The organism is Nocardia sp. CS682, assembly GCF_004634405.1.
In the GTDB taxonomy this organism is placed as follows: domain Bacteria; phylum Actinomycetota; class Actinomycetes; order Mycobacteriales; family Mycobacteriaceae; genus Nocardia; species Nocardia ninae.
Genome location: NZ_CP029710.1, coordinates 974,625 through 1,897,370, shown reverse-complemented (window position 1 = coordinate 1,897,370; position 922,746 = coordinate 974,625). Strand labels below are relative to the sequence as shown.

General features: G+C 67.3%; 842 protein-coding genes, 5 tRNA genes and 9 pseudogenes (1 of these 856 cut by a window edge). 499 read left to right on the top strand and 357 right to left on the bottom strand.

The features are described 5' to 3' along the window. The first annotated feature begins 83 nt into the window (after positions 1 to 83). Positions 84 to 995 (top strand): inositol monophosphatase, encoded by a 912-nt coding sequence (locus DMB37_RS08295; RefSeq protein WP_370465354.1) that lies wholly within the window; start codon positions 84 to 86, stop codon positions 993 to 995. Here DMB37_RS08295 and cei read toward each other — a convergent pair. After that, positions 992 to 1,666, bottom strand: coding sequence for an envelope integrity protein Cei (cei, locus tag DMB37_RS08290; RefSeq protein WP_135232198.1), 675 nt, complete (start codon positions 1,664 to 1,666; stop codon positions 992 to 994). The genes DMB37_RS08295 and cei overlap by 4 nt on opposite strands. Before the next feature lie 375 nt (positions 1,667 to 2,041). Here cei and DMB37_RS08285 point away from each other — a divergent pair, with 375 nt between their 5' ends. Further along, entirely contained in the window at positions 2,042 to 2,344 is a 303-nt protein-coding gene (locus DMB37_RS08285; RefSeq protein ID WP_107658115.1) for a DUF4193 domain-containing protein, read from the top strand. A gap of 15 nt (positions 2,345 to 2,359) precedes the next feature. On the opposite strand, the gene DMB37_RS08280 is transcribed toward DMB37_RS08285, so the two are convergent. Continuing rightward, positions 2,360 to 2,845, bottom strand: a complete 486-nt coding sequence (locus tag DMB37_RS08280; RefSeq protein WP_135237426.1) for a DUF3093 domain-containing protein — start codon at positions 2,843 to 2,845, stop codon at positions 2,360 to 2,362. Between the two features lie 103 nt (positions 2,846 to 2,948). Between DMB37_RS08280 and dut the strand changes: the two genes are divergently transcribed. Both dut and DMB37_RS08270 read left to right on the top strand, forming a co-directional pair. After that, on the top strand, positions 2,949 to 3,413 hold the full coding sequence (dut, locus tag DMB37_RS08275) for a dUTP diphosphatase (RefSeq protein WP_135237425.1): 465 nt from the start codon (positions 2,949 to 2,951) through the stop codon (positions 3,411 to 3,413). Positions 3,414 to 3,418: 5 nt separating this feature from the next. Continuing rightward, positions 3,419 to 4,255 (top strand): DUF3710 domain-containing protein, encoded by an 837-nt coding sequence (locus tag DMB37_RS08270; protein WP_370465403.1) that lies wholly within the window; start codon positions 3,419 to 3,421, stop codon positions 4,253 to 4,255. A gap of 82 nt (positions 4,256 to 4,337) precedes the next feature. On the opposite strand, the gene DMB37_RS08265 is transcribed toward DMB37_RS08270, so the two are convergent. Next, the gene (locus tag DMB37_RS08265; protein ID WP_240772298.1) at positions 4,338 to 5,051 is read right to left on the bottom strand and encodes an alpha/beta fold hydrolase; all 714 of its coding nucleotides are present in this window, start codon (positions 5,049 to 5,051) and stop codon (positions 4,338 to 4,340) included. A 128-nt stretch (positions 5,052 to 5,179) separates the two neighbouring features. Between DMB37_RS08265 and DMB37_RS08260 the strand changes: the two genes are divergently transcribed. The 3 genes from DMB37_RS08260 (at position 5,180) to DMB37_RS08250 (ending at position 7,060) form a co-directional block, all read left to right on the top strand. After that, entirely contained in the window at positions 5,180 to 5,557 is a 378-nt protein-coding gene (locus DMB37_RS08260; protein WP_107658110.1) for an OB-fold nucleic acid binding domain-containing protein, read from the top strand. A gap of 3 nt (positions 5,558 to 5,560) precedes the next feature. Beyond that, positions 5,561 to 6,265: a DUF3159 domain-containing protein gene (locus tag DMB37_RS08255; RefSeq protein WP_135232195.1), complete on the top strand. Its 705-nt coding sequence runs from the start codon at positions 5,561 to 5,563 to the stop codon at positions 6,263 to 6,265. A gap of 171 nt (positions 6,266 to 6,436) precedes the next feature. Then, positions 6,437 to 7,060: a sigma-70 family RNA polymerase sigma factor gene (locus DMB37_RS08250; RefSeq protein ID WP_194835834.1), complete on the top strand. Its 624-nt coding sequence runs from the start codon at positions 6,437 to 6,439 to the stop codon at positions 7,058 to 7,060. Between the two features lie 36 nt (positions 7,061 to 7,096). Here the strand turns inward: DMB37_RS08250 and DMB37_RS08245 are convergent, their stop codons facing one another. Beyond that, positions 7,097 to 7,768, bottom strand: coding sequence for a TrkA family potassium uptake protein (locus tag DMB37_RS08245; RefSeq protein ID WP_107658108.1), 672 nt, complete (start codon positions 7,766 to 7,768; stop codon positions 7,097 to 7,099). 2 nt (positions 7,769 to 7,770) lie between these two features. Next, on the bottom strand, positions 7,771 to 8,436 hold the full coding sequence (locus DMB37_RS08240) for a TrkA family potassium uptake protein (protein WP_107658107.1): 666 nt from the start codon (positions 8,434 to 8,436) through the stop codon (positions 7,771 to 7,773). A gap of 237 nt (positions 8,437 to 8,673) precedes the next feature. Here DMB37_RS08240 and DMB37_RS08235 point away from each other — a divergent pair, with 237 nt between their 5' ends. Both DMB37_RS08235 and DMB37_RS08230 read left to right on the top strand, forming a co-directional pair. After that, positions 8,674 to 10,662 carry an APC family permease gene (locus DMB37_RS08235; protein WP_135232194.1) on the top strand — a complete coding sequence of 663 codons (1,989 nt, stop codon included), beginning with the start codon at positions 8,674 to 8,676 and terminating at the stop codon, positions 10,660 to 10,662. Between the two features lie 40 nt (positions 10,663 to 10,702). Continuing rightward, on the top strand, positions 10,703 to 12,544 hold the full coding sequence (locus DMB37_RS08230) for a TRAM domain-containing protein (RefSeq protein WP_370465353.1): 1,842 nt from the start codon (positions 10,703 to 10,705) through the stop codon (positions 12,542 to 12,544). Positions 12,545 to 12,813: 269 nt separating this feature from the next. Here the strand turns inward: DMB37_RS08230 and DMB37_RS08225 are convergent, their stop codons facing one another. From DMB37_RS08225 to glsA, 5 genes are all read right to left on the bottom strand, one after another. Beyond that, positions 12,814 to 13,617, bottom strand: coding sequence for an enoyl-CoA hydratase (locus DMB37_RS08225; RefSeq protein ID WP_135232193.1), 804 nt, complete (start codon positions 13,615 to 13,617; stop codon positions 12,814 to 12,816). A 129-nt stretch (positions 13,618 to 13,746) separates the two neighbouring features. Further along, the gene (locus DMB37_RS08220) at positions 13,747 to 14,361 is read right to left on the bottom strand and encodes a hypothetical protein (RefSeq protein ID WP_135232192.1); all 615 of its coding nucleotides are present in this window, start codon (positions 14,359 to 14,361) and stop codon (positions 13,747 to 13,749) included. A 186-nt stretch (positions 14,362 to 14,547) separates the two neighbouring features. Beyond that, positions 14,548 to 15,432: a CPBP family intramembrane glutamic endopeptidase gene (locus DMB37_RS08215; RefSeq protein WP_135232191.1), complete on the bottom strand. Its 885-nt coding sequence runs from the start codon at positions 15,430 to 15,432 to the stop codon at positions 14,548 to 14,550. Between the two features lie 140 nt (positions 15,433 to 15,572). Further along, the gene (locus DMB37_RS08210; RefSeq protein WP_135232190.1) at positions 15,573 to 16,253 is read right to left on the bottom strand and encodes an SIMPL domain-containing protein; all 681 of its coding nucleotides are present in this window, start codon (positions 16,251 to 16,253) and stop codon (positions 15,573 to 15,575) included. A 98-nt stretch (positions 16,254 to 16,351) separates the two neighbouring features. Beyond that, positions 16,352 to 18,217 (bottom strand): glutaminase A, encoded by a 1,866-nt coding sequence (gene glsA, locus DMB37_RS08205; RefSeq protein WP_370465352.1) that lies wholly within the window; start codon positions 18,215 to 18,217, stop codon positions 16,352 to 16,354. 167 nt (positions 18,218 to 18,384) lie between these two features. Between glsA and dxs the strand changes: the two genes are divergently transcribed. Further along, on the top strand, positions 18,385 to 20,313 hold the full coding sequence (gene dxs, locus DMB37_RS08200; protein ID WP_135232189.1) for a 1-deoxy-D-xylulose-5-phosphate synthase: 1,929 nt from the start codon (positions 18,385 to 18,387) through the stop codon (positions 20,311 to 20,313). Between the two features lie 47 nt (positions 20,314 to 20,360). On the opposite strand, the gene DMB37_RS08195 is transcribed toward dxs, so the two are convergent. After that, complete coding sequence (locus tag DMB37_RS08195; RefSeq protein ID WP_135232188.1) at positions 20,361 to 21,089, bottom strand: methyltransferase domain-containing protein; 729 nt, start codon at positions 21,087 to 21,089, stop codon at positions 20,361 to 20,363. Positions 21,090 to 21,189: 100 nt separating this feature from the next. On the opposite strand from DMB37_RS08195, the gene DMB37_RS08190 reads away from it, so the two are divergent. Next, complete coding sequence (locus tag DMB37_RS08190; RefSeq protein ID WP_240772297.1) at positions 21,190 to 21,549, top strand: MerR family transcriptional regulator; 360 nt, start codon at positions 21,190 to 21,192, stop codon at positions 21,547 to 21,549. A gap of 66 nt (positions 21,550 to 21,615) precedes the next feature. On the opposite strand, the gene DMB37_RS08185 is transcribed toward DMB37_RS08190, so the two are convergent. Both DMB37_RS08185 and DMB37_RS08180 read right to left on the bottom strand, forming a co-directional pair. Continuing rightward, the gene (locus tag DMB37_RS08185) at positions 21,616 to 22,908 is read right to left on the bottom strand and encodes a ribonuclease D (protein WP_135232186.1); all 1,293 of its coding nucleotides are present in this window, start codon (positions 22,906 to 22,908) and stop codon (positions 21,616 to 21,618) included. Positions 22,909 to 23,022: 114 nt separating this feature from the next. Then, positions 23,023 to 23,661, bottom strand: a complete 639-nt coding sequence (locus DMB37_RS08180; protein WP_135232185.1) for a DUF3000 domain-containing protein — start codon at positions 23,659 to 23,661, stop codon at positions 23,023 to 23,025. A 359-nt stretch (positions 23,662 to 24,020) separates the two neighbouring features. On the opposite strand from DMB37_RS08180, the gene hemE reads away from it, so the two are divergent. The 4 genes from hemE to hemQ all read left to right on the top strand — a co-directional run bounded on the left by hemE (position 24,021) and on the right by hemQ (position 28,088). After that, positions 24,021 to 25,076 carry a uroporphyrinogen decarboxylase gene (gene hemE, locus DMB37_RS08175; protein ID WP_135232184.1) on the top strand — a complete coding sequence of 352 codons (1,056 nt, stop codon included), beginning with the start codon at positions 24,021 to 24,023 and terminating at the stop codon, positions 25,074 to 25,076. Beyond that, complete coding sequence (locus DMB37_RS08170; protein WP_135232183.1) at positions 25,076 to 25,606, top strand: uridine kinase; 531 nt, start codon at positions 25,076 to 25,078, stop codon at positions 25,604 to 25,606. Before hemE ends, DMB37_RS08170 begins: the two co-directional genes overlap by 1 nt. 239 nt (positions 25,607 to 25,845) lie before the next feature. After that, positions 25,846 to 27,192 carry a protoporphyrinogen oxidase gene (locus tag DMB37_RS08165; protein WP_135232182.1) on the top strand — a complete coding sequence of 449 codons (1,347 nt, stop codon included), beginning with the start codon at positions 25,846 to 25,848 and terminating at the stop codon, positions 27,190 to 27,192. A 200-nt stretch (positions 27,193 to 27,392) separates the two neighbouring features. After that, positions 27,393 to 28,088 carry a hydrogen peroxide-dependent heme synthase gene (gene hemQ, locus DMB37_RS08160; RefSeq protein WP_135232181.1) on the top strand — a complete coding sequence of 232 codons (696 nt, stop codon included), beginning with the start codon at positions 27,393 to 27,395 and terminating at the stop codon, positions 28,086 to 28,088. 85 nt (positions 28,089 to 28,173) lie between these two features. Here the strand turns inward: hemQ and msrB are convergent, their stop codons facing one another. The 4 genes from msrB to DMB37_RS08140 all read right to left on the bottom strand — a co-directional run bounded on the left by msrB (position 28,174) and on the right by DMB37_RS08140 (position 32,365). Next, positions 28,174 to 28,617 (bottom strand): peptide-methionine (R)-S-oxide reductase MsrB, encoded by a 444-nt coding sequence (gene msrB / locus DMB37_RS08155; protein WP_107658092.1) that lies wholly within the window; start codon positions 28,615 to 28,617, stop codon positions 28,174 to 28,176. Then, on the bottom strand, positions 28,617 to 29,930 hold the full coding sequence (locus DMB37_RS08150) for a glycosyltransferase family 87 protein (RefSeq protein ID WP_240772296.1): 1,314 nt from the start codon (positions 29,928 to 29,930) through the stop codon (positions 28,617 to 28,619). Before DMB37_RS08150 ends, msrB begins: the two co-directional genes overlap by 1 nt. Positions 29,931 to 30,014: 84 nt before the next feature. Beyond that, the gene (locus DMB37_RS08145; RefSeq protein WP_135232179.1) at positions 30,015 to 31,571 is read right to left on the bottom strand and encodes an alpha/beta hydrolase; all 1,557 of its coding nucleotides are present in this window, start codon (positions 31,569 to 31,571) and stop codon (positions 30,015 to 30,017) included. 32 nt (positions 31,572 to 31,603) lie between these two features. Further along, entirely contained in the window at positions 31,604 to 32,365 is a 762-nt protein-coding gene (locus tag DMB37_RS08140; protein WP_135237421.1) for a pyrimidine reductase family protein, read from the bottom strand. A gap of 35 nt (positions 32,366 to 32,400) precedes the next feature. Between DMB37_RS08140 and zapE the strand changes: the two genes are divergently transcribed. Both zapE and DMB37_RS08130 read left to right on the top strand, forming a co-directional pair. Further along, positions 32,401 to 33,447: a cell division protein ZapE gene (gene zapE, locus DMB37_RS08135; protein ID WP_135232178.1), complete on the top strand. Its 1,047-nt coding sequence runs from the start codon at positions 32,401 to 32,403 to the stop codon at positions 33,445 to 33,447. Further along, positions 33,447 to 34,235, top strand: coding sequence for a tyrosine-protein phosphatase (locus tag DMB37_RS08130; protein WP_167768778.1), 789 nt, complete (start codon positions 33,447 to 33,449; stop codon positions 34,233 to 34,235). The genes zapE and DMB37_RS08130 overlap by 1 nt, the downstream gene beginning before the upstream one ends. 1 nt (position 34,236) lies before the next feature. Here the strand turns inward: DMB37_RS08130 and DMB37_RS08125 are convergent, their stop codons facing one another. From DMB37_RS08125 to DMB37_RS08115, 3 genes are all read right to left on the bottom strand, one after another. Beyond that, positions 34,237 to 34,710, bottom strand: coding sequence for a GbsR/MarR family transcriptional regulator (locus DMB37_RS08125; protein ID WP_135232176.1), 474 nt, complete (start codon positions 34,708 to 34,710; stop codon positions 34,237 to 34,239). Between the two features lie 74 nt (positions 34,711 to 34,784). Continuing rightward, positions 34,785 to 35,564 carry an ABC transporter permease subunit gene (locus tag DMB37_RS08120; RefSeq protein WP_135232175.1) on the bottom strand — a complete coding sequence of 260 codons (780 nt, stop codon included), beginning with the start codon at positions 35,562 to 35,564 and terminating at the stop codon, positions 34,785 to 34,787. 28 nt (positions 35,565 to 35,592) lie between these two features. After that, complete coding sequence (locus tag DMB37_RS08115) at positions 35,593 to 36,477, bottom strand: ABC transporter ATP-binding protein (protein ID WP_135232174.1); 885 nt, start codon at positions 36,475 to 36,477, stop codon at positions 35,593 to 35,595. Between the two features lie 98 nt (positions 36,478 to 36,575). Between DMB37_RS08115 and DMB37_RS08110 the strand changes: the two genes are divergently transcribed. Further along, complete coding sequence (locus DMB37_RS08110; protein WP_135232173.1) at positions 36,576 to 37,331, top strand: alpha/beta fold hydrolase; 756 nt, start codon at positions 36,576 to 36,578, stop codon at positions 37,329 to 37,331. A gap of 8 nt (positions 37,332 to 37,339) precedes the next feature. On the opposite strand, the gene DMB37_RS08105 is transcribed toward DMB37_RS08110, so the two are convergent. Next, positions 37,340 to 37,879: a GNAT family N-acetyltransferase gene (locus DMB37_RS08105; RefSeq protein WP_370465351.1), complete on the bottom strand. Its 540-nt coding sequence runs from the start codon at positions 37,877 to 37,879 to the stop codon at positions 37,340 to 37,342. Then, positions 37,876 to 39,090: an MFS transporter gene (locus DMB37_RS08100; protein WP_135232172.1), complete on the bottom strand. Its 1,215-nt coding sequence runs from the start codon at positions 39,088 to 39,090 to the stop codon at positions 37,876 to 37,878. Before DMB37_RS08100 ends, DMB37_RS08105 begins: the two co-directional genes overlap by 4 nt. A gap of 179 nt (positions 39,091 to 39,269) precedes the next feature. Between DMB37_RS08100 and DMB37_RS08095 the strand changes: the two genes are divergently transcribed. The 3 genes from DMB37_RS08095 (at position 39,270) to DMB37_RS08085 (ending at position 44,144) form a co-directional block, all read left to right on the top strand. Further along, positions 39,270 to 40,514, top strand: a complete 1,245-nt coding sequence (locus DMB37_RS08095) for a cytochrome P450 (protein ID WP_135232171.1) — start codon at positions 39,270 to 39,272, stop codon at positions 40,512 to 40,514. A gap of 59 nt (positions 40,515 to 40,573) precedes the next feature. Continuing rightward, positions 40,574 to 42,448 carry an NAD(P)/FAD-dependent oxidoreductase gene (locus tag DMB37_RS08090; RefSeq protein WP_240772295.1) on the top strand — a complete coding sequence of 625 codons (1,875 nt, stop codon included), beginning with the start codon at positions 40,574 to 40,576 and terminating at the stop codon, positions 42,446 to 42,448. Between the two features lie 757 nt (positions 42,449 to 43,205). Then, positions 43,206 to 44,144, top strand: coding sequence for a LysR family transcriptional regulator (locus tag DMB37_RS08085; protein ID WP_206055210.1), 939 nt, complete (start codon positions 43,206 to 43,208; stop codon positions 44,142 to 44,144). Here DMB37_RS08085 and DMB37_RS08080 read toward each other — a convergent pair. Further along, positions 44,111 to 45,244 carry a hypothetical protein gene (locus DMB37_RS08080; RefSeq protein ID WP_135232170.1) on the bottom strand — a complete coding sequence of 378 codons (1,134 nt, stop codon included), beginning with the start codon at positions 45,242 to 45,244 and terminating at the stop codon, positions 44,111 to 44,113. The genes DMB37_RS08085 and DMB37_RS08080 overlap by 34 nt on opposite strands. A 619-nt stretch (positions 45,245 to 45,863) precedes the next feature. Here DMB37_RS08080 and DMB37_RS08075 point away from each other — a divergent pair. Continuing rightward, on the top strand, positions 45,864 to 46,811 hold the full coding sequence (locus tag DMB37_RS08075) for a hypothetical protein (RefSeq protein WP_240772294.1): 948 nt from the start codon (positions 45,864 to 45,866) through the stop codon (positions 46,809 to 46,811). Here DMB37_RS08075 and DMB37_RS08070 read toward each other — a convergent pair. Continuing rightward, positions 46,777 to 48,006 (bottom strand): sigma factor-like helix-turn-helix DNA-binding protein, encoded by a 1,230-nt coding sequence (locus DMB37_RS08070; protein ID WP_135232169.1) that lies wholly within the window; start codon positions 48,004 to 48,006, stop codon positions 46,777 to 46,779. The two genes, DMB37_RS08075 and DMB37_RS08070, sit on opposite strands and share 35 nt — an antisense overlap. Before the next feature lie 229 nt (positions 48,007 to 48,235). Next, positions 48,236 to 48,568: a helix-turn-helix transcriptional regulator gene (locus tag DMB37_RS08065; RefSeq protein ID WP_206055319.1), complete on the bottom strand. Its 333-nt coding sequence runs from the start codon at positions 48,566 to 48,568 to the stop codon at positions 48,236 to 48,238. Positions 48,569 to 48,653: 85 nt separating this feature from the next. On the opposite strand from DMB37_RS08065, the gene DMB37_RS08060 reads away from it, so the two are divergent. Both DMB37_RS08060 and gyrB read left to right on the top strand, forming a co-directional pair. Further along, positions 48,654 to 49,424 (top strand): glucose 1-dehydrogenase, encoded by a 771-nt coding sequence (locus DMB37_RS08060; RefSeq protein ID WP_135232167.1) that lies wholly within the window; start codon positions 48,654 to 48,656, stop codon positions 49,422 to 49,424. A gap of 480 nt (positions 49,425 to 49,904) precedes the next feature. After that, on the top strand, positions 49,905 to 51,935 hold the full coding sequence (gene gyrB / locus DMB37_RS08055; RefSeq protein ID WP_135232166.1) for a DNA topoisomerase (ATP-hydrolyzing) subunit B: 2,031 nt from the start codon (positions 49,905 to 49,907) through the stop codon (positions 51,933 to 51,935). A 3-nt stretch (positions 51,936 to 51,938) separates the two neighbouring features. Here the strand turns inward: gyrB and DMB37_RS08050 are convergent, their stop codons facing one another. The 5 genes from DMB37_RS08050 to DMB37_RS08030 all read right to left on the bottom strand — a co-directional run bounded on the left by DMB37_RS08050 (position 51,939) and on the right by DMB37_RS08030 (position 53,867). Beyond that, complete coding sequence (locus DMB37_RS08050) at positions 51,939 to 52,559, bottom strand: hypothetical protein (RefSeq protein WP_135232165.1); 621 nt, start codon at positions 52,557 to 52,559, stop codon at positions 51,939 to 51,941. Between the two features lie 37 nt (positions 52,560 to 52,596). Beyond that, positions 52,597 to 52,920, bottom strand: a complete 324-nt coding sequence (locus DMB37_RS08045) for a hypothetical protein (protein ID WP_135232164.1) — start codon at positions 52,918 to 52,920, stop codon at positions 52,597 to 52,599. Between the two features lie 682 nt (positions 52,921 to 53,602). Next, a tRNA-Val gene (locus DMB37_RS08040) sits at positions 53,603 to 53,677 on the bottom strand. A gap of 1 nt (position 53,678) precedes the next feature. Next, positions 53,679 to 53,749, bottom strand: a tRNA-Cys gene (locus DMB37_RS08035). 46 nt (positions 53,750 to 53,795) lie between these two features. Further along, a tRNA-Gly gene (locus tag DMB37_RS08030) sits at positions 53,796 to 53,867 on the bottom strand. A gap of 358 nt (positions 53,868 to 54,225) precedes the next feature. On the opposite strand from DMB37_RS08030, the gene DMB37_RS08025 reads away from it, so the two are divergent. The 9 genes from DMB37_RS08025 to DMB37_RS07985 all read left to right on the top strand — a co-directional run bounded on the left by DMB37_RS08025 (position 54,226) and on the right by DMB37_RS07985 (position 62,001). Further along, a tRNA-Val gene (locus DMB37_RS08025) sits at positions 54,226 to 54,297 on the top strand. A 444-nt stretch (positions 54,298 to 54,741) separates the two neighbouring features. Beyond that, entirely contained in the window at positions 54,742 to 55,038 is a 297-nt protein-coding gene (locus tag DMB37_RS41890; RefSeq protein ID WP_135232163.1) for a co-chaperone YbbN, read from the top strand. Between the two features lie 197 nt (positions 55,039 to 55,235). Next, positions 55,236 to 56,075 carry a pantoate--beta-alanine ligase gene (panC, locus tag DMB37_RS08015; RefSeq protein WP_135232162.1) on the top strand — a complete coding sequence of 280 codons (840 nt, stop codon included), beginning with the start codon at positions 55,236 to 55,238 and terminating at the stop codon, positions 56,073 to 56,075. Between the two features lie 58 nt (positions 56,076 to 56,133). Continuing rightward, entirely contained in the window at positions 56,134 to 57,279 is a 1,146-nt protein-coding gene (locus DMB37_RS08010) for a serine hydrolase (protein ID WP_135232161.1), read from the top strand. Continuing rightward, on the top strand, positions 57,270 to 58,220 hold the full coding sequence (locus DMB37_RS08005; RefSeq protein WP_135232160.1) for an ABC transporter ATP-binding protein: 951 nt from the start codon (positions 57,270 to 57,272) through the stop codon (positions 58,218 to 58,220). Before DMB37_RS08010 ends, DMB37_RS08005 begins: the two co-directional genes overlap by 10 nt. Then, positions 58,217 to 58,969, top strand: a complete 753-nt coding sequence (locus DMB37_RS08000) for an ABC transporter permease (RefSeq protein ID WP_135232159.1) — start codon at positions 58,217 to 58,219, stop codon at positions 58,967 to 58,969. The genes DMB37_RS08005 and DMB37_RS08000 overlap by 4 nt, the downstream gene beginning before the upstream one ends. Before the next feature lie 46 nt (positions 58,970 to 59,015). Then, positions 59,016 to 60,344 carry an aminotransferase class III-fold pyridoxal phosphate-dependent enzyme gene (locus DMB37_RS07995; RefSeq protein ID WP_135232158.1) on the top strand — a complete coding sequence of 443 codons (1,329 nt, stop codon included), beginning with the start codon at positions 59,016 to 59,018 and terminating at the stop codon, positions 60,342 to 60,344. 9 nt (positions 60,345 to 60,353) lie between these two features. Beyond that, a complete protein-coding gene (locus DMB37_RS07990; RefSeq protein ID WP_135232157.1) occupies positions 60,354 to 61,772 on the top strand; it encodes a class I adenylate-forming enzyme family protein in 1,419 nt (472 codons plus the stop codon). Position 61,773: 1 nt separating this feature from the next. After that, positions 61,774 to 62,001: an acyl carrier protein gene (locus DMB37_RS07985; RefSeq protein WP_167768777.1), complete on the top strand. Its 228-nt coding sequence runs from the start codon at positions 61,774 to 61,776 to the stop codon at positions 61,999 to 62,001. Here DMB37_RS07985 and DMB37_RS07980 read toward each other — a convergent pair. The 7 genes from DMB37_RS07980 to DMB37_RS07950 form a co-directional block, all read right to left on the bottom strand. Beyond that, the gene (locus tag DMB37_RS07980) at positions 61,983 to 62,783 is read right to left on the bottom strand and encodes an SDR family NAD(P)-dependent oxidoreductase (RefSeq protein WP_135232155.1); all 801 of its coding nucleotides are present in this window, start codon (positions 62,781 to 62,783) and stop codon (positions 61,983 to 61,985) included. The two genes, DMB37_RS07985 and DMB37_RS07980, sit on opposite strands and share 19 nt — an antisense overlap. Positions 62,784 to 62,835: 52 nt before the next feature. After that, a complete protein-coding gene (locus tag DMB37_RS07975; RefSeq protein WP_135232154.1) occupies positions 62,836 to 64,227 on the bottom strand; it encodes an aldehyde dehydrogenase family protein in 1,392 nt (463 codons plus the stop codon). Next, positions 64,217 to 65,389, bottom strand: coding sequence for a phosphonopyruvate decarboxylase (aepY, locus tag DMB37_RS07970; RefSeq protein ID WP_135232153.1), 1,173 nt, complete (start codon positions 65,387 to 65,389; stop codon positions 64,217 to 64,219). Before aepY ends, DMB37_RS07975 begins: the two co-directional genes overlap by 11 nt. Further along, on the bottom strand, positions 65,386 to 66,258 hold the full coding sequence (locus DMB37_RS07965) for an isocitrate lyase/phosphoenolpyruvate mutase family protein (RefSeq protein WP_240772293.1): 873 nt from the start codon (positions 66,256 to 66,258) through the stop codon (positions 65,386 to 65,388). The genes aepY and DMB37_RS07965 overlap by 4 nt, the downstream gene beginning before the upstream one ends. A 68-nt stretch (positions 66,259 to 66,326) precedes the next feature. Further along, entirely contained in the window at positions 66,327 to 67,337 is a 1,011-nt protein-coding gene (locus tag DMB37_RS07960; protein ID WP_135232152.1) for a C-terminal binding protein, read from the bottom strand. An 18-nt stretch (positions 67,338 to 67,355) separates the two neighbouring features. Continuing rightward, entirely contained in the window at positions 67,356 to 68,666 is a 1,311-nt protein-coding gene (locus tag DMB37_RS07955) for a histidine kinase (RefSeq protein ID WP_135232151.1), read from the bottom strand. Next, a complete protein-coding gene (locus tag DMB37_RS07950; protein WP_135232150.1) occupies positions 68,656 to 69,855 on the bottom strand; it encodes a phosphonoacetaldehyde reductase in 1,200 nt (399 codons plus the stop codon). Before DMB37_RS07950 ends, DMB37_RS07955 begins: the two co-directional genes overlap by 11 nt. Positions 69,856 to 70,097: 242 nt before the next feature. On the opposite strand from DMB37_RS07950, the gene DMB37_RS07945 reads away from it, so the two are divergent. The 15 genes from DMB37_RS07945 to DMB37_RS07875 all read left to right on the top strand — a co-directional run bounded on the left by DMB37_RS07945 (position 70,098) and on the right by DMB37_RS07875 (position 87,718). Continuing rightward, positions 70,098 to 70,922 carry a class I SAM-dependent methyltransferase gene (locus DMB37_RS07945; protein WP_135232149.1) on the top strand — a complete coding sequence of 275 codons (825 nt, stop codon included), beginning with the start codon at positions 70,098 to 70,100 and terminating at the stop codon, positions 70,920 to 70,922. A 55-nt stretch (positions 70,923 to 70,977) separates the two neighbouring features. After that, the gene (locus DMB37_RS07940; protein WP_135232148.1) at positions 70,978 to 72,183 is read left to right on the top strand and encodes a M20 family metallopeptidase; all 1,206 of its coding nucleotides are present in this window, start codon (positions 70,978 to 70,980) and stop codon (positions 72,181 to 72,183) included. Then, on the top strand, positions 72,180 to 73,556 hold the full coding sequence (locus tag DMB37_RS07935) for a condensation domain-containing protein (protein WP_135232147.1): 1,377 nt from the start codon (positions 72,180 to 72,182) through the stop codon (positions 73,554 to 73,556). Before DMB37_RS07940 ends, DMB37_RS07935 begins: the two co-directional genes overlap by 4 nt. Next, positions 73,556 to 74,632, top strand: a complete 1,077-nt coding sequence (locus DMB37_RS07930) for an SDR family oxidoreductase (RefSeq protein ID WP_135232146.1) — start codon at positions 73,556 to 73,558, stop codon at positions 74,630 to 74,632. Before DMB37_RS07935 ends, DMB37_RS07930 begins: the two co-directional genes overlap by 1 nt. A 732-nt stretch (positions 74,633 to 75,364) precedes the next feature. After that, positions 75,365 to 77,620 (top strand): bifunctional SulP family inorganic anion transporter/carbonic anhydrase, encoded by a 2,256-nt coding sequence (locus DMB37_RS07925; protein WP_135232145.1) that lies wholly within the window; start codon positions 75,365 to 75,367, stop codon positions 77,618 to 77,620. 91 nt (positions 77,621 to 77,711) lie between these two features. Continuing rightward, positions 77,712 to 78,143 (top strand): TIGR02611 family protein, encoded by a 432-nt coding sequence (locus DMB37_RS07920; protein WP_240772292.1) that lies wholly within the window; start codon positions 77,712 to 77,714, stop codon positions 78,141 to 78,143. After that, the gene (locus DMB37_RS07915; protein ID WP_167768776.1) at positions 78,116 to 78,754 is read left to right on the top strand and encodes a (2Fe-2S)-binding protein; all 639 of its coding nucleotides are present in this window, start codon (positions 78,116 to 78,118) and stop codon (positions 78,752 to 78,754) included. The genes DMB37_RS07920 and DMB37_RS07915 overlap by 28 nt, the downstream gene beginning before the upstream one ends. A gap of 296 nt (positions 78,755 to 79,050) precedes the next feature. Continuing rightward, positions 79,051 to 81,102 carry a threonine--tRNA ligase gene (thrS, locus tag DMB37_RS07910; protein WP_135232143.1) on the top strand — a complete coding sequence of 684 codons (2,052 nt, stop codon included), beginning with the start codon at positions 79,051 to 79,053 and terminating at the stop codon, positions 81,100 to 81,102. After that, positions 81,099 to 81,692: an HIT domain-containing protein gene (locus DMB37_RS07905; protein ID WP_135232142.1), complete on the top strand. Its 594-nt coding sequence runs from the start codon at positions 81,099 to 81,101 to the stop codon at positions 81,690 to 81,692. Before thrS ends, DMB37_RS07905 begins: the two co-directional genes overlap by 4 nt. Positions 81,693 to 81,694: 2 nt before the next feature. Then, complete coding sequence (pgsA, locus tag DMB37_RS07900; RefSeq protein ID WP_135232141.1) at positions 81,695 to 82,444, top strand: phosphatidylinositol phosphate synthase; 750 nt, start codon at positions 81,695 to 81,697, stop codon at positions 82,442 to 82,444. A gap of 46 nt (positions 82,445 to 82,490) precedes the next feature. After that, positions 82,491 to 83,459, top strand: a complete 969-nt coding sequence (locus tag DMB37_RS07895) for a phosphatidylinositol mannoside acyltransferase (RefSeq protein WP_135232140.1) — start codon at positions 82,491 to 82,493, stop codon at positions 83,457 to 83,459. Then, positions 83,456 to 84,580, top strand: a complete 1,125-nt coding sequence (locus DMB37_RS07890) for a glycosyltransferase family 4 protein (protein ID WP_135232139.1) — start codon at positions 83,456 to 83,458, stop codon at positions 84,578 to 84,580. Before DMB37_RS07895 ends, DMB37_RS07890 begins: the two co-directional genes overlap by 4 nt. Then, on the top strand, positions 84,580 to 85,623 hold the full coding sequence (locus tag DMB37_RS07885; protein WP_135237415.1) for an NUDIX domain-containing protein: 1,044 nt from the start codon (positions 84,580 to 84,582) through the stop codon (positions 85,621 to 85,623). Before DMB37_RS07890 ends, DMB37_RS07885 begins: the two co-directional genes overlap by 1 nt. A gap of 471 nt (positions 85,624 to 86,094) precedes the next feature. Then, complete coding sequence (gene pdxS, locus DMB37_RS07880; RefSeq protein WP_199856798.1) at positions 86,095 to 86,997, top strand: pyridoxal 5'-phosphate synthase lyase subunit PdxS; 903 nt, start codon at positions 86,095 to 86,097, stop codon at positions 86,995 to 86,997. A 229-nt stretch (positions 86,998 to 87,226) separates the two neighbouring features. Then, positions 87,227 to 87,718, top strand: coding sequence for a hypothetical protein (locus tag DMB37_RS07875; RefSeq protein WP_167768775.1), 492 nt, complete (start codon positions 87,227 to 87,229; stop codon positions 87,716 to 87,718). Between the two features lie 194 nt (positions 87,719 to 87,912). Here DMB37_RS07875 and DMB37_RS07870 read toward each other — a convergent pair whose 3' ends face one another. Beyond that, complete coding sequence (locus DMB37_RS07870) at positions 87,913 to 88,509, bottom strand: hypothetical protein (RefSeq protein ID WP_167768774.1); 597 nt, start codon at positions 88,507 to 88,509, stop codon at positions 87,913 to 87,915. A 169-nt stretch (positions 88,510 to 88,678) separates the two neighbouring features. Between DMB37_RS07870 and DMB37_RS07865 the strand changes: the two genes are divergently transcribed. Next, positions 88,679 to 89,497, top strand: coding sequence for an acyl-CoA thioesterase II (locus tag DMB37_RS07865; protein ID WP_135232137.1), 819 nt, complete (start codon positions 88,679 to 88,681; stop codon positions 89,495 to 89,497). Positions 89,498 to 89,570: 73 nt separating this feature from the next. Here DMB37_RS07865 and DMB37_RS07860 read toward each other — a convergent pair whose 3' ends face one another. After that, a complete protein-coding gene (locus DMB37_RS07860) occupies positions 89,571 to 91,379 on the bottom strand; it encodes an APC family permease (protein WP_135232136.1) in 1,809 nt (602 codons plus the stop codon). A gap of 102 nt (positions 91,380 to 91,481) precedes the next feature. On the opposite strand from DMB37_RS07860, the gene pdxT reads away from it, so the two are divergent. Both pdxT and DMB37_RS07850 read left to right on the top strand, forming a co-directional pair. After that, the gene (gene pdxT / locus DMB37_RS07855; protein WP_135232135.1) at positions 91,482 to 92,129 is read left to right on the top strand and encodes a pyridoxal 5'-phosphate synthase glutaminase subunit PdxT; all 648 of its coding nucleotides are present in this window, start codon (positions 91,482 to 91,484) and stop codon (positions 92,127 to 92,129) included. 116 nt (positions 92,130 to 92,245) lie between these two features. Beyond that, entirely contained in the window at positions 92,246 to 92,998 is a 753-nt protein-coding gene (locus DMB37_RS07850; RefSeq protein ID WP_135232134.1) for a YebC/PmpR family DNA-binding transcriptional regulator, read from the top strand. 67 nt (positions 92,999 to 93,065) lie between these two features. Here the strand turns inward: DMB37_RS07850 and DMB37_RS07845 are convergent, their stop codons facing one another. From DMB37_RS07845 to DMB37_RS07830, 4 genes are all read right to left on the bottom strand, one after another. Beyond that, positions 93,066 to 93,560, bottom strand: coding sequence for an SRPBCC family protein (locus DMB37_RS07845; RefSeq protein ID WP_135232133.1), 495 nt, complete (start codon positions 93,558 to 93,560; stop codon positions 93,066 to 93,068). Next, positions 93,557 to 93,919, bottom strand: coding sequence for a metalloregulator ArsR/SmtB family transcription factor (locus DMB37_RS07840; RefSeq protein ID WP_135232132.1), 363 nt, complete (start codon positions 93,917 to 93,919; stop codon positions 93,557 to 93,559). The genes DMB37_RS07845 and DMB37_RS07840 overlap by 4 nt, the downstream gene beginning before the upstream one ends. Before the next feature lie 115 nt (positions 93,920 to 94,034). Beyond that, entirely contained in the window at positions 94,035 to 94,241 is a 207-nt protein-coding gene (locus tag DMB37_RS07835) for a DUF5988 family protein (RefSeq protein ID WP_040736649.1), read from the bottom strand. A gap of 73 nt (positions 94,242 to 94,314) precedes the next feature. Further along, positions 94,315 to 95,262, bottom strand: a complete 948-nt coding sequence (locus tag DMB37_RS07830; protein ID WP_135232131.1) for an NADP-dependent oxidoreductase — start codon at positions 95,260 to 95,262, stop codon at positions 94,315 to 94,317. A gap of 70 nt (positions 95,263 to 95,332) precedes the next feature. Here DMB37_RS07830 and DMB37_RS07825 point away from each other — a divergent pair, with 70 nt between their 5' ends. From DMB37_RS07825 to ruvB, 5 genes are all read left to right on the top strand, one after another. Next, entirely contained in the window at positions 95,333 to 96,295 is a 963-nt protein-coding gene (locus tag DMB37_RS07825; RefSeq protein WP_135232130.1) for a GlxA family transcriptional regulator, read from the top strand. Positions 96,296 to 96,449: 154 nt separating this feature from the next. After that, positions 96,450 to 96,878: a thioesterase family protein gene (locus tag DMB37_RS07820; RefSeq protein WP_135232129.1), complete on the top strand. Its 429-nt coding sequence runs from the start codon at positions 96,450 to 96,452 to the stop codon at positions 96,876 to 96,878. Positions 96,879 to 97,044: 166 nt separating this feature from the next. Further along, positions 97,045 to 97,614: a crossover junction endodeoxyribonuclease RuvC gene (gene ruvC / locus DMB37_RS07815; protein WP_135237413.1), complete on the top strand. Its 570-nt coding sequence runs from the start codon at positions 97,045 to 97,047 to the stop codon at positions 97,612 to 97,614. After that, entirely contained in the window at positions 97,611 to 98,213 is a 603-nt protein-coding gene (gene ruvA / locus DMB37_RS07810; protein WP_040736603.1) for a Holliday junction branch migration protein RuvA, read from the top strand. Before ruvC ends, ruvA begins: the two co-directional genes overlap by 4 nt. 6 nt (positions 98,214 to 98,219) lie before the next feature. Then, positions 98,220 to 99,299, top strand: a complete 1,080-nt coding sequence (gene ruvB / locus DMB37_RS07805; RefSeq protein WP_135232128.1) for a Holliday junction branch migration DNA helicase RuvB — start codon at positions 98,220 to 98,222, stop codon at positions 99,297 to 99,299. Positions 99,300 to 99,334: 35 nt separating this feature from the next. Here the strand turns inward: ruvB and DMB37_RS41805 are convergent, their stop codons facing one another. After that, complete coding sequence (locus tag DMB37_RS41805; RefSeq protein WP_135232127.1) at positions 99,335 to 99,934, bottom strand: DivIVA domain-containing protein; 600 nt, start codon at positions 99,932 to 99,934, stop codon at positions 99,335 to 99,337. Positions 99,935 to 100,083: 149 nt separating this feature from the next. Then, the gene (locus tag DMB37_RS07795; RefSeq protein ID WP_135232126.1) at positions 100,084 to 100,749 is read right to left on the bottom strand and encodes a TetR/AcrR family transcriptional regulator; all 666 of its coding nucleotides are present in this window, start codon (positions 100,747 to 100,749) and stop codon (positions 100,084 to 100,086) included. Positions 100,750 to 100,785: 36 nt separating this feature from the next. Between DMB37_RS07795 and DMB37_RS07790 the strand changes: the two genes are divergently transcribed. Then, the gene (locus DMB37_RS07790) at positions 100,786 to 102,276 is read left to right on the top strand and encodes an NAD(P)/FAD-dependent oxidoreductase (protein ID WP_135232125.1); all 1,491 of its coding nucleotides are present in this window, start codon (positions 100,786 to 100,788) and stop codon (positions 102,274 to 102,276) included. Between the two features lie 57 nt (positions 102,277 to 102,333). Here the strand turns inward: DMB37_RS07790 and DMB37_RS07785 are convergent, their stop codons facing one another. Next, positions 102,334 to 103,680 carry a hypothetical protein gene (locus DMB37_RS07785; RefSeq protein WP_135232124.1) on the bottom strand — a complete coding sequence of 449 codons (1,347 nt, stop codon included), beginning with the start codon at positions 103,678 to 103,680 and terminating at the stop codon, positions 102,334 to 102,336. 358 nt (positions 103,681 to 104,038) lie between these two features. On the opposite strand from DMB37_RS07785, the gene yajC reads away from it, so the two are divergent. From yajC to DMB37_RS07755, 6 genes are all read left to right on the top strand, one after another. Continuing rightward, the gene (gene yajC, locus DMB37_RS07780; protein WP_135232123.1) at positions 104,039 to 104,404 is read left to right on the top strand and encodes a preprotein translocase subunit YajC; all 366 of its coding nucleotides are present in this window, start codon (positions 104,039 to 104,041) and stop codon (positions 104,402 to 104,404) included. Between the two features lie 132 nt (positions 104,405 to 104,536). Next, a complete protein-coding gene (secD, locus tag DMB37_RS07775; protein WP_135232122.1) occupies positions 104,537 to 106,264 on the top strand; it encodes a protein translocase subunit SecD in 1,728 nt (575 codons plus the stop codon). 7 nt (positions 106,265 to 106,271) lie between these two features. Next, a complete protein-coding gene (gene secF, locus DMB37_RS07770; RefSeq protein ID WP_135232121.1) occupies positions 106,272 to 107,495 on the top strand; it encodes a protein translocase subunit SecF in 1,224 nt (407 codons plus the stop codon). Positions 107,496 to 107,512: 17 nt separating this feature from the next. Beyond that, positions 107,513 to 109,231, top strand: coding sequence for an ABC transporter substrate-binding protein (locus DMB37_RS07765; protein ID WP_135232120.1), 1,719 nt, complete (start codon positions 107,513 to 107,515; stop codon positions 109,229 to 109,231). 72 nt (positions 109,232 to 109,303) lie between these two features. Then, the gene (locus DMB37_RS07760) at positions 109,304 to 109,876 is read left to right on the top strand and encodes an adenine phosphoribosyltransferase (protein WP_135232119.1); all 573 of its coding nucleotides are present in this window, start codon (positions 109,304 to 109,306) and stop codon (positions 109,874 to 109,876) included. 104 nt (positions 109,877 to 109,980) lie between these two features. After that, a complete protein-coding gene (locus tag DMB37_RS07755; protein WP_135232118.1) occupies positions 109,981 to 111,270 on the top strand; it encodes a Fic family protein in 1,290 nt (429 codons plus the stop codon). A gap of 85 nt (positions 111,271 to 111,355) precedes the next feature. On the opposite strand, the gene DMB37_RS41265 is transcribed toward DMB37_RS07755, so the two are convergent. Together DMB37_RS41265 and DMB37_RS41260 are read right to left on the bottom strand one after the other, a co-directional pair. After that, positions 111,356 to 111,844, bottom strand: coding sequence for a TetR/AcrR family transcriptional regulator (locus DMB37_RS41265; RefSeq protein ID WP_240772291.1), 489 nt, complete (start codon positions 111,842 to 111,844; stop codon positions 111,356 to 111,358). Beyond that, complete coding sequence (locus tag DMB37_RS41260) at positions 111,844 to 111,969, bottom strand: helix-turn-helix domain-containing protein (protein ID WP_240772290.1); 126 nt, start codon at positions 111,967 to 111,969, stop codon at positions 111,844 to 111,846. The genes DMB37_RS41265 and DMB37_RS41260 overlap by 1 nt, the downstream gene beginning before the upstream one ends. Before the next feature lie 45 nt (positions 111,970 to 112,014). On the opposite strand from DMB37_RS41260, the gene DMB37_RS07745 reads away from it, so the two are divergent. The 3 genes from DMB37_RS07745 (at position 112,015) to DMB37_RS07735 (ending at position 115,531) form a co-directional block, all read left to right on the top strand. Continuing rightward, a complete protein-coding gene (locus DMB37_RS07745; protein ID WP_240772289.1) occupies positions 112,015 to 112,902 on the top strand; it encodes an MFS transporter in 888 nt (295 codons plus the stop codon). 248 nt (positions 112,903 to 113,150) lie between these two features. Next, a complete protein-coding gene (locus tag DMB37_RS07740) occupies positions 113,151 to 113,753 on the top strand; it encodes a DUF4291 domain-containing protein (protein ID WP_240772288.1) in 603 nt (200 codons plus the stop codon). Between the two features lie 188 nt (positions 113,754 to 113,941). Then, positions 113,942 to 115,531: an ABC-F family ATP-binding cassette domain-containing protein gene (locus DMB37_RS07735; protein ID WP_135232116.1), complete on the top strand. Its 1,590-nt coding sequence runs from the start codon at positions 113,942 to 113,944 to the stop codon at positions 115,529 to 115,531. Between the two features lie 70 nt (positions 115,532 to 115,601). Here the strand turns inward: DMB37_RS07735 and DMB37_RS07730 are convergent, their stop codons facing one another. Both DMB37_RS07730 and DMB37_RS07725 read right to left on the bottom strand, forming a co-directional pair. After that, the gene (locus tag DMB37_RS07730; RefSeq protein ID WP_135232115.1) at positions 115,602 to 115,955 is read right to left on the bottom strand and encodes an MmcQ/YjbR family DNA-binding protein; all 354 of its coding nucleotides are present in this window, start codon (positions 115,953 to 115,955) and stop codon (positions 115,602 to 115,604) included. Between the two features lie 9 nt (positions 115,956 to 115,964). Next, the gene (locus DMB37_RS07725) at positions 115,965 to 116,414 is read right to left on the bottom strand and encodes a nuclear transport factor 2 family protein (protein ID WP_135232114.1); all 450 of its coding nucleotides are present in this window, start codon (positions 116,412 to 116,414) and stop codon (positions 115,965 to 115,967) included. Positions 116,415 to 116,467: 53 nt separating this feature from the next. On the opposite strand from DMB37_RS07725, the gene DMB37_RS07720 reads away from it, so the two are divergent. After that, positions 116,468 to 116,968 (top strand): helix-turn-helix domain-containing protein, encoded by a 501-nt coding sequence (locus DMB37_RS07720; protein ID WP_206055209.1) that lies wholly within the window; start codon positions 116,468 to 116,470, stop codon positions 116,966 to 116,968. 169 nt (positions 116,969 to 117,137) lie between these two features. Here the strand turns inward: DMB37_RS07720 and DMB37_RS07715 are convergent, their stop codons facing one another. Beyond that, on the bottom strand, positions 117,138 to 117,617 hold the full coding sequence (locus DMB37_RS07715) for a YbaK/EbsC family protein (RefSeq protein ID WP_135232113.1): 480 nt from the start codon (positions 117,615 to 117,617) through the stop codon (positions 117,138 to 117,140). A gap of 139 nt (positions 117,618 to 117,756) precedes the next feature. Further along, on the bottom strand, positions 117,757 to 118,209 hold the full coding sequence (locus DMB37_RS07710) for a RidA family protein (RefSeq protein WP_240772287.1): 453 nt from the start codon (positions 118,207 to 118,209) through the stop codon (positions 117,757 to 117,759). A gap of 37 nt (positions 118,210 to 118,246) precedes the next feature. On the opposite strand from DMB37_RS07710, the gene DMB37_RS07705 reads away from it, so the two are divergent. From DMB37_RS07705 to DMB37_RS07695, 3 genes are all read left to right on the top strand, one after another. After that, positions 118,247 to 119,194 carry a hypothetical protein gene (locus DMB37_RS07705; RefSeq protein ID WP_135232112.1) on the top strand — a complete coding sequence of 316 codons (948 nt, stop codon included), beginning with the start codon at positions 118,247 to 118,249 and terminating at the stop codon, positions 119,192 to 119,194. 8 nt (positions 119,195 to 119,202) lie between these two features. After that, entirely contained in the window at positions 119,203 to 120,459 is a 1,257-nt protein-coding gene (locus tag DMB37_RS07700) for an adenylosuccinate synthetase (protein ID WP_135232111.1), read from the top strand. Between the two features lie 291 nt (positions 120,460 to 120,750). Beyond that, complete coding sequence (locus tag DMB37_RS07695; RefSeq protein WP_135232110.1) at positions 120,751 to 121,377, top strand: NUDIX hydrolase; 627 nt, start codon at positions 120,751 to 120,753, stop codon at positions 121,375 to 121,377. A 186-nt stretch (positions 121,378 to 121,563) separates the two neighbouring features. On the opposite strand, the gene DMB37_RS07690 is transcribed toward DMB37_RS07695, so the two are convergent. The 3 genes from DMB37_RS07690 to DMB37_RS07680 form a co-directional block, all read right to left on the bottom strand. Next, positions 121,564 to 122,418: an isocitrate lyase/phosphoenolpyruvate mutase family protein gene (locus tag DMB37_RS07690; protein WP_240772286.1), complete on the bottom strand. Its 855-nt coding sequence runs from the start codon at positions 122,416 to 122,418 to the stop codon at positions 121,564 to 121,566. A gap of 117 nt (positions 122,419 to 122,535) precedes the next feature. Further along, positions 122,536 to 122,868, bottom strand: coding sequence for a YnfA family protein (locus DMB37_RS07685; protein WP_107658015.1), 333 nt, complete (start codon positions 122,866 to 122,868; stop codon positions 122,536 to 122,538). Between the two features lie 36 nt (positions 122,869 to 122,904). Beyond that, on the bottom strand, positions 122,905 to 123,663 hold the full coding sequence (locus tag DMB37_RS07680; protein WP_240772285.1) for a metallophosphoesterase: 759 nt from the start codon (positions 123,661 to 123,663) through the stop codon (positions 122,905 to 122,907). A gap of 341 nt (positions 123,664 to 124,004) precedes the next feature. Here DMB37_RS07680 and DMB37_RS07675 point away from each other — a divergent pair, with 341 nt between their 5' ends. The 18 genes from DMB37_RS07675 (at position 124,005) to DMB37_RS07590 (ending at position 145,025) form a co-directional block, all read left to right on the top strand. Continuing rightward, on the top strand, positions 124,005 to 124,898 hold the full coding sequence (locus DMB37_RS07675) for an alkaline phosphatase family protein (protein WP_135232108.1): 894 nt from the start codon (positions 124,005 to 124,007) through the stop codon (positions 124,896 to 124,898). A 333-nt stretch (positions 124,899 to 125,231) separates the two neighbouring features. Then, positions 125,232 to 127,649, top strand: coding sequence for a bifunctional (p)ppGpp synthetase/guanosine-3',5'-bis(diphosphate) 3'-pyrophosphohydrolase (locus DMB37_RS07670; RefSeq protein ID WP_135232107.1), 2,418 nt, complete (start codon positions 125,232 to 125,234; stop codon positions 127,647 to 127,649). A gap of 377 nt (positions 127,650 to 128,026) precedes the next feature. Beyond that, positions 128,027 to 129,655: a cutinase family protein gene (locus DMB37_RS07665; RefSeq protein WP_135232106.1), complete on the top strand. Its 1,629-nt coding sequence runs from the start codon at positions 128,027 to 128,029 to the stop codon at positions 129,653 to 129,655. Between the two features lie 57 nt (positions 129,656 to 129,712). Next, positions 129,713 to 130,672 (top strand): hypothetical protein, encoded by a 960-nt coding sequence (locus DMB37_RS07660; protein WP_135232105.1) that lies wholly within the window; start codon positions 129,713 to 129,715, stop codon positions 130,670 to 130,672. 16 nt (positions 130,673 to 130,688) lie between these two features. Beyond that, positions 130,689 to 131,567 carry a hypothetical protein gene (locus DMB37_RS07655; RefSeq protein ID WP_135232104.1) on the top strand — a complete coding sequence of 293 codons (879 nt, stop codon included), beginning with the start codon at positions 130,689 to 130,691 and terminating at the stop codon, positions 131,565 to 131,567. Continuing rightward, positions 131,564 to 132,229 carry a hypothetical protein gene (locus DMB37_RS07650; RefSeq protein WP_135232103.1) on the top strand — a complete coding sequence of 222 codons (666 nt, stop codon included), beginning with the start codon at positions 131,564 to 131,566 and terminating at the stop codon, positions 132,227 to 132,229. Before DMB37_RS07655 ends, DMB37_RS07650 begins: the two co-directional genes overlap by 4 nt. 51 nt (positions 132,230 to 132,280) lie before the next feature. Continuing rightward, positions 132,281 to 132,577 carry a hypothetical protein gene (locus tag DMB37_RS07645; protein ID WP_107658008.1) on the top strand — a complete coding sequence of 99 codons (297 nt, stop codon included), beginning with the start codon at positions 132,281 to 132,283 and terminating at the stop codon, positions 132,575 to 132,577. Beyond that, entirely contained in the window at positions 132,577 to 132,861 is a 285-nt protein-coding gene (locus DMB37_RS07640) for a hypothetical protein (protein ID WP_135232102.1), read from the top strand. Before DMB37_RS07645 ends, DMB37_RS07640 begins: the two co-directional genes overlap by 1 nt. Next, positions 132,858 to 133,469: a hypothetical protein gene (locus DMB37_RS07635; RefSeq protein ID WP_135232101.1), complete on the top strand. Its 612-nt coding sequence runs from the start codon at positions 132,858 to 132,860 to the stop codon at positions 133,467 to 133,469. Before DMB37_RS07640 ends, DMB37_RS07635 begins: the two co-directional genes overlap by 4 nt. Further along, the gene (locus tag DMB37_RS07630; protein ID WP_135232100.1) at positions 133,466 to 134,284 is read left to right on the top strand and encodes a hypothetical protein; all 819 of its coding nucleotides are present in this window, start codon (positions 133,466 to 133,468) and stop codon (positions 134,282 to 134,284) included. Before DMB37_RS07635 ends, DMB37_RS07630 begins: the two co-directional genes overlap by 4 nt. Positions 134,285 to 134,349: 65 nt before the next feature. Beyond that, the gene (locus DMB37_RS07625) at positions 134,350 to 135,822 is read left to right on the top strand and encodes a hypothetical protein (protein ID WP_135232099.1); all 1,473 of its coding nucleotides are present in this window, start codon (positions 134,350 to 134,352) and stop codon (positions 135,820 to 135,822) included. Then, positions 135,819 to 137,315, top strand: a complete 1,497-nt coding sequence (locus DMB37_RS07620; RefSeq protein ID WP_370465349.1) for an SCO6880 family protein — start codon at positions 135,819 to 135,821, stop codon at positions 137,313 to 137,315. The genes DMB37_RS07625 and DMB37_RS07620 overlap by 4 nt, the downstream gene beginning before the upstream one ends. A gap of 7 nt (positions 137,316 to 137,322) precedes the next feature. After that, entirely contained in the window at positions 137,323 to 139,767 is a 2,445-nt protein-coding gene (locus DMB37_RS07615) for a hypothetical protein (RefSeq protein WP_135232098.1), read from the top strand. Positions 139,768 to 139,822: 55 nt separating this feature from the next. Further along, positions 139,823 to 140,131 (top strand): transposase, encoded by a 309-nt coding sequence (locus DMB37_RS07610; RefSeq protein WP_135232097.1) that lies wholly within the window; start codon positions 139,823 to 139,825, stop codon positions 140,129 to 140,131. A 190-nt stretch (positions 140,132 to 140,321) separates the two neighbouring features. Then, entirely contained in the window at positions 140,322 to 141,953 is a 1,632-nt protein-coding gene (locus DMB37_RS07605; protein ID WP_240772496.1) for a peptidoglycan DD-metalloendopeptidase family protein, read from the top strand. A gap of 53 nt (positions 141,954 to 142,006) precedes the next feature. Next, the gene (locus DMB37_RS07600) at positions 142,007 to 142,621 is read left to right on the top strand and encodes a hypothetical protein (protein ID WP_135232096.1); all 615 of its coding nucleotides are present in this window, start codon (positions 142,007 to 142,009) and stop codon (positions 142,619 to 142,621) included. A 37-nt stretch (positions 142,622 to 142,658) separates the two neighbouring features. Beyond that, a complete protein-coding gene (locus DMB37_RS07595; protein WP_107658001.1) occupies positions 142,659 to 144,494 on the top strand; it encodes a type IV secretory system conjugative DNA transfer family protein in 1,836 nt (611 codons plus the stop codon). A gap of 144 nt (positions 144,495 to 144,638) precedes the next feature. Further along, positions 144,639 to 145,025: a DUF4913 domain-containing protein gene (locus DMB37_RS07590; protein WP_223885542.1), complete on the top strand. Its 387-nt coding sequence runs from the start codon at positions 144,639 to 144,641 to the stop codon at positions 145,023 to 145,025. Between the two features lie 120 nt (positions 145,026 to 145,145). On the opposite strand, the gene DMB37_RS07585 is transcribed toward DMB37_RS07590, so the two are convergent. Further along, positions 145,146 to 145,694 carry a hypothetical protein gene (locus DMB37_RS07585; protein ID WP_135232095.1) on the bottom strand — a complete coding sequence of 183 codons (549 nt, stop codon included), beginning with the start codon at positions 145,692 to 145,694 and terminating at the stop codon, positions 145,146 to 145,148. Between the two features lie 401 nt (positions 145,695 to 146,095). Continuing rightward, complete coding sequence (locus DMB37_RS07580; protein ID WP_135232094.1) at positions 146,096 to 146,974, bottom strand: peptidylprolyl isomerase; 879 nt, start codon at positions 146,972 to 146,974, stop codon at positions 146,096 to 146,098. 196 nt (positions 146,975 to 147,170) lie between these two features. Here DMB37_RS07580 and hisS point away from each other — a divergent pair, with 196 nt between their 5' ends. The 3 genes from hisS (at position 147,171) to DMB37_RS07565 (ending at position 150,567) form a co-directional block, all read left to right on the top strand. Further along, positions 147,171 to 148,448 (top strand): histidine--tRNA ligase, encoded by a 1,278-nt coding sequence (gene hisS, locus DMB37_RS07575; RefSeq protein WP_135232093.1) that lies wholly within the window; start codon positions 147,171 to 147,173, stop codon positions 148,446 to 148,448. Positions 148,449 to 148,697: 249 nt separating this feature from the next. Next, the gene (locus tag DMB37_RS07570) at positions 148,698 to 149,345 is read left to right on the top strand and encodes a hypothetical protein (RefSeq protein ID WP_135232092.1); all 648 of its coding nucleotides are present in this window, start codon (positions 148,698 to 148,700) and stop codon (positions 149,343 to 149,345) included. Positions 149,346 to 149,556: 211 nt separating this feature from the next. Further along, positions 149,557 to 150,567: a malate dehydrogenase gene (locus tag DMB37_RS07565; RefSeq protein WP_135232091.1), complete on the top strand. Its 1,011-nt coding sequence runs from the start codon at positions 149,557 to 149,559 to the stop codon at positions 150,565 to 150,567. A gap of 130 nt (positions 150,568 to 150,697) precedes the next feature. On the opposite strand, the gene DMB37_RS07560 is transcribed toward DMB37_RS07565, so the two are convergent. The 4 genes from DMB37_RS07560 to DMB37_RS07545 all read right to left on the bottom strand — a co-directional run bounded on the left by DMB37_RS07560 (position 150,698) and on the right by DMB37_RS07545 (position 157,668). Further along, positions 150,698 to 151,777 carry a 2-oxoacid:ferredoxin oxidoreductase subunit beta gene (locus DMB37_RS07560; protein ID WP_135232090.1) on the bottom strand — a complete coding sequence of 360 codons (1,080 nt, stop codon included), beginning with the start codon at positions 151,775 to 151,777 and terminating at the stop codon, positions 150,698 to 150,700. Next, on the bottom strand, positions 151,774 to 153,726 hold the full coding sequence (locus DMB37_RS07555; protein ID WP_135232089.1) for a 2-oxoacid:acceptor oxidoreductase subunit alpha: 1,953 nt from the start codon (positions 153,724 to 153,726) through the stop codon (positions 151,774 to 151,776). The genes DMB37_RS07560 and DMB37_RS07555 overlap by 4 nt, the downstream gene beginning before the upstream one ends. A 134-nt stretch (positions 153,727 to 153,860) precedes the next feature. Continuing rightward, complete coding sequence (locus tag DMB37_RS07550) at positions 153,861 to 154,877, bottom strand: Rv2578c family radical SAM protein (protein WP_135232088.1); 1,017 nt, start codon at positions 154,875 to 154,877, stop codon at positions 153,861 to 153,863. 52 nt (positions 154,878 to 154,929) lie between these two features. Next, on the bottom strand, positions 154,930 to 157,668 hold the full coding sequence (locus tag DMB37_RS07545; protein WP_255508370.1) for an AAA family ATPase: 2,739 nt from the start codon (positions 157,666 to 157,668) through the stop codon (positions 154,930 to 154,932). Positions 157,669 to 157,831: 163 nt separating this feature from the next. Here DMB37_RS07545 and DMB37_RS07540 point away from each other — a divergent pair, with 163 nt between their 5' ends. Then, the gene (locus DMB37_RS07540) at positions 157,832 to 158,656 is read left to right on the top strand and encodes an alpha/beta fold hydrolase (RefSeq protein ID WP_135232086.1); all 825 of its coding nucleotides are present in this window, start codon (positions 157,832 to 157,834) and stop codon (positions 158,654 to 158,656) included. Between the two features lie 79 nt (positions 158,657 to 158,735). After that, a complete protein-coding gene (locus DMB37_RS07535; RefSeq protein ID WP_135232085.1) occupies positions 158,736 to 159,530 on the top strand; it encodes an alpha/beta fold hydrolase in 795 nt (264 codons plus the stop codon). Between the two features lie 82 nt (positions 159,531 to 159,612). On the opposite strand, the gene DMB37_RS07530 is transcribed toward DMB37_RS07535, so the two are convergent. Both DMB37_RS07530 and secY read right to left on the bottom strand, forming a co-directional pair. Next, entirely contained in the window at positions 159,613 to 160,428 is an 816-nt protein-coding gene (locus tag DMB37_RS07530) for a response regulator transcription factor (RefSeq protein WP_240772284.1), read from the bottom strand. Positions 160,429 to 160,480: 52 nt separating this feature from the next. Beyond that, entirely contained in the window at positions 160,481 to 161,791 is a 1,311-nt protein-coding gene (secY, locus tag DMB37_RS07525) for a preprotein translocase subunit SecY (RefSeq protein WP_135232084.1), read from the bottom strand. A 341-nt stretch (positions 161,792 to 162,132) separates the two neighbouring features. Here secY and DMB37_RS07520 point away from each other — a divergent pair, with 341 nt between their 5' ends. After that, positions 162,133 to 162,561, top strand: coding sequence for a VOC family protein (locus tag DMB37_RS07520; RefSeq protein WP_135232083.1), 429 nt, complete (start codon positions 162,133 to 162,135; stop codon positions 162,559 to 162,561). An 88-nt stretch (positions 162,562 to 162,649) separates the two neighbouring features. Here the strand turns inward: DMB37_RS07520 and DMB37_RS07515 are convergent. Further along, positions 162,650 to 162,955, bottom strand: a pseudogene (locus DMB37_RS07515) (erythromycin esterase family protein); the annotation flags it as partial. A 152-nt stretch (positions 162,956 to 163,107) separates the two neighbouring features. Then, complete coding sequence (locus DMB37_RS07510; RefSeq protein ID WP_135232081.1) at positions 163,108 to 163,695, bottom strand: hypothetical protein; 588 nt, start codon at positions 163,693 to 163,695, stop codon at positions 163,108 to 163,110. 363 nt (positions 163,696 to 164,058) lie between these two features. On the opposite strand from DMB37_RS07510, the gene DMB37_RS07505 reads away from it, so the two are divergent. Further along, positions 164,059 to 164,445 carry a VOC family protein gene (locus DMB37_RS07505; protein ID WP_135232080.1) on the top strand — a complete coding sequence of 129 codons (387 nt, stop codon included), beginning with the start codon at positions 164,059 to 164,061 and terminating at the stop codon, positions 164,443 to 164,445. 19 nt (positions 164,446 to 164,464) lie between these two features. On the opposite strand, the gene DMB37_RS07500 is transcribed toward DMB37_RS07505, so the two are convergent. From DMB37_RS07500 to DMB37_RS07490, 3 genes are all read right to left on the bottom strand, one after another. Beyond that, positions 164,465 to 165,037 (bottom strand): PadR family transcriptional regulator, encoded by a 573-nt coding sequence (locus DMB37_RS07500; protein ID WP_135232079.1) that lies wholly within the window; start codon positions 165,035 to 165,037, stop codon positions 164,465 to 164,467. Positions 165,038 to 165,046: 9 nt separating this feature from the next. Then, a complete protein-coding gene (locus DMB37_RS07495; RefSeq protein ID WP_135232078.1) occupies positions 165,047 to 165,781 on the bottom strand; it encodes a VOC family protein in 735 nt (244 codons plus the stop codon). 107 nt (positions 165,782 to 165,888) lie between these two features. After that, the gene (locus tag DMB37_RS07490) at positions 165,889 to 166,890 is read right to left on the bottom strand and encodes an NAD-dependent epimerase/dehydratase family protein (protein WP_135232077.1); all 1,002 of its coding nucleotides are present in this window, start codon (positions 166,888 to 166,890) and stop codon (positions 165,889 to 165,891) included. 210 nt (positions 166,891 to 167,100) lie between these two features. On the opposite strand from DMB37_RS07490, the gene DMB37_RS07485 reads away from it, so the two are divergent. Continuing rightward, complete coding sequence (locus DMB37_RS07485) at positions 167,101 to 167,430, top strand: type VII secretion target (RefSeq protein WP_167768771.1); 330 nt, start codon at positions 167,101 to 167,103, stop codon at positions 167,428 to 167,430. Continuing rightward, positions 167,427 to 169,076 (top strand): hypothetical protein, encoded by a 1,650-nt coding sequence (locus DMB37_RS07480; protein WP_135232076.1) that lies wholly within the window; start codon positions 167,427 to 167,429, stop codon positions 169,074 to 169,076. Before DMB37_RS07485 ends, DMB37_RS07480 begins: the two co-directional genes overlap by 4 nt. Positions 169,077 to 169,230: 154 nt before the next feature. Here DMB37_RS07480 and DMB37_RS07475 read toward each other — a convergent pair whose 3' ends face one another. Continuing rightward, on the bottom strand, positions 169,231 to 169,764 hold the full coding sequence (locus DMB37_RS07475) for a hypothetical protein (protein WP_135232075.1): 534 nt from the start codon (positions 169,762 to 169,764) through the stop codon (positions 169,231 to 169,233). Positions 169,765 to 169,878: 114 nt separating this feature from the next. After that, entirely contained in the window at positions 169,879 to 170,802 is a 924-nt protein-coding gene (locus tag DMB37_RS07470; RefSeq protein ID WP_135232074.1) for a neutral zinc metallopeptidase, read from the bottom strand. 315 nt (positions 170,803 to 171,117) lie between these two features. Here DMB37_RS07470 and aspS point away from each other — a divergent pair, with 315 nt between their 5' ends. Together aspS and DMB37_RS07460 are read left to right on the top strand one after the other, a co-directional pair. Then, positions 171,118 to 172,923, top strand: coding sequence for an aspartate--tRNA ligase (gene aspS, locus DMB37_RS07465; RefSeq protein ID WP_135232073.1), 1,806 nt, complete (start codon positions 171,118 to 171,120; stop codon positions 172,921 to 172,923). A gap of 73 nt (positions 172,924 to 172,996) precedes the next feature. Then, positions 172,997 to 173,964, top strand: a pseudogene (locus tag DMB37_RS07460) (DUF389 domain-containing protein). 88 nt (positions 173,965 to 174,052) lie between these two features. On the opposite strand, the gene DMB37_RS07455 reads toward DMB37_RS07460, so the two are convergent. Beyond that, positions 174,053 to 174,997, bottom strand: a complete 945-nt coding sequence (locus tag DMB37_RS07455; protein ID WP_240772283.1) for a hypothetical protein — start codon at positions 174,995 to 174,997, stop codon at positions 174,053 to 174,055. Positions 174,998 to 175,096: 99 nt separating this feature from the next. On the opposite strand from DMB37_RS07455, the gene DMB37_RS07450 reads away from it, so the two are divergent. The 3 genes from DMB37_RS07450 to DMB37_RS07440 all read left to right on the top strand — a co-directional run bounded on the left by DMB37_RS07450 (position 175,097) and on the right by DMB37_RS07440 (position 177,396). Next, the gene (locus DMB37_RS07450) at positions 175,097 to 175,315 is read left to right on the top strand and encodes a hypothetical protein (protein ID WP_135232072.1); all 219 of its coding nucleotides are present in this window, start codon (positions 175,097 to 175,099) and stop codon (positions 175,313 to 175,315) included. 224 nt (positions 175,316 to 175,539) lie between these two features. Further along, the gene (locus DMB37_RS07445) at positions 175,540 to 176,709 is read left to right on the top strand and encodes a phosphotransferase family protein (protein WP_135232071.1); all 1,170 of its coding nucleotides are present in this window, start codon (positions 175,540 to 175,542) and stop codon (positions 176,707 to 176,709) included. A 378-nt stretch (positions 176,710 to 177,087) separates the two neighbouring features. Then, on the top strand, positions 177,088 to 177,396 hold the full coding sequence (locus DMB37_RS07440; RefSeq protein WP_135232070.1) for a hypothetical protein: 309 nt from the start codon (positions 177,088 to 177,090) through the stop codon (positions 177,394 to 177,396). A gap of 176 nt (positions 177,397 to 177,572) precedes the next feature. Here DMB37_RS07440 and DMB37_RS07435 read toward each other — a convergent pair whose 3' ends face one another. Beyond that, the gene (locus tag DMB37_RS07435) at positions 177,573 to 179,222 is read right to left on the bottom strand and encodes an alkaline phosphatase (protein WP_370465346.1); all 1,650 of its coding nucleotides are present in this window, start codon (positions 179,220 to 179,222) and stop codon (positions 177,573 to 177,575) included. A 292-nt stretch (positions 179,223 to 179,514) separates the two neighbouring features. Here DMB37_RS07435 and DMB37_RS07430 point away from each other — a divergent pair, with 292 nt between their 5' ends. From DMB37_RS07430 to DMB37_RS07405, 6 genes are all read left to right on the top strand, one after another. Next, complete coding sequence (locus DMB37_RS07430) at positions 179,515 to 180,861, top strand: replication-associated recombination protein A (protein WP_135232069.1); 1,347 nt, start codon at positions 179,515 to 179,517, stop codon at positions 180,859 to 180,861. An 85-nt stretch (positions 180,862 to 180,946) separates the two neighbouring features. Further along, positions 180,947 to 183,613: an alanine--tRNA ligase gene (gene alaS, locus DMB37_RS07425; RefSeq protein WP_135232068.1), complete on the top strand. Its 2,667-nt coding sequence runs from the start codon at positions 180,947 to 180,949 to the stop codon at positions 183,611 to 183,613. Continuing rightward, on the top strand, positions 183,613 to 184,227 hold the full coding sequence (ruvX, locus tag DMB37_RS07420) for a Holliday junction resolvase RuvX (RefSeq protein WP_135232067.1): 615 nt from the start codon (positions 183,613 to 183,615) through the stop codon (positions 184,225 to 184,227). The genes alaS and ruvX overlap by 1 nt, the downstream gene beginning before the upstream one ends. After that, positions 184,224 to 185,750 (top strand): endolytic transglycosylase MltG, encoded by a 1,527-nt coding sequence (gene mltG / locus DMB37_RS07415; RefSeq protein ID WP_167768770.1) that lies wholly within the window; start codon positions 184,224 to 184,226, stop codon positions 185,748 to 185,750. Before ruvX ends, mltG begins: the two co-directional genes overlap by 4 nt. Further along, the gene (locus DMB37_RS07410) at positions 185,740 to 186,555 is read left to right on the top strand and encodes a shikimate dehydrogenase (RefSeq protein WP_135232066.1); all 816 of its coding nucleotides are present in this window, start codon (positions 185,740 to 185,742) and stop codon (positions 186,553 to 186,555) included. Before mltG ends, DMB37_RS07410 begins: the two co-directional genes overlap by 11 nt. Before the next feature lie 452 nt (positions 186,556 to 187,007). Continuing rightward, positions 187,008 to 187,466, top strand: a complete 459-nt coding sequence (locus DMB37_RS07405; protein ID WP_240772282.1) for a B-4DMT family transporter — start codon at positions 187,008 to 187,010, stop codon at positions 187,464 to 187,466. Positions 187,467 to 188,502: 1,036 nt separating this feature from the next. Here DMB37_RS07405 and aroB read toward each other — a convergent pair. From aroB to DMB37_RS07380, 4 genes and pseudogenes are all read right to left on the bottom strand, one after another. Then, positions 188,503 to 189,621, bottom strand: a complete 1,119-nt coding sequence (gene aroB / locus DMB37_RS07395; protein ID WP_107657968.1) for a 3-dehydroquinate synthase — start codon at positions 189,619 to 189,621, stop codon at positions 188,503 to 188,505. A gap of 578 nt (positions 189,622 to 190,199) precedes the next feature. Beyond that, positions 190,200 to 190,718 (bottom strand): annotated as a pseudogene (locus DMB37_RS41255) (shikimate kinase); the annotation flags it as partial. Further along, positions 190,715 to 191,926, bottom strand: a complete 1,212-nt coding sequence (gene aroC, locus DMB37_RS07385) for a chorismate synthase (protein ID WP_135237400.1) — start codon at positions 191,924 to 191,926, stop codon at positions 190,715 to 190,717. The gene aroC and the pseudogene DMB37_RS41255, both read right to left, overlap by 4 nt. 89 nt (positions 191,927 to 192,015) lie before the next feature. Then, positions 192,016 to 192,573 (bottom strand): A24 family peptidase, encoded by a 558-nt coding sequence (locus tag DMB37_RS07380; protein WP_135232063.1) that lies wholly within the window; start codon positions 192,571 to 192,573, stop codon positions 192,016 to 192,018. A gap of 234 nt (positions 192,574 to 192,807) precedes the next feature. Between DMB37_RS07380 and DMB37_RS07370 the strand changes: the two genes are divergently transcribed. The 7 genes from DMB37_RS07370 to DMB37_RS07340 all read left to right on the top strand — a co-directional run bounded on the left by DMB37_RS07370 (position 192,808) and on the right by DMB37_RS07340 (position 198,242). Then, on the top strand, positions 192,808 to 193,935 hold the full coding sequence (locus tag DMB37_RS07370; RefSeq protein ID WP_107657964.1) for a Xaa-Pro peptidase family protein: 1,128 nt from the start codon (positions 192,808 to 192,810) through the stop codon (positions 193,933 to 193,935). A gap of 47 nt (positions 193,936 to 193,982) precedes the next feature. Further along, positions 193,983 to 194,546, top strand: coding sequence for an elongation factor P (gene efp, locus DMB37_RS07365; protein WP_135232061.1), 564 nt, complete (start codon positions 193,983 to 193,985; stop codon positions 194,544 to 194,546). A gap of 105 nt (positions 194,547 to 194,651) precedes the next feature. After that, positions 194,652 to 195,158: a transcription antitermination factor NusB gene (gene nusB, locus DMB37_RS07360; protein ID WP_135232060.1), complete on the top strand. Its 507-nt coding sequence runs from the start codon at positions 194,652 to 194,654 to the stop codon at positions 195,156 to 195,158. Continuing rightward, positions 195,155 to 195,418 carry a YciI family protein gene (locus DMB37_RS07355; RefSeq protein WP_135232059.1) on the top strand — a complete coding sequence of 88 codons (264 nt, stop codon included), beginning with the start codon at positions 195,155 to 195,157 and terminating at the stop codon, positions 195,416 to 195,418. The genes nusB and DMB37_RS07355 overlap by 4 nt, the downstream gene beginning before the upstream one ends. 393 nt (positions 195,419 to 195,811) lie before the next feature. Further along, on the top strand, positions 195,812 to 196,702 hold the full coding sequence (locus DMB37_RS07350; RefSeq protein ID WP_135232058.1) for a hypothetical protein: 891 nt from the start codon (positions 195,812 to 195,814) through the stop codon (positions 196,700 to 196,702). Then, entirely contained in the window at positions 196,702 to 197,388 is a 687-nt protein-coding gene (locus tag DMB37_RS07345) for a hypothetical protein (RefSeq protein ID WP_135232057.1), read from the top strand. The genes DMB37_RS07350 and DMB37_RS07345 overlap by 1 nt, the downstream gene beginning before the upstream one ends. After that, entirely contained in the window at positions 197,388 to 198,242 is an 855-nt protein-coding gene (locus DMB37_RS07340) for an inositol monophosphatase family protein (protein WP_135232056.1), read from the top strand. Before DMB37_RS07345 ends, DMB37_RS07340 begins: the two co-directional genes overlap by 1 nt. Here the strand turns inward: DMB37_RS07340 and DMB37_RS07335 are convergent. Next, the gene (locus DMB37_RS07335) at positions 198,239 to 199,507 is read right to left on the bottom strand and encodes an SLC13 family permease (RefSeq protein WP_135232055.1); all 1,269 of its coding nucleotides are present in this window, start codon (positions 199,505 to 199,507) and stop codon (positions 198,239 to 198,241) included. The genes DMB37_RS07340 and DMB37_RS07335 overlap by 4 nt on opposite strands. Positions 199,508 to 199,534: 27 nt before the next feature. On the opposite strand from DMB37_RS07335, the gene DMB37_RS07330 reads away from it, so the two are divergent. Next, positions 199,535 to 205,288, top strand: coding sequence for a TIR domain-containing protein (locus DMB37_RS07330; protein WP_135232054.1), 5,754 nt, complete (start codon positions 199,535 to 199,537; stop codon positions 205,286 to 205,288). Position 205,289: 1 nt separating this feature from the next. Here the strand turns inward: DMB37_RS07330 and DMB37_RS07325 are convergent, their stop codons facing one another. Beyond that, entirely contained in the window at positions 205,290 to 206,357 is a 1,068-nt protein-coding gene (locus tag DMB37_RS07325; protein ID WP_135232053.1) for a hypothetical protein, read from the bottom strand. A 198-nt stretch (positions 206,358 to 206,555) separates the two neighbouring features. Here DMB37_RS07325 and DMB37_RS07320 point away from each other — a divergent pair, with 198 nt between their 5' ends. Beyond that, positions 206,556 to 207,116, top strand: coding sequence for a DUF4334 domain-containing protein (locus DMB37_RS07320; RefSeq protein ID WP_135232052.1), 561 nt, complete (start codon positions 206,556 to 206,558; stop codon positions 207,114 to 207,116). A gap of 117 nt (positions 207,117 to 207,233) precedes the next feature. Then, on the top strand, positions 207,234 to 208,469 hold the full coding sequence (locus DMB37_RS07315) for an FAD-dependent oxidoreductase (RefSeq protein ID WP_135232051.1): 1,236 nt from the start codon (positions 207,234 to 207,236) through the stop codon (positions 208,467 to 208,469). Positions 208,470 to 208,648: 179 nt separating this feature from the next. On the opposite strand, the gene DMB37_RS07310 is transcribed toward DMB37_RS07315, so the two are convergent. Continuing rightward, positions 208,649 to 209,629 carry a zinc-binding dehydrogenase gene (locus tag DMB37_RS07310; protein WP_240772281.1) on the bottom strand — a complete coding sequence of 327 codons (981 nt, stop codon included), beginning with the start codon at positions 209,627 to 209,629 and terminating at the stop codon, positions 208,649 to 208,651. 85 nt (positions 209,630 to 209,714) lie between these two features. Here DMB37_RS07310 and DMB37_RS07305 point away from each other — a divergent pair, with 85 nt between their 5' ends. After that, positions 209,715 to 210,290: a TetR/AcrR family transcriptional regulator gene (locus tag DMB37_RS07305; RefSeq protein WP_135232049.1), complete on the top strand. Its 576-nt coding sequence runs from the start codon at positions 209,715 to 209,717 to the stop codon at positions 210,288 to 210,290. Positions 210,291 to 210,320: 30 nt separating this feature from the next. Here DMB37_RS07305 and DMB37_RS07300 read toward each other — a convergent pair whose 3' ends face one another. After that, positions 210,321 to 211,142 (bottom strand): CPBP family intramembrane glutamic endopeptidase, encoded by an 822-nt coding sequence (locus DMB37_RS07300; RefSeq protein WP_135232048.1) that lies wholly within the window; start codon positions 211,140 to 211,142, stop codon positions 210,321 to 210,323. Positions 211,143 to 211,220: 78 nt separating this feature from the next. Next, entirely contained in the window at positions 211,221 to 211,934 is a 714-nt protein-coding gene (locus DMB37_RS07295) for an HD domain-containing protein (protein WP_135232047.1), read from the bottom strand. Positions 211,935 to 212,045: 111 nt separating this feature from the next. Here DMB37_RS07295 and DMB37_RS07290 point away from each other — a divergent pair, with 111 nt between their 5' ends. After that, on the top strand, positions 212,046 to 212,888 hold the full coding sequence (locus DMB37_RS07290) for a hypothetical protein (RefSeq protein ID WP_135232046.1): 843 nt from the start codon (positions 212,046 to 212,048) through the stop codon (positions 212,886 to 212,888). Between the two features lie 55 nt (positions 212,889 to 212,943). Here the strand turns inward: DMB37_RS07290 and DMB37_RS07285 are convergent, their stop codons facing one another. Together DMB37_RS07285 and DMB37_RS07280 are read right to left on the bottom strand one after the other, a co-directional pair. After that, positions 212,944 to 213,393 (bottom strand): SgcJ/EcaC family oxidoreductase, encoded by a 450-nt coding sequence (locus DMB37_RS07285; RefSeq protein ID WP_135232045.1) that lies wholly within the window; start codon positions 213,391 to 213,393, stop codon positions 212,944 to 212,946. A gap of 58 nt (positions 213,394 to 213,451) precedes the next feature. Next, positions 213,452 to 214,078, bottom strand: coding sequence for an alpha-ketoglutarate-dependent dioxygenase AlkB (locus DMB37_RS07280; RefSeq protein ID WP_135232044.1), 627 nt, complete (start codon positions 214,076 to 214,078; stop codon positions 213,452 to 213,454). A 129-nt stretch (positions 214,079 to 214,207) separates the two neighbouring features. On the opposite strand from DMB37_RS07280, the gene DMB37_RS07275 reads away from it, so the two are divergent. The 16 genes and pseudogenes from DMB37_RS07275 (at position 214,208) to DMB37_RS07200 (ending at position 231,811) form a co-directional block, all read left to right on the top strand. Beyond that, positions 214,208 to 214,573 carry a class I SAM-dependent methyltransferase gene (locus tag DMB37_RS07275; protein ID WP_240772280.1) on the top strand — a complete coding sequence of 122 codons (366 nt, stop codon included), beginning with the start codon at positions 214,208 to 214,210 and terminating at the stop codon, positions 214,571 to 214,573. 256 nt (positions 214,574 to 214,829) lie between these two features. Then, positions 214,830 to 215,462 (top strand): bifunctional pyr operon transcriptional regulator/uracil phosphoribosyltransferase PyrR, encoded by a 633-nt coding sequence (gene pyrR / locus DMB37_RS07270; RefSeq protein ID WP_107657945.1) that lies wholly within the window; start codon positions 214,830 to 214,832, stop codon positions 215,460 to 215,462. A 67-nt stretch (positions 215,463 to 215,529) separates the two neighbouring features. Then, positions 215,530 to 216,489: an aspartate carbamoyltransferase catalytic subunit gene (locus DMB37_RS07265; RefSeq protein ID WP_135232043.1), complete on the top strand. Its 960-nt coding sequence runs from the start codon at positions 215,530 to 215,532 to the stop codon at positions 216,487 to 216,489. After that, a complete protein-coding gene (locus DMB37_RS07260) occupies positions 216,486 to 217,874 on the top strand; it encodes a dihydroorotase (protein WP_240772279.1) in 1,389 nt (462 codons plus the stop codon). Before DMB37_RS07265 ends, DMB37_RS07260 begins: the two co-directional genes overlap by 4 nt. Continuing rightward, on the top strand, positions 217,875 to 218,393 hold the full coding sequence (locus DMB37_RS07255) for a transporter (protein WP_135232042.1): 519 nt from the start codon (positions 217,875 to 217,877) through the stop codon (positions 218,391 to 218,393). A gap of 23 nt (positions 218,394 to 218,416) precedes the next feature. Further along, positions 218,417 to 219,562: a glutamine-hydrolyzing carbamoyl-phosphate synthase small subunit gene (gene carA, locus DMB37_RS07250; RefSeq protein ID WP_135237399.1), complete on the top strand. Its 1,146-nt coding sequence runs from the start codon at positions 218,417 to 218,419 to the stop codon at positions 219,560 to 219,562. Continuing rightward, complete coding sequence (carB, locus tag DMB37_RS07245) at positions 219,562 to 222,888, top strand: carbamoyl-phosphate synthase large subunit (RefSeq protein WP_135232041.1); 3,327 nt, start codon at positions 219,562 to 219,564, stop codon at positions 222,886 to 222,888. Before carA ends, carB begins: the two co-directional genes overlap by 1 nt. A 40-nt stretch (positions 222,889 to 222,928) precedes the next feature. Continuing rightward, complete coding sequence (gene pyrF, locus DMB37_RS07240) at positions 222,929 to 223,753, top strand: orotidine-5'-phosphate decarboxylase (RefSeq protein WP_135237398.1); 825 nt, start codon at positions 222,929 to 222,931, stop codon at positions 223,751 to 223,753. 602 nt (positions 223,754 to 224,355) lie between these two features. Further along, positions 224,356 to 224,676 carry an integration host factor, actinobacterial type gene (mihF, locus tag DMB37_RS07235; RefSeq protein ID WP_014986450.1) on the top strand — a complete coding sequence of 107 codons (321 nt, stop codon included), beginning with the start codon at positions 224,356 to 224,358 and terminating at the stop codon, positions 224,674 to 224,676. A gap of 8 nt (positions 224,677 to 224,684) precedes the next feature. Then, on the top strand, positions 224,685 to 225,269 hold the full coding sequence (gene gmk, locus DMB37_RS07230; RefSeq protein ID WP_107657940.1) for a guanylate kinase: 585 nt from the start codon (positions 224,685 to 224,687) through the stop codon (positions 225,267 to 225,269). A 27-nt stretch (positions 225,270 to 225,296) separates the two neighbouring features. Beyond that, positions 225,297 to 225,578, top strand: a complete 282-nt coding sequence (gene rpoZ, locus DMB37_RS07225) for a DNA-directed RNA polymerase subunit omega (RefSeq protein ID WP_107657939.1) — start codon at positions 225,297 to 225,299, stop codon at positions 225,576 to 225,578. Positions 225,579 to 225,618: 40 nt separating this feature from the next. Further along, positions 225,619 to 226,842, top strand: a complete 1,224-nt coding sequence (gene coaBC / locus DMB37_RS07220; protein WP_135232040.1) for a bifunctional phosphopantothenoylcysteine decarboxylase/phosphopantothenate--cysteine ligase CoaBC — start codon at positions 225,619 to 225,621, stop codon at positions 226,840 to 226,842. A 211-nt stretch (positions 226,843 to 227,053) separates the two neighbouring features. Further along, entirely contained in the window at positions 227,054 to 228,265 is a 1,212-nt protein-coding gene (metK, locus tag DMB37_RS07215) for a methionine adenosyltransferase (protein WP_107657937.1), read from the top strand. A gap of 45 nt (positions 228,266 to 228,310) precedes the next feature. After that, a pseudogene (locus tag DMB37_RS07210) lies at positions 228,311 to 228,682 on the top strand (primosome assembly protein PriA); the annotation flags it as partial. Positions 228,683 to 229,285: 603 nt separating this feature from the next. Further along, on the top strand, positions 229,286 to 231,073 hold the full coding sequence (locus DMB37_RS07205) for a primosomal protein N' (protein WP_206055425.1): 1,788 nt from the start codon (positions 229,286 to 229,288) through the stop codon (positions 231,071 to 231,073). Positions 231,074 to 231,412: 339 nt separating this feature from the next. Continuing rightward, positions 231,413 to 231,811 (top strand): SSI family serine proteinase inhibitor, encoded by a 399-nt coding sequence (locus DMB37_RS07200; RefSeq protein ID WP_135232039.1) that lies wholly within the window; start codon positions 231,413 to 231,415, stop codon positions 231,809 to 231,811. Here the strand turns inward: DMB37_RS07200 and DMB37_RS07195 are convergent. Continuing rightward, a complete protein-coding gene (locus DMB37_RS07195; protein WP_167768769.1) occupies positions 231,808 to 232,251 on the bottom strand; it encodes a DUF6196 family protein in 444 nt (147 codons plus the stop codon). The two genes, DMB37_RS07200 and DMB37_RS07195, sit on opposite strands and share 4 nt — an antisense overlap. 71 nt (positions 232,252 to 232,322) lie before the next feature. On the opposite strand from DMB37_RS07195, the gene DMB37_RS07190 reads away from it, so the two are divergent. Together DMB37_RS07190 and DMB37_RS07185 are read left to right on the top strand one after the other, a co-directional pair. Next, complete coding sequence (locus tag DMB37_RS07190; RefSeq protein ID WP_135232038.1) at positions 232,323 to 232,928, top strand: TetR/AcrR family transcriptional regulator; 606 nt, start codon at positions 232,323 to 232,325, stop codon at positions 232,926 to 232,928. Beyond that, positions 232,925 to 233,617, top strand: coding sequence for a hypothetical protein (locus tag DMB37_RS07185; RefSeq protein ID WP_135232037.1), 693 nt, complete (start codon positions 232,925 to 232,927; stop codon positions 233,615 to 233,617). Before DMB37_RS07190 ends, DMB37_RS07185 begins: the two co-directional genes overlap by 4 nt. A 342-nt stretch (positions 233,618 to 233,959) precedes the next feature. On the opposite strand, the gene DMB37_RS07180 is transcribed toward DMB37_RS07185, so the two are convergent. Continuing rightward, positions 233,960 to 234,808 carry an NAD(P)H-binding protein gene (locus DMB37_RS07180; protein ID WP_240772278.1) on the bottom strand — a complete coding sequence of 283 codons (849 nt, stop codon included), beginning with the start codon at positions 234,806 to 234,808 and terminating at the stop codon, positions 233,960 to 233,962. A 75-nt stretch (positions 234,809 to 234,883) separates the two neighbouring features. On the opposite strand from DMB37_RS07180, the gene DMB37_RS07175 reads away from it, so the two are divergent. The 8 genes and pseudogenes from DMB37_RS07175 (at position 234,884) to DMB37_RS07140 (ending at position 241,567) form a co-directional block, all read left to right on the top strand. Beyond that, positions 234,884 to 235,468: a TetR/AcrR family transcriptional regulator gene (locus DMB37_RS07175; RefSeq protein ID WP_135232036.1), complete on the top strand. Its 585-nt coding sequence runs from the start codon at positions 234,884 to 234,886 to the stop codon at positions 235,466 to 235,468. Positions 235,469 to 235,571: 103 nt separating this feature from the next. After that, on the top strand, positions 235,572 to 236,225 hold the full coding sequence (locus tag DMB37_RS07170; protein ID WP_135232035.1) for a PadR family transcriptional regulator: 654 nt from the start codon (positions 235,572 to 235,574) through the stop codon (positions 236,223 to 236,225). A 61-nt stretch (positions 236,226 to 236,286) separates the two neighbouring features. Continuing rightward, positions 236,287 to 237,294: a triacylglycerol lipase gene (locus DMB37_RS07165; protein WP_135232034.1), complete on the top strand. Its 1,008-nt coding sequence runs from the start codon at positions 236,287 to 236,289 to the stop codon at positions 237,292 to 237,294. Between the two features lie 138 nt (positions 237,295 to 237,432). Then, the gene (gene def / locus DMB37_RS07160; protein ID WP_135232033.1) at positions 237,433 to 237,999 is read left to right on the top strand and encodes a peptide deformylase; all 567 of its coding nucleotides are present in this window, start codon (positions 237,433 to 237,435) and stop codon (positions 237,997 to 237,999) included. Then, a complete protein-coding gene (fmt, locus tag DMB37_RS07155; protein WP_135232032.1) occupies positions 237,999 to 238,922 on the top strand; it encodes a methionyl-tRNA formyltransferase in 924 nt (307 codons plus the stop codon). Before def ends, fmt begins: the two co-directional genes overlap by 1 nt. Next, on the top strand, positions 238,919 to 239,401 hold the full coding sequence (locus DMB37_RS07150) for a hypothetical protein (protein WP_135232031.1): 483 nt from the start codon (positions 238,919 to 238,921) through the stop codon (positions 239,399 to 239,401). Before fmt ends, DMB37_RS07150 begins: the two co-directional genes overlap by 4 nt. Before the next feature lie 275 nt (positions 239,402 to 239,676). Beyond that, positions 239,677 to 241,065 (top strand): annotated as a pseudogene (locus DMB37_RS07145) (RsmB/NOP family class I SAM-dependent RNA methyltransferase); the annotation flags it as partial. Between the two features lie 151 nt (positions 241,066 to 241,216). Then, positions 241,217 to 241,567 carry an MmcQ/YjbR family DNA-binding protein gene (locus tag DMB37_RS07140; RefSeq protein ID WP_135232029.1) on the top strand — a complete coding sequence of 117 codons (351 nt, stop codon included), beginning with the start codon at positions 241,217 to 241,219 and terminating at the stop codon, positions 241,565 to 241,567. A 5-nt stretch (positions 241,568 to 241,572) separates the two neighbouring features. On the opposite strand, the gene DMB37_RS07135 is transcribed toward DMB37_RS07140, so the two are convergent. Continuing rightward, positions 241,573 to 242,508 (bottom strand): RNA polymerase sigma factor SigF, encoded by a 936-nt coding sequence (locus DMB37_RS07135; RefSeq protein ID WP_135232028.1) that lies wholly within the window; start codon positions 242,506 to 242,508, stop codon positions 241,573 to 241,575. Further along, a complete protein-coding gene (locus DMB37_RS07130; RefSeq protein WP_135232027.1) occupies positions 242,508 to 242,930 on the bottom strand; it encodes an anti-sigma factor in 423 nt (140 codons plus the stop codon). The genes DMB37_RS07135 and DMB37_RS07130 overlap by 1 nt, the downstream gene beginning before the upstream one ends. Before the next feature lie 96 nt (positions 242,931 to 243,026). Between DMB37_RS07130 and rpe the strand changes: the two genes are divergently transcribed. Further along, complete coding sequence (rpe, locus tag DMB37_RS07125) at positions 243,027 to 243,698, top strand: ribulose-phosphate 3-epimerase (RefSeq protein ID WP_135237395.1); 672 nt, start codon at positions 243,027 to 243,029, stop codon at positions 243,696 to 243,698. 506 nt (positions 243,699 to 244,204) lie between these two features. Here the strand turns inward: rpe and DMB37_RS07120 are convergent. Then, positions 244,205 to 244,675, bottom strand: a complete 471-nt coding sequence (locus DMB37_RS07120) for a hypothetical protein (RefSeq protein WP_107657926.1) — start codon at positions 244,673 to 244,675, stop codon at positions 244,205 to 244,207. A 573-nt stretch (positions 244,676 to 245,248) separates the two neighbouring features. Here DMB37_RS07120 and DMB37_RS07115 point away from each other — a divergent pair. The 4 genes from DMB37_RS07115 to DMB37_RS07100 all read left to right on the top strand — a co-directional run bounded on the left by DMB37_RS07115 (position 245,249) and on the right by DMB37_RS07100 (position 248,334). Beyond that, positions 245,249 to 245,872 carry a riboflavin synthase gene (locus DMB37_RS07115; protein ID WP_107657925.1) on the top strand — a complete coding sequence of 208 codons (624 nt, stop codon included), beginning with the start codon at positions 245,249 to 245,251 and terminating at the stop codon, positions 245,870 to 245,872. A gap of 76 nt (positions 245,873 to 245,948) precedes the next feature. Then, positions 245,949 to 247,193, top strand: a complete 1,245-nt coding sequence (locus DMB37_RS07110) for a bifunctional 3,4-dihydroxy-2-butanone-4-phosphate synthase/GTP cyclohydrolase II (RefSeq protein WP_135232026.1) — start codon at positions 245,949 to 245,951, stop codon at positions 247,191 to 247,193. Positions 247,194 to 247,214: 21 nt separating this feature from the next. After that, the gene (gene ribH / locus DMB37_RS07105) at positions 247,215 to 247,694 is read left to right on the top strand and encodes a 6,7-dimethyl-8-ribityllumazine synthase (RefSeq protein ID WP_135232025.1); all 480 of its coding nucleotides are present in this window, start codon (positions 247,215 to 247,217) and stop codon (positions 247,692 to 247,694) included. A 136-nt stretch (positions 247,695 to 247,830) separates the two neighbouring features. Further along, entirely contained in the window at positions 247,831 to 248,334 is a 504-nt protein-coding gene (locus DMB37_RS07100; RefSeq protein ID WP_135232024.1) for a PH domain-containing protein, read from the top strand. 37 nt (positions 248,335 to 248,371) lie between these two features. On the opposite strand, the gene DMB37_RS07095 is transcribed toward DMB37_RS07100, so the two are convergent. Together DMB37_RS07095 and DMB37_RS07090 are read right to left on the bottom strand one after the other, a co-directional pair. Continuing rightward, a complete protein-coding gene (locus DMB37_RS07095) occupies positions 248,372 to 248,911 on the bottom strand; it encodes a GNAT family N-acetyltransferase (protein WP_135232023.1) in 540 nt (179 codons plus the stop codon). 103 nt (positions 248,912 to 249,014) lie between these two features. Then, positions 249,015 to 250,979: a gamma-glutamyltransferase family protein gene (locus DMB37_RS07090; RefSeq protein ID WP_135232022.1), complete on the bottom strand. Its 1,965-nt coding sequence runs from the start codon at positions 250,977 to 250,979 to the stop codon at positions 249,015 to 249,017. Positions 250,980 to 251,213: 234 nt separating this feature from the next. Between DMB37_RS07090 and DMB37_RS07085 the strand changes: the two genes are divergently transcribed. The 9 genes from DMB37_RS07085 to tpiA all read left to right on the top strand — a co-directional run bounded on the left by DMB37_RS07085 (position 251,214) and on the right by tpiA (position 261,563). Next, complete coding sequence (locus DMB37_RS07085; protein ID WP_135232021.1) at positions 251,214 to 251,900, top strand: HAD family hydrolase; 687 nt, start codon at positions 251,214 to 251,216, stop codon at positions 251,898 to 251,900. 147 nt (positions 251,901 to 252,047) lie between these two features. Then, a complete protein-coding gene (locus tag DMB37_RS07080; RefSeq protein ID WP_135232020.1) occupies positions 252,048 to 252,476 on the top strand; it encodes a hypothetical protein in 429 nt (142 codons plus the stop codon). 148 nt (positions 252,477 to 252,624) lie between these two features. Further along, entirely contained in the window at positions 252,625 to 254,709 is a 2,085-nt protein-coding gene (uvrC, locus tag DMB37_RS07075) for an excinuclease ABC subunit UvrC (protein ID WP_135232019.1), read from the top strand. 334 nt (positions 254,710 to 255,043) lie between these two features. After that, the gene (rapZ, locus tag DMB37_RS07070) at positions 255,044 to 256,024 is read left to right on the top strand and encodes an RNase adapter RapZ (RefSeq protein ID WP_240772276.1); all 981 of its coding nucleotides are present in this window, start codon (positions 255,044 to 255,046) and stop codon (positions 256,022 to 256,024) included. Positions 256,025 to 256,058: 34 nt separating this feature from the next. After that, positions 256,059 to 257,105, top strand: a complete 1,047-nt coding sequence (gene yvcK / locus DMB37_RS07065) for a uridine diphosphate-N-acetylglucosamine-binding protein YvcK (protein ID WP_107657915.1) — start codon at positions 256,059 to 256,061, stop codon at positions 257,103 to 257,105. Beyond that, positions 257,096 to 258,079: a DNA-binding protein WhiA gene (whiA, locus tag DMB37_RS07060; protein ID WP_040736336.1), complete on the top strand. Its 984-nt coding sequence runs from the start codon at positions 257,096 to 257,098 to the stop codon at positions 258,077 to 258,079. The genes yvcK and whiA overlap by 10 nt, the downstream gene beginning before the upstream one ends. A 439-nt stretch (positions 258,080 to 258,518) precedes the next feature. Further along, positions 258,519 to 259,538, top strand: a complete 1,020-nt coding sequence (gap, locus tag DMB37_RS07055; protein ID WP_107657914.1) for a type I glyceraldehyde-3-phosphate dehydrogenase — start codon at positions 258,519 to 258,521, stop codon at positions 259,536 to 259,538. 4 nt (positions 259,539 to 259,542) lie between these two features. Further along, on the top strand, positions 259,543 to 260,757 hold the full coding sequence (pgk, locus tag DMB37_RS07050; RefSeq protein WP_135232018.1) for a phosphoglycerate kinase: 1,215 nt from the start codon (positions 259,543 to 259,545) through the stop codon (positions 260,755 to 260,757). A gap of 8 nt (positions 260,758 to 260,765) precedes the next feature. Then, positions 260,766 to 261,563, top strand: a complete 798-nt coding sequence (gene tpiA, locus DMB37_RS07045; protein WP_107657912.1) for a triose-phosphate isomerase — start codon at positions 260,766 to 260,768, stop codon at positions 261,561 to 261,563. Between the two features lie 142 nt (positions 261,564 to 261,705). Here the strand turns inward: tpiA and DMB37_RS07040 are convergent, their stop codons facing one another. Both DMB37_RS07040 and DMB37_RS07035 read right to left on the bottom strand, forming a co-directional pair. Continuing rightward, positions 261,706 to 262,488, bottom strand: coding sequence for an META domain-containing protein (locus DMB37_RS07040; RefSeq protein ID WP_135232017.1), 783 nt, complete (start codon positions 262,486 to 262,488; stop codon positions 261,706 to 261,708). Between the two features lie 48 nt (positions 262,489 to 262,536). Then, complete coding sequence (locus DMB37_RS07035) at positions 262,537 to 263,958, bottom strand: lipase family protein (protein ID WP_135232016.1); 1,422 nt, start codon at positions 263,956 to 263,958, stop codon at positions 262,537 to 262,539. Positions 263,959 to 264,127: 169 nt separating this feature from the next. Between DMB37_RS07035 and DMB37_RS07030 the strand changes: the two genes are divergently transcribed. The 5 genes from DMB37_RS07030 (at position 264,128) to secG (ending at position 268,560) form a co-directional block, all read left to right on the top strand. Then, positions 264,128 to 264,757, top strand: coding sequence for a TetR/AcrR family transcriptional regulator (locus DMB37_RS07030; protein ID WP_135232015.1), 630 nt, complete (start codon positions 264,128 to 264,130; stop codon positions 264,755 to 264,757). A 9-nt stretch (positions 264,758 to 264,766) separates the two neighbouring features. Next, a complete protein-coding gene (locus DMB37_RS07025) occupies positions 264,767 to 265,294 on the top strand; it encodes a hypothetical protein (RefSeq protein ID WP_240772275.1) in 528 nt (175 codons plus the stop codon). Between the two features lie 199 nt (positions 265,295 to 265,493). Further along, positions 265,494 to 266,402, top strand: coding sequence for a DMT family transporter (locus DMB37_RS07020; protein ID WP_135232014.1), 909 nt, complete (start codon positions 265,494 to 265,496; stop codon positions 266,400 to 266,402). A 271-nt stretch (positions 266,403 to 266,673) separates the two neighbouring features. Then, positions 266,674 to 268,266 carry an MFS transporter gene (locus tag DMB37_RS07015; RefSeq protein WP_370465402.1) on the top strand — a complete coding sequence of 531 codons (1,593 nt, stop codon included), beginning with the start codon at positions 266,674 to 266,676 and terminating at the stop codon, positions 268,264 to 268,266. A gap of 60 nt (positions 268,267 to 268,326) precedes the next feature. After that, on the top strand, positions 268,327 to 268,560 hold the full coding sequence (secG, locus tag DMB37_RS07010; protein WP_135232013.1) for a preprotein translocase subunit SecG: 234 nt from the start codon (positions 268,327 to 268,329) through the stop codon (positions 268,558 to 268,560). On the opposite strand, the gene DMB37_RS07005 is transcribed toward secG, so the two are convergent. Beyond that, a complete protein-coding gene (locus DMB37_RS07005) occupies positions 268,547 to 269,680 on the bottom strand; it encodes a YbfB/YjiJ family MFS transporter (RefSeq protein ID WP_370465341.1) in 1,134 nt (377 codons plus the stop codon). The two genes, secG and DMB37_RS07005, sit on opposite strands and share 14 nt — an antisense overlap. A gap of 69 nt (positions 269,681 to 269,749) precedes the next feature. On the opposite strand from DMB37_RS07005, the gene DMB37_RS07000 reads away from it, so the two are divergent. Next, entirely contained in the window at positions 269,750 to 270,652 is a 903-nt protein-coding gene (locus tag DMB37_RS07000) for a LysR family transcriptional regulator (protein WP_135232011.1), read from the top strand. A 212-nt stretch (positions 270,653 to 270,864) separates the two neighbouring features. Here the strand turns inward: DMB37_RS07000 and DMB37_RS06995 are convergent, their stop codons facing one another. Beyond that, complete coding sequence (locus DMB37_RS06995) at positions 270,865 to 271,713, bottom strand: SDR family NAD(P)-dependent oxidoreductase (protein WP_135232010.1); 849 nt, start codon at positions 271,711 to 271,713, stop codon at positions 270,865 to 270,867. A gap of 54 nt (positions 271,714 to 271,767) precedes the next feature. On the opposite strand from DMB37_RS06995, the gene DMB37_RS06990 reads away from it, so the two are divergent. Beyond that, positions 271,768 to 272,757: an alpha/beta fold hydrolase gene (locus tag DMB37_RS06990; protein ID WP_135232009.1), complete on the top strand. Its 990-nt coding sequence runs from the start codon at positions 271,768 to 271,770 to the stop codon at positions 272,755 to 272,757. A gap of 486 nt (positions 272,758 to 273,243) precedes the next feature. On the opposite strand, the gene DMB37_RS06985 is transcribed toward DMB37_RS06990, so the two are convergent. Next, positions 273,244 to 273,861 carry a hypothetical protein gene (locus tag DMB37_RS06985; RefSeq protein WP_135232008.1) on the bottom strand — a complete coding sequence of 206 codons (618 nt, stop codon included), beginning with the start codon at positions 273,859 to 273,861 and terminating at the stop codon, positions 273,244 to 273,246. An 898-nt stretch (positions 273,862 to 274,759) separates the two neighbouring features. Between DMB37_RS06985 and DMB37_RS06980 the strand changes: the two genes are divergently transcribed. Further along, on the top strand, positions 274,760 to 275,401 hold the full coding sequence (locus DMB37_RS06980) for a hypothetical protein (protein WP_135232007.1): 642 nt from the start codon (positions 274,760 to 274,762) through the stop codon (positions 275,399 to 275,401). A gap of 243 nt (positions 275,402 to 275,644) precedes the next feature. Here DMB37_RS06980 and DMB37_RS06975 read toward each other — a convergent pair whose 3' ends face one another. After that, entirely contained in the window at positions 275,645 to 276,082 is a 438-nt protein-coding gene (locus DMB37_RS06975) for a hypothetical protein (RefSeq protein ID WP_135232006.1), read from the bottom strand. A 170-nt stretch (positions 276,083 to 276,252) separates the two neighbouring features. Between DMB37_RS06975 and DMB37_RS06970 the strand changes: the two genes are divergently transcribed. Both DMB37_RS06970 and DMB37_RS06965 read left to right on the top strand, forming a co-directional pair. Then, positions 276,253 to 276,639: a hypothetical protein gene (locus tag DMB37_RS06970; RefSeq protein WP_135232005.1), complete on the top strand. Its 387-nt coding sequence runs from the start codon at positions 276,253 to 276,255 to the stop codon at positions 276,637 to 276,639. A gap of 59 nt (positions 276,640 to 276,698) precedes the next feature. Continuing rightward, positions 276,699 to 277,301, top strand: a complete 603-nt coding sequence (locus tag DMB37_RS06965) for a hypothetical protein (protein WP_135232004.1) — start codon at positions 276,699 to 276,701, stop codon at positions 277,299 to 277,301. A 19-nt stretch (positions 277,302 to 277,320) separates the two neighbouring features. On the opposite strand, the gene DMB37_RS06960 is transcribed toward DMB37_RS06965, so the two are convergent. Further along, positions 277,321 to 277,785 (bottom strand): hypothetical protein, encoded by a 465-nt coding sequence (locus DMB37_RS06960; protein WP_240772274.1) that lies wholly within the window; start codon positions 277,783 to 277,785, stop codon positions 277,321 to 277,323. Between the two features lie 501 nt (positions 277,786 to 278,286). Here DMB37_RS06960 and DMB37_RS41250 point away from each other — a divergent pair. Genes DMB37_RS41250 through DMB37_RS06930 form a run of 6 tightly spaced genes read left to right on the top strand, consistent with a single transcriptional unit; the run spans position 278,287 to position 283,923 of the window. Continuing rightward, positions 278,287 to 280,068: an ATP-binding protein gene (locus DMB37_RS41250; protein ID WP_240772273.1), complete on the top strand. Its 1,782-nt coding sequence runs from the start codon at positions 278,287 to 278,289 to the stop codon at positions 280,066 to 280,068. After that, positions 280,065 to 280,481 carry a roadblock/LC7 domain-containing protein gene (locus DMB37_RS06950; RefSeq protein ID WP_135232002.1) on the top strand — a complete coding sequence of 139 codons (417 nt, stop codon included), beginning with the start codon at positions 280,065 to 280,067 and terminating at the stop codon, positions 280,479 to 280,481. Before DMB37_RS41250 ends, DMB37_RS06950 begins: the two co-directional genes overlap by 4 nt. After that, complete coding sequence (locus DMB37_RS06945) at positions 280,478 to 280,840, top strand: DUF742 domain-containing protein (RefSeq protein ID WP_135232001.1); 363 nt, start codon at positions 280,478 to 280,480, stop codon at positions 280,838 to 280,840. Before DMB37_RS06950 ends, DMB37_RS06945 begins: the two co-directional genes overlap by 4 nt. Beyond that, positions 280,821 to 281,432 (top strand): ATP/GTP-binding protein, encoded by a 612-nt coding sequence (locus tag DMB37_RS06940; RefSeq protein WP_135232000.1) that lies wholly within the window; start codon positions 280,821 to 280,823, stop codon positions 281,430 to 281,432. The genes DMB37_RS06945 and DMB37_RS06940 overlap by 20 nt, the downstream gene beginning before the upstream one ends. Further along, positions 281,429 to 282,712, top strand: coding sequence for a cytochrome P450 (locus DMB37_RS06935; RefSeq protein ID WP_135231999.1), 1,284 nt, complete (start codon positions 281,429 to 281,431; stop codon positions 282,710 to 282,712). The genes DMB37_RS06940 and DMB37_RS06935 overlap by 4 nt, the downstream gene beginning before the upstream one ends. After that, positions 282,709 to 283,923: a cytochrome P450 gene (locus DMB37_RS06930; RefSeq protein ID WP_135231998.1), complete on the top strand. Its 1,215-nt coding sequence runs from the start codon at positions 282,709 to 282,711 to the stop codon at positions 283,921 to 283,923. Before DMB37_RS06935 ends, DMB37_RS06930 begins: the two co-directional genes overlap by 4 nt. A gap of 36 nt (positions 283,924 to 283,959) precedes the next feature. On the opposite strand, the gene DMB37_RS06925 is transcribed toward DMB37_RS06930, so the two are convergent. From DMB37_RS06925 to tkt, 7 genes and pseudogenes are all read right to left on the bottom strand, one after another. Further along, positions 283,960 to 284,442 (bottom strand): hypothetical protein, encoded by a 483-nt coding sequence (locus DMB37_RS06925; protein ID WP_135231997.1) that lies wholly within the window; start codon positions 284,440 to 284,442, stop codon positions 283,960 to 283,962. A 5-nt stretch (positions 284,443 to 284,447) separates the two neighbouring features. Next, positions 284,448 to 286,778: a thiamine pyrophosphate-dependent enzyme gene (locus DMB37_RS06920; protein ID WP_370465340.1), complete on the bottom strand. Its 2,331-nt coding sequence runs from the start codon at positions 286,776 to 286,778 to the stop codon at positions 284,448 to 284,450. 243 nt (positions 286,779 to 287,021) lie between these two features. Continuing rightward, positions 287,022 to 287,771 carry a 6-phosphogluconolactonase gene (gene pgl, locus DMB37_RS06915; RefSeq protein ID WP_135231996.1) on the bottom strand — a complete coding sequence of 250 codons (750 nt, stop codon included), beginning with the start codon at positions 287,769 to 287,771 and terminating at the stop codon, positions 287,022 to 287,024. Next, on the bottom strand, positions 287,764 to 288,672 hold the full coding sequence (gene opcA, locus DMB37_RS06910; RefSeq protein WP_186818477.1) for a glucose-6-phosphate dehydrogenase assembly protein OpcA: 909 nt from the start codon (positions 288,670 to 288,672) through the stop codon (positions 287,764 to 287,766). Before opcA ends, pgl begins: the two co-directional genes overlap by 8 nt. Beyond that, positions 288,669 to 290,095, bottom strand: a pseudogene (gene zwf, locus DMB37_RS06905) (glucose-6-phosphate dehydrogenase). Before zwf ends, opcA begins: the two are co-directional and overlap by 4 nt. A 137-nt stretch (positions 290,096 to 290,232) precedes the next feature. Beyond that, positions 290,233 to 291,366 carry a transaldolase gene (gene tal / locus DMB37_RS06900; protein ID WP_135231994.1) on the bottom strand — a complete coding sequence of 378 codons (1,134 nt, stop codon included), beginning with the start codon at positions 291,364 to 291,366 and terminating at the stop codon, positions 290,233 to 290,235. Between the two features lie 6 nt (positions 291,367 to 291,372). Beyond that, positions 291,373 to 293,532, bottom strand: a complete 2,160-nt coding sequence (gene tkt / locus DMB37_RS06895) for a transketolase (RefSeq protein ID WP_135231993.1) — start codon at positions 293,530 to 293,532, stop codon at positions 291,373 to 291,375. 383 nt (positions 293,533 to 293,915) lie between these two features. Here tkt and DMB37_RS06890 point away from each other — a divergent pair, with 383 nt between their 5' ends. After that, the gene (locus DMB37_RS06890; protein ID WP_370465339.1) at positions 293,916 to 294,938 is read left to right on the top strand and encodes a heme o synthase; all 1,023 of its coding nucleotides are present in this window, start codon (positions 293,916 to 293,918) and stop codon (positions 294,936 to 294,938) included. A 7-nt stretch (positions 294,939 to 294,945) separates the two neighbouring features. Here the strand turns inward: DMB37_RS06890 and DMB37_RS06885 are convergent, their stop codons facing one another. Continuing rightward, positions 294,946 to 296,367 (bottom strand): FAD-dependent monooxygenase, encoded by a 1,422-nt coding sequence (locus DMB37_RS06885; RefSeq protein WP_135231992.1) that lies wholly within the window; start codon positions 296,365 to 296,367, stop codon positions 294,946 to 294,948. A gap of 87 nt (positions 296,368 to 296,454) precedes the next feature. Between DMB37_RS06885 and DMB37_RS06880 the strand changes: the two genes are divergently transcribed. After that, on the top strand, positions 296,455 to 297,051 hold the full coding sequence (locus tag DMB37_RS06880; protein ID WP_135231991.1) for a TetR/AcrR family transcriptional regulator: 597 nt from the start codon (positions 296,455 to 296,457) through the stop codon (positions 297,049 to 297,051). Positions 297,052 to 297,057: 6 nt separating this feature from the next. On the opposite strand, the gene DMB37_RS06875 is transcribed toward DMB37_RS06880, so the two are convergent. Then, the gene (locus DMB37_RS06875; protein ID WP_135231990.1) at positions 297,058 to 298,029 is read right to left on the bottom strand and encodes a quinone oxidoreductase; all 972 of its coding nucleotides are present in this window, start codon (positions 298,027 to 298,029) and stop codon (positions 297,058 to 297,060) included. Between the two features lie 105 nt (positions 298,030 to 298,134). On the opposite strand from DMB37_RS06875, the gene DMB37_RS06870 reads away from it, so the two are divergent. Then, entirely contained in the window at positions 298,135 to 298,485 is a 351-nt protein-coding gene (locus DMB37_RS06870; RefSeq protein ID WP_135231989.1) for a hypothetical protein, read from the top strand. 3 nt (positions 298,486 to 298,488) lie between these two features. Further along, positions 298,489 to 299,286 carry a transporter substrate-binding domain-containing protein gene (locus tag DMB37_RS06865; protein ID WP_240772493.1) on the top strand — a complete coding sequence of 266 codons (798 nt, stop codon included), beginning with the start codon at positions 298,489 to 298,491 and terminating at the stop codon, positions 299,284 to 299,286. Here the strand turns inward: DMB37_RS06865 and DMB37_RS06860 are convergent. The 4 genes from DMB37_RS06860 to DMB37_RS06845 all read right to left on the bottom strand — a co-directional run bounded on the left by DMB37_RS06860 (position 299,283) and on the right by DMB37_RS06845 (position 304,494). After that, positions 299,283 to 300,110 carry an alpha/beta hydrolase gene (locus DMB37_RS06860; RefSeq protein WP_135231987.1) on the bottom strand — a complete coding sequence of 276 codons (828 nt, stop codon included), beginning with the start codon at positions 300,108 to 300,110 and terminating at the stop codon, positions 299,283 to 299,285. The genes DMB37_RS06865 and DMB37_RS06860 overlap by 4 nt on opposite strands. Before the next feature lie 12 nt (positions 300,111 to 300,122). After that, on the bottom strand, positions 300,123 to 302,735 hold the full coding sequence (locus DMB37_RS06855) for a PEP/pyruvate-binding domain-containing protein (RefSeq protein WP_167768766.1): 2,613 nt from the start codon (positions 302,733 to 302,735) through the stop codon (positions 300,123 to 300,125). A gap of 13 nt (positions 302,736 to 302,748) precedes the next feature. After that, positions 302,749 to 303,438: a TetR/AcrR family transcriptional regulator gene (locus DMB37_RS06850; protein ID WP_135231985.1), complete on the bottom strand. Its 690-nt coding sequence runs from the start codon at positions 303,436 to 303,438 to the stop codon at positions 302,749 to 302,751. Positions 303,439 to 303,582: 144 nt separating this feature from the next. Next, a complete protein-coding gene (locus DMB37_RS06845; RefSeq protein WP_206055207.1) occupies positions 303,583 to 304,494 on the bottom strand; it encodes a 2-hydroxyacid dehydrogenase in 912 nt (303 codons plus the stop codon). A 126-nt stretch (positions 304,495 to 304,620) separates the two neighbouring features. Between DMB37_RS06845 and DMB37_RS06840 the strand changes: the two genes are divergently transcribed. From DMB37_RS06840 to DMB37_RS06790, 11 genes are read left to right on the top strand one after another with little or no spacing between them, the layout of a single operon-like run. Further along, on the top strand, positions 304,621 to 305,526 hold the full coding sequence (locus tag DMB37_RS06840; protein WP_370465401.1) for an MlaE family ABC transporter permease: 906 nt from the start codon (positions 304,621 to 304,623) through the stop codon (positions 305,524 to 305,526). Next, the gene (locus DMB37_RS06835) at positions 305,526 to 306,395 is read left to right on the top strand and encodes an ABC transporter permease (RefSeq protein ID WP_135231983.1); all 870 of its coding nucleotides are present in this window, start codon (positions 305,526 to 305,528) and stop codon (positions 306,393 to 306,395) included. Before DMB37_RS06840 ends, DMB37_RS06835 begins: the two co-directional genes overlap by 1 nt. Before the next feature lie 3 nt (positions 306,396 to 306,398). Then, entirely contained in the window at positions 306,399 to 307,427 is a 1,029-nt protein-coding gene (locus tag DMB37_RS06830) for an MlaD family protein (RefSeq protein WP_135231982.1), read from the top strand. Then, positions 307,424 to 308,431: an MlaD family protein gene (locus DMB37_RS06825; RefSeq protein ID WP_135231981.1), complete on the top strand. Its 1,008-nt coding sequence runs from the start codon at positions 307,424 to 307,426 to the stop codon at positions 308,429 to 308,431. The genes DMB37_RS06830 and DMB37_RS06825 overlap by 4 nt, the downstream gene beginning before the upstream one ends. Beyond that, positions 308,428 to 309,474: an MlaD family protein gene (locus tag DMB37_RS06820; protein WP_135231980.1), complete on the top strand. Its 1,047-nt coding sequence runs from the start codon at positions 308,428 to 308,430 to the stop codon at positions 309,472 to 309,474. The genes DMB37_RS06825 and DMB37_RS06820 overlap by 4 nt, the downstream gene beginning before the upstream one ends. Beyond that, on the top strand, positions 309,474 to 310,523 hold the full coding sequence (locus DMB37_RS06815) for an MCE family protein (protein WP_135231979.1): 1,050 nt from the start codon (positions 309,474 to 309,476) through the stop codon (positions 310,521 to 310,523). Before DMB37_RS06820 ends, DMB37_RS06815 begins: the two co-directional genes overlap by 1 nt. After that, complete coding sequence (locus tag DMB37_RS06810; RefSeq protein ID WP_135231978.1) at positions 310,520 to 311,539, top strand: MlaD family protein; 1,020 nt, start codon at positions 310,520 to 310,522, stop codon at positions 311,537 to 311,539. Before DMB37_RS06815 ends, DMB37_RS06810 begins: the two co-directional genes overlap by 4 nt. Further along, positions 311,536 to 312,480 (top strand): MlaD family protein, encoded by a 945-nt coding sequence (locus DMB37_RS06805; protein ID WP_135231977.1) that lies wholly within the window; start codon positions 311,536 to 311,538, stop codon positions 312,478 to 312,480. Before DMB37_RS06810 ends, DMB37_RS06805 begins: the two co-directional genes overlap by 4 nt. A 15-nt stretch (positions 312,481 to 312,495) precedes the next feature. Continuing rightward, entirely contained in the window at positions 312,496 to 313,080 is a 585-nt protein-coding gene (locus tag DMB37_RS06800; protein ID WP_135231976.1) for a hypothetical protein, read from the top strand. A gap of 45 nt (positions 313,081 to 313,125) precedes the next feature. Beyond that, on the top strand, positions 313,126 to 313,791 hold the full coding sequence (locus DMB37_RS06795) for a TetR/AcrR family transcriptional regulator (RefSeq protein ID WP_135231975.1): 666 nt from the start codon (positions 313,126 to 313,128) through the stop codon (positions 313,789 to 313,791). Next, positions 313,788 to 314,399, top strand: a complete 612-nt coding sequence (locus tag DMB37_RS06790; RefSeq protein ID WP_167768765.1) for a TetR/AcrR family transcriptional regulator — start codon at positions 313,788 to 313,790, stop codon at positions 314,397 to 314,399. The genes DMB37_RS06795 and DMB37_RS06790 overlap by 4 nt, the downstream gene beginning before the upstream one ends. Before the next feature lie 8 nt (positions 314,400 to 314,407). Here DMB37_RS06790 and pip read toward each other — a convergent pair whose 3' ends face one another. From pip to mptB, 5 genes are all read right to left on the bottom strand, one after another. Further along, the gene (gene pip, locus DMB37_RS06785; RefSeq protein WP_240772271.1) at positions 314,408 to 315,394 is read right to left on the bottom strand and encodes a prolyl aminopeptidase; all 987 of its coding nucleotides are present in this window, start codon (positions 315,392 to 315,394) and stop codon (positions 314,408 to 314,410) included. 197 nt (positions 315,395 to 315,591) lie between these two features. After that, entirely contained in the window at positions 315,592 to 316,560 is a 969-nt protein-coding gene (locus DMB37_RS06780) for a heme A synthase (RefSeq protein ID WP_135237387.1), read from the bottom strand. A 218-nt stretch (positions 316,561 to 316,778) separates the two neighbouring features. Beyond that, the gene (locus DMB37_RS06775) at positions 316,779 to 317,570 is read right to left on the bottom strand and encodes an ABC transporter permease (protein WP_135231973.1); all 792 of its coding nucleotides are present in this window, start codon (positions 317,568 to 317,570) and stop codon (positions 316,779 to 316,781) included. Further along, positions 317,567 to 318,496: an ABC transporter ATP-binding protein gene (locus DMB37_RS06770; RefSeq protein ID WP_135231972.1), complete on the bottom strand. Its 930-nt coding sequence runs from the start codon at positions 318,494 to 318,496 to the stop codon at positions 317,567 to 317,569. The genes DMB37_RS06775 and DMB37_RS06770 overlap by 4 nt, the downstream gene beginning before the upstream one ends. 73 nt (positions 318,497 to 318,569) lie before the next feature. Beyond that, a complete protein-coding gene (gene mptB / locus DMB37_RS06765; protein ID WP_135231971.1) occupies positions 318,570 to 320,252 on the bottom strand; it encodes a polyprenol phosphomannose-dependent alpha 1,6 mannosyltransferase MptB in 1,683 nt (560 codons plus the stop codon). A gap of 104 nt (positions 320,253 to 320,356) precedes the next feature. On the opposite strand from mptB, the gene DMB37_RS06760 reads away from it, so the two are divergent. The 9 genes from DMB37_RS06760 (at position 320,357) to DMB37_RS06720 (ending at position 328,862) form a co-directional block, all read left to right on the top strand. Then, on the top strand, positions 320,357 to 321,109 hold the full coding sequence (locus DMB37_RS06760) for a TetR/AcrR family transcriptional regulator (RefSeq protein ID WP_135231970.1): 753 nt from the start codon (positions 320,357 to 320,359) through the stop codon (positions 321,107 to 321,109). A 27-nt stretch (positions 321,110 to 321,136) separates the two neighbouring features. Next, a complete protein-coding gene (locus DMB37_RS06755) occupies positions 321,137 to 322,156 on the top strand; it encodes a zinc-binding dehydrogenase (protein ID WP_135231969.1) in 1,020 nt (339 codons plus the stop codon). A 344-nt stretch (positions 322,157 to 322,500) separates the two neighbouring features. Then, a complete protein-coding gene (locus DMB37_RS06750; protein ID WP_135231968.1) occupies positions 322,501 to 323,304 on the top strand; it encodes a metalloregulator ArsR/SmtB family transcription factor in 804 nt (267 codons plus the stop codon). Beyond that, positions 323,301 to 324,737, top strand: a complete 1,437-nt coding sequence (gene sufB / locus DMB37_RS06745; protein WP_107657862.1) for a Fe-S cluster assembly protein SufB — start codon at positions 323,301 to 323,303, stop codon at positions 324,735 to 324,737. Before DMB37_RS06750 ends, sufB begins: the two co-directional genes overlap by 4 nt. Further along, on the top strand, positions 324,737 to 325,945 hold the full coding sequence (gene sufD / locus DMB37_RS06740) for a Fe-S cluster assembly protein SufD (protein WP_135231967.1): 1,209 nt from the start codon (positions 324,737 to 324,739) through the stop codon (positions 325,943 to 325,945). The genes sufB and sufD overlap by 1 nt, the downstream gene beginning before the upstream one ends. A 36-nt stretch (positions 325,946 to 325,981) precedes the next feature. Beyond that, positions 325,982 to 326,758, top strand: coding sequence for a Fe-S cluster assembly ATPase SufC (gene sufC, locus DMB37_RS06735; RefSeq protein WP_135231966.1), 777 nt, complete (start codon positions 325,982 to 325,984; stop codon positions 326,756 to 326,758). 2 nt (positions 326,759 to 326,760) lie between these two features. Beyond that, a complete protein-coding gene (locus DMB37_RS06730) occupies positions 326,761 to 328,014 on the top strand; it encodes a cysteine desulfurase (protein ID WP_135231965.1) in 1,254 nt (417 codons plus the stop codon). A gap of 3 nt (positions 328,015 to 328,017) precedes the next feature. Continuing rightward, on the top strand, positions 328,018 to 328,497 hold the full coding sequence (sufU, locus tag DMB37_RS06725; protein WP_135231964.1) for a Fe-S cluster assembly sulfur transfer protein SufU: 480 nt from the start codon (positions 328,018 to 328,020) through the stop codon (positions 328,495 to 328,497). Beyond that, entirely contained in the window at positions 328,494 to 328,862 is a 369-nt protein-coding gene (locus DMB37_RS06720) for a metal-sulfur cluster assembly factor (protein WP_135231963.1), read from the top strand. The genes sufU and DMB37_RS06720 overlap by 4 nt, the downstream gene beginning before the upstream one ends. Before the next feature lie 183 nt (positions 328,863 to 329,045). Here DMB37_RS06720 and DMB37_RS06715 read toward each other — a convergent pair whose 3' ends face one another. From DMB37_RS06715 to DMB37_RS06700, 4 genes are all read right to left on the bottom strand, one after another. After that, complete coding sequence (locus DMB37_RS06715) at positions 329,046 to 329,276, bottom strand: hypothetical protein (protein ID WP_135231962.1); 231 nt, start codon at positions 329,274 to 329,276, stop codon at positions 329,046 to 329,048. 99 nt (positions 329,277 to 329,375) lie between these two features. Next, on the bottom strand, positions 329,376 to 329,903 hold the full coding sequence (locus tag DMB37_RS06710) for a DUF6301 family protein (protein WP_135231961.1): 528 nt from the start codon (positions 329,901 to 329,903) through the stop codon (positions 329,376 to 329,378). 2 nt (positions 329,904 to 329,905) lie between these two features. Then, the gene (locus DMB37_RS06705) at positions 329,906 to 330,289 is read right to left on the bottom strand and encodes a hypothetical protein (RefSeq protein WP_206055206.1); all 384 of its coding nucleotides are present in this window, start codon (positions 330,287 to 330,289) and stop codon (positions 329,906 to 329,908) included. 65 nt (positions 330,290 to 330,354) lie between these two features. Continuing rightward, positions 330,355 to 330,696, bottom strand: a complete 342-nt coding sequence (locus DMB37_RS06700) for a DUF6301 family protein (RefSeq protein WP_240772492.1) — start codon at positions 330,694 to 330,696, stop codon at positions 330,355 to 330,357. 8 nt (positions 330,697 to 330,704) lie between these two features. Between DMB37_RS06700 and DMB37_RS06695 the strand changes: the two genes are divergently transcribed. The 9 genes from DMB37_RS06695 to DMB37_RS06655 all read left to right on the top strand — a co-directional run bounded on the left by DMB37_RS06695 (position 330,705) and on the right by DMB37_RS06655 (position 339,959). Next, the gene (locus DMB37_RS06695; protein WP_135231958.1) at positions 330,705 to 331,271 is read left to right on the top strand and encodes a hypothetical protein; all 567 of its coding nucleotides are present in this window, start codon (positions 330,705 to 330,707) and stop codon (positions 331,269 to 331,271) included. After that, the gene (locus tag DMB37_RS40425) at positions 331,264 to 333,720 is read left to right on the top strand and encodes a hypothetical protein (RefSeq protein ID WP_167768764.1); all 2,457 of its coding nucleotides are present in this window, start codon (positions 331,264 to 331,266) and stop codon (positions 333,718 to 333,720) included. The genes DMB37_RS06695 and DMB37_RS40425 overlap by 8 nt, the downstream gene beginning before the upstream one ends. Continuing rightward, complete coding sequence (locus DMB37_RS06685) at positions 333,717 to 334,226, top strand: DUF3558 family protein (RefSeq protein ID WP_135231957.1); 510 nt, start codon at positions 333,717 to 333,719, stop codon at positions 334,224 to 334,226. Before DMB37_RS40425 ends, DMB37_RS06685 begins: the two co-directional genes overlap by 4 nt. A gap of 1,448 nt (positions 334,227 to 335,674) precedes the next feature. After that, complete coding sequence (locus DMB37_RS41885; protein ID WP_135231956.1) at positions 335,675 to 336,256, top strand: DUF3558 domain-containing protein; 582 nt, start codon at positions 335,675 to 335,677, stop codon at positions 336,254 to 336,256. 15 nt (positions 336,257 to 336,271) lie between these two features. Further along, entirely contained in the window at positions 336,272 to 336,646 is a 375-nt protein-coding gene (locus DMB37_RS06675) for a hypothetical protein (RefSeq protein WP_135231955.1), read from the top strand. Further along, complete coding sequence (locus DMB37_RS06670) at positions 336,643 to 337,986, top strand: WXG100 family type VII secretion target (RefSeq protein WP_135231954.1); 1,344 nt, start codon at positions 336,643 to 336,645, stop codon at positions 337,984 to 337,986. The genes DMB37_RS06675 and DMB37_RS06670 overlap by 4 nt, the downstream gene beginning before the upstream one ends. Further along, positions 337,979 to 338,758 carry an ESX secretion-associated protein EspG gene (locus DMB37_RS06665; RefSeq protein WP_135231953.1) on the top strand — a complete coding sequence of 260 codons (780 nt, stop codon included), beginning with the start codon at positions 337,979 to 337,981 and terminating at the stop codon, positions 338,756 to 338,758. Before DMB37_RS06670 ends, DMB37_RS06665 begins: the two co-directional genes overlap by 8 nt. A gap of 185 nt (positions 338,759 to 338,943) precedes the next feature. Next, the gene (locus DMB37_RS06660) at positions 338,944 to 339,363 is read left to right on the top strand and encodes a DUF4189 domain-containing protein (RefSeq protein ID WP_135231952.1); all 420 of its coding nucleotides are present in this window, start codon (positions 338,944 to 338,946) and stop codon (positions 339,361 to 339,363) included. Between the two features lie 155 nt (positions 339,364 to 339,518). Next, positions 339,519 to 339,959 (top strand): DUF4189 domain-containing protein, encoded by a 441-nt coding sequence (locus tag DMB37_RS06655; RefSeq protein ID WP_167768762.1) that lies wholly within the window; start codon positions 339,519 to 339,521, stop codon positions 339,957 to 339,959. 48 nt (positions 339,960 to 340,007) lie between these two features. On the opposite strand, the gene DMB37_RS06650 is transcribed toward DMB37_RS06655, so the two are convergent. The 3 genes from DMB37_RS06650 to DMB37_RS06640 are packed head-to-tail and all read right to left on the bottom strand — an operon-like array spanning position 340,008 to position 342,576. Then, positions 340,008 to 340,670: a methionine ABC transporter permease gene (locus tag DMB37_RS06650; RefSeq protein WP_135231950.1), complete on the bottom strand. Its 663-nt coding sequence runs from the start codon at positions 340,668 to 340,670 to the stop codon at positions 340,008 to 340,010. A gap of 11 nt (positions 340,671 to 340,681) precedes the next feature. Further along, the gene (locus DMB37_RS06645) at positions 340,682 to 341,704 is read right to left on the bottom strand and encodes a methionine ABC transporter ATP-binding protein (protein ID WP_135231949.1); all 1,023 of its coding nucleotides are present in this window, start codon (positions 341,702 to 341,704) and stop codon (positions 340,682 to 340,684) included. Beyond that, complete coding sequence (locus DMB37_RS06640; RefSeq protein ID WP_135231948.1) at positions 341,701 to 342,576, bottom strand: MetQ/NlpA family ABC transporter substrate-binding protein; 876 nt, start codon at positions 342,574 to 342,576, stop codon at positions 341,701 to 341,703. The genes DMB37_RS06645 and DMB37_RS06640 overlap by 4 nt, the downstream gene beginning before the upstream one ends. A 132-nt stretch (positions 342,577 to 342,708) precedes the next feature. Between DMB37_RS06640 and DMB37_RS06635 the strand changes: the two genes are divergently transcribed. The 3 genes from DMB37_RS06635 (at position 342,709) to DMB37_RS06625 (ending at position 344,889) form a co-directional block, all read left to right on the top strand. Continuing rightward, on the top strand, positions 342,709 to 343,575 hold the full coding sequence (locus DMB37_RS06635) for a MetQ/NlpA family ABC transporter substrate-binding protein (RefSeq protein ID WP_135231947.1): 867 nt from the start codon (positions 342,709 to 342,711) through the stop codon (positions 343,573 to 343,575). Between the two features lie 183 nt (positions 343,576 to 343,758). Continuing rightward, entirely contained in the window at positions 343,759 to 344,229 is a 471-nt protein-coding gene (locus DMB37_RS06630; RefSeq protein WP_135231946.1) for a hypothetical protein, read from the top strand. Between the two features lie 45 nt (positions 344,230 to 344,274). Continuing rightward, positions 344,275 to 344,889: a hypothetical protein gene (locus DMB37_RS06625; RefSeq protein WP_206055204.1), complete on the top strand. Its 615-nt coding sequence runs from the start codon at positions 344,275 to 344,277 to the stop codon at positions 344,887 to 344,889. A gap of 4 nt (positions 344,890 to 344,893) precedes the next feature. Here the strand turns inward: DMB37_RS06625 and DMB37_RS06620 are convergent, their stop codons facing one another. Then, complete coding sequence (locus tag DMB37_RS06620) at positions 344,894 to 345,706, bottom strand: helix-turn-helix domain-containing protein (RefSeq protein WP_240772270.1); 813 nt, start codon at positions 345,704 to 345,706, stop codon at positions 344,894 to 344,896. A gap of 86 nt (positions 345,707 to 345,792) precedes the next feature. Between DMB37_RS06620 and DMB37_RS06615 the strand changes: the two genes are divergently transcribed. Further along, the gene (locus tag DMB37_RS06615) at positions 345,793 to 346,170 is read left to right on the top strand and encodes a nuclear transport factor 2 family protein (RefSeq protein WP_135231944.1); all 378 of its coding nucleotides are present in this window, start codon (positions 345,793 to 345,795) and stop codon (positions 346,168 to 346,170) included. A gap of 7 nt (positions 346,171 to 346,177) precedes the next feature. Here the strand turns inward: DMB37_RS06615 and DMB37_RS06610 are convergent, their stop codons facing one another. From DMB37_RS06610 to DMB37_RS06595, 4 genes are all read right to left on the bottom strand, one after another. Further along, a complete protein-coding gene (locus DMB37_RS06610; protein WP_107657838.1) occupies positions 346,178 to 346,732 on the bottom strand; it encodes a GNAT family N-acetyltransferase in 555 nt (184 codons plus the stop codon). A 34-nt stretch (positions 346,733 to 346,766) separates the two neighbouring features. Beyond that, positions 346,767 to 347,702, bottom strand: a complete 936-nt coding sequence (locus DMB37_RS06605) for a Ku protein (protein WP_135231943.1) — start codon at positions 347,700 to 347,702, stop codon at positions 346,767 to 346,769. 88 nt (positions 347,703 to 347,790) lie between these two features. Then, a complete protein-coding gene (locus DMB37_RS06600) occupies positions 347,791 to 348,903 on the bottom strand; it encodes a lycopene cyclase family protein (RefSeq protein ID WP_135231942.1) in 1,113 nt (370 codons plus the stop codon). Positions 348,904 to 348,954: 51 nt separating this feature from the next. Beyond that, complete coding sequence (locus tag DMB37_RS06595; protein ID WP_135231941.1) at positions 348,955 to 349,719, bottom strand: SDR family oxidoreductase; 765 nt, start codon at positions 349,717 to 349,719, stop codon at positions 348,955 to 348,957. A 163-nt stretch (positions 349,720 to 349,882) separates the two neighbouring features. Here DMB37_RS06595 and DMB37_RS06590 point away from each other — a divergent pair, with 163 nt between their 5' ends. From DMB37_RS06590 to DMB37_RS41880, 4 genes and pseudogenes are all read left to right on the top strand, one after another. Then, positions 349,883 to 351,514, top strand: a complete 1,632-nt coding sequence (locus DMB37_RS06590; protein ID WP_135231940.1) for an ABC-F family ATP-binding cassette domain-containing protein — start codon at positions 349,883 to 349,885, stop codon at positions 351,512 to 351,514. A gap of 80 nt (positions 351,515 to 351,594) precedes the next feature. Beyond that, positions 351,595 to 351,828 carry a helix-turn-helix domain-containing protein gene (locus DMB37_RS06585; RefSeq protein WP_040736162.1) on the top strand — a complete coding sequence of 78 codons (234 nt, stop codon included), beginning with the start codon at positions 351,595 to 351,597 and terminating at the stop codon, positions 351,826 to 351,828. Positions 351,829 to 351,942: 114 nt separating this feature from the next. Further along, positions 351,943 to 352,278, top strand: coding sequence for a dihydrofolate reductase family protein (locus tag DMB37_RS06580; protein ID WP_167768761.1), 336 nt, complete (start codon positions 351,943 to 351,945; stop codon positions 352,276 to 352,278). Continuing rightward, a pseudogene (locus DMB37_RS41880) lies at positions 352,233 to 352,394 on the top strand (dihydrofolate reductase family protein); the annotation flags it as partial. The gene DMB37_RS06580 and the pseudogene DMB37_RS41880, both read left to right, overlap by 46 nt. A gap of 147 nt (positions 352,395 to 352,541) precedes the next feature. Here DMB37_RS41880 and DMB37_RS06570 read toward each other — a convergent pair. From DMB37_RS06570 to DMB37_RS06555, 4 genes are all read right to left on the bottom strand, one after another. After that, positions 352,542 to 353,504: a hypothetical protein gene (locus DMB37_RS06570; RefSeq protein WP_135231938.1), complete on the bottom strand. Its 963-nt coding sequence runs from the start codon at positions 353,502 to 353,504 to the stop codon at positions 352,542 to 352,544. A gap of 11 nt (positions 353,505 to 353,515) precedes the next feature. After that, entirely contained in the window at positions 353,516 to 354,061 is a 546-nt protein-coding gene (locus DMB37_RS06565; RefSeq protein ID WP_135231937.1) for a hypothetical protein, read from the bottom strand. A 271-nt stretch (positions 354,062 to 354,332) separates the two neighbouring features. Continuing rightward, a complete protein-coding gene (locus DMB37_RS06560) occupies positions 354,333 to 354,749 on the bottom strand; it encodes a thioesterase family protein (protein ID WP_135231936.1) in 417 nt (138 codons plus the stop codon). Positions 354,750 to 354,828: 79 nt separating this feature from the next. Next, positions 354,829 to 355,332 carry a cupin domain-containing protein gene (locus DMB37_RS06555; protein ID WP_135231935.1) on the bottom strand — a complete coding sequence of 168 codons (504 nt, stop codon included), beginning with the start codon at positions 355,330 to 355,332 and terminating at the stop codon, positions 354,829 to 354,831. Between the two features lie 173 nt (positions 355,333 to 355,505). On the opposite strand from DMB37_RS06555, the gene DMB37_RS06550 reads away from it, so the two are divergent. Together DMB37_RS06550 and DMB37_RS06545 are read left to right on the top strand one after the other, a co-directional pair. Further along, positions 355,506 to 356,000 (top strand): MarR family winged helix-turn-helix transcriptional regulator, encoded by a 495-nt coding sequence (locus DMB37_RS06550; protein WP_135231934.1) that lies wholly within the window; start codon positions 355,506 to 355,508, stop codon positions 355,998 to 356,000. 264 nt (positions 356,001 to 356,264) lie between these two features. Continuing rightward, positions 356,265 to 357,767, top strand: coding sequence for an amidohydrolase family protein (locus DMB37_RS06545; protein WP_135231933.1), 1,503 nt, complete (start codon positions 356,265 to 356,267; stop codon positions 357,765 to 357,767). Positions 357,768 to 357,863: 96 nt separating this feature from the next. On the opposite strand, the gene DMB37_RS06540 is transcribed toward DMB37_RS06545, so the two are convergent. Together DMB37_RS06540 and DMB37_RS06535 are read right to left on the bottom strand one after the other, a co-directional pair. Continuing rightward, entirely contained in the window at positions 357,864 to 358,430 is a 567-nt protein-coding gene (locus DMB37_RS06540) for a TetR/AcrR family transcriptional regulator (protein ID WP_107657829.1), read from the bottom strand. An 87-nt stretch (positions 358,431 to 358,517) separates the two neighbouring features. Further along, positions 358,518 to 361,337: an aconitate hydratase gene (locus DMB37_RS06535; RefSeq protein ID WP_135231932.1), complete on the bottom strand. Its 2,820-nt coding sequence runs from the start codon at positions 361,335 to 361,337 to the stop codon at positions 358,518 to 358,520. A 332-nt stretch (positions 361,338 to 361,669) separates the two neighbouring features. Here DMB37_RS06535 and DMB37_RS06530 point away from each other — a divergent pair, with 332 nt between their 5' ends. The 9 genes from DMB37_RS06530 (at position 361,670) to DMB37_RS40935 (ending at position 370,797) form a co-directional block, all read left to right on the top strand. Continuing rightward, positions 361,670 to 362,233 carry a DUF6676 family protein gene (locus DMB37_RS06530; RefSeq protein ID WP_135231931.1) on the top strand — a complete coding sequence of 188 codons (564 nt, stop codon included), beginning with the start codon at positions 361,670 to 361,672 and terminating at the stop codon, positions 362,231 to 362,233. A gap of 315 nt (positions 362,234 to 362,548) precedes the next feature. Further along, a complete protein-coding gene (locus DMB37_RS06525; RefSeq protein WP_135231930.1) occupies positions 362,549 to 363,964 on the top strand; it encodes an NlpC/P60 family protein in 1,416 nt (471 codons plus the stop codon). Positions 363,965 to 364,089: 125 nt separating this feature from the next. After that, positions 364,090 to 365,304, top strand: a complete 1,215-nt coding sequence (locus DMB37_RS06520) for a MoxR family ATPase (RefSeq protein WP_135231929.1) — start codon at positions 364,090 to 364,092, stop codon at positions 365,302 to 365,304. 26 nt (positions 365,305 to 365,330) lie between these two features. Continuing rightward, the gene (locus DMB37_RS06515; RefSeq protein ID WP_135231928.1) at positions 365,331 to 366,287 is read left to right on the top strand and encodes a DUF58 domain-containing protein; all 957 of its coding nucleotides are present in this window, start codon (positions 365,331 to 365,333) and stop codon (positions 366,285 to 366,287) included. Beyond that, positions 366,284 to 367,285 carry a VWA domain-containing protein gene (locus DMB37_RS06510; RefSeq protein ID WP_135231927.1) on the top strand — a complete coding sequence of 334 codons (1,002 nt, stop codon included), beginning with the start codon at positions 366,284 to 366,286 and terminating at the stop codon, positions 367,283 to 367,285. Before DMB37_RS06515 ends, DMB37_RS06510 begins: the two co-directional genes overlap by 4 nt. Before the next feature lie 232 nt (positions 367,286 to 367,517). Beyond that, the gene (fabG1, locus tag DMB37_RS06505) at positions 367,518 to 368,234 is read left to right on the top strand and encodes a 3-oxoacyl-ACP reductase FabG1 (RefSeq protein ID WP_135231926.1); all 717 of its coding nucleotides are present in this window, start codon (positions 367,518 to 367,520) and stop codon (positions 368,232 to 368,234) included. 76 nt (positions 368,235 to 368,310) lie between these two features. Continuing rightward, positions 368,311 to 369,147: an NADH-dependent enoyl-ACP reductase InhA gene (inhA, locus tag DMB37_RS06500; protein ID WP_107657821.1), complete on the top strand. Its 837-nt coding sequence runs from the start codon at positions 368,311 to 368,313 to the stop codon at positions 369,145 to 369,147. Positions 369,148 to 369,164: 17 nt separating this feature from the next. Continuing rightward, positions 369,165 to 370,226 carry a ferrochelatase gene (locus DMB37_RS06495; protein WP_135231925.1) on the top strand — a complete coding sequence of 354 codons (1,062 nt, stop codon included), beginning with the start codon at positions 369,165 to 369,167 and terminating at the stop codon, positions 370,224 to 370,226. 70 nt (positions 370,227 to 370,296) lie between these two features. Beyond that, positions 370,297 to 370,797 carry a hypothetical protein gene (locus tag DMB37_RS40935; protein WP_206055203.1) on the top strand — a complete coding sequence of 167 codons (501 nt, stop codon included), beginning with the start codon at positions 370,297 to 370,299 and terminating at the stop codon, positions 370,795 to 370,797. Between the two features lie 48 nt (positions 370,798 to 370,845). Here the strand turns inward: DMB37_RS40935 and DMB37_RS06485 are convergent, their stop codons facing one another. The 3 genes from DMB37_RS06485 to DMB37_RS06475 form a co-directional block, all read right to left on the bottom strand. Next, positions 370,846 to 371,595, bottom strand: coding sequence for a trypsin-like serine protease (locus DMB37_RS06485; protein ID WP_135231924.1), 750 nt, complete (start codon positions 371,593 to 371,595; stop codon positions 370,846 to 370,848). A 27-nt stretch (positions 371,596 to 371,622) separates the two neighbouring features. Beyond that, complete coding sequence (locus tag DMB37_RS06480) at positions 371,623 to 372,438, bottom strand: hypothetical protein (RefSeq protein ID WP_135231923.1); 816 nt, start codon at positions 372,436 to 372,438, stop codon at positions 371,623 to 371,625. 90 nt (positions 372,439 to 372,528) lie between these two features. Then, entirely contained in the window at positions 372,529 to 373,356 is an 828-nt protein-coding gene (locus DMB37_RS06475) for a DUF3097 domain-containing protein (RefSeq protein WP_135231922.1), read from the bottom strand. 151 nt (positions 373,357 to 373,507) lie between these two features. Here DMB37_RS06475 and DMB37_RS06470 point away from each other — a divergent pair, with 151 nt between their 5' ends. The 6 genes from DMB37_RS06470 to DMB37_RS06445 all read left to right on the top strand — a co-directional run bounded on the left by DMB37_RS06470 (position 373,508) and on the right by DMB37_RS06445 (position 381,157). Further along, positions 373,508 to 373,939, top strand: a complete 432-nt coding sequence (locus tag DMB37_RS06470) for an NfeD family protein (RefSeq protein ID WP_135231921.1) — start codon at positions 373,508 to 373,510, stop codon at positions 373,937 to 373,939. After that, positions 373,940 to 375,301 (top strand): SPFH domain-containing protein, encoded by a 1,362-nt coding sequence (locus DMB37_RS06465; protein WP_135231920.1) that lies wholly within the window; start codon positions 373,940 to 373,942, stop codon positions 375,299 to 375,301. A 31-nt stretch (positions 375,302 to 375,332) separates the two neighbouring features. Further along, entirely contained in the window at positions 375,333 to 376,625 is a 1,293-nt protein-coding gene (locus tag DMB37_RS06460) for an ABC transporter substrate-binding protein (protein WP_240772269.1), read from the top strand. 204 nt (positions 376,626 to 376,829) lie between these two features. After that, positions 376,830 to 378,683, top strand: a complete 1,854-nt coding sequence (locus DMB37_RS06455; protein ID WP_135231919.1) for a hypothetical protein — start codon at positions 376,830 to 376,832, stop codon at positions 378,681 to 378,683. Further along, entirely contained in the window at positions 378,680 to 380,395 is a 1,716-nt protein-coding gene (locus tag DMB37_RS06450; RefSeq protein WP_135231918.1) for a tetratricopeptide repeat protein, read from the top strand. Before DMB37_RS06455 ends, DMB37_RS06450 begins: the two co-directional genes overlap by 4 nt. 84 nt (positions 380,396 to 380,479) lie before the next feature. Then, the gene (locus tag DMB37_RS06445) at positions 380,480 to 381,157 is read left to right on the top strand and encodes an O-methyltransferase (protein ID WP_135231917.1); all 678 of its coding nucleotides are present in this window, start codon (positions 380,480 to 380,482) and stop codon (positions 381,155 to 381,157) included. Here the strand turns inward: DMB37_RS06445 and DMB37_RS41245 are convergent. From DMB37_RS41245 to DMB37_RS06430, 3 genes are read right to left on the bottom strand one after another with little or no spacing between them, the layout of a single operon-like run. After that, on the bottom strand, positions 381,124 to 381,438 hold the full coding sequence (locus tag DMB37_RS41245; protein ID WP_240772268.1) for a hypothetical protein: 315 nt from the start codon (positions 381,436 to 381,438) through the stop codon (positions 381,124 to 381,126). The genes DMB37_RS06445 and DMB37_RS41245 overlap by 34 nt on opposite strands. Before the next feature lie 43 nt (positions 381,439 to 381,481). Continuing rightward, positions 381,482 to 382,477: a zinc-binding dehydrogenase gene (locus tag DMB37_RS06435; protein WP_135231916.1), complete on the bottom strand. Its 996-nt coding sequence runs from the start codon at positions 382,475 to 382,477 to the stop codon at positions 381,482 to 381,484. Positions 382,478 to 382,529: 52 nt separating this feature from the next. Next, on the bottom strand, positions 382,530 to 383,210 hold the full coding sequence (locus DMB37_RS06430; protein WP_135231915.1) for a TetR/AcrR family transcriptional regulator: 681 nt from the start codon (positions 383,208 to 383,210) through the stop codon (positions 382,530 to 382,532). A 91-nt stretch (positions 383,211 to 383,301) separates the two neighbouring features. Between DMB37_RS06430 and DMB37_RS06425 the strand changes: the two genes are divergently transcribed. Together DMB37_RS06425 and DMB37_RS06420 are read left to right on the top strand one after the other, a co-directional pair. Continuing rightward, positions 383,302 to 384,804 carry an MFS transporter gene (locus DMB37_RS06425; protein WP_135231914.1) on the top strand — a complete coding sequence of 501 codons (1,503 nt, stop codon included), beginning with the start codon at positions 383,302 to 383,304 and terminating at the stop codon, positions 384,802 to 384,804. 207 nt (positions 384,805 to 385,011) lie between these two features. Continuing rightward, a complete protein-coding gene (locus DMB37_RS06420) occupies positions 385,012 to 385,905 on the top strand; it encodes an SDR family NAD(P)-dependent oxidoreductase (protein ID WP_240772267.1) in 894 nt (297 codons plus the stop codon). A 214-nt stretch (positions 385,906 to 386,119) separates the two neighbouring features. On the opposite strand, the gene DMB37_RS06415 is transcribed toward DMB37_RS06420, so the two are convergent. From DMB37_RS06415 to DMB37_RS06405, 3 genes are read right to left on the bottom strand one after another with little or no spacing between them, the layout of a single operon-like run. Further along, complete coding sequence (locus DMB37_RS06415; RefSeq protein ID WP_135231913.1) at positions 386,120 to 386,476, bottom strand: hypothetical protein; 357 nt, start codon at positions 386,474 to 386,476, stop codon at positions 386,120 to 386,122. Then, positions 386,476 to 387,582: a polymorphic toxin type 44 domain-containing protein gene (locus DMB37_RS06410; protein ID WP_167768760.1), complete on the bottom strand. Its 1,107-nt coding sequence runs from the start codon at positions 387,580 to 387,582 to the stop codon at positions 386,476 to 386,478. The genes DMB37_RS06415 and DMB37_RS06410 overlap by 1 nt, the downstream gene beginning before the upstream one ends. Next, positions 387,564 to 387,902: a hypothetical protein gene (locus DMB37_RS06405; RefSeq protein WP_135231911.1), complete on the bottom strand. Its 339-nt coding sequence runs from the start codon at positions 387,900 to 387,902 to the stop codon at positions 387,564 to 387,566. Before DMB37_RS06405 ends, DMB37_RS06410 begins: the two co-directional genes overlap by 19 nt. Positions 387,903 to 388,083: 181 nt before the next feature. Between DMB37_RS06405 and DMB37_RS06400 the strand changes: the two genes are divergently transcribed. Genes DMB37_RS06400 through DMB37_RS06390 form a run of 3 tightly spaced genes read left to right on the top strand, consistent with a single transcriptional unit; the run spans position 388,084 to position 390,113 of the window. Next, positions 388,084 to 388,734 (top strand): urease accessory protein UreF, encoded by a 651-nt coding sequence (locus DMB37_RS06400; protein WP_135231910.1) that lies wholly within the window; start codon positions 388,084 to 388,086, stop codon positions 388,732 to 388,734. A gap of 25 nt (positions 388,735 to 388,759) precedes the next feature. Further along, a complete protein-coding gene (gene ureG, locus DMB37_RS06395; protein ID WP_135231909.1) occupies positions 388,760 to 389,467 on the top strand; it encodes an urease accessory protein UreG in 708 nt (235 codons plus the stop codon). After that, positions 389,457 to 390,113 carry an urease accessory protein UreD gene (locus DMB37_RS06390; protein WP_135231908.1) on the top strand — a complete coding sequence of 219 codons (657 nt, stop codon included), beginning with the start codon at positions 389,457 to 389,459 and terminating at the stop codon, positions 390,111 to 390,113. Before ureG ends, DMB37_RS06390 begins: the two co-directional genes overlap by 11 nt. Here the strand turns inward: DMB37_RS06390 and DMB37_RS06385 are convergent. The 3 genes from DMB37_RS06385 to DMB37_RS06375 all read right to left on the bottom strand — a co-directional run bounded on the left by DMB37_RS06385 (position 390,090) and on the right by DMB37_RS06375 (position 393,076). Further along, positions 390,090 to 390,371 carry a hypothetical protein gene (locus DMB37_RS06385; RefSeq protein ID WP_135231907.1) on the bottom strand — a complete coding sequence of 94 codons (282 nt, stop codon included), beginning with the start codon at positions 390,369 to 390,371 and terminating at the stop codon, positions 390,090 to 390,092. The genes DMB37_RS06390 and DMB37_RS06385 overlap by 24 nt on opposite strands. A 208-nt stretch (positions 390,372 to 390,579) precedes the next feature. Continuing rightward, positions 390,580 to 391,353, bottom strand: coding sequence for a hypothetical protein (locus DMB37_RS06380; protein WP_240772266.1), 774 nt, complete (start codon positions 391,351 to 391,353; stop codon positions 390,580 to 390,582). A 283-nt stretch (positions 391,354 to 391,636) separates the two neighbouring features. Further along, positions 391,637 to 393,076, bottom strand: coding sequence for an NAD(P)/FAD-dependent oxidoreductase (locus DMB37_RS06375; protein WP_135231906.1), 1,440 nt, complete (start codon positions 393,074 to 393,076; stop codon positions 391,637 to 391,639). 266 nt (positions 393,077 to 393,342) lie between these two features. Between DMB37_RS06375 and DMB37_RS06370 the strand changes: the two genes are divergently transcribed. After that, positions 393,343 to 394,854, top strand: a complete 1,512-nt coding sequence (locus tag DMB37_RS06370; RefSeq protein ID WP_135231905.1) for a cytochrome P450 — start codon at positions 393,343 to 393,345, stop codon at positions 394,852 to 394,854. A gap of 26 nt (positions 394,855 to 394,880) precedes the next feature. Here the strand turns inward: DMB37_RS06370 and DMB37_RS06365 are convergent, their stop codons facing one another. Next, positions 394,881 to 395,726, bottom strand: coding sequence for a tat pathway signal sequence (locus DMB37_RS06365; RefSeq protein WP_135231904.1), 846 nt, complete (start codon positions 395,724 to 395,726; stop codon positions 394,881 to 394,883). 674 nt (positions 395,727 to 396,400) lie between these two features. Here DMB37_RS06365 and recC point away from each other — a divergent pair. The 8 genes from recC (at position 396,401) to DMB37_RS06320 (ending at position 408,015) form a co-directional block, all read left to right on the top strand. Continuing rightward, positions 396,401 to 399,787 carry an exodeoxyribonuclease V subunit gamma gene (gene recC, locus DMB37_RS06355; protein WP_135231903.1) on the top strand — a complete coding sequence of 1,129 codons (3,387 nt, stop codon included), beginning with the start codon at positions 396,401 to 396,403 and terminating at the stop codon, positions 399,785 to 399,787. A gap of 103 nt (positions 399,788 to 399,890) precedes the next feature. Continuing rightward, a complete protein-coding gene (locus DMB37_RS06350) occupies positions 399,891 to 403,412 on the top strand; it encodes a UvrD-helicase domain-containing protein (RefSeq protein WP_370465335.1) in 3,522 nt (1,173 codons plus the stop codon). Continuing rightward, the gene (gene recD / locus DMB37_RS06345) at positions 403,409 to 405,319 is read left to right on the top strand and encodes an exodeoxyribonuclease V subunit alpha (RefSeq protein WP_135231901.1); all 1,911 of its coding nucleotides are present in this window, start codon (positions 403,409 to 403,411) and stop codon (positions 405,317 to 405,319) included. The genes DMB37_RS06350 and recD overlap by 4 nt, the downstream gene beginning before the upstream one ends. A 49-nt stretch (positions 405,320 to 405,368) precedes the next feature. Then, positions 405,369 to 405,842, top strand: a complete 474-nt coding sequence (locus DMB37_RS06340; protein ID WP_135237382.1) for an RNA polymerase sigma factor — start codon at positions 405,369 to 405,371, stop codon at positions 405,840 to 405,842. Beyond that, on the top strand, positions 405,842 to 406,456 hold the full coding sequence (locus tag DMB37_RS06335) for a methylated-DNA--[protein]-cysteine S-methyltransferase (protein WP_135237381.1): 615 nt from the start codon (positions 405,842 to 405,844) through the stop codon (positions 406,454 to 406,456). Before DMB37_RS06340 ends, DMB37_RS06335 begins: the two co-directional genes overlap by 1 nt. Next, positions 406,453 to 407,175: a 2OG-Fe(II) oxygenase gene (locus DMB37_RS06330; RefSeq protein WP_135231900.1), complete on the top strand. Its 723-nt coding sequence runs from the start codon at positions 406,453 to 406,455 to the stop codon at positions 407,173 to 407,175. Before DMB37_RS06335 ends, DMB37_RS06330 begins: the two co-directional genes overlap by 4 nt. Further along, positions 407,162 to 407,440 (top strand): Ada metal-binding domain-containing protein, encoded by a 279-nt coding sequence (locus DMB37_RS06325; RefSeq protein ID WP_135231899.1) that lies wholly within the window; start codon positions 407,162 to 407,164, stop codon positions 407,438 to 407,440. The genes DMB37_RS06330 and DMB37_RS06325 overlap by 14 nt, the downstream gene beginning before the upstream one ends. A 62-nt stretch (positions 407,441 to 407,502) precedes the next feature. Then, the gene (locus tag DMB37_RS06320) at positions 407,503 to 408,015 is read left to right on the top strand and encodes a methylated-DNA--[protein]-cysteine S-methyltransferase (RefSeq protein WP_135231898.1); all 513 of its coding nucleotides are present in this window, start codon (positions 407,503 to 407,505) and stop codon (positions 408,013 to 408,015) included. Between the two features lie 57 nt (positions 408,016 to 408,072). Here DMB37_RS06320 and DMB37_RS06315 read toward each other — a convergent pair whose 3' ends face one another. Continuing rightward, a complete protein-coding gene (locus tag DMB37_RS06315; RefSeq protein ID WP_069166293.1) occupies positions 408,073 to 408,276 on the bottom strand; it encodes a cold-shock protein in 204 nt (67 codons plus the stop codon). Positions 408,277 to 409,226: 950 nt separating this feature from the next. Here DMB37_RS06315 and DMB37_RS06310 point away from each other — a divergent pair. From DMB37_RS06310 to rpmB, 7 genes are all read left to right on the top strand, one after another. After that, on the top strand, positions 409,227 to 410,165 hold the full coding sequence (locus tag DMB37_RS06310; RefSeq protein ID WP_240772265.1) for an alpha/beta hydrolase family protein: 939 nt from the start codon (positions 409,227 to 409,229) through the stop codon (positions 410,163 to 410,165). A gap of 143 nt (positions 410,166 to 410,308) precedes the next feature. Then, a complete protein-coding gene (locus tag DMB37_RS06305; protein WP_135231896.1) occupies positions 410,309 to 410,905 on the top strand; it encodes a TetR/AcrR family transcriptional regulator in 597 nt (198 codons plus the stop codon). Between the two features lie 108 nt (positions 410,906 to 411,013). Then, positions 411,014 to 412,216: a cytochrome P450 gene (locus DMB37_RS06300; protein ID WP_135231895.1), complete on the top strand. Its 1,203-nt coding sequence runs from the start codon at positions 411,014 to 411,016 to the stop codon at positions 412,214 to 412,216. A 12-nt stretch (positions 412,217 to 412,228) separates the two neighbouring features. Further along, the gene (locus DMB37_RS06295) at positions 412,229 to 412,459 is read left to right on the top strand and encodes a ferredoxin (protein WP_135231894.1); all 231 of its coding nucleotides are present in this window, start codon (positions 412,229 to 412,231) and stop codon (positions 412,457 to 412,459) included. A 115-nt stretch (positions 412,460 to 412,574) separates the two neighbouring features. Beyond that, the gene (locus DMB37_RS06290) at positions 412,575 to 412,931 is read left to right on the top strand and encodes a hypothetical protein (RefSeq protein WP_370465400.1); all 357 of its coding nucleotides are present in this window, start codon (positions 412,575 to 412,577) and stop codon (positions 412,929 to 412,931) included. A 451-nt stretch (positions 412,932 to 413,382) separates the two neighbouring features. Continuing rightward, positions 413,383 to 413,988, top strand: coding sequence for a response regulator transcription factor (locus tag DMB37_RS06285; RefSeq protein WP_135231892.1), 606 nt, complete (start codon positions 413,383 to 413,385; stop codon positions 413,986 to 413,988). A gap of 210 nt (positions 413,989 to 414,198) precedes the next feature. Further along, on the top strand, positions 414,199 to 414,420 hold the full coding sequence (rpmB, locus tag DMB37_RS06280) for a 50S ribosomal protein L28 (RefSeq protein ID WP_107657782.1): 222 nt from the start codon (positions 414,199 to 414,201) through the stop codon (positions 414,418 to 414,420). Positions 414,421 to 414,832: 412 nt separating this feature from the next. Here the strand turns inward: rpmB and DMB37_RS06275 are convergent, their stop codons facing one another. Next, complete coding sequence (locus DMB37_RS06275; protein WP_135231891.1) at positions 414,833 to 415,576, bottom strand: nucleotidyltransferase domain-containing protein; 744 nt, start codon at positions 415,574 to 415,576, stop codon at positions 414,833 to 414,835. Positions 415,577 to 415,743: 167 nt separating this feature from the next. Then, complete coding sequence (locus tag DMB37_RS06270; RefSeq protein ID WP_135231890.1) at positions 415,744 to 416,334, bottom strand: helix-turn-helix domain-containing protein; 591 nt, start codon at positions 416,332 to 416,334, stop codon at positions 415,744 to 415,746. Positions 416,335 to 416,413: 79 nt separating this feature from the next. Here DMB37_RS06270 and DMB37_RS06265 point away from each other — a divergent pair, with 79 nt between their 5' ends. Beyond that, positions 416,414 to 417,433 carry an NAD(P)/FAD-dependent oxidoreductase gene (locus DMB37_RS06265; protein ID WP_206055202.1) on the top strand — a complete coding sequence of 340 codons (1,020 nt, stop codon included), beginning with the start codon at positions 416,414 to 416,416 and terminating at the stop codon, positions 417,431 to 417,433. A 383-nt stretch (positions 417,434 to 417,816) separates the two neighbouring features. On the opposite strand, the gene DMB37_RS06255 is transcribed toward DMB37_RS06265, so the two are convergent. The 7 genes from DMB37_RS06255 to DMB37_RS06225 all read right to left on the bottom strand — a co-directional run bounded on the left by DMB37_RS06255 (position 417,817) and on the right by DMB37_RS06225 (position 426,237). After that, the gene (locus tag DMB37_RS06255; RefSeq protein ID WP_135231887.1) at positions 417,817 to 419,931 is read right to left on the bottom strand and encodes an MMPL family transporter; all 2,115 of its coding nucleotides are present in this window, start codon (positions 419,929 to 419,931) and stop codon (positions 417,817 to 417,819) included. Continuing rightward, positions 419,928 to 421,172: a peptide synthetase gene (locus DMB37_RS06250; RefSeq protein WP_135231886.1), complete on the bottom strand. Its 1,245-nt coding sequence runs from the start codon at positions 421,170 to 421,172 to the stop codon at positions 419,928 to 419,930. Before DMB37_RS06250 ends, DMB37_RS06255 begins: the two co-directional genes overlap by 4 nt. A gap of 33 nt (positions 421,173 to 421,205) precedes the next feature. Then, a complete protein-coding gene (locus DMB37_RS06245) occupies positions 421,206 to 422,252 on the bottom strand; it encodes an NAD(P)-dependent oxidoreductase (protein WP_135231885.1) in 1,047 nt (348 codons plus the stop codon). Positions 422,253 to 422,328: 76 nt separating this feature from the next. After that, on the bottom strand, positions 422,329 to 422,604 hold the full coding sequence (locus DMB37_RS06240) for a hypothetical protein (RefSeq protein ID WP_135231884.1): 276 nt from the start codon (positions 422,602 to 422,604) through the stop codon (positions 422,329 to 422,331). Next, positions 422,601 to 424,274: a fatty acid CoA ligase family protein gene (locus DMB37_RS06235; protein WP_135231883.1), complete on the bottom strand. Its 1,674-nt coding sequence runs from the start codon at positions 424,272 to 424,274 to the stop codon at positions 422,601 to 422,603. The genes DMB37_RS06240 and DMB37_RS06235 overlap by 4 nt, the downstream gene beginning before the upstream one ends. Then, a complete protein-coding gene (locus tag DMB37_RS06230) occupies positions 424,271 to 425,179 on the bottom strand; it encodes a hypothetical protein (protein WP_135231882.1) in 909 nt (302 codons plus the stop codon). The genes DMB37_RS06235 and DMB37_RS06230 overlap by 4 nt, the downstream gene beginning before the upstream one ends. A gap of 8 nt (positions 425,180 to 425,187) precedes the next feature. After that, positions 425,188 to 426,237, bottom strand: a complete 1,050-nt coding sequence (locus DMB37_RS06225; protein ID WP_135231881.1) for a 3-oxoacyl-ACP synthase III family protein — start codon at positions 426,235 to 426,237, stop codon at positions 425,188 to 425,190. 551 nt (positions 426,238 to 426,788) lie between these two features. Here DMB37_RS06225 and DMB37_RS06220 point away from each other — a divergent pair. Further along, positions 426,789 to 428,282: an NAD(P)/FAD-dependent oxidoreductase gene (locus DMB37_RS06220; protein ID WP_135231880.1), complete on the top strand. Its 1,494-nt coding sequence runs from the start codon at positions 426,789 to 426,791 to the stop codon at positions 428,280 to 428,282. 46 nt (positions 428,283 to 428,328) lie between these two features. Here the strand turns inward: DMB37_RS06220 and DMB37_RS06215 are convergent, their stop codons facing one another. Continuing rightward, positions 428,329 to 428,994 carry a TetR/AcrR family transcriptional regulator gene (locus tag DMB37_RS06215; RefSeq protein ID WP_135231879.1) on the bottom strand — a complete coding sequence of 222 codons (666 nt, stop codon included), beginning with the start codon at positions 428,992 to 428,994 and terminating at the stop codon, positions 428,329 to 428,331. A 134-nt stretch (positions 428,995 to 429,128) separates the two neighbouring features. On the opposite strand from DMB37_RS06215, the gene DMB37_RS06210 reads away from it, so the two are divergent. Further along, positions 429,129 to 429,887: a ferredoxin reductase gene (locus DMB37_RS06210; RefSeq protein ID WP_135231878.1), complete on the top strand. Its 759-nt coding sequence runs from the start codon at positions 429,129 to 429,131 to the stop codon at positions 429,885 to 429,887. Positions 429,888 to 429,993: 106 nt separating this feature from the next. Here DMB37_RS06210 and DMB37_RS06205 read toward each other — a convergent pair whose 3' ends face one another. Continuing rightward, the gene (locus tag DMB37_RS06205; protein ID WP_135231877.1) at positions 429,994 to 430,671 is read right to left on the bottom strand and encodes a TetR/AcrR family transcriptional regulator; all 678 of its coding nucleotides are present in this window, start codon (positions 430,669 to 430,671) and stop codon (positions 429,994 to 429,996) included. Between the two features lie 171 nt (positions 430,672 to 430,842). Between DMB37_RS06205 and DMB37_RS06200 the strand changes: the two genes are divergently transcribed. The 3 genes from DMB37_RS06200 (at position 430,843) to DMB37_RS06190 (ending at position 434,457) form a co-directional block, all read left to right on the top strand. Further along, entirely contained in the window at positions 430,843 to 432,414 is a 1,572-nt protein-coding gene (locus DMB37_RS06200) for a succinic semialdehyde dehydrogenase (RefSeq protein WP_135231876.1), read from the top strand. A gap of 31 nt (positions 432,415 to 432,445) precedes the next feature. Then, entirely contained in the window at positions 432,446 to 433,276 is an 831-nt protein-coding gene (locus DMB37_RS06195) for an SDR family NAD(P)-dependent oxidoreductase (protein ID WP_135231875.1), read from the top strand. A 104-nt stretch (positions 433,277 to 433,380) separates the two neighbouring features. Continuing rightward, the gene (locus tag DMB37_RS06190) at positions 433,381 to 434,457 is read left to right on the top strand and encodes a S8 family serine peptidase (protein ID WP_135231874.1); all 1,077 of its coding nucleotides are present in this window, start codon (positions 433,381 to 433,383) and stop codon (positions 434,455 to 434,457) included. A 33-nt stretch (positions 434,458 to 434,490) separates the two neighbouring features. Here the strand turns inward: DMB37_RS06190 and DMB37_RS06185 are convergent, their stop codons facing one another. After that, positions 434,491 to 435,300: a putative protein N(5)-glutamine methyltransferase gene (locus DMB37_RS06185; protein ID WP_135231873.1), complete on the bottom strand. Its 810-nt coding sequence runs from the start codon at positions 435,298 to 435,300 to the stop codon at positions 434,491 to 434,493. Positions 435,301 to 435,411: 111 nt separating this feature from the next. Then, entirely contained in the window at positions 435,412 to 436,281 is an 870-nt protein-coding gene (locus tag DMB37_RS06180) for a YdcF family protein (RefSeq protein WP_135231872.1), read from the bottom strand. A gap of 255 nt (positions 436,282 to 436,536) precedes the next feature. Here DMB37_RS06180 and DMB37_RS06175 point away from each other — a divergent pair, with 255 nt between their 5' ends. The 7 genes from DMB37_RS06175 to DMB37_RS06145 all read left to right on the top strand — a co-directional run bounded on the left by DMB37_RS06175 (position 436,537) and on the right by DMB37_RS06145 (position 443,480). Then, complete coding sequence (locus DMB37_RS06175; RefSeq protein ID WP_135231871.1) at positions 436,537 to 437,388, top strand: bifunctional 5,10-methylenetetrahydrofolate dehydrogenase/5,10-methenyltetrahydrofolate cyclohydrolase; 852 nt, start codon at positions 436,537 to 436,539, stop codon at positions 437,386 to 437,388. Positions 437,389 to 437,580: 192 nt separating this feature from the next. After that, the gene (locus DMB37_RS06170; protein ID WP_135231870.1) at positions 437,581 to 438,915 is read left to right on the top strand and encodes an MFS transporter; all 1,335 of its coding nucleotides are present in this window, start codon (positions 437,581 to 437,583) and stop codon (positions 438,913 to 438,915) included. Positions 438,916 to 438,992: 77 nt separating this feature from the next. Then, positions 438,993 to 439,712, top strand: a complete 720-nt coding sequence (locus DMB37_RS06165; RefSeq protein ID WP_135231869.1) for a GntR family transcriptional regulator — start codon at positions 438,993 to 438,995, stop codon at positions 439,710 to 439,712. 126 nt (positions 439,713 to 439,838) lie between these two features. Beyond that, positions 439,839 to 440,381, top strand: a complete 543-nt coding sequence (locus tag DMB37_RS06160; protein ID WP_135231868.1) for a thiamine pyrophosphate-binding protein — start codon at positions 439,839 to 439,841, stop codon at positions 440,379 to 440,381. A 2-nt stretch (positions 440,382 to 440,383) separates the two neighbouring features. Next, a complete protein-coding gene (locus DMB37_RS06155) occupies positions 440,384 to 440,974 on the top strand; it encodes a thiamine pyrophosphate-dependent enzyme (RefSeq protein ID WP_135231867.1) in 591 nt (196 codons plus the stop codon). Further along, positions 440,971 to 442,350 carry an aldehyde dehydrogenase family protein gene (locus DMB37_RS06150; RefSeq protein ID WP_135231866.1) on the top strand — a complete coding sequence of 460 codons (1,380 nt, stop codon included), beginning with the start codon at positions 440,971 to 440,973 and terminating at the stop codon, positions 442,348 to 442,350. Before DMB37_RS06155 ends, DMB37_RS06150 begins: the two co-directional genes overlap by 4 nt. Next, positions 442,347 to 443,480 (top strand): mandelate racemase/muconate lactonizing enzyme family protein, encoded by a 1,134-nt coding sequence (locus tag DMB37_RS06145; RefSeq protein WP_135231865.1) that lies wholly within the window; start codon positions 442,347 to 442,349, stop codon positions 443,478 to 443,480. The genes DMB37_RS06150 and DMB37_RS06145 overlap by 4 nt, the downstream gene beginning before the upstream one ends. 9 nt (positions 443,481 to 443,489) lie before the next feature. Here the strand turns inward: DMB37_RS06145 and DMB37_RS06140 are convergent, their stop codons facing one another. After that, a complete protein-coding gene (locus DMB37_RS06140; protein ID WP_135231864.1) occupies positions 443,490 to 444,248 on the bottom strand; it encodes a hypothetical protein in 759 nt (252 codons plus the stop codon). A 164-nt stretch (positions 444,249 to 444,412) separates the two neighbouring features. Next, complete coding sequence (locus DMB37_RS06135; protein WP_135231863.1) at positions 444,413 to 444,838, bottom strand: MarR family winged helix-turn-helix transcriptional regulator; 426 nt, start codon at positions 444,836 to 444,838, stop codon at positions 444,413 to 444,415. Positions 444,839 to 444,922: 84 nt separating this feature from the next. Between DMB37_RS06135 and DMB37_RS06130 the strand changes: the two genes are divergently transcribed. Continuing rightward, positions 444,923 to 446,680, top strand: coding sequence for an ABC transporter ATP-binding protein (locus DMB37_RS06130; RefSeq protein WP_135231862.1), 1,758 nt, complete (start codon positions 444,923 to 444,925; stop codon positions 446,678 to 446,680). A 12-nt stretch (positions 446,681 to 446,692) separates the two neighbouring features. Here the strand turns inward: DMB37_RS06130 and DMB37_RS06125 are convergent, their stop codons facing one another. From DMB37_RS06125 to DMB37_RS06105, 5 genes are all read right to left on the bottom strand, one after another. Then, positions 446,693 to 447,595 carry an alpha/beta hydrolase gene (locus DMB37_RS06125; RefSeq protein WP_135231861.1) on the bottom strand — a complete coding sequence of 301 codons (903 nt, stop codon included), beginning with the start codon at positions 447,593 to 447,595 and terminating at the stop codon, positions 446,693 to 446,695. A gap of 53 nt (positions 447,596 to 447,648) precedes the next feature. Beyond that, positions 447,649 to 448,296 (bottom strand): hypothetical protein, encoded by a 648-nt coding sequence (locus DMB37_RS06120; protein WP_135231860.1) that lies wholly within the window; start codon positions 448,294 to 448,296, stop codon positions 447,649 to 447,651. 84 nt (positions 448,297 to 448,380) lie between these two features. Beyond that, the gene (locus DMB37_RS06115; protein ID WP_135231859.1) at positions 448,381 to 449,130 is read right to left on the bottom strand and encodes a L,D-transpeptidase family protein; all 750 of its coding nucleotides are present in this window, start codon (positions 449,128 to 449,130) and stop codon (positions 448,381 to 448,383) included. A gap of 214 nt (positions 449,131 to 449,344) precedes the next feature. After that, positions 449,345 to 450,310, bottom strand: a complete 966-nt coding sequence (locus DMB37_RS06110; protein WP_135231858.1) for a TIGR03557 family F420-dependent LLM class oxidoreductase — start codon at positions 450,308 to 450,310, stop codon at positions 449,345 to 449,347. 68 nt (positions 450,311 to 450,378) lie between these two features. Then, positions 450,379 to 451,038, bottom strand: a complete 660-nt coding sequence (locus tag DMB37_RS06105; RefSeq protein WP_135231857.1) for a cyclodeaminase/cyclohydrolase family protein — start codon at positions 451,036 to 451,038, stop codon at positions 450,379 to 450,381. 143 nt (positions 451,039 to 451,181) lie between these two features. Between DMB37_RS06105 and DMB37_RS06100 the strand changes: the two genes are divergently transcribed. After that, positions 451,182 to 452,219 carry an LLM class F420-dependent oxidoreductase gene (locus DMB37_RS06100; protein ID WP_135231856.1) on the top strand — a complete coding sequence of 346 codons (1,038 nt, stop codon included), beginning with the start codon at positions 451,182 to 451,184 and terminating at the stop codon, positions 452,217 to 452,219. A gap of 106 nt (positions 452,220 to 452,325) precedes the next feature. Here the strand turns inward: DMB37_RS06100 and DMB37_RS06095 are convergent, their stop codons facing one another. The 8 genes from DMB37_RS06095 to mftR all read right to left on the bottom strand — a co-directional run bounded on the left by DMB37_RS06095 (position 452,326) and on the right by mftR (position 459,066). Continuing rightward, positions 452,326 to 452,664, bottom strand: coding sequence for an STAS domain-containing protein (locus DMB37_RS06095; RefSeq protein ID WP_135237380.1), 339 nt, complete (start codon positions 452,662 to 452,664; stop codon positions 452,326 to 452,328). Between the two features lie 172 nt (positions 452,665 to 452,836). Further along, on the bottom strand, positions 452,837 to 453,466 hold the full coding sequence (locus DMB37_RS06090; protein ID WP_135231855.1) for a flavin reductase family protein: 630 nt from the start codon (positions 453,464 to 453,466) through the stop codon (positions 452,837 to 452,839). 160 nt (positions 453,467 to 453,626) lie between these two features. Beyond that, the gene (locus DMB37_RS06085; RefSeq protein ID WP_135231854.1) at positions 453,627 to 455,999 is read right to left on the bottom strand and encodes a SpoIIE family protein phosphatase; all 2,373 of its coding nucleotides are present in this window, start codon (positions 455,997 to 455,999) and stop codon (positions 453,627 to 453,629) included. Between the two features lie 13 nt (positions 456,000 to 456,012). Then, the gene (locus DMB37_RS06080) at positions 456,013 to 456,648 is read right to left on the bottom strand and encodes a SpoIIE family protein phosphatase (protein ID WP_135231853.1); all 636 of its coding nucleotides are present in this window, start codon (positions 456,646 to 456,648) and stop codon (positions 456,013 to 456,015) included. Beyond that, positions 456,641 to 457,066, bottom strand: coding sequence for an ATP-binding protein (locus DMB37_RS06075; RefSeq protein ID WP_107657744.1), 426 nt, complete (start codon positions 457,064 to 457,066; stop codon positions 456,641 to 456,643). The genes DMB37_RS06080 and DMB37_RS06075 overlap by 8 nt, the downstream gene beginning before the upstream one ends. Then, entirely contained in the window at positions 457,044 to 457,433 is a 390-nt protein-coding gene (locus DMB37_RS06070; protein WP_107660644.1) for an STAS domain-containing protein, read from the bottom strand. The genes DMB37_RS06075 and DMB37_RS06070 overlap by 23 nt, the downstream gene beginning before the upstream one ends. A gap of 14 nt (positions 457,434 to 457,447) precedes the next feature. Next, positions 457,448 to 458,350 (bottom strand): STAS domain-containing protein, encoded by a 903-nt coding sequence (locus tag DMB37_RS06065; RefSeq protein ID WP_107657743.1) that lies wholly within the window; start codon positions 458,348 to 458,350, stop codon positions 457,448 to 457,450. Positions 458,351 to 458,472: 122 nt separating this feature from the next. Next, the gene (gene mftR, locus DMB37_RS06060) at positions 458,473 to 459,066 is read right to left on the bottom strand and encodes a mycofactocin system transcriptional regulator (RefSeq protein WP_135231852.1); all 594 of its coding nucleotides are present in this window, start codon (positions 459,064 to 459,066) and stop codon (positions 458,473 to 458,475) included. 40 nt (positions 459,067 to 459,106) lie between these two features. On the opposite strand from mftR, the gene mftE reads away from it, so the two are divergent. Together mftE and mftD are read left to right on the top strand one after the other, a co-directional pair. Beyond that, entirely contained in the window at positions 459,107 to 459,841 is a 735-nt protein-coding gene (gene mftE, locus DMB37_RS06055) for a mycofactocin biosynthesis peptidyl-dipeptidase MftE (protein ID WP_135231851.1), read from the top strand. Then, positions 459,838 to 461,049, top strand: a complete 1,212-nt coding sequence (gene mftD, locus DMB37_RS06050; protein WP_135231850.1) for a pre-mycofactocin synthase MftD — start codon at positions 459,838 to 459,840, stop codon at positions 461,047 to 461,049. Before mftE ends, mftD begins: the two co-directional genes overlap by 4 nt. 4 nt (positions 461,050 to 461,053) lie before the next feature. Here the strand turns inward: mftD and DMB37_RS06045 are convergent, their stop codons facing one another. Continuing rightward, entirely contained in the window at positions 461,054 to 461,524 is a 471-nt protein-coding gene (locus DMB37_RS06045; RefSeq protein WP_135231849.1) for a MarR family winged helix-turn-helix transcriptional regulator, read from the bottom strand. Between the two features lie 273 nt (positions 461,525 to 461,797). On the opposite strand from DMB37_RS06045, the gene DMB37_RS06040 reads away from it, so the two are divergent. Then, positions 461,798 to 463,474 carry a fumarate hydratase gene (locus DMB37_RS06040; RefSeq protein ID WP_206055200.1) on the top strand — a complete coding sequence of 559 codons (1,677 nt, stop codon included), beginning with the start codon at positions 461,798 to 461,800 and terminating at the stop codon, positions 463,472 to 463,474. A 31-nt stretch (positions 463,475 to 463,505) separates the two neighbouring features. Here DMB37_RS06040 and DMB37_RS06035 read toward each other — a convergent pair whose 3' ends face one another. Next, on the bottom strand, positions 463,506 to 464,618 hold the full coding sequence (locus DMB37_RS06035; protein WP_135231847.1) for an alkane 1-monooxygenase: 1,113 nt from the start codon (positions 464,616 to 464,618) through the stop codon (positions 463,506 to 463,508). Between the two features lie 408 nt (positions 464,619 to 465,026). Here DMB37_RS06035 and DMB37_RS06030 point away from each other — a divergent pair, with 408 nt between their 5' ends. From DMB37_RS06030 to DMB37_RS05990, 9 genes are all read left to right on the top strand, one after another. Continuing rightward, positions 465,027 to 466,337: a sensor domain-containing diguanylate cyclase gene (locus DMB37_RS06030; protein WP_240772264.1), complete on the top strand. Its 1,311-nt coding sequence runs from the start codon at positions 465,027 to 465,029 to the stop codon at positions 466,335 to 466,337. 679 nt (positions 466,338 to 467,016) lie between these two features. Then, positions 467,017 to 467,313 (top strand): hypothetical protein, encoded by a 297-nt coding sequence (locus tag DMB37_RS40930; RefSeq protein WP_206055199.1) that lies wholly within the window; start codon positions 467,017 to 467,019, stop codon positions 467,311 to 467,313. 464 nt (positions 467,314 to 467,777) lie between these two features. Further along, positions 467,778 to 468,038: a hypothetical protein gene (locus tag DMB37_RS06020; RefSeq protein WP_135231846.1), complete on the top strand. Its 261-nt coding sequence runs from the start codon at positions 467,778 to 467,780 to the stop codon at positions 468,036 to 468,038. Beyond that, complete coding sequence (locus tag DMB37_RS06015; protein WP_135231845.1) at positions 468,035 to 468,358, top strand: hypothetical protein; 324 nt, start codon at positions 468,035 to 468,037, stop codon at positions 468,356 to 468,358. The genes DMB37_RS06020 and DMB37_RS06015 overlap by 4 nt, the downstream gene beginning before the upstream one ends. Before the next feature lie 136 nt (positions 468,359 to 468,494). Next, complete coding sequence (locus tag DMB37_RS06010; protein ID WP_370465399.1) at positions 468,495 to 468,941, top strand: M15 family metallopeptidase; 447 nt, start codon at positions 468,495 to 468,497, stop codon at positions 468,939 to 468,941. 51 nt (positions 468,942 to 468,992) lie between these two features. Next, positions 468,993 to 469,643 (top strand): TetR/AcrR family transcriptional regulator, encoded by a 651-nt coding sequence (locus DMB37_RS06005; RefSeq protein WP_135231843.1) that lies wholly within the window; start codon positions 468,993 to 468,995, stop codon positions 469,641 to 469,643. A gap of 52 nt (positions 469,644 to 469,695) precedes the next feature. Beyond that, positions 469,696 to 471,294, top strand: a complete 1,599-nt coding sequence (locus DMB37_RS06000) for an FAD-dependent oxidoreductase (protein ID WP_135231842.1) — start codon at positions 469,696 to 469,698, stop codon at positions 471,292 to 471,294. Between the two features lie 326 nt (positions 471,295 to 471,620). Next, entirely contained in the window at positions 471,621 to 472,097 is a 477-nt protein-coding gene (locus tag DMB37_RS05995) for a DUF1772 domain-containing protein (RefSeq protein WP_135231841.1), read from the top strand. A 79-nt stretch (positions 472,098 to 472,176) separates the two neighbouring features. Next, on the top strand, positions 472,177 to 472,575 hold the full coding sequence (locus DMB37_RS05990) for a PPOX class F420-dependent oxidoreductase (RefSeq protein ID WP_135231840.1): 399 nt from the start codon (positions 472,177 to 472,179) through the stop codon (positions 472,573 to 472,575). 55 nt (positions 472,576 to 472,630) lie between these two features. On the opposite strand, the gene DMB37_RS05985 is transcribed toward DMB37_RS05990, so the two are convergent. The 4 genes from DMB37_RS05985 to DMB37_RS05965 all read right to left on the bottom strand — a co-directional run bounded on the left by DMB37_RS05985 (position 472,631) and on the right by DMB37_RS05965 (position 481,381). Continuing rightward, the gene (locus DMB37_RS05985) at positions 472,631 to 476,815 is read right to left on the bottom strand and encodes a TIGR02680 family protein (protein ID WP_135231839.1); all 4,185 of its coding nucleotides are present in this window, start codon (positions 476,813 to 476,815) and stop codon (positions 472,631 to 472,633) included. 4 nt (positions 476,816 to 476,819) lie between these two features. Then, positions 476,820 to 478,244 carry a TIGR02678 family protein gene (locus DMB37_RS05980; RefSeq protein WP_135237378.1) on the bottom strand — a complete coding sequence of 475 codons (1,425 nt, stop codon included), beginning with the start codon at positions 478,242 to 478,244 and terminating at the stop codon, positions 476,820 to 476,822. A gap of 37 nt (positions 478,245 to 478,281) precedes the next feature. After that, positions 478,282 to 480,069 carry a TIGR02677 family protein gene (locus tag DMB37_RS05975; protein WP_370465398.1) on the bottom strand — a complete coding sequence of 596 codons (1,788 nt, stop codon included), beginning with the start codon at positions 480,067 to 480,069 and terminating at the stop codon, positions 478,282 to 478,284. A gap of 172 nt (positions 480,070 to 480,241) precedes the next feature. After that, the gene (locus tag DMB37_RS05965) at positions 480,242 to 481,381 is read right to left on the bottom strand and encodes an XRE family transcriptional regulator (RefSeq protein WP_135231838.1); all 1,140 of its coding nucleotides are present in this window, start codon (positions 481,379 to 481,381) and stop codon (positions 480,242 to 480,244) included. Between the two features lie 329 nt (positions 481,382 to 481,710). On the opposite strand from DMB37_RS05965, the gene DMB37_RS05960 reads away from it, so the two are divergent. Then, positions 481,711 to 482,016 (top strand): hypothetical protein, encoded by a 306-nt coding sequence (locus DMB37_RS05960; RefSeq protein WP_107657727.1) that lies wholly within the window; start codon positions 481,711 to 481,713, stop codon positions 482,014 to 482,016. Here DMB37_RS05960 and DMB37_RS05955 read toward each other — a convergent pair. Together DMB37_RS05955 and DMB37_RS05950 are read right to left on the bottom strand one after the other, a co-directional pair. Continuing rightward, positions 481,963 to 484,575, bottom strand: coding sequence for an AMP-binding protein (locus DMB37_RS05955; RefSeq protein ID WP_135231837.1), 2,613 nt, complete (start codon positions 484,573 to 484,575; stop codon positions 481,963 to 481,965). The two genes, DMB37_RS05960 and DMB37_RS05955, sit on opposite strands and share 54 nt — an antisense overlap. A gap of 93 nt (positions 484,576 to 484,668) precedes the next feature. Beyond that, positions 484,669 to 485,553, bottom strand: coding sequence for a PAC2 family protein (locus DMB37_RS05950; protein ID WP_107657725.1), 885 nt, complete (start codon positions 485,551 to 485,553; stop codon positions 484,669 to 484,671). Positions 485,554 to 485,700: 147 nt separating this feature from the next. Here DMB37_RS05950 and metH point away from each other — a divergent pair, with 147 nt between their 5' ends. The 10 genes from metH (at position 485,701) to DMB37_RS05905 (ending at position 498,712) form a co-directional block, all read left to right on the top strand. Next, positions 485,701 to 489,297 (top strand): methionine synthase, encoded by a 3,597-nt coding sequence (metH, locus tag DMB37_RS05945; RefSeq protein ID WP_135231836.1) that lies wholly within the window; start codon positions 485,701 to 485,703, stop codon positions 489,295 to 489,297. Between the two features lie 505 nt (positions 489,298 to 489,802). Beyond that, positions 489,803 to 491,509, top strand: a complete 1,707-nt coding sequence (locus DMB37_RS05940; RefSeq protein ID WP_135231835.1) for a serine/threonine-protein kinase — start codon at positions 489,803 to 489,805, stop codon at positions 491,507 to 491,509. Further along, complete coding sequence (locus DMB37_RS05935; protein WP_255508369.1) at positions 491,506 to 492,177, top strand: HAD family phosphatase; 672 nt, start codon at positions 491,506 to 491,508, stop codon at positions 492,175 to 492,177. The genes DMB37_RS05940 and DMB37_RS05935 overlap by 4 nt, the downstream gene beginning before the upstream one ends. A 150-nt stretch (positions 492,178 to 492,327) precedes the next feature. Further along, a complete protein-coding gene (locus DMB37_RS05930) occupies positions 492,328 to 493,191 on the top strand; it encodes an arpA protein (RefSeq protein ID WP_135231834.1) in 864 nt (287 codons plus the stop codon). Between the two features lie 62 nt (positions 493,192 to 493,253). Next, entirely contained in the window at positions 493,254 to 494,090 is an 837-nt protein-coding gene (locus DMB37_RS05925) for a class I SAM-dependent methyltransferase (RefSeq protein WP_206055197.1), read from the top strand. Beyond that, complete coding sequence (locus tag DMB37_RS05920; RefSeq protein ID WP_135231833.1) at positions 494,087 to 495,901, top strand: choline/carnitine O-acyltransferase; 1,815 nt, start codon at positions 494,087 to 494,089, stop codon at positions 495,899 to 495,901. The genes DMB37_RS05925 and DMB37_RS05920 overlap by 4 nt, the downstream gene beginning before the upstream one ends. A gap of 166 nt (positions 495,902 to 496,067) precedes the next feature. Further along, positions 496,068 to 496,349 carry a phosphoribosyl-ATP diphosphatase gene (locus tag DMB37_RS05915; protein ID WP_186818896.1) on the top strand — a complete coding sequence of 94 codons (282 nt, stop codon included), beginning with the start codon at positions 496,068 to 496,070 and terminating at the stop codon, positions 496,347 to 496,349. Between the two features lie 48 nt (positions 496,350 to 496,397). Beyond that, positions 496,398 to 497,249 carry an ATP phosphoribosyltransferase gene (gene hisG, locus DMB37_RS05910; protein ID WP_135231831.1) on the top strand — a complete coding sequence of 284 codons (852 nt, stop codon included), beginning with the start codon at positions 496,398 to 496,400 and terminating at the stop codon, positions 497,247 to 497,249. Between the two features lie 126 nt (positions 497,250 to 497,375). Beyond that, complete coding sequence (locus DMB37_RS41695) at positions 497,376 to 497,510, top strand: hypothetical protein (RefSeq protein WP_255508368.1); 135 nt, start codon at positions 497,376 to 497,378, stop codon at positions 497,508 to 497,510. Continuing rightward, complete coding sequence (locus DMB37_RS05905) at positions 497,510 to 498,712, top strand: YeiH family protein (protein WP_167768758.1); 1,203 nt, start codon at positions 497,510 to 497,512, stop codon at positions 498,710 to 498,712. The genes DMB37_RS41695 and DMB37_RS05905 overlap by 1 nt, the downstream gene beginning before the upstream one ends. 106 nt (positions 498,713 to 498,818) lie before the next feature. Here DMB37_RS05905 and DMB37_RS05900 read toward each other — a convergent pair whose 3' ends face one another. Continuing rightward, positions 498,819 to 499,730 carry a RecB family exonuclease gene (locus tag DMB37_RS05900; RefSeq protein WP_135231830.1) on the bottom strand — a complete coding sequence of 304 codons (912 nt, stop codon included), beginning with the start codon at positions 499,728 to 499,730 and terminating at the stop codon, positions 498,819 to 498,821. 68 nt (positions 499,731 to 499,798) lie between these two features. Here DMB37_RS05900 and DMB37_RS05895 point away from each other — a divergent pair, with 68 nt between their 5' ends. Beyond that, positions 499,799 to 500,632: a tRNA (adenine-N1)-methyltransferase gene (locus tag DMB37_RS05895; protein WP_135231829.1), complete on the top strand. Its 834-nt coding sequence runs from the start codon at positions 499,799 to 499,801 to the stop codon at positions 500,630 to 500,632. A 58-nt stretch (positions 500,633 to 500,690) separates the two neighbouring features. Here the strand turns inward: DMB37_RS05895 and DMB37_RS05890 are convergent, their stop codons facing one another. Continuing rightward, the gene (locus DMB37_RS05890; RefSeq protein ID WP_240772262.1) at positions 500,691 to 501,068 is read right to left on the bottom strand and encodes a hypothetical protein; all 378 of its coding nucleotides are present in this window, start codon (positions 501,066 to 501,068) and stop codon (positions 500,691 to 500,693) included. 311 nt (positions 501,069 to 501,379) lie between these two features. On the opposite strand from DMB37_RS05890, the gene arc reads away from it, so the two are divergent. The 6 genes from arc to DMB37_RS05860 all read left to right on the top strand — a co-directional run bounded on the left by arc (position 501,380) and on the right by DMB37_RS05860 (position 509,999). Then, positions 501,380 to 503,140 (top strand): proteasome ATPase, encoded by a 1,761-nt coding sequence (gene arc, locus DMB37_RS05885; protein ID WP_135231828.1) that lies wholly within the window; start codon positions 501,380 to 501,382, stop codon positions 503,138 to 503,140. A 296-nt stretch (positions 503,141 to 503,436) separates the two neighbouring features. Beyond that, positions 503,437 to 504,681, top strand: a complete 1,245-nt coding sequence (locus DMB37_RS05880; protein ID WP_135231827.1) for a carboxylesterase/lipase family protein — start codon at positions 503,437 to 503,439, stop codon at positions 504,679 to 504,681. Positions 504,682 to 504,719: 38 nt separating this feature from the next. Continuing rightward, complete coding sequence (locus tag DMB37_RS05875) at positions 504,720 to 505,355, top strand: TetR/AcrR family transcriptional regulator (RefSeq protein ID WP_135231826.1); 636 nt, start codon at positions 504,720 to 504,722, stop codon at positions 505,353 to 505,355. Further along, a complete protein-coding gene (locus tag DMB37_RS05870; RefSeq protein ID WP_167768757.1) occupies positions 505,348 to 506,868 on the top strand; it encodes a glycosyltransferase family 39 protein in 1,521 nt (506 codons plus the stop codon). Before DMB37_RS05875 ends, DMB37_RS05870 begins: the two co-directional genes overlap by 8 nt. 210 nt (positions 506,869 to 507,078) lie before the next feature. Then, positions 507,079 to 507,822, top strand: coding sequence for a class I SAM-dependent methyltransferase (locus DMB37_RS05865; RefSeq protein ID WP_135231825.1), 744 nt, complete (start codon positions 507,079 to 507,081; stop codon positions 507,820 to 507,822). A gap of 431 nt (positions 507,823 to 508,253) precedes the next feature. Next, positions 508,254 to 509,999, top strand: coding sequence for a CocE/NonD family hydrolase (locus DMB37_RS05860; RefSeq protein ID WP_135237371.1), 1,746 nt, complete (start codon positions 508,254 to 508,256; stop codon positions 509,997 to 509,999). Between the two features lie 203 nt (positions 510,000 to 510,202). On the opposite strand, the gene aac(6') is transcribed toward DMB37_RS05860, so the two are convergent. Next, positions 510,203 to 510,646 (bottom strand): aminoglycoside 6'-N-acetyltransferase, encoded by a 444-nt coding sequence (gene aac(6') / locus DMB37_RS05855; RefSeq protein WP_135231824.1) that lies wholly within the window; start codon positions 510,644 to 510,646, stop codon positions 510,203 to 510,205. 139 nt (positions 510,647 to 510,785) lie between these two features. Between aac(6') and DMB37_RS05850 the strand changes: the two genes are divergently transcribed. After that, on the top strand, positions 510,786 to 511,160 hold the full coding sequence (locus tag DMB37_RS05850; protein WP_135231823.1) for a hypothetical protein: 375 nt from the start codon (positions 510,786 to 510,788) through the stop codon (positions 511,158 to 511,160). Positions 511,161 to 511,346: 186 nt separating this feature from the next. On the opposite strand, the gene DMB37_RS05845 is transcribed toward DMB37_RS05850, so the two are convergent. Continuing rightward, positions 511,347 to 512,069 carry a peptidylprolyl isomerase gene (locus DMB37_RS05845; RefSeq protein WP_240772261.1) on the bottom strand — a complete coding sequence of 241 codons (723 nt, stop codon included), beginning with the start codon at positions 512,067 to 512,069 and terminating at the stop codon, positions 511,347 to 511,349. 185 nt (positions 512,070 to 512,254) lie between these two features. Continuing rightward, a complete protein-coding gene (locus DMB37_RS05840; protein WP_240772260.1) occupies positions 512,255 to 513,670 on the bottom strand; it encodes a PLP-dependent aminotransferase family protein in 1,416 nt (471 codons plus the stop codon). Between the two features lie 122 nt (positions 513,671 to 513,792). Here DMB37_RS05840 and DMB37_RS05835 point away from each other — a divergent pair, with 122 nt between their 5' ends. The 8 genes from DMB37_RS05835 to DMB37_RS05800 all read left to right on the top strand — a co-directional run bounded on the left by DMB37_RS05835 (position 513,793) and on the right by DMB37_RS05800 (position 522,553). Beyond that, positions 513,793 to 514,629, top strand: a complete 837-nt coding sequence (locus tag DMB37_RS05835) for a nitrilase-related carbon-nitrogen hydrolase (RefSeq protein WP_135231822.1) — start codon at positions 513,793 to 513,795, stop codon at positions 514,627 to 514,629. Positions 514,630 to 514,645: 16 nt separating this feature from the next. Next, positions 514,646 to 516,067, top strand: a complete 1,422-nt coding sequence (gene hydA, locus DMB37_RS05830) for a dihydropyrimidinase (protein ID WP_135231821.1) — start codon at positions 514,646 to 514,648, stop codon at positions 516,065 to 516,067. A gap of 51 nt (positions 516,068 to 516,118) precedes the next feature. Beyond that, positions 516,119 to 517,153: a TIGR03842 family LLM class F420-dependent oxidoreductase gene (locus DMB37_RS05825; protein WP_135231820.1), complete on the top strand. Its 1,035-nt coding sequence runs from the start codon at positions 516,119 to 516,121 to the stop codon at positions 517,151 to 517,153. A gap of 55 nt (positions 517,154 to 517,208) precedes the next feature. Then, positions 517,209 to 518,090 carry an ABC transporter permease gene (locus DMB37_RS05820; protein WP_135231819.1) on the top strand — a complete coding sequence of 294 codons (882 nt, stop codon included), beginning with the start codon at positions 517,209 to 517,211 and terminating at the stop codon, positions 518,088 to 518,090. A 141-nt stretch (positions 518,091 to 518,231) separates the two neighbouring features. After that, positions 518,232 to 519,317, top strand: a complete 1,086-nt coding sequence (locus DMB37_RS05815) for an ABC transporter ATP-binding protein (protein ID WP_240772259.1) — start codon at positions 518,232 to 518,234, stop codon at positions 519,315 to 519,317. Beyond that, positions 519,314 to 520,105, top strand: coding sequence for an ABC transporter permease (locus DMB37_RS05810; protein WP_240772258.1), 792 nt, complete (start codon positions 519,314 to 519,316; stop codon positions 520,103 to 520,105). The genes DMB37_RS05815 and DMB37_RS05810 overlap by 4 nt, the downstream gene beginning before the upstream one ends. Beyond that, the gene (locus DMB37_RS05805) at positions 520,102 to 521,244 is read left to right on the top strand and encodes an ABC transporter substrate-binding protein (protein ID WP_135231818.1); all 1,143 of its coding nucleotides are present in this window, start codon (positions 520,102 to 520,104) and stop codon (positions 521,242 to 521,244) included. Before DMB37_RS05810 ends, DMB37_RS05805 begins: the two co-directional genes overlap by 4 nt. Position 521,245: 1 nt before the next feature. Beyond that, a complete protein-coding gene (locus DMB37_RS05800) occupies positions 521,246 to 522,553 on the top strand; it encodes an aspartate aminotransferase family protein (protein WP_135231817.1) in 1,308 nt (435 codons plus the stop codon). Positions 522,554 to 522,607: 54 nt separating this feature from the next. Here the strand turns inward: DMB37_RS05800 and DMB37_RS05795 are convergent, their stop codons facing one another. Next, positions 522,608 to 524,092: a bifunctional phosphatase PAP2/diacylglycerol kinase family protein gene (locus DMB37_RS05795; protein WP_135231816.1), complete on the bottom strand. Its 1,485-nt coding sequence runs from the start codon at positions 524,090 to 524,092 to the stop codon at positions 522,608 to 522,610. 79 nt (positions 524,093 to 524,171) lie between these two features. Here DMB37_RS05795 and DMB37_RS05790 point away from each other — a divergent pair, with 79 nt between their 5' ends. The 3 genes from DMB37_RS05790 to DMB37_RS41690 all read left to right on the top strand — a co-directional run bounded on the left by DMB37_RS05790 (position 524,172) and on the right by DMB37_RS41690 (position 525,479). Continuing rightward, the gene (locus DMB37_RS05790) at positions 524,172 to 524,540 is read left to right on the top strand and encodes an arsenate reductase family protein (protein WP_135231815.1); all 369 of its coding nucleotides are present in this window, start codon (positions 524,172 to 524,174) and stop codon (positions 524,538 to 524,540) included. A gap of 82 nt (positions 524,541 to 524,622) precedes the next feature. Continuing rightward, positions 524,623 to 525,303: a TIGR00266 family protein gene (locus DMB37_RS05785; RefSeq protein ID WP_107657703.1), complete on the top strand. Its 681-nt coding sequence runs from the start codon at positions 524,623 to 524,625 to the stop codon at positions 525,301 to 525,303. 47 nt (positions 525,304 to 525,350) lie between these two features. Continuing rightward, positions 525,351 to 525,479 (top strand): hypothetical protein, encoded by a 129-nt coding sequence (locus tag DMB37_RS41690; RefSeq protein WP_255508367.1) that lies wholly within the window; start codon positions 525,351 to 525,353, stop codon positions 525,477 to 525,479. A 6-nt stretch (positions 525,480 to 525,485) separates the two neighbouring features. Here DMB37_RS41690 and DMB37_RS05780 read toward each other — a convergent pair whose 3' ends face one another. Continuing rightward, complete coding sequence (locus DMB37_RS05780) at positions 525,486 to 525,989, bottom strand: NUDIX domain-containing protein (protein ID WP_135237366.1); 504 nt, start codon at positions 525,987 to 525,989, stop codon at positions 525,486 to 525,488. Between the two features lie 90 nt (positions 525,990 to 526,079). Between DMB37_RS05780 and DMB37_RS05775 the strand changes: the two genes are divergently transcribed. Beyond that, positions 526,080 to 526,463 carry a nitroreductase family deazaflavin-dependent oxidoreductase gene (locus DMB37_RS05775; RefSeq protein ID WP_135231814.1) on the top strand — a complete coding sequence of 128 codons (384 nt, stop codon included), beginning with the start codon at positions 526,080 to 526,082 and terminating at the stop codon, positions 526,461 to 526,463. A gap of 141 nt (positions 526,464 to 526,604) precedes the next feature. On the opposite strand, the gene yidC is transcribed toward DMB37_RS05775, so the two are convergent. From yidC to DMB37_RS05725, 10 genes are all read right to left on the bottom strand, one after another. Next, positions 526,605 to 527,489, bottom strand: coding sequence for a membrane protein insertase YidC (yidC, locus tag DMB37_RS05770; protein ID WP_135231813.1), 885 nt, complete (start codon positions 527,487 to 527,489; stop codon positions 526,605 to 526,607). A gap of 95 nt (positions 527,490 to 527,584) precedes the next feature. Beyond that, positions 527,585 to 527,884, bottom strand: a complete 300-nt coding sequence (locus DMB37_RS05765) for a DUF6412 domain-containing protein (RefSeq protein ID WP_135231812.1) — start codon at positions 527,882 to 527,884, stop codon at positions 527,585 to 527,587. A gap of 55 nt (positions 527,885 to 527,939) precedes the next feature. After that, positions 527,940 to 528,716 carry an AraC family transcriptional regulator gene (locus tag DMB37_RS05760; protein ID WP_135231811.1) on the bottom strand — a complete coding sequence of 259 codons (777 nt, stop codon included), beginning with the start codon at positions 528,714 to 528,716 and terminating at the stop codon, positions 527,940 to 527,942. Positions 528,717 to 528,915: 199 nt separating this feature from the next. Next, complete coding sequence (locus DMB37_RS05755) at positions 528,916 to 530,298, bottom strand: condensation domain-containing protein (protein WP_135231810.1); 1,383 nt, start codon at positions 530,296 to 530,298, stop codon at positions 528,916 to 528,918. Beyond that, on the bottom strand, positions 530,295 to 531,749 hold the full coding sequence (locus DMB37_RS05750) for a condensation domain-containing protein (RefSeq protein WP_135231809.1): 1,455 nt from the start codon (positions 531,747 to 531,749) through the stop codon (positions 530,295 to 530,297). The genes DMB37_RS05755 and DMB37_RS05750 overlap by 4 nt, the downstream gene beginning before the upstream one ends. Continuing rightward, positions 531,743 to 533,047 carry a condensation domain-containing protein gene (locus DMB37_RS05745; RefSeq protein WP_167768755.1) on the bottom strand — a complete coding sequence of 435 codons (1,305 nt, stop codon included), beginning with the start codon at positions 533,045 to 533,047 and terminating at the stop codon, positions 531,743 to 531,745. The genes DMB37_RS05750 and DMB37_RS05745 overlap by 7 nt, the downstream gene beginning before the upstream one ends. 583 nt (positions 533,048 to 533,630) lie before the next feature. Then, complete coding sequence (locus DMB37_RS05740; protein WP_135231807.1) at positions 533,631 to 535,685, bottom strand: CocE/NonD family hydrolase; 2,055 nt, start codon at positions 535,683 to 535,685, stop codon at positions 533,631 to 533,633. 377 nt (positions 535,686 to 536,062) lie between these two features. Beyond that, positions 536,063 to 537,235: a CdaR family transcriptional regulator gene (locus DMB37_RS05735; protein ID WP_135231806.1), complete on the bottom strand. Its 1,173-nt coding sequence runs from the start codon at positions 537,233 to 537,235 to the stop codon at positions 536,063 to 536,065. A 20-nt stretch (positions 537,236 to 537,255) separates the two neighbouring features. Next, positions 537,256 to 539,061 carry a long-chain fatty acid--CoA ligase gene (locus DMB37_RS05730; protein WP_135231805.1) on the bottom strand — a complete coding sequence of 602 codons (1,806 nt, stop codon included), beginning with the start codon at positions 539,059 to 539,061 and terminating at the stop codon, positions 537,256 to 537,258. A 283-nt stretch (positions 539,062 to 539,344) separates the two neighbouring features. After that, positions 539,345 to 540,967 (bottom strand): hypothetical protein, encoded by a 1,623-nt coding sequence (locus DMB37_RS05725; protein WP_135231804.1) that lies wholly within the window; start codon positions 540,965 to 540,967, stop codon positions 539,345 to 539,347. A gap of 307 nt (positions 540,968 to 541,274) precedes the next feature. Between DMB37_RS05725 and glnA the strand changes: the two genes are divergently transcribed. Beyond that, positions 541,275 to 542,708 (top strand): type I glutamate--ammonia ligase, encoded by a 1,434-nt coding sequence (gene glnA, locus DMB37_RS05720; RefSeq protein WP_370465397.1) that lies wholly within the window; start codon positions 541,275 to 541,277, stop codon positions 542,706 to 542,708. Positions 542,709 to 542,789: 81 nt separating this feature from the next. On the opposite strand, the gene DMB37_RS05715 is transcribed toward glnA, so the two are convergent. Both DMB37_RS05715 and DMB37_RS05710 read right to left on the bottom strand, forming a co-directional pair. Beyond that, positions 542,790 to 543,071: a DUF427 domain-containing protein gene (locus DMB37_RS05715; RefSeq protein WP_135231802.1), complete on the bottom strand. Its 282-nt coding sequence runs from the start codon at positions 543,069 to 543,071 to the stop codon at positions 542,790 to 542,792. Positions 543,072 to 543,097: 26 nt separating this feature from the next. Next, complete coding sequence (locus DMB37_RS05710) at positions 543,098 to 543,436, bottom strand: helix-turn-helix domain-containing protein (protein WP_206055196.1); 339 nt, start codon at positions 543,434 to 543,436, stop codon at positions 543,098 to 543,100. A 65-nt stretch (positions 543,437 to 543,501) separates the two neighbouring features. Here DMB37_RS05710 and DMB37_RS05705 point away from each other — a divergent pair, with 65 nt between their 5' ends. Continuing rightward, positions 543,502 to 544,326 (top strand): hypothetical protein, encoded by an 825-nt coding sequence (locus tag DMB37_RS05705; protein WP_135231801.1) that lies wholly within the window; start codon positions 543,502 to 543,504, stop codon positions 544,324 to 544,326. Between the two features lie 11 nt (positions 544,327 to 544,337). Here DMB37_RS05705 and DMB37_RS05700 read toward each other — a convergent pair whose 3' ends face one another. Next, on the bottom strand, positions 544,338 to 546,104 hold the full coding sequence (locus tag DMB37_RS05700) for a DUF4873 domain-containing protein (protein ID WP_135231800.1): 1,767 nt from the start codon (positions 546,102 to 546,104) through the stop codon (positions 544,338 to 544,340). Beyond that, the gene (locus DMB37_RS05695) at positions 546,101 to 547,000 is read right to left on the bottom strand and encodes a diiron oxygenase (protein ID WP_135231799.1); all 900 of its coding nucleotides are present in this window, start codon (positions 546,998 to 547,000) and stop codon (positions 546,101 to 546,103) included. Before DMB37_RS05695 ends, DMB37_RS05700 begins: the two co-directional genes overlap by 4 nt. A 99-nt stretch (positions 547,001 to 547,099) precedes the next feature. Between DMB37_RS05695 and DMB37_RS05690 the strand changes: the two genes are divergently transcribed. Together DMB37_RS05690 and DMB37_RS05685 are read left to right on the top strand one after the other, a co-directional pair. After that, positions 547,100 to 547,810 carry a TetR/AcrR family transcriptional regulator gene (locus DMB37_RS05690; RefSeq protein WP_135231798.1) on the top strand — a complete coding sequence of 237 codons (711 nt, stop codon included), beginning with the start codon at positions 547,100 to 547,102 and terminating at the stop codon, positions 547,808 to 547,810. Between the two features lie 97 nt (positions 547,811 to 547,907). Further along, complete coding sequence (locus DMB37_RS05685) at positions 547,908 to 548,663, top strand: DUF6882 domain-containing protein (protein ID WP_135231797.1); 756 nt, start codon at positions 547,908 to 547,910, stop codon at positions 548,661 to 548,663. Positions 548,664 to 548,717: 54 nt separating this feature from the next. Here DMB37_RS05685 and DMB37_RS05680 read toward each other — a convergent pair whose 3' ends face one another. Beyond that, positions 548,718 to 549,932: a DUF418 domain-containing protein gene (locus DMB37_RS05680; RefSeq protein ID WP_135231796.1), complete on the bottom strand. Its 1,215-nt coding sequence runs from the start codon at positions 549,930 to 549,932 to the stop codon at positions 548,718 to 548,720. A gap of 145 nt (positions 549,933 to 550,077) precedes the next feature. On the opposite strand from DMB37_RS05680, the gene dop reads away from it, so the two are divergent. From dop to prcA, 4 genes are all read left to right on the top strand, one after another. Beyond that, a complete protein-coding gene (gene dop, locus DMB37_RS05675) occupies positions 550,078 to 551,577 on the top strand; it encodes a depupylase/deamidase Dop (RefSeq protein WP_107657680.1) in 1,500 nt (499 codons plus the stop codon). A gap of 160 nt (positions 551,578 to 551,737) precedes the next feature. Beyond that, positions 551,738 to 551,932 (top strand): ubiquitin-like protein Pup, encoded by a 195-nt coding sequence (locus DMB37_RS05670; protein ID WP_107657679.1) that lies wholly within the window; start codon positions 551,738 to 551,740, stop codon positions 551,930 to 551,932. After that, positions 551,929 to 552,789, top strand: coding sequence for a proteasome subunit beta (gene prcB, locus DMB37_RS05665; protein WP_135231795.1), 861 nt, complete (start codon positions 551,929 to 551,931; stop codon positions 552,787 to 552,789). Before DMB37_RS05670 ends, prcB begins: the two co-directional genes overlap by 4 nt. 73 nt (positions 552,790 to 552,862) lie before the next feature. Beyond that, positions 552,863 to 553,624 carry a proteasome subunit alpha gene (prcA, locus tag DMB37_RS05660; protein WP_135231794.1) on the top strand — a complete coding sequence of 254 codons (762 nt, stop codon included), beginning with the start codon at positions 552,863 to 552,865 and terminating at the stop codon, positions 553,622 to 553,624. Positions 553,625 to 553,726: 102 nt separating this feature from the next. Here the strand turns inward: prcA and hutH are convergent, their stop codons facing one another. Continuing rightward, on the bottom strand, positions 553,727 to 555,406 hold the full coding sequence (gene hutH, locus DMB37_RS05655; RefSeq protein ID WP_135231793.1) for a histidine ammonia-lyase: 1,680 nt from the start codon (positions 555,404 to 555,406) through the stop codon (positions 553,727 to 553,729). A 277-nt stretch (positions 555,407 to 555,683) separates the two neighbouring features. Here hutH and pafA point away from each other — a divergent pair. Together pafA and DMB37_RS05645 are read left to right on the top strand one after the other, a co-directional pair. Then, positions 555,684 to 557,041, top strand: a pseudogene (gene pafA / locus DMB37_RS05650) (Pup--protein ligase). Between the two features lie 111 nt (positions 557,042 to 557,152). After that, entirely contained in the window at positions 557,153 to 557,530 is a 378-nt protein-coding gene (locus DMB37_RS05645; protein ID WP_135231792.1) for a nuclear transport factor 2 family protein, read from the top strand. On the opposite strand, the gene DMB37_RS05640 is transcribed toward DMB37_RS05645, so the two are convergent. Further along, positions 557,527 to 557,823 carry an MTH1187 family thiamine-binding protein gene (locus DMB37_RS05640; RefSeq protein ID WP_135231791.1) on the bottom strand — a complete coding sequence of 99 codons (297 nt, stop codon included), beginning with the start codon at positions 557,821 to 557,823 and terminating at the stop codon, positions 557,527 to 557,529. The genes DMB37_RS05645 and DMB37_RS05640 overlap by 4 nt on opposite strands. A gap of 89 nt (positions 557,824 to 557,912) precedes the next feature. On the opposite strand from DMB37_RS05640, the gene DMB37_RS05635 reads away from it, so the two are divergent. From DMB37_RS05635 to DMB37_RS05605, 7 genes are all read left to right on the top strand, one after another. Then, complete coding sequence (locus DMB37_RS05635) at positions 557,913 to 558,908, top strand: YafY family protein (RefSeq protein WP_135231790.1); 996 nt, start codon at positions 557,913 to 557,915, stop codon at positions 558,906 to 558,908. 64 nt (positions 558,909 to 558,972) lie between these two features. Beyond that, positions 558,973 to 559,950: a YafY family protein gene (locus DMB37_RS05630; protein ID WP_255508365.1), complete on the top strand. Its 978-nt coding sequence runs from the start codon at positions 558,973 to 558,975 to the stop codon at positions 559,948 to 559,950. Continuing rightward, a complete protein-coding gene (locus DMB37_RS05625; RefSeq protein WP_135231789.1) occupies positions 559,947 to 560,984 on the top strand; it encodes a 2-dehydropantoate 2-reductase in 1,038 nt (345 codons plus the stop codon). Before DMB37_RS05630 ends, DMB37_RS05625 begins: the two co-directional genes overlap by 4 nt. A 147-nt stretch (positions 560,985 to 561,131) precedes the next feature. Next, the gene (gene tatA / locus DMB37_RS05620; RefSeq protein WP_135231788.1) at positions 561,132 to 561,401 is read left to right on the top strand and encodes a Sec-independent protein translocase subunit TatA; all 270 of its coding nucleotides are present in this window, start codon (positions 561,132 to 561,134) and stop codon (positions 561,399 to 561,401) included. Positions 561,402 to 561,490: 89 nt separating this feature from the next. Then, positions 561,491 to 562,444: a twin-arginine translocase subunit TatC gene (tatC, locus tag DMB37_RS05615; protein ID WP_135231787.1), complete on the top strand. Its 954-nt coding sequence runs from the start codon at positions 561,491 to 561,493 to the stop codon at positions 562,442 to 562,444. A 2-nt stretch (positions 562,445 to 562,446) separates the two neighbouring features. Further along, positions 562,447 to 565,149, top strand: a complete 2,703-nt coding sequence (locus DMB37_RS05610; RefSeq protein WP_135231786.1) for an RNA helicase — start codon at positions 562,447 to 562,449, stop codon at positions 565,147 to 565,149. A gap of 119 nt (positions 565,150 to 565,268) precedes the next feature. Continuing rightward, positions 565,269 to 565,961 carry a DUF4333 domain-containing protein gene (locus tag DMB37_RS05605; protein WP_135231785.1) on the top strand — a complete coding sequence of 231 codons (693 nt, stop codon included), beginning with the start codon at positions 565,269 to 565,271 and terminating at the stop codon, positions 565,959 to 565,961. Between the two features lie 305 nt (positions 565,962 to 566,266). Here DMB37_RS05605 and DMB37_RS05600 read toward each other — a convergent pair whose 3' ends face one another. Further along, positions 566,267 to 567,238: a 5'-3' exonuclease gene (locus DMB37_RS05600; protein ID WP_135231784.1), complete on the bottom strand. Its 972-nt coding sequence runs from the start codon at positions 567,236 to 567,238 to the stop codon at positions 566,267 to 566,269. A 365-nt stretch (positions 567,239 to 567,603) separates the two neighbouring features. Here DMB37_RS05600 and DMB37_RS05595 point away from each other — a divergent pair, with 365 nt between their 5' ends. After that, positions 567,604 to 568,731, top strand: coding sequence for a Xaa-Pro peptidase family protein (locus DMB37_RS05595; protein WP_135231783.1), 1,128 nt, complete (start codon positions 567,604 to 567,606; stop codon positions 568,729 to 568,731). A 47-nt stretch (positions 568,732 to 568,778) separates the two neighbouring features. Here DMB37_RS05595 and DMB37_RS05590 read toward each other — a convergent pair whose 3' ends face one another. Continuing rightward, complete coding sequence (locus DMB37_RS05590) at positions 568,779 to 569,207, bottom strand: PPOX class F420-dependent oxidoreductase (RefSeq protein ID WP_135231782.1); 429 nt, start codon at positions 569,205 to 569,207, stop codon at positions 568,779 to 568,781. A gap of 100 nt (positions 569,208 to 569,307) precedes the next feature. Between DMB37_RS05590 and DMB37_RS05585 the strand changes: the two genes are divergently transcribed. The 4 genes from DMB37_RS05585 to DMB37_RS05575 all read left to right on the top strand — a co-directional run bounded on the left by DMB37_RS05585 (position 569,308) and on the right by DMB37_RS05575 (position 572,775). After that, a complete protein-coding gene (locus DMB37_RS05585; protein ID WP_135231781.1) occupies positions 569,308 to 570,063 on the top strand; it encodes an SDR family NAD(P)-dependent oxidoreductase in 756 nt (251 codons plus the stop codon). A 10-nt stretch (positions 570,064 to 570,073) separates the two neighbouring features. After that, positions 570,074 to 571,324 carry a precorrin-6y C5,15-methyltransferase (decarboxylating) subunit CbiE gene (cbiE, locus tag DMB37_RS05580; RefSeq protein WP_135231780.1) on the top strand — a complete coding sequence of 417 codons (1,251 nt, stop codon included), beginning with the start codon at positions 570,074 to 570,076 and terminating at the stop codon, positions 571,322 to 571,324. A gap of 96 nt (positions 571,325 to 571,420) precedes the next feature. Further along, positions 571,421 to 572,038 carry a DUF6861 domain-containing protein gene (locus DMB37_RS41240; RefSeq protein ID WP_240772257.1) on the top strand — a complete coding sequence of 206 codons (618 nt, stop codon included), beginning with the start codon at positions 571,421 to 571,423 and terminating at the stop codon, positions 572,036 to 572,038. Further along, the gene (locus DMB37_RS05575; RefSeq protein WP_240772487.1) at positions 572,035 to 572,775 is read left to right on the top strand and encodes a cobalt-precorrin-6A reductase; all 741 of its coding nucleotides are present in this window, start codon (positions 572,035 to 572,037) and stop codon (positions 572,773 to 572,775) included. The genes DMB37_RS41240 and DMB37_RS05575 overlap by 4 nt, the downstream gene beginning before the upstream one ends. Here the strand turns inward: DMB37_RS05575 and DMB37_RS05570 are convergent. From DMB37_RS05570 to DMB37_RS05550, 5 genes are all read right to left on the bottom strand, one after another. Further along, on the bottom strand, positions 572,761 to 573,291 hold the full coding sequence (locus DMB37_RS05570; RefSeq protein ID WP_135231778.1) for a PadR family transcriptional regulator: 531 nt from the start codon (positions 573,289 to 573,291) through the stop codon (positions 572,761 to 572,763). The two genes, DMB37_RS05575 and DMB37_RS05570, sit on opposite strands and share 15 nt — an antisense overlap. Before the next feature lie 73 nt (positions 573,292 to 573,364). After that, complete coding sequence (locus DMB37_RS05565) at positions 573,365 to 573,631, bottom strand: hypothetical protein (RefSeq protein ID WP_107657662.1); 267 nt, start codon at positions 573,629 to 573,631, stop codon at positions 573,365 to 573,367. A gap of 32 nt (positions 573,632 to 573,663) precedes the next feature. Beyond that, entirely contained in the window at positions 573,664 to 575,298 is a 1,635-nt protein-coding gene (gene cobJ / locus DMB37_RS05560) for a precorrin-3B C(17)-methyltransferase (RefSeq protein ID WP_135231777.1), read from the bottom strand. An 8-nt stretch (positions 575,299 to 575,306) separates the two neighbouring features. After that, entirely contained in the window at positions 575,307 to 575,942 is a 636-nt protein-coding gene (locus DMB37_RS05555; protein ID WP_135231776.1) for a precorrin-8X methylmutase, read from the bottom strand. A gap of 54 nt (positions 575,943 to 575,996) precedes the next feature. Beyond that, positions 575,997 to 576,434 carry an Lrp/AsnC family transcriptional regulator gene (locus tag DMB37_RS05550; protein WP_135231775.1) on the bottom strand — a complete coding sequence of 146 codons (438 nt, stop codon included), beginning with the start codon at positions 576,432 to 576,434 and terminating at the stop codon, positions 575,997 to 575,999. 137 nt (positions 576,435 to 576,571) lie between these two features. Between DMB37_RS05550 and ddaH the strand changes: the two genes are divergently transcribed. Then, entirely contained in the window at positions 576,572 to 577,414 is an 843-nt protein-coding gene (gene ddaH, locus DMB37_RS05545) for a dimethylargininase (RefSeq protein WP_370465330.1), read from the top strand. 272 nt (positions 577,415 to 577,686) lie between these two features. On the opposite strand, the gene DMB37_RS05540 is transcribed toward ddaH, so the two are convergent. Further along, entirely contained in the window at positions 577,687 to 578,880 is a 1,194-nt protein-coding gene (locus DMB37_RS05540; RefSeq protein WP_135231774.1) for a nitrite/sulfite reductase, read from the bottom strand. Between the two features lie 439 nt (positions 578,881 to 579,319). On the opposite strand from DMB37_RS05540, the gene DMB37_RS05535 reads away from it, so the two are divergent. The 4 genes from DMB37_RS05535 (at position 579,320) to DMB37_RS05520 (ending at position 584,827) form a co-directional block, all read left to right on the top strand. Then, on the top strand, positions 579,320 to 579,760 hold the full coding sequence (locus tag DMB37_RS05535; RefSeq protein WP_135231773.1) for a nuclear transport factor 2 family protein: 441 nt from the start codon (positions 579,320 to 579,322) through the stop codon (positions 579,758 to 579,760). Between the two features lie 301 nt (positions 579,761 to 580,061). Continuing rightward, on the top strand, positions 580,062 to 580,289 hold the full coding sequence (locus DMB37_RS05530; RefSeq protein ID WP_135231772.1) for a hypothetical protein: 228 nt from the start codon (positions 580,062 to 580,064) through the stop codon (positions 580,287 to 580,289). 209 nt (positions 580,290 to 580,498) lie between these two features. Further along, positions 580,499 to 584,125 carry a cobaltochelatase subunit CobN gene (cobN, locus tag DMB37_RS05525; RefSeq protein WP_135231771.1) on the top strand — a complete coding sequence of 1,209 codons (3,627 nt, stop codon included), beginning with the start codon at positions 580,499 to 580,501 and terminating at the stop codon, positions 584,123 to 584,125. Positions 584,126 to 584,299: 174 nt separating this feature from the next. Further along, the gene (locus DMB37_RS05520) at positions 584,300 to 584,827 is read left to right on the top strand and encodes a hypothetical protein (protein ID WP_135231770.1); all 528 of its coding nucleotides are present in this window, start codon (positions 584,300 to 584,302) and stop codon (positions 584,825 to 584,827) included. A gap of 96 nt (positions 584,828 to 584,923) precedes the next feature. Here the strand turns inward: DMB37_RS05520 and DMB37_RS05515 are convergent, their stop codons facing one another. The 7 genes from DMB37_RS05515 to DMB37_RS05485 form a co-directional block, all read right to left on the bottom strand. Continuing rightward, a complete protein-coding gene (locus tag DMB37_RS05515; RefSeq protein ID WP_135231769.1) occupies positions 584,924 to 585,883 on the bottom strand; it encodes a YafY family protein in 960 nt (319 codons plus the stop codon). Between the two features lie 77 nt (positions 585,884 to 585,960). Beyond that, a complete protein-coding gene (locus DMB37_RS05510) occupies positions 585,961 to 586,239 on the bottom strand; it encodes a hypothetical protein (protein WP_135231768.1) in 279 nt (92 codons plus the stop codon). Positions 586,240 to 586,385: 146 nt separating this feature from the next. Beyond that, the gene (locus DMB37_RS05505) at positions 586,386 to 587,360 is read right to left on the bottom strand and encodes a RimK family alpha-L-glutamate ligase (protein WP_135231767.1); all 975 of its coding nucleotides are present in this window, start codon (positions 587,358 to 587,360) and stop codon (positions 586,386 to 586,388) included. A 211-nt stretch (positions 587,361 to 587,571) separates the two neighbouring features. Beyond that, positions 587,572 to 588,210 carry a formylglycine-generating enzyme family protein gene (locus tag DMB37_RS05500; protein ID WP_135237362.1) on the bottom strand — a complete coding sequence of 213 codons (639 nt, stop codon included), beginning with the start codon at positions 588,208 to 588,210 and terminating at the stop codon, positions 587,572 to 587,574. 5 nt (positions 588,211 to 588,215) lie between these two features. Beyond that, a complete protein-coding gene (locus DMB37_RS05495) occupies positions 588,216 to 588,746 on the bottom strand; it encodes a GtrA family protein (protein ID WP_135231766.1) in 531 nt (176 codons plus the stop codon). Between the two features lie 378 nt (positions 588,747 to 589,124). Beyond that, positions 589,125 to 590,048, bottom strand: coding sequence for a triacylglycerol lipase (locus DMB37_RS05490; RefSeq protein WP_167768754.1), 924 nt, complete (start codon positions 590,046 to 590,048; stop codon positions 589,125 to 589,127). A gap of 62 nt (positions 590,049 to 590,110) precedes the next feature. After that, on the bottom strand, positions 590,111 to 590,503 hold the full coding sequence (locus DMB37_RS05485; protein WP_135231764.1) for a VOC family protein: 393 nt from the start codon (positions 590,501 to 590,503) through the stop codon (positions 590,111 to 590,113). Positions 590,504 to 590,798: 295 nt separating this feature from the next. On the opposite strand from DMB37_RS05485, the gene DMB37_RS05480 reads away from it, so the two are divergent. Then, on the top strand, positions 590,799 to 591,962 hold the full coding sequence (locus DMB37_RS05480) for an epoxide hydrolase family protein (RefSeq protein ID WP_135231763.1): 1,164 nt from the start codon (positions 590,799 to 590,801) through the stop codon (positions 591,960 to 591,962). A gap of 272 nt (positions 591,963 to 592,234) precedes the next feature. After that, positions 592,235 to 592,621 carry a PPOX class F420-dependent oxidoreductase gene (locus DMB37_RS05475; RefSeq protein ID WP_135231762.1) on the top strand — a complete coding sequence of 129 codons (387 nt, stop codon included), beginning with the start codon at positions 592,235 to 592,237 and terminating at the stop codon, positions 592,619 to 592,621. A gap of 158 nt (positions 592,622 to 592,779) precedes the next feature. Here the strand turns inward: DMB37_RS05475 and DMB37_RS05470 are convergent, their stop codons facing one another. Then, complete coding sequence (locus tag DMB37_RS05470) at positions 592,780 to 593,043, bottom strand: helix-turn-helix transcriptional regulator (RefSeq protein WP_135231761.1); 264 nt, start codon at positions 593,041 to 593,043, stop codon at positions 592,780 to 592,782. Between the two features lie 202 nt (positions 593,044 to 593,245). Between DMB37_RS05470 and map the strand changes: the two genes are divergently transcribed. Then, positions 593,246 to 594,013, top strand: coding sequence for a type I methionyl aminopeptidase (gene map / locus DMB37_RS05465; RefSeq protein WP_135231760.1), 768 nt, complete (start codon positions 593,246 to 593,248; stop codon positions 594,011 to 594,013). A 226-nt stretch (positions 594,014 to 594,239) separates the two neighbouring features. Here the strand turns inward: map and DMB37_RS05460 are convergent, their stop codons facing one another. Then, positions 594,240 to 594,959, bottom strand: a complete 720-nt coding sequence (locus DMB37_RS05460) for a glyoxalase (protein WP_135231759.1) — start codon at positions 594,957 to 594,959, stop codon at positions 594,240 to 594,242. Between the two features lie 115 nt (positions 594,960 to 595,074). Here DMB37_RS05460 and DMB37_RS05455 point away from each other — a divergent pair, with 115 nt between their 5' ends. After that, positions 595,075 to 595,623: a PadR family transcriptional regulator gene (locus DMB37_RS05455; RefSeq protein WP_135231758.1), complete on the top strand. Its 549-nt coding sequence runs from the start codon at positions 595,075 to 595,077 to the stop codon at positions 595,621 to 595,623. Positions 595,624 to 595,641: 18 nt separating this feature from the next. After that, positions 595,642 to 596,025, top strand: coding sequence for a PPOX class F420-dependent oxidoreductase (locus DMB37_RS05450; RefSeq protein WP_135231757.1), 384 nt, complete (start codon positions 595,642 to 595,644; stop codon positions 596,023 to 596,025). A gap of 3 nt (positions 596,026 to 596,028) precedes the next feature. Here the strand turns inward: DMB37_RS05450 and DMB37_RS05445 are convergent, their stop codons facing one another. Beyond that, positions 596,029 to 597,423 (bottom strand): TldD/PmbA family protein, encoded by a 1,395-nt coding sequence (locus DMB37_RS05445; RefSeq protein WP_135231756.1) that lies wholly within the window; start codon positions 597,421 to 597,423, stop codon positions 596,029 to 596,031. Continuing rightward, positions 597,420 to 598,973 carry a TldD/PmbA family protein gene (locus DMB37_RS05440; protein WP_135231755.1) on the bottom strand — a complete coding sequence of 518 codons (1,554 nt, stop codon included), beginning with the start codon at positions 598,971 to 598,973 and terminating at the stop codon, positions 597,420 to 597,422. The genes DMB37_RS05445 and DMB37_RS05440 overlap by 4 nt, the downstream gene beginning before the upstream one ends. 279 nt (positions 598,974 to 599,252) lie before the next feature. On the opposite strand from DMB37_RS05440, the gene DMB37_RS05435 reads away from it, so the two are divergent. Next, on the top strand, positions 599,253 to 599,792 hold the full coding sequence (locus DMB37_RS05435; RefSeq protein WP_240772256.1) for a TetR/AcrR family transcriptional regulator: 540 nt from the start codon (positions 599,253 to 599,255) through the stop codon (positions 599,790 to 599,792). Here the strand turns inward: DMB37_RS05435 and DMB37_RS05430 are convergent, their stop codons facing one another. After that, entirely contained in the window at positions 599,793 to 600,560 is a 768-nt protein-coding gene (locus DMB37_RS05430) for a TSUP family transporter (protein WP_107660621.1), read from the bottom strand. Between the two features lie 171 nt (positions 600,561 to 600,731). On the opposite strand from DMB37_RS05430, the gene DMB37_RS05425 reads away from it, so the two are divergent. The 10 genes from DMB37_RS05425 to DMB37_RS05380 all read left to right on the top strand — a co-directional run bounded on the left by DMB37_RS05425 (position 600,732) and on the right by DMB37_RS05380 (position 624,685). Beyond that, a complete protein-coding gene (locus DMB37_RS05425) occupies positions 600,732 to 601,907 on the top strand; it encodes a sensor histidine kinase (RefSeq protein ID WP_206055195.1) in 1,176 nt (391 codons plus the stop codon). 47 nt (positions 601,908 to 601,954) lie between these two features. Continuing rightward, a complete protein-coding gene (locus DMB37_RS05420; protein ID WP_107657642.1) occupies positions 601,955 to 602,614 on the top strand; it encodes a response regulator transcription factor in 660 nt (219 codons plus the stop codon). A 114-nt stretch (positions 602,615 to 602,728) separates the two neighbouring features. Then, on the top strand, positions 602,729 to 604,144 hold the full coding sequence (locus tag DMB37_RS05415) for a vanadium-dependent haloperoxidase (RefSeq protein WP_135231754.1): 1,416 nt from the start codon (positions 602,729 to 602,731) through the stop codon (positions 604,142 to 604,144). 93 nt (positions 604,145 to 604,237) lie between these two features. Beyond that, positions 604,238 to 604,720: an FxsA family protein gene (locus DMB37_RS05410; RefSeq protein ID WP_135231753.1), complete on the top strand. Its 483-nt coding sequence runs from the start codon at positions 604,238 to 604,240 to the stop codon at positions 604,718 to 604,720. 76 nt (positions 604,721 to 604,796) lie between these two features. Then, complete coding sequence (locus DMB37_RS05405; RefSeq protein WP_135231752.1) at positions 604,797 to 605,039, top strand: ribbon-helix-helix protein, CopG family; 243 nt, start codon at positions 604,797 to 604,799, stop codon at positions 605,037 to 605,039. 40 nt (positions 605,040 to 605,079) lie between these two features. Further along, positions 605,080 to 606,675, top strand: a complete 1,596-nt coding sequence (locus DMB37_RS05400) for an amidohydrolase (protein ID WP_135231751.1) — start codon at positions 605,080 to 605,082, stop codon at positions 606,673 to 606,675. Between the two features lie 125 nt (positions 606,676 to 606,800). Next, the gene (lnt, locus tag DMB37_RS05395; RefSeq protein WP_167768753.1) at positions 606,801 to 608,537 is read left to right on the top strand and encodes an apolipoprotein N-acyltransferase; all 1,737 of its coding nucleotides are present in this window, start codon (positions 606,801 to 606,803) and stop codon (positions 608,535 to 608,537) included. A 360-nt stretch (positions 608,538 to 608,897) separates the two neighbouring features. Beyond that, positions 608,898 to 622,718 carry a non-ribosomal peptide synthetase gene (locus DMB37_RS05390; protein ID WP_135231750.1) on the top strand — a complete coding sequence of 4,607 codons (13,821 nt, stop codon included), beginning with the start codon at positions 608,898 to 608,900 and terminating at the stop codon, positions 622,716 to 622,718. Positions 622,719 to 622,844: 126 nt separating this feature from the next. Continuing rightward, positions 622,845 to 623,840 (top strand): ATP-binding cassette domain-containing protein, encoded by a 996-nt coding sequence (locus DMB37_RS05385; RefSeq protein WP_135231749.1) that lies wholly within the window; start codon positions 622,845 to 622,847, stop codon positions 623,838 to 623,840. A 62-nt stretch (positions 623,841 to 623,902) separates the two neighbouring features. Then, entirely contained in the window at positions 623,903 to 624,685 is a 783-nt protein-coding gene (locus DMB37_RS05380) for an ABC transporter permease (protein WP_107660618.1), read from the top strand. A 394-nt stretch (positions 624,686 to 625,079) separates the two neighbouring features. Here the strand turns inward: DMB37_RS05380 and DMB37_RS05375 are convergent, their stop codons facing one another. Continuing rightward, on the bottom strand, positions 625,080 to 625,415 hold the full coding sequence (locus DMB37_RS05375; RefSeq protein WP_040731279.1) for an RNA polymerase-binding protein RbpA: 336 nt from the start codon (positions 625,413 to 625,415) through the stop codon (positions 625,080 to 625,082). Positions 625,416 to 625,695: 280 nt separating this feature from the next. Here DMB37_RS05375 and DMB37_RS05370 point away from each other — a divergent pair, with 280 nt between their 5' ends. Then, a complete protein-coding gene (locus DMB37_RS05370; protein WP_107660617.1) occupies positions 625,696 to 626,031 on the top strand; it encodes a hypothetical protein in 336 nt (111 codons plus the stop codon). A gap of 129 nt (positions 626,032 to 626,160) precedes the next feature. Here DMB37_RS05370 and DMB37_RS41235 read toward each other — a convergent pair whose 3' ends face one another. From DMB37_RS41235 to DMB37_RS05335, 7 genes are all read right to left on the bottom strand, one after another. Continuing rightward, positions 626,161 to 627,315, bottom strand: coding sequence for a hypothetical protein (locus DMB37_RS41235; protein ID WP_370465328.1), 1,155 nt, complete (start codon positions 627,313 to 627,315; stop codon positions 626,161 to 626,163). Positions 627,316 to 627,662: 347 nt separating this feature from the next. After that, positions 627,663 to 628,073 (bottom strand): SgcJ/EcaC family oxidoreductase, encoded by a 411-nt coding sequence (locus DMB37_RS05360; RefSeq protein ID WP_135231748.1) that lies wholly within the window; start codon positions 628,071 to 628,073, stop codon positions 627,663 to 627,665. A 288-nt stretch (positions 628,074 to 628,361) separates the two neighbouring features. Continuing rightward, complete coding sequence (locus DMB37_RS05355) at positions 628,362 to 629,762, bottom strand: APC family permease (RefSeq protein WP_135231747.1); 1,401 nt, start codon at positions 629,760 to 629,762, stop codon at positions 628,362 to 628,364. Positions 629,763 to 630,005: 243 nt separating this feature from the next. Further along, a complete protein-coding gene (locus DMB37_RS05350) occupies positions 630,006 to 631,151 on the bottom strand; it encodes an LLM class flavin-dependent oxidoreductase (RefSeq protein ID WP_135231746.1) in 1,146 nt (381 codons plus the stop codon). Positions 631,152 to 631,163: 12 nt separating this feature from the next. Continuing rightward, a complete protein-coding gene (locus DMB37_RS05345; RefSeq protein ID WP_135231745.1) occupies positions 631,164 to 632,165 on the bottom strand; it encodes an ABC transporter substrate-binding protein in 1,002 nt (333 codons plus the stop codon). Continuing rightward, positions 632,162 to 632,920 carry an ABC transporter ATP-binding protein gene (locus DMB37_RS05340; RefSeq protein WP_206055194.1) on the bottom strand — a complete coding sequence of 253 codons (759 nt, stop codon included), beginning with the start codon at positions 632,918 to 632,920 and terminating at the stop codon, positions 632,162 to 632,164. Before DMB37_RS05340 ends, DMB37_RS05345 begins: the two co-directional genes overlap by 4 nt. Continuing rightward, complete coding sequence (locus tag DMB37_RS05335; RefSeq protein ID WP_370465396.1) at positions 632,893 to 633,702, bottom strand: ABC transporter permease; 810 nt, start codon at positions 633,700 to 633,702, stop codon at positions 632,893 to 632,895. The genes DMB37_RS05340 and DMB37_RS05335 overlap by 28 nt, the downstream gene beginning before the upstream one ends. 249 nt (positions 633,703 to 633,951) lie before the next feature. Between DMB37_RS05335 and DMB37_RS05330 the strand changes: the two genes are divergently transcribed. The 4 genes from DMB37_RS05330 to DMB37_RS05315 all read left to right on the top strand — a co-directional run bounded on the left by DMB37_RS05330 (position 633,952) and on the right by DMB37_RS05315 (position 640,152). Next, positions 633,952 to 635,469 carry an NAD(P)/FAD-dependent oxidoreductase gene (locus DMB37_RS05330; protein ID WP_135231744.1) on the top strand — a complete coding sequence of 506 codons (1,518 nt, stop codon included), beginning with the start codon at positions 633,952 to 633,954 and terminating at the stop codon, positions 635,467 to 635,469. Between the two features lie 300 nt (positions 635,470 to 635,769). Next, a complete protein-coding gene (locus tag DMB37_RS05325; protein ID WP_135231743.1) occupies positions 635,770 to 636,267 on the top strand; it encodes a hypothetical protein in 498 nt (165 codons plus the stop codon). A 4-nt stretch (positions 636,268 to 636,271) separates the two neighbouring features. Beyond that, positions 636,272 to 636,862: a hypothetical protein gene (locus DMB37_RS05320; protein ID WP_135231742.1), complete on the top strand. Its 591-nt coding sequence runs from the start codon at positions 636,272 to 636,274 to the stop codon at positions 636,860 to 636,862. A gap of 107 nt (positions 636,863 to 636,969) precedes the next feature. After that, positions 636,970 to 640,152: a carboxyl transferase domain-containing protein gene (locus DMB37_RS05315; RefSeq protein WP_135231741.1), complete on the top strand. Its 3,183-nt coding sequence runs from the start codon at positions 636,970 to 636,972 to the stop codon at positions 640,150 to 640,152. Positions 640,153 to 640,186: 34 nt separating this feature from the next. Here the strand turns inward: DMB37_RS05315 and DMB37_RS05310 are convergent, their stop codons facing one another. Continuing rightward, positions 640,187 to 641,353 (bottom strand): serine hydrolase domain-containing protein, encoded by a 1,167-nt coding sequence (locus DMB37_RS05310; protein ID WP_135231740.1) that lies wholly within the window; start codon positions 641,351 to 641,353, stop codon positions 640,187 to 640,189. Between the two features lie 274 nt (positions 641,354 to 641,627). On the opposite strand from DMB37_RS05310, the gene DMB37_RS05305 reads away from it, so the two are divergent. Next, positions 641,628 to 642,275: a pentapeptide repeat-containing protein gene (locus DMB37_RS05305; protein WP_135231739.1), complete on the top strand. Its 648-nt coding sequence runs from the start codon at positions 641,628 to 641,630 to the stop codon at positions 642,273 to 642,275. A 163-nt stretch (positions 642,276 to 642,438) separates the two neighbouring features. Here DMB37_RS05305 and DMB37_RS05300 read toward each other — a convergent pair whose 3' ends face one another. Further along, positions 642,439 to 643,206, bottom strand: coding sequence for a TetR/AcrR family transcriptional regulator (locus DMB37_RS05300; protein ID WP_135231738.1), 768 nt, complete (start codon positions 643,204 to 643,206; stop codon positions 642,439 to 642,441). Between the two features lie 97 nt (positions 643,207 to 643,303). Between DMB37_RS05300 and DMB37_RS05295 the strand changes: the two genes are divergently transcribed. The 15 genes from DMB37_RS05295 (at position 643,304) to DMB37_RS05225 (ending at position 661,363) form a co-directional block, all read left to right on the top strand. Beyond that, positions 643,304 to 643,945: a hypothetical protein gene (locus DMB37_RS05295; protein WP_135231737.1), complete on the top strand. Its 642-nt coding sequence runs from the start codon at positions 643,304 to 643,306 to the stop codon at positions 643,943 to 643,945. A 333-nt stretch (positions 643,946 to 644,278) separates the two neighbouring features. Continuing rightward, positions 644,279 to 644,506, top strand: coding sequence for a hypothetical protein (locus tag DMB37_RS05290; RefSeq protein WP_135231736.1), 228 nt, complete (start codon positions 644,279 to 644,281; stop codon positions 644,504 to 644,506). A gap of 209 nt (positions 644,507 to 644,715) precedes the next feature. After that, positions 644,716 to 645,744, top strand: coding sequence for a hypothetical protein (locus tag DMB37_RS05285; RefSeq protein WP_135231735.1), 1,029 nt, complete (start codon positions 644,716 to 644,718; stop codon positions 645,742 to 645,744). 133 nt (positions 645,745 to 645,877) lie between these two features. Beyond that, the gene (locus DMB37_RS05280; RefSeq protein ID WP_135231734.1) at positions 645,878 to 646,921 is read left to right on the top strand and encodes an AraC family transcriptional regulator; all 1,044 of its coding nucleotides are present in this window, start codon (positions 645,878 to 645,880) and stop codon (positions 646,919 to 646,921) included. Positions 646,922 to 647,046: 125 nt separating this feature from the next. Then, entirely contained in the window at positions 647,047 to 648,465 is a 1,419-nt protein-coding gene (locus DMB37_RS05275) for a DHA2 family efflux MFS transporter permease subunit (RefSeq protein WP_135231733.1), read from the top strand. 103 nt (positions 648,466 to 648,568) lie between these two features. Then, positions 648,569 to 649,819 (top strand): hypothetical protein, encoded by a 1,251-nt coding sequence (locus DMB37_RS05270; protein ID WP_240772255.1) that lies wholly within the window; start codon positions 648,569 to 648,571, stop codon positions 649,817 to 649,819. Beyond that, positions 649,816 to 650,787, top strand: coding sequence for a glutamate ABC transporter substrate-binding protein (locus DMB37_RS05265; protein WP_135231732.1), 972 nt, complete (start codon positions 649,816 to 649,818; stop codon positions 650,785 to 650,787). Before DMB37_RS05270 ends, DMB37_RS05265 begins: the two co-directional genes overlap by 4 nt. Then, on the top strand, positions 650,784 to 651,968 hold the full coding sequence (locus DMB37_RS05260) for a hypothetical protein (RefSeq protein WP_135231731.1): 1,185 nt from the start codon (positions 650,784 to 650,786) through the stop codon (positions 651,966 to 651,968). The genes DMB37_RS05265 and DMB37_RS05260 overlap by 4 nt, the downstream gene beginning before the upstream one ends. Further along, entirely contained in the window at positions 651,965 to 654,541 is a 2,577-nt protein-coding gene (locus tag DMB37_RS05255; RefSeq protein ID WP_135231730.1) for a serine/threonine-protein kinase, read from the top strand. Before DMB37_RS05260 ends, DMB37_RS05255 begins: the two co-directional genes overlap by 4 nt. Then, a complete protein-coding gene (locus DMB37_RS05250; protein WP_240772254.1) occupies positions 654,538 to 655,584 on the top strand; it encodes a phosphatase in 1,047 nt (348 codons plus the stop codon). Before DMB37_RS05255 ends, DMB37_RS05250 begins: the two co-directional genes overlap by 4 nt. After that, the gene (locus tag DMB37_RS05245; RefSeq protein ID WP_135231729.1) at positions 655,581 to 656,870 is read left to right on the top strand and encodes a VWA domain-containing protein; all 1,290 of its coding nucleotides are present in this window, start codon (positions 655,581 to 655,583) and stop codon (positions 656,868 to 656,870) included. The genes DMB37_RS05250 and DMB37_RS05245 overlap by 4 nt, the downstream gene beginning before the upstream one ends. After that, positions 656,867 to 657,607, top strand: coding sequence for an FHA domain-containing protein (locus DMB37_RS05240; protein WP_135231728.1), 741 nt, complete (start codon positions 656,867 to 656,869; stop codon positions 657,605 to 657,607). Before DMB37_RS05245 ends, DMB37_RS05240 begins: the two co-directional genes overlap by 4 nt. A gap of 89 nt (positions 657,608 to 657,696) precedes the next feature. Then, positions 657,697 to 658,560 (top strand): SDR family oxidoreductase, encoded by an 864-nt coding sequence (locus DMB37_RS05235; RefSeq protein WP_135231727.1) that lies wholly within the window; start codon positions 657,697 to 657,699, stop codon positions 658,558 to 658,560. Positions 658,561 to 658,578: 18 nt separating this feature from the next. Continuing rightward, complete coding sequence (locus DMB37_RS05230; protein WP_135231726.1) at positions 658,579 to 660,474, top strand: CocE/NonD family hydrolase; 1,896 nt, start codon at positions 658,579 to 658,581, stop codon at positions 660,472 to 660,474. Positions 660,475 to 660,598: 124 nt separating this feature from the next. Further along, positions 660,599 to 661,363 (top strand): SDR family oxidoreductase, encoded by a 765-nt coding sequence (locus DMB37_RS05225; RefSeq protein ID WP_107657613.1) that lies wholly within the window; start codon positions 660,599 to 660,601, stop codon positions 661,361 to 661,363. 5 nt (positions 661,364 to 661,368) lie between these two features. On the opposite strand, the gene DMB37_RS05220 is transcribed toward DMB37_RS05225, so the two are convergent. Continuing rightward, the gene (locus DMB37_RS05220) at positions 661,369 to 661,824 is read right to left on the bottom strand and encodes an NUDIX domain-containing protein (protein WP_135231725.1); all 456 of its coding nucleotides are present in this window, start codon (positions 661,822 to 661,824) and stop codon (positions 661,369 to 661,371) included. 75 nt (positions 661,825 to 661,899) lie between these two features. On the opposite strand from DMB37_RS05220, the gene DMB37_RS05215 reads away from it, so the two are divergent. Beyond that, on the top strand, positions 661,900 to 662,436 hold the full coding sequence (locus DMB37_RS05215) for an AAA family ATPase (protein WP_135231724.1): 537 nt from the start codon (positions 661,900 to 661,902) through the stop codon (positions 662,434 to 662,436). A 197-nt stretch (positions 662,437 to 662,633) separates the two neighbouring features. Here DMB37_RS05215 and DMB37_RS05210 read toward each other — a convergent pair whose 3' ends face one another. Further along, positions 662,634 to 664,136, bottom strand: a complete 1,503-nt coding sequence (locus DMB37_RS05210; protein ID WP_135231723.1) for an FAD-dependent oxidoreductase — start codon at positions 664,134 to 664,136, stop codon at positions 662,634 to 662,636. Positions 664,137 to 664,239: 103 nt separating this feature from the next. On the opposite strand from DMB37_RS05210, the gene DMB37_RS05205 reads away from it, so the two are divergent. After that, positions 664,240 to 665,316: a P1 family peptidase gene (locus DMB37_RS05205; RefSeq protein ID WP_135231722.1), complete on the top strand. Its 1,077-nt coding sequence runs from the start codon at positions 664,240 to 664,242 to the stop codon at positions 665,314 to 665,316. Here the strand turns inward: DMB37_RS05205 and DMB37_RS40420 are convergent. The 6 genes from DMB37_RS40420 to DMB37_RS05180 all read right to left on the bottom strand — a co-directional run bounded on the left by DMB37_RS40420 (position 665,303) and on the right by DMB37_RS05180 (position 668,797). After that, the gene (locus DMB37_RS40420; protein ID WP_167768752.1) at positions 665,303 to 665,470 is read right to left on the bottom strand and encodes a hypothetical protein; all 168 of its coding nucleotides are present in this window, start codon (positions 665,468 to 665,470) and stop codon (positions 665,303 to 665,305) included. The two genes, DMB37_RS05205 and DMB37_RS40420, sit on opposite strands and share 14 nt — an antisense overlap. A 54-nt stretch (positions 665,471 to 665,524) precedes the next feature. Then, a complete protein-coding gene (locus DMB37_RS05200; protein ID WP_135231721.1) occupies positions 665,525 to 665,848 on the bottom strand; it encodes a hypothetical protein in 324 nt (107 codons plus the stop codon). Beyond that, positions 665,848 to 666,306 carry a hypothetical protein gene (locus DMB37_RS05195; RefSeq protein WP_135231720.1) on the bottom strand — a complete coding sequence of 153 codons (459 nt, stop codon included), beginning with the start codon at positions 666,304 to 666,306 and terminating at the stop codon, positions 665,848 to 665,850. The genes DMB37_RS05200 and DMB37_RS05195 overlap by 1 nt, the downstream gene beginning before the upstream one ends. Before the next feature lie 73 nt (positions 666,307 to 666,379). After that, entirely contained in the window at positions 666,380 to 666,721 is a 342-nt protein-coding gene (locus DMB37_RS05190; RefSeq protein WP_135231719.1) for a hypothetical protein, read from the bottom strand. Positions 666,722 to 666,788: 67 nt separating this feature from the next. Then, positions 666,789 to 667,763, bottom strand: coding sequence for a glycosyltransferase family 9 protein (locus tag DMB37_RS05185; RefSeq protein WP_135231718.1), 975 nt, complete (start codon positions 667,761 to 667,763; stop codon positions 666,789 to 666,791). Continuing rightward, positions 667,760 to 668,797: a glycosyltransferase gene (locus DMB37_RS05180; RefSeq protein ID WP_135231717.1), complete on the bottom strand. Its 1,038-nt coding sequence runs from the start codon at positions 668,795 to 668,797 to the stop codon at positions 667,760 to 667,762. Before DMB37_RS05180 ends, DMB37_RS05185 begins: the two co-directional genes overlap by 4 nt. Before the next feature lie 227 nt (positions 668,798 to 669,024). On the opposite strand from DMB37_RS05180, the gene DMB37_RS05175 reads away from it, so the two are divergent. Further along, positions 669,025 to 669,570: a DUF6328 family protein gene (locus tag DMB37_RS05175; RefSeq protein WP_135231716.1), complete on the top strand. Its 546-nt coding sequence runs from the start codon at positions 669,025 to 669,027 to the stop codon at positions 669,568 to 669,570. A 6-nt stretch (positions 669,571 to 669,576) separates the two neighbouring features. On the opposite strand, the gene DMB37_RS05170 is transcribed toward DMB37_RS05175, so the two are convergent. Both DMB37_RS05170 and DMB37_RS05165 read right to left on the bottom strand, forming a co-directional pair. Then, complete coding sequence (locus DMB37_RS05170) at positions 669,577 to 670,788, bottom strand: glycosyltransferase (protein WP_135231715.1); 1,212 nt, start codon at positions 670,786 to 670,788, stop codon at positions 669,577 to 669,579. Between the two features lie 156 nt (positions 670,789 to 670,944). After that, the gene (locus DMB37_RS05165; RefSeq protein WP_135231714.1) at positions 670,945 to 671,175 is read right to left on the bottom strand and encodes a DUF6480 family protein; all 231 of its coding nucleotides are present in this window, start codon (positions 671,173 to 671,175) and stop codon (positions 670,945 to 670,947) included. 475 nt (positions 671,176 to 671,650) lie between these two features. Between DMB37_RS05165 and DMB37_RS05160 the strand changes: the two genes are divergently transcribed. Both DMB37_RS05160 and DMB37_RS05155 read left to right on the top strand, forming a co-directional pair. Further along, the gene (locus DMB37_RS05160; protein ID WP_135231713.1) at positions 671,651 to 672,061 is read left to right on the top strand and encodes an STAS domain-containing protein; all 411 of its coding nucleotides are present in this window, start codon (positions 671,651 to 671,653) and stop codon (positions 672,059 to 672,061) included. 98 nt (positions 672,062 to 672,159) lie between these two features. After that, on the top strand, positions 672,160 to 672,834 hold the full coding sequence (locus DMB37_RS05155; protein WP_135237355.1) for a PAS and ANTAR domain-containing protein: 675 nt from the start codon (positions 672,160 to 672,162) through the stop codon (positions 672,832 to 672,834). On the opposite strand, the gene DMB37_RS40925 is transcribed toward DMB37_RS05155, so the two are convergent. Continuing rightward, the gene (locus DMB37_RS40925) at positions 672,821 to 673,009 is read right to left on the bottom strand and encodes a hypothetical protein (protein ID WP_135231712.1); all 189 of its coding nucleotides are present in this window, start codon (positions 673,007 to 673,009) and stop codon (positions 672,821 to 672,823) included. The two genes, DMB37_RS05155 and DMB37_RS40925, sit on opposite strands and share 14 nt — an antisense overlap. Here DMB37_RS40925 and DMB37_RS05145 point away from each other — a divergent pair. Further along, on the top strand, positions 673,008 to 673,439 hold the full coding sequence (locus DMB37_RS05145) for an ATP-binding protein (protein WP_167768751.1): 432 nt from the start codon (positions 673,008 to 673,010) through the stop codon (positions 673,437 to 673,439). The genes DMB37_RS40925 and DMB37_RS05145 overlap by 2 nt on opposite strands. Next, positions 673,429 to 674,214, top strand: coding sequence for an RNA polymerase sigma factor SigF (locus tag DMB37_RS05140; protein ID WP_135231711.1), 786 nt, complete (start codon positions 673,429 to 673,431; stop codon positions 674,212 to 674,214). The genes DMB37_RS05145 and DMB37_RS05140 overlap by 11 nt, the downstream gene beginning before the upstream one ends. A gap of 18 nt (positions 674,215 to 674,232) precedes the next feature. Here DMB37_RS05140 and DMB37_RS05135 read toward each other — a convergent pair whose 3' ends face one another. Next, a complete protein-coding gene (locus DMB37_RS05135) occupies positions 674,233 to 674,559 on the bottom strand; it encodes a hypothetical protein (RefSeq protein WP_135231710.1) in 327 nt (108 codons plus the stop codon). 335 nt (positions 674,560 to 674,894) lie between these two features. Here DMB37_RS05135 and DMB37_RS05130 point away from each other — a divergent pair, with 335 nt between their 5' ends. From DMB37_RS05130 to DMB37_RS05095, 8 genes are all read left to right on the top strand, one after another. Then, entirely contained in the window at positions 674,895 to 675,197 is a 303-nt protein-coding gene (locus DMB37_RS05130; RefSeq protein WP_234391062.1) for a hypothetical protein, read from the top strand. Positions 675,198 to 675,561: 364 nt separating this feature from the next. Continuing rightward, positions 675,562 to 676,272, top strand: a complete 711-nt coding sequence (locus DMB37_RS05125) for a response regulator transcription factor (RefSeq protein ID WP_135231709.1) — start codon at positions 675,562 to 675,564, stop codon at positions 676,270 to 676,272. Next, a complete protein-coding gene (locus tag DMB37_RS05120) occupies positions 676,259 to 677,338 on the top strand; it encodes a HAMP domain-containing sensor histidine kinase (protein WP_135231708.1) in 1,080 nt (359 codons plus the stop codon). The genes DMB37_RS05125 and DMB37_RS05120 overlap by 14 nt, the downstream gene beginning before the upstream one ends. An 84-nt stretch (positions 677,339 to 677,422) precedes the next feature. Next, entirely contained in the window at positions 677,423 to 678,025 is a 603-nt protein-coding gene (ectA, locus tag DMB37_RS05115; RefSeq protein ID WP_135231707.1) for a diaminobutyrate acetyltransferase, read from the top strand. Beyond that, a complete protein-coding gene (ectB, locus tag DMB37_RS05110) occupies positions 678,022 to 679,299 on the top strand; it encodes a diaminobutyrate--2-oxoglutarate transaminase (RefSeq protein ID WP_135231706.1) in 1,278 nt (425 codons plus the stop codon). Before ectA ends, ectB begins: the two co-directional genes overlap by 4 nt. Beyond that, complete coding sequence (locus DMB37_RS05105; RefSeq protein WP_107657592.1) at positions 679,296 to 679,694, top strand: ectoine synthase; 399 nt, start codon at positions 679,296 to 679,298, stop codon at positions 679,692 to 679,694. Before ectB ends, DMB37_RS05105 begins: the two co-directional genes overlap by 4 nt. 6 nt (positions 679,695 to 679,700) lie before the next feature. Further along, positions 679,701 to 680,606 carry an ectoine hydroxylase gene (thpD, locus tag DMB37_RS05100; RefSeq protein WP_107657591.1) on the top strand — a complete coding sequence of 302 codons (906 nt, stop codon included), beginning with the start codon at positions 679,701 to 679,703 and terminating at the stop codon, positions 680,604 to 680,606. 570 nt (positions 680,607 to 681,176) lie between these two features. Next, positions 681,177 to 683,228, top strand: a complete 2,052-nt coding sequence (locus tag DMB37_RS05095) for an AMP-binding protein (RefSeq protein WP_370465325.1) — start codon at positions 681,177 to 681,179, stop codon at positions 683,226 to 683,228. 26 nt (positions 683,229 to 683,254) lie between these two features. Here the strand turns inward: DMB37_RS05095 and DMB37_RS05090 are convergent, their stop codons facing one another. The 3 genes from DMB37_RS05090 to DMB37_RS05080 form a co-directional block, all read right to left on the bottom strand. After that, positions 683,255 to 684,421 carry an alpha-hydroxy-acid oxidizing protein gene (locus DMB37_RS05090; protein WP_135231705.1) on the bottom strand — a complete coding sequence of 389 codons (1,167 nt, stop codon included), beginning with the start codon at positions 684,419 to 684,421 and terminating at the stop codon, positions 683,255 to 683,257. A 59-nt stretch (positions 684,422 to 684,480) separates the two neighbouring features. Beyond that, positions 684,481 to 685,284, bottom strand: coding sequence for a 23S ribosomal RNA methyltransferase Erm (gene erm / locus DMB37_RS05085; RefSeq protein ID WP_135231704.1), 804 nt, complete (start codon positions 685,282 to 685,284; stop codon positions 684,481 to 684,483). A 276-nt stretch (positions 685,285 to 685,560) separates the two neighbouring features. After that, the gene (locus DMB37_RS05080; RefSeq protein ID WP_135231703.1) at positions 685,561 to 686,289 is read right to left on the bottom strand and encodes a tyrosine-protein phosphatase; all 729 of its coding nucleotides are present in this window, start codon (positions 686,287 to 686,289) and stop codon (positions 685,561 to 685,563) included. An 86-nt stretch (positions 686,290 to 686,375) separates the two neighbouring features. Between DMB37_RS05080 and DMB37_RS05075 the strand changes: the two genes are divergently transcribed. Beyond that, positions 686,376 to 686,942 carry an NADAR family protein gene (locus DMB37_RS05075; RefSeq protein WP_135231702.1) on the top strand — a complete coding sequence of 189 codons (567 nt, stop codon included), beginning with the start codon at positions 686,376 to 686,378 and terminating at the stop codon, positions 686,940 to 686,942. Here DMB37_RS05075 and DMB37_RS05070 read toward each other — a convergent pair. From DMB37_RS05070 to DMB37_RS05060, 3 genes are all read right to left on the bottom strand, one after another. Beyond that, a complete protein-coding gene (locus DMB37_RS05070; RefSeq protein ID WP_135231701.1) occupies positions 686,927 to 688,783 on the bottom strand; it encodes a tetratricopeptide repeat protein in 1,857 nt (618 codons plus the stop codon). The genes DMB37_RS05075 and DMB37_RS05070 overlap by 16 nt on opposite strands. 126 nt (positions 688,784 to 688,909) lie before the next feature. Next, positions 688,910 to 691,162, bottom strand: a complete 2,253-nt coding sequence (locus DMB37_RS05065) for a serine/threonine-protein kinase (protein WP_135231700.1) — start codon at positions 691,160 to 691,162, stop codon at positions 688,910 to 688,912. Between the two features lie 55 nt (positions 691,163 to 691,217). After that, the gene (locus DMB37_RS05060) at positions 691,218 to 691,547 is read right to left on the bottom strand and encodes a hypothetical protein (RefSeq protein WP_135231699.1); all 330 of its coding nucleotides are present in this window, start codon (positions 691,545 to 691,547) and stop codon (positions 691,218 to 691,220) included. Positions 691,548 to 692,197: 650 nt separating this feature from the next. Here DMB37_RS05060 and DMB37_RS05055 point away from each other — a divergent pair. Both DMB37_RS05055 and DMB37_RS05050 read left to right on the top strand, forming a co-directional pair. After that, the gene (locus tag DMB37_RS05055) at positions 692,198 to 693,277 is read left to right on the top strand and encodes a dihydrodipicolinate reductase (protein ID WP_135231698.1); all 1,080 of its coding nucleotides are present in this window, start codon (positions 692,198 to 692,200) and stop codon (positions 693,275 to 693,277) included. Further along, positions 693,274 to 693,762, top strand: coding sequence for a carboxymuconolactone decarboxylase family protein (locus DMB37_RS05050; RefSeq protein ID WP_135231697.1), 489 nt, complete (start codon positions 693,274 to 693,276; stop codon positions 693,760 to 693,762). The genes DMB37_RS05055 and DMB37_RS05050 overlap by 4 nt, the downstream gene beginning before the upstream one ends. A 53-nt stretch (positions 693,763 to 693,815) precedes the next feature. Here DMB37_RS05050 and DMB37_RS05045 read toward each other — a convergent pair whose 3' ends face one another. Both DMB37_RS05045 and DMB37_RS05040 read right to left on the bottom strand, forming a co-directional pair. Beyond that, positions 693,816 to 694,511: a hypothetical protein gene (locus tag DMB37_RS05045; protein WP_135231696.1), complete on the bottom strand. Its 696-nt coding sequence runs from the start codon at positions 694,509 to 694,511 to the stop codon at positions 693,816 to 693,818. Between the two features lie 63 nt (positions 694,512 to 694,574). Continuing rightward, positions 694,575 to 696,131: an amino acid permease gene (locus tag DMB37_RS05040; protein WP_167768749.1), complete on the bottom strand. Its 1,557-nt coding sequence runs from the start codon at positions 696,129 to 696,131 to the stop codon at positions 694,575 to 694,577. Between the two features lie 158 nt (positions 696,132 to 696,289). On the opposite strand from DMB37_RS05040, the gene DMB37_RS05035 reads away from it, so the two are divergent. Beyond that, positions 696,290 to 697,660 carry an FAD-dependent oxidoreductase gene (locus DMB37_RS05035; protein WP_135231694.1) on the top strand — a complete coding sequence of 457 codons (1,371 nt, stop codon included), beginning with the start codon at positions 696,290 to 696,292 and terminating at the stop codon, positions 697,658 to 697,660. A gap of 3 nt (positions 697,661 to 697,663) precedes the next feature. On the opposite strand, the gene DMB37_RS05030 is transcribed toward DMB37_RS05035, so the two are convergent. The 4 genes from DMB37_RS05030 to DMB37_RS05015 form a co-directional block, all read right to left on the bottom strand. Continuing rightward, on the bottom strand, positions 697,664 to 698,104 hold the full coding sequence (locus DMB37_RS05030; RefSeq protein ID WP_255508364.1) for a nitroreductase family deazaflavin-dependent oxidoreductase: 441 nt from the start codon (positions 698,102 to 698,104) through the stop codon (positions 697,664 to 697,666). A gap of 70 nt (positions 698,105 to 698,174) precedes the next feature. Further along, the gene (locus DMB37_RS05025; RefSeq protein ID WP_135231692.1) at positions 698,175 to 698,567 is read right to left on the bottom strand and encodes an ankyrin repeat domain-containing protein; all 393 of its coding nucleotides are present in this window, start codon (positions 698,565 to 698,567) and stop codon (positions 698,175 to 698,177) included. A 27-nt stretch (positions 698,568 to 698,594) separates the two neighbouring features. After that, a complete protein-coding gene (locus DMB37_RS05020; protein ID WP_135231691.1) occupies positions 698,595 to 699,224 on the bottom strand; it encodes a UdgX family uracil-DNA binding protein in 630 nt (209 codons plus the stop codon). Next, complete coding sequence (locus DMB37_RS05015) at positions 699,224 to 699,853, bottom strand: flavodoxin family protein (RefSeq protein ID WP_135231690.1); 630 nt, start codon at positions 699,851 to 699,853, stop codon at positions 699,224 to 699,226. Before DMB37_RS05015 ends, DMB37_RS05020 begins: the two co-directional genes overlap by 1 nt. Positions 699,854 to 699,980: 127 nt before the next feature. Between DMB37_RS05015 and DMB37_RS05010 the strand changes: the two genes are divergently transcribed. The 4 genes from DMB37_RS05010 to DMB37_RS04995 all read left to right on the top strand — a co-directional run bounded on the left by DMB37_RS05010 (position 699,981) and on the right by DMB37_RS04995 (position 704,266). Beyond that, a complete protein-coding gene (locus tag DMB37_RS05010; protein WP_135231689.1) occupies positions 699,981 to 701,249 on the top strand; it encodes a glycosyltransferase 87 family protein in 1,269 nt (422 codons plus the stop codon). Positions 701,250 to 701,397: 148 nt separating this feature from the next. Then, a complete protein-coding gene (locus DMB37_RS05005; protein ID WP_107657574.1) occupies positions 701,398 to 701,592 on the top strand; it encodes a general stress protein in 195 nt (64 codons plus the stop codon). Positions 701,593 to 701,659: 67 nt separating this feature from the next. Beyond that, a complete protein-coding gene (locus tag DMB37_RS05000; protein WP_135231688.1) occupies positions 701,660 to 702,670 on the top strand; it encodes a DNA topoisomerase IB in 1,011 nt (336 codons plus the stop codon). 69 nt (positions 702,671 to 702,739) lie between these two features. Then, entirely contained in the window at positions 702,740 to 704,266 is a 1,527-nt protein-coding gene (locus tag DMB37_RS04995; protein WP_135231687.1) for an FAD-dependent monooxygenase, read from the top strand. 159 nt (positions 704,267 to 704,425) lie between these two features. Here DMB37_RS04995 and DMB37_RS04990 read toward each other — a convergent pair whose 3' ends face one another. Further along, positions 704,426 to 705,541 carry a hypothetical protein gene (locus tag DMB37_RS04990; protein WP_135231686.1) on the bottom strand — a complete coding sequence of 372 codons (1,116 nt, stop codon included), beginning with the start codon at positions 705,539 to 705,541 and terminating at the stop codon, positions 704,426 to 704,428. A 167-nt stretch (positions 705,542 to 705,708) separates the two neighbouring features. Beyond that, positions 705,709 to 706,368, bottom strand: a complete 660-nt coding sequence (locus DMB37_RS04985; protein WP_135231685.1) for a TetR/AcrR family transcriptional regulator — start codon at positions 706,366 to 706,368, stop codon at positions 705,709 to 705,711. Between the two features lie 101 nt (positions 706,369 to 706,469). Here DMB37_RS04985 and DMB37_RS04980 point away from each other — a divergent pair, with 101 nt between their 5' ends. From DMB37_RS04980 to DMB37_RS04960, 5 genes are all read left to right on the top strand, one after another. Next, positions 706,470 to 707,936: a cytochrome P450 gene (locus DMB37_RS04980; RefSeq protein ID WP_135231684.1), complete on the top strand. Its 1,467-nt coding sequence runs from the start codon at positions 706,470 to 706,472 to the stop codon at positions 707,934 to 707,936. After that, positions 707,936 to 708,124, top strand: coding sequence for a ferredoxin (locus tag DMB37_RS04975; RefSeq protein WP_206055193.1), 189 nt, complete (start codon positions 707,936 to 707,938; stop codon positions 708,122 to 708,124). Before DMB37_RS04980 ends, DMB37_RS04975 begins: the two co-directional genes overlap by 1 nt. 212 nt (positions 708,125 to 708,336) lie before the next feature. Continuing rightward, a complete protein-coding gene (locus tag DMB37_RS04970) occupies positions 708,337 to 708,936 on the top strand; it encodes a hypothetical protein (protein ID WP_167768748.1) in 600 nt (199 codons plus the stop codon). After that, the gene (locus DMB37_RS04965) at positions 708,933 to 709,811 is read left to right on the top strand and encodes a hypothetical protein (protein WP_135231682.1); all 879 of its coding nucleotides are present in this window, start codon (positions 708,933 to 708,935) and stop codon (positions 709,809 to 709,811) included. Before DMB37_RS04970 ends, DMB37_RS04965 begins: the two co-directional genes overlap by 4 nt. A gap of 20 nt (positions 709,812 to 709,831) precedes the next feature. Further along, complete coding sequence (locus DMB37_RS04960) at positions 709,832 to 710,707, top strand: lysophospholipid acyltransferase family protein (protein WP_135231681.1); 876 nt, start codon at positions 709,832 to 709,834, stop codon at positions 710,705 to 710,707. Between the two features lie 22 nt (positions 710,708 to 710,729). Here the strand turns inward: DMB37_RS04960 and DMB37_RS04955 are convergent, their stop codons facing one another. Both DMB37_RS04955 and DMB37_RS04950 read right to left on the bottom strand, forming a co-directional pair. Further along, positions 710,730 to 711,176 carry a nuclear transport factor 2 family protein gene (locus DMB37_RS04955; protein WP_135231680.1) on the bottom strand — a complete coding sequence of 149 codons (447 nt, stop codon included), beginning with the start codon at positions 711,174 to 711,176 and terminating at the stop codon, positions 710,730 to 710,732. 107 nt (positions 711,177 to 711,283) lie between these two features. Next, complete coding sequence (locus DMB37_RS04950; RefSeq protein ID WP_107657566.1) at positions 711,284 to 711,481, bottom strand: hypothetical protein; 198 nt, start codon at positions 711,479 to 711,481, stop codon at positions 711,284 to 711,286. Between the two features lie 180 nt (positions 711,482 to 711,661). Between DMB37_RS04950 and DMB37_RS04945 the strand changes: the two genes are divergently transcribed. The 6 genes from DMB37_RS04945 (at position 711,662) to DMB37_RS04920 (ending at position 717,487) form a co-directional block, all read left to right on the top strand. Next, positions 711,662 to 712,675, top strand: a complete 1,014-nt coding sequence (locus DMB37_RS04945; RefSeq protein WP_240772251.1) for an iron ABC transporter permease — start codon at positions 711,662 to 711,664, stop codon at positions 712,673 to 712,675. Continuing rightward, a complete protein-coding gene (locus tag DMB37_RS04940; protein ID WP_135231679.1) occupies positions 712,672 to 713,802 on the top strand; it encodes an iron chelate uptake ABC transporter family permease subunit in 1,131 nt (376 codons plus the stop codon). Before DMB37_RS04945 ends, DMB37_RS04940 begins: the two co-directional genes overlap by 4 nt. After that, positions 713,799 to 714,638, top strand: coding sequence for an ABC transporter ATP-binding protein (locus DMB37_RS04935; RefSeq protein ID WP_135231678.1), 840 nt, complete (start codon positions 713,799 to 713,801; stop codon positions 714,636 to 714,638). Before DMB37_RS04940 ends, DMB37_RS04935 begins: the two co-directional genes overlap by 4 nt. A 69-nt stretch (positions 714,639 to 714,707) precedes the next feature. Beyond that, positions 714,708 to 715,709 (top strand): ABC transporter substrate-binding protein, encoded by a 1,002-nt coding sequence (locus DMB37_RS04930; RefSeq protein WP_135231677.1) that lies wholly within the window; start codon positions 714,708 to 714,710, stop codon positions 715,707 to 715,709. Between the two features lie 202 nt (positions 715,710 to 715,911). Beyond that, positions 715,912 to 716,571 carry a hypothetical protein gene (locus DMB37_RS04925; protein WP_135231676.1) on the top strand — a complete coding sequence of 220 codons (660 nt, stop codon included), beginning with the start codon at positions 715,912 to 715,914 and terminating at the stop codon, positions 716,569 to 716,571. Between the two features lie 73 nt (positions 716,572 to 716,644). Next, entirely contained in the window at positions 716,645 to 717,487 is an 843-nt protein-coding gene (locus DMB37_RS04920; protein WP_135231675.1) for a hypothetical protein, read from the top strand. Between the two features lie 65 nt (positions 717,488 to 717,552). Here DMB37_RS04920 and DMB37_RS04915 read toward each other — a convergent pair whose 3' ends face one another. Then, the gene (locus DMB37_RS04915) at positions 717,553 to 718,875 is read right to left on the bottom strand and encodes a M14 family zinc carboxypeptidase (protein ID WP_135231674.1); all 1,323 of its coding nucleotides are present in this window, start codon (positions 718,873 to 718,875) and stop codon (positions 717,553 to 717,555) included. Positions 718,876 to 719,011: 136 nt separating this feature from the next. Further along, positions 719,012 to 721,312 carry a GH92 family glycosyl hydrolase gene (locus DMB37_RS04910; RefSeq protein WP_135231673.1) on the bottom strand — a complete coding sequence of 767 codons (2,301 nt, stop codon included), beginning with the start codon at positions 721,310 to 721,312 and terminating at the stop codon, positions 719,012 to 719,014. 224 nt (positions 721,313 to 721,536) lie between these two features. On the opposite strand from DMB37_RS04910, the gene DMB37_RS04905 reads away from it, so the two are divergent. Then, positions 721,537 to 722,376 carry an EamA family transporter gene (locus tag DMB37_RS04905; protein ID WP_206055192.1) on the top strand — a complete coding sequence of 280 codons (840 nt, stop codon included), beginning with the start codon at positions 721,537 to 721,539 and terminating at the stop codon, positions 722,374 to 722,376. Between the two features lies 1 nt (position 722,377). Here the strand turns inward: DMB37_RS04905 and DMB37_RS04900 are convergent, their stop codons facing one another. The 4 genes from DMB37_RS04900 to DMB37_RS04885 all read right to left on the bottom strand — a co-directional run bounded on the left by DMB37_RS04900 (position 722,378) and on the right by DMB37_RS04885 (position 725,537). Further along, positions 722,378 to 723,307: an NAD-dependent epimerase/dehydratase family protein gene (locus DMB37_RS04900; protein WP_135231672.1), complete on the bottom strand. Its 930-nt coding sequence runs from the start codon at positions 723,305 to 723,307 to the stop codon at positions 722,378 to 722,380. Positions 723,308 to 723,484: 177 nt separating this feature from the next. Next, positions 723,485 to 724,516, bottom strand: coding sequence for a triacylglycerol lipase (locus tag DMB37_RS04895; RefSeq protein WP_135231671.1), 1,032 nt, complete (start codon positions 724,514 to 724,516; stop codon positions 723,485 to 723,487). Positions 724,517 to 724,917: 401 nt separating this feature from the next. Further along, positions 724,918 to 725,250, bottom strand: coding sequence for a ribbon-helix-helix protein, CopG family (locus tag DMB37_RS04890; protein WP_167768747.1), 333 nt, complete (start codon positions 725,248 to 725,250; stop codon positions 724,918 to 724,920). Further along, positions 725,250 to 725,537 carry a hypothetical protein gene (locus tag DMB37_RS04885; protein WP_228541599.1) on the bottom strand — a complete coding sequence of 96 codons (288 nt, stop codon included), beginning with the start codon at positions 725,535 to 725,537 and terminating at the stop codon, positions 725,250 to 725,252. The genes DMB37_RS04890 and DMB37_RS04885 overlap by 1 nt, the downstream gene beginning before the upstream one ends. Before the next feature lie 101 nt (positions 725,538 to 725,638). Here DMB37_RS04885 and DMB37_RS04880 point away from each other — a divergent pair, with 101 nt between their 5' ends. From DMB37_RS04880 to DMB37_RS04870, 3 genes are all read left to right on the top strand, one after another. Then, positions 725,639 to 726,520: a phosphotransferase enzyme family protein gene (locus DMB37_RS04880; RefSeq protein ID WP_135231669.1), complete on the top strand. Its 882-nt coding sequence runs from the start codon at positions 725,639 to 725,641 to the stop codon at positions 726,518 to 726,520. A gap of 196 nt (positions 726,521 to 726,716) precedes the next feature. Next, on the top strand, positions 726,717 to 727,376 hold the full coding sequence (locus tag DMB37_RS04875; protein ID WP_135231668.1) for a DUF4360 domain-containing protein: 660 nt from the start codon (positions 726,717 to 726,719) through the stop codon (positions 727,374 to 727,376). A 180-nt stretch (positions 727,377 to 727,556) separates the two neighbouring features. After that, positions 727,557 to 728,129, top strand: a complete 573-nt coding sequence (locus tag DMB37_RS04870; protein WP_206055191.1) for a GrpB family protein — start codon at positions 727,557 to 727,559, stop codon at positions 728,127 to 728,129. Between the two features lie 117 nt (positions 728,130 to 728,246). Here DMB37_RS04870 and DMB37_RS04865 read toward each other — a convergent pair whose 3' ends face one another. Genes DMB37_RS04865 through DMB37_RS04850 form a run of 4 tightly spaced genes read right to left on the bottom strand, consistent with a single transcriptional unit; the run spans position 728,247 to position 732,782 of the window. Next, positions 728,247 to 729,677: a beta-N-acetylhexosaminidase gene (locus DMB37_RS04865; RefSeq protein WP_135231666.1), complete on the bottom strand. Its 1,431-nt coding sequence runs from the start codon at positions 729,675 to 729,677 to the stop codon at positions 728,247 to 728,249. 1 nt (position 729,678) lies between these two features. After that, positions 729,679 to 730,548, bottom strand: coding sequence for a carbohydrate ABC transporter permease (locus DMB37_RS04860; protein ID WP_167768746.1), 870 nt, complete (start codon positions 730,546 to 730,548; stop codon positions 729,679 to 729,681). Beyond that, positions 730,539 to 731,498: a carbohydrate ABC transporter permease gene (locus tag DMB37_RS04855; RefSeq protein ID WP_135231665.1), complete on the bottom strand. Its 960-nt coding sequence runs from the start codon at positions 731,496 to 731,498 to the stop codon at positions 730,539 to 730,541. The genes DMB37_RS04860 and DMB37_RS04855 overlap by 10 nt, the downstream gene beginning before the upstream one ends. Positions 731,499 to 731,504: 6 nt before the next feature. Further along, positions 731,505 to 732,782 carry an extracellular solute-binding protein gene (locus tag DMB37_RS04850; protein ID WP_240772250.1) on the bottom strand — a complete coding sequence of 426 codons (1,278 nt, stop codon included), beginning with the start codon at positions 732,780 to 732,782 and terminating at the stop codon, positions 731,505 to 731,507. 248 nt (positions 732,783 to 733,030) lie between these two features. Between DMB37_RS04850 and DMB37_RS04845 the strand changes: the two genes are divergently transcribed. Continuing rightward, positions 733,031 to 733,810 (top strand): arginase family protein, encoded by a 780-nt coding sequence (locus DMB37_RS04845; protein ID WP_167768745.1) that lies wholly within the window; start codon positions 733,031 to 733,033, stop codon positions 733,808 to 733,810. A 362-nt stretch (positions 733,811 to 734,172) separates the two neighbouring features. Here the strand turns inward: DMB37_RS04845 and DMB37_RS04840 are convergent, their stop codons facing one another. Next, positions 734,173 to 734,532, bottom strand: a complete 360-nt coding sequence (locus tag DMB37_RS04840) for a helix-turn-helix domain-containing protein (protein WP_135231663.1) — start codon at positions 734,530 to 734,532, stop codon at positions 734,173 to 734,175. 145 nt (positions 734,533 to 734,677) lie between these two features. Between DMB37_RS04840 and DMB37_RS04835 the strand changes: the two genes are divergently transcribed. Together DMB37_RS04835 and DMB37_RS04830 are read left to right on the top strand one after the other, a co-directional pair. After that, positions 734,678 to 735,547 (top strand): NAD(P)-dependent oxidoreductase, encoded by an 870-nt coding sequence (locus DMB37_RS04835; protein ID WP_135231662.1) that lies wholly within the window; start codon positions 734,678 to 734,680, stop codon positions 735,545 to 735,547. Between the two features lie 115 nt (positions 735,548 to 735,662). Then, positions 735,663 to 735,747, top strand: a tRNA-Leu gene (locus tag DMB37_RS04830). Here DMB37_RS04830 and DMB37_RS04825 read toward each other — a convergent pair. Together DMB37_RS04825 and DMB37_RS04820 are read right to left on the bottom strand one after the other, a co-directional pair. Beyond that, the gene (locus DMB37_RS04825; protein ID WP_135231661.1) at positions 735,729 to 736,217 is read right to left on the bottom strand and encodes a hypothetical protein; all 489 of its coding nucleotides are present in this window, start codon (positions 736,215 to 736,217) and stop codon (positions 735,729 to 735,731) included. The genes DMB37_RS04830 and DMB37_RS04825 overlap by 19 nt on opposite strands. A 449-nt stretch (positions 736,218 to 736,666) precedes the next feature. Further along, positions 736,667 to 736,909, bottom strand: coding sequence for a hypothetical protein (locus DMB37_RS04820; RefSeq protein ID WP_135231660.1), 243 nt, complete (start codon positions 736,907 to 736,909; stop codon positions 736,667 to 736,669). 1,138 nt (positions 736,910 to 738,047) lie between these two features. Here DMB37_RS04820 and DMB37_RS04815 point away from each other — a divergent pair. Beyond that, on the top strand, positions 738,048 to 740,138 hold the full coding sequence (locus tag DMB37_RS04815) for a hypothetical protein (protein WP_240772483.1): 2,091 nt from the start codon (positions 738,048 to 738,050) through the stop codon (positions 740,136 to 740,138). Positions 740,139 to 740,185: 47 nt separating this feature from the next. After that, the gene (locus tag DMB37_RS04810) at positions 740,186 to 740,623 is read left to right on the top strand and encodes a hypothetical protein (RefSeq protein WP_135231659.1); all 438 of its coding nucleotides are present in this window, start codon (positions 740,186 to 740,188) and stop codon (positions 740,621 to 740,623) included. 31 nt (positions 740,624 to 740,654) lie between these two features. Here DMB37_RS04810 and DMB37_RS04805 read toward each other — a convergent pair whose 3' ends face one another. Next, on the bottom strand, positions 740,655 to 741,344 hold the full coding sequence (locus DMB37_RS04805; protein ID WP_135231658.1) for a class I SAM-dependent methyltransferase: 690 nt from the start codon (positions 741,342 to 741,344) through the stop codon (positions 740,655 to 740,657). A 448-nt stretch (positions 741,345 to 741,792) separates the two neighbouring features. Here DMB37_RS04805 and DMB37_RS04800 point away from each other — a divergent pair, with 448 nt between their 5' ends. After that, positions 741,793 to 745,926, top strand: a complete 4,134-nt coding sequence (locus DMB37_RS04800; RefSeq protein ID WP_167768744.1) for a TIR domain-containing protein — start codon at positions 741,793 to 741,795, stop codon at positions 745,924 to 745,926. Positions 745,927 to 745,936: 10 nt separating this feature from the next. Here DMB37_RS04800 and DMB37_RS04795 read toward each other — a convergent pair whose 3' ends face one another. Beyond that, on the bottom strand, positions 745,937 to 746,872 hold the full coding sequence (locus tag DMB37_RS04795; protein WP_135231656.1) for a hypothetical protein: 936 nt from the start codon (positions 746,870 to 746,872) through the stop codon (positions 745,937 to 745,939). A 188-nt stretch (positions 746,873 to 747,060) separates the two neighbouring features. Between DMB37_RS04795 and DMB37_RS41875 the strand changes: the two genes are divergently transcribed. Further along, positions 747,061 to 747,399, top strand: coding sequence for a DUF4231 domain-containing protein (locus DMB37_RS41875; protein WP_370465395.1), 339 nt, complete (start codon positions 747,061 to 747,063; stop codon positions 747,397 to 747,399). 7 nt (positions 747,400 to 747,406) lie between these two features. On the opposite strand, the pseudogene DMB37_RS04785 reads toward DMB37_RS41875, so the two are convergent. Then, positions 747,407 to 748,207: pseudogene (locus tag DMB37_RS04785) on the bottom strand (aminoglycoside phosphotransferase family protein); the annotation flags it as partial. A 371-nt stretch (positions 748,208 to 748,578) separates the two neighbouring features. On the opposite strand from DMB37_RS04785, the gene DMB37_RS04780 reads away from it, so the two are divergent. Next, positions 748,579 to 748,995 carry a hypothetical protein gene (locus tag DMB37_RS04780; protein WP_135231655.1) on the top strand — a complete coding sequence of 139 codons (417 nt, stop codon included), beginning with the start codon at positions 748,579 to 748,581 and terminating at the stop codon, positions 748,993 to 748,995. A 346-nt stretch (positions 748,996 to 749,341) separates the two neighbouring features. Next, the gene (locus DMB37_RS04775) at positions 749,342 to 750,340 is read left to right on the top strand and encodes an endonuclease/exonuclease/phosphatase family protein (protein WP_167768743.1); all 999 of its coding nucleotides are present in this window, start codon (positions 749,342 to 749,344) and stop codon (positions 750,338 to 750,340) included. On the opposite strand, the gene DMB37_RS04770 is transcribed toward DMB37_RS04775, so the two are convergent. Continuing rightward, positions 750,337 to 750,726: a DUF2834 domain-containing protein gene (locus DMB37_RS04770; protein ID WP_135231654.1), complete on the bottom strand. Its 390-nt coding sequence runs from the start codon at positions 750,724 to 750,726 to the stop codon at positions 750,337 to 750,339. The genes DMB37_RS04775 and DMB37_RS04770 overlap by 4 nt on opposite strands. Before the next feature lie 213 nt (positions 750,727 to 750,939). On the opposite strand from DMB37_RS04770, the gene DMB37_RS04765 reads away from it, so the two are divergent. Continuing rightward, entirely contained in the window at positions 750,940 to 751,935 is a 996-nt protein-coding gene (locus DMB37_RS04765; RefSeq protein WP_135231653.1) for an oxygenase MpaB family protein, read from the top strand. Here the strand turns inward: DMB37_RS04765 and DMB37_RS04760 are convergent. From DMB37_RS04760 to DMB37_RS04750, 3 genes are read right to left on the bottom strand one after another with little or no spacing between them, the layout of a single operon-like run. Continuing rightward, complete coding sequence (locus tag DMB37_RS04760) at positions 751,886 to 752,587, bottom strand: cytochrome P450 (protein ID WP_167768742.1); 702 nt, start codon at positions 752,585 to 752,587, stop codon at positions 751,886 to 751,888. The genes DMB37_RS04765 and DMB37_RS04760 overlap by 50 nt on opposite strands. Continuing rightward, complete coding sequence (locus DMB37_RS04755) at positions 752,490 to 753,710, bottom strand: ABC transporter ATP-binding protein (RefSeq protein WP_135231651.1); 1,221 nt, start codon at positions 753,708 to 753,710, stop codon at positions 752,490 to 752,492. The genes DMB37_RS04760 and DMB37_RS04755 overlap by 98 nt, the downstream gene beginning before the upstream one ends. Continuing rightward, entirely contained in the window at positions 753,707 to 754,273 is a 567-nt protein-coding gene (locus DMB37_RS04750) for a TetR/AcrR family transcriptional regulator (protein WP_135231650.1), read from the bottom strand. Before DMB37_RS04750 ends, DMB37_RS04755 begins: the two co-directional genes overlap by 4 nt. A 91-nt stretch (positions 754,274 to 754,364) precedes the next feature. On the opposite strand from DMB37_RS04750, the gene DMB37_RS04745 reads away from it, so the two are divergent. The 5 genes from DMB37_RS04745 to DMB37_RS04725 all read left to right on the top strand — a co-directional run bounded on the left by DMB37_RS04745 (position 754,365) and on the right by DMB37_RS04725 (position 757,276). After that, positions 754,365 to 755,777: an MFS transporter gene (locus DMB37_RS04745; protein WP_135231649.1), complete on the top strand. Its 1,413-nt coding sequence runs from the start codon at positions 754,365 to 754,367 to the stop codon at positions 755,775 to 755,777. Positions 755,778 to 755,842: 65 nt separating this feature from the next. Beyond that, positions 755,843 to 756,226 (top strand): SDR family oxidoreductase, encoded by a 384-nt coding sequence (locus tag DMB37_RS04740; protein WP_135231648.1) that lies wholly within the window; start codon positions 755,843 to 755,845, stop codon positions 756,224 to 756,226. Between the two features lie 63 nt (positions 756,227 to 756,289). Continuing rightward, positions 756,290 to 756,574, top strand: a complete 285-nt coding sequence (locus tag DMB37_RS04735; protein WP_135231647.1) for an acyl carrier protein — start codon at positions 756,290 to 756,292, stop codon at positions 756,572 to 756,574. Beyond that, entirely contained in the window at positions 756,571 to 756,951 is a 381-nt protein-coding gene (locus DMB37_RS04730; RefSeq protein ID WP_135231646.1) for a beta-ketoacyl synthase N-terminal-like domain-containing protein, read from the top strand. The genes DMB37_RS04735 and DMB37_RS04730 overlap by 4 nt, the downstream gene beginning before the upstream one ends. An 88-nt stretch (positions 756,952 to 757,039) precedes the next feature. Beyond that, positions 757,040 to 757,276: a hypothetical protein gene (locus DMB37_RS04725; RefSeq protein ID WP_135231645.1), complete on the top strand. Its 237-nt coding sequence runs from the start codon at positions 757,040 to 757,042 to the stop codon at positions 757,274 to 757,276. 81 nt (positions 757,277 to 757,357) lie between these two features. Here the strand turns inward: DMB37_RS04725 and DMB37_RS04720 are convergent, their stop codons facing one another. Together DMB37_RS04720 and DMB37_RS04715 are read right to left on the bottom strand one after the other, a co-directional pair. Next, positions 757,358 to 757,999, bottom strand: coding sequence for a hypothetical protein (locus DMB37_RS04720; protein ID WP_135231644.1), 642 nt, complete (start codon positions 757,997 to 757,999; stop codon positions 757,358 to 757,360). Between the two features lie 149 nt (positions 758,000 to 758,148). Next, entirely contained in the window at positions 758,149 to 758,916 is a 768-nt protein-coding gene (locus DMB37_RS04715) for a hypothetical protein (protein WP_135231643.1), read from the bottom strand. Between the two features lie 320 nt (positions 758,917 to 759,236). Here DMB37_RS04715 and DMB37_RS04710 point away from each other — a divergent pair, with 320 nt between their 5' ends. Continuing rightward, entirely contained in the window at positions 759,237 to 760,013 is a 777-nt protein-coding gene (locus DMB37_RS04710; protein ID WP_135231642.1) for an arylamine N-acetyltransferase, read from the top strand. 108 nt (positions 760,014 to 760,121) lie between these two features. On the opposite strand, the gene DMB37_RS04705 is transcribed toward DMB37_RS04710, so the two are convergent. Next, the gene (locus DMB37_RS04705) at positions 760,122 to 760,724 is read right to left on the bottom strand and encodes a TetR-like C-terminal domain-containing protein (RefSeq protein WP_167768740.1); all 603 of its coding nucleotides are present in this window, start codon (positions 760,722 to 760,724) and stop codon (positions 760,122 to 760,124) included. A gap of 94 nt (positions 760,725 to 760,818) precedes the next feature. Between DMB37_RS04705 and DMB37_RS04700 the strand changes: the two genes are divergently transcribed. Then, on the top strand, positions 760,819 to 761,241 hold the full coding sequence (locus DMB37_RS04700) for a hypothetical protein (protein WP_135231640.1): 423 nt from the start codon (positions 760,819 to 760,821) through the stop codon (positions 761,239 to 761,241). A gap of 32 nt (positions 761,242 to 761,273) precedes the next feature. Continuing rightward, on the top strand, positions 761,274 to 761,843 hold the full coding sequence (locus DMB37_RS04695) for a hypothetical protein (protein ID WP_206055190.1): 570 nt from the start codon (positions 761,274 to 761,276) through the stop codon (positions 761,841 to 761,843). Positions 761,844 to 761,967: 124 nt separating this feature from the next. Here the strand turns inward: DMB37_RS04695 and DMB37_RS04690 are convergent, their stop codons facing one another. The 7 genes from DMB37_RS04690 to DMB37_RS04660 form a co-directional block, all read right to left on the bottom strand. Next, positions 761,968 to 762,624, bottom strand: coding sequence for a DUF4232 domain-containing protein (locus tag DMB37_RS04690; RefSeq protein ID WP_167768739.1), 657 nt, complete (start codon positions 762,622 to 762,624; stop codon positions 761,968 to 761,970). Between the two features lie 233 nt (positions 762,625 to 762,857). Further along, complete coding sequence (locus DMB37_RS04685; protein WP_135231638.1) at positions 762,858 to 763,502, bottom strand: response regulator transcription factor; 645 nt, start codon at positions 763,500 to 763,502, stop codon at positions 762,858 to 762,860. 1 nt (position 763,503) lies between these two features. Beyond that, a complete protein-coding gene (locus DMB37_RS04680) occupies positions 763,504 to 764,670 on the bottom strand; it encodes a sensor histidine kinase (RefSeq protein WP_135231637.1) in 1,167 nt (388 codons plus the stop codon). Continuing rightward, a complete protein-coding gene (locus DMB37_RS04675; protein ID WP_135231636.1) occupies positions 764,667 to 766,844 on the bottom strand; it encodes an MMPL family transporter in 2,178 nt (725 codons plus the stop codon). Before DMB37_RS04675 ends, DMB37_RS04680 begins: the two co-directional genes overlap by 4 nt. A gap of 121 nt (positions 766,845 to 766,965) precedes the next feature. Beyond that, positions 766,966 to 768,312: a family 1 glycosylhydrolase gene (locus tag DMB37_RS04670; protein ID WP_135231635.1), complete on the bottom strand. Its 1,347-nt coding sequence runs from the start codon at positions 768,310 to 768,312 to the stop codon at positions 766,966 to 766,968. A gap of 25 nt (positions 768,313 to 768,337) precedes the next feature. Next, positions 768,338 to 772,198: an AAA family ATPase gene (locus tag DMB37_RS04665; protein WP_135231634.1), complete on the bottom strand. Its 3,861-nt coding sequence runs from the start codon at positions 772,196 to 772,198 to the stop codon at positions 768,338 to 768,340. Positions 772,199 to 772,628: 430 nt separating this feature from the next. After that, positions 772,629 to 773,996, bottom strand: a complete 1,368-nt coding sequence (locus DMB37_RS04660; protein ID WP_240772248.1) for a carotenoid oxygenase family protein — start codon at positions 773,994 to 773,996, stop codon at positions 772,629 to 772,631. Between the two features lie 1,337 nt (positions 773,997 to 775,333). Here DMB37_RS04660 and DMB37_RS04655 point away from each other — a divergent pair. Both DMB37_RS04655 and DMB37_RS04650 read left to right on the top strand, forming a co-directional pair. Then, positions 775,334 to 777,103 (top strand): hypothetical protein, encoded by a 1,770-nt coding sequence (locus DMB37_RS04655; protein ID WP_135231632.1) that lies wholly within the window; start codon positions 775,334 to 775,336, stop codon positions 777,101 to 777,103. 191 nt (positions 777,104 to 777,294) lie between these two features. Next, positions 777,295 to 778,548, top strand: a complete 1,254-nt coding sequence (locus tag DMB37_RS04650; protein ID WP_240772247.1) for a cytochrome P450 — start codon at positions 777,295 to 777,297, stop codon at positions 778,546 to 778,548. A 107-nt stretch (positions 778,549 to 778,655) separates the two neighbouring features. On the opposite strand, the gene DMB37_RS04645 is transcribed toward DMB37_RS04650, so the two are convergent. Then, positions 778,656 to 779,840: a cytochrome P450 gene (locus tag DMB37_RS04645; RefSeq protein ID WP_135231631.1), complete on the bottom strand. Its 1,185-nt coding sequence runs from the start codon at positions 779,838 to 779,840 to the stop codon at positions 778,656 to 778,658. 767 nt (positions 779,841 to 780,607) lie between these two features. Here DMB37_RS04645 and DMB37_RS04640 point away from each other — a divergent pair. Next, positions 780,608 to 781,975 carry a cytochrome P450 gene (locus DMB37_RS04640; protein WP_240772246.1) on the top strand — a complete coding sequence of 456 codons (1,368 nt, stop codon included), beginning with the start codon at positions 780,608 to 780,610 and terminating at the stop codon, positions 781,973 to 781,975. A 128-nt stretch (positions 781,976 to 782,103) separates the two neighbouring features. Here the strand turns inward: DMB37_RS04640 and idi are convergent, their stop codons facing one another. The 7 genes from idi to DMB37_RS04605 are packed head-to-tail and all read right to left on the bottom strand — an operon-like array spanning position 782,104 to position 789,144. Then, positions 782,104 to 782,709, bottom strand: coding sequence for an isopentenyl-diphosphate Delta-isomerase (idi, locus tag DMB37_RS04635; protein ID WP_240772245.1), 606 nt, complete (start codon positions 782,707 to 782,709; stop codon positions 782,104 to 782,106). Positions 782,710 to 782,753: 44 nt separating this feature from the next. Continuing rightward, on the bottom strand, positions 782,754 to 783,977 hold the full coding sequence (locus tag DMB37_RS04630) for a hydroxymethylglutaryl-CoA synthase (protein WP_135231630.1): 1,224 nt from the start codon (positions 783,975 to 783,977) through the stop codon (positions 782,754 to 782,756). Between the two features lie 2 nt (positions 783,978 to 783,979). Then, on the bottom strand, positions 783,980 to 785,050 hold the full coding sequence (locus DMB37_RS04625; RefSeq protein ID WP_135231629.1) for a hydroxymethylglutaryl-CoA reductase: 1,071 nt from the start codon (positions 785,048 to 785,050) through the stop codon (positions 783,980 to 783,982). Next, positions 785,047 to 786,147 carry a phosphomevalonate kinase gene (locus DMB37_RS04620; RefSeq protein ID WP_135231628.1) on the bottom strand — a complete coding sequence of 367 codons (1,101 nt, stop codon included), beginning with the start codon at positions 786,145 to 786,147 and terminating at the stop codon, positions 785,047 to 785,049. The genes DMB37_RS04625 and DMB37_RS04620 overlap by 4 nt, the downstream gene beginning before the upstream one ends. Beyond that, positions 786,144 to 787,139, bottom strand: a complete 996-nt coding sequence (mvaD, locus tag DMB37_RS04615; RefSeq protein ID WP_135231627.1) for a diphosphomevalonate decarboxylase — start codon at positions 787,137 to 787,139, stop codon at positions 786,144 to 786,146. The genes DMB37_RS04620 and mvaD overlap by 4 nt, the downstream gene beginning before the upstream one ends. Continuing rightward, entirely contained in the window at positions 787,136 to 788,110 is a 975-nt protein-coding gene (mvk, locus tag DMB37_RS04610) for a mevalonate kinase (RefSeq protein WP_135231626.1), read from the bottom strand. Before mvk ends, mvaD begins: the two co-directional genes overlap by 4 nt. 5 nt (positions 788,111 to 788,115) lie before the next feature. After that, positions 788,116 to 789,144: a polyprenyl synthetase family protein gene (locus tag DMB37_RS04605; protein ID WP_240772244.1), complete on the bottom strand. Its 1,029-nt coding sequence runs from the start codon at positions 789,142 to 789,144 to the stop codon at positions 788,116 to 788,118. A 240-nt stretch (positions 789,145 to 789,384) separates the two neighbouring features. Between DMB37_RS04605 and DMB37_RS04600 the strand changes: the two genes are divergently transcribed. Further along, entirely contained in the window at positions 789,385 to 790,317 is a 933-nt protein-coding gene (locus DMB37_RS04600; RefSeq protein WP_240772243.1) for a geranyl diphosphate 2-C-methyltransferase, read from the top strand. A 26-nt stretch (positions 790,318 to 790,343) separates the two neighbouring features. Continuing rightward, the gene (locus DMB37_RS04595; RefSeq protein ID WP_206055188.1) at positions 790,344 to 791,405 is read left to right on the top strand and encodes a family 2 encapsulin nanocompartment cargo protein terpene cyclase; all 1,062 of its coding nucleotides are present in this window, start codon (positions 790,344 to 790,346) and stop codon (positions 791,403 to 791,405) included. Positions 791,406 to 791,475: 70 nt separating this feature from the next. Here DMB37_RS04595 and DMB37_RS04590 read toward each other — a convergent pair whose 3' ends face one another. Further along, entirely contained in the window at positions 791,476 to 792,060 is a 585-nt protein-coding gene (locus DMB37_RS04590) for a TetR/AcrR family transcriptional regulator (RefSeq protein WP_135231625.1), read from the bottom strand. Positions 792,061 to 792,146: 86 nt separating this feature from the next. Between DMB37_RS04590 and DMB37_RS04585 the strand changes: the two genes are divergently transcribed. The 4 genes from DMB37_RS04585 to DMB37_RS04570 all read left to right on the top strand — a co-directional run bounded on the left by DMB37_RS04585 (position 792,147) and on the right by DMB37_RS04570 (position 794,197). Beyond that, positions 792,147 to 793,040: an NADP-dependent oxidoreductase gene (locus DMB37_RS04585; RefSeq protein ID WP_135231624.1), complete on the top strand. Its 894-nt coding sequence runs from the start codon at positions 792,147 to 792,149 to the stop codon at positions 793,038 to 793,040. Positions 793,041 to 793,073: 33 nt separating this feature from the next. Next, positions 793,074 to 793,307: a hypothetical protein gene (locus DMB37_RS04580; protein ID WP_135231623.1), complete on the top strand. Its 234-nt coding sequence runs from the start codon at positions 793,074 to 793,076 to the stop codon at positions 793,305 to 793,307. A 237-nt stretch (positions 793,308 to 793,544) separates the two neighbouring features. Next, complete coding sequence (locus tag DMB37_RS04575) at positions 793,545 to 793,892, top strand: GntR family transcriptional regulator (protein WP_135231622.1); 348 nt, start codon at positions 793,545 to 793,547, stop codon at positions 793,890 to 793,892. Continuing rightward, entirely contained in the window at positions 793,889 to 794,197 is a 309-nt protein-coding gene (locus tag DMB37_RS04570) for a hypothetical protein (RefSeq protein ID WP_135231621.1), read from the top strand. The genes DMB37_RS04575 and DMB37_RS04570 overlap by 4 nt, the downstream gene beginning before the upstream one ends. An 86-nt stretch (positions 794,198 to 794,283) precedes the next feature. Here DMB37_RS04570 and DMB37_RS04565 read toward each other — a convergent pair whose 3' ends face one another. The 4 genes from DMB37_RS04565 to DMB37_RS04550 all read right to left on the bottom strand — a co-directional run bounded on the left by DMB37_RS04565 (position 794,284) and on the right by DMB37_RS04550 (position 799,128). After that, positions 794,284 to 795,864 carry a GMC oxidoreductase gene (locus tag DMB37_RS04565; RefSeq protein ID WP_135231620.1) on the bottom strand — a complete coding sequence of 527 codons (1,581 nt, stop codon included), beginning with the start codon at positions 795,862 to 795,864 and terminating at the stop codon, positions 794,284 to 794,286. Positions 795,865 to 796,077: 213 nt separating this feature from the next. Further along, positions 796,078 to 797,421, bottom strand: coding sequence for a lipase family protein (locus DMB37_RS04560; protein ID WP_135231619.1), 1,344 nt, complete (start codon positions 797,419 to 797,421; stop codon positions 796,078 to 796,080). Positions 797,422 to 797,569: 148 nt separating this feature from the next. Then, the gene (locus tag DMB37_RS04555) at positions 797,570 to 798,286 is read right to left on the bottom strand and encodes a TetR family transcriptional regulator (RefSeq protein ID WP_135231618.1); all 717 of its coding nucleotides are present in this window, start codon (positions 798,284 to 798,286) and stop codon (positions 797,570 to 797,572) included. Between the two features lie 128 nt (positions 798,287 to 798,414). Next, on the bottom strand, positions 798,415 to 799,128 hold the full coding sequence (locus DMB37_RS04550) for a DUF899 family protein (protein WP_135231617.1): 714 nt from the start codon (positions 799,126 to 799,128) through the stop codon (positions 798,415 to 798,417). Positions 799,129 to 799,291: 163 nt separating this feature from the next. On the opposite strand from DMB37_RS04550, the gene DMB37_RS04545 reads away from it, so the two are divergent. The 4 genes from DMB37_RS04545 (at position 799,292) to DMB37_RS04530 (ending at position 804,833) form a co-directional block, all read left to right on the top strand. Further along, the gene (locus tag DMB37_RS04545; protein WP_135231616.1) at positions 799,292 to 801,787 is read left to right on the top strand and encodes an ATP-dependent Clp protease ATP-binding subunit; all 2,496 of its coding nucleotides are present in this window, start codon (positions 799,292 to 799,294) and stop codon (positions 801,785 to 801,787) included. A gap of 202 nt (positions 801,788 to 801,989) precedes the next feature. After that, entirely contained in the window at positions 801,990 to 803,192 is a 1,203-nt protein-coding gene (locus tag DMB37_RS04540; RefSeq protein WP_135231615.1) for a DUF6004 family protein, read from the top strand. Positions 803,193 to 803,388: 196 nt separating this feature from the next. Further along, positions 803,389 to 804,195: a 50S ribosomal protein L11 methyltransferase gene (locus tag DMB37_RS04535; protein ID WP_240772242.1), complete on the top strand. Its 807-nt coding sequence runs from the start codon at positions 803,389 to 803,391 to the stop codon at positions 804,193 to 804,195. Then, positions 804,195 to 804,833 (top strand): hypothetical protein, encoded by a 639-nt coding sequence (locus DMB37_RS04530; RefSeq protein WP_135231613.1) that lies wholly within the window; start codon positions 804,195 to 804,197, stop codon positions 804,831 to 804,833. The genes DMB37_RS04535 and DMB37_RS04530 overlap by 1 nt, the downstream gene beginning before the upstream one ends. Here the strand turns inward: DMB37_RS04530 and DMB37_RS04525 are convergent. Continuing rightward, a complete protein-coding gene (locus DMB37_RS04525) occupies positions 804,820 to 806,079 on the bottom strand; it encodes a DUF885 domain-containing protein (protein WP_135231612.1) in 1,260 nt (419 codons plus the stop codon). The genes DMB37_RS04530 and DMB37_RS04525 overlap by 14 nt on opposite strands. Continuing rightward, a complete protein-coding gene (locus DMB37_RS04520; protein ID WP_135231611.1) occupies positions 806,076 to 807,788 on the bottom strand; it encodes an ABC transporter substrate-binding protein in 1,713 nt (570 codons plus the stop codon). Before DMB37_RS04520 ends, DMB37_RS04525 begins: the two co-directional genes overlap by 4 nt. Before the next feature lie 97 nt (positions 807,789 to 807,885). Between DMB37_RS04520 and DMB37_RS04515 the strand changes: the two genes are divergently transcribed. From DMB37_RS04515 to DMB37_RS04500, 4 genes are all read left to right on the top strand, one after another. After that, complete coding sequence (locus DMB37_RS04515; RefSeq protein WP_135231610.1) at positions 807,886 to 809,595, top strand: ABC transporter substrate-binding protein; 1,710 nt, start codon at positions 807,886 to 807,888, stop codon at positions 809,593 to 809,595. 107 nt (positions 809,596 to 809,702) lie between these two features. Next, positions 809,703 to 810,188: an SRPBCC family protein gene (locus DMB37_RS04510; RefSeq protein ID WP_135231609.1), complete on the top strand. Its 486-nt coding sequence runs from the start codon at positions 809,703 to 809,705 to the stop codon at positions 810,186 to 810,188. A gap of 138 nt (positions 810,189 to 810,326) precedes the next feature. Next, positions 810,327 to 810,857, top strand: a complete 531-nt coding sequence (locus DMB37_RS04505) for an SRPBCC family protein (RefSeq protein ID WP_206055187.1) — start codon at positions 810,327 to 810,329, stop codon at positions 810,855 to 810,857. A gap of 33 nt (positions 810,858 to 810,890) precedes the next feature. Continuing rightward, on the top strand, positions 810,891 to 812,243 hold the full coding sequence (locus DMB37_RS04500) for a cytochrome P450 (RefSeq protein WP_135231607.1): 1,353 nt from the start codon (positions 810,891 to 810,893) through the stop codon (positions 812,241 to 812,243). Positions 812,244 to 812,309: 66 nt separating this feature from the next. Here DMB37_RS04500 and DMB37_RS04495 read toward each other — a convergent pair whose 3' ends face one another. Next, the gene (locus DMB37_RS04495; protein WP_135231606.1) at positions 812,310 to 812,852 is read right to left on the bottom strand and encodes an EF-hand domain-containing protein; all 543 of its coding nucleotides are present in this window, start codon (positions 812,850 to 812,852) and stop codon (positions 812,310 to 812,312) included. Positions 812,853 to 813,035: 183 nt separating this feature from the next. Here DMB37_RS04495 and DMB37_RS04490 point away from each other — a divergent pair, with 183 nt between their 5' ends. Continuing rightward, positions 813,036 to 813,932: an NAD(P)/FAD-dependent oxidoreductase gene (locus DMB37_RS04490; RefSeq protein ID WP_370465394.1), complete on the top strand. Its 897-nt coding sequence runs from the start codon at positions 813,036 to 813,038 to the stop codon at positions 813,930 to 813,932. A gap of 60 nt (positions 813,933 to 813,992) precedes the next feature. Here the strand turns inward: DMB37_RS04490 and DMB37_RS04485 are convergent, their stop codons facing one another. The 9 genes from DMB37_RS04485 to DMB37_RS04445 form a co-directional block, all read right to left on the bottom strand. After that, complete coding sequence (locus DMB37_RS04485) at positions 813,993 to 815,249, bottom strand: MFS transporter (RefSeq protein WP_135231605.1); 1,257 nt, start codon at positions 815,247 to 815,249, stop codon at positions 813,993 to 813,995. Between the two features lie 40 nt (positions 815,250 to 815,289). Beyond that, a complete protein-coding gene (locus tag DMB37_RS04480; RefSeq protein ID WP_135231604.1) occupies positions 815,290 to 816,114 on the bottom strand; it encodes a cyclopropane-fatty-acyl-phospholipid synthase family protein in 825 nt (274 codons plus the stop codon). A 325-nt stretch (positions 816,115 to 816,439) separates the two neighbouring features. Further along, positions 816,440 to 816,877, bottom strand: coding sequence for an SRPBCC domain-containing protein (locus tag DMB37_RS04475; RefSeq protein WP_135231603.1), 438 nt, complete (start codon positions 816,875 to 816,877; stop codon positions 816,440 to 816,442). Between the two features lie 307 nt (positions 816,878 to 817,184). Continuing rightward, a complete protein-coding gene (locus tag DMB37_RS04470) occupies positions 817,185 to 817,718 on the bottom strand; it encodes an EF-hand domain-containing protein (protein WP_135231602.1) in 534 nt (177 codons plus the stop codon). Positions 817,719 to 818,053: 335 nt separating this feature from the next. Continuing rightward, the gene (locus tag DMB37_RS04465) at positions 818,054 to 818,428 is read right to left on the bottom strand and encodes a hypothetical protein (protein ID WP_135231601.1); all 375 of its coding nucleotides are present in this window, start codon (positions 818,426 to 818,428) and stop codon (positions 818,054 to 818,056) included. Continuing rightward, positions 818,418 to 819,107, bottom strand: a complete 690-nt coding sequence (locus tag DMB37_RS04460) for a response regulator (RefSeq protein WP_135231600.1) — start codon at positions 819,105 to 819,107, stop codon at positions 818,418 to 818,420. Before DMB37_RS04460 ends, DMB37_RS04465 begins: the two co-directional genes overlap by 11 nt. Further along, positions 819,108 to 820,733 (bottom strand): sensor histidine kinase, encoded by a 1,626-nt coding sequence (locus tag DMB37_RS04455; protein WP_135231599.1) that lies wholly within the window; start codon positions 820,731 to 820,733, stop codon positions 819,108 to 819,110. Positions 820,734 to 820,745: 12 nt separating this feature from the next. Beyond that, positions 820,746 to 822,476, bottom strand: coding sequence for an ABC transporter substrate-binding protein (locus tag DMB37_RS04450; protein ID WP_135231598.1), 1,731 nt, complete (start codon positions 822,474 to 822,476; stop codon positions 820,746 to 820,748). Then, positions 822,473 to 823,801, bottom strand: coding sequence for an aminotransferase class V-fold PLP-dependent enzyme (locus DMB37_RS04445; protein ID WP_135231597.1), 1,329 nt, complete (start codon positions 823,799 to 823,801; stop codon positions 822,473 to 822,475). Before DMB37_RS04445 ends, DMB37_RS04450 begins: the two co-directional genes overlap by 4 nt. Before the next feature lie 368 nt (positions 823,802 to 824,169). Between DMB37_RS04445 and add the strand changes: the two genes are divergently transcribed. Both add and DMB37_RS04435 read left to right on the top strand, forming a co-directional pair. Then, a complete protein-coding gene (gene add, locus DMB37_RS04440; protein WP_135231596.1) occupies positions 824,170 to 825,219 on the top strand; it encodes an adenosine deaminase in 1,050 nt (349 codons plus the stop codon). A 4-nt stretch (positions 825,220 to 825,223) separates the two neighbouring features. After that, positions 825,224 to 826,522: an AarF/ABC1/UbiB kinase family protein gene (locus tag DMB37_RS04435; RefSeq protein ID WP_135231595.1), complete on the top strand. Its 1,299-nt coding sequence runs from the start codon at positions 825,224 to 825,226 to the stop codon at positions 826,520 to 826,522. Here the strand turns inward: DMB37_RS04435 and DMB37_RS04430 are convergent. Next, the gene (locus DMB37_RS04430) at positions 826,509 to 827,162 is read right to left on the bottom strand and encodes a PQQ-binding-like beta-propeller repeat protein (RefSeq protein WP_135231594.1); all 654 of its coding nucleotides are present in this window, start codon (positions 827,160 to 827,162) and stop codon (positions 826,509 to 826,511) included. The two genes, DMB37_RS04435 and DMB37_RS04430, sit on opposite strands and share 14 nt — an antisense overlap. Positions 827,163 to 827,228: 66 nt before the next feature. Between DMB37_RS04430 and DMB37_RS04425 the strand changes: the two genes are divergently transcribed. The 6 genes from DMB37_RS04425 to DMB37_RS04400 all read left to right on the top strand — a co-directional run bounded on the left by DMB37_RS04425 (position 827,229) and on the right by DMB37_RS04400 (position 833,289). Continuing rightward, a complete protein-coding gene (locus DMB37_RS04425; RefSeq protein WP_240772240.1) occupies positions 827,229 to 827,927 on the top strand; it encodes a crotonobetainyl-CoA--carnitine CoA-transferase in 699 nt (232 codons plus the stop codon). Between the two features lie 32 nt (positions 827,928 to 827,959). Continuing rightward, on the top strand, positions 827,960 to 829,279 hold the full coding sequence (locus DMB37_RS04420) for an aminotransferase class V-fold PLP-dependent enzyme (protein ID WP_135231592.1): 1,320 nt from the start codon (positions 827,960 to 827,962) through the stop codon (positions 829,277 to 829,279). 15 nt (positions 829,280 to 829,294) lie between these two features. Beyond that, positions 829,295 to 830,167, top strand: coding sequence for a class I SAM-dependent methyltransferase (locus tag DMB37_RS04415; RefSeq protein WP_135231591.1), 873 nt, complete (start codon positions 829,295 to 829,297; stop codon positions 830,165 to 830,167). Positions 830,168 to 830,172: 5 nt separating this feature from the next. Then, the gene (locus DMB37_RS04410) at positions 830,173 to 831,303 is read left to right on the top strand and encodes a PLP-dependent aspartate aminotransferase family protein (protein WP_135231590.1); all 1,131 of its coding nucleotides are present in this window, start codon (positions 830,173 to 830,175) and stop codon (positions 831,301 to 831,303) included. Then, the gene (locus tag DMB37_RS04405) at positions 831,300 to 832,214 is read left to right on the top strand and encodes a homocysteine S-methyltransferase family protein (RefSeq protein ID WP_135231589.1); all 915 of its coding nucleotides are present in this window, start codon (positions 831,300 to 831,302) and stop codon (positions 832,212 to 832,214) included. The genes DMB37_RS04410 and DMB37_RS04405 overlap by 4 nt, the downstream gene beginning before the upstream one ends. Positions 832,215 to 832,590: 376 nt before the next feature. Beyond that, the gene (locus tag DMB37_RS04400; protein WP_135231588.1) at positions 832,591 to 833,289 is read left to right on the top strand and encodes a winged helix-turn-helix transcriptional regulator; all 699 of its coding nucleotides are present in this window, start codon (positions 832,591 to 832,593) and stop codon (positions 833,287 to 833,289) included. Positions 833,290 to 833,301: 12 nt separating this feature from the next. Here DMB37_RS04400 and DMB37_RS04395 read toward each other — a convergent pair whose 3' ends face one another. The 5 genes from DMB37_RS04395 to DMB37_RS04375 are packed head-to-tail and all read right to left on the bottom strand — an operon-like array spanning position 833,302 to position 843,766. Continuing rightward, positions 833,302 to 833,781, bottom strand: a complete 480-nt coding sequence (locus tag DMB37_RS04395; protein ID WP_135231587.1) for a thioesterase family protein — start codon at positions 833,779 to 833,781, stop codon at positions 833,302 to 833,304. A gap of 3 nt (positions 833,782 to 833,784) precedes the next feature. Continuing rightward, entirely contained in the window at positions 833,785 to 839,703 is a 5,919-nt protein-coding gene (locus DMB37_RS04390) for an SDR family NAD(P)-dependent oxidoreductase (protein ID WP_135231586.1), read from the bottom strand. A gap of 3 nt (positions 839,704 to 839,706) precedes the next feature. After that, a complete protein-coding gene (locus DMB37_RS04385; RefSeq protein ID WP_135231585.1) occupies positions 839,707 to 840,768 on the bottom strand; it encodes an enediyne biosynthesis protein in 1,062 nt (353 codons plus the stop codon). Beyond that, positions 840,765 to 842,744 carry a CRTAC1 family protein gene (locus tag DMB37_RS04380; RefSeq protein ID WP_135231584.1) on the bottom strand — a complete coding sequence of 660 codons (1,980 nt, stop codon included), beginning with the start codon at positions 842,742 to 842,744 and terminating at the stop codon, positions 840,765 to 840,767. Before DMB37_RS04380 ends, DMB37_RS04385 begins: the two co-directional genes overlap by 4 nt. Next, the gene (locus tag DMB37_RS04375) at positions 842,741 to 843,766 is read right to left on the bottom strand and encodes a DUF1702 family protein (protein ID WP_135231583.1); all 1,026 of its coding nucleotides are present in this window, start codon (positions 843,764 to 843,766) and stop codon (positions 842,741 to 842,743) included. Before DMB37_RS04375 ends, DMB37_RS04380 begins: the two co-directional genes overlap by 4 nt. A gap of 501 nt (positions 843,767 to 844,267) precedes the next feature. Between DMB37_RS04375 and DMB37_RS04370 the strand changes: the two genes are divergently transcribed. The 6 genes from DMB37_RS04370 to DMB37_RS04345 all read left to right on the top strand — a co-directional run bounded on the left by DMB37_RS04370 (position 844,268) and on the right by DMB37_RS04345 (position 851,122). Beyond that, entirely contained in the window at positions 844,268 to 845,008 is a 741-nt protein-coding gene (locus DMB37_RS04370) for a helix-turn-helix domain-containing protein (protein WP_135231582.1), read from the top strand. Between the two features lie 251 nt (positions 845,009 to 845,259). Continuing rightward, positions 845,260 to 846,906, top strand: a complete 1,647-nt coding sequence (locus DMB37_RS04365) for an MFS transporter (RefSeq protein ID WP_135231581.1) — start codon at positions 845,260 to 845,262, stop codon at positions 846,904 to 846,906. A gap of 507 nt (positions 846,907 to 847,413) precedes the next feature. After that, positions 847,414 to 848,595: an acyl-CoA dehydrogenase family protein gene (locus DMB37_RS04360; protein ID WP_206055186.1), complete on the top strand. Its 1,182-nt coding sequence runs from the start codon at positions 847,414 to 847,416 to the stop codon at positions 848,593 to 848,595. A gap of 29 nt (positions 848,596 to 848,624) precedes the next feature. Next, the gene (locus DMB37_RS04355) at positions 848,625 to 849,854 is read left to right on the top strand and encodes a Tm-1-like ATP-binding domain-containing protein (RefSeq protein WP_135237335.1); all 1,230 of its coding nucleotides are present in this window, start codon (positions 848,625 to 848,627) and stop codon (positions 849,852 to 849,854) included. Further along, positions 849,844 to 850,671, top strand: coding sequence for a phosphoenolpyruvate hydrolase family protein (locus DMB37_RS04350; RefSeq protein ID WP_135231580.1), 828 nt, complete (start codon positions 849,844 to 849,846; stop codon positions 850,669 to 850,671). The genes DMB37_RS04355 and DMB37_RS04350 overlap by 11 nt, the downstream gene beginning before the upstream one ends. Positions 850,672 to 850,711: 40 nt before the next feature. Further along, the gene (locus DMB37_RS04345) at positions 850,712 to 851,122 is read left to right on the top strand and encodes a cupin domain-containing protein (protein ID WP_135231579.1); all 411 of its coding nucleotides are present in this window, start codon (positions 850,712 to 850,714) and stop codon (positions 851,120 to 851,122) included. Positions 851,123 to 851,179: 57 nt separating this feature from the next. On the opposite strand, the gene DMB37_RS40415 is transcribed toward DMB37_RS04345, so the two are convergent. Next, a complete protein-coding gene (locus DMB37_RS40415; RefSeq protein ID WP_167768652.1) occupies positions 851,180 to 851,347 on the bottom strand; it encodes a hypothetical protein in 168 nt (55 codons plus the stop codon). A gap of 190 nt (positions 851,348 to 851,537) precedes the next feature. Here DMB37_RS40415 and DMB37_RS04340 point away from each other — a divergent pair, with 190 nt between their 5' ends. The 3 genes from DMB37_RS04340 to DMB37_RS04330 all read left to right on the top strand — a co-directional run bounded on the left by DMB37_RS04340 (position 851,538) and on the right by DMB37_RS04330 (position 855,245). Then, complete coding sequence (locus DMB37_RS04340; RefSeq protein ID WP_135231578.1) at positions 851,538 to 853,214, top strand: hypothetical protein; 1,677 nt, start codon at positions 851,538 to 851,540, stop codon at positions 853,212 to 853,214. A 513-nt stretch (positions 853,215 to 853,727) separates the two neighbouring features. Then, a complete protein-coding gene (locus DMB37_RS41800; RefSeq protein ID WP_167768737.1) occupies positions 853,728 to 854,387 on the top strand; it encodes a CAP domain-containing protein in 660 nt (219 codons plus the stop codon). Between the two features lie 120 nt (positions 854,388 to 854,507). Beyond that, positions 854,508 to 855,245, top strand: a complete 738-nt coding sequence (locus DMB37_RS04330; protein ID WP_135231576.1) for a cyclopropane-fatty-acyl-phospholipid synthase family protein — start codon at positions 854,508 to 854,510, stop codon at positions 855,243 to 855,245. A 233-nt stretch (positions 855,246 to 855,478) separates the two neighbouring features. Here DMB37_RS04330 and DMB37_RS04325 read toward each other — a convergent pair whose 3' ends face one another. Beyond that, the gene (locus DMB37_RS04325; RefSeq protein WP_135231575.1) at positions 855,479 to 856,315 is read right to left on the bottom strand and encodes a DUF1206 domain-containing protein; all 837 of its coding nucleotides are present in this window, start codon (positions 856,313 to 856,315) and stop codon (positions 855,479 to 855,481) included. A gap of 558 nt (positions 856,316 to 856,873) precedes the next feature. Here DMB37_RS04325 and DMB37_RS04320 point away from each other — a divergent pair. Together DMB37_RS04320 and DMB37_RS04315 are read left to right on the top strand one after the other, a co-directional pair. Then, positions 856,874 to 858,007 (top strand): sel1 repeat family protein, encoded by a 1,134-nt coding sequence (locus DMB37_RS04320; RefSeq protein ID WP_135231574.1) that lies wholly within the window; start codon positions 856,874 to 856,876, stop codon positions 858,005 to 858,007. Between the two features lie 165 nt (positions 858,008 to 858,172). Beyond that, positions 858,173 to 858,808, top strand: coding sequence for a hypothetical protein (locus tag DMB37_RS04315; RefSeq protein ID WP_135231573.1), 636 nt, complete (start codon positions 858,173 to 858,175; stop codon positions 858,806 to 858,808). A 25-nt stretch (positions 858,809 to 858,833) separates the two neighbouring features. Here the strand turns inward: DMB37_RS04315 and DMB37_RS04310 are convergent, their stop codons facing one another. Further along, on the bottom strand, positions 858,834 to 859,199 hold the full coding sequence (locus DMB37_RS04310; RefSeq protein ID WP_135231572.1) for a helix-turn-helix domain-containing protein: 366 nt from the start codon (positions 859,197 to 859,199) through the stop codon (positions 858,834 to 858,836). A gap of 67 nt (positions 859,200 to 859,266) precedes the next feature. On the opposite strand from DMB37_RS04310, the gene DMB37_RS04305 reads away from it, so the two are divergent. Next, positions 859,267 to 859,641: a VOC family protein gene (locus DMB37_RS04305; protein ID WP_135231571.1), complete on the top strand. Its 375-nt coding sequence runs from the start codon at positions 859,267 to 859,269 to the stop codon at positions 859,639 to 859,641. A 97-nt stretch (positions 859,642 to 859,738) separates the two neighbouring features. Here DMB37_RS04305 and DMB37_RS04300 read toward each other — a convergent pair whose 3' ends face one another. Continuing rightward, positions 859,739 to 860,197, bottom strand: coding sequence for a nuclear transport factor 2 family protein (locus DMB37_RS04300; RefSeq protein WP_135231570.1), 459 nt, complete (start codon positions 860,195 to 860,197; stop codon positions 859,739 to 859,741). Between the two features lie 9 nt (positions 860,198 to 860,206). After that, on the bottom strand, positions 860,207 to 860,791 hold the full coding sequence (locus tag DMB37_RS04295; protein ID WP_135231569.1) for an NADPH-dependent FMN reductase: 585 nt from the start codon (positions 860,789 to 860,791) through the stop codon (positions 860,207 to 860,209). Positions 860,792 to 860,924: 133 nt separating this feature from the next. Between DMB37_RS04295 and sigJ the strand changes: the two genes are divergently transcribed. Then, a complete protein-coding gene (sigJ, locus tag DMB37_RS04290; protein WP_135231568.1) occupies positions 860,925 to 861,815 on the top strand; it encodes an RNA polymerase sigma factor SigJ in 891 nt (296 codons plus the stop codon). 49 nt (positions 861,816 to 861,864) lie between these two features. Here sigJ and DMB37_RS04285 read toward each other — a convergent pair whose 3' ends face one another. Then, on the bottom strand, positions 861,865 to 862,278 hold the full coding sequence (locus DMB37_RS04285; protein ID WP_135231567.1) for a nuclear transport factor 2 family protein: 414 nt from the start codon (positions 862,276 to 862,278) through the stop codon (positions 861,865 to 861,867). 245 nt (positions 862,279 to 862,523) lie between these two features. Between DMB37_RS04285 and DMB37_RS04280 the strand changes: the two genes are divergently transcribed. Then, positions 862,524 to 862,952 (top strand): nitroreductase family deazaflavin-dependent oxidoreductase, encoded by a 429-nt coding sequence (locus DMB37_RS04280; RefSeq protein ID WP_240772239.1) that lies wholly within the window; start codon positions 862,524 to 862,526, stop codon positions 862,950 to 862,952. Between the two features lie 19 nt (positions 862,953 to 862,971). Here DMB37_RS04280 and DMB37_RS04275 read toward each other — a convergent pair whose 3' ends face one another. Next, complete coding sequence (locus tag DMB37_RS04275; RefSeq protein WP_240772238.1) at positions 862,972 to 863,571, bottom strand: histidine phosphatase family protein; 600 nt, start codon at positions 863,569 to 863,571, stop codon at positions 862,972 to 862,974. A gap of 116 nt (positions 863,572 to 863,687) precedes the next feature. Between DMB37_RS04275 and DMB37_RS04270 the strand changes: the two genes are divergently transcribed. The 6 genes from DMB37_RS04270 to DMB37_RS04250 all read left to right on the top strand — a co-directional run bounded on the left by DMB37_RS04270 (position 863,688) and on the right by DMB37_RS04250 (position 868,717). Next, entirely contained in the window at positions 863,688 to 864,542 is an 855-nt protein-coding gene (locus DMB37_RS04270; protein ID WP_135231564.1) for an LLM class flavin-dependent oxidoreductase, read from the top strand. Between the two features lie 291 nt (positions 864,543 to 864,833). Then, positions 864,834 to 865,394 (top strand): GNAT family N-acetyltransferase, encoded by a 561-nt coding sequence (locus DMB37_RS41870; RefSeq protein WP_135231563.1) that lies wholly within the window; start codon positions 864,834 to 864,836, stop codon positions 865,392 to 865,394. 142 nt (positions 865,395 to 865,536) lie between these two features. Next, complete coding sequence (locus DMB37_RS41215) at positions 865,537 to 866,022, top strand: hypothetical protein (RefSeq protein ID WP_240772236.1); 486 nt, start codon at positions 865,537 to 865,539, stop codon at positions 866,020 to 866,022. A gap of 94 nt (positions 866,023 to 866,116) precedes the next feature. Further along, entirely contained in the window at positions 866,117 to 866,521 is a 405-nt protein-coding gene (locus DMB37_RS41210; RefSeq protein ID WP_240772235.1) for a VOC family protein, read from the top strand. 224 nt (positions 866,522 to 866,745) lie between these two features. Continuing rightward, entirely contained in the window at positions 866,746 to 867,882 is a 1,137-nt protein-coding gene (locus DMB37_RS04255; protein WP_135231561.1) for an alkaline phosphatase PhoX, read from the top strand. A 283-nt stretch (positions 867,883 to 868,165) separates the two neighbouring features. Further along, positions 868,166 to 868,717, top strand: coding sequence for a PASTA domain-containing protein (locus tag DMB37_RS04250; protein ID WP_167768736.1), 552 nt, complete (start codon positions 868,166 to 868,168; stop codon positions 868,715 to 868,717). A 121-nt stretch (positions 868,718 to 868,838) separates the two neighbouring features. Here the strand turns inward: DMB37_RS04250 and DMB37_RS04245 are convergent, their stop codons facing one another. Next, positions 868,839 to 869,285, bottom strand: coding sequence for a hypothetical protein (locus DMB37_RS04245; RefSeq protein WP_135231559.1), 447 nt, complete (start codon positions 869,283 to 869,285; stop codon positions 868,839 to 868,841). A gap of 424 nt (positions 869,286 to 869,709) precedes the next feature. Here DMB37_RS04245 and DMB37_RS04240 point away from each other — a divergent pair, with 424 nt between their 5' ends. The 4 genes from DMB37_RS04240 to DMB37_RS04225 are packed head-to-tail and all read left to right on the top strand — an operon-like array spanning position 869,710 to position 873,627. Further along, a complete protein-coding gene (locus DMB37_RS04240) occupies positions 869,710 to 870,726 on the top strand; it encodes an iron ABC transporter permease (RefSeq protein WP_135231558.1) in 1,017 nt (338 codons plus the stop codon). Continuing rightward, positions 870,723 to 871,760, top strand: coding sequence for an iron chelate uptake ABC transporter family permease subunit (locus tag DMB37_RS04235; RefSeq protein ID WP_206055184.1), 1,038 nt, complete (start codon positions 870,723 to 870,725; stop codon positions 871,758 to 871,760). The genes DMB37_RS04240 and DMB37_RS04235 overlap by 4 nt, the downstream gene beginning before the upstream one ends. 7 nt (positions 871,761 to 871,767) lie before the next feature. After that, a complete protein-coding gene (locus DMB37_RS04230; RefSeq protein ID WP_135231557.1) occupies positions 871,768 to 872,592 on the top strand; it encodes an ABC transporter ATP-binding protein in 825 nt (274 codons plus the stop codon). Between the two features lie 15 nt (positions 872,593 to 872,607). Beyond that, positions 872,608 to 873,627, top strand: coding sequence for an ABC transporter substrate-binding protein (locus DMB37_RS04225; RefSeq protein WP_135231556.1), 1,020 nt, complete (start codon positions 872,608 to 872,610; stop codon positions 873,625 to 873,627). A 91-nt stretch (positions 873,628 to 873,718) separates the two neighbouring features. Here DMB37_RS04225 and DMB37_RS04220 read toward each other — a convergent pair whose 3' ends face one another. From DMB37_RS04220 to DMB37_RS04200, 5 genes are all read right to left on the bottom strand, one after another. Then, the gene (locus tag DMB37_RS04220; RefSeq protein ID WP_255508393.1) at positions 873,719 to 875,206 is read right to left on the bottom strand and encodes an NAD(P)/FAD-dependent oxidoreductase; all 1,488 of its coding nucleotides are present in this window, start codon (positions 875,204 to 875,206) and stop codon (positions 873,719 to 873,721) included. Between the two features lie 614 nt (positions 875,207 to 875,820). After that, a complete protein-coding gene (locus DMB37_RS04215) occupies positions 875,821 to 876,351 on the bottom strand; it encodes a hypothetical protein (RefSeq protein ID WP_135231554.1) in 531 nt (176 codons plus the stop codon). Then, on the bottom strand, positions 876,315 to 876,791 hold the full coding sequence (locus tag DMB37_RS04210) for a hypothetical protein (protein ID WP_135231553.1): 477 nt from the start codon (positions 876,789 to 876,791) through the stop codon (positions 876,315 to 876,317). The genes DMB37_RS04215 and DMB37_RS04210 overlap by 37 nt, the downstream gene beginning before the upstream one ends. 53 nt (positions 876,792 to 876,844) lie before the next feature. Further along, a complete protein-coding gene (locus tag DMB37_RS04205) occupies positions 876,845 to 877,402 on the bottom strand; it encodes a hypothetical protein (protein ID WP_135231552.1) in 558 nt (185 codons plus the stop codon). A gap of 563 nt (positions 877,403 to 877,965) precedes the next feature. Next, positions 877,966 to 878,613: an MspA family porin gene (locus tag DMB37_RS04200; protein ID WP_135231551.1), complete on the bottom strand. Its 648-nt coding sequence runs from the start codon at positions 878,611 to 878,613 to the stop codon at positions 877,966 to 877,968. 311 nt (positions 878,614 to 878,924) lie between these two features. Between DMB37_RS04200 and DMB37_RS04195 the strand changes: the two genes are divergently transcribed. Both DMB37_RS04195 and DMB37_RS04190 read left to right on the top strand, forming a co-directional pair. After that, on the top strand, positions 878,925 to 879,872 hold the full coding sequence (locus DMB37_RS04195; protein ID WP_240772234.1) for a D-alanyl-D-alanine carboxypeptidase family protein: 948 nt from the start codon (positions 878,925 to 878,927) through the stop codon (positions 879,870 to 879,872). A gap of 292 nt (positions 879,873 to 880,164) precedes the next feature. After that, positions 880,165 to 880,629 carry an ATP-binding protein gene (locus tag DMB37_RS04190; protein ID WP_135231550.1) on the top strand — a complete coding sequence of 155 codons (465 nt, stop codon included), beginning with the start codon at positions 880,165 to 880,167 and terminating at the stop codon, positions 880,627 to 880,629. Between the two features lie 22 nt (positions 880,630 to 880,651). Here DMB37_RS04190 and DMB37_RS04185 read toward each other — a convergent pair whose 3' ends face one another. The 4 genes from DMB37_RS04185 to DMB37_RS04175 all read right to left on the bottom strand — a co-directional run bounded on the left by DMB37_RS04185 (position 880,652) and on the right by DMB37_RS04175 (position 882,790). Next, positions 880,652 to 881,017 (bottom strand): STAS domain-containing protein, encoded by a 366-nt coding sequence (locus tag DMB37_RS04185; RefSeq protein ID WP_135231549.1) that lies wholly within the window; start codon positions 881,015 to 881,017, stop codon positions 880,652 to 880,654. Between the two features lie 74 nt (positions 881,018 to 881,091). After that, positions 881,092 to 881,418, bottom strand: coding sequence for a DUF3618 domain-containing protein (locus DMB37_RS40410; RefSeq protein WP_167768734.1), 327 nt, complete (start codon positions 881,416 to 881,418; stop codon positions 881,092 to 881,094). Between the two features lie 137 nt (positions 881,419 to 881,555). Continuing rightward, on the bottom strand, positions 881,556 to 881,981 hold the full coding sequence (locus DMB37_RS40405; RefSeq protein WP_167768733.1) for a hypothetical protein: 426 nt from the start codon (positions 881,979 to 881,981) through the stop codon (positions 881,556 to 881,558). Then, positions 881,978 to 882,790 carry an Imm49 family immunity protein gene (locus tag DMB37_RS04175; RefSeq protein WP_167768732.1) on the bottom strand — a complete coding sequence of 271 codons (813 nt, stop codon included), beginning with the start codon at positions 882,788 to 882,790 and terminating at the stop codon, positions 881,978 to 881,980. The genes DMB37_RS40405 and DMB37_RS04175 overlap by 4 nt, the downstream gene beginning before the upstream one ends. A gap of 177 nt (positions 882,791 to 882,967) precedes the next feature. Here DMB37_RS04175 and xylA point away from each other — a divergent pair, with 177 nt between their 5' ends. Together xylA and DMB37_RS04165 are read left to right on the top strand one after the other, a co-directional pair. After that, positions 882,968 to 884,149 carry a xylose isomerase gene (xylA, locus tag DMB37_RS04170; RefSeq protein ID WP_135231546.1) on the top strand — a complete coding sequence of 394 codons (1,182 nt, stop codon included), beginning with the start codon at positions 882,968 to 882,970 and terminating at the stop codon, positions 884,147 to 884,149. A 16-nt stretch (positions 884,150 to 884,165) separates the two neighbouring features. Beyond that, positions 884,166 to 885,380 carry an ROK family protein gene (locus tag DMB37_RS04165; RefSeq protein WP_135231545.1) on the top strand — a complete coding sequence of 405 codons (1,215 nt, stop codon included), beginning with the start codon at positions 884,166 to 884,168 and terminating at the stop codon, positions 885,378 to 885,380. A 31-nt stretch (positions 885,381 to 885,411) separates the two neighbouring features. Here the strand turns inward: DMB37_RS04165 and DMB37_RS04160 are convergent, their stop codons facing one another. Continuing rightward, a complete protein-coding gene (locus DMB37_RS04160; RefSeq protein WP_167768731.1) occupies positions 885,412 to 886,419 on the bottom strand; it encodes a cutinase family protein in 1,008 nt (335 codons plus the stop codon). 875 nt (positions 886,420 to 887,294) lie between these two features. Here DMB37_RS04160 and DMB37_RS04155 point away from each other — a divergent pair. Further along, positions 887,295 to 888,734, top strand: coding sequence for a YiiX/YebB-like N1pC/P60 family cysteine hydrolase (locus tag DMB37_RS04155; RefSeq protein ID WP_240772233.1), 1,440 nt, complete (start codon positions 887,295 to 887,297; stop codon positions 888,732 to 888,734). Between the two features lie 42 nt (positions 888,735 to 888,776). Continuing rightward, positions 888,777 to 889,940, top strand: coding sequence for a hypothetical protein (locus tag DMB37_RS04150; protein WP_135231542.1), 1,164 nt, complete (start codon positions 888,777 to 888,779; stop codon positions 889,938 to 889,940). Positions 889,941 to 890,028: 88 nt separating this feature from the next. On the opposite strand, the gene DMB37_RS04145 is transcribed toward DMB37_RS04150, so the two are convergent. Next, on the bottom strand, positions 890,029 to 890,385 hold the full coding sequence (locus DMB37_RS04145) for a hypothetical protein (RefSeq protein ID WP_135231541.1): 357 nt from the start codon (positions 890,383 to 890,385) through the stop codon (positions 890,029 to 890,031). Positions 890,386 to 890,860: 475 nt separating this feature from the next. On the opposite strand from DMB37_RS04145, the gene DMB37_RS04140 reads away from it, so the two are divergent. Then, entirely contained in the window at positions 890,861 to 892,078 is a 1,218-nt protein-coding gene (locus DMB37_RS04140) for a hypothetical protein (RefSeq protein WP_135231540.1), read from the top strand. A gap of 12 nt (positions 892,079 to 892,090) precedes the next feature. Beyond that, a complete protein-coding gene (locus tag DMB37_RS04135; RefSeq protein ID WP_206055183.1) occupies positions 892,091 to 892,582 on the top strand; it encodes a hypothetical protein in 492 nt (163 codons plus the stop codon). Here the strand turns inward: DMB37_RS04135 and DMB37_RS04130 are convergent. Further along, the gene (locus DMB37_RS04130; protein ID WP_167768730.1) at positions 892,553 to 894,004 is read right to left on the bottom strand and encodes an MFS transporter; all 1,452 of its coding nucleotides are present in this window, start codon (positions 894,002 to 894,004) and stop codon (positions 892,553 to 892,555) included. The two genes, DMB37_RS04135 and DMB37_RS04130, sit on opposite strands and share 30 nt — an antisense overlap. A 224-nt stretch (positions 894,005 to 894,228) precedes the next feature. Between DMB37_RS04130 and DMB37_RS40400 the strand changes: the two genes are divergently transcribed. Genes DMB37_RS40400 through DMB37_RS04120 form a run of 3 tightly spaced genes read left to right on the top strand, consistent with a single transcriptional unit; the run spans position 894,229 to position 896,668 of the window. Continuing rightward, complete coding sequence (locus DMB37_RS40400; RefSeq protein WP_167768729.1) at positions 894,229 to 894,405, top strand: hypothetical protein; 177 nt, start codon at positions 894,229 to 894,231, stop codon at positions 894,403 to 894,405. Beyond that, positions 894,406 to 895,167, top strand: coding sequence for a GAF and ANTAR domain-containing protein (locus DMB37_RS04125; RefSeq protein ID WP_206055182.1), 762 nt, complete (start codon positions 894,406 to 894,408; stop codon positions 895,165 to 895,167). It abuts the gene before it with no gap. Between the two features lie 4 nt (positions 895,168 to 895,171). Next, positions 895,172 to 896,668, top strand: a complete 1,497-nt coding sequence (locus DMB37_RS04120; RefSeq protein ID WP_135231537.1) for a PP2C family protein-serine/threonine phosphatase — start codon at positions 895,172 to 895,174, stop codon at positions 896,666 to 896,668. Between the two features lie 76 nt (positions 896,669 to 896,744). Here the strand turns inward: DMB37_RS04120 and DMB37_RS04115 are convergent, their stop codons facing one another. Then, on the bottom strand, positions 896,745 to 897,344 hold the full coding sequence (locus DMB37_RS04115) for a TetR/AcrR family transcriptional regulator (protein ID WP_206055181.1): 600 nt from the start codon (positions 897,342 to 897,344) through the stop codon (positions 896,745 to 896,747). Between the two features lie 115 nt (positions 897,345 to 897,459). Here DMB37_RS04115 and DMB37_RS04110 point away from each other — a divergent pair, with 115 nt between their 5' ends. Further along, a complete protein-coding gene (locus DMB37_RS04110; RefSeq protein ID WP_240772232.1) occupies positions 897,460 to 897,726 on the top strand; it encodes a F0F1 ATP synthase subunit C in 267 nt (88 codons plus the stop codon). Positions 897,727 to 897,815: 89 nt separating this feature from the next. On the opposite strand, the gene DMB37_RS04105 is transcribed toward DMB37_RS04110, so the two are convergent. From DMB37_RS04105 to DMB37_RS04075, 7 genes are all read right to left on the bottom strand, one after another. Beyond that, positions 897,816 to 898,550 carry a hypothetical protein gene (locus DMB37_RS04105; protein ID WP_135231536.1) on the bottom strand — a complete coding sequence of 245 codons (735 nt, stop codon included), beginning with the start codon at positions 898,548 to 898,550 and terminating at the stop codon, positions 897,816 to 897,818. A gap of 74 nt (positions 898,551 to 898,624) precedes the next feature. After that, positions 898,625 to 899,041, bottom strand: a complete 417-nt coding sequence (locus DMB37_RS04100) for a hypothetical protein (protein WP_135231535.1) — start codon at positions 899,039 to 899,041, stop codon at positions 898,625 to 898,627. Continuing rightward, positions 899,038 to 905,679, bottom strand: coding sequence for a putative T7SS-secreted protein (locus DMB37_RS41795; RefSeq protein WP_135231534.1), 6,642 nt, complete (start codon positions 905,677 to 905,679; stop codon positions 899,038 to 899,040). Before DMB37_RS41795 ends, DMB37_RS04100 begins: the two co-directional genes overlap by 4 nt. A 2-nt stretch (positions 905,680 to 905,681) precedes the next feature. Then, entirely contained in the window at positions 905,682 to 906,302 is a 621-nt protein-coding gene (locus tag DMB37_RS04090; protein ID WP_107657180.1) for a type VII secretion target, read from the bottom strand. 21 nt (positions 906,303 to 906,323) lie between these two features. Beyond that, complete coding sequence (locus DMB37_RS04085) at positions 906,324 to 906,710, bottom strand: SseB family protein (RefSeq protein ID WP_135231533.1); 387 nt, start codon at positions 906,708 to 906,710, stop codon at positions 906,324 to 906,326. Between the two features lie 221 nt (positions 906,711 to 906,931). Next, positions 906,932 to 908,884 carry a GMC family oxidoreductase gene (locus DMB37_RS04080; RefSeq protein ID WP_135231532.1) on the bottom strand — a complete coding sequence of 651 codons (1,953 nt, stop codon included), beginning with the start codon at positions 908,882 to 908,884 and terminating at the stop codon, positions 906,932 to 906,934. 216 nt (positions 908,885 to 909,100) lie between these two features. Next, positions 909,101 to 909,985 (bottom strand): M23 family metallopeptidase, encoded by an 885-nt coding sequence (locus DMB37_RS04075; RefSeq protein ID WP_206055180.1) that lies wholly within the window; start codon positions 909,983 to 909,985, stop codon positions 909,101 to 909,103. A gap of 1,175 nt (positions 909,986 to 911,160) precedes the next feature. Between DMB37_RS04075 and DMB37_RS04070 the strand changes: the two genes are divergently transcribed. Both DMB37_RS04070 and DMB37_RS04065 read left to right on the top strand, forming a co-directional pair. After that, on the top strand, positions 911,161 to 911,742 hold the full coding sequence (locus DMB37_RS04070; protein WP_135231530.1) for a hypothetical protein: 582 nt from the start codon (positions 911,161 to 911,163) through the stop codon (positions 911,740 to 911,742). A gap of 667 nt (positions 911,743 to 912,409) precedes the next feature. Continuing rightward, positions 912,410 to 915,694 carry an MMPL family transporter gene (locus DMB37_RS04065; RefSeq protein ID WP_135231529.1) on the top strand — a complete coding sequence of 1,095 codons (3,285 nt, stop codon included), beginning with the start codon at positions 912,410 to 912,412 and terminating at the stop codon, positions 915,692 to 915,694. Between the two features lie 79 nt (positions 915,695 to 915,773). On the opposite strand, the gene rph is transcribed toward DMB37_RS04065, so the two are convergent. Then, complete coding sequence (gene rph / locus DMB37_RS04060) at positions 915,774 to 918,377, bottom strand: rifamycin-inactivating phosphotransferase (protein ID WP_135231528.1); 2,604 nt, start codon at positions 918,375 to 918,377, stop codon at positions 915,774 to 915,776. Positions 918,378 to 918,770: 393 nt separating this feature from the next. Between rph and DMB37_RS04055 the strand changes: the two genes are divergently transcribed. Together DMB37_RS04055 and DMB37_RS04050 are read left to right on the top strand one after the other, a co-directional pair. Then, positions 918,771 to 919,670 carry an acetoacetate decarboxylase family protein gene (locus DMB37_RS04055; RefSeq protein ID WP_135231527.1) on the top strand — a complete coding sequence of 300 codons (900 nt, stop codon included), beginning with the start codon at positions 918,771 to 918,773 and terminating at the stop codon, positions 919,668 to 919,670. Between the two features lie 104 nt (positions 919,671 to 919,774). Beyond that, positions 919,775 to 921,304 carry a GMC oxidoreductase gene (locus DMB37_RS04050; RefSeq protein WP_167768728.1) on the top strand — a complete coding sequence of 510 codons (1,530 nt, stop codon included), beginning with the start codon at positions 919,775 to 919,777 and terminating at the stop codon, positions 921,302 to 921,304. A 42-nt stretch (positions 921,305 to 921,346) separates the two neighbouring features. Here DMB37_RS04050 and DMB37_RS04045 read toward each other — a convergent pair whose 3' ends face one another. Both DMB37_RS04045 and DMB37_RS04040 read right to left on the bottom strand, forming a co-directional pair. After that, a complete protein-coding gene (locus tag DMB37_RS04045) occupies positions 921,347 to 921,622 on the bottom strand; it encodes a hypothetical protein (protein WP_135231525.1) in 276 nt (91 codons plus the stop codon). Between the two features lie 79 nt (positions 921,623 to 921,701). After that, positions 921,702 to 922,746 carry the 3' portion of a protein-L-isoaspartate O-methyltransferase gene (locus tag DMB37_RS04040; RefSeq protein WP_167768727.1) on the bottom strand. Its footprint extends 89 nt past the window's final position, so 1,045 of the gene's 1,134 nt are visible here — the last part of the coding sequence; its start codon lies beyond the right edge, outside the window; it ends in the stop codon at positions 921,702 to 921,704.

Below are 922,746 nucleotides of genomic sequence, written 5' to 3'. Positions count from 1 at the left end.
ACGACGGCGTTGTGTCGTGCACGACAAGAGTAATGCGCGATCGATGCTGCGCGTTCCCGAGGATCTGTGATCCGATGGAGGGCGTGCCGGAAACCTCATCGCCAGTGTCCGACTACACCTCCGAGATCATCGTCGCCCGCGGCGACGAGGCCGAACTGCGCAGAGTCGCGGTCGACCTCGCCGAGACCGCCGCGGCGCACGTTCGCGCCCGCCGCCCTGAGGTCTTCGGGCAGGCCGGCCCCGCCGAGGGTGCGGTGCAGGCCAAGGGCCATCCGACCGATCCGGTGACCATCGTGGACACCGAGACCGAAGAATTGATCCGCGGCCTGCTCGCCGAGCAACGCCCCGGCGATCCCATCCTCGGCGAGGAGGGCGGCGGCAGTCTCGCCGACTCGGCCGCCGACCTCGTGCACTGGGTCGTCGACCCCATCGACGGCACGGTCAACTTCCTATACGGCATCCCCGGCTACGCGGTGTCGGTCGCCGCGATGCGCGGCGGCAGGCCGGTCGCGGGCGCCGTGGTGGACGTGGCCAGGCGCGCCACCTACAGTGCCGGGCTCGGCCTCGGTGCGATCCGGGTCGACGCCGAGGGCGCGGTGGAACACCTGCGCTGCACACCGGTCGAGACGGTGTCGATGTCGTTGGTGGCCACCGGCTTCGCCTACGGCAAGCACCGCCGGGCCAGGCAGGCCCAGCTGATTGCCGAGATCTTGCCGCAGGTGCGTGACATTCGTCGCTTCGGCGCGGCGGCGCTCGACCTGTGCCACGTCGCCGCGGGCCGGGTGGACGCGTACTTCGAGCACGGCCTCAATGCCTGGGACTGGGGCGCGGGCGCGCTGATCGCAGCCGAGGCAGGCGCCCAGCTCACCCTGCCGCCCGCCACCGCCCCGGGCGAGGCGGGCGACCTGGTGGTCGCCGCCGCCCCGGGCATCGCCGACGAACTGGCCGCGCTACTCGACCGAGTAGGCGCGACCGAGCCGATCCCCGACCACTAACAGCGGGCTTGTCTTGCGGCGTCGAGGAGTTCGATGTCGATCGAGGGTGCGCCGCCGGGGGCGGGGTTCTTCAGCGATCGCAGCACCTCCTCGGCGTCGTTGCTGGGCCGGATGTCGCGGAACAGCGAGCCGAGCACCATGTCGACCGTGTCGTCGGCGCGCTGATCCTCGATCAACTCGGCACACGGCACCACCAGTTGCACCGACGCGGCGGCCGGGCGGCCGCTCACGCCGAACCGGATCTGGCCGGTGCATTCGAGATCGCCGTTGACGTAGACCGTGTCGTTGCCGAACTGCGTGCCCGGCGCGCTGGCGAACCCGAGGTCACCGAACTGCGCCGCGACGTGCGCGGCCTGACCACGCTGGTTGTTCGCGTTGAGCACGCGCACCTTGCTCGCCGCCAGCGGCGCGGGTTCCACATCTTGTAGCCGGCCCGCGCCGACGCGCTGGCCGAGCGTCGCGGGTTGGGCGCCCGGCTCGGTGGCCGGGCTCGGCGAGTTGCAGGCCATCGCGCTGCTGTCCTGCTCGGTCGTCGTCAACGCCTTGACCCACACGATCGTGCAGATCAGCGTGACGATGCCGAGCATGATGAGCCAGGGCTGCGGGCGCCGTCGGAGGAAGGGCCTGCCCTGGGAATCCACGGGGCGGCCTTCGGTGATCAGTGAAACCACCAGCACACTCTACGAAAAGGTCACGCCCCCGCTCCACAAGGTCTCGGCGAGTTCGACGGATGGTGTCGATTACCCGTCGGTTTCGAATCGTCTGTGTTTTGATTGCGACTTTTGCGCTGGGGTCCGCTATTGTCTGGCGGCCCAGATCGAATCGCCGGTGGCGAAATTGGTGGTCGGTCGCGGGAACAAGTAGGGCGTGTCCTGCGTTTACCGAGCGCTATCCGGAGTGGATCAGCACGATCCGACCTGATGGGTGACCGGTGTACGTGTGACGTGCACCACCGGCGGGGCGATGCGAGTCACGGCGGTTCCAGCGGGAATCGGTGTGGACTGGCCGGTCCGGGATATACGAAGTAAGGACGAGGGGAAGACGACATGGCAACCGACTATGACGCACCGAGGCGTACCGAAACCGACGATGTGTCGGAAGATTCGCTGGAGGAGCTGAAGGCTCGTCGTAACGAGGCACAGTCCGCCGTCGTGGATATCGACGAATCCGATACCGCGGAGTCGTTCGAGCTTCCCGGCGCGGACCTGTCCGAGGAAGTGCTGAGCGTTCGGGTGATCCCGAAGCAGGCCGACGAGTTCACCTGTTCCAGCTGCTTCCTCGTGCACCACCGAAGCAGGCTGGCCAGCGAGAAGGGTGGTCAGCTGATCTGCATGGACTGCGCTGCTTGAGCTGGTTCGTGGTGATCAGCCCGCGCTGGGCAGGCCCAGCGCGGCAAGGACCTGTTCGGGTCGACGCGTACTGACCAACCAGTACGGCGTCGGATCGTCCGGGTCATCGAGCACCAGCAACACCATCGGCCCGATCCACGGCCGATGTTGCACATAGGCGGCGGGGTCGAGCTGGCGACCCAGCGCCGCGCTCTTCGCCGTGCGGGCGACGACCGCCGCACGGGCGACGAAATTCACCGGCAGGTGGGCGCGGTCGGCGCGCAGCTCCAGCGTGCCCGACGCGTCCGGCGCGACCTCAACGCGGTGGCGGCTCAGCCACAGCAGCACCCAGACCGGGATCGGGAACAGCAGCACATAGGGCAGCCAGGCCCGCAATCCTGGTGCGCCCATGTGGATTTCGGCGGCCAGCAGGCCCGTGATGGCGAAGGCCACCGGCCACCACCACAGCGGCACCCAGAGGCGCTCGCGGTACGGCTGCGGGCTCTGCTGATTTTCGTCCATCGTCACTGGATTGGGCTGGTCCGACACGAGTCAACACTAATTCACGGTGGTTACCGGTTGACGCGTAGGCTCGACCAACGTGACCGCCCTTTCACCTATCCCAATGCTGCGGCTGGATCCCGGCATCCCCATGCCCGTGCGCGCCCACGACGGCGACGCCGGTGTGGACCTGTGCACCACCGAAGACGTCATCCTGGAACCGGGGGAGCGGGTGCTGGTCGGCACCGGCATCGCGGTGGCGCTACCGGTCGGCACGGTCGGCCTGATCCACCCGCGCTCGGGCCTGGCGGCCAAAACCGGGCTGTCGGTGGTGAACACCCCCGGCACGGTCGACGCCGGCTACCGGGGCGAGATCAAGGTGTGCCTGATCAATCACGACCTGCGCACGCCCATCGAGTTGCGCCGGGGCGACCGGATCGCGCAGCTGCTGGTGCAGCGCGTGGAACTGGTCGATTTCCTGGAGGTCGACTCGCTGGACGAGACCGCGCGCGGGGCGGGCGGTCACGGCTCCAGTGGCGGTCACGCGAGTTTGACCAGCGCGAGCCAGGCCACCGTGAAGGAGGCGTAATGGGACTGTTCGGAAAGAAGAAGAGATCGTCCGACGACGACCGGTATCCGGCCGACGACTACGACGACAACGACGACTTCGCCTATGACGAAGACGATTACGACACCGACGAACACCCGGTGGTCGCCGGGGGTTACCAGGGCGCGGGCGCCGAGGGTTCGGGTCCGTACGACTACAGCGACGTGGCGGATCTGCTGGAAAAGGTCACCGACCAGCGGCTCGACCTCGGCTCGGTGATCCTGCCGGTGCCGCAGGGCGGGCAGTTGCAGGTCGAGATGACCCCCGACGGCACGCCGCAGGCGGTGCACCTGGCCACCGAGCACGGCAGGCTCACCGTCGCCGCGTACGCGGCGCCGAAGTCGGCGGGGCAGTGGCGCACCGTGGCCGCCGATCTCGCCGATTCGCTGCGCAACGACGGTGCGCGGGTCGCGGTGGAGACCGGGCCTTGGGGTCGTGAACTGCTGGCCGTCACCGAGGGTGCGGATCTGCGGTTCATCGGGGTCGACGGGCCACGCTGGATGGTTCGGCTGGTCGCGGCGGGCCCGTCGGGTGCGTCGAACGACGGCAGTCCGCTGGTCGCGGCGGCCCGGGCGATCCTGCGCGAGACCGTGATCCGGCGCGGCGACGACCCGCTGCCGGTGCGCGAGCCACTACCGGTGGTGCTGCCGCAGGAACTGGCCGAACAGCTGGCCGCGGCGCACCAGGCGCAGATCGACGCCCAGCAACAGCAGGCGGCGGCGCAGGCCGCGGCGGGCCCGCAGGCGGCCGTGCCACCGCGCATGCCGGAGGGACCGCGCCGCGGTGCGGACGGTTCGGCCATGCAGCAGCTCGGGTTGAACTAGCTCGACTGCGCGGTGACCGCGCGGCCGACGTGATGGTGCGGCACGCCCAACCACGGGTGAGTCGCGAGCTGCGCGGCAGTAACTAACTGCGCGCCAGCGCGGCAAATCCCGTGTGCCCGAGGATCGCCGGATCCGCGCCGAGGTCGGCGAGCGTGATCCGGTGGATCGCGGAGCGCGGGATGAGCGCTGCCCACTCCTCGGCGATGGCGAACGGATGCACCGGATCGTCGACCGCAGTGACCACCGCGACCGGCACGTCGAGGGTGCCCAGCCGCTCGGTGCCCGGCCACTTGTAGTCGGCCGCTTCCTCCAGTGCCGCAGGCAGATTCGGCCACTGCGCGCGCCACGACTGCGTCAGCGCGTCGGCCAGCCAGCGCGGACTGCTCGCGCGCATCCGCTCGACCACCGCGTCCAACCCGTCGGCCCGCAGCTGCGCGGCGGTGGCCCCCGCGCTCAATGTCGCGGGGCAGGCGGCGGTGTCCGGCCCGGTCCACGCGGGCAGCGCCGCGACGACCCCGACGACCAGGTCCGGGTGCTCGGCCGCCCACTCGATCGCGACCGCGGCACCCAACGAGATTCCCGCCACAGCAATCGGTCCCGCCGCGGCCGCAGCATCGAGCGCCGCGCGATAACTCGCGACCACACCCGTGGGATCGGGCTGCACCGCGACCACGGCTAGACGGCGCGCTTCGCAGGCGGGCTCGAAGGCACGGCGGGCGAAATCGGCGTCGGATCCGGTGCCGGGCAGTGCCACGACGACGTGGGCGGCCGACACGGAGTGTGGGGAGTCGAACACCGGTCCGAGCGTAGCGGGGGTGCCCTGGTGCATCTACAGTGGCGGGTGTACGTCCACAGCCGGTCGTGCTGAGAATCCACGATGGTGTGCGATCCACACTGTCTGCTCTATGCAGGAGAGCGTGCGAAATGTCATCCGCTGCCTCAGGGTATTTTCGACGTCTGGGCCGCAGACTGACCGAGGATCTCGACCAGTTGGACGCCGAGGAGCTTGCCGAGAAATCGGAGGCCTCAGGTGCGTGCCGCGCATCGGAGTGTCGCCGCGGCGACGAGGCCACGATGCTCGGTAGGCTGCGCAGTGTCGAAGCGTGTCCGAAGTCCGCGGGCGCTGCGGTGCAAGCGGAGTTCTTCGACGGAACCGACGCCATCACCCTGGTGTGGATCGGCCGTCGGCGCATCCCCGGTATCGAGCCGGGCCGACGTATCTTGGTTCGCGGCCGCGTCGGCGATCGAGACGGCCGCAAGGTGATCTACAACCCCTACTACGAACTGCGCGGGAACAGCTGACGTATGCCATCGAGCAACGACAACGCCCCCACGGGCGAACCGACCCCCACGACCGGACAGATCGAGCCGCCAGCGGCTCTCGACCCTGACGAGGTCGCCGCGGAGCAGACGTTGCTCGAGCAGTTGGGCGGTTTCAGCGGCCTGATCTCCTCGACCGTTCCCGTTGTCGTGTTCGTCCCCGTGAACAGTTTCGCCGGGCTGACCGCGGCGATCTGGGCCGCCCTCGGGGTGGCCGCGCTCATCCTGGTCTGGCGCCTGTTCCGGCGCAGCCCCATCCAGCCCGCCATCTCCGGCTTCCTCGGCGTCGGCATCTGCGCGTTCATCGCCTACCGGATGGGGGAGGCCAAGGGCTTCTTCCTGTTCGGCATCTACACCAGCCTGGTCTACGCGGGTGTGTTCCTGGTGTCGATGCTGGTGCGCTGGCCGCTGGTCGGCGTGATCTGGGGCGTGCTGAACGGCCACGGCACCGACTGGCGCGCCGATCAGCGGGTGCAGCGCCTCTACTACTTCGCGACCGCCGCCTGGATGGTGGTCTTCGGTGCTCGCTACCTGGTGCAGTCGCAGCTCTACGACACCGACCGCACCGGCTGGCTCGCGTTCGCGCGCATCGCGATGGGCTGGCCGCTGACCGCGGTCGCGCTCGCCGTCACGGTGTGGGCGGTACGCCGCGCGGGTCACCTGCCCACCAAGACCGCGCCCGCGGTCTGACGCGTAAAGCGTTAACCCTGCGGATCTTTCCCGCGAAAACCATCAGGGGTGGGGTAAATCCCCGCCGAGGTGGGGGGTTACCCACCCTGGGGTGTCTGGCTGGTGGTCCGAGTTCGTCAGACGATCGTTGTGTACGAAAAACAACGCACGATCGTAGGAAAGGACTCGGACGTGGCTACCGAGCACAACACCGCAGCATTGTCGAAGAATCGCACGCCGGCCCTGTCGGAGAGCCGCCGGGTGGCAGCCGAACTGGATGCGTTGATCGGCGCCGCGGCGGCCGGTGACCGCGCCGCCATCACCGAGATCGTCCGGGTCGTCCATCCATTGGTTCGCCGGTACTGCGGTGCCCGCCTCGGCAATACGGCCCACCTGCAGGTCACCGCCGACGATGTGGTGCAGGAGATCCTGATCGCCACGGTGAACGCCATCCCGCGCTACCGGGATCAGGGCAAGTCCTTCCTCGCCTTCGTCTACGGCATCGCCGCGAACAAGGTCGCCGACGCGTTCCGCCGCTCCCAGCAGCACCCCACCTACCCGATGGCGGAGATGCCGGATACACCGTCGAGCGAGGCCGGGCCCGAGGAGTGGGCGCTGGCGTCCGAACGGCGCGCGGCCACCAAGGAGCTCATGAAGATTCTGGCGCCGGCGCACCGCGAGGTCCTGGTCATGCGCATCGTGCTCGGCTGGTCGGCCGCGCAGACCGCCGAGGCGATCGGCACCAGCCCCGGCGTGGTCCGGGTGATGCAGCACCGCGCGCTGAACAAGCTGCGCGCGGAACTGAAAGTCGCCTGACCGTCGAAGCGGCCGTGCATCAGCCCTGTCGGGGAGTCAAGGCTTGATGCCGTGGTTGGCCAGTTCGACGCGCAGGTCCTCTTCGGCCTCCACCGAGGTCACGAACAGCAGTTCGTCGTCGCCCTCGAACGGATCGTCGGGCTGCGGCACGATCACCCGGCCGCCGCGCAGAATCGTCACCAGGGCGGCGTCGCGCGGCAGGGTGAGCGTGCGCACCGGCTTGCCTGCGAGCGCGGTATCGCCGGGCAGCGTGATCTCGACCAGGTTGGCCTGACCTTGCCGCAACGTCATCAGGCGCACCAGATCGCCGACGGTCACCGCCTCTTCGACGAGCGAGGCGAGCAGGCGCGGTGTGGACACCGCGACGTCGACGCCCCACGACTCGTCGAAGAGCCACTCATTGCGCGGATCGTTCACCCGCGCGACCACCCGGCGCACGCCGAACTCGGTCTTGGCGAGCAGGCTGTGCACCAGATTGGCTTTGTCGTCGCCGGTGGCCGCGATGACCACCTCATACGTTTCCAGTCCCGCGTCCTCGAGCAAGGCGAGCTCGCAGGCGTCGGCGTGCACCCAGACCGCGTCCGGAATCGCTTCCGGCTCGATGTGGTCGAGCTGGCGCTCCAGCAGCATGACGTTGTGTCCACCGCGCAGGAGTTCCCTGGCGATGGATCGGCCGACGGCGCCCGCTCCGGCGATAGCCACTTTCATGTTCAGTCCTCGCTCACGGGGGGCTTGCCTGCCAACGCGATGGCCTCACCCACGGACCCGGAGGTCGCGGCGACATAGACAACGTCGTCGGCCTGCACGATGGTCTTGCTGTCGGGCAGCAGGCCCTGGCCGAATCGCAGGATGAACGCGACCCGCACTCGGACGTCACGCTCCAGATTGCGCACGGTCCGGCCATACCAGTCCTCATGCAGCGTCAGCTGCGTCACAGCTACCGTTCCGGTGGGTTCGCGCCAGGTGGTGGTGCTGCTGTCCCCGATGAGGGTGCGCAGGAAGCGGTCGGTGGTCCACGGCACCGTGGCGATGGTCGGGATGCCGAGCCGCTCGTAGACCGCGGCCCGCTTCGCATCGTAGATCCGCGCGACCACGCGCTCGATGCCGAACATCTCGCGCGCCACCCGTGCGGAGATGATGTTGGAGTTGTCACCGGAGGAGACCGCGGCGAACGCGTCGGCCCGCTCGATTCCGGCCCGCACCAACACATCTCGATCGAAACCGACGCCGGTCACCCGCTCGCCGGTGAAGTCCTGGCCGAGGCGGAGGAAGGCGGCGGGGTCCCGGTCGATCACGGTGACTTCATGGCCGACCCGGACCAGGGCGCGGGCCAGCGCCGACCCGACGCGCCCACATCCCATGATCACTACGTACACCCGTGCAACCTCGTTCCTGGAACCAAGCGTTCGGTCTGCTTCTTGTTCGGTCGAACGGTACCCGCCGAATCATTCCAACGGCCACGTTCCCCCTTCGCCTCGCGCCCAAACCTGCGAGCCGCGCGCGCGAGCACCCATCGAGGGTCCCTGTCCGACCTGCGGCATTCGCGGGGCCCTGCGTGGTTACACGGAGCTGCCGCCTCCGGGCCTGACGCTCGTGCCGCTATGCTCGCTCCAGTGTCCAAGTTGACGACGGCAGCGAAACGAATGCTGCTGGGCAGGCCTTTCCGTAGTGATTCGCTTGGCCATACCCTGCTGCCGAAGCGCATCGCCCTCCCGGTGTTCGCCTCCGATGCCATGTCCTCGGTCGCCTACGCGCCGGAAGAAATCTTCCTCGTGCTCTCCGCCGCGGGCATCTCCGCCTACGTCTACGCGCCGTGGGTCGGTTTGGCCGTCGCGTTCGTCATGGCGGTGGTCGTAGCAAGCTATCGGCAAAACGTGCACGCCTACCCGTCCGGCGGCGGTGACTACGAGGTTGCGACGACGAATCTCGGCCCCAATGCCGGTCTGACGGTCGGTAGCGCGCTGCTGGTCGACTATGTGCTCACGGTGGCCGTCTCGATCTCCTCGGCCGCGTCCAATATCGGCTCGGCGATCCCGTTCGTCGCCACCCACAAGGTGCTGTTCGCCGTGGTCGCGATCGCCGTGCTCACCGCGATCAACCTGCGCGGGGTCCGGGAATCCGGCACGGCGTTCGCCATCCCGACCTACGCGTTCATCGTCGGGATGTTCGTCATGCTCGGCTGGGGGCTGATCCGGATCTTCGTGCTCGGCGAGGATCTACAAGCGGAATCGTCCGGTTTCGGGCTGAAGGCGGAGGACGAGCATCTGTATGGCATCGCCTTCGCCTTTTTGATCGCCCGGTCATTCTCCTCCGGCTGTGCCGCGCTGACCGGTGTCGAGGCGATCAGCAACGGTGTGCCCGCGTTCCGTAAGCCGAAGTCGCGCAACGCCGCCACCACGTTGCTGATGCTCGGCACCTTCGCGATCGTGTTGCTGATGGGCATCATCATCCTGGCTCAGAAGATCGGGATCGTGTACGCGCACAACACCGACGATCTGATCGGCGCGCCCCCGGGCTACCACCAGAAGACGCTGATCGCGCAGCTCGCCGAGACGGTGTTCCACGGGTTTCCGATCGGGTTCTTCTTCATCACGACGGTGACCGCGCTGATCCTCGTGCTCGCCGCCAATACCGCGTTCAACGGCTTCCCGGTGCTCGGTTCGATTCTGGCGCAGGACCGCTACCTCCCACGGCAGCTGCACACTCGCGGCGACCGGCTGGCGTTCAGTAACGGCATCTTGTTCCTCTCGGGTGCTGCGATCGCGTTCGTAGTGCTGTTCGGCGCCGAGGTCTCCAAGCTGATCCAGCTGTACATCGTCGGCGTGTTCGTCTCGTTCGTGCTGAGCCAGACCGGCATGCTGCGGCACTGGACCCGATTGCTGCGCATCGAAACCGATCCGGCGCAGCGGTCGCGGATGAAGCGGTCCAGGGTGATCAACGCGGTCGGCCTCAGCGCGACCGGCACCGTGCTGATCATCGTGCTCATCACCAAGTTCTTCGCCGGCGCCTACATCGCCATCTGCACCATGGTGGCGATCTTCATCGTGATGAAGATGATTCGCAAGCACTATGATTCGGTGTCGCGCGAGCTGGAGGAGCAGGAGTGGGATGGCGTACTGCCCAGCCGCTCGCACTCGATCGTGCTGGTGTCCAAGCTGCATCTGCCGACCCGGCGCGCGCTGGCCTATGCCCGCGCCACCCGGCCGGACACGCTGGAAGCGATCACCGTGAACGTCGACGAGGCCGACACCAGGGCGCTCGTGCGCGAGTGGGAGAAGAGCGACGTCACCGTGCCGCTCAAGGTGATCGAGTCGCCCTATCGTGAGATCACCAAGCCCGTGCTCGACTACGTGAAGCGGGTGCGCAAGGATTCGCCGCGCGACGTGGTGACCGTGTTCATCCCGGAATACGTGGTGGGGCACTGGTGGGAACAGATACTGCACAACCAGAGTGCGTTGCGACTCAAGGGCCGCCTGCTCTTCGAGCCGGGGGTGATGGTGACCAGCGTGCCGTGGCAGTTGACCTCGTCGACGCGGGCGAAGACGCCGGGCATGGTGAACGCGCCAGGTGCGGTGCGCCGCGGTTACGACGACCGCACATGAGAGTTGCCGTTCGGGAGACGAGTGCAGACGAGGCGTGGGCATGACTGATTGGCGCGACACGACTTTCGAGGTCCGGCTCGGGCCGCCCGGACACGGTGGGTTCTGTGTGGGCAGGCACGAGGGCCGGGTGGTGTTCGTCCGGCACGGGTTGCCGGGTGAACTGGTGCGGGTGCGGGTCACCGAGGACCGCGGCGGGTCGTTCTGCCGTGCCGACGCGGTGGAGATCCTCGAACCGTCACCGGACCGCATTCCCGCCACCTGCCCCGTCTCCGGGCCGGGCGGTGCGGGCTGCTGCGACTTCTCCTATGCCACGCCGAAAGCACAACGGGCGCTGAAGGCTTCGGTGGTTGCCGAGCAGATGCGCAGGCTTGCGGGGATCGAGCGGGAGATCGTGGTCGAACCGATCGCAGGCGCCGGTGACACCACCGGTGGGTGGCGTACCCGGATCAGGTTGGCTGTCGATGCCGAGGGGCGAGCCGGAGTACATCGCTACCGCCGCACCGAGGTGATCACGGATCTGCGCTGCCCCCAGCCGGTTTCGGGGGCGCTCGATGGGGTGGCGGATCGATTGTGGACGCCCGGTGCGGATTTGGTGATCGCCGTTGATGGTGACGGGGTGCGGCACATCATCGAGTTGGCGCCCGCGGTCGAGGGGGAGCGGCGTTCGCGCTCCGGTGAATGGCAGCGGGCCGAGCCCGGCGAGGAACGCCGTGGGCGCGGTCGCGACCGCCGTGGACGCACCGAGCGCGGTGATCGTGCCGAGCGCGGTGATCGCCGGCGCCCCGGCGCCGAACCCGGTAACTCGCGCGGGGATGACGAGCGTGGACGGAAGTCTCACAACCCGGGCGGACGCGACGACCGAGCCGACGCCGGGCGTGGTGCCGAGGCGCGCGGCGGAGTCGAGCGGGACAACCGTCGCCGCCCAGGCGGCAAGCCGGGTAGCGACGTACGCGGCGACGAGGTGTCAGGTGTCACCGGCCGCGGCCATCGTCGTCGCCCAGGTGAGATCGGTGGCGTCTGGAGCGCGGGTGCTGCGCGGGACGGGAGTCGGCCGGATGCCGGCGGCGGGAGCCACGACGATGCGTCGGGTGGTCGTAATACCGCTGACGCGAACGACTTCGGCGGGGAGCGCGGGAGTGGTCGACGCCGTCGCGCAGCGGCGCGAGCCGCGGACGAGCGTGCTGTGGAACGGTACGACGCGGACGGGCGGTTGGAGACACCGCAGGCCGGGGAGCGGCGCAGCGCGTCGGCTCGGCGGGCGGCTACTCATGCGGCGCGCGAGGAGTGGTTGATCTCCGGTACCGGGCGAGCGGTCGAGTACGTGGCGCAGCGCCGGTGGGAGGTCTCGGCGACGGGCTTCTGGCAGGCGCATCACGGTGCGGCACAGTGCTATTCGGATCTCGTTGCCGAGTGGTCCGGCTTGCGCCCCGGCGGCTTGGCCTGGGATTTGTACAGCGGCGCCGGTGTTTTCGCCGCGCGGCTGGCCGAGCAGGTAGGCCAGACCGGTGCGGTCCTCGCGGTCGAATCATCCCGCCCCGCAGTCGCCGACGCCACCGCCGCGCTGCGCGACCTGCCCTGGGTCGACCTGCACGCCCAGCGGGTGGAACGCTGGGTCACCGAACGCGTCGACGGCGCATCCCCCGACGTCATCGTCCTCGACCCCCCGCGAGCAGGCGCAGGCAAGGACGTCATCACCGCCATCACCACCACCGGCCCGCTCCGCATCGTCCACATCGGCTGCGACCCAGCCGCTTTCGCCAGAGATCTGGGCCTCTACCAAGCCGCCGGCTACCACCTCACCGACCTACGCGCCTTCGACGCCTTCCCCGGCACCCATCACGTCGAATGCATCGCCCTGCTGGAGCGCCCAACTCTCCAGTGACGCTGGGGCAGTCCTCGCGCGACATGGTGGCGGAAACGAGTAGTGCCGCCACCATGTCCTGTTCGGTACGGGTGTTCGCTGCCTCGGGACATGCCGGCGGTGAAGTGCGAGTGGAACTGGCGTCATGTCCTGTTCGGTGCGGGTGTTCGCCGCGTCGGGACATGCCGGCGGTGAAGTGCGAGTGGAGCAGCCGTCATGTCCCGTTCGGCACGGGCTGTTTGCCGCCTCGGGACATGGTGGCGGGGTGAGCGCGGTGGGGTCTCGGCGGCTCAGTCGTCGTAGACAGGGGGGCGGCGGTCTCGGCGGGCGCGGATGGCTTCGTCGAAGTTGGTGGTGGTGAGGCGGACGTAGAGTTGGGCCATTCCTTCATGCTGCATGTGGGATTCGAAGCTGCCCGCTTCCATGCCGCTCCAGAGCATGCGTTTGGTGAGTTCGGTGCCGACGCGGCTGAAGCTGATGATGCGGTCGGCCAGGTCGTAGCAGGTTTCCAGGAGTTCGGCGGCGGGGACGGTGCGCGAGACGAGGCCGATGCGCTCGGCTTCGGTGGCGTCGACGTCGCGGCCGGACAGCATGATCTCGAAGGCACGGGAGGCGCCGATGGCGCGGGGCAGCAGGTAGCTGATGCCCAGTTCGGCGGAGGTGAGGCCGTTGTTGATGCCTGCGGCGCGAAAGTAGGCTTCCTCGGCCGCGATTCGGATGTCGGTGGCGACGCTGAGGCAGAATCCGCCCCCGATGGCAGCACCATTGATCGCACCGATCACCGGTTGGTTCATCCGCCGCAGGGTGATCATCACATCGTTGAGCAGGTCCATCGACCGGCGCGCGACGCTGGTGACGGTGAGCCCCTCGACATTGGGCACCTTGCCCGCGCTCTGCAGATCGGCACCGGAACAGAACCCCTCGCCCGCGCCGGTGAGCACCACAACCCGAATGTCGTTGTCGGCGCTGACCTCTTCCAACGCCTCGCGCAACGGGATCATCACATCGAAGGCCATGGCGTTCATGCGATCCGGGCGATTGAGCGTGACCAGGGCGACGTGCGGTCGCGGTGTGTCGACGAGCACGAACGACATACGAACCCCTAACCGGCAACCAAACCGCCACCGACATCTCAATATAGGTGGTGCCCGCCCAACTGCCGCAGGGAAAGTGGCGCGCCAATGGCTTCCGCCGATTGCGGAAGCTTCATCGCCGCCGGTGTATCAGTAGGGTGGTCTTGGTAGACGTGTCGATTCCGCGTCACGGAGAACGTAGCTACCGCTGCCTACGATGTCGTGGTGCCGCTTGTCGGCCGGACAGACACCTGAGGCCGCCGGCGAGTAGCCGTCATAGAACAAGCCCGAACACTTCCGGCACCAGCGCCACTTGTCTTCTCCTCCTGGCCCGTCGCGATGGGTCACATCTTCCAGTCGATAAATACCGGAGCCGATGTTGTTATGACCGGGCCGGAGATGCGGTGAAGGACACACCCCGAAACCGCTGTTTCCCAGGAACCACAGCCCCTGGCAGTTCCGGCACCAGAACCATTGGCTTTGACCCTGTCCACCATCGGGGTCTTCCTTCAGGATGTAGTCGCCGGTTCCATCGTCATGGTGGCCACCGTCGAAGATGTCGCCGGCTGGGCAACCACCGCGGGTGCCGTTGCCCGAGAACCACAGCCCGCGGCAACGCGCGCATCTCTTCCATAGGCGCTGTGTGGCCGAAGCGGGTGCAGCGTTCTCGATCATCAAAGGTGCGGCTACAGCGGCCATTCCGACACCTACCGCGATGCGCAGCAGCCTGCGCCGCGGCGTGAATGCCGCATCGTCGATCGTCATCAGATCCACGTCCTCCCCGGGCAGCGGATGCTTCGGAGTTACTCCTCCGCGCCACAATGCTACCGACAATTTAGCTCGGGCACAGTATTTTTCAGGAAGGTTTCGCCTGGTCAGAGGCGTGCACGGCAGCCCGCCCGGTCGAACTCACCTACTACCGCAAATCGGGAGCCGACAGCCGGCGATGGCTCATCCGAGCGAAGGCTGCGAATGTGGTGCCAGCGCAAAGAATTTCGTTCTGACGGTGACCGGGCGAACCGGGAAACAGGTGAACAGCACGACGGCGATGACCGTGAGTACGCCCCAGCCGACGAATCCGTACCCTGCCCACAGTGGGTTCGCTGCATAGGTAGTCGAGCCGAATAGGCCGAATACCATGGCACTTCCGTTGAACGCGGCGTGCGCGACGGCGCACGGCCAGATGCTGCCGGTGCGCATCCGCAGCCAACCGAGGATGGCGCCGAAGGGCACACAGAAACCGATGAACGCGACGGCGGCCCAGGCGCCGAGGTTCGGATAGTTGTAGCCGAGCAGGGTCAGCGGTGCGTGCCACAGCGCCCAGATCATCCCGGTGGCAACGATTCCGCCGACTAGTCCGAGGCGGCCGGTGAGTTGCGGCATCAGCCAGCCGCGCCAGCCGAGTTCCTCGCCGAGCGCGAACGGCAGGGTGCCGAGGGTGGCGACGGTGATCGCCTCGATGATGACGGCGGCGATGATCTCCGGTTGGGAGAATTCGAAGACGTATACGTCGAACAGCGCGCTCAGTCCGAAGGCGAGCCACAGGATCAGCGGCGTCCCGAACCAGGCGATCGCCATCAACCACACGGTCCGCCGCGGTCGCGGACCGAGCCGTAACCCGTTCTGCGCCACCAGCGCCGACCAGGACAGCCGCCGATACCACCACACCGCGAGCACACCCAGCGCCGGGGACAGCATCATCATCGCGGCCCCGGTGTGCAGCCACAATCCGGACCGCAGCCCCGCACCATCGAGCCACGGCCCGGACGCCAGCACCCATGCCGCACCGATCGCGACGAGCAGGAAGAGAACGAAATCGTTGCGCCGAGCGATCATCCGACATCCTTAGGACGGCGTGCTGCCTTACCTATTCGGACGCGGTAGGTGCCCGCCCGGTTCCATCGATGCCGAAAGTTCTTCGGGCCTTACAGTCACAGCCATGACCGTGTACGTGACCGCTGAGCGACCACCCCTGGTCAATCCATCTGCCACGTAACGCGAATCCCCGCCGAGATCTCACTCTCACCCAACTCGACCGGCACCGGCGCGGCACCGTAGGCATCCATCGACACCGCCATCGCCTTGATCCGAGGAATGGAAGGCGGTGCGGCGGAAGTGTTCTCCGTGATCTCGAGCACCGCGCCGAGCGTGCGCCCCGCCCGCCGCGCGAACTGCTCCGCCTTCGCGACAGCGTTCTCCCACGCCGCGTCCCGCGCCTCGACGAGCAGCGATTCCTGATCGGCGAACGTGAGATTCAACCCCCCGAGACGCACGTCGTCGCCGCCCGCGTCGACGGCGTTGGCGATGATCGTCGCGGGACCCGGGTCGGCGTCCTCACCGAGGTTGCGCAGCGAGATGGTCAGCGACGTGCTCGCGAGGTACCCGGTGATCCGATTGCCCTGACCTTCGGTCCACACGGTTTCGGTGTGCACGGACAATCCGCTGGTTGCGATGTCCCGGCTCTCGACACCGTCGGAGCGCAGCGAATGGGTGACGGCGGCAACCCGATCGCCTGCCTTGCTGTACGCGAGCGCAACCTTGCTCGCCCGACACTCGACCGAGATCGTCACCCGCATCAAATCCGGGGTCGCGCGGGCCGTGCCGCTCCCGAAAATCGTGACGGTGCCCGGACCGGCGGACTCGGACTTCGTGTTCACGGCATGCTCCTCTGTCGACGGGTCGGTCTCATCTGGTCAACGGCGGAGAGCAGGTAATCGTCCCCGGCACGGATAGTTGTCGCATCCCGGACCACCGCTCAATAGTCACCCCCGCGCACCGCGATCGCCCGCACCGCCGCATCCATCTGCGCATACGCCCCCGCCGCCAACCGCTCCAGCAACGCGAGCTTCAACTGCGGCGCCTGCGAGGTGAGCTGATCGAACCGCGCGGGACCGAGCACGGCGACCCGTACTCCGGTCTCCGCCCGCGCCTCGTTCACGAACGGCGTCCCCACCAGCATCGGGATCTCCCCGAACGACATCCCCGCCGACAAGCTCACCAGCCGATGCGTCCGCGCATCACTGCCCTCGAAGGTGATCCGCACCCGCCCTTCCAGGATCAGATACAACCCCGACCGCTCGCTCCCACGCCGCGCGATCACCTCGCCGCGCGCGTAGGTGTGCACCTCGAACTCCTTGGCCAACCGCGCCCGATCGTCCGGTTCGAGCGCGGCGAGCGCCGAATGGTCCTCGATGGTGATCGACGTGCACACCGGCTCGTCCGCGGGCCGATGCCGCTCGAGCACGATGTCCTCGCACCATTCGGTCGCGGTGTCGCGGTCGATGAACACCCGTCCCCGCGGATCGTCCGGATCCAGACTCGACACCAGGTGCCCGAGCTTGGCATCGGGATCGACCAGCGCCACCCGCACGCCGACCGCCGCGAGTTCGGCCTCCAAACTGTCGAGCATCCGCACCGCGATCGCGCTCACCTCACCGACCCGGCGCAGATCGACCACCAGCGCCACCAGCTCACCGGCCTGCTCCTCGATGGTCCGCACCGCGCTCTCCGCACCCGCGAACAACAGGTCACCGTGCAGTTCGTAGACCCGCGCCCGGTGCCCGTGCTCGGCCAGCACGGCGATCTCGTCGGTCGTCCGACGCAGCCGCGACGGCACCTCGGCCACCGAGTAGCCGGCCCGGATAGCGGTCCGCGCCGCCCGCGTGACCCGCAGAAAGTGCAGTTCCAGCCGCTTCGACAGCTCACGGCAGGCCGCGACGCCGCGCACGCTGTTGCCGTGCACGTCCAGCCGAGGCGAGTACACGGCGATGCCGATCTGCCCGGGCAGCACCGCGACGATGCCGCCGCCGACCCCGCTCTTGGCGGGCATCCCGACCGTGGTCACCCAGTCGCCCGCCGCGTTGTACATGCCGCAGGTGGTCATCACGCTCAGCACCCGCTCGGTCAGCGCCGCTGACAACGCGCGTTCTCCGGTCACCGGATTGCGCCCGTTGTTGGCCAGCGTCGCCGCCATCAGCGCGAGGTCGCGGCAGGTCACGTCGATGGAGCACTGCCGGAAGTAGCGGTCGACGGCCTCGTCCGGGTCGGAGTCGATGATGCCGAACGAGCGCAACATGTAGCCGATGGCGCGGTTGCGGAAGCCGGTGCGCGCCTCGGACGCGTACACCGCCTCGTTCATGCTCAGCTCGCGTCCGGCGAAGCGCGAAAAACAGCGTCGGATGCGCTCGAAACGTTCGGCCGGGTCGTCGCCGGTGATCAAGGCCGCAGCGGTGATCGCGCCCGCATTGATCATCGGATTGCGCGGCCGCTCGGTCACCGGATCCAAGCTGATCTCGTTGAACGGCTCGCCGGACGGCTCCACATCGATGCGCGCGTCCACGAACGCGGTGCCGCGATCGGCGAGGGCCAGCGCATAGGTGAACGGCTTGGAGATGGACTGGATGGTGAACGAGGTATCCAGGTCGCCGGTGCCGTAGACCCGCCCGTCGGCGGTGGCCAGACACAGCGCGAACGAATCCGGCTGCGCGGCAGCCAGTTCAGGAATGTAGTCGGCCAGCGCGCCGGAATCGTCGGGTCGGCACAGCTGATAGACGTCGTCGACGATCCTGGACACGACGCCCGGCTCGATTGTCCGCTCGATCGCCTCTCCGGCCTCGGCCACACGATCACTCTAGGCCGAGTACCGTATGCCGAGGCTCACATTTCGGTTCGATGTCGGCTGGTGGTGGTCGTGGCGAGGTGGGGCAGTTCGGTTCTCGTACGAGGGCACTCCCCGCCGCTCCGTAGACTGATCGGATCAGATGCGCTATCCGGAGGGAGCGAGTTCAGGTGGGAGTGCTTTCCCGGGTCGACACGCCCGAAGATTTGCGTCCGCTCACCGCGCCGCAACTGCGTGAGCTGGCGGACGAGATCCGCGAGTTCCTCGTGCAGAAGGTTGCCGCGACCGGTGGGCACCTCGGCCCGAACCTCGGCGTGGTCGAACTGACCATCGCCCTGCACCGGATCTTCGACTCGCCTGCCGATCCGTTGATCTTCGACACCGGCCATCAGGCCTACGTGCACAAGATCCTGACCGGCCGTAAGGACGAGTTCGACTCGCTACGCAAGCGCGGCGGCCTGTCCGGCTACCCGAGCCGCGCCGAGAGCGCGCACGACTGGGTGGAGTCCTCGCACGCCTCCGCGTCGCTGTCCTACGCGGACGGCCTGGCCAAGGCGTTCGCGCTCAGCGGCCAGGACCGGCACGTGGTCGCCGTGGTCGGCGACGGCGCGCTTACCGGCGGTATGTGCTGGGAGGCGCTCAACAACATCGCGGGCGCGCCCGACCGCCCGGTGGTCATCGTGGTCAACGACAACGGCCGCTCCTACGCGCCGACCATCGGCGGCCTGGCCGACCGGTTGACCGCGCTGCGCACCCAGCCCGCCTACGAGCACGCGCTCGACACCGGGAAGCGGATCCTGAAGAGCATCCCGCGGGTCGGCGAGTCCGCGTACTCGATGATGCACGCGGTGAAGGCCGGGATAAAGGACGCGGTGAGCCCGCAGGAGCTGTTCAGCGACCTCGGGATGAAGTACGTCGGCCCGGTCGACGGGCACGACATCGTCGCGCTGGAAGCGGCGCTGCGCCGGGCCAAGGACTTCGGCGGTCCGGTGGTGGTGCACGCGGTGACGCAGAAGGGTCATGGCTACGCGCCCGCCGAGAACCACATCGCCGACCAGATGCACGCCTGCGATCCGATCGACCCGCTCACCGGTGTCCCCGTCGGCGGGCCGAAGGCGCTCGGCTGGACCGCGGTGTTCTCCGAGGAACTCCTCGCCCAGGCCGAACGGCGCGAGGACATCGTCGCGATCACCGCGGCCATGCCGGGCCCGACAGGGCTCGCGGCGTTCGGCGAACGGTTCCCGGAGCGGATGTTCGACGTCGGCATCGCCGAACAGCACGCGATGGCCTCGGCGGCCGGGCTCGCGCTCGGCGGCATGCATCCCGTGGTCGCGATCTACTCCACGTTCCTCAACCGGGCCTTCGACCAGTTGCTGATGGACGTCGCGCTGTTGAAGCAGCCGGTGACCGTCGTGCTGGATCGCTCCGGCATCACCGGGCCCGACGGTGCCAGCCACAACGGCATGTGGGACCTGTCGGTGCTCGGCATCATTCCGGGGATTCGGGTGGCGGCGCCGCGTGACGCGGCGACGTTGCGCGAGGAACTGGCCGAGGCGCTTGCTGTCAACGACGGACCCACCGCGATCAGGTTCCCGAAAGGCAGTGTCGCCGACGATATCTCGGCGGTAGAACGGCTCGACGGCGTCGATGTGCTGCGGCTGGCCGCCGGGGAGCGCAGCGGTGACGAACCCGCGCTCGACGGTGGTGGATCGGTGCAGGCGGTGCGCGGTGACGTGCTGCTGGTAGCCGTCGGCTCGTTCGCCGGTCCGGCGCTGGAAGCGGCGGACCTGCTGGAGGCCGAAGGGATCTCGGTCACCGTGCTCGACCCGCGGTGGGTGCTTCCGGTCTCCGACACGTTGGTCAAGCTTGCCGAGAACTACCGGCTCGTGGTCACCGTGGAGGACGGCGGACTGCACGGCGGCATCGGCTCGACCGTGTCCGCGCGCCTACGCAACTCCGGTCTGGACATCCCGACCCGGGATCTCGGTGTGCCGCAGCAGTTCTTGGATCACGCGTCGCGGGGTGAGGTGCATGCGGAGCTCGGGTTGACCGCGCCCGATATCGCCCGGCGGATCGGTGGGTGGCTCGCCGCTCGGTGAGTGGCGCGAAAGTGCGAGAGGGGGCCGCCCTCATGTCCCGTTGGCTGTCACGGCCGGCTTGCTGAGGCGATGAACAGTGGGATCGCCACCAATAGGCGGCCTGTTCTGGCTCGGGTGGTCTGCTCGGCGAGCCAAGCTTCGGCCCGTGCCCGGTCCAGCCTGTCGCCTGCGGCCGCAACCAGACCGGTGAGCATCGGCAGCATCAGCTCGTCGGTGACGATCGGTGTGCGTGCTTCCACAGTGACGTCATGGAACCCGCCGGCCAGCAGCAGATTTCGGTAGGCGCGGGCGGAGCGGGGGTTGGTGATCGTGTCCGCGCGAGCGTGCACGAGGGCGCGGGTGGTCGCCGGATCGGCGGAGTCGATGATGATGGCGTCCCAATCCTGCCCCAGTAGGACGATGCGGCCGCCCGGAGCCAGTACCCGGCGAGCTTCATCCAATGCCGCTGCAGGGTCGGCGATCTCATGGAAAACCTTGTCGGCACGGTAGCCCGATACCGATTCATCCGGCAGTGGAAGGGCTTCGGCGGCTGCTCGATGAAAGTCCAATGCGGGCCACCGGGTTCGCGCCACATCCAGCATCTGCTCGCTCGGATCGATCCCGATCGGCACCACACCCCGCTCAGCCATTTCGGCGACCGCGCGGCCGGACCCGCAGCCGACATCGACCACCGAAGCGCCGTCACGCAGGCGCAGCAGCTCGTAGGAGTGGGCGCGCAGTTCGGCGGCGCCCGGTGCGGCATCGATGGCGTCGAGACGTTCGATCAAAGTGGACATGACGGCCATCGTGCGACTTAATGTCGACATGAAGTCAAGCCCTGCGGTGACCGGTTCGGGCTCAACGAAGCCAACCCCGCCGAGAACCGGCGTCGGTTCCGTGGCAGCCCGATTCGGCATCGCCACCCATGTCCTGCGGCACTGGGAATCGGTGGGCCTGCTGACCCCGGCCCGGGATCCGGCCGGCCGTCGCCGCTACAGCGAGGACGACATCTTTCGCGTGGCCGTGATCCTGCGCGCCAAGGAAGCGGGCTGCACCCTCGACGACATCCACACCATGCTCACCACCCCGGACCGCTCGGCGGTCTTCGAGCGGCGGCGGACGCAACTGCGGGCGCGCATCGCCACCGCGCAGGCCGCGCTCGACTTGATCGAGCACGCGTCGGCCTGCGACCACCCCGACTTCACCACCTGCCCGCACTTCCGCGCTGCGGTGTCCGAGCGCCTGCTGCGGCAATAACGCGAGGGATGGACGAGCGACTCGCGGAGGCCTTCAGTGCGGGGATGGACGAAGGTCTGCGTGTCTTCAAGCAGACGCAGGAGGCGGCGGTGTGACCTGCTCGGCGGGTTTCGGCGTCAGCGCCTCGGTCAGGCCGGGGACGGCCAGTTCGCGCTGCCACGGCCTGGCACCGCCGGACTTGAGGAACCCGTCGATGGCGGCGGCCAGGTCGTCGGGGGAGTCCGGTATGTGGTCGTAATCGGGCAGTCCGTCCCAGCACAGGCGGCGGACGAGGTCGGGGGAGAGCAGGTTCTCCACCGGGATCGCGTGCTCGGTGGACAGCTCACCCATCGCGGTGCGCGCGCGGGTCAACCGGGCGGCGGCGGCCGGATCGCGGCGTTCCCAGCGGTTGACCGGGGGCGGGCCGTCGAACGGCTGGGTCAGCGGCGGTAGGTCACTGTCCGGCATGGTCCGGCCGCGGTCGATGGCGGCCAGCCACTCGCGGGAGTAGCGCCGCTGCCGCGGGCCGCCGAACACCGGCAATGCGCGCAGTTGCGCGATGGTTTTCGGGTCGGCGGTGACGGCCGCGATGATCGCGGCGTCGGGCAGGATCCGGGCGGGGGCTACGTCGCGGCCGCGGGCGAGCGCGTCCCGGGTGGTCCATAGCTCGCGCACCACGGCGAGCTGTCGGGTCCGGCGCAGGTTGTGGATGCCCGAGGTGCGCCGCCACCGGTCCGCTTTCGGCGGCGCCGGTTCGGTGGTCCGGACGTGCTCGAATTCCTGTGCTGCCCAATCGGTTTTGCCTTGCGCTTCCAGCTCCGCGGCGACCGCGTCGCGCAACTCCAGCAGCAGTTCGACATCCAGGGCCGCGTAGTTCAGCCATTCGGCCGGCAGTGGCCTGGTCGACCAGTCGGCCGCGCCGTGCCCCTTGCGCAGCGCGTGACCCAGCAGGTTCTCCACCATCGCGGCCAGGCCGACGCGTTCGAAACCGGCCAGCCGACCGCCCAATTCGGTATCGAACAGCCGCTTCGGGCGCAGGCCGAGTTCGGCGAGACCGGGCAGATCCTGGTCCGCCGAGTGCAATACCCACTCGAGGTCGTTGATCGCGTCGGCCAGCGGCCCGAGCGAGTCGGCGACCGGAATCGGATCGATGAGGAACGTTCCCGCACCCTCGCGGCGCAGCTGAATCAGGTAGGCGCGCGCCGAATACCGGAAACCCGAGGCACGTTCGGCATCGACGGCGAGCGGGCCGGTGCCCGCGGCGAGACGCGCGGCGGCCGCGGCGATTTCAGCGGCGGTGTCCAGTACCGGAGGCACGCCATCCACGGGCGCGAGCAGGGGTGGCGCGCCGGTGGGTTCGGATTCGTCGGGTACGGACATGTTGTTGAACTTTACGTGCAGTGCCGCGGCGGTCGTCGTCCTATCGGGCTTCCGTGTGTCGGGAGATGCTTTCGTCGGTCTCAACGCTGTATCGGTCGCTGGTCTTCCCGCCGACTACCGCTGATCCTTGGAGAGGTCCGAACGCATCTGCAACTCGGTGATGCCGGCCGGGGGGAGTCCGGCCGCGTAGGCGAGTACCTCGCAGAAACCTTCCACATGCGGGCGCATGTCGTCGGTGATCGCGGTCCAGGAGGCGCGCAGCTCCAGCTGATGGGCCCGCGGCGGGCCCGCGATATCGCCGTAGCGCACCGAACTCGTCGAGGTCACGGTGCCGCCCAGCGCGGTGAACGGCTCCGATCGCGACTCCAGCGCGTCCACCAGCCAGCTCCACGCCACCTCCGGCAGCAGCGGGTCGGCGGCCAGCGCGGCGTCGATGTCGGCCTGGATGTAGGCGACCAGCCGCAGGGTGCCATGCCAGGCGTCGTCACCGTCCGGATCGTGCAGCAGGATCAGCCTGCCGAACGCGTCGCCTTCCGAATCGACCGGCACCACAGTGGATTCCGGATGTTTTACCTCGGCACCGAGTGCGTACGAATAGGGCGCCAGACGTTGCGGCGGGCGGATCGGCGCCAGCTCGATCCGGGGATGCACGGTTGCGGTGCCCATCGCCTCGACCGCTGCGCGAAATTGAGCTGGCTCGCCATGTGGTCCCTCGGTCGCTGCGGCGCCGTCGCGGAAGTCGAGCGGTGTCACGAAGGGGACGGTAGACCTAGTGCACCCGGCACAGTCGGAGGCGCGCCGCTGTATCGGTGCCGCGTCCGTAGGCCATTTCGTGGTTCCGCGCGCCGCGATCGTCGGCGTGTCGCGCTAATCGGGGTGGTGCGAGGGGGTGCGGACGCGGTCTGTGCGCCGTCGAGTGGCGGGCCGCGGTCACCATCACCGCCGCCGAAATCGTCGGTTCGCGATCCGGCTCGGTGTGGTCCGTTTCAAGCCTCGCGAGCGAGCAGGAGCAGGTGCGGTCGGGGTCGGCGTGCGCCTGGTCGCGACCGGTCGTCGCACCCCTGCGGCGGGGCGGGCGGGGGCGGGATGGCGGCCCTTTACGATGGGCAACGATGAGTACTCATACCCGCCGCCGCCTGACCGATGCTCCGTTCCTGGCCGCCGCCACCGGGGCGACGCCCAGCCGGCGTCCGGTGTGGTTCATGCGGCAAGCAGGCCGGTCGTTGCCCGAGTATCGCGAGCTGCGCAAGGGTGTCGGCATGCTCGAGTCGTGCTTCGATCCGGAGCTGGTGTGCGAGATCACGATGCAGCCGATCCGCAGGCACGGCGTGGACGCGGCGATTCTGTTCTCCGACATCGTTGTTCCACTGAAAGCCGCGGGGATCGACCTGGATATCGTGCCCGGCGTCGGACCGGTCATCGCGTCGCCGGTGCGCACCGCCGACGATGTGCGTGCGCTCCCGCGGTTGCGTCCGGAAGAGGTCGGCGCGGTCACCGACGGGGTGCGGCTGCTGGTCGACGCGCTCGGCGAGACGCCGCTGATCGGGTTCGCCGGGGCTCCGTTCACGCTGGCGTCGTACCTGGTCGAGGGTGGGCCGAGCAAGAACCACGAACGCACCAAGTCGATGATGTACGCCGACCCGCAGACCTGGCATGCGCTGCTCGGTGCGCTCACCGACATCACCATCGCCTTCCTGCAGGCCCAGTTGGCGGCCGGGGTCGACGCCGTGCAGCTGTTCGACTCCTGGGCCGGCGCGCTCTCGCTCGCCGACTACCGGCGCTTCGTGCTGCCGCACTCCGAACGCGTCTTCGCCGAGGTCGCCGACGCGGGCGTGCCGCGCATCCACTTCGGTGTCGGCACCGGCGAACTGCTCGGCGCGATGGGAGAGGCCGGGGCCGACGTGGTCGGCGTCGACTGGCGGGTGCCGCTCACCGACGCGGTGCGCCGCATCGGACCCGGAAAAGCGTTGCAGGGCAACCTCGACCCCGCGGTGCTCTTCGCCGGCTCGGCCGCGGTGGAAACCGAAGCGCGCCGCATCGCCGCCGAAGCCGACGAGGCGATCACGCTGGGTGCCACGGGACACATCTTCAACCTCGGCCACGGCGTGCTGCCCGATACCGATCCCGGCGTGCTGACGGCGCTCGTCGAGTTGGTGCACGAACTGTAGTGCTCGCGCAGATCGTGGCGCGGGTGCAGGCGAGCGAGCCGCGTCTCGGTTCCACCAGGTTGGTCGCGATCGACGGGCCGGGTGGAGCTGGAAAGTCAACGCTGGCTGCTCAACTCGCGCGCGCATGCGACGCCACCGTGGTGCCGACCGACAGCTTTGCGTCGTGGGACAACGCACTGGACTGGTGGCCGCGGTTGGAAAGCCAGGTGCTCGAACCGCTCGGCCGCGACGAGCCCGGTCGCTACCAGCGCTACGACTGGGAGCAGCGCGCGTTGGCCGAATGGCATGAGGTCGCGCCGGGCGGTGTGGTGGTGCTGGAGGGAGTGTCGTCTGCCCGCGCCGCCGTTCGAGCGCGGCTGTCGCTGGCCATCTGGGTCGACACCCCGCCTGCTCTGCGATTGGCGCGCGGTCTCGAACGTGACGGGGATGCCGCGCTCCCGCTGTGGGAACAGTGGATGGCCGACGAAGACAACCACTTCGCCACCGACAACACCCGCGCGCACGTGGACATCATCGTGAGCGGCACGTAACCCACCCGCATGCTCCGCTGGTGTTGCCGACCTCCGGAGACGCCGCACCTGTTCTCGGGATCCGCACCGGCTATGGACACCCAGAGGCAGTGCCGATCCCGAGAATCGGTGCGGCGTTGCTCTGTACGCGGCCGGTGCCCACTGGAGCGCCCGAGAGTGGGTGAATGCCGGTGTGGCTGTCGTCGCAGCGATGGTGGACCGGTCGCGAGCGGCGGGTGGGGGAGGGATACCGTCGGGTTATGAGGATCGCTGTGGTCGGCGGTGGGATCAGCGGGCTGTCCGCTGCATATCGTTTGCGGATGCTGCTCGGGCCTGCGGCCGACATCCTGGTGCTGGATCGGGCCGAGCGGGTGGGCGGGATTCTCTACACCGGTGAACTAGCCGGGGAGCCATTGGATCTCGGGGCGGAGGCGTTCGTCGGGCGGCGGCCCGAGGTGCCGGAGTTGCTGCGCGAGGTCGGGCTGGAGACGCAGCTGGTGACGCCCGCGGGATTGCGGCCGCTGGTGTGGTCGGGTGGGGTGGCGCACGCGTTGCCCGAGCGGACGCTGATGGGGATACCGGCGTCGGCCGAATCGATGCGGGGACTGGTCGACGCGGCGACGATCGAGCAGATCGCCGGCGAACCGCAGCGGCCGCTGGCCTGGGAGCCCGGCGCGGATGTCGATGTGTATCGCTTGGTAGCCGACCGATTCGGTGCCCAGGTCGTGGAGCGCAGCGTGGATCCGCTGCTCGGCGGCGTGTACGCCGGAAGTTCTCGTTCGATCGGAGTGCGCGCCGCGCTGCCGACCTTGGCCGCCGCACTGGACGACGGTGCGCCGAGTCTCACCCACGCGGTGTCCGTCGCGCTGCCACCGCCGTCGAACGCGCCGGTGTTCGGTGGGCTCCGCGACGGTTACCAAGTACTGCTGGAGGCACTGGCGGCGCGATCCGGTGCGAAATTCGTCACCGCGACACCGGCCACTCGGCTCGCCCGCGGGTTGCGCGGCTGGGTGGTCGACCCGATCGGCGCGGTCGACGGCGTCGTGCTCGCCACCCCCGCACCGATCACCGCCCGCCTGCTCGGCACCGTCGCGCCGGACGCCGCCGCCGCGCTCGCGGGCATCGAGCTGTCCTCGTCTGTCGTTGTCGCACTTGCCCTCCCGCGCGAGACCCCCCTCCCGCAGAACTCGGGCATCCTGGTCGCCACCGGGGAACCGTTGCGTGCCAAAGCGTTCACGCTGTCCAGCCGCAAGTGGACCCACCTCGCCCAACGCGAAACAGCCTTGGTCCGCGCCTCATTCGGCAAGTTCGGCGACGATTCGACCCTGTCCTGGTCCGACGCCGACCTGATCACCGCCGCCGCCGAGGATTTGGCCACCGTCACCGGCGTCGCCATCAACCCGCAATCCGCCGCGGTCCAACGCTGGCGCGGCGGACTGGCCCAATACGCCCCGGGCCACACCGACCGCATCGCCGCCATCGAACAGTCCGTCGCCACCCTAGACGGCCTCGCCCTCGCCGGCGCCTACCTACACGGAGTCGGTGTCCCCGCCTGCGTCGCCTCGGGCAACGCCGCCGCCCGCCGCATCGCCGCTGCCGCAGGCTGATTCGTATTCGCGGTCGCCTCCCGTACGTCGTCGGTATCCCTGCCTGCGTACTCCCGGGCAACGCCGCGGCGCGTTGCCCACCGCCGCAAGCCGACTCGTCTGCGTGGGTTGACCAACGAGAACTCGTGGCGAGCCGAACATCGCGGCACGTGACCAGGACCGCAGGGCGGGGATAAACCCGCGGGTGGCACGATGGGAGCATGGCGCGACTCGATTATCAGGAACTCAACTCCACCATTCGCTACCTGATGTTCTCGGTGTTCCAGGTGCAGCCGGGCGTGCTCGGCGACGACCGGGCTGCCGCGATCAAGGAGGCGCGGGCGTTCTTCGAGGGTCTCGCCGATCGTGACGTGGTGGTGCGCGGCGTCTATGACGTGGCGGGGATGCGCGCCGACGCCGACTTCATGATCTGGACGCACGCCGAGAGCGTCGAGGATCTGCAGGCCGCCTACGCCGACTTTCGCCGCACCACCGAGTTGGGCCGGGCCAGCGCCCCGGTGTGGAGCAATGTGGCGCTGCACCGTCCCGCGGAGTTCAACAAGAGTCACGTGCCCGCGTTCCTGGCCGGCGAGGACCCGGGCAACTACATCTGCGTGTACCCGTTCGTCCGCTCCTACGAGTGGTACCTGCTGCCCGACGACGAGCGGCGCAAGATGCTCGCCGACCACGGCAAGGCCGCGCGCGGCTACCCCGACGTGCGCGCCAACACGGTCAGCTCGTTCGCCCTCGGCGACTACGAATGGATCCTCGCCTTCGAGGCCCCCGAACTGCACCGCATCGTCGATCTGATGCGCGACCTGCGCGCCACCGAGGCCCGCCTGCACGTCCGCGAAGAAGTCCCCTTCTTCACCGGCCCCCGCGTAGACATCGACAAACTGATCAACGCCCTGCCCTGAGCTAACGACCGGCAAGCCCCGGGTTTTCGGGGCGTGCGGGTCGGGGCTGGGAAACGTACCCTTCGGTCCAGTGCTTGGCTGCGGATTACTCCGCTGCGCTGTCCGAGGGGTGCAGTCGCAGCGAGATGGAGTTGATGCAGTAGCGCTTGTCGGTGGGCGTGTTGTATCCCTCGCCCTCGAACACGTGGCCGAGGTGGCTGTGGCAATTCGCGCACAGCACTTCGACCCGGTGCATGCCGAGGGTGTCGTCCGATTTCAGGATCACGGCTTCGGACTTCGCCGGGTCGAAGAACGACGGCCAGCCGCAATGTGAGTCGAACTTCTCTGTGCTACGGAACAATTCGGCACCGCAGGCGCGGCACTCGTAGACACCGTCGGTCTTGGTGTCGGTGTATTCACCGACGAAGGGGCGTTCGGTGGCGGCCTCGCGCAGCACCGCGTACTCCTCGGGGTTCAGCTTGGCGCGCCATTCCTGCGGCGTCAGCTGGATCCGCGGCGCGGGCAGGGACGTATCGGCTTCGGAACTCATCACTCCACGCTAATAGGTTTCGCCGCCGTCGTCGCGGAGCCATTGGCTGAGCTGGGCGAATCAGTCGTGGTGGCGTGCGCACCGCTCGGCAAAGGCTTGAACCAGGTGGGGTCGATGCCGAACGCCAGGCGCCCTTCCCGCTTCGCGGCCAGATACCGCTCACCGAGCACGCAGAAGATCACGATCACCAGCAAACCCCATCCGAAGGTGATGCGCAGATACTCGAGGTCGCGCCCCCAGTGCTGCCAGCCTGGTCGGTCGGACAGCCACTTGTCGTAACTCATGAACCCGAACACCGCCAACCACGCGGGCCAGTTGCGCAGCACCGAGTTACGCAGCACCACCGTCATCAGGAACGGGAACAGCATCATCGAGTAGTACATCTGCCCCAGCGACAGCAGCAGGAACGACCCGGCGAGCAGCACACCGGACGCGGTGCACACGAAGAACAGCTCGTCGTCGCGGTAGTAGCGGTACAGCAACCACAGCGAGATGGCGACCAGGATGCCCATGCCGACCCGGATGCCCCAGACCAGCCATGGCGGCAGCCCGTAGTACTCACCGTTGCCGGGGATGGAACTGTTGAAGTAGTCGCGGGTCTCGAACAGGTACGGCGCGGTGTGGCTGAGGAATTTCTCCGGGTCCTTCGACATCGGCCAGGCGATCGCGGTCAGCACGATCGGCACACCCAGCGCGGTGATGAACACCTTCCACTGCCCGCGAACCAGTGCGATCAGCAGCAGCGGTGCCAGCGTCGGTTTCACCGCGAGACTCAATCCGAGTGCGAGACCCGCCCACAGGTCTCGTCGTTTGAGCAGCAGATGCAGGAACAGCAGCTCGGCCAGCAGGATGCACCCGTTGACGTTGGTGAACACCAGCGTGTTGGTCACCGTCTCCGACATGAACATCGCCAGCAGCAACACCGGCGCGACAACGGAATTCACGGTGAACCGGAACAGCCGCAGCAGCAGATACCAGGCGAGAATGATCGCGGCGGCGTTCAGGAGGATGAACAGCCAGCGGGCCTTCTCGTAGTCGTGCACCCACGCCACCGGCGCGATGAGCAGCGTGCCGCTCGGATAGTAGAGGTAGTGCGGATCGACCGAATCGAAGTTCGCCGTGTACACCGGCCGCCCGTTGAGAAAGTCGAGCGAGGCCTGGTAGACCGGCCGGAAGTCGTCGGTGATGAAACCATTGACAGCCTTGATGAAAACCCGGTTCAGCACAGTCATGACCGCGATGGGCCAGAGTGCGAACTTGATCACCTCGGCGGTGGTGCGAGCAGTGCGGGGCTCGAGCTGTCGAAGTAACACTGGGGCACGGTACACCGGATCAGGTTGCGACGGTTGTCCGGACCTGTCCGACGCGCCGCTAGAAGGGCTGTTCGCGGCGCCGGATCAGGCGGGGCAGGCGGTGCCGTCGGCGGGCAGCTTCGCGTCCTTCAGATACTCGACCATGGTGCGCTGCGCACAACTCGAGTGGTTGGACACCGGATGGCCCCAGCCCTGCCAGGTGACTCCCGCGTGCCGCGCCCCGGCCGCGCCGAGCGCGCCGGCCACCGACGCCTGACCGGCATTGCCCACCACCGGGTCAGCGATACCGCCGAGCACCAGCACCGGAATGCTGAGTTTCTCCGGCATTCCGGGCGCGGTCGACACCGGCCAGGCCGCGCATTCCATCAACCCGACGGCCATGTTCTTGCCGAACACCGGGTACTTCGCACCCCAGGTGCCCATCAGTTCCTTGGCCTTGGTCGGCGTCGGCGGTTGCTGAGTGTCGGTGCAGCGGTTGACGAATTGACCGTCGCCGCCGATGGCCGCTGATTCGCGCTGGATCAGGGTGCCGAGCGCAGCGCGGTCGCCGCGTCCGGCCGCGGACAGCGCGTCGGCGAGTTCGCGGACCCGGTTGGCCTGGTCGGCGCGCGGGCTGCCGAGGAAACCGGAGACCGCGGTGAGCAGCGCGTTGGCCGAGATGTCGCCCAGCCCACCGGATCCGGCCCGGTTCACCAGATCGGTGATCGCGGCGCGCGGGTCCGGGCCGAGCGAACAGCTGACCCCGGTGCAGCGCTGCGCGAAGGCGGTCAACGCGGCCTCCGCGCCTTCGAGCTGCTGTTCGGCCCTCGTGACGGCGTCCGCGCCGACGGCCTCGGGGGAGTCGAGGACGAGCCGGGCCAGATGATCGCCGTACTTGCGGGCGTAGCTGAGCGCGACCTTCGCGCCGTTACCGGTGCCGAGCAGCGCGATGCGCTCGACCTGCCATTGCCTGCGCAGCTGTTCGAGGTCGTCGGCGGCGTGCGGTGCGTCGAAGGTGCCCTCGTAAGGCTGCAGGAAGTCGCGGCAAGCGATGGTGCCGTCCTGGCTCAGCGAGACCATCGCGTCGACGGGATCGGTTGCGCCCGGCCCGAATTGGGCGTTGTCGGCCAGTCCTTTACGCACTTCGGGGGGCAGGCAGTCCAGCGGCTGTGAGCTGCCGATGCCGCGCCGGTCCACCGCGACGATCGGGCGTGCGGCCAGCACGGCGCTCGCGGGGCCGACGGCGAGTCCGGCGAGGGTGGCCGTGGAGGAGCGGTCCGCGCCCGAGGTGAGGACCAGCGGGGCGGCGTCCGCGGGCGTCTGGGGCAGCCGGGCGCGCATCGCGGCGGCGCGGAAGTTGCCGAGCACGCTGCCGCCCGCGTCGATCGGGGTGGTGTACTCCGCGCAGTCCAGCACCAGGCCCGCCGGAGCAGGACCGAGACCGAGCAGGTCCAGCGTCGGCGTGGTGCAGTCTTTCCACGGCAGGTCGGTCTTGGGCACGTCGGCACTCGGCGGCGGGGCCGGGGCGGCCGAGGTGGTGGCAGTGCCGCCGACCCGATCGCGCTCGACGGCGACACCGGGACGGTCGGAGGGTCCCGCCCCGCATCCGGCGATCATGATCGAGAGTGTCGCGGCCAGCACGACGGCCCGAGTCCAGCGCATGCGCTACAGCCTGCCAGGTTCGGGCAGTTGTTTCATGCACGGGCCCATCGGGTCAGCATGGTGCCGTCGTCGTCGAGCAGAATGTGCGCGCGGGACATGGGGCGGTCGAACTCGTGCGCGGACAGCGAAATTCGCCGCGCGGTGCCACCGACCAGCAGCGGCGCGGTAGTCAGGCACAGCTCGTCGACGGCGTCGGCGGCCAGCAGCTCGCCGAACAAATGCGGGCCGCCCTCACACAGCACGCGATGTAATCCGCGCTCGGCGAGCACGCGCAGCAATGCCTTGGGGGTCACCGCGAGATCGCCCGCCTCGACCACGTCCGCGCCCGCGTCGGCCAGTTGCTGTTTGCGGTCCGCCGGGGCGGTGGTCGTGGTGATGATCAACGGCGGGACCGTCGTATCGGTGAGCAGTCGGGCGCCCACATCGATCGCCGCACTGGCGGTGACCACCGCGATCGGCGGCGCCGTACCGTCCGGATGACCGCCGATGCCGCGCTCGTGCAGCGCCCGCCGAAGCTGCGGATCGGTCCTGGCCCCACCGTAGTTCTCGGCGCGGACCGTGCCCGCGCCCACCAGAACCACGTCGGCCAGTTCGCGCAGCATCAGGAACACGGTTTTGTCGGCCGGCGTGCCCAGGCCCGCGGACTGCCCGTCGCTGGTCGCGGCGCCGTCGATGCTGGACACGAAGTTCGCGCGGACATGGGGCTCGCGGAGCTCGGCCGGGTACGCGTACAACTGGGCTAGGTCGTCCGGTCTCAGGTCTGTGAGCTGGATCGCATTGTGGATACGCTGCATGAACATAGATCTCACCACGTCATTAGGCTTCGGCTGTGCCAATCGCTGACTCGCTGCGCTCATCAGGGCAAGAACGCCTCGTCGACCGCCACCCTGAGGTTCCGGCCGACCAGCTCGTCGCCCAGATGGTGCCCCCGCCGATGTTCGACGAAGTCAGCTTCGGGTCCTACATTCCCGACCCCAAGGAGCCGAGCCAGGCGGCGGCGGTGCGCAAGGCCGAGGAGTTCGCCGGCGAGGTCGCCAAGATCCACAAGGCCGCGAACAAGAAGAGCCTGTTCGGCAAGAAAAAGCAGGTGTCCGGCGCCGGGCTGTACCTCGACGGCGGGTTCGGTGTCGGCAAGACGCACCTGCTCGCCTCGATCTTCCACAGCGCGCCTGCGCCCAAGTCGTTCGGCACCTTCGGTGAGCTCACCAATCTCGTCGGCGCCCTCGGCTTCGGCAATGCGGTAGAGCGGTTGTCGGCGAACAGTGTGCTGTGCATTGACGAATTCGAGCTCGACGATCCCGGTGACACCATGCTGGTCTCGCGGCTGCTGACCGAGCTGTCCGCGAAGGGCGTCTCGATCGCGGCGACCTCCAATACGCTGCCGGGTCAGCTGGGCGAAGGTCGTTTCGCCGCACAGGATTTCCTGCGCGAGATCAAGAAGCTCGGCTCGATCTTCGAACCGGTGCGCGTCGACGGACCGGACTACCGGCACCGCGATCTGCCGCCGGCGCCGGAGCCGACGTCGTCGGCGGTGCTGACCGAACGGGCCGCTGCCACACCGGGTTCCACGCTCGACGACTTCGACGCGCTGCTGAAGCATCTGAGCACGCTGCACCCGTCGAAGTTCGGCGCGCTGATCTCCGGGGTGTCGTCGGTGTTCATCGCGAACGTGCATCCGGTCGCCGATCAGGCCGTGGCGTTGCGTGTGGTGGTGCTGGCCGACCGGCTCTACGACGCGAGCATTCCGGTGACCGTTTCCGGGGCCAAGCTCGATCAGATCTTCTCGCAGGAGATGCTCGACGGGGGCTACCGCAAGAAGTATCTGCGGGCGATTTCGCGGTTGCTCGCGCTGTCGCGGTTCGAGGTCGCGGCGTGATGACCCGCTCGCTTCGTACCCCGATCGCGCTGGCCGCCGGTCTCGCCGTCGCCTTCGGTCCGGTGACCGGTGCCGCGCTCGCCGAGCCGCCCGCCGCGTCGGCGGTCGCGTTCGACCGGTCGCTGCACCTGCAAGGTGTGCAGAATGCCCGTGACCTCGGCGGATACCGGACTGTCACCGGCCAGACGGTCCGCACCGGCCTGGTCTACCGCACCGGTCAGCTGAACAACGCGACCCCGGCCGACCTCGCCGAGCTGACCGGCCGTCAGGTCCGCGTCGTGGACGATCTGCGCACCGTCTACGAGCGCGCGATCGGACCGGACAAGGTGCCCGCCGGCGCGAGCGCCAACTGGGACGACGTCATCGGCCAGGCCCCGCCCGAGGTATTGGTCAGCACCCTCACCGGCGGTGACAGCCTCTACCGCGCGTTCATCACCGCCCCCGGCGCCAACCAGGCCTTCGCCGCGGTGCTGCACGACATCATCGCCACCGACGGCGCGGTGCTGTTCCACTGCACCGCGGGCAAGGACCGCACCGGCTGGACCGCCGCCGTCCTGCTCACCCTCCTCGGCGTCGACCGCGACACCGTCGACCAGGACTACTTGCTGTCCAACCAGTACCGCAACGCCAACCCCGCCGACCCGATCAACGGCGTCCAACAGCCTTGGCTAGACGCCGCTTTCGACCAGGTGAACCGGACCTACGGCAGCTTCGACAACTACCTGCGCACAGGCTTGCAGCTCACCGCCGCCGACCTCGCCGCACTGAAGGCCAAGCTGCTCGCCTGATTCAGGAACGGCGCTCGGCGTACCAGCGGTCGATCAGGGCGGGCAGTTCCTTGCCCATCCAGACGAAGAATTCGTGCATGTCGCGGACGCGGGCGGCCTTGTCGCCGTCGGGGTCGTCGAAGAGGGCGAGGCCGCGGGAGGTCATGGTGGTCAGGTCGGTGTACATGCCGCTCTGCTGGCGGGTCAGTTCGGGCAGGATGCCGGGGCGGATGGCGTAGTAGTCCTTGCGGTCGCCCGGCTTGGACATCTTGTCGACCCAGCGCATGGTGACGAGGGTCTTGAGCGCGCTGGAGATGGAGCCTTTGGAGGCTTGCAGTGCGTCGGCGATCTGGCCGAACGTCTGCTCCGGCGGATCGCAGACCAGGAGCCAACCGGCTGCTCGGCCAACCATCCGGACCAGACCCATGCGCTCCAGGACGAGAGCGAAATCCTCCACGAAGGCCAGCTGTTCCGGGGTGGGGTTGTCCTCGCTCATCGGTCGAGTATCCCTTCGATAGTGCGGATAGGGGTAAACGGGGCGGCCGTGTCGGCTCGCCCCGTCCGGTGCGGTCAGACCGCGAGATCGCGGCGTTCGAAGGCGCGCAGCGCGAGCCCGAGGGCTACGGCGGCGAGCGCGATCAGGACTGTCAGATGGACGCCGTTCCAACCGTTCACCAGCGGCGAACCGCCGTTCGCGTAGTAGAAGGGCGACACCTTGCGCAGCCATTCGGTGCCGTCGAACATGCCGCCGAGGTTGTTGGTGAGGTAGCCGGCGACCGCGATCAGCGACGCGAGTCCCAGTGTCAACGAACGTTTTCCGGTGACCGCGCCGATCAGCAGGGTGATCGCGCCGATCGCGAGAGCGAGCAGTCCCACCCCGGTGCCGGCGGCCAGGATGTGTCCGGCGGGGATGTTCAACGTGCCCGCGCTCGCCCCGGCAAGAACGCTCAGCGTGAGCACGGCGGTGACCACCGTGGTCTGCACCACCAGTGCGGCGCACCGTTGCGCGAGCAGGTTTGTTCGGCCGATGGGCTGGGCCAGCAGCAGGTCCAGCATCCCGTTCTCCTCCTGGGTTGCCGACCTGCTCGCGAAGGTGACCGCGAAGATGAGCAATAACAGCAAGCCCATCAGCGAGAACACCGTCGCATTGAGATATCCGGTGGCACTGGCGAAGTCGCTCAGGCCCATGGCTTCATACATCCGGTTCTGCTTGATATCGAGGGAGCCCTGCTCCTTCAAGGACTGGTAGGACGGCAGATACAGCAGCGGAACGACGGCCATGCCGATCGACCAGCCGACGAGTCCGCGGCGCTGTTCCTTCAGTGTCTGGGTGAAGATCGAGCGAGTCATATCGAGTTCTCCTGTGCGATAGGTAGGTTCAGCGCCCGTACATGCTGAAGAAGATCTGCTCGAGGTCCGGCTCGGTGGACAGCACGCTCACCAACCGGTACTTGGCCGCGGTCTTGAACAGCTCGTCCACCTCGCCTTCGGTGGTGCAGCGCAACGTCTTTCCCGCGACGCTCAGCTCGCGCACACCGGGCAGCCCGGCGAAGTCGTCGGCGAACACCTCCGCGCCGAACACCAGCTCGACCGAGCGCGGTGCGCGCCTGCGCAGTTCGTCCACGTTCTCCGTGCCGAGCAGCTGTCCGGCGCGCATGATGACGGCCCGATCGGCGGTCTGCTGCACCTCGCTGAGGACGTGTGAGGACATGAACACCGTCTGCCCGTTGGCCTTGGCCTCGGTCACCAGATCCAGAAACCGTTGTTGCAGTAGCGGATCCAGGCCCGAGGTGGGCTCGTCCAGGATCAGCAGATCGGGCCGGTGCATGAAGGCGGCGACGAGGCCGACCTTCTGCTTGTTGCCCTTGGACATGGCGCCGACCTTCCTGGACAGGTCGAGGTCGAGCAGGTCGGCGAGCTCGATGATCCGGCCCGTAGGCACGGTGCCGTGCTGATCGGCGAGGAAACCGAGCAGCTCACGCGCGGTGTTGCGGCCCTCGATCGCCAATTCGCCCGGCAGATAACCGATTCGCCTGCGCAGCTCCGCGCCGCCTGACCTGGGATCGGTGCCGAGCACCTCGACGTGACCCGCGGTCGGCCGGATCAGGTCGAGCAGGATGCGGATGGTGGTGGACTTGCCCGCGCCGTTGGGCCCGAGGAAGCCGAATACCTCGCCCGGCTGCACCTCCAGGTCGAGGCCGGTGATGGCAACGTGTTTGCCGTAGTGCTTGGTCAATCCCTCGGTGCGGATCGCGGCGGTCATGACTGCTCCTGAGTGCTGAGTGTTCTGTAAGGAACGATGTGTTCAGTAAATACTGAACATAAAGAACTGTCAACTGTCGATTGGGCTACGATCCGGTCATGACGAAGTTCAAGACGTGGGACGGCCTGGAGCTCAACTATCGAGTGTGGGAGGGCGAGGGCGTTCCCGTCGTGCTGCAACACGGGGTGGTCGCCGATACCAACGCGAACTGGATGAGCACCGGCGTGGTCGGCGCGCTGCAGGCGGCGGGACGCACCGTGGTGTCACTCGACGCGCGCGGGCACGGGCGTTCGGCGAAACCGCACGACCCGGCGCAGTACTCCTGGGAGTTCATGGCGCGCGACGTGCGGGCGCTCTACGACGAACTCGGTGTCGATCGGGTTGTGCAGGTGGGCTATTCGATGGGCGCGATCATCTCGCTGCTGGTCGCGGCCGCCGACGAGCGGGTCGAACGGCTGGCCATCGGCGGCGTCGGCTCCGGGGTGCTCGACTGCGGCGGCGTCGACCGCCGGGTGGTCGAGCTGACCGACTTGCAGACCGCGATGAGCGAGCACAACGAGGGCGCGCCGCCGACCGCCATGATGTTCCGGATCCTCGCCGACGCGGTGCACGCCGACCGGCAGGCCATCCAGGCGGTCGCGACGGGGCTGGATGCGCGGCCGATCGACGGACTCGCCGATATCACCGTGCCGACGCTGGTGCTCGCCGGCGACAACGACCCGTTCGCCGCGGAACCCGAACGCCTCGCCGACGCGCTGCCCAACGGAAAGCTGCACGTGGTACCCGGCGACCATTTGATGGCCGTCATCGCGCCGGACTTCCACTCGGCGCTGGTGGACTTCGCGAAGAGCTAGGGCCTGTTTTAGAAAACCAGCCGCATCACGAAGTCGTCGTGCTGCTGGCTGCCGACGGTATTGGTCTTGGTGCCGACCGAGTCGAACCCGTGCTTGCCGTAGAACCGCTGCGCTTTCACATTCTCCTGGTTGACACCGAGCCATATCCCGGCGAATCCACCCGCGCGGGCGCGCTCGAGGCAGTCGAGCATCAGCGCCGTCGACACCCCGCTGCCATGATGTCCCGGCACCACATACATCTTGTTGATCTCCACCACCGGCCGCAGACCCACCGCGGCGGCGACCGCCGGATCCACCGGATCGCCCGCGATGAGCATCGCGTAGCCGACGATATCGTCGCCCGCGACGGCCTTGAGCACGGTCTTCGCCGGATCGCTCAGATACTCCCCGAACCGCTCGCCGGAGAGCACCTCGGTGATGAAGATGTCGATATCGTCGGAGGTGGCGTTGGGCGGGCAGGCGAGCGGAAAGGTCGCCGCCGCAACGTCACTGAGTTCTTCGGCGTCCCACAGACCGGCCCGGTCGACGATGACTGGGATGTTGCTCATTGATCCAGTAGAGCACGATCACCCGAAGAGGTGGGATGTTTACCCCCGCCCGGCCGGTTGTGGAATACCTGGGCCAGGCCGATCAACACCGTTGCGAACACCAGCGGGATCACGAAGCTGATCCGGTGCCCGAAGCCCGCCGCCAGTGCCCCGACCACCCCGCCGCCCACCAAAGTGCCCGCGTAGTTGAACAAATTGAGCCGCGCGATGAGGGCGTCCAGGCCGCGACCGCTGGTCAACTGCCCGGCCTCGCCGAAGCACAGCGGCGCGATCACCGGCATGCCGATGCCGGCGATCAGGAATCCCACGATCGCGACGACCGGGCTGGGCGCGGCGAGCACGGTCGCCAGGCCGACCACGCCGATGGCCGCCGCGGTCCGCACCACGCGCCGCGGCCCGAACCGCCGAACGAACAGGTCACCGGTCAACCGCGCGATCAGTGATGTGCCTTGGTACGCGGCCAGCCCCAGCGCCGCCGTCGACGAATTGGCGAGCAGGTCGTCGGACAGATACAGCGCCGACCAGTTGCCGACGGCCAGATCGATGGCGAACACCAGCGCCATCGCGATGCCGAACGGCAGATACACACGCAAGGCAATCGGCGGCGGGTCGACGACCTCTTCGGCCGGACCTGCTTCGGCCTCCTGTGGGCCGAGCAGACGGGGCCCGAGCACCAGCCCGACGACGAGCACGACGCCCGCCGCCCCGAGTAGCGATTCCCGCAGCGTCACCTCCAGGGCTTCACACGCCGACACGTACAGCGCGCCGATGATCGACCCCGCACTCCACGCGGCATAGAACGACGACAGGATGAACTTCCCGTACCCGTGCTGAATGAACACCGCCTGCATATTGGTGCTCGCGTCGACGATGCCGACCGCGATCCCATAGCAGCCCAGCGCGATCAGCAGCCCCGCCGTGTTCGGCGCGAACGCGATTCCAGTGCCGGTGAGCGCGACCAGTAGCAGGCCGATGCGCAGCGTGACCTGGCTCGACCAGCGCAACGCCAACCGCTCCGCCGCCACGCTGCCGCCCCCCGCGAGCAGCGAAACCAGCACCACCGACCCGACGATCAGCCCGTCGGTCAGGTCGAATCTGTCCTTCTGCTGCGGCAATTGGGTCAGCACCACGGCGAAGAAGAACCCCTGCATACCGAACGCGAACGAGTTCGCGATCCGGGCACCCCGCAGGACGGGCGTGATCGAACTCATCTGCGCAGGGTAGCCAGGGGATCCGGGTGACGTGCGGTGAATGAATCGACTGCGTGCCGCTTCGATCGACAATCGCGATCGGCCGGATGAGCGTGGCAAACCATCCCGCTTGCGATCCGTCGCGAGTGCGACCATCGAAGCGCCGCAACGACACTCGCGAAACGTGGAGGCCAGCGTAGATGAGACAGCTGCCAGCGGACTTCTTTCGTACGCCGTATGCCTTCTATCGGCAACTGCGTGCGGCGGGGCCCGTGCACCAGATCCGCCTGCGCACCGGCGTCCGTGCCTGGCTGGTCGTCGACTACGACGCCGCCAAAGATGTGCTGCGCCACCCCGACATCCGCAAGGACCCACACTCGGCAACCGGCGCGCAGGCCAGGCACGCCGCCGCGGGCAACAGCGGAGTCACCGCGGCCAATCAACGGTTGAGCCATCACCTGCTCAACGCCGATCCGCCACACCATTCGCGGCTGCGCAAGTTGGTCACCCCGGCGTTCGCGCCCGCCCGGATGGAGGCGCTCGCACCCCGGGTCACCGCCATCGCGGACGAACTCCTCGACCGCATCGACCATGCCGCCGGGCCCGTGGACCTGGTGGAGGAGTACGCCTTTCCGCTACCCATCACGGTGATCTGTGAGCTGCTCGGCGTGCCGGTCGAGGACCGCGCGCAGTTCCGCGACTGGTCCGCCGCCGTGGTCGATACACCGATGTCCACGCCGGAGGGGATGCGCAGCGCGACCGACGCCATCGTCGACTACTTCGACCGCTCGGTGGCCGCGCGCCGGAAACATGGTCTCGGTGACGACCTGATCTCCCACCTGCTCACTGCCACCGACGACGGCGACCGGCTCAGCCACGACGAACTCATCTCGATGGCGTTCCTGATCCTGATCGCCGGGCATGAGACCACGGTCAACCTGATCGGCAACACCGTGCTCACCCTGCTCGCCGACCCGCCGCGCTACCACGCGTTGCACCACGACCCCAGCGCCGTCGCGCCCCTGGTCGAGGAGATGCTGCGCTACGACGGCCCGGTGAACGTCGCGACCCTGCGCTACACCGCCGCCCCGATCACGCTCGGCGGCACCGAGATCCCCACGGGCGAACTCGTCTTGGTGGCGCTCGCCTCCGCCAACCGTGACGAACGTCATTTCGCCGATCCCGCGGCCTTCGACCCGGACCGGTCGAGTAACCACATCGCCTTCGGCCACGGCATCCACTACTGCCTCGGCGCGGGCCTGGCCAGGATGGAGGCCCGCATCGCGCTGACCCGGCTCGTACGGCGCTTCCCTGAGCTGCGCCTGGCCGTCGACGAGGGCGACTTACGCTGGCGCGAGAGCATTCTGCTCCGCGGATTGCTCGACCTGCCGGTGCATCCGGCCGGTGCCCCGGTGGATTCGACAGGTGCCCCCGCACGGCGTTGAATCACCCGATTGGGCCAACCGACTTTGCTGTGCGCCATAAGAGACGTAATCTCCTGCGCATGACGAGCGGAAACCGCATCGCGATCGTTGGTGCGGGTATCGCAGGTCTTGCCTGCGCGAAAGTGCTGATCCAGAAGGGTTTTCCGGTCGAGATCTTCGACCGTGCGCCCGATGTCGGTGGCGTGTGGAGTGCGACCCGCAGGTACCCGGGGCTGCGAACCCAGAATTCCAAGAACACCTATCACTTTTCCGACTTCCCGATGCCTTCGGACTACCCGAAGGTGCTCGACGGCGAGCAGATGCAGGCGTACCTGGAGGCTTACGCGGACCATTTCGGGCTGCGCGAGCACCTGCGGCTCAACACCGAGGTCGTCGCCGCCGATCCGGTGGACAGTGGTTGGCTGCTCGAGGTCAAGGATCAGAGCGGGATACATCGGAGCTCCTGCGATCATCTGGTCATCGCCAACGGGGTGTTCAGTGAGCCCTACGTCCCGGACTTCCGCGGCATCGAGCTGTTCCGCGCTGCAGGCGGCCAGCTCGGCCACGTGTCGGAGTTCCTGGATGTCGAAGCGGTGCGTGGCAAGTCCGTCGTGGTGGTCGGCTACGGCAAGTCGGCGTGTGACATCGCCGAGGCGGTGAGCGACGTCGCAGGCTCGACCACCGTGGTGGCGCGCAGGCTGCTGTGGAAGATGCCGCGCAAGATGGCCCGCGTGCTCGACTACGAGCGAATGATGCTGACCCGCTTGGGCGAGGCGCACTTCCACCACCTGGAACCCGGCCGGATGGACCGCTTCCTGGACGGGCCGGGCGTGTCGTTCCGGATCAGCAATCTCGACCTGATCCAGGAACTCGCGACCAAACACATGAACCTGCGCGAACTCGGGCTGCTGCCGGAGGGCCGGTTCGAGGAGATCGCGGAGAGCACCGTCAGCCTCGCCACCGAGAACTTCTACGAGCAGGTCGCGAACGGCCGGATCGTCGTGCAGCGCGACACCACCATCACCGAGATGCGCGGCGGTGGCGGCGAGGTGCCCGCGGTGCAACTGTCCAACGGGCACCTCGTCCCCGCCGACATCGTGGTCTGTGCCACCGGATTCCAGCAGCGGGTGCCGTTCCTGACCCCGTACGTCCAGCGCAGGCTCACCGACGAGGACGGCAACTTCCGGCTGTACCGCCAGATCCTGCCGCTCGACGTCCCCAATCTCACCTTCGCCGGCTACAACTCGTCGGTCATCAGCACCCTCAACGCCGAGGTCGGCGCACACTGGACCGCCGCGTTGCTCGCCGGCCAGCTGAACCTGCCCGACCGCGACGTGGTGAGCGAACAGATCGACGCCCGCCTGCGCTGGATGGAGGAACGCACCCGCGGCCATCACGCCCACGGCACCGCCATCACCCCCTTCTCCATCCGCAACGTCGACGAAATGCTCGCCGACCTGAAGTTCCGCCTCCCCCTGCGCACCCGCGCGGCCCAGTGGTTCCGCACCATCCGCCCGGAGTCCTACCGCGGTCTGAACACCAGGCACGAGTCTGCTTCGGAGAAGACGCCACCCGCATACTCGGTGGTCGAGCACGCCGACATCGCCGCGCAGGACCCGGGCCGGGCGCACGACCCGAACTTCAGCGGGCCGGGTGGACACGACCTGAGTGTCGGAGTGCCTGGGGCGCACCACGCGAACGCAGCGATGCCCGGGGTGCACAACGTGAACGCAGCGGTGCCCGGGGTGCACAACGCAAATGCAGGAGCGTCAAGGGCGCATGACTCGAATGCCGCAGCGCCCAGGGCGCACGGTTCGAACGCAGCAGGACCTGGGGCGCACAACCCGAACGCGGGAGTGCCGGGGCCGTACGACCCGAACGCCGGAATGCCTGGGGCACACAACCTGAGCACCGGCGTGCCCACAGACCTCTTGCACGGTTCGCAGGGTAAGTAGGCACAGCTCGGCCTGCCGGAATCCAGGCGCGGCCGTGCGCCCGGAGCCCGGCCCACACCAGTGCCCGAGCGCGCAAACCCGAAGGCTGGAGCGTCGGGCACGAGTCCGGATGCTGGAGTGCAGGCCAGGCCGTGCACGCCTGGGAGTCTGCAACGGCCCGCACCGAATGCCGACGCGAACCTGAGACCGGACCATCGGGCCCCGACCGTAGGGCTGCGGGGCGCACACCCTTTTGCTAGGCCGCACACCCGCTATACCGGGTGTGCGGCCTAGCAAAAGGGTGTGCAGCTCAGTTTTCCAGCCCGCTCTACTTCGACCCGCCTAACCAGTTCACATTTCCGGCGGGCCCGAACGAGCACAGGTCGTCATCTACCACGCCGCCGGTTCGGAATGGCCGACCGAGCCCGTTGGGAGTCCAAGGTCGCGCCGATGCCCACAGGCCAGCACCCACCGTATCCGTCGAGCCAACAATCGAGCAGAGTCGTCCGGTCGCTGAACGATCTTCACCAACCACCGTTCGACTCTGCTGGTTTCACGAGAACCACCATTCGACTCTGCTCTTTCCCGGAGCTCCCCGCCACCGGACCACCGCAAGCCCGCACGCTGGAACCTGAGCTTGCCCGCGCGCCGTGGAAGTTCCAGCGTGGTCATCGGGCGGTGGTGACGTTGTCGAAATTCCTTGGTGTAGCGCGACTCGCCGTGGCTTATCACCAGCGCAATGTTGGTGATCGATGATTCCACTGGTGATAATCCAGGAGTGCAGCCCCTGGACATGAACCTGCTGGTGGCGCTCGACGCGCTCCTGGAGACGAGCAGTGTCACGCGGGCGGCTGAACGGCTGCACACTTCGGCGCCCGCGATGAGCCGGACGCTGGCCAGGTTGCGGCGGGTGCTCGATGATCCGCTGCTGGTGCGCGCCGGTCGCCGCTTGGTGCCGACGCCGCGTGCGCTGGAATTGCGTTACGAGGTCAGCACTCTGGTCGAGCAGGGGCGGGCGTTGCTGGCGCCGCGGGGCGCGATCGATCCGGCCGCGCTGAAACGGAACTTCGCGGTGCAAGCGGGCGACACGGTGCTCACCGAGCTGGCCGCCCCGCTGCTGGCTGCTGTGCGCGCGCAGGCACCCGGCGTGACATTGCGTTTCCTACCGGACACCGTCGAGGGCACCGCCGCGTTGCGCGACGGCCGGGTCGACATCGAGGTCGGCGTGATCGACCATGCAGATCCGGAAACGACGGCGCGCCGCGTGCTCGGCGATCGGATCATCGGGATCGCCGCCGCCGATCACCCGCTGGTCACCGAGCGGGTGACGGTGGCCAGGTTCGCGGCCGCGGCGCATCTGAGCATTTCGCGAAATGGTCACCCGCGCGGGCCGATCGATGACCGGTTGGCCTTGCACGGCCGCACCCGCCGCGTGGTCGCCACCGTGCCGAATCTGACCACCGCGTTGTTCGCGGTGCACGGCAGCGATCTGATCTGCCCGGCACCCGCGTTGCTGAGCAGGTCGGCATTGCCCGCGCTGGGATTGTGCGCGTTCGAGATTCCGCTGCCGCTGCCCGAGGTCGCGATCGGTATGGCCTGGCATCCGCGCAATACCGCCGACAGCGGGCATCGATGGCTGCGCGACCTGATCGCCGCGATTTTGACCAGCTCCCAATCCAAAGATCAGGAAACCGGCGGCGGGCTCGACAGTCGGTAATCGCGCGGTGTGTCGGTGCTGCGGGTTTCGCTGCCGGCGGGTTGATAACTGGTCGAGTTCAGGTCGCCTGCAGGCGGACCGAAGACGTCGGAGCGTCCCAGCGGGGCGGCCGCGGTCTTCTTCAGCTCGTCCAGCATCGCCTGCAGTTTGTCGACGTGGGTGTTGTCGACCGGGATCAGGTCTTCGTCGGCGCGGTGCGCGCCGGTGAGCGCGGTGCCGTTCGCCTCCGGCGCGGACCCGTTCGTGGGGCGGCTGTAGTCGCCGCTGTCCGGCGCGGAGGGAACCATGCTCTCGTACGGATTCTCCTGCGGCGTGGTGAAGTTCTGATACGACGAGGAGGCGGCCGGTTCGCGCGGCGCGGTGAAGCTGGACTGGCGGACGGGCAGCGGCTCGCGCGGCGTCGGCGCGGTGAAGTTCTGGGCGGGCGCCGGGCTCGGCTCCCGCGGGGTGGGGGTGGTGAAGTTCTGCGCGGCGCTCGAACTCGGCTCGAACGCCGGTTCGCGAGGTGGGCTGAAACTGCGCTGCGGCACGGAATTCGCCTCGTGCGCCGCCGAATCCCGCGCGGGCGGGGTGTCGCGGGCGGTCGGGGAGCCCTCGTATCGCCGGGAGACGCTCTCCCTGGTCGCGGTGGCGTTCTCGCGGGCAGCGAGGGTGCTGTCGCGCACCGGCTGGGCGAGCTCGTGCGAGGTGCCGATGCTCTCCCTGATGGTGGGAGTGGCCACGGTGGCGGGGGATTCGCGCTGCGCCGGGGTGTTCGGCTCAGCGGTCGCGGCGTTCCGGCGCGACGCCGCGCGCGGTAGCGGACGCTCGCCGCGCTCGCTGTCCGATGCGGCATGCGACGGACCACCACCGGCTTCGACCTTCTCCAGTCGTCCGTCGATGCCCGAAATGTCCTGGCCGGCACGGAAAGCCCACGCCTCGAGCTTCGCCAGCCGCGCCTCGACGCTGCGGTCGGCAGGCACGACGGTGGCGGTGGCGAGGTCGACGCCGTCGACCCGAGCCGCCACGGCGTCCAGTTTGTCGCTGACCTCTCGGAGAACCGCCGCGATGCTCGACAGCATCGCGCCGATCGACTCGCCGGCCTCTTGACCGTGCTCCATCCAGTACCCACTTCCCCGTATCGGCCCAGCTCGCACTCGGCCGGACGATTCTATCCGTCCAGTTGGAAATACGTGGTTCGCGACTGCCTCGCTGACGCTCGGCTCCGTCGTTCGCCATGGGGCGCCGTGTTGTCGGTTCACTCGCTGGCGCTCGTTGTCGAAGACCGGCTCGGTACCGGTCCTCCTTGGCTCTGATCGAAGCAGCGTAGGCGGGCCGTCCTGCGCCGTTGCAGGCGGAGGTCGGCGCGATCCGGTTTGTCCGGAACAGATCTGCTTACCAATCGGCGACCAGCCGGGCGCACCCCGGTCGTAGCCTATGCGGTTTCCGGCTCCGGCGGCAGCCCGAAGACCGGCGACGGCGCACATCGGCGCGTGGCGCAACGAAATCGCAGGATGGCGCCAACTGTCAATCCACCGACATATCCGTGTTGTTGTGGTCGCCCGCTGCCCCGAAATTACTTGTGCCACAGCCTACACCAGGCCTTGGACCGGAAATCTGCCGATGAGGCGCACCCGGGCGCGGGGTAAAGGGGACTGGCGAGGTTCGCGAGTCTGACGCACTCTTGATCTATGGCGTAGGTCGCCAGACCTGCGGTGGTTTGGGCAGGGGAGTGGTCGCGTGAGAACGAAGCAGCGGGCGGAGATCGCCTGCGGGCGCCGGGCGATGCTCGCCGAGTTGGGTATTACGGACGGTCCGGGCCGAGCCCGCGGACAGTCCGGCGGGTATGGCTGTAAGTGTCCGGAATGTGACGCCGCGCAATGGGATATGCGGCGGTTGAAATATTGGGTGTGCGGCCGGTTGCTGGCGTACGGCGCCGACGTGGCCGAGGTGGACCGGCGGGTTGCTGGGCTGCCGGTGGACATCTATTGGCGCAAGGGCGACCGCGAGTACGTCATCGAGGTGCGCAGTGGATCGCTGGAACGAACTCTCGCGCAGGAACATACGGAGCGGTTGCGCGCGGCGGGCATCACGGAGGTGCTGTGGTTGTGCCCGCCCGGCTACTGGGTCGATCATCTGCATGCGCTCGGCATCGCCGATTTCGCCCCGCCCGCATGCGATTACCAGGCGGTGGCCGGTGTGCTGGACACCGCGCACAGTGCGGTGGCCGCGCCGAGCCGGCAGCCGCTGGAGTTGCGTGAGTTCATCCACGGCTGGGTCACCGGCGACATCGTCTGGGGATATCGTGATGTGTCGAAAGGAGGTTGGGCCACCGTGGCCGACTGGGAGCACCACACGAAAACGCAGGCGATGATCATCTCCCGGCAGCGTCAGGAGCTGGTGAATCAGCGCACCACCCTCGCGCTGTCCCGGAAAACCGTGCGCGACAAGCAGAAAAACCTCATGAAGCTGACCGCTCGGTTGGAGCGTGCGGAGCTGGAGGCGCAGGAGCGCGCCGAGGCCCTCGCGCAGGCGCGGCGCAAGCTCGACGACCACCACCGGCTCGACACCTCACTGCGGGCCACCATCAAGAACCTGCAGCAGACCATCAATCACTGGCAGTTGATGACCTGCTGCGCGATGATGCTGATCGTCACGTTCCTGGCGGGCGCGATGGTGGTGCGCTGAGCTGAAACGGGCCGCGGTCCCAACGCCATTCGTTGCGCAGGACCAACGCGACGAAATCGAGGAGCTCGAGGCCGGTCTCGGCGCGCACCTGCCGGATCGCCGACCACGGCACCGGCCCGTGCTCGAGTAGTTCGGTGAGCTCGGCTGCGGCGGCCGCGTCGACCTTCCGGGCGAGCAGATCGGGGATGCCGAGCAGGCTGCCGGTCCAGATGAGCCAGCCCCAACCCTTGCTGTGCGCGTACGCGCGCCCGACGGCGGCCTTTGCCCGATTGACGTGGAAGGCAACGTGTCCGAGCGGCTGGACATCGATCAGCACGATCCGGCCGTCGGTGAGCCGGGCCGCGATGCTCGGATAGTAGAGCTCGTCCGTGCCGTTCACGTCGTATGTGATCGCGCCGGGCTGTTCCTGGAACGAGTCGACGAGGTCGCTGGCGTTGAGGATCCACAGCAACCGTGCCTCCAACCCGGAGTCGAACGGCACGTCGCGGCCGACCTTATCCAGGTAGAAGTGCCCGCGCCCGTCGTCGTCGCTGTCGACGGTGCGGGCCGAGGTCACCGGTAGCGCGTCCGGCGTACCCGAGGGCGGCCAATCCACTTGCCCCAGCCAGGGATTCAGCTGGCTCGTCGCGCGCGGTTCGGCGTCGCGCAGTTTGGCCAGCCGCCGGTTCGTCTTCTTCTGCCAAGCCGCGATCCGTTGTGTTACGAAACCGGCGATCCGTTTGGCGTCCTCGGCAGCGTGCCCGGCCAGCCGCAACTTCAAGTACGACAACTCGTTTGCCGCGATATCGGTGTCGGTGGCGTAGGTCTCCACCAGCAGTGCGCGCACCAGTTGCTGGTCGCGGGCGCCGATCGGATAGCGCTCGGCGAACACGTTCGCTGCCCGGTGCCCGCTGAGTTGGGCGTTGCGAATCAGCTGGCCGACAGCCTTGGTGTGCAGCTGCCGAATCCGGTCGCGGGACAGGTCGTAGCGGGCACCGATCTTGGCGAGCGTCTCGGGCGGCTCCCCGGTGACGCCGAGCCGGTAGGACAGGATCTCGCCGTCCTTGGCTTTGCGGTCCGCCTGCAGCGCGATCAAATCGGCGAGCAGCTCGTTGACTTCTTCGAGCTCGAACGAGATATCGTCCTGCAGATCGAGCAGTTCGGGGTCCGTCCCGTCCGCCGCCGCGGGCGCCTCGACCTCCCGGCTTGCCGTCACGCTGGACCCCCTCGGCTCGGTTTCATGTGCGGCTCAGCCTAATGCCGGGCACCGACAATTCCGGCGCACCGGCTGCGGTGGGGTGGTTGTCGCCGTGGTGATGTCCCCGCCGCCTCTTTGCTTGCCGTCACTGACGACGGCCGAGCCTGTTCTTCGAGTCGGCCGATAGCGTCACTGACAGTCGTGAATCTCAACGAGTCTCGCCAGTGCGATTGCGGGCAGCGATCTTTCAGCGCGCGATCTCGGCGAACGGGTCCTCGGTTTCACTGCGGGCCGCGGCGAGGACGGCATCCAGCAAGCCGGGGAACCGGGCATCGAGGTCTTCGCGGCGCAACGATTGCAGGGTTTCCCGGCCGGAGACGCGCTGCCAGATGATGCCCGCATCGCGCAGCACTCGGTAGTGATGGGTCAGGTTCGACTTAGGCACGCCGTCCACGATCGAACCGCAGGTGTGCTCGCAGCCGTCGGCCAGCACGCGAACGATGCACAGCCGCAGCGGGTTTCCCACGGCGGAGAGCACGTTCGCCAACTGGATCTGGTCCCGTTCGGGATGCGCGGTCATCACGGCTTCAGGATAACTCGACTGTTGACATACAGTCGAACTGTACGTAAGTATTCGAACAGTTCAACTGTTGAAAGGTCGGCCCATGCCCGCTAGTAGTTCTCGCTTCGACGACAAGATCGCGCTCATCACCGGCGGCACCAGCGGTATGGGGTTGGCGACCGCGCGTCGCCTGCTCGACGAAGGTGCGCGAGTCGTCATCACCGGTCGTGACACGGCCCGCCTCGATGCCGCCGTCCAGGAATTGGGCAGCGCGGACCGCGTGCTCGCGGTACCCGGCGACGCCGCGAATCTCGCCGACCTCGACGCGTTGACGGCCGCCATCCGGGACCGGTTCGGGCGGCTGGATGTGGTCTTCGCCAATGCGGGAGTCGGCGCGTTCCAGCAGATCGCCGACGTCACCGAAGCGGAGTTCTACCGCGTGGTCGATATCAACTTCAAAGCGGCGTTCTTCACCATCCAGCAGACCCTTCCGCTGCTGGCCGACCACGGTGCGATCGTGATCAACGCGTCGTTCGCGGTGCATCGGGGTAGCCCCGGTGCGGCGCTGTACTCCGCGACCAAAGCGGCAGTGCACAACCTGGCGCGCACGTTGGCAGCCGAGCTGGCGCCCCGGGGAATTCGGGTCAACTCGGTGAGTCCGGGCTACACCGCCACTCCGGCGTTCGAGGCCGAGGCGTCGACGGACGTGCAGGCTGCCCTCGGCGCCACGGTCGCCGCGGGTCGCATCGGTACGTCCGAGGAGGTTGCCGGGGCGGTGGCGTTCCTGGCGTCGGACGAAGGGGCTTACATCAACGGGCACGACCTGCTCATCGATGGGGGATTGGTGTCTGCCACTCCTGCGGCCATGATTTAGATCTGCGCCGAGGGCTCGAAGCCCGGTCGCTGCTCGTCGCCCGGGGTCGGCCGGCTGATCACCGACCAGTCGGTTTGTATGCATCGGCGGCTCCGGGTTGCGAGCGCTCGTGTTGCCTGAATTGTCGTAGTTTCCGAGCGTTGAGCAAGGTTGTTGACGCGGCAAGTAGGGCTCATCTTGCCGGTTCGGCCGTTTTCCTTTGTTTGGTGTCTAGCGTGCACGCAGAGCGTCTGGTAGTGGACAGCAAATAGGGGGGATCGAGTGGAACGGTTTTGGAGGATCTACGGCGATCACAGACTTGTTAAATGCCCATGTCTCGTCCATCTATGGCTAGGATGGAGAAGTAACTAGCGGCGAACCCTTCGGCGCGTTGCGCGCAGCACGCGCGAGGACCCGTACCTCCCGGTGACACCCTCCTGGGCCTTCCGTGTGCGAACGCCGCTGCGCCGGAGCTCGGCAAGTAAGGAGGGCGACCGACCAATGGCTGCCAAAGACGCCCCGGCAAGCGGCTCGCACAGGGGGAAATCGCGCAAGAAGGACTACGGCGCCTCATCCATCACGGTCCTCGAGGGGCTCGAAGCGGTTCGCAAGCGGCCGGGCATGTACATCGCCGACACCGGTGAGCGCGGCCTGCATCAGTTGGTGCGCGAGATCGTCGACAACTCCGTCGACGAGGCGATGGCCGGCTATGCCACCCGGGTCGAGGTCACCCTGCTCGCCGACGGCGGTGTCGAGGTGGCCGACGACGGCCGCGGTATCCCGGTGGAGATGCACGCGCAGGGGATGCCGACCGTCGAGGTCGTCATGACCCAGCTGCACGCGGGCGGCAAATTCGACTCCGAGACCTACGCGGTATCCGGCGGCCTGCACGGCGTGGGCCTATCGGTGGTCAACGCCCTGTCGACCCGGATCGAGTTGGCGATCGACCGCGACGGTTACCACTGGACGCAGAACTACCTGCGCGCCAAACCCGAGGAACTGGTGCGCGGTGCGCCGACCAAGCGCACGGGCAACACCACCAGGTTCTGGCCGGATCCCGAGATCTTCGAGACCACCACTTTCCACTTCGAGACGGTCGCCCGGCGCATGCAGGAGATGGCGTTCCTCAACCAGGGCCTGACGATCGTCCTGACCGACGAGCGAGCCACCGCCGCCGACGAGGTGGACAGCGAGGTCGCCGAAGCGCCGAAGGGTGCCGAGGATATGCCCGCCGAGCAGGTGAAAACGCGGACCTATCACTACCCCGGTGGTTTGGCAGACTTCGTCCGGCACCTCAACCGGACCAAGCAGCCGATCCACAACTCGGTCGTCGGGTTCACCGGCAAAGGCTCCGGCCACGAGCTGGAGGTCGCGATGCAGTGGAACGCAGGGTATTCGGAGTCGGTGCACAGTTTCGCCAACACGATCAACACGCACGAGGGCGGCACGCACGAGGAGGGTTTCCGTGCGGCGTTGACCACGGTGGTCAACAAGTACGCCAGGGACAAGAGGTTGCTCAAGGAGAAAGACGGCAACCTGACCGGTGACGACATCCGCGAGGGCCTGGCGGCCATCGTGAGTCTGAAAGTCGCCGAGCCGCAGTTCGAGGGGCAAACGAAGACGAAACTCGGCAACACCGAGGTCAAGTCCTTCGTCCAGCGCACCTGCAACGAGCACCTCGCCTACTGGTTCGAAGCCAATCCCGCCGACGCCAAAACAATTGTCACCAAAGCTATCTCGTCAGCTCAAGCGCGCACGGCCGCCCGCAAGGCGCGCGAACTCGTCCGCCGCAAGAGCGCCAATGATCTCGGTGGTCTGCCGGGCAAGCTTGCTGATTGCCGGTCCAAGGATCCGAGTAGGTCTGAGATCTACATCGTCGAGGGTGACTCCGCCGGTGGTTCGGCCAAGTCCGGGCGTGACTCGATGTATCAGGCGATCCTGCCGCTGCGCGGAAAGATCATCAATGTCGAGAAGGCCCGGATCGATCGGGTGTTGAAGAACAACGAAGTCCAGTCGATCATCACCGCGTTCGGTACCGGTATCCATGACGAGTTCGATATCGCGAAGTTGCGTTATCACAAGATCGTGCTGATGGCCGACGCCGATGTCGACGGCCAGCACATCGCGACGTTGCTGCTGACGTTGTTGTTCCGGTTCATGCGTCCGCTGGTCGAGCAGGGGCACGTGTATCTGGCTCAGCCGCCGCTGTACAAGCTCAAGTGGCAGCGCAGCGATCCGGAGTTCGCCTACTCCGACCGCGAACGCGACACCCTGCTGGCCGAGGGGCTCGCCGCAGGCAAGAAGATCAACCGCGACGACGGCGTCCAACGCTACAAGGGTCTCGGCGAGATGAACGCCAAAGAACTCTGGGAGACCACCATGGACCCGTCGGTCCGGGTGCTACGCCGGGTGACCCTGGACGACGCCGCCGCGGCCGACGAACTCTTCAGTGTGCTGATGGGCGAAGACGTGGCAGCCCGCCGCAGCTTCATCACTCACAACGCCAAAGACGTCCGCTTCCTCGACGTTTGAGCGTCAGTCGTCCTCGAACACCGGGCCTTCGTGCAGCACAGCGCCGTTGCCGTCGTACACCCGGACCGTGAGGTGGCGCGTCGCGGCACGCTGCTGCTCGCCGGTGTCACTGCCGAACAGCACGTCCAAAATTTCGTTGGTCGACGCGCCCGCTTCCCGCAGCTCGCCCATCTGTCGCTCGAACGGCAGATCGAGATCGATTGTCACGCCGAATGTTCGAGCAACAATGTCGGCGTCGAAGACCGTCCCGTCCTGACTGATCATCTCCAGTTTGCCGGCACCCGCGGCAATCTCGCCCGACACCCCGTGCTGCCGCACATTCGCGATCGAGAACGGACGCCGGCTGAAATCGCCCCGAAACCCATCACCCCAGATATTGCCGAGGGGTAGTGGGCTCTCATCGAACAACAACTCGCCCGCATGACCGGAATCGTTGTAAGCCAACAGCGAGCCACCGGCGGTGCGGGCCCCGATGCGCGCACCCGGGTGCCACCCGGCATGCGAGACCGACAGCACCGGCCGACTGTTCACCTCCGCATCCCGGTACGCCGCGCCGAAAGCTTGCAAATCCGCCCCCAACTGCCGTGCTGGATCATCGAACCGTGCATCGTCCGGTGAACTCATCGCGCCCTGACCCTCTTTCCCTAGTTCGTTCGAGAACTCAACCGCAGCAGAACGGATCGTCGCACGGCTCGCCGACCTCGCTGCCGTATGCGACGAAGTCCCGCACCGGTGCCAAGACCGCCTGGGCGGTCTCCGGTTCCAGCAACGGTGCGGAACGATCGAGCGGCCGGCCCCACGACGGAGGTGTGTCATCGATATCGAACCGCACTACGCCATCGATGAACAGCGTCCACAATGCGTGATCCGGAAAACTGTTGAGCCGCAACACCCACCACTGATCCTCGACCAAGGCGGCCACCGGAAAGTGGACGTTCCGCGTGAACCGCCACTCGGGTCTCGCATGCAGCTCAGGCCGTGACATCCCCTCATTCTCTTCGATCTCACGGCCACAGCGCGAGCGCGCCGACCGCGGGAACAGCTACCGCACAATTCCCGCGGCCGCGCCCACCGACTATCCAGCCGAACCCGTCCGCGAAGTGTTGTCGACCACCGCACCGCGATAGTCGATCCACAACACCTCCTCGGTGACATCACCCGGCCGCCCGCACGTCACCGAGATCGTCACCGTCGTATGCGGTCGAATCCGCTCCCGCACGGCACCTGCCCCGTCATCCGCCTCTCATACCAATCCGAGCGCGAGGCCACCCCCTCCACCCGATACGTGTCATCGGTGTCATTACGACAAACAAACCCCTCGCACGACACCCCCGGTGCCAACTCCTGCGCAGCCGCCTGCGGTACCAAAACACCCACCGTGCTCACGACCAAAGCAGCAACCCCCACCCCCGAGCCCCAACTTGTGACGCATGTATAACTCTCCGTTCGAGAACCCGACCGCACGCCAACGTACTGACGAGGCATGCCCCACCGATCAGTTCCCGATCAGCGTCAGATCATCCGCGCGTGGGCGGCGGCGGCCGCGGCGGCTCTCGGATCAGGGCGAAAAGGAGACCAGCCTCGGCTTGAACCGGAACTGATCTGGTGCGAATCTGGCACGAAACAAGAAAGGCCCCCTCGAAAGGGGGCCTGACCTGGTACTACGGTGGTGCGCGATACTGGGATTGAACCAGTGACCTCTTCCGTGTCAGGGAAGCGCTCTCCCGCTGAGCTAATCGCGCGAGGTGGAGACGGGAATCGAACCCGTGTGCACGGCTTTGCAGGCCGTTGCCTCACCACTCGGCCACTCCACCGTGCGAAGGGGGACGGCGAAACTAAGTGCCTTGCCCTACCTCTTCGAGCGGATGACGGGATTCGAACCCGCGACCCTCACCTTGGCAAGGTGATGCGCTACCACTGCGCTACATCCGCATTCTTTGCATCTCGGCGGCTGTGGTGGCCTCCGTGGTGCGAGACAGAACATTAGCGGACGCCCGGTGAAAGCTACAAATCCGCTGGTAGAACGGGGGAAATCGGCGAGGTTGCCAGTGGGGCGGAGGTGGCCGATGTGGTTGAGGAGGTTCCACCCGAGCTCCAGCAGGGTTGCCGGGCCGCCGCACAGAGGAGCGCGGCCCGTCCGGCACCCCTGTCGAGCCGGCCTGCCGCACACCGCCTTCCGCCCCTGTTCGGGTGGCGATTTGGTGAACCGCCGGTGGCGCATGCTAATGTTCCATCTCGTTCGGAGGGTGCACCCGCGCCACCCGGCCCGCCACCATGTGGCATGAGTTCAGGTCCCATAGCTCAGCGGGAGAGCGTCCGCCTCACACGCGGAAGGTCGCTGGTTCGAAACCAGCTGGGACCACCGAATCCCCTCGACAGTATCTGGTCGGGGGGATTTTTGGTGTGATGGGGCAGGTCGGAGCGCTGGAGAAAAGCATGCTCCCGGGTGGGTGGACTATCCAGCAGGTGCGGCGACGCGCCCAGGACGACACCGTGGAGGTGTTGGATCCCGGCATTTCATGCTCCTCGTGAACCGAATCAATCCGCCCCGTTGGACGTCGACGTGATTATCGGGTTCACCGGCCTGTGCCTCGCGCACCGGGTCGCAGACGGTGAGTGGTACATGGGTCACCGAGCCGAGCGGGGAGAGCCGATTTACTGCTGGTCCAGCTACGGCGCGGACCTCGGTGTCGCGATCGACGGACTGTAGGGCGATATTCCGACCAGTTTCCGGCGATGGGCGTACAAGCGGCGGGAAAATCCGGGATCATCGGTGGGGCAACGTATTCCGAGGGCGGGGGATCCCATGTCGGGGACTTTGAAGGATGTTACGGACGCGTCGTTCGAGCGGGAGATCGAGAGATCTGATCGGCCGGTGTTGGTTTTGTTTTGGGCGGCGTGGGATGGGTGGGCTGAGTATCAGGCGGTGTTGGGGGAGGTGGTTGCCGGGTATGGGGGCAAGGTTGATGGGTGTCGGATCACTGCTGATGAGCATGCCGATACTGCAGGCAAGTGTGGGGTTCGGGCGCTTCCACGGTGGTTCTGTTCAACCAGGGAGTGGGGGTGGCGCAGAAGCCCGGTGTGCGGACGAAGGAGCAGTTGATGGCCTTCATCGATCAGCATCTCTGAGTCTGGCTGGTAGCGAGACTAAGCAACGGTTTAGGCGCGAAACCTGTTCGGAGTACGGCGGATTCGGGAACGTCCGGCGAACTCCTTGTTAAGATTCGCCGTGTGCAGCGCGCGTGGGGGATTTCACACGTCCGCGGTGGCTGCGCTTCGTATCGCTGAGGGAATCACGTGATGATCGTTGTTCGGAGTGTCGCGGAAGTGCGGCAGGCCTTGGCGGAGCCCCGTGGTCGGGGGGAGAGCATCGGGTACGTGCCCACTATGGGGGCGCTGCATGACGGGCATCTTGCGCTCGTTCGGGCGGCCAGGGCGCGTGATGATGTGGTGGTGGCTTCGATTTTCGTCAATCCGTTGCAGTTCGGGCCGGATGAGGATTTCGATTCGTATCCGCGTGATGAGGACAGGGATCTGGCGCTTTGTGCGAAGGCGGAGGCGGACATTGCCTGGTTGCCCTCGGCGGATGAGTTGTTCCCGCCGGGTTTCGGGTTGACGGTCGCGGTGCCTCGCTTGTCGTCCGTGTTGTGTGGGGTGGGTAGGCCGACGCACTTCGCCGGCGTCACGACCGAGATGTCGAAGATTCTGCTGCTGCTCGCGCCGACGGCGGTGTACCTGGGGGAGAAAGACTTTCAGCAGTTGGTGGTGATGCGGGCCGTTATTCGCGATCTGGGATTGCCGATCGAGGTGCGGTCGGTGCCCACGGTGCGCGAGCCGGACGGGCTGGCACTTTCGTCCAGGAACGCTTACCTCGGTACCACCGAACGGCGCACGGCCGCCTCGCTGTTCCGAATCTTGACGGAGCTCGCCGAGAAGTTGCGGGCGGAACCCGGCTCGGTTGCCGAGGTGCTCGCCGAGGGTCGGCGGGCACTGATCGAGGCGAGCATGGACCGCGTCGAATACTTGGAGCTGGTCGACCGGGAGACCCTGGACCCGGTCCGTGACGCCACCAAAAGCAACCGCCTCGTCGCGGCTGTCTGGCTCGGAAGTACCCGCCTGATCGACAACACGGAGATTTAACCGACGGCGTACTCGGCGCTGAAGTACGGATGCACATGGGGGGCGCGGAGGGCGACGAATGGACATGATGACGGAGCTGCTGGACGCCGTATCGGCCGAGGTGGCTGCGCGCCGGTTACCGGGGGCCGTGGTCGCGGTGACCGACCGCGGGTCGCTGGTGGACCTGCGCGCCGTCGGCGACCTCGACCCGAACAGCGGGCTACCGATGCGCGAGGACGCCATCTTCCGGATCTACTCCATGACGAAGGTCCTCACCGCGCTGGCGACGTTGACGATGGTGGCCGAAGGCCGCCTACGGCTGACGGACCCGGTCGCCGAGTGGCTGCCCTGCTTCGCCGGCATCCGCGTCGAGGAGGGCGGTGTGCTGCGCCCACCGCGTCGCCCGCTGGTGCTGCACGACCTGCTGCGGCAGACCGCGGGCATCGGCGGCGGACACCACACCTCGGCGAACATCAAGCCGTACTACGAGCGAGCGCAACTGCAGAAGTACGAACACCGAACCGACACACCGACCTTGGACGAGATCGTCCAGAAGATAGCGACCCTGCCGCTGGCCGCTGACCCGGGCACCAGGTGGGAATACGGCGTGGCCATGGATGTCCTGGGCCGCATTCTAGAAATCGCGGACAACCGTCCACTCGACGAGGTGATCGAGCATCGGGTCTGCCGCCCACTCGGACTGCGCGACACCGGCTTCCACGTCCGGCAAGCGGACTCGAACCGCGTCGCTCAACCATTCGAGGACGCCCCGGCCACACCCAAAAACCTTGTGACACACCAAGAAAGACCCGCCTGGCTATCGGCCGGTTCAGGCGGCTACTCCACCGCCCTCGACTTCACGAAACTGCTGTGCGCGATCACCCCGGACAGTGACGGCCACCTGTCCGTCCCCGCACTGGGCCCCATCACCAGGGAACTGTTCGTAGACCAGATCGGACAGCTGGCCGGAGGCGGCCCCGACTACATCCCGGGAAAGGGCTATGGCTTCTCTTACGGCCTGCACGTACCGAGCAGCGATCCGGCCTGGACAGCGCCGCAGGCGAACACCGCCGGCTGGCTGGGCCGCGCCGCGAGCTGCTTCGTCCGCAACACCTCCACCGGGGCAGGCGCGGTCCTGATGACCCAGTGCTACGGACGAGCGGTCGACTACCGGGATCAGGTCCGCTCGATCGTGGCGAGCCACCAGGCCACGTCATGGACGTAGCCGACGAGCCGGTTGTCCTGGTAGACGACCTGCGCAAGACCTACGGCTCGGTCGTCGCCCTGGACGGAGTAGGCCTGTCCGTCGGCCGCGGCGAAATCTTCGGACTGCTGGGCCGCAACGGCGCCGGAAAGTCCACGGCGCTCGACATCATCTGCGGCCTCGTCAAACCGACAGCCGGACGGGTGGAGGTCTTCGGCACCGACGTGCGCCGACACGGCCGCCGCCTACGCCGACGCATCGGCTATGTCCCGCAAGACAACACGGTGTACCTGGCCATGACGGTATGGCAGAACCTGCGCTTCGCCGCGATCGTCCGCGGCATGCCACGCCCCACCGCGCACCGCAGGGCCGCCGAGGTGATGGAGCGGCTCGGCCTCAGCCGCATAGCGGACCGGGGCGGCGCGCAACTCTCGGGCGGCGAGCGCCGCAGGCTGTCGATCGGCATGGGCATCGTGCATTCGCCCCCGCTGATGGTCTTGGACGAACCGAGCACCGGCGTCGATATCGACTCCCGCCAAGCCATCCACAACGTCCTCAGAGAACTGCGTGGCGAAGGCTCGACGATCCTCTACACGACCCACCACCTGGAGGAAGCCGAAATCCTCTGCGACCGAATCGGTGTGCTCTATGAGGGCACGCTCATCGTCACAACTGACGTGAAAAGCTTTGTGGCGGAGTACGCCAGCCCGTACTGCGAGATCATCAGCGAGCAGGCGGCGGCCGTGACGACCCTGCTGCACGACGTGCTACCCGACACCGCGATAACGGTGCATGGCAGGCGGATCCGGGTGGCAGCGCAACAGCCGGAGATCCTGCCGACTCTCGTCCGAGTGCTCGACGAGAGCGACTTACCGGTCAAAGATGTTCGCTCGGTACCTGTTTCGCTGGAGAACGCCTTCCTGCAGATCATCGAGCAGCGGCCGAGATCGGCGGCGCGATGACGATCACCTGGGCCTTCGTCCGAAAAGAACTGGCTACTTGGCGCCAGGACCCCACCCTGTTCGTATTCCTCTTCGCCGCACCACTGTTGATGCAAGCCCTGCTCAGCGACGCCTTCTCCGGCATCATCGGCGGCACCGGGGCCAATCAGACCGTCCCCGGCTTCACGGTGATGTTCGGCTTCTACGTGATGATGTTCATGGGCACGTCCCACTACCGCGAACACGCGTCCGGTGCTTGGAGTTTGGTCAAGGCCAGCGGCCTGTCCAGGGCAACGATGGCGATCCAACTCGCCATCCCGTATTTCGTGCTCTCCTCGGCGCAGATGGCGCTGTTGATTCTCACCGGCCGGTGGTTTTTCGGCGCGACGGTCAACGGCTCACTGCTCGCCTTGGCCGTCCTGATCCTGACCATCGCCTGGGCCGCCATCGCCCTCGGTCTGGTACTGATCTCGCTCACCCGGAACGTGTCCGCCATGCAAAATCTTTGCCAGCTGGTCGTTCTCGGTATGGGGGCGGTGGGCGGCGCCGTCGTACCGGTCCGGCTGATGCCCGCCTGGGACCGCCCGCTCGCGCCGCTGACCCCGCAGTACTGGGCGGTGGACGGCATGCAGCGGGTCCTCGCCCAGCAGGGGGGATTGGTGAGTATCGGGCCCAACCTGCTCGTGCTCGCCGGCTGGGCCGGTGTCCTATCGATCATCGCGACCTTCGCCTTCGATCCGGGCAGCCAGCGTCGCGTCGCTATTCGCTGACGGCGGGAAACCGCCGCGGTGTCGTAATCGAAAGGTGTGCAACACAATGGGAGATTCCGCGACAGCAAAAGGCCGGGTCATCCAGTCGTGGTCGAGGCAGGGCGGGGACCCGCCGCCGCGGATAGTCGGCGGCGACGGGTGCCGGTTCTTCGACGCCGCCGGACGGTCCTACCTCGACTTCGGCTCCCAGCTCGTCAACGCGAACCTGGGGCACAGCCGCACGGAGGTCCAGGAAGCGGTGCAGAAACAGGTGGCCACCATGGCCACGCTCGGCCGCCCGTGGGATGTCGAGATCGTCGGCGAGCTGGCGGACCGCCTCGCCGAGGTCACACCGGGTGACCTCAACTCGTTCTTCTTCGCGTGCAGCGGAACCGAGGCGAACGAGGCCGCGATCCGGCTGGCGCGGGCATACACCGGCCGGAGCAAGGTCATCGCCCGCTACCGCTCGTACCACGGCAGCACGGCAGGCGCCCTCACACTGACCGGTGAGCCGCGCCGTTGGGTCGGGGAGCCCGGCATGCCCGGCGTCGTCCGCATGCTGGACCCCTACACCTATCGTTGTCCCGCAGGCCATCCCACGCCGTGCCCGGTGTGCTCGGGCGCACCGCACCTGCGGGAACTGCTCCAGTACGAAGGCGCCGAGAACGTGGCAGCGGTGATCCTCGAGCCGGTCACCGGCATCAATGGCGTGATCGTCCCGCCCGACGGTTACTTGCAGGCGATCCGCGACGTGTGCACCGAGCACGGGATCCTGCTGATCTTCGATGAGGTGATGACCGGCTTCGGCCGCACCGGAAGCTGGTTCGCCTGCGACCGGTGGGGCGTCGTGCCCGACATCATCACCTGCGCAAAGGGATTGACCGCCGGTTACCTGCCGCTGGCGGCCGCCGCCGTGAGCGACCGGCTGTCGAGCTGGTTGCAGGACTCGGTCTTCCCGTACGGGTTGACCCACAGCGCCCATCCCGTCGGCTGCGCGGCCGCCGTCGCCGTGCTGGGCGTCTACCAGAAGGAACGACTCGTCGAACGCGCGGAGCGGCTCGGCCCGCTGATCGAGAAAGAGCTGCGCGCCTTGGCCGAACGGCATCCGTCGATCGGCGACATTCGCGGCAGCGGCTGCTTCTGGGGAATCGAACTGGTCACCGACCGCGCGAGCAAACAGCCGCTCGTCCCGTTCAACCCGGATGCCGCCGCCGCCGAACCGATGACGAGGCTGACCGCCGCGGCCTTCCGCAAGGGCTTGTATCTGCTCACCCACTGGAACATCATCCTGGTGTGCCCGCCGCTGATCATCGAGGAAGCAGAGCTCCGAGAAGGAATGGCTCTGTTGGACGAAACCTTGTGCATCGCCGATGAATACGTCGTCGGCAGCGGATAAGTGGCGACCATGACAGACAAGGTCTCGATCTGCGAGCTCATCGCGAAAACAGCGGCGGACCGGCCACTCGAGTGCGCCGTCAAGGTTCGCGGCTTCAACGCAGGCGAGGAGATCACCTGGCGTGAGCTCGTGTCGAAAACACACGAGCGAGCAGCGGAGTTCAGCCAGAACGGCTTACGCGCGGGCGACGTCGCGGCGGTCGCCCTGCCGGCCGGGATCGGTCACGTCATAGCGACGCTGGCGCTGTGGGAAGTCGGCGCCGCCGTGCTCCCGGTGGACCACCGATGGTCGGACACCATGAAGTCGAACATCGTCGACCGATACCCGCGAGGCTGGGCAGTCGAAGACAGCGGCTTGGTGTCCTATCACCAACGGGCAGGCGGAATCTCGGAACTGGCAGACGGCCTACCGAGATCGATATCGCTCTCCGGCGGAACGACCGGCGATCCGAAGCTCGTCATCAGAAACCGCCCGTGGGCGTACGACGAAAAGGGACCGCTCAGCCGCAAAGAACGCGAGCGGGGCATGGCATACGGTCAAACGCAGATCGTCGGACTCCCGCTCTACCACGCTGGTTTCGGCGCCCTGTACCACGGCCTCGCGCTGGGACACCGCATCATCATCCCGGGTAATGCCTCCCCGAAACTGTTCCTGGAGCTGCTCGAATCCGAAGGGGTGGAGGTCGTGCGGACCGTGCCCGCACAAATGGCCACGCTCATCCAAGCGAGCGGCATGGACAGTCACTGGTTCTCCTCGCTGCGCCTGGTCGTGCACACCGCGGCGAGGTGCCCGGAGACCGTGAAACGCCGCTGGCTGGAGCTGATCGATCCGACCACGGTGTACGAGGAATACGGCAGCGTCGAACGGATCGGCGTCCTCAGCATCCGCGGCGACGAGTGGCTCGAACATCCCGGATCCGTCGGCCGTCCGCTGCATTGCGCTGTCCGGATCTTGGACGAGTTCCACCGGGACGTCCCTGCCGGAACCACCGGCGAGCTGTTCATGACCGATGAGAACGCCGCACAACCCAGATACCTCGGCGCCGGCCCGAAATTGGCTGAAGTAGACGGACATTTCAGCGTCGGCGATCTGGCGTGGATGGACGACGAAGGCTACGTGACGCTGGTGGGCCGCAAGGACGACGCCATCAACGTCGGCGGCATAAAGGTTTTCCCCCGCGACATCGAACGGATCCTGGAACGCCACGACAAAGTACGCGACGTTCGCGTCCGCGCAATGCCCGATGCGGATCTCGGCGAGGTGGTCCATGCCGAGGTCAGCCTGCACGGCGGCGACCCAGCGCAGATCTCGGCCGAGCTGTTGCGCAGCTGCCACGACGAACTGACCAGAGCTCAGACACCACGAACGATCGAGATCGTGGACGATGTGCGCAGGACAGCATCGGGCAAGCTGCGGCGAAAGGACTGACGTGGAACGAATATGGTCCGTCGTCGGCAGGGTGTGCGGCAGCGACTACACCGAGCCCACCGCGAACTTCTACGAACTAGGCGGCGACTCACTCCTGGCCGGCGAGCTGATGTCCGCGCTCCGGGCGGAATTCGGCGTCACGGTCCCGATGAACCTCCTGTTCGAAGCCCCCGACATGGGTACCTTCGTCAAGGACGCGCTGGTGTCGACTCAACGCGGCGGCTCGTAGCGACCGTCCACGGCGGTCCAGCCGCCATCGACACACAGCATCGAGCCGGTGACGAAGCTGGCCGCGTCGGACGCCAAAAACGCGACCGCTCCGGCGATCTCACTCGGTTGCGCCCACCGGCCCAGCGCGCTCTTGGACGCGTATGCCTGCTGCCACTCCGGCACCTCGAAGATCGGATCGGTCAGCGGCGTCCGCACGACCCCGGGCGCGACGGCGTTCACCCGTACCCCGGCCGGGCCGAATTCCGCTGCGGCCCCGCGGATCAGCTGCACCAGCGCCGCCTTCGACGCCGCGTAAACGGCCTGCCCCGGTTCCACGGTGAGCGCGCGGATCGACGACATGCCCACGATCGAACCACCTCCCCGGGCGACCATGCCCTTCCCGAACGCCCGGATCATGTGGAAGGCGGCACGCAGGTTCAGGTCGAGGACGGCGTCGAATTCCGCTGTCTCATAGTCGAATAGGCGCTTACGGACATTCCGTCCCGTGGTGAAGACGAACACGTCCAGCTCGGCCAGTTCACCGGCGGCCGCCTCGACGGCAGCAGCATCCCGCGCATCCAACAGCACAGCGGTGGCAGGATGACCGGCCGCGGTCGCGGTTTCCTGCGCGCGCGCGAGATCGAGATCCGCACACACCACGTCCGCGCCGAGAGCCGCGAGAGCGAGCGCGGATTCGCGACCGATGCCGCTACCCGCGCCGACGACGAGGGCACGTTTCCCGTCGAGTCGAAACAGTGATCGATAGTCGACAGGAACATTGGCTGCGGGCTCCGCGGTCATCGGTTCGGTCCTAACTTGTTCATCACAAACGGTTGCCGTGCGTGGCGAGGGGTTACAGCGGGTAGGGCAGCGTGACTGTCTTCACGGTGCTCATCTCCCGAATCGAGTAGGCCAGCCCTTCACGCCCGAGCCCGCTGGCCTTCACGCCGCCGAACGGAATGTGCGGCGAGTCGAAATGTGGTCCTGCATTGAGGTTTACGGCACCGACCCGCAGCGCCGCGGCGATCTCGGAGAACTCGGCCACATCCGAGGTGACCACCCCCGCCTGCAACCCGTACCGGGTCCCGTTGGCGACCTCGATCGCTGCTGCCGTGTCGGCCACCCTGATCACCGGTGCCACCGGACCGAACGTCTCCTCGACCACCAACTCGGCATCGGCGGGCACATGATCGAGGACAGCGGGAGTGATCAGCGAAGCACGCCGATCGCCGCCGTACAGCAGCTTGGCGTTCGCCGCGACCGCGTCCGCGATTCGGCGTTCCACGAGGATCGCGGCTTCCGCACTGATGAGGGGCCCGACATCGGTCGCCGGATCGAGAGGATCTCCGGCCCGTTTACGGCGGGCCGCCTCGACCAGCCCGGCAACCAGATCGTCGGCGATGGCGCCCACGGCGATCACCCGCTTGATCCCTCGGCAGGATTGCCCGGCCGTGGCGAACGCACCTTGGCCAGTCAATTCCACGGCCAGCCCGAGATCGGCATCGGGCAGGACGATCAAGGGATCATTGCCGCCCAGTTCCAGCAGCAGCTTCTTGCCCGCAGCAACTCCGGCTACTTCCCGTCCGGTGCGCACCGAGCCGGTGAAGGTCACCATGTCGATATCCGGATGACCGGCCAGCGCCGGACCGATCATGCCCGGCTCGCCGGTGGTGACGACGAGATGTCCGGGCGGCAAGCCCGCTTCCACCAGGATCTCAGCGAAGGCCAGCGCGGTGAGTGGCGTCTGCTCCGAGGGTTTCAGCACTACCGCACACCCGGCGGCCACCGCGGGCGCCACCTTCACGACCACCTGGTTGAGCGGCCGATTGAACGGCGTGATCGCCGCGACCACTCCGACCGGTTCGAAGATGGTGAGCGCCAATCGATCATGGCCGGGCACCGGAATGCTCTCGCCGCGCAACCGCTCGGCCTCGGTCGCCGCGACGACGAGATTGGTTGCGGCGCGCTCGGTTTCCTTGCGAGTCTCGGCAATGCAGACGCCGGATTCCTGGGAGATGAGTTCGGCCAGGGCTCCAGATCTTTCGCGGATGAGGCGTGCCGCCGCATTCAGGACCGCCGCCCGCCGATCCGGTCGCATCGGTCGCCAGGCGGCCCGTAGTTCCCGCACCGCCTCGTCCATTTGGGCAACGCTGTCGCGCGCGACCGAGCCGACGTCCTCGCCGGTCCAGGGGTTACGTACGGTGCTCTGGTCGGTAGCGGGTTGCAGTGCGCCGTTACGAAACATGATCGTGCCTTTCGGAGATCTCACCGGATGCTGTCACGAAAGCCCTGAACCGCCTTGCTACTTCAGCCGGACCGACCGCGGGCCTGCCGAGCGCTGCGATCGACCCGGGGCGAATCATCAAGTAGACGAACGTCGGTCCCGGCTCGACCTGGGCAACCTTGATGGCGTCGGTGAATTCGGCCAGGTCCGCGCAGTCGTACACGCGCGCATAGCCGCAGGCCCGCGCCAAGGCGGGAAAGTCGACCTGTGCCGCCAGACTCTGCTGCCCACCCGTCGAATCGTGAACCCCGTTGTCCAGCAACACATGAATCAGGTTCGGCCCGGCGTGCGCACCAACCGTTGCCAGCGTGCCCAGCCGCATGAGCGCCGCCCCGTCACCGTCGATCACCACCACCGGTCGGCGGGTGTGCCGCGCGACGCCGAGACCGACCGCACTGGCCGATCCCATCGCGCCGACCAGATAGAAGTGCTGCGGCCGGTCGGCGAGCGTGTAGAGCTCACGGCTGGTTTTACCGGTGGTGGACACCACGGCCGCCGAATCGGCAACGGACCCGACCAGGGACTCCAATGCCGCCATGCGAGTAGGGGCGTCGCGAGCCTTGGGGGAGCCGGTGACCGCCGACACCACCGGCGCAGCCAGCGGCGGCTCCGCGAGCTGCTGGTCAGCCAGCACACCGTTTCGCAGTACGAACGCGAAAGGCTGTTGCGCGCGGGCCATTTCGGCCCAGCCGGTATCCAGGCACGCAGCGAGCTCGGCGGCGTCGGACGGCAGCACCGCATGCCCGACCCGCATCAGCTCCAACAGCCCCGGCGTTATCGCCCCCATCAGCTCGTGTTGCGGCTCGTCCGGACACCCCGGTTCCCCGCGCCAACTGATGAGCAACGGAACCGGAATGCGGCTGGGATGGGTCAGCGACGTGAGCGGGTTGACCATATTGCCGAGCCCCGAGTTCTGCGCCATCACACACGCTGTCGCACCCGCCAGCCAACAGCCCGCGGCGATCGCGACCGCCTCACCCTCCTGCGTCACGGGCAGATACCCCGCAGCCACCCCGGACGCCACCCTGTTGATGACCGGCGTCAAATAAGAGCACGGCACACCGGCGACATCGACCACGCCGCGGGCGATGAGCCCATCGAGCAGCTCGTCGGCGTCGATCACGAATCCACCCACTTCTTGGCAAGTTCGAGGTAGTGCTCCTCATCGGTTTCCAGGTCCTGATAACCCATGAGGGCGAACACTTCTCCCAGCGCGGCGATGGTCGGCTCCACGGCCGCCGCGCCGTCGAGCCGCAGCGACCGGCAGACCTGCCGCATCGCGACCACCGTGGCCCGCATCGCCTGATTCGCCCAAATCACCGCCGCGATACCGAGTTCGGCGTACTTCTCCTGTGGTGTCTCGTGATAGGTGGTCGGCGCGATTACCAGCGGCAGCCGATTACCCCATTCCACGGTGAACTCGGCGATCTCATCGATGGTTCGCTGCCGCGAGTGAATGAAGATGGCGTCGGCCCCGGCTTCGCGATACGCCTCGGCCCGCCGGAGCGCCTCGGCCAATCCGGCACCGGCGATCAACGCCTCGGTGCGGGCCACCAGCACGAACTGGGCGTCGACCTTGTCCCGGCAGGCCGCGATCTTGGTGCACATCTCGCCGATCGGCGCCAGCGGGTGGCTGTCGCCGAAGTAGGAGTTCATCTTCGGAAAGACCTTGTCCTCCATGCAGATTCCCGCCGCGCCGATCTGCTCGGCCCGCGCGGCCACCCGTCGCGCGGTGTTGAAATTGCCGTAGCCGGTGTCGGCGTCGACGAGCACCGGGATGGCACCGGACTCGACCACCCTGGCGGCCAGGGCCAGCAGTTCGCCCCAGGACACCTCGTCGCTGTCCCGAGCGCCGAGGACGGTGGACATGCACAGTCCGGACGCCCATATCCCGGCGAACCCGGCCTCGGCGGCGATGCGGGCGCTGAGGCCGTCGTGCGCTCCCATCAGGAAGGCCGGCGCAGGGTCGGCGAGCAGCCTGCGCAACCGCACTCCGGCGGCACCCCCGGCCGACGATGGGTGAAGGGGGAGGTTCTCTCTCACGGGTACTGCCTCTCGGATCAGGTCACTCTGCCTTCGGCGGGCGGCGGCCCGCCGGCCAGAACGGTGGCGACTCCCTCGGCGACCCGGCGCCGGCAACTGCGCTCGGACTCCATCGAGAGAAACGCGCGGTGCGCGGAAACGACCACGTCGTCGCGGGTCAGCAGCTTGCGCGCGGTCGGATCGTCGTTGGGATCCTCGGGGGTGAACACGTCCGAGGCGAAACCGCCGAGCCGACCGGCCTCGAGCGTGTCGAGCACGGCGGCCGGGTCGACCAGCCGTCCTCTGGCGGTGTTGACGAGCAGCGCGCCCGGCCGGACCGCGGCCAGTGCGGCGGCATCGATGAGCCGGTCGGTCTCGCCGGTCAGCGCCGCGTGGATCACCACTGCGTCTGCGCTGCTGAACAATTCGGCCAAGTCGGTGGCGGCGGTGACGCCGTAGCCGGCCATCAGGTCGGCCGAGACGTACGGGTCGTAGGCGATGACTTTCTGGTAGAACGCCTGGAGTTTTCGCGCGGTCGCCCGGCCGATGCGGCCGAACCCGATGATGCCCGCGGTACACATCGACACCCGGCGGGGCACCCCGCCCGCGTGGATGTTCCACTGGCTGTTCTTGACGAGGCGATCCTGGGTGCAGACCTTGCGTTCCAGCGCGAGCAGCAGGGCGAGGGTGTGGGTGCTGACCTCGTCGACGCAATAGTCGGGCACGTTGAACGACACGATGCCGGTGTCGGCGAGCAGCGGGGCGTTGAGGTTGTCGATGCCGACCCCGCTGCGAGCGATCACCCGGCAGGTCGGCCTGACCGCTTCCAGCAGCTCCGGGGTCACCTGGCAGCGATAGATCACCAGGGCGTCGGCACCGCGCACATGGTCGTGAAAAGCGTTTCCCTGCAACTGATATCGCCCGTCGAACAGTCCGAGTCGCAGATCGATCTCACTGCCGAAGGCCGCGCGTTCGATATCGGCCCTGGCGAGATCCGGCTGTCCCAGGTCGTTCAGCGCCCAGGCGGGATCGGTGTAGACGACGCGCAAACTTCTCTCCCGTGCTGCTCAAGAGTCGTAGCCCCAGCCGCGATTGTCGCGGCGGCCACGCCGCAAGGTGGACACCGCGGCGTAGGTATTGGTCAGTTCGTACAGATCGAGGTAGCCGAGATGCCGTCCGGAACCGAGCTTGAGCACCGCGCCGTCGCCGGACCAGTGATGCGTCACGAACGGCGCGACCCACGCCGACGCGTCGGCGCTCAGCTCCGCGTGTTCCTCGTGCCCGTCGGCGTTGGTCCAGTGCAGGGTCGGTGAACCGGCGGTCACCAGGTAATGGGACTCGGCCGGTTCGCACAGGTCGCCACCGTGACCGGACACGAGCATGAAGAGTCCGGTGAGATCGGGCAGGTGCGGGGCGGAGGCCGTCGAGGTGACCTGGTAGCCCTTGAAAGCCCTTGTCTCCCTGCGACATTCTTCGATGTCCTTGAAGGTTTTGCCCACAGCGTCGTGTCTGGTGGCGGGCCGGATCAGGAGCCGGTAATCGAAGCCGAGCGTCGTCCCCAGCGCACGCAGCAGCTCGATACCGCCCTCGTCGAGCGCCGCGACGAGATCTGCTTCACCTGCGCCGAGCAGGGCCGCGGCCGATTCGAGGGTGTGCCCGCGGCGATCCAGCAGCAGGGTGGCGACCTGTTGCGGGTCCGGGCCTTCTTCGAGCCGACCGAACATCGCTTGCGCGGCGGGGTCCGACCAGTCGTTGACGTCTTCCATCAACCCGGCGAGCGAGGACTGACCGGTGTAGGACACGATCCGGGCCGGGGCGGCCCCGGCCAGTGAGTAGGTGTGCGGGCAGTACGACGGCTCGACGTAGGAGTCGCCGACGATCCAATTATCCGCTCCGGCATTGGATCTGATCACCTGCCAGGTCGCCTCGCTGAGCTCTTCACCCCAGCGTCCGTGGATATCGCCGGGACCGAGGTTGATGGTGATAGCCGGCTCCAGATGCCCATTGTTCAAAGCGGGCAAACGATCTGCGGGGCACAGGATGTCGAGGATGACCGGCGCGACCGCGCCCTGCGGTGCCGCCATTGTGTAGTAGTTGTAGAAGTGAATGCCGTCGCGCTGAATAGGGCGCCGGGTGTCGTGCAGGTCCTGCGCGGTGCGGACCAGCACGGTCAGGCCGGACCGTCCGCTTGCGGCGAACTGCTCCGGGGTGATCTGTAGCGCGCGGGCCACCGCGGTGGCGAGCTCGTCCGGCCACTCCTGGCTCGACATCATTTTCGCGAGCTGTTCGTGGTCCAGGCCGACGGCGTCCGCGGTCTGGCCGGTCGTCATCTTCCTGGTGTTCAGCCAGTGCATGACCTTGTAATTGTCAACGCGCATAGTCTCTCTCCGCGGTCCCGGCCAACAGATGAGTCAGGGCGGCCACATCCACGCGGCGAGGGTTGTTGCCCGCGCGGTCGTAAGCGAGTGCTTCGGTGGCGATTCGAGGTGCGTCGTGGCGGATGTCCGGGGGCGCGGGCAGTGCGGGTGAGCGCGCGAGCTGCTCGATCTTCCCGGCCAACGACTCGACGGTGCTTTCGCCCGCCGCCCGCACTACCCGGATGATGGCGTCGCGCACCTGCTGGGCCCCGCGCGGGTCGGTGCAGTCGTCGCCGACGAGGGCGTTGTATCGCAGCACCGATGCGAGCGTGAGTCCGCACGCGTGGCCGTGACTGAGTCCGTGGCGCAGCGTCAGCGGATACGACATCGCGTGGCACACAGTGGTTCCCGCGATGGCGATGGCCCGCCCGGCGAGGTGACCGGCGAGCAGTGCCGCATGTCGTTCGGCCGAGCCCAGGCCGTGGTGTGGCCGGTCCAGTAACTCCGCCAGCAGGTTCCAGGCGGTGGCACCGAGCCATTCGGACTGCTCGTCGGCGCGGATCGACCACGCGCCCTCCAAGCCCTGCGCGAGGGTGTCCAACAGGCAACTGACGAAGTAGGACTCGGGCAGCCCGGCGATCAGATCCGGGTCGAGAATCGCCGTCACCGGTCGCAGGGCAGCACCGCGCAGGGAGAGCTTACGGCCCTGGTCCCGATGCCAAATCGTGGCGAAGGGTGTGGCTTCGGCACCGGTGCCCGGCGTGGTGGGCAGGGCGATGATCGGCGGAACGTCCTCGGCGTCTGCCTCTTCCGCGCAGGCGCGCACCACCACCTCGGGGGTGGGATCGGCGCTGATCGACAGCGCCGCAGCGGCTTTGCCCGCATCCATGACGCTACCGCCGCCGACCGCGAGTACCACGTCGGCGCGATGGGCGCGCACCGCACGAGCCAGCAGCGCGACGGACTCGGGCGTCGGCAGGCCCGAGTGTGTCACGACATGCAGTGGAAACGACCGCAGTGCTGCCAGCAGTGGCTCGGACCAGCTATGCCGGGCGAAACTGCCGCCAGTTATCACCAGCACCCGCGGGGCCCGCGCCGTACCTGCCGCAGCGGCAACGACTTCGGTGGCGACCTCGGCAGCGCGCATGCCGACGATCGTGCGAGGCGAGTTCAGCAGCAAGGTGCTGTCTCGAACATCGGCGGCATCCATCAACCACCTGCCTCCATCGGAAGAACACGAGCCGGCAACTACCGCAGGGCACCTCGGAACGGACGCCGGCAGCACGTCGGACACCGCCCGTGGACCGGCGGGTGCCCGCCACGGAACAAGCTGTCCCCTCGGTGTCCCCCCGGTGCTCGGACAGGGTTTTTTGCGTGAATACAAGGTACCGTAGGCCCGGTGAATATCGGCGAATATCACATTCGCCGCCCCACCGGTTCCCTGGGAGTCGCATGAACATCGACGGCGCCGAAGTGCGACAGACGCCCGACGGCTACCGCGCGCAGGTTTCCCGAAACCAATTGAGGTTCGCGACAATTGCGGAGTCCTATGCCGGCGGACAGGCGCGGCGCCTCGACGTCGAACTGCTCGCCGAGCTGATCCGCCCGCTGGAGTTCGAGCGCGCCCTCGACGTGGCCACCGGCACCGCGGCCGCCGCGGCGGTGGCCGCGAAAGTCGGTGTGCGCCCGAAGATCATCGGGGTCGACTCGTCGGCGGAGATGCTGGCGCAGGCGCGCGCCAACGGCGAGGTGGACTCGGTGCAGCTGGTGGTCGCGCTGGTCGAGGAACTGCCCTTCGCGGACGGCACTTTCGATCTCGTCATGTGCACGCGGGCGCTGCACCACGTGCGGCGCCCGGAGATCGTCGTCGCCGAAATGGCGCGCGTGGTCCGACCCGGCGGTCACGTCATCATCGCGGACAACGTCACCGGGCTCTCCGGCGCGGCACACGAACAGTTCGAGCAGATACAGCGCGTCCGCGACCCGGGGCACGCGACGACACAGACCGAGCAACAGCTCCTGGACCTGCTGCGGGACAACTCCCTGGACGTGGTCGAGGGGCACCGGACCACCAGTTTCCGGCCACTGGACGAGTGGCTGCACGACGGCGGCGCTGGCCCGGCGGAGTCGGCCGAGATACGGCGACAGTTGTTGCCGCTCGGGCACATCGACGACGACGGCACCTTCGGAACGAGCGTCGTCCTGCGGGAAGGCGAGGTCGCCGGACTACAGCAGGCGATGTCGTGGATCAAGGCGCAGCGAAGCGACGCGATCTAGCACGGGGACACCGACCTCGTCGTAGCATGAACAGACTTGACGCCTGGGGGTCCCCGTGGACATCACTTCGCTTGATGCCGGAATCAATGAGCCGGAACTCATCGAGTTCACGCAGCACCTCGTGCGCACGCACGCCTTGGCAGAGGTGGGCCGCGGTGAGCGCGCGGTAGCGGAATTCCTGCTCGCGAAGATCCGGGAATGGGACTGGGCGGTAGAGCTTTTCGACGCAGGCGGCCGACCCAACATCGTGGTGACGTTGACCGGCGGCGGCGGGCCGGGGCCGACACTGGCCTTCGAAGGTCATCTGGACGTGGTGACCGAAGGTGATCCCGACCAGTGGACCGTCGATCCGTTCGGCGGCGAGATCCGTGACGGGAAGCTCTACGGACGTGGCTCCGCCGACATGAAGTCGGGTGTCGCGGCAATGCTGTACGGGGCACGGGCATTACAGCTGTCCGGTCCGTTCCCCGGCCGGGTCCGGCTACTGCTGCTGGCCGACGAAGAGGGCATGATGACCGGGGCCAAGGCGGCGGTGGCTCAGGGCTTCGTCCAGGACGTCGACGGCGTGATCTGCTGTGAGCCCGAAGGCGACGAGGTGTGCCCGACGTCGAAGGGCGCGATCCGGCTCCGGGTGGACTTCACGGGCGTGATGAGCCACGGCGCGATGCCCTGGCAGGGCCGCAACACGTTACCCGCGATGGCCAGGGTGATGCTGGGCCTGGAAGAGCTGGAAGAGCGGCTGATCGAGGAAGTGGGCAGCCGGACCTCGCTCGGGTCGCCGTCCATCACGCCGACGGTGATTCGAGCAGGCACTGCGGATCAGATGAATACGATCCCCGGCACGAGCTCGCTGTTCCTGGACGTGCGCACCGTCGCCGGGGTGGACCACGAGACGCTGCTGAAGCGGATCGGCGAGTGCGTCGACACCGCGGCCCGCGAGCGCGGGATCGGATCCTCGGTCACCGTGATCGACGACCGGCCGTGGGTCGAAACCGGCTCGGACACACCACTTGTCACCGCGCTGGTCGACGCGCACGAGGTCGTCAACGGCGTCCGCCCCGTGCTCGGTGCGGTACCGGGGACCACCGACGGCACCATCCTGACCCACTACGGGAATGTCCCGAGCGTGGTGTACGGCCCCGGTGGAAAATGGATCGCGCACATGGTCGACGAGTACGTCGAGGTAAACGACCTGAAGCGGTACGCACTGACGTATGCGGTTGCGGCACATCGCTTCCTGCATGAAGGCTCGCGAACGTGAGCCTGCCTGGCGAGACCAGGTTGCCCTTGACGCCGGGGCAGCATCTGCTCGACTTCCTGGAATCGATCCGGCCCGGCGGCGCGGCGGAAGCGTTCAATATCTCCTTTCGGCTCACGATCGACGGGGCGCTCGACCGCAGCCGACTGTTCGACGCCATCGCCAGGAGCATCGAACGGCATGCGGCGTTGCGTACCGCCGTGGTCCGCGGTCGCGGCATGTCCGAACAGGTCATCGGTTCCGGCACCGAACCCGAAACCACCGTGCTGGCCGCGACATGGGACGAACCGGGCGTCGAAGAGGCGCTGGTCGAGCACAACAACGCACCGTTCGACCTCACCTGTCCACCGTTGGTCCGCGTGCTGCTGCTCGAGGACGAGCAGGCGCAGCGGCGGCTGCTCCAGGTGACGGTGCATCACAGCGCGGCCGACGCATGGTCGCTGGAGGTGCTGAAACGCGATGTCGGACAGTACTACCGCGCGTCGGGCGGACTGGCATCCGAGCCCGCGCCACTAGAGGTGGACTATGGGCAGATCGTCCTGGACGAGCTCGCCGCACTGGAGTCACCGGAGGCGGCGCAAGCCCGCGACTTCTGGCCGGAATACCTTGGCTCCCTCGATGTTCTGCAGATATCCGGCAAGGACGCGGGGGAGGGCGCACTGACCAGCCGGGGCGATCGTGGCTTGGCGCCCGCGGAAACCGCTGCGGTGCGCGGCTTGGCGGGCAAGTTGCGGGCGACTCCGTTCATGGTGATCGCCGCGGCTTACGGTTTCGTGCTCGGGCACCTCGGTGGCAGCGACGCCTACCTCATGCCGACCTTCAGCCACGGTCGCCGGGATCCGCGGTTCCATCAGTCGGTGGCCATGCTCTTCAATCCCTTCGTGATCAAGTTCCAGTGGTCGCCGGAGCTGTCGTTCGCGGAGCTGGTCACGTCGTTCAAGCAGAATTGCCTGCTGGCCTATCGGTTTCAGTGGTACCCCTTCATCGAGGTACTCGAGGTGTGTCCGGAGCTGTCCGTCTCACTGATCGACCCGAACAGTGGCCTGTTCCCGGTGCAGATGCTCAATGTGCCGAAGACTGCGGCGGGTGCGGAGCTGTTCGGGCCCGATTGTGCCGCAGCGGATTACGCCCTGCACCGGACGTCGGTGGGCAACGTGCTGCCGATCGACGGCCTGCTCACGATCAAGGGAACACAGGAGGCGCTGGCCATGACGTTCAATGCGGCCCGGCGATTGTGGGACGACGAACTCGCCTCGGCCATGTGCGCGACCGTCGCCGAGGTCTGCCTCGCGGCAGCGCGGCAGCCTGATGTCGCGCTGCGGCAACTGGTCGGCACCGTCGACCGTCGCTTCCACAGCGCCCTGTGGAGTGTCTGATGGCTCCGTCGAAAGTGGCCGTCGTGGACGGCGCGAACGGGTACGTGGCCAGCAACACGATCTGCGAACTGCTCAAACGCGGCGTCCGGGTGAAAGCCCTTGCCCGCGGGGCCCGGACCCGCGTCTTCGCGGCGCTCGAGTCGGCGTCCGTCATCGACGGGGACACCCCACCGGACGTCAGCGACCTCGAAACCTTCGACTGCGAGTTGACCCAGGAGAATCTGGGCATCGACGAGTTCGTCGCCGCCACGATCTTCTCCGAGCCCTGCGACTTCTGGCATTTCGCTGCGGCCGTTGACCTTTCGCCCAACCGGCCCGCGCTCCTGCAAGATGTGAACACCAAGGGCACGGAGCGGGCGCTGCGCCTGTTCACCGAGTACAGCCGCCCCGGCTCCCGCTTCTTCCTGATCAGCACCGCCTACGTCGGCGGCGTATCGGACACGCCCACCGAGGAGACCTGGCTGCCCATCACCGGCGACACCCGATTCCGGACGGTGTACGAGGCCACCAAATGCGCTGGGGAACTGGTCTTTCGGGATTTCATGCGGGAGCACGGCGTCGAGGGTGCCGTCTTCCGGCTCGGCCAGGTGGTCGGCTCCGCCAAGACCGCGCACACCACCTCGGATTTCGGCATCTACAACTTCATGTCGAACATGCGGCGGGTAGCCAGGCGCTTCCCGGGCGGCGACGCGGCCGTGCAGGTCGCCGAGGGTGCGACCCTCAACCTGGTCCCCATCGATACGTGCGTGGAGTGGCTGCTCGGCCTGGCCGAGGCCGACAACCTGCCGCAGATCGTCAACCTGACCGACCGGGTCGGTGTCTCGGCCGCGGAGACGGTCACCCTGGTCGGCGCGGGCCTCGGCATGACACTGCATGCGGTGCGGCCGGAGGAGTGGGAGCAGCGCAACCTCACCGCGCTCGACCGCGCGGTAGCTACCCGCATGGCATACACCGGTAAGTACTTGCTGGAACGCATCGAATTCGACCGTCGCAACCTGGAATCGGTGCTGAACGTCCCCGACGAGGTCTGCGATCTGGCACTCGTCGAACGACTGGTCACCTGGTACCTGAAGTAGTACCAGGCACTGTCCTTGCTGGTAGCGGCCGGTCCGGGGGCGTCGAGACCCGTCGTGCCGGGTTGCGTTTCGGAGTGATCTGGATCACAATTTGATGACAGTCGTGCCGATTCCACCTGAAAGCTTTCCATAAGCTTTGCGAAGTCTTTACTATTAGCTGGACCTTCGCGTCACCGGGTCACCGCTCTCGAGCGGTTGAGCTACGCCCACCTTCGATGCCAGTACATGTTCCACCGATGAACCGGGGCGGAAACCGCCCGGCGAAGGAGAAATATGTTCACCGACACCGATTTCGCACCACGGACACCCCGTGTGGGGAAGGGCAGTGCACCGATGGCGACCGCGATGTCGGACTCGCTAGGCCGTGCCGGGCATTGCCGCCATGGCCCCGGTGCGCGCGGCGACCGTGGACGGGATCACGGAAACCGAGGATGAGGTCCGCTGTGTTGCCGCAGCGCCGGTGCAACCCCAGGGACGGTCCCGTCGACGACTCTGTGCCCATGTGAGGCAGGCCATAACGCGGTGAGCGCGGAGTTTACGCGCAATTAGCCCCGTTCTCAGGCTTTGCTTAGTCTTTACTCATAGCCTTGCATCGGTTTACATCTCGACCCATTGGTGCGTCGAGACCTGCTTCACCGCGAGATGCCGGTTCGCGGTCGTGTGCCCCCTGCTGGACATGTTGATCGTCAACCGACCCCGGACTTCGCGCCGGGTTCGGCGAAGGAGAAAGTCATGGCTGTCGAGAACGATTTGGCCCCACCGATTACACCGCCGGTCCCAGCGGACTCGGGTCCTGGTCCCGGACCCCTGTCCGAACGCCTGCAATCAATCCTCCGGCACGATGTGCCCGCTTCCATCGTGGTTTTCCTCGTCGCGTTGCCGCTGTCCCTCGGCATCGCGGTCGCCTCCGGCGCGCCCGTCGCCGCCGGTCTCATCGCCGCTGTGGTCGGCGGTATCGTCGTCGGCCTGATGGGCGGCTCCGTTCTTCAGGTGAGTGGTCCGGCCGCCGGCCTCACCGTGGTGGTGGCCGAGTCCATCAACCAATTCGGTTGGAAAACAACCTGTTTCATCGCCGCTGCGGCCGGTGTGCTGCAAATCCTGTTCGGGCTGAGCAGGATCGCGCGTGGCGCGCTCGCCGTCGCACCGGTGGTGGTGCACGCGATGCTGGCCGGTATCGGCATCACCATCGCGCTGCAACAGATTCACGTGCTGCTCGGCGGTTCCTCGCACAGCTCGGCGTGGAAGAACATCACCCAGCTGCCCGATCAGCTGATGTCGCTGCACGGCGGCGACGCGTTCATCGGCGCCGTGGTGATCGCCATCATGCTCGGCTGGAAATACGCGCCCGCCCGGCTCCGCCTCGTCCCCGGCCCGCTGGTCGCGGTGTTCGCGGCGACCGTGCTGTCCATCGTGCTGCCGACCGGCGCCGAGCGAATCGTGTTGAACGGCTCGCTGTTCGACGCGATCGGGCTGCCCGAGCTGCCGCGCGGCGACTGGTCCGCCGTGGTGCTGATGGTCCTCACCATCGCCTTGATCGCCAGCGTGGAAAGCCTGCTGTCCGCGGTCGCCGTGGACAAGATGCACTCGGGTCAGCGCACCAACTTCGATCGTGAGCTCATCGGTCAGGGCTCGGCGAACGTGCTCTCCGGCCTGCTCGGCGGCCTGCCGGTCACCGGTGTGATCGTGCGCAGCGCGACCAACGTGCAGGCGGGTGCGCGCAGCCGCGCCTCGGCGGTACTGCACGGCTGCTGGATTCTGCTGTTCTCGGTGGCGCTGGCCGCGGTGGTGCAACAGATTCCGAAGGCGGCGCTGGCCGGTTTGTTGATCGTGATCGGCATGCAGCTGGTCAAGATCGCGCACATTCGGCTGGCCCGGCGCACCGGCGACCTGCTCGTCTACGTCGTCACCGTGGTGTCGGTGGTGTTCCTCAATCTGCTGGAGGGCGTGCTGATCGGCCTGGCGCTGGCCTTCGGTCTGCTGCTGTGGCGGGTGGTGCGAGTCGCCATCAACGCCAGGCAGATTCCGGGTTCGCAGCGCTGGATGGTCACGATCGACGGCTCCTGCACCTTCCTCGCGCTGCCGAAGCTGTCCGCGGAGTTCGCGAAGATACCCGCCGACGCCGACGTCACCGTCGAGATGACCGTCGACTTCCTCGACCACGCCGCCTTCGACGCCATCGAGGACTGGGTACGTCAGCAGGAAAGCAACGGTGGCAGTGTCGATTTCGTGGAGATCGGCAGCGCCAAAATGGCGCACGCGACGGCCGGACCGCCCTCGCGCGGCTTCGGGCGCGCGGTGTGGACCGACATCCTCGGCCCGTGGCGGCGCAACGAGCACGCCGACCCGATCGCGGCCGGTGTCGCCGCATACCACCGCAGCCACGCGCACGTCGTGCGCCCGCACCTGGACGAGCTGCGTGACAGCCAGGATCCGGACTCGTTCTTCCTCACCTGCGCGGACTCGCGGATCGTGCCGAACATGATCACCAACAGTGGGCCGGGTGACCTGTTCACCGTGCGCAATGTGGGCAACCTGGTGCCCGCCGTCGGCGATCCGTCGGTGGACGCCGCGCTGGTCTTCGCGTTGGAAGAGCTGAACGTCCGCTCCATCGTGGTCTGCGGCCACTCGTCGTGCGGTGCCATGAAGGCCCTGCACTCCGGGGCGCAGGCCGGTCCGGAGATCGATAAGTGGCTCGCGCACGCGCACCCGAGCCTGGACCGGTTCCGGCGTGGGCACCCGGTGGCGATCGCCGCGGCGCGGGCCGGCTTCGGCGAGGTGGACCAGCTGAGCATGGTGAACGTGGCGGTGCAGCTGGAGAACCTGCAACGGCATCCCGCGGTGCGCGCGGCCGTCGCCGAGCGCGGCGTGACGGTGTCGGGTCTGTTCTTCGATATCGCCAGCGCGCGCGTCATCGAGATCACCGAGAACGGGCTGGCCCACATCGACGACGAGGTGGGTCATCGGGTGACGACGCCCGAGCTCGTCTGAGTCAGGACCAGCGAGCCCGCTCGGACCGGACGGTTCGAGCGGGCTCGTTCGCGCCATGGACAGGACCGGGCGTTCTCGTACGCTGGGAGAGGTGACCGCCGAGTTGGAAACAAGTTCGACGCAGACGGAGACGGGCTGGCGCGCCTTCCGAGCCCGGGTAGCCGCGCGACCTACGCTGAACCTCGCCTATCGGATCGGGGTCGCGTTGGTCGGCACCGCGGTGCTCGCCGTCGGAATCGTCACGATTCCCTACCCCGGACCCGGCTGGGCGATCGTGTTCGCCGGACTCGGCATCCTCGCCACCGAATTCGCCTGGGCGCAACGGGCTCTCGGCTGGCTGCGGGACAAGTACCGGCAGGGTATGGCGTGGTACTCCGCACGGGGTGCCGCCATGCAAGTGTTCGCGGCGACCATGACCTTCGCCTTGGTTGTCGCGACACTGTGGGTGTTGGGCACGTTCGGAATGGTCGGCAGCTGGATCGGAGTCGAGTCGCAATGGTTACGCAGTCCCCTGAAGTGGTGAACACCGTCCCCGGCCGGACGCTGACACAGCCCGACTGGCTGGCCGCCCGGATCACGGAGATGGGGCACTCCTGGGGCACGACCTCACCGCGGATCGCGGGCACTTTGTGGTGGTGCATGGTCGCCTCCGCGCTGGTCGAACAGATCGCGCGCGCCTACGCACACGGCGAACAAGCCGCCGAGCCGCTGCTGGACCGTTTCGACTGCGAGGTCCGCCCGGACGGCGGCGTAGAACGCATCCACATCCTCGCCGGACCCGACGAACCCACCGAACCCGGTGCGGCCCTGCGGGAAACCCTCGCCGCCGTGATCACCCCGGTCGCCGAAGTCTCCGGCGCGGGCATCCCGGCCCTTTGGGCGATCGTCGCCGACGCCGTCGGCAACCGAGCCCTCGACGCGGGCTCCCCAGCCGCAGGCACCCGCCTGGCCACCGAGATCGGCGGCAAGCTCCCCATCCCGCGCTTCGTCGACGTCGGCGGCCGCACCTTCGTCAAACGCATCTCCTGCTGCCTGGTCTTCGAAGTCCCCAACTGCGAGATGTGCACCAGCTGCCCCAAACGGCCTGCGGCCGAACGCGAATCCCTCCTAAAACAACTGGCCGCAGACAACTGACCCTGGTTTGCTGAAACGCCATCTGATTTCGCAAGAACATGGGTAACTCACCGGGCACGGGCTGACCTACCCATCCCCACACCGCCGGTCGCCAACGTCACCCTCCACGCACCTGAATCTGGCCTGAATACCCGGAGAGGCGGGTGAGCGTCTGGCCTGAATACCCGGAGAGGCGGATGAGTGTGCACGGGGGTCGGGGGTTGCCGATAGCATGGTCGCGCTGGGGCACGTGGTGTCCCGGCATTGAACCGCGGGGATATTTCCCGCACCCGAGAAACTCCAAGGAGAGCACTGCCGTGACCACCTCAGCCCGCACCACCCCTGCCCCCCGCGTCCGGGTGCCGGCGGGGACGACGGCGGGTGCCGCGGTGCGCGAGGCTGGTCTGCCGACCAAGGGACCGGACACCATCGTCGTCGTGCGCGACGCCGAGGGCCTCAAGGACCTGTCCTGGACCCCGGACACCGACGTCGAGGTGGAGGCGGTCGCCGCCGACACCGAGGACGGCCGCAGTGTCATCCGGCATTCCGCCGCGCACGTGCTCGCGCAGGCGGTGCAGCAGGAGTTCCCCGAGGCCAAGCTCGGCATCGGCCCACCGATCAAGGACGGCTTCTACTACGACTTCCAGGTCGACCGGCCGTTCACTCCCGAGGATCTGGCGAAGCTGGAATCCCGGATGAAGAAGATCGTCAAAGGCGCGCAGCGGTTTTCCCGGCGCGTGGTCGAGGTCGAGGACGCCAGGGTCGAGCTGGCCAAGGAGCCGTTCAAGCTGGAGCTGATCAGCGACAAGTCCGGCATCGACGATCCCGAGGTGATGGAGGTCGGCGGCAAAGAGCTGACCATCTACGACAACCTGGATCCGCGCACCGGTGACCGCGTCTGGGGCGATCTGTGTCGCGGCCCGCACATCCCGACCACCAAGTTCATTCCGGCCTTCAAGCTCACCCGCAGCTCGGCCGCCTACTGGCGCGGCGACCAGGACCGCGAGGATCTGCAGCGCGTCTACGGCACCGCGTGGGAGTCGCAGGAGGCGCTCGACGAGTATCTGCACCTGCTGGCCGAGGCCGAACGCCGCGACCACCGCAAGCTCGGTCTGGAACTGGACCTGTTCAGTTTTCCGGACGAGCTCGGCTCCGGCCTGCCGGTGTTCCACCCCAAGGGCGGCATCATCCGCAAGGAGATGGAGGAGTTCTCCCGGCGTCAGCATGTGGCGGCGGGCTACGAGTTCGTCAACACCCCGCACATCACCAAGGGCCACCTGTTCGAGGTCTCCGGTCACCTGGACTGGTACCGCGACGGCATGTTCCCGGCGATGCACCTGGACGCGGAGCTGAACGAGGACGGCACCGTCCGCAAGCCGGGCCAGGACTACTACGTCAAGCCGATGAACTGCCCGATGCACAACCTGATCTTCCGGGCGCGTGGCCGGTCGTATCGGGAACTGCCGTTGCGGCTCTTCGAGTTCGGCTCGGTGTACCGCTACGAGAAGTCCGGCGTGGTGCACGGCCTGACCCGGGTGCGCGGCATGACCCAGGACGACGCGCACATCTACTGCACCAAAGAGCAGATGCACGCCGAGCTCACCAGCACCCTGCAGTTCGTGCTCGGCCTGCTCAAGGACTACGGCCTCGACGACTTCTACCTGGAGCTCTCGACCAAGGACCCGAAGAAGTTCGTCGGCTCCGACGAGATCTGGGAGGAGGCCACCGAGACCCTGTCCAAGGTGGCCTCGGCCTCCGGGCTCGAGCTGGTGCCCGATCCGGGCGGCGCCGCGTTCTACGGGCCGAAGATCTCCGTGCAGGCCAAGGACGCGCTGGGTCGCACCTGGCAGATGTCGACCATCCAGCTCGACTTCAACCTGCCGGAACGGTTCAACCTGGAGTACACCGCCTCCGACGGCACCAAGCAGCGTCCGGTGATGATCCACCGCGCGCTGTTCGGCTCGATCGAACGGTTCTTCGGCGTGCTCACCGAGCACTATGCCGGCGCGTTCCCCGCGTGGCTGTCGCCGGTGCAGGTCGTCGGCATCCCGGTCGCGGAAACCTTTGCACCGCACCTGGATCGGGTGATCGAGCGGCTGCAGGACGCGGGCATCCGGGCCCAGGTGGACCGCAGCGACGACCGGATGCAGAAGAAGATCTTCAACAACACCGCACAGAAGGTGCCGTTCATGCTGCTCGCCGGCGAGCGCGACGTCGCCGCCGACGCGGTGAGCTTCCGATTCCGCGACGGAACTCAGGTGAACGGGGTGCCGGTCGCCGACGCGGTCGCCACCATTGTGGAATGGATTGCGAACCGGGAGAACGCTTCTCCGACCGCGGCGGGTTTCGAGATCAAGGGTGCGGGATGACCGAGCGCACGACCCCGGACGGGTTCACCGAGCTGAACGACGCCACGGCGCAGGGCAGCATCGTGGACCGCGGCGCGGGTGAACCGGACCGGTTACAGCGGTTGTGGACGCCGTACCGGATGTCCTACATCGCCGAGGCCGCGGCCACCGACCCCGCCTCGACCGGGCACCCGTTCACCGACATTCCGAAGATGTCCGATGAGGACGGTCTGGTCATCGCGCGCGGTGAGCTGGTGTACGCGGTGCTCAACCTGTACCCGTACAACCCGGGCCACATGATGGTGGTGCCGTACCGCAAGGTGGCCAACCTCGAGGACCTCACCCTGGCCGAGGGCACCGAGCTCATGGCGTTCACCCAGCAGGCCATCCGGGTGATGAAGCGGGTGTCGCGGCCGCACGGGTTCAACGTCGGCCTGAATCTCGGTGGCGTGGCCGGTGGTTCGCTGGCCGACCACCTACACCAGCACATCGTCCCGCGCTGGGGCGGCGACGCGAACTTCATCACCGTGGTCGGCGGGGCCAAGGTGATGCCGCAGCTGCTCCGGGAGACGAGGGCGCTGCTGTCGGCAGCCTGGAAGGAAGTCGACTAGAAGTGCTGAGCTTCTTCGGCCGCGATACGTTTGCCAAAGCGACTGCGCCGCTGGGCAAAGCGCTGGTGAGCACCGGGCTCACCCCGGATGCGGTGACGGTCATCGGCACCACCGCGTCGATCGCCGCCGCGGTCACCCTGTTCCCGACCGGGCATCTGTTCTGGGGGACCATGGTGATCTGGTTGTTCGTCATGTTCGACATGCTCGACGGCGCGATGGCCCGAGCGCGCGGCGGCGGCACGAAATACGGTGCGGTGCTCGACGCCACCTGCGACCGGGTCGCCGACGGCGCCATCTTCGCCGGCCTGGCGTGGTGGGCGGTGTATCACGAGAACCACAAGCCGCTGTTCGCCGCGACGCTGGTGGTACTGGTGAGCTCGCAGGTGATTTCGTACGCCAAGGCGCGCGCCGAGGCCAGCGGGCTCTCCGCCGACGGCGGGCTCATCGAGCGGCCGGATCGGCTCATCATCGTGCTGGTCGGCGCCGGGTTGACCGGCATCGGCGGGTACTGGGGCATCGACTGGCTCACCTACGCGGTGCACGTCGCGATGTGGGTGCTCGCGGTGCTCAGCATCGTCACGGTGTTCCAGCGGGTGCTCGCGGTGCGCAGTTCGCCGGGCGCGCGCGATGTGATCACCCCGGCGCAGCCGCGCAATGCGGCACAGGAGCAAGACCCGGCGCAGTCCGACAAGCCGGCGCGGCCCGAAAACCCCTCGGCGGGAACGGCGAACGCGACGGAGCTGCCGACGTGAGACCGCCCTATCGTGGCGGTGTGGTGCAGGGAACGGGGCAATGGTCATGAGTATCGGGGAGCGGTTGAGCGACGCCGGTTACGCGGCTGGCTGGCGGCTGGTGCGGGCATTGCCCGAGACGACGGCGCGACGGTTGTTCGACTGGGGCGCCGATCGGGTCTCGGGCAAGGCGAATCGCCAGTTCCGGGCCGGTGGCGCGCCGAACCAGTTGCGGCGCAACCTCGCCAGGGTGATCGGCGGTACTCCGGCGGACGTGCCGGACGAGCTGATCCAGGCGAGCGTCCGCTCCTACGCGCGGTATTGGCGGGAAGCGTTCCGGCTGCCCTCGATGGACCACGTGGCGATCGGTCAGCTCGCGCTGGAGGGGAAATCGAACCTGGAGGCCGGGTTGGCCGCCGGACGCGGCGTGATCCTGGTGCTGCCGCATTCCGGGAACTGGGATATGGCCGGAGTGTGGCTGGTGCAGAACCACGGCACCTTCGCGACCGTCATGGAACGGTTGAAGCCGGAGTCGCTGTTCGAGCGTTTCGTCGCCTACCGGTCGAGCCTCGGTTTCGAGGTGTTCCCGCTGACCGGCGGTGAACAGCCACCGTTCGGCCAACTGGCCGATCGGCTGCGCGAGAACAAGGCGATCTGTCTGCTGGGGGAGCGCGACCTGACCGGCCGTGGCGTCCCGGTCACACTCTTCGGCGAGCGCACCTGGATGCCCGCCGGCGCCGCCAAACTGGCCATCGAGACCGGTGCCGCGCTGCTGCCGGTGCACACCTGGTTCACCGCCGACGGCGCGGAGGGGTGGGGCATGAAAGTCGAAGCGCCGATTGATGTTTCGAACGGCGTCGCGGCGGCCACCCAGGCCCTGGCGGACCGGTTCGCGGCGAATATCGCCGAGCATCCGGCGGATTGGCACATGCTGCAACCGATGTGGGAGAGCGATCTGTCCGAGGCGCGGCGCGGCCGCATCGCGGCGGCGCAGGGCGCTCCGAACACCGCGGCGAAGCCGGACGGCGCCGCATGAAGATCGGCATGGTCTGTCCCTACTCGTTCGATGTGCCCGGCGGCGTGCAGGCTCACGTGGTCGAGCTGGCCAGGGTATTCATCGAGCGCGGGCACCGGGTGAGTGTGCTCGCGCCCGCGTCGGAGGAGACGGCGCTGCCCGATTTCGTGGTGTCCGCCGGTCGCGCGGTGGCGATCCCGTACAACGGGTCGGTGGCGCGACTGTCCTTCGGTCCGATGGCCTACACCAGGATTAGGCGCTGGATCGACGGCAACGATTTCGACGTGCTGCACATCCACGAGCCCAACGCGCCGAGCCTGTCGATGCTCGCGTTGAAGATCGCCGAGGGGCCGATCGTGGCCACCTTCCACACTTCGACCACGAAGTCGTTGATACTCAGTACCTTTCAGGGCGTGCTGCGGCCGTACCACGAGAAGATCAGTGGCCGGATCGCCGTCTCGGAGCTGGCCCGGCGCTGGCAGGTGGAGGCGCTCGGCTCCGACGCGGTGGAGATCCCCAACGGGGTCGATGTCCCCGCCTTCGCGCGGGCGCCGATGCTGCCCGGGTATCCGCGGGCGGGCCGGACCGTGCTGTTCCTCGGTCGCTACGACGAACCACGCAAGGGGATGGACGTACTGCTCGGCGCGCTGCCCGAGTTGGTGCGCAGGCACAAGGACTTACAGGTCCTCATCGTCGGGCGTGGTGACGAGGAGCGGCTGCGTCGCGAGGCGGGACCGCTCGCCGGGCACCTGCGTTTCCTCGGTCAGGTGTCGGACGCGGAGAAAGCCTCGGCCATGCGCAGCGCGGACGTCTACGTCGCGCCCAACCTCGGCGGCGAGAGCTTCGGCATCATCCTGATCGAGGCGATGGCCGCCGGAACCGCCGTGGTGGCAAGCGAATTGGATGCCTTCCGCCGGGTGCTGCGCGACGGGACGGCGGGGGAGCTGGTGCCGGTGGGTGATTCGGCGGCGCTGGCGCGAGCCATCGACGGCCTGCTCACCGACGACAGCCGCCGGGCGGCCCTGGTGCACACGGCCACCCAGGTGGTCGGCGAGTACGACTGGCCGGTAGTGGCCGAACAGATCCTGCGGGTGTACGAGACGGTCACCATCGGCGACACCAGGGTACGGGCCGCCGGATGATCACCTTCTCCGCCACCACGGTTCTCGTCCTCGCGCTGATCGCGGCGGTCATCGTCGCGCTCGGCATCTGGGCCTACTCGACCGCCAACCGGCTCGACCGGCTGCACGTGCGCTCCGATCAGTCCTGGCAGGCGCTCGACGCGGCGCTGGGCCGGCGGGCGGTGGTGGCCAGATCGGTCGCGGCGGCGATCGCGGACCCGGTGGCCGATCCGGCGCTGGCCGATCAGGCCAAAGTTCTTGCCCACCTTGCCGATCGCGCCGAACGGGCCGGGCGCGCCGATCGGGAGACGGTGGAGAACCAGCTCTCCGCAGCCCTGTCGACGATCGATATCGAGAAGCTGCGCCCGCAGATGGTGGCCGAGTTGGCCGACGCGGAGGCGCGGGTACTGATCGCCCGCCGCTTCCACAACGACGCGGTCCGCGACACCTTGGCGCTGCGCACCCGCCGTTCGGTGCGCATCCTGCACCTCGGTGGCACCGCGCCGCTGCCCACCTACTTCGAGATCACCGAGCGCGCCACCCCGGCCGCGTCCACCGGGCTCACCGTCGACACCACCCGCACCACCGCCCGCATCGTGCTGTTCGATGAAGAGGGGCGCACGCTGCTGATGCGCGGCAACGACCCGACAACACCCGACGTGTCGTTCTGGTTCACCGTCGGCGGCGGGGTCGATCCGGAAGAGACGCTGCGCGAAGCGGCCGTTCGTGAGCTCTACGAGGAGACCGGCTACCAGGCCGACCCGGAGAGCCTGCGCGGCCCGATCTGGCGCCGCGTCGCGGTGTTCCCCTTCGACGGCGACCTGATCCGCTCCGAGGAGCTGTTCTTCGCGCTCCGTGTGCCCGCCTACGAGCCGCAGGCGACGAACCTGACCGCCATCGAACGCCGCTCCATCACCGGCAACAAGTGGTGCACCGCAGCGGATATCGTCGCCTTCGACCGCGCGGGCGAAACCGTCTACCCCTACAACCTGGACCAACTGCTCCCCGAAGCCGCGGCCGCCGCCGACAGTGCCACCGACCCGGAGGTCCGCTCGATCCGCTGACGCGATGTGATGTGTTTCACGATCGTGCTACGGTCGCGACTGGATGGACGCGGGCTGGGTAGTGCTTACTTCAAGGCACTCGGACTTCGGTGCCGCGGACCCCGCCGTCGGCGGGGGAAAATGCTCGGCGTGCGGAGGTACCGTTGTACATGTCCTACCTGCTCTACGATTTCCTGCTGCCGGTCATCGGGCCCGCCGCCGCCGAGTACTGGGCGCAGTTGCTGGTAGTCGGTCCGCTCTGAGCGACGCCGGAAGATAGCGGGGGCAACGCAATTGCCCCCGCAGCACCGGTAAACCGCTTTTCCTGGTCTCCCCGAGCGGTCCAGTGCACCGCACCGGCGGACAGAGCCCCTGGTAGGTGACAAGGCCAGTCATCTCCGACTGGCTATCAAGTGGCCTGGGTGGCCCGCCTAGAATTGGGTCGATTCCATCCCTTGCGACCGATTGGCGCAGATGACCCAGGAGTTTGCCGTGACTACGCCCGAGACCACCCAGACCATCGGCACCGCCCGCGTGAAGCGCGGCATGGCCGAGATGCTCAAGGGCGGGGTGATCATGGACGTCGTCACCCCCGACCAGGCCAAGATCGCCGAAGACGCCGGTGCGGTCGCGGTGATGGCGCTGGAGCGGGTGCCCGCCGACATCCGGGCGCAGGGTGGCGTGTCCCGGATGAGCGACCCCGACATGATCGACGGCATCATCGCCGCCGTCTCCATCCCGGTCATGGCGAAGGCGCGCATCGGCCACTTCGTGGAGGCGCAGATCCTGCAGAGCCTCGGCGTCGACTACATCGACGAGTCCGAGGTGCTGACCCCCGCCGACTACACCAACCACATCGAGAAGTGGAACTTCACCGTGCCGTTCGTGTGCGGCGCCACCAACCTGGGTGAGGCGCTGCGCCGAATCACCGAGGGCGCGGCGATGATTCGCTCGAAGGGCGAGGCGGGCACCGGTGACGTCTCCAACGCCACCACGCACATGCGCAAGATCCGCCAGGAGATCCGCAGGCTGTCCTCGCTGCCCGCCGACGAGCTGTTCGTCGCCGCCAAGGAGCTGCAGGCGCCCTACGAGCTGGTCCGCGAGGTCGCCGAGACCGGCAAGCTGCCCGTCGTGCTGTTCACCGCGGGCGGCATCGCCACCCCCGCCGACGCCGCGATGATGATGCAGCTCGGCGCCGAGGGCGTGTTCGTCGGCTCCGGCATCTTCAAGTCCGGCAACCCCGCCGAGCGGGCCGCCGCCATCGTCAAGGCGACCACCTTCCACGACGACCCCGATGTGCTCGCGAAGGTGTCGCGTGGACTCGGCGAGGCCATGGTCGGCATCAACGTCGAGGAGCTGCCGGTGGACCACCGGCTCGCCGAGCGCGGTTGGTGATTCCACGCCTTAGGGTTTGGTGAACTTTCCCGAGCAGGGACTCTTCGGAGTCCCTGCTCGGGTGCGTTAGAGGGTCGCGACGACGCCGACTCTTCTCCGTGCCACACCGTCGTCTTACTGTTCTCACAATTGTCTTGGGTAACTTCACGTTTCGATGCCCGTCGACCGCCGCGTCGGTAGTTCGTGCCGCATCACCGTCGATGTACCAGCCCAACATAAGGACGAGCAGATGAACCTTCGTAAGACCGGACGCATGGCGATTGCCGGTTTGGCCGTCGTGGCCGCACTGGGCCTGACGGCCTGCGGCAGCGATGACAAGAAGGATCCGCCGCAGCCGTCCCGCACCACGACCAGCGCCGCCGCCAACGCGAACCAGCCTGCGCCGCCCACTGTTGCGGAGCTGAACGAACTGCTGCAGAAGGCGCTCGATCCGGCGGTTCCCAGCGCGGAGAAGCTGGACCTCGTGCAGGGCATCGAAGCCGATCCCGACCTGCCCAACCGCCTCGCCGAGGCCTACAAGCAGGCGAACGCCAAGTCGGAGATCACCGGAGTGACCGCCTTCGGCGATTCCGTCAGCGCCCAGGGCAAACTGACCATCAACGGCGCCGAGAACCCCATCGACGTGCCCTTCGTCCTCGACAACGGCAAGTGGAAGGTGCAGAAGGGTTGGGCCTGCAATGCCCTGACCGCCCTGAACCTCCAGTCCCCGGCCTGCGCCTGATCGACCGCAGGGGCGACTGGCGCCCGTCGAGTGGCACATGGTTGCGGCAAACGCTGAGAAGCGCTGCGACTGTGTGCCATTCGCGTTTGGTGGGGTAGGTCTGCCATCTTGATACATGGATATGCGCATCTAACTATCAATACGCAGTTGGTGATAGGTGGGACCGCCGAACGGAAAGCAAGGAGCCGAAAGGGTCAGGGGAGGCGGAGCGCTGGGCGGGCGGGGTGGTCCCAGCGGATGAAGAAGGTTGCGGCGGTGCGGGTTTCGAGGAGGGCGGGGATGGTCCAGTGGTCCTCGGGTGGGGTGCTGCGTCGTAGGGCCGGTTCCGACATGGCCAGGTGGACGGTTATGTCGAAGGGGAGGGAGTGGTTGAGCAGCATGGGGCCTGCGACGACGAGGACGGTGTCGGGGAGCGCCGGGCGGATGGGGGCGCGGGCCGAGCGGTCGGTGGTCTCGTTCCAGAGGGCGGGCAGCCAGCGGCCGTCGGTGTGCAGAGCGTCGATGACTTCGCGGCGGAGTGCTTCGTAGTCGAACCAGGCTGTGCGATAGGAGATCTCGTCCACGCCGTATTCCATGCGGAGGGACGCGGGGCGGACGTAGTCGTGCAGCGACACCACTTCCGCGGGTCTGCCGGTGTCGCGCAGTGCGGCGGCGGTCCGGTCGGCGAGGTCGGTGGGGCGGGCGGCGTCGGCGCCGTCGATCGCGAGCACCCGGTAGCCGGACAGGGTGCGGACGCGGTCGACGAGACGCTCGATGAGGGCGTCCTGGGTGATCGGGACGAACTGTGGCACCGGTCTATCAGAGCAAACGGTGAGCACGACCCTCGTCGGCGGCATGCGCGAACACGGCCGTTCGCGGTGCTTCGTTCCGAGCGGGAAGCAGCGGGTTGTCCGGCCGGCGGGAGTGGAAACCCGGACGGCCGAGGACGAGCCGGTCAGCGCGGCGAGTTAATCTCAGCCCATGGCGACAATCGAAGAGGCGCTGGAGATAGAGCGCCTCGAGCGTGACATCTTCCGTGGGGCGTCCACGAAGACTCAGCTGCCGCGCACGTTCGGCGGACAGGTTGCCGGCCAGGCGCTGGTATCAGCGGTGCGCACGGTGGAACCGCGGTATCAGGTGCATTCGCTGCACGGCTACTTTCTGCGACCGGGCAACCCGGACCAGCCGACGGTGTATCTCGTCGAGCGGATCAGGGACGGCCGCTCGTTCTGCACCCGCCGGGTCACCGGCGTGCAGGACGGCCAGGCGATCTTCACCATGTCGGCCTCGTTCCACATCGGCGACGAGGGTCCGGAGCATCAGGATGTGATGCCCGAGGTGCAGGCCCCGGACGACCTCCCGGACGCGAGCACCACGATGAGCCCGGAACGCCTGTGGGCGATGCGCGAGTGGGAGCACTGGGACATCCGGACGGTGCCGCAGGACCAGATCGCCCGCCGCGACGGCGTCGTCTCGCAGCAGCAGGTGTGGTTCCGCTACCGGCATCCGCTGCCCGACGACCCGCTGTTCCACGTCTGCACCCTGGCCTACATGAGCGACATGACGCTGCTCGGCTCGTCGAAGGTGACCCACCCCGACGAGCAGACCCAGAACGCCTCGCTCGACCACGCCATGTGGTTCTTGCGCCCGTTCCGCGCCGACGACTGGCTGCTCTACGATCAAGCCTCGCCGTCCGCGGGCTTCGGCCGCGCGCTCACCGGCGGAAAGATCTTCAACCGCGAAGGTCAGATGGTGGCCGCGGTGGTCCAGGAAGGACTGATCCGCAACCTGCGCGACTGAGCGCGCGATGTCGACCGCGATGGTGTGCGTGTGGCCGACGCACACCACCGCGACCGCCTGAATTCGCTCAGGCTTAGCCCACCTGTACCCGCAGGTGGCAGACCACTGTGTCGGACATGCGGCGCAGCACGCGCTCGAGCTCGTCGCTGCGGTGGCTGGGCAGCACGCGGTTCCAGCCGACCGGCGGATCGACCTCGGCGATGACGACCACCTTGCGGCGACCCTCGAAGTTCTCCCGCACGTAACGCGCGACCGGCCCGCCGACCGTCGCGTCACTGTCTTCGAGCAGCACCAGCCGCACCTCCGGATGCCACGCCTCCCACGCCTTGGTGAACGCCTTCACCGACTCGCCGGGCAGGCAAACATGCACCGCGACAACGTCTTTGCCGATCGACAGCGCCGCGGATAGCGCCTCGCAGCTCAGCTCGGAGACCTCGGACACCGGCACCACGATGACGGCGTCGCGCGGGCGCGGTGGCGGCGGCACCTCGTCGGAGCGGCGGTAGGCGCCGATCTTGCTGTAGGCCCCGCGGATTCGTTCCATGCCGAGCACCAGTGCGGGCAGGACCAGCACGATCAACCAGGCGCCCGCGGTGAATTTCATTGCGGTGGTGACGATCGCGGCGATGAAGGTCAGCAGCGCGCCGAACCCGTTGAGCGCCAGCCGCCACCGCCAGCCCGCCGTCCTGGCCAGCAGCCAATGCCGCACCATGCCGACCTGCGCGATGGTGAACCCGACGAACACCCCGATGGCGAACAGCGGGACCAGCGCGTTCATATTGCCGTCGGCCCCGATCAGCAGCACACCCGCCGCGATGGCCAGCGTCAGCACGCCGTAGCGGTACACCTCGCGCGGCGAGCGCACGGCGAACCGGTGTGGCAGGCAGTTGTCGTCGGCGAGGATCTTGGTGAGCGTGGGCAGCCCGCCGTAGGAGGTGTTGGCGGCCAGCGCCAGCAACACCACGGTCGCGAATTGCACCACGTAGTAACCGATTCCGTGCCCGAGCGCCGCCTCGGTCAGCTGCGAGAGCACCGTGGTGCCGTCGATCGGATGCACCTCGAACTTCTCGATCAGCAGCGCCAGCCCGATCAGCATGACACCGAGCAGCGCCCCGAGCGCCACCTCCGCGCGTTGTGCGCGAAGCACTTTCGGCGCCTGGAAGCTCGGCACCGCGTTCGCGATCGCCTCCACGCCGGTCAGCGCGGCGCACCCGCTGGAGAAGGCCTTGAGCAGCAACAGCACTCCGACGGTATGCGCGTCCAGCACGGTGGCGGCGCCGGTGCTGACGCTGGCCGGCTCGGACCGCACCAGCCCCGCGACGATCACCGTGCCGATGCCGACCACGAAAACAATGGTCGGCACCATGAACGCCCGTGCGCTCTCGGTGATGCCCAGCAGATTCAATGCCGTGATGCCGACGAGAACGGCGACACACAACCACACCGTGTACGGGAGCAACGCGGGAAACGCGGAGGTCAACGCGGCGACACCGGCGGCGATCGACACCGCGACGTTCAGCACATAGTCGATGATCAGCGAGGCCGCGGCGGTCAAACTCGTGCGATGTCCGAGATGCGCCTTCGCCACCGCATACGCCCCACCACCGTCCGGGAACGCGGCGATCACCTGCCGATACGATGCGACCAGCACGGCGAGCAACGCGGCGATCGCCACTGTCACCGGCAGTGTCAGACCGAGCCCGGCGCCACCTGCGGCGGCCAGCACCAGCACGATGGCCTCGGGACCGTAGGACACCGAGGCCATCGCGTCGAGCGAAAGTCCGGCCAGCCCGGTCGGCACGGTGAGACCACGGCGGGCCGGGGCCGCCTCCCCTTCTCCACGCGGCGCGGGCACCTTGCGCGGCAACACAGCTATCACCATGCGAGTGTCGACCCGATCCCGGCTTGCGGGCCGTCGCGTTGACGGAACCCTGACGGCGACCGTGAGCAGGCCCACACCGCGACGGCTCGTAAACTTTCCGACGTGAACGCTTCCCCGGTTGCCGCACCGGCCGCCACCGACCTCGCGCAGGCTCGCCCCACCATCGGCGTGCTCGCGCTGCAGGGTGACGTGCGCGAGCACATCGCGGCCCTCGCGCACTGCGGCGCCGAACCGGTGCTGGTGCGGCGCGCCTCCGAACTGGCCGCGGTGGACGCGCTGGTGCTGCCCGGCGGCGAATCGACCGCGATCAGCAAGCTGCTGGAGGTCTTCGAGCTGCTCGAGCCGCTGCGCGCGCGACTGCGAGATGGCATGCCCGCCTTCGGTTCCTGCGCGGGGATGATCCTGCTCGCCGACGAGGTGCTCGACACCAGGCCCGACGCCAATCACCTGTCCGGCATCGATATGACGGTGCGCCGCAACGCCTTCGGCCGCCAGGTCGACTCGTTCGAGGTGGACCTGGACTTCGCCGGACTCGACGACGGCCCGATGCGCGCGGTGTTCATCCGGGCGCCGTGGGTGGAGCGGGCCGGCGCGGGCGTCGAGGTGCTCGCGACGGTGCCGGACGGACCGTTCGCCGGCCGCATTGTGGCAGTGCGGCAAGGGAACGTGGTGGCGACGTCGTTCCACCCGGAGGTCACCGGCGATCTGCGGGTGCACCGGATGTTCGTGGACCTGGTTCGGGACGCGTAGTTCACGCGCCGTTCAGGCCGCGATGACCGGCCGAGTAGGCTGGAGAAGTTGTCCCTCCGGCCGTGCCGGTACGGTACAACTCACCAAACGTGCCATCGACCTGAAGGAAGTAGGGAATGAGCGGCCACTCCAAATGGGCCACCACCAAGCACAAGAAGGCGGGGATCGACGCGAAGCGCGGCAAGCTCTTCGCCAAGTTGATCAAGAACATCGAGGTGGCGGCCCGCACGGGTGGCAGTGACCCCGCAGGCAACCCGACGCTCTACGACGCCATTCAGAAGGCGAAGAAGTCGTCGGTGCCCAACGACAACATCGAACGTGCCCGCAAGCGCGGCGGCGGTGAAGAAGCCGGCGGCGCCGACTGGCAGACCATCATGTACGAGGGCTACGGCCCCAATGGTGTCGCGGTGTTGATCGAGTGCCTCACCGACAACCGCAACCGCGCCGCGGGCGAGGTGCGGGTCGCGATGACCCGCAACGGCGGCAACATGGCCGACCCGGGCTCGGTGTCCTACCTGTTCCACCGCAAGGGCGTCGTGACGCTGGAGAAGAACGGGCTGTCCGAGGACGACGTCCTGATGGCCGTGCTCGACGCGGGTGCCGAGGAGGTCAACGACCTCGGTGATTCCTTCGAGATCATCAGCGACCCCAGCGACCTGATCCCGGTGCGCAAGGCCCTGCAGGCCGCCGGAATCGACTACGACTCCGCCGAATCCGGCTTCCAGCCGTCGGTCTCGGTCGAGGTCGACGCCGACGGCGCCCGCAAGGTGATCAAGTTGGTGGACGCGCTCGAGGACAGCGACGACGTGCAGAACGTCTTCACCAACGTCGACATCTCCGACGAGATCCTCGCGCAGCTGGACGACTAGTGCGTACCCGCGCATGCGCTCCGGCCATGCGCGGGTCTACGGACGGGCACCGTCCGGCGGCACCGGACTAGTCCTCCAGCGCTTCGTAGTACTGCTTCATCGAGGGGTAGTAGTCCTCGAAATCGGGGCGGTCCGCATCCGTGCGGGCCGCCCCGAGTGCGTCCAGGTAGTACTCCCAGCCGGGGCCGACCTCGCTGATTTTCGCCTCGGGATCCAGATGGTGGGTGAAGACCAGTTCCGTGACGCCGTCGGTCTCGGTCAGCTCCGCCTCCAGATGCCAAGTGCCGTAGTCGTCCTTGGTGATGATGCCCAGCCGCCGCGGCGGTTCGCACACCTCGATCGTGGCGTCACACCAGGGCTGGCCTTCTTCCAACGCCATCTGCACCTGAATTTTTCGACCGGGCCCGGCTTCGCCCTTCCACGGTCCGAACCAGCGTGCGGTGCGGTCGGATTCGGTGACGCTGGCCCACACGTCCTCGATCGGCGCTCGATAGGTTCTGGTGAGGATCAGGTCGCGCTTGCCGTCGGTGCGGTCGAGGCGGCCGGTGGGTCGGGTTGTCATCCCGTGTTCTCCTTCGGGTGCTGGTCGCCCGGTGCGCGGCGGTGTTCGCGGCGCGTCCGGTAGACCTCGGTTTCCAATGCGTCGAGCCGCTGTTCCCAGGCGGCCGCGGTGTCGAAGCGCGCGATCCAGTCGGCGATCTCGGTGAGTGGCGCCGGGTCGAGCACGTAGTAGCGCTGCCTGCCGATGAGTTCGTCGTGCACCAGGCCGCTTTCGCGCAGCACTCGCAGGTGTCTGCTCACCGCAGGCCTGCTGATGTCGAACTCTGCCGCGATCTCACCCGCGGTAAGCCGGGTCCCGCGCAACATCGTCAGGATCTCCCGGCGCACCGGATCGGCGATCGCACTCGCCACTTCGTCCACCCGGAAAGCGTAACCATGTGGTTACGCTTTTGTCCATAGTCGGCTGTTCCCGGCTACCGCATCGGAAGGCGGCCGGTCGATGATCGACCGGCCGCGCTGGACGATTATTCGCGCGTCACTCCGCGAGTTCGGTCCGGCTGGACCACTCGTAGACGGGCAACCGGCCCTCCGGGGTGTCCTGCTCCTTGCGGGTCACCTTGAAGTGTTCGTAGCCACCCTTGAACGGGACTTTCAATTCGATCCCCGGCGGGGTGATCGGAACGATTCGCGCGGGCATGTCTTTCGGCCCGCCCTCGAGGACAGCCTTCACAACAGTGCTCATCATCGGATGGTAGAAGCGTGACGGTCCCGATTTCGTAGATTCACCGAAGCGCCGCGCGGAAAAATCTTCGGTCTCAGGGCAGCGTGACAACTAGTTTGCCGACGGTACGACCGGTGTCGCCCAAGGCATGCGCCTTCGCGGCCTCCGCCAACGGGAAGGTGCCCGCGATCGTCGGCCGCAACGCACCGGATTCGACGAGGCCGGCCAGCGCGCGCATGCCCGCGTGATCGTGCTCCACCAGCATGCGGATCGCGCGCACGCCCACCTCGCGTGCCGCCGCCACGAGATCGACCGCACCGGCGGCGCGCAAGGTGACCAGCAGCCCGCCCGCGCGCAGCGTGCGCAGGGAGCGCAGGCTGTTGTCGTCGTCGATCGAATCCAGCACGACGTCAACGTCGCGGACCGCCTCGGCGATATCTGTCGTCCGGTAGTCGAGCACTTCGTCCGCGCCCAGGCTGCGCAGGAACTCGTGATTGGGGGCGCTGGCGGTGCCGATGACGTACGCGCCGCGGGCCTTGGCGATCTGCACGGCGAAATGTCCGACGCCACCTGCGGCCGCGTGGATCAGCACGCGCTGTCCGGCGTCGAGTGCGGCGTTGTCCACCAGCGCCTGCCAGGCGGTGAGCGCGGCCAACGGGACTGCGGCGGCCTGCACGTGATCGAGGTTCGCGGGCTTGCGGGCGAAGGCGCGGGCCGGGCCGACGACATACTCCGCCAGCGCGCCGTGGCCGTTCGGGTAGGGCAGCATGCCGAAGACCTCGTCACCCGGCTCGAACAGCGTCACGCCGATGCCGGTCTCGGCGACCTCGCCGGATACGTCCCAGCCGAGGACGAACGGCGGCTCGGGCAGGAAGAGGTTCGCGATGGCGCGGTGCTTCCAGTCGGTGGGGTTGAGCCCGGCCGCGCGCACCCGGACCAGGATTTCGCCGGGGCCGGGAACCGGTCGGGGGAGTTGTACTTCGGTGAGGACCTCGGGGCCGCCCAGGGTGTGCTGGCTGATCGCGCGCATGGTTTCGGTCATGCAGTCGAGTCTGGTGCGCTGGAACGAGTCAGGTAATGGCACGATTGCCATTCTTCGATATGATCGTGCCATGACATCTTCCGTCCATCGCGTGGCGGTGCTGGCGTTGGACGGGGTCTATCCGTTCGAACTCGGCATCCCGAACCGGGTATTCGGCAGTGCCGGCGGCCGATACGAGATCCGCACCTGCACCGTCGACGGTGCACCGGTGCGCACCAGCGCGGACTACTCGATCGCCGTCGCGCACGACAGCAGCATTCTCGACACCGCAGACACCGTGGTCCTGCCCGCCTGCGACATCCGGATGACCCTCGACGGCACGCTGCCGCAGCCGGTCCGGGACGCGCTCGCCCGAATCCGGCCAGGTGCCCGGCTCGTGGCGATCTGCACAGGGTCGTTCGTCGCGGCGGCGGCCGGTCTGCTCGACGGCCGACCGGCGACCACGCATTGGTGCCAGGCCGATCTCTTCCGGCGCGCCTTTCCTCGAGTCCGGCTCGATCCCGACGTGCTGTACGTCGACGACGACGACGTGCTCACGTCCGCAGGCGCGGCGGCGGGCATCGACGTGTGCCTGCATCTCGTGCGCCGCGATCACGGCAGTGCGGTCGCCAACTCGGTGGCTCGGCGCTGCGTCGTGCCGCCGTGGCGCGACGGTGGGCAAGCGCAGTACATCGAGCAGCCCGTCCCGCCGGCCACCTCCGCGGGCACTGCCGCCGCTCGGCAGTGGGCGTTGGAAAACCTCCACTTGCCGCTCACCGTGGACGAATTCGCCCTGCGCGCCCAGATGAGCAAGCGCACCTTCGCTCGCCGTTTCAGCGAAGAGGTCGGCATGAGTCCCGGCCGCTGGTTGATCCAGCAGCGCCTGTTCCGCGCCCGCCACCTGCTCGAATCGACCGACATGACGGTCGACCGGATCGCCGGTGCAGTCGGCTTCGCCACCGGCACCTCGCTGCGCCAGCATTTGCACGAGGCGATCGGTGTATCTCCCCAGGTCTACCGGCGCACCTTCGCCCGGACTCTCGCCCCGGCCTGACGCCGGACGACGATCAACGGGACGTGGTCGCGGCACAGTGCGAGTAGCGGCGCCACCATGTCCTGTCGCATGAAATGGCCGGACCGCCGCGGAATCCCGCACCTGGTATCCGTGTAGCGGAAAGCTGTCGGTGGGCACTGGCATAGTCGGCGTCGTGTCGTTCAGTACTCGCATCGAAGTCAGGGTTTCCGATCTCGATCCGCAGCTCCATGTCACCGGCGCGGCCTATCACCAGTTCGCCGACCACTCGCGTTTCGCCTGTGTCCAGGCGGCGGGGATCTCGGTCGACGAGTTGATCGCGGATGGATTCGGGCCGGTGAATCTCGAGACCACGATCAAGTTCCACCGCGAGCTGCGTGGCGGCGACACGGTCGATGTGTCCTGCGCGTGGCTGTGGGGGACCGGCAAGACCTATCGCGTCGAACAGATCCTGACCCGGGCAGACGGCGAGGTGGCCGCCACGGTCACCAATGTCAGTGGCCTGCTGGACCTTCGAGTGCGCCGACTCGTCAACGACCCGGCGCGCGAGTGGGCGGCGCGCGCTACCAAGCCAGAACTGCTCGGTTTCACGGGAGCGCCTTGAGAATCCGACTACATCGCCGAGCCTGACGCGGCAGGCGCACCTGTTCTGCGCGCGGTGTGCCCGCCCGGCACCGCGACCACCGCCGCACCCCGTGTCGCTGGACCGCGAAAGACCCTGCCTCCGCTAGACTCTCGAACAGTTGTTCGTGTCTGCGAGAGGGGTTTTCGTGCGGGTGATGGGCGTCGACCCCGGGCTCACCCGGTGCGGCCTCAGCATGGTCGAGGGCGGCATCGGTCGTAAGGTGACCGCGATCGCCGTCGACGTGGTTCGCACCCCGCCCGACATGGACCTCGCCCAGCGACTACTCCAGGTCTCCGACGCCGCCGAACTTTGGATGGACACCCACAAACCGGCGGCCGTCGCCATCGAACGCGTCTTCGCCCAGCACAATGTGCGTACCGCGATGGGCACCGCGCAGGCCGGTGGCGTCATCGCGCTCGCGGCCGCGCGCCGCGGCATCCCGGTCGCGTTCCACACGCCCAGCGAGGTGAAGGCCTCGGTCACCGGCAACGGCACCGCGGACAAGGCCCAGGTCACCGCCATGGTCACCCGGATCCTCGGGTTGCAGGTCGCGCCGAAACCCGCCGACGCGGCGGATGCGCTCGCGCTGGCCATCTGCCATTGTTGGCGGGCGCCGCTGATCGAGCGGATGGCCAAGGCCGAAGCCCAAGCGGCCGAGGCGCAGCGCAAGTACGCCGAACGGCTTGCCGAACAACGGAAGGCGGTACAGAGGTGATCGCGTCGGTACGCGGTGAGGTGCTGGAGATCGCCCTCGACCACACGGTGATCGAGGCGGCGGGCATCGGTTACCGGCTCAACGTGACCCCCGCGACGCTGTCCACGCTGACCCGCGGCGAGGAAACCCGGCTGTACACCGCGATGATCGTCCGCGAGGACTCGATGACGCTGTACGGTTTCGCCGACACCGAGGCGCGCGACCTGTTCGGTCTGCTGCAAACGGTGTCCGGCGTCGGCCCCCGCCTCGCGATGGCGGTCCTCGCGGTGCTCGAGCCCGAGGCGCTGCGCAAGGCGCTCGCGGAAAGCAATGTCGCCGCACTCACCCGGGTGCCCGGCATCGGCAAGCGCGGCGCCGAGCGCATGGTGGTCGAGCTGCGCGACAAGGTGAATCTCGTTCCGGTGCAGTCCGGTCCGCCCGGCACGCCGGCCCCGGTCATCACGCCGGTGCGCGAGCAGGTGGTGGAGGCGCTCACCGGCCTCGGTTTCCCGGCCAAGCAGGCCGAGCAGGCCATCGACGCGGTGCTCGCCGAACAGCCCGCCGCCGACACCTCGGTAGGATTGCGAGCCGCCCTCAACCTGCTCGGCAAGAATCGGTAATACCGCATGGATTTCGAAGAACCAGACGAATCACAGGTCACGCCGAGCTATTTGAAGTCCGACGGCGAGATCGAGGCCAGCCTGCGCCCGAAGTCGCTCGACGACTTCATCGGCCAGCCGCGCGTCCGCGAACAGCTCGCGCTGGTGCTGCGCGGCGCCAAACAGCGCGGCGGCACCCCGGATCACGTGCTGCTGTCCGGCCCGCCCGGCCTCGGCAAGACCAGCATGGCGATGATCATCGCCGGCGAGCTCGGCACCGCGCTGCGCATCACCTCCGGCCCCGCGCTGGAACGGGCCGGTGATCTCGCGGCCATGCTCAGCAACCTGGTCGACGGCGACGTGCTGTTCATCGATGAGATCCACCGGATCGCCCGTCCCGCCGAGGAGATGCTCTACCTGGCGATGGAGGACTTCCGTGTCGACGTGGTCGTCGGCAAAGGCCCTGGCGCGACCTCGATCCCGCTCGACATCGCCCCGTTCACCCTGGTCGGGGCCACCACCCGGTCCGGCGCGCTGACCGGTCCATTGCGTGACCGCTTCGGTTTCACCGGGCACATGGATTTCTACGACCCAGACGAGCTGCTGCTCATCCTGCTGCGTTCGGCGCAGATCCTCGGCGTGCAGATCGATCGCGAGGCCGCCGCGGAGATCGCGGGCCGGTCCCGTGGCACGCCACGCATCGCGAACCGCCTGTTGCGCCGCGTTCGCGACTACGCGGAGGTCCGCGCCGACGGGATGATCACCCTGCCCATCGCGCGGGCGGCGCTCGAGGTGTACGACGTCGACGTACTCGGTCTGGATCGACTCGACCGTGCCGTACTCGCCGCGCTGGTACGCAGTTTCGGCGGCGGCCCGGTGGGTGTGTCCACCCTCGCGGTAGCAGTGGGGGAGGAGGCCGCCACCGTCGAGGAGGTGTGCGAGCCGTTCCTGGTGCGCGCCGGAATGGTCGCCCGCACCCCGCGCGGCCGCGTCGCTACCGCCGCCGCCTGGGAACACCTCGGGCTGGTGCCGCCACCCGATCTGGTCTTCGGCTCTATCGAAGTCCGCGGCCGCGACCCGCAGCCCACCCTGGATCTGTTCGAATAGCGTTGCGCGACAAGCCGTCTCGTGCAGGTCGGCGGCTAGTCGCCGACGTCCCGGTGCAGCGTCCACCGGTGATGCTGATGCTCGGCATGCTGCAACGCCGTCACCACCAGATCGAGGAACGCGTCCACCTCTTCGCGTGAGTATCCGCGGGTGCCCAGCCGCGCCTCGGTGAACCGCACCGAGCGCACATCCGCGACCGTCAGACTGCCCGGCCCGCCGTGCGCGAGGGTCGCCGCGACCAGATCGAGGAACGCGTCGACCTCTTCGTCGTGGTATCCGCGACGGCCGACCGGCGATGGGGTGAACCGCATCCGTTGCACGTCGTCCGGGGTGAGCATCGACTGCCCGTTCCCGGCGGGTGCGGGCCGCACTCCGCGTTGCCGGTTCTCCAACTCGACGCGCACCCGATCCAGGTACTCGTCGACTTGGTCGGCGCGATATCCGCGCCCGCCGGGCCGCGGTGCGTCGAAGGTGACGTGCCGTAGATCGTCGGCGGCGAGCGCGCCCCGCCCGGCCATGGTCGCGGCGACGAGGTCGAGGAAGGCGTCCACTTCGTCCGCGTGATAACCACGCTGCCCGAATGGTGGTGTCGCGAAACTGATCCGGCTCACATCCTCGGGGGTCACGGGCGACATTCTGTCAGGCCCGGTACGCCGGTCCGTGGGAATGTGGATTTTTCGTACTCCCTGGTCTCTTGCGACCACGAGCGCCCCCTGGCGGACAGCGTCGGAACAGTTCCCACACCTTAACGCCGCGAACGCCGTCAGGGGGCTTATCGATTTGCTCAGTCCTTGCGGACACCGTCGATCAGCAGCCGCCGGATGGCCTCGTTGAGGCCTTGGATGGAGCTTTCGTCGGTGTCGCGCAGGCCGTGCATGATGCCTGCCAGCAGCATGCCGGTGACCGCCCGCGCGGTATTGACCGTGTCCAGATCCGCTCGCAGATAACCGTGTTCGACGCCGTGCTCCAGGTATCCGGCGGTGAGCGCGTCGGCCATGTCGAGCAGGCCGTAGAGGCGCGCGGTCAGCTCGTCGTCGATGCCGGGCGCGTGCACGAGCAGCAGCTGCGCGACCCGGCGGTCGTCCATCAGGATGTGGGTGAGCGCCTGGCCGATCCGGTCGGTTTGCGCGCGGTACTCGTCCAGCGTGGTCGCGGCGTCGGGGGCGTTCTCGGTGCCGAGGGTGTCGATGATCTTGGCGGACAGGTCATCGATGACGTGGTCGATGATGTCGCGCTTGTTGCTGAAGTACCGGTAGAAGGTGCCGTGCCCGATGCCGAGATGACCGGCGATGTCGGCGATCCCGGTGCCGTGATAGCCCTTCTCCGCGAAGCAGACGAACGCGGTGTCGATGATTTCCTGCCGGAGCTCGGCTTTACGTCGCTCGGCACGCGTCAATGGCTTCGTCACGACCCCGATGATACAGTCGTCACAAACGGAATGATGTGTCATTCTGTGATAAACGGTTCACATACTTGGAGGTTCGGAGTGGCGCCTCAGTACGACGCGGTCGTGGTCGGAGCGGGATTCGGTGGCATGGGGGCGGGCATCGAGCTCGATCGGCTCGGCCTGGGCAACTACGTCATCCTCGATCGCGAGGACGACCTGGGCGGCACCTGGCACGTCAACCATTACCCCGGCCTCGCGGTCGACATCGCCTCGGTGACCTACTCGTACTCCTTCGAGCCGAACCCGTACTGGACGCGGCTGTTCGCGCCCGGCGCGGAGCTGAAGAAGTACGCGAAACACGTCGCCGACAAGTACGGCCTGCGCCGCCGCATGCGCTTCGGCACGGTGGTCGACGGTGCTCGCTGGGACGAAGAGCACCAGCACTGGGTGGTCTCGATCGCGGGCGGCGAAACCCTCACGGGCCGTTACCTGCTCACCGCGACGGGCTTCCTGTCCCAGCCCTACACCCCGCCGTTCCCCGGCATCGACTCGTTCGCGGGCAAGATCATCCACACCACCGCGTGGGAGGACGATTTCGACCTCACCGGCCGCAAGGCGGCGATCATCGGGACCGGCGCCACCGCGGTGCAGTTGGTGCCCGAGGTGGCGAAGAAGGCGCAGGCGCTCACCGTCTTCCAGCGCACCCCGATCTGGGTGGTGCCGAAGATCGACGCGGCCATCCCCGCGCCGGTGCAGAAGCTGTTCGATCGGGTGCCCGCCACCCAGAAGGCCGCGCGGCTGTTCAACACCAGCCTGCTCGAGGCGCTCATGGTCGTCGGCGTCCTGCACTACACCCAGGCCAAGCCGTTGAACAAGGCCGCAGGCGTTCTCGCCAAGGCGCACCTGCGGGCCTCGGTGCGGGACAGGGAGACTCGCAAGCAGCTCACGCCGCATTACGACTTCGGCTGCAAGCGCCCGACCTTCTCCAACACCTACTTCCGCACGTTCAACCAGCCGCACGTGCGCCTGGAGACCAACTCGATCGAGCGCATCGAGCCCGACGGCATCGTCACCGCCGACGGCCACAAGACCGAGATCGACACGCTGATCCTGGCCACCGGTTTCAACCTGTGGGACGTGAACTTCCCGGCCATCGAGATCATCGGCCGCGACGGCGTCAACCTCGGAAAGTTCTGGCGGGACAACCGTTTCCAGGCCTACGAGGGCATCACCGTGCCGAAGTTCCCGAACTTCCTCAGCCTCAACAGCCCGTACTCCTACAGCGGCCTGTCCTACTTCACCACCATCGAGGCGCAGATGAAGCACATGGGACGGCTCTTCGGCGAGCTGTTCCGCCGCGGCGAGCAGACCTTCGAGGTGACCGAGGCGGCCAACGCGGACTTCCTGGACCGGGTCACCGACAAGCTCGGCACCTCCGTCTTCTACGGCGGCGACTGCTCGACCGCGCGCAGCTACTACTTCAACCCGCACGGCGAGGCCGCGCTGTTGCGCCCGACCAGCACCCTCGCCGCGCACCGTGAAGCGGTCAGCTTCCCGCTCGACGACTACGTGTACGGCAAGTCCGCCTGAGTCGAGCTACCAGGTAACGCAAGCCCCGCCGGACCCACACCGGCGGGGCTCACCGCGCTACTTCGCGATCTTGCGAAGCACCCACTCCGCCAGCGTCGGAGTTACCGCCGAGTGCTCGGTATTTATTGCGTTGCAACAGAACTCGGTCAGCATGGTGTGCTCGGCCGTCACCTTGCGCAGATCCTGGTCGAGCTCGACGTCCCAGGTCATCGGGTCGAAGTCCAGCGCGACCGCGCTGATCGACGGGACGAAGCAACTCCAGCGTTTCATCTCCTCCAGCTCGACCCCGAGGACCGTGGCGACCTGGCCGAACGAGTCGAGCATGCCGCCGGGCGCACCGTCGAACGGCGCGACCGCGGTGGTCGTCGAGGTGCGGGCGGTCAGGCCGAGATGCATGCCGCCGACCGGTTGCTGCTCACCGAAGGCGGGCTGATAGCGCGCGGTGGCGCTGCCGACGATGCCGCCGAGGAACTTCTTGTCGAACACCACCTCGCCGGGCGGCAACGCGGGACCCTGCCCGTCGCCGCGGCCGTTCGCCACGCCGAGCCGCACCGGCCGCTGCGGGAATCCGCCGAGCGCGGCGAGCTCCTGGACGAATTGGGCACGTAGCGGCGAGGCGGTGGCGACCGGACCCGAATACCGCGCGTCCTCGACCCACGCCCACAGCAACTGCTGCGCCGCCGGGCTGCGGATCAGGCTCGCCTTGCTCGCCTTCCCCGGCGTGAGCGCCTCGAAGAACTCGAAGAAGTACGCCATCTGCTGCAGGATCAGCGGGATCCACGCCCCGTTGTGCGGCGAATCCCAGGACAGATAGGTCTCGGTCTGATGATCCTCGTCGTCGCGTTCCATGGCGGCGAGCGCGTAGCGGGTGACCAGACCACCCATGCTCACCCCGCCGGTGATCAGCGGCGTATTGCCCTGCCGCTCGGCGATCACCTTGCCGATGCACGCCCGCGCGACACCCGCGTTGACCTGGAGGTAGTCGTGGCGGGTGTCGAAGCCGAGCAGCACGATATCGATACCCGAGGCGAGCAGCTGGTCGAACAGTCGCTCACCCGCGTCGGAGTAGGGCTCGTTGAACCACTGCCACAGCGCGTCGAGATCGCTGGGGCCGTAGTTGAAACCGTCGGCGAAGATCAGCGGGTTGACCAGCCGGTCGTGCCCGTTCGCCAGATGGACCGATGCGGTGCCCTTACCGTATTTCCCCAGGTACGGATGCTCGGACACGAGCGGCCACTCGTAGTCCGGCGGGCGCGGCGACTCGGCGGATCTGCGGGTCGGGGTGCCGAACCATGGTCCCGATTCGGCGATCCGTGCCAGGTCGTACAGTTCGGGCGCGGACAGATCCCCTGCGGCCTTCTGTAATAGCGTTTTGACGTCGATTCTGGCTTCCTGAGCCATCATCTACCCCTTTTGTGAACGCGCAGGACGTCCCGAGACACGGCTCGACGATCGATGAGTTCGTGCGTAGATCAGGCTCCCCGGCCACGCCGTCGGGACGTCCTGCGCTGATGAATTCCCTGCGATTTCTACTGTATGCCAACGTAATTCGCTGCGGATGCGTTTCCGAGCGGAGAATTTACGGGCAAACCGACCGGGCTCTTCGGACTCCGGTGGGCGCGTCGAATTCCGGGTGCGATATGGCCGATCCGCGCGTCGGCGCTCCCCAGCAGGTGTGCCGGTGTGGCGGCGGAGACATGAACTGGCAGACTGTCTGGATACATACCCATCCCACCCACAAGACTAGGGACTGACTTCGACGATGGAACTTCTGTTTCCGCTGCTGCTGGTAGCCCTGCTCGTGCCGATGTTCCTCGGTGTCCGCCGCCAGAAGCGGGAAGCCGCCAAGGTCACGGAGATGCAGGACAGCCTCAAGGTCGGCGACCAGGTCATCACCACGTCGGGGCTGTACGGCACCGTCGTCGATCTCGACGACACCACGGTCGATCTCGAGATCGCCGAGGAGGTCGTGACGACGTGGCTGCGCGCGGCCATCCGCGAGGTGCGCGTCGAGACCGAGACCGAGGCCGGCACCGACGCGATCGACACCGACTCGACCGGCGCGACCGCGGTCGACGCGATCGAGGAATCCACCGAGCAGACCCAGACCCGGCTGACCAAGGACTGATCGCCGGTTCGGTGCTTGCGACGGCCCGCCGACCGGCGGGCCGTCGCGCACGCCATTACTGCCCGCACCCGGCGACGCTGGGGTGTGCTTGCCTGTTCCACTCTCGACTTCCCGCCTAGGAGATGACGTACTGTGCCACCTTCCCAGGGATCGGCGCATCCGCTCCGGCTGCTCGGTGTCTACGCCGCGCTGCTGGCCGTGATCTATGCGCTGGTGTTCTTCACCGGTGACAAATCCTCGACACCACGGCTCGGCATCGACCTCCAGGGTGGTACCCGGGTCACGCTGACCGCTCGCACCCCGGACGGCGGCAAGCCGAACCAGGACAGCCTGAAGAAGGCGCAGGAGATCATCGAGAACCGGGTCAACGGTCTCGGTGTCGCCGGGTCCGAGGTCGTCATCGACGGCGACAACCTGGTGATCACGGTGCCGGGTGACGACGGGGCGCAGGCGCGCGCACTGGCGACCACCGCCAAGCTGTACATCCGTCCGGTGCTCAACGCGGTGCCCGCCGCGCAGCGTGGCCAGACGCCGCCGGCCGCACCGGGCACGGCACCGGCTCCCGGCGAGGTGCCACCGCCTGCCCAGGGTGAGGTACCGGCGCCCGCGCCTGCCGATTCGGCGCCGTCCGTCGGCGCACCGGCCTCCGGCGAGGTCCCCGCTCCGCAGCCGGAGCCGGCTCCGCAGCAGCGCGTGTTCCCGGCTCAGGCACCGACGCAACCGCCCGCCGATCCGAATCTGTCGCCGCAGGAACTGGCGGTCAAGGAGATTCAGGACGCCAAGGCGGTCCGGCAGAGCTCCGACCCGACCGTCGCGCAGGCCGCGATGGCCGCACTGGATTGCAGCAAGCCGGATCCGTTGCAGGGCAACGACGATCCGAACCTGCCACTGGTCGCCTGCTCCACCGACGGCCAGGAGATCCTGCTGCTCGACAAGAGCCGCATCGACGGCCAGGAGATCAAGAGCGCCACCTCGGGCATGAACACCCAGCAGGCGCGGCACGAGGTGTACCTGGAATTCAAGTCAGCGGGTAGCGACGCGTGGGCCCAGCTCACCGGCGAATACGTCAACAAGCGGGTCGCCTTCGTGCTCGACACCAAGGTGGTCAGCGCGCCGGTCGTGCAGCAGGGCCCGCAGCAGGGCGGCCGCACCCAGATCTCCGGTAACTTCACCGCCGCGTCCGCCAAGGAACTGGCGAACACCCTGAAGTACGGTTCGCTGCCGCTGTCGTTCCAGACCTCCGAGGCCGAGACGGTGTCGGCGACGCTGGGGCTTTCCTCGCTGAAGGCGGGCCTGCTCGCCGGTGCGATCGGTTTGGCCGTGGTGCTGCTCTACTGCCTCGCCTACTACCGCATGCTCGGGTTCGTCACCGGATTGTCGCTGGTGGCTTCGGGTCTCGCGGTCTACGGCATCATGGTGCTGCTCGGCAGATGGATCGGGTTCACCCTCGACCTGGCCGGTATCGCCGGTCTGATCATCGGTATCGGTATGACCGCCGACTCGTTCGTGGTGTTCTTCGAACGCATCAAGGACGAGATGCGCGAGGGCCGCAGCTTCCGCTCCGCCGCGCCACGCGGCTGGCAGCGGGCCCGCCGGACCATTCTGTCCGGCAACGCGGTCAGCTTCATCGCCGCCGCGGTGCTCTACATCCTCGCGGTCGGGCAGGTGAAGGGCTTCGCGTTCACCCTCGGCCTCACCACCATCCTCGACGTCGTCGTGGTGTTCCTGATGACCTCGCCGCTGGTGTTGCTCGCCTCGCGCACGAGCTTCTGGGCGAAACCGTCGGTGAACGGCCTCGGTGCGGTCCAGCAGATCGCGCGCGAGCGGAAGGCGGCCCAGGCCGCACTCGGGAAGGCGTGAAAACGAGATGACCAATCACACGAGCACCTCGCGCCCCGAGAACCCGGCCGAGACCACGGACGTGTTCACCGCGGTGTCCGAACAGCCCAAGCACGGTTTCTTCAACCGGCTCTACACCGGCACCGGCGCCATCGACGTCATCGGCAAGCGCCGGATGTGGTACCTGATCACCGCCGCGATCATCCTGATCTCGTTGGGCAGCATCATCTTCCGCGGCTTCAACTTCGGGATCGACTTCGAGGGCGGCTCGCGGATCCAGTTCCCCGCCGCGGGGGCGAGCACCAGTCAGGTCGAGGACGTCTACCGCTCCGCGATCGGCACCGATCCCGTCTCGGTGCAGACCGTCGGCAGCGGCGGCAACGCCACCATCCTGATCCGGTCCGAGGCGCTGGACAAGGACCAGGTGGACAAGCTGAACAACGCGTTGTTCACCGAGTTCCAGCCCAAGGGCAAGGACGGCAATCCCAGCCGGGCCGCGATCAGCGCCTCGGACGTCAGCGAGACCTGGGGTAGCCAGATCACCCGCAAGGCGCTCATCGCGCTGGCGGTGTTCCTGGTGCTGGTCGTCATCTACATCGCCATCCGGTTCGAGACGCACATGGCGATCGCCGCACTGGCCGCGCTGATCTTCGACGTCGCGGTCACGGCCGGTGTCTACTCGCTGGTCGGCTTCGAGGTGAGCCCGGCGACCGTGATCGGCATCCTGACCATCCTCGGCTTCTCGCTCTACGACTCGGTGGTCGTGTTCGACAAGGTCGAGGAGAACACCAGGGGCATCCTGCATTTGAGCAGGCGCACCTACGGTGAGCAGGCCAACCTCGCGGTGAACCAGACCCTGATGCGGTCCATCAACACCGCCCTCATCGGCATCCTGCCCATCGTCGCCCTGATGGTGATCGCGGTCTGGATGCTCGGTGTCGGCACGCTCAAGGACCTCGCGCTGGTGCAGCTGGTCGGTCTGCTGGTCGGTACGTACTCCTCGATCTTCTTCGCGACACCGCTGCTGGTGTCGATCAAGGAACGCTGGGGTCCGGTCGCCAAGCACACCGACAAGGTCATGTCCCGCCGGGCCGGGGCCGCGAGCGCGCGGGCGGGCTACGAGGCGGAGCGCCGGGCCACCGCCGCGACCGGCCGTGGCTACGCCGACGAACCGCGCAGGCCGCGGGAACCGGGGCAGGCGCCCCGACCGGGCGCGCGCCCGAGCGGGAAACGGCAGAAGCGGCGGCACTGACACAGGCAGGGGGTTTCATGCGCAAGCCACGCAGCCGAGCGGTACGTCTGATCGCAGTGGTGGCCGCGGGCACCCTGGCCGCCGGACTGGCGGCCGGGTGCTCGAGCAAGAACCAGGTGCCGTCCATCGCCTACGCCGTGGACGCCACCGTCGCCAGCTACAACGGCGGCAGCACCCTCGGTGCGAGCAGCGGCGCAAGCGCGGTGTTCGCCCGGGTGCTCACCGGGTTCTTCTACACCGGACCCGAGGGGCAGCAGGTCGCCGACACCGACTTCGGCACCGCAAAGGAGGTGCCCGGCGACGTCCAGACCATCCAGTACCGGCTCAACCCCGATGGTGTGTACTCCGACGGCGTACCCACCTCCTGTGACGACCTGGTGCTCGCCTGGGCGTCGCACAGCGGGCGATTCACCAAACCCGGTGACCGAGGCCCGATTCCGCTGTTCGACGCCGCGAGCACCGCGGGCTACGCCGACATCGAACGGGTGGACTGCCAGCCCGGCTCGCGCGACGCCACGGTGGTGTTCCGCCCGGATCGGCACTACTCGGCCTGGCGCAACCTGTTCACCGCGGGCGAGCTGGTGCCCGCGCACGTCGCGGCGCGGGTGGCGAACGTGCCGAATGTGGTGTCCGCCTTGCAATCCGCCGATCCGAGCGCGCTCGGGCGGATCGCCGAATTCTGGAACACCGGCTGGACCTTCGGCAGCAATCTCGACCTCACGCGGTTCCCGTCGTCCGGGCCGTACCGGATCGAATCCTTCGATGCCAAGGACGGTTTGGTGTTGGTCGCCAACGAGCGGTGGTGGGGTAACAAGCCCGCGACCGGTCGAATCCTGGTGTGGCCCAAGAACGTCGACCTGAAGTCCAAGGAAGGCGACAGCGCCCTCGGCGTCGTCGACATCGGTACCGGATCGATCAAAGACCTGAACCTGGAAGGGTTCCGGGTGCAGAACGTGCCCGGGCGGGGCGCCGAGCAGCTGGTGCTCTCGACCGGTGGGGTGTTCGGCTCGGTCGACATGCGCCGGGCATTCGCGCTGTGCGTGCCGCGCCAGGCGCTGTTCGACAAGCTCGGCAAGGTGCCGGACGCGCCCAAGAGCGGGCTCGGTTCCGGGCCGCTGAACGGGCATATCGTGCAGCAGGATTCGCTGTTCTATCCATCGGTCACCGGGGCGGCAGGCAAGTTCGGCGGCGGTGACGTGCCCGCGTCGACCCAAGCCGTCGCCGCGTCGCGGACCAACAATCCGACCATCCGCATCGGTTATCTGCGCCCCGATGAGCGTCGCGCGCAGACCGTGGCGATGATCACGGAAGCCTGTAAACCGGCGGGCATCAGCGTCGTCGACGCGGGGGCGGCCGATTTCTCGCCGTCCCAGCTCACCGAGGGGAAAGTCGACGCTGTCCTGGCCAGTACCGCCGCCGCGCCGGGTCCGGCCGGATCGCTGACCGGGGTCGCGGCCACCAGTGCGTTGCGCACCGGTAGCGGGCTCAATTTCGGGCGATTCGGTAACGGCCGCTACGATTCGATCACCGATCAGCTTGCGGCCGACGACAACTCGACCACACAGCTGAGGCTGCTGACCGATGCCGAGAACCTGCTGTGGGCGGAGCTGCCGAGCATTCCCTTGTTCGCCACCCCGCGCACGATCGCGTTCGGCGGTGGTCTGCAGAACGGGATCGCCGCGCCCAATCAGGCGGGGTCGGGTTGGAACATGGACCGCTGGGTGTTGAAGCGGTGACAGGTGCTGTGGGTGCGGCCTCGGGTATTCGCCCGTGCCCGCGCTCCTTGGTGTGATGATGGAGAGGTGTCGATGAGTAAGCACGCGGCGATCGAGTCCGACGAGTTAGCCGCCGATCGGACCGACCGGGCCGCGCACGCGGTCGAGCAGTTGACCCGCTGGCGCGACGACTTCCCCGCCCCCGGTATCCGTTTCGCCGATCTCACCCCCGTGTTCGCCGACGCCGAAGGCTTCCGCTCCGTCATCGACTGCCTCGCCGCCTGCGCCCCCGACGCCGACCTGGTCGCAGGCATCGACGCCCGCGGCTTCCTGATCGGCGCGGGCGTGGCCGCCAGCCTCGGCACCGGCGTGCTGGCCGTCCGCAAGACAGGAAAACTCCCGCCGCCGGTCCTGCGCCGCGAATACCAGCTCGAATACGGCACCGCCGCCCTGGAGATCCCCGCCGACGGCGTCGACCTGCGCGGCCGCCGCATCCTGCTCCTCGATGACGTCCTCGCCACCGGCGGCACCCTCGCCGCCGCCGCCGACCTTTTCGCCCAAGCCGGCGCCGAAGTCATCGCCGCCGCGGTAGTCCTGGAACTGACCTTCCTCAACGGACGCAACCACCAGGGGTCCTACCCCCTGACCTCCATCGTCCAGGTCTGACCTGGGGGTAAGGATCTGCGCGATCCTTTAATCACGGCCGCTGGCATTAAGGTTTGATACCTTATCCTTTAATAGACTTGGCTTCTATCAAAGGATAACCATCGATGGCCGAGTTCCTCACTGAATACTGGGCTCCTCACCTGGGCGAGGGGCTGGCAAAACGTGACCGGCAGGGCGGGCGGTTTCGCCCCTTCGCTCCTGATTTGATTGCTGAGCGTCCAGTTCATATTCCGACGGAACTCGCCCATCGGTCCGCAGCGGTCGAACGTGCTGTTCGACGGCTCAGCAGTTGCCCCGGGGCCCGTGATCTCGAGGGAATCTCGCGGTTCCTGCTGCGTTCGGAGGCGATCGCCAGTTCCATGATCGAAGGGATAGCACCTTCGCCGCAGCAGGTGGCACTGGCTGAGCTCGGGCAGGAAGAAGACATCCGCGGATTCGGTGAACAGGCACGGCTGGTGGCCAACAACATCACTGTGCTGCGCCACGCATCGACCGAGCTCGTCGAAGCCGATGCGGTCACCGTGGAGGATATCGTCGCGCTGCACCGGGGGCTGTTGCCGAAAGAACAACATCACGGCCTGCGTCAGGTGCAGAACTGGATCGGCGGGTCCCACTGGAATCCGCTCGGCGCGGAATTCGTCCCGCCACCACCGGATCTAGTACCTGCGCTCATGGAGGACCTCGTCGCATACCTCAACGGCTCGACCCACGGGCCGCTGCTGCAGGCCGCGCTGGTGCACGCGCAGTTCGAAACCATCCACCCCTTCACCGACGGTAACGGGCGTGTGGGCCGAGCTCTGATCCATACCGTCCTTGCGCGACGGGGTATAGCGCCACGGGCACTCCTGCCGGTCAGTCTGGTTCTCGCTACTCTCAGTGACCGCTACGTCAATGGACTGACCGCTTATCGATACGCTGGAGAACCACTGTCGGAGCCCGCCAGGCGTGGGACCGCGCTATGGCTGACGACGTTCATCGAAGCGGCCGCCACTGCTGCTGATCAAGCCGAACGCATTTCGGTCGAGATCGAGGCATTGCGCCATGATTGGGTCGAGCGGCTCGGAAACTGGCGTGCGGGCAACGGCTTACGCGCTGAACCGCGCGCTGGCTCGGCGAGTGCTCGAATCGTGGGCATGCTCCCGGAAGTTCCGGTGCTGACGGCCCGCACCGTTCAGCGCATCCTGAACGTCTCTTTTCCCTCAGCTCGAGATGCCTTGGAGGAGCTGGCCGATGCGGCGATTCTGACCCGCAAGACTGTCGACAAGGGAACCACCGGTTATCTCGCCCGTGAAGTGCTGGACCTCATCGGTCTGGCTGAACGTCAGCTCGCCAGTACGCGATTCGACACGCGAACCAGTCCACCGAACCGTGGGGTGCCTGCGAATCCGCGTTGAATTCGCTTCACGGGCTTCGCTGCTCTCTACTTGCTGGCACGATCAGGCGCCTGCAACCAACGGTGGACGTTGGGTGCTGACCGCCTCAGGCGGGGATTCCGGCTATCAATCCGTCGATGAAGTGGCCTACTGCTGTCTCGGTGCGGTAGGCGTCGCGGATGGTGTCCCATTTGGGGAGCATTCGGACTGTGGTGGGGAATTCGGCCAGGGCTTCGGGGGTGGCCTGGTCGGTCCAGCGGGGGCGGGGGTGGCCCGCGGTGATGGCATCGGCGCGTTCGTCTTCGGCGCGGCGCATCATGAGCTCGCCGAGGATGAAACGCCAGACGGCGTTGTACATGTAGCCGGCGTAGTCGTCGGTGGCGCCGAGTGCTGTTGCGGTGTCGACGAATTCGTCGAGGATCCACATGGCGGCTCGGCCGAAGGATTCGCCGCTGACGAGAATGTCGGCGACCCACGGCATCTGGTGTAGGACGTCGACCAGATAGGTGATGATCGCGACGAGCCGGTCGCGGGGGACTGCCGGTAGCTCCGGTCGGTCGAGCTGGTCGGCGCGGGCGCTCAGGACGGCGATCATCAGTGCCGCTTTGGTGGGAAGTGGTGGTAGACGGCGGCGGTGCTCACGCCTAGCTCGTCGGCGAGTTTGCGCATGCTGAAGGCCTCGGCGCCGCCGCCGTCGAGCATTCGGGTGGTAGCGGCCACGACGTCTTCGCGCGGCACCCGGACGGGGCGGCCGCGGCGGCGGTGGTGGCGGTGCTGCGCGGCACCGACAATCGGGTGCCGCAACGCGGCGGCCGCCTCGATGTGCCCGGCGCGGTACTGGTCACCTTCGGGGTGACGGCGTTGGTGCTCGCGGTGATCTCCACCGAAAGTCATGCGTGGGGTTCGGCGCGCGTACTCGGCTGGTTCGCCGTCGGCGCGGTGCTGCTGGCCGGATTCGCCTGGGTGGAGACCAAGGCGGCGGATCCCTTGGTGCCGCTGGAATTTCTGCGCCGTCGCTCGCTGCTCGGCGCCACCCTCTTCGGATTCATGCTCACCTCCGCGCAGATCGCCAGCTTCTACTTCGTCGCCCAGCTCTTGCAGCGGGTGCTCGGCTACAGCCCGACGCTCACCGGCGTGGCGATCCTGCCGTTCTGCGTCGGCATCGTGATCGGGCTGCGGCTGGCGATGGTGGCGACACCGCAGTGGGGTCCGCGCCCGGTGCTGCTGGTCGGCGGTCTCGTCGGCGCCGCCGGTCTGCTGTGGTTCGGTTTCGCCGATACTTCGACGACCTTTGTGACCGGGCTGCTGGGCCCGTCGCTGGTTGCGAGCATCGGCATCGGTGCGTCGGTGGTCGCGATGGGCACCGCTGCGGTTTCCGGGGTGCCGTCCGAGCGGACCGGGCTCGCCTCCGGCGTGCTCAACAGCGTGCGGCAGCTGGGCGGTTCGCTCGGCCTGGCGATCCTGGTGACGGTCGCCGCCGGTGTGATCGGAACCGACACCGGGCGAGCGGCATTGGCCGATGGCTACACGACGTCCCTGCGCCTGGCCGCCGGTCTGCTTGCCGCGGGCGCCATCGTCGGCGCGTTGATCGTGCCCAAGACCGGCAAGGCCGCGGCTCCGGCTGAGACCACCGTGGCGGTAGGGCTGGAGTAGACGGCACGCATCGGTGCGGTAGCCCCGCCGGAATTGAGGTCTCGTCTCGGACGCCCCGACTGCCGATACTTTGGATAGCTGGACGTGTGAGCTGGAGGTGCGGCAATGGTTGCTGGCGCGCCGAACCCGCTCGCGCTGTCCCGGTCCGGGACGGGGATGCGCCGAGCCCATCGGTCGGCCGAGCCTGCTCCACTGGGGACATCGTCGGCAGCGTTGGCGTGTCGCAGTCGGAATGTCAGGATCTGCCGGTGAGTGTTTCGCCGCCGATGCGGCAGGTCAGAGCTGACTATGATGCGGCGACCGTGGTTGTCTATCAGGCGTATTCCGCGGAGATCGCCGAAGCTGCCATTGCCGCAGGAACTTTCGTGGCCCCGTTCAGCCGGGACCGCATGACATGGATCAAGCCCTCGTTTCTGTGGATGATGTATCGGTGCGGCTGGGGGAGTAAGCCGGGCCAGGAGCGGGTGCTCGCCGTGACGATCACCCGCAGCGGGTTCGAGTGGGCGCTGTGGCAGTCCTGCCTGAGTCACTATGTGCCGGACATGTATTCGGATCAGCGGGCGTGGATGGCCCGGCTGCGCACGAGTCCCGTTCGGGTGCAATGGGATCCGGAGCGCGACCTGCATCATCGTCCGCTCGCGCATCGGTCGCTGCAGGTCGGCCTCGGCGGTCCGGCGGTGGGCTTGTATGTCGACCGGTGGATCACCGGGATTCGGGACGTCACCGCGGAAGCGCGGCGGATCAAGGGGCTGGTGGCCGACGGGAAACTCGACGCGGCCGCTCGTGCGCTGCCGGTCGAGCGGCCCTATCCGCTGCCTGCCGAGATCGCCCGCGTGATCGGCGCAGGCTAGGTCGCGAGCGCGAAAAGCGCCGGTGCGCAGGTGTGATCCAAATATCACTGGCACCCGTCGCGGAAGTGTGGTTAATCTAGATGAGTCTTATTGCCGTTGATCGGAGCCATGCCGTTGATTTCATGAGGTAGCCACTCGGGCGGTCCGCAGTCGCGCGCCGCGTATTCTGAGCGACCTCTGGAGTCACCATGGCAAATCTGTCATTTTCCGATCTCACTTTCGCCTGGCCGGACGGCACCCCGGTGTTCGACGGGCTCGACGGCGTGCTCGGCCCCGGGCATGTCGGCCTGGTCGGCAGCAACGGCGCGGGCAAGTCCACGCTGCTGCGGCTGATCGCCGGTGAGCTCACACCCGCCCGCGGTTCGATCTCGGTCACCGGTCACCTCGGCTACCTGCGCCAGGACCTCGGTCTCGCCGCGGGCCAGCGGGTCGACGCGGTACTCGGCATCGCCGAGCTCCGGAAAGCGTTGCACCGCATCGAATCCGGCGGCGGCGCGGAGTCCGACTTCGACATCGTCGGCAACCACTGGGATGTCGAGGAACGGGCTATCGCGCTGCTCGGCCGGCTCGGACTGCATTACGTCGCCGACTCGTCCGCGCAGCTGGATCGCCGCCTCGAGACCCTCTCCGGCGGCGAGACGACGCTGCTCGGGCTGGTGGCCGAACTGCTGGCCGAGCCGGAGATCCTGCTGCTGGACGAGCCGACGAACAACCTGGATCAGCTTGCCCGCGAACGGCTTTACGAGGTGGTCGGTCAGTTCTCCGGCACCGTGCTCACGGTCAGTCACGACCGCGAGCTGCTGGAGCGGATGAGCACCATCGCCGAGCTGCGGCACGGCGAGATCCGGATGTTCGGCGGCAACTTCAGCGAGTACGAGCGGATCATCGAGGCCGAGCAGCAAGCGGCTCGGGCCGCGGTCCGCGACGCGCGCAGCGATGTGCGCAAGCAGGCGCGCGAACTCGTCGAGACGCGGATCAAACTGGATCGCAGGCAGCGGTACGGGCAGAAGATGTGGGACACCAAGCGTGAACCGAAAATCATTATGGCCGAACGCAAACGGCAGGCCCAGGTGTCGGCGGGCAAGTTGCGCAACACCCACATCGACAAGCTGGAGACGGCCAAGGATCAGCTCCAGCACGCACAGGAGTTGTTGCGGGACGACCGGGAGATCCGGGTGGATCTGCCGGACACCCGGCTCTATCCCGGCCAGGACGTGATCGACCTGGACGAGGTGGAGTTGGCTTGCGGTCCAACGGTTTCGCTGCGGATCAGTGGCCCGGAGCGGATCGCCTTGACCGGACGCAACGGCGTGGGCAAAACCACGCTGCTGCGCCGGATCTCGGCGGCCCGCCCGCAGGTGCCGTGGCGGATGCTGCCGCAACGTCTCGACATCTTCGACGAGCAACGGTCGGTCTTCGAGAACGTGGCATCGACGGCGCCGCACGCGTCGCCGGAACAGATCCGAGCCCAGTTGGCCCGCTTCCTGTTTCGCGGCAGTGACGCCGACGTCGCCGCGTCGGCGTTGTCCGGTGGGGAACGACTGCGGGCCGCGCTGGCGATGCTGCTGCTGGCCGAGCCTGCGCCGAAGTTGTTGCTGCTCGACGAGCCGACCAACAACCTCGACCTGCCCAGCCTCGAGCACCTCACCCAGGCGCTGGCCAGTTTCGAGGGGGCGCTGATCGTGGTGAGCCACGACCCGCGCTTTCTCGACGACATCGGGCTCACCCGGCGGGTGGAGCTCACCGCCGACGGACTGGTCGAAACGCTGGTCCGGTAGCGGAAAGCCGCACACCCCTTGATCGTTCGCGCAACTCGAGGTGCGACCGGTCGGGGGTGTGCGGTTCCGCTCAGTCGAGTTCGGCGGCGAGCCTTTTCGGGGCAACCTTGCGATAGGCGTCGTGGATGATCTCGGCGAATTCACCCCAGTCCGGATCGACGTCGAGCCGGACACCGATCCACCCGCTGTGTCCGACATACGGTGGAACGAAGAAGCGCTCGGGTTCGGCGTCCACCAACTCGGCTTGCACCCCGTCCGGGGCGGGGCACCAGATGGTCGGGCCTGGCTCGTCGTAACCCCCGTCGATGTATTTGACGAACGAGGTCTTCTGGCGCACGAAGAAGGTGGGGCAGCCGTGGCTGAGCCGTTCGCTGCACTCCGGTAGGTCGAGGCAGATCGCGCGGATCCGGGTCAGCGGGTCCATGTGCGCAGTCTACGGCGCGGGCGCCCCGCGCATTGCGCGTCGCAGCACGCCCGGATGCTTGAGTAGCCCGGGTGCGAGCCACACGGCGAGCACGGTGAGGCTGAGCCACGGGCGCAGGTGCGGCCTCAATGTGCGGATCCGGCCGTCGTCGGCGAGTTCGAGCACCAGTGCCTCGGTGAATCGGAAGGGTCCGAGGGCAGCCTCCGCCAGGAGTACGCGGTGCGCTCCGTCCCCGATCTGCTCGGTCCATCGCAGGCCGGAGACGCCGCCGTAGGCAGCGGTCAGCAGGATGCGCAGATCATCCGCGCCGCGAAACACCAATCGTCCGGACAGCGGCGAGATCAGGGTGGCGTCGGGGGTCAGCGTCGCCTGCACCGCCTCGAAATCGCGGTCCTTCGTCGCCGCGCGGAATGTGTCCACCGCATCTGAGGTCGTTGTTTTATCGATCGCCGAGTCCATGCCCCGAACCTAGCCGCAGTCACTTGCAAAAAGCAATGGACTAGGCTGAGGGTGTGCCCAAGGCTGCGCTGTCCGACATCGTCTGCTCGATCGCCCGCACCATCGACGCGATCGGCGAACGCTGGACGCCACTCATCCTGCGCGACCTGTTCGTCGGCGTGACCCGGTTCGAGGACATCCGCCGCGATCTCGGCATCGCGTCCAACGTGCTCGCCGCCCGCCTCGCCGCGCTGCAAGCGCACGGCATCGTGGAAGCCCGTGCCTACCAGTCGAATCCGGTGCGACACGAGTATCTGCTCACCGACAAGGGCCGCGACCTGTACCCGGTGCTGACCATGCTCGTCGCCTGGGGCGACACCTGGCTGGCCGGACCCGAGGGGCCGCCCGCGCTGATCGTGCACGACGACTGCGGGAAGGCCACCGCGGGCGTGGTGGTGTGCCGGGAATGCGCAGCCCCGCTGACCGCGGACAATGTGCGATTCGCCCAGGGCCCCGGCGGATATCGCATGCCGGGCACCATTCTCGTCGGCGACCACATGGAGTCATCGACCTGATCGTTCAGTCGAGTTACCTTGCACCACTGGGCTTTACGCCTGCTCGGTGATGTGCGATCGGTTGACCCCGCGGTTCTTTCGGCGACCGGGCGGCATCTTGTCCGGTGACCGGCCCGCGTCTCGTCCGTCTACCGAGCGGCGGCCCGTGTGTTTCCGGGCCGGCGTCCCCTCAGTTGACCGAGACGGCCTCGGCGCCGGTGACCTCGCGCAGTTCATCGAAGGTGGTCGGGAAGACGGTATGCGGGTGCCCGGCCGCGGCCCAGATCTCCGTCTGAGCGGCCAGCGTCTCATCGATCAACGTCCTGATCGGCGCCGGATGCCCGAGCGGCGCCACCCCGCCGATGGCCTGGCCGGTATGCACCCGCACGAACTCCGCACTCGCGCGCGACAGCTTCCCGATACCCAGGTGCGCGGCGATCTTGCCGGTGTCCACCCGGTGGGCACCGCTGGTGAGCACCAGCAGCGGCGCACCTTCGGCGTCGAAGATAAGACTGTTGGCGATCGCGGCGACCGGGCAGCCGAGCTGTTCGGCCGCCGCGGCCGCGGTCGGCGCGGTCTCGGGGAGCACCCGCACCCGAGGGGTGACGCCGGCCGCGCGCAGGGCGGACTCGACGGCGAGCACGGTCGGCCTCCGGGCGATCTCATCCATGGCCGCGATCCTAAACCGCCGTCGCCGCCGTGAGCCTTCGATTTTCGGCGGCGCCTGAGCGCACCGGAGCGGCATCGCTCGGCGCAACGGCCGATTTCGGCGGCGGGCTGCGATCGTCGGCGAGATTGCGATGCGCGCGTCAGCGGGCGGCGACGATCTCGATCTCGACGAGCCAGTCGTTCTCCAGGGTCTGCACCACGATCGCCGTAGTCGGCACGGCCCGGCCGCCCAACGCCGCCACGCGGGCGGCGGCGTTCGCGTCGGCGTCGGAGGCGTCGCGCAGGTAGCTGGTGAGCCGGACGATGTTGTCCACGGTCATGTCGGCCGAGGCGAGGATGGTGCGCAGGTTCGACCAGATCAGCTCGAGCTGTTCGGTGAGGGTCGTGCCTGGTTTTCCTTCGGCATCGAGACCCATTGTGCCCGAGACGAACAACAGTCGTTCGGCACCTCGGACCTCCATCGCGTGCACGTAGTCGTCGGTGGCCGGATAGATGCCGTCGGTCGGGTTGTGCTGTCGGAGCTCCACGCGTCCGATCTTGCCAGGGAACAGGATTCGCCGAGGGGATTCCTTGACCGGCATAGTTTTAGTCACCTACACTAAAACTAGATTCACGAGAGGAAGTGATCACATGGGATACGGAAACTGGAACGACACCGCCTACCGCGCGGCCAAGACCTTCCGTGCCAGCCGGGGGCTCGACGACTTCGGATACACCGCCGAGATGCAGGGTGTGCCGTACGAGGACTGGCAGGCGCACCCGACCCTCGACCCGCTGGGTATCACCGCGCGCGAATGCCGGGACTCGGCCGACCACGGGAATTCGCTGCCCATCGCGGTGTTGTTCGACGTCACCGGCTCGATGGGCCGGGTGCCGCGGATCATGCAGCGCAAGCTCGGCAAGCTGCACGGATTGCTGCAACGCAAGGGCTACGCGGACGACCCGCAGATCCTGTTCGGCGCCGTCGGCGATGCCGACTGCGACCGAGTGCCGTTGCAGGTGGGGCAGTTCGAGTCCGACAACCGGATGGACGAGCAGTTGCGCGCCATCCTGCTGGAAGGCGGCGGTGGCGGCCAGAAGTCCGAAAGTTACGAACTGGCCGGATATTTCATGGCCACCCACATCGTCACCGACGCCTGGGAGAAGCGGCGCAAGAAGGGCTACCTGTTCCTGATCGGCGACGAGCTGAACAAGCCGCGGCTGGCGTCACGGCACATCCGCAGCGTCATCGGTGACGGTGTGCGCCGCGATGTGTCGGTGGAGTCCATCTACCGGGAGCTCGCCGAGCGCTGGCACGTCTACTACATCCTGCCGAATCAGTCGAGTTACTACGACGATCCGGAGATCGCCGACCACTGGCGCGGGCTGCTCGGCCAGCACTTCCTGAAGCTCGACGATCCGGCTGCCGTCTGCGAACTCATCGCCCTGACCATCGGTCTGCAAGAGGGACGCGTCGACGTGGACGCCGGGCTGGCGGACCTGCGGGATGTCGGGTCGGCGGCCGAGGCCGCGTCGGTCGGCAAAGCCTTGGGGGTCAGCGGGCCGCGGATGCGGGCGCTGCCGAGTGGGCGTAGCTGAGGCACACCATGTTTCGGTCACACATCGTGGTAGTCGACCTCGGCTTCGGTGACGCGGGGAAGGGCGCGACCGTCGACTGGTTGTGCTCCCCGGCGGCGGGGCTCGACGTGTCGGCCGTTGTGCGGTTCAACGGCGGCGCGCAGGCGGCGCACAACGTGATCGCCGACGGACGGCACCACACGTTCGCGCAGTTCGGCTCGGGAACCTTTTCCGGTGTGCCGACGCTGCTTTCGCAGCATGTGCTGGTCGAACCCATCGCGCTGGCCGGGGAGGCGCGCACGCTCGCGGCGCTCGGTGTGCCGGATCCGTTGGCGCTGCTGCACGTCGACGGCCGAGCCCTGCTCACCACGCCGATCCACATCGCCGCCAACCGTGCCCGCGAGGACGCGAGGGGTTCCTCGCGGCACGGTTCGTGCGGACGTGGCATCGGCGAGACCGCCTGGTATGCGCTGGCGCATGAGGCACCGACAGTCTCGGATTGCTTGCGCCCCAGGGTTCTTCGCGACAAGCTCCGGGCACTCGCTGCCCAGTACGCTGCCCTGATCGCGCCGAGCGAACACCGCTACGAGTCGATCGACACCCTGGTCGACATGTATCGGGAGTTCGCCGCAGCCGTCCGCATCGTCGGTGGCGAGCAGCTGGCCGGTTTCGCCCGCCGCGGTCGGCTGGTCTTCGAAGGGGCGCAAGGTGTCCTGCTCGACGAGTGGCGCGGTTTCCACCCGCACACCACCTGGTCCACCGTCGAGCCACGCAATGCCCGCGCCATGCTGGCCGAAATCGGTGCCACCGGGGCGGTTCTCGGCGTCACCCGCACCTACATGACCCGCCACGGCGCGGGCCCGCTCCCCACCGGGGACCACACCCTCCACTATCCGGAGCCGCACAACACCACAGGCCGCTACCAAGGTGACTTCCGCCTGGGCCACCTCGACCCCATCCTGCTGCGCTACGCCATCGCCGTCTCCGGCGGCATCGACGGCCTGGCCCTCACCCACCTGGACGCACCGGGAACCCGTTACGCGGCAACGGAATACCAGACCACCGAGGGTGTGCTCGACCATCTGCCACCCGGCACCTGGCAGGACCTCACCTACCAGCAACACCTCACCGATCTCCTCGCCACGGCGCGCCCGATCCTCACCGAAATGCCGCAAGACGTAGCCCCTTGGCTGGCACAGACACTCGACACGCCGGTAGTACTGACTTCGCACGGTCCCACCCGAACCCACCGGACACCGACCGCGGCAACCGTCGCCGCGGCGTGACCGCAGATGGCAGGTCCCACCATCCAGGATCCGATCGTGTGCTCCCGCAGCCGTACTTGGCCGACCGGGCGCCGCCATGCGGGACCTTACCTGCACCTGTCGAGAAGAGACCGGGCGCCCGTTCGAGGCCCCGTCGGCGATGTCCGGCGGCAGATTCCCGGTTGGCGGTGCCGGGTTGGTGAGCGTCCGGCCGCTGACACCGCGTCGGCGACGCCCGTCGGCGATCCCACTCGTGCCGAGTGCGGTGCCGGTGGGTGGGATGGGTGGCCGGGTGCGGCAGGATGGGGCGGCGTGGAGCAATCCGTGGTTTCGGTGGACGTGGTGACGTTGCGGTTCTGGGGCGACGACGCCGAGGTGCGGGTGGGGATCGCGCCGCGTGCGGTGGCGCCGTTCGCCGGACAGTTGGCGCTGCCGGGTGTGCTGCTCGGGCGGGGGGAGCGGCTGGTGGAGGCGGCGCGGCGGGCGGTGCACACGAAACTCGGTGTGCCGGAAGCCGCGATCGGCGCGGTGGGGCAGCTGGTGACCTTCGATGAACCGAATCGCGACCCGCGCGGACCGACCTTGTCGATCGCGATGTGGGCGGTGGTGGGGCCGCACGACGGCCCGGCACAGTGGGTCGGCTTCGACGAGATACCCGAGCTGGCCTTCGACCACAACCGCATCGCCGCCGCGTCCCGCGGTCTGCTCGCCGGACTCCTGTGGAAGGACCTGCCTTTCACCCGGGCACTGCTCGGCGACGACTTCCCGGCCACCCGAGCCGTGGCGGCCACCACCGACCTCGCGGGCGCCCGCCCCGACCCCGCCAACCTCAACCGCACCCTCGCCGCCATTCCGGGCCTGGCCCGCACCACCGAACGCCGCCGCGTGAAAGCCACCGGCAGGCCCGCCGCAGTCTGGGCCTTCAGCGCCGACGCTTAGCTGAATCACGCTACGCCGCACGGGCTCAGCCGGCGGCACCCAACCGAGCCGCAGCTGCCGTGAGTGGCACATGGCTGGGGCATATCGCGAGAATGCCCCTCGCTGGTGTGCCACTCACCGGCCGTCCGAAAGATCTGCGCACCAGGCCGAATCAAGTTCCGAGCTGGGTGCGCCGCCAGGGAATCGTTATCGCTGGGGGAGCAGTGCTTGGACCGTGCCGAAGTCGAGGGCGTTCTCCAGCGCCGCGTAGGTGCCGTGCTCGAGCAGCTCGGTGGCTGCCGTCTCGGCCAGCGTGTAGGCAGCCTGCGCCACCGCGGAACCCACACTGACCCGCCGCACACCCGCCGCCGCGAGCTCCGTGACGGAAGGCGCTCCGGCCCCGGCCATCACGTTGATCGGCAACGGCGACGCGGCGACCAGCTCGGTGAGCGTCGGCAGATCGAGCAAGCCGGGTACGAAGAGACTGTCCGCACCGGCTGCGGCGTAGGCGGCGGCTCTGGAGCGCACTTCGTCGAAGCGGCCTTCCGGGGCGCCGATGCCGAACAGGTACACATCGGTCCTGGCGTTGATCACCAGTTCCGGCAGGCCGGCCTGCTGCGCGGCTGTGCGAGCCGCCCGCAGCCGATCGGCCTGCGCGGCGGTGTCGAACAGCGGCCCACCGGGTGCCGTCGAGTCCTCCAGGTTCACCCCGGCCGCGCCGGCGGCCACTGCGGCGAGGATGGTGGCCGCGACGTCCTCGGGCGCGGGCCCGTACCCGCCCTCGACATCCGCGGTCACCGGCACGTCGACCACAGCGGCGATCCTGCGGAGGACGCCGATCGTGTCGTCCCTGGTGAGCTGCTGACCGTCGCCGGTGCCGAGTGACCAGGCAACGCCCGCACTGGTTGTCGCGATCGCCGGCGCGCCCGCACGCGCGATCACCGCCGCGCTGACCGCGTCCCACGCGTTGGGTAGCACGAAGATCCCTTGCTCGTGCAGCGCGCGTAAGGCGGCCGCGGCATTGCGCTGCCTGTCGGTGATGGGCTGAATGTCCTGTGCCACAGGGGCTCCTCGCGAGATTGTTTCGATGGACCGGTCGCGCTGGAGGTAACGCCGGAAACCGCGCCGACAGTCCCGGACATCAGTCCGGCTTTGAAACGCGATGCGGCAGAAGGCTGTTCAGCGGCGCGGCGCGTACATGATGATGGCGACGCCGACGAGGCAGATGGTCGCGCCGAGGTAGTCCCAGCGGTCGGGGTGGAACTTGTCCACGAGCATGCCCCAGGCGAGCGAGCCCGCGACGAACACGCCACCGTAGGCGGCGAGGATGCGGCCGAAGTTGGGGTCGGGCTGGAAGGTCGCGACGAAGCCGTAGGCGCCGAGCGCGACGACGCCCGCCGCGATCCAGAGGATGCCGCGCTGCTCGCGCCAGCCCTGCCAGACCAGCCACGCGCCGCCGATCTCGGCGAGGGCGGCCAGGGCGAACAGCAGCAGGGAGCGGGCGACGGTCATGGGGGTGAACCTACCGACAGCCGGAACGCCGATGGCTCAGGCCGGTTGGGCCGGCGCCGTCGCCAGCTCGTACACCACGTACGGACGCCCGATCACCGGGTAGGAGACATTGCGGACCGGAACTCCGCCCGCGGTGCGACCGAATTGGGTGCCGTGATGGGCGTGCCCGTGCAGGGCGAGGGTGGCCCGGCCCGCGTCCACGGCTTCGGCGAGCGCGTGGCAGCCGAGGCCCGGGTAGAACTTGGTCGGTTCACCGACCAAGGTGTCGACCACCGGCGCGAAATGCATCAGGGCGATGCGAATGTCGGCGTCGAGGGTGTCCAAGGCCTGTTGCAGTCGCAGCGCGTCGATGGGTCCACGCAGCATCCGGGCCCGATGTTCTTCGGTGCCGTTCTCGGGATCGCCCGGGTAGTCGGGGAATCCGCCGCTACCACCCATCACGCCGGCGATGCCGAGCCGAATCCCGTTCAGCTCCAGCGTGATCGCGGTCCCTTCGAGCAGGTGCACGCCGATGCCGGTGAGCTGGGCGGCGATTCGGAAGCCGAGCTTGCGATCGTGGTCGTGGTTGCCGAGCACCGCGACGATCGGCACCGGCAGGTCGGCGATCTCGGCGCAGAGCAGGTCGGCTTCGGCGAGGCTGCCGCTCTCGGTCAGATCGCCTGCCAGCAGCAGCACATCGGCGTGCTCGGCGATCCGCAGCAAGTCCGGTCGAAAGCGCCCGGCCACGGCGGGGCGCAGGTGCGTGTCCGCGACGGCGGCGATCCGGATACCTGGCTGCGCGACATCGGCTGGCATGGCGCCAGACAGCCACATTCGCGACAGGGTGTCAACCGCAATCTGCCGTTCATCGGCCCGCCACCCGCCGGCGAGCTGTCGGAATAGCTGCCCGCTATCGGCAGTTCAGTGCCCGTTCAGCGAGGCAACGGGCGATGCGGCGACCGATGAAACGTCAATGAACAGTGCACCGGGAGGCTATCCGCGGGCCCGGCCCACCCCGCATGGTTCGGACTATGAGCGAGCGCGACAAGCGAGCGAATCATCGGTCGGGTGGCACCGGACGGCGGCGCGATGAGGGCGTCGCCGATCGGTCCCGGTGGTCGAAAGTACTTGCTGCTCTGGCTGTTACCGCAGCCGCCATGACCGGCACCGCAGGTGGCGCGCATGCCGACGCCCGCGTGGACAAGGTTGTCGTGATCGGCCTCGACGGCCTGATGTACGACAAGGTGCTGCAGGTCCGGGCGCCGAACCTGGTGCGGCTCAGCGCCGGAGGACTGCTCAGCCGGTCCTCGATCGCCCCGCACATCACCATCTCCGGACCGTCCTGGGCCACCGTGCTCACCGGGGTGTGGGACCGCAAGCACGGCATCAAGGACAACAACTTCACCGCCGCGCCGTTCAAGAAGTACCCGACGGTGTTCACCCAGCTCGAACGCGCCGACCCGGCCCGCAAGACCCACTCCATCGCCACCTGGGACCAGATCGCCACCATGGCGGGCAGCGGCAACCCGCGCGCCGACGTGGTCGTCTCCACCCCGCCGGTGCCGAACGACCCGGACGAGTCCAAGACCGACGCGGCCACCACCACCGCCGTGGTCGGCGCGATCGAGAAATTCGCCCCCGACCTGCTCTTCACCCACCTCGACCAGGTCGATCACGCAGGTCACAGCGACGGCGCCGCCTCCGGCGAGTATCTCGACGCGGTCCGCCGGATCGACGAGCAGGTCGGCCGCATCGTCGCCGCGGTGGACGCCCGCGCCGCCGCCAACCCGGCCGAACGATGGACCATCCTGGTCACCGCCGACCACGGCCACCTGCCCAAGGGCGGTCATGGTGGCCAATCGCCGGACGAGACAACCAATTTCGTCATCGCCCGCGGCCCCGACTTCACCGCGGGAGACACCACCTCCCGCTTCACCCTGGTCGACATCACCCCCACCGTCGTCGACCTCCTGCACGTCGCGCCGAGCCCCGATTTCGACGGCCGGTCCATGATCAGCCGCGAGCCCGCCGACCCGTCCACCATTCGCTAGGCGGGGCACCTCGGCACTCGACCTCCCTTCGGCGGCGATTCGGTCGCAACTCCGCCGGATCGATGTCTGATATGTCACGCTTTCCGGTACTCCGCGGAGTCCACGGCTAACGCCGCGTCATCCCCGCCGGGCAACCGGCGCGGCGCCCGCCGCAACCTCGTGCCCGGCGCCACTGCGCGGCCGGGACTAAAGTTGGTGGTCTGGGCGGTTGCAGCGGTCGGATAGGGTGGTCCGATCGAGGCACGCGGCGCGAACGTGCGGCCCGGAGGCGGCAGCCTGCGTATCCACGGAGGGACCGGCAGCGCTGCGAGTTGGGCACTGAGAGGTGGTGGCATGACTCAGCACGTGGGCGAGGCGAATGTCGAGCAATCGGCAGGCGCCCCGCAGTCGAACGGTGCCGCCACCGGGGGAGAGCAGCCGAAGTCCGGCACCCCGCCCACTCCGCCGGCCGCACCGCCCACCCCACCGCGCCAGCCGGGCGCCTCGGCCGCCGTGCCCACCTCGGCCTCGCGCCGGGTGCGCGCCAGGCTCGCCCGCCGGATGACCGGTCAGCGTGGCATCGCCGCGGTCAAGCCGGTGCTGGAGCCGCTGGCCAGCGTGCACCGCGAGTTGTACCCGAAGGCGAACCTGACGCTGTTGCAGCGCGCGTTCGACGTGGCCGACGAGCGGCACAAGCACCAGTTCCGCAAGTCCGGCGACCCGTACATCACCCACCCGCTCGCGGTGGCCAACATCCTGGCCGAGCTCGGCATGGACACCACCACGCTGGTGGCCGCGCTGCTGCACGACACCGTCGAGGACACCGGCTACTCGCTCGAGCAGCTCACCCTCGACTTCGGCGCCGAGGTCGCGCACCTGGTCGACGGCGTCACCAAGCTGGACAAGGTCAATCTCGGCGCGGCCGCCGAGGCGGAGACGATCCGCAAGATGATCATCGCGATGGCGCGCGACCCGCGCGTGCTGGTGATCAAGGTCGCCGACCGGCTGCACAACATGCGCACCATGCGCTTCCTGCCGCCGGAGAAGCAGGCGAAGAAGGCCAAGGAGACGCTCGAAGTCATTGCGCCCCTTGCCCATCGGCTCGGCATGGCGACGGTCAAGTGGGAGCTCGAGGACCTCGCGTTCGCGATCCTGCACCCGAAGAAGTACGACGAGATCGTGCGGCTGGTCGCGGATCGTGCGCCGTCGCGCGACACCTACCTGGCGAAGGTGCGCGCGGAAATCGTGAATACCCTTGCGGCGTCGCGGATCAACGCGATCGTCGAGGGTCGGCCCAAGCACTACTGGTCGATCTATCAGAAGATGATCGTCAAGGGTAAGGACTTCGACGACATCCACGACCTGGTCGGCATCCGCATCCTCTGCGACGAGGTGCGCGACTGTTATGCGGCCGTCGGCGTGGTGCACTCGCTGTGGCAGCCGATGGCGGGCCGGTTCAAGGACTACATCGCCCAGCCGCGCTACGGCGTCTACCAGTCGCTGCACACCACGGTCGTCGGCCCCGACGGCAAGCCGCTGGAAGTGCAGATTCGTACCCAGGACATGCACCGCACCGCCGAGTTCGGCATCGCGGCGCACTGGCGCTACAAGGAGACCCGCGGCAAGCACTCCAACGACTCGACCGAGGTCGACGACATGGCGTGGATGCGGCAGCTGCTCGACTGGCAGCGGGAGGCGGCCGACCCGGCGGAGTTCCTGGAGTCGCTGCGCTTCGACCTGAAGTCGCCGGAGATCTTCGTGTTCACCCCGAAGGGTGACGTGATCACGCTGCCGCAGAAGTCGACACCGGTCGACTTCGCCTACGCGGTGCACACCGAGGTCGGGCACAAGTGCATCGGCGCGCGGGTGAACGGTCGCCTGGTCGCGCTGGAACGGCAGCTGGAGAACGGCGAGGTCGTCGAGGTGTTCACCTCGAAGGCGCAGAACGCCGGGCCGAGCCGCGACTGGCAGAACTTCGTGGTGTCCCCGCGCGCCAAAGCCAAGATCCGGCAGTGGTTCGCCAAGGAGCGCCGTGAAGAGGCGCTGGAGAACGGCAAGGAGCAGATCTCCAAGGAGGTCCGCCGCGTCGGCCTGCCGTTGCAGCGGCTGATGAGCGTCGACGCGATGACCGCGGTCGCGCACGAACTGCACTACACCGATATCTCCACCCTCTACACCGCGGTCGGCGAGCATCAGGTCTCGGCGCACCACGTGGTGCAGCGACTGATGGCGCAGCTCGGCGGCATCGGTGACGTGGAGAACGAGCTGGCCGAGCGGTCCACCCCGTCGACCACGCCGAGCAGGCAGCGGACCACCGGCGACGCGGGCGTGCTGATTCCCGGCGCGTCGGGCACCGTGGCCAAACTGGCCAAGTGCTGTACTCCGGTGCCCGGTGACGAGATCATGGGCTTCGTGACCCGCGGCGGTGCGGTCAGCGTGCACCGCACCGACTGCACCAATGCCGGGTCGTTGCAGGATCAGGCCGAGCGCATCATCGAGGTGTCCTGGGCGCCGTCCCCGTCCTCGGTGTTCCTGGTCGCCATCCAGATCGAGGCGCTCGATCGCACCCGCTTGCTGTCGGACGTGACGAAGGTGCTGGCCGACGAGAAGGTGAACATCCTGTCCGCGTCGGTCGCCACCCATGGCGATCGGGTTGCGATCAGCAAGTTCACCTTCGAGATGGGCGACCCGAAGCACCTGGGACACCTGCTGAATGTGGTCCGGAACGTGGAAGGCGTCTACGACGTCTACCGCGTGACCTCCGCTGCCTGAATTACCCCCTAGCGAATACCCCTACCAGGTCATCTCCCCTTGACGCGTCAATTGTCGTGCGCCTGGCAACCTTCCGGCGAACGGCCAGCGACGCAGGAGATATCTGCACGAATGCTGAAGCCATCGGGCGAACGGAAGATGGAGTCCCGGTAGGGAATTCGCGTGACCGGTGGGTCGCCGAGTGGTTGCTCTCATTTTCAGACCGTCGGAAAGTTGCCGGAGGAGGTTGCCCGGCACGCGGGAATGTGTGAAACCCGTTTCGGCAGTTCGCGGAAAGTTTTCGGCGATGCCGCAGCAATAGCCGGAATCTGTTACGGTCTATTGCGTTTCATGGCGTTGAGGGTAACTGCGGCAACACGGATTGATTGCGGATCGCTATGACAAATTATTCGGCAAGACTCACGGTGGTGCTGACAGCACTCGCCGTGACCGTGGCTACGGCGGGCACCGCCGTGGCCGGTCCACCGAATCCCGCGGGCCCTTCGACCGACATCGCGCTCAGCGCGTGTCCGGCATTGTACGCCTTGGGTATTCAGGGCACCGGCGAATCGTCACCGGATGCGGCACCTTCCACCGACACCGGCATGCTGTCCACCGTTTTCCGCCCGATGCTGGCCAAGGCCAACGGCCCCGGACTGGTCGACCGGGCCTATGTGCCATACGAATCCGGCTTCGGCGGGGTGACCGGCGGCAGCGCGATGCCCTACGCCGAATCGGTGACCGGCGGGCTGGCCCGGCTGCGCACCATGGCCAAGGCCGTCGCAGACCGGTGTGCGGACACCAGGTTCGCGGTGGTCGGCTATTCGCAAGGCGCACACGTGGCCTCGATGTTCGCCCAGGAGATCGGGCAGGGGCAGGGGATACTCCCGGCCGAGAAGGTCGCGGCGGTCGCGTTGTTCGCCGATCCGACCCGCAACCCCGGCGCCGCACTGTTCCCCGGCTCGCCGGGCAAGGCGTCACCGGATCCGGCCCCCGGTACCGCGGGCGATCAGCTCGCCGCCATCGCCGCACTGCCGCAGCCGCCCGCCGCGGGCGGTGGCATCGGACCCGATCGGGACCGCGCGGCCAACTTCGGCGCGCTCACCGGTCGTGTGGCCAGTTTCTGCGCGGCGGGCGACCTCGCCTGCGACGCACCGCAGGGCGCGCCGATCCTCAAGGCGGTCACCAACGTCGTCGGCCAGTCCAAGCTCAGCGGCGGCGACCCGATCGCCTCGCTGGTATCCATCGCCCAGGCGCTGGCGTACACCTCGATCAAGACCGCGACCAAGGTGGTCAACGAGGACGTGCGCGGCAACTCGCTCGCCACGTTGGCCATCTCGCCCAAGAAGTCGATCTCCGAGCGTTTGGCCGACGCCGCCGACCCGCGTACCCCACTCGACCTCCCCGGTGCGCTACAGGCGCTGCTGAAGGTCGGCATGATCGGGCTGAACGCGGTCGTCACGGTGGTCAAGACGGTGCTCAACCCGTCGACCATCGCCGAACTGGCCACCGCGGGCCTGTCGAACCCGCCCGCCGCGCTGCTCTCGCTCGGCGCCAAGTTGGTCGGTGCGGTGACCCAGCTCGTCCCGCCGACCACCGGCGTCCGCTTGGTCAATCAGGCGTTCGACGCGGTGGTGCAGAACATCACCGACAACAGCGAGTTGCTCAACACCGCCACCTGGGTGCGGTACTGGGACACGGTGCAGCGGCACGGCGCGTACAACACCGCGACGGTCGCCGCCAACGGCGACACGCCCACCACTTTCGTGGCCGACTGGCTCGCCGCCGTAGCCCGCGATATTGCCGGCGCATTCGGCATGAACAGCAGGCCACAGGGTGGGCCGGACAAGCCGCCCCCGGGATTCTTCGGCGAGCAATCCGGCGCGTCGACTACGCCGAATTCGTCCGGTACGGGACAATTTCCGTTCGGGACAGGAGCCGACGGCGCCTCATCCGGCGGCGCGACGTCGATTCCGCCCACCGTTCGACCCGGCACCGCCCACATCTACCCGTTCTCTACGAACTGATCGCCGAGAGGGTCCGACGATGCGGAACAATGCGCCTCGCTCAGCGGGAACGGGGGAATGTTGAAGTCGTACAAAGAGCTGTCCCGGTGGTACGCCGCGCTCGAACCGGAGACGGCGCCGGTGCCGCCCGGCGAACCGAGTTCGGAGCACCTGGATGAGGACGGGCCCGCCCGATATCCGCACTACATCCGCGAACCCGAGGTCCCCGACGACCTCCGTGCGCAGCGCAGCGAATTCACCGGCGGCTGGTCGGACTGGGTAGGCCGGGCACCCGGCCCGGACGACGACTACACCCCGCGCGACGCGGACCTGGTGCGTTTCCCCTGGCCCGACGACGACGATGACTACGACGACCACCTGGACGAGCCGCGACCGCGCTCGTCCAGTGCCTTGCGGCTGGAGGCGCGCGCCCGGCGGTCGCGCCGTAGCCGCGTGTTCGTGGTGCTCGTCATCGCGGTGCTGCTGCTCGGCGCGGCCGCCGCGGGCGTGCTGTTCCTGCTGAACTCGTCCACCCACCGCGCCGCGACGCCGCGACTGCCCACCTCGTCGGCCTCGGTGCAGTTCACCATGGGCAGCGTGCAGGCGGGCGTGAGCACCGACAGCCTGCGCGGCCGCTCGCAGGCCGGGGTGAACACCAGCCGTCCGTCCGGGGCCTGCCCGACCGAGCGCGCCGCGGCGATCGTGCGCGCGGCCGAAAAGGGCGGCACCACTTCGGGTCCCGACGCCATCCTGGCGTTCCAGTACGCGTACTACGTGGAGCGCTCCGGCGAGCGGGTCCGGGAGGTCGTCGCCCCGGACGCCGCCGTATCGCCCGCGGCGACCATCCAGCGCGGCATCGACACGATCCCGGCGGGCACCGCGCACTGCGTGCGGATCGTGACCATCTCGGACAACCGGTACTCGGTGGAGGTCACCGAGTACCGCCCCGGCGGCGTGCCCGCCACGTACAACAAGCAGACGGTCACCACCGCGGTGATCGACGGTCGGACCCTGATCACGGGTATCGCGGCCGGATAGAGGAGAGCAGGAAGCGATGGGAGAGGACTGGAGCCGCTGGCTCGACGAGGCACCCGACCAGGGTGAACCGTCGGGCCGGCCCGTGCGCTCCAAGGCTCCGGTGGTGCGGTTGCGGCGCGGCAAAGGCGGCGGTTCCGGTGCGGAACAACCTTTGCAACGCCCCATCCTGGTGGTCGGTGGCTGCGGTGGTGCTGGCACCACCACGACGGCGTTGGGTATCGCGGGTGAGCTCGGCATGGCGGGCACCCCGACGGTGGCCGTGGACGCGACCGCGGCGGGCAGCGACCTCGCGCTGCGCGGTGCGGACGAGCACTTACACCCGATCAGCCTGCAGTCCTGGCTGTACGGCCGCGGCGACGACGAGCCCGCCCCGCTGAAGGAGTGCCTGTCCCGGGCGACCTCGGGCATCGGCCTGCTGTGGCGCGACTCTGCGCCGCTGCGCAGACGGGCGACCTACCTCACGGTGGCGCGGGCGGTGTACGACGCGGGCTTCACCGCGGTATACGACGGCGGCAGCCCGATTGCCGGACGGCAGCTGCGCCCGCTGCTCGATGACGCCGATGTTGCTCTGGTGCTTGCCATTCCGGCTCGCGCCGATGCCGCGAACCGGCTGCGGGTCACCCTGGAATGGCTCGACGACCAGTTCGGCGACTCGGCCGAGGGGCAGGGCGGCGGCATCGTCGGGGACACCACAATCGTTGTCTCACACCAACATCCGGGCACCGAGTCGCGCGTTGCCGAGCATTTGCGCGAGCACCTGTCCGGCTGGGTCCGCGACATCAGGGAAATACCGTACGACCCCCACCTGGCCAGGGGCGAGCTGGTCCGCCACGCGTCGTTGGCCGCCGAGACGCGCCGGGCCTATGGGCGCCTGCTGACCGGGGTGGCATCATGACCGCCGCCATGAAATTTCGCCGTCACACCGAATCCGCACCGGCCGGGGTCGTCGCCCCGCCGGAGTCGCGGCGCGCACCGATCTGGGACCGTCCGGTCCCCGGCGTCGGCCGGGCCCCGCTGGTCTGGCTGCTGGGTGTGCACGGTGGTGCCGGAGCCAGTAGCCTCGCGCATGTGCTTGCGCCAGCGGCGGATTCGGGCCGCCGCTGGCCCGGCGTCTTCGACCGCGAGTCCCCCTTCGTCGTCCTGGTGGCCAGAGAGACCATCGCGGGCCTCACCCGCGCGCATGATCTACTGCGCCAACATCATTCGGGTTTCGCCGGGTCCTGCGAGGTGCTCGGGCTGATCACCGTCGCCGCGCGCCCCGGCCGGTTGCCCGCCGAGATCCGCCGCTACCGCGACGTGGTCGGCTCGCTGGCCGGTCAGCTGTGGCAGGTCCCGTGGTATGAGGAATGGACGCTGGTGGAACCGGAGAAACTGCCGGTGTGGGCACCCGGTGACCCACTGCCACCGAAGAAACGCAAGATCGACCCGCTGGAGGAGGTACCGCTCGATGTCCGGGAGCTGGGCGCCGACATCGTCGCGGCGGCTCGAACGGCACTGGAGGAGGCAGCACTCGACGATCCGGCGCGCGACCGGGCCAGAAAGCCACCCGATCAGTGAACGTACGCATCGAATCGGCGACTACCCCACTACTTTCGAGAAAGGCACCCGATGAGCATGATTCTCCTCGCCGTGCAGGACACGTACGGCACCGTACTCGCGCAGGTCGGTAACCCGACGCCCGAGGCGCCCCCCGGATCGGAGAAGATCCTGCAGCTGGTGCGTTATCTCACCTGGTTCGTGCTGTTGTCCGGCATCACCGGCATCATCTACGCGGGCGGCAAGTTCGCGTGGGAGAAGTGGACCGGTGGCGGGCTCGAATCGCCGAAGATGGTGGCCGGCGCCATGATCGGCGGCGTCGTCGCGACCAGCGCCGGCACCATCATGAACGCCGTTATTGGAACCTGATGTCCGGAATATTTACCGTGCGCGCGTCGGCAGCCGAGCTGCTGGCCTACAAACAGATGCCCGCCGAGGTACTGCAACCGCTGATGCAGCTGATCAATTGGCTGCTGTGGTTCGTCCTGCTGGTGTGTCTGGCGTGGATGATCGTGTCCGCGGGCAAGCTGTGGTTGGCCTTCCGCGACGATCTCGCGATGAACGACGCCTCGCACGGGGTGCTGATGAGCCTGCTCGGGGCGATAGTGGCGAGCACAGCGTCGGGGATCGCGCTGGCGTTCCTACCGACATGAACAGGCGCAGGGGGACCGCGGGGGCGGCAGGCGCGGTCTTGCTGATCGCGGCGGCCGGTTGCGGCGGCAGCGATGGGCCGGCCGGGCCGGATCTGTCGGCGGCGCCGACCGGCGTGCGGTGGCAGCCGTTCCAGGGCGTGCCGCTGCCGCACACCGAGCAGGGCCCGAAGTCGGTGGCCGACGGCGCCGCAACGGGTTTCGAGCATTCGCCGCGCGGCGCGGGCGTCGCCGCGATCCACCATGCGGTGCGGCTGGCCGTGGCGACCGACAGCCAGTGGGCGAAAGTGGCTGCGCGGGAAGTGGTTCCGGGACCGGCGAAGGACGAGTGGGCGATCAACCGGATCCAGCTGTCCATCACCGGGCCCGCCACCCCCGACTACGCGCCGCGGGTGCTCGGCTATCGGATCACCGGGTACACCGATCAGCGCAGCACCGTCGACGTGCACACCGAGTACTCCGATCGCTCGAAGGCGGTGAACCACACCACCGTCGAATGGGTCGGTCAGGACTGGTTGTTACGGCTGCCCGACCCGGGCGCTACCGCGAGACCGATCGACTCGATCGATGTAATACCTGATGGCACAGTGAAATTGGAGGCACCACAGTGACAGAGAAGGAGTCTTACGCGCGCGATCGCGTCTCCTTCGGTGCCGTCGCGTCCGCAGCCGTGCTGGCGCTCATCGTGATCGCGGGAATCGTCGTCTACATCAGCCGCGACGACGGCGGCAGCGCCACCGGCAGCAGCCCCGCACCCGCCGAGGCCGCGGGCGGTACCGGCTTCGCCGCCCCCGAGGTCGACATCCTCGGCAGGCGCGTCGACGTGCCGAACAACCCTGCCGGGCAACCACTTCCGCAGGATCCCACCCGGCAGCGCAAGCCGTCCGACAGTGACTGGCTGACCCAGGCGCCCGAAGGCACCACCGGACCGCGCGGCTGGCAGCGGGTGTACGGCGCCTCCGTGCCGTTCTCCACCTCGGATGGGCCAACCCGGATCGAAGACGGTCTGGCCGTTGGCTATTCGCACACGCCGCAGGGCGCGGTGCTGGCCGCGGCGCAGATCACCTACCGGCTCAACGCCCGTCCGGCCGATCGCGATCTGTACGTCACCCAGGTGCGCGTCTCCGCCCAGCAGATCGCCGCGTACGACAAGGCGCTCGCCGGCGACCGGCTGCCCGAACAGCAGCCCGAGCGCGTCACCAAATACTTCATCGCCTCGGACGCGTTCAAGGTCGATGACTACGCCGACGACCTGGCCATCGTCCGGCTCGCCTCGCGCGGGCCGGTGGTCGACGGCAAACAGTTATGGGCGGCGATCCGCCTGGTCATGGTCTGGGATGCCGGTGACTGGCGACTCAAGCCCTCGACGTCCAACTCCGCACAAACCGAGTACATCGAATCGCTGGGCGGGTGGACGAAATGGTGAGCACGATCGGAAAGGCTCGACGACAAATTGATGGCCGTCCTGCGGAGCAGCGAGGGGTGCACACAATGGTGAGGCGGATACTCACGATCTTCGCGGTCATCTTCACGGTGATGATGGCGACGCCGACCGTGGCCTACGGACAGCAGTACGGCTTCGACGAGACGTGCAACGAGATCCACGACACGCTCGACAATGTCGGCCTGCCCGGTATCTCGCTGGGCGACGCCGCCTCCGCCGCGTGCAAGGCGGGCAACGCCGCCTCGCATCCGGGCCAGGCGGCCACCGCGGTCAAGGACAAGGCGTGGGACTCGACCTTCGGCAAGGTGGTCGACTCGCTGATGAAGGGCCTCGGCGAGGCCATCATCCTGGCGCTGACCTTCTGGATGAAGGTGCCCAACGAGGCGGCCAGCGACTCGGGTTCGTTGTTCACCAAGATCAACGACTACACCTATCAAGCTCAGATATTGCTCTTGATAGCCTCGGTGATCCTGTCCGGCGCCCGCCTTGCCGAAGCCAGACGCGGGGCCACGATGAACGAGGCCGCCGAATCGTTCCGCATGTTCGCCAGAGTGGTGTTCAGCTCCTGGATGCTCGGCGCGGTGATCGTCGCGGGCACCCAGGCCTCGGATCGCTTCTCCGAGTGGATCATCAACGACTCGACCAACGGCAACGCCAAGGACCTGGCCGAGCTGATGGTGAAAACCAGTAAACTTCAGGCGTTCTCGCCGGGCTTGGTGCTGATCATCGCGGTCGTCGGCCTGCTCGGCGCGCTCGCGCAGATCGTGCTCGCCATCGTCCGGCAGGGGTTGCTGATCATCGCGGCCGGTGTACTGCCGCTGGCGGCGGCCGCGTCCGGGATGAATGTCGGAAAACAGTCCTACCAGAAGCTGATCGGCTGGATCATCGCGTTCATGCTCTGGAAACCGGTGGCCGCGATCGTGTACATGATCGCGTTCACCACTGCGGGACATGTGGATTCGCTGACCCCGGTGAACAATCTGCCGGATGGTGAACAGGCGCAACGCATGCTGGTCGCCATCGTGCTGCTGTGCAGCGTCGCGTTCGTGCTGCCCGCGCTGATGCGGTTGGTCACGCCCGCGGTCGCGATCGTCGGCAGCGGCGGCTCCGGTCTCACCGCGACCGGCGGCACCCTGCTCGCCGCCGGGGCACTCGGCGCCATGGGCACCAAAGCCGTTGGCGTCAAAGGCACTGCGGCCTCGGGCACACCGGGTTACGTCGGCGGCAGCGGCACGGGTCCACGCCCGCCGGGTGGCGCGGGCGGCCGCGGCAGCGGCGCACCACGCCCGACCCCGCCACGCGGTGGTGGTGGCCCCGCCGGCGGTGCGGCACCGCGCGCCTCCGGGCCCGGCGGCGCGGCGGGAGTACCGTCCGGTGCTACACGTGCGGCGGGCCGGATCGGCGCGGCCCGCGCCGCGACGAGCAGCCTGAACCGTGCGGATCAGGCAATGGGTGATGTGGCCGGTGACCGTTGGGCGAATCGATCGCCCGACCTCGGGAGGAGCACCATTCCGCGATGACGATGACGACGAACGATACCTACGAGCGTCGCTCGTACGGGCTGTGGCAGAAGCCCCGCAGCGCAGGCCTTTTCGGCCTGCGCTGGGAGGAGACCGTGATCGGCTTCGTGGTGGTGATCACGGCACTGATCACCGCGATGGTCGGCGGCTTCAAATGGGGTCTGATCGTCGGCGTCACCGGCGTCGTGGTGATGGTTCCACTGGTGTGGCGGACGGGGGGCCGCTCGGGCTACGAGACGGGATTGATGATGTTCAACTGGATGCGCTCGCGCAAGCGCGGCGAGCACGTGTACCGGGGTGGCCGGTTCTCCCGGATCCCCGGCGGCGTCACCCGACTGCCGGGTCTGCTCGCGCCGTCGAAGCTGTACGAGGGCATCGACGCGGGCGGCTACAGCTTCGGCATGATCCACCTGCCGCAGTTCGCCCAGTACACCGTGGTGCTGCGGGCCTGGCCGCAAGGCCACGAGGCGGTCGACCAGCCGGTGATCGACCGCTGGGTGTCGGCGTGGGGCACCTTCCTCGCCTCGGTCGGCCAGACCAGCGACATCGTCGCGGTGGTGCCGGTGATCGATACCGTGCCGGAGACCGGAAACCGTTTGCTCACCGAGGTTTCCACGATCACCCGGCCGGACGCGCCGGAGCTGGCCCAGCAGGTGATGTACGAGCTCGCCACCGAGCTGCCGCAGGAGCGGGTGCAGCTGCTGCCCCGGGTCGCGATCACCTTCAAGGCCACCACCGCCGAGCGCCGCAAGAACCCCGCCGAGGAGGCGGTCGAGATCGGCCGTCGCCTGCCCGGCATCTGCGCGGCCCTCGCCGAGGCGGGCGTGCGCGCCCAGCCGATGTCGGCCGACGAGGTGATCTCGTTCATCCGGCGCAGCTACGACCCGGCCTCGCAGGCCGACTTGGAAGTCGCCGCAAGCGAACCCGACGGCCACGGCCTGGATTGGGCTGACGCTGGCCCGGTTTCGCACGACGAGAAGTGGGACCACCTGGTGCACGACGGTGGCCGCTCGGTCACCTGGGAGATGGACGCGGCGCCGGAGGGCGCGGTGGACGAGCGGGTGCTGCAACGGCTGCTCGCGCCCAATCCCGAAGTGCCGCGCAAGCGCATCGCGATCGTCTACCGGCCGCACTCGGCCGCCGACGCCGCCGAGATCGTCGACGACGACTTCAAGAACGCGCTGGTGGCCCAGCAGAGCGAACGGGGCGTGGTCTCCGCGGCCGCGACCCTGCGGGTGGGCGCCACCCAGCAGGCCCGTGAGGAGCAAGCCCGGGGTCACGGTGTGACCCGCTTCGGGGCGTTGGTGACCATCACCGAGCCCCTGCGCGGCGATCTGCCGCGTATCGAAGCCATCACGCGCGACCTGTCGACGCAGGCGCGGTTGAAGATCCGGCGGTGCTACCGCTACCAGGCGGCGGCCTTCGCGGCCTCGCTCGGTTGCGGGGTGATCCTGCCGGAGCACGCGACTATTCCGAAGGCACTGGCGGGGTGATCGATTCATGGCACGTGACTACGAGCCACCCATGCGGCCTCGCGCATTCGCGGCTCGCGAGCGCTCTGAACGGGACGGCGACGAGCCCGCGTCCCGGCGCGACGAGGTCGTCGAGCAGGACGAGTGGGGCGAGCGCCCACCGGCCGAGCGCAGGCGCCGTCCCGGCGTGCGGGAACGCTCCGGCATCGAGGAGATGCCGGACCGGCCACGGCGATTCGGCAGGGGCGCGGCGCGGGTGAGCGACGACCGATCGGGACTCGACGAGATGTCCGAGCGCGAGCGCGCCAGGGCGGCGGCCGAGCGGCGGGCGCGGGCCGAGAGCGCCAACGCGGACGGGTCGCGTTCTGATCGGTCGCGCGCCGACGGTGATCGGGCGCGACCCGACGGTGACCGGATGCGGGCCGAAAACGGCAGGGGCGAGCGCAGTTCGGACCGGGCACGCGGCGACGCGGCCAGGTCGGCGCGCGCCCGCGACGGTGCGGTCGAGCGACCCGCACGGACTCGCGACGGTGCGGCCGCGCGCGGCGAGCGCCCGGCGCGCTCGGAGCAGCGCGGCCAGAAGGCGGACCCGCGCGCGCAGAAGGCGGCGCGCAGCGGCAAGCCGGAGCGGGGTGTGCGAGACCGCAACGGCTCGCGGGCCGCGCGTAACCCGCAGCGCCCCACCAAGACCGACTACACCGCCGACCGGGCCATGGGCACGCCGGTGATGGACAAGGCGGCGCTGCGCGCCAAAGCCAAGGCCGACCGGCGCAAGAACTCCGGCCCGCCGCTGCTCGACGAGCAGACCCGCGCCAAGCTGGAGATGATCGTCCGCGAGCAGACCGGCCTGCGGGCGGCCTTCGCGCAGTTCCGGATTCGCACCGACGACATCCGGCGCCGCAACTACGCCGCGCGCGCCGAGCAGGTCTTCGAGGACGGATTCGACCGCAGCACCGCCCAACTCACCGATCGCGGCTACGCCGGTGAGGGCGGCGGCCGGATGAACGTGGTCGGCCGCCCGGTCGAATACCGGGCCACTACAGCGCAGGTCGCCGGCCTGTGGCCGTGGTCGGTCGGCGCCGGTGCGCCGCTGATCGGCACCCCGCTCGGCTCACACCTGCATACCGGCGCCCCGGTCTGCTTCGACCCGATGAACTGGTTCATGCGCGGCAGCTTCATCACCGCACCGAGCCTTTTCGTGCTCGGTCTCAACGGCTTCGGTAAGTCGTCGCTGGTGCGCCGGATCGTGCTCGGCGGCATCGCCCAGGGCATCACGCCGCTGATCCTGGCCGACGTCAAGCCGGACTATCGCAAGATGGTGGAGCTGGTCGGCGGCCAGGTGATCGACCTCGGTTACGGCCACGGCAAGCTCAACCCGCTCGCCGCGGGCGTGCTGGGTGCGGTGGTGCCGCGCCTGGACGACCACCCCGCCTTGCAGATTCAGGTGTTGCAGGACCTGCGGGCCCGCCAGGTGACCCTCATCGCGGGTCTGGTCGAGCTGGTCCGCGGCGCCAGGGTGCGCGACTTCGAGGAGACGCTCATCGCCACCGCGCTGCGCATCCTCTACCAGCCGGGCAGCGGCTACACCCCGGACCAGCCGCCGATCATGGAGCATCTGCTCGAGGTGATCGTCGCGGGCGGTGAGGAACTGATGCTCGACGCGGGCGCCGACGACCCGAACGAGTATCAGAACGCGATCAAGAACCTGCGTCGCTCGCTGCGCGCGCTCACCCAGGGTCCGTTCGGCGCGATCTTCAACGGGCAGACCTCGGTGCCGATCGACACCAGCGCGGTCGCGGTCTGCATCGACGTGTCGCACATCCCGACCGGCGACAAGAAGCTCAAAGCCGCGGTGATGCTGGCCTGTTGGGCCGACGGGTTCGCCTCGGTCGAGGCCGCGCACGTGCTCTCCGACGCCGACCTCGGGCCGCAGCGTTACTTCCAGGTGGTGATGGACGAGCTGTGGCAGGTGCTCGGCCTCGGCGACTTCATGGTCGACCGCGTCGACGAGCTCACCCGCCTGCAGCGCGGCATCGCCACCTCGCTGATCATGATCAGCCACACGATCAAGGATTTGCAGGCCCTCGGTTCCGAAGCCGCGATCGCCAAGGCGCTCGGCTTCCTGGAACGCGCGCGCGCCAAGATCTTCGGCGCGTTGCCCGGCGAGGAGGTGAAGCGGCTGGACAGCATCGTGCCGTTCACCTCCGCCGAGGAACAGATGGTGACCGGCTGGTCGGCGCCGCAGGCGCTGACCGGTGAGGCCCTCAAGCCGGGCCAGCAGCGGCCGTCGCCGCCGGGCACCGGCAAGTTCCTGCTGAAGATCGGCGAGGATCGGCGCCCCGGCATTCCGTTCCACATGGAGTTCACGCTCTCGGAGAAGGAGAGCGGCATTCACGACACCAACCAGCGGTTCAGCGAATTCACCGAATCGACTGCCCGAGGGACGGATTCGCCGAGCGGGAGCGCCGCATGACAGATCAGCCGAGATCCGGTTTACCGATGCACCTGCCCACCAGGAGGTGCGTCGGATGATGCCACACCGCTCCTACCGCCGGGTGTCGCCCGAGGTGCGTCAGGCCGCTGTCCAGCAGGTCGTCGCGCTCACCGGGCAGATGCGCAGCGAGTCGGAAGCCTGTCGCGTGGTCGCCGAACAGATCGGCGTGCATACGAACTCGGTGCGCAACTGGGTGCGCGCGGCCGAGGGCCCGAGCCTGGAGCGCTTGGACGCGTCCGCGCTGCGCCGCAAAGTGGCGCTGCTGCAACAACAATTGGCGGCCGCCGCGGAGATGAACCGCACCCTGGCCGACACCCTCAACGAATCCCGGCGCGGGCAGTGAACCTCGCGCCGATCGAAGGCTTGCCGCACCGCTGCCGGACCGAAGGTCCCCTTCGGTCGCCATGGCCGATGCGGTGGGCTTTCAATGCATCCGGCGCGGTGACGCGTGGGCGTGGAGGGCCTGCCCCGGCGAGGCCGCGGTGACCGGGAAGGGGCTGCTGTGGGGAGCGTTGGTCACGGTTCTCGCGCTGATGACCCTCGTGGTGGTCATCGTGCTGCCTTCGGTCGACGACCCGTGCGAAGGCGCGTTGATACTCGGCACCGAATCGAATCTGCCGCCGCTGGGTGGCTACGCGCCGGGTGATCCGCGCGCGAATCCCTCAGGCACCCAGGCGAATCCCGCCGCCGCGGCGCCGCCGTCGGGGACGCAGAACCCGACCAGCTCGGGCGCGCCGTCGCTGGCCGCCGGTGCCGGGCCGATCCGGCGCACCCTGCCGCTGGCCACCGGGACCTTCACGGTGTCGGATGTCTTCGGCGCGCGCGGCGGCAAGCACCTGGGCATCGATATGGCCGCCACCGACGGCACGGTCATCTACTCGGTGTCCGACGGCCGGGTGGTAGCCGCCGGGCCCGCATCGGGTTTCGGCAACTGGATCGTCGTCGACTCGATCGACACCAACGGCCGCGCCTACTCCGCCGTCTACGGCCACATGTGGGACTCCGGCGTGCACGTGCGCGTCGGCGACACGGTGACCGCGGGCCAGCCGATCGCCCAGGTCGGCTCCGCTGGCGAATCCAGCGGCCCGCACCTGCATTTCGAGATCGTCCCCGGCGGGCGGTTCACCGGCGGCCGCCAGATCGACCCGCTGCCTTGGCTGGACGGCGCGCCGACCCCGGATGTCGGTGGCGCGCAGGCCTTTTCCAGCGATCCGCGCTGCACTCGTGGTTTCGGCAGCGCGGGCGGCGCTTTGGCCGCGGGCAAGGTGCCGCCGGAGCTCGAAATCTGGTATCGCCGGGCGGGTTCCATTTGCCCGCAGATCACCCCGTCGCTGCTCGCCGCACAAGGCAAGCAGGAGTCCGGCTTCCGCCGCGGCGCCACCTCGCCCGCGGGCGCGCAGGGTCTGGCGCAGTTCCTGCCGACCACCGCGGTCAGCGTGAACCCGGACGACGGTCAGCCCTATGTGATCGACGCCGACGGCAACGGCAGCGCGAGCGTGTGGGACGACGGTGACGCGATCATCGGGCAGGGCCGCTATATGTGCGCCATTGCCAACAAGATCACGCAGTGGCAGGCCGAGGGCAAGGTGCAGGGCGACATCACCGCCTTGTCGCTGGCCGCCTACAACGCCGGTGAGGGCGCGGTGCTCGCCTCCGGCGGCATGCCGAATCGGGTGGCGGCGCACCTGTCCGAGACCCAGCCCTACGTGGCGAACATTCTCGCGATGGAGGCGCAGTACCGCGCGCCGGGCGCGCTCGGCCGGTTCGCGCCCGAGGAGGGCGGCGGTGGCAGTCAGATCGTCGAGGCCGCGCACGACTGGCTCGGCACCCCGTACGTGTGGGGCGGCGGTGGCCCGCAGGGGCCCAGCGGTGGCGGACTGGACGGTCCGGGCTTGACCGCCGCCGCGGTATTCGCAGCCTCGTCCGGTTCGGTGACCTTGCCGCGCACCGCAGAACAGCAGTGGGAGGCGGGTGTCGAGGTGCCGATGAGCAAGATTCAAGAGGGGGATCTGGTGTTCAGCTCGTTCGGCCCGCGCGGGCCCGCACAGGTGGGCATCTACTCCGGCAACGGTCGGATGATCCAGGCGGTGCCGGGCACGCGTGGCGGCGGTGGCGTCGGCGAGGTGCAGGTGCCGGGGGACAGCCGGGCGAGGAGGGTGTTGTGATCGCGGGCAACGAATCCGAACACGCGACCTCGGGACTGCCGCACTGTCGGTCGATGCGGTTAGCCTGGAATAACAGCGGTGGGAGCGGCGGGCCCCGCCGCATATCGGACACGGCACAGGTACGCGCGAAACTGGTGGTGATGCTGGTGGTGAGCGTCGCGATGCTGGGCGCGGCCTGCGGTCGCGGAGACGGCGCGGACACCGGATCCGGTGGCGCGTCCCCGGCTACGTCAACGACCCGGTTGCTCGAGGGGGTGCCTGCCCCCGATCCGGTCACGCCCGACGGCGTCGCGGTGGCCGCGCTGAAGGAGATCTACACCTGGCAGCCGGCCACCGAAGCCCAGGGCACGTCGCTGACGCGCGCCCGGAAGTGGTTGGGCCCCAGCCTGGTTCGCATGCTGGACGGCTCGCCGACCGGACTGGAGACGCCGCGGACGACGTTGCAGTGGGCCGACTGGGCCGCCGCGAAGGCCCGCGTCGAGGCGTTCACCTTCGCCTCCGGCGAGAAGCCGCCCAGCGGCGGCGACCCGAACATGCAGCAGTTCAAGATCGGCATCGAGCAGACCGTCGTCTACCCGAACGGCCGCAAGGAAACGCTGCCGCCCGCGACGGTCATCGCCACCGTGGTGCGCACGCCCGAAGGCTGGCGGCTCGACGCGTTCCGCTGAACCCCACGACATTTCCGCACAGAAAGAGGAGGCAGCCATGGCGAAGAAGCCGGTAAAAGATCCGGCCGCGATCGGGCCGGACGCAACCCTCATTTTGCTATACGCCGGGTTCGCGATCCTCGGAACGCTCTGGCTGTCGCTGCATCTGGGCAACATGCTGTCGTTCCCGACGCAGTCGATCCCGATCAACCCGATTGCCATCGTCGCGGACCTGATCCGCGGTGATCTGCGGTGGCCGCGCGCGTCGACGGTGATCGTGCTGATCGTGGTCGCGGCGGTGGTGGCCTGGGTGCTCATCCGCAGGCAGCTCAAGAAGCGCAGGTCCGTCGGCGTACTGCCGGTCGACGAGAAGGCCAATGTGATGGGCCAGGGCGGCGCCATCGCCCATCTCACCGCGAAGGGTGTGCGGGAGAAGGCCCAGCAGCTCGGCGTGCGCCTGGGCACCGAGGATGTGCCCGGCGTGCCGATCGGCATCGGGATCGCCGACGGCCAGATGCTGTACGGCTCCTACGAGGATCTGCACCTCGACATCTGGGGCCCGCGGCAGGGCAAGTCGACCTCCCGGGTGATCCCGGCGATCCTCACCGCGATCGGGCCGGTGCTGGCCACCTCCAACAAGCGGGACGTGGTGGACGCGACCCGAGATGTGCGGGAGGCCAAGGGAAGTCCCACCTTCGTGTTCGACCCGCAGGGTGTGGCGGGGGAGGAGCCCAGCTGGTTCTGGGATCCGCTGGCCTGGGTGGACGCCCGCCGCGAGGGCTGTGAAATGCGGGCGGCGCGGCTGGCCGGGCACTTCGCCGACGGCGACGACGGCTCCGACGCCAAGACCGACGCGTTCTTCGACCCCGAGGCCGAGGATCTGCTCGCCGGGCTGTTCCTGGCCGCGGCGGTCGGTGACCGCAACGGCAGCAGGCCGATCGTGCAGGTGTGGGAATGGGTGACCAACCCGCAGGACACCGAGCCCATCGAGCTGTTGCGCGCGGCCCGTCATCACTACACCGCGTCGGGTCTGTCGTCGCAGTACAACACCGACGCCCGTACGCGCAGTGGCATTTTCGGCACCGCGAAGAAGATGATCCGCTGCCTCAAGTTGTCCAACGTGCACCCGTGGATCACCCGCGGCGGCGACCGCAGGGAGTTCGACGAGCTCGAGTTCATCGAACGCAACGGCACCCTCTACAGCCTCTCGCTGGAGGGTCGCGGCTCGGCGGCGCCGCTGGTGAGCGCCCTGACCGAGGCTGTCATCGATGTGGCCATGCGCAAGGCGTCGCAGTCCGCCGGTGGCCGGCTGGCCATTCCGCTGCTCGCGGTGCTCGACGAGGCCGCGAACGTGGTGCGCTGGAAGGATCTGCCCAAGCAGTACAGCCACTTCGGCTCGCGCGGCATCGTGGTGATGACCGTGCTGCAGTCGTGGGCGCAGGGCGTGCGCTGCTGGGGTGAGCCGGGTATGAACGCGCTGTGGGCCGCCGCGAACATCAAGGTGCTGGGCAGCGGGGTGGACGATACGAACTTCCTGCGCGAGCGGTCCGAGGCGATCGGCGACTACGAGGTCGTGTCCGCCTCGGTGTCGGAATCCAAAGGCGGCAAGAGCTATTCGCGTTCGCTCGGGTCGTCGAAGACGTTCAGCGTGCAGGCCTTGGCCCAGCTGCCGCGCGGCCGGGTGATCGTCTTCCCGTCCGGCGCGCCGCCGGTACTGGTTCGGACGGTTCCGTGGTGGGAGGGCGAGTACGCTGCCGAGGTGAAGCAGTCCATCTCACACCATGATCCGCAGCGTAAGACGGAGATCACCGACCTGATTCCGGGCACGCCGTCGCTCAGCAAGGGCACGCCGCCGCCGGAATTCGGGAAGATCGAGGAGGTCAGGCCCCTGTGAGCGAGCGCAGCGAGCGAGCCTCGGACGCAGCACCATCGGTCCCGGCGCGCGCCGGTGAGGCGCGGGCATGAGTGAGCGTAGCGAGCGAATCTCAGACGCAGCACCGTCGGTCGCGGCGGTGCCGAGCGCTAGCGAGGTGCGGCCGTGACCGAACAGCAGCAGCAGCCGATGATCTACGCGAGCGTGGTCGAGTTCGTGGAGAACTATCTGAGTCTGGTGTACCGGCGTCAGGTCACCGATCTCAGCGACACGGTGTGGTGCCCGGAGTGGTGGCAGCACGCCGAGGCGATCGCCCGCCTGGACGCGATGTGGCGGGCGTGGGAGCACTTCCGGCTCGACGGGGCAACGGGATTGAGCGTGTGGTTCCTCGATCACGCCGACCCGCACATGGCGAAGCTGTTCGACCCGAAGGGGCCGTTCAAGTACTGCAGTGTGCGTAACGGGCACAAGGACATGCTCAGTCCGTTGCCGTTGAAGTCGCCGCAGCACGGGATGTTCGGTGATCCGACGATCGGTGATTTCCGGATGTAGGTGTCCGGGCAGCGCATCGGAGCGAGCCCGCGCGAGCGGAGGCGCGGATCCAACCGGTGCGGAAGTGACAGAGCGCGAAAAAGAAACGCCCGCTTGATAAGCGGGCGTTTTCTCGGCTGTCTACCTGGTGCGTTCCAGGCCGCGGGATTCCTGTTCCCGAGCCCTGGTGACCGCGGGTGCCTCCTCGGGGCGGGTGCGTACCGCCTCGATGGGGGGCTGGGCCTGGCCTACCTCGATCAGCATCCGTACCGCGGCGAGCTCGGGTGCGACGCCCATCTTCGCCAGATGCGCGGCGATTGCCATGCGGCGTTCGGGCGAGTCGTACTGCAGGACGGGCTTGGCGTGCGCGGCGGCGATGCCCGCCATGCGGGTGGCCTCGGCCTGCGCCGTGAAGCGATCCTTCTCCAGCGACACACCGCGCTCGGGGATCGGCTTCTCGATCATCCTGGCCAGTTCGGTATTGCGCGGGTCTTTGGCCTTCGAGTCGCGGGCCTCGCGGATCTGCATCTCGCGGGCCTCTTTCATGCGAGCCTCGGTCACCTTGACGCGCGCTTCGGCTTCCTTTTGACCACGCTCGCGGGTCCGCAGTGCGACCAGTGTCGCAAGCTGCAACATAGTCCTCATCATGGCCGCTGTCTCGCGGCCGATGTCGTCCAGTTCCTCGGACATGGCTGCTCCCCGATGCTGCAGTGATCACATTATGGTTGTTGTGGTGCTTTGTCTGGGCACCGCCACGCGAACTGTAGTCCGTGGAGGATGCCCCGGCTGCAAACTTGGACACCGGGAGAACTCCGTGTCGTCGCGCACCCTTGCTCGGGGGTCGCCCAGGTGAAGGGGTTACTACGCTACGGGAACTCCTTCTTTCGAGGTTACCCGAGAAAGCCGCGGCTCAACCGTACGGCTGTGCCGCTTATCAGCATATATCGCACAATTCCGACAGGCTCGGGAACTCGCCGGAGTATCTCCGGTCTGAGCCAACCCTAACCGAAGTATTAGGGTCGCCTTCCTCCCCGCGACACGTGTCGGGCCCCGCACTCGGTCAAGTGCAGGGCCCGAACGGGTTTCACGATTCAGTCGACGCGGACCGACTCGATGGTGACCGGCTGGCTCGGCTTGCCGTCGCCCGGACCGTTGGAGTCGTCCTGGCCACCCTTGGCGATCTTGTCCAGGGTGCCCATGCTGTTCTCGTCCACCGTGCCGAAGATGGTGTAGTTCGGCGGCAGCTGCGAATCGCCGTAGACGACGAAGAACTGGCTGCCATTGGTGCCTGGGCCCGCGTTCGCCATGGCGAGCACGCCACGCTTGTACGCGATCGGCTTCTGCGCGGCCATCGGATCGTTGGCATCGAGCTGATCGGTCGGGTACTCGTTGTCGAATTCGTAGCCGGGACCGCCCATGCCGCTGCCGGTCGGGTCACCGCACTGCAACACCTTCAGACCCTCGCTGGCGGTCATCCGGTGGCAGCTGGTGCCGTCGAAGAAGTTCTGCGACGCCAGGCTGACGAAACTGTTCACCGTGCAGGGTGATTCGGCGTTGTTCAGGGTCAGGCCGATGGGACCCTGGTTGGTCTCCATGCTGACGCTGACCTTCGCGTCGTTGCCGGTGGTGGGGATGCCCTCCGCCTTCACCGGCTTGGTCGCCGGCTTGTCCGCCGGTTTCTGGCTGTCCTTGTAGACGCAGTTGACCGTCGCGGGCTTGGCCACCGCCGCGGGCGGTGCGGCCGCCGACGGCGCGCTGCTGGACTGGGTCGCGTCCTTGGCGTCGTTGCTGCTGTCGTCGCTCTTGGTCAGGAAGTACACCCCGGTTACCGCGGCGACCACGACGACAACACCGAGCACCGACCCGGCGATCGTGAGTTGCTTGCGCCTGCGTGCGCGCTCGGCCCGGTTGGCGAGCTGGCGCTCCAACTTACGTTTCGCCGCTGCTCGCCGCTGTTCGTTGCTCGGCACTACCACGTTCCTCCCGTGTCCGGTTGTTACGGCATGAGAGTCTGCCATTTATTCCTGAGACTGCCCGACACTTCCCGAGTGCGGTGCGCCTCACAGCCCGCCGGAATCGCGCATAACGGGCACGAACGGGTCCGGGACGGGAGGTAGGCGTAACCGGTTGGACTTGCGGGGGCGTGGTGGTGGAAACTGGACCATCGTGACCAAGACCAGCAGCTTTTCCGCCCCGAAGGGGGTACCGGATTACGTCCCGCCCGGCTCGGCCGAATTCGTCGCGGTGCGCGACGGGCTGATCCGCGCCGCCCGGCTGGCCGGGTACGGACATATCGAGCTGCCGGTCTTCGAGGACACCGGGCTGTTCGCCCGCGGCGTCGGCGAGTCGACCGACGTGGTCAGCAAGGAGATGTACACCTTCCCCGATCGCGGCGACCGGAGCGTCACGCTGCGCCCCGAGGGGACCGCCGGGGTGATGCGGGCCGTCATCGAGCACGGGCTCGATCGCGGACAGCTTCCGGTGAAGTTGGTCTACAACGGGCCGTTCTTCCGTTACGAGCGACCACAGGCCGGTCGCTACCGCCAGCTACAGCAGGTCGGCATCGAGGCGATCGGCGTCGACGACCCCGCGCTCGACGCCGAGGTGATCGCCATCGCCGACGCCGGCTTCCGCGGGCTCGGGTTGGACGGGTTCCGGCTGGAGCTCACCTCGCTCGGCGACGACACCTGCCGTCCGCAGTATCGGGAACTGTTGCAGGAGTTCCTGTTCGGGCTGCCGCTCGACGAGGAAACCAAGCGGCGGGCGGAGCTCAACCCGCTGCGCGTGCTCGACGACAAGCGGCCCGAGGTGCGCGCGATGACCGCCGACGCGCCGCTGATGATCGACCACCTCTCCGAATCCGCCAAAACGCACTTCGAACAGGTGCTCGGCTACCTCGACGCGCTCGGCGTGCCGTACGTGGTGAACCCGCGGATGGTGCGCGGGCTCGACTACTACACCAAGACCACCTTCGAGTTCGTGCACGACGGACTCGGCGCGCAATCCGGTATCGGCGGTGGCGGGCGCTACGACGGGCTGATGGCGCAGCTCGGCGGACAACCGTTGTCCGGCATCGGATTCGGGCTCGGTGTGGACCGCACGGTGCTGGCTCTGCAAGCCGAAGGCAAGTCCGCCGGTGATCCCGCGCGCTGCGAGGTCTTCGGCGTGCCGCTCGGCGATGCCGCCAAACAGCGGATGGTGGTGCTGGCCGCGCACTTGCGCGCGGCGGGCATCAGCGTGGACCTCGCCTACGGTGGACGTGGGGTCAAGGGCGCGATGAAAGCGGCCGATCGATCCGGTGCGAAGTTCACGCTCGTGCTCGGGGATCGCGACCTCACCGAGGAGACCATCGGGTTGAAGGATATGGCGACCGGGGAGCAGCGCCAGATTCCGATCGATGAGGTGGTTGTCGCGATTCGCGAGGCACTGGACGTGTCCCGGTAGGTCGGACTCGGCTGCTTCGACCGGGCGTGGCGGCGGTCCTCCTCGGGGAGTGCCGCCGCCGTGCCCCGTTGTTGGATGGGCTGTCACAACCCGCCGCCATGAGGGCGGCGGCTCTGCTCGAATGACTCCGGCATGTCACGTTGGTGTATGGAACCGCGGCAACGTCACGGAAGGGGGCACCGGAGCGGGGGTGCGGGGGTAACGTGACTGCGCGCACGACGTGGCGCGGAGTCGCAGAGAGGTGGGCCTGTGTCGTCGAATTCTGGTGAGCAGCACGCGGATCCACCCGTCGGTCTGGACCTCGTCGCACCCGAGATGTACGCGCCGATGCTGCGCAGGCTGGCGCTGGCCGCGGCCGGCATCGGCATCGGCTCCGCACTGCTGGCCGCGACCGTGGTCAGCTGGCCGATCGCGGCCACCATCGGCCTGGTCGTCGGCGCACCGACCGTCGGCTACGCCTTCGCCCTACGTCGCCGCCGAATGTGGATGTCGGGCACCATGATCCACGCCCGCCGACTATTCGGCGAACGCCGGATCGAGGTGTCCGCCGCCACCGGCGTCGAAGTACTGATCTTCCCCGCTCGCCTCAGCCGCATCGTCCTGCGCGTCACCGCAGGCGAAATCTCGCAAATCGTTCCCCTGGCCATGTACACCGACGCAGGCAGCGGCCGCGAACTGCACCTTCTAGGCCTGCGTCGGCTGGCCGACGCCCTGGCCACCAGCCAACTGGCCGCCGCCGTAGCCGTTTCCGCCCTGCTGGTCCACCAACTCCGCGCCGAAGCCCGGGACGCCCGGCTAGCCGAACGTCCGCTGTACCGCGCCGTCCAAATGGCCCGGGTCAAAGACGCCGTCTCCCCGGTAGTCCTCACCGACCGAGAAGTCGCCGCCCTGACCTGAGGCTTGTGCTACGACTAACCGCCCCGCGTGTGCACATCGGCAGCAGGCGGCGGTGCTCGAAGCTGCGGAGATTAAGTGGTGCGGGGGCAGCGGGGTACGTCGGGCGGCGGGAGCGGGAGGTGACTGTCGCGTTGCTCACCGTGCGGTTTTCGGGGGCGGGGGAGTCGTTAGGGTGAGGTTTGAGAGTCCGCACAACTACTAGGAGTTTGCTGTGAGCACCGGAGGTCGGACCGCGCCCGTGACTGTTGCTGTGACCGGTGGGGCCGGGCAGATTGCGTATGGGTTGTTGTTCCGGATTGCGTCGGGGGCGATGCTCGGTGCGGATACGCCGGTGCGGCTGCGGCTGTTGGAGATTCCGGCGGCGGTGGCTTCGTTGGAGGGCGTGGCGATGGAGTTGGAGGACGGGGCGTTTCCGCTGCTGGAGTCCATCGACATCAGTGATGATCCGTGGGAAGGGTTTTCGGGGGCGAACGTCGCGGTGCTGGTAGGGGCACGGCCGCGCACGGCCGGGATGGAACGGTCGGATCTGTTGGCCGCCAACGGCACGATCTTCACCGAGCAAGGGTCCGCGATCAACGCGAGTGCCGCCGATGACGTGAAGGTGCTCGTGGTCGGCAATCCCGCGAACACGAACGCGTTCATCGCGATGAGCAACGCACCCGACGTCCCCGCCGCCCGCTTCACCGCGATGACCCGTCTGGACCACAACCGCGCGATCGCGCAGCTGGCCAAGAAGACCGGAGCGCCCGCCGCCGACATCGCCCGAGTTGCCATCTGGGGCAACCACTCCGCGACCCAATTCCCGGACCTCGCGCACGCCACCATCGACGGCCGCCCCGCCCTCGACCGCATCGACGATCCGGCCTGGCTCACCGACGATTTCATCCCCACCGTGCAGCAGCGCGGCACCGCCATCATCCAGGCCCGCGGCGCCTCCTCGGCCGCCAGCGCGGCCAGCGCCGCCCTCGACCACATCCACGACTGGGTGCGCGGCACCGCCGACGGCGACTGGGTCTCGATGGCCGTCCCCTCCGATGGTTCCTACGGCGTCCCCGAGGGCCTGATCAGCTCTTTCCCCGTCACCTGCGCCGACGGCACCTACACGATCGTCCCCGACCTCCCCATCGACGACTTCGCCCGCACCCGAATCGATGCCAGCGTCGCCGAACTCACCCAGGAACGCGACGCCGTAATCGACCTCGGCTTCGCCAAGCGGCCCTGACCCACGGAGCGCTCGCACAGCGTCGGGACATGAGGGCGGGCCTACTCACACTCTGCCGCCGCCACGTCGCCGACCGTGCGCAGAGCCGACCGCCGAGCCGGAACCCGGGCGGCCAGCGGATCAGCTTGACCTAGCTGACAGTCCAGGTCTCAGGACCACTCAGCAGCGACTGCAGCGAGCCCTGGTCAACGGGTTTGCGTTCACGCGCCTGAGCCGTCTGTGCGCGCACACCGTCGTCATAAGTGGGCCGGCTGACGCTGCGGAACACGCCGGTGACCACGTGGTCGAGCGCTTGATCGGAGAGGCGGGAGAGGGCGTAGGCGTATTCGGGGTTGTCGGTATAGGCATCATGCACGACGATGTCGGATTCGGCGACGGCGTCGGTGCGGGTCACCTCGAGCCCGAAACCGCTTCGGACGACGGCGAATTCACCGTCGGCGCCGAAACGGATGGGCTCGCCGTGGTGCAGCGGGACCAGGTGCGCGGCGGCGTTGTCGCGGCGCAGCGCATCGAAGGAACCATCGTTGAAAATGGGGCAGTCCTGCAGGATTTCGACGAACGAGGCGCCGCGGTGTTCGGCGGCGGCGCGCAGCACCTCGGTGAGTCCTGCGCGATCGGAGTCCAATGCGCGTGCGGCGAAGGTCGCTTCGGCGCCGAGCGCGATCGACAGGGTGTTGAACGGATGGTCGACCGAACCCATGGGGGTCGACTTGGTGACCTTGCCCTGTTCCGAGGTCGGCGAGTACTGCCCCTTGGTGAGTCCGTAGATCCGGTTGTTGAACAACAGGATCGTCATGTTCACGTTGCGGCGCAGCGCGTGGATGAGGTGGTTACCGCCGATGGACAGCGCGTCACCGTCCCCGGTCACCACCCACACCGACAGGTCGGGTCGGGTCACCGCGAGCCCGGTGGCGATGGCGGGCGCGCGGCCGTGGATGGAGTGGATGCCGTAGGCCTCGAGGTAATACGGGAAGCGGCTCGAGCAGCCGATCCCGGAGACGAACATCAGGTTCTCCCTGCGCAATCCGAGCTCGGCGAGGAACCCGCGCACGGTCGCCAGGATCACGTAGTCACCGCAACCGGGGCACCAGCGCACCTCCTGATCGGTGGTGAAGTCCTTCACCTTCTGCGGCCCGGCCGCGGCGGGTACCCCGGACAGTCCGGTCAAGCCGAGATCTGTGCCGACGAGCGAGGTTTCCACGATGGTCATTCGTTACCCCCAGTGCTGACGTACGTGGCCCGCGCTCTGGCGGCGAAGGCCTTGTCCTGTTCCATCTCCGCGATCGAGCCGTCCAGTGCGGCATCGATGACCCCGACGAGTTCCTGCGCGGAGAACGCGGTCCCGGCGATCTTCGTCCACGGCTGCACATCGACCAGGTATTTCCCACGCAAGAGCAACGCGAGCTGGCCACCGTTCATCTCCGGCGCGACCACCGTGCGATAGCGCCGCAGTACGGCGCCGAGGTTGCCGGGCAACGGATTCAGATGACGCAGGTGCGCCTGCGCGACCGGCACGCCACGACGGCGCGCGCGGCGACAGGCCTCACCGATCGGCCCGTACGAGCTGCCCCAGCCGATGAGCAGCAGCTCGGCCCGCCCGTCCGGATCCTCGACCTCGAGATCGGGCACGCTGATGCCGTCGATCTTGGCTTGCCGCAACCGAACCATCAGTTCGTGATTGGCCGGATCGTAGGAGATGTTGCCGCTGCCGTCGGCCTTCTCCAGTCCGCCGATCCGGTGCGCGCGACCCTTGGTGCCCGGGACGGCGAGCGGCCGCGCCAGGGTCTCCGGGTCGCGGGCGTAGGGCTGGAACGAGTCGGTCTCCTCGCCTTCCGGCTCGAATCCGGTCTCGATCGGCGCGAGGTCGGTAACCTGCGGAATCGACCACGGCTCCGAACCATTCGCGATCGAGCCGTCGGACAGCAGCAGCACCGGCGTGCGATAGGTGAGCGCGATCCTGGCCGCCTCGACCGCGGTGGCGAAGCAGTCGGCGGGGGAGCGCGGCGCGAGCACGGCGACCGGTGATTCGCCGTTGCGCCCGTACAGCGCTTGCAGCAGATCGGCCTGCTCGGTCTTGGTCGGCAGGCCGGTGGACGGCCCGCCGCGCTGCACATCGATCACCAGCAGTGGTAGCTCGGTCATCACCGCGAGGCCGATGGTTTCGCTCTTGAGCGCGAGCCCCGGCCCGGAGGTGCTGGTGACACCGAGCGCGCCGCCGAGCGAAGCCCCCAGTGCCGCACCGATTCCCGCGATCTCGTCCTCGGCCTGGAAGGTGGTGACGCCGAAGTTCTTGTGCTTGCTCAGCTCGTGCAGGATGTCCGAGGCCGGGGTGATCGGGTAGGTGCCGAGGAACACGGGCAGCCCGGCGAGCTGACCCGCCGCGACCAGTCCGTACGCGAGCGCGGTATTGCCGGTGATCTGGCGATAGGTGCCCGGCGGCAGCTTCGCGGGCGCGATTTGATAGGTGGTTGCGAAACTTTCGGTGGTCTCGCCGTAGTTCCAGCCTGCCCGGAACGCCAGCACGTTGGCCTCGGCGATGTCGGGTTTGGCGGCGAATTTCTCCCGCATGAACTTCTCGGTGCCGCCGATCGGCCGCCCGTACATCCAGGACAGCAGGCCGAGCGCGAACATGTTTTTCGCGCGCTGACCGTCCTTCTTGCCGACCCCGGTGGACTCGGTGGCGCCGAGGGTGAGCGAGGTCATCGGTACGCGGTGCAGCACGAAGTCCGACAGCGTGCCGTCGTCGAGCGGGTCGGCGGGGTAGCCGACCTTGGTGAGATTGCGCTTGGTGAACTCGTCGGTGTTCACGATGACGGTGGCGCCGCGCGGTAGATCCTCCAGATTCGCCTTCAGCGCGGCCGGATTCATCGCGACGAGCACGTCGGGCTGGTCGCCCGCGGTGAGGATGTCGTAGTCGGCGATCTGAATCTGGAACGACGAAACGCCGGGTAGCGTGCCCTGGGGCGCTCTGATCTCGGCGGGGAAGTTGGGCTGGGTGGCGAGGTCGTTGCCGAACGCGGCCGCTTCGTGCGTGAAACGATCACCGGTCAGCTGCATGCCGTCGCCGGAGTCACCGGCGAACCGAATGACTACCTTTTCCAATTTCGCTGCGTCGGCGGCGTTTTGGGCTGTGCCGACATCGTTGTGGTGCGAAACCATCTGCCTGCCTTCACTTCCTCGTCGATGAGAGGGGTGCCATCGCCAAACTACTCCGCACCGCTCGGTACGTCCGCCCGATATGTGAGGTTCACGGGTATTGCGTGCGGTTTACCGGTGGTCGATCGCGCGAGGCTTCAGCCGAACAATGCCAGCTGCGGGTCTGCGGCGTGCGGACTTTCCGGCTGTGTCTCCGGTTCGGCCGGTTTTTCCGGCTTCAGCGCGTGTCGCCGCAGCAGCGGATCGACGCGCTCGCGCAGCCAGGTCGAGTACTCGGGCGTCACATAGGCGCCACGGCCGTAGAGCTGACGGTAGCGCCGCACCAGCGCCGGATGGTGCTCGGCGAGCCAGTCGAGGAACCAGTCGCGGGTGCTGCCGCGCAGGTGCATCGGGAAGGCGACGGCCGAGCGCGCGCCCGCGTCGGCGATCGCGCCGAACAGCTCGTCCAGGTGTGCCTTGCTGTCGGTGAGGCACGGAATCACCGGCGCCACCATGACATTCACGGCGAAGCCCGCGTCGGTGAGCGCGCGCACGAGTTCCAGCCGGGCTTTCGGCGCCGGGGTGCCGGTTTCGAGGCTGCGGTGCAGGTCCAGATCGTGGATCGCGATGGATACCGCCACGCTCACCCGCACCTCGCGCGCGGCCAGGGTGAGCAGCGGGAGGTCCCGGCGCAGCAGGGTGCCTTTGGTGAGGATGGAGAACGGCGTGCCCGCATCGGTGAGTGCGCGAATGATGCCGGGCATCAAGCGGTACCGCCCCTCGGCCCGCTGGTACGGGTCGGTGTTGGTGCCGAGCGCGACCGGTTCCCGATGCCAGGAGCGGCGGCCGAGTTCCTTGCGCAGCACCGCGGCGATGTTCGTCTTCACCACGATCTGGGAATCGAAATCCTTGCCCGCGTCCAGGTCCAGATACTCGTGCGTCGGGCGGGCGAAGCAGTAGCGGCAGGCGTGCGAGCAGCCGCGCATCGGATTGATCGTCCACTGGAACGGCAGGTTCGAACTCGCAGGCACCTTGTTCAGTGCGCTTTTACAGAGCACTTCATGGAAGGTGATGCCCTCGAACTCAGGGGTCTGCACGGTGCGCGTCAACCCGGCCCGGGTGAGCCCGGGCAAAGCGCCGTCGTCGGCGTCCAAGGTCTGGCTTTGCCACCGCACCACTCCAGTCGAACATATGTTCGTCTAGAGTGCAATCTTCTAGCGGCTTCGCTCAGCTGATCGTCGAGATGGCTCCGGCGAGTTCGACTCGGCTGCTGATGCCGAGGCGTGGATAGATGCGGTAGAGGTGGGAGCCGACGGTCCGGTGGGAAAGGTAGAGCTTCTCCGCGATCTGGCGGTTGGTGAAGCCCTCGGCGGCCAGGGTGGCGATCTGTAGTTCCTGTGCGGTGAGTTGGTCGCGGGCGGTGGGGGAGCGGCGGGCGCTGGTTTCGCCTGCGGCGCGCAGTTCGTTGCGCGCGGCCTGTGCCCAGGGTCCGGCGCCAAGGGCGTCGAAAATGTCGCGGGCCTCGCGCAGCGGTTCGCGGGCTTCCGACGTGCGGCGTAGTCGGCGCAACCGGCGACCGTGCTGGAGTTGCAGTCGTGCGCGGTACAACGGCCACCTACCCGTATGGCCGGTGAGCGCGGCGGTGTAGGCGGCATCGGCAGCGGTGTCGTCGGCGAGTACCGCGCGGCTGTATTCGTCGACGACGAGCAACATCGAGGCAGGTACCCGTCGCACCAGCTCCGGTAGGTCGGCCAGCAATCCCCTTGCGGCCTCGGCATTGTCGGAGGCAATCGCGGCGTCGGCGAGTTCGGGCGCGACCCACCAGCGTTGCATGGGGTGGCTCACCGGGTCGGCGGGATCATAGACCCGCGCCAGCGCCGTGAACGCGTCCTCGGCCTGCCCGGCCAGCAGCAGGAGCATGCCGCGGGTCTGCTGAGCGGCGATCTGGATACACCGCATCCCGGCGGCCAACGGGCTGGCGCCGACCGCGCGCAGATGCTCGGCGGCCAGTTCGGATTCGCCGCGCAATGCGGCGATCATGGCCAGATTGGCGTGTCCGGTAACGAGATAGAACTCCTGGCCGTTCTCCGCGGCGAAGGCGCGGGCTTCCTCGGATTCGGCGCGGGCCCTGGCCCAGTCGCCGAGCCAGATGCGGATCCAGTTCCCGGCGCCGAGGAGGCCGGACAGCAGGCCGAGTCGCCCTTGGCTGCGGCTGATTCCGGCGGCGTGGTCGACATAGGCAGTGCCACGGCGGAAGTCGCCGAGGTACAGCGCGGCGTAGCCGAGCGAGCGCATGGCGTCGGCGTCGGCGCGATTCGGATCGAGCTGGTCGAGTCGCTCGAGAATCCCGGCGCCGCGCTCCCACGGCAGGCTGAACGCGCCGATGGCGAGTACCCGCGGGTCGTGTGCCGGCAGGTCCAGGGAATCCAGTTGGGCGACAATGTATTTGCGGGATTCGTCGCAGGCATCCTGGGCGGAGCATCGTGCGGCGGCGAACCACAGTATCGCTGCGGCGAGATCGGTATTGCCCGCATCCTGTACACCGGCGGCGATATCCACGAGCTGCCGGATGCGACGGTCGGCATCCTCGTAGCGATGGAACGCGACCATTTCCTCGACGGCTGCCAGGCGTGCGCGCTCGATGGGCCCCAACACGCTCAGGTCGACCCGATCGAGCAGGTCGATGGCCTCGCGTCGCGCACCGGTCTCGCTCGCCAGTTCCGCGGCGTGCAGGAGCAAGGCGGTCGTGCGCTCGGGTCGCTCGGACAGCTTCGCCGCGCGATCGAGGGCGGCGACCGCGGCCATGATGGCACCACAGGCCCGCGATCGCTGCGCATAGTGTTCGAGTTGCGTGGCGATGGCGTCGTCGGTGCCGAGCGTGGCCGCGGCGCGATGCCAGAGTTGTTTGTCGGGGAAGTCGGCGAGCACCTCGGCCAATATCGAATGCGCACCGAGCCGTTGGGTCAGCGGCGCCCGGACGTAGGTCGCCGAGCGCATCAGCGGATGCCGGAACCGCAGGAGCGGACCCGCCATCTCGACCAGGCCGACGTCGATGGCTTCTTGCAGGTGCGCCGCACCGACCGGGACACCGGCGAGGGTGGCGGCCGCCCGCAACAGCCGGCCCGCGTCGCAGCTGACATCGGCCGCGAGGACGACGAGCAGGGCCCGAGTCGGCTCGCTGAGCTCGGCCGAACGCGCGGCGAAGGCGGTTTCGAGGCGGGCGGTCAACGGCAGATCGTCGATCATCCGATCCGTGGTCTGACGCATCGCCCGCGGTAACTCGGTGAGCGCCAACGGATTTCCCGCAGCCTGGCTGAGCAGTCGCTGTCGCACGGTGCTCGGCAAGGTGGATGCTTGCGCCTGAAGCAGGGCGGCGGCGGCCTGCTCGTCGAGCGGTTCGACCATGACCTCCGGCAGCCCCGCTCGCCGGGCGGCGTCCTCGGATTCGGTTCGGGTGGCGCCGAGCACGAGGACCGCGTCACTGCCGATCCGGCGCGCGACGAAACTGAGCACATCCGCGCTACAGCTGTCGATCCACTGCAGGTCGTCGATGAGCAGGACCGTCGGGCATATGGCGGCGGCCTCGCCGACCAGTTGCAGCGTGGCCAACGCCACTGCATACAGGTCGGGCGATCCGTCCTCCAGTCCGAACGCCGCGCGCAGCGTGCGCTGTTGCGCAACGGGAAGCTTGGACACCTCGGCTTCGAGGGGCCGCAGGAGCTGGTGCAGTGCGGCGAACGGCAAGCCTGCTTCGTTCTCGACACCGGCCGCGCAAACCACGGTCAGGTGCTGGTCGGTTGCCAGCACCCGAATCGCGCTGAGCAGAGCCGACTTTCCGATACCCGCCTGTCCGCGCAGGATCAGCACCGAGCCGTTTCCGGCGACCGCTCGATCCAGGAGCTCTCCCAGCATGGCCGAGTACCGGTCTCGACCAATCAGAGTCGACTGCGAAAACTCACCGATCACCGCCAGATCCTGACAGAGAACCTACGGTTTCACAAAGTGACGACGCAGGTAGATGCGGTAATCGGGGCAACGACTACGGCACCGAACACCCACCATGACTCAGTCATCGGTGCAGTCGTTCGACTGATGTGTAGGCAGTGGCTCCGCTCGTAACTTCGTCGGCATGACAAACACCTTCACCACCACCGACGGGGCGCAGATCTTCTTCAAGGACTGGGGCGCGGGCCGGCCGGTCGTCTTCAGCCATGGCTGGCCGCTGAGCGCCGACGCCTGGGACGAGCAGGCCCGCCTGGTCGCCGAGCACGGTTACCGCGCCGTCGCGCACGATCGCCGTGGTCACGGCCGATCGAGCCAGACCTGGGACGGCAACACCATGGACCGCTACGCCGACGATCTCGGCGAGCTGATCGAGCACCTGGACCTGCGCGACGCGGTTCTGGTCGGCCACTCCACCGGCGGCGGCGAAGTCGTGCGCTACCTGGCGCGCCACGGTAGCGGCCGGGTTGCCAAAGCGGTGCTGCTGGGCGCCGTGCCCCCGGTGATGGTCAAGTCCGAGACCAATCCCGGCGGCACGCCCATGGCGGTCTTCGACGGCATCCGCGCCGGTGTGGCCGCCGACCGCTCGCAGTTCTACTGGGAGCTGAGCGAGGCCTTCTACGGGTTCGATCGGCCCGACGCGATCGTCTCCGAGGGTGCCAGGCACGCGTTCTGGCGGCTCGGGATGCAGGTCGGGGCGCGCGCGGCCTACGAGTGCATCGCCCAGTTCTCCGAAACCGATTTCACCGAGGACCTGAAGGGGATCGACGTGCCGGTACTGGTCGCCCACGGCGACGACGACCAGATCGTCCCGCTGCACGCCTCGGCGATGCAGTCGGCGGCACTGCTCGCGAACGCGACGCTACGGGTGTATCCCGGTGCGCCGCACGGTCTTTACGGCGAATTCCGCACCGCGTTCGAGGCCGACCTGCTGGCCTTCCTCGCGCACTGAACACCTCGCCGCCGCCACCCACTGCACGACCTTCCAAGCCGCCACCGGCTGCGAACCCAACTCTTTCGAGGAACCCGTCATGCGTATCACCACCATCGTCAAGCTCACCGCCGTCGCGCTGGGCTTCACCCTCGCCGGCGCGGGCTGCGCAGGCGCCCAGCCAGGGCCCGCCCCCGCCAAGCCGACCATCGTGCTCGTCCACGGAGCCTTCGCCGAGTCCAGCAGCTGGAACGGCGTGCTCGACAACCTCAATCGACAGGGTCTGACCAGCATCGCCGTGGGCAATCCACTACGCAGTGTCGCCGGTGACGCGGACACCGTCCGCGGCGTGGTGGCCTCGATCGACGGTCCGGTCGTGCTGGTCGGGCACTCCTACGGCGGGCAGGTCATCTCGCAGGTCCACGATCCCAAGGTCAAGGGACTGGTCTACGTCGCGGCCTTCGCGCCCGAAGAAGGTGAGACCATCGGCGAGCTCTCCGGCAAGTTCCCCGGCAGCACGCTCGGCGACACCCTCGACAAGGTAGTGCTGCCCGACGGCAGCACCGACCTCTACATCCAGCCCGCCAAGTTCCACCAGCAGTTCGCCGCCGACGTCCCCGCGGACCGAACCGCCATCGACGCCCTCACCCAGCGCCCGCTGAACGACCGCGCGCTCAACGGCAAATCCGGCGCACCGAACTGGAAGACCGTCCCGTCCTGGTTCGTCTTCCCCGACGCCGACTACAACATCCCGGTCGCCGCGCACCGCTTCATGGCCGAACGGGCCGGGTCGCGCGCGACGGTGGAGATCAAGGGCGCCTCGCACGCGCTGACCGTCTCCCAGCCCGAGGCGGTAGCGAAAGTCATCGTCGAGGCCGCCGGCGCAGTCGGTTGATTTCCAGCTGTGCCGCTTGGACCAGTCCACGCGGCACAGCAGGGTCGACACGTCCGCCTCGCACGGACCCCGGCTGCCGCCGCTATGTCTCGATCGACCCGATCCGGTGGGTGTGCGCGTAGACCGCGGCGTGGATGCGGTCACGGACGCCGAGTTTGGTGAGCACATGGGAGACATGGGTTTTGACGGTCTGTCCGCCGATGCCGAGGGCGCGGGCTATCTCGGAATTGGTGTACCCCTTCGCGATGAATCCGAGGACCTGATGCTCACGGGCAGTGAGGGTTTCGACCTCCGGGGTGGCCGGGAACGGTTCGATGCCTGCGGACAAGCGAGTGATCAGCTGCCTGGTCAGCACCGGATCGATCAGGGCGGCGCCGTGCACCGCAGTGCGGATGGCGGCGAGCAGGTCGTCGACGGGGCCGGATCGCGCGAGAAACCCTGTCGCGCCGAGATGCAATGCGCGATAAAGGTTTTCGTCGGTGTGCTCGGTAGCGAGGGCGAGGATTCTGGTGGTGGCGGTGTCGATCGGCCCGGCGTCGGCCAAGCCGGGCAGGTCGAGATCGATGAAGGCCACGTCCGGGCGCAGGCGTTGGATCTCCCGAACGGCGGCGTGGCCGTCACCGACCTCCGCGACGCAGGTCATATCCGGTTGGCCTGCGATCGCCGCTTGCATACCCATCCGAAACAACAGCTGACCGTCGGCCAGCAGCACCGAGATCGTCTGTCCGCGAGTGGGGTCGGCGTCACCCGTCGATCGGTCCGGCCGCAGGTCCGCCGCGTAGTTCGTGGATCGCGGTTCCGCGTGCGCGGTAGCCACAGAAAGCGTCATCGCGGTGATCGCGAGAATGAGGGTGGACACCACGCGTAGCAGCGGATGGGTCGAGCGGTTCGCAACCATGGTTTCAGACCGTAGACTCATCGGCCGCCGGTGCCCAGCGAGCGCAGCATGTTCATCGCAGAAAGCCCTGATAGTTCCTGTTCAGCACTTGGCTTTCGAGCTGTTTGACCGTGTCCAGGGCGACGCTCACCATGATCAGCGTTGAGGTACCGCCGAAGGCCAGGCTCGACGCCGGACCGGACGCGCCGAAACCGAGCACCAGGTTCGGCAGCACCGCAACGGCACCGAGATACAGGGATCCGGGCAGGGTGATCCGATTGAGGACATGGCTCAGATGATCGGCCGTCGGCTTGCCGGGCCGATAGCCGGGGATGAAGCCGCCGAATTTCTTCATCTCCGCGGCACGCTCCTGCGGGTTGACGGTGATCGCGACGTAGAAGTAGGAGAAGAAAACGATCAGCACGAAATAACCGGTGACGTGGACCGGATGATCGGTGTCGGCCAGATACTTCTGGATGAAATCCGCAACAGGGCCGGAGTTACCCTGACTGAACTGCGCGAACAGGTTCGGCAGGAAAAGCAGCGACGAGGCGAAGATGACGGGGATGACACCGGCCTGATTGACCTTCAGCGGCAGGTACGTCGCGGAACCGCCGTACATTTTCCGTCCCACCACGCGCTTGGCATATTGCACCGGAATCCGGCGTTGCCCCTGCTCGATGAAGACCACGCCGACGATCAGCGCGGTGATCGCGAAGCAGACGCCGCCGAAGACGATTCCGCCCCGGCTTTCCAGGATCGACCCGCCCTGAGCGGGAATCTGCGAGGCGATGCCCGCGAGGATCAGCAGCGACATACCGTTGCCGAAACCGCGCTCGGTGATCAGCTCGCCGAACCACATGACCAGCGCCGCACCCGCGGTCATCACGAGTACCGCGGTGAGCATGGCGAACAGCGAGCTGTCGGGGAAAATATCCTCGGCACACCCGCGCAGGAGTTGCCCCCGCGCGGCCAACGCGACCAGCGTCGAGGCTTGCAGCAAGGCCAGCGCCATCGCCAGATAGCGGGTGTACTGCGTGACTTTGGCTTGGCCGGTCTGCCCTTCCTGACGCAATTCCTCGAAACGGGGGATCACGACGGTCAGTAGCTGCGTGATGATGCTCGCGGTGATGTAGGGCATGATGCCGACCGCGAAAACCGAGAGTTGCAGCATCGAGCCGCCGGAGAAAAGGTTGATCAGCTGGTAGATGCCGGCGGACTCACCACCCGAGTTCAGCTCGATACAGCCGCGCACCGCCGCGAAATCCACACCGGGAGAAGGCAGTATCGCGCCGAGCCGAAACAACGCCAGCAGTCCGAGCGTCCAGCACACCTTCCGCCGGAGTTCCGGGGTTCGGGCAGCCGACGTGAAGGCGGAAAGCACAGTAGCTCCTGATGGGCGCGACGCGGAGAAGCCGAGCGAATCCCGCACGTGTTGCGGAATCGGCTTGGCGGGGCTCTTCGACGGTATGGAAGTCGATGCCCCTCGACGTCGGCCGGGAGACCGATTTCGAGCTCCCCCGACTGGGGGAGTTATGCGATGGCGTGGAGCGTGTCGGTCAAAACCACTGTCCCCGTGTGAATCTCGTCAGCTCCGAGATGGACGGCGAGTCGGCGTATCTGGGAGGTGTGCAGGAAAGTTTGTGAGCCACGCAACCCTGGACCTCGAGTGGGCTCGAGGTTGCAGGATGGTTCCGACACCGTATTCGAGAAGGGAAGCCAACTGTGCCGAAACTTGACCGGATCATCGAGTCCGCGTTGTACGTCGACGACCTCGGTCGTGCCCGCAAGTTCTATACCGATGTGCTGCAACTGAATCCGATTCTCGACGCGGATCCGTTGTGCGCGTTCGACGTCGGGGGCGACAATGTGCTGCTGCTGTTCCGTCGCGGCGGATCGCTCGAACCGAAGGTGTTGCCCGAACCTGGTCTGCCGAACGGCGAGATCCCGCCCCACGACGGCAGCGGCAGGCTCCATGTGTGCTTCGCGGTCTCCGAGGAACAACTGACGGAGTGGGAAACTCATCTGAAGGCGCACGATATCCCGATCGAAGGCCGGACCAACTGGGCACGTGGCGGACGCAGCATCTACTTCCGAGATCCCGACGAGCACCTCCTCGAACTCATGACACCGGGTAACTGGCCGACCTACTGAAACCAAGCACCGTCAGGCGCTTCCTCTCGCTCCGTCAACGGATTTCTGCCGTCCGAAGTTCGTGAGGAACAGCGCGGTTGCGAGGTATTCAGGTCGGTACGGCGGGGCTGATCTCTTGGCGGTGGACGATCATGTCGAACCACTGCCCCAGGCTGCCGCCGTCCATGAACGAGTCGGGGCCGCAATGAGCCAGGCCCCGCGTTTCGACGGAAGCCGCGAGCCAGCGTCGCACCGAGAGGGGAGCGGGCCGCCGCAGATCAAGGACGAACTGGTCGAGGGGAACCTTGCCGAAGGGCTGTTCGAACCAGTCCGCGGCGGGCGGCGGCATGGCAGCGGTCTCGTCGGGACCGAGGCTGACGGCGCCGTGGTCGAAGGTGAAGCCGATCGACACATACTGGTGGCCGTACTACTGGCGCAGATACGATCCCGCGCTCGGGAATCGCAGATCCGGGCCGGGTGGGACAGCGATTCTGCCCGTGTCTGGTCGCTCTAATACTGCGACGCCCCTGTAACGGGACGTCGCAGTACTACATCGCGTTGAGACGCTCAGATCTCGGTGGGGCTGAGATAGCGTTGAAAGGCGGCTTTGAAGCCGGTCAGGCGCATTGACCAGATACTGGCAGTCTTGTCTTTCTTGTCCTCGGCTGTCAGGCCCTCTTCCCGCAGCTCGGATACTGGAGTGGTGCCAGACTCCTTGATGAGCCGGACCAGGGCCTTGTGGTAGTCAGCCTGGGTCTCGCTGATCCGTTCGGTTTTGCCGGGACACAGTTTCCAACGAGCTTCGTTGGTGAGTTCGGTGGTTTTCAGCACCTCCTTGCGGGCTTCGGCGATCGGATCCTTGGGCGCATCCGGCGTGCCGAAGGTGACCGGCAGGGCTTTCTTGTACACCTTGTCGATGTTCTTCAGCATCTCGTCCGAGAACTTATCCGGCGAACAAAACGCCTCATTGAGCTTCGAGTACTTCTCCGGTGTGATGATCTTCAGATCCGTCGCTGGGCCGGGCAGCGGCACCCGGAGTAGATAGGACGCAAGGTCCTGGTCGTCCGAGTCCGGGTCAGCGGTGGCCGGTCCGGCCAGCCCCGAGAGCATGACGAGCGTGATCGTGGAGAGGGAAAAGACATGCAGCTTCCGCACGGCGAACCTTCCGTCTGTCCGGGCCGTCGTCGGCCCATCCGTTGGTTGATCGAACCTGGCAGCGGCCCCTTGCAACTGGATACGCGACGCGCCGACGCAGGACGACTCGGGTAGCGAGCGAGGACGTCCATATAGACGGCCCGAAAAGCATTCGTCATACGTGACCACATGGATGGAAATGTGCGTGCGCTCGAGCGGGCGCGTCGCCTGGCAAGTTATTCGAAAACGTGGAGCAGGTGGCTCAGGCGCGGGGACGGGCCCGTGCGAGTGGACGTCGATGAGGCCGGGGACAAATCGAGTGGCCGAACTTTGCTGTAGCGGGTTGAGTGGGGAGCGCAGCTGTTTCACCTGAAAGGTCCTGACATGGCCAGTAAGTTCACCGAGCTCGCGATCGACTGTGCCGATCCCGCGAGTCTCGCTCAGTTCTGGTGTGCGGTCCTCGGTTACGAGGTGCAGGATGAGGAGGACGGGTTCGTCACCATCGGTTCACCCGCGGTGCCGGACGGCAGGGATCGTCCCGGCCCGGTGCCGCCGACGTTGGGGTTCGCGCGCGTGCCCGAGGGCAAGACGATCAAGAACCGGCTGCACATCGATGTCAACCCGACCGATCGTGATCAGGACGAAGAGGTCCGTCGCTTACTGGACCTGGGTGCTCGGTACGCGGACGTCGGTCAAGGTGATGTTAGTTGGGTGACCCTCGCCGATCCGGAAGGGAACGAGTTCTGCGTCCTCGCCACCCGCTGCCCCTGATCGCGCCGGCCTCGATCGCTCACTGCTGAGCTTTGTCGTCTGCCATATCGAACGCGCCCGCTTCGAGGCGGCGGATCAGTCGAAGGGTCCATTCGGCGCGGCTGTCCGCGGTGTGCAACCACAGTCCGAGCACTTCGCCGACCGGGCCCCAGGTGTCCAGATCGGTGCCGGGCGGCAGTTCGCCGGTGACGCTCGTCCGCCACTGCTCCATCGCCTCCGCACGTTTCCGTAGCAGGTCGATGGCTTCGGCGCGGGGGAGATCATCGATGAGACCCACGGCGGCGGCGAGCATGTCCATCCGCGGATCCCGCTGTGAGAGAGCGGTGCGCAGCAGAGCGAAGTAGGCCTGGTCGCCCGCGTCGGTGACCTCGTATTCGATGCGCGGCGGCCCACCCGTGGTGCTCGGCGTGATTTCGTGCGCGATCAGCAGTCCTTCGCCGGTCATGGCTTTGAGCGCGTGATAGACGGAGCCGGACTTCACGCCCGCCCATTCGTGGGCACCCCAGGATTCCAGGTCTGCGCGTACTTGATACCCGTGCGCACGGTCCCGGCGCCGGACAGCGCCGAGGACGAGCAGGCGAACCGCGGACATGGGTTCCTTTCAGTCGGTGGCGGGGGAGCCCAGAATGCGTTGCAGCTCCTCGGCATTGGACAGGGCGTCGGCGAGGATCACCCGGTCGGAGTCGGTCAACGGTATCGCCCGGCTGCGGTCGAGTAGTTGTCCTGCCAAGTCCGGGTCGCCCATCCGGACTGCCAATTCGGCTCGGTAGGTCAGTGCGTCGACGAGGTCGACCGGTGTCGCGGTGTTCTGCTCGCGCGCCAGGGTGCCGTCGAGAATCTTTGCGCCGTGGGCATTGTCGCCGTGCGAATCGGCCATGACGACCGCGTTGTCCAGAGTCTTGCGCAGCCTGCCCGGTGTCGCGCCGATGGGCTGTTCCGGCGCTGCGGCCTTGGGGTGGAAGCGAATCCAGTTCCCGCCGGGATCGACCACCAGGAATCCGGTGAGGTTGTCGGCGTTCTTGCGCTTGCGTGGGCGCGTCATCCGCGGTATCCCCGAGATCAGTAGCTTGCCGTGCACCGCGCGCATCCCCGCGGCGAAGTCGGCGAACAGCGCGCCGATATCGGGGACCAAGATCACGCATGATCCGTAGGAATCGGCTGGATCGAAGCCTGGGATCGCGCCGAAGTGCAGGTGGATATCTTCCAGTCGCATGACCAGGCTCGGGTTCGGGCGGGTCTGCCGGTAGGTCTGTTCGAAGCCGAGCATCCGGTAGAACTCGGCGACCTCATCGATCGAATTGCACGGCAGTATCGGCACAGTCATTTCGCCTGCCATCGAGAACACCTTCTTTCCGAAAGCTAGCCAAATTTGGCTAGCTATGGAAAAAGTAGCACCCGGAGGGTGGCTAGGCAAGCTTGACTAGCCGGGCCGGGTGCCGTTGGTCAGGCGATCTGCCGAGTATCGGGTGCCAGCGGGGTCGGGTCGGCGAAGAAGGCGACGAGGTCGCGCACGGTCTCGTCGGTGGAGCGCGGGCGGTAGTCGAGTTCGCGCTCGGCTTTGCCGTGGTCCACGACGGGAGCCGAGATCAGCGCGCCCAGTGCGGCTTTCGAGACGATGTCGGATTTGAATGCCTTGCCGATCGGCGCGAGCAGCGGAATCGCCGCGCCGACGAGCTTGGGGGAGATGGCGAATCGGGGGCCGCGCTTGCCGCCGTGGGCCGCGGCCAGGCGGCACAGGTCGAGCATCGAGATCATCTCGCCGCCGAGCAGGTAGTTCTCGCCGGTGCGGCCGCGCTCGGACGCCAGGACCAGGCCCTGCGCCACGTCGCGCACGTCGACCAGGTCGAAGCCGCCGCCGATCATCGCCGGAATGCGGCCCTGCGCCGCGTCGCGCAGCGTGCGGTTGATGCGGGACAGCGGTTTGCTGTAGTCGAGGGGGCCGAACACGCCGGTGGGGTTGCAGAGCACCGCGTCCAGGCCCTGGTCGATCACCTTGCGCAGCGCGACCTCGCCGGTCCACTTGGAGCGGTCGTAGACGGGGAGGGTGGGATCGGTGGAGCGGGGCGCGCTCTCGTCGATCCGTCCGCCGCAGGTGTACTGGTTGAACGCGTGGATCGAGCTGGTGTGCACCATGCGCCGCGCGCCCACCGCGAGCGCGGCCTCGGCGACGACCCGGACGCCCTCGGTGTTCACCTTCCACGCCAGATCGTTCTTTTCGGCGAGGGTGACCACCGCGACCAGGTGATAGACGATCTCGGCGCCCTGCAGCGTCTCCCGCATCGACGCCGGATCCAGCACGTTTCCGCTGACCCAGGTGACGTTCGGCTCGTCCGCCGTCGGTGGCACCACCCGATCGATGGCGGTCACCTCATGGCCGCGCGCGACCAGCAGGCGGAGCAGATTCGTGCCAAGGTAGCCGGCTGCGCCGGTCACTGCGACCTTCATGGCATCGAGAATATAGAACTTGTTCTAATTTGCAACACGTTCCAGTTTCCTTCCTATTCCCCTTGTGAACGTCGCGATGGGCTCGAAAGTTGCCGGTACCGTCCGCTATATTGAGCCCAACCGTAGCGGCCAAGCCGTTCGGCATGGGCAGACGGTGACGACGAAGAAGTTCACGACACTGATGTGCACGACGATTTGGGGGGCAACTCGATGAGTGATCTCTCGGTAGAGACCGACGCGGTCCGGGCGTTCGCCGCCACGAACGCGGGCATCGCCGGTGATCTTGCGGGGGCAGGTAATTTCGACGCGGTCAAGAACGTCTCGGCACTCGTGCCGGTGTTCGGTTTGATCGGGGTCGACTATCTGGCAATGTTCGCCGCGGCGCAGGTGCTGCAGGCGAAGGACATCAATGATCTGTCCGCCAAGTATTCCAAGCTTTCCGAGTCGGCGTTCAGCGCCGCCGCGGCCTACGACGCGACCGACTGGTCCAGCTCGGCCGCGCTCAATGCCATCGGCAACCAGATCGGCGGCGCGGTATGAAGCCACTCGACACGGGGGTGATCGCGCCGGAGGAGCATGCGATAGCGCACGCCGCCGACCAGAACGTGGCCATCAGTCAGCAGGCCGTGTTCGAGGCGACGCAGAACTCGGCCGCCCAGGCCGTGCTCGACGTGCCGCTGGGTCAGGTGCCCGACGATATGCCGCCGATCGAGTCGCCGGAGTTCGTGCTGTCCAAGCGGATCAGCGACGAGCAGAACAACGCGCTCGCCACGCCGGCCGGCCTGCCGGGAATGAACGGCAATCCCACGCCGGACGCGCAGAGCATCGTCGGCGTGCCGTCCGATGTCTCCGCCCTGCTCGGTGACACCCAATCCGCGCTGCAGCACGTGTCCGCGCCGGTGACGCAGGCGCTCGATCAGGCGACCGGCGTGCTGAACGGCGCCCTCGGTTCCGCGCCGAGCTCGGCCGCCGCCGCGGTGAGCCAGGCGGCCGCCGCCGTCCCGACCGCGCTGCCCGCACTGCCCGCCGACCCGGTCTCCGCGCTCATGCAGGGCGTCGCGGTGCCCGCGCTGCCCGGCGTCGACCTGTTGATGAAGCCGATCCTCGACCTGCTCAGCAGCTTCGGCACCGGCGTCATCGGTGCGCTCGATCCGACCGCCATCCTGAGCCAGTCCTCCAAGGTCATCGACATGGCCATGCAGGTCGGCAAGGGCAGCATGACCACCGTCGAGCAGCTGTGGCAGAGCCAGGCCGCCCGCAACGCCCAGGCCACCAGCCAGCAGGCCAACACCGAAGGCCAGGAAACCAGCAAGCGCGGCATCGACATCTCCGAACTCACCCAGCGGGCCGCCGCGGTGGTGCAGCAGGGGAACGCGCAATTGCTCACCGTCGCTTCGTCGTTCGCCACGCAGGCGACCGCCATGGCACCGGTCATCCTGACCCCGCCCGCCCAGGCCACACTGATGGCGTCGGCGACCGAGCACCTCGGTCAAGCCGTCGGCATCGTCAACGCCACCCGCGGTGACCTCGCAGGCAAGACCGGCGAGCTGAGCGGCATGGTGCAGCAGCTGGTCGCCCCCGGCGGCGGACCGGCACCCCAGGAGATCGCGCAGGCGCTGGCCCAGAACGTCGGCCAGCCGATCCTGGAGCAGGCCAAGTCGACCGCGTCGGACACCGCGACCCAGGCCGCAGGCTTGAACTCGTCCACCGGTGCCCCGACTTCGACGTCGCCCGCCTCGGTGAACGGCACCGGCAGCCCGAGCACTACCAGCCACGGCACCCCGGTCGGAGTGCCCGGCAGTCCGTCGAGCCGTACCGGCACGGGCAGCCCGAGCAGTCGGCCGAGCACTGGTACCCCGTCGATGCCCAAGGCCACCGCGCTGCCCGGCACCAGCATGTCGCCGATCCGCCCGATCAGCGGCGTCCCCGCCACCGGTTTCGGTCCCACCTCTACCGGCACGCCGAGCACCACCACCGCGGGTGCGGGCAGTGGTTTCATGGGTGCTCCCGGTGCCGCAGGTGGTCAGCGCAACGACGACGAGCACTCGCGGAATGTGCAGCCGTACCAAAGTGCCACCGGTAACGACGATCTCACCGGTCCGCTCGGTGAATCCACGCCGGATGTGATCGGTGCGACGCACTCGGATGAGATCATCGGCTCCGACTACGAGCAGGATCAGTTCTAGGAACGGATCGTTCGGGGTAGCCCGGCTCGAGCAGGGAAGGTTTGCTCGAGCCGGGCTCTTTGCCGTTCTGGGTGCTTGGCTGGAGTTGCTGTGCTGCGCGGGAATCGGTGGGTGGCGGTGCCGCTATGCCCCGCTCGGCGGGGCCGGGCGTGGGTCAGGGGCCGGGGACGAAGGCGTCGAGTAGTTTTCGGTAGAGGTCGGCGAAGCGCTTGCGGGCGGATTGTTGATCCGGGGACAGGCCTTCGGTGGAACCGGGGGCGTAGACGATCAAGTGCGCGTCTGCTTCGGGAGGCTGTGGCATGAGGTCGATGATCTGACTGCCCTGGTCGGTGATGGTGGGCATGCCGAAATCGAGATCGGCGAGAGCTCTGGTCTCGGCGAGGGCGGCGGCCAGGTCCTCGGGCGGGATATGGCCGTTGACCTTCTGCGGGGGCGTGTCCGGGTTTCGTTCCGCGGCAACGGCGTCGAGGGTTTTCACAGCGCGTCCGTCACCGGAGACCTCCAGTTGCGGGCGCAGATCGACACGGGTCTGCCAGCCGTTCGGAATGGTGGTGAGGGTGAGCAGCGCCAGCGGAGTGGAGACGGGACCGTGCGCCGCCGGCTGATCGGGCGGGTCGGCTGCCGCGGTCCCGGTGCTGATCGCGAGCGTCAGCAGGGCGACCAGCAGTGCGGCTTTCGTTCGTCGCATAGTTCGCAACCTCCGTATCGATGAAAACGCTCCGCTGACATCGCACAGGGATGTCAGCGGAGCGTCAAATCCGCGCGTGGCGAATGCCGTTGGCGTGTTGGGCAATCCGACCGGTCAGCGCAGTGCCGGCGGGTTGTCCACACTCGGCGCGGAGTAGGTGTCGCAAGCCTTGACCTGGCCGGTTTTGTACCCGGTGAGGAACCACTTCTGCCGCTGCTCCGACGACCCGTGCGTCCACGCCTCCGGATTCACCCGTCCCCGGGACGCCTGCTGGATCCGGTCGTCACCGACGGCCGACGCGGCCGAGAGCGCGTCGCGGATGTCGTTGTCCGACAGCGGCTTCAGGAATGGCTGATTGCTGCCCGGTGCCGGAGTCTTGTCCGCGAAGTGCGCCCAGAGACCGGCGTAGCAGTCGGCCTGCAGTTCGGTGCGCACGGCGGCGGAGTTCGCGCCCTGCGGATCCCTTTGGGCGCGGTCGATATCGCCGAGCTGGTTCTGGATGTGATGGCCGATCTCGTGCGCCACCACATATTCCTGGGCGAGCGGTCCGCCGCTGGCACCGAAGCGGTCGACGAGCTCCTGGAAGAAGCTGACGTCGAAGTAGGCGGACTGGTCTGCTGGGCAGTAGAACGGGCCGACCGCGCTGGTCGCATTGCCGCATCCGGTGCTGATGGCACCGGAGAACATCCGGACCTTCGGCTCCACGTAACGCTGGCCGGTCTGCTTCGGCAGTTCGGGTGCCCACACCGAGTCCAGACTCTGGATGGTGAGCGCGACCCGGCAGTCGACGTATTTGTTCGCGCTCGCTCCGTCTGTGCAGTGTTCCGGCAAGCCACCGGGCGCCGGTGCCACCTGGGAGTCCTGGGCGCCGGTGAGATCGCCGATCAGCGAACCCGGATCGCCGCCGAGCAGCAGTGCCAGCACCAGCACGATCAGCCCGCCTGCTCCACCCCCCAGCGCGATTTTGCCGCCCCTGCCCGGTCCGCCACCTACCGAAACCCGATCGGGGTCGATCTGCATGCCCTCGTTGAAGGTCATCGTCGTCGCTCTCTGTGTTGTCGCCTGCACGGGCGCCGCGTGGTCTAAAGCTTGACACAGGCGGGGCGAGGTCTGTTTCCACCCGGCGGACGTGTTTCGCTACGAGCACGGGATGCCACGTTCCGGGCGATTCAACCGGTGAGCGGCGCAGCGGAATCGACGCGGCGGCCGGATCGAGCGGGAACGGCGGACGCACGCCGTCGCGACTGAGGTGAACAGCATGGATATCGGTTTCCGGCTCAGCGGCCGGGCTGGCTACGATGACTACCGCACCTGGCCATTGCCTGCCGGTGCGAAGTCGTCGAAAGGAACCTTGTGCTGCGCACCCACTTGGCTGGTTCGCTGCGAAGCGAGCATGCCGGTCAGACCGTGACCCTCACCGGATGGGTGGCCAGGCGGCGTGACCACGGTGGCGTGATCTTCATCGATCTGCGCGACGCGTCGGGTGTGTCGCAGGCGGTGTTCCGCGAGGGCGAACCGGCCGAGCAGGCCCACCGGCTGCGTGCCGAATACTGCGTGCGCGTCACCGGCGTGGTGGAGCTGCGCCCGGACGGCAACGAGAACCCGGAGCTGCCGACCGGCACCATCGAGGTGAACGTCACCGAGCTCGAGGTGCTCAACGAGAGCGCGCCGCTGCCGTTCCAGCTGGACGAGCAGCCCGGCGAAGAAGCCCGGCTGAAGTATCGCTACCTGGACCTGCGCCGCGAAGGCCCAGCGCACGCGATCCGGCTGCGGTCCAAGGCGAACGCCGCCGCCCGCGCGGTGCTGGCGAACCACGAGTTCGTCGAGGTCGAGACGCCGACGCTGACCCGCTCCACCCCGGAGGGCGCCCGCGACTTCCTGGTGCCCGCGCGCCTGCAGCCCGGCAGCTTCTACGCGCTGCCGCAGAGCCCGCAGCTGTTCAAGCAGTTGCTCATGGTCGGCGGCATCGAGCGCTACTACCAGATCGCGCGCTGCTACCGCGACGAAGACTTCCGCGCCGACCGCCAGCCCGAGTTCACTCAGCTCGACATCGAGATGAGCTTCGTGCGCCAGGAGGATGTGATCCTGCTCGCCGAGCAGATCTTGGTCGGGCTGTGGAAGCTGATCGGCTACGACATCCCCACCCCGATTCCGCACATGACCTACGCGGAAGCCATGCGGCGCTTCGGTTCCGACAAGCCGGATCTGCGTTTCGGCATCGAGATCACCGAGTGCGCCGAGTACTTCAAGGACACGCCGTTCCGGGTGTTCCAGGCGCCGTACGTCGGCGCGGTCGTGATGCCGGGTGGTGCGAGCCAGCCGCGGCGTCAGCTCGATGCCTGGCAGGAGTGGGCCAAGCAGCGCGGCGCCAAGGGTCTGGCGTATGTGCTGATCAACGAGGACGGCACGCTCGGCGGCCCGGTCGCCAAGAACCTGAGCGACGCCGAGCGCGACGGGCTGGCCAAGCACGTCGGCGCGGTGCCCGGCGACTGCGTGTTCTTCGCGGCAGGCCCGGCCAAGGCGCAGCGCGCGCTGCTCGGTGCGGCGCGTGGCGAGATCGCCCGCAAGGTCGGGCTGATCGACGAGAACGCGTGGGCGTTCGTGTGGATCGTGGACGCGCCGATGTTCGAGCCCGCCGCCGAGGCCACCGCGAGTGGCGATGTGGCACTGGGACATTCGGCCTGGACGGCGGTGCACCACGCGTTCACCTCGCCGAAGCCGGAGTCTGTCGACACCTTCGACACCGACCCCGGTTCCGCGCTCGCCTACGCCTACGACATCGTCTGCAACGGCAACGAGATCGGCGGCGGCAGCATCCGTATCCACCGCCGCGATGTGCAGGAGCGCGTCTTCAAGGTGATGGGTATCAGCCAGGAGGAGGCGCAGGAGAAGTTCGGATTCCTGTTGGACGCGTTCGCGTTCGGCGCACCGCCGCACGGCGGCATCGCGTTCGGCTGGGACCGCATCGTCGCGCTGCTCGCCGGGCTCGACTCGATCCGTGAGGTGATCGCGTTCCCGAAGACCGGCGGCGGCGTCGACCCGCTCACCGACGCGCCCGCACCGATCACCGAGCAGCAGCGCAAGGAGGCGGGGCTGGACGCCAAGCCCGCGTCCAAGGGCGACAAGGCCGACGCGAAGGCGGACAAGCCCGCCGAATAACGGTGGGAACGGTACCTTCTGGACAGTTTCGATCCGTCGACCCGCCGGGCGACGCTGACCACGAGGGGATCCGTTGCTGCACCTGCGCATGATCTGCCCGTCGGACACCACCGACAAGGTGCTGGCCGTGCTCGCCGCGAACCCAGGGGCCACCCATGTGACCCTGGCTCGCGGCGTCGCGGTGGAACCCGCCGGCGACCTGATCCAGGCCGACGTCGCGCGCGAGGCCGCCAACGAGGTGCTGGCCGAGCTGACCGCGCTCGGCATCTGTGAATCCGGCGGCATCACCCTCGGGCCGGTCGAGACCGTGCTGTCGGAAGCAGGGGACCGGGCTGTCAAGGCGGCGCCGGGCGATCCGACCGACGCGGTGGTGTGGGAAGAACTGCTCGCGCAGACGAAAGAGGAGTCGACGCTCAACTCCACCTTCATCGCCTTCCTCACCATCGCCTGCCTGCTTGCCGCGGTAGGTGTGGCCACCGATTCTCCGGTGACCATCGTGGGGGCGATGGTGGTCGGGCCGGAGTTCGGTCCGCTGGCGGCGTTCGCGGTCGGCATGGTGCGCAGGGATTTTCGGCTTGCGCGCCGATCCGCGATCGCGTTGGCTATCGGGTTTCCGGTAGCGATGGTGATCACGCTGTTCGCGACGTTGCTGTGGGAACAGTTCGGGTGGATCGAGCTGGACAGTGTGGCGAGTCTGCCCAACGTCGACTTCATCTATGAGGTGGGACCGTTCTCCCTGGTCGTCGCGTTGCTGGCCGGTGCGGCGGGGATGCTGTCGCTGGTCACGTCGAAATCGGCGGCGCTGATCGGGGTGTTCATCTCGGTGACGACCGTGCCCGCAGCCGGATTCGCCGTTCTCGCAGCCACTTTGGGGAGTGGAATGTGGCGTTCATGTCCGCGGGACAGCTCGCGGTGAACCTGGCGGGCATCGTCACGGCTGGGGTGATCGTGCTCGAACTCCGGCCGCGTGCGGGTAACGAGTCCGGTCCGTTGGGGCGCTTCAAGCGGTGGATCGGTATGCGCTCGTTGGTTGAGAAGTAGCACTACAGTCCCTTTTCTGTAAGCCGCACCCAGTACAGGCTGTGCGACTTACAGAAAGGGTGTGCAGCTGGCATCGACGTGTGGCCGGTCAGAGAGGGGAGACGGTGCCTCCGGTCAGGGTGCGGTAGGCGTAGGTGACTGCCATGACTGCCACAGGTCCTGCGACGAGTAAACCGAGGCCGCACAGTAGAACACCGACGAAGGTGACGAACAGGACGGAAAGGGCGAGCAGAAGTACCGGCCAGATGTTGGTCACCACCAGCGTGGCGCTGGACTTGATCGCCTCGAATGGCCCCTCGTTCTGGTCGACGACGAAGTGCAGGGAGAACATGCACAGGATGCCGGCGATCAGTCCGGGCACGAGGCAGAGCGCTGCACCGATGACGGTCAGCAGGAACGCCAGCAGGGCGGTGATCAGCACATTGCCCGCGTTCACGAAACGGAAGTACGAACCGAAATGCGGTTTGTAGCCGTCGGTTTCATAGAGTGCGCCGCGCACCATGGCGGCCTGCAGCAGCCAGACTGCGGCGAGTACCGCGAGGAAGATCAGTAGTACCGGCAGCAACGTCGTGGGGTCGGTGAGCTGCACGACGAGCACGAAGCCGAGGTAGATGACCAGCCCGCATGCGATCACTCCCATCCACGGCCCTGGATTCGAGCGGAACCGTTCCCAGCCGTAGCTGAGTGCCTGTCCCACATCGAGGGTGCCGGGGTTGGAAGCGGCGGCCTGCTGGTAGCCGTAGGTGGGTGGTGTTCCCTGCGGGGGCAGCATGCCCGGTTGTTGCATGCCGCCTTGTGGTGGCGCACCGTAGGACGGCACGTTCCCTTGTGGCGGCATCGATCCCGGTGGCATGGTGCCTTGCTGCGGCATCGATCCGGGCGGCATGTTTCCCTGTTGCGGTGATCCCGACGGCACGTTGCCGGGTGGCGGCATCGATCCGGGCGGCATCGTTCCCTGTTGCGGCACGGAACCCGCCGGCATGTTCCCTTGGGGCGGCATCGATCCCGGCGGCACGTTCCCCTGCGAGGGCATTGCTCCTTGCGGCCCCGTACCCGGAGGCATCCCCGAGGGTGCCGCCCCGGTCCCCGGCGGACCGTAACTCGGCTGCGCCGTTTGCTCAGCGTGTGCTGATTGCTGTGGCGGTGCTACCGGCGGCGGTGGCTCGACGGGTTCGCTGCCGTACTGCGCGGCACCCGGACCGTCGAACTGCGGGTACCCGGCCGCCCCCGCCATCTCGTGCTTGCCGTGCTCGGTGCTCGTGCCCGGCGGCTGCGGTGGGTGACTCTCGTGCTGGCCCTGTTGCGCCGCGTGGCGTTCGTCGTCTCCGTGCTCGGGAGGGTCGCCAGCTGATGCGTGGGGCGGGGGAGGCGGTGTGCCGGTCATGCCATAGACCTTTCCACTCAACTGGTTTGCGGTGTGGCGCAGAGCAGTTGACGATGAGAAAACCTGACGGGTGCAATCGTGTCAAGCAACGGGCGCCCGTCCCGTAACCTCGAGAGAGACACGCCGAACGACGCGGAAAGGTTGTGTATCCGCTCGCTAGAAGTGACCTGATGCGAGTAACTTGAAGGGCGATGACCGCACTATTGGCCGAACGCGCCGCCGAAGTCGTGTCCGCAGCGCAACAGTTGCTCACAAAGCGAATGGGTGCTCCGGTAAAGCTGAGCGATCCGATCGAACTCAGCGGTAGTGGTAGAACGACGGTTCTCCGTGTGCGTGTAGCGGAAAACCCCTACTCGCTGCCGCGAACCCTCATCGTCAAACAAGTTCGCGGACACTCGCAGGACCGCACCACGGGTGGTCTCGCGCCCGGAGTCGCCAGCATCGACTCCGCGTTCCTCCGTGAAGCGGTCTCGTACCAGTTCACCACCGCCCTGAGCCGGGAACAGCGACCGGGCGCGTACCTGATCGCGCATAGTTTGCCTGAGCGTTTGCTGATCCTCAGTGACCTCGGCGAGAATTCGCTGCTTACTCAGATGTTGCGGTCCGGCGCCGAACCGGCGACCAGGAACGGGATGATGGCGTTCGCGCAGGCGCTCGGCCGCATGCACGCCGCCACCGTCGGCCGCGAAGCCGATTTCGTCGCCCTGCTGCGCCGCGTCGACGTGGTGCATCGCGTGGACGGCATTGCCCAGCAGGCCGAATCCGCGATCGCCGAGGTGCCCGGACTGCTGCAGCGCGAACTCGGCATCGAGGTGCCCGGCGAGATCGCCGAACGAATCGTGCGCGGCAACCGACTGTTCTCCGCCGGGCGATTCCGCGCGTTCAGTCCGTCGGATCTGTGCCCCGACAACGTGATTCTCAACGAGGAAGGCGCCCGCTTCCTCGACTACGAGTGGGGCGGGTTCCGCGACGCCACCCTCGATATCGCCTACGCGCTGGTGTCGTTCCCCGGCTGCCTCTGCGACTTCGAACTGTCCAGGGAACGCGCCAGGCAGATGGTCGAGGCCTGGCGTTCCGAAGTGGTCGGCGTGTGGCCTGCGCTGGCCGACGACGAGCTGATGTCCGAGCGCATCCTCGAAGCTCGCCTCATCTGGGTCTGGTTGTCCACCTACTGGTTCCTCCCCGCAGACCACGCCCGCATCGCGGCCGCGCGTGAACACGGCATGTCCGTGCCGCGCTCGGAAGCGCTGATCAACCGCTGGGCCGCGTTGGCCGAAGACGCGCGCTGCACCGGAGACGACATCGTCGGCGACTTCGCCGAGGACGTCTCAGCGATGCTGGAAGAGCGCTGGTCCGAGTAGCTGGAACGTACCCACCGTTCCGTACCGCCGACTTGACGTGGATTCCGCGCTCTTGACTGACGTTGCAGCTTGCGTCAAGAGTGCGGAACTTACGTCAAGTGAGATGACTTGGGCTTTGGGTCGAAACCTTCGATCGTTTGCGCCGCGGCTGTCGGGCTAGTGGCACGTGACGGCCGGCCTGTCACGGTTTGCCACCCCGTCCGCTCGGCGGGTGGTACCTGTAGGCGGTGCCAGGAGTTGCAGCGTCAGTGAATTGGCTTGGCGCCGCAGATAATCCCGCGGGCCGCCCCGAAAGTTGCGCTATCGACGGGCCGATAATAAATGGCACAATGGGCGTGAGTCCGACATCAAGCGTCGGGAGTTACCGAGGGGGCCATCATGGGTTACCTGCTATCAGCGATCGCCGTGCTGGCCATCCTTGCCGCCGCACTCGCCATCCTGGTCATCCGCCGCCGCAACGCGGACCGCCACGACCCTGGAAACCCCCTGACCCGGGCCCAACAGGCAGGCACCCAGCTGAGCGGACAGTTCCCCGGTGGTGGCCGAAACCGTCGGCGCGGCAAGCGGGGTTCCCGCGGCTGGGCCGCCGGCGGCGCGGGCATCGGCATCGGTGGTGGCTGCAGTGGCGGCGACAGCGGTGGTGGCGGCTGCGGCGGCGGCGGTGGTGGAGGGGGCGGCGGCGAGTAGCGTCGCACCTGCCACCAGCGGCCGGGGCGGATACTTTGCCGCGCAACCGTACGGCGCCGTCAACGCGGTGTCGTCCTACCAACGACCCACCCCGCATCGTCCTTTGATCTGTGCTCGGACAGAAACGAAACGTTCCGGCCTTTCCTGCGTAGCCGGTCGGCTCGCCGTGCGGACGTTCAGCTCGCCGGCGTAGACCGTGGTTCGAGGCGTCCGCCGGATCGGACGGCGAGCGAAGTTCCGTGGCGCACAGCGGAGTTCGGGTCGGTTACGTCGATGAGGTAGAACCAGTCCATCTGGGTCTGGTCTTGGGTTACCTCCAGTACGCCGTAGCCGTGGGAATCCAGTTCGGCGTAGTGCAGGTGGCGGTTGACGCTTCTGATCGAATCCGCGATGGGGGCCGAGTTGAGCTTCAGCAGGTCGCCGATGCTGGTGGAGGTGACCGAGGGGATGACGAATTCGGTGCCTGCGGTGGCGCCTGCCGGGTAGTTGGCGGCGTCGACGGGGAGGTCGGCGGCCCAGGAGGTGTGGATGTCGCCGGTCAGGAACACGACATCGGAGATCTGCTGGTCGGTGATCGCGCGGAACAGATGCCTGCGGTCGGCAGTGTAGCCGTCCCATTGGTCGCCGTTGACGGTGAGGCCGGACTGCGGGAGGCCGAGGGTGCTGGTGATGGCGGCGGTGGTGGCCGGTTCGAGCGGCGGGAAGACGAGTGGGGCGATCATCACCGAATTGCCGACCAGCTTCCAGCGCACCGGAGCCGACGCCAAACCGGCGGTGAGCCAGTCCATTTGGGCCTTGCCGGTGATGGTGCGCGCGGGGTTGTCCGCCTCGCGCCAGCCCGCGCCGGGCTTCGCCTCTTGGTCGCGATAGCTGCGCAGGTCCAGCATGGACAGCTCGGCGAGCGTGCCGAAACGGAGCCTGCGGTAGATCTGCACCTCCGCGCCGGACCCCTGCGCACGCACCGGCATCCATTCCAGATAGGCCTGTGCGGACGCGGCCCGGCGGTCCTGCCAGTTGCCCTGGGTTGCCGGGTTGTGGTTGTTGGCGCCGCCGGACCACGAGTTGTCGGCGGATTCGTGGTCGTCCCAAGTGCAGATGAACGGCTGGCGGGCGTGCAGCTCCAGCAGATCGGGATCGGTCTTGTACTGCGCGTGGCGGATTCGATAGTCGGCCAGGGTGACGATCTCGTTCGCCGGGTCGTGCGGCCGCACCGTGCCGTTGCGGCCGCCGTACTTGCCGCGGCCGTACTCGTAGATGTAGTCGCCGAGGTGCACGATGGCGTCGAGGTCGGTGCGGGCGGCGAGATGCCGGTAGGCGCCGAAGTATCCGGCCTCCCAGTTCGCGCAGGACACGATCCCGAAGCGGAGGCGCTCCGGCGAATCGCCGAGTGCAGGCGCGGTCCGGGTGCGGCCGATCGGGGAGGTTTCGCCGAGGGCAGTGAACCGGTAGAAGTACTCGCGGCCGGGCGCGAGACCCGCGGCATCGACCTTCACGGTGTGATCGGAAGCCGCTGCGGCCGTGACGTTCCCGGACGCCGTGACGGTACCGAACCCCTCGTCCTCGGCGATTTCCCAACGCACACTTGCCGATTCGCCCACACCCGAGCCGGGAATCGCATCCTCGGACACGGTGACACGGGTCCAGAGGATCACGCCGTTCGGCAACGGATCACCAGAGGCGACCCCGTGCCGGAACACCGCACTCGCCGCCCGTGCCGGAGCCGCGCTCAGCACCGCCGCCGCGGTAGCAGCCGCGCCACCTTTGAGCAGGGTGCGCCGCGCGAACGGCCCGAACGGAGAATCTGAAACGACCGTGTTTTCAGCCACGAGTATTGATCACATCCGATGCACGGGCGACACGCAAATCGGCTCGCCGCACACTGCCCAGATCGCCGAAAGGAACATGACGATGGGCCCCAGGCGTGTCGCCACCGCCATGTCCCTGTCGGGGCGGCCTCGTTCGGGACACAGTGGCGCGGGGGTCGCCAGTTGACGGTGCGGTTGACACCTGGTCGGTTGCCGGCACTCTCGTGGTGGCCAGAGGGGCATGGTGGTGGCCGACGCGGCGGGGGTGCAGCGCGTTCGGTCTTGTCGGTGTACCTCGGTAACGTTGCCGGATGTGACCGATGGCTTGTTCGACGTGCCCGGCGACGGTGTGCCTGCAGAGCACAGCATCGACAATGTGGTTCGTCGTGATTCCGGGGCGCCGCTTGCGGTGCGGATGCGGCCTGCGTCGTTGGACGAGGTGGTCGGGCAGCAGCATTTGCTCGGGCCTGGGTCGCCGTTGCGGCGGTTGGTGGAGGGGTCGGGAGCGGCGTCGGTGCTGCTGTACGGCCCGCCCGGCACGGGTAAGACGACGTTGGCGTCGCTGATTTCGCATTCGACCGGTCGCCGGTTCGAGGCGCTGTCCGCCTTGTCGGCGGGGGTGAAGGAAGTGCGGGCGGTGATCGATGTCGCGCGGCGCAGACTGTCGGCGGGCGAGCAGACCGTTCTGTTCATCGATGAAGTGCATCGCTTCTCGAAAACGCAGCAGGACGCGCTGCTCGCCGCGGTGGAGAACCGGATCGTGCTGCTCGTCGGGGCGACCACGGAGAATCCGTCGTTCTCGGTGGTGTCGCCGCTGCTGTCCCGCTCGCTGGTGCTGCAACTGCAATCGCTCACCGAGGACGACATTCGTCAGGTACTCCTGCGGGCGATCCACGACAAACGCGGACTGGACGACCAGTACACGGTGTCGGACGAGGCGCTCGACCACATCGTCCGCATCGCCGGCGGCGACGCACGCCGCGCGCTCACCGCGCTGGAAGCCTCGGCCGAATCCTCGCTCGACGGCACCGTCGGCGTCGAACTCGTCGAGGCCAGCGTGGACAAGGCCGCCGTCCGCTACGACCGGGCAGGCGACCAGCACTACGACGTGATCAGCGCCTTCATCAAGTCCATCCGTGGCTCCGACGTCGACGCCGCACTGCACTACCTGGCACGGATGCTCACGGCGGGTGAGGATCCGCGTTTCATCGCGCGCAGGCTGATGATCCATGCCAGCGAGGACATCGGCATGGCCGACCCGACCGCCCTGCAAACCGCCACCGCAGCCGCACAGGTCGTCCAGCTGGTCGGTCTGCCGGAAGCCCGCCTCGCCTTGGCGCAGGCCACGATTCACCTGGCCAGCGCGCCCAAATCCGGTGCGGTGATCGCCGCGCTCGGCGCCGCCATGGCCGACGTGGCCGCGGGCAAAGCGGGTGCAGTCCCGCCGCACCTGCGCGACGGCCACTACGCGGGTGCCGCGAAACTCGGCAACGCCCAGGGCTACAAATACCCGCACGACAACCGGGACGGCGTGCTCGCCCAGCAGTACCCGCCGGACGAGCTGGTCGGCGTCGACTACTACCAACCCACCGACCACGGCAACGAACGCGAGGTCGGCCCGAGGGTGGACAAGCTGCGCCGGATCATCCGCGGAAAGTAGGCGAATCGCCGCAAGGTTGCCGGGTGGCCCACAGCACCCGACTCGATGAAAAACCACGTGCACGGCACCGGTAGGCTGGATATCTGTGCAGACCCACGAGATTCGACGGCGCTTCCTGGACCATTTCGTCCGTGCCGGCCATACCGAGGTGCCGAGTGCCTCGCTGATCTTGGCCGACCCGAACCTGCTGTTCGTCAACGCAGGCATGGTCCAGTTCAAGCCGTACTTCCTGGGCCAGGAGGCTCCGCCGTACCCGCGCGCGACGAGCGTGCAGAAGTGTGTGCGCACCGGTGACATCGAAGAGGTCGGCGTCACCACGCGGCACAACACCTTCTTCCAGATGGCGGGCAACTTCTCCTTCGGTGACTACTTCAAGGAAGAGGCGATCCGCCTCGCCTGGGAGTTGATCAGCAAGTCGCAGGAGGACGGCGGTTTCGGCTTCGATCCCGAGCGGATCTGGGTGACCGCGTACGAATCCGACCCGGAGGCGGCCGAGATCTGGCGCCGCGTCGCGGGCATTCCCGAGGAGCGGATCCAGTTCCGCGACGGCAAGGACAACTACTGGGACATGGGCGTGCCCGGTCCCGGCGGGCCGTGCTCGGAGATCTACTTCGATCGCGGACCCGAGTACGGTCGCGACGGCGGCCCGGTCGCCGACGAGGACCGCTACCTCGAGATCTGGAATCTCGTGTTCATGCAGGACGTTCGCGGTGAGCTGAGCCCGAAGGAAGGCCATCCGCCGATCGGTTCGCTGCCGAAGAAGAACATCGACACCGGCATGGGCGTCGAGCGTGTCGCCATGCTGTTGCAGGGCGTCGAGAACGTCTACGAGACCGACCTGCTGCGCCCGATCATCGACAAGGCCGAGGAGCTCACCGGTCGCTCCTACGGCGTCGAGCACGAGAACGATCGCCGCTTCCGGGTGATCGCCGACCACACCCGTTCCAGCGCCATGCTCATCGCCGACGGCGTGAACCCGGGCAACGACGGACGCGGCTACGTCCTGCGCAGGCTGCTGCGCCGGATCGTGCGCTCGGCGCGACTGCTCGGCGCGGAAAAGCCGGTGATGGCGGAGTTCATGAAGGTCGTCAGCGACCTGATGGCGCCGTCGTACCCCGAGCTGGCCACCGATTTCCAGCGCATCGAGACCGTCGCCGTCGGCGAGGAGACCGCCTTCCTCAAGACGTTGAACACCGGCTCCGCGCTGTTCGACAACACCGCGAGCGCGGTGCAGTCCAAGGGCGGCAACACGATTCCCGGATCGGACGCCTTCAAGCTGCACGACACCTACGGCTTCCCGATCGAGCTGACGCTGGAGATGGCGGCCGAGGCCGGGCTGACGGTGGACGAGAACGGTTTCCGTGAGCTGATGGCCCAGCAGGTGGCCAACGCCAAGGAAGACGCGCGCAAACGCAAGCACGGCCACGCCGACCTGACCGTCTACAAGGAGCTGGTCGACCGCGGCGCCACCGAGTTCACCGGCTTCGACGAGCTGACCTCCGAGGCGAACGTGCTCGCCCTGATCGCCGACGGCGTGCGGGTACCCGTGGCCTCGGCGGGCCAGGACGTCGAGGTGATCCTCGATCGCAGCCCGCTCTATGCCGAGGCCGGCGGCCAGATCGCCGACCGCGGCTCCATCACGGCCTCGGGTGTGAAACTGCGCGTCAACGACGTGCAGAAGATCGCCAAGAAGCTGTGGGTGCACAAGACCACCGTCGAGCAGGGGCAGATCACCGAGGGCGATGTCGTTCTCGCGCAGGCGGATCCGGCGTGGCGTCGCGGCGCCACCCAGGGCCACTCCGGCACGCACATGGTGCATGCCGCGCTGCGGCAGATCCTCGGCCCGAACGCGGTGCAGGCGGGTTCGCTGAACAAGCCGGGCTACCTGCGGTTCGACTTCAACTGGCAGGGGCAGCTCTCCGAGAGCCAGAAGGCCGATATCGAGGCCGTGTCCAACGACGCGGTCGGCGCGGACTTCCCGGTCAACACCTTCGTGACCGACCTGACCAAGGCCAAGCAGATGGGCGCGATGGCGCTGTTCGGCGAGAACTACGGCGACGAGGTGCGCGTGGTGGAGATCGGCGGCCCGTTCTCGATGGAGCTGTGCGGTGGTACGCACGTGCAGCATTCCTCGCAGATCGGCCCGATCACCGTGCTCGGCGAGTCCTCGGTCGGGTCCGGTATCCGCCGCGTGGAGGCGTTCGTCGGCCTCGACTCCTACAAGTACCTGGCCAAGGAGCGCGCGCTGCTGGCCGGTGTGGCGTCCTCGCTGAAGGTGCCCTCGGAAGAGGTGCCCGCGCGGGTCGAGCAACTGGTGGAGCGGCTCAAGGTGGCCGAGAAGGAACTCGAACGCACCAAGATGGCCGCTGTGCTGTCGTCGGTGGGCAAGTTCGTCGAGGAGGCCGAGCGGATCGGTGCCGTGCTGCTGGTCGCCGTCGCGGCGCCCGAGGGTGTCGCCGCCGGTGATCTGCGCACGCTGGCCACCGACATCCGCGGTCGGTTCGGCACGGTGCCCGCCGTGGTGGTGCTGCTAGGCAACGCCGACGGCAAGGTGCCGTTCGTGGTGACCGTCAACAAGGGCGCTCAGGACCTCGGCTTCAAGGCAGGCGACCTGGTCGCCGCCTTCGGCCCGAGCATCGCCGGGCGCGGTGGTGGGAAGCCGGAGATGGCGCAGGGCGCCGGATCCGACCCGTCGGGGATTCCCGCCGGCCTTGCCGCGGTCCGCGCTCGGGTGGCCGAACTGGCCGGGTGATGGCTTCGCCGAGCGATTCCGAGGGGGGTGGCGGTCGGGCACGTGACGTGGCCGACCCCGACCATCCCGAGAGGTCGGCGCCGCACGGCGCCGACCGGCCCCATCCAGCCACCGACCCGGGTCGCGGTCGGCGGATCGCCGTCGATGTCGGCAGTGTCCGTATCGGCGTCGCGTCGAGCGACCCCGACGGTGTCCTTGCCACGCCCGTGGAGACCGTGCCGCGCGCGAAGCCGAACAAGCGCTCGGCCGCGCCCGCACCCGATATAGCCAGAATTGCTGAAATTGTGCGGGAGTACGAGGCCGTCGAAGTGATCGTGGGTCTGCCCCGAACATTACGCGGGGAGAAGGGCACTGCCGCTACCATTGCCACCGCATTCGCCGATCAGTTGCGGGCCGCCGTGTCGCCGGTGCCTATACGACTTTCCGACGAACGTTTGACTACGGTGTCAGCTGCACGTGCATTGCGGGACAGTGGAGTTCGCGCGCGTGGCCAGCGGCAAGTGATCGATCAGGCGGCGGCCGTCTCGATCCTGCAAGGATGGTTGGACGAACGGAGTGCGGTGTTGAGGTCGGTTGAAGCGGTGCGGCACGCGTCGTCCGAGGACGACGCATGACGGATCGATGGGCACGGGCCGAGGAACGGTACCGGCAGCGCGAAGCTGATCGGCGTTACCGGCGTGACGACCGAGCCTGGGGCGGGCAGAACAGCAGAGACACGCGCGGCAAAACGAACCGGGTGGTCGGCCGGGAGCAGGGCGACTGGGACGACTACGAGGACGACACCACCGTCATCCCGCGCTACACCGACGACATGGATCCGCCCGAGCCCGCGCCACGCCCGCGGGCCGAGGCGGAGCGCCCGCCGCGTAAGCGCGTCGGCCGCCGGGAAGCGGCTCGGCACGAGGACGACGAGCCGGAGGAGGGTGGCCGGCGGTCGCGCAGCGCGCAGCGCGGCAAACGCTCCCGTGCGGCCTCGCGTAAAGCGCAGGAGCGCAAGCGGCGCAGGCGCACCATGTGGCTGTTCGCCGGTGTGTTCGTGCTGCTGTTCGCCGGTGCCGCGGTGTTCGCGGGCATGAAGCTGATCGAGAAGCTCGGTCCGCCTGAGGATTTCGCCGGACCGGTCGGGCCGTTGGTCGTGGTGCAGGTACACGACGGCGACACCTCGCAGCAGATCGCGGCCAGCATGAAGGAGAAGGGCATCGTCGCCAGCACCGGCGCGTTCATCGAAGCGGCCGTGCGCAATACGAACATGAACTCGGTGCAGCCGGGCTTCTACGCGATCCCGAGCCGCAGTCCCGCCGTGCAGGCGGTGTCGGCGTTGACCGGTAAGCAGGCCCGGGTCGGCAACCTGGTCATCCCCGAGGGGCGGCTGCTGCACGACCAGTTCGAGGTGGGCTCCGGCAGGCGCACCGACGGCATCTACCGCATGATGGCCGAGGCCAGCTGCATCGGCACCGGCACGAACCAGAAGTGCGCGACCTACGAAGAACTCCAGGCCGCCGGTTCGAGCGTCGACCTGGCCGCGCTCGGCGTGCCCGCCTGGGCCGCGCAGGGCGTGCAGAACTGCCCCGACCGGACCAGGCAGCTGGAAGGCCTGATTGCCGCGGGCACTTTGGATTTCGACCCGAGCGGCACGCCGGTGGAGATGCTGCGGCAGGTCGTGACGGCCAGCGCCAAGGCCTATGAATCCACCGGCCTGTTGCAGTCCGGCGGTGAGACCAAGCTGACGCCGTACCAGACGCTGATCGCCGCTTCGCTCGTCGAACGTGAGGCCAAGCCGCAGGACATGGGCAAGGTCGCGCGGGTGATCGTCAACCGGCTGCGGGTTCCGCAGATGCTGCAGTTCGACTCGACGGTGAACTACGCGCTCGACCGCACCGAGGTGCAGACCACCGACGCGGACCGCGCCCAGGAAACACCGTGGAACACCTACGCGATGTCCGGCCTGCCCGCGACGCCGATCGCCGCGCCCTCGCTGAACGCGTTGCGCGCCATGGAGAACCCGGAACCCGGGCCGTGGTTGTACTTCGTGACGGTCGACAAGCAGGGCACCACCCTGTTCACCGACGACTACACCCAGCATCAGCGCTACATCCGCCAGGCCCAGGCGAGCGGAATCCTCGACAGTGGTCGCTGAACGCAAAGCGGCTGTGCTGGGCAAGCCCATCGCGCACTCCCGTTCGCCGCAGTTGCATCTGGCCGCGTACCGCGCGCTCGGGCTCGACTGGAGCTACGAACGCATCGAGTGCACGGCCGAGCAGTTGCCCGGACTGGTCGATGGGCTCGGGGCCGAATGGGTCGGGCTGTCGGTGACCATGCCCGGTAAAGAAGCCGCGCTGGCCTATGCCGCCGAGCGCACCGAGCGGGCGGTGCTGGTCGGGTCGGCCAACACGCTCGTCCGGCGTGACGGTGGGTGGCTGGCCGACTGCACCGATGTGGACGGTGTGCTCGGGGCGTTGCGCGGCGGTGGGGTTGCCGGTTTGGACGAGGCCGTGGTGCTCGGTGCCGGTGGTACCGCGCGGCCTGCGCTGCTCGCGTTGTCCGAACTCGGTGCGAAGACGGTGACCGTGATCGCGCGGGATGCCGGGCGGGCAAGCAGCGCGTTGGATCTCGCGGAGCGGCTCGGCATGAACGCGGCGGTGACGGCGTTCGATCCGGACGCGCTCGTCGGACTGTGCGAGCGGGCGAGCGTGGTGGTGAGCACGATTCCGGCCGAGGCTGCTGCGGTCGTTGCCGAGGCGGTGGCGAAGGCGCCGGTGGTGCTCGACGCGATTTACAACCCATGGCCTACGCCGCTGGCCGAGGCGGTTACGCGGGCTGGGCATACGGTGGTCAGTGGGTTGCAGATGCTGCTGAATCAGGCTTATGGGCAAGTCGAGTTGTTCACTGGCCGTCCGGCTCCGCGCGCGGAAATGGCTGCGGCGCTGGAGAGTTCGGCTTGACGCGGCTAGGCATCCGTCGACTGGAACATGCCGCGGTGTAGGCGGGTTCGGCCTGAGTTGCCTGCTCTAGGCGTGTGTCGGTCGGAATTCGCCGCGACGTTGGAGAATCGGCCTGATCTGGCTGGTGTAGGCGTGCGTCGGCTGGAAGTAGCCGCCGGCGCGCCGGTACGCTCGGCGGAAATCACCGCCCCTGCACCGCCGCCGACGTGGTGACACGCACCGTCGCGCTCCACGGTGTGGATCTGGGGGATCATCCTGCGCGGTCCCATGGCTACCCAGGCGGGAATGGTATGCGGCCGGGAGCGCGTGCTCGTGTGCGGTCGGCGAGTGGCGACGTAGTTCTGCTGCTGGAGTCGGGTCGGTCGACGCTGTCGTCGGTAGGAGGACACTCGGTCAGAAACTGATACCGGTTCTAGTTTGGTTCGGCGATGGGCAGGGTTATGGTGGTGCGCATGAATGCTTGGGTGTTGCGGGCCATCGTGCTCGGCGCGCTGGTCGTTTTCCTGCGCGCCGCGCTCGGGTTCGCGATGGTGAACTGGCCGACCCACGGAATGTGGATGCGGATGTTCGGCCTGTTCCTGCTCGTCGCGGTCGTCCTGTACTGGGGATTGCTGGACGGACGCAAGGACCGGTCGGCCGAGCCCGATCCCGAACGCGGCACCGACCTCACCCTGCTCTGGCTGAAAGCCGCAGTGGCGGGCGGTGTCGGCAGCGGTCTCGGCGCATGGCTCCTCGACTGGCTGCCCAAGTTCGACCTCGGCGACAACGGCCTCCTCTTCGAGCTCACCGCCGGCTCCGCCTTCATCGTCCTGCTCATCTTCATCCCCGCCCTCATCGGCGTCGGCCTCGGCCGCATCCTCGCGGACCGCGCCCGCAACAAACAGTCCACCCCCGCACCCACCCCAGTCTGACCCCCGGCGCGAATTTGCTCGCCCTTGCACGTTCTTGGCTGACCGGCGTGCCACCCCCACGCCAGCGCGACTTCCGCCCGCCCGTCCGGTGCTCGGCTCGCGCAGTGCCCGCTCGACCAATATCTGGGCCTGCCTGATCTGCGCGCGCCCGGCCTGCGTTTGGGCTCACCTGCGCGCCCGGCTCGGCTTGCGCCGGAGTGATCCGCGTCCGGCCCGGCAGTGCCGTGCTCGGCTCGCGCCGCGCCCGCCGGCCCGCGTTCGAAGCCGACCTGCGCGCCCGCCTCGGCTTGGCCGGTCTCAGTCGCGTCCGGCTTGCGCCGCGCCCGCCCGGCCTGATCGGGCACCCGAGCGTGCCCTGCTTCTGCCGTACCTGTGCCAGCCCGCCGGTCCCGCGCCCGTCCGGACCCGCAGCCCGCATGACCGGAAGCCTCAGCTAGCCGCCGGTGCTCTTGTGGTCAGCGACCGCCACTGCCGTCATTTGCACTGCCATGGTGACAAGGCTGTCAGCTTTGGACCGTGGCACTGCCAACCTGCTGCACGGCGGCCTCGATGCTGCCCGGATCGCCGGTATTCTCTTGCTGTCCAATGAATTTCAACGGGAGGGGACATTGGCATGTTGGTTCGAATTGGGGTTGCTGCGGCGATGGCGCTCGCTGCGTCCACGGTCGTGTTTGCCGGAGAGGCGGCCGCGAAGGGCGGCCGCTGCGCGTCGGATCAGCCGAGGTGGAACTATGTGTGCGTAGAGGCGGCGTCGGACGTTGCGTGGGCAACTTGCGAGAAGGACGCGCCGAACTGGGCTCGCTATTGGGTGTGCGCCGCGCGTACCGATGGTAGTAACCGGTACGACCTTTGGATCCCGAACCCCCGCTGACCCCGCCCTCAGCGAGTAGCCCGCTTACGCGAGGTACAGGAACGTTTACCGTCCGCCTCGTGCCGCTGATGTCTGTGACTGGCTCATCGCACTCAGCCAGAGGTTCGCGGCAAACAGAACGGCGCACCCCGTAGGAGTGCGCCGCTTCTGCTGTGCGAGTGCGGGTTACAGGAGGATGCCGGTGCTCGGGGTGCCTTCGCGGGCGATGGCGGAGTAGGCGGCGGCGAGGAGGGTGGGGTCGGGGCCTTCCAGGCGGCCGGGCTTGGCGAGGCCGTCGAGGACGACGAAGCGCAGGACGCCCGAGCGGGTTTTTTTGTCGGTTTGCATGGTGTCGAGGAGTTGGGGCAGGGCGTCGGCGTCGTAGGTGGTCGGCAGGCCGACGCTTTCCAGGACGGCGCGGTGGCGGTCGGCGGTGGCGTCGTCGAGACGGCCTGCGAGACGGCCGAGTTCGGCGGCGAAGACCAGGCCGACAGAGACAGCCGCGCCGTGCCGCCAGCGGTAGCGCTCGCGGCGCTCGATCGCGTGGCCGAGGGTGTGGCCGTAGTTGAGGATCTCGCGGAGGCTGGCCTCCTTGAGGTCGGCGGCGACCACGTCGGCCTTCACCTGGATCGCGCGCCGGATCAGTTCGGGGAGTACGTCACCGGTGGGGTCGAGGGCGGCCTCGGGGTCGCGCTCCACCAGGTCGAGGATGACCGGGTCGGCGATGAAACCGGCCTTGATGATCTCGGCCATGCCCGCCACGATCTCGTTGCGCGGCACGGTTTCCAGGGTGGCCAGGTCGACGAGCACGGCGGCTGGTTCGTGGAAGCAGCCGACCAAGTTCTTGCCCGCTTCGGTGTTGATGCCGGTCTTGCCGCCGACGGCCGCGTCGACCATGGCCAGCAGCGTGGTCGGCACGTGCACGATCTGCACGCCGCGCATCCAGGTGGCGGCCACGAAGCCGGCCAGGTCGGTTGCGGCACCGCCGCCGAGGCTCACCACGACATCGTTGCGGGTCAGGCCGATCCGTCCGAGCACCTCCCAGCAGAAGCCCGCGACGGCGAGTTCCTTGCCCGCCTCGGCGTCCGGGATCTCGATGCGGTGGGCGTCGATGCCGGTGTCGGCCAACGCCTTGCGCACCGCCTCGGCGGTCTCGGCGAGCGGCGGCTGATGGAAGATCGCCACCGACCGCACGCCTTTCGTCGCGCCGTTGACCGCCTCGACGAGCTCACCGAGCAGCCCACGGCCGATGATCACCGGGTACGGGTCCGCGGTACGAACTTCGAGACGATTCGGCTCACTCACGTCTGCTGCTCCGATTCTGTTGATGCTTCCTGGTGTTTGCGCGCGCGAACGCGAGCCCGCCGCGCTCGGGCTCGTCTGGCCCGCCCGCTCGACGACTTGCCTTGGCCGGAATCCTCCGTGCCGTTCGACGGTGCTGTCGCGTCGGCCTCCGCCGCGGCCGACCGGCGAGCGCGCCAGCCTCTTCCAGTCGAGCCGGAAGACTTCGCCACTGCGGTTTCGTCGGCGGTGGACGGGCCGTTCGCAACCGAGCTGTTCGCTGCGGACTCCGCGGCCGGGGCGTCCGCGCCCGACGTCGCCGACTCGCTACCACCTCGCCGCGTGCGCCAGCTCCGTCCCGCGTTCCCAACGGACGTCTCCGCCGAAGCGGACGTCTCCTGCTCGCCGGATCCGTCCGCGGCCTCCCGTGCGGCGGCCGCCCGGCGCGCGGCGGCACGTGCCCGTGCGCGGCGCCGGGCCCGAGATCGACTGCTGCCCTGCGGCGTTGCGGTGGCTTCGGCGGTGGTCGCCGGAGTCGTGGTGTCGGTGAGGTCCGAACAGTCGGCGTCCGCGCCGGTGTCCGAGACGACCGGCTCGAAACCGAGTTTGGCGAGCACCATCTTGACGACGCGCCCCGGGCTGCGGCCGTCGGTGCGCACCCGGACGGTGGCGACCTCGCGGTAGAGCGGGCGCCGCTTGCGCATCAGCTCGCGGTACTTGGCGGCGGGGTCGGCCCCGTTGAGCAGCGGCCGATTGGTGCTCGCCCCGGTGCGGCGGAGTCCTTCGCCGACACTGATTTCCAGGTAGACGACGGTGCGGTTGCGCAGCAGCGCCCTGGTGTCCTTGGACAGCACGGCTCCGCCACCGAGCGAGACGACGCCGCGCTCGGCAAGGATGGCGCGGCGCACCACCCGTTCTTCGATCCGGCGGAACTCGGGTTCGCCGTCGGTGGCGAAGATCTCCGGAATGGTGCGGCCGGTCTCGCGTTCGATGCCCGCGTCGGTGTCGTACAGCTCGACGCCGAGTTCCTTGGCGAGCTTGCGGCCGATCGTCGTTTTCCCCGCGCCCGGCGGTCCGACCAGCACCACGCGCGGCGCGCGCGGATCGGTCTGCACGATCATGGCGTGCTGGTGTCAGCGGGCGCGTTGTGCGGGCGGGCGCTGATCCGCTTGACGTAGCTGGTGATGTTCTCCAGGGTCTCGCCGAGCGAGTCGCCGCCGAACTTCTCCAGCGCGGCCTGCGCGACGACCAGCGCGACCATGGACTCCGCGACGACGCCGGCGGCGGGCACGGCGCACACGTCCGAGCGCTGGTGGATGGCGACGGCTTCCTCGCCGGTGGTCATGTCGACGGTGGCCAGGGCGCGCGGCACGGTGGAGATCGGCTTCATCGCGGCGCGCACGCGCAGCGCTTCGCCGTTGGTCATGCCGCCTTCCAGGCCGCCGGCCCGGTTGGTCGAGCGCAGCACGCCGTCGCTGCCGGGACGCATCTCGTCGTGCGCCTGGCTGCCGCGCCTGCGCGCGGTCTCGAAACCGTCGCCGACCTCGACACCCTTGATCGCCTGAATGCCCATCAGTGCGGCGGCGAGCCGCGAATCGAGCCGGTTCTCGCCGCTGGTGAACGAGCCGAGTCCGACCGGAAGTCCCTCGACGACCACCTCGACGACGCCACCGAGGGTGTCGCCGTCCTTCTTCGCCGCCTCGATCTCGGCGATCATCGCGGCCTCGGCGTCCTTGTCGAACGCGCGCACCGGGCTCTCGTCGATGGCGGCGAGGTCGGCGGCGGACGGGATGACGCCCGTGGTGTTCTGGGCGGTGCCGATCGAGACGACGTGCGAGATCACCTCGACGCCGAAGGCCTGCCGCAGGAAGTTCCGCGCCACGGTGCCCGCCGCGACGCGCGCCGCGGTTTCCCGGGCGCTGGCGCGTTCCAGCACGTTGCGTGCGTCGTCGAAGTCGTACTTGAGCATGCCGGAGTAGTCGGCGTGGCCGGGGCGCGGCCGGGTGAGCGGGGCGTTGCGGGCCAGTTCGGCGAGCTCGTCCGGGTCGACCGGGTCGGCGGACATGACCGTCGTCCACTTGGGCCACTCGGAGTTGGCGATCTCTATGGCGACCGGTCCGCCCATGGTGCGGCCGTGCCGGACACCGCCGACGACGGTCACCTTGTCGGCCTCGAACTTCATCCTGGCGCCGCGGCCGTACCCGAGCCTGCGGCGCGCCAACTGCGCGGAGATCTCGTCGGACGTGACCTCGACACCGGCCACCATCCCCTCGAGGATGGTGACGAGAGCGGGACCGTGGGATTCTCCGGCAGTTATCCAGCGCAACACGTGCTCCATCTTCCCATGTCGGCGCGCCCGCTCCGGCACGCGGCCCGCAGTGATGACGGGCACGTTCCGCGCACCCACCGCGATACGCATCATCCGGCGCTCGCGGTAGCCAGCGCACACACGGTGGCTATACACATGGCGGGCCCGTGCGGCACCGCGATTCGACTGGGCCTGTCGCGGCTCCACTCGGCGATCGGACCGGCGCTCGATGGGCTCGACCGAGCCCACCTCGATGACGATCGATCGGTGGGGTCGCGGGTTCGGCGGGAGGAATCGCTGGGTTGACGAATCCGGCACCGGAAGACCACGGCAATCCCCGCGCACGCGGTGAGCAACGGCGCGGCCACCGCCGCCTGAACCCACACTTCCCCACCACCGAGCGCCGCCGCCGCACCCAACCCGACGGCAAGCTTCACATCTCCGGCACCGAAAGCCGCGGGTAGCGCCAGGTGCACCAGCAGATACGGCACCGCGAGCAGCACGGCACCCAGTAACGCGGCTGTGTATTGATCTGTGGACAAGGCATAACCGAACACCGCGACCGCACCCCATCCGGTCAGCGAATTCGGCAATCTTCGCTGCCGAAAATCGATGACGCTCAACACAACACACCACGCGAGGAGGGCGGCGAAGGCAACATTCGGCATGCCGTCCACTCTCGTCCGATCGCGGCGCGTGACAACCCCACTCGACCCGAATGTGGATAGCTTTCCGGCATGTGGACAACGATCGATCCCCATGCCGCCCGGTTCGTAACTCGGCGAGTACCAACGGCATCCGCGATCGCAAGCATGATCTTCCGCACGAGGTCAGCGCACTCGCGGCGGCCCGAGCACGTGTTGTATGCGGGCGATACGGCGGGTCGGCGGTAGCTTTGAACCATGTGTGCTGATCACGTGGGCCAGGCGCCCGACTACGCCGCGCGGCGTGGCGCGCTGCGGAGCCTGCTGGTGGAGAACGGAGTCGACGCTCTGCTGGTCACCGATCTGGTGAACCTCAGATACCTGACGGGGTTCACCGGATCCAACGCGGCGTTGCTCGTGCACTCCTGGGATATGCGCAATGCCGAAGAGCGCACGGTGATCGGCACCGACGGCCGCTATCGCACCCAGGTCGCCGAGCAGGTCCCGGATCTGCGCGCCGAGATCGCCAGGGCGACCGCCCGCCGGATCCTCGAGCTGGCCGGGGAGTGGCAGCTCGGCCGCGTCGGCTACGAGAGCCACATCGTCACCGTCGAGCAACATCGCGGCTTCGTCGAGCAACGCACCGGCCTGGACTTCGTCCCCACACCCGGCCTGGTCGAGCAGTTGCGCATGGTGAAGGACGCCTACGAGGTGGCCCAGCTCCGGGCGGCCTGCGCGGTGGGCGACGCCGGACTCGCCACGCTGCTGGAACGCGGCCTGCTGCGCCCCGGCCGGACCGAACGACAGGTGGCCAGGGACCTTGAGTGGGCCATGTACGAGCACGGCGCCGACGCGGTGTCGTTCGAGACCATCGTCGCGACCGGCGTGAATTCGGCTGTCCCGCATCATCGGCCGACCGAGGCGGTGCTGGCCGCCGGTGATTTCGTCAAACTCGATTTCGGCGCCACGGTCGGCGGCTACCACTCGGACATGACCCGCACCTTCGTGCTCGGCACCCCCAGCGACTGGCAACGCGAGGTGTATGAGCTGGTCGAAGCCTCGCAGCGGGCCGGGCGAGAGGCGCTGCGACCCGGCGTGAAGGTCGCCGACGTGGACGCGGCGTCGCGCGCGGTGATCGAGGCGGCCGGACACGGCAAGCTGTTCGTGCACGGCCTCGGGCACGGGGTGGGATTGCAGATCCACGAAGCGCCGGGCATCGCGAAAAACGGAACCGGTACACTTCTTGCTGGCGTGGCGGTGACCGTCGAACCCGGTGTGTACTTTCCCGGCCGCGGCGGGGTCCGGATCGAGGACACGCTCGTGGTGCGCGAAGGGGGCCCGGAGTTGCTCACCAACACCAGCAAAGACCTGACCGTCGTCGATTGACGTCGGTCGACCACCATGTTGTTTACGAATTAGGAGATCCGAGGACAGTGGCGGACACCAGCGACTTCAAGAACGGCCTTGTGCTGAAGATCGACGGTCAGCTCCAGCAGATCGTCGAATTCCAGCACGTCAAGCCGGGCAAGGGTCCCGCGTTCGTGCGGACCAAGCTGAAGAACGTGCTGTCCGGCAAGGTCGTCGACAAGACCTTCAACGCGGGCGTCAAGGTGGAGACCGCGACGGTCGACCGCCGCGACATGACCTACCTGTACCACGACGGTTCGGACTACGTCTTCATGGACGGCGACACCTTCGACCAGATCTCCATCGCCGAGGCGACCATCGGCCCCGGTGCGCGCTTCCTGCTGGAGAACATGACCGTGCAGGTCGCCACGCACGAGGGCGCGCCGCTGTACGTCGAGCTCCCGGTCACCGTCGAGCTCGAGGTCCAGCACACCGACATCGGCCTGCAGGGCGACCGCTCCACCGGCGGCACCAAGCCCGCCACGCTGGAGACCGGCGCCGAGGTACAGGTCCCGCTGTTCATCAATACCGGCGACAAGCTGCGCATCGACTCGCGTGATGGCAGCTACCTCGGCCGAGTCAACGCCTGATCGCCCCCCGCGGTGGGAGCGTCAGGCCCGGAGGCGGTAGCGATGCGTAACCACGCAGGGCCCGCTCCGACCGCCATGGATACAGCGACTGGGATAATGGTGACTGTGGCTGAACAGCCGTTGGACAAAAAGTCGTTCAAGAAGCTCGGCACGCGGCACAAAGCCCGCCGCCGGGCCGTGGATCTGCTCTTCGAGGCAGAGGCGCGCGACGTCGACCCGGCCGACCTGCTCGACGAGCGGGTCGAGCTGGCCGCCCGCGACCAGGCGGTCGCGCCGGTGCACGCCTACACGCACACGCTGGTCGAGGGCGTCGCCGACGACCTCGATCGGGTGGACGGCACCATCGAGTCCTACCTGAAGGACTGGGAGCTGTCCCGGCTGCCCGCCGTCGACCGCGCCATCCTGCGGATCGCGGTGTGGGAGTTGTTCCACGCCAACGATGTTCCGCCGGTCGTCGCGGTGGACGAGGCGGTCGAGCTGGCCAAGGAGCTGTCCACCGACGACTCTCCGTCGTTCGTGAACGGCGTGCTCGGCCAGGTCGTGCTGGTCGCGCCGCAGGTGCGTGCCGCGGCGGCCGCCACCCGCGCGCCGCGTCCCGAGGCCGAGGCGTGAAGAAGTACCTGGTCCTGGCGATGCGCACGCCGCGCTTCGACCCGGCCGTGATCGAGCCGCACAAGCTCTTCCTGAAGCAGCTGAGCGAGCGCGGTCAACTGGTGGAGAGCGCGCGCTTCACCGACGGCACCGGTGGGGCGTACTTCATCACCGCCGAAAACCTCGACGCCGCAACGGAACTCGCGTTCGCCGATCCGGTGCACACCACCGGCTCCTCGACAGTGACCGTGCACGAATGGGAACCCACCACCCCCAACTAACGCCCAGCCGCACATTTTCTGACTGAGCGCATACCGAATCGCGTGCGATTCCCTATGCGGGACATCGGAAAGCGTGCGGCTGTCGCTTTTTGCGCGCCGACCGACGCGTGACCCTTGCGCTCCCGCCGGGGGTGTACGGGACCGGCGGGAGCGGGATGCCGAAGCATCCGGGCCTGCTGCCGCCGAGTGCTCGGCGACCGGTTCCCATCCTGTTTCCTCAACCGCACTCGAGGTCAAGGGGACCGGATGTGGGCTGGACCACGCTGCGCCGGCAGGAAAGCCTTGTGCCTGCGCACTCGTGAGCCTGCCAAGTGTTGGCTCGCACGACTTCCGCTTTCTTTCGCGGCGGGTCGACGGCTGCCTCTATCCTGGGGGAATAGAGGGGAGGGCCGCATGGGGCGGTTGCTGATCTGGTTGCGTAACAACGTCGACGGTGTGGTCGCGTTGGTGCTCGCCGTGGTGGTCGGCCTGCTCGCGGTCCTCGACGTGATCAGCGTGGACAACGTCAACGCGGCGGTGCTCCTGGTACTCGCGTTGCTGGCGACCACCCTGCTGCGCGATCGGCACCTGTCGGCTCAGGCTGTGCGCGACGCGAATTCGGTGCAGCTGCTCTACGGTCCGGAGATCGGACACGCGCACACGCTCGCCCGGCGCGGCACCGAGCAGTGGATCTTCAAGGGCGGCACCGGAACCTACATCCGCGCGGTGACGCTGCGCGAGTGCGTGGAGAACGCCCGGCGCGAACAACGCCCGCTGCGTGTGCAATTGGAGATTCTCGACCCGACCAACGAAGCGCTGTGCAAGACCTACGCCCAGTTCCGTTCGTCGCTTTCGCCCGAGGCCGACCGCACGGGCGAGTCGTGGACCACCGAACGCACCCGCAAGGAAGCCTTCGCCACCGTGCTGGCCGCCTGCTGGTACCGCCAGCGGTTCACCTTCTTGACCATCGACGTCGGCTTGTCGACGGTGATGACGACGTTCCGCTGGGATCTGTCGTCCAGCTGCGTGATCGTCACCCAGGACAATCCGAACACGCCCGCGCTGATGTTCGAGCGGGACAAACCGTATTACCGTGATTTCAACCGCGAACTGGTCGCCAGCTTCAAGCAGACCCGGCAGGTCGCGCTGAGCCGTAGCGAGGAACTGCCGCTGTCCGACGAGCCGACCGTCGACCAGGTCCGCAGCCTGTTCCAGCTGCTCTCGCTGGAACTCCCGGCCGCTTTCACCGATCGCGACGTCGCCGACATCGTGCGCCGCGCGCTCCAGCCGAGGAACCCGTATTAGTGAACGAATATGCCCGCGTCCGCACGTTGATCGGTTCCGATGCCACCGGCGCCGCGGTGCGTCGCTGGGCCCGCGACGTGCTCGCGGGTGTAATCGACGGTAGCTCGGAGCTGACCGCGGTCCGGCACCCGTTGGGGTTCTTGTGTTTTCCCGCGTGGCGCGGCGGCGGTCTCGGTATCTGCGTGCACGTCTGGACCGAGGGCGTGCGCGACGACTCGACCACCTCCAAGGTGCACGCGCACAGCTGGGACCTGCTCAGCACCGTGCTGTACGGCACCGTCGGCAACGAGATCATCGAGATAGACAGTGTGCCGGCCCGTCCCACGCATCGACTGTTCGAGATCCAGAGCACCGCCGACGGTGACCTGGTGCGGGCGACACCGCGGCTGGTCAGCTACCGGACCCGCTCCCGCGAATACTTCCACTCGGGCGAGGTATACACCCTGCCGAACGGCGCGTTCCACGTGTCCGATGTGCACGGCGAGGCGGCGACGGTTGTGCTCGGCGAGGACAATCGGGACCGGCCGGACCTGTCGCTCGGTACGATCGCCACCAGCGACCACTGGGTGCACCGCACGCTGTGCACGCCCACCGAGACCCGGCGCGCTGCGCAAACCGTGCTGGCCCACCTGCGGGATCAGCCGCTACCGAAGCAACTGGAGAACCGATGCGAGCGGGCGACGTAATGAACCAGGTACTCCCGGACACCTTGCTCGACGTCGCGGCCGAGGTGGCCGTCACGGCGGCGGTCGAGGCGGGCCACGCGATCCGGGCCGGGCTGCTCGGCGCGCTGACCGTGCACACCAAGGACGCGACCGGCGACGTGGTCACCGACCTGGATCTGCGCGCGGAGCAGATCATCCTGGGCCATCTGCGGCGCGTCTTCCCCGACCATCGCATCCTCGCCGAAGAGTCCGGCGTCCTCGACAGCACCGACGACACCTGGTGCTGGGTTGTCGACCCGCTGGACGGCACCAACAACATCACCATCGGCCTACCGGTCTGCACGGTGGGTATCGCGCTGTGCCACAACGGAACACCGGTCCTCGGTGTGGTGCACGAGCCGATCGCCGACCACACCTGGACCGCCGTCCGCGGCCGCGGCGCCTTCGGCCCGAACGGCCCGCTATGGCATCCAGCGCATCGTCCCGCAGCCGCCCCGGTGCTCGCGTGGCTCCAGGGCTACCCGGTCACCCGCGCCGACCCGACCGCCCGCGCTCTGCGCCTCACCCTGGAGTCGGCATCCCGCCGCCTGATCCAACTCTGGTCCCCGCTGCTGTGCTGGGTCATGTTGAGCAACGGTGACATCGACGGTTTCGTCGGCTACCGCGCGGGCCTGGTCGACCTCCCCGCCGGCGCCCTGCTCGCCCGCGAATCCGGCATGCACCTCACGGACTTCCACGGCATCACCCTCGACGAGCGCCTCGAATTACCCGTCGGCGAAGTGGATTTCATCGCAGGCAGCGCCGAGATGATCCCCGAACTGACGCTGCTGGTGAAGTCCGCGGCAGCGGTCACCGTCACCGGTTTACCCGACTAGCCGAAGACGAGCAGGGCCGCGACGGCGCCGGTGGTGCCGACGACGGCGAGCCCGAGTCCGGTCAGCACGAAACGCAGCATGGGTACTCGAACGTTGTGGGTGCGGCAGAATTCCAGGCAGAGCAGCGTTGCCAGCGAGGCCCAGGGGGTGACGATCGGGCCGATGTTGGTGCCGATGAGCAAGGCCAGCAGTTGGTTGTGGTTCTCCGGCGGTACGACCGCTTCGCCCGCGGTGTAGGCGGGCAGATTGTTGGCGATGTTCGACAGCGTCGCGCCCGCGCCCGCCGCGCGGAAGGCACCGGCCGCGCCCGAGTCCGACCCGATCAACGTGTGCATCAGATCGGAGAGGCCGAGGCGCCCGAGGGTGGGCACCACCAGGAACAGGCCGACGACGAAAACCAGTAGCCGCCAAGGGAACAGCGCCCAGCGCAGCGACGAGCGGTCGAAGACGGCGAAGGCGAGTACCGCGATGGCGGCGGCGATGGTCGCGGCGATGCCGATGCGATGGCCGACGAACGGGATAGCGACGATGAACAGCAGGCAGGCACCCGCCGTGGTGTACATCAGCACCCGTTCCTTCGCGTTCACCGGGCGGATCGGCGCGGGCGGCAGGTAGCGGTCGTTGTCGCGGCGTCCACGCCGCCAGTACCACACCCAGAGGCACAGCATCGTCGCCGTCAGCGAAACCAGCTGGGGCGCCCACATTTTCGCGGCGAACTCGGTCGCCGTCAGCGCGACCCGGTCGGCGGCGAGCAGATTGGTCAGATTGGAGACCGGCAGCAGCAGGCTGGCCGTATTGGCGAGCCAGATGGTGGTCATCGCCAGTGGGAGCGGTGGTATGCGGGCAGGCGCGGCCAGCGCGAGCATGACCGGGGTGATCAGTACGGCCGTCGTATCGAGGTTCAACAGCGTCGTGGTGGCGGCGGCGAACAGCACGCACAGCACGAACAGTGCCGGATAGTAGCCCCGCCCGAGAATGGCCAGCCGGTGCGCGATCACGTCGAACACCTTGGCCTGCCGGGTGAGTTCGGCCAGCACGATCACGCTGCCGAGAAACAGCAGCAGCGGCCCGATCCGGCGCATGTTGTCCGCGGCCTCTTCGCGCGGCAACAGCCCGGTGAGCACGCACAACAGCCCGGCGAGCAGCAGCCCGACCCGGACCCAGTCCAGCACGCTCAAACCCCAGTGCAGGCGTTCGGCCGCCGCCGCGGCGCTCACCGGAGGGTTCCGTTCGGAGGAGTCGACCTGTTCGGGCACAACTGCCATGCTATTGGCCTGGGCCATACTGGGTGCGTGACACAGCAGGGTGGGCGGGCACGGGACTTCTTCATCAGCTATTCCCCGGCGGACGAGCGATGGGCGACGTGGCTGGCCTGGCAGTTGGAGAGCGCCGGATATCGCACCCTGATCCAGGCCTGGGACTTCGTGCCGGGCACCAACTTCATCGACTTCATGGACCGCGGCGTGCGCGATTCGACCGTCGTGCTCGCGGTGCTCTCCGAGAACTACCTCCAATCGCGTTACGGGACAATGGAATGGCAGGCCGCGTTCCGCACCGACCCCGGCAAGCTGCTGCCGATCCGCGTCGCCGACTGCGTGCTGGAGGGGCTGCTCGCCACCATCACCTACATCGATCTGGTGGGTGTGCCGACCGACGAGGAAGCCCGCCGCATCCTGCTGGAGCGGGTGCGGCACCTGCTCGCCGGCCGGGGGAAGCCGCACATCGAACCTCGGTTCCCGAACGAACTGGGCGTCGGCGCGCTACCGGACCGCTACGGCGAGGAGGACCCGGCCGGTACCGTCGAGTCCCCGATGAGCAGGCGTACTCCCGTTGCGGCCCCGGCCTTTCCAGGTGGCAAGCACCGGGACGAGCACCGTTCCGGAGTCAGCGTGCTGCACGTGGCGGGTCCCCGCTTCGGTCGTGGCCTGTTCGCGTCCGACGAGCCGAGCACCGCCCGCGAACTCCAGTCGCGCATCTATGCGAACGTCACCCAGCTGGTTGGTCAGGGCGTGCCGAAACCCGACCTGATCGTGGTGACCGGCGATGTGACCGAATCCGGCCGCCCGCGCGAGGTCGACGAGGCCCTCACCTTCCTGACCGGGTTGCGCGTGCTGCTCGGACTCGAACCGGACCGGCTGATCGTGGTGCCGGGTAATCACGATGTCTCCAAGGTGGCCTGCCACGCCTATTTCCTGAATTGTGAAGCGCGCGACCGTAAACCGCAGCCGCCGTACTTTCCGAAACTCGAGCAGTACGCGCGGTTGTTCGCCGAGTTGTACCAGGGCCTGGACCATCTGGTGTTCGATGTCGGCCAGCCGTGGACGCTGTTCCCGATCCCCGAATTGCGGGTGGTGGTCGCGGGTTTGAACTCGACCATGGCGGCGACGCACCTGCCCGACGACGACTACGGGAGCATCGGCGAACCGCAGGCGGCCTGGTTCGCCGAGCGCCTGCGGCAGTTCGAGGAGAGCGGCTGGCTCCGCCTCGGCGTGGTCCGGCACGACCCGCTGCCCGGCCCGGCCGCCTCGCCCCGCGATCCCGCGCTGCTGCGCGACGCGGACACCCTGTCGCGGTTGCTCGGCGGCCGACTGAACCTCCTGCTGCACGGCCCGGGTCCCGGTGGGCCGCACCTGGATCGGCTGGACGGCAGGCTGCCCGTCATTCCCGGGGCCGCGGCAGGCCGCGATGAGATCATCCAGCTGACCCACGAGGGCCTCGCCCGTTTCTCCGCGACCGCAAAGGATCCCGCGGAACCCACCGCCCGCCTGGCCGAGCCGTGGACGAATGCCGTTGCGGCACTGGCCTCGGACGCACCGGCCGAGCTCACCGGTCCGGACGAGCTCACCGAGCCCGCCGCCCTGGAGGCCCCCGCCGTGCTCGACCCGCACGGGCGGCTGCTGGAACGGGTGGTCGAGGTATGCGAAACCCGGTATCCGGAAGCCAAGATCCGCCGCGTCGAGACCGACCCGCCGCACCTGCTGCTCACCCATCAGCGCGACGAGGTCACCGCGCAGTGGCGCGTCGGCGTGCACGTCGGCGACATGACCAGGCGGGTGGTCGAGGAATTTCTCGGCCACGACCCGGAATACGGCTCCGAGCTCGTCTATCGCGGTGCGCCGCCGCCGCGTTCGCTGCGCGACGAAGCGGCCAGCCATGGCCTGCGGGTGCGCAGCTTCACCGAATTCCAGGGCCTGCTCGATCTGGACGAATACCTGGCCAAGCAGGTGGAGCGGTTGCGCACCGACCGCCGCTATCCGCCGGATCTCTATGTGCCGCAACGTTTCCGGCTGCTGGAGCACGGCGAACAACCGGTGCACGACGATCTCGTCGCCGAACTGCTGCGCCTGGTCGCCGTCGATCACGGCCGATTCGTCCTGGTGCTCGGCGATTTCGGTCGCGGCAAGACCTTCGCGCTGCACGAGGTGGCCCGCCGCATCACCGAGACGATGCCCGCGCTGATCCCGATCCTGATCGACCTGCGCACCCTCGACAAAACGCATTCGGTGGACGCGTTGGTCGCCGCGCATCTGGCCAACCACGGCGAGGACCGGATCGACCTGAAAGCGTTGCGCTACATGCTCCGTGAGGGCCGGGTGGTGCTGCTGTTCGACGGCTTCGACGAACTCGTCACCCGGATCAGCTACGAGTTCGCCGCCGACCATCTGGAGACGCTGCTGCAAGCCGCCGTCGGCAAGGCGAAGATCATTGTGGCCAGCCGCACTCAGCATTTCGAGTCCCGCGCGCAGGTGCTGACGGCGCTTGGGGAGCGGGTCGGGCTGCTCCAGGACCGGCAGATCCTCAGCATCGAGGAGTTCGCGCCCGCGCAGGTACATGCCTTCCTCACCAACCGTTACGGCGGCGACGTGCCGCGCGCCGACGCCAGGATGCGGCTGATCACCGGCATCCAAGACCTGCTCGGCCTGGCCCAGAACCCGCGCATGCTCAGCTTCATCGCCGATCTGGACGAGCGGCGGTTGCGGGCCGCGGCGGGCGCCCAGCAGACCGTCGGCGCGGCCGGGCTGTATCGCGAGATCCTCGAATCCTGGTTGTCCTACGAGGCCGATCGCACCGCCGCGACGGCGGGTTCGCTGCCCGGTCTCGGCCTGCACGAATTGTGGCTCGCCGTCACCGAATTCGCGTTGCGCATCTGGGAGACCGGCGAGCCGTACCTGCGGCTGGCCGAATTGACCGAGGTGGCACAGCATTTGGTGGAGATGACCGGCGCCAACCGGATGTCGGTGCAGCAGTCCACGCACGCCATCGGGTCCGGCAGCCTGCTGGTGCGGACCGAGGACAACCTGTTCGGCTTCATCCACTCGTCGGTGCCGGAATGGCTGGTGGCCAACCACATCGCCGAACAGTTCGCCGCGGGTGTCGCCGCACCGCCGCAGCTCGGGCACGCGCCGCTGTCCCAGCTGTCCATCGACTTCCTGTGCGACCTGGCCGATATCCGGTTCGCGCGCACCTGGGCCGACGGCGTGCTCGACGACCCGGCCGCCGACGAGGTCTCGCGCACCAACGCGATCCGGCTGACCACCCGGCTGCGCACCGCGCCCACCGCCGACCTGCGCGGCGCGGTGCTGGCCGGCGAGGACCTGTCCTATCGCGACATGCAGCAGGTCGATCTGACCGGCGCGGATCTGTCCGGCGCCCGGCTGGTCGGGGTGAATCTGGACCGGGCGATCCTGCGTGGTGCCCGGCTGGTCGGTGCCCGCCTGGACGAGGCGAGCCTGGTCGGCGCAGACCTCACCGACGCCGATTTGACCAGGGCGCGGCTGGCCCGCGCGGACCTGACCGGGTCGCGCGCGCCGGGTAGTCGCTGGAACCGCGCGGCACTGCTCGATGTCGTCGGCACCCCGGCGGGCACCGATCTGCGCGGCGCCGCCCTGGTGCCCGGCTCGGAGGCCAGGACCGAATTCGCCCCAGCGTCGATCGGTGTCCGGCACGGATTCCATGCCAGGCACGGCCGGTTGCCGCAGCCGGTCGCCTACAGCCCGGACGGCGGCACCCTGGCCATCGGCAGCGATGACGGCGGCGTGCTGATCTGCGACTCCGAGACCGGGCTGCCGCTGCGCACGCTCCAGGGCCATCGCAATCGCTCGTTCGCGGTCGCCTACACCGAGACCGTGCTGATCAGCGGGTCCAGCGACGGCACCGTCGGGCTCTGGGAGGTGACGACCGGCGAGCTGCGCCGAATCCTGCACGGCCACAGCCAATGGCCGTGGCCGGTCATGCTGAGCCGTGCGGGTGATCTGCTGGCCACCGGCGATGCCGAGGGCATGCTGCGGCTGTGGTCGTTGCCCGGCGGTGACCTGCGGCACGAGTGCGTTCCCGCGGACGGCAGCCGGGAATTGATCTACAGCTTGGCTTTTCACGACGGTGTGGTCGCCGCCGCGTATCGCGACGGTGTGGTGCGGCTGTGGGACGCCGAAACCGGCCGGGAGCGCGGCACATTCGTCGGCGCGCCGGGTTCGGTGTTCCGGATCGCGTTCAACCCGGCGGGCGATCTGCTCGCGGTCGGCGATGTCCGTGGCCTGGTCGCCCTCTGGGATCCGGTGCGCTGCACCTTGGTTCGTGAGCTGCCCGGCCACACCGGACGGGTGTACACGCTGGCCTTCCATCCCCGGTTGCCGCTGCTGGCCAGCGGGGATACCGATGGTGGACTGCGCCTCTGGGATGTCGAGACCGGTCAGGTGCGGCACGCGCCGTCCGACCACAACGCGGCCATCTACTGGGTGGTCTTCGATCCGACCGGCGACCTGCTGGCCGCCGGCGACAGCGCGGGTCTGCTCACGCTGCGCGACAGCGCGACCGCCGAACTGCGGCACCGGATCACCGCGCACACCGGCTCGATCTGGCCGTTCGCCTTCCGGCCGGACGGCGGGCAGCTCGCGGTCACCGACGACCAATTCACCACGCGGCTCTGGGATCCCGTGACGGGCGGCTCCAGGCACGTGCTCACCGGGCACGGCAGGCAGGTCCGGTCGGTGACGTTCAACGCGGACGGCACGCTGCTCGCGGCGGGCGGCAACGACGGCGTGGTGCGGCTGTGGGATCCGGTGACGGCCAAGCAGATCCGGCGCCTGGTCGGCAGCGAGGACCGGCTGATCACCTTCGAAACGGCGCTGTTCAGTCCGGTGCAGCCGCAGCAGCTCGCGGTGGTCGGCAACGACGGGCGGTTGAGCCTGCTCAATCTCGACACCGGTCTGTTCCAGCGGCACATCAATGTCGAGGCCGCGCCGGTCTGGGCGATCGCCTTCGATCCCACCGATCAGTACGTGGCCACCGCGAACGACGACGACACGGTGATCATCTGGTCCCGGACCACCGGCGCGCTGCACATGGTGTGCTCACAGCACCACGGGCGGGTGCGGTCCATCGCCTTCGACGCCGAGGGCGCCACCATGGCCACCGGCTGCGACGATGCGGTGGTGCGGCTGTGGGATGTCGAATCCGGCAGGCTGCTGCGCGAGTTGCACGGGCACCGCGATCGGGTCTACGCGGTCGTCCTGCACGGTAACCGCGTGGCCAGCGTTTCCTGGGACAGGACGGTCCGCATCTGGGACGCCGACTCCGGGGCCTGCCTGCACGAGCTCACCCGGCACACCGGCCGCGTGTGGGCGGCGGCGGTCGACCCGCAGAGCGGCATCCTGGCCACCGGCGGCGAAGATCTGGTGGTTCGCCTGTGGGACATGGCAACCGGGCGTCACCTGCACACCATGGAGGGACACAAGCGGCAGGTGTGGTCGCTGGCCTTCCACCCGTCCGGGCGGCTGCTGGCCAGTGGTGGCGACGACGGCAACACGATTCTGTGGACCGTCCCCGGCGGCGACTATCCGGATCCGGAGACGGCGCCGACCATTCGCGCGGAACTGCTCGGACTGTCCGAGGGGTGGGCGGCGCTCGCCCCCGACGGGCGGTACAAGTTCGAGGGCAATACCGCGGGTCAGTTCTGGCATGTGATCGGCATGGCGCGGTTCGAATCCGGGGAGCTGGATCCGTATCTGCCCGAGGTCGGGCAGATACCGCTGGACGCGCCGTTCTGAGTCAGGCGACGCCGCGCGCCAGATTGTCCCCGGCGCCGCGCAGGAACGGATTGCTGTCGCGCAGTGCCTTTTCGATGATCACCTGGACGTCGGCGTCGTCGTAATCGTTGGGGATGTCCAGGCCGAGAACCGCGAACAGCGTCCGTACCTCCGCGACCGTCGGCTCCTGATCGAGCGGTACCCGCGGCGCCCGTTCGATGGGCACGCGGCGGCATTCGTGGAAGCTGGTCTGCAACTCGGTGCGCCATGAGTCGTAATAGGGCTGGCCGCGTTGCACGATCATCGCCGGAAAGCGCGGTCCGCGTTGGGTGACGATCAGATAGCGCGAGGACATGTCCCAGCGAAACATCGACACGCTCGAGGTGAGCGCGATCTCGATATCGAGGAATTGGCGCAGCCGCTGTTTGTACCAGCAGACCGCGAGAATCGTTGCGTACAACTCGATTTGGGTGCCCTTGCCGGTCCAGGTGAGCGCGTCGTCGTTCTCGCCTTCGGCCAGCGTCCGATACAGGGCCGCATAGCGTTGGCAGACATCGAGATCGGTGGGATCGAGAATCTCGATGCGCGCGTGGAAATCCCGGCCGTCGTGATGAGCCTGTTTGAGGCAGTCCGGCAGCGTCACCACGCGTGTGTGCGCGCCGGTGCCGCCTTTGAACGTCCAGCGTTCGGTGCCTTGCCGCGCCTTGGCGAGGGCCTCCGAGACCTCGGTGCCGACGGCGAAGCGCACGGCGGCCAGGTCGTCGAGCGTGCGCTGGGTTCGTTCGAGCACGCCTTCGACGGGTGTCAGGGTGGCGACCCGCTCATGCAGATCGCGCAAAGTGCCTGCGACCTCGGTGATCGTCTGCCGGATTTCCGCGTTCACCGATTCCTGGCGCCACCGGTCCCGCAGCATCGCATAGGCGACCACACCGAGCGTGAGCGGAATGACCTTGCTGACCAGATCGGTGGGAATCACGTCGACGAGGCCTAATACGCTCATGGTCACGGCTAGCGCCACCGCGACCACGCTTTCCGCATTGGATTTGATCCACTCGAGATCGGTTCGCAGCTGCGCTGAAAAACGCCCCATCTGCGCTCTCTTTCCACCCCGCGGGCCCCGACAGACGACCTCAGAGTAAACGTCTGCCAGTCGCTATGCCCGGCGATTCGCCCAGCGGCACAACGGATAAACCCGACAGACCAGTCCTGTTCCGCCCTGCATGACCGATCGGCTCCGACACGGAGATAGAGTTAATGTTGCATCATCGCAACAGTGAGGAGATCGGACATGGCCGACACGAACGCAACGGCAGCGGCCGAACTGGCGGCACTCCGCGCTCGTCGCTGTACCCCCGAGCAGGCCTCGGCGTTCTTCGACAGCCTGCCCGCGGTGCCGGTCGCCGAGATCACCACCGGACGCTGGCAGGGCGACGAGCTGGATACCGGGCATCCGTTCGCCGGTGTGCTGGTCGCGTCGGGGTGGTACGGCAAGCAGTTCGACGACGCGGATACCGTGCATCCGCTGCTGTTCGCCGCCGACGGCGTGGTGTTTCCGGTGGATCCGCGGCGGGTGCCGCTCGGTCTCGCGGGACGCGTGCCGATGGCGGGCGTGCGGGCCGGGAAGAAAATGCTCGGCTACCTACGGTTCGCCTTCCAAACGCACCGGCCGACAGCGCGTTTGCGTGATGTGGAGTATCGCGGCGTGCTCAGTGCGGCGATGATCTACGACCACCTGCCGATCATCGATCACTTCCGGCGGGTCGACGCGCACACGCTGCTCGGTGTGATGGATATGCGCGGGTTGGCCGAGCCGTACTTCTTCATCCTGCGGCAGGAGTCCACCTCCTGAACCGGGACGACTGAGTTTCGATCCGCGACAGCGCATCTCGGCCCGGCGCGCAGCCACAGGCAGTAGCATTTCCAGCACAGGCGATACCTTGCGGCACCGACCGAGGAGGGACAGTCGATGGAACACACGACCTGCCTGGTGGTCGGCGGGGGACCGGCCGGGATGATCCTCGGACTGCTGCTCGCGCGGGCCGGCGTCGAGGTGACCGTGCTGGAGAAGCACAAGGACTTCCTGCGTGACTTCCGCGGCGACACCGTGCATCCCACCACCCTCGACCTGCTCGACGAGCTCGGGCTCGGTGCGGAGTTCGCGAAACTGCCGTCGCGCAAACTGGAACAGATACAGCTGGCCACCGCCTCCGGATTGCAGACCTTCGCCTCGCTGCGGGATCTGCCCGGCAAGCACAAGTACATCGCCATGGTGCCGCAGTGGGACCTGCTCGACCTGCTGGCGCGCGCCGCCCAACAGGAGCCGAGTTTCCGGCTGCGAATGAATACCGAAGCGACCGAACTGATCTGGTCGGACGGCAAGGTCGCCGGCGTCGGTTATCGGACCACCGACGGCGCTACCGGGGAGATCCGCGCCGACCTCACTGTCGCCTGTGACGGGCGCGGTTCGGTGCTCCGCGTTGCTGCGGGCCTGGCGTCGCGGAATTGGCCGACCCCGATGGACGTGTGGTGGTTCCGCTTGCCGCGCACCGAGATCGACCCCGCGGGCGCGGTACCGATCGTCACCGCGCATCGTGCCGCGGTCCTGCTCGACCGCGGCGACTACTGGCAGTGCGCCACCCTTATCGCCAAGGGCACCGACGCGGTGGCGCGACGCGGGCCGGTCGAGGAGATCATGCGCACCATGGCCGACGCGGTGCCCTGGTTGAAGGACCGGGTCGACGCGCTCACCAGCTGGGACGAGGTGAAGCTGCTCGACGTCCAGCTCGACCGGCTGACCACCTGGTACACCGGGGGACTGCTGTTCATCGGCGATGCCGCGCACGCCATGTCCCCGGTCGGTGGCGTCGGCATCAACCTGGCCGTCCAGGACGCCGTCGCGGCCGCGAGAATCCTTGCCGCGCCGCTGCTCTCGAAATCCGTCAGCACCCGCGACCTGGCCAAGGTGCAGCGCCGCCGCACCCTGCCGACCGTGGTAACCCAAGGCATGCAGCGGGTTCTGCACGCACGGGTGCTCCGCCCGGCGCTCCAGGGCGGCATCAATATCGCCAACGCCCCGCAAGCCCCGCTGCCGGTTCGCGTGCTGCGCCGAATCCCCGTGGTGCGCAGCATCCCACCATTCCTGGTAGCCCGCGGCGTCCTGCCCGAGCACGCCCCCGACTTCGCCCGCCGCACCGCCGGCTGACCTGCTGCGCAGGTCTCCGCCGCGACAGTTGGACTCGTGCGCGCGAAATTGCGCAGGTCCGCCAGCCGGTGCGCGGCGTGGTCTGGACGGCGCTGCTCTTTGCACCTGGCTGGTTGCGGTATGGCGTTGGCAATGTCGTGTCCGCCGAGATGTGTTGCGCGGCAGGGCCGTCCTCCCGGTTACGAGTCGTGGCCCGGGCGGAGGATGATCCTGCCCAGGGGTGTGCGGTCCTCGATGAGCTGGTGAGCCCGTGCTGCTTGGTCCAGCGGCAGCACTGTTTCGACCAGCGGATCCAGATCTCCTGCGGCGGCGAGGTCCAGGGTCGCGGTGTGGGCGGCGGCGACGCGGGCCAGCCAGGCGGGACCCGCGCAACCGGTGAGGGTCAGGCCGCGGGTGATCAGGTCGGCGGCGGCCAGCTGGGCGGGGGCGCCGGAGAGCCAGCCGTAGCTGAGCATGCGGCCGTGCAGCGGCGTCATGAGGTCGAGGAGGTCGTGGGCGGTGCTGCCGCCGATCGAGTCGAAGACCACGTCGAGCGTTGCGCCGCCGAGGATTTCGCGCAGTTGAGCCGGCCATTCGGGATCGTTGTGATCGATCACCTCGTCCGCGCCGAGCTTGCGTGCCTGTTCGATCTTCGCCGGTCCGCCCGCCGTGGCGATGATGCGCGCGCCGCCGTACCCCTTGGCGAGCTGGGTGAGGTAGCTGCCGATACCTGTTGCGGCGGCTTCGATCAGCACCGTTTCGGTGCCGGTGAGCCGGGCCGTTTCCAACAGTGGCAGCGCCACCGACCCGCTCATCAGCACCGCCGCCGCGTCCACCGAGGACAGGCCGTCCGGGATAAATGTCACGGAACCGGCTGGGGCGCTGACGAATTCGGCATAGGCACCGAAGCCCATGGTGGCCACTGTCACGCGACGGCCGATCAGTGCGGGATCCACGTCCGTGCCCACCTCGATCACCACGCCGGCGGCTTGGAAACCGAAGACCAGCGGCGGCTCGACACCGAGCGGGAACTCCCCGGAGCGCAGCTTGGTCTCCGGGAACAGGACCGGGATGGCCTCGGCGCGGATCACGACCTCGTCCGCACCGGCCTGCGGCGGCGCAACCTCCTCGAGGACCAATACCTCGGGTCCGCCGGTCCCCGTCATTACGATTGCCTTCATCGCGAACTCCATAAGTTGACTATCGGTCCAGTTACTTCGCAACGATATGGACCGACGGTCAAGTTTGTCAATGAAAGCAGGTGTGATGACCGACGGGCGTCCGAAGGAACGGGCCGACGCCGCGCGCAATCGGCGTGCGATTCTCGACGCGACGACCGCGCTGCTGGCCGAACACGGCGCCGAGGCGATCACCATGGACCGGGTCGCCGCCGCGGCCGGGGTGGGGAAGGGCACCATCTTTCATCGCTTCGGCAATCGCGCGGGACTGCTGCACGAGATGGTCGCCGAGAGCGCGCTCACCTTGATGGACGCCATCACCAGCGGGCCGCCACCCCTGGGGCCCGGCGCACCGGCCGACGCGCGACTGCTCGCCTATTTCGACGCGATGACACGCCTGGTGATCGAGAACTCGGAGTTGATGGTCGCCTATCGCACGGTGCCGCCACACCCGCGCACCGGCGAGTTCCACGCGTTCTGGGACAACCACATCACCGCGCTACTGAGCCAAGCCCGCCCCGATGTCGATGCCCAAGTGGTCGGCAGGTTGCTGCTCGCCACCATCGGCGGTGAACTGGTGCCGACCATGGTCCGCTCCGGTGAGACCGACCGGCTGCTCGGCGCCGTGCGCGAACTGGTCGAATCGGTGCTGCGTCGACCCTGAAACATGTCGACTCTGAAACATGTTGTACGCCTAGAACATTGCGGCAATCATCGCGATCGGCAGATTGATGATCCCGTGCACCAGGAACAGCAACCAGGGATTCCGGTACCGCGACCACAGGTAGCCGAGGAAGAGGCCGTAGCTGCCGACGTGGACGAAGGTGGCGGCGAGGTCGATGCCGAAACCGTTGCCGCCGTGGATTTTTACGTGCCAGGCGGCGAATGTCAGCGAGGAGACGACGATCGCGGGCCAGCGTCCGAGCGTGGCTTCCAGCCTGGTCTGCAACCAGACCCGGTAGAAGATCTCCTCCAGCACCGCGTTCAGGAAGAACACTCCGACTACCGCGATGAGATCCGGTGGCGCACCGGTGTAGGGCCGTCCGAACAGCGTGAACAAGGCCAGGAAGGTCACCACCGCGGGCATCGGGCGCAGCCATCGGCCCTGTGTGTCGACCCGATACCATTCGTGCCCCGCGACCAACCGGAACAGCAGCGGAATGGTCACCAGCAGAAGCAGTTTCAAGCAGACGAACCACAGGTCGCCGCCGGGGGAGAGGTAAAAGGCGACCGCGAAACCGAGCCCGAGCGCGAGCAGCCACCACGCCTGCCGTTCGACCGCACGCGGATCGGCGGTCGGAAAGAGGACGTCGTCGCGTCGCTTCGGCGGCACCAGCCAGGCGACCGCCAGCCCGCCGGCCACCGTCAGGACGGCAATCCACAGCGCCACGGTGTCGTCGGAGGTGGCCGAGACACGCATCATCGTGTGTCCCGTCGCGATCAGCGTCACCACCGCGGCCAGGTACACCAAGACTCCCGCTGTCAGCAGGAGGCCACCGGTCCTTCGAAGTCGCATGCGCCTCACGATGCCATCGGCGCTCTACAAGGCCGACCCGGCGGACCGGATGTCATCCGAAAGTACTAGGCGTCGACGTCACTCGGGAGCGAGGATGGCGTCGAAACGTTCGTCCGCGCTGTCGAGTTGGCCGAGGATGTGCTGCTTCACCTCGTCGTCCAGGGGTGTGTCCGCTCGGGTGACGAGGTCGCGGTAGATGGCGGTCAGTGGACGGTATTTGGCTGCGAGCTTGTGCATGGCGGGCTCGGTCGCATACAGAATGCCCACCCCGTTGTCGGTGAAGTCGGAGAGCTTGATGATCCTGGCCCACGGGGCCTGCTCGAGATTGGCGGCGACGTGTTCGCGGTATTGGAGGTGCCGGTCGATCGACGGGTCCGGTTCGGGATTGGTGACGGCCGCGACCAGCTCGGCCACCCGCTCGCCGAAGCGGTCGGCGAGTTCGGCGAGGGCCGCCGCGGTGGCCGGACCCGGTCGGTCGCCGGCCAGTTCCACGGGGTGATCCTCGACGGCATCGTGCAGCAGGCCCGCGGCGACCAGATCGCCGTCGCGCACCCGGTAGTGGCTGATGATCCGGATGGCCACGCGCAGTAGATGATTGAGATACGGTTCGCGTCCGTAGCGGTCGTCGCGGTGGAGTTCGGTGGCCAGGTCGAGCGCGTCGGTGAGCCGGTCGGCGTCCGGCAGGTCCGCGATCTCCAGCAGTAATCGTTCGCGCAGCCCGGCCTCGCCGTAGACCTCGCTGATCGTGTGCAGCGGCATCACGGCCAAGACCCCCGCCCCAGGATTGCTCATGCTGTCAATCTAACGGCGCACCGCGCTGGGCGTCGCGGTAAAAATCCGTTGCCGCCGCCGGTAGAGCCGTGGTGTCCTGAATGGAACGCGAGGCAGGAACCGGAGGTACACGTGGCCGCGCAAGACAAGCGGCCGCGACATCGTTCGGCCACCGACGAGATGTTGAAGCTGCACCGGCGCACGATGGTGCTCGACGGACGGGTGTACACCGTCGTCAGCCTGCGCCCCGGCACCGATTTCCGCTTCGCCACCAATCGTTTTCACGACACCTGGCATGTGCTGACCGACTGGCGCGGTGCGCGGGTGCTTGCGCGGCTGGCGTGGGGGCTGGCGTATCAGCGGCGGCCGGGCACCCTGGTCGTGCTCGATCCGGCGCAGCTGGACTCGAATCCGTTCGACGGTGCGCCGTCGGATCCGATCGTGTTCGTGCCGTCCGAGCTGACCGTCTTCACCAGGGCGGCGGCGGTGGCGTTGCGGCGCCGGTTGCCGTTCCGCGAACGGTCCGAAGGCACCGTGCGCTGGCAGACCTTCGGATTGAACGGGGCGGTCGCGGAGGAGCTGGCGTGGCGTGCCAAGGACGTCAGCGAACGATTCGACCACTACCTGCCGCAGCCCACCGGTTGGCTGCGGGTGGATCGGATCGGCGGCTTGGTCACCCTTTTCGGCGCGGCCGACCAATTGCGTGCGCTGGCGCAATCTCTCGCCACTCTGGGCACCTATGCCTATTACGGCATGGACTATCACTATCTGGATTACCCGGAGTGCAACGGTGAAGTGCAGATCTTTCGGGACTACCGCAGCCGCGTGACCACCGCCCGTCGCGCCCGCAGCGACGTCCTCGGGCCCGACCACCATGGACCCATCACCGAGGATGACGAACGCGCCATCTGGTGCCACGCCGCCGCCCTGCGTCGTAACCGACTTCCGCGCCTCCCCGAACCCGCACCGAACTAGGCGCAGCGCCGCACCCCTCGGTGCTGTTGCGGCGCTGCGCCGTTGGGGGAGGTGGTTATTCGGCCTTGGGGATCAGGGTGTTCTGCCTGGCCGCTGTCCACCAGCGCCCGTCCTCTTTGACCAGGACGTAGAGCGCGATCATCGCGTGGTCGATATCGATCAGTTCGCCGTCGGCCGTGGTCGCCCGCGCCACCTTGTGGGCGATCGCCACGTCGGGGCGCAGGAAGGTGATGTCGGTGACCTCGTAGCGGACGTACTGGTCCTTCAGGAAACCGGCCAGCCCACGACGATTCGCTTCGAGCAGCGCGTCGCGTCCGGTCATCAGGGCGCCCACCGCATTGACGACGGCGGCGTTCGCGGTGAAGTCGGCGGTCATCAATTCGGCGTCGTTGGTGTTGTATGCGGTCTCGACATTGCCGATGATCTGCTCGATGGCCGCGATATCGGCGGTGTGGTCGACGGTCGTGTCGCTGACCAGGGGCGGTTGAAAGGTCTCCGTGCTCATGGGATCAGGCTCCAACCTCAACATTGGTTCATGTCAAGGCTTGCCGCGTGCACCGTCTTCAGCGCACGCCGCGGGTGCGGAACTGGATGCTGATCCGCGGACCGGTCGGCTTCCGTGTTTTCGGCACGGCGTGCTCCCAGGTGCGCTGGCAGGAGCCGCCCATCACCAGTAGATCGCCGTGCCCCACCTGGTATCGGATGCTCTCGCCGCCGCCGCGCGGGCGCAGCAGCAGTGCGCGCGGCGCACCGATCGACACGATCGCCACCATGGTGTCCTGGGTCGCGCCGCGGCCGAAGTTGTCGCCGTGCCAGGCGACGCTGTCCTGCCCGTCGCGGTAGTAACACAGCCCGGCCGTGCGGAACGGCTCGCCGAGTTCGCGCCGATAGTGCTCGCTCAACGCCTGCCGCGCGTCCGCCAGCGCCGGATCGGGCAGTGGCTCATGTTCCTCGTAGAACTTCAGCAACCGCGGCACATCCACCACGCGGTCGTACATCGGCCGCCGTTCGGCCTTCCATGGCACATCGTCGACCAGCCGGTCGAACAGCGCGTCGGCGCCCGACAGCCACCCGGGCAGCATGTCCACCCAGGCGCCGTGGTCCAGCACCGTGCGCCGCGCGGCGCGCAGCGACCCGAATTCGGTATCACCGAACCCGTCGAGCAGTGATCCCTGCAGCGGTGTCGACATGTCAGCGAATCTACCCGTAATCGAACATATGTGCTAGCGCTAATCGGACGTGGCGATCCCGATATTCGGGCGCAGTCGTACGCCATTGGCTTAACTGGCGGAGCCAGTAGACACGAAGGGGAGCGGACGATGAGCGGAGCTGGACCGGAAGCGCCGATGGCGGGGGTCGCGATGACCGCGGTAGGGGTCGCGGTCATCCGGGTGCGGGAATCGGATCGGCCGGACCGGCTGTACGACGATCCGCTGGCCCGGGATTTCGTCGCGGCCGCGCGCCGCGGCTTCACCGAGACCGAGGACGGCGCGCAGCGGTGGACGCAGCTGGAAGCGCTGGCCGGCACCTCGAACTCTCCGCTCCGGCAAGCCGTTTCGACGTCCTCCGATTCGCGGTCGACGAAAACCCCGCCCAGTACCGCGAACTCCGTCGGCTGGTCCGCGCCGGGCACGACAGCGAGGACCGGCTCGCGGGCTTGGGTCCCGACGCCGAGGAATGGCTAGCGGACCGCGGCTGGCACACCACCTTCCGCAGCTGGGGCGAGCTCGTCGCACCGCTCGACCGACCGGTGGACAACCCAGGGGTCGGCTTGATCATCGCGGTGCGCGCATGATCGTGCGTGGCCCCGCTCACAGCCTGGCCGTGGCACCGCTCACACCGCGCTATACCTGGTGAAAGCCTGGTTTCGGCCGCTGTTACGCTGCTTGCCGTAAGACATCCTTTAACGGACCGTCCGGTGAGGCGGGGAAGGAGGTCGGCATGGCCGTGCCCGAACGGGCCGCCAAGTCCGGCGCTGCCGAGTCATCGCAGCGACACACCCCCGAGGGGGTGGAGGCGGGGCGGGAGCTGTTGTCGGCTTCCGATGTGAGCCGGACCATCGCGCGCATCGCGCATCAGATCATCGAGAAGACCGCGCTGGACGCGGGCGAGCAAGGCGCGCCACGCGTCGTGCTGATCGGCATCCCCACCCGGGGCACCTCGCTGGCCGCGCGGCTCACCGACAAGATCGAGGAGTTCTCCGGCGTCCGCCCGGCCCTCGGCTCGCTCGACATCACCCTCTACCGCGACGATCTGCGCACCCGGCCGCACCGGCCGCTGGAGCGCACCTCGGTCCCGGAGGGCGGCATCGAAGACGCGCTGGTCGTGCTGATCGACGACGTCCTCTTCTCCGGCCGCACCGTGCGCTCCGCCCTGGACGGGCTGCGCGACCTCGGCCGCCCGCGCGCCGTGCAGCTCGCGGTGCTCATCGACCGCGGCCACCGCGAACTTCCCATCCGGGCCGACTACGTGGGCAAGAACGTGCCCACCTCGCGCTCCGAAGACATCTCGGTCCTGCTCACCGAACACGACGGCCGCGACGGCGTTTACCTGCGCCAGGAGGCCGAAGCGTGAGCGAGCGAACCATCAACACAGCGGCCCCGTGCCGAACGACGGAACCGAGCGTCAGCGAGGTGCAGTCGTGAGGCACCTTTTGACCGTCGGCGATTTGGATCGCGCCACCGCGACGGAGTTGCTGGACGAGGCCGAACGTTTCGAGCAGGCGCTGCTCGGCCGCGAGGTGCACAAACTGCCGACCCTGCGCGGACGCACCGTGATGACGGTGTTCTACGAGAACTCCACCCGCACCAGGGTGTCGTTCGAGGTCGCGGGCAAGTGGATGAGCGCCGACGTGATCAACGTCAGCGCAAGCAGCTCCTCGGTCTCCAAGGGCGAATCCTTGCGCGACACCGCGCTCACCCTGCACGCCGCGGGCGCCGACGCGCTGATCGTGCGGCATCCGGCTTCCGGTGCGGCACACCAGATCGCGCGCTGGATGGACGCCTGGGCGGTGCAGTCCGGCCGCACCTCCGGCCCGGCCATCATCAACGCGGGCGACGGCACGCACGAGCACCCCACCCAGGCGCTGCTCGACGCGCTGACCCTGCGGCAGCGGCTCGGCGATATCGAGGGCAAGCGGGTCGTCATCGTCGGTGACATCCTGCACAGCCGGGTGGCCCGCTCGAACGTTTTCCTGCTGGCGACCCTCGGTGCGGAGGTGGTGCTGGTCGCGCCGCGCACCCTGCTGCCGGTCGGCGTGGACGCCTGGCCCGCCAGGATCGCGCACTCGCTGGACGCCGAATTGCCCGGCGCCGACGCGGTTCTCATGCTGCGGGTGCAGGCCGAGCGGATGAACGGCGGCTTCTTCCCGTCGGCCCGCGAATACTCGATCAATTACGGACTGTCCGAACGCAGGCTGGCACTGCTGGACGAGCATGCGACGGTCCTGCATCCCGGCCCGATGCTGCGCGGCATGGAAATCGCCTCGCCGGTAGCCGATTCGGCGCAGGCCGCGATCTTGCAACAGGTGACGAACGGAGTACACATGCGCATGGCCGTCCTGTTCCGGCTGCTGGTCGGTACGCAGGAGGCGGTGGCATGAGCGAGCTTTTGATCAAGGGCGCCTTGGTTTACGGCGAGGGTGAGCCGGTCGACGTACTGGTCGCCGACGGTGTGATCCGGGAGATCGGCGCCGATCTCGCCGCAGGCGACGACGTGGACATCATCGACGCCCGCGGCCAGATCCTGCTGCCCGGCTTCGTCGATCTGCACACGCACCTGCGCGAGCCCGGCCGCGAGGACACCGAAACCATCGAATCCGGTTCCGCCGCAGCCGCGTTGGGTGGCTACACGGCGGTGTTCGCGATGGCCAACACCAATCCGGTGGCCGACTCGGTGGTCGTCACCGACCACGTGTGGCGGCGCGGGCAAGAGGTCGGCCTGGTCGACGTGTACCCGGTGGGCGCGGTCACCGTCGGCCTCGAAGGCAAGCAGCTCGCCGAGATGGGCACCATGGCAGCCGGTGTCGGCGCGGTGCGGATGTTCTCCGACGACGGCCACTGCGTCTACGACCCGCTGCTCATGCGCCGCGCGCTGGAGTACGCGAACACCCTCGGCGTGCTGATCGCTCAGCACGCGGAGGAGCCGCGGCTCACCGTCGGCGCGATCGCGCACGAGGGCCCCACCGCGGCCCGGCTCGGCCTGGCCGGTTGGCCGCGCGCCGCCGAGGAGTCGATCGTGGCGCGCGACGCGCTGCTGGCCCGCGATGCCGGTGCGCGCGTACACATCTGCCACGCCTCCACCGCGGGCACCGTCGAGCTGGTGAAATGGGCCAAGGCGCAAGGCATCTCGATCACCGCCGAGGTCACCCCGCACCACCTGCTGCTCGACGACTCGCGCCTGGAGACCTACGACGCGGTCAACAAGGTCAACCCGCCGCTGCGCGAGGCCTCCGACGCCGCCGCGCTGCGCCAGGCGCTGGCCGACGGCGTCATCGACTGTGTCGCCACCGACCACGCCCCGCACGCCGAGCAGGACAAGTGCTGCGAGTTCGCCGCCGCCCGCCCCGGCATGCTCGGCCTGGAGACCGCGCTGTCGATCATCGTGCAGACCATGGTGCAGCCCGGCCTGCTGGACTGGCGCGGGGTCGCCAGGGTGATGAGCGAGCAGCCCGCCGCGATCGTCGGGCTCGACGAGCACGGCAGGCCGATCGAGGTCGGTGAGCCGGCGAACCTGACGCTGGTCGATCCCGAGGCCAGCTGGACGGTGCGCGCGAAGGAGCTCGCCAGCATCTCGAACAACACACCGTTCGAGGACATGACGTTCCCGGCCCGAGTGACAACGACGTTGCTCAGGGGCCGGGTGACCGCCCGCGAGGGCAAGGCGGTGGGTAACCCCGCGGTGCGAGCGACGGGCCCGGAGGCGGTAGCGAAGCGTGACCACGCAGGGCACCGGGAGCGCCGCCGATCGGATACAGGAGGTCCGTAAGTGGAACGAACACTGTGGGTAATCGGGCTTGCCGCGCTGTTCGCCCTGTGCATCTGGCTGATGTATCGGGGCTGGCAGAACCGGGCCGCGCGCCAGGTGAGCAGCATCGGCGAACTGCCCGCCGTGCCCGCCGACCTGGGCGCCCAGCTGCTCGAGCCGACCACCGGCCTGTATCTCGGCAGCACCATGGCGCCCAGCTGGCAGGACCGGATCGCGGTGGGCGACTTGGGTTTCCGGGCCACGGCCGAACTCACCCGGTTCGAACGAGGAATTCTGCTCGAGCGTGACGGCGCGACGGTGATCTGGATCCCGCAGGAATCCATCACCGCGGTGCGCACCGAGCGCGGGCATGCGGGCAAAGTGATGACAGAAGATGGTGTGCTGGTAGTTCGCTGGAAGCTGCCCACCGGAACCGAGATAGATACCGGTTTCCGCGGTGACGACAAGTCGGTGTACCCGGCTTGGACGCGTGGCCTGCAGGCGGACCAGACCAGCACGACGACGGGAGACGACGAATGACCGCAGTATCGCGCAGCGATTCCATGGGGGGTGGAGGTCGGGCGACGGGATGGGCGACGCAACAAGACGCAGCTCTGGTGCTGGAGGACGGCCGGGTATTCCGCGGCTCGGCCTACGGCGCCGTGGGCGAGACGCTCGGTGAGGCGGTGTTCTGCACCGCGATGACCGGGTACCAAGAGACCCTCACCGACCCCAGCTACCACCGCCAGATCGTGGTCGCCGCGGCACCGCAGATCGGCAACACCGGCTGGAACGACGAGGACGACGAGTCCGGCAAGATCTGGGTGGCCGGCTACGTGGTCCGCGACCCCGCCCGCCGCGCCTCCAACTGGCGCGCCACCACCACGCTGCCCGAGGCGATGCAACGCCAGGACATCGTCGGCATCGCGGGCATCGACACCCGCGCCCTGGTGCGGCACCTGCGCACCCGCGGCTCGATGAAGGCGGGCATCTTCTCCGGCGCCGCCCTGGCTGACACCGATGAACTGCTCGGCCGGGTCAACGGCCAGCCGTCCATGCTCGGCGCCGACCTGGCCGAGGAGGTGAGCACCGACTCGGTGTACACCATCGAGCCGACCGGCGATCCCCGATTCACCGTGGTCGCAGTCGATCTCGGCATCAAGACCAATACCCCGCGAATGTTCGCCGAGCGCGGCATGCGGGTGCACGTGGTGCCGTCGAACGCCTCGATCGAGCAGATCCTCGACCTGAAGCCGAACGGGGTCTTCCTCTCCAACGGCCCCGGCGACCCGGCCACCCAGGACGGCGCGGTCGCGCTGACCAGGAGCGTGCTGGAGCGCGGCGTGCCGCTGTTCGGCATCTGCTTCGGCAACCAGATTCTCGGCCGCGCGCTCGGCCGCGACACCTACAAGATGAAGTTCGGCCACCGCGGCATCAATATCCCGGTGATCGAGCACGGGACCGGTCGCATCGCGATCACCGCGCAGAACCACGGCTTCGCGCTGGAAGGCGAGCAGGGCGAACAGTTCGACACCCCGTTCGGCCGCGCCGAGGTCAGCCATGTCTGCGCCAACGACGGCACCGTCGAGGGTGTGCGCCTGATCGACGGCCGCGCGTTCTCGGTGCAGTACCACCCGGAGGCCGCCGCCGGACCCCACGACGCTGCTTATCTCTTCGACCGCTTCGCCGGTCTCATGGAAGGGGCCTGATGCCACGCCGCACCGATCTGAAGCACATCCTGGTGATCGGCTCCGGGCCGATCGTCATCGGCCAGGCCTGCGAGTTCGACTACTCCGGCACCCAGGCGTGCCGGGTGCTGCGGGCCGAGGGCCTGCGGGTTTCACTGGTGAACTCCAACCCGGCGACCATCATGACCGACCCTGAGTTCGCCGACGCGACCTACGTGGAGCCGATCACGCCGGAGTTCGTCGAGAAGGTCATCGCCAAGGAGCGCCCCGACGCGATCCTGGCCACCCTCGGCGGCCAGACCGCGCTGAACACCGCGGTCGCGCTGCATGAGAACGGCGTGCTGGAGAAGTACAACGTCGAGATGATCGGCGCCGACTTCGACGCCATCCAGCGCGGTGAGGACCGGCAGAAGTTCAAGGACATCGTCGCCAAGGTCGGCGGCGAAAGTGCCCGCTCCCGTGTGTGTTACACGATGGACGAGGTGCGCGAGACGGTCGCCGAGCTGGGATTCCCGGTGGTGGTGCGGCCTTCGTTCACCATGGGCGGGCTCGGCTCCGGAATGGCCTACAACGACGAGGATCTCGATCGCATCGCCGGCGGCGGCCTGGCCGCCTCGCCGACGGCGAACGTGCTGATCGAGGAATCCATTCTGGGCTGGAAGGAATTCGAGCTCGAGCTGATGCGCGACAGCCGCGACAACGTCGTGGTGGTCTGCTCCATCGAGAACGTCGACCCGATGGGCGTGCACACCGGCGACTCGATGACCGTGGCCCCGGCCATGACGCTCACCGACCGCGAGTACCAGAAGATGCGCGACCTCGGCATCGCGATCCTGCGCGAGGTCGGCGTGGACACCGGCGGCTGCAACATCCAGTTCGCGGTGGACCCGGCCGACGGCCGCCTGATCGTCATCGAGATGAACCCGCGCGTCTCGCGCTCGTCCGCATTGGCTTCCAAGGCAACGGGTTTCCCGATCGCCAAGATCGCCGCCAAGCTGGCCATCGGCTACACCCTCGACGAGATCGTCAACGACATCACCAAGGAGACCCCGGCCTGCTTCGAGCCGACCCTGGACTACGTGGTCGTCAAGGCGCCGCGGTTCGCGTTCGAGAAGTTCCCGGGCGCCGACCCGACGCTGACCACCACCATGAAGTCGGTCGGCGAGGCAATGTCGTTGGGCCGCAACTTCGCCGAGGCGCTCGGCAAGGTGCTGCGCTCGCTGGAGACCAAGGCCGCAGGCTTCTGGACTCAGGACGACGGCAAATGGACTGACGTCGAAGCGATCCTGGAAGACCTGCGCACGCCGATCGAGGGCCGCATCTACCAGGTCGAGCGGGCGCTGCGACTCGGCGCGAGCATCGAAGACGTCGCTGCCGCTTCGGGTGTCGACCCGTGGTTCGTCGCCGAGGTCGCCGGTCTGGTGGAGCTGCGCCAGGAGATCATGGACGCGCCGGTGCTCGACGAGACCTTGCTGCGCCGGGCCAAGCACTACGGCCTGTCCGACGGTCAGATCGCCGCGCTGCGCCCGGAGTTGGCGGGGGAGACCGGCGTTCGTGCGCTGCGGCATCGGCTCGGGGTCCGTCCGGTCTTCAAGACCGTCGACACCTGCGCCGCCGAGTTCGAGGCCAAGACGCCGTACCACTACTCGACCTACGAGCTCGATCCCGCTGCGGAGTCCGAGGTGGCGCCGCAGCGCGAGCGCGACAAGGTGATCATCCTCGGCTCCGGCCCGAACCGGATCGGCCAGGGCATCGAGTTCGACTACTCGTGCGTGCACGCGGCGCAGACGCTGTCGCAGGCCGGGTACGAGACCGTCATGGTCAACTGCAACCCGGAGACCGTCTCCACCGACTACGACACCGCCGACCGGCTCTACTTCGAGCCGCTCACCTTCGAGGACGTGCTCGAGGTGTACCACGCGGAAACCGAGTCGGGGCATGTCACGGGCGTGATCGTGCAGCTGGGCGGGCAGACGCCGCTCGGGCTCGCGCAGCGGCTCACCGACGCAGGCGTCCCGGTGGTCGGCACCAGCGCCGCCGCCATCGACCTGGCCGAGGACCGTGGTGAATTCGGCGACGTGCTGGTCGCGGCCGGGCTGCCCGCGCCGAAGTACGGCACGGCGACCACCTTCGCGCAGGCCAAGAAGATCGCCGCGAGCATCGGCTACCCGGTGCTGGTTCGCCCGTCCTACGTGCTCGGCGGGCGCGGCATGGAGATCGTCTACGACGAGAACTCCTTGGAGGGCTACATCTCTCGGGCCACCGAGCTCAGCCCCGAGCATCCGGTGCTGGTCGACCGGTTCCTCGAAGACGCCATCGAGATCGACGTCGACGCACTGTGCGACGGCGAAGAGGTCTACCTCGGCGGTGTGATGGAACACATCGAAGAGGCGGGCATCCACTCCGGTGACTCCGCCTGCGCGCTGCCCCCGATCACCCTGGGCCGCAGCGACATCGAGGCGGTGCGCCGCTCGACGGTCGCGCTGGCCAAGGGCATCGGCGTCAAGGGCCTGCTGAACGTGCAGTACGCGCTCAAGGACGACGTGCTCTACGTGCTCGAGGCGAATCCCCGGGCCAGCCGCACGGTTCCGTTCGTGTCCAAGGCCACCGCGGTGCCGCTGGCCAAGGCGGCCGCGCGGATCGCGCTGGGCGCCACCATCGCCGAGCTGCGCAAGGAAGGCATGCTGCCCGGCGAGGGCGACGGCGGGCACGTTCCGCTCGACGCGCCGGTGGCGGTGAAGGAGGCCGTGCTGCCGTTCCACCGGTTCCGCAAGGCCGATGGCACCGGCGTGGATTCGCTGCTCTCCCCGGAGATGAAGTCCACCGGCGAGGTGATGGGCATCGACGCCGACTTCGGCACGGCGTTCGCCAAGAGCCAGACCGCCGCCTACGGCTCGCTGCCCACCGAGGGCACCGTGTTCGTCTCGATCGCGAACCGGGACAAGCGCGCCATGGTGTTCCCGGTCAAGCGCCTCAACGACCTCGGGTTCCGCATCCTGGCCACCGAGGGAACGGCCGAGATGTTGCGCCGCAACGGCATTCCGTGCGAGCGGGTGCGCAAGCACTCGGACCCGGAGACTGTGGGCGCCGACACCGACGTGCCGCAGCCGACCATCGTAGAGATGATCAGGGACGGCGAGATCGACATGGTGTTCAACACCCCTTACGGCAACTCCGGCCCGCGCGTGGACGGCTACGAAATCCGCAGCGCCGCGGTCGGTGTGAACATCCCGTGCATCACCACCGTGCAGGGCGCGGCCGCCGCGGTGCAGGGCATCGAGGCGAGCATCAACGGCGGGATCGGGGTGCGTTCGCTGCAGGAACTGCATTCGGTGCTGCGTGGCTGAGCCCGACTCGACACGAACAGCACAGGACGGAGTGGGTGTGGTGCAGACCTTCGGTGACCGATTGCAGCACGCCATGGGGCAATTCGGGCCCGTGTGCGTCGGCATCGATCCGCACCCCGGCCTGCTGGAGTCGTGGGGCCTCGCCGCCGATGCGGACGGACTGGAGCAGTTCGCGGAGATCTGCGTCGAAGCCTTCGACGGCTGCGTCGCGCTGGTGAAGCCGCAGGTCGCGTTCTTCGAGACCTACGGCTCCGCCGGAATCGCGGTGCTGGAGCGCACGATCGAGGTGCTGCGGGCCTCGGGCACGCTGGTGCTCGCCGACGCCAAGCGCGGCGACATCGGCTCCACCATGGACGCCTACGCGCAGGCCTGGCTCGCCGACGGCCCGCTCGGGTCGGATGCGGTGACGGTCTCGCCCTACCTCGGATTCGGCTCGCTGGCACCGGCTTTGGACCTGGCCGCGGCCAACGGCCGCGGCGTCTTCGTGCTCGCCGCCACCTCGAATCCCGAAGGGGCGCAGGTACAGCGGGTCGTCGCGGGGGACGGCCGCACCATCGCCCAGACGATGGTCGACGAGGCCGCCGCGCGTAACGAGGGCGCCGAATTCGGCTCCGTCGGCGTCGTGATCGGCGCGACGCTGACCGAGGCGCCGGACCTGTCCGAGCTCAACGGGCCGATCCTGATGCCGGGTGTCGGCGCGCAGGGCGGCGGCCCGGAAACCATCCGCGACCTGGTCTCGGAGGGGATGCTGGCGGCCGCGGTGCCTGCCGTCTCGCGGGAGGTGTTGCGCGACGGGCCGTCGGTTCCGGCCTTGCGCGCCAGATTGAACGAACTGCAGGACGCGTTCGCGTTCCTGCGGAAATAACCCACGAGACCGGCGCATCCGCGCCGGTCTCGCTGCTTTTCCGGGCTCATGTGCACGTGTGCATACGGCCCGTAGCGGGGCCTGTGTGCCCCGCTACGCCCGTTTCCCGGCCCGATGGTGCCCGGATGAGCTGACGGGCCTGGATCGGCCCAGCGGGGCGATCTCCCGACGTACCTCTCGACAACTCGGCGGGGCAGATCGACAATCGATCGTCGCCGCGGTTGTGCCGAATCGGTCATTCGACCTGTCTGTGGCCCACGACACGCTGACGGACAACGCGACACGCGGGCATTTTCGAGAAAGTTCCTGGTCGGCTGGGCGCAGGTTTGCTGGCGACGCATGTCACGTCATAGCAACCCTTCCGCTAACCTGTGTCAATCGTGAAAACCCCCTGCTGACGAGGCATTTCGTGATTTCGGCGGTACGATCTGCGCAGCGACAGAGGAACGGTGCGGAACGTGCTGCTCTCGCGTCTACGGCATCCGGAATCATGCGCTGACCTGGGGGGTGGGTTCGCAATCGGCGGAGGTCGTGGGTACGGTCGCTGAGACTGCCGGGTTACCGGCAGGAGTTGATGCAATGAACGATGAGACGGAGGAACCGTGGCCCTTCCCCAGCTGACTGACGAGCAGCGCGCCGCTGCTTTGGAGAAGGCGGCTGCCGCTCGCCGCGCTCGGGCGGAGCTCAAGGAGCGCCTGAAGCGAGGCGGCACCAACCTGAAGCAGGTCCTCACCGATGCCGAATCCGATGAGATTCTCGGCAAGATGAAGGTGTCGGCGCTGCTGGAGGCCTTGCCGAAGGTGGGCAAGGTCAAGGCAGCGGAAATCATGAGCGAACTGGAGATCGCCCCCACCCGGCGTCTGCGCGGACTCGGCGATCGGCAGCGCAAGGCGCTGCTCGCCCGGTTCGACTTCGACGCCTGATAACGAGGGTGGTCGAACAAACGCGGAAGGGTCGGCTGGTTGTACTGGTCGGCCCCTCGGCCGTCGGAAAGTCGACCGTGGTCCGTTGTGTCCGCGAGCGACTGCCGCACCTGATCTTCAGTGTGTCGGCAACGACTCGGGCCCCTAGGCCCGGGGAGGTCGACGGTCTCGACTATCGATTCGTGTCCAGGGAAGAGTTCGACGCCATGATCGCGGCGGGCGAACTACTCGAGTGGGCGGATATACACGGTGGTTTGCAACGTTCGGGCACCCCGGCCGCGCCGGTACGGGCCGCCCTCGCGGAGGGTCTGCCCGTACTGGTCGAGGTCGACCTCGAAGGCGCACGCGCGGTACGCAAGGCTATTCCCGAAGCCACGCTCGCCTTCCTCGCCCCGCCCAGCTGGGAGGAGTTGGTATCCCGGCTCACGTCGCGCGGCACCGAATCACCCGAGGTGATCGAGCGCAGGCTGGAAACCGCCAGGACCGAATTGGCGGCCTGTGACGAGTTCGACATCGTCATCGTGAACGACGAGGTGACCACCGCCTGTGAGCAGTTGGTATCGTTGTTCGTTAGCACAAATTCGAGTTCGTAACCCTTCCAACGCGCAGGAGCCCCCCTAGTGAGCAGTACGGACATCAAGACCGTTCCCGCATACGACACTCCGATCGGCCTGACCAACCCCCCGATCGATGAGCTGCTGGAGCGCACGTCGTCCAAGTACGCCCTGGTCATCTACGCAGCCAAGCGGGCGCGTCAGATCAACGACTACTACAACCAGCTCGGCGACGGCATCCTCGAATACGTCGGCCCGCTGGTCGAGCCCGGCCTGCAGGAGAAGCCCCTCTCGGTCGCGATGCGCGAGATCCACTCCGACCTGCTCGAGCACGTCGAAGGCGAGTAGCCGGGCTGCTCGCAGTGAATTCAACTAGGCCGGAGGCGTAGTGACCACACGGATCGTCGTCGGCGTCGGCGGAGGGATCGCCGCGTACAAGGCCTGCGCGCTTGTCCGGCGGTTCACCGAGACCGGGCACAAGGTCAGGGTGATCCCCACCGAGTCGGCGCTGCAGTTCGTCGGCAAGGCAACCTTCGAAGCGCTCTCCGGTAATCCGGTGCACACCGATGTGTTCACCGATGTGCCGGAGGTGCCGCACGTTCGGCTGGGCCAGGAGGCGGACCTCGTGGTCATCGCCCCGGCGACCGCCGACCTGATGGCGCGCGCGGCCGCCGGTCGCGCCGACGACCTGCTCACCGCCACGCTGCTGACGGCCCGATGTCCGATCGTGTTCGCGCCCGCGATGCACACCGAGATGTGGGAGCATCCGGCGACCGTCGCCAATGTCACGACGCTGCGCGCACACGGCGCGATCGTCATGGAACCCGCGGCGGGCAGGCTCACCGGCGCCGACACCGGCCCGGGCAGGCTGCCCGAGCCGGAGGAGATCTTCGGGCTCACCACGCTGCTGCTCGAACGCGCCGACGCCATCCCGCGCGACCTCGAAGGCCGCCGGGTGGTCATCACCGCGGGCGGCACCAGGGAACCGCTGGATCCGGTGCGCTTCCTCGGCAACCGCAGCTCGGGCAAGCAGGGCTATGCCCTGGCCAGGGTCGCGGCCCAGCGCGGCGCGCACGTCACGCTGATCGCGGGCAACACGATCGAGATGGCCGCGCCCGCGGCCGTCGATCTGGTGCACATCACCACCGCCGAACAGCTCAAGACCGCGGTCGACAAGCACGCCGTCGGCGCGGACGCGGTGATCATGGCGGCGGCGGTGGCCGACTTCCGGCCCACCGATGTGGCCGCGGCCAAGATCAAGAAGGGCGCCGGCGAGCCCGACGTCATCGCGCTGACCAAGACCGACGACATTCTCGCCGGTCTGGTGCAGGCGCGCCGCGAAGGGCATCTGCCCGGCACCGCGATCGTCGGATTCGCCGCCGAGACCGGTGACGAGCACGGCGATGTGCTCACCTACGCGCGCGCCAAACTGGCCCGCAAGGGCTGTGACCTGCTGGTGGTCAACGCGGTCGGCGAGGGCAAAGCGTTCGAGGTCGACACCAACAACGGCTGGCTGCTCGGTGCGGACGGTACCGAACAGTCGCTCGACCACGGGTCGAAGGCGCTGCTCGCCAGCCGGGTGCTCGACGCGCTCGGGCCATTGTTGCGCTGAAATCAATTGCAAGACTGGATAATGATCCGAGTGGCAGGCCATCGGCACCGTGGTGCCCGGGGGTCCGGGCGACGAACTGTCTGAGATAGAGGTATCTCGGCGCTCGGAACGTCAGTGGTTTGCCATAGTCTGAGATGAAGGGTTGCGGGGTGACGGCATCGCGTTACTGTCGCAAACCAGAGGAATACCCGTTGAGGGAGAGGGAAGAACTGTGCGCACGTCCGGCAGCCGGCTATTCACCAGTGAGTCCGTGACCGAAGGTCACCCGGACAAGATCTGTGACGCCATCAGCGATTCCATTCTCGACGCGTTGCTTGCGGAAGACCCGCGCAGCCGGGTCGCGGTGGAAACTCTTGTAACCACAGGCCAGGTGCACGTCGCCGGTGAGGTCACCACCTCCGCCTACGCCGATATTCCCCGTATCGTCCGGGAAAAGGTGCTGGAGATCGGATACGACTCCTCGGCAAAGGGTTTCGACGGCAACTCCTGTGGTGTGAACATCGCGATCGGCGCGCAGTCGCCCGACATCGCCCAGGGTGTGGACACCTCGCACGAGGCGCGTGTCGGCGGGTCCGACGACGAGATCGAGAAGCAGGGCGCGGGCGATCAGGGCCTGATGTTCGGCTACGCGACCACCGACACCCCCGAACTCATGCCGCTGCCCATCGCGCTCGCGCACCGGCTCTCCCGCAGGCTCACCGAGGTTCGCAAGTCGGGCGTGCTGCCCTACCTGCGGCCCGACGGCAAGACCCAGGTCACCATCGAATACGACGGCGACCGGCCGGTTCGGCTCGATACCGTCGTCATCTCCACCCAGCACGCCGCGGACATCGACCTGGACAACCTGCTCGCCCCCGACATCCGGGAAAAGGTCGTCGAGGCCGTGATCGCCGACCTCGAGCTGCCCTCGCTGGACACCTCGAACATCCGGCTGCTGGTCAACCCGACCGGCAAGTTCGTGCTCGGCGGCCCGATGGGTGACGCAGGCCTGACCGGCCGCAAGATCATCGTCGACACCTACGGTGGCATGGCCCGGCACGGCGGCGGCGCCTTCTCCGGCAAGGACCCGTCGAAGGTGGACCGCTCGGCCGCGTACGCCATGCGCTGGGTCGCCAAGAACGTCGTCGCGGCAGGCCTGTCCGATCGGGTCGAGGTGCAGGTGGCCTACGCCATCGGCAAGTCCGCCCCCGTCGGCCTGTTCGTGGAGACCTTCGGCACCGAGAAGGTCGACCCGGCCCGCATCTCGGCGGCCATCTCCGAGGTCTTCGACCTGCGCCCCGGCGCGATCATCCGCGACCTGGACCTGCTGCGCCCGATCTACGCGCCGACCGCCGCGTACGGCCACTTCGGCCGCACCGACGTCGACCTGCCCTGGGAGCACACGGACAGGGCGGATAAATTGCGCGCAGCCGTCGGCCTGTAGGCCAGCGCCAGCCGAGTGAACAAACCCGCGGCGGAAACCCCCGCCATCCCGGGGGTACCGCCAGCGGGCCCCGCAGCCGTGGAGCACCCGATCGCTCGGGTGCTCCCGTTGCTGTCTCCGGCGCATTTGGACCGGGACTTCGACTATCTGGTGCCGCCTGAGCTGGATGCCCTTGCGCAGCCGGGTGTTCGGGTGCGCGTGCGGTTTGCGGGGCGGCTGGTCGACGGGTACCTGTTGGAGCGTCGCACGCACAGTGATCACGGTGGGAAGCTGGTCGCGCTGGAGCGGGTCGTTTCCGGCGAACGTGTGCTGACGCCTGAGATTTTGCAGTTGGCTACCGCGGTGGCTGCCCGGTATGCGGGTACGCGCGCCGACGTGTTGCGGTTGGCGATTCCGCCGAGGCATGCGCGCACGGAAACCGGTGGGGCGAAGAAGAAGTCTGCCGAAGTTGATGCGGTGCAAGAGGATTCGTCGGCTGCGAAGAAGGTTGGGAAGCGGCGCGGTGGATCTGCTGCGAGTGCCCCGCTGAAGGTGAAGTCGGCGTCGGACGTGGGGGCCGCCGATACGGCTGGGGTCGAGGCTGATTCAGTAGCGGATGGACCGGCGGTGGATTCGAGTGCCTCAGCTGGAGCTTCGGGGGCGGTGAGCTCTGTTGCCGCGCAACATGTCTCGACTACGCCAGTAGGCGCTAATGAGCCAGAACAGTCATCGGAATCGGCGTCCTCGACCACCGCTTCCGATCGAACCGAAACCGATTCCGTCGCGCTCGATACGGAGTCCCTCGCTGGTTCCGCAACGGCCGCGGCCGATCCTGTAGCGACGCAAGATGTCTCGCTCGTGCCGCCCGACGCCGGTGATGTCGCACCGTCGGCGCAGTCGTCCTCCGAGCTGGCGCCGACTGCGAATTCTGCTGGTGGCGTGGCTGATTCGATGCCTGGTGATCGTGTGGTCGACGAGAGCAGCTCGGCCGACGCCGCATCGGAGAGGGCTGAGTCCGCAGGGACGCAAGAAGATCCGTCCGTGTCGTCGGGCAACGATGCTGCGGCAAGGCTGCCGGAATCGACCGCCGCGAATGCCGAGGAAACAGCGGCGGATTCGGCGGCCGACCCGAGCCGAACGTCACGCACGGCCGGCGACAGTGACGAGCCTGTGTCTGGGTCGGCGACAGGGCAGGCCGACCAGGAGGTCACCGTCGACCACGGCCCGTGGGGGCGGTATATCCACGGCCCGGCGTTCATGACCGCACTGGAGCAAGGCAAAGGACCGCGGGCGGCATGGCAGGCGTTGCCGGGGGAGGACTGGCCGCGCCGCTTGGCGGAATTGGCCGCCGCGGTGATCGGGCACGGGCGTAGCGCGATTCTGATGGTGCCGGATCAGCGGGATCTGGATCGGGTGCTGGCGGAATGCACTCGGCTGATGGGGGATTCGGCGGTCGGCTTGTCCGCCGGCCTCGGACCGGCCGCGCGGTATCGGCGCTGGCTCGCGGTGCTGCGGGGGACGGCGCAGGTGGTGGTCGGTACCCGCAGCGCGGTGTTCGCGCCCGCGAAAAACCTCGGACTGATCGCGATCTGGGACGACGGCGACGACACCTACGCCGAGCCACGGTCGCCGTATCCGCACGCGCGCGAGGTGGCGATGCTGCGCTCGCACGAGACGGGGGCGGCGTTCGTCGCGGCCGGTTTCGCGCGGACCGCGGAGATCCAGGCGGTCGTCGAGTCCGGCTGGGCGCACGATCTGGTCGCCGACCGGATGGTGGTGCGGGACGCGGCGCCGCGGATCAGCGTGCCCGGCGATACCGATATCGCGCTGGAGCGGGATCCGGTCGCGCGTGCTGTCCGCATCCCCGGCGTGGCCTACGCCGCCGCGCGGTCGGCGCTGAAGGAAGGCGCAGGCGTGCTGGTGCAGGTGCCGCGGCGCGGGTACGTCCCCTCGCTCGCCTGTGCGAAATGCCGGACCCCGGCCAGGTGCCGGCACTGCAACGGACCGCTCGCACTCCCGGATGGTCGTGCGCGGCACAGTGATTCGCAGGGCGATGCCGCACACAGCCCCAATTGTCGCTGGTGCGGCATCACCGAGGCCGCCTTCCGCTGCGCGTCCTGTGGCTCGCGCGCGTTGCGTGCCGTGGTGATCGGCGCGCAACGCACCGCGGAAGAACTCGGCCGGGCGTTCCCCGGTGTGCCGATTCGCGGATCGGGCGGCGGTGCGATGCTCGATACGGTGGAACCCGGTCCGCAGGTCGTGGTCGCGACCGTCGGCGCCGAGCCGGTACTGCCCGGTGGCTACGGCGTCGCGCTGCTGCTCGACAGCTGGGCACTGCTCGGACGCGCGGACCTCCGGGCGTCCGAAGATACGTTGCGCCGCTGGATGACCGCCGCGACCCTGGTCCGGTCGCGCGGTCAGGTCATCGTGATGGGCGACCCCGGCATCCCCACCGTGCAGGCCCTGGTCCGCTGGGACCCGGTCGGTCACGCGCGGGTCGAGCTGGCTTCCCGCGCCGAGGTCGGCTTCCCGCCCGCGGTACGGATGGCCGCCGTCGACGGCACCGCCGAATCCATCAACGAATTGCTCACCGCCACAGACCTTCCGGCCGACGTCGACGTCCTCGGCCCGGTCCCACTACCGGACGGCGCGCGCAAGCCCTTCTCCTCCGGCGACTCACCCACCGAAGTCGAACGCATTCTGCTGCGCGTCGACCGCAAGTCGGGCGCGGCGCTGGCGCGTGCGCTCACCGCCGCTCAAGCGATCCGCAGTACGCATCGGTCGGATGCGCCGCTGCGGGTGCAGATCGATCCGGTCGACATCGGCTGATCGCGGCATCGCTCTCAGCAGCAGACTCGACTCTCGATTTTCGGTCATGGTCCGGAAAGTGCGCCACAAATTCGTGCGGCAGCGGCGACGATGAGCTGTCGGCCGCGGGTGGCGCATGGCGGCGGCAAACGAGTAGACCCGCCCCCATGTGCCCCTCCCATGCTCGGGCCGAATGTCTGTGGGGCAGGGGCGGCAGACGTCGAGTAGACCCGCCGCCAGGTCCCACTCGACGTTCGGGATGGGTGTGCGGGGAACCACCACGCCCGAATCCGCCACGGTCTGCGGCGAGTTCGCAGGCAGTTGAGGGGAACACGTCGCGCATCGTGATTGAGTGGACCGATGACGACCCCTCCGCTCCGCCGCACCTCAGCGACCGTGTGCTTTGTGCTCGTCGCTCTCGGCTCCGCGGCCTGCACCGCCGACGACACGAACCCGGCGAAGTCGATCCTGACCCTGTCCGTCTCCCCGCAAGCGCCGGGCTCGGCCGGGACGCGCATCGCCCTCACCTGCGAGCCCACCGGCGGCGAGCATCCCGCCGCGGACGCGGCCTGTGCCGCGCTGACTGCGGCCGACGGCGACTTCGACAAGCTCGCGGGCGATCCCACCGCCGTCTGCGTTCAGGTCTACGAGCCGGTCACAGCCATCGCCACCGGCACCTGGCGGGGCAGGTCGGTCACCTGGGAGAAAACGTTCGGCAACAAGTGTGAACTGAGCGCCCGCACCACGCCCGTCTTCTAGCCCTCGGCGGTGCGCAGCGCCTCGATCTCCCGCTCGACCGCGGCGAGCAACTCGACCGGGCAGCCCCAATAGTCGTAGATGCCGCCGCGGTCCCGGTTGCTGCCGCAGACGATGAACACCCCGGTGCCGAGTGCGCGTTTGAGGTGGCCCGCCAGCCAGCCGACGAAGCCGCTGTTGTCCAGCCCCGCGGGGAAGTGGAACGAGAACAGGCCGAACTTCTCCACCTCGGCACCCTCGGCCTCGGCGAACGGGACGAGCGCGCTCCAGCTCTGCGCGTCACGGACCACGGCGAGCGTCCGGGGCGTCAACTGCGGCGGCTCGGCCAATGGGCTTTCCCGGAAACACCACACCCCGTCGTGCACGTCGAGGTCCGCTTCCGCGATGACCCGCCGAAGTCGTTGGGCCGTTTGGGCTTCGGTCTCGATGCTGATATCCACCACCAGCCAACCGTAGCAACGGTCTCGCGTGATTATTCTTTAACTGGCCGATCAGTTAATGATAAGATCGGGCTATGGCCAGGACTGTCGATCCGAATCGTGTCGCCGAACGCCGGCACGCCATCACGCTGGCCGCCGCCGAGCAGTTCGCCACGCACGGCTACGAACGCACCACCGCCACACAGATCGCCCGCGCCGCCGGACTGAGTTCGGGCAGCGTCTTCTACTACTTCAAGGACAAGGCCGCCGTCTTCCGCTCGATCTTCGAGCTGTCGATTCCGTTGCACACCGCGGTGATCGCCCGCCATATCGACCGAACAGATTGTCTCGCAGCCATTCTCGACATCGTCGACGCGCTGGCCGCCGAAGCTCTGGACCCGGCGGCACCCGGGCTGATGGTGGAGCTGCTGCGCCGCCTCGGTCAGGACGCGGAGCTGACCAAGGTTGTCGCGGAGGACGCGCGACTGAGTGCCGAGGCGCTCGGTGCGCTGATCGAGCGCGGCGTCCGCACCGGGCAGCTCGACCCGGGCTTCGAACCCATAGAGACCGCGCGCTGGATTCTCGCCGTCATCGACGGCGCCTTCCTCAACGCCGACCCCGACCACCCGCGTGACCCGCGCCCGCTGGTGCGCGCGACCGTATCCCGGCTGTTGCGGCCGACCGAAACGGAGCACCCATGACCACCACCTCCACACCGACTGTGCTGCGCTTCTCCTCGATGTGGCGCTGGCTGTTCGTGATCGGCGGACTCGCCGTCGGCTGCGGCCTCGGCTTCGCCGTGCCGCCGGTCGGGCGCTGGGCGATCGGTGTCGGCCTGGATCCCGGTCCGCTCCAGGTCGCGATGGCGGTGCCGCCGGCATGGCTGGTGCCTGCCGCAACGTGCCTCGGAATCGGCGCGGGCCTGGTGCTTTTCGAGATCGGCCGCAAGGAGAGCCTGACCCTCACCGTCGCCGACGACCACGTCGAATTGGTCAAAGAGGGTCGCGCGCAATACGTGCCGCGCAAACACGTCGCCGCCGTGTTCCGTGAGGACGCCGACCTGGTGCTCACCGATCACACCAAGCGCCCGCTCGCAGTGTTCCGCGCAAATACCCTGCGCCGCAACGATATCGAGAACGCATTCCGCAGTCATGGCTATCCATGGCTGGCGCAGAACGACCCCTTCGGCGCGGAATACATTCGCTGGGTCGACGGCCGACCCGAGACCGGGAAGGCCGCCGACGCCGTTCTTCGGGCTCGTCGGCGCGCCCTGGCCGACGAGAAGCCGCTCGCTGTCGAGGAACTCGACGAGGAACTGCTCGAGCTCGGCATCGCTGTCCGAGACCGTCAGGGGGAACAGCACATTCGAGTGTTCGGCCAGTCGGAATAGGAGACCTCGTCCAGTGACCAGGCGAACCGTGCCCGGTGGTCCGGCGAACCGTGCCCGGTGGTCCGGCGAACCGTGCCTGGTGGTCAGGCGAGCTTCGCCGGGTGGCCAGGCGGCAGTGCCCAGTGTCCGGGCGAGCCTCGCCCGGTGGTCAGGCGGCCGTGCCCGGTGGTCCGGCGAACCGTGCCTGGTGGTCAGGCGAGCTTCGCCGGGTGGCCAGGCGGCAGTACCCAGTGCCCAGGCGAACCTCGCCCGGTGGCCTGGCGAACCTCGCCCGGTGGCCTGGCGAGCCTCGCCCGGTAATCGGGCGGCCGTGTCGGGTGGCTAGGCGGCCGTGCACGGTAATCAGGCGAACACGTCTCGATTACGTTCGGCCCATTCGGCAAACGTCGTGGGCGCCCGGCCCAGCACTCGCCGCACGTCCTGGCTGATCTCCTGCTCGGCGGCGGTCGGTTCCCCCAGAATCGACAGCGTGTGCTCGACCACCGGCCCGGGCATGAACTGCGACATGCCCGTATACGCCTGCGCCCGAGTCAATTCCACGAATCGCACCGGCGCGTGCAGCGCGGCGCCGATGGCCGCCGCCTGCTCCTGCGGTGTGCTCAGCTCGGGCCCGGTCAGGGTGTAGGCCTGCCCGGCGTGCCCGTCCTCGGTCAACGCCGCGGCCGCGACCGCCGCGATATCGGCGGGGTCGATGGACGGCAAGCCGACCGCACCGAAGGGTGCCGCGACGGTCCGTTCGGCCCGCACGGATTCCGCCCACGCGTACGTATTGCTGTAGAAACCCGCTGGCCGCAAGAGGGTCCATTCCAGCCCGGATCGCCGGATGGCCTCCTCGAAGGCGATCAACCGCGCGTAGCCCTCGGCATCACTCCTGGTGGCAACACCCTGCGACGACACGAACACCACCCGCCGCACACCACCGGCTGCCGCGACCTTCAGCAGCAGTTCCGGATCCGGCCCGCTCACCAGTTGCTCACCGGTGATGAGCAGGAACAGCGCCTCGGCACCTGCGACGGCAGGGGTGAGGCTGTCCGGATCGCCCAGGTCGGCGCGCACCGAGCGCACACCGCGTGGCAGCGCGACGTCCCCACCGCCTCGCGAAACGGCAGTGACCTGTTGGCCCGCCGCGGCGAGGGTTCGCACGAGGTGTGCGCCGATGTTTCCGGTTGCTCCGGTAACCACGATCATCATGTACTCCGATTGAGTTAGTTGACTGACTAAAACGAACGTAATCGACGAACGCCCAGCTTGTCTATAGTGAGTTATGTGACTAACTCAGCAGCCGGTGAACGCCCGAAGGGTGGTAAACGCGAGCGGCTCGGCGCTGCCGCGGCCCGCGTGTTCCACGAGCAAGGGGTCGAGAAGACCACCATCGCCGACATCGCCCACGCCGCGGATGTACCGGTCGGCAACGTCTACTACTACTTCAAAACCAAGGATCAGCTGGTCCGCGCCGCGATCGGCGCCCACGACCAAACGCTGAACGATCTGATCGCGATGCTCGAGCAGCTGCCGACGCCGCAGGACCGGCTCAAGGCGCTGATCGGCGGCTGGGTCGACGAACGCGAGACGGCAGCCCGGTTCGGCTGCCCATCGGGCACCCTCGCCGCCGAACTGGACAAGCGCGCCGACGGTCTGGACCGCGAGCTTGCCGGTGTCATGCGGCAGCTGGTCGACTGGGTCGAGACGCAGTTCGCGGCCATGGGTCGCGCCGATGCCGCGGAGCTCGCCGTCGCGCTGATCGCCGCCTATCAGGGAATCTCGTTGCTTACCAACACCTTCCGTGATCCCGAACTCATGGTGACGGAGGGGGAGAGGTTGGTGCGCTGGATCGACTCGCTGGCTTCCTGAGCCCTTGATGTCACGGGAATGCGGCACCAGACTCTTGCGTTCGATGCATTGACGATATATCGTCGACAATATGAAACGAACACGAGAGCCTGAGGAGGCTTACATGGAACACCAAGGACATCGAGAATTCGGCCGACGTGGCCCCCGGCAGCGCCCGGGCGGCGAGGATTTCGACCCCCGCCAGCGGTTCCGCCGCGGCGGACGACACGGGCACGGACCCGACTTCGGACCGGGCTTCGGCCCAGGATTCGGGCCCGGTTTCGGACCGCACTTCGGTCGCGGACGTGGCCGCGGCGGACGTGGCCGGCGCGGTGACGTGCGGGCGGCGGTGCTGCTGCTGCTCACCGAGCGGCCGATGCACGGTTATGAACTCATCCAGCAGATCCGCGAACGCAGCGACGACATCTGGCGTCCGAGCCCGGGGTCCATCTACCCCGCGCTGGCCCAGCTGGAAGACGAGGGCCTGGTCCTCATCGAGAAGATCGCCGGGCGCAAGACGGCTCAGCTGACCGAGGCGGGCACCGCGTACGTCACCGAGCACCGCGACGACATCGGCGACCCGTGGGCCGACGTCAAGGAGGACGTCGGCGCGCAGGCCATCGACCTGCGCGAACTCGTCGGCCAGCTGATGGGCGCGGTCGCACAGGTCGCGGCGGCGGGCACCCCGGCGCAGGCGGCCCGTGCGGCGGAGCTGCTCACCGAGACCAGAAAGTCGCTTTACCGAATTCTGGCCGAAGACGAGACCCCCGAAAAGTAACGGGGTGTGAAACACCGCGTCAGACTGCACATTTGGGGCGGTTTCGGTAGATCATTGTGAGATGCGACAGTTTCGGGGTTTGTGGGTTTGGGGATTTTCACACTTGGGTAAGGCGGTGTTGGCCGCCGCGCTGGTTGCCGTAGCGATACTCGGCACCGGGGTGGCGCAGGCCGAGCCGTCCGGCTACCGGCCGCCCGAGGTCCCCACCCAGCCCGGTCCGCCGCAGACCGATCACCTGGGCGCGGCCCGCTACCTGAAGACCCACGACAACGTGGTCCCGTTGGGCACCAACAACTTCGGCTGTAAGCCGACCGCTGCCCACCCGCGCCCCGTCGTCCTCGCACACGGTACCGACTCCAGCGCGTACTCGGACTACTCGGCCATCGCGCCGCAACTCGCCGCTGCCGGATTCTGCGTCTTCGCGCTCAACTACGGCGGCACCCCGGGGGCCGAAAGCTACGGCACCGAGGACGTGGTGCTCAGCTCGCACCAGATCGGCGCGTTCGTCGACCAGGTGCTCGCGGCCACCGGTGCGAGCCAGGTCGACCTGGTCGGATTCTCCCAGGGCGCCACGGTCACCCGCTTCTACATCAACAAGCTCGGCGGTGCGCCGAAGGTCGGCCAGTGGGTCGGGCTGGCGTCGCCGAGCTACGGCGGCGTGATGTACGGACTGGTGCCCGTCGTGGATGCGGTGCCGGGCGGCATGATGGCGTTCGCCAGGGTGACCTCGCTCGCCGCGGTGCAGCAGGCGCAGGGCTCGCCGATCATGGTCGAGCTCAACGCGGGCGGTGACACCGTACCCGGCCCGAAGTACACGACCATCGGCAGCAAGGTCGACGAGATGATCCAGCCGAACAGCAATATCGCGCTGCGCGGTCCCGGCGCGGTGAACATCTCGCTGCAGGACCGCTGCGCGATCGACCTGACCGGACACTTCCACATGGTGTACGACCCGTTCGTGCAGCAACTGCTGCTGAACGTGCTCGACCCGAGCACCCCGGCGCCGGTCTGCAGTCCGGTGATGTTGGGCACCGGCATTCCCGAGGTGATCATCGCCGGAAACTCCTGACCAGGGCGGCCGGGCGGGGGACAGTTCACCCCGCCCGACCGCAATGGAGTTCTACCAGCTTCGGGCTGGTGGATCGGGGACATTCGGTCGTCTCACTAGAATGAGACGACCGTGTTCGTCCGCCTCCGGGAGTTTGCCGTGACCATTCAGTCAGTTCGCCTGTTCGGCGATCCCATCCTGCGTGCGCGCGCGGCGGAGGTCACCGTATTCGACCGGGAACTGCAGCAGCTGGTGACCGACCTGACCGACACCATGCACGACGATGGTGGCGTCGGCATGGCCGCACCGCAGATCGGAGTGGGGTTGCGTGTTTTCGTGTACGACACTCATGACGCCGCGGGCCATCTGGTGAACCCGCGGTGGGAAGTCGTCGGCGACGAAGAGCAGGTCGGGCCGGAGGGCTGCCTATCGATTCCGGGGGTGCGCTACGACACCCGGCGCGCGCTGCGGGTCCGGGCGACCGGCGTCGACATGCACGGCGCGCCGGTCGAATTCACCGCGGACGGGCTGCTGGCCCGCTGCGTGCAGCACGAGACCGACCACCTCGACGGGGTGCTGTTCATCGATCGGCTCGACCCGGCGGCGCGTAAGGATGCGATGCGGACCATTCGCGAATCCGACTGGTTCAGCGCGGGCGTCACCGTGCGCCCGTCGCGGTCGATGAGCGGAACGGGCCAGGCCGGTCCGTTCGGACGGGGTCGCTGATGCGCATCGTCTTCGCGGGCACGCCGGAACCGGCCGTGCCGTCGCTGCGGCGCTTGATCGAATCCGAGCGGCACGAGGTGATCGCCGTGGTGACCAGGCCGGACGCGGTAGCCGGGCGCGGGCGCAAGGTCACCAGGTCGCCGGTCGGGTCGCTGGCCGACGAGCACGGTATCCCGGTGCTGACACCGCGTCGTCCGTCCGAACCGGAGTTCATCGAACAGCTCACCGCGCTCGCGCCCGACTGCTGCCCGGTCGTGGCCTATGGTGCGCTGCTGCCGCAGCAGGTGCTCGACATCCCCCGATTCGGCTGGATCAACCTGCACTTCTCGCTGCTGCCCGCGTGGCGTGGCGCGGCGCCGGTGCAGGCTGCGATCGATGCCGGTGACGAGTTCACCGGCGCGTCCACCTTCCAGATCGAAGCCGGGCTCGACACCGGCCCGGTGTTCGGCACGGTGACCGAGAAGATCGCCGTCACCGACACCGCGGGCACCCTGCTCGACCGGCTCGCCGTGAGCGGCGCCACGTTGCTCGAAGCGACCCTCGACGGCGTGGAAGACGGGACCCTGCAAGCGGTTCCGCAGTCCAACGAGGGAATCTCGCACGCGCCCAAGATCACAGCCGAGGCCGCGCACATCCGCTGGGATCTGCCCGCGTTGGCCATCGCCCGCCGCATTCGCGCGGTCACCCCCGCGCCCGGCGCGTGGACGGAGGTCGACGGCAATCGCCTGAAGCTCGGTCCGGTCGAAATGGTGGAGGAAGAACTGCCGCTGCGGGCTATCGAGGTGCGCAAGTCCGGTGTCTATGTCGGCACCGCGACTACGGCGCTTCGGTTGAATCAGGTTCAGCCCCAAGGCAAACGCATGATGGCGGCCCTCGACTGGGCCCGCGGCGCGCGATTGCAGCCCGGTGCGGTGGTCGAGTGACGATCCTCGATCGTCCGGGAACCTCGGTGCGGTGGAAGGCGGTCGGTGGTGACGGCGCGCCCCTGCTGCGGCGCGCCTGTGCCGCCGGGGACTTCGATGGAGCGCAATTCATCGATCGCCCGAACAACCAGAGCCTGCGCTACCCCAATTACGGTGCCGCCGTAGTCGGCGTCGCCGGCACAACCCCGGCATGGCCGAAGACGGCCCGCGACCTTCATTTCCGTGGCGATGCGCCGCGACCTCAACGAGAGCGGTGGAGCATGACAGCACGGTGCAAGATCTCGCTAACCGGCCGAGGTGTCGAAGCCGGCTTCGGGCAGGACGCTGTAGGTTTCGCGGAGAGCGAGGCGGCCGGTTTCGTGCGAGGCGGGTCAACTGGTTTCGCACGGGGCGGCGTGGGCGCATTCGCGCAGGGCGCAGCGGTTGAATTCGCGCAGGGCGCAGCGGTTGAATTCGCGCAGGGCGCGGTGATCGCATGACACCTCCGGAGCGCAAGCGCGGCAACGAGTCTCGTGATTCCGGCCGGCCGCGTAATGATCGGTCGGGCGGTGCTGAATCCGCGCGGGGTGGCTCGGCTCCACGCGGTGCACGCGCGGCCGACGGATCGACAGGCCGATCGGGCGCTGCGCGAGGTGCGGGATCGGCGAAAGGTGGCGCGGGGACAGGCGCGGCTCGGTCGGCACCCGGTCGTGGTGGGCAGTCGACCCAGAGTGGTTCGCGCTCAGCTGATCAAGGAGGACGTTCGGCTGGATCGGCGAAACGTGGTGGCGGACCGAAGGATCGGGGATCGAGCACGGGCGGGCGTCCGGGTGAGACCGCTGATGCTCCTCGGCTCGTCGCGCGCGACGTATTGCGGGCCGTGCGGGAACGCGACGCGTACGCGAATCTCGTACTGCCGGGACTGCTTCGGGAGCGGCGGATCACCGGCCGCGACGCGGCGTTGGCCACCGAGCTCACTTACGGTGCGTGCCGGTCGCGTGGGCTGCTCGACGCGGTGATCGAGGCGGGCGCCGGTCGGCCGATCGCGGAGATCGACGGACCGCTGCTGGATGTGTTGCGGCTCGGCGTGTATCAGCTGCTGCGAACCCGCATCGGGGCGCACGCGGCGGTGGACACCTCGGTGGCGCTCGCGCGCAGTGAATTCGGCGCGGGTAAGGCCGGTTTCGTGAACGCGGTGCTGCGGCGCGCCGGGGAGAAGACGGTCGAGGAATGGGTGGCGCAGCTCGCACCCGCGGATCCGGTGGGCCGCTTGGCCTTCGAGTTCGCGCATCCGGTGTGGATCGCGCAGGCCTTCGCGGACGCGCTCGGCGCACGGGCGGGGGAGCTGCGCGACGCGCTGGCCGCCGATGACGCCCGGCCTGCGGTGCATCTCGTCGCCCGTCCTGGTGAAATCACCGCCGAGGAATTGGCGCTCGTCACCGGCGGCGAAGAAGGCCGTTGGTCGCCCTACGCGGTCTATCTGGACGGCGGCGATCCCGGAAAACTGGAGCCGGTGCGGGAGGGCATGGCCGGGGTGCAGGACGAGGGCAGTCAGCTCGTCGCCCTGGCGCTGACCCGCGCCCCGCTGAACGGCCCGGACGGCGGCCGCTGGCTGGACCTTTGCGCCGGCCCGGGCGGTAAGGCCGCCTTGCTCGGTGCCCTCGCCGCGATCGACGGCTTCCGCGTCGACGCGGTCGAGCCCGCCGAGCACCGCGCCGAACTCGTCCGCAAGTCCGTGCACGGCCTGCCCGTCGACGTCCACGTCACCGACGGCCGCGACAGCGGACTGACCCCTGGCTACGACCGCATCCTGGTGGACGCACCATGCACCGGCCTCGGCGCACTGCGCCGCCGACCCGAGGCCCGCTGGCGCCGCACCCCCGCCGACGTCGCCGAACTGGTCACCCTGCAGCGCGAATTGCTCACCTCCGCATGGGATCTGCTCCGCCCCGGCGGCGTCCTGCTGTACTCCACCTGCTCACCGCACTTGTCGGAAACGGTCGTCGTGGTAGCCGACGCGGTCCGCCGCCTGGGCGCCGAACAACTCGACACCCGCCCTCTCCTCCCCGGCGTAGACGACCTCGGCGACGGCCCGACCGCCCAACTCTGGCCGCACCGCCACGGCACCGACGCAATGTTCATGGCCGCTCTCCGCAAACCCTGACCTGCAGGATCGAGGGGGAACTGGTGTCGGCGGCTTCTCGCGATTCGCCAACATCAGTTCCCCATGATCACTCGTCCAGCTCGGGGTTCGCCCATCCCGCCGATTCCATTCGTCCAATCCCTGGCCCGGCGCGTCGGGCAGACTGACGTTCATGGCACTGACGTGGCAAGACGTGGTCGCCCTCGCGACCGAACTCCCCGGCGTCGAAGAGTCGACCTGGTGGAACAGTCCAGCCTTGAAGGTCGGCGGCAAGGGCTTCGGCCGGTTACGCGTCGACGCCGAGGGTGGGTTGGCTCTGGTGTGTGATCCCGCCGAGAAGGAGGCGCTGCTGGCCTCCGGCGATCCGGCGTTCTACACCACCCCGCACTACGACGGACACCCGTTCATCCTCATCGATCTCGAACGCGTCGACCGCGAACAGCTTCGCGAAATGCTGGACGACGCGTGGTGGCTCACCGCTCCGCCGAAAGTGCGCAAGCAGCGAGCGTCCGCCAAGGGGTGAGCCCGTTACTCCCGGCTCGACTGCTCCCGAAGCCGCGCAAGGGTTTTCGCGAGGATGCGCGAGACGTGCATCTGCGAGATGCCCATCTGCTGGGCGATCTGGGTCTGCGTCATCGATTCGAAGAACCGCATGGTGAGGATCCGGCGTTCCCGCTCGGGCAGCCCGGCCAGCAGCGGACGGATCGCGACGTACTCCTCCACCCGGTCGAATTGGGACTCTTCCTCACCGAGGGTGTCCAGCAGGGAGGCATCGGTGTCGCGGCCGAGGGTGGCCGCGTCGATGGAGCTCGGCTGGTAGGCGTTGCCCGCGATGACGGCCTGGGTCACCTCGTCCGGGTCCACGTCGAGTTCGGCGGCGATCTCCTTGGCCGTCGGTGACCGGCCGAGCCGCTGGGAGAGCGCGTCGATCGCCGCGCCGATCCGCAGATGCGTCTCCTTGACCCGCCGCGGCACGCGCATGGCCCAGGTGTTGTCGCGGAAGTAACGACGCACCTCGCCCATGATCGTCGGCACCGCGAAGGACAAGAAGTTCGAGCCACGCTCGACGTCGAACCGGTCGACGGCGTGCACCAAACCGACCCGCGCCACCTGGGTGAGGTCGTCGAACGGTTCACCGCGCCCGCTGAACTTGCGCGCGATGTGATCGGCGAGCGGGATGCAGCGACTGATCAGTTCGGCCCGGATCGCGCTGTGCCGTGCGGTTCCCGGCTTGCTCGCACCGAGCTGTTCGAAGAGCAGCCCGACGTCGTCGTAGCCGGCGACCGTCCGTACCGCTTCGATGGTTTCGCTTTCCTCGACGGCATCCTCGGTGCTGACATCGTCCGCGTCCTCGGCGGCGCTCTCCGCGTCGTCGGCCTTCTCGGTGGCGGGATCCGGCTTGTCGGTAACGGTGTCGGCGTTGTCGTCGCGATCGGAGTCGAACACGGTGTCCTCGTCCGCCACTACGCTTTCCCCCGGACCCGACGGAACTCGACCGTCGTCGGATATCCGGAAACCGTCGAATCGTACGAATCCTGTGTCGCCTGTACCTCATCGGTGAGGGTGCGCAGTACATGCCAGCCGAAGCTGCGCTGATCGGGTAAACCCGCCTTGGCCGCGATTCCGCTGACGCGGACCAGCAACTCGGTCTCGCCCACGGTGAATCGACAGTTCAGGCTGGTGTCGGGTCCGGCGACGGCGATCAGCGTCGAGCAGACCTCGTCGACGGCCAGCCGGATGTCGGCCACCTCGTCCAGCGTGAAATCGCTTAGTAGGACGAGAGTTTCGGCGAGCCCACGAACGATGGGCAGCTGTGTGACCGATGCGGCCACCCGAATCTCCACCGGGGTGCTGTACAGCCCCTGTTCCGCCGAAATGTTGATCACCCTATGCAGGCTACCCACTCGCGCGCTGGACAACCCACACTACCGATAGACTGCGACGTTGTGTCCACCCCGACTTACGCGCGCCCGGCCGCTCCGATGATCGCCCCTTCCATCCTGTCCGCCGACTTCGCCCACCTCGCGGACGAGGCACAGGCGGTCGCGGGAGCCGACTGGCTACACGTCGACGTGATGGACGCGCATTTCGTGCCGAACCTGACACTCGGCCTGCCTGTCGTGGAGAGCCTGCTGAAGGCGACCGACATCCCCCTCGACTGCCACCTGATGATCGAGGACCCGGGCCGTTGGGCGCCGCCGTACGCCGAGGCGGGCGCGCACAATGTGACCTTCCATGCCGAGGCTACCGACGATCCGATCGCGGTGGCCCGCGATATCCGCGCGGCGGGTGCCAAGGCCGGACTCTCGGTGAAGCCGAACACGCCGATCGAGCCGTACCTGGAGATTCTGCGCTCGTTCGACACCCTGCTGGTGATGAGCGTCGAGCCGGGCTTCGGCGGACAGTCGTTCATCGCCGACGTGCTGGAGAAGGCGCGCACGGTGCGCAGGCTGGTGGACGCGGGCGAGCTGCGACTGCTGGTGGAGATCGACGGTGGGATCAACACCGACACGATCGAAGCCGCGGCGGAGGCGGGTATCGATTGCTTCGTCGCCGGGTCCGCGGTGTACAACACGGCCGATCCCAAGGCGGCCGTCGAGTCGCTGCGCAGGCAAGCCGCCGTGGTGCGCGCCGGCTTAGCAGCGGATCACTGACTGCGCGGGATTTGCGCAACCTGCGTGCGGGTGGCGGCGATCGTCCCGTTGCGCGGCGACCAGGTACACGAGGTCTGACTTCGCCGTGATTCACTGACAGCGCGCGGCTGTTATGGGCAACGTCTACCCGCGTCGTTCGATCGCCACCTTCTGCCGCGGCTGGGGAACCTAGCCGCGGCCGGGGAAGCGCGGTCTGGCCCGCACCGCGAATCTGCTGAAGCCTGTTGCAGGCAATGTTCGAGCGCGTCACTTCGATCGTTCCGTTGAGCGGCGGTCGGGTACGCGATCTGACGCGCGCCGCGAATCGCTTGCAGCGCGCGGGTTTGCGGGCAACGTGCTATCTCGTCGTCGCGCTCTCACCCCTAGCGCGGTACAGAGGTGCGCGCGGTTTATCCCGGCGAATTCGCTTGCAGCGCGCGGGTTTGCGGGCAACGTGCTATCTCGTCGTCGCGCTTCCACCCCTAGCGCGGTACAGAGGTGCGCGCGGTTTATCCCGGCGAATTCGCTTACAGTGCGCGGGTTTTGCAGGCGCCGATGGCGCGGGTCGCCTCGATCACCGCGTTGAGCGGGGGGCGGGTGGTGGCGGTTGCGGGGGAGCGGATCCAGGTGCGGTAGCCGGTGTGCTCGTCGTCGGGCGAGGGGAGCACGATCTGGCTGCCGGTGCAGGCCACCGTCGCGTACAGCCGGAACAGCTCGGCGGAGACCGCGGCGGTCAGGGTGTCCGGCCGGTACGGTCCGGTCAGGAAGGTCCAGCGCTGGGCGCGGGGGTGATCGAGGACCGGCCCCGCGATGGCGGCCTGCTCGAGCCGCTGCTGCACCCGCTCGCCGAGATCGGCGGGCATGGTGATGGCACCGTAGTGAGTGCCGATATGCAACAGGATGCGTCGCGAGGTGGGATCGATCGAGGCGGGCAGGTGCAATTCGCGCTGGTACTGCACGCAGCGAACTTCCAGCGTCGAATCGAGAAGAGTGGTCACGCCGCGCCCCCAACTGTGTCGAACTTGATTAGGCCCACTGTGGTTTTCTTACTTCCGTGAGTGGTGGACAATCCTTCGGTCGAACTTCCTGGCGGCATCACGTGCTTCACCAGGTCTAACGGCTCCTCGTCGAACTGTTCGGTGAACGATAGGAATCGGCTACATAACAATATTGCTGCTATTTCGGTCACGGCGCAAGCAAATGTTAAAAGTGAGCGGCAACTGGGTACGAGCAGTGCTCGTGGGTTTGCCGGAAGTGTGCAAAACACAAACTGGCGGTATCCATATCGCGGCTCATTAATCATTGTCGACCTGAAAAAGTCGAAATATCCGCATCATCGAATTGAATTCGACATAAATTCTTTATTGATCGTTTGCCTACGCGCATGTCCCCTGGCTGTTGGTCTGCTTCCTTCGGCGGTTGCCGGGACACGGTCTGCTGGCTCTTTGAGCGGAACCGTGCTGTCGGCTACGACCAGCCGTCGTTAAGCTGAGCCAAGGGCATCGACCGGCGGGAATACCCGTCGCGGCCGGGCTGTTCCGCAACCGGGGACAACGACAGGGAGTCATGGCATGTTCACAGGCATCGTCGAGGAGCTGGGCGAGATCGTCGCCACCGAGCGGTTGGCCGACGCCGCCCGGCTGACGATCCGGGGCGAGCTGGTGACCTCCGATGCCGGGCACGGTGATTCGATCGCGGTGAACGGCGTGTGTTTGACCGTCGTCGAGGTGGTGGGCGGCGATTCGTTCACCGTCGACGTGATGCAGGAGACGCTGGATCGCTCCAGCATCGGCAAGCTGGACACCGGATCGAAGGTCAACCTGGAACGGGCCGCCGCACTGAACAGCAGGCTCGGCGGCCACCTCGTGCAGGGCCACGTCGACGGCACCGGCACCGTGCTCTCCCGCACCCCCTCGGAGAACTGGGACGTGGTGCGCATCTCGCTGCCCGACAAGATCGCCCGCTACGTGGTGGAGAAGGGCTCGATCACCGTCGACGGCATCTCCCTGACCGTCTCCGGCCTCGGCGTCGCCGACGAGCCCGCGGAGGCGGGCAGCGGCGACTGGTTCGAGGTCTCGCTCATCCCCACCACCCTTGCCCTGACAAATCTCGGCTTTGCCACCGTCGGCACCACCGTCAATCTGGAGGTGGACGTCATCGCGAAGTACGTGGAGCGCCTGCAGCAGCGCGGGTGAACGGCCGGGCGGTCATCATCCGCGAGCGACGCCGTAGTGTAGGGGCGGACCTAATTCGAGATGGAGCACAACAGACGTGACCAGGTTCGACACCATCGAGCGCGCAGTCGCCGACATCGCCGCCGGTAAGGCCGTAGTCGTCGTCGACGACGAGGACCGCGAGAACGAGGGCGACCTCATCTTCGCGGCGGAGAAGGCCACCCCGGAGCTGGTGGCCTTCATGATTCGCTACACCTCCGGTTACATCTGTGTGCCGCTGACGGGTGACGACTGCGATCGGCTGGGCCTGCCGCCGATGTACGCGATGAATCAGGACAAGCACGGCACCGCCTACACCGTGTCGGTCGACGCCCGCGAGGGCATCACGACCGGCATCTCGGGTGCCGACCGCGCCACCACCATGCGACTGCTCGCCTCCGACGAGGCGAAGGCCGACGACTTCACCCGCCCCGGCCATGTGGTGCCGTTGCGCGCGAAGGACGGCGGCGTGCTGCGCAGGCCGGGACACACCGAAGCCGCGGTCGACCTGTCCCGGATGGCCGGACTGCGTCCCGCGGGCGTGATCTGCGAGATCGTCAGCCAGAAGGACGAGGGCCACATGGCCCGCACCGAGGAACTGCGCGTCTTCGCCGACGAGCACAACCTCGCCCTCATCTCCATCGCCGACATGATCGCCTGGCGGCGCAAGCACGAGAAGCACGTGGTGCGCGTCGCCGAGGCGCGGATCCCCACGGCGCACGGCGAATTCATGGCCGTCGGTTACCAGAGCATCTACGACGAGGTCGAGCATGTCGCGCTGGTGCGCGGCGATCTCGCCGACGGCGAGGACGTGCTGGTGCGGGTGCACTCCGAGTGCCTCACCGGCGATGTGTTCGGTTCGCTGCGTTGCGACTGTGGTCCGCAACTGGATGCCGCGCTGGAAATGGTGGCCCAGGAAGGCCGCGGCGTGGTGCTGTACATGCGCGGGCACGAGGGCCGCGGCATCGGGCTGATGCACAAGCTGCAGGCCTACCAGTTGCAGGACTCCGGCCACGACACGGTCGACGCGAACCTGGAGCTCGGGCTGCCCGCCGACGCCCGCGACTACGGCACCGGCGCCCAGATCCTGGTGGACCTCGGAATTCGGTCGATGCGACTGCTCACCAACAACCCGGCCAAGCGCGTCGGCCTGGACGGCTACGGCCTGCGGATCACCGACCGGGTGCCGATGCCGTTGCGCGCCAACGCCGAGAACCTGCGCTACCTGCGGACCAAGCGCGACCGGATGGGCCACGACCTGATCGGGCTCGACGACATCGATCTGGGCGAGACCGCCCGCTAATTCACGGAGAGGCAGACATCGATGAGCGGTACCGGCGTACCGACTTTCGCGCTCGCGGATGCCAAGGATCTGAAACTCGGCATCGTCGCGTCGCGCTGGCACACCACCATCTGCGACACCCTGCTGGCGAACGCCGAGCAGGTGGCCAAAGACGCCGGCGTCCTGCACGTCACGGTGGTGCGTTGCGCGGGCGCGATGGAACTGCCGGTGGTGGCCCAGGAGCTGGCGCGCACGCATGACGCGGTGGTCGCGCTCGGTGTGGTGATCCAGGGTGGCACACCGCATTTCGAGTACGTCTGCGATGCGGTCACCGCCGGGCTCACCCGGGTGTCGCTGGACGCGGGCACGCCCGTCGCGAACGGGGTGCTCACCACGAACAACGAGGAGCAGGCGCTGGATCGGGCCGGTCTGCCCGGGTCGGCCGAGAACAAGGGTGAGCAGGCGTGTGCCGCGGCACTCGATGCCGCGCTGACGCTGCGTTCCCTGCGGCAGTCCGCGTAGTGGGTGCGGTCGGGCTCCACCGCGTAGTCGTCCGCTGTGGTTCGGCAGCGGTTCCCGGTATCGGATCGGCGGCTGTCGCGGGCGTTTTGCAGTTCCATGCCGCGCGCAGTGTCGCAGGGGTAGGTGCGGGTCACTGATGCCGGTCTCTCGCATTTTCCGAAGGAACGCTGAACCCGCCGCAGGACAGGGCGATACGTCCGAGTGGGAGCTCGAGATCCGTCCCCGCCGAGCCGTGCGCAACGCGCGAATCGTCGCCGTCGTGATCGCCGCCGCCTTCCTCGCGGGCGGTATCTGGCTGCGCACCGGTTCGACCGGCGTGAACTTCCGCGTCGTCGATCAGATTGCCATGATCGGCATCGGCTTGGTCATCGCCGCCGCGGTCCTGCTGCTCACCCGGCCGCGGGTGCGGGTCGGCGCCGCCGGCGTCTCGGTGCGAAACATCCTCGGCGACAACGACTTCTCTTGGGACACCGTCCGCGGCGTCACTTTCCCCGACCGAAAAGCCTGGGCCCGACTCGAACTCGTCAACGACGACTACGTCCCCATGCTGGCCATCCGCTCCAACGACAAGGAGCGTGCCGCCGAAGCAATGGAGCAGCTTCGCGAACTGGGTGTGAAGTACACAGCCGAGCCGAAGTGATCGGTGACGCTCCGATTGCGCCGCCCGGTATCGAGGTTCAGCGGGATAGCAGCATCGGATAGACGATGGGCCCGTGGTCGATGGATAGCTCGCCCTGCCGCTTGAAGCCGAAGCGTTCGAAGAACGGGCAGGCCGCACGGGAATTGGAGATCAGGAAGCAGGGCTCGGTCGAGCCGGCCAGCCGCTGCTCGATCAGGGACGACGCGAAGCCCTGACGCCGACAATTCGGGTGGGTACCGACGGCGGCGAGATACAGGTGGGGTGTATCGGGCCGGACGTCTTCGATCTGGCGGGAAGCCGCAAGTGCCCGGGGGAGACTGCCCTTCAACGCCCGGAACAGGGTGAACGGTTTCGCGATCGAGGAGATAACCCCCGGAGGTTCCCACAGTGCGACGCTGACGATGGTCCCGTCCGCGTCGCACGCCGCATCGACCATGCCCGTATCGGCGCGCGAGGCAATACGCGAATCCCAGAACGCCGGCAGCGCATGCCGCCGCAACCCAGGTCGCGGCCAGAAGTAAGTCATCAGCGGATCCTCGGCGAAAGCCTCCGCGAGGACGAACGCACCGGTCTGCATAACTGCAGGTTAACCGCCAACCGCGGTGCTACCACGAGATAAACCCCCGACACGCGCGACGAGGACGGCGTCGAGCCGGCCCCGTCGGCGGCGGGATGACGACTCAGCGGGTATCGCCGAGGACCGCTCCCTCGCGGCGCGGGTCGGCGCCGCCGATCCAGCCGTCGCCGTCGCGTTGGAGTGCGCTGAGGCCGCTGGATTGCGGCGCGACCGTGACCTGGTGGCCTAGTTCGCGGAGGCGGATGACCAGGGCGTCGTTGTTGCCGTTGTCGGCGGTGTTGATGCTCGGGTGTTCGCCGCCGACGCCGGTGGACGGGGTGTTGCCTGCGCCGAACGACAGGGCGGAGACGGCCTGTTGCGGGTCGAGGTCCCAATCCAGCATGCCGATCAGGGTTTTCACGACGAACTGGATGATCACCGAGCCGCCGGGGGAGCCGGCGAGGTGGGTGAGGGCGCCGCGCGTGCCGTCGGGTGCCTTGTCGAAGACGAGGGTGGGCGCCATCGAGCTGCGCGGGCGCTTGTTGGGCTGGATCCGGTTGGCGACCGGTGCGCCGTCGGTGCCGAGCGGGTCGGCGGAGAAGTCGGTGAGCTGGTTGTTCAGCACGAAACCGTTGACCAGGTGGAATGAGCCGAACGCGGACTCCACCGTGGTGGTCATGGCCGCGGCGTTGCCGTACTTGTCGACCACCGAGATGTGGCTGGTGCCGTGCTCGGGCGGCTGCGCGCCGACACCGAGCGGGACGGGCCCGAAGTCGCCGGGCTGTGCGGTGCCCATGCTGCGGCCGCGGTCGATCAATGCGGAGCGCTGCTTCAGGTAGTTCTTGTCCACCAGGGTCTGCGGCGAATTGCCCGGCAGCGGAATGAAGTCCGAGTCGGCCACGTACTTGTTGCGGTCCGCGTAGGCGAGGCGTTCGGCCTCGGCGATCAGATGGACCGCGTCGGCCTTCGGCTTGCCGCCGTTGCGAGCGTCGGAACCGGAACCGAGGTTGTCCGGCGGCAGCGCGGCGAGGTCGAAGTTCTCCAGAATGCCGAGGGTGGCGGCGACGGTGCTGCCGCCCGACGACGGGTTCGGCATGCCGCAGATCTCGTGCGCGCGATAGGTGGTGCACAGCGCGGTGCGCTTCTTCGCCTGGTAGTTCGCCAGGTCGGCGGTGGTCATCAGGCTCGGGGTGCGGCCGCCGGACGCGGAGGTGGCCGCGTCCACGATGTCGGCCGCGATGGCGCCGGTGTAGAAGGCTTGGGCGCCCTCGGTGGCGACCGCGCCCAGCGTCTTCGCCATCGCGGGGTTGGTCAACATGGTGTCCGCGGGCTTGGGCGTGCCGTCGGGATTCAGGAAGTACGCCTTCGCTGCCTCGTCGAGGGCGAGATCCTTGGCGGACTCCGCGATCTGCCCGGCGAAGCGCGGGCTGATCGGGAACCCGCGATCGGCGAGATCGATGGCCGGGTCGAACAATTCCCGCCATCCGGTCTTGCCGTGGTCGCGGTGCGCCATCTCCAGCATCCGCAAAACCCCTGGCACGCCGATGGATCGGCCGCTGGCGCGCGTGTTCGGTTTCGGCTCGGACCGATCGGTGTCGCTGACCCAGCGCAGGTAGTTCTCGGTGGCCGCCGCAGGCGCGACCTCTCGCCCGTCATAGGCGTCCACGGTCTTGGTGGTGGCGTCGTAGTACATCAGGAACGCGCCGCCGCCGATGCCGGAGGCCTGCGGTTCCACCAGGCCGAGCACCGTTTGCGCGGCGATGAGCGCGTCCGCGGCCGTGCCACCCTCGCGCAGCACGCCACACGCGGCCTTCGTGGCCACCGGGTTCGCCGTCGCCACCGCATACGTCTTGGTGCGCACCGCCGTCATCCCCGACCGGTATCCGGTGGAGATCTCCGGGTTGGTGCTGATGTCCTGGGTCTTGCCGCCGGTGGCGCCTGCCGAGGTCGCGGCCACCGGTGTCCCGTTCGGCACCGTGTCGCAGACGGCTCCGGCTTTGTCCTCGTCGGACGAACAAGCCGTGACCGTCCCGAGGGCGAGCAGCACCACTGCCGCCACACCCGTCCACGTTCCTCGCGCGCGCCTCATGGGGGGACTCTAACGCTCGGCACCGAGACCGGGGGAGAGTTTGTCCGACCAAGACCGGGAGAGTCCGGCGATACCAGTGCCGGAAGGAAGTCGGCGCATCGAAGAGATTCTGCCCGGCACAACCAGGCGGGCGTGCGGACGACGAACTCGGTTGCGCGCCACCACATATCCGCCCGTCACCCTCGTGACCTGCGACGAAGCCGAGCGCGGCGGACCGGTCGGTAGGCTGATCCGGTGACCATCGAAGCGGTGCTCTTCGACTATTCCGGAACCTTGTTTCGACTGGAGGAGGACGAATCCTGGGGTGCGGACCTGGTCGCGGCCGACGGCCGCCCCTTCGATGTGCACGAGAAGGCCGAGATCCTGCGCAGGATGACCGCACCGGTCGGCCAGCTGGTGCGTTTCGACGCCGACGGCCAGCACGCCTGGGACAACCGTGACCTGGACCCAAAGCTGCACCGGCGGGCCTACCTGGAGGTCCTGCGCAAGTCCGGGGTACCGACCGACGAGCAAGCCGCCGTCCTCTACGGCCGCCTGATCGATCCGATGTCCTGGACGCCCTACCCCGACGTCGCCGAAGCGCTGACGTCGCTTGCGGCACAAGGCATTCAAGTCGGCGTGGTGAGCAACATCGCGTTCGACATCCGCCCCGCCTTCACCAGCCGGAACTGGGATCGCTACATCGACGCCTTCGCCCTCTCCTTCGAGATCGGCGCGGTGAAACCCGATCCCCGAATTTTCGCCGGCACCCTCGACAAACTCGGCGTCGACCCCGACGCCGCGCTGATGGTCGGTGACAGCGCCGAGGCAGACGGCGGCGCGGCCGCTCTCGGCTGCCGATTTGCCCTGGTAGACCCGCTGCCCACCGCCGAACGCCCGTCCGGTCTGCTCGACGCATTGCACCAGCACGGACTGTCCTGATCGACCGGCGCGCCCGCAATCAACACGGCATCATTTCCGGATAACCCCCGCCGCGCCCGAGTTGTCCGACTCTCTCCGGTGCTCTAGCGTCCTGCTGGCGCACCCGTCGATACGGGTCGAGAGTGTTGATCGGGAGTGGGGAGCGCCGTGGGCGCGGACTTTTCGGACGAGGATTTAGCGGTCGCCGAGAAATTATGGGCGCTGACCGAGCTGCCCGAGACCGTCAGAGAAGCACGGGAAGCCGCCTGGGGGTTGGCAGGATTCGGACTGGCCTATCCGGTGATCATGGGTGTGACGCGCAGCGCCGAGGCCGCGGGCGGCGCGGCCATCCAGTTCCTGTTCAGTTGGCTGTTGGGCCTCGTCGCCTGGGGATTTATCCGGGGTGCGAGCGGCGTGCGGGTGCTGGCGATCATCTTGGCGCTCGCGCAGGCGGTGGTCGGCTGGCGAACCCAACCCAACGACATTCCGTTCGAGCAGTGGATTGTGGCGGTGCTCTTTTCCCTCGGCACGTCGAGCGCCGTCGTCTACCAGCTGTGCCGCGCCGAAGCCAAGGAGTGGTTCGGCGCCGACGTATGACGTGCGCCCGCAACCCGGCCGCCGAACCCGCTGTCCAGGAGTGTGTTTCGGCGAAAAACACCCAGTCGATCCGGGGTGCGATCCCGCACGAGAACCGAACTCGGATCGCCTTGCCGAGCTTGTCGGACGTGCTCGATAGGCTTGATGGGTGGCAGATCCAGCGACGTACCGGCCCAAGCCGGGCACGATTCCCGTCGAACCAGGGGTGTACAAGTTCCGGGACGCATATCGGCAGGTCATCTACGTCGGCAAGGCCAAGAGCCTGCGCAGCAGGCTGAACTCCTACTTCGCCGACGTCGCGTCGCTGCATCCGCGCACGCGGCAGATGGTCACCACGGCCGCGAGCGTCGAGTGGACCGTGGTCTCCACCGAGGTGGAGGCACTGCAGCTCGAATACAACTGGATCAAGGAATTCGACCCCCGGTTCAACGTGCGATACCGGGACGACAAGTCGTATCCGGTGCTCGCGGTGACGCTGAACGAGGAGTTTCCGCGCCTGTTCGTCTACCGCGGCGCGCGCAAGAAGGGCGTGCGGTACTTCGGCCCCTACGCGCACGCCTGGGCGATCCGGGAAACCCTGGACCTGCTGCTGCGGGTGTTCCCCGCGCGCACCTGCTCCAACGGAGTGTTCAAGCGGCACAACCAGATCGGCAGGCCCTGCCTGCTCGGCTATATCGACAAGTGTTCGGCGCCGTGCATCGGCCGGGTCAGCGCCGCCGAGCACCGCCAGATCGTGGAGGATTTCTGCGACTTCCTGGCCGGGCGCACCGACCGCATGGTGCGCCAGCTCGAACGCCGCATGCAGGACGCCGCCGAGGACCTCGACTTCGAGAACGCCGCCCGCCTGCGCGACGACGTGCAGGCGCTGCGCCGCGCGCTGGAGAAGCAGGCCGTGGTGCTCGGCACCGGCACCGATGCCGACGTGATCGCCTTCGCCACCGACGAGCTGGAGGCGGCGGTGCAGATCTTCCACGTCCGCGACGGCCGGGTCCGTGGTCAGCGCGGCTGGGTGGTCGACAAATCCGGCGACGTCCTCGACGTGGTGCGGTCAAGCCCGGAGGAGGCAGCCGGCGTAACCACGGAGGGCTCCGAATCACATCGCGATGAGCCCGACTCCCCGGAGGCGGGCAGCGAACTGGCCGTGCTGGTCGAGCAGTTCCTCACCCAGTTCTACGGCGAGCAGGTCGCGGTGGCGGAACTGGGCGAGGCCGAGCAGCCCGCGACCGTGGTGCCCAGGGAGGTGCTGGTCCCCGAACTCCCGGCCGACGCGGAGCAGTTGCAGGAGTGGCTGTCGAACCTGCGCGGCTCGGCCGTGCAGCTGCGGGTGCCGCAGCGCGGCGACAAGAAGGCCCTCGCCGAGACCGTGCAGCGCAACGCGATGGAGGCCTTGCAGCAGCACAAGCTCAAGCGCGCGGGCGACCTGACGTCGAGATCGGCTGCGCTGCAAGCCATCCAGGACGCCCTCGAACTGGACAGCGCCCCGCTGCGGATCGAGTGCGTGGACATCAGCCACGTGCAGGGCACCGATGTGGTCGCCTCGCTGGTGGTGTTCGAGGACGGCCTGGCCCGCAAGTCCGAATACCGGCACTACACCATCAAGGAGGCCGCGGGCGACGGCCGCTCCGACGACGTCGGCAGCATCAGGGAGGTGACCCGGCGGCGCTTCTACAAGCTGCAGAAAGAGCGCGAGCTGATGGTGAACGAGGACCTGGCGGAGGTCGAAGCCCTCGACGACACCGCCGAACTCGTGTCCCGCCCCGGCATCGACCCGCAGACCGGCCGCCCGCGTAAATTCGCCTACCCGCCCAACCTCTACGTCGTCGACGGCGGCGCACCCCAGGTCGCGGCCGCGGCCGAGGTGCTCGACGAACTCGGCATCACCGATGTCGCGGTCATCGGCCTGGCCAAACGCCTCGAAGAGGTGTGGGTGCCGGGGGAGAGCGACCCGGTGATCATGCCGCGCAACAGCGAGGCCTTGTTCCTGTTGCAGCGGATCCGCGACGAGGCGCATCGGTTCGCCATCACCTTCCACCGCAGCAAACGCTCCCGCCGGATGACCGCATCCGCGCTGGACTCGGTGCCCGGGCTCGGGACGGCGCGCCGAACCGCGCTGGTTACCCATTTCGGTTCCGTCGCCAAACTCAAGCAGGCCACGGTGGAGGAGATCACCGAGGTCCCCGGCATCGGAGTGGCCACCGCCAAGGCCGTGCTCGCGGCGCTTCAGGAGGGCTGAGGACCATCGGAAACATCGGCTTTGCTCCGATACACCTATATTCTCGGTACCGTTCCAACACATGTTTGTGCGCGAGCGTCAGCGAGCAGCCAGGGATATACCGCGTGCGGGCACCCGACGGAACCGAGCGGCGGGGCGGTGGAGTCGCTAGCCTTCCACGTGCACCACGGAAGGTGATCGCGCATGTCTGCGCCCGATACCGGAACCGGTGCGGGATGATTCGAGAGGTACCCAGAGAGCGAGCGCAGCGAGTGAACCGACAACACAGCGTGCGACGGCGCACGGCGGAGCCGAGCGCCCGCGAGGTGCAGTCGTGTGACGGATCCGGTAGGACATGACACGCGTCGAAGCGAACAACACTGCGGGTGATCCGCGACAGACCGAGGGGCGGGCCGGCCCCTCGAGCGCTGTCGCAGCGGCGAACCCGCAGGTCGAAGTCGTCATCGTGACCGGACTATCCGGCGCGGGCCGCGGCACCGCCGCCCGCGTACTCGAGGATCTCGGCTGGTACGTCACCGACAACCTGCCGCCGGAGCTGATCGGCCGGATGGTCGAACTCGGTGCCTCCGCCGACCCGCCGATCCGCAGTCTGGCCCTGGTGATGGACGTGCGCAGCAGGTTCTTCACCGGCGACCTCTCGGTGGTCACCGAGCAGTTGCGCAAACTCGGCATCGAAACCAGGGTGCTGTTTCTCGAAGCCTCCGACGATGTCCTGATCCGGCGTTTCGGTTTCGCTCGCCGCCGCCATCCCCTGCAAAGCGAGAGCAAAGACGGCACGCTCTCGTCGGGCATCGCCGCCGAACGCATCCGGCTCTCGGCCGTGAAAACCGCGGCGGACCTGGTCATCGACACCACCGAACTGTCCATCCACCAGCTGCACCGCAAGTTGGAAGAGGCCTTCGGCGACGGTGCACCCAGTGCATTGCAGCTGACCGTGCAATCCTTCGGCTTCAAGCATGGGGTTCCACTGGACGCCGACATGGTGTTGGATGTGCGTTTTCTACCTAATCCACATTGGATACCGGAATTGCGGGAACACACTGGTCAGGAATCAGTGGTGAGCGAGTACGTGTTGTCGCGTCCCGGCGCGGCCGACTATCTGCGTACCTGCCACCACCTGGTCGAGCTGACCATGAACGGTTACCGCCAAGAGGGGAAGCGATACATGACGGTGGCAGTGGGCTGCACCGGAGGCAGGCACCGCAGCGTGGCGATAGCCGAGGCTCTCGGCGAACTGATGAGCGAGGGCACCGGCGGGAGCGAGGGCCCCGCCGACGTGGTGCGCGTCGTGCATCGTGATCTGGGGCGCGAATGAGTGCGCGCGAGCCGAGTGTCAGCGAGGCGCCGGCATGACGGGGTGGGAATCCGACCCGAATATCGTCGCGCTGGGCGGCGGGCACGGCCTGTACGCGACGTTGACCGCCGTCCGGCGGCTGACCAGAAAGATCTGCGCGGTCGTCACCGTCGCGGACGACGGCGGCTCGTCCGGTCGCCTACGCGCCGAGCTGGGCGTGCTACCGCCCGGTGACCTACGGATGGCGCTAGCCGCGTTGGCCGCGGACTCCGACGGAATCTGGACCAAGACCGTGCAACACCGCTTCGGCGGCACCGGCGCACTGGCCGGCCACTCGGTCGGCAACCTCATCCTGGCCGGCCTCACCGAGGTGCTCGGCGACCCGGTCGCCGCGCTCGACGAACTCGCGAAGATGTTGCGCATCACCGGACGGGTGCTGCCGATGTCGCCCATCGCGCTCGATATCGAAGCGGATGTGGCTGGGTTGGAAGCGGATCCGCGCGTCAGCCGCTGCATCCGCGGCCAGGTCGCCATCGCGACCACCCCAGGAAAAGTCCGGCGGGTGCGGTTGATTCCGTCCGATCCACCCGCCAGCCAGGAGGCCACCTCGGCCATCGAGCACGCCGACGTCGTCGTGCTCGGACCGGGCTCCTGGTTTACCAGCGTCATCCCCCATGTGCTCGTCCCCGAACTACGAGAGGCGCTGGTGTACACCCGAGCGAGAAAAGTTCTCGTGCTGAACCTGGCCGCCGAGCCCGGCGAAACGGCGGGTTTCTCCGCCGAACGGCACCTGCATGTATTGTCCCAGCACGCACCGGAATTCGTGGTCGACGAAGTTTTGGTCGATTCGGGGTCGGTGCCCGAGGGTCGCGAAAGAGAACATGTGGCGAGAGCTGCCGAACAGTTGCGGGCACGGGTAACCTTCTCCGATGTCGCCGAAGCGGGAACGGACCGGCATCACCCCGGAAAGCTTGCCGCCGCACTGGATCAACTGATCCGGCAACCTCGGCCACAAATGGCAGGGCTTCGAGTCGAGGGACGGCACATGGGTCAGGATGTGCGTTCCGGGTTGGGTGGAAAGGAGCGCGTCTCGTGGCGATGACAGCCGATGTGAAAGACGAGCTGAGCAGGCTCACGGTGTCGCAAGTCAGTTCCCGCAAGGCGGAACTGTCCGCGCTGCTGCGCTTTGCGGGCGGCCTGCACATCGTCGGCGGGCGGGTGATCGTCGAGGCCGAGGTGGACATGGGTTCCATCGCACGCAGGCTGCGCCGGGAGATCTTCGAGCTATACGGCTACGGCTCCGATGTGCACGTGCTCGGCGCGGGCGGTCTGCGCAAGACCTCCCGCTACGTGGTGCGCGTGTCCAAGGAGGGCGAGGCGCTGGCCCGGCAGACCGGGCTGCTCGATGTGCGTGGTCGTCCGGTACGCGGCCTGCCCGCGCAGGTGGTCGGCGGCAGCATCGCCGATGCCGAAGCAGCTTGGCGCGGAGCGTTTCTCGCGCACGGTTCGCTCACCGAACCCGGTCGCTCGTCCGCGCTGGAGGTCAGCTGCCCGGGTCCGGAGGCGGCGCTCGCGCTCGTCGGCGCGGCCCGCAGGCTCGGCATCACCGCCAAGGCGCGCGAGGTGCGCGGCACCGACCGGGTCGTGGTGCGCGACGGCGAGGCCATCGGCGCGCTGCTCACCAGGATGGGTGCGCACGGCACCCGGATCGTCTGGGAGGAGCGGAGGCTGCGCCGCGAGGTGCGGGCTACCGCCAACCGGCTGGCCAACTTCGACGACGCCAACCTGCGCCGCTCGGCCAGGGCCGCGGTCGCCGCGGCCGCGCGGGTGGAGCGTGCGCTGGAGATCCTCAGCGACGACGTGCCCGACCATCTCGCCGCCGCGGGCAAACTGCGCGTGCAGCATCGGCAGGCCTCGCTGGAGGAGCTCGGCCAGCTGGCCGACCCGCCGATGACGAAAGACGCTGTGGCGGGCCGGATTCGGCGCTTGCTGTCGATGGCGGACCGGCGGGCCAAGGAGCTCGGCATCCCGGACACGGAGTCCGCTGTCACGGCCGAATTGCTCGACGAGGCCTGATTCGGGAGTTTGTCATCCGGCCGGTCGCCCCCGTTGGGTGACCGGCCGGATGATCTCGCTAACGGGCTGGGTCGCGATATGAGCCGGAGTCCGACCCGAAGTGTCGGCGATCAACCCGAACAACGCACACGTGTGCGGGAACGGGAACCGGGTAACCCCGGTGACGTCAGAATGACCGGTGTGTCGGAATGCCAGGACTCTTGACGATGTTCCTGCGCTGGTCGGCGCGCCGGACTGTGAGGAAACAGACCAGTCGGTGATTGATTTCCCTGGTTACCGTAGTGAAGTGGTGACTCGGGAACGTTCGCACCCTGGTGGCCTGATGACCGCGTCGAGATCGCCAGTTCACAACGGACAGGTGCATGTCGGTGGGGTTACAGGCGGGCACTACTGTTACTAGACATCGGAATGATCCGCTTGAAAGCTGAGGAGCGATAACGTGACTGTCCGGGTAGGCATCAACGGCTTCGGTCGTATCGGACGTAACTTCTTCCGGGCGGTGGAGGCGCAGAAGGCGCTGGGCACCACCGACATCGAGATCGTCGCGGTCAACGACCTCACCGACAACGCGACTCTCGCGACCCTGCTCAAGTACGACTCGATCCTCGGCCGCCTGCCGCAGGATGTCTCGCTCGACGGCGACGACACCATCGTGGTCGGTGACCAGCGGATCAAGGCGCTGGCCATCAAGGAGGGCCCGGCGGCGCTGCCGTGGGGCGACCTGGGCGTCGACGTGGTGGTCGAGTCCACCGGCATCTTCACCGATGCCACCAAGGCGAAGGGTCACCTCGCCGCGGGCGCCAAGAAGGTCATCATCTCCGCGCCCGCCAAGGGCGAGGATCTGACGGTCGTCATGGGCGTCAACGACGACAAGTACGACGGCAGCCAGAACATCATCTCCAACGCCTCGTGCACCACCAACTGCCTCGGCCCGCTGGCGAAGGTGCTGAACGACAGCTTCGGCATCGAGCGCGGTCTGATGACCACCATCCACGCCTACACGCAGGACCAGAACCTGCAGGACGGCCCGCACAGCGACCTGCGTCGCGCCCGCGCGGCCGCGCTGAACATCGTGCCGACCGGCACCGGTGCGGCCAAGGCCATCGGCCTGGTGCTCCCGGAGTTGCAGGGCAAGCTGGACGGCTACGCGCTGCGCGTGCCGGTTCCGACGGGCTCGGTCACCGACCTCACCGTCACCCTGCGCAAGTCGGCCTCGATCGACGACATCAACGCCGCCTACAAGGCCGCCGCCGAGGGACCGCTGAAGGGCATCCTGAAGTACAACGTCGACCCGATCGTGTCGAGCGACATCGTCACCGACCCGCACTCGTGCATCTACGACGCGCCGCTGATCAAGGTCATCGATGATCAGGTCAAGGTCGTCGGCTGGTACGACAACGAGTGGGGCTACTCCAATCGTGTCGCCGACCTCATCGGCCTCGTCGGCAAGTCGCTCTGAGGCCATGACAGTCAAAACTCTCGAGGATCTGCTGAACGAGGGTGTCGAAGGTCGGGGCGTCCTGGTGCGCTCCGACCTGAACGTCCCCCTCGACGACAACGGTCAGATCACCGATCCCGGTCGCATCATCGCCTCGGTGCCGACGCTGAAGGCGCTGGTCGAGGCCGGCGCGAAGGTGGTCGTCACCGCGCACCTCGGCCGTCCGAAAGGTGAGCCGGACCCGAAGCTCTCGCTGGCGCCGGTCGCCGCGAAGCTCGCCGAAGAGCTGGGCCGCAATGTCCAGCTCGCTGGTGACGTGGTCGGCGGAGACGCGCTTGCGCGCTCCGAGGGGCTGACCGACGGCGATGTGCTCCTGCTGGAGAACATCCGCTTCGATCCGCGCGAGACCAGCAAGGACGACGCGCAGCGGGCCAAGCTCGCCGCCGCGTTGGTCGAGCTGGTCGGCGACGACGGCGCGTTCGTCTCCGACGGTTTCGGTGTGGTGCACCGCAAGCAGGCGTCGGTGTACGACGTGGCGAAGCTGCTGCCGCATTACGCGGGCAAGCTGGTCGCGGCCGAGGTCGAGGTGCTCGCCAAGCTGACGCAGGACACCGAGCGGCCGTACGCGGTCGTGCTCGGCGGTTCCAAGGTCTCCGACAAGCTCGCGGTGATCGAGGCGCTCGCGCCGAAGGTCGACACGCTGGTCATCGGCGGCGGCATGTGCTTCACCTTCCTTGCCGCACAGGGGCTTTCGGTCGGCAGCTCGCTGCTGCAGGAAGAGATGATCGAGACCTGCAAGGGCCTGCTCGACCAGTACGCGGACGTCATTCACCTGCCGCGCGACATCGTGGCGGCGAGCAAGTTCGCCGCCGACGCCGACTCGAAGGTCGTGCCCGCGCACGAGATTCCGGACGGCTGGATGGGTCTGGACATCGGACCCGAATCCACCGATCGGTTCGCGGCGCTGCTGACCGAGGCGAAGACGGTGTTCTGGAACGGCCCGATGGGCGTGTTCGAGTTCGAGAACTTCGCGGCCGGTACCCGCGGCGTGGCCGAGGCCATCGTCACGGCCACCGGTAAGGGTGCGTTCACCGTCGTCGGCGGCGGCGATTCGGCCGCGGCCGTGCGTGCGCTCGGGCTGCCCGATGACGGTTTCTCGCATATCTCCACCGGCGGCGGCGCGTCGCTGGAATACCTGGAGGGCAAGGAACTTCCGGGCATCGCAGTGCTGGAAGATTGAGGAGTGCTGTGACGAAGTCCTATGCCAGGAAGCCGCTCATCGCGGGCAACTGGAAGCTGAACCTCAACCACCTCGAGGCGATCGCGCTGGTGCAGAAGATCGCTTTCGCGTTGCCGGAGAAGTACTTCGCCAAGGTGGACGTCGCGGTGCTGCCGCCGTTCACCGATCTGCGCAGTGTGCAGACGCTGGTGGAGGGCGACAAGCTGCTGCTCACCTATGGCGCGCAAGACGTTTCGATGCACGACTCGGGCGCCTACACCGGTGAGATCAGCGGTGCCATGCTGGCCAAGCTTGGCTGCACCTTCGTGGCGGTCGGCCACTCGGAGCGGCGGCAGTACCACCACGAGGACGACGCCACCGTGCTCGCCAAGGCCAAGCAGGCGCTCAAGCACGGGCTCACGCCGATCGTCTGCATCGGCGAGGGCCTGAACGTCCGCGAGGCGAAGACGCACGTCGAGTACAACCTCGAGCAGCTGCGTGGTTCGCTGAAAGGCCTGACGGCGGAGGAGATCTCGAAGGTCGTCATCGCCTACGAGCCGGTCTGGGCCATCGGCACCGGCAAGGTCGCCACCCCCGCCGACGCGCAGGAAGTCTGCGGCGCGATCCGTGCGGAACTGGCCGTGCTGGCCTCCCCGGAGGTCGCCGCGGGCGTGCGCGTGCTCTACGGCGGCTCGGTCAACGCCAAGAACGTCGGCGAGCTCGTCGGTCAGACCGATATCGACGGCGCGTTGGTCGGCGGTGCTTCGCTCAAGGGTGACGAGTTCGCCACCCTGTCGGCGATTGCCGCGGGCGGTCCACTGCCGTAACCGTTTTCACGCAGGGGAGCCGGGCATCGCGAGAGCGCTGCCCGGCTCTTCTTCGTTGTGTGCGAACCAGTCTGTGTCCCAGCTCGGCACCGCGCCGACGGTGCACCGATCTATCCGGAGGACGGGCTCATCGGTTGCTGAACTACTCCGCGTGCAGGGTGAGTCCGTTGCCGTTGGCATTGCGGAGGGTGAGCACGTCGGCGTCGACGGTCGCGGTTGTCTTGCCGTCCAACACTTTCAGCACCGCCTGCTCGACCTCCATCACCTCGGGCGAGCACAGCATCTTCGTGGTACCGACCTGGAAGGTGAGCTCGGTGTCGGGACCCGTTGCGCGACCGGTCATCCGGTTGCAGCCCGCACTGCCGGAGACGCTGCCGTCCTCGGCGATGGTGAGCGTGGGCTTCACCTCATCGATTGTCTGGGAACGCATTTGGGCGTCGGGGGTGATGAGGGCGGTGACGATCCAGGTGGTGCCCTTGATCGGCTTGTCCGGCTTGGCGACCTTCTTGTCCAGCAGGTGCACCGTGAGGTTGTCGTTTTTCACGGTGAGTTTCGCGCCGTCGAGTTGCCAGGTGGGATCGGAATTCAGTAGGCCGCTGAGCCATTCGTCGGCGCCTTCCCGATCGCCGGGACAGGCCATCAGGGTGCTCGCCAGGCCGGACACGTGCAGCTTGTGGTCGTCGAGCGCGACCACGCCGGAGTGCGAGTTGCAGCCCGCGTCCGCGGCGATCCGGTCGTCTTTGAAGGTGAGCGTCAGCGGTCCGCCGCCGGGAATCGGCGCACCCGCCACCTCGGTGGAGAGAAAGGTGCGGCCGACCAGACCGGACTCGGCCGGCTTGGAGTCGGAGTCGCCGCTCGAGCAGGCTGTGACTGCGAGCAGTGCCAGGGCAACGATCGGGCCGAACCGCACGAAATTAGCCGCCATGACGGCGATGGTACCGATATCGTGCGGTTCGGCCGGGTTTTCGGCAGGTCAGACCGGCATGCCGAGAGCCGACGCGAGGGTCTGGCCGAGGGCGTTGACGACCGCGGCGAACGCGCCGGGATCCAGGATCTGCAACGGCACGTCGCGGTTGCTGCAACCCTGCGGCGCGGGCACACCGTTGAGCCGATCGTTGAGCCACATCACGGCCGAGCCCGCGCCGGAGACGGCGGCGATACCGTGCTCGCTGATGATCTCCCTGGTGTAGGCGACCTGGGCGTTCGGGTCCTTGCAGTAGGTGTCGTACAGCTTGTTGACCGCGTTGATCGGCATCGCCTCGTCCAGCGGCGCCTCGTAGATGTAGAGCGGGAACGGGGGAGTGCCGCGCCGGCCCAGGGTCATCTCGTCCAGCAGCGGCTGCAGTTCGGGTGCGGTCATCGGATCGCCGCCGGGGTAGTTGAACAGGCCCTTGATGTTCACGAAGGGGAAGCCCGCGAATTGCAAAGCGACGCACTGACCTTCGTGCACGACCCGCACCGCCTTGCCGAGCGGGTTCATGTACTGATCGATGAACCGGTTCAGCACCGGGTATTCCCGTGCGACACCGAACAACCCGCCGAGTACCGCGCCACCGAAGGTCGACGTGCCGTTGTTGTAGTCGAGGGACATCCGCAGATCAGCCAGCAGGCCACCGACCGCCGAACCCACGATGTTGAGCTCCGGTGCGTAGGTGGGTTGCAGCTCGGCCGCGTGCGCGGTCGGGATGGCGCCGCCCGAATAGCCCCACAGTGCGGTCCGCGTGGCCGCGCCGGGCAGGCCCGCCTGGTCGAAGTTCTCGGCGGCCCGGATCGAATCCAGGGTGATCCGAGCACCGAGTGGTCCGGCCGCGTAGGCCGCGTTCGGGCCCTGGTGATCGGGCACCACGACCGCGTGGCCGAGTTGCAGCATGGCCTGGACCTCGATGAACTCCGCGGAGATCACCGGGTTCGTCGGATTGGGCAGCGAACCCATCTGCAGTACATAGGACGGTGCGCAGTTGATCGACAACGAGTCCTCGGCGAACTGGAAGGCGACCAAATTCCGATCCGGGGTGGGGGACGGGCGGTGCGGCACGATGACGGTGGCGACCGCCGCGATCGGTTCGCCGCGGGTGTTGGTGCTGCGGAAGGACAACTGCCAGGCCCGCACATTGAGAGGGATCAGGAAGAAATTCGCGAGGTTGACCTGCCTGGCCGCCAGGATCTCGCCGGGCTGTGCTGCGGCGACCTTGCCTGCATCGGGGTTGTAGAAACCCGGATCGAGGTACGGCGGAGCCGGTGGCAAGGGGAAGGGTAGCGGCGGTGCGACCGCCACCGGCTCGGCCTGCGCGACGCCGGCCATCGCGGGGCAGACCGCGACGGTCAAGCCCGCGGTCAGGACCAGGCAAACGTGCGCGACCACCCTCTTGGTGCCCGTGGCGGTGCCCATCTTCATTTGGAACTCCTCGACATAACGCAGCGCTGCGCGCCGGCTCTCGGGCAAAAAAGAGAGCGACTGTTTCCTAACTGGCGGGTCGACTGTAGAGGGCGGTTCGACGCTGTGTCAACGATCACGCTGACCCGATGACTGGGGTTGTCGGACCGGCCGGGCAGGATGGGTAATCATGACCGGGAGCGCCGAAATATCGCGTCCACGCCGGACGCAGCAGCAACGCCGCGCCGCCACCGTCGCCAAGCTGATCGACGCGACCATCGCCGCGATCGGCGAGGTGGGCTATCAGCGCACCACCGTGCAGGAGATCTGCGGGCGCGCCGGGCTGTCCGTCGGGGCGATGTTCCGGCAGTTCGACAGCAGGCTCGACCTGATCGCGCGCACCGCCGAGGAGATAGTCACGCGGCAGACCGCGGCGTTCACCGAGGTGATGGAACAGCTTGGTGATCAAGCGAATTCGCTCGATACGGCGTTGCGATTCCTGCAGGCGGCGCAGTCGGATAACATCACCCACGCGCTGCGCGAGATCTACCTCGCGGCCCGCTCGGACGCCGAGCTGCGGGCCAGGATCGCGCCGACGGTGGAGAGCTACTACGACGAGATCGTGGCCGCGGTCGAGCGCACCGGGGTGCTTGGCCGGTATCCGCAGCGACTGCGTGAGCCGATGTTCTTCCTTGCGCTGCATCTGTTCTCGGGTCAGGCGGTGGTGCGCGGGGTGTACCAGCGCCCCGAACTCGACGAAGCGGTCCTGCGGCTGATCGAGGACATGATGCAGACCTACGCCGACGCGGTCGACGAGTAGGTCCACCGGATGAGGCTGTGGACGCTACAGGCGCCCGAGGTGGTGGCCGCCGTGCGGGCGAACGGCTCGTATCGTGCGAGCTGGGAGCTCATCTCGCCGAACCTGCGCCCGGGCTTCGAGATCATCGCTGCCGAAATGGCAAGGCGCGGAATCGATTGCGAGGATGCGCCGCCGGTGTGGTGCTGGCCCGGCCGTGGTCTGCGTAGGTCCGCTATCCGTCGCACTGCCAATTCGCTGCTGGGAGATCATGAGTGGGCGCACGGTCGGTGGTTGCTGAAGCTCGACGTGCCGGATGAGCTGACGCTCGCCACCTCATACGCCGTGTGGAACGACTATCTCGGCTACACCTGCGGGTTCCTCGACGGTCCCGAACAGATGGACTGGACCGGCCGGCTGACCTCGAAGTGGGATGAGCTCCAGGTGACCATCCCCGAGTTGCGTCGCGAGTGGATCGTTCGAGCCAGGCCCTATCCGCCGGACGCCGAAATCGCCGCCCGGATCGCCGCCGATCCGCTGCTGCGCGAGTTCGGGAAATAACCCGAGCGACACGGTGCGCCGCCGGGCATTAGGATCGGCCGCGTGCACCGATGCTTTCCGATCACACCGCCGCCCGCCTCCTGAGCGAGGTGTAGCAGTCAGCGCGCCACCTGGATAGGTGAGTGCGTCTCTTCGGCATTCGTTGTGCACCTCGCTTCCGCGACCCCATCCCTCTCTGTCGCAGGAGCGCGAATCCTTCATGTCCATATCTCTGTCCACGACCGGCCGTTCCGGACTGGTCTTCCTTGTCGGCGCCGGAATGCTGTGGGGCACCGGCGGTTTGCTCGGCACACTGCTCGGTCGGGCCACCGGGCTGTCGCCCGTCGCCGTGGCCACCTGCCGACTTGCCGTCGGCGGGCTGCTGCTCGTTGCCCTACTCGTTCTGACCCGACGCCCGTGGCCGCGAAATCTGCTGGCCTGGCGCAGAATCGGCGCGGTTGCCGCTCTCGCCGCGACCTTCCAAGCGTGCTATTTCGGGGCGGTCGCGGCATCATCGGTCAGCGTCGCCACCCTGATCACCATCGGTGCGTCGCCGGTGGTGGTGGCGCTGCTGGAGCAGGTCACCGGCCGCCGTGCCGTGGATCGCAGGCGCGCGGTGACGATCGGGCTCGCGCTCGCCGGTTTGGCACTGCTGGTCGGGGTGCCGTCCGATGACTTGGACGCCGCCGGGTTGCTCGCCGGCGCCGCCCTCGCCGTCGCGGCGGCCGGTGCGTTCGCTGCGGTCACCGTGATCAGCGCTCGGCCGATACCGGGGCTGGATGCGATGACCACCACCGGTCTCGGATTCACCGGCGGCGCAGTACTACTCATGCCCTTGGCGTTGACCACCGGTATCACCTTCGAGCCGAACGCAGGCAGTCTTGTTCTGCTCGCGGCCCTCGGACTCGTACCGACCGCGGTCGCCTACACGCTGTACTTCCGCGGCTTGCCCGACGCGGGCCCCGGTACCGCCGCGGTCCTCGCCCTGCTCGAACCACTCACCGGTGCGATCCTCGCGGCGATAGTCCTCGGTGAGCGATTGACGCCGCTGGGCATGATGGGCGGCGCGCTACTGACAGTCGCCCTTCTTCTCGCGGCCAACGAGTCACGGGCCAGCGACGGGGTGTAGCCGGAAATGTGGGAACGGCCCATTTCGTGAGCGCATGGGCAACTTGCCGGATGTCGGCGGACTTACCCGTGGCTGCACGGCCGCCTGGCAGCCCCGCGCAAATCGCGGCGGGGCGTACGCCGAGGTTGCTTGCTTTCGCCTGCGCACGGGTAGTCCGCAGTGCGCCTGCGCAAGCAGCAACGAGATCGGCGCAACCGCCGAGGTCACTTCGACAGCACCCGGTCTGGCGTGACTACCTCGAGCGGCGGGTGAGCCTAAGCTTCGGTAAGTGATCACTGCCGCCAACGCCACTGTCTCTACCTGGGCACCCCTGCGGTCGAAGGTGTATCGCGCCCTCTGGATCGCGCAATTGGTGTCCAACCTGGGCACCTGGATGCAGACCGTCGGCGCGCAGTGGATTCTGGTGGACGAGCCGAATGCCGCGGTCCTGGTCTCGTTCGTGCAGACGGCGATCACGCTGCCGGTGATGCTGCTGGCTATTCCGTCCGGCGTGATCGCCGATCTGGTCGATCGGCGCAGGCTGTTGCTCGGTGCGCAGTCGACCATGGCGATCCTCGCGACGGTGCTCGCGGTATCCACGGCGACCGGGCACACCACCCCGGCCGTGCTGCTCACGCTGCTGTTCTTGCTCGGCTGCGGTCAGGCGCTCACCGGTCCGGCGTGGCAGGCGATCCAGCCGGAACTGGTTCCGCGCGAACAGATTCCGTCGGCGGCCGCGCTCGGCAGCATGAGCATCAATATCGGGCGGGCGGTGGGGCCCGCGATCGCCGGCGTGCTGGTCTCGCTGTCCGGGCCGACGCTGGTGTTCGCGCTCAACGCGGTGTCGTTCATCGGCATCGTCGTGGTGCTCGGAGTATGGCGCAGGCCGGCCACGGATCGGCAGCTGCCGAGCGAACGCCCGCTGGCGGCGTTGCAGGCCGGGACGCGGTTCATCAAGGCGGCGCCAGCGATCCGGCGGGTGCTGCTGCGCTCGATCCTGTTCATCGCCCCGGCCAGCGCGCTGTGGGCGCTGCTGCCGGTGATCGCGCGGGACGAGCTCGGGCTGTCCTCGTCCGGCTATGGCTTGATGCTCGCCGCGCTCGGCGTCGGCGCGGTGCTCGGTGCCGTCGGCCTGTCGCGACTGCGCCTGCTGCTCACACCGACCCAGCGGTTGAGCACGGCCGCCGTGCTGTTCGGCGTCGCGACGGCGGCCGCGGCGGTGCTGCACGTGGTGTCGGTCGTGCTGGTGTTGCTGGTGTTCGCGGGTTTCGCCTGGCTGCTGGCGATGTCCACGATGAACTCGACCATGCAGTTGCTGCTACCCGCGTGGGTCAGGGCGCGCGGATTGTCGGTTTATCTGCTGGTGTTCATGGGTGGGCAGGCCATCGGCTCGCTGGTCTGGGGTGTGGTCGCCGGTGCGGCCGGGCCGGTCAAGGCTCTGCTGATCGCCGCGGCACTGCTCGCGCTGTGCGCGGTGAGTACGGTCTGGCTGCCGATCAGTCACAACGCCGAGAACCTCGATCAGACTCCCTCGGCGTTCTGGCCGGAACCGCAGCTCGTCGTCGAACCCGACCCCGCCGACGGCCCGGTCATGGTGTTGCGCACCTACGACGTCCCGCCGGAGAACGTCGCGGAGTTCATGAGCGCCATGGCGTTCGTCGGCCGGTCCCGGCAACGCACCGGCGCGATGGAGTGGCGGCTCTACCGCGACGTCGGCGTGCTGGACCGCTATGTCGAGGCGTTCGTCGTGCGCTCCTGGGCCGAACACATGCACCAGCATCAGGTCAGACTCACCGCTCAGGACCAGATCCGCGAGCAGGAGGCGTCGAAATACACCATCGGCGAGGACGAGGTGACCCACCTGGTCGCGATCCTGCCACTTTAGGATCGACGTTTCCGAGTGCCTGATTCGGTGGGATTCAATCGTCCGCATACACTGTCGGGCATGCGGATGTTCCTCGATATCCTCCTGATCATCACCAGCTTGCTGCTGGTGCTGCTGGTGCTGCTGCACCGCGCCAAGGGTGGAGGTCTGTCCAGCCTGTTCGGCGGTGGTGTGCAGTCCAGCCTCTCCGGCTCGACCGTTGTGGAGAAGAACCTCGACCGAATCACCATTTTCACCGGCCTCGTCTGGGTCATCGCCATCCTCGGCATCGGCTTGGAGATCAAGTTCGCCTGATCAGGCGCGTCACCATACCGGCCGCGATCGTCGCAGCCGCCAGCACCAGGGCGGCGATGACGAACGCGGCCGGATAGCTGTCGCCGATCACCGGCGCCACCACCAACGGACCGAGCATCTGCCCCGCACCATAAACGGCGGTGAGCGGCGCCGCCGCGCCACCATCGGACAACTCTGCGCCGATCCGCATCGCCAGCATCACTATGCCGAGGAACGTCGCGCCGAACAGTGCCGCCGCGAGCACGGCGGGCCACACGGCGCTCGAGACGGCGGGCAGCAACGCCGAAACGCATTGCGCCACTAGGGCGATCGGCATGGCGATGGCCGGCGCCCAGCGCCGCGCCGCGACACCCCACAGCACCGTAGCGGGCACTGCGGCCACGCCCACCACCACCCAGATCGCCGAGCCGACCACCGGCCCGCGCTGGTCACTGACCGCGGCGACGAGGAACGTGCCGATCACGATGTAGCCGACACCTTCGAGGAAATAGGCGACGAGCAGCGCCCGCCATGCGCCCCGCGACCGGATGGTGGCCTTGCCCGCACGCCGGCCCGGCTGGATATCGAGCCGCAATGCGGGTGCGAGCAACGCCGCGGTCAGTACGGCGGAGACCAACCACATGCTCTGCCAACCCAGGAACGGCCGCACCACCAAAACCAGCACCCCGGTGAGCGCGATACCGAATCCGATTCCGCCGAAGGCGATTCCGGCCGCATCCCGGCTGCTGCCCGGCCGGGCGGCCACTCCGGCGCACGCGACGAAGACGACGGCGCTGGTGACGCCGGCGATCAGGCGCAGCGCGGCGGGAAACAGCGTCGGCGCGGGCACGGCCATCAAGACCTCGCTGATGATCAGCAGGGCGGCGGAGAGGCGGAAAGTGTTGCGGCTGTTCAGTTCCGGCCAGCGGGTGAGCAGGATGGCGCCGAGGAGGTAGCCCGCGTAGTTGGCGGTCGCGATCACCGCGCCGTCGTGGGTGCTGATCTGGTGCGCGTCCACCATGATCGGCAGTAGCGGCGTGTAGACGAAGCGGCCGACGCCCATCGCGGCGGCCAATCCGGCGGCGGCCGCGAAGGCGGGGGCGAGACCGCTGCGCGGTGGGTGGGTGCGAGTAACGGTCACTCCAGCGACCGTACGGTCCGTTCCGGCGTCTGTTAAATGCTTTCTATGCACCATGTATACGCTTGATGCATGGACGAACGTGCGCGGCAGGACGGGACCGTTCCGACGGCCGCGAGCGATCGAGGTGGGGATAGCCCTACCCAGATCGAGCTGCGGCATCTGCGCGCGTATGTCGCGCTGTGCGAGGAGTCGAACTACACGCGTGCCGCGGCCCGCCTGCACCTCAGCCAACCCGCGCTGACCAGGACCATCCAGCAGTTGGAGCGGCACATCGAGTGCAGGCTGATCGAACGCACCTCCCGTCGCTTCGCTCTGACCGACGAGGGCACCGAACTGCTGACGCACGCCCGGCGGATCCTCGCCGACGTCGACACGGTCGCCGCGCAACTGCGCTCGCGGGCCGCCATCGAGGTGGGCTTCGCCTGGCTGCTACCCACCAGTTGGCTCGCCGCCACCCGCCGCCGCTACGAGGCGCTCGGCGGGCGCATCACGCTGCACCGCGTCGACGATCCGCTGGCCGCCCTCGAAGCCAGATCCATCGATATCGCCATATACCGCAGGGAAACTCGGCTGCCGAGCCATCTCGAGTCCCGGGTGATCGCGACCGAGCAGCGGATGCTCGCCGTCGCCGCGAACTCGCCACTGGCCGACGCGACCGACCTGCGCTGGGCCGACCTCGCCGGCTATCCGCTCGTGGTGAACGTGGTCTCCGGGACCACGCATGCGGGTTCATGGGAGCAGGGCGATCCGGACCGGCCGATCATCACCTGCCGGAACTTCGACGAATGGATCGAACTCGTCGCGGCGAACCGCGGCATCGGCGGCGTCCCCGCGCTGGCCCGCAGCCGCGCACCACACCCCGGCGTTGTCTACCTGGACATTCCGGACGCACCACCGTCGCACGTGTACCTCGCATGGCACGCCAAGCCCGCGCCCTCGCGCGCGGTGCAACGGTTCTTGGGTGTTGCTTGAGCGTTGTCGGTGAGGGGGAACTGGTGTTGGCGGCTCCCGGCTGTTACCTGCATCAGTTCCCCATGATCGTCCGTCCAACTGGAGGGCGCGCCCGCCGAGGTCGGTGAACGCAGGCGTCGGCGAGACCGACCCGGCGGAGTCGGCCCAATGGGTGTGCCCCGGTGGTGGCCTTTCGGTCCTGCGCCGGCACCAGTTCCTCGATCATCCCGAGATCAGTCCGCGCGAGGTATGCGTCCGTCGACGTCGGTGAAACCGTAGGCGTCGGCGAGATCGGCTACCCGCCAGGCTGATCCGGTACGGGAGCGGCGGTCAGGATCGGTGGCGAGTGCGACGACCGCGCGCCCGGGGAACCGCGGGGTCTCGGCCTCGGCGAGATCGTAAGTGCCTTCGCCCGGCAGCGTGACCAACCGCTGGCCCTGTGCGTCGGCCGGAACCATTTGCAGCAGTTCGGTATCCACGATGCCCGGCCACAGTGAGACGACGGTGACGTCGGTGTCGGCCAGGTTGTGCGCCATATCTGCGGTGAGCCGGTCCAGTGCGGTTTTCGCGACGCCGTACACCGCGTTGTGCAGGTACCGCTGGGCACCCGGCGAGGAGATATTGACGATCAACCCGCCGGATTCGATCAGTAGCGGTGCCGCGAAAGCGCTTGCCACGTAATGCGATCGGACGCCGATGTCGAAGGTCTCGTCCCACGCTTTCGGCGGTACCTCCCAGAACGGCTTGCCGAGCCAGCGCGCCGCGGCGGGGGAGTTGTACACGTTGTTCACCAGCACATCGAGGCGCTGGTGTGCGGCGCCGATCTGCTGGAACAGCCGCTGTACCGCGTCGTCGTCGTGGTGATCGCAGACGAACGGAACGCCGACCCCGCCCGCCGCATCGATGGCGGCAGCGGTCTCCTGCACGGTGCCGGGCAGGCGCCCCGGGGTGGCCGAGCGCCCGGTGACGTACACCGTCGCACCCGCCGCACCGAGTTCCAGTGCGATGCCCTTGCCGATGCCGCGACTCGCGCCGGTGACGACCGCGATCTTGCCGCTGAGTGCCTCAGGTATTCCGTTCACGACTTCAGGACACTACCGTGAAACGAGAACACGTTCTAGATTTTGGAGGCCGCAGTGGAGATCACGCATCGGTTCATCACGACCAAGGGCGTCCGGATGCACGTCGCCGAGCAGGGCGCGGGATATCCGGTGATCTTCTGCCACGGCTTTCCGCACACCTGGTTCATCTGGCACAACCAGCTGGCAGCGGTTGCCGCGGCCGGGTATCGCGCCATCGCGCCGGATCTGCGCGGGTACGGGCAGACCGACGTGCCCGCGGACGTCGAGTCGTACACGAACGAAGCCGTCATCGGCGATCTACTCGCCCTGCTCGACGACATCGGCGCCGAGCAGGCGGTGTTCGTCGGCTTGGATTTCGGCGCGGCCCTGGTGTGGGAGTTGGCATTACGCGCGCCCGAACGGGTGCGCGGCGTCATCGTCCTGAACAATCCCTTCGCACCACGCCCGCCCCGGTCGCCGTCCCAACTGTGGGCAAAGGCGGCCGCGCGACACTTCCTGCATCTGGACTACTTTCAAAAGCCGGGCGTGGCCGACGCCGAATTGGCTGCGCGTCCAAGGGAATTCCTGACCAACGTCTACTACTCGCTCAGCGCCGACTACCACTACCTCGACACCTGGCACTTCCCGGCCGAGGGCACCGGCTACCTCGATGTGCTGCCGACCGCACCGCCGCTGCCGTGGCGCTGGCTCACCGAGGCCGAATTCGACACCCTGGCGCAGGATTTCGAGCGCACCGGCTTCACCGGCGGCCTGAACTGGTACCGCGCCCTGGACCGCAACTGGGAACTCACCGCCGCCTACGCCGGCGCGTCCGTCACCGTCCCCGCCTACTTCATGTACGGCGACCGCGACCCCGACATGGAGGGCTTCAGCGGCCGCGACCCACTCACCACGCTACGCACCTACGTCCCGGACCTGCGCGCGGTGACGAAGATCGCCGACGCGGGTCACCTCGTGCAACTGGAGCGCGCGTCCGAGGTCGACACCTTGATCACCGCCCACTTGCGCGAACTCGTCCCGAACTCATCCGACGTGCCCGCGTAACCGCGGTCGATGTCGTCGGCCATCCAACCGGCCGTCTCCAGGTTCTCGACGTCCTCGTCGGGGAGAAACGGCTGGGCGCTCTCGGAAACAGCTTCGAACGAGCCGAAGCCCAGTGCGTTGAAACCGGCCTGATCGGCGTCTACTCGATTGCCCGTGCCGACAGGCGCGACGCCGGGTGCCACTTCACCGCCGACCGCGGCTTGATGACCGGATGCAGGTAGCGTAACTCGTGGCACCGCCGTCGTGACTGATGCGAGACGCCGACGACCCCTTTCGGACTGCCGCCGCGACGGCGGCAAAGCACTGACCTACCGTTCAGCTCGTCAACCGCTGGCCCCGGATCGCGTGGACGGAACAGTTCTGGTGCGGTGCTGAACGCGGTCGGCGCAGCGGCCAGCGGGCCGGCGTCGTCGGGAGCGGCGTGGATCGCGGAGACGGGCAGTGAACTTCCGCAATCGCTCCGAGGCGGCCAACTCGAGGCGCTATTTACGCGCCCGATTTGATCGGGGCGATTGTCGTGACCGGCGGAGCGCCGTACGCCTTGTTGCTGGCTGCCACGGCCGCATCCTCTGCCTCGGCAGCGGCATTGGCGCGCTCGACGTCATCAGGGGCGTTGCTGGCGTCTTCGGCCTTGGCGTTGGCGGCCTTGGCGGCTGTGACGACGGCTCTGGCGGCGGCTACGGTGGCGTCAGCGGCGTCCTTGGCGATGGCGATGACGAGGGCCTTGTCGGCGGCCTTCACGGCGACCCCGGCGGCATATTCGGCGTATGCGGCGGCGTACGTGGCGGCGTCGTTTCCGTCCTTGGCGGCCTCGGCGGCGGCGTCCTTGCCGGCGTAGGTGACGGCGAGGTCCGCCAGGGTATTCAGGTCGTCGTTGGCACCGTAGGTTTTGGTGGTGGCTTCGGCGGCGGCTGTGGCGCGGGCGGCGGCGCTCGCCGCGCGGGCTTGGCCCTGTTTGATCAGCTCCTGTGTCGGTGCCTCGGCGCTGACAGCATGGATACCGGGGACGGTGTCGGTGGAGTTTTGGGCGACAGTCGCACCGGCACCGGTCATGAGCATGGCAGTACAGGCGATGGTAAGGAATGCGGATCGCAGTACAAGCATGTGTCCTCCATCGGTGAGCAGGATTCTTGCTGGAACCAACGAGACGAGCTGTGTGGCAACCGCCAGACACACCATGACCGCCATCACAATAGATCAGGCAGAGGATGCTGCCGCGGATCCAACCAGACGGTTGAAGGTATTACTTCCACGTATTCGATCCTGCGGACGTGCTGGATGGTGGGAAGTGGACACCTATCTTCGAGTCCCGGCGGTGGGTGGGTTGTCCGCGGCCATGCCTGGGTGTACCCAACAGTCGATGGAAAGGTCGAGCTGGTGCGTGGCGTGCCGGTCTGCGCTTGTTGCTGGGGCGACAATGCCATCCAGAACCATCGTCACAACAAACAACTGTCGATGACTTCGATGGCGGCCGAGCGTTTGTGCGGGTCCATGCCGATGATTACTCCCACAGCTATCCTTCCGTCGAAACGAATAGGTGTTCGTGCGGTAAGGCACCGCTGCTTCGAGCCAGGGCACGCCCCTTTCCAGCCACACCCCGCACGGCACCCGGTGGGACGCAAGCCATTAGAGAGCCACACCAATGACGCAGGTGGGCAGTCGGTTAGAGAGCCTCTTACCGGGCACCTGGACCCGATCCTGGCCGGGAACGAGCCCTGACGCGAATGCTAAGTAGCCGCTTATTGCTCGTCTCGGAGTCCTTGACCCGGCGCGACGAATCCACCCGGTGAATTGCCGAGGATCTCGTGAACCCCGGCCCGGCACTCTGCTGCCCACGTGAAGATAGTTTTGTTCACGCCGAGTTCCGGCCGGGTCGGCCAGCTCGCACCCATCCAAACCGTGCGCAGTCTCGAATCCTGTTCGGCTCTTCCGACAAGTTCGAAAACCGTCCGCGAGGTCCGCGGCCGGCTGGCCTGTCCATGGATCCCTAGGAGACGACGACATGCGCATGGAAACGACCGTATGCAGGGCCGCACTCGCGGCGCTGGGGTTGGGCAGCACGCTGACCATTCTCATCGCCGGTGCTCCGACCGGCGCGGTTCCCTTCGGTGATGCGGCCCCGATGGATCCGCCATCAGCGTCCGCTGAGGCGATCAGCGACCAACCGGACTGGGTGATCGACCCCAAGGTGAAGACGGTAGACGCCTTCAACAAAGGTAAATGGGGAAAGCTGAGCGGGAAAGTCGCAAGCGCCGCGTGCGACAACGCTAAAAAGTTCACCGACTCGGGAATATCGCAATGGTGGGACACCTTCGATATTTCACCTCTCGCCTTCAGGCAGTCGCCCACCAAAGCGGCGATAGCCCGCGTCTTCAACCCCAACAGCAATTTTGCACCGCCGGTCGGCTCCAGCGATGCGGACCTCAAGCGGCACGCACTGGACAAGTTCTGCCACTCGGACGAAGTGCGACGAGAATTCCTCAACGCTTTGAAGACATTTTCCGAGCGTTATGGCGAGAAGCTCAAGCCGGGCATGGACACCGACTATGCCCTTGTCCAGTTCGATATCAAGAAGACACAGATGCAGGAAGCTCTGCTCATCAAGGAAGGCTTCCTCGGGAAGAATGAGGACGACGGGCTGTAAACGCGAACGCCGGTGATCGCTCGGTCGAGTTCGCTGCGGGCCGCAGAGCCTCCGATACCGACGTGTTCGGTGGCGTCTGCGGCGAGCTCGGCACCTACCCGGTCAACCGATCTCCGGACAGCTATCCCCAAACGACGTGCGTGGTAGTAGGCAGCTTTGGCGGTCCAGACGCCGTGGTGGACAACCGGTGACGGGCCGGCCAGCAACCACTCGAACCGCGCGGGTCCGCGATACACGCAGCCGCTAGACCTGGCCGAGTCCGCGGCGAAACCACTCCGGCATGGCTCGAGCCGACCGCGGAAACCATCTGTTCTCGGTCGCGAAGTGCTCAGCCGTCGGGGGAGTCGAGAAGGGGGGCATCAGATCTCGGTTGTATTGAATGGTGAAGTGGCTGGGCGGATCCAGAATGTACTCGAACTCGTGCCAGGACCCGCTGTCTTGGATGTACATTCCTTTTCTCAGTTGCTGAAATTTCCGCCAGACTTCGGGCGGGAAAGACCAGGCTCGCACCGTTCCATCGGGCATCCGCACTCCGCTATCGGATTCCGCGTGCGTACCGATCATCCTGGCGCGCACCACAAGCCGAGTCCAACCGGTGGGCAGCGTGGGGAGTACTTCGCTCGTGATGTCGGTGAGCTTGTCATGCTGCTCGACCGGGTCGAGCGTCGGCCAGTTCGGCATCTAGTCGAATCCTCCTGCGGGAATGCGCCGTTGCGAGCGAAGATCAGACTGCCCGCCCCCATCGCCCGTCGCAACTCGATGCCTCCGTTCGAAAGCCCGGCGCACTCGAGGACGGGATTCGGCCGTTTGCCAGTACCGGGCCCCCGCAACGACATCCGTAGAGTCATCCCATGGCATTGCAGCTCCGTATCTACCCCGCCCCGCCGTTGCAGCTGACCCCGGACTGCACGATCCACACCGGCATTGTGCAGCTCGCCATGTCCGGCAGATTCCTCCAGTCGCTGCGCGGGCAACCGGATGAGTTCGGCGTGTTCCTCCCCGATGCCGCGCCGCTGCTCGACGGCGCAACCGAGCCCAATCTGTGGGCCGAAGCGTTTGTCGCGAGCACTGTTTCGGCTCCGGCCAGCGGTTTTCCGTCCGGCGTCGACCACGTGCGTGCTACCTATTTGGCCGATCCACGCGAGGGTGGCACCACGCGGCGGCTGCACCTCGGTGGCGCAGCGCATATCGCCAAGGGGATCACTCTCAGCTATCGCGTCACCGTGCAGACCGCGTAGCGTCAAACGCCTTCCGTCGGTGCGGCGTTCGTGTCGGTGGGTGCCGCTAATGTTCGATCATGAGTTACAGCCTGAGCGTTTACGTCGTCGAACTGGATAGGGTCAGAGCCGCGATCGGCTCGCGGGACGACAAGCTCCGGCGCATGATCGGCGGCCGGTTCAAAGCCCAGTTGGCGCACGCCGACGACTGGTTCGCCGAGGAGATCGCGAACGGCGCCCCGGCGCGCTACGACGCGGTGCGCGCCGTCATCGACGGCGGCCCGTTCGACGAGGTGTACGGCTTCCAGTACGCCTACGCCTACCAAACGATCTGCCAGTTCTACGGCAGGTTCCTCGACAACCGGTACTTCTCGCCGTTCCGTGGCAGCTGGCTGGAGCAGGTCGACGAGGGTCTCGCCGAATTGGGCATCAAGGCGATCAGCCTCGCCGACTTCGTCTACCACGCGCTGCCCGCCGCCCTACCCCAGCCCGACGAGCTACCCGGCTACGGCGAATGGACGCCGGAGCAGTGCGCGGAAGCCCTGGTGCAATGGGAATCGACCGCGCCGAAACAGCGCGAGGACGTCGACCACGAGGTGCTCGCCGCGATCGAATCGTGCATGGAATGGATCCGCGAGGCGCAGGCGCGACCGGGCTGGGGGATCGCCGGATTCTTCCTCTGACGGTGGGCGAAGCCGTGACTCAACGGTATTCGTCGGCCAGCTTCGGGTAGTCGGCCCACTGCGGCAGCGGTTGGTAGTCGAGGTACGCGGTGAGCCGATCCAGCAGGTACTGCCAGCGGGGGCCGATCGCGCTCGCCTCCGCCGGGCTCACGTGGCGGCGGATCAGCTCGACATTGGTGACCACGCCGACCTGGGTCATCCGAACCTCGAGCAGACAGCCGTCGACGTGCACGACCAATTCGTGCGGGGCTTGGCAATGATCGACGCGCACCGCGACGGGTCGCGACACCGGTCCGTCCATCGGTTCGATGGTCAGATTGCCGTGGCCGCCCGACACCGTGCCCAGCCAGCGCGCCAACTGCGCGCGATCGGTCGCCGCCGACCACACGTCGAGCACCGGTTTGCGGAAGGAACGCAGATAGTGCAGGAGCACCAGATCGCCGTCCGCCGCGCGATCGTGCTCCGGCCGAACCTCACCGAGCATGGACATCATGGTTATCGCCGTGCCCTTCGCCGCTGGTTGTCGTCGTCACCGCCACTGTATTTCCAGTATTCCCCCGTCGAATCCGAATCGCTGGGATACCGGTGCGGCGCGCCTCGGCTGGGTGGTCTGCGAAGTTTGCGCCGACGCGGCCTGCGGACGGCGGCGGTGTGACCGCTGTGTGACGAAGTGGTGCGCTCGCGATCACCGAGGGCGCATCGGCAAACCACCAGCATGATTGAAAAATAAAGTAGCGCAATACAATACAACTACTGCGCAATTTCATGACAGCGCAGGTATGTGCGTTCTGCCGAGATGCGGAACTGCTTGGTGGTCTGTACATTTGGTGCAGCCCGAACGCTGCAGGGGGTCGGGACCAGCCAGCATGCCTTCTTGGTGAACGTGAGTGCGGAAGTACGGAACTTGTCACAGTCATTGAACGCGCCGGAAGGCGAGCGTCGGGAACCGCTGTTTCGACGTCTGCGCATACCTCTGCTAGCGCTGTTGACCTGCGCCGCCGTCACCTCGGTTGTCGTGGTGGTCGCGGTGTATTACGCGCCGACCGACTTCCGCATCCCGCTGACCATCGGCGCCGTCGCGGCGGCTATCGCGTTGTGCGCCACGGTAACCGCGGCGGCGCACTATCGCGGTGCGGCGATCCGCGCCCGCCAGGCCGCCGCGGCGGTCACCGCCGAGGCGTCGGCCAGGATGGCGGCCGCGAGCGAGGCCACCAACCTGCACGCGTGGGAAGCGAAGAACAGCGACAGCCGCCGGTCCGCCGCGATGGCCGCGTTCGCCGGCGCGGCGGGCCGCATGCAGGCGATGACCACCAGCATGCTCGCCGAGCTGCGCGAAATGGAGCATCGGCACGCCGACCCGAAGGTGCTCGCCGACCTGCTGCACCTGGACCACCGCACCGCGCAGGCAGGCCGCCTCGCCGACAGCATCGCCGTCCTCAGCGGCGCCCGCTCCGGCCGGCGCTGGGCCAAACCCATTGCCATGGAGTCGATCCTGCGTGGCGCGATGGGGCGTGTCTCGGGCTACCAGCGGGTCCGTCTACGGGCTATCGCCGAAATCGCCATCGCCGGGCACGCGGCCGAAGGTGTGATGCATACGCTGGCCGAACTGCTCGACAACGCGTGTAATTTCTCCCCGCCGACCACCGAGGTGCACGTCTACGCTGCGGAGGTGCCCGCGGGGGTGGTGCTCACCATCGAGGACAGCGGACTGGTGATGAGCGAATCGGCCTTGCGCCGCGCCGAACAGACCGTGTCGAACGGGCCGGATGGGCGCGGACAGCGGGCCTCGGACCTGTCGTCGTTGAGTGGCACGCGGTTGGGGCTCGCCGTCGTCGGGCACCTCGCGCGTAAGCACGGCCTCACCGTGTCCTTCCGGCCCTCCGCCATCGGTGGCACGGCCGTCGTCGTGGTGGTGCCGCGGGATCTCACTGCGCGCGTCGACCGTTCGCAACCGTCCGCGCTCGGCACCATTCCCGCGATACCCACCGCTACGCTGCCGAGTGCGACGTCGCAGCTCACCGCGTTGTCGCAGCCGAAACCGGCGTCGGCCGCGCGAGTCGCGGCGCTGCCGGACCCCGCAGCCGTGCACCCGGCCGGCGCGAACCCCGCTGCGGCCGCGAACTTCACCGCTGCGGCGAGCTCTGTCGGCGCGGACCCCGCCACTGCCGCTGCCGGAAACTCGGTGAGTGCCGCGAGCCCTGCGGGCGCCGCGGACTCTCTGTCCGGCGCGAACTTTGCTGCCGGCCCGAGCCTTGCGGATGCCGTGAACTCTGCGGGTGGCACGAGCCCCGCAGGTACTGGAAACTCCGCGGCTGGCGGGAACTCCGAGTTCGGCGCGACCCCTGCGGGCACCGGAAACGTTGCGTCGGTCGGAAACCCCACGGCTGACCTGAACTTCGCGGCTGCCGCGAACTCTGCGGCTGGTGCGACTCCCACCTCCGCTCCCAATTCTTCGGCTCCAACGAACTCCACCGCGTGGAATACCTCGGCCACCCCGAATCCCACGCCCGCTCCGGACCTCTCGCCCACCGTCGAGCACACCAGCATGGGCTTACCCAAGCGCCGCCGCGGCAGCACCCTCGCCGCCGTCCACCCCGCCGGACTCTCGCTACCCACGCATGATGCGCCCGCCGCGGCCACCCCGCCGGTGTCGACGCCCGCGTCCTTCGGTGCGTTCCAGCGCGCGGTGTCCGGTCGGGACACCGATACCTCCGCTGCCGCAACACCTTCCCCGTCCCCTACCGTTGCCGTGGAGAATGATCGATGACAACGTCTGTGCCGTCGCAACTCAGCTGGCTGTTGGAGCAACTGCTCGCCCGCACCCCCGGCGCCCGCCACGCGCTGCTGCTCTCCGGTGACGGTCTCAAGATCTGCCACACGCCGGAATTGAACATGGACAAGGCGGACCAACTAGCGGCCATCTCGGCGGGCATCCAAAGTCTTTCGCACGGTGCGTCGGTCGAGTTCGGTGACGGCAGAGGCGGTGTGCGCCAGTCGATGACGGAGTTCTACGGCGGCATCCTGTTCATCGTCGAGGCGGGTCTCGCGGCGCACATCGCGGTCGTGGCCGGTGAGGACGCGGACGCGGGCCTGGTCGGGCACAACATGCGGGAGCTGGTCGAACAGCTGAGTCACCATCTCGCGTCCGCACCGCGCGTCGGGGGAGCGAGCGTGTCGTGAAAAGGCCAGGCCGCGACGACGACCCCGACCGGCTTTACACACTGACCGGGGGACGCAGCAAACCGGACTCCGACAGTTTCGACCTGGTCACCCTGGTGGTCAGCGAGTGCGCGCCGACGCAGGGCATGCAGTCCGAACACGTTGCCATCCTGGACATGTGCCGCGCGCCGACCGCGGTCGTCGAGATCGCCGCCGAGCTGCGCATCCCGTTCGGCATCGCCACCATCCTGCTGTCGGACCTGCTGCACGCAGGCAAGATCACCGTCCGGCATCCCGACGTCGGCCCGGCTGCGCCGTGGAATTCGGTGCCCGACTCCACCACCCTCGAGAAGGTGCTCGTTGGACTCCGCAACCTTTGACGCTCGGCCCGCCCGCGCCGACGCCCCACTGAACAGCGCGACCCGCCAGGGGCTGAAGATCGTCATCGTCGGCGGCTTCGGCGTCGGCAAGACCACCATGGTCCGCGCGGTCAGCGAGATCCGCCCGCTCGATACCGAGGCGACGATGACCAACGCGGGCGTCGGGATCGACGACCCGACCGGCGCCCCCGGCAAATCCACGACCACGGTCGCCTTCGACTTCGGGCGCATCACCATCGACGCCGAGAACGTGCTGTACCTGTTCGGCGCCCCTGGGCAGGAACGGTTCTTCTTCCTCTGGGACCGGTTGTTCGCCGGTGCGCTCGGCGCGATCGTGCTCGTCGACCAGCGCCGAATTGCCGACTCGTGGTACGCCATCGACCGGCTGGAAGCCCAGCGCACCCGATTCGTGGTGGCGTGCAACAACTTCGGCGGACCGTCTCAACTCGCCGAGGTGCGCGACGCCCTCGACCTGGATCCGCATGTGCCGCTGGTGGATTGCGACGCCAGGTCGCGCGAGTCCAGCAAGCGCGTGCTGATCAGCCTGGTCGAGCACATCTATGCCGACGCCCGAGCGGAGACCGCATCATGACCACTTCGAGTGCCGCCGCGGCGGCCACCGGCGGCTGCCCGGTCCACCCGGAGACCGGCGCCGTGCCGCTGAGCGGTCCGCGCTTCCACACCGACCCGCAGCACCTCTACCGCGAGATGCGCCGCGAGCACGGACCCGTCGTGTCCGTCGAACTGCCGGGTGGTGTCCCGTCCTGGCTGGTCATCGGGTATCGGGAGCTGCATCAGGTCACCAGCGATCCGGAGTTGTTCCCGCGCGATGTCAGCCTGTGGAACCAGTGGCCCAACATCCCCGAGGACTGGCCGCTGCTGCCGATGGTCGGGCAGCCGCGGCCGTCGATCTACTTCACCGCGGGCGCCGAGCATCGCAGGCATGTGGCGATGGTCGAGCCCGCGCTGGAATCGGTCGATCCGTTCGAATTGCGCCGCACCTGTGAGGAATTGGCGGACCGGCTGATCGACGGCTTCTGCGGGCGTGGCGAGGCCGATCTGGTCGCCGAGTTCGCGGTGCCGATGCCGGTGCTCGCGCTCGCCTGGGCACTCGGCTTTCCCGACGAGGACGGCGCGCGGTTGGCGTGGAGCATGAAGGCGCTCGCCGACGGTGGTGCCGACGCGCAGGCGGCGTACGGGCGCTTCTACGAGCAGATGCAGCAGGTGCTCGCCGCGAAGAAGGCCCGGCCGGGCAACGACCTGGTGTCGCGGATGCTCGCACACCCGGCGCAGTTCAGCGACGAGGAGTACGTGCAGGACCTGATGGCGGTCACCGCCGCCGCGCACCTGCCGACCGCCGACTGGATCGGGAACTCGGTGCGGCTCATGCTCACCGACGACCGGTTCGCCGCGGCCCTCGGCGGTGGGCGGCGCAGCGTCGGCGAGGCGATGAACGAGGTGCTGTGGGAAGACACTCCCACCCAGATCCTCGCCGGTCGGTGGGCGGCGCGCGATACGCGGTTGGCCGACAAGGTGATTCGGGCGGGTGACATGCTGCTGCTCGGACTCGCGGCCGCCAACGCCGACCCGCATGTGCGTCAGCATCTCGTCGACGGCGTCGAACCCGCGCACGCGGGCAACAGCGCGCACTTCGCGTTCAGCTACGGCGAGTACCGGTGCCCGTTCCCGGCTCAGCAACTGGCCGAGATCATCGCGCGCACCAGCATCGAGGTGCTCCTCGACCGACTGCCCGACATCGATCTCATGGTTCCCGCGCAGAACCTGGTCCGGCGCCCGTCGGCGTTCCTGCGCGGCATGACTTCTTTGCCGGTTCGTTTCACCCCAGTTCGTGCAGTCGGAGGTCCCCAGTGACAGAAACATGCCCCTTTGCCATCGATCCGATGGTCGGTGACCTCGCCGGCGAGACTGCCTACCTGCGTGCCGCGGGTCCGCTCACCCGCATCGAACTGCTCGGCGTGCCCGCCTGGACCGTCACCGAGCATGCGGTGGCCAGGCAACTGCTCGTCGACCCGCGGCTGATCAAGGACATCAACGGCTGGTCGCTGTGGAACTCCGGTGTGGTGACGCGGCAGTGGCCGCTGATCGGCATGATCGACGCGGGACGTTCCATGTTCACCGTGGACGGTGCCGAGCATCGCAGGCTGCGGATCAAGACAACGCAGGCTTTGTCGCCGCGTCGACTAGCGGACATTCGTCCCGTTATCGAGCGACTAACCGGCGAGCTTCTGGACGATCTCAGTGCTGCGGGTGATTCCGTGGTGGACCTCAAAGAGGCCTTCGCCTACCCGCTGCCGATGCGCGTCATCAGTGAGCTGATGGGCGTGGACCGCGCCGACCATCCCACGCTGCTCACCTGGTACAAAGCGTTCTTCTCGCTGCTCACCCCGCAGGACGAGCGGTTGCGCGTGATCGACGAGATGGACCGGTACTACACCGATCTGGTGCGCAAGAAGACCGCCGACCCCACCGACGACCTCACCAGCGCCCTCATCCTGGCCACCGACGGCGGCGAGCCGCTGACCGAAGAAGAAGTGGTCGGCAACCTGAAGGCGCTCGTCGCCGCCGGTCACGAAACCACCGTCGGCCTCATCCTCAACGCCGTGCGCGCCCTGCTCACCCGGCCCGAACAACTCGACAAGGTTCGCTCCGGCGACATCGAGTGGAAGCAGGCCGTCGAGGAAACCCTGCGCTGGGACAGCCCGGTCACCCACCTGCTGATGCGCTTCGCCACCGAAGACATCACCATCGGCGACACCGTGATCGAGAAGGGTGAGGGTGTGGTCATGTCCTACCGTGCTATCGGCCGGGACACCGCCGTGCACGGCGAAGACTCCGACGAGTTCGACCTCACCCGCACCACCTCGCACCGCCACCTCACCTTCGGCCACGGCCCGCACATCTGCCCCGGCGCCGCCCTCTCCCGCCTCGAAGCAGGCATCGCCCTGCCCGCCCTCTTCGACCGCTTCCCCGATCTGCGCCTCGCCGTCCCGGTCGAGGAAATCCGCAACCTTCCCGTACTCACCCAGAACGACCTGGCGGCGTTTCCCGTTCATCTCGGCTGATTCCGCATAGGGATGCCGAGTAGTGGCGCGCCTCGATCAGTCGAGGCGCGCTTTCCCGCCGCGTAGCTTGCGGTCCGCTGCATTGCGAACCCGTCGTGTTCTGCCCTGCTCCGCCAGCAGGGCCAGCGCATCGGCCTCGGTGATCAGATCGAGCGCCTTGCGCTGGAACCAGTCGCTGGCAGCGACAACGTCCTCGGGAATCCAGTTGTGGCCCAGCATGATCGACTTCAGCAGGATCCATTCCCGTAGCCGACGAGCGAGGAAGTTGTGGTCGGCGATCAGTTCGGACATGGTGGTCGCCCACTGGTCGAAGTGGCTGCCGTCGAGTCGGATCAGGTGGGGCGCACGACTATCGAAGTGGCCGGATACGGCGGCCTCGGCCATGACCTTGTCCGGATCGCGTAAGACGATGGCGACCAGCTCGGGTTCTGCCTTGTCGGCTACGGCGGCCAAGTCTTGCTGGTATTGCCAGTAGCGCCGGTGTTCCGCCGGAACAGCTTCCTCATCGGTGCCGACCATGATGTCTACTGTGCCAAGAGTTTTCCGGCGGCGGTCTCTATTTTGGCTTCGTCGAGCAGGACGGTGTCGGCGGCGGGGCCGAGGGGGATGAAGGTGTCTTCGCTGGTGACCCTGGCGATGTGGCCGTCGAAGCCTGCGTCGATGAGGGCGGCGCAGACGGATTCGGAGACGCCGCCGCTGTGGCGGGTTTCGTCGGCGATGAGGACGCGGCCGGTGGCGCGGGCGTGTCGGAGCAGGTCGTCGAGGGGGAGGGGGGAGAGCCAGCGCAGGTCGAGGACGCGGGGGCGGATGCCGCGGTCGGCCAGGCGGCGGGCTACCCGCAGGCTCATGGGGACGCCGTTGGCGAAGGTGACGATGGTGAGGTCGGTGCCGTCGCCGTAGACGCGGGCGCGGCCGATCTCGACGTGGTCGGTGTCGGAAGGCGTTGCGAGCCAAGCGCTGTCGCCGGGTTCGTGCAGGTCGCGGGTGTGGTAGAGGGCGATGGGTTCGAGGTAGATGCAGACGCGGCCGTCTACTCGGGCGGCGGAGACGCAGGTGCGCAGGAGGGCGGCGGCGTCGTCGGCGCGCGCGGGGGAGGCGATGACGAGCCCGGGGATGTCGCGCAACGCGGCGATGGAGTTGTCGTTGTGGAAGTGGCCGCCGAAACCCTTCTGGTAGGCGTAGCCGGCGATGCGGACCACCATCGGATTGTGGTAGCGCCCATGGGAAAAGAAGGACAGGGTGGCGGCCTCGCCGCGCAGTTGGTCGGCGGCATTGTGCACGTAGGCCAGGTACTGGATCTCGGGGATCGGCACGAAACCGGCGAGCGCGGTGCCCAGGGCGGTGCCGAGAACGCTCTGTTCGTCGAGCAAGGTGTCGAAGACGCGCCGCTTGCCGAACTGCTTCTGCAGACCTTTGGTCACGCCGTACACGCCACCCTTGCGGCCGACGTCCTCGCCGAAGACGAGCACGTCCCGATCGCGGGCGAGCAGGCTTGCCAGTGTGCGGTTGATCGCCTGCCCGAGCGTCAACGAATCATCGCTGCCTGCAACGGGGTTCGGGCCCACGATGGCGGGTGCCACACGAGGTGTGCTGGCGGCTGGGGCCGTCGCGTCCGGCGAGGTGTCCGCCTGCGGTGCGCCGGCGGGTGAACTGTGTGCTTGCGCCTCGCTCGCCGGGGTCGCGGCGAGCTGGCCGGTGCGCAGGACATCGGCGCGTACCAACGCCGGGTGCGATGGTGCGAGCGGCGCGATCACCGCGGTCGCCGAGGTCAATTTCGGTTCGCGCCAGACGAGTTCGGCCGTGGTGGCGACGCGGTGGGCGATGTCGTCGTAGCGTTCGAGCACCTCGGCGGGTGTCGCTACACCCGCGGCGACCAACAGGCGGGCGGTCGCGGTCACCGGGTCGCGGAGTAGGTCGGCGGCGATGTCGGCGGGTCTGCGGTAGGCGGCTTCCACGTCGGAACCGGCGTGGCCGAGCAGACGGACTGTGCGCATGTGCAGGAACGCGGGCTTGCGGTGTTCGCGGACCCACGCTGCGGCCGCGATCGACGTGGTCAGTGCGTCGACGGGATCGCAGCCGTCGGCGCCGAAGTACTCCAGTCCGGGGCGGGCGCCGTACGCCTGCTGGATCCAATCCGCGGGAGTGGGGACGCTGATCCCGATGCCGTTGTCCTCGCACAGGAACAGGATCGGCAGCGCAACACCCTGGCGGGCAGTATGAATCGCCGCATTGATCGCGCCCGCCGCGGTGGAATGGTTGGCGGAGGCGTCGCCGAAGCTGCACAGCACCACCGCATCCGACGGCCACTCGCTCGAAACACCCAGTCGCGCGGCACGATCGATCGCGAACGCGAGACCGACCGCGCGGGGGAGATGCGAGGCGATGGTCGAGGTCTGCGGAATGATGGCGGCGGGCTTGCTGCCGAAAACCTTGTGCCGTCCACCGGATATCGGATCCGCCGCCGCGGCCACGACACCGAGCAGCACGTCGCGGATCGGGTCGAGACCAGGCACCTGCCGGGCGCGCTGCACGAAGAACGCGCCGGACCGGTAGTGCAGCAGCGCGGGATCGCTGACCCGCAACGCCACCCCGAGCGCCGCATTACCCTCGTGCCCCGACGACCCGATGCTGTAGTACCCCCGCTTGCTCGCCCCCAACTGCCGGGCCGCGAGATCCAACTGCCTGCTCGTCGCCTGCGCCTCGAACAGCTCCAGCAGCGTCGCACCGCTGATCCCGGGCGCGATGTCCGCCGCCGCACGCTCCAGCGCCGGTGTCAGCGCACCGACCGCCGCCCGAAACCGATCATCGAGAACCTTGCCCGGGCTGGATCCCGGGTTCGCTGCCCGCTCACTCACCGCCCCACCTTATCGGCAAACCCGATGATTATGCGCACCATATCCAGTTCGGCCGAATAAGTTCCGGCCAAACCCTCGGTCAACCGGACATGAACCCCCGTCCGCCTGATTCAGCGACCAGCATTCCGCAGGGACGCGATGAACCACGCACCAGGTGCAGGCCGCCACCAAGTCCCGCCCAACAATGCCCTGCGTGGCTGGCGGCACCCTGCTGCGCGTGGAACGTGGAGATGGGGGCGACGCTCAGTCCGGCAACTGCAACGCTGACGCCGCGTCTTGGTCGAGCAACCACGTGGTGGATTCGAGCCCGACCGCCCCTGCGGCGGGAATGTCGACCGGGTCGGCGCCGGAGATTGCCTCCGCAACCGCGTCTGCCTTGGCCGCCCCACCGACGACCAGCACCACGTGTCGGGTGCGGCGGATGGCGGGGATGGTGAGGGTGACGCGGACCGGGGGCGGTTTCGGCGAATCCGTTACGGCGACAACGAGTTCGTGTTCCTCGCGGACCGCGTCGGTGTGCGGGAACAGCGAATTGATGTGTCCCTCGCCGCCCATGCCGAGCAGGTGCAGGTCGAAGGAGCCGTGTTCGGCCAGGTAGGCGTGCACGGCGGCGGAATATTCGGCGGCGGCCTCGATCGGGTCGGGGTATTCACCGTCGGACGCGGCTACCGGGTGTACTCGCGCCGGGTCGACCGGGACGTGATCGAGTAAAGCCTGGCGCGCCTGGAGGTCGTTGCGTTCGGCGTCGCCCGCGGGCACGAAACGCTCATCGCCCCAGAAGAAGTCGACGTTGGACCAGTCGATGTCACCGGGGGACTTGCGGACCAGTTCGAGCAGTCCGATGCCGGTGCCGCCGCCGGTCAGCACGACCGACGCGGTGCCGCGTTCTTCCTGCGCGGCGGCGACGACCTCGACGAACCGGGCCGCCGCGGCGGCGATCAGCGAGTCGGTATCGATGTGGACTTCTACTGTGTCGCTGGCGGATTCACTCATAGGTCACCTTCTCGATTCCGGCGAGGGCCTCGGCATAGATCTCGTCGGCGTCCAGCCTGCGCAGCTCTTCGGCGAGGCAGTCGCGAGTTTCTCTGCGGGCCAGCGCGATTCGCTGGTCGGGGTCACCGGTGCGGGTCAGCGTCGCGGTGCGCCCGGTCTGCGGACGTTCGATGGTGACCGACACCGACGGCCGGTGCAGCTCCACCCGCAGCGCCCCGGAGCGGCGGATCACCGGGCAGCCGAGGCGGCCTGCGAGCCACCCGGCCAACGTGTCCAGGGCCGGTTCGTCGCGCAAACCGGACACCAGCACCGATTCCACCGGCTCGAAGGGCGGTTCGTCCAGCGCGGCGGCCAGCAAGGCACGCCAGTAGGTGATCCGGCTCCACGCCAGATCGGTGTCGCCTGCCGCGTAGGAACCGAGCCGCTTCTTGATCGCGGCCTGCGGGTCGGCGGCGTAGGTGGCGTCGGTGATGCGGCGAGTCGCCAAGCGGCCCACCGAATCCTTGGACGGGAACTCGGGCGCGCCGCGCGGCCACCAGGCCACCACGGGGGTGTCCGGCAGCAGGAACGGGATGACGACGCTGCTCTCGTGGTTGATCAGCTCGCCCTGCAACCGCAGCACGATCACCTCGGCCGCGCCCGCGTCCCCGCCGACCCGGATCTGAGCGTCGAGCCGGGTCTCGGCGTCGCGGTCGCCGCGCGCCAAAACGACCACCCGGCAAGGGTGTTCGCGGCTGGCATCGTTGGCGGCGTCGATCGCGTCCTCGGCCTCGGAGCTGTCCAGCGTGCAGACCACCAGGGTGAGCACCCGCATCATGGTGATCACGCCGTTGCTCTCGCGCAGCTGCACGATGCGCTTGGTGACCTCGCCGGTCGTGGTGTGCGGAATGTCGATGATCACGGCCGCCGCCATTCGCGCCCGGTGCGGGCGAGCATCTCGTCGGCCGAGGAGGGACCCCAGGTGCCCGCCTCGTATGGTTCGGGTTTGCCTTCGGTGGCCCAGTGCTCGAGCACCGGATCGAGGATGCCCCAGGACAATTCGACCTCCGCGTTCACCGGGAACAGCGACGGCACCCCGAGCAGCACGTCGAGGATCAGGCGTTCGTAGGCCTCGGGGAGGACTCGGTGAACGCCTCGCCGTAGCTGAAATCCATGTTGACGTCGCGCACTTCCATGCTCGACCCTGGCACTTTCGAGCCGAACCTGGTGGTGATGCCCTCGTCCGGCTGCACCCGGATGACCAGCGCGTTCTGCCCGAGATCCTCGGTCATGGTCTGGTCGAACGGCAGGTGCGGCGCCCGCTTGAACATCACCGCGATCTCGGTGACCCTGCGGCCGAGCCGTTTTCCGGTGCGCAGATAGAACGGCACCCCGGCCCAGCGGCGGGTGTCGACCTCGAGCGTGATCGCGGCGTAGGTCTCGGTGCGCGACTCCGGGTCGAAGCCCTCCTCGTTGAGCAGGCCGACCACCTGCTCGCCGCCCTGCCAGCCGTCGGCGTACTGTCCGCGCGCGGTGGTCTCGTCCAGCGGCTCGACCAGCTTGGTGGCCGAGAGCACCTTGATCTTCTCGGCCTGTAACTGCTTGGGCTGAAAGCTGATCGGCTCTTCCATCGCGGTGAGCGCGAGCAGCTGCAGCAGATGGTTCTGGATCACGTCGCGGGCCGCGCCGATGCCGTCGTAATAGCCTGCGCGACCGCCCAACCCGATGTCCTCGGCCATGGTGATCTGCACGTGGTCGACGTAGTTGGCGTTCCAGATCGGGTCGTAGAGCTGGTTGGCGAAGCGTAACGCCAGGATGTTCTGCACCGTCTCTTTGCCGAGGTAGTGGTCGATCCGGAAGACGGTCTCCTCCGGAAACACACCGTTGACCAGCGCGTTGAGCTCTTGGGCGCTTTCCAGATCGTGGCCGAACGGCTTCTCGATCACCACCCGCCGCCACGGCTTACGGCCCGCGGCGTCGGTATTGTCCGGTTGCGCGAGTCCGTGTTCGGACAGCTGGTTGAGCACCACCGGGAACATGTTCGGCGGAATCGACAGATAGAAGGCGTGATTGCCGCCGGTGCCGCGCTCCTTGTCCAGCGCCGCCAGGGTCTCGGCGAGGGTGGCGAAGGCCTTGTCGTCGTCGAAACTGCCCTGCACGAACCGGATTCCCTCGGCCAGGTGGTCCCAGACCTCCTGCCGGAAGGGCGTGCGCGCGTGCGTCTTCACCGAATCGAGCACGACCTTCGCGAAGTCCTCGTCCGCGTAATCGCGGCGGGCGAAGCCGACCAGCGCGAAGCCCGGGGGCAGCAGCCCCCGGTTCGCGAGGTCGTAGATGGCCGGCATCAACTTCTTCCGGGACAGGTCGCCGGTGACACCGAAGATCACCATGCTGCACGGGCCCGCGATGCGCGGGACCCGCTTGTCCCGCTCGTCGCGCAGCGGGTTCTGCCAGGTCGGGTTCTTGGGGCCGGCCATCGGTGTCAGTTGTTCCCGGCCGCTTTGGACAGCTCCTCCGTCGTGGCGGACATCAGTTCCGCCCACGACTTCTCGAACTTGTCCACGCCTTCGCGCTCGAGCACCTGGAACACGTCGTCGAGGTCGACGCCGACGGCCGAGAGCTTGTCGAAGACCTCCTGCGCGGCCGCGGCGGTGCCGCTGACCGTGTCGCCGCGGATCTCGGCGTGGTCGGCGACGGCCTCCAGTGTTTTCTCCGGCAACGTGTTCACCGTGTTCGGCGCGACCAGCTCGGTGACGTACATGACGTCGGAGTAGTCCGGGTTCTTCACGCCGGTCGAAGCCCACAGCGGCCGTTGCCGATTCGCGCCCGCGGCGGCGAGGTGGTTGTAGGTGGAGGTGTGCTTGCCGCCGTCGAACACGTCCTGGTATTCGGCGTAGGCCAAGCGGGCGTTGGCGATTCCGGCCTGCCCGCGCAGCGCGAGGGCCTCGTCGGAGCCGATCGCCTCGAGCCGCTTGTCGATCTCGCTGTCCACCCGGGACACGAAGAACGAAGCGACCGAATGGATCTTGCCGAGGTCGTGGCCCGCGGTCTTGGCGCTGCGCAGCCCGTCGAGGTAGGCGCCCATCACCGCGCGGTAGCGCGCGACGGAGAAGATCAGCGTCACGTTCACGCTGATGCCCTCGGCGATCACCCGGGTGATCGCGGGCAGGCCCGCCTCGGTGGCCGGGATCTTGATGAACAGGTTGGGCCGGTCCACCGTCTTCCACAGGTCGATGGCCTGCGCGATGGTCTTGTCCGCGTCGAAGGCGAAGCGGGGGTCGACCTCGATGGAGACGCGGCCGTCCACCCCGTTGGACGCCTCGAACACGCCTGCGAAGACATCACAGGCGGAGCGCACGTCGTCGGTGGTGATGGTGCGGATCGCGGCGTCGGCATCCGCGCCTTGGGCGGCAAGCTCTTTGAGCTGTCCGTCGTAAGCGTGGCCCTTGCTCAGCGCACCCTGGAAGATGGTCGGGTTGGTGGTCACCCCGACGACGCTGCGGGTCTCGATCAGCTCGGCGAGGTTGCCGGACTGGATGCGGTCGCGCGACAGGTCGTCGAGCCACACCGAGACGCCGGCCGCGGACAGGGCGGCGGTATTCGCGTTCTGTGTCATGAGCGCTTATCCCTTCACGTTTTCGACGGCGCCGCTGTTCTCGAAGGTGGTGAGCGCGGCGGCAACCACGGCTTCGGTGGTGATTCCGAACTCGCGGAACAGGGTCTTGTAGTCGGCGGACGCACCGAAGTGCTCGATCGAGACGATCTGGCCCGCGTCACCGGCGAACCGGTGCCACGGCATCGCGATACCGGCCTCGACCACCACGCGCGCGGTGACCGTCGGGGGCAGCACCTCGTTGCGGTAGACCTGGTCCTGCGCGTCGAACCACTCCACGCACGGCATCGACACCACCCGGGTACCGATGCCACGCTCCTCCAGGCTAATCCGCGCGCCGACGGCGAGCTGGAGCTCCGAGCCGGTAGCGATGAGGATCACCTGCGGGGTGTCGGTGGAGGATTCGGCCAGGATGTAGCCGCCTTTCTTGACGCCCTCGTAGCTGGTGCCCTCCTGGATCGGCAGATCCTGGCGGGTCAGCGCGAGCGCCGACGGTCCGTCCTGGTGCGGCATCTCCGAGACCGAGAAGTGCGAGGTGTGCTCGCTGCTGTCGCGCTCGAGGATGGTGCGCCAGGCGTAGGTGGTCTCGTTGGCGTCGCCGGGGCGGACCACGTTCAGACCGGGGATGGCGCGCAGCGCGGCGAGGTGCTCGATCGGCTGATGCGTCGGGCCGTCCTCACCGAGGCCGATGGAGTCGTGCGTCCACACGTAGATGGCGGGCACGCGCATCAGCGCGGCCAGGCGCACCGCGGGGCGCATGTAGTCGCTGAACACCAGGAAGGTGCCGCCGTACGGGCGGGTCGGGCCGTGCAGCGCGATGCCGTTGAGGATCGCGCCCATGGCGTGCTCGCGCACCCCGAAGTGCAGCGTGCGGCCGTACGGGTTGGCCTTCCACATGCCGGTCGAGATCGACTCGGGGCCGAAGCTCGCCTCACCGGACATGGTGGTGTTGTTGGACTCGGCGAGGTCGGCCGAGCCGCCCCACAGCTCCGGCAGCACCGGCGCCAGCGCGGCGAGCACCTTGCCGGAGGCCTTGCGGGTGGCGACGCCCTTGGGGTCCGGCTCGTAGCTCGGCAGGTTCTCGGCCCAGCCCTGCGGCAGGTCGCGCTTGGCGAGCCGGTCGAACAGGGCCTTGTTGTCCGGGTTGGCCTGCGCCCACGCGTCGAACTGCTGCTGCCACTGCGCGTGCGCCTGCTTGCCGCGATCGATGGCCTTGCGGGTGTGCGCGATCACCGCGTCGTCCACCTCGAAGGTCTGCTCGGGGTCGAAGCCGAGGATCTTCTTGGTGGCGGCCACCTCGTCCGCGCCGAGGGCGGCACCGTGCGCGGCGCCGGTGTTCATCTTGTTGGGCGCCGGGTAGCCGATGATGGTGCGCAGCACGATGATCGACGGCTTGCCGGTCTCCGCCTTGGCGGCCGCCAGCGCCGACTCGATGGCGACGACGTCCTCGCCACCCTCGACGACCTGGACGTGCCAGCCGTAGGCCTCGTAGCGCTTGGCGACGTCCTCGTCGAAGGCGATGGTGGTGTCGTCCTCGATGGAGATCTTGTTGTCGTCGTAGATCAGCACGAGGTTGCCGAGCTGCTGGGTGCCCGCGAGCGAGGAGGCCTCGGAGGTGACGCCCTCCTCCATGTCACCGTCGGAGGCGATCACGTAGATGAAGTGGTCGAACGGGCTGGTGCCCGGCGCGGCGTTCGGATCGAACAGGCCGCGCTCGCGGCGGGCGGCCATCGCCATGCCGACCGCGGAGGCCAGGCCCTGGCCGAGCGGCCCGGTGGTGATCTCGACGCCGTCGGTGTGCCGGAACTCGGGGTGGCCCGGGGTGAGCGAGCCCCACTTGCGCAGGTTCTTCAGATCGTCCAGTTCCAGGCCGAAACCGGCCAGGTAGAGCTGGATGTACTGGGTGATGCTGGAGTGACCGCAGGACAGCACGAACCGGTCCCGGCCGACCCAGCTCGGGTCGCTCGGGTCGATCCGCATGGTCCGCTGGTAGAGGGAGTACGCCAGCGGCGCCAGGCTCATCGCGGTGCCAGGGTGTCCGTTGCCGGCGTTCTGCACCGCGTCTGCGGCGAGCACCCGGATCGTGTCGACGGCCTTGGTGTCCAGATCCGTCCAGTCGTCCGGGTGATTCGGCTGAGTGAGGGCGCGGATGTCGTCTGTGACTGACACGACCGAGGTTCTCCTGACATTGGTTTCGTCGACGGCGGCTTTACTGGCGGCGATGAACGCACGGCAGCGGCGCGTGCATACCGGGTGTGTACCCAACCACCCTAGATGTGCCCATTGAGCGGGGTGCGGGGAACCCTGTCTTTGTTTGCCCCGCGAACGGCGCTCGAAACCGCGTGCGGCCGGGGTTCTCCGGACCCGTGGCGCGCCGTCGGCTGGGTCACATTCCCAATGTTGTTGCGTGGGGCTATGCGAGGAGCACGCTCGGTGGGGTCTACCATCCTCTGTAGTAGTAGCCGCGCCGCACGGCTGAAGAGGCGCCGAGGCGGGCGAAGGTCCAGCTCTCGCGCATCCAGCTCAGCGGGACCGAGCGTGCTGCTTGGTCCATGCCGGATGCGATGCACAGCGTGCGAGGAGAAACAGTGCGGATTGGGCAACAGCCGGGTGGCAATGGCGCGCACGGCTCCGCTCCGACGGCGCTGGCGGACCGGTTCGCCGGGCCAGGGCTGCCGTCCCGACTACTGCGACGAGTGCTCGCGTATATCGCGCTCACCAAGCCGCGGGTCATCGAATTGCTGCTCGTCGCGACGATTCCGACGATGCTGCTCGCCGATCGCGGGCACATCGACATCCGCCTCATCCTGGTCACCCTTTTCGGTGGCTGGATGGGCGCGGCCAGCGCGAACACGCTGAACTGTGTCGCCGACGCCGATATCGACAAGGTGATGAAGCGGACCGCGAAGCGCCCGCTGGCCAGGGAGGCAGTGCCGACCTCGCACGCCTTCGTGTTCGGTGTGGTGCTCGGCCTCGGCTCGTTCGCCTGGCTGTGGTGGCAGGCGAACCTGCTCAGCGGTGTCCTGGTGGTCGCGACGATCCTGTTCTACGTCTTCGTCTACACCCTCGGTCTCAAGCGCCGCACCTCGCAGAACGTGGTGTGGGGCGGCGCCGCGGGCTGCATGCCCGCCCTGGTCGGCTGGTCCGCGGCGACCGGCGGCATCGGCTGGCCCGCCGTCGTGCTGTTCGCTGTCATCTTCTTCTGGACACCGCCGCACACCTGGGCGCTGGCCATGCGCTACAAGGAGGACTACCGCGCGGCGGGCGTGCCGATGCTGCCCGTGGTGGCCACCGAGCAGGCGGTGACCAAGCAGATCGTCATCTACACCTGGCTCACCGTGCTCGCCACCTTGGCGCTGGTCCCCGCGACCGGCGTGGTCTACGCGGCCGTGGCGCTGGTGGCCGGAGCGTGGTTCCTGCTCATGGCGCACCAGCTGTACTCCGGCGTGCGGCGCGGCGAATCGGTGAAGCCGCTGCGACTGTTCCTGCAGTCGAACAACTATCTCGCCGTGGTGTTCTGCGGTCTCGCGGTCGATTCCGTGCTGGGCTGGGACACCGTCGGTAGCTTCCTCTGATCCACCTTCAGTCGCGTCGGGCCAGGTAGCCGTCGGGCCGGATCTCGACTCGGGCTCCGTCGACCGCGTGGTACGCGGCGAAGGCATGGCCTTCGACATCGATGACGTGCCGCCCGGCCGCCGTGGTGCCGGGCCGGACGACCGCGTAGGCCTCGGTGCCGGTGGGGAGTTCGCCGGTTTCGCCGAAGCACAGCAGCGTCGCGTGCGGGCCACGGAACAGGTCGAACAGGCGAATCGGATTGCCTGCCATGTCCTTCAGCGGAGCGTCGGGGGCGCGGTCGCCCGCGACGAGTGGGCCGAGGTCGGCCGGGTCGCGGTAGCTGATGTCCAACTGCTGGGTTTCCGGGCCGCGCCGCATCGCGTCCTCGGCGCCGTCGACCAGCTTGTCCAGCAGTGCGGAACTGATACCGAGGACGCGGGCGGCGACCGTCCTGCGCTCGGATTCATAACTGTCCAGCAGTGATTCGTCACCGTGCACGGCGGCGGCCAGTTTCCAGCCGAGGTTGTACGCGTCCTGGATGCCGGTGTTCATGCCCTGTCCGCCGGTCGGCGGATGCACGTGCGCGGCGTCACCGGCGAGGAAGACACGCCCGTCCCGGAACCGTTCGGCCAGGCGGATATTCGGCCGCCACACCGTCACCCAGGTGAGCTCGGACAGCGTGATGTCGGTGCGGCCGGAGTAGCGGTCGAGGTACTCCTGCAGCACCGCGAGGGTCGGCTCGGCATCGCCGGTCAGCGGCGCGGCGAACTGGAACTGGCGCCCACCGGGCAAGGGGGACATGGCGATCCCCTCCATCGGCCGGTCCGCACCGGCGAACCAGTAGCCGAAGGCATGGTCGAGGGCGTCGGCCCGGACATCGCCGAGCAGCATCCGCAGTGACTCGTCGGTGCTGCCCTCGAACGCGATACCGAGCGTCTTGCGCACCGTGCTGCGGCCACCGTCGGCGCCGACCAGGTAGGCGGCGCGCACAGTCTCCTCGGCACTCCCGTGTGTCAGGGTCGCGGTGACGCCGGTCGCGTCCTGGGCGAACGTGCGCAGCGTCGTGCCGAGTTCGACCCGAACACCGAAGTCCGCGAGCCGTTCACGCAGGATCGCCTCGGTCCCGGCCTGCCCGAGCACCCAGCCATTCGGGTAGGGGACCGCGGGCGTCGGCTCGATCGGGTCCCACATCCGGTGCTCGCCGACGAACTCGCCACCGAGGTAAGCCAGCATGACCGGCCCGGTTGCGCCCGCAGCCAGCACCGCGTCGAGCACGCCGAGGTCGTCGAACACCTCGAGGGTGCGGGGTTGGATGCCGTCACCGCGGGAGCCCGCGAAGAACTCGGTGGCCTGATCGATGATCCGGACCGGGATGTTCCGGCGGGCCAGGTCGAGGGCGAGGGTCAACCCGGTGGGTCCGGCGCCTGCGATGAGTACCTGGTCGTGCACGTTTCACTCCTGAATTAGAATTCAATGAATACTGATTCAGTATTGAAGTTGGTACCTTGCCTGTCAAGGAGGTGGGTGCGGGTGTCGATGAGTCGCAAAGAGAAGTCGGCCGAAACCGAGCACGCGCTGAAGGCGGCTGCCCTGCGCCTATTCGCCGAGCGCGGCTACCTGAACACCAAGATCGTCGACATCACCACGGCGGCGGGTCGTGCGGCCGGGTCGTTCTACAACCATTTCGCGGGCAAGGAAGAGCTACTCCAGGCGCTGCTGGACGACGTCGCGGCGGCCGGTGACGTGACGGCGGAGGGGCCGGACCACAACCCGGACTTCACCGATCCGGCGGCGATCCGCTTCCATGTGGAGCAGTACTGGATATCGGCGCGCCAGCACTGGGCCGTGTACCGATCCATCCAGCAGGCGGCGCTGGTCAACGACGAATTCGCCAGGCAGGCCGGGCAGTTCGCGATTCAGCAGCGCCGCGACATCGTCAACCATCTGGACGGTTTCGGTCCGGATGGGCCCACGCTGCCGAGCACGCCCGACGCCAGCCTGGCGATGATGTTCCTGCTCGCCGCCGGCACGGTGCAGGCGGTCGAGGAGGGCACGGTCGAGTTGACCGACAAGCAGGCCGTCGACGGCCTGACGCGCTTCATCTACCGCGGCCTGACCGGCCGCGATTACTGAACCGGGCTAGGAACCGGGCAGCAGGACGATGGAGCCGGTGGTCTTGCGCGCCTCGAGATCGCGGTGCGCCTGCTCGGCCTCGGCGAGCGGGTAGGTCGCGCCGATCCGGATCCGCAGCGTGCCGTTGTCGACGGCGTTGAGGATGTCCGTTGCGCGCCACAGCAGTTCGGCACGGTCGCGGGTGTAGTGGGCCAGCGTCGGGCGGGTGACGAACAGCGAGCCGGAGCCGGCGAGGCGCTGGAGGTCGAACGGGGGGACTGCGCCGCTGGCACCGCCGAAGAGTGCGAGCATGCCGCGGACCCGCAGCGACGCGAGGCTGGCCTCGAAGGTGGCCGCGCCGACACCGTCGTACACCGCGGCCACGCCCACGCCGTCGGTGAGCGCGCGCACCTGGTCGGCGAGGTCGTCGCCGTAGCGCAGCACCTCGGCGGCACCGGCCTCGCGGGAGAGTTTCTCCTTCGCATCGGTGGACACCGTGGTGATCACCCGGGCACCGCGGGCCGCGGCGAGCTGGGTCAGCACCAGACCGACACCGCCCGCGCCCGCGTGCACCAGCACCGACTCGCCCGGCTGCGGGGTGTAGATCGATTCGAGCAGGTAGTGCGCGGTCATGCCCTGCAGTAGCGCGGAAGCGGCCACCTTCGGGTCGACCTCGCCGGGCACCTTGACGGCCACCGCGGCGTTCACCGCGACCCGCTCGGCGTAGCTGCCGGGTCCGGCCGCCCACGCGACGCGGTCGCCGGCGGCGAACTCGGTGACGTTCGCGCCGACCTCGGCCACCACACCGGAGCCCTCGGCGCCGGGCACGTAGGGCACGTCCTGTGGATAGCGGCCGGTGCGGATGTAGGTGTCGATGAAGTTGATGCCGATGGCCTGGATGTCGACGAGCAGCTGATCGGGTCCGATCTGCGGGTCCGGCACCTCGACGTACTCCAGGACTTCGGGACCACCGTGTTCGGACACCTGAATCGCACGCATGAGATCTGTTCTACACCTTCACGGTGGGCAGGCCGGACCCGGCGGTGGCGGACAATTCCGGCAGGGGGACTGGACCGTTTGCTACTGGCCGGTAAACTCCGTGCCATGAGTGCTGATGTCGCCACGGCCCCGGTGAAGTTGTCGGGCGCCCTCGTGGAGTCCGTCAAGGGTTTCGTCGCCGATCACGAGGGTTCGGCCACGGCCGTGCTGCAGCCGCTCGGCCGCGCCGGTGTCCGAGTGACGCTGGTCGGTGCCGACGGCATCCTCGGCGACCGGGTCGTCACCGATATGGCCACGGCGAAGGAACTCGTCGCCACCATCGAGGGTCTCACCGAGGCCGATGAGTGGGACCGGGAACTGACCTCGATCGTCACCCCGCGCAAGTCGCACTGGGCCCAGATGGCCGGTTGGGTGGCCAAACAGAAGCGATTCCCCAAGGCGCGCAACGAGAACTGAGTGATGCGCATGGCGCGGCTGTTCGGCCGCATCGGTGCAGTACTGCTCGCCGGGTGGACAGTCCTTGTGGCCCCGGCGATTCCGGCGAGCGCAGAGCAGGGCAACGCGCTGCGGGTGTGCACGCCCGGCGACTATCCGCCGTACTCGATCGCCGAGGGTGCGGGCGAATATCGCGGCGTCGACATCGAACTGGCGCGCGGCTTCGCCGACTTGCTCCGCAGGCCGATCCAGTTCGTCCCGGTCACCTGGGCGACCCTGAAGACGGATTTCGCTGAGCGACACTGCGATATCGCGGTCGGTGGCATCTCCGATCAGCCCGCGCGCAGGGCCTTTGCCGACTTCTCGATCACGTACGGCACCGACGGCAAGACGCCGATCACCCGTCGCGCCAGTGGCGCCGACTTCTCGACGATCGAGCAGATCAACCGCCCCGAGGTGCGGGTGATCGCGAATCGCGGTGGTACGAACGAGGAGTTCGCGCGTAAGAACTTCCCCGATGCCCAACTCACCCTCTGGCCGGAGAATCTCACCATCTTCGACGAGGTCGAACAGGGCCGGGCCGACGTCTTCGTCACCGACGCCGTCGAGGGCCGCTACCGCGTCCGCCAGCACCCGGGCCTCCAGGTCTTGCACCCGGACAAGCCTTTCGACTCGTTCGGCAAGGTGCTGCTGATCCGCAAGGACGACCCGGTGCTGTCCACGCTGCTCAACGGGTACTTGACCACCCAGCTTGCGACCGGCACCGTGGACCGCCTGTTCGGCCAATGGATCGGACCTGACGCGACGGTCCCGGTCGGCTAGTCCGACGGTCTAGTGGTGGCCACCCAGTCGAGGTAGCGGTCCATCCAGCTGTCGCAGGGTAGGCCGCGCGACTCCATCGCGAAACCGTGGCCACCTCGAGCGTAGACGTGCAGCTCCGCGGCGTGGCCCGCGGCTTGCCAGGCCTGGTAGCGGGCCAGGTTCCCCGGGACGACGTTCTCGTCGGGGTCGTCGCCGGCCAGGGCGAGAAACAGCGGAGGCGCGTCGGCCGGGACGGTGTATTCGTGCCAGGCGGGGGCGTACAGCGCGGCGACGTGGTCGGGGCGGCTCTGCTGGTCGTAATCTGTTGCGGCACTGAAGGCTAGTTGCCCGCCCGCGGACGAACCGAGGATGCCGACGTGCCGGGGATCGACCTGCCAGGTGGCGGCGTGCTCGCGGACGAACTGGACCGCTCGGCGTGCATCGGTGGCCGCCGGGTAGGACTGGGCCTCGATATCGGCCATGGTGTAGTCGGTGGCCCAGTGTCGAATGAAGTCTTCGTCGCGAGGCGTCGAGGGGAGCAGGCGGTAGCGCAGCACGAAAGCGGTGCAGCCTTGTGCGGCAAGGGAATCGGCGACATCGGTGCCGGTGCCTCGGGTGAGTGTGATGAAACTGCCGCCGGGACAGACGATGACGGCGGTTCCGGTCGCGCGCGCTGGATCCGGGCGGTGGACGGTCAGTGCGGGTTCGGTGACGTTGCGGACAAGGGTGACCGCCTTGCCGTCCTGCAAGCCGGGGACGGTGGTCACCTGGCCATATGGCGACGGCTCGCGCGGACTGGAACCCGGCCACAGCGGGATGATGTCTTCGGATGTCGTTGTGCTCATGCGGGTTCCGTTTCAGCTGGTGGCGAGGGTCACCGTGCCTGCGTCACCGTCGACGGTCACCGGCACGCCGTCGGTCAGCCGTTCGGTGGCCACGCCGGTGCCCAGCACGGCGGGAATGTGATACTCGCGGGCCACGATCGAACTGTGGCTCAGCGGTCCGCCGACGTCGGTGACGACCGCGGACGCCAAGGCGAACAGCGGCGTCCAGGCCGGTGTGGTGATCTTGGCGACCAGCACGTCGCCGGGGCGGAGGCGGCTGAAATCGCCGGGGCCGTCGATGATTCGCGCGGGCGCCGTGACGCGGCCAGGACTGCCGGGCACGCCCTTGACCACCGCGCCGGAATCCTGGTCGCCGCCCGCGGGCAGCAGCTTCGAGAAGTCGAGGCCGAAGAGCTTCGCGCCGCCGGCGACCGGTAACGCATGCGGCGGGGTGACCATCCGCTGCGCCGCCGCGCTCGCCCTGCGCTCGGCCACGACGGCGCGTGAATCCTTCGGTGGACGAGCATTATCCAGTGCGTGCGCCGCATCCTGTAGTTCGTCGAGGCGCAACCAGAAGACGTCGTCGTCCGTGCCGAGTGCGCCTGCGGCCACGAGACGTCGACCGAGCTCGTGCAGCAGGCGACGCACGGTCGGCCAGCCGAGGCCGACATCCGCGAGGCCGTCCTCGCGCAACGGGCTCATGGTTTGTGCCCAGCGCAGCAAACGCAGTGTCAGCCAGCGCCGTACGCCCGGCCGCCTCGCCTGGAGGGCGCGCATCGCCTGCTCCCGCTTCAGCTGTGCGTTGCGCTGACGGTCGTGCGGATCGTGCGCCGCCGGGGTACCGAAGAATGCGAGCGTCTGCAACAGCGGTGCCGGATCGTCGACGGGCAGTGGTGCGGCGAAGTCGAGGTCGTAGACGGTATCGCCGTAGGTCGCCAGGTGGTCGGCGAACCGGCTCAGGAACTCGTGCCACGCCGGGTTCCCACTACTTACGCCCTTGTCGTGCAGGAGCGCGAGAAGGTCTGTGCCCGACAGGTTCTCGACTCGATCGGCGAGTCCCGGCTGTGTATGGATCCAGCGAGCCAGTTCGTAGAGCGACTTCTCCGCACGCAACGGCTTGCTGTCGAAGCCGAGTAGGAAGGTCAACGCGGCCGGGTCGTCGCGCCGCTTCATCGTCTTGTACGCCGCCGAGAACAGGCCCTCGCTGATGTACGTCGCGGGCAGCACACCCCCTTGCAACGTGAGGTAGTAATGCGCCGCCTCCTCGACGATCGCCCTGGCGGCTTCCAGCAACTCGGTGGCGGATGCCTGGGCCGGATTCAGCCGGTTCTGCTCCGCGGTGACCTCGGTATACCGTGTGTGTCCCGCTCGCCACCGCTGTGGCGCGGTGCGTAGCGCACGCGGCAAGGTCGACGCGAGAAATCGCGGCTGCGCCAACAACATTCGAGCGAGCATCCCCGGGGTGTAGGTGATGTCGTAGTAGCCATACCCGTTGATCACCACCAGCGGATTGTCGAAGTAGGGCAGCCCGAGGTCGTGATACCGATCCTTGGTGGCCTTGCCGAACGCGGGCAGCCCCAGCGTGGCGAACAGCGGCGACAGTGGCTCCGGCAGCAGTTCCAGCACGCTGGCCCGCATGTACTTACCCTTGCGGTCGGGCAGCTCCCATTCGGCCGGCGGTTCGGGTGCGTCGGGCAGCACCGTGATCGGCCGTGCCTGCACGATGAACAGCTCGCCCGCGTGCACCGCCCACTCGATATCCATCGGCCGGCCGTACAGCTCCTCGATCCGCACGGCGAGCTCGGTCAGCTCGGCGGCTCGACCGGAATCGAGCACCCGTGCGTTCCGTTGCTCCTCGGGTACCGCGACGTCCTCGGTGCCCGCTGCCGTGCGCACGGTCATCGAGCGCTTGTCGCTGATGTCCTCGCGCAGGATCTGCCCGTCGGACTTCGCGACGAGAAGTGTGTCGGGCGTGACGTTTCCGCTGACGATGGCCTCGCCGAGACCCCAGGCCGCGTTGATCATCACCCGGTCCCGTGCACCGGTCAGCGGGTCGGCGGTGAACAGCACGCCGGCGGCGTCGGCGGGAACGAGCTCCTGCACGACGACCGCCAAGCTCACCTCGTCGGACTCGATGCCTTGGCGGGCGCGATAATCGATGGCCCGCGCGGTCCACAGCGACGCCCAGCAGCGTTGTACCGCGGCCAGAACCTGGTCGGTGCCACGGATATTGAGGTAGGTCTCCTGTTGCCCGGCGAAGGACAACTCCGGCAGATCCTCCGCGGTGGCCGAGGAACGCACCGCTACCGCCACCTCGTCCCCGAGCTGGGCGTAGGCGATGCGGACGGCTGCCGTGATCTCTTCCGGCACCGGCTGTTCGGCGAACAGTCCGGCGACCTCCGCCGCGGCGGCTTCGATGGAAGCGGGCCGATCCGGGTCGGCCGCGGCGACCGCCCGAAGAATCTTCTCGTGCAGCTTCGCGCGGTCGACGAAGTGCCGGTAAGCGGCCGTGGTGACGTGAAACCCCGGTGGCACCGGAAGTTTCGCCGCAGCCATGCGGGCGAGTGAAGCGCCCTTACCGCCGGCCACCTCCAATGTGGCCCGGGTGTCGTCCAGGTCGAGGACGAGCGGATCGCTGGTGGTCATCGGATTTTCCTTCCTATCGGCCGGGCTCGGCGCCGAAATTCGCGCGGGCGCGCGCCAGCTCATCGAGCAGCAGCGCTTTGCCACGGGCGAGGTCGGCGCCCTCGGGCGGGGTCAGCGCCCGTTCGAGCAGGTCGGCCAGTGTGCTGAGCAGTTCATCGGAGGACGGCTGGTCCGGATCGGCGGGTTCGGCCCGATCCGATGGCAAGGTGCGCCGGATGGCGGGGGTCAACGCGTCGAGAATGAAAGCGGCCGTGCGGATGTCGACGTCGGAGCGGACCGTGCCCGCCTCCTGCATGGCGAGCAGGAAGTCGCCGGTGCCGAGTTTGGGCAGCCGGGCGAAGACGTTGCCCGGCTTGCGCAGGTACTTGCCCAGGATGTCTTCGTCGCGCGCGACGACCGCTGCGGCGAGCGGCAGCCGGGTGAGCGTGTGCACCATCGCCCGGTAGACGCTGGCCACGCTGCCCGCCTGCGGGTCCGCCTCCAGCTGTGCCCGCCACGTGTCCGCGTACCGGCTCAGCTCGCGTCGCACCGTCGCCTCGACGAGCTCGTCTTTCGACTTGAACTGCAGATACACCAAACCCCGGTGCAGGGCGACGGCATCGGCGACGTCGCCCATCGTCAGCTTGTTGTAGCCGATCCGGCACAGCAGGTCGGCGGCCGCATCGAGGATGGCCTGCTCGCGTTCGAACTCGTTGACGCTCATCGTTTTGTCACCTTGACATATTTTGAGAAGTTGTCAAAAACGACCGTACGCCCGCCACGGGCCCGCGTCAACGGGTGCCGAGCGTCGGCTTACGAATTGCGTAAAGATCCGTGCGGCAAGGGATTCAGCAGGGCACGGGCTTACTCAATACTCCCCGCGCACCAGGTTCTGCGGCTCTTCACCAGCCACGAAGCGGGCGATCTCCGCGCGGACCACGGCGTAGCCGCGTTCGTAACTGCCGGTGCTGTTCCCGCCGACGTGCGGGGTGAGTAGGAGATTCGGGGCGGTCCAGAGTGGGTGGCCCGGTGGCAGGGGCTCGGGATCGGTGACGTCCAGTGCCGCACGGAGTCGGCCCGATTGCAGCTCGGCCAGCAGGGCATCGGTCCGGACGATCGGCCCGCGGGCGATGTTGACGAGAATGGCGTTGTCGTCCATCGCGGCGAGGAAGGCGGCGTCGACCATGCCGGTGGTGCGAGTGGTGACCGGGACAGTCAGCACGACGACGTCTTTTCCGGGGAGCAAGTCGGGTAGTTCATCGACACTGTGCACCCCGTCGCGGGCCCGAGTGCCGACCAGCGTCACCTCGGTGTCGAAGCCGTCGAGCCTGCGGACGAGTTCGGCGGCCAGATCGCCGGCGCCGATCACCAGAATCCGCTTGCCGACCAATGTTCCGGTCTGATGGAAGGTCCACTGCTGGGCGCGCTGGGCGTCGACGAAGCCGCCGAGCTCGCGATAGATGTGCAGCAGCGCGGCCATTACCCATTCGGCCGAGCTGCCGCCGTGCGCACCGCGCCCGGTGGACAGGCGTACGCCATCGGGTAACCGGCTGATCCAGCCCTCGGCGCCCGCGGTCATCATCTGCACCAGCCGCAGCTTGGGCAGCCGGGTCAGGTCGACGGTGTCGGCGCGGGAAAGGAACTTGGGCACCAGTACTTCCGCGTGTTCGGCGCCGTCGGGCAGTGGCTCGCCCGCTTCGTAGCGCAACGGCTGTATGCCGTCGATTCCGGACAGGACCTCGAAGCCGTAGTCATCCGGCACCAGAACAATGACCGCCATGCTGGCCAGGTTAGCGGTCCCGGCCGGGCACGCATCCGCCTGGACTTTTTCCGGTCTGCCGCAGCGCGGAAGCGCAATCATCCGCTCGGAGCCGTACTGTCTGGGTCAGTTGAGCGAATCGAGCCAATTCGCCGCAGAGTGACATATCAGTCGGTTAAATTGAGCCCGGTCGGGGGTGGAGCCGGCGGAATCGAGGTAGTGGTGGTCGACAGGGTCGCTCGGGTGTCCGAGCCACTGGTGCGGTGGGGATTCGAGCTGGTCCTGACGAGTCTGCGGACCTTCGGCCGGACCCTTCAGCTCGCCGTCGCCGCGTTCAGCTATCTCGTGAGCGACATCCTGAAGCTGCGCCATCCGTGGCGGGACACAGTGCACCAGGGCTGGTTCATCGTCAGCGTCACCGCGATTCCCGCGGTGCTGGTGGCGATTCCGTTCGGCGTGATCGTCTCGGTGCAGGTCGGCAGCCTGACCCAGCAGGTCGGCGCGACCTCGGTGGCCGGCGCGGCGGGCGGGCTCGGCGTCATCCGGCAAGGCGCGCCGATGGTGACCGCGCTGCTGCTCGGCGGCGCGGCCGGGTCGGCCATCGCGTCGGATCTGGGCGCGCGCACCATTCGCGAGGAGGTAGACGCGCTGCGCACCATGGGCATCGACCCGGTGCGGCGGCTGGTCGCCCCGCGGCTGGCGGCCATGATCGTGCTGACGCCGCTGCTGTGCCTGCTCGTCATCTTCATGGGTGTGTTCACCGGATACGTGGTGGCGGTCGGGTTCCAAGGGGTGACGCCGGGCAGCTACCTGTCCTCGTTCGCCGCCTTCGCGACCATGGCCGATCTCGCGGTGGCGATCGGCAAGTCGGTCATCTTCGGGGTGATCGTGCTGATCGTCGCGTGCCAGCGCGGGCTCGAAGCGACGCACGGGCCCAAGGGCGTCGCCAACGCGGTCAACGCCGCGGTGGTGATCGGGGTGATCGCCGCTTTCGGCGTGAATCTCGTAATCACTCAGCTGGTTTCGATGTTCCTGCCGCAGAAGGTGGGCTGATGACTGAAATACCGGCCCAGTATCGGCCGTTCGGCCGTGCCGGTCGCCTCGTCGAGCGCGGCACGCGCGGACCGCTGACGCTGTTCGAATCGCTGGGCCACCAGCTGACTTTCGTGGTCCAGGTGCTCGCCGCGATACCGCACACACTGCGCGCGTACCGCCGTCAGACCATGTTGACGCTCACCGACATCACCTGGGGCAGCGGCAATATCATCGTCGGCGGCGGCACGGTGGCGGTGCTGATCTTCCTCGGCGTCGCGGTCGGCGGCTCGATCGGCGTGGAGGGTTTCACCGCGCTGAACATGGTCGGCATGGGGCCGCTGACCGGCTTCGTCTCCGCCTACGCCAACACCAGGGAGATGGCGCCGATGGTCGCCGCGATCGGGTTCGCGGCCCAGGCGGGCTGCCGGATGACCGCCGAGATCGGCGCGATGCGCATCTCCGAGGAGATCGACGCACTGGAAGCCATTGGTATCCGGCCGATTCCGTTCGTGGTGACCACCAGGGTGATCGCGGGCATGATCACCATCGTCCCGCTCTACCTGCTGACGCTGATCCTCAGCTACCTGTCGTGCGCGGTGGTGGTGAACGTGTTGCACGGTCAGTCCTCGGGCACCTATTACCACTACTTCGACGCTTTCCTGCAACCCGGCGACGTGGTCGCATCACTGATCAAGGCGACGGTGTTCGTGGTGATGATCATCCTGATCCATGGCTACCAAGGGTTTTACGCGACCGGCGGGCCGGAGGGCGTCGGGCGGGCCTCCGGCCGGGCGATCCGCGCGAGCCTGGTGCTGGTGGTGGTCGCGGACATGATCATGACGATCGTCTTCTGGGGGCTCGATGTCGGAATCAAGATTTCGGGGTGACTGATGCCGATATTCGTTGATCTCTCAGGCCGGGCCGCCGGGCGGTGGATGCTGCGGCTACGTGGGCTGGTCGTCGCCGCCGTCATTCTGGTGGTCGCGGTGCTCACCACGCAGTACGCGCAGGGAAAATTCGCGGACCGGTTCACCCTCACCATCGACGCGGCCACCCTCGGTGAGGGTCTCGCGCCGGGCGCGGAGGTGAAGTTCCGCGGCTTCGCGATCGGCACGGTGCGCACGGTGCAGACCGTCGACTACGGGCACCAGCGCATCGAGCTGGCGCTGGATCGGCACCAGGCCGGTGCACTGACCGACGATGTGTCGGCGCGGTTCACCTCGTCGAACATCTTCGGCTCCAGCGCCATCGAATTGGTGAACACCGGCAAGGGCGGGCGGTTGCCGGAGAACACCACGCTGTTCATCGGCGCCAACGCCTCCAACGCGACCGTGTCGAGTGTGTTCCGCCGGGCGGCGCGGCTGACCCAGGTGCTCGACTCCGACACCGTGCGGGCGCTGTTCGATCTGCTGCTGGACAACACCGCCTCGATGGGTCCGGCGGTGCGGTCGTTCTTCGCCACCGCCCGGGTGCTGGCCATGAATCAGCGTGCGCCGCTGGGGCATTACCTGGATATCGGCGCCGACGTCGGCGCGGGCGTCGCGCAGACCACCTCGCCGGTGGTCGATGTGATCCTCGGCGTGCTCGACAACAGCGAGTACTTCGGCAGCCTCGAAAACCGCGAGCGGACAAAGCATTCGCTGTCCGGCCTGGACACCGAACTGCTGTTGCCGGTCACCGATCTGCTGCGCAGGAACAACCCGGATCTGGCCGTCACGATCGGCGGTGTGCTGGATCTGGTGGTGCCGATCAGCGCGTCGATCGGCACGGTCGCGCCCGCGTACCACCGGCTGCCCGCCTTGCTCGCCCGGATCGACAGCGCGTTCCCGGTGGTCGACGGCCGGGTGCAGCTGCAGCTGGAGGTGATCGTGAAAAACATGCCCTACCTCGCCGATTCGATCATCGGGGTGCCGCGATGAACAGTGTGACCGCCGCGGCGGTGAAGCTCGGGGTGTTCGTCGCGATCGTCGCGATGTGCTCGGCTTTCATTGTGGCCGCGCTGAATACGCCGGTGCCCGACGACAAGGTCTCCTATGACGCTGTGTTCACCGATATCTCGGGGCTGTACGCCGGGGATGTGGTGCGCATGTCGGGCGTGGCGGTCGGGAAGGTCGACAGCGTCGAGCTGGACGGCCAGCACGCACGCGTCCGGTTCACCGTGGACCGCCAGCGTCCCCTCTACGACAACACCGAAGCCGCTGTGCGCTACCAGGATCTGATCGGGCAACGCTACATCGAGGTGATGAACGCGAAATCCGGCGGCCTGCGCCTCGCACCCGGGGGCACTATTCCGGTGCAGCGAACCATCCCGAGTTTCGATGTATCCACCCTGTTCAACGGCTTCAAGCCGCTGTTCGACACGCTGGACACCGCACAGCTCAACCAGTTCGGCACGAACATCCTGCGGGTGTTGCAGGGCGACGGCAGCGGCATCGGTCCCGCGCTGGCCGATCTCGACCGGCTCACCAAGCATGCCAAGAGCAGCGAGGCGGTGGTGGTGCTGCTGATCAACAACCTCGGCGCGATCTCCCGCTCGATCGGCGGAAAGTCCGCGGCGGTAGGCGATCTCGTCAAGCAGCTCAATGGCGTGCTCAACCAGTTCGGCAGCCGGACCGCGATGATCGTCAACGCGGTCGAACAGGCGAATCGCACGCTGGTGCCGCTCATTCCGCTGCTCGAGGAACTGCAAGGCGCCTACGACGACAGCTACCTGCCGTTGGACGGGCTGTTGCGCAGGTTGCTGCCGCAGACCGATCAGCTGGTCGAGATCCTGTCGCTGGTGCCGTCGTTGATCGCCGGGCTCAACCAGAACGTCCCCGCGAGCGGCACCGCGAAGACGTACTCCTGCGCCGGAGGCGAGCTCGGGCTACCGGGCATCGGCGATGTCGTGCTCGGCAATCAGAAGCTGGTGGTGTGCAAATGACCGGTGCGGCAAAGCAACTCATCGGACTGCCGTTGCGGCTGTTCGGCGAGGTCGAACAGTTGCGTGCGGAGAAGTCGGACTCCTGGTCGCAGCTGCGGTGGGGGATAGCCGGTGTGCTGGTGAGCGTGCTCGGTTTACTCGCCGCCGCGGTGCTGTACGTGGTGCCCTTCGGCGAGCAGTCCTATACGGCGGACTTCCGTAACTCGGGCGGCGCCCGCACCGGCGACGAGGTGCGGATCGCGGGCATCAAAGTGGGCCAGGTCCGCTCGGTGGAGCTGGTCGGTGACCACGTGGAGGTGCGCTTCGGCGTTGACCGCGAGGTCCGGGTCGGTGACGCCTCGTCGGTGGCGGTGAAGATGCTGACGCCGATCGGCGGGCACTACCTGTCGCTCGCTCCGCAGGGGGAGCGAGCGCTGGGTAGCAAGCACATTCCGCCGGAACGGACCACCACCCCGTTCGAACTGACCGACATCATCGACGTCGCCACTCCGGTGCTCAGCCAGGTCGACGGAACCACCTTGCGCAGCACCATCGCCGAGGTGAACGCGGCGTTGGCCGGTCAGCCCGACGCGGTGCGCTCGATCATCGGCAACTTCAACGACCTGACCGGCGTGCTGGCCGAGCGGTCGACCCAGCTGGACTCCGCGGTCCGGGTATCCGACGAATACATCGGCGCGATCGCGACCGACCGGGCGGTGCTCGCCGACTTCGTCCGCGAGCTCGGTGGCGTCGCCGTGGTGCTCGGTCAGCGCAGGGGCGAGGTCGTCCAGGTCTTCGAGCTGTTGAAGCGGTTCTTCGCGGTGCTGCACCGGCCGGTCATGGCCTACGGCGACTCGATCGAACCGTCGGTCGCCGAATTCGAGGAGCTGTTCAACAAACTCGTGCAGGATCCCGGCCGGCTCGACACGGTCATCGCGGGGATCAAGGACTTCATCGGGAAGATCTCCGCGATGCTCGGCGTCGACGGCGTGACCATCGACCAGTCCGCCAGCGTGATACGCGGTCCGGCACTGTGCATTCCGTTCGAGGGGAGGGCGTGCTGATGCGTGCGTGGGTAAGAGCGGGCGTGGTCCTCGGCGCACTGTTGGTCACCGTCGCGGTGGTCGTCGGCGTGAGCGGCGCGTCCTGGCTCGATCGGGTACAGCCTGCCGAGCAGCGTCTGTGTGCCGAATTCACCGATACCGTAGGGCTTTACGAGGGCAACAGCGTCACGATGCTGGGTGTCGAGGTCGGCACCGTCTCCGGCATCGAAGCACTCGGCGACCGGATGCGAGTGACCATGACGATCGATGGCAAGCTGACGCTGCCCGCCGATGTCGAAGCCGTCACCATGTCGAGCTCCATCGTCACCGACCGGCGCGTCGAGCTGACCAAGACCTACACCGGCGGCCCGAAATTCGATACCGCACACTGTGTTCCGCTGGCACGCACCAAGACACCGGTCGGCATCAGCGAGGCGCTCGACGCACTCGGCAAGCTGTCCGGTGACCTGCTCGGCGCGCAGCAGTCACCGACACCGGGCGCGCCGTCGGACACGCTGCTCGACGACACCCTCACCGGCGCGGTCCGCACGCTCGACGGCACCGGCCCACAGTGGAATTCCCTGCTGCAGCGCCTGTCCCAGGTGATCGGCGATCCGGCCGACCGGGACGTGGTGATCCGCAAGCTCGTCGACAATCTCGACCTGCTCACCACGATGTTCATCACCAACTGGCCGGATATGCAAGCGCTGCTGGACAACCTGAACAACGGCATCGATCTGGTCCACGGCTTCTCCGCGGAACTGTCCAGGGCGGTGGATCTCGCGCTCGAGTTCCTGCCGGTGATCGCCCGCAATGTCGGCAAGTACGACCAGCAGTCCTTCGAATTCCTGGATCGGATCGTGCCGGAGGTACACCGCTACGCGGTGCTGGCGGGCAGCATCGTGGATCTGCTGGTGCAGTTGCCGCCGCTGGCCGGTCGGCTGGCCCAGGTGTACGACCCGGCCACGGGTGTGGTGCGGGTGAATTACCGTCCGCCGCACTACGAGTCGGCCGACGGTAGCCAGCCCGGACTGGTCCGGGTGATTCTCGGCTCGCTGGGGGCGCCATGAAGCGGCTGATTCCGGTGCTCGCAGCGGTGGTCCTGGTGCTGACCGGCTGTGGCGTGCGCGCGACCGACGTACCGATTCCCGGCACGTATCTGGCGGGCGACACCTTCTCGATCCGCATCGAATTCGGCTCGGTGCTCAACCTGCCGGATCGGGCCAAGATCATCGCCGAGGGGGTCGAGGTCGGCATGCTCGACCGGATCGAGCTGATCGGGGACACCGCAGTCGCCACGGTGGACCTGAAAGCCGATGTGCGACTGCCCAAGTCGACCACCGCGGAACTGCGGCAGAGCACCATCCTCGGCGACATCCACATCGCCTTGCAGGCGCCGTCGAACGCCGGTCCGCCGTTCCTGGTGAACGGTGATGTCATCCCGCGCAGCCGCACGGTGCTTGCCGCCAATGTGGAGGACATCCTGCGGGCGATGTCGAACATCGTCACCGGCGGCCGCTTCGGTGAGATGCAGGAGCTCGTCGCCAGCGTCAACGCCGCCTTCCCGACCGACCCGGCGGATCTGTCCCGCATCCTGGCCGGTGGCCGGAGCGCGCTGCACGACCTCGCCACGCACACCAGCGAACTCGACCGGATCCTGGCCGCCGCCGCCACCGTGACGACCACGCTGGAGGCGAACAGGGACAATGTCGACCGCACCCTCACCCTCGGGCCCGGCCGCGCCGCCGGTCTGTCGGAGGTGCTGTTCGGCCTGGTCCAGCTGATCATCGACGGCGGCGAATTGGCGACCTACGTAGGCGATCTCGCGCTGCCGCTGCGTGGCGACCTGCACGACATCATCAGCATCCTGGCACCGGCGGCCCGCACCATCGGCAGTGCCGACACCACGGTGCCGATGAACGTCGCCGCGATGAACCGGCTCTTGCGCGACAAGCTGATCCCGTTCTTCAGTGCGCCGCCCAACATTCGGGTGCAGCGGGTGACGCCCGAGGCGGTCGCCGCCGACGCCTCGGCCCGCTCGGACGAGATGATCCAGGTGCTCCGGTCGATAGGAATGGTCCGATGAAGCTTTCCGGTCCGGTCTCGCTGGTGCTGCTGCTCGTGATGACCGTGGTGTGCGCGGCGTACATGGCCGTCGGGGTGCTCGACATCGATCCGCGGCGCAGCACGAATACCGTGACGGTGCTGATGGATTCGTCCGGCGGCCTGATGCAGACCTCCCAGGTCGACCTGCGCGGCATGCGGATCGGCAAGGTGCGCGCCATCACCGCCACCGGCACCGGGCTCGCGGTGCGGATCGAGCTGGACGCGAAGTACCGGGTGCCGCTCGGCAGCGAGGTGCACGTCAGCAATCTGTCGGCGGCGGGTGAGCAGTTCATGGACTTCCGCCCGACCGGCACGGCGGGCCCGTACCTCACCGACGGCAGCGTCGTGCCCGCCCATCAGGTGCGCATCGCGACGACGGTCAGCGAGGCGCTGGCCAAGCTGGATGTGCTGAACGCGCAGATCGATCCGGTGAAGATCGAACAACTCGCCGCCATTCTGTCGCAGGGGTATGCGGGCCGGGAGCCGGAGATCGCCAACCTCACCCGGACGCTGACCATGACGGCGCAGCTGCTGCACGACAAGCGCGACGCCATCACCCGGCTGTATCTGAACGGGCAGGACCTCGCGCAGAACTTCGACGGCTACGGGCCGGTGATCGGCGGCTGGGCCGACGATTTCACCGAGCTGCTGCCCGAGGTGGTGCACCTGATCGAGGCGTTCCGCGGCTATTCCTATGCGGGCGAACATGTCTGGGACGAGCCACTGGGGCCGCTGGTGCACAAGATCGATCAGTACCTCACGGTGCTCGGACCGGACCTGGCGCACATCGCCACCGCGTTGCGGCCGTCCACGAGTGTGCTGAAACCCGTTCGGGTGGACGCCGGTTCGATCATCGACCTGTTGTCGGCGACTTTCCCGGAGCACGGGACCGCCCGAATCACGCTCGACGTTCCGAAGTAGAGAGTTGAGGCCATCATGACCACGCCCGATCCTGCGGCCGAGACCGGCACCGAAGTGACAGCGGCAACAGACACGCCGAAAGTGCAGCAGCGCAACACTATCGGCTACTTATTCGGCGGCCTGACGGTACTGCTCACGGTGCTCGGCATCGTGCTCGGCCTGTCCTGGCAGTCGGCCGCCGACGACCTCAGCGCGCTGCGGCAGCAGAACGCCGACCGCGCCAAGGCCGCCGAGGTGGCGCAAGACTACACGCTGCGCTCGCTCACCTACGACCACAAGAATCTGCCCGCGTTCTTCGACGGCGTGCAGCGCGGCACCTCCGACGCGCTGCGCAAGCGCTACGACGAGGTGCACGACACGCTGGCCAAGATCATGACCGAGGCGCAGGTGGTCGCCACCGGGCAGGTGCTGGGCACCACGGTGGACACCCAGGGCAACGACCAGTACTCGGTGACGGTGCTTGCCACCCAGAAGACGCAGAACATCCAGCAGCCGACGCCGGCCACGGTGCCCAATCTGCTGGTGGTGACCGTGGCCAAGAACGGCGGCGACTGGCAGGTGGTGGACTACGGCCCGAAGGGCGAGGCGCCGGGGCGTTGATAAGCTGACGCGCTATTTGTCCCGGTTCCGTCGAGAGGGAGTGCTGTGCCGGACCAGGCCCGCCGCGGTCGGCCGCCGCTTGCCGGTCTGCCGGAACGGCGCAGACAGCAGATCATCGAATCGGCCTACGCCGTGTTCGCCGAACGCGGGTACGAGGCGACGGCGATCTCCGATGTGGCCGCGCATGCAGGCATCGGGCAGGGCACGGTGTACCGGTACTTCGCGAGTAAACGCGAAATCCTGGATCACGTGGTCGATTTCGGGGTCGAGAAGCTCGTCGAGGTGTTGCAGCCGCACACCCTGCTGAGCCGCCCGAGCTCGGCCGCGGAGATGCTCGCCGGTGTCCGGGCGGCTATCGAGCGGTTGTACGCGATGCTGGAGCACGACCCGAACTTCGTTCGCCTGGTGCTCGTCGAGGCAAGCGCCATCGACAAAGAGCTCAGCGACCGACTGCTCGGTCTGGAGCTGCTCGTCAGTACCTTTGTGGCGCAAGAACTTCGGCGCGGTGTCGCGGCGGGTTGGATCCGGGCCGACATCGACGTCGAGGTGACCGCGCACACTACACTCACCCTGGTGGTGCCCGGGGTGTTGCAGGAGATGCGTGGCGACAACACGCCACAGGCGCGGGAACGCGCCACCGCCGGTGTGCTCACCGTGCTCGAGAAAGCCTTGCGGCCGCGTGCTCCCGTCGCGGACGGGCCCGCTCGGTGAATGCCGCCGATCGCAGCGCCAAACGCCGCGCCGAGCTCGTTTTCGCCGCGTATGAGCTGTTCGTCGACAAGGGGTATCGCAACGTTGTCGTCGCCGACATCGTGGCCAGGGCCGGCGTGAGTCACGGCACCTTCTACAACTACTTCACCAACAAGCGCGACGTGCTCGACGCCGTCATCGACCACTACTTCGCGTTGATCCGCGAGCGGGTCTTCGGCCGGGCGGTGACCGGACAGCGTCCGCAGACGCTCGACGAATTCTGCGCGCTGTTCGGTCGCGTCGTCGATCACTCCTACCAATTGGTCGCGGACGAACCGGGTTTGGTGTCTTTCATCCTGTTGGAGGCGACCTCGATCGACGATCAGGTGGCGGAGCGTTCGATCCGGAACCTGACCGTGTACGGCGACGAGGCCACCTCCCGGCTCAAGAAGGGGATGGCGCTCGGGTATCTGGATCCGGAGCTCGACCCGCGGTTGACCGGGGAGATTCTGCTGTCGATTCTGTTGTCCGCCTTGTTGTCCGCGATTCGGGCCGGCGCCGACGGGCTGGACCAGGAACGCGTCCGCAACGACCTCGTGGGGTTCGTTCGGGCGGTGCTCGAACCCTGAAAGCGCTTTTACCGGCGGCCGAAGCGTGCGATCGCCTCGAGAATCGTCGTCATCATCTCGGGGCTGCCGGTGTGGCCGGACTCGTCGATGACGTGCAGTTCGGCGTCGGGCCAGGCCTGCGCCAACTGCCAAGCTGTTTGCAGCGGGCTGCCGAGATCCAGCCGTCCGTGGATCAGTACGCCGGGGATGCCCGCGAGCTTGTGAGCGTCGGCGAGGAGTTGTCCATCCGGCAGCCACGCGTCATTGGCGAAGTAATGCGTGCATATCCGGACGAAGGCGAGTAGCGCCGCGTCGGGTTTGTTGCTGTATTGGCCGGGGTTGCCGAGGGTTTCGTGCGCGATGACGGCGTCCTCCCACGCGCACCAGTTACGGGCCGCCGCCGCACGTGCCGCCGGATCGGGGTTGCTCATCAAACGGCTGTAGGCGGCAACGAGATTCCCGTCGCGCTCGGATTCCGGCAGCGCGTCGCGGAACGCCTCCCACGGGCCCGGCAGAAATCGGGCGACACCTCGGTAGAGCCATTCGGTCTCCTCCGGCCGGGTCATCGTGACCCCGACCAGGACGATCTCGGAGACCCGCTCGGGAAACCGTTCGGCGTAGGCGAGAATCAGCGTCGACCCCCAGGACCCGCCGTACAGCAGCCACTTCTCGATACCGAGGTGCACCCGCAGCCGCTCCATATCAGCGATCAGGTGCTCGGTGGTGTTGTGCGCCATATCGACTGCCGGATCCGAGGCATGCGGCAGACTCTCGCCGCAGCCGCGCTGGTCGAACAGCACGATGCGATAGATCGCGGGATCGAAGTTCTTCCGCGAACCCCGGCGACCCCCGCTCCCCGGCCCGCCGTGCACCACCAAAGCGGGCTTACCGTCGGGATTACCGCTGGTCTCCCAGTAGATCCGATTCCCGTCCCCGACATCGAGCAGCCCGTGCGCATACGGCTCGATCTCAGGAAATGGCTGCGCCACAACACGTTCCATCTTGCTGACACCCATCGGTAACCCCTCCTCGACGACCGACCCCCTCCGAGCGTAGCCATCCCGAGCCGACCACGATCAACGGGACATAAGGGCGGCTACACTCGAACTCTGCCGCCGTGTCCCGTTGGTGCGGTGGGCCCGCCTTCTGCTCAGCCGCACGCCCGCTATGCGGCGTGCGCGGAGCCCGAGGAGGCTTGGCCTTCAGCAGCCGGTCAGGCGGGTTGGGCTGCGGGGGTGGTGGTTTTGATTGTTTCCCTGGTGCGCAGGGAGGCCCACAGAGCGGCAGTGGCGGCTACGCAGGCGGCGGCTCCGCCTACGTGGATGACGACGAGGGCTGCGGGAACGTCGGTGAAGTATTGGACGACGCCGACCAAGGCCTGCGAGCAGACGATGACGAGCAGCACGAGTACGCGTTTACGGACCGGTGGGGTGATGCCGACCGCGAACAGGCCGAATGCCAAGCCGACCAGCAGCGCCAGGTAGCCGACGAGCAGCTGGGAATGCAGGTGCACCAGGGTGACGATCTCCACCTCCAGGCGCGCGACCGGACGCTCGATGCTCTTGTCGCCCGCGTGCGGTCCGGCGGCAGTCACCAGGGTTCCGGCGATCAGCACGCCACTCATCGCGACAGCGCTGAGGCCGGTCAGCCAGCGCAGGGGAGCGGGCGCGCGCACGACCTCGATGCCGTCGTCGGGTTCGTTGATCTTCGCGTAGAGCACCACGGCCAGCCAGACCATGAGCATCGACGCCAGCAGGTGCACGGCGACGGTCCACCAGAGCAGGCCGGTGCGCACGGTGATACCGCCGATGATGCCTTGCAGCAGCGTGCCGCCGGGCATCAGCCACGCGTAGAGCAGGACGTCGTTGCGGCGCCGGGCGCGGGTCACGGCGAGCACGATCAGGGCCGCGCACAGCGAGACGACGAAGGTGAGCAGGCGGTTGCCGAACTCGACGGTCTGGTGCAGCACCGGCACCTCGGAGACGCCGATCGGGGTGAAGCTGCCGGGGAAGCATTGCGGCCAGGTCGGGCAGCCGAGGCCGGAGGCGGTGACCCGGACGACGGCCCCGGTGACCGCGATGCCCGCCTGCGAGAGGATCACCGCGATAGCGATCATGCGCTGCACTCGCAGCGAGGGCAGCGGCAGCTTGTCGACGAGTCGCAGAAAGGCGCGATACAGCACGTCACGATGGTAGAGCACGGTCAACTACACGCTGTCGTTGGTACGGTTCGGCGAGTGCGCGGCGGTGCGACGGCGATGCGCGAGCTGCCGTACGCATTTCGGAAGCTGGTGGGGTGTCAGCGGTGCCGGGATGGCAAGCGCAGGTCGGAAGCCGCTGGGTGTCGTCGTGCCGGGATCGTCGCGTAGTTCAGCAGCTTCGCGGCGCAGTTCGAGCGGGTCTACTGGAACCGGAAGTAGCGGGCGGCGAGGATGCCGGAGACCGCGCCCCACGCGGCCAGTACAGCGATGCCGAACCAGTCGACAGTGTTGCGCATCGCATCCTCCAGACCGACCGCGAGCGCGCCCGAGGGCACCAGGCGGGCAAGCACGTTCACCGCGGCGGGCAGATCGTCCGAGGCGAACACGATGCTGGCGATGCCGAGCATGACGAACCACAGGATGTTCGCCAGTGCCAGCACGACTTCCGCCTTCAAGGTGCCACCGAGCAGCAGGCCCATCGCCGCGAAAGTGGCGGTGCCGAGCGCGATCACGAGCGCGCCGAGCGCCAGCCCGGCCGGCTCGGGCCGCCAGCCCAGTGCGAAACCGATGGCGCCGAGCAGGATTGCTTGCAGCACAACGACGATGAGCACCGCCGCGCTCTTGCCCGCGATGATGCCCCAGCGGGGGAGCGCGGTGGCGCCGAGCCGCTTCAGCGCGCCGTAGCGGCGGTCGAAACCGACGGCGATGGCCTGCCCGGTGAACGCGGTCGACATGACCGCCACCATCATCACCGCGGGCACGATCTTGTCCACCCGGTCGTCGCCGAGATCGCCGAACGGCAACAGGCTCAGGCCGACCAGCAGCGTGATCGGGATGAACATGGTGAGCAGCAGCTGTTCGCCGTTGCGCAGCAACAGGATCAGTTCGAGCCGCGTCTGCGCGATCATCATCGCGGCGCGCGAGCTCGGCCGTGGGTCGGGGGCGAAGGTGCCCGGGGTGAAGCGGTTGGCGGTCAGGTCGGGCTGAGTCATCCGCGTAGATCCCGTCCGGTGAGTTCCAGGAAGACGTCTTCGAGCCTGCGCTGATCGATCCGGATATCGGTGGCCAGCACGTTCACTCGCGCACACCACGCGGTCACCGTGGCCAGCACCTGCGGATTGATCTCGCCCTCGACCAGATACGTGCCCGGCGTGGTCTCCCGTGGCGAGAAACCTTCCGGTAGCGCCGATTTCAGCAGCTCCAGATCGAGTTTCGGTGGGGCACAGAAGCGTAGCTGCCCGGCGGCGCCGTGCGCGGTCACCTCGGCGGGCGTGCCGGAGGCGACGATCCGGCCGTGATCGATGATCACCAGCTGGTCGGCGAGCTGCTCGGCCTCGTCCATCAGGTGCGTGGTGAGCACCACGGTCACGCCGTCGCGGCGCAACGCGTCGATCAGCTCCCACACGATGAGCCGCGCCTGCGCATCCAGCCCGGCGGTTGGTTCGTCCAGGAACACGATCTCCGGCTTGCCGACCAGCGCACACGCCAGCGCGAGCCGCTGCTGCTGGCCACCGGAGAGCCTGCGGTACGGCGTGCTGCGGTTGTCCTGCAGCCCGAGCGTGCGCAGCAACCAGTCCGGATCCAGCGGATCGGCGGAGTAGGCGGCGACCAGATCGAGCATCTCGCCCGCCTTCGCGCCCGGATACGCGCCGCCGCCCTGCAACATGACCCCGATGCGCGGCCGCAGCCGATCGGAGTCGGCGATCGGATCCAGACCGAGCACCCGCACCGACCCGGCGTCGGGAGTCACGAACCCCTCGCACATTTCGACCGTGGTGGTTTTGCCCGCCCCGTTCGGACCGAGCAGCGCGAGCACCTGCGCTCGTTCGACATCGAAGCTCAAACCGTCGACCGCCGTGGTCTCGTCGTAGCGCTTGACGACACCCTCGACGCGAACGGCAAGTCCGGTTGGGGTCACGGCTGCGCCTCGCTGACGCTCGGCTCCGCCGTGCCCCGAGGGCCTGCGCCGATGGTTCGCTCGCTTCGCTCGCTCACGATGTCACACCGTAAGAGGTAGCCACCTGTGACGGAGCCGACACCCCCTCCTGGCCACGCCACGGCAGTTTGTTACGGGTGATCACGATGAACAGCACGGCGACGATCACGGTGGCGATGGCGGCGCCGACGATCTGGAAGACCTCCAGGTCGGCGCCGCGCGGCATCAGGATGACGCTGACGATCGCCGAGAACGTCACGGCGGGAACGCGGAAGATGGGCCGGGTGGCCCAGGCGGCCAGCGGCACGATTGCCCACAGCAGGTACCAGGGTTGGACCACCGGGAACAGCAGCACGATGGCGCCCAATGCGACACCGAGCGCGCCGACCGCGTGCAGCCGGCCGATGCCGGTCGCGACGAGCATGCGCAGGGCGAGGAATCCGGCGACCACCGCGGCGATCGGCCGGGTGATGCTGAGCAGTGCGGTGGTGTGGTCGCCGAGGCCGAGCAGCACACCGCCGAATCCGGTGATGATGCCGAGCACGGTCGGCACCGACATCCAGCTGCGCACCGCGTTGGCGACGTTCAGGGTGTGGATCCATCCGAAGCCGAGTCCGCTCACCGAACCGATGAAAAGCGTTGTGCTGAGCGCGATCGCGCCGAGTAGCGCGGCGGACACGGCGACGGTGCGCAGGCTGAACCCCCACCGGCGGGCCAACGCCATGCCGACGAAACCGAGAGCGATGATCGAGGTGAGTTTGACCGCCGACGACAGCGATATGAGGATCGCCCCGCCGATCAACCAGGCGTAGGCCCGTCCGTCGAACGGATGGATGTCCTCGATGGCGCGCAGGCACAGCTCCATGCCCGCCAGCATCAGGCCGAGCATCAGTGCGTCGTTGTGCACGCCACCGACCAGATGGAACAGCACCAGCGGGTTGGCCGCGCCGAGCCACAGCGCGCTGACCGGCGCGACCCCGCAGCGCTGGGACAATCGCGGCAGCGCCCACACGATCAGCGCGACGCCCGCGATCGCGAGTGCGCGATGCACCCAGACGCCGAGAATGATGTTGTCGCCGGTGAGTTCGGCTATACCGCGACCTATCCATAGGAACAGCGGACCGTAGGGCGCCGGTGTTTTCTGCCAGATGGTCGGCACGTTGTTGGTCAGCACGTTGTCGATGCCGAGCCCGTCGACCGGCCCCTCCTGATAGGGGTCGATGCCGCGGGCGGCGATCTCGCTCTGCGCCAGATAGGAATACACGTCATTGCTGAACAGCGGCGGCGCGACGCTGAGCGGAATGATCCAGACCAGCAGCGTGCGGTCGAGCTGGGAGCGGCTGAGCCGGTGGCGTGGCGCGCCGCCGAAGCCGCCGACGGCGAACCGGCCGAGCAGCAGCCAGGCGAGCACCACCACGACGGTGCCGGTCATGCACATGGCGAGCGAGCCGGTGTGCGCGCGGGCGAAGATGCCGAGCACCCGGACGCCCGAGGTCGGGTTCTGGTGCACCGGCTGCGCGCCGATGCCGAGCGCGCTGATCGCCATCAGCACCGTCCCGGTCGCGCCCATCAGCCGGATCCGGTCGAGCTGGACCAGCTCTTTGCGATCGAGCCCGGGCACCTCGGATTCGTCCTGGTGCAGGACCGCGATCGTGTGATCGGCGGCCGGCGCGTCCAACCCGAGTGCTCGGCGCCCGAATGCCAGTGTTCTGCGCCGCGCGCCCTCCAGTACCGCCACGAGACGAAGCGTAGTGTGCGCGCCCCGGCACAGTCCTGTCACAGCCCGGGACGGGCCTGCTCGTTCCGATCGGAAGCGTCGCCGACCGAGGCACAATCGGACATATGGTTTCGGAGTCCAGGCGGCGGATCGAGCTCGCCGCGTGCGGGCTGCTCGCACAGCACGGGTATCACGGGTTCGGTCTCAAGGCGTTGAGCGAGGCGGCGGGCTTGCCGTATGGCTCTATCTACCACCACTTTCCGGGTGGCAAGGAGGAGATCGCGGTAGCCGCCATCACCGGAACGGGCACGGCGGCCGGGCGGATGATCCGGCAGGCGCCGACCGACGTCTTCGCCACCACGGCAACCCTGTTCGACTTCATGGTCGGCAAATTGGCGGGCTCGGAGTGGGATGACGGCTGCCCGATCGGCACGCCCGCGCTGGACGGTGCCAGCGATGTCGAGGCGATTCGCGCCGCCTGCGCGACGGCGTTCGACGCGATGGAGCAGGCGTTCGCAGGCATGCTCGCCGAATTGGGGCTGTCCGCTCAGGACGCGGGGGAGCTGGCCACGACGGTGGTCGCCGCGTACGAGGGCGCGACCATGCTGGCCAGGGTGCGGCGCTCGGACGCACCGCTGCGCACGGTCGCGGTGGCGATGGAACGGCTGATCCGGGTGACGTTCACCGAAGCGGGGCTGCCGAAGATGGCCACGGGTTCGACGGGTACGGGCTCGTCGGATATCGACGCGGGCATGCCCGCGGTGGAGTCCGCGCAACCCGACGTCGACGCGAGCGTGGTGGCCGCGGCCGCGGCGTCGACCGAAAATATTCCGGAAGTTGTTGCCGAGCAACAAAATCCCGCGTCGAGCATTGACTAGAAAGAACGTTCTATCGACACTGGAGGGATGCAGCGCCTGATGTTGACCGGTCCCGGCGAGCTGCGCTGGGAAGAGCACCCGGAACCCGTGCTCACGCATCCGGATCAGGCGCTGGTCCGCCCGATCGCCCTGGCCACCTGCGATATTGATCCGGCCGTACTGCGTGGCACCTTCCCGCTGCCGGGTCCGTACCCGTTCGGGCACGAAGGGGTCGCCGAGGTGGTCGCGATCGGGGACGACGTGCGTGCCGTCGCGGTCGGCGATCGAGTGGTGGTGCCGTTCCAAATCTCTTGCGGCACCTGCGCTGCCTGCCTGCGCGGGCGCACCGGCAACTGCACGAGCCATCCGCCGCTGTCCACCTTCGGTCTCGGCCCGCTCGGCGGGCTGGACTGGGGTGGGCTCTGGGCCGATCTCACACTGATCCCGCATGCGGACGCCATGCTCGTTCCGCTGCTGCCTGGTGTCGATCCGGTCGCCGTCGCCAGTGCCAGCGACAACATCCCCGACGGTTACCGGGCCGTCGGCCCGCAGCTCGCCGACCATCCCGGGGCCGAGGTGCTGGTCATCGGTGGTCCCGCGGCGCCATCCATCGGGCTGTACGCCGCGGGACTGGCGGTCGCGCTGCACGCTTCCCGGGTCGTTTACCTGGACAACTCCATCGAGCGGCTGGAGATCGCGAAGTCGTTGGGGGCCGAGGCGATCGAAGGCCCGCGCGATGCCCGTGTCGGCCGGTTCCCGATCACGGTCGAATCCGCCGGCGGTGCCAAGGCGTTGCGGGCAGCGATCGACGCCACCACCTACGACGGCTGGTGCACCAGCGTCAGCGTCCAGCTGACCGACGTATCGCTGCCTGTTTTCGACATGTACTCGCGCTGCTGCACATTCCACACCGGTCGCGCGCACGCGCGTCCCGTCATCCCCGAGGTGCTGGAGCTGGTCGCGGCGGGGCGGTTCGATCCGTCGCTGGTTACTACCCGGACAGCAAACTGGGACGAGGCGGTGGCGGCTCTGGTGGAGACGCCGATGAAGCTCGTCGCGGTCCGCTGAAGGGCTCGGCGGGGTAGTCGGATCGACATATGTGATGTAACGCACTGAACCGAATGCGTGCCGAGAAGATCATCGGAGCATCCGTCGCGCGGGTGATCGGGCCGTGCCGGGCGAACTGCTCGCATGTGGTGGCGTCTGTGGAGTGCGCGTTGATATCGCAGGTCAGAGCCACTATTCGCGGGAGTGTGAAGACTGAGCTTAAATATGGGCCTGCGGTGAGCCCGATTCGCAACACCCGTCTCGCTCTCCGGCACCCCGTATCGGCGGTCTACGCAGGTCACGAGGCCCGAGAACTCAGGGCACCCTTATTAGATTTCGGGAACGAATTCCGCCACACTGATGTTGTGAAAACCGTGGGTTTGCGGAGCGAAGACGAAAGGGCTGGTCGAAAGGCCGGTACCGGGTCGGCTGCTGCGTCCACGACCGTCGCGGAGGGGCACACCCGCGCGGCCATCGTTCAGCTGCTGCTGGCGGAGGGCCCGATCACCGCGACGGCCATCGGAACGACGCTGGGGCTCGCCCCGGCCGGTGTGCGGCGCCACCTCGACGCCCTGATCGACTCCGGTCAGGCTCGGGCCAGCCGGTCCGCGCCCTGGCAGCAGAAGGGTCGCGGCCGTCCCGCCAAGCAGTACCAGCTCACCGCCGCGGGTCGTGGCCAACTGGGTCACGCCTACGACGACCTGGCAGGCGCGGCGATCCGCCAGCTCGGCGAGATCGGCGGCGAACAGGCCATCACCGAGTTCGCCAGGAAACGGGCCAGGACTATCGTGGCCGGGATCGCACCGGTCGAGGAGCACACCCCGCAGCGCACCGAGGCCAAGGCCGAGGAGATCGCGGACGCGTTCACCGACGCCGGTTTCGCCGCCTCCACCCGCAAGGTGGGCACCGGCGTGCAGATCTGCCAGCATCACTGCCCGGTCGCGCACGTCGCGGAGGAATTCCCGCAGCTGTGCGAGGCGGAACTCGAGGCGTTCCGTGACCTGCTCGGCACCCATGTGCAGCGCCTGGCCACCATCGCCAACGGCGACTGCGCGTGCACCACGCACGTGCCGCTGCTCGTCCTACCGATCACCAAGAAAACTTCACCAGAAACCGCTGCACAGCCCGCAGCACTTCGAACGAACGACTCCGGAAGGAGTGCCGAATGACGACAACCACCGACCAGGTGCAGCCGCTCACTCAGGAAGAGACCATCGCGTCACTGGGTAAATACGGCTACGGCTGGGCCGATTCGGATGTGGCCGGAGCCAGCGCGCAACGAGGCCTGTCCGAGGCGGTTGTCCGCGACATCTCGGCCAAGAAGAGTGAGCCGGACTGGATGCTCGACATCCGCCTCAAGGCCCTGCGCATCTTCGATCGCAAGCCCATGCCGAACTGGGGCTCCAACCTCGACGGCATCGACTTCGACAACATCAAGTACTTCGTGCGCTCCAGCGAGAAGCAGGCAGCCACCTGGGACGACCTGCCCGAGGACATCAAGAACACCTACGACAAGCTCGGCATCCCAGAGGCGGAGAAGCAGCGCCTGGTCTCCGGTGTCGCCGCGCAGTACGAGTCCGAGGTCGTCTACCACTCCATCCGTGAGGATCTGGAGAAGCAGGGCGTCATCTTCCTCGACACCGACACGGCGTTGAAGGAGCACCCGGAGATCTTCCAGCAGTACTTCGGCTCGGTGATCCCCGCGGGCGACAACAAGTTCTCCGCGCTGAACACCGCCGTGTGGTCGGGTGGCTCGTTCATCTACGTGCCGCCGGGCGTGCACGTCGACATCCCGCTGCAGGCCTACTTCCGGATCAACACCGAGAACATGGGCCAGTTCGAGCGGACCCTGATCATCGTCGACGAGAACGCCTACGTGCACTACGTCGAGGGCTGCACCGCGCCGATCTACAAGTCCGACTCGCTGCACTCCGCGGTCGTCGAGATCATCGTGAAGAAGGGCGGCCGCTGCCGCTACACCACCATCCAGAACTGGTCGAACAACGTCTACAACCTGGTCACCAAGCGGGCCAAGGCGGAGGCGGGCGCGACCATGGAGTGGGTCGACGGCAACATCGGCTCCAAGGTCACCATGAAGTACCCGGCGGTCTGGATGACCGGCGAGTACGCCCGTGGCGAGGTGCTCTCGGTGGCGTTCGCCGGCGAGGGCCAGCACCAGGACACCGGCGCGAAGATGCTGCACCTGGCGCCGCACACCTCCTCGAACATCATCAGCAAGTCGGTGGCGCGCGGCGGTGGCCGGGCCTCCTACCGCGGCCTGGTTCAGGTGAACAAGGGCGCGTACGGCTCCAAGTCGACCGTGAAATGCGATGCGCTGCTTGTCGATACGATCAGCCGCTCGGACACCTACCCCTACGTCGACATCCGCGAGGACGACGTGACGATGGGTCACGAGGCGACCGTCTCGAAGGTCTCCGAGGACCAGCTGTTCTACCTGATGAGCCGCGGCATGACCGAGGACGAGGCGATGGCCATGGTGGTCCGCGGCTTCGTCGAGCCCATCGCCAAGGAACTGCCGATGGAATACGCGTTGGAACTGAACCGGCTCATCGAGCTGCAGATGGAAGGAGCCGTCGGCTGATGGCGACAGGTGTCATTGGCGCGGTCGAGGGCGAGAACCCCTCGAAGCCGATTCAGAACCCCGGTGCGGGCGCCGCGATCAACAAGGGCGAGGTGTTCACCTCGTTCGATGTGAACGCCTTCGAGATCCCGTCCGGCCGGGACGAGGAGTGGCGGTTCACGCCGCTGCGGCGTCTGCGCGGTCTGCACGACGGTTCCGCTGTGCGTGATGGGCAGGCCACGGTAGAGGTCAGCTCGGTCGATGGCATCCAGGTGGAGACCGTCGGCCGCGACGACGCGCGCCTCGGTACCGCGGGCACGCCCGCGGATCGTGTTGCGGCGCAGGCGTACTCGGGCTTCGAGTCGGCCACCGTGGTGTCGGTGGGCGCGGAGACCGAGGTCGCCGAGCCGGTCGTCGTCACCGTCACCGGCCCCGGCGAGGGCAAGACCGCCTACGGCCACCTGCAGATCCGGCTCGGCAACTTCGCCGCCGCCACCGTGGTCATCGACCAGCGCGGCAGCGGAACCTACGCCGAGAACGTCGAATTCGTGCTCGGTGACAGCGCGAAGCTCACCGTCGTCGCGGTGCAGGACTGGGCCGACGACACGGTGAACGCCACCGCGCACCACGCGCTGCTCGGCCGCGACGCCACGCTGCGGCACATCGCCGTCACCCTCGGCGGCGACCTGGTTCGCCTCACCGGAACCGTCCGCTACGCGGGCCCCGGCGGCGACGCCGAACTGCTCGGACTCTATTTCGCCGACGCCGGCCAGCACTTCGAGCAGCGACTGCTGGTCGACCACTCGCAGCCGAACTGCAAGTCGAATGTGCTGTACAAGGGTGCGCTGCAAGGCGATCCGGACTCCCCGAAGGGTGACGCGCGGACCGTGTGGGTCGGCGATGTGCTGATCCGCGCCGCCGCCGAAGGCACCGACACCTTCGAGGTGAACCGCAACCTGGTGCTCACCGACGGCGCCCGTGCCGACTCGGTGCCGAACCTGGAGATCGAGACCGGCGAGATCGCCGGCGCCGGACATGCCTCGGCGACCGGACGTTTCGACGACGAGCAGCTGTTCTACCTGCGTGCCCGTGGCATCCCGGAGGACGTGGCGCGACGCCTGGTGGTGCGCGGCTTCTTCCAGGAGATCATCCAGAAGATCGCGGTCCCGGAGATCCGGGAGCGGCTGGAGTCGGCCATCGAGGCCGAGCTCGCCGCTGTCGGCGTCTGAACCAATCACTTACCCCTGCAAAGGAACTCGAATTCGATGACCACCCTGGAGATCAAGGACCTGCACGTCGAGGTCGCCAACCCGGACGAGTCCGGCGAGCCCATCAAGATCCTGAAGGGCGTGAACCTCACCATCAAGTCCGGTGAGACGCACGCCATCATGGGCCCCAACGGCTCCGGCAAGTCGACCCTGTCGTACGCGATCGCCGGTCACCCCAAGTACACGGTGACCTCCGGCTCGATCACCCTCGACGGCGAGGACGTCCTCGCGATGTCGGTCGACGAGCGTGCGCGCGCGGGCCTGTTCCTGGCCATGCAGTACCCGGTCGAGGTCCCCGGCGTCTCCACCTCCAACTTCCTGCGGACCGCCGCCACCGCCGTGCGCGGCGAGGCGCCCAAGCTGCGGCACTGGGTCAAGGAGGTCAAGGAGTCGATGGCCGAGCTGGAGATCGACCCGGCCTTCGCCGAGCGCAACGTCAACGAGGGCTTCTCCGGCGGCGAGAAGAAGCGGCACGAGATCCTGCAGCTCGGCCTGCTCAAGCCGAAGATCGCCATCCTGGACGAGACCGACTCCGGCCTGGACGTCGACGCGCTGCGCATCGTCTCCGAGGGCGTGAACCGCTACAAGGAGCGCGAGAACGGTGGCGTGCTGCTGATCACGCACTACACCCGCATCCTGCGCTACATCCAGCCGGAGTTCGTGCACGTCTTCGTGGCAGGCCGCATCGTCGCCGAGGGCGGCTCGGAGCTGGCCGACGAACTCGACGCCAACGGTTACGTCCGCTTCACTCAGTCTGCGACCGCAGGAGCCTGACTATGACCGCCACGGTCCCCGCACTCGACGTGGCCCGCATCCGGGCCGACTTCCCGATCCTGAGCCGCACGGTTCGGGACGGGAAACCGTTGGTGTACCTGGACTCCGGCGCCACCTCGCAGCGACCGCTCGCCGTGCTCGACGCGGAACGTGAGTTCCTGACCACGCACAACTCGGCGGTGCACCGCGGCGCGCATCAGCTCGCCGAGGAGGCGACCGACGCCTACGAGGACGCGCGCGCCGTCATCGGCCGGTTCGTCGGGGTGGACGCCGACGAGATCGTGTTCACCAAGAACGCGACCGAGTCGCTGAACCTGGTGACCTACTCGTTCGCCGACGACCGGTTCCCGTACCACGTGGGACCGGGCGACGAGATCGTCATAACCGAGCTCGAACACCACGCGAATCTCGTTCCGTGGCAAGAGCTTGCGCGTCGCACCGGCGCGACCCTCAAGTGGTACGGCGTGACCGACGACGGCCGGATCGACCTCGATTCGCTCGAATTGTCGCCCGCCACAAAGGTTGTCGCGTTCACCCACCAGTCCAACGTGACCGGTGCCATCACCGATGTCGCCGAAATGGTGCGCCGCGCCAAGGCGGTCGGCGCGCTGACCGTGCTCGACGCCTGCCAGTCGGTGCCGCACATGCCGGTGGACTTCCGCGCGCTCGGCGTCGATTTCGCCGCGTTCTCCGGACACAAGATGTTCGGTCCGTCCGGTGTCGGCGTGCTGTACGGCCGTCGCGCGATTCTCGCGCAGACCCCGCCGTTCATCACCGGTGGCTCGATGATCGAGACCGTCACCATGGAGGGCAGCACCTACGCCGCCCCGCCGCAGCGGTTCGAGGCGGGCGTGCCGATGACCTCGCAGGTGGTCGGGCTCGGTGCCGCGGTGCGGTATCTCGAAGCGCTCGGCATGCAGGCCGTCGCGGACCACGAACACGCGTTGGTCGAGGCCGCGCTGACCGGTCTGGGTGCGATCGACGGCGTGCGGATCGTCGGGCCCACCAACAACGTCGACCGCGGTGGTGCGGTGTCGTTCGTGGTGGACGGCATCCACGCCCATGATGTCGGGCAGATTCTCGATGACGAAGGTGTCGCGGTGCGGGTCGGCCACCACTGCGCGTGGCCGCTGATGCGCCGGTTGGGCGTGCCCGCCACCGCCCGCGCCTCGTTCGCCGCCTACAACACCCTCGACGAGGTCGACGCACTGGTCGCGGCCGTGCGGAAGGCTCAGAGCTTCTTCGGAGTTGCATAAGACATGCGCATGGAGCAGATGTACCAGGAAGTAATCCTGGACCACTACAAGCACCCGCACCACCGCGGGCTGCGGGAGCCGTTCGGTGCCGAAGTGCACCACGTGAACCCGACCTGCGGCGACGAGGTCACCCTGCGCGTCCAGCTCGACGACAAGGGTGACATCGCCGACGTCTCCTACGACGGCCAGGGCTGCTCGATCAGCCAGGCCGCCACCTCGGTCCTCACCGACCAGGTGATCGGCCTGCCCGTGCAGCAGGCACTGAAGGTGGTCGACTCCTACAACGAGATGATCTCCAGCCGCGGCACCATCGAGGGTGACGAGGACATGATCGGCGACGGCATCGCCTTCGTCGGCGTCTCCAAATACCCCGCGCGGGTGAAGTGCGCATTGCTCGGGTGGATGGCGTTCAAAGACGCGGTGGTCCGGATAACCTCGGCAGAAGAGGCAAAGCGTTCAATGGGAAACGGGGACCAGCCATGACAGAAACACCGGCAACCGAGACAGCCGAACAGGTCGAGCTGTCCGCCGAAGACATCAAGCGCCTGGAGGACCTCGAGGAGGCGATGCGCGACGTCGTCGACCCCGAACTCGGCATCAATGTCGTCGACCTCGGCCTGGTCTACGGCCTGTCCGTGCAGGACGAGGTCGCCATCCTCGACATGACCCTCACCTCCGCCGCCTGCCCCCTCACCGACGTCATCGAAGACCAATCCCGCAACGCGCTGGTCCGCAGCGGGCTCGTCGATGATCTCAAGATCAACTGGGTGTGGATGCCGCCGTGGGGGCCGGACAAGATCACCGAAGATGGTCGCGAACAGCTTCGCGCCCTCGGGTTCACCGTCTGACCGCACGCACTACGAACGGCCGCCGATCGAGGCGCCCTTGGTAACAGGGGTCGTCATCGAGGCGGCCGTTTTCGTTATTGCCGATGCTATATTTTGATCGCCCTCGGTGAGGCATCTGCGTGCCAATTCTGTTGATGCGTACGGCCTCCGACAATGTCTTGCCGCCTGGTGGCCGCGGCCGCGTTACGACTGCACGATCATGTGGTCGGGCACCAAGCCGTTCAACCATGCTGCCGCAATCTTCCGTGCCACGGCTCGATAAAGCATGTCCTCCGAACCGCTTTCAAGGATGATCGTCTCCGCCGCTTTGTCCAGCAGCAAAGTCCGCTGCACGCCCTCGACATCGGTGTATCCATACCGGACCTGCCCGCTGTCTTCGCCCAGCTTCTGAATCTCCGCGTAGAGCGCCATCATTCGTCCCTTCGCGTGTGCGGATTGCAGTCGGCCGTCGGATGGTGGGGCGAGACCGATTTAATCCGCTCCTCGTCATCGGCGAACCCACAGCAAGACCTGTCAGATCGTGCTCTGACCCTGCACTCCGTTCGCCTCGTCGTATTCCGCGAGCCATGTGTTGGTCACCAAGCGCAGTCGCACCATTAGCAACAGATCCGTCAACAGCAGAGTGGTCTCTTCACCACTCCATCGGATCTCGGGAATCACGTCCGCGATCCGCGCGCTCGGCTCGCCCAGTGTTGCTGTCAGCGCGGTAGTCATACGGGCGAACGCATCATGCACCCCCGCCCGACCGGCAGCGTCATCGGCGGCGAGGGTGGTCACCGCGACCTCAATGCGTTCCGCCTCGCCATCGCGGCCCATGACATCGCAGGTGCCGGGCCCGAGTCCGGAGTCGAACCGGACCCAATCAGGAGACTTGAAAATCGGATCCTGCCAGCCGAATACCACCAACAACCGCATGAGGTTGTCCATCCGCCACGACCAGACCAGCGATCGCAGCTTGTCAGCGACATCAACTAGCTCTGCGTCACCCAATTCGCGCCACCCGGCCGCCGAGCTGCCACCACTCACATCGAGATCGGTCATTGTCAATTCTCCTGTCTGACAGATCCGATGAGCGGCAGGTCGATTTCGCGGTTGCCGTCGCGGTCGTTCCACGCCTGGTATACCAACTTCTTCGGGTCCAATATCCCGTAGGCGTCCCGCAGCCCTGTCGCGATCCTCGCCGCGAGTCGTTGGTAGCCATCCGAGTTCGCTGGCCAAGGCAGTTCGTACCACCAGTTGTTGCAGTGGTCGGCATCTGGTTCCTGCCAGCCCGCCTCGGCAATCAACCTCCTGCCGGCATCACCCGCTCGCACGTCCGGTTCCAACCAGCTGTCACCGACTAGTTCGGCCCAGATCATGTTGTCGAGCTGACGGAACTGCGCAAACCGCCGCCGATCGTTCCGATGCTCCACCTCGCCGATGATCACTACGGCACCGGCAGGCAACGTGGCCAGATGCTCAGTGAGGCCGTCGGCGAACTCTGCCCAACTGGTCATATCCTTCCCCGTTCCTGCAGTTCCACAGTTGCATCATGGAGTGCCAGCCACGCGTTGGTCACCAGGAACAGTCGAACTGTTGTTGGCAAGCTCACCAGTTGTAGGGTCGTTTCTTCACCAGCCCATCGAATCTCAGGAATTTCACCTGGAAGTTGACTCGAAGGTTCGCCCAGCGCATCGGTAAGTGCCGAAGCCAGTCGGGAGAACGAGTCGCGCAGCAACGCTCGACCTGTGGCATCTCTGGTTGCTCTCGCGGTTACGGCCACCTCGATCACCTCCGCCCGCCCGTCACGACCCTGGACGCCGCCGCTCGCCATCCCGAAACCGACATCAAGGATGGCGGACCGTGGCTCGAGACTTTGTACCTGCCAGCCGAACTCGCATCAACGTGGTCGAGCGGGACCTGGTCTACGGCCTGTCGGTCGCGAACAGCTCCGCGCCCTCGGGTTCACCGTCTGACCGCACCGCGCTACGAAAGGCCGCTTCGATGGCCCTGGAGGCAGGGCCATCGAAGCGGCCGTTTTGTCACCGGCGGACCGAGCTCCGTTATGTCGGGCTGTGCCCCAATCCTGTTACGATCCAAGCCAGTTCGCTGAGCAGAGGGGTCGGGGGTTTGTTAAAAGCTGACATAGACCAGATCCGTGCCATGGCAGACAAACTGGCGCGAGTGGGCACGGAGATCGACGATATCGACGTCCGTACCGGGGCCGCGGGATTGAATGCGGCCCTGCCTGGATCTGACATTCCACGCGCCATCGAATTGGCGGCCGAGTTCGTCGAGGGCGCGTACCTGCGCGTCGCCGAACGGATGCGCGACGTCGCGAACAAATCCACGGACGCGGCCAATAATCTCCAGGTCAGCGACACCCAATTCGCCGACCTGCTGCACGGCATGGATGTGCACCGTGCTTAGCCCCGGCGAGGTCGAACGATGGGATCTCGGCGCACTCACGGCGTGGGTCACCCAGCTCGGTCAGTCGCGGACACTCATGATGGAGCGGCTGGATTTCGCCCGCCGCCACTTCGACGAAGTCCGCCAGGACTGGCAGGGCGTCGCTTACGACGCCGCGTACAACCGGGTCGGTCAGGACCACGAGCAGGGCAAGAAGCTCGGATACGAGATCGATGAGCTGATCGATATCGCGACCAACGGTGCCGGCACGATAGCGGCGTATCACGCCACCCTGCTGGCGCGGTTGAACGATGCGCGAGCAGCCCAGTTGATTGTCGACGATGCCTGGAAGGTGCTGGACAAAGAAGGCGTCGAAGCCGATGTCATTCGCGCACACCAGGAATCCCTCAACGGCGCGTTCTTCCCGTTCCGCGACGCCGTCGAGAACCTGGCCAAGCAGGTCGGCGACCAAGCACTGGAAATCCGGTCGGCCGGCGACCTGCTCGGCTCGAGTCTCGACGTCGCCGATGCAGACAACCAGGCCTCCCGTTTCGGTCGTCAAGACGGCAAGGCATTGTCGGAAGCGGCCCGCACCAGGGACATGGCGCTGCTCGACCAGATCGCCGGCGATATGCCCGAACACGTACTCAGCCCCGAGGAATTGCGGCGACTGGCTGCCGGTGAAGAGGTCAGCACAGTTCCCGCCAGCGTGCAGGACTACTACAAGGCGCTGTATCAGGAAGCGGGCAAGGACGGCATCCTCGCGTTGAACGAACGCCTCGCAGCCCGCGAACAAGCCGGCGACCCCGTGGCGGCGCTGAAGCGCGACAACCTCGCCAACTCGCTGATGGTGGTGTCGAACGAGCGCGTCGGCTCCGGCGACAAGAAGGGTTCTTACGCCAATCTTCCCGACGGTCTACGTGAGCTGATCTCCGGTCGTTTCGAGGAGCGCGACGACATGGTGATCGACGGACAGCTGCCGGTCCGTGATCAGATGCTCCAACAAGCCGCTCTTGCGGAACTGCTGACCCAAGCCAACCCCGGCTACGAGCCCGGCCAGACCATGGGGATCGAACTGGGTAGGCAGAGCGCCAGCCTCGCCGAGTACGTCGAATACGGCAACAGGGACTGGAACGGTTATCCACCGGGTTTCAACCAAGGCGATCTCGACAAGGTGGAGAACGCCAGTCGGCAGTTCCTCGAAACGAGCACGCGCAACACTGAATCCAGTTATGCACTACTGACGGGGAAGGATCCCATTACCGGGCAGGACATTCCAGCTGATCTGTCCTTCGGGGCAGGGGATGATCGCTATAACCCGGAGCCCTTTGATCGGGACAAGTTCACGGCGTCGATCTTCCGGCATGAGTGGGCTGATGACGGCAAGACCGCTGCGGGACTGTATGAGTGGATCGCGGAGGGTACGGATAAGCCGGGGCAGGATGGGGTGCTGGCCAAGCAAGCGTTGGCGGAGTTGCCTAATGTGTTCGCGCCGGAGGAGCAAGACGATTCGGGTGCGAAGCTGAAGGAGGGGGAGAGCAGTACGATCTTCGAGGAGAATGCAAAGGCATTCGTCACCAACCCGAAGCTCGCTGATGGGCTATCGCATGTTCTGGCTAATAACATGGAGACTTTCCTTAACCCGAATGCGACGCAAACGAGGATTGTTGACGATCCCATGGTGCCAGGGATCCAGCACAACGTCGCCCTGCGGGGGCTGGAGGCTGACCGGCTCCTGTTCCTGGCCAGCCAATCCGAGAGTAGCAGGTTCAATCTCGAGTTTGCCCGACAGGCGTACGAAGCCGATATGTTGAACCGTGCAGTCACTGAAGGTGCGGCGGACCCGAAGCAATGGCTGGAGAAGAATGCTTCTCATCTCGCTACTTTGGACGGGCGAATCAGCTACGCCTCGGTAAATGCGCTCATATTTCAGGCAGAGAAGACAAATGAGGAGTTGTTCAACGCGAAGCAAGACACATATGAGATGCGACAGAAAGTCGGCGATATCGTCAAATCGCTGACGTTGGACAACTTGGAGGTTCCCGGTCGGACGCCGATCAGTGTCGTCGGTAACCAAGTCCTCGAGGTCGCCAAGGACGCGGGATATGACGCCGCCATGGAGAAGTTCAACCCTGAGCCGGAAAGGGAGTATCCCAGGTATCCCCAAGACGGCAAGGAGACTGCCGAAGCCCATCAACAGATCACTCAACAGTTGCTCGACACGTTGCATGCTAACGGGCGACTGCCGGAAGAGTTTGTCGGGCCAGATGGCAAGCCTTACGACGCTACTTTGTTCATCGGCACTCCGGCAGAGGCAAAGTTCAATCAGCTTCTCAGTGAACGAAATCTGCTCGGCTACCCGGAAGATTATGCCAGCAAACATGCTTTTGCATCTTTTGTGGGCACAGTTAAGCGACCCGGAGATATGAACTATCTGTTGACCGGCGAACTTCCGGAGCCTCCGAAGTGAAGGCCATGCTGCGTGCGATGGCTTGCGCCGCTTTGCTGTGTGCACCTCTGGTCAGCTGCACGAGCGAGAAGGCGCCGGCCGATACCAGTTCGACGAAGTACCTGTTCGAGGAAGTGTTCAACCCGTGTCGCGAGATGCCTCCCGCGTTCTTGGCGAATAATCATCTCGACAGTAAGCCGGAGTTCGGCGACAATATGGTCGACGGTTACGTGTATTGGGGATGCTTTTACCGCGGCCAGGATTACGACCTCGGCATTTTGGTCACCAACTCGCCGCTGAGTCAAGTCTCTCGGCTGGAACCGCATACACTGCAATCGGTTCAAATCGCCGGACGCGCTGCGAGGATTCAATCTCTACCGCTAGAGAAGAGATTCTGTCTCTTGTATATCGAAATGACAGGTGGGACGTTGACGCTCGATCTTGCGCCCAGGTCTGCGATCGAGGCGTGCCCAACGGTCACCACCCTCGCTGAAGAGCTTGTACCACTCCTCCCGCCGGGCGTCTGAGGTCGGCGACTCAGACCACTTCTCCCACAACAAATGTCGGCGTCGGCCCGCCCGCGTCGCTTTCTGGCGTGAACTCTCGTCGACGCCCAGCGTTGTATGAACAGGTCAAATGGTTGTCGCTCATGATCAACTAGCGACCGTTTGACTCGCGGCGATGGAACCTCGGCAAGCAGGTTGCGGACCATGGCCTGCTGCCCGACCGAGCATGGCCCTGATGGGTTCCGTGAAGAGGTGTGGGTGGTGGAGGACGTCGAGGGCGGTTGCGTAGAAGACCGTCCAGCCCTGGGTGGTGAGACTATTGTGGCGGGCGGTGTCTCGTGCGGCTGCATGTAGGCCGGAATGCCAGGTGGCGCTGTCGTATTCCAGACCTACTCGGAATTTTCGCCAACCCAGATCCACGCGCCGAAGTCCGCTGGGAGTCGAAACCTCTACTTGCGGCTCCGGGTACGGCAAGCCGGCGTCGATGCATCGCAGCCGTGTCCGTGACTCCATCGGGGACTCGGCCCGCCCGTCCGCAAGTTCGATCAGCTCGACCGCCTGCCGAAGGCCGCGGCGTCCGCGGTGACGCGTGACTTCTTCGTCCATTGCCCGTCGTGAAAATTCCAGCGGGTGGCTCACGCGTCCAGACGAAGGTCTTGCCCGGAGTGTGGCGTCCAGCGTCGCCAATGCGTCCAAACGATTGAGCGTCCGCGTCAGATCGACCGCGGTTCGCACCGGACTGGTCGTCAACGTGCCCTTGACCAACTCCAGGTCCACGGAGTCGACCCGATCCTCGTGCACCACCGGCTGTTTCGGCCGAGACCGCTGCCTCCCGACCACGTGTCGCTGCACTGTCGATTACGGAAAAGCCATGCAACTCGGCGGCCGTGTCGTATCCGGCGATGAGGGTCGGCAACCCCATTGACAGGCGCGCCGCTTCGACACGGAGCTGCGCCACCGGCGACGTGGCGGCCTCTCGATAGACGCCATGAAAGACCCGCACCCACTCACCGCGCAACACCCGAGCCCGCAGCTCCGCCCGCGTGTACTCGCCCAAAACCTGCGCCGCGGTAAATACCCCGACCTGCCCGTCCCGCAACCCTTTCAACTGTGCCCGCATGCACCTCAGCATCACCCAACGCAGCACCCACGCCGTCGCTCCACCAGCCGAAACAGCTTCCTTGTGCACAACGCACCCGCTGGGGATACGAACCGAGCAGAGTCGTATGGTCGTTGGCCGAGATCTCTCGGCGACCATATGACTCTGCTCGATCGGGCGCTGACCGCGACACCGCCGGTGCGGCCCTGACCAGCACTTCGCACGGGTGGTGCTTCGCGAGGAGGTAGTTGGTGGTCGTTGCGGGTGGTTGTTGGCGGGCGGTAGGGTTTGGGCAGGTCGCGGGGGAGTCCAGATTGTCCAGGCTCAACTGGGACGTTCCAGTGGTGAACTCTGGTTTGGGAAGGGTGCGATGACTAGCAGGGGGAATGTTGGCCGCGCTGTGGGGCTTGCTGTTGGCGTTGTGATGGTGCTTGGGGGTTGTCAGGACAGTTCGAATGGCACTCCTACCAGTGCTGGTGCTACGAGTACATCGGTCGGCGCCGGTACGTCGGCACAGACGTCGCCTGCCAAGGACACTGCCCCCTGGGATCCTTGCTCCCTCTCGTCGGATGCTTTGCGAGCGACCGGGATGGACCCGGACAGCAAGAAGACGGGTGCCGCGGGAGTCGAGTTCGACGGATGGAAAGTATGCCGTTGGCGTGCGCAGGCGGGGTGGTACAGCCTCGGCATCCTGAGCGGACCTCCGTCGTTGAAAGATGTACGGGCGCGGCAGGATTTCAACGAGTTCAAGTCCATGACAGTTGGAAATCGGCCTGCGCTGCAGTTTGGACGAGCGGGGGATCCGGAACACCTTAGCTGCACTGTTGCTGTTGAGGTTCCCGGAGGAACTGTCGCTTTCGACGCGCTCGGTCGGTATAGCGAACCGCGTCAAGAGGAGCCCTGCACCGTGGCCGTAAGGCATGCCACTGATCTGGCCAAGTATTTGCCATAGTTGCTAGGGGGAACCATGACTGAGAGCTCATCACACTGGCAGGGCCTGCTGAACTCCGCTAACGCGGGCGAGCTAGTCCTGGATCCTGCTGTTGGTAACGGGCTGGCACAGGACTGTGACCGGAACCTGGCGAACCTCGAGAGCATCCTGGAGATGACACAAGATGTCGGTTATGTCACCGGATTTGGTGGATTCCCTTCTGGTGAGGTGCTACAAGCGAAGTTCACGCTGAAGGGCTCGACTGGGGAGGATTCGATCCAGAACCGGATCAAAGAGCACATCAACGAAGTGATGCTCATGAAGCAAGTCTTCGCCAAAGCCATCGAGAACTACCACTCCGTCGACCAATCCAACGCCGCCAACCTCGCCGGAATCGACTTTCCCTCATGACCTACGACGAGTATCGAGCCAGAATCATTGCCGCGCAGGAGCAGTGGAACAAGGACCGTGCGGCCATCTATACGGTCACGAACATCGGTAACGAGCAGTTCAACGGCGGGTTCGAGCCGCCCAAGATCACGAACGAGGATCTCGCGCTGTTCGAGACGCTGCCGCTGGAGGATTTGGTTCAGCGGGTGGCGGCGATGAAGCCGGGCAACGTTCTGCAGGCTGCTGAGGCGTGGTCCAAGATTGGTACTGCGTTTCGGGATACCACCGAGACGTTCAATGCGAGCGTGCAGCGGACCATCGCCGGTGGGTGGTCGGGGCAGGCGGCGAGCAAGGCCGCTGAGGCGGTGCAGAAGTACAGTGCGGGCGCGGGGGAGCTCACTACCGCAGCGCATCTGCTGTATTTGAAGCTCACCGAGATGTACACCGGCCTTCATCAAACGCAGACGCTGATGCCCGGGGTCACCGAGGCGCCGGATCCCAAAGGTAAGACCCTTCCGCAGGACGGCGTCATGAAGGCGGGCGACTATTCCGCCGAGGAAGCCAGGGAAGAGGCCAAGCGGATTCTGCAGTCGGTGTATTGGCAGGTGGCGAATCAGACTGATCACGGTGTGCCGATCATTCCGCCCGCGCCGACCCTGGTGAACAACTCGCAGGGGCCGGTCACGCCGTCGTCCGGTCCGATGCCTTCCGGACCGCAGGGAACGGATTCCAATGGCGACCCCAGCGCAGCGCCGGACAAGGCAACGAGCGGTCAGCCGAGCAACCAACCTTCCGAAGCCGGTGACCCGACGCCGGGTACGCAACCGGCCGGGGTGAATCCGGAGCCGACGACACCGGCTTCGACGACACCGGCTTCGACGACCTCTCCTGCGGCGAATCCCGCTACGCCGCAGGCGAATCCGACTACGCAGGCGCCCACCGGTACGAATCCCACGACGAACATGCCGGGCACCACGACCCCGTCGCCGACCGGTACGGGGACGCCGACCTCGCCGACGCGCCCGAGTCCAGGTTCGCCCGGCACGACCTCGGGTCGCCCCACGGGAGTGCCCGGCACCCCCGCTGCGCAGCCGAATCCAGGACGCAGCATCCCCGGCGTACCGCAGCAGCCCGGCGTTACCCCGGCGGCCGCCGCCGCGTCCAACACGAGCAGTGCGCGGCCGGGGACGGCGGGAGCACCGGGTGGTATGGCGCCGGGTGCGGCGGGTCAGCGTAAGGACGAGGAGCAGACCTCCGGCACCAAGGACTATCTGATCACCAGGGAAAATGGTGAGGAGGTCACCGGTTTGGACTCGCTTCCGAAGGCGGTCCCGCCGGTAATCGGTGGTGACGGTGGTTAATTGGCGCTTCAGCGGTCTCGAGTTCCAGCTGCTGTTGTCCGCCTATGGCCGGGACCGGCTGCCTTACCCGCTGCAATTCCGCCCGGACGCGATTGATTTCGATGATCTCGTGCGGCAGCGGGAAGCCGCCGTCGACGCGCTGCTCGGCAGGCATTCGCTCGAGCTGGAACGTGCGCTGGGGGTGTTGCTCGAGCCGGAGGTGCGGATCGAGTCGAAGGGATTCGACGGTCCCGATCTGGCGCGTACCTTACGTTTTCACGCCGCGATCAACGGTTCGGCAGCGACCACCCTCACGCAGCTTCCTGGGCGAGCCGCTGACACCGGGTCCGATGTCATCATGAGGTACGGCCCGGCAAGCGGCGCCGCTGCGCTGCTCGTCGCCGCGCTGCCGGATACGTCGGCGGGCACCGCCGCGCCGATCGAAGTGCGCCGGGCCGAGGTGGCGGCGGATCGGGACCGGACGATGCGGTCGTCGGCTCGACTCGGCCTTACCGAGCAGCTTGATCGCCTGTTCAAGCGCGAGCGCCTCGGGCTCGGGGAGATCACGGTGTCGCCGGGGGCCGCCGTCGACTCGCGTCCGACGTTCGGTCGCGCCTTCTGGTGGATGGACTACCCGGACGGCCGCTACTACGTCAAAACGGGCGATCCGATCGTTGCCCGCCCGATGGACGGCAACGCCATGGCGGCGGAGATCAATCAACTGGCCGCTCTCACACTGCGTTACTACCGCGAAGACCGTGAGCACGACGAATCATTGCGGCAGTCACGGTAGTTGGAACGCCTGAGGGTACGGAACAGTCATCCGTAGAACGAATGGCAATAGTGCGCTGGGCGGCGAGGTCGACAACCACGTGCTGCGGTCCTGCGATCCCCAAGGGACGCAACGACATACTGGACACCGAGCCTGTGCTCGGCGATGATCAGCGTCGCGTCAACTTTCTCGAAACGGGGATTATCGTGTCACTTCTGAATAGGGCTGCGCTGGGTGCGGTGCTGACATCCGCCGCAGCGCTCACCGTGGCGGGCTCGGCGCAAGCTGCGGGCAATTACTATGGGACGCTGGCTGTCTCGCCGGGGGCCGGCAAGGTTGTCGAGGCGGTCGACCATCCGAGCCGGGTGGCGGCGGATGCGGCGGCGATCAGGGATTGCGCGGTGTGGGACTGCAAGATCATGGTGCGGTTCGTGAATGGTTGTGCGGCGGTGGCGCGGGGAGCCGATGGGCAGTTCGCGGCCGACTCCGCGCCGACGCGGGCGGAGGCGGAGCGGTTGGCTATCGCCCAGCTCGGTGACAGTGCGCCGCCGTTTCCTGATCTCGGTAGCGCTTCGCCGCGGGCGGCGAGCATCGCGCTGTCCTCGTGTACGAAGAACGCGAGCTGACGTTCGTCACGCCCGTTGGCCGTTCCCGAGGATTTCATTTCGAATGACTCTGTGGGCCTGGGTATTTCAGCCGCCCACAGGTAGTCAAATATTTGGACATATCGGATGCGATGCCGCATGCTCTGAGCCGAAACTATTTCTTCTCGGGGAGGATCATGATGTTTCTATCGGGCAAGGCTGCCCTCGGCCTGTTCGCGGCCGCGGCTTTCGTCGCGGCGACTGCGGGATCGGCCACCGCCGAGCCCGGCTCCGACGGCTCGTTCTACGGGTCGAAGGCGATCTCGGTGACTTCGGGAGGCGCGTCGGTCTCGACGGCTTGGGATTACCCGAACTGGGCGGAAGCCGACGCGGCCGCGCTGGCGGACTGCCGCGAGGACGGCGCGACGAACTGCACGATCATCGTGCGATTCGTCAACGGATGCGGTGCCATCGCCGAGCGCGACGGCCGCTACCTCGGCGGCACGGGCGCCACCCGGGCCGAGGCGGAGCGGGCGGCCATTGCCGCATTCGGCCCGCCGCCACTGAATTTCGGCAGTTCGGCACCGAACACCGCGCGGATCGCCGGCACCACCCACTGCACCGCGAACGCCGAATAACCCCGCCGCTGAGTGTCCGGACGAATCTCCGGACACTCAGCGAGCTGTTCAGCGCCGCAGAGCTTTTCGGGCCAACCAGTTGCCGGCGAACTGGATGCCCTGCACCCCCGCGATGATGACCAGGGTCGCCACCAGGGTGACCTGCCAATCGAATCGCTGATAGCCGTAGACCAACGCGAAATCGCCGAGCCCGCCGCCACCGACGGTGCCCGCCATCGCCGACATGTCGACGATCCCGATCACCACGAAGGTGTAGCCGAGGATCAGCGGTCCGAGCGCCTCGGGGATCAACAGCGTCAAGATGATTCGCAGCGGCCCGGCGCCGACCGCCCTGGCCGCCTCGATCACACCGGGGTCGACCGTAACCAGGTTCTGCTCCACGATCCTGGCGATAGCGAACGACGCCGCGACGACCATCACGAACGCCGCGGCCTCGGTGCCGATGGTGGTGCCGACCACCTGCAACGTCACCGGTCCGAGCGCCGCGAGCAGGATGATGAACGGGATCGGCCGCACCACGTTCACTACCACGTTGAGCAGCACGTTGATCGGCGCGTTCGCCAGCAGCCCACCCTTACGGGTGGTGTAAAGCATGGTGCCGAGGAAGAGCCCGATCAGTCCGCCGATCACGAACGCCACCAGCACCAGATAGATGGTGGTGCCGATCGCCTCGTTCAGGACCGGCCGGAGTTTGTCCCAATCCGTCTGCATCGGTACTCCTTTCAGTCCGTAGGGGTCTTTTCGAGCAGATCGAGCTCGTCGATCACCTTGTCGACCGCCTCGTCGTCCCCGTGCAGCACCAGCGTGACGCTGCCGAATGTCTTGTCCTGCAACGTGCTCACGCCGCCGTACACCACCTCGAATCGCACGTCGGCCAATGCCGCAGTAGCCAAGGCCTGGCCGATACCGCGCCGGTCGTCGATATCGACCGTGACGAGCCTGCCGCCGTGCAGCTCACCGAGCCTGCGCAGTTCGTCCTCGGACGGCCGGTTGTGCAGCACCGTAGCCACGAACGACTGCGTCGGCGCCGCCTGCGGGGTCGCGAAAACCTCGAAGGTGCTGGCGAGTTCGACGATCCGGCCCTCGGCGAGCACGGCGACCCGGTCGGCCACCGCGCGGATGACATCCATCTCGTGGGTGATCACCACAATGGTGACGCCGAGCTCCCGGTTGATCTTCTTCAGCAGCCGCAGCACCTCACCGGTGGTCTCCGGATCCAGTGCCGAGGTCGACTCGTCCGCGAGCAACAGCGACGGCGAAGTCGCCAGGGCGCGGGCAATTCCGACCCGCTGTTTCTGCCCACCGGAGAGCTGGTCGGGGTAGCTGCGGGCCTTGTCGGACAATCCGACGAACTCCAGCAGTTCCGCGACCCGCGCCTTGCGTTCGGCCCGCTTCCAGCCCGCGACCTTGAGCGGATACTCGATATTGCCTGCGGCCGTGCGGGATCGGAACAGGTTGAACTGCTGGAACACCATGCCGATGTCGCGGCGCAGCCGCCGCACCTCGCGCTCCCGCACCCCGGTGATGGGGGTGCCGGAGATCTCGATGGTGCCGCTGGTCGGCTTCTCCAGCGCGTTGATCAACCGGACCAGGGTGCTCTTGCCCGCGCCGGAATAGCCGATCACGCCGAAGATCTCGCCCTGCTCGATCCGCAGATCGATATCGTCGAGCGCGACCTGAGCATCCGCGCCTTTGCCGAAAACCTTGGTGACCGAACGAAACTCGACGGCGGGCGGATTGCTCACTTGCCGTCGCGGATGGACTGCTGCACCCGCTGCAGAATCTGTTCCAGCTCGGGACCGGTGCGCCGCACCTCGACGGCGGTGCCCTTGGTCACCTCGTGGTGCGCCTGCTGCACCTCGGGGTCGTGCCAGAGCTCGACCAACTGCAGCAGCTTCGGGTTGTTCTTGTCCTCGGCCCTGGTCACCAGCGCGTTGATGTACGGCTCGGCCGCCGGATTCTTCGGATCATCCTTGTACAGCGCTGAATTGGGGTCGATGCCGGAGCGCTCGAGGAAAGTATTGTTGACGATCGAGCCGTCCACCGAGGCGAGCGACAGCGCGGTCTGCGCGGCATCGACGGTCGTCACCTTGACCTTGGACGCACCCTTGTCGATGTCGGCCGGGGTGGGGGAGTTGGTGGTCGAGGAGAGCTTCAGCAGGCCGGCCGCCTGCAATACGAACAGGGCCCGCGCCTGATTGGTGGGGTCGTTCGGGATCGCGATCTCCGCGCCCTGCGGCAGATCCGCGAGGGTCTTGTGCTTCTTCGAATACAGGCCCAGCGGCACGATGTAGGTGGACCCGATCGGCGTCAGAGTGTCGCTGTTCGCGACGTTGTAGGCACCGAGAAACTGCAGGTGCTGGAACAGATTCACATCGATCTGCTTCTGCGCGAGCGCGAGATTCGGCTGCTGGTAATCGGAGAAGTTGGTGATCTTCAGCGTGATGCCCTTGTCCTTGGCCCGCTGCTCGAAGACGTCCCAGGCTTTGTCCTTGTCGGTGGTGCCGATCCGCACTACCGTGTCGGAGGAGGCCTTGTCGTCAGAACCGCACGCCGTAAGGGTGAGGGCCGCGGTGGCTACCAGGACCGGGATCGCCAGTACCCGATGGAATTTCACTCGTGCTCCCGAAATGCTTGTCGCGATATGAACCCGGTAATCCAAGCGATCCGGCAGCGGGGGAGACAACGGTTTGAATTGTGGTGAGCGAAACCATTTCACAGCATCGGTGGACCATCTAGTTTGCTCGCAATGCGCTTGAAGCACCGACTACTGCTGATCCCGATCCTGTCCGCCTTGGCCGTCGCCTCGGTTTCCTGTGGCGCCGAACACCGCGACGACGTGATTCGCATAGGTGTGAACGACGTCGCACTGCCGCATTGGGACGTGTACAAGAAGAAGGCCGCCGAGCAGGGCATCACCGTCGAGTACGTCAACTTCACCGATTACAACCAGCCCAACCCCGCACTGGCGCAACGCCGGATCGATCTCAACAAGTTTCAGCACGTGCGGTACCTGGCCAACTACAACGCCCGCAACAACGACACCTTGGTGCCGATCGGGGCGACCGAGATCTTCCCGTTGGCCCTGTACTCGCGAAAGCACAAGTCGGTGGCCGACATTCCGCAGGGCGGTCAGATCACCCTGAGTAACAACCCGGCCAACCAGGTCCGCCCGCTGCTGTCCCTGGCCGCAGCCGGCCTGATCGTGTTGCGGGGCAACGCAGGATGGGACTCGAAGCTGGAAGACGTGGACACCTCGGCGTCGAAGGTGCAGCTGACCCCCATCGACCCGACGTTGACCGCGCAGTCCCTCAGCAGCGTCGACGCCGCCTTCGTCGACGACACCTTCGCCAGGCCCGCCGGTTTGACGAAGAACGAGACGATCTACACCGACGACCCGGAGCGCCCGGAACTGAAGCAGTACATCAACATCTTCGCCGCGCGCAGCGCCGACAAGGACAACCCGACGCTGCTGCAACTGGCTCGGCTGTACCACGATCCGGAGGTCGAGGCGGCGGTGCGCGCGGAGACCGGGTACGAAGGGATCTTCAAGAATAACGATCCGGCGGATCTGCAGGCCGCTGCGGCGGAATTGGAAGCCAAGTTTCGCAGGTAGTTCCAGTTGCGAACGTTCCTAAAAGTCGCGAGATCGGCGATTCGCGGGCGTGTCGCTCAAATGCGTTGTTTGGCCCCGATTTCCGAGTGGTTTTCTGTCGGTACTCGGCCCTACACTGGGGCTTCCATTCGAGACGACAGGGGGCTCTACATGACAGTGACATTGCCAGCAGTGGAGGTACGTGTGTCCAACCTGGAAAGCAAGTACAGACTGCTGGACGAGGACCGGCTCGCGTACGAGGACGCCATTTACAAGACGAAGAGGAAGGTGAAGAAGACTCATCGTCGGGTCGAGGAGATCCAGCGAGAAGTTCGCGAACTGCGGGGAGAATTCCGGACATCGCAGTCGGACATACGCTCCATTCGTCGAGATGCTGGTGCGTTCCAGAAGGAAATGGAAACGTTCCGCGAGAAGACGGGAACATTCCAGCGGGAAGTCCGAGAGGAGTTCACGACTGTCAGGCGCGAGGTCTCGAGTCTGAAAGGAGACGTATTTGCTTTGAAACCAGTCGTCCTCGACACCCAGAGGCAGGTGGCGGGCCTCGAACGCGACGTGTCGGGGTTGAAGCAGGACGTGTCGGGATTGAAGCGCGGCGTCGACGCAATCATCACCTACCTCGGGATCCCGATCCCCGAGGATGCGGCTCAGCCGTAGCCGAAACCCCTGCATGACGCGTCCACACCGGCAATGATGCCCGGTGTGGACGAGCAGAGTTATATGCGGACGCGGTTGGGCCTGCACGCGGCGGCGGAGTTGTTGATCGCAGGACCGCAGTATCGGCAGTACGGAACGATCCGGCTACGCGCGGTACACCACGGCTTCGGCGGCGTGCAGTGGCCGGTGTCGGTCATCGGCGCCGAGTTGGTGTGGGCGGAGGGGCGGGCGCCGCTTCGCGGGACCTACCGGGACGTCGCGAAGCTGGCCGGATTCGAGCCGGAGGCCCCGAAGGAGCTGTACAAGGACACCACGGGGGTAGATCCCGACAGCGTGCTGGACATCGATCCCGCGACCGCACGGCAGATCAGTGATTGGTTCGCCTTGGGGGACAAGGCATTGCGATGTCTGGCCCCGGATATCACACCGGTGCTGTGGCCGGAACACTTCGATCTGTCCAGCTCCGTCGGCGAGGTGAACTACGGCGTCTCACCAGGCGATGCGAGCCACCCGGCGCCCTACGCCTATGTCGGTCCGTGGAACCCGCGCACCGGAGAATTCTGGAACGCCTCGTTCGGCGCGTTACGCGAGCGCGCGGAAGTCGACACCGCGGCGAAATTGCTGGCGTTCTTCGAACAAGGCCGGGCTGCGGCGGGCTGACCTGTCAGGACCCGTTCGTGCCAACCCGTTCGCCCTCCTGGGCAAGCGCGTGAAGATAGTCGGAAGTCACCGTGTCGGAAGGGAAATAGGCCTCCACCGCGATCTCATCGAGGGTGATGTCGAACGCGGCACCAAAGGTGGTGATCGTGTTGAAGAAACACAATTCGGCGCCGCCGTGCCGAATCCGAATCGGCAGCGCGACTTCCGCCGGATCGATCGGGACCGTCTCGCCCGCAGGATAGTACGAGCTCAATTCGTCGTACAGGGCGCGTAGTTCGGCGTCACCGGTCTGCCCGGCCTGGCGAGCCAGCCGCGGCAGTAGGAACCTGCGCACCTGGTCCAAGTTGCATAGTCGCCGCGCGAAACCGTTGGGATGCAGCCCGATCCGCATCATATTGATCGGCGCACGCAGCAGTATCGGATCCACCCCGTCGAAGAAGACACGGGTGGCCGTGTTCGCGAACAACAGATTCCACCGCCGGTCGACCGCCAACGCGGGAAATGGCTCGTGCACATCGAGCACCCGCCGCACAGCGTCGCGCGCCCGGGCCAACTCGGGATCGTCCGGCGACCGATGCCGGTAAACCGGCGCGTGCCCGGCCGCGACCAACAGCCGGTTGCGTTCACGCAGTGGAACATTCAAATGCTCGGCGAACCGTTCGACCATCACCGCGCTGGGTACGGTCCGCCCGGTCTCGACGAAACTCACGTGCCGGGACGAGATGTCGGCCTGAACGGACAGTTCGAGCTGACTCAGCCCGTGCTGCAGCCGCCACTCGCGCAGCAGCTCACCGACCGGACGATGCTCCTGATCCACCCGCCCAGTATCGCCACCCGAGCGACCGGCAGCCATTACATCCCTGGTAATCGACAGCCCGCCACCGCGACTGCCACGGTGGCCGCATGACAAACGACCTCGCCACCCGCAACAAGAACCTCGTCCTGCACGGTCTCGCGCAGTTCGCCGACGGCAACCTCGACGGCATGCGTGCGCTGCTGCACGAAGACTTCCGTGCGCATGCCCCTGGAAACCCTTCCGGCAGAGACGCTTTCCTGGAGTTCACCGCCAACTCACCGATCGCCGGGGCCCGGCTCGACATCAAGCGGGTGATCGCCGACGACGACTACGTGGCCGTGCACTACCACCTGATTCCGCAGGACGACCCGCGCGGCGCGGCCGTGGTCGACATCTGGCGACTGGTCGACGGCATGATCACCGAGCACTGGCATGCGCTGCAGCCGGTGCCGGACGAGGACCAGATCCCCAACGGCATGTTCTGAGAAAACGCTAGCGCGCCATCCGGTTGTCCCCGGCCAGCCGGCCTCTGCGAATGAGTGCGCGCTTGGTGCCGGGGGCGATCGCGGCGGGAGTGAGCTGGGAGTCCGGATCGGGATCGTTGGGGTTCGGCCGGACGAACAGCGTCACCGTGGCGGCAGGGGTGAATCCGCTGCGGGTCATCAGTGCCGTCGAGGCGGTGTTGCGGTCTTCCACATCGGTGACGATGCGCCGCGCACCGCGCGCGAACAACGCCTCCGAGCACACGTCGACCAGCCGCCGGGCGATGCCGTGGCCCTGCATGTCCGGCGCGACGGCGATCCATTCGAGATAGGCCCAGTCGTCGCGGTTCTCGAATTCCATGGACCCGAGCACGAAACCGACCACGCGGTCCGAATCGAGCGCGACCCAGCAGGCGTTGTCGGGGCTGTCGAGGTGTTCGGCCACCGAGGTCAGCGACCACGAGGTGTACGGCTTGGCGGTGACGTCGAAGACTTCGTGACCGAGATCGAGGACCTGGCGCAGGTGGCCGAGACCCATCGGGACGATCACAACGGCAGAATCCATGCCGACAGTTTGCCAGCCGGAAGCCGTCGTACCCTTAGGCCCCCTTGCGCGCCGCGGTCTTCTTGGCCGCCTTCTTCGCAGGCTTCGCGGTGCTCTTCGCAGCCGTCTTCTTGGCCGGGGTCTTCTTGGCTGCCGCCTTCTTGGCCGGCTTGGCCTTGCCGTTGTCGTCGCCGCTGCCCGCCGCGCGTCGGCCACTGGCCTCCAGGCTGCGCTGCAGCGCGGCGACCAGGTCGACCACCTCGGCGTCCATCTCCGCGGGGGCGGCCTCCGGTTGCTCGGGCACTTTGCCGGTGCCGCTGGCGATGGCCTCGTCGAGCAGCCGTTTGAGCTCGATCTGGTACTCGTCGGTGAACTGATCCGGGTCGAAATCGTCGGACATGGTCTCGACCAGCGTCTCGGCCATCTTGATCTCTTGCGGCTTCGGTTCGGCGACCCCGTCCAGGGATTCGAACTCGACCTCGCGCACCTCGTCGGGCCACAGCAGCGTCTGCAGCACCAGCATGCCGTCGCGCACCCGCAGCGCCGCGAGCCTGGTCTTCTGCCGCAGCGTGAAGTGCACCAACGCCGTGCGGTCGATGCGGTCCAGCGTCGTCGCCAGCAGCACATAGGCCTTGGGCGTGCTGGAATCGGGCTCGAGGTAGTAGCTCTTGTCGAACAGGATCGGGTCGATCTGCTCGTTCGGGACGAACTGCAGCACCGGGATCTCGTGCTTCTCGGCGGCCGGCAGTTTGGCGAAGTCCTCGTCGGTCAGAATGACCTTGTCGCCATCGGGCGATTCATACGCCTTATCGATGTCGGCGTACTGCACGGACTTGCCGCACACCGTGCAGACCCGGTCGTATTTGATCCGACCACCATCCTTGGCGTGCACCTGATGGAATCGGATGTCGTGGTCCTCGGTCGCGGTATAGACCTTGACCGGGACATTCACCAGCCCGAACGCGATCGAGCCCTTCCAGATCGACCTCACTGCTGAATCCCCTCGACGCGGGTGCCTCGTCCGCGGGGCCGCTGCGGCAGCGGCTCGGGACGGTTGAGTGCTGGACGGTAAGGCCCACTCATTCCTCCATGATGGCGGAACGCATTCGAATAGGCGAGCGAATCGGCATCCCGAGTGTCGCGGCCGCGACGCGCCGACGCTGTGTCGGCGGTAGCCCGACGAACAGCGTCCGCATGGCGCTGACCATGCCATTCAGGTCGGTACGGCCCGAGAGATACGCGCGTTGCGCGGCAGTCGGCAGGCCGAAGAACGCGTCGAAAAAAACCGGGAGGTCGGTCGGCGGCAATGTGAGCAACGCCCGCAAACCGGCGGCCCGCAGTCGATACACGGCCCGGGCCGACACGGGCCAGACCGCCGCTCCCGCCGCGACGGCGTCAGCCGCCGCGAGGGAGGCGGCCACGCTGTATCCGGTAGCCGGATGCGCGAAGCCGCCGGCCGCGCCGAAGGTGTGTCGCCCCGGCTTGCCGCCTTCGACCGGGAACCGAACTCGCTCCACCCGCTCGGCGCCGGTGAGTTCGATGCCGCGGGAACGCAATCGGTGCACCAGCCGCTCGCGCAGCACGGCGCCGTCGAGCGCAGGCCGACCGGCCAGGCAGGTTTCCTCCAGCAGCATCTCGCCGCCGCCGAGCGGCACCGCATACAGAAACGACCGCGGCGCGTCCTCGGGCGCGCCGTTGTCCGTACGCCAGTCCATGAACAGCGGTGCGAGTCCCGCGCACCGCCGCGCATCGAGCACGAGCCCGTAGGCCGTCTGCTCGGCCAACGCGGGGGAGCGGGCAATGCCGCGCGCATCGATGACCCGTTGCGCCCTCAGCAGCCGGCCAGAGGCCAGTGCCACCGTGCCTGCGGTGAGCTCCACCGCGCGATCCGCGACGACCTCGGCTCCGGTCAGCTCGAGAGACTCCCACAACCGGTGCGTATCGAGCACGGCGTAGGCCCGCTCGATGCGATGCGCCTGAGTTCCCCACGCCGTCGGCCGCTCGACCGTCGCCGCGATGGCCGTCGGCCGGAGCCACCCGGGCAACTCGTCCGCCCACGCCGCGTAGGTCGCCGTCCACCGCCGATCCGGTGCGGGATCGACCACGGTGACCGACAGCCCACGGGCCAGGCAACGATGCGCCAGCGCCCGGCCGGCCGGGCCGAGTCCGCAAACGACGACATCCGCCGTCACGTCGCTGCCCTCGACATGTGCAGGCTCACCGTCCTCGGCGCTCCGGCCCGCTCAGATGCCGCCGGTGGACAGCAAGCCGCCGTCCACCCGCACGGTCTCCCCGGTGATCCACGCCGCCTCGTCCGAGACCAGGAACCCGATCAGCCGTGCCACATCCTCCGGCGTGCCGAGCCGCTTCATCGGGTAGACGCTCGCCGCCCGCTCCTCGTCCTCGGCGTACAGCGCGTCGGCGAACTTCGTCTTGATCACACCCGGTGCGACCGCGTTCACCCGGATCTTCGGCCCGAGCTGCCAGGCGAGTTCGTCGGTGAGCCGGATCAGCGCAGCCTTCGACGCCCCGTACGCGGCGATGACGCCGGACGAGCGGATGCCCGCGACGCTGGCGACATTGACCACCGCGCCGCCGTGCTCGCCCATCCACGCCTTGAACGCCTGCTGGATGTAGCCGAGCGCCGCGACGACGTTCACATCGAAGATCTTGCGCACCGCGTCCAGGTCGGCCTCCATCAGCGACCCGAAGACGGGGTTGATGCCGGTGTTGTTGATCAGGATGTCGACCGAACCGAACTCGGCCATCAGCCGGTCGATGGCGGCCGCGCGGTCTTCGGGATGTCCGGAGTTGCCTGCCAGCGCCACGACTTCACCCTGGTGGCCGAGGGCCCGCAGTTCGGCGGCGGTCTCGTCCAGCGGATCCTGCTTGCGCGCGGTGATCAGCACGTTCGCGCCGCGGCTCAGCAGCTCCGCCGCGACGGCCTTACCGATACCCCGACTTGCCCCGCTCACCAGAGCGCTCTTGCCCAACAGATCGTTACTCATGCCACGGCAGGTTACTCGGCGGTTCAGTTACGGCCGTCACACCCGAGTCGCCGCGGGTAAGAGCGGTGTCCGAACCCAGGTAAAATCGGTGGTTCTTGTGCGTATCGGCGTCGCACAATCGAGTACTTACCGCCCAGCACCACTGATCCGCGAGGAGAAATCTGTGATCACCGCGACCGACCTGGAGGTCCGGGCCGGAGTCCGCACCCTGCTGTCGGCCCCCGGACCGGCCCTGCGGGTGCAGTCCGGCGACCGGATCGGACTGGTCGGGCGCAACGGTGCTGGCAAGACCACCACGCTGCGCATCCTGGCGGGCGAGGGCGAGCCGTATGCCGGAAAGATCTTGCGCTCCAGCGATATCGGCTACCTGCCGCAGGATCCGAAGGAGGGCAACCTCGACATTCTCGCCCGCGACCGGGTGCTCTCGGCCCGCGGCCTGGACACACTGATCCGCGACATGGAGAAGCAGCAGGCGCTGATGGCCGAGGTGGCCGACGAGGCCGAACGCGACAAGGCGGTCCGCAAGTACGGCCGCCTGGAGGAGCGTTTCTCCGCGCTCGGCGGCTATGTCGCCGAGAGCGACGCCGCCCGCATCTGCAACAGCCTCGGCCTGCCCGATCGGGTGCTCGCGCAGGCGCTGCGCACCCTGTCCGGCGGTCAGCGTCGTCGAATCGAGTTGGCGCGCATCCTGTTCGCCGCCTCCGACGGCAGCGGCGGGCGCTCCGACACCATCCTGCTGCTGGACGAGCCGACCAACCACCTCGACGCCGACTCGATCACCTGGCTGCGCGGTTTCCTGCAGAACCACGACGGCGGCCTGATCGTGATCAGCCACGACGTGGAACTGCTCGGCGACGTGGTGAACAAGGTGTGGTTCCTGGACGCGGTGCGCGGCGAGGCCGACGTCTACAACATGAGCTGGCAGAAGTACCTCGATGCCCGCGCCACCGACGAACAGCGCCGTCGTCGCGAACGCGCCAATGCCGAGAAGAAGGCGAGCGCGCTGCGCGTGCAGGCCGCCAAGCTCGGTGCCAAGGCCACGAAAGCCACTGCGGCACAGAACATGGCCAAGCGCGCCGACCGGTTGATCGCCGAGCTGGACGACGTGCGCGTCGCCGACAAGGTGGCCAGGATCAAGTTCCCCGAACCCGCCCCGTGCGGCAAGACGCCGTTGATGGCGGAGAACCTGACCAAGGTCTACGGCTCGCTGGAGATCTTCACCGGCGTCGATCTCGCCATCGACCGCGGCAGCCGGGTCGTGGTGCTCGGCCTCAACGGTGCGGGCAAGACCACGCTGCTGCGCATGCTCGCCGGGGTCGAGCAGCCGACCGCGGGCAATCTGGTGCCCGGCCACGGCCTCAAGGTCGGCTACTTCGCGCAGGAGCACGACACCCTCGACGACCAGGCCACCGTGTGGGAGAACATCCGTCACGCCGCGCCGGACGCGGGCGAGCAGAACCTGCGCAGCCTGCTCGGCGCGTTCATGTTCACCGGTCCCCAGTTGGATCAGCCGGCGGGCACGCTCTCCGGTGGTGAGAAGACCCGTCTCGCGCTGGCCGGACTGGTCTCCTCGGCCGCCAACGTGCTGCTGCTCGACGAACCGACCAACAACCTGGATCCGGTATCGCGCGAGCAAGTACTCGACGCGCTGCGCACTTACGCGGGCGCGGTCGTCCTGGTGACCCACGACCCGGGCGCCGCGGAAGCCCTGTCGCCGGAGCGCGTGATCTTGCTACCGGACGGTACGGAAGACCATTGGTCCGCCGAATATTTGGAACTTATTCAGCTTGCGTGACTTTCATCACAAGAATCCGTTGATCACGGACCCTCGAGTGCTTAGCCTGGAAAGAGCTGCTCGGCGACTCGGAGGAAGCCATGAGCGACAGGCCAACGCAAGTCAAAGCCACCCTGGGTAAGGGAACACGCGTCACGGGGAAGTCCCGGGACCGCCTACAGACCCAGTTGAAGAAGCAGTACGAGGCAGGGGCGAGCATTCGCTCGCTGGCGCGAGCGACCGGTCGCTCCTACGGCTTCATCCACAATGTGCTGGTGGAGTCGCATGTGCAGCTCCGCAGCCGCGGCGGTGCGAACCGCCGTAAGAGCCAGTAGCGTCCGCAGCACTCGAAACCGGTTCGGGCGGTATCTTTTTCGACCGAACCGATGAGTTCGTTTGCCCGGACCGTCTGCACCATCGAGGCCACACCTCTCGAAAGGAGCCTCGGGGTGCGGACGATACTGCTGCAGATGATGGTGACGCTGGACGGCTACGCCGCCGGCCCGGACGGTGCGCTGGACTGGATCGAGGTCGACGACCCCGAGCTGGACGCGTACCTCGCCGAGCTGCTCGGTGCGGTGGACGCCCAGATCTTCGGCCACGCCTCCTACGCGCTGCTCGCCCAGTATTGGCCGGGCGCGCAACAGGATCCGGCCACGCCGGGCGACGCGCTGCTGGCACCACTGGTCAACGCGCTGCCGAAGATCGTGCTGTCCACCGAGCCGGACCCGGACCTGCCGTGGCAGCCCGCGCGCCGGATCTCGCCGCCGAGATCGCCGAGCTGAAGGGCGCGCCGGGTAAGCCACTCGTCGTGTTCGCCGGTGCCGCGCAGGAGTTCCTGCGCCTCGACGCGGTGGATGAGCTTCGGCTGCTGGTGTTTCCGGTGCTGCTCGGCGCAGGCCAACGGCTGTTCGATGAGATACCTGCACAGCGGCTACAGCTGGCGGACGTGGTTCCGTTCGCCACCTCGGGTGTGGTGCTGCATGCCCACCCGTCGCCCGACCACCGCCCCTCATCGAATCGCTTCGCGATGCCGCGACCTTCGCCGTCAGTAGCCGCTGACCGAGCCGTCGCCGTCGACGAGCAGGTTGGCGAGGCTGCGGAAAATGGGCAGGCCGGTCTTGATCTCCAGGTACGCGAACTGGCCCTGCGGGTTGACCTCGAGGAAGTAGTACTCGCCGTCGAGGCCGAGCCGAATGTCCAAGACGCCGAAGGACAATCCGAGCGCACCCATCAGCGTGGCGAGCGATTTACTCACCGACGCGGGCAGATGCTCGGGCACGAAATCGACCGAGGTGTCCAGGCGGGAGTCGACCCGGCCGACGCCGGCCTGCGAGTCGATGCGCACCGTCCATTCGACACCGTCCACCCAGACGACCCGCAGATCGCATTCGGCGTCGATGTAATCCTGGAAGGTGGTCGGCGCGGCGCGGATGCTCGCGAGCCTGCCGTAGTCGGCCTCGGTGATGATCCTGGTCTCCGCGAACTCGGCGCGGCTGGTCCCGGTGCGCTTGTAAACGACTGGGCCGGGCCGGGATTCGGCGAAACTGCGGGCCTCGTCCGGATCGTTGGTGATCAGCGTCTCCGGCACCGCGAACCCGGCCCGCAGCGCCGTCTCCAACTGCACGATCTTGCGGGCCGCGGTGCGGTCGGCGCCGGGGTCGTTGATCCAGTTGGCCGGAATGGACCAGAGCATGCCCTGGATGAAGCTGTCGCATTCGGCCTGGCGGAACTCGTCGTCGGTGGCGCGGACCCCGCCGGGCACCTGGCACGGATGCGGGCGGCGCCACCAGACCGAGCGCACGTCGTCGAGTCCGATGAGATGCGAGAGCGAGCGTGCGGTGCCGAGCCGATCCAGCCGGAAACTGCCCGACTCGCGCGGGAAGTCGCGCAGGTCGAGGTGAATCGCGCTGAGCGCGTGATGCTCTCGCAGCGTCGCCGCCATGGCGGTGGCGTGCAGATCGTCGGATTCCGACACTATGAGGACCGAGCTCGCCCGGCGTGCCGTCATGCGCGCACCGCTCAGTCGAGACTGTCGCAGTTGATGCCGTCGTCGCTGGTCGCGAACGACTTGGTCTGACAGTAGGTGTAGGTGGCGCCGTGCGCGCCGGTGAGGTCGGCGATGTTCAGGCGCTCGGCCCAACGCTCGGTGAGCTGACGCAATTCTTCGTCGCCGCGCGCCGGGGAGGGCGTCTCCGGAATGGCCATCGGCCGATCGACCAGATCGATGCGCATCTTGCGGGTGAAATCGGCGGTCGCACCGGCGCGGACGTCCACCACCACCTGGCGGCCGACGCGCACGGCACCGACCTCGCCGGCCGCGCTGACTCTGCCGGTCCGGGGTGCGGTGCCGTCGGGCAATGTCGTGATGCCGTCGGGCACGCAGGACAGTCCGTCGGTCAGCGGCGAATCGAGCACGCGCACGACGTCGGACCGACGGAAAGTCCACGTTCCCTCGGGCACCCGCAGGGTGATATCTCGTTCCGACTCCGCGACCAGCACACCCCGCAGCGGAGCAACGCGGTCACTCTTCGGCGCGGTTCCGGGAAGGCGGAGTGCGTCGGTCATAGCTCATTCTCCGATCTGAATCCGATCTGCTCGCGATTTGCCACGACCCCCGAGCGTGACTTGGATCATAACGCGCAGCTCGGCCGGATCGGATCGGTTCGAGAGATTTCACGGCCGGTGGCAAACCGAATTTCGGACCCGGATGCACTAGCACCGAAAGATTTTCGGTGCTCCGGACATGGTTCAAGCGCAACCGGCGAGCTATTTCCGGATGGAAAAATTGAGCCGTATATTGCTCAGGGTTGGCGGCTGTGCATCCGCACTTGCCGATTCAAAGTCCGAGCAGGTCGGGCCGCTCGGCCAGCTCCGCGAAGCGTTCGCCCGGCGCGGCGACGAGCTTACGGGTGGTGAGGTCGAGCAGGCCGGTAATCGTCGATATCTCGGCTGCGACGGTGCCGTCGAGTTTGCGGATCTCGTGCCGGAAGACAAACGTCTTGCCGGTCAGCCATTCGAAGTCGACCGAAACGGTGACCTCGTCGCCGCCGCGCAGCTCCCGCAGATATTTGATGGTGTTTTCCAGCACGACCGGTCCGACGCCGCTGGCGACGAGCTTTTCCTGCGGTGCGCCCGCCGCCCGCATCAGTTCCCAGCGGGCGTGCTCGGCGTATTGCAGGTAGACGGCCTGGTTCAGGTGGCCTTGGGTGTCGAGTTCGTAACCGCGGACGACGATCGGGACGGAAAAGGTCATCTCCTGCGAACCTCCTGTGCGGCCGGTGTTGTTCCGACCTGCATCGACGGGTTGGTCACAGTCGGATTGTGCACGACGCTCAGCGGCGGTTGGCGTTGCGCTCGGCCCGCCAGTTCGGCGCGTCGACGAAGTGGTTGTCGAATTCCTCCTGCGCGGCGGCGAGATCGGCGAGGGTGGATTCGCCCTTGGCGATGCGGTCCAACAGCCGGAAGTACTCGAAGCGCTGCACGCCGGGTAGCAGCGCGATCATGATGCGCGCCGAGCTGTCGGGCGTGGCGCCGAAGGCGTGCGGCATGAACTTCGGCACCACGATCGAGCCGCCCGCGCCGACCGTGACGATCCGGTCGCCGGCCAGCAGTTGCAGTTCGCCGTCCGCGACGTAGAACAGCTCGTCGGAGCTGGTGTGGTAGTGCGGTGCTGCGCCGTCGGCGCCCGGCTGCATGGTGACTTCGAGGGTGCTCAGCGTGCCGTCGGTGTCGGCGGAGTCGAGGAGGAGCCGCACGGTGACCGCGCCGGTGCTCAGTGCCTCGGCCTCTTGGGGCTGGCGGATGGCGACGTCGGTACGGGGTGTGGTGGCGCTCATCGGATCTCCAGGTAGTTCGTTGCTTGATAATTCGTTACCGAACTATATATCAGCGAATAGAATCCCGTCCATGGTGGAGACGCGACAACTGAATTCGCACGCGCATGGGTGACGCGCACGAGACCGCGCCGGCCTCTGCTCGGAAGGTCGCGACCGGCAAAGGCCGTGACGCGATGGACGACCCCGTCGATGTGATCGTCGCGCAGTGGCGGCGTGAACGACCCGACCTCGAACTCGAGGCCATGGCAATCGTCGGCCGCCTCGGCAGGCTGCTCGTCGTGGCGCAACGGGTGATCGAAGAGGTCTTCACCGCGCACGGCTTGCAGCGCGGCGAATTCGACGTGCTCGCCGCGCTGCGCCGTTCCGGCGCACCGTTCGAACTCAACCCGTCCGTGCTCGCCGACACGCTGATGCTCTCCCGGGCGGGCATGACCGGCCGCCTCGACCGGCTCGAAGCCGCGGGCCTGGTCCGCCGCATCGCCGACCCCGCCGACCGCCGCGCCGTGCGCGTCGCACTGACCGCCGACGGCCGCAAGCTCGTCGACAGGGTCGTCACCGCCCATACCGAGAACGAAACCCGCATGCTGTCGGTGCTTTCCGCGCACGACCGCCGCGAGCTCGACCGCATCGCTCGCGCGCTGCTCGGCAGTCTGGAGCCGGGGGAGTAGTCGCCCGAACCTCGACCGCTCCGCCACCGCCGTCGCTGGCTCACCGGCTGTCGCACCGCACGGCCGCGCGGCACGCACTCCGGCCACCTGCCCGGTGGCGACCGGACGCCCACGACTACACCAACCACGGCGGCGAGTCAAAGATGCCCCGCGACAAAGGTTTTCGTCTACTGTTCTGCCTTCGAGTCGTTAGTCTTTGCGTGAGCGGCTGATCCGCCTGCGCGGTCGGCTGGAGCGAACACACACCGGAAGGTGGACGCGGTGATGCCGGAAATGGATCGCGCGGAATTTCTGTCTTGGCTGGCCCGAGGTGCGGTAGGGGCGGTGGCGAGCGGACTGCTGGCCCAGCCCGCAGCGAGCGCGGACCCCGGCGAATCGGCACCCCTCACGGTGCTTTCCGGAGCGACCGTGATCGATGGCACCGGGTCGCCGCCGCGGCCGGACACGACGATCGTGCTCGCCGGGGACCGGATCCTCGCCGTCGGCCGGTATCCGGACCTGCCGGGGCTGCCCGCCGTGCGGACGGTGGATCTGGCGGGCAAATTCGTCATCCCCGGCCTGTGGGACATGCACACCCATATGGCGCAGGTGGAGCACACCTTTCCGCCACTGCACGTCGTGCACGGCGTCACCGGTATCCGGGAGATGTGGGGCTTCCCCGAGATCCACGACCTGCGGCGGCGTATCGAACAGGGCGCGGTGCTCGGCCCGCGAATCGTCCTGGCGAGCAGTATCATCGACGGGCCGCCCGGCATCTGGCCCGGCTCGACGGTGGTGTCGACCGAGGACGAAGCGCGGGCGGCCGTCCGGCGGAGCAAGCAGGAGGGCGCCGACTTCGTGAAGGTCTACTCGCTGCTGACCCGCGAGACCTTCACCGCCATCGCGGACGAGTCACGCAGGGTCGGCCTGCCTTTCGCCGGTCATGTGCCGCATCGCATCCCGGTGGCCGAGGCCGTCGAGCTCGGGCAGCACACCATCGAGCACCTGTACGGCATGTTGCTGTCCACCTCGTCCCGAACGGCGGAGTTGTACGCGGAAATCGATGCAGGGTCGGTGGATCCGGAGACGCAGCGAGTGGGGCGGGTCCGGATGGAACGCGCGGCGGCCGACACGCACAGTCCCGAGGTCGCCGCGGCGCTGTTCGATCTGATGATCCGGCGCGGCGCCTGGCAATCGCCGACCTTGGTTGTCCTGGAACGCTTGGCGACCGGCGTGGCGCCCGGGCGTCCGGACGACGATCGGTTGCGCTACCTGCCTGAGTTCCTGCGGCTGTTCTGGCAGCAACGGACCGGTCCCGAGCCCGACGCCGCGCAGGTCACCATGCTGCGACGCAACTTCGACTCGCGGCTCGAACTGCTCGGCGCGATGAACGCCGCGGGTGTTGGCATCGTCGCGGGCACCGACGCGGGTAATCCCTTTGTGTTCCCGGGGTTTTCGCTGCACGAGGAGTTGCAACTGCTGGTGCGGGCTGGGCTGTCGCCGATGCAGGCGTTGCAGGCCGCCACCCGTAACGCCGCACGATGTGCCGGACTGGACGCGGTCAGTGGCACCGTCGAGGTGGGCAAGCACGCGGATCTTGTTGTCCTGGACAGTGATCCACTCGCCTCAATCGGCAATACCCGGCGGATCCACGCGGTGGTCTGCCGGGGCCGATATCTGGATCCGGCAGACCGGCAACGCATTCTGCGCGAGGTCGAGGCGGCCGCGCAGTTCGAGTATCCGGCGCTGCCGACCGGTGGTCTGGGATTCGGCTCGTGTTGCGGCTAGGCCCTGTGTCGAAGCCCCATCCAGCCCCCGGATGTCCGGACTTCGACGCAGTGGCATCGGCGTGGTTGCGCATTCGCCGCCGTCCGCAGACGGCGCTCAGTCCCGTCGCCGCACCGACGCTTCGACGAGATCCAGTACCGCAGTGAGGTTTTCGTTCGTGTGCCCGGAAGCGATGCGGGCGATGAGGCCGTCCAGCACCAGGTCGAGGTAACCGAGCAGCACATCGGTGGGGACGTCGTCGCGTAGGGCGCCCGCTGCTTTGCGGCGCTCCAGCCGGGCCAGCGTCGCCGCGGTCAGTTCGGCCGAGCGCTGCGACCAGCCTGCGCGGAATTCGGGATCGGTGCGCAAGCGGCGCGCGATCTCCAAGCGGGTGCCGAGCCAATTGAATTGCTCGGGGTGGGCGAGCATGTCGCGCATGACGCCGACGATGCCCTGGTTGGCCGCCACGTCGGCCATCCGCTCGGCGTCTTCCTGCGCCAGCGCGAGGAACAGTGCGTCCTTGTCCCGGAAGTGGTGGAAGATCGCGCCGCGGGACAGGCCGATCTCTTCTTCGAGGCGGCGCACCGTGGCGCCCTCGTACCCGTATTCGGCAAAGCATCGCCGCGCCCCGTCGAGAATCTGGCTGCGCCGGGCGGCGAGGTGATCATCACTGACTTTGGGCATAGCGGACGTGCTCCTCCAAGAGGTGTGAGAAGTCCGCGCACCGCGAAAACGCGGTGCGCGGACTCTCGACTAACGGCGAGTGCGTGATCAGCCGCGAATCATGTTGCGCAGCACGTACTGCAGGATGCCGCCGTTGCGGTAGTAATCGGCCTCACCGGGGGTGTCGATCCGCACCACCGCGTCGAAGGTGATCTTTTCACCGTTCTCCTTGGTGGCGGTGACCTTCAGGGTCTTCGGAGTCGCACCCTCGTTCAGCTTGGTGATGCCCTCGATGTCGAAGGTCTCGGTGCCGTCCAGCTTCAGCGACGCGGCCGACTCACCGGCCGGGAACTGCAGCGGGATGACGCCCATGCCGATGAGGTTCGAGCGGTGGATGCGCTCGAAGGACTCGGTGATGACGGCCTTCACGCCGAGCAGCGAGGTGCCCTTGGCCGCCCAGTCGCGCGAGGAACCCGAGCCGTACTCCTTGCCGCCGAGCACGACCAGCGGGATGCCCGCGGCCTGGTAGTTCTGCGAGGCGTCGTAGATGAAGGCCTGCGGGCCGCCGTCCTGGGTGAAGTCGCGGGTGTAACCGCCCGAGACGTCGTCGAGGAGCTGGTTGCGCAGCCGGATGTTGGCGAAGGTGCCGCGGATCATCACCTCGTGGTTACCGCGACGCGAGCCGTAGGAGTTGTAGTCCTTGCGCTCGACGCCGTTGGACTCCAGGTACTGCGCGGCCGGGGTGCCCGGCTTGATGTTGCCCGCGGGGGAGATGTGGTCGGTGGTGACCGAATCGCCCAGGTAGGCAAGCACTCGCGCGCCCTTGATGTCGGTGACCGGCTCCGGGTTCTGCGGCATGCCGTCGAAGTACGGGGGCTTGCGCACGTAGGTGGACTGCGGATCCCAGTCGAAGGTCTTGCCCTCGGGGGTCTCCAGCCCGCGCCAGCGCTCGTCGCCCTTGAACACGTCGGCGTAGGACTTGATGAACATGTCCTGGCTGATCGCGGAGCCGATGGTCTCCTCGATCTCCTTCGGCGAAGGCCAGATGTCCTTCAGGAAGACATCGTTGCCGTCGGAGTCCTGACCCAGCGGGTCGGTCTCGAAGTCGAAGTCCATCGTTCCGGCGAGCGCGTAGGCGATGACCAGCGGCGGGGAGGCCAGGTAGTTCATCTTCACGTCGGGGGAGATGCGGCCTTCGAAGTTGCGGTTGCCCGAGAGCACCGCGGTCACCGACAGGTCGTGGTCGTTGATCGCCTTCGACACGGCCTCCGGCAGCGGGCCGGTGTTGCCGATGCAGGTGGCGCAGCCGTAGCCGACCAGGAAGAAGCCGAGCTTCTCCAGGTAGGGCCACAGGCCCGCCTTGTTGTAGTAGTCGTTGACGACCTGCGAACCCGGCGCCATGGAGGTCTTGACCCACGGCTTGGAGGTCAGGCCCTTCTCGACGGCGTTGCGCGCGAGCAGCGCGGCGCCGAGCATGACCGACGGGTTGGAGGTGTTGGTGCAGGAGGTGATCGAGGCGACCACCACGGCGCCGTGGTCGAGCACGAAGTCGCCGTACTCCTCCGAGGACACCTTGACCGGCTTGCTCGGCCTGCCGACGGCGCCGTTCGCGGCGGACGGGACCAGCACCGCGTCGTCGTCGGCGAAGGACAGCACGGCCGGATCGCTGGCCGGGAAGGACTCCTCGATGGCCTCGTCCAGGTGCGTGTGCGGGGTGGCGGCGGCGGGGCTGCCCTCCGCGTCGCTGGTGTAGTTGTGGATGTCCTTGCGGAACGCGGTCTTGGACTCCGACAACAGGATTCGGTCCTGCGGACGCTTCGGGCCCGCGATGGAGGGCACCACGTCGCCCAGGTCGAGCTCCATGTACTCCGAGTACACCGGCTCGTGCTCGGCGTCGTGCCACATGCCCTGTTCCTTGGCGTACGCCTCGACCAGCGCGAGCTGGTCGTCGGTGCGGCCGGTCAGGCGCAGGTAGTCGATGGTCACCTCGTCGATCGGGAAGATCGCTGCGGTGGAACCGAATTCGGGGCTCATGTTGCCGAGGGTGGCGCGGTTGGCCAGCGGCACCTCGGCGACGCCCTTGCCGTAGAACTCGACGAACTTGCCGACGACGCCGTGCTTGCGCAGCATGTCGGTGACGGTGAGCACCACGTCGGTGGCGGTGACGCCGGGCTTGATCTCACCGGTCAGCTTGAAGCCGACGACGCGCGGGATCAGCATGGAGACGGGCTGGCCGAGCATGGCCGCCTCGGCCTCGATACCGCCGACGCCCCAACCCAATACGCCGAGGCCGTTGACCATCGTGGTGTGCGAGTCGGTGCCGACGCAGGTGTCCGGGTAGGCCTGGCCGTTGCGGACCATGACGGTGCGGGCCAGGTGCTCGATGTTGACCTGGTGCACGATGCCGGTGCCCGGGGGGACGACCTTGAAGTCGTCGAACGCGCCCTGGCCCCAGCGCAGGAACTGGTAACGCTCACGGTTGCGGGAGTATTCGATGTCGACGTTGCGCTCGAGCGCGTCGGCGCGGCCGAACACGTCGATGATCACCGAGTGGTCGATGACCATCTCGGCGGGCGCGAGCGGGTTGACCTTGTTCGGGTCGCCGCCGAGGGTGGCCACGGCCTCGCGCATGGTGGCGAGGTCGACGATGCAGGGCACGCCGGTGAAGTCCTGCATGATCACGCGGGCCGGGGTGAACTGGATCTCGATGCTGGGCTCGGCCGACGGATCCCAGTCCGCGATGGCGCGAATGTGATCGGCGGTGATGTTCGCGCCGTCCTCGGTACGGAGCAGGTTCTCCGCGAGGACCTTGAGTGCGTAGGGGAGTTTCTCGGTGCCGGGCACGGCGGAGAGGCGGAAGATCTCGTAGGAGTTGCTTCCGACCTCGAGGGTGCCCTTGGCGCCGAAAGTATCGATACTTGTCGTCACGTCAGCTCCACTCGTCTGTGAGGGTTGGTCGTCGGCGGGGCTGTGCCGGCGACCGAGTCTTTGCAGGTGCTCCAGCGCCGGAGGGCGCCGGTTCCTCGCGCTACGACCTTAACAGTACGCTTGTCCTGTGAGGCGCACGGGGGCGGCTGGGGTACCGGGCGCCACCGCCCACAGCGATCCACGCCGGGGCGCGTCGCGTGCCGTGTGCGCGTGCTCCGACTCTCCGTCGCGTACTGTGCTTTCGGAGCCAGCCGGGTGGCGTTGAGCTCACCTTGCAGTGTTGGATGCACGTCGCTTCGGATGCCGATGCGGCTCGACAGACCGGATGGAAGATGACCGTCTCGCACACCTCGGTTTTCACACCCATGGCCGCCGGCCTGCCGCCGAATATCACCGAGGACACCGTCACCACCATCAATGCCGATCTGGCCGACAACCACGTCGCCACGGTGGACGGCAAGGATCAGACGGAGTTGGCCGCGGTCGCCGCCGACGCGCGGGCGGACGGCATCGCGCTGAGTATCGTGGTCGTTCCCGGTAATCCAGGCCACGATTCGAGCCTACGGGACCTGGCCACCGAGGTCGGCAAGACCCAGCACGGCACCGTGGTGGTGCTGAGCGACGACTGGGTGGGCACCTACAGCGACACCATCTCCCGGGTCCGCCTGGAGTGGGCCGAGGACACCGCGAAGTTCAAGGGCGGCGCGCACTCTGCCGAAGCCGCACGGCTTTTCGTGGACAAGCTGGAGCAGCCGGAGAGCGTGTCGTATACCGCGATCACCGGTGTGTTGCTCGTCGGCACCGCTGCCGTCGTGGCCGGGCTCTATTTCGTGAAGTCGCGTCGGCGTGGCGAACCCGCCACGCCGACGGACGTTTCCGGCGCCGACCCGCGCTAGGGGCCCCTACCGCATAGCCGGTTTCGAACCAGCTACTTTCCCTGACGACCGGTATGTTCTACCGGCTGGAAACCTTTGCCATATCCGGCTAATTCCAGGCAAAGGAAAAATTACCCGCCTGACATTCTGTGGCTGGAGTTCCTTTGGTGACGGAAGTGTCGTACGGTCGTGTAGTTGCTGATGGGGAAGAAGGGTTGTCAGGGGTTATCTGCCGACCATCGCCCGTGTTAGAGCGCTTGCGAGTGTGCGGGCACGGGGCCGCTGGTCCGGTCGATGCTCACGAGCGTTGCCGGAGTCGGGTCCTTGGGAGGTGCGATGCGCAATCACCGCGGGGTGGCCTATCGGCGTCCATTGGGGATCGCTCTGGGGTTGCTGATGACCACCGCCCTGCTACTGGCCGGTCCCGCGGTCGCGGTGCCACCCGCCCCGCCGAACCCGAGTGACGGCGAGATCGCCGATGCCGGAGCACAAGTCGACGCGGGCGTGACCGAGGTCGGTGCGCTGATCAATCAGGTCGCGGTGGTCGACCAGCAGCTGCAACAGCTCGACGGTGAGGTCGCCCGCAAGCGCGAAGAGGTGAACAAGGCCCTCGTCGATCTGCAGAACGCGCGCGACGCCGCCGATGCGGCCGCCGCCTTCGTCGTGCAGACCGAGCGTGAATTGGCAGATGCCGGAACACGAGTCGGCGCGGCTCGGCGCAACTTCGACCAGTTCGCCGCCCAGGCCTATACCCGTCCGGCCGCCGAGTCGATGGTCGTCTACCTAGCCGCGGCCACTCCGGCCGCCGCCCTGGACCAAGCCCAACTACTAGCCCTGGTCTCGAAGAACCAGCAGCAGGTGCTCGACGGCCTACGCCGCGCCCAGATCGACCAGGGCAACAAGAATTCCAGTGCGCGCCAAGCGAAGTCGGCGGCCGACGCGGCCGCCGCAGCCGCCGAGCAGGCCAAGATCGACGCCGAGCACGCCGTCGCCGCCGCCAAGGCCGCGCTGGACCAGCAGACCGTGCAGCGCGACAACCTATTGCGCCAGCGCCAGGATGCGCAGGGCCGCTTGGACTTCGCGCGCCAGCACGTGGCCGGACTGGAAGGCCAGCGCGAGGCCTATCTGACTTGGGACCAACAGCGCAGGGCCGAGGAAGCCGCCGTGCGTGCCGCCGCCGCGGCCGCCGCGGCCCGCGCCGCCGCCGACCAGAACGCCCAGGGGCGCGCCGGACAACTCGGCGAGGGGAAACGCCCGCACACCCAGCTCGAGAATGCACCGCGACCGCGTCAGAGCACCCCGCGTCCGAGCCTGCCGTCCATCGGCGGCTCCGCGGCGATCGAGACGGTGGTCGACCGCGCCATGTCCCAGCTCGGCGTCATCTACGCCTGGGGCGGCGGCGACGAGGACGGTCCGACCCTCGGCATCCGCGACGGCGGCGTCGCCGACAGCCACGGCGACTACAACAAGGTCGGCTTCGACTGCTCCGGTCTGATGATCTATGCCTTTGCCGGAATCGGGGTTTCGCTGCCGCACTACAGCGGCTACCAATACAACATGGGCACCCGGGTCCCGGTGGACCAGCGGGCCCGCGGTGACATGCTGTTCTGGGGCCCCAACGGCAGCCAGCACGTCGCGCTGTATCTCGGGGACGGGCAGATGATCGAGGCGCCGGAATCCGGGTCCGTCGTCCGGGTGACGTCGGTCCGCGAAGGTGGGATCATGCCGTACGCGGTGCGTATCGTCAGCTGACGCAGTTGCGGTGAATCGGACATCGAAAGCTTTGAATTCCCTTCATGTCGGGTCCGGTTGCGGCACATACGGCCATTACCTGGAATAGTTGTGGCAGCACGCACAGGACCAAGGCGAAAGCGGGGATGTTGGTGACTTCGACAGACGGTGTGAGCGGGGCGAATTTGGCGAAAGATGCGCCTGCGTCCCAGCCGAGCACCCTGGAGCGTGACGTCCAGACGCTGGAGAAGGCGATATATGAGGTCAAGCGAGTAATCGTCGGCCAGGATCGGTTGGTCGAACGGCTGCTCGTCGGCGTGCTCGCGCGTGGTCACGTGCTGCTCGAAGGTGTGCCCGGCATCGCGAAGACGCTGGCTGTGGAGACCTTCGCCAAGGTGGTCGGTGGCTCGTTCTCCCGGGTGCAGTTCACCCCGGACCTGGTGCCCACCGACCTCATCGGTACCCGTATCTACCGGCAGGGCCGCGAGGAATTCGACACCGAGCTCGGCCCGGTCGTGGCGAACTTCGTGCTCGCCGACGAGATCAACCGCGCGCCCGCGAAGGTGCAGTCGGCGCTGCTCGAGGTGATGGCCGAGCGGCACGTCTCGATCGGCGGCAAGACCTACCCGATGCCGAACCCGTTCCTGGTGATGGCGACGCAGAACCCGATCGAGAGCGAGGGCGTGTACCCGCTGCCCGAGGCGCAGCGCGACCGCTTCCTGTTCAAGGTCGTCGTCGACTACCCCTCGGTCGAGGAGGAGCGCGAGATCATCTATCGGATGGGTGTCACCCCGCCGGAGGCGACGCGCATCCTGGCCCCGGAGGAGGTCGTCCGGCTGCAGCAGGTCGCGGCCAACACCTTCGTGCATCACGCGCTGGTCGACTACGTGGTCCGGGTGATCGCCGCGACCCGCAAGCCCGCCGACTTCGGCATGCAGGACGTGGCCAGCTGGATCGCCTACGGCGCCTCCCCGCGCGCCAGCCTCGGCATCATCGCCGCGGCCCGCGCCGTCGCGTTGATCCGCGGCCGCGACTACGTGGTGCCCCAGGATGTGGTCGAGGTGATCCCGGACGTGCTGCGGCACCGCCTCGTGCTGTCCTACGACGCGCTGGCCGATGAGATCAGCCCGGAGGAAGTGATCAAGCGGGTGCTGCAGACCGTCGGCATGCCGCAGGTCGCCCCGCAGGCCGTCGCACCCGGTGCCCCCGCCGCGCCCGCCATCGGTGCGCCGCAACAGGTTTCGCAGCAGAACGCGCCGCAGCCCGCTCAGCATCCGCAGCAGCAGAGCGTCCCGCAGCCCGTGCCGCAGCCGCCGAACGGGCAGCAGTCCCAGCCCGCCGGCAACGTTCAGAACAAGTGACCGCGGCGCCGGAACCGTCTTCAGCAGTGCCTAGGTCTCCGCACGCTCCGCCTTCGTTCCACGCGGGCGAGCTGACCGATCCGCGGCTGGCCGCGGCGCTGAAAACGCTCGAGCTCACGGTGCGCCGCAGACTCGACGGCGTGCTGCACGGCGACCACCTCGGCCTGATCCCCGGCCCCGGCTCCGAGCCGGGCGAGGCACGCACGTATCAGCCGGGTGACGATGTGCGGCAGATGGATTGGTCGGTCACCGCCCGCACCACCCATCCGCACGTGCGCCAGACCATCGCCGACCGGGAGCTGGAAACCTGGATGGTCGTCGACCTCTCGGCCAGCCTGGACTTCGGTACCGCGTACTGCCAGAAGCGCGACCTGGCGATCGCCGCCGCGGCCGCCATCACCCACCTCACCAGCGGCGGTGGCAACCGGATCGGCGCCGTCGTCGCGACCGGCGAGGAACTGGTGCGAGTGCCCGCGCGCAGCGGACGGGTGCACGCCCAATCGCTGCTGCGCAGCATCGCGACCACCCCGCACGCCCGCGACGGCGTGCGCGGTGATCTGCGCGGCGGCATCGAATCGCTGCGCCGTCCGCAGCGCAAGCGCGGACTGGCGGTCATCATCAGCGACTTCCTCGGTGACATCGACTGGCAGCGATCGCTGCGCGCCATCTCGGCGCGCCACGACCTGCTCGCGGTGGAGGTGCTCGACCCGCGCGATCTCTCGCTGCCCGACGTCGGCGACGTCGTCCTGCACGACCCGGAGACCGGGCGCACCCGCGAATTCAGCGTGACGCCCACGCTGCGCGCCGATTTCGCGGCCGCCGCGCAGCGGCACCGGGACCAGGTCGAGCAGGCGTTGCGTAGTTGCGGCGCGCCCGTGCTCACCCTGCAGACCGACCGGGACTGGATCGCCGACGTGGTCCGGTTCGTGTCCACCCGGCGCCACAGCTTCGGCGCCCCGACCGGGCGGGTGCCACGCCAGTGAGTATTTCGCATTTCACCGCATCGCTGTGGCTCGGCTTTCTGGCCGTTATCGCGTTGATCGCGCTGGGCTATGTGCTGGTTCAGCGCAGCAAGCACAAGCACATGCTGCAGTTCAGCAACATGGAACTGCTGGAGAAGGTCGCGCCGACGCGACCGAGCCTGCTCCGGCACGTGCCGATCGCGCTCATGGTGATCGGTCTGGTGTTCTTGACGATCGCGGCGGCGGGGCCGACCGCGGTGAAGAAGGTGGCGCGCAACCGGGCGACCGTCATGCTGGTGATGGACGTGTCGCTGTCGATGGAGGCGACCGATGTGCCGCCGAGCCGGATCGAGGTCGCGAAGAAGGCGGGCAAGGAGTTCGTCGACGGCCTGCCGGAGGGCCTCAACATCGGGTTCATCACCTTCGCTGGCACCGCCTCGGTGATGGTGACGCCGACGACCAACCACGAGTCCGTCAAGGCGGCGATCGACAACGTGAAGCTCGCCGAGCGCACGGCCACCGGTGAGGGCATCATCACCGCGCTCAATGCGATCGATACCCTCGCCTCGGTGCTGGGCGGCGCCGCCGAACCGCCGCCTGCTCGGATCGTGCTGATGTCGGACGGCAAGCAGACCGTTCCCGCGTACGAGGACATGGACAATCCGCGGCACGAGTTCGTCGCCGCACGACTGGCCAAGAACAAGAACGTCCCGATCTCGACGATCTCGTACGGCACCAAATGGGGTGTCGTCGAGATTCCGCGCGAAGGCGGCGGCACCGACAAGGTGAAGGTGGAGGTCGACGACGAGGCGATGCGGGAGATCGCGCGGCTGTCCGGCGGCGAGTTCTACTCCGCGTCCACCCTGCAGGAACTGAGCAAGGTCTACGACACCCTCGAACAGCAGATCGGCTTCGAGCTCACCAGGGGCGACGCGAGCAGGCCGTGGTTGCTGCTCGGGCTGCTGATCACGTCCGCAGGTGTGATCATCGGGCTGCTGTACCGCCAGCGTCTGCCGTAAGCGCTCAGTTCCGTTGACGCACGCAGCTTCCGGGCGAAGCTGCTCCCGCGCTGGGATTCACTACGACGTGGTGCCTCAGCTGCTGACCACCTGATCCGTCGACGGTCGGTGTGTTCAGCGATACCCGGTGATGCCGGCACCGTTCCTGGTGTCGGCATCACTCGTCTGTGCGGCCCGGGACGGTGGCCGGGCGGGTCGTAACCGTCTGATCCGACCAGGTAGGTTGTTGCCCATGTCCAACATCACACCGCGGTCCGTCCTGGTGACGGGCGGTAACCGTGGCATCGGTCTCGCAGTCGCACAACGCTTGGTCGCCGACGGTCACAAGGTGGCTGTCACCCATCGCGGATCGGGGGTGCCGGACGGGTTGTTCGGCGTGAAATGCGATGTGACCGACAGTGCTTCGGTCGATGCCGCGTTCACCGAGATCGAGGAGAAGCAGGGTCCGGTCGAGGTGCTCGTCGCCAACGCGGGCATCACCGACGACACGCTGCTGATGCGGATGACCGAGGAGCAGTTCACCAAGGTCATCGACGCGAACCTGACGGGTGCGTTCCGTTGTGCCAAGCGGGCCAACCGGGCGATGCTGCGGGCGCGCTGGGGCCGGATGATCTTCCTCGGCTCGGTGGTCGGCCTCGGCGGCGGCCCCGGCCAGATCAACTACGCCTCGTCCAAGGCCGGTGTCATCGGTCTGGCCCGCTCGATCACCCGTGAGCTCGGTTCGCGCTCCATCACCGCGAATGTCGTCGCGCCCGGCTTCATCGAGACGGATATGACCGCAGACCTGCCGCAGGATCTGCGGGACACCGCCAAAAAGTTCATCCCGCTGCAGCGTCTCGGCCAGCCGGAAGATGTTGCGGCCGTGGTCAGCTTCCTGGCCTCCGAGGACTCCCGCTACGTGTCCGGCGCGATCATCCCGGTCGACGGCGGCATGGGCATGGGCCACTGACCTGACGGCATCGCGGCCTGCGAAACCTCGACGGCCGCAAGCAATCCACACACGACTCCAGGAGAACCGAAAACACATGGGCGGACTGCTCGAAGGCAAGACCATTCTGGTCACCGGCATCATCACCGACTCGTCGATCGCGTTCCACGCGGCCGCCGTCGCGCAGGAGCAGGGCGCGAAGGTGATCATCACCGGCATTCCGGAGCGGCTGCGGCTGATCGACCGGATCGCCAAGCGGCTGCCGCAAGAGGTCCCCCCGGCCATCCCGCTCGACGTCACCAATGAGGAGAACCTCGGCGAGCTGGCGGACAAGGTGCGTGAGCTGGCGCCCGAGGGCATCGACGGCGTGCTGCACTCGATCGCGTTCGCGCCGCGCACCCTGATGGGTCCGGAGGCGCGTCCGTTCCTCGACGGCCCCGGCCCGGACGCGGCCAAGGCCTTCGAGATCTCGGCTTGGAGCTACGCGTCGCTGGCCCGCGCGGTGCTGCCGGTGATGAACGAGCGCGGCTCGATCGTCGGCATGGACTTCGATCCGCGCACGGCGATGCCGTACTACAACTGGATGGGTGTGGCCAAGGCCGCGCTCGAGTCGGTCAACCGGTACGTGGCGCGCGAAGTGGGCGCCGCCAAGAAGATTCGGTCGAACCTGATCGCCGCGGGCCCGATCAAGACGCTGGCCGCCAAGGCCATCGCGGGCACCGCCACCGACGATGCGGCCAAGCTGAACCAGCTCAACGAGTACTGGGACGGCGCGTCGCCGATCGGCTGGGACGTCGACGACCCGACGGTGGTCGCGAAGTCGATCGTCGCGCTGCTGTCGGACTGGCTGCCCGGTACGACCGCGTCGATCATCTACGTCGACGGCGGGGCCAGCCACAACACCTGGTTCCCCGAAGGCATGTCGATCAACTGATCCGCCGAGGAGGCATTGTGGTCCGGGCTGTCGACGCACTTCTGCTGCTGTCCTTCGGTGGCCCGGAACGGCCCGAGGACGTGATGCCGTTCCTGGAGAACGTCACTCGGGGCCGGGGCGTGCCGCGCGAACGTCTCGAAGAGGTCGCCCAGCACTACCTGCACTTCGGCGGTGTCTCGCCGATCAACGCGCTCAACCGGGACATCATCGCGGCGGTCGAGGCCGAATTGGCCACGGCCGGTATCGATCTCCCGGTGTATTTCGGCAATCGCAATTGGGCTCCGATGGTGGAGGACACCGTCGCGCGGATGGCCGCCGACGGTGTCCGCTCCGCTCTGGTGTTCCCCACCTCGGCGTGGGGCGGTTACTCCGGGTGCCTGCAGTACCACGAGGACATCGTCAGGGCGCGTACCGCTTTCGGTGACGGTGCCCCGGATCTGGTCAAGCTGCGCCAGTACTTCGATCACCCGTTGCTGATCGAGGCCTTCGCCGACGCCATTCGCGCTGCGCAGCAAGAACTTCCGGCCGATCGCCGGGACGGCGCGCGGCTGGTCTTCACCGCGCACTCCATTCCGCTGTCCGCCGATACTGCCGCGGGTCCGCCCGCCGACGGTGGTCACCTGTACAGCCGTCAGGTCGCCGAGGCGGCCCGCTTGGCCGCCGCCGCAACCGGTTTCACGGATTACGACGTGGTCTGGCAGTCCAGGTCCGGCCCGCCGCAGGTGCCGTGGCTCGAGCCCGACATCGTCGATCACCTGGACGATCTGGCGGCCAAGAATGTCGAGTCGGTCATCGTCTGTCCGGTCGGCTTCGTCTCCGATCATCTCGAGGTTATCTGGGATCTGGACAACGAGGCGAAGGAGAAAGCCGCCGAACTCGGCATGGCCTTCGCCCGCGCCGCTACTCCCGGCACCGATCCGCGCTTCGCCGCGCTGGTCGTCGAGCTGATCGACGAGCAGCTCAACGACACCGCCGCCCGGCACCTCGGCGAGGTTTCCGGTTTCGGCTGCACGCTGAACGGCGCACCCTGTGCGGTCGGTTGCTGTGCGCCGCAGCGCCGAGTTGTGGTCGAAAGGTAACCCGAATCGGGTTGCGATAGCATGCATTCGCCTTCGGAGAAGCCGAAGCGGGGTGCAAGGAATGAATTCGATGATCTATACCGAAATGTTGACCAACACCGGATTGCTGGATCCGCAGGTGTGGTCCGACCAGAACGTCTGGACGGCCGCCCTGGAAACCAGTGAGGCCAGGCGCCGCGGTAGCCGCGGCAAGGGGGGCGGCTCGTGGGTAGTGGGGCTGGTGTGCCTCGGGCTGGTGGTAGTCGGCATCGGACTCATCATCTGGCTGTCGGCCCGTAAGAAGAACAACCAGAACGGCCAGGGACAGCTTCCGCAGCAGGGCAACGGCGGGCAGCCGTATCCGCCACAGCAGCCGTATGGCGGACAGCAGCAATATCCCGCGCAGCAGCAGTACTCGCCGCAGCAGCAGTATCAGGGACAGCAGCCCTATCCCGGGCAGCAACAGCAGTACCAGCAGCCCTACCCGGGACAGCAGTATCCGCAGCAGCAGCAGCAGCAGCAGCCGTACACGCCGCAGCAGCCGTATCCGGTGCAGCAGCAGTACCCGCCGCAGCAGCCGTATCAGCACTGAGCCGCGTGGGGCGAGGCGAAAGCGTAGTCGTGCAGCGGCTTCCGGCGATCAGAACAGTACGGCGGACAGCTTGGTGTACACACCGGGGAACCCGGGACGCGCGGCACCCTTGCCCCACGAGGTGAGCCCGACCAGGCGGCCGTCCACGAGAAGTGGCCCGCCACTGTCGTATTGACCCGTATCGGCCGCGGTCGAACCGGCGCACAGCATGTCGCGCGGATCGAACGCGGTGCCGTATGCCGCGGCGCAGGCCGCGTCCGGCACGAGCGGGACGGTCGCGGTGCGGAGATGGGTGTTGGAGTCGTCGGCTTCGGACGTGGCGCCCCATCCGAGGATGGTGCCGGAGTTCGATTGGGGGAGGGCGACTTCCAGCACCGGTCCGGGCTGAGGACGGTCGAGGGTGAGGATGGCGAGATCGTTGTGATGAACGGTCTCGCCATCGAAATCGGAGTCGTAGAAGTCGGGGTGCACGCGAATGTCCTTGACGTGCACCGTGGCTCCCTCGGATCCGCGAAGCTCGGTGCGGCCGAAGGTGACGGTGATTGCTTGGGGCACCTGACGGGCAGGTGCGACACAGTGCGCCGCGGTGAGGAGCTGATCCGGCGCGATGAGCGCACCGCCGCAGAACTGTCCGGACGGCCTAGTCAGGAACAGCGGGCTGCCCACGGCCGCGAGCCATGGATAGTCGCTCGCCGCGGTTTCCTTGCCGCCGACGATCGCCGACGCCGGTACCGCGGGCAGCCCGAGGGTGAGCAACGCGGCGACGAGGGCCGCGGCACCGCGACGGGGGAGGTGCATCTCATACCGCCTGCGGAGCGGGGCGGTTCATGGCGTGCTGCGCGCCGCCGCGTGGATGGCGACCAGCCGCGCCGCGCGGATCGCGTCCCACAGCGGGCGAAGCAGCGACTCCTGTGCGCCGATCGCGCTGGCCGAGGTCGGTGAGGACGCCGGTTCCCGTTGCGCCACAGTGAGTATGGCGGCGACGTGATCGGCGGTATCGAGAATCTTCCTGGCGCGCAGCGGAATCGAGTCCGGGTAGTCGTGCCTGGAGTAGTCGGCCAGCTCGGCCTCGATGAGTTCGCGCGGGTCCGAGTCGGCCGAGCCGACCGAGGTGGTGTGCAGCTGGAGCAGGGCGTCGGCGGCGTCGCGAACCGCCTCGCGCATCGCGTATTCGGCCTCGCCGAGCGACATGTCCTGGCCGGGCGCGGGCGGGATCGGCGTGCTGTAGACCGACCACTGGAGCGTGTCCTCGTCGGTCCACTGCGGGATGAGACCGGTGCCGTCGGTGCCGGGCGCCCCGATCAGCAGGCCCTCCTCCGCCTCGATCGCGTCGGCGGCGAAGGCGGTGCCGGTGGGCAGGCCACGCACGTCGCCCGGCACCGGAAGCACCAGTCGCAGCTGGGCGCCGGGCTGGGCCATGCTCTCCCGAATCACCTTGAGCAGCGCCATCATTCCGGTCCCGGGCAGGTTGCCCCTGGACGACCACGGCAGGTCGGTGCGGCCACCGGTGACCGGATCGCCCGCAGCGATGGTGTGCTGGGGCGCCCACGCGTGCAGGGCCTCCAGGACGTCGTCGGGCGCGCTACAGCCGGCCAGCCATGAGCCGGCCCACACCGTCAGCGTGGCACTAGGAGAGCACATAATTATCGAGCATAAAGGGTGACGGTTATTCGCGGGCATTCCCGCGAACGGCATTCCTGAGCAGCGACGCGAGTCACTCGCGCGGACCTGCTATTCCGGTTCGGTGACGAAGTCGATCAGGCGCTCCACCGCCCCGATGAGCGGCGCCTCCAGGTCGCGGAACGACTCGACCGCGCCGTAGACCCGCCGCCACCCCTCCTGCGGGGTGCCCCAGCCCAATCGATCACAAATGCCGGTTTTCCAGTCTTCGCCGCGCGGCACCTGCGGCCAGGCGTCGATCCCGACGGTCGCCGGGCGCACCGCCTGCCAGACATCGATGAACGGATGACCGGTGACCAGTACGTTCGGGCCGAGCCCGGTGGTGAGCTGGGTCTCCTTGGACCCGGTGACCAGGTGGTCGACCAGCACCCCGACCCGGCGGCCCGGTCCCGGCTCGAACTCGGTGAGTCGTTCGGCGAGATTGTCCAAGCCCTCCAAATGCTCCACGACCACGCCTTCGACCCGCAGATCGTGCCCCCACACCCGCTCGACCAGCGCGGCATCGTGCACGCCCTCCACCCAGATCCGGCTGGTCCTGGCGACGCGGGCGCGCAGACCCTCGACCCTGGTGGAGCCGGAGGCCGAGCGCGTCGGCTGCTTCGGCGCGGTGGCGGCCGGTTTGATCAACGTCACCGGCTCGCCGTCGATGAGGAACGCGGCCTCGCGCAGCGCGAACAGCCGCACCGCGCCGCGCGCGTCCTCGAGCTTGACGAACTCACCGTCGTAGCTGCGATCGAAACCCACCACGGCGCCGCAGAATCCGCTGGCCGCGTCCTCGACGACGAGGTCGCGCTCCGCCGTCACCCGCGGGACCACCCGCTTCTTCGCTCGGGAATGTCCGGAGAAGATGTCGCCGCCGTAGCTGTCATGCCCGCTCACCCGCTCGAAGCTAGCACCGCCGCTGGCGATTTCAGTACACCGACGCGGCCGATACATCCACGCGACACGGGTGCGCGATTCGTGATTCACCCGAGATCTGTAGTCGTGTCAGTGCCGCCCGTGATCATCACCGGCGCACTAGAGTGGTGGCGTGGCCGCAATAATTTGGCTGGTCGCGGGCATCTTGCTCGCGGCGGCGGAGATGCTCACCGGGGACCTGACGCTGATCATGCTCGGTACCGCCGCGCTGGGCACCGCGGGTGTCAGCGCGATCGCGGGCACCTCGCTGGTGGTCGATGCCATCGTCTTCGGTGTGCTCACGTTGGTGCTGTTCCTCGGGGTGCGGCCGGTCCTGCGCCGCCGCTTCGGCACCCCGCCGCCGACGCCGACGAACGTGGATGCGCTGCAAGGTAAATCGGCGTTGGTACTGGACGAGGTCGCCGCGCATTCCGGTCAGGTGAAACTGGGCGGGGAAGTGTGGACCGCCCGGCCGATGGACGAGTCCGAGGTGTACGAACCCGGTACGAAGGTGTATGTCATGAGGATCGAAGGCGCGACCGCCATCGTCTGGAAGGGGCCGTAAATGGCTGTACTGATCGTTGCCGCTGTACTCGTGCTTTTGGTCGTGGTGGTGGTCTTCAAGTCGATCGCGCTGGTACCGCAGGCCGAAGCGGCGGTGATCGAGCGGCTCGGCCGGTACTCGCGCACGGTGTCGGGGCAGTTGACCTTCCTGGTCCCGTTCGCCGATCGCATCCGCGCCAAGGTGGATCTGCGCGAGCGGGTGGTGTCGTTCCCGCCGCAGCCGGTGATCACCGAGGACAACCTGACGCTGCTCATCGACACCGTGGTGTATTTCCAGGTCACCAGCCCACAGGCGGCGGTCTACGAGATCAGCAACTACATCGCCGCGGTCGAGCAGCTCACCGTCACCACGCTGCGCAACGTGGTCGGCGGCATGACCCTGGAACAGACGCTGACCTCCCGCGATCAGATCAACGGTCAGCTGCGCGGCGTGCTGGACGAGGCGACCGGACGCTGGGGTCTGCGCGTGGCCCGGGTCGAGCTGAAGAGCATCGACCCGCCCGCGTCCATCCAGGAGTCGATGGAAAAGCAGATGAAGGCCGATCGCGAGAAGCGCGCGATGATCCTCACCGCGGAGGGCACCCGCGAATCGCAGATCAAGATGGCTGAGGGCTCCAAGCAGGCGCAGGTGCTCTCCGCCGAGGGCGCCAAGCAGTCGGCGATCCTGGAGGCCGAAGGTGAACGGCAGAGCCGCATTCTGCGTGCGCAGGGTGAGCGGGCCGCCTCCTACCTGCAGGCACAGGGTCAGGCCAAGGCCATCGAAAAGGTCTTCGCCGCAATCAAGAACGGCAAGCCGACGCCGGAACTGCTTGCCTACCAATACATGCAAACGTTGCCGATGGTCGCGCGCGGCGACGCCAACAAGGTGTGGCTGGTGCCGAGCGATTTCGGCAAGGCCCTCGAAGGCTTCGCCACCAGCTTCGGCGCCAAGGGTGAGGACGGTATCTTCCGCTACGAGCCGCCCGCCTCCGACGGCGAGCCGACCAAGGTGGAGGACGACTCCGACGACGTCGCGGACTGGTTCGACACCGCACCCGACCCCGCCATCGAGCGAGCGGTCCGTGCGGCGGAAGAGACCGCACGCAAGCCCGTGGAAGACCTGATGGCCTCGCCGCCGGTCACGCCGCGCCAGGCGTCGCCGCATCAGTCGGTGATGTCCTCTGCGGAAAAGGCGTACCCGCCGCCGCAGGAAGAACTTCCGCAACAGCAACCGCAGCAGCAGTTGCCGCAGCAACAGCCGCCGCAGCAGGAGTCCCAGCAGCAACCGCCGCAGCAACAACCGCAGCAACAGCAACCGCCGACCTACCGGTCCGACGACCCGCACGGCAGGCCGTGGCAGCCGCCGGAGAACTTCTCCAAGTAGGCAGTATCTCGACATAAGTGGCCGGGGGGTCATGCGAACCAGGCGGGAACTACTGCACGTGGCGCTCGTGGCGCCACTCGCGGCCGCCTGTGCTCCGGACCTGCTCCTCGGCAACCCGGGTGCGGTCCGCATCGGGGTGTCCTGGAGCGGATCCGAGCTGGCGGCGTTCCGGGCGGTGCTCGCCCGCCTCGGCTACGACCGCCGGGTGGACGTCGTTCCGCTCGGCGACGACATCGAGACGGCGTTCACCGCGGGCGGCCGCTCGGCGCCGGACATCGTGATGCTGCCGCAGGCCGGACGGGTGCGGGCGCTGGCCGAACAGCGCAAACTGCGGCCGCTCGCGGAAACGCTGTGGTCCGACGAGCTCGGGTCGCGCTACCCGGACGTGTGGCGGCAGTTGGTGCAGTACAACAGCAAACTGTATGGCGTGCCGTTCAAGGCGGCGGACAAGTCGATGGTCTGGTACAGCCGGCGGCTGGTGGACAAGTACCGCCTCGGTGACCCGACCGGCTGGACCATCATGGACTGGCTGGACCGCATGGAAGTGCTCGCCGAGTCGCCGGTGCGGTTGCTCGCGCTCGGTGCGGCGGACGGCTGGGTGCTCACCGACCTGTTCGAGAACGCGTTGCTCGCCGAGTCGCCGCGGATTTACGACGAGGTGGCGGCCGACGGAAATGGTCGGCCCTGGGAAAGTCCTGCGGTGCGTGCCGCATTCGGTCATCTGGGTGCGTTGTGGGGGCATCGACACGCGTTTCCCGGCGGTATCGCCGCCGCATTGACGCGCCAGTTCCCGGACGCGGTGCGCGAGGTGTTCGAGCATCGGCGCGCGGTGATGGTCGTCGTGCCGGACTTCGCCGAACCCATCGTGCGCGCCGCTGTGCGCCGAACCGGTCGCCGTCTAGCGGACGAGGTCGGCGTTGCCGCGTTTCCGGCGGTCGCCCCGGGACAGAATTCGCCGCGCATCGTGGGCGGCGACGTGATGGTGGTGACCGAGTCGGCGACCGAGCGCGCTATGGAAGTGGTTGCGGCGCTCGCCGAACCGTCCGCGCCGCTGCCGTGGATCGAGGAGTATCACGGGTTCATCGCGCCGAACCTGCGTACCACCGCGCGGTATTCGAGCTTCCTCGAGCCCTCGGCGCGCACGTTGAGTACCCGCAGCGCCTTCGACCTGTCCGACCGGATCGGTGCGGTCGGTGGGCGGAACGGGTTGTGGCGCATATTGACCGACTTTCTGATCGCCGTCGGGGACGGGAAGATCGAAGAGCTCGATGGCGCGACCGATCGGGCGATCGCCGCGCTCGATGCGGTGGATCGGCGGCGGTGATGACGGGGCGCTGTGGCGATGGGCTGGCGACTGTGGACGACGCGGCAGCGGCACCGTGGCGCGGCGACGAGGCGGGGTGGTCCGGCGGGGCGGCGGCAGCCAAGTGGGGTCGGCGATGGGCCGACAGGGGTGATGCAGTGATGCCGTGCGGTGGCAGCGGTAGTCGGGGCGTGACGATACGGCGATGTGACGGCGGGGGTGGCGATGACCGATCCGCCTGAGGCGGCGACCGAACGCACTGCCTTCGATCCGCACGGGCTGCTTCTGGAGCTTGCTACCCGGCGGATGCGCGGGCCGCTCGTGGCGGGGAGTCATCCGCGGCGGTGGGTCGGCTGGGTTGCCGGGCTGCCTGCGACCGTGCTGACGGTGTCGCTGGTCGTGGTGCCCGTGGTGTGGACGGTGGTCAGCGCGGTGCGGGCCCGGCCGTTGGTGGTGGCTTCGTGCGCGGTCGTCGCGGTCGGTGCGGTCGGGGTGACACAGCTTGTCAGGAAGCGAGGGGATCAGCGGGACAAGTGGCTTCTGTGGGGGTTGGGGCCGGTGCTGCTGGGGCTGGTCGTCGCGGGGTTGGTGGTGCTGGGCACCGCGCTGGGGCGCGACGGCAGCTGGGCGTATGTGCGCACGTTGGTGTGGGTGCTGTTCGGAGTGGTGCTGATGGTGGTGGCGCTCGGGATCGCTTGGTGGGGAAGGGATTCGCGGTGGCTGTGGTGGCCGCTGATCGTGCCGGTGGGCATCTCCGCGGTGGTGTCCGGTGTCGCCTTCCGGCTGATCTTCCAGTACCTAGGGGATCGGCTCGGCATCGAAAGCGTTGGGGTCTACCGGTTCTGGTTCGCGGCGATGCTGGGTTCGGCGTTCCTGTGGACCTGGTTCGGGTTTGTCACGGGGTTGTTCCGTGCGGGTATTCGCGCCATCGAGTCCGATCCGGCCCGCGCCCGCTACCTGTATCGCGGCGAGAAGGGGACATTGGCGCGGCGGCTCGACGCACAACTGCGTCCGGTGATGCTGATCGTTGGGTTGGCCGTGGGGGTGGCCGCGGCCAGGGTGTTCGATGTGGTGCTGATCGGGGTGCCGGGTTCGATGCAGTACCAAGTCGACAGCGCGACCGTGCACTGGTGGCGGTTGGCCGTCGACTCCGAGATCGAGGCGGGTGTCGCGGCGGCCTACGGTTTACCGCTCGCCGTGCTGGTCGGATTCGTGGCCTGGATGTTGCAGCCCGATGTGCGCACCCAGAAGACGAGCTGGTCGGTGCCGCGGCGGCACGCGGTGGAGGTGGCGCGGCATCCGGCGAAGCCGCTGCGGGTATTGGTGATGCTGGCGGTGTCGGCAGTGGCGTTGCTCCCGATCGTCGCGCTGATCCTGGCGGCGCTGCAGGATCGCAACGGGTGGGGTTTCGGCGCGATCTCCCGGATGTGGCGCGACCCGGCCTTGCTGCGATCACTGGAGACGACCGCGTGGGTGGCCGGGCTGGCCACCGTCATTGTGGTCGCCGCAGGGGTGCCGGTCGCGTATCGGCTTGCGGCACTGCGCCCTAACCGTCCTGCGGCGAACATCGCGGTGGTGTCGCTGGTGGTGCTCTCGGTGCTGCCCGTGCAGAGCTACCTCGGACCGGTCAACACCTTCATCGACACCTACGGTCTCTCCGGCACGCGCATCCCGTTGATCCTGCTGCACGCGGCGGCCGGTCTGCCGATCGCGATCCTGGTCCTGCGCGGCGCACTGCTGGCCGCGCCCGGCACGCCCGCCGCCGATGCTTTGCACGGTCTGGCGGGCCCCGGCACGATCGCCCGGCGCGTGCTGACCACCGCCGGGCCGGCGCTCGGTGCGGTGGCGGTGCTCGAATTCATCCAGGTCTGGAACGATTTCGTGATCGGGCTGTTGATCAGCGGCGCGGGGGCGACGCCGTGGTCGCTGCTGCTCTGGGGCGAGGCGCGTCAATTCAACGAGAACTCGGCACAATTGGCGGCGGGTGCGTTGATGTCGGCCATCCTGCCGGTCGCGTTGCTGCTGGCGACCTGGCGGCGTTGGCTGGTGCCGGGGCTGACCGGGGGAGTGTTGCGATGAGTCACCCCGGCGAGCAGGACCGCGCTTCGTCGGTAGAGCCGAGCGCGCCGAGATCGTCTATCTGGCAGGGTTTTCTGGGGACCGCGTCGGTGGTGGCCTATGCGCTGTTGTTCGAGCTGGCCCGCAATGTAGTGGTGAACTCGCTCGGGGAGAGTCCTGCGGTCGAGGTGGCGGCCGGGACTTTGCGGTGGTTGTCGGTGCTCGTCGTTGTCGCGGCTGCGGTCTATGTGGGCTATCGGTTCGTGCAGCGGTATCGCGAAAAAGTGCGCACGGCACACGAACTCGACATGATCGCTGATCTGGTCGAACCGGGGCCTGAGGTGTCCACGGGGGAAGTCGGGTCGTCGCGTTTGGACTCAGACCCACGCCCGGACCCGGACCGGGACCCGGACATCATTGAAGGGTGGAGGGATGAAGTGGTCGCCGTTTTGCGGGAGCTGCCTGGGAACAAGTTCGAGACAGCCGCGTTGCTTGCCGTATTGACCGCCGCGCTCGACGCACCGGCTCGGCTGCCGTGGGAACAGGACGAGCCGCCACGGACGGCCGCTGTGCTGCTCGGTGACTTACTCCGGGACGGACGCGTGGAAATGGTTGCCGCGCAACGTTATCGTCTACTCGAGGTGCCTGGAGAGCCCCGGAACGAGCACGTGATCGCTAGTCCGCGGTGGGCTGCGGCGTTGACCGCACTCGTGCACTATTACGCCGATCGAGCCACTCGGTGGGCGTTGGCGCTGGATTCGGTGCGCTTCGCCGCCGGGGCAGGCCGCTGGTTCAAAGCCGAAGAGCCGAATCTGTGCAAGCTCGTCAGGGAATGCAAAGCCTTCGATTCGGACATTCCGACCACATTGGTGCCGGAGTTGGTTCGGATCGGGGATGCGCTGGACGGGTGGTATGCGCGAATCGGTGCAGAGACGAGCAGCCGTGAGCTGGCCGCTGTCCTTCGCAACGTGGAAGGAATGAAATCCCTTGTGCTGCAACACGATTTATTCGCGATGCGGGCCGGCGCGCTGAACAGGCGACCGAAGCGTTACCGACCCCGCAACGTGTCCACCAGTCTGGCCGCTCGGTGGGAACATCAAGAGGCACTGCGCAAGTTGGCCGAATGGCGTCGGCGGTCGGATTCACGCCCGCCGACGGATTCCGCCGGCGACCTGGACGCCGTAGTTGCCCACTTGGAGTCCGCCTGGTGGCTCCTCCCGCGAGAAGACGTAGCGGGCGAGGTCTGCGCGCTGATCAACCTAGCCGTCGTGCACATCCGACAAGGCAGGCTCGACGCCGCCCAGGACCGCCTGGAGCTCGCCGAATCACTCACCCGCGACGGCCGCGACCCCGACGGTCGCGCACACATCCGCGAAACCATGGGCATCGTGTGGTGGTCGCGCGGCGAGTACCGCCGCGCCCTGCGCTGCTGGCAACAAGCGCTCACCGCCTACCGCACCTTGGTCGACGACCACGGCACCGCCCGCTGCCTCAAACACCTCGGCTCCGCCATGCTCGTCGCTCCCGGCCACGGCGGTACTCTCCTCCCCGCCGAGCACCTGACCATCACCGAAGTCCGGCGCCAAGCCAGCGGCTGGCTAGCCGAATCACAACGCCTACAACCGAATTCCCTCCACCTCCAGCATTACCTCGGCGAGGCCCGCACACTGCTGACCGACACCGCCGTCCTCACCCACATCGACCACTGGCCCCTCCCCGCCGACGACCACTGACCCCAACCACCTGAGCCCGCCGGTAGGGCAAGTGGGGCTCGCTGCGGTGGGCGGGGGAGCGGGTGCGGTGGCAGACTGCGAGGTATGACGACAACCGAATGGGCCGATGTCGATGGCTACATCGTGGACACTCTGGTGCAGGACGCGGCGACGGCGGCGGCGTTGACGGCGAATGCCGCGGCCGAGTTGCCTGCGATCGATGTGTCGGCGCCGCAGGGGAAGTTCCTGTATCTGCTCGCGCGGACAGCACGGGCGCGGCGGGTGCTGGAGATCGGCACCCTCGGCGGGTACAGCACGATCTGGCTCGCTCGCGCGGTCGGCGAGAAGGGGCAGGTGGTCACGCTCGAGTTCGAGCCGAAGCACGCTGAGGTCGCGCGCAAGAACCTCGACGACGCCGGGGTGGGCGAGCGCGTCGACATCCGCGTCGGCGCGGCGCTGGACAGCCTGCCGGTGCTGGCCGAGGAGAACTCCGATCCGTTCGATCTGGTGTTCATCGACGCCGACAAGGTCAACAACCCGAACTACGTCCAGTGGGCCCTGCGCCTGACCAAGCCGGGCTCGGTGATCATCGTCGACAACGTCGTCCGCCACGGCGGCCTCGTCGACGCCACCTCCGACGACCAGGCCATCCGCGCCAGCCGCGCCACCGTCGAGCTGCTGGCCGCCGAACCGGCACTGGATGCGACGGTCGTGCAGACCGTCGGCAGCAAAGGTTGGGACGGCTTCGCCTACGCAGTGGTGAACGGCGAGCCGACGGACTGAGCGTTGCGCGATCGCGGACGGGCAGATCCCCCTGTCGGCCGCGATCGGTCGCACGGATCGGCAGCCGGGTCGTGGGCATGCGGAATTACGAGCTCGGCTGCCGAATCGCAGGCGGCCGCGTCGCAACGTGGTCCGTGCTTACCGCGCCGCTCGCCCGACGCCAGATCCACTACGGTCAAACCGATCTCGATGATCTCGCTGACCGCACCGGGCGGCGTCTTGCCGTCCCAGCAGGTCGCCTCGACATCGACGACATTGAGCAACCCCGTGTTTCCTCCCACGGGCGTAGAGCGTAGGGAGCGTGCACCGAGACGACCAACAGGTTTACGGGATCAGCACGACCTTGCCGGTCGTACCGCGGTTCTCCAGGGCGTGATGCGCCGCGGCAGCGTCAGCGAGCGGGAATCGGTGGACCGCGGGTCGTAGCCGCCCGGCGGCCGCCTCGGCGATCGCACGGTCCTCGAGGGTGCGAAGGTCACCGCCCGCGCGTTGGAGCATCGGCGGGCCGAGCACGAACTCGGACGTGATGCCGCGGGCGGCCAGCTCATCCGCGGACAGTGGCGGTGTCCCAGCGTCTTTCGGATCTTGACCGGACGCACCGAAGACCAGGTGTTGGCCACCTTTGCCGAGCAGATCGATGGCGGCGCGGGCCGTCTCGCCGCCCACCGAGTCGAACAGCACTGTCGCCGAACGGTCACCGAGGTAGCCGCGGACCTGATCGGGCCAGTCGGCGAGCAGGTAGTCGACCGCGAGGTCCGCTCCATTGCGTTGCACCAGTTCGACTTTCGCGGGACCACCCGCGAGACCGACAACGGTCGCCCCGGCATTCTTCGCGTATTGCACCAGCAGCGTGCCGATGCCACCCGCTGCCGCCGTCACGATGACGATGCTGTCCGCACCGAGCTCGGTGAATTGCAGAATGCCCATGGTCGTGCGACCGGTCCCGATCATCGCGACCGCTTCGGCAGGGTCGAGATTCGCCGGAATCTCGTGCAGCCGAGCAACTTCCGTCACCGCGGACGACGCATACCCGCCGGGCACCATCCCCAGGTGCGCGACCACCTGCTTGCCGATCCAGCCCGCGTCGACCTCGGCGCCGACCGCATCGATCGTCCCGGCGACCTCACGCCCGGGTACTGTCGGCAGCTCCGGCACGGGGTAAGGCCCGGACAGCCCCTTGCGCAACGCGGTGTCGATGAGGTGAACTCCGGCCGCGGCCACGGTGATTCGCACCTGACCCGGCCCCGGATCCGGATCGGGCAGGGTTTCGTAGCGCAGGTTTTCGGCCGGGCCGAAGGCGTGAAGACGGATCGCGTGCACGGTGGCTCCTGTTCGTGATGGTCATCGACCACCGTGCAACATGAAGCTAGGTTCAGGTCAAGTCGGCCCGCCTGCGCGCCTTGGCCTCGAAGCCGTCGCAGAGCGCGGCGAGACCGGCGTAGAGCAGATCTTCCTGCGAGAGGTCATTGATCCCGCTGCCCTCCAGGTCGGCGAGCGCGGGCGGCACCGGATACTGTGATTTTCCTTTCAACATCGTGCGCAATCCATTGTCACCCTCCGGGTTCATCCCCTTGCGCGCCATCAGCGCGGCGCTGATGTGCGGCAGGGTCGCGCCGGAGATGTGATTCCACACGCTGAACGCCATGGTCGTGGCTTCCCTGGTCGAGACGTTGAGCTCGGAAAACCCCTCGACCATCCACGCCAAGCAGGCCAGGCTTTGCGGGCCGAAGCTGTAGCGCGGCGTGGCGAAGGTGAGGAGCACCCACGGATGTTGCTGGTAGAGCGCCCAATCGATCTCGGCGGCGATGCGGACCCGGTCGCGCCAGGTCCACTGCTGTCCCTCGGCGGAGGGGTAGGGATTGCGCCGCGCCACCTCGTCGGTCATCGCCTCGAGAAGTTCGTCCTTGTTCGCGACGTGCCGGTACAGGGACATGGCGCCGACGCCCATCTTGTCGGCGATCCGACGCATGGACAACGCGTCGAGGCCCTCTTCGTCGGCGAGCGTTATGGCGGTGTCGATGATGGCGGCTCGGTTGAGCTTGAGCTCAGTCATCCCATGACTCACTTTCACTTCCGGGGGAGCTTGCGTACACTGTACTCCAGTTGTGCGTACGGCGTACGCGAGATGGAGAGGAATACCTAGGATGACAGACGTTGAGGCGGTGCGGTCCGCGCAGGCGGCGCCCACTGTCGGCTCGCGCCGCGCGTGGTTCGGGCTCGCGGTGTTGCTGCTGCCGGTGCTGCTGGTGTCGATGGACATCTCGGTGCTGTTCCTGGCGATGCCGACCCTCACCGTCGACCTCGACCCGTCGGCCGCCCAGCAGCTGTGGATTCTGGACATCTACGGCTTCCTGATCGCGGGCCTGCTGATCACCATGGGCAACCTCGGCGACCGGATCGGGCGGCGCAACATCCTGCTCGTCGGCGCCACCATCTTCGGTATCGCCTCGGTCGTCGCCGCCTTCGCGCCGAGCGCCGCGGTGCTCATCGTGGCGCGGGCGCTGATGGGTGTCGGTGGTGCGACGCTGCTGCCGTCCAGCCTCGCGCTGATCTCCACTCTGTTCCCGGACGCGCGCGAACGGGCCGCCGCCATCGGCGTGTGGACCGCGTTCTTCGCGGGCGGCTCGGCCGTCGGCCCGATCATCGGCGGCGTGCTGCTGCACCAGTTCTGGTGGGGCTCGGTCTTTCTCATCAACATCCCGGTGCTGCTGATCCTGCTCGCCTTCGGCCCGTTCGTGCTGCCCGAGCACCGCGCGGGCGTGCTCGGACCACTCGACCTGCCGAGCGTCGCGCTGTCCATCGGCGGCATCCTGCCGCTGGTGTATGGAGTCAAGCACGCGGCGGCCAACGGGATCGATGCGGAGTCGATCATCATCGCGCTGCTCGGCGTGCTGATCCTGACCGTGTTCGTGCGCAGGCAGCGCACGCTGGACGAACCGCTGCTCGACCTGCGACTGTTCTCCAGGGCCGGGTTCTCGGTGGCCATCGGGTCCAGTCTCGTCGGCATGATGTCGCTGGCTGCGATGAGCTACCTCACCAGCATCTATCTCCAGTCGGTCACCGGACGCGACCCGCTGGCGGCCGCGCTGCTCGGTATTCCGATGGCGGTCGCGGTCTTCATCTTCTCGATGAGCGGTGCCCGGGTCGGCCATCGCTTCGGCACCCGCAACACCTTCGTGTTCGCGCTGACCGCCTCGGCCGTCGGCAATCTCATGCTGCTGGGCGTCGGCGTGCACGGCGGCCTCGGGTGGTACCTGGCCGGATCCACCATCGCCGGCATCGGTTACGGCCTCGCCTTCACCCTGGTGTCGGACGTGGCGGTGTCCTCGGTCCCCGCCGAACGGGCCGGCTCGGCCGTCGGCATCTCGGAGACCAGCTTCGAGCTCGGCAACGCGCTCGGCCTCGCTCTGCTGGGTTCGCTTGCCGCACTGATCTTCCGCTCCGGCGGCGACTTCGCGGCCACCCTCGGCGAGACCATCCACGAGTCCGGCGACAACGCCGCGCTGATCGAGTCCGCCCGCGAATCCTTCGTCTCCGGAATGCATATCGCGACCGCGGTCGGCGCCACGCTGCTCATCGCGATGGCGATGATCGCGCGATTCGCCTCGCCCGCTCGTGTCAGTTCCAACGCGGGAGCGGCGCACTAGCGAAGGCCGACCTTCGGGTGATCCACCGGAATTCACCGATCCGCCCGCGAACGCCGTCGCATGCGGTAGCCCTGATCCCACGACTGCCGGGATCAGGGCCATCGAACGCGACGGGTTGTGGCGGCGCGATGTGGGCCGTCGCGGCGGCGCCCGCTTGTGCCCTACGATCGCCACCCAAATTGGCGCGCTGCTAATAGAGTCGGAAGCGTGAACGAAACTCCGGCGCAGAGCAACGGGCGGCCGATCGCCGAACGAGTGGCGACGCGGCTGCTGTATCCGACCTCCCGTCCGCGCGCGAAGACGCTGCGCGAGGCCGTCGACGGCAAGGTCGTGCTGGTCACCGGCGCGTCACACGGCATCGGCAAGGCGAGTGCGCGCAAGCTCGGTGCGGCAGGTGCGATCGTGCTGCTGGTCGCCCGGTCCGCCGACGACCTGCGTCAGGTCGCCGCGGAGATCGAGGCCGACGGCGGCACCGCGCACGTCTACCCTGCTGATCTCACCGACATGGATGCGGTGGAGCGGCTGGCTCGTCAGTTCCTGGACGAACACGGTCACATCGATGTGGTGATCAACAATGCGGGCAAGTCGATTCGCCGCTCCATCAGCGACTCCTACGACCGCTTCCACGATTTCACCCGCACCATCGACATCAACTACCTGGGCCCGGTGCGCCTGCTGCTCACCCTGCTGCCGGATATGCGCGAACGCAAACAAGGCCACATCGTCAACATCTCCACCTGGGGTGTGCTCATGCCGCCCGCCCCGCAGTGGGCGGCCTACGGCGCGTCGAAGTCGGCCTTCGACGTGTGGCTGCGTAGCGTCGCCGCGGAAGTCTCCGGCGACGGCGTCACCACCACCTCCATCTACATGCCCCTCGTGCACACCAGAATGAGCGCCCCCACCGACTTCAGCCGCGTCCCCGGCCTCACCGTCGACGAGGCATCGGACCTGGTCTGCCACGCCGTCACCACCCGGCCCCGCGAGATCGCGCCATGGTGGTCGGCCCCGGTCCAAGCCTGGACCAACCTCACCCGCAACCAAGTGCAACGGTTCTTCGAACGCGGCCTGTCTCTCTTGCCCGGAAGCTCGACCCGGACTTAGTCGCTACTCGAACGCGCCCTGTCCCGCCTGTCGGGAAAATCGGGCCGGACTTAGTCGCTTACTCGAATGCGGCCTGTCCCGCCTGTCGGGAAAATCGAGCGGGACCTAGTCGCTACTCGAATGCGATCTGTCCCGCCTGCCCGCGAGCTCGAGCCGGACCTGGCCGTCTTCTCGAACGAGCCTTCCACCGCTGAACTGTGCCCCGCGCAGGCGATTACAGCGGGATCCAGGTCGGCCACCACGGCGGAATGTTGTTCTCGCAGATCGGTGTCGGGTAGTCGCTGCCGTGGAACAACCACAGCGTCGCCCACACGACCAGCACTGCGGCGACGACGGCGGCGAGGGAGGCGAGCGCCGACCGATGACTCACCCTTTGCGTGACCGCATACACAACCCCGGTGACCGTGACCGAGACGACAAAGGTGGCCGGCAAGTAGAGCAACAGGAGGACCATCGCATTGCCGGCACCGCCGACATCGCAGGCACTCCACATGCGGCCGAGCAGTATCACCGTGCCGAGGGCGGCACCCGCACTGGCGATTACGCAGACGGCGGGGCCGGGGTTGCGCATCAGTTCTCGTGCCTGAACTGGGTGAGATCCCTGCCGTCGTTCTCGGCGGCTTCCATCTTGTCGATCGCCTCGGTCACACCTTGGTGGAACTGTTCGGGCGTCATGTTGGGTCCGTATTTGTTGTAGAGGTCGATCCCGGCGCGCATGGTGATCTGGTCTGCCTCGTCGTTCTTACCGACCAGGACGGACTCGCCGAGCGAGGCACCCTTGATCAGGGTCTCGGAGTCGATCCCCGCGGCGCGGCCGACGTATCCGTAGTGGATGTTCGAATAGATATCGTAGTAGACCTTCCGGTCGGTGCCGGGCTGCTTGAAATAGAAGTCGTTCGACGTCTTCAGGTTGAATTTGCTCTGTAGCTGGGGTTTGTGGTCCCACGCTTGTCCCGGCGCGACCTTCACGCCCCACATCGTCAGGGCCGTCATGATGTCGTTGCCGTAGTTGCGGCCGAACTCGTACCACTTCGGCTTGCGCAGCAGCCCCTGGATCATCTTGACGGTGTCGGAATTGATGTTCCGTTTCATCTCGTCGAAGATAAAACGTTCCGCATCGGAGAAGCGTTTTTCGTCGAGCGTCGTCTGGCTGCCGCCGATCGCGTCGAACTCGGTCTTCATCGCCGCGCTGAGTTTCGTCAGATCCTGTTGCAGCCGCTTGTCTTCGGTTTCCACGCTATTGGCGGCGGTGACGATTTGGCGTTCCCATTCGGCTCGGGTCGATTCCAACGCCGGCGTCGGATCGCTGCCTTGCGGCAAGGAGACACCTAGCGTCGACCCCACCGCAAAGCCCGCGGCCTCAGCGGAGGTGATGTATCCGCGCGCCGAGTTCAACGGGGTGCTGACGTCCCAGTAGCCCTGCTCGAGCCGGTCCGCCGAGGCCGTCAGGGTATCGGCCATCGCGTACGCCGTCTTCCGGTCCTTACCGGCCCGGTCCAGCGCCGCCTCGGCGGCCACGCCCTGCCAGTCGGGCGCGGTGACGCTGCCGACGTACCGTTCGAACAGGTTCTCGATTTGCGGGCCGATGCGTTTGAACGCCTGAGCGATATCCCAGATGGGCTGGGCATCATACTTTTCCAGTTGGCTTCTGGTCGGCGTCATTTCGGTTTCTGCCAATCACCGGAGGACTTGGTGAAGGTGGCGGCCAAGGACACCGTGCTGGCCTCCTCGGCCTTCTGGAACTGGACCGTGACCGCGTGCATGAGGTCCCCGATCTCACTGAGCCGACGCGATACCGCGGGCACCAAACTGGTTTGCACATCGAGCGCCATCATGCTTGCCGCGACGACAGATTCCAGCGTCGAGTTCCCGCCGAACGGTAGGAGGACTTGGATCGGGACAGCCTGCAGCGCATCCAAATCGGCTGCCTCACCGCTCAATTTGTGCAGTGTTTTCGACGCGGTCCCCAGTTTTTCCAGATCGACTTTTATCGTCATCGACGATTCCCCATTTCGACACCGGTACGCGCGATGTATATCGTCGCGGCCTGACCTTGCAGAATAATGGACCAGGCAGCCGACCGGAAGATTCGGCCAGCCCCCAATACTTCTGGTGGTCCAGAACCGGACCGGCCAGCCCGGGACACGCCCAGCGACACGCCGGGCATAGGATCCCCCGGTGGGTGAAATCGGTCCGACGAGTCTGGCGACGCTGTTCGCGCTGGCGGATTCGCGATTGCCGATCGGCGGACATGTGCACTCCGGTGGTGTCGAGGAGGCGATAGCGTCCGGCCTGGTGCGTGACGTCGCGACGGTCGAGCTGTACCTGCGCCGCCGGATCAGCACCTCGGGCCTGGTCGCGGCATCGCTGGCGGCCGCGGTGTGCGCGGGCGCGCTGGAACCGCGGCGCGCCGAGGCCGAGGCGGACGCACGAACTCCGTCGCCCGCCGCACGGACGGCGTCGCGCGCGCAGGGCCGCGGCCTGTTGCGCCTGGCCAAACAGCTGTGGCCGCAGGAGGATTGGTCCACGCTCGGCCCGCGCCCACACCTGTCGACCGTCTTCGGCCTGGTCGGCGCCGCCTGCGCGGTGACTCCGCAGGAGACCGCGGGTGTAGTCGTCTATACGACCCTCACCGGTGCCGCGACCGCCGCTCAACGGCTGCTCGCACTGGACCCCGCCGCCATCGCAGGCTGCACCGTCCGCCTCGCCGACCTCTGCGATCGCACCGCGGCCGAAGCTGCCGACGGCCTAGCCTGCCTGTCCGACCCGCTACAGGACGTACTCGCCCAACGCCATTTGCACCGCGACATGCCCCTGTTCGCCAGCTGAATCCCCGAAAGAAGGAGATCGCCCCATGCCACCGCACCTGATCGACGGTGAACCGCACGACCACACCCACGACCGGCCGAAACGCCAGCGCACCCCCGGTGAGGCGCTGCGCATCGGCATCGGCGGTCCGGTCGGCTCCGGCAAGACCGCGCTGGTGGCCGCGCTGTGCAGGCAGCTGCGCGAGGAACTTTCGCTCGCCGTGCTGACCAACGACATCTACACCACCGAGGACGCCGACTTCCTGCGCCGCCACGCGGTGCTGCCGGACGAGCGCATCACCGCGGTGCAGACCGGCGGCTGCCCGCACACCGCCATCCGCGATGACATCACCGCCAATCTCGACGCGATCGACGACCTGATCGCGGCGAACCCGCCGCTGGACCTGATCCTGGTCGAATCCGGCGGCGACAACCTCACCGCCACCTTCTCCTCCGGCCTGATCGACGTGCAGATCTTCGTGGTCGACGTGGCCGGCGGCGACAAGGTGCCGCGCAAAGGCGGTCCCGGCGTGACGTTCTCGGACCTGCTCGTGGTCAACAAGACCGACCTGGCCCCGCTGGTCGGCGCGGATCTCGGCGTGATGGAGCGCGACGCCGCGAAGGTGCGCGAAGGCCGCCCGACCGCGCTGATCTCGCTCACCGACGACCCCGCCGCCACCGCGGTGCTCGGCTGGGTGCGCGAGCAACTGCGCCTCATCGCCGAGCAGGACCGCGAATCCGCAGTTGCGCACTGAAGTACGGATAGTCGCGACCACCGCGGCGCTGCCGGAGATCCACGCGAGCGGCGGGCTGTCGGCCCGCCGCACCGGCCCGCACACCGTGCACCTGATCGGCACGGCGGCGACTCCGCTCGGCGGCGACGAGCTCGACATCACGATCGTGGTCGGTCCCGGCGCGCGGCTCGTCGTGCGCTCGGTCGCCGCCACCATCGCGCTGCCGAGCGCGGCGACACCGTTCTCGGTGGCGCACTGGCACTTCCAGGTCGACAGCGGGGGAGACCTCGACTTCGATCCGGAGCCGACGATCGTGGCGGGCGGCGCGCGCCACCACACGATCAGCTCGGTCCTGCTGGCGCCGGACGCCCGGCTGCGCCTGCGCGAACGAGTACAGATCGGACGTTCCGGTGAAGACACCGGCAGTTGGCGAGGCGACCTCATCGCCGACCTCGGTGATACCCCACTGCTGCGACACCGTCTGGAACTGGGCGCGGGCACAGCCGCCGATGACCAGCTGGCTGCACCGCGCGCATTGGAGAGCGAATTGCGCTACCCCGACGATCGACCGGTGAACACCGCGGGCCTGACCGAGACCCGTCTCCCACTGGCAGCGGGCGGCACTCTGCTTACCCGCACGAGCTCACTCCTCGCCGCTGTCGGCTGATCTGCGCGGTGCAGCGGTCAGCGGCTCGGATGCACCCGCTGCCGCGGACGGTTGCGATGTCCCGGTGCCGCCGAAGTCCTGCTGGAACACCGTGCCCGGGGCGAGGCCGCCGCCTCCTGCCGTCGGGAACGGATCGTTGTATTCCCCGCCGTGCCGCCCGTATCGACGGATTCGCACGTAGCGCGCGATCATCAAGCCGATCGCGGCGAAGAACGGGGCAACGGCGAAGAACACAACCACCCAGCCGCCGGCGTCCATCGCAACTCCCTCACTGATTGCTGTTGTGTTGCGCTGATCTTGTCAGTATGAAGACTCGCCGAAAGCGACGCGCCGAATCAGAAACACGTCCGGGTGGCGAGGGTCACCGAGACGCGTACTCCGCCCACAACGGGACAAAGAGAAAGGGTGGGAACTCGACAGTGTCGTCGGGCTCCCACCCTTATTCGCTAACCGCGGCACGAAGTGGTCAGTCGCCGACGACCCGCGAGGGGGCGTTGAACGCATTGACCGCGCCGACGGCCGCACCGGCCGCCGCACCGATCGCCGCCGCCGGGATGGTGATCACGGCCGCGCCGAAGGTCGCGCCGAGCATCGGGCCCGCCACCACACCGACCGGCACGAACGGCAGCCCGACGACCAGGCCCACCGCACCGCCGACGAGCGCGGAGGTCGCCGCGAACGGGGCACCCGACGCCGCACCGGCCAGCGCGCCCATGGCGGCCGTGCCGACGGTCTGCCCGGCGATCCGGTCGGACCTGCTGCGTTCCATGCCGACCGAGTCGAGGAAGGTGGCCAGGTTGGCCTCGGCGATGGCCGCGTTGTCGTTGATCTGGATGGCCTGTTCCTGGTCGATCCAGTCCGGCGCGTCGACCTGGACGTCGCCGAAGCGGAACTTGCCCGGCGGCGGCGCGATCGGCGGCACCGGCGCCACCGGGACCGGTGCGTGCAGCACACCGACCGGTGCCAGGTACTTCTTGTCCGGCAGCGGCCGCGACCACTGCAGCGAGCTCTTGGTGTTGTCCGGGATGTCCAAGCCCTCATACGGCATGGCGTTCGGCGGTTCGGCCGCAGGCCACTGCGCGGGCTGATCCGGCTGTGCCGTCACATTGGGTTGTGCAGGCTCGGCATTGGCGGTGCCGGTGCCGACCAGTGCGAGGACCAGCGGTACCGCACCGGCCGCGACCATCGAGCCCACCTTTTGCCGCTGCGGGTTGGGGGCTCTGTGCTTGCCTGTGCCCATAGGTAGATCGCCTTTCGTCAGGTCAGAAGAGATGTCACTTTCGACGTCCGACATTCGGATCTGCTGGGCACCTGGATGGGTTCATTTTCGGCCGACTCGTCGGCACTGCCATTGCCGACAAATAGCTACGTGTGGGTTGCGGATGCGCTTCGGAGCGGGGGTCCGGACACTCCGGACACGGCAGGCGGGACAGCTGGACAGACTCGCCCGAAACAGACCGGAGGCGATCTCCGGTCTGTCGGGCAGACCGAAGATCGCCTCCGGTGAAATCAGGCGGTGCGGCTCAGCTCACCCGGCCGTCGATGGCGGCCTTGGCCTTCTCCGCGAGCTTGCGGTTGTCCGCCGGCGGCGCCCCCAGCGCGGCCGCGAGCTCGTCGGCCTCTTCCTCATCGGAGTTGACCTGCTCGAGCGCGAGCCGCGCGAACACCCACTGCTCGGTGGCTGCCATCTGCCCGCGGCTGCGGCCGAGGAAGGTGACGAACCACTGGATGACGGTGACGATCCGGCTGCGGTAACCGATCAGGTAGTACAGGTGCAGCGCCAGCCAGGCCAGCCAGGCGATGAACCCGCTGAACTCCAGCTTGCCCACCTGGCACACGGCGTTGAACCGCGACACCGTCGCCATGCTGCCCTTGTTGAAGTATTTGAACGGCTTACGGTCTTGCGGCGCTTGACCGTTCAGCCCGGCCTTGATGGCCTTGGCCGCGTAGGTGGCGCCCTGGATCGCGCCCTGCGCCTGGCCGGGCACGCCGGGCACCGACATCAGGTCGCCGACCACGAACACGTTCGGATGTCCCTTGATGGTCAGGTCCGGCTCGACCACGACGCGTCCGGCGCGGTCCACCTCGGTGCCGTCGGAGCGTTCGGCGAGCATCTTGCCCAGCGGGCTGGCCTGCACACCGGCCGACCACACCTTGCACGAGGATTCGATGCGGCGGATGGTGCCGTCGGCGTCCTTGACCGTGACGCCCAACGCGTCGATATCGGTGACCATGGCGTTGAGCTGGATCTCGACGCCCATCTTCTCCAGCCGCCGCTTGGCCTTGTTGCCGAGCTTGGGTCCCATCGGGCCGAGCACCGCGCCCGCCCCCTCGAGCAGCACGACGCGGGCATCGCGCGGATCGATGTTGTGGAAGGTGCCTTCGAGAGTGCGGTCGGCGAGTTCGGCGATCTGCCCGGCCAATTCGACACCGGTGGGTCCGGCGCCGACCACCACGAAGGTGAGCAACCGGTCGCGCATCTCCTGGCTGGTGGCCAGCTCCGCACCCTCGAAGGAGCCGAGGATGCGGCCGCGTAGCTCGAGCGCGTCGTCGATGGTCTTCATGCCGGGCGCGTAGGTGGCGAACTGGTTGTTGCCGAAGTACGACTGCTGCGCGCCGGTGGCCACGATCAGGCTGTCGAACGGGGTGACGGTGTTGGAGTTGAGCAGCCGCGAGGTGACCGTCTTGGCTTCGAGGTCGATGTCGATGACATCGCCGAGCAGCACCTGCGCGTTCTTCTGCTTGCGCAGCACCAGCCGGGTGGCGGGCGCGATCTCGCCGACCGAGAGGATGCCGGTGGCCACCTGGTAGAGCAGCGGCTGGAACAGGTGCGAGGTGGTTTTGGAGATCAACGTGACGTCGACGTCGGCCCGCTTGAGGTGTTTGGTGCCGAACAAGCCGCCGAAGCCCGAGCCGATCACCACCACCTGGTGACGACGGTTCTCGGCAGACTGAGTGCTCATCGTCCTACTCCTCGACAGACCTGGGGTTTGTGCCCCCGCGAACGGTTGTGGTCAGGTCCCCACCGTAGTCGGGTCTGTCTCGCCGGTCGCGCCGACATCCCGTTCCGGGCGAGTGGCCTCGCGCATTCGCGCTCGTAAGCGTTCTTGGTTGCGCTGCGATGCCTCGCACTTGCCGGGCAAGCATCGCCCGTGCTCGGTTGCGGCGAACCACCCGAACGAATGCGCAAAAGCGAATACGATAAATGTCTCTTTCAGGGAGGTTTGCCATGGTCGCCGGGGACCGTGCTGTCGGCCGAAAGCCCAGCCTGCGCGGGCGATCCGACGGCAAAGCAGCATCGGAGAACGCCGCGCTGATCGATATACCGCGCGATCATCTGCTCGATCGGGCATTGCACCGGCTACCGGAACGGCGGCAGATCCTCGCGACACCGCCGCAGGGCAGCGAGACGACCGCGGTGCACGGGGACGCCGGACTGCCGTACCTGGGTCGAGTGCTCCAGTACATGCGCTGGGGTCCGGCCGAGATGGTCGGCCGCTATCGCAAATACGGACCGGTCACGGTGAACACCTCGCTCGGCATCGACCGGGTGCTGGTCGCCGGGCCCGAGGCGCTCGACGAGGTGCTCGGCCGACGGCGTCGCGACTTCGGCCAGGGCTGGGACTACTTCATCGGCCCCTTCTTCCGGCGCGGCCTGCTGCTCCTCGAGTTCGAGGAACACAAATTCCACCGCCGGATCATGCAGCAGGCGTTCACCAGGGAGCGCCTGGAAGCGCATCTCGCGGCGCTCACTCCCGTGGTCCGCGCCAGCATCGACCGCTGGGTTCCGCAGGGCGGCAACGCCGAACGGACGGTGCGGCTGTATCCGACCATCAAGGAACTGACCCTCGACATCGCGGGGGAGACGTTCATGGGTGTCGATGTGGGCCCGCAGCGGCGTCAGCTCATCGACGCGTTCATCGACTGCACGCACGCGGGTCTGGCGATCGTCCGGCATCCGGTCCCGGGCGGCAAGTGGCGGTCCGGGCTGCGCGGCCGGAAGGTGCTCGAGGAGTACTTCACCGCGATGCTGCCGGAGAAGCGGCGCTCGGAGTCACCGGACTTCTTCTCCGGACTGTGCCACGCGCGCAGCGAGGACGGCGGCGTGTTCGGGGACGCGGATGTGGTGAACCACATGATCTTTCTGATCATGGCCGCGCACGACACCACCACGACAACGGCCACCGCGGTCGCCTACTACCTGGGCAAACACCCGCAGTGGCAGGAGCGGGTGCGCGCCGAGGTGCTGGCCCTCGACGCCGAAATCGATGGTGCGGCACCGGCTATCGACCAGTTGGAGGGTCTTCGCGACCTGGATCTGGTGGTGAAGGAGAGCTTGCGGCTGATGCCGCCGGTGCCTGGTTTGTCGCGTCGTGCGGTGCGCGACACCGAGATCGCGGGCCACTACATTCCGGCGGGCACCCCGATCGACCTGGCCTATCAGGTCAATCACCTGCTGCCCGAACTGTGGACCCGGCCGGAGCTGTTCGATCCGGAGCGCTTCGGCGAGGCCCGCCGCGAGGACAAGTCGCATCGGCTGGCCTGGCTGCCGTTCGGCGCGGGCGCGCACAAGTGCATCGGCATGCATTTCGGCACGTTCGAGGTGAAGACGGTCATCGCCGCGCTGGTGCGTGCGTACGCGTGGCAGATACCGGGGAATTATCGAATGCCGTGGGGGTTCAACGCGATTCCGGCCCCGAGGGACGGAGCGCCGATGGTGTTGCGTCGACGCTCCGCCTGAAACCGATGGGTGTGTGCAGGGCTCGTTCAGCGCCCCGCGAGCAGCATCTCGGCCACCTTGGTGTCGGTGTCGGCGCCCTCGGTGTAGCCGCCCTGGTCACCGAGTGAGGTCATGATGGCCAGCGTGTAGCGCTCGTTCGGACCGGCGAAGCCGACCGAATTCACCACCCAGCCACCCTGTTCGGCGGACCAGCCGTTCTTCAGGCCCGGCCGCATGTTCGCGCCCGCGCCCCACACGCCCCAGTGCTGGTTGCTGTCCACCGAGCGCATCCGGTCCAGCAGGTAGTTGCGGTCGTCGGGGTGCATGACGGTGAGGATGTGGTCCATCAGCCGGTCCAGGTCGGCGGCGGTGCACTTCTGGAACGACCAGTCCGGGAACAGCGCGGTGTTCGTCGGCTGCGGAACCAGGGTGTTCATGCCGTTGTTGCGGAAGGCGTTGTTGAACGCCATCCGGTCCAGGCCGGCGTACTTGTTCCACAGCCGGTCCGCCGCGCCGTCGTTGGATGTGGCGAGCATCGACTCCATGGTCATGCGATCTTCCGGCGTCAGGTTGATCGCGCCGACCCTGGCCCGGTTCAGCAAATCCTCGGCGATCGCCAGTTTGATCGTGGAGGCGGTCCAGACCGCGTTCTCCGCGTTGGCATTCGCGTAGACGCCGCCGGAGACCCGGTCGCGCACAACATAACCGGTGACGCCGGGGCGGCCGGTCAGGTATTTGTCGACCGCGGCGATCCGGCTGCTCATATCGCAGTCGAAACCGGCCAGGCACGCGCTGGTATGCGCGAGCGGCGCGGCGGCCGCGCTCGGCAGCACGTTCGGCGCACTGGGGATGAGGATCGCCGCAGCGGCGAGGACACAGGCGGATGCGGCCACGCGGGGAACGGTTCGGGTGGCGGGCGAGGGTTGACGCACGAGGGATCACGATCGCACATCCGCGAGCTCGATGCACGTCTTGAGCTCGAATTCGGCGTGTGCTAAAGGTTGTGCGCTTGCGTCCCAGCGGGTTTCGGCCACCACGAACCATTCAGCGGAACGCGGCCTGTAATTCCTCTACCGTGCGCCCGTTGAGGCGGTAGCAGTGCTCGAACGCCTCGGTGTGCTGATCGCGCGGCCAGGAATGTAGGACGACGGTACGGCCGTAGCCTCGCGAGTTGACGAGCTCCCAGCGATCTCCTACGCGGCGGACTGTGAACCCGCCTCGCGGAACCAGGGGAATCACCATCGCAATCATGAACGCGAACCAGCCTTTCGGTGCAGCTCTCTCGTCCTCCCCGGTTCAGCACTGTTGCACATCGAGCCCGCGGATCCGAGCGGACACGGCGTAGGAATGTGTTCTTATGTGGCTCATTTCACTCCAGTCACACAGGTAACAGAAACGAGTCCGTTCGGACCTGCTTCGGGGTGGCACAGTGGAGTCGGAGCGGCTGGGCGTATAAACGTGCACGAAGCCCGAGGCGCCTCGCCACAACCGAGCAATCCGCCAAGCCGCGCACCGCGCAGGTCGACACCGAGCGCCGTCCGATACTCCACCTACCGAGAGGGCGCAGATGCCGCTGCACATCCACCGTGCCGAGCGCGCCGATGTTTTGGCGGACGGGCTGGCCGAACTGCTGGCCACGCCGCTGCCCGACCCGTTCGCGGCGGAGGTGGTCGCGGTGCCCGCGAAGGGCGTGGAGCGGTGGTTGACGCAGCGGTTGTCCGGGGTGCTCGGCGTGTCCGGCGCGGCGGCGTTCGCCCCGTCGTTCGACGCCGCCTCGACCGACGGTGTCGCCGCTAACATCCAGTTTCCTTCGCCGTCCGGACTGGTCGCCACCGCGTCGGCGGCGGCGAGCGGAGTGCGCCCGGAGGACGATCCGTGGGCGGGCGAGCGCGTCGTGTGGACGCTGCTGCGGGTGATCGATGCCGCCCTCGGCGAGCCGTGGTGCGCGGTGCTCGCCCGGCACCTCGGCGCGCGGGACCCGTCCGGGCGCGACCACCGCATCGGGCGCCGCTACGCCACCGCCGCGCACTTGGCCGCGCTGTTCGACAGCTACGCGGCGCAGCGACCGCGGCTCATCACCGAATGGGCCGCCGGGTCCGATACCGACGGCGCGGGCAACCCGGTGCCCGACGATCTGCTGTGGCAGCCGGAGCTGTGGCGGCGGCTGCGCGCGGAGGTGGGTGCGCCGAGTCCGGCCGAGCGTCTCGAGGCGGCGTGCGCGCGGCTGCGCGCGGAGCCTGAACTTGTTCCATTTCCGGCGCGGTTTTCGTTGTTCGGCGCGACCAGGATGTCCACCGATCAACTCGCTGTGCTGTCGGCGTTGGCGGCGACCCGGGAGATCCATCTGTGGCTGCCGCACCCGAGTCCGGTGATGTGGGGCGAGCTGGCCGGGAGTCCGGCCGCCGGTTCGCGTGCCGCGGACCTCAGCGGCAGTGTCGTCGGACACCCGCTGTTGGCCGGGCTCGCCCGTGACGTGCGGGAACTCCAGCAGCGGCTGACCGCGACCTCCGACACCTACTATCCGATCGCGTCGGATGAGCTTGTGCCGGAAGGGGATACGTCCGCGCCGACGCTGCTCGGTGCGTTGCAGGCGGCTATCCGCGACGATCGCTGGCCGCCGGTCGCCGGGTGCGCCGGGGACGGCACGGTGCAGGTGCACGCCTGCCACGGGCCCGCACGCCAGGTCGAGGTGCTGCGGGAATGCCTCCTCGGTTTGTTCGCCGCGGACGAGACCCTGGAGCCAAGGGACGTGCTGGTCATGTGTCCCGAGGTGGAGGCGTACGCGCCGCTGGTGCGCGCGGCGTTCGGGCAGCGGCTGCCGGGATCGACGGAACAGGCGCCGGATTCGGCGCACCCGGCGCACCGCCTGCGGGTCCGGCTCGCCGATCGGGGTCGCGGCATCACGAATCCGTTGCTCGCGGTGATCGGTGTGCTGCTGGAACTGGCCGACGGACGGGTCACCGTGACGCAGGTGCTCGATCTGGCGGCGGCCGAAACGGTCCGGCGGCGTTGCGGTTTCGACGACGACGATATCGAGCGGTTGCGTGAGTGGGCCGCCGAGTCCGGCGCGCGCTGGGGGATCGGGCAGCGCCAGCGGCAGGCGTTCGGGCTCGCCGACTTCGCGCAGAACACGTTGAACGCCGCGGTGGATCGGATCCTGCTCGGCGTCACCGCGGGTGAAACCTCCGAGGACTGGCTGGATCTCGCACTGCCGCTGGACGACGTGGACAGCAACGACGTCGATCTGGCCGGCCGGTTCGCCGAATTCATCGACCGGCTCGCGGTCTGCCTGCGCGATCTGCGCGGCCCGCGCCCAGCCAACGACTGGGCTACGGTGCTCGGCCGCGCGCTGGACCTGCTGACGGACGTGCCGGATTCGCAGGCATGGGTGCGCACCGAGGCCCGCCAGGAGCTGGCCGCCGCCACCGAGCACGCGGGCGATGTGCCGCTGCGGCTCGCCGACGTCGCGGTGCTGCTGCACTCCCGGCTGGCGGCCGCGCCGACCCGCGCCAACTTCCGCACCGGCGAGCTGACCGTGTGCACCATGGTGCCGATGCGTTCGGTACCGCATCGCGTGGTGGTGCTGCTGGGCCTGGACGACGAGGTGTTCCCGCGCACCAGCGGCGTGGACGGTGACGACGTGCTCGCCCGCAATCCGCTACTGGGCGAACGTGATCCGCGCAGCGAGGATCGGCAGCTGCTGCTCGACGCGATGCTCGCGGCACAGGACAAGCTGCTGGTCTTCCACACCGGCGCCGACCCGGTTACCGGCGCGCACCGCCCGCCGGCCATCCCGGTGGCCGAGCTGCTCGACGTGCTGCGGGCGCATGTCGGTGCGGCGGGCATGGACGCGGTGGTGACCCGACATCCGTTGCAGGCCTTCGACCGCCGCAACTTCCGAGCCGATGCCCCGTTCAGTTTCGATACCGTCGCGCTCGCCGGTGCCCTCTCCGCTGGAGAGCCCGCGCAGCCGCGCCCGGCGTTCCTGCCCGAGCCGCTGCCCGCACCCGAACTCACGGATGTGGCACTGGCCGACCTGATCTCGTTCGTCGAGCACCCGATCCGCGCCTTCCTGTGGCAGCGACTCGGTCTGCGCGTCCCCGAACACGAAGAGGACATCGCCGACCGGCTGCCCATCGAACTCGACGGTTTGGCGAAATGGGAACTGGGCGAACGACTCCTGGCCGCTCGCCTCACCGGTGCCGACCCGGCCGGACTCCGGGCCGCCGAATGGCGGCGTGGCACGTTGCCGCCGTTCGGTTTCGGTGCCGCGGTCCTCGACGAGGTCGAGCACACCGTGGACAAACTGGTGCGTGCCGCACAGGGTGACTACGAGGGTGCCCCGCGCGCCGTCGACATCGCGGTGGATCTCGGCAACGGACGCAGGCTCACCGGCACCGTGCCGGAGGTGCGCGGCGAGACCCTGGTCCGCACCACCTTCTCCCGCCTCGCCCCGAAACACCGGATCGCCGCCTGGGTGTCGCTGCTCGCCCTCGCCGTCACCGAGGACCGCACCTGGCGCGCCGTCACCACCGGCCGCGGTCAATTCGGACGTCCCGCATGGCGTTCGGAGATCACCGCGCCGGATATGCCTGCGGCCAGGGGCATCCTGCGCGAACTCGTCGCGCTGCGCGATGCCGGGCTGACCGAGCCGCTGCCGATCGCCCCCGGTGCCACCGCCGCGTACGCCGAACGCCGGTTCCGCGGCGCCGACACCGACGAAGCCATCGTCGCCGCCGAACGCGAATTCAACGGCGGCCCGAACGGACCCGGGCCCTTCGGTGACCACACCGACCGCCACCTGCGCTACGTCTGGGGTCCGGCGCCGCGCCTGGAACACCTGATGGAGCTTCCCGCGCCACCCGGCGAACCGGGGGAGACCACCCGCTTCGGTGCGCTCGCCCGCCGCATGTGGGCGCCGTTGCTGAGCGCCGAGAGTCAGGGGCAACCGTGAAGCTCGGCGGGATGGCGGTGTCCGTCACGCGTGTCGGTGGCACCGAGCGGCCCGTCGGACCGGCAGAATGGCGGTTTCGGCGGGTCGAAAGGCGGGTGTTCGCGTGACCGTGCAAGACACCTCGTTCGTGGTGCCCGAGAGCGACGCGCCCGACAGTTTCGAACCGTACGGCCCGCTGCCCACCGGCACGACCGTGCTGGAGGCGAGCGCGGGAACTGGTAAGACACACGCGATCGTCGGGCTGGCGGTGCGGTATGTGGCCGAGGCCGGCATTGATGTCTCGCAGCTGCTGCTCGTGACGTTCAGTCGCGCGGCCACCCAGGAGTTGCGGGAACGCACGCGGGATCGGTTCGTGGGCGTCGCGGCGGGTCTGGCAGACCCCGAACTCGCGCGTGCGCACGCCGACGAGCTGATTCGGCATCTCGCGCAGGCGGACTCGGACGAGGTGCGGCGTCGGCGGGCCCGATTGCTCGCGGCCCTCTCGGATTTCGACGCGGGCACCATCGCCACCACGCACAGCTTCTGCCAGCGGATGCTGGACGAGCTCGGGCTGGCCGGCGAGCACGATCCCGGTTCGCGGCTGGTCGAGAACGTGGACGAACTGGTCGGCACGGTCGCCGACGACCTCTACCTGAACCGCTACGCCCGCACCGAACCGCCGTTCTCGGTGAAGGAGGCGCACACGCTGGCGCTGGCCGCCGTGCGCGACCGGCACGCGGTGCTGATGCCGAAGGGCGACGGCGCGGCGGGGGAGCGGGTGGCCTTCGCGGCGGCGGTCCGCGCGGAGACCGAACGCCGGAAACGGCTGGCCGGGCTGCGCGACTTCGACGACCTGCTGGTGCTGTTGCACGACGTGCTGGCCGACACCGAGCACGGGCCGCGCGCCTGCCGCCGCATTCGCGAGCGCTATCGGGTCGCGCTGGTCGACGAGTTCCAGGACACCGACCCGCTGCAATGGGACATCCTGCGCCGCTCCTTCCACGGTCACACCACGCTGGTGCTGGTCGGCGATCCGAAGCAGGCCATCTACGCCTTCCGCGGCGCCGAGGTGCTCAGCTACCTGGACGCGGTCGGGCACGCGGACACCCGTAAGGAGCTCACCACCAACTGGCGCAGTGACGCCGGGCTGCTGGCCGCGCTGGACCATCTGCAAGGTGGTGCGGCGTTGGGGCACAAGGAGATCACCGTCTACCCGGTGGCCGCCACTCGGCCGTGGTCGCGACTGTCGGGGCCGGCGGAACTGGTCACGCCGATGCGGATGCGGTGCTTGCCGCGCACTGGTGCGGGGCTGCTGAACAAGTCTGGATTCCCGGCTGTCGGTCGGATGCGCGCGAAGGTCGCCGACGATCTGGCCGCCGATATCGTCCGGCTGCTCGAGTCGGGCACCTCGTTGGCCACTTCGGCCCGCCACGCCGGTCCGGATTCCGTGGCAGGGCCGCATGCCGCAGTCGGCAGGCCGATTGTCGATCCGGCAATGGAGCTGAGCGGTGCGCGGGAGGTGGGTCGATCGTCCGGCGGAGGTAGCCCGTCCGGCGATGCCGGACAGCCGGCTGCCGACGCGCCCCCGGACGCTGTAATGCGCCGGCCGATCAGCCCCGGCGATATCGCGGTGCTGGTGCGGACGCGCTCCCAAATAGATGTCGTGCGTGCGGCTTTGGACCGAGTCGGGGTCGCCTCCGTGCTCGCAGGCGGTACCAGCGTGTTCGCGACCAGCAGTGCCACCGACTGGTTGTGGCTGCTGCGCGCATTGGAGCAGCCGCATCGCGGTGACCGGGTGCGGCTGGCGGCCTGCACACCATTGATCGGCGTCACCGCCGCCGAGATCGACAGCGGCGGTGCGGATCTGGTCGGCCGGGTCAGTTCCCAGCTGCGCGATGCCGCACGGCTGTTCGCCCGCGCCGGGTTCGCCGCGGTCTTCGAAAAGATCTCCGCCGAAGCCGATTTGGCGCAGCGGTTGCTCGCCGTCGAGAACGGGGAGCGGCAGCTGACCGATCTGCGGCACATCGCGCAACTGCTCGATCAGGTTGCGCTCACCGAGTCGCTGGGGTTGACCGCGTTGACCCGCTGGCTGGCCGACCGGGTGCGTGATCCCGCGTCGGGCACCGTGGCTGACCGCAGCCGCAGGCTCGACCGCGATGCCGCGGCCGTGCAGATCGCCACCGTGCACGCCAGCAAGGGCCTCGAATTCCCCATCGTGTACTTGCCGTTCGCCTGGGACAACGCGAAGAACCCGTATCCGGCGACGCTGCTGTTCCACGACGACAACGACATGCGCGTGCTCGACGTCGGTGGGCCGGACGCGTCCGGATACGCCGAACGCAAGCTACGCAGCGAGACCGAGGAGGCCGGTGAGGAACTGCGCCTGCTCTATGTCGCGCTGACCCGTGCCATGTGCCAGGTCGTCGCGTGGTGGGCGCCCGCGATCACCACCGCGGCCTCGCCGCTGCACCGAATGATCCTTGGTCGTCCGGACGGCGGCGACACCGTACCGCCGCGGGCCGCCGTGCCCGCGGATGCCGTTGCGCCGAGCATGCTTTCGGCGTGGGCCGGGGGCGCGGCGCAAGCCATCTCGGTGACGGCCGTCGCCGGAACCGACGATGTCGCGATCCAGCGGGTGCGCACCGAACCGGTCACCGGTGACATCGCCGCCGCCCGCTTCGACCGCAAACTGGACCACCTGTGGCGGCGCACCTCGTACTCGGCGTTGACCGCCTCCGCGCACGGCCCGGTCACGCCCGAGTTGGAGATCGAACCCGAGGACACGCGCGGGCCGGCCGACGAGCCGAGCGCCCCGGTGGTCGCCGAGGTCGAGGAGGTGTTCGCGGGCGCGCCGTCGCTGATGAACTCGCTGCCCTACGGTGCCGAGTTCGGCACTCTGGTGCACGGCGTACTCGAGCTGATCGACACGGACGCACCGGATCTGGCCGCCGAGGTGGATCAGCGTTGCCGCGCGGCAGTCGATGAACTCATGGCCGAAGCCGATCCGGAAGTGCTCAGCACCGCCCTGCTCGCCGTGCTGCGCACTCCGCTCGGTATCGGCTCGCTCGCCGACATCTCCAGCCGAGATCGCTTGAACGAGTTGGAATTCGAGCTACCGCTTGCGGGCGGTGACGCGCCGCGCGCCGAATCGGCGACGCTGCGGCAGATCGCGGACCTGCTGCGCACCCACTTACCAGCCGACGACGACCTTTTCGGCTACGCCGACCACCTGGCGACTCTCGACGACATTCCGTTGCGCGGCTACCTGACCGGCAGTATCGACGCCGTGCTGCGGGTAACCGACGGCGCGGACACCAGATTCGTGATCGTCGACTACAAGACCAACCGCCTCGGCACCGGCGATCTCACCGTCGAGCACTACACGCGCGACCGGATGGCCGCCGAGATGATGCGCTCGCACTACCCGCTGCAGGCTCTGCTGTACGGGGTCGCGTTGCACCGCTACCTGCGCTGGCGGCTGCCCGGCTACGACCCCGCCCGGCACCTCGGGGGCGCGCGCTACCTCTTCGTCCGCGGCATGGTCGGCCCCGAAACCCCCAACGGTCACGGCGTTTTCGACTGGAATCCGCCGGCTGCTCTCATCATCGCGCTGTCGCGCCTGCTGGCCGGCGAGGTCAGCCGATGACCTCGATTCAGTTGGCGCAGCGGGGGACCGGGTTGCTGCGGACGTTCAACGAGGCGGGGGTGCTGTCGGCTGCGGACGTGCATGTCGCGGTTCGGCTGGGGCGGTTGGGCCGTGAGGACACCGAGGCGGTGCTGTTCGCGGCGGCGCTGGCGGTGCGTGCGGTGCGCTCCGGTTCGGTGTGCCTGGAGTTGCACCGGATGCGCGAGATCGGCATCGACGCCGACGAGACCTGGGACACCGGCGAGCGCATCGATCCGGCGACGCTGCCGTGGCCCGAGATCGACGCGGTGGTGGCCGCGCTGCGGGTCAGCCCGCTGGTGACCGGTGGGCCTGCGGGCCCGCTGTGCCCCTTGCGGCTGGTGGAATCGCAGCGCCGCGACGACACCGGCCCGCTGCTCTACCTGGACCGGTACTACCAGCAGGAGCAGACCGTCCGCCGGGTGCTCACCGAGCGGTCCGGGCACCACCCGGTGGTCGACCCGAATATCGTTCGCCGCGAACTGGATCGGCTGTTCGACGCATCGGTCGGCGGCGTCCCCGACCGCCAGCGGCTCGCCGCCGCCCTCGCCGCGACCCACTGGACCACGGTGGTGGCCGGCGGTCCTGGCACCGGCAAGACGCACACCATCGCGCGCATCATCGGCCTGCTCGACGCGCACCGCAAAGCCAATCCCAAACTGCCCGCACTGCGGATCGCGCTGGCCGCGCCGACGGGCAAGGCGGCCGCGCGCCTGCAGGAGGCCGTGCGCGAGCAAGCCGACGAGCTCGGCCTGCCCGACCTCACCGCCGCCACCCTGCACCGCCTGCTCGGCTGGCAGCGTGGCCGCACCACCCGGTTCAAATACCACGAATTCAACCGGCTCCCTTACGACGTGATCGTCGTCGACGAAACCTCCATGGTGTCGCTCACCATGATGAGCAGGCTGTTCGCCGCCCTGCGCCCCGACACCCGGCTGGTGCTCGTCGGCGACCCGGACCAGCTCGCCTCGGTCGACGCGGGCGCGGTGCTGGCCGACCTCGTCGCGGGACCCGTTGCGGGCAAACCGAATCCGATGCTCGACGAGATCCTCGGCGCGGATTCACCGGAATCGGCCGCGCCGGACAGCGATTCGTCGGCGCTGAGCACGCTGGAGCGGACTCGCCTGCGCGGCGGCATCGTTCGACTGACCCGCGGCCGGCGCTTCGGCGGCCGGATCGCCGACCTCGCGGTCGCGGTGCGCGCAGGCGACGCCGACACCGCGCTCGAACTGCTCCGCGGGGGCGGTGACGAACTGTCGCTGAGCGCACCCGACGAGATGGCCGGGGTGCGGGCCGATGTCGTGCGCGCCGCGCGCGAGGTGACCACCGCCGCCCTCGACGGTGATGCCGCAGGTGCGCTCACCGCCCTCGAATCGCACCGGCTGCTGTGCGCGCATCGGCAGGGTCCGTTCGGCGTCGAGCGCTGGGACCGGATGGCCGCCGAGTGGGCGGCCGCCGGGGGCGCGGGCCCGGATTCGCACCTGGCGCCCTGGTATCCCGGCCAGCCGCTGCTGGTCACCGCCAACGACCACGAGGCGCGCATCTACAACGGGGACACCGGCGTCGTCGTGCGGATGCCCGACGGTTCCCTGCGGGCCGCACTGCAACGCGGTAGCGAGCCGTACCTGGTGCACCCGACCCAGTTCCCGGCCGTGGTCACCGTGTTCGCCATGACGATCCACCGCAGCCAGGGCAGCCAGTACGACACCGTCTCGGTGGTCCTGCCGGAACCGGAATCGACGTTGCTGACTCGGGAACTGCTGTACACGGCGATTACCCGCGCCCGCCGCCACGTCCGGGTGATCGGCACCGACGAGTCGATCAGGGCCGGTATCGCACGCCGGGTGCTGCGCGCCAGCGGGTTGTCCCGCCGCGAGGACGGCCGATGACCGGCACATCTCACGTTTCGGGCGGCGTGGCCGTCTACCCAGTGTGAGATTGCCTCCGTTCGAGGAAGTGGTGGCCGAATACGGCCCGATGGTGCTGCGCGTCTGCCGGGCGGTGCTCGGTCCGACCGATGCGGCCGACGCGTGGTCGGAGACGTTCCTGTCCGCCCTGCGCGCGTATCCCGACCTCGACCCGGGGGCGAACATCGAGGCCTGGTTGGTCACCATCGCGCACCGTCGCGCGATCGATGTCGGCCGGGCGCTCACCCGCGCCCCGGTCCCGGCGGAGACGCTGCCCGAACGCCCGGCCACCGACCCCGACCCGGCCGATTACGACCCGCACCTCTGGGCCGCCCTGAAAGCGTTGCCGCCCAAGCAACGCCAGGCGGTCGCCTACCACTACCTGGCAGGCCTGCCACACGCCGAGATCGCCGTGCTGCTCGGCAACTCCACCGATGCCGCCCGCCGCGCCGCCGCCGACGGCCTCAAAACGCTGCGCAAGCTCTACCCGAAGGATGACTCATGATGGCCACCATCGACCGTGGCGACCCGAACGGCCTGTTCGACGGCCTCACCCCCGACCTCGCCCTGCTGGCCGAGCTGCGCCGCCGGTTGGCCGTGGACGCGCAGTCCGCGGGACTGCTCGACGTCGCCTACCGCACCATCGACACTCCTGTCGGCGCGCTGCTGCTCGCGGCGACCCCAGCGGGTCTGGTGCGCGTCGCCTACCCCAACGAGGACCACGACGCAGTCCTCACCACGCTGGCCGAGCGGGTCAGTCCGCGCGTACTCGCCGCACCGGCGCGCCTGGACGCCGCGGCGCGCGAGATCGACGAGTACTTCGCCGGTGCCCGAACGCATTTCGACCTGCCTTTGGATCTGCAACTGACCGGTGGATTCCGCCGGCAGGTGATCGAGCATCTCACCGACATCGGCTATGGGCGTCGCGAAAGCTACGCCGCCGTCGCGGCCGCCGTCGGTAATCCCCGGGCGGTCCGTGCGGTCGGCTCGGCCTGCGCGCACAACCCACTGCCCGTGGTGATTCCGTGCCATCGGGTGGTGCGCAGTGACGGATCGATCGGTCAGTACGTGGGCGGCATCGAGGCCAAGACGACGCTGCTGACGCTGGAGTCGGCATGAGGAAAACCCTTGCCCCGCTGGCTGATCGGGTGGGCGCGCAGTCCTGGCCCACGCTGGTCGACGAACTCGACTTGTCCGGCTGCGCCCAGACCGGCCCGATCCTGACGCCCGACGAATGCGCCGAATTCACCGAAATGTGGGATGACGTCGAGCGATTCCGCTCCACCATCGACATGGCACGCTACCGGTTCGGTCAGGGCACCTACCGATACTTCGCCGATCCGGTACCCGATCCGATCATGACGCTGCGCGCGGCGTTCTATCGAAAGTTGTTGCCGGTGGCCCGTTCCTGGGCCGAACGACTCGGTGATCCGGCGCCGTGGCCGGACGACTTCGCCGACTGGCTCGACGCCTGCCACGCTGCCGGGCAGGTCAAGCCGACGCCGATTCTGTTGCGCTACACCGAAGGTGACTGGAATGCCCTGCACCGTGACCTCTACGGTGACCTGGTGTTCCCGCTGCAAGTGGTGATCGGGCTGGACCGTCCGGGGATCGACCACACCGGTGGTGAGTTCCTGCTGGTCGAGCAGCGGGCGAGGGCGCAGTCCAAGGCCACTGTCACCGTGTTGGAGCAGGGGCACGGTCTGATCTTCACCACGCGCGACCGTCCGACGCCGTCGAGCCGCGGCTGGTCTCGTGCCCCGGTGCGCCACGGTGTCAGCCGGATCCGCGGCGGTATCCGGCACACCCTCGGCCTCGTGCTGCATGACGCCCAGTAGCGGGTACACGCTGCTCGATGCCGACGGCCGCCCGTATCGCAGCCCGACACCGGGCCGGTACGGCGGTCATCGGCGCGGCAGGATCTACGGTCGCCTGGACTGCCCGTCCGCCTTACGCACCTTGGCGCGCGGCGCCTACCGTGCGCATCGCGTCTTCTTCGCCGACGAGTCCACCGCGATCAGCGCGGGCTATCGGCCGTGTGCGGTGTGCCTACCGGAGCCGTATGCCGCGTGGAAAGCCGCGCGAGACAACAACTCTCAGTGATCTCACGTTCGGGGGCCGGCCACCGTCTACTGGGTGACAAGATCGCCGAACAGGGAGTCATCATGCAGATCTCAGCCGCCCGGACAGTGCACGCCACGCCTCTCGGCAACGTCCGGATCGAAGCCGGACCGGTGGGCGTCAGCCGGGTGATCTTCACCGACGACGCTCCGGCCACGCCGACAGCCGAGAACTCGTGTGCGTTGGAATATGTGGTGACGGCGGTCGCTCAGCTCGACGGCTATCTGGCGGGCACCCGCCGCGAGTTCACCGTTCGCACGGATCGGTCCGCGCTGAGCGCCTTCGACCGTCAAGTCCTGGAAACTCTGGAAAGCACCACTCGGTATGGCGACACGACCACCTACGGGGCGCTCGCTCGCGCACTGGACCGTGGCCCCGCGGACGCCCGCAAGGTCGGCGGCGCGTTGTCGCGCAACCCACTGTTGATGCTGATTCCGTGCCATCGGGTCCTCGGCGCGGACGGCGCTCTCACCGGCTATGCGGGTGGACTGCCTGTCAAACGCGCGCTACTGGACCTCGAGTCGGTCGATCTCCTGCTGCCCGTTCCACTGGCCTGAACGGTGGCAGGTGTGCCCCTCCCACCACGTGAGTGGGAGGAGCTCAATCCGGCCTGATCAGATGGCGCGGACGTCCGTGGCCTGCGGACCCTTCTGGCCCTGGCCGACCTCGAACTCCACGCGCTGTCCCTCATCGAGGGACTTGAACCCGGACCCGCCGAGAGCCGAGTAGTGGACGAAGACGTCGGGACCGCCGCCGTCCTGCGCGATGAAGCCGAACCCCTTCTCCGCGTTGAACCACTTGACGACGCCCTGTGTCATATTTTCTCCTCTTACTCGGTGATTGTTCAGTCCACGGAAATCTTGCGAAAAACAAGGACTCGATGGACAGCATTCCATGCGCGCTTGCCGCATGGTTAACGCGGGCGGGCGGATTGTGTGCAAAAGCATTCTCCGCTCACTGTGCTACCGGCTTGCCGCCGACAGCACTAGCGCCGCGCAAGCCTACCTTTTTCTCGCCGATTGTGCGTGGCGCGGCCTGGGCGGCGTGGCAGACAACCAATTTTGTTCGCTCGGCGCGCCGCGGGGCTTCGGTGCTCGTGGCGTGGTCGATCGGGTCGGTGCTGGATCGCGCTGGCCTGGGCGTGCATCGGTCGGGGCGTCGCGGGCGCGGCGGGTGCGCGCTGGGGACGATTCGGACATTTCGGGGCGAAATCCGCCGGTTTAGTGTGATTTGTTCGCTGACGTCCAGCGGGTAGTTCCGTTCGGGCTCGACGTCGACGGTGTGCACGACGACGGAGGGTGTGAGTGAAAATTTGCGGGCTGCAAATTGGTGCGTGCGGCACGCTCGATTGCCGGTGCCGGACTGCCTTATACGCCTGGCACACCTTGGTGTCGAGTTTTTCGAGAATTCTTGGCAGCGAGGGGGCGGGCTGAAATTCGCCATGCGGGGGTCGCCTCGACGAGGGCTGGTCGCTGCGGGTGACGAATCTCCAGCCGCTGGCTGCGCGGCGGGTGGTCATCGCCGTCGAAGCATGCTGGGCATTCGCCGCGGCTGCGCATCTTCCTGAATCAGCCAGTCGTGCAGCTGTTTCCGGGAGCGTTCGCACGCTCGCAGCGACAATGCCTGCCCCGGTACATGATCAGTGTCATCGCAGCTGGTCCGGGGTCTGGCGGGGACATCACACGCCATGTCGACGACCCTGTCAAGACCCGAATCTTGGTCTTCCACTTCGGGTTTTGGGTCGATCGCCCGGCGGTATAACGGGATAGTGGCGGCTTCAAAATATCTGGTTTCGGTTGTCGGTGTGTTGCTGGTTTCGCTGCTGTCCGTCGGCTCGGTAGCGGCGGTGCCGACCGGGGCGCGGCTGGTCGAAGAGGCGTCGCTGGGTGGTTCGGTCTCGCGGATGGATGTCTACTCGCCCTCGATGGATCGGGTGGTGACCAATCGGGTGATTCGGGCGACCGGTGGTCCGGCGCCGACGCTGTACCTGCTCACCGGGATCGGTGGGGGTGTGGACGGCATCTCGTGGTGGGACGACACCGATGTCCGGGAGTTCTTCGCCGACAAGCACGTCAACGTGGTGATGCCGGTGGGTGGTGCGTTCAGCCTGTACACGGACTGGATCGCCGACGATCCGGCGGTCGGGCGCAACCGCTGGCAGACCTATCTCACCCGCGAACTCCCCGGAGTTCTCGACGCGGAGCTGGGCAGTACCGGGCGCAATGCGATCGCGGGGGTGTCGATGAGTGGGGGATCCGCGGTGGACCTCGCGATTCAGGCGCCCGAGGTGTACAGCGCCGTCGCGGCGTACAGCGGGTGCCCCTGGAGTGCGGACGCGGTCGGCGCGGCGATGGTGAACGCGCAGGTGCTGCGCGGCGGCGGCAATACGGCGAACATGTGGGGCGCGCCCGGCAGCGAACTCTGGCGTGCGCACGACGCGTTCGCCAATGCGTCCGCACTCGCCGGGAAGGCGATCTACCTGTCCGCCGCCACCGGCACGCCCGGCGCGATCGACCAGGGCGGACTGGCCTTCCCGCCGCTCGAGGCCATCGCGAGCTCGTGCACGGCGGCTTTCGCGGGCAGGCTCGCGCAGCTCGGTGTGCCCGCGGTACACATCAACCGGCCCGAGGGTGCGCACACCTGGGGGCAGTTCGAAACGGATCTGCACGATTCCTGGCCGCTGCTGGCCGGAGCGCTCGGTGCGTGAAATGTCTGATTTGCCAGGCGGTTTCCGCCGCTAGGGTCTGGCGCCCCTGACTCGGGTCCGTCCGCGGGCTACCGCCGGTGGCAGCGAAGGACCGGTTGCCTGCTTTACGCTGCTCTTCCGGAGATTCGGCAACCGGAGGATGCATGTCGAGTGAGAACGAAACGGTCAGCCGCAAAAGGGATTCGGCCGCCACCAGTGCGGCGATCCTGACCGCGGCGCAGGAATTGTTTGCCGAACGGGGGTACGAGCGCGCGACGGTGCGCGACATCGCGACGCGGGCCGGCGTGAATCAGGCGCTGCTGTTCCGGTATTTCGGCAACAAGGATGAACTGTTCCGGGCCGCGATCGCGGACCAGGGCCGGCGCATGCTCGAGGAGGGGTCGGTCGACGGACTGCTGAGCAGGCTGCTCGCGCGGGCGCTCGAACCGGCCGGATCGGTCGCGCAAGGGCAGTGGTTGCAGGCGGCGCTGCGGTCCAGTGGGCACGACGAGGGGGTATCGGCGATCCGGCGCGAGCTGGGCGACGAGTACGTCCGCGCCTTGTCCACGCTCAGCGACGACCCCGATAGCGAGCTGTATGCCGACCTGCTGCTCGCCTGGTTGCTCGGCATCGGATTGATGCGTTCGGTGCACCGCAGAGAGCCGCTGGCCAGCGCCGACCCGACCACGGTTGCTCGCCATGTGCTGCGCGCCGCGCAGGTGCTCTTGGCCCGGGTGGACGTGAATTTCCCACCGCCGTAACGGAATCCGACCGTTGACGGAGCATTGTGACCTCCCTAACATGGACTCTTGTAAGCACTTGCTTACATCGCTTACCGCGCCAGTCGGCGTCGGCGAAGGGAGCCCCGCATGACCGTGAAAACCGAGGTGCGTCACTACCCTTTCGGTGAACCCGTCCGCCTCGATATGGACCCGCTGTTCGCCAAACTGCGCCGGGAGGAACCGGTTTCCCGCGTGCAGCTGCCCTACGGTGTCGAGGGCTGGCTGGTCACCCGCTACGCGGATGCCAAGCTGGTGCTCGCCGACCCGCGATTCAGTCGCGCCGCCACGGTGGACCGCGAGGACATCCCGCGCACCACACCGCAACCGTCGCGGCAGAATTCGCTGCTCAGCATGGACCCGCCCGAGCACAGCAGGCTGCGCAAGCTGGTCGCCAAGGCGTTCACCAGTCGCAGGGTCGAGCAACTCCGCCCCCGCGCGCAGGAGATCGTGCACGAACGGCTGGCCGCGATCGAATCGGCCGGGCCGGTAGCGGATCTGGTGCAGAGCCTCGCCCTGCCGCTGCCCGTCACCGTGATCTGCGAAATGCTCGGCGTTCCCACCGAGGACCAGCACCGGTTCCGGGATTTCTCCGACACCGTGCTCTCCACCACCGCGCACACCCCGGCCCAGATCGATGCCGCGCGTACGGCTTTGGAGGCCTACCTGGCCGAGTTGGTGGCGCAGCGCAGGGCGCGGCCGACCGACGATCTGCTCGGCGCGCTGGTCGCCGCTCGCGACAACGAGGACCGGCTCACCGAGGACGAACTCGTCAACCTCGGCATCGGCCTGCTCATCGCCGGCCACGAAACGACCGCCAACCAGATCGCCAACTTCACCTACGTCCTGCTCAGCGAACCGCGGCACTGGGAACTGCTCTGTGCCCGTCCGGAACTCGTGCCCGCCGCCATCGAAGAACTCCTGCGCTACGTCCAACTCGGTTCCGGCGGTTCGTTCGCCAGGGTCGCCACCGAGGACGTCCCGCTCGGCGGCGTCACCGTCCGCGCAGGCGAGGCGGTCATCGTCAACACCCAGGCCGCCAACCGCGACGAAGCCATCTTCGACAACTCCGAACAACTCGACCTCACCCGAATGCACAACCCCCACATGGCATTCGGCCACGGCGTCCACCATTGCCTCGGCGCCCAACTGGCCCGCCTGGAACTGCAAGTCGCGATAGGCTCACTGCTGCACCGCTTCCCGACGCTACGCCTGGCCGTCCCGTTCGAGGAAGTACCGTGGAAAACCGGTCTGCTGGTCCGCGGACCCACCGCGCTCCCGGTGACCTGGTAAGGGGAAACGAGTATGGCTGACCAACATTGGCGCATAGAAGTCGACCGAACCACCTGCCTCGGCTCCGGCATGTGCACCGGCCTGGCCCCCGACCACTTCACCCTCGTCGAAGGTCGCTCCAGCCCCATCACCAACCTAGTCCCACCCGACGACCTCCTCATCGATGCCGCCGAATCCTGCCCCATCGAAGCAATCCTTATTCGTGAGGAAGAATCCGGAGCCATCCTCGCCCCCGAACAGTGAGCAGGTCCGACGGCGCTGCCGGATGGGCTCGTTCCCAGCCGGCGGCGTCGGCAATCGCCCGCAGTTCGCCACTTGCGCAGTCGTGGACAAGTCGGCGTCTTACGCTGCGAGTGTGATGGAGATCGGCTCGCGGGCACGAACGCTGCCCGCACCTCCGCTCGCCGTCTGGGAGTCGCTGACGCAGCCGCGACGCCCACGAGGGCGTGCGTGGCTCGAGTTGCTGCCCGACGAGGTCGAACCCAAGGTGCTGGAGGCGGACAAACCCAACAGGGTTGTGTGGTCGTCGCTTTGGCCGAGTCGCCCCGATGACCAGGTGCACTTCGAGCTGACGCCTGCCGAGGGCGGACAGACCCTACTGAGATTTACCCTGCTGACCCCGGCCGAACTCCCGGACCAGAGCAAGACCGGACACTTGCGCCGCCGCCTCAACCACCTACTCTTCGCCGACCTCCGGTTCTCATACGGACAGTGATCGTGATCGTGATCGTGTTCCGCCACGCATCAGCGCGGCGTTGGGTGGATGGCCAGAGTGTTGATGAACAATTTTGTCAGCTGGGTAGGGCTGGGAGGTCGGCGTAGCGGGCGCTCACCGGGGTTGCGGCCGGTTGAAAATGGGTTGGCGTGGGGTGTGGTTGGTCGTAGGGTGGTGGCGTTTACGGAGTGCGTAGGGGTGCTCCGGTCGAGTTCCGAGGTGATGACGTATTCCTTCCCAGGCCGCGTAGCCGTTTTCCGGCACTGACCCCGTGAGCCGCTGACGCGTGCTCCGGGTCTGTCGTGGACGGCTTCTCCCGCGGCCTGGGGCTTTGTCGTACCCGTTTTATTTTCTGTGCGCAGTTGGCGTACGTGGCCCTGGCCTGCCCGTATTTCTTGCCGACTGTCGCAACAGGAGTTTTTGTGTCTTCGGAGACCCTCGGGGCTGTCTCATGATTCGCGTGCTGATCGCCGGCGGACTACGGCTGCCTCGTGAAGCGGTGGCTGCCGTGCTGGCCGGCGAGCCCGGCGTGCAGGTGGTTTCGCAAGTATCGCGGGGGAGCGAGGTGGTGCCGGGTGCACTGCGTACTCGGCCGAATCTGGCGTTGTTGGACGCCGATCTGCCGGGGCTGGATGGGGTTTCGGCTGCGGCGCAGTTGAAATCGGCGGTGCCGGATTGTCGGGTGATCATTGTGACGGGGCCGAGTCGGCCCGATGTGCTGCGGGCGGCGTTGGCGGTTCGGGTGGAGGGGGTGCTGAGTAAGGGGGCGTCGATCGAGGCGTTGACCGACACTGTGCGCAGGGTTGCGCATGGGGATCGGGTGCTGGAGCCGCAGGCGGTTGCCGAAGCCTTGGGCGGGCCCGACAATCCGCTCACTGATCGCGATCTCGATATCCTCCGGCTGGCCGCGCAGGGGCGCACGCCCGCGGAAATCGCTGAGGCACTGCATCTTTCGGCGGGGACGGTTCGCAATAATCTGGCCGCCATCAATCGCAAGGTGGGGGCTCGTAATCGCATCGAGGCGATACGGATTGCGGTTGGCCGGGGATGGATTTGACGTGCATTTTGCACGGAGTGGCGTGCGATCTGCATCGGTCGGCGGTCGGGCAACCCTTGCACGGTTCGCCATCTGCGCTGGTCAGTCGCGTGCGTGCCGTTCGGTCCGCGAATCAAACGCAGCGCACGGCTGGTGCCTTGCCGCCAACAATATCGCTGCGAACAACCCCGATGCCGAGCCGATGGTGACTGCCGTCGGAGAACAGGAGAGATGATGTCTGCTCAATGTGACGTGTGCGGTAAGAAGCCGAGTTTCGGCAAGCGGGTGGCCCGCGCCGGACGCCGTGCGCAACGGCGGTACGTCAAAGGGCGGACGAGTCGCCGGTTCAATCCGAATATTCAGCCGGTGCGGACCGTGCAGAACGGTGCGCCCGTGCGGATGAAGGTGTGTACCTCGTGCATCAAGAAAGGCAGCGTACAGCGGCGCGCATAGTCACAGCGACAGCGGCGCAGCTTGTTTCGGCCCCGGCCCGCCGATTCTTGGTATGGCTGAACGGTGGTCGGCATCCGCAGTACGAGCGAGACGAATTTCTGTGCCACGACTGCGGATTGCCGACCGCGCCCCTCGACGGCCCGGACGAGTGGTACACGGTGCACGACCGCGTGTGGGAATGCGCCGCGGCTTCGTCGGACAACATTCTGTGCATCGGCTGTCTGGAGACTCGGCTCGGACGCCGTTTGCGCCATACCGATTTCGTCGCCGCGGCACTGAACGATCCGAACTACGGACACCACAGCCCTCGACTGCAAAGCCGCCTACGTCCAACGCTCACACACTGAGCCTGCTGGTGGATCGATCGGGAACTGGTGGGGGCAGAGAGCGCCGCACCACCAGTTCCCCACGATCATTTGTCCAGCAACGCCTCTGCCTCGCTGATCGCCCGGATGAGGGATTTCGGTTCAGGCTCGAGCCCGGCGACGATCGCGTCGATACCCCGTAGCCCAGCCCGTTCCAGCAGCCGCTTTTCGTTGGTAACCCATTCACCGCGAGCGGCGAGAGCCGCGTGTGCTGCCTGCATCGCCGCGACGCCGAGAGTCGCTGCTACTTCCGTGGATTGGGCGCGTACGACGTAGTTGTTCTTGGCGTATTGCAGCGTCATCGTGGCTCGATTCCGCCAAATCGGCGGCGCCGCTTCACGAAGGGCGGCAGGGTAGGACGGGCGGGGGAGAGTGCCGTGCAGTACCTGGTTGATGGCGAGTTCAGCGACCACCAGGTAGCTGGGGATACCGGCAAGGTGGAACATCAGGGGCTCCCAATGGAACCGACCTTGCTCGGCCTCGGCTAGTTCATGGTCGACCACGTCGAGGTCGCGATAGTGGACGTCGACTTTGCGCCCATCGATGGTGAACCATGCCCCGCCGTTGAAGACGCCACCACCCCACCCGCTGATCTCGGAAACCTCACCAGGCCAGCCGATTTCACGGAGCGAGGCGGGCTCGAAGCTTCCTCGGTAGTAGACGGCGAGGTCCCAGTCGCTGTCCGCGGCATGGGTGCCCTGCGCGCGAGAACCACCGAGGGTGACGGCGTGGACGCCGGGGAGGGTGGCCAATCGTTCGGTGACGTGTGAAAGGAAGGTCTTGTCGGTCATAGTCGTCCCAGGGGTAAGCGGAGTGATGACGGATACGGGCAGCACCACCGGGCGCTGAACCACAACTGGGGCAGCGTTATTCGGCGGGCGCACTCGGCATCGGTCATCACTCCACGAGTCGGATCGTACCGGGCCGGCGCGATGAACTCGACCGATTTTCCGGGCGGCTACCGCTCTGGTGGTTTGGGCCGGGCGCGCAGGTGTGCACGTTCGCCTTGTTTGCCGAAAAGGCTGAGGAATTCGACGGGTTCGGCGTCGGCGGCACCGAACCAGTGCGGTACCCGGGTGTCGAATTCGGCGGCCTCGCCGGGGGTGAGGATCAGGTCGCGTTCGCCGAGGACGAGCCGCAACTTGCCGTTGAGGACGTAGAGCCATTCGTAGCCCTCGTGCGTCTTCGGCGCGGGTTCGCTGCGGCGGGAGTCGGCCGCGATCACCATCTTGAAGGCTTGGATGCCGCCCGCTCGCCGGGTCAGCGGGAGGATCGTCATGCCGTGGTGGGTGACCGGTCGCAGGTGGATGCGCGGGTCGCCGGTGGCGGGTGCGTCCACGAGTTCGTCGAGGGTGACGCCGTGGGCGCGGGCGAGGGGTAGTAGTTGCTCGAGGGTCGGGCGGCGGCCGCCGGACTCCAGGCGAGACAGCGTGCTGACCGAGATGCCGGTGGCGGCCGAGAGGTCGGCCAGGGTGGTTTCGCGTTGCCTGCGCAGTGCGCGCAGCCGTGGTCCGACCGCGTCGAGTGCCTGATCGAGATCGTCGTCCATGCCGCCATCTTGCCAGATCGGCAACAAAGTTTGCACATATGCCGGGCTCGGTCGCATGGTGGTCGCGGAGGTGGTCGAGATGACTGAACAGCTGAAAGACGGCTATGACGTGGTGGTTGTCGGCGGTGGCGCGGCCGGCCTGAGCGGGGCGCTGATGCTGGGACGGGCACGGCGGTCGGTGGTGGTGATCGACGCGGGCGCGCCGCGCAATACCCCGGCGACCGGCGTGCACGGACTGCTGGCCAGGGAGGGAATGGCGCCGGGCGAGCTGCTGGAACGCGGTCGAGCGGAGGTGCGGGGGTACGGCGGTCAGGTGGTCACCGGTGAAGTCACCGCGGTGGACCGGGTGGACGAGGGATTCGCGGTGACCCTGGCGGACGGCCGGGCGGTCCGCGCCCGGCGACTGCTGGTGACCACCGGCCTGGTCGACGAACTACCGGACGTCCCCGGACTGCGCGAGCGGTGGGGACGGGACGTGCTGCACTGCCCGTACTGTCACGGCTGGGAGGTGCGCGACCGAGCGATCGGCGTCCTCGGCACCGGACCGATGGCGGTGCACCAGGCACTTCTGTTCCGCCAGTGGAGCGCCGACATCACGCTCTTCACGCACACCATGCCGTCGCCTACTCCAGCGGAGGCGGAGCAACTCGCTGCCCGCGGCATCCGGGTGGTGGCAGGCGAAGTGGCAGCCTTGGAGATCGTCGACGACCGATTGGCAGGCGTGCGCATGAGCGACGGCACGGTGGTCGCTCGGGAGGCGGTGACGGTCCAGTCCCGGATGGTGGCGCGCTCGAATTTCCTTGCGGCACTGGGGCTTCAGCCCGCACCGCACCCGTCGGGTATGGGTGAGCACGTCCCGGCGGATGCGACCGGCCGTACCGGTGTACCCGGTGTGTGGGTCGCCGGCAATGTCACCGACTTGTCCGCGCAGGTCGGCGGAGCCGCGGCGGCAGGCGCTTTCGCGGCAGCCCAGATCAACGCCGATCTGGTCACCGAGGACACCCGCCGAGCGGTCGATGCGTACCGAAACCCGTTCTCCCCGGAGAGCGAAGCGGACGTCGGCGAGTTGGTGTCGGCCGAGCGTCGGCACGGACTGTGATCGACGCGCTCACCTGACCCGCGAGATTACCCCTCGGGCAGCGGAATCAGCTCGAGATGCTCAGCCGCCTTCGGTGTGCCGCAAGCACTCCGACCGGACACCAGGTCGACCCCGCCACCGTGCGACACCAGGAACCTGCCACATACGCAGCGCAAATAGCGCACCGCCCCGTGTGCGGAGACGAGCATGGGCGAGGGCCAGGAGCAGGAGGGGCAGGCGGCGGACATGGGAGCTAAGCCTGGGTAGTCACCGAAGGTATTGCAATCTTCTGTGCGGCGTGGCGACCGATCGGTATGAAATTTAGTCCGCAAATAGGACATTCGCGGATGTTCCAGGCGTAACGGGCATTTTTGCTGTGCGCCTGGAACTTCTGCGCCACCGACTCACCGAATCGAGGCCGTTTCCTTCGAGGGCTCGACAGTGGCGGGAATGAGCCGGCGGCGCGGGAAAGGCGTCCACCAATTGGCCGGGCCCATGAGTTCGACCAACGCGGGAACCAGCAGCATGCGGACCAAGGTGGCGTCGATCAGCAACGCGATGATCATGCCGAGTCCGAGAAAACGCATGGGCGTCAACGGAGAAAGAGTGAACGCACCGGTGACGATGATCAGCAGCGTCGCGGCGGCCGTGATGACACGGGCGGTCTTGAGCGTCCCGACGCGGACCGATCCCGAGGTATCGGCCCCCGCCGCATGCGCCTCCACCATGCGGGACAGCAGGAATACCTCGTAGTCGGTGGACAAACCGAAGACGACCGCGATGATCAGCACGAGCATGCCCGCGGCGAGCGGCCCCGGACTGATACCGAGGACACCCGCCAGGTGGCCGTCGTTGAAAATCCAGGTGAGCACGCCGAAGGTGGCGGCAAGACTGAGGAAGGCCATCGCTACGGCCTTGAGCGGCAACACGATCGAGCGGAACGCCGCCGCGAGCAGCAGCACGGTCGCGCTCACCATCGCCAGAATCATCCAGGGCATGGCGCGCACGATGGAGTGCACGCTGTCGACGGTGGCGGCGGTATCGCCACCGATCCGCAGGAATGTACCGTCCGGGGGAGTCAACGCACGGATGTCTTCCACAGTGGCCGAGGCTTTTTCACTGCGGTCGGTGGCCTGGAGGAACGCGTGGAAAACGACGAAATCATCGGCCCGGCCCACCTGGAACACCTGCCGGACACCGTCGACCCGGCCGAGCGCCGTGCTCGCGGCATCCACCGCGGCCGACTGCGGCGGCCCATCGACGCCGTGCAGCACCGCCGTGACACCGCTGCTCGCCGCGGGGAACGTGGCGGTGAGTTCCTCGACGGTGGTGCGCATTTCATTGCCCGCGGGCAACGCGCGGTGGTCGATGTCGCCCAGCTTCGCGCCGGTGAGCGGCACGGCGAGCAGCACAAGGATCGCGCCGACCACGATGGTGACGAGGCCAGGCCTGCGCAGCACCGCGTCCACCACCCGCCCCCAGAACCGCTCGGTGCGATCTTTGCCGCCCGCCTTACCGATTCGAGCACCGAACAGCGCCAACATGGCGGGCAGCACGGTGAGCGAGAGACCTGCGGCGAGCGCGACCGCGGCGATCGCGCCGAACCCCAGCGACCGCAGCACGGCCTGCGGGAACACGAAAGTGCCTGCGAAGGCACAGATCAGCAGGAGCGCCGAGAAGGCGACGGTCCGACCGGCGGTCGCGCAGGTGCGTTCGATGGCGGACTCGATACCGCGCCCACCGGCGAGCTCCTCCCGGAACCGGGTTACCAGGAACAGCCCGTAATCGATCGCCATGCCCAAACCGAGAAGCGATGCGATATTCACCGCGAAGGTGCTCACCTCGGTGAATTCGGTGAGCAGACGAATGGTGCCCATCGCACCGAGCACCGCAAGAACCCCGACCGCCACCGGCAGCGACGCCGCGACCACACCACCGAACACCAGCACCAGGATCAGCAGAGTGAGTGGCAGCGAGAGGGATTCGGCGCGCACCAGATCATGCTGCGATTGACTGTTGATGTGGGTCGCCAATGCGCTGTAACCGGACAACTTGGTGTCGATGCCCGGCACCCGCAGCGCCGCTTCGATATCGGGATAGGCGGTGACCCGTCGATTGTCGTCGCCCGCGAGAAACACCACCGCCAGCGCCTGCCGGTTGTCGGCGGAGCGCAGGAACTGTTTACGCGGCGGCACACTGTTCCAATAGGTTTCGACCGGGCGTTCCAGCAGCGCGGGATCGATCCCGGCGAGCGACTGTCGCACCCGAGGGCCGATGTCGTCGAGCGTCTGGCCGTCGGGCGCGGTGTACAGCGCGACCGCGTCGGGCGTCTGCGGGCCGAAGTGCTCGCGCACCAGCCGATCGACCGCCGCCGATTCGCTGTGCGGGTCATTGAAGCCTGCCGCGCTGACCTTGTCGGCGGTATTCGTCCCCAGCAGCCCGAACAGCAGCATCACTCCGACGACCACGGCGAGGACCGTGCGCGGCCGGGCGATGACGAACCGTGCCCAGCCGGTCATCGCGCCGGTGAATCTTGGGGTGCGAGATCGGCTTCGAGGGTGGCGGCGATCTTGTCGAGCAGTGCTTCCAGTCGCGGCTCGACGCCGGCGCCGTTGCGACAGGACACCGTCAGCTCGAGCCGGCCGCGCGACTCGACGATGCCGAACAGCATCGGCATCGCTCCGCTGTGCTGGGGCAGCACCCGCATCGTGCTTGGGGTCCACCCGGGCACGGCCATCTCGTCCAGATCGACGCTGCCCATGTGAGACACCGTGGCGGACACCATGTTCCGGTTGCACCGGGCCCCTAGCCAGTTGCTCACCCGCAGCACCGTCCGGATGGCGGCGGGCGGAAACTTCGACAGGCCACCGTTGTCGAGCTGGTTCAACTCGGTCTTGCCTTGCAGCCCGGCTCGCATTCGGGCACTGACCGTTTCCCAGCTGTCGCCGGGCGCAACGTCGACGAACAGCGGCAGTGCGAGATTGCCGGTCGAGCGCAGGGCAGGGTCGTGCCTGCGCAGGTCGACCGGCACCATGAAGCGAGACTTCGCACCGGCCTCGGCGGCGAGGATCGCCGAGACTCGCGCGACGATGCCCTTGCCGTTCGCGTGAATGGTGCGGTGCCGCAACAACCATCGCGACGCGCTCGGATCCTGCCGCCCGCGTCCGGTCGCCGCCGGATAGGTCGGCAGCACCAGCGTCTGCTTGCCCGGCGCACCCACCTGCGCCACCAACTCGGCGTCGGAGATCGGATCGGGCGCACCGACCGGCGCCACCCCGCGCAGCGCGCGGAGCACGTCGTCGGCCCACATCCGCATACCCATCCCGTCCATCACTCCGTGGAAGACACGGAATACCAGGGTGGTTTGTTCACCGGTCAGCAGCAGTACCTCGGTGGTCCGCTCCGGCGTCGGCCCGATCGGGCTGTTCAACACCGCATCGTCTTCCAGCGTGGCGTAGTCGAGCGTCCAGCCGGGGACCACCCGAACCTGGGCGGGCACACCGCTGTCCACCCAGTAGTTGCCGTCGCGGACCAGCCGCGCACCGGGATTCGCCGCGGACGCCACGTCTACCGCGCGCTGCACCGCATTCGGGTCCAGGGTGCCGACGCCGTGCACGGCCAGGTGCATCAGGAAGGGCGGCGACACTTCCCTGGTGAAGAAGTACAGGCGCTCGGTGGGCGAGATCTTCCGGCGGAAGACGGTGCCGGTGGGCCCACTCGTCGCCGGACGCACGGAATCGCTGCGCGAAGCTTGGTTCATTGGTGACCTCCGGTGCCGACTGGGTGCTGCGGTTCAGCGCAAATTTCGAGTGAGTTCGACGGCGCCGCCCTGGGTTTCGAGCCACGCGAGGAAGGTGGCCAGCCCGCTGTCCCGGTCGACCACCGGGGCGTAGCCGAAATCGCGAGCGGCGGCGGCTGTGTTGTAGGTCGCGCTGCGCGTCATCAGTGCGACGGCGTAGCGCGACAGCGGCGGCGACCAGCGCGTGGCGACCGCCGGTATGCGCCAGAGGGTTTCGATGACGTTGACCACCGCGTCGATCACCTTGGGGTTGGGCTTGCGGCTCGGTGGTTGATAACCGAGGTCGGTGGCCACGGCGCCGAGGAATTCCCAGACGTTCGTCTTCTCGGCATCGGCGACGAAATACGCCTTGCCGCCCACGGCATCCGAGGCCGCCGCCTTGACGCACGCCTCGACGATGTTGTCGACGTGGCACAGCGACGCGTACACCGTGCGACCGAACGAGATGTCCGGCAGCGTACCGGCGCCGGTCTTACCGAGCAGCCGCACGATCGGGCCGGACCGGTCGCCCGCGCCCCAGATCGCGCGTGGCCGCAGCGCGCAGGTGGTGAATCCTGCGGTGTTGGCGGCCAATACGGCCCTTTCGGCGGCCGCCTTGGTCTCCGAGTACAGGTTCAGGTAGCGCCGCGGGTATGGGACCGACTCGTCGATGTCGAGCTGGTCGCCGCCGTCGTAGTCCATCAGCGCACTCGGACTGGAGATGAAGACGAACCGGGACGCGCCACCGCGGCGCGCCGCGTCCAGCAGGTGTTCGGTCGCGCGGACATTCTCGTTCCAGAACTGTTCGCGGGTGCCGCGCTCGTCGACCCGTGCGGCACTGTGGAACACGATGTCGACGCCGTTGGTGGCGGCCACCAGCGAGGCCGGATCGGTGAGATCGCCGTACACCAGCTGTACCCGGTCGGCGTCGGTGCCGAGATCGGTCAGCTTGCTGGTGCGCCGCACCAGGATCGACACCTCGTGCTCGCCGTCGCGGACCAGCCTGCGCACCAGCGCCCCGCCGAGGAACCCGGAGGCGCCGGTCACCAACACCTTGCTCATGCCTGCGCCTCGCCGGCGCTCGGCTCCGCCATGCCCACATCGGCGCGGTGCCGTCGATTCGCTCGCTGCCGCTCGCTCATTGCGTCTCCTGCGTTCGCCACCAGGTCATTCCGAAGATCTGCGTCAACACGGCCGTCTCGACGGGGGAGCACCCCGAACCCTCGGCCGCCCGCAGCGCGGGCCGGATCTGGGCCGCGTGCACCACGACGCTGAGGAACGCGTCGATCCACCACGCGGCGCGCAGCACCCGGTTCTCGGGCACCCGATCCGCCGCGATCGCCAGCACACCGCCGGCCAGGTACAACCAGCCGAGAATCGGGATCGCCCGCAGCGCCGTTGTTTTCGCACTCATGTGCCCGTTCCGATCTGCTTGGTGGCCCACTGCGCGAGCTGCTCCCGGCCGATCTTGGCGTTGTGCCGGATGTCGACCGGAAAACCGGGATGGATCAGGAAATCCGCGATCGGACGGGTGAGCTCGAACTCCGACCCGCGGGCCCGCAGCGCGGCCCCGACCGCCGCGCCGTCGGCCTCGGGCTGCAATTCGATGCAGAGCACGGGGCGCTGCGCACCGCGCGCGCCGACACCCACCAGCGCCGTCCGGGCAACGCCCGCAACAGTATTGAAGATCTGCTCGACCTGGACGGTGAACATCGGCCCGTCGGCGGTGACCACCCGCTGACTCTTGCGCCCGCAGAACCAGATGCGGCCCTCGTCGTCGATCCAGGCGAGATCGCCGGTGCGATGCCAGATCCGGTCGCCGTCGACGATCTTGCCCTGCCGGTTCGCCTCCGCCGGCCAGTAGTAGTGCGTACTGACATTCGGTCCTGCGACTACCAGTTCGCCGATACCCCGCGAACTTTCGAGGTCGCCGGCCAACTCCTCGACCCGTGCCCAGGTCGGTAGCGGTTCGTCGGTGATGGCAACTACTCTGGCCGCGATCTGGTCCGCCGGACGCCCGATGCAGGTGCCCTCGCCGCGATGCGCCCGATCCACCAGACCGTCGAACAGCTCCCGGGATTCGATGAGCGACATCGGCAAGGCCTCGGTGGACCCGTAGCCGGCGAAGATCTGCACGTCCTCGGCCAGCACCTCGCGCAACCCGGCGATGCACCAGTCGGGTACCGGCGCGCCACCGGAGTAGATGCTGCCCAACGTCTTCAGCTCGATCGGCCGCTGCTCCAGATGGCGCAGCAGTGGAATCAGCAGCGCGGGGGAGGCGAACATCGTCCGTACGCCGAACTTCTCGATCGCATGCGCCACATGTGCCGGGTCGGTCGAACCGACCTTGCTCGGGATCAACGGCGGTAGCACGCAGCGCGATCCGAGCAGCAGATCGAGAATTCCGACCAGCGGCAAGGTGATCAGCGAGGTCTCCGGCGCGATCCGGCCGCGGGCCGTGTGCACCTGCTCGACCATCGATGCCAGATTGCCGTGGGTCAGCTCGACCGCCTTGGCGGGTCCGGTACTGCCGGTGGTGAATCCGATGACCAGCACGTCGTCCGCTGCGCCGGGTACTCGCTCGGGCGCGACACCGGACGGCGTGGTGCCCCAGGCCGCGAGCCGTTCGCCACGCCAGAACCAGCGCTTGCCCACGGTCACCGTGGTCCGCACCTTGCGGAAGCTGCGCCGGAACAGCACCCGCACGGCGTGCGCGGGCGGGATGCCGATGAACGCCTCCGCTTCGACCGCGCGCAGGCAGTGCACCATTTTGCGCAGGCCCATCCCCGGGTCGATCACCACGGGCACGGCGCCGATCTTCAAGAGCCCGAACAGGATCGCGTAGAGCTCCGGACTCGGCAGCACCAGCACGATGGTGCGCGTGCCGGTGCCGACGCCTGCTGCGGTGAGCCGCTCGGCGATCGCCTCGGACCAGTCGTCCAGCTCGCGGTAGGTGACGTGCCGATAGGACGGCAGGTCAGCGGATTTCGCGCCGTCGGGGTAGATGACCGCTTCTCGATCCGGTTCCGTGCGCGCGAACGCCCGGAACCGGTCGATGGCCTGCCAGTAGGTCGCCGAGGTCACGCAGCCGCCCCGGCGAGCACGGGCAGCCGATACAGCACCGCCGCCGCCGACGGGCCCGCGCCCGCCGCGACGAACAGCACGTGCGTGAAGTCCTGCAGGGTGTCCGAGACGACCGCGCGGTCGTAGGCCTGCGGCAGCGACGCCGTGTGCGGGTCGCCGTCGGTCAGGTCCGGCGTGCGCACCGAATCCTGGTCGATGCCGAGGGCGTCCGCGAGCCGGGCCGGGAAGTCCGGGCTCGGTGTCGATGCGATGAGCGCCGTGCCGGCCAGGTCGCTGTGCCCGGCGTCGGCGAGCGCCGCCCGAGCAGCCTCGGTGGCCACGCTCAGCAGCCGGTCCGCGAAGCCGGGTTCCCGGTCCACGGTCATCAGGCCGCGGCCGACGGTGCCCATAGTCGCCGTATCGACGTACGCCTCGACCGCCGGGGTGCCGTCACCGTTCACCGTGTGCACCCGGCCGAAGCCGTCCGGCTCGTCGGTGTGCTCGAGCAGCAGCGCGGCTCCCGAAGTGGCATAGGGGAAGTCGTCGGTGGCCGCCGATCGGGTCATCGACGGGTGACCGTCACCGGCGACGATGAGCACGTGCTCGGCGCTGCCGGTTTGCAGGATGGAGGTGGCGACCTGGACCGCGTTGAGTACGCCGGTCGCGCCGTTCATCAGGTCGAACGAGAACGTCCGCGGATCGTCCTTCGCGTATTCCAGGCCGATGCCCGCCGCCTTCTGGATCAGCGCGGAGACGGCCGGTTCGACGGTGTTGGAGTCACGGAAGACACCGGCGTTGATCAGCACGCCGACCTGGTCGGGGCGGACACCGGCCCGCTCGAGGCTCTGCTTCGCGGCCAGGCCGCTGTTCTGCACACTGCTCTGCGTGTCCCGGCTGATGCCGATGGATTTGATGCGCACGCCCATGGCTGACCTCAGACCTTCAGAGACGAGATGGTGGTGGACAGGAAGCCGGTCACGATGCCGGAGGCGGCGGGAATCATCAGCAGCTTCGAGCCCGCCGGGATGTTCTGGTCGCTGAGCTGATCGTGCAGGACGATGAAATGCGAAGTGGTGGAGGTGTTTCCGTACTTCTCGATGACCCGCAGATCCGGCGGCATCGGGGCGCCGAACTCGCGCTCGCAGATGGCGTTCATCCACGGGATCGCGGCCGCGCCGAACTGGTGATGGATGACGTAATCGAACTTCTCGTCGGCGAAGGTGCGCCCACGCGCCTGGAGGTAGTTGATCTGGCTGTCAGTGCCCAAAAGAAAGCGGTCTTCGTTGTGCATTTTGCGGTTATCGGTGTACAGCGCAACACCCTGGCTCTTGTCGCTCGGCATGCCGAGGCACAGCTCGGAGTACTCCGCTGCGGTCATCATCTCGATGTAGTGGATCTTGTCGTTGTCGTCGACCGCCTCGTCGAGCACGACCGCGGCGCCGGAGTCGCCCACCGACAGCGACGCGAACTGCAGATCGTATTTCTCGGAAATCTCGGCCACCGCGGTGTCGGCGATGGGAGTAATGGCCTCACCGCTCACCACCAGGCCGTTGCGCACCGCGCCGGAGCGGATCATCCGGTCGAGAATGTATGTGCCGGTGAGCATCCCGGCGCAGGCGTTCGACACGTCGAAGGTAATCGCGTTCTTCGCCCCGATAAGGCGGCTTATCGAACCGGCGAAGGACGGCTCCATGTAGATGCGGCTGCCGTGGTTGCTCCGGGTGATCGAGGTGGAGATGATCACGTCGAGCTCGGCTGCTTCGTATCGCGACCTGGACAAACAGTCTTCCGCCGCCTTCACGGCGATCGCGAAGGAGTCCTCGTAGCTGTCCGGGTTCGTGTCGTGCACCCGGCGCTCTTTGACGCCGGTGATTTTCTCGAGATCGAAAGACGGCGGTTCCTTCAACCGGGAGAGCAGCTCCTGGGTGGTAACGATATTCGAAGGCAGATAGGCGCCGATGGATTCGAATCGTGAATGCGACACGCGCGCTCCTGGAAATCGTGGAAAAGAAACGGTTCCGGATCGTCTCTGATCTTCGGTGCGACGGACACTACCCGACGGTAACTACGAATGCCTATGGCTCAAAAGTGGGGGCCGATCACTGTGCATAAGTACATGTTTCGTGAAGTATCACTAACTGGTGACCGACTGGCTAAGGAGCGATGGCGGGGTGGATTCGGGCCGAATAGTGCGGGTTGCCAAGGGTTTCCGGGGCTGGTACGGCGACGCGGAACGGGTCTGTGCATCGCGTCGGTGCCACAGATCGGCTAACAAGTGGCTACCCTCGTGTTCTGCTGGAACTATGGGTGGCGTGCCAGGGCGATGTGAGTGACTTCACTGCGAGTCGTACAGTTGAATACCCCGCTCGGCACACGCTAGGTCGTAAAAGACTCAACTATGTTGCGGCCGAACAGAACCCGCACAGGACAGCATTCGCGGTGATAAAGGGGTGCCCGAGGCGTGGGCGGAGGCACGCCGGAATACTGTCTGGGTCGTTAGGCTTGGCATTCCGCCGACTAGTCGAGGAGATAGCGATGACCACCGCTACTGAGCACGTCGATGTGCTCATTGTCGGAGCCGGACTGTCCGGCATCGGCGCGGCCTATCACTTGCAGCAGGCTTTCCCGCAGCGGACCTACGCGATCCTGGAGAGCCGCGACGCGATCGGCGGCACCTGGGATCTGTTCCGCTATCCCGGAATTCGTTCCGATTCCGACATGTACACCCTGGGCTACCGATTCAAGCCGTGGCTGGGCGACAAGTCGATCGCCGACGGAGATTCCATCCTCGACTACGTGCGCGACACCGCTGCGGAGAACGGCATCGACCGGCACATCCGCTTCGGGCATCGCGTGCTGCGCGCCGAATGGTCCTCGGTGGACAACCGCTGGACCGTGCAGGCCGAACGGACCGACAGTGGCGAGACCGTCGTGCTCACCGCCGGCTTCCTGTTGTCCTGCTCCGGTTATTACGACTACGACGCGGCCTACACCCCGGACTTCCCCGGCGTCGAGCGCTTCGCCGGACCTGTTGTGCACCCGCAGTTCTGGCCCGAAGACCTGGATTACGCGAACAAGAAGGTGGTGCTGATCGGCAGCGGCGCCACCGCGGTCACGCTGGGTCCCACGCTCACCGAGCAGGGCGCGCGCGTGACCATGTTGCAGCGCAGCCCGAGCTACATCGTCTCCCGGCCCGCCCGCGACGCCCTCGCGATGAAGCTGCGCCGCCGGCTGCCGCCACGCGCGGCCTACGCGCTGATCCGAGCCAAGAACGTGGCGCTGGCCACGACGGTTTACCAACTGAGCCAACGCTATCCGGCGTGGGTGCGCGAACGTATCCGCGGCTACCAGGAACGCTGGCTGCCGCCGGGCTACGACATCGACACGCACTTCACCCCGAGCTACAACCCGTGGGATCAGCGACTCTGCTTGGCTCCCAACAACGATTTCTTCCGCGCGATCCGCAAGGGCAAGTTGGACATCGTCACCGATCGGATCGAGACGTTCACCGAGACCGGCGTGCGGCTGGCCTCCGGTGCGACGCTGGACGCCGACCTCGTCGTCACCGCAACAGGATTGAATCTGCTCGCCTTCGGCGGTATCGACCTCGCGGTGGACGGGCGGCCGGTGACCCTGTCCGACAGCATGGCCTACAAGGCGATGATGCTGTCGGACGTGCCGAACTTCGCCTACATCATCGGCTACACCAACGCCTCGTGGACGTTGAAGGCTGATCTGGTGTCGGAGTACCTCGTTCGGTTGCTCCGGCACATGGACGCGCACGGTTACGCGCGTTGCACGCCGGTGCGTGACCCGTCGGTCGGTGCGGAATCGTTGTTCCTCAACTTCAATCCCGGATATGTGCAGCGGGCCGCGAGTCACTTCCCGATCCAGGGCGACCGCGCGCCGTGGCGATTACGGATGAACTATCTGCGCGACATGATCACGTTGCGGCACGGGTCGATCACTGACGACGCGCTGCTTTTCGAGCGGGCGGAGCGAACCGAGCCGGTGGCGGTGCGGGACTGAGTCGGTGGCGGTGCGGGCCCGAAGGTGGTGCGGGAGCGAGCAGGCGCTAGGCCTCGGTGATCACCGAAGACCGGGCCCGCGCAATCTGTTCCAGCACGGTCGCGGCGTGCTCATCGAATCGGGCACGGGAGACCGGGATCTCGCCGTCCAGCCAGGGCCGGTAGAGGTAGGCGAGGGCGCCGAAGATGGCGCTCGCGTTGAGTGCGTTGTCGTACTCGTCCGGTGCGGACCGAGAGTAGTCACCGGCGCCGATCGTCAAGGCGATCGGCGCCGTGAATAAGCCGATGAGTTCGTTCGCCCGCGGCATCAGCACCGGGGTGGCCTGCGATTCGACGAACATGATCCGGCCGCGCCTGCGATCTTCCACCAGATAGTCGGTGAATACGCCGACCAGGTGACGGAACATGGCGTCACGCTCGATCGGCGCCGTGGGTAGCGTGTCGAGTAGTCGGTCGCGGGCGCCGAGCACGACGGTGTCGAGCACGGTGGTGAGCAGCGCGTCCAGGTTCGGGAAGCTCTCGTAGAAGTAGCGTTCGGTCAGCCCGGCCTGCCTGCACACCCCGCGCATCGAGATCTCGGCGGCGCCGACGGTGCCCATCAGTTCGGTGCACGCCTCGATGAGCTGCTCACGGCGTCCGGCGACCCGATCGGCGGGTGACCGTCCGCGCCAGCGGCGCATGCCCGGGATCGACCCGTCGTCTTCGGCGACCATGGCACCATCCTCTCACGCCGCCTTGTAGACATCGGGTGATGTTGACAGCGGCTGATGTCAGCAATAGATTGCCAACATGCCGGGCTGCGGGTCCCAGGCTGTCGGGCTTCGCCGATCAGACACGAGGATGCGAGATGGGCTCCACCGTCTATGCCGATCAGGATGCGGCGCAGCTACTTTCGCGGCCACAGCCGGTGCGGCACACCGGATACGACTGCACGGTCGTCATCGATCGGATGGAGCAGGCGGCCGACGAGGTGGTCAGCGTGCTCCTGGTCGATGCGGAGGGCGGCATGCTGCCCGCGTGGACGCCCGGTGCGCATCTGGACGTGCTCCTGCCGTCGGGGCGCCGGCGGCAGTACTCGCTGACCGGCGATCCGGCCGATCGGCGGCAGTATCGAATTGCCGTGCGCTACCTCGCCGATGGTGGCGGCTCGCGCGAGATCCACGAGCGGTTGCGGGTCGGTGACCGGCTGCCGGTGTGCGGGCCGCGCAACGCCTTCCCGTTGATCGACGCACCGGAGTATCTGTTCGTCGCGGCCGGCATCGGGATCACGCCGATCCTGCCCATGGTCGCGGCGGCGGAGCGGGCCGGAACGCGTTGGCGGCTCAGGTATCTGGGCCGCTCGCGCTCGCGGATGCCGTTCCTGGGCGAGCTGGCGTTGCTGACCGGTGGCGACGTGATCGTCCGCCCGGACGACGAATTCGGCAGGCCGGATCCGCGCATGATCTTCGAGCAGACGCCCACCGGTGCTGCGGTATACGTCTGCGGCCCACCGCCGTTGGCCGAGGCGGCGCGCCAGGTGTTGTCGCTGCACGATCCGACGGCCTCGCTGCACATCGAGCGGTTCCGACCTGCGTATCGCGCGTGCGCGGTACCGAACTCGACCTAGACCTGTGAACTCGGCGATCAACGTCGCTCGCCGAGTTCGCGGGTCAGCTACCCGCTGACCCGCTAGAGCTGAACAACGCCGTCAGTCGCCGCGAACTATCCGGTATTCACGGCGCCGCCGGGAAGATACCCGGCAGCTGCAACGCATACTCGAGATCCGCGCGGGTGCCGAGCGTGGTCAGCAGCACGCGGATCATCGTGAGCCGCGCCGCGGCAACCGTTTCCGCGTCGGGCTCGGCCCCCGGCTCGGTGCCCGCGGAGATGCGGTAGACCACGTACTCGCAAACATGCAGGGCCGCATCGAGATCGAGCGGACTCGGTACGGGGCGGCCGAGCTCGGTGAACGTTTCGCGGACCAGTCTGCGGATATCGTCGAGTGCCCGTTCCCGATACGCCGATACCGGCGAGGCCGGATCGTGCAGCTCGGCGAACAGCGGCCGCAGCATCGCACCGTGGCCACCCGCCCAGTCGAGGTAGGCGTCGATCAGCCGGATGCCGAGCTCGGCGGGTTCGTCGGTGCCGGTCAGCGCCGCCCGAATGCCCTCGACCAGGCCGTCGTTCGAGGTGTTGAGCAGCACGTGCAGCGGCTCGGTCGCGTTGCCGAAGTAGCGGTAGAAGGTCGGCCGGGCCAGCCCGGCCTGCTCGATGATCTGCGCGACGCTCAGCCCGCGCGAGCCGTTGCGGGTGAACACCTCGGCGGTCGCGAGCACGATCCTGGCGCGGACCTCTTCGGCCTGCTCCCGCGTTTGCGGCGGCCGCCCGCGCCGCGTGGTCGCCTCGGTCATCGCAGCACTCCACAGACATGGTGCTGCTTCACAGCGAGCAGCCTGCCGTGTCTGTGTTCCATGACGAAGAGCTTGACACGAGGTGTGGCACGCCTATTAATCTAACACTAGTGTTCAGTTAAAGGCGGATGCGCGCACGGCTCGTCCACCGTCCTATCGAGAGGGCCGACAATGACGACCGCCCCCCAGCTCGCCGCGGCAGACGCGTTGCCATCGTCGCTGGTCCAGTCCCTGCTCGACGGTGCGACCGCGGGCGGTGCACCCTCGGTCGAGGTGTTCGCACCCGCCAGTGGGCAGAAGATCGCCGATTTGCCGCAGTCTTCGGTCGCCGATATCGACCGGGCGTTCGCGACGGCCCGCGCGGTGCAGCAGGAGTGGGCGCGCCGCCCGATCCGGGAGCGGGCCGCGGTGCTGCGCCGCTTCCACGACATCGTGCTCGCCGAGCAGGACACCATCCTCGACATCGTGCAGACCGAGACCGGTAAGTCCCGCGCGCACGCCTTCGACGAGGTCGGCGATGTCGCCGTCAACGCCAGGTACTACGCGCGGGTCGCCGCCAAACTGCTCGCCACCCGCAAGCCGCGCGGCGTGCTGCCGGTGCTCACCCAGGTGGACGTGCGGCACCGGCCCAAGGGTGTGGTCGCGGTGATCTCGCCGTGGAACTACCCCCTCGCGCTGGCCGCCTCCGACGCGCTGCCCGCCCTGGTCGCGGGCAATGCGGTGGTCGCGCGACCGGACAACCAGACCGCGCTCACCGCCCTGTGGGCGATCGACGCCGCCGAGCGGGCCGGCCTGCCGCGCGGGCTGTGGCAGGCGGTACTCGGGCGCGGCTCGGTGATCGGGCACGAGGTGATCGGGCGCGCGGACTACGTCGACTACACCGGTTCCAGCGCGACCGGCCGCACCATCGCCCAGCAGGCGGGGGAGCGGCTCATCGGGTACTCCCTCGAACTCGGCGGCAAGAACCCGTTGGTGGTGCTCGCCGACGCCGACGTATCCAGGGCCGCCAAGATCGCGATCCGCGCCTGCTTCGCCTCGGCGGGGCAGCTGTGCGAGTCGATGGAGCGAATCTATGTGCACGACAAGGTGTATGACCAGTTCGTTGCCGAATTCATCGAGCACGTCAAGGGTATCGAGCTCGGCGGTGGCCTGAACTACGACAGCGACATGGGTTCGCTCACCTTCCCGCGCCAATTGGCCACGGTCCGTGCGCATGTCGAGGACGCGGTGGCCAAGGGCGCCACGGTGCTGGCCGGCGGGCGGGCGCGACCCGATCTCGGTCCGTACTTCTACGAGCCGACGGTGCTGAGCGGCGTGCGGCCCGGCATGACGGTGTACCGCGAGGAGACCTTCGGTCCGGTCGTCTCGATCTACCGGGTCGGCAGCGACGACGAGGCGGTCGAGCAGGCCAACGACACCGCCTACGGTCTCAACGCCAGCGTCTGGACCAAGGACATCGCCCGTGGTCGCGAGGTCGCGGCGCGGATCAACGCCGGCTCGGTGAACGTCAACGAGGGCTTCATCGCGGCCTGGGGCAGCGCCGACGCGCCGTCCGGCGGCCTCGGGATCTCCGGCACCGGGCGCAGGCACGGCGCCGAGGGCCTGCTCAAATACATCGACACCCAGACCATCGCGGTGCAGCGGATGCTGCCGATCGCGCCGCTGCCCGGCATGTCCGAGGAGCTGTGGGCCAAGACCATGACCTTCTACTTCGGCCTGATGAAAACACTGCGCCAGAAGTAACTTTCAGCGACATCGACAGGGATAGGGACGGATGAAACTCGACACGGTTGCGGGCAAGAAGGTTCTCGTCACAGGCGCCGCGATGGGCCTCGGCAAGCTGTTCGCCGAGCGCGCTGTGCGCGAGGGCGCGGCCGCGGTGGTGCTGTGGGACATCAACGAGGTCGCGCTGAAGGAGACCGCCGCCGAGCTCACCGGTCTCGGCGGGACCATCCACCACTTCGTGGTCGACGTGTCCGCGCCCGCGGCCATCACCGAGGCGGCGGAGTCGGTGCGCGCCGAGGTCGGCACCATCGACATCCTGGTCAACAACGCGGGAATCGTCCGGGGCAACAACTACTTCTGGGAGACCGAGAACCGCGCCGACATCGAGAAGACGATGGCGATCAACGCGCACGCCCCCATGTACGTCACCCTCGAATTCCTGCCCGCCATGGTGGCCGGTTCGACGGAGGCCAGGGTGCTGACGATCGCCTCGTCGGCAGGTCTGGTCTCGAATCCGCGGATGAGCGTCTACGCGGCCTCCAAGTGGGCGGCGCTCGGCTGGTCCGACTCGGTGCGCATCGAACTGGAGCAGGCGGGCCACGACCACGTGAAGGTCACCACGGTCTGCCCGACCTACATCAACACCGGAATGTTCGACGGCGCAAAGGGTTTCCTGTTCACGCCGATCCTCGAGCAGGACGCGGTGGTCGACACCTCCTGGCGCGAGATGAAGAACGGCAACCCGCTGGTGATCCTGCCGTGGACCTCGCGACTCAACAAGGCGCTGTCGGGGATCCTGCCGATCAAGCTGCGCGACCTGTTCCTGAACTCCGTCGGCGTCTACCACTCGATGGACGAGTTCACCGGTCGTAAGAAGTAAGCGGCAGCCGTCAGCAATCGTCCAGTAACGCGATGTCCTCGGGCCGGGATGAAGTCAGCACACGCCCGGCCCAGAAGATCGGGCATCGATTCTTGGAGCAGACTATGCGGACCAAGCGCAGCTTGACCTCGATGACGCTCTGCCTGACGGTCAGCACGGTTGCCGCGACGGTGGTCGCCCTGGCAATCCCGGCGAACGCCGCGACCAATGACCCCCTGTTCGGCAAGCAGTGGGGTCTCACCCAGATCAAGGCCACCCAGGCGTGGTCGACCAGTACCGGCGCCGGGGTCGTGATCGCGATCGTCGACTCCGGCGTCGACCTGTACCACCCGGATCTGCAAGGCAAACTCGTCCCCGGTGCCACCTTCACCGGCTGTCCCGACGGGCAGCGGCCGTGTGGCAACGGCGACTGGAAGGGGCCGGACGGCGTCGGCTCGGCCATCGACGTGCACGGCACCCATGTGGCGGGGATCGCGGCCGCGGCGACCGGCAACGGCATCGGTATCGCCGGGGTCGCACCCGACGCGCAGATCATGCCGGTGAAGGTGGTCGAGAATATCGGCACCTATGAGGACATCGGCGAGGGCGTGCGCTGGGCGGTCGATCATGGCGCAGACGTCGTCAACCTGAGCTTGAGCGGGCTGCCCAACGACCAGCTGCTGGCAGTGGTGGGAATCGAAAAGCGGCTCTCCGATGCGATCGCCTACGCGGTGAGCAACGGTGTCGCGGTCGTGGCCGCGTCGGGCAACACCGCCCTTCCGCTGTGCCTGGATCCCGCGTTCACCCGCGACGTGCTCTGCGTGGTAGGCACCGACCGCCAGGAGCTCAAAGGCTGGTACTCACACTTCGGTCTCAAACCGGATCTGAAGATCGTCTCGGCACCGGGTGGTGCGGGCTTGATCAATTGCGATGACAACGTGTGGTCTACGGTCCCGCGCGGGACCGGTACAGGCACCTGCGGTCAGGGCGACTATGACGCGGTCGCCGGTACGTCGATGGCGAGCCCGCACGTCGCGGGCGTCGCAGCGCTGCTGGCCGCGCAGGGACGGAGCGTGCCGGATATCTACAGCGCCATCCTTCGCACCGCGCGTACGCCGTTCGTCCCCGGTCCGCCGCGCGGGGTCTACACCCCGTTGTACGGGTACGGCATCGTCGACGCCGCGGCAGCTGTCGCGGCATAGCGGAGCGTCGGTATCCGCAAGGGAACCCGGACGCTACGCCCCGTCGGCCGGTCGGGTTCCGATGACGACGGTGGCGTAGTGCTCCGCGGATTCGGCGATCCGCCCGGCAAGCCCATGCTCGGTGAGCACCGCGATCGCCGCGGGAGCCTGCTCCTCGCTGGACTCGACCAGCAGATGACCGCCGGGGGCGAGCCAGGATCGGGCGCCTTCGGCAACGCGGCGGAAGATATCCAGCCCGTCGGGCCCGCCGTCGAGGGCGGTGCGCGGTTCGTGATCGCGGGCCTCCGGCGGCATGTGCGCGATCATCTCGGACGGGACGTAAGGGGTGTTGGCGAGCAAGATGTCGATGCAGCCGAGGAGTTCTTCGGGCAGTGGTTCGAAGAGGTCACCCTGATAGACCGGCGCGCCGAGCGGGGTGAGGTTGCGGCGGGCGCAGTCGACCGCGATCGGGTCGATATCGGCGGCGGCCAGCGTCACGGCGGTGTGCTCGGCGGCCAGGAGGGTGGCCAGCGCCAGCCCCAAAGCGCCTGAGCCGCAACACAGATCGACCACGACCGAATGCCGGTGCCGCGATCGGGTCAAGCGGGCGGCCTCCTCCACCAGGAACGCGGTGCGCTGCCGCGGCACGAAAACACCCGGGGCGACCGCGATCCGCAGCCCGTGGAACTCGGCCCAGCCGAGCAGATACTCCAGCGGCGTGCCGTCGACCCGCCGCGCGACCAGGTCGTCGAGGTCCGCGCCGGTTTCCGCGGCGGCGGTGAGCAGGCGGGCCTCGTCCTCGGCGAAAACGCAGCCCGCCGCGCGTAAGGACGCGACCACTTCTTCCGTACTACCTGCTGCCATCACTGGGCCATCCTGCCGCGCCAGGACAGGGCGCAGCCAGCGAATTTCCCCGTGATCTCGCTCGCCCGCCGGGGGTCCGCACCGTCGTGCGGACCCCGGGCCCGGGCGTGCTCAGCGCGAAGTGGCCAATTCGAAGGTGCGCGTGGCGTCGAGATAGATGCCCCGCTGCGACTGCTTGGCCGGTGGTGGCAACTGGGAGACCAGCTGCTCCAGCGAGGTGGTCGCGCCGACCACGGTGGTGCCCGCCACGATGAAGTCGGCGACGGCGCGCCGGATGTGGTTGGGCGAGGTGACGACCACCGCGCTCGTCGCGCCGACATCGCGCAGCAACTTGGTGCTGAACAGGGCGTTCTGCACAGTGGACCCCGCGCGACCCTCCACGTGGATCCGGTTCGGGGGCACGCCGTGGCCGATCAGCCAGCCTGCCATCGCGTCCGCCTCGGTGATGCCGTTCTGCGGGTTGCCGCCGGTCACCACGATGGGGGACAGGGGCGAGGCGATCGATTGCAGCCAGGCCGCGGTCAACCGGTTCACCAGTTCGGGGCGCAGCGCGCCGTCCGGCAGCAGGCCGTAGCCGAGCACGACGATGCCGGTCTGCGGTCCGACCAACGCAGGCAACGGATTCGGCAAGGTGCCGACGGCCGCGCCGATGGCGTTGAGCACGTGGTTGGTGCCCGCCGCCTTGCCGGGGTCGACGGCGTTGAGCCGCGCCATCGCGTCGGCGAGTGCGGGCAGGTCACCCGCGTAGTGCGACCAGATGGCCTGCAGCGACAAGGCGTCGGCGTCGCCGGGGTCGGCGCCGATCAGGGCGCGCAGGTCGGCACGGCCCGCGACGTCGTTGCCGTCGGTGAAGTTGCGCTGGGCGGAGTTGTAGAGGTCGTCGGTCACGTCGGCCTGGGCCGGGGCGCCGGCCAGGCCGGTGAGGGTGATGGCCGCGAACAACGCTGCGGCTAGCTGTTTCGAGTGCCTCGAGATCTTCACTACAGTCGACACCTTTCCGCGAAAATGCTGTGTGATCGGCGAGCTGGACGATCGGCAAGAAACGGGTTGGGCACGTGCTGGCAGTTAGCCATGGGCAAGCAGGGATCACGATACGGCGGGGTGATCTGGAAATCGCGTATTAGCCGGGCGGATTCTGCGGCTTATTTCCGGCATCGGGACAAACCGGGCGAGCTGCGACACCGGACCTAGGCGCAGTGGCGGCGGGCCGCGCGGCCCCGGATAAGGTATGACAGCGTGGATACCGTTTCGCTGACCGGCAAGGAACTCGCCGCCGCCATCAACGCCGACACCAAGCAGCGCGCCGCCGCACGCACCGAGGCGGGCGCCGCGCCGCGCCTGGCCCTGATCGTGGCGACCGACGACCCGGCCAGCGCCTGGTACGTCAACTCGCTGCGTAAGGCCGCCGAGCGTCTCGGAATCGCCTGCGACACCGTGGATCTCGGCGCCGACGCGAGCGCGGACACGATCCGTGCTGAGCTCGCGGCGCGCAGCGCGGACAGCGCGACCGATGCGATCATGCTGCAGACACCGCTGCCCGCAGGTATCTCCCTCGACGACGTGAGCTCCGCGATCGCTGCGACCAAGGACGTCGACGGCGTGAGCCCGCTCTCGCTCGGCCTGCTCGCCTCCGGGCTGGACGGCTTCGTGCCCGCGACCGCCGAGGCGGTGGTCGAGTTGCTGAAGCAGCACGAGATCCCGCTCGAAGGTCGGCATGTCGCGGTCGTCGGCCGCTCGAACATCGTCGGCAAGCCGCTGGCCCAGCTGCTGCTCGCCGAGAACGCCACGGTCACCGTCTGCCACTCGCGGACCGCCGACCTGCCCGCGGTCACCTCGGCCGCCGACATCGTGGTCGCCGCGGCGGGGCGCATCGGCCTGGTCACCGGTAAGCACGTGCGCGAGGGCGCGGTCGTCATCGACGTCGGCACGAACGAGGCAGCCGACGGCGGCATCGTCGGCGATGTCGACGCGGAGTCGGTGCGCGGCAAAGCCGCCGCCCTCAGCCCGGTGCCCGGCGGCATCGGGCCCGTCACCACCGCGCTGCTCATGCGGCACGTCGTCGCCGCCGCGGAGAACGCGAGCAACTGACAGACCGCAGCAGCGCAGGCTTACGGCCGGTCCGGGAACTTCCCGGGCCGGCCGTCGCCGTTTTCTCGACACGTCAGAGAAAGTCTTGTGCGCCGCGTCACAGCATGAGTAGCATGCCACTCATCAAGTGAGACATGTTACTTATTGAGGTGGCATGCCATCACAGCTGACTCTGTGCTGTGGAGGAAAGAGATGGATCGTTCGATTCCCCGGGTCGAGGGGGACGTGCTGCAGGCGAACACAATCCGGAAGATCACCCGCCGGATCGTGCCGTTGCTGATGATCGGCTACATCGTGAGCTACATCGATCGGATCAACGTCAGCTTCGCCAAGTTCGGCATGGAGGAGACGTTCGGCATGACCGCGACCCAGTACGGGTTCGCAGCGGGCATCTTCTTCGTCGGTTATGTCCTGGCGGAGGTGCCGAGCAACATCATCATGAACAAGGTCGGCGCCCGGATCTGGCTCAGCAGAATCCTGGTGACCTGGGGCATCATCGCCACGCTGACGGCGTTCGCGACGAGTGTCGAGATGGTCTACGTGCTGCGCTTCCTGCTCGGCGTCGCGGAGGCGGGCTTCTTCCCCGGCATCCTGGTGTATCTCACCCGCTGGTACCCCAATGCCCAACGCGCCAAGGTGATCTCGACGGTGATGGTGGCCATCCCGGTGGCCAGTGTGCTGGGCAGTCCGCTCAACGGCTGGATACTCGACACCTTCGACGGCGCACTGGGTTTGGACGGCTGGCGCTGGGTGTTCATCGTCGGCGGCCTGCCCGCGGTGCTGCTCGGCGGCGTCTTCTTCGTCGCGCTCACCGAAACACCAAGGGAGGCAAAGTGGCTCAGCGAAGCCGAGCGGACCTGGCTGGTCGAGACACTGGCGGCCGAGAACGCCGAACGTGCGCGCACGGCACCCGCCGGTCATCTGGCGGCGCTGCGGAACAAGCGGGTGCTCGCGCTGTGCCTGGCCTACTTCCTGGTGCTGTGCGGTGCGTACCCGCTGGCCTACTGGATGCCGACGGTGGTCAGGGAGGTCGGTGACGGGCTGAGCAGTACCCAGATCGGCTGGTTGTCGGCGGTGCCGTTCCTGCTGGCCGCCATCGGGATGTACGTCACCGGCCGGCTGGTCCGGGCCGAGGGGTCGTCGCGGCCGGTGCTGGTCGCGCTGGGTATCTCGGTGGTCGCGTTCGCCATCACGGCGTTCGCGCTGGGGTCGCCGCTGCTGGCGTTCGCCGCGATCACGGTGGCCACGATGGCCGCGCAGACCGCGAAACCCCTGTTCTGGTCGGTGCCGACGGCCTATCTGGCGGGCGCGGGCGCGGCCAGCGGTATCGCGTTGATCAATTCGCTCGGCAACGCGGCCGGGTTCGTCAGCCCGTACGCGTTCGGCTGGATCAAGGACTTCTCCGGCGGGCGCACCGGTTTCGCCATCGCCGTGATGATCATGGCCAATGTCGGCGCATTGCTCGTGATCGGTGTGATCGCCGCGCGGTCCAGGCCACGTCGCGCCTCGTCGGTAGCGACTGTCTGAGCGACTATGCTGGGGAATCGCCCGGGGACGGTGTGCCACGGGCGATTTCCCGTTGCTCTCGGTCGTGAAGAGGTGCCTTGTCGCAGGATGCGGTAGACAGCAAGTCCGAGCAGATCGCTGCCGAGATCAGGGACGCGATCCGGCAGGGGCGGCTCGAGCGCGGCATCCTGTATTCGTCCCGTGAGCTGGGCGAGCGGTTCGGGGCCTCGCGGACGCCGGTGCGCGAAGCGCTGTTGAAGCTGGCCGATCTGGGCCTGGTCAAGATCGAACGCAATCGCGGCGCCAGGGTGCTCGGGCAGGACGGGCGCGGCATCGTCGACCTGTGCAGCCTGCGGGTGCTGCTGGAGCCGCCCGCCTGCCGCAGTGCCGCCGCCGTGATGACCAGCCGCGACGACGAAGCCATGCTCGCCGAGTATCGGATCATGGAACGCACCGCTGACGGCGGCGCCGAATACTTCGCCGCCGACGAGCGGTTGCACGAACTGATCCTGGAGGCCAGCGGTAATCGCAGGCTGGCCAAGGTGGTCAACGAGCTGCGGCAGACGCTGGCCCTGGACGGCAGGCACAGCGTGCCGCGGTATCAGACGGTGGACACCGCGCTGAAGGACCACTGGGACATCATCGATGCGCTGCGCAAGCGCGACGGTGTCGGTGCCGAGCGCGCGATGCGCAAACATCTGGTGCGCTCGGGTGATCTGCTCGTCGCACACAGCAGCGACGACAACCGCGGCCTGGTCGCGGAGTGGCGGCGGTGGGTCTCGGTGTCCGTTCCCGAGGGTGACCAAGTCATCTACTAGCAGTCCTGTTCCGAACCTGACCGGTGTCACGCCTAATTGAGTGTTGCATGCTACTCAAGGTGAGTAGTATGTTGCAGACACCAAAGAGGCTGCGTTCGAGCAGCCGGTCCGGCGAAGGGACATTCGGTGAATTCCAACTCGTATGCGACGTCCGTCGCCAGCGGCATCTGGGCGGCGGAGGTCGATCTGGTCGGTTATGTGCCATCGGTGAGCGTGGCACCCGTCATCACGGCGCTGGTCGATACCAGCGGGGGCGCCGCGGGCATCTCCGAGCGGGTGTTCCCGCTCTCCAGGGAAGAGGAGGCGGCCGGGCTGATCGGCGCGCTGCCGCTGACCGGCAAGCTCGGCGCTATCGTCATGCAGGACAACGGTTTCGGTAACGCGTTCACCGCGCTGACCACGTTCAACGTGGCCTACCACCTGCCCATGCTGATCGTGGCGAACACCCGCGGCGGGCTCGGTGAGTACAACTCGATGATTCACACGTTCAGCCAGCACGTGCCACGCGTGCTCGAGCAGTTCGGGATTCCGTTCTTCGAACTCGACCGGCGCAGTGGGCCTGCGGACTGGGCGGCGGTGGTCACCGAGGCGGGGGTGCACGCGCGCATGACATTTCGGCCGGTGGTGGTGCTCGCGCACTTCTGGGCGACCGACGGCAAGGCGGCCTGAACGTGAAACGTATTGATGCACTGCGGATTATCGCCGCACAGACCAGCGACCTGCCGGTGGTGGTGACCTGTGCCGCCTCGAGTAGAGAGCTGGCGGCGGTCGCGGATCGACCGAATCATCTGTATCTGCTCGACGCGATGGGGTTGGCGGGTTCCGTCGCGACCGGCATCGCGCTGGGTATCGCGGACACGGATGTAGCGAAGGTGGTGGCGATCGAGGGTGACGGATCGCTGCTGATGAACCCGAATGTGCTTGCCACCGGCGGCTTTCTGCGGCCGTCGAAGCTGGTGACGGTGTTGCTGGACAACGGGGTGTACGGCGCGACGGCCAATTTACCGACCTACGGTGCACGCATCGATTTAGGGGAGTTGGCCGCTGCGGCGGGTTGGACGGTGCGCCGCGCAGTCGATCCCGAGGAGCTGGCTGCACGATTGACCGAGGTGTTGAGTCTGGATGGCCCGGTTCTTCTGCATGTGCGCATCGCGGTAGGCAACGCCACCGATGTGCCGAAGCTGCTGCAAAATCCGGTGATTCTCGGGCGGCGCTTCCAGGATTGGCTGGCGTCGCGGTCGGCCGAGGAGGTGGTCCGGTGATCACCACGATCAATCCCGCCGACGGAAGTCCCCTCGAGGCCTACGCTTTCACCTCCGACCACCAGTTGTCCGCGCTGCTCGATCGGGCCGTCGCGGCCGCACGTCGCGCGGCCGACGAGCCGATCACCGACCGGGCCGATCGGCTGCGCCTGCTGGCCGCCCGATTGCGGGCCGACTCGCATACGTTCGCGCTACTGATCACCACCGAGATGGGTAAACCGATCGGTCAGGCCATCGCCGAGCTCGAGAAGTGCGCGTTCACCTGCGATTATTACGCCGATCACGTCGCCGAACTCCTTGCGCCGCAGGCGGTCGACGTGTTCCCCGACAGCGGGCAGATCCGAATCCGGCCGCTCGGCGTGCTTTTGGCGATCATGCCGTGGAACTACCCGTTCTGGCAGGTCTTTCGGTCCATGCTGCCCGCCATCGCGATCGGCAACACGGTGCTGCTCAAGCACGCCGACAACGTCACCGGCTGCGCGCTGGCCGTGCAGCGCCTGTTCGACGAGGTGTACGGCACAGGCGTGCTGACCAGCGTGGTGCTGCCGCCGGAGCGGATCGGTGCGCTCATCGATGATCCGCGCATCGCGGCGGTGGCGTTTACCGGCAGCAATCGGGTCGGCGCGATCGTCGGCGCCAGGGCCGGGCAGGCGGTCAAGAAGGTGGTGCTCGAGCTCGGCGGGTCCGATCCGTTCATCGTGCTGTCCGACGCCGAGGTGGCCGACGCGGCGGCGGCAGCGGTGCGCTCCCGGTTCCTCAATGCCGGGCAGAGCTGCATCGCCGCGAAGCGAATCATCGTGGAGCAGAACATTTTTCCCGAGTTCACCGCGGCGATGGTGGCCGAGCTCGGCAAGCTGGTGGTCGGCGATCCGACCCTGCCGGACACCGATATCGGCCCGATGGCCCGCGCCGACCTGCGGGACGAGTTGCGCAGGCAGTTGACCGCGACGGTGGCCGGCGGGGCCGAGGTACTGGTCGGCGGTGCGGGCGATACCGGGCCGGGCGCCTGGTTCACGCCGACCATCGTCGCGGTGCCCGACACGTATTCCGTTGCCTTCCAGGAGGAAACGTTCGGCCCGCTCGGTGCGGTGCTTTCGGTCAATTCGGCGGCCGCGGCGCTGGCCGCCGCCGAGGCCTCGGCGTACGGCCTCAGCTGCTCGATCTGGGGTCGTGACCTCGGCCGGGTCGAGCAGCTGGCGGCCAGGGTCGCGGCGGGATCGGTGTTCGTGAACCGGATCTCCGAATCCGACCCGCGCCTGCCCGTCGGCGGGGTCAAGGCCAGCGGGCACGGCCGGGAGCTGAGCACCTACGGCGCTACGGAATTCGCCAATATCCAGGCGGTACGCACCGCCCCATCCGCGAGGAGCACTCGATGACCATCACTCGAATCTCGGCCCGCGTCGTCGGCATTCCGGTCGACAAGCCGACTCGAATGTCCAACCGCGACTTGACCGATCGGCACTACGTGCTGGTGGAAGTCACCGACGACACCGGTGCGACCGGACTCGGCTACACCTACGCCGGGACCAGCGGCGGCACGCTGACCAAATGCGCGGTCGACGAGGTGCTCGCCCCGGTCTATCTGGGCGCCGACCACAATGACGTGCACGGACTGTGGGGCCGCGCGTATCAGGAGGCGCTGCTCGCCGGCCGTCGCGGCGCGGTGATCCGGGCACTGTCGGCCATCGATATCGCGCTGTGGGACCTGCGCGCGAAACGCGCCGGGCTACCGTTGGCCAGCCTGCTGGGCGGCGCGACGACTCCGCTGCCCGCCTACGCCTCCGGCGGCTACTACCGCCCCGACGAGGGCGAATGGACCGACGCCGTGCGCAAGGAGATCGAATTCAATGCGGGCCAAGGCTTTACCGATCACAAGATCAAGGTCGGCGGCCTGAGCGTGGCCGAGGACGCGCGCCGGGTCGCGGCCGCGATCGAGACGATCGGCGACACCGGTCGGCTCGCCCTCGACGCCAACAACGCCTACCGCTCCGTGCACGAAGCACGCACGGCCATCCAGGCTTTCGAGCGGGCGGCGGGGGACCGGGAGCTGTGGTGGTTCGAGGAACCGCTCGGACCGGACGCCATCGCCGGGCACGGCGAACTCGCCCGGCAGATCCGCACACCGGTCGCCACCGGCGAAATACACCAGACCCGTTGGGAATTCCGGCAGCTCATCGAGGCGGGCGCCGCGCCGATCCTGCAGGCCGACGCCGGAGTGGTCGGCGGCGTCACCGAGTGGCTGCGGGTCGCGCACGCCGCCGACGCCTTCGGCTTACAGATGGCGCCGCACTGGCATCACAACCTGCATGTCCACCTGTGCGGCGCGGTCGCCAACACGCTGGTCGTGGAGTACTTCGCGCTGGAGAAGGGCATCTACAACTTCGAACTGCTGCTCACGCCCGAGACGCGGCTGCGGTACGGGGCCAACCAGGTTCAGGTGCCGTCGCGGCCGGGGCTCGGTATCGAGCTCGACGAGGAAGTCGTCGCCAAGTACGAATTCGCCTGAGCGCCAGGCCTATTGGCCCGGGCTGATGGCGCTGATGAGGGTGCGCCCGCCCTCGGTGGTGGTGGTGACGAGCTGCGGGTTGTAGGTGACCGGCGGGCGTCCCGGCCGGTTCTCGGTCACCACCACCATGTACTGGCCCGCGAACGCGCCAGGGGTGATCGCGACGCAGTAGGTGGTGCCGGCGGGCACGCTGTCGATGCCCCGCTGGATGGCCGCCGCGGGCTCGACCGCCGCGTCCGGGGTGGTCGCGGCGCGGGCCTCCTCGCCGGAACGCGCGACGTAATACGCGTGCTGGAAGGCGAAGATCGCGCCGGGGCCGGAGTCGAAGTTGCCAGGATCGTTGCCCTTGATCCGGTTGCCGACTCGCTCGGCCGTGCACTGGGTGGCCGAGGAAGCGGCCGGCTCGCCGATCCGGGGTGGGTTGGTCGCGGCCGTGGGCGGTTCCGTGTCGCTGCCGCCGAAGAAGAACACGACGGCGGCGGCGGCCAGGGCGGCGACTCCGAGCACGCCGAGCAGTGGCGCCACCCAGCGGCGCGGCGAACGACTCCGCTTGGACCGATCGATCAGCCCACTGAACTCGTCTTCGAAATAATCGGGTTCGTAATCCGGTTCCGGTTCCTGCGCGGGCTGCCGGTCCACCCAATCGGAGTAAGTACCTTGGTACCGGTCATCCGGTGCGTACCGTTGTTCCGGCACACCAGGTTTCATCATTTGCGGCCCCCGCCCATAGTCGTATCCGGGCTGTGAGCCCATCTCCGGTCGATCCATCGCCCCACCTTCGTCAGGTCATATCGCCAGGTTATCCGCACCGTTCCCGAAATGCAGCAACGTGTAGACGCGTATGTCCAGCCGACTTCGCCGTCGCTCCGGGCAGAATACTGCCCGTTTGCTGCCCGAGGGGTACGGCCGGGTGGTATCCGGTCCGGATTGCGCTAGCAGGCGGCGGAATCGAGGGTGGCCAGCAGGTCTCGCAGGGTTTCGCGCTGGTCGGGGGTGAGGGTGGCGAACAGTTCCTCGGCGGCTTCGCGGCGGGCGTCGGCCATCCGGGCGAGGGTGGCCTGGCCGGACGGCGTCAGGGTGACCAGGGTGGCGCGGCGGTTGTCCGGGTCCGGGGCGCGGGTGACCAGGTCGCCGAGGGCGAGGGCGTCGACGACGGTGGTGGCCGAGCGGGGCACGATGCCGAGGCGGTCGGCCAGATCGGTCATCCGCAACGGTTCCCGCTGGTGACCGATGATGCGCAGGGCGCGAGCCTGAGCCGGGGTGAGGCCGAGCGGGGCGAGCTTGCCCACCTGGTTGCGGCGGATGCGTTTGGCCGCGCGCAGGAACAGTTCGGGCAGGTCGGTGTCGGCGGACTCCATGATTCTGAGCATAACTCATTGTTTCGGGAACAATTATGAGTCATGCTCAGTTTCACCACGTAGTTCCCTCGGAAGGAGGCGCCTTTGCCGCCACCACCTCAGCTTCGCCGGATCGTCCGGCTGTTCCGGCCCTACCAGGCCCGGCTGGCCCTAGTGGCCGCCCTCGTTTGTCTCTCCTCGGTCGTCGCACTCGCCTCGCCGTTCATGCTGCGCGCGGTGCTCGACGACGCGCTGCCGCACGGGCGCACCGGACTGCTCACCCTGCTCGCCGCGGGGATGGTCGCGGTCGCCGCGCTCACCAGTGTGTTCGGTGTGTTGCAGACGTATATGTCGACCACCGTCGGACAAGACGTCATGCACGACCTGCGGTCCGCGGTCTACGCGCAGCTGCAACGAATGCCGTTGTCCTTCTTCACCAAAACTCGCACCGGGGAGGTGCAGTCGCGCATCGCCAACGACATCGGCGGCATGCAGTCGACCGTCACCTCCACCGCGACGTCACTGGTCTCGAACTTCACCACGGTGGTCGCGGCGGTGATCGCGATGATCGTGCTCGACTGGCGGCTCACCATGGTGTCGCTGGTCATGCTGCCGTTCTTCGTCTGGATCAGTCGTCGGGTCGGCAGTGAACGCCGCAAGATCACCGGTCAGCGGCAGGAAAAGCTGGCGGGCATGTCGGCGATCGTGGAGGAGTCGCTGTCGGTCAGCGGCATCCTGCTCGGGCGCACGATGGGACGTTCGCCCGCGCTGGTCGACAGTTTCGCGCGGGAATCGCGCGGGCTGGTCGATCTGGAGATCCGCGCGAGCATGGCGGGGCGGTGGCGGCAGTCGACCATCACCATCGTCATGTCGGCGATGCCCGCGGTGATCTACTGGGCGGCGGGGCTCGCCGTCACCACCGGGAAGCCGCTGGTGTCGATCGGCACGCTCGTCGCGTTCACCACGCTGCAGACCACATTGCTGCGGCCGATGGTGCAGTTGTTGTCCACCGGGGTCGAGGTGCAGAGCTCGCTGGCGTTGTTCGGCAGGATCTTCGAGTATTTGGATCTGAAACCCGATATCGAGGAGCCTGTTCGGCCCGTCGCGCTCGGGAAGGTGAGCGGGGCGGTGCGGTTCGAGCATGTCGGGTTCTCGTATGGAGCGGGCAATCGAGATGTGCTGAGCGACATCGACATCACGGTTCCGGCCGGGTCGAGTTTGGCCATCGTCGGTGAAACAGGGTCTGGAAAGACCACTCTCGGTTACCTCGTGGCCCGGCTCTACGACGTCAGCTCTGGGCGGATCACCATCGATGGGAAAGACGTGCGGGACTTGGCTTTCGCTGATCTCGCCGCCGCGGTCGGTGTGGTTTCCCAGGAGACCTACCTGTTCCATGCGACGGTGGCTGACAATCTGCGCTTCGCCAAACCCGATGCGACAGAACAGGAACTGCACGACGCCGCGCGCGCCGCGCAGATCCACGAGCACATCATGAGCCTGCCCGACGGCTACGACACTCTGGTCGGCGAGCGCGGTTACCGGTTCTCCGGTGGGGAGAAGCAGCGACTCGCGGTCGCCCGCGCCGTGCTGCGCAACCCGCCGATCCTGGTGCTGGACGAGGCCACCAGTGCGCTCGATACCCGCACCGAGCTGGAGGTTCAGCAGGCCATCGACGCGCTGTCGGTCGACCGCACCACCATCACCATCGCGCACCGGTTGTCCACCATTCGCGATGCCGATCAGATCGTCGTGCTCGACCATGGGCGGGTGGTCGAACGTGGATCGCATGACGAGTTGATGGAGCTCGATGGTCGTTATGCGGCGTTGGTCTCCCGTGACGACGTGTTGAGTGTGGTGGCTTAGCGGGGTTCGACCTCAGCTCGGACGCAAATGCTCGATGAGGAAGGCGGTCTCGTCGGCGACCACCTTGTCGAAGTCGGGGGAGACGTAGATGTCGAAGTGGCCTGTCGGATACTCGTGCACTTCGACGTTCGGTCCGGCGGCTGCCGCGTAGCGCAGGGTTTGGCGGGCGGGGGCGACGGTGTCGTTCAGGCAGACACCGAGGAACACCGGGACCTCGACCTTGCGCAGGCTGCGGCCGGGGCGGTACAGGGGGAGGGTCAGGCCGAGCCGGGCTGCGGCGGCATTGGGGTGGGTGAAGTTCGGCGGCACCAGGCCGGTGTAGCCGGGGGCCGCGTCCGGTGCGTTCATGAACGCGGTCCGGCCCGGCTCGCCGGTCAGCGGCACGGTGACCGGCGGCCTGCGCAATGCCGCGGCGGCAAGATCCAAGCCTGCGCGCGCGGCGATGGCGAGCAATGGTCGGAACCCGACGGTGGTGGCCGAGGCGAGACCATCGGTGAACGGGCACTGCGAGACCACGGCGGCGACGCGCTTGTCTCGTGCCGCAACGCGCAATACGTGCCCACCGCTGAAAGATGTTCCGAACAAAGCGATTCGAGCCGGATCGATACCGTCGAGCGCGGCGGCGTAGTCGATCGCCGCCGACCAATCGGCGAGCTGGCGGCGAATACTCAACAGCTGCCGCGGTGCACCGTCGCTCCCGCCGAAATGCCGGTAGTCGAACACCACCGCCGCGAATCCGGCGGCCACGAAGCGCTCGGCGAAGGCATCGAGCCGCATCTCCTTGACGGCACCGAGCCCGTGCGCCATCACCACCACGGGAACCGCGCCACTCGCGTTCGCCGGCCGATACAACCACCCGCGAACCGTGCCGCCGTCCGACGGGAATTCGATATCCGAGCGTGGTGCGGTCGTCATCTGTCAACTCCTGCGAGGTCCGTTGAGTGAGACTATATGTCCCAGTCATCAGATCATGTCATGAGCGGCAGCCATCCGTGGGTTGGGTGATGACGGTCCACATAGGTCCTGAGCGTGGTGCGCTGCGCGTCGTTCAGCTTCGGCCAGGCGCGTTCCAGATCTGTCCGATCCTTGGGGCGGGCGTGTTTCACCTTGAAGATGAGGACCAGTTCGGGGTTCAGGTAGCGGATGCCGGCTGCGTCGACCCAGGTGACCTGGTCGAGCGGGGCGACCCACGAGTCGTCGCGCTTGTTGACCCACGCGCCGTCTCGATCGGGGGTGAGGAGTACGTCGAGCAACCAGGGCGACATGGCGTCCCGGCGGAGCCACACTTGCTCTGCGCTGTCCGGCATTTCGGGGAAGCGCTCGTCCAGCGGGCGGATTCCGTCCGGCCCGGCGGACCAGATGTGCAGGTATCCGTCGAGTGCCTTGCGTAGGGCGGGCAGATCGGTGCGGAACATCGCGACGTCGATATCGCTATGTACGCGTGGGGAATCGGTGAACGCATCGATGGCCCAGCCGCCGCAAACCCACCATGGTGCGGTGAACTCGCTCAGCATCGAAGCGACGGCTGTCGGGGTCACCAGCGCCCACGGCCCCCACAGTCGATGGAACTCGGCTTCCTCTGCGTCGCAAGGGGTTTGGCTGCGGAACTCGGGCATTGGTCGTGTCCTCCCACTCGTGACCGGCGCACCGCCGACGATATCTTGCCGGGGCGGTGCGCCGGTCGCGGGTGCGAGGCGTGTTTACCAGTGCAGGGTTACCGGGTCGCCGACGCTGATGGTGTGGTACACCCATTCGGCGTTTTCGGGGGCCAGGTTGATGCAGCCGTGGCTGACGTTCGCGTTGCCCTGATCGCCGACCGACCACGGGGCGGAGTGGATGTAAACGCCACCCCAGGTGAGACGTTCGGCCCATTCACCGTTGATGACATAGCCCTCGGGCGAGCTCAGCGGGATGCCGATGGTCCGGGAATCGAACACGACCGAGCGGGCCTTCTCCAGTACCGGGAAGGTACCCGACGGGGTCCGGAAGCCCGGCTTACCGTAGGAGGCGGGCATCGTCCGCGGTATGCCGCCGACGGTCAGCGTGAACGTGTGATCCGACATGTTGCCGTCACCGAAAACGCCTGCGTTGGTATTGAATTCGGTGCGGGTGTTACCGACGCCGACGGTGATGCGGGAGTTGGCGGGCAGGAACCCGGTGGGCGTCCATACCGCTTCCCGATCGTTGGTCCACGCGAAGGTGCCGCTCAGCGGCTGCGTCGCCCTGATGTCGACCGCGCGCTCTGCGGCGGCGCGGTCGGCGACTGCTGTGCCGAATCGAATGGTCACCGGATGCGCGACACCCACCACTTTGCCGTGCGACGGTCCAATGGATTCCACCGAATTGGTGTGCGGTGTCCCGGCCAGCGTTGCCGTCGCGGGCCCGGACGCGAACGCGCCCAGCGCAACGACCAAGATCGCTAAGAAAAGATGTTGTATTGCGTGCCTCATGGCTCCACCCCTTCGAGATGGTGTGGGTAGGCAGGTTTTCGGTCACCAAGACCGTTCTGGAGTCGTTACCGACCACCATTGCCTTCTCTATGCTGCCTACCCGCGCCATCCCCGAACAAACCAGACGAAACACCCATCGCACGACCGTTCGTGCAGATCACGGGTTCGGCCCGCACGTCCCGTCGATCCGGTGGATTCGCCTGACCGCTCGTGCTCAGCGGGGGGTGAGCTGGCGCAAGCGGGGTTCGAGCTCCTGCTGGAAGAAGTCGATGAAACCGTCGGGGTCCGGCCCGGCGTTCTGCATGACCAGGTGGTCGAACCCTGCGTCGACGAACTGCTGGGCCACCTCGACATAACGGGCGGGGTCGGGCCCGCAGGCGAACTGCTCGAGCACGTCCTCGATGCGCACAGTCTTGGAGGCGGCGTCGAAGTTGACCGGGTTGGGCAGTTCGCTCATCACCTTCCAGCCGGTCAATGCCCAGCGCGTCGTCTCGAGCACGGCCTTGGCGGCGGTCTGCTCGTCGGGCGCCCAGGCCATCGGAACCTCCGCGTAGCGCGGTCCGTTGCCGCCGGCTTCCTGGTAGCGGTCCACGATCTCGGATTTGGGCTCGGTGGCGAACAGTCCGTCGCCGAGTTCGGCGGCGATCCGCGCGGACGGCGGACCGCTGGCGGCGACGGCGATCACCGGCAGCTCATCGGGCAAATCGAAGACTCGCGCGTCCGACAAAGACAGATAGCGCCCGTCGTACGAGCGATAACCACCGCGCCACAGCAGGCGGATGATCTCCAGCGCTTCCCGCAGCATCTCCTGCCGCTTGCGCACGTCGGGGAATTCCCGCGCGACTACGTGCTCGTTCAACCGCTCCCCGGAGCCGACGCCGAGGGTGAACCGGCCATCGGACACCAGCGCCAGCGTCGCCGCGGCCTGCGCGATGATCGCCGGGTGGTAGCGGACGGTCGGGCAGGTCACCCCGGTCGCCAGCCCGATCCGGTCGGTCCGGGCGGCGATCGCGCCCAGCACCGTCCACGCGAACGGTGAATGCCCCTGCACGTCGAGCCAGGGGTGGTAGTGATCACTCATCTCGACGAAGTCGAATCCCGCGGACTCCGCCCGAACCGCTTGGCGCATCAGCTCTTTCGGCCCGAATGCCTCCGCGGCCAGCTTGTATCCGATCTGCACGGCTACCTCCTCGGCTCTGTCGGCTGTCTTCGCCGACATACCCGGCCGTGCGGTACGGAAACGCGTTGTCAGCCGCGAACCGCGTGCACCACGTCGGCGTGCAGGCCGTCGGCGCGCGCGACGATTTCTTCGATGCGCAGCAACACGGCGGCGAACCGATCACCGTCCGCGGCGGGCAGCGAGGCGACGTTGATCTCGATATTGAGCTGCGAACTCGCGGCGGCGGCGCGGCAGGCGTCGGCCGCGGCGCCGATGTCGGTGACCACGTTGGGGTTGCCGATCGGGAACAGCTCGGTGGCCAGCGAGAGCACCTCGTCGGCCTCGTCGACCACGGTCGCGGGCACGCGGGCGGCCTCGATCAGCGCCGCGTTGATGGCCGCGGTGCGGGCGGCCTCCTCTTCCGGCGTGGTCTTCGGCAGCTTGTAGGCGGCGCCGACCGCGGTGAACGCGGCGGCGTCGGCATCGGCGAGGGCGAGTGAACGCGCGCGGGCGGCGTCGGCGGCCTCGATGATCCGGTCGACCACGGGGCGGTTCTCGGCATCCTTGGCGCGGGTGGTGTAGCGCCCGACCATCGCGACGAGCGCGGCACCCTGCGCGGCGTGCAGCGCGGCCACGGCGCCGCCGCCGGGCGCGGGCACCTTGGCGGCCAGCTCGGACAGGTACTGCGCGAGTGTTGCCTCGCCGAACGAGGGCGCAGTTTCCTGGGACGATGTGCTCGGCTGCGACACGGGTCAGAGGCCTTTCAGAGAGCGGCGTGGGCGGGGAGTGCGCGGTCAACGCTACCGGTTGGCCGACGACGTTTGCTGCGGGACCGCCCCGGTACAGCGGTCCGGTGCGGTGCGGGCCCGTAGCCGCCGTTATGTTGAGTGCTATGCGGATCGGATTGAGCATCAACTACTCGGGCGGTTTCAAAGAGGCGGCGGCCGAAGTCGCCGACCTGGAGCGCGCGGGACTGGACATCGTGTTCATCCCGGAGGCGTACTCGTTCGACGCGGTGAGCGCGCTCGGCTACCTGGCGGCCAAGACGACGCGGCTGCAGCTGGCCTCCGGCATCTTGCAGATCTACACCCGCACCCCCAGCCTGACCGCGATGACCGCGGCCGGCCTCGACTTCGTCTCCGACGGCCGGTTCATCCTCGGCCTCGGCGCGTCGGGCCCGCAGGTGATCGAGGGCTTCCACGGCGTGCCCTACGACGCGCCGATCGGGCGCACCAGGGAACTGGTGGAGATCTGCCGCAAGGTGTGGCGCCGTGAGCGCCTCGAATACCACGGGAAGTACTACCAGATCCCGCTGCCCGAGGGGCAGGGCACCGGCCTGGGCAAGTCGCTGAAACTGATCAATCACCCGGTGCGCGAACGCATTCCGGTGCTGCTCGCCTCGATCGGCCCGAAGAACGTCGAGCTGACCGCCGAGATCGCCGAGGGCTGGCAGCCGATCTTCTTCCTGCCGGAGCGGGCCAAGCAGATCTGGGGCGAGTCGCTCGACGCTGGCTTCGCCAAGCGGGACCCGCAGCTCGGCGACCTCGACGTCTACGCGAGCCCTTCGCTGGCCATCGGCGACAACGTCGAGCCGCTGCTGGAGTTCGTCAAGCCGCACCTGGCCCTCTACATCGGCGGCATGGGCGCCAAGGGCAAGAACTTCTATCACACGCTGGCCACCAAGTACGGCTACGGCGCCGAGGCCGACCGCATTCAGGAGCTCTACCTGTCGGGCAAGAAGGAAGAGGCGGCCAAGGCCGTCCCGGATGCGCTGGTCCGCGACACCTCGCTGATCGGACCCGCAGGCTACGTCAAGGAGCGGGTCGCCGCCTTCGCCGAAGCGGGCGTCACCGTCCTCAACGTGGTGCCGATGGCCGCCACCCCGGCCGAGCGCGTCAAGCTGATCGAGCAGCTGCGCGAACTCTGCTGAGCCACCGATGATGTCGGCGGGCAGGGATCGTCGCCCTGCCCGCCGATGTCACAGCCTGCCCAGCACTTGGGTTATAGCCTGCTCGGCACCTGGCCGAGCGAACCGCTCAGCGGTTCTGGAACCCCGCGAGCGCCTCCTGCAGCGTGGAGTGCACGGCGAAGACCTGGTCGAGGTTGGTCATCCGCAGTTGTCTGCTGGTGGCCGGGCCGTCGGCGACGACGGCGATCGCGGTGTCCTTACCCGCACGCTGATGTGTTGCGACAAGCACGGCCATCCCCGCCGAGGCGAGGAAGCTGACTGCGGTCAGATCGATGATCAGGGCCGCGGGCTTGCCGTCGAGGATCGCCTCGATCGAGCTCTCCAGCGCGGGTGCGGTTGCCAGGTCGACCTCGCCGACCACCGTGAGGACCGTCGCACCATCCTGTGAGGCGACGGTGGTGGTCATCGTGTCCGCGAGGGGATACGCGTCTCCGGAAGTGTTGGTCACAACATCACAACACACAAGTAGCGGCGAATTCGCAACCTCGGCGCGTTCATAACGTCAAACACTACCGTAAGGACGCCGGTCGAACCTGTCGTTGTGCCGCTTCGGAATAGAAGCATCGGGGCCGGTCGGCTCAACGGCTGGTCGCCGGACGCGGAATCCGCCACGCCTCGGCCAATCGCGAGGGAAACAGCTGTGTACCGCCGCCGAAGAACTCGCAGAACTTCATGATCAACGGATCCCAGCGCAGCTGATCGATGTGATCGGTGCCGGGATTGATCAGCTCGTCGGCCACATGAGCGCGTAACACCCGTACGGTGTGCGCGGTGGCCCCGGTGTCGACGCCGAACGGTGCGGCGGACACCAGCTCACATTCGAGCTGAATCGGGCATTCGGCGACCCGCGGCGCCGCGACGACCTCGCCGACGACCTCACTGAGCCCGGCGGCCCCGAACTTGTCCGGCTCGTACCGATACCCCTTCTCGACCTTGTGCGGCGTCAGCTCCGGCGCACCGGTCAGCAGCGCGAGCCGGTCCACCGCCTCGACCAGGTCGGCGGACGGCAGATTCAGCACGCACTCCCGCTCGCGTGCCAAATTCCGCGACGTCTGCGACCGGGTACCCATCCCGAGCATGCATTGATCGCCCAGCCACCACGCCGACGACATCGGCGCCAGATTCGCCGTCCCGTCCGGATTCCGGGTTCCGATCAACACCACCGGCGTACCGAAATAGAGAACCTTTAGATCAACAACGCGATGCATGCGCCAACGATGCCGCGCGCCGACCACCCCGTGCTGGCGGCAAAAGGACGCTGCGTTCGCCCAGGGCCTGTCGCAAAGTCCCATCGGGCGTCACCGGGGGCTGGATCGCCACCTGGCCGCGTTGTCGCCGACGCGCACTCGGCCGGACTTTGCGACAGCCCTAAAGGTGGCGGTTGGTACCGCGCAGCGGGTTGGCCACCGGGAAGGTGATGGCGGGCAGGGTTACCGACATGCGGACGCGGGTGCCGGGGCCGGTGTGGTCGATGTCGAGCTCCTCGGTGAGCGCGCGCATCATGTCGATGCCGCGTCCGCGATAGCCGGGATCTGCGGAGCGCGGCTTCCAACTGCCCGCGTCGGTCACGGTGATCACCACCGTCTCGGTGTTGCAGGTGGCGCTCAACTGGACCCGGTTGATGTCGGCGGCGGGGTCGCGCAGGGTCTTGCTGACCCGGCCCATCGACCGATCCGTGCTCGCGGGACGGCCGCTCGGCACGGCACCGTTGCGGTAGGCGTGTTCGATGCTGTTGCTGCACGCCTCGTTCGCGGCGGCGACCAGGTCGGAGGCGAGGTCGTGCGGCACCGCGGCGGCGGCGAGCCAGGCTTTGAGCGTACGGCGCAGTGCCGCAAGCTCATCCGGGTGCGCGGGGACCTCGAGGCGCAGCGGCGCGGGCGGCTGGCGATAGACGACCATGGCGACGTCGTCGTCGTATCCGGCGGCGGGCCGCAGGCGCGAGAGCACCGCGTCGGCCACTTCCCTTGGCAGTTTGGCCGAGGTGTCGGCGAGCACGGCGGCGATCTTGGCGAAGCTGTCGTCGATGTCGATGCCGCGCTGTTCGACGAGCCCGTCGGTGAACAGCACCAGCGTCGACCCCGGCGTCAGCGCGGTGGTCGCCTCCGGGCGGCGCGGCGGATCGAAGGTGGCCAGCGGAACCGAGCGCCCGCCCTCCAGCAACCGGCCGGTCGCTTCGACATCGGCCAGGATCGGCGGCATGTGGCCCGCGCTGCTGTAGCGGACCAGCCCGCGCACCGGATCGAGCACCGCGGCGCACACGGTCGTGCACATCGCCCCCGGGATGCGTCCCGCGACGGTGTCCAGCTCGGCGAGCAGCTGCGCGGGACCGGCGCCACGCAGCAGCAATGCCCTTGCGGCCGTACGCAATTGGCCCATCACCACGGCGGCGGACAAACCACGGCCGACGCAGTCACCGACCACAACACCGATGGTCCCGTCGCGCAACGGCACCACGTCGTACCAGTCCCCGCCGATCTCCAGCGGCGGCAGCGCGGGCTCGTAATGCACCGAGAACCGCGGCGGCAGTTCGATCGGGCCGAGCATGGCCCGCTGGAGTGTCAGTGAGGTCGAGCGTGCCTGGTCGAAGTTGCGCGCCCGCTGCACCGCGAGGCTCAGGTGCCCGATCAGCAGCGAGAACAGCGTCCAGTCGGCGGCGCTGATCGCGCGCGGCGCGGCGAACCGCAACCACAGTGCGGCGTCACCGGTTTCGCCGAGCGGGGCGACGATGCCCTCGGAGCTCTCGGTGCCCTCCGGTATCGCGAACAGGCTGCGGCCGGGTCTGCGTCTGGCCCGTTCCAGCATGGCTCGTGCCCGCGCGTCCAGTTCGGCGTTCTCCGGACCGTTCGCGCCCTCGGCGCCGGAGACGTACACCTCCGGCTCGACGTGTCTGCTCGGCCAGACCGCCACCACCGCGGTCTGCGCGCCCACCGTGCGTCGCACCTCGTCCAGGCCGACGGCGAGCACCTCGACCACGCTCGTCGCCGCGGCCACCGCGGTGGCCAGTCGGGACGCCGCCTGATCGCGGGCCTGCGCGTCGTGCTCGGCGGTGACATCGCGGATGGTGCCGACGAAGATGCGTTCGTTGTTTTCCGGCTTGATCAGCGCGCTGGTGCTCACCGCGAGCCACACGGTGCGGCCGTCGCGATGCCGGATCGGAATGACGAAACGCTGTGCCTCGGTACCGAGATCGGGGTAGCGGCCCGTAGCGACTGCTTGCAGGTCGCTCGAAAGGACCAGCCCGTCCGGCATCGACCACGGATGCGGCAGCGCGAACGGCACATCGGCGGCGCCGTACCCGGTCAGCGCGCCGAACGCCGAGTTGACCTCGACGATGGCGCCGTGCGAGTCGGCGACGAAGAAGCCGTCCTGCAGCGACTCGACCAATGCGGTGCGGAAGGCGTCGCGGCCCGCGAGATCGTCTGCGCGCGAACGCTGTTGCTCATAACGGCCGACCCCGTCGAGGTAGCCGCGGGTCGCGATGTCCAGTGCGGCAAGGGTTTGCAGCAGGAACTCCAGCGCCGACTCGGCCAGTCGCGAGTCGCCGCCGCCGATGCCCGCCGCGTGCTCGGCGGCCTGCACCACCCGGAAGTGGTTCTCGTTGAGATCGAGCAGGCTGATGCCCTCGACCAACGCGCGCCGGCCGAGCTCGTAGCCCTCGGCCAAGGTGCCCTGGCTCGGTGAATCCAGGTGCCGCCGTAGGGCTTTCGCGTACTCGTCGAGGAAATCGGCCAGTGCTGTCATATGGCGCGGCCCCTCATGACGGCAGGCCTTGCGCCGAGCCGCGGTGGCGGGCAGCGAGCACCAACGCGTCGTCGGTGTCCTTGGCGTGCTTGGCCAGGATGTCGGAGGTGATCTCCGCGGTGGACTTCGAGAGATCGATCGCATCGGCGGATTCGCTGACGATGCCGTCGGTGGACATCAGTAGCAGATCGCCGGGGCGTACATGAATGGTCTGCGGTTGCAGATTCTGCGGTAGGCGGTAACCGACGATTCCGGCGGTGAGCAAGATGTTCGCGCGACTGGCGAGCCCTGCGGGAGTCACTGTCAGTACCCGGGACTCGACATTGCCGACGCCGAGCCAGCGTACCGTGTCGCCGGGGTCGAACAGGGCGAGCGAGACCGCGGCACCTCGGGTGTCGGCCATGGCGCGATGACACAGCACCATCAGCACGTCCAGCGGTTCGGCACGGTTCTCGGAGAGCACCTGCGCGGCGCGGTCGGCGGCGTCCGCCGCGGGGGCGCCGTGCCCGAGTCCGTCCAGCACGGCGAAAAGGACGGTGCCGCCGCCGGTGTCGAGGATGAGCCCGCGGTCACCGGAGACGCGTTGGCCGGGCAGCGCGCGACCGGCCACCGCCCACTCGATTCGGCCGATGAACCCGTCGTCATGCACCGTTGGGTACCCACTTCCACATCTCCACCAACGTGCCCTTGCCGGGTGCCGAGTCGACGATGAGCCGGTCCATCAGCCTGCGCGCGCCGGGGAGACCGAGTCCCAGGCCGCGCCCGGTCGAGTAGCCGTCCTCCAGCGCGCGGGGGATGTCGAGGATGCCGGGTCCCTGGTCCTCGGCCTGTACCACCAGGGCCTGCCGACCCTCCCGGTCGTCGACCAGCAGCCGGATCTCGCCGCTGCCTGCGTAACTGGTGATGTTGCGGGCGATTTCGGAGATCGCCGTGGAGATCATGGTGCGGTCTGTCAGTGTGAATCCGAGCTTCGCTGCGAGTTCGCGGCCGGCCTGACGTGCGATCACGATGTCGCCCGACACTCTGACCGCGATCACCAGGTTCTCAGCGGCCACTGTCACGACCATCTCGCTGGCGTGGGCTTGCCGTCTTCTTGTTGAGCCAGGCGAGGCCCTCTTCGAGGTCGAGGGCGGTGTGCATGTCCTCGAACGTGAGCCCGAGTTGCACCATGGCGAAGGCGACTTCCGGCTGCAGCCCGACGATCACCGTTTCGGCGCCGCGCAGCTGCGTCATGTGCGCGATGGTACGCAACGATCTCGCGGCGAAGGAATCCATGATGTCGATCGCGGTGACGTCGACGATGATGCCGTGCGCTCGATACTTGCTGACCTGTTTCATCAGATCGTCTTGTAGACGTTCGGTGTCGGCGTCGGTCAGCGCGGACTGCACCGACGCGATGAGATAGGTGCCCTGTTTGAGAATCGGTACCGGCATCTGCCCGCCCCGATCTAGCGGCCGTCGCGTTCGGTGACCCGCTCGGCGACTCGGGAAACCTCGTAGCCCAGCAGACGTTCCGCTTCTTCGATACCGCCCTGGAGGTCGCCGACCGCGTTCATCTTCGACAGGTCCAGGCCGATGGTGACCAGCGTCAGCGCGATCTCCGAGGACAGGCCGGTGATGATCACGTTCGCGCCCATCAGGCCGGACGCGTCGACGGTCTGCACCAGGTGGTTGGCCACGGTGGAGTCGATCTGCGGGACACCGGTGATGTCGATGACGACGACCTTGGCGCGGTTGGCCCGGATCGCGCGCAGCAGCTGCTCGGTGAGCTGGCGGGCGCGCTGGCTGTCCAGCACGCCGATGATGGGCAGGATGAGCAGCTGTTCACGCACCTGGAGAACAGGGGTGGACAGCTCGCGGATGGCTTCCTGCTGCTGCCGGATGACGCGCTCGCGCTCCTGCACGAACGAGACGCCCACCGTGTTGGCGATGCGGTTGGCGGCCGGTTCATAGGCGTCGAGCACCGCGTTGAGCAGCTGGAAGTCCGCCTGGTACTTCTCGAACAGCGAGCGGGCGAGCACGTCGCGCAGGAGGAGGACGATGCCGAGGACCTCGTCGGTCTCGACTCCTCTCGGAATGATGCGCTCGGACAAATCGCGAGCGTAGGCCTGCAGCGCCTCGACGCTACCGGTCTCGAGCACCTCGACGTAGTTGTCGTAGACGGAGGTCGCCTCGGAGAAGATCTCCTCCGGGGTCATCGCGGTCAGGAGCTGGGCGTCGGTGATCCGCCGAGCCCACTCTTCGCGCAGGGCGGTGCGATTCTGACGCAGATGCTCGACCAACTGCGGAAGCAGATTGTCGACCGGTCCGCTCAGCGAATCCGCCGAAAGGCTCATGGACACCTCGGACATGAAAACTCCTGCCCCTTTCGACGGTTTGAGTCGGGATGATCGTTCGGTCGTGCGACCGACACCGAGCCTAGTCATACCCCAACCCAGTTGCGGATGAAACCTGCCGGTTGTGCGCGTGCGATTCACGGTGGCGGGGCGAAACCGCGTTCCAGCCCACTCAACGCGGCCTCCAGGTAAACGGTGAGATCCGCGTCGGCGCGGGCCAGCCAGGCGTCGAAGGCGGCGCGGGCGGCGGCCAGGGTGGTGCGGCCGACCGCCAGCGGGATCAGGGCGTTGTCCGGTTCGCCCAGCCTGCGCGCGGCGAAGTCGCTGACCGCGCGTTCCCAGGCGTCGTAGTGCGCGCCCGCGGTGGCGGCCAGGGCCGGGTTGGTGGCGACCAGCTGCATGCGGGTACGTAGCTCGGGCACGTCCTCGGCCCGATACCGATTGGCGTTCACGACAACTCGGCGCACCGCGGTCATCATCGGAACATCGTCGGGCACGGCGGCGAACGCGGTGCGCAGAGCGGTGACTTCGTCATCGAACTGGTACCAGAGCACCTCGGCCTTGGTAGGAAAGTAGCGGAAGAAGGTGCGGCCGCTGATCCCCGCCGCAGCGGCGATCTGCTCGACGGTGGTGTCGTCGAAGCCCTGCTCGGTGAACAGCCGCATGGCGATCAGTTCGAGCTCGCGTTTGGTGGTGCCGCGTGGGCGACCGCGGGTGGTCCTGGCTGTCACGGGTATTGATTATGTCAGTGGCTGACGATAATCTCCGGATATGTTGGAAAGTGTCGCGGACCACAGTTGCGCGACGGCCGACCTCACCTGGCCCGAGGCGGGGGAGCGGGCCGCCGCGGGCGCGATTCTCGCCGTTCCGGTCGGCGCGACCGAACAGCACGGCCCGCACCTGCCGCTGTCCACCGATACCGACATCGCCGCCGCACTGTGTGCCCGCCTTGCCGCGCTGCGACCGGATGTGCTTGTCGCACCGGCGATCCCGTACGGCGCGAGCGGTGAGCACGCGGGCTTTCCCGGCACGCTGTCCATCGGGCAGGCCGCGCTGGAACTGCTCGTCGTCGAGCTGTGCCGTTCGGCGACGGACACTTTCGACCGCATCCTGCTGGTCAACTGGCACGGCGGCAACCTCGAACCGTTGCGGCGCGCGGAGGCCCTCTTGCGCAGCGAATCCCGGGACGTGCGCGTGTATCTGCCGCGCTATGAGGGCGATCTGCACGCGGGCCGCTCGGAAACCGCTGTGCAACTGGCACTTACGCCGGAACGAGTGCGGCTCGACCGCGCCGAACCTGGCGACCGCCGCCCGCTCACCCAGCTCATGCCGTTGCTGCGCGCCGCCGGTGTCCGCGCGGTCAGCGCCAACGGCGTGCTCGGCGACCCGACCGGCGCGAGCGCCGACGAGGGCGCGGCGCTGCTCGACCACCTGACCACCGATCTGCTCCACCGAACCCGGCTGTGGTGGCCGGTAGCTGCCCTGGAAAGGACCGTCCGACCATGAACCCGTGGTTCGAAACCGTTGCCGAAGCGCAGCGGCGTGCGAAGAAGAGACTGCCGAAATCGGTGTACGGCGCGCTGATCGCCGGATCCGAGCGCGGCCAGACCATCGAGGACAACCAGCAGGCGTTCACCGAACTCGGCTTCGCCCCGCACGTCGCAGGCCCGATCGGTACCCGCGACCAGTCGACGACCGTGCTCGGCCAACAGCTTTCGATGCCCGTCATGATCTCGCCCACCGGCGTGCAGGCAGTGCACCCGGACGGCGAGGTGGCCGTCGCACGCGCGGCGGCGGCCCGCGGCATCGCGATGGGGCTCAGCTCCTTCGCCAGCAAGCCGATCGAAGCGGTGATCGCGGCCAACCCGGCGACCTTCTTCCAGATGTACTGGTGCGGCAGCAAAGCCGAGATCCTGCAGCGGATGGACCGGGCGAAGACGGCGGGCGCGGTGGGGCTGATCCTCACCCTGGACTGGTCGTTCTCGCACGGCCGGGACTGGGGCAGCCCGGTCATCCCGGAGAAACTGGACCTGCGCACCATGCTGAAGTTCGCGCCGCAGACGCTGGCTCGGCCGCGCTGGCTCGCCACCTACGCGAAGGCCGGGCACATCCCGGATCTCACCGCGCCGAACATGGCGCTCGGCGACGGCCCCGCGCCGGGGTTCTTCGGCGCCTACGGCGAATGGATGGGCACGCCGCCGCCGGATTGGGCTGACGTGCAATGGATTTGCGAGCAGTGGGCTGGTCCGGTGATGTTGAAGGGCGTCATCCGGGTCGACGACGCGCTGCGTGCGGTCGACGCGGGCGTGGCCGCGATCTCGGTGTCCAACCACGGCGGCAACAACCTCGACGGCACCCCGGCCGCCATTCGAGCACTGCCCGCGGTGGCCGACGCGGTGGGTTCGCAGATCGAGGTGGTGCTCGACGGCGGTATCCGGCGCGGCAGTGATGTGGTGAAGGCGGTGGCGCTCGGCGCTCGCGCGGTGATGATCGGGCGCGGGTACCTGTGGGGTCTGGCCGCCAATGGTCAAGCGGGCGTGGAGAACGTCCTGGACATCCTGCGCGGCGGGATCGACTCGGCGCTGCTCGGTCTGCGCAAAACCAGTGTCGCCGAACTCGATCGCGGTGATGTGGTGGTGCCGGATGGTTTCGAGCGCGCGCTGGGTGTGCCTGCCGCGCCGGTGCGCGCGGTGGCCGCACCCACCTCCGCCTGAGTGGTCAGTTGTCGTTCGCCGGCTGTCGATGATGCGCGAGCAGCGTGTCGTAGATGTCGGCGAGCGCGGCCAGTTGCTGCCGGTCGAGCACGTCGATCATGTGTTTGCGCACGCTGACCACGTGCGCGGGCGCGGCGCCGGTGAGCACCTCCGCACCGCGCGGGGTGAGCCGGGCTGCGGTGCGGCGCGCGTCGTCGGGGATCGGCTCGCGGACCACCAGCCCGCGCTTCTCCATCCGGGTGATCTGATGCGAGAGCCTGCTCTGCGACCATTCCAGCTGCGCGGCCAGGTCGGCGAAGGTGCAGCGGTGGTCCGGGGACTTGCTCAGGAAGGCGAGCACCGAGTATTCGACGTAGGTGAGGTTCGACTCCCGCGTCGAGTCCCGCCCGACCGCCGCCGCGATGAGGTCGCGGGTGCGCACAAAGCCCACCCAGGCGCGCATTTCGACGTCATCGAGCCAATGGGGATCGGTCACGATAGCGCTCCAAACTCTGGCGTGTCATACATTGTCGCGCGTCGTTGTGCGTCGCGCGACGGTTGTTGCGGCGAACGGACGCTTGGACGTCCGATCGTTTTGTGTGAGACGACAGGTAGCACCCCTGGGGTTGAACGTGCAACCTTTTGTGGCAACTGCTAGAGATAAGCCTTGCCTAAGCATCGTGTGACGTTGCGGGGTGGATACGCTCGCTGTGCCTGTGACCAGCCCGGCTGAGCAACAGCCAAGGCCCAGCCCGAAGGAGTGCGTCCCGTGACCGCGCCGGACTTCCGTTATTCAGACCTGTTGCCGATCGGCGCCGACGACACCTCGTACCGGTTGCTCACCACCGAGGGCGTCAGCACGTTCGAGGTCAACGGCCGGACCTTCCTGCAGGTGGAGCCGGAGGCGCTGCGCCTGCTGACCGCCGAGGCGATGCACGACATCAGCCACTACCTGCGGCCGACGCACCTGGCCCAACTGCGCAAGATCATCGACGACCCCGAGTCCAGTGGCAACGACCGCTTCGTCGCGCTGGACCTGCTCAAGAACGTGAACATCTCCGCGGGCGGCATCCTGCCGATGTGCCAGGACACCGGTACGGCGATCGTCATGGGCAAGAAGTCCGAGGGGGTGCTCACCGGCGCTGACGACGCCGAATGGATCAGCCGCGGCGTGTTCGACGCCTACACCAAGCTGAACCTGCGCTACTCGCAGCTCGCCCCGATCACCATGTGGGACGAGAAGAACACCGGCACCAACCTGCCCGCGCAGATCGAGTTGTATTCCACGCCAGGCGATCCCGCGCATCCGATGTACAAGTTCCTGTTCATGGCCAAGGGCGGCGGGTCGGCGAACAAGTCGTTCCTGTACCAGGAGACCAAGGCTGTGCTGAACCCCACGCGCATGCTGGAGTTCCTGGACGAGAAGATCCGCTCGCTCGGCACCGCGGCCTGCCCGCCGTACCACCTGGCGGTCGTGATCGGCGGTACCAGCGCCGAATTCGCCCTGAAGACAGCCAAATACGCCTCGGCGCACTACCTGGACAACCTGCCCACCGAGGGATCGCTTGCCGCGCACGGGTTCCGGGATCTGGAGCTGGAGGAAGAGGTGTTCAAGCTCACCCAATCCTTCGGCATCGGCGCGCAGTTCGGCGGTAAGTACTTCTGCCACGACGTGCGCGTCGTCCGGCTGCCCAGGCACGGCGCCAGCTGCCCGGTGGCCATCGCGGTGTCCTGCTCGGCCGACCGGCAGGCGCTGGCCAAGATCACCCCGGAGGGCGTGTTCCTCGAGCAGCTCGAGCGGGAGCCCGCGCACTACCTGCCGGAGCAGACCGAGTCGATTCTCGGCGGCGACGTGGTGCGGATCGACCTGAACCGGCCGATGTCGGAGATCCGCGCCGAGTTGTCGAAATACCCGGTGAAGACCCGGCTTTCGCTGACCGGTCCGCTGGTGGTGGCCCGCGACATCGCGCACGCGAAGATCAAGGAGCGGCTCGACGCGGGTGAGCCGATGCCGGAGTACCTGCGCGAGATGGCCGTCTACTACGCGGGCCCGGCGAAGACTCCCGAGGGTTACGCGTCCGGCTCGTTCGGGCCGACTACCGCGGGCCGGATGGACTCCTACGTCGACCAATTCCAGGCCGCCGGCGGCTCTTTCGTCATGCTGGCCAAGGGCAACCGCTCCGCCCAGGTGACCAAGGCGTGCCATGAGCACGGCGGTTTCTACCTCGGCTCGATCGGCGGCCCCGCGGCCCGTCTCGCGCTGGACTGCATCAAGTCCGTCGAGGTGCTCGAATACCCCGAGCTCGGCATGGAAGCCGTCTGGAAGATCGAGGTCGAAGACTTCCCCGCCTTCATCGTCGTCGACGACAAGGGCAACGACTTCTTCGCCGAAACCCAGAAGCCCATCGCTCTGCGCGTGCGCACGCGCTCGGCGGAGAAGGTCTGACGAAGGCGGGCGGTCGAGAACGCCCGCCCGCTCAGCCGGTGGCGCGCCGGTAGGCCAGGGTGGCGCGCAGGCGGCCCTGTTTGGGCGGCTGGACGTTGGCGAGGGTGATGTCGCCGCCGTAGTGGGCGAGCACCCGGTGGTCCATCACGAGGCGCCACAGCGGCGGGACGGCGGCGAGCAGGACCATGGTCGCGTAGCCGGCCGGGAGTTGTGGTGCGTGCGCCGAGCTGCGCAGCGTCTGGTATCGGCGTCCCGGATTGGCGTGGTGGTCGCTGTGCCGCTGCAGATGGAACAGGAAGATGTTGGTGACCAGCCGGTCGCTGTTCCAGCTGTCGCGCGGCGAGCACCTGGCGTACTTGCCGTCGCTGCGGCGGGCTCGCAACAAGCCGTAGTGCTCGACGTAGTTCACCGTCTCCAGCAGCCCGATGCCGATCACGGCCTGCAGCGCGAGCCAGGGCAGGATCTGCCAGCCGAACAGCGCGACCAACGTGCCGAACAGCAGCACGCTCATCGCCCACGCCTGCAGGATGTGATTGTCCACGTCCCACCAGCCGCGGCCCTTGCGCGTGAGCCGCTCCCGCTCGAGCTGGATCGCCGACCGGAAACCGCCGCGCACACTGCGCGGCAGGAACTCCCACAGCGACTCACCGAGTCGGGCGCTGGCCGGATCCTCGGGCGTGGCGACCCGCACATGGTGACCACGATTGTGCTCGACGAAGAAATGCCCGTAAGCCGACTGGGCGAGCGCGATTTTCGCCAGCCAGCGCTCCAGGTGCTCGACCCGGTGCCCGAGCTCGTGCGCGGCATTGATACCGATCCCGCTGACGAAGCCGAGCGTCGCGGCCAGACCGAGCTTGTCGACGATCGTGAGCTCCTCGCCCGCCCACAGATAACACGCGATGCCGAGCCCGAACAGCTGGATCGGTAGGAACAGGTAGGTGCACCAGCGGTAATAGCGGTCGCCGGAGAGCAATTCGTAGTCCTCGTCGCGCGGGTTCGCACCGTCCTCGCCGACGACCCAGTCCAGCACCGGGATCGCGATCAACACGATCACCGGGCCGATCCACCAGAACACGGGCGCGCCGGTGTGCAGCACGAGCTGCGAGGGCAGTAGGGCACACGAGGGAGCGATCAGGCCGAGCATCCACAGTGGGCGCTTACGGTCCTGACCTCGGGGTTGTCGGCGGCTGATCGTCCTGCTTCTTTCAGTGAGATTCCGGCGAGGGGCAACCGTAATCTGTTGTGGCTGCTCAGTATCCACTGCGCGATTGTTGCCTGTGATAGCAGAGTCGCCTGGACGCTGGTTCTTGTTACCAATGTGGAGCGAAAGTGTTCCCAATCGTGACAAGGGGGCTGCCCGAGCACCCGGTCCACCCAGGTCAACTCTGGTGCGCGCCGTGGTGGTCGGCTTGCAGCACGAATTGGTAACTCTCGAACAGCACCGACCTGATCCTTTGGCCAACACTGGGAATACTTCCGTGCGAACGGATTCCACGCGTGCTAGACGTGTCACTGTCGAGCGGGTTAGCGACGGCCGAACTATCAAGGGGTCGTGGTGGAAGAGACCGAACGAAACGTACTGGCGCACGGGTGGTGGCACGCCCTGTCCACGGTGTGCCGCATGCCGGTGCCGCCCCATGAGACGCTGCGCCTGCTGGTCAGCCTGGTCGGGGAGATGGCGACGGGACTGCACGCCGATCCGTTCGACGCGAGCGTTGCCGCGGATGCGGGTGCCGCGCTGGTGGCGGCCGGGGTGCTGGGTTCGGAGGTGCCGGTCGCGTCCGCGAAGGTGCTGTACCGGTTGGGTGCGCAGCATTCCGACTGTGGCTACCGGCTCTCCGCGCTGCTCGCGGCGTTCGGCCAGGGTTACGGCGCGGAGCTGCATCGGCAGTTCTTCCTCGAGCGGCAATCGGTCGAACAGGCGCGGGAGGAAGCCCGCCGCGCGGCCGACGACAGATTTCGGGTCGTCTTCGACAATGCGGCGGTCGCGATAGCGATCGTGGATACCGATTTCACCCTGCTCGACGCCAATCGCGGCCTGACCGACATGCTCGGCATGCCGGTCGATGAACTGCGTGGCGCGTCGGTCTACGACTTCGCGCACCCGGACGACCGGGACTACATCCGCACCCTGGTGTACGGGGAACTGGTGCCGAACGGGAAGGGCACCGTGAAGCTGGAACAACGCCTCGTGCGCGCCGACGGCAGCTACGGGTGGGCCGCGTTCGCCATCACCTTCGTCAAGGGCGTGGGCAGGCAGGACGACTATCTGCTCGCGGTGGGGGAGGACGTGACCGAGCAGCATCGGCTGCGCGACGAGCTACATCGGCAGGCTCGGCATGATCTGCTCACCGGCTTGCCGAACCGGCGGCATCTGCTGGAGCGGGTGGAGGCGATGATCGCCACGGCGGACATCGATGCTCGGGTCGGGTTGTGTTTCATCGACATCGACGGATTCAAGGACGTCAACGATCGGTACGGGCACGGGACCGGTGATCAGGTGCTGGCGGCGGTGGCGTCGCGGCTCCAGGAGAGCGTGCTCGATTTCCGGTGTCCGGTCGCGCGCATCGGTGGTGACGAGTTCGTCGCGGTCATTCCGCCGCCGGCCGACCATTCTGAGGTGACCGCCGTGGCGACCAGTCTGCAATCGGCGCTCGTCGATCCGTTCTCCATCGGAGCGCTGCGATTGCGGATGTCGGCCAGTATCGGTGCGGTGCTGATGGCGGTGGTCGGTACTCAGGCCGAGGCCTTGCTCGATGCCGCGGATACCGCGCTTTATCGGGCCAAGGCGGATGGGAAGGATCGCTGGGTGTTGCATACCCTCGAATCGCAGGTGGCGCCGTCGTCCGTTGTCCGGCGATAGCGCTCACGCCATTTCCGGTCGCCATTGTTTCGTGGGCAATAACCGCGTTCGGCGACGCGCTCTGCTCGTCGCGCAGGGGCTGGTCGATACGCAAATCGCGCGCAGCAGAATGTGTTCGGTGTGCATCGCGGCGACGGCGTCGAACGCTTCCAGCGAAACTGTTCGTCGGCTGCGGTATCGCGGTCGGTCAGTGGAGACTCGCGGCACCCGCGTACTGATGACCGGTGGCGTTTGCCGGAACGCGTCGTGGAAATCGTTTCGGCGGTAAGCGATCCCGCCGGAGATTTCGCGGGATACGGCTGGGAATGGGCCCCGATTTCGCGGCACCAACCCTGAGCAAGGGGTGTGAACTGGGCGTTTGATTTTCGGTGAGGCTTTTGTGCGGACATCCCGATGTCACCCCGATCGCCGGGGTGACCTGGCCGTTTCGCGAGGCACCCTTAGCGATGTACATCGTTGGTTCAGGGTGCCGTTTGATCTCAGCTGCCATTGAAGGTCGAGGAGGACAATGAGTACGTCCAGGGTCATCACGACAACACTGCGTCTCTCACAATCCGCCAGTCGCAGGCTGGCCGCACGCGCCGCACGCGAGGGTACTACTTCTACCGCATTGCTAGACCGCCTCATCCGGGAGGGTGTCGATCAGCTCGACCATCCCGGCATTGTTTTCCGCGGGCCGATGAACGATCGCCGCGCCGCGTTGGTCGCGGGCCCCGATGTCTGGGAAGTCGTTGCCCGCCTGCAGGAATTGGATGGGCCGGTAGAGCGGCGCATCGAAGTGTTGAGCGCGAAGTCGAGCCTGCATACCGGCAAGATCAAAATCGCCATTGCCTACGCCCGTGATCACGGCAGCGAAATCATCGAGCGGATCGGGCGCAATCGTGCAGCGGTGGAAGCGATTCGCCACCCGGCGGCCGCACGGGTACCTGTCGTCGAACGGGACCACCTCACGCTGGTCGCTCCGTTGCGCGAGTAATACGACCGAATTGTCCGGTGCGCTAGTCGAATTGTCCGTTGTAGTGGCTGTTCACATCTCTGGGGAGCGAATGTGTACACCGCCGCACCCTGTGCACAACCCGCCCGGTCCGCGGGCGACCACCCAGTGCGTCAGCCCGGGTGCCGTCCGCGGCCTGATCGGGGTCGGCGGCTCCAGTTGGGCGGCAAGCAGATTCGGGGCAACGCCACAACTGTCACGAATCGGACTGGTAGCAACCGCCCGCACACTGTGATCCACAGCACTGGGATAGATTGTGGACAACCGGCGTTCCTTGTGGATGAAGCGTTTGCCACCCAAGGGATTTCGAGTAAGCATGGGCCATGCCTATCGACTATGACTCCTCGTCAACCAACCCATCCCGCCGTTCATCGGTATCGAGCAGTGCGGCAGTACCGCAGCTTTCACTCTCGGCTGGTGGTATGGCCAGTGGTATGGTGAGAAGTATGGCGACACGGAAAATCACCCTCACGGTCGATGAGGCGGTGCTTGCCGATCTCCAGCAGGGCGCCGCCGAAGCCGGGATGCAGCTGTCGCCGTATTTTGCGCGTTGTGCCCACCGGTGGATGCTCTATCAGGACGCCATCCGCTCGGCGGCTCGCGATCGCAGCCTCGGCAGGTATGACGTCGCGGTAGCCGAGGCGGAGCTCGCCGATCAGCACGCGGCCGAAGTCGACGCCGAGACGCGTCGCGGTCCGCGCGCATGAGGCGGGGTGAGGTCTATCAGTTCGAGCGTGACCGGCCGTCGCGGGAAGATGATCCGCGCACGCCCTACCGCGTGATCGTCTCAGCGGACTATCGCCTGCCCGACGAGCGGGTCCGCGTGCTGACCGCTCCCGTGGAGCGCCTGGATCCGCAATCCATGGTCGCGGTTCGGCTCGGCAGTGCCGACCCGATCGCGGGGTGGGTCAGGGTCGACCTGATCTCCAGCACCTATCGGCCATGGTTATCCGGACCGCACGGTGAGCTGAGTGCGGAGACCATGGAGAGTGTGTCGTCCAAGCTGCGCATCGAACTCGATCTCTGAGCGTGGCCGGCGACCGGCGCGGTCGTCGGCGCGGCCCGTTACCATCGCCGGCATGGTGTTGCGGAGTGGTGTGCGGAAACGACTAGGGCTCGGGCTGCCGGTGGCGGTGTTGCCCGCGCTGGTCGCGACGGGATTGATGGCGCCGCAGGCGGGGGCGGAGGAGCGGGTGCCTGCCGACCAGCGCGAGGCGATGGGGTCGGCGGCGGGGACCGAGGGATTGGAACCCGGCCTCGCGGTGGCTTACACACTGGCGGAGAACGAGGCGCACGCACAAGGCGTGCCGTTGTCGATCACGTCCGGTTATCGCACACCCGATGAGCAGCAGCAGTTGTGGGACGACGGCTTGGCGACCTATGGCGGACCCGACGCGGCCCGCCGCTGGGTGCTGCCACCCGAGGAGTCGACCCACGTCTCGGGTCACGCGGTCGACGTCGGCCCGCTCGCCGGAGCACAGTGGTTGGAAGCCAACGGAAACCACTGGGGCCTCTGCCGCATGTACGACAACGAATGGTGGCATTTCGAACTGGCCACCACCCCCGGCCGCCCCTGCCCGCCGATGCGCCCGGACGCCAGTACTCGCTAGCCGCCGAGGCGGGTTACGCCCGCGCGGTGCGTGGGCTGTCAAACTTCGGGGATGAACGATTCGGTGCGGCGCCGTGGGCGCCCGGCCCGGCTGTCGCGGGATGCGATCCTGCTGGTTGCGGAGGAGATCGTGGACTCCGGGGGGATCGATGCGTTGACCATGCGTGCGGTTGCGCAGCGACTGTCCAGTTCGCCGATGGCGATTTATCGGCATGTCCGTGACAAGGATGAGCTGCTACTGCTCTTGCTGGACCGGGTGGCGGCCACGCTGAAGCGGCCCGAATTGCCGGATGATCCTCGGCAGCGGCTGGTGGTGCTGTGGCGGTTTCTGCACGACGAGTTGGCGGCGCATCCGTGGGTGGTGGGGGTGTTGGCGAGCGGCAACCTGGTCGGTCGGTCGATTCTGTGGTTGCTCGAGGAGTTGTTGCAGGCGTTTGTCGCCTGCGGGCTGACCGCGGAGCAGGCGGGCGCTGCCTACCGGGCGGTGTGGCAATACACCGTCGGCGTGCTGACGATCCGAATTGCGATGACGCGCACCGGTTCCGATCCGGATCGCGTGAGCTTCCAGACCGCGATGATCGACGCCGCGGATCCGGGGGAGACCCCGGCGGTCGCCGCGCTCGCCACCGCGTGGCCGCATGCGTGGGACAACTACGATTTCGGGCTCAACGCACTGCTGGACGGGCTGATTCCGCGCTCTTGACAGGCCTCCCGCTTTTTTGTGTACTAATAAACAAAAGAGCGAGGAGGTTGTCATGATCGACGCCGATGTTGTCGTGATCGGTTCGGGCGCAGCGGGTTTGGCGGCTGCACTGGCCGCTGCCGACGGCGGCGCGGAGGTGGTCGTGCTGGAGGCGTCGCCGCGGTGGGGTGGCTCGACCGCGGTCTCCGGTGGACAGGTGTGGGCCCCGGCGAACCATCGGATGGACGAGTCCGACTCCCCCGACGAAGCGCTCACCTACTGCCGTGCCGCCGCACCCGGACGCGACGACGCCATGGTGGAGACCTTCCTGCGAACGGTGCCCGAGGTGGTGCGTTTTCTGGAGGAGCACTCGCCGATCCGCTTCGCCCCGGCTCCGGCCTACCCGGACACCTTCGCCGAGCTGCCCGGCGGCAAGACCGCGCGTCACGTCGAGGTCCGTCCGCTGACCGTGGGCGACCTGGGTGACCTGAACGAACTCGTCTGGCCCGCACCGTTTTTCGCCCCGGTGCTGACCAATCAGGAAGTGCTGGAGCATCACCTGTTCGCCGGTGGCACGCCGCCGATGGAACTGATCGCCCAACGCATGGCCGCCGGGACGGTCACGCTCGGCGCCGGGCTCGTGGTCGGGCTGTTGCACGGTTGCCGCAGGGCGGGCGTGCGCCTGATCCGCGAGTGCCGGGCAACGGAACTGACGCGCGACGAGCACGGCCGGGTCGATGGCGTGCACATCGACCACGCGGACCGCACCGTTCGCGCGAGTCGTGGGGTGGTGCTCGCCAGTGGCGGTTTCGAGCATGACCCGATGCTGCGGACGCAGCTGTTGTCCGGGCCGCTCACGCACCCGGTGACGCCGCCGATCCAGCACGGCGACGCGCTGCGAATGGCCGGACAGGTCGGCGCCACGCTGGCCTATACCGGCGAGTACTGGTCCTGGCCCGCCTGCCAGGCGCCGGATCGGAGCTGGCCCGATCCCGCCGCCACGCCGCAGCCGCAGCTGACCCTGCCGGAACGGTCGCTGCCCCATGTGTTGTGGGTGAACACCGCGGGCCGCCGCTTCGTCAACGAGGCGAGTCACAACTGTGCGAGCGCCTTCGCCGAACTCGACCCCAACACTCACCGACCACGCAACTTGCCCGCCTGGGCCATCGGCGACGCGCGGTTCCGCGCCAAATACTCGGTCGCGGGCATCCCCGCCGGTGCGCCCGCGCCGGACTGGCTGATCCGCGCCGACAGCCTCGCCGAACTCGCCGAGCGCATCGATATCGACCCGGCGGCGTTGGCGCACACCGTCACTCGCTTCAACACGATGGCCGAGGCCGGGCGCGACGACGACTTCCACCGCGGCCGTACCCGATACGAGCACGCGTTCGGCGACCCGACCGCGGCCCATCCGAATCTCGGACCGGTAAGCGAGCCACCGTTTTTCGCGGTTCCCGTGTACCCCGGCGCGGTCGGCACCAAGGGCGGCCCGCGCACCGACAACCGCGCGCGCGTCCTCGACTGGTCCAACCGGCCGATCCCCGGTCTCTACGCCGCGGGCAACGCGGCGGCGGCGGTGTTCGGACCCGGCACCATCGCGGGCGGCCTGACCATCGCCTCCGCGCTCACCTGGGGCTGGCTCGCGGGGCGCGACCTTGTGACGGTGCACTGACCGGCCTGGGTTACTGCTGGCCAGATCATCGCGGCCCTGCTCGAGCTCGGCCACGGCCTGCGCTGACCTGCTGATCTCTCGCCGGGCCGAAGATGTCCTGGCACTGGCACTGGCACTGGCACTGGCACTGGCACTGGCACTGGCACTGGTGTGACCGGTGACCGGCTAGTCGGCGACGGCGTCCACTCGGCCGGAACCGGCAGGTGCCCCTGTCTGCCCGAGCACAGGCCGCGATTCAAAATCTAGCAACGCTAGACAAGCTAGTCACGGAATGTTACCTTTGCTCCAGTTTCTAGCGACGCTAGAATTTGGAAAGGGAAGCCGAAATGCTCATTGTCACCGGCCAGATCATTGCCGTAGTCGCCGTTCTCGCCAATGCCGTGGTCTATGGCACCGACGTCTGCGGGGCGGTGATCATGCGGTCGGTTTACCGCAAGCTCGATGATGCGACCGTGACCGTGAGTGCGGGATGGGGTCACTACTACGGCGACAAGCGCATGCCGGTGGTCGGTGCGGGCGGCATCATCGCCGCGGTGCTCACGCTGCTGATCGCGATGCTGGCCGGGCAGACCGGCGCCGCGGTCGCGGCGGGCATCACGGTGGCGGCGCTGCTGACCTGGCTCGCCCTGTACGTCCGCATCGCCAAGCCCATCAACTCCCAGCAGACCGCCGCCGCGCAGAGCGGCATCATCCCGCCCGATGCCCGTGCGCTGCAGGACAAGTGGGACAGCCTGCTGAAGTACCGGGTCCCCCTGCAGTTCATCGCCGTCGCCGGACTGTGCGCCGCGCTGGTTCTGTTCTGATCCCAAAGCGCTTCCCGCACCCGGCAAACCTCCGGCTGATCGCCGGGCACACCCGATATCGAATCGAGGAGTAACCGAGATGACCTTCACCACCAATGAACAGCAGTTCCTCGCGGAGGCCGGGATCGGACGGCTGGCCACGGTGTCGCCCGACGGCGTGGTGCAGAACAACCCGACCAGCTATCGGGTGAACACCGACGGCACGATCGACATCGGCGGCATGCGGATGCGGGCCAGCCGAAAGTTCTGCAACGTCGAGGCGGGCAGCCGAGTGTCGTTCGTCATCGACCAACAGGTTTCGCTGGACCCCTACGTGATTCGCGGCATCGAGGTCCGCGGCACGGCCGAGGCACTCGACGACGAGGAGCCGCCGTTCCCACCCCAGGAACGCGCCGTCATCCGCATCCATCCCGAACGGATAATCTCCTGGGGCATCGACGGCGGCTCTTTCGACTTCACCAGCCGGACCGCCGAGTAATCGGCCGATTCGCCAGGGCCTGTCGCAATGTCCCATCCGGACTTTGCGACAGGCCTCAGCCGACCGTTGTCAGCTCGATCCCACCTTCGATCGTGGAGTGCACACGGCGGCGGTTGGGGGAGCCGAGGGCGGCGGTGAGGTCGGTGCCGTCGTGTTCGGCGAGCAGGTCGCCGCTGTCCCACACGAGCAGGGTTGCGCTGACGGTGTTCTCGGCGGCGGCGTGCGCGAGGTCGTAGTGGGCGCAGCCGGGGACGTGCGGGTAGGTGATCCACAGGTCGTAGCCGGTCATGAACAGGTCGAGGTCGAATTGCACGCTGAGCCCGAGCAATTCGCTGCGGCCGTTGTCGTCGACACCGGCGAACGCCTCGTCCAGCGCGAGCAGGCGCGGGGCCTGCGGGTCGGCCGAGTCGAGCATGACGTGGGCGGCGGCGAACAGCGGCAGGTGCAGCGAGACGGACTGCTCGCCGCCGGAGAGCGCGCTGTGCCTGGCCACGGTGAGCTTGTCCTCGCTGCCGTCGGCGGAGATGAGGGTGAACGAGAACACCCGCCAGGTGCGGTAATCCAGGGTGGCCGCGAGGATTTCCGGGTAAGAACGCTCCGGGTGTGCCGCCCGCGCCGCCCGGATCTCGGAGGCGAAATGCGCACGGATGGTGGCGAGTTCGTCCGCGCCGAGCGCCGATGCGTCGCGGTCGAGCAGCTTGCACATGGCCCGCGCCGGATCGGAGAGCGTGTCGGCGAGCACCCAGTGCACGCCGATGGTGTTGCCGGAAGACATCCGCCGCTGCTTCATCTCCGCGCCCATCCTGGCGATGAGATCGCGGGCGTCGCTGGTGCGTTCGTAGATCTGCTGGGCCAGCCCGGTCAGCAGCGCGTCCTCCAGGATGCGGCGCTCGGCGTCGGTGAGCAGCAGCTCCTGGTCCTTGCGCGCACTGTCGATGCGGGCGGCGAAGTCGGCGAGCGCCGACATGCCGTCGTCGTCCTGCACCTGCACCACGGTCAACCCGTCCGCGGCGTCCCACTGGAGCCGGTAGTCGCGCCCGGACCCGGCGAGCGCGGCATCGAACTCTTGCAACGCCGCCGTCACCGCGCTGCGGGTGGACTTGCGCGTCGCCTCGCTGGCCCGCACCGAAGCTGTTGCGGTGGTGAGGCTTTCGAAGAGTTCGGCGACCTCGTCCGGCAGCACCTGCGGTTCGACCTCGGGCCCTGCCTGGGAAATCCGGTACAGCAACTGTTCCGGTGTGGACCAGGCGGCCTCGCTGCTCGGCCAGCGGCCCTCGGAGGTGGCGCCGAGCAGTCGGAGCAGATCCGGGCGGGCATACGGGGCAAGGGCTTTCACGTCGGCGAGCACCTCGTTGAGCGCGGTGCCCAGTGATTCGTGCGCGGTCCGATAGGCGGCCTCCGCGTCGCCGATCGCCTCGATCGCTTCGTTGGCGGCCTTGCGCGCGGCCTTCTGCTCGGCCTTGGTCGCCTCGATCTTCGCGCGGGCTCGCTCGAGTTCCTGATCGATGTCGGCGGCGCCCGCACCGAGGGCCTCGCGCAAAGTTTCGAGTTTGCGCAGCTGCTCCTGGTAGCCGGACTTGGCCGCCTCGGCCTCCTCAGCGAACGCCTCGGCCAGGTCCTTGGCCTCGTCGTGGCGGTCGCTGCCCTCGCGCTCGCGCTCGCGTTCCCGCTCGTGTTCGGTGCGCAGCCGCAGCAGCCCGGTGCCGGTGTTCTCGAAATGCCGGATGGCGGCGGCCAAGGCGTCGAGTTCGCGCGGATCGCGCGGGGTCCGGTGTTTCGTCGCGGCCGCGCGCAGCTTCTTCTCGACCGCGGTGGCTTCGGCGACGGCCTGATCGAGATCGCGCTCGGCCTGGGCGGCCGCCTCGGAGCGGGAGCGCATCATGCCCGCCGTCTCGGAGACCGCGCGCAGCGCGGTGGCAACCGCCGTGGCCCGCGGCAACGCCTTGGCGGCGGCCGAGATTCGCGCGAGTTCGGCGTTGGCGTCGGCCTCTTGGTCCTGTGCGGCCCGCAGAGCTTCGTCGGCCGCCTCGAGCGCCGCGGCGAGCTCGGTGAGCCGCAGTTCCCGGCGCCGGGCCCGGGCGGTGGCGCCGATGAACTCGGCGTCGGCCTTGTGATGCCTGCCTACCTGGACACCCTGCCGGAAGCCGCCTGCCGTACTCACCGCGATACCGGTGGTCGGATCACCCTTGCCCTCGTGCAGGGCGATGGAGGCGAGCACATCGGCGACGGCCTGCCTGGGCACCGTCAGCTCACTCGAATCCTCCTCGACGACAAGGACATCGGCGAGGGTGCGGCCCTTCGGCCGTTCCTTGGCGGGCAGCGGGACGAGGAACTGATCCGAATCGTACTTCGCGGGCGGCTCCGCGCAGATCCAGCCGTCGAGCAGGTCCGCGGCGTGCAGCGCGGCCTCGATGCCCGCGGCTGCCTGCGGCGCGACGTCGTCGGCGAAGCGAACCAGCCGCCACAGCGGAGCGCCCGGCCGATCGTCGGTGTCCCTGACCCGCGCGGCGAAAGCCGGTGGCGCGTCGTCGCTTTGCGCGGCGACCCGGTCCCGCTCGGCGGTCAACTCGGCGATCTGCTCGCGCGCGATCACCGCGCGCCCGCGCGCTTCTTGCCGCTCGTTGCGGATCTCGTCGATCAGCGTCTCGGTGCGCTCGGCGAGTACCTCCGCGACCGTCGCCTCCTCGGAACCGGCTTGCGCCAGTGCGGTATCCAAGGCCTCGAACAATCCGTTGCCGAGCGGGGCATACACCTCGCGGTGCTCGTCCCACCACTTACGCAGTGCCGCAGCGGCTTCGGTGCGGGCCAGCACCACCGCCGCCTCGGCGTGCGCGACCTCGGCGGCGGCCGCCTCGCTCAGCTCGCGTGCGCGTTCGGCGAGCCGCTCGGCCCTGGTGCGTTCGGCGGCCGCGGTCTCCATGACCCCGAGGGCCTGCCGCACCGCGCGTACATCGGCATCGCGTTCCTCGGCGTGGCCGCGGACCGTCGCGGTGAGCTGCTCGGCCCGGGCCGTCTCCGACAGTGCCGTCCAGTTGATGCCGGCTTCCTCGGCAGCGGAGCGCAATTCGTCCTCGCCGCGAGCCAGCGCCGCGGCGGCGGTGCGCACGGCGGCGCGTGCCCGTTCGGCCTCCTGCGCCCGCTGGTCGAGGGTCTGGCGCGCCTTGAGGGCCTTGTCCCCGTGCACGCTGGCCGAGGTCTCCAGCCTGCGGACCGCGTCGGCGAGATCGTCGAGCTGCTGCTTGCCCTCGTACGCGCTGGAGCGCTGCAGGTTCTCCCGGTCGCCGAGCGCCTGCTCATAGGCGCGGTCGGCGTCCTCGGCGCGGGTCTCGGCGGTGGCGCGTTCGGCCTCGCGGCGCTCGCGCAGCGCGGTCGCGGCGAACAGCGCGGTGCTCGCGTGGGTGACCGCGTCGAGCCGGGTGCGTAACTGGTCGACGTCCGTCTTGGCCTGCACCGCAAGATATTTGCGGTAGACGTCGACGAAGGCGCGGGTGGCGCTGTCGGCGTGCACCAGCCCCTCCAGGGTGCGGCCGACCTCCTCCATGTCGCTGAACGAGCGGGCCGCGTCCAGGATCAGCTGCTCGTCGAGCGGGCGCAGGCCGTCGGTGAGGGCCTGCGAAAGTCCGCGCGGGTCCAGGTTTTTCGCCAGCTGCGGGCGGCGCAGCGTGAGGATGAGGTTGATCAGCTGGTCGTAGCGCTGCGTGCCGAGCCCGAACATCCTGGCGTCGATGGCATTGCGGTACTCGACGGGACGATCGACGATGGCGTCGGTGCCGATCTGCTCGGCCAGCTGCTTGCGGGTGAACGGCCGGTCGTCCGGTCCGATCAGCGAGAAGTCCACGCCGACCCGGCCGTCGGCCACGAAGTACCAGCGGGTCACCTTGTCCGAGGAGCGGGTGGCCCGCATGCCGATGCCGACGGTCACCGCCTCCGGGTCGTCCCAGTCGCCGCGCGCGAACTCCATCCATACATAGGAGTAGGCCGACTCCTGCTTGCGGTACAACAGGTTCGACTTCATCGTGCGCTCTTCACCGGCGAACGGGTTGAGCCTGCGCGGCTCGATCCGCCCGTCGAGCACGAACGGGAACAGCACCTCGAGCGCCTTGGTCTTGCCGGACCCGTTGGGGCCGCGCAGCACCAATCTGCCGTCGGCGAAGCAGAATTCCTGGTCGCGGTAGTCCCACAGGTTGACGATTCCGGCGCGGGTCGGGATGAACCGCACTCCGCCGTGAATGAGCGACATCGCCTCAGTTCCCTTCCGTGCCAGTGCTGTCGGACCCATAGGTATCGGCCGCGGTGACGAACAGTTCCTCGGTGCGCTTGGTACGCACGGTGACGACGGCGCCGCGATAGCGCGCCAGGGCGGGCAACACCAGCAGCCCGTCCTCGACCGTCTGCACCAGGCGCAGCCGTTCGAGCAGTGCCACCACCTCGGTGGTCAGGCCGGGCACATCGGCCTGCCACTGCGCGGCGAAGGTGGCGCCGTACCGATCGGCGAGCGCCTGCACGGTCTCGCGCACCCACGCCGACTCGATCACCGGATACGTTGTCTCGACCGGATCTTCGGTCGCCTCGTCGGTATCGAACGCCGAATCCGACTGCGCCGAAAAGTCATCGAGCGCGCGCAACTCGGCCAGCGGGGCGAAGACCGTCGATTCCGGGATCGCGCCGTCCAGCTGCACCGCGAGCGCCTCGCCCGGATCCGGTGCGCCGGGCCGCTGTTCGAGCGGATTGTCCAGGTCGAGCACCCGGTCCGCGATCTCACCGGCCAGCAGCAGCCCCACCTGCGCCAACGTTCCGGTGCTCGGGAATCGGATATCGGAGAGCCGCCCGGAGATATCGATCAGCGCGACCCCCTCCGCCCGGCGTTCGGCCCGCAGCCCGGTGAACAGCTCGACATCGGCGACGATCCGATCCTGCCCGAGCACCGGCCGTTCCGCGGGGTCGAGGTCGTCGAGGTACACCACCGGCCGCTCGACCAGCGCCCGGCGCACCCGCCGGGCGAGGTCGGCGGCGGTCGGCGCGTGCGCGGGACCGCTTGCGCCCGCGGCTTCTTCGGTGAGCAGCCCGCGCACGCTGTGCAGATGTTGCAGCGCGCGCGGCGGCCGGAACAGCGCGAACACCACCGGGCGGTCGATGTCGTAGAGCGCTTCGCCCGCCTCCGGATCGCTGGCCCAGCCGCCCGCGTCACCGTCGGCGAGGGTGAGCGCGCCGCGATGGGTCAGCCAGCCGATCGCGTCGACGAAGGCGTCCCGGTCCGCCGCGCGATCGGTGGACAGCTCCAGTCCCTCCACCCGGCCCGCGTACGCGGCGACCTGATCGGCCAACTCCGACAACGTGGTCTGGTCGCCGGCCCGGCCGAGCGCGGCGATGGACAGCGCGAGGTAGGCGTAGCGGCGTCGATCGAACAGGCGGTCGGCGGGCGTGCGGGCGGGCTTGCCCGCGTCCAGCCGGTCGATGATGGGAAACACCCGGGCAGTGGTCTCGGTGACCTCCAACCGGTAGCCGAACAGCTCGGCCAGGTCCTCGCGCAGCTCGGTGGCCCACCGGCGGATCAGCGGCAGCGCGATCCGATCCGGATAGGTCCTGGTCACCAGGTGATTGGCGAGAATCACCCTGGCCGCGCGCTGATAGTTGTCCAGCGCAAGGGAATCGATCTTGCGTCCGTGCATCATCCGCACCACCCCTGGCCGGGCGTCAGGGCCTGTCTCATCGAGCCTCCTTGGCGCCGCGCGGCCGGGTCTTGGTGGTCTGGCGCACCTCGAGCCTGCGATTGTTCAGATGCAGCAACCCGTGCGCGGTCTGCACCACGGTAGAGCCGTCGTGCTCCGACACCGTCAGCGTGACCCCGCTGTCGGATCCGGTGGTCCCGGCGACCCGGCCGCTCACCGGCACCCACGCGGTGGACGCCGCGTCGAGCAGTCGCAACAGCACCTCGGTCTCGCGTTCGTCGAGCACCCGCTCGTGCACGTCGGCGGCGGCCAGCGATTTGGCCGCGTCGGCCCGCGCCCGTTGCGCGTCCAACTGCGCCTCGCGCAACCGCCGAATGCCCGCGTCGTTGCGATGGATTCGCGCGGGCGCGCCGGCCGACGGGGGTCGGCCGGTTTCGGCCAGCGTGCGCGAGATCTCCAAAGGTGGCGCCTCCCACCAGGACCGCTGCGCGGGGATGAGGTCCGCATCCGGATGCTCCATGGCCAGGTGGCGCGGCCTGCCGAGGCCGAACACCGCGTCGAAGAGCGCGTGCGCGCTGTCCGCGCTCGGCGCCGCCGTGAACCAGCCCGCCAGATGCCGCAGCGCCGACTCCCGGCTCACCCCGCCGCGCCGCGTCTCGGTGACCCGGCGCAGCAGCGAGAGCACGGCGGCGATGGCGCTCATCGTCGCCTCGCGCAACCGTTCCGCCTCGGTGGTGCCCGCGTGCTCGCCGGAGCCGGACGCGACGAACCAGGTCCGCAGCCCGTCCCAGCGCGCGTGCCAATCGGCCTGCCGCTCCGCGAAACTCAGCAGCACCCGCTCGTCGCAGCCTGCGGCGCGCTCGATCAGCTCCTCGACACCGGTCTCCTCGATCTCGGCGATCGCGCCCGCCAGCCGCGGCGTGAATCGGGCCAGGTCCAGGCTGAATTCGCGCATGTGCGCGAGCAGTGCGTCCTTGTGCGCCAGAAAGGATTCCGGGGTGATCTCGGTGGTACGCACGAGGTCGCCGAGGGAGAGATAGAAGTGCGCGGCGCGGGCCGCCATATCGGTCAACGCGGCGTCGAGGCGGCGCAGCGTGCGGTAGACCCGCTCGGCGTCGCCCTCGCGATTGGCCGCGGCCAGGGTGTGCAGATCGGCGAGCAACTCCGGCAGCACCAGCCGGGACAGCGATGCCTCGTCGAGCCGGGCGTTCAGCACTCCCGCGACCGCGCGGTAAGCCTGGAACCCGGCCTGGGAGAACTGATAGACGAAGTGCCGGTTCCGGTATTCGGCCAGGGTGGCGGCGCGGGTGCCGTCGTAACTGCGTTCCAGCACACCCCACTGGTGGAGTTGATCGAGCAGCGGGCCGATTTCGGCGGCGGTGAGCCGGGGCGCGTTCGGGCGGGCGCCGCGCTCGGTGGACCAGACGGCGGCGCTGGCGGGACCATCGTCGGACTGAGCCGGGTTGTCGGACTGAGCTGAGGTATCGGACGGCGCCGTGTTGTCGGGCAGTGCTGTGTGATGAGCGGGCGCTGTGTCATCGGACGGCGCTGTGTCATGAGCGGGCCCCGTGTCATGAGAGGGCGCTGTGCGGCCGGATCTACCGGCCGACTTGTCCTCTATATGTTGCTGGCTCTCGACGTCAGGCGCGGGTTCCGATTCGCGCAGGTCGGGGGTGCGCAGGTGGTGTCCGTTGCGTTCGATCCACTCCGCCACATCGTCGGCGTGCAGCAACACCACGTAGGCGGCGCGGGCGCTGTCGAAAGCGCGCAGCACCCACAGATAGTCGGCGCGGCGCTCGGCGGTGGCGAAGGAGAACAGCCGCAGCCGGTCGTCCCATAAGACGGAGGCGATGGCTGAGCCGTCGACGGAGTCGGTCACCGGGAACAGGGTAGTAGCGGGCCGGTCGCCGACAACGCGAACGTACCCAGTTCGGCGTGGCCGTGTCCCGTTTGCCGGATGTTCGCCGTTGAATCGGGCTGTGTCGGTTCGAAACCGATCACTCGGTCGAGAGGGCGCGCAGCTGGTCGAAGTACACGCGGGTGCGCGGATCGCCGGGGTATCGGGCGATGATTTCGCGCGCCGCCTCGCCCGCGATCCACATGAGCGAGGGCAGTGAACGGCGTTTACCCGCGAACGCGCGCAGTCCCTCGTCGACGGCGAGTTCCAGATCGCGGTTGCGCACGGCGACCACCGCGAGGGTGAGATGCGCCTCGGACACCCGCATCGGATTGCGGACCGTGCCGTCGGCTCTGGTCGCGTTGCGGATGACCTCGTTGGCGTAGCTCTCGGCGCGCCGGTCCTCGCCCGCGACGCGGCAGCAGTCCATCGCGTAGAAGTCGAACTTCTGTGGATCGACCACGAAATGGTTGTCCAGATTGATCGGATGGTCGAGTCGCTCCAAAATTGCTCGACCCTCGTCGAGGGCCGTCTCGACCTCGTGCCGGTCGCCGAGTCGCGCCCACGCCTTGGCCCGCTGCGCCGCGAGTTGCACACCGACGCCCAGGTTTCGGCTGGCCTCGAGGGCCTGGTCGACCGCGTCGATCGCACCCCGGTAGTTGCCCTGGGTCAGCGCGAACCAGGCCGCCATTTCCGCGCTCCACCCGGTGATTTCGGCGTTTTCGGCCTCTTGGCCGAGCGAGTACGCCGCGCGTCGGGTCGCCTCGGCGGCGGTGCGTCGGCCGAGGTCGTAGTCCACGCAACCCACCAGCAACGCAACCCATCCCGCGAGCACCAGGATGTCGCGGTGCTGCGCCAAAGTCAGTCGACCGTCCAGCAGTGAGGTAATTCTCCGCAACCACCCGGTGCCCTCGGCGTGCAGCTCGTGCGGATCGGCGTAGGAGTACTCGCAGCAGAGGCGTTCCGCGGTGATGCGGATGGCATCGAGGGTGGCGGGCGAGACGTCCGACATGCGCAGGCGGCCGATGAATTCCAGCGTATCCATGCCCGTTGCCGAGAGCACCTCGTCGTCCCGGTTCGGCCGGGCCTTGGGGAAGAACGCCGCTGTGACGGTGTCGAAAGCGGCGGCGATGATAGGGGCATAGAAATCATCCGGCCGCGACTCGCCCGATTCCCAACGGCGCCAGTTACGCAGCAGTGTACTGTCTGTCGGCAGGTTGTGGGATGACTTGGCGCGCATCACGCGGACGGCATCTGCTTGTGACCACCCCCGCGCATCGCGTTCAGAACGCATCCGGACAGCCCAGACGGGTCGATCGTCTCCAGCGGCCACGTCAGTAGTATCGCACCAGTTAACGCGCGGTGGCCGAGATAGGGCATATAGGTGTCAGTGGGTTGACATCTGCATTCGCAGTTTGGCGTTGTGCATGCTGGACCAAGGGAGCGGAAAGTTTGCCGGACCCATCTTGTTACAGCCAGATGTAATTGCATCTGTCCTTGCAAGGCGCAGTGCCCCACAATGGGGAGATCCACATGAGAACAGCGGTACCCAATCCAACGGAGGTTCGGGTGGAAGCGTTGATCTATGGATACTTGCGTGACGATTTGGCCGACGGCCACAGCGCAGAGCTCGAGGATGCGATGAGCAGCCTCGCCCGCGAGGAAGGGCTCTGCTTCGCCGCAACGTTCCATGAATCGACTTCCGGTGACGGCACGGCGTTTGTCGAGCTGACCCAGGAGCTCAAGCGAGCGGACGCGCACCACGTAGTGGTTCCGTCGCTCGATCACCTTGCCGGCCAGACGATCCCACGGGATATTCTGCTAGCGAAGCTGGCGCGCGAGGCGGCGGCGCAGGTCTGGACCATCGAGACCTGACAGCCACGACGGCACGCCGGACCAGTGGGGTATCGCCCAGCGGGTGGTCCGTCCCGATCGTCGTCGCACTTCCGCGAGCACCCTCGTCGCGGCCACACCGGCTATCAGCGAGGCGAGCAACGCCGCAACATGGTGTTGCCCGAACAGCGGATACACCTGCCAATGCAGCAGATACACGAACAGCGAGCTGTCGGCGAGCACCGCCGCGACGACTGCCAGCAGGGCGGGCACCCGGATCGCGGGCAGCCAGATGAGCAAGAGCAGCCCGGCCATCACCAATCGCTCGCGATCCGGCACGCCGAAATAGCCGGGCACGCAGGCCAACAGGACGGCACTGACCAGCAGTCGCTGCCACGCCGTCGTCGCCTTCGCGGCCGCCCAGCCCATGGCGAAGAACCACACGGCCAGCGGTGAGAACGGCACATCCTTTGCCGGATAGAGACCGAACGGCTGATAGCGCAGCACCAAGGTGAGTGCGAGCAGGCCCATAGCGAACCAGAACGGTTCGCGCCGCTCCAGCGCGTCCACCAGGGGTACCCGCAGCAGCAGCGCGGCGGCCACCATGAAGTAGACCAGCACCTCGATGAACCACAGATGCCCCGCGGTGTCGCTGTCGCGCGGGCCCAGAATCTTGTTGAGCAGCAGCACGTTCTGCCACCCGTAGTAGTCGGTGAACAGCAACGTGATGGCTACCCACGCGGCGGTCGGCACGGCGATCAGCGCGACCGTGCGCAGCACGTGCCGCAACCGTTCGGCACGCGGGGCGGCGGTCACCGCGAAGCGGGCGAAGTTGAATCCGGCCACGCCGAGCAGCACGTGCGCGGCGCCCCACCACACGAACAGGCCGATGTGCGTGCCCGCGATCAGCACGATGGCGGCCGCGCGCAGCAGCGTGCTGGTGTCGACGGTGCGGCCGAACCGCCTGCCGCCGTGCGGGATCCGGTCCAGCTCGGCGACGGTCATGGTCGGCCAGTCGGCCGGGAGCCTGCCGAGCGCGCGTTCCACCCTGGCCGCGGTCGTCACGTAGGTCAGCGAATTGCCGCCGAGGTCGACGAAGGTGCTGTCCGGGTGGATGATCGCCGGGTCGAGGCCGAGCGAGGTCGCGTAGAGCGCGCGGATGCCCCGGTTCTCCGGCGGGGGCGCCGACAACGTGCGAACGGCCGGATAGTCCGGCTTGCCATTGGCCAGTCGCGGCAATTCCTCGACGGCACATACTCGTACGGACGCGGCGGGCAGGCCGGCCAGCTGCGCGGCGGTCTCGGTCGGATCGGTGGCGGGGCTCTCCACGGCGACGACGAGCAGTTCGTCGTCGTCGGTGCAGCAGACGGTGAAACCCGCGGCCGCCAGCCCGGATTCGAGGCGCTGGAGATCGATGCGCAGGCCGAAGATCTTCGCGAACCGGCTGCGGCGGCCGATCACCTGGTAGAGGCCCTCGGGGGTGCGGCGCGCGAGATCGCCGGTGCGCAAAGCGGTTACGGTGCGCCCGAGCGCGAGATCGGCGGGCGACTCGGCGTAACCCAGCATGACGTTGGGTCCGTGATACACCAGTTCGTGCGGCACGGCATCGGTCGGCTGCCCGCCGAGGTCGACCCCGGGCTGATGCCCACCGGTCTCCTCGATCGGTTCCAGGCTGAATTCGCCGCCGGGGATGGGCACCCCGATGCAGTCCGGTCGCTCGGCCGCCAAATCCGGTGGGAGATAGGCCATTCGGGCGGTCGCCTCGGTCTGGCCGTACATCACGAAGAAGTCCCAGCCCGCCTGGGCGCCGAGGCGGGCGTAGTCGCGGACCCGGTCGGGGGCGAGCCTGCCGCCCGCCTGCGTGACATACCGCAGATCGGGCAATGCCATGTGGGCGAAGCCGATTCGGTCCAGCAGGTCGATGGTGTAGGGGACAGCCGCGAAAGACGTTGCGCGATAGGTGCGGAACTCGTCCCAGAACACGTCGTCCAGTACCGACCGCTCGGTGAGCAGCAGGCTCGCGCCGCGCAGCAGATAGCTGTGCACCACCGAGAGTCCGTAGCAGTAGAACATCGGCAGGGTGGTCGCCGCCCGGTCGTCCGGGCCGATGGCCAGGTATTCGGCGATGGCGGCCGCATTGGCCAGGAGGTTCGCCGAGGAGAGCCGGACCAGTTTCGGTGAGCCGGTGGAGCCCGAGGTGCTCAGCAGCAGCGCGAGATCCGGATGCAAGGTGTGCGCGGAGGTCTCGCGCCGGATGTGCGGTCGGCCGTCCGCGATGACCACATCGGGATCGTAGGCACTCAGCAACTCGTCGGTGACTTCCGCGGTGAGCAGCACGACGCAGCCTGCGCTGAGCGCGCCGAGATACCCGACGAGCGAACGCAGATCGTTGCGGGCCGCGAGCGCGACGAGGCGCCGGTTCGGTCCGAGTTCGGTCGCGAAATCCTCGACGAGCGCCGCCAGCTGGGCGTAGGTGACTCGCCGCGCCTCGTCGGTCGCCGTTGCCCGCGCCGCGCCATCCGCCCCGGACGCGCCGGGGCAGAGGACGGCGACCCGCTCGTCGAAACTACGCAGGTGCGCGACGAGCGAGGGAAAGGTCACCCTAAAAAGAATAGGGGGCAGCGGCTTTCCGGCCAACAAGCGGCCCCCTGGTGAACACCAGGCAAACCCAAAATCGTTAGTACTCGGGCGTGTTCAGAGTCCGAAGCTGCCCGGGCCGCGCCTGCGCAGGTACTTCTCGAACTCGGCCGCGATGGCGTCGCCGTCGATCTTGGCCATCGCCTCGTTCACGTCGACCGCCGCGTCGCCGCGTTCCTCCAGGGAGCGCACGTATTCGCTGACCTCGTCGTCGCCCGCGGTCATCTCGTTGACCGCGGTCTCCCATTCCTCGGCCTGCGTGGGCAATTCGCCGAGCGGCACCTCGATGTCGAGCACGTCCTCGACTCGGTGCAGCAGTGCGATGGTGGCCTTCGGGTTCGGCGGCTGCGAAACATAGTGCGGCACGGCGGCCCAGAACGACACCGCGGGCACGCCCGCCTTCACGCACTGATCCTGCAGCACGCCGGTGATGCCGGTCGGTCCCTCGTATCGAGTCTGCTCCAGGTTGAATCGCTCCGCTGCTTCTTTGCTGTAGGCGGACCCGGTGACCGGGACGGGGCGGGTGTGCGGAGTGTCGGCCAGCAGCGCGCCGAGGATGACGACGGTCTGCACGCCGAGCTGTTCGATGAACTCCAGCAGGTCCTCGCAGAAGCTGCGCCAGCGCATATTGGGTTCGATGCCGCGCAGCAGCACGATGTCGCGGTCGCTGCCGGGCGGCGAGCAGACCGAGAGCATGGTGGAGGGCCACTGGATTTCTCTGGTCACGCCGTCCACCTGCCGGACCGTCGGCCGGTTGACCTGGTAGTCGTAGTAGTCCTCGGAGTCGAGTTCGGCTAGCGGCTCGGCGTCCCAGATCAATTCCAGATGCTCTACGGCGCCGCTTGCGGCGTCGCCCGCGTCGTTCCAGCCTTCGAAGGCCGCGACCAGCACCGGTTCCCGCAACGTCGGCAGTTCCGGATCGGGAGTTTCACTGGGGTTCACTCGGTCAGCCTAATGTGTGCGGCGAACTGGCGTGTCGTATGCCGTGGCCGGGCCCGGCGTGTTCGACGGCGCCGGCGACGCAGGTGTGTCCGTGTCCACCCGGCTCGGGGGGTCGGCCTGTCCGACCGGACCATTACGCTGGTCCTCATGTCTGTGTCACTGCCCGCCGAGTTCGACACCACGCTACTCGACACGTTGCGCCGCCGCGTCGTGATCGGGGACGGCGCGATGGGCACGATGTTGCAAGCGGCCGACCTCACGTTGGACGACTTCCTCGGTTTAGAGGGCTGCAACGAAATCCTCAACGACACCCGCCCCGACGTGCTGCGCAGCATCCACCGCGCGTACTTCGAGGCGGGCGCCGACGCCGTGGAGACCAACACCTTCGGCTGCAACCTGCCGAACCTGGCCGACTACGACATCGCGGACCGCATCCGGGATCTGTCCGAGCGCGGCACCCGGCTGGCCCGCGAGGTCGCCGACGAGATGGGGCGGTCCGCCGACGGGACGCCGCGCTACGTGCTCGGTTCGATGGGGCCGGGCACGAAGCTGCCCACCCTCGGCCATGCTCCTTATACCGCGCTGCGTGACGCGTACACCGAATCCGCGCTCGGCATGCTCGAGGGCGGCGCCGACGCCATTCTCATCGAGACCTGCCAGGACCTGCTGCAGGTCAAGGCCGCGGTCACCGGCAGCCGCGAGGCCATGCGACAGCTCGGACGGCGCATTCCGATCATCACCCACGTCACGGTGGAGACCACCGGCACCATGCTGGTCGGCAGCGAGATCGGCGCGGCGCTCACCGCGCTGGAGCCGCTCGGCATCGACATGATCGGCCTGAACTGCGCGACCGGTCCGGCCGAGATGAGCGAGCACCTGCGGCATCTGTCTCGGCACGCGCAGATTCCGGTGTCGGTGATGCCGAACGCGGGCCTGCCGGTGCTCGGCGCGAACGGTGCCGAGTACCCGCTGACTCCCGAGGAGCTGGCGGTCGCGCTCAGCGGCTTCGTCTCCGAGTTCGGGCTCGCGCTGGTCGGCGGCTGCTGCGGCACCACGCCCGAGCACATCCGGCAGGTGACCGAGGCGGTCCGCGAGATCGAGCCGAAGCTGCCGCCGATCGACGCGCGCCGCGCCCCGGCGCACGAGCCCGCCGTGTCCAGCATGTACACGGCGGTGCCGTTCCAGCAGGACGCCTCGATCATGATGATCGGTGAGCGCACGAACGCCAACGGCTCCAAGGCCTTCCGCGAGGCGATGCTGGCCGAGGACTGGCAGAAGTGCCTGGATATCGCCAAGGATCAGACCCGCGACGGCGCGCACATGCTGGATCTGTGTGTGGACTACGTCGGCCGCGACGGCGCCAAGGACATGGTCGCCCTCGCGAGCAGGCTGGCCACCTCCTCGACGCTGCCGATCATGCTCGACTCCACCGAGACCCCGGTGCTCAAGGCGGGTTTGGAGCACCTCGGCGGTCGCTGCGCGGTGAACTCGGTGAACTACGAGGACGGCGACGGGCCGGAATCCCGTTTCCACCAGACCATGCAGCTGGTCGCCGAGCACGGCGCCGCGGTGGTCGCGCTGACCATCGACGAGGAGGGCCAGGCCCGCACCGCCGCCAAGAAGGTGGAGATCGCCGAGCGGCTCATCGCCGACATCACCGGCAACTGGGGGGTGCGGGAGAGCGACATCATCATCGACACCCTCACCTTCACCCTGGGCACCGGCCAGGAGGAGTCGCGCAGGGACGGCATCGAGACCATCGAGGCCATCCGGCTGCTCAAGGAGAAGCACCCCGCGGTGCAGACCACCCTGGGTCTGTCGAACATCTCGTTCGGCCTGAATCCCGCGGCCCGTCAGGTGCTGAACTCGGTGTTCATGCACGAATGCGTGCAGGCCGGGCTGGATTCCGCGATCGTGCACGCGTCGAAGATCCTGCCGATGGCGCGGATTCCGGACGAGCAGCGCGAGACTGCGCTGGACCTGGTGTACGACCGCCGCGGCGAGGACTACGACCCGCTGCAGAAGCTGATGGGGCTGTTCGAGGGCGTGTCCACGTCGTCGTCGCGGGCCTCGCGCGCCGAGGAACTCGCGCAGCTGCCGCTGTTCGAGCGGTTGGCGCGCCGGATCGTGGACGGCGAGCGCAACGGCATGGAGGCCGACCTCGACGAGGCGATGCAGCAGGTGCCGCCGCTGCAGATCATCAACGAGACGCTGCTGTCCGGCATGAAGACCGTCGGCGAGCTGTTCGGCTCCGGTCAGATGCAGCTGCCGTTCGTGTTGCAGTCGGCCGAGGTGATGAAGGCCGCGGTCGCCTACCTGGAGCCGCACATGGAGGCCACCGACGACAGCGGCAAGGGCCGCATCGTGCTGGCCACCGTCAAGGGCGACGTGCACGACATCGGCAAGAACCTGGTCGACATCATCCTGTCCAACAACGGCTACGAGGTGGTGAACCTCGGCATCAAACAGCCGATCGCGACCATCCTCGATGCCGCCGTGGACAAGAAGGCCGACGTCATCGGCATGTCCGGGTTGCTGGTCAAGTCGACCGTGGTGATGAAGGAGAACCTGCAGGAGCTCAACACCAAGGGCGTGGCCGAACAGTTCCCGGTGCTGCTCGGTGGCGCGGCGCTCACCCGCGGTTACGTGGAGAACGACCTGACCGAGGTGTACGAGGGTGACGTGCACTACGCCCGCGACGCCTTCGAGGGTCTGCGGTTGATGGACGACATCATGACCCGCAAGCGCGGCGGCGGCCTCGACCCCGACAGCCCCGAGGCGATCGCGGAGCGCGAGAAGGCGGCCCAGCGCAAGGCCCGCCACGAGCGGTCCAAGCGCATCGCCGAGGAGCGCAAGGCGGTCGAGGTGCCGATCGAGGTGCCCGCGCGCTCCGACGTGGCCGCGGATGTGCCGGTGCCGACCCCGCCGTTCTGGGGCACCCGCGTGGTGAAAGGCCTGGCGCTGCACGAGTATTCGGGGCTGCTCGACGAGCGAGCGCTGTTCCTCGGTCAGTGGGGCCTGCGCGGCCAGCGCGGCGGCGACGGGCCGAGCTACGAGGAATTGGTGGAGACCGAGGGCAAGCCGCGCTTCCGCGCCTGGCTGGACCGGCTGAGCACCGAGAACGTGCTCCAGCATGCCGCCGTGGTGTACGGATACTTCCCCGCGGTGTCCGAGGGTGACGACGTGATCGTGCTCACCGAGCCGAATCCCGGTGCGCCGGAACGGTATCGGTTCACCTTCCCGCGTCAGCAACGGGATCGCTTCCTGTGCATCGCCGACTTCATCCGCTCGCGTGAGCGGGCCGAGGAGACCGGTCAGGTGGACGTGCTGCCGTTCCAGTTGGTCACCATGGGGCAGCCGATCGCCGACTTCGCCAACGAGCTCTTCGCGGCCGACAACTACCGCGACTATCTCGAGGTGCACGGTATCGGCGTGCAGCTCACCGAGGCGCTGGCCGAATACTGGCACCGCCGTATCCGCGAGGAACTGACCCTGGACGGTCACGCGGTCGCCGACTCCGACCCCGCCGACGTCCTGGAGTACTTCAAGCTCGGCTACCGCGGCGCCCGCTACTCGTTCGGGTACGGCGCCTGCCCCGACCTGGACGACCGTGCCAAACTGGTCGACCTCCTGGAAGCCGACCGCATCGGCGTCGTCCTCTCCGAGGAATTACAGCTGCACCCGGAACAGTCCACCGACGCGTTCGTCCTCCTGCACCCCGAGGCGAAGTACTTCAACGCCTGACTTTCACACGCGCACACCTTTTACGTAAGCCGCACACCGTCTATAGCGGGTGTGCGGCCTATGTAATGGGTGGGCGGACTTGGCGAACCCGAATGTCGACCGCCTCGGATGGTCGTTGTCGGCGAAATCGGTTATAACCGTCGTGATCGAATAGTGATCGTGGTCACGGTGTCGCGGAACACTGTTCGCGTCCGGCGAGGGCCTTGGTTACCTGCTCGTATGCCATGATTTGGGCAAATCCCGACGCGCCGAGGGTATTTCGTGTCTCGGCGTGGCGCGGCGCTGACCTGGGGGATTGCTCAGGGAGTCTCGGTGAGGTGGATGTGTGTCGGGTGGGTATGCCATTGTCGGAGGCGTTGCAACTGCATCCGGGGCAGTCGGCGGGTGCGTCGCCATCGCTGCATACGGGTGCAAAGGACTTCGGCGCGTGGCATTTTCGGGATTTTCCCGGCGGTACGCGCCAGTGCAGGACCAGCTCGGCGCGTAAGCAGGAAGGCACAACAGCATGACGGCGGACCGATTGATCGCGGGACGGTATCGACTCACGGATCCGATCGGCACAGGTGCCATGGGCGTTGTGTGGCGGGGGACCGACGTCCGCCTGCGGCGCACGGTCGCGGTGAAGCAGTTGATCCTCGCGCCCGGGCTGTCCCGGACCGCGGCGCTGGAAGCGAAGCTGCGCGCCATGCGCGAGGGCCGGATCGCGGCCCGGCTGCACCATCCGCACGCGATCACCGTCTTCGACGTCGCCGAGGAAGACGGCCAGCCCTGGCTGGTCATGGAATACATGAACGCACCCAGCCTGGCGGCCAAACTCTCCGGCAAGCGGACCCTGCCGCCGGTCGAGGTCGCGCGCATCGGCGCGCAAGCCGCGGCCGCCCTGGCCGCCGCCCACGATGCGGGCATCATGCACCGCGATGTGAAACCGGCGAACCTGCTCGTCGGCGACGACGGCACCGTCAAGCTCACCGACTTCGGCATTTCCCGCGCGGTCGGCGACGTCACCGTCACCGCCACCGGCTTCCTCGCGGGCACCCCCGCCTATCTGGCGCCCGAGGTGGCCCGCGGCGAGAACCCGGAACCCGCCTCCGACGTATTCGCCCTCGGCTCAACGCTTTACGCCGCCGTCGAGGGGCAGCCGCCGTTCGGCGAGAGCGACAATCCCCTCGCCGTCCTGCATGCCGTCGCGCGCGGCCAGGTGCCGCAGCCCGAGCACGCCGGTGCGCTCGGCCCCGTGCTGATGCGGCTGCTCGCGCCGACGATCGACGCGCGCCCGACCATGCGGGAGGCGCAGCAAGCCCTCGAAGCCGTTGCGGAAGGCCGTGATCCGAAGCTCGGCACCCCCTCGCTCACCAAGGCCCTGCCCGCGCCCGGTGCCGACGCGACGACCGTCATCCCGCACCCGGGCGCCGACGGCGCGGGCAGCACCTCGAACGCGAACGACGCCACCTCCATCGTGGCGACCGCCGCGCTGACGAATTCCGCAGCCGCCGAATCCGTTTCCGCCCAAACCCCGATCCCGCCGCGCCCCGGCCCGGCCACCCTGCCCGGCGGCACGAACAACGGACCCTCACGCAATCGCTCCCTCGTTCTGGCGGCGACCGCGTTCGTCGTGGTGCTCGCCGTGATCGGCCTCATCGCCGTGCTCACCAACGACCGCAAGGGTGGCGACACCGCCGCCCCGCCCGCGACCGCGGCCCCCTCCTCGTCCATCGAGAGCCCGCAACCACCCTCCAACGCGGCGGCCCCCGGTCCACAGGAGCCGACGACTCAGGAATCCCCGTCGGCCCCGACCACCCAGCCGAGCCCTACGCCCACCCCGTCCTCGGCCGCACCGTCGCCCACCCCGGCTCCCACGACGGTGCCGCCGCAACCCCCGACCGTCACGGCGACGCCGTTCGGCGCACCCCAGTCCGCCAATGTCGTCCAGTTCGTGCAGGGCTACTACAGCATGCTGCCGGGCAATACCTCCGGTGCTTGGGCGCAGCTGACACCCTCGTATCAGGCCCAGACCGGCGGCTACACCGAGTACTCCCGCTGGTGGGGCACGGTCAGCTCGGTCAGCGTCGGCAAAGTCACCCAGAACGGCGACAATCGCGCGGTCGTCTCGCTGACCTACCGCATGAAGAACGGTGAGACCAGATCCGAGAGCCGGTGGATCCAGGTGGTATCGGACAATGGACGGATGTTGATCTCCGGTTCCGGCGCGTGACGCCCCGACTAGCCGCCGTCCTGTGGGACATGGACGGCACACTGCTGGATTCGGAGAAGCTCTGGGACGTGGCGGTTCGGGAGTTGGCTCGTGAGCATGGGCACGAGATGACCGATGAGTTGCGGCATGCGCTGATCGGGGCGTCGGGGGCGGATGCGCTGCGGATGATCTTCGAGGGGCTCGGGGTGCCGCTGACGGCGGAGGCGTTGCAGGCGGCGGGGGAGTTCCTGGAGTGGCGGGTGACCGAGTTGATGACCGGTCCGATTCCGTGGCGGCCGGGCGCTGAAGACGCGCTGGCGATGGTGCGGGAGGCGGGGCTGGCGTCGGCGTTGGTCACCAATACCCAACGGTCGCTCACCGAGTTCGGGTTGAACACCCTGGGGCGGGACTTCTTCGACGTGTCGGTCTGCGGCGACGAGGTGGCCCTCGGCAAGCCGGAGCCGGACGTGTATCTGCGGGCTGCGCAGCTGCTCGGGGTGGATCCGCGCGACTGTGTCGCCGTGGAGGATTCGCCGACCGGCACGCGCGCCGCACAGGCCGCGGGCTGCGCGGTGATCGTGATCCCGTGTGAGATTCCGGTGCCCGAAGGACCGGGGCGCAGCTTCCGCGACACCATGGTCGGGCTGACGATCGACGACCTCGAACAGGCGCTGAAGCTGCGCGGCTGATCGACCCGAGTTCGACACTCCCGACCGCGCTGCACCGAGAGTTACTGTGCCGCAATGGGAGTGCGCGCAGATAGATATGTGTGACTGCCATCACCGGCAATCTCGCCGAATCTCGGGCGTGTCGGGGGTCCGCTCTACCAGAATGTCGCCATGGCAGCGCTGGGTGTCCTCGACGAGATCGTTGATACCGCACGGTATCCCCTCGCGAATCCGGCGGATGCCGAGCGGCAGGCCGCGGTGCGGCGAGCCAGAGCGGACCTGGCCGCGAACGGCTGCACCGTGCTGCGCGGCTTCATCCGGCCGGAACTGACCGAGACGCTGCGCGCCCAAGGCGAGGCGATGGCGCCGCACGCGTACTACGAGGTCGAGCGGGTGAATGCCTACAACATCCCGCTGGATACCGAACTGCCCGAAGAGCATCCGGGGCGGATCGTGCTGGAGCGCGGCAACGCGTTCGTACCGCGCGACCGCATTCCCGGCGATGCGCTGATCCACCGGCTGTACATCGACACGCGCTTCCAGCGTTTCGTCGCGGACTGCTTCGGCCTGGCCGAACTGCACGAATTCGCCGACCCGCTGGCCGGGCTGTGCCTGAACGTCGTCGCCCCCGGCATGTCGCATCCGTGGCACTTCGACACCAACGAATTCACCGTCAGCATGCTGACCCAGCCCGCGGAGTCGGGCGGAATCTTCGAGTACTGCCCCAACATTCGCACGCCGGCGGCCGAGCACCTCGACGACGTCCGTGCCGTGCTCGACGGCACCGGCGAACGCCTCATCCAGCGGCTCGACCTGCGCCCCGGTGACCTGCAACTGTTCCAGGGTCGCTTCTCGCTGCACCGCGTGTCGCCGGTCGCCGGTGCCGCACAACGGCATTCGGCGATCTTCGCCTACACCGACCGCCCCGGCGTGATCGGCACGGTGGAGCGCACCAGGCAACTCTTCGGCCGGGTGCTACCCGACCATCTGGCCGCCGCGGCCGACGTCGTCCGCGGCGACCGCTTGCTCGACTGAGCCGAACGGCCCGATTCATCCCAGTGATCGGGACACACCGCTCGACCCCGAGAGGAACGACTGTGGCAGTGCCGTTACATACGACCGGGAAAGCCTCCTTCGACGATATCTACGACCGGCCCGATCCACGCGACTACTACGCCCGCATGTCCGACCTCGACTATCGCATTCCGGAGTTGGCGAAACCCGTTTTCCAGCAGCAGATCCGGGAGTTCCGCGCCTCCGCCCGGGTATCCACGCCCACCGTGCTCGACCTCGGCTGCTCCTACGGCGTCAATGCGGCACTGCTGCGCTTCGATACCACCATGCGCGAGCTCGCCGAGCACTACCGCACCGCGGCGGGCGATCGCGCGACCCTCATCGCCCGCGACCGCGCGACGCTCGGCACCAGGGCCTGCCTCACCGATGTCCGCTTCCTCGGCATGGACGCCTCCGCGCCCGCGCTGGCCTACGCACAGGAGAGCGGTCTGCTGCACGACATCGTGCACGCCGATCTGGAGTCCGGCGAGCCGACCGACGAGCAGCGCGAGGTGCTCGCCACCGCCGACCTCATCATCTCCACCGGCTGTATCGGCTACGTCACCGAGAAAACGCTGTCCCGAGTCGCCACCGCGCATCCGCGTCGGCGACCATGGATGGCACACTTCGTGCTGCGCATGTTCGACTTCGCCCCGATCGCCGCGGAACTCGCCGCGCTCGGCTACCGGACCGAGCAGGCGCCCGGTCTGTTCCAGCAGCGCAGGTTCGCCTCCGCGACCGAGCAGACCCAGGTGCTGAACACCCTGTCCGCCAAGGGGATCGACACCACCGATCGGGAAACCGACGGCTGGCTCTACGCCGGGCTCTACCTATCGCGACCGTTGCCCAAGCATCACGCCGACACCGAGGACCAGCATTGACCGAACGCACCTTCGCCGCCGACGACAGCCTGCCCCGGGTGCCCCTGCCCACGCTGGAGGACAGCTGCGGCCGATTCCTGCAGTGGTGCGCGCCGCTGTTGACCGCGGACGAACTCGCCACCACCGAGGCCGCGGTCGCCGACCTGCTGCGCCCCGACGGACCCGGCCGCACGCTGCACGCGGCCCTCGCGGAGTACGACGCCACCCCGGGTGTGGGTAGCTGGCTCGACCTGTTCTGGCCGTCGCGATACCTGGGCCGTCGCGACCGCATCGCCCTGAACGCCAACTTCTTCTTCCTCTTCCGTGACGACACCACGCTGGCCACCTCCACGGCCGCGACCCAGGTCGATCGGGCGGCCGGAATCATCTCCGCCGCAGTCGATTACAAACTCTCGCTGGACGCCGAGGCGATCCCGCCGGTGTTGCAGCGCGGGCAGGCGCTGTCGATGTGGCAGAACAAGTATCTGTTCTCCGAGACCCGCATCCCCGGCGAGACCCAGGACAGCGTCCGGGTGCCTTTCAGCGAGGAGTGGCCGGGCCCGTCCGACGCCAAGCATGTGGTGGTCTTCTTCCGCGGCAGCATCTTCCGGATGGATGTGCTCGGCCCGGACGGTGCGCCGCACTCGCTGGAGGATCTGGCCTGCGGGCTGCGCGAGGTGCTGAAGGCCGGTGCCCGCTCGACCCGAACCGATTCCGCCGTGGGACATCTCACCACCAAGGCGCGCGCCGAATGGGCGGCGAGCAGGCAGGCGTTGCTCGCCGAACCGGCCAACGCCGCGGCGCTGGACACCATCGAGACCGCGCTGTTCTGCGTCTGCCTGGAGGACTTCGCGCCGCGCGACGAGCTGCACGCCTGTGATCAGTTGCTGCACGGCGACAGTGCCAACCGCTGGTTCGACAAGGCGGTGTCGTTCATCGTCTTCGAGGACGGCCAGGCGGGCATCAATGTCGAGCATTGCGGGCTGGACGGCACCACCATCCTGTCCTTCGTGGACGCCATGCTGGAGGTGCCCGCGCCGGAGCACGCCGCCCGATCCGGGGCGCAGGCGCAGGGGTTGCCCGCCGTCGAGCCGATCGATTTCGTACTGGATGCCGCGCAGCGCAACGACATCATCGCCGCCGGGGCCGACTTCGCTCGGTATGCGGCCGAAAATGCCACGCAGACGGTCTCTTTCGAGAATTTCGGGACCACAAGGGCCAAGCAGCTCGGCATCTCGCCGGATGCCTTCGCGCAGTTGAGTTATCAGCTGGCGCATCGGCGCAGCAAGGGCATCACCGGCGCCACTTACGAATCCATCGCCACCCGGCAGTATCGCAACGGCCGCACCGAGGCCATGCGGGTGATCACCCCCGAGATGGTGGCGTTCGTGGATGCCATGCAGGACCCCGCGGTCGACCAGGAAGCCCGGCTCGCCGCCGCACGCACCGCGGCCGCCGCGCACGTCGCCCGCGCCAAGGAGTGTCAGGCGGGAGCCGCGCCCGAACAGCATCTGTGGGAACTGCAGTGGATCCAGCGCCGCCGCGGCGCCGAGCTCGGCGTCACCGAGCCGATTCCGCTCTACGACAGCCCCGGCTGGCTGATCATGCGCGACGACTACCTGAGCACCAGCTCGGCGCCGTCGGTCAATATCCGCTACTTCGGTTTCGGCTCGACCAGTCCCCGCTGCATCGGCGTGGCCTACGTCCTGCTGCCGGACCGCTGGAACCTCTACCTGGCCACCCCGACCACGGTCGCCGACGAGATGCACGCCTTCGCCGACCACCTCCGCACGGCGGTGGCCGACCTGGAGGCCCTGCTCGCGGCGAGCTGAGCCGACGACGATCCGCATCCGGTCACCCGACCGGATGCGGTATCAGGGCTGCGGCGGTCCGTGCTCGAGTACCGGCGTCGGCTGCCCCGGGATCGGCGGTCCAGGTCGCCGCGCCGCGGCTCGCCGAAAGCTGGGACGGGCCGGAGCAACGGTCCCGCACCCCGGTCTGAAACAATGGCTCATCGTGAAGAACTTCGAAACCCTGTTCGCCGAGCTGCAGGATCGTGCGGTCAACCGCCCCGAGGGGTCCGGAACCGTGGCCGCGCTGGACGCCGGCGTGCATAGCCAGGGTAAGAAGGTGCTCGAGGAGGCAGGCGAGGTGTGGCTGGCCGCCGAGCACGAGAGCGACGAGTCGCTCGCCGAGGAGATCTCGCAGCTGCTGTACTGGGTTCAGGTGCTGATGGTGGGTCGTGGATTGAAGCTCGAAGACGTGTACCGACATCTGTGACGGGTGCGTCTTACTCCGTAGTTTCTCCTCCCGAAAGGACTTCCTGCCATGCTGCGCGTCGCAGTCCCCAATAAAGGCGCCCTGTCCGAAGCCGCCACCGCCATCCTGGTCGAGGCCGGCTACCGCAGGCGCACCGATCCGCGCGATCTGACCGTGCTCGACCCGGCCAACCAGGTCGAGTTCTTCTTCCTGCGGCCCAAGGACATCGCCATCTACGTCGGCTCCGGTGAGCTCGACCTCGGCATCACCGGTCGCGATCTGGCGCTCGATTCCGGCGCGCCGGTCAGCGAACGGATCGGTCTCGGCTTCGGCCGCTCCAGCTTCCGTTACGCCGCGCCTGCCGGACGGGCGTGGCAGGTCGAGGACCTCTACGACAAGCGCATCGCGACCTCCTACCCGAACCTGGTGCTCAACGATCTGCAGCGCCGCGGTATCGAGGCCGAGGTGATCCGGCTGGACGGCGCGGTGGAGATCTCCATCCAGCTCGGCGTCGCCGACGCCATCGCCGATGTGGTCGGCTCCGGGCGCACCCTGCGTCAGCACAACCTGGTCGCCTTCGGTGAGTCGCTGTGCGACTCCGAGGGCGTGCTGATCGAACGCAGCGGCTCCGACCAGCAGGAACGGGCCCGCAACCAGCTCATCGCGCGGATCCAGGGTGTCGTGTTCGGCCAGCAGTACATCATGCTGGACTACGACTGCCCGAAGGAGCTGCTCGAGCAGGCGGTCAAGATCACGCCGGGGCTCGAGTCGCCGACGGTGTCCCCGCTGGCCGACGACAACTGGGTTGCGATCCGCGCCATGGTGCCGCGCAAGCAGGGCAACGAGGTGATGGACCAGCTCGCCGAACTCGGCGCAAAAGCCATCCTGGCCTTCGACATTCGCTCCTGCCGGGCCTTCTGAGCCGGATTATCGCCGTCTGCTTTGTCTGGTATGCGTGAATAATTCACGCTGAACGCAACCGGTGCGCCTGATGACCGGGTGTTGCTACCGTGCGGCCTCTCGATGAGGAACGCAAGGAGCACGCCCGTGTCACAGAGATCGCCCGAGCAACGTTCGGGAACCACATTCGCCTGGAACGAGGACTGGCTGGCGGCGATCGTCGGGCTGACGCTGATCGCGTTGGTTCTGGTCGGCGCGATTCCGGATTGGCTGGTGCCGTGATGCCGAATCATGAAGCGCGCGAAGGCAATCCGGCAGAAGGCGGTGTCGCGATCGAGTCGGTTGCCGAAAGCGCCGATGCTTCCGGGTCGGTGAAGTCCGAAACTGCGGCATTGCAAGCAGTTTCGCGTCCGACGGCCGGCGCGATCGTGGCGGGGATCGTGGTCGTCGTCGTGCTCGGCGCGCTGACCCGCTACTTCGATACGCACGTCCCGCAGTGGGCGGCCGACACACCGCTCGAGCGAGTGGCCAAGTCGATCGAGTTCCCGGTGTACGCCATCGCCATCGGCCTGATCGGCAATGTCATCCTCACCAAACTGGCGCTGCGCGACCGGCTTTCGGCCGGCTTCCGGACCGAGTTCTTCATCAAGACCGGCGTGGTGCTGCTCGGCGCCTCCATCAACCTGAAGATCCTGGTGACCGCGGCAGGCCCGTCGATCCTGCAGGCGCTGCTGTTGATCACGGCGGTGTTCGGGTTCACCTGGTGGCTGGGCGGACGGCTCGGGCTCGACGACAAGCTGCGGGCGCTGCTGGCCTCGGCCGTGTCCATCTGCGGCGTCAGCGCGGCCATCGCAGCGGCCGGTGCGGTGCAGGCCAAGCGGGAGCAGATCGCCTACGCAGCGTCGCTGGTGATCATCTTCGCGCTGCCGTCGATCTTCGTATTGCCCTGGCTCGCCGAGGTTCTCGGGCTGTCCGACGCGGTCGCGGGTGCCTGGATCGGCGGCAATATCGACACCACCGCGGCGGTCGCGGCCTCCGGTGCCATCGCGGGGGAGAAGGCGCTGCAGATCGCCACCATTGTGAAGACCACGCAGAACGCGCTGATCGGGATCGTCGCCATCGCGTTGACCGCGTACTTCACCTTGAAGGTGGAACGCACGGCCGGTGCGGTGCGGCCCTCGGCGCGTCAGTTCTGGGAGCGGTTCCCGAAGTTCGTGCTCGGTTTCATCGCGGCGTCGGTGATCGGCACGCTGTATCTGCAGTCGGTCGACAAGAAGGTCGGTGCCGCGCACATCGCCATCATCAACGATCTGCGCACCTGGTTCCTGATCCTCGCCTTCGTCTCGATCGGGCTGGAGTTCTCGCTGCGCGGGCTGCGCGAGGCGGGCTGGCGGCCGATCGTCGTGTTCGGCTCCGCCGTCGTGGTGAACCTCGCTGTCGGCCTGGGGCTTTCGGTGCTGCTGTTCCGTAACTTCACCCTCTGACCGCAGCCGCGCACGAAATCGCCTGCCGTGCACGAGATGGCGGACAGTCTCGTGCGCGGGATGAAACCCCCGGTGCGGCGGGCCGAGGTCGACAGGCCATCGGCTACTACTCGGCGACGGCGTCCGCCAACGTCTCGTCCGGCGACTCCGTCGTCCCCTCGGTGGGCCAACCCGGGTAGGGCGGTGGTGTCCCACCGAATTCGGGGCAGAGCGGCTTGTAGTCGCAGTACGAGCAGAGCCATCCTCGGTTCGGCTGGAAGTCTCCGGTGCGCCCGGCGTCCAGGATCGCCTCCCACAGCGCGGAGAGCGTGCGTTCGAAGCGCCGCAGTTCCTCCTCGTCGGGTGCGTAGGTGAGGATCTGCTCGTCGGCCAGGTAGATCAGGCGCAGCTGGGTGGGCACGATGCCACGGGTGCGCAGCACGACCAGGGCGTAGAACTTCAGCTGGAACAGCGCCCTGGTCTCCTGGGTGGGGCCGGGGGCGCGGCCGGTCTTGTAGTCGACCACGCGCAGCTGCCCCGTCGGCGCGACGTCGATCCGATCTACGAAGCCGCGCAACAGAACTCCGTCATCGAGCTCGACCTCCACCCGCGCCTCCCTCGACTCGGGATCGAAGCGGGTCGGATCCTCCAGCCGGTAGTATGTCTGCACCAGCGTGCGCACCTCGCCGAGGAAGCCGTCCAGCTCGGCGTCGGTGATCAACTCGGTCACCTCGGGCCACTCGGCCGCCACCCGCGCCCAGGTGGGCACGATCAGGCTCTCGGCCCGCACCGGCTGCCGCTGCGCCGCGGGCAGCCCGTACAGGTCCTCCAGCACCGCGTGCACCACCGTGCCGCGCAGCGCGTTCCTGCTCGGCGGTTCGGGGATCCGGTCGATCGCCCGGAACCGGTACTTCAGCGGGCACTGCTTGAAATCCATTGCCCGCGAAGGCGAGAGCGCGGGCCGCGGCCGGCTCGCCGCCGCACCGGGATCGGACGCCGCAGCGCCGTCGGTAGGGGGCGTGGACGCGGGCGAGCTCATACCTGGCAGGCTATCCGGCGGCACCGACACGCAGGTGCGCGACTATTCGCCAGCACGAACGGAGATTCATGACGGCCAGACGGACCGGTCCCTTCACCCTCGGTGACCGGGTACAGCTGACCGATGCCAAGGGACGCCTGTACACGGTGGTCTTGGAGGAGGGCAAGGAGTTCCACACCCATCGCGGCGGCATCAAGCACGACAGCCTGATCGGCGCCGACGAGGGTTCGGTGGTGAACTCCACCAACGGCACCCCGTATCTGGCCTTGCGCCCGTTGCTGATCGACTACGTGTTGTCGATGCCGCGCGGTGCCGCGGTGATCTACCCGAAGGACGCCGCGCAGATCGTGCACGAGGGCGACATGTTCCCCGGCGCGCGGGTGCTGGAGGCCGGCGCGGGCTCCGGCGCGCTGACGTGTTCGCTGTTGCGCGCCGTCGGGCCGCAGGGCGAGGTGATTTCCTACGAAATTCGCCAGGATCATGCTGACCATGCCATCCGCAACGTCGAAACCTTCTATGGCGAACGTCCGGCTAACTGGTCGCTGACGGTGGGGGACGTCGCCGACTTCGCGGGCGAACCGGTGGATCGGGCGGTGCTCGACATGCTCGCGCCGTGGGATGCGCTGCCCGCGGTATCCAAGGCGCTCGTTCCCGGTGGCGTGCTGATCATCTACGTGGCGACGGTGACGCAGCTGTCGAAAGTCGTGGAGGCGCTGCGCGAACAAGAATGCTGGACCGAACCCCGCTCCTGGGAGTCGATCGTGCGCGGCTGGCATGTGGTCGGCCTCGCGGTGCGCCCCGAACACCGGATGCAGGGCCATACGGCCTTCCTGGTGAGCGCACGCAAGCTTGCCGAGGGCACGGTGACCCCCAAGCCGCAGCGCAGGCCTTCCAAGGGCTGACAGCGCGGCTGACGCGGCCGAGGGTGTCCGCACATCACCCTCGGCCGCCGCCTACGGATCAGGCGGGCACGCAGGGGGCTTGCGCGAAGCCGAGCATCAGGCAGCCGCTCGCGTCCGAGAGCTTCCAGGTACCACCGACGTTCTCCCAGCTGAGGGGCATCGGGGGCACGGCGCCGTGCGGCGAGGTGATGGTCACCTGCGCGGTGGCGATGTTGCCCTGCGTTGTGATATCGGCCACTGCGTAGGTCAGTGTGTACCCTGCCAGGCCTTTGTTCATCTGATCGATGTTCGCCGTGCGCTTTTCGCCGTCGACGATGAGCTTGGTCTTCTCCGCGGTGGGTACGGCGGGATCGGACAATGTGACGAGCACCGCCTGTAGCGTCTCGGGACTCGGCGCCGCCGCGTTCCCGGTCGCCGCGGCGCTGCTCGAGGCCACAACGCTGGAGGAAGAGACTTTGGCATCGGATTTGTTGTCATCAGAACTACAGCCGGCGAGCCCGACGGTAACGGCGAGCGCGGCAGTAGCGGTAGCAACAGAAACGCGGAGAATCCTGGCGGGAAGGAGCATATTCAGCAACCTTTCGGCTCGGTCGGCGAGCGGGCTCACCGAGTGCGGGTTAGGGCAGGCTAACATGGTCGTCCGGCTGTCGATCGCAGCCCAGATGTGATCACGACGAAACCATGTCGGAAAGCGAGAACGGTTCGCGCCCGGTAGCGTTGATAGACCGGGACTGGGAGGAGCAGCACATGAGCCCCATCGAGAATTCGGATTCGGCGGCCTGGAGAGAGCTCGAGGCGGTACGCGCCGAAGCGGCTGCGCTCCGTAGGCAACTCGCCGATTCGCCGGATCGTGCACGGGAATTGGAAGCCCGCATCGATTCGCTGACGATTCGCAACACCAAGCTGATGGACACCCTCAAAGAGGCGCGCCAGCAGCTCATCGCCCTGCGTGAGGAAGTCGATCGGCTCGGCCAGCCACCGAGCGGATACGGAATTCTGATCGGCGTCTACGACGATCAGACCGTAGACGTGTTCACCTCGGGCCGGAAGATGCGGTTGACGTGTTCACCGAACATCGAGACCTCGACCCTCGAATACGGTCAAACCGTCCGCCTCAACGAGGCGCTCACGGTGGTCGAGGCCGGCATCTACGACGCGGTCGGCGAGATCGGCACCCTGCGGGAGATCCTCGACGACGGCCGCCGTGCCCTCGTGGTCGGTCATGCCGACGAGGAGCGGGTGGTCTGGCTGGCGGGTCCGCTGGCCAAGGTCGCCGAGTACGACGACATGGAGGATCCCGACTCCCCGATTCGCAAACTGCGCCCCGGTGACTCCCTCCTGGTCGACACCAAGGCAGGCTTCGCGTTCGAGCGCATCCCCAAGGCCGAGGTCGAAGACCTTGTGCTGGAAGAGGTTCCGGACGTCGACTACACCGATATCGGTGGCCTCGGCAGGCAGATCGAGCAGATCCGCGATGCGGTGGAGCTGCCCTTCCTGCACAAGGATCTGTTCCGCGAGTACGCGCTGCGCCCGCCCAAGGGTGTGCTGCTCTACGGTCCGCCCGGTTGCGGTAAGACGCTCATCGCCAAGGCGGTGGCGAACTCGCTGGCCAAGAAGATCGCCGAGGCACGCGGTGAGGATGCCAAGGAAGCCAAGTCGTTCTTCCTGAACATCAAGGGTCCCGAGCTGCTCAACAAGTTCGTGGGCGAGACCGAGCGCCACATTCGGATCATCTTCCAGCGGGCGCGCGAGAAGGCGTCCGAGGGCACACCGGTGATCGTGTTCTTCGACGAGATGGACTCCATCTTCCGCACCCGTGGTTCAGGCGTGTCCTCCGATGTGGAGACCACGGTCGTGCCGCAGCTGCTGTCGGAGATCGACGGCGTCGAGGGCCTCGAGAACGTCATCGTGATCGGCGCCTCCAACCGCGAGGACATGATCGACCCCGCGATCCTGCGGCCCGGCCGCCTGGACGTGAAGATCAAGATCGAGCGGCCGGACGCGGAGTCGGCACAGGACATCTTCTCGAAGTACCTGACCGAGACGCTGCCCCTGCACGCCGACGATCTCGCCGAGTTCGGCGGCGACAAGGCGCTGTGCGTCCGCGCGATGATCGAACGGGTCGTCGACCGGATGTACGCCGAGAGCGAGGACAACCGCTTCCTGGAGGTCACCTATGCCAACGGTGACAAGGAAGTCCTGTACTTCAAGGACTTCAACTCCGGCGCCATGATCCAGAACATCGTGGACCGCTCCAAGAAGTACGCCATCAAGTCCGTCCTCGACACCGGCAACCCCGGCCTGCGCATCCAGCATCTCTACGATTCGATCCAGGACGAGTTCTCCGAGAACGAGGACCTGCCCAACACCACGAATCCCGATGACTGGGCCCGCATCTCGGGTAAGAAGGGCGAGCGGATCGTCTACATCCGCACGTTGGTCACCGGTAAGAACGCCAGCGCGAGCAGGGCGATCGATACCGAGTCCAATACGGGTCAGTACCTGTAAGTTTCAGTGCCGAAGGCCGCGCTTCCGTTGGGAGCGCGGCCTTTTGGTGTGCCGGGATGAGCGGATTCCGTCGAATGCGCCGCCCGCCGGCAGCCGCAGGTGGGCGTTCGCCGCTCGGCGCTGGTAGTCGACGATCCCCATGAACGGGACATAGCGGCTGTGGGCTCCGCGTGTCGCCGCTACTTTGTCCCGCTGCTCTTGGCGGAATCCGGTTGTCCGGGGCGGGGGAGTGGCGGATTTCGGTGGGGTGGGAGCGCTGGGCCGCCGGAAGGCGGGATCGGGGGCAGACTCGGGGTATGAGTAATGAGATCAACTTGTCGACCGTTGTCGAGACGACCGCGGGGGCGGTGCGGGGTGTTGCCGAGGGGGCGGTGACGGTCTATCGGGGTATTCCGTACGCGCGGGCTGTGCGCTTCGGGCTGCCGGAACCGGTGGCACCGTGGACGGAGGTGCGGGACGCGACCGAATTCGGTCCGGCGGCACCGCAGTTGGCGTCGCGGCTCGAGCGGGTGATGGGGTCGTTCGAGGTGGCACAGGCCGAGGATTGTCTGTCGTTGAACGTGTGGGCGCCGCCGGGGGACGGTCATCCGGTGCTTGTTTTCCTCCATGGCGGCGGATTCTCCAGCGGGGCGGGCAGTCTCGGGTGGTACGACGGGGCCGAGGTGGCGGCGCTGGGGGACGTTGTGGTGGTGACGATCAACTATCGGCTGGGTGCGCTCGGATTCCTTCGGTTGCCGGGGGTGAGTGACGGGAATCTAGGGCTGCGCGATCAGATCGCGGCGCTGACCTGGGTGCGGAACAATATCGCCGCGTTCGGTGGTGATCCGGCGCGGGTGACGGCCTCGGGTCAGTCGGCGGGTGCGATCTCGCTGGTGGCGATGCTGTCCGGGAAGCAGGCGGAGGGGTTGTTCCAGCAGGCCATCTTGCAGAGCCCGCCGCTCGGGATGCTGCCCGCTACGCCGGAAGCGGCGGAGCGGGTCGGTGCGAAGTTGTTGCGAGAGTTGGGGGTCGAAGCGGAGCGGCTCGGCGAGGTGCCGGTGACGGCGTTGCTGGCGGCGCAGTCGGCCGTGGCGAGAGGAGAGGAGGGGCAAGTGGTGCCGCCGTTCCAGTTGGTGGCGGATGGGGAGTTGGTCGCGCCCGATCTGGTGCGTGCGGTGGGTGAGCGCGACTTGCGCATGCTGATGGGCACGACGCGAGATGAGGTGGCGGCGTTCTTCTCCGACGACTGGGACGCGGTTGCGCAGGTCTCCGAGCAGATCTTCGGCGGGCCGACCCGGCAGTTGAGCGAGTCGCTGAATGCGGGCAGCGGTGCGGCCTGGTTGTTCGAGTTCGAGTGGCAGCCTGCGGGCAGTCCGTTTCGTGCGTGCCACTGCCTCGAGCTGCCGTTCGTGCTCGGTAGCGCGGCGGCGTGGCAGGACGCGCCGATGCTGCACGGGGAGCGCCCGCAGTCGCTGGTCGACGAGATGCGTGGCAGCTGGATCGCTTTCGTCAAGGACGGTGAGCCGGGGTGGGAGCGTGGGGTTATCCGGCACTTCGGCTGACCGAGCCCTCGGCTGACCAAGCGTGCTAATATCTGGCCGTGCGGTCAGAAAATAATCAGGACGGCCAGCGGAAGTCGTTCATCGAGGAGGCGCGGCGGCGACAGATCATCGCGTCGGCGGTGGAGGTGATCTCCGAAGTCGGATACGGCAATGCGTCGCTGGCGCGGATCGCCGAGCATGCCGGGATCTCCAAAGGGGTCATCTCCTACCACTTCGCCGGGAAAGACGATCTGATGACGCAGCTGGTCGTCCAGCTGTATCTGTCGGCGGCCGAGTACGTCGGGCCGAAGGTCACGGCGGCGACCGGGCCACGAAACATGTTGCTGGCCTACATCGCATCGAATCTGGACTTCATCGATGCGAACAAGAACTACGTCTCGGCGCTCACCGAGGTGGTGCTGAATCTGCGTGACGCGGACGGCAGGCCGAAGTTCGCCTCGGCCGACGGAGAGCAGGCGATAATCGAGCCGCTGATCGAAGTCATGCGGGAAGGTCAGCGCGCAGGGGAGTTCGGCGATTTCGATCCGGTGGCGATGGCGAAATCCATCCGCGACGCGGTCGACGGCGCGGCCGGGCGGGCGATCAAGGAGCCGAACTTCGACATGGACGGGTTTTCGGCGCATATGTGCCGGTTGTTCGATGTGGCGACACGAAAGGCGGGGGAAGATGACTGACACTACGACAACCTCAGTGCGGCAACTGGATACGCACGAGCAACGGCCGTTCGCGCTCGCCGGGGTAGGTGCCGTCGCGGTCCTCTCGGCGATCGCACTGCTGGCCTCGGCCGGTCGGTACGGATTCTTCGGCGACGAGCTGTACTTCATCTCGGCTGGGCGCAGGCTCTCCTTCGGTTACGCCGATCAGGGTCCGCTGGTGCCCGCGATCGCCCGGCTGATGGATGTGCTCGCGCCGGGATCGCTGGTGGCGCAGCGTATTCCGGCGCTGCTGGTGACGGTGGCGGCGGTGGTCATCAGTGCGCAGATCGCCAGGGAGTTCGGCGGCGGGCACCGTGCCCAGATCCTGACCGCAATCGCCTATGCGAGTTCACCATTCCTGCTGGTGCAGGGAACCCAGTTGGCCACCAACACCGTCGACACCGCGCTCTGGGTGTTGATCAGCTGGTTGCTCGTCCGCTGGGTGCGCACGCGGCGGGACTCGCTGCTGCTGTGGGCGTCGCTGGCCACCGCCCTGGATATGCAGGTCAAATGGTTGATTCCGTTCTTCTGGGTCGCGGTCGCGATCGGCGTGCTCTGCTATGGACCACGCGATCTGCTCCGCCGTCCCGCACTGTGGGCGGGCGCGGCGCTGGTGGTGCTGCTGACGCTGCCGAGCCTGATCTGGCAGGCCGGGCACGGCTGGCCGCAACTGCGGCTCGGCGCGGTGATCGCCGCCGAACAAGCCACCATCGGCGGCCGCTACACCTGGCTGCCGCTGGCCGTCGCCTCCGCAGGCCTGCTCGGCGGCCTGCTGCTGATCTACGGCATCGTGACGCTGTTCCGCTGGGAACCGTTGCGCCAGTATCGGTTCCTGGCTCCGCTGCCGCTGCTGCTTGCCGTGGCCTTCATCGCCACCGACGGCAGGCCGTACTACGCGGCGGGCTGCTACGCCGTGATCTTCGCCGCGGGCGCGGTTCGCTGGACCGAGCAGATGGGTCGCCTGCGCACGATCGTCACCCTCGTGCTGGTCGTCGTATCCGTTGCCCTAGTGGCCTTTACCATGCCGTGGCGACCCGAATCCGATTACACACCGGCCGAGAACGAGGCCCAAGCCGGACTGTCGATCGGCGTGTACGGCAGATTCGGCTGGCCCGAACTCGCCGCCGCCACCGCGACTGCTTACCGATCCCTGCCCGAGGCCGACCGCGCCGCCACGGTCATCATCACCGACTCCTACTGGCAGGCAAGCGCACTCGACGTATTCAGCGCCGAGAACAACCTGCCCGACGTCTACAGCCCCAACCGCGGTTTCGGTTACTTCGGCACCCCGCCCGACTCCGCGACCACCGTCCTCTGGGTCGGTGACGACGCCTCCGACATCCGTCCCCTCTTCGCCTCGGTAACCCCCATCGGCCGCGCCGACACCCCCCTCGGCTTCCCCGGTGCCACCCGCGACGTCACCATCTGGCGCTGCGACGGGCCCCGCGCCCCCTGGTCCCACACCTGGCCCGACCTACTCCGCTTGGACTGAGCGCAGGCGCGGGGTCAACTCAGCCGACGGCTCCAAGCTCCGGCTACCGGCGGCCGTCGGCGAGAAATTCGGTTCGCAGTCGCTGGATCAGGTCGCGGTAGCTTCTGCCGTAGGTGGCGGCGGTGTGCCGGACAGCTTCGAAGGCCACCCTGGTGGCATGCGGCGGAAAACAAGTCGCGGCGGGTTGCTCGTTTCTGCAACCCTTCGAGCATGGTCGACAAGGTGTTCACCGATACCCGGCTCGCCGCGCTGTACGACAGTTTCAGTCCGGAGGACGCACGCGACGACTTCCGGTTCTACTTGCCCCTGGTCATGGCCGCGCCCTCGGTCCTGGATCTGGGCTGTGGAACGGGAGCGCTCCTGCACAGGGCGCGGGTGGACGGCCATACCGGCCGGCTGTGCGGAGTGGATCCCGCGCCGGGCATGCTCGAAGTGGCACGGAAGCAGGACGATATCGAGTGGGTCCTCGGTGACGCGAGCGCGCTGCGCGGCCGGGACGATCGGTTCGATCTGGTGGTGATGACGGGGCACGCGTTCCAAGTGCTGGTCGGTGACGACGAGCTTCGGTCGACGCTGGCCGTGATCGCCGCGACACTGACCGGCACCGGTCGTTTCGTCTTCGAAACCCGCAATCCTCTTGCGCGGGAATGGGAGACGTGGCATCAGCGATACTCGGGCGAAGTTTCGGACGAGACCGGTGCGGTGGTGCGGTGCGTCTGTCACGTCACCGAACCGGTCGACGGTGAGCTCGTCTCCTTCACCCACACCTTCACCAGCGACCGATGGCCCCGGGCCGAGATCAGCTACAGCACGCTCCGATTCCTCGACGCGCCCACCCTCGCGACCTTCCTGTCCGCCGCGGGACTGGTCGTCGCCGAACAGTTCGGCGACTGGGACCGCAGCCCCCTGACCCCGACCAGCCCGGAGATCATCACTGTCGCCTGCCGCGCATGAGGACTTCCGTGTGCGTCTGTTGACTTGTCAGCAAAGTCGACGCCGGGCAGTCCTGGGAAATGCTGTGTGGCAACGAAATTCACGCGGCTGGCGACCTTCCGTCGCGGAAATGCATTCGTAGGACGTTTGGTACTGGATCTTGATAGCATCGGCTCGACGGAGGCGTTCTCACTGTTGAGGGGCACGCGTCGAGTGTCCGGTCGGCGCCTCACGGGAGGTGTATCCGGTTGTCCGGTCACGGTATTGGCGTCGGGCGGTTGCTGACCGCGCTGGTGTGCGTCGGGGTTTTGGTCGGGGGGTGTACGCCGGGCTCGGACACCGATGATCCGGCGAGTACGCAGACGGGGGCGCCAGGGCAGGCGGGGGCCTGGCCGCCGAACACCGGGCGGGGAAAATGCGCGGTGGACAAGGAAACCGACGTGCCGGGGGCGATGCGCGACGGGACGATCTTGCGGGCGGATGTGTATCGCCCTCAGACCAGCGATCCGGTGCCGGTGATTCTGATGCGGACGCAGTACGGGAAATCCTTTGCGCAAGTGAGCTCTTCGCGTTATCAGACGCCGGACTGGTTCGCCTCGCACTGCTATCTGGTGGTGATTCAGGACATTCGCGGCGTCGGGAAGTCGGACGGGACGTTCACCGAGTTCGACAACGACCTGCGCGACGGGTACGACAGCGTCGAGTGGGCGGCCCAATTGCCCGGCACGAACGGCAAAGTGGGCATGTACGGGTCGTCCTACATCGGCGCGACGCAGTGGCTCGCCGCGGTCGAGACGCCGCCGCACCTGGCCGCCATCGTGCCCGCCAACACCTCGTCGGACTACTACGACGGCTGGACCTATGAGGGCGGGCAGTTCCGGCTCGGCTTCGTCGAACCGTGGGCGGTGAGCACGATCGGCCTCGCCGCCGCCGAGCATCGCCGCGACACCGCGGCGATCGAGCAGATCCGCGCGGCCATGGACAATGCCACCCGGTGGATGAATTTCCGTCCATACAAGGACTTTCCGCCGCTGCAGCCGGGCAATCCGGCGGTCGCGCCCTGGTACTTCGACTGGATCCGCAACTCGACCTACAACGACTACTGGAAGAAGTGGAGCATCCGCGAGCGCTACCAGAACGTGAAGGTGCCGGTGCTGAACATGGAAGGCTGGTACGACTCGTTCCTGGCCGGCGGCATCGAGAACTTCACCGGCATGGTCGACAAGGGCGGTACGCCGGAGGCGCGACAGAACCAGCGACTGGTCATCGGCCCGTGGGACCACGTCGGGTGGGGGCGCCCGACCTCGACGATAGCGCCGCTGCTCGATCAGCTCGGACCGGTGGGCAACAGCCCGATCAACGAGCTGATGCTGGCCTGGTACGACCACTTCCTCAAGGGCGTGAACAACGGCGTCGCGGGCAAGCCTCGAGTCGACTACTACGTGATGGGCGCCAACCGGTGGAAGTCGGCGCCGAGCTGGCCGCTGCCGCAAACCCAGTGGAAGACTTACTATTTCAGTGGTGACGGCGAGAACGGCTCGTCCGGCCGCACCGGCAAACTGGTCGAGCAGGCACCGACCGGACCCGCCGAAGGCGACCGCTACCTCTACGACCCGACCGATCCGGCCCCGAGTGTCGGCGGCCATTCCTGCTGCGGTGTCGGCAATACGCCGCAGGGGCCGTTCGACCAGGCCGCGGTGGAGCAGCGGACCGACGTGCTCACCTACGACACCGCCCCGCTCGGCACCGACACCGAGATCACCGGCCCGATCACGGTGAAACTGTGGGCCTCCTCGACCGCGCCCGACACCGATTTCGTTGCGCGCCTGGAGGTTCTCGCTCCGGACGGCTCCGCGGTGAACCTGAACAACGGCATCATCCGCGCCGCCTTCCGCGACTCACTCACCAACCCCACCCCGATCGTGCCGGGCCAGCCCTACGAGTTCACCATCAAGATCTGGCCGACCAGCTATCAATTCAAGGCAGGCGACCGGATCCGCCTCGCCATCTCCAGCAGCGACTACCCCCAGTACGCGCCGAATCCGAACACCGGCGAACCCTTCGGCGAAAGCACCCGCACCGAACTAGCCACCCAAACCATCTTCAAGGACCCCGAACACCCGTCGTCGGTGATCGTCCCGATCATCCCCGCAGGCAACGACGGCGCGACGACCTTCCCGCTCACCCCGCACAAGTAGCGGCCACACGACCCCTGGATATGGCGATGGCGGCGTCCGAGGACGCCGCCATCGCCGAGGGGATATCCCTATCGGGCACCGGCTCCGATTCGATACTCACGGAGGTATCGAGGGCAAGTGATGGACTGTCGGTCCGGTCGCCCCCTGGATCGAAGCAAGGGGGTGTCAGCCCTCCCTACAGACTGCGGGCGAACAGTGTCGAGTCACAGCATCTTTCGGTAGTACACGACACGTTCACGTTCTTCGAAGCCCAGGGCCGCATGCATGTTCTGTCCCTCGGCATTGCTCAGCAAAGCATCTGAGCCGAGTTCGGTGCAGCCGTTCTCGCGACCCCATGTCTCCATCACCTCGCACAGTGCCCGGGCTACTCCGCTTCTGCGGTGGCGGGGGATCACGAAGAGTCCTTCGAGGAACGCAACCGGTGATGTATCACACCCGTTGACGTAGTCGTGGCGCAGTGTGACTTCACCGAAGCCGACTGCGGCGCCGCGCTCGTCGCGTGCGAGAAATGCTGCCGCGTCGCGGGTTCCGTCGTATTGCTCGCCGACCTCGGAGCGATGCTCGACAACAGACCCGTCCGGCCATAGTTGCGCGCGCAGGGCGGCCAACTCGTCCAGATCGTCCGCGCCGCAAGGATGTATCCGCATGCCCGCACGGTATTCCCGGTTGATGGTTGGCTCAACGGATTTTGGTGATGTGGCACTGAAACTGCGGGCTGGGCACGGCACTGCACCCGCTCGCTGATCGGCGGGTCGGAAATCCCGACGGTCGCATACGATTGTGTCGGTGCGAGACGAAGAAGCGATGGCGATCCGCGTCGCGGACGAAGTCGCCAAGATTCCCAGCGGTCAGCTGGTCGAGAGGTTGCGAGGCTACCTCGTTCGCCCGCGCGTCTGCATGCTCGACTGGGACTACGGGGACCGGCATCCCGAATTCCAGGAGCCGCAGTATCCCGGGTTCATCGTGGCCGAGTTTCTCGAGTCCGGGACGGGCATCGCCTACTCCGAGTATGGCTTCGGGCCACCACATGTGTGGGGCCTTGTCGGGCTCGAACACCCTGGATTCGGCATGGATTCGGGTTGGTTCGCGACACTCGAAGCCGCGTTCCGCGATTCGATGGCGTGGAGCGAGCCGCCGCCGCCCGGCTATGAAGTGGACTGAGCCTCGCCCAGCGGAGGTCCTGTCTCTATCAGCGGTCCGTCGACGCTACCGAGACCCGGCGTCACCACCTTCCCGCTCACCCCGCACAGGTAGCGGCGAGTGGCACAGCGGCTCCCGGTCCTGTGCCACTCGGCCCCTGGATACGGTGATGGCGGCGTCCGAGGACGCCGCCATCACCGAGGGGTATTACTTCTTGAAGGTTTCGACCTTGTTGAGGACGACGTCGTCGCGCGGGGTGCCGTCGGGGCCGCCGTCCCGAGTACCGAGGGCGGCGACGGACTGGAGGACGTCCAGGCCGCCGGTGATGCGCCCGAACGGGGTGTAGTTCGGGGGCAGCTGGCTGTCCCGGTAGACCAGGAAGAACTGGCTGCCGTTGGTGTTCGGACCCGCGTTGGCCATGGCGACGGTGCCTGCCCGGTAGGTGGCGCCTGCCAGATTCTCGTCCGCGATCTGGTAGCCGGGGCCGCCGGTGCCGGTGGCCGTCGGGTCACCGCATTGCAGCACGTAGATGCCGTCGGTGGTGATCCGGTGGCACTTGGTGTGGTTGAAGTACTGCTCGTTGGACAGGAAGGCGAACGAGTTGACCGTCTGCGGCGCTGCCGGATCGAGGTCGATCTGGATTGCCCCGCAGGTGGTGTCGAGCGTCGCGGCGTAGCTGGCGCCGGGCTCGGTGGCCGGGCCGGGCGCCGGGTAGGTGCGCGCGGTCACGGCGCCTTCCGCGGGCGCATTGCACTGGGCGGGCTGCTGGGTGCGCACGCTCCAGGTATCGGCCGAAACGCCGCCGGACGCGAACGCCGCGAGCGCTGCGGCGACCGCCGCGACGCCGACGACCCGCAGCACGCCGCGGGGTACCCCGAACCGCCACCCCTGCTTGATGCCTAAATGCCGCCCCTGCACTTCGCTGCTCACCGCTAGGAATCTCCTTCATTCGGATTGCGCACCGGACGATGCCGTGCCGAATCATTCCATCTCCCCGCCGATAGCGTGCCGGGACCGCCTCGATCACTGCGGAATCCGCGTGCCCCCGGGTGCCTTGCATAACCAGCAGGTTCTTCGCGCACCCGATGCATGTCTGTGGGCTATGTGAACGGGCTTCAGGCGCGGCGGATGCGGCGATAGGTGGGGGCGGCGGTGGTGGCGGCCGTGAGTTCGGTGGCGAGCCAATCCAGGTCGCCGTCGGCGAGCGCCGAGACGGTGATGCGGAGGTGGTCGACGGGCGGCTGGTCGCCGACGCTGAACGGCCCGCCGGGCGCCGCCTTGATGCCCGCCGCGGCGAGCGAGATCATGGCGGCGTTCTCGTCGGCGACCGGCAGCCAGAGATTGATGCCGTCCCCGCGCGCGACGGCGACGCCGCGGCGTGCCAGGGCGCGGCGGAGTTCCGTTGAGCGCCTGCGGTATTCGGTACGCGCGGTGGTGACGGCCTGGATCGCCGCCGGGTCGTCGAGCATGCTCAGCAGGACGCGCTGGAGCAGCCTGCTGGTCCAGCCTGCGCCCAGCATGCGGCGTTCGATGACCGGGTCGAGCAGGTCCGCCGGCCCGCCCGCCACGGCCAACCGCAGGTCGGCGCCGTGCGATTTGGAGTACGAGCGAATGTGGACGGTGCGCCGGGGGAGCCGGCTGCCGAGGGAACGCAGTGCGGCGGCGGCGATTCCGGCGGAGTGATCGTCCTCGATGATGAGAGTGCCCGTGTCCCGCAGGATGTCGGCCAGTTCGCGGAGGCGGGCAGCGGTGAGGGAGACCCCGGTGGGGTTCTGCGCGCGCGGTTGCAGAATCAGCGCGGTGGCGCCGTGCACCGCGACAGCGCGCGCGAGTTCGGCGGGCAGCAAACCGGATTCGTCCATGCGGACGGGAACGGGCCGGGCGCCGAGACCGGCGAGCAGGTCGAGAAACGGTGGGAAGCAAGGGTCTTCGACCGCTACCGCGTCGCCGAGCCGGACGTGCGCGGACAGCAGCCGGTCCACGGCGTCCAGCGCGCCGTCGAGGACGGCGAGCCGTTCGGCGCGAAACGGCCAGTCCGCTCGGACTTTCGCGGCCAGCTCGGGCAGCACTGCCTCGCCCAGATAGTCGGCGGCGAGGTCGCTGGCCCCGTCCTTGGTGAGGTCGCGCAGCGCGGCGCCCAGATCGGGCAGCAGTTCCGGGTCAGGGGTGCCACGGGACAGGTCGACGCGGAACGCGCTCAAAGACGGCGGGTGCAGCCGCTGGTAGCGGCCGACTGCGGTACCGGACCCATTGGTGGCGGCGCCGACGAAGGTGCCTGCCCGGCCGCGCGCGACGATCGCACCGGCCGCGGCGAGCGCCCGCCACGCCTGGTTCACGGTCGCGGGCGAGACCTTCAACTCGCGGGCGACTTCACGGACGGTGGGCAGCCGCGAGCCCGGTGTCAACGTCCCCGAACGGATCAGCCTGCTGACGGCCGCCGCGATCCCCGCGGGCGTCCGGTCGGCCAGGTCCGCGATGAACCGCCCCGACCCGTTCGTGGAGGCCGTAACCTCGCCGATTCGCTCGCTCACACCGTCATTCTGCGTCGGGGGCGTCGCCGGAACTACGACCAGGCTCGAGGTTTACGGCTACGAAACTGTTTCCGCAATCTTGTAACACAACCGAATTGGTTCGGAGTGAAGTATAACAAAGCATGGGAATCGTTCGAGCGGCGCTCGTCCAGACCAACTGGACCGGCGACAAAGAGTCCATGATCAAAGCGCATGAGGATTACGCCCGCCAGGCGGCCGCGCAGGGCGCGAAGGTGATCTGCTTCCAGGAGTTGTTCTACGGCCCGTACTTCTGCCAACTGCAGGACGCGAAGTTCTACGAGTACGCGGAGTCGGTGCCGGGCCCGACGACGGAGCGATTCGCCGCGCTGGCAAGGGAATTGGGCATGGTGATGGTCCTGCCCGTGTACGAGCAGGAGCAACCCGGCCTGCTCTACAACACCGCGGCGGTGATCGACGCCGACGGCAGTTATCTCGGCAAATACCGAAAACACCACATTCCGCACGTCAACGGCTTCTGGGAGAAGTTCTACTTCCGGCCGGGCAATCTGGGCTGGCCGGTGTTCGACACCGCGGTCGGGAAGGTCGGCGTCTACATCTGTTACGACCGGCATTTCCCGGAGGGCTGGCGCGCGCTCGGCCTGGCGGGCGCGGAAATCGTGTTCAACCCGTCCGCGACCTCGCGTGGCCTGTCGGGCTACCTGTGGAAGCTGGAGCAGCCGGCCTCCGCGGTGGCCAACGAGTACTACATCGGCGCGATCAACCGGGTCGGCGTCGAGGAGTACGGCGACGACGACTTCTACGGGACCAGCTACTTCGTCGACCCCGAGGGCAAGTTCGTCGGCGAGGTTGCCTCGGATACCGATCCCGAACTGGTGATCCGCGACCTCGATCTGGATCTGATCAAGGTGGTCCGTGACCGGTGGGCCTTCTACCGCGACCGCAGGCCGGACGCCTATGGCCCGCTGGTAGCTCCCTGAGCGCGGGGCGGATTACATGGCACTGACCTTCATCCACGGCGGCACGGTGGTCTCGGCCACCGGATCGCAACTGCTCGATGTGCTGGTGGACGGCGAAACCATTGTCGCGGTCCTGCAACCCGGCGCTACCGCCCTCGGGGCGGACCTGACCACCACTGCCGAGACCGTGATCGACGCGACCGGTAAATACGTGATTCCCGGTGGGGTAGACGGACATACGCACATGCAGATGCCGTTCGGCGGCACCGAGGCGTCCGACACCTTCGAGACCGGAACCCGCGCCGCGGCCTGGGGCGGTACCACGACCATCGTCGATTTCGTGGTGCAGACGCCGGGGGAGCGGTTGCAGGACACGCTCGGCGCATGGCACCAGAAGGCGGCGGGCAAGTGCGCCGTCGACTACGGCTTCCATCAGATCATCGGTGAGGTCAACGACGAATCCCTCAAGGGGATGAGCGAACTCGTCTCCGAGGGCGTGACCAGCTTCAAGCTGTTCATGGCCTACCCGGGTGTCTTCTACTCGACCGACGGTCAGATCCTGCGCGCCATGCAGGCGGCGGGCGATCTGGGCGCGCTGCTGATGATGCACGCGGAGAACGGGATCGCCATCGACGTGCTCGTCGAGCAGGCCATCGCCCGCGGCGACACCGCGCCGTACTTCCACGGCACCAGCCGCCCCTGGCAGATGGAAGAGGAGGCCACGCATCGCGCGATCATGTTGGCGCAGTTGACCGGTGCGCCGCTGTACGTGGTGCACGTGTCGGCGAAGCAGGCGCTGGAACAGATCGCCACCGCACGGGGCAACGGGCAGAACGTCTTCGGCGAAACCTGCCCGCAGTACCTGTACCTGTCGCTCGAAGAACAGTTGGGCGCACCAGGTTTCGAGGGCGCCAAGTGGGTCTGCTCGACGCCGCTGCGGTCCAGGGCCGAGGGGCACCAGGACGAGCTGTGGCGCTACCTGCGCACCGGCGACGTGACCACGGTCAGCACCGACCACTGCCCGTTCTGCATGAAGGACCAGAAGGAAATGGGCATCGGCGATTTCAGCAAGATCCCGAACGGGATCGGCGGCGTCGAGCACCGGATGGACCTGATGTTCCAGGGCGTCAAGAGTGGGCAGATCTCGCTCGAGCGCTGGGTCGAGGTGTGCTGCACCACGCCGGCCCGGATGTTCGGCATGTACCCGCGCAAGGGCGTCATCAGCCCCGGTGCGGACGCCGACATCGTGATCTACGACCCCAACGGCCACACCAGCATCGGGCTCGGCAAGACCCACCACATGAACATGGACTACTCGGCCTATGAGGGCTTCGAGATCGACGGCCACGTCGACACCGTGCTCTCCCGCGGCCGGGTGGTCATCGACCACGGCAGTTACCTGGGCAGCGCCGGGCACGGCCGGTTCGTCAAACGCGCACTGTCGCAGAACCTGATCTGACACCCACAGCTCCCGCACAGCTGTATCCGACTTCGAAACGGAGAGTGCCGCATGGACATCGGTGTGGTGCTGCAATGCACACCCCCCGCCTCCCGGGTGGTCGAACTGGCCAGACAGGCCGAGACGCACGGGTTCTCGCACGTCTGGACGTTCGACTCGCACCTGTTGTGGCAGGAGCCCTACGTCATCTACAGCCAGATCCTGGCCGCCACTCGGAAAGTCGTGGTTGGCCCCATGGTGACCAACCCGGCCACCCGGGACTGGACGGTGACCGCGTCGACCTTCGCCACGCTGAACGACATGTTCGGCAACCGCACCGTCTGCGGCATCGGCCGCGGCGACTCGGCGGTGCGCACGCTCGGCGGCAAGCCAACCACGCTGGCCACGCTGCGCGAAGCCATCGAGGTGATCCGGGAACTCGGCAACGGGCGCAGCGCCCGGGTCGGCGACACCATCGTGCGGTTCCCGTGGGCCGGTGACTCCCGGCTCGAGGTCTGGATGGCCGGATACGGCCCGCGTGCGCTGGATCTCACCGGCGAGGTCGCCGACGGGTTCATCCTGCAACTCGCCGATCCGGACATCACCGCGTGGACCATCGCTCGGGTGCGGGCCGCCGCCGAACGAGCCGGGCGCGACCCCGGGGCGGTGAAAATCTGTGTCGCCGCACCGGCGTACGTCACCGACGGGTCGGATACGGCATTGGCGCACGCTCGTGAACAGTGCCGCTGGTTCGGCGGCATGGTCGGCAACCACGTGGCCGATATCGTGGCGAAATACGGTGCGGGCAGCGATGTTCCGGCCGCGCTGACCGAATACATCGCGGGCAGACAGGGGTACGACTACAACCAGCACGGGCGCGCGGGTAATACGCACGCGGAGTTCGTGCCCGACACCATCGTGGACCGCTTCTGCCTGCTCGGCACACCGGATGATCAACTGGCGCGGCTGCGGGAGCTGGAGAAGCTCGGCGTCGACCAGTTCGCGGTCTATCTGCAGCACGACGCGAAGTCCGCGACGTTGGAGGCGTACGGCGAGTCGGTGTTACCGCGGCTGGCGCATCCCGTCACCGCCACGGAGGTGGTCTGATGGCAGCGGCACACACCGGTGTGGCTGTGCGGGCGCAGCTGTGTGCGGAGCGCAGGTGAGGTTGCGTACGGCACGGGCCGGGTACGCGGTCGCCGTGCTCGTGCTGGTGCTCGGCTGCTGGGAATTGGTGAAACTCGTTGTCCCCGAAGGCGGAGCGAGCATCGGTGATCAGCGGATCCTGCCGCGCACCGGGGACGGGGCGCTGCCGCACGTGTGGTCGGTCGTGACGGTGCTCGGCGAGCGGGACGGTAATGGGACGGTCGGCGTCACCTTGGTGCGGACCGCCGGATTCACCCTCGGCCTGGCGTTGCTCGCACTGTTGATCGGCACCGTCATCGGCGTGCTGCTCGCCGTCGTGATGCAGCGATTCACCTTTGTCGAGCGTGGCTTGCTGCCGTATATTATTGTGTCGCAAACGGTTCCGCTGATCGCGCTGGCTCCGCTGGTCGCCGGGTGGGGCGGCAAGATCGTGATCGCGGGTGAGCCGTGGCGGCCGTGGATGAGTATCGCGGTCATCGCCTCGTACCTGGCGTTCTTCCCGGTGGCGGTCGGCATGTTGCGCGGACTGCAGGCACCGTCGAAGGCGTCGGTCGAACTGCTGCACAGCTATTCGGCCAGCTGGTGGGAGACCCTGCTGCACCTGAGGCTGCCTGCCGCTGTCCCGCACCTGCTGCCCGCCTTGCGGTTGGCCGCCGCCGCCTCGGTGATCGGGGCCGTTGTCGCCGAGATCTCCACCGGCACCGCGGGTGGCATCGGCCGCCAGATCATCGTCTTCTCCCAGCAGGCCACCGGTGACGCCTCCCGGCTCTACGCGGCGGTCCTGGCCGCCGCGCTGCTCGGTGTCGTCGTCACCGCGGTCGTCGGCGTGGCCGAACTGGCGCTGCGTCGCTACAGCAGGCCGGTCGGGGCCGCCCGGCCTGCGGGAGGCGGCCGATGAGGGCCCGTTCGTGCGCTGAGCGGGTCCGGGCCGTCGCCGGGTGCTGCGCGATGCGCAGCGCGGCCCCACCGGGAGCGGCGACCCCGAATTCGCGCTTGGTTACTACCGCCGCCCCCGCGGCAGCTCATCAGGAGGTACCCGTTGACCCGCAAAGGACGACCAGTCGTCGCCACGACCGAAGAGGGGGCGCAGGTTTCGGGTGACGGGCCGCTCGGCGCCGTCGAGCACAGTGCAGTCGAGCGGCCCGGCACTGTGGAGCAGGGCAGTGCCGTCGGGCAGGCCGGCGCGGTGCAGCTGGGCGGTGGGGTCGGGCAGGCCGGCACCGTCGAGCAGGACGGCGCGGGCGAGCCGCCCGGTGCGGTCGGGCAGAGCGGCGCCCGAGCCACCCGCATCGACACCACAGCGACCGCCGAAAGGATTGCCGCAGTCCAACTGAGCGGCGTCGACAAGGTCTACACCGCGGGCTCGGTCACCGCGCTCTCGGATGTGTCCCTCACCGTCGCCCCACGCGAATTCGTCTCCTTGATCGGTCCTTCCGGCTGCGGCAAGTCCACCCTGCTGCGCATCATCGCCGACTTGGAGCAACCGACCGGCGGCACCGTGACGGTGCACGGCAAAACCGCGCGGCAGGCCAGAATCGACCAGGACTACGGCATCGCCTTCCAGCAGTCCGGCCTGCTCGACTGGCGCACCGTGCAGGCCAACGTCGAGTTGCCGCTGGAACTGCACAAGGTGCCCAAGAATGAACGGCGTTCGCGCAGTGCGGAATTGCTGGAGATGGCGGGGCTGACCGAGTTCGCCAAGCGCTATCCGGCCGAGCTGTCCGGCGGCATGCAGCAGCGGGTGGCGATCGTCCGGGCGCTGGCCCCGAAACCCTCGCTGTTGCTGATGGACGAACCGTTCGGCGCGCTCGACGAGATGACCCGCGAGCGGATGCAGGGCGAGCTGCTGCGGATCGCGGGGGAGACCGAGGCGGCCGTGGTCTTCGTGACCCACTCCATCCCGGAGGCGGTGTTCCTGTCCGACCGGGTCGTCGTGATGTCACCGCGCCCGGGCCGCATCACCGAGATCGTGCCGACGGGTGGCTGGGGCAGGCGCGACGCGGCCGAGGCGGGCGACGAAGTCCGTTCCAGCCCAGCCTTCTTCGCGGCGGTGGCCGCCGTGCGCGCGGCGCTGCGTGACGGACACGGCGACGGTGCCGCGGTGGCGGGGCGGGAGCTGCGATGACGTCGTCCTGGAAAATGGCGCTGCCGTGGCGAACGGTGCTGCCGCCGTTGCTGTTCGGCGTGGGCGGTCTAGCGCTGTGGCAGGTGCTGACCGTCGCCGCCGGTGTCCCGTCGTTCCTGCTGCCCGCGCCGACGGCCATCGCGAGTGAATTCACCGAGAACTTCGCCCGCATCGCCGACGCCGCGACGGCAACCGGAACCAACGCCCTGGTCGGGCTGCTGGTGGGTGCGGTGCTCGGCATCGTGGCCGCGATGTTCGCCGTCCGATTCCAGCTGGTCGACGGCCTGCTCAGCCCGCTCGCCGCGGGTGCGGCGGCCGTGCCGATCGTCGCCCTTGCGCCCCTGCTGAATTCGATGTATTCGACCACCACGGACACCCCGCGCCGGATGGTCGTCACCATCGTCGTGTTCTTCCCGATGTTCGTCAGCACGGCCAGGGGCCTGCGCCAGGTTCCGCAGGTCCATACGGATCTGATGACGTCGTACGCGGCGGGCGGCTGGCAGATCACCCGCACCGTGCGACTGCCCGCGGCACTGCCGTACCTGTTCACCGGTCTGCGGATCGCCGCGCCCGGCGCGGTGATCGCGGCCGTCATCGCCGAATACTTCGGCGGTCTGCAGAACGGACTCGGCAGCCGCATCACCTCCGCGGCGGCGAACACCGCCTACCCCAGGGCGTGGGCGTACGTGGCGGGCGCCGTGCTCGTCGGCCTGATCTTCCTGGCCGCCGTCCTACTCCTCGAACTACTCACCCGTAGACCACGCACCACCCTCTGGAGATCTAGATGACGAAGTCCCCCAAGCGATTCCGGGTCGGTCTCGCGCTCACCGCGCTGGCCGCGACCGTGCTGACCGGTTGTAGCACCACCGACAGCGGCTCCACCACCACGGCCGACGGCCTCACCAAGGTGCGCCTGCAACTGCAGTGGTTCAAGCAGGGGCAGTTCGCGGGCTATCTGGCCGCGGTCGATCAGGGCTTCTACAAGGAGCAGGGCTTGTCGGTCGAAATCCTGGACGGCGGAACGGATATCGTCCCGCAGACGGTGCTGGCGCAGGGGCAGGCCGACTACGCCATCGCCTGGGTGCCCAAGGCGCTGGCCTCGCGCGAGGCGGGCGCGGGCATCACCGATGTCGCGCAGATCTTCCAGCGTTCCGGCACCAAGCAGGTGTCGTTCAAGTCCGACAACATCACCGGTCCGGCCGCGCTGCGCGGCAAGACCGTCGGAAACTGGGGCTACGGCAATGAATTCGAGCTGTTCGCGGGCATGACCAAGGCGGGCATCGACCCGGCGAAAGACGTCAAGCTGGTGCAGCAGCAGTTCGACATGAACGCTTTCCTGGCCAAGGACATCACCGCCGCCCAGGCCATGTCCTACAACGAGTATGCCCAGCTGCTGGAGACCAAGAACCCGGCGACCGGAAAGCTCTACACCGCAGACGATTTCGCCACCATCGACTGGAACGACGAAGGCGTCGCCATGCTACAGGACGCCATCTGGGCCAACACCGAGAAGCTGCAGGACGCGAAGTATCAAGAGCAGACCGTGAAATTCATCGCTGCCTCGCTGAAGGGCTGGGTGTTCTGCCGCGACAACCTGGACAAATGCCGGGACATCACCGTCGCCGCTGGCTCCACGCTCGGCGCGACGCACCAGCAGTGGCAGATCAACGAGGTGAACAAGCTGATCTGGCCCGCGCCCGCCGGGATCGGCATGGTCGACCCCGCAGCCTGGGCGCGGACCGTGCAGATCGCCAAGAACACCAAGAACCAAGAGGGCGTCACCGTCCTGAAGAAGGATCCCGACGCGAGCGCTTACACGAGCGAATACGTCACGAAGGCACTGGAATTGCTGAAGTCCGGTGGAGCCGATGTGACCGGAGCGGGTTTCGCCCCGAGCCAGGTCACCCTGACCGAAGGGGGTAAGTGATTTGACCGATCACGTCTTCTATCCGTGGGCCGCGCAGGCCGAGCTGAACCCGCCGATGATCGTCGGCGCCGCCGGCTCGCACTTCTGGGATGACAACGGCAATCGGTACCTCGACTTCTCCTCGCAGCTGGTGAATGTCAATCTCGGACACCAGCATCCGGACATGATCGCCGCGATCATCGCCCAGGCGAAGCGGCTGGCCACCATCTCGCCGACCGTCGGCAACGAGGCCCGCAGCGAACTGGCCAGGCTGATCGTCGAGCGGGCGCCCGGCGAGCTGAACCGCATCCTGTTCACCACCGGCGGCGCGGAAGCGGTGGAACACGCGGTGCGGCTGGCGCGCAGCTTCACCGGACGCACCAAGATGCTGGCCGCTTACCGCTCCTATCACGGTGGTACCGGTGTGGCGATCGGCCTCAGCGGTGAACCGCGCCGCTGGGCCGCCGAGCCGACCAACGTCGACGTGGTGCGCTTCTTCGGCCCGTACCCCTACCGATCGCCCTGGGGCACAAGCACTCCCGAGGAGGAAACGGCGGCGGCGCTGACCCACCTGCGGCAGGTGATCGAGCTGGAGGGTCCGCAGAACATCGCGGGTCTGATCCTGGAGACGGTGGTCGGGACCAACGGCGTGCTGATCCCGCCGCCGGGTTATCTCGCGGGCGTGCGCGCGCTCTGCGACGAGTTCGGCATCGTCTACATCGCCGACGAGGTGATGGTCGGCTTCGGCCGGGTCGGGCAGTGGTTCGCGGTGCAGGCCTTCGATGTCGCCCCCGATATCATCGCCTTCGCCAAGGGCGTGAACTCGGGTTACGTGCCGCTCGGCGGCGTGCTCATCGCCGAGCGGATCGCGCAGCGCTACGACCACACCGTCTATCCCGGCGGCCTCACCTACGCGGGGCACCCGCTGGCCTGTGCGGCGGGAGTCGCCTCGATCGGCATCTACGAGCGCGACGGCATCCTCCACCACGTGCGCTCGGTGGGCGCCGATGTGCTCGGAAAAGGCTTGCGCGAGTTGGCCGCCCGGCATCCGAGCGTCGGGGAGGTGCGCGGGCTCGGGTTCTTCTGGGCGCTCGAGCTGGTGCGTGATCCGGCGGCCAGGACACCGCTGGTCCCGTTCGCCGCCGCCGGTGCCGCCGCCGAGCCGATGGCGAAGGTGACCGCTGCTGCCAAGGCTCGTGGTCTGTGGCCGTTCAGCGTGGGCAATCGTTTCCAGATCGCGCCGCCGCTCACCACGTCGGCGGATGATCTGCGCGTCGGCCTGGAGATCATCGACGAGGTCCTGGAGGTTGCCGACGGCTATGTCAGCTGACCCGAGGTAGCAGGGTGGCGTGAGCGAAGACGCCACCCTGCTGCTACGGACCGATCACCCCACGTCGTCGGGTTGCGCTTCCCGGAACACGGCCAAAGCGGCTGGCTGACTGGTGAAGTCGAGCTTCTCGGCCTGATGAGCGACCTCGCCGTCGGTGGCCAGCGACACCGGAGCCCCCTCGACCTGAACGTTCAGGCGGCCGACGCGCCGATGCACGTAGGTGTCCGAGCGGTTCAGGGTGCCGGTGAAGGTGGCGAAGATCAGCCGCAGCCGCGAAAAGCGAAGGTCCGCACGCAGATACCGGATGTCGAGGGTGCCGTCGCTGAGGCGGGGACGCGACATGGGGATCTGGTCCGCCGGGTCGTACGCACCGTTGCCGACGAACAACATCCAGAGGTCGTTGCGTTCACCGTCGACGACCGCGCGCAGCGGCTCGGCCCGGAACAGCACGCACAGCATGGCGATACCGGCCGCGGGCCACTTGCCGATCCGCCGTTCCCAGCGTTCCCGCAGGCGCACGAAGTCGGGGTAACCGCCGAGGCTTGCGGTGTTGACGAAGGTGCGCTCCTCCCCGTCGTCCAACTTCACCTGAGCGGTGTCGACGAGCATGAGCTGACCCGCATCGAGCGCGGCGAACGTCGTCGCGGGCTCCTCGACGCCGACATCCCGCGCGAAGTGGTTGAGCGTGCCGCCCGCGAACACCGCCAGCGGAAGGCTGTGCCGCACAGCGGCTTCCGCCACAGTCGACACCGTCCCGTCGCCGCCGAGCACGCCCAGGGCCGCGATATCGTCGCGCCGCACCCGCTGGTCGATCTCGGCGTCGAGGTCGATGCCGCCGTCCACCTCGAGCAGCTGCGCCGCGGGCAACCGATTGTGCAGCAGCGCAACCTCTTCGGTACCGTCGCCGGGGCCCGAGGCGGGGTTGACCACGAGCAGCATGCCGCGCCCGTCGGGCAGCGGTTCGGTCCGCTTGGCCGGACCCAGGGCGGCCGGCTCGTCGTCGCGCACCGCCCACCACCGCCGGGTGCCCAGTGCGACGCCGGAGCCCAGCGCCGCACCGACCACCACGTCGGAGGGCCAGTGCACGCCGATGTGCACCCGCGAATAGGCCACCGCGACGGCCAGCGGCGCGAGCACCGCGGCCGTCCCCGGCGACTCGAGCGCCACCGCGGTCGTGAACGCCGCCGCGGAGGCCGCATGGCCGGACGGGAACGAAGAGGAGACGGGTGGCTTGACCAACCGCCGTAGCAGCGGCACCGCCTGCACCGGCGGCCGTCGCCGCGGGAACAGCGGCTTGGCGACACCGTTCGCCAGGCCGCTCGCCATGCCCACCGCGGCAAGGCCGCGCACCGCACCGCGTCGCTGGGACCGCCCGCCCGCCACGAAGAGTCCGGCGGCTATGGCCATCCAGAGCCGACTGTGGTTGGCGCTCATACTGAGTGACCGCAGGAACTGGTCGGCGGGTGAGGCGCGCCAGTGCGCGGTGCGTTCCACCAGGCGGCGGTCCAGGGCGTTGATCGAGTTCATTCGTTTACGCATCGAGTCGAGCTTATCCAGGTAACAGGCGCTCAAACGGAGTCGCGACGGTGATGTCGGCGTGCCTCGGTACCCTGCCTGCATGACATCTGGGCAGACCGAGATCTGGCACAACCCCCGGTGCACCAAGAGCCGCAACGCCACCGCGTTCCTGGACGAAGCGGGCGTCGAATACTCGGTGCGGCGCTACCTCGACGAGCCGCCGACCGCCGACGAGCTGCGCGACGTGCTGCGCAGGCTCGGCGCCGAGCCGTGGGACATCACCCGCACCGGCGAGCAGATCGCCAAGGATCTCGGCATGTCCGGATGGGGTCGCACCCCGGCCGACCGGGACCGATGGATCGCGGCGCTGGCCGAACATCCGAAGCTGATCCAGCGGCCCATCGTGCTCACCGCGGACGGCGGCGCGGTGGTCGCCCGCGACGATGCAGCGCTGCGCGAACTGGGCTGAACGAGACGGTCCGCGCATCGCGGAGCAGACCCCGGCAAATGGTGTCCCTGCCACCGCGAATCAGGCGGTAGGGTCGGCGAATATGAAGGTACAACTGCGCCATAACCCCGCATCGGCCATTGCGCGGTGCTTCCTCGCGGGCGGCGAGCCGATGCGGGTCGAGAGCGGCGCCATGGTCGCGCACTCGGCGGGAGTCACGTTGGCGGCCAAGGCCGAAGGCGGCATCCTGGCCGGGCTGAAGCGCTCGGTGCTCGCCGGGGAATCGTTCTTCGTCTCGACGTTCACCGCGCCGCAGCAGGGCGGCTGGGTGGACGTGGCGCCCGCACTACCCGGCGACATGCTGAATTTGCAGATCACCCAGGACCGCCCGTTCTTCATCAGCCGCGGCGGCTGGATCGCGAATTCCCATGGCGTGCAAGTGGAAGGCAAGTGGGGCGGCTTCGCCAACCTGTTCGGCGGCGAGGGCGGTTTCGGCCTGCGCGCGCACGGTGAGGGCGAGGTCGTCGTCGGTGTCTTCGGCGCGATCGACGTCATCGACCTGCAGCCGGGGGAGCCGATCACCATCGACACCGGGCATGTGGTGGCCTACGACCTGGCGATGAACTTCACCATCCGGCGTGCGGTGGTCGGGCGCTCCATCCAGTCGCTGAAGTCCGGCGAGGGCTTCGTCTTCGATTTCGTGGGGCCGGGGCGGGTGCTGCTGCAGACGAGGAATCCTGGCGCTTTCGCTGCGTGGGCTAGTTCGGTAGCCTCCTCCGGGTAATCCGGCGCGGCGATCATCGGTGTTCCCCCGGTGTTCAGGCATCGGCCATGTCGGTCGTCGAAGCTCCGGGGCTTCATCGGTATAGCCAAACAAACGGAGAATCCATGGAACTGCTCGAAGTTTTCGCCAACCTGTTCGCCACCGTCCTGTCGCTGGGCAGCGGCAGCGCGTCCTGACCCTGCTCAGGTGAGCAGATCGCCGACGAGTACCCGGGTGTCCGGCACGAACGGCCAGTCCGGGTCAGCCAGGTGGGCGCGCAGTTCCGCGTCGGTCCACCACCAGCCGTCGGCGATCTCCTCGGGCTGGTGGTGGATCGGTCCGTCGTAGCGCAGTTCGTAGGCAAAAAGGTGGCAGCGCATAGGTTTTCCCTGCCACTCGCCATCCCAGGCCACCCGCGCCAGCGGCCGCGGTTCGGTCCCGATCAGCGTGATGCCGAGTTCCTCGGCGAGCTCCCGGACCGCGGTCTCCGCCGGGGATTCCCCCGGCCCGATCACCCCACCCGCCAGACAGTCGTGCATCCCCGCGAACACCATCTTGGTGTCGGTGCGCCGATGCACATAGATCCGCTCGCCGTCGCCGGACCGAACCAGCACACCGGCGCTCGCATGCCAGATCCCCGCGCGGTAGACCTCCGCCCGATCGGCGGCGCCGATCACCTGCCCCGCCGCGTCATAGACGGCGATCATCTCGGACTTCTGCTGGACGCGTTCCGGCTGCGCTGACACCGCCCGAGGGTAACGTGAGGTGGCACGCCGACTCGAGAGAGGACCGCGCCGATGGTGCTACCCCGCGCACTCGCGAAATTCAACCGGCATGCCACCAATCGCGCGGCGGGCCTGTTCGCGGGCCGCGCCCCCGGCTTCGCCCTCGTGCAACACAAAGGCCGAAAGTCCGGGCGCGACTATCGAACCCCGGTCTCGGTGTTCGGGCGCGACGGCGTCTACCGCATCGCCCTGACCTACGGCCGCGACACCGACTGGGTCAAAAACATCACTGCCGCAGGCGGTTTCACGCTACACACCCGTGGCCAGGCGATCGAGCTGACCGACCCGGTGGTGCTGCACGACCCCTCGGTGCGGTGGGCGCCTCTGGTTGTCCGTCAGTGGGTGCAGGCGCTGTCGGCCGAGTACTACCTGGAAGCCAGGCCCGCCCGCGAATAGCGGCTTCGACCCGGATGACCCGATGCAGCAGCTGTCCCGCCGGATGATGGGCGGCGGTTGGCCGACCGTCGCGCGCAACTTCGGCAAGACGCTCGACACGATGTGAGCGGGGTGGGTGCGTCGGCGCACCCACCCCGACGTTCATCGGTGCCGGATGGGTTTGGCACCCGGTTTGGGGGCCGACTGGGCGCGGATCACCGCCGTCCGCTCGGCCTCGGCGGCGGCCTCCGCGTCGAGCCTGCGATAGACGAGGTGCTGTTGGGCGAGGGTGCACGCGTTGTTGGTGACGAAGTACAGCAGGATCGCCACCGGGACCAGCGCGCCGCCGATCAGGGCGAACGCCGGGAAGGCCCACAGGGTGAGCGGGCGCATCATGGGGAGCTGGACGGTGGTGTCCTGCCGGGACAGCGACGCGCGTGCGGTGAAATGCGTTGCGACAGCGGCGATCAGCATCAGCGGGACGGCGACGGCGGCCACCGTTGCCAGGAGGTCGCCGGTGCCGGCCAGGATGGCCGACAGCGGGGCGCCGAAGATCTTCGCTTGAAGGAACGACTGCACATCGGCGGCGCTGAAGACGTAATTGGGCGTCGCGGCGTTCTGCTCCGGTGTCATCGGGGTCGAGATGGACTGAAAGGGCAGATGAGCGAGGGCCCCGGTGCGGTCGAACGAACGCAGCACATGAAACAGGCCGAGGAATGCCAAAAGCTGACCGATGAGCGGAATCAGTGTCGCGAAGCTATTGATGCCGTTGTCTTTATAGAGTTTCTGTATCTCGACGGCCTGTTGCCTGCGATCGGTCGCGTATTTTTGTTTCAAAGCAGCGACCTTTGGCTGCAATTTTTTGACAATGGCTTGGCTGCGCGCTTGTTTGAGAAAGGGCACAAAAAGGACGGCACGCAGGGTGAGCACCAGGAAAATCACCGAAAGCACCCAGGCGAGTGCGCTCGCCGGACCGAAGGCCGCGGCGAAGACGTAGTGCCAGAGCCACAAGATGGCGGACACCGGGTAGTAGACGAAGTCGAGCATGAGAACACCTGACTGTGGGCGTGCGTAGGCGCACGAGAACGGAAGGGGTCGACGGACAACGCCGACGGCACCCCGCATTCGATGCGGAGTGGACGTCAGGCGGTCGCGAACCCTGGCGCTCGTGGGCGCGGACGCCCGGGGGTGTCAGGATTGCTCTGGCGCAGGAAAGAGCCGCGTCGGCGGCGTTGCGCGGACGGCGGCGGGCCGGATCCGACCAGCGGGAGCGGCAGTCGGGCCTGCGTGTGTACCGCGGCGAGCGCGACGAACAGCGAGGCCGCGACGAGGCCGACGGCGGCCACCGAACCCGGCTCGCCCGCCGGAATCACGAACAGCAGCAACGCGGGCAGCACGAATGCGAAAACCGCATACGTCGTCAGCCTGGCCCGCGAGATCATGCTCCGAGCATACTGCCCGTTCTCGCCACCGGTGTGCCGACGGACGAGCAAGCCCTCAAAGGCTGATGTCCCAGTCGATGTCGGGACTCATCATCGACGGCGGCAGCCCGAAGGTGCGCCGGCAGGTGCGAGTGAGGTGGGCGCTGTCGGTGAACCCGGCCGAGGCGGACGCGGTCGTCATGTCCTCGCCGGCCATCACGCCGTTCATCGCGAGGTAGAGCCGCAGCCAGAGGATGTAGCGCCGCAACGGAATACCGACCTGTTCGGTGAACAGATGGGTGAGCCGAGTCGCCGAGATCCCCAGCTGACGTGCCACATCGGAGCCGCGGACCGAGCCGTCCTTGACCATGTCGGGCAGCAGCTGCAACGCTGCGGTCACCACGCCGTGCCGATCGTCGCGGTCGGCTGCCTTGTTGTCGCGCAGCAGATCCGTGAGGATGTCCGACACGTGCCCGGCCAGTCGGCCCTGTCCCGGATCGACGTTGAGACTCTGCACCCAGCCGTGCAGATGGGCCCGCCGATCGGCGGCCGCGCCTGCGACGGTCTCCGGGTCGAGGTAGACCGCGATACCGTGCGCGGCCCCGCCGCAGACCCGGTGTGGCGCGTCGGTGGGCACGATGACATGACTGCCCTCGCGCCGCACCCCGCTGCCGTCCACGACCATGACCGGGGTACACGAGGCCATGATCTGCACGGCGTGATGGGCGTGCAGTTCGGTCGGTAGGACCTCACCTTCGAAAGCCAGGATGCCCGGCCGTAGCAGCGCGGTGCCCCGCCACTGCACTTCGGCGTCCGATGACGTCGTTGATTCGTTGCTGACCAGAGCCTTCATCGTCGGACGCTCCCGGCTTTCACGAGATTTCTCTCGCTGGATCCTGTGCTGAGACTATCGGGTTCGACTACCCGGCAGTCGTACTTTCTCGATGGTTGCGGCCCTGACACGGCCGCGATCCCGCGACTCGACGCCCCCGTTGCCGGGGTCGCCGAGCCTGCGGGTCTAGTCGGGTGGACGCGGTGTGTGGAGCGATCGGTCATACCCGAACCGAGATCGCGGCGGACAGGGTCGCGGCGACCTTGTCGAGGAACTCACCGATCAACGGTCCTGCGGTGGGCGTCGCGGGGAAACGGGTGCGCAGGGCGAGCCCGTCATCGGTGCGGGTGAACCACAGCTGCACGTCGTCCAGCGGTGCACTGCGACTGAGCTGTGCCGGGTTGCGGGGCACCGTGCGGGTCGTGTCGCTGCGCGAACCGCCGGGTAGTCGCCGGTAGTCGGTGTAGGAGACGCTGAACAGATCCTGCCTGGTCCGGCGCAGGTCACTGCCCATTGCGGCGAGGACGCGGTTGGCGGGCACCTGCGCCAACCGCTGCCCAGACCGGACCGCGTCGTCGGCGGCCTGCGCGGTGGCGCAGAAGTCGTGCGCCACCGGCACATGCGCCGGGGCGTTCGACACCAGCCAGCCGAAGGTGTTGTGGTGTCGGGGTTCGCGCCGGGTGTGCACCGGAAACACCAGGTCGACGCCGGTGCGGTCGCCGAGTTCGGCGGCCGCCATGGCGACCGCCGCGAGCAGCGCCGCGAACATCGAATACCCGTCGGCGCGTGACTTGCGGTGCAGCGCGTCGGTGGCCATGGCGCCGAGCAGCAGGCGGACATCGCTGCCGAACGGCGCCACCGACCCGGCGGGCAGGCCGAGGTCGAGCGGGAAGTGCGGCAGGTCGTTGCCCGCCGCGTGCAGGAAGTCGCGCCACGAGCGGATCAACGGCCCGGTCGCCGCCGCCGGAATGGCGGCCTCCCTGGTCGAATAGGACAGGAAGCTGCCCGGCTCGGGCAGCCGGTCGGCGGCCGCGACGGCACCGTCGTGGCCGTCCTCGCAGGCGGCCCGGTACAGCTCATCCAACTCCGCCACCGCGATGGTGATCGACCAGGCGTCACATACCGCGTGGTCGAATCCGCAGACGATGGTGGAGGTTTCGGACCTGCTGACGGCGCCGAGGAAGTACGGCGCGAAGGTGAACGGCGAGCACGCCTGATCGAGCCGGCCGCCGAGGACGGTGCGCAGGTCCTCGGTGGTCGCGGTGTCGACGGCGGGTTGGGGGACGAGGCGGATGTCGCTGTCCACCACCACGTGCACCGAGGCGGGCTTGCCGTCCGCCGGGCGTTCGAAGCTGCAGTGCAGGGCGTCGTGGCGCGGTAGCCACACCGAAAACGCCGTCTGCAAGGCGGATTCGTCGATCGGGCCTGCCACGTCGAAGGCCGCGGCGAGCCAGGTCGTCGGCCCGCCCGAGGCCAGGTGGATCGCCTGATTCGCCGACGGTGGTGTCGCGTCCGGGGTCGGGCCGGGCTCGGCGACCGCGGTCCATTCGAGCAGGGTGCCCGGTGGTGCATTCAGTTGGTCGAGAAAAAGCAACTGCATCATGACCTCGCGAGAGCTGGTGCGGTGACCGCGAAATCGCCGGTCTCGGCGATGGCGCGCAAGGTGGTGCGGATCTGCTCCAGATACTCGGCGGCCGACTTGTGCGCGACCGGGGTGTCCGGATACATCATCGTGACGTGCAGCCGCTCCAGCTCCCTGTTGAACCAGATCGGCGAGGTCTGCCCGATCTTGCTGCGGGATCCGAGACCGTTGATGCCGGAGACGCCGGGCAGCGCGGCCTCCAGCGCCGGACCGGACACCGCCCGCATGTCCAGGTAGGACACCCACGGCCAGTCCGTCGTCGCCGGCAGCGGCGCCCCGGTGAGCTCGGCAGCACGGTCGAGCGCGGCATGGATCGGGACGTTGGACAGCGGCTTGGTCCAGTCCAAGGCGACACCGGCTCGGCCGATCAGATCGGTGAACCGGTGCGCCCCGTCGAGATCGAACGCGATCGGCATCAGGTTGATGAACCAACCCTGCGCGAGCTGGTACTGCGGCTCGCTGCGGGTGCCGACCACATTCATGCCCAGATAGCTTGTCCGGCCCGCGAATTCGAGCTCGGCCAGCGCGACCGCCGCGTACAGCCCCGCGGAGAACGAACCGCCCGCGTTCTTGCACGCCGCGGCGAACGCGTCGATTTCGGCCGCATCGAGCATGTCGACCTTGGTGCCGAAGCTGTCGGCCACCTCACCGGGCGCGAGGCCGAGCTCGATCGGCAGCGGGCGAACCTGATGCGCCTTCTCGGCGAGCAGGCCTGCCAACTGCTCCAACTCCGGCGGCCGTGCGGCGACGGCGGCGCGCTCGGTCCTGGCGAACTCGACGTAGCTGCCGACCGGCGGCAGCACCGGCTCCTGGCCGGTGCTGAACGCCGTGTAGAGCGCGTGGAATTCGTAGGTGGACGTGAGCACCGACATGCCGTCGGTGAACGCGTGGTCGGCGCTGTAGACGATGGTGAAACCGTCCGCACCGTGGTCGATCGCGCAGCAGACGATCGCCGGCCAGCGCGTCGGGTTGGCGTTCGCCTTGAACTTCGCGACCAGGGTGTCGCGCAGCTCGCCGCTGTCGGTGAAGGTGTCGAGGGTGTGGGTTTCCAGGTCGACCGCTGCCGGGTCGAGCAGGTATCTGGTCAGCGCGAACCCGCCGTCGGATTCGTCGATCCGGAACCACGAGCGCAGGGTTTCGTGGCGCTGCAGGAACGCGATGTAGGTCCGGCGCAGTGCCTCCGCGTCGAGCGGGCGCGCGATCGTGAAGCAGAACGAGAGCTCGGAAGCGAGCGGGTCGTTGGTCTGCCTGCGCGCCGACCAGCGGCGGATGTGCGACTCCTGCAGGTAGGTCGCGGGAATGTCGGAGGGCGCGGTGGTTTCGGTGGCGGCCTGGCTTGCCGCCGTGGTGGTGAACTCGAGTAGCACGCCGGGTTTCGGCTGCCAGTGTTCGGTGAGGGTCATCTCTACCATGACAGCGGCGCTCCTTCGATCGGACGGATTCGGGCGTCCCCGTAACGGGTGAACTCGGCGAGCAGATCGCGCATCCGCAGCACATGCCGATGGATGTCGCGGGTCGCCTTGGTGGTGCCGGGATAGCGCATGTTGAGCGTCACGCCGTGCTGCGTGCGGACGAACCAGAAGAAGAACTCGTCGGCCGAGACGTTGCGGCTCCGCAGCCAGCGAGTGTTGGTATCGACCCAGGTCGGGGCCGACTGGGCGCCGCGCACGTCCATGTACGACACCATGAACGAGATGCGCGGCCGGGTGCCGAGCAGCTCGCAGACCCGGCCGAACGGCACCGTCGCCGCGCCACGGGTGCGGCGCAGCTCTTCGCCCGCGGGCTGGATGAGCTCGGCGAGATTGCGCGCCGGACCGCAATCAAGCTGGAACGGCGCGAGCCCGACGAACCAGCCGAGCGTGTCGGCCCACTGCGCTTCGGTGCGCGTGTGCAACGGGATCACCGTGCGGAAATCCCGTCCGGCGCCGAGTTCGGTGGTGGTCACCGCGAACGCGGCGAGCAGGGCCGCGAACAGCCCCTGACCCTGTTCCCTGGCGACCGAGGCCGCCGCGTCGGCCGCGTCGGCGTCGAGCACCTCGACCGACAGATTGCGCTGCGGCACGCGCCGCGACGAGGCCTCCGCGGGACCCGTGAACTCGATCGGCGCCGCGGCGACCTTGCTCAACGTGCCGCAGGGCAGGGTGTTCTCGGTGTTCTCCGGGAAGAACGTCCGCCAGGTCTGCACGGCCGGGTCGTCGGCGGTGGCCGCCGTGGCGCGGACGCGCTCGTCCTGGCAGAAGTCGACATAGCTGCCGGTGTCGCACAGCTGCGCGGACTTGCCCGCGCGGACCGCGTTGTAGAGCGCGTGCAGCTCGCCGCCGGTGGAGACGGTGGAGTAGCCGTCCATGATCGAGTGATCGGCGGCGAACACGACGGTGAAGCTGTCGCGGCCCGCGATGGTCACGGCGACGTAGGAGGGCCAGCGCAGCGGCGAGGTTCCGTCGTCGAGCAACCCGTGTACCAGGCGATATGTCGCCATCGTCGAGGTCGGCGCACCCGCGTCGACCGGTTGGACCCGGATGTCGCCGGGCGGCAAGGTGTATCTGGCCGGCTGGCCGCCCTCGATGGCGACATGCGAGCGCAGACCCTCGTGCCGGTCGATCCAGGCATCGAAGGCGGTACGCCAGGCCTGCGGGTCGAGCGGTCCGTCGATCCGGAACGCGTGCCCGAGCCAGTAGTGGCGCCGATCTCGTATTCGACTGTGTTCCACCGCATCTCGAAGATGATGCTCGTGATTGTAGGAAACGGCGCGAGTATCTCGCGGCCAGTCGGCCCAGTGTGAAGTGGCAGTCGGGAGCCACTCGATCACACGGCCGCTCGGCAACGGATAATCGGCCAGTTCGATGAATTCCATGACACACCTTCAGCTGCCCATCGGCCGTTCCCCATGCGCGGTAAGGGAATTGCCGATCCGAATAGTGACAAGAATTTCGGCCTGCATCCGAGAACTTTGTCCGTACGGTTCCGGGACGTCATCGTCGGACCGGAACGAGACAAACTGTAGAAGAAATTCTTGGTGAATGCGTGGGTGAGCCTGATCACCGATATTTGCCCCGATATCGCGGACAACGGCGTTGCGGGCAGCGCAATGGGGGAGTGCGACGCTGCTGCCAGCGACAATGTTAAACACTCAATGTTCAGGTAGCTGATAGATTGCCGGACAATGTGTCTCAATGCACCTGGAATTCATCCCAGGTTTGCATGATCTTTACAGCTACCAACCCTGAAGGCGGGCTAAACGTAACCTGGGTCACGCCCGGATTGTCCGGTTCAGCCCGCCTCCCCGGTCTGTCTCAGCCGCCGAACGCGGACTCCGGCGCAAGGGGTACGACCAGGCTGGACGGCCGGGCGGCGTCCCGATGGAGCTGCTGGGACGAACCGAGCAAACGCGGCAAATCGGTCGGAATGGGCATGGTCGACGGGAAGGTGCCGCTGGTGATCCGCAGTCGCAGCGCGTGTCCCGGTGCCAATCGGTAGAAGGTGGGGCGGATCTTGATCTCCAGCTTGGTCACCTCGCCGGGAGTCAGTAGCTGTTCCGCGTCCTTGCGGACCACGTGTTCCGGTGCGTAGATGGTGCCATCGGTTGCGCGCCAAGTCTTTTCATCGTTCAGCGTACGCTGGCTGGCCAACTGGGAGCCGCCGGTGATGTTGACCGCCGAACCGTCCGGCGCGACATCGTCGAGCCACACCTGGAAGGCGGCGTCGGTGCTGGTCGAGGACGCGTACAGGGTGACGCTGCTCGGGCCGGCCAGCACGGTCGGCTCGGTCACCGGGTCCATCGTGTAGCGGCGACCGGCCACCGGTTCTTGCACCCACTCCGTGCAGGGGTTGTAGGCATTGAACAGGCGGAACAGGAAGTCGAACAGGCCTGCGCTGTACTGGCCGAGGCTCTGCCGGTTACAGATGGAGTCGATGCCGGTGTAGTCGAGGCGATCCGACGCGTCCTCGATCGTGGGTGGTTGCGCGACGAGGCGATCGCCGTCGAAATACCGCTGCTGCACCGCCGCCTGCTCGAACGGATAACGCGCGGCGCTGACCGCCGTATTGTTCGGGTCGATCACATGAAGTGTTTTGTCTGTTTTGTCTATTCCATTCGGAATGTCCTTGAGCCACCGGTCGAACCAGGCAACTGTGATCATGTCGGTGTCCAGCCGAGAGCCGGGCCCGAAGCCGAGGCCGACGTGGTACCACGGGCCCATCAACAGCTGGAATCGTCCGTCGGGAGTCTGATCCGGCGCCATCGGCGCGAGCTGGTCGCGGCCCGCGGCCAGGTTCTGCAGCTGGGAGTAGTTGCGCCACGGACCTTCCTGGTACAGGTCCCACAGACCGCCGACCTGGTACATGGCGATGCCGTTCTCAACGACCTTGTTCAGGTCCGTCTCGAAGCGACGGTCCTGCCACCACTGACCGTCGTAGGCGAGCGGGCCGCCGCCGTACGCCTCGAGCAGTAGCTTGATCGTGCTGTCCGAGGAGACGACCGCCTGGAGATGGTCGACGAGAGTCTTGATGAACATCTGCGGTGAGACCACCGCGGTCATGAACGGACCGATCAGGCTCAGATACGGCACCAGCACCGAGATGGCGGTGAGCAGGATCGGGCTCATCATGCCGTCGTGGCCGAGCACCTCGTTGAAGATGTTGTTCGGCATGGCCATCGGCACGATCGCTTTCAACGGCGAACCTGGCGCGACGGATTCGGCTGTGCGCAGGGCCGACAGCGCCGGGAACGAGTACCCGAACATGCCGACCTTCCCGTTGGAGCCGGGCAGCTTCGCGGCCCAGTCGACCAGCTGGGCGCCGTCGACGCCGTCCTGCTGGGACGCCGGGTTCCAGGCGCCGGTCGAGCCGCCCGTCCCGCGCACGTCGGCGATCACCTCGATATAGCCGCGCCGCACCAGCATGTCCTGAGCGCTGGTGGCCTGGTTGATGATTCGGCGCGCGTCCTTCAGCTGGTCGGGCAGCGGGATGTGCAGGGTGTCGATCACGCTGGTCACCGCCGCGGCGAGTGCGCTCGATACCGCGCCGTAGGTGGTGAAGTTGACGACGACCGGGAACTCACCCGTGGCGCGCTGACCGGTGGCGGGGTCGGTGGGGTAGCGCACCTCGGTCTGCAACTGGGTGCCGTCCGCGAGCGGAACAATATGTCCCAGTTCGTAAGCGATGCCGTAGCGCTCGGGCGTCGGCTGATAGTCGGCGGGCAGGCCGAAGTTCGCGGGCGCGTTCGGGACCGGGCCTGAAGTAGGCACCGCGTTCGCGGCGGGTGCGAGCTGGATGATCAGACCGACGGCGGTGATGGCGGCGACCGGCACTGAGCGGTGGAAGGCCCGCGCCCGGAATGCAATTCTCAACTACCTGAACCTTTGCTGGCTGGGTCGAAGCCGGGCGGTCGGCTGCCCGTCCGCGGGCCGGTACCGCGGTTCGAGTGCCGAGTCGGGCCAACCGACCCCGGATTGTGTCCGGGGGTGCGGTGGCTACGCCTGACCTCATCGTCGTCCTTCAGCACAACGCATAAACGGGGTGCCGCAACACTGGCAATTCGCTAGAGGTATCGACGAGTCTTTGGGAAAGTGCCTAAAAATGGGAGTTGCGGAGGTAGCGGTCTCGCGGGGTATGGCGCGCCGCAAGCAGGTTACGGACCGTCGGCACCGATTGCGGACACCGCGGAGCTGGCAGACTATGTCGGAGAGTCCGGCACGGCGTCGGAGATTGCGGCGTTCCGCGCGAATTATGGTGCAAACGAAGCGGATTCGAGTCGCCGCGCCAGTCGTGCCGCCGATAGAGTCATGGCGTCGGCCGGGCGGTGCGGGTCGAGGCCGGTCAGTTCATTTACCCGGGAAAGCCGGTAGGTCACCGTATTTCGGTGCACATTGAGCTGCCGGGCCGTCGCCAGCTGGTTGAAGCCGCTGTCGACGAATACCTCGAGGGTTTCGGCGAGCATGGGCTGCGGGTCCAGCGGTGCGAGTACCGCCGCGAGTCCGGGTCGAGCCGCGTCGCTCACCGCGACCGTGTACTCGAACTGTAAATCCTGTCTGCGGCACAGGATTTCGCGCCGGGCGAGGCAGCGGCCCAGTTCGGCGAGTACCCGCGCCTCGGCGTACATCGGTGGGATCGCGTCCTTGGTGCGGGCCGCGCCGACCCCCACCCAATACGGTGGCGGTTCGGCAGGTTCCTGGGCGGGCAGCCGCGAGGTGAGCCCGGACAGGGTGGCCGAGCCGTCGTCACCCGCCTGCAACGGGATCAGCGCGGTCCAGCCGCCCGCGTCCAGCCGGAGGAACACCCCGGGAATCGCCTCCACCCGATGCCGCAGCGCCGATGCAGGCCCGCCGCGGGTGCCGCACAACCGGAACACCGCGACGAGGAAGGCGTCGGCCACCGGGATCACCGGATCGTTCGCCCACTCGACCGGGTCGCGGCCGGTGAGCAGCGCGTCGGCGATGCCGCGCCTGCGTTCCAGCAGCTCCCAGCGCGGGTCGTGCGCGCGCTGGGTGGCCGCGGTGGCGATCCGGGAGGTGACCAGCGTGACGTACTTCAGCAGCGCGAGCGAGGCATCGAAGAGCAGCTCGCGCTCGGCCGGGCTGGCCGAGGCGCGCAACCGCTCCCAGATGAACCCCGCGCCGAATCGGTAGCGCTCCAGCACCTCGGGCAGCGGGGTGCCGTCGCGCAACCGGTCCATCGCGAGCTCGACGAGTTCCCTGGTGTCCTCTTCCGACGGATCCTCGCCGCGGCGCAGGTACTCGAAGAACAGGTCGACGTTGAGTTTGGTGCCTCGGGCGAAGTCGGTCTCCACCATGGATTGCGGCAGCCGTTGGTACGGCGGCAGCGCGGCGTAGAACGCTTCGAGAGTCGACGCGGTCCGCCGATGAAGATCGTCGAACACCCGAGTCCGCGATGGCATCATGCTGGTTCTTCTTCCCGGACTTAAGTCGAGTACAAGGCCTCGATGGTATCTGTGTAGCCGCTGGAAATGGGCTTTCGCTTGAGTTTGCCAGTAGCGGTCAGGTAGTCGCTGCCGTTCTCCCAGACCTCGGGGAGCACGATGTACTTCCTGATCTGCTCGACCCTGGACAGTTTGCTGTTCGCCGCGGCGATGCCCTCGTCGATGGCGGTCAGGATCTGCGGATCCTTCGCGAGCTCGGCGACGGTGCTGCCCGCCAGGTTGTGCCGCTGCGCGTAGGCGGCGGCCAGGTCGGGGTCGAGCATCAGCAGCGCAGTGTTGAACGGCCGCTGTTCACCGATCACCACCACCGTGCCGATCAGCGAGCAGTTGTCGGTGACCGTGTTCTCGATGTTGGCCGGCGACATGTTCTTGCCGGACGCGTTGATGATGAGCTCTTTTTTGCGGTCGATGATCGAGAGGTAGCCGTCGCTGTCGATGCTGCCGATGTCGCCGGTGTGCAGCCAGCCGTCGCTGTCGATCGTCTCCGCGGTCTTCGCCGGGTCGCCCCGGTAGCCGCGCATCACCATCTTGCCGCGCACCAGCACCTCACCGTCGTCGGCGAGCTTGACCTCGGCGCCGGGCAGCGGGGTGCCGACCGTGCCGATCTTGACCCGCTCCGGCGGGTTGAGCGTGGCGCCCGCGGTGCATTCGCTCATGCCGTAGCCCTCGCACAGCGGGATGCCGAGCCCGAGGAAGAACTCGTGCACCTCCGGCGGGATGGCGTTGGAGCCGGTGACCGCGATGCGGACCTGGTCGAGGCCGAGTCCGGTGCGGATCGAGGTGAGCACCAGGCGATCGGCGAGCGCGTACTGGAGCCGATCGAGGGCGCCGAGGGGGCGGGCGTCGGAGGTGGCGCGGGCCTTGTTGCGGCCGACCCCGACCGCCCAGTGGATCAGGCGGCGCTTGACCGGCGACTCGGTGGCGAACCGTTCCTCCAGCGCGCCTTTGACTTTCACCCACACCCGGGGGACCCCGAGGAACACGCTCGGGTGCACCTCGGCCAAAGCCGTTGCCACCTGCTTGAAGTCGGGGACGGTGGTGATCTGGCAGCCCTCGAGCAGGGTCAGGTAGTGCGCGAACCAGCGGTTGGCGGCGTGCGCGTCGGGCAGGTAGGAGATCACCCGGTCGTCGGGGCCGCCACCGCCGAATGTCTCCAGGACACGGGCGTTTTCGATGAAGTTGGTGTGGGTGAGCTCCACGCCCTTCGGCGGGCCGGTGGTGCCTGAGGTATAGACGACGGTGAGCAGATCGTCCGGCTGCACCTTGCGCCAGCTGGTCTCGAAATCGAAACCCTCGGCGGTGCGCTGTTCCAGGTCGGCCAGCGCGAGCGTGCCGTCGGGCGCCTCGTCCACGCAGATCACGTGCTCGACGTGGATGCCCTCGGCGGCGGCCTTGGCGACCGCCTCCAGGATCTTGGGCGCGAACTGGCGCTCGCAGACGACGGCCTTGTTGCGCGCGTTGCCGAACTGGTAGACGAGCAGGTCGACCGGGTTGGTGTTGTACACCGAGAACGGCGTCGCGCCGGTGTGCAGGATGGCGGTGTCGCAGAGGTGGAACTCGGGGCGGTTGGTCAGCATGATCGCGACCGTGTCGCCGGATCCGATGCCCAGCGCGGCGAGGCCCGTCGCGATGGCCTGCACCCGTTCGCCGTACTCGCGCCAGGTGATGGAGACGGCACCGCCGAGGGTGCGCAGCGCGACCGCGTCCGGGTACTTCGCGACGTTTGACTGGAACGCCGCACACAGCGTGTCCGGGCGGGCGGCCGCCGGGACTGTCGATGAAACCAAGAACCTAACCTCTGCTAGCGAAGGGCTGAGGTCATCCCGATCGTCTGGGGGACGCGGATGACCTCATCGTCATCTATCAGCAGAACGCATGAGCGAGTGTGTGCGCTAGCGGCAAACGCGCAGAGTGTGGCGCACGACATTGTGCACTCGACCAAATTTGGGCTCTGCTGCCACTCGTGCGTCGCGGCGCGCTGACCCGGTGGTGAGCCACGCAAGATCAGCAGAGTGGAATGGTCGCTAGTTGATCTTGGGCAACGACCATTCGACTCGCCTCGATGGCGGGTCAGCCGCAGATCGGCCAGGAGCCTGGATGGTCCAGGGGTAGATTCGGCGCCGCCAAGGCGGCCTCGGTGGCGGGCGAGAAGCAGTTATCGCCCGCGCTGCCGAGGCGACCGCCGCCGAAGTCGACCACCGAGCCCGCGCCGAGGGCGCTGTTGCGCTGGCTCAGCACGATGTCGCCACTGAAGCGGGATCGTTCCACCTTGCCGGTGAGCTCGGCCAGATCGCCGACGGTGTGCACCTGTAGGTCGGCGACCGCGGCATCGGTGACGGTGGTGTCGGCGATGTCGAAACTCATGGTCGCCGTCGCGGGTGCGGGGCCGCTGGGGGAGTAGGCATAGATGCCGATGCCGTCGGCGCTGCACTGGCTGAGATGGGCGTTGCGCAGGGTCAGCGCGGTGGTGTTGTCCCGGCCGAAGCTGGCCGAGAACAGGCAGCTGCCGAGATTGCCCGGCACATACGGGTTCAGCAGGGCGGCGACGAAGCTGGAGCGCGACGCGGTGAGGCCGTCGATGGTCATGACGTGGCGGGCGCCCTCGGCGCTCAGATTGAGGTTTTCCACGATATCGCCTGGGACATCGATGAATTCGCTGTTGGTGAGGGTGACTTCGCTGTCGGGGGTGCCGTTGCTGGTGACGAATTCGATTCCGTTGGCCGAGAAATGGCCGCCGCCGTGGCGATAACTGTTGCGGTCGATGGTGATTCGCATACGGGCCCGCTCGGCCGCGTTGACGAAGATCCCCTCGCTGTCGGCGGCCGTGTTGAGCGGGTCGTTGGCCGGCACCGCGATATTGCGCTGGGTGTTGCCGCGCACCGTGGCGGTCAGCGTGGAGGTTCCGGTGCTCTGCATGCCGACGGCGAGGACGGAGAGCTTGGCGAGCCCCTGATTGATGTTCTCGGTCAGGTTGTCGGTGATGGCGGCGGTGACCTGTGCGGTGCCGGCGGTGCGGACGTCGATGCCGTCGCCGCAGGCGGTGTCGCGCACGGTGTTTCGCTCGATGGTCAGCGCACCGGCGCCAGCGTCGGCGTCGATCATGATCCCGGCCCAGCCGTTGTTCAGCGCGACCACGTTCGGCGCGACGGGGAGCGGCGTGCCGAACGGAACACCGAGCATCGGCGGGAAGGGTTGCACCAGGAACCCGTCGTGACAGGCGCGATTGGTGGCGGCGATCGTATTGCCCGCGACGATCGCGGTGCCGACATTTCGGCCGTAGATGCCGCCACGCTGGGCGCCGGTGATGGTGAGGTCGCGGACTTCGGTGTCCGGGGCGAGGCGGACCGCGTCACCGTCGTTCGCGGTGGTCGTGTTGGCCACGGCTGCAACGCTGCCGGGACCTTGACGGCCGAGTAGGCGCTGGCCATGCTTCAGTGCTATACCGCCATCCAGCGGTGGAGTGCCGAGTGGCGCGGCCAGGACGACGATTGTGTCGCCGTCACCAGAGGCCTGCTGGACCGCCTGCAGTGTGTTGAAAGGTGTTGCCTCCATGCCATTTCCGCCTGCTGCGGCGGTGGCGCTCACGTACCAGGTCCGGCCGGGCTCTGCGGACGCGTGCATCGGTGCCGTGCCGACGGTGAGCGCGCAGCAGAGCACACTCGCCGCGGCGAGCTGCGGCGGAGACAGTTTCATCGGGGCCTTCCGGATTGATCTCGACGGTGCCGCGCACCGCCGTGTGGTCCAGCCCACCCCATGACCCGACCGAGTGGTATCGGCAGAATGCCGAACCTGACGGTCGTTCTTTGTGCCGATGCCCGGTGCCGAACCCGCAGGCCGCGGGCGAATCATGGTCCGCCCGAGCGATTCACCTCCGGTGCCGAGTGCGGCGTCGTATGGTGGATTCGGCGCGCCGGACCTGCCGCGACCTCTCGAGCGCGAACGATGGAATGGGCCCGCCTCGCCGATCCGCGGATGCCGCGCGTGCGAGGAGTGAGTCGTGATGAAGCCGACTACCGAGGGAGTACTGGAGTACATCTGCGCGGAGGAAGTCGCCTATGTCGACATCCGATTCTGCGATGTACCCGGTGTGCAGCAGCACTTCTCGATCCCGGCCGTCGCCTTCGGCGAGGACCTGGTGGAGAACGGGATCGCGTTCGACGGTTCGTCGGTGCGCGGGTTCCAGTCCATCCACGAGTCCGACATGTTGCTGATCCCGGATCTGCGGACCGCCCGGCTGGACCCGTTCCGCGCGGCGAAGACGTTGAACATGAACTGCTTTGTGCACGACCCGCACACTCGTGAGGCCTATAGTCGCGATCCACGCAATGTCGCGCGCAAGGCAGAGGAGTATCTGCGGAGCACCGGGATTGCCGACACCGCCTACTTCGGCCCGGAGGCCGAGTTCTACATCTTCGACGCCGTCCGCTACGACACGAAGATGAACGGTGCCTTCTACGAGGTGGATTCGGGGTCGGCGAGCTGGAACACCGGCATGAAGTACAACCCGGACGGCACGCTCAACCGAGGCTACAAGGTGCGCCCCAAGGGCGGCTACTTCCCGGTCGCGCCCTACGACGCCGAGGTCGACCTGCGCGACCGCATGTGCAGCAATTTGCAGAACGCGGGCTTCGAGCTGGAGAAAGGGCATCACGAGGTCGGCACCGCGGGCCAAGCCGAGATCAACTACAAGTTCAACACTTTGCTCGCCGCCGCCGACGATCTACAGCTGTACAAGTACATCATCAAGAACACCGCGTGGGCCGAGGGCAAGACCGTCACCTTCATGCCGAAGCCGCTCTTCGGGGACAACGGTTCCGGCATGCACGTGCACCAATCTCTTTGGCAGAACGGCGATCCGCTGTTCTACGAAGAGGTGGGCTACGCCGGACTGTCCGATCTGGCGCGCCATTACATCGGCGGATTACTGCGGCACGCGCCCTCACTGCTCGCCTTCACCAACCCCACCGTGAACTCCTACAAGCGGCTCGTTCCCGGCTACGAAGCGCCCGTCAACCTCGTCTACAGTCAGCGCAATCGTTCTGCGGCAGTACGCATTCCGGTCACCGGAACCAGTCCGAAGGCCAAGCGGCTCGAGTTCCGCTGCCCCGACTCCTCCGGCAACCCCTACCTCTCCTTCGCCGCCATGCTGATGGCAGGCCTCGACGGCATCCGCCGCAAGATCGAGCCCGCCGCCCCCATCGACAAGGATCTCTACGAACTGAGCCCCGAGGAATCCGCCGAGGTAACTCAGACCCCACCCAGCCTCGCCAGCGTCATCGACCGCCTCGAGGCCGACCACGACTACCTCACCGAAGGCAACGTCTTCACCGACGACCTCCTCGAAACCTGGATCCGCCTCAAGCGCGACACCGAAATAGCCGAGATCAACGTCCGCCCACACCCATTCGAGTTCGAGCTGTACTTCGACGTGTGAGCGCGGAATCCTGGCCACACTGTGCCGCACAACGAATCGTTGCGCTGACACACGTGCGGACGATCGGAGCGTATGCGGCGGTCAGGCGACGTCGACGCCGCGCCAGAAGGCGACGTAGTCCTTGATTTCCGCGGCCTTGGGCTTCGGGTCGGGGTAGTACCAGGCGGCGTCTTCGTTGGTTTGGCCGTCGACGACGACGGTGTAGTAACTGGCGGTGCCCTTCCATGGGCAGAACGTGTGGGTTCGGGAGGGCTGGAAGAACTCGGTGTGCACCGAGTCCGGCGGGAAGTAGTAGTTGCCTTCGACGATGATCGTGTCGTCGCTGCTCGCGAGGACGCGACCCTGCCAGGTTGCCGTTGCCATGGTTCGATTCTGCCCGAATCGCGGGGTCAGATGGTGACGTCGGGTTCGGCGGCCCAGTCGGCGACCGAGTCGAGGATGTCGCCGAGGCGGTGACCGCTCGGGGTGAGGGTGTATTCGACGCGTGGCGGCTTGTCGGGGTAGACGGTGCGGGTGAGCAGGCCGTGGCGTTCGAGGACGTGCAGGCGGTCGGCCAGGGTTTTCGGGCTGATGCCGGGGAGGGCGCGTTGGAGTTCGCCGTAGCGGTGGGTGCCTGCGTGCAAGTGGTAGATGACCAGGGGTGTCCAGCGACTGCCCACCAGGGTGAGTGTGCGGGTGACCGGACACTGTTCGGGCGTCATCGGGGCCTCTACCTGGATACTTCCCATTTCCATAGTATAGGCGAGAAATGTGCGTACTTCCGATAGGGAAGTATCTCGCGCAAACTCGTGGCATGACAACCAAGACGATTGCAGTGCACGGCGCCACCGGGGCGCAGGGGGCGGCGATAAGTGCCAGATTCGCCGCAGCAGGCTGGGCGGTACGACCGCTCAACTCCCGCAATGCCGACCTGTCCGACGTCGATGCGCTGGCTTCGGTGTACACGGGCGCGGATGCGGTCCTCGTTCAACTGCCCCTGCTGTTCGACCCGGTCGTCGCGGGGTATGCCGAGACGATCCTCGCCGCGCTGACCAAAGCCGGGATAGAGCGGGCGGTGTTCAACCCGGCGACGGGATTGCCGCCCGAGGCGATCGGGGTGCCCTTCATCGACGCGCGAGTGCACCTCATGCGGGAACTGCCCGGTGCGGTGGCGTACGGGACGACGATCGGGCCCGCCGGTCGCTATCTGGAAAATCTGTTGCAGCCGTGGTCGATTCGGCGCATCACGCAGGACGGTGAGTTGGTCTATCCGCTACCGGCGGCCGTCCCCGATGAGTGGGTATCACTCGACGACATCGGCGACCGCATAGTCGAGGCGCTGGCCGGCGGGACGGACGGCGGGGTCACCCTGGCGACCGGCCCGACGGCGGTCACCGGTGACGAACTCGCGGCCGCCGTGGGTGCGGCAGTCGGACGTCCGGTGCGCTGGGTGCAGGTGCCGCCCGCCGAATACGGCCGCCTGATGGCTCCGGTCATCGGGGAAACCGCGGCCGAAGCCGTCGCGGGCAGCTACGAGCAGGCTGCCGCGGCACCGCAGCTTCCGCTACCCGCCGAACTGGTGTGGCGGACGACGACCACTCCCGCGCAGTGGGCCGGGCGGCAGGACTGGACGGCATAAACCGTTCCGGCTCAAGTTATTTCGGCAGGCTCGAGCGCGAACGGCGGGTCGCCGACGCCAACGATGCGCAGGTTGCCCCAGGGGTCGCGCTCCTGTAGCCGCCCCGCAGTGGGGAAGCGGCCGGGGAGCGTCAGGAACACCTCGGCGCGACCCGGATCGGGAAGGTCGGCCCCGTCGGTGGCCCGGATGCGTCCATACCAGTGGTATCGGCCATCGATCGGGTCGGCGTGCCCGCTGAGCGTCACCGTCACCGTCAGTAGCGAACCGGGGGAGTCGAGCGTGGCGGGTCCCGAATATTCGTGTGCCGGCTCGCGATCCGCGGCCACGGTGAGGTCGTAGTGGCCGGGGTCCGGGTGACGCATGGTGCGCCAGTAGGACACGCTGGAGCCCGGCCATGCGGCCCGGTTGACACCGTGCTCGTCCAAATACCAGCTCTGGCAACCGCCCGAATTCCACACGGTACCAGCCAGTTTCGCCTGGGTCCGGCGGTTGAACTCGTGCTGGGTTGCGGCCCGCACCTCCATCCGGGTGGTGGAGGTCTTGCGCTGCAACTCGATGCACTGCCGGATATAGCGGGCCTGCGCCTCGATCATGAAGACGATCGACTGGTGCCCGCCGCCGGAGTTCGGGCCGACGATGAGGAACAGGTTGGGGAAACCGTTGACCGCCACACCGAGGAACCCCTCCACTCCGTTACGCCAAGCATGTTGCAGGGTAAGGCCGGCGGCGCCGACGATGTGCTGGTCGGCGAAGCGGTCGGAGATCTTGAAGCCGGTGCCGTAGATGATCGCGTCGAACGGCTTCTCGGCGCCGTCGACGGTGGCCACGCCGGATTCGGTGAGGCCCGCGATGGGCGTGCTCTCCAGCTCGACGTTGTCCCGCTGCAACGCGGGATAGAAGTTGTTGGACACCAGGATTCGCTTACAGCCCAGCCGGTAGTCCGGAGTGAGCCGAGCGCGCAGCTCCGGATCGCGGACCTGGCGGTGCAGGTGGCCGCGGGCGACCGTCTCCACCCGGCGCATCAGCTCCGGGTTCATGAACGCGGGAATCAGCGACTCGTAGCCCCAGTAGATCGCCCAGCGGTAGAGCCGTTGCGCGCCGGGCAGATACCGGAACATCCGGTGTTCGACGGGGGAGAGCGGGCGGTCCGGTTTCGGCACGATCCAGTGCGGGGTGCGCTGGAACACCGTCAGGTGCGCCGCCTCTTTGGCGATCTGTGGCACGAATTGCACCGCGCTGGCTCCGGTGCCGATCACCGCGACCCGCTTGCCGCTCAGGTCGAAGCCGTGGTCCCACTCGGCCGAGTGGAAACTCTTGCCGCGGAAGGTGTCCCGGCCGGGGAAGTCCGGCACCGAGGGTTCGTGCAGCGGTCCGGGCGCCATCACGACCACTCGCGGGTGGAAGTGCCGCCCGTCCGCGAGGCCGACATCCCAGCGATCGGCGGCGTCGTCGAAGTCGAGGGTCACCACCTCGGCATGCAGGCGCAGGTGCCTGCGCAGGTCGTACTTGTCGACGGTGCGGCGCAGATAGTCCAGGATCTCCGGCTGTCGGGCGAACATCCGCGTCCACCGCTTGTTCGGCTCGAAGGAGTACGAATACATCAGCGACATCACGTCGCAACCCGCGCCGGGATAGGTGTTCTCCCGCCAGGTGCCGCCGATCTCGCCGGCCTTCTCCAGCACGACGAAATCGTCGATGCCCGCCTTGCGCAACTCGATGGCCATCCCGATACCACCGAAACCGGCACCGACAATGACGATTTCGGGGTTCTCGATCATGCGAGCAGCCCCTGCCGCCGCCAGATCCACTCGCCGACCGGCCCGATGAGGCCCTGCTTCTGCAGGAAGACACCGAGATTCGCGGCGCCGATGCCGAGCGCCTTCTTGGCGTCCGGATTCTTGGTGGCGATCCGCCTGGCCGCGCGCCCGTCCAAACCGGCGCGGGTGTACATGTGCCGGTTGGTCAGCAGGTAGACGAACAGCGGTGCCGCGATCGCGACACACAGCCTGGTGTAAGCGAGTTCGGCCCGCGACATGGTCGGCACCATGCGGGCCAGCGCGTCCCTGGCGAAGCCGATGTGGCGCGCCTCCTCGGTGACGTGGATGCGCATCGCGCGAGAAACCAAGGGCTGCAACTCCGGATCGTCTAGGGTGCGCCGCTGGATCGCGTCGAAGATCTCCTCGCCGACCAGCGCGCCGACCCAGGTCATCGAGCCGCGCAGGAACAGCGGCAGCACGCCGATCACCAGCCTGCCCGCGCGCCGCGGCCAGTACGGCCGGGCCTCGATGCGGTCGATGAGCTTGCCGAACATCATCATGTGCCTGCACTCGTCACCCATCTCGACGAGGGTGTAATGCGAATGCCTGCTGGTCGGGTCGTCGGCGAGCAACTCGCGCAACAGCAGCCGGTTGAGCAGGTTCTCGAACCAGATGCCGACCGAGAGCACGTTCGCCAGTTCCTGGCGGGACAGTTCGCGCTGTTGCTGCGGCGTCATCGACTCCCACAGCTCGGTGCCGTACAGCGAGACCACCTCCGCGGGGAGGAAGAGTTTGTCCGGATCGAGCGGCGCGTCCCAGTCCATGTCGACCACCGGGTCGTAGGACTTCTTGACCGATCCGGCCAGTAGGCGCTGCGCGAAGGACTCTTGGGGGATCAGTGCGGCTTCGTTGCCCATGACTGCTCTCCAACATGTCGACTAACCGATACAAGCTGTCACACTCAGATTAGTGAGACACTCTGTCGCAGTCAACCGTCGTGCGGGTATCGTGATTCTGTGACCACGACCAGCGGAAACCTCGAGCCTCCCGTCTCCGACGGGCGCGCGACCCGCTGGAACGGGCACAAGGCGCAGCGCCGGGCCGACGTGATCGACGCCGCGATCACCGTCATCGAGGAGCACGGTGTCGAGGTGTCGGTGCAGCAGATCGCCGACCGCCTGAACCTGCCCCGCCCGGTCGTCTACCGGCATTTCGACGGCCGCACCGATCTGGACGAGCAGATCCGCCGCCAGATCCTGGAATCGCTACTGGCGCAGATCATGCCGAAGCTGCACCCCGACGGCACCGTGCGTGATGCCGTCCGCGGCGCCGTCGGCACCTACGTCCGCTGGGTCGAACGCCACCCGAACCTGCACCGCTTCATCGGTGGCGCGGTGCCGCAGGGGGATTCGTCGCTGGCCGGTGCCAAGGACCGGATCGGCGGCCGGCTGGCCGACCTGTTCGCCCTCTGGCTGTCCCGCTTCGGCATCGACCCGGGCCGCGCGCGTCCGATGGCCTTCGGCATCATCGGTTTCGTCGACGGCGTGGTGAACAGCTGGCGCGCCGACCCGAACAGCACCCTCGCCTCCGATCAGGTCGAGGGCATCCTCACCGAATCGGTGCTCGCGCTCTTCGAGGGCAACGCCCGCAGCCTCGGCGTGCCACTGGAACGCGACGTGGTCGTCGGCGATCTACTGGCCCGTCCGGAAGCGTTGCGCGCCGAGTAATTCCGGGCCCAGCGATCGCGGGCGATGTATTTCGACACGAAACCAGCGCCGGGCGAGGATGCCTACGACGCGGCGTGCGTTGACTACGCTCATGCCGGTGTCCGAACCTGTGCCCCTGACGAGGCTGCTCGACGACGCGGGATTGCTGTCGCTCGAGCATCGCCTACATGTCGAGGAACTGCTCGGTCCGCACCGGTGGCAGGCCGATATGGAGGAGCGGCGGCTCGAATTCATCGGCGAAGAACAGACATTCGTGTGCACGAACTTTCACCTGCTCGGCACCGCCGACGCCGACACGTGGCTGTGGGCCTGGGCTAATCCGTGGGGCTTCGCGCCGCCGCTGATCGCGGTCGCGCGCATGGTGCGCGAGTTCGGTTTCCGCTACGGCGTCGCCGAATTGTGCGCCGCGGAAATGCCGGTCGCGCTCGGACGCGCCACACCGGAGCCGCACCAGGTGGCGACCCTGCTGCTGGACGCCGCGAAAGTGATTTCCGGGCATTGGAGTTCGTACTGCGGGGTCACCGACGGCACCTGCGTGGCGTTTCTGGTGGAGCACCCGGCGTTCGAGTTACCGCCGCCCAGCGCGGCGGGCCTCGCGCGCGTACTCGCCCACGGCATCAACGCATTGCCGCTGGTCGACCATCGGCGGGCCACGCAGAGCTACCTGAGCAGGCGGGGGCTGGTCACCGGATTTCTCGAGGGCAATCGATTGCTCGAATTCAGCGGCGCCGGTATGGCGGGGACCATCGAATTCGACGACGCGGGGCGCGTCGCGAACCTCGACGTCGGGGTGGTCATCGACCACATCGAGTTGCCGTCGGCACCGAAAGCGCAGTCCGCCAACTCATTGTGATGGACGCCCGGCCCACGTGGCTCCGCGGGCCGGACATCTCCCCTCCGGATTCGGTCAGGCTTTTCCGCCGGTCAGCACCAGGAAGCTGTGGTGCCAAGCCCATTCGACCGGCCCGCGCTCGAACCAGCGCAACCACAGGTGCGCACCGGTCACGATGATCAGCGAAACCAGCAGGTAGATCCCCACGGTGAACGGCACCCGCGCGTCGGCCGAGACGCGGGCCGCCAGGCCGAAACCCCAGCCGTAGCAAAGGATCGACGCCACCAGGTTCTGCAGGATGTAGCAGCTGAGCGCGGTACGGCCGACCTCGGTGAGCCGTCGGCCCACGAATCCGACGTGTGGCCTGCGCAGATAGAAGTGCGCCACCAGCGCGAGGATGCCCAGCGACACGAAAGGCGCGGTGCCGTAGCGAGTGAAGAGGAACAGGTCACCGCCGCCCGCGACGCCGGCGATCAGGTCGATCGGCGCCGCGACACCGAAACCGATGATCAGCAGCCGTTTACGCAGCGCCGCGCCCTCGGGCCGGAAGACCCCGGCCCGAAACAGCCGGGCGCCTACCAGGAACAGCGCGATCGACATGGCGAACACGAACACCGTCTCCACCCGGAACTCGACCACCTGCTGCACCCGGAACACCACCAGGTCCCAGAACGACCCGTCGGCATAGGGATTCGGGTCCAGCGGTGGGCGTGGCTCGGAGCTCTGCTCCGGCGCGAACATCATGGCCAGCGCGATCAACGTGAGCATGCCGACGTGGATGCCCGCCGCGATGATCAGCCAACGCCGTTGCGCCCGTTCACTTGTCGCGAGGACGTAGGCGACGACCAAACCGGTGATCGCGTACCCCATCAAGACATCGAACTCCGCGATGAACAGGAAGTTCAGCAGGCCGTCCAGGAACAGCAGGCCCGCGCGCACCGGATATTTGCCCGGCCAGCGTCGCCCGCCGCGCTGCGCCGAAGCCTGCTGAATCGCGAGCCCGATGCCGAACATGATGGTGAGCAGCCCGAGGAACTTGCCCTGGGCCAGCTGCTGCAGCACCCGTTCGGCCCAGATCCAGCCGCTCGCGGGTCCGTTCAACTGATCGACGTAGCCGATGAGCCCTTCGGGGTTGGTCATGATCCAGATGTTGGTGCCGAGGGTGCCGAGGATCGCGATACCGCGCAGCACATCCAAGGCGACCAAGCGCGAGCGCCCGGCCGGTGCCTGCGCGGCTGCCGCGCGGTGTCGCCCCGCGTCGGCGTGCGGTGTGGCGAGAGATTCGGTCATGCACCGACTATCGCGCCGACCTGGGGCCGCGAGAATCCTCCGGAAGTACGACGTGCGGGATGAGATCGACCTCCACCGCCGTCGTCCCCGGCCCGGCGCGGGCCGCCGACGGACTTCGCCCGGCGGTGCCCGTTAGGCTCGACCTATGCAGCGCATCATCGGAATCGAGGTCGAGTACGGCATTTCGACCCCAACCGAGCCGTCGGCCAACCCGATCCTCACCTCCACGCAGGCCGTCCTCGCCTACGCCGCCGCCGAGGGTGTGCCGCGCGCGAAACGCACCCGCTGGGACTACGAGGTGGAGTCGCCGCTGCGCGACGCGCGCGGCTTCGACCTGAGCCGGATGAACGGACCGGCGCCCGTGATCGACGCCGACGAGGTCGGCGCGGCGAACATGATCCTCACCAACGGTGCCCGGCTCTACGTCGACCACGCCCACCCCGAGTACTCCGCGCCCGAGGTCACCGATCCGCTGGACGCGGTCATCTGGGACAAGGCAGGCGAGCGGGTGATGGAGGCCGCCGCACGGCATGCGTCGAGCGTGCCCGGCGCCCCGCGCCTGCAGCTGTACAAGAACAATGTCGACGGCAAGGGCGCCTCCTACGGCACCCACGAGAACTACCTGATGAGCCGCGACACCCCGTTCAACCAGATCATCCTCGGCCTCACCCCGTTCTTCGTGTCCCGCCAGGTGATCACCGGCTCCGGCCGGGTCGGCATCGGGCAGTCCGGCGATACCGCCGGCTTCCAGCTGTCCCAGCGCTCGGATTACATCGAGGTCGAGGTCGGACTGGAGACCACCCTCAAGCGCGGCATCATCAACACCCGCGACGAGCCGCACGCCGACGCGGACAAGTACCGCAGGCTGCACGTCATCATCGGCGACGCCAACCTGGCCGAGATGTCGACCTACCTCAAGGTCGGCACCACCGCGCTGGTGCTCGACCTGATCGAGGCGGGCGAGGACCTCACCGATCTGCAACTGGCCCGCCCGGTCACCGCCGTGCACACGATCAGCCACGACCCGACGCTGCGCGCCACCGTCGCGCTCGCCGACGGACGCGAGCTCACCGGCCTGGCCCTGCAGCGGGTGTACCTGGACCGCGTGATCAAGTTCATGGACCGCACCGGCAACGACGACAAGCGCGTGCAGGACATCATCGACAACTGGGCCATGGTGCTGGATCTGCTCGAGCGCGATCCGATGGAGTGCGCGAGCCTGCTCGACTGGCCGGCCAAGCTGCGCCTGCTCGAGGGCATGCGCCAGCGCGAGGGACTGGGCTGGGCGGCCCCGAAACTGCACCTGATGGATCTGCAGTACTCCGACGTGCGCCTGGACAAGGGCCTGTACAACCGCCTGGTTGCCCGCGGCTCGATGAAACGGCTCGTCACCGAGCAGCAGGTGATGGACGCGATGACCAACCCGCCCACCGACACTCGCGCCTACTTCCGCGGCGAATGCCTGCGCCGGTTCGGCGCCGACATCGCGGCGGCGAGCTGGGATTCGGTGATCTTCGACCTCGGCGGCGATTCGCTGGTCCGCATCCCAACCCTGGAGCCGCGCCGCGGCACAAAGGCGCACGTCGGCAAGCTGCTGGACGGGGTCACCTCGGCCGCCGATCTTGTGGAACAGCTCACAACCTGATCACAGGACCGCTACCGACTCGACGTACATCGGGACGGAATACGACATCGTGTCGGTTCGGCTGGGTAGTGTTGAAGAACGAGCACGGACATTGCTCATGACCGGGGCCGTGCTCAGAATTGAGCTCCGGTCATGATGAGGACAGAGGAGGTCGGCTGCCATGGCACAAGAGCAGACCAAGCGCGCCGGGGGCGGCGACGAGGATGATGGTCCGGAGGGTGCAGACGCCGCCGGTCAGGAGCGCCGCGAAAAGCTGGCGGAGGAGACCGACGACCTGCTCGACGAGATCGATGATGTGCTCGAGGAGAACGCCGAAGACTTCGTCCGTGCGTACGTTCAGAAAGGCGGCCAGTGACAGTAGGTGACCCCTCGCGTCTCCACCTGGGGTACGCCCTCTCGTCCTTCTCCGAATACCTCCGCATGCACGCTCCGGACATGTTGCCCGGCAACAAGTTCGGGATGGTCGACGGCGCGACGTTGAGTGCCACCGGCGCCAAGGACATCGCGCCGCACGGCACCACCATCGTCGCGATCAGCTACCGCGGCGGCGTGCTCATCGCCGGTGACCGGCGGGCCACCCAGGGAAACCTGTTGGCCAGCAGGGACATCGAGAAGGTCTACATCACCGACAGCTACTCCGCGGCCGGCATCGCCGGTACCGCGGGCATGGCCGTCGAGATGGTGCGGATCTTCGCGGTGGAGCTGGAGCACTACGAGAAGCTCGAGGGCGTGTCCCTGACCTTCGACGGCAAGTCCAACAAGCTGTCGAAGATGGTGCGCGAGAACTTGCCCGCCGCCCTGCAGGGGCTGGCGGTGGTTCCGATTTTGGTCGGGTACGACGTCAATGCCACCGACCCGGACCGGGTCGGCCGCATCGTCTCGTACGACGTGGTGGGTGGACGTAGCGAGGAGCGGTTCGGTTACGCCGCGGTGGGATCGGGTTCGGTCTTCGCCAAGGGGTCGCTGAAGAAGCTGTACGCCAAGGGAATTGATCAGGAGCGCGCCTTGCGCATCGCCGTCGAGTCGCTGTTCGACGCGGCCGACGACGACACCGCGACGGGTGGTCCCGATCTGATGCGCGGGATCTATCCGACGGCGATCGTCATCGACGAGGAAGGTGCGGTCGAGGTGACCGAGGACCGCCTCGAAGCGATCGCTCGCGGGATCGTCGCCGATCGCGAGGCTGCCGAAGAAGGGAGGGCCACCGCATGACCGGGTCAGGGCCCGGAGGAGGCAGCGTGCGTAACCACGGAGGGTCCCTCGGGCATGTGAAGAAGGGCACAGCATGACACTGCCGTACTACGCGTCGGCCGAGCAGATCATGCGCGACAAGACCGAGCTCGCGCGCAAGGGCATCGGTCGGGGTCGCAGTGTCGTGGTCCTGGTGTACGACAAGGGTGTGCTGTTCGTCGCGGAGAACCCGTCCGCGACGCTGCACAAGGTGAGTGAGCTCTACGACCGGGTCGGGTTCGCCGCGGTCGGCAAATACAACGAGTTCGAGAACCTGCGCCGCAGCGGAATCCTGCAGGCCGACATTCGCGGTTACCAGTACGACCGCCGCGACGTGACCGGCCGCGCACTGGCCAACGCCTACGCCCAGGTCCTCGGGTCGATCTTCACCGATCAGCTCAAGCCCTACGAGGTGGAGATCTGTGTGGCGGAGGTGGGCTATCCGGAGCAGCCGCCGACGACGGTGCTGTATCGGATCACCTTCGACGGGTCGATCGTGGACGAGCGCGAATACGTGGTCATGGGCGGCACGACCGAGCCGATCCTGACCGCGTTGAAGGCGTCCTACAAGCCGGGTCTCGACCTGGGGGCCGCGATCAAGGTTGCGGTGGAGGCGCTGCAAGCGGGCGTCCCCGAGGGTGCGGAGAAGGAGAAGCGGGTGCTCGGCGTCAGTTCGCTCGAGGTCGCCGCGCTGGAGCAGGCGCGACCGCGACGGGCGTTCCGGCGGGTCACCAATTCCGCGCTGGAGCAGTTGCTGAACCCGGCCAAGAAGGGCAAGGCCAAGGCGGAACCGGCGGAGACTCCCGAAGCCGAGTAACGCCGTTCAGAAGTCCGGGCCCGTGCGATGCCGCCCCAGTGGCAGTCGTCGCACGGGCCCGTTTCATCGTTCTGGTGACCACGCCGCCATGTTGCGTTACGGCTATGCGGCGCAGCGGGTTTCGTCGGCGGCTCGAAAAGCGGGGGTGAAGGCGTCCTCGCGGACCAGGGCGATGGCCGCGTCGACGTCGGGGCTGAGATAGCGGTCGTCATGGAGCACCGGGATGCGCCGACGAACCACCGCATGCACCGCCTCGGTACCCGAACCGAGGCGCAACTCGCCCATACGTTCTCGCATCAAATCGACCGCCTGCGCGCCCATCAGAATCTGGACGCCGAGCACGATATCCAGCCGATCAAGGTTGTCCGCGAGGTTGCGCATCGACGCCATCGCCATCGTGTTGAGATCCTCCTGACCACCCTTCACCGGCCGGGACATGGTGCTCGCGGGATGGGCTCTGACCTGGATCTCGGGTATCAAGGCGGCGGCAACGGTCTGCGCCTGCACCATGCCGGAGTTCAGCCCGATCTCCCCGCCCGCGAGATTCGCGGGCACCCCGTAGCTCCATTTGGGTTCCAGCAGACGGCCGGACAACCCTTCGGACAGGATCGCCAGGTTCGCGATCTGCGCGTTCAACGCGTCGATCTGCGCGCCGATCCGGGTCACCGCCCAGTTGCCGCCCATCACGAATTCGTATCCGCCGCTGTCCTTTTCGAAGATGAGCGGGTTGGAGGTGGAGGCATTGGCCTCGCGCAGGGCGGTGTCGCGCGCTGTCTCCAGGCTGTGTCGCAGCCCGCCGATCACGTGCGGGGTCGAGCGGACCGAGGTGGCGTCCTGGATACGCGGATGCGCATCGCCGGACCGCTCGCGGCCTTGATCGGTCATCCATTCGGTGCCGCACACCATCGAGCGGATGTCCCCGGCTCCGTCGATATCGTGATCGAGGTTGCGCTCGGTATGCGTGCGCTCGTCGAAGGCGCCCTGCTCGGCCCTGGTTGCCTCCAGGAACAGGGCGAAGGCGGCGGCGAAGCCGTGCAGGTCGTGCTCGGCGCGGTCGATCGCCTCGACGAAGCGGGCCGTGACCACGCTGCCGCCGCTGATCAGCGGCAGCGCCTCGCCGGACTCCAGGGTGAACCGCTCCGGCAGGCCCGCCGCGCGAAACGCCATGCTCGCCGCGACCTGCTTGCCACGGAACAGGACGGGATTGTGTTCGCCGATCATGCTCAACCCGGCTGCTGCCATCGGTTGCAGATCGCCGGTGCCCAGCGAGCCGATCTCCGGCATCAGCGGCAGCACGCCTGCCTCGACCATCGACAGCATGCGGTCCACCACCTCCGGGCGCACCCCCATCGCGGCCCTGGCCATCGAGTTGGCGCGCAGCACCAGGGCCAGCCGCACCACGCCCGGCGGCAGCATGGGCCCGACGCCCGCGGCGTGCGAACGCAGCATGCGTCGCTGGAATTCGCGCTGCTGGTCCGGCTCGAGCGGTCGGTCCTTCAGCGGGCCGAGCGCCTGATTCCAGCCGTAGACGCGTTGACCGGCCGCGACGGAATCCAATGCGCCCTGCCGGGTGGTGTTCATCCGCTGCCGGGCCGAGTCGGCCAGCCGAACGGTGAGGTTGTCGTCGCGTAGCACCCGGAGCATGGTCGGCCAGTCGAGGTGTCCGCCGTCGACTGCGATCAGTTCGGTCGGCGGCGAGTCGTCGAATTCGGCGGCTACCACGCCCTGCGAAACGAGCGCGCACATTAGCGTGACGGCCGCCACCCTGATCCATTTTCGCATTCGGCCTACCTTCGTCGTCGATATCGGGACAAACGAACTTCGCTGAAGCGGTAGCCATGACGCTGCGCACCGGCGCATGCCGAGGTCGGGACACACGCAGGAGGATCGAATGGTATCCGCGGCGGCGGCGCGGTGGCTCGTGGATTGCGAAAAGGGTGTCCAAGGTGGTGCGGGACGCTGAATCCGGGCAAACCGGACCGAATCGTTGTGAAGACGTATGCGATCGTGTTGTCCGCAGCCCCACGCGGGCGCATGACATGGCTGTAATGTCGATAGTGTGCAGCGACGAATCATGGGGATCGAGACCGAGTTCGGTGTGACATGCACCTTCCACGGTCACCGTCGGCTGTCCCCCGACGAGGTAGCCCGGTACCTGTTCCGCCGGGTGGTGTCCTGGGGCCGCAGCTCGAACGTGTTCCTCCGCAACGGTGCTCGGCTCTATCTCGATGTCGGGTCCCATCCGGAGTACGCGACTGCCGAATGCGACAGCCTGCACCAATTGGTGACCCACGACCGAGCGGGCGAGCGGGTCCTCGAAGAATTGCTGATCGATGCCGAGCAGCGGCTTGCCGAAGAAGGCATCGGCGGCGATATCTATCTGTTCAAGAACAACACCGATTCCGCGGGCAACTCCTACGGCTGCCACGAGAATTTTCTCGTGGTGCGCGCGGGGAGTTCTCCAGGATTTCCGACGTGCTGTTGCCCTTCCTGGTGACCCGTCAGCTGATCTGCGGCGCGGGCAAAATCCTGCAGACGCCGAAGGCGGCCACGTTCTGCCTGTCCCAGCGTGCCGAGCACATCTGGGAGGGCGTCTCGTCCGCGACCACGCGCTCGCGGCCGATCATCAACACCCGCGACGAGCCGCATGCGGACGCGGAGAAGTACCGCCGCCTGCACGTCATCGTCGGCGACTCGAACATGGCCGAGCCCACCACCATGCTCAAGGTCGGCACGGCCGCCCTGGTGCTGGAGATGATCGAGGCGGGCGTCTCGTTCCGAGACTTCGCCCTGGACAATCCGATTCGTGCCATTCGCGAGGTCAGCCACGATCTGACCGGTCGTCGTCCGGTGCGGCTCGCGGGCGGTCGGCAGGCCAGCGCCCTGGACATCCAGCGCGAGTACTACGCCCGCGCGGTCGAGCACCTGCGCAACCGGGACCGTGACCCGCAGATCGACCAGGTCGTCGACCTGTGGGGCCGCACCCTCGACGCCGTCGAGGCGCAGGACTTCGCCAAGGTGGACACCGAGATCGACTGGGTGATCAAGCGCAAGCTGTTCCAGCGCTACCAGGATCGCTACAGCATGGAGCTGTCCGACCCGAAGATCGCCCAGCTCGACCTGGCCTACCACGACATCAAGCGCGGCCGCGGCGTGTTCGACCTGCTGCAGCGCAAGGGTCTGGCCAAGCGGATCACCGAGGACGAGGCCGTGGACGCCGCGGTCGACACCCCGCCGCAGACCACCAGGGCCAAACTGCGCGGCGACTTCATCACCGCCGCTCAGGAAGCCGGCCGCGACTTCACCGTCGACTGGGTCCACCTGAAGCTCAACGACCAGGCCCAGCGCACGGTCCTGTGCAAGGACCCGTTCCGCTCGGTGGACGAACGCGTGGACCGGCTCATCGCCTCCATGTAGTGACGGGGCGACCGGACCCGAGCAATCGGGTATCGGTCGCCGTCGGACCTTTTCGGCGAATCCCTTACCTGGGTGGATGTCGGTTGCCGTGACTGTGCCTACGGTGGGGGTATGGCAGACACGGAACTTCTCAATGAGCTGCTCGAGGTCGAGCGGCGGGGCTGGGACTCGCTGTGTGACGGCACCGGGGCCGATTTCTACGGGCTGCTGATGACCGGGGATGCGGTGATGGTGCTCGCGCACGGGATGGTGCTGGGGCGTGCGGAAGTCATTGCCGCGCTGAACGATTCACCGCCGTGGCGGACCTACGAAATTCTCGAGCCGCGAGTGGTCGACGGCGGGGTGGACAGCAAGGTGCTCGTCTACACCGGTGTCGCGTATCGCGAGGGTGACACACCGGCCTTCCGCGGGCTGATGTCGAGTGTCTATCTGCGCGCGGGCGGCGAGTGGAAGTTGGTGTTGTATCAGCAGACGCCGATCCCGGACTAACCCTCGGCGAGGTAGCGCTCGACCGTCTCGACCTTCGAGGTCATCCCGTCGGTGACGCCGGGCCGGATGTCGGCCTTGAGCACCAGACTGCAGCGCGGGGCGGCGGCGAGCACCGCGTCGGTGGCCTGCTTCACCACGCCCATCACCTCGTCCCATTCGCCCTCGACGGTGGTGAACATGGCATCGGTGTGGTTCGGCAGCCCGCTGGCGCGCACGACCCGGACGGCCTCGGCCACGGCACGGCCGACATCGACGCCGGTGCCGAGCGGGGTCACTGAGAAAGCGATGATCATGCCCTCGATTCTGCCGCGTGGTGACCTGTGATCGAGGGAATCGCGCGCCGACGCGCACGCGCGGTGCCGGGCAGATTACCCTCTATCGGGTGGCGATATCGAAGGTCGAGCGGCTGATGAATCTGGTCATCGCGCTGCTGTCGACCCGGCAGTTCCTGACCGCGGAGCGGATCCGGGACAGCGTCGCCGGTTACGAGGAGTCCGCCAGCGACGAGGCGTTCAGCCGAATGTTCGAGCGGGACAAGAACGAGCTGCGTGACCTGGGCATACCCCTGGAGATCGGACCGGTCGGCCGGTACACGTCGGTGGAGGGCTACCGGATCAACCGGGACGCCTACGAGCTGCCCGAGATCGACCTGTCCGACGAGGAAGCCGCCGCCGTCGCGGTCGCCGTGCAGATGTGGGAATCGCCGGAACTGGCCGCCGCGGCGGACGGGGCGCTGCTCAAACTGCGTGCCGCCGGCATCCACGTGGAGACCGACGCCGCGGTGGCCTCGGTTCCCGCCGTGCCCGCGCGGACCCGCGGCTCGGAGCCGGTGCTCGGCAAACTGCTCGCGGCGATCGACGCGGGCCAAGCCGTGCGGTTCGAACATCGTGGCGCGATCAACGCGCCCTATCTGATGCGCGACGTGGAGCCCTGGGGTGTGGTGACCCGGCACGGGCGCTGGTATCTCGTCGGCCACGACCGGCAGCGGGACGCGGTCCGCAGCTTCCGGTTGTCCCGGATCGGCGACGACGTGACCGCCTACGGGCCGGAGAACGTCGTGCGCAAACCGGACGATATCGACCTGCGCACGATCGTCGACCGGGTCACCAGCTCGGCGCCGGTCAGTTTCACGGCGACGGTGTGGGTGGCCGAGGGGCGCGGGCGCGAACTCCGTCGGATCGGCCAGGTGACCGGCGAACGCACCATCGGCGGCCGGGTCGGCGCGGTGGTCGAGCTACCGGTTCGGTCTCGCGACTGGATTGCCCGTCTGATCACCGGACTCGGCCCGGATGCGGTCGTGCTCGCGCCGGAGGACCTGCGTACCGATGTGGTCGCGCGGTTGCGCTCGGTTTTCGATCGCACGGAGGTCAGAGCGTGAACCAGCGTCAGCGAGTGAACCGAAGGCACGGCGCGGCGGGGCCTTGGGCCGGCGAGGTGGGGTCGTGAGTTCTTCTAGACTTTCCGTTCGACTTTCGCGACTGCTGAACATGATTCCGTACTTCATCGCGCACCCCGGTATCAGCGCGGCGGAGGCGGCGGCGGATCTGGGCGTGACCACCAAGCAGCTGATGAGCGACCTCAACCAGCTGTGGATGTGCGGCCTGCCCGGCTACGGCCCCGGTGACCTGATCGACCTCTCCTTCTCCGAGGAGAGCATCGAGGTCACCTTCTCCGCGGGCATCGACCGCCCGCTGCGGCTCACCTCCACCGAGGCGACCGCGCTGCTGGTGGCGCTGCGCTCGATCGTGGACATGCCGGGCATGGTCGACCCGACCGCGGCGCACGCCGCCATCGCCAAGATCGAGTCGGCTATCGCAGGCGGCTCCGGCAGCCAGCTCGATGACGCCCGCACCCCGCCGACCGAGGCCCCCGCCGTCGCCACCGTGCGGTCGGCGCTGGCCAGGCAGCGCGCGTTGCGGTTGGTCTACTACTCGGCCAGCCGCGATGTCGTCACCGAACGCGTCGTCGATCCGATCCGGATCGTGCTCGTCGACAACAACAGCTACCTGCAGGCCTGGTGCAGGCAGGCCGAAGGCGTCCGCCTGTTCCGCTTCGACCGGATCGAGGACGCCGTCGAACTGGACGAACCGGCCAGGCCGCCGAGCCACGCCACCGAGGAGTCCGCCGCGCTCGACCTGTTCCAGGACGATCCCGCGGTTCCGTTGGCGCGCTTGCGTATTCACGGCGACTACGCCTGGGTGCTCGATCAATACCCGATGCATCGGCTGGCCGTGCACCCCGACGGCAGCCTGGAGGCGACGATGCGGTTCGCCACGCTGGACTGGATGGCGCGCCTGCTGCTCGGCTTCGGCTCGAGCGTCACCGTGCTCGGGCCGCCGGAATTGGTTGCGGCGGTGCGCGAACGCTCGAATGCCGCGCTGGCCGCCTACGCGGCCGCCGGATTCGAGGAGGTGGGATGAGTACCGGCGCGGCGAGCCGGGTGATGGTGATCGGTGCGGGCAGCATCGGCATCTTCGTCGGCGGCAAGCTGGCCGTGGCGGGCGCCGATGTCACGTTCGTCGGCCGGCCGAGGCTGCTCGACGAGATCACCGCGTCCGGTGTCCGGCTCACCGACCTCGACGGCGGCGACGACACACTGACCCCCGACCGTTTCCGGGTGGCCACCGAACCGGACGACATCGGCTCGGCCGATATCGTGCTGGTCACCGTGAAATCAGCGGCGACCGCGGATGCGGTACGCGAGCTCACCGGCAAGATCCGGCCGGGCACGGTGGTGCTGAGCCTGCAGAACGGCATCGGCAACGACACCGTGATCAGGGAGATCCTGCCCAACTGCGTGGTGCTGGCCGGCATGGTCTTGTTCAACGTGGTGCACCACCCCGGCGGCCGCTTCCATCGCGGCACCGAGGGCGGGCTCGCCGTGCAGGACGATCCGGCGCTGGCACCGTTCCTCGACGTCTTCCAGCAGGCTGGGCTGGCGCTGCGCCGCTACCCGGAACTGCGCTCGGTGCAGTGGGCCAAACTGCTGCTGAACCTGAACAATCCGATCAACGCGCTGTCCGGACGGCCGCTGCGCGAGCAACTCGGCGACCGGAACTATCGGCGCTGTCTGGCGCTGACCCAGCGCGAGGCGCTCACGGTGATGAACAGGGCGCGAATTGCGCCCGCCCGGCTGACACCCGTGCCGCCTGCCTTGATGACCAGGCTGCTGACCGTCCCCGACGGCATTTTCCGGCGTGTCTTCGGCCGGGTACTTGCCATCGATCCGATGGCGCGTTCGTCCATGGCGGACGATCTCGAACTCGGCCGCAAGACCGAAATCTCTTGGCTCTGTGGGGAAATCGTGAGCCTCGGCACGATGGTCGGCCTGCCGACGCCGGTGAATCAGCGGCTGATCGAGTTGATCGTGGCCGCCGAGCAGGGCGACCGGCGCACCTGGACCGGCGCGGAATTGCTCGAACAACTGCGGGCCGCGCAGGCGAGCGCTCGTTGACCGAGCTCGCCCAGCTCCGGTGAACATCGGGCAAACAGGGCATCGTGACTTAGCGCTCCCCAGTGCGCCGAGCGGCCGGACGGTGCGTTCGCGCACGTCACCCTCCGGTAGCATCAGAACCATCACCAGTCTTGGGAGGTAAAAATCATGGGCAGTCTGAGCATCTGGCACTGGCTGATCATTGCGGTCGTTTTCGTGATGTTCTTCGGTGCCAAGCGGATGCCCGACGCGGCCCGCAGCCTGGGTCGGTCGTTGCGCATCTTCAAGAGCGAGGTCAGCCAGATGCAGAACGAGGGCAAGGAGTCGTCCGACGCGCAGGCGCCGGCGCAGCAGCAGCCCGTTCAGCAACTGCCGCAGGCCCAGCCGGTCACCCCGTCGGTCACCCCGCAGCCCCAGGCCGAGCCGAAGACGCTCTGAGCGGGCTGTTCGACCCGGAGTGAGTCGCGGCTCACTCCGGGATCCGTGCGCTGTTGCCGAGCTTCTCAACCCAGGGGCAATCACCCACCATGCGAATCCCGTTCGATCCCCGGCACAGCAAGCGCCGGACCAATCCCGACGGCACCATGTCGTTGGTCGAGCATTTGCAGGAACTGCGCTACCGGTTGCTGGTCTCGATCGCCGCGGTTCTCCTCACCACCGTGCTGGGGTTCATGTGGTACGAGTACGGGTTCCTCGGCATCAAGAGCCTCGGCGATATCCTCCGCGGGCCCTACTGTTCGCTGCCGGACTCCTCGCGCGCCTCGATCAGTCCGGACGGGTCGTGCAAGCTGCTCGCCACCGCCCCGTTCGAGCAGTTCACGCTGCGCCTGAAGGTCGGCATGACGGCGGGCATCGTGCTCGCCGCGCCGATCTGGCTCTACCAGTTGTGGGCGTTCATCACGCCGGGTCTGTATGCGAAGGAACGCAAGTACGCGGTCGGGTTCGTCTCGGCCGGAACGGTGCTTTTCGCGACCGGCGCCGCGTTGGCCTACATCGTGGTCGCGCACGCGTTGAGCTTCCTGCTGACGATCGGTAACAACGTCCAGATCACCGCGCTGAGCGGTTCGCAGTACTTCGGCTTCATCATCCAGCTGCTCGTCATCTTCGGTGTCAGCTTCGAAACCCCGCTGCTGATCATCGGTTTGAACCTCATCGGGGTGCTCACCTACGCCCGGCTCAAGGCGTGGCGGCGCGGAATCACCTTCGGGCTCTTCGTTTTCGCGGCCATCGTCACCCCGCAGGACCCGTTCTCCATGCTGGCGCTCGCGCTCGCGCTGACGGTGCTGTTCGAGGTCGCGATCCAGTTCTCCCGCTTGAACGACATCCGCAAGGCGCGCAAGGAAGCCGACAGCCTGGCCGCGCTGGCCGACGAAGAAGCGTCCACGCTGAGCAGCCCCGATCCGATCGACCCGGCCGATTCGATCATGACACCCCCGGATAAAACCGGGCGCTCGATGTCGGACTACTCCGATACCCTCTGACGGTGACACATCACCGGTCGCATACGGGCGAGCTTGCGAAGTTTTCCACCGAGCTGAAGTTCAGCCTGGATCCTTTCCAGCGCACCGCCTGCGCGGCACTCGAAGAGGGACACAGCGTCCTGGTCTGCGCGCCGACCGGCGCGGGTAAAACCGTGGTCGGCGAGTTCGCCGTGCATCTGGCGCTCGCCGCGGGCGGAAAGTGCTTCTACACCACGCCGATCAAGGCGTTGTCGAACCAGAAGTTCGCCGATCTCACCGAGCGGTACGGCCGCGACAGCGTCGGCCTGCTCACCGGCGACCAGTCGATCAACCCGGGCGCGCCCGTGGTGGTGATGACCACCGAGGTGCTGCGCAACATGCTGTACGCGTCCTCCGACGCGTTGCGCGGGTTGTCGTTCGTGGTGATGGACGAGGTGCACTACCTGGCCGACCGGTTCCGCGGCGCGGTGTGGGAGGAAGTGATCCTGCATTTGCCGCCGGACGTGCGGCTGGTCAGCCTGTCGGCGACGGTCTCCAACGCCGAGGAGTTCGGCGCCTGGATGGAAACCGTGCGCGGTGACACCGCGGTGGTGGTGGACGAGACCAGGCCGGTGCCGCTGTGGCAGCACGTCATGGTCGGGCGGCGGATGTTCGACCTGTTCGACACCGATTCCACCGATCAGAAGGTGCTGGTCGACGGCGACCTGGTCCGGTTCATCAAGCAGCGCGAGGCGGCCGATCGGGCCAACAGCTGGAATGGTCCGCGCAACGGGCGCGGTGGTCCGCGGCGTGACTTCCGTCCGTTGCCGCGGCCGGAGGTGCTCGCGAAGCTGGACGAAGAGGGCCTGCTGCCTGCGATCACCTTCATCTTCAGTCGCGCCGGTTGCGATGGGGCACTGGCCCAGTGCTTGCGTTCCCGGCTCGATTTGAGCCGCGAGGAAGACCGCGAACAGATCGACGACATCATCGAGAAGCACACCGGTGATCTGCCGAAGGCGGACCTGGAGGTGCTGGGGTACTGGGAGTGGCGCGAGGCGCTGCACCGCGGGCTGGCCGCGCACCACGCGGGGATGTTGCCCGCGTTCCGGCATACCGTCGAGGAACTGTTCGTCAAGGGTCTGGTGCGGGCCGTATTCGCCACGGAGACACTGGCTCTCGGCATCAACATGCCCGCGCGCACGGTGGTGCTGGAGCGGCTGGTCAAGTACAACGGTGAGTCGCACGCCGAGCTCACCCCCGGTGAATACACCCAGCTGACCGGTCGCGCCGGGCGTCGTGGCATCGACGTCGAAGGCCACGCGGTGGTGCTGTGGCAGCCGGAGGTCGATACGAGTGCGGTCGCCGGTCTGGCCTCCACCAGGACTTATCCGCTGCGCAGTTCGTTCAAGCCCGGTTACAACATGTCGATCAACTTGATCGACCGGATGGGGGCCGCCGAAGCGCGCACGCTGCTGGAGCGGTCGTTCGCGCAGTTCCAGGCGGACCGCTCGGTGGTCGGACTGGTCCGCGGTATCGAACGCAACGAGTCCGCGCTGCGCAAGCTGCGCGATCAGCTCGGCGGCGCCGACGGTGATTTCCTGGAATACATTTCGCTGCGGGAACGGATCAAGCAGCGGGAGCGGCAGCTCGAGCAGCAGGGTCGGTCCGACCGGCGCGGGGTTGCGGTCGCGGCGCTGACGGCGTTGCGCCGCGGTGACGTGGTGGCGATCCCGTCCGGGCGGCGGGCCGGGCTCGCGGTCATCCTGGAACCCGATGCGACGCCGGGTGACCCGCGGCCGTTGGTGCTCACCGAGGACAAGTGGGCCGGACGGGTGTCGGTGGCCGACTTCCCGGTGCCCGCCGAGGCGTTGGGGCACATGCGGTTGCCGCGCCGTGTCGATCATCGGACCGCACAGGCCCGTCGCGATCTGGCCTCGGCGCTGCGCAGCACCGGCATTTCCGCGCCGGGACGGCCGCGCCGCGGCAAACGCGCGTCGGCGGCCGACGACCGGGAACTGTCCACGTTGCGGCGCAGTCTGCGCGCCCATCCGGCGCATACCCGCGCCGATCGGGAGCAGATGTCGCGCATCGGCGAGCGCTACAACAAGCTGGCCCGGGAAACCGAGACCATGCGCCAGAAAGTTGCCGCAACGACCAACTCACTGGCCCGCACCTTCGATCGGATCCTCGGCCTGCTGGAAGAACGCGGGTTCGTGCACGAATCCGAGGTGACCGGGGACGGTCGCAGGCTGGCCCGGATCTACTCCGAAAGCGACCTGCTGGTCGCCGAATGCCTGCGGCAGGGGCTGTGGCGCGGGCTCGGCCCGGCCGAATTGGCCGGTGTGGTGTCCATTCTGGTGTTCGAATCCCGCCAGGACGGTGGATATCTCGGCGTGACCGGGCCGACGGCACCGATCCGGCGCGCGATCGGCGAGACCATCCGCGTCTGGTCCGAGCTGCGCTCCGACGAGGCGCGGCACAAGCTGCCGCCGACCAGGGAGCCCGATCTGGGTTTCGTCACCGGTGTGCACAAGTGGGCGCGCGGCGACGGGTTGGCCGAGTCGTTGCTCGCCAGCGGTGATCAGGCCACGCCGCTGTCCGCGGGCGATTTCGTGCGCTGGTGCAGGCAGGTGATCGACCTGCTCGACCAGATCCACAACACCGCCGACGACGAGGAGGTCGCCGCGACCGCCGCGAAGGCGGTGCGCGCGATCCGGCGGGGTGTCGTCGCGGTGGACGCCGCGTAGCGGATTCGATTGTGATTTGATTTCTTTCGCGTACCGACCGTGGCGGAGGACTAGAGATATCGGACCGTTCTCACGCGGGGGGCTACCGTGTGTACAACGATGCGAGTGGAGGCAACCAGATGAGCGGCCCGTTTGGACCCAGCGAACCCGGGGAGGGGCGCAACAACGATCCCACCCAGCAGTGGGGTGGACAGCAGGCACCCGGCGGGGCAGGACCCACCCACCAGTGGGGCGGCCAGCCGCAGACTCCGGCCTCGGCCCAGCCGACCCAGCAGTGGGGCGGTGATCAGCCGCCGCCGCAGCAGCCGTGGGGTCAGCCGCCGCAGCAGCCCGGGCAGCAGCAGTGGGGGCAGCAGCCGAACCCGCAGTGGGGTCAGCCCGGCCAGCAGAGCCAGCCCTGGGGCCAGACCCAGCCGCAGGACTGGCAGCAGGGCCAGCCGCAGTGGGGTCAGCAGCAGCCGCAGCCGCAGTGGGGCGGCCAGCAGCAGCCCCCGCCGCAGAGCAAAGGAAAAGGCCTGGTCATCGGCCTGGTCGTGCTCGGTGTCGTGGTCATCGGCGCTATCGTCGCCCTCGTCCTCGTGCTGACCTCCAAGGACAAGCTGGACCAGGCGGCCGTCCAGGACGGCGTCAAGAAGGTGCTGACCGACTCCTACGGCATCCAGGACGTCAGCGACGTGAGTTGCCCGTCCGGTCAGGAAGTCAAGGTCGACGCCACCTTCGACTGCAACCTGAAGGTCAGCGGCGAGGGCAAGAAGGTGACTATCAAGATCACCAAGGAGGACGGAACCTACGAGGTCGGCCGCCCGAACTAGGTCCCGCCCGCTAGTAGCCTCCCGGTCGGCCCGCTTCGGTGGGCCGGCCGTTGGCGTTTTTGCCGGGTGTGGATACCGCCGTTCCGGTTGGGATTTGTGCTCGCTGGAGTGCGTCCACCGGGCACGCATCCTGAGAATCAGTCCAGATCAGCGGTGATCACCATGCGCTGCCAGCACTGTTCACGGAAGTCCCGGGTAGGTCTTCCGTTCACTGGACCGCTCACCCGGGGAGTCCTTGCCCGCCCTACATCGGGTAGGTACACCTGTCCGGCGGCGAAAGCGCTGCGGTAGTGCGGCTTTGGGGGTTAGGCGGTGCGGGCGGCGAGGGCCTTGATGAGGCGGGTGACCGGGCTTTCGGCGTTGTAGGCGGTGGCCAGTTCGCGGAGGCGGTCGAGGTCGGCCGGGGCGGCGGGGAGGGTGTCGGGCCGGGAGAGTTCGACGTCGGCGTCGCAGACCACTCGGACGACCGGCGCCGCTGCTTTCAAATACTCTTCTGCCGCACGGAGTTTGGCGCGGATGCCTTGGGCGAGGTCGGCTTCGGGGTCTTCGACGGCCGCGACCAATGCTTCCAGGGAACCGAATCGGGTGATCAGCATGGACGCGGACTTCTCGCCGATGCCCGCTACGCCGGGGAGGCCGTCCGAGGCGTCGCCGCGCAGGGTGGCGAGGTCGGCGTAGGCGCGGCCCGCGTTCTCCAGCGGCACACCGTATTTCGCGGAAACCTCCGCCGGGCCGTACAGCTCGGCCTTCGCCAATCCGCGTCCCGCGTAGAGCACCCGCACGGGCGGCTGCGGGGTGTCCCGGACGAGTTGCAGCAGATCTCGATCGCCGCTGACGACCACGACCTCGTCGGTGGTCTCGCGGGTGGCCAGGGTGCCGAGCACGTCGTCGGCTTCCAGCCCGTCGGCGCCGCCGGTCGCGATGCCTGCCGCTTCGAGCACCTCGAGGATCATGTCGACCTGCGGTGTCAGCGTGTCCGGTACTACTTCGGCACCGGGCCCCGCGTCGGCGGCGGTGTCGAGCCGGTGCGCCTTGTACGACGGCACCAGTTCCACCCGGAAGGCCGGCCGCCAGTTCAAGTCGAGGCACACCACCAACCGGCTCGGCGCGTGCTTGGTGATCAACGACGCGACCATGTCGGTGAACCCGCGCAACGCGTTGACCGACCGCCCGTCCGGCGCGGTGATCTTCTCGGGGATCGCGTGAAAGGCACGGAACCACAGGCTCGCCCCGTCCAGGAGCAACAGCGGTCCACCGGAAGTCGCAGCAGAAGTCACGCGCTGAGGCTACCTCCCAGCCCCGACAAACCCCGGCGTTCCCACCCGTGACGGGCAACAGCAGTGTCGGTAAGCGCGACCGGTGCGTGCGTGCCTCACGAGCGTTGGCGGTCCGGGAGTATCCCCACTCGATTCGAACGCGTCCCCAACTCGCGGCACCGGAAAGGGAATGAGGCGTGCTCACCTGCTACACCGCCGTTTCGGTGGCCGACGAATTCGAGCAGCTCGGCGTCGTCCTGCTACCCGCACACGCGCTTCCCGGCCGGTCGGCGGCCTCGTGAAGTGCCGATGACGGTTCGGGTGGACGAAGTGGAGCGGGGGAGTTCGGGTTCGCCGGGACGGGCGCGGCAGGTAACGTCGGATGAATGAGCTCGCATACGGATTCCAGGTTCGCGGCGGACATTTACGGTGAGCGGTTGGAGCGGGCGGTGCAGCTGATGCGGGCCGCCCATCTGGACGCCTTGTTGATCACTCCCGGCCCGGATCTGCGGTATCTGATCGGGTCCGCGGCCGAATCGTTCGAACGCCTGACCTGCCTGGTCATCCCCGCCGACGGCGCAACCCCCTCGGTGGTTATCCCCAAGCTGGAACTGGCCTCGCTGGAAGGGTCCGCGGCAGGCGAACTCGGCCTGCGCGTGCTGGACTGGGTCGACGGGACCGATCCGTACGGACTGGTGAAGTCGGCGCTGCACGTCGGCTCCCGGGTGGCCGTCGCCGACGCCATGCCCGCACTGCACCTGATCCCGCTGGCCGCGTCGTTCACCGGCCTGCCCGCCTCCGCCACGCCGGTGCTGCGCGAACTGCGCATGATCAAGGATGTCGCCGAGATCGACGCGCTGCACCGAGCGGGCGCGGCCATCGACCGGGTGCACGCGCGGATGAGCGAATTCCTGCAGGTCGGCCGCACCGAGGCCGAGGTCGGCGCCGATATCTCCGCCGCCATCATCGAGGAAGGGCACACCGCAGCCGCGTTCGTCATCGTCGGCAGCGGCCCGCACGGCGCGGACCCGCACCACGGTGTCTCCGAGCGCCGCATCGAGTCCGGCGACGTGGTGGTCATCGACATCGGCGGCCCGGTCGACCCCGGCTACTACTCCGACTCCACCCGCACCTACGTCCTCGGCGAACCCGACCCCAAGATCGCCGCCCGCTTCGCCGCCCTGGAACGTGCACAAGCCGCCGCCGTCGCCGCCGTCCGCCCCGGCGTCACCGCCGAATCCGTCGACGCCGCTGCACGAAACCTGTTGGTCGAAGCCGGTTTAGGCGACGCCTTCGTGCACCGCACCGGTCACGGCATCGGCCTCTCGGTACACGAGGAGCCCTACATCGTCGCAGGCAACGACCTCGTCCTTCAGCAGGGCATGGCCTTCAGCATCGAGCCCGGCATCTACTTCCGCGGCGACTGGGGCGCGCGGATCGAAGACATCGTCGTGGTCACAGCGGACGGTTGCGAATCCATGAACCAGCGACCCCACGGGTTGACGGTCCTGTAGTCGACGAGTAGCGGGCGGGTCGATTCACTGCCCGTCCGCTGGCGGCACTACGCCGGACGAGTGGTGTCGGGCGTGGGGGCAATCAGGGTGGAGCTGGACAGCACGCGCTCGACCTGGATGGCGATGACCACGCGGGTCGGGTTTACGCGGGGGACTCGGTAGCGGCCGGCGTAGCGTTGCTCCGCCTCGGCGACGGCGTCCGGATCGTCGAGCACCGTTGCCGGGCCTTCGAGCGTGAGCCACCGGCGACCCTCGACCTGGCTGACCGCCGCGTATCCGCCCCGCCGCACATTTCGCACCTTCGCCGACGCACCGTCGGTGATCACCCTGGCGATCCGGGCCTCCGGGTCCCAGGTGAACCCCACCGCCACGACATGCGGCGTCCCGTTGGCCCGCAACGTGGTCAACGTCGCCAGATGCCGCTCGGTGACGAACTCGAGGGCGGCGGGCGAGAGTTCTGCGGTCTGCGTGGGCATAACCAGACCGTAGCGGTGCCGCCAGGGGGACCGCGCACGGGATATAGCTCGATATGTCCCGTTGCGCGGGTGGGTGGGGGTGGAATGACAGACTGGGCGCATGGGAATGCGAGGGATTGCCGAGGGGACGGTGCTGCTGCTCGGCGGGCGCAGCGAGATCGGGCTCGAGGTGGCGCGGCGGCTGGCACCGGGGCAGGTGGTGATCCTCGCGGCTCGGCGCAGCAGCGAGCTGGCGGAGCAGATCGCGGCGTTGACCGACGCCGGGGCGGCGGCCGTGCACTGCGTGGAGTTCGACGCCGACGACACGGCGAACCATCCGGCCTTCCTGGAGAAGCTCACGGCCGAGTACGGGCAGATCGGGGTGGCGGTGGTCGCGTTCGGTGTGCTCGGCGATCAGGCACGGGCCGAACGCGATCCGGCGCACGCGATCGCCGTGGTGCACACCGACTACGTCGCTCAGGTCAGCGTGCTCACCACGCTCGCGAATCTGCTTCGCGCGCAAGGGGAAGGCCAGCTCGTCGTCTTCAGCTCGGTAGCCGGTGTGCGGGTCCGTCGCGCCAACTACGTGTACGGGTCGGCCAAGGCGGGACTCGACGGTTTCGCCAGCGGACTCGCGGATGCCTTGCACGGCACCGGCGTTCACCTGCTGCTGGTGCGCACCGGATTCGTCATCGGCCGGATGACCGAGGGCATGGAACCGGCCCCGTTCTCCAGCACCCCGGACCAGGTGGCCGCCGCCGTGGTCAAGGGACTGCACAAGCGCACAGGCGTCGTCTGGACGCCGCTGATCCTGCGCCCGGTCTTCTTCGCGATGCGCCTTCTGCCCCAAGCGATCTGGCGCCGGATGCCGCGGTGAGCGGGCATCGATGACCGCGACCTGGTCCGGTCCGCCGGTGGTCGTGGCGGGGATCGGCGCCGACGGCTGGGACGGGCTCGGGCGTTCGGCGCGGGAAGCCATCGCCACCGCCGAGGTGCTTTTCGGTTCGTCGCGGCAGCTCGCCCTTGTGCCGGAACAGGATTCGGTAGGGGAGCGGGTGGCGTGGCCGTCACCCCTGGTGCCCGCGCTACCCGGATTGCTCGCGCGGTACGCCGGCTCCCGAATCTGTGTACTGGCCAGCGGCGATCCGATGTTCTACGGCATCGGAGTGACGTTGGCGCGGTTGCTGGGGGCGAACGCGCTTCGGGTCTTGCCGCAGCCGTCGTCGGCGTCGTTGGCGTGCGCACGGCTTGGGTGGGGTCTGGCAGAGACGCCCGTGGTCAGCGTGGTCGGCCGAGCACTGGAGACGGTGCTGGCCGAGCTGGCAGACGGGCGGCGAGTGCTGGTACTCAGCGCCGACGAGGAAACACCGGGACAGCTCGCTGAGCTATTGGGGCGCAACGGATTCGGTGACTCCACGCTGACGGTGCTCGAGCAACTGGGCGGCCAGGCGGAGCGGATAGCGACCGGGATCGCGAAACAGTGGCAGCGGTCCGCCGGTGACCCGCTGAACATCGTGGCCATCGAGTGCGTCGCGGACCCCGCGAATATCCGAGCGACCAGACTGCCCGGCCTGCCGGACGAACTGTTCAGCGGTGATGGGCAACTCACCAAAAACGAAGTGCGCGCTCTAACGCTGACTGCACTGGCACCCGCCCCCGGCGAACTGCTGTGGGATGTCGGCGGCGGATCCGGCAGCATCGCGATCGAATGGTGCCGCACGTATTCCACCTGTCGCGCACTGACTTTCGAACGGCTCGAGCACCGGCGACAGCAGATCGCCGATAACGCTGCCGCCCTGGGCGTACCGTATATCGACGTACGCGGCGAAGTGCTCGAGGAATTGCGCCGGAGCGTCGAATCCACCGTGCCGGACGCCATTTTCATCGGCGGCGGGCTCACCCAGCATGGCCTGTTCGAGACATGCTGGTCGCAGCTGCGACAGGGCGGCAGGCTCGTCGTGAACGCGGTGACCGCCGAATCCGAGTCGCTGCTGCTCAGCTGGGCGGCCAGGTACGGCGGCACATTGCGGAAGTTCCAGATCTACCGCGCGGAGTCGCTGGGATCCTTCACGACCTGGCGCCCGCAGCTCCCGGTCACGCAGTGGTTCGTTGTGAAATCGCACAATGCGGAGTCGTGAATTGAGGTCCGCAAATGAAACGAGTTCTGTCCAGCGGGTAGGGTCGGGGCCGAGATCCGATCATGATCGGAAATCCGGTTCCTGATGGGGAGATAGATGAAATACAAGAAGTTTGCCGCCACCGCACTTTTGGCCATCGCCGCCACCGGCATCGCCGCGGGCACCGCGTATGCCGCGCCGGTACCGCCCGCGGTGCAGGATCAGGCCACTGCCGCGCAGCCCGTCAAGGGCACCGACCAGGGTGTCAGCTACGCGCTGCAGCTGGCCGACGCGGGCAAGTCCGTCGTCACCAGCGTCACCGGCGGTGCGTTCAGCCTGGCCGCCGACAAGCAGTCGGTGACCCTGACCAACGCCGCAGGCGCGGCCGTCACCACCATTCCGCTCACCGCGACCGCCAAGGGCGAGCAGGTGGAGATCGCCGCGGCCATCGCCGACGACGCCAAGCAGCTGACGCTGACCCCGAAGGTCGCGCCGTCCGCGAACGCGCCGGTCGCCGCCGAGTTCATCGGCGCGCAGGAATGGTTCTTCGCCGAACTGCAGCGCGCGTCGCTCGGTGCCGCGGTCGGTGGATTGATCGGCGCCGCTATCGGTTTCCTGTTCTTCGGGGTCGGGATCCTGCCCGGTGCCGTGCTCGGCGCGCTCATCGGTCTCGCCGTCGCGGGCGGGCCGTCGCTGCTGAACGCGGGCATCGCCTACTTCAGCGGCCAGCCCTGAAAACCCTCCTTTTAGGCGGCACCCGGGAAGCCCGGGAACTCGCCCACGTCGCTTCCGGCGAGCAAGGATTCGAGATCGTCTCCTCGCTCGCCGGTCGCGTTCGTGACCCCCTGTTGCCGGTCGGCGAAGTGCGTGTCGGCGGGTTCGGTGGGGTCGAGGGCCTGCGGGACTGGTTGGTGGCCAACGAGATCGACACCGTGGTCGATGCCACTCATCCGTTCGCGGGCGTCATCAGTGTGAATGCCGCTGCGGCTGCGGCCGATCTGGGGCTGCCGCTCGTCCATCTGCGGCGACCCGGCTGGTTACCGCAGGATGGCGACAAGTGGATCCGGGTAGTGGATCTCGCCGCTGCGGCGAAGGCCGTCGGTGAGCTGGGTGAACGCGTCTTTCTGACCATCGGCCGTCAGGGTGTCGGCGCTTTTGCCGGACTGATCGAGTCCTGGTTTCTGATCCGCGCTATCGATCCACCCGAGGGCGCGCTCCCGCCACGGCACGAACTATTGCTCGCCCGTGGCCCTTTCGCCGTCGAGGACGAAACCCGGTTGCTGGTGGACCGGCGCATCGATGTGCTCGTCACCAAGGACAGTGGCGGCGATCAGACGGATGCGAAGTTGGCCGCTGCCCGTGCGGCAGGCTTGCCGGTTGTCATGATCGATCGACCCGCGCTGCCTGAGGGCGCGGTGGTCATGGAAAACGTTGCCCAAGTATGGGATTGGCTCCGGTCAGCGGCCGAGTAGTTCGGGCAGGCGATCGAACCAATCGAGCACCGCGCGTTCGTATCGGATGCCGAAGTCCAGCGTGGCGCGGGCGTAGGGCGGCAGATCGGTCGGGTCCTCGCCGAGATATTTGGTGAGTCGAGTCTGGTGAATCTCCCTGTTGGCGGCGATGATTCGGTCCAGATGCGCGCGGTCGAGATGGTGGCCGAAGGACAGCGTGAGCAATAGTGGGAAGCGGATGTTTTCGCCGCCAGGGTCGCGAGCGATCCACTCCAGGAAGGCCTCCCGTCCCGCGTCGGTGATCAGGTAGGGCGTGCGTTCCCGTGCGCCCGGTTCGCCCTTCTCCACCAGGCCTGCCGCATCCATCGCGGCCAGTTCCCGGTACACCTGGCTCTGCGTGATCGTCCAGAAGTCGCCGATGCGGTCCTGGGCCTTGGCCACCAGGTCCCAGCCCGACATCGGTCCTTCGTGTAGAAATCCGAGCAGCGACGCGGCCGTGGAGTTCAACGGCTTGCGGCTGGTCGCGGTCTTCGTCAACCGACTGCTCCCTTCGCTCTCAACCTTCCATAGTGGAATGTTATACGAACGTGCGCCGGATCGGCGGTGACACTTATTTGCCGGCCAGCTGATCGAGCCTGGCGAGCACCAGCGCCATGCCCTCTTCCAGTCGCGCCTGGCCCAGGCGCAGTTCGACGAGGTCTTCCTCGATCTTTTCGGCGCGCCCCTCGATCCGGTCGATACCGTCGAGCGCCTTCCGGGTGAGAGCCGCGAGCTCGCTGAGGACGTCGCCCTGCTCGTCGAGTGCTTGTTCGCTCGCGGTGGCTCGGGCCTCCAGGGCTCGGGCGCGCAGCGTCAGCTCCGACAGTGTCGCGGCCAAGATCCCTCCATTCGTCGGTGCGTCAGCAGATCTTACGCGTCGGGGGCGGCCGCGTCGCCGCTGCGGGCGTAGCGCCGCGAGGTGTAAACGCGGACCCCCTGGTCGGTTTCCTGGGCTGTAGTGGTCGACGCGCCGATGATCAACAGGGTCCGCATGTCGACCTCGGCCGGGTCGAGATCGCCGAGCGCGACCACCCGCACGGACTCCGTCGGTCCGCCCACATCGCGGCCGAGCACCACGGGCGTGTCGGGCTTGCGATGCTCCAGCAGCAGGTCGCGCATGGCGCCGACCTGCCAGGTGCGCTGCGATGAGGCCGGGTTGTACACCGCGATCGCCATGTCGGCGGCGGCGACCGCGGAAAGCCGTTGGGCGACAACCTCCCACGGCTTGAGGCGATCGGAGAGCGAGATCATCGCGTAGTCGTGCCCGAGCGGCGCACCGACCCGGCTGGCCACCGCGTTGGCCGCGGTGAGTCCGGGGAGCACCCGCACCGGCACATCGCGCCACTGGGGATCCGCGGCTTCCTCCAGTACCGCTGCCGCCATCGCGAAGACCCCGGGGTCGCCCGACGACACCACCGCGACCCGCGCGCCCCGCCGCGCCAGGTCCAACGCCATGGCGGCGCGCTCCGATTCGACGCGATTGTCGCTGGCATGCCTGCGCTGGCCGGGGCGCAGCGGGACTCGGTTCAGGTAGGTGGTGTAACCGACGAGATCTGTTGCGTCGGCGAGGGCTTCGTGTACCTCGGAGGTCGTCCACTCGGCGGCGCCGGGGCCGAGGCCGACGACGACGACCTCGCCGGGGCGGTCGGCCGGATATCCGTGTGGGGCAGCGTCTTCGGCGTGCCCGGTCGATGGGGCGGCGTGAGTGTTCGGTGAGCCTTGCCGTGTCGCAGCGGGTTTCGTGTGGGGGAGCGGGGTGGTCGGTGCCGGTCCGGGGACGAGCGTGATGGAGAAGTAGGGCACATCGGCGTCGGCTACGTCGGCGGCGCGCAGAACACGCTGCCGGGTGCTGCTGGCGCGTTCGACGTAGTAGGCGTCGGTGAGACGACCGGAATCCGAAAGTGCCTGGCGCACATTCGGATAGGTGCGGCCGAGTTTCATGATGGCGGCGGCCTCGGTGTCGCGGAGCCTGCGGGTGAGCTCGTCGACGGGCATGGTGCCGGGCAGGATGGTCAGCACCTGCTCACCCTCGACCAGCGGCGTACCCAACGCCGCCGACGCCGCACTCACCGAGGTGATACCCGGGATGATCTCCGCCTCGAACCGATCGGCCAGCCGCCGGTGCATATGCATGTAGGAGCTGTAGAACAGCGGGTCACCCGCGGCCAGCAACGCGACCGACCGGCCCGCCGCCAAATGCCCAGCGAGCAGTTCTGCGGCCTGCTCATAGAACTCATCGATCGCGCCCTGGTATCCGCCGGGATGGTCGGTGGTCTCGGTCGTCACCGGATAGACGAGATGCTCCTCGAGCTGCCCGGCCCGCATGTACGGCGCCGCAATACCTCTGGAGATGCTGCGCCCATGGCGTGCGCTGTGGAACGCGATCACGTCGGCCTCGGCGATCACCCGCGCCGCCTTGACCGTGACGAGCTCAGGATCGCCGGGGCCGAGCCCTACACCCCACAACTTGCCTGGCGCCGTGTGTGATTCAGCTTCGGTCCCCATTTCGCTCGTCATTCCTGTTCGCTCGCAATCGCATTCAACGCGGATGCGGTGATGGCACTGCCACCGCGTCGACCGCGGACGGTGAGGTATTCGATGTCGCCGAACTCGATCAGCGCGTCCTTGGATTCGGCGGCGCCGATGAAGCCGACGGGAATGCCGATGATGGCGGCGGGCCTCGGTGCGCCCGCGTCGAGCAGGTCGAGCAGGTGGAACAGCGCGGTCGGCGCGTTTCCGATGGCGACGACCGCACCGTCGAGGTGCGCACGCCACAGCTCCAGCGCCGCGGCCGAGCGCGTATTACCCATGCGCGCAGCGAGTTCCGGCACGCGCGGGTCGGTGAGCGTGCAGATCACCGCGTTGTCGGCGGGCAGCCGCTTGCGGGTGACGCCGGACGCGACCATGTTCGCATCACACAGAATCGGCGCCCCCGCTCGCAGCGCGGCCCGAGCCGAAGCCACCACGCCGGGCGAAAACGCCACATCCCCCGCCAGATCCACCTGACCGCACCCGTGGATCATGCGCACCACCACCTGCGCGACCTCCGGCGGGAACCGATCGAGGTCCGCCTCCGCGCGGATCATCGCGAACGAGCGCCGATAGATCTCGGCCCCGTCGGTGAGGTAGCTGGCACGCAAGTCGGACATGGCGTCCACCCTAAGAGGTGGCTTCCCCACCAGGTCGGCGCGGGTAGCCGGGGGTCAGGTGCGGGGACGTTCGAGAATGCGGGACATCACGATGGAGCTGCGGGTGCGCCCGACGCGCGCGTTCTCCCGGATGCGTTCGACGGTCACCTCGATCTCGGCCATGTCGGTGGCCATCACGTGGACGAGCGCGTCGGCCTCGCCCGCGATGGTCCACACACCGACGACCTGTGGAATAGGTTCGAGACTGCGGCGAAGTTCGGCCGGAGAGATGTTGTCGCGGTAGTACACCTCGACGTAAGCCTCGGTCTTCCAGCCCATCGCCGCCGGATTGACCAACGCGGTGAAACCGGTGATCTGTTTGCTCGCGACCATCTTGTCCACGCGCCGCTTCACCGCGGGCGCGGTCAGGCCGACCGCGCTGCCGATTTCCTGGAACGAGGCGCGGGCCTGTCTGAGCAGGTGCTCCAATATCCGCCGATCGATGTCGTCCACGTCACAGCCCTTTCGCTATTGCGCAATTATTCGATGTTCTAGGGCCGAAATGCGCAACGATTCGATGTTCCTGGCGCAATACTAGGCGAATTACGGTCGTGTCAGCCGCAAGATCGCGCCGACCTCCGGGAGACACGTTGACGTCTGTAGCCACCCTCCGCGCCGAGACCACCGTTCGTAAGCCGTCGCCGCGACGGTTTGTCATGTGCCGTCCCGACTACTTCGACGTCACCTACTGCATCAATCCGTGGATGGATCCGGAGGCCCCGGTCGACCGTGCCCTGGCCCTGCTCCAGTGGGAAACCCTGCGCGCCACCTACGAGGAGTACGGCCACAAGGTCGACGTGGTGCCCGGCGTGCCCGGCCTGCCCGACATGGTGTTCGCGGCCAACGGCGGACTCGTCGTCGGCGACCGGGCGATGTCGGCCCGGTTCACCCACGTCCAGCGTGCCGCCGAGGGCCCCGCATACCACAACTGGTTCGCTCAGCACGGCCTCGCCGGACTGGTCGACGCCAAGGAGATCAACGAGGGCGAGGGCGATTTCCTCCTGGTCGGTGACCGCATGCTCGCCGGCATGGGCTTCCGCAGCTCGCTCGCGGCGCATCGGGAAGTGGCGCAGCACTTTTCGCGGCCCGTGCTGTCGCTCGAGCTGGTCGATCCGCGCTTCTACCACCTCGATACCGTGCTGCTGCCGCTCGATGACCACACCATCGCCTACTTCCCGCCCGCCTTCAGCGCGGAAAGCCAGGCGGTGCTCGCCGAGCTGTTCCCCGACGCCATCGTCGCCACGGACGCGGACGCCGAAGTGCTCGGGTTGAACGGTGTCTCCGACGGGTTGAACGTCTTCCTCAGTGACAAGGCCGTCGCGCTCAGCGAAGCGCTGCGTGCCCGCGGCTACAACCCGATCGGCATCGACATGTCCGAGCTGCTCAAGGCCGGCGGCAGCGTCAAGTGCTGCACGTTGGAGATTCACGAGTAGCTCCGAGATCAACGGCGCTGGTGGTGGGCTGCTTTCGAGCGATGCCCCCGCCAGGGCCGTTCGTCATGAAAGACGTGGTTCTGAGCGGGACAGCGGGGTCCTGAGGTGACACTGAGGGGCGAGACCGCACGGCGCTGAAGGCGCGACTGCGCGGTTCAAAGGTGGGATGGCCCTGAGGGTGGGGACTGCGTGCTGTTGAAGGCGGGGCCGTGTAGTGAGGGGGGACCGCGGTCCTGGGGGCGGGACCGCAAGCCCCGGGGCGGACCCAGCGGTCAGGCGATCCGGTAGCCGTTATCGGTGGCGACGATGTCGGTCACCGTGCCGCGTGGGCGGCCACACCGCCGGTCGCAGCCGGACCAGTGTTGGCGGCCCGCAACGGTTACCTCGTCGGCATCGATTACCGGCATGCCTTGGTGCATAGGCTGATTCGACTCAGCGGGAAGAACCCGATCGGACTCGACCGCAGCTGTCACGTCGGCGCGGACGTCGGTGAGCGACTTCGCGCAACCCGGACGACCCGCGCAGGCGCTGACCTGGAGCCAGGGGGAGTTGGCGTCGAAGATGAGGTCCATCGGGGCCAGTACGCGGACAACTTGCTCCGCCGCCCATTCCGCCAGGTCGGTGATGACGAGGCTGCGCCACGGCGTGACGAACACGGGACGCTCGATGGCGGCGATGAATTCGGCGGTGCGGGACGGCAGCGAGCCCAGGCGGACACCGGCGCCGAGGCTGACCAATCCGTCGTCCTGATCCAGCCAGCCGATCGGGACATCCTGAGCCGCACCGAGTTCCAGCCGATCGGCGCCGCGTCGGAGGGCGAGCAGTTCAGCTACCCGCTCGGCACCGTTATCGATCTCGTGCAGCCGCCACCGCCCCGCCGCGCCGCCGCGCAGGTCGAGAAACCCGTGGGCGGCGGCGAGCATGACATCCACCGCGTCGGCAGCCGAGACCCGGATTCCGGTGTCACGCCCCGCCAGCAACAGCGCGAATTCGTCGGTGCCCGTTGCGTGTACGCCGATATCGCCGCCGAGCACGCTGACGTCGCCACGCCCGTCGTCCAGTGTGAACAGCACGCGCCCAGGGAGTTCGGCGAGCCGGGGCGCGGCCAGCAGCCCAGCGTCGAGCGCCGGAACAAGCGTCTGCACGTCCGCAGTACCGCCGATTCGGCCGGACAGCGGCGAAGCGACAATATTGCGCACCCGCTCATGCGTCTGACTGGGCAACAACCCCGCAGCCTCCAGCCGCCCGGTCAGCTCACCAGCATCCCGCACCTGCCGCAGCTGCACATTCCCCCGCGACGTCAGCTCGATATTCCCGTCCCCGAGCTCCCGCGCCGCATCCGCCAGCACCTGCAACTGCCCCGGCTCCACCCGACCACCAGGCAGCCTTACCCGCGCCAGCGGCCCATCGGCCGCCTCGTGCAGCCGCAACACGCCGGGACAGGAATCCGGAACACCTCGAGTCATAGTCCGTCCAGGGTACGTACCCGAGCCGACCGGCCCACCAGGGAGGAGACGCCCCAGCCCACCGCCGCTGCCCAGCCGCGCCAGCCCGCCGAGCCCAACCGGCGTGGCCGAGCGCGTCTGGTGTGGCCGCGCGCGACTGGCGTGGCCCAAGCCGGTAGCGCCGCCTAGCCCGCAAGCGCGGCCCAGCCCGACTGGCGTGGCCCAGCCCGACTGGCGCGGCCCAGTCCGGAAGCGCCGCCCAGCTCGCTAGCGTCGGCCAGCCCGGCTAGCCCGTCACAGTGCATGGGCAGCCGCGTATACGGCCGACCTATAGGTCAGTAACTTGCCCGCACGCTCAGTGTCGTGGGGCGAGCGCGCGCAACATCGCGAAAGAGTCCCCCCAAAGTCACCGGTGAAGGTCGTCGAGCAACTGATCGCGAGGATCGCTAGGGTGTGCCATATGTCCGAAATCTCTACCCTTGCAGACCGACTCGCGATCATCGACGTGATTACCCGGTTGTTCGTCTACACCGATCAGGGACGGTGGGATGATCTTGCCACCGTTGTCTTCACCCCGAAGGTGGACTTCGATGGGGGCTTCGGCGGCCCGGTCGGCGAGCGTGCGGCGGCGGACATCGTCGAGGACTGGCGGGTGGGGCTGGCCGACCTGGACGCGGTCCACCATCAGTCCGGGAACCATCTGATCGAGCTGGCGGGCGATACGGCGACCGTGCATGCCGACGCGATCGCGGTGCACGTGAAGAACTCCGCGACCAACGGCAAGACCCGCACCTTCGTGGGCAGCTACGCCCTAGGCACCGAACGGACTCCGGGTGGCTGGCGCGTCAACCGATTCCACTACCAGCTCAAAGTCGTCGACGGAAACGCCGATTTGACGTAGCCAAAGCGCGTATCGCCTCAGATGTGCGCCGGGGTGCGCTGCGGATCGGGAGCGACCGTGGTCTTCCGCGACCGCCCCGGCGCCCAGACCTCCACGACAACAGCGGCCCCGAACGCCAAATAGCCGAGGGCGAGGCAGGATTGGTGCGCTCGTGCATGAAGGCGCTCTCGGCGAACTCGATCAGCGGCCGAGCTTGCGGTCCGGCCCGTTCGGCAACCTGTAGCGCCGCGGCGAACGAGTTACCGACCGTCCCACGCGCAGGCCGGCCACCGGCACCGAGCACGGCGAGGGCGCGCCCGCCTTGTCGTCGCTGCGGCATCGACTGCTCCAGCAGTACCGCCAGCCGTTCGACGAACTGCTCGACACCCCGGAAGTCCGCGCCGAACTCGGTGAATTCGACCTCGAGCCGGCACTGACCCGACTCGTCGGCCCGACCGTCTTCGCGAAACTGATCGGCATCGAGCACGCCCCCCGGGCCGACTGTGCGCGCATCGTGGACGACTTCCTGGCCGCCCGCGCGGCGAGCTGAGGGCGACCGCCGAGCCGAACCCGGTGGTACGGCAGGTAGCATCTGCCGTGCTCGGCGGGTGACGAGGAAACCGGTGGAAATCCGGTGCGGTCGCGCCACTGTGAATAGCCAGACCCTCTGGGCTCACCCACCCCGCCGGCTCCGCTGGCCGCCGACCCCGGCGGCGAGCAGCAACCGATGGGCGCGTAACCCGAGGAAGGCCGTCACCTGTGATTCTGCTGCTGTCCACGTCCGACACCGATCTGCTGAGCGCCCGCGCGAGCGGCGCCGAGTACCGGTGGGGCAACCCCGCCCGGCTGCTGGTGGACGACCTGCCCGCGCTGCTCGACGGCGCCGATCTGGTGATCGTGCGCATCCTCGGCGGCAAGCGCGCCTGGGAGGACGGCCTCGACGCGATCCGGGCCAGCGGCGTGCCGATGGTGGCGCTGGGCGGCGAGATCGCGCCGGACGCGGAGCTGATGGAGTGCTCGACCGTGCCCGGCGGTGTCGCCGCCGACGCGCACAACTACCTGGCCGCGGGCGGATCGGCGAACCTGCGGCAGCTGCACAACTTCCTGTCCGACACGGTGCTGCTCACCGGCCACGGCTTCGAGCCGCCGGTGCAGCTGCCCAGCTGGGGTGTGCTGGAACGGGATTCGGCCGTCGAGGCCGGTGCCGAGCGGCCCACGGTCGCGGTGATCTATTACCGCGCACAGCATCTCGCCGGGAACACCGGTTACATCGACGCACTCTGCGGTGCGATCGAAGACGCGGGCGCACGCGCCCTGCCGCTCTACTGTGCCTCGTTGCGCACCGCAGAGCCTGAACTACTTGCGACACTGCGACAGGCCGACACCCTGGTGGTCACCGTGCTCGCCGCCGGTGGCACGAAGCCGGCCACCGCCTCGGCGGGCGGTGAGGACGAGGCCTGGGACGTCGGCGCACTCGCCGACCTGGATGTGCCCATCCTGCAAGGCTTGTGCCTGACCAGCGGCCGGGCCCAGTGGGCGGCCAACGACGACGGGCTCTCGCCGCTGGACGTCGCCACCCAGGTCGCCGTCCCCGAGTTCGACGGCCGGATCATCACGGTTCCGTTCTCCTTCAAGGAGTTCGACGCCGACGGCCTGTCCACCTACGTCCCGGACGCCGAACGCGCGGCCAGGGTCGCCGGCATCGCGGTGCGCTATGCGCGGCTGCGGCACATCCCGGCCGAGCGCAGGCGCGTCGCGCTGATGCTGTCCGCCTACCCGACCAAGCACGCCCGCATCGGCAACGCGGTCGGCCTGGACACGCCCGCGAGCGCGATCCGCCTGCTCACCGAGATGCGCAGCGCCGGATACGATCTCGGCGAGCCGGGTGCGGTTCCCGGCCTCGATGAGCAAGACGGCGACGCCCTCATCCACGCTCTCATCGCGGCGGGCGGCCAGGATCCGGACTGGCTCACCGCGGAACAGCTGGAGGGCAACCCGATTCGGATTACCGCGGCGGCGTACACCGCGTGGTTCGACACGCTGCCCGAAGACCTGCGTGAGGCCATCGTCGAGGCGTGGGGCCCGCCGCCCGGCGAGCTCTACGTCGACCGCTCCGCCGACCCGAACGGTGAGATCGTCATCGCCGCCCTGCGTTTCGGCAATGTGGTGCTGATGGTGCAGCCGCCCCGCGGCTTCGGTGAAAACCCGGTCGCCATCTACCACGACCCCGACCTGCCGCCCAGCCACCATTACCTCGCCGCGTACCGGTGGCTCAGTTCCGCCGAGGGTTTCGGCGCCGACGCGATGGTGCACCTCGGCAAGCACGGCAACCTGGAGTGGCTGCCCGGCAAGACCCTGGGCATGTCCGCCTCCTGCGGCACCGACGCCGCCCTCGGCGACCTGCCGCTGATCTACCCGTTCCTCGTCAACGACCCCGGTGAAGGCACCCAGGCCAAGCGGCGCGCGCACGCTACCCTGGTCGATCACCTGATCCCGCCGATGGCCCGCGCCGAAAGCTACGGCGACATCTCCCGTTTGGAGCAGCTGCTCGACGAGCACGCCAATATCTCCACCCTCGACCCGGCCAAACTGCCCGCCATCCGCCAGCAGATCTGGACGTTGATGCGCGCGGCCAAGATGGACCACGACCTCGGCCTCGCCGAACGCCCCGACGAGGACGTCTTCGACGACATGCTGCTGCACGTCGACGGCTGGCTGTGTGAGATCAAGGACGTGCAGATCCGCGACGGCCTGCACATCCTCGGCCAGGCGCCCGCGGGGGAGAGCGAGGTCGACCTGGTGCTGGCCATGCTGCGCGCCCGTCAGCTCTGGGGCGGTGAGCGCAATGTGCCCGGGCTGCGGGAAGCCTTGGGGCTGGACGAATCCGGCACCGAGGCGCGTGGCCGGGTCGACGTGGTGGAGGAGCAGGCGCGCAGCTTGGTCGCCGCGTTGCAGGCCGCCGACTGGTCCGCCGATGCGGTCGACAGGCTGGTCGACGAGTTCGCCGCGTCGCTGCTTACCGGTCCGTCCGCGGATCCGGAGCTCACCGCAGTGCGTTCCGTGCTTCGCTTCGCCGCGGCCGAAGTCGTTCCGCGCCTGCGGCAAACCGGCATCGAGATCGATCGCGTCCTGCACGCCCTCAACGGCGGCTTCATCCCGGCGGGCCCCAGCGGCTCACCCCTGCGCGGCCTGATCAATGTGCTGCCGACCGGTCGCAACTTCTACTCCGTCGACCCGAAGGCCGTCCCGTCCCGGCTGGCCTGGGAAACCGGTCAGGCCATGGCGGATTCGCTGCTGGCGCGGTACCTGGCCGATCACGGCGAATACCCGCGCTCGGTGGGCCTTTCGGTGTGGGGTACCTCGGCCATGCGCACCTCCGGCGACGACATCGCCGAAGTTCTTGCCCTGCTGGGTGTCCGGCCGGTGTGGGACGAGGCGAGCCGCCGCGTCACCACGCTCGAGGTGATCTCGCTCGACGAATTGGCCCGTCCCCGTGTCGATGTGACGGTGCGCATCAGCGGCTTCTTCCGCGACGCCTTCCCGCACGTGCTCGCGCTGCTCGACGACGCGGTGCGGATGGTCGCCGAACTCGACGAGCCCGGGGAGTCGAATTACGTTCGCGCGCATGCCGAAGCCGACCTGGCCGAGCACGGCGATGCCCGCCGCGCCACCACCCGCATCTTCGGTTCCAAGCCGGGCACCTACGGCGCGGGCCTGCTGCAACTGATCGATTCGAAGAGCTGGCGTACCGACGACGACCTTGCACAGGTGTACACCACCTGGGGTGGCTACGCCTACGGCCGCGATCTCGACGGCGCACCCGCCGCCGACGACATGCGCACCGCCTACCGCCGAATCGCGGTGGCGGCCAAGAACACCGACACCCGCGAGCACGACATCGCCGACTCCGACGACTACTTCCAGTTCCACGGCGGCATGGTCGCCACCGTGCGCGCGCTCACCGGCAAGAATCCCGAGGCCTACATCGGCGACAGCACCCGGCCCGACGCGGTGCGCACCCGCACGCTCTCCGAGGAGACCTCGCGGGTGTTCCGGGCTCGCGTGGTGAACCCGCGCTGGCTCGAGGCGATGCGCAGGCACGGGTACAAGGGCGCGTTCGAGATGGCGGCGACCGTCGACTACCTGTTCGGCTACGACGCCACCACCAATGTCGTCGCCGACTGGATGTACGAGAAGCTCGCGGAGAGCTACGTTTTCGATGACGTGAACCGCAAGTTCATGGAGCAGTCCAACCCGTGGGCGCTGCACGGCATTGCCGAGCGGCTGCTGGAAGCCGCCGAACGGGACTTGTGGGAGCACCCGGAGCAGGCGACACTGGATCGACTGCGCCAGGTCTACTTGGAGACCGAAGGGGAATTGGAATAGCGCGAAAATCAACCCCCCAATTACATGGGGAAGCGCGAAATGTGTGATCTTGCAAGGTAATTCAATCTGCCCGTTTCTCTCGACAATCCCGTTGTCGAGAGAGCATGATCGATGGTGTTCCACGGCCGTTTCCGGGAAACGCCAATCGAATCGGCTAGATGATTGGAAAGCCTTATGAATATCAGGAAAATGCTCGCTACCGCAGCGCTCACCGTGGCCGCGACCGGTGTCGCGGCGGCAACCGCACACGGTGAAGTGCAAGTGGCCGACGCGATCAGCGGGGTCGATCGGGGCGTCGCCTACACCGCCGCCGTCGCGCCGGACCGCTCGAACGCGACGGTGACGCTTGCCTCCGGCAAGTTCGTACTGACGCCCGATCAGGGCATCTCCGTGCTGGCGCCGGACGGATCGGTGGTCGCCAACGTGCCGACGACCCTCCATTCGGTGGCGGGTCAGCAGGTGCGGGTCGCGCCGCAAGTCGACGCCAGTGCAACCACTTTGACGTTGACGCCGGTCGGGGCTGCGGTCCCGGAGGCCGGGGCGCCGCAGTTCATCGGTGACGCGGGTACCACCGTCGCCGGTGTGTTGATCGGGTGCGCCATCGGTTTCTTGATCGGCTTGATCTTCGCCATTATCGGTGCCATCCCCGGCTGCATCATCGGTGGAATCATCGGTGGCATCGCGGGTGCCAACCAGCCCTGACGGGAATCGAGAACCCTGACAGCCCAGCCTGTTCGGTCGTTTATGCCGAACCGGCTGGGTTCGCCCGTTTATCGCCTAATTCCGGTACGTAAACGTTTATCGGTGACCGGCCGCCTTGCGGAATCGCTCGGCGGTCGCCAGCAGCTGCTCCGCGAGCTCGGCACCCTCGAGTATCTCGAAATCGACATCGACGGAACCGAGATAGAACGCGAGCATCCGCGGTGAATCCGAACCCGCCCGCACCACACAGTGATCCGGCCCGTCCGGCTCGACGGACACCGCGGGCGGCAGCTGGGCCCGCATCCGCTCGGCGGGCGCGGCCATGCGCACCGTCGCGCGGTAGCGCCAGGTCGCCGCGCCGACCCCGCGTCGAACGCGCTCGGCGATGTCGTCCTCGGACACCTCGCGCGGCGTGAACCGCGGCCCGTTCGGCGTCTTCGGCACGATCCGGTCGACCCGGAAGGTGCGCCAGTCGTCGCGGCCGGGATCCCACGCGACCAGATACCAGCGCCCGCGCCAGTGCACCAGCCGGTGCGGCTCGACATCGCGGCGCGACGGCGCACCCGAATGTGCCGCGTAGTCGAAGCGCAACCGCTCGCTCGCCCGGATCGCGCCGGCCACTGCGGTGAGCACCTCGGCGTCGACGGTGTTCCGGCCGATATCCGGCGCGTGCACGGTGGCCGAGGTCAGTGCCGCCACGCGGGCGCGCAGCCGCGCGGGCAACACCTGCTGCAACTTCGCCAGCGCGCGCACCGAGGTCTCCTCGATGCCGGTGACGGCCCCGTTGGCGGCGGTGGCCAAACCGACCGCGACCGCCACCGCCTCCTCGTCGTCGAGTAGCAGCGGCGGCAGCGCCGAGCCCGCGCCCAATCGGTAGCCGCCCGCGACACCCGGCGTGGCGTGCACCGGATAGCCGAGGGACCGCAGTCGCTCGATGTCGGTGCGCACCGTGCGCGTGGACACCCCGAGTCGCTCGGCGAGCACCGGTCCGGTCCAATCCCGGTGCAGCTGTAGCAGCGACAGCAGGCGAAGTAGCCGCGCGGAGGTCTCCAACATGGGGCGATCATCGCAGGAATCGCGGAAGGCTACCTTCCGCGATCGAGTCGACCAAGTTGTGATCCGATGGCGTCCGCTCAGCCGACCACCGCGTTCATGATGGTCCCCGCACTCGTAGCGACAACGCCGCCGATCATGCCGCCTGCGATCATCTTCGGCGAGTCGAGCGGGCCGCCCTGCCACTTCTCCCAGGCGAATCGTCCACCCGCGAAGGTGATCCCGCAGACCCCGGACAGCAGCACCAGCCAGGTGAGGTAGCGGACCATCTGCAAAATTTTGTCCGAGACCGGCGGCGGTTCCGGGGTCGGATTGCCGATCTGCGCGAGGAGGGCGTCGTGCACAGCGATGATGACCATGAATACGCTCGCTTCGGGGTCGGCGTGACACCTACCGTAGGCGCCACGGGCGCGTTGTCTGGGTGATAGCCATGCTTGTACCGGACAGTATGTGCGGCGCTGATCATTTCGTGGAGCGTACGAAAAAACCTGTCCGAAATGTCCGATCAGTGCTGCGGGTGCACCGCGGTCGATCGGGGCATGTCCGGCGCGTCGGCCTCGGAAAGGTGCGCGAGCAGGAAGGGAACCGCTACCGTTTCGAAACCTTGCGGAACATCCAGCACGGGATGCACATTCACCTCGAAGACCACGCCGCCGTGCTCGGGCACCAGATCGACGCCGCCGAACGATAGCCCGACCGATGCTGTCGCCCGGATCGCGAGCTCGTGCATGCGCCGGGGGAGGGCGTTGAGGGGGAGCACGGTCGAGACGGCGCCCTGCGCCGCGTTGCACGGGGCGTCGGGGTCGGCCTGCACGTGCTCACAGACGCGCAGTACCCGCCGACCCAGTACGACCACTCGATATTGGTGGCGCCGCCCACGCTCGTCGAAGTTCTGTGCGTCGCGGGTGAGCAGCCAACTGGTGCCGGTCTTTCGGTAGAGCTCGCGCGCCGCGTGCAGTTGCGCGTCGTTGGTCGCGTGGAACACATCGCGTCCACCGAAGCCGATCACCGGCCGGGTCCAGACGTCGCGCCCGAGCCGTTCGAAGGCTGCCGAGGCGGCACTGGGAGTGGGATCGTCCAGGACGAGCGACTCCTCCTGCGGGATACCGGCCGCATGGAATCGTTCGACCGTGCGACGTTTGTCGGTCGCGTTTCGCCAGGCCTGCGCGTCGGCACCGAGGCAAGGGATTCCGCTGCGGGCGACGACCGCTTGGAACCGGGTGAGTCGATGCCGATCGATCGGCGGTATCTCGTAGACGACGAGCGCGCCCGGCCGGACTTCGATGCGCTCGGACGGCACCGTCAGCGTCGGCGGCCCGTCGACCCGCAGCGCTCCATCGCCGCCGTCGTAGAAATGTCTCGCGTCCAGCACCAGTGGTGCAGTGTCGGTGACCAATTCGACGGCACGGGCGAGCACGGCGGAGCTGCCCTCGGTGGAACTGTGATCGGTCAGTACGACAATCGGGCCGGTGTTTCTCATTGCGCACCACCGTTCTGAAGTACGGGTGAATCCACAATCGCGACAGCGTTTTTCCGGGTCCGGGCCTGCAGCTCGAATCCGGTTCCGGCGCACGGGTGCGGGTCGACTCGAAGTCGCCGAACTTATCGGTACGTTACCGGACCGAGGTGGGCAGGGTCGGTGAATGCCTTACGGCCACAACAGATTCGCTGGTCGCGACAGTCCGTGCGAATCAGGAACGCGGCGAGCGCGCGACACGGAAGCCTACGTCGTCCAACCGCAGCGAGGGATGGCTGCGGCGGCGCACCGAGGCGCGGCAGCTCCAGTGTTCGTCGAACCAGCCACCGCCGCGCAGCACCCGGTAGGAGCCGTAGATTTCGGCGTCGTAGATGTCCCAGCACCAGTCCCAGGTGTTGCCGAGCATGTCGTACAGGCCCCACGCATTGGGTCGCTTGCCGCCGACGTCGTGCATGTGCTCGGCCGAATTGCCTCGGTACCAAGCGATTTCGTCGAGTTTGCCGTAGCGCGGGCCGGTGCTGCCCGCGCGGCACGCGTGCTCCCATTCGGCCTCGGTCGGCAGGCGGTAGCCGTCGGCGTCGATGTCCCGGTCGATGTTCTCGGCATCGATCCGGTACGCGGGCGTCAGCTCTTCCCGGATCGACCGCGCATTGCAGTACCGCAGCGCATCCCACCACGAGACGCTGACGACGGGCCGTAGGTCGCCGCTGCTCGGTGGCACCCCGGTGACCTGCTCGTACTCCGCCTGGGTGACCGGGACCGTCGCCAGCCGGAACGGCGCGACCTCGACCGGCCAGCTGCGCTGGGTCCGCCGATCCGACAGCGTCACCGTGCCCGCCGGAATAGCAATCAGCACGGTCAGGCTCGCGTCTCGGACAGCGGCTCATCCAGTTCCAGCTCGGGTCGGGCAGGGTCGAGGAACACGAATTTGCGCATGGCCCACCAGCGGAAGACCGTGGCGAGCAGGGTGCCGATGATGGTCGCGCTGACGAAGTCGGCGATGTTCTCCACCAGGATCGAGACGTGCGGCGTGCGGAGCTGGAAGAGGTAGCTCGACACCGCCAGCGGCAGCTGGTTGATCATCATGCCGACGCCGGCCACCAGGAAGAACAGGGCCGCTTCGTGCCGGCGTGCACGTCCGCCTCGCGCGGTGAACGCCCACTCGCTGTTCAATACATAGGAGACCACGGTCGCGATCAGCACGGCGACCACGTTCGCGGTGACCGGCTTGCCCTCCAGCACAGTCCATTTCAGGCCGAAGAAGAGCACCGAGGTGGTCACGAAGGCGATCGCGCCGACGGTCAGGAACTTCAACAACTCGGCGTTGCGGACGAACATGGACAGCATCCGGCTCGGTACCCGAGCGGCGACGATCTGGGCCAGGAACATCGGGACAGGTTATCCGAGCGACCTTTCGGCACCGGCGGGCGGACCATGGCCGCTGGGCGACTCCCCGGCGAATTCTCGAGGGGCGGCGGGTAACGGCGAGCGGAACAGTTCGGGCACGATTACCGGGCGTCGTTGCTATTTCGTTATCTGCGAACGGCTTTCGTGCGGCGATTCGGGTGGAAGCTCGGCGCCGCACTGCTCGTACAGCTGCACGGGCACGCATCTGCCCCGGTCACGCCCGCGCTCGGTGCGCCGAATACCCGCAAGTATGAGAGCCTTCTGTATCGAGGCCGGGGCCCAGAGGAAATCACTCGGACACTGGTCGGCACGACCGCAGGGGCCTCAGCGATGTGCTGAGGCCCCCGCAGTGCGTTTCGGTTAGACGCCGGGCGGCGCCTGCGCCGGCGCGCAAGGGATCTGTCGCGTGGAGTCGGGGTCGAGGGCCTGCAGGGCCAGCGCCGTGACCGTGGGATCGACCGAGACGGAGAGATGACCGGACAAGTTCACCGGGCAGATGTCTTGCAGCACAATGTTCGTCGCGTTCGGCGCGACACGTATGCCGCTGGTGTAAGGCTGCACCTGGATGTCGGTGGTGGTCACGATGTTGGTGTAGTGGACTTCCGGTGCGTAGACGCCGCTGGCTTGCAGCCGATTGATGAAGTCGGATCCGGTCCGCAGCTCAGCGCAGGCGGCGCAGGTGGGATCCAGTGACTGGTACAGATCGCCATGCAGGCCGAGCAACGTCAGCGGTGAGTCCAGGGGGTCGGTGATGGCGGTGCCTGCCCAGATCGGCGCGAGATTGATCGCCTTGTCGACGGCCGCCGCACCATCCAGGTATCGCAGGTATGCCGCGCTGACCAGGGTGCCTTCGGACCAGCTGAGCAGGTCCACGCGATCGGTGTGCGTCGCGGTGCGTACTCGGTCGACGAATCGCTGTAATTCGGAACTGGATTCATCGATGGGTGCGCGACCGCCGATGCCCGCGACGATTCCGCGATCCTGCGGATAGACGCCGTAGGTCAGCGCGTAGACGCAGTATCCTTCGTTCGCCAGCAGCGGAGCGAAAGTCTGCCAACTGTTTTCGCCGTTGCCGCTGAGGCCGTGTACCAGGACGACCGGTGTCGGGTGCGCCGGCGAGGGAACGCAGCCCCAGTCGTTCGCGCCGGGTGGTGCGCCCGGTGGCTCGGTGGTCAAGCTCGCGGTAACCATGGCCGCCAACGAATATGGCACCGGCAGCGGGGCGGCGGACGCGTTGCCGAGAATCAGCGGGATGGTGGCGGCCACCGACGCGGTGATGACCATGAGTCGACACATTGACTGCTTACTTCCTTCGAGTAGCGCTTCGCTGACTGCCGTACCGGCGCTCAGCGGTATTCGACCGGCGCGCCGATCTCGACGATCGCGCCGTTGGGGTCGCGGATCACGGCGATTCGCTGTCCCCACGGGCGGGTCGTCGGCTCCAGGGCGCTGTGCCCGCCCCCGGCGAGTGCGTTCTGGTATGCGTCGTCCACGTCCGCGGTCTCGAGGAACACTCGAAAAGCGTTGGCCGGGCCGGGTTCTGCGAAGTCCTCAATCTTCTTCCAGTGTTCGATGGTGAGATTTGCAGTCGACGGTCCCGGGGACCAGACGCCCTTACCCAGCACGACGAAGGTGCCGTCGGGGTCGGCGAATACCTTGTCGAGTCCGAAAGCCTGCGCGTAGAAGGTCGCTGTCGCGTCCACGTCGTTCACCATCAGGGTCATTCCACCGAAGTGCATGCTTCCTCCTCTTTAGACAACTTTCAGCTATTTGGTAAGAATGATTACCATATAGTAGCTGGAGGAGGATTTCTAGAGTTCTGCACTAGAAAGTTGCGAGGTTTGTGCGGGCAGCCCGCTCTGGGCCTGGTTCACTGGCGTGGCAAGGTGGATATGGCTAATGGTCGGCGAATAGCCTCGATGCACTCCACTGGTATGTAGGTCGGGCGAGCGCTTCCCCGCGCCACCGATCTATTTCGAAGAGATTCTGAAATGCGGAAGCAAGTCTTCCGCAATGCCCGCGAGGGTGGTTTCCATGACCAACACAGACATCCGCCCCTTCCGTATCGACATCCCGCAGGCCGAGCTCGATGAGCTGCGCGACCGGCTGGCGCACGCACGGATCCCGCATCCGGTGCCGGGGACCGAAAACGATTGGCGCCGCGGCATCGCGCCCGCCTACCTGGCGGAGTTGGCACAGTACTGGCGCGACGGCTTCGACTGGCGGGCGCAGGAAGCGAAGCTGAACGCGCACGACCAGTTCACCACCGAGATCGACGGGCAGACAATCCATTTCATTCATGTGCGATCGGCGGAGGCCGGAGCGGTGCCGCTGCTGATCACGCACGGTTACCCGGGATCGGTGGTCGAGTTCCTCGACCTGATCGGGCCGTTGACGGATCCGGTTGGGCACGGCGGTGATTCGGCGGATGCGTTCCATGTGGTGATTCCGTCGCTGCCGGGGTTCGGGTTCTCGACGCCGCTGGCTGCCACCGGTTGGGAGCTGGCGCGGACCACGGAGGCGTTCGCGGAGTTGATGACTCGGCTCGGATACGAGAAATTCGTTGCGCAGGGCGGGGATGTGGGTGCCGGGGTGACCGGGCGGCTGGCCGCTCTCTACCCGGAGCGGGTGATCGCCACGCACGTCAACGGCGATCAAGGTTCGCTCGGGCTCGTCGGTGAGCAGCTGCCGATACCGGACGGCCTGACCGACGAGGAGCTGACGGCGATCCATGCCGCGCAAGCACAATGGGCGGAGCAGAAGGGCTACCTGGTGCTGCAATCGACCCAGCCCAACGCCATCGCCGCAGCCCTGACCGACTCGCCGATCGCGCAATTGTCCTGGATCGCCGAGAAGTTCCAGGTCTGGACCGATCCGGCGCGCCCCGTCGGCGAAGCGGTCGACCGCGACGTCCTGCTGACCAATATCAGCATCTACTGGTTCACCCGCAGCGGTGCCTCGGCCGCCCAGTTCCTCTGGGAGACGGCACATTCAGGCATGGGCTGGACGATGCCGTCCGGCGTCCCGCAGGGTATGGCGGTGTTCAACACGAGCCCGCTGATGCGTCGAGTCATGAACCCGGACGGCAACATCGAGCACTTCACCGAGTACGCGGAGGGCGGACATTTCGCGGCGTTGGAACAGCCGAAGCTGTTCCTCGAAGATGTGCGGACGTTCTTCCGCAAGTATCGACGGTGAGTCGTCGGGCGGGGTGCGCGGGTCGGCGCACCCCGCTCGCGTGGGCGTTCGGCGGGCTCGGGTGCGGCGTTCGGCGGGCTCGAGTGCGTACAGCGCCCCAGCGGCGCTCGGCGCCGAAATGCGTCAGCCCGTCGTGGCGGGTCGCGCGTTGGGGCGCTCCGCTGTGGTGGTCGTATCCAGGCATCCGGCGCAGCGATACGTCGCCGCGCGTACGACGGAATTCTGTCTGTGGGCGGATGTCGCGCCGGGTTCGGCGGCCTACCGTATTCGCTATGACATGGAAAGAGCTGGGGGCGAGCAGGTTCGCGCTGCTGACCACCTATAAGAAGGACGGCACGCCGGTGGGGACGCCGGTGTGGGTGGCGCCGGACGGCGATCGGATCGTCGTATGGACCAACTCGAAGACGTGGAAGGTCAAGCGCATCAGACGCAATGCCGACGTGACGTTGCAACAGTCCGACGGGCGTGGTCGTCCGAAAGGCGACGAGGTGCTCGCGGGGACCGCGACGATCCTGGACGCCGAGGGCACTCAACGCGTACGTGACCTGGTCTCCCGCAAGTACGGCGTCATCGGCACGCTGGCCATCAAGTCGCACAAGCTGTTCCGCGGTTCCAATGCCTCCGTCGGACTCGCCATCACCCCGCGGCCCGGCGCGTAGTACCGGACGCATAACCACGGGCGAGCGCGAAGCTCTACCGCCACCACGTCCCGTTGCCCCTCGGGCACTGCGCTCGATGGGGCATCGGGACGGGCTCACTCGCACTTTGCCGCCACCATGTCCCACCGATCATGAACCCGCCCGCGTGCGGGACCCGGTCAGGCGGATTCGGCTAGTCCGGCGGCGCGCCAGGTGTCGGCCAGGTCTTGGAGGGGGAGATCCAGGACGAGGCTCAAGGCGACGACGGTGCCGAAGGCGGGGGAGGGGAGGCGGCCCGTCTCGATCTTGCGGAGGGTTTCCGGTGAAATACCTGCCGCGCGAGCGACTTCGGTGAGGTCGCGATCGGCGCGGGCCGCACGCAGGGCGGTGCCGAGGCGGCGGCCGGCGTCGATTTGAGCCGGAGTCAACGGGAGACGGACCATGTGGACAGGGTAGAGACGGTATTTAAATACCGCAAGGACTCCAATAGGCATGTTCATACGTAGATATGCGCATTCAACGATGTTCTCACCCAAATTAGGGCATCAGTCTTGAGGTGGGGAAGAACGGCAAGGGCAGGGGGGTTGGTATTAAAATACCGAATGCACTAGGGTGGTATTAAAATACCGAGATAGGGGTTTGTTGATGGTGGAGTTGAAGACGCCGGGTGAGATCGAACGCATGCGGGTGACGGGCCAGTTCGTGGCCGAGGTGCTGGGGGAGTTGCGAGACCGCGCCCGTATCGGCGTGAACCTGCTGGAGCTGGAAGCCCACGTGCGCGAGAGGATTCGACAGCGCGGCGCGCAGTCCTGCTACTGGGACTACTCGCCGTCCTTCGGCCGCGGCCCGTTCCGCAATACCGTCTGCCTCTCGGTCAACGATGCTGTGCTGCACGGACTTCCGTTCGATTACACGCTCCGTGACGGCGACGTACTGACCATGGACCTCGCCGTCGGCATCGACGGCTGGGTGGCCGACTCGGCGACCACCATCGTGGTCGGCACGGCCGCCCCGGAAGACCTCCGCCTGATCTGCGCGACGGAGGAGGCCCTCGCCGCCGCGATCGCCGTCGCGCTGCCGGGCAACCGCATCGGCGACATCTCGGCCGCGATCTCCGCCGTCGCGCACGACTACGGCTACCCGGTGAACACCGAGTTCGGCGGCCACGGCCTGGGTCGCACCATGCACGAGGACCCGCACATCCCCAACGCGGGCAAGCCGGGCCGCGGCTACCGCCTGCGCCCCGGCCTCACCATCGCCATCGAACCCTGGTTCGCCCGCACCACCGACCGCATCGTCACCGACCCTGATGGCTGGACCCTGCGCTCCGCCGACGGCTCCCGCACCGCCCACTCCGAACACACCATCGCCATCACCGAAGATGTTCCCAAGGTGCTGACCGCGGCACGGTGAAAGATGAAGGCACGGAACGCCGTCGGTGAGGTGATCGTCGCCCCGACCCCTCGACGGTAGCGCCGCACCTCTGGTCGGCCATCGATGCTCGCCGTGCTGACTCGGTGGATGCTCTGGTGGTCCGCGCACCCAGTGGCCGCTCGCTCGAGTGTGCTCGCTGATGTCGTCCGGCGACTCGACACCCTCGGTGGCCGACGCATTCCGCGTCGACCACCGGCCGATGCGTTTACTCGGCGTCAGCCAGCCACTGCTCCAAGTCGGCCGCGATCTGGAGATGCTCCGCGATCTCGGCACGCTCCTCGTCGGACAACTCCAGTCCCGCTATCTCGCTACGCAATTCGGCCGCCCGCTCCGGATTGCCCATCGCCACAGCGAGTTCGGTGAGCTCTGCCAACGCGTGCGCCTTGTCGAGCGCTGAAGCGGTGGCGGCGAAGCGGCGCAGTCCGGATTCGAGGGTCTTGCGGGCCGCCTCGTCGTCCTCCTTGGAGAATCGCAGGATCCGTGCGTTGTCCAGAACCCGTTGCAGCCCTTGTAGTTCCCGTGATCCGCCGTACTCGAATTCGGGTTCGTCGCGTTGCAGATAGGTGACACTGTTGCCGCCAGGATCGGTGACGGTGAAGCGCGTCTGGCCGACGCGGAACCGGCTGATGCGCGGCACGCCCTTGGCCGGGATACGGCCGAGGTGCTCACGCAGCGCGGCACTGAACTGCTTGTGCAGGGGTGCTACCTCGTCGACCCGGACCAGGCAGCCCGCATCGATGTCCGCCACGCTCCGCGTGTCTCTCGCGTCGCAGTAGAAGTCCAGTCCGTAGCCATTGCGCTCCACCGAGCCGTAGGCGTAGGGCTTGGTCTGCTCGTAGGTCACTTTGTATCCCAGGGCTTGGTAAAACGCGAGCGTCTCGGCCAAGTTGCCACCCCACATCACCGGTACTGCCGTGTCGCCCATGAAAAGCCTCCCACTACCTGCGGTAATCAACTTTGACTACTTAAGGCTAGGGCGGTCGCGGCCTAGAAGTCAAGTTTGACTACTGTAGAAAATCCCTATCTGAAGGAGGTCGCCGATGTCGGCTGTGCGCCTGTTGGTGCTGGGGGTGATGCGCCTGCGTCAGCCCACCTACGGCTACGCCGTGCGGCGTGAACTGCTGTCGTGGCGTGCGGAAACGTGGACGAACGTGAAGCCGGGCTCGATTTACCATGCGCTGAAACAGCTGACCCAAGAAGGCAAGTTGAGCGCCTACGGCACCGAGGGCAGCAGCCAAGGCCCGGGCCGTACGCTGTTCCAGCTGACCGACGAGGGCGAGGCCGAGTTCCGCAAGCTGATGGACGAGGCGTTGGTGAGCATCGACATGGAGGAACTCGGCGCGGGCATCGCGTTCATGGACGCGCTGCCGCGCGCGCACGTCATCGAGAAGCTGCGCGAACAGCGCCGCCGCAGTGAGGAGGTCCGGGTCGCCCTGCTCGAGATGATCCCCGACTTCCCCGGCCGCGGCGAACCGCCGCACGCGACGGACCTGCTCGAACTGTGGAGCAGCGTCTTCGGCAACCTCACGGGCTGGACCGACGGTGTGCTGGCACGCCTCGAAGCAGGCGAGTACCGAATGTCCGAATAGAACGCCTACGCTGCGTTCATGACCAACACGCTCGGAGCCGTCGGCGCATCCGATTACGTTCTGCTGACCACGTTCCGCAAGGACGGCACGCCGGTCGGCACGCCGGTGTGGGCGGTCGCCGACGGCGACAAGCTCTACGTCTGGACGGTCACCGACAGCTGGAAGGTGAAGCGCCTGCGCCGCAACCCCGACGTCACCGTGCAGCCGTGCAACGTCCGCGGCAAGCCGCACGGCGAGGTGGTCACGGGCACCGGGCGCATCCTCGACCAGGCCGGCACCGACCGCGTGCGCAAGCTGCTCATGCGCAAGTACTGGCTGATGGGTCCGATCACCATCCTCGGCAGCAACCTGCGCCGCGGCAAGAAGGGCACCGTCGCCGTCGAGATCACCTTTCCCGGTTGATCGTCAGGTCGCCTGGCTGACCGAGGACATGTGGAAGTCGGGAATCCGCAAGGGCGGCATGGCCGTTCGGGTGAACCAGTCCTTCCACTCGCGCGGCAGCGTGACCTCGGTGGCGCCCGCTTCGGTGACCCGGCGCAGTAGATCCAGCGGACTCTCGTTGAACCGGAAGTTGTTGACCGCGGCCGTCACCGCACCGTTCTCGACGAGGTAGACGCCGTCGCGGGTCAGCCCGGTGAGCAGCAGACTGGCCGGGTCGACCTCGCGGATGTACCAGAGCGTGGTGAGCAGCAGCCCGCGCTCGGTGCGCGCGATCATCTCGTCGAGCGTGGCGCCGGAACCGCCGGTGAGCAGCAGGTTGTCACCGGGAACCGTAGGGGCGGTACCGAATTCGGCGGCGGCGGCGCGGGGGTAGACCAGCGACTGGATGGCGCCCTCGCGCACCCAGTCGACCCGGTCGGCCGGCAGGCCGTTGTCGAACACCGAGACCGCTTGGGACGACGAGGATGTCGCGACGAACGGGCAGTACTCGAGTCCGGTGGCCGTCGGGTCGGAGTACAGCGTCAGCGGAATGTCGGTGAGCCGCTCGCCGATTCGGGTGCCGCCGGCCCGGGAGAACGCGGTGTGGCCCTCGTGCGCGCCGCGACCTTCCATCTCCCAGTTCATATAGATCATCAGATCGGCAACGGCCGAGGGCGGCAGCAGGGTCTCGTAGCGGCCTGCGGGCAGTTCGACCTTGCGCCCGGCCCAGTCCAGTCGCCGGGACAGCTCGGTGAGCAGGCCGGGCACGTCGACATCGGTGAAGTCGGGGGTGCCGACGCCGACCCAGGCGCTGGCGAGATCGCTTCCCGTGCCGCGTTTTCCGTTGATCTCGACCGAACCGGTTGGCTGCACGAAGCGCCGCCGGAGACCGGTCGAGGAACCCAGCCAGATCGTCTGCACGGTGTGGTGGGCGAAGCCGTAGAGGCGGTCGCTGCCGTCGAAACCGGCGGACAGGTCGCGGGCGAGATCGGTGAACACCTCGATGTCGGTGCTACCGGGGGTGGCGGCCCAGTCGTCGGCGGGCACGTCCGAATCCAGCAGCGGCATGGCGTCGCGGGCGGGTTCGGTAGTGCGGGCCGCCGCCTCGCTCTTGCGCACCACCGCTTCGATCTCGGCCGGGTCGACGCTGGTCGAGCCGATGGTGCCGACGCGCGCCGCGCCGGCCGCATCGCGGAAGATCGAGACGACGGACCACCCACGCGACACCGAGGATCCGTTGGTGGTCATCGAGTTTCCGGCCCAGCGCAGCGACGCGTCGTGCGCGTCGGTGACGAGCACGATCGCCTCGTCGGCCTGGGACAGGGCGAGCGCGCGTTCGACGACCTCGCCCGCGGGGATAAGGGTGGTCCGCTCGGTCACTGGCCCGCCTCCGTCCGGGTATTGAGAATGTTGATGCCGCGCACCAGCACCGACGGGCAGCCGTGGCTCACCGCAGCGACCTGGCCGGGTTGGGCCTTACCGCAGTTGGACGCGCCGCCGAGCTGCCAGGTGGACGGTCCGCCGACGGCTTCCATGGCACCCCAGAAGTCGGTGGTGGTGGCCTGGTAGGCGACGTCGCGCAGCTGGCCGTCGAGCTTGCCGTCGCGGATGCGGAAGAAGCGCTGGCCGGTGAACTGGAAGTTGTAGCGCTGCATGTCGATCGACCACGACTTGTCGCCGACGATGTAGATGCCGTTGTCGACCCGGGAGATGAGTTCGGCGGTAGTGGTGTCGTGCTCGGGGTCGGGTTGCAGCGAGACGTTCGCCATCCGCTGGATCGGCACGTGGTGCGCGGAGTCGGCGTAGGAGCAGCCGTTGGAGCGGTCCAGGCCCAGGCGTGGCGCGAAGACCCGGTCCAGCTGGTAGCCGACCAGGATGCCGTCGCGCACCAGGTCCCAGCGTTGCGCGGCGACGCCCTCGTCGTCGTAGCCGATGCTGGCCAGGCCGTGCGCCTCGGTGCGGTCGCCGGTGACATGCATGATCGGCGTGCCGTACTGGAGCGTGCCGAGCTTGTCCGGCGTCGCGAACGAGGTGCCCGCGTAGGCGGCTTCGTAGCCGATGGCCCGGTCGTATTCGGTGGCGTGGCCGATGGATTCGTGGATGGTCAGCCACAGGTTGGTCGGGTCGATCACGAGATCGGTCGGGCCGGGGGTGACCGTGGGCGCCTTCACCTTCTCGGCGAGCCACTCGGGGATGTGCGCGAGTTCGTCGGACCAGTCCCAGGTGCCGTCGGCGCCCGTGACGTACTCCCAGCCGCGACCCACCGGTGCCGCCAGCGTGCGCATGGTCTCGAACACGCCCGCCGAGGAATCGACGGTGGTCGCCTCCAACTGCGGGTGCAGCCGGACTCGCTGCTGGGTGATGGACGAGCCCGCGGTGTCGGCGTAGAAGGTCTGCTCCTTCACCTGCATTACCGACGCGGTGACGTGGTCGACGCCGTCCGCGCTGGACAGGCGGCCCGAATAGTCTTGCAGCAGATCGACCTTGTCGGCCGTCGACACCGTGAACGGGTCCAGGTCGTAGGCCGAGACCCAGCGCACGTTGTCGTAGATCGGCTCGTCGGCGAGCTCGACTCGCTCGCGGTTGAGCGCGCGCAAAGTCGTCGCCACCGTCACCGCGCGCCGGGCCACCTCCACCGCTGTCGCGGGGGTCAGCGCGGCATGGGAGGCGAAGCCCCACGTACCGTCGACGATCACCCGGACCGCCAAGCCGAGCTCGGCATTGTCGGTGATCGACTCGACCCGCCCGTCGCGCAGCCGGATCGACTGGGTGACCAGTCGATGCACCCGCAGGTCGGCATGGTGGGCGCCGGCCGCCTTCGCCGCGGTCAACGCGGCCTCGGCCAGCGCGGCCAGTGGGAGGTCGAGGAACTCGGCGTCCACATCCTTGGAAGTCGCGATGCTCACCCGGTCCAACCTAGTCGGTTCCATCCGAGAGGACTTGCGCCTACCGGGAATACACGCCGTGCGAGTTTGCAGCGCATGCAAACCGGCACGTAATGCACAGTGGCGCAGCGTGAAAGAACGGAGGGTGGGCGGCGGGAACGGCACGCGCGAAACCAGCGCCTACCGCGTCTGCCTCGCGAAATGCCGTACTGTGCCCGCGTGCCGCCATCCGCCCTTCGTGACCGTAAACGCGAACGTACCCGCCGAGCGCTGCTCGAGGCAGCCGTACAGCTGTTCGAGACGAGAGGCTATGAAGAAACTACGGTGGCCGACATCGCTGCGGTAGCCGATGTCGGGACCCGCACCTTCTTCAACTACTTCGCCAGCAAGGAAGAGCTACTTTTCCCGGAGACGGACGAGCGCGTGCGGGCCGCGGTGGCCGCGATCGGCAGCAGGCGGCCGGGGGAGCGCCCGGTCGAGGTGTTGCTACGGGCCCTGCGTGCGGCCGGTGACAACCCCGGCGAGCACCTTGTCGACGATCTGAACGCGCGGATCGCCGCGCTGCGCGCGCAGGTATCGCGCACGGTGCCCTCGGTGAGTGGGCGGGCCGCGCACGCGCAGCTGGTCGCGCAGCGCGAGATCGCCCGTCAGCTACACGTCGCGTTTCCGGCCGAACTGGACGAGGTCGGGGCCGCGGCGCTGGTCGGCGCGGTCGTCGGTGCCGTCTCGGGTGCGCTCACCGTGCTGTTCCAGCAGCCGTTGAACGGCGCGGAGGACGGCGAGCGGCTGCACCGGCGCATCCACGAGACGACCTCGCGGGTGCTCAAGCCGTGGCTCGCCTCCCAGGTCGAAACCCGGGGCTGATCAACCGAACTGCTGCCAGCCCAATCGGATCACCATCCCGACGACCACCACGAGCAGCACGACGCGAACGAACTTCGCGCCGTTGCGCAACGCCATGTGCGAGCCGACGATCGCGCCCGCCACATTGCCGACCGCCATGGCCGCGCCGAGTGCCCACAGGATGTTGCCGGTGGCGCCGAAGAAGATAAGCGCGCCGACGTTGGACCCGCAGTTGATCACCTTCGCCATCGCGGCGGCCCGCACGAACTCGGTGCCGAGCAGGGTGGCGAAGGTGATGATGAGGAAGGTGCCGGTGCCGGGACCGAGCAGGCCGTCGTAGAGGCCGACCAGGCCGGCGGCCAGCGCGATGGTCAGGATGAACTTGCGGCGCGTCGGCGGGTGCGTGGCGAGGGTGACGCCGATCGACGGGCGCAGCGTGACGAACACGGCGACGGCGACGAGCACCACCATCACGATGGGGATGAACAGCTCACGGTCGATCAGCGACACCGCGGCGGCGCCGATAGCTGCGGTGACCGCGGCGATCACGGCCGCGGGCAGTAGCACTCGCCAGCGCAACGGCACTTTCCTGGCGAAGGTCACCACTGAAGCGCCGGTGCCCGCGACCGCCGCCAGCTTGTTGGTGCCGAGCGCGGTCTGCGGTGTGATGGTCGGCGCGACCAGGAACAGCGTCGGCAGGATGATCAGTCCGCCGCCACCGACCACCGCATCCACCCAGCCTGCGGCCGTCGCTGCCGTCAAGAGAACTGCCCAATCACCGATCTGCACGTCCGAGAGCCAACCAGATCGGATATCCAAGACCAGTGAGCAGTCCAGTGCGCGGCTCGGAGAGGGGACCGCCCCGAGCGGAGGTTCCGGCGGCGTGGTGGACTCGGCTCCGGACCGCGTCGCGCGGGGCGGGTGCCAGGCGAAACCGCTCGGTCGACCTAGGCTGAGGGCGTGCGCCGGTTCAGTCTGTGGCTTCGTGGGAAGCCCATCGTTGCGGATTCGATGCTGGCGATTGTCCTGTTGGTGCTCGAGATCCTCGGCGCCGCCAATGCGGAGCACAAGGTCGCCTCGCTCGCCATCGGGTTGTTCTTGCCGGTTCCGGTGGTGTTCCGGCGGGTGTATCCGCGGGCGATGGCGGTGGCGTCGTTGCTGCTGTCGTTCACCGCGAGCGCGGTGCAGTACGTGGTCGGCGACGAAAAGGTCGAGCACATCACGTTGTTCAGCCTCGGCATCATGCTGTACACGCTGGTCGCCTATGTCGGGCGACGCGAGGGGCTGTGGTTTGCGGCGGGCCTGGTCGCGGACACGGTGCTGTCGTACTCGGCCGACATTCTCAAGCCCGCCAGCGACGTCATCTTCACAATCATGTTCTTCGCGTTGTGCTGGACGCTGGCCGAATTCATCGGGGCGCGGCACGCCTACGACACCGAGGTCGCGGCGCGGCTTGCGGTCGCCGACTACGACAAGGAGCGGCGCGCCCACGACGCCGTCTCCGCCGAGCGCACCCGGATCGCGCGGGAACTGCACGACGTGGTCGCACATGCGGTGAGCGTGATCATCGTGCAGGCGGACGGTGCCCGCTACGCCTTGCGCCGCGATCCCGACGCGGCCGAGCAAGCCCTCAGCACGATCGCGAGCACCGGGCGGGAGGCGCTACGCGAATTACGCAGGACCGTCGCGCTTTTGCGCACCGAACACGCGCCCGACCAGTTGCCGCAGCACGGGACCGCAGGGCTGGCGCGGGTGGTCGAGATGATGCGCGGCACCGGTCTGGCCGTGGAACTCGAGCTGACCGGTGAGCTCGACGACATCGCGCCCGAAGTCAGCCTCGGCGTTCATCGCATCGTGCAGGAATCACTCACCAACACGCTGCGGCACGCGGGCCCGCACCCCAAGGCGTGGGTGCAGATCCGCCGCCGCGACACCGACGTGACCATCGACATCAGCGACACCGGCGGCGTCCCGCTCGACGAGCCGTCCATGCGGATCAAAGGCGGCGGCATGGGGTTGGTCGGCATGCGCGAACGCATCGCGGTGCTCGGCGGCACCTTGGAAACCGGCCGTGCCGCCGACGGTGCCTGGCGGGTGCACGCGACCATCCCGCTCGAACCAGGCCTCCCGGAGTAGTTGCGCCACGAAACGGTGCGCGGCCGTGGGCACGTTAGATTGGGGGCGTGCCGATCACCGTTCTCGTTGTGGATGACCAGGAACTCATGCGTATGGGGCTGAAGATGGTGCTCGGTGCGCACCCCGACATCGAGGTGATCGGGGAGGCAGCGAACGGTGCGGCGGCGGTGAGCCGGGCGGCGGAGTTGCGGCCCGATGTGGTGCTGATGGATGTGCGGATGCCCGTGGTGGACGGGGTGACCGCGACCGCGCGGATCGTCGACGCGGGCCACGGCTGCCGGGTGCTGGTGATGACCACCTTCGATCTCGACGAACACGCCCTCGGTGCGCTGCGCGCGGGGGCCAGCGGATTCCTGCTGAAGGACACGCCGCCGGAGGATCTCATCTCCGCCATCCGCAGTGTCGCCGCAGGCGACGCGGTGGTCTCGCCGAAAGTGACCAAGCGCCTGCTGGATCGGCTCATCGCCGAGGACCCGGCGCGAATGCGCGACCCCGGTGTCCTGGAGGTGCTGACCGCGCGCGAACGCGAGGTGCTCGAGCAGATCGCCGCGGGCCGCTCGAATGCCGAAATCGCCGAGCAGCTCTTCCTTTCCGAGGCCACGGTGAAAACTCATGTGGGCCGGGTGCTCACGAAACTCGGTCTACGCGACCGGGTGCAGGCCGTGGTGCTGGCTTATGAGACCGGATTGGTGCGCCCCGGCGGCTGATTCGCCTCGGCATTCCCAACTTCGTAGCAAAACGCACGATGCCCCGACCATTTCGGGCTGTCCCCGGAAGTACTCGAGTGCTGGACTGAACAGTACAAACTTCAGGGGGAAGTCATGGATTCTATTTTCTATTGGAATGCCGTCGCGCTGGAAGCGAATCGAATCAGCCACAGCAACGGCGCCAACGAACAGACGGGCCCGCCGCTCAGTGCGCGGGCGTTGGGCATCGTCCATCTGGCGATGTACGACGGCTACATCGGTGTGCTCGGCGACAGCGCGCAATACCCGCCGTACCTCCCCGATCTACCACCCGCGCCGCCGGGCGCGAACGCCGACGCCGCGGTGGCCGGTGCGGCGCATTCGACGTTGACGTCGTTGTTCCCGAGTCAGCGGACGGTGCTCGATCAGGCGCTGGACGACGCGGGACTGAGCGGCCCCGGCGTCGCCGAAGGACTGGCGTTCGGCCGGCTCGTCGGCGAACGGATCCTGGCCGACCGCGCCGACGACCCCGACGCGAGTGGCACCGGATACCAGCCCTCGCCCGAGCGCTTCCATCACCGGGTGGACCCGTTCAATCCTGGTCAGGGCTTCCACGGCCCGTTCTACGGCGCACGATCCAAGCTGTTCTCCGCGACCGACCGGCACCGGAACGCGCCACCACCCGACGGCGACGGCGCGGAGTACCTCGAGACGCAACGGATCGTCCGAGTCACCGGGATCGCCCCCGACCTGCTGGGCACCCTGCCCTCGTTCCTCATCGAGGGGCTCCCGCCGGACCGTCGGCGCCGCACCGAGGAACGGACGCTGATCGGGCTGTTCTGGGCCTACGACGGAGCGAACGGTATCGGCACACCGCCGCGTCTCTACAACCAGATCGTGCGTACGGTCGCCGAAAACCGGAACAATTCGACGCAGGAGAACGCGCGATTATTCGCGCTGGTCAATGTCGCCATGGCCGACGCGGGAATCCTTTCGTGGGAACAGAAATACCTGCACGACCTGTGGCGCCCCGTGGTCGGTATTCGGGAACACGCACCGGCGATGGGACCAGGCGCCGTCGAAGGCGACAACGGCATCGGCACCGATACCCAGCTGGACTGGTTGCCCATGGGCGCACCGGCGTCGAATTCGACCAATTGGAATTTCACACCGAATTTTCCGGCCTATCCCTCCGGGCACGCGACATTCGGCGCGGCCGCGCTGCACATCACGCGGCGGTTCTACGGCATCGCCGAGGACGACCGGAATCCGGACGATCTCGCCGACGGCCGCACGTTCGTCTCCGACGAGTTGAACGGCGTCACCACCGACAACACCGGCACCGTGCGCCCGCGCCACGTCCGCAGCTTCCCCGAAGGCCTCTGGCAGATGATCGTGGAGAACGGACGCAGCCGGGTCTGGCTCGGCGTGCACTGGGAATTCGATTTCGCGCCGAGGCTGTTCGGGATCGGCGGTCTGGCCCTCGGACTCGACATCGCCAACGACATCTACAACACCGGGATGGGCAAGTCGACGGTCGGCCCGGGCTGAGCCGAACCGGATCTCAGCGGGCTCTCAGGCGGATCCGGGAGAAAAATGGCGCCGCCGGACGTTGCATCCAGTAGATCGTCCGAAAGGATCGCCATGCCCGTCCTGGTATTCGTGCTCTACGTGGTCACCGAGATCGCCGCGCTGGTCGCCGTCGGCCAGTGGCTCGGCGTGATTCCCGCCATCGCGCTGCTGATCGCCGGATCGACGGCGGGCATGCTGCTCGTCGGCGCGCAGGGACGGCGGGTGTTCGAACAGTTCCGCCGGGCGGGGCGCGGCGAGATTGCGCCGGGTACCGCGGTCGCCGACGGCGCGCTCGTCGCGACGGGCGGGGTGCTGATGTTCGTGCCGGGGCTGGTCACCTCGCTGTTCGGCCTGCTGCTGCTGTTGCCGCCGACTCGGATGCTGGTGCGTCCGCTGCTCACCGCGTTCGCCGCGCGCCGGTTCGGCAAGCTGGCGGCCGCGGCCCCGTATCGCGGCGTGGTGATCGACGGCGATCAGGTGGTCGACGGCGTCGTGGTGCAGCAGTGGTACGACGACGGACAAGGCAACGCGCACCGCGCGATTACCAAGTCCTAGTCTCGCGATTACCAACGGGTAGTAAAGGCACGCCAGCGCGCTAGGGATCCGCGCGAAACAGGGCTATGGTGGCGCGATGGCCACCGAGCAACTCACCATCACGGTGAGCGAGGAGCTAGCCGCAGCGGTCAAGAAAGCTGCGGCTGCTGCCGGACAGTCGATCTCCGGATTCACCGCCGCCGCGCTGCGGCTGGAACTGATCGCCATCGAAGCGGGGTGTCGATCCGGCTCGAATCCCGGGCCGTCGCGCTTCGCCGAAGTGATGACGGTGCTGGCGTGCCCCGAGGACACGGTGCCGCACCCCGTACTGAACGGCTGACCTGAACGCCTGAAACAGGCATACGGCAGACTGGTGCCTCGTGAATACCCAGTTGCTGATCGGCGGTCGCTTCTACAGCTCCAGTTCCCCGGACGCGACCGCGATGGCGGTCACCGACGGAACCGTGGTCTGGCTGGGCGCCGAGCAGCCGGGCCGCGCACTGCACCCGGATGCCGAGGTCATCGACCTGGACGGCGCGTTCGTGGCGCCGGCCTTCGTCGATCCGCACGTGCACGTCACCGCGCTGGGACTGAAGCTCACCGGACTGGACCTGTCCGCGGCCCGCTCGCTCGAGCACTGCCTGACACTGCTGAGCGACTTCGCCGCCGCACAGCCCACCGGTGCGATCCTCGGCGACGGCTGGGACGAAACCACCTGGCCGGAGGGGCGTCCGCCCACCATCGCGGAGATCGATAAGGCCGCTGGCGCACGGCCCGTGTACCTGTCCAGGGTGGACGCGCACTCGGCCGTGGTGTCCTCCGCCTTGCTCGACGCCCTGCCTCAGGCCACCGCCGCCGACGGCTTCACCCGCGGCGAACCGGTGCGGGCCACCGCGCACCACCTCGTGCGCACCGCGGTGCTCGCGGAACTCGATCGGGCACAACGGGATCGGGCCAGGACCGCGGCGCTGGACCACGCTGCCGCGCACGGCATCGTCGCGGTGCACGAATGCGGGGGACCGGAGATCGCGGGCCGCACCGACATTCGCGAACTGCTCGGCTTCGAGCACGGCGTGGAAGTGCGGGCGTACTGGGGCGAAGCGGTCGCCAGCACGGACGAGGCTCGCGCGCTGGTCGCCGAACTCGGCGTGCACGCCCTCGGCGGAGATCTGTTCGTGGACGGCTCTTTCGGATCCCACACCGCCTGGCTACGCGACCCCTACACCGACGACCCGGGCACCGGCCGCGCCTATCTCGACGCCGACACCATCACCGCCCACCTGCGCGCCTGCACCGAGGCGGGCATCCAAGCAGGTTTCCACGTGATCGGCGACGCGGCCATGGACGCGATCGTCACCGGATTCGACCGCGTGGTCAGCGAATTCGGCGGCCCCGCCGTCGCCGCGCGCGGCCACCGCGTCGAACACGCCGAACTCCTCGACGCCGATCAGATCGCCAAGCTCGCCTCCTGGGGCGTAATCGCCAGCGTCCAACCGGGATTCGACGCGGCCTGGGGCGGCACCGACGGCATGTACGCCGCCCGCCTCGGTGCCGAACGCGCCGCCGCCCTGAATCCCTTCGCCGCCATGGCCGCCGCGGGCATCTCCCTGGCCATCGGCTCGGACGCGCCCGTCACCGCCATGGACCCGTGGTCGGCCATCCGCGCCGCGGTCAACCACCGCACCCCCGGCCACGCGCTGTCCCCTCGCGCCGCCTTCGCCGCCGCCACCAGGGGCGCCTGGCGCGCGGGCGGCGTCCGCGACGGCATCGCAGGCACCCTCGTCCCGGGAGCTCCCGCCTCGTACGCGGTATGGGACGCCGACGAACTCGTCGTCGCGGCCGCCGCCGACACCGTCCAACGCTGGTCGACCGACCCCAGATCCCGTGTCCCCGGCCTGCCACCCCTCGGCCCGGACGCCCCCCTGCCGAACTGCCTGCGCACCGTGCACCGTGGCGTCGTCATCCATGAGGCGTGAGCGCGCCGTGCTGATTTCGCGGCGGCGAGGCAGGACTCCGTCCCGCGTGCCCGGGACGACATCAGATCATCGAGGTAACGCAGCGGAGTTCGCCGCCGGTGTTCCGCAGCGAAAGGTAACCACCCGTGGTGCGTGAACGACTATCGGCCGCGCTCGACCGGTACCCCGTGCTGTGGCGGTCGGTGTCGGCGATCCTGGCCGGACTGTTGCTGTTCGGCAGCTTTCCGCCCCGACCGTGGTGGTTCCTTGCGCCGCTCGGCATTACGGTGCTCACGCTGACGGTGCGCGGCAGCGGGCGGCTGCGCGGGGGGTTCGGATACGGGCTCTTGGCGGGGTTCGCGTTTTTCGTACCGCTGTTGCCGTGGACCGGGATCTACGTCGGACCACTGCCGTGGCTGGCGCTTTCGACGGTATGCGCGGTGTACATCGGGTTATTCGGGCTGATGGCGCGCCTTTTGGGAAGGATGCCCGGCTGGCCGCTGTGGGTGGCGCTGGCGTGGGCGACCGCGGAGTGGGCGCGGTCCAGCTTTCCGTTCGGCGGATTCCCGTGGGGCCGTTTGGCCTTCGGGCAGGCCGACGGATGGTTGCTGTCACTGGCCTCGCTAGGTGGTGCACCGCTGGTCAGCTTCGCGGTCGCCCTCACCGGAACCGGTGCCGCGGCGCTGATTTCGGCGGTGTGGTCGACGCGGCAGGCGCACCATTCCACGGCTGGTTCGGATGATGCTCGCCCGCAGCCGAATAACGACGCCGCGTCGACCGAAGACGTTTCCGCGCGCAGCTCCGACTTCGAGATCGCGAGCCACGCGCCCGATCAGACCCCGGGGATTGCGGACACACCTCGTGCTCGCACCGCAGTAGTCACTGCAGCAGTCACCATGGTCCTCATGCCGGTCGCCGGCCTGCTCCTCGGCTCCGCACTTCCCGACCCGGACCACGGCGACCGCACCATCACCGTGGCCGCGATCCAGGGCAGCGTCCCGCGCCTCGGACTCGACTTCAACGCCCAACGTCGCGCCGTCCTGGACAACCACGTCCGCCGTACGAAAGAGCTGGCGCGCGCGGTCGAGGCGGGGCAGGCGAAGAAGCCGGATGTGGTGATCTGGCCGGAGAACTCCTCCGATATCGATCCACTGCGCAATGCCGACGCCGCGACGCTGATCACCGAGGCGTCCGAGCAGATCGGCGCGCCGATCCTGGTCGGTGCGGTGTTGGTGAACGGCGATCGCACCACCACCAACTCGGTGATCGTGTGGAACGGCGTGGCGGGCCCGGGGGAGCGGCACGACAAGAAGATCATCCAGCCGTTCGGCGAGTACCTGCCGATGCGCTCGTTCTTCCGGCTGTTCTCCGAATACGCCGACCGCGCCGGATATTTCGTGCCCGGCCACGGCGACGGCGTGGTGCACGCCGCAGGCATCGATATCGGCGTCGCGACCTGTTACGAGGTCGCCTTCGACCGTGCCTTCGAGGACGCGATGCGCGCGGGCGCCCAGCTGCTCACCGTGCCGACGAACAACGCGACCTTCGGCGACAGCGAGATGACCTACCAGCAGCTGGCCATGTCGCGCATCCGCGCGGTGGAGCACGGCCGCGCCCTTGTTGTCGCGGCGACCTCCGGGGTGAGCGCGATCATCGCCGCCGACGGCAGTGTGCGGCAGGAGACCCCGCAGTTCGTGCCCGCCGCCTTGGTCGCCGATCTACCGTTGCGAACCAGCAACACGCTCGCGACTCGGGTCGGTCCGGCACCGGAGGTCGTCTTCGTTGTCCTCACCGCCGCCGCCCTCGTGGCCGCGGTGGTCCGGCGGCGACGGGCCCGCACCGCGGCTGCCCCGCGCGCCGAGATCGGACAACCCGTTTCCTGATCGGCCCGAATCCAGACCGAACACTCGGTATTTTCTGTGGCAGCTGTAGCCATATTGTGATGTAGCGCATGATTCGCCGAAACCGATGGGGTACGCGGCCGTTTTCTTGTCGCGTCACCTATCTTCCTGGCCTTTTTCCGAAGCGCCTGCCCCAATAGCCCGGTTCGCGAGGATGTAGCTAGTCAAAGTCACGGTGTGCCAACGGCGTTGGATGTGAAACAAATCCAACACGGCGGCAATCCGCCCGTTCCGACGCTCCGAATCATCTGTCGTGGATCCCGTCCATGATCGGCGCCTGCGCGCCTGTCGTGCGGCGGTTGCTAGGGGAGTTGCGTCAACAGAGGCAGAACGGAGTGATTGATGAGTTCATTGGCCACGGACCGCGTCGACCAATGTTCATCCGGCGAATTTTCGGCACAACCGTTCGCTTTGTCGCCGGCGCAAACGGCGCTCTGGTACGCGCAGCGCATCCGCCCGGATGTGCCGCTGACCATCGCCCAGTATGTGGAGATCCACGGTGACCTGGATGTCGGGCGGCTGCTCTACGCGATCGAGCGCTTCGGCGCCGAGACTCAGGTCGGCCACGTGCGGCTGCTGGAGATCGATGGCATCCCGCATCAGCGCGTCGACACCACCCGCCGACCCGGCTGGGCCCGGCTGGACCTGCGCGCCGAGGCCGATCCGAAGGCGGCGGCGCTGCGCTGGATGAACGAGCACGCCAGCTCGCCGATCGATCTGGAGCACGATCCGCTCACCACGAATGTGGTGCTGCGGACCGGAGATTCGGACTACATCTGGTACGCCCGTGCCCATCACATCGTGATCGACGGCTACGGCGCGATGAACGCGCTCACCCGCACCGCCGAGATCTACACCGCGGTGGAGAACCACACCGAGCCGGTGGCCTCGCGGGCCACCCCGCTGGTCGAGATGTACGCCGATGAGCTGCGCTACCGCGATTCCAGCCGGTTCCGCGCCGACCGGGACTACTGGCTCGAGCAGTTGGCGGGCGCGGGCGAGCCGATGAGCCTCAGCGGCGCCACCGTCACCGCCGCGACACACGAGGCGGGCAGGCGCACCGCCACCGGTGTGCTCGACGACCGGTGCCAGTCCGCGATGAACGAGGCGACCGCCGCCTTCGGCACCGCCAACTCGGCGCTGTTCGTCGCCGCCCTTGCCACCTATGTGCGGTCGGTGACCGGCAATCCGGATGTGGTGCTGAGTCTGCCGGTCTCCGCGCGCACCACCGTGTCGCTGCGGCGCTCGGCCGGTGTGGTGTCCAATGTGGTGCCGATCCGGCTGAAGTTCACCCCCGACACCACCGTCGCCGACGTGGTGAAGGCCACCGAACTGCAGATCACCGGCGCGCTGAGACATCAGCGCTACCGCCACGACGACATCCGCCGCGACTGCGGCTACTCCCGCGACGCGCGCGGCTTCTTCGGCCCGATGGTCAACATCATGTTGTTCCACAACGAGCTGAAGTTCGGCAGCCTGGTCGGCTCGCTCAACGTGCTGGCCACCGGCCCGGTCGAGGATCTGTCGATCAACCTGTACAACGGTGTCGGCAACCGCATCCACGTCGACTTCGAGGCCAACGCGCGGCTCTACAGCGAGACCGAGGTGGCCACCCACCACGACCGCTACCTCGATTTCCTCACCCGCTTCCTCACCGCCGCGCCGGGCACCCGCGCGGAGACGCTCACCGCGATCACCGCGGCCGAACGCAGCCGAGTCCTCTACGACTGGAACGCCACCGAGACCCCGCCGCACCTCGGCACGCTCGCCAGCCTGTTCGCCGAGCGGGCCGCGAGCTGCCCCGACGCCGTCGCCCTCGAATTCGGCGACGAGACGATCACGTACGCCCAGCTCGACGACCGCGCCAACCGGCTGGCGCGGCTGCTGATCACCCGCGGCGCGGGCCCGGAGACGGTGGTCGCGCTGTGCCTGCGGCGCAGCATCGAACTCGTCGTCGGCATGTACGCGATCGTCAAGTCCGGCGCGGCCTACCTGCCGCTGGACCCCGAGCACCCGGCCGAGCGCATCGAGCAGATCGTGTGCCAGGCCGCACCGGTCTGCGTGCTCACCGCGGACCGCGACGCGCTGACCCTGTCCGTGGGCAGCCTCGCCATCGACGCGGTCGACCTGTCGGGCTTCGACGGTGCCCCGATCACCGACGCGGACCGCATCGTCGCCCTGCGGGCCGACCACCTGGCCTACGTCATCTTCACCTCCGGGTCGACCGGAAAACCCAAGGGCGTCGGCGTGTCCCACGCCGCGATCGTCAACCGGCTGCGCTGGATGCAGCACGAGTACCTGCTCGACCACACCGACGCGGTATTGCAGAAGACCCCGGCCACTTTCGACGTATCGGTGTGGGAGTTCTTCTGGCCCTTGCAGATCGGCGCGCGGCTCGTCGTCGCCGAGCACGACGGGCACCGGGACCCCGGCTATCTGGCCCGGCTCATCACCGAAAAGCACATCACCACAGCGCATTTCGTGCCGTCCATGCTGTCGGTGTTCGTCACCGACACCGATGTGCGCGGTTGCACGGCGCTGCGTCAGGTGTTCTGTAGCGGTGAGGCGCTGCCCGCCGCGACGGTCCGCGACTTCCACGCCGCGCTGCGTTCGCAGACACCGCACGCTGCCGACCCCAGACACCATCCAGCGCTGCACAACCTCTACGGCCCAACGGAAGCCGCGGTCGACGTCACCTACTGGCCCTGCCCGGCCGACCCGGCGAGTGTGCCGATCGGCTCGCCGGTGTGGAACACCCAGACCTACGTGCTGGACGCCCGGCTGCGACCGGTGCCGCCCGGCGTCGTCGGCGAGCTGTACCTGGCCGGCGTGCAGCTGGCCCGCGGCTACCTCGGCCAGCCCCGACTCACCGCCGACCGCTTCGTGGCCAACCCGTTCACCCCGGGCGCCCGCATGTATCGCACCGGCGACCTGGCCCGCTGGCAGCTCTCGGCCGAGCGCCCCGGCGTGCTGGAGTACATGGGCCGCAGCGACTTCCAGGTAAAGATCCGCGGACTGCGTATCGAACTCGGCGAGATCGAGGCGGCGCTGCTCGCCGACGACCGGGTGGCCAGGGCGGTCTGCGTGGCACACACCGGGCGCAACGGCGACGAACTGGTCGCCTACGTCGTCGCGACCCCGGACGCCGAGGAGTATCGCCCGCCGACCCCGTCGGCCAGCGCACCGCATCCGGTGTCCCGGATCGACACGGCCGCGCTGCTGACCGCGCTGCGTCGCACCCTGCCCGCCTACATGGTGCCGTCCGCGCTGATGGAGCTCGACGAGCTGCCGCTCAGCGCCAACGGCAAGATCGACCGCAAGGCGCTGCCCGCCCCCGTGGTCGGCTCGCGCTCGGCAAGCAGGTCCACCGCCGAGCCGCGCACCGAGGTGGAGCGGGTACTCGCGGGCATTTTCGCCGAAGTGCTGGGCACCGACGACTTCGGTGTCGAGGACAGCTTCTTCGACCTCGGCGGCAACTCGCTGATCGCGGCCCGTGCGGTGGCGAGGATCAATGCCGCGCTCGGCACCGGACTCACCATCCGCGACCTGTTCGAGGCTTCGACCATCGCCGCGCTCACCGAGTGCTTCGCCACCCACACCACCGACGTCGCCTCGCCGAAACTTGTTGCGGGCGAACGGCCGGAACGGATTCCGCTGTCGCTGGCCCAACAGCGACTGTGGATCCTGAACCGGTTCGCCGAGCACGCCGCGGCATACAACATGCCGCTGGCCGTCCGGCTCGAGGGCGCGCTCGACGTCGAGGCACTGCGCGCCGCGCTGATCGACGTGATCGAACGGCACGAGAGCCTGCGCACCACCTTCCCGGAGGCTGCGGACGGGCCGTGCCAGCTGATCCACCCGGCCGCCGAGATCCCGCTCACCCTCGACCCGATCGACGCCACCGGCGCCGACGTCGCGGCGCTGGCCACCGAGTTCGCCGGCTACGGTTTCGATCTGCGCATCCAGGCGCCGATCCGGGTGGCGCTCTACACCACCGGGCCGGACCAGTGGGTGTTTCTCCTTGTGCTGCACCACATCTGCGGTGACGGCTGGTCGATCGCGCCGCTGGCCCGTGATCTGATGACCGCGGTCTCGGCGCGCACCGAGGGTGTCGCGCCGCAGTGGACACCGCTGCCGGTGCAGTACGCCGACTTCGCGCTGTGGCAGCGCGAACTGCTCGGCAACGAGGCCGATCCGGCCAGTGCGCTGAGTGCCCAACTGACCCACTGGCGTTCGGCGCTGGCCGGACTGCCGGACCAGCTCGACCTGCCGCTGGACCGCCCGCGCCCGCTGCGCCGCTCCACCACCGGCGCCCGGGTCGAGTTCACCATCGCCCCGGAAATCCGGCGTGCCGCAGGCGAACTCGCGGCTTCCCGCGGCGTGAGCATGTTCATGGTGTTGCATGCCGCGCTGGCGACGCTGCTTTCCCGGCTGTGTGCGAGCACCGACATCGCCATCGGCACGCCGATCGCGGGCCGCTCCGATCCGGCGCTCGACGAGCTGGTCGGTATGTTCGTCAACACGCTGGTGCTGCGCACCGAGGTGGACCCCGCCGCGGGCTTCGACCGCATGCTCGACGTGGTGCGCGAGGCCGACCTCAACGCCTTCGCCAACGCCGACGTGCCGTTCGAGCGGCTGGTCGAGGTCGTGAACCCGGAGCGCTCCGCCGCCAGGCACCCGCTGTTCCAGGTGATGCTGTCCTACGACCGCGCGCCGGACCTGCGCGTCGAGCTGGCCGGCCTGCGCGCCGAGGTGCTGCCCATCGTCTCCGACATCGCCAAGTTCGACCTGCAACTGGTGGTGCACGACGACATCTCCGACGGGCCGCTCACCGCCGAATTCGGCTATGCGACCGACATTTTCGACAAGTCGACGGTCGAGTCCTTCGCCCGCCGCTTCGTCGCCGTGCTCAACACCGTGGTCGCGGCGCCGAGCCTGCCGATCGGCGACCTCACCATCCTGGACCGTCGCGAATTGGCCAACCTGGTGCCGATCGCGGGCTCGCCCGCCGAGCCGTTCAGCACGCTGGCCCAGCTGCTCACCGACACCGCCGAACGACTGCCGGACGCCGTGGCGGTGCGCTACCTCGGCACCGACACCACCTACCGCGAGCTCGACGAGACGTCGAACACGCTGGCGCGCGCCCTGATCGAGCACGGCGCGGGTCCCGAGGTGGTCGTCGCGATCGCGCTGCCGCGCGGGCTGGACGCGATCACCGCGGTGTGGGCCGTCGCGAAAACCGGTGCGGCGTATGTACCGATCGATCCCGGCTACCCCGGCGAGCGGATCGCGCACATGATCAGCGACTCCGGTGCCATGCTCGGCCTGACCGACGCGGAATGCCTTGCGGCCATGCCCGAATGGCCCGCGCCGCGCGGTAAGCACCGCAAGCACTCGGTCGATTGGCTGGTGCTCGGCTCCGCGGAGCTGGCCGAAGAATCGCTGAACTACACCAGCGCGCCGATCACCGACGCCGATCGGCATCTCCCGCTGTGCACGGTGCACCCGGCCTATCTGATCTACACCTCGGGCTCGACCGGCACGCCGAAGGCCGTGGTGATCACCCACGCCGGCCTCGCCTCGTTGGCGAACGAGCAGATGCATCTGTTCGGCGTCTCGGATTCGGCGCGGACACTGCACTTCTCGTCGCCCAGCTTCGACGCGTCGGTGCTGGAGCTGCTGCTCGGGTTCGCCGCGGGCGCGACCATCGTCGTCGCCCCGGCCGACCTCTACGGCGGCACCGAGCTCGCCGCGTTCCTGCGGGCGGAACGGGTGACCCACGCCTTCATCACCCCCGCCGCGCTGGCCACTGTGCCCACCGAGGGTCTCGACGAGCTCGAGGCGGTCATCGTCGGTGGTGAAGCGTGCGCCGAGGAACTGGTGGAGACCTGGTCGGTCGAGCACCGCATGCACAACATGTACGGGCCGTCCGAGGCGACCGTCGCGGCCACCGCGACCGGGCCGCTGGTGCCTGGCCGCCCGGTGCCGCTGGGCAGGCCGATCCGCGGCATGCGGTTGTTCGTGCTGGACGGCCGCCTGCACCCGGTGCCGCCGGGGACGCCGGGCGAGCTGTACCTGTCCGGCCCCGGCTTGGCGCGCGGCTACCACGGCCGCTACAGCCTGACCGCGCAGCGCTTCCCGGCCAACCCGCACGGCAGGCGGGGCGAGCGCATGTATCGCACCGGCGACCTGGTGGTCGTCGAGCCGGGCGGGCAGCTGCGCTTTCTCGGCCGCGCCGACGACCAGATCAAGATCCGCGGCTTCCGCATCGAGTTGCGCGAGATCGACCACGTGCTGCGCGCCCATCCCGGGGTGAGCTTCGCGCTCACCGTGGTGCACACCGACGAGCAGGGGCAGCCTCGGCTCGCGTCGTATGTGACCGCGGACGAGCCGGTGACGGCGGCGGAGGTGATCGAGACCGCGCGTCAGCGGTTGCCCGGATACATGGTGCCCGCCTCGGTCACCGTGCTGGACGAGCTGCCGGTCACCCCGGCGGGCAAGCTGGACCGAAAGGCGTTCCCGGAACCGGTTTTCGCCGCCATCGGCTCCTCCCGTGCGCCGAGCACGGAGCTGGAGTTGCGCGTCGCGGCGGTGTTCGGCGAGATCCTCGGCCGCCCGGTCACCGGCGCCGAGGACAGCTTCTTCGACGTCGGCGGCAACTCGCTGCTGGCCACCAGGCTCGCCGCGGCACTGCATGCGGAGTTCGGCGTCGACCTGCCGGTGCGGGCGATCTTCGAGGCGCCGACCGTCGCAGGCGTCGCCGAGCGGCTCACGGAAGCGCCCCGGACGCAGCGGTTGGCGCTGGCTGTGCAGACCACGCGTCCGGGACGCATTCCATTGTCGCTGCCGCAGCAGCGACTGTGGTTCCTCAATCGATATTCTCCCGAATCGAGCGCATATAACATCGCTTTCGTTATCCGAATCTCCGGCGATCTGGATGTGCCCGCGCTGCGTGCGGCGCTCACCGACCTGGTGGAGCGGCACGAGGTGCTGCGCACGGTGTTCCCGGAGGACAACGGCGGGGCGCAGCAGTCGGTGCTGCCGACCGCTCGCGCGCTGCCGACGGTCGAGCCGATCGACACCGACGACGCGGGCGCGATGGCCGCGTTGCGCACCCTCGCGCACACCGGCTTCGATCTGGTCCGCGACACCCCGCTGCGAACGACGCTGCTGCGCACCGGATCCGAGCGCTACCTGCTCGGCATCGTGGTGCATCACATCGCCGCCGACGGCTGGTCGCTCGGCCCGCTGACCAGGGACCTGGCCGCCGCTTACGTGGCAAGGCACGAGGGCTCCGCCCCCGGCTGGGCGCCACTTCCGGTGCAGTACGCCGACTTCGGGCTGTGGCAGCGCGCCTGCCTCGGCGACGAGAACGACCCGGGCAGCCTCGCGGGCAACCAGCTCGAGTACTGGCGGACCGCGCTGGCCGAGCTGCCCGAGGAACTGCCGCTGCCCTACGACCGGCCGCGTCCGGCGGAACCGACCCAGCAGGCGGGCGCGGTGAAATTCACCGTGCCGGAACCGGTTCAGCATGCCCTCGCCGAACTGGGCAGGGACCAGGGCGTGAGCATGTTCATGGTGCTGCGCTCGGCGCTCGCCGTGCTGCTGCGCGCGGTGACCGGTGGCCGCGACATCGTGATCGGCACCCCGGTCGCGGGCCGCACCGACACCAAACTCGACGAGTTGGTCGGCATGTTCGTCAACACGCTGGTGCTGCGCTCCGATGTCGACCCGGACCGCACGTTCGCCGGCCTGCTGCGCGCCGATCGGGACACCGAGCTGGCCGCGATGGCGCACGCCGACATTCCGTTCGAGCGCATCGTCGAGGAGTTGGGCGGGCAGGCACGCAGTTCCGGGCGGCACCCGCTGTTCCAGGTGGCGCTGAGCGTGCAGGACGGACCCGTCCCGACGCTGGAGTTGCCCGGTCTCGCATTGCGCGCCGAGGAACTCGACATCGCGCTGGCCAAGTTCGACTTGGAACTGCGGGTCGCCCACATCGGCTGTGACGCGGGGCCCGGCGAGCCCGGTCAGGCCTTCGAATTCGTCTACGCCGCAGAGCTGTTCGACGAATCGACGATTCACACGCTGGCCGACCGGTTCCTGCGGGTGCTCGCGGCGGTCACCGCCGATCCGCGCGTCCTGGTGCGCGACATCGACACTCGCACCGAGCGGGAACGGCGCCTGTTCGCCCCGGCGACCGGCGGCGCGACGATGCCGCAGTGCACGCTGCCCGCGTACTTCACGGCGACCGCGCACATGCATCCGCATCGCACCGCCCTGCGGTCGGGCACCACCACGCTGACCTACGCCGAGGTGGACCGCCGCTCGAACCGGTTGGCGCGCGCCCTCATCGCGCGCGACATCGGCTCGGGCGACCGGGTCGCGCTCGGGCTCACCCGCTCGATCGAGTCGGTTCTCACCGTGCTCGCGGTGGTCAAGACCGGCGCCGCGTTCGTGCCGGTCGACCCGACCTACCCGACCGACCGGATCCGGCACATGCTCACCGACGCGGGCTGCTGGGTCGGCGTCACCGTCGCCGCGCATGCCGAGCAGCTGCACGCGGCCGCCTCGGACGGCCCGGTGACCGACTGGGTGCTGCTGGACGATCCCGACTTCGCCGCCGAACTGGACGGCCACGACGACGCGCTGGTCGACGATCTCGACCGGCTGTGCACCATCGAGGTGGACGATCTGGCCTACCTGATCTACACCTCCGGTTCGACCGGAAAGCCCAAGGGCGTCGCGGTCACCCACGCGGGGCTGTCCAATTTCGCGGACGAGCTGCGCGACCGGATGCGGGTCGACCGCGAGTCGCGCACGCTGCACTTCTCCTCGCCCAGCTTCGACGCCGCGGTGCTGGACCTGCTGCTCGCGGTGGGTTCCGGTGCGGCCATGGTGATCTGCCCGCCGGGGATCTACGGCGGCGACGAGCTGGCCGCGCTGCTGGAACGGGAGCGGATCACACACACCTTCCTGACCCCGGCCGCGCTGTCCACCATCGACCGGGACCGCTGGCCGCTGCCGCAGCTGCGTGCGCTGATGGTCGGCGGGGAGGCATGCTCGCCCGATCTGGTGGCGCGCTGGGCGCCGGGGCGGGCCATGTTCAACGGTTACGGGCCGACCGAGACGACGGTCGTCGCGAGCATCGCGGCGCTGACCGCCGATCGGCCCGTCACCATCGGGACGCTGGTCCGCGGGGCGCGGGCGCTGGTCCTCGACGAGCGGCTGCGTCCGGTGCCGGTGGGCGTGCCCGGCGACCTGTACCTCGGTGGGTACGGCGTGGCCCGTGGTTACTTCGACCGATTCGGGCTCACCGCACTGCGCTTCGTCGCGGACCCGTTCGGCCCGGCCGGCGCCCGGATGTACCGCACCGGCGACGTCGTGCGCTGGAACAACGCGGGCGAGCTCTGCTATCTCGGCCGCAGCGACCATCAGGTGAAGGTGCGCGGTTTCCGTATCGAGCTCGGCGAGATCACCGCCGCGCTCGGCGAGCATCCCGGCGTGCGGTTCGCGCACACCGAGGTGCGGCAGATCGCGGGCGTGGATCGGATCGTGTCGTTCGTGCAGCCTTCCGACGAGCACTCAGGTGTGGATGTGGAGGCGGTGCGCGCCCATGTGGGCGCGCTGTTGCCGTCGCACATGGTGCCCGCGAGTATCACTGTGCTGGAACAGATCCCGCTGACCCCGGTGGGCAAGCTGGATACCGCCGCGCTGCCCGAACCCCGGCTCGTCGCGGACCTCGCGTCGCGCGCGCCGGAGACCGCATCGGAGCTGCTGGTCGCCGAGGTGATGGCGGAGCTGGTGGGCGTCGACGCGGTGCACGCCGACGACAGCTTCTTCGACATCGGCGGAAACTCGCTGCTGGCAACGCAACTCGTCGCCCGGTTGGCCGCCGCGACGAATATCCGGCTCGAGGTGCGCACCGTTTTTGCCGCGCCACGGGTGGCGGCGCTCGCGGCGCTGCTCGACTCGGGCCCCGGTGGCGCGGAGGCGCGCCCGGCCTTGGCGCGTCGCCATCGCCCGGAGCGGATTCCGTTGTCGGCGGCGCAGCGTCGGCTGTGGTTCCTCAACAGGTTCAACGGTTCCGGCGAGGCGGCCGAGCAGACGGCGGGCGCGTACAACGTGCCGGTCGTGCTGCGGATGAACGGCAAGCTCGACGTGGACGCACTGGTCATGGCGCTGCACGCGGTGCAGGCCAGGCACGAGACGCTGCGCACCGTGTTCCCCGAGACCAACGGCGAACCGGCCCAGCAGGTGCTCGACCTGGCGGCCGCCGCGATCACGCTGTTCGTCGCGACGGTTACCCCGGGCGAGGTCGACGATGCCGTACGTCGTTTCGCCGCACCGGGATTCGACCTGGCGGGCATGGTGCCGATGCGGGCCGCGTTGATCTCGGTGTCGCCCTACGGTGACACCGGCGTGCAGAACCCGGCCGAGGTGTCCGACGAGCACGTGCTCGTGCTGGTGGTGCATCACATCGCGATGGACGGCTGGTCGCTCGAGCCGTTGGCGCTCGACGTGGCGACCGCTTACCGAGCTGCCTGTGCGGGCCGGACGCCCGAGTGGGCCGAGCTCACGGTGCAGTACGCGGATTACACACTGTGGCAACAGGATGCGCTCGGTGCCGAGCACGATCCCGGCTCGGTGCTGAGCCGCCAGCTCGACTACTGGCGGCGCACCCTGGACGGCAGCCCCGAGCTGCTCACCGTGCCCGCGGACCGGCGGCGCCCACCGGTGCCGTCCTACCGCGGCGGGCTGGTCGAATGCGCGGTCGACGCGGACCTGCACCGGGCCCTGCGGACGGTGGCGACCAGCAACAACGTCAGCATGTTCATGGTGCTGCACGCCGCGCTCGCGGTGCTGCTGCACCGGATGACCGCCAGCGACGACATCACCGTCGGCACGCCCATCGCCGGGCGCGGGCACCCCGCGCTGGACGGGCTGATCGGCATGTTCGTCAACACGCTGGTGCTGCGCACCCGGATCGATCCGGACGCCAGGTTCACCGATCTGCTGCACACCGTCCGCGACACCGACCTCGACGCGTTCGCGCACGCCGACGTGCCGTTCGAGCGGCTGGTCGAGGTGCTCAATCCGGCCCGGTCCCAGGCGCATCACCCGCTGTTCCAGGTGATGCTCTCGGTGCAGAACCAGCCCGTACGCGGGCTCGACCTGCCCGATCTGCGGATCGAGGCGGCCGATGTGGACACCGGTATCGCCAAGTTCGACCTGCAGTTCACGCTCACCGAAACACAGACGCCGGAACGGGATCCGGCGGGCATCACGCTGTCGGTGAACTACGCGAGCGATCTGTTCGACGAGCAGACCGCGTTGCGGCTCGGCAAGCGGCTCACCAGGCTGCTCGCCGCCGTCGCCGCGAATCCGACCACCGCCGTCGGTGATCTGGAGCTGCTGGATCCCGCCGAATGGTCCGGGCTCGCCCCGGTCCGCGGCGCGGAGCCGGACCGGCCGATCACCTTCCCCGAGGTGTTCGAGGCGGCGGTGAACGTCGACCGCAAGGCGATCGCGTTGCGCGCCGAGGACACTCAGGTGAGCTACGACGCGCTCGATCGATGGACGAACCGGTTGGCCCGGGTGCTCATCCGGCAGGGTGTCGGGCCGGAAACACTGGTGGCGCTGGGTATTCCACGGTCGGTCGAGTCGGTGGCCACCGTGCTCGCGGTGACCAAGGCCGGTGCCGCGTTCGTGCCCGTCGACCCGCTGTACCCGGCACACCGGATCGAGCACATGCTGTCGGACTCCGGTGCGCGACTGGGTATCACGCTCGGTGACTACCGGGACGAGTTGCCCGACGGGGTGGCGTGGATCGTGCTGGACGACGCGCACTTCCGCGGGGTCGTACTCGACACCTCGGATGCGCCGATCACCGCGGCGGAGCGCACTGCGCCGCTGCGGGTGGACAATCCGGCGTACGTGATCTACACGTCCGGTTCCACCGGCACCCCGAAGGGTGTGGTGGTCACCCACGGTGGGCTGTCCAACTTCGCCGCCGAGACCGCGCAGCGGTTCGAGGTCCAACCCGGTTGCCGCGTATTGCATTTCGCGACGCCGAGCTTCGACGCGGCGATGCTGGATCTGCTGTTCGCGCTCGGCGGCGCGGCCACGCTGGTGATCACGCCGCCCGGTGTGGTCGGCGGCGTAGACCTGGCCAGGGTGTTCATCGAGGAGGCGATCACTCACGCGTTCATCACCACCTCGGCGCTGGGCACGGTGGACCCGACCGGGGTCACCTCGCTGCGGCACGTGCTGGTCGGCGGCGAGGCGCTGCCGCCGGACCTGGTGACGCGGTGGGCGCCGAACCGCAACCTGTACAACGTGTACGGGCCCACCGAGACGACCATCGTCACGGTGATCGGGCAGCCATTGACGCCGGGTGGGCCGATCACCATCGGCGGTCCGATCCGCGGGGTCAATGCGACCATCCTGGATACCCGCCTGCATCCGGCGCCGGTCGGTGTCACCGGTGAGCTGCATCTGGCCGGTGCCGCGCTGGCACGTGGCTACCTGAATCGTCCGGGGCTCACGGCGCAGCGGTTCGTCGCGAATCCGTATGGCAAGCCGGGGGAGCGGATGTATCGGACCGGCGATCTCGTGCGCTGGTGCGCCGGGCAGGCCTCGCTGTCGGCGGGGCGCAGCACGGGCTCGGGCCGGGAGATCGAGTACGTCGGCCGCACCGATCATCAGGTCAAGATCCGCGGTTTCCGGATCGAACTCGGCGAGATCGACGCGGCGCTGGCGCGGCACGGTGCGGTGGAGTTTGCCACCACCATCGGGCATCGCACGCCTGCGGGTACCACGGCGCTGGTGTCGTATGTCAAGGCGCGCAACGGTATCGAGGTGACGGCGGCCGAGCTCACCGAACACGTCGCGGGGCTGGTGCCGAATTACATGGTGCCGCAGTCGATCATGCTGCTCGACGAGGTACCGCTCAGCCCGGTCGGCAAGCTGGACCGGAAAGCGTTGCCGGAACCGGTGTTCACCGCCGCCGAGGGGTACCGGGCACCAGCCACGCCGACGGAGGTCGCGCTGTGTGCGGCGTTCGCGGCGGTGCTCGGTTTGGAAGTGGTCGGCGCCGACGACGGATTCTTCGAGCTCGGCGGCAACTCGCTGCTGGCCACCAAAGTTGTTGCGCAAGTGCGGGCGAACGGCCTGGATCTGCCGGTGCAGCTGATGTTCGGCGAGGCGACTCCGGCGGTCATCGCCGCGCGTCTCGACGGTTCGGGTGCCGGTATCGCGGCGGCCCTCGGCCCGGTGTTGCCGATCCGGCCGACCGGTGCCGCGGCACCACTGTTCTGCATCCATCCGGCGATCGGGCTGGCCTGGTGTTACTCGGGGCTGCTCGCGCACCTCGGGCCGGACCGTCCGGTGTACGGGTTGCAGGCGCCGCACGTCGCGGGCGAGGACGGCTTCGCCTCGATCGCCGAAGCCGCCGGACAGTATGTGGCACATATCAAGTCGATCCAGCCGACCGGGCCCTACCACCTGCTCGGCTGGTCGCTCGGCGGCCTCATCGCGCACGAGGTGGCGGTGCGGTTGCAGGAGTCCGGTGACCAGGTCGCGCTGCTGTCGATGATGGACAGCTACCGGCTCTCCGACGCCTGGCTCGAACACGCGATCCCCAGCGTGGCCGAGATCATCGAGGAGTTCGGCAGCGATCAGCTCGACACACCGATCGATCCGGCGATGAACCTGCGCGACGCGGCGGAGCTGCTGCGCACGCGGCCGGGACCGTTCGCGGCGCTCACCGTCGAGCACCTCGAACGGCTCTACGCCGGCTACACCAACGGCACCCTGCTCGCGCACAGCTTCCGGCCCCGCGTCTTCGACGGCGACCTGCTGTTCTTCACCGCCGCCGCGGACGAGATCAACCGGGCCGACCCGGAGCGCCGCGCTCTCGCCTGGCAGCCGTTCGTCACCGGCGACATCCACGACCACGAACTCCCGTGCAGGCACTCGGCGATGACCGCACCCGAATCGCTCGCCGCGATCGGCCCGGTGCTGCGGCGCCGGCTGGACGGCGAGCCCGAGCACCCGTCCGCCAACGGGTTGCATCCGGTCAACGGGGACGCGAAACGGGGCAAGAACGGCTCACGATCCGAGAAACCTGCCATCGGGATCCGAAAGAAGGAGAAGCAAAGGTGAGTAGACCGGACTGGATGGTGGGGGAGTTGCTGGTGGAGGGGGAGTCGTGAGCGAGCGTCAGCGAGTGAGCCGAGGACACGGCGCGTCCAGTCGCACGACGGCGCCGAGCGCAAGCGAGGTGGAGTCGTGAGTCTGGCGGTCGAAGTGCTCGGTCTGGTCAAGAGCTACGGCAAGATTCGGGTGCTGGACAACATCGATCTGCAGATTCCGGCGGGCACGGTGATGGGTCTGCTCGGGCCGAACGGTGCGGGTAAGACGACCACGGTCCGCATCGTCACCACGCTGCTGCGCCCGGACAACGGGTCGGTGCGGGTGGCCGGGGTGGACGTGCTGCGCAATCCGGGTGCGGCACGGCGGCGGATCGGGTTGTCCGGCCAGTACGCCGCGGTCGACGCGAATCTGTCCGGGTACGAGAACCTGCGCATGGTCGCGCGGCTCTACGGCATGTCGCACAATGCGGCCACCAGCCGCGCCCAGGAACTGTTGAGCGCGTTCGGGTTGGACCATGCCGCGCACCGCCGGGCAGGCACCTACTCCGGTGGTATGGCGCGGCGACTCGACCTGGCCGGCGCGCTCGTCGCCCGGCCCGCGGTGGTGGTGCTCGACGAACCGACCACCGGACTCGATCCGCGCGGCAGGCTCGACATGTGGCGCGTCATCGGCGATCTCGTCGACGACGGCACCACCGTGCTGCTCACCACCCAGTACCTGGAAGAGGCCGATCTGCTCGCGGACCGGATCACCGTCATCGACCGCGGGCGGGTGATCGCGCGCGGTTCCGCGGACGAGTTGAAGATGTCCATCGGCGGCGACCGGCTCACCGTCACCCTCGCCGCAGGACAGGACGTCAAGCCCGCCTTGGCCGTGCTCGCGCAGGTCGGCATCGGCGAGCCCAGCCACGAGGCGGGCACCGACGAGGCGTCGATCGTGGTCGGCGACGGCTCGCGCACCATGGTCGAGGCGCTGCGCAGGCTCGACGACGCGGGCGTGTGCGTGGTGGACGCCAACGTGCACCGCCCCAGCCTGGACGACGTATTCCTTTCTCTCACCGGCACGCCGGCCCGCGACGGGGCCGACCGCCAGCCAGAAACCGATGACGTACAAGAGGAGATTCTGTCGTGACTGCGGTGGTCGATACCCCGAAAATGCCAGCCGTGCAGCTCGATTCGGGGCCGCGGCTGCGGATCTTCCGGGACAGCGCGATCGTCGCCTACCGCAATCTGCTGACCATCCTGCGGGTGCCGACGTTGCTGGTGACCGCGACGATCCAGCCGCTGATGTTCGTGTTCCTGTTCGCCTATATCTTCGGGGCATCGCTGGGCGGCAGTCAGTACCGCGAGTTCCTGCTCGCCGGAATCTTCACGCAGACAGTCGCTTTCAACGCGGCGTTCACCACCGTCGGGCTGGCCGGTGACTTGCAGAAGGGCATCATCGATCGGATGCGGACGCTGCCGATGTCGCGGCTGGCCGTGCTGATGGGGCGCACGCTGTCCGACCTGGTCGTCAATGTGCTCAGCGTCGCGGTGATGGTCGGCTGCGGTTACGTGGTCGGCTGGCGGATCAACGGCGGAATCGCCGACGCCGCACTCGCTTTCGGGGTGATCCTGCTGTTCGCCTTCGCCATGTCCTGGGTCGGCGCGCTCACCGGCCTGCTGTCACCCACCGTCGAAGTAGCGCAGAGCGCAGGCCTGATCTGGCTGTTCCCCCTGTCTTTCATCTCCTCGGCCTTCATCTCCGCCGAGACCCTCCCCGGTCCGCTGCGCACGATCGCGGAATGGAACCCGATCACCGCGGTCTCAGCCGCAGGCCGCAAACTCTTCGACAACGACGCACCCCCCACCTTCGCCCCCGCTACCGGTTGGGCCGCGGATCATTGCGTCGGCTACGCCATCGGCTGCTCCGTCGCCATCCTGGCGGTAGCGGTGCCGTTGGCGCTGCTCCGCTACCGGAAGGTGGCCAGTCGCTGAGCCCGGATCGCCCGGTAGATCGTCTCCCGCGCCCTCGCGCCCTCGGGTGTCGGGCTGGTCGCCCAGAAGGGGAGGCGGGACACGTGAGTGAGCACGCCATGACGCCCCACTCGAGGCTGAGCCGATCGACCAGCGGGACATGGGGGCGGGAAAACGCGAGGAAGCCCGCCGTGATGTCCCACTCGGCACGCAGCTGCTCGCCCAGCGGGACATAGCGGCGGTGAGCCAGCGCACTGCGGCCCGTTGGTCATGAATGGAGTGCCGCAGGGTATGCGAAAGGCCGCCTTCATCTTTCGATGTAGGCGGCCTTTTCGACTAACTACCTCCGGCCGGGCGGCAAGACCGCCCGGCCGGAGAGCGGAAACCTGCCGGCCCGCGGGTGACCCGGCGGAACCTAAACCCGGCGGCGAGTCTTCAGCAGATCGAGGCGCTCCTTCAGCAGCTCCTCCAGCTCTTCCTTACTGCGCCGTTCCAGCAGCATGTCCCAGTGGGTGCGCGGCGGCTTGACCTTCTTCGTCTCGACGGTGGTGCCTTCGATCAGCATGCCTTCCTGACCGTTGCGGCACAGCCACGTCGGGGGGATCTCGGCGTCGTCGGCGAACGGGACGTCGAATTCTTCCCCGTTGTCGGTGCGGTATCGGGCGATCCGACGCGGAGCCAGGTCGTGGTCGCGATCGGTCTCGTAGCTCACCGCTCCGAGCCGACTGCCCCGGAGTACGCGATCTGCCATGGTGTGCCTCTCCCTGTGTGCTCGAGTCTTGTTGCTGCGACCGTACGAGCGTCTGGTGCTCGCTGGACCTTATGTGCAACGAACGGGCCTGCGCCGATAGTTCCCGACGGGCCACGGAACCGTTCCATTGTAGTGCCATCGGCGTGCCGACCTCGCCACGCCCGCCATCCGGCGGTTCAAGGGGGTCGTTGAGCGGCTGAGGGCGGTCGAAGCATTAAGGTTCTGCGTCATGTCGAGCCGCTTGTTGTCCTGCCTGACTTGCCGCTAGGGGGTGTGTTCCATCTCTGATCGTCGTCACTCTCGCCAACTGTCCTGCCTGTGGTGTGGGCGAGAGATCGTGGAGTCGGAGGCCGGGCGTCGCCGCCGGTACTGCCGCCAGTCCTGTCGTCAACGTGCCTACGAACACCGCAACAGCCTCAAGGGCACGGGCATCCCCGACGATTCCGTCGTCCTGAGCGCCCAAGAGGCCGCCGACCTGGCCGATCGCTGGTTCGCCGCCCGCTGCGCCGCCGAAGACGTCGCCATCGCCATCGAAGAGAACGCCAGCCCCGAAGAACTGGCAACCCTCGGCAAAACCCTCCTCGAACTAACCCGCGACGCCGAACGCCTGCGCTGACCTGCGGCGGTATGTCTGGACTCGCCCGCGACGCGACACCCACGTCGACCGGACCCGCATCGCTGACTTGACGAAGGTTCCGTGCTCCTGACTGCGGTTGCAGCATGCGTCGAGAACGCGGAACCTACGTCAGGAGGGGATGGCTCGGTTTTCGGTCGAACCGGCGGTCGGCTGGATCCGCGTGCGGGAGTTCGCGGTGGTTGCCAACGGCGGAATTAGTGGGAGCGGCATGGTGTCGGTGTCCGCGGCGGGATCGGCTGACTCGGGATGCGTGCGCGCTCGCCGGTAGACGGCGCCGAGGAGCAGGGCCACTCCCGCAGTCAGTCCGGTAACGGAAGCCAGGGTGGTGGCGTCCGGGTGGATAAGGGACTGGGCGCGCATTGCCTGTGTGAACACAATGGCGAGGAGGCCGGTGTAGCCGAGGGCGAGCACGCCGACCACTGCTGCTCTGGTGCGTTCGGCGCGCAGCCAGGGGTAGCGAGGGGCGAGCCAGGCCAGCACGATGACGGTGAGCAGCAGGATCTGGATGCCGTGCAGGCCGACGAAGTGCGGGACGCGGAGGTCGCCGCCGATGGTGCTCCAGTTGGTGATCGGCATGCCGGGTGCGGCGTCGCGGGGGGAGAGGTCGCGGCTGGCGGGGTCGATGACGGTGTGGCCGGAGATCAGTTCGATCACTCTGCCGTTGGTGTCACGCACGAGTTGCTTGCCGGTGTATCCCATCAGATAGCCCATGGCCATGCCGGCGACGGCGAGGGCAAGCCCGAAGTGAATCGCGCGGGCGGTCGGCCGGTCCACCAGGCGCTGCCACGCCAGGATCACCACGATGACCAGGTTCGCGAGGAAAAGCCCCGGCACGCCGGACATGAAGATGCGCTGACCGATCTCGTTGACGGGATCGGTGTCGAAGTTGTTGAAATGACTGAACGTTCCGCGCGCCGCCTGCACGGCGATGAAGCCGACATCGAGGACGCCGGTCACCGCGAACGTCGTGCCCAGCCACCACGTCGCGCGACTTCCCTTGTGCGGCAACGACAGCAACCACGCCAGGGTGAGACCGTAGAGGGCGAAAGCGAAACCGAACTTCAACGGCTTCAACCACACCGACTCGCTGAGCAGCACGCGATCGTCGACGAGCAATCCCACCAGCGAGGTGACGGTCAGCGCGGTCATGACCAGCGCCATCCAGGTCAGCGGCCGATGCAGGCGGGCAACGGAACCGGTGCGGTGGCGATGCCGCACCTGCGCCGACCGGTCGGCGAGCGCGGCGGAATGTGATGTGGGCATTCCCCGAAGGTAGGGATCGACACCCTCGGAAGACGTCCCGCCGCAGCATTATTCGCGTCTAGTACCGGGGTATTGAGATGGGTGACAACCCCCGGTGCCATGGGATGAGCGTGCCGCGGGACGGGCGGCACCCCCTCAGCCATCGCTGCTGCGGTGGGACGTTTCGTTGTCCGGCGGCCCATCGTTCGCGCGGCCGCCGTCTCGGGGCCGGAGTCGTCGACCACTCGCACAGCGGAGCATTCGGTGGTCGCGGCGGCAGGCCACCATCGTGGCCCGCTGGGCAACCCGCCTGCTCACCACTCCTGCGGCAAGCCGAGTCCGAGGCCGGACGCTTCTCCGCGCCGAACTCAGATGGCGGGCAGGCTGGTGTCGGGGAACGAGTGGTGTTCGTGCGCCACGATCCACCGCTCGTTTTCCTTGCGCAGGCCGAGGGTGAGGCGGAGCCGTCGACCCGGGTTCTTGGCGAAGTCCTCGGCTGTCCCGCACAGCAGCAGGGCGTGGGCGAACGCGACGTCCGCGCCCGCCGTGACGTCCAAGGAGACGATCTCGAACGTCGCCCCCTGCGCCTGCCACTCGAAGAAGCCGGGCCAGGCCGCCTGGTAGGCGTCGATGCCGCGCAGACCTTCGTCCGGCGGCGGCACATCGAACATGACGATGTCGGGGGCGTGATCGGCGAGAACGGCGGCCAGGTCGCCCGCGTGCACGGCGGCAGCCCACCGCTCGATCAGAACCCGGATCGTCTTCTCGTCGTCCGACATCGTTTCATCGTCCCTTCATACGGCGCCTCACCAGTACGTTCGGCATGCAGTGAGCCTGCCGAAAAGACGCATGGGGCGCAATGGATTCCGTGTCTTATGTGAGATATCCCGACCTGTACAGGCCGGTTTCCGCTGCTACAGCCGGTGCCGAAGTCACATCCGGGTGCCGGATCACAGTCCGGCAGCGATGTCGTCCCGATGATCAGCCCCGAACGCCGCCTGAAGGCAACGGAGGAGACCCTGGGCGCCGCGATCGCCGTCGCATCTGTCCGGACTACGGCACCGGCCCTACCGCACGGCAACCGGGGCGAGCGTCGAGCGTTTGCGCCCGTATCCGAGGTAGACCGCGACGCCGACCAGCACCCACACCGCGAACCGCACCCAGGTCAACCCGTCCAGCGTGGTCGCCAGCAACACACACCCGACCAGCGCCAGCACCGGAACCACCGGCACGAACGGGGTGCGGAACGGCCGCTCCCGCTCGGGCTCCGCCTTCCGCAACACCAGCACCCCGATGCACACCACCGCGAATGCGGACAGCGCACCGATGTTCACCAGCTCCACCACGACGTCGATGGGCAGCAGCCCGGCGATCGCCGCACACACCGTGCCGAGCAGCAGCGTCAGCCGCACGGGCGTGGACCGCTTGCCGGTCTGCGCCAACCCGAAGGGCAGCAACCGATCTCGGCACATCGCGAAACCCAGCCGCACCTGCGCATACACGATCATCAGCAGACCCTTGGTCAACGCGATGATCGAGGCGATCACGATGACATTGCCGATCCAGCCGATCTTCAACCCGTCGAACGCGGTAGCGATCGGTGCCCCGTTGTTCAGCGTCGCGAACGGCGCCATACCGGTGAGCACGGCGCTTACCAGGGCATAGAGCACGGTCGCGATGAGCACAGTGCCGATGATGGCGAACGGTATATCCCGGCGCGGGTTGCGCGCCTCCTCCGCCGAGGCGGCGACGACGTCGAAGCCGAGGAACGCGAAGAACGCGATCGCCGCACCGCCGATGATGCCGCTGACGCCGAACGGCGCGAACGGCGTCCAGTTCTGCACGTCGATATGCGGGGCACCGACCGCGACCACCAGCACCAGCACGCCGATCGTCACGCCGACCAGCACCTTGGTGATCCGCGCGGTCAGCGACACCTCGCCGACCAGCACCGCGACGATCGCACCGATGATCAGCATCGCGGGCAGGTTCACGATCCCGCCCTCGGTCGGCCCCGCCGCGATGGCCTTCGGAATGGTGATGCCGAACAACGAATCCAGCGCCGACACCGTGGTCCCGGACCAGCCGATCGCCACCGCGGCCCCGGCGATCACGAACTCCAGCAACAGATTCCAGCCGACCAGGAACGCGGGCCCCTCGCCGAGCGTGGCGTACGTATAGGTGTAAGCACTGCCGGACACCGGCACCATCGCCGCCAGCTCGCTGTAGCAGAGCGCGACCAGCACACACACGGTTCCGGCCAGCACGAACGACAGCACGATCGACGGCCCGGCTTTCTCCGCGGCGGCCACACCGGTGATCACGAAGATGCCCGCGCCGACAATGGTGCCGACACCCATCGCCGTGAGGTCGATGCGGCCGAGCCTGCGCGCCAGCGTGGGCGCTCCCTCGGACATCGCGGTGTCGGGCAAACGGCGGCGCCATCGCTGAGCGGCTGGGGTGGTCATGACTCCCTTACGAACTCGTCCAGAGGTCCCGCCTGAGCGCCGAACCGACAGACCATTCTCGTAGGAGTGCGTGCGCCGCCGTCAACTGGGGGTCTGCTACCTGCGCAAACGCACCCTCATCGGTTCCCCGCCCACCGAATCGGATGCGAAACCGTGTGCGGGAATCAGTGGGTGTGCGGTGTCAGACGAGCGACTGGATCGCCCGACGCCACACCACCGCGAAACGCGTGGGAACGGAGCGCGTCAGCTGCTGGACGACGCCGCGAACGGCGTCGCAACCGGCGCGGCGGCCGGCCGAGACGGATGCGTCCACAATCCCTTGCGCTCGAGAATCGGCAGCACCCCCTCGCCGAACCAGTACGCCTCCTCCAGATGCGGATACCCGGACAGGATGAAGTGACTGATCCCGAGCTTCGAGTACTCGATCAGCCGCTCGGCAACCTCGGCGTGCGAGCCGACCAGCGCGGTGCCCGCCCCGCCACGCACCAGCCCGACACCCGCCCACAGGTTGGGTGCGATCTCCAGCCGATCGGTGGCGCCCCCGTGCAACTCGGACATGCGCCGCTGCCCCTCGGACTCGCTGCGCGCCAAGCTCGCCTGCACCCGCTCGATATCGGCCGGATCGATGCCTTGCAGCAGCCGATCCGCCTCGGCCCACGCCTCTTCCGAGGTGTCGCGGCTGATCACGTGGATGCGCAGACCGTAGTCGAGGATGCGCCCCTGATCGACGGCCAGCCGCCGGATCCACTCCAGCTTCCTGCTCACCGCGAGCAGCGGTTCACCCCAGGTGAGATAGGTGTCGGCGTAGCGGGCCGCGACCGGACCGGCCGGCGCGGAGGAGCCACCGAAGAACACCGGCGGAATGGGATCGGGCCGGTTACTGAGCAATGCGTCGCGGACGTGAATGTGCTCGCCCTCGAAGGTGATCGGCTCGGGCGAGCGCCACAGCTCGCGCACCACGTGCAGGAACTCGCCGGTGCGGGTGTAGCGCTGCTCCTTGTCCAGGAAGTCGCCGTAGGCCTGCTGCTCGTGCGGCTCGCCGCCGGTCACCACGTTCAGCAGCAGCCTGCCCTGCGAATGCCGCTGGAAGGTACCCGCCATCTGCGCGGCCAGCGTCGGGCTGACCAGGCCGGGGCGCAGCGCGACCAGGAACTTCAGCGTCTCGGTGGTGTCCACCATCATCGCCGTGGTGAGCCAGGCGTCCTCGCACCAGGCGCCGGTCGGGGTGAGAACGGCCTCGAAGCCGTTGTCCTCGGCGGCGGCCCCGATCTGGTTCAGGTAGCGCAGCGTCGCGGGGCGGTCGCCGGACATGAAGGTGCCGTGCCCGCCGGCGACGAGGCCGCGCGAATCGCCGTAGGTGGGCAGGAACCAATGGAACGACAAACTCATGGAGCCAACTCCTCAGGAAGCGGGGAACAGGTCGTTGAAGCGGGTGTCGGTGTAGTCGGCGATGTTCACCTTGCGCGGGATCAGCCCGGCGTCGGCGAACGCGTCGGCCACGCCCTGCTCGGCGGCGATGGCGGCGGCGTCGAGCGGATGGTCTTGGTACGGGCCACGTTTCACGACGGTGAGCGCGACGTCGTAGGGCAGGCCGGTGAGTTCGGCGTAGGTCTTCGCCCACTGCTCGGGGTGCGTGTTGACCCAGGCGTGCGCCCGAGCGATGCGGGCGAGCAGGTCACGCAGCGCGGCGGCGGTCGCCTTACTGCCCAGTGCTTTGTCACCGGCGACGTAGAAGGCGTCACCGGTCACATAACCGTTGCCGCTCACCAGGATTCGTGCATTGGCCTGCTGCTCGGCTTGGGCGGTGTACGGATCCCAGATGGCCCACGCGTCCACCCGGCCGGTGGTCAGCGCGGCCAGTGCATCCGGCGGCTGTAGGTACTGCGGCTCGATCTGGTCCCATTTGATGCCTGCTTTGCTCAGCACCGCGAGCAGGTGGGCGTGCGCCGAGCTGCCTTTGGTGACGGCAATCTTCTTGCCGCGCAATTCTTCCGGACTGCGCAAGGGCGAATCCTTGGGCACCACGATGCCCTGACCGTCCTTGCCGGCCTGGTACGCGCTGACAATCTTGATCGCTGATTTGGCCGCCGCGGCGAAGATCGGCGGGGCATTGCCGACGCCGCCGATATCGACCGCACCGGAGTTGATCGCTTCCAGCATCGGCGGGCCCGCCTGATACTGCGACCAGGTGATCTTGTAGGGCGTCGCCACCTCGCCTGCCGCAGTGAGCAAGGCTTGCAACCCGGTGCCCTTCTGATCGCCCGCGCGCACCGTCACCTGGGACAGGTCGACCGAACCGTCCGGACGCACCGCCGCGTCGCCGGACTTGTCGGACCCGCAGGCCGTGCCGACCGTGACGACCAGTGCGAGAGTCGTTGCGAGCAGCAGCCTTCTGGCTTTCATTCGGTTCCTTCCGGTGCAACGCCGAGTTCGGCGAGCAAAGTTTCGCGCAGGGAGAGCAGGTGCGGGTGATCGCTGCGGCGCGGACGCGGCAGCTCGATGCGGGATTCGTGGGCGATGCGGCCATCGCCGAGCACCAGCACCCGGTCGGCCAGGCGCAGCGCCTCGTCCACGTCGTGGGTGACCAGCAGGACACCGGGGCGGCGGCGCTGCCACAGGTCGATGACCAGGCGATGGATGGTGATTCGGGTCAGTGCGTCGAGGGCGCTGAAGGGTTCGTCGAGCAGCAGCAGATCCGGCTCGCGGACCAAGGCCCGAGCCAGGCTGGCCCGTTGCGCCTCACCGCCGGACAGCGTCAGGGGCCAGGCATCGGCGCGCTCGGCCAGGCCGACCTCGGCCAGTGCGGCGCGGGCCGCAGCCTTGGGATCCGGGTGCCGCAAACCGAGAAACAGGTTGGCCAGCACCCGTTTCCACGGCACCAGGCGCGGTTCCTGAAAGGCGACGGCAATGGTGCCGTGCGTGGTCAGCTCGCCCCGAACGCCTCGATCGAGACCGGCCAGCGCGCGCAGCAGGGTGGACTTTCCCGAGCCGCTGCGGCCGAGCAAAGCGACGAATTCGCCTGGGGCGATGTCGAGATCGAGACCGTCGAGCACGCGGCGGCCGTCGAAATCGCGCACGAGCCCACGCACCCGGGCCACCGGCGGCTCGGATACCACCGGCTCGGCGGTGATCACTGCCCCAAGAACCCGCGTCGCCATGCCAGCGCCTTCCTCTCGATCAGTCGGACAAACGCGTCGGTCAGCAGGCCGAGCACGCAGTACACCAGCAGGCCGACGACGATGACGTCGGTGCGCAGGAATTCGCGGGCGTCGTTGATCAGAAAACCAAGTCCCGCATCGGCATTGACCTGTTCGGCGACGATCAACGCCAGCCAGGCGATACCCAGCGACTGGCGCAATCCGACCAGGGTCTGCGGCAGCGCCCCCGGCAGCACGATGTGCCCGAGCAGCGCGAGCCGGCCGAGCTGCTGCACCTCGGCCAGCTCGGCCAGTTTGCCGTCCACCCCGCGGATACCGGCGAAGGTGTTGAGGTACAACGGGATTGCCGCGCCGAACGCGACCAGCACCACCTTCGGTAGCTCACCGATGCCGAACCACAGGATCAGCAACGGGATCAGCCCGTAGAACGGCACCGTGCGCAGCATCTGCATCGGCGGATCGACCACGTACTCGCCGACCGTGCTCAAACCGGCCAGTACGGCCAGGCCGATCCCCAGCACGGCTCCGATCACGAATCCGGTCGCCGCGCGGCCGAGCGATACCGTGATCGCTTCCTGCAACGTCCCGTCCCGCAGCAGTTCCCAGGTGGTTTCCGCGATGGTGACCGGCGACGCGAGCAACCGCTCCGGCAGCACGCCGGTGGCGCTGGCAACCTGCCATGCGACTACGAGGACCAGCGGGCTGACGGCCCGCAGCCAGGTCTTGCGCGGCCGCCAGCGAGCCGCCGACCGAACCCGAATCGGTGTCGGCTCCAAGACAATTGATGACACGCGACACCTCGGGTAGGGGACAGGGACGCGGATCGCCGCTGAGCGCGCCGCAGTTATCCATGCTGTGCGCGCCGCGGGGCGGAGTCACCGGTTGAAACCAACCCGGTTTTAATTGGGCCGCCCCTCGTCAGCGTGTTCCCAGCAACCGCTACTAGACGTAACCTGAAATAACACGTAACCTCGACAAGGAGCTCTCGGTCGAAGGTGACCGAGGCGTGACCAGACGAAACGAGATCCTCAATGACGCGGCATGTCGACGTACTGATCATCGGCGCGGGCCTCTCGGGCATCGGCATGGCCTGCCACCTCACCCGTGAGCAGACCGGACGCAGCTACGCCATCTTGGAGCGCCGCACCGCCATCGGCGGCACCTGGGACCTGTTCCGGTACCCCGGCATCCGGTCCGACTCGGACATGTTCACCTTCGGCTACGGCTTCCGCCCGTGGATCGGCACCAAGGTGCTCGCCGACGGTCCGCACATCCGCCAGTACGTCGAGGACACCGCCGTCGAATACGGCGTCGAAGAGCACATCCACTTCGGGCGCAAGGTGACCACCGCCCGCTGGTCCAGCGAGGCAGGCATCTGGACCGTCGAGGCGCTGAACGAGCAGACCGGCGACGTCGAGACCTTCACCAGCAACTTCCTGGTCGGTTGCACCGGCTACTACGACTACGACAACGGTTACCGGCCCGAGTTCCCCGGCGAGGCGGACTTCGGCGGGCAGATCGTGCACCCGCAACACTGGCCCGAGGACCTCGACTACCGCGGCAAGCGCGTCGTCGTCATCGGCAGCGGTGCCACCGCGATCACCCTCGTGCCCGCGATGAGCGGCGACGCAGCGCACGTCACCATGTTGCAGCGGTCGCCCACCTACATCACCGCGCTGCCCGCCGACGACCCCGTCGCCGTCGGCATGAAGCTGGCCCGGGTGCCCGCGAAGATCGCCTACCGGGCGGGCCGGGCGCGCAATATCGCCTTGCAGCGCGCCAGTTTCCAGCTGTCTCGCACCAATCCCGCGGCATCCCGCAAGCTGCTGCTCGCCGCGGTGCGGCTGCAGCTCGGGCCGAACATCGACATGCGGCACTTCACGCCGTCCTACAACCCGTGGGACCAGCGGCTGTGCGTCGTGCCCAGCGGTGACCTGTTCAAGGTGCTGCGCAGCGGTAAGGCGTCCATCGTCACCGACCGCATCGAGACCTTCACCGAGACCGGTATCCGGCTCGCCTCCGGCGAAGAACTGCCCGCCGACATCGTGATCAGCGCGACCGGGCTGCGCGTGCAGATGCTCGGCGGCACCACCCTCGAGGTGGACGGCGAACCCGTCGTCACGCGCGACCGCGTCGTCTACAAGGGTGCGCTGCTCGACGGGGTGCCCAACGCACTCATGGTCCTCGGGTACACCAACGCGTCCTGGACGCTGAAGGCAGACCTTGCCGCCGAGTACTTCTGCCGGGTTCTCAACCACATGAAGGCGCACGGTTACACGCGGATGGTCGCGGTGGCCGAAGAAGGCGACCGCTCGCCCGACTCGGTCATGGGTGGCGCGCTGACCTCCGGCTACATCCAGCGCGGTGACGCGGTGATGCCGCGTCAAGGTGTTCGCGGCCCTTGGCAGGTCATCAATAACTACTTCCGCGATCGCAAGATGCTCCGTAAGGGCCCGATCGAAGACGGTGTTCTCACCTTCTCCCGCAGCGCGAGCTCCGCTGGGGATGCCTCTGAAGGACGTCCGTTGGAAGCGACCCGCACCGCCTGAACCTCGGTCGAGCTGCCGCGCTGCGGTAGCGGCCCACGCCGGGCCGGCGGTGGGGAGTCTCCGGTGTCGTTGTGTGCGAAGCCTGTAGACGCCATTCGGGCCTCCGAGCGTGCGTCCGACGTGCGCCAGCACTGAGCATCGAACTGACTGGTCCTCCGGGCGGAAGAAAATATCTTCCGAAATCGGGGAACCGATCCGCCGGGTCGGCCGTCAAACCCTGTGACAAACAAGTTTCGGACCGGGGAGTGTCCGAAGCTGCGTTGCAGCTGTTCGCAGCTCAGAACACAGGGGGAGCAAGTCATGAACCTTTTCCACACGGGCGATCCGGCCGCGCATGGGCGCCTTCGCGGCCGCTCTGCCGGCCCCATTCGATCACTGCTCTTTGCAGTCGCATCGATGATCCTGATGATCACCGGTGTGCAGGCCGCTGGAGCCGCACAGGCGGATTACCAGCCGTGCACCAACTATCGAGTCACGACCAACTGGGGCAGGGTCGAGGTCGACACCAGGCCGGCCGGAACGGACTACATCGGCAACATCGCGTGGGCCATGTTCATCAACGACATCTCCCACGTACCAGGCAGATACGACTACCAGATACTGGTGAACGGCTCGCCGCTGAAAACCGAGACGATCCACAAGGACGACAACCTGCACTTCACGATTCCTCGGTATCAGGGCGGAAACTATGTGTACGACTCCGGCGACGAGATCCAGGTGATCGCTTCGCACGCTGCCGGGAAACACCTGTACGTGACCCCCATCAACCGTTGCACCGTCCCCTATTCGGGAGGATAGCTCCATGGATCAGGAAACATCGAGGCGCGGCGCCGACTTGCTGGCGGCTGATATCGAGTCGGCTCTGGGCTTCGAGGTACACATCGACGAAACGATCCCTGAGCACCTCCTTCGGCAACCTTCTCCACCGGAATGGTGGATCGAGTTCACTATTCCGGCCTTGAACGTCCTGGTCGGCTGTACGCCGAGTGAGCCGACCCCCAGTGGTGTGGCGTGTGAACTCGCGCAGCGCATCCACGACGATGTCCTGACCCGCAGCGGAAAGATCTGGCCCGCCGACGGTACGGGTGGGGACCAGCCGTTGCTCCCGACTTTGAACGGGTGGCAGGGGCCGAGTGGCTCGGTACCGTACGGGCAGGTCGAGGCGGCGAAGGAGCCCGATCCGAGTCTGGACGGGGTGGTTCGATGGTGGCTGCCGCACAGCTATGACGGCCTCATCGCCAGCACCTCCGGTGACGACGTGTGGTTCTCGCGCTGGCAGTACGAGGGCGACGACCAACGGATCACGCCGGGGATGCCGGTGACGTGGCTCATCGGGCAAGGGCGACACGGGAAGTACCGCAAGGCAAGCGAAGTCCGGCCGGTTCAGGAGTAATCGATACCACCGCCCCGCCGACACTGCCGAGCGGGGGGGGCGGTGGCCGGCTCTACCCCGGGCATGTCCCGTTCGGTGCCGGCTTGGGGCTGGGGGAGACTGGCGGGATGCGCGTGGTGGTGGTTAATCGGGGGGAGGTGGCGGTTCGGGTTCTGCGGGCTGCTCGGGAGCGGGGGTATGCGACTGTGGCGGTGTGTACTGCTGCGGAGCGGGAAGCGCTGCATGTTCGGTTGGCGGATGAGGTGGTGCGGCTGCCGGGGGAGGGTGCTGGGGCGTACCTCGATGTGCAGGCTGTGGTGGCGGCGGCCCAGGTGGGTGGGGTTGGGGCGTTGGTGCATCCGGGGTATGGGTTTCTCAGTGAGAGTGCGGAGTTGGCGGCTGCTTGTGCGGCGGCGGGGCTGGTTTTCGTGGGGCCGGGGGCGGAGGTGTTGCGGACGTTCGGGGACAAGGTCGCGGCGCGGGCGGCGGCGGAGCGGGCTGGTGTGCCGGTGTTGGCGGCGACCTCGGCGGGGGCGGGGGCGGCGGAGATCGCGGAGCTGCTGGTCGCGCATCCGGAGGGGGTGATGGTGAAGGCGGCTGCTGGGGGTGGTGGGCGCGGGATGCGGGTGGTGCGGGACCCGAGGGTGCTGGGGGAGGCGTATGAGCGGTGTCGGGCGGAGGCATTGGCGGGGTTCGGGGACGACGCGGTGTATGGGGAAGCGTTGGTGGCCGATGCGCGGCATATCGAGGTGCAGGTGGTGGCCGATGGGGTGCGGGCGGTGGCTGTCGGGGACCGGGATTGCAGCGTGCAGCGGCGGCAGCAGAAGTTGATCGAGGTGGCGCCTGCGCCGAATCTGGCTGCGGTGCTGCGGGAACGACTGCACGGTGATGCGGTGCGGTTGGCCGAATCGGTGGGGTGTCGCGGGGTGATCACCGTCGAGTTCCTGGTGCGTGGTGCGGATGCGTGGTTCCTCGAGGTGAATCCGCGACTGCAAGTGGAGCACACGGTCACCGAGGAGGTGACGGGGGTGGATCTCGTGGCGCTGCAACTGGATCTGGCGCAGGGGCGCAGTCTCGATGATCTCGAGGTGCTCATTGAGGGTCCGCGTGGGTACGCCGTGCAAGCGCGGGTGAATGCCGAAAACGTCACTGCGGGTGGCGATGTGCTTCCGAGCACCGGCACCGTGGCCCAGTTCGCCGCGCCGACCGGGGTGGGTGTTCGGGTCGACACGGCCGCTTACGCCGGTATGCGGCAAGGGGCACAGTTCGATTCGTTGCTGGCGAAGGTGATCGCGCGTGGTCCGTCGTACTCGGCTGCGCTGCGACGCTGTTCGGACGCGTTGGCCGAAACCGTGGTCATCGGTGTCGATACGAATGTGGCGCTGCTGCGAGCGGTGTTGGACGAGCTCGCCGGTGGAGTCACCGTATCGACTGCATGGTTCGAAGACAATCTGAACGAGCTCTCCGCTCGGGCAATCGATTACACGCCTGCGGTACCTATCGAACCCGGCGTCGTTTCGGTCGTCGCGGACTCTGTTGTCCTGCAAGACGACGAACAGACCTTGCGTTCACCGATGGGCGGCACCGTGGTCAGCTTGGTCGAACCGGGCACCGTCGTCGCGGCGGGCGCCGAGGTCGTCGTGCTGGAAGCGATGAAGATGCAGCACGTGCTGCGCGCCGAGCAACCGCTACGCATCCGACGGCACATCGCCGAACCGGGTACGACGGTGGACCCCCATGCGCCCCTGTTGGTCTGGGCCGAAGCCGACCACGATGGGTCTGTCACCGACATCGCGACGGTCGACCTCGACGCGATCCGCCCGGATCTGGCCGAGGTGCGCGACCGCCACCGCATCACCCTCGATGAGTCCCGCCCCGAGGCGGTCGCCAAACGCCACCGGCTCGGCCGACGCACCGCCCGCGACAACATCACCGACCTCGTCGACCAGGACAGCTTCGTCGAATACGGCGCACTCGCGGTCGCCGCGCAACGCCTGCGCCGCAGCCCGGAAGACCTGATCGCGAACACCCCCGCCGACGGCCTGATCGGTGGCGTCGCGACCATCAACGCCGACCGGTTCGGCGCCGACCGCACCCGGGTAGTCGTTATGTCCTACGACTACACCGTGCTGGCAGGTACCCAGGGCATGCGCAACCACGCCAAGACCGACCGCATGCTCGAACTAGCCCGCGCGCAACACCTTCCGGTGGTCTTCTTCACCGAGGGCGGTGGCGGTCGCCCCGGCGACACCGACTACGGCGGCATCTCGGGCCTCGACGTCACCACCTTCCGTGCGATGGGTGCGCTGTCGGGCCGAGTTCCGTTGCTGGGCATCGTGTCCGGCCGCTGCTTCGCGGGCAACGCCGCTCTGCTCGGCATGTGCGACGTGGTGATCGCCACCCCCGACGCGAACATCGGCATGGGCGGCCCGGCCATGATCGAAGGCGGCGGCCTCGGCGTCTACGCACCCGAGGACATCGGCCCGATCGAGGTTCAGCGCCGCAACGGTGTCGTGCACCTCGTCGCCGCCGACGAAGCCGAAGCTGTCCGCGTCGCCCAGCGATATCTGGCGTACTTTCAAGGGCCGGTTGATGATTGGACCGCTCCGGACCCGCGCCTGTCCCGCCACGTGGTGCCGGAGAACCGATTACACGCCTTCGACATCCGGGCGGCCATCGAAGCCATCGCCGACCTCGACTCCATCCTCGAGCTGCGCCGCGACTGGGCCGTCGGCATCGTTACCGCCCTGATCCGCGTCGAGGGTCGCCCCTACGGCCTGATCGCCAACAATTGCCACCACCTCGGCGGTGCCATCGACGCCCCCGCCGCCGACAAACTCAGCAGCTTCCTGCGCCTGTGCGACGCCAACGACCTACCGATCGTCTCCCTCTGCGACACACCGGGTTTCATGGTCGGCCCCGAAGCCGAGAAAGACGCCACCGTCACCAAATTCAGCCGTCTGTTCATCGACGCGGCCGCGCTGTCGGTCCCGTGGGGCACCGTCGTCTTGCGCAAGGGCTACGGCCTCGGCGCCCAAGCCATGGCCGCAGGCTCCTTCCGCGCACCCCACTTCGTCATCGCCTGGCCCACCGGCGAAATCGGTGGCATGGGCCTGGAAGGCGCGGTCCGCCTCGGCTTCGCCAAAGAGCTCGCCGCCATCGAAGACCCGGTCAAACGTCAGGAAGCCTTCGACAACCTAGTCGGCCTCGCCTACGCCAGCGGCAAGGCATTGACCGCCGCCACCGTCCTCGAACTGGACGACGTAATCGACCCTGCCGATACCCGCCGCTGGATCCGCACCCTCCGCTAGCGCACCCGCAACGAAGCCCACCCACACTCCGCAGTTAGGCGAGGGCGGATTCGAGGGCGTCGACGAGGTTGCGGGCGCGTAGGTCGAGAGCGTTTTCGATGATGTTGTTGGTGACGTAGGCGAAGGAGAGGGAGCGTTCGGGGTCGGCGTAGCCGAGGGACCCGCCGCGGCCGGGGTGGCCGAACGAATTCGGTCCGCCCAGGGGGAGATCGGCGATCGGGAGCATGAATCCGTTGGCATAGCGGTCCGGCAGCATGATCACCCGATCGATGCCGCTGGTCTGCTCGCGGATGGCGGCGTCGAGGGTGTCCGCGGTCAGCAGCCGGTGCCCGTCGACCTCGCCGACCAACGCGGCGTACAGCCGCGCCAGCCCGCGCGCGGTGCCGATGCCGTTGCTCGCGGGAATCTCCGCGGCGTGCACGGCGGGGGAGTTGAAGTCGATGTCGGGCGGGTCGGTGATCTGAAAGGCCCGGTTCGCCAAGGATTCCGGGTCGCGCATTGCCGCGACCATCGGCCGGAACTGCTCCGGCACCAGCTCGTCCGGCAGTGCCGTCAGATCCGGTTTCGGCGCGAACACCAACCGGCTGACCCGATGGTGTTCGGCGGCGGGCAATCCGATGAAGAACTCGATATCGAGGGGCCCCGCGATGTCCTCGGCGAGGAACTGCCCGACGGTGCGCCCGGTAATGCGCCGGATCACCTCACCGACGAGCCACCCGAAGGTCCGGCCGTGGTAGCCGTGGTCGGTGCCTGGCACCCAGTTCGGCGCTTGCGCGGCCAGCGCGTCCACCATCGGTGTCCAGGCCAGCGCGTCGGCGAGCGGCACCGGCTTGTCGATCGCGGCGAGACCGGCCTGATGCGTCAGCAACCAGCGCACCGGAATCTCACCCTTGCCCGCCGCCGCGAACTCCGGCCAGTATCGGGCCACCGGTGCGTCCAAGTCGAGCTGACCGCGCTGGACCAGCAGATGGGCCGCGGCCGCCACCACCCCTTTGGTGGCCGAGTAGACCAGTTGCAGAGTGTCGCGCTCCCACGGCCGGCCGGTGTCAGGGTCGGCCAGCCCACCCCACAGGTCGACCACCGGCTTTCCGTCCCGATACACGCACACGGCCGCCCCGACCTCGCCCTGATCAGCGAAGTTCGCCGCGAACGCGTCCCGAACCGCCGTGTACCCCGGAGCAACAGTTCCGTCGATGCGCATGCAGCCCAGCATGTCACGGGCACCGGTCGGCCGGGACCGGTGCGGCTGTGCCCGCACACCCCGGTCGCGACGGCAACCGAGTGAGCCTGGCGGCGCTGCCGACCTGAGGGTGCGCCTCATCATCCGCACCGAAGGGGCGTCGCGTCGAGGCACCGGACCAATGCCTGCCAGCGCCGCATGCGGTGGTCTCGCTGCGTGTGGCAAGAATGAACCTGTCGGTGCCGGACGGAATACTCGACCGTTGTCGCACCACCAACCGCACCGGAGGAACCGCATGCCGCACCAGCTCGAAGACCTGCCCTACGCGCGCCACCTCGCGGTATGGGAGGGCGATCTCGAGCCGGAAGGGGACTACGACTGCGTGCATCTGGACGGCGGCGAGTTCGACGATGTCGAGGTGCAGAACGCCCGCTTCAGCGAGTCGGCCTTCACGTCGGTGGCGTTCACCCGGGGCAGCATGCGGCACACCAGGTTCGCCGACGTGTGGCTGCGCAATGTGCGCTGGGTCGGCACCGAGCTCGCCGACACCAGTTGGCTGGACGGCGAAGTGCTCGCGGGCGCCATGTCCGGTGTGGATCTGGCGGGTTCGAGCCTGCGCCGAGTGCGTTTCGAGGGCTGCAAATTCGACTCGGTCAATTTCCGCACCGCGAAACTGCGCGACGTGTCGTTCGTCGAATGTGTGCTGCGTGACTGCGATTTCGGTGACGCCGTGCTCACCAACGTCACCTTCCCCGGATCCACCCTGGAAAGCCTCGTAGTAAATCGAGTCAAGCTGACCAGGGTCGATCTGCGCGGCGCCCGCGCGCTGGACATCATCGACGGCCTCGACTCCCTGCGCGGCGCAACCATCGACAACGGCCAATTGATGGAACTGGCCCCCGCCTTCGCCCGCCACCTCGGCGTCGTGGTCCGAGATTCCTGAACGTCCTGCCGAACCGGGACGCCGCGCGGCTGGCCGTCGTGCGGCTCCGGCGAATGCAGCGGGAGCCGCACCGCAGAGCTTCTTCCGCGACGCCTACCGCTGCGTCGTCGTGCGATCCTTCGACGCCCCGGAGTCGGGACGGAATGCGTTGTGCCAGTCGGCCCTACGTGCCAGACCCGGTACGGGCAACCGTCGCGGCCACACCGTCCAACACCACCTCGAGTCCGAAGTCGAAATCATCCTGACTCGGGTCGGGCGTCGACGGCGGCGGCGCCGATTCGAACAGTCCGGAGCCGAAGAGTTCGGCCGCGTCCGGGAAGCGCTCCGGCTCGACCAGCCGCGCCATGTGCCGCCCATAGTCGCGGTTGACCTGCGTCTCATCGAGACCTGTTGCGCGCCTGCCTTGTTCGAGCTGCTGCGCCAGCAGATCGGCCTGCCGCACGTACCCGCTGACCACCATCACCACCCCGACCTTCGCTCCGGCGTCGAGTCCGGTGGGCCGCAACGCGCGTAAACCCGCGTCCATCCAACCGATGGCACCAGGCCCGCTCGGCGGCCCCGAGATCGGCAGCTGGGTGAGCCAGGGCCGCCGCCGGTGCACCGACCACAGGGCAACGGCCCACTCGTGTAGCGCTGGCCGCCAATCATTCTGCGGCGCAGGAAAATCCGGGGCCGGGCCGGTCGCGGCATCGGCCATCAGGACGAACAGCTCCTCCTTCGACCCGATATGCCGATAGAGCGACATCGGTGTGACACCGAGCCTCTCGGCGATCTTCGGCAGCGTCGCACCCGATAACCCGTCCCGGTCCGCCAGCTCCACCGCGGTGCGCACGACCTGATCGACATCGAGCCCCGCCGGCCTGCCGAGTTTCGGCCCGGTAGGCAGCCGCCACAGGCGGACCAGCTCGTCCGGCGGGGTGTCGTCGATCATGGTGCGTTTCGCCTCCTCAGCGCTTGTGCTCGAACGGCGGGAACATTAGCATGCGCCTTATAGTATAAGAGATATACTAACCGGGGAAGAGGGTCTCATGAACAGCACCGTCATCCAGCGCACCACCGGCACGGCGGGCCTGATCGCCACACTCCTGACACTGGTCGAACTACCGCTCTATTTCGTCTACGGCGGCCCGCCACCGGACTGGAACATCCTCACCCGCAGCATGTTCGGACTCATCGGCAGCGCGCTGCTCGTCGTGTTCATGGCCGGTCTCCCGCACCTGCTGAAGGCGCACGGCCCGGCCTACGCCTGGCTCGGCTCGCTCAGTGCGGTCGCCGGACTGATGTGGCTCACGGTCACCTCGATCTCCACCTGCCTCGAAGTCGGCGCCGCCATCGCCGCCCCCGACCCCATCGACCCCACCATCGCCGTCACCGGCACCTACCTCCTCTACGGTTCGCTGTCGAAGCTGCTGATCGCCTTGTTCCTGATCGCCTTCGGTACCGCCATCGCAGGCACCGCGCTGCTCCCACGCTGGACGGCGTGGTCGGCCTTCGGCTTGGCCGCAATCCACTTGGCCTTCGTCCCCTCGATGCACTTCGGGAACAACCCCGCCGACTTCTACGCGGCCAACGGCTGGGGCACCACCGCCACCACGGGCGGCCTGACCATCCTTTGGCTGCTCGCGGTAAGCGTCGCCCTCCTGCGTGCGCCAGCCATCCGGACCACCTGAACATCCACCGCCGACGTACGCCCCATGGGCGACATCGAGATCCGCGACGGCACAGCCCGCTACCGCCCGATCGGCAACCGATGGAGCCGAGTCATCCCACCACCTGATCGGCTCTCGCGCACCGGCACCACCACGGGTCCGCGCGGCGCGCGCTCAGCGGATTCGCCTTGATGTGGTACCACCAGGCCGGGTACTTGTTACCCCGATGCAGTGGCCCAGGGGAGTCGTGTGCCGCTTGCCGCACCAAGCGAAGCTGAGCCGACGAGCATGTCAACCCGCGCGGGGTCGGTGGAAGCTCAACGCGGAGAGATCATCTCGGACAGACTTTCTCTTATGAGTGCTGATGGCGTAGATATCACGGCCCTGCTGGACAACCTGTGTGTCGAACTGGGTTTCTGTCTGCCGTTGGACGAACGGAGTAAATTGCGCGCATCGTCGCCTACGGACGTCGACTCGTTTACCGATGCTGTCTTTGTCGGCGAGGGCATGGACCCATACGAGGACAAGTCTCTTCGTGAGCTGGTCCGCCAGAAGGTGATGCGCGCGTTCCAACATAGATAGGGCGAGCTCACGGTACGCGAAGCGCGAAACCGACGCACATCGAACGCACCATAGGGCCGTGGTGCGGGTGACTGGACAGTCCGCGCGCACTCATACCGATGACCGCGAGTCGTTCCAGTTCGAGAACGGCGTGCTCTCCCGTATGTCCACGCGGCCGCGCTGCTTCGCTGTCGTTACGAGCGATAGCGTTGTTCGTGCTTACGATGAGGATGAACGACCGAGCGGCGAGGGTGCTCGGTGTGCGGGACGGCTTCGGTGGCCTGGACCCGGCGGAGGGTTTGGCGTCCGGCTTGCGGACGTGGGTGGACGGCGGGATCGAATGCCGCGGTGAGGTGGTGTGCTGGGCCCCGGCTCCCGCGGACGCTGATGACGCACCGGGGCGTTTGTTCGATCTCGTCGCCTGGGAACAATTTCATAATGACGTCCACCTGGGGAGTTTTGTGCCAGTGGACGATGCGTACGCCGGTGGGCCGCTCATCGGTGTCGACGCGCAGCGAATCCTGCTTCGACAAGGGATCGCCCTGGCTCGGGAGGTCGGGCGGCTGGCCGGTGAACTGAGCACGCCGATTCCGCTGCGATGCATCATTGCGACCACCGAAACCAACGGCAAGTTCAGGTTTTATCGGATCCGGCCCGATGACGACTGGAGCTGGCTGTTCGAGAACCTCGACCACGGCCGAGGCTTTGTGGTGGTCATCGACTTCCTTCCCCGGTCGCACGACAGGTTCCAGAGCGCGCACATTGCCGCGCCGCAACGGGCGGCGCTGTTCGACCTTGTCGAGCTTCTCGCACCCGACGTCGAGAAGGCTCGTGGCAGATTGAAGGACGTTCTCGAGAATGCGTCGTGGTCGGCGTTCGATCCGGAAGACGCGCTGATCGAGGCTTTGTTCGACAGCGTCGACAGTGGCTTGGCCTACTTCGATCGCGTGATCGCCGGTCCCGATGAGATTCGCAGCCACCTAGAGCAGTTGTCCACCTGTCCGGAAGGGTTGACCTGGGACTGGTACGACGGCGATACCAAGTCCGGTAAGACCGAGACTGCTCTCCGGAACTACCTGCGGTTGTTGGCCGATCAAAGCCGTGTGGTCGGTACGGCGTTGATCGGCGTCTTCGCCGGTGAGCGTGGACTGGCGCTGGGTTTTCTGTCTTCGGACAAGCTGGAGCGGTTTATCGAGCTCGCCGCGGCGGCCGAAGCGGAGATCATCATCTACGGCGCGGTTGAGCCGGACGTGGACTGAACCAGTTCCCATCGGGCGTCGCAGGTCTCGCGCACCTCGATCAGTTTGTCGTTTTGCCCATCAGAGCGGCTCGGCATTGATAGATTTCGCCGAGTCGTCGGGGTATGGCGAATTCGATGAGGAATGCGAGTACATGTTCGACCGGGATTTTCGCCGCAGCACCGACGGTGTTCGGGTGCTGATCGGGCTCGCCGAGGAACGCGGGATGTCCGGTGCGGACTGTCTGTCCGGGGCGCGGCTGTCGCCTGCGGATACCGAGTGTACGGCGCAGCAGGAACTGCTTGCGGTGCGCACGCTGCTCGCCCGTTGCGGCGCCGAGCCGGGGCTGGGGGCCGAAGCCGGTGGGCGGGCCGACATTCCGCCGTACAGCCCATGGGGCCTGGCGCTGCTCAGCAGCCGCACGTTGCGCGACGCGATCGATGTGGCGGCCAGCTACCTCGACCGCGCCTCGGTCTCCGGCAGGCTCACCGTCGAGGAAACGGCGGGCTCGCTCCGCCTGCGCTTCGATGATTCCGAAAGCACACCGGATGTGCGTGCTTTTTTGGCCGAACGAATCCTGGCCGGTATCAAGACAATCGGCAGCACCGCGGGCCGCACCGAAATTGCGCCGACACGAGTCGAATTCCGGCACCGCGCGCCGACGGACAACAGTAGGTATCGCGAGATCTTCGCCGTGGCTCCGATTTTCGGCGCGGAAACCAATGCGATGTCATTCGACGGCCGCGCGCTCGACCAGGCCGTGCCTGCCACCGACGAGCGGGCGCGCAACACCTGCGCGCAATTCTGCCGTGACCTGCTGGACCGACATCACGCCCGAACCGGCGTCGCGGGCACCGTGCGCGAGCTACTGGTCCGCAACCCCGGCGATATCCCGGATCAGATCGCGGTCGCCAACGAATTGTTCATGAGCCCGCGCACCCTGTCGCGGCGGCTCAACGAGGAGCAGACCTCGTTCCGCGCGTTGCTCGACGAGGTCCGGCAGCTGCTGTCGGAACAACTGCTCGGCCACACCGATCTGACCACCGAACAGGTCGCCGCCCGCCTCGGCTATGCGGAAGCCGCATCCTTCATCCGCGCGTTCCGGCGCTGGAAAGGGTGTCCGCCACAGGAATTCCGGCTGCACGGCGGCCGCGCACCCGGACCGACGCGCGCGCCCGTCCCGGTCGGCGCCCGCTAGGCGAACTCCCACCGAGCCTCCGTCTACCGGGTCCGACCGGTTCGCGCAGAGTTCCAAGTGGAACGACCGAGCTCGCCCGGTGTGTTGGCCACGGCAGAAGCGCTGGATGCTGCAAGTATGCTGGCATGTCGATCAGCGCTCCCGTTGCGCCGAGTGTCCCGAAGACGATCCGCCAGGCCACGGTATTGGCCGTCTGCTGCACCGCCGTCGTGATGGCGAATGTGGACACCACCGCAGTCAACGTCGCGCTACCCGCGATCGGTCGCGGGCTGGACGGTTCGGTGGCGGGTGCGCAGTGGGTGGTCGCCGCCTACACGTTGACCTTGGCCTGCTTGCTGACGCTGTCCGGCTCGCTGGCCGACCGGATCGGCAGAAGGACCATCTTCCAAATCGGGCTTGCGATATTCGCTATGAGTTCGCTGGCATGTAGTCTCGCACCCTCGATCGGCTGGCTCGTCGCGTTCCGGGTAATGCAGGCGGTCGGCGGGTCGATGCTGACGCCGGTAGCGATGGCGATCATTTCGGCCGTGTTCACCGAGCCGGGGCAGCGGGTGCGGGCGATCGGGATCTGGAGCGGATCGGTCGGGATCGGCATGGCGGCAGGCCCGGTCATCGGCGGCTTACTGGTCGAGACGATCGGCTGGGAAGCGGTGTTCTGGATCAACGTGCCGATCGCGGTGGCGGCGCTGGCGCTCACCTTCCTGGTGGTCCCGCAGTCGAAATCGGAGCGGCCGCGCGCACTCGATCCGGTCGGGCAGCTGCTGGTGATCGGCGTGCTCGGGCTGCTGGTGTTCGCGATTATCGAAGGGCCGCACCGAGGTTGGCTCGCGCCGGAGACGCTGGGCAGCTTCGCGGGCTCGGCGGTGTGCCTCGCCGCGCTGCTGCGGTACGCGCCGCGCCACCCGCACCCGCTGATCGATCTGCGGGTGTTCCGTTCGGCCCCGTTCACCGGCGCGTTCGTGATCGCGATCCTCGCGTTCGCCGCGATGGGTGGCTTCCTGTTCCTGAATACGTTCTACCTCCAGGAGATTCGGCACGACTCGCCGCTGGTGGCCGGGCTGGCGCTGGTGCCGATGGCGGCCGCGATGTTCGTCTTCGGACCGATGTCCGGCCGGATCGTGGCCGGCCGCGGCGCCCGCAGCGCGCTGAGCACGGGCGCGGTGGTGGCGACCGCCGCCGCGGCCGTCCTGACGCTGACCTTCGACGGCAGCGCAAACCTGTTGCTGCTCATCGGTTACGCGATGTTCGGCGCGGGGATCGGCCTGATCTACACGCCCATCACGGCGACTGCCGTGGCAGGCCTGCCACCCGCGCAGGCCGGCGTCGCGGCCAGCTTGGCGAGCACCTCGCGCCAGATCGGTCAGTCGCTCGGCGTTGCCGTCATCGGTTCGCTGATCGCCAGCCATCCCGGGGCCCTGACCTCGGCCGCGGCCTTCCGGCTGCCCGCCCATCTCGGCTGGCTCACCATCACCGGTCTGTGCGCCGCCGCGCTGGTGGCCGCCCGAATCAGTACCGCGCCCAAGGCGGTTCGCGCGCGCTTCTGAAACCCCGATTGTCCACTACCTGGGCAATCGGTCGGCACACCGAATCCTGCTCCCGTACTATCGCGATCGGATACACCGGCCGGGGAGATGTAAGGAGGACGGTGTGGGACCTCGCATCCGCAACGGGACCCTGTGGTTGCGACGCTTCGCCGGAACGACGCCGGGGGTGGTCGCGGTTGTTGTCGTCGTTTCCGTGGTGCTGTGCCTGCTCGCCGGTTTCGCGTCCGCGAGCCAGCTGAGTGGTAAGAGCGAGCGCCGTGACGTCGCGCTCGAACGCACCGAGCCGCTCGCGTTCGCCGCTCAGCGGCTGTACGTGGCGCTGTCGGCCGCCGACGCCTCGGCGGCCACCGCCTTCCTGGCGCCCGGCGTCGAAGGACCGGCGCTGCGCAAGCAGTATCAGCAGTCGCTCGCCGATGCCGCCGCCGCGCTGTCGGAGGCCACCGCAGGCGTTTCCGACGAGGAGACCAGGCAGATCGTGGCCCGCATCGCCGCCGATCTGCCCGCCTACACCGGCCTGGTCGAGACGGCGCGAGCGAACAACCGGCAAGGTTTTCCGGTGGGCTCGTCCTATCTGCGCGCGGCCTCGGAGGTGATGCAGAAGTCCCTGCTGCCCAACGCCGAACGGCTCACCGCCAGCCGGTTCGCCGCCGTCCACGAGGACCAGAAGGCCATCGCCGCGCTGCCGTGGGTGAGCATCGTGCTGATCGCGCTGGTGCTGCTCACCTGCGTGGTGGGGTCGTGGATCCTGTTGCAGCGCACCAACCGGATGGCCAATCTCGGCGTGCTGGCCGCGGCGGGCGCGGCGGCACTGGCGTTGCTGTGGGTGGTCGTCGCGACGAGCGTGGCGGCCGACGTCATGGACACCGGCGCGCAGGATCGCTTCGAAACCCTGGCGAAGGCGCGCATCTCGGCCCAGCAGGCCCGCACCGAGGAGACGCTGCAACTGATCACCCGCGGCGACATCGCGGCGGGCGAAGAGAACTACAACAAGCACGCCACCGAGCTGCGCGATCGGATCGGCGCTGTCGTCGGCCCGGAGTCCGTTGCCGCGCAAGAGCTCACCAAGTGGACCGCCGGGCACCGCGCGCAGATCGCCGCGTACCAGGCGGCGAACTACCCGGCGGCGCTCGAGCAGGCGATCGGTACCGGCCCCGCCTCGTCGGCCACCCAGTTCGCCGCGCTGGACCGTTCGCTCAACGACAACCTGACGCAGGCCCGCCGCGACCTGCGCGACGGACTGCGGACCGCGGGCACCGCGCTATTCCTCAGTCCGTTCGGCACACTCGGGTTGCTGGTGCTGGCCGCGGCCGCCGTGGTGGCCGGGGTGTGGCCGCGGCTGAAGGAGTTCCTGTGAGGACACGCTTGTTGCTCGCCGCGCTACTGGCCGGGGCGAGCGTACTGACGACCGGTTGCGGATCGGGCGAGCTGCCCGCGCCGAGCACGCTCGACGCGGTGGATCCGCTGCCCGCGGGCGCCGCGGAGATCACCACCCCGCCGCAGGCCGAGGGCGACGGCGGCTGTGATACGGAGGCGACCCTGCGGCCCGGCCCGCTGCCGAGACCCGGTGCGATGCCCGCTGGTTCGGCGATGGCAGAGATCGTGGCGAACCAGCGGCTGCGGGTCGGCGTCGACCAGAACACCTACCTGTTCGGTTTCCGTAATCCGGGTACCGGCGAACTAGAGGGCTTCGACATCGACATCGCGCGCGAGATCGCCCGCGCGCTGTTCGGTGACCCGACGAAGATCGAGCTGCGCTCGGTGACGGCGGCAGAACGCATCCCCGCGCTGCGCGACAAGCAGGTCGACATGATCGTGCGTACCTTCTCGGCGACCTGTGAGCGGCGCAAGGAGGTCGACTTCTCGGCCGTCTATTACCGTGCGGCGCAACGCATCCTGGCGCCGCGGGACTCCGACATCAAGTCCGGCGACGACCTCGGTGGCAAGCGCGTCTGCGTGGCCCGCGGCACCACCGCGCCCGCTCCACTGTTCACGCTGGCGAAGCGGCCGACCGTCATCGGCGTGACCAACTGGACCGACTGCCTCGTCGCGCTGCAACAAGGCCAGGTGGATGCGATCAGCGGTGACGACCCGATCCTGTTCGGCCTGGTCGCCCAGGACCGCAACCTCGAGGTGGTCGGCTCGCCGATCGGCAACGGCGCCTACGCCGTCGGCGTGCCCAAGGGCAGCGACGAGCTGGTCCGCTTCGTCAACGGCGTGCTCGACCGGATGCGGACCGACGGCACGTGGCAGCGGATCTCCGCGGCTCGGCTCGGCTCCCTCGGCCAGGTCCAGGAGCCGCCCGAGCCGCGGTACGTGGGATGAGCCAGACCATCATGCCGCTACTCACCGTGCCCGAGATCGATCGTGAATTAGCCCGGCGCGCAACAGAAGTCGACGCGATCGTGGCCACCCTGCTGGAGCTCGACAAGCATCCGGGACTCACCCTGGTGCGGCGCTATCCGCCGTCCGGGGTGACCGAGGCGCGCTGGCTGCCGGTCCGCGACGCCCTCGCGCTGATGTGGGAGGACTTCGGCCGGATGCGCGCCATCCTGGATTCGGCACGCGCGGTGCGCGGTACGCGCGCCAAGCTGGACGACGGTCAGCGCGCGGAGCTGACCGAGCTGCTGCACGGACGCCCCTACGAGGTGTCGCGGACGCCGATCCCGCTGGCCGAACGCTCACTGACCGGTCCGAGCGAACACGTGTTGTTCGTCGGCCTCGCCGATACCCTCGAACGCATGCGGGCGACGTTCCCGGTAATTGCCGAATTTCTCGACGCGGTGGACAAGGTGAACACCCGCGTCATGTCGGGCCTCGCGCCGCTACAGAAGAGTTTGGACCAGGCCGGAGCGGTGACGCCGGAGCTGCGTGCCATCGCCGACGGCATCGCCGATCTGCTGAGCTGTTCGGCCACCGATCCGCTCGCCCTGACCACCGCCGAAATCGACGCCCGCATCGCCGAACTCGCCGCGGCCATGCGCCGGGAGGCGGCGGTGCTCGCCGAACTCGGTGCGATGGTGTCGAACTGGCCCGGCGCGATCGCGGCTGCGCGCACAAAGCTGGACGCCTTGCAGGCCACGTGCGAGCGGGCCGCCGCGGCGAAAGCGAAGGTCGAGCACTCCATCGTGTCGGGTCCGCTGCCGGTGCCCACCGACAATGTCGGTCTGCTGCGCGCGCAACTGGATGCCCTCGCGGCCCAGACCGGTGCGGCGGCTGCCCTTTTGGCACTAGGTCGCCGCATCGATAGCGCGAGCGAGAGCGCAGCCACCGCGGAGAACCTGGCTCAGGGGCTGCTGGACAGGCGCGGCGAACTGCGCGGCAGACTGGCCGCCTATCAGGCCAAGGCGGCCCGCCTCGGCGTCAGCGAGGACCGTGATCTGCTCGCCTCCCAGCAGATCGCGGCCGGGCTGCTCGCCCGCACCCCGTGCGACCTGGCGGCGGCTACCCGCGCCGTGGCCGACTATCAGCAACTCATCGCGGAGAAATCGGGGAGGGGAACATGAGTATCTGCACGGAGCCCGGCTGTTCGGGCACGATCGAGGACGGCTACTGCGCCGTGTGCGGGACCGCCCCGGCGGAGGCGACGACGGTACGGTCGGAATCGTCGGCGGCGGAGGTGACTACGGCGGCCGCCAGAGACCGGCGGTGCACCGAACCTGGTTGTGGCGGAACGATTGTCGACGGTTACTGCGAGGTATGCGGGACGGCTCCGGCGGAGGCGACCACCGTCGAGGCGGCGCCGCCGGCCGCCGAGGCGATCACGGCTGAAGCGGCACCGCCGGCTGCCGAGGTGACCAGGGTCGAGGCGGTATCCTCGCCTGCGGAGGCTACGACAGCGGCTGCGGCGCACCGGGGCTGCACCGAACCTGGTTGTGGCGGAACGATTGTCGACGGTTACTGTGAGGTGTGCGGCACCGCGCCCGCGACGGTCGAGGTGGTGTCCGGTAGTGCGCGCAGCAGCCGGAGCGGTTCGCGCTCGGTGCGCACCGGCCGCTCGTCGTCGAAGTCGAGCCGCCGCGGGCGGCTGGGCGCGGGCATGGTCGAGGTGCCCCGGGTGCCGCGCATCGACCCGGCCACCGCGATCATGGCCGACCCGAAAGTGCCGGAGAACAAGCGGTTCTGCGGCAAATGCGAGAAGCCGGTCGGCCGGGGGCGCGCCGGAAAACCCGGCCGCACCTCGGGCTTCTGCGCCAACTGCGGCACCCGATTCTCCTTCGATCCCAAGCTCGTCAAGGGTGATCTGGTCGCCGGGCAGTACGAGGTCGCGGGATGTCTGGCGCACGGTGGGCTCGGCTGGATCTACCTGGCGATCGACCGCAACGTCAGCGACCGCTGGGTGGTGCTGAAGGGGCTGCTCAACGCGGGCGACACGGACGCGCTGCTGGCCGCGATGGCGGAGAAGCGCTTCCTCGCCGAGGTGGAACATCCGAGCATCGTCAAGATCCACAACTTCGTCGAGCATGCCGGGTCGGACGGGGTGCCGGTCGGCTACATCGTGATGGAGTACGTCGGCGGCACCTCGCTCAAGCAGATCCTGCGCCGCCACCGCGACACCGCCGGGGGCTTCCTACCGCCGGCCCAGGCGATCGCCTACGTGCTGGAGATGCTGCCCGCGCTCGGCTATCTGCACTCGCTCGGCCTCGCCTACTGTGATTTCAAGCCGGACAACGTGATGCAGACCGACGAGCAGCTCAAGCTCATCGACCTCGGCGCCGTGATCGCCATGGACGATCAGGACAGCCCCATCTACGGCACGATCGGCTACCAGGCGCCCGAGATCGCCGAGACCGGGCCGACCGTCGCCACCGAGGTCTATACGGTCGGGCGCACGCTGGCCGTGCTGCTGCTGAATGTGCCGCAGCAGGGCGGTCATTTCGGCGCGCTGCCGGGCCCGGACACCGAACCGCTGCTGGCTACCTACGATTCGCTGCACCGATTCCTGCTGCGCGCCACCGACGACGACCCCGACGCGCGGTTCGCCTCGATGGAGGAGGTGACCGATCAGCTGACCGGGGTGCTGCGCGAGGTCCTGTCCGTCGACGACGGGGTGCCGCGTCCCGGCATGTCGACCTACTTCGGACCGCCGCGCGGCGTCTTCGGTGTCGACGCTCCGGTGCGCGCGACGAATATTGTTGCCGCGCTGCCTGTTCCGCTGGTCGACCCGACCGACAGCGCGGCCGCGCTGCTCGCCACCACGACCGGTACCACCCCGGCGGAGCTGGAGCGCGCGTTCGAGGCCGGGCTGCGCTCGGTCGTCACCGGCAGTGCCGCGTCGACCGAGATTCCGTTGCGGCTCATCCGGGCCGCGCTGGAGGTGGGCGACACCGCCGAGGCGGAGCTGCGCCTGGGGGAGGCGGCCACGACACTGCCCGGGGACTGGCGACTTGCCTGGTATCGCGGCGAAAGCCGTTTGCTCGCCGGTGATTTCGCGGCGGCGACGGCCGAGTTCGACGCGGTGTACGCGGCGCTGCCCGGTGAAGCCGCGCCGAAACTGGCACTGGCGGCGGTCGCGGAGCTGGCCGGTCAGCAGGCCCCTGATACCAATGGTTTCGATGCCGCGCAGGAAAAACGCAGGGCGGCCCGGTATTACGAGACCGTGTGGCGCACTGATCGCACCTACCTCAGCGCGGCATTCGGTCTGGCGAGGCTGCGCGCGGCGGCCGGTGACCGCGACGGCGCGGTCACCGTGCTCGATCAGGTCGACGCGGGTTCTTCGCTGTTCACCGAGGCGAGAATCGCTGCGGTGGAGACGATCCTGAACGGAAGGCCGGCTGCCGAGCTGACCGAGCCGATCCTGCGCGACGCGGGCGAACGGGTGGCCCGGCTACGGCTGGACTCCAAACGCCGTGCCGCGCAGGTGCGTTTACGCGTGCTGACCGCCGCGCTGGACTGGCTGCGCGCCGGCCGCGTGCCGGAACGACCCGATCCGTTGCTCGGCGCCGCGCTGGATCAAGGCGGTGTGCGCACCGGATTGGAGCGTTGTTATCGGGACTTGGCCCGGGAAACCGACGACATGTGGGAGCGATTCGCGTTGGTAGAGCAGGCGAACACCGTGCGGCCGAGGACCAGGCTGTGAGCGCCGAGGTAGGGGTGCGCTGCCCGGGGTGCACCGCCGAGGTGCAGCCGCAGGATCGCTTCTGCGAGAACTGCGGACAGGAGCTGGGCGGCACGCGTATCGCGCTGCCGAACCACGAACCCGGTGCGACGACCGCCTGTACGGGCTGCGGCGGCGTGGACTACGACGCCGATGGTTACTGCACGGGCTGCGGCCAATTGCGCGGCATGCCGGACCGATTCGACGCGGACCTCGGCGCCGTCGCGGTGGTCACCGATCGCGGCATCGCCCACGCGCGCAACGAGGATGCCGTCGCGGCGGCCGTCCTGAACGGCACCGATGGCGTGCCGAACGCGGTGGTGATCACGGTCGCCGACGGCGTATCGACCTCCGAGGATCCCCAGGTCGCCTCGGGCGCGGCGGCCAGGGCAGGTGTCGATGCCGGTCGCACGGCGCTGCTGGACGGACTGTCCGCGACGGACGCGGCGATGGCGGGACTCGCGGCGGCCGCCCAGGCGGTACGCGATATCGCGACGACCGATAGGCACGCACCGTCGTGCACGTATGTGTCGGCTGTCGTGCGGACCGATGCCGCGGGCACCGAGATCACCGTCGCGAATGTTGGTGACAGCAGGGCCTATTGGCTGCACGCCGACGCACCCGACGGCCCGGACAATCCGCCGTCGCAGCGGTTGACCGTGGACGACTCGTGGGCACAGGCGCTGGTCGACGCGGGTGCGCTGGACGAGCGGGCCGCAATGAACGATCCGCGGGCACACACCCTGATCCGCTGGCTCGGCGCGGACAGCCCGCCGAAACCGTGGGCCGACAACTGCATCCAGACCTTGCGCACCACCGGACCGGGTGTATTGCTGCTGTGCAGCGACGGCCTCTGGAACTACCTCTCCGACGCGACCGCGCTGGCGGAGGTGGCCACCGCGACCGCCCCGGCCGTCGCCGCGCGCGAACTGGTCGAGTTCGCGCTGCGCTGCGGTGGCAGCGACAACATCACCGTCGCGATCGTCCCCGTTCCGTGGTCCGTGAAGCCAGGAGAAGTACAGTGAGTTCCGTTGCAGGCAATGGTATTTCGGTAGCCGTCGATCAGAACGAGTACCTGGCCGACGGTGTCGGCACGGTCGACGCCGTGGTGACCGTGGAGACCGCGGCCGAGCTGGTGGTGGCCGCCGCGCCGCAGGAACGGCTGGAGGTCCTCATCCTCGACTGCTCCGGCTCGATGGCCACCGGTCGCAAATTCCCCGGTGCCCGCCAGGCCGCCCTCGCCGCGCTCGAGGTGATGGCCGACGGCACCAGGTTCGCGATCGTCGAGGGCACCGCGATGGCGCGGCTGATCTACCCCACCGAAGTGCCGTCCATACCCGCGAATCGGGAGTCCAGGGCGGCGGCGCGGCGCGCGCTCGACAAGCTCAAGCCCGGCGGCGGCACCGCGATGGGCACCTGGCTCGGGCTGACCCGGCAGCTGGCCAAGAAGCATCCCGGGGCCATGGTGCACGCCATCCTGCTCACCGACGGCAAGAACGAGCACGAGGAACCGGCGGCGCTCGCCGCGGAGATCAAGCAGTCCGAAGGCGTGTTCACCTGCGACTGCCGCGGCGTCGGAACCGATTGGCGGGTAGACGAATTGCGCGCCATCGCCGCCGCACTGCACGGCACCGTCGACATCGTCGCCGACCCGGCCAAGCTGGCCGAGGACTTCGCCGCGATGATGCGGGGCTCGATGGCGAAGGCGATTCCGGAACTGACCCTGCGGATCTGGACCCCGGCCGGCGCGAAGGTGCGGTTCGTCAAGCAGGTCGCCCCGGCCATCCAGGACCTCACCGCGCGACGGGTGGACACCGCGGCACAGGTAGGGGAGTACCCGCTCGGCGCGTGGGGTGCCGAAGATCGCGACTATCACGTGCAGGTCGAGGTGGAGCCCGCCGCGCCCGGCCGGGAGAAGCTCGCCGCGCGGGTGAGCGTGGTCAGCGGCGACGAGGTGCTCGGGCAGGGGCTGGTGAAGGCGGTGTGGACCACCGACACCGAGCTGTCGACCCGAATCAGCAGGAGGGTCGCGCATTACACCGGGCAGGCCGAGTTGGCGCAGGTGGTGCAGGAGGGATTGGCCGCGCGCAAGAGCGGCGACGCCGATACCGCCACGGCCAAACTGCGGCGCGCGGTCCAGCTCGCGGCAGAGTCGGGCAACGAGAGCACGGCGAAGCTGTTGCGCGGTGTGGTCGAGGTCGACGAGCGCAGCGGGACCGTACGATTGCGGGCCAGCGTCGAGGCCGCCGACGAGATGGCCCTGGACGCGCGCTCGACGAAGACGGCCAGGGTACGGAAGGAGGGGGAGTGATTGCCAGCTGTCCCGACGGCCACCAGTCGGTCGCGACGGACTACTGCGATGTGTGTGGCGCGCCGATGGGAGCGGCCGCGCCGACTGCCGCGGTCGAGCCGGTCGCGTTGTGCCCGTCCTGTGGGGCGCCGAGCGCCGGCCGCTTCTGTGAAGTGTGCGGGCATGATTCGGCCCTGCCCGCCCCGGTAGTGCGGCCTGAGCCGGCTGCCCAGCCGGAGTCGGCGGTGCCGCCGGAGTCGGTGACTCGGCCGGAGTCGGCGGCTCAAACCGAACCTGCCGTGCCGGATACCGCGATGGTTGCACCCGAATCAACGCCTGCCGGCTCGACGGTCTCCTGGGTGGCGACCATTTCGGCGGATCGCGAATTCTACGATCGGGTGATCGCGCGCAAGGGGCCGGATGCCGATCAGGTCGGCTTTCCGCCGTTTTATCCGGAACGCCGAATCATCCTGCGCGGCATGGACATCGCGATCGGCAAGCGTAGCGTCTCGCAGGGGCTCACCCCCGATATCGACCTCGGTATCGCACCCGCCGATGTGGGTGTTTCGCGGGCGCACGCGGTGATCCACATCGACGGTGACGCGCTCACCGTCACCGATCTCGGTTCCACCAACGGCACCAGCATCAACGGCAGTGACGACCTCATTCCCGCGAAAGTGCCGGTGTCGCTGCGCAACGGCGACCGTATTCATGTGGGCGGCTGGACGACCATCATGTTCACCCGCGAGCAGATCTGAACCCGCTTGACCGCCAGCCTCTTTGCGTCTGGGACAGCATGACGGGATTTGTAGACAACGTTGTTCATTTGCGCCTATCGTCGTGAGTTATGACGAAGTTCGGCGGCAAGAGCTGCCTGATCACCGGGGCGGCAAGCGGTCTGGGCCGCAGTACCGCCCTTGCCGTCGCGGCCAAGGGTGCCTCGCTGATCCTGACCGACATCGACGCCGAAGGGCTGCAACAGACCGCGACGTTGGCGCGTGCGGAGGGTGCGACGGTGCACCTCGCGGCCACCGCCGACGTCAGCGTGCACGACGAGGTGGTCGCGCTGGCGGCCAGGGCGCATGACGAGGTGGCCAGCGTCGACATCGTCATGAACGTGGCGGGCATCGCGACCTGGGGGACCGTGGACCGGCTGACCCACGCTCAGTGGCGACGGACCATCGATATCGATCTGATGGGCCCGATCCACATCATCGAGGAGTTTCTGCCGCCGATGATCGCGGCGGGCCGCGGCGGCCACCTGGTGAACGTGTCCTCGGCCGCCGGCTTGTTCGGGCTGCCGTGGCACGCGCCGTACAGCGCGGGAAAATTCGGGTTGCGCGGCGTCTCGGAGGTGCTGCGGTTCGATCTGCGTCAGCACGGCATCGGGGTGAGCCTGGTCTGTCCCGGGGCGATGGCGACGCCGATGGCCGACCGCGTGGATATCGCGGGCGTGGACCGGACCGGCGAGGCGGTGCAGCGGGCGATGGGCCTGTTCCTGCGGCACGCGGTGACGCCGGAGGCCGCGGCGCGTTCGATCGTGCGCGGTGTCGAGCGCAACACCTACCTGGTCTACACCTCGAACGACATTCGCCTCGGGCACTGGGCGCAGCGGTATTTCCCGCCCTCCTACAACCTCGCGATGCGCGGGTTGAACTGGGCGATGAGTCGCTATATCGATCAACCGGCCACGAAGACCATCGTGCGCTGACGCCGAGAGGACCCAAGTATGGCCGAGCCGCTGTCCACCCCCGCGGCGCCGGTGCCGCCGAATCATCGGTTCGATATCGGGCCCGTCCGGTATCCGAAGTTGTTCGGCGCCACCACCGTTCCCATTCCGATGTCGGACGGGGCCATCCTTACCGCCGATATCCTGCGGCCCGGTGACGGGGCAGGGCCCGCCAGGGAGCCGCTGCCCGCCATCGTCAACTTCACCCCGTACAACAAGATGCTCAACCGGCACGGCATGCGCTGGAACGACACGTTGCGCGCTGTCGGCCGCCGGGTGGGTTCCTCGGATCGGCGGCGGTTCACCGCGCGCGACGTACTGCACACGCCCGCGGGCGGCATCCTGGAACCGTTCGTGATCAACCGAACGGCGGTCCGCCGCGGCTATGTCGGGCTGATGATCGACGTGCGTGGCACCGGCACCTCGACGGGAACCTGGGATTTCTTCCAGCCGCGTGAACAGCAGGACTATCTGGAAGCCATTGCGTGGGTGCGCGAACAGCCTTGGTGCAACGGCGAATTCGCGGTAACCGGTATTTCGTACGGCGCCATCGCCGCATTGATCACGGCGGGCTTGCGACCGGAGGGCCTGCGCGCCGTGTTCGCCATCGAGGCGGGGGAGGACCCGATGCGCGAGCTCGGTCTGACCGGTGGCGTGCCGACGCCGGGGATGCTGCTGTGGATCCTCGCCGTCACCGGTTCGAAATGGCTACCGTCGGTACCAGGCCTGCTGCGCGCGGGGATGACCGGTCAGTTCCTGCGTGACCGGATCGCGGACCCAGCGGGTTGGGTGCGGCACGCGATCGAAATCGGGCTCACCGAGCGACATCCCGACAGCTTCCTCAATCCGATGTGGGCGGGCAAGCTGGCGCGCTTCGCGGACATCACGGCACCGACCTGGATCCACGGTGGTTGGCACGACGTCTACAACCGCTCGAACTTCCGGATGTTCGATCGAATCCCGTTGTCCGGCGGGGCAAAACAGGTCGTGGTCGACGACTCCTACCATCTCACCGTCGGCTCGGGGTTGGGTGCGCCCGACAGCCCGCAGGCGATCGACGAGCTGCAATGCGCCTGGTTCGACCGGTGGGTCAAGGACATCGACAACGGCATCGACCGCTACGGCCCGGTTACGGTGCGCAGGCAGGGCGACGGCCGGTGGCTGCGGCACCCGGTGTTCCCTGATCCCGCGGCCACGCGGCAACGGCTCTACTTGAACGCCGAGATCAGCGGCGCGGCAGCGCATGCCGGTACCGACGCGGGCCTGTCCTCGACGCCCACCGATACCGGATCGCGACTACCGCTGCCCACCGGGCGAATTCGGATGGCGTCCAACAACACCGGCGTCATGAGCATGGGCGTGACACTGTTGTTCGGGCGCAGGTTCGGCACCGACGACCGGCATGCCGAGGCGGGCGCTGTCGCGTTCACCAGTGCGCCGTTCACCACGGACACCGTCTTGTCCGGCCCGATGAACCTGCACCTGAACGTGGAAGTCGAAGGGGCGGACGCATTCTGGTCGGTGACCGTGTGCGACGTCGAGCCGGACGGCGCCTCGGTGCCGCTCACCCGTGGCGCGTTGCTGTCCAGTCTGCGAGCGATCGACGCCGCAGCCAGTGAGTACGTCGACGGCGAGCTGTTGTTCCCGCTGCATACGCTCACCGCCGAGTCCGCGCTGCCGGTGCCGCCCGGCGTGCCGTTCGTCGTCGACATCGAGATCAACCCGACCGAAGCGCTGGTGCGGGCGGGCCATCGACTACGGGTTGCGGTGAGCCGCAGCAGCTTTCCTCGGCACCTGATCCCGCCGTGGCTGCGACGCACCATCACCGGCCAGGCCATCGTGCTCGACCCCGAGCAGCCGAGCTACCTCACCTTCCGCGCGGCACCTGCCGACTGACACGCAGACGATCGGTCTCCCCGCAACAACTTTCGCCTGTGGCATTCGGCACGGTTCGCCGGGATTGTCCCGTTGGCGTACTTCGCTACTATGTACTACAAACCGTAGTAGCGGAGGGGAAGTCATGGGCAAGTTGCAGGGCAAAGTGGCCCTGGTCACCGGTTCCAGCCGTGGTATCGGACGCGGCATCGCCTGCCGTCTCGCGCGGGACGGCGCGCTGGTCGCGGTGCACTATTCGACCAACGAGGGGGCAGGCAAGGAGACCGTCCGGCTGATCGAGGCGGCGGGCGGTCACGCTTTTCTGGTGCGCGCCGAACTCGGTGCGCCGGAGGCGATCTCGGAGTTGTTCGCGCAGCTGGAACCGGAACTGCTCACCCGCACCGGCACCGTGCGGCTGGACATCCTGGTGAACAACGCGGCGCACGCCGGCTTCACCGGCACGATGCCCGAGGACGTCACGCCGGAGATGTTCGATCGGCACATCGCGGTCAACACCAAGGCGCCGTTCTATCTCACCCTGCGCGCACTGAGCTCGATGACCTCCGGTGGCCGGATCATCAACATCTCCTCCGGCATGACCAGGACCTCGCTGCCGTCGCAGATCTGCTACGCGATGAGCAAGGGCGCCATGGAACAGATCACCTTGCAACTGGCCCTGCACATCGCGCCCCGCGGCATCACCATCAACACGGTCGCCCCGGGCGTCACCAACAACGGTGATCCGGTCTTCGACGACCCGGACACCGTCGCCGAGATGTCCGCCTGGTCGGCCTTCAACCGGGTCGGCGAGGTATCCGACATCGCCGACGTGGTGGCCTTCGTCGCGTCCGAGGACGCCCGCTGGATCACCGGTTCCTACATCGACGCCTCCGGCGGCACCCTGCTCTGACCGCCCTACCGCAGGGTGGCGTGTTCGGGCCAGCCGTACAGGCCGAAGTGTTCGTTGTTGCGGAACATGTCCAGCCCGGCGCGGGTGCTGAGAATGGTGTCGTCCGGGATGTCGTCGACGTCGAACCAGCGCAGCTCCGAACAGCGCTCGGGTTCGCGGTTCCAGGGTTCGCCGGACCAGGTATCGGCCTGGAAGATGAACACGATCAACGCTTGACCGGGCGGGGATTGGATGTGCATCGAGGCGACCATCCGGACGTGCTCGCGCGCCACCTGCACCCCGATCTCCTCCTCGGCCTCCCGGATGACCGCAGTGAGCACATCCTCGCCGGCATCGAGCCGCCCGCCGGGAGCGTTCCATTCCCCGTCGCCGAACTCGGTGTTGCGCCGCCGCGCGAGCAGCACACGTTCACCCTTGGTCAGCAACAACTGCACTCCGATGACACTGCGGAAGATCGTCAACTGGCCTCCTGGTCGAGTTCGGGCAAGCGTACTATCCGCCCTCTCACCCGATACTCACTCGCATCCAGTGCAATTATGATCAGCATGACACCTTCGGTCTTCCTCATTACTGGCATTCAGGCGGCGGGGAAGTCGACTGTGGCGCAGGCGTTAGCCGAGCGACTGCCGCGGTCGGCGCATGTACGAGGTGACACTTTCCGAAGGTTCATCGTCGGTGGCCGGGACGAAATGAGCAGGGAGCCTTCGCAGGAGGCGCTGCGGCAGCTCTGTCTGCGGCATCGGCTCGCGGCGAATGCCGCCGACGCCTACGCGGAGGCCGGCTTCACCGCGGTGTTGCAGGACACCGTGCTCGGAGAGTTGTTGCAGTACACCATCGATCAGATCGAGACGCGCCCGTTGTACGTGGTGGTGCTCGCGCCGCGGCCGTACGCCGTCGCCGCCCGGGAAGCCGCGCGGGGCAAGCAAGCGTATGGCACGTTCAGCGTTGCCGACCTGGACGCGGCCTTGCGGCAGACCACCCCGCGCATCGGATTGTGGCTGGACACTTCCGATCTCACCGTCGAGCAGACCGTCGACCAGATTTTGACCCGCGCGGAACCGCTGCCGCAGTAACCCGCGCGGGCCTCCCCGCCGTTCAGTGGTGCTGTGCCACCGGACGATCGGTCAACGGGATTCAGCCGGTGGATCTGCTGCAGCGCCCTGAGCCGACCGTGTCAGCGTGACCACGTCTCCCACGCTAACCGTCGCAGGGCGGATCGGGCCGCGTAGCGTGCCCGATAGGCAAGAATTTGCTATGCCCGATCAGGGTTTCAGGACGGCCGTGGCGGGCTCAGTGGGGCAAGCGGCTTGGTAGCGGGCCCTTCGAGCACGGTGCCGTCGGGGGCGAACCGGGAACCGTGCAGCGGGCAGTCCCAGGAGCGCTCGGCGTCGTTCCAGCGGACGATCCCGTAGAGGTGCGGGCAGACGGCGGACAGCTCGGTGGTGGTGCCGTCGACCGTGCAGGTGGCGGTGGGGCGCAGGCCGTGCCGTTCGACGGTGCCGCAGCCCTCGGCCGGGACCTGATCGGACGAGTGGGTGGTCACGCGCAGCCAGCCGGTCGTGAGTTGTTGCGCGACAGCGCTGTTCGCGAGGGCGGCGGACGGTAGCGCCTTGACCTCGTTCGGCCGCCAACTGGCCAGCGCATCGGCCCAGTGCGGTGACTTGCCGGTGATCCGACCGGCCAGCGCCAAGGCGGCGGCGACGCCGTTGGTGAGGCCCCACTTCGCATATCCGGTGCCGAGCAGGATGTTCTCCCGACCGGGCAACAGCGGCCCGACATAGGGCAGTTCGCCGACCGGCGAGTAGTCCTGGGCCGACCACTCCTGCATGGGTTGCGCGGTGGGGAACCAGGTCCGCGTCCAGCTGAGCAGATCGTCGACCTTCGCGCGCTCGGACTTCGTGCGTCCGACGGGATGACCATTGCCGCCGACCAGCAGCACGTCCCCGTCCGGCGTCGGCGCGTACCGGAGGGAGCGAGTGGGTTGCCCCGCGCTGATGTACATCTCGCGCGGGATCGGTTCGGTCAGCCGGAACGCGGCCAAGTAGGAACGCTGTGCGGTGAGCCTGGCGAAGAACCCGCCGCGATCGAGTATCGGTGTGCCCGTCGCCAGCACGACGGTGCGCGCACCCAGATCGCCGTGTTCGGTCTCCACGGTGAGCTCGCCGTTGCGGCCGCTGTGCACGCCGCGCACGGAGGTCGACTCGTAGATCGGCGCCGCATGCGACTCGACCTGGGCCGCGAGTGCGGCGAGGACGGCCATCGGATCGGCTTGGGCCTGGTCGGCCAGCCGTACCGCACCGTAGTTGGGGAAGGGTACGTCGAGCTCGTCGACGAGCTCGGTGGGTAACCCGGCCTCCTGCGTCGCGTCGAATTCCGCACGCACCTTGCCGATTTCGTCTTCGGACTGCGCGTAAGTGAGTGCCGCCTGATGTTGCACGGCGACGCCGTGCTCCGCGCAGAACCGCAGCAACCATTGCTGCCCTTCGCGATTCGCCGCCACATAGTCACGCAGGGTGCCCACGGAGTGGCGCTTTCGGATCTGCTGTGCCCGGGTGCCCTGCAGCAGGCTGATCTTGCCGGTGGTGGCGCCGGTGGTGCCCGCGCCGACCCGCTTGCCCTCCACGACGGCCACTTGCACGCCACTCTCGGCGAGCAGCAGCGCGGTCACCAGCCCGGTGAGACCGCCGCCGATCACGACGGTGTCGAAGCGTGATCCTGGCGTCAATCGCAACCGCGCTGGTACTTCGGCGTCGTTCAACCATAGTGGCGTCATAGTCCCGGCATAACCGGTCCGCGACCGGGCAAACCCGAGCTCGATGTCTGAAAACTGGCTAGATAACCGCGCGGCGGTCGGTTTCTTTCCTTACGATCATCCCATGAATGTGCGTGCGCGGGAGTTCGGACTGCAATTCCCTGGAGCCACTGGGGAATTGAACGCTATCACCGACGTGCCCGGGGTCGAGGTGGGTTACACCACCCTCATTCGCGGCGAGGACGTGCGCACCGGCGTCACGGCGATCCTGCCGCGCGGTCGCGAGCGGGTCTTCACCCCGTGCGCCGCGGGCTGGTATTCGCTCAACGGCAACGGCGAGATGACCGGAACCGTCTGGCTCACCGAGACGGGTTCGCTGGCGCTGCCCATCCTGATCACCAACACCCACGCCGTCGGCACCTGCCACCGGGGGATCATCGACTGGCTGGTCGAGGCGTTTCCGGAACTACCCGACGACTGGTCGCTGCCGGTCGTCGCCGAAACATGGGACGGCTACCTCAACGACATCAACGGCGCGCACGTCACGTCGGCCGATGCCATGGCGGCCATCGAGACCGCAGCGGGTGGGCCGATCGCCGAGGGTAGCGTCGGCGGCGGCACCGGAATGAACTGCTACGGATTCAAGGGCGGCAGCGGCACCGCGTCGCGCCGCGTCGGTTACGGCAAGGACACCTACACCGTGGGCGCCTTCGTCCAAGCGAATTTCGGTGCCCGCAAGGAACTTACGATCCGTGGCGTGCCGCTGGGCGAGGCGCTGGCCGAGGACGATCCGCTGGGTGCGTGGGCCGCCCCGGCGGGGTCCGGCTCGGTCATCGTCGTCGTCGCGACCGACGCGCCGCTGCTGCCGGGCCAGCTGACCGCGATGTCGCGCCGGGTGCCGCTCGGTCTCGCCCGCACCGGCACCACCGGCTCGCACTTCTCCGGTGATATCTTTCTCACCTTCTCCACCGCCAACGAGGGCGCGCTCACCAGTGCCTTCCCCAATGGCGAAAGTCGGTATGAACAGCTGACATTCATCCCATGGGGTCAGCTCAATCCGTTCTACGACGCGATCGTCCAGGCCGTCGAGGAAGCTGTCGTGAACGTGCTGTTCGCCGGCGAGACGATGGTCGGCCGGGACGGCCATCGCTCGCCGGCGCTGCCGGTGGACACGGTGCTGAAGTTGCTCACCACGAAATAGCGGTGTCCTGCATCAACTCTGCCTCGGTGGCCTCGTGCACCGCGAGCCAGCGGACGAACTCCTCGAACGACTCCTTGCGCTCCGGGCCCGCCGTGGACAGCATCTCCTCTAACAGCTCGCGCATCCGATTGTGTTGCAGAACAAGCAGTTCCACAACGTTTCTATGATGGCGCGATGTCATGTCCTCGCCTCGTTCGTGCCTGTGTGCTTACTTCGGGACCAGAATGCCGGTCAGGTCGGCCTTCTTGATCGGGGTATCCGGATTCGCCTGAGCCGTGCACATCAACTTGATCGCCGCGATCGACGCGTCCACGGTCTGATCCTGCGTGGACGGCGCCTCGCCGCCGCGTTCCTGCTCGAGGAACTTGGTGACGGTGATCCGCTGCTTGTCCGGATCCTGCGCGGTGAACTCGTTGCACGGCGTATCGCCGCCCTTGTTGACGAGTTTCTCCGGCTCGTCACCGCAGCCGCCCACGAAGAACGCCGTGGCCAGCGCGAACACGCAGAGCGAGGTGGTGGTTCTGGTCATCATCAGCCTCCGAATCCGGCGAGCGCGCCTGCGAGATCAGACGTGTCGAGTACCTCGAGCGCCTGCTGGCGCACGTCGGGGCAGTGCTGGGTGGTGATCTTGTCGATGACGCCGCGGTCCTTCAGCACGGTGTCGTTCAGCCCGCCGTTGCGGGCCGCCCAGTTGTGCACGGTGCCGTTGAAGGCCACTCGGCCCAGCGCCGCACCCTCGGTGCGCCACTTGTCGATATCCGGGCGCATCATGTCGCACAGCTGCTTTGCCGCCGCGTCGGAGACTTGATCGTCCGGGTCGGGCACCTGTGCCGTGGTCGACGGCATGGTCAGCATGACCGTGTTGTCGGGGGTGGCGGGGGCCGCCGGATCCTTGTTGTCGTCCGAACACGCGGCGAGCAACGGGGCCGCGGCGAGCGCACCGGAGAGCAGCAGTGCGCGCAGCATCGGCCGATGGCGATGTCGGGTCATGTTTTCTCCTCTGGCGATGGCCGCCGCGGTCGGCGGCGTCACGGTGCGCAATACCCGGGCCCGATTTGCCCAATCAATGGCCGGCCTGGTCGGTGAGGCCGAGGCCCTCCTTGTTCTTGAGGCGGCGGTGCTCGAGCACGATTACGAGCACGCCGATCACCACGCAGGCCACCGTGGCGATGGCACCGATGATCGCCCAACCCTCGAAGCCGTATCCGGCGGCGGTCAGCGTCAACCCGAGGCCGACCAGTCCGAGCGCGACCAGGATGATGCCCGGCCAGTTGCGGGCGTCCTCGATGGATTCACCGACGTGGGCGCGTGAGGTCCTGGTGTAATCCGGGAAATTGTCGTCGGGACGTCCGTGGTGCTCGGCACCGCCGTGACCCGTGGTCGTTTCGTCCGGTCCGGGAAGCATAGGGGGTCCTTTCTGGTCCAACCACCATCAAAGGGGGCATTCGAACGCATACCCGGACGAACAGGGCTCAATCGGCGGCGCGAAGCACCTGCTCGGTCGCGGAGACGATCGCGAAGTCCGGGATGGCGTCGAGACCGTACCGGCCGCACGGCACGGACTGATCGCCGAGCACCACGGTCGGCACGCCGTAAGGGGCCCAGCGGCGCGCCGGGACAACCGGCGCGAACAAGGAAACGACCGGCGTGGCCACGGCGGCGGCCAGCGGCGCGGCACCGGTGTTCGGGGCGACCACCGCGTTGGCATCGCGCAGCACGGCGGCCAGACCGGCCAGATCCGTGGCGCCGCCGAGATCACGGGCATGCCCGTCGGCGACGGCATCGGTGAGTGCCCGCTCGGCCGGGCTGCCGGTCACCACCACGCGATGCCCCGCGTCGACCAGCGCCGCGGCCACCTGCCTGCTGCGCGTCGCCGACATCCGGCGAGAGGGTTCGGCGGCACCCGGATGCAGCACCACATAGCCTGGGCCACCGGTCAATTCGTCGACCTCGGGCAGATCGTCGCGGACCCGCAGCCGGTGACCGGCGGGCGGATAGCCTGCCGCGACAGCCAGCGACAAGGCCCGAATCTGCTCCGGCATATCGTCTTTCACCCGATGCCGGACATCGAGCAGCGAACCGGCCTCGTCGGTGGTGATCGCGCTGATCCGCGGCACACCCGCCATCCGCAGGATCAGCGCGAGCGGCAGCGGCGACTGGTGCTGGGAGGTACTGATGATCGCCTCGTCCGGCGCGAGCATGCGCAGGCATTCGATCAGGGCGCGCACGGACGCGTGGGTCAGCGGCGGCGGATCGGCGTCGAGCCAGGGGGCCTCGAACTGGAGTACCCGGTCGATGCCCGGCAGTAGTGCGGCGGCCGAGCTGCCGCGCGGGCCCGCGAGAAAGGTCACGGTGTCGGCGACCCGGGCGACCGCGCGCACGGCGGGTCCGGCGAGCAGGACATCACCGGCGCTGTCCAGCCGCGCCACCAGGACGTGGCCGGTCATCGCGTCCGCAACGTCGGGTGCGCGGCGGTGCACTCGGCGAGCGCCGCGTCCCAGCGGTCGAGGAACTGGTCGATGCCGAAATTGGCCTGCGCCCAATGCCGTGCGGCCTTGCCGGTCAGCTCGGCGAACACCGGTTCGTGCAGGAACTGCCTGATCGCCTCGGCGAGAATGTCCGGCTCGGTGGAGACCACGCCCGCGTCGGCGGGGATCGACGCGGAGGCCTCGGTCGTGCCGAGCGCGACGATCGGCATCCCGAGGTACATCGCCTCGATCACCGACAAGCCCAGCGACGTCCAGCGCGGCGTGTGCACGAACACGCGGCGGCGGGCCAGCTCGGCATGGAGCCGGTCCTGGATGAAATCGCCTGCACCACATACCCGTTCGGACGGCACCTGGAGCGCGTTGGGCAGGTCTTCGGTGCCGGTGCCGTACACGTCGATCGGCGCGGCCAGCGAGAGCGGGGCGAGCAGGTCGGTGCCGGTGATCCGCCAGCGCGGGATCGGATCGTTGATAATTGTTGCGGCCCTGGGTAGTTCGCCCGTGTACAGCAGGCCGGGGTCGCGCACACCGTGCGGGATGACGGTGGTGGGGCAGCGGCCGTTGTCCCACATCAGCCGGTTGAAGGGGGTGACGTGGACCAGCGGTATATCGGTGCGGTCGGCCAGCGGATGCCGGGTGAGCGCCGCGTGCTCACGCGGGGTTTCGTGCTCGACGTAGACCGCGGGCAGATCGGTGCCGGGTGATCTGCCCAACCATTGCGCCACCAGATCGAGTTCTCCGGGGCGTTGCAGCACAACGACATCGATGTTCTCGCCTGCGAGATCGGCCGGTGCGATGTCGCGGGCGCTGGGCCAGGGGCGACCGCACAGCCCGCGCGCCCATTCGCTTCCCGGCGCGCCGTCGCGACCGTCATACGGTACGAGGTACCGATGCTTGCCCTGGACAAACGAGTTCAGCCAGGGGCCGTGCACATGCCAGACAAGAACGTTCAGCGGTTCGGCCGCCCCGTTCGTTTGAGTCGTCGGAGCTTCCATATGGCTCGGGTGCCCGCGTCAGGGGTTCCGAAACGCCCACTCTTCATCGACTGCCGACGAGTTGACCGGCGGGGGTCGCGTTATCGAACGCCCGGATGATCGGGACGGCTTGCACTCGGCCTGGTACTTCCACGGCCGGCTGGTTAATTTTCGGCAGACCGGGTACCTCTAACCTGCGGAAACAGCCCGTGGACAGCTGGGACGGGGTGAGTAGGAGATGACCGGTGATGGACGCTACCGGAGAGTCGAGCAAGCGCGGGCCGTCCGTGCCGAACAGTGATACCGACTGGAATCGCACCGTCCGTGGCGAGACCGAAACCGAACGGCTGGACCGCAATTGGAGCAACCTCATCCAGGAGCTGCGGGTGGTGCAGACCGGCGTCCAGTTCCTGATATCGGCTCTGCTCATCGTGCCGTTCCAGCCGTCCTTCGCGACACTGTCGCACGGGCTGCGGGTGCTCTACCTGGTGACATTGTTCGCGGCGATCGGGGCGACGGTGTTCCTGGTCGCGCCGGTCTCCTGGCATCGAATCCTGTTTCGGCGCCACCGGCTCGGCAATGTGGTCGCTGCGGCGCACCGCTGCGCGATGGCAGGCGTCGGCCTGCTCGGCGTCGCGCTGATCGGGGCGACGGTGCTGGTGGTCGCCATGGTCACCGGGACGGCCGACGCGGTGGTCGCGGGTGTGGTCGTCGCGGCGCTGTTCCTGGTCGCGTGGTTGATCGCGCCGCTGTTCTGGCGCAGAGCCAGCAGGCCCGACGACGAAGCGGGCTGACGGCATTCAGTGGGCCGAGACGACTTCGCCGGCGTGCGCGGGCGCTGCCCGGTGGTAGGCGGTCAGCGTTTCGAGGGCGACCTGATCCCAGGCGTAGCGACTCGCGGCGCGCTGGTATCCGGCCGCACCCCAGGTGTCACGGAGGGTCCGGTCTTCGAGCAGCTGGCGGACCGCCCTGGCCACAGTGAGCGGATCCGGCGGTGCGACAAGCCTGCCGGTGACCCCGTCGACGACGGTGTCGAGCTGACCGCCGACCGCGGTGGCCACCACCGGTTTCCGGCAGGCCATCGCCTCCAGCGCCACCATGCCGAACGGTTCGTACCACGGGGTGCTCAGCACCACGTCGGCGGACCGATACCAGCGGGGCAGCTCGCTGCGGCGGAGCTGGCCGAGCATCCGAAGCCGGTCCTGCACACCGTATTCCATCGCGAGTCTGCGCAGTCGCCTGCCCTCGCTGTCGTCATCGATGTCGTCGCCGACCGGTCCGCCCGCGATCACGAGTTCGGTGTCCGGCAGCTCCGGTAGTGCTTTGATCGCGACGTCGAATCCCTTGCGCGGCACCAGCCGGCCGACCGAGAGCACGCGGTGCATGCGGTGGCGCTGCCCGCGTTCGGCGGCCGGGCCCTCCGGGGTGAAGGCCGACAGGTCCACGCCGCTCGGCACGACCGAGATGCGGAACCGCGGGATGCCCATCCTGGTCAGCTCCAGCACCTCGTCCGAGCAGGTCGCCACGATATGGGCTGCGCGCCCGGCGATCAGGCGCTCGAAACGGATGCGCGAGCGCGGGCTGGTGTCGGCCAGGCCCTGATGGCGGCGCCGTACGGTGCCGAGTGCGTGGAAGGTGACCACCACCGGAATCCCGTGGGCGCGTGCGGCCAATTCCGCGGCGAGGCCGGACATCCAGAAGTGGGCGTGCACGATGTCAGGGGTGTCCAGGCCCCACTGTCGCTGCAGGAAGGTGCCGAAATCACCGAGGTGCGGCAGACTTTGGTCTCTCGGCAGTGGTTCGGCCGGGCCGGCGTTCACATGTACGACGCGGTAGCCCGCGTCGGTGACCAACTCCGGCAAGAGATTCGGAGCATCGCGGCGGGTGTAAACGGTGACCTCGTGTCCGCGCCGCGCGTAGGCCGCCGCCAATTCCGCGACATGGATATGCTGGCCGGTCACCGCGGTGGCACTGAGGGGGCTGGCGTTCTCGGAAACCATGGCAATTTTCACGATGTGCTCCGTTCTCACCACGACGGGCACAAGGCGGCGCTGCGCGGTGCCCGCGACCAGGCATCGCGTGACATGTGTGGAATTCGGCTATGTCACAGATATGCCCGTCGGCGCGCGAACGAAACCCTTGACCCCGCTGAGTGATACGCGACGGAGTCAGATCATCGACACAATGATGCCGAGTGCCGCCGCGGTGAACAGGACGACCAGCATGATCGTCACGACGATCGCGACGACGCTGGTGCCGGGGAAGTGATGGCTGGTCGACGGCTCGGGAGCGGACAGGCCGGAGGTCTGCGCGGTCTCCGGCGGCGTGGAGCCCGGCGCTACGCCGCCGCCGCGCTCCAGATCGGGGGTGGTTGCCGGGTCGGGGTCCATGGCGGCCATCACGTGCCTACTTCCCGTCGTTGCCCGGCGATTCCGGGGCGTTCGGTCGGCGGCCTTTCGATTTACGCGACATGACTACGGCGCCGACGAGCACCGCGATTCCGATGATCACCAGTATTTCCATATGCAGGGCCTACCCGCTCGGCACACCGTCAATCCGGGTAGTTTGCCCGTTCGTATTGCGGGCAGACGATCATCAAGAGATTCGCCGCGGGCCGCGCATCCGTGCCCGCGCGGAGCTGCGGTGGTGCCTGAATTTGTGACATCGGCAACGGACCGTGCGACACTAGAGGAAGGTTGAGACTACAGCCGACCCCGGTTCGACGCCTGGCGCACCACACCCGCCGAAATCCGGTCGATGGGATCGTCGCGACGGCCTATTCGCAATGTTGCGACAGTTGCTCGCCCCTTCTCTTTCCTCGACCGGACGTGCTGCGTGGAGCTGGAATTCCCCCCTTATACGGGAGGTTCAGTTATGTCCGTTAGTTCCGCTCTGCATTCGTACGCAGAGGGCGTGCACCGGAATGGTTCGGGGCCGAGCCACGACAATCACTCCTGGGCGCAGCGCGTCGACCGTCGCCACGAATGCGTGGTGGTCCGCGCCGAAGGCGAATTGGACGCGGCGGCCTGCCCCCAGTTCTTCGCCACCGTCGAACAGGCCGTTCGTTCCAACTGCCACGTCGTGGTGATCGATCTACGCGCAGCGAGGTTCCTGAGCCTGCGGGCCGCGAGCACCCTCGGCTCGGTCCGGCAGCGCGCCGCCTGCGAAGGCACCGATGTCCGCATCGTCGCCGGTCGGCATGCGATCGAGCGGTCGCTCGAGGTCTCCGGCGTCCGGCCGCTGTTCAATCACTATTCGTCGATGCGCGCCGCACTGGACGCGTGAGGAACGACCGACGCAGGAGCAGCGCCGATTCCGGCGTGGCGACGCCGGATCTGTTCGCGTGGCGTACGCCGACGACGGATACTTGCGCTGTGACTGAAATGGGGCCGGTGCAGCCGGAGGATTCTTTGGCGCTGGACCGGGTGATCGGCTTGGGGACACCGCAGAGTGTCGGTAGTTTTCGTTTCTGGTTCGCCGATCAGCGCTGGGAATGGTCGGACGAGGTCGCCGCGATGCACGGCTATTCGCCGGGCACCGTGGTACCGACTACCGATTTGCTGCTGACCCATAAACACCCCGACGATCGCGCCCAGGTAGCCAACGCACTGGCGAAATCCATCGAGCACGGCGAACCGTTCTCCAGCAGGCACCGGATCATCGACACCGCGGGCGAGATCCACCACATCATCGTCGTCGCCGACCACCTCTTCGACGACGGCGACCAGGTCGCGGGCACCGCCGGGTACTACATCGACGTGACCGACACCCTCGAGCACCATCGGCAGGAAGCACTCGACGACGCGCTGCCCGAACTGTGGGCCTCCCGTGCGGTGATCGAACAGGCCAAGGGCGCGGTGATGCTGGTCTACGGCGTCAGCTCCGAGCAGGCGTTCCGGGTGCTCAGCTGGCGCTCGCAGGAGACCAACATCAAGCTTCGCACCTTGGCTTCGCGCCTCGTCGCCGACCTCGCCACGCTCACCGGCGCGACCGCGGGATTGCGCACCCGATTCGACCATCTCCTGCTGACCGCACACGACCGCATCAACGCCGACTGAGCCTGCGCGCACGTTTCGGGTGCGCCGCGGCGGGTACGACGGAAGCGATGAGGAGCGCTGCGGCCTCGAAGTTGTTGCCTGTCGCGGCGCTGGGTGCGGGCGGCCCGGAATAACTCGGATGGGCGGTTACCGACGGCACCGGGTTCGGCTGCGAGAGCAAGGTGGTGATGGGCATGGGGGAATCGACTTCCCGATCCTCAACGGAAACAACAACGGTCGGCGTCCGAATCCCCGCGCAGCTGGAACAGTTGACGATGTTGCGCGCGCTCGCCGAGACCGTCGCCCTCATCGCCGACTTCGCTCTCGACGAGGTCACCGACATTCGCCTCGCGCTCGATGAGGTCGCCACCTCCCTGATCCTGGACGCGGTGCCCGGATCCACCTTGGACTGCGAATTCACCTATGACAGCAAGCAAATGTTCGTCCATGTCGCCTCGGTGGCCACCTCGGAGTCGGTGGTGGGGCAGGCGGGGTTCGGCTGGCACATCGTGCGCACGCTGACCCATTCGATCGCCGCCGCGCAAGCGCCGTTCGACGGCGTCCTATCCGGGTATCCCACTGTGGTCGACTTCAGTTGGATACGAGGGGCATCGGATGGCGGGTGAATCGAGATCACGCGGCGACAGCTACGACAACATCGAGCCGCTGTTCGAGAAGATCGCCGCACTGGACGAAGGGGACCCGCGTCGCGAGACGATGCGCGAAGAACTGATCGGCCGCTGCCTACCGCTCGCCGAGCACATCGCGCGTAAATTCGCCGGGCGCGGTGAGAATTTCGACGATCTGCTGCAGGTCGCCCGGCTCGGCCTGGTGCAGGCGACGGACCGGTTCGACGTCACCCGCGGCTCGTCATTTCTGGCCTTCGCGGTGCCCACCATCATGGGCGAGGTGCGCAGGCATTTCCGGGACAACACCTGGGCGGTGCGAGTACCGCGGCGCACCAAGGAGATTCAACTCAGCATCGGCGCCACCGTGGAGGCGCTGTCGCAGCGGCTCGGCCGGATACCGCGCGCCCGCGAGATCGCCGACGAGCTGGACGTCGACATCGTCGAGGTCACCCAGGCGCTGATCGCCGGCAACGCCTACCAGTCCTCGTCCATCGACGCGGTGGCAGGCGACGATATCGAGAACGCGCCGTTGCCGCTGCTGGAAAGCCTTGGCGCGGAAGAGCCCTCCTACCATCTGGTGGAGGACTACCTCGCCGTGCGGCCGCTGATCGAAGAGCTGCCCGAGCGGGAGCGTCAGGTGCTGATCATGCGGTTCTTCGAGTCCAAGACGCAGTCGCAGATCGCGGACGTGCTCGGGGTCTCCCAGATGCACGTCTCGCGGATTCTGTCGAAAACCCTGAATCAGCTGCGCGATCAGGCATTACGCGACTGATCGCCGAATTGTCCCGGCTCAGAGAGGGTTCGGCGGGACCGGGTCGGTCGGTGGTGGTACCGGGTCGGTCGGCGGGAACGGCGAACCGGGGTCCGGGACCGGCGGGAGCGGATCGGGGCGGCCGGGGTCCGGCGGGGCGGGCGCCGGGTCGGGACCGGGGACCGGTGGTACCGGGTCCGGCGGCGCGGGTGCCGGATCAGGGCCGGGCACCGGCGGAACCGGATCCGGGTTCGGGTTCGGGCGCGGTGGCACCGGGTCGGGGTTCGGGTTCGGGCTCGGCGGTACCGGATCAGGATTGGGCGTCGGGGGTACGGGACTGGGATCGGGAGACACGGGACTGGTCATCTGTATTCCTCCTTCGTTCGGCGTTACCCAGCCGGGTCCGGCTGAATCAACCGCGATCGCCACCTCGTTGCTGGTGACTCGGCTCACAGACGCGCTGTCGGTCAGTGCATTTCGGGCCGGATGTGCCCGGTTCGACAGTGGAGTGCGCTACAGCCGGTTTGCCCGAAGCCGAGGTCGGGTACGTGAAAGGGAGCCGGACATACGATGCCGATGGCTCAGGGAGCTCGTTTATGAACGAACACCGACTAGGCACCCGGATTCCGTACGCCGGATCGGGGAGCTCGAGGTCGCCGAAATACTCGCAGGAAATCCAGTCGCCCGAGCGGATGGATCGCATGCGCTTCGGAAATGTGGAGCGCACACGCGTCACCAGAAACCACGACATCATCCGGCAGTGGGCCGAGCGGCGCGGTGCGCGCCCGGCCACCATGCCGGGTAGTGAGGACAACGGTCAGCTCAGGGTGCTGCGCTTCGATTTTCCCGGGTACGGCGGAGCGGTGCTGCGGCCGGTGAATTGGGACGAATGGTTCGCGACCTTCGACGAGCGACACCTGCATTTTCGCTATCAGGATCGTCGCGCGGACGGGACACCGAGCAATTTCAACCGCCTGGAACGCCCGACTCGCGAGGATCGCTGAGTTCGGGCCGACAAGCAGATATTGCCCCCGATACACCCTTGCGGTGATACGGGTGAATAGCTGGTAGCGGGAATGTGTCGGGAGTCACGTAACGGTTGCGTAACGGCGCGATTCCGACCATGGTGGATAACTAGTCAGACGCTGATCAACTGGCCCGAAGGGGTCACGGCAGCGTGAGTCGCACCGTCCCCGGTGGGGCTCGATGGCTACTGATCGAGCGTCCAGTCGACGTTTACCGAACGGTCTGTTCGGGTACTCGCAAGGTCGGCAAGGTGGCTCGAACAGCGGAATGTCGCGTCGGTCTGGGGATGCGAATTTCCGCACCAGCCGACGCGTGTCCGCGTGTCTGCAAAGGATTGGGTATTTGAGCGCGAACCTGATGATCGTTGAAGACGACGACAGGGTCCGTGGGGCGCTTCGGCTCGCCATGGAGGACGAAGGCTACGACGTCGAAGAGGCCGAGGAGGCCGAGGACGCGCTCACCCATCTGCGCAGCAACGGTGTGCCCGATGTCATGATCGTCGACCTGATGCTCGGCGGCATGGACGGTTTCGACTGCATCCGCGAGATCAGACGCGAGCACGACGTGCCGATCATCGTGGTCAGTGCCCGCGACGATACCCACGATGTGGTGGCCGCGCTGGAGGCCGGCGCCGACGATTTCGTGACGAAACCTTTTGAGATCAAAGAGATCACCGCGCGCATGCGCGCGGTCCGCCGCCGGGCTCGGCCCACCGTCGAGCGGGAGGCACCACAGGAGATGGTGCTCGACGCCGACCCGGATGCCCCGCTGGTGCTCGCGCAGGACGGCGGCGTGGTCCGCCGCGGCGACGAGGAGATCCGGTTGACGCTCACCGAGTTCCGGCTGCTGTGTGAGCTGGCCGAGGCGCCGGGCCGGGTGCTCAGCCGCACCGTGTTGCTCGAAAGAGTCTGGGACCAAGGATTTTTCGGCGACGAGCGGATCGTCGACGTGCATATGCGCAGGCTGCGCACCAAGATCGAACGGGACCCGTCCGATCCGCGCATCGTGGTGACCGTGCGCGGGCTCGGCTACCGCCTCGATGTCCAGCGCTGAGCGCTGGTTCGATCCGAAACGCTGGAGTCTGCGCGGTCGGGTGACGGCCATGTTCGCGGCGATCACCGCGCTCATGTCGCTGGTGCTCGTCGTGTCGGTGTTCACCATCAGCCGCAGCTATCTGCAGCACGCGCAGTCCGGTGTCACCGATCTGGAGTCGAATCTGGACTTGCTGCGCAACGTGCTGATCGGCTGTGCCGTGGTGGTGACGCTGATCGGCGCGGCGGTCGGCTGGTGGGCGAGCAGGCGGGTGCTGACGCCGCTGCACGAGCTGGCGGGCACCGCGGCCAGGATCGCCTCCGGTGATCTGGATCTGCGACTGTCCACCAACCGCGACCAGGATCTGGCCATCACGGTGGAGTCGTTCAACAGCATGGTCGACTCGCTACAGCGGCGTATCGAGCGCGAGCATCGGCTGTTCGGCGATGTCAGCCACGAACTGCGCACGCCGTTGACCACGCTGACCGCCAGTGTCGACGTGCTCAACCGGCACCGCACGGATCTACCGGAACGGTCGCAACGCGCGCTCGGTCTGGTCAGCGACGAGGTCGACCATCTGCGGCGGCTGCTCGACGACCTGCTGGCCTTGGCGCGGGTCGAGGCGGGCATGCACCGCGGCGATATGGAGCCGCTGTCGGTGCGCGATCTGCTGACGCACACGCTGGCCGAGCGGCGGTACCCGGCGGACTTGCTGACGATCGACGAGGACGTCGTGGTGCGCGGCCGCAAACTCGAGTTGGAGCGGGCGGTCGGCAATCTACTGCGCAACGCCGATCTGCACGGCGGTGGCGTCGTCGCGGTCCGCGCCGATCGCACGGGCCGGGACGCGGTGATCGTGGTGGACGACGCGGGCCCCGGGGTGCCGCCGCCGGACCGGGTGCGCATCTTCGAACGTTTCGCGACCGCGCGCAGTGGACGCCGTTCGGCGACCGGGACCGGCATCGGGCTCGCGCTGGTGTCCGAGACCGTCACCAAGCACGGTGGCCAGGTCGAATGCACCGACCGGCCGGGTGGCGGCGCCCGGTTCGTCGTCACCGTGCCGGGGATCGACGCAATCGAGTCGTAACACAACCGTAATGAAGTCGACCAGGCCACCTCAAAGTTGGTTCGTAAGCCTGGATAAGTACTGCGGACCCGACCAGGGAGTTGTATGACACTGCCAACGTTGAACACCGCGGAGCTCGAACGCATCCGTGTCGAACAGGCCGCGGCCGCACTCGGCTCCGCACCGGCGCGCAAGCAGACCGGTCCGGCCGTGGTGCTGCGCGCGCCGCGCGTCGCCGACGGCGCCCAGCTGTGGCGGATCGCGAAGGATTCGGCCGTGCTCGATACCAATTCGAGCTACGCCTACGTGCTGTGGTGTCGCGATTTCGCGACCACCTCGGTCGTGGCCGAGGTGAACGGCCGCGTCGTCGGTTTCGTGATCGGCTACGTGCGGCCGCAGGCGCCGGACACGGTGTTCGTCTGGCAGGTGGCCGTCGACCGAGCCCAGCAGGGCAAGGGGACCGGCGCACAACTTCTGCACGCCTTGCTCAACAATGTTGCCGCCCAGGGAGTTTCGAAGCTGGAAACCACCATCTCGCCGGACAACGCCGCATCGATCGCCTTGTTCAGCTCGGTGGCACGGCGCCGCGACGCCCGAATCACCAAGCGCCCCTTGTTCGACGCGGGTGTCTTCCCGGACAGCCACGCGCCCGAGGATCTCTATCTCATCGCACCGACCGCTCGCACAACGCAGGAGGACCACCGATGATCAACGCTGACACGAGCATTTTCGAAAGTCTGGAATCCAATGTCCGCGGCTACTGCCGCAACTGGCCGACCGTGTTCACCAAGGCCAAGGGCAGCTGGTTACGCGACGAAGACGGCAACGACTATCTCGACTTCTTCGCCGGCGCGGGCGCGCTGAACTACGGCCACAACAACGACGTGCTCAAGCAGCCGCTGCTGGACTACATCGCGGGCGACGGCATCACGCACGGCCTCGACATGTCCACCTCGGCCAAGCGGGACCTGCTGGTCACCCTGCGCGACACCGTCTTCGCGCCCCGTGGCCTGGACTACAAGGTGCAGTTCCCCGGGCCGACCGGCGCCAACGCCGTCGAGGCCGCGCTCAAGCTGGCCCGCAAGATCACCGGTCGCGAGACCGTCGTCAGCTTCACCAACGCCTTCCACGGCATGACCTTGGGCGCGCTGTCGGTCACCGGCAACGCGGCCAAGCGCGCGGGTGCCGGTGTGCCGCTGGTGCACGCGGCGCACATGCCCTATGACGGCTACTTCGACGGCACCACCGCCGACTTCCAGTGGATGGAAAAGGTTTTGGACGACACCTCGTCCGGCTTCGACCGTCCCGCCGCGGTGATCGTCGAGACGGTGCAGGGTGAGGGCGGCGTCAATGTCGCACGCGCCGAATGGCTTCGGCACCTGGCCGGGCTGTGCGCGGCCCGCGAGATCCTGCTGATCGTCGACGACGTGCAGATGGGCTGCGGCCGCACCGGCCCGTTCTTCTCCTTCGAGCTGGCCGGGATCACCCCGGACATCGTCACGCTGTCCAAGTCGATCGGCGGCTACGGCCTGCCGATGGCGCTGGTGCTGTTCAAGTCCGAGCTCGACCAGTGGTCGCCGGGCGAGCACAACGGCACCTTCCGCGGTAACAACCCGGCGTTCGTCACGGCGGGAGTCGCGTTGCGGCACTACTGGTCCGACGGCACGCTGCAGGCCTCGACGCTGGCCAAGGGCGAGCGGGTCGCCCGGACGCTGACCGAGCTGGCCGACAACGTGCCCGGCCTGTCGACGCGCGGTCGCGGCCTGGTGCACGGCGTGGTGTTCGACGACGCCTCGCAGGCGAGCAAGGTCTGCCAGGTCGCCTTCGAGCGCGGCCTGCTGGTGGAGACCTCCGGCTCCACCGACGAGGTGGTGAAGTTGTTGCCGCCGTTGACGATTACCGATCAGGAGCTCGACCACGGCCTCGGCATCCTGACCGGCGCCGTCGACACCGTCTGCAGTGGCGTGGGGGCGATCGCATGATCGTGCGCAGCACCGCGGAGATCACCGGCACCGATCGCGATGTGGCAGGGGAGGGTTGGCGCAGCAAGCGCATCATCCTCGGCGGCGACGGCGTCGGGTTCTCCTTCCACGAGACCACCATCGATGCGGGTACCACGCACGAGTTCCACTACCGCTACCACGTGGAAGCGGTGTGGCTGATCGAGGGCACCGGCACGCTCACCGACCTCGACAACAACGTCACCTACGTGCTGGAGCCCGGCTCGATGTACCTGCTCGACGAGCACGAACGGCACCGGCTCGAGGCGACGACGAAGATGCGCATGATGTGCGTGTTCAATCCTCCGGTCACCGGGCAGGAGGTCCACGACAGTACCGGCGCTTACCCGCTGGTGGCCGCGACGATCGGGGGATAGGCAGTAATGGTATTGCAGCACACTGAAACTCGGCCCGTGATCGACCGAGTCGATCGGTACCCGACTCGACTGAGCACGCCCGCCACCCATCTGGACCGTAAGGATCCGACGGTGTGGGGCCGGGTCGAGAGCCCGGAGCTGGCGAACTTCGACGCCGACGGTTTCGCCAGCATCGACGAACTGCTCACGCCCACCGAGGTGGCCGACTTCAGCGCCGAGATCGGCCGTCTCGCAGGCGATCCGGCGTTGCGCGGGGACGAGCGGGTGATCGTGGAGAAGTCGTCGAACCGGGTGCGGTCGGTCTTCGAGGTGCACCGCCTCAGCGCGGCGATCGCCGACCTGGCGCGTGAGTCCCGCGTCGCCGGGCTGGCCAGGCAGATCCTCGGCTCCGAGGTCTACATCCATCAGAGCCGGGTCAACTACATGCCCGGTTTCCGCGGTGCGGGCTTCTACTGGCACTCCGACTTCGAGACCTGGCATGCGGAAGACGGCATGCCCGTGCCGCGGGCGGTGAGCCTGTCCATCGCGCTGACCGACAACTACCCGATCAACGGCAGCCTGATGGTGATGCCCGGCTCGCACCGGACGTTCGTGCCCTGTCTGGGCAGCACGCCCGCCGAGCACTATCGGGAGTCGTTGCAGGAGCAGGAGATCGGGGTGCCCGCCCAGTCCGATATCACCACGCTGGCGAACACCTACGGCATCAGCCAGTTCACCGGCCGGGCCGGGTCCGCGCTGCTGTTCGACTCGAACCTGATGCACGGCTCGTCGAACAACATCACGCCGTTCCCGCGGTCGAACATCTTCCTGGTGTTCAACAGCGTGGAGAACACGCTGGTGGAGCCGTTCGCGGCGCCGGCGCCCCGGCCGGGCTACATCGGCAGTCGCGACTTCACGCCGCTGCCTGCCTGATTCGTCGCCGGAAGGCGCCCTTCGGTCCTCCTTGCCGGGCCGAAGGGCGCCTTCGCGTCGGTGGGGCTGCATCGCCCGAAGTGCGCCTTCGGGCGGGCCCAGCGCTCGCCGCGCGCCCCGCACCCATCGGCGGTACGATCCTGTCGGCCCTCCGCTGCTGCCGCCTAACGCAGCCGGATTCGGCCCCGGTCCCCGGCGAGCCAGCCAACTGTTCTTCCGGCGTGTGCAATGTCCTGGACAACACGGCCGGGTTGGTGTTCGCCACAAGATCACTCAGTGCCCCGAAGCCGTGTGAGCGGGGTAGCGGACCGCGCGCAGCGCCGTTCGCCTTTGTGCGCGTGGTCATCTCGGTTCGATGCCCGATCGTGGCTGGTCCGGAAGCATTTTTGCGGTCTTTGTGCAGAGTGCTGTCACCTGTAGGCAGTTCGCACAAAAGTGGGCATCTGACCAATTTCCGGGCAAATGGGCGGCAATCGGCGAAGCACTTGACCTAATTGTTACCGCTGGGTACAACTACGTGACCATGCCGACGCATACCGCTCGGTCGGCCCATGAAGAAATGCAACGCAGTTGGTAACGGACGTCATCACTATCGATGCGGAGTTCTCGGCCGCACGCAAAGCCCTGTGGGACTTTTTCATGGACCCGCAGACCTATACCCGGATGTTCCAAGGAATCGGAGATTGTGAGCGCGCGGAAACCTCGGACTCGCACCCTGTCCTGCTGATCCGGGCCTGGCACGACGGCACCGAACTGAGCGTGCCCGCGATACGGCTGGTGATCGGCAAAGAGCTGGAAACTTTCGAGCTACAGTGCCCCGGCCTGGGCAGTTTCGCCGCGATCCGGCTACGCGGCGAGCAGGAGCAGACCAGGGTCACCATCACCTACTTCGGCGCGGGCCGGATCCATCCGTGGATCGCCGCGCAGGACAACGCCGACGTGATCGCCTGGACCATGGCCGGACTCGACCGGATGACCGACGCCATCCTCGGCACACCCTCGTCGGTGCTGGTCAACGGTGAGGAGTCGGCGGCGAAACAGCAGGTCGGCACGCTGAAACAGATGGTGTCGACCGGTGTCGTGCGCACTTATCGGCCCGACCGCGCGCTCAAACAGGTGGGCGGGCTTGCCAAATGGGGATTTACCCTGGCGGGCGGTTACGCGGCCGCCGCCGGGCACTCGCCGCATCGCCTCGCCGTCGTGGACGACGTGTCCGCTTACACGTTCGGTCAAATGCACGCGCGCACGCACAAACTCGCTTCCGCGCTGAGCATGCTCGGCATCGGCGCGCGCGACAAAGTAGGGCTACTGTCCCGCAATCGCGTGGCAATGGTCGAGTGCATGGTCGCCACCGGCAAACTCGGCGTGGACACGGTGCTGCTGAACACCGGACTGTCGGCCAGGCAGATCGAGGATGTCGCCGACCGGCACGGGCTGTCCGCGATCTTCCTCGACGACGAGTACGACGCGCTGACCAAGTATGTGGCGGCCGGCGTACCGCGCTTCGCCACCGGTCAGCGCAGCGCGTTCGAGCGCTACACGGTCGACGATCTGATCGCCCTCGACGCACCGACCTTTGCCCGGCCGCCGCATCCCGGCCGGCTGATCGTGCTCACCTCCGGCACCAGCGGCACACCCAAGAGCGCACAACGCCCGCAGCCCAAGGGTTTCGGCACGGTCGCGGCGCTGCTGTCGCGGATTCCGATGCGGATGGACGAGACCATGCTCATCCCCGCGCCGCTGTTCCACACCTGGGGGTTGGCAGCCTTGCAGATCAGCACCCCGATCCGCGCGACCGTGGTGCTGCCGGAGCGGTTCGACGCCGAGGACTGTCTGCGACTGATCCAGGAGCACCGCGTCACCGCCCTCATCGTGGTGCCGGTGATGGTGAACCGAATCCTGGACCTGCCCGCGCACATTCGGGATCGATACGACACCTCGAGCCTGCGGGTGGTCGCGAGTTGTGGTGCGCCCCTTGCCGGTCCGACGGTGCTGAAGTTCATGGACACCTTCGGCGACGTGCTCTACAACGTCTACGGCTCGACCGAGGTGTCCTGGGCGACCATCGCCGATCCGGCGGATCTGCGCGCGGCGCCGACCACCGCGGGCCGCCCGCCGCTGGGCACGAAACTCGCTGTGCTGGACAAGGATCTGCGTCCGGTGCCGCGCGGCGTGACCGGTCGCATCTTCGTGCTCAACCACATGCTGTTCGACGGCTACACCGATGCCACACCACCCACCGAGTGGGGCGGCCTGCTCGACACCGGCGACCTGGGTTACCTCGACGCCGACGGGCTGCTGTTCGTGGCGGGCCGGGACGACGAGATGATCATCTCCGGTGGTGAGAACGTCTTCCCGCGACCGGTCGAGGAGGCGCTGTCGCATCTGCCACAGGTGAGCGAGGTGGCGGTGGTCGGCGTGCCGGACAGGGAGTACGGCCAGCGGCTCGCCGCGTTCGTGGTGACCCGGGAGGGCTTCGGGCTGGACCGGGACATGGTCCGCAATTACATACGTCATCGGCTCAGCCGGTTCTCCGTGCCGCGCGACGTGACCTTCTTGGAGGCACTGCCACGCAACGCGACCGGAAAGATTCTGAAGCGCACGCTGATTCAGCCGAGCTGAGCATGTGCCCAGCTCGGCTGACGTCGTCAGTTCAACCGGCGAATCGCGTCGGGGGTGAGCTCGGCGATCGCCGGATATCCGTCGACCGCCATCAGCAGGTCCGCCTCGGCGAGCAGGGCGCGCAGCACGTGCACGATGCCCTGGACTCCACCCAGTGCCAGCCCGTAGCAGTACGGGCGGCCGATGCCGACTGCGGTCGCGCCGAGGGCCAGCGCCTTGACAATGTCGGCGCCGGAACGGATTCCGGAGTCGAACAGCACCGGCAGGCCATCGGCGGCGGCCACCACCTCGGGCAGATGCTCGATCGCCGGGATGCCGCCGTTGGCCTGCCTGCCACCGTGATTGGAACAGTAGAGGCCGTCCACGCCCGCGTCCTTGGCGCGGCGGGCATCGTCGGGGTGGCAGATTCCCTTGAGTACCAACGGAAGATCGGTCAGCGAACGAAGCCAGGCCAGGTCGTCCCAGGTGATCGGGTTGCCGAACTGCGAAACCCAGGTCAGCGTCGCGGTTTTCGGGTCCTCCTCCGGAGTTTTCGCGAGCATGCCGCGAAACACCGGATCGCTGAAGTAGTTCGCCAGGCAGTGACTGCGCAGCTGGGGGAAGTTCGAGGTGCTCAGGTCGCGGGGGCGCCAGCCGGGTACCCACGTATCCAGGGTCACCACAATGGCTTTGAAGCCCGCGGCTTCGGCGCGGCTCACCAGGCTCTGCGCCAGGTCGCGATCGTTCGGGGTGTAGAGCTGGAACATACCGGGGGTGTCGCCGAATTCGGCGGCCACGTCTTCGAGCGGATCGACCGTCAGGGTGGAGGCCATCATCGGGACGCCGGTGCGGGCGGCAGCCCTGGCGGTCGCCAGGTCGCCGTGGCCGTCCTGCGCGCAGAGGCCGATCACGCCGACCGGGGCCAGGAAGATCGGGGACGGCAGCTTCATCCCGAACAGGTCCACCGAGAGGTCGCGGTCCCTGGTCGCGCGGAGCATGCGGGGGATCAGGCCCAGCTTCTCGAACGCCGTCGCGTTGGTGCGCTGGGTGAGCTCGTCGCCCGCACCGCCGGCCACGTAGGACCAGATTCCCGGCGGCAGCGCGGCCTGGGCCCGCGCTTCGAGGTCCGCGTAGGTCATCGGCAGGTCGGGCAGGACACCGCCGAGGCCCTGGAAGTAGATCTCGTACTGGTAGTCACCGAAGTTGCCGGTCACGGCACTCCCTTCCTCGTTTGATACACGAATGTATCCGATACATTTGTGTAGCGGAATGTTTACCCGGTCAATGTCCGGAAGAGAATCAGCCAGCGGTCGGGGTCGACCAGTCCGACCGGTGCGTTCTCCGGCAGATCCGCCGCTGCGCAGGCCGCCCGGACCGCCCGCGCCGGGAACTGCCTGCGCAGCGACGTCGCCAGCGAGCCGCCAACGCCCGAGAAACCGAGTTCCACCATCCGCCGGTACTCGGCGCGCGCCGAGCTCGGCAGCAGTGGGCGCGGCCTGCGGCGCAGGTGCAGGACCGCGGTGTCGACGCTCGGTACCGGATGGAAGCTGTGCCGTCCGATGCGTGCGCCCAATTCCATTGCGACGGTGGGCCAATGGGCGACGGTGAGCTTGGTCCACCGGCCGTAGTCGCCGGAATGCTTACGGGCGAACTCGCATTGGGTGAGCAAGGTGGCCGAGGTGAGCCGCCGGGCCGCCAGGCACCAGCGCAGCACGTCGGTGGTGACCGCGAAGGGCACATTGGCGACCACCGCGAACGGCTCGTCCGGTGCGTGCACCGCACGAAAATCGGTGTGGAACAGCCTTATTCGATCGTCGGCAGCGTAGCGCCTGCGCAGCCGCTCGGCGTAGTAGGCGTCCTTCTCATAGGCGCGAATCCGGCCTGCCGTGTTGAGCAGCTGCCTGGTCAGCATGCCGTCGCCGGGGCCGATCTCGAGCACGAGATCGGCGTCGGTGACGCCGGACGAGCGCACGATCAACCGGGCGGCCCCGGCGTCGACGAGGAAGTTCTGGGACAAACGTTTCCGGGTGCCGACCCGGGTATCGCGGGCGCGCGGCAGCGAACGATGACGGGACATGGGTATCCTCCGAACGGAGTGGTCGAATCAGAAAAAGTGATTCGCCCGGACCCATGCCAGCGCACAGAAAATCCGGCGGTCATCGACCGCCGGCGCACATCCCGATCAGAACAGTCGGGACAACGCAGCGTCACGGTGCACTGGCAGAGCCCAGGCCTCCGTGCGCAGCCGGATGTAGTACGCGCTGATCGCGTACCCGCCGTTCATCGCCGAACCGTTCATGCCCGCAAGATATCGCACCCCCGCGCGGACCCGCGACCGGTTTTTCGCCGCGGGTTACGCCGTTTCGAGCAGGCTGCGCCGCAAGGCGGCGACCACGTCTTCGTCGACGCCGAGCCGCTCCGTCGTATACCCGCGCACCGAACCGTGCTCGGCGGCCAATGCGGCCAGGAACAACCGCATCACCTCCGCGGGCGCCCGCCCGTATCCGGGCCAGGTCAGCTCCTTGTCGGGATACGCCGCCCGCCAGTCGGCGATGAGACGGTCGGTAGCCAGCTCGGTCCGGGCGAAGTCCTCGATGATCTGCGCATCGGGCACGCCGAGCAGGTTCAGGACGAGGGCCGCGAGCAGCCCGGTCCGGTCCTTGCCGGACGCGCAGTGGAAGACCGCCGGGCCGTCCGCCTTCGCAAGCACCTCGATGGCCCGGCGCAGTTCCTCGACACCGTCCGCGGCGACCTCCAGGAACCGCTCGGCGAGGTACGGTCCCACCTCGATGTCCGGCCCGAGCGCCGCCTGATCGTACGGGCGATGCTCGATGCTGAGATTGTGGTAGACGAGCGACTCGTGCTGCGGGACTCGGCCTCTCGCGTCGATCTCCCAGGGGTAGCGCAGGTCGATGACGGTCGTGATGCCCAGCTCGAGGAAGCGCGCCCAGTCCTGGTCGCGCAGCTTGCTCAGCGAGTCGGCGCGGAACAGCCGTCCCCAGCGCACCATGTGTCCGTCCGTCGGGTAGCCGCCCAGATCGCGGAAGTTGTGTAGTCGCTCGAAGTCGATGTGTCCGTTCACTCCAGGAACTCTATGTTCGCCGCCCACAACGACCTTCGCGGATATTCGGCAGGCAGGAAGGGGCGACCATAGGGCACACTATGATCATGCACCTGCGTTCGGTGGGCGACCTGGTCGAGGCGACAGCTGCGGGCGAGAAGGTGGACTATCTGATGTTCTGGGGGCATCAGCCGGAGCGCAGCGGCCGGATCGGGCCCAGCTGTTTGAGTCAGTGGTGGCCTGCGTCGTTCGTGCTGGACGGGGCGGAGTTCCGGTCGGCCGAGCACTACATGATGTGGGGTAAGGCGCGACTATTCGGCGACGTGGACAATGCCGAACGGGTGTTGGCGGCGCCGACGCCGAAAGCGGCGAAAGCGCTCGGGCGCGAGGTCCGCGGCTTCGACAGCCGCGTGTGGAGCGCGCACCGGTACGAGATCGTGGTGCGCGGGAACGTCGCGAAGTTCGGGCAGCACGCCGAACTGGCGGAGTACCTGCTCGGGACGGGGGACCGGGTGCTGGTGGAAGCCAGTCCGGTGGACCGGATCTGGGGGATCGGGCTGGGCGCCGACGATCCACGGGCCGAGGATCCCGTGCAGTGGCAAGGGTTGAACCTGCTCGGCTTCGCGCTGATGGACGCCCGCGCGGAACTGCGTGGGGGTCAGCCGACCGACTGATCGGCGTTGGCGACGCGCTCCTCGTCCGCGCGGGCCCGCCAGACGCGGGCTTCGGCGTAGTCGCCTTGCCGGTCCAGGAGTTCGGCGAGACCCGCCATCGCGCGCGGTTCGCGTCCTTCCGCGGCCTCGCGCCACCAGCGTTGCGCGTCGGCCAGGTCGCCGCGGCGGAAGTGGACCACGCCGAGGTCGTAGGCGGCGCCCGCGTGACCGGCGTCGGCGGCTTGCTCCCACAGCCCGCAGGCCTGGTCTTCCTCGCCGCGGCTGTACATGGCGACGCCGAGGTCGTAGAGGGCGGTCCGATAGCTCGCGCCTGTGTCCGGCGCCGGGGTCTCGTCGGCCGGTGCGCCGGAGCGCATGGGGCGGGTGGGGGCCGATTGGACGCCGGGGCCGTACTGGGCGTCCGAGCCGAGCGGCGGCATCGGAGCAGACTGGGAATCGGCGTGCGGGTTCGGCGGCGGCTGTGCGACACCGGAATACGCGGGACTCGGCGCTGCGGGGGTGTTCGCGGCGAAGCCGTTGGCCGGGTTGTGCGTGCCCGGCTGCGCGGCTGGCGAGTTGGTGTGCGCTGTGGAACTGCCGCCTGGGTTGTGCTGGGCTGGTGGTGTGGTCGGCGGGTAGGTGTTCGGTGCGAAGCCGCTGCCTGGGTTGTTTGGGGCCGGTTGCGCGGCTGGCGAGTTGGTATGCGCTGTGGAACTGCCGCCGGGGTTGGATTGGGCTGGTGGTTTGGTGTTCGGTGCGAAGCCGTTGGCCGGGTTGTGTTGGGCCGGTTGCGCGGCCGGCGAGTTGATGTGCGCTGTGGAACTGCCGCCTGGGTTGTGTTGGGTTGGTGGTTTGGTGTTCGGTGCGAATCCGTTGGCCGGGTTGTGCTGAGCCGGTGGTGTGGCTGGTGGGTGGGTGTTCGATGTGAAGCCGCCGCCCGGGTTGTGCTGGGCTGGCTGTGTGGTCGGCGGGTGGTTGCTCGCCGCGATGTCGCCGCCTGGGTTGTGCTGGGCTGGCTGTGTGGTCGGCGGGTGGTTGCTCGCCGCGAAGTCACTGCTCGGGTTGTGTGGGGCGGGCTGCACGGCCGGTGAGTGGGTGTGCGCTGTGAAGCCGCCGCTGGGGTTGTGTTGGGCTGGTGGTGTGGTCGGCGAGGTGGTGTTCGGTGCGAAGCCGCCACCTGAGTTGTGCTGGGCCGGTTGCGCGGCCGGCGGGTGGTTGTTCGCCGCGATGTCGCCGCCGGGGATGTGGTGCGTGTTCTGCTGCGCAGCCGCCGGGTGCGCGCCGGTCGATATCGGCGGTAGGTTCGGCGCACGCATCGGATGGGTGGGTTGGGCATCCACCGTGGGTTCCGAGATTGCCGGCGCGGTCTGCACCTCGACGACGAGGTTGGCGAAGTTGGCGGGTCCCTCGCCGATGCTGCACCACAGCACGACGCGGCCGTCCGGGGTGTTCTCCACGACGATGCCGTAATTGCCGACCCAGGACTTCTGCTCGCCGAATCCGTCCACCCAGACGGGTGTCAGCGTCACCAGGGTGCCGGGGGCGGTGCCGATGATGTCGAAGCTGATGCCGCCGACCAGGGCATCGGACCAGACATCGACCCCGTTGAGGCGGCGCCCGTTCAGGCCGACGTAGCCGTCGACGACCGACAGCCCTATGCCGAGGCCACGCAGCCCGGCCGGGGGCGCGGCGGACAGCAGCGTCACGGTGACCGCCGTCGGGTCCGGCCCGACCTGCTCGGTGTACATCGGATAGACCTCGCTGCCACGCAGCACGATCGGTTCCGCGCTCTGGTATCGGGCGGCGAGCGGCCGATCATCGGGCGAATTCCGAGCGGCCCATGACGAATACGGCTCGTTCACGTGATGCCCGCCTTTCCGCCGAATGCGTCGTGCCGTCCCTGCGCTGTGCGGCGGGATATACCGTACTCGCCGAAGCCGGGAATGGCGCAGCAATCATGCGGCCCCTTGACGCGACCGCGGCGGTGCTCAGGCGGAGCGGGCGACGATGCGCTCCAGCGCGGCGAGATCCTGCTCCAGCATGCGGAACAGCCAGTACACGCCGATGAAGGCGAGGGCGCTGCCAACGCACAGCACCCGCAGCGCCACGATGACCGCCGGAATATCCTCGGCCGGAATGAATGTCGCGCCCGCGACGCCGAGCAGCGGAACGGCGGCGGCGATGGCGAGGAAGTAGGTGCTGCGGCGGTCGAGCCGGCGTAGCGCGCGTGCGTCCTGCGCGCCGAGTCCGCCGTGGCGCAGGAACATCGGGTACAGCGAGCGCACCGCGTAGAAGTTCACCATGAAGTACGGATACGCCATGGCGATGGCACCGCACACGATCTGCGTGATGAAGAAGTGCAGGTACGACTCGGGCGTGATGTGGTTGCCGGAGACCTGCACGGACACCGGCACCGCGACGCCCGCGATGACCCACAGCGCGAAGCAGGTCAGCACGTTTCGCTTGCCCAGTTGCAGGGTGTCGCCGCGTGCGCGGGCGAGGGTCTGCGCGTCGTAGGACTTGCCGTTGCGCAGTCCGCGCGAGATCGACCACAGGTTCGCGAGCAGCACGTTGGTGACCACGAAGCCGATCAGGAAGCACAGCCCGTAGGTGGTCACCGCGATCTGGTCGAAGCGATGCTGGGCCTGCTCGTCCAGCTTGCTGATGATGAGGGTCCGGTTGTGGTTGTAGCTGTACCAGATCGCGAGCGCGTTCGGCACCGCGATGGCGAGCGCCATGATCGGGTGCATCAGCTTGCGTGCCCGCAAACGCCAACTGGCGGGCGGCGGGTCGACGAGATCGCGGGCTCGGGCGTCGAGGCAGACCTCCAACTGCTGGGCCATGTCCGCCCCGCAGGGCCACCGGTTGTCCGGCTCCGGATCGAGCGCACGCACCAGGGCGCGCTCCAGCGCTGCCGGACAATCGGGTGGAAGATCCTGGTAGGGCAGCGCTTTCGGACTGCCGGAGCGACGCTCCAGCATGCCGTCCAGTGCCGTGCGGTCGCCGCCGGTCACCGAGTCGTCGTCGAACGGCTTTCGGCCGGTGAGCAATTCCCACAGCACCACGGCGAGCGCGTACAGGTCGCTGCGGGTGTCGAGATCCTCGGCTGTACCCGGGCGGTCCGGATGTAGCGCCGCGAGTTGTTCGGGTGACATATAGGCGAGCGAGCCACCGAAGTAGGCGACCGGGCTGTCGCCCGAAACATTACCGCTGAAGCTGATATTGAAGTCGGCGAGCTTGGGAATGCCGTCCGCGGTGAGCAATACGTTCGCCGGTTTGATATCGCGGTGCAGCACACCGGCATTGCCCGCGTAGTCGAGCGCTTCGGCCAGCCGCCGCCCCAGCCAGGCGATGGTTTCCGGCCAAGACAGCTGGGCCAGCCGTGCCCGCAGCGGCGATTCGCTCGGCCTGATCTCGCCTTTGCCCGCCAGCACCGAGTCGATGACGTCGAGCAGCAGCCGCCCGTCCCGGTGTTCCGGCGGGGTCACCCGAACCCGCTCCAGCACGGTGAACAGGGTCCCGCCCGGCACGTACTGCATGTACAGCAGCCGCAGCTTGCGGTGCTCCAGCACGCGCTGATCGAAGACCCGGACGATGTAGTCGTGATCCAGCTGGGCCAGCGTCTGCGGCTCGGTGCCCTTGTCGCGGGAGATCTTCACGGCGACAAGCCGCTGCATCGACCGCTGGCGCGCTAGGAATACCCGCGCGAAGGCACCGCGGCCGAGTCCGGTCATCAGATCGAAGTCGTCGATCTGCTGCCCGGCGTCGATATCGTCGAGATCGACCGGCTCGGCGGCCGACATCATCGTGGTGCGGTAGTCGTCGGTCGCGAGCATTTCCGAAAGTTGCTCGGCTTGTTCGGGATATGCCGCGGTGTACTCGGTGACCTGCACCGAGGTGCCTGACCGCCGCCGGACGTGGAACTCCTCGTAGATGAGATCCGGCGGCAGCGGCCAGGTTCGCAATTCCGGTAGATCCTCGACATAATCGGCCAGGCGTTTCGGCGCCGTGCCGCGTCCCCATCGATGGACCAGATCGACCTTGATCAACTCGATCAACGACACCCGCCGGATACCGGGGGAGTCGGGGAGGTAGGCCCGCAGGTCCGGTGGCTCATCGCCGGCTCGCCACGCCTCGGTGAACTGCGCCACCACCTCCGCGACACCGTTGCCGCGCGAGTTCACGGGCGAACGGTCCGATGCGACCGTCGCCCCCGGAACCGGCGGGGCGGGGTGCGCCATCTGCGCATCGTATCCCCGCCGACGCGCGGATGCCGGAAGTTCGCCGGGTCGGCGCTCAGCCGTCGGCCTGGATCTGGGGAAAAGCCCATCGTGCGTAGGTGTTTTCGGGACGGACGGTGATAACGTCGCAGACCTCGACCAGTGGTTCGGCGGCGCCGTCCAGGTGCTCGAGGGTCGGTGTTATCAGTGCTTCGGCATCGTGGCGCCGGACGATGTCGCGGAGCTGGCCGAGTCGGTCGGCGGTGTCCGCGCCGAAGACCACATTCTCGATGAGTTCGTAGCCGAGTCTTTTAGCGAGACTGCGGATTTGAGTCTCGTCCCAGGTTTGCTGCGCACCCGAGATATCGTGCCGCACATAACCGAGTGCGGCTGGTTGTGTCGTCATCACCACCCTCCTTGTCGTGGAAGCCACCCCTGGCGCCGTGGATAGCCTCATCGGTAAGCCCCGAGCTTCCTCAAACTTAACTGCTGTTCGGTAGGGGCGGTAGGGCTCGGCAAACGATTGGGGAACTTTTTGGCCCAAGTTCCAGAGGGGAACGTTCATATGGTGCTGTCGGGCACCATGATATGTTGCCCGGCAGCGGGATTCGTCGACTTTATGCAAGCGTCGCGCATGAATGTCTACTTGAAAACGACATCGGTAGGCAGGTCCACAACTGGCGTGGGCAACATGGAAAGTTCCTGGATTTGCGCCGGGGCGCTCGACTGCCGGTGTCGAGAGGGTTGCCGTGACGACATAACGGAGTCCGGCCAGGTTGTCAGCCAGCTCGATGTATCTGTAACCGACGGTTACAGATACTTTTGGGGGGATTCGGCGGGTACGGCGGAGTGTTCACGCGGACCGACCGCACATGATGCTACCTGCTGCGGCGATCGGGCGCTACGGGGACCTGCGGCAAACGCCGATCGGCGAGATATGGGCCGGTGGGGTGACGCCGAGGTGGCCCGGCTGGCGATTGCATGGCCTGGACGACGAGCCCGGGTAGGTTCGCGATTACGGCGTGGAACCGACCAAGCGCTTGCTACGCTCCCGGCATGATCTCCACGGCGGTGTGGGGCACCGGCAATGTCGGCCGGGCGGCCATTCGAGCCGTCGAGGCCCATCCGGCGCTGACCCTCACGAATGTGCTCGTCCACAATCCGGACAAGGTCGGGCGCGACGCGGGGGAGCTGAGCGGTCTCGACTATCAGTTGGGCGTCGCGGCCACCGATGACATCGACGCGGTGCTGGCGACGAAACCGCGCGCAGTCGTGTACGCCGCGTCCGGCGACATCCGCCCCGACGACGCGCTCGCCGACATCGTGCGGGCGATCCGCGCGGGCGCCATAGTCGTGACGCCCGCCCTGTACGCCCTCTACGACCCGCGCAACGCGCCGGCGGAGATCCGCGATCCGGTGCTCGCGGCGATCGCCGAGGGCGGCGGCTCGCTGTTCGTCTCGGGTGTGGACCCCGGTTGGGGCAACGATGTGCTGCCCCTGTTGCTCAGCGGCCTCGGCGGCACCATCGACGTGCTGCGTTGCCAGGAGATCTTCGACTACTCGACCTACGACCAGCCGGACTCGGTGCGCTACCTCGTCGGTATGGGCCAGCCGATGGACTATCAGCCGCCCATGCTCGCGCCGACGGTACCGACCATGGTGTGGGGCGGCCAGATTCGGCTGATGGCGCGGGCACTCGGCGTCGAACTCGACGAGATCCGCGAGACCCTGGATCGGCAACCGCTCGAAGCCACGATCACCACCGTGTCGATGGGGGAGTTCGCGGCGGGCACGCAAGGTGCGGTGCGCTTCGAGGTGCAGGGCATCGTCGCGGGCGAGCCGCGGATCGTCATCGAACACGTCACCCGGATCCATCCGTCCTGCGCGCCGGACTGGCCCGCGCCCGCCGACGGCGACGGCGCGCACCGGGTGATCATCGAGGGTCGCCCGCGCATCGAGGTCACCATCGAGGCGACCGACGAGAACGGCAACCGTTCCGCGGGCGGAAACGCCACTGCCGTAGGGCGTTTGGTGAGCGCCATCGATTGGCTCGCCGCGGCCGAACCCGGACTCTACGACGCGCTCGATATTCCACTGCGTCCGGCAGTCGGCAAACTCGGAAGGGAAAATCCATGATCATCGATGTCCCCGAGGGCAAGGACCCGATCGGTTACGTCTGGGGCGAAATGGTGCCCGGTATCGGGGTAGCCGCCGCCCAGTTCTCGATGGCGGTGTATTCGCACAGCACGCTCGGTCTCCGCGAATTCGAGGCCGCCCGGCTGCGGATCGCGCAAATCAACGGCTGTATCTTCTGCCAGGACTGGCGCACCGAACGCGACGGCGCCAAGGTGGAGCCGGAATTCGCCGACGCGGTCACCGAGTGGCGCACCACCGAGGCTTTCGACGAACGCACCCGGCTCGCCGCCGAGTACGCCGAGCGTTACGCCCTGGACCACCACGGTATCGATGACGAGTTCTGGACCCGCATGCTCGTGGAGTACACCCAGGTGGAAGTGGTGGAACTCAGCATGAGCATCGGTTCCTGGCTGGCCTTCGGCCGTTTGAATCGCGTGCTCGGTCTGGACACCGCCTGCGTGCTGCCGGGACATTCGGCCGCATAGCCGAAACCGCTCACTCGGTCCGCTCGGGCGGCGGGGCAACCACTTTCCGGAAGTTACGGTTTCGGTACCCAGGCAGGTTGACCGTCGACGAGTCCCGCCTCGAACAACTCCGGCGCGTCGACGACGGCCTGCAGGTGATCGTGTGCCTCCTCGCGCGACAGCGTCGCGGGGTAGCGGATGTATTCGAGGGTCGCGGCGATCTCGGCTTCGAATCGATGACGGAACTCGACGTCACCGGCGTAGGTGAGCGCGATGCGTCCGCGCCAGTCGATGTGATGGCTGCCGTCTGGGCGGCGGGTAAAAGACACCTCTTGGTCGGCGACGGAATCGTGGCCGAGCAGGTAGATATTGAACGCGAGAAATTCGAGCTGATCGATATCGACGAGGGGGAGCGGATCGGCCGTCAGGCGTTGCGGCGTCAACGATTTCAAATGGAATGGACTACCCGGCGTGGCGGCGAGAAATCCGGTGCCGTCGTCCTCACCCCAGTAGGTGGACGACAGCGTGCAACTCCGGTAGTTGCGCCACACTTGCGGCGACGACCAATCCGTGCCGTCCGCAGCACTTTCCGGTGCTGCTTCGGCACCGTACTCGGCCGACCGCAGGTGCAGGTCGAACCATAAATTGCCGTTCTCGTCGATCCGCCCGGACCACACGAACTCGTCGATCGCGTGTCCGGCGGGCCACGGGTTTCCCGGAAACACAATCCGACCTACGGTCGCATTGTCTTCCGGGTCGATCCTTTCCATACTGTCGAACCTAGCGACCGGCACCGACAAGCCGCGAATCAGTAGCCGCTCCGAGCCGTTCATTCAGGCGTTGACCGCCGTTTCGTCGCCGGCCTCCGGCGCGTCCTCGACCGTGCGCCGGGGTCCGGTGAACCAGGTGCGCGCCGAAAGCGCCCACCAGATGCCGATGGCGCCGACGACACCGAGCAACGCGATCGGGGCGTAATTGACCGTGTTCCAGGTGAAATCGCTGTGCCAGGGGTAGCCCCGGTCGTCCATCGGCAGGATGAACAGGAAACTGATCAGGGCGATCCAGGCCAGCGCGACGATACCGATCGGGCGGTACCAGCGGCCGAGTCGCCAAGGGCCGGTGCGGAATCGGGAACCGTGCACCTGGCGCAGCAGAATCGGTATGCCGTAGGCGATGTAGAGGCCGATGGTGGCTACCGAGGTGGCGGCCGCGTAGGCGGTCGGCGCGTTCTCGGCGGGCACCAGCATCGAGGGAATCAGCAGCACGAACGCGAAGACCGAGATGAACAGCACCGCGTTGACCGGCACCTTCCTGGCCGAAAGCTTCGACCAGAGCGCCGATCCCGGCACCGCGCCGTCGCGGGCGAACGCGAACAGCATCCGGGAGGCCGAGGTGACCGACGCGTAGCCGCAGAACAACTGCGCGATCGCGGCGATGATGAGCAGCAGCCCGGACCAGAACGAGCTGAGCGAGTTCTCCAGGATGTAGATCACCGGGTAGCCGCTGTTCTTGGTCGGATCCAGCGCATCGTCCAGATTCGGGATCGCGAAGGTCACCGCCATGATGAGCAGATAGCCGGCGATCGCGGACACCACGATGGTGTTGATGATGCCCTTGGCCGCCATCCGCGAGGCGTCGTGGGTTTCCTCGGACATGTGCGCCGACGCGTCATAACCGGTGAACGTGTACTGCGCGTGCAACAGACCGAGCAGGAAGCTGAACGCCACCCCGCCGAACCCGACACCGCTGTTGTCGATGGTCTCGGTGAACACGAAGTCGACGCTCTGATGGTTCTCGGCGCCGAAGGCGAGCACCAGCACGAAGATCGCCACACCGCCGACGTGCCACCACGCGGAGATATTGTTGATCACCGCGGACAGATGCGGGCCGATCGCGTTCAACACCGCGTGCAGCAGCAGGATCACCGAGAAGACCAGGAAGATCGCGGTGCGGTCGGTGCCGATTTCGATGCCGATCACATTGAGCACCGCGGTCGTGAAGATCGCCGCCCCGTAATCGATGGCCGCGGTCACCGCGATCTGACCGATCAGGTTGAACCAGCCGGTGAACCAGCCCCAGACCGGCCCGCCGAGCTGCGACGCCCACCAGTACAGGCCGCCGGAGGTGGGGTAGGCGGAGGCCAATTCGGCCATCGCCATGCCGACGAACAGCACCATGATCGAGACCAGCGGCCAGCCCCAGGCCATGGTGATCGGGCCGCCGTTGGCCAAACCGATTCCGTAACTGGCCAATCCGCCGGTCAGGATGGAGACGATGGTGAAACTGATGGCGAAGTTCGAGAATCCGGACCACGATCGGGCCAATTCCTGTTTGTAGCCGAGTTCGGCGAGCCGACGTTCATCATCGGACGGAGACGGTTGTTCGCTCATAGACAGCTCCCGGATGTAAACGCTGCCCTCACACAGCGTTTGCCAGAAGATCAGTGTGGAGTAAACCCGAGTCAACCGCATGGCAACCGGAATACCGCGCACAAATCGCGGCGACCCCCTCCGCTCGGCGACGGGCGGTCGGCCGTAGCGTGAGCCGTATGGAGCGACTGGTGGTCATCGGTGGTGACGCGGCCGGGATGTCGGCGGCCTCGCAGGCACGCAGGCTGAAGGGCGCGAGCGACCTGGAGATCGTGGTATTCGAGCGCGGCCGGTTCGCCTCGTACTCCGCGTGCGGCATCCCGTACTGGGTCGGCGGCGACGTGCGCGAGCGGGACGCACTGATCGCCCGCACCCCCGAGGAGCATCGCGCCCGCGACATCGATGTGCGGATGCGCACCGAGGTCACCGAGATCGACGTCGCGGGCGGCCGGGTGCGTGCCCGCGACCTCGACGCAGGCACCGAATCCTGGACGGACTACGACAAACTCGTCATCGCCACCGGCGCCCGCCCGATCCGGCCGCCGCTGCCCGGCATCGACGCGGCAAGCGTGCACGGCGTGCAGACCCTCGACGACGGGCAGGCGCTGATCGACACGCTCGAACACACCGAGGGCAAGCGCGCGGTGGTCGTCGGCGCCGGTTATATCGGGGTGGAGATGGCGGAGGCGCTGATCAAGCGCGGTTACGACGTCACGATGGTCCAGCGCGGCCCCCAGCCGATGTCGACGATGGACCCGGACATGGGTGCCCTGGTCCGAGATGCCATGTGCGGCATGGGTATCGAGGTGGTCAGTAATGCCGAGGTGACCGAGATCCGGACGGACGAGCATGGCCGGGTCGGCGCCGTGGTCGCCGACGGCGTCGAATACCCCGCGGATGTGGTGGTGCTCGGCATCGGCGTGCAGCCGGACACCGCGCTGGCGCGCGCGGCGGGTCTGCCCCTAGGTGAATACGGCGGGTTGCTCACCGACTTGGCCATGCGGGTGCGCGGTCACGAAAACATCTGGGCCGGTGGCGATTGCGTCGAGGTGCTCGACCTGGTGTCCGGTCGCGAACGCCATATCGCGCTCGGCACGCACGCCAACAAACACGGCCAGATCATCGGCGCCGGTGTCGGCGGGAGCTACGCGACCTTCCCCGGCGTCGTCGGCACCGCGGTCAGCAAGGTCTGCGACCTGGAGGTCGCGCGAACCGGCCTGCGGGAGAAGGACGCTCGGGCCTCGGGCCTGCAGTTCGTCACGGTCACCGTCGAATCGACCAGTCGCGCGGGCTATTACCCGGATGCCGCATCGATGACGGTGAAGATGCTCGCCGAGCGGCGCACCGGCCGGCTGCTCGGCGTGCAGATCGTCGGCCGTGAGGGCGCGGGCAAGCGCGTCGACATCGCTGCCGTCGCACTCACCGCGCGGATGACGGTCGAACAGATGACCGCCCTCGATCTCGGCTACGCGCCGCCGTTCTCGCCGGTGTGGGACCCCGTCCTGGTGGCCGCCCGCAAGGCGGTCAGCGCGGTGCGCGAGCGCGGATAGCGCTCACGCCGCGCTGCGGTACACCGCGAGCACCGGAATCACCCGCGACGTCTTGGCCTGGTACTCGGCGAAGCCCGGCATGATCTCGACCATCCTGGCGTAGAGCTCGTCGCGCTCGGCGCCCGAGACGACCTCGGCTTTCGCCGCGTACCGCTCGGTGCCGATCTCGACCGTGAGGTCGGGATTCGCGCGCAAGTTGTAATACCACGCCGGGTGCTTGTCGTTGCCGCCGTTGGAGGCGATGAGCACGACCCGGTCGCCGTCGGGCAGGTAGACCAGCGGGTTGGTGATGCGCCGCCCGGACTTGGCGCCGGTGGTGGTGATCAGCACCATCGCCGCGCCCTCGAACATGCCGCCGACCTTGCCCGCGTTGGCGCGGAACTCATCGATCACCTGCTGGTTGAAGCTCTTCGGTTCGAAGTCGGGGCTGTGGGGATCGGACACGTCATTGCCTCCAGTGGTTGCGTTTTCAGGGGCAGCAACCATGAAGTGAGCGGCGAAATTCCGCGGGCGGTCAGTAGTCGGCGAACAGCTCCAGCAGTTCGGGCTTGCCGAACATCAACGCGGCGTCGCGGGCGGAGGGGGTGCCCTGGTCCGGGTCGGCCCCGGATTCGAGGAGCAAGCGCGCGATCTCGTTCTCGCCCTTGAAGACCGCGCCTGCCAACGGGGTCTGCCCCTTGTCGTTGGCCTTGGTCGGGTCGGCGTCGCGGTCGAGCAGCGCGGCGACCGCATCGCGATGACCGTGGTAGGTGGCGAGCATGAGCAGGGTGTCGCCCGCCTCGTTGGTCAGATCCGCGGGCACCCCCGCGTCCAGGTAGGTGGCCAGCGCGGCGGCGTCGCCCTGGCGCGCGAAGTCGAACACCTTGGTGGCCAGCTCGATGAGTTCGGGGTCCATGTCAGCGTCCATCCGCCATTCCTACCAGGCCCCGGTGACTCACTTCGAGGTCGTGCGCTTCCCCATCTCGGCCCGCACCTTCTTCAGATCGTCGACGAAGGCCGCATAGGCCTCGGCGCGGTCCGGCGCGCGCAGCACCGCCGAGGGGTGCACGGTCGCGATCGCCCGGTAGTCGGGCCGCGAAACAACCTCGCCGCGTTGCTGACTCACCTTGAACGCCGGATCGATCACCGCCTGCGCGGCGACCGCACCAAGACACACCACCAGTCGCGGGCGGATGAGCGCCAGTTCGGCGTTGATCCAGGCCGAGCAGGCGACGATCTCGGTACGGCCGGGCGTTTTGTGGATCCGCCGCTTGCCCCGCTCGACGAACTTGAAGTGCTTGACGGCGTTGGTGAGATAAACGGTGTCCCGGTCGATGCCTGCCTCGTCGAGCGCTTTGTCGAGCAGGTGTCCGGCGGGGCCGACGAACGGGTGTCCCTGCCGATCCTCTTGATCGCCGGGCTGCTCGCCGACCACCACCACCGACGCGTCCGGGGGACCCTCGCCGAAGACGATCTGCGTCGCGTTCCGGTAGAGGTCACACCCTCGGCATCGGCAGGACGCTTCTTGCAGGGTCGACAGGTCCGCGGTGTCGGGAACGAACTCGGCGGCACCCGGGGCCTTCATCACGCCTCCTGAGACTCGCGCGAATAGGGCGGATACGCCTCGGCGCGCAGCAGTCCGGCCAGATGCGCGGCATTGCGGGCGACCGCGGCGGTCGTGCTTTCGACGGACTCCGGGACCTGGTACAGGTCCTTGTAATCGACCGTGCCCATCGCCTGCCCGTTCCAATAGGTGCCGCCCTGCGCGGGAATGGTGAACCCGATGTCGTTCAGCGCCTGGAACAGATCCGCGATGATCTTGTGCGCCCCGTCCTCGTTGCCGACCACGGCGGCGATGCCGATCTTGCCGACCATGCTCGGCCTGCCCGCGTCGTCGGTCTCCGACAGCTCCGCGTCCAGCCGCTCCAGCACGCGCTGCGCCACCGAGGACATGTGCCCGACCCAGGTCGGCGTCGCCATCAGCACGATGTCGGCGGCGGCGATCATCTCGCGCAACGTCGGCCACGCGTCGCCGTCGCCCTCGTCGGCGGTCACGCCCGGCCGCACGTCGTAGTCGACCACCCGCACTACGCGGCCGCCCACCCCGTGTCGCTCCAGCTCGTCCATCACCTGCCCGGCCAGCAGCTCCGTACTCGACGATTCGGGTGATTTCTTCAAACTGCACACCAGCGCTACGGCCGTCAACGCGGTCATCGGGTCGACCTCCTTCGGTTGGGGGACTGGTGTCGACGTACCCGTTTCGGTTGCGCTCACTCCATCGGCCGCCGAAGGCCCTCCCACCTGGTGTACCGGAGGCGATAGGTCGGTATAGTCGCCGCGGATGAGTAGTGTCGCCACCCACGTTGAGCCGGAAGCCAAGAATCGTCGACTCGGCGTCGCGATGTGGCTGGCACCGGTGCTCTGTATCGCGTTCTCCGCGTTCTGTCTGCTGCTGCCGACCTGGCCGTTCGACAAGATCACCGGCGGGTTCATCGACCTGCAGGTCTATCGCCTCGGGGTGGACGCGCTACGGCACGGCAACGACATGTACGGACAGCTGCCGCAGACCACCATCGGCGCCGGACTGCCGTTCATCTATCCGCCGTTCGCCGCGCTGGCACTGAGCCCGTTCGCGCTGCTGCCGTGGACCGCGGCCGCGTTCACCTTCTTCGTCTCCTCGGTGGCCGCGCTGGGGCTGACCCTGTACCTGGTCGCGCGGCGGGTGTGGCCCGGCGAAGACCAGCGCAAGCTGGTGCTGATGGTGACCGGGTGCGCGACGCCGCTGGCCCTGCTGCTGGAGCCGGTGCATTCGACGCTGGGCTTCGGCCAGGTGAATCTGCTGCTGATGGCGTTGGTCGCGGCCGACTGCCTCGCGATCAAACCGCGCTGGCGGCGCGGCATGCTGATCGGCATCGCCGCGGCCATCAAGCTGACCCCGGCGGCGTTCGTGCTGTATTTCCTGGTGCGCAAGGACTACAAGTCGGCGGCGACGGCCGCGGCGACCGGCGCGGCCGCGACGCTGATCGGCTTCGCCGTGCTGCCGCGCGACTCGGTGAAGTACTGGTTCGGCGGTATGGGCAATGTGTCCGGGTTGAGCGGGTCGGCATTCCATACCAATCAGTCGATTCAAGCGGTGCTGGCCCGATTGCAGGTGCCCGAGCCCGCGTTCACCGCGCTGTGGCTGATCCTCGGCGCCGCGCTGCTGGTGCTCGTGGTCGCGGCCATGCGGCGCGCGGTCGATTTCCCGCCGCTCGCGCTGGCCATCAACGCGGTGTTCACCCTGCTGCTCTCGCCGATCTCCTGGTCGCACCACTGGGTGTGGATCGCCCCGGCATTGCTGGCCAGCATCGGTTACGCCACCCGGCTGCCACGTCGCCAGGCGATCGGCTGGTCGGTGACCATCGCCGTCATCACCGCGGTTTTCGTGTACGGGCCGCAGAACTGGTTGCCCGACGGCGAACATCGTGAAACGCAATGGACGCCATGGCAACACATCATCGGCAACACCTATGTGTGGTTCAGCGTGCTGCTCGTCGCGCTGTATTTCGTCTCGGGTCGCCGGGCCGCGCGGGCGCCTGAGCCGGCCCCCGCACTGGTGCCCCAACACTGAATTCCGACTGTCGCAAAGTCCCCGTCCGGCGCCTTCAGCCGGACTTTGCGGCAGGCCCCAATGTTTGCTGCCGAGATCCCCGGGTAGGGCCGTCAGTGACGGCAACCCAGCCGTCGCCGACAAAGTACTCGAGGCAAGGAGGGATTGCATGGCAGCCCAACGTGGTTTCGCCGCCATGGATCCGGAGCAGCAGCGCAAGATCGCCAGCCAGGGTGGCAAGGCGAGTAGCGGCAGCTTCGACAACGACCCCAAGCGCGCCAGCGAGGCGGGCAAGAAGGGTGCGGCGGCCCAACCGGTCGCGGCCAAACGTCTCGGCGGCGAACGCAGCCACCTGAACCGATAGCACGACAACAGCCGATGGGCGAGGCGACTGCCTCGCCCATCGGCCGTCCCCAGCCGAGGAATCTCCGATGCGCCTACGCCGCAGCACTGTGTACGGGCCCGGCCTGACCCGAGTCGGGCGCGGCCGTGGTTTCTCCTATGCCACGACCGACGGCGAAGCGGTGACCGACGCGGAAACCCTCGACCGCATCAAAGCCCTGGTCATCCCGCCCGCGTGGCGCAAGGTGTGGATCTGCCCGCACGCCAACGGTCACGTCCAGGCGGTGGGCATCGACGCGGCCGGTCGGCGGCAGTATCTGTACCACGAGCAGTGGCGCAGGGAGCGCGACGAGGAGAAGTTCGATCGGGTGCTCGAACTCGCCGCCCGGCTGCCCGAGGTGCGGCGGCAGGTCAGGGCGGATCTGGGGGAGCGGGGGCTGAGCAAGCATCGCGCCGAGGCGGTGGCGATCGATCTGCTGGACCGCGGCGTGTTCCGAGTGGGTGGCGAGGAGTACGCGGAGGAGAACGGGACCCGCGGGGTGGCCACGCTGCTGCGCGAGCAGGTGCGGCTCTCCGGTGCCGAGATGCTGTTCGACTACCCGGCCAAGGGTGGTATCCGGCGGCGGGTGCGGATCAGGGAACCGTTGGTGGCCAACGCCATTCGGGCCATGCGGCGTTGTCCGGCCGAGTCGTCTCGGTTGCTCGTCTATCGGAACGGGACCGGTTATCGCGAACTGCACGCCGACGACGTCAATCTGCGGTTCAAGGAACTCGCCTGCTGCGAATGCAGCGCCAAGGACTTACGCACCTGGCAGGCAACGGTATTGGCGGCCGCGGACTTCGCGTCGGCCGAGCGGCCCGAGTCCAAACGTGGTCGTAGAGCGGTGGAGAAGAAGGTGATGGAGGACGTCGCGGCGGCCCTGGGGAACACGCCGACGGTCGCGCGTAACTCCTACGTCGACCCGCGGGTGGTGACCGCCTGGGAGAACGGATCGACCATTGCCGCGGCGTTGCGTCGTGCGCGGCGCGCCGATTCCGACGACGAGCGGCGGGAGTTGGTCGATCGGGCGGTGATTCGGCTGTTGCGCAAGGCGAAGTGATTCCGTCGTTCGGTGCGACGCAAGTGTCGTGCAAGGGCGGCGCAATCGACGCGCGGCACCGTCGGATCCATGGACGAGACATACGACGTGGTGATCGCGGGCGCCGGGCCCGTGGGATTGATGCTGGCCTGCGAACTTCGGCTCGCGGGGGTGGATGTGCTGGTGGTCGAGCGGCTCGACGAGATCGATCCGACGATGAAGGCGGGTGGGATCAATGTTCCTACCGCACAGGCGCTCTACCGGCGTGGGTTGCTGCCGGAAATCGTCGCCGAAAGCGCGCGGATGCGCGACCAGATGGCGAGATTTCTGACGGCAGGCGATGGGCCGGCCGATGAGCCGATAACGCCGCCGTTTCTCGGGCATTTCGCGGGCATCATGATCGGGGCCGACCTTGTCGACTTCGATCATTCCTCGTTCGCGGATCTCGGCCCGGCCGCCGAGGTCTACCTGGTGCCGCAGCAGAGCATCGAGGCACTCCTCGGGCGACGTGCTGCCGAGTTGGGTGCCATCGTGCGGCGCGGTGTCGAGCTCACCGATTTCGACGACGACGGCGGTGGGGTCACGGTTCGGCTCGGCGCCAACACTGTCCGCGCCGGCTGGCTGGTCGGTTGTGATGGTGGGCGCAGCACGGTGCGCAAGCTGGCGGGCTTCGACTTTCCCGGCCTCGACCCGGAGCTGACCGGGCATCAGGCCATCGTCGAGATGACCGGGGCCGAAGCGCTGAATCCGGGTTGGACAACGACCGACACCGGGATCTATGTGCACGGCCCGGTACCGGGCCGGATCCTCACCGTGGAGCTCGACGGTCCACCCGCCGACCGCAACGCGCCGATCACCGCGGCGGAGTTGCAGGCGAGTCTGCGCAACGTGTCCGGTGTTCCGGTGGAGATCACCGCCGTGCACTCGGCCACCCGGTTCACCGACAACACCCGTCAGGTCACCGAATACCGCAAGGGCCGGGTGCTGCTGGCAGGCGATGCGGCACACGTGCATTCACCGTTCGGCGGGCAGGGACTCAACCTCGGCATCGGCGACGCGGTGAACCTCGGCTGGAAGCTGGCCGCGGTGGTGCGCGGCTGGGCGCGGCCGGACCTGCTCGACACCTACACCACCGAACGGCATCCGATCGGGGCGTGGGTGCTCGACTGGACCCGGGCTCAGGTGGCGCTGATGCGCACCGACCTGCGCAGCAGGAAACTGCGGGAGGTGATGACCGAACTGCTGGCGACCCGCGACGCGGCGACTGTCATCTTCAAGAAGATCTCCGGCGTGCTGCACCGCTACGACCTCGGTGGCGGGCACGAGCGCGTCGGTGCGGCGGTACCGGACTTCGAGTTGTCGGACGGGACCCGGCTCGGCACGCACTTCGCCGATGGTGCCGCGGTTCTGTTCGATCTGGCTGATTCCGCGGAACTGCGTGCGGCGGTGGCACCTTGGGCGCCGCGGGTGCGAGTGGCCACGGCGAAGGCGGTTGAGCCGGGGGAGTTGACCGGGATGCTGGTTCGTCCCGATGGATTTGTGGCATGGGCGGCCGATGGCGGGAGTCTGGATGGGCTCGAGGCGGCGCTGGCTCGGTGGTTCGGCGCAGGGGGGTAGTACCGGAGGTGGCATCGTCGCAGAGGCCGGAACCCCATGCCCCAGAAGGGGTTCCGGCCCCATCGACTACTTTGCTTCGTTGAGTTTCTCCACGCTAGCAGCACTTCGAGTCGGCCGACAGTCCCGACGTGTGTTCAGAATTCGGCAGGCGCTTTGCGTTCATGCCAGCTCCAGATGGGGGCCGATATGGATGGCGCGGTACACCTCGTTGCGGAGCGCGTTGGCCTCCTCGTCGGTGAGCGTGCGCGCCAGGGGCCGGAGGGTCAGCCGCACAACGGCGTTCGTCTGCCCGGGCACGATGCCGAGTCTGTCCCCGGCCTTTTCGGAGAGCTCGGCCCATGGTGTCCGGGCGGTGACGAGCACCGACTCGATGTCGTCGACCCGATCGTGCAGCACCTTTCGCACGGTGTCGCCGAGGGTTTCGTCGTCGGTGTCGTCGGCGATCACCACCGACAGGTCGCGGCGGATCGGTGGCAGCGCGGAGACCGGCCGCCACGGGGACAAATCTTGCAGCTGGTCGGCGATGCGCGGGTGCTCGGATCGAAGGTAGCGGATATCGGGTATTCCCTTGCACAGCATGAGGGCTCGGTCCAAACCGAGGCCGAGCGCGGTGCCGGACCAGCGGGCGGGATCGAGCCCCGCGCCGGCCAGCACATGGTCGGCGATGAGCCCGCATTCGGCGAGTTCCAGCCACTCCGTGCCGAGGCGCACGTCCACCTGTCTGCCGAGGGCGGTGTACGGGTGCCGGGCCGGCGTGGTGCGCCACTCGGCACCCGGTAGCACCGCCTCCACCAGGTGCGCGACCATCTCGCGCACGTGGTGATCGCCGGTGTCCGGGCTCGATCGGAGCCGCCACAGATCGACCTGATGGGGTTCACCCACATGGATTCGGTCGACGACGTCCCTGCGATAGACCACGCCGGGCACCACGATGAGGTCGTCGACGTCACCCGACACCTCGGCGTAGCGCCGCAATGTCGCGGGGATGTCGGCGGTGGTGTGACTCCGCAGCATGGTGGTCGGGCTGACGTATCGGGTGTAGCGCGCGTCGCGGGTGACGTCGGCCGGGTCGTAGCCGAGCTTGTCGTAGTTGTCGACGACGGCGACGAGCGGCGAGTTGCGCACGACGCGGACCCTCGACGCCCACGCATCGGCCAGCGCGTGCACCAGCGCGTCCAGCAGCGCCTGCATGGCGTGCGGTCCCTGCGTGACATCGCTGAGGTCGCGCACGGTCAGCGCGCGCGACAGATCGAGTGGAGTGAGATAGGCAGGCATGAGTAATTCCTTTGGTAGCCAGTCGGATTCGGTGAAACCCCCGAACCGGCGACGGCCACAGGAACTACGTGCGCGAACGCACGCGGCAGACCCCGTGGCCGACTGACGGCCCGGGGCGCAGAAATCGCCTGCACGCGTTCATGGATTCAGCTTAAGGGACTGCCCGGTCACTCGGAAGCTGTCGACAAGCGCTGGGCGACATCGGGCAGCCGCCCGACCATCGCGATGGTGAAATCGGCGAGCAGGTCGATCAGGCCCGCGCGGTCGACATCCAGGCCGCCGTCGAGCCAGACCAGGACGAGTTCGGCGGCGCCGCCGGTGATCAGCTGGGAGGTCGCGGTGACGGCGGTGTCGTGGCCTGCGGGGAGGTCGAGCACGAGGCGGGTCTGTTCGATGATGACGTCGGCGACGCGGCGCATGCCGTCGAAGCGGCTGCGCATCAAGACCTCGTTTCCGTAGGCCTGGGCGAAGACGACCTGGGCCCGGCGTGGGTCGTCGGTGAGTTCGATGATGAGGGCGGCGACGCCGGCGCGGATCTTGTCCGCAGGCGACCCCTTGGTGGTGGCGACGGCGGCGCGGGCGGTGTCGAGAGCGGCGTCCTGGATTTCCAGGAGTAGTTCGGCGGCGACGGCGTCCAGATCGGGGAACGCCTCGTAGAAGAAGCGGGGTCCGACCCGGGCCTGTTCGCAGAGGCCACGCACGGTCAGTGCGGACAGGCCCTGGGTGCCGACGATGTCGAGAGCGGTGTCGAGTAGCCGCCTGCGCCGATCCTCCCGGCGCTCGGCGGTGGAGGTGCCACGGTAGGTGCCGCTGAATACTCGGGTCACCGACGAAGCCTTGCACAAGATAAGTCGGGAAACAACTGTGTACGGAAACGTGTGTTTCCGATATGGTCGAGGAGTCGCAGCGTCGCGAAGGGACGGCCGTCATGAGTCTTCTGATTTCTCCTAAGGTCACCGAGGTGCAAGGGGATGTCCGCCGCCTGCGGGCGCGCGTTGCGAAACACGCGCAGACGTGGGGCGCGCGCGTCGCCGGTCGGTACCCGTCGGTCGAGCGGCCGCTGGCCGAACCGCCACCGGGGAGCGGATTGCGCCCGATGCCAGGCGATTTCGGCGCTCCGGGGATCGGGTACACGCTGCACGCGCTGAGCGACCCGATCGGGTTGACGCGCAAGCGATTTCAGCAGTACGGACCGGTGAACTGGATGGGCGTGCTCGGCCGCGAGATGGTCGGTGTGAGCAGTCCGGCCGCCATCGAGGCGGTGCTGATGGATCGGAACAAGGTCTTCTCGGCGCAACGTGGCTGGGAGTTCTTGATCGGCCCGTTCTTTCGGGGTGGTCTGCTGCTGCGGGACTTCGACGAGCATCTGTTCCACCGCCGGATCATGCAGCAGGCGTTCACCCGGCCCCGGCTGGTCGGTTACCTGGACCTGACCACTCCACGCATCACCCGCGGCGTCGCCGAGTGGCGGCCGGGCCCGCACTTCCCGGTCTTCGACGCGATCAAGCAGATCCTGCTCGCGCAAGCTACCGAGGTCTTCGCCGGTGCCGAGCTCGGCCCCGAAAGTGTGGTGCTGGAACGGGCTTTCGAGGACGCCGTACACGGCGCGACCGCGCTCATCCGCACCAATGTGCCCGGCGGGGTGTGGTCGCGCGGGGTGCGCGGACGGCGCATCCTCGGCGAGTACTTCCGGCGCGAGCTACCCGCCAAGCGGGCGGGCGAGGGGAACGACCTGTTCAGCGTGCTGTGTCACGCCGAGACCGAGGAGGGTCACGCGTTCTCGGACGAGGAGGTGATCGAGCACATGATCTTCGTGATGATGGCCGCGCACGACACCAGTACGATCGCCGCGTCCATGCTCGCCTACGAACTCGCCCGCCACCCGCAGTGGCAGGAGCGGTTGCGCGAGGAGTCCAGGGCGCTCGGCAAGCCCGCCCTCGACTACGGCGATCTCGACCGGCTACCCGGCCTGGACCTGGCGTTCAAGGAAACGCTGCGCATGTATTCGCCGGTGGCGCAGCAGATTCGCGAAACCATCGCCGACACCGACATTCTCGGCTACTACGTGCCGAAGAGCACGCTCGTCATGGTCGGCGCCTACCCGATGATGCGCACCGACGACTACTGGGCCGACCCCGACGTGTTCGACCCGGAGCGGTTCGCCGCCGACCGCCGCGAGGACAAATCGCACCGGCTGGCCTGGGCCCCGTTCGGCGGCGGCGCGCACAAATGCATCGGCCTGTACTTCGGCGGCATGACCGTCAAAGCCGTGCTGCACCAGATGTTGCTGCAATACCGCTGGTCGGTGCGTCCGGACTACCAGGTGCCGCTCGTCGCGGGCACCGGACCGATGCCCGCCGACGGTCTGCCCCTTCGGCTGGAACGGCTGCGGTGATGCGCGTCGACGCCGACCGCACCCGCTGCGAGGGGCACGGCATGTGTGAGGCGCTGGCGCCCAACCTGTTCCGCGTCGGCGACGACGGCATCGTCACCCCCCTTGCCGACACCATCGACGAAACCACCCACGACCTCGTCCAGCTGGTAATCGACAGCTGCCCGGTCGAAGCCTTGCGCCGCACCTGACCGCACGCCGCACCTTTTCCCGGGACCTGCACTGATTGCGGGCGGCCGAAGCAGGTGCGGATTTCAAGAAGGAAGGGTGCGGGTCTTCCGCGCGGAAACCGCTGGGCGTGCTGCGATCCCAGTGGGTGACATCGAAGCGTGATCAAGAGTTTGGAACCTCGGCGGCGAGGCATTACCTGTCCGAATACGACAGGCTCGGCGAGGAGGTCCAGGTGTCGTCTGGAGTACTGATCACGGTGATCGTTCTGGTGGTACTGGCGGCGGCGGTCATCGCCCTGGTGGCGTGGCCGATGGTGCGCAGGCAGCGGCTACGCAGCCGTTTCGGCCCGGAGTACGACCGGACGGTCGAGGAACACGACGACCGGCGTGCGGCCGAACGCGAACTGGCCGAACGCGAACGCAGGCACGCCGAGCTCGAACTGCGCGCGCTGACCCCGGAGCAGAAGCAGCTCTACACCGCGCAGTGGGTCGAGGTGCAGGAGCGGTTCATCGACGACCCGGTCGAGGCGTTGCAGTCCGCCGATCGGTTGCTGACCACGGTGATGGCCCAACGTGGTTATCCCACTGAGAATTTCGATCAGCAGGTTGCCGACCTGTCCGTGGAGCATGCGCAAGCGCTCGGCCACTACCGCACTGCGCACGAGATCGCCACCAGGGCCACCGGTTCCGAGGTGTCCACCGAGGACCGGCGCACCGCCATCGTGCACTACCGGGACCTGTTCCAGGACTTGCTGAATGGCGCCACCGACGACAACAAGCCCGAGCACGACAAGGCCAACAAGTCCGAGCACGACAAGAAAGCGCTGTCATGAGCACCGAATACGAACGCACCGCGCATTCCGACCGTTCCGCGACGCCGAGCGCGGATATCCCGATGAGCGAGCAGGAGGCACGGTCTTCGTCCTGGCAGGAAGGTCGCGAAAACGATTGGGCCGCAGGCGAGTCGGGTAGCCGTTCCGCCGAAGGCACGACGGATGCGACCGATGCCGGACATGCGAGCACGACAGCCGATGACGCCGAACGTGCGCGCACGACCGACGTGGACGTCGAACCGGAGCACGTGCGCACCACGGAATACGACGCGGACCAATCCCGCACGGCCGATTACGACGCTGCGACGACCGAGACGGGCACGGCAGACACCGACACTGCGCACCAGAGCGCGTCGGACTACGACACTGCGCACTCGCGCGTGGCGGATCGCGATGCCGACACCACACAGGCGGGTACGGCGGATTACGACACCGCGCACCAGAGCGCAGCGGATCACGACGCGCGAAGTGCCCCTGCGGCAACCGACGCCGATCAGGCCCCCGTGACAAGCGCCGCCGAAACCGCACAGCCGACCACCCCGGACGAGACGACCACCGCAGGAAATGCTGCTGGGCAGGGGATTTCACTCGACAACGTCGGCACCCCGCTCTTCGCCGACACCGACCTCGATCGCCTCCGCACCCAATGGCGCGAGGTGCAGGGCGCCTTCGTCGACAGCCCCCGCGACGCCGTCACCCAGGCGGACAAGATCGTCGCGGACATCATCTACCAGCTGACCACCGCCTACGCCGAACGCAAGCGCGTCCTCGAGGAACACTGCTCCGGCCTGCAAGACGGTGATACCGAGGAGTTGCGGCAGGCCTTGCGCGGCTATCGCGGCTTCTTCCGCAGGCTCCTGGTGATCGAGTCGTGATCTAACGGAAAGCGTTGCCCATGAATTGGTTTCGATTGCCGACCGACCGGATCGACCAGGTGACCGACTGGGTCGCCGAGCAGGTGAACGCGCGCGTGCCCGCGCCCGACCCGGCCGACCGGGATCCCGAGTTCATCATCGACACGGTGGGTCCGGGCTGGTGGTTCGCGCGGCTGTACTTCCGTGCGGAGGTCCGGGGCCTGAACCGGATTCCGGAGGACGGCCCGGTCCTGTTGGTCGGCAATCATTCCGGGGGCAACGTGTCGCCCGAGGTCTTGGTCGCCACCTTGGCGTTCGTGCGGCGGTTCGGTCCGCATCGCCCGTTCTTCCAGTTGGCGCACGACATGGTGATGGCCTATCCGGTCATCGGTACGTTGTTGCGCCGCTTCGGCACGGTAGGCGCGGACCCGAACAGCGCACGGCAGGTGTTGCGCGACGGCGCGGCGGTGCTCGTCTATCCCGGCGGTGACTGGGAGGTGCACCGGCCGACCTGGAAAGAAGACGAGATCGACTTCGCCGGCCGGACCGGCTTTCTCCGCTTGGCCTGGGAGGAGAAGGTGCCCATCGTGCCGATGGTCAACATCGGTGCTCAGCAGACCGCGCTGATGCTGTCGCGCGGGGATCGGCTGGCCAAGCTGCTGCGCCTGGATCGGATGTTGCGGCTGAAGGTATTTCCCATCTCGATCGCCCTCCCGTGGGGACTCAATATCGGTGACCTCGCCGGGCACATCCCGTTGCCGAGCAAGGTCACCGTCGAGTTCCTCGAGCCGATCGATCTGCACGCCGAACTGGGCCCGGAACTGGATGTCGACGCGGCCTACGAGCTCGTCACCGGCGTCATGCAGGACGCACTGTGCGAGCTCTCGGCCGAACGTAGGCTACCGATTGTCGGTTGATATCGGCTGGGCCGCAGCGCATTCAGCTCCCGCCCGGCACCGCCTGTGCGAGGAACATGTAGCTCTTCTCCTCGACCCGGCGCGCGATGCGCCACTGCCCGTCGACCCGCGCGAACGTGTCGAGGTACCAGAGCCCGCACAGCATGAGGCTGGGCGGACCGTCGCCGCCGGACAGCATCATCGGGTTGTGACACATGGTCCGCCCGGTGGCGGTGTCGCCGTCGAGGGTGATCGAGGAGTTGCTGATCAGGTGTTGAAAGGCGGGAAAATTCGGCAACATGGCGGCGAGGAACTTCTTGGTCGCCGCCACGTCGCCGGCCGGTCCGCCCATCGCGGTGTAGTCGATATGGGCGTCCTCGGTGAAGATGTCGTCGAGCAGGTCCCACTGTCCGGTGTCGACCGCGTGGGAATACCGGACCATCAGGTCCTGGATCTCCAGGCGGTCCGAAATCTCTGGTAGGGACAGCATGATGCCTCCGAATCGCGCCGACTTTCTTGGCGCTATGCCACCAGGCGCGAGTCCGGGAATCAAGAGCCGGAACTTCGAAGCCGTCTCGGTGGCGGAGGCGAGAAGGGTCAAGCCTTGTGCGGCAGGATGTTCAGTACGAGTACAAGCCCGGCCGCGATGCTGGCGCATGCGAGGACCGTGGTCACAGCAGACTGCGTGAGCGTAGCGATGCCGATCGAAAAGGCAAGGCACAGAGCGAATGCCAGTACCGCGGTCCCCGGCTCCACGCCGGCGATCCGGGCGGGTCGGTGATCCGTCGATGTCATACTTCTGTTAGTACCCAGCGCTGCCCGTTACGAAACCGTGACTGTTGATTCTGTGCTTCGATCGCTGCTCAGGTGGGGTTGCCGGCGCGGCGCCCCGGCGCGAAAAACGGACGAGACGGACATCACACGCGCAGCCGCGCGTTGACAGACTTAGGTATCGCTAACTTAAGCTCTCGTCCCGTGACCTCCGTCGACACCACCCGCACGGCCGCGTTGTCGCGCCGCATCCCGATGCTGATGCTCGGGTTTGCCGCGTTGCTGCTGTGCGTCGTGTTGAGCCTGGCGCTCGGTGCCCGCTCGGTGCCGATCGGCACCGTCGTGCAGGCTCTGCTCGGCGATGCGGAGGGCCGCGACGCCATGGTGGTCACCGGTATGCGATTGCCGCGCACCCTGGTGGGGCTGGCGGTGGGCGCCGCGCTCGGCCTCGCCGGCGCGCTCGTGCAAGGCATCACCCGCAACCCACTCGCCGCGCCGACCACCCTCGGCATCAACGCCGGCGCCGGGCTAGCCGTGGTGACCGCCATCTACGCGCTGCGATTGACCCGTCCCATCGAGTACCTGGGCTTCGCGTTCGCGGGCGCGGCGGCCGCCGCGCTGTTCACGCTGACGCTCGGGCGCCGGGCCGGCGACCTCGATCCCGTTCGGCTGGTCCTCGGCGGCACCGTTCTGCAACTGGTGCTCGTCTCGTGGACCTCCGCCGTGCTGCTGTTCAGCGAACGCACCCTGGACGAGGCGCGGTTCTGGCTGGCCGGATCGATCGCCGAACGCGACCTCGACGTGCTGGTGCCGATGCTGCCGACGCTGATTATCGGCGCGGTGATCGGCCTGGTGATCGCACCCGCGCTCAATACTCTCGCCCTCGGTGACGAAGCCGCGGCGGCGTTGGGCATGCCGGTGGGGCGCATCCGGCTGGCCGGGATGGTCGCGGTGGTGTTGCTCGCCGGCTCCGCGGTGGCCGTGGCGGGGCCGATCGCGTTCATCGGACTGGCCGCGCCGCACCTGGTTCGGCTGGTGCTCGGCGGCGACCACCGGGTGCTCGTGCCCGGCTGCCTGATCGCGGGCCCGCTGCTGCTCCTCGCCGCCGACATCCTCGGCAGGCTCGTCGCCCGGCCTTCGGAGCTGGAGGTCGGCATCGTCACCGCGTTCCTCGGTGCGCCGCTGCTCGCCGTGCTCGCTCGACGGGTTGGCCGATGATCGACACTCCACCGCCGCGCAACGGCGGAACACTAGTGCGCCCCAAGCGCTCCGCTGATCCGGTTGGTGCGGCGTCGCTGCGGCATGGTCGAACACCATGGCGTTCCGGCGCGAATGTCCTGGTGCGGCAGCGCAGGCGCGCGATCCTGATCGGCGCGGTGTGCGCGGTGGCGATCGCCGTGCTGTCGACCGTGGCGCTCAGCGTCGGCGAGGTCGAGATGTCGGCGGCGACGGCGTTGCGCGCCGTGTTCGGCTTCGGCGACCAGGGCGAGGTCTACGTCGTCCAGGAGTTCCGTGCGCCACGGCTGGCCGCCGCGCTGCTCGCGGGCGCGGGCCTGGCCACCGCGGGTGCCGTGCTTCAGCGGCTGTTCCGTAACCCGCTCGCCTCGCCGGACGTCATGGGTGTCACCGGTGGCGCGTCCTTCGGGTCGGTGCTCGTGCTCGCCCTCGGCGCGAGCCAGTCGTTCATCCCGCTCGGTGCGCTCGGCGGCGGGATGCTCGCCGCGCTGCTGCTCGGCATCCTGGGCTGGCGGTCCGGGTTGCCGGTAACGCGGCTGGTGCTGGTCGGGCTGGCGGTGCAGGCGGGATTGGCCGCGGCCGTGAATCTGATGGTGGTGCGTTTTCCGCTGGAGCTCGCCGGGTCTGCCGTGCAGTGGACCACCGGTTCGCTCTACGGACGCACCTGGCCGGAGATCCAGGCTGCCGCGGTGGCCTGCGTGCTGGTGCTGGCCCTGCTGTATCTGCAATACCGCACGCTGTCGGTGCTCGATCTCGGCGACGAGTCGGCGGGCACGCTCGGTGTCCGGGTGTCGCATTCCCGTTTGGCCTTGCTGGGCACCACCATCGCGCTCGCCGCGCTGGCCGCCGCCCTCACCGGCCCGATTGCTTTTGTGGCGCTGGCGGTTCCGCACCTCGTGCGGCGGCTCGCCGGTCCGCCCACCGCCGTCACGCTCGCCGTCACCGGTCTGGCCGGTGCGACGTTGCTGCTCGTCTGCGACTTGATCGTGCAGCATGCGTTGCCGATCGAGGGGTTGCCCGTCGGCGTGGTCACCGCGACCGTCGGCGCTCCCTGGTTGCTCATCCTGATGCTCCGTGAGAGCGCGCCCGTCTCCAGGAGGACCGCATGAGTGACACACCGGACGACGTGGCCGCCCGCAACGAATTGGCCGCGCAGGCAGTCGATCTGCGGTACGGCGACCGCGTCGTGATCGACGGGCTCGACCTGGTGCTGCCCGGCGACTCGGTCACCGCCATCGTCGGCCCGAACGCCTGCGGCAAGTCCACACTGCTGCGCGGACTCACCCGGCTGCTGCGCCCGACGGGCGGCACGGTCACCCTCGACGGCGCCGACATCCATCGAATGTCCGCCCGCGCGTTGGCCTTACGGATGGGCCTGTTGCCGCAGCAGCCGATCACGCCGGAGTCCATCACGGTCGAGGCGCTGGTGCGGCTCGGTCGCTATCCGCACCAGCGGTTGCTGCGGCCGTGGTCGGTCACCGACCAGTCGGCCGTCGAGGACGCGTTGCGGCGCACCGGCACCGCCGATCTGCGCGAACAACAGGTCGACCGGCTCTCCGGCGGCCAACGGCAGCGAGCCTGGATCGCGCTGGCACTGGCCCAGGACACCGACCTGCTGCTGCTCGACGAGCCGACCACCTTTCTCGACCTGCGCCACCAACTCGACGTGCTCGACCTCGTTGCCGACCTGCACGCCGAGGCCGGGCGCACCGTCGTCATGGTGCTGCACGATCTCGGCCAGGCCGCCCGCTACGCCGACCACCTCGTGGTGCTGCACGAGGGCCGCCTCGCCGCGGCCGGGCCACCCGCCGAGGTGCTGGACGCCGAACTCGTCCGCACCGTCTTCGGGGTCGATGCCCTGGTGATACCCGACCCGGAAACCGGGACCCCGCTGGTGGTTCCGCGCAGCAGGGCCGCCCGACTGTCCGCCGCCGCTCCCGTCTGAGCGGACTACCCCCAGCGTCGCCTCGCTCGAGCTGATGCACCACCCACTCCCAGAGATGAGGGACTGCTCATGTCCACCCGACTCCGCGGCCGCCGACTCGGCCGCATCGGCATCGCGACACTTGTTGCGGCGGTAGGCCTGTCCTGCCTCGCGGCCTGTGGCAACAACTCCGCCGATACGGATTCCGCTGCCTCCCCGGCCGATTCGGCCAGCTTCCCGCGCACCCTGGACACCCTGATGGGCCAGGTGACCATTCCGCGGGTGCCCAAGCGTGTGGTGGTGCTCGACACCGCCGAGCTGGACTCGGTCACCCTGCTCGGCATCAAGCCGGTGGGCGCCGTTGTCCCGCATACCAAGACGCGGGGCGGGTTCCCGGAATACTTGGCGGGCAAGGTCGATGGGGTGACCGACGTCGGCCCGCTGCTCGAGCCGAACCTCGAGCGGATCGCGTCGCTGAAGCCCGATCTGATCCTGTCCTCGAAGGTCCGCCACGACAAGATCTACGACAAGCTCAGCGGCATCGCGCCGACGGTGTTCACCGAAACCACCGGTGGCCCTTGGAAAGCCAACCTCGCGGTGCACGGCAAGGCGCTCGGCCTCGAGCAGCAGGCCGCCGACGCGTTGAAGGGTTACGAGGATCGGGCCCGCGCGCTCGGCGACGCCATCAAGGCCAAGAACAACGGCGTGCTGCCCACCGTCTCGGTGGTCCGCTTCCTGGCCGGCCCGACCCGGCTGTACCAGAGCAACTCCTTCAGCGGCGTGGTGCTGGCCGACATCGGCCTGCCGCGACCGGAGTCGCAGATCTCCACCGACCCGAAGAAGATCATGAAGGACGTCAGCCCCGAGCAGATCGATCAGGCCGACGCCGACCTGATCTTCGTCGCCACCATCGACGACCCGGGCAAGACCGAAAAGGGCGCCGTCACCACCAGCCCCGTCTGGCGTGACCTGCGCGCCGTCAAGAACGGCAAGGCCATCGACGTGCTGGACGAGACCTGGATGTCGGGCATCGGCGTGCAGGCCGCCGATCAGATGCTCACCGACGTCGCCAAGGCCACCGGCGTCCAGTAGCGCGCCACGCCCGAACGGGACATGACCAGCTCGGTCATGTCCCGTTCGGCGTATCCAGGTACCGGTCAGCTACCTGGGTGGGGCGCAGATTCGGCTGGTGCAAGTGGAGTACGGAAGTACTCGCGACCTGTTCGGCGCGGCGTCGAAGGATGAGGGGGCGCGGAAAACCGCGCGGTAGTTACCAAGAGCATGGAGTTCGCTCATGGCCGAAAGATTCACCCTTCCGCCTCCGGGATTTCTGCGCACCGAGATCATCGATCTCGGCCCCGTCATCGACCCGAAGTTTTCCGACGCGCGCGACTGGAGCGAACTGCTCCCGCCGGTGCAGACCACCCCGGTGTATTCCGAGGCGCGGGATCTGCGATCGACCGACGAAGCGGCGGCGGTCGCACCCGAGGTGGCGCTGAGCCAGGCGGGCGTCAACGACCTGCTCGACGGCAAGCGGTACGAGATCATCAGCGTCGGAACCCGATTCCTGGACCGGGACACCGAGTATCCGGTGGTCGTCATCTACAACTACTCCGACGATGTCGTCATCGAGGCGATCGTCGACGTGACCACCCGGTCGCTCATCGAGCTGCACGAGACGCTGACCCAGCCCGCCATGTCCGAGGTCGAGGAAGCTCGCGCCATCGAATTGGTGCGCCGGGACGGCCGGCTCGCCGAGCACGGAATCGACGTCGACACCGGTGCCGGACTGATCGTCGAGGACGTGAACTTTCACAGTTCGCGTTATCGGCATCGGCTCGTGGACCTGCGGTTCGGGCCCGCGGATCGGCGGGTGCCCACCGCCTTCGCGATCGTGGATCTCAGTGCGGAAGACGTGGCCGAGGTCGGTTTGATTCCTGGGGGTAGGTCATGAGTGAGCGCAGCGAACGAATCATGTGCCAGTGTGCGCTGCACATGCCGGAACCGAGCGCCAGCGAGGTGGAGGCATGAGTAGCTCAGGGACAGTTAGTTGGCCGCCCGAGGCTCCGGTCTGGCGGTTCTACTGGGAGGTCCTCGACGGCAAGAGCGAAGCCATCGCTTTCCGCGACGTCTTCTACAAAGGCATCAAGGTGCTGCACCGGGCCAGCCTGCCGATGATCCGCGTGCAATACGACGGCGGCGCGGGCGGACCGTACAAGGACCCACTCAGCAGCGGCAATATGCAACGGCCCGTAGCGGTCTACGAGGGCAGCGCTCCCGACCACCGTTTCCTGGTGGTGGAGAGCTATCACGTCATCGGTCGCTATCGCCTGCTGAACCGGTGGATCTTCCGCAGCGACGGCATCATCCTGCCGCAGCTCTACAGCGCCGGTCTGCAACATCCGGCCAACCATCGCCACCACACCTACTGGCGATTCGACTGGGACATCGACGGTGCCGCGAACAATCTCGCACTGCAACACGCATTGACGAGCCAGGATTGGGGTTACGGTCCCGGCTGGATCCCGCGGAAGAACGAGCTGTCCTCGATTCACATCGGCGACAATCGTTGGGCGGTCATCAAGAAGGGCACCGGCCGCGGGTTCCTCATCGACAAGGGACCGTTCGACGGTGCCAGCGACTGGTTCTCCCGGCTCGACGTCGCGATCACCGCCTACCACGGGCCGGAAGATCTCGGTGGTGCACTCGGCAACGCGAACGACGACGAGATCTGGCGGCACGTCAACGGTGAGAACACCGACGGTCAGGACATCGTCATGTGGTACGTCGCGCACCTCTATCACGAGGCGCACGACGGCGGCGATGAATGGCACGTCTGCGGGCCGATTCTGCGGCAGTTCGGTTACTGATCGGCGGGCTACGCGCCCCGGCTACCGGCCGGGGCGCGTATTCGCCTGTCCGCTTCCACCGAGTGTCAGACGGGCCGGCCGTCGCGTAGTCGCGTGACGGCGGTGACGATCGCCATCGATTGGATCGTGACCAGGCGGTGCACCGGGATCGAGCGCCCGGGGGCGTTGGTTTCGATGTCGGTGCACCACTTTTCGAAGATCGCGGTGAACCGAGCGCGTTCCGCGGCGCAGCCCTCGCGGTGCGGTTCGCTGTCGAGCAGGCGCAGCAGCATGCCGCCCGCACGCAGGCGGGCGACGCCGACCCACACGTACTCCTCGATGAAGACCTCGCCGCGGGTGGCGATGCGCGACTCGGTGGCGCAGCGTTTGGCAATGGCGTTGCCGCGCAGGGCACGCACCGTGTCGGTCAGTGCCCGCCCGAACGGCGACCGACCGGAGACCCGCTCGAGCACGCCGCTCACGATCTCGGCAATCTCCTCGTAAGCGGTTGCGGTGGAATGCAGCACGTTCGCCAGGGAGCGTCCGCTCGGAGCGTCGTCGGTGACCCGCGAGTCGACCCACATCGGCAACTCGCACACCAGCAGCGCGGTCCCGTGGGCCGCCGCATAATCACGAATGCCGCCGCCGTACATCATCGCCAGCGGCTCGACGCCCTCGGCGGCCAAGGTCTCGGCGATCCGCTGGAACGACGGCAGCTCGAACACCCCCGGAGCCCAGGTGCGCGCGCCGGGCACGTCGGGTGGCCCCTGGTAAATCGGCACACCCGCCGCGGTCAGCTGGTCGGTGAGCGCGGACCAGTAGTCGCGATCGCCGCCGGTGGCGTAGAAGAACCCGCCGCCGAAATCGGCGTTGTGCAGCGAAACGATCAGCGCGGGACGGGTCTGATCGATCAAGCCCATCAGCGCCAGCGTCTCCGGGAGCGGCGCACCGACCGCGGTGCCGAGCCAGCTGGTCGGAAAGCACCACTCCGGCTGCTCGGCCGCGGGTGGACGGTAGAAACCGCGCGCGACGCCGGATCTGGTGCGCGCACCGGCGAACCACCCTTCGTTCAGCCGGGTGCCGTCGGGATCGAGACACAGCAGGAAATGCCAGGTAGCGCCGAGGGTTTGCGCGTCATCCCCGGTCAGCCTGCCGAGCAGGTGGCGGATCGTCGCCATGCCGATCGGCTCGTTCGGATGCGGATTCCCGATGATCACCACTTGCGCTGCGCCCGCGCCGACCCGCACCGTCCGGATCGGATCGCCCGCACGCGATCTGCCGATCTCGGTGACCGTCACCCGATCCGGCAGCGCGCCGGCGAGTTTGTCGACGTATTCGTTCAATTCGTGCACCGTCGGAAACGTGTCGATCCGCTCGACCACGCCGACGATTTCGCTGACCTCGTCCACCGCCGAATAACCTCATCCTCCGCCCTCATCAATAGTGGCCGCGGTCGGCGTCGAATGGGTCAGTTTGCCGTCAGCGGAACGGGTTGCGCACAATTGCTATCCGTTCTTAACATCCGATGACCGAATGAATGGGCGGCTAGCGGGGCACGCCGAACGAGGGCGGCGCGTCGGCCGCGGCGGTACCGAACCGTGCGTCCGGCTCGGCGCCCATGGTGAAGTCGAGGCGGCCGCCGGACAGCGCGAACGATTCGGGTAGCCAAGCCTTCGTGGTGTCCGCGCCGTTGACCCGCAATGCCCGGATGTACGGTGCGGCATCGGTGGCCTCGGGCGCGCTGATGGTGATCCGCTCGCCGGACGAGCGGCGGATCTCGGCGTTCGTGAAGGCCGGTCCGTGCACGAAAAGCTCAGCGCGGCCGGGGATTACGGGGTAGAGGCCGAGCGAGGCCCAGACGTACCAGGCCGACATGGTGCCGAGATCGTCGTTGCCCGCCAGGCCGTTCGGCGTCGGGCTGAACAGTTCGCTGCGGGCGCGCCGGACGACCTCCTGGGTCCGGTAGGGGAGTCCGGCCCAGGCGTACAGCCACGGCGTTTGCAGCGTCGGCTCGTTGCCGAGGTAGGCGAAGGGGGCGTGCGGGCCCGCGTTCAGCTGGCTGAAGAAGGTGTCCAGCCGTCCGGCCGCCTCGGCGTTGCCGCCCATCATGTCGAAGAGGGCGCGGACATCGTGGAAGGTCATCCAATGGTATTGCGCACCATTGCCTTCCACGTAACCGTCGGTGCCTGCCGGGTCGAAGAAGGGATTGAAGATGCCTTCGGCGGACCGGGGTTGCAGCCATTTCGTAAAGGGGTTGTACAGGTGCTGCCAGCCATGGGAGCTGCGCAGAAACTTGTCGTGCACGTTGCGTTCACCGAGCCGGTGCGCCAACTGGGCGATGCCGAAGTCGGCGATGTTGTACTCGAGGGTGTCCGACACCTGACCTGGCACCCAGCCGAGCCGTTGGTAATGCTCGTTGGCGGGACGTTCGGTGTAACCGGACTTCTCGCCGATGCGTTCGGCGCCCGCGACCATCGACGCGAGTGCCGCCTCGGCGTCGAAGTCGCGTGCCCCGAAGGCGTAGGTGCTGGCGATGATCGAGTGGTACGGGTCGCCGTTCATCACGCCGGTGACGGTGTTCTGATGCGACCAGCGGTCCCACACGTCGCCGAGGACGTGCGCGTTGTCGTACATCGACTGGGCGATGTCGGCGGCGACATCGGGTGCGAGCCAGGCGAGCAGCTGGGTTTCACTGCGGTAGATGTCCCAGCCGGAGAAGGTGGCGTAGTAGTGGTGTCCGGGGCGCACCCGGTGTGTCCGGCCGTCGAAGCCGGTGTAGCTGCCGTCGACGTCGTCGAAGATGTACGGCTGCAGGAACACGTGGTAGAGCGCGGAGTAGAAGGTGCGCAAACGATCCTGGTCGCCGCCGGTCACCTGAATCTGATCGAGCCTGCGCCGCCACGCCTCGCGCGCGTCCACCCGGACGGTGTCGAAGTCCTTCGGGCCGATCTCGGCGCTGAGATTGGCGCGGGCACCGTCGAGGCTGACATAGGACAGGCCGGTGCGCATCTGCACCGGCTGAGCCGAATCGAATTGCAAAAAAAGACCGGTGCCGAGGCCGTTGCTCGCGATCTCGCCGGATTTCGTGCGCCGGGTCGGTGCCGCACCACGGGTGGTGGTCGTGCCCGGCTTGATGACGTTGTCCTGCCAGCTGCCCGAGGCGGTGAATGGGCGGTCGAAGGTGGCGTGGAAGTAGACCCGGTAGCGGCCGCGTGAGCCGCAGAAACCGCCGGTGAGTGCCCAGCCGGAGACGGTGTCTCCGTCGATGGCGATCTCGGCGTCGTCGACTCCGTTCACCGAGCCGGTGACGTCGAGCAGCAGCGTGCCCGGCTTGTCCTTCGGGAAGGTGAAGCGGGCGACACCGGCCCTGGTCGACGCGGTCAGTTCCGTTTGCACGCCGCTGTCGGTGGTGACCCGGTAGTAGCCCGGACTGGCCTGCTCGTTGGCGTGATCGAAGGTTTGCAGGTAACCGGCGCCGTCGACGGCCGGTGACCGGCCGATGATGCCGGAGATCGGCAGCACCGGAAAGTCTTGCGCGCCAGTACAACCGGGGCCGGAGATATGCGTCATCGAGAACCCGTAGAGGCGGTTGTCCTCGTATTTGTAGCCACCACCCGCGGTGCGCACCGTGTCCGGGCTCCACTGCATCATGCCGAACGGTGCGACCGCGCCGGGGAAGGTCATGCCCGCGCCGCCGCCGTGGCCGAAATCGGGTCCGCCGTCCTGCGTTCCGACGAACGGGTTCACGTACCTGCTGGAATCGGCCGCGGTCTCGGCATGGGCGGCAACGGGAATGAAGGGGAGCAACAAGGGAACAACGATGCCGGCAAGACGGCGACGCGACATACCTCTCCTCGGCGAGCTGGCGACAACGTTGCCTCTGTGCCGGTCCATCCTGGCATCGGATTGTTCGCCGGAACGATCGACACGCCGCTGATCTGCGCATTCGTTGTTTGCCGGTGGCGGTGGGCGGTGCGTGCGGGTTTCGAGACCGTGCGGCCGGTTACGCAGCAGCAGTACAAGATCGAGCCGGAGCGCGGGCTGGATCGCGACGGCGGGAGGTATCGATCATGGGTGTGGGGGAACTGCTGGCGTTGGCTTCGGCGGTGTGCTTCGGCACGACGCACTTTCTCAGCGCGTTGCTTTCTCGTCGCGCTGATGCCACGGCGGTGGCGTTGTATGCGCAGCTCGGCGGGAGTGTGTTGATTCTGGCTGCGGTCCCGTTGGTCGCGGCGCCGCACGTTACGGCGGCGGCGTTGGCGTGGGGGGCGTTGTCCGGGATCGGGACCGGGCTCGGGGTCACGTTCCTTTATCGCGGGGTCAGTGGGGGACGGTTGAGTGTCGTGGTGCCGTTGAGTGACGTCGGTGCGTTGATGCTGCCGGTGATGGTGGGTGTGTTGTTGTTGGGGGAGCGGCCATCGTTGCTGAGCTGGGCTGGGATCGCCGCCGCCGGGCCGGCGATGTGGTTGGTCTCCCGGTCGTGCGACGACGATGATCGCCTCAGTGGCGGCAGCGTCGACGGGCTGATCGCGGGGGCCGGGTTCGCTTTGCAATTCATCGCGTTGGCCCGGATCGACTCGGCGGCCGGGTTGTGGCCGCTGGTCGTCAGCCGGTTCGCCTCGGTGGTGGCGATCGTGCCGCTCGCGGTGGGTGTGCACGCACCGCTGCGGATGCGTCCGCGGCTGCTGCTCGGGGCGGTCGGTACCGGGGCGCTCGGTACGGCGGGGGTCGTGCTCTATACCTGGGCCACGTGGCAGCAGCTGCTCGCGATCGCCGTGGTGCTGGCGGCGCTTTATCCCGTCATTCCAGTTGTGCTCGGGCTCACGGTGTTACGGGAGCGCGTGACCCGAACGCAGGTGGTCGGGCTGGTTTTGGCGGCTGCCTCCATTGCGGGCATCGCGCTCGCTTGAGTCAGCTCGCGAGATGGATTGCGTTGTCGTGCAGAGTATCCCGCAGGTCGGCGAGGGTGAGAATTTCGTGGATCCAGGTGGGTGCGGTGAGGGTTCTGTTGAGGACCGCCCGCACGACGGCGGCGGTGACCACGGCGGTGGCCAGGGATTGGCCACGGCCTGCCGCCCAGCGGGCCGAGCCGTCCGAGGCGCGGGCGAGCACCACCCAGCGGTCGCTGCCCGGCATGTGTTTCGGCGCAAGCGAACTCAATGCGGGTGCGCGGGTGAGCAGGGCGAGACCTGCGGTGGCCGAGCGGGAGTCGAGACGTAGGTAGGTGCGGACCGGGACCCCGAATTCTCGAGTGAGGCGGTGCTGGTCGGCAAAGTCGGCGCGCAGGGCTGCGGCGGGTTTGTAGCCGGACTCTTTCGGTGTCTCGAAACGGGTTGGCTTGGTGAAGTTTCGGATGCTGGTGCCGTCGGGGTCGGGGAAGTGCTTGCCGAGTAGGCCGTAGGTCCAGGCGGTTGCGGCGGGGCCGTGCTTTTCGCCGGATCCGAGGCCGGTCATGATGTCGACCGGGCCGCGATGGTTTGCCAGGGTTTCCACGGCGAGCAGGGTGGTCAGGCCCGGGGCCAAACCGACCCCGACGACGACCGGGCCTGCGACCTTCTCCAGGCTCTGCACGTATTCACTGGTGGCAGAGATATCCAGGAACGGGATGCCGCGATCGGCGCATATCTCGGCCAGTCGGATGTCCTCGGAGCCTGCGCAATTGACCACTGCGGCAACGTCGTTCAATGCAGCACTGAAGCTGTCGGGAGCGGACAGGTCGAGTACCACGTCCGCTCGGGCCGGATCTCGGCCTGCGGCCAGTGCTGTTAGGCCCTGCGCTCGCAGTAAGCGCACGACGTGTGCGCCGACCGCTCCGTAGCCGCCCAGTACCAGCACGTTCATCGAAAGACCTCCGAAAGTCGTTGCACCGTGAGGTCGTGGACCAGGCGCGCAATGCCACTGTAGTGAATCTTGCGCCGCGGCTTCGGGAAGCCTGCGAGGATGCGTGCGGATGGCAGGCTCGGCGGAATCGGGGCGTTGGTCACTACGACGCCCCGATTCGCTGATCGATCTGGCTGGTCAGAGCAGCCAGGGATTGGCCGCGCACACCGGGGTCGGGTGAGCGACCGGGTCGAGCGCGCGCAGCGCGATGGAGACGGCGCGGGGGGAGTAGAGCATCGAGTTGTGGTCGGAGATGTCCTGGACGCAACCGTCCTGCAGGAGGACATCATCGACCGTCGAACCCGGGCCCGCGGCCAGGTAGGTGCGGGTGAACGGGCTGGACACCTCGTCGTAGCGGTCGGCGACGATGGTGTATTCCACGCCGGACATCGTGTCGCCGCCATCGTTGAGCTTGGTGAGCACCGGCGATCCGATGAGCTGCTGGATACCCGCGTGGCCGATCAGCGCCTCGGTCGGCGTCGAAAGGTCAAGTCCCATCGTATTTTTGAAGACCCCGAGGAGATTGCCGAGACCGCTCAGTGTGGTGCCGTGGTTGGTGGCGCCGTAGGTGATGAGCTTGCGCACCTTGTTCGCCGCGGGATCGGCCTCGTTCGCGCCACCCTCGAACTTCAGGTACTGGCGTGCCACTACGCCGCCCTGGGAGTGCCCGATCATGTCGACCTGTCCCGTGCCGGAGGCGGCGAGAACCCGATCGACGAAGACGGCGAGCTGTTTCGCGGAGTCCTCGATGTACCCGGTGGCACCGATGGTGGGTTGGTTGAGCCCGGCGCCCGCGACGTTCGCGCGGCCATAGTTGAAGGTGAAAACGCAGTACCCTGCCTTGGCCAGTTGCGGAGACATGTAGGAATACGCGCCGAAGGCGCTGGCCCATGTTCCGTGCACCAGCACGACCGGACGCGGATGCGCGGCATCAGGCTTGCACGCCCAGTCGTTGGACCCCTGCGGCGCGACGTCCGGATTGACGAGCCCGTAGGCGAAAGCAGCCGCCTCGTCGGTCAGCACCGGCCCGTAACCGACCGTGTCGGAGGAGTGAGTTTCCGAGTCCGGCCCCGGATCCCCCACGGCCACGGCGGCATTGAGCCCTAACCCGACTATCGCGGCTGCCATGATCGCCGCGGCACTGCGCGACGAACGAAGGATGCTTCTCATTTGCTGGTCCCTATGGAGAGGTGTGCTGCGGCACAGACGTATGAAAGGTGATGGCGATGCGGAACGAAAACTGGTCGTACGACCAGTAGTGGGAAGAGTAGAGCGAATTCGCCAGAAATTAGCCGTGACTACTTTCACGCGGTCTCAGACCGCCTCGACCGCTGACCCCGCCCGGCCGGTAGACACGCGAATCCCCACCGACCCCCGCCCCCTTTCCTCACCGGCAATTCACCCAACGTTTCAGCAGTTCAGCACTGTCGAACGCAAGTTATTGCGCGCGGCAGACGGCTGGCACCGTCCACTCTCCCCGGCCGCACACCCTTCGTGTGAACCGCACACCCGGTATAGCGGGTGTGCAGCTCACAGAAAGGGTGTGCGGCTCTCCGTTCGAACCGGAGGAGTCAACTGGCGCGCGGGTGGATTGGCCGGACGCCGGCGAGTGCGCGCAACGCGTCCGCGCGGGAGATGGGTTGGTCGTCGGCGAGGGCGGCGAGTTCGACGGCGAGCCAGTCGCGGATGAGTTCGCTCATGGAGATGCCGCGGGCCTGGGCTTCGGCCTTGATGGATTGGTCCATGTCGAGGGGGAGGCGCAGGGAGCGCACCACCATGATGTCCTCGCCGGGCGTCATCGGCGGCGGCACGTCGGCATCGCGTACCGGTGCGTCATCGAAGACGAGGCTGTCCATCAACTCGTCCACGCCCTGCGGGGTGGCCGGAAAGTCGTTGTCGCCCATCACTGGTTCTCCTGTTCCCACTTTTCGAACTCGGCCACCTGCTCCGGGCTCATCGGTCGGGCGGCGACGATCTGCCATTGCCAAGGTTCGGCTTGGCGCAGGCCCACGATCAGCGGTCGGCCCGCGGCCGTGCGGCCCCAGATCGTGAGCATCTCGATGCCCGTACTGCCGCGACCGCGGCGTGGCCATCGTCGCTGCTTGGTCAGCACCTGCATCACCTCGTTCGGAGAGATCCCGATGAGCATGTCCAACGCCCAATCAGGCCACTCGAAACCCACACTCCGCATAATACGCGTGTATTACGCCTGGTGGCTATAGGTACTGACCCGGCGCGTCCCGCCGCGAAATGCAGCTGCGTCCTGATTCGCCGTGCTGGTAGAAGTAGTCCGTGATCTACGTCGACCTTCCGCTGACCGAGGACATCCGAGCCGCCGTTGCCGCCGAATGGGGATACAAGGGTGACGGCGAGCGATTGCATGGCGGTGAGGAGTCCGCGGCCTACCGCGTCGGCGATGTGGTGGTGCGGATCGGCGCATTGGATCGCGACCCGGCCGAGGTCGAATGGTGCAACAGCATTGCGGTCGCCACCGCCCGCACGGTGCCCGAGGCGGTGGCGCCGTTGCCGCGCGCGGACGGGTCGACGGTGCAGGTGGTGGCGGGCCGCCCGATCACCGTGTGGCCACTGATCGAGGGGCAGTGGGCCAGCAGCGAGGATCCGGTGCAGTTCGCCGAGGCGGCCCGGCTCTTGGCGCGCGTGCATCGCGCATTGGCAGACCATCGACCGCCGCCGCGACCCAAGCGGTCGTTCCTCGAGATCGGGCTCGATGGTGCGCCGTCCCCGGAACTGCTGGATCCTGACCTGGACCGGTGGCTCGCCGAGTTCAGCAGAACCGCCCGCCCGCAACCCCTGCACGGCGACTACTACGAGGGCAATCTGCTGGCTCTGGACGGTCATGTCACCGCTGTGCTCGACTGGGATGAGGCACTGGTCGCCCCGCCGGAGGTCGAACTCGCTTCCGCCGCATTGGAATTCGCCGATGTACTGGGGCGTGACCTCGCCGACGCACGCGAGTTCGTCGACAATTACCACGCTGAAGGCGGGACAGCCGGGCAGCTGGACGATTTGGCGCTCGCGCAACTGATGCGGCACCGATTGCGCAGGGAGGCAGTCTATTTCGGCATTGCGGTCGCGCGCGGTGTCGAGCACGACGAGGACGATCTCGAGTACCATCGAAAGCGTATGGATACGTTTCATCTCCTTCGACCGTGAATCGAACGGACCGCGATACGAGGATCACTGAAAACTCCAACATTCAACGGCTATTGCCGTATCCGGAGGACCGGCCGCCAATTATGTAGCGGCGGGGCAATTTACCTGTTTTCCCCACTTCGGCTGGGGAGCTGCGGGCGGGTTTGAACGACTTACAGTGAGTTCCATCCGATCCCGGAGCACTGTGAGGCACCAAATGTACAAAAAAGCAACAATCCTCGGCGCAGCAATATTCGCGCTTGCTATTCCGCTGGCGGGTTCGCCGGCTTCCGGAGCGCCTGCCCCCGGTTGGGACATGCCGACGCCCCCCGACAAGATTGTCATCGACGTGGTGACCGTCAATGGCACCGGCTGCCCACAGGGAACCGCGGCGGTCGCGGTATCGCCCGACAACACCGCCTTCACCGTCACCTACAGTGCGTACACCGCGCAGGTGGGCGTGGGGTCGAACCCGACCGACTTCCGCAAGAACTGCCAGATCAACCTGAATGTCCATGTCCCACAAGGCTTCACCTACGGGATCGCGCAGGCCGACTACCGTGGCTTCGCCCACTTGGAGAAGGGCGCGACGGCACTGGAACGGGCCAGGTATTACTTCCAGGGCAACTCGCCGACAGAATTTGTCGACCACACGTTCAAGGGTGGCATGAACGACGACTGGCAGGTGACCGACAAGACCGAGGTCGGCGCGATCGTCTACAAGCCGTGTGGCGAATTCCGCAATTTCAATATCAACACCCAATTGCGGGTGGATGCCGGCACGTCGGACCCGAAAAAGACCACCAGTTTCATCACCATGGATTCTGTCGACGGAGCCATCAACACCACGTATCACTTCGCGTGGAAGAAATGCTGATACGTCGACAATAGCGAACCTCGCTTAGCGCCGCTCAGTCGCGCGACACCTCTTCGAAATGGAACCAGGCCTCTATCCGTGCCTCATGCGCGGATAGAGGTCTGTTCTATGCCCGAAATACGTCCCACCTTTTCTCGGCCTCCCGTAGCGGCGACCCGGTGTCCGCGCGAAGATAGTGGGATGGAACTGATCGGCGGCATCGAGAAGCGAGACATCCACATCGTCGACTACGACCCCGCCTGGTCACAGCGCTTCGCCACAGAGCACGCGCGCATCGCCCGCGCACTCGGCGCCACCGCCCGCCGCATCGACCACATCGGCTCGACCTCGGTGCCCGGGCTCGCCGCCAAGCCGATCGTCGATATCGACCTGTGCGTGCCCGACGTCGAGGACGAAGGGGCGTATCTTCCCCCCTTGCTGGCCGCGGGTTATCAGCTTCGGGTCCGCGAGCCCGGCCACCGCATGGTCCGAACCCCGCAGCGCGACGTCCACGTCCATATCGTCACCGTCGGCAGTGACTGGGAACACCGCCAACTCCTGTTCCGCGACTGGTTGCGGCACGACAGCCGTGATCGCATCGCCTACGAGCAACTCAAAAGGCGACTCGCGCAGCAGAACTGGGCCGATATGAACGACTATGCCGACGCCAAGGGGCCATTGATCGCCGAAATCATTCAGCGGGCGCAGGCGTGGGCCGAGTCGATCGACTGGACTCCTGAGGAGCCCGCGTCGCCGACGCTGGGCGACAAGTGACCGGGCGAGAGCGCCGTTCGACTGCCCGACGCAATCAGGCCGGCGCCCCGGTAAGCGGCAGTCGCTAACTCTGGTGCGGCTGAGCGGTCCTTTCGAGGAGGAACAGGGCGAGCGTCGCTAGCTTGACGTGCGGGCGGGGATGGGTAGGTGGTTGGGGCGGTGGGCGGTCGGGGGAACATCCGGGCGGGTTTGCCACGGAAGGGGACCGTTGAGCGGCCGGTATTCGACGCCGAGGGCCTCTAGGCGGGGGAGGTGATGGTCGCGCAGCCGAGGCAGGAATTCGGTGTAGCTGCGGGCCGGTGGACTCCACGCGAGTTCGGCGATCGCGCAGAGGCGCGGGAAGGCGGCGTAGTCGACTCGCCGCACCGTATCGAGGTGCTCGCTCCACAGCTGAGCTTGCATACCGAGGACTTGCGGTCCGTCGAGCGGCGGCTCGTAGCCGTACACGTCCTCCAGGGTGCGCAGGTAGCCCACGGGGATCGGTTCATCGGGGTGATCGGACTGCCGGTGGTCGAGGTAGAGGTGGTCCTCCGGGCACAGCACCACCTCGTGGCCCGCTGCGACCGCGCGAGTGGCCGCGGCATCGTCACGCCAGGCGCCGATCACCATGGGCGGCAACGTACCTGCGTCGAGCACCTCGTCCCAGCCCAGCGCCCGGCGGCCGCGGGAAGCGAGATAGGTGGCGAGGTCGGCTACGAGACGGGCGTGCGCCGGTGTCGCGCCCGGAACCTCGTCGCCGCCGATTCCTATGACGGGCGATGGGAACACGGACAGCACATGATCGAGGACCCGGCGGAAGAAGTCGAGTGTGTGCGCTGTGGGATCGAGCAGCGAGGTGCTGATGCCCCAGGAAGTCCATACCTCCCAGGCCGTTTCGGGTTCGGGTCCGAGCTCGGGGTAGGCGGCGATCGCGGCTCGGGCATGGCCCGGCACGTCGATCTCCGGCACCACGGTGATCGAGCGTCCGGCCGCGTACGCGACGATCTCGCGTAGGTCGTCGCTGGTGTAGAAGCCACCGTGCGGTCGGCCGTCACGCTCCGGACCGTCATGCCGACCGACCATCGATCCCGTTCGCCACGAACCGATTTCGGTCAGCTTCGGGAACTCGGGGACCTCGATGCGCCAGCCCTGATCGTCGGTCAGATGCAGGTGCAGCACATTGAGTTTGTGCACGGCGAGCAGGTCGATGAACCGCAGGACCTCTGCTTTCGTGCGGAAATTGCGGGCGACATCGAGCAGGCAACCGCGCCAACGGAACCGCGGATGATCCTCGATCACCCCGCACGGCACAGTGTGCCCCTCGGCGTCGATCACCGCGGCCCGGAACGCATCCGGGCCCGCGAGTTGACGCAGCGTCTGCTGCGCGTGGTTGCGGCCAGCATCATCGGCGACGGTGAGCGTGATGCCGCCGGTCGCGATCTCCAGCCGGTACCCCTCCGGCGGCAGGCCGGTATCGGTGCGCACGTCGAGCTCCGACGGCCATGCGCAGATGCCGGCTTGCGGGATCGCCGAGACTGGCCGGGGGAGCAGCGTGTCGAAACCTGGCATGTCAGCCCTTCACCGCCCCGCCGAGCCCGGAGACCAGCTTGCGCTGCACGAGCACGAACAGCACCAGCGCCGGAATCGTCATCAGCGTCGAGGCCGCCATCACCGCGCCCCAATCGGTGTCCTCCGGTTTGAAGAACACCAGGATTGCCTGTGGCAGCGTCTGATTCTCGGTTTTGGAGATGATGAACGTCTTGGCGAACAGGAAGTCGTTCCACGCGTGGATGAACGACAGCACACTGACCGACACCAGCCCGGGCGCCACCAGCGGCAGCAGGATCTGCCAGGCGAACCGAAGCCGGCTCGCCCCATCGAGTTTCGCCGCCTCCTCCAGCTCGACCGGCACCGCCGCGACGAAGCCGCGCAGCAGCCAGATGGCCAGCGGCAAACTGAATACCAGATCCACCAGCATGATCGAGCCGAGTTCGTTGAGCCCCAAGGCCGGAACCGTACCGCCGACCGAACGCATCAGGAAGAACAGCGGAATCGTCAACGCTTCCACGGGAACCATCTGCGCTACCAGGATCATCACCAGCAGCAACGTTCGCCCGCGAAACCGGAAGCGGGTCAACGCCACCGCGGACAGGAACGACAACAGCAGCGAAAGAAACACCACGACAACGGCGATCAGCAAGCTGTTGAGGAAGAACCGTCCGAAACCGTTCATCGACAGCACCCGGGTGAAACTGTCCAGGCTGGGCGCCAAGGTCCACGGCCTCGGGTCGGCGGACTGGATCTCACCCGGCGGCTTGAGGGCGGACAAGGCCATCCAATACAGCGGGAAGGCGACGAATCCGGCGATCACCACCGCGACCACCTCGGCGACAAGCCGTCCGGGCTTGCGCGGAGTGCGCGGCATCGTTTTCACTGCCATGGGGTGCTCCTGCGCTGGGACCGGACGTAGAGCCCGGTGATCGACAACAGCAACAGCGTCATCAGGACTCCGATCGCTGAGCCGAGCCCGTATTCCTGCCCGGCGAAGGCCTTTTGGTAGGCGTAGACATTGAGCACCAGGTTGCGCCCGGCGACACCGCCGCCATTGGTCATGACATAGATCTGGGTGAACACCTTGAAGTCCCAGATGATCGACTGGATCGTCGCGATCAGCAGCAATGGCTTCAGTATCGGGAGGATCACCGAGCGAGCCGCCCGCCACGTCGACGCGCCGTCCAGCGCCGCGGCCTCCAGCACCTCCTCCGGGATCGCCTTGATGCCCGCGTACATGGTCACCATGACGAACGGGAACGAACACCAGATCACCTCGGCGGCAACCAGTCCGAACGCGCTGAGCGTGCCGAAGGTCCACGAGTGCCCGTCCATCGACCGGAACCCGAGACCGGACAGCGCTTCGTTGACGATGCCGAAGTCGGCATCGAACAGGAACAGCCAGACGTAAGACCCGGCCATGGCCGGCGTCGCCCACGCGCCGAGCGCCGCGAGGAACAGGATCATCCGCGGCACCGCCCGGATGCGCGTCGCCAGGACGGCCAGTGCCGTGCCGACCACCAGCCCGCCGACCACGCACACCCCACCGAACACGAAGGTGTTGGCCAGCACGAGCCAGAACTGGCTGTCCGAGAGCAGTTCTCGGTAATTGCCCAGCCCGATGAACTCCAGCGGTGCGGCACCGGTGGCCTGCGCCTGCCCGTAGTCGTAGAACGAGATCAGGATGATCTGATAGATCGGGTAGATCAGCACGGCGGCGAGCAGTAGCCCCGCGGGCGCAAGGTAGAGCCACGCGGTGAGCGTGTCCCGCCTGACGCGACGCCGTTTCGCCGGTGGTCGCGGCGCGGGAGTGATGATCGGTATTTCCTGGATTGCCATGTGCGCCTACCTGAATGCCTTGTTCATCGCGGCGGCCGCCGCGTTCAACGCCGCCGAGGGTTCCTTGGCCCCGGTGGCGATCTGCTGCACCGCGGTCGGCAGCAGGTTCTGGCTGTCGATCGTCGACCACGCCGGTGTGCTCGGCACGAACTTCGTTCCCGCGCGCAGCGTTTCGACGAACGGCGCGAGGAAGGGATCGTTCGCCGCCAGCTGCCGCTGCACACTGGTCAGCGTCGGAAGGTTCCCCATCGCCCGGTACATCTTCTCCTGATACTTTGCGCTGCCGAGCAATTGGACGAAGTCGACGGCCAGGCCGCGCCGCATGCTCGCGCGGAAGACGCCGAGCAGGTTCCCGCCCGCGAAGGCCGGTGCGACCGAGCCCGGTTCGGTGCCTGGCAGCGGGATCACCGCGTACTTGTCCTTGGACGCACCCTGATCCATGGCCTTGCGGCTGAAGTCGCCGCCGATCGTCATCGCGGCCTTGCCGCCCGCGAAGGCCTGCACGCTCTGGGTTCCGGTGAAGTCCGCGCACTGCGCGGGCGGGCAGATGTCGTCTTTGATCAGCTCCGCGTAGCGGGTGACCCCCTCCTTCGCCCGGTCGGCGTTGAGCGTGGCGTTCCACATCGTGCCGTCGTTCTCGGCGATCTCGCCGCCGTGCGCCCAGAGGAACGGCAGCATGGCGTAGGTGTACTTGCCGCCCACCGAAATGCCGTACAAATCAGGGCGTTTCGCGCGGACCTGGCGTGCGGTGTCGGCGAGTTCGGCCAGCGTCGTCGGCGGTCGCAGACCCAGTTCGGTGAAGATGTCGGTGCGGTAGTACAGCGCGCGAATGCCGGTGTACCAGGGCAGCCCGTAGACCTTCCCGCCGGATTTCGCGGTCTCCAGGACGGACGGGTCGATGTCCTTGCCCTCCGGCCACGCCGCGAGATCGGCGCTGAGATCGGCGAAAGCGCCGGTGACGGCGTACCCGGCGAGGTCGGTGTTGCCGAACTCGGCGAGATCGGGCGCGCTGGCCGGGTCGTTGAAGGCGCCCGCGAACTTCTCGGCGCGCGCGGCCACCGGCACCCACTGCACGTCGACGTCGACATTCGGCCGCGTCGCCTCGAACTCCGCGATCGCCTCGTTGACCACCGCTTCCTTCGGCGCGCGGTTCGCCTCGTCGAACAGCCAGACCCGGACGGTGCCGGTCTTCTCGTCACCACCCGAGCCCGCCGGGCCGGACTGCACCGGCGCGCACCCGGCGAGCAGGAACAGTGCGGCTCCGAGCGTCAGTGCGCGTCGCACGGCCCCGCCTGACCGGAATTCACGGTGCAGCATCAATCTTCGGTCCATTCATTCGTTGCATATAGTGCAACATGTATTGCGTTGCGTGCCACAATGTTTAGCACCAAGCTGGGTCACATTCAATAGGCGAATGTGACGCGCATCGCAGTGGTAACTCCCCGCGGAAGTTTGCCTCCGGTAAACCGGCTGGGGTCTATCGTCGGTAGTGGCCGAGTTGCCGCGCGGGAGGAGAGCCGACACTGCTGACCGTGATCGGGGCACCGTTCAACTCCGCCGGCGCCACCGGCGGAGTGGCGAACGCGCCTGCCGAGTTGCGAGAAGCCGGACTCCTCGGCGCATTACGAACTCGCCGGTCCGACGTCCGCGATCTCGGTGACGTCGATGTCGGTACGCCCCGGCCGACGCGTGACCCGGCGAGCGCCCTGATTTCCCTGGAATCCCTCACCGCCACAACCAATTCCATCCGGACCGCGGTGATCGAAAGCGTTGCGGCGGGGGAGTTCCCGCTGGTGCTCGGCGGTGACTGCCCTGTCCTGCTCGGCGCTCTGCGCGGTGTCCAGGACGCACTCGGTGACGTCGCACTGGTCTTCGTCGACGGACATGAGGACGCGTGGCCGCCGGATCGCAGCACCACCGGCGAAGCTGCCGACTGCGAACTCGGCCTGATGCTGGCGCCCGCCGACCTACCGCCCGAGTTGACAGCTCAGCTGCCCACCCTAGACCCCACCCGCGTCGTCGCCCTCGGCCCCCGCGACGCCGCAGAATTGCAGGCCGCCGACGTGCCGTCGCTTGCCTCCACCATCGCACTGCTCACCGACCGCGAGCTGCGCGGAAAAGCCGCCGTTCCCACGGAAATCGCCGTCGGTCGTTTCCGCCGCCGCGGCTTCCCGTGGTGGTTGCACGTCGACTTGGACGTGCTGTCCACCGCGGCGATGCCTGCCGTGGACTACCCGCAACCCGGCGGCCTGGACTGGTCGGACCTCGCCGCCATAACCCACGCTGCCATCCACCCGGTTGTGTCGGAATGACATTGACGATCTACAACCCCGACCTCGACACGGACGGCCTGCAAGCCCAACGCATTGTCGGCTACCTTGCGGATGCGCTGGCTGAAACCCCGGAAGTGGCCTGAGACAAGCACATTCGCGTTTCCGGTAACGGATCGAGCTTCGGTGCCGATCATCGGCATGTGCTCGTTTACTGGCGACCGATCCTCGGTGGATCGGCGGCCCTGCTGCTCGTAATCCTCGCGCTATGGCTGATGCCCACGGCCGAGCATCCGGTACCCGCAACCGATCAGCATGTGCGGACGTTGCCCCACATCCCGTCACCCACCGGTGAAAACCCTTCTACCGCAACAGTTCAGCCCGATTCCCGGCGCCAATAGGCGTCACGCGTTCACGGGATGGATCCGATCCGCGCCGATCCGGTCGATGCGGTCCCGGCCCCAGGTGCCGAGCGGTTCGAGCGCGCGGTTGAGTGCGGTACCCAATTCGGTGAGCTGGTATTCCACCCGCGGCGGCACCTCGCGATAGACCTCCCGCGACACGATCCCGTCCTCCTCCAGCTCGCGCAGCTGCTGAATCAGCATCTTCTCCGAGACGCCCGGCAGCCCCCGGCGCAACTCGCCGAAGCGGCGGATCCCATGCGTCTCCAGCTCCCACAGGATCAGCGCCTTCCACTTGCCGCCGATCACATCCATCGCCGCGTCGATGCCGCAGAAGTATGGTCCGGATCTCTTTTCGCCCATCGTCCGACCTCGCTACCTGTTCACACACCCATGGGTAAGTACCGGACTAAATAGTAGGTACTTGTCGCCGTAGCGGGCAAAGAGCAGCCTTGGTTCCAGCGCGCTGACCACCGTTTCACACACTTGCCAAGGAGTTGACCCCGCAATGGCGGAGACCACGAACACCCCCGTGACCATCCTCGGACTCGGCGCGATGGGCCAGGCGCTGGCCGCAACCCTGCTGAAAGCCGGCCACCCGACCACCGTGTGGAACCGTACCCCCGGCAAGGACGCCGACCTCATCGCCGCCGGCGCCAACGGCACCACCTCCGTCGCCGAAGCCGTCCAGGCCGACGGCCCGATCATCGCCGTCCTCTTCGACCACGCCTCCGTGCACGCCACCCTCGACCCCGTCGCTGACCAGCTGTCCGGCAAACAGGTCATCAACCTGACCAGCACCGCCCCCGAGGAAGCCAGGGAACTCGCCGCCTGGGCCGCCGCACACGGCATCGACTACCTCGACGGCGGCATCATGGCAATCCCGCCCATGATCGGCGAGCCCGGCGCCTCCATCCTCTACAGCGGTTCCCAGGCCCTCTTCGACCAGCACCGCGCAACCCTCGAATTGCTCGCCGCCGCAGAATATTTCGGCGACGACGCCGGCTTGGCCTCCACCTACGACTTCGCCCTGCTCGCCAACATGTACGCCATGTTCGGCGGCTTCATGCACGGCGCCGCCATGATGCGCTCCGTAGGCGTCTCCGCCAGCGCCTTCGCCGAACGAGCCATGCCCTGGGTGACCGCCATGGCCCAGATGCTCCCCGCCTACGGCGAAATCATCGACAGCGGCGACTACACCACCCCCACCCAATCCCTCGCCTTCCACAAAGCCGCCATCGACGCCATCAACCGCGCCACCCGCGACGCAGGCGTCGCCGTCGACTTCGTCGCCCCCATCAAAAACCTCATCGACCGCCAGGTCGCCGACGGCCACGGAGCTATGGAGTTCGCCAGAACCATCGAAGAACTCCTCTGACGGGACCGGGCTCCCGACTCGCACCCCGGGAGCCCACCAACCCCCGATAAAACGCATGGTCAGCCCGCGATTTGGTCCACGCCGCCACATCCTATAATCTTGCTGAGCACCACCGGTCCGGGTGGCGGAATGGCAGACGCGCTAGCTTGAGGTGCTAGTGCCCTTTAACGGGCGTGGGGGTTCAAGTCCCCCTCCGGACACACGTGTTAACCACCGGGATACCGGCACTGACCACAGCAAGCTGTTGGCGGTGCCGGTATTTTATTTCCACGTGCAAGGCTTCGTAGAGTGTGGCTTGATCTTCAGGTGCGCCAGCTGACAGCACCGCTCGGATGTCGCCTAGCGAGTCGAGTTCGCTGACGGTCATCTGTCTGATGGTGGGGATGGTGTCCAATTCGGCTTGGGCTATTGCTCTTTCGGCTTGCGCTTGGTTCATCGGTTCGATGAGTGCTTGGACGTCGACGCCGGCTTCGATCGCGGTCTGATAGCGCCGGAGTTTCGTCTCAGCCGTGTTGAGTCGTTGGCGAACGAGCTGGCGTTGGAGTTCGCCGTCGGTGTCGGCCTGGGCGGCGATCAAGGTTGCGATGGTCTCGGCGCGGTGGCGTCGGTCGAAGACGGTGGCGATCCAGTTATTTACCGGCACGATGAGTCGTGACTCGGCGAGGTTCACCGTTTTGGGGTGGCTCTCGAGGGCTGGGCTGCTGGGGGCGAGAGTGCTTGCCCTGCATCGGTACCAGACGGAGTTGTCCTTGATTCCGCCTTCTAATCTTGCGATCGCAGTCGCCGCAGCGGATTCGGCTGCGGAATCGATACAGTTGGCGGCCGGTAACCCTGGTGCGTTCGAGCTTGGCGCGTCGTTGCAGTCCGCCGTCTCCGCGTGCCCGGCGTGCGAGTTGGACTTGGGTATAGGTCTCGACGCTGATGATCGCGGGATGGGCGGGTTCGCGCGAGCGGATCACGCGGTCGTTGCTCGATCTGCGGAACCGGACGACTTTGCCCGCCGCTACGTCGTCGCGGTCGAGGCGAACGGCGCTTCATGTACTTCGAGGAACGAAGTTCGCTCTGGACATGCACCGCGGGCGGGTATCGCGTGGTGCTCGGCCCCGAGGTCGACGCGGTTCAGGGGCTTTGGCGGAGGGGGTTGTTGATGAGCCTTCCCGTTTCGTCTACCTCCGAGCGTGTTTCGGTGAGGCGAGGGTCGCTGGCGCCGAGGAGGTCGGCCGCTTGCTTGGACAGGATGAGTCCACGTTTGCGGCCGCGGGGTATGGCGAAGTCGTCGTGGCCTGGTTCGCCGTTGATGAGGATGCCGTAGAACTCGGGGATCTGGATGGTTTCGGGACCCTGCGCTTCGGGGGCGGGCACTCTGGTGCCCGGAACCAGTCGGAAACCGGGCATCGCGCCGGCGGCCAGTGCCCGGCCAATGGTGCGGCTGCCGCGTATACCCCGGATTGCGAGGTGAAGAATTCGCTGCGGACCGGAAAGGCGGATTCTAGGTATGTGGAGGTGGTTTCTGGCGTGTCCGCGCGTCACTAAGCGTGAATTGTCCCAGGTCGGCGGGAACTTCCGGATGTAGCGTGAAGTACTTCATTCGTCTTGCTCCTTGCCTATGGTTTCGATGTTTGTCACGTCGGCCTCCGCGATTTCCGATCCTAGGGCGTCGGTATCTACCTTCGGCTGCGATCGGAATCGGGACGGGGATCTGTGGTCGGCCGGGCCCAGGTACGGGATATGGAAAAGGAGGGTCACCGGGCTCGCGTCGCGGAGGCGATGGTGCGCGCCCAGGTGTAGGGCTGGGGGTTCGGTGTAGGCGCTGGTGCCGTTTTGGCGCTGCAACGTGATGGGAACTGTGGCGAGTCGGATTAATCATCAGATCCGGATCGTGTTGGGCGACGGCGTGTGGGGAAGGTGGTTTCGGCTAGCGCGGCCACTTAATTTCGGCTGGGGTATGCGGGTCGCTGCGGGTGGAGCGCGCACTGACGCCACCTCGAACCTGTTGGCCCAGTTGATTTCCCCAGTTCGTGATCGGTGACAGAAACGGGATGGTGTGGGACGCTGATTTCACGTCAGCAATCAACTGGCAATCAGATCTATGGGGGCAGGGGTGGGACGTTCATTGATAGCTATGTCTTGGCGGGGTCGGGTATGCCGTCGAATTTCGTTGCATGCCGGTGTGACTGGTGTGGCGGCGCTGTTGATCGTGGCAGCCGCGCAACTGGCTGCCGCAGACCCAACATCGAGTCCATCGCCACATATCCCGACAACCACAGCGCCGAGCACCCCGTCGGCATCGCCCCCATCGCAGCCCAGCAGAACAGCACCACCGACAACCAGTACTGTGCAATCGTCTTCGCCCACGACGTCGGTATCTCCGAAACCGGCCGTACCCTCGACGTCGAGTACACCGCCGTCTGGTCCTGCGTGTGCTCCGGGTGCTCGCTCGAAAGCGCCGGAGAAATGGGAGCCGACCCGCAACCCCCAGCCGAGTGTGGTGGCGGGCCGGATGCGTTCGGATTGTCAGGAGATCCCGGGCGGGTTCAGCAAGGAGCAGGCCGACAAGGCCGAGACGATGGAAGCCGCGGCGGCGGCCCGCCCGCAGCAGCGCACGGCCGCGGAAGGGTGTCAGGTGTATTGGCCCGCACCGTATGAGGTGTGTGGTGCGATTCGGGACAAGTACAACGAGCTGGGTGGGCCGAACAGCTTCCTGCTGTTCCCGACCTCCAACGAGCTCACCAACCCCGACGGCGTCGGCAAACGCTCGACCTTCCAGAACGGCCCGATCTACTGGTCACCGGCCGGCGGTGCGCACCCGGTGGCCAATCATTTCTTCGCCGCCTGGCAGCGCAATGGCTGGGAAGGCGGTGTTCTCGGCTATCCGACCTCCGATGAACTCGTCAATCCCGACAACATCGGGCGCCGGCAATATTTTCAGGGCGGCACCATCTACTGGAAACTCAACGAGGCCTACTACGTCGCCGGCACGATCCGGGACAAGTGGGGCGAAACCGGTTGGGAGACAGGCTGGCTGGGCTATCCGACTTCGGACGAGACCAAGACTGCGGACGGGGTCGGTCGGTTCAACCGGTTCGACAAGGGTGTCATCTATTGGTCACCGAATACTGGCGCTCACCCGGTCGCGGGCCTCATCCAGGTCGAATGGGGCAGCGAGCAGTACGAGGCCGGCATGTACGGCTACCCGACCTCTGATGAACGCTCAGCGGGCGGGTCCAGCCGCGAGCAGGATTTCCAGAACGGCCGCATTCGAGTGCCCACCCCGGTGAACGGGGGAAGCGGACCTGACGAGGATGCGATCACGGGCCCCGTAGGTCCTGGCGGAAACGACTACACCGGGCCTTCAGGAGTCAACCGCACTGGTTCCGGAGCGCGACCAGGAACCACATTGAACGAGCATTGCCGCAAGCAAACCGAATTCCCCACTTCCGACGGCACCCTCTACGGATGCGCCAGCGCCGCCTACCTCTATAACAGTGGCGTCGATACTCGCTCGGCACCGCCAACGTTGAGTCCACCGATCAGCCTCCAGCCGGGATGCGACGCCGACTACCAGAAAAAGCGGTCCGACTACCTGGCCGGACGGACGAACAATTTAGCGATCTGGACTTTTGACCGGCTCTACGCGTGTGCCGTGAACCCGATCGGGGCGGTGATCCGTACTGACCAGGGCAAGGTCACCGCCTATGTAAACGGTAAATTGGAACAGGAACTGATCACGCACTACGACTCGCCGAAATCTCAGTACCGAGTCCGATTCAGTGTTGAAAAGATCGTCGGGGTATTCACATTGACTGCCAACGCTCCCTGCACCGGCGGACCATGCCCTGTCACGGTGTATGACTCGATGGTGTCCGAACCGCTGTCCGACGGTGCGCAACCCTTCGCCTTCTACGAGTTCGGTCCGGATTCGGTGAACCCGAACCAGAGGATCGATCTCATCATGGGGTTGAACCTGGCCTTCGCCTCACCCGGTGCCCGCGAGAAGACCCCGGGCGACCTCGAAATCAAAATCACGTCACCTTATATGCGGTGCGACAACGACACCGCCGTCCCCGGCGCCGCAGGGCTTCCCTCGCAGGGATGCGTCTTCGCCGACCGTATCCCGACGTTGGATTTCGCTTCCGACAACAGACTCGCCCCCATCGCCAATCACGTCAAACGGGCCCAACAGTCCGGGCTGCCGGGTGCCGGAAAGCTTTACTACACAGGCCCTTTGACCCGGATGACAGACGAAAACCAGCGGCAACGAAACGGTGCCCGGGCTTGCCCCTCCGGCCGCTACTCAGTGCCTGACCACAGCTGTGACGAGTACCCGTTCCGGTCGACATACCAGGGTGCTGCTCAACCACCCAACGCTGTCCTGCCACCGAACGGCCGAACGTTCCCTGGTTGCCAGATAAACGACACTCCCCGCGTCGATCCGTCACGTACTGGGCCCAACGGTTACAGCGTGTGTATGGTCCCCACCACTCCCGAGGACGCCAACAACCTTCAGGCAATCGCAATCCGTGAGTTCTACTATAAGAACCGCGTGCGCGACGGCGACAAGTTCTACGTTCGCGCCGACACCGGGCAGTGACCTGGCTAGGGTGGGGATCTCGATGAAGCCTTACCAGGAGGTTGGCCATGGAGCGTACCGACATCGTCGATCATGCCGATGGCTTCTTCTTCTTGACCGACGATCACCTCGATGATCAGTTGCGGACCATCTCCCAGAAGACCGGGCCGAGGTTTCGGCCCGGTGAGGGGGCGCTGCAAATCCATGTGGCCGGTGATGGGATGGCGCGTGTGACCGTTGACGTCAGTGACACGGGATTCCCTGCGATCCCAGTCGGGCGTGAGCTGATCGATGAGTGCATCTACACCACCGCCCTTGGCGCGCAACGAGTCCGGCACAGCTGGTTGGAGGAGGCCCAAGGTCAGCTGGATGATCCCGTGACCCCGTCGGGCCCGGCACGTGTGCACGTGCGAATGTATAAAATTCCTGGCCCGCACGAGCCTGTGACCTCGGGTATCGAGGTCACTGAACACGTGCTGTTGCATATCTGGAACGAGGCCTTATGACGTTCGAGGTGTGGGGGCATCTGTACAGAGATCAAGCTGCCGGGACCAGGACCAGGAACAGGAAGGCCAGAAAGCGGGGGTCATCCCTATCTTCGAAGAATTCTGGGAACCGCTCCAGCGCCTCCGGTGCGGGACCAGGCTCGTCGAGGTGGGTCACTCGAAATCCGGTGTCGAAGAAGGTCTTGAACATCGTCGACAGGGACCGGTCCCAAAACGTCAGGTCGGCGTCCTGCCCTGCCATGTCCGTCACGTGCCGGGGCCGGGTGGCGAAGTAGTTCGTCATGCTGCCTGCCTGGACGGCGGTGAACCACATGACAAGCGGATGCTCCACAGACAGGATCAGGCGGCCTCCGGGCTTCAGCACCCGTCGGATCTCCGTCAGCGGGGAATGCCAGTCCTCGAGATAGTGGAGCGTCAGAGAGCACACGACATCGTCGAAGGTGGAGTCGTCGAACGGCAACGGGTCAGCCAGATCTGCGACGTACAGCTCTGTGGCGCTTCCGACGCGGTCGCGGGCGATGTCGATGAGCGCCTTGCTGCCGTCGATGCCGACGGCCGTAGCTCCACCCTCGATCAAGTCGACGAGCGTTGGACCGGAGCCACACCCCACGTCCAGCACATGCTTACCGGAGACGTCACCGAGCAGATCACGGATCGCAGGCCTGTTGTAATACTCGTTGAGCAGACTGGTCGCGTTCTCCGCAGCGTAAGCCTCCGCGATCGGATCGTAGGCCGCAGCACGGCCAGAGCCGGCTGCGTTGCAGACCGCTGCCTACCTCTAACAGCTGCTAACGTCGGGTGGATGCGGTAATAGTCGCGACCCTTAGCAGGCCTCAGGTCGCTCTCGAGCGATCCTTTCGGGTGCGACGCCGAGGGCGAGCGATAAGGCTCGGGCGGCGCTTCGCGCAGATCGCAGACTCCAGCGATGCACGCTCGCCTGCGGCATCCGTACCCAATGACGACATCTGTTGGCGTAACCGGCAAGCCAGCCCAACCCGACGTCACGGGAGCCTAATATTGTTCCCGACCATCGAGCTTCCCAACGCAAGGTCCGTGGTGTGACGAGGCGGGCGCAGCGGTGACCACGGCCTGACCGCGCGAAACACCCGCCCGCCGCGGTGCCCGCCCGGTACTGTTGTGCTGGCAGTTCGGCCTCCGCGGGAGAAGTGTTGGCCAGGGTATTCATCAGTCACGCGAGCGTGGACCGCGAGTGGGCCAGTGAGATTCGCGGCTGGCTGGTCGCCGACGGGCACGAGGTCTTCCTGGATCTGCACCCGGTCGACGGGTTGATCGTCGGTGAGGAGTGGGAGCGCGAACTCTATCGACGGCTGCGGTGGGCCGATGCCGTCGTCTGTGTTGTCACCGGGGCTTATCTGGCGTCGGTCTGGTGTGCGGCCGAGGTCGGGATCGCGAAGGCCAACGGCAGCATGCTGCTGGCGGTGCGGGTCGAGGCCGAGGTCGTTCATCCGCTGCTGAAATCGCTGCAACAGTCGAATGCCGCGGCCGAACCCGCGGTGGCCAGGCAGAAGCTCGCGGTCGCGCTGCGCAGGCTCGACGCGGGCGGCGGCCTCGGCTGGTCCGACGACCGATCGCCCTATCCGGGGCTCGATGCCTTCGACACCGGCCGGCATCGGGTGTTCTTCGGCCGCGGTCGCGAGACCGCGGAGATCGCCGAGTTGTTGCGTAAACCGGCCGCCCGCGCCGAGCCGGCGATCCTGCTCGTCATCGGACCATCGGGGTGCGGGAAATCCTCGCTGGTGCGGGCGGGCGTCATTCCGCGCATCGCCGGGGAACCGCTCTGGTCGCCGCTCGAACCGATCGTTCCCGGCACCGACCCGGTGGGTGCGCTGGCGCGCTCCCTCGCGTCCGCCAGACGACGCGTGGGATTGGATCGGGAAACGGTATTCCAGCGAGATCGCCTGATCGGCAATGGCTTTCGCGATGTGGCCGATGAAATCCTGCTGGCCGAGCAGGCCGGCGCCGACCGCAAGCTGCTGCTGGTGATCGACCAGTTCGAGGAGTTGCTGCGGCGCACCGCCTGGCGGGAACGCGCCGAATTCGTCGACTTGCTCCTCCCCGCCATCGGCGGGCCGGTGCAGGTCCTGGCGACGTTGCGTCCGGAATTCCTGGAACCGCTCGGCGCCGATGTCGCGCTGTCGCGCATCCCGACGCGCACCCATCCGGTGCTGCCGTTGCGGAACGAGGCATTGCGTGCGGTCATCGAGGGACCGGCCAGGGTGGCGGGCCTGACCATCGAAGATGGCCTGGTCGAGGCGCTGCTGGCGGACACCGGCACCGGCGACGCCCTCCCACTGCTCGCATTCACCCTCGAACAGCTCGCGTTCGGACTCCGGCGTGGCGACCAGCTCTCACGTCAGCGCTACACCGAAATAGGCGGTGTCCGAGGCGCATTGGCCCGGCAGGCGGAGACCGCGCTGGCCGAGGCGCACACGGCGACCGGGCTTTCGCGCGACGAGATCATCACGATGCTGCTGCGCTTGGTCACCGTCGACGAGCACGGCGTCCCGACCCGCGACCGGGTTCCGCGCACGGGTTTCACCGAGTCCGCGCAGCAGGCGATCGACGCCTTCGTCACCCACCGCCTGCTGGCCACCGCCGAGGAGGATGGGCAGATCGTCGTGTCTCCCGCACACGAAGCGTTCCTGCGGAACTGGGCGCCGTTGCGCGACGCCATCTCCCGCGAGGGCGACTCGCTGCGGGCGCGGCGAGCCGTCGAGATCGCTGCGACCGAATGGGCGAACGACGACCATAAACCGCAGCGGCTATGGGAACGTGACAGGCTCGCGGTGGCGATGAAGGACACGGGCGCACGCCTGCGACTGATGCCACAGCCACAACTGCGGCAGTGGCCGCCCCGGCTACGCCGACTCAGCACCACCCGCGTCGAAACAAGTTCGCGGGCAAAGGAATTCCTCGAACGCAGCTACCGACGGGATCGGTTTCGACGCGGCCGGGCGACCGTTGCGCTGTCGGCGCTGCTGTGTGCGGCACTGGTGGCCGCGGTCATCGCGATCGTGCAACAGCGGCAGGCGGTGGCGCGACAGCACACCGCGGTGGCGCGGCAATTGCTGGCGCAGGCGGATCAACTGCGCGACCTCGACCCGCGAATGGCGATCCGGCTCGGTCTGGTGGCCGATCGGCTCGATCCCGGCAACGAGACGCGGCAGTGGTTGATCAACATGCTGTCCACGACTCGGTACGCGGGCACCCTCGATGGACCCCCGAACAGCGTGTCACGGCTGGCATTCTCGCCGGACGGGCGGACGATCGCGGTACAACAGTCGGGCGGAACTGTCGCTCTGTGGGGTTTGTCCGACTCCGGTCGCGCACAGCAGCTGGGCGAACCGCTCACCGACGTCAGCGACATCACCGATATCGCCTTCACCCCCGACGGCAAGACTCTGCTCACCGGAGCCGCCCAAGACTTGAACGCCAGGTACGTGCGTTCGGGGCTGGCTCCCTCCGTCGAAGCCAAGCACAATCCGTCCAGCGTGGACGGCCTGATCCAGTGGGACATCACCGATCCGGCCCGCCCACACATCAAAGCGCGGTCAATCCTGGATATTTGGGAGAAGCTGCGGTTTCAGTTCGCGCCGGTGCCGATGCTGGCCATCGGTTACGCCGATAAGCAGCCGACCCAGTTATGGGACCTGAACGACCCCGAGCATCCGGTGCCTGCGGCTACGATATCGCCGCCGGAGGCTGAGGTCGACAGCGCCGAATTTTCGCCGGACGGAAGGCTTCTGGCGATCGCGACACGCGGCACCATCACGATATGGGACGTCTCGGATCGGCATGCGCCGCGGTCGATCAGCCGACTGACGACGACGGGGCAGGGGCTTACCCAGGATCTCGTGTTCTCACCGGATGGCCGGCAACTGGCTGCGTCGGTCTTTCCGAGGGGGCTCACGCGCTGGGACATCACCGACCCGGCCCGTCCGCGCCTGCACCCGAACTCCGGCCCGAACATCAATAGCGGCTGGTCCGAGCTGGCGTTCGGACCCACGGGCAACGACCTCGCCATCGCGCCCGGGAGCGGCAACGGGGTCGGGCTATACGAAATCCCCGCTGACGAAAACACCGCTCGCCTGCGGGCGCGGCTGGTCGGCGGTGCCACCGCGGCAACCGCAATCGCGTTCTCGGCGAAGGGGATTCTCGCGATCGGCGGACGAGACGGGCGGACGACGTTGTGGACGATCGACGCGCACACGCAACCTCAGCCGGTGGGCCGACCGTTCTCCGGCGAAGTCGACCAGGTTGCCGGTGCCTGCGGCGTCGCGACGAGCGGTGACCTCATCGCGGTAGGCGGCAAGAATGGGAAGGTCGATCTCTGGGAGACCGGACAGCGCGACGGACCGGTGCACACCGTATCCTTCGACGCTGAGCATCTCGACTACGACAATAATGTTCGAATCAGCTGCGTCGCACTGTCATCCGACGGTAAGACCTTGGCGACGGGCAGTCCGGACCGCACCGTGTCACTGTGGGATGTCGGTGATCGTCGCCACCCTCGGCGGCTCGGCCCTCCGCTGACCGGACTCGCCGGGATCGTGACCACCCTCGCGTTCTCACCTGACGGCACTCGACTCGCCGCAGGCAGTTATCAGAACTCGCTGGTGTGGAGTATCGAGCAGCGCGAGGCACCGAAGCGACTCGGCCGCGGCGTCCACGGCGGACCGATGGCACAGGTCTCCTTCACCGCCGACGGCCGCCTGCACGGAGTGGGCTGGGTACACCGGACGCTGACCATCTGGGACCTGACCGATTCCGATCAACCGGTACCGCTCGGCGGAATACCGCTCGAACTGAGCACTCAGATCGCGTATTCACCAGCCGCCGGCGTGCTGGTGGTCATCAAGCACGGCGCCGGACAGTTCTGGGATGTGTCGGACCCGGCACACGCGAAGCCGGTCGGCAATGCCGTGCTCTCTGATCTCGGCCGCGACTTCCGCGCCCGATTCGATTCGACCGGAACGATTCTCGCCACTTTCGGCAGCGATCAGGTCCAGATGTGGCTGGTCACCGACCCCGCTCATCCGACGCAGATAGGTGAACCCCGCAATGTCGGGGCCAGAGAAATCATGGCCGCCGCCTTCACTGCCGATTCGAGCCGGCTGGTCACCGGTCACGAAGGGGGCGCGGCAGTCGCATGGGATCTGCACCGGCTCCACGAACTTCGCCGCAAACCAGCCGAAATCGGCTGCACGACAGTAGGGTCGAGCCTCTCTCCGGAGGGGTGGCGACAATACATTCAAGAACTTCCGTACCGCGACACCTGCTGATAGCAGGCGGTCATCCCACCGGCGAAAGACGAACGACCCGGGACGGTCCGTTGCCGGTGTAGTAGATGGTGTCTGCCGCGTCCACCGTAATGCCTTCGACCTCACCGAGATCGGTATACGGCAGCCGTTGCGGTGTCACCGCCTGCGGCGCGAGCCGCCAGAGCGTGGCGGTCCTCGTCGACTTCAATTCGCCGCTCTCGGAACTGAATTCCAGCGCGTTGTCCGCGAGTATCCGATTGCCCCGATGATCGATCGTGATCGCGTCGACGAACTGCAGGCTCGGGACCGGGGTCGGCACCGCGGGCGCCTTTCCACCGCGGAAGGTCAGCAGTGACGTACCGGGCCCCGGGTCCGGGTCCGAAACGAGAACGACGAGATCGCCGTCGTCGGATGCCGCGATGGCAGGGCGCAGATGCTCGACGGTCGCCAGGACCTCGAAGGAATCTGCACCCACGGGTAGCTTCAACACCCGGGATCGGTCGATGTCGGTGACGAAGACGGTGCCCGAATGGTCTACCGCCACACCGATTTCGAGCGATGGTCCGGTGTCCGTCGGGTCAGGCAGCGGAAGGGCCGTGATCACCTTCCGGTCCGCCGAGATCCTCAGTACTCGCCTGGTTGTGTACTCGCCGACATACAACTCGTCGGCCGGGCCCAACGCGACCGCAAAGGGACTCTTCAGCCCTGGAACCGGAAGTCGTTCGGGACGGTAACCCCCGGCCGGCAATCGCTGCACATACTCTGCCTCCGGCACATACACATCCCCGTTCCTGCCCACCACGAGACCGCCCGGCCCCGTCACCAGCATTGGCAGATCCGTCTGTACCTGCCAACCAGTGCCCCGCTCCACCTTCGGCGCGCTCGGCCACCAGACCCACCCGGCGATCAGCACTGCGGTAATCGCGGCCACGCCGATCACCCACCGGACCGACAGCCTCGCCTGCATACGCCGATTATCCAAGCGCACGTGTCTGTTCGCGCCAGATCGCCGCAACGCCCCCGCCTGCCGTCACGTCCGTGCTTATATGGTCTGTGTCAGAAGTGGGCGGATCGGTGGACGAGAACGACCCGGTGTGGGTTCGGCTGAACGAGCAGCTGCGCTGGTACAGCACGAAAGGCGCACTGGCGCAACGCATGTATAGGCGAGTCAAGTTCGGGCAGATCGCGGTCGGCGCCGCGGTTCCGGTGGTCGCCGCGCTCTCCGCGCCCGCCGGGCTGACCGCCTCGATCGCGGCGCTCGTGGTGATCGCCGAAGGCGCCCAGCAGCTGTTCCAGTGGCACACGAATTGGTTACGTTATCGAGGGACGGCGGAAGCGCTGAAGCGAGAGAAGTACCTCTTCCTCGCCGACAGCGGGCCGTACGCATCGGCCGATCGGCGGGCGGTGCTGATCGAACGCGTGGAATCCATACTCGGTAACGAGAACACCGGCTGGCTCTCCGAACACGAGAGGCGCCCAGAGACGGCAGGCTGACGTTTTCACGGTCGAGGCCGAGCACCTCGGTGAGCAGGTCGAAGCGGTAGCACACGGCCCGCGCCGTGTCGCCGGTGGCGACCATCTCTTCCCAGCGATTACCCAGCGCGGGCAGGAGTTCGAAGCCGGGATCGCCCGCGAGCGGCTTCGGATCGATGGCCAGCCACGGTTCCCGCTCGGCCGCGAGAATGTTGTCGAAATGCAGGTCCCAGTGCAGCAACCGGTCGCCGGGTTCATCGATCAGCTCGGCGACGGCGGATGCGCAGGTGCGAATCAGTTGCCGCTCGGCCGGGTCGGGCAACGCCGCCACGGTTCGGGGCACTTGATCGAGCATGGCGGCGGCGATGTCGGCCAGTTGCCGCAGCCCGGCTGGTGCGGGAGCCGCGACCAAGCGGGCCAGTAGCTCGGCGAGTATCCGCAGTGCGGCGCGGTCGTCGGTCATCGAAGACAGTGGTCGGGCTGCATCCAGCCGTTCCAGTAGCAGCGTGCCGGTGTCCGGATCGTGGTCGAGCAGGCGCACCGCGCCGTCGCCGTTCCAGCCGCGCAGGCCGAGCGGCTCGCCCACGTTCTCCTCGTTGACCGGCTGTAGTTTCAACGCGGCGGGCGTACCGTCCGCCTGGATCACCGGCAGCACCAGTGACACCATGCCGTGCCGTGCCGGACCGTCCAGGCGCAACGCCCAGCGGTCGAGGGGGCCCGCGGCCAGGCCGGGCAACGCCGCGATCCACGCACGACCGGACGCACCGTCGTGTGCACTGTGTGACGCCGCCAAGGCGGCGGGGACGTCGATGCGGATCGACGTGCTCATCGTCAAATCTCCTTCGTGGATTCCGAATGTGGACACGAAGGAGGTGAGGCGATGCCCGGCTGCCGGGCGGTGGTCAACGCATACCGGCCACCTTAGTCGACCATGATCAGTGTGCCGGAGCCTGTCGGTGCTCGGCCGACGCGTTCAGAGCCAGCCGAGAGTTCGCCCGCGCGAACGGCTTCGGGCGCGGGTGGTGCTGCCGGTCTCGAGGACTGCCACGGTTCCATCGACTCGCAGGTTCGAGCGCTTGTGTTTCAGCAGCCCGCTCCACAATCGAGGTCGAGCCGTCGTAACCGTCGGCGCACAGCATGGCGGCGATCTTGTGCCCCGAAAAGTAGGGGGCATGGCGACTGGGTGACATCATCTCGGGCATGATCAATCGCAGACTTCCCGTGCTCGCGCTCTTCGCGTTGTCCGCCGCCGCGGTGGTGCTCCCGTCGAACACCGCCGGCGCGGTCCCCGGCCTCGACGCACCGGTGATCGAAGAGACCTTCTCGGTACCGGGCACCGTCTCGGCGAAGTTCCGCAACCCGAATACCGAAGGGGTGTGCTGGATTTTCAACAACAAGACCGGTGAGATCTTCGGCGGCAACAACCCCACCTCCTTCGCCATCCCGGACGGCAAAATGGTCCAGACCTCGCTGGGCAACCTCCCGGCGGGCGAAGAGATCCACGTGCGCGGCGCCTGCGCCTACGAGCGCCCCATCGGCAGCCACGACAACGTGACCGTCACCGATGTCATCGTCGTCAAGGTCGTCGACAAGCCGAGCACCGGCAGCTTCGGCTGAATCGTCCGAGAAGCGAGACAGGACCGCTAGGCGCGGATCTCTGTCAAGTCCAACTGATATCGCTGCAGGATCATGAGCCGTCCGGCAACACTTGGGTATGGAGCTTTTGGTGTTGGCGGTCCCTGTTGGCCTGGTCGGCGTGGGACTCTTCGCGATCTGCGTCAGCGCCCTCGAGAAGGGCTGCGCCAGAGGCCGTCCGAACCTTCCCCCTCAGAGCCGACCGCGCGCGAGCTCGCCGAGCCTGGGCGGGACTGCCGATGTCCCGTATCTGATTATCCGGCAGCTGAGGAATCGCTGGTAAGCCCTTACCGATCGGTGGCGGCCTGTTGCAGCGCATGATGGGTTGATGACGCGAAACGATGACGAGGGGGTTGGCGGGGCACGCGAGCTTCGGGTGCTCGCCTTCAATACGTGGCACAGCGGTGGCAAGGTCGCGCACGGTACCCAGCTGATCGCCGATCTCATCGTCGAGACCGGGGCTTCGATCGCGCTGCTGTCGGAGGCGACCACCGCCACCATGGATGTCGCGGCCGAATTGGCGCGGCGTGGGTACGACTTCACTGCGGTCAGCTCGCATGACACGGGCATTCTGACGGTGTTTCCGATCGAGGACAGCGCCGACCTGCAGTGGATGGTCAAGGCGCGGTTGAACATTGACGGTAAACGGCTCACCGTCTACTCGTCGCATCTGGAGTTTCGCTGGTATGCCGCCAACCTGCCCCGCGGCTACGGTCCCGGGGTTCCGGCGCCGGATGAGTTCGCCGAGTACAACTTCGACAAGATGCCGGGCGGCCCGGTGACGGACCCGGCCGTGATCCATCGCGTGAACGCGGCCTCCGGCCGCCCCGACGTCATCAGCGCGTTTCTCGCGGACGCGAAAACCGAGATCGGCCAAGGGGCTTCGGTCATCATGGGTGGCGACCTGAACGAGCCGTCCGTGCTGGATTGGACGCCTGCCACCGCGCACATGTTCGACCACAACGGTGTCGTACTGCCGTGGGAGTCCACGCGGCGTCTGCACCAAGCCGGATTCATCGATGCCTACCGATCGATGTACCCCGACCCGGCCACCCACCCCGGACTCACCTGGCCGTCGGACAACGCCGAGGTGGACGTCGCCGAACTCGCCTGGGCGCCGGAGGCCGACGAGCGCGACCGCGTCGACTTCGTCTTCGCCACCGGGGCCGCGCTGAGGCTGACTTCCGTCGGCCTCGTCGGCCCTCGCGGTTCGATCGTGCGCGGCACCCGGCAGCAGGAAATCACCCAGGACAACTTCGCCGCGTCGCCACCGCGGTGGTGCAGCGACCACAAAGGCATACTCGCGGTATACGTGCTCGCCGACTAGGCCGCGGCCGGTAGGACCGCGCCTTCGCGCTCTGCTGCTTTATCGACCGTGAAGTCGCGGACCAGCAGGAAGAACGGGATCGCGGTGGCGATGCCCACCGAGAACGTCAGCACGAACGAGGCGGCCCACCAGCGCAGGATGCCGAGCCGCCGCGCTTCCGCGAACGCCCACGCGTGGAAGCCGAGCACCACGAAGCCGAGGTCCACCATCGCGAACCGGCCCGGCACCGTCTTGTAGATGTCGCCGACGAAGAAATCGAGCACCGACTTCGGCCCATTGCGCTGCACATAGGGCACCGCGATCGAATTCTGCGTGATGAACGCGGCGATGAGCGTCGCGATGAGGGTGGGGCGTCGCCAGGACTGGCCCGTGGTGCGGTCGGACATGGAGCAATCTCCTTCGCCGGTGAACCGATCGGTCCATACGGACCGTAGTAGACCGCTCGGTCTATGGCAACCCTTTGTTCGGACAGTCCGGTGATGCGCGGAATCGGCGGGCGAGTTCTTGTCGGCGTCAGTGTCGATACGATGCGGAATCGCAGATTTCGATATTTGTCCAGCCCATAGTTTTTGGCGTAAGAGTTCATCGCATTTCAACCGATGCTGCCATTAGGCTGTTTCTGTCTTGGTTGTCTATCTGAGGGCGTTGTGATGCGTGGGTATAAATGGTTGGACAAGGAGATGGCGAAGCTGGATCCGCACACCGAGTACCATGAAATTGTCCGGCTTTTCGGGCAGTATCGACTCGGTGAAATGTTCTTGAACATCGGTTATGCGTTGAACTTCATGGACGTGACGATGCCGCCGCACGGCGGGGACGCGCTGGCATTCGGGCGGAAATCGATCGATCGGCCACAGCGACGGTTCGAGGACAGTATGTATTTCTTCTGGACCTGGTACCTCTATCCGCCGGACAGTGCAGAGGTGCGCGAGTCCGTGCGCCGGTTGAACCGGATCCATGCCGGAGTCGCGCGGCGTCTACCAGGCGCTTTCGCGCACAACGAGGACTACGTGCAGGGGATGTGCCTGCTCGCGGTCGTGCCGCACCGGTTGCAGCGGTACATCGGTCTGCCCGGTTTCGACGAGCGGTTGCGGATCGCCTTTCACCTGTGGGCTCGTGATATCTGTGCGCAGCTCACGTCGGAGGGCGACGTTCCGGTGGTGGATTTTCCGGCGGATTTCGAATCGCTCGCCGATTTCGCGGATGACTACGATGCCCGCGACTGGGAGCGTACGGATAACGGTCACCAGGTGAGCGAGGCGTTCATTCGGCAATTCTGCGATCGCTGGTTTCCCGGCCGCTGGCAGCCGATCGGCCGGGCCATCATGCTGAGCGTTGTTCCGGTCAATGTCCGGCGCGTGATGCAATTGGACGATCCGCACCCACTCGGCGAACTCGCGGTCAAAATAGGGCTGCGATCCTATTTTTTGGTACAGCGGCTACTGCCGGATCCGCGCACGCCGATTCAGCGGCGGCGCATCGGCCGAAAGGACAGCCCGACCTTGCGCAAACTCAAGACCACCGGCGGGCTGTCCATCACCCGCACTAACCGAACGCCACCGGCAGCTGATAAGGACCGCGAAATGTCGGCATGATCGAGCGTTTGACCTTGCCCTCGACCGCGAGTCGAGGGCAAGGGACCCGCTCGAGGAAGGCCTGCACCGAGATGTCGTGCGCGAGCTTGCCGAGTTGAGCGCCGAGGCAGTAGTGGATACCACGGCCGAAGGTGAGATGGGTGACGTCCTCGCGGTCCAGGTCGAGCCGGTCGGGATCGATGAACCGGTCCGGATCCCGGTGCGCGGCACCGATCCAGATGAAGATCTCGGCGCCGACCGGCAATTCGTGCCCGCCGAGTTCCATCGGCTCGATGACGCGGCGCTTGGTCAGCTGGATCGAGGCATCGAAACGCATCAGTTCCGGCGAGAACGCGGGCACCAGTTCGGGTTCGGCGCGCAGCCGCTCGTACAGCTCGGGTGCACGCAGCAGATGCATGATCGTGTTGCCGATCTGGTGCGCGGTGCTGATCTGGCCCGCGGTGAGCAGAAACGCCAGGTTCGCGTGCAGTTCCCGTTCGTCGCTGAACTCGGGGGTGGTGTAGGCGTCGGCGAGGATCTGCATCATGTCGTCGTAGCCCGCGCCATCGCGGCGCTCATCGATCTGGCCGCGGAAGAACTCCAGGTAGTCGTGCACCCCGCGGAGCAGTTTCGGCTGGGTCTTCTGTACGACCGGTCCATCGTCGATGAGCATGCCGAGGCTGAACATCCACGGCAGGTAGTTCAGTTTCTTCGGAATCCCGAGCACTCCGCCGAGACTCGTTGCGGGCATGGCGAATCCGAAGTCCGCCATCGCGTCCATCTGGCCGCTGCCACCGACGAGCGCGCGGTCGAGCAACCGATCCGCGGTCTTGTGCCGCACCCTCGGTCAGCCTGGCGAACATCGCGTCGAGCCCGGTGCGGGCGCGCGTGGCCTCGTAGATCGACACCCCGCCGCGGACCAGGATGCGCAGCACCGCGGGCGCGTCGGTCGCGCTCAGGTCGACCCGGACACCCTCCGGCACGAGCAGGCTCGGTATCCGGTTCTCCCGCAGCAGGGCAACGGCTTTCGTGCCGTCGGTGGTGGAGACGATGAGCGAGGGGCCGCCCGCCTCCAGCAACTCGCCCATCTCGCCCTGCGCCACCAGGGTGCCGTTGTGCAACACCGCGACGTGGGTGCAGGTGGCCTCTACCTCGGCGAGCAGATGCGAGGACACCACCACGGTAACGCCCTCGGCGTGCAGCTCCGCGATGATCTTGCGGACCTCCCTGATGCCCGCCGGATCGAGGCCGTTGGTCGGTTCGTCGAGGATCACCAGCCGCCGGGGCGCCAGCAGCGCGGCCGCGAGCCCGAGACGCTGCTTCATCCCGAGTGAATAGCCGCGGTAGCGCCGATCGGCGGCCGGACCGAGGCCGACTCGCGCCAGCGCGGCCGTCACCGCGCTCGGGATCTCCGCGGTGGTCAGTCCCGGTTCGGCGGCGCCCAGCCTGCGCAGGTTTTCCCGCCCGGACAGGAACGGGTGAAAGCCCGGCCCCTCGACGAGCGCGCCGACCTCGGGCAGCGCGGCGGACGCGGCCTCGGGCATCCGGTGCCCGAGCAGTTCCACCTCGCCCGAGGTCGGCCTGCCCAGTCCGAGCAGCATGCGCAGGGTGGTCGTCTTGCCGGACCCGTTCGGCCCGAGCATGCCGAGCACCGAGCCCTCCGGCACCCGCAGGTCCACCTGGTCCACCGCGACCGTGCCGCGATACACCTTGCGTAATCCGTTGGTACGGGCCGCGAACGGGCCGGTGAGGCCTGCGTTCGGCAGCCGGTCGCCGGCGATGGTCGCGAGCGTCATTTCCCCTCCAGCGCCTCATAGTCATTGGTGAAATTGGGAATCGAGTCGATGAGTTCGGTCATCCAGGGTTCGGCGGGCACCGGGTTCGGGCCGACGATGCGCAGCGAGGACATGACGGTGAGCAGCATGCCGTTGGCGAGGAAAGCGCGAACCTCCGCTGGTGACGAGTTGGTGAGGTCTCTGATGAGTCGATAGATCCGGCCGTAGCGCTCCCGGACCACCGCGCCGATCTCCGGATCGGAACTGGCCGCGAAGCCGTGCAGCAGCATGGCCATCAGCTCCCGCTCGGCCAGCATCATCCGGTCGTAGGCGGGCGCGAGATCGCTCAGTTCGGTACCGGCGTCGCGGAAGATCTGCTCGACCCGGTCCGCCGCCCGCTCGACCCCCGCGATGAAAAGCCGCTGTTTGGAGCCGAAGAGCCTGATCACATAGGGCTGCGAGACGCTGGCCAGCCGCGCGACGTCGTCGGTCGTCGTGCCCGCGTAGCCCGCGATCGAGAACGCGCCGATGGCGGCGGTCACCAGCTGTTCGGTGCGCTCGGCGGCGGTCAGCCGTTTGGTCATCGAGCCTCCTGATCGACACTCCGTTGACATGTTATCAGTCGATAGCTACTTTACTTAGTTATCAGCGGATCACAACTACGAAAGTTGCTTCATGGCTGCGCTGGAAACCCCCACGAATACGACGCGAACTGACACGCCCGAAACCGGACATCGCCCGCTCGCCGCCGTCCTCGCCGCGGTCAGCATCCCGCTGTTCATGGTCACGTTGGACAATCTGGTCGTCACGACGGCCCTGCCGGTGATCAAGACCGAGCTGAACGCCTCGCTCGGCGACCTGCAATGGTTCGTCAACGCCTACACCCTGCCCTTCGCCGCACTGCTGCTCACCGCGTCCTCGCTGGGCGACCGGTTCGGCCGGAAGCGCCTCTTCCTGCTCGGCATCGCGGTCTTCACGGTGGCCTCGGCCGCCTGCGGTCTGGCCACCGAGCCGTGGATGCTGATCACCGCGCGAGCGCTCCAGGGCGTGGCGGGAGCGGCCGTGATGCCGCTGTCGCTGACCCTGCTCAGTGACGCCATCCCGGCCAGGCAACGTGACGCCGCGGTGGGCATCTGGGGCGGGCTGAGCGGTCTCGGCATCGCGGTCGGCCCCGTCGTCGGCGGCGCCGTCGCGAACGGTCTGGACTGGACCTGGATCTTCTGGCTGAACGTGCCAGTCGGCCTGCTCGCGCTGCCGCTGGCCGCGTACGTGCTGCGCGAATCACGCGGCGGCGCGGCCAAATTGGACCCGCTCGGCCTGGTACTCGCGACCGCCGCGGTGTTCGCCCTGATCTGGGGCATCATCCACGGTTCGGACCACGGCTGGACCCAGACCACGGTGCTGGTCTCGCTCACCCTCGGCGTGCTGCTGCTGATCGCCTTCGTGCTGGCCGAGAGCCGGGCCGAGGCGCCGATGCTGCCGCTGCGGCTGTTCCGATCACGCGGTTTCACGGTGGTGAACATCGTCGCGTTCGTGTTCTCCTTCGGCGCGTTCGGCGCGGTGTTCCTGCTGGCCCAGTTCTTCCAGATCGTGCAGGGACTCAGCCCGCTGGACGCGGGGCTGCGGACGCTGCCGTGGACGGCGGCGCCGATGGTGGTCGCGCCGCTGTCCGGATTCCTGGTGAGCAAGTTCGGCTCGCGCATCCTGATCGTGACCGGCATGGCGCTGCTCGCGATCGGGCTCGGCTGGATCGCGCTGACCAACGAGGCGGATATCGCGTACTCGGCCATGGTCATTCCGTTCGTCCTGGCCGGCCTGGGCACCGGCTTGACGTTCTCCCCGATGAGCATGATGGCGCTGGCCAGCGTGCCCGAGGGAGACCAGGGGATCGCCTCCGGTTCCTATAACACCGTCCGCGAGTTCGGCGTCGCCTTCGGTGTCGCCGTGCTGGCTTCGGTGTTCGCCAGTTTCGGCGGTTATGCCTCGTTCGTGGCCGGCCTGGTGCCCGCGGTCGCGGTCGGCGCCGTCGTGGTGGCCGTCGGTTTCGTGCTCGCCCTGTTCCTGCCGAAGGGCCGCAACCAGCACTGACCCGACGCCGATGGGCCTGTTCCCGTTGGGGGACAGGCCCATTGCGCGTTCCCGAGCAGCACTTCATGCGCCAGGGGGAGGGCGCGATCGTCAACATCTCCTCGGTGATGAGCGAGCGCGGCTGGGTCGGCCAGGCCAACTACGCCGCGTCCAAGGGCGCGATCAATGCGTTCACCCGTTGTGCCGCCGTCGAATTCGCCCGATTCGGTATCCGAGTCAACGCTGTGCTGCCAGGTTTCACCCCGACCGATCTGGTAGCAGAGCTGGTCGACAAGGGGACCAAAGGCATCAAGAAGCAGGTTCCGCTGCGCGGGTTCGCCCGCGTCGAGGACATCGCGGGCGTGGTCGTCCATCTGGCGGGCCCCGACGCCGCGTACACCACCGGCGCCACCATCTCCGTCGACGGCGGCGCAGGGGCCCAATTGGGTCTGGGCAGACCCGAATGGTGAGCGGCGGCAGGTATTTCCCACTCGACCTGCGCTGAGACCGCGCGGACACAGAGGAGCACGACAATGACGCAGAGTACCGAAATCGATGCCGATATCCGCGACGCGGTGGTCGAGATCGTCGCCGGAGTCCTGGAACTCGAAACCGCGGAGATTTCCTGGAACGGCGACTTCCGCGCGGACTACGACGCGGATTCGTTGCAGGGCATCCAGATCCTGGCCGCGCTGGAACGCCGGTTCGGCATCATCATCAGCCCGGAGCGCCTGCCCGAGATGGTGACCCTCGCCAGTACCTACGCGCTCGTGCTGGAGGCGCTGGCGGAGGCGGGCGGCGGGAACGGTGCCCGGTGAGACGGGTGGTGGTCACCGGGCTCGGCATCGCCGGCAGCATCGGTGTCGGCGCGGCGGAGTTCGCCGAAGCCCTGCGGGCCGGTCGATCCGGCGCGCATCCGATCACCGCCTTCTCGACCGAGGGTTTCGAGCACACCAACGCCTGTGAAGTGCTGGATTATCCAGCCGGACAATGGATTCGCGAGCTCGACCCGGCGGACCTGGGCCGGGCCACCCGGTTCGCCGTCGGTTGTGCCCGAATGGCCTTGGAGGATGCCGGAATTCCGGTGGCCGAGGCCCGCCTGCTGCGGTCGATCATGGTGGGGATGGTCACCGCCTCGGTGAGCGTGCAACCGAGCTCCCTGGCGATATCCACCGACATCCGGCTGGACCGGTGACGGCGGGCGGCCCCGGGGTCGACCAACAATATCGAGCTGTATCACCGATACGACTCCCCGTTCTTCTCCGGCGACACCACGATATTCTGTGCCGGAGGGTCGGAAAGTTCTGGAGATCAGTTGTGTTTTCGACCCGTTGACGAAATCGGAGCCGGACAGATTCATCGAGAATACGATCGATGCCGCGTTGGCAGAATTCTATCAATATGGCGGGCGCCCGAATTTTGGTGATCCTGCTTCCATCCCCTGGGCCAGTTCGTCCGATGAACTTGACGAAGAAGGGGTCGAGCGGTTCCGGAAGCAGTTTCCGGGTGTGATCGATTAGGCCGTGCTTTGAAAGTCTTGTCAACTGTGACCACTGGTTGATGGCGGCGCCTCTGACGCGTCTGTTCTTGACCGGTGACGGCTACTTCTTCAGGCCGTCCAGGGCCTGCCTGGCTTGGTTTCTGGCGATGGTGCCGAGCTCATTCAGGTTTACCGGGGGCTCGCCGTGCTGGCGCAGGATGGGGATTCGTACTCGCACCGAAACATTGCTGTCCTGCACGGCTACGACGTAGTCGGTTCCTGTTGTGTGGCTGGAATCCGATACCGCGGTGTGCCAGTAGCCCTGGGTGCCGATGCCGGTGATGTCGCCGAAGTCCGATCCAGATCCGTTGGTGTCCTTGTGTTTCCATTGGTTGTAGGCCGGGTCGGCTCCGGCCGCGGTGAACTCGACGCTGAGGTCGATGGCCGCTTGATTCCAGTGGGCGCCGTCGCCGGCGAGGCTTTTGTAGCTGAATTGGCATGACAGACGTCCGGGGGAATGGGCGCTCGGTACGGTTTCGTGATGGTAGGGCGCTTGGTCCGGGGTGGACGACCACTTGTGCAGCGGGGTGGGGTCGACCAGGTCGCACGCATTGGAGATCCCATTCATCGAATAGATTCCCGGTGCAGGTTCTGGGCGTGGAGTCGTAGTCATGGATGACGTCGCCGGCGCACTCGAGGAGGCCGCCGCAGCGGGGGACTGATTGTCGCCGTCGCCGTCCACGATGAGGATGCCGATCACCACACCAGCACCCAGTGCTACGACAAGCCCGACGGCAGCGGCAGCGACCATAACTGGCTTACCGGGGGAAGGATGCTGCGGTGCGAGAGGCTGGGGTGGTGGCGGAGCGGTCATCGGAGCTGTCCTCACGGGTTTGTTCGAGGCGATGGCTTCTATTTTTGTCGCAGTCCGTCGAGCACTTTGCGGGCTTGGGACCTCGCGACCGTATCGAGGTCGTCCCTGTCTACTGCCGGGGATTCTTTTTCCCGTGAGAGGTCGATGGTGACCTGCACCGCGACGTCGCCGTCCCATACGCACACAACGTATTCGGCGTCCACGATGCCACCGAAGTTGTCGGCTTCGAACTGCCAGTAGCCCTGGGTGCCGACTCCGGTGAACTCCCCGGACGTCACCACCGATCCGTCGTCGGCCAGGTCGGCGGTGGTGCGTTTCCAATTGTCGTACTTGCGCGCAGCCGAACCGTCGGTGACATCGGCTCGGACGCTGATCTCGGCGGTATTCATCGGAAATTTGTCACCGGCCGAATTGCCGTAGTAGACACTGCAGCGCAGGACACCGAATTTGCCGGACTGCGAAGTTTTCTCGTGTTCGGGATCGAGTCGCGGTGCGGACGCCCACTTGGTCAATGGCGTCGGATCGACCAGGTCGCATGCGTTGGTGATGGCGCTCATCGAATAGGCGCTCGATCCCTGTGGGGCAGCGGGCGAGGCGTCGGTGGGGATGCCGACGCTGTCTCGGCCCCTGGCGACGAAACCGATTGCGACGCCGATCAACAGCATCACCACTAGTCCGGCGACTCCGGCGACGATCAGCAGCGGTGTGCCGCGGCCGGCCGATTGCGACGGATATGGCTGTGGTTGTGGCGGTGGCCAATGCCCCTGACCGCCATGCTGGTACTGGCCGGCGGCTGTAGCCGACACACGAGAATGGACACTCGAATCCGGGGCCGCCCAGCCATCTGGCGGTGGATCCGGTTGTCGCGCAGCGGAATCAGTGTTGCCCGCGCTCCGCTCATCGCTCGATTCGCGCGGCGGATCAGTCATGTCTACAACCCCTCCGGGGCTTGGACGGGGGGCCGCCCCCGCCAAGTCGTGAACTCAGCCACAGATTCTAACCACTCGGTCTTACCGCCAGAGATGAGAAGAGCAAGCGCTCGTGGGTACCGGATTGTGCGGCAATGTCCTGCGCCACAACATCTTCGCGCGCCCCGGAGTGTGCTCGACGGCGTTAGTGTCGGTGGATGGATCATGACCTCGTACTCGACTACCTGCGGCGGATCGGAGTCGAGGCCTCGGTTCGCCCCGACCTCGACGCCCTGCGCGACCTCCAGCGGCGGCATCTCGAGACGGTGCCGTTCGAGAATCTCAGCATTCATCTCGGCGAACGCATCGTGCTCGACGAGAAGCTGTTGGTGGACAAGATCGTGCGACGGCGGCGCGGCGGGTTCTGCTACGAGTTGAACGGGGCGTTCGGCGCCCTGCTATCGGCCCTCGGGTTCCCGGTGACGTTGCTGGCCTCCGGTGTGTACGACGGCGGGCACGTCCGGCCGCCGTTCGACCATCTCGTGCTGCGCGTGGACCTGGACCGGCCGTGGTTGGTGGACGTGGGATTCGGCCGAAACGCTTGGTATCCGCTGAGTTTGGACAGCATCGACGACCAACCCGATCCGGCAGGCGTGTTCCGGGTCGTCCCGGTCGAGGACGGCAGCGGCGACCTCGACCTGCTCTGCGATGGCGAGCGGCGGTACCGGATCGAGGCCCGGCCCCGCCGACTGATCGACTTCGAGCCGTTCTGCTGGTATCACCAGACGTCGCCGGATTCGCACTTCACCGGCAAGCTGGTGTGCTCGCGACCCACTCCCACCGGCCGCATCACTCTCAATGACCACACCCTCACCCGCACCGAGAACGGCGAGCGCACCGAACAGACCCTGACCGACGAGGCGGCCCTGGCCGCCTACCGCGATCTGTTCGGTATCGCGTTGAGCCACCTGCCCGCCGTCGCGAAGCGGCGGTAGCTGGTTGCGCTGCCGACGGAGGCCGGGACCTCGGCTGATCGAACCAGCGGAAGCAGGTCCTGCCACGTGGCTGAACTTCCGTTGTCGCGGGTCGGCAGAACGTACCGCTCACGCACGCGTCGCCGAGGCAGCGGAGCCGCGGTGCGCAACTATGTCGAGGAGCCGGTCGACGAGACGTGCCGCTTCGGCGTCGGTCATCGGTTCAGTGAACAAGGCGTGGAAGTACAGGGGCGCCACGACCAGCTCGACCAGGTCGGCCAGCGTGGGGACCGGCTCGCCACGCTGTTCCGCGCGATCGAGCATCGCCTGTAGTTGACGCTCGCGTTCGGCGAAGGCCGGCGAGCGTCGACGTTGTTGTCCCGGCCGGATTTCCATGACCACGGCTCGAAGGATCAGCGGGACATTTCCGTTCCGCAATGACGTCGCGACCGCGGCGGCGTAGAAGTGCAGATCGTCGTGCAGAGAACCGGTGTCGGGAAGCGACGCGGTGGTGGCCGACCACTCGTTCACCACGTCATGCAGTAGGGCTGACATCGTTCCCCACCGCCGGTAGATCGTCGCCTGGTGCACCCCGGACGCCGTGGCGACCAATGGAACGCTCAGCTCTTCCCACGGATGTGTCTCGAGCAGCTTGAGCACTGCTGCGTGGACTGCGGCGCGCACGCGCGCGGACCGTCCACCGGGCCGCTGCATGGTTGGTCGGTCGTCCATACCCAGATCATAACGCGAGATTTCTTGCATTAGTGCTGGGCTCTGCGTATCGTCACTAACACGAGGATTTTCGCGTTACAGTTCGGAGGGCATCATGCAGCGACAGATCTTCACGTTCGTCGGCCACTACCTCGAGATGGTGCTGGCGATGTTCATCGGCATGGGTCTTCTTGCGCTGCTATGGATGCTGATCTGGCCCGGCCTGCACGACCAGCCGGTGGCGAGCACCCTGGTAATGGCAGCCGATATGACGATCGGCATGGCCGGGTGGATGGCGATACGGGGGCACAGCCGACGGATGATCGTCGAGATGTCCGCGGCGATGGTCGCGCCATTCGTGGTGCTGCTGGTGCCGCTCGTGGTCGGCGCCATCACGGCCGACACCCTCATGACGGTCGGACACGTGCTGATGTTCGGCACGATGCTCGCCGCCATGCTCCTGCGCCTCCCGGACTACACGCACCGGCACGGGACCGATGTGCAGCCGGATCGGGTCGAGAACGTCGCGACGCCATGACGCCCGCGGACCTGAGAACGAAGAAGGCACCCATGAATCCGTCAACGACCGCGGCCGCCGGTCTCGCCCATGCCAAGCGGCCGGTGTCGAGTTACTGGCCGGCCGCGTTGGGGTTGGCAGCCGCGACCTTCCAGATCGTGACCGGGGTGGCGACCGATGCAGTGGCGATCACGATCACGGTCGCGGCCTGCTGTTATCTGGCCGCGGCTGCACTCGGCCGACCCTGGATCGCCTGGGCCGGTATCCCGGCGGGCTCGGTCGCGGTAGTGCTCAGCGAGATCGCTGGTATCGCCTGGTGGCAGGGCTTGGCGGCGTTCGCAGTCGTGTTGGTCGTGGCCGGGGTGTTGCGGCGGGCACCGGCCCGTCCCTTCACCGCGCAGATCCTGGCGTTGGTGGGGTTCGGTGGACTGGCCGTGGCCGCAGTGCTGGTCAGCCCACGCTTGGGCCTCGCCATTGCCGGCACCGCCCTGGCCGGCCACGCCGCGTGGGACTACGTGCACTGGCGGCGCAACGCGGTAGTCCCACGTTCCCTGACCGAATTCTGCTTCGTGCTCGACATCCCCTTCGGAGTCGCTGCCATCGTCATGGCCATCACCGGATGATTGCCACACCGCTCCCGAAACCACACCTGGCGGGCATCGCGGCCAACCCGCGTGCACTGCATCCGTAGGGCCGGACCCACGCCAACCCGCCACAGCCGAACGAAAGACCTGTCAGGAGCTGCGCCTACATCGGCGTGATCGCCCGGACGACGAGCATGCGCTGCGGGCTCGGGCAGATCAGGTTGTCCCAAGGCAGCCAGAGCGATTCGGTGTTGTCGGGCGGGTAGACGCGCAGGGTGTTGGTGCGCAGGGCCGCGCATTCGTTGATCTGCTTGGGATAGGAGATGAACTCGAATTGCGCCGCACCGCCCGGTGCGAGCGTGACCGGCGCAGGCTTGGGTGCTTGCGGGCCCTGGTCCCGCACGGCGGGCTCGCCTACCGGCTCACCGGTGGGGCCGTTGGTTTGCGAGATACCCGGGAACCCTTGCAGGACACAGGTTCGTGAGCTGGAGTTGATGAACCTCAGGAACCAGGTCCCGCCTACCGGGCCGCCGACGCCCTTGTCCAGGCGGAGCTGGGCGGTCACGCACTTCGGGGGCGCGGTGTCGGCGGGCGTCGTCGGGTCTGTGACAACGGTTCTGGTCGCGGGCGCGGCGGTGGTCTCGGGGACGCTGCCGACGGGCTCACTCGTGCGGCCGGGTTGGGTAGTCTGCCCGGTTTGTGCTGAAGGCAGCGGGGTTCGGGTGGGCAGCGCACCTGGTGTCGAGTTCTGGTCGCAACCGCTGGCGGTGATGACGACGCCCGCCGCGAAGCCGGCGACGATCAGGGGCTTGATCCGCATGAGATTCCTTCGAGTTCGATATTGCGACCGTTCGGTATACAAGCTGCACATCGAGGTGTGTGCCGGTTCCCGTTACTTGATGCGTCGGTGGAAGATCTGGGTAATCCGCTGCCAGTCAACGCAATTCGCCGCAGTGCTGTTCGATACTGCCTGCTCCGGACACCTTCGGGCAAAGTGTTAACACCGAGTGGATTTACTTTTGCCCCAGGAAGTGGGGGCCGTTCGCGGATGAGCTACGGGGTCTCGGTGGTTCGAGACAATAGGCCGCGGTCCAGGGCGACGACGACGGCGTGGGTGCGGTCATTGACGTCGAGTTTGGCGAAAATGCGTAGTAGGTGGGTTTTTACAGTGGCTTCGGCGATGGTGAGGCGTTGGCCGATTTCCGGGTTGGAGAGGCCATCTGCCACTGCGCGGAGGACGTCGATTTCGCGGGGGCTCAGGGTGATCGGGGCGGGGCGGCGGATGCGGGCTACCAGGCGTTCGGCGACCAGGGGAGCCAGGACTGTGCGGCCTCGGGATGCGGCGTGGATGGCCGCGACGAGTTGGTCGCGGGTGGTGTCTTTGAGGAGGTAGCCGATGGCTCCGGCTTCGACGGCGCGTTCGATATCGGAGTCGGTGTCGTAGGTGGTGAGGATCAGTACGCGAGTTGTGGTGCGGGTGGTGATTTCTCGGGTGGCTGCTACACCGTCCAGGATCGGCATTCGTAGATCGAGCAGCGCCACATCGGGTTTCAGACGCTCGACCAGTGCGATCGCTTCGCTGCCGTCCGCCGCTTCGCCGATGATGTCGATGGACGGTTCGGCGGCCAGCAGGGCCGCGATTCCGGCGCGCATGACGACGTGGTCGTCGGCGAGGATCAGGCGGAGGCGTTCGGCCATGTCAGTTCCGATCGTTCGGCGGTAGGGATGCGAAGATGCGGGTGCCCTCGCCGGGTGCACTCGTCACGGTGAGTTCGCCGCCGAGTTCGGTGAGGCGGTTGCGCATACCTTCGAGGCCGAATCCGCGGGCTTCGTGCGGGGTGAAGCCGATTCCGTCATCGGTGATTTCGAGTTCCACGTCGAACGGACCGCGAGTCAGGACGACGGTCACCGTGCTGGCCGCCGCGTGTTTGCGCACATTCGCCAGCGATTCCTGAGTGCAGCGCAGCAGCGCGATCCGGGTGGGCTGGTCGCAGTCGATGTCAGCCAACTCCGCATGCACGGTCAGCCCCGTGTCCTCGGCACACCGATCCAGGATCCGCCGCAGCAACTGTGCGATCCGCCCGGTCGCGCCATCGGCCGACGGCGCTGCGCCGACGAGAACTCTCGCCTCCGTGAGGTTCTCGCGGGCCGTGCGCTCGATCGACAGCAACTGTTTGGCGCTGGTCACCGGATCGGACTCCATACCGGACCGAGCCGCCGCCGCCAGCACGATGATGGACGCGAAGCCTTGGGCGAGCGTGTCGTGGATTTCCCGCGCGAGCCGTTCGCGCTCCTCGGCCGCGCCGTGGCGTTGGTGCGCCGCGGCCAGTTCCGATTGCGTACGTTCCAGCTCGATGCCGAGCAGGTGGGCGCGTTCGTCACCCCGTTTGATCACACGGTCCATCCACAGTCCGAAGAGCACGCCGCCGACCAGGCCGATCAGCGTGAAAACGGCATTGCCCGGCGAGAATCGCGTCCCCGCGACCGTCCCGATCAGCGTGGCCACCGCGCCCGCGCCGAGGTAGCCGATCGCCTGCCGCGGGGTCGCGGTGTAGAGCCAGAACATCGGCAGCGACACGATGAAGAACGCCGCGCCGCCCTCGAGCAGGATTGCCGTCGCACCGAGCACCAGGACGAGCAGGCCGAGGAACTCGCTCGACCGCACCCGGGGATTGCCGGGAAACGACAGCAGTATCAGGTAACTCACGGCGAGCACGGCCACCAGCGCCCACGTCCCGTACTTGACGACGCCGATGCGGTCGTGCACCGCGACCAGCGGCGGGCACAGACCGAACAGCATCCAGCACCCGATGTAGCACCGCCGCAGTAGCCGGAACCGGTCGTCGGTGCGCGGCCGTTGGGTCATTTCTCTGAGCCTACTTTCACCGGCACGTGGCCCGCGGTGGCGCCGGCCGGGCGTACCGGCCACCAGGTTCGATCACCCAGTAGGAGCAGCAGCGCGGGCAGAATCACGATCCTGATGACGAAGGCGTCGAGCAGCACGGCCGCCGCGAGCGCGAAGCCCATCTGCTTCATCTCCATGATGTGCAGCGGAACGAAACTGGCGAACACCGTCACCATGACGAACGCGGCGCTGGTGACCACGCCCGCCGATCCGCCGACACCGTCGAGCACGGCCCGGCGGGTCGGTGCACCGTTGTCTACGGCTTCCTTGATCCGGCTCAGCACGAAGACCTGATAATCCATCGACAGGCCGAACAGGATGACGAAGAGCAGCAACGGGACTCGGGATCCGATCGTGCCGGTGGAATCGAAATCGAGCAGGCGCTCGGCCCAGGTGTGCTGAAAAACCGAGGTCAGCAGGCCGAGCGAGGCACCGGCCGAGAGCAGGTTCAGCACCACACCGACCAGGCCGAGGACAATGGAACGGAATGCCGCGGCGGTCAGCGCGAAGGTCACCAGTAGCAACCCCGCGATGACCAGCGGCAGTTTTTGCCTCTGATGCTCCGGATAGTCCGCGTAGCGGGCTACGTCGCCGGTTACCGCGTAGTCGATGTTCGGGAGTACGCCGATCGTGGCGGGAACGTAGTCCGCGCGAACTCGTTCGAGTGACCGCAGCGCCGCGTCGTCGCTGACGTGATGCGGGACAGGCAGTTCCAACAGAGTGACCCGGCCGTCGGCCGAGGTGCGCGGCTCGTCGGGCCGCATCATCGCCGGATCGTCCGCGGCCCGCTCGGCCAGCGCGCGCAGCGCGTTGGTGACGTCGTTCGCCCGTGCCGGGTCCGCCGCCACCACGACCTGGTGCATCGACTTCAGCTCCGGGAAGGCGGCATTCAGTCGGTCGAAGGTCTGCATGGCCGGGATGGTGCGCGGATGGGTCTCGCGCCCCATATCGGTCAGCTCGAGGCCGAGGACCGGAACGGTCAGCGCGAGCATGGCGAGAACCGAGACAGTCAGTGCGGCAGCGGGCTTCGCCGAGATCTTGCGCAGCACGAACCCGGTGAACCGCCCGCGCGACGAGGTGCGGCGGACCGGTGCGGCATGCCCAGCCGCTCGGCGCTCGGCCCGGCGCTCGGCCCGATCGGTGAGTACCGTCAGCAGTGCGGGCAACGCGGTCAGCGAGCTGGCCACCGAGACCAGGGTCACCAGGATCGCGGCGGTCGCAATAGAGGAGAAGATGACGTCGTCGACGAGGTACAGGGTCGCGGTGGAGGCCGCGACGGCGAGCCCGGACACCACAACGGCCCGGCCCGAAGTCGCCGCCGCCAGGTCCACCACCGCCCGCGAATCCAGCGGTGCGCCGGGGCGATCGCGCTCCTCCCGTGCACGCTTCAGGTAGAACAGCGTGTAGTCGACGCCGACCGCCAGCCCGATGAGCAGGATGATATTGGTGCCGACTCCATTGTCCGGGAACAGATGTGAAGCGGGCATCGCCAACCCGATGGCGGCGACGATAGAAGATACGGCCAGCAGCAACGGCACCAGCGCCAGCGCCAACGACCGGAAGACCACCAGCAGCGTGAGCAAGGTGACGGGCACCGCGATCATCTCGGTACGCGCCAGATCCCGGCCACGCAACGCGTCGACCCCACTACCGACCGAGGGGCCACCCGTCTCTTCGATCAGCAGCCCAGGATTCGCTCGCGCCACCTCCTCGGTCTGTGCCCGCAACGCCCCTACATGCTTATCGCCATCGAGCTCGGCACCCACCATGGTCACATCGACCCGCAACGCCGTCCTATCGGCCGAATACACCGGCGCAGCAACAGAATCGACCTCCGGCAGCGCCCGCATCCGATCGGCGATCTCCCGTGCGACGCTCTCGGCGGCCGCAGCCAACCGCATCCCGTCGTCGGTGATCAGCACCCGCTCCACTGCCCGCTGCTGCAATCCCCCTGAGGTTGCTATCGCCTCCCCGCGCCCCGCCTCACCGATCCAGAAATCCTCGGTAGCCGCGGGTTTCCCACCGATCCCCACTCCGATCCCGAGGCACAGCGCCACGAAGACAAACCATCCGGCAATGGCGAGCCACGGCCGCCGCGCACTCCAACCAGCTATGGCTACCAAGCGATTTCGCATGCCCCGAATACTGCTGGGTCACCTGTCGTCGCCGACAGCCTCGATCGGTCGAACTCGGTGTCCACCGATCGGTGGACACCAGCGGGTGCGGCCGCGCATGTCGGCGGTCGTCCGCGTGGGTTCAGCGCGGCACGGTCACCGGGTCGGTGCAGCTGTCGGGGAGGTCGACGAACGAACAGGCGGCAGGCGGCCGCGTGGGTCGATAGTCGCCCGGTACTCCGCCGGACGCGGTGATGGCGCGGTAGGCGGCGACAGCGTCGGTGGGCTTGCGAGTGAGGGTGGGGTCGGTGACGACATCGACGGTGTAGAGGCCGAAGCGCAGTGCGTAGCTGCCCCACGCGAAGCTGTCGGTGAGTGTCCAGTAGGTGTAGCCGATCACGTTGATGCCGTCGGCGTGCGCGCGTTGCAACCAGTAGACGGTGTCGCGCAGGTGGTCGGCGCGGCTATACCCGTCTTCTCGCAGGCCGTTCCGCGTCACCATCCCGTTTTCCACCACGTACACCGGTTTGCCGGGAAATCTGTGTGCGCAATAGTGCAGCGCGTAGTACATCGATTCCGGCTGTACCGCGTGCGTCAACGGATTGTTCAGGTCTTGCGGGGCGAGCAACGTGTGCTCTGCCAGCTGTGGCACCGTGTCCAGGGAGAAGCTGAGGTAGGTACCGAGACCGACGAAATCCAAGCGGTCGATGACCTTGTCCACTATCAGGCTCTCGGTAGCATCCGCGATCGTGCCCGCCGCGAGATTGATCGACATCGTCACCTGCGCACTGGGCTGCGCCAGGTGTATGTAGTCGTAGATGGCGTTGTGCACGTCGGCGAGTCGCAACGCCATCGCCGAGATGCCGGTGGCCGGTAGCGTGTCACGCGACTCGAACTTCAGGTAGGCACCCGGGTTGGCCACCGTGATCCACAGCGGGTCTCGGGGTGCGTAGCGGTCCACCACTTTGCGGGCGTTGTCCAGCCACGTCTCGACAATGCCCGGATCGCCCCAACCGCCACGCTCGGCGATCCACACCGGATACACCCAGTGGTCGAGGGTGAGCATCGGGCGGATTCCGTTGGCCGCCATGGCATCCAGCACCCGGTCGTAGAATTCGAAACCGGCCTCGTCCCATTCGCCGGGCCTGGGCTGCAACCGCGCCCACTCGATGCTGATGCCGTACACCCCGACGCCGAGGTCTGCGGCCAGCGCGATATCAGCTGTGTACCGAGTGTAGAAGTCCACGCAATCGGGGAATCGGGCGAGTGCGGTGTGTTCGGTGAACAGCCGTCGCTGGTGACTGTCGGGTGTGTGACCTTCCGTCTGAAACCCGGAACCTGCGACGCCCCAGCAAAATTCGCGACCCAGTGGCGGCAGATCGATGGGCGGCGCCGGCCGGCCGGCAGCGGTTGCGGATCGGCCGATGACGGCGCCGGCGAGACCGGCCACCGCGAGACCGAACGCGGTGCGCCGGGTGAATCGGCTCATGGTGTCTGCACTTTCGAACAAGCGATCACGGGCATAGCCTTGGCAGCCTGCGTCCCGGCAAGTAGGTACTGAGGTCGGTGGCGATGGTGTTGGCGGTGAGGGTGCAGATGCGGTTGGCGGCGTGCTCGGGCTCGAGGTCCCAGAGCCGAAGTGCGCCTTGGCCGCCGGTGCCGATGAGGTAGTTGGCTTTTGGGTGAAAAGCGACATGCCACCGGCCTGAGCCCGGTGGGATGAGGGACGGGCCGTAGGGGCGGGGGTGTTCGGGATCTGTGAAGGTCCACAGCCGGACGGTGGAGTCGGTGCCTGCGGTAGCCAGGCGGCGGCCATCGGGACTGATGTCCACCGAGGAGACAGCGCTTCTGCTGGCCGCCAGTGGATCTCCCAGCGGCCGAATGGTTCCCGGGTCGGTGATGTCGAAGACGCGGGCGGTGCCTGCGTCCCAACCGGCGACGACGGTGCGGTGGTCGGGGCTGACCGCGAGACCGAAGCCGTCGCCCAGCCAGTCGGCGACGGTGGTGCCGATCGGCCCGGTGGAGTGCTGCAGCGACAGCGGTGTGTCCCATACGTTGAGTTTGTCGGCGAGTGTGGCACCGATCTTGCCGTCGCGGCTGGCGGCGAATCGGAATCCCGTGCGCAACAGTCGACCCGATGACGGTACGACGATCGCCGCGCTGCGCTGCACCGGCCGGTCGGGGTCGGCGTAGTCCCAGACCATCAATGTCGCGACCGGTCCTCGGGAGAGGGTGACCAGTATCTGCTGGTCGAGGGCGAACACCACACCCGCGGCTTCCGGAAAACGGTGTGTCGCACGGGGTTTGCCTGGGTCGGAGATGTCGAGGAGGGTGATCACCCCGTTGATCGATAGTGCTGTGAACCGGCCGTCGAAACTGACGACGGGGTAGCTGGTGCCCGACAAACCTGTGATTCCGGTGACGTTGTCGACGGTGCCGCGTAGCTGCGGTGCCGCGGGGTCGTGGATGTCCCAGATGCGGGCGGCGGCGCCGTGGGCAGTGGTAATCATCCGGGTACCGTCGGCGCTGACCGCCGGGGGATGGATCTGCCCGGCCTGCCCTGCCGGGGTGGTGCTCGGCAGCGACCATTGCTGCACGGTGCCGCCGACCATGGCGATCGTGAAGTAGCGTCCGTCGGGGCTGAAGGCTGCGCCGGCCGGGATAGTGGAGCATCGCCGGTTGCCGGATGCGGCGAGGCAGTTTGCGGCAGCGGCCAGCGGCGGTCCTAAGGGGGTGGGGTGAGCGAGGTCGGCGAGGTTCCACAGTTGGGTGCCGAAAGATGTGACGGTCGCAAGAGTCCGGCTGTCCGGGCTGAGAACGGTGGTGACCAGGTCGTACGCGGAGGGGAAGGAGAAGCCTGCGGCGGCAGGGTTCGGATGGTGGGGGTCTTCGACGTTCACGAACCGAATTTCGGCGTCGCTGCCTGGTGGCTGCGACGGCCACCGGCCGGCGGCAACCAGTAGCGGCGTGCCGGCGGAGAAATCCAGGGCCATTCGTCCGTCGACGACTTGCGCGACCTGTGTTCCCGTACGGGTGCTCGGTGGTGCGTCGAGGTCCCACAGCCGAGCGGTGAGCGTCTTGCCGAACGAGCCTTGCGCCGTTGCGCTTGCCGTCCCCAGCGTTTTGTCACTACTGCTGAATCCCAGCGCGTAGACGGTTTCACCGACGGCCAGCGAGGGCGAGCGGGGTTTGGCTGTCTGTGGGTCGGTGATATCCCACAGCGTGACCTGGTGGTCGTTGGCGATGGCGACAGTGCGGCCGTCACGCGAGACCGCCAGGCTGGTGATCGGGGACCCGGTGTCGACGACGTGTAGCAAGCGGGGCCGTTCGGGGGTGGACAGGTCGTAGATTCGCGCTGAGTGATCTGCGCCGCCCGCGATCAGTGTCGATCCACGCCCATCGAGACTGGTGATTGTGCTGGTGTGGTCGGTGATCGTTGCCGTCAGAGCGGTGGTGGCCGGGTCGCGCACTCGGATGACATGATCGTCGCCCGCGGTGACGAGCAGACCGTTGTCGAGGTAGACGAGTCTGGTGACCTCGCCATCGTGGTCGGCGAAGGTGCGTGCCACCGGCAGGTTCTGGCTCGCGACAAGGCGTGCGGCGGCATCGGGACTACCAGGGCGCAGTCGCTGTGCGAGGAGGCTGAGCTCGGCGGACAGTGTCGGTTCGCTGTTCTGCAGGCGGTCGGCCTCGCTCAGCACGGTGGTGAAAAAGACCTCGTCGCGCTCTCTGCTGGTGAGGTCGGCACGGACGACGCTGGTCAGCGCGGCGACCAGCAAGACGACCACCGTCGCCGCGAGCCCGGCCTGCGTGGCGACGCGCCTGCGGCGCTGGCGGATGCCTGCCATGAGGAAATCGCCGGTCTGCCCGGTCGGTCTCGGTTGATGTTCCCGGGCCTGCGCCAGGCGTGAGCCGCGATACAGCAGGGCTCGATTGCGTTGCGAGGCGGCCCATTCCGCAGCGTCGGCGGCGACCCGCTGGCGGAGGAGATGGCCTTCACGATCGGCGTCGATCCATTTCCGCAACTCCGGCCATGCCTCGATCACCACTTCATGGGTGAGGATCGCGGTATCGGCGTCGAGGGTGATCAGCCGTGCCTGGGCAAGGGTTTCCAGCGCCGTCGCCGCGGCGTCGGGGTTGCTGGTATGTGCGAGCAGATCAGCGCGGGCCACCCGGCGCCGGGTATCGCGCGTGTCGTGGCCGACGGTGACCAGCTGCAGCAGCATGTCTTTGGCCGCTGCCCGTTGGGAGTCATCGAGTTTCTGCCACGCGGTGTCCGCGGTATGGGCCACGGAACCGGCGACACCGCCCGCGGCCCGGTAACCGGCAACGGACAGCTTGCGTCCCTTACGACGCTGCCAGGCTGCCTCCATGACATGGGACAGCAGCGGCAGCGCACCTGAACTGTCACCATCGGTGAAGCCACCCAGCCCGCTGAATTCGGTCAGGATCAGTTCCACCAGGCCCGGTTCCAGCTTCAGTTCCGCCCTGGCTGCCGGTTTGGTGATCGCATCGGTCAGTTCATCGCTGCTCATCGCGGAGAGCAGGAAAGGGCGCCGCGTGATGGCGTCGGCCAGCACGGGGTAGTCCAGGCAGGGGGCGAAGAAGTCGGCCCGCACCGCGATGACCACCGTGCCACCCTGATCCGCGCAGCGCGGCAACCGGTCGATGAACGTCCCGCGGGCGTCGTCGCCGAGTGCCGCGGTGAACAGTTCCTCGAACTGGTCGACGACCATCAGGCGCCGACCGCGACGATCCGACGGGATCTCGATCGCGGCGGGGCCCGACTCCGGTGTGCTGGTGGTGGTCGTCCATTCGGGCCCGAGAGCGGGGATCAGCCCCGCGGCGAGTAGCGACGACTTGCCCGCGCCGGAGGCGCCGAACACCACGATGGTCCCGCCACCGGCCCGGTCGGTCGACCGGACGAGCGCCACCAGGTCATCGGTCGCGCGTTCGCGGCCGAAAAACCGCTCGGCGTCGCCCGGAAAGTACGGTGCCAGGCCTTGATACGGGCAATGGAGGTCCTCCGGAGGTTTCCACGCAGTGGCGTCGGACCACAGGCGTTGCCAATCCCGTAAGTTGAGAAGTCCTGCGGGAGGGAGCCCTTGGGCGTGCTTCGCCAGGTCGATCAGCGTCAGCAGCGCCGGTCGGAGCACTTCCCACCGGGCCGGGATCGCACCGGCGCGCCAATCGCTGAGCCGCTGGGTCGTGACCGTCCCGGCATGGCCCCTGGCTGCCTCCTCACGCTGGTTGGCCGTGCGTGCCACCCGATCGAGGACCGGATTCCCCGCGCATTCCCAGAGTCTGTTGAACTGTCGGGTGAATACCTTGCGAGGTGAACTACCGACTCCCTGATCCGATGGTGTATCAACCATTGGCCGCACATCGACTTTGCCAGCGCCATAAGCGATCTCCGGACATCAACGTCTCAACTCCCCGGTTTCGACATCTTCCCCTGCGGCACAACCACATCGACGATACCTCCGGCGGGCGCTGCACGGCACGCGCCACCGCGCCGACCAGGGTCGGCTCCCGGACCGGGAAACGCGAAAACATGCTGCTACCAGCAACTTCGACCGTCTGTTCACGGGGAGCGATCGTCCCGTAGCTGCCGCTGCGCCAGGCTTTCTTCAGGACCTCACCGACCCACGAAGCAGCTCGGAGAGGTTCCGTAGGAACGTCTGGAGGTGGGGGGCTCCGGAGGGGAGAGCCTCCCGCTTCCAGACGGGACAGTGCGGGCAATGACCTGGTCCGCGTCGAGGAGTAGGAATGCTGCGGGTAGCTGCCTGGGGTCGAGCATGCCGATCATTGCCCTCGCTCACCGCGGCTGGAGTGCGATCTCGGGAGCCAGGTGCCGTGGAATCCGTTGGGTACGCGTACCGGGAGGCGAACCTCGGCGAGCGGGCCGCTGCTCGAGTCGGTGGCGTCGAGGATGATCAGCGAGCTGATGTCGCTGGTGCGGTCGTGGACGAAGGTCAGCAGGTAACCGTCGTCGTCACCGGCGCTGTTGGTGCGTGGCACGAATACTACTTCGCCGCAGGTCTTTCCGGCGGGCAGCCGGATTGTCTGGCGGGTACCGCCGAGCGTGAAGTCGTATTTGTAGATCTGTGAGTGCGGTGGTTGTGCATCCAAGGAGAAGCTCGTCACGTATCCGAATCGGTGGGGTAGTCCGACGTCGGCGTCGGCGACGCGCGGGTACTCGATATCGGCGTCGTCGAGGGGCTCTTCGGTGACTGCGCCTGTCTCGAGGTGCAGGGTCCATCGGTGCAACCTCGGAAGTCCGCCGCCGACATCGCCGGGCCCGTCGCGCCACAGGGTCCGCACGCGGCAGCCGATGACGGTGATCGTGTTTCCCGCGTCGAACGCGTTCATCGTGTGCCACATGAAGCAGGGTTCGACGTCGAACCAGCGCACGTGCCCGCCTTGTCGAGGCATGAGACCGAAACGGGCTCCGTGCGTGTCGTCCCACCGCCACGGCAGCCCGGCGGCAGCGGTGGCCAGGTCGAAGACGACAGGCAGGTCCAGGAAGATCACCGATGACGCGGTGATCGCGAAGTCGTGCATCAGGGTGGCCCGCGGAACGGGAATTTGCTGTGCTTGCAACAACTTTCCAGATGCCGAGGCCCGGTAGTAGGTCAGAAATGGTGGACGCTGCCTGGTCCCGAAGAACAACAGTTCTCCTGTTGTCGGGCAGATCTTGGGGTGGGCGGTCATCGGTGTGTCCAGCGCATCGCAGAAGGTGAACGGTCCCACAGTGTCGAGTTCGGGGGTGATCTCGTAGGGGAAGCCGCCCTCCTCGAGTGCCAGCAATCGGCCGGCGTGCGACACGACGTGGGTGTTCGCCGTCGTGACCCGGAAATCCATTGTGCCGCTGTTGGAGTCGAAGGCCAGCTCGTACCGTGACTTTCCTGGATTCGCCCACAACGGAGTTCGCACATATCTGTTGCGATACCAGACCGCCCGACCCTGCTCGAGTGACACCGCATGCACCATGCCGTCCCCGGCGAAATAGTGCGGCGACGTTCCCGTGCGCGGATTCGGGCCATTGCGCAGGAATACACCGTCGAGGTCGCGGGGGATCGCGCCGATCACCTCGGCCGGTACCGCGGTCACCTCGTCCGTCACCGGGGCGTTGTTGCCCGCCAGATGCAAAGGTCCCTCGGTCTGTGTCAAGGCTGTCCTCCTGCCGCGTGCCCAGGACGCCCAGGATGCAGCGACAATTCGCCCGGAAACAGTCTTGTTCTTCCCGAGTCCGTCAGCCGGTCGGAATATGCGCAGGTCGCAGCGCTGCAACATCTCTGCGCCGCACTATCGGCACGGTGGATGGTCCTGGCACGCACGCTGCCCGAAACGTGCGGACCACCGGGCACAGGTCCTGCGGAGCGCACGCGGATCCGCCGAGCGACGGCGTAAGGGGAGAACGTTCGACGGCGGGGGTGAGTCGGCGAGCGAAATACCTTGCAGGACTGCGCGCTAGCGTTCGGCGAGTTCGTTCGCCGGCGTCGTCGCGGAGGTGTTCGCCCTCGTCATCGATGTGGCAGGGCAGACTTTTTGCTCGATCGAGCCCCATTCGAGTAAGTGTTCGATGAACTTCCACGAAACCTTTTGCGCTGCGTTGCCACCGGCAGCTCGTCTGACCGCCCTTACCGGTAGCCGGGCTGATCGACGGCCGTAACAACGCCCAGCGCATCCAGCAGTAGCAGGGTTGGCGATCAACGGATGAGTTCGAATCCAGCTACCATCAACAGGTTCCGGTCGGAACCAGGTAAGTCGCGCTCGGCTGAGGGGGGAGCTTCGGGTGGGCCGCTACATCTCGAATGTCGCATGCGACGACACGTCCAGGCGTCTTACCGCCGCCGTGGAATTCGACACGTTCGTCCTGAATGCCCCATTTTCCCGCGCCGACGACCGTACCCTGGATCTGTTGGGAGAGGTGGGTGATGACTAGACGGCACCGACCATTAGGGCCCGCGGGCGGGCCGCATCCGAGGCCGAGGCGGGCATGCCCGGTCGAACATCTTCCTCCGCACCGAGTTCTGGGCCGGCGATGACCACATCCGATGGCGTCCAACGTTTCAGGTGGTGATCGTCCGGTTCGGCTGAGTGGGGCTATTTCGGTGATCCCGCACAACGTTTATTGAAAACGCCGAAATGCGTTCTCCTGGTTGAAAACTCAACAGTGAGCGCTCTACAATGATGGCCATGTGAATCCGGTCTGGCCGCAACCATTTCCCGAGTACGTGATCCGCTGTAGCAGCTGGATCGGAACATCGAGTTCGCAGTGCTGCAAGCGAATTCGATGATCAGGTGAACGAAACCTTACGAGAAGGCATGCGGCTCAGTGAACTTTGACAGGTGATCGTTCCGGCTCCCTTGTGCCGGTTCCTGGCGGTGTCCGCATAGCTGTGCGGTAACGCCGGTTCTGGAACGTCGTAGCTCGGCGGCGATGGCCCAGGTATGCCCGACGGTGGATGAACGACCGCTGGGATCGGATGAAGTAGGAGGCGGTAATGGTCATGCAAATGCTCCGGGATAGTGGATCGCTAGCTGGGCTTATTCGGCACGGAGACCGAGAGTTCCACCAACAGTTGCAGCGGATTCTGCGCAACCCGGACTTCGCCGTCACGGAACGGCAGAGCCAGGAACAGCGGCGGCAGAACGCATATGATCAACTTCGGGACCTGGTCAAGGGGATCGGCAGCACCCGTGCTGTGGCGACCGACCTTCCTGAACTGTTCGCGGTGTTCGATTGGTCGGCGGTGCTGGCGACGGATCTGATCCCGCTGATCTCCGGCCACTACAACCTGGCCTCCGGCAGTCTGGCCACCTTGACCGATGCCGACGCCGCCGCACCGTATCTGCAGGATCTGGATGACGCGTCCAGCATCGGTGTGATGCTGCTGACCGAGTACGGGTGCGGCTCCAACATCGGCTTCATGCAGACCACCGCGACGTGGGACGGCACCGGGTTCGTGCTGAACACGCCGAACCCGCGGGCGCGGAAATTCATGCCCAGCGTCGGCATCCCGGTCGCTCGGGTCTGTGTCATCGGTGCGCGGTTCATCGACGCGGCCGGCGTCGATCAGGGCGTGCATCTGTTCACAGCGCGACTACGCGACGCCAACGGCGAACCGTGTGCGGGTGTGCGGATCACCCAGCTCGACCATCAGCCGCTGGTCATCATGGACAACTCGGTGATCAGCTTCGATGGTCTGCGGGTCGAGCGCAGTGCCTGGTTGAGCAATGACCTGGCTACCATCGATGAGCGAGGCGTGCTCACGTGGCGTGATGAGAACAGCCGGCGTCGGGGGTTCTCCTCGGCGATCAGCCAACTAACTGTCGGACGTTTGGCGCTCTCGTCCTGCTTGAACGCCACGGCCCGCGCGGCGCTGTACATCGCGCTCCGTTACGCCGCCAAACGAGTGGTGCCGTTGACCGCGGTCGACAGCCCGTTGATGTTCGATATTCCGCACGTACGCGACACCTTGCTCACCGATCTGGCCGGCACCGTTGCCCGGACCGTCTACGGCAATGCGATCAAAACCACCCTCGCCGGTAGCGATCTCACTGATCGCGACACGGTGGTGTCGGTCATGCTGGCCAAGCACTTCATCCAGCTGCACGCGCTGGAAACGGTCACGCACTGCCGGATCAAGATGGGTGCGCAAGGCATGTTCAGTGCCAACCGCGTCGCCGACTACCTCGGCGTCTGTCACGCCGCCATCACCGGTGAAGGCGACTGTCACGTCCTGGGTTCCGTGGCCGGTCGGGTACTGGCCAGGCAACTGGCCGGTACGTTGCCCCCTGCGGTCCGAGTGCACGACCCCGCCGACCCCGACGACCGCGTGCGTTTGCTCAGGGCGCGCACCCTGACGATCGCACAGGAGGCGCAGCGGCATCTGGCGACACCGGCGCTCGAGGACCGGCTGGCGGTCATTCCCGAAGCACTCGACCTCGCTGAGGCGTACTGCACCGAAGCGGCGTTGCGGCTGCTCGACGAACAGGCCGGTCATTCTGAAATAGCGGCCGTCCGTGATGTTTTCGCGTTGCATCACATGTTGGAGCAGGCCACGTGGTACCTCACGCACGGACTGCTCGACATCGCCGCGGTCGAGGCTACTAAACAACAACTCCGATACGCTATCGACAGTCTGGCCGACAACCTGTCTGCCGTGCTTGACGCGTTCGAGTTCGACGACGAGATCCTCGGGGCGCCGGTGCTGTCCGATGATCTGCCCGCCGCGTGGGACTCGCGCTGCGAGAGCTCCCAACGACACTGATCCTGCCATCCACCAGGACACTTGGTGCGGCTGCGGCGCCCCGGTGCGGGCGCCGCAGCCACATCCACGCGGCGAGGTATGTCCGAATCTGCTACGGTGTCGGATCTCGTTGACAGGTAACAAGATAGCGATGATGTTACTCGCGCGTCGCGGGTACGATGCTGGGCGAAACCGACACCAAGGAGACGGCAGTGCATCCGCAGCACACGCTTCATGGCTCCACCCCCGCCTCGACCCCGTCGATCGAGTTCGCGGGGCCCCGAATCTCGATTTGCAGCGAAGAATTCGCGGCCGATCCGCACGGGTTCTACCGCCGGATGCGTAAGGACTACGGACCCTTGGTCCCGGTCGAGATGTGGCCAGGGGTTCCCGCAACCCTGGTTATCAAATATCGCACCGCCGTCCGAATTCTCAACGACTCCGAGCATTTTCCCGCCGATCCGAGGATCTGGCAGAAGACCGCGCCCGCCGATATCCCGATCATGCCGATGATCGAATACCGGCCCAACGCGATACGTACCAGCGGTGCGGAGCATGCCCGATACCGCCATGCTTTGAACGACGCCCTGGCCGGCATGGACCTCAACTTCCTGCGGTCCATTGTCGAGAGATCCGCTGTCCCGATCATCAATACGTTTTGCCGGGAAGGGAATGCCGACGTATTGAGCCAGTACGTACTCCCGCTGATCTTTTCGGTTTTCTGTGAGGTCCTCGGCTGCCCGCCGGATATCGGCGAGCGCGTCGCGAAGGCCAGTGCGGCGATGTTCGACGGTGTAGACACCGAAACGGTGAACGCGATCATGGGCTCCGCGTTGCTCGACCTCACCGCGTTGAAGCGCGCGCAACCCGCGGATGACGTCACCACGAGGCTGGTCCAGCATTCCGCCGGATTGTCCGACGAGGAGATGGTGCATCAGCTGGTCCTGCTGTTCGCGGCCGGTGTCGAACCGCCGCTGAACCTCGTGGCCAATACCCTGCTGTTGATGCTGACCGACTCCCGGTTCACCACCGTCGACAACGGCCAGCCGCTCTCGACCAGGACCGCTCTCGACGAGCGGCTGGCCACCGACCCGCCCATGGCGAACTACTGCATCACCTATCCTCGCCAGCCGGTCATCATCGAAGGCGTGTGGCTGCCCGCGAATCAGCCGGTCATCGTGAGTATGGCCGCCTGCAACACAGATCCGGAGATGAATACCGGAGAATTTCTGGACAACGGCTGGAATCTGGCGTTCAGCACGGGCCCGCACGCCTGTCCCGCGCACGCTCGGCCGTACGGCCTGCTGCTCGCCCAGGAGGTCATCGATCAACTGCTGGACGTACTCCCGGAGTTGACGTTGGCGGTCGCCAAAGAGGAGCTCGTGTGGCGCCCCGGCCCCTTCCATCGAGCATTGACCGCGTTGCCGGTGGTGTTTCCGCCTACCGCGCCGTTGCCGTCGCTGTGAAGGTGGTCGCCCGGAGTAGTTGAAAGCCGCTGGACAGAAACGGCTTTCGCGGTAGACCGACTCGCTGAGCCGCCCGGCGCCGGCTCAGCGAACCTCCCCATAGCGTCTCAGCCGAGGTTCAGTGGCGGGGACGGCGGAAACCGCACTGGCAGAGCAGCCAGCGCACGGTGGAAACCGCCTGTGCGCCAATGCAACTGGGCTTCGGGTACGGCTAACCGGACCTCCGGGAGCGCATCGAGCAACTGGTCGAGCGCTTCCTGAGCGATGACCATCGCCACCGACTGGGCCGGGCACGAATGCGCGCCCGCGCCCCAGGACAGATGCGAGCGATTGCCCGTGCGGTCACCGTCCGCTGCGGCGGGATCGGCGTTGCACGCGGCCAGGCTGATGAGCACCGGTTGATCCACCGGCAGCCAGGTGTTTCCGATGATCTGCGGTTGCCGCGGATAGCTGAAGCACGAATTCGCTACCGGCGGATCGGTGAAGAGCACCTCATCGATGGCGTCCCGGATGGACAACGCGCCACCGAGGAGTTCGCCCCCGAACCGATCATCGCTTGCGAGCAGCAGTACGGTGTTCGCGATCAGATTCCAGGTCGGTTCGGTGCCCGTCACATACAGCGTGGCCACCTGATCGATCAGCGCCTTCTCGTTCTCAGCCGCGCCGTGCTGGAGCAGCCAGGAGGTGACGTCCGTGCCCGGCTCGACCTGCTTCGCGGCCACCGCCTCCGCGATCGCCGCGGTCAACATCTCATCGCCCCGTTGCGCGGACGCCGCGTCGGCGGCGTTGCGCAACGCGATCAGCGCCGAGAACGCCCTGCGGCCGTTCTCAGGCCCGAACCCCAGCACCTCGTGGACCACCTCGACGGTCAGCGGAATGGCGTACTGGTTGAGCAGGTCAGCCGAGCCGGCCTCGCAGAAGCTGTCGATCCGCCTCGACGCGATGCGTTCGACCGTGGCACGCAGCGCGTACAGATCGACCTGGTTCAGGCAATCCGTGGTGGCACTGCGGTTTCGCGCGTACTCCGGATCGGTGGTCCGCGGCGCGCCGGGTCGCCACCCCATGGTGGGCAGCACCGGACAACTCGCAGTGCGATCGGACTGCGATTCCCGCGGGTCGGCCGGAAAATGCAGGGGGTCGCTCAAAATCTGCAACGCTTCCCGGTAGCCGATAATCAACGTCGCAGGGATCCCGGGCGCCAGTTCCAACGGAACCAGTGGGCCGTGATGGTCGCGCATGGCTTGATAGGCGCTGTGTGGATCCGCCGCGAATTCCGGCGTGTGGAGCGTCACTTGCGAGACTCGTCGGAGCGAGGCACCGCAGGCGGATCACCTAGCGGGCAAGGGTGCTCGGTCGTCGATCGTGCCGGAGCAGACGACATGGCCATGACAGTTACTCCTCGGAAAATATCGACTGACGTAGATCTGCACAGCAGCAAGGTTGTTCACGCCTCGACTACCCGACGCTGGGCCGGCATGACAGCAGAGACAGGGTCAGCGCACAGATAGCAGGCGAAACCGCAGGAAGTTCAGGGATCGATCTGTTCGGCGTGACCGTGACACGTTCGCCTCCCTGCTCGTTCGCCCATGTCCGCTCGGCGCGCAAAGAAAACCGACCGGTACATCCAAATATGTTCGACTACAGCATGTTTCGATGGAGCGCGTCCGAGCATACTAATCTCGAGCAGCGTCCGCAGCCCGAATCGTCGGTGGGTTCTCCTGAGGCACCGGTGCGCCCCTGCCGTTGGCGCCGCGATCCGCCAATGGCAGGGATCGGACGAGTGGCGCAGCGTGTTGCCGCGACCAGCAGCGGCGGCCGCGCGTCTGGCCGGCCGTGCCGATGGCTCGGTCGGCACCGGTGCTCGCGAGGGTGCAGGAAGCTAATTTTGGGGTCCGAAGAAGGTCGAAACATGGACCCAATTCGCGTGGGGGCTCTGTTGTGTGCGGTGTCCTAGCCTCGGGAGACAAGAGAGTCCGGCGACGAGGCGGGACCGGCCGGTGGGCTACCCTTCGCATTCGCAAGGTGCTGCGCCGCCATGAACTCCGTGGAAGGTTCCGCCATGCCGAAAATCAAGGCCACGATGTCGAGCTTCCAGATCCCCACGGCCCCTGGGGCACTGCCGATTGTCGGACACATTCTGCCCTTGGCGCGAGATCCATGGCGGTTTCTCAATTCGCTGCCCGCATACGGTGATGTGGTGCGAATCCGCATCGGACCCATGCAGGCTGTGGTGGTGTGCGACCCGGCGCTGACTCGTCAGGTGTTGCTCGAAGATCACCTCTACGACAAGGGCGGCCCGATCTTCGAGCGGGATCGAGAGGTGGTCGGCGATGGCGTGGCTACGTGTCCGCATAGCCGTCACCGACGGCAGCGACGGCTGGTACAATCTGCCTTCCACCCCGACCGGCTTCCCGGATACGCGCAGGCGATGACCGAACAGATCACTACGGTGATCGACTCGTGGTACGCCGGACAAGTTTTCGACGTCTACGCCGAGATGACAAAAATCACGGCCAGGATAGCGATCGCCACCATGTTCGCCGGTTCACTGACGCCCACGGTGCTCGAGCAGATCCTCGCCGATCTCCCGGTCGTCGTCGACGGCGTCTATCGCCAGGCGCTGATGCCCGAGGCGCTGACCCGCGTACCGATTCCCAGTAATCGCCGCTTCTATCGGGCGCGGGACCGGATGCGTCACGCCCTGGCCGAGCTCATCGCCGACCACGGCTCCGCCGGCGCCGACCAGGGCGACGTGCTGTCGGCGCTGGTGACCGCCGAGAACCCATCCCTCGACTCGGGCGACGGCCAAAGTCTGTCCGACACCGAGATCGTCGACCAGGCCATCACGTTCTTCATAGCGGGGGCGGAGACCACCGCAACCGCGCTGGCCTGGGCGTTGCACTTCGTTGCCATGCACCCGAATATCGAGCGGCGGCTACGAACGGAGGTCGATGCGGTCCACACTGGGAGAACAGCCGCCTATGCCGACCTCCCGCAACTGGAGTTGACCGGCCGGGTCATCTCCGAAACCCTGCGGATACGTCCGCCCGCGTGGTTCCTCACCCGCGTCACCACCAGCGAGACCCACCTCGGCAAGTACACCCTGCCCGCCGGTACCACTGTCGCGTACAGTCCGTACCTGATCCAGCACCGACCCAACCTGTTCACCGAACCCGAGCGCTTCAACCCTGACCGATTCGATCGTGTCTACGGCAGCGGACGACGCTACGAGGATTTTCTGACGTTCGGCCACGGTGCACGAATCTGCATAGGCGACCGGTTCGGAGTGATCGAAGCCACCCTCGCCCTCGCATCGATCACTGCCCGGGCGCGGCTGGAACCCGTTCCCGGCCGGCCCGTCCGGCCGGCACTGGCCCTCATCGAGCGGCCGGACCGAGCACTCATGCGAGTGGCGACTGTTCGGTAACGGCTCTGGCTGCTGGTCGGTGGGGCAGAGTTGGTGGAAGTGGCTGGGCGACCGGGTTTTTCGGGTGGCCGCAGCCCCCGGGCGGACGACGCGGCGTGGGTGTCTGGCGCCGCATCGGAATCTTGGGGTCAAGTCACCTCGGGTGCGCGGGACTTTCCGAGACCGATGCGATCTCTTGCCGCGGGGGGCAAACGACGCGGATCGGCTGCCGGCCATCCTTGCGGTGCCGGGCCCAGCTCGGCAAGCTGGGTGAGTTGTTTTTCGCACCAGGGGGACAAGCGGGTGAACTCTGTCGGCCGTGGCGTCGAGGTGAGGTCGCTCCACGGGACCCATCGGGTCTCGTGAACTTCGGCTGGATTGTATTTCTCGCGCCCGTCGACCTCGACCCGGTAGACCGGGCACAATTCGTACTCGACAACTCCGTTCGGCATTTTCGCCCGATATCGAAAGGCTGGCAGGATCACGTCGATGCTGGTCGGCGTCAGGCCCAACTCGGTCTGCAAGCGACGTCGTATCGCAGCGGTCATGGACTCTCCCGGCGCTGGATGTCCACAGCAGCTGTTGGTCCACACACCCGGCCACGTCTTCTTCGTGAACGCCCGGCGAGTAACCAGCACCTGGTCATCACGGTCGAACACGTAGGTCGAGAATGCGAGATGCAGTGGTGTGTCGCTGGCGTGGACGATTGCTTTGTCGGCCGTGCCGATCGCGTTGCCTACTTCGTCCAGCAGCACCACCAGCTCCGATACAGGAGCCGATGGCGCACAATCCGATGGGTTCACGATGAACTCTCTTTCTGTGCTGTTCCACGCCCCCGACGCGATGTGGCTGAGCGCATCTCATAGATCCGCCGATGGCCGGAGTGGCCGACGAGCCGATAAGCCCCACTGTTCTCTTCAGAGGTGAACTGGTCGGATCCGTCCGGCCGGATCTGACGCTCGTGGAGTTCCCGGTACCGCTTGTACGGAATCGTTCGCCTGCGTTCGATGGCTGCCCGGTTGGCTGCGGTTCGTAGCTGGCTTCGGTATCCGGGAACCACCGTGGCGGCGAAATATTCGGCGACACAGCCGGAGCCGTAGCTGATGAAGGCGATGGGCTGATCGGTGAGATCCTCGGCATGGTCGAGCAGCGATATCAGCCCCACGTACATGGACGCGGTGTAGCTGTTGCCGATGACCCGGTTGTAGGTGAGTGTGTGCTCGATGGCGGCGTGAATATCGTCTTCTGCCGAAGCGGCGTTGTTGAGCTGTACGAGATGACGGTGAGCTTTGTAAGCCATTTTCGTGAACGGCTGGTGGTAGCAGAAGGCTCGGAACTCCGAGAGTTCACGACCGCCTTGTTTGCGATAATCCGTCCATGCCATCTCGATGGCCTTGAGGTAGGCAGCTACCGAGTATTGCCCGTCGACGATGGCGGTACTGCGGTAGGTGGGACGCCAGAAGTCCATAAGGTCTTCGGAATAGATCCCGGAGACCGGCTCCATACGCAGGATGGCCGGGTCCGCACTGATCAGCATGGCGACCGCCGCCGCACCCTGCGTTACCTCGGCGGCGGAGTCGATCTCGTAGCGGGCGATATCGGTGACGATCACCAGCACACGCCGATTCGGTTCCGCGGCAACGAGTCCCGCCGCGAATTGCAGTGCCGCCGTGCCCGCGTAGCAGGCCTGCTTCAGTTCGACGACCCGAGCTGTGCTGGGCAGTCCGATCAGCCGGTGCAGGTATAGGGCGGCTGCCTTGGATTCGTCGACCCCGCTCTCGGTGGCCAGCAACACCGTGCTGAGATTGTCGACGCCATGGCGCTCGATTATCGGTGCTGCGGCGGCCGCCGCCATGGTCACGATGTCCTCGTCGCCGGCTGGAAAGCTCATGCTCTCCTGCCCGAGTCCGACGGTGAACTTCTCGGCCGGCTGGCCCCGGCGATCGGCGAGAACCGCCAGGTCCAAGACGTAGTGGGTAGTCGCCATCGAAAGGTCGTGGATGCCGATAGCAGGTGTGGTCATAGTTACTCCGATTCTTGTGCTGCTGCGTCCCGTTCGAGTCGCAGATGGGCTCGCATCAGTTCGCCGCGATTGGTTTGTGCGGCCATGAGCGACAGCTCACCGCACAGGACGGTGGCTGCGGCGATCGCAGCCAAGCGCCGCGCATCAGCCCCAGGCTCGTGCTGTCCTCGGCAACCGAGCCGGGCCAGGTTCTCTTCGGCGAAGTCGAGATTCTTGCCGTTGCCGACCGTTCCGATGATGAGGTTGGGAACGGTGCAGGAGAAGTAGAGGTCGCCGTCTCGATCCTGCGCATAGGTGATGCCTTGGGAGCCTTCTATGATATTTGCTGCGTCCTGACCGGTTGCCAGATAGAGGGCAAGCAGCATGTTGGCGTAATGTGCGTTGGCGGAACGAATTCCGCCGGCCAGTATGGTGCCGATGAGATTCTTACGGGTGTTCAGTTCAACGATTCTTTCCGCGGTGGTATGCAGCCGGCGACCGACCACCTCCCGTGGGACGAGTATCTCGGTGACGACGTTCTTTCCGCGGCCGAGGATTCCGTTTACCGCAGTGGCCTTCTTGTCGGAACAGTAGTTACCCGAAATAGATTCGTACCGGACCGTTGGGGCGATCTCGAGAATGTGGTCGATCAGGCGGTCACAGGCATGGGTGACCATGTTGTGCCCGGCCGCGTCCCCAGTACTGAACTCGAATCGCACGAACAGCAGCTTGCCGACGATTTGGCAGTGCAGGTCTACGAGTTTGCAGTACCTGCTACCGATTGCCGCGACGGCCTGCAACTGCGGGAATCGGGAGCGCAGCAGCTCGGTGGTGGAAAGAGCGGTGCCGGCATTGTCGGCGTCGAGCAGAATCGAACGCGCCATGCGCTCGTCGACCAACGTTGCGACAATCCCCGTCGTCGTCGCCGTGGAGATACGAGCCCCGCGCTGTACCGATGGCCACAGGGGGGATTCGAAGGTCGCCAGTGGTACCTCGACGTCCTCGTTGAGGGTATTCCCGGTGATTCGAATCGGCCCGAGCCATCGCATCGGTATCGCTGCGTAGGTTTGCTCGCCGATCTGTACATCCGTCATGAAGACTCCCGTGTTGCCGGATAGGTCTGCACCGGTATCGAGCGAATCCCGGCTCGACTCCACCGGTTACGCATGAGTTCGATCTCGGGTTTCGCGCCGCGCTCGATCACGGCGATGCCGCAGTCTCCGCCTCCGGCGCCGGAGGGCTTCGCCGCGGCTCCGAGTTCCTCGCCCACCGCGCACAGTCTGCTCAGGGCGGGGGTCATGATCCCGAGGGCGATCGCGTCGTCCAGGCCGCACAGGATTCGGCGTGACCGGCGAACCTGATGTTTCACCTCGACCACGTCGCCGACCTCGAGTGCGGAGATCAGCCGATTGACGCTATCGGTGCTTTCCTCGAGGAATCTTTCGAAATAACCTGTGGAATATTGTCTTTCAGTGAATTGTGCGACCAACTCGCCGCTGGCCGCCGGTTCCCCGGTCCAGCCGACCTCGAGGTGCAGGGTCGTCGGGGTGGCGAGGTGACGGATCGACAAGCCGGGCCAGTCACTGTGCAGCAGAAGATCTATGGCGCCCCTGGTCGATAACGCCCGCAGGCGATGCCGGTCGGGGGAGGCATAGGCAATCCACCCTCCCCAGGTGCTCGCCGCGACGTCGCCGCCGGAGCATCGCGGATCGACCGCGACGGTTGCCAGCATCGCCAGCCGGAATCGATCCATCGGACTGGTGCTCAAGCGGTAGAACTCGGCGAACGCGGCGACCACTGCCACGGTAACTGCCGCACTGGATCCCAATCCGAACTTGCGCCCGTCGGCATCGGCGAAATCACCGGTATGGATCTCGAGCTGAAACGGCCGGGTGCGGCCGCCCCGCTCGATGAGCAGATGTTCCACGATCGTGATCGCCGCCAGCACATACGCGAGCGACGCGCGCACGGCGGCATCAGCGTGCGGCAAGCTCATCGCGTTGCCGACCCGCTCGCATCGAAACACAGACTTGCCCAACAGGTCCGAACGAATCGACAGGCCACGGTCGGAGTCGGCGACTGTCGCGATCGCCTGGCGGTCGACCGCCATGAGCACTGCGGGGTGACCGGGCTCAACGACGGCGTACTCACCCGCCACGAAGAGTTTGCCCGGTGCGCGACAGGTGATCATGGGATGTCACCATTCACCGATACCCCCGGCCCGGGGTACGCGATATGCACGGCAACGACTCCCGCCACAGCACTGACGGCGGCCGACACCTGGTCGGCATCGTTGCGGGCGCACAGGGCTACAACATTGGGCCCGGCATCAATCGTGGCGTAGGCGGGGACGCCTTCGGACCGCAGCTGCTGAATCCGGTCCAACACCGCAATCGAGTGCGGCGAGAGATATCGGATCGTCGGGTGTGCCATGAGCATGGCCGCGTGCATACCCAGCGCATTTCGCTCGGTGATCTCCCCGACACGGGTCAGATCGCCGCGGGCTATCGCCTGCTGCATGTGGGCGAGATCGCCTGTGCAGCAGGCTATCCAGGGTAAGTAGAACGGCGACGTCGCCGCTGTGATCCGCATCGCTTCCCTGCTCGAGACAGCCTTCGGTCGCGCATCGACCACACAGACCACCAATGCCGGATCCAGCGCCGTGGCCTCGATCGGTTCAGCGTATGAACTGCGGTCGCCCTCTTCTCCCGCACCGCTTCCGGCGCGCCATTGCACGATTCCGCCGAAGATCGAGCGGCACGCGGACCCGGAACCGCGTCTGGCCAACCGCGACAACGCGCGTGCATCCATCCGCCACCCGTAGGCGGCGGCCGCGGCGGCGGCGAGTGCGGCGAATCCGCTTGCCGATGACGCCAGGCCGACTCCGGTCGCACCCGAGTTGGTGGAGTCCACCACCGCACCGTGCGAGCTGCCCGTCGACATCCGAACCAGGTCGAGAAAGCGCGTCACCCGTTCGTGGGTCGCACTGTCCGCGTACCGACCATTGAGGATGACCACATCCGGTCTCTTCGATGCGACGATCGACACCGATGTTGTGGTGGGGAAGATACTCAGCGTCATCGAGATACTTCCGCTCACCGGGAGTATCAGCGACTCGTCCCGCTTGCCCCAGTACTTGATCAGCGCCATATTGGGGTAGGCGACGGCGGTGGCTGATCTCATCGTGCGGTCCCGCCGATCCCGACCGTCCAGGTCCGCACGGCCCCGGCGGCCATCAACGCATCGGCTACCTTTTCCGCGGCGTTCCCATTCTCGGCCAGCGCGAGAACGCAGCCGCCCAGTCCGCCACCGGTGAGTTTGGCGCCCAGCGCCCCGGCCTCCCGGGCTGCGCGCACAAGGTGCTCGATCTCGGGGGAACTGACGCCCAACCTGTCCAGCATCAGGTGGAAGTCGTTGAGTCGGCTCCCCAGGGCTTTCGCGTCACCGGTGCGCAGATCCGCCGCCGCCGCGGCGATGATCACCGCCGCTCGTGTCAGCAGTCGCGGTGCCGCCGAGTCTGTCTCGAGCCGCCGCCGCACCAGTTCGACGGCCTGCTTCGTGCTGCCGACGATTCCGGTGTCGGCGACAACCAGCACCGCCTCCAGCGTGGTCACGATCGGTCGTGCCGTCCCCGCCTCGAACCAGATCGGCCGCGCGGAGATCACCGCGGAGGCGTCCACGCCGCTGGCCCGGCCGTGCGTCACCTGTTCACCGCGTTGCACCAGCCGATACAGCGTGGTCGCCTCGATGCCACTGCCATTCATATCTGTCACGGCACGGACGCATGCTGCGGTGCACGCGGCGCTGGCGCCCAGCCCCCGCTGCACCGGAATGGTGCACCACAGAGCCAGTTCGACACCCTCTCTCGGCAGTTCGCGCTCGCTCAACGCGGCTTCCACGGCCGCGCGAAAATCCGATCCCTGCTCGGCGGGGTTGCCGGCAGCGATCCGGAACCGGTAGGACGCGCCCGGTTCCGGTGCGCAGGTGCCGACTCCGAACCCGAAGCCGGTGCCCGCCCGTGCGCGGGCTGTCGCGGTCAACGCCGGTAGCGGTACCGCGATCGCCGGCGAACCATAGACGACCGTATGCTCGCCTAGCAGAATCGCTTTGCCGTGTGCCCGTCCGGTGCCGACCGCGGGCTCCTCGATGCCCATGACCGTCACCGATTCCGGTTCGATACGACGTGCGCCAACGCGGCCAGTTCACGCGTTTTCGCGCCATCGGGCAGTGCGGTCAACGCCGACCGCACCCGTTGGTCGGCCAAGGTCTCGACCGTGCGGAGACCACCGGCCTGCTCGATCAGCCTCGTTGCCCGTGCGATGTCCTCGCTCGTCATGGGCGAGGGTGAGTCGTACATCTCGGCCAACCGTGCCCCCGCATCGGTGTTCGACGTCAGTGCCGCGACGACGGGCAGGCTCAGCTTGTGTCGCGCGAGATCGCTGCCGACCGGCTTGCCGGTCACGGCCGGGTCGCCCCATATTCCGAGCTTGTCGTCGATGAATTGGAACGCCAGCCCCAGCTCGCGGCCGAATCGCTCCATTGCCGAGACGGTGATCCGACGGGATTCCGTATATAACGCGCCGAGCGCACACGAACATCCCATCAGCGCACCGGTCTTGGCCATGGCCATGCGGATGTACTGGTCGACGCCGATACTCCCGCGAGTCTCGAAGTCACAGTCCTCCTGCTGGCCTCGACTCAGCTCGACCACTGCTCCCGTCAAGCGTGTGACAGCCTCCCACTTACGGGTCTGGGCCACTAGCTGAATCGCTGTGCTGTGCATGGCATCCCCGAGCAGCACCGCACTCGGCTTCCCCCAGACCCGCCATACGGTGGGCCGCCCCCTTCGCAAGGTATCGCCGTCGATCACGTCGTCGTGGAGCAGACTGAACTCGTGAATCAGTTCGACGGCTGCCGCAGCACTACCGATATCCGCGGACGCCCCGCCACAGGCCGTCGCGGTGGCCAATACCAATGCCGGTCGAAGGTATTTGCCGGCGGAGTCCGGAGTCGGCTCCCCGTCGGCGTCCCACCAACCCGCGTGATATCCGGCCATAAGCGGAAACGGGTCCGGCATCGCCATTACGGTCTCGCGCAGGACAGGCTCGCTGGCGACTCTCGCCCTGGCGAGTATCCGGTCGATGGCACTGTCACTGGTGCCGGGCGGAGCTTGCGCAGGCTGCATCATCAATCTCCTAGACCCGCAGATGAATCGAGTGCGGTCTTCCTGTGTCGGTCGGCCCCCGTTGCGTCCACGCTATTCCGCCGTGCGTTCTGGTGGACCAAACTATAAGGCGACCGACAACAGTCAGATCGAGCTATCCAAATCGCTGGTGGCCGTCCCCGCCCAACAGTCGTTTTATGTTGTATCCAAATTTTATTGGCCCCCGGACCCCATGCGCGGCAACGAGTTTTTGCCCCAAGCATTGTGGGTCGGCCCGCTCCGCTCTTTCCTATCCTGAGTGAAATGCCGGATTCAGCCGGATCGTCGAGCCTGGGAGCGAACGTGGTAACCCTTCCGCACACACAAGCCGTGAACAGTACCTATCAACAAACGGTCGCCAACTACTGGAACGCCGAGAAGAACCCGGTCAACTTGCGGTTGGGCGACGTCGACGGCCTCTATCATCATCACTACGGGATCGGGGAGGTGGATTGGTCAGTCTTGGACGCACCGGCCGACGTGCGGGACGAGCGGATCATCGAGGAGTTGCACCGGCTGGAAACCGCCCAGGCCGACTATCTGCTCGACCACCTCGGCGACGTGGGCGCGCAAGACCGACTGCTCGACAGCGGATCCGGCCGTGGTGGCTGTAGTTTCCTGGCGAACCAGCGCTTCGGTTGCACGATGGATGGCATCTCGATCTCCCAGTCTCAGGTCGACTTCGCCAACGAGCAAGCCCGCAACCGTGGAGTCGCGGACAAGGTGCAGTTTCATCTGAAGAACATGTTGGAGACCGGTTTCGAAACGGGCGCTTTCCGGGGGATCTGGAACAACGAAAGCACCATGTATGTGGACCTCTCGCTGTTGTTCTCCGAGTACCAGCGCCTGCTGAAGCGTGGTGGCAGATATGTCTGCATCACCGGGTGCTACAACGACGTCTACGGCCTGCCGTCGAAAGCGGTGAGCACGATCAACGCTCACTACATCTGCGACATCCACCCGCGCAGTGCCTATTTCAAAGAACTGGCGGCGCATCGCATGGTGCCGGTAGCCGTGGTCGACCTCACGGCCGCGACCATCCCGTACTGGGAACTGCGCGCGCAATCGTCGGTGACCACCGGTATCGAGCAAGTATTCCTGGACGCGTACAAGGGCGGGAGTTTCCAGTATTTGCTCATCGCCGCCGATCGAATTTGAAAGGTACAGGAACAGAGGAGTCAGCCGTGACCGCATGTCACAACGCCGAGCCGTTTCGACCGCTGCCCTACGTGTATCGGGAATGGGGAGACGGGTCATATCCGCCGCTGTACCTCCCTGCCACCGTTCGAGTGGACGAGGAGTTGGCCGCGGAGGTCGATGACCGCTTACTGGCGTGGGCTGACGATATCGGGATACACGCTGACCGCCTGGACAAGTTCCGCGAGGATGGGTTCGGGCGGCTGGCGATGCTCACCCACCCCGATGCGGACGATCCTGATCTGCTGCTCATCGCCGCACAGCTGAACGCGGCGTGGTGGACCTGTGACGACTATTACGCCGACGAAACAGTTCTGGGTGCCGAGCCGATGCTGCTACCGCCGCGGCTGGCACTGGTCATGTCCGCCATGGACGCACCGCCGGCCGCCGGAGGCTACACCCGCCAGTTGGACGACGCGATCAACGCCGAACCGGTCCTGCTCGCCCTGAAGTCCGCGGCGGACCATCTGCGATGCCATGCGACACCGTCCCAGGTGATGCGAACCTGCCTGACGACCTTCCAGATGTATGTCAGCTGGAATGCCTACGCCGCGTGGCGGTATCACCGAGCGTCCCCGCCGATGTGGCGGTACTTGGCCGCCCGTCAGCACGATAGTTTCTATACCTCGATGGTCCTGATCGACGTCGTGGCCGGTTACGAACTCGACGGAAACCTCTTCTATGACCGGCGATTCCACCGTGCCCTCATGCAGGCCGGGACGGCGGCGGTCTTGGTCAACGACTTGCACTCGGCCGCAAAGGAATCCGCGGACGAGCTACCGGACTCGAATGCGGTGTTGATCATCGCGCAGGAGCAGGATGTCGCACTGGCACAGGCCTACGAGCGCGTCGTCACGCTGCACAACGAGTTCGTCGAAGCGTTCGAGCAGAGCTGCCACGAACTCTCCGACATCGCCTCGCCGGAACTGCAGCGGTACCTGCGCGGCACGCAGGCGTGGATGGCAGGCGGTCTCGAGTGGCACAGCTGGGCCGGACGCTATCGCGAGCGAACCGATGCCGACCTGACAGGGAAACTCATCTCGCCGTAACAACGGCAAAAGCGGCTTTCGACGATCAATCCCTGTCACGGTGCCGACGGCGCAGCGGTGATGCCGAATCTCAGCGATTCGACGAGGCGACCTCCCACGCCGCCTCGATCATCCGGAACATCTCGTCCAACGCGGCGTCCGGGTCGGCGGCCGCGCGGGCCAGCGCGTACGCGTCGATCACGAACCTCGCGATCGCCTGGCAGTGCGTGGTAGTCGGTGGCAGGTCGAGGTCGGCGGCGATGGCGGTGGCCAGCGAGTCCGCATAGCGCAACCGCATCGACGCCTCGTACTGCCGCAGCGTGGGCGATCGGTCGATCATTTCCCAGAGCGGGGCGGCTTCGCCGGATGCGCAGTGCCGCACGATGGCTTGGATTTCGCGGTGCAGTGCGGGCATAAGGGGTTCATCGGGGGAGCGGTCGGTGACTGCCAGTGTGAGGCGTCGGTCGAAGTTCTCTTCCTGCTCGAAGACCAGGGCCTCTTTCGAGGCGAAATGGGAGAAGAGGGTGGTGACGGCTACGTCGGCTTCGGTGGCGACATCGCGGATGCCTACCGCGTCGTAGCCGCGTTCCAGGAAAAGCCGCAGGGCGGTATCGGCGATCTTCTGGCGGGTCGCGGCCTTCTTACGCTCGCGACGTCCGACGGTCGGCGCTGTCATCAGCCGATGCTATCAGGTGCGAATCGGTAACTGATCCAAATCACTAACCGTTGCAAAACACTAACAGGTAGCGTTATGTTCGATGCATGAAAGCAGTGCGCTTCGCCGAGTACGGCGGCCCGGATGTCCTGGAACTGGTAGACGTGGCCGAACCCCACCCAGGTCCTGGCCAGATACGAATCGCCGTGCGTGCCGCAGGCGTGAATCCCCACGATTGGCGGGTCCGCGCGGGCCAGTTCCAGCGGATCAACCCGATCGAGCTGCCCGCCGGCCTCGGACAAGACGCCTCCGGAGTGGTGGACGAGATCGGCATCGGAGTCAGCGGCATCGCGATCGGCGACTCCGTACTAGGCCGCGGATCGAACACCTACGCCGAGTTCGCCGTCCTCACCTCCTGGACTCGGCTACCCGAGGGGTTGACCTTCGCCGAAGCGGCCGGATACCCGTCGGTGGTCGAGACCGCACTGCGGATCCTCCGCCTCGTCGACATCCGGCCCGGCCAGACGCTGCTGGTCAGCGGCGCGGCCGGCGGGGTCGGATCGGCGGTGTTGCAGATCGCCCGCGACCGCGGCATCGCGGTGATCGGCACCGCCGGCCCCGCGAACCAGGACTACGTGCGCAGCCTCGGCGCCCACGCCACCACCTACGGCCCGGGCTGGGTCGAGCGGGTACGTGCGCTCGGCCGGGTCGATGCCGCGCTGGACCTCAACGGGGCGGGCGTGATTCGTGGACTGCTCGACCTGACCGGCGACCCGGACAAGGTGATCACCATCGCCGACCTCGAGGCCCCCATGCTCGGCATCCGCTTCGCCGGCACCGGCGGCAACATGCCCGCGGCACTCGCCGAAGCCGTCGACCTCATCACCCGCGGCAAACTCTGCATACCGGTCGCGCAGTCCTACCCGCTCACCGATGCCGCCGCCGCGCACGCGGACAGCCAGGCCGGACACACTCGCGGACGCCGAGTCCTGCTCGTCTGAGCCGAATCACGCAGTCGCGCAGCCGGATTCAGCGTGGATTCGCAGCGTCGATGCCTGAGCCTGCCACGCACCCCATGGTCGACCACTGAGGAGACCATCGCGTTCCGACCTCGCATAGACGCCGACGTCCAGATGGACACCAGGTGCGGCATCACCCTCACCGGCAAGTTCTACCGGCCAGCAGACGATGTCGGCTGGCCGGTCCTGCTGTACCGCAACCCTGCGACCGGCAAGGACCTCTACCGAGGTTTTCGGGATCGTCGCTGACCCGCTGTGGCTCGTCGGACAGGGGGTTCGCGGAATCGTCCAAGGCGCCCGCGCGGCAGGTTCGACTTCGTCGCCGTCAGCGAGACCGAGGCTGCCCGGCTGACCATCTGGTGCTGACCGGCCGCCGCCGCCAGTGTGTGCCCGACCGGCCGGTCGGCCGGACCGCTTTCGCCGGTAGGTCGGACTGCGCCGCTGCCGCCGCCCCGTCCTGTCAATAGTGCTAGTCTTATTAGCATCATGTTGTGGCATATTGATCAGGCCTCCAGGGTGTCGCTGCAAGACCAGATCGCGGCGTGCGTCCGGCGTGCGGTTACCGCCGGGGAGTTGGTGGTCAACGAACAGCTCCCGCCCGCAACGGAATTGGCGCACGCGCTGTCGGTCGATCGCAATACTGTGCTGGCGGCGTATCGGCGCCTACGGGAGGAAGGGGTCGTGGATTTCCGGCGCGGGCGTGGCGTGCGGGTCACCGCGGCTGCTCCTACCTCGGCGCCGGTGGAGCAGGCCGTGCGCCAGCTGATCGAGTCCGCACGCGCGAATGGTTACAGCAAGGCCGAGGTGCTCGGCATGATCGAGGAGTTGATGTGACGCCCGCCGCGACGGTCTACATCTGCCGCGTCACCGAGTGGCGGATGTTGTGGCTTAACACCTTCGTCCTGTTTTCCTGCCCTTTCGGTTCTGATAGGTCCTATCCTTGGAGGTTTCTGCCTCTCGCGGCCGTGATCGTCGCGCTGGTCGAGGTGATTGCGCAGGCCAGCCTGCGCGTTAGCGCGGGGCTTGGCGGGCTGACAGTGAATTTTGCGCTGCGTTTGACCTTGACCAGTGGCCGAACGGTCACCGTCTCGATGCCGGAACCCGCAGCCGCGCTGGTGGCGATGGGCTTCACACCATGAGCCTCGGCCAGGTTGTAGATCATTTGAAACCAAGTCAGCACCGTCGGTGAACCGGGTCGGCACCTGCGGGTTTCGCCATCCATCGGTCAAATCAGTGAGCCGATGTCCTGAGTGACGATCTTGTCGAGGGCGCGTTCGGCGACGGCGGCGATGGTCATGGAGGGGTTGCAGGCGGCGGTGTTGCCGGGCATCAGGGCGCCGTCGAGGACGTAGAGGCCGGGGTGGCCGTGGACTCGGCCTTCCAGGTCGCAGACCGCGCCCATGCTTGCGCCGCCGAGTGGGTGCCAGGTGGTGGGGAAGAGGGTGTTGGTGTCGATGAGCGTGCTGTCGGGGCCGGCGATTTTGTGTACTGCGGGGCCGATGTGGTGGTGCTGGATGTGGTTGTCGCCGTTGGCGGGCCAGCGCAGGATGGCGTCGTCGCGGCCGGGGTCGTAGGTGAAGGTGCCGCGGCTTTCGCTGACGCCGTAGCCGACCAGCATGGTGCTGCGGGGGTCGAGGGAGAGCGGGGGGATGGAGGCTTGGATGACGGTGTGGGCGGTGTTCGGGTCGGTCCAGTTGAGACTGCCGAAGACTACCGGGCCGCCTTGTGGCGCACCGAATTCCGCGGAGGGGTCGGTCCAGACGTAGATGCGGTCGGCGTTGGAGCCCCAGTTCTGGCCGAGGGCGTCGGGTAGGTCGGGGATCAGGCCCTTGCCGCCTGCTCGCAGCAATAGTCGGGTGGTGTTCAGGCTGCCGGCGGCCATGATCAGGGCGCCGGTGGTCAAAATCTTGTGTTCGACCACGGTGCCGGTGGTGTCGAGTCGTTGCACATGGACTTTCCAGCGTCCGTCGGCGGCCCGCTCGACATCGGTTACCTCGTGCAGGGATTCGACCCGCGCCAGGCCGGTGGCTTCGGCGGCGGCGATGTAGGTGACGTCGACCGAGTGTTTGCCGCCGTTGTTGACGCCCATGGCTCCGTCGCCGTTGATGTAGGACGGCTTCATTTCTCCGCGCAGCTCGGCGAGAGCGAAATCCCAGTCGATGGGCATGGGAATCTTCGACAGCGGCAGCCCCGCGTTGCGGACTCGGTCGGCGAATACCCTTGCAGCCCGGTAATTCTCGGAGGCGATCAGTTCATCGGGTGCTTCGGCCAGGCCTAGCACCTTCGCGACCCTCGGGTAGTGCACTCGGTTCATCAGCGCCCAATCCAGCTCCTGCGGGAAATGGGTATTGAACACCGCCTCGGCGGGTTGCAACGACATCCCTTGATAGACAAGGGAACCGCCGCCGACGCCGGCCGCGCACAGTGCGGTCATGTTCTCGCCGGGCACCGCCTCCACCAGGCCGGTGTAGGGGTCGAACACCATCGGCCGCCCGAAAACGTTGGGGCTGGAGCGATACCAGAGGAACCGCTTGTCCGGGGCAAGCGCCCGAGGGAACGTTTCGGAGTTCGGCCCGGTCGGCCAGCGCAGCCCGCGCTCGAGCACGGTCACGGGCACGCCCGCCTGGGTCAGCCGCAGCGCGCTGACGCCGCCACCGAAGCCGGAGCCGACGATCACTACCCGGTGGTCCTCGTGGGTGAGCGGTATGTGGTTCACCTGGGCGGCGGCGTGCGGCGCCCGGACCATGGCGGCGGCGCCGGTCGCGGCGAGACCGGTCAGCAGTGACCGGCGCGAAATCGCTGTCATAACAAAGCTTTCGGTGGTAGTCGTCGGTCGAAACCGAGCGCTGAACCTCTACCCGGAGCGGATGAGGGCATGGCGAGGCATGAGCCGTTGATGGTGGCGTCGAGACCGAGAGTTGAATTTCTACCCGGAGCGGATCAGGGCATGGTTAGGCACGAGCCGTTGCTGGCGGCTCGGGAGTCGGTCAGCGCTGATTCAGCAGCGGCGCACGATGATTCAGTCGATGGTGCAGCCGGCGACCGGTTTGCCGGCGAGGCGATCGAGCAGATAGGTGATCGCGTTGTCCGGCCCGAATCCATCGATCATTTCGGGCCCGAAATGGTTGGGGATGGTGGCGCCGGAGAAGATCGGGGGCAGGTTGTTGGTGCGGAAGGTGACGGTGCCGCCCTTGGCGCACCAGTCTTCGGCGAGCCTGCGGGCCTGGTTGTAGGGGACGGTGTCGTCGTTGAGCCCGCTGGTGATCAGCACCGGGGTGGTGGGCGCGACGCTGCCCGCGCGGAGTTCGGCGAGCGCCGGGGCGGCCTCGGGGATGTCGTGCAGATGCTCGATGAGTGGGCGGCCGTCGATGGTCAGCGAGCTGGTTTTCAGGAACGGCTGCTTGACGATCACGTCGCCGATGCACTCGGTGCTGAGGGTGTTCAGCATGTCGCGCCCCGCGGGGCTGGTGACCCGGCCGACCGCTGCGTTCAGCTCGGGGTAGCGGGCGAGCAGGCCGTTGATCGCGAATCCGATTGCGCCGCCGATCAATGCGCCGTCGATGCGCTCGAGGACGGCCGTCAGGTCGGCGACGGGTCCGCCAGCCCAGGTCCCTTTGAGGTTCAGCTCGGGTGCGTACGAGGGGAGCAGTTCCGCGGCGCCCGCGGTGGCGCCGCCGCCTTGGGAGTAACCCCAGAAGACGAGCGGCGTTTCGGGTCCCACGCCGCCGAGGTTGTTGGCGGCGCGGGCGCCGTCGAGGATCGCGTGCCCGCCTTCGATGCGATTGGCGAAGGTGTGCATTCCCGGCGTGCCGAGTCCGATGTAGTCGGTGACCAGGACGCGGGCGCCGAGTGCACTCCAGACCGCAGAGGAGGGCAGTTCTTGGTTGGCCGAAAGGGAGACCGACGGGTCGGCGGACAGAGTCACGCCGCTGGCGAAGGCCACCGACATGGCGCAGTGGTCGGCTTGACCCGCGGTGCCGGGACCGATGACGACGGTGGGGCGCGGCCCCGCGCCGCGCCATGGGCCCGACGCCTCGACGTAGGTTCCGGTGATCGCGGTCGGCGTGCCGTCCTGAAGCCGGCTCGCATACATGACGTGCTGTGCCTTGACCGGCCAGCCTGCCGCGGTGGGCGGAGTTGCGAGGATAGTCATGGGCTCGGCCTTGATGATCGCGCCCGGGGTGGCCGGAATCTGCGCGGGCGGTGTGTAGAACGCGCTCACCGGGGCGGCTGCCGCCTGCTGTGTAGTGATGCCGACTCCGCCGATGGCGACGGCGCACGCCACCGCCACCGCACCCGCTGCCACCCGTGCCGCTCCAGTCAGTGCCTTTGCCCGCGTGCGCAACCCGTGCTGCTCGTACATGTGATGACTCTCCGCTTCCTGCCCGGCATCGTCGCCGCCCTGAACTGAGTCGCGATAGCAATGACGTACGACTCGGGTCACAGCGGCGCGCTGCCCGGAACAGTAACACGGTTACTGTCGGTGTGGAACCGCCGGAACCTGTTGACGCTCACGCCGAATCGGCGCCGCCCCGGCCTTCGGTGGCGGACACACCGTTGGTTTCGCTGCCGGGTTGCGGACTCGGCAGGAAGGGTGCCGCGAGAGCCGGATTCACGCTCCAGCGGGGTGCGTTTTTACCGGGAGCGGGACCGGTCGCCGCTGCGGCCTCTGCGCTGTTATCGCTGGTCAGGCGACGAACAGTGCGTTCGAGAATAGGCAAGATCTCGGTGATTTCGAGACTGCCGTCGGCATACCGCCCGATCAGCGCGTAGGCCATATTGGCCAGGATCAACGCGACGTCTTCGAGGTAAGAGGGATCGGCGCGCTCGAACAACGGTGAGGCGACCGGCAGAATCGCGTTGATGCCTTGATTGTCGAGCCGGTGTCCATTTTCGGTGGCTCTGGCCCGGTGGTAGGCCTCGAGCATCCGCGGATTGCGTTCCCACGGTTCGAAGACGTACCCCAGGACGCGCATCAATCCGTCGTACAGACTTTCGTGCGCGGGCGGCTGCTCCATGCCCGCGTAGCTGTTGGTCGCCATCCAACGCTCGACGGCGGCGATCATCAACGCGTCGCGATCAGGGAAATATTTGTAGACGGTGGCAAGGGAGACGTGCGCGCGACGGGCGACCTCCCTGAGCTGAACGGCGTCGTACCCATCGGATTCCAGCAACTCGAGTACTACATCGATGATGGCCTGCGCCGTGGAAATCGCCTTTGCTGCCACTCGCTTACGGTAGCGCCGGATCGGAGCTGCTTACCACTTCGGCCCGGCGGGTCGCCGGTACCCTCCTGTGCGGCGGCCTCGGCGCGCTGAGTTCGCGCGTGCCGCATAAGGTTCGGCGCGGGTACCGATCAGGCCCGGCGCTCACGGCCGGCGTAGTGGTTCTCGGCGTACCACTCGCCGCGGCCTGCGGGCAGCAGGTCGAGGACGTTCCACACCGGGGACAGCAGATCGATGCCGCGTTGGGTGTCGTCGTGGAAATTCGCGGGCAGCGTGTAGAAGTGCCGTACCCGGTCGTCCTCGGTGGTGAAGACGCTGATCATCGGTCGCTGTTCTCCGTTGGGCCGCTCGGCGTTCAGGTCGGCGTTGAAGGTCGTGTCGTGGCTGGAGAGGATGCGCAGCCCGTCCCAGCCGCGCCGCAATGCCCACCCGCGCAGCTTCGGCAGCGGCGCCTTGGCGATGACGGCGAAGCTGGTGCGCTGGCCGAGATGATGGGCGACGCCCTGGAATCCGTCGACCCACAGCGAGCACATCGGGCAGGCTTCGTCGTCGTCCGGATGGAACATCAAGTGGTAGACGACCAGAGTTTCGTGCTGCCCGAACAGCTCTCGCAGTTTCGTGGTCCGGATCGGTTCAGGCTGGCCGAGGTCGGCCGGGCCCTCGGCGAAGGAGTAGTCGTCGACGAGGAGCCCCGGGGGTACTCGTCGGCGCGCGGCGGCCACGTCCTCGATCTGATCGCGCAGTGTGCGTTCGGCTTTCGCCAGTTCGATACGGGCCGCGATGTACTCCTCGCTCGCGCCCTCAGGCCACATCGGCTCCATCGCCGCGGCATTCACTTCGCCCATGACGGGTTGATCTCCTTTGGTTTCGGATAGTGAACCTGCCGCTGGTCACGGTAGAGCACGGGCGTCAAGTGCGCGAGAGAACCGCGAACTCGGGGTTGCCTCCGCCATGTTCACAGTTACTATAGGTTTATATACCTACCTGCACGGTGGTGAGGAGCGCGGCATGTTCGAGAGGTTCACCGACCGCGCGAGGCGTGTCGTTGTCCTGGCCCAGGAAGAGGCCCGGATGCTCAACCACAACTACATCGGTACCGAGCACATCCTGCTGGGGCTGATTCATGAGGGTGAGGGTGTCGCGGCGAAGTCGCTGGAGTCGCTCGGTATTTCGTTGGAGGGCGTGCGTAGCCAGGTGGAGGAGATCATCGGGCAGGGCCAGCAGGCTCCGTCGGGTCATATTCCGTTCACCCCGCGGGCCAAGAAGGTGCTGGAGCTGAGTCTGCGCGAGGCGTTGCAGCTGGGCCATAACTACATCGGTACCGAGCACATCCTGCTGGGTCTCATCCGTGAGGGTGAGGGTGTGGCCGCGCAGGTGCTGGTCAAGCTGGGTGCTGATTTGAACCGGGTGCGTCAGCAGGTCATCCAGTTGTTGTCGGGGTATCAGGGCAAGGAGCCGGTGGAGTCGGGTTCGCGTGGTGAGGCGGGTACTCCGTCGACCTCGCTGGTGCTCGATCAGTTCGGCCGGAATCTGACCCAGGCCGCGCTGGAGGGCAAGCTGGATCCGGTGATCGGGCGCTCGAAGGAGATCGAGCGGGTGATGCAGGTGCTGAGCCGGCGCACCAAGAACAACCCGGTGCTGATCGGTGAGCCCGGGGTGGGTAAGACCGCCGTGGTCGAGGGCCTCGCGCAGGCGATTGTCAATGGTGAGGTCCCCGAGACGCTCAAGGACAAGCAGCTCTACACCCTGGATCTGGGGTCGCTGGTCGCGGGTAGTCGTTACCGTGGTGATTTCGAGGAGCGTCTGAAGAAGGTCCTCAAGGAGATCAATACTCGCGGTGACATCATTTTGTTCATCGATGAGCTGCACACTCTGGTGGGTGCGGGTGCCGCCGAGGGTGCGATCGACGCGGCCTCGATTTTGAAGCCGAAGCTGGCTCGTGGTGAGTTGCAGACCATCGGCGCGACGACTTTGGATGAGTACCGTAAGTACATCGAGAAGGACGCGGCGTTGGAGCGCCGGTTCCAGCCGGTGCAGGTCGGTGAGCCGACGGTCGAGCACACCATCAACATTTTGAAGGGTCTGCGGGATCGTTACGAGGCTCATCATCGGGTCTCGATCACCGATGGCGCGTTGGTGGCGGCGGCGACGTTGGCTGACCGGTATATCAATGATCGGTTCTTGCCGGACAAGGCGATCGATTTGATCGACGAGGCGGGTGCGCGGATGCGGATCCGCCGGATGACCGCTCCGCCGGATCTGCGTGAGTTCGATGACAAGATCGCTGATGCGCGCCGGGAGAAGGAGAGCGCGATCGATGCGCAGGACTTCGAGAAGGCCGCGCGGTTGCGGGACAAGGAAAAGCAGCTCGTCGCCAAGCGTGCCGAGCGGGAGAAGCAGTGGCGTTCCGGTGATCTGGACGTGGTGGCCGAGGTCGATGATGAGCAGATCGCGGAGGTGCTGGCCAACTGGACCGGTATCCCGGTGTTCAAGCTGACCGAGGAGGAGACCACCCGGTTGTTGCGGATGGAGGATGAGCTGCACAAGCGGATCATCGGCCAGGAGGACGCGGTCAAGGCCGTGTCCAAGGCGATCCGCCGCACGCGTGCGGGGTTGAAGGATCCCAAGCGTCCGTCGGGGTCGTTCATCTTCGCCGGGCCTTCGGGTGTGGGTAAGACCGAGCTGGCCAAGTCGCTGGCGAACTTCTTGTTCGGTGATGATGACGCGCTGATCCAGATCGACATGGGCGAGTTCCATGACCGGTTCACCGCGTCGCGGTTGTTCGGTGCTCCGCCCGGCTATGTCGGGTATGAGGAGGGCGGGCAGCTGACCGAGAAGGTGCGGCGTAAGCCGTTCTCGGTGGTGCTCTTCGACGAGATCGAGAAGGCCCATCAGGAGATCTACAACACCCTGTTGCAGGTCCTCGAGGACGGTCGTCTCACCGACGGCCAGGGCCGGACCGTGGATTTCAAGAACACGGTGCTGATCTTCACCTCCAACCTCGGTACCTCGGATATCTCCAAGGCGGTCGGGCTCGGGTTCACCCAGTCCAACATTCAGGGTTCGAACTACGAGCGGATGAAGCTCAAGGTCAACGACGAGCTGAAGAAGCATTTCCGGCCCGAGTTCCTCAACCGGATCGACGATGTCATCGTCTTCCACCAGCTGACCACCGATCAGATCGTGCAGATGGTGGATTTGATGATCGGCCGGGTCGGGGTCCAGTTGAAGAACAAGGACATGTCGATGGAGCTGTCCGAGCAAGGCAAAGCCTTGCTGGCCAAGCGTGGCTTCGACCCCGTGCTCGGTGCCCGGCCCCTGCGCCGGACCATCCAACGCGAGATCGAAGACCAGCTCTCGGAGAAGATCCTCTTCGGCGAGATCGGCCCCGGCCAAACCGTCTACGTCGACGTCGAAGGCTGGGACGGAGTCGAGGATCCCGACGGTGCGGAAACGGCGACCTTCGTATTCCGAGTCAAAAGCCAGGAGAAGTCACTGACCTGATTCCGCCGGAAGCCGCCGCGCAACATGAAACGTGTTGCGCGGCTTCGGCATGCCATTTATCGGTGCGAATTCGGCGAGATCGGAAATTAATCTTGATACTTCCCCGTTTTGGTAGGGCTCGTATCATTGCCCAGATCAGTTCAAAAACATATAGTTAAAGGCATCGTTCCAACTAGTTCCACAGACGCTGGAGGTGTCTGGATTGAGCGCCATCAAAGAGACGTACGAATCACTGAACTTAGAACCGAAGCCGATCCGTCCGCATATCCTCGCCGCCGCGACCGTGGCATTCGGTGAGGATTACTACGCGGCACGCAAGGAGACGATCAACCTCTCCGGCTTCGTTCAACTCAACAAGTGGCCGATGCCCGGGTTCGAGCATCGCGTCGACGAAAGGGGTTACGCGGAGTTCGAGACCGAGCTGATCTCGGCCCCCGAGGTCGGTATCAAGGGCTACAGCTACGAGCTGGACGACCGCATCCAGGTGCTGTCGAACCCGTTCCTGCCCAACACCGGTCACGTACGGCAGATCACGCCGGGCAAGAACTTCCCCGCGGAGTTCAACATTCGCCGGTTCGGCATCCTGGAGTCCAGCACGCTGCGGCTGGCACACCGCAACGTGATCGACATCTACGGTGTCGTCGACCATATCCCGCCGTTCAAGAAGCCACTGACCGGCCCGTATCTCGGCAAGCCGCGCGGTGACGGTCCGTTCGACGTGATCGTGGGGCCCAACGTGGTCCGCGGTACCACCCTGCCCGAGGCCTGGTACCCCGCCAACGACGAGAACGAGCCGGTGGGCATCACGCCGAGCATGTTCTTCATGCCCAGCGCCGGGCCGTGCATCTCCATGCTGGTCGACCCGTCGATGATCATGCAGGTGTCGTTGGAGGGCCAAGCCAAACTGGAGGTGGGCGGCAAGGAGGTGACCGTCGACCTGGCCGGCGACTACAAGCACGCGGCGGGCACGGAGATCCTGCTGTTCGGACCGGAGAAGCACGACGAGGGCTCCGGTGTGCTGGCACAGATCTCGCGCGTCGCGATCTCCGGCCACTGCGCCGAGCTCGGCGGACGTGTGATGCTCAGAGTGAGTTTCCCGCGCGTGTCCGGTGGCACCCTCGGCGAAGGCAGCGAAGACAGCCTGAGCCGCATCCGCTACCCGAGCGAGCTGCACATCGACACCGAGTTCGAGCTGGTCACCCCCGAGGTGACGCTGTACGCGACGAACCCGGTGCACGTGTTCGGCAAGCTGTCGAGCATGGAGGCCACCGGGACCGAGCTGCAGATGAACGGCACGGATACCGCGCTGGTCACCACGGCGGACGAGGTCAAGGCCAGGCTGACGGGTATCAATCTGGTCATGCGTGATTCGTTTGTCGGCGAGCACGCCGCCGTCAACGTGTAGGTGGGCTCTTCCGAGCGGTCGTCGCTTGACGCCGGCCGCTCGGGCGAGTTCCCTAGAGTTATCAATAGCGAAAGCTCGGCCCTGCTGGTCCCTTGCCTCATTGCGTGGGAGGGACCAGCACCCACGACCGGAGGCAGGCATTGTGGATCCGCTGATCCTTCTCATGCATCAGGTGATGCTCTCCGACCGGCCGAGGATGAACGCTTACGATCAGGCGCTCGCGCAGGCCGTCGAGCCCGGCTCGATCGTGATCGATGTGGGCGCAGGCACTTTGGCGCTCTCACTACTGGCGCTGAAACACGGTGCCGATCACGTGTACGCGATCGAGGCGGACCCGGATGTGGCGGCGGTGGCCGAACGCATCATCGTGACCAACGATCTCAAAGACCAGCTCACCCTGATCCAGGGTGACGCGCGCGCGGTCCGGTTACCGCGCAAGGCCGACGTCATCGTCTCGGAGATGATGGGCAATCTCGGCCCGGAAGAGAACATGATGCGGGTGCTGGACAGTGTCGCTCGCAAAAACCTGAAGCCGGACGGCCGGATCATCCCGCGCGAGCTGACCACCACGCTGGCCGCGATCGAATTCGACGACGAAGGCTGGGGGATGTGGGGACAGGATTTTCACGGCTTCCGGCTGGACGCCGTGCAGGAGTTCGCCGAGCCACACGCCCAGTTGCACTTCTTCCAGCGGGAACCGCGGCTGCTCAGCGATGCCGTGCCACTCACGGACCGCGTGACCCTGCCCATCGGCCGGCCCGGAAACCTGCACGCCATCATGGGGTTCTTCACCGCCGACCTCATCGATGGCGTCACCCTGTCGAATTTTCCTTCCTATCTCGGATGTAACTGGGCAGTGTGGATCTGGCCGCTGCGGCACACCCCGGTGACCGGTGGCGACGCCGTCCGGGCGACGGTGCACCGACCGTCCGGCTCCGCGCGATCCCGGGTGGTCACCGACTGGCGGCTGGACTGCACTATTGCTCGGGGAGGGGAGGGGTGATGCCGATCTCTGTCGGAACTGTGCGCGACATCCCCGTGCGGGCGCTGAAGCTGTGCGGATTGACCTGGTCGGGGGATCTGCTCTGGTTCTCCGAAGGTGTGCTCAACCAGATCATCGCGATCGACCCGGCGACGGGCGACGTCCAACACCGAATCCCCTGCGCGGCAGTTCGTTCCGATCTCACCACGATGGGTGGCCAGTTGATCCAAGTCGTCGGTGACGACCGCGTGTTGCGCGTGATCGACCCGGCGACCGGGGATACGGTCACCGAATTACCGAATCCCCGTCCTGGCGAAGGGTTGTCCGGACTCGAGGCGGCCCAGCACGGCGTGTGGCTCGGCTACGAGAATCGAAAGTCGATCGATCTGCGCACGGCCGACGGGCTCAGGCTGGTTGACACCATTCCCGTGCACGCACCACCCGCCGGCGTCACCGTCTCCGACGACTACCTCGCCTACGCCGACTACCACGGCGCCATGATCAACCTCGTCGACCTCGAGACGCGTCGGGAGGTCGCTTCGTACAATGTCGCCGGAAATCCGACCGGACTGACCTGGGACGGCAGCCGGATCTGGTACTGCGACCACACCACCTTGCAACTGCGCGCGATCATGGTGCCCGGCATCAGCGCCCAATAGCCGGTGCCGCTGTCGTCGCGTTCAGCTCGCGCTGAAGGTCGGAGGGCAGCAACGGTTTCCGGAGCAGGCTCAGATAGCGTTCGGCGACAGGCTGATTCGCCGGTTTCGCGTCCAACCACGCGCCGACGAGCCGCGCTCCCTCGATGTAGGTGACCGTGTACGCCCGCCACAGCGGGTCGGTCAGGAAGCTCACCATGTGCTGGGCTCGGTCGCGCGGAAGCAGCAGCCACCGTTGGAGATAGTCGGTGACATCGTCGACATCGGCCCCGCGGTCGTGCAGCATGATCGCCGCGTCCTGGCGAGCAGGCAACAGCCGCTGAACCAGCGTCCGCACCCGCTCGACGAGCGCGCCGTCGCTGGATATCCCCTCTGCGGCAAGGATTCTCGCCGTCCATTCGCCCCATCCCGAGCCGAGTACGGCCACGTGCGCGAGTTCGGCCGTACCCTCCGAGATCAGGCATTGCGGCGTGTTCACCAGCGAGATGAGCTGTTCGGCGTGTCCGTGCTCGCGCACGAGGCTTGCCTCCTTGAGGCAATGATCGGTGTGGTGGCCGGGATACGACTCGTGGGTCACGAGGATCGGCAGGGCCGCGATCGCGCGCCCGGCCTCGTCGTTGAGCGCGACCTCGGAGCGGAATCCGCCCAGATACCGGTTGAAGGCGTTCCAGGGCTTGCCGTGCACCACCTCGTAATCGACGCGCTCGCCGGCCGGCAAGCCGAACAGCGGTTGTGCGAGCACGCGCAGTTCGTCGGACACAGCTTGTACGGCTCGCTGCAAGCGGTCCGGTGGAATGCGATTGCGCTCGTAGTACGCGTCGAGCCGCTCCTGCAAGCCTCCGCTGCCCGGTAGCAACTCGGCGATCGCCTTGTGCGCGTTCGCATAGCACTCGGGATCACCGATGGTGATGTCGACGTCGAAGTACTGACGAATCTCGTCCAGGAAGGGTGTGTCTTTGCCGGACAGCCGTTTTGCCACACACTCCAGCGCCGTGAGTTGCGCGGACAGATACCGCTGCCGCGCGTCGGGCAGACCCGAGTCGGGGAGTTCGGCCCGCAGCCTGGCCGCCTGCCGAGCCAGCTCGGTGGGATTGGCGGGCGGTTCCTCGGTGACGCGAGCCGAGAGCCGGGGATCGCCGAACCAGCAGTCCACGAAACCGTCGATCAGTTTGCCCAGGCGCAGCCCCAACAGCAGATACTCGCGGACCACCGGCTCGTAGGACGGCTGGTCGTTATCGGGGGCGCTCATTCGCCGGTATCGAGCCAGAGGTTGGACAGGTCGAACCAGCGATCGATGGTGGGCATGGCGATCGCGTTGCGCACTCGGGCACCTCGGATATGGGGGATGGTCGGTGCGTGCACCAGGATCGGCACGATGGCCGCGTCCCGCATCACCTGCAGATCCACCGCATGCCACGCCGCGTGCGCGTCGGCCGGATCGGTTGCCGTGAGCGCCTGCTCGATCATGCGGTCGACCTCGGGGTTGCTGTAGCACCCATAGTTTCCGGTGCCGCGAACTTCGTTGGTCTGCAACATCGGTTGCAGGAAGGCGCGCCCGTTGTTGCCGAACCAATCCGGTGTCCACGCCGGGGTCGACATGTCCCAGGCGCCTGCCCGCGCATTGGCCGGATCCCGGAGGAAGGGGTAGAAGTCGGCGTGCCCCAGCGCGATCGAACGCAGTGTGATGCCGATCTTCGCGAGGTCGGTGGCCAGTGCGTCGGCGACTTCGGGGTTGGCGTCCACATCGCGATGCGCGACCGTCAACGTCAGCCCGTCCGGATAACCTGCGGCGGTGAGGAGCTCACGCGCCTTCGCCGGATCACCTCGATCGCCCGGTGTCGCATAGAGATCGAAGTCCTCGTAGCCGTAATTGCCCGGTGGAATGGCGGAGTGGGCGGGCCACATCACCGTACCGACGCTCAACTTGTCGAAGATGTCGACCATTGTCGTTTTATCGATCGCGTAGGAGATTGCCTGGCGCACTGCGACTTTGCCCATGGCGCCGTCGGCGTTCGGGCTGACCGTGTTGAACACGACGTAGGGATTCAACGCGTAGCCGAGGTTGTTACCCGGGTCGGTGGGATTCTCGTCGTAGGTTTCGGTGACCGGGGACGCCCAGGACAGGTCCGCGTGCCCGGCTCTGATCCGCTGCCCGACTTGCTCCGGTGTCGCCTTCTCCATGATGACCTCGACACCGTCCAGATACTGATGCCGCACCGGGTCGGTGTCCTGGCGCCACACCGGATTTCGTGCCATGCGCAGTTCCGCGCCGTGGTGGTAGTGGGTCAGCCGGTAAGGCCCCAGCGACCGGACGTTTCGACGGAACTCGGGACTGTCGGGGACGAAGTCGTCGTATTCCGCGGGCGCCGGTGACGCGAACATCATCGAGATGATGTGAATGAAGTCCAGTGCAGGCCGGATCAACTCGAACACCAGGGTCCGATCGTCGACCGCGGTGATCCCCGGGATATCGCGGGAGTTCTGGAACCGCGCCAGCTCGGCCGGCGTCGGATTCCGTTGGGGCACAGCGGCGGCGTAGTCGTCGCAGTATTCGGCTACGCCCTTGATGGTGCTGGTGTAGTAGTGGATCGCGCCGGCTCGGAGCACCGGGTTGCACATGCGTTTGAACCCACGGACGAAGTCCGCTGCGGTCACCTCGCGCGGCGGGGTGGTGTCCCAGCGGACCCCTGGGCGCAGGCGGACGGTATAGGTCAGATGGTCGCGACTGAGACCGCCGTTGTCGATCGTCGGGATCTCCAGTGCGACATCGGGTACCGGCGTCACTTGGCTCCAGTCGCGTAGGTGCGCCACCGGGCGATAGGTGAACAGCTGGCGGGTGAACAGTCTGATGATCTGCCCGGACAGCATGTAATAGGAGCTCGCTGGGTCGACATGGTCCATGCTTCCCGGCCCGTACAGGCGCAAGGTGCCGCCGTACCGTGGCTGATCACCGCTCATTGCCGACCTCCTGGTTCGGACCGTGCCGAAAGACCCTCTAGATCACTATATGTAATAGAAGTATACTTTGGGGCGGATGCGGAAAGGTGGTGTGGCAGTGCGGGAAACAACGACTCGAACTGCTAGCTCTCCCGAGCAGCGGGCGCCCCGGCGCGGCGGCACGCTCACCCTGGTCGGGGCCGGCGACGTCGACTATCTCGACCCCGCGCTGGCGTACCACACGGCTACCCGCGGCATCGTCCGTGGCTACACGCGGCAGCTGGTCGGCTACGCCGCGAGCCGCAACCGCGCGGAAGCCGGAAAGATCGTCGCGGACCTGGCTACCGAGGTGCCGACCGTGGCGAACGGCCGGATCAGCGCGGACGGCACGCTGTACCGGTTCACTCTCGCCGAAGACCTGCGTTGGCACACCCCGTGGGGCATCCGCCCGCTGGTCGCCGGCGATGTCGTCCGCGGGATCAAGCGACTGGCCCACCCACTCGCGAGCAGTCCCGGCCTGGCCTACTACCTGAGCACGATCGACGGCATGACCGAGTTCCGGGACGCGATGGCGGACGCGCCACGCGACACCCTCGCGGAAGCTATGGAGCACAACGATATTCGCGGTGTGCGCGCGCAAGGGGACCGGGAGATCTGGTTCACCACTAGGTATCCCACCTCCGACTTCCTGAATATGCTCGCCTTGCCGTTCGCCACGCCGGCACCGGTCGAGTACCTGAATTTCGTCCCCGGCAGCCCGGAGTTCAACCGCGTCCTTGCCTCGAACGGCCCGTACCGGGTGGTGAATTACGTTCCGGGAGAACGGATCCTGCTCGAGCGCAACCCGGCATGGGAACCGAAGTCCGATCCCCTGCGAGCCGCCTATGTGGACACCATCGTCGTTCGCGAGGGGATGGCCGAGCGTGCGGCCCACGACCTGGTTGCCACCGGTGCGGCCGAGATGCTGTGGGACATCCAACCGCTCACCGAGGAACTGCCGCCGCTGCTGCACACTCAGGACCCACGGTTGGAGGTGTACCCCGCCGGACTGTTCAGTCCCTATCTGGTGGTCAATTTCGCGAGCCCCGTCATGGCCCGTCGAGAGGTTCGAGTAGCCCTGCAGTACGCGGTGGACAAGGCGGCGGTATCGCGCGTATGGGGCGGTCCGAAATTGAACGACATCGCCGACCAGATCCTGCCCCCGTTGTGCACCGCGCACCGCGAGTTTCGTCCGTACGGAACAGAAGGCGGCCGCGGCGATCCGGAGCTGGCCGGCAAATTACTCGCCGACGCCGGCTACCCGGACGGGCTCACGCTGCGGTTGGTCTTCCGCGACCGCGACATCCACCCCGAGACGGCTGAGGTGGTCAAGGCGGCGCTGGCCCGGGCCGGTATCCGCGTCGAGCTGGTCGGCGTCTCGATCAACGAGCTCTTCTCGGACTACTTCGCCACCTCGGTCACGCAGAAGAGTTGGGACATCGCCCTTACCGGCTGGGAACCGGACTGGTACGGCAACAACGCAAGAACTTATCTGCAACCCCTGTTCGACAGCCGGGGTGTGGGCGAGCACGGTGACTGGGGTGCCAACTTCGGCCGCTATCGCAGTGCGAAGATCAACGAGTTGCTCGGCGCCGCACTCGCTTCGGCCGACGAAGCACGAGCAGGCGAACTGTTCCGCCGGATGGAGGCCGAGGTGCTGCACGACGCCGCTGTGGTGCCCATCCTCTTCGCACACCAGTACTGGTTCCACGCAACGACCGTGCGGAACTGGCTGCCTTATCCAGTCCTCAACGGCGATCTGACCAACCTGTGGCTCGACAGGAAGTGACCCCTCACATGCTCGAATGACCCACAACGACACCCATCCACCGTTACGGTGAATCCGAACCACTACCGAAAGAGTTATCGATTCCCCTTCACCGAACAGGAGACACCATGGTTGCGCCGCAGCCGATCCAACCCCCGTCCGTGAACCTCGGCATGCTCATCCGCCGTTCGCCGCACGACGTCTTCGAGGCCCTGGCTGACCCGTCGATCACGTCCAAATTCTGGTACACGAAGAGCAGTGGCCGGATGGCTGAGGGTGCCGAACTCACCTGGGAATGGGAAATGTACGGCGTGGCGCGCACGATTCGGGTTCAGAAGTTCGATCCCGACAGCAGTATCCAATTCACTTGGGACAATTACAATCCCGACCAGCCGACCACCGTCGAATTCTCGTTCACACCGTATGAGAACGACTCCACGTATCTGCATATCACCGAGAGCGGATACGGCGGCGATCTGCAAGCCCAGATCGACGGCGTCCGGGACTCGACGGCCGGATTCGCCTACCTGGTAGCCGCTTTGAAAGCGGCCCTCGAACACGACGTCACCCTTCGGCTGGTGCTGGACGAGAATCCACCGAACCTGCAGCGGTAATTCGCAGGTGCGGTAGTACGGGTAGCGGGTGACGTCGTGATGCGGTCGAGGCCGTGGTGCCGGGGCCATATCGACTCGGGGCCGGGTAGCCGACCACGATCAGCTATAGCAGCATTGAAGTGCAGAAGGATGAACATCATGGAATTCACCTACACGACACGCATTGCGACGACACCCGAGCAGCTCTGGGCAGCATTGACCGAACCGGAATTCACCCGCCGATATTGGTTCGGCGTCGGAATGCAATCCGATTGGCGAGTGGGGTCGCCGGTGAAATGGCAGAACATGCCGGAGGAGGAATTCCAGGATCTGGGTCAGGTCGTGCTGGCAGCAGACCCGCCTCGGCTGCTTTCCTATAGTTGGCACCTGCTGCAGCCTGCGCACGCCCAGCTCTTCGGCTGGACGGACGAGGAATTCGCCGAGTACGCCAAGGAACCGCGCACCAAGGTCACCTTCGAACTCGAACCCGACGGTGACGGCAAGGTCCGGCTGCGGGTGACCCACGACGGCTTCGAGCCGGGCAGCGTCATGTATCGGGCGATCAGCGGCCAACTCGAAGGCAGCGGCGGCTGGCCGGGGCTGATGAACAATCTCAAGGCTCTGCTGGAAACCGGAACGGTTCTCGCCACCGTGCCATCGGCCGCCCATACCGCGCGCGGCGACGAATAGCTCGCGCGGCCCGATTCAGAAAGTGGCGAACCGATGACCACTATTGCTCGACAGCCGGCGATTACTCCCGGCGGTATGCCGCTACTCGGCCACGGGCTCGAGATGAAACGACGCCCCGGTGAACTGCTGCTCTCCTTGCAGTCCGGCGATCCGGTGACCATGATCCGGCTCGGCCGCAGGCCGATGTACGTGATCAACGACGCCGACCTGATGCGGCAGGTCATGCGCGCACCGGAGATATTCGCCAGGGGCGGCCCGATCACCGAACGGTTCCGCGTGATGTTCGGTAACGGTCTCGGGATCTCGGACGGCGATTTCCATCGGCGCCAGCGCCGCCTGCTCCAGCCGGCGTTCCATCGCAAGCGGATCGTGCATTACTCCGCGCTGATCAGCGGATTGACCGTGGCGGCGATGGCGGCCTGGTCCGAGGGGGAGACCCTTCGGGTCGAGCGGGAGATGGACGAACTCGCCCTGGCCAACGTGACCCAGGTGATCTTCGCGCCGGGTACCGCGCTGGACCAGCGTCGATTCATGGACGCCACCGGAGCCGTGCTCGGCGGGCTGTTCCGGAAGATGACCGACACCACCGGCCTGCTGACGAAGCTGCCGACCCCGGCGAATCGGCGATATCGGGAGTCGGAGGAGTATCTGCGGCGGACCATTCACGAGACGATCCGGGCGGGCCGGGCCGATGGTGTCGACCGCGGTGATCTCTTGTCGATGATGCTGCTCGCCCGTGACGACGACGGCACGCCGAGCATGAGCGATCAGCAGATACACGACGAGGTGCTGACCTTCTTCATCGCAGGCAGCAACACCATCAGCAATACCCTAGCGTGGGCCTTCCACGAGATCGCCACCCATCCGGAGGTCGAGCAGCGGCTGCACGAGGAAGTGGACCGGGTGCTCGCCGGCCGGGCCGCCGAATACGACGACGTCGCTCAGCTGGAATACACCCGCCGGGTGCTCACCGAAACGCTGCGCCTGCGCACCCAAGGCTTCTTCCAGACCAGAACGACGACGCGGGATACCGAACTCGGCGGCTACCGCATACCGGCCGACGAGGTGGTGCTGTACAGCTTCTACGCGCTCAACCACAATCCCGAGATCTTTGCCGACCCGAAGGTATTCGATCCCGACCGCTGGTTGCCCGAGCGCGTAACCGGCGCCCAGCGCAACGCGTTCATGCCGTTCGGGGCCGGCGTCCACGGCTGCATCGGTGAGTCGTTCTCCTGGGCCGAGTTGATTATCGTGCTCGCGACGATTGCCGCGCGCTGGCGGCTGGTTTCCGTGCCAGGACATCAGCCCAAGCCGAAACCGGCTGTCACGATGCCGGTGGACGCACTGCCGATGACGGTGCACCGCAGGGGCGTCGCGCCGGCCTAGGCCTTACAGCGAAGTCCCATCCAGCCCTCCTGCGGCTGGATGGGACTTCGCTGTAAAACCTAGCGGCTACAGTTCGCCGGCAATATGATTTCCCCGCGCGGCCGGGTCGTCGCTCAAATAGAATTCCCGGGAGGCCTGAATGTATTCATCCGTGGTGACGTAACCGTCGCCGTCGGCGTCCAATAGGGAGAATACCTTGCTCGTCTCCTGCTCGGACATTCCGCCTTTGAGCTGAGCCGCCATCATTTCCGGCATGGAAATTCGCCCGTCCTGGTCCTTGTCCGCGGCCGCGAACACCGCCATGCTGAACGGTATCGCCGACGATTCGACGAATTGCCGGAATTCCGGATGATCGCCCCACGCCAGCCATTCGTCGACGGTTACCTTCTTTGCTCCGTCGGCGTCCACCGACCCGGGCATATCCCGGAACATTCGATGGGCTTGTCGATGAATTCGGTTCCACTCCGCCGATCGCGGTGGGAGATCGTATGTGTCGCACCACATCTGGGCCAGCGCCGTGACATCCAGTTCGTCCATGACGCCGTCCTGGTCGACATCGTATGCGCCGAACAACTTTCGGAGTTTACTTATTCTCAGTGCACTGGTCATCGCGTTATCTCCGTGTATTCGAACCGGATGCTGGAGTGCTGCCGATACTCGATCAGCTACCAAATGCTATCATCTTATATATCTATCTGACTACAGGAGGCTGGAGTGACGATCCCAGAGTCCGGAAATCGCTGCGATGTAGTGATCGTCGGCGGTGGCGCGGCGGGCTTGAGCGCCGCGCTGATGCTCGCCCGTGCGCGATACACGGTGGTTGTCGTGGACAACGGCGAGCCGCGCAACGCCACCGCCACGCACATGCACGGGTTCCTGACTCGGGACGGCATGCCGCCGGGGGACTTACTGGTGGCGGGCCGCGCCGAGGTACGGCAGTACGGCGTCGAGTTCGTCACCGGCGTGGCGACGGCGGTGTCGGCGTCGGGCGACGGTGTCAGGGTGGAGGTCGTCGATTCCGGGACCATTCACGGACGCCGCCTGCTCGTCGCGACCGGCCTCACCGATGATCTGCCCGAGCTCCCTGGACTCGCCGAGCGGTGGGGTCGGGATGTGCTGAACTGTCCCTTCTGTCACGGCTGGGAGGTACGCGATCAGATCATCGGCGTGCTGTCCACCACCCCGATGTCCATGCACCAGGCCATGCTGTTCCGGCAGTGGTCGGCGCAGCTCCGTTTCCTGCCGCACACCGGGCCGACGCTGACCGACAGCGAGGTCGAGGAGCTCACCGCTCGCGATATCGCGATCATCCCTGGTGAGGTGGCGGAGCTACAGATCGCCAATGATCGCTTGACCGGTGTTCGGATGCGTACCGGTGAGGTCGTCGAGCTGCAGGCGCTCGTGTGCGGGCCGCGCTTCTCCGCGCGCGGTGACCTGCTCGCCCCGCTCGGGCTGACCCCGACCGCGCACCCGAGCGGGATCGGCGACTACATCGCCACCGACGCCACCGGCCGCACCGCGGTGCCGGGTGTCTGGGCTACGGGAAACGTCGCCGATCCGGCCAAGCAGCTGATCGGAGCCGCGGCGATGGGTGCCGAGGTGGCGGCCGCGATGATCGACGATCTGATCTCGGAAGAGGTGCGCGGCGCCGTCGACGCCCGGCGGGCAGCCTCCGGCTCGAGGCAGTAGCAGACTCCGTAGTTGGCAGGCCCGGCGCCGACGGCTTCAGCCACCGGCGCCGAGCTGTGCTCACGGAGCCGGTGCGAACGCCCGCCGGCGCTCGATAACGACGGAAACGAGTGCGGTGGCCAGCGCGAGCAGCGCGATGATCACGCCGACCCAGATGACATCGGCGATCGCCGCGCGAGAAATGACGACGCCGCCGATCGCCGGACCGATCGCGTTGCCGATATTGAAGGCGGACATGACAATTGCGACGGCAAGGGTCGGCGCCGCCACCGCGAAACCGATCACGCGCGAGCTGAGCGCGGCGGTCATCGAGAACGCGCACACGCCGAGGATGGTGATCGCGGCGGCCGCCGCGATCCCGTGGTGCACGACGGCCCGCAACACCAGCAGCATGACGATCATCGCCACCAGACTGCCGAGGACGTTCTTCATGGCGTTCAGCTGTGCCAGCCGGCCACCGACGGTGTTGCCGACGAACAACCCGATACCGAACAGGAACAGCACGATCGGCACCTGGTGCACGCTGATCCCGCTGGCCTCGATGAGGAGCGGCTGGACGTAGGCGTACACGCTGAACAGTGCCGTCTCGAACAGCACGATGGTGGCGAGGGCGACGAAGACCCGAACCTGGACCAGTGACCGCAGTTCGCGGGCGACCAGCGTGCCCAGCCCGACCTCGGGGCCGTGGTCGCGCGGCAACCTGGGTACGAACAATGCGACGAGTACGGCGCCGATGGCGCTCATCACGCCGATCAGCACGAAGATGACCTGCCAGCTGAACAGCGCACCGACCAGGCTGCCGAGCGGTACGCCCGCCACATTCGCCAGCGTCATGCCGCCGAGGATCACCGCGATCGCCTGCGGCATCCGCCCGGGTCCGGCGAGCGCGACGGCCATCACCTGGGCCACGGTCAGCGCGGTCGCGCAGGCCATGGCCGCGATCAACCGCATGGTGAACATGAGACCGAAGACCGGGATCACCGTCAGTAGATCAGCGACGCAGAAGACAGTGACGGCGACCAGGAGCACGGTCTTGCGGTCCCGTCCGAGGGTCAGGACGGCCATCAAGGGGGCGCCGATCAGCATGCCGAGAGCGAACGCCGTGATGAGCTGGCCGACCTGGGGCACGGAGACCCCGAGTGAGCCGGCGATCTGATCGACCAGCCCGGACACGATGAATTCCGAAGTGCCCAGGGCGAATACGCTGGCCCCGAGGACGTACACGCCGATCGGTAGGCGTTTGGAGGTGCGGGGTTCCCCGGTGGTGTGATCTTCCTGCGTAGTCGCTTTGAGCAGCCGCCGTCGGATCTCGGACACGCCCGATCACACTCCTTTTCATATAGTTGTGCCCACGACCTTACGGCTTTCGGCACACGATGAGGTAGTAACCGATCTTTTCGCGACAGAGTTCGAACATTGTCGTGATGCCGGATTCGAAGTTATGGATCCGGTCTTTGCCGTAGGCCGCGACCAAGTCGGCCCGTTGTGCTGCGAATCGGGTCAAGAATGCGTCATAGAATGGGCGCGCGTTGGCGCTGCAATCGAGTTCCTCGATCACCTCGAATCCGGCCGCGACGGCCGGTGCCACGGCCGCACCCATGCTGGTCGGCGGGTCCGGCACGGTGTTCGCCCGGAGTACTTCCCGTTGGGCCGGCGTCACGTCCGCGATCAAGGGGTATTCCGAGTAGATGAAGCGGCTGCCCGGCCGGAGCACTCGAAATATCTCGCCGAGCCATTTGTTTTTATCCGGCGAGTTGGGCACCGAATCGAAGGCGATGGCGGCGTCGAACTCGTCGTTCGGAAAGGGGAGTGCGGCGGCGTCGGCCCAGGTGATGGCGATTTTTTCGGACAGGCCTGCGCGCGCGACACTGTCGGTCGCTTCCTGGACTTCCCAGCCGCTCACTGTGATGCCGGTGACCGATATGCCGAGTCGCCCGGCCAGCTGAATGGCCGGTTCGGCCACGCCGCAACCCACATCGAGGAGATGCTGGCCGGGGTGCAGGGGTAGTCGTTCGGCGATCATCCGCGTGAGCCTGGTCATGGCCTCGAGGAATGGCGTGTCGTCCTGGTCGTCGTCCCAGTAGCCGAGGTGCAGGTTGCCGCCGACGACCTGCACCAGTTCACCGACACCGTCGTAGTACTCGCCGACCTCATCGGTTGTGTCGCTTGATTTCTCGGCCATGATGATCTCCGCGTCTCTTGCCGGACCGCTGTTCGATTGAGGCCGCAGGGTTCGGTCGACTCCGCGAAGGAGGCCCAGCCCGCCGTGTGGTGCCTACGGATTAAATACTACCGTAATCTATAGTTAGTCGTGATCTATAGCAGTGGATTGCCGCAGCGCGTGAGCGAATTCGTGCGGACCACTGACTGCACTGAGAGCGCACTTCACGCCTGCGTGGCGACCCGGGACGAGTCCGTATTCCCGAGGGCTAGTCGGCTGCTCGACCACGGCCTGCCGGGAAACGGGCAGGCGGCCTGCGAATCTCGTGGCGCTGGTCGGTCCGAAGCTACTCGGCGTTGGCTTTGAGGACGTCCAACTGCATTTTCCAGCCGCCCTTGTTTTCCTCGGCCCGCTTCGCCCGCTCATCGTCGGGCAGGGCCAGTGCGGCAAAGCCGCTCTCGATCACCCGCACGCGGGTACCGCCGTCGCGCTCGGCGAGCCGGAACTCCACCAGTGTGGAGTTGCCGTCGCCGGGCATCGCGCCGGGGAACGCGGACGCCCACCGATAGGAGATGTAGTCCTGCGGCTGCACCGTATCGACCCGGACGGGGAACCGGCCGTACTTCGGGTCCTCGATCACTTCGAAATCGCCTTCGCGCCTACGGCTTTGGCCGGATCTGTCACCGTCGCCGACCCACCAGCCCGGATCGGTCACCAGCTCCCACACCCGTGCGACGGGTGCATTGATGTCCACCTCGTGCTCGATCTTGTCGGCTGTGATCATCGGGAATCTCCTCTCCGGGCGGCAATACTGTGTGCGGCAGAATGTTCGCTGTGGCGATGGAGTGCAGTCCTAAGGTAGCGCGTTCGGTGCTCTGCCGACGTCGAATCGGTCTCGACGGCAGATCTGTGCTCAATGTCCTAGCGTCGGAGGGCTTTTGCGATGCCGACCGACTTCGCACGGGCGAGAACCGAGCAGGTTGTTCGTATCCTTGTGATGTCGACGGAGACAGCATGCTGCGCGGGGGCCGACGTCATGACGGGACGACAACCCCCGTGCAGGTCTCGGATCTCGTGGCCGGTGCGACCTCTTACAGACGGCCTGCCAATTGAGCCCCTGCGGCTTGGAGGTTATCGCTGCCGAAGAATTCACGAAGCGCCGCGTCGTGCTCGTCGGTAGTGATGTATCCGTCGCCGTCGCCGTCGAGCGCTTGAAACATCTTCAACGCGTCGACCTGGCTGACACCGGAGATCGACTGCAAGGTCATCCACTCGCTCAATGACACGTTGCCGTCACCGTCGACATCGCCGAGTTCGAAGGTGAGCTGAGCCAGTGGAATCGCGACCTCGTCGACGAAACGGGGATCTTCGTGCGCGGCGATCCATTCCTCGGTGTTGATTACCTTGTCGCCGTTGGCATCCGCGTGCCCCTGCAGGTCCTGCCACAGTCGGTTGGCTCGCTTGATGGTGCTCCGCCATTTGTCGGAGCCGGGTGGAATGTGGAATGCGTCGCACCACCTGTTGATCAACGCGTCGATATCCGACTGATCGATCTTGCCGTCTCTATCGGCATCGTAGCGCTCGAAGTGCTTCGCGAATTTCTGCTGCTGGGCTTTCGTGACCATGGGATTCCCTATCTCATCCAGTCTGCCAGTGTGCGGACCTCTACTATCCCTACTTTACTGCCGGGTCGGCGGCTCTTCAAGAGGTAATTATAGTTTAGTGAAGTTAGTTCGGGCGGCTGTGTCATCGAATGTGAAGCGCGAGCATGTCCGAACGTCGCGAGGGAATGAACGCGGCCGTCGGCGGTGGCCGCCAGGGTGCGCGGAGGCAGGTGTGCCCGGCACAAGGCTGCGGCAGCGACCTCGCCGGAGGCCTGCTGGAACAAGTCGGTACGTGGATGCGCGGCCGGCCGCTGCTGCGAAAGGTGAATAAACGCTGGGTGTTTGCGAGAGTCTTCCTACCATCGAGCAAGCATGAAGACGACCGAAAGCACTGCCGTCACCACTCCGATCGTCAGTTTCACGAATACTTCGACGAAGAATGCCTTCGTCGCTTCGCCGATGAGATGTCGCGCCGGTAAACCTACGTCCGCGGCGCGTTCGATGGCCAACGACCTGATGGTTTCGATTCGCCAACCCAACGTCGACAACGCCACCGCCGACACGAATGCCGCGAGCGCGCACAGCAGCAGCGATCGCTGATTCGGCGGAGCGGGAACCGATCCGTAGGCCTCGGTGAAGGCATTCGCCGCCAATGACAGCACTACGGCACTGGCCAGGTAGAAGGCGCCCGGGTGGACCGAGCCGAGGCTGGTGCTGATCTTACGAATCATCGAGTACCCTCGCCGATTCTGCCTCGAACAATTCCACTTCACGCGCCAGCTCGCCCAGCGCAACCACGTCGCACCTGGCCTTCGCCGCCGCCTCCAGTTCGATGAGTTTCTCGGCTCGCCGGGTCAATGCCGTGCGGCTGTTCGCCGTGGGGTCGCGGCGCTTGGTGCCGCTACCGCTACGGAGTTGTTCCGAGAGTTGCTGTAGTCCATTGATGCGACGGCGCAATTCGGTCTGCGCGGCGAGCGAAATGGAGGCGACCTCGTTTCGGGCCATTTCCCGACGTTGCCGATCAGAGCCGGCGAGCAGGTCACTCACCGTGTCGATCAGATCGGTGGTTCCGTAGCCCTCTCTGTCGACGTCGCCTTTGATGACAATGTCGCCGACGCCGTACCGGAGCAGGATATTCTTGGCGATCGCGCCTTTCAAGCGAGAGCCCGTCACGACAGCGCGTGGTAAATCGGGCCGGTTGCGAAGGATATAGGACAAGACTTCGTAACCGGAGTAATCGTCCTCATCCGTGAGGTTGAGATCGATCAGTGCGCAGTCCACCTCGGGATGCTGAAGTTCATCGATCGCCGCATCGACCCTGGTCACGTGGCGTACCTCATGACCACGGAGTACGCGCTGCACCGCCCGAGCAAATTTGAGATTGTCCTCGAGTAACAATACGATCGCCATCTACGCCCTCCTGCAAATAGGCAGAACGACCAGAAGAGTGGCGCCGGGCGCGCGTTCGACGTCGACTGTGATCTGGCCGCCAAGGTCTGTAACAATTTCTCGTGCTCGGGCCAAGCCGAGCCCACGACCTTCGCCTTTCTTCGAAAACCCTAGTTGGAAAACACCGGCGACATCCTCGGGCTTGATACCCGGGCCTTCATCCGACACGGCGATGGAGACGGACCTGCCGGATACCGACGCGCTCACCTGCACGCGCCCTTTGCAGTCCATTGCTTCGATGGCGTTGTAGAGCAAATTCTCGAACAGTGCCGTGACATCACCCTTGACGCCACGGACGAGAACGCCGGCTATGTCATCGAGATCGAGTTCGATGATGCTGTCCGGAAACTCCAGTCCGAGCCGATTTCGCAGTGCGGTCAGTACGCCGCGCACGCTGATGCGGGCCACCTTCTGGGCGCGATGAAGTTCGGCAGGCGCGCGGGCCAATTCGGTGCAGCCTTCGGTGATATCGTCGATCCACTGCTCGAGCTCGCCATCCAATTTCACGCCGCGCAGCTCTAGCTCCTCGCGTATCGCATGAACGTCACGCAGAATCGGATCCACTGCTTTGCGTATTCGATGGGCGAAGTCGCCGTTGAGTCGTAGTCGAGTCGCCTCCGCCCTCGACTCGGCGGCCTCCTCCCGCCGCCTGCGAACTTCGGCTGCGAGTCGTGCGCTCGCCAGCACGGCCGATGACAGGACGGGTAGCGCGTCGCGCTCGAGTTGGGTGAACGTATGCGGGGCAGGCACCCGGATCAAATGCAGTCCCAGGAACACGCCTTCGGCGTGCAGTGGAATCATGCCCACCGTGTCGAGCGGCCCTTGGTGGGTGCCGAAAAGCTGCTTGAGCAGTCGGTGCGGGCGGGACCTCGAATCATGCAGGATCGGCTTGGTGCTCGCTCCGAACCACTCCAGCGCGCGGCCGATGTCCAAGCCGGGCGGAACTCGCCAGCCGGTGCTACGAAATACCTCACTGAACTGCTCGCCCCGGCCTGCGAGCCACACACTCGATTCGGCCTGCGCATTGATCGCTTGACGAACGAGCTCAACGCCCAAGGCGAGAGCGGAGCGCTCGTCCTCGCCGGTACCCGACAACGTCAGTGCGCCCACCAGCCGGCGCAGTTGTTCCGAGAGATCCTCGCGCGCTGCGCTTTCGCTGATATGGATCGCTTCTTCGCGGGTTTTGGTGAGCCACACCGCGTCCTCTAGGGAAACGTCGGTTACCTCGATGCCGGTCTCGGCAAGGAGATGTGAATTCGTGGACTTGTCGAAGAGTGGAAAACGAATCGTGAGTAGCAATCGCTGTGAGCCGGAGAGTACGACATCGTCTACCAGGTTCCGAACCACCGTGCCGGTTCGTACAATGTTGTCGTGATCTGCTATTGCCTGGTCGCGTTCGAGTTTGTTCGTCAACAGGTTGACATAGCTCTCGCCGATGGCTTCGTCACCTGAATAGCCGTACAGTCGCTCGGCACCACGAGTCCACAGCCTGATGGCGTAGTTGGCTTCCGGACCCGCCGCCGCCCACATGGATACCGAGGGGTCGGCCGCCATCGCGGTGAGGAGACGCGCGTCGTGCTCATCCACTTCTTCTGTCCTTCACATCCACTTTTCGACGGCGTCCGCTCTGCCGGTCGGTGGGACGGTCAGCTCCGTCGGGGGCGGGTCGAGCCGCACGGTGGTCAGGTCGACCGTGAGACCGTGTGCGGGCAGCATGGCGGCGGCGCGAACGCGGCGGCCACCCCATTCCCGGGTGGTGGGGACCTGGAACAGCAGCGGCACGATCGGGGCGTCGGCCAATGCGACGCGTTCGGTCGTACGCCACGCGGCATCGGCCGATTCGCGGTCCGCTGCGGCGAGTGCCCGTTCGATCAGCGCGTCCACTTCGGGATTGCGGTAGCGGCCGAAGTTCGCGGGGGAGCCGGATTGCAGCAGCGGTTGCAGGAAGACGCGACCGTTGTTGTACAGCCAGGCCGGTGACCACGAGGCGAGCGCGATATCCCATTCGCCGGACTCCGCCCGTGCCGGGTCGGCCAGGAGATCCAGATACTCCGATGCGCCGAATTCGACTGGCTCGACGGTGATTCCGGCCTCGGCCAGGTCGGCGGCGTATAGATGGGCGACCAGGCGGGCGCGCTCGGTCGCCGGATGGATCGCGGTGATCCGCAGCTCGCCCGGGTGGCCCGCGGCGGCCAGCATTGCCGCGCAGGTGGCAGGGTCGCCGCGATAGTCCGGCGTCGAGTAGGGGTGGAGGTCCTGGTGGCCGTCGTTGTTCGGCGGGACGACCGAGCCTGCGATGCGGATGATCGGATCGTCGCCCAGCACGGCGATCTCCACCGCGATGGCGGCCTTGTCGATCGCGTGGGCGATCGCCTGGCGCACCGGTACCTTCCGCAATGCGCCCGCGGCGTTGGGGCTGCGGGTGTTGAACACCAGGTAGGGGTCGAGCGCGAAGCCGAGATGGTGTTCGACCGGCGTTGCCGGATCGGCGATTCGGGCGCCCCACGCCAGATCCGCACGGTCCGTTCGGATTCGGTGCGCCACCTCGTCGGCGGTGACCTGTTCGGAGATGACTTCGACGCCTTCGACGTGCTGACGCCGCACGAGGTCGGTCTCCGCGCGCCACACCGGGTTTCGGGCCAGGCGTAGTTCCCGGCCGGGGGTGAAATCGGTGGGCCGGTACGGGCCGTTCGACCTTATGTTGCGGCACAGCTCGACGCTGCCCGGCACGAACAGGTCGTACTCGACCGGCGCGGGTGATGCGCAGGGCAACGCCAGCATGTTGATGAAATCCAATGCGGGCCGTACCAATTCGAAGACTATTGTCTCGTCGTCGAGCACCAGCAGGCCCGGAATGTCATGGGAGTTCTGGTATTCGGCCAATTCGGGCCCGGTCGGCACGGCACCGGCGAACGCGGCGGCATAGTCGTCACAGAACTGTGCCATTCCCCTGATGGTGTCGGTGAAACAGGACAGCAACCCACTGCGGCGCAGTGGATTACCCATCCGCTTGAAGCCGCGCACCACGTCTTGGGTGGTGACCGGACGCTCGGGGTCGCTGTCCCAGTACACGCCGGGACGCAGATGGACCACATAGCTCGTATGGCTCGCACCAGTTCCGGCGTTGTACATGGATGGAACCGCGGTCGCCAGATCGGGTGTCGGTGCCACGGTCTGCCAATTGCGCAGGTCGGACTGCGTTCGATAGGTGAACAGCTGCCGGGCGAACAACCGCACGACCCGGTCGATCGGAAACCTCGGGCAGCACACCGGATCCAATTGGTCGAGCACACCGGGCCCGTACAGGCGCAGGATCGTCGGATCGGTCATGACATCTCTGCGGCGAGCCGGGCCATGATGTCAACGGCATTCGCGATCTCGTCGTGGTCGTTGAAGATGTGGGTCGTGATGCGTGACGCGTAGTGCTGGTGTGGCGATCCGGTGACGTCGAACTCGGTCCACCTGGTGAAGAGCCGGTACTCGCGCTGCAGCCGCATGGTGTACTCGTGCACCTTTTTGACATTCCACGCGTCTTCCGGCCCGCGGAACGGATGAAAGGCGATCAACGGCGACTGCAGTGTGGGATCCGCACCGGGGGAGTACATCGAATCCCGTCCGAAACGCTCAGCGACGAGGTCGCGCGCGTAGTCGGCGAGCAGCATGATCCTTCGCTCGATCCGATCCCGGCCGATCTCGTCCCACATCTCGCAGGCCGTGGCGAGCGCGGCCCCGCGGGCGATGCTGGCACTGCCCGCGCTCTGCACGTAGTCGGCGATGTTGTCGCTCTCGATCGAGGTTCGTGTCCGGGGCGGCGGGCTGCCCTTCATCGGGTACCAGGTGGAGATGATCGGCCAGAATGTGGGCAGTGGCAGCGGATTGTGTTCCGGATGAATCTTGTTGCGCACGTATAGCAATCCGGTGCCCAGTGGGCCGCACTGGAACTTGGACCCGGAGCAGGAGATGAAATCCGCGCCGATCGCCCGCATGTCGAGATCGAGCATGCCGGGTAGCAGCGCGCCGTCGATCACCGTGATCAGGCCGTGCCGGTGCGCGAGTTCGCACAGTGCGCGCATCGGCAGTTTGGTGCCGGTGAACAGCGTGATCCCCGCGAAGGCAAGCACTTTCGTGCGCGGGGTGATCGCCGCCTCGAACAGCTCGATGATCTGCTCGGCGTGCACGTCGTACCCGGTGGGGAGGGTGATCGTGGTGAGCTTGATGCCGAAACGGTTGCGTAGCAGGTTGAAATTGGACAGCACGGAGTAGCACTCGTGCGTGGTGGTGAGGACCTCGTCGCCGGCGTGCAGATCCAGGCCGTGGATGACCCGCGCGACGCCCTCGGTCGCATTGTGGGTGATCACCATCTCGTCCGGATCGACCCCGTAGGCCTTGGCGATGGTGGCTCGGTGGTCCGGGTACATGCCCGGCGGATAGACATCGCCGAGACCGCCGGCCCACTGCCTGGTCACCCGGTCCACCGTCTCGAGCACGGCGTGCGGCATTGCGCCGACGGTGCCGGTGTTGAGGTGGATGGCGCCGGGGTCCAGCGCGAACAGCCCGCGGATCTCGGACCACTCCGCGGTGCGCAGGTTCGGCGAGCGCTCGGCGATCATCGTCGCTGCTCCGTGCGCTGGGATGGGATCGACGGCGCCGTTCATGGGAACCTCTTCCACGATGGGCTCGGCAGGTTGAGCCGTTCACCTCCGTCGCCGGTCCGCCCGGTCGGCCGACCTTCGGCTGGCCATCGCCTCCGCGCGTGTCCGACGTTCAACTAGCTATATGTTACATAAGTTTTCTCTAGAATTTGCCGCTCTTGGCTTTTGCGGACCATGGCCTCTGGAAGCCACCCGCGCCCATGTGGGCTCCGTTTGTGCCCGAACGGGAAGACTGTTCACTTGGCCTCGCCTAGGTTGCTTCAAAAAGCTATGGTTGATCTCGTGGAGGGCTTCCGGAGCCGAAGTCGGCCTCGTGGCGCGCCGTCAGCTCGATGCCTGGCGGAGCCGAGCGCCGGCACAGTGGTGCCGCGATGAGCGGCGACGAGGGTGTGGCGGCATTCCTCGCGGCGCTGCCGAAAGTGGAATTGCATGTGCACCTGTTGGGTTCGGCGGCGGTGGACACGATAGCCGAATTGGCCGCAGGTCGACCGGATGTCGGGGTGCCTGCCGACCCGGCCGAGCTACGCCGGTACTACCGCTTCACCGATTTCGCGCATTTCATCGAGGTGTACACCGCGGTCAACAGGTTGGTCACCAGCGGTCCTGCGATGGTGCGGCTGGTGACCGGCCTCGGCGACCAGCTGGCGCTGGACAACGTGCGATATGCCGAGGTGACCGTTACGCCACTGTCGCATCTGCGGAGGGGTATCGCCGCCGCCGAACTCGCTGAGGCGCTGTCGATCGGTCGTCGTCTCGTTGCCGAACGCCATCGCATCCACTTGAATTGGATCTTCGATGTGTCGGCCGACGACGGTATCGCCGGCGCCTTCGCCACCCTGGACTGGATTCTTCGCTACCAGCCAGACGGAGCGGTCGGGTTCGGACTGGGCGGCCCGGAACTCGGTGCGCCGCGCCGGCTGTTCCGCACCGCGTTCGAAAAGGCAAGGGCCCATGGGCTGCACGCCGTTCCGCATGCGGGGGAGACCTCCGATGCCGGTGAAATCTTGTCTGCCGCCCGCGATCTGGGCGCGGTGCGGATCGGGCACGGTATTCGGGCGGTGACCGAACCCGGGGTGCTCGCCTACCTGGCGGATCGGAGTATCACCCTCGAGGTCTGCCCATCGTCGAACGTCCGCACCGGTGCGGTGCGCGCGTTCGACGCGCATCCGCTGCCCGCGTTACTCGCCGCCGGTGTCCCGATCACGCTCGGCTCCGACGATCCCGCGATGTTCGGTACCACGCTGACCCGCGAATACCAGCTGTGCCACGACCGGCTCGGCATTTCCGTTGCCACGCTTGTCGATTCGGTGTCCGCGGGGATCGATGCGGCCTTCTGTCCGGCACCGGTGGCCAGGGAGATTCGCCGTGACCTCGCGCACGCGCGCCAGCGGTTCGATCGACCGCAGAGAACAGGGGGATGAGACCATGCGAGCACGATTCGCGCTCACGCTGCGGGCGGTGCGCGTCACCGGCACCGTCGTCGCGGTAGGCGTCCCGGCGCTGGTCGGTGGTTCGATTCGCCGGTTGCGCCACGGCCCCGCAGCTGGTCGGCGGCATATCTATCATCGGCTGGTCGCGCTGTTGATGCTGCTCGGACCGACCTTCGTCAAGGCGGGACAGGTACTCGGTACCCGCCGCGATCTGCTGCCGCCTGCGCTGTGTGACGAACTGTCGCTCTTGCAGGATTCGGTCGCGCCACTGAATGCGGCGCAGACCGCGGTCGCGTTGGCCGAGGCGTACGGCACCGAGGTGGATGACGTGTTCGCCTCGGTCGATCCGCGGCCGGTCGCGTCCGGCAGTGTGGCGTCGGTGTATCGGGCGCGGTTGCGCTCGGGGCCGGATGTCGCGGTCAAACTGCGCAGGCCCGGTATCGAACGGACCATGTCCGAGGATCTCGCGCTGATCCGGGGCGGGTCGGCATTCGTCGCGCGGCTGCCGGTTTTTCGCGGCGTTCCGGTCGAGGAGGTCGTCGCGAATATGGCGGGCGCGATCCTCGGGCAGCTCGACTTCGAACGGGAGGCCGACAATCTGCGGCGGTTGCGAAAGAACCTCTCCGAGGTGCCGCGGGTCTGGGTGCCGAAGGTCTACCCGGAGGCTTGTCGGCCGCGGTGCATCGTGATGGAGTTCATCCCTGATCTGGCGGTGGGCACGGCCGATCAGTGTTCGCCGGTCACCCGTCGGCGCTTCGCGGCGTCCGGGATGGCGGCGATGTATCAAATGCTGTTCGTAGACGGATTCGTGCACTGCGACATGCATCCCGGCAATCTCTACTTCACGCGCGGCGCCCAGGTCGTGGTCCTGGACGCGGGTTTCAGCGTCCAGCTCTCCGACCGGCTACGCCGCCTGTTCGCCGAATTCTTCATGAACATGGCGATCGGACGCGGGCGCCATGCCGCCGAGATCGTCATCCGGAGCGCGGCCAGGGTCGCCGAGGACGCCGATCTCGACGGGTTCACGGTGCGGATGGCGGATCTCGTCGAGCGCAGCCACGGCCAGCCCGCCAGTGAGTTCAGCCTGATCGCCTTCGCCATGGAGATTTTCGACCTGCAGCGCCGCTTCGGCATTCACGCCGCACCCGAGCTGATCTTCCCGCTGTTGTCGTTGCTGGTGATCGAGGGGACCATCCGGGAACTCGATCCGAACATGGATTTCCAGGAGGCGGCCAAGCCGCAGCTCATGCGCGGCCTGTTCGGTACCGACGGCGGCCGTCCTACCCTCGGTTGACCAGCACCGAGTCGAGTTCGACGGCGCGAAGCGCGCGGGCGGGGAAGTCGCAGTACCAGAGGTGGCGGCCGTCCCAGGTCATGCCGGTCGGGTGGCCGGGGACGCGGAACGAGCCGACCTCCGCACCGGTCTGCGCGTCCAGCGCTCGCACCATCGAATCGCCGAAGTCGCCGTGCAGCACCACGCCATCGACGTAGGTGAGGCCCGAGGGGGACTCGCCGCCCACCGGGTATTCGCGTTCGATCTCCATGGTCGCGTAGTTCCGCAGCTGCACCACGGTCGGGCCGCGCAGGCACATCCATAGCCCCTCCGGGCCGAATTCGATCCCGGTCAGCCTGCCACTAGCGGGCAGCACCGCCTTCTCGCCCTCGGATTTCCCGGTTTTCGGGTCGATGAGCAGCAGCCGTTTGGGGCGCCCGCCGACCTGGACCAGCCGCGTGCCGTCGTAGGCGAGGTCGGCACGGACGCGGGCGCAGCGCCATGAGCGAGTGACCGTCCCGTCGGACGGGTCGATGGCGAAGATCGTCCCCGCGTCCTGGTCCGAATGCCACAGCATCGAGCCGTCCCAGGTGAGCCCGCACAGGTAGGCGGTGGGCGCGGGCAGCGTCTTGGCGATGGGTGCGGATTCGCAGTAGGTCATCTCGGCCTCTCCCGACCTGGCGGCGATCTAACTTCAAGAATATATTGTGAACTAGAGGTGATGCTGATGGAAGCCGATCTGGCCGATCTTGCGCAGGCGTACGTCGATCGCCACCGGCCTTCGGGCGGATACCGGATCGCCGCATCGGCAACAAGCACGCTCGACTGGGACGAGGACTACTGCCGCCGGGTGGCCGCGTATTTCGAGCAAGCCCCTCGGCTGGCCTACGACACTGCCCTTGCGCAGCGCTACGACCGGTTCAAGCGGGAGAACCTGCAGCAGTACCGGCTGGTTGTCGATGCGGGGATCGTGGTGCGACCCTGGCTGGCCGCGGGGCAGCCCTACCGGCGCTCGGCCGAGCTGCGCGCGTCCGTTCGGAAATACGGTGAGCTGTATGTATATCTGACGAGCTCCGGCCACGGACCGGTGCCCGACAAGGAGTTTCACCCGATGCTGGAACCGTCCGGCATCGTGGTCGACGGCGTCGAGTTCAGCCACAACGACGTGTTCCGGGTCGTGCACGACGTCTTCGGGCATGTGCTGTCCGGGCGCGGATTCTCCGCGCGCGGCGAGTTCGGAGCCGCGTTCTGTCACATGGGGATGTACTCCGCGGACGTTCATCCGGTGCTGTTCACCGAGCAGATCGCCCAGATCTGCTGGTTCTTCTTCGGCCCGTGCGCGCACCAGCGCCGCTACCCGCCCCAGAAGGTGTTCGAGTTCCCCGGTCACTATCTCGCCGAGTTCCGGAAACTGTTCAAACTCTAGGCAAATTAACTTCATTTAGATATGGTGATCTTATGACTGATCTGGTGAGTAACGGGAAGATCAGCACTTCGACACTGGGGGAGTCGGTCCGGCAGGACTTTCCCATCCTGGGGCGGCGCTTCGGCCCGAATCCGTTGGTGTACCTCGACAATGCGGCCACCTCGCAGAAGCCGCGCGCCGTGCTCGACGCGCTCGTGAATTACTACTGCGACGTCAACAGCAATATCGGCAGGGGCTACTACCAACTCAGCATGGCGGCCACCGACGCGTATGAAGCGGCACGCGACAACATCCGACGCGCGATCAACGCCGAGCACGCCGACGAAGTGGTTTTCACCCCCGGCACGACCGCGGCCGTCAACCTCCTCGCCGATACCTTCGGTCGCTCCGCCGTGGCAGCCGGCGACCAGGTCGTCGTCACCGGGATGGAGCACAACTCCAACATGCTGCCGTGGCGGCGGCTGTGCGAGACCACCGGCGCCGAGCTCGTCGTCGTTCCGGTCGGCGCCGACGGGCGAGTAGCGATCGACCGGTTCGCCGCAGCGCTCGGACCTCGGGTGCGGCTCGCCGCCGTCGCGCACGTGTCCAACGTGCTCGGCACGGTCAACCCGGTCCGGGAAATGATCGGCGCGGCGCATCGGCATGGAATTCCGGTGCTGGTCGACGGCGCCCAGGCGGTACCGCACCGGCCGGTGGACGTCCGCGCCCTCGACGCCGACTTCTACTGCTTCTCCGGCCACAAGATCTACGGTCCGATGGGCATCGGCGTGCTGTACGGCAAGCGAGAGTTGCTGTCCCGGCTCGCGCCGTATCAAGTGGGTGGCGGCACCGTGAAAGGCGTGACCCTCGACGAGCCCGTCGCCTACGTTCCGGTGCCAGCCCGGCTCGAAGCGGGCACGCCGCACATCGCCGGAGCAATCGGACTGGCCGCGGCGTTCGATTATGTCGAGAATCTCGGGTGGGACGCCATCCAGCGCCACGACGACCTTCTGGTGTACACCGCTATCGAAGCGCTGGAAAGCATTCCGCGAGTTCGTATTCTCGGTGACCCGGCGGCCCAGCCGAGCGGGATCGTCTCGTTCGTCGTCGACGGCATCCACCCCTACGACGTCGGCGGCCACCTGGATCGGCACGGTGTCGCGGTGCGCAGCGGGGTGCACTGTGCCAACGTCTTCATCGACACCTTCGGCGAAGTCGGCACGGTTCGCCTGTCGTTCGCGGTGTACAACACCGAAGCCGAGATCGATCTGGTCCGGCGCGCACTCACAACCGTGCAGCCCGGTTTCTGGACTGCGGAGCATCCCACCGAACGGTTTCTGGCGACCGATCCGTCCACCCAGAACCAGCATTGACGGGACAGGTGCGTCATGACGACTGCCGAATTCGATCCGGTGAGCTTCAAACGGACCCAACGCGCCACCTGGAATGCGATCAGCGCAGGCTGGGTGTCCTGCTCGGATGACTTCGAAACAGGCGGCGCACCGGTGACCGCACGGTTGCTCGAACTCGCCGGCGTGCGGCCGGGTCATCGGGTGCTCGACGTCGGCACCGGCACCGGGGAACCGGCGCTGTCCGCCGCCGCCGTCGTCGGCGCGACCGGCGCGGTCACCGGGATCGACCTCGCCCCGGACATGATCTCCCAGGCCCGGGATCGGGCCCGCGGGGTGGACAACGTCGAATTCGCGGTCGGTGACGTCGAATCGCTGTACTTCCCCGCCGCGTCGTTCGACGTCGTGCTCAGCCGATGGGGCTTGATGTTCGCGGTCGATCACGTCGAGATGTTCCGGACGCTGGCGCGGGTGCTGGTGCCCGGCGGCACGCTCGCCGCCGCCGTATGGGCCACTCCAGGGTCGGCGGCGCCGATGATGTCCCTCGGCTTCCAGGTGATCGCAGGCCGGCTCGAACTACCACCCCCGCCACCGGGGGCGCCGGGGCCGTTCAGCATGGGCGACCCGGCGGAGGTCGGCGCCGAGTTGACCAAGGCCGGTTTCCGCGAGGTCGAGGTGACCTCGTTCCGGGTGCCGTTCGTGCTCGAATCCCCGGAGCGCTTCATCGAATTCAACAAGGTGGTCGTTCCGCCCGGCCTGAAGACCATGCTGCGGGAGAAGTTCGGCAGCGCCGACGATCCGGATACCTGGGCGGCAGTGGGCAAGGCCGTCGAGCCCTATCGCATGTCCGGTGGCGAGGTTGCCCTGCCGAGCAAGGCCTTGCTGCTGCGGGCCGTCGCGCCGATCGGCTGATCGCCATGCGCTTCGACACCAGGCTCGTGCACAGCGGGCAGCGGCCGTCGCCCGGCACCGGTGACGTCGTGCCGCCGATCCACGTCGCCACCACCTACGACCGCTTCGCGCAGGAACCGTTGCGCCTCTTCTACTCCCGTGGCGAGAATCCGACCAGAGAAGCGTTGGAAGAATGCCTGGCTTCGCTGGAGGACGCGCGATTCTGCGTTGCCTTCTCCTCGGGGCAGGCGGCCGCGACCACGATGTTGTCCGTCCTGACGCCCGGGCAGCGAGTGGTCTCCTCCGATGACGTGTACGGCGGTACCTACGCGTTGTTCGCGACCTTGGGTCGCTTCGGAATTCAGGTCGACTACGCGGATCTGACCGACCCGGCCGAGGCTCGGCGTGCGCTGGCAACCGACACCGCGATGGTGTGGGTGGAAACGCCGAGCAACCCGTTGCTGAAAATCACGGATGTGGCCGAGGTCAGCCGATTGGCCCATGCCCGGGGTGCAGTGGTGGTCGTCGACAACACGTTCGCGAGCCCGGCGCTGCAACGCCCCCTGGCGCTGGGCGCGGATGTAAGCCTTTACAGCACAACCAAATTCATTGCGGGCCACGCCGACGTGCTCGGTGGTGCGCTGGTGTGCGACGACGAGGCGTCGCATGCCGGTTTCGTCGAACATCGGACGGTGACCGGTGGCGTACCCGGCGGCCTGGACTGCTACCTGGTGCATCGGGGCGTGAAAACACTGTCCTTGCGCGTGGCTCGCCAGACCGCAACCGCACGCTCGATCGCCGAGGAGTTGTGCGAACGTCCTGCGGTTACCGAGGTCTGCTACCCAGGTCTGCCGTCGCATCCCCAGCATCGCCTGGCCGGCCGGCAGATGTCGGGACCGGGCTCGATCATCAGTTTCCGCTACCGCGGCGATCCCGAGAAGCTGATGGCGCGAACGCAGCTGTTCGCCTGCGCGGTGAGCCTCGGCGGCGTGCGATCGCTGATCGAGTGCCCGGCTCTGATGACGCACCGGCCGATACCGCGTGCGGTCCGGCACGCGGCCGGCATCACCGACGACCTGATCCGGCTTTCGATCGGGATCGAGGATCCGGCCGATCTGCTCGAAGATCTGACGACTGCGCTGGAAGGTGACTCATGACGAATTCTGCTGCTGCCCAAGGAGTCCGGCTGCTCGACGGTGGTAACGCGAGTGAGCTACAACGCGCGGGGTTGCCGGTGCGCCCGCCGTGGTGGACGTCCGCGGCCCTGCTCACGGACGCCAACCGGCGGGTGCTGCAGTCGGTGCACGAGGCGTATCTCGCGGCAGGCGCCCAGGTCATCACGGCGAACACCTTCCGGGCAAACCTGCGTGCCCTGAGTCGGACCAGGCTCGATGACGCGGGCCGGGCGTGGATCGTGCATGCCGCCGTGGGGGTGGCCCAGGCCGCCCGGAAACAGGCCGGTGTGCTCGATGTGCCGATCGCCGGCTCGATCGGACCCGTCGAAGACTGTTATCGACCGGATCTGGTGCCGCCCGACGAGGAACTGCGCGCCGAGCACGGCTGGCTGGTGCGCGAGCTTTCGCGGGCCGGTGTGGACCTGTTCCTGATCGAGACGATGAATACCATTCGAGAAGCCAGGATCGCGCTGGCGCAGGTGCTTTCCGCGGGCGGGCGGGCCTGGGTGTCGTTCGTCTGCGCCGATGATGCGACGCTGCTGTCCGGGGAGCCGCTGACCGGTGCGGTACACGCGGTGTCGCGCGACGGTGCCGAGGCCGTTCTCGTCAACTGCACCTCGCCGCACGGAACGGAAGTTGCGCTGAAGGCGCTGTGCCGCGGCCGGTCGGGGCTGATCGGCGCCTATCCGAATATCGAGGACCGGACCGGCCTACCGGCCTACGAACACGTCGATCGCGCCGTGCCGTCGGGGTTTGCCCCCGACGAGTTCGCGGAACTGATCGCGCGGTGGTGCGCCGACTACGGCCTGGACATCATCGGCGGGTGCTGCGGCACCTCTCCCGACCACCTGGCGGCAGCGAAACGGTTGTTGAGTACGGCTGTCACGACGTGAGATTGGGCCGGATGCATAGTTGTTCGCCGCGTGGCGTAGCGCAGATTACTATATATTAAGATATTCTTACCGCCGAGATGTGCTGCGGGCTGTCGGGCGACGGTGGATCGGCATGCCGGCGGCCGGGGCAGAGCGGCTCGGACAGGCTCCGGCCGCATCGGCTGCTTCCCCTCGGCCCCCAGCGTCGAGGTGTTATTTCCGGATGGCATGAGTTCCCGTGCAGCAGGCTGTGGCCGGTCCTGTGTCACCGGTGTCACACCGTTAGCTCGGAAGGTACTGACTGGCGGGTAGGTCGGCCGCAGCTACCGAAGGGAAAATTTAACGTACTATCAATGTCACTAGTAAGTTGTAGTGACCCGAGATCCGAGGTGCTCACATGGGAACGAAGCGCTACGCGCAGATGTGTGCAGTCGCGGCTGCGCTCGACCTCGTCGGTGAGCGCTGGACCCTGCTGATCATCCGCGATCTCATGACCGGTCCGAAGCGATACAACCAGCTACTCGAAGAGACGCTGGTCGGCATCGGACCGAACTTGCTTGCGGCGCGGTTGCAGATGCTCACCGAACACGGAGTAATCCAGCGTGAGTCCGTATCCGGTGACGGCCGTGGCGTCCAATATCGACTCACGGCCAGCGGTGAAGCGCTCCGACCGGTGATCATCGGGTTGGCGTCGTGGGGTTTGTCGCACATCTCCTCCTACGAGCAGGACGGACTCGTCCGTTCCGAGTGGGGACGCTTGGCGCTGGAGGCGATGATCACCGTCGGTCCGCCGCCCGAGGTCGACGAGTCGTACGAGTTCCGGATCGGCGACGAAGTGTTCCATGTGCTGTGTGAGAACGGCACCGCTCGCGTGGTCGACGGATCTCCGGATGACCCGGCCCTCGTTGTCACCGCCGACCCGGAGACGTTCATCCGGATCGGCACCGAGCAGCTCGGCATCCTCGACGCGATGCTGTCGGGCAACCTGACGGTCAGCGGTGATTCGACCTCGTTGTCGCGCTGCCTCCGGCTGCTCGACCTCGAGCTCACGTCGACGACGCAGGCAGCCGCCGAGGCGCACGCCGACGTCAGCTGATTCGACCATGGCTCAGTCGGCGCGACGCCCGGCGAGAACACGCGCGTCGTTGCCCAGGTGGTGGGGTTCGGCGTAGGGCTCGAGTGCGCGCCGCAGACTCTCGGGTACCCGGGTCGGCTCGACCCGAGTTCCGTTGCCGCGCATACAGGCCACTCGCTGCCGACCACGGGCCACCAGGTGTTCGGTCCCCGTCCGGTCGTCGACGTCGAGGTAGGCGAAGGCGAATTCGATCTGGGTCTGGGTGAGGTCGACCAGGGTCATCCGAATGGTGAGGCGTTGGAACGCGGTCAGTTCGGCGAAGTACTCACACTCGCACTTGATGGTGAAAAGCTTGAGGTCCCGGTTGATTTCGTCGAGCACATCGGGCGCGTGCTCCACCAGGAACATCTCCCGGCAGCGGCCCTGCCAGCGGAAGTAGTTCACGAAATAGACGTTGCCGACCAGGTTGGTTTCCTCGAAGCCGACGATGTGGGAAATCTCGTAAGAGCGCACGTATCAACCTTTCTCGGTCACCGAGAACACCACCGGCTGCTGCGGTGTCGGTGACGCCAGGGTGGTGCTGAAGGACCAGACGAGGTCGGTACCGTGCCGCAGGGCCAGCCAGCCGTCGGCCGCGGAACGGTTGTCCAGGGTGAGTCGTGGCCTGGTGACGGTGCCGCCGAGTTTCGTCACCGCTTCGCGTGCGCTCCAGACCCGAGTCGCGGCGGTGGCGAACGACTCGCCGGTGGCCCGGCAGCACATCTGCGCGAGCGCGACACCCGAATTGCCAAGCAGGCCGGTCCATTGCGCCTGCGTGCGCTCCTGTACCGGTTCGATGTCACAGCCGAGCGGGCATGCGGCGACCACGGCGACGGTGAGACCGGCACCATGCGAGAAACTCGCGTGCCCCTCCGGTATCTCCGGCCGCCCGTCGGGTCGGTGCCGGATGACCACCGCGCGCCCGAGCGCGGCGGCCAGCGCGCGTCGGGTGGCTTCGCGGCGGCCCGACATCCGTGGGTTGGTGTCGTCGTCGGCGCTCGGCAGCTGCACACGTTCGCGCACGATCGCCAACTGCACCGGCGCAGCGAGCAGGGTATCGAGTCGCCGCTGCAGGTACGGACCGAGCAACTCGGGTATCCACCCGGACGGTGAGGCGATCGGTGCGACCGCGGAAAGTTCGAGAGCTTCCCAGATCGCGACGACCGCGCCGTTCTCGTCGCGCACGATGACGTCGTAGATGTACGTCGATTGTTCGTGGGACCGTTCGCGCGCGGTCAGAACGACTGTCCGGACGTCGGGCGCTATCGGTAGGGACAGCACGCGTGCGACTTTCGACGGCAGCAGTGTCGAGTCGGGCACGCAGACCTGGATGGCGTGCATGAATGCGTCGCGGGCCGCCGGGTCGGCCAGCACCAGCGATTGCGGCAACATCGGGGAGAACCAGCGCTGGTCGCCTACCCGAATTCGGGCGACGCATTGTCGGGCGGCGAGCTGATGATAATCCTCGACGGACCGAAAGATCGGCCCGTGGAACATGATTCGGTCGTAGAAGTCGGTGTCGACCGCCATGCCGAGGCCGGACGTTGTCGTGGCGGCAGTGTGCGCGAACTCGGCCAGTCGCTGGAGTGGTTCGGTCACCGACGTCGATATCGCGAGAGCCGCGCCGTCGGCCGTCAGGTCATCGTGTCGGCAGACGCCGCGGAAATGGTCGATCTGAAATGCCGTGGTGTTCGACCGAATCGCCACCCGGACGGTGTCGCCCGATCTGAGGGCGGCCACCCGGATCGTCGTGCCGCCCGCTGGTGCCGCGATGATCGGCCGGAGGAATTCGAGATCGTGCAACTGCACCGGGCGCTGTGCGCCGAACAACGCGGTGGCGGCTTGCGCCATGGCCTCCATCCCCATCACGGCGGGGAACAACGCGTCGCGGGAGAATTGGTGATCGGCGAGATAAGGGTCGGTCGCCGTCGAAATGTCGGCGTCGGCGAGCAATTCGATCCCCGGGACATGCAGGCGCGGACGTTCTAGAAACCGCAGCAGCGGAAGTTCGACCTCGTCGAAGCGGATCGTGGGCAAGCCGCCGGTCCTACCGATCGCTACCACACTGGTCGGGCAGGCCGGGGTGCGGAGCAGATCCAGCATGAGTTCGACACCCACGTCCGTCGGAATCGGCTCGATCCCCTCGCGGACAAGCGAATCCAGCACGCCGAGCCGTTCGCCCATCCCGGTGCCTGCCCAGACCGACCATTCGATGGTGAGGCACCGGCAGGCCGGCTGTTCGCCGGCGAGGGTATCGATGGCGCAGCGCAGCCAGTCGTTGGCGATCGCGTAATGCCCCTCACCGCGCAGCCCGGCCCGGCCGATGATGCTGCCGAAGCCGACGACCAGACGAAGCTCGGCAGGCCGCAGCGAGTCGAGTAGGTTGCGTAGGCCGTCGACCTTGGGCGCGATAGTTCGCGCCACGTGGTCACCGGTCAATGAACCGATCGCCGCGGGGGTGTTGATGCCGGCGCCATGCAGGATGCCGGTGATCGGACCGAGGTCCCGACGGATCGTGGCGATCGTGTCGGCGATCTGGTTCAGGTCGGTCACGTCGGCGGTGAAATAGTGTGCGGCGATCCCGGATTCGCGGAGCCGAGTCATGTTCGTGGCGATATCGGGATCGTCGGCGGGGCTTCGAGCGATGAGCGCAAGCGCGCATCCGGTCTGCTTCGCAAGCGCGACAGCGCATTCGATGGTGATGCCACGAACCCCGCCGGTGACAGCGACCACGTCACTCGCGCCGAGTGGCAGATCGGCCCGGACCAGCGGCAGCTCGCGAAGTATCGGTTCGGTCCGGTTGCCTGCCTTGTCGTAGTGGACTTCCCGGAAGGTGGTGGTCGCGGCGATATCGGCGCACGCCAGCCGTGCGACATGCTCGGGCGCCAGCTCAGGGGACATATGGACAACAGTCGTCCGAACGGCGGGGGCCTCCAGATGCACCGTCTTGGCCAGGGCGGCCGCATCTCGGCCGTCGTCGACAACGACCAGGCGCGACCCGGTGTCGATCGCTGATCGGGCCGCGGAAAGCATACGGTCGATGGCGATTTCGACCGGTTCGGCCGCACCGAGCTTCAGGAGCACACCGTCGCCGAGGCCGGCGGTGTCGAGCCGGTGCCGGATGGCCGCGGCGAACCGATCGTCCTGCGGTGCGAACACCCGCCACCGTCCCGGCTCGTCGCCGCGGTCGGTGGCCGACGGCACGGCGGAGGCGGCAAGGTCGATGGTGAACGGTCGCACCCAGATATCGACGCCGGTCAGCTCGTCGGCCTGCTTCGCCGGTGCCTCGTTGCGCGCCGTATGCGCGAGGTCGTCGATCGCCTCGGCGAGCTGCGCGATCGTCGCGGTGGCAACGTTGGTGGTCGGTTCCGGTATTTCGGCACCAAGCAGCGCGAGCGCATCCGCGACCAGTTGGGTGATGGTGATGCTGCTCAAATGCAGATCGTCGAGCGGGTGGATCTCGGGGGTGATCTCCTCGATGGGGAGTTCGACGCGCTCGGCGATCAGTCGCTGCAACGTCGGCAAGGACGAGGTGTCGTCGTCCGCCCATGCCGGGTCGGGTTGATCGGCAACGGCCGGCTGCGCTGTTCCGGGCTCGATGGACTGCGCCTGGGGGAGGAACGAGTCGTTCGGTGCTTGCTCGCAAGGGCTTTCGAGGAAAACGAACTGCTTGTCGAGCGAGATCGTCCGGTTGAAGCGTTCAGCGGCGAATCCGTCCAGGTCGGGGCGGGCGCCGAGGACGTAGCAGGCGGCGAGGGTGCGCAGGATCCCGGCGACGGAGTCACCGTCGGTTTCCATTGCGACAGTGGGTATTCCAGGGCACACATCAGCGGCGAGCGCCGACAGCGTCGAACCCGGCCCCACCTCGACGAGCAGATCGCAGGTCTGCGCGAGCTGCGACAACGCGGCGGCGAACTGGACCGGTGCGTGCACCTGGCGCTCCAGCAGATCGGCGACGGCGCAGCCGGGCTCCAGCGGGCTGGCGGTGACGGTCGAGAACAAACCGGCCCGTTTGACCTTGCCGAGGTCGATCTCGTCGAGGTAGCGGCGGAAGGCGTGGGCTGCGGGCGCGACCAACGGTGAGTGGAACGCATGCGAAACCGGCAGTGTCCGGCAGCGCATTTCGGCTGCGCGCGCGCTCACCAGCACCGCGTCGACGGCGTCGCTCGGCCCCGCGACCACTGTGTGTTTCGGACTGTTGTATCCGGCGATCACCACGGGGCTGCCGTTCAGCAAGGCCGCCACCTGATCGGCGCCCGCGAAGATCGTCGCCATGGCGCCCCGCTCAGCCACGGCGGCGGTCTGCATAGCCTTGCCGCGAAACGCCGCTGTGTGTACGAGCTCGGTTTCGTCGAACACGCCCGCCCAGTAGAGAGCGGTCAATTCCCCCAGGCTGTGCCCGACGCAGCCGACGACGTTCATGCCGACGGAATCGAGCAGTCGCAAGCCGGCGAGCGAGGCCGTCACGATGCGCGGCTGCGCCTCCTCGGTGGCCGTACCTTCGGCGTGCACGCCCACCTGCTGGTACAGGTCGGCGATCACGGCGAAGCGGCGAGCGGGTGCGCCCCCGTCGCCGTGCCCGGGGGCGCCCTGCCCGGGAAACATCAGTCCGATACGCGGAGCGGATCCGATTCCGGCACTGAGGAATTGGCCGGAGCCCGGAGCGAACCGGTGCCGTTCACCGGCGGCAAGGACGTCGGCCAGTTCGGTCAACCGGTCAGCGGCCTGTCGTTGGCCGGTGGCGACCACCGCCGCTTTGATCGGTAGCCGGGCGTCGATCCGGATCAGCTCGGCGGCGAGATCGCCGAGTTCGGCGAACGAACACCGCGCGGCGAGTGCGGCGACCCTGCGAAGCTCGGCTGCCAGCTCGAGGGGTGTGGTCGCCGACATCACGAACAGTTCCGCATCCTGCGCGCTGCGTGCCAGGCGGGTACTGGCCGCGCGCGACAGCGGGCGCGGTGGCAGTCGGCTCTCCAGCACGACATGGGCGTTGCTGCCGCCGAAACCCAGCGACGAGATGCCTGCCCGCCGGGGAGGGTTCGGGTCGGGTGCGGCGATGGCCGGTGTCGTGGTGTCTTCGCTGAGGTCCGGCCATTCGAATGCGCTGTCGGGGAGCCGAAGTCGATTCTCGACGTCGCCGAGGACCGGATGGGGCCGGTCGGTACCGGTGATCGGTGGAATGGTGCCGTGGTGCACGGCGAGGGTGGTCTTGATCAGGGCCGCAATGCCGGCCGCCGCCTTCGTATGACCGATGTTGCCTTTGATCGATCCGATCGCCACCGGTGGCCTGCCCGTACTCCGGGCGGCGACGGCCGTATTGAATACCTCGAGCTCGGTTCGGTCACCCACCACGGTGCCGGCGCCGTGGCCCTCGAGATAGTCGACGGTGTCCACCCCGAACCCCGCCATCCGGTACGCGCGTTCGATCGCCCGCAGGTGGCCGTTGTGTTCGGGCCGGGTGATGCCACCACGACCGTCCGAGGAGATACCCCAGCCTGCGATCGTCGCGTATATCCGTGCGCCCCGGGCGATCGCGTCCTCCTCGCGCAGCAGCACGAGGATCCCGCAGCCCTCACCCGGCCAGAAGCCGTTCGAACGCTGGTCGTACACACGCATTTCCGACGTCGACAGGGCGCCGGTCTTCGCGAAGCCGACCAGTTCGAACGGATCGATGGATATGTCGACGCCACCGACGACCGCGGCGTCGAGGTGACCGGCGAGCATGGCGTCACCAGCCTGTGCGATCGACAAGAGCGACGACGAGCAGGCGCCGTCGACGGTGAAACCGCCACCGCCGAAATCGAAGTGGTTGCAGATCCGCCCGGCGATCGTGTTCGCCAGGCCGCCGGCCAAACTGTCCTCGGTGATCGCTGGGAACGGTGCCTTGTAGTCCGCCTCGTATTCGTCGAGAAAGGCGGCGATCTGCGCCGCGGGCCAGCCTTTGCGGTGCAGTGCGCCGGCCAGGGTGCGACGCACATATGGCCACCGCAGCCGCATGCCCGAAGCGCGGGTCATATCGCCGGTGAGCGTGTTACCGAGGATGACGCCGGTGCGCTTTCGGTCCAAGCCTTCGCCCGCCGGAAAGCCTGCGTCGTCGAGCGCCGCGGCCGCGGTGTCCAAGGCGAGCCAGTGGACGATGTCGGTGGACCGAAAAGTGTTGGCGGCGACGCGATGTCTGGCCCGATTGAAGGTCCAGCCTTCGATGACCGCCGCATGGGTCGCGTAATGGCGGTCCGCCGCCGCGGGATCACTCGCGTAGTAGTCGGCCGCGTTCAACCTGGTCGGTGGGATCGGTCGGAATGCGCGCCTGCGGGCCAGGACGTTGTCCCACAGCTGAGCCGGCGTCGCGGCGTCGGGAAATCGGCACGCCATACCGACGATCGCTAGTCGAACCATCGGTCATGCTCGCTGAATAGTGGGACCGGGGGACAACACCGGCACCCGGTCGGTGCCTTGGCGTTCCGCGGCACGGGCTTTGGCAGCCTTCGTCCAGGAGGCGACCCAGGCGTAGCTGCCCCGGATCGCGCAGACGATCGTGACGGCGAAGAACAATGTGTAGACGACGTTGAAGACCATCAGCAGCCCGTAAACGGTGGCGGCCGATGCGCCGAACATGAATTGGGCGCGGGCCGGGAATGGCGTCGTGCCGGGGTCGGTGATCATGTAGTTGGTGAACAGGATGAATGCGGTGCCGGTCATCGTGCCGAGCGCGGCGACCAGGGCGACGTCGAACAGTCCGTGCCGGACGACGGCCTGGATCACGAACCCACCGAGCCAGCCGATGATCAGCGGCACCCGGCGGACCAGGGTTGCGTTGATCACCGTGCCCGCGACGAGCAGGACCAGCGGGACCGCTATCCGGAACATCGTGTTGATGTTCTCGCCGAATTCGTAGGGCGGCGCGATGCTGATCCAGGTGCTGAAGCACAGCAGCGCCACCGTTATCCCGAAGTTGGACGGGTTCATGAAATGGCGCATCCGCCCGGCGAACGGGGCTTGGAACACATACTTGCTGGTGATCGCCACCGCTACGGCGAACAGGACCGGCCAGAATTGATTATTGGCGTAGAGCAGCATGTTCACCGCCAAGGCGGTGATGTGGGCGGGTAGGAGGAACTCGTACACACCGCGGGCGCCGCGACCCAGGAATCGCGGTGCGGTGTTACGCGCCCAGGCGGCGATCAGCTCGAAAGTCAGGTCGATCGTGTAGGCCGACAAAACTGCCAGAATCGGCCATAGCGGCGGCTGTTCGAAGCCGAGGATGGTGTAGCCGACGATATTGAGCACGGTGAGCGAGAGGGCGAAATTTCGTAGGGCCAGATATCGCACGTCTCTTTTGACCGGTTCGGTGGTCGGAGCGGCACCGTTGGTGGTGGGCGGTACGACCGCGGTCGCACCGTTGCCGCGCGGTGGTGCGGATGGCCGATCGCGAAGGCTGAGTTTACGGTTGAGCAGAGTCATGGTTTCGTGATCCCCTCGGCGATCTCGGTGGCCGTGTCGGTCAGCATCAGCGCGTGCGTGCCGGGCGCGAGCTGGAGTGTCTGGTGATGACGGGCACCGGCGGTGTCGAGCCACTCGATATCGGCCGCGACCGGGGTGCTGGCGGCGCCGAGTCCGAAGTGCACGTCGAAACTGCGTTTGCCGCTGTGCCCGCTGCCGCCGTCGAGTTGGCTGCGTGTGGTCCGGCCGTCGGCGGTACGCACCGTGACGACCGCGTTGTAAGCAGGCTGTCCGGCGACCGTCGCGGGCGTATCGGTGCCAGGCTGCGCCGGTCGATACAGCCGCAATGTCAACGAGTTGCCCAGGGCCGGTGATTGATTCGCGAAGAACGCGGGCGGCCCCCACTGGCGGGCGACCGCGAAATCCAGGGTGCCGGTGCCGGTGGTGTCGCCGATGGCGACCCCGCGCGTCGGGATCGGCGCGTTGGTGCCGACCTGATCGGTGATGTCGACGTACTTGCCATTGCTACCCTTGGCGAACAGCGCCATCGGGTGCCCGCCCGCGATGTCATCGCCGGGGGCGACTCGCGGCCACATCCCCGGGTCGTGCAGCACGACGTCGTTGGTGGTCGCAAGCTCCTGCAGCCAAGCCCATCGGTTGCCGCCGTCGCCCTGGACGAACCCGGAAGTCTGCAGTACGTCGAGGGTTCCGGAGTTGCGCAGATCGGCGGCTTTCATGTCCCAGCCCCAGCCAGTCCAGGCCAGTCCGAGCTGTTGGGCCTGTTGCGAGAACGGCGCGTGTCCGGCAGCGAGTTCGCGACGCATCTCGTCGGGCGTACTCGTGTTGTTGCGCCAGACGAAGTTGCTTTCCTGGATGCCCCACGGGGTGGTGATATTGCTGACCAGCATGTCGAATTTTCCGCGATCGTACATATCGACGAAATCGACACCCATACCTTTGAACGAATCGTGGCCGAGCACGAACGATTTCGGGTCGGTCCAGGTTCGATTGCCCGTAGCCGTGCTGAATCGGATAGTGCCCGGCGTCGACTGGTTGTACAGCAGATGATCGCGGCCGAAGTCGTTGCCGACATAGAGCTCGGGCAGCAGATCGCCGGTCAGGTCACCCGATCCGAGCGACAGGGTCCAGCCGGTGCTCTCGCCGAACGGGATCGCGCCCTTCTGCTCGACGTATTCCGGGCGCCCGGCGGAGTCGTTGCCGTTCCATCGAAATACTCGCTCGCCCGCGGCGTTCTTCGCATTCGACATCGAGTCGTTCATGACGACGTCGGGACGCCCGTTCGGGTCGAGGACACCGGAGTTCGGGAAATAGTTCCCGAAGACGATGTCCGGATGGCCGTCACCGTCGAAGTCGGCGATCGACACGGCATTGGTGTTCCACTGTTCGCCGTGGTACTGATCGCGCGTGGTCCCCGACGGGATCACCTCGGTCGGTACATATTTCGGCGCCGGATCGGTGGCATCGGCCCGGTGCAGGAACATGATCGGTGTTCGTCCCCAGTAGTAGACGAGTAGATCCATGCCACCGTCGCCGTTGAAATCGCCGGGGGCGCAACCCATCGGCGCCATCGTCGAATCCATCGGGATCGGGTCCGGGCGGAGCACGAATGGCGTGAAGCGGTCGGCCTGAGGTGCGGTCGGGGTGTGGGTCACGATCACCGAGTCGGTTCGGGTGTCGACGATGCACATGCCGTCGGATCGCCCGTGCCCGACCAGGTCGTTGACGGCGATCGAGGCACCGACCGAGGAGATCCACGAGCGAATGCGCTGATAGGACGGGTTCACCTCGCGCACGGATTTCATCGGCAGCTGGTCGTATCCGGGAGGCATGGCGATCGCCATGGATTCGAGCTTGTAGTCCTGCGCCACGGTGTCCGGATCGTCGGTGGCGACCTGTGCTTGCGCGACGAGGAATGCCGATGCCAGCAGCACCACCGCGGCGATCGCAGGCGCCAGGGCTCTTATACGAGCGTTCATGATTCGGCCTTTGCGGTTGTTTCCGTGGCTGCGGAAGCGGTCGGGTCGGGAGGCTCGGCGGTCAAGCACCGTTGTCGAATCCGCTGTCGCCAGACCTCGTAACCCGCCAGGCCGTCGATCGTGGGCTCCGCGGGCCGGGTGTCGATCGCGATCCTGGATGCGTCATCGACGGGCCTGCCGGTGAAAACTCTTACGGCGGTCTCGGTATTCGGCTGCACGATGCGCGCGCGGGCACGCGCTTCGGCGGCAAAGGTTGCACCCTGGCCGAGCTCTTCGCGATAGGCCGATGCCTGCTCGCGCAGCGTGGCGAGCTCGTCGGCGGTGGCGCCGCCCGCGTAGGTGGCCGCCAGGCCGAGGCCGGCGAACAGGTCCGGACGTCGGTCCGCCGCGAACGCGTCGATCATCGTGCATGCGGTTACCGGATCGGCGCCTGCGACGAACCACATCGCGCGCCCGATCCCCTGATCGATCGCGTGCGGCACATAGTTCGGGTGCCGGACCGACACGACGGGCGGGTTCGGATCCACATACTGCTGTTTCACGTAGCGATCGGTATGGAAATAGGCCTGGTGAAACCCGTAGCCGTCCAAGGCGAGCCAAACCAGCACCGGATCGGTCGCGCCGGTGAGCGCCGCTCGGTGCAGTGGCCGCGGGAGCCGGGCCAGTGCCCAGCCGACGCCGACGTAGATCATATAGAGGTGTTCGTCTGCCGCGGCGATGAAGTCGGCGACGTGATGGCGGTGGCCGATCGGCAGCGCGTCCCGGATCGCCATTGCCATCGCAGCGCCTTCGAACGCGAAACCTCTTCGCTTACTTTCTAATTCGGATAACAGCGCCGCAGTCTCCGCTGCCGTGGCACGCTCGGCGCCGACTCCGAATCCTTCGAGGAACGTCGCGCCGGGCAGCTCCAGACACGCTGCGGCGTAGGGATTACGGGCAGGGAAGCCGCGAACCTGCAACGAGGCCTGTCGCGCGTCCGGCGTCAAGATCTTCCGGCGGAGCCCACCCAGAGTGAAGACCATCTGAAGCCCTCCTTCGCAGAACCTGTACTCAAGGTTCCCATCCGGTCGCGTCTGGGGCTTCTTCCTCGTTGCTCAATCTATAAAACGGAAGTATTCTACCGACCAGTTGCATAACATGAATCATGGTGGCGAACTGAGCCACCGTCGGGCACTCCGTTCGCCTGCCTCGCTGCATCGGGGCCATGGGGCTTGCGTCGGGGCTACGGGTTAAGGGGGTACTCGGAAGTAATGCAACCGCCACTGCGGATTCGACGGCTGCGCTTGCCGAGCGTTCATCCCGCAGTTGAGGGGCCACCGGCATTTTCGTAATGGCGCGCGGCCTTTGCGGCGACACCTGAATGGTTCGACCTCGGTGCCAGAGGCGGCCGGTCAGTTCCACCATCAGCGGCAGCGGCCACTTTTCCTCGCACTAGCAAAGGCGCTATTTCGTAGCTATCTCGCAGCCGAACAGCTGCGATAGGCTCACTTCTGCTGTCACCGGCTCAGGCATCCTGGATTGTTATGAGTTTGGGAGAGTTCGTGTCCGACCATATTGCTGACAGCATCAAGTACATGTGGGAAAACTGCGGGCAACAGGTTACCTTGGATGACCTCGCCGACGTCGCACAATGCAGCAAGTTTTACTTCGTCAGACGGTTTCGCGCGGAAACCGGCTGGTCACCCGCCCGTTTCCTCGCCGCAATCCGTCTGGCACGAAGCAAGAAGTTATTGGCCTCCACGTCGATGAGAGTGTCCGACATCTCCTATGCCGTCGGGTATCTCAGTTACGGCACGTTCACGTCGCGGTTCACCGAGGCGGTCGGACTGAGTCCGTCCCAGTATCGTCGCTACGTTCGCGGCGAGCAGGTTCCGTTGCGATGGTCCGAGCAGCATGACTGCGGCCGGGAGCCCAGCATGCCGTTATTGTGCGGCAAGCTGTCTGACCCGGAGGGGGCGGCAGTGCGTCGAAGGTACATGAGCATATTCCCCGCCGCCAATCCGCTGACATCGGCCGCCGCGTTGCTGATTGTCGCAAACCAGGGGGCTTTCAGTTTGAACTGCGTACCACCCGGGAAATGGATCGCTCGCGCGATCGCGGTCTCGACCGTTCGCGACGACAGAAATCGTCGAGTAACCCGAGATGTCCGCACGGGAATCTGTGAGTTCCGACTCCGGAAAAACGATCGACTCGAAATCGGTATCACCTTGACCGAACGCACGATTCGGACCGCGCCCTTTTTGCTGGCACTGCCGCAGCTTTGAATATCAAACCTTTACCGACGTGATTCGGCAAGATCGTGAGCTCGCGACCGTTCGGCCCGGTCAGCACCGCCTCGATCGACTCAGCCATGCCGACACGCTATGACTACCGGCGTATCGCGCCGCTTTCGGTTCCTCGACCGTGGGGCTGTCGCGCCACGCCGCCGCTGTTACTTGTCGTGCCGCTGCCGTTTGGTACGCGGGTTCCGCTTTCAATTCGCCCGCTGTCCCTACGGTAAAGAACGGAGATATCTGTGTGTAGCCAAAGACATTTCGACTCATCGATCGAGCAATCCGAGGAAGGACCGCACCCGGCGCCTATTCGGCGGCGTACCCGTGCCTTCTGGTTCGGGCTCGCCGCAACAACTTTGGGCACCGCGCTGCACTTTCCGATGTACTGGGAGTCCAGGCACATGGGTTATCACATGGCGGACATGCCCATGGATGCGTCGATGATCGTAGGAATGGCGCTGATCGTCGTCGGCCTCGTCGTCACCGCCTATGGACTCGTTCCTGTTGGGGCACAGCGTGATCAGGTGGCAAACCTGCGGGTGCGCGCGCTCGACGACGCTCCGATCAATCGCGTGCATGTGATTCTGCTGCTCGTGATGGCCGCGGCGATCACCATCGATGTGATGAAGCCGACCACGCTGGCGTTCGTCGTGCCCGGCGTCGCCAAGGAATACGGCCTGAAGACCGCGACCAATCCTGGTGGTGGCCTACCGGCTGCACTGCTGCCCCTGGCAGGTATCACCGGCACGGTGATCGGCTCGTTCATCTGGGGTTGGCTCAGCGACAGAATCGGTCGCAAGGCGGCGATTCTGCTGGCCGGGGTGTTCTTCGTGGCTACTTCGGTGTGTGGTGCGATGCCGAGTTTCGAGCTGAATCTGCTGATGTGCCTGATCATGGGCATCAGCGCGGGCGGCATGCTGCCGATCGCGTTCACCCTGCTCGCGGAGACGATTCCGGCGCGGCATCGCGGCTGGCTGATGGTGCTGATCGGTGGTGACATCGCGGGCGCCTACATCATCACCAGTTGGCTGTCGGCCACCGTCGGCGACAGCTACGGCTGGCGGGTGATGTGGCTGATCGGGTTCCCGACCGGCTTGCTGACCATTCTGCTCACCCGATGGATCCCGGAGTCGCCGCGCTTCCTGCTGGCGCTGGGCCGCCGCCGGGAGGCGGAGCAGGTGCTGCGTGTCTACAACGCGTCGATCACCGAGGTCGAAAAGTCCGAGCTGACAATCGAATCCGGTGTCAAGGGGGGATACCGCCGGCTCGTGCAGGCGCCGTTCGGCGGGATCACCACTGTCCTGGTGCTGGTCGGTCTCGGTGTCGGCCTGGTCGTCTACGGTTTTCAGCTCTGGCTGCCGACCAACCTGCGCCAACTCGGGTACAGCGGCGTCTCGGCCGATCAGATCCTGCGCGACTCCGCGCTTATCGGCTTCCCCCTCAATTTCCTGGTCGCCTACTGCTATCACCGCTCCTCGAAATGGACGATGGTGATACTCAGTGCACTACTTGCGGTTTCGCTGTTCGGCTTCGTCGCGCTCGGAGATCGCATCGCGGACAACAAGATTCTGCTGTACGCGCTGCTCATCCCGCCGATCTGGGGCGCGAGCTCGGTGGTGGCGGTACTCGTCGCCTATGGCGCCGAGGTGTACCCGACGCGAATACGTTCCCGCGGCACCGGTTTGGCGGCAGGCATGAGCAAGGCAGGCGGCATCATCGTGCTCGCGCTCGTGGTACTCGCCGTTGCGGCACCATCGATTTCGATGACCGCGCTCATCAGCGCCGTCCCGATGACCATCGCGGCGGCGGCAGGCATCGCCTTCCTGGTCGAGACGCGCCGCCGCTCGCTGGAGGAGATCACCGCCGAGGAACTACGTGCTATCGCCTGACGCGCTACGGGTAGACGTGCAGCCAGCCGACCTTCAGCAGCCATGTTGCGACGCCGCAGAGCGCGACGTAGACGATCAGCCAGGGGAGCGCCGAGAGGTACCTTCTCATTCTGTCTCCCGTTCCGACGGTGAGCCAGCTCTGGTTCGACGAATCTGTCAGCTCAGGTACCGGGCGCCGCCGCGGTACCCTCGTGGAGCCATATACGTTGCGGCACCGCTGGATTGGACCTCTGCCGAGCACAGAACGTCGCGATGCCGATCAGGATAACAAGGGAGAACCGAGCTCACTCCGGATTCGACTTGCCCGGGTCCAGTTGCGCTGCACACGGTGCAGACCGAGATCGCCGAGCTGAACGCGAACCGCCGGGGCCACCCGGGGTCCGCTGAGCCGACCATGCACGTTGCGCGAGAGCGGTTCGCATCGGAGAGTGGTGGTTGGTGCGGGAGAGCGTCCGGTGTGGCCGAAGGTGCCGCCCCCACTGTGGTTTCGAATCCAGGAGGAAGCGTGTGACAGCCTCGGCTCGGCTACACATCAGCGAAGAATTCCCGGCGATGCTGGACCGGATCGACGCGCTCGGCGAGTCCATCGAAGCGGACGCGGAGGCAGCCGACCAACTCGGCAGGCTCACCGCGGACGTCGCGAAGTCGTTGCTGGACACGGGGATCGTCCGGGCGGGTCTGCCGGAGAATCTCGGCGGGTATGAATTCTCCCCGCGTCAGTTGATTCGCACGATCGAGCGGCTCAGCTACCACGACGCCGCGGCCGGTTGGACGATGATGGCGCTGCAGATGATCACCGGCACCACGGCGGCCTATCTCGGCGCCGCTGCCGCCGCTGAGCTGTTCCCCGATGTCGCGAGCGGTGATCACGCCTTGCTGTCCGGCCATGGCACCCGGCCCGGCCGGGCTGTCCCGGTGGACGGCGGCTACCTGGTCAGTGGGGAATGGCAGTTCGCCTCCGGTATGGCGCTGGCCACGCACATCCACAGTGCGATCCAGGTCGAGGGCACCGGCGAGCCCCGGATTCTGGCGATGCCCAAATCGCAGGTGCAGCTCGTCGACAACTGGGACGTGCTCGGACTCCGTGCGACCAGCAGCATCGACTATCGCTGCATCGATGTCTATGTCCCGCAGACGCACACCTACCGCGCGACCACGATGGACCCCGCCAACGGCGGCGCGCTCTATCGCATCGGCATAGTGAACATGTCCGCGATCGTGCACACCGGCTGGGCACTCGGCGTCGGCCGCCGGCTGCTCGACGAATTGAAGCTCTACGCGTCGAAGAAGTCGGGCACGTTCCACGCCGCCGTCGACACCGCACAGTTCCACGCCGAGTACGCGACCGCCGAAGCCGCGTTGCGCGCGGCCCGCGCGTGGGTGCTGCAAGCCTGGCAAGAGAATGAAGAAACGCTCGCCGCAGGTGAATTGCTGAGCACCGACCAGGAGACGCTGATCCGGCTGGTACTCAACCACACCACGTGGACCGTGCACGACGTCGGCCGAACGGTACACCGCTGGGCCGCGACAACCGCGATCCGGCGCGGCCCGATCGACCGGTTCCTCCGCGATCTCGCCACCGGCGCCCAGCACATCACCTCAGGCCCGATAGTCCTGCAGAATTGCGGAAAGTGGCTCAGCGGTGCACAACCCGAAGCGCACTGGGAGTTCCTGGACCTGGTCGATTGATCACCGCGGAGGAGCGGCGCGTGGCCATCATGTTGTTGGGAACCTTCGACACCAAGGGGGAGGAGTACGCGTACGTCCGTGACTTGATCGTCGAGCGCGGCAAGGAGGTCGTTCTGGTCGACGCCGGTGTCTTGGGGACCTCGTCCCTGGTCGCCGACGTGGACTCGTCGGCTGTCGCTGCCGCGGCGGGCGCCGATCTGGCAGAGCTCAGGCGCCGACGTGACCGTGGTGTCGCCCTCGAGGTGATGGCGGCCGGCGCCGCTATCGTCGCCGAGCAGCTGCACGCGCAGGGTCGGCTCAGTTCTGTGCTCGCGCTCGGTGGCAGCGGAGGTTCCTCGATTGCCGCGACGGTCATGCAAGCGTTGCCCGTCGGCCTGCCGAAGCTGCTGGTCTCGACAATGGCCGGTGGGGATGTCTCGCCGTATGTCGGGACGACCGACATGACGTTGATGTACAGCGTCGTCGACGTGGCGGGGATCAATTCGATCTCGCGTCAGGTGCTGGGTAACGCCGCGGCGGCGATCGCGGGAATGGCCGACGCGTACGCGAGTAGACGATCGAATCCTGCTGGGGCACAGGACAAGCCGCTTGTCGCCGCCACCATGTTCGGCGTCACCACCCCCGCCGTGGATACCGCGCGCGGCCGGTTGGCGGAACTGGGGTACGAGGTGCTGGTGTTCCACGCCACCGGCTCCGGCGGTCGCACCATGGAAAATTTAGCCGCTGACGGGCACTTCGCCGGTGTCCTCGACCTCACCACCACGGAGATCGCCGACGAGGTCGTCGGCGGGGTGTTGTCCGCCGGGCCTGATCGGCTCACCGCGGCGGCAAAGGCGGGCATTCCACAGGTCGTCAGCCTCGGTGCCTTGGACATGGTGAATTTCGGGCCGAAGGACACCGTGCCGGAGCGGTTCCGCGAGCGAAACTTGCTCGTCCACAACGAGACAGTCACGTTGATGCGCACGAGTGCCGTCGAAGCGGCCCGGATCGGTGCTGTGCTCGGCCGGAAGCTGGCGGCGGCCACCGGACCCACCGCGTTGTTCGTCCCCCGCGGCGGACTGTCCGCGGTCGACGTGGACGGCGGACCATTCTGGGATCGTGCGGCGGACGCGGCGTGTATCGACTCGGTACTCGACGCGGTGGCCGGAACCCGCGTCGAGGTGATCGACAGCGACCAGGACATCAACAGCACGGCGTTCGCGACGGCGGCCGCCGAGCATCTGCACCGACTCATCAGGAGCGCACATCGTGAACCGTGAACAAGCTCTCGCCGGATTTCGCAGCCAACTCGATGCCGGTCAGCCACTCATCGGTGCGGGCGCGGGCACCGGACTGTCGGCCAAGTCCGCGGAGATGGGCGGCGCCGACCTCATCATCATCTACAACTCGGGACGGTTCAGGATGGCCGGTCGTGGCTCCCTCGCTGGCCTGATGCCCTATGGCGATGCCAACGCCATAGTGATGGAGATGGCCGCCGAGGTTCTGCCGATCGTCAAGCAGACCGCTGTCCTCGCCGGTGTCTGCGGCACCGATCCGTTCCGGCAGATGCCGCGGTTTCTCGATGAGATCCGCGCCATCGGGTTCACCGGTGTCCAGAACTTTCCCACCGTCGGTCTGATCGACGGCGTCTTCCGTGCGAATCTCGAGGAGACCGGTATGGGGTTCGATCTCGAAATCGAGCTGATCCAGTTGGCAGCCGAGCGCGAGTTGCTCACTGCGCCATATGTGTTCGATGTGGAGCAGGCTACTGCGATGGCGCAGGCGGGCGCGGATATTATCGTGCCGCATATGGGATTGACGACGAAGGGCAGCATCGGCGCGACAACGGCGATCACGCTCGAAGAGGCGGTGGTGCGGGTGCAGGAGATACGGGATGCGGCTGCGGCGGTCGACCCCGGCATCCACGTGTTGTGTCACGGCGGCCCGATCGCCGAACCCGGCGACGTACGCTACATTCTCGAGCGCACCCACGGTGTCGCGGGATTCTTCGGTGCGTCATCGATGGAGCGACTGCCCACCGAACGTGCCATCTCCGACCAGCTGCGCGCCTTCAAAGAAATCCCCACCGATCGCTGAGTCTCGGAAAATTCCGCGAAGCTGGACGAAGGAGAATCTTATGCACCGCGATCCGAACGCTGTGGCAACAATGGTTTTCGGCTGGGGATCGATCAAATGGCATGTCACGCCCGACATCATCGACGGTGCGTCGTCCACGCTCGGCGAGGTGGTGATCAACCCGAACAAGGGCCATGACCGCCACGACCATCCCGACTCCGATGAAATCCTCTATGTCGTGGACGGCGAGGGACGCCAAACTGTCGGTGACAGCGACGAATTCGCTATCAAGGCCGGCGACGCGGTGTGGATTCCGCGCGGCACCTTGCACTCCACACACAACACCGGCTGGCGCCCCCTTCGACTGGTGGCAACCTACACCCCCGGTGGCGCAGAGGCCGCCCTTCGTGGTCTGCCGGATTTCGTCGAGCTGGCACCGGGGGAGTTCCCGACGTGGGGACAAGACACGTAACTGGTTCCTCGGGATGGACAGACACAGCAGCCCGAGTCCAGCGAGCGATCCCGGCGTTCAACCGAGTTCGGCCTGCCGTCTCCGATGATCGAGCCAGTTGAACAGCCGCCCGCCATCGCGACCGAGCTCCTGCCCCCGGTCGTCCGGGCCTGCAATGAAGCCGTCGAGCGAGATCGACATGAAGGGGCGGATCGGTGGGATGGGCTGCGGGATGTCTGGGTTCATGTCCATTGAGACCTATGCGGGATCGACAAACTCATCGCTGTCGAACCTGGCGCCCTAGGTTCCGATCGGTTCGCGCATCAGTCGAGGGGCGCGGGCGGTCGTCGGGTGCGAAACGCCCTGCGGGGAAGCGGCGTCGCGCGACTGTCGTGCCCATGGTTGCATGTGGGGGCGCAGGACGAGGTGGAGGATCATGGGATACGACTGCACATTGCATCTGGTTGACGAGGACGCGATCCGGGAGCAGTTCGTTCCCCGGCTGCTCGGGAGTTCCACCGAGCCGACAGCGTTGGATCGAGTGCATCCAGGTGCTGAGAACCTTTGGCGGCAGGTGCGGGAGCTGATGCTCGGCGCGGACGCGCGGGCCGCGGCAGAGGCCGTGTCTGTTGCGGCGGTGATGTTCAGCGCTTCGATGCTGCCGTACCGGTATGAGCGAGGTTTGGCGCTGAGTCTGGCGTTCGAGGCGGGGCGGGTGTTCCCGGACGCGGTGTTCATGCCGAAGGCCGAGTACGCGCCGGACGGGCTGTTCACCGAAGTTGTTGCGGCGCATCCGCAACTCGGTAGGCAATTTTCGTCGGGATGGTTCAGTGGGAACTATTCGACGGGCCTGTATGTGCCCGCCGAACATGTGGCCGAGGTACTGGAGTGGGTGCAAGAGCAGCTCGTGCCCTTGTCGAAAGGCGAGCGGCGAAAGTACCGGGGGATCGTGGCGACGCTGCGGGCGGCGGTCGACCGCAAGCTGGGGTATTGGGAGGCAACCGATCTCGCGGTGCCCGCGGCGGGTGAGTTTCCGGGCGATCCGGAGCTGATGTGGGCGCAGTACCTGGGCAACGACGGAACTCCGGCCGCCGCGGTGGAGACCGCGGCGGCCTCGCCGATCGCGAGCGTGCTCGATGACATCGTCGACGGATTCCTGCTGTCGCACAGCGACGGCAGGAATCCGCGGGTGGAGTTGTGGGATCTCGAGGTCTGGCCGCCGCGTTTGTCGTTGCAGCGCAACGAATTCTGGGTAGCGGCGGCGAGGACGCCGACCGGCGGATGGCTCGCGATGTCGACCGCCGACACGAAGGCGCGCCCGCGCGTGTTCGGGCCGATTCTGGTGGACGGGGCGGAGGATGCGCCGAAAGTTCTGCCGGCCAAGGGTCCGGGAGAAGCCGATCTCTACGCGCACGAGTGCTATTTCCTCGGCGCGCGTCCCGTGGTGTTGCACGAGGTGAAGAGGCACCTGCTGAGATTCGGCGGCCTGAATGTCGGTGACCCGCTGCCTGGTCCACTGTGGCTCGGGGAATCCGGTGGGTGGGAGCAGATTCCCGGCATTCCGGCTGCCGCCGTGGTGAAGAGTGTGCTCGGCGACGCCGCGCTGCCGATGACCGGAGGCGCACGGCTGGCGGACGGCAGCACCGTATTGATCTGGGACGGAAACGGTTACGAGCTCGATGCGGCGGGCACCGGCTGCGTCCGCGCCTTCGAGATGGGCGCCGAGCGTTCGCACGTCGAGTTCACCTCGGTGCCCGCAGGGGACGACGGATTCTTCTACTTGTCCAATCGCGACCTGTACGAAATCCATCGCGGTGGTACCCCGATCCGGCATGTCGAGGCGTGGACGAATGTGATGGCCGTGCGTCCGGGGCCGGACGGCGGACTGCTGTTGAAGTTCGGTGACAACGATGAGGGTGACGTCGGGGTCCTCTACTTCCCGGAAAACGGCACCTACATTTCGCTGCCGCCGGAGATGTTCGACGACAGGTCCAGCTACTCGGCCCTGTACTGGAGCGCGGCGGCCGATCGAATCGTCGTGGTCGGCGGTGGTTTTGTCGCCGTTGCGGTGGAAAGTGTTCTGGCGCAGCAGAGATCGGCGGTGCCGGAGTAGTTCCGATTCTCGGTTCCGGCAACTCGCCGATCGCGCGGTTGATAATTGCCGTGATGATCCGGCCGCGCTATTTCCCTGGTGGTTTCAGACTGGCCTTGACTCGAATTAACGAGACCTTACGCAACTCGACCGTTCCGTTACCGGTCTTTACCCTTCGGTACTGATCGGTAGGTGGATCAAGGTGGCTTCAACACTGATCAAACGAGTACGGAGAATGGTGAGCACCTCCGTCGATTCGCCAAAGCCTCAGTGGGAGAAGCAGTGTCGATGAACGCAGGGTCGAAGATGTGGAACAGGGTGCGAGAGCACGTTGGTCGGTCACGAGCCGTGCTGGGTGCGGTGTGCGTGGGGGTTGTTGTCGCGGGCAGTGCGATGGCAGGCCCGGCGACCGCCGAACCGGACGAGCCGGCGACGGGGACCGTCGAGTCGCCGAACTGGCGTTGGCCGGTGAACTTGCGGTCCGGTCCGAGCCTGCGGAGCTCGAAGGCTGGCCGAGTTCGCCACGGTGAGCGTGTGACGATCGTCTGCACCACTCGTGGCGACCGGGTGAAGGGCGCTTGGGGTGCGACCGACGTGTGGGACCGGCTCGACAGCGGTCGGTGGATCAGCGACGCTTTCGTCGACACCGGAACCGACGAGCCCGCGGCACCCGACTGCGCGGGCGGCGATCCCGAGCCGTCGAAACCGGACGTGCCGACGAAACCGGAGGAGCCCACCAAGCCGGACGAGCCGACGAAACCGTCCCCGGGCGAGGGGCAGGGCGCGACCGCGTGGGAGAAGCAGGTCCTCGACCTCACCAATGCCGAGCGAAGCAAAAAGGGTTGTCAGCCGCTACGTCTGGACGAACGGTTGACCCGCGCCGCGCGCCTGCACAACCAAGAGATGCGAGACCGCAGGTATTTCGACCACATCAGTCCCGACCCGGGGCACCGCTACCCCGAGCACCGAGCGAAGGCGCAGGGTTATCAGGCGGAGGTCACGGAAATCATCGCCCTGGGGGCGAGTTCGCCCAAGGAGGCGATGCAGGGCTGGATGAGTAGCTCGGGTCACCGCGCGGAACTGCTCAACTGCTCCTGGAAGTCGGTCGGTGTCGGTGCGCTGCCCGGCACCGGGCGCGGAGGTTCCTTGCTCGACACGGGGCCGTGGTGGACCCAGATGTTCGGGGCCCGCTGAGCGCTGCGGGCGCGCCACACGGATCGAAGCGACGAACACGCGGTTCGCACCGGACCACGCGGGATGCGGCTTCGGAAATGCAGCTGCGCCCACTCGGTCGACCGTGTCAGGATCGGCCCGGTGAATCGTGATCAGATATCCAGATTGGCCCATGCGGATCATCCGATTGCCGCCCCGGTCGACGACGATTCGGTGCGCCAACTGCTGCGACACGGCATTCGGCGCGGTGATGAGCGCGTGCTGGACCTCGGCTGCGGCGGCGGCGAGTGGCTACTACGGGCCTTGACCATGTTTCCGCAGCTGCGAGCCGAGGGAGTCGATGTCTCCGAAACCGCACTGGCACATGCCCGTCAGCGCGCGAGCATGCTCGGCGTCGAAGCCCGGCTGACCCTCCATCGCGCGGACGCCGCGGATCTCGCTGCTTCGCACGGATTCGACCTCGTGCTCAGTGTCGGAGCCGCCCATGCATTCGGCGGCCTGTTGCCCACCCTCGCAGCAGCACGTAAGCACCTGGCACCTGGCGGGCGGGTACTGATCGGTGACGGATTCTGGGCAAGTGAGCCGTCCGCCGAGGCGGTAGCGATGCTGGGCGATTTCGCAGACCTGCCGACCACGGTGGAGCGCGTCACCGCCGCCGGCTGGACTTCCGTGTACGGGCACATCAGCACCCGCCACGAACTCGACGACTACGAATGGGCGTGGACGGGAACGCTTGCCGGCTGGGCCCTGGACCACCCCGCCGATCCGGGCAGCTCCCAAGCCCTCGACGCCGCCACCACCCACCGCGAAGAATGGCTGCGCGTCTATCGAGACGTGTTCGGTTTCCTCTGCCTCGTGCTGCGCCGCAGTCCCGATTAAACCGGTTCCACGGATGTTGGCGGTGCAGTCGAAAGTTCAGCTGCCCGCCTGGTTCGCAGAAGCCGAGGGCTGCGGCGCTTCCTGGATTCCGTTGTGCGGGCTCGCCACTGTGGGATCAGACCATGGGCGAGAGCGCGCTCCACGGCGGCACCGGCAGTAACACGGGCCGTGACCGCATGTGCCCAAGCCCCGACAGGCGGCGAAGGTGTAGCGCCACGGGGTTTGATGGTCGCCTACATCTTGGCGTAGCGAGCCATGGCGAAGCTGTAGAGGCCGTAGGTGATGATGCCGGAGCCGGCGATGATGAGCAGGGCCACGCCATATGGTTGTGCGCCAAGGGTTTTGAACGCGCCGTCGAGGCCTGCGGCCTGGTCCGGCTCGGGCCGGGTTGCCGCGAGGACCACCAGCACCCCGACCGCGGCGATAGCCAGTCCTTTCGCGATGTAGCCGATCATGCCCAACCGGCGCACCAGGTTGCTGGTGTGGCCCTCGAGGTCGGTCAGGAACTTCTGGCCGGCTCCTTTGTACACGTGGTAGCCGCCGATAGCGATGATGATCAAACCGCCCGCGACGAGGGCGATGGTGCCTACGGTGCTGCGCATCAAGTGTGCGGTGAGTCCGGCGCTCTCGCTGCCGCTGGGTTTGCCGCTGCCGCGGGCGAACCCGAATGCGGAGAAGGCGAACGCGAAATAGACCACCGCCAGGGAGAACGCCTTCACTCGATCGATCGCCTCGGATTTCTTGCTGTCGGCGTCGGGTCGTGACGAGCTGCCGAGTGCGGCTTCGGCGAGCCGCCACAGTGCCATCACCAGGAATGCGGCGGTGCCCACCCACAGGGCGATGGTGCCGCCCGGCTTGGCGGCCAGTTCGGTCATGGCGCCGGATTGGTCGGCGGTGCCGCCCGCGCCGCCGACGGCGATACGGATTGCGATGTAGCCGATGATCAGGTGGACGATGCCGCTGACGATGAAACCCGTGCGCGCGAATCGCTCGAAGATACTGTTCTGAGCAATGCGGCCCGCGGTGGAGGACGAGTTGTCGTACCCCTTGGACTGGCTGCTGTTGGCCATTGCGCCTGCTTGCTCCCCGCTCGAGCTGGACGTCGGGCAGATACCCGGTCGTGCGGTATCGAAACAACGAACGCTCGCATAAGTGATTCGCGGGCCCGATTTACGCAGTCCAGGTTGCACAGCCCATCGCCGACTCCGATCATGTGAACCTGCGCGGTGGTCGAGGCTACGCCGGAGACTGGCAACACACCCCGAGCCCGAAAAACGTTCCGCGGCAGTCGGTGAGGGCAGGCGAGTGCTCACACCAGCCGCCACGGCCAGTGCGTGTGGTTCGGCGACGAACAGGGCCTGCTGATCGCCGCCGACGACAACCGCCCTCATTCGGCTCGACCGTCGAACTCGTTTGTCCCGCATTGTGAACCCGACTGTGGATCGATACGGCGGAGGTCGGCATCGAGTCGGTCACCATGCACGGCGGCGTGAATGTTCTGGGGGAGTGCACGTCGGATCGCGGCGCACCTGTCGGTATCGGTACCTACCGCACGGCTTTCGCTCGTCCGCACATTGCGGGGAGTGGTTGACTCGGTGGTCGAGGACGTTGTGTGGAAAGTGGAGGAAATGATCAGTCGAGAAGCTCGTGTCGTCGCGGCCGCGTTGATGGCTGGTGCGGTCGCGAAGGGTCGCGGGTTCGCGCCGCCTGCAGTCGTCGAAGAGTATGCGGCGCTGCAAACTTCGATCATTTCCCGCGAACCCCATCTGACACTGTCGGAGCTTGCGCGGTGGGAAGCCTCGCCGAATGCAGCGCACGACAGCGCGGGCTTGGCCGACATGTTCGAGGACACGGCCAGCTTGGACGAGCACAGGGATCTCGTGCGCCGGGCCGAGGGTCTGTTCGCGACCACGCAACAGTTGTTGGCCCAGCGTGCCGAGGCCGAGGGCGATGCAGGCCTCATGTGTCTGCTCGGCGGACTCTTCGATGATGTGCGCAAACTCGATCGGGCCGAGGACTGGTACACGGCGGCAGCCGAACTCGGCAATACCGCAGCAATGCTGGAGCTTGCCAGATTGCTCAACGAAATGCATCGGACCGACGAGGCACCGGAATGGGAGGAGCGAGCTGCCGTGCTCGGCGACACCAGCGCGCTGATCACTTTATCGAGACGGTTGCGAGACGACCCAGACCGCTGGGCCGAGGTCGTGGCACCGACCCGGCAGTCCGCCGCGGCGGGCAACGCGCTGGCCATGGTCTCGCTCGCCTATGTGGCAGAGGACCGTGGTGCGATCGACGAGGCTGAGATGTGGTACCAGAATGCCAGCTACGTCGATGCGGACCTAACGCGCTTCCTCCACCAATTCTATTTCGGCAACGGCATGTTCATGAGCGACGAATACACACAGAAAGCGGCCGAAGCCGGTGACCCGAGGGCGATGAGCTTCCACGCTTCTTCGCTGCATTCGGCGGGCGAGGCCGGCGCGGCCGAGCAGTGGTATCGACGTGCCATCGCCGCCGGCGACAAGTTGGCGACGATCGGCCTGGCCAACCTCCTCGTCAGCGAGGACAGGGCGACCGAAGCCGAGGATTGGTGTCGCAAGGCAGCCGATAGCGGGTACATGCTCGCCGCACTCCACATGGGGTCACTACTGCGCGAGCGCGGCGCGGACTCCGAGGCTGGATACTGGTACCGCCTAGCCGCGGACGCGGGCTATCTCGCCGCGAAGGATTCGCTCGCGGAACTCGATCGGCATCACTGAGTGAAGCGGCCACGTCGCGGTAGTCGTTGGGCCAGAGCCGTTGCGGCTCAAAGCATCCTGCGGTTGAGCGATCGATGATCAGACCACCGAGGTGGGGCGGGGAGATCTTAGGATGGCGCATGGGCCCGCGATGCGGGCGTCGTAGAGATCGATGAGGAGCCGGTTGTGTCGGACACGTTTGTCGTTGCTGCTCGAATTCCCATGGGGCAGGCGGCATTCCAGCAGTGGTTGGCGACACCTGCGCCGGGTCCGGCGGCCATCGAGAATTACGGTGCGATGTATGACGGGTGGTTCTGGGACGGGAAGGCACCGGATTGGCGGCAGGCCGAGGAGGGGATAACGCCTCGGGAGTATTTCGCCGACTGTTTCGGGGAGGATACCGGTGGCCTGACGTATGTGCTGAGGTATCGAGAGGGGGCGCTCGAGGCGTATCTGATGCACTTCGGGTTCTGTGAGTCGAACATCTATACCGCACTGGTGCTGCTGGCCGCGGCAGGGCTGGTGAGCTCGGCGCCGAGCGTGGTGTTGTTCTGGGCCGAGACCAGCGGGTCGATGTTCGCGGCCGATGCGGACGGATGGCTGGCGACCCTGTCGGTGGGTGTCGACGGAGCGCGGTTCGTCGCCGATATCGATCTCACGGCGACGATCGCGGCATTACGGCCGGCCGAGGCGAGCTACTTCGATCTGCTCGGCCGGTTGGCCGAGGTGGAGGAATCGGTTGGCGGCGAGGGCGCGCCGACTTTCGCCGCGATCACTCGCGATCCACGGTATGTGGATGCTGCGGTCCTCGCCGAAAGCTGAGTGGGGCACGGCGTTTGCGCACCGGTCAGCCGGCTGCCGGTGCGTCGGAGCGGTGTGCGGGGGCGGCGAGCAGCTGGTCCAGGTGGACACTGGACCAGCCACACAACCCGTGGATGGTCTGCACAAGTTCTTCCCCTGCCGCGGTGAGGGTGTAGTCGACCCGCGGATTGGCGGTGTGGTGATCGTATCGGCTTACCAGACCGTGGTTTTCGAGTTCGCGCAGCGTCTGGGTGAGCATCTTGTAGCTGATGCCCTCGACGGCGCGGTGCAACTCGCGGAAGCGGTGCCGGCCCGCACCTATTTCCTCGAGCACACGCAGACCCCACTTCGTCGACACCGCGACGAATACCCGCCACGCGACATCTCGCCCGAGTTGCTCCGCATCGCCCATCGACAACCACTGCTCACCTTCAAGTGCGTACTGCCGCTACCGGCAACTCCACCGTAGCTTTGCCGACGTGCAGATATTGAAGACCTACGCCCGCCTGTTCGTAGCCGATCTCGACGCCGCGCTGCCGACCTACGAGAAACTCGTAGGCACCTCCGCCGATCTCCGATTCGCCTTCGAGCAAGCCGAAATCGCCGCGATCGGTGACTTCCTGCTCATCGCGGGCGCACCCGAGCACACCCACCGATACCGCGGCACGATCGGCCCGGTGGTCGTCGACGACCTCGACCAGTTGATCGCCGAACTCACCGCATCCGCAGCCACCATCATCGGCGGTCCCCTCCATAGCGAAACCGGACGATTCGTCTACCTGCGCCACGCCGACGGGGCAGAAGTCGAATACGTGCAATGGTCGCCACAGGTGCGGGACCGAGTACTCGGCTGAGTAGCTCGACGCACTGGCCGAGATCGAGGGCGACGAGTCGGTCGACCCGCTGCCTGACGATCCCGGCGCCGGTGGCCCGCTCTGAAGTGGCATCTCGTCAGGGTTCGAGGTCGACCACGCCTTTACCGCTGTGGAACTCGAACGGGACGGAGACCTGGTCGTGCGCGATCAGCCAGGTGTGGTCGATCTTTCGCATGCCGAACGTGGCCCGGACCCACATTCCGGTCGTCGTCGCCCCGTTCTTCAGTGTGCCGTGCAGGCGTGCGAAGGCGTGACCGAACGCCGCGTCACCGCCCACGGTGAACGTGAGGTCGCGGATCTCGTAGTCCACTGTTTCGAAGAGCAGAAACACTTTCGCCCAGTTCTCGAGTTTGGCCGCGATCCCGACATGCTGGAGCGGCGGTTCGACATCGAAGGACACCACGTCGGTCGTGTATTGCCGTTGCACGCCTTCGAGATCCTTCGCGCGCAGCGCTTCGACCAGCTTGTCGATTTGCCGGCGAAGCTCTACATCATCGAGTTCAGCGTTGGACTGAAAGTTGCTGGGAATCGTCATATCGGCGCCTCAGGAATCGACGAGCGTGGTTTCGGTGTCCGCGCGCAGTGGCGCGAGCGCGGTACTCCAGGAGACGACTTGGTCGAGCATGGTGCTCAGTGCAGCGTGGTGGTGGTCGCGCGGTGTGAAGGTGGTGTAATTCTCGAAATCGGTGAGCACCGAAATCTCCACGGGGCGGCTCACATCGGCCATTCCCAGCGTGCTGCACACCATCCGCAGCTGCACCACTGCGCGAGCACCGCCGCTGACGCCGTAGGAGACGAAGCCGACCGCCTTGTCGGCCCATTCCCTGCACAGGTGGTCGATGGCGTTCTTCAACACTCCCGGCACGCCGCCGTTGTACTCCGGGGTCACTACGACGAAGCCGTCGAATGGGGTGATCCGCTCGGCCCATTCGCGGGTGTGCGCATGTATCGAAGGTCCGTGCATCGGCGGCATGGGCTCGTCCAGATGCGGTAGGGGATGGTCGCGCAGATCGATCAGTTCGAATTCGGCGTCGCCGCGCTGCGCTGCGGTATTCAGGACCCACTGGGCGACCTGCGCACCCCTACGGTTGGGCCGGGTGCTGCCGAGGATGATGCCGATACTGCTCATGGCCGGAACTCCTGGTTCGTTGAAGATGTCATGACCTTCCGACGACACAGCCGTCCGGAATGTCAGGCAGCCTCACAAATCGGCTCGCTGATTCGTCGATTCGGTGAGAGCGCACAGACCGAAGGAGCCGTCCATGACCGACCCGCACCTGCCCGAGGTGATCAAGGAGCGCCGTCAGCTGATCAATGTCGCCTATCGGCTGCTCGGCTCCGTGACCGAGGCCGAGGATGTGGTGCAGGAGACCTACGCGCGCTGGTACGCCCTCGCCGAGCGGCAGCGGGCGGAAGTGGCGGCGCCGGGAGCGTGGTTGACCACGGTCGCAAGCCGCATCTGCCTCGACCTGCTCGGCTCCGCCCGTGCCAGGCGGGAAAGCTATGTGGGCGAATGGATTCCGGAGCCGATACCCGCCCGGTCCGAATCGAGCAGTGGTCGCGCCTGCGTCGATCCGGCCGACCGGGTCACCCTCGACGAGTCGATCAGCATGGCCTTCCTCGTCGTACTGGATTCCATGACGCCGGCCGAGCGGGTGTCGTTCGTGTTGCACGACGTCTTCCGCTACTCCTTCGCCGAGGTCGCCGACATCGTCGGGCGCTCCCCGGCGGCCTGCCGCCAGCTCGCCTCCAGCGCCCGCCGCCGCATCGACACCTCGCGAAGTCCATCGGCCACCGAGCGTGCCGGGGTGGTGCGAGAGTTCAAAAGATCTTGGGAGACAAAGGATATCGAGGCTCTGATCGGCTTGCTCGACCCGCAGGCGATCGCCACCGCCGACGGCGGCGGCCTGGCACTCGCCTTCCGCGACCCGATCAACGGCGGCGACCAGATCGCCCACGCGTTCATGGAAATCGCCACCCACGGCCCCGCCGTCACCCTGCTGGAGCGAACGGTCAACGGCCAGCCCGGTCTCGTGGCTCAACTCGACGACACCATCGTCTCGGTCTACGCCTTCGACATCACCCACGACCGAATCAGTCGCATCTGGGCGATTCGGAACCCGGAGAAGTTGCGTTCGTGGACAGCCTCCTGAACCGACGATCGCACGAACCTGATACGTCTTCCAGTGAAACCGGCGGCTGTCAGGCAGGTCTCATGGTCGCCATGGTGCGCTCGGTCTCCCAGAAGGCGCGCACGGCGAGGATCTTGCCCGCCTCGTCGACTTTGTAGATGAACACGCCCTCGGAGTCGATCACTTGGCCGCCGGCGTGGCTGCGGACCTTGCCGGTGTAGGCGACTTCATTCCCGCAGGCGAACGAGTCCTCGAACAGGAACTCGATCGACTCGTTGTGCGCGATGGCCTTGTCCCAGAACGCCGAGATGGCGTCGCGGCCCCGGTGCCCCGCACCTTCCGAGTCGAAATGCGAAGGGCCGACCGGATCTTCGACGAGGGCGTCCACGGCGAACGGGTCCAGCCAGGTGTTCTTGTCGCCTGCTCGGACTGCGGCATGCAAGGCTTGGCTGGCGGTGCGCGCCGGATGGGTTGCGGTGGTCAAGGTGTCCTCCTGCTGTTAGGCGCCTCATGGATGGGTGACCTGGTGGTCGATCATGAAGCGGCAGTGCGTTCGGTTGTGCCACCACTGTGCTGGCTGTGCGGATTACCCGCGTCGGTAGTTTTCGCCTATTCCCACTGCCGACTTACCAAGACAGTGCCGCGCAAGAGCGACGCCAGAACACTCAGCGACCATCGTTGCATGCCCGAAACCTCTAGGAACGAACTATGACTCGACAGCCGGAACGATTGCGCCGCAATGTAAATCGACTCAACAAGCTCGTCACCCTGCTTCAGAAGCGGGGCGTCGCCTTCTCGGACATGCACATCCTCACAGTCGTCGGCCGGCGCACCGGTGAATTGCGAGAGGTGCCGGTCTCGGTGCTCCGGCTCGCTGGCGCGCGCTATATCTTCCAGGCGTATCCGAAGTCGGCCTGGGTAGCCAACGTTCGGGCCTCACCGACGGTCACGCTGGCCCGTGGCCGACGCTCCTCAGCAGTACGAATGGTGGAACTCCCTGTGGAAGAACGCCGTTCGCTGCTACGCGACCATGTCGCGAACAGCCCGGCAAAGCTCGACGAATGGTTCGTCAAGACCGGCCTGGTCGAAGAAGCCACACCAGACGGGCTGGCCGCCGTAGCCGAGCGCATCGCGATCTTCCGCGTCGAGCCCACCTGACCAAAATCCCCGAAGTCGGTTACGTGGGCCACGATCGACACTGCCAGAATCTGCCGTCCCACTCGACAAGAAACGGCACGGCGTGCGGCAGGGGGCGGCCCCACACCCGAGCCCCGAGACCGCAGAGCTGCGCCAACGTCACACTCAGACTTGCCACATGACCAACGAGCACGACGGACTCACCATCATGTGCCCGCCTGATCTGCTCCAAAGCGGTAGTCATCCGGGCCACTACCTGTGATCCGGATTCACCATCGGCTACTCGTCGCTCGAGCTCCAGGTCGACTATCCACCGCCGCAACACTTCTGCGGTCTGCCGCCGGACGCCGGGATCGGTCGTTGCCTCCGCCGCACCGATCCCGACCTCGACCAACTCGGGTAACGCCACGATATCGATGCTGCGGCCCTCGAGCAGTGCGGCGGCGGTTTGCCGAGTACGCAACGCAGTGCTGCAGTAGACGCCGGTAATCGGCTCGTCAACTAGAGCGCGGGCTGCCACCGCGGCCTGGCGAAAACCGCGGGATGTCAACGGCGACAGCGGCACAGCTCCGGACACACCCGCGATGACATTCTCCGATTCGGCGTGACGCAGGCACCACACCCGTACAAAACCACTCACGAAGCAATCCTGCACTTCGAGCGATGCCGCCGAAGTCGGCCCAGTAGCCGGCTTCCGCGAGGACAGGGGCATACCATCGGATCCGTCCAGCGATCGACTATGTGCGGAGAAATCTCTTGACCGGCAATCACCTTCGTTGCGGGGTCTACCTACCACCGTTCGGCCCGTTCGGCGATCCGCGCAGTCTAGTCGATCTGGCGGTCCGTGCCGAAGCAGCAGGTTGGGACGGCGTATTTCTCTGGGATCACCTACTGGGCGAGGCCATGCCCATCGCTGATCCCTGGACAACCCTGGGCGCAATCGCCCAAGCCACCAACCGGATTCGAATCGGCACCACAGTCACGCCTCTCGCGCGGCGCCGCCCCTGGGTCGTTGCACGTCACGCGGCCACACTGAGCAACCTGTCGAACGGACGATTCATCCTGGGCACCGGCCTCGGCTCGGACGAGTCCGGTGACTTCAGCCGCTTCGGCGAACCCGGCGACTTGCGAACCCGATCCGCCATGTTCGACGAGGGACTCGACATAGTCCGCGGAGTGTGGTCCGGACAGACCTACCAGCACAACGGCTCGCACTACGAGGTCCGTCTCGAGGCAACAACACCAGAACCACACCACATCCCGATCTGGGTGGCGAGCTCGACCAACAACCCGAAGGTGATCCGCCGAGCCGCCCGCCGCAACGGGATCTTCCCCAACCCGGAAGATCACACACTTACTCCGGACGAACTGGCCGGTATCGTCGCCGCGGTGGACAGCGCCGGCCGCTCGACCGAACGCGAATTCGATGTCGTCGTTGCCGGCAATGCCAGCCCAGCGTGGAACGAGCCGACCAAAGTCGACGTTGCCGGACTTGCCGAAGCGGGCATGACGTGGTGGATGGAATCGCTCATCCATTACGACCCGTTGGAGTTGTCGCTCGAGATCGTGGACGCCGGACCGCCTCAGATCCGGTCTGCCACGCCATACTGATTCGGTGAAAGATGAAGCCGCACCGAGGATCTCGTGGATCGTCGATTTTCCGAGTTACGGACCATCCCAGGATTCACTAGCGCGCGTCATCGACGCTGACGGCGGGCGTGATGAGGCAGAGAACTCCTATTACGAAGTCTTTGCGGATCCCAGTTATGTTCGACGCGAGGCCGCTGAGCGCCGATTCCGCGGTCAGTACTTTCGGAGACTTCGCCGATTGACCAACCGCGATCGCGTTCTCCGGCGGGGAGCTACCCGTCCGGAATGAGGCACCTCGATACCCGATAATGCGTGTTTGTGAAGGTCATCCTGTCTGTGCCGCGGACCGAGGATGCGGCGGCGTTGCGGCTACGCCCATGGCGGTTGGACGACCTGCCAGCTCTGGTTGCCGCACATCGTGATCCGGGTTTGCGTCGCTGGCTTGCCAGCCACTTGGTCGACGAAACCGATGCCCGGAACTGGGTGGACGCTCAGGTTGACGGCTGGATTGACGGCACACGGTTCAGTTTCGCTGTGGTGAGCGCCGACGACGATCACTCGCCCGTCGGCCATGTAGTGGTGAAAATGACCACGGCCGGGGTAGCCGAGGTCGGGTATTGGACCGCAGCCCACGCCCGCGGTCGAGGCATCGCTGCCCGTGCCGTCGAGACCGTGTCCCGGTGGGCCCTTGCTGAACAGAACATGGTCCGACTGAATCAGTTGGAGCTGCTCCACGCAAAGGACAACCATGCCTCCTGCCGGGTGGCGAACAAGTGCGGATATACCTTGCAGGACCTGCTCCCCGCCGCGCCACCCACTTTCCCTGGCGATGGGCATCGACATGTGCGTAGAGCAGGTGAGAACCCGATCTGACAGGCGCATCAACCGCTTCCAACGACCACGTGTGATCTTTGCGGACCAGACCCGCTGCGATGTGGGACATTCGCTGCCACCGAGTCTCGAGCAGTCCTATTCGCGCGTCAGCCAAACCAGGTGGTTGCTGCATACTTCGGGGATGAGCGCGACACAGTTCGTGGAGATCGATGGTCGAGGCTTCTGGGCTGTGGACGACGCGCTCGGCGTGTGGTTCGCTTATCTGGTCGACCAGATAGGGGAGGAGCCGCGCGCTGACGATCCCTGGCTCGCCGACCTTTGCGACCAGTGGCGTCGCGCCGCCGCAATCAGCGATTTCGGCACCACGATCGACTTCGACACCCGACAACAGCGAGACGAGGTCCGCGGATTCGCCCGGGCTGCCCGCGACGCCGCAGTAGCAGCGGGTGATGTAAGCACAGATCAGTTGTGCCAGTGGCTGATTCTGGACGACATCGCGGTATCGGACGGTCATGCTCGTCGGCCCGGTGGCGTCCAACTCAACCGTATTCTCGAGGTCGCTGACGGATTCATCGCGCTGCTGGACGGCTGTTTGCCGCCTGATCCTCCCTCCGGCTGGTGGTTCGTCGGAACCGGCGAAGGAATGCGAGAACTCAGGCGCCGGTGAGAGCAACTGTCGCCAGGCGGGATCTGCGCGACTGGTAGGGATAGATCGATCGAGTTGTGGTGTTGGGGTGGATGTGTGGCCGGAGCATTTGAGTGTGGGCGCAGTGCGGTTCGCACGGCCTACGGCGCGGTTCGACGACGTGGTGGCGTTCTATCGGGATGATCTCGGGCTGGCCGTGCTGGCGCAGTGGCGTGATCACGACGGATACGACGGGATCGTGTTCGGGCTGCCCGATGCCGGGGTGCAGTTGGAGATCACCCAGCACGGGACACCGCCGGCGATACCGCCGCCGCATCCGGAGAATCAGTTGGTGCTGTATTTGCGGGGCGAACAGGCGCTGCGGACTGCGGTGGATCGGCTGGGCGGGCGTGGGCATCGTCCGGTCGTGCCTGCCAATCCGTATTGGTCGCGGCGCGGTGCGGTGCTGTTCGAGGATCCGGACGGGTGGCTTGTGGTGCTGACGCCGTGGGTGTTCGGCGGAGATTCGGCAGCCGGGTAGGCAGTGCGGCGGGTCCGCAGTTCAAGCATTGTTCCGTTGATCGACTTCTCGAAACGAAATGCACACCAACCTGATTCGGTAAACTGACTGTACCGTGTTCCACTCCTTTCGAACCTCGGCTTACCGCAGGCGATTACACTGCGACACCGACTGATGGGGTGACGGCACTACCGGCCGCACTGGCGCTCTGCCGGGCTGGATTCAATCCGTGTTGGAGGTGCTTTGTGGACCGTCGAAATTTCTTGCGGGTGAGCGTGATCGGCGGAGGCGGCGTGGCGCTCGGTGGGGCGGCATGGCTCGAGGCCTTCAGCGCGGGCGCCGTTTCCGGTGAGTCGCCGTATGGACCGCTGTCGAAGACGCCCGACGCCAACGGGGTGTTCCTGCCTGCGGGTTTCACCAGCCGGATCGTTGCCCGTTCGGGGCAGCGGGTGGCCGGATCGAACTACACCTGGCATCCCGCGCCGGACGGCGGCGCCTGTTTCGCCGACGGCTCGGGGTGGATCTATGTATCCAACAGCGAGGTCGACCGTACCGGCGGTGTCGGCGCGATCGTCTTCGGTGCGGATGGCGCTATCGTCGGCGCGCATCGCACACTGTCGGGTACCAGCCGCAACTGCGCTGGTGGCGCCACGCCGTGGAACACCTGGCTGTCCTGCGAAGAGGTGGACAAGGGTGCGGTTTTCGAAACCGACCCGTGGGGTCGCAACACCGGTACCCGGAGACCGGCGATGGGACTGTTCACACACGAGGCCTGCGCGGCGGACCCGGATCGCAAGGTCATCTATATGACCGAGGACCGCCGCGACGGCTGCTTCTACCGATTCGTCCCGACTTCCTGGGGCGATCTGGCGAGCGGCAAACTCGAGGTGCTCGTCGAGTCCTCGGGAAAACTCAGCTGGAAACCGGTCCCGGACCCGTCGGCGCAATCCAGGCCGACGCGGCAACAGGTGCGCGGAGCGAAGGTCTTCAACGGTGGTGAAGGCTGTTATTACGCGGGCGGCACGTGCTGGTTCACCACCAAGGGCGACAACAGGGTCTGGGCGTATGACGCTGCAGGCAACCAGCTTTCGATCACCTACGAGCCCGGAAACGGTGCACCACTGTCCGGAGTGGACAACGTCACCGGGGCGTCGAACAACGACCTGTTCATCGCCGAGGACGGCGGTGACATGCAGATCTGCCTGATCGCTGCTGACGTCGTCGCACCGTTCCTGCAAATCGCCAACTCGAGCGGGTCGGAGATCGCAGGCCCGGCCTTCAACCCGGCCGGCGACCGACTGTATTTCTCCTCGCAGCGCGGCACCTCGGGTTCGAGTAGCGGCGGCATCACCTACGAGGTGACCGGTCCCTTCCGTCGCTGAGAAACGTGACAGGTTAGATCATTTGAATGACTTCCGGCGCTGCGTTGTGGCGTGACAGGCTTGGGCGGTAATGCTGGGTGGCCCCAACGCCGACCGAGATTCCTCGGTGATCGCCCAGCCGATGTCTCGGCACCGACCGGGGATGCCTTGCGGCACTTGGCCTTCGGTTACGACAGTACTGCCCGGTTGCCGATGGTGCCGGGTCTGAATGCGGGCAACGGCTGGGTGTTGCGGCCTGGCCGCGGCGATCCCGGCGCCGCCGATGTCGAAGGGATTTTGTTCCATGGTCAATCAGCCGCCGCAGTATCCGCACGGCCCGCAACCGTATCTTCATGGCCCGCAACCGTATCTTCATGGCCCGCAACAGACTCCGGCGTGGGTGGCCCAGCCGCGCCCGCCGATGCCACCGAAGAAGAAGCCGTTGTCGGCGTGGGTGTGGATCGCGGCCATCATCGGCGGACTGCTGGTGGTCGGGATGATCGGTAGCGCGGCGGATGGGAATTCCGGAGACCGCGCCGCGCGGGTCACCACCTCGGCTGCGGCGCCGGTTGCGGTAGCGGATTTGAGTTCCGCGCCGTTGGCCAAAAGAGCGACGACGGTGGCACCAGTTGCCGATATCGCGATTCCTGATGTTGTCGGTAAGAACGGTGCCATCGCCGACGACATCTTGGAGACGGCGGGTTTCACCAAGGTTAGATATGCCTCGGCCACCCCGGGGATCAGTCTTGTTGTGATGCTGGCGAATTGGACCGTGGTATCGGTGGAGCCCGGAGCGGGTACGGTCGTGGGTTCGGATTCGGTTGTCGTGCTCACGATGACCAAGAAGAACAGTTGACCCGGCGGCGACAGAAACAGCTCGTGCGCACAACAGCCGGGCCGTCGAGCTGAGCGTGGAGAAGCAGCGGCCGGAGGTCCACCCTCCGGAGGGCATCGGAGCCGGATGCACCCGGGATCACTCAAACTGGCTCGAGCAGCGCCGATAGTTTGGCGACACGTCCGGCGGGGTCGAACTCGAAATGCAGGTAGCGGTTGTTAACTTCGTACCTGTCGAAGTTCGGTCCAGCGCGCTCCGGTTGTCCCAGCAAAGCCGTTACTTCGGACCGAGTTGCGTTGGGGGACAAGCCTTCCAGTAAGGCGCCCGGCCGGGGATATGGCCGGTAGGTCTCGTCCGCGCTGTCCGGCAGGGTCCGCACTATCGCCGACACGAGCACCTCGTCTTCGAAAAGCAGCTCTGTCCCCGCTCGGCGGAAGAGGTAATACGTCGACTGCACGTCGCCCCAGTCGAAGTCCTCGACCTCCATTTCAGGACCGAGGAGCACGATCACGTCGAGAATCCGGTTGTCTCCCTTGCGAAGTCCGAGAACGTTCAGCATCGCGGCCACCTCACCCGTGACGATCGACATATCGCTTCCTCCGACTCGGCTCGCGCGGCTACGCAAAAAGTACTGCACGCCAACGTTGTAGCCGACGCTCGAGCCATCCGTCTCGACGACAATCAGTCGTCGAGTTCGGCACGGAACCAGTCCGGACGCGCATCGGGTGAACCGCCCGCTCGGCGCGGCACCTCCTGGTACGTCGTCCGCCGCGGTGGGGTGATCCGCCGAGGTACTTCGGAGCGGCCGGGTTGTCAGCTTCTGGCGCTAATTCGATACCACGCATGCGCTGAAACGTGGCCGAGCACCCGGCGTCGACATGGCCGGACCCAGCGGGGTTCGATCGCCGCGCCGTGATGGACCACCGGGTGTTGCCAGCCGGTGGCTCAGCAGGCCCACCGGTCAATTAGGGTAGGCAAACCGTATTGTTCTAAATCGAAGGTGACCGACACAGATGGATCGCGCCCGAACCAGGACGCTCCCGCTCGCAACGGGGCTGGTGCTGCTACTGGCAGTACTCGCGTTCGCAGTGGTGCTGAGCATCAGCGTCGGCTCGCGCGCTTTGACCTTCACGACCGTGCTCGACGCCTTGCTCCGCTACAACCCGACCGATGTCGATCACGCCGTCGTGCGCGATCTGCGGCTGCCGCGCACTGCGATCGGGGTGCTGGTCGGTGTCGCGCTGGGGCTGGCCGGATCGATCATCCAGGGAGCGACGCGAAACCCGCTCGCCGATCCCGGGCTGCTGGGTGTCAACGCAGGCGCAGCCTTGTTCGTCGTGCTCGGGATCAGTGTGCTCGGGGTGACCTCGGTGACCGGCTACGTGTGGTTCGGCTTCGCGGGTGCCGCGGTCGCGGGTGCGGTCGTGTATCTCGTCAGCTCGCTCGGCCGCGACGGCGCCACGCCGATGAAACTCGCGCTCGCCGGAGCTGCGGTCACCGCCGCGTTGCAGTCGGTGACCAGCGGGTTGCTGCTCACCGACACCACCACCTTCGATCAATACCGTTTCTGGCAGGTGGGGTCGCTCGCCGAGCGCGATCTGCCGACCGTTGGACAGGCGGTGCCGTTTCTCGCGGTCGGCGTCCTGCTCGCGGCGATGTCAGCGCGAATGTTGAACGCGCTGGCGCTCGGCACCGACGTGGCCCGCGCGCTGGGCCAGAATGTGCCGGTCGCCCGCGGTGTGGCGGCGCTTGCGGTGGTCGTGCTGTGCGGCGCGGCGACGGCCATCGCCGGACCCATCGCCTTCGTCGGCCTGATGGTCCCGCACGCGGCCAGGTTGATCACCGGTCCCGATCACCGGTGGTTGCTGCCGTATTCCGCGGTGATCGCCTCGATTCTGCTGCTGGTCGCGGATGTGGTCGGCCGCGTCATCGCTCGACCCGCCGAGGTACAGGTCGGTGTCGTGACCGCGGTTCTCGGCGGGCCGTTGCTCGTCATGCTGGTGCGACGCCGGAAGCTGGTGCAGGCGTGACCATCGATGTCGCCTCGCTGGCTGCCGTCACCCATGCTCGACGCAGTGGCGCCACTCGCGCGCGACTGGTAGCGCTCGCCTTACTCCTGGCGCTGGTTGTGGTTTTCGCGCTGTCGCTCACCGTCGGCTCGTATTCGGTTCCGCTGAGCGATATTCCGGGCATTCTGCTCGGTGGTGGCGGCGGGCAGGACGCGTTCGTGGTCAGGCAGCTGCGGTTGCCGCGAGCGGTCGCGGCCACGCTGGTCGGGATCGCGTTCGGTATCGGCGGCACGCTGTTTCAGCGCTTGTTACGAAACCCGCTGGCCAGCCCGGATGTGATCGGGATTTCCCAAGGTGCGAGCGCGGCGGCCGTCGCCGGTCTGATCGTCTTCGGACTGTCCGGCACGGCGTTGTCGCTGGCCGCCTTCGTCGGCGCGGTCGTCACGGGCGCGGTCATCTACAGCCTCGCGCGTCGCGGCGGAGTGAACGGTTTTCGTCTCGTGCTGATCGGTGTTGGTGTCGGTGCGGTGCTGACCAGCATCGTGTCGTACCTCATGACGTGGGCCGATGTCGCGCTCGCCCAACAGGCGCTGGTCTGGATGATCGGCAATCTCAATGGCCGGAGCTGGCACGCGGTCATGCCGCTGGCGATCGCTCTCGTGGTGCTGGTGCCCGCCGCCGCGCTGCTCGCCCCCGCGCTCAACGGACTGCAACTCGGTGACGACGTCGCGGCCGGCCTGGGCCTGCGGGTCGAGCGCACGCGGCTGCTGTTGCTGCTGATTGCCACCGCCAGTGTGGCTTTCGCTACCGCGGTCGCCGGTCCCATCGCGTTCGTCGCCTTCGTGGCGAACCCGATCGCCACCCGGCTGACCGGCGGTGGTCGCACAGCATTGGTGCCGGCCGCGCTCACCGGCGCGCTGGTCACGCTGCTCGCCGATTTCGTCGCGCAGCATCTACTCGGCAACCCGCTGCCGGTCGGGGTGGTCACCGGCGCGGTCGGCGCGCCGTATCTGCTGTGGCTGCTCGCCGCGGCCAACCGGGCCGGGCGAGTCTGAAAGGGATGTGGTGACACCAACTCTGCACACCGAGAACCTGCGGCTCGGCTATGGACCGGTGACGATCGTGAACGACCTCACCGTGCGCATCCCCGGGGGCCTGGTGACGATGATCGTCGGCACCAACGCATGCGGGAAATCGACGTTGCTGCGCGGCCTGGCACGGCTGCTCGCGCCCACCCACGGTGCGGTCTACTTGGGCGGCGCGCCGATCTCCTCGCTGCGCAGCAAGGATGTCGCGCGGGAGTTGGGACTGCTGCCTCAATCCCCGGTCGCGCCCGAGGGTATTACCGTCGCGGATCTGGTCGGTCGCGGTCGCTATCCACACCAGGGCATGTTCCGCCGCTGGACACCCGAGGACGACGCGGCGGTCGCGCGCGCCCTGCAAGTCACCGACACCGTCGAACTGGCGTCGCGCTCGGTCGACGAATTGTCCGGCGGCCAGCGCCAGCGGGTGTGGATCGCCATGGCGCTGGCCCAGCGCACCCCGATCATGCTGCTGGACGAGCCGACCACCTTCCTCGATATCTCCCATCAGGTGGAGGTGCTGGACCTGCTCGCGGATCTCAACACCACCGACGGCACCACCGTGGTGATCGTGATGCACGACCTCAACCTGGCCGCCCGCTACGGCGATCACCTCATCGCCATGAAAGCCGGCGAGATCGCCTGCGAGGGCGCGCCCTCCGACATCCTCACCGCGGAATTGGTCGAGGACGTCTTCGGCATTCCATCGCAGATCATCCCGGACCCCGTGTCCGGCACCCCGATGGTCGTTCCCATCGGACGACATCGTTCCGGCAGGGCCGCCGTGCCCGCCACCCGGTCCTAGGAAAGGAATCACACAATGGTCCGATGGACAAAGGCGGTGGTCGCCGTTGCCGCCGCCGCGCTGCTCGCCGCATGCGGCACCGATCCCGCCACCACCCCCGCCAGCGCGGGCGATACCGGTCACGGTGACAAGAACGTCGCCACCGGTGGAGCACTGTTCGCCACCGCCGATACCGAGACCGCCAAGCTCAAAGCGGACGTCGGGCCGGGCGTGTTTCCGCGCACGGTCACGCAGGCCATGGGGCAGACCCGCATCGAGAAAAAGCCCGAGCGGGTAGTCGTTCTCGACTCCGGCGAGCTGGACGACGTCCTCGCGCTGGGCGTGACACCGGTCGGCATGGCCACCACCGCCGGACAGCAGGGGGTGCCGTCGTATCTGGCCGACCGCGTGCAGAACATCGCGACGGTCGGCCCGACCAACACGCTCGACCTCGAGAAGATCGCATCATTGAAGCCAGATCTGATCCTGGGCAGCAAGTTACGCGTCAACGACCTGTATCCCCAGCTCTCGGCCATCGCGCCCACCGTATTCTCCATCCGGCCGGGCTTCCCGTGGAAGGAGAATTTCCTGCTGGTCGGCGCCGCACTCGGCGCGGAGGAACAGGCCACCAAGCTGCTCAACGACTATCAAACCAAAGCCAATCAGGTGAAGGCCAAATTGACTGGCGCGCCGACGATTTCGCTCGTGCGCTTCATGAGCGGCAACATCCGGCTCTACGGCAAGAAGTCCTTCATCGGCGTCATCCTCGCCGATGTCGGCCTGCCGAGACCGGCGAATCAGAACGTCGACGAGCTGGCGGTGGAAATCTCGAAGGAGAACATCGACCAGGCCGCCGGCGACTGGATCTTCTACGCGAGTTACGGCTCGGCGGTCTCGCCCGATCAGAAAGCGGTGACCGAGGGCCCGATTTGGCGGAACATGAGCGCGGTCAAGGCCGGGCATGCCATCGCGGTCGACGACGAGGTGTGGTTTCTCGGGCTCGGTCCGATCGGGGCGATGCGGGTGCTCGATGATCTCGGCAAGTTCCTGGGCTGAGCGTCGCTGACGGGTGCATTCGAGGTACGCCGAAACCCTTTGCAGAGGAAGGGTTTCGGCTCTTCTCGCTCGCGGGCCCGACCGGCGTCGCTCAACAAGCAGCGCGCGGCGGCGCGGACACCGCAGCTTCGGTCACGTCGATGTCCCGCTGCTTGTTCGACGCACGGAAACACGATTCAGGGTCATAACTGTCCAACATGCGCCGGTAGGTGCGAGCAGACGCCGGCCACGGGTTGGTGACGCGCCCGCTGGGATGCCGGTACCAGCTGGACGCGGGCGGCCATACCGTCGTGGCGATCGCCCGCTCCAACCACTGCTGGTAGTTCTGCATTGCCGCCTCGGTGACCTCGATTGCGGCAGCGTCGATCCGATCACGCCAGCGCAGGCAGTTCACTATGTACTGCATCTGGAGCTCTTTCATCGCAGGATTGCTGCCTGCGCTGTTGAAGCTGTTCGGGCCGGCGAGCAGAAACAGATTCGGGAACCCCGGGATCGCGATTCCCAGGAAAGCGCTCGCGCCGTCGGCCCACTGCGCTGCCAGCTCGACTCCGCGACGGCCGCGCACTCGCATCGGCACCAGGAATTCCGGAGCCTTGAAGCCGGTGGCATAAACGACAGCGTCGGCCTTGTGTTGTGCACCGTCGGTGGTCTCGAGTCCTTCCGCTGTCATCTTGGCGATCGGAGCGGTGACGAGCTCGACATTCGGATATGTCAGTGTCGGGTAGTACTCGCTGTCGAGGACGATGCGTTTGCCGCCGATCCGATAGTCCGGTGTCAGGGCCGCGCGCAGGGCCGGGTCCGAGATCGTGTGCCGCAGATACCAGCGCGCAAGCCATTCGACCGGTCGCGCCGACCAGCCGCGCCACATCACCGGGGCGAGCACGGTATCGGCACCGTAATGCAGTGCGCGCCGGTACAAGTGGTGCCCGCCCGGTAGTGCCAAGACCGCCCGGGCGAGACGTCCGAAATCCTTCGACGGTTTCGGTAGCACCCAATGGGCGGTTCGTTGGAAGACACGCACATGGGCAGCGGTCGCGGCCAAGGTGGGCAGAATCTGGGCCGCACTCGATCCCGTGCCGATCACCGCGACATCGAGACCGCGCAGATCATGTCGGTGATCCCACCGCGCGGTGTGGAACGCCGGACCGGCGAAGTCGGCTCCGCCGGGAAACTCCGGCAGATGCGGGCGATGAAGTTGCCCGACCGCGAAGATCACCACATCGGCCACCATGCGCAGCCCAGCCGCGGTGATCACCTCCCAGTAACCCTGAGCTTCCAGATAGGTGGCCTCACTGACCGGGCAACCCACCCGAAGATGCGGTAGCAAACCCTCATCGGCGGCGACCCTGCTCAGGTAATTCAAAATCTGTTCCTGTCCCGGATAACGAATGTGCCGATCGCGGTAGGGAGCGAAGGAGAACGAATATAAATGAGACGGGACATCGCAATTGCAGCCCGGGTAGATATTGTCCCGCCAGACGCCGCCGACCTCGTCGGCCTTCTCCAGGATCAGGAAATCGTCGATACCGGCTCGCTTGAGCGCAACCCCCATCCCGATCCCTCCGAACCCCGCCCCCACCACAATCGCCGTGTAATGCACTGCAGCACCACGCCTTTCATCAGGGATACGCGCAAGCAACGCGCATCCACAGCACCGGGAAACAATGAAGGTTTCGGCGGGCGGAGACGTTCGCCCACCGACGGATTATCGAGACGTGCCACGGAGGCTATTGCCGGTAATCGGCGCGCCACCTCCGCTGTCGATAGTTTCTTACCACACTTCCGTTCGGAATTTTGTCCACCTCGCACGGGTGGGTCGTATATCAATTGACACGTTTAATAGGAACGGGGTCACCACCCGAGCAGTTATTGAGAAGCTGATGCGCCTGTTACCGCCGAGGTCCCGGGCGAGCCCATGATTCCGCCGTCGGCGCACTCGTCAGCCGCGTCCGGCATAGAGCCGGACGAGCGCGCCGCTACAGCAGCAGGTGCACTTGTCCGCCGCAGTCCCCGCGCCCCGCACGCCGATCGCGGTTGGCCTATCGGTGTTCGATGACCGTGGGCAGGGGAGTGGCGGTTCCGGCTGCCGTGGTCGGGAAACAGGGCGAGGTTCCAGCCAGCGAGAGCCTGTCTCGATCGCTGTCATTGTCGGCTTCGGCGTTGGCGAAGCGGCATGTACGCAGCAACCGTTGATCAGCGTGGCAACGTGGCCGAATCCAGCAATTGGAGTTGTCGGCGCCGGCGAAAATTGACAACCACCAGGACCGCCGCGATGGTGATGAGCGTGACCGCTCCGACGACTCGCAGAATCAGGGCGCCCGAGTAGAAACCGAGCGCCACCGCTGCCACCCCCGCTACGGCGCCGCAGACGCCGGATCCGACAATCGCGATGCTGGTCCGCCGCAGTTCGCGCTCGATCATGGAATGCAGCCACTGGAGGTTGACGCCGGTAGGGCTCTGCCCGCGCACGATGTGCTCGAATCCGATTCTGTTGTCCAGCGATCCGAACTCGCTGGTGCGTCGTTGGTCGTTGAGGTAGGCGCCGCCTCCGACCCCGAGCCCGCCGCCGATTGCTCCGGCGACCGCATACGGTGGGCCGAGGGTGGCGATGAGGACATAGATCGCCGTGCCGCCGCACAGAGCGGTGAGCAGGATGTAGATCGGTGCGGCGACCGTGGTCGCGCCGATTACGGCGCGGGAGGGTTGCAGTTGTCGAACTTCCATTGGCCCTCCTCGACGGTCCACCAGCGTGGTGTCTCGTTGGCTGGGTCTTGCTCGTGGCCTGCTTCGTATAGTTGGGCTTGGGCGCGGTGGACACCGCGGCTGGGGTCCTCGGCGGTGACGACAAGGACTCGCAGGCTATCTGGTCCCGGGTGGGGTTTGTCGGCGAACTCGGTGGCGATAGCTCGAGCGTATTCGTCGTAACCGATCGCCTGGCGGCAAGCGTCGGACCGCATGTCGTAGGCGTCGCGGTAGCGCCCTTCGTAAATCGCTACCCGCATGGACTTGACCCGAAGTTGCAGGTCGTCGGCGGTGACGGCTGAGGTCGTGGTGGACGAGCTCGGGCCCGAACCCGGCTCCGACGGAGTGCCGCATCCGGTCAGCCCGATCAAAGCGGCTGCGGCCACCGTGGCCACGGTGCACGCTCGCTGTCTTGTTGTCACCAGCTGACCTCCGTTGGACCAGGAATGGCGTGATAGATGCTGTGCTCGCCGCGTCATGCCAAGCACGCTCCGGTGCACGGCTTGTCCGGCCGCTGCGGCGGACTCGGCTGGGTCCGTGGCGGGTCGACGGGGATGGCGGTTGGCGCTGCTGTCGGGGTGGCAGGTACGGGCGGCGCTGGTTGAGGTGTGTAGGGCGGCGCGGTGGGCGCAGCACTTCCGCCGCCGTTTCCATCACCACGACCGTTGCCGTTGCCGTTGTCGCCACCATTACCGTTTTGGCCAGTGGGTGTCGTGGAGGGTCTGAGCTCACTGGGTGCCGGGATTGCGGTGCCCTTGATGACGTGGTTGAGCTGGACACTGACCTCCGGCCCGAGGATGCCGTATTTCACCGTGATCGTGTAGTAGTCGTCGGCCTCAGGCGCCATCAACCGCATCACCCCAGCCATGACAGCGCCGCAGACAAACGAAATATAAGGACCTACAACGGGAATGGCCGCGCAGGCCACGCCCGCAGCACCAGCCTCGAAGGCCGTGGCGGCACTGTACAGCGCTTGCGACTGGGTCGGGGTCAGATCGTATTTCTGCCTATGAAGCGGCGGGAGGTCGAGCATGCACGAGATCGGATTCAACAGACACACACCATCGGACACCGGCTGGGCAGCGCTGGGGCCGGAATCCGGTCGCCGTCCCACACTGGTGGTCGGCAACGGAAGCGCCGCAGAGCCGGGAGCGGCTGTCGGCGGCGGTGATGCCGGCCGTGGTTGCGGTACCTGCTGCTCGGGTATCGGGACGATCGGTGCGCCGTTTCCGGGACCGACCGGTGGTGGCGTGAGTGCACCCGCGCGAGACCCGCCACCGGTGCCGGGCTGGCTCTGTGCCCAGGTCGGCAGCGGCGGTTGAGAGGGGGCGGGCGGTTGGGAGGGTTCGGGAACATCGACACACGGCCAGCCCGGATGCATCTGCTGCCACTGCTCACACGGAATATAAGGTCCTGCCGACGCGGGTGGGGCGGCGGGATCGACGGTGGTGAGCACGGCCGAAACCATCAGCAGCGACCCTGTCGTGGCGAGGGCGGCACCGGTGCGCCGCCAGCGTCCTCGGCGGCTCATGGTCGCCTGGCATATCGAACGCCCGCGCTCCTGAATGCGTTTGGCAGGCACGGTCTTTGCGCTGCTCATAGGTACACCGGGTCGCCGTAGACGGTGACGGAGTTGTCCGCGGCGGGCGTGGAGATCCGTGCGGTGGCGTAGGAGCGCAGACTCACCGGGCCCATGCAGGAGTCGATTTTGACCTGGACTTGCTCGGCGGTGATCGACGCGCGCGGCCCGGCCAGGGGTTTGGTGCCGAAGTCGATGGTGGCGATGGATCCCGGTTTGAGGGTGGTGGAGATGTTCGGTGACACCGACGCGCTCGCACCGAGGCTGACGCTGGGGGGCCAGCTGATGTTGAGTGAGGCGTTCGGGCCGACCGAGAACCCCATGCCGAGGGTGAGACCCGTGGAGACATCGACTTGGCAGCCGATCTGATACCCCAACGCCAGCGAGCCTGCCGAGACCGGCGCAGTTCCCGCCCCGGTGATTTCGGCGATCGCTTTGAGGCTGACAAAGCCCTCGCGGGTGAACATCGTCGAGGCCAGATTCGGATACCGATCCAGATTCTCTTCCGTCTTGGTTACCGCGAGAGTCCACCCGTCATCGGTGACAGTTTCCCGATGCTTGTCGGCCACTGGATCCGCACCGGCAACGCCGGCAGCCCACATCCCGGCCAGCAGCACGGTACTGCTCGCCGCGACGCTCGCCACGGCTCGCACAATTCTCCCCATCAGTCCCACCCCTTCCAAAACCAACTGGCAAACTTGTAGCTATCTTGCATGGCAGTCATTTCCGGCGGTGCTATATGTGAGCACTGCCACTCTTGGTGGCCGGTTCGGGATTGGATCGGGTGCGACGGACGATTGACATGAAAAGGGCTCTGGCCCTGTGGACTACGAAGGGACCGATAGTCGCCGGTGGATCGGGAACTGAGGTGCGCGTGTTCGAACCGTTACCGACCGCGATCTCGGATACAGAATCGCGGGTCGACTCCTCGATGAAATCCCGCTGATCGGCGAGGTGGGGCGGCAGAATGTCGACCATGCGGACATTTGCCCGATTGTTGCAGAGCGTGGTCGCCGGAGTGCTGCTCGTGGCAGTCGGGCAGGGCGTCGCGGCTACCCCCGCGCAGAGCGAGGTGTTCTGGCCGCAACTGCCGCAGGGCCAGGTGTCCTGGCCGCAGTTGCCGTGGACGAGTGCGGAGCCGGACGGCGTGCAGGCGTCGGCGGCGGCGCTGGCGGAGGGGATCGCCGGTACGGTGCTGTGGTCGCGGCAACCGAATACGGTCGTCCCGATAGCCAGCATCACCAAAGTGATGACGGCACTGGTGGTGGTCAACGCCGGTGACCTCGAACGGACGATCACCGTGCCGCACGAAAGCATCGCCTACTGCGTCAGGCACGACGGAAGCACCGCAGGCCTTGCCCCCGGCGAGGTGCTCACCGCACGCCAGCTGCTCTACGCGATGATGCTGCCGTCGGGCTGTGACGCCACCTACGCGCTGGCCGAGGCTTTCGGGCCCGGCCAGGACGGTTTCATCACCAAGATGAACGACACAGCGCGTCAAATGGGCCTGGCGGGAACGCATTTCACCGACCCCAGTGGTCTTCCCGTCCCGAACGACGACTCCAATTCCTCCACGCCGGCGGACTTGGTGACCCTGGGCCTGCGCGCGATGAGCCAACCGGTGTTCCGTGACATCGTCGGGACGCACAGCTATCACCTGCCCGCCGGCCCCGGCAACCGCGAGCACCACTGGCACACCACGAACCTGCTGCTGGGCGACTATCCCGGCGCGGTCGGCATCAAGACCGGGTACACCGACGCTGCGGGAACGTGCCTGCTGTTCCAGACGGTCCGGGCCGGAATACCGCTGATCGGTGTGGTGCTGCACAGCTCGACCCACGGCGCCGTCGCCGCGAAGGACGACGCTGAGCGCATGCTGGACTGGTTCTACGGCCCGATCCTCAGCGCGCTGCCGATCGGTTAGCGGTCAGCGGCACCATCAGTCTTCTCGCGGTAGCGCGCGTGCTCTGAGCTGAGCCGCCGTTCTACTGATGATGCGGGAGTCGCTTCGCCGTCGCCTACAAGCGCCTACATGGCGAGCACCCGAGCCGAACCCTGCACACCTTGACAATCGGTCAGCAGAGTCGTCTTGCCGTAGAAAATCGGCGTTGCCGCAGCGGTGGGGCCGCCGGAGCCGGGCCAGAGCCAGGTTTCCTGGGTGGTTTCATGGGTAGCCAGTCGTTATCTTTGGCCTACGGCGAGCGGAGGAAGCCGGAATGAGAACGCCCGCGTGGCCGATCCCGAGCGGTGATGAGCAGGGCGTGGAGTTCGATCTCGACGTCACGCCGGACTGGCGGATTCGGGATGCGGTACGGACGCTGCTCGCACCTGATACCAGTGTCGTCGTCGAGGACGCGGTCCTGGTCACCGATGAGATGGTGGCCAACGCCCGTGAGCACGCCCGTCCGCCCTGGCGCTGCCGCCTCACGTTTGCTGCGGGCTCGGGTCGGCTGCGGATCGAGGTCGACGACAGCGGACCGGGGGACCCGCATATGCGCGAACCGGACCTGACGGGTGGGCGCGGGATGATTCTGCTCGACCGCCTAGCCCTCGCCTGGGGAGTCGTGCACCATCAGCGATTCAAGACGGTGTGGGCTGAGCTTCCGCTCGATCGCCCCCGGCTTTCGCCGGTGGCCCCGGCGCCATCGCCCGATCCGACGGACCCGGGGTCAGGCGGCTAGAGGTCGTCTCGACAGGTCCGAGTCACGCGGCGAGGGCGTCTTCCACGCTGTGGTAGAGGGCCAAAAAGCGCTCCAGACCTGAGATTTCGAGGGGACGGATCACCGGGCGGTTGGCGTCGACGACGATCCGCAGCGGCTCCTGACGGTTTTCAGCTTCCCTGCTGGTCGCGGCGAGAGTCGTCAAGCCCGCGCCCCCCAGGAATCGCACATCGGTCAGATCGAGCACACAGAACGCGGCACGGGTGCGATCCAGCCCGTCCCGGACCGCGGTCGCCAGCTGCGCAGCCGTCTCGGTGCCGACCTCACCCCGTACCGCGACCACCGCAACTTCACCGACCATCCGATGCTCGACCCGCAACGGCGACAACTCCTGCTCACGCTCAGTCACCTGGGCACTATAGAGCCACCGTCGGCGCGCAACCCGAACTTTGCCTACGCCGCGCTCGGTCTATCCGACCACCCTCATCTGCTCCGGCGGTCGCGCAGAATCAGCCATGCGACCAGGGCCGCGATAACTACCGCGATTGCGGCGGCGAGCGGCACTCGCCTGCTGTTTGCCACGGCCGCGAGCTGGACGGCCCGTTCCTGGGCGACTCCGGTCACCCCGGTCGCTTTCGCTCGGGCGGTTTCGGCGGTTTCCCGCAGTCTGCCCTCCACCCTTCCTCGAACATCGAACTTGTCGGTCAGTTCCGCGATGGTCTGGCCCAATTCCTCGCGGGTCAGATCGCGGTCGGCCCGCAGCAGTTCCGTCTCGGGTGACTCGGCGGACGGGTTCCTCTTATCGTTCATCGCTGTTGTCCGTTCTCGATCGCCGGGAAGCGGCTCGTACAAGACCGAAATGGCCCGCTTCGCGATTCCCAAACCCGACGACTCGCGGGTCTCGCCGGCACGGCGCGATGCCGCCCGGTGCTGTGGCCGCGGTGTGGTCAGCGGGGGTTCACCACGGGCCGCCAGCCGCCGTCGTACTCGGCTGCGAATCGACCCGATGGTGCGTGACTGCCCGCGACGGCGAGCGCAGCGGCGGTCCGGACCGCGGTCTGCTCGATATCGGTGAAATTGAGTTGAACGTGGGTGACGTGGACAACCAGGTTCGACACGTCGACGCCGATTCGGGAGAGCAGACCGAGCCCGTCCTCGGCCCCGCGCAGCGCCGCGTCGACGAGTTCTCGGTCGAACCGCGGTTGGATCGAGCTGGTATCGGCGGGATCGACGGCCCAAACAGCTTGGCTTCGAGCGGGTTTCGTTGCTCTGCCCACCGCAACGGTTACCTGTCCGAAGTAGCCGACCCCGCCCTTCTGGCGCTGTAGCCGGTAGTGCCCGCGCTTGCTCGGGAGCTCGACCGGATCGGTCATGACTTCCAGTCGACGAATCGACTTGGTAGATAGTCGGATTCGATGGCTGCCGGGAGCTTCTGATCATGTGCCAGCGCGGCGAGTGCCAGCAGCGGCCACGCGATACGAGACCGCGGCGGGTTGCGCAACGCGTCGGCGAGCTCCTGGCTGATGTCCTTCTTGGCGGCGAGCCGCTCGATGATCCGGATACGTGGAAGCCATGCCGAATCTGCCGGTGCCTCGGCCAGCCGCTCCAGCGCGGGCGGGAGTAGTTGGGCGACAGCGGCTTTGACGTCCTTGTTGCGTGGCCAGCGGGCCCGCTGTAGCAGCGCCGAAAGGGCGGCGGCGTAGGCGTAGGGCACGCGCAGCTCCGCGGCATCGGCCGGTGTCCACAGGTTCGGGTGATACATAGTGTGGAACTGGCTGCGCAGATAGAAGTCACGCGGACCGTTGCGGCAGATCAGGGCCAGTTCGAACGCTTCGATCCACTCGTGCACCGATGGTGTGCCGAGCTCTTCGTCGCGGCCCGTTGTCACCGACATGCGTAGCAGCGGCAGGTCACACCGCGCCGTATCCGAGGTGTGCCGTAGCCGCGCGCCGAAATACGAGCTGGTCGCGTTCGACAAGGTCAACACGGCGGGCCGTGCGTGCCGGTGCGTCATTGCCGGGTCCTCGGCCGCCATCGCTTCGAGGTAGTTCCACAATGCCTCGATCAGGCTCGGCAGTCCCGCCGCGCCGACCCGATCCGTCGCTCCCGCAGCACGATCCAGCTCGTCGTACAACGCGGTCAGGGTGACACTGTCGGTGTGTGGTGGGGGAGCGGCACTCATGCGACCAACATAGTGGGTGGAGATGCGCCACCGATCCGGCAATCGATGCAGCTCCCGGTGCCGAACCCAAATGAGTTGTCGCACAGGGGAATGACCTCGATGCCTGCTTCTTGGGGCGAGGTGGCGGGTACGCTCGAACATATTTAGTTCAATACCTGAATTAACTCTAGGATCGATATGGTTACGCCAACTCCTGCCGACAAGTTCTCCTTCGGATTGTGGACAGTGGGGTGGCAGGGGAGGGATCCGTTCGGCGACGCCACCCGACCGGAACTGGACGCGGTCGACGCGGTGCATCGACTCGCGGAGCTGGGCGCCTACGGTCTGAGCTTCCACGACGACGATCTGATCCCGTTCGGCGCGTCCGCCACCGAACGAGATCGCCGCATCGCGCGACTGCGGACCGCGCTGGCCGAGACCGGGCTCGTAGTGCCGATGGTGACCACCAATCTGTTCACCCATCCGGTGTTCAAAGACGGCGGGTTCACCAGCAACGATCGGCAAGTGCGCCGGTTCGCGATGCGCAAGGTTCTGCGGAATGTGGAGCTGGCGGCTGAGCTGGGCGCGCGAACCTATGTGCTGTGGGGCGGGCGCGAAGGCGCGGAGTACGACAGCGCCAAGGACGTACGCGCGGCGTTGGACCGCTACCGCGAAAGTCTCGATGTGCTCACCGGATTCGTGCGAGACCGCGGCTACGACCTCCGGTTCGCGATCGAGCCCAAGCCCAACGAGCCACGCGGCGACATCCTGCTGCCGACCGTCGGGCATGCGCTGGCGTTCATCACCACGCTCGCTCATCCGGCGTTGGTCGGGGTCAATCCCGAAGTGGGGCATGAACAGATGGCCGGCTTGAACTTCGCGCACGGCGTCGCGCAAGCGCTGTGGCACGGCAAGCTGTTCCACATCGACCTCAACGGCCAGCGCGGCGTCAAATACGACCAGGATCTGGTTTTCGGGCACGGCGATCTGATGAACGCCTTCGCCTTGGTCGATCTGCTGGAGAACGGCGGACCGGACGGCGCGCCCGCTTACGACGGGCCAAGGCATTTCGACTACAAGCCGTCACGAACCGAAGACCTTGCAGGAGTGTGGGAGTCGGCCGCTGCGAACATGCGGACGTATCTGCTGTTGCGCGAGCGCGCCCGCGCCTTCCGCGCGGATCCCGATGTGCGCGAAGCCTTGGCGACCGCAGGCGTCGATGAGCTGCGTACCCCGACGCTGGCGGCGGGGGAGACCTACGCCGATCTGCTGGCCGATGCGGAGTCGGCGAAGTTCGACGCCGACCGCGCCGGGGAGCGCGGATACGGTTTCGTCCGGTTGAATCAGCTGGCGCTCGAACATCTTATCGGCGCGCGGTGAGCGCCGAGGGACAGTGGTGCCAGTTCCGCGAGCGATGACGCGGCCGTCCAGCCCCGTGCACCTGCGACAGGTGCGGACGGGGAACTTCCAGGCGGTGCTGCTGGAGATGTTGGACGGCCCGGCGTCGCGGGCCGAACTCGCCCAGCGCACCGGCCTCACCAAAGCCACCGTCGCCAGCCTCGTGGAACCCCTACTGCAGCAACAGATTCTCGCCGAAGGCGTCGTGGTGAACACCGGACATGGCCGGCCGTCCCGCCCACTACACTTCGCCGCCGCAGGACCCGTAGCGATCGGCGCGGAAATCAACGTACGGCACCTCGCAGTCACTGCGCAGCGGCTGGACGGCTCGACCGAATTCGAACAGCGAATCGAGGTGAACAATCGCCACGCTGCCGCAGCTGACATCGTGCCCCGGCTCGCCGGCCTGATTCGCACCGCGATCGCCGCATGCGGCCGGGACCCACTCGGAATCGGGCTCGCCGTACCCGGCATCGTCCAGGACGGAGTTGTCGTGCATACCCCGAACATGCCGGGCCTCAACGGAATTCGACCGGGCGATCAGCTCGCGGTTGGTCTCGGGCGACCGGCGGCGAACGTAGCGGTGGACAACGAAGCCAATCTCGCCGCCCTCGCCCACGTGTGGCCACACCGGCTGTCCGGGAACGACTTCGTCTATGTCTCCGGCGATGTCGGCATCGGCGCCGGAATAGTCATCGGCGGAGCCATGTTTCGCGGCCGAAGCGGTTTCGCCGGCGAACTGGGCCACGTCACCATCGCCCGCCCCGGCCGCCCCTGCCCCTGCGGCAGCCACGGCTGCGTGGAGCAATACGCCGGACTCCACGCCATTCTGCGGACCGCGGGCAAGCGCGACCTCGCCGCGCTCCTACACGCCCTGGACCAGGGTGACACCCGCGCCCTCACCGCCGTAGCGAACGCAGGCGCGGCCCTCGGCGCCGCCCTCGCCTCGCTGATCAACATCTGCGACATCGCGACCGTAGTCCTCGGTGGCAGCTACGCAGCATTGTTCGATCACCTCGCACCTGGCGTCCGCACCGAACTCGGCACCGGCGTACTCGCCGCCGCCCGCCGCCCCACCCAGCTCACCGTCTCGGCATTCGGCAGCGCCGCCGTCACCCGCGGTGCAGCCGCCCTGATCACCCGCCGCTGCTGCCTCGAACCGAACCTCTTGCTGCCGCCGAGCCGCCTAGCCGTGGCAGATGAGCGGCGATAGCCTCCGCATCCATAAGCCCACGAGGTGCCACTCACCGCCACTGGATCGCCGGCGACCATCGCCAATTGAAGAACTCCAGCGAGAAGGTCCCCGGTTTGGGCGGGGTCGGGCAGGTGACGGTGAAAGTTCCGTTGCGTGGAATATCGACTCGGGTTTCGCCGAGGTAGTTGGACTTCCAGCTGTGGGTCGCGTCGGTCGCGTTCCAGCAGCGCACTGCCCGAGATCCGGCCCCTGCCGCGTCGACGACGGTCACGGTAACGGTCTTGGCGTCGGATTGGGCGATCGTTACGGGCTCACGAGGCGGGGGCGCTGGGGCGGGTGCCGGACCCGGCCTGCCGGGGAGCTCCGCAGGAGCCGGGCCAGGACGATTGGCCGCCGGCGCCGGGTGGATGATTCTGGTGGCCTGGACGCCGGCCCAGGTTGCGAAGTCCTTGGATCCTTCGAAAGCATGCCCGAGATAGCGCCGGTGCATCTCCTGGTTGTCTTTCGGCTTCAGCTTGCCGTCCTGCCCGACGAGGTCTTCACCGTCACATACCGGGTCGCCGTACACGCAGATCGACACCACCGGATCGTCGGCATGGAAGGCTGCGCGCTGCCCGAGACCGCCCCCGATCCGCCAATGGTCTTGATCCTGGGTAAGTTTGCCGTGGCTGTAGATCGCTTCCGTTGTTCGCGGCGACGGTCCGTTGTACGCGGGTTCAGCGATGAGAACGACCGCTGCGATGCGGGCGCGATCGACCGGCCCGTTGCCGTGGAACACCGACTGGGCGAGATCACCCATGATGTGACCGCCTTGCGAATAGCCGACCAGGACGAACTTCGCCGAACGGCATTCCGTCGCTTGCTTTTTCAGCTCCTCGTACGCGCGCGAATAGCCGGTGTCCTTGCTTATCCGGTAGGCCGAGATGTCGTAGGTCAGTTTCGCATTGACCGCACCGAACGCCTGGAGGCCCGTCGCGGGATAGTTGATCGGAGTCACCACCAGCGGGCCGAGTTTGTCGGCAATCGGCGCGACAGCGGCAGCGACCTCCGCCCCCAACCGGGCTACCAGCGAGCTCCTGTCGACACCAGGCGGCGGCGCGTGTGCCGGCCCCTGATTGGTTCCCGCAGCACCGATTACGACTGGGGATAGGCAATTGTCGTCCGCCGACGCCACACCCGGACCTACCACGACCAATGAGGTGAGCATTGTGACGGAAACCGTCCAACGACGGAGCCGCTTCGCTCCGGTCGCACACCGTTTCAACGGGACTCTCATGAGATCCCTTCCTAGCGACCAGCGTCAGCGACTCGTCACGGTTCTGCGGCCTGTCGATCGCCGCATCCGGAGCATCGGGCCGCCGATACCTTCAGCCAATCTGACTGCACAACAAAGCTATCGCTATGGGCAGGTGCGCTCTATCGGTCGATCGGCGGACACCGGGCGTTCGCACCAACTGGCCGCATCTGGGGAATTCGACGCTGGTCACTGACAGCCCGGCCCCGTACCTTCGCGATATCGGGCAGGCACTCGGTGCCTGCTGTTAATGGATTGGGGTGGGTTCATTGGCGTTGTCTCAGCAACTTTCGGAAAAAATGTCGAGGTCGCGGCACGGGCTGGTGCGTGCCGCGTCGATCGCAATGGTGGTCGGCGCTCTGACAGCGGGCGGGCTCGTGGTCGCTCAGGCTCAACCGAGCCCGGTGCCGTCCCCTTCCACAACGACGTCGACCGCTCCACCAACACCCGCACCATCCCGCCCTCCGGCATCGAGCACTCCTATACCAGCGCCGCGCGCTACCTCCAGCACAGCACCCTCGTCAACAAACCCGCCGACGTCCTCAGCAACTACGACGTCGTGCGCGCCGGGCACGAAGTCGAAGCCTGTCTCCTGGGCTCCCACGCGGAACCCGCGTGCCACGATCGAGCCGGGCAAGATGCGTTCGGACTGCGAACAGATTCCGAAGGGGTTCAGTAAGGCCGACGCAGATAAGGCCGAGACCATGGAGGCCGCAGCGGCGGCGCGCCCGCATACCCGGTCAACCGCCAACCCCGGCTGCCAGGTGTACTGGCCGGCTCCGTATGAGGTGTGTGGCGCGATCCGCGACAAGTACAACGAACTCGGCGGCCCGAACAGCTTCCTCTTGTTCCCGACCAGCAACGAACTATCCAACCCAGATGGCGTCGGCAAACGCTCTACCTTCCAGAACGGGCCCATATATTGGTCGCCGACCGGTGGCGCGCACCCGGTGGTCAACCACTTCTTCGCTGCCTGGCAGCGCAACGGCTGGGAAGGCGGGCCGCTCGGATATCCCACTTCTGATGAGGTCGTCAACCCCGACAACATCGGCCGCCGACAGTACTTCCAGGGCGGCATCATTTATTGGAAACTGAACGAGGCCTACTACGTGGCCGGTGCGATCCGGGACAAATGGGGCGAAACCGGTTGGGAGGGCGGATGGCTCGGCTACCCGAGCTCCGACGAGACCAAACTGCCCGACGGACAAGGACGAATGAACCGCTTCGAGCGCGGTGTCATCTACTGGTCGCCCCGCACCGGGCCCCATCCGGTCGCCGGGGTGATCCTCGAGAAGTGGGCGAAGGCAGGCTACGAGCGCAGCAGTCTGGGATATCCGACGGGAGATCAGACCAGCCGCGACAACAACGTCACCGTCGAACAGCAGTTCCAGGGTGGACTCCTCACGGCGCCGGGCCCTGCCGCGTCCGAATTGGCGTATCTGAATCCCGGCACGACCGGCGAACAGCAGATCGCGGCTGCCCAGCGCTGGGCTCAACAGATCGCCGCGCCTGTCATCGACGTGCTGGTCGAGGCGCTACGGCGAGCTCGGCAATATACAGAGGTCAAGAGCCCCGACAGCCCCTCTCCCGATGACTATGAAAATCTGCCGGATGCACGAGGCAAGGGCGACATCTTCTACGCTGATTCCAGCCCTGACCTTGTGGTGATCAATAAGCTGGTCAACCACGGACACAACGGGATCTACGTGTCGACGACGAACACGATCGAGGCGGCGCAAGGCAAGGGGGTACATGAAGTCGACAACCGCACCGCGACCAACGGCGGTCGACGACAAGTGCGAAAGCCGCAACTGGGCTGGATCGAAACCTCTGATGCGATCCGTACCTCCGCAGTGGCTTTCGTCCGCTCGAAGCTCGGGAAGTCCTACAACAACAACTTCGCCTTCAACCGCAATATTCAGGACGAGCAGTACAACTGTTCCCAGATCGTATGGGCCGCCTACATGCACGCATCCAATGGCGACATCGATATGAAAGACAGTTTTCCGAACCCTACGCCGTCTGTGTACCCCAAGGAACTCTTCACATCCGGATGGGTCCGCAAGTACTATCCGTGACTTCAGCGACGCTTCAACGAGAAGATGAGGAACTCCTAGCGCATGGTCGAAGCCAGGGCCCGGCGAGCGGCGAGTGCATGTGCCGCCGTGTTGATCGGGATGACCGTCTCGTGCTCCGACCAACCCGACTACCCCGGCGACGACCTGCGCAGGCTGCCCGCGGCGGCCGCCGGGGCCGTGGTCGTCGGACCGCTTGCCATGGAATCTGTTGGGCAGGAAGACCGTTCGCTGCTGTTCGTCTTCGGTGCGGACGGCAAGGTGATCGGGCGGGACCTCGGTGCGGCGGTCAGCAACAATCGGGTGCTCGCGGCGGGCGATCGTCTCGTCACCTCGTTCGCGGACTCGGTCGCGGCAATATCCGAGGATGCGAGCGAGCAGTTCGGTATCGACCGGGAATCGATAGTCCAATCAGCGGCGATCCAGCCGGAAGGCGGAGCGTCGACGATCTGGTACAACACCGGAATCGTCAACGGAGAGTACGTCAACCGTTTCGCCTCGATCGGTGCCGACAATTCGGTGCGCGCCGGAAAGGTCGCAGGAATCGTCGGAACCTCCTCGTACTGTGGAAAATCCAACTTCGCGGTCGTCCGGCAATCCGTCGTCGGCGGCGAGAATGCGACGAAGAACTGGCTTTACGAACTGGGACAAGACAACACACCGGTCGCCCGCGGGCAGTGGGACTACGACCCGGAGTTCCGCCCGGTCACCTCGACCTCCCCGTGCACGGCGGACGGATCCGAGATAGTCGCGCTGTACGCCTCGGAGCAGACCGTAACCGGCGGCGGCACTACCGGACTGACGTTGGTGAAGTTCCGCACCGCCGACGGCACGCGCACCGAAACAGCACTGACGATGCCCGGCTACACCTGGGAGACGCATCGCAGTTCACTGGCGGTGCTGAAAGACAAGCTCTACTGGGTCACCAGGGACGGTGACGTGCTCTCCGTGCCACTCGACGGGTCGAACACGGTGACGAAGGAGTGGACGGTGCACGGACCACAGGACAAGGTCGCGCTATCCGTACGCGGGCAAACGATCTCGGCCATCAGCTATCGAGAGAACGCCGAATTCTCGCAATACGACCTGGCATCCGGACGCAAATCTCTCGGCCCGATCGCGCTGGCATGGCTCGACGACATCCAAGGAAGCAAGACCGAGAGTGGTGGCAACATCTACTCTATCGCCGACATGACGGGTCTCGAATAGCGACCTGAGGGAGTACGAGTCGATGGCCTGCGTCTGGTGATGTGGCAGAGCGCGGGCGCCGCGTCCGAACGCGAGAGTTCGCTGCTGGTCAACTCGCGGCGAGGATTACCGCGCCGAGCATGGCCAAGCCGAAAGCGGTCAGGACGGTAAGCGGCAGCGCGCGGGTCAGCCCTGGCCCGAGGGAGCGTGCGATGAAGAAGCCGGCACCGGCGCCGAGTGCGGCGAGCGCGAGCCCCTCGCCTTTGACGAGGTAGTACACCGATGCCATTGCCGCGTTGCCGAACTCTTCGATGCCGCGCGCATCGTCACCGAACGGGATCGGAAACCGGTAGACGAGCCCGAGCAGGGCCGCGGCAAGGGGAGCGGTCAGTACGGCGGTGATCAAACCCCACACTGCCACCGCACACAGCGCGGGCACGGTCGTTCGACGTTCTTCGATCTGCATGCTTGCCCACTCTCTGGTCTCCGTAGGTGAATCGTAGAGTTCGCTGATCTGTCGTGAGGTTTTCGACTGGGGAGGCAGGGCGGGGAAGTCGCATCCTCGACGGAGACGGACGCGAGGGCGGCAACGCCGATCACCATGCATTACCGCAGGTGGCGATGCTTTCGAGACGCGATCACCAAGTTTGTCATGTCATTTGGCTATAAAAGCCCGGCTCGGTGAGTGAAAACATACACCAGGCAATCTCTTTACTCATGCTTTACCATGGGCGCTGCAAGCAGGTTCCATCGATCGAAGGGAAGCGCCATGAACGATCTGATCAAGACCCTCGCTCAAGATGCCAACTGGGAGAAGTGGGTCGACGTCAACTCGGACTCCGGAGCCAAGGACGGCTGCATTTCCAAGGCGGGCTGCATCTCCTAGCGGCAGGCCGTGGGCCGAGCTGGTTGCTCGGCTCGGCCCTGGCTGCCCGGACACCATGACCGCCACTCGTATCACGCGCCCGCTTCCGCACGAGTTCGTCGAGGCGACCCGCGACATTCCGTTCTATCAAGAATGGGCTGCGGCGAACTCCTTCCCGATCATCACGAAATCCGACCTCGCCGAGACTTTTCCGGATTCGTTCCTGACCCCACAGGTCCGTTCCGCGCTGGAATCCGGTGCGGCGCAATATGTCTGGTCTACCGGTACCAACCATGCCCGGATGCCGCTCATCCGGCCCCCGCTTTTCTTGCTGAAGACCTATTACGCGGTGTGGCGCGACCATCCGGAGATCGGCGACACGTTTGCCGCCGGGGTGCCCCGAGTATCGGTCACCACGCGGTTGGCGACCGATCATGTGGCGCGGGTCAACGAACCCAAGGGTGGTGAGCCTGCGGATCTCCCGCGGCGGTGGCTCGATGACCGGACCGTGTATGTCAATCAGGAGCTGGATCCGGCCTGCTGGTCGACGGAGTCCATCGATCGGATGGTCGAAGAGATCGATGCGGTTCGCGCCGAAAAAGGCAGCGGCCGTTACCATCTCGACTGTTCGTCGTATCACGCCGCGTACCTGCTGCGTGCGGCGGGCGACCGGTTCCCGCACCCGGTCAGCGCGATTCACGGTTATGAATTCACGCCCCGCAACGTCCGCCGTTTCCTTGCCGAACGGCTCGGTTGCCCGGTCGTCGAGCTCTTCGGAAGCACCGAGCTCGGTTATCTGTACTACGGCGATACGCAGGGCCGATACCACCCGTACCTGGTCGACATGGAGGTCGAGCTGCAGCCGATCCCCGGCAGTCGCGGTATTCACAGCCTAGTTGTGTCGAGCATCCGCAACCCGTTCATGCCGTTGCTCCGGTACAACACCGGCGACTGTGTGCACACCTGCGACGGATCATCCGACCCGCGGCAGATCGTGCGTTTCTGCGGTCGCGAGAAGGAACTTCTGGTCACCGACACCGCTATCACCTCGCAGGCGGAGCTCGACGATGTCATCGCCGACATCGGTCCGCAGGTGTTCGTCTACCAGCTGCGCGTCGACGGTTCGCAGGCGCAGCTGGCCTACACCACCTTCGACGGCGCGCCACTCGACCGTGCGTCCGCTGACGAGCTGGCAACTGCGGCGAGCGGATTGACCGGCGCGACGGTTGTCGTCGTGCACCGTAACCACATTCCGATCGGCAAGTCCGGCAAGTACGCCTGGCTTGTCCGCTGAAGGAGCATGCCGATGACCGAACAAGAGATTCTCGGCGACCTGTACGAGGAGACGGTTCGCTATGTGCGGGAGCACAATCGGGTCGACGAGCCCACCGCCCGCATCCAGGTCCGCGAGGCGGTGCGTTATCTGACGCTCGTGTCGGCGCACCGCGACGAGCTCAGCGGTCTGTTCCTGCCCGTCGAGCAGGCGATCGACGAGGTGTGGCACTACCTCATCCTGCAGACCCGCGAGTACGCCGACCTGTGCGAAAACCGGCTCCCCGGCGGCTATTTCATCCATCACCGGTCGATCTCCTACGGTGACTACGGTCGGCAGCAGCCCTCGCGTGAGGTCATGATCGAGCAGTTCCTGCGCTGGATTCCGCTGTACTGCAGCAGGTTCGGCGAGTTCGATGCCGAGGGCGGTAAGTGGTGGACCATGGTGCGTTTCCTGAACGAGCACATGGGTCACAGCCTGCGGGAGATCTCGTCGCTACAGCCGGTCGACGCGTCCGGCAGCTGATCGAAGGCTTGCGATGATCACTACGGCCGCCAGCAGCACCTGAACCACCAGCACCGTCACCATCGCCGTCTGGTGCCCGGACGCCTGAACGACCACCCCGAACACCGTCCCGAGAACTGCTGCGCCCGTGGCGATGGAGACCTGCTGTGCGGTGAGCAGCACACCGCCACCCATCCCGGCCAGCGCGGCGGGCACGAGTGAGAGCATGTGTGCGTTCATCGAACCGAGCGTGATGCCCTGCCCGGTCCCGATCAGCAGCATCGCCACACATATCAGCGGCCCGTTCGCCGCGGTCACGCCGACTGCCATGCCTGCCAACCCGACGCCCTGTACCGCCGCCCCCAACGCGATCGCCCGGACACCGAGCCGACCACGTATCCGCGGCACCGCGAACGACGAAACCAGAAATCCCAGCGCCATCGGCGCGGTCAGCAATCCGGCGACGACAAGCGAATGCCCCAGCCCTTCCTGCAATGTTTGCGGCAGCGCATAAAGGAATCCGCCAGCACCCGCGAAGAACGGCAACATCAGGGCCAGCGCCCACCGGAGGTCGGGATTGCCGAACATGCCCTGCGGCACCACGGCCGCCTTACCCGCGGCCGCACATCGACGCTGATGGGCGAGCCAGGCCCAGCCGATGGCAACCGTGGCCACCGCGAGGGCGATAGTTCCCGCACCGAGGATGGTCGACATCGACAGTGTCAGTAAGAAAGAGAGCACCGTCAGCGACAACAGTGCCGCGCCGCGCCCATCGATATATTGACCGACATTCGGCTCGGTATCCGGAACCAAGCGAGGCAAGAGCAGCAATGCGATGATCCCGACAGGAATGTTGATCAGGAACAACCACCGCCACGCGCCACCACCTCCCGCGAGCTCGAGCAGCGCACTGCCTCCGATGAGACCGACCAGCGCGGAAATTCCACTCATGGACGAGTACCAGCTGATCGCCCGTTCCCGGCGCGCGCCGGCATGGGCGGTTACCAATCCCAGCACCTGAGGCATCACGAACGCCGCCGTGGCGCCCTGCAGTATTCGGCTGCCCACCAGCACTTCGAAACTCGGTGCCCAGCCACAGAGCGCCGAGGTGAGCAGGAACCCCGCCACCGAGACCCACAGCACCCTGCGACGTCCGAAGCGGTCACCGACCCGTCCACCGACAATCAGCAGCGAGCCGAACGCCGCGATATAGCCGACCAGCACCAGACTCAGCAGCGCCGATCCTTGCTCGATGCCGAAGTCCCGCCGGATACCCGGTAGCGCCACACCCGCGATGAAGGTGTCCATCATCGGCACGAACGCGCAGGCAAGGATCAGCAGAATTCCCGAAGTGCGCAATACTCGTTCGTCGTTTTTGCGCCCGGAGAACGAACCGGCCTGAAAATTCAGGTTGCGCAACACGTGCGAGTATCTGCCCACCACGCGCCGAACGCTACCCGCAGCCGCAAGACAGCGCCGACAGTCCCCGGCCCGCCGCAGAGCAGCGGGCTTTGTCGACCGGTCACGCGAGGAGGGGTCACTTCCGGGGGTGAAATTCGACTGGCACCGTCGAGCGGCCGCAGGCTGCCCCGTCCCACCGGAGAACGGCATGGATGCCTGCGTTCGGGTTTGCGCATCTTTTGCGCGAAGCGGGGTACGACCACCATGTGTCCCGACCATCCGATCAAGCCAACCGGCGCAGCCGCACGATGGCTGCGGACCCGGACACCGTGCTGAACACCGCCGCGGCTCCCGCCCGGGCCGGCGCATGGCTACCGATCACACAGTCGGCCGGAGACGCGGCAGAGCATTACGAGATCAGGCTGAGTGCGAATGTCAACTGAGTGAGCATCAGAGCCCGCGACGCGGGGGAGGTCGAGATGAACGCTGCGGACACCTTGCCTGCGGATGAATTGGCCGCGGCGTTCGCCAGGGCGTCCGGCTTGCTGTTGTCGACCCATACCGTGCAGACGGCCCTGCAGCTGATCACTTCGCTTGCGGCGCTGACCATTCCCGGCACGACAGGGTCGGGTGTCACGCTGCTGGACCAGCAGGGTGAACGGGTCACTGCCGCGGCCACCGACACCACGGTCGAGCAGGCCGACGCAGCGCAGTATCGGCTCGGCGAAGGGCCGTGCCTGGCGGCATGGGCGGAGCGGCGCGTCGTGCGGATCGATGATCTGCACACCGACGACCGTTGGCCGCGGTGGGCGGCGACGGCGGCGCAGCTGGGGCTGCGTTCCTCGCTCAGTGCTCCGCTCGTGGCCGGCAAGACGGCGCTGGGGGCTTTGAAAGTCTATGCGGCACAACCGAACAGCTATGGCCCCGACCACGAGCATTGGCTCACTCTGTTCGCCACCCAGGCCGCCATTCTTCTGGCGAACGTGCGTACCGCCCAGGACGTCGAGCACGCCAGCGAATTGCTGAAGAAGAGCCTGCGCGGCCGAGAGGTGGTGGCCTTGGCCAAGGGCATCATCATGGCAAGCGACGGCGTCGACGAGCGCGGCGCGTTCCTGAAACTCGCCGACTGGGCGCACGAACACCGAACCACGTTGCAGCGCAGTGCGGCACGCCTCGTCAGTTCGACCGTGCGACGGCGCCGGTGATGCCATGAAACAAGACGACGCCGACCGCCAACAGCGCAGTATCGCCATCGCACTGCAACGCGCGAGACTCAGCCCGGAGGAACTGTGGTTGCGGTACTTCACCCTCGGCGGCGATGCGGGGATGGCGGAGGTGGACGCCTATCTGAACGGCCGCGGCTCGCTACCGCCGCTGCAACGAGATGTCCTTGCACACACCGTGAACGAGCGGCTCGACGTGTTGAGTTGGTCGTATCGCGCGTCCTATTCCCGGCCGGTGCGGGAGGGCAGGCCGCGCGGTCCGATGCTGCGTGCGTTGGTGTCGCTGCTCGAGTCCGCCGAACTGGCTCCACCGGATCGGTTGCCCGCCTTGGTCGACGCGGCCGGGCAGGTGCTCGACGTCGAGATCACGATGTATCTGATCGACTACGACCAGCGGTTCCTGCGCCCCGCCGACGCTGCCGACCCCTGTGATGGCGCGCTGGACGTGGACACCACGCTCGGGGGCCGCGCCTTCCGGGAGGTTCGCGTCCTGCCACAGGACATACCGCTGCCCAAGCTGTGGATTCCGCTGCTCGACGGCGTGGAACGGTTGGGCGTGCTCGAGGTGCGGGTCGGGGACGTCGACGACTGCTACGATCCCGCCTTGCGCGCCCAATGCCGGTGGCTGGCCTCGCTGGCCGGGCATCTGGCAACCGCGATGACGGCGTACGGCGACGCCCTGGATCGGGTCAGGAAGCCGACGGACCGCACGATCGGCAGCGAACTGATCTGGTCGCTGCTGCCGCCGTTGACCGCGGGCGTGGACAACTTCGTGGTCTCCGCGATCGTCGAACCGCGCCGCAGTAACAGCGGCGACGCCTTCGACTACGACCTCAGCGAGACGACCGCCCGGTTACTCGTCGTGGACGCCGTCGGACATGATCTGCGCAGTGGTCTGATCGCGGCCACCGTGTTGTCCGCCTATCGCAGCGCCAGGCACGCGGGCCACGGCCTCTACGAGCAAGCCCAGGTGATCGACCGGGCGATCCGAGACCACTTTCGTGCCGGGACATTCGCGACCGGTGTGCTCGCCGAGGTGGACCTCGCTACCGGGCGGGTTCGCTACATCAACGCAGGTCACCCCGCGCCGCTGATCATGCGGTCGGGCAAGGTCGTCAAACCCCTTGCGGCGGGCCGACGCCCACCATTCGGCCTCGGGCACGGCGAGTTGGTGGTCGGCGAAGAGTGGTTGCAGCCCGACGACTGGATCGTCCTCTACACCGACGGTATTACCGAGGCGCGCAACAGCAGTGGGGAATTCTTCGGCGAGGGGCGCCTGGTCGACCTTCTGCGGCGGGAGGCGGCCGCCGGACATCCGCCGCCGGAAACCGCGCGCAGGCTTATCCACGCGGTGCTCGCTCATCAAGAGAACATGCTCCAAGACGACGCCACCGTTCTGCTCGCCCGCTGGGACAACCACCGCAGCAGGATCCTGCGTCCGCCGTCGCGACCGGGTCGATCGGCGGATGAAGACCACGACTGAACTTGCATTCCGGAAAGGCAACTGCCACAGTGCATTCGGGGAAGGCGCCGGTGCGGTTCGACGTCGCGATCGAGAGTCATGTGCCGAAGGCGCGGTCGAGCTGATGGTCGAGGGCGGCCAGGGCGGTTTCGGCATCGATCCCGCCGACCATCAGGCGCATCATCAATCCGTCGGTGAGCGATAGCAGGATGTCGGCTTCCCGGTCGGCGTCGGACATCGAATGGCTTGCGGGGCGGGCATTGCCGATCTGCTCGGCGACGAACCCGTGCAGCGAACGGGTGCCCTGACGCAGCAGCTCGGCCATCTGCGGTTCCACCACCGCGCGGGCGAAAAAGGCCACCCACATCGGCATTTCGGCTTTGGCGTGGTCGCCGATCGGCATCATCTCGATCAGGAGCGCACGCACGAGCGAGCGAGCGTCCGGCGGTTGCGGCAGGGCCGAAACGGCCTGGGTGACACGGTGTTCGACGCCCTCGCTGATCGTGCCGAAGGCGAACAGCAGCATCTCGTCCTTGGTCTTGAAGTAGTGCTGCACCCGGCCCATCGACACACCTGCTTCGGCGGCGACGTGACGCAGGCTGACGCCTTCGAGTCCGTGCGTCGCCGCCAATCGGCACACCGCAGCGGCGATCTGCCGGCGGCGCTCCTGATGGTCCACCTGTTTCGGCACGGTCACTGCCCCCTTTCGCAATGCGCATGCATTGCCATAACTCACCGCGTTCGGTTACGATGCAACTGCATTGTAAAGAGTACATGGCCGACTCCCGGGTCGGCCGAGGGGAGGCACCGACATGGCATCCGATCCGGAAATGGTGAAAGCGGTGATCACCGCAGGGGCGTTCATCGGCGGCGGATTGATGATGGGCGGCGGTGCGGCCGGCGCCTGCCTGGGCGACGGCTTCGCCGGTGGCCAGCTACTCGCCGGAATCACCAGGCAGCCCGAGGCCCAAAGTCGCCTCATGACACCATTTCTCATCACCGTCGGCCTGGTAGAGGGCACCTACTTCATCAACCTGGCGTTCATGGCGCTGATCGTTTTCGCCACACCGGGCACGTAGCCGCAACCCGGGTTTGCCACCGAGACTGCTGCCAGCAGCACTCACGAAGGATCATGATCACGGTTCGCGCCGCGAAACGTGGAAGGCATTCAGCCGTGTCGACTATCCGAAATGAGCTGTCGCCATTTCGCTTCCAGCTCGTCGGCCGGCACCATCGGCGTGCATTCCTGGTCGAGCAGGGACAGCAGCTCCCGGCTTGCGGGAATCGGGATTCCGCCGGCCTCGCGAAGGATGCCCATCAGCTCGATCTTATGGCCGTTGAACTCACCCGTAGATTTCAAGTAGGACAACAGATTGTCCCACGTCGTGCCGCTTTCTATGAGACGGCGAACCTCGGGGTAGACGACGCTCTGCTTGCGGTCTTCGGTCTCGAAGTCGTCAGGAAACCTGTAGGTGACAATCCAGTACTCGTATTCTTCCCGTGACGTCGCACAGACTTGCCTGCCGTCGAGCGACATCGCAATGAACTCCGGCTGGTTCGTAAGGATCGCAATCCGAGATGGCAGCCTTTCGCCTACCGTGTCCCTGACGCAGAGCCAGCCCCCGCGGCTGCTGCCCGGTCCGGGTAGTACGAGGAGAAACTTGCCGGTGTCTGTGTAGAGCGACACAGCGTCGGCTTCGGCTTTCCACAGCGTGTCCAGTTCGCCGGGCGCCTCGCCTGATCGGTAGGGGACTGCGTGCTTCGGCTTCACTTCCCCGCCGTTCACCGCCTGCATCGCCTGTCGAGGCGAAGGGACGCTTGCTGTTTCATCGGTGCAGGCATGAAGGCCGATTGCCGCCAGCGACTCGCGCAGCTCTGCGGGCGGGGCATTGAGAGTGTTCATTCTCCATGCCTTTCGGGGGAGGCCGGTGTGGTCCACCTCTTCAGTGGCGGAAGTGATGGTCGTCGCGCCGGCGGTCAGCCGCTGTAACGGTCGTACGCTTCGAACTCACCGAAATCATCTCGGAGCCAGCCCAGATCGCGCCAGGTCCCCGAGCCGTCCAGGGGACCTTCGTAGACGATTTCCAGATAACTGCCTGGCTGGTCGTCGAGCCGCAGGCGGCGACCTCGGCTGTACAGGAACAGCGAGACGCTGACGCGCGGCTGTCCGTCGGTGTAATGCATACCGAGCACTCCCTCCCAAGTCACCTGGAAGGATGGACTGGACGGCTCAGGACCTCGCAGGAGACAGGAGAATGCATCCTCCATTTCGCCCGAGTCGACCACGTTCACCTGCTCGCCGAGATGAGTGGCGAGACTGTCGGCGAGGGCGTTGATCGCCGGCAACCACCGGCCGGCCGCCGACTCTTCCTCTAGGCCATCGTCGACCGTCACTGCCAGTCGTTCCTTTCCCAGCTCTCCCGGTTGGGAAACACGACTTCGTGGGCACCGTTATTGGTGCGGATCTCCACGTAATGCGGGTTGCCCGCCCAGTTATCCACTTTGACCCCCTTCGGATTCGGGACTCTCCTGTCGATCAAACCATATGCCGTGATGACGGAGTTCTTGTTACCCGCTTCGGTGATTACCACGGAACCCCTATTGGGGTCTCTGGAACCTTCCCGGTAGTAGACGTCGACCTCGCGGGTGTAGGGCTGACCGGTGATGAAATTCTCGCCATGGTAGGTCCCGGAGAAGATCCGATCCGGGTTGTTGAGGATGGATGCCTGAACCTGGGGGGTGACGCGATGTTTCGAATACGCGTGGCCTTCGTTGCCCCCTGGATATGGGGCAGGCGCACGTTCGAGCTCTCCTGGAGTGACCTGTCGATGGAAGTTGTCAAACCGCTCACACGCACTCGGTGTCAGACCGAGCGGGTCGATGAATCTGAGCGGGTTGGTGGTGTAGGCGTAGGGGTTTGGTGCGGGAGTCAGGCCGAGTGGGTCGGACGTGAGGTACTGACCGGTGTCCGGGTTGTAGTACCGGAACATGTTGTAGTGCAGCCCGGTTTCGGGGTCATGGATCTGCCCTGGGAACCGTAGCGGCGAGCTTGTTTTCCCGCGCCAGTTGGTCCGGCCCCAGAGGTCGGCACTGGCGGTGGCCGCGGGCTCGGCGGTGCCGGGATCTATCAGTTCGGTAGGAGTGCCGACGAGGTCGGTGATGATCGCGTAGAACTCGCGGTCGATCGTGGCCTCGTCGGTGGTCTGGGTGAGCGGTGTGTGGGAGCCGGGCTGGTAGTGCCAGCGCATGGTGCCGGCGCTGGTGGCCTGCTCGACGAGATGAATGCCGTCCCAGTGGTAGTCGATGCGTTCGAGGACGGTGCCGTCGTGGGCGAGGTGCTGTTTGGTGGTGCGGCGGCCGAGGGCGTCGTAGGTGTAGTGCCACCACTGGGCGTCCGGGGTCCAGACGTCGGTGAGTTCATCGAAGGCGTTGTAGCGGTAGTGCCAGACGTCGGGTTTACGCGAGAGGCGGACCGTGGTCTTCCGAATCAGCCGACCGGCGGGGTCGTAGTGGTAGCGCGTTCGACCGTCGCGGATGAGGAGGTTGTCGCGGTATTCGCGGCGACCGTCGTCGGCCGGGAGGGGTGGTGCGGCAGCGGGCGACGAAGCTGGCGGGGTGCTGGATAGGGTCGAGTTGGTGATATTGCTGAGGGCGTCGTAGGCGTAGCGCTCGGTGGGGGCGCCGTTGGTGGCGATGCTGGTGATACGACCGGCGGCGTCGAGGCTGTAGTCGCGCTCCAGGAGGTCGTGCTGCGCGCGGTCGATGGTGTGTGTGGTGAGGTAACCGTCTGCGCGATAAGAGAATTCGTCGCGACGGAGTCGGTACGGGGCAGGCCGGGCGGACAAGCCGGAGCCGAGAGACAGGGCTCGGGCGGGGAAAGCGGTCACCTCTTGGTGGGTCACCTGACCCCGCGCGGTGATACCGCGGGTCACCGCCAGTTCGCCGACCCGCCAGCTGGTCAGTCGGCCGAGCGGATCGTAGTCGAAGGTGATGTCGTGGTCGTCGGCGCTGAGATGGTCCAGGCGACCGGCGACATCGTGGTGCCAAGTGGCCACGGCGCCGGAGGGCGTGGTCCGGCGAATCCGGTGGCCGCGCTGATCATGCTCGAACAGCATCGGCTGTCGGGTGTCGACCTGCTCGGATGCCACGCTTCCGACTGCAGTGTAGGCGAACTCGAGGGAGTGCGTACGGTCCGCTCCGATGCCGTTAACCGCGCTCAGGGCACGCCCCGCCGGATCGTAGGTGTAGCGGATCCACGCGTCATCGGCGGCGATCTCGGTGACTCGACCGAGTATGTCGTAGCGGTGGTGGCGAGTTGTGCCGGTGGCCGGCGTGACCGCGCCGATTCGTCCGGCTCGGTCGTAGGTGTATCGGGTTGTCGCCCCGGCGTAGTCCGTCTCGGCGATAATCCTTCCGGCACTGTCGTATTCGTAGGTCCAGCTTTGACCGATGGGATTGTGCACGGCGGTGATCCGGCGTTCGGAGTCCCAGGTGTATCTGGTGATCGAGCCGTCGGGGTCGATGCGGGAGTGCAGAAGATCGAAATCGCCGTAGGACAGCTGGGTGACACCACCCGCGCGGTCGGTGTGCGTGCGGATGTTGCCTTCGCCGTCGTAGGTCCACGATTCGGTGTGACCGTCGGGATCGATTCTGCGGAGCAGATTTCCGGTCGGCGACCAGTCGTACCGAGTTACTGCGCCGAGCGGATCGGTGATGTGGGTCGGTCGGCCTGCGGAGTCACGTCGGATGCGGGTCACCGCGCCGTCGGGCTGGGTGATTTGTATCAGAAGACCGGCTGCGTCCACCTGCATGGTGGTGCGGGCACCGTTGGATTCGACGATGGTGGCCAAGGCGCCGTTTGGGTGGTAGGTGAACTCGGTACGATTTTCGGCGGGGTCGATGACGGCGGCGAGGTCGCCGTCGGTCGTCCATTCGCGACGCGAGACGGAACCGTCGGGGAAGGTTATCTTGCTGGCCCGGTGGCGCCAGACGTATTCGATCTCGGTCGAATTTCCGTCGGGGCGAATGACTTCCGTTCGGTCGCCCGCGTCGTTGTATACGTAACGGGTGGTTGCTCCGTCGGGCTCGGTGATGGTCAGCGGCCTGCGGTCGGCGTTGTAGTCGATGTGGGTGCGGGCGCCGACCGGGTCGATGAGGTCACGCAGTTGTAGTTCGCGGTCGAAGCCGTGGGTGGTGGTGGCGCCGAGGGAGTCGGTGACGGTGGTGAGGCGGCCGGAGCCGTCGGGGAGTTGCAGGTAGTCGTAGTCGCAGTTGAGGATTCCGGCGGTGCCGCGTTGGAAGACGACGCGGCCGGATTCGTCGTAGGTGTTGACCATTTGGTTGCCGTTGGAGTCGGTCCACGACGTCATCCGGTGTTCGGCATCGTAGGTGTAGCGGGTTGCTGCTCCGTCGGCGTTGATCACTGCGGTCAGATCCGCGTCTGCGTAGATGAATTCCATTACCGGCGTGGCGAACTCGCCGAGGTCGGGATCGTCGGTGATCAGGGAGAGGCCGGTGATACGCGCACGATCCGAGTGGATCTGGACGCGATATCCGCCGGAGTGCGTTACCTCGGTCGGTACACCGTCGGCGTCGTAGTGGAAGCGGATGCGGTTGTGGTGTCGGTCGGTGATGGCGGAGACCGCATAGTTGCCGAACTTGGCTTCGATGCCGTCCAGCCCGAGTTCGGGGGCGAAGTGCCAGATCACCTCTCGCCGTTGATCTCTCACGCGGTAGCCGCCGGCATCCGTGCGGGTCAGCGACCATTGCTGACCCTCGTTGAGCGGGTGCACCGGGACGCCGACCTCGGCGTGCGGGTAGGCGAGCATCATCGCGTTCTCGCCGATGAAGGTGACGCCTGCTTCCTCGACGACGATGCGCGCGTCCAACGTGCTGGACCATGACGGGCTGAACCAGCGACCGAACCGGTAGTTCGAATGGTGTGCCCGCTGCAGGGTCAGCGGCAGGACGCCGGGGAGGTGGAGATCTGTTTCGGGGAGCAGGAATTCGCCGGTGCTGATGTCGACCGGGTCGGTGGAACAGGTCTTCTGCTCCGGGGTTCGGTCGGCTTCCGGGCCGGAATCGCGGGCGTGCTCGTGGGCATTGCGGTCGGCGTCGGCGCGATCCTGTGCCGTGGGGTGGTCGGGATCGCGGTCGCGGTCCGGTTGACGGTCGTTGTCCGGTTCACGGTCGCGATCCGATTGGCGATCGCGGTCAGGTTCGCGGTCGCGGTCGGGATCACGGTCGCGGTCCGGCTTGCGGTCGGGTTCGCGATCGGGCTGGCGGTCGCGGTCGGGATCACGGTCACGGTCACGGTCCGGCGTACGGTCGGGTTCGCGGTCGCGGTCTGGCTGGCGGTCCCGGTCCGGTTCTCGATCGCGATCCGGGTGACGATCCCGCGGCGGGTCCTCCGGGCTGCGCGGACGGTCGTTGCCGTCGCTGCGATCCGGTGACCGGTCCGGATCATGATGGGGTGTACGCGGTTTCGTGTCACCGTCCGGCCGTCGGTCGGCAGGATCCGTATCCCGCCTCGGTGCATCCGGATCGGTTCGCATCGGCGGGTCGGTATGGGTGCGCTGCGGGGTGTGGTCTGGCGTCGGCCGCGCGTGCACTGGCGAACTGGGTTGCGAGCGCGCGGCAGGGGACGACTGCGGATCGGCGCGGCCCGCCGGTACCGGATCGCGGTGCGGCCGCGCGACCGGCGCTTCGGGATGGGGGCGCGTCGCGGGTGTGGGGTCCGGATTCGCGCGTGGTGCGGGCGACCGATCGGGCTGCGGACGAGGCGCAGGTTCGGGACGGGCCGGGGCGTCGCTGTGTGGACGTGCCGGATCGGGCTGCGGACGCGTTCCCGAGGGGGAGTCCGCTTGTGTGCGCGGTTGCGGTGTCGGGCTATCCGCATGGGGTGTCGCGCCCGGGTGCCATGCGGGGCCAGGGGTTGGTGTGGTACTCGAATCCGGCGTTGCGGCTGGGCGGGCGTCAGGTGTGGGGTCTGTGCGGGCCGGCGACGTCCCATCGGGATCAGCATGTGCCGCAGGTGGCCTGTCGGCGGAGGTGGTCGGCGTCGTGTCTGGTCGGGTGTCCGGCGTGTGGTCTGCGTCGGTACGAACCGGCGGCGCATCGGACTTCGCCTGCGGAGACGGTGTCGGGTCGACTTCGGTGCGTGGGTTGGGTGTGGAGTCGACTTCGGTGCGTGGGTTGGGTGTGGAGTCGATCTCGGTGCGTGGGTTGGGTGTGGAGTCGATCTCGGTGCGCGGGTTCGGCGTCGAATCAACCTCGGTGCGTGGGGACGGCGCAGTGTTGTCCACTGTCGAAGCTGGGCGCACCTCCTCGGGGCGCGGATCGATCCGCGTCGGTCCGGGATCCGGGTCCGGCCCTGGCCGGGTGGTAGGCGACGGATCGGGGTCCGTACGCGGCGGAGGTGCGGTGTCCGTCTCCGGTCGTTGGGTGGGCGCAGGTTCAGGGGAGGGATCGGGGCGGGCGGTCGGCGCGGGATCGGCATGCGTGGTCGGCGACGGCGTGGGGTCGGTGTGCGTGGCAGGCGTCGGATCCGGGTCTGCCTGCCGGGTCGGTGCCGGGTCCGCCTGCCGGGTCGGTGCCGGGTCGGGGGAGTTGTTCGCCGGACTGGACGACGACGGCTCCGAGCGCTGGGTGCTGGGCGGTTCGGAGGTCGAGTTGTTGCCACCGGTGTTCTCCGCCCGCGGGGCAGGCGACTCGGGTCGGCTGCTCGCCTGGACCGGGTTGTTCTCGGGACTGTGCCCGGGGTCGACCTGAGCGGGGCCTGGCCGCTGGGTGGTGTCCATCGACGCATGCGACGGCGTCCCGAACTGGTTTCCCGGATCCGGGCTGGACGTCGAGTTCGGCGTGTGCGTGGACGTGTTGGGCAGCCGCCCGAGGTCACCGAGATTGTCGGCACCGCGCGCGAGCCGACCGGCGTCTGTCGCCTTCCGCAGCGCGCTCAGCGCGACCTTGGCGCTGCCGCCACCGCCGGTCGCCGCGGTGAGCAGCGCGTCACCGGTCAACGCGCCGATGAATTCGAATGGGTTCTTTCTGGCGTCGGACAGTATCGCCTTGACCGTCGCGCCCGGATCAGCCACTGCGACAACCAGTCCCGTGCCGAGATTGGACAGGCCGGTCGCGTACTCGGCCGGATGCGTCAGGTTGTAGATGTCGGTCGGGTTGACCTGGCGCGCGAACTGTACGAGCCCGGTGAGACTGGTGAGCAGGCCTGAGGTGAAGTTCAACGCCCCGTGTTCGAGCACCCCGCCCATATCCGAGATATTGGCGATCCAGCGGTCGGTGAACGGTGGTTCCTTGGGCGCCTTGTCGGTAGCGGCGGCGAAGGCGCTCACCGCGATGGAGGCACCGTTGTCGCGCTGAGTTCGCGCGCCGCGCAATATCTCTCGCGCGTCGTTGCGCATGCTGGTCCAGGTATCGACCAGTGTGGTCTGCGCCTGCTGCTCCCCGGTGAGCGAGTTCCACCAGTTCTTCTGCCTGCGTTCCTCCGCGTCGGCGGCCTTCCACTTATCGATGGCGTCGGCCGCTTTGTCCTGCGCGGTTTTCACCTCGTTGTGCCAGGCCTCCATGGCCTTGGCCGCCGAGGTGAACGCGTCCGCGGCGTCGAACCACAGTTTCGGCTGCTTGTCGTAGATCGCGTTGAACGCGTCCGCGCCTTGGCCGGACCAATCGGCGGCGTCGATCTGTTTGAGCGCCTGGCCGGTGGATTCGATGGCAGTGGCCATCTTCTGCAATGTCTCTGCGGTGGAACTGATTTCGGACGGCTCGCCGCGGACGAGTTCTTTGGGATCCTCGGTCTCGCCGAGTTCTTCCTCGTCGACGGCGCCGCCGGTGCCCGAGGCGATATTGTCTCCGAGGTCGTCCAACCCTTCGGCGAGGCCGTCCAGGCCCACATATTTCGCGCCATCGGACAGGACGTCCAAACCGTCGTCGATGACCTGCCCGGCACCTTCGACGACCTTTTCGACGCCCTTCTCGATCGCATCGCCGATATCGTTGACGACATCCCAGAGTCCCAAAGCTACTTGCCCTCTGCATCCTTCATGATTTTCGCGGCCTGCTCCGACGCACCGGTGTTCCAGCCGGGTGTCTGACCGGTGAGCAGACTGCCGGTGACGGGGGAAATGTTGGCGAAGGCCTGCGGGCCGACCGCTTCGATCACCTTGAAGTTCGTCTGGATCGTCTTGTTCGCTTTCTCGAACGACTGCATGCTGTAGTCCGCGTTGCGAATATGGTTGAAGGAGTTGTCGGCGAACGTATCTCCCCACGACCGCTTGGTGATTTGTTCATCGGTCAGGTGCGGGTTGCCCGCCAGATGCGTCCACATCTTCTTGAGCATGCCCTCGGCTTTGGCGTCCATCTCGTGATACCGACCGGCCGCCAAACCCAGCGTCTTGGCGATCGAGTTTCCTGCCTGCACCAGTGCTCGCACGCCCCAGGACCACCGTTCGGTGAACTCCTCGAACGTCTTCTGGACCGTGTGCTTGCCCGCCTCCATCGTCGACAGGGTCAGCAGCGAGAACCCGCGCCCCATGTTGCCGGTTTCGCCGATGCCCATACTCGACAGCTCACCGATGGTCGCTTGGATCCCTTTAGCGGCTTGCTGCAATACCGCAGGGTCGAGCTTTACCTGCTGCGTCACGACGCCCCCTCGATTCGGTTGTTACTCGGTTACTTCGGGCGGAAATGCCATCGGGGTCGACCCGATGATGTCGACCGCGACGCCGGTGGGCTGGTCTCTCGACTCGGCGTAGTCGAGCAGCCGCCAGCCCGACAGCGTGTGATATCGATACTCACGCTCGGCCTCGATGCCGCCCTCGGTCAGGTAGCCGCGCGTCATCATGAATCGGGCGTACTCCTCGATGCTGGTGAATGCACACAGCCAATCGATGCCGCCCAGGTGCGAAATAGTGACGCGCTCCTCGTCGGTCACCGGCACGAACAGCGCCGCCTGACGAAATGCGGCCTGCAAGGCGTCAGGCTGACCGAAACCGGCATAGAACGCGTGGATTTCACTGCGCAGAGTATCCCGGCCGTCGGTATCGGACATCCCCCGAACCTTCCCTGTGTGCACTGTCCGCTGAACGAGCTCATCAAAGTGTAAACATGCCCGCCAGCACACCGTCTACGCCAAGTGTTTGCTATTGCGCCCGCAGTTTCCGTGGTGCACCCGGTCTGAGCTGGGGCGCAATATCTGTTGACAGGTTGTGGCAATTTTCGGGCATCGGCTGATGCCAATGGAACTGGGGGCACCGACGTCCCCGTTTCCGATCAGGTCAACCGGGCTGCCAGCCGCTTCGCGTTCATGTAGGCGATCGCCTCGATGGAGATCATCGGGTTGACGCCGGAGGCGGTGGGGAAGCAGGAGCCGTCGGCGACGACGATATTGGCGACCTCCCAGGTGGCGCCGTCGGGATCGGTGGCCGAGAGCCGCGGCGAGCCGCCCATGCGGGCCGAGCCCATGATGTGCAGGGCGCCCATCGCGCATTGCCCGGGCCCGTAGCCCGCGTCGCGGCAGGAGGCGGCGAACTCGGCGTGCGAGCCGCGGCGGCCTGGTTCGTAGGCCACGCCGGTTTGATGGCCGGAGAAGATGCGGCGTGCGCCCGCTGCCTCCAGAATGCTTGCGGCGCCTTCGATTCCGGTGTGCAGGTGGGCGGCGTCGTAGGTCGAGAGGCGGTAGTTGACGATCGGTTCGCCGGATTTGTCGACGGTGACGGTGCCCGAGTCACGGTCGCGAGTGATGACGCCGATCGGGGTGGTGCGGGCGAAGTCGAGCAGCGTGCTGCGGTGCGCGTCCGCGCCGCGCCAGCCCATGAAGCCGATGGCCAGCCCGGGATGAACCGGACCCGTCTCGTAGATGACGCCGTAGCCGTTGCCGTCGAGATCCGCGTGCTGACGGCAGATGCGCCCCTGAAGCGCGCCCTCCCAGCCGCGCAGCTCCTCGTCGAAGACGCCGAACACCGCGGCGGCCGGATGCAGGCGCAGGTGGCGGCCGATGTTCTCGTTGCGCAGACCGGATCGGCGCAGCAGCGCTGGAGTCTGCACCGCGCCCGCCGCGACCACGACGGCGCGGGCTCGCACCTCGATCTGAGCTCCGGATTGGGTGATCGCCGAAACACTCTCGGCACGACCGTTTTTCACCTCGATGCGACGGACGTTCGCGTCGATGACCAGTCGAGCGCCTGCCGTGGCCGCATCGGCGAGCCAGGTCTTGGTAGCCGACTGCTTGGCACCGAGACGGCAGCCGTAACCACAGCTGCCGCATTCGGTTCCGGCATCGCAAGCCTCGGAGACGTTGCGCGGCAACGCGTCTACTTCCCAGCCGAGTCCGTGCGCTCCGCGCTCCAGGACGGCGTCGCGGGCCGACAGCGGCGAGCGGGTGTCGGTGACGGCGAGTCTGCGGCCTACCGCCGCGAGGGCCTCGCCGAACTCGGCCTCGGCGAACTGTGCCGCACCGAGTTCGGCCCATTCCGCGCGGACGTCATCGGGGGTGGGCAGTGACGTGCTCCAGTTGACCACGGTGCCCCCGCCCAGACAGGTTCCGGCGACCAGGGTGATCTGTCCCTCGGATGAACTGGCGCCGGGGGCGTAGAGCTGTTCTAGGGCGGCAAGTTCGCCCGCGCCGAAATGCTTGTCGTCGTAATAGTTTCCGCGTTCGAGCACGATCACGTCGAGACCGGCCTCGGCCAGCACGGCCGCCGCGGTGCCGCCGCCCGCGCCCGAGCCGACGATCACGACATCGCAGGTGAGCGTGGTGTGCTCGGCATACCGTGTCGGTGCCAGTGTCGGTTGTGGTGCAGTGCTGAGTGGGCCGGTCGGTGCCGGGTAGCCGATCTCCTTCCACAGCGGGTTGGTGCCGGTGGGGCCGGGAGTCACGTTGTAGGACAACAGCGCCGCCTGCTTCAGCGCTTGGAAGAGCGCGCGCACGGGCGCCAACCGTGAATCGCCGAGGCGCAGCAGCGCCCGCTCCCGCTCCGATTGTGACAACGTGGAGAACCGGCGCGGGCCCGCGCCGAGGAGCAATCCGGCGAGGCGAGAATCCCACCACCCCAGCAGCATTGCCAGCTGCTTGCGATCGGCCTCGCGCGGGCTGCGGCTCAACAGCCGGAATACGGTGTCGACCGCGCCGAGCTCGCTCGCCGGCGGCAAGGTCGATCCGTCGCCGGGAACGAAGGTATCGCAGATCATGCTCAGCGCTGCCCGCTGCGCGGCCGAAGGCTCCATGTGAAACTCCCCTTTTCCAGTGGCGGTCGAGTAAATCATGGCGGCCCGACTTGGCGCACTGGTTGGGATGAAGATGCAGGTGGGAGCGTCGCAAGGGTGGAATGGCAATTCACTTGCTGGGTCGGACCCGAGTCGATCTGAGCTCGCGAGGACGGGTTGACGCAGAAAACCGAGGCGTGGGTCGAAAGGCGCCACGCCTCAGTCATCTCGGCTCGGTCAGCGGACGGTGCCTGCGGCGGGAGAGGCGCCGTAGTTGGTGAGCCGGCCGCCGGTGTTCACCCGGACGCCGTTTCGTTCGGCATAGCCTGCGTAGGCCCTGCTGCCTTCGTAGAAGGTCCAGCCGCCGAGGGTTTTGCCGTTCACCGCGACCGCGCCACCGTTGGTGTTGTACAGCGACATGTGCACATGCGCGCCGCTGGCGCTACCGCCACACGGCAGTTGGGTGCCGATCCTGCCGAGGTAGGTGCCTGCTGCGATTTGGGTACCGTCCTGGGCGTTGATCAGGTTCGTCATGTGGTAGTAGGTGGTGGTGTAGCCGTTGTCGTGCACGAGTTTGACTTCCGCGCTGTTGGCGCGCACGCAGGTCTTGTAGACCCGGCCTGCGCGCGGGGCCAGTACTCGCCCGTCGCCGCCGTTGAAATCGATCGAGTTGAAGGGGCGGCTGTTACCGCTGTAGCCGTGCGGTCCGCCGCCCATGTACCAGCTGTCACCCTGCCGCCAGGGCAACGCCAGTCCGGTGTTGATGGCGCGGGTCTGCGGTGCGGTGAAGGCCTGCTTTTCGCCGCTGCTCACCACGGACTCGGGCGCGCGCTGGACCATGCTGCGGAACTCGGCGGTCCCTTCCAGCGCCACCCTCCATTTGTCGCCGCTGCGTTCGGCGACATACAACGAGGAGGTCGGCGCCTCGTCGGCGTTTCCGACAGGGATCGTCGCGGCGCCGAAGGCCCAGTTGCCCTGTTCGCGCATGTGGTCGATCACCGGTGCCGGTGTTCGCGCGCGATCGGACTTTTTCTGTTCGAGCAGGGTGGTGGTGACGGCTTCGTCCAATCCCGGTGGTGCGGCGGTGACCTGGGCGGTGGTCAGCGGCAGGAACATCGCCATCGCGATGCTCAGTGTCAGAGTTATGCTGCGGGTAAGCCGCCTGGTGGATCTGCGTTTGCTGAATTCCATTGTCTTGTAGTCTTTCTGGAGGGTGCTTCGGGCGGTGGGGAATGATGTTGTGCCGACCTGCAATTCGCGAATCCGAGCTGCTTGTGTGGATGCCACGTAAGCCCTGTGCTCGGGCGAATATGCCCGGTCGTGGACATACCTCACTGTAAATCTCCGTACGGGTTCGAAGCTCCCCAATAGAAGTGGGGAGTATTCCGAAACGGCACGGCTGCTATAGGATTCGCGCACGTTTCAATGATTGTGGTGAGGCGCGTAGCCATTCGTTTGTGTCTGCGGCCGTGCGCTTTGCGCGTGTGGAGCCGAATTTCGCGTGTTTCGGAAGCGGTATGACGCCCAATCCGACAGGGGCGCTGTTACCGAACGAGTGCGCCGGCCTGACGATCGCAAATCCTGACGTAGCACTGCGCTGCCGCCTGGTACTCCAGCCGTAGATCGTGATCGACGGCTGGAGTACTGGGTACGATCGAGCAGTGGTCTACGAAACGTGGTTCTGGGGGAACTTTCGGGTGGCGGCCGCGGACCCACCAGTTCCACCGGACCCCGATCGTCCGTACTCGAATCTCAGCATTGTTTCGGGCGGGCCACCGGTAGCCCACGCCGTGGCCGCTGGAAACAGCCGACCCGAGTGCGGTGCCGTTGAGCAGGTTCTTCCCCATGGGTTCCCTTGGCCCCATCCGATTCCCGAGCACTGGGTGCGCTGTTCGGCCTGCCTCAACCTGCATCCTCTCTAGATTTTGGTCCCGACCAGGCGGTGACCCGGTCGGGAGCGGTTCCGTGCGGGTGGTGAGGCCGCAGCGCTCGTCCTCGCTCCCGTCGGACCTGTGCCTAACGCTGTTCATGTCCGCGAACAAAGTTGGAGGAGTCTGGTGAACGTGGCCACCGAGATCGTCCCTGGAATTCGGTTGTGCTGCAACACTTCTCCGGAAACCACGATCGATGCCCTGCGCCGCTGGGTCCAGCCCGTCGAGAGCTGAGATCGGACGAGGTCGTCGCAGGCCGACGGCAGGACTTGCGTCTGCTGTGCTGGCGCCGCTCCTCCGGTCAGGAGCGGAACCTCTGGGTCAATTCGGTGGCGCCAATGATCGCGCGGGCACAATGATGGCGATATGAGACCCGCGGTCGGCGCCGCTCTGCTGCGATGCGACGAGTGCGGCGGATACGAATACGGCGGCGCCCCCGACTGCCGTCGATGTCGGCACCTCGTCGACGACATCATCGAGGAGGAGTGGCATCACTTCTTCGATCAGTGGCAGGGCGAAGACGAACACGACGTCGCCCGGCTGATAGCCGCCGAACCCGACCGGCACGACTGGCGAATCGTCGACGCCGCACTCGACCGTATCGTCTGCGACGAGTGCGGCACCCGCCTGAGCCGCGGTCCGATGAACTGCTCCGCCTGCAACCTCGCACATGGATTCCGCTACGCCGCAATCGAATCCGACCGCCCAGGCGTCCCACGAGGCAACGAACACGCCATCCGCGTGAACGTCTCGGTAGTCCGCAGGCCACAGATGACATCGGCCCAAGAACTACTGGCCCGCCGCCTCTTCCTCCCAGCCCTCCTGGTCGGCTTCCTGCCCACCACCGCACAAGCCCAACGCATCAGCACACTGATCAAATCCGACCCCACCCCACAACAAGCCTGCGCCTTGGTAGACGACTGGTTCCGCAATCAACCGAAGTCGTGAATGCACGGCCGCCGTGTCAGCCCCGCCCGAAAGAGTTGAGATCGACCCCAGACCACCACCCTGACCTCGGTATGTGTGCACGTTCGCTTGTAGCCTCTGAGATGCGCGGCTGGACAAGCGATCAGGGGGAACTGAGGTAACTCGCCTCTCGGCCGATGCCAGCATCAGTTCCCCTTGATCGACCGACCAACGCAAGTCGGTGCCGAGGGCGCGTGATCGCACGGTGCGGGTAGCGGTATGAGTGTGGTCGGCTCGTGTAGGTATCGAACGTCGGCGTGGGGCGTGTCATTTGGTGTGTGACTTGCGGGGGGATGGGAGTGAGTTTGCCGAAAAGCTGAATGCAACGAGGCCGGATCTGGTACAACATCGCCGATGGTGGCTGCCAGCGGTGGGCGGGTCCGCACGCGGATCTTGCCGGGTCGGCCGTGTCGATGGTTGTGGGTCGCGAGGTAGTGGACTCGGGCGGCGAGTCCGGTCCAGCCGCGGGCAGTGTTGATTGATGGTGCGTTAAGCTCTCGGAACTTGAGGTTGCTCCTCCGTTTACGGCTGTGTCTGCAAGAGGTGGATAGCGGGCGTCGGGGGAGTCGTTCGCATGCACAGCGGGCCGCGAAGGTGCTGTACGGGCCCTGAACTCAGCACTACCCGGTACCTCTAGGAGAACCCAGTCGTGTCCGTATACCTCTATCGGTGGGGCAAATTCGCCTTCCGCCGCAAGTGGATCGTTCTGCCGGTGTGGCTCGTGCTGCTCGGTGCGCTCGGCACCGCCAGCGGAATGCTGAGTACAGCCATGAGCGACGAGTTCAGCATGCCGTCGCTGCCGTCGGAACGCGCCACGCAGATCTTGGACAAGCAGTTCCCTGGCATGTCCGATCAGTTCAGCATCGACGCCGTCAGCGGTACCTACGTCATCAAGGCGCCCGACGGTACCAAGCTGACGGACAAGAAGAACAGCGCCGCCATCGATGCGCTGATCGCCGGCTTGACGGCGCTGTCGGTAGCGGACCACAAACTTGTCGCCGAGAAAGACGCGGCCGCGCTGAAGAATCCGGTCGCCGCGACCGAGGCGATGGGCTGCCTGAAAAGCGCCGACCCGGCCGTGTGCGCCGGCGCCCCGCTCAATGTGCTGAGCGCGGACGCACCAGCGACCGTCGCTGTGCTGTCGGTGCAGTTCGACATCGCTTCGTCGATGGACATCACCGACGAAGAACGCAGCGCCGCTTACGACGTGGCGAACCCGGCCCGCGAGCAAGGCTTGATCGTCGAGCTCGGCGGGGCCATCGAGCAGCAGCAGGAGCAGCCAAGCGGCCAGGCCGAGATGATCGGCATGGGTGTGGCGCTGGTCGTCATGGTGATCGCCTTCGGCGCCGTCGTGGCAGCGTTCGTGCCGATCATCACCGCCGTCGTCGGCCTGGGCGCCGCCATGTTGCTGATCTCGCTGAGCACCTCGATCATCGAGGTCCCGAGCTTCACGACGTTCCTGGCATCGATGATCGGTATCGCGCTGAGCATCGACTACGCACTGTTCATCGTCTCGCGCTACAAGCATGAACTGCGGGTCGCGGCCAATCCCGAAGAGGCGGCGGGCATTTCGGTCGGCACCGCCGGGTCCGCGGTGGTGTTCGCCGGTCTCACGGTCATCGTCGCCCTGGGTGCGCTGAGCATCGTCGGCGTGAACTTCCTGACCTTCATGGGCCTGGGTGGCGCGATCGCAGCCTTGTTCGCCGTGCTCACCGCCATCACCCTGATGCCTGCGCTGCTCGGCGCCTTCGGCCGCTTCCTGTTCAAGCCGAAGCTCCCGCTGGTCGCCCGGCACGATCCGGAGGACGACACCTCCGTCACCAACGGGATGCGGGTGGGCCGGTTGATCGGTAGGCGGCCATGGATCGCGCTGACCATCGCGGTGGCCGCCCTGGCCGCACTGTCCATTCCGGCGCTCGGGTTGCAGTTGGGTCTGCCGGGTGAGGACAGTTTCCCGCCCGAATCCACGGTCCGCCAGGCCTACGACATCCGGACCCAGGGCTTCGGCGAAGGCAGCAACGGCGTCCTGACCGTGGCCGCCGACCTGGAAAACGTGCCGGAAAGCGCGCGCGCAACCGCCGTCACCGCGCTGCGCGACCGGCTGGCCGAGTTCCCGGCGATGGATTACGTCACCACGCCGCAGTTCAGTGCGAACAAGCTCGGTGTGATGCTCAGCGGTGTCCCGAAATCCGGTCCGAACAATCAGGACACCAAGGATCTGGTGCGCGACGCCCGCGCCGCCGAAGGCGCACTGACCGAGCAGTACGGCATCGAGTACGGCATCACCGGCACCACCGCTATTTACGCCGACATGGACCACGTCCTGCTCGGCAAGATCATTCCCTACCTGGCGATCGTGGCGGGTGCGGCCTTCGTACTGTTGATCCTGGTGTTCCGGTCCATCCTGGTTCCGTTCACCGCGGCTCTGGGCTTCCTGCTCTCGATGGCGGCCACCTTCGGCGCGACCGTATTGATCTTTCAGGAGGGCGCCTTCGGCCTGATCGCCGATCCGCAGCCGATCGTCAGCTTCTTGCCGATCATGTTGATCGGCTTGGTATTCGGACTCGCGATGGACTACCAGGTGTTCCTGGTGACCCGCATGCGCGAGGAGTACGTGCAGGGCCAGTCGCCGAGGTACGCCATGATCTCCGGCTACCACCACGGCGCCCGGGTGGTCACCTCGGCGGCGATCATCATGATCTCGGTGTTCGGTTCGTTCCTGCTGGAATCCGACGCCACCGCCAAGTCCATGGGCTTCGCCTTGGCCTGCGGTGTCGCCATCGACGCCTTCGTGGTGCGCATGGTGCTGGTCCCGGCGCTGCTGGTGATCATGGGCAAGGCGTCCTGGTGGATGCCGCGGTGGCTCGACCGCCTGCTGCCGGACATCGATGTGGAGGGGGCGAAGCTGCGCGAACTGCGCTCCGCTCGAACCGATCCCGTACCCGAACCCCCGCGCGAGTCGGTGTTCGGACCGATCGTCGCTGCGGACGCCGAGCAGGTGGAGTCGGTGCGGGTGGGGGAGGAGATCTGGGAACCTGCCGCGCCGGCCACAGTCGAACCGGAGCCGGTGCCGGTCACAGCAGCCCACGAACCCACGAACAGTTCTGGGGCGCAACGATTGTCGGGCGTCACGACCGAAAAGTTCGTCGCCTCGACAAGCCGCAGGACGATCGGCGGCTGCATTCGCCGCGACGATGGGCACCCGGTGCCGGACGCAGCGTTGACGCTCATCGACCAACGCGGACAACAGGTTTCGCGCAGCACCGGCGACAGCCACGGTAATTACCACATCGAACCGCCCACCCCGGGCAGCTACGTCCTGATCGTCTCGGCGAACGGGCATCAACCGGCCGCGGTGAACGTCACCGCGTCGGGCTGGGCTGCGCAGCACGTCGACGTCACGCTGCAAGGGGCCGGTGAGTTGTCGGGTGTGGTGCGCACCGCCGCGCGCGAGCCGGTGTCGGATGCCACGGTCACCGTGACCGACCTGGCCGGCGAGGTGGTCGGATGTGCCAAGACCGCCGCGGACGGCGCTTATGCCTGTAAGGGCGTGCTGGCGGGAACCTACACGCTGGTGGCGGTGGCCGCCCGGATGCGGCCCACCGCAACGACATTGACCGTGCCCGACAGTGGCCGGTTGCGTTTCGATGTCGAGCTGGCGCCGATGGCGATGCTGTGGGGAACGGTGCGGGCCGGCGACCGGGCGGTGTGCGACGCCCGGGTGACCGTGCTCGACTGGTCCGGTACGGCCGTCGGCACCGCCCATACCGACGAGAACGGCCGGTACGCGGTGACCGACCTGCCCGAGGGTGAATACACCGTGCTGACTCGGGGTTATCCGTTGGTGACCGGACGCGTGACCATTACCGGCAGCCGAGTCGACCACGATGTCCGGCTGGGGTTCGACGTCGATGAGTACGTGAATCAGCTGTGACCCCGGCACTTCTCGCGCAGGACGCCGGATTGGGTACCCCGCAGGCCGGTACCGTGCTGGCCGACGGACATCAGGCTGGTCAGCCTACGTCCCGCTGCGACAAGATCTCGACGTATCCGTCCGTGCCGTTCACCCGGATGCGCTGCCCGTCGCGGATCAGCTCGGTGGCATGCTCCACGCCGACGACGGCGGGCAGACCGTACTCGCGGGCGATCACCGCGCCGTGCGTCATCAGTCCGCCGACTTCGGTCACCAGCCCCTTGATGGCGACGAACAGCGGGGTCCAACTCGGATCGGTGTAGGCGGTGACCAGGATGTCGCCCGCGGCGAGATCGGCCCGCGCGATGTCGGACAGGACGCGGGCGCGTCCCTCGATCGTCCCGGCGGACACCGGCATACCCGGCAGAGCAGCTGATGGTAGGTCCGCGCGCCGATACGCACCGGTGAGGGCCGCTCCGTCGGAGGTCAGCACGCGCGGCGCAGTGAGGGCCTGAAACGCGCGGAACTCGTCTTTGCGCTGGTCGATGAGTTCGGCACTCGCGCGCCGGGTGCGGACCACCTCGCGGAGCTCGTCGAATCTCAGGTAGAAGATGTCATCGGGCGCACGAAGAACACCGGCCGAAACCAGACGTTCGGCCTCACGCAATAAGGCCTGCTTGTAGACGAAGTAGCGGCTGATCATGCCGTACTTGGGATACTCCCGATAGCCGGAGAACGTCCGGACGCGGTCGATCATCCGCTCGGTCTCTGCCGCCTTCTGCGCGCCATCCGGCAAGGCGCGCAGGCGTTTCAGGAGTTGCTCCTTCTTCTGCTCGGCGTCACGCAACCCCGTCTCGAAGCGTTGCCTGCCCGCGCCCGGCCCGAAGTTCTTGATATTGCCGAGAATCGTCGGCACGAGGGTGACGGGGCTTTCGCTCCACCGCGGTCTGGTGATGTCGATCTCGCCGGCACAACGCATGCCGTACTTGTCGAGAAAGTTCTCGATCGCGGCTCGTGCCGCGCGGCCGCCGGGGTATTCGGACATCTCGTCCAGGAAACCGTCCTGCGCGTGTTGCAGGTAGGCCACCACTTCGGGATGCGGGCGGATGACATCGGCGACGTCCAGCAGTGCCAGGCCCATCTCCGATGTCACGTTTCCGGGAACCGACTGGGTGAGCGCATCGGCCGCGTTCTTCTCGCCCAGCCATTCCCGCAGTCGATCGTTGAGCCACTCTGCGGCGTCCATCGCGGCGGTGATCACCTGTAAACCGAGCGGGGTGAACAGGACTCGGCGCAGCTCCTGGATATCGGCTTGGATGAAGTCGAGCAGCGCCGGTCCGGACTGGGTCCGGATGTCGTGTTTCAGAGCGGTGAGGGACGCCTCGCTGTCTGCGATCAGTTCGGTGACGATGTCGGGATCGGTCTCGATGGCCGAGGGGGTGGCCTGAGGCGGCGGTGCTTGGGCTGAATCTTCCTCCGGCACTTGGCGAACGAAGTCACGGTCGATCACGGCTTGCAGCGCGTCCCCGATCAGTGGGTCGGACTTGCCGAGTGCCGCGACCAAGCCGGCGCTGGTTGTCGGCGACGATAGCGCTTTGGTGACATCCACGAACAACCGGCCGCCCGCGTCCCGCATGGGCGCCCGGCTGGTGAGCTGCCACAGTGAGATGCCCAGGGGCTTCATCGCGTCGGTCATCATCTGCTGGTGGCCGACCGATACGTAGACGCGATTCTCCTCGTCCGCGGCCACCGGAATCGGGAACAGGGTGGTGATCGGCCTGCTCTGCACTATGCGGATATCCGCGCCGTCCAGACACCATTCGATGTCCTGCGGGCTGCCGAAATGCGCTTCGATGCGGCGGCCCAGTTGGGCGAGCCGCAGCACCTCGGCATCGGAGAGCACGGGTTCGTTGCGGTGTTCCTCGGCGATCTCCCGCACCTGCGTTCCGCCTGTCGGCGCAGGCTCGACAGCGAGTTTCTTGGTGGCGATCGTGCAGCTGATGATGGCGTCGTCGCGAACCTGGTAGACGTCGGCGTTGACGAGCCCGGACACGAGGGCCTCGCCCAGGCCGAAGCCTGCATCGATGGAAACGACGGTCCGGTCGGAGGTGAGTGGGTCGGCGGTGACCAGGATGCCCGAAGCGCGCGGGAACACCATCCGTTGCACGACCACCGCCATGCGAATTGCTTTGTTGCCGAGATTGTTTCGCAGACGGTAAGTGACTGCCCGCTCGGTGAACAGCGAGCCCCAGCAGCGGCTGACGTGTTCGAGAATCGCAGCGGATCCCACGATATTGAGATAGGTGTCCTGCTGGCCCGCGAAGGACGCAGTAGGCAGATCCTCGGCTGTCGCGCTGGAACGGACGGCGTAGGCGCCTTCCGCGCCCAGCCGGGCGTGTGCGCCGATGATCTCTGCCGCGACATCCTCGGGAACGGTGAGTTCTTCGATCGCACATCGGATCTGCGCGCTCAGCACGCGAATCGCTTCCTGATCGTGCGGTTCGAGGCGCGACAGCTCATCGATCCGGTCCGCGATCGACGGCGCGCCCGCCATGGTCCGCGCGAAGGCGTCCGTGGATACACAGAAGCCGTCCGGCACCTCGACGCCGTCGATCCGCGCGAGCTCACCGAGGTTCGCACCCTTGCCTCCGACGATCGCGATCTGTGTCCGGTCGATCTCCCCGAAGCCGAGCACATAGGCCATCCCGCTGCTCCTCACCTGGTGGTTTCGCATATCGCGAGCGATTATGGACTACAAATCGGCGTCTCATGAGGACCCGGGATCGTGTATAAAATAGAAGGGGGAAGGGGATGATGCCGCCGGTTGCGTCGGTACCTGCTGCGCCGGCCTGATCTGTCGTGGAGGCCCAGGTTCGTAGTAGGCGCCGTCCGGGCAAAGCCGTTGATGGTGCAGTTGTCGCTGCGGGGCTGTGGTTTTCATGGATACGGCCTTCTCTTACGGACCCGCCACGTGGTGGAATTTAAGCCCAGCTTCACTTCATCAATCGCCGAACTAATTATCCCGCCTCGATTGGAATTCAGCACTGCATGACACTGTAGAAACTGTTACGTTCGTTACCCAAGGAAAGGAGTATGGGTGACTCGCAACACTACGGTGCGTGAACAGGGCCGCCGGTATGCGCCGCGCCGGAATCGTCGGATCGGAAACGTCATTGCCGCGGTCTTACTCGCCGGCTTCGCGATGAACACAACGAGTCCGGCCGCGGTCGCCGCGCCGAATCATTGTGAAACGAACGCTTGGGAATCGATAACCTCCACCATTCCGGAGGCGCGGCTCACCGATTCGATGCGACAGCAGATCCGCAAGGGACCCGACGTCGGGGGATCGTGGGATCTGAGCTCGACCGACGGGTTCGTCATCTGGGCGATGGCGCCCCGGCTGGGCGGGCCGTCGCTGCTGCCGAAGGAAGTCGCCGACGGCGCGCTGCCGCTGGCGAAATATGGCTTCGCCACCAGGTATTCGAACACACCCGTCGGTCCCTACAACGAGATCACCGGGATGCTCTCCTACGCGCGCCTGCGCAACCCCGGCATGTTCGCGCACTCGCCGTTCATGGTGGTGGACAGTCCGGAGACCGCGAAGAACGGACGCAACAACTGGGGCTTCCCGAAGTCGCTGGCCGACTTCGTCGGCACCCCGCGCATCGGGGAAACGCTCACCGCCAGTGGTGAAGGCTGGTCGGTGTCGGTGTCCTCGAAGCCACTGCTCTTCGATATTCATATGACCCTCCCCGAATTCCTCGGTTATATCCAGATGCCGGAGCAGATATCGTTCGAACAGCCCTCGCCCGCGTGCGGCACGAAGAAGATGCGCAGTCTACGTCTCGGTGGGATGTCGGGGTCGGTGCAAGTTGCCCTGATCACCGTGAAAACGGAAGGCAGTGACGAACTGCGTGCGTTGCTGCCGAGCGGTGTATATCCGGGCGGATACATCACTTTCGATCATCTGGGTTTCGACAAGCCCGGTATGAACTAGTAAATCCCGCAGGACTGATCGGGCGGCAGCGGTGCGTCGCCTGATCAGTCATGCCCAGCAGTGTCTTCCCAGGAGAGGCTCGAATTTCGATGCACCGATCATCGTTGACCCGCCGTACCCTGCTGACCCGTGGTGCGGCGATTGCCGCCGCGACATGGAGTGCCCCACTACTGCTCCCGGCGCGGGCGCGGGCCCAGTCGCGTACACACCACGACGCGATCGTGATCGGTAGCGGCTTCGGCGGGGCGATCGCGGCGTATCGGCTGGCGACGGCAGGTGTCGATGTCCGCACCCTCGAGCGCGGCCGCGCCTGGTGCCAGAGCGACGACGCGATCGTCTTCGACTCCGCCCTGGACTACCGCGACCCCCGCTGGTTGTGGGAGCCGAAGGTGACCAGAACATCCGGCCTGATGCAGCCCTACCTCGCGGGCTCGGTCGGGATCGCGACCACGGCATGTGTCGGCGGCGGGTCCATCATCTACGCGGGCGCCACGGTGCCGCCGGTCCGCCGGTATTTCGAGAAGATCTTTCCGGCGGCACTGAGTTACGACGAACTCGAAACGGTGTACTGGCCGCGGGTTCTCGCGCGTTTGGACGCGACGCACGCGCCCGCCGACCTCCTCGGCAGCGCACCCTTCGCGCACGTACGGTCGGCCGACGCGCAGCTGGCGCGTGCGGGAATGGTGACCGAGCCGGTGCGGTCCACGTTCGACTGGGACATCGTGCGACAGGTATTCGATCGCCCGGGTGGGTCGCGGACCGTCGACGCGGCGGGGTGCTCCTGGAACAGGAACTCCGCGAAGAAATCTGTGACTCGAAACTATCTTCGCTGGGCCGCAGATCGTCCCAATTGGAGTCTGCTGCCGCTGCGGGACGTGCAGAACATCGCGCACGAGAACGGTAAATTCGTCATCGATGTCGCGGTGATCGACGAGGCCGGCGGCAGCGAAACCTACACCTGTCACCATCTATTCGTCGCTGCCGGTTCCGTCGGAACCACACGTCTGCTGCTCCGGTCGCGGGCGCGCGGCGGCCTGCCCGACCTCAACGAGCACCTCGGCACGATGGTCGGCGACAACGGCGACCAAGTGACCTGGCGCGTCGCCGACGAACTTGCCGCAGCAGGCCCACAAGCGAGCGCGATCGTCACCTCGGCCATGGTCGACGACGAACCCGACCACCCGCCGATCCGAGTCGAGTCGATCGGTCTGCCCGGACCTCCCGGCGAAGCGCCGATCCTTGCCCAGTTGTCGACCACCGCGGACTGGGAGAACCGAGCCTCCTGGACCATGCAAGGCTCCGAACCGACACTGTCGTTCGCACCGGACAGTTGGCGCGATTCCCTGTCCGCCGCGCTCCGCGTGCACGAGCGGGTCGGCGCGTCCGCAAGCGCACTGTCCCGCGCCGGCGGAGCCCCTTTCGTCCCCGGAATGTCGCTCACCGCGCACCCGCTCGGCGGCGTGCCGATCGGGCGAGCAACGGATATCGACGGACGCGTGATCGGCTACCCGAACCTGTACGTCATCGACGGCTCACTGATCCCGGGCAACTGCGCAGCCGCCAATCCGTCACTCACGATCGCCGGAATCGCGGAACGAGTAATGGATCGAGTGATCGCCGACGTCGTCCGGTGAGTGCCGGGCATCGACGCGAGCCCCACGATGGTTCGCCGCCGGTCACCGCCCAGCCTCGGTGCGGATCAGGTCGTACACATACGATCGGTCGCCCTTGCGGCTCACCCACACGCCCTCGGGCGGGAGATCACCTCGCCCAGGGTCGTCCAGCGGGCGGCTGGAGACCGCACCGGACGCTGAGCACACCACCCAGCCGAAGTCCGGCAACCGTCGACACCAAATATCGAGGTCGATACGTTTGTACGACGGGAAACCATGAGCCTCGCCGTCACAGACGAACGCATAGGTCATCCCGTCGACACGCCGCACGAACTTCATATCCGGGCCCTCAAGTGACAGCCCACACGCTGGATGGAATGTTGCCTACGTAGCGGGATGTCTTCTGCCGCTGTCTCTTTCATCGTCGGTCCTCGATTGTGTATCGGAAGTGGCGGCGGACGATCGTGACGGTCGACTCCGAATCGGGTGATGAGGGCTCCGGCCGAGCGATCGGGGTGGCGGTGATGGTCAGCTGGGCTGGGTCGATCGGATGCATCTGTGCCAGCGCGATATTCAACTCGTCCCTCGCGGAAGGGCCGCCGTAGCTGCGAAGTCCGTCGCCGCCGATCAGTACGAGGCTGTGCTGGTCCGCGTCCAGTAGGCCGAAGGAGATGTCGACCGGGTCGGCGAGGGTGAAGACCTGGATTGCGCGGGGGTCGTGCAGGGCGAGGGTGGCGAACCAGTGTTCGGGCAGGGTGGGTATGGGTTCGGTGCTCGGGGTGGTTGCGAGGAGCGTGCGAAGGGTGTCCAGACGCTCGGCGGACAATCCCTCGCAGGTGGCGAATTGGGTGTCGGTGATACTGCGGTAGCTGTCCGGGCCTGCGTGCTCGCCGCGTAAGCGCAGGAACGCGCAGTGCACCGCGGAGCGGCCGACGAGTACGCCGTCGGTTTTGCTGAACCGCACCGAGAGTTCGATGCCCGGGCGCAGCCACAGCGGGGCGACCAGGGTGCCGCCTTCGCGGAGTTGGTCGAGCCAGCGTGGTGACAGGTCGAAAACGCCTACGGTGGCGATGATTCGGTCGAACGGGGCCGCGGCCCGCAGTCCGTCCCACCCGTCGCCGACGTGCACGTCGACCGGTAAGCCGAGTTCTCGCAGACGCGTCTCGGCGGCGGCGGCGAGGGACGGATCGATCTCGACGCTGTATACCCGGCCGTCGGCGCCGACGAGGTGGTGCAACAGTGCGGCGTTATAGCCACTGGCCGTGCCGATCTCGAGTATCCGATCGCCCGGTTCGGCGGCCAGTTGGTCGAGCATGGCAGCCACCATCGTCGGCTGGCTGGCGGTGCTGAGGGGGAACCCGTCGTCGCCGACGGCCAAGGTCACCGGCTTGTCCGCATAAGCGAGCTCGACGGGGATCTCTGTGGGCAGGAAATCCTCGCGCGGTACCGCGGCCAGTGCGGCG

Bases quoted from the DNA above. Each gene is read 5' to 3' on its own strand.
- DMB37_RS04295 (WP_135231569.1), bottom strand. From the start codon at position 860,791: ATGAGCAGTATCGGCATCATCCTCGGCAGCACCCGGCCCAACCGTAGG.
- DMB37_RS05165 (WP_135231714.1), bottom strand. From the start codon at position 671,175: ATGGCCGCCATGGACCCCGACCCGGCAACCACCCCCGATCTGGAGCGC.
- DMB37_RS06865 (WP_240772493.1), top strand. From the start codon at position 298,489: ATGCGCATGGCGCGGCTGTTCGGCCGCATCGGTGCAGTACTGCTCGCC.
- DMB37_RS04875 (WP_135231668.1), top strand. From the start codon at position 726,717: ATGTACAAAAAAGCAACAATCCTCGGCGCAGCAATATTCGCGCTTGCT.
- DMB37_RS05700 (WP_135231800.1), bottom strand. From the start codon at position 546,104: ATGATCGAGAACCCCGAAATCGTCATTGTCGGTGCCGGTTTCGGTGGT.
- DMB37_RS05205 (WP_135231722.1), top strand. From the start codon at position 664,240: ATGAATGTGCGTGCGCGGGAGTTCGGACTGCAATTCCCTGGAGCCACT.
- DMB37_RS04480 (WP_135231604.1), bottom strand. From the start codon at position 816,114: ATGGCCGAGAAATCAAGCGACACAACCGATGAGGTCGGCGAGTACTAC.
- DMB37_RS04735 (WP_135231647.1), top strand. From the start codon at position 756,290: ATGACGCAGAGTACCGAAATCGATGCCGATATCCGCGACGCGGTGGTC.
- DMB37_RS07490 (WP_135232077.1), bottom strand. From the start codon at position 166,890: ATGAAGGTCGCAGTGACCGGCGCAGCCGGCTACCTTGGCACGAATCTG.
- DMB37_RS05605 (WP_135231785.1), top strand. From the start codon at position 565,269: ATGAGCGGCCCGTTTGGACCCAGCGAACCCGGGGAGGGGCGCAACAAC.
- DMB37_RS04810 (WP_135231659.1), top strand. From the start codon at position 740,186: ATGGAGCGTACCGACATCGTCGATCATGCCGATGGCTTCTTCTTCTTG.
- DMB37_RS04200 (WP_135231551.1), bottom strand. From the start codon at position 878,613: ATGGGGAGAATTGTGCGAGCCGTGGCGAGCGTCGCGGCGAGCAGTACC.
- erm (WP_135231704.1), bottom strand. From the start codon at position 685,284: ATGTCCCGTCATCGTTCGCTGCCGCGCGCCCGCGATACCCGGGTCGGC.
- DMB37_RS05175 (WP_135231716.1), top strand. From the start codon at position 669,025: ATGGACGCTACCGGAGAGTCGAGCAAGCGCGGGCCGTCCGTGCCGAAC.
- DMB37_RS06290 (WP_370465400.1), top strand. From the start codon at position 412,575: ATGGAGATCGGCTCGCGGGCACGAACGCTGCCCGCACCTCCGCTCGCC.
- DMB37_RS04320 (WP_135231574.1), top strand. From the start codon at position 856,874: ATGATCAGTCGAGAAGCTCGTGTCGTCGCGGCCGCGTTGATGGCTGGT.
- DMB37_RS40925 (WP_135231712.1), bottom strand. From the start codon at position 673,009: ATGCCCATCACCACCTTGCTCTCGCAGCCGAACCCGGTGCCGTCGGTA.
- hisG (WP_135231831.1), top strand. From the start codon at position 496,398: ATGCTGCGCGTCGCAGTCCCCAATAAAGGCGCCCTGTCCGAAGCCGCC.
- DMB37_RS06800 (WP_135231976.1), top strand. From the start codon at position 312,496: ATGACCACGCCCGATCCTGCGGCCGAGACCGGCACCGAAGTGACAGCG.
- DMB37_RS07540 (WP_135232086.1), top strand. From the start codon at position 157,832: ATGACAAACACCTTCACCACCACCGACGGGGCGCAGATCTTCTTCAAG.
- DMB37_RS06615 (WP_135231944.1), top strand. From the start codon at position 345,793: ATGACAAACGACCTCGCCACCCGCAACAAGAACCTCGTCCTGCACGGT.
- DMB37_RS04705 (WP_167768740.1), bottom strand. From the start codon at position 760,724: ATGGACGACCGACCAACCATGCAGCGGCCCGGTGGACGGTCCGCGCGC.
- DMB37_RS06065 (WP_107657743.1), bottom strand. From the start codon at position 458,350: ATGTCCGAGGTGTCCATGAGCCTTTCGGCGGATTCGCTGAGCGGACCG.
- DMB37_RS05520 (WP_135231770.1), top strand. From the start codon at position 584,300: ATGAATATCAGGAAAATGCTCGCTACCGCAGCGCTCACCGTGGCCGCG.
- DMB37_RS07995 (WP_135232158.1), top strand. From the start codon at position 59,016: ATGGGAGATTCCGCGACAGCAAAAGGCCGGGTCATCCAGTCGTGGTCG.
- DMB37_RS06570 (WP_135231938.1), bottom strand. From the start codon at position 353,504: ATGACGGCACGCCGGGCGAGCTCGGTCCTCATAGTGTCGGAATCCGAC.
- DMB37_RS05860 (WP_135237371.1), top strand. From the start codon at position 508,254: ATGCGCGACGGGACGATCTTGCGGGCGGATGTGTATCGCCCTCAGACC.
- fabG1 (WP_135231926.1), top strand. From the start codon at position 367,518: ATGTCCAACATCACACCGCGGTCCGTCCTGGTGACGGGCGGTAACCGT.
- DMB37_RS41885 (WP_135231956.1), top strand. From the start codon at position 335,675: ATGACTAGCAGGGGGAATGTTGGCCGCGCTGTGGGGCTTGCTGTTGGC.
- rpmB (WP_107657782.1), top strand. From the start codon at position 414,199: ATGATGTCTGCTCAATGTGACGTGTGCGGTAAGAAGCCGAGTTTCGGC.
- DMB37_RS41265 (WP_240772291.1), bottom strand. From the start codon at position 111,844: ATGATCGCCGTCCTGAGCGCCCGCGCCGACCAGCTCGACCGACCGGAG.
- DMB37_RS06650 (WP_135231950.1), bottom strand. From the start codon at position 340,670: ATGCAGACGGATTGGGACAAACTCCGGCCGGTCCTGAACGAGGCGATC.
- DMB37_RS07650 (WP_135232103.1), top strand. From the start codon at position 131,564: ATGACCGCCGCCATGAAATTTCGCCGTCACACCGAATCCGCACCGGCC.
- yajC (WP_135232123.1), top strand. From the start codon at position 104,039: ATGGAACTTCTGTTTCCGCTGCTGCTGGTAGCCCTGCTCGTGCCGATG.
- DMB37_RS07505 (WP_135232080.1), top strand. From the start codon at position 164,059: ATGGCCAGTAAGTTCACCGAGCTCGCGATCGACTGTGCCGATCCCGCG.
- DMB37_RS06035 (WP_135231847.1), bottom strand. From the start codon at position 464,618: ATGCTCGGCCTGATCGCTCCCTCGTGTGCCCTACTGCCCTCGCAGCTC.
- DMB37_RS06720 (WP_135231963.1), top strand. From the start codon at position 328,494: ATGACAGAAACACCGGCAACCGAGACAGCCGAACAGGTCGAGCTGTCC.
- DMB37_RS08185 (WP_135232186.1), bottom strand. From the start codon at position 22,908: ATGTCCGTACCCGACGAATCCGAACCCACCGGCGCGCCACCCCTGCTC.
- DMB37_RS08005 (WP_135232160.1), top strand. From the start codon at position 57,270: ATGGACGTAGCCGACGAGCCGGTTGTCCTGGTAGACGACCTGCGCAAG.
- DMB37_RS06755 (WP_135231969.1), top strand. From the start codon at position 321,137: ATGCAGCGCCTGATGTTGACCGGTCCCGGCGAGCTGCGCTGGGAAGAG.
- DMB37_RS06305 (WP_135231896.1), top strand. From the start codon at position 410,309: ATGTCGAGTGAGAACGAAACGGTCAGCCGCAAAAGGGATTCGGCCGCC.
- DMB37_RS04530 (WP_135231613.1), top strand. From the start codon at position 804,195: ATGCCGATCTCTGTCGGAACTGTGCGCGACATCCCCGTGCGGGCGCTG.
- DMB37_RS40930 (WP_206055199.1), top strand. From the start codon at position 467,017: ATGAACGATCGCCGCGCCGCGTTGGTCGCGGGCCCCGATGTCTGGGAA.
- DMB37_RS07275 (WP_240772280.1), top strand. From the start codon at position 214,208: ATGAGCGGAGCTGGACCGGAAGCGCCGATGGCGGGGGTCGCGATGACC.
- mvk (WP_135231626.1), bottom strand. From the start codon at position 788,110: ATGGGCATCGAGGAGCCCGCGGTCGGCACCGGACGGGCACACGGCAAA.
- DMB37_RS04075 (WP_206055180.1), bottom strand. From the start codon at position 909,985: ATGGCGATGTTCCTGCCGCTGACCACCGCCCAGGTCACCGCCGCACCA.
- DMB37_RS05330 (WP_135231744.1), top strand. From the start codon at position 633,952: ATGACGCGGCATGTCGACGTACTGATCATCGGCGCGGGCCTCTCGGGC.
- DMB37_RS06555 (WP_135231935.1), bottom strand. From the start codon at position 355,332: ATGAGCGCCACCACACCCCGTACCGACGTCGCCATCCGCCAGCCCCAA.
- dut (WP_135237425.1), top strand. From the start codon at position 2,949: ATGCTGCGGCTGGATCCCGGCATCCCCATGCCCGTGCGCGCCCACGAC.
- DMB37_RS08010 (WP_135232161.1), top strand. From the start codon at position 56,134: ATGGACATGATGACGGAGCTGCTGGACGCCGTATCGGCCGAGGTGGCT.
- DMB37_RS06020 (WP_135231846.1), top strand. From the start codon at position 467,778: ATGGCGACACGGAAAATCACCCTCACGGTCGATGAGGCGGTGCTTGCC.
- DMB37_RS07170 (WP_135232035.1), top strand. From the start codon at position 235,572: ATGGAACACCAAGGACATCGAGAATTCGGCCGACGTGGCCCCCGGCAG.
- DMB37_RS05255 (WP_135231730.1), top strand. From the start codon at position 651,965: ATGAGTATCTGCACGGAGCCCGGCTGTTCGGGCACGATCGAGGACGGC.
- DMB37_RS07760 (WP_135232119.1), top strand. From the start codon at position 109,304: ATGAGTAAGCACGCGGCGATCGAGTCCGACGAGTTAGCCGCCGATCGG.
- DMB37_RS05900 (WP_135231830.1), bottom strand. From the start codon at position 499,730: ATGAGCTCGCCCGCGTCCACGCCCCCTACCGACGGCGCTGCGGCGTCC.
- DMB37_RS06870 (WP_135231989.1), top strand. From the start codon at position 298,135: ATGAGTGCTGATGTCGCCACGGCCCCGGTGAAGTTGTCGGGCGCCCTC.
- DMB37_RS05460 (WP_135231759.1), bottom strand. From the start codon at position 594,959: ATGGGCGACACGGCAGTACCGGTGATGTGGGGTGGCAACTTGGCCGAG.
- DMB37_RS04340 (WP_135231578.1), top strand. From the start codon at position 851,538: ATGGGATACGACTGCACATTGCATCTGGTTGACGAGGACGCGATCCGG.
- DMB37_RS05865 (WP_135231825.1), top strand. From the start codon at position 507,079: ATGGTCGACAAGGTGTTCACCGATACCCGGCTCGCCGCGCTGTACGAC.
- DMB37_RS05710 (WP_206055196.1), bottom strand. From the start codon at position 543,436: ATGGGAAGTATCCAGGTAGAGGCCCCGATGACGCCCGAACAGTGTCCG.
- DMB37_RS07595 (WP_107658001.1), top strand. From the start codon at position 142,659: ATGGCGAAGAAGCCGGTAAAAGATCCGGCCGCGATCGGGCCGGACGCA.
- DMB37_RS05190 (WP_135231719.1), bottom strand. From the start codon at position 666,721: ATGCTTCCCGGACCGGACGAAACGACCACGGGTCACGGCGGTGCCGAG.
- DMB37_RS06240 (WP_135231884.1), bottom strand. From the start codon at position 422,604: ATGAGTGCGAAAACAACGGCGCTGCGGGCGATCCCGATTCTCGGCTGG.
- DMB37_RS04890 (WP_167768747.1), bottom strand. From the start codon at position 725,250: ATGGGCGACAACGACTTTCCGGCCACCCCGCAGGGCGTGGACGAGTTG.
- add (WP_135231596.1), top strand. From the start codon at position 824,170: ATGAGCGGCGACGAGGGTGTGGCGGCATTCCTCGCGGCGCTGCCGAAA.
- DMB37_RS06120 (WP_135231860.1), bottom strand. From the start codon at position 448,296: ATGCCCGAGTTCCGCAGCCAAACCCCTTGCGACGCAGAGGAAGCCGAG.
- DMB37_RS05035 (WP_135231694.1), top strand. From the start codon at position 696,290: ATGGAGCGACTGGTGGTCATCGGTGGTGACGCGGCCGGGATGTCGGCG.
- DMB37_RS07615 (WP_135232098.1), top strand. From the start codon at position 137,323: ATGGCACGTGACTACGAGCCACCCATGCGGCCTCGCGCATTCGCGGCT.
- DMB37_RS05505 (WP_135231767.1), bottom strand. From the start codon at position 587,360: ATGAGAAACACCGGCCCGATTGTCGTACTGACCGATCACAGTTCCACC.
- DMB37_RS08230 (WP_370465353.1), top strand. From the start codon at position 10,703: ATGACTGATTGGCGCGACACGACTTTCGAGGTCCGGCTCGGGCCGCCC.
- DMB37_RS04155 (WP_240772233.1), top strand. From the start codon at position 887,295: ATGCGTTCGGACTGCGAACAGATTCCGAAGGGGTTCAGTAAGGCCGAC.
- DMB37_RS08115 (WP_135232174.1), bottom strand. From the start codon at position 36,477: ATGACCGCCGCGATCCGCACCGAGGGATTGACCAAGCACTACGGCAAA.
- DMB37_RS05005 (WP_107657574.1), top strand. From the start codon at position 701,398: ATGGCAGCCCAACGTGGTTTCGCCGCCATGGATCCGGAGCAGCAGCGC.
- DMB37_RS07560 (WP_135232090.1), bottom strand. From the start codon at position 151,777: ATGACCATCGTGGAAACCTCGCTCGTCGGCACAGATCTCGGCTTGACC.
- DMB37_RS07035 (WP_135232016.1), bottom strand. From the start codon at position 263,958: ATGAAGATGGGCACCGCCACGGGCACCAAGAGGGTGGTCGCGCACGTT.
- DMB37_RS04120 (WP_135231537.1), top strand. From the start codon at position 895,172: ATGAAACAAGACGACGCCGACCGCCAACAGCGCAGTATCGCCATCGCA.
- DMB37_RS06450 (WP_135231918.1), top strand. From the start codon at position 378,680: ATGAGTCACCCCGGCGAGCAGGACCGCGCTTCGTCGGTAGAGCCGAGC.
- DMB37_RS06190 (WP_135231874.1), top strand. From the start codon at position 433,381: ATGCGGACCAAGCGCAGCTTGACCTCGATGACGCTCTGCCTGACGGTC.
- DMB37_RS04695 (WP_206055190.1), top strand. From the start codon at position 761,274: ATGAATCCGTCAACGACCGCGGCCGCCGGTCTCGCCCATGCCAAGCGG.
- DMB37_RS05040 (WP_167768749.1), bottom strand. From the start codon at position 696,131: ATGAGCGAACAACCGTCTCCGTCCGATGATGAACGTCGGCTCGCCGAA.
- DMB37_RS06760 (WP_135231970.1), top strand. From the start codon at position 320,357: ATGGTTTCGGAGTCCAGGCGGCGGATCGAGCTCGCCGCGTGCGGGCTG.
- DMB37_RS05180 (WP_135231717.1), bottom strand. From the start codon at position 668,797: ATGGAAGCTCCGACGACTCAAACGAACGGGGCGGCCGAACCGCTGAAC.
- DMB37_RS05625 (WP_135231789.1), top strand. From the start codon at position 559,947: ATGAGTACCGGCGCGGCGAGCCGGGTGATGGTGATCGGTGCGGGCAGC.
- yidC (WP_135231813.1), bottom strand. From the start codon at position 527,489: ATGCTCGACTTCGTCTACTACCCGGTGTCCGCCATCTTGTGGCTCTGG.
- DMB37_RS07185 (WP_135232037.1), top strand. From the start codon at position 232,925: ATGACCACCACCTCCACACCGACTGTGCTGCGCTTCTCCTCGATGTGG.
- DMB37_RS07860 (WP_135232136.1), bottom strand. From the start codon at position 91,379: ATGGTGATAGCTGTGTTGCCGCGCAAGGTGCCCGCGCCGCGTGGAGAA.
- DMB37_RS05495 (WP_135231766.1), bottom strand. From the start codon at position 588,746: ATGTTCCTGGCCCAGATCGTCGCCGCTCGGGTACCGAGCCGGATGCTG.
- DMB37_RS05285 (WP_135231735.1), top strand. From the start codon at position 644,716: ATGAACGACCGAGCGGCGAGGGTGCTCGGTGTGCGGGACGGCTTCGGT.
- DMB37_RS04080 (WP_135231532.1), bottom strand. From the start codon at position 908,884: ATGGAGCCTTCGGCCGCGCAGCGGGCAGCGCTGAGCATGATCTGCGAT.
- DMB37_RS06545 (WP_135231933.1), top strand. From the start codon at position 356,265: ATGCCGGAAATGGATCGCGCGGAATTTCTGTCTTGGCTGGCCCGAGGT.
- DMB37_RS07865 (WP_135232137.1), top strand. From the start codon at position 88,679: ATGGCGACAATCGAAGAGGCGCTGGAGATAGAGCGCCTCGAGCGTGAC.
- DMB37_RS04565 (WP_135231620.1), bottom strand. From the start codon at position 795,864: ATGACAGCGATTTCGCGCCGGTCACTGCTGACCGGTCTCGCCGCGACC.
- DMB37_RS06970 (WP_135232005.1), top strand. From the start codon at position 276,253: ATGGCATTGCAGCTCCGTATCTACCCCGCCCCGCCGTTGCAGCTGACC.
- DMB37_RS04940 (WP_135231679.1), top strand. From the start codon at position 712,672: ATGATCGACACTCCACCGCCGCGCAACGGCGGAACACTAGTGCGCCCC.
- DMB37_RS41235 (WP_370465328.1), bottom strand. From the start codon at position 627,315: ATGCCCACATCACATTCCGCCGCGCTCGCCGACCGGTCGGCGCAGGTG.
- DMB37_RS05225 (WP_107657613.1), top strand. From the start codon at position 660,599: ATGGGCAAGTTGCAGGGCAAAGTGGCCCTGGTCACCGGTTCCAGCCGT.
- DMB37_RS05670 (WP_107657679.1), top strand. From the start codon at position 551,738: ATGGCACAAGAGCAGACCAAGCGCGCCGGGGGCGGCGACGAGGATGAT.
- DMB37_RS08090 (WP_240772295.1), top strand. From the start codon at position 40,574: ATGACGAGCGGAAACCGCATCGCGATCGTTGGTGCGGGTATCGCAGGT.
- DMB37_RS05440 (WP_135231755.1), bottom strand. From the start codon at position 598,973: ATGGAACCGACTAGGTTGGACCGGGTGAGCATCGCGACTTCCAAGGAT.
- DMB37_RS08140 (WP_135237421.1), bottom strand. From the start codon at position 32,365: ATGCAGCGTATCCACAATGCGATCCAGCTCACAGACCTGAGACCGGAC.
- DMB37_RS06815 (WP_135231979.1), top strand. From the start codon at position 309,474: ATGCGTGCGTGGGTAAGAGCGGGCGTGGTCCTCGGCGCACTGTTGGTC.
- DMB37_RS05055 (WP_135231698.1), top strand. From the start codon at position 692,198: ATGATCTCCACGGCGGTGTGGGGCACCGGCAATGTCGGCCGGGCGGCC.
- DMB37_RS06315 (WP_069166293.1), bottom strand. From the start codon at position 408,276: ATGACACAGGGCGTCGTCAAGTGGTTCAACGCGGAGAAGGGGTTCGGC.
- DMB37_RS07025 (WP_240772275.1), top strand. From the start codon at position 264,767: ATGAGGCTGTGGACGCTACAGGCGCCCGAGGTGGTGGCCGCCGTGCGG.
- DMB37_RS05390 (WP_135231750.1), top strand. From the start codon at position 608,898: ATGAGTTCATTGGCCACGGACCGCGTCGACCAATGTTCATCCGGCGAA.
- DMB37_RS04490 (WP_370465394.1), top strand. From the start codon at position 813,036: ATGCTCGCCCGTGCGCGATACACGGTGGTTGTCGTGGACAACGGCGAG.
- DMB37_RS40935 (WP_206055203.1), top strand. From the start codon at position 370,297: ATGATCTATACCGAAATGTTGACCAACACCGGATTGCTGGATCCGCAG.
- ribH (WP_135232025.1), top strand. From the start codon at position 247,215: ATGAGCGGTACCGGCGTACCGACTTTCGCGCTCGCGGATGCCAAGGAT.
- DMB37_RS07530 (WP_240772284.1), bottom strand. From the start codon at position 160,428: ATGGTTGCGAACCGCTCGACCCATCCGCTGCTACGCGTGGTGTCCACC.
- DMB37_RS04420 (WP_135231592.1), top strand. From the start codon at position 827,960: ATGACTGATCTGGTGAGTAACGGGAAGATCAGCACTTCGACACTGGGG.
- DMB37_RS07830 (WP_135232131.1), bottom strand. From the start codon at position 95,262: ATGACCGAAACCATGCGCGCGATCAGCCAGCACACCCTGGGCGGCCCC.
- prcA (WP_135231794.1), top strand. From the start codon at position 552,863: ATGACACTGCCGTACTACGCGTCGGCCGAGCAGATCATGCGCGACAAG.
- DMB37_RS04545 (WP_135231616.1), top strand. From the start codon at position 799,292: ATGTTCGAGAGGTTCACCGACCGCGCGAGGCGTGTCGTTGTCCTGGCC.
- panC (WP_135232162.1), top strand. From the start codon at position 55,236: ATGATCGTTGTTCGGAGTGTCGCGGAAGTGCGGCAGGCCTTGGCGGAG.
- DMB37_RS04205 (WP_135231552.1), bottom strand. From the start codon at position 877,402: ATGCTCGACCTCCCGCCGCTTCATAGGCAGAAATACGATCTGACCCCG.
- DMB37_RS04840 (WP_135231663.1), bottom strand. From the start codon at position 734,532: ATGGGCGAAAAGAGATCCGGACCATACTTCTGCGGCATCGACGCGGCG.
- DMB37_RS06460 (WP_240772269.1), top strand. From the start codon at position 375,333: ATGCGAACCAGGCGGGAACTACTGCACGTGGCGCTCGTGGCGCCACTC.
- DMB37_RS07190 (WP_135232038.1), top strand. From the start codon at position 232,323: ATGGCCAGGACTGTCGATCCGAATCGTGTCGCCGAACGCCGGCACGCC.
- DMB37_RS07325 (WP_135232053.1), bottom strand. From the start codon at position 206,357: ATGGGGCGTTTTTCAGCGCAGCTGCGAACCGATCTCGAGTGGATCAAA.
- DMB37_RS04995 (WP_135231687.1), top strand. From the start codon at position 702,740: ATGGACGAGACATACGACGTGGTGATCGCGGGCGCCGGGCCCGTGGGA.
- DMB37_RS07495 (WP_135232078.1), bottom strand. From the start codon at position 165,781: ATGGCAGGCGAAATGACTGTGCCGATACTGCCGTGCAATTCGATCGAT.
- DMB37_RS04140 (WP_135231540.1), top strand. From the start codon at position 890,861: ATGACCGCCACTCGTATCACGCGCCCGCTTCCGCACGAGTTCGTCGAG.
- DMB37_RS04435 (WP_135231595.1), top strand. From the start codon at position 825,224: ATGCGAGCACGATTCGCGCTCACGCTGCGGGCGGTGCGCGTCACCGGC.
- DMB37_RS06085 (WP_135231854.1), bottom strand. From the start codon at position 455,999: ATGACAGCACTGGCCGATTTCCTCGACGAGTACGCGAAAGCCCTACGG.
- DMB37_RS05725 (WP_135231804.1), bottom strand. From the start codon at position 540,967: ATGAAACTGTCTCCGCCGCAGCTCGCCGCGGCGAGTGTGCTCTGCTGC.
- DMB37_RS06875 (WP_135231990.1), bottom strand. From the start codon at position 298,029: ATGCGTGCGATTCAGGTGTCCGAACACGGTGGTCCCGAAGTCCTGGAG.
- DMB37_RS04665 (WP_135231634.1), bottom strand. From the start codon at position 772,198: ATGGTTGATACACCATCGGATCAGGGAGTCGGTAGTTCACCTCGCAAG.
- DMB37_RS04700 (WP_135231640.1), top strand. From the start codon at position 760,819: ATGCAGCGACAGATCTTCACGTTCGTCGGCCACTACCTCGAGATGGTG.
- DMB37_RS05160 (WP_135231713.1), top strand. From the start codon at position 671,651: ATGTCCGTTAGTTCCGCTCTGCATTCGTACGCAGAGGGCGTGCACCGG.
- DMB37_RS04175 (WP_167768732.1), bottom strand. From the start codon at position 882,790: ATGAGTGCCGCTCCCCCACCACACACCGACAGTGTCACCCTGACCGCG.
- DMB37_RS05195 (WP_135231720.1), bottom strand. From the start codon at position 666,306: ATGACCCGACATCGCCATCGGCCGATGCTGCGCGCACTGCTGCTCTCC.
- DMB37_RS08130 (WP_167768778.1), top strand. From the start codon at position 33,447: ATGACCCGCTCGCTTCGTACCCCGATCGCGCTGGCCGCCGGTCTCGCC.
- DMB37_RS06285 (WP_135231892.1), top strand. From the start codon at position 413,383: ATGATTCGCGTGCTGATCGCCGGCGGACTACGGCTGCCTCGTGAAGCG.
- DMB37_RS07535 (WP_135232085.1), top strand. From the start codon at position 158,736: ATGCGTATCACCACCATCGTCAAGCTCACCGCCGTCGCGCTGGGCTTC.
- DMB37_RS06255 (WP_135231887.1), bottom strand. From the start codon at position 419,931: ATGACCGGCTGGGCACGGTTCGTCATCGCCCGGCCGCGCACGGTCCTC.
- DMB37_RS07705 (WP_135232112.1), top strand. From the start codon at position 118,247: ATGGGATACGGAAACTGGAACGACACCGCCTACCGCGCGGCCAAGACC.
- DMB37_RS06430 (WP_135231915.1), bottom strand. From the start codon at position 383,210: ATGACTGAGCTCAAGCTCAACCGAGCCGCCATCATCGACACCGCCATA.
- DMB37_RS07990 (WP_135232157.1), top strand. From the start codon at position 60,354: ATGACAGACAAGGTCTCGATCTGCGAGCTCATCGCGAAAACAGCGGCG.
- DMB37_RS04815 (WP_240772483.1), top strand. From the start codon at position 738,048: ATGCGTTCGGATTGTCAGGAGATCCCGGGCGGGTTCAGCAAGGAGCAG.
- DMB37_RS07725 (WP_135232114.1), bottom strand. From the start codon at position 116,414: ATGGACTCGGCGATCGATAAAACAACGACCTCAGATGCGGTGGACACA.
- DMB37_RS05905 (WP_167768758.1), top strand. From the start codon at position 497,510: ATGCCGAATCATGAAGCGCGCGAAGGCAATCCGGCAGAAGGCGGTGTC.
- DMB37_RS05230 (WP_135231726.1), top strand. From the start codon at position 658,579: ATGGCCGAGCCGCTGTCCACCCCCGCGGCGCCGGTGCCGCCGAATCAT.
- DMB37_RS07370 (WP_107657964.1), top strand. From the start codon at position 192,808: ATGTGTGCTGATCACGTGGGCCAGGCGCCCGACTACGCCGCGCGGCGT.
- DMB37_RS07945 (WP_135232149.1), top strand. From the start codon at position 70,098: ATGAACATCGACGGCGCCGAAGTGCGACAGACGCCCGACGGCTACCGC.
- DMB37_RS05870 (WP_167768757.1), top strand. From the start codon at position 505,348: ATGACTGACACTACGACAACCTCAGTGCGGCAACTGGATACGCACGAG.
- ectA (WP_135231707.1), top strand. From the start codon at position 677,423: ATGACACTGCCAACGTTGAACACCGCGGAGCTCGAACGCATCCGTGTC.
- DMB37_RS04300 (WP_135231570.1), bottom strand. From the start codon at position 860,197: ATGACGATTCCCAGCAACTTTCAGTCCAACGCTGAACTCGATGATGTA.
- DMB37_RS07115 (WP_107657925.1), top strand. From the start codon at position 245,249: ATGTTCACAGGCATCGTCGAGGAGCTGGGCGAGATCGTCGCCACCGAG.
- DMB37_RS05280 (WP_135231734.1), top strand. From the start codon at position 645,878: ATGTTCGACCGGGATTTTCGCCGCAGCACCGACGGTGTTCGGGTGCTG.
- DMB37_RS04625 (WP_135231629.1), bottom strand. From the start codon at position 785,050: ATGACGGATGTACAGATCGGCGAGCAAACCTACGCAGCGATACCGATG.
- DMB37_RS05785 (WP_107657703.1), top strand. From the start codon at position 524,623: ATGAAGGTACAACTGCGCCATAACCCCGCATCGGCCATTGCGCGGTGC.
- DMB37_RS04370 (WP_135231582.1), top strand. From the start codon at position 844,268: ATGAGTTTGGGAGAGTTCGTGTCCGACCATATTGCTGACAGCATCAAG.
- DMB37_RS06595 (WP_135231941.1), bottom strand. From the start codon at position 349,719: ATGAGTAACGATCTGTTGGGCAAGAGCGCTCTGGTGAGCGGGGCAAGT.
- DMB37_RS05140 (WP_135231711.1), top strand. From the start codon at position 673,429: ATGGCGGGTGAATCGAGATCACGCGGCGACAGCTACGACAACATCGAG.
- DMB37_RS05290 (WP_135231736.1), top strand. From the start codon at position 644,279: ATGAGTGCTGATGGCGTAGATATCACGGCCCTGCTGGACAACCTGTGT.
- DMB37_RS06980 (WP_135232007.1), top strand. From the start codon at position 274,760: ATGCGCATGGAAACGACCGTATGCAGGGCCGCACTCGCGGCGCTGGGG.
- DMB37_RS05360 (WP_135231748.1), bottom strand. From the start codon at position 628,073: ATGTCGGACGACGAGAAGACGATCCGGGTTCTGATCGAGCGGTGGGCT.
- DMB37_RS04310 (WP_135231572.1), bottom strand. From the start codon at position 859,199: ATGGGCGATGCGGAGCAACTCGGGCGAGATGTCGCGTGGCGGGTATTC.
- DMB37_RS06220 (WP_135231880.1), top strand. From the start codon at position 426,789: ATGACCACCGCTACTGAGCACGTCGATGTGCTCATTGTCGGAGCCGGA.
- DMB37_RS04105 (WP_135231536.1), bottom strand. From the start codon at position 898,550: ATGAACACTCTCAATGCCCCGCCCGCAGAGCTGCGCGAGTCGCTGGCG.
- DMB37_RS07715 (WP_135232113.1), bottom strand. From the start codon at position 117,617: ATGGATGAGATCGCCCGGAGGCCGACCGTGCTCGCCGTCGAGTCCGCC.
- DMB37_RS41690 (WP_255508367.1), top strand. From the start codon at position 525,351: ATGTCGGTCGTCGAAGCTCCGGGGCTTCATCGGTATAGCCAAACAAAC.
- DMB37_RS06565 (WP_135231937.1), bottom strand. From the start codon at position 354,061: ATGACCGACGCACTCCGCCTTCCCGGAACCGCGCCGAAGAGTGACCGC.
- DMB37_RS05750 (WP_135231809.1), bottom strand. From the start codon at position 531,749: ATGGTAGAGATGACCCTCACCGAACACTGGCAGCCGAAACCCGGCGTG.
- DMB37_RS04775 (WP_167768743.1), top strand. From the start codon at position 749,342: ATGACGCGAAACGATGACGAGGGGGTTGGCGGGGCACGCGAGCTTCGG.
- DMB37_RS05130 (WP_234391062.1), top strand. From the start codon at position 674,895: ATGCGCTTCGGAAATGTGGAGCGCACACGCGTCACCAGAAACCACGAC.
- DMB37_RS04975 (WP_206055193.1), top strand. From the start codon at position 707,936: ATGCGCGTCGACGCCGACCGCACCCGCTGCGAGGGGCACGGCATGTGT.
- DMB37_RS05300 (WP_135231738.1), bottom strand. From the start codon at position 643,206: ATGATCGACGACACCCCGCCGGACGAGCTGGTCCGCCTGTGGCGGCTG.
- DMB37_RS08195 (WP_135232188.1), bottom strand. From the start codon at position 21,089: ATGTCCACTTTGATCGAACGTCTCGACGCCATCGATGCCGCACCGGGC.
- DMB37_RS06860 (WP_135231987.1), bottom strand. From the start codon at position 300,110: ATGAGCACAACGACATCCGAAGACATCATCCCGCTGTGGCCGGGTTCC.
- DMB37_RS05295 (WP_135231737.1), top strand. From the start codon at position 643,304: ATGAACAGCACCGTCATCCAGCGCACCACCGGCACGGCGGGCCTGATC.
- DMB37_RS07915 (WP_167768776.1), top strand. From the start codon at position 78,116: ATGGTTACGCAGTCCCCTGAAGTGGTGAACACCGTCCCCGGCCGGACG.
- DMB37_RS05215 (WP_135231724.1), top strand. From the start codon at position 661,900: ATGATCAGCATGACACCTTCGGTCTTCCTCATTACTGGCATTCAGGCG.
- DMB37_RS06385 (WP_135231907.1), bottom strand. From the start codon at position 390,371: ATGGACGCCGGCGGCTGGGTGGTTGTGTTCTTCGCCGTTGCCCCGTTC.
- secG (WP_135232013.1), top strand. From the start codon at position 268,327: ATGCGGATGTTCCTCGATATCCTCCTGATCATCACCAGCTTGCTGCTG.
- DMB37_RS05825 (WP_135231820.1), top strand. From the start codon at position 516,119: ATGGACATCGGTGTGGTGCTGCAATGCACACCCCCCGCCTCCCGGGTG.
- DMB37_RS04375 (WP_135231583.1), bottom strand. From the start codon at position 843,766: ATGGTCTTCACTCTGGGTGGGCTCCGCCGGAAGATCTTGACGCCGGAC.
- DMB37_RS07285 (WP_135232045.1), bottom strand. From the start codon at position 213,393: ATGAGCACGGAGACCTTTCAACCGCCCCTGGTCAGCGACACGACCGTC.
- DMB37_RS04675 (WP_135231636.1), bottom strand. From the start codon at position 766,844: ATGCGAAATCGCTTGGTAGCCATAGCTGGTTGGAGTGCGCGGCGGCCG.
- DMB37_RS04745 (WP_135231649.1), top strand. From the start codon at position 754,365: ATGGCTGCGCTGGAAACCCCCACGAATACGACGCGAACTGACACGCCC.
- sufB (WP_107657862.1), top strand. From the start codon at position 323,301: ATGACGACAACCACCGACCAGGTGCAGCCGCTCACTCAGGAAGAGACC.
- DMB37_RS04685 (WP_135231638.1), bottom strand. From the start codon at position 763,502: ATGGCCGAACGCCTCCGCCTGATCCTCGCCGACGACCACGTCGTCATG.
- DMB37_RS06810 (WP_135231978.1), top strand. From the start codon at position 310,520: ATGAAGCGGCTGATTCCGGTGCTCGCAGCGGTGGTCCTGGTGCTGACC.
- DMB37_RS07785 (WP_135232124.1), bottom strand. From the start codon at position 103,680: ATGATGGCTCAGGAAGCCAGAATCGACGTCAAAACGCTATTACAGAAG.
- mftD (WP_135231850.1), top strand. From the start codon at position 459,838: ATGAACCCGTGGTTCGAAACCGTTGCCGAAGCGCAGCGGCGTGCGAAG.
- DMB37_RS04415 (WP_135231591.1), top strand. From the start codon at position 829,295: ATGACGACTGCCGAATTCGATCCGGTGAGCTTCAAACGGACCCAACGC.
- DMB37_RS07180 (WP_240772278.1), bottom strand. From the start codon at position 234,808: ATGATGATCGTGGTTACCGGAGCAACCGGAAACATCGGCGCACACCTC.
- glnA (WP_370465397.1), top strand. From the start codon at position 541,275: ATGAAGCCGACTACCGAGGGAGTACTGGAGTACATCTGCGCGGAGGAA.
- DMB37_RS06670 (WP_135231954.1), top strand. From the start codon at position 336,643: ATGACCTACGACGAGTATCGAGCCAGAATCATTGCCGCGCAGGAGCAG.
- DMB37_RS04835 (WP_135231662.1), top strand. From the start codon at position 734,678: ATGGCGGAGACCACGAACACCCCCGTGACCATCCTCGGACTCGGCGCG.
- DMB37_RS07455 (WP_240772283.1), bottom strand. From the start codon at position 174,997: ATGCCCTCGCAGGGGAACGTGCCGCCGGGATCGATGCCGCCCCAAGGG.
- DMB37_RS05045 (WP_135231696.1), bottom strand. From the start codon at position 694,511: ATGGAAAGGATCGACCCGGAAGACAATGCGACCGTAGGTCGGATTGTG.
- DMB37_RS05895 (WP_135231829.1), top strand. From the start codon at position 499,799: ATGACGGCCAGACGGACCGGTCCCTTCACCCTCGGTGACCGGGTACAG.
- DMB37_RS07165 (WP_135232034.1), top strand. From the start codon at position 236,287: ATGCGACAGTTTCGGGGTTTGTGGGTTTGGGGATTTTCACACTTGGGT.
- DMB37_RS07930 (WP_135232146.1), top strand. From the start codon at position 73,556: ATGGCTCCGTCGAAAGTGGCCGTCGTGGACGGCGCGAACGGGTACGTG.
- DMB37_RS05375 (WP_040731279.1), bottom strand. From the start codon at position 625,415: ATGGCAGATCGCGTACTCCGGGGCAGTCGGCTCGGAGCGGTGAGCTAC.
- DMB37_RS07600 (WP_135232096.1), top strand. From the start codon at position 142,007: ATGCGGTTAGCCTGGAATAACAGCGGTGGGAGCGGCGGGCCCCGCCGC.
- DMB37_RS07310 (WP_240772281.1), bottom strand. From the start codon at position 209,629: ATGAAGGCAATCGTAATGACGGGGACCGGCGGACCCGAGGTATTGGTC.
- DMB37_RS08050 (WP_135232165.1), bottom strand. From the start codon at position 52,559: ATGAGTTCACCGGACGATGCACGGTTCGATGATCCAGCACGGCAGTTG.
- DMB37_RS05680 (WP_135231796.1), bottom strand. From the start codon at position 549,932: ATGACCGAATCTCTCGCCACACCGCACGCCGACGCGGGGCGACACCGC.
- cbiE (WP_135231780.1), top strand. From the start codon at position 570,074: ATGACCGCGACCTGGTCCGGTCCGCCGGTGGTCGTGGCGGGGATCGGC.
- DMB37_RS04900 (WP_135231672.1), bottom strand. From the start codon at position 723,307: ATGAACGTGCTGGTACTGGGCGGCTACGGAGCGGTCGGCGCACACGTC.
- DMB37_RS04905 (WP_206055192.1), top strand. From the start codon at position 721,537: ATGGGTGTGGGGGAACTGCTGGCGTTGGCTTCGGCGGTGTGCTTCGGC.
- DMB37_RS04250 (WP_167768736.1), top strand. From the start codon at position 868,166: ATGGTCAATCAGCCGCCGCAGTATCCGCACGGCCCGCAACCGTATCTT.
- mvaD (WP_135231627.1), bottom strand. From the start codon at position 787,139: ATGAGATCAGCCACCGCCGTCGCCTACCCCAATATGGCGCTGATCAAG.
- DMB37_RS07675 (WP_135232108.1), top strand. From the start codon at position 124,005: ATGACCGGCACCGCAGGTGGCGCGCATGCCGACGCCCGCGTGGACAAG.
- DMB37_RS06965 (WP_135232004.1), top strand. From the start codon at position 276,699: ATGAGTTACAGCCTGAGCGTTTACGTCGTCGAACTGGATAGGGTCAGA.
- DMB37_RS06830 (WP_135231982.1), top strand. From the start codon at position 306,399: ATGCCGATATTCGTTGATCTCTCAGGCCGGGCCGCCGGGCGGTGGATG.
- ruvB (WP_135232128.1), top strand. From the start codon at position 98,220: ATGGATTTCGAAGAACCAGACGAATCACAGGTCACGCCGAGCTATTTG.
- DMB37_RS04505 (WP_206055187.1), top strand. From the start codon at position 810,327: ATGGAATTCACCTACACGACACGCATTGCGACGACACCCGAGCAGCTC.
- DMB37_RS06370 (WP_135231905.1), top strand. From the start codon at position 393,343: ATGGTCGCCGGGGACCGTGCTGTCGGCCGAAAGCCCAGCCTGCGCGGG.
- DMB37_RS08165 (WP_135232182.1), top strand. From the start codon at position 25,846: ATGAGGATCGCTGTGGTCGGCGGTGGGATCAGCGGGCTGTCCGCTGCA.
- DMB37_RS07685 (WP_107658015.1), bottom strand. From the start codon at position 122,868: ATGACCGTCGCCCGCTCCCTGCTGCTGTTCGCCCTGGCCGCCCTCGCC.
- DMB37_RS07795 (WP_135232126.1), bottom strand. From the start codon at position 100,749: ATGACACATCATTCCGTTTGTGACGACTGTATCATCGGGGTCGTGACG.
- DMB37_RS07735 (WP_135232116.1), top strand. From the start codon at position 113,942: ATGGCAAATCTGTCATTTTCCGATCTCACTTTCGCCTGGCCGGACGGC.
- DMB37_RS05645 (WP_135231792.1), top strand. From the start codon at position 557,153: ATGGCAGACACGGAACTTCTCAATGAGCTGCTCGAGGTCGAGCGGCGG.
- DMB37_RS05410 (WP_135231753.1), top strand. From the start codon at position 604,238: ATGCCCGTCCTGGTATTCGTGCTCTACGTGGTCACCGAGATCGCCGCG.
- DMB37_RS07635 (WP_135232101.1), top strand. From the start codon at position 132,858: ATGAACAGGCGCAGGGGGACCGCGGGGGCGGCAGGCGCGGTCTTGCTG.
- DMB37_RS05510 (WP_135231768.1), bottom strand. From the start codon at position 586,239: ATGGTCATCATCGCTGTGCACGACGCCCTCCTCGCGCAGATCGGCAAT.
- DMB37_RS06115 (WP_135231859.1), bottom strand. From the start codon at position 449,130: ATGAGGCACGCAATACAACATCTTTTCTTAGCGATCTTGGTCGTTGCG.
- xylA (WP_135231546.1), top strand. From the start codon at position 882,968: ATGGTTACGCCAACTCCTGCCGACAAGTTCTCCTTCGGATTGTGGACA.
- DMB37_RS07665 (WP_135232106.1), top strand. From the start codon at position 128,027: ATGACAAATTATTCGGCAAGACTCACGGTGGTGCTGACAGCACTCGCC.
- carA (WP_135237399.1), top strand. From the start codon at position 218,417: ATGGGGGGTGGAGGTCGGGCGACGGGATGGGCGACGCAACAAGACGCA.
- DMB37_RS08280 (WP_135237426.1), bottom strand. From the start codon at position 2,845: ATGGACGAAAATCAGCAGAGCCCGCAGCCGTACCGCGAGCGCCTCTGG.
- DMB37_RS04355 (WP_135237335.1), top strand. From the start codon at position 848,625: ATGTTGTTGGGAACCTTCGACACCAAGGGGGAGGAGTACGCGTACGTC.
- DMB37_RS06485 (WP_135231924.1), bottom strand. From the start codon at position 371,595: ATGCACCTCCCCCGTCGCGGTGCCGCGGCCCTCGTCGCCGCGTTGCTC.
- DMB37_RS41240 (WP_240772257.1), top strand. From the start codon at position 571,421: ATGAAATACAAGAAGTTTGCCGCCACCGCACTTTTGGCCATCGCCGCC.
- DMB37_RS08100 (WP_135232172.1), bottom strand. From the start codon at position 39,090: ATGAGTTCGATCACGCCCGTCCTGCGGGGTGCCCGGATCGCGAACTCG.
- DMB37_RS07950 (WP_135232150.1), bottom strand. From the start codon at position 69,855: ATGGATGCCGCCGATGTTCGAGACAGCACCTTGCTGCTGAACTCGCCT.
- DMB37_RS07845 (WP_135232133.1), bottom strand. From the start codon at position 93,560: ATGACAACCCGACCCACCGGCCGCCTCGACCGCACCGACGGCAAGCGC.
- DMB37_RS06530 (WP_135231931.1), top strand. From the start codon at position 361,670: ATGACCGTCTCGCACACCTCGGTTTTCACACCCATGGCCGCCGGCCTG.
- DMB37_RS04145 (WP_135231541.1), bottom strand. From the start codon at position 890,385: ATGCAGATCGAAGAACGTCGAACGACCGTGCCCGCGCTGTGTGCGGTG.
- pgl (WP_135231996.1), bottom strand. From the start codon at position 287,771: ATGAGTGAATCCGCCAGCGACACAGTAGAAGTCCACATCGATACCGAC.
- DMB37_RS04865 (WP_135231666.1), bottom strand. From the start codon at position 729,677: ATGCCAGGTTTCGACACGCTGCTCCCCCGGCCAGTCTCGGCGATCCCG.
- DMB37_RS06960 (WP_240772274.1), bottom strand. From the start codon at position 277,785: ATGCTCGGTGAGGTTCGGCCGGAGCACGATCGCGCGGCGGACGGCGAT.
- DMB37_RS04740 (WP_135231648.1), top strand. From the start codon at position 755,843: ATGCGCCAGGGGGAGGGCGCGATCGTCAACATCTCCTCGGTGATGAGC.
- DMB37_RS07625 (WP_135232099.1), top strand. From the start codon at position 134,350: ATGGTGAGGCGGATACTCACGATCTTCGCGGTCATCTTCACGGTGATG.
- DMB37_RS08105 (WP_370465351.1), bottom strand. From the start codon at position 37,879: ATGAGCAACATCCCAGTCATCGTCGACCGGGCCGGTCTGTGGGACGCC.
- DMB37_RS08080 (WP_135232170.1), bottom strand. From the start codon at position 45,244: ATGGAGCACGGTCAAGAGGCCGGCGAGTCGATCGGCGCGATGCTGTCG.
- DMB37_RS04855 (WP_135231665.1), bottom strand. From the start codon at position 731,498: ATGGCAATCCAGGAAATACCGATCATCACTCCCGCGCCGCGACCACCG.
- DMB37_RS06210 (WP_135231878.1), top strand. From the start codon at position 429,129: ATGGGCTCCACCGTCTATGCCGATCAGGATGCGGCGCAGCTACTTTCG.
- DMB37_RS05515 (WP_135231769.1), bottom strand. From the start codon at position 585,883: ATGTTGGAGACCTCCGCGCGGCTACTTCGCCTGCTGTCGCTGCTACAG.
- DMB37_RS06425 (WP_135231914.1), top strand. From the start codon at position 383,302: ATGACAGACGTTGAGGCGGTGCGGTCCGCGCAGGCGGCGCCCACTGTC.
- DMB37_RS07305 (WP_135232049.1), top strand. From the start codon at position 209,715: ATGACCGACGGGCGTCCGAAGGAACGGGCCGACGCCGCGCGCAATCGG.
- DMB37_RS05000 (WP_135231688.1), top strand. From the start codon at position 701,660: ATGCGCCTACGCCGCAGCACTGTGTACGGGCCCGGCCTGACCCGAGTC.
- DMB37_RS05345 (WP_135231745.1), bottom strand. From the start codon at position 632,165: ATGAAAGCCAGAAGGCTGCTGCTCGCAACGACTCTCGCACTGGTCGTC.
- DMB37_RS04980 (WP_135231684.1), top strand. From the start codon at position 706,470: ATGAGTCTTCTGATTTCTCCTAAGGTCACCGAGGTGCAAGGGGATGTC.
- DMB37_RS04885 (WP_228541599.1), bottom strand. From the start codon at position 725,537: ATGCGGAGTGTGGGTTTCGAGTGGCCTGATTGGGCGTTGGACATGCTC.
- DMB37_RS07585 (WP_135232095.1), bottom strand. From the start codon at position 145,694: ATGTCCGAGGAACTGGACGACATCGGCCGCGAGACAGCGGCCATGATG.
- DMB37_RS05490 (WP_167768754.1), bottom strand. From the start codon at position 590,048: ATGGTCATCACCGCGTCGGTGGCCGCCACCATCCCGCTGATTCTCGGC.
- DMB37_RS04510 (WP_135231609.1), top strand. From the start codon at position 809,703: ATGGTTGCGCCGCAGCCGATCCAACCCCCGTCCGTGAACCTCGGCATG.
- DMB37_RS04135 (WP_206055183.1), top strand. From the start codon at position 892,091: ATGACCGAACAAGAGATTCTCGGCGACCTGTACGAGGAGACGGTTCGC.
- DMB37_RS04110 (WP_240772232.1), top strand. From the start codon at position 897,460: ATGGCATCCGATCCGGAAATGGTGAAAGCGGTGATCACCGCAGGGGCG.
- DMB37_RS08145 (WP_135232179.1), bottom strand. From the start codon at position 31,571: ATGCGCTGGACTCGGGCCGTCGTGCTGGCCGCGACACTCTCGATCATG.
- DMB37_RS04770 (WP_135231654.1), bottom strand. From the start codon at position 750,726: ATGTCCGACCGCACCACGGGCCAGTCCTGGCGACGCCCCACCCTCATC.
- DMB37_RS05775 (WP_135231814.1), top strand. From the start codon at position 526,080: ATGGTGCTACCCCGCGCACTCGCGAAATTCAACCGGCATGCCACCAAT.
- DMB37_RS05210 (WP_135231723.1), bottom strand. From the start codon at position 664,136: ATGACGCCACTATGGTTGAACGACGCCGAAGTACCAGCGCGGTTGCGA.
- DMB37_RS07850 (WP_135232134.1), top strand. From the start codon at position 92,246: ATGAGCGGCCACTCCAAATGGGCCACCACCAAGCACAAGAAGGCGGGG.
- DMB37_RS07825 (WP_135232130.1), top strand. From the start codon at position 95,333: ATGACATCTTCCGTCCATCGCGTGGCGGTGCTGGCGTTGGACGGGGTC.
- DMB37_RS05640 (WP_135231791.1), bottom strand. From the start codon at position 557,823: ATGATCATCGCTTTCTCAGTGACCCCGCTCGGCACCGGCGTCGATGTC.
- map (WP_135231760.1), top strand. From the start codon at position 593,246: ATGGTGGAGTTGAAGACGCCGGGTGAGATCGAACGCATGCGGGTGACG.
- DMB37_RS41875 (WP_370465395.1), top strand. From the start codon at position 747,061: ATGTATAGGCGAGTCAAGTTCGGGCAGATCGCGGTCGGCGCCGCGGTT.
- DMB37_RS08095 (WP_135232171.1), top strand. From the start codon at position 39,270: ATGAGACAGCTGCCAGCGGACTTCTTTCGTACGCCGTATGCCTTCTAT.
- DMB37_RS04670 (WP_135231635.1), bottom strand. From the start codon at position 768,312: ATGAGCCGATTCACCCGGCGCACCGCGTTCGGTCTCGCGGTGGCCGGT.
- DMB37_RS04755 (WP_135231651.1), bottom strand. From the start codon at position 753,710: ATGACGCTCGCGACCATCGCCGGCGACCGGCTGCCGAACGCAGGCCTC.
- DMB37_RS08110 (WP_135232173.1), top strand. From the start codon at position 36,576: ATGACGAAGTTCAAGACGTGGGACGGCCTGGAGCTCAACTATCGAGTG.
- DMB37_RS06655 (WP_167768762.1), top strand. From the start codon at position 339,519: ATGATGTTTCTATCGGGCAAGGCTGCCCTCGGCCTGTTCGCGGCCGCG.
- rph (WP_135231528.1), bottom strand. From the start codon at position 918,377: ATGGCCTATGTGCTCGGCTTCGGGGAGATCGACCGGACACAGATCGCG.
- DMB37_RS05020 (WP_135231691.1), bottom strand. From the start codon at position 699,224: ATGAAGGCCCCGGGTGCCGCCGAGTTCGTTCCCGACACCGCGGACCTG.
- DMB37_RS05050 (WP_135231697.1), top strand. From the start codon at position 693,274: ATGATCATCGATGTCCCCGAGGGCAAGGACCCGATCGGTTACGTCTGG.
- DMB37_RS07350 (WP_135232058.1), top strand. From the start codon at position 195,812: ATGGGGCGGTTGCTGATCTGGTTGCGTAACAACGTCGACGGTGTGGTC.
- carB (WP_135232041.1), top strand. From the start codon at position 219,562: ATGCCACGCCGCACCGATCTGAAGCACATCCTGGTGATCGGCTCCGGG.
- DMB37_RS04425 (WP_240772240.1), top strand. From the start codon at position 827,229: ATGGAAGCCGATCTGGCCGATCTTGCGCAGGCGTACGTCGATCGCCAC.
- gyrB (WP_135232166.1), top strand. From the start codon at position 49,905: ATGGCTGCCAAAGACGCCCCGGCAAGCGGCTCGCACAGGGGGAAATCG.
- DMB37_RS05810 (WP_240772258.1), top strand. From the start codon at position 519,314: ATGACGTCGTCCTGGAAAATGGCGCTGCCGTGGCGAACGGTGCTGCCG.
- ectB (WP_135231706.1), top strand. From the start codon at position 678,022: ATGATCAACGCTGACACGAGCATTTTCGAAAGTCTGGAATCCAATGTC.
- DMB37_RS06325 (WP_135231899.1), top strand. From the start codon at position 407,162: ATGACGCCCAGTAGCGGGTACACGCTGCTCGATGCCGACGGCCGCCCG.
- DMB37_RS06075 (WP_107657744.1), bottom strand. From the start codon at position 457,066: ATGGTCGTGACAGTGGCCGCTGAGAACCTGGTGATCGCGGTCAGAGTG.
- DMB37_RS05590 (WP_135231782.1), bottom strand. From the start codon at position 569,207: ATGCCCACGCAGACCGCAGAACTCTCGCCCGCCGCCCTCGAGTTCGTC.
- DMB37_RS06525 (WP_135231930.1), top strand. From the start codon at position 362,549: ATGCGCAATCACCGCGGGGTGGCCTATCGGCGTCCATTGGGGATCGCT.
- DMB37_RS07140 (WP_135232029.1), top strand. From the start codon at position 241,217: ATGGCACTGACGTGGCAAGACGTGGTCGCCCTCGCGACCGAACTCCCC.
- DMB37_RS06245 (WP_135231885.1), bottom strand. From the start codon at position 422,252: ATGAGCAAGGTGTTGGTGACCGGCGCCTCCGGGTTCCTCGGCGGGGCG.
- DMB37_RS07040 (WP_135232017.1), bottom strand. From the start codon at position 262,488: ATGGCGGCTAATTTCGTGCGGTTCGGCCCGATCGTTGCCCTGGCACTG.
- DMB37_RS04345 (WP_135231579.1), top strand. From the start codon at position 850,712: ATGCACCGCGATCCGAACGCTGTGGCAACAATGGTTTTCGGCTGGGGA.
- DMB37_RS06270 (WP_135231890.1), bottom strand. From the start codon at position 416,334: ATGGACGACGATCTCGATCAGGCACTCGACGCGGTCGGACCACGGCTG.
- hutH (WP_135231793.1), bottom strand. From the start codon at position 555,406: ATGCGAAAATGGATCAGGGTGGCGGCCGTCACGCTAATGTGCGCGCTC.
- DMB37_RS06185 (WP_135231873.1), bottom strand. From the start codon at position 435,300: ATGGCAGCAGGTAGTACGGAAGAAGTGGTCGCGTCCTTACGCGCGGCG.
- sigJ (WP_135231568.1), top strand. From the start codon at position 860,925: ATGACCGACCCGCACCTGCCCGAGGTGATCAAGGAGCGCCGTCAGCTG.
- DMB37_RS05480 (WP_135231763.1), top strand. From the start codon at position 590,799: ATGACCAACACAGACATCCGCCCCTTCCGTATCGACATCCCGCAGGCC.
- DMB37_RS04045 (WP_135231525.1), bottom strand. From the start codon at position 921,622: ATGAAGTTCGTGCGGCGTGTCGACGGGATGACCTATGCGTTCGTCTGT.
- DMB37_RS04525 (WP_135231612.1), bottom strand. From the start codon at position 806,079: ATGAGCGCCCCCGATAACGACCAGCCGTCCTACGAGCCGGTGGTCCGC.
- DMB37_RS05805 (WP_135231818.1), top strand. From the start codon at position 520,102: ATGACGAAGTCCCCCAAGCGATTCCGGGTCGGTCTCGCGCTCACCGCG.
- DMB37_RS04780 (WP_135231655.1), top strand. From the start codon at position 748,579: ATGATCAATCGCAGACTTCCCGTGCTCGCGCTCTTCGCGTTGTCCGCC.
- DMB37_RS06710 (WP_135231961.1), bottom strand. From the start codon at position 329,903: ATGACCGATCTCGATGTGAGTGGTGGCAGCTCGGCGGCCGGGTGGCGC.
- DMB37_RS04590 (WP_135231625.1), bottom strand. From the start codon at position 792,060: ATGACAGCGCCGACCGTCGGACGTCGCGAGCGTAAGAAGGCCGCGACC.
- yvcK (WP_107657915.1), top strand. From the start codon at position 256,059: ATGACGGGGTGGGAATCCGACCCGAATATCGTCGCGCTGGGCGGCGGG.
- pyrR (WP_107657945.1), top strand. From the start codon at position 214,830: ATGGCCGTGCCCGAACGGGCCGCCAAGTCCGGCGCTGCCGAGTCATCG.
- DMB37_RS05060 (WP_135231699.1), bottom strand. From the start codon at position 691,547: ATGACGACACAACCAGCCGCACTCGGTTATGTGCGGCACGATATCTCG.
- DMB37_RS05015 (WP_135231690.1), bottom strand. From the start codon at position 699,853: ATGACCGCGTTGACGGCCGTAGCGCTGGTGTGCAGTTTGAAGAAATCA.
- DMB37_RS06300 (WP_135231895.1), top strand. From the start codon at position 411,014: ATGACCGTGAAAACCGAGGTGCGTCACTACCCTTTCGGTGAACCCGTC.
- DMB37_RS06000 (WP_135231842.1), top strand. From the start codon at position 469,696: ATGATCGACGCCGATGTTGTCGTGATCGGTTCGGGCGCAGCGGGTTTG.
- thpD (WP_107657591.1), top strand. From the start codon at position 679,701: ATGGTATTGCAGCACACTGAAACTCGGCCCGTGATCGACCGAGTCGAT.
- DMB37_RS08220 (WP_135232192.1), bottom strand. From the start codon at position 14,361: ATGACGATCGACGATGCGGCATTCACGCCGCGGCGCAGGCTGCTGCGC.
- ureG (WP_135231909.1), top strand. From the start codon at position 388,760: ATGCCACCGCACCTGATCGACGGTGAACCGCACGACCACACCCACGAC.
- DMB37_RS07655 (WP_135232104.1), top strand. From the start codon at position 130,689: ATGGGAGAGGACTGGAGCCGCTGGCTCGACGAGGCACCCGACCAGGGT.
- arc (WP_135231828.1), top strand. From the start codon at position 501,380: ATGAGCCCCATCGAGAATTCGGATTCGGCGGCCTGGAGAGAGCTCGAG.
- DMB37_RS05075 (WP_135231702.1), top strand. From the start codon at position 686,376: ATGCACCTGCGTTCGGTGGGCGACCTGGTCGAGGCGACAGCTGCGGGC.
- DMB37_RS04920 (WP_135231675.1), top strand. From the start codon at position 716,645: ATGAGTAGCTCAGGGACAGTTAGTTGGCCGCCCGAGGCTCCGGTCTGG.
- DMB37_RS07095 (WP_135232023.1), bottom strand. From the start codon at position 248,911: ATGCAGACCGGTGCGTTCGTCCTCGCGGAGGCTTTCGCCGAGGATCCG.
- DMB37_RS06850 (WP_135231985.1), bottom strand. From the start codon at position 303,438: ATGAGCGTCAACGAGTTCGAACGCGAGCAGGCCATCCTCGATGCGGCC.
- DMB37_RS06890 (WP_370465339.1), top strand. From the start codon at position 293,916: ATGCCGGATGCGATGCACAGCGTGCGAGGAGAAACAGTGCGGATTGGG.
- DMB37_RS04955 (WP_135231680.1), bottom strand. From the start codon at position 711,176: ATGCTGTCCCTACCAGAGATTTCGGACCGCCTGGAGATCCAGGACCTG.
- DMB37_RS04750 (WP_135231650.1), bottom strand. From the start codon at position 754,273: ATGACCAAACGGCTGACCGCCGCCGAGCGCACCGAACAGCTGGTGACC.
- DMB37_RS05135 (WP_135231710.1), bottom strand. From the start codon at position 674,559: ATGACCAGTCCCGTGTCTCCCGATCCCAGTCCCGTACCCCCGACGCCC.
- dop (WP_107657680.1), top strand. From the start codon at position 550,078: ATGCAGCGCATCATCGGAATCGAGGTCGAGTACGGCATTTCGACCCCA.
- DMB37_RS05235 (WP_135231727.1), top strand. From the start codon at position 657,697: ATGACGAAGTTCGGCGGCAAGAGCTGCCTGATCACCGGGGCGGCAAGC.
- DMB37_RS05450 (WP_135231757.1), top strand. From the start codon at position 595,642: ATGACCAACACGCTCGGAGCCGTCGGCGCATCCGATTACGTTCTGCTG.
- DMB37_RS04965 (WP_135231682.1), top strand. From the start codon at position 708,933: ATGAGCACCGAATACGAACGCACCGCGCATTCCGACCGTTCCGCGACG.
- DMB37_RS06205 (WP_135231877.1), bottom strand. From the start codon at position 430,671: ATGACCGAGGCGACCACGCGGCGCGGGCGGCCGCCGCAAACGCGGGAG.
- DMB37_RS04960 (WP_135231681.1), top strand. From the start codon at position 709,832: ATGAATTGGTTTCGATTGCCGACCGACCGGATCGACCAGGTGACCGAC.
- DMB37_RS05185 (WP_135231718.1), bottom strand. From the start codon at position 667,763: ATGACCGGCCACGTCCTGGTGGCGCGGCTGGACAGCGCCGGTGATGTC.
- DMB37_RS05585 (WP_135231781.1), top strand. From the start codon at position 569,308: ATGGGAATGCGAGGGATTGCCGAGGGGACGGTGCTGCTGCTCGGCGGG.
- DMB37_RS07640 (WP_135232102.1), top strand. From the start codon at position 132,577: ATGTCCGGAATATTTACCGTGCGCGCGTCGGCAGCCGAGCTGCTGGCC.
- DMB37_RS06415 (WP_135231913.1), bottom strand. From the start codon at position 386,476: ATGCGCAACCCCGGCCCCGCCGTCTGCGTAATCGCCAGTGCGGGTGCC.
- DMB37_RS06635 (WP_135231947.1), top strand. From the start codon at position 342,709: ATGCGCTTGAAGCACCGACTACTGCTGATCCCGATCCTGTCCGCCTTG.
- secF (WP_135232121.1), top strand. From the start codon at position 106,272: ATGACCAATCACACGAGCACCTCGCGCCCCGAGAACCCGGCCGAGACC.
- DMB37_RS05760 (WP_135231811.1), bottom strand. From the start codon at position 528,716: ATGAAGGCTCTGGTCAGCAACGAATCAACGACGTCATCGGACGCCGAA.
- DMB37_RS08045 (WP_135232164.1), bottom strand. From the start codon at position 52,920: ATGTCACGGCCTGAGCTGCATGCGAGACCCGAGTGGCGGTTCACGCGG.
- DMB37_RS05595 (WP_135231783.1), top strand. From the start codon at position 567,604: ATGAGCTCGCATACGGATTCCAGGTTCGCGGCGGACATTTACGGTGAG.
- DMB37_RS07895 (WP_135232140.1), top strand. From the start codon at position 82,491: ATGAGTATCGGGGAGCGGTTGAGCGACGCCGGTTACGCGGCTGGCTGG.
- DMB37_RS04450 (WP_135231598.1), bottom strand. From the start codon at position 822,476: ATGACCGATCCGACGATCCTGCGCCTGTACGGGCCCGGTGTGCTCGAC.
- fmt (WP_135232032.1), top strand. From the start codon at position 237,999: ATGCGCATCGTCTTCGCGGGCACGCCGGAACCGGCCGTGCCGTCGCTG.
- DMB37_RS04225 (WP_135231556.1), top strand. From the start codon at position 872,608: ATGGTCCGATGGACAAAGGCGGTGGTCGCCGTTGCCGCCGCCGCGCTG.
- DMB37_RS05340 (WP_206055194.1), bottom strand. From the start codon at position 632,920: ATGGCGACGCGGGTTCTTGGGGCAGTGATCACCGCCGAGCCGGTGGTA.
- DMB37_RS08255 (WP_135232195.1), top strand. From the start codon at position 5,561: ATGCCATCGAGCAACGACAACGCCCCCACGGGCGAACCGACCCCCACG.
- DMB37_RS40410 (WP_167768734.1), bottom strand. From the start codon at position 881,418: ATGAACGATAAGAGGAACCCGTCCGCCGAGTCACCCGAGACGGAACTG.
- DMB37_RS05735 (WP_135231806.1), bottom strand. From the start codon at position 537,235: ATGATGCCATCGCGGACTCGGGTGTTCGACGATCTTCATCGGCGGACC.
- DMB37_RS08225 (WP_135232193.1), bottom strand. From the start codon at position 13,617: ATGTCGTTCGTGCTCGTCGACACACCGCGACCGCACGTCGCCCTGGTC.
- DMB37_RS04400 (WP_135231588.1), top strand. From the start codon at position 832,591: ATGGGAACGAAGCGCTACGCGCAGATGTGTGCAGTCGCGGCTGCGCTC.
- DMB37_RS04895 (WP_135231671.1), bottom strand. From the start codon at position 724,516: ATGAGAAGCATCCTTCGTTCGTCGCGCAGTGCCGCGGCGATCATGGCA.
- DMB37_RS06445 (WP_135231917.1), top strand. From the start codon at position 380,480: ATGACGACAACCGAATGGGCCGATGTCGATGGCTACATCGTGGACACT.
- DMB37_RS04430 (WP_135231594.1), bottom strand. From the start codon at position 827,162: ATGACCTACTGCGAATCCGCACCCATCGCCAAGACGCTGCCCGCGCCC.
- DMB37_RS04535 (WP_240772242.1), top strand. From the start codon at position 803,389: ATGAACGCTTACGATCAGGCGCTCGCGCAGGCCGTCGAGCCCGGCTCG.
- tatC (WP_135231787.1), top strand. From the start codon at position 561,491: ATGCGAATCCCGTTCGATCCCCGGCACAGCAAGCGCCGGACCAATCCC.
- DMB37_RS04215 (WP_135231554.1), bottom strand. From the start codon at position 876,351: ATGGAAGTTCGACAACTGCAACCCTCCCGCGCCGTAATCGGCGCGACC.
- DMB37_RS07300 (WP_135232048.1), bottom strand. From the start codon at position 211,142: ATGCGACTTCGAAGGACCGGTGGCCTCCTGCTGACAGCGGGAGTCTTG.
- DMB37_RS05555 (WP_135231776.1), bottom strand. From the start codon at position 575,942: ATGTCCGACTTGCGTGCCAGCTACCTCACCGACGGGGCCGAGATCTAT.
- DMB37_RS05105 (WP_107657592.1), top strand. From the start codon at position 679,296: ATGATCGTGCGCAGCACCGCGGAGATCACCGGCACCGATCGCGATGTG.
- DMB37_RS05990 (WP_135231840.1), top strand. From the start codon at position 472,177: ATGACCTTCACCACCAATGAACAGCAGTTCCTCGCGGAGGCCGGGATC.
- DMB37_RS06585 (WP_040736162.1), top strand. From the start codon at position 351,595: ATGAGCGACAGGCCAACGCAAGTCAAAGCCACCCTGGGTAAGGGAACA.
- mltG (WP_167768770.1), top strand. From the start codon at position 184,224: ATGACGGATCGATGGGCACGGGCCGAGGAACGGTACCGGCAGCGCGAA.
- DMB37_RS04390 (WP_135231586.1), bottom strand. From the start codon at position 839,703: ATGGTTCGACTAGCGATCGTCGGTATGGCGTGCCGATTTCCCGACGCC.
- DMB37_RS04605 (WP_240772244.1), bottom strand. From the start codon at position 789,144: ATGATGCAGCCTGCGCAAGCTCCGCCCGGCACCAGTGACAGTGCCATC.
- DMB37_RS07730 (WP_135232115.1), bottom strand. From the start codon at position 115,955: ATGGACCCGCTGACCCGGATCCGCGCGATCTGCCTCGACCTACCGGAG.
- DMB37_RS06015 (WP_135231845.1), top strand. From the start codon at position 468,035: ATGAGGCGGGGTGAGGTCTATCAGTTCGAGCGTGACCGGCCGTCGCGG.
- DMB37_RS06550 (WP_135231934.1), top strand. From the start codon at position 355,506: ATGGACGACCCCGTCGATGTGATCGTCGCGCAGTGGCGGCGTGAACGA.
- DMB37_RS40415 (WP_167768652.1), bottom strand. From the start codon at position 851,347: ATGAACCCAGACATCCCGCAGCCCATCCCACCGATCCGCCCCTTCATG.
- DMB37_RS08125 (WP_135232176.1), bottom strand. From the start codon at position 34,710: ATGAGCGAGGACAACCCCACCCCGGAACAGCTGGCCTTCGTGGAGGAT.
- DMB37_RS05695 (WP_135231799.1), bottom strand. From the start codon at position 547,000: ATGGGCAACGAAGCCGCACTGATCCCCCAAGAGTCCTTCGCGCAGCGC.
- DMB37_RS04405 (WP_135231589.1), top strand. From the start codon at position 831,300: ATGACGAATTCTGCTGCTGCCCAAGGAGTCCGGCTGCTCGACGGTGGT.
- DMB37_RS04240 (WP_135231558.1), top strand. From the start codon at position 869,710: ATGGATCGCGCCCGAACCAGGACGCTCCCGCTCGCAACGGGGCTGGTG.
- DMB37_RS07890 (WP_135232139.1), top strand. From the start codon at position 83,456: ATGAAGATCGGCATGGTCTGTCCCTACTCGTTCGATGTGCCCGGCGGC.
- hemE (WP_135232184.1), top strand. From the start codon at position 24,021: ATGAGTACTCATACCCGCCGCCGCCTGACCGATGCTCCGTTCCTGGCC.
- DMB37_RS06985 (WP_135232008.1), bottom strand. From the start codon at position 273,861: ATGCTTGTACTGCGATCCGCATTCCTTACCATCGCCTGTACTGCCATG.
- recC (WP_135231903.1), top strand. From the start codon at position 396,401: ATGCCGCTGCACATCCACCGTGCCGAGCGCGCCGATGTTTTGGCGGAC.
- DMB37_RS06145 (WP_135231865.1), top strand. From the start codon at position 442,347: ATGACCATCACTCGAATCTCGGCCCGCGTCGTCGGCATTCCGGTCGAC.
- DMB37_RS07380 (WP_135232063.1), bottom strand. From the start codon at position 192,573: ATGCCGAATGTTGCCTTCGCCGCCCTCCTCGCGTGGTGTGTTGTGTTG.
- DMB37_RS06375 (WP_135231906.1), bottom strand. From the start codon at position 393,076: ATGAGCACTCAGTCTGCCGAGAACCGTCGTCACCAGGTGGTGGTGATC.
- DMB37_RS07605 (WP_240772496.1), top strand. From the start codon at position 140,322: ATGACCCTCGTGGTGGTCATCGTGCTGCCTTCGGTCGACGACCCGTGC.
- sufU (WP_135231964.1), top strand. From the start codon at position 328,018: ATGCGCATGGAGCAGATGTACCAGGAAGTAATCCTGGACCACTACAAG.
- DMB37_RS05940 (WP_135231835.1), top strand. From the start codon at position 489,803: ATGACGGCGGACCGATTGATCGCGGGACGGTATCGACTCACGGATCCG.
- tal (WP_135231994.1), bottom strand. From the start codon at position 291,366: ATGACACAGAACGCGAATACCGCCGCCCTGTCCGCGGCCGGCGTCTCG.
- DMB37_RS05995 (WP_135231841.1), top strand. From the start codon at position 471,621: ATGCTCATTGTCACCGGCCAGATCATTGCCGTAGTCGCCGTTCTCGCC.
- DMB37_RS05455 (WP_135231758.1), top strand. From the start codon at position 595,075: ATGTCGGCTGTGCGCCTGTTGGTGCTGGGGGTGATGCGCCTGCGTCAG.
- rapZ (WP_240772276.1), top strand. From the start codon at position 255,044: ATGACACGCGTCGAAGCGAACAACACTGCGGGTGATCCGCGACAGACC.
- DMB37_RS04380 (WP_135231584.1), bottom strand. From the start codon at position 842,744: ATGAACGCTCGTATAAGAGCCCTGGCGCCTGCGATCGCCGCGGTGGTG.
- rpe (WP_135237395.1), top strand. From the start codon at position 243,027: ATGATCGCCCCTTCCATCCTGTCCGCCGACTTCGCCCACCTCGCGGAC.
- DMB37_RS05485 (WP_135231764.1), bottom strand. From the start codon at position 590,503: ATGCACTTCGGTGGAATGACCCTGATGGTGAACGACGTGGACGCGACA.
- DMB37_RS05980 (WP_135237378.1), bottom strand. From the start codon at position 478,244: ATGCACGGACGCAAGATCGATTCCCTTGCGCTGGACAACTATCAGCGC.
- DMB37_RS04245 (WP_135231559.1), bottom strand. From the start codon at position 869,285: ATGTCGATCGTCACGGGTGAGGTGGCCGCGATGCTGAACGTTCTCGGA.
- DMB37_RS05320 (WP_135231742.1), top strand. From the start codon at position 636,272: ATGGATCAGGAAACATCGAGGCGCGGCGCCGACTTGCTGGCGGCTGAT.
- DMB37_RS05715 (WP_135231802.1), bottom strand. From the start codon at position 543,071: ATGGCAACGGCAACCTGGCAGGGTCGCGTCCTCGCGAGCAGCGACGAC.
- DMB37_RS04070 (WP_135231530.1), top strand. From the start codon at position 911,161: ATGAGACCCGCGGTCGGCGCCGCTCTGCTGCGATGCGACGAGTGCGGC.
- DMB37_RS06380 (WP_240772266.1), bottom strand. From the start codon at position 391,353: ATGGGCACAGGCAAGCACAGAGCCCCCAACCCGCAGCGGCAAAAGGTG.
- DMB37_RS05405 (WP_135231752.1), top strand. From the start codon at position 604,797: ATGGCCACCGAGCAACTCACCATCACGGTGAGCGAGGAGCTAGCCGCA.
- DMB37_RS07700 (WP_135232111.1), top strand. From the start codon at position 119,203: ATGTTTCGGTCACACATCGTGGTAGTCGACCTCGGCTTCGGTGACGCG.
- DMB37_RS04765 (WP_135231653.1), top strand. From the start codon at position 750,940: ATGCTGCCATTAGGCTGTTTCTGTCTTGGTTGTCTATCTGAGGGCGTT.
- DMB37_RS06805 (WP_135231977.1), top strand. From the start codon at position 311,536: ATGAAGCTTTCCGGTCCGGTCTCGCTGGTGCTGCTGCTCGTGATGACC.
- DMB37_RS08120 (WP_135232175.1), bottom strand. From the start codon at position 35,564: ATGACTCGCTCGATCTTCACCCAGACACTGAAGGAACAGCGCCGCGGA.
- DMB37_RS07020 (WP_135232014.1), top strand. From the start codon at position 265,494: ATGTCCATATCTCTGTCCACGACCGGCCGTTCCGGACTGGTCTTCCTT.
- DMB37_RS06715 (WP_135231962.1), bottom strand. From the start codon at position 329,276: ATGATGGCGCTCTACGCGGAGATTCAGAAGCTGGGCGAAGACAGCGGG.
- DMB37_RS05010 (WP_135231689.1), top strand. From the start codon at position 699,981: ATGAGTAGTGTCGCCACCCACGTTGAGCCGGAAGCCAAGAATCGTCGA.
- DMB37_RS05790 (WP_135231815.1), top strand. From the start codon at position 524,172: ATGACATCTGGGCAGACCGAGATCTGGCACAACCCCCGGTGCACCAAG.
- DMB37_RS06095 (WP_135237380.1), bottom strand. From the start codon at position 452,664: ATGACCACCACCGTCGCCTCACAGGATGGTGCGACGGTCCTCACGGTG.
- DMB37_RS05305 (WP_135231739.1), top strand. From the start codon at position 641,628: ATGCCGCACCAGCTCGAAGACCTGCCCTACGCGCGCCACCTCGCGGTA.
- hemQ (WP_135232181.1), top strand. From the start codon at position 27,393: ATGGCGCGACTCGATTATCAGGAACTCAACTCCACCATTCGCTACCTG.
- DMB37_RS06005 (WP_135231843.1), top strand. From the start codon at position 468,993: ATGAACGATTCGGTGCGGCGCCGTGGGCGCCCGGCCCGGCTGTCGCGG.
- DMB37_RS07260 (WP_240772279.1), top strand. From the start codon at position 216,486: ATGAGCGAGCTTTTGATCAAGGGCGCCTTGGTTTACGGCGAGGGTGAG.
- DMB37_RS41890 (WP_135232163.1), top strand. From the start codon at position 54,742: ATGTCGGGGACTTTGAAGGATGTTACGGACGCGTCGTTCGAGCGGGAG.
- sufC (WP_135231966.1), top strand. From the start codon at position 325,982: ATGACCACCCTGGAGATCAAGGACCTGCACGTCGAGGTCGCCAACCCG.
- DMB37_RS05325 (WP_135231743.1), top strand. From the start codon at position 635,770: ATGAACCTTTTCCACACGGGCGATCCGGCCGCGCATGGGCGCCTTCGC.
- DMB37_RS05540 (WP_135231774.1), bottom strand. From the start codon at position 578,880: ATGACTCGAGGTGTTCCGGATTCCTGTCCCGGCGTGTTGCGGCTGCAC.
- DMB37_RS05120 (WP_135231708.1), top strand. From the start codon at position 676,259: ATGTCCAGCGCTGAGCGCTGGTTCGATCCGAAACGCTGGAGTCTGCGC.
- DMB37_RS04470 (WP_135231602.1), bottom strand. From the start codon at position 817,718: ATGGTCACGAAAGCCCAGCAGCAGAAATTCGCGAAGCACTTCGAGCGC.
- DMB37_RS06675 (WP_135231955.1), top strand. From the start codon at position 336,272: ATGACTGAGAGCTCATCACACTGGCAGGGCCTGCTGAACTCCGCTAAC.
- DMB37_RS05965 (WP_135231838.1), bottom strand. From the start codon at position 481,381: ATGCGCGCCAAGTCATCCCACAACCTGCCGACAGACAGTACACTGCTG.
- DMB37_RS07475 (WP_135232075.1), bottom strand. From the start codon at position 169,764: ATGCGACGAACGAAAGCCGCACTGCTGGTCGCCCTGCTGACGCTCGCG.
- DMB37_RS05880 (WP_135231827.1), top strand. From the start codon at position 503,437: ATGAGTAATGAGATCAACTTGTCGACCGTTGTCGAGACGACCGCGGGG.
- DMB37_RS07555 (WP_135232089.1), bottom strand. From the start codon at position 153,726: ATGGTTTCGCACCACAACGATGTCGGCACAGCCCAAAACGCCGCCGAC.
- DMB37_RS04550 (WP_135231617.1), bottom strand. From the start codon at position 799,128: ATGGGCGAAGTGAATGCCGCGGCGATGGAGCCGATGTGGCCTGAGGGC.
- recD (WP_135231901.1), top strand. From the start codon at position 403,409: ATGACCTCGATTCAGTTGGCGCAGCGGGGGACCGGGTTGCTGCGGACG.
- DMB37_RS06215 (WP_135231879.1), bottom strand. From the start codon at position 428,994: ATGGTCGCCGAAGACGACGGGTCGATCCCGGGCATGCGCCGCTGGCGC.
- DMB37_RS06100 (WP_135231856.1), top strand. From the start codon at position 451,182: ATGCGGATCGGATTGAGCATCAACTACTCGGGCGGTTTCAAAGAGGCG.
- DMB37_RS06975 (WP_135232006.1), bottom strand. From the start codon at position 276,082: ATGCCGAACTGGCCGACGCTCGACCCGGTCGAGCAGCATGACAAGCTC.
- DMB37_RS07755 (WP_135232118.1), top strand. From the start codon at position 109,981: ATGGCCGAGTTCCTCACTGAATACTGGGCTCCTCACCTGGGCGAGGGG.
- DMB37_RS06935 (WP_135231999.1), top strand. From the start codon at position 281,429: ATGACCACTTCGAGTGCCGCCGCGGCGGCCACCGGCGGCTGCCCGGTC.
- DMB37_RS06295 (WP_135231894.1), top strand. From the start codon at position 412,229: ATGGCTGACCAACATTGGCGCATAGAAGTCGACCGAACCACCTGCCTC.
- DMB37_RS06010 (WP_370465399.1), top strand. From the start codon at position 468,495: ATGGCGCCGCAGGCGGGGGCGGAGGAGCGGGTGCCTGCCGACCAGCGC.
- DMB37_RS07100 (WP_135232024.1), top strand. From the start codon at position 247,831: ATGCCGGTCTCTCGCATTTTCCGAAGGAACGCTGAACCCGCCGCAGGA.
- DMB37_RS04465 (WP_135231601.1), bottom strand. From the start codon at position 818,428: ATGATTCGTAAGATCAGCACCAGCCTCGGCTCGGTCCACCCGGGCGCC.
- DMB37_RS05780 (WP_135237366.1), bottom strand. From the start codon at position 525,989: ATGATCGCCGTCTATGACGCGGCGGGGCAGGTGATCGGCGCCGCCGAT.
- tatA (WP_135231788.1), top strand. From the start codon at position 561,132: ATGGGCAGTCTGAGCATCTGGCACTGGCTGATCATTGCGGTCGTTTTC.
- DMB37_RS04190 (WP_135231550.1), top strand. From the start codon at position 880,165: ATGAGAACGCCCGCGTGGCCGATCCCGAGCGGTGATGAGCAGGGCGTG.
- DMB37_RS07620 (WP_370465349.1), top strand. From the start codon at position 135,819: ATGACGATGACGACGAACGATACCTACGAGCGTCGCTCGTACGGGCTG.
- DMB37_RS04710 (WP_135231642.1), top strand. From the start codon at position 759,237: ATGGATCATGACCTCGTACTCGACTACCTGCGGCGGATCGGAGTCGAG.
- DMB37_RS07000 (WP_135232011.1), top strand. From the start codon at position 269,750: ATGGACGAACGTGCGCGGCAGGACGGGACCGTTCCGACGGCCGCGAGC.
- DMB37_RS07485 (WP_167768771.1), top strand. From the start codon at position 167,101: ATGAGTGATCTCTCGGTAGAGACCGACGCGGTCCGGGCGTTCGCCGCC.
- DMB37_RS04990 (WP_135231686.1), bottom strand. From the start codon at position 705,541: ATGCCTGCCTATCTCACTCCACTCGATCTGTCGCGCGCGCTGACCGTG.
- DMB37_RS04760 (WP_167768742.1), bottom strand. From the start codon at position 752,587: ATGCTCATCGACGATGGACCGGTCGTACAGAAGACCCAGCCGAAACTG.
- DMB37_RS07295 (WP_135232047.1), bottom strand. From the start codon at position 211,934: ATGAGCAATCCTGGGGCGGGGGTCTTGGCCGTGATGCCGCTGCACACG.
- DMB37_RS07445 (WP_135232071.1), top strand. From the start codon at position 175,540: ATGACCGCACTATTGGCCGAACGCGCCGCCGAAGTCGTGTCCGCAGCG.
- DMB37_RS06950 (WP_135232002.1), top strand. From the start codon at position 280,065: ATGACAACGTCTGTGCCGTCGCAACTCAGCTGGCTGTTGGAGCAACTG.
- ruvX (WP_135232067.1), top strand. From the start codon at position 183,613: ATGGCTTCGCCGAGCGATTCCGAGGGGGGTGGCGGTCGGGCACGTGAC.
- DMB37_RS07335 (WP_135232055.1), bottom strand. From the start codon at position 199,507: ATGGCAGTTGTGCCCGAACAGGTCGACTCCTCCGAACGGAACCCTCCG.
- sufD (WP_135231967.1), top strand. From the start codon at position 324,737: ATGGCGACAGGTGTCATTGGCGCGGTCGAGGGCGAGAACCCCTCGAAG.
- DMB37_RS06265 (WP_206055202.1), top strand. From the start codon at position 416,414: ATGACTGAACAGCTGAAAGACGGCTATGACGTGGTGGTTGTCGGCGGT.
- DMB37_RS07680 (WP_240772285.1), bottom strand. From the start codon at position 123,663: ATGCCAGCCGATGTCGCGCAGCCAGGTATCCGGATCGCCGCCGTCGCG.
- DMB37_RS06465 (WP_135231920.1), top strand. From the start codon at position 373,940: ATGGCTGTACTGATCGTTGCCGCTGTACTCGTGCTTTTGGTCGTGGTG.
- DMB37_RS06820 (WP_135231980.1), top strand. From the start codon at position 308,428: ATGACCGGTGCGGCAAAGCAACTCATCGGACTGCCGTTGCGGCTGTTC.
- DMB37_RS07660 (WP_135232105.1), top strand. From the start codon at position 129,713: ATGTTGAAGTCGTACAAAGAGCTGTCCCGGTGGTACGCCGCGCTCGAA.
- DMB37_RS04935 (WP_135231678.1), top strand. From the start codon at position 713,799: ATGAGTGACACACCGGACGACGTGGCCGCCCGCAACGAATTGGCCGCG.
- metH (WP_135231836.1), top strand. From the start codon at position 485,701: ATGTCTGTGTCACTGCCCGCCGAGTTCGACACCACGCTACTCGACACG.
- DMB37_RS04445 (WP_135231597.1), bottom strand. From the start codon at position 823,801: ATGAACGGCGCCGTCGATCCCATCCCAGCGCACGGAGCAGCGACGATG.
- DMB37_RS04640 (WP_240772246.1), top strand. From the start codon at position 780,608: ATGCCGAAAATCAAGGCCACGATGTCGAGCTTCCAGATCCCCACGGCC.
- DMB37_RS07610 (WP_135232097.1), top strand. From the start codon at position 139,823: ATGATGCCACACCGCTCCTACCGCCGGGTGTCGCCCGAGGTGCGTCAG.
- DMB37_RS04575 (WP_135231622.1), top strand. From the start codon at position 793,545: ATGTTGTGGCATATTGATCAGGCCTCCAGGGTGTCGCTGCAAGACCAG.
- DMB37_RS05260 (WP_135231731.1), top strand. From the start codon at position 650,784: ATGAGCCAGACCATCATGCCGCTACTCACCGTGCCCGAGATCGATCGT.
- DMB37_RS04520 (WP_135231611.1), bottom strand. From the start codon at position 807,788: ATGAGCGGTGATCAGCCACGGTACGGCGGCACCTTGCGCCTGTACGGG.
- DMB37_RS06335 (WP_135237381.1), top strand. From the start codon at position 405,842: ATGGCCACCATCGACCGTGGCGACCCGAACGGCCTGTTCGACGGCCTC.
- DMB37_RS04930 (WP_135231677.1), top strand. From the start codon at position 714,708: ATGTCCACCCGACTCCGCGGCCGCCGACTCGGCCGCATCGGCATCGCG.
- DMB37_RS04585 (WP_135231624.1), top strand. From the start codon at position 792,147: ATGAAAGCAGTGCGCTTCGCCGAGTACGGCGGCCCGGATGTCCTGGAA.
- DMB37_RS08285 (WP_107658115.1), top strand. From the start codon at position 2,042: ATGGCAACCGACTATGACGCACCGAGGCGTACCGAAACCGACGATGTG.
- DMB37_RS07340 (WP_135232056.1), top strand. From the start codon at position 197,388: ATGAACCAGGTACTCCCGGACACCTTGCTCGACGTCGCGGCCGAGGTG.
- DMB37_RS04690 (WP_167768739.1), bottom strand. From the start codon at position 762,624: ATGCGGATCAAGCCCCTGATCGTCGCCGGCTTCGCGGCGGGCGTCGTC.
- DMB37_RS04870 (WP_206055191.1), top strand. From the start codon at position 727,557: ATGGAACTGATCGGCGGCATCGAGAAGCGAGACATCCACATCGTCGAC.
- DMB37_RS06835 (WP_135231983.1), top strand. From the start codon at position 305,526: ATGACTGAAATACCGGCCCAGTATCGGCCGTTCGGCCGTGCCGGTCGC.
- DMB37_RS05470 (WP_135231761.1), bottom strand. From the start codon at position 593,043: ATGGTCCGTCTCCCGTTGACTCCGGCTCAAATCGACGCCGGCCGCCGC.
- DMB37_RS06070 (WP_107660644.1), bottom strand. From the start codon at position 457,433: ATGCCGGTACCGATTCTCAAACAGGGCACCTATCTCATCGCGTCGGTG.
- DMB37_RS04655 (WP_135231632.1), top strand. From the start codon at position 775,334: ATGGTCATGCAAATGCTCCGGGATAGTGGATCGCTAGCTGGGCTTATT.
- DMB37_RS05930 (WP_135231834.1), top strand. From the start codon at position 492,328: ATGGCAGCGCTGGGTGTCCTCGACGAGATCGTTGATACCGCACGGTAT.
- DMB37_RS07440 (WP_135232070.1), top strand. From the start codon at position 177,088: ATGGGTTACCTGCTATCAGCGATCGCCGTGCTGGCCATCCTTGCCGCC.
- pip (WP_240772271.1), bottom strand. From the start codon at position 315,394: ATGGGTGTCAGCAAGATGGAACGTGTTGTGGCGCAGCCATTTCCTGAG.
- DMB37_RS05985 (WP_135231839.1), bottom strand. From the start codon at position 476,815: ATGTCGCTCATTCACGGCGGAGTGCGGTTCATCCCGACCCGCGCCGGA.
- DMB37_RS06125 (WP_135231861.1), bottom strand. From the start codon at position 447,595: ATGACGACCGCACCACGCTCGGATATCGAATTCCCGTCGGACGGCGGC.
- DMB37_RS04325 (WP_135231575.1), bottom strand. From the start codon at position 856,315: ATGGCCAACAGCAGCCAGTCCAAGGGGTACGACAACTCGTCCTCCACC.
- DMB37_RS06135 (WP_135231863.1), bottom strand. From the start codon at position 444,838: ATGGAGTCCGCCGACACCGACCTGCCCGAACTGTTCCTGCGCGCGGCC.
- DMB37_RS07320 (WP_135232052.1), top strand. From the start codon at position 206,556: ATGGCCGACACGAACGCAACGGCAGCGGCCGAACTGGCGGCACTCCGC.
- DMB37_RS07975 (WP_135232154.1), bottom strand. From the start codon at position 64,227: ATGTTTCGTAACGGCGCACTGCAACCCGCTACCGACCAGAGCACCGTA.
- DMB37_RS06455 (WP_135231919.1), top strand. From the start codon at position 376,830: ATGACCGATCCGCCTGAGGCGGCGACCGAACGCACTGCCTTCGATCCG.
- DMB37_RS05350 (WP_135231746.1), bottom strand. From the start codon at position 631,151: ATGAGTTTGTCGTTCCATTGGTTCCTGCCCACCTACGGCGATTCGCGC.
- DMB37_RS07500 (WP_135232079.1), bottom strand. From the start codon at position 165,037: ATGTCCGCGGTTCGCCTGCTCGTCCTCGGCGCTGTCCGGCGCCGGGAC.
- DMB37_RS04950 (WP_107657566.1), bottom strand. From the start codon at position 711,481: ATGACATCGACGGATCACCGACCCGCCCGGATCGCCGGCGTGGAGCCG.
- DMB37_RS04385 (WP_135231585.1), bottom strand. From the start codon at position 840,768: ATGACTCTGCTCAACCGTAAACTCAGCCTTCGCGATCGGCCATCCGCA.
- DMB37_RS06275 (WP_135231891.1), bottom strand. From the start codon at position 415,576: ATGACCGACAAGACCTTCCTTTCACACGTCACCGAACGATTGGCCACC.
- mftE (WP_135231851.1), top strand. From the start codon at position 459,107: ATGTTGGAAAGTGTCGCGGACCACAGTTGCGCGACGGCCGACCTCACC.
- DMB37_RS05155 (WP_135237355.1), top strand. From the start codon at position 672,160: ATGGGGCCGGTGCAGCCGGAGGATTCTTTGGCGCTGGACCGGGTGATC.
- DMB37_RS06845 (WP_206055207.1), bottom strand. From the start codon at position 304,494: ATGGCGGTCATTGTTCTGGTGCCGGATGACTACGGCTTCGAGGTCCTG.
- DMB37_RS05475 (WP_135231762.1), top strand. From the start codon at position 592,235: ATGACATGGAAAGAGCTGGGGGCGAGCAGGTTCGCGCTGCTGACCACC.
- DMB37_RS05145 (WP_167768751.1), top strand. From the start codon at position 673,008: ATGGGGGAATCGACTTCCCGATCCTCAACGGAAACAACAACGGTCGGC.
- DMB37_RS06925 (WP_135231997.1), bottom strand. From the start codon at position 284,442: ATGGTCGGCACCGATGAGGAAGCTGTTCCGGCGGAACACCGGCGCTAC.
- DMB37_RS05755 (WP_135231810.1), bottom strand. From the start codon at position 530,298: ATGATGCAGTTGCTTTTTCTCGACCAACTGAATGCACCACCGGGCACC.
- DMB37_RS07955 (WP_135232151.1), bottom strand. From the start codon at position 68,666: ATGCGCGTTGACAATTACAAGGTCATGCACTGGCTGAACACCAGGAAG.
- DMB37_RS07645 (WP_107658008.1), top strand. From the start codon at position 132,281: ATGAGCATGATTCTCCTCGCCGTGCAGGACACGTACGGCACCGTACTC.
- DMB37_RS07030 (WP_135232015.1), top strand. From the start codon at position 264,128: ATGACCGGGAGCGCCGAAATATCGCGTCCACGCCGGACGCAGCAGCAA.
- DMB37_RS06230 (WP_135231882.1), bottom strand. From the start codon at position 425,179: ATGGGCGTGCGCATCAAATCCATCGGCATCAGCCGGGACACGCAGAGC.
- DMB37_RS05315 (WP_135231741.1), top strand. From the start codon at position 636,970: ATGCGCGTGGTGGTGGTTAATCGGGGGGAGGTGGCGGTTCGGGTTCTG.
- DMB37_RS05355 (WP_135231747.1), bottom strand. From the start codon at position 629,762: ATGACCACCCCAGCCGCTCAGCGATGGCGCCGCCGTTTGCCCGACACC.
- DMB37_RS07405 (WP_240772282.1), top strand. From the start codon at position 187,008: ATGAATGCTTGGGTGTTGCGGGCCATCGTGCTCGGCGCGCTGGTCGTT.
- msrB (WP_107658092.1), bottom strand. From the start codon at position 28,617: ATGAGTTCCGAAGCCGATACGTCCCTGCCCGCGCCGCGGATCCAGCTG.
- DMB37_RS04410 (WP_135231590.1), top strand. From the start codon at position 830,173: ATGCGCTTCGACACCAGGCTCGTGCACAGCGGGCAGCGGCCGTCGCCC.
- DMB37_RS06560 (WP_135231936.1), bottom strand. From the start codon at position 354,749: ATGACCTTTTCCGTCCCGATCGTCGTCCGCGGTTACGAACTCGACACC.
- DMB37_RS08260 (WP_107658110.1), top strand. From the start codon at position 5,180: ATGTCATCCGCTGCCTCAGGGTATTTTCGACGTCTGGGCCGCAGACTG.
- DMB37_RS08215 (WP_135232191.1), bottom strand. From the start codon at position 15,432: ATGATCGCTCGGCGCAACGATTTCGTTCTCTTCCTGCTCGTCGCGATC.
- DMB37_RS05415 (WP_135231754.1), top strand. From the start codon at position 602,729: ATGGATTCTATTTTCTATTGGAATGCCGTCGCGCTGGAAGCGAATCGA.
- DMB37_RS06320 (WP_135231898.1), top strand. From the start codon at position 407,503: ATGCAGATCTCAGCCGCCCGGACAGTGCACGCCACGCCTCTCGGCAAC.
- DMB37_RS07315 (WP_135232051.1), top strand. From the start codon at position 207,234: ATGGAACACACGACCTGCCTGGTGGTCGGCGGGGGACCGGCCGGGATG.
- DMB37_RS06855 (WP_167768766.1), bottom strand. From the start codon at position 302,735: ATGACCACCAGCGATCCGCTCGTCCTCGACCTGGACGACACCCGGGCC.
- DMB37_RS04620 (WP_135231628.1), bottom strand. From the start codon at position 786,147: ATGATCACCTGTCGCGCACCGGGCAAACTCTTCGTGGCGGGTGAGTAC.
- DMB37_RS07980 (WP_135232155.1), bottom strand. From the start codon at position 62,783: ATGACCGCGGAGCCCGCAGCCAATGTTCCTGTCGACTATCGATCACTG.
- DMB37_RS06520 (WP_135231929.1), top strand. From the start codon at position 364,090: ATGTTGGTGACTTCGACAGACGGTGTGAGCGGGGCGAATTTGGCGAAA.
- DMB37_RS05065 (WP_135231700.1), bottom strand. From the start codon at position 691,162: ATGGCGCACCCCGCCCCGCCGGTTCCGGGGGCGACGGTCGCATCGGAC.
- DMB37_RS07765 (WP_135232120.1), top strand. From the start codon at position 107,513: ATGCGCAAGCCACGCAGCCGAGCGGTACGTCTGATCGCAGTGGTGGCC.
- DMB37_RS41805 (WP_135232127.1), bottom strand. From the start codon at position 99,934: ATGTCGCCCGTGACCCCCGAGGATGTGAGCCGGATCAGTTTCGCGACA.
- DMB37_RS07875 (WP_167768775.1), top strand. From the start codon at position 87,227: ATGAACCTTCGTAAGACCGGACGCATGGCGATTGCCGGTTTGGCCGTC.
- DMB37_RS06140 (WP_135231864.1), bottom strand. From the start codon at position 444,248: ATGGATCGACCGGAGATGGGCTCACAGCCCGGATACGACTATGGGCGG.
- DMB37_RS04150 (WP_135231542.1), top strand. From the start codon at position 888,777: ATGGTCGAAGCCAGGGCCCGGCGAGCGGCGAGTGCATGTGCCGCCGTG.
- DMB37_RS05765 (WP_135231812.1), bottom strand. From the start codon at position 527,884: ATGATCTCGCGGGCCAGGCTGACGACGTATGCGGTTTTCGCATTCGTG.
- DMB37_RS04630 (WP_135231630.1), bottom strand. From the start codon at position 783,977: ATGACCACACCTGCTATCGGCATCCACGACCTTTCGATGGCGACTACC.
- DMB37_RS07670 (WP_135232107.1), top strand. From the start codon at position 125,232: ATGACTCAGCACGTGGGCGAGGCGAATGTCGAGCAATCGGCAGGCGCC.
- DMB37_RS07470 (WP_135232074.1), bottom strand. From the start codon at position 170,802: ATGACCTTCAACGAGGGCATGCAGATCGACCCCGATCGGGTTTCGGTA.
- DMB37_RS07835 (WP_040736649.1), bottom strand. From the start codon at position 94,241: ATGAGCACTGTTGTGAAGGCTGTCCTCGAGGGCGGGCCGAAAGACATG.
- DMB37_RS05835 (WP_135231822.1), top strand. From the start codon at position 513,793: ATGGGAATCGTTCGAGCGGCGCTCGTCCAGACCAACTGGACCGGCGAC.
- DMB37_RS08000 (WP_135232159.1), top strand. From the start codon at position 58,217: ATGACGATCACCTGGGCCTTCGTCCGAAAAGAACTGGCTACTTGGCGC.
- DMB37_RS07905 (WP_135232142.1), top strand. From the start codon at position 81,099: ATGACCGAGCGCACGACCCCGGACGGGTTCACCGAGCTGAACGACGCC.
- DMB37_RS05310 (WP_135231740.1), bottom strand. From the start codon at position 641,353: ATGCGCATCGACGGAACTGTTGCTCCGGGGTACACGGCGGTTCGGGAC.
- DMB37_RS41215 (WP_240772236.1), top strand. From the start codon at position 865,537: ATGAGCGCGACACAGTTCGTGGAGATCGATGGTCGAGGCTTCTGGGCT.
- DMB37_RS08065 (WP_206055319.1), bottom strand. From the start codon at position 48,568: ATGACCGCGCATCCCGAACGGGACCAGATCCAGTTGGCGAACGTGCTC.
- pgk (WP_135232018.1), top strand. From the start codon at position 259,543: ATGACAGTCAAAACTCTCGAGGATCTGCTGAACGAGGGTGTCGAAGGT.
- DMB37_RS06880 (WP_135231991.1), top strand. From the start codon at position 296,455: ATGAGTCGCAAAGAGAAGTCGGCCGAAACCGAGCACGCGCTGAAGGCG.
- DMB37_RS04500 (WP_135231607.1), top strand. From the start codon at position 810,891: ATGACCACTATTGCTCGACAGCCGGCGATTACTCCCGGCGGTATGCCG.
- DMB37_RS06090 (WP_135231855.1), bottom strand. From the start codon at position 453,466: ATGCATCGCGTTGTTGATCTAAAGGTTCTCTATTTCGGTACGCCGGTG.
- DMB37_RS06775 (WP_135231973.1), bottom strand. From the start codon at position 317,570: ATGACTCAGCCCGACCTGACCGCCAACCGCTTCACCCCGGGCACCTTC.
- DMB37_RS05275 (WP_135231733.1), top strand. From the start codon at position 647,047: ATGTCGATCAGCGCTCCCGTTGCGCCGAGTGTCCCGAAGACGATCCGC.
- DMB37_RS05025 (WP_135231692.1), bottom strand. From the start codon at position 698,567: ATGGACGCTGACATGGACCCCGAACTCATCGAGCTGGCCACCAAGGTG.
- DMB37_RS04495 (WP_135231606.1), bottom strand. From the start codon at position 812,852: ATGACCAGTGCACTGAGAATAAGTAAACTCCGAAAGTTGTTCGGCGCA.
- DMB37_RS08060 (WP_135232167.1), top strand. From the start codon at position 48,654: ATGCCCGCTAGTAGTTCTCGCTTCGACGACAAGATCGCGCTCATCACC.
- DMB37_RS05200 (WP_135231721.1), bottom strand. From the start codon at position 665,848: ATGATGACCAGAACCACCACCTCGCTCTGCGTGTTCGCGCTGGCCACG.
- DMB37_RS04925 (WP_135231676.1), top strand. From the start codon at position 715,912: ATGGCCGAAAGATTCACCCTTCCGCCTCCGGGATTTCTGCGCACCGAG.
- DMB37_RS06610 (WP_107657838.1), bottom strand. From the start codon at position 346,732: ATGGATTCTGCCGTTGTGATCGTCCCGATGGGTCTCGGCCACCTGCGC.
- DMB37_RS04795 (WP_135231656.1), bottom strand. From the start codon at position 746,872: ATGCAGGCGAGGCTGTCGGTCCGGTGGGTGATCGGCGTGGCCGCGATT.
- DMB37_RS05705 (WP_135231801.1), top strand. From the start codon at position 543,502: ATGACAACCAAGACGATTGCAGTGCACGGCGCCACCGGGGCGCAGGGG.
- DMB37_RS06540 (WP_107657829.1), bottom strand. From the start codon at position 358,430: ATGCCCAAAGTCAGTGATGATCACCTCGCCGCCCGGCGCAGCCAGATT.
- DMB37_RS40405 (WP_167768733.1), bottom strand. From the start codon at position 881,981: ATGACCGATCCGGTCGAGCTCCCGAGCAAGCGCGGGCACTACCGGCTA.
- DMB37_RS06330 (WP_135231900.1), top strand. From the start codon at position 406,453: ATGAGGAAAACCCTTGCCCCGCTGGCTGATCGGGTGGGCGCGCAGTCC.
- inhA (WP_107657821.1), top strand. From the start codon at position 368,311: ATGGGCGGACTGCTCGAAGGCAAGACCATTCTGGTCACCGGCATCATC.
- DMB37_RS06195 (WP_135231875.1), top strand. From the start codon at position 432,446: ATGAAACTCGACACGGTTGCGGGCAAGAAGGTTCTCGTCACAGGCGCC.
- DMB37_RS06200 (WP_135231876.1), top strand. From the start codon at position 430,843: ATGACGACCGCCCCCCAGCTCGCCGCGGCAGACGCGTTGCCATCGTCG.
- DMB37_RS08245 (WP_107658108.1), bottom strand. From the start codon at position 7,768: ATGAAAGTGGCTATCGCCGGAGCGGGCGCCGTCGGCCGATCCATCGCC.
- DMB37_RS05535 (WP_135231773.1), top strand. From the start codon at position 579,320: ATGTCCGAAATCTCTACCCTTGCAGACCGACTCGCGATCATCGACGTG.
- DMB37_RS06170 (WP_135231870.1), top strand. From the start codon at position 437,581: ATGGATCGTTCGATTCCCCGGGTCGAGGGGGACGTGCTGCAGGCGAAC.
- DMB37_RS05795 (WP_135231816.1), bottom strand. From the start codon at position 524,092: ATGCGTAAACGAATGAACTCGATCAACGCCCTGGACCGCCGCCTGGTG.
- DMB37_RS06480 (WP_135231923.1), bottom strand. From the start codon at position 372,438: ATGTGCTCTCCTAGTGCCACGCTGACGGTGTGGGCCGGCTCATGGCTG.
- cobJ (WP_135231777.1), bottom strand. From the start codon at position 575,298: ATGGGGACCGAAGCTGAATCACACACGGCGCCAGGCAAGTTGTGGGGT.
- DMB37_RS04910 (WP_135231673.1), bottom strand. From the start codon at position 721,312: ATGTCGCGTCGCCGTCTTGCCGGCATCGTTGTTCCCTTGTTGCTCCCC.
- DMB37_RS07090 (WP_135232022.1), bottom strand. From the start codon at position 250,979: ATGAGGCGCGCGCGAGGAACGTGGACGGGTGTGGCGGCAGTGGTGCTG.
- DMB37_RS04085 (WP_135231533.1), bottom strand. From the start codon at position 906,710: ATGTCCGATACCGACGGCCGGGATACTCTGCGCAGTGAAATCCACGCG.
- DMB37_RS07280 (WP_135232044.1), bottom strand. From the start codon at position 214,078: ATGTCGACACCGCTGCAGGGATCACTGCTCGACGGGTTCGGTGATACC.
- DMB37_RS06730 (WP_135231965.1), top strand. From the start codon at position 326,761: ATGACCGCCACGGTCCCCGCACTCGACGTGGCCCGCATCCGGGCCGAC.
- DMB37_RS04560 (WP_135231619.1), bottom strand. From the start codon at position 797,421: ATGTACGAGCAGCACGGGTTGCGCACGCGGGCAAAGGCACTGACTGGA.
- DMB37_RS04460 (WP_135231600.1), bottom strand. From the start codon at position 819,107: ATGGCGATCGTATTGTTACTCGAGGACAATCTCAAATTTGCTCGGGCG.
- hydA (WP_135231821.1), top strand. From the start codon at position 514,646: ATGGCACTGACCTTCATCCACGGCGGCACGGTGGTCTCGGCCACCGGA.
- DMB37_RS07925 (WP_135232145.1), top strand. From the start codon at position 75,365: ATGGCTGTCGAGAACGATTTGGCCCCACCGATTACACCGCCGGTCCCA.
- DMB37_RS04680 (WP_135231637.1), bottom strand. From the start codon at position 764,670: ATGACCCAACGGCCGCGCACCGACGACCGGTTCCGGCTACTGCGGCGG.
- DMB37_RS06405 (WP_135231911.1), bottom strand. From the start codon at position 387,902: ATGACGATAAAAGTCGATCTGGAAAAACTGGGGACCGCGTCGAAAACA.
- DMB37_RS04860 (WP_167768746.1), bottom strand. From the start codon at position 730,548: ATGGCAGTGAAAACGATGCCGCGCACTCCGCGCAAGCCCGGACGGCTT.
- DMB37_RS06250 (WP_135231886.1), bottom strand. From the start codon at position 421,172: ATGAACCAAGCTTCGCGCAGCGATTCCGTGCGTCCGGCGACGAGTGGG.
- DMB37_RS04195 (WP_240772234.1), top strand. From the start codon at position 878,925: ATGCGGACATTTGCCCGATTGTTGCAGAGCGTGGTCGCCGGAGTGCTG.
- DMB37_RS04475 (WP_135231603.1), bottom strand. From the start codon at position 816,877: ATGATCACAGCCGACAAGATCGAGCACGAGGTGGACATCAATGCACCC.
- DMB37_RS06825 (WP_135231981.1), top strand. From the start codon at position 307,424: ATGAACAGTGTGACCGCCGCGGCGGTGAAGCTCGGGGTGTTCGTCGCG.
- DMB37_RS07200 (WP_135232039.1), top strand. From the start codon at position 231,413: ATGACGACCCCTCCGCTCCGCCGCACCTCAGCGACCGTGTGCTTTGTG.
- DMB37_RS07480 (WP_135232076.1), top strand. From the start codon at position 167,427: ATGAAGCCACTCGACACGGGGGTGATCGCGCCGGAGGAGCATGCGATA.